Consider the following 922,746-nt stretch of genomic DNA (forward strand, 5'->3'; position numbering starts at 1 on the left):
CTGGGCCAGCTCATCCAGCGCGGGCATGGGCTCTTCGCTCTCCAGCCAGCGGCAGCACAGGACCATGCGCTCATCGATTGGCGGGTTGGCGGCGGCTGTAGAGGGCAGAGGACTGGACATGGCTTGAATCTCGGCTGAGTGCGTTTTCCGTCACGGGTCTGTGACTGGCCTGAATTTACGCAAAGCTTTGGCAGCTTGCATCCACGTTCTTGCAGGCTTTGCGGGCCCGGATTCGGTTACGCTGCGCGCACCGATCCAACAAACATGATTTCACCATGACGAACGAATCCTCCGGCTGCCCTCTGCATGGCGGCGCCGCCATCGTCCGCGACGAGAAAGCCCAGCTCGACTTCAGCCGCGACATGAGCTATGGCGACTATCTGCATCTGGACCAGATTCTCACGGCCCAGCACCCGCTGTCGCCGGCCCATGACGAGATGCTGTTCATCGTGCAGCACCAGACCAGCGAGCTGTGGATGAAGCTGATGCTGCACGAGGTGCGCGCGGCCACCGCCGCCATTGCCAATGCCTCGGGCACGACCAAGCCCGATGCCTTCAAGATGCTGGCGCGCGTCTCGCGCATCATGGAGCAGCTGGTCAGCGCCTGGACCGTGCTGTCCACCATGACGCCGCCCGAATACTCGGCCATGCGCCCCTATCTGGCCAACTCCAGCGGCTTCCAGAGCTACCAGTACCGCTGCATCGAGTTCGCGCTGGGCAACAAGAACGCGGCCATGCTCCAGCCCCACGCGCATCGCTCGGACCTGCTGGCCCAGGTACAGGCCGCCTACGAATCGCCATCGCTGTACGACGTAGCCCTGCAGCTGCTGGCGCGCGAAGGCATCGCCGTGCCTGCCGACCGCCTGCAGCGCGACTGGACCCAGCCCTATGAAGCCAGCGAGGGCGTCAAGCAGGCATGGATCACCGTCTACCGCGATCCGCACAAGCACTGGGATCTGTACCAGCTGGGCGAAAAGCTGGCCGATATCGAAGACGCCTTCCGTCTCTGGCGCTTCCGCCACCTGACCACGGTGGAGCGCGTCATCGGCTTCAAGCGCGGCACGGGCGGCACCGGCGGCGTGAGCTACCTCAAGAAGATGCTGGACGTGGTACTGTTTCCCGAGATCTGGAGCCTGCGCACCGAGCTGTAAGCGGGCCCGGCCATCGCCACTCAGGCTGCCCCTGCTGCTCTTTCGTGACAGCGCGGGCAGCCTGAATTATTTAGGCTCCGTGCAAAACCTAACATCACAACTAACTGCCCATGCCTTCCGATCACAGCGCCGCCCCGGCTGCGCCGAACCCCAGCCCGAAGCCCGACTCCTCCGCCTGGGCCATGCTGGTCTGCCTGCTCACGGGCTTTGCACTGAGCCAGGCCTTTCGCACGGTCACCTCCATCATCGCCGACGGTCTGCGCACGGACTTTGGCCTCTCCGCGCAGTCACTAGGCTCGTTTGCCGGGCTGTTTGCGCTGTCCTTCGGCGTGGCGCAGCTGCTCATGGGCATAGGCATGGATATCTACGGCCTGCGCCGTACCGTGTTGCTGGCCTTTCCGCTGTCGATTGCGGGCGCCGCGCTGTCCGCACTGGCACCCAGCTATTCCTGGCTGATGCTGGGCCAGTTGCTGATCGGCGTGGGCTGCTCGCCCGCCTTTCTGGCCAGCACCATGTTCATCGCACGCCACTTTCCAGCCGATAAATTTGCCTATCTCTCGGGCATAGGCCTGGGTCTGGGCGGACTGGGCCTGCTGTTCACCGGCACGCCCATGGCCTGGCTGGTGCAGCATCTGGGCTGGCGTGCCGGCTTTGTGCTGCTGGCGGTGCTGAGTGTGTTGTCCTGGCTGCTGATCTTCTTCAAGGTGCACGAGCCCGAACTGCCCGGCGACGCACTGCCCAAGCCCGGTTTCATGCAGGCGCTGCAGGGTTTTGGCAGCCTGCTGCTGCTGCCTCACACCTGGGGTATCGTGCTGCTGGGCATGGTCAGCTATGCCTCGTTTCTCACGGTGCGCGGACTCTGGCTCAGCCCCATGCTGATGGACCGCTACCAGTTCTCCCTGGTCACCACCGGCAACGTGGCCCTGGCCTGCTCCGTCATTTCGCTGTTCGTGCCTTCCATGTTCGGCCGGCTCGATCCGGGACCTGCCAGACGCCGCCAGCGCATCGCACGCTTTGCGCTGCTGATGGCCGGCATTTTTGTGGCCCTGGCCCTGGTCCACCAGTCCGTGGGCAGCGTGGTTCTGCTGATGGCCATGAGCGTGCTGTCGGGCTACGGCACGCTCATCTATGCCGATGTGCGCTCCTCCTACCCGCCGGCCACGACGGGACGCGCCCTGTCCATCTTCACCATGGCCATGTTTCTCGGAGCCGCACTCATGCAGTGGCTGTCGGGTCTGGTCGCAGGGGTTGCGGAGCGCCAGAATGCCGACATCTACCAGGCCGTGATGCTGATGATTGCCGCCATGCTTGGTGGCGGCGTGCTGGCCTACCGGGTCATCAAGCCCTCGCCACTGCTGCTCAAGGCCGATCACTAGAGCACGGCGGGAGCTGCGCCCGCGCTAGAGCGCGTTCTCGTAGAGCCAGGGCACATCCATGATGCGCCCCCCCAGAGCGCGCAGCGACAGATCGCGTCCCCAGCGCAGCGGCCCTGTCGCATGGAAGATGCGGCCATTGCGCAGCGAGCGCTCCTGCACCCTGGCATTGCGCTGCCAGCGATTCAGCGCATAGCGCCGCAGCCGCAGGCTGACGTCCAGATCATGCATGGACAGAGCGCTTTGCAGTTCGGCAGCATCCTCGATGGCCATGCCTGCGCCCTGGGCCAGATAGGGACGCATGGGATGGGCGGCGTCGCCGAGCAAGGCCACCAGACCCTGCGCCATCTGGGCCTGTGACGACAGCGGCTGGCGGTCGGCCACCGGCCACAAGCGCCATTCGCCACCTCCACCCGGCACATGCTGCACCAGATCCTGCAGATAGCCACAAGTGCCCTGAAGCTGCTGCAGCAGGTCGGGCAGATTGGCGGAATGGTCCCATTGATCGAGATCCTCAGGCGCCGGGCCCTGGACGATGATCACCAGATTCTGCAGCTCGCCCCGGCGCACGGGGTACTGAATCGCGTGCAGCTGCGGCCCCAGCCATGCCGTGACCTCGCTGGTGCGCAAGCGCTTGGGCAGATTGGCCTGGTGCACCATGGCACGATAGGCCAGATGCCCTGTCACTCGCGGAGGTCCGTCGCCCAGCATCTGGGCCCGCATGGCACTGCGCACGCCATCGGCTCCGATCAGGGCATCGCCCTCGATGAGCTTTCCCGAGCTGGTGCGGATGGTGACCACGCCGTCCTGCTCGCTGTAGCTGCTTACGGCCTGGTTGAGGTTGAGGTGAACCTCGGCCAGACCCTGCAGGGTCTCCAGCAGGATCCCGTGCAGGTCGGCGCGATGAATGGTGAGATAGCTGGCCCCGTAGCGCTGCACCATATCCACGCCCAGTGGCAAACGGCCCAGCTCCTGCCCTGTCACGGCGCTGCAGGCACGCAAGGCCTGGGGGGACGCCACGACCTGCTGCAAGGATCGCTGCAGCCCCCAGGCCTGAAGACGGCGCACCACATTGGGCCCAAGCTGAATGCCGGCCCCCACTTCCGAAAACTGCGCGGCACGCTCGAACAAACGTACCCCCCAGTCGGCACGTACCGCCCCTATGGCAGCGGCCAGACCACCAATACCGCCACCTGCAATCAACACCTGCTTGTTCATGGACTCTTATTGTGCCGCCTAGTCAGCTGCATCGACGAGAACTCCGATTTGCGCTGCCGCAAACTTTGCCCCATGAAAAAAGCCCGCCAAGGCGGGCTCTTTCAACGTGCGCAAGCAGATCAAATAGCGAACTTTTCACGGTCCTGGTCTGCAATCCACTTTGGCGGCTTGCCGCGGCCGGTCCAAGTCTGACCCGTTGCAGGATCACGATACTTGGGAGCCACCTTGGCGCCAGCATTGGCGGAAGAGCGCGCGCGAGCGGGAGGGAAAACATCTTCAGCAGTCAAGCCGTACTCAGCAATCAGGCCACGAACCTTGCTCACGGCTTCGGCCAGTTCACGCGAACGGGCTTCATTGATTTGCTGTTCCAGCTCTTCTCTCTGCTTCAGGAGTTCCTTGTAAGTGCTCATGATTTGCGCTTCTCGGTTGATTAAAGTGGATTCATTATAAATGCGGGAATTTCAAATTCATCTTTTTCCGAGTAAGCAAAAACCACAATTCAAAATATTTATAAAATGCAACCATGTGTTAATAAATAGCTATTCACTCCGAGGAACCGCCAATATCTTGTCGCTGCCTTGCCCATCCATATCAACGACTTCCAATATCCCTCGCCTGCACCAGACCTTCTCGCGCGGAACGGGCAAATGACCGCTTTCAGCGAGGAATAAACCGGCCAGCGTGTTATGGATGCTATTGTCTTCATCGGGCAATACCCGAATTGCCAGCCTGGCCTTCAATTCGGCGACAGGCATCAGATCAGCCTGGACCCGTCCTCTCTTCGGGTTGCCCAGGCCCTGGCGTCCTCCACTGAGCGAGGCTCTCCAGTAATCGCCTCCCGCAAATCACGCGGCGTCATGATGCCCTGAACCATGCCATATTCATCAACCGCAAACACCATGCGTCCTGTTTTGGCGCGCAGCTGACCGAGCAGAGCTCCATCCCGGTCAGGGCTTCAGGCAAGAATGCAGAAGCCAGCACATGCTCTCTCGGCAAGTTGCCTGATCTCTCGCCCAGCGACAGTAGCCTGGACAGAGTGAGATGCCCAGCACCTCATCCAGCGAACCACGATCTACCGGATACCAGGAATGCCCGCCCATCGCCCTGCCTTCGGCGCAGGCATGCAAGCCTCAGATATCGTCATTCCGCCACCCAATCAATGCATATCGGCGCGGCGGACCATTAAAGATGTGAGATATCCATCGTCTAAATGCAAAACATTGCGCACCATCTGGTGCTCATGTGCCTCAATCCAACCCGCTTGGCGCCCCTCTTCCATACTGGCCCGATTTCCTGCTCGGTCACCGTCGTGCTGGCAGATTCACCAATACTGAGCAAAGTCAAAATGACATGCGTAGAAAATGCCAACAAACGCACAAAGGGCTTTGCCACAGAGGCAACCCAGGCCATAGGTCGCATCGCCAATACCGAAACCGGCTTGGGATGGAGCTGCCCTATACGCGCGGCAAGCAGTTCGTCGAAGATAATCGTTATAAATGTAATAGCAGTTACGACGATAGACGTTGCCGAAATGGCGGAAACCCTTTCCGATATTCCCAGCGATACCCGCCAAACTGCCAGCCCTTCGCTGAAAGCAGCCTTGCCCAAATTCCGTTGGGCAGCCCGATGGAAGTAATCCCCACTTGCACGGACGACAGAAATTGCGTGGGGTTATCGAGCAGTTCCAGCGCACCCTGCGCGCCCTTGTCCCGCCTGCGCCAAAGCCGGCAATCTGGCCTTGCGACTGGAGTCCCATGCCGATTCCGACATTGAAAACACCCCGTTGGACAGCGCCAGCAATGCAATCAGCAGAAAATCCATGACTGTCCATCAGAAAGAAGACCATGGCACTTTACTGTATCGGGGACATTCAGGGCTGCGACGACGCTTTCGAGCGCTTGTTGCAGACCGTGGATTTCTCCGCAAGTCGGGACACACTTTATGTGCTCGGCGACCTTGTCAATCGCGGCCCCAAATCCGCCGAAGTATTACGCCGCTGCATGCAGGCCGGCGATGCCATGCGACCGCTGCTCGGCAATCACGACCTCCATCTGCTGGCCGCAGCCCAGGGTCTGCGCCGGCAAAGCAGGCGCGACACATTGGCCCAGGTTCTGAGCGCACCCGATTGCGATGCCCTGCTGCACTGGCTGCGCCAGCAGCCCCTGGCTCGCCTGCATGTCAATGCCTCGGGCGAGCAATGGCTCATGGTGCATGCCGGCGTGCTGCCCCCATGGAGCGTGCAGGACGTCATGGCCTTGAGCGCCGAAGTCGAGACCGTGCTGCAATCCGCCGGACACGCGCGCTTTCTGCAGAATATGTATGGCAACCAGCCCGATCGCTGGTCCGCCGAGCTGCAAGGCGACGACCGGCTGCGCTGCGTCGTCAACGCCTTTACCCGTCTGCGCTTTTGCAGTGCCGACGGCGTCATGGACTTCGAGAGCGCGGAGTCCGCCGATCAGGCACCTGAAGGCCTGATGCCCTGGTTCGATGTGCCGGGCCGGCTCACCGCCGGTACGCCCATGGCTTTCGGCCACTGGTCCACGCTGGGCCATGTCAACCGGCCCGATCTGATGGCCATGGATACCGGCTGCGTCTGGGGCGGCTGCCTCAGCATGATGAAAATCGGCGAGCGCATGGACGAACGAGAGCTGATACAGCTGCAGTGTCCGCAGGCCCAGGCACCCGGCGCCAAGGGATAGAGCAAAGAAAAACGCCTGCATCCGGCAGGCGTTTTCCTGGGGCAATCACCCAGTGCTCAGGAAGCCACGACAGGCGCTCTGAACAAGGCTGCGACCTTGCGCTTGGGCTTGATGCTCGCGCTCTTGACCGGGGCAACATGCGTGCTGTCCCAGGATGCAGTCTCGCCGGCGCTGCTGGCCTCATAGGGCCTCTCGAAGAATGGGTCCGCATTGGCAGGACGCGGGGCCATGCGCGAAGGACGGTGTGCATAGCCGCCACGGGGCGCTGCATCGAACTCGCGTTCGCGACGTGGGCGATATTCCTCATCGCCGCGGCTGCGCCGTGGGGGGCGCAAGTCCAGCATGGGCGCGGGTTCGACGTCGATCTTCTTCTTGATCAGCTTTTCGATGTCGGCCACATTGCGGCTGTCATGGTCGGTCACCAGCGTCACGGCCAGACCCGATGCGCCGGCGCGACCGGTACGGCCGATGCGGTGCACATAGTCTTCGGCGTTGAAAGGCACGTCGTAGTTGAACACGGCGGGCACATCCTTGATGTCCAGACCGCGCGCGGCCACATCGGTACAGACCAGCAGATCCACCTCGCCGGCCTTGAAGGCTTCCAGTGCCTTCAGGCGTTCGTCCTGGCTCTTGTCTCCATGCAGTGCGCCGGCGCGCAGACCGTCACGCTCCAGGGCACGCGTCAGGCGCGCACAGCCCAGCTTGCTATTGGAGAAGATGAAGGCCTGGCGAATGTCGCGCTCCTTGAGCACGGAACGAATCGCGTAACGCTTGTCGTCATCCGAGACCTTGTAGAAGCGCTGCTCCACGGTGGAGGCCGTCTCATTGGGTCGGGCCACCTCGATGGTCACCGGATCCTGCAGATAGCTGCCGGCCAGCCGCTTGATCTCCGGCGAGAACGTGGCCGAGAACAGCAGCGTGGTGCGGCTTTTGGGCAGATAGGAGAGGATGCGCTGCAGATCCGGCAGAAAGCCGATATCCAGCATGCGGTCGGCCTCGTCCAGCACTACATATTCCACCTGGTTGAGCACCACATTCTTGGCTTCGATGTGGTCCAGCAGACGACCTGGCGTGGCCACCAGCACCTCGACGCCTTTTTTCAGCTCGAGGGTCTGGGGTTTCATGTCCATGCCACCGAAGACCACGGTGCTGCGCAGCTTGGTGTGCTTGGCGTACAGGGCAATCTGTTGTGCCACCTGATCGGCCAGTTCACGCGTGGGCAGCAGCACCAGGGCACGCACCGGATGGCGGGCAGGCGATGCTGAAGCGTTTTCATGGCGCATCAGGCGCTGCAGCAGGGGCAGGGAGAAAGCCGCCGTCTTGCCAGTGCCGGTCTGGGCTGCGCCCATGACGTCCTTGCCGGTCAATACCACCGGAATGGCCTGCGCCTGAATCGGAGTCATGGACTCATAGCCCATGTCGGCCACTGCGCGTGCCAGGGGCTCAGCCAAGTGAAGATTGGAGAAAGAGCTTGTCATTGAGAGCGCTATTGTCGCACCGAGTGGGTTTTTCGCGTTGGCTTTGTGATTTTCTGCAGACGCAAAGCCTTCGCCCCCTCTGTTTGCGGGCAAAAAAAGCCTTGCCAATATCCCGTGCAATCTATCGGGATAACCCGGATTTTCACATTCTGCCGCTCCAAAAACAAAGGCGTGTGACAAAGCACACGCCTGTCGCCAGGCAGCTGGTGACTCAAAGCGACTGGGCCGAAAAGGTGTCGCAGGCCTTGACGCTGCCGGTCTTGTAGCCCTGGGTGAACCAGCGCACACGCTGGGCGCTGGAGCCATGGGTAAAGCTGTCGGGACGCACCGTGCCCGTGGCTTCACGCTGCAGCTTGTCGTCGCCGATTTGCTGGGCGGCATTCACGGCCGACTCGATATCGCCCTGCTCCAGCCAGCTCTTGGCCTGCTGCGACTTGTTGGCCCAGATGCCGGCCAGACAGTCGGCCTGCAGCTCCAGGCGTACGGACATGGCGTTCTGCTCGCGCTCGCTGACACGACCGCGCATGGCATCCACCTTGCCCGAGATGCCGAGCAGGTTCTGCACATGGTGTCCCACCTCGTGGGCCACCACATAGGCACGCGCGAACTCGCCGGGCGCGCCCAGCTGACGGCTCATGGTGCTGAAGAAGTCCATGTCCAGATAGACCTTGCGGTCACCCGGGCAGTAGAACGGCCCCATGGCCGACTGCCCCGTGCCGCAGGCCGTGGGCGTCACGCCGGTGAACAGCACCAGCTTGGGGTTCTGATACTGGGCACCGCCTTCACGGAAAATCTGGGCCCAGACATCCTCGGTCGAGGCCAGCACCGTGGAGACGAACCTGCCGCCCTGGTCATCTGCTGCGGGACGATGGGCGGGAGCCTGCTGCACCTGGGGCGATCCGCCGCCAGAGAGCACGCCGATGGTGGTCAGCGGATTGATGCCGAACACGCCCCAGCCAATCAGCGCCAGCACCACCGTGCCGATGCCTATGCTGCGGCCACCAATGGGGAAACCACCGCCGCCACCGTCTCCACGGCGGTCTTCGACATTGTCCGACTCGCGGTTACCTTCCCATCTCATGGTGCGTTCTCCTTTGCTGTGTTGCACGCGGCCTGCGCCGGGTGGCGATATTAAGGGCTGGGGCTGCGACCGAAGGTATCAAGCTGTGCTTTTGCCGCACCGGTCAAGCTGCAGTGCAGCATTGTTGACGTTTGGCCAGGTTTTCAGCGGCCGGCAGGCACGGGTATCAGGTTCACGCCCGGCGTTCCCGGTGTGGACTGGGGCTGGTTGCGGGCGACCTGCTCCTCCACCACATCGACCATGCTCAGAAACAGGAAAGCCACTGCCAGCAGGCCGACAACGGCCAGGACGGCCGATGCCCAGAGCCTGGCGGAAGAGGATTTGCGCGGCGTTGCCGCCTGCTGCTGGGTAGGCTCATAGGACGCGGCCGAGCCGCCATCCCGCCAGACAGGCTCGACAGGACCGCGGCTGGAAGGCGCTTGTGTCCAGGTAGGGTCCTTGCGTTGCCCGGAGCGGGAAGAAAAGCCAAACATGAGTGCACAGAATCGATGAATAAGACAGTGGCTATTGTGCGCGCTGCCAGCCCTTGCTCCCGGCGTCTATGCAGCGACCTGCTGTCGGCCAACACCGGGCCGGGCTTGCAATTCTGTAAGCTCGAAGCCCTGTCCGCTGCCCTCATACAACTGCCCATGAATGCCCTGACCCAGCCATCTACAGCGTCTCTCGATGCCAACGCTACTGCCGCACTGCTGCCATGGACCGCCCTGGCCGATGAAATCGAAGCACTTTTGCTCCAGCTGCAAAACAGTGGCGGTGTCACTGTTCCGCCACGCATCGTCATGCCCACGGCTGCGGACAACTGTCTGTTCTGCATGCCGGCCACCGATGGCCAGGTGGCCATGACCAAGCTCATCAGCTTCACGCCCGGCAATGCCCAGGCGGGCAGACCCACCATTCAGGGCGATATCGTGGTCTTTGACGCGGCCACCGGAGAGCGCCAGCTGATTCTGGACGGTCCCACCGTCACGGCCAGACGCACCGCCGCCGTCTCGCTGCTGGCAGCACGCCGTCTGGCCCCCAGGCCTGAAGGCGCACTGCTCATCGTCGGCGCCGGCGTGCAGGGCAGCGCCCATCTGCAGGCCTTTGCCCAGGGCCTGGGCACGCAGGAAGTCTGGATTCACTCGCGCAGCGCCCATAGTGCGCAGCGGCTTGCAGACCAGGCCCGCGACCTGGGTCTGCAGGCACGCATCGCCGATGACCTGGAGGAAGCTGCCCGGCACTGCCCGCTGATCGTGACCTGCACGCCCGCACAGGCCGTGGTGCTGCACGAGGCCGCGCGGCCCGATGCCTTTGTCTGCGCCGTGGGTGCCTTCACTCCCAAAATGGTGGAACTGGCTCCGGCGCTGTGCCAGCGCTTTCTGCGTGAAGGCCAGATCGTCGTCGACACCGAAGATGCGTTGCACGAGGCCGGCGACCTGCTGCAGGCCCGCATTGACGTCAGCACCCTGCCCACACTGGCCACCGTGGTGCAGCACAACTGGTCGCGCCCCACGACCCCTGTGCTCTTCAAATCCTGTGGCTGGGGCGGCTGGGATCTGGCCGCCACACGCCTGGCACGGCGCCAGCATCAGCTGAGCCTCCTCGTTTAAGCAGCTTCCACACGCTCATTTATCAGAAGCATCAATCCATTGATGAATAAGCGCCAGAGCGATTTTTCGTGATTCCCCGCTGATCCCCCTCCCCCCGCCAAAGGCAGCGGCCGACCTTCTGATTTGTCTCTCAGGTGACAAACATCAAAAAAGCGGTTTTAATAATACTCAGATTGAGTATAAATATTTAACAGCACAACTCAGGATGGAGACGATGACGATCAAAACCGTGGAATTCGACCAGCCCGCACCGGGCAGCAGCACCCAGTGCAGCACAGGCCAGGCCTGGGCCAGGGTGCTGCCGCCGCAGGACCGCCAGCAGCAGCGCGAGACGGCACAGCGCATCAAGGCCTTGCTCAGGGAACGCAATGCCGTCATGGTCGCCCACTACTACGTGGACGGCGCACTGCAGGATCTGGCACGCGATACCGGAGGCTGTGTGGGCGACTCGCTGGAGATGGCGCGCTTTGGCGCCAACCACCCGGCCAGGACCCTGATCGTGGCCGGAGTGCGCTTCATGGGCGAGACCGCCAAGATCCTGAGCCCCGAAAAAACCGTGCTCATGCCCGACGGCGATGCCACCTGCTCGCTGGATCTGGGCTGCCCGGCCGACGAATTCAGCCGGTTCTGCGACGCCCATCCCGATCGCACCGTGGTCGTCTATGCCAATACCAGCGCCGCCGTGAAAGCCCGGGCCGACTGGGTGGTCACCTCGTCGGTAGGACAGGACATCGTGGCCGCCCTGCATGCCCGCGGCGAGAAAATCCTCTGGGCGCCCGACCGCCACCTGGGCAGCCATATCCAGCAGCAGACCGGCGCCGACATGCTGCTGTGGCAGGGCAGTTGCGTGGTCCATGACGAATTCAAGGCCGACGAGCTGCAAGCCCTGGCCAACGCCCACCCCGGGGCCGCGATTCTGGTTCACCCCGAATCGCCTGCCGCCGTCACGGCGCTGGCCGATGTGGTGGGCTCCACCACCCAGCTGATTGCCGCCGTGGGCAAGCTGCCCACCGACAGCTTCATCGTCGCCACCGATCAGGGCATTCTTCACGATATGCGCCAGCGCTATCCGGGCAAGCGCTTTCTCGCAGCCCCGACGGCGGGCACGGGCGGCAGCTGCAAAAGCTGCGCCTTCTGCCCCTGGATGGCCATGAACAGCCTGCCCGGCGTGGAGAGGACGCTGCAGCAGGGCAGCGGTGCCATCGAGCTGGATGCGGCGCTGGGCCGGGCCGCCCGCAAGCCCATTCAGCGCATGCTGGACTTCGCGGCGGCACAGCGCCAGCCGGTACGCGCCAGCGGCGAACTGGAACGCGACGCGGCCCTGTTCCAGAACTTCGGTCCGGCCTGAGCGAGGACAAGCACCATGCCCCAATCCCCGACCGGCAGCGATGTGCTCATCATCGGCTGCGGACTGGCCGGCCTGACGCTGGCGCTCAGCCTGCCCAGCAGGCTGCGCATCACCGTGCTCAGCAAAAGCCGTGCCGACGAATGCGCCAGTGCCTGGGCGCAAGGCGGCATTGCCGCCGTGCTGGACCCCGCCGACAGCCTGCAGTCCCATGTGCAGGACACGCTGATCGCCGGAGCCGGTCTCTGTGACGAAGCTGCCGTGCGCCGCATCCTGGAGCAGGGCCCCCAGGCCATCGCCTGGCTGCAAGCCCTGGGCGTGCCCTTCAGCACCGATGCCGAAGGCCGCCTGCACCTGACGCGCGAAGGCGGTCACAGCGCACGGCGCATCGTGCATGCGGCCGACCGCACCGGGCATGCCGTGCACCAGACCTTGCTGCAGGCCTGCCAGCGCCTGAAGCACATCACCTTGCTGCAGCATTGCAGCGCCATGGAACTGCTGCAGGACGCTCAGCAGCGCTGCGTGGGCGCCAGCGTGCGCAATGCCGATGGCCAGCAGCAGAACATGCTGGCCAGCCATACGGTGCTGGCCACGGGCGGCATGGGCCAGATCTACCCCAGCACCACCAACCCGGCCACGGCGACCGGCGACGGCATCGCCATGGCCTGGCGTGCGGGCTGTGTCGTGCGCGACCTGGAGTTCATGCAGTTCCACCCCACGGCCTTGCAGGTGGGCGGCCGGTCCGTGGGCCTGGTCTCGGAAGCGCTGCGCGGCGAAGGCGCCCTGCTGTGCCTGCCGGACCGGCACGGCCAGCCTGGCGAGCGCTTCATGCTGCGCCACGACCCGCGCGCCGAGCTGGCGCCGCGCGATATCGTGGCCCGTGCCATCGATGGCGAAATGCGTGCCCACCAGTTGCCCCATGTGCTGCTGGACATCACGCACCGCAGCCGCGACTGGCTGACCCGGCATTTTCCGGGCGTCATGGCACTGTGCGCGCAGCACGGCATAGACATCGCCACCCAGCCCATTCCTGTCGCGCCCTGCGCCCACTATGCCTGCGGCGGCGTGCAGGCCCATGTGGACGGCCGCACCGCCGTGGCCGGGCTGTGGGCGATTGGCGAGGTGGCCCGCACCGGCCTGCATGGCGCCAATCGACTGGCCAGCAACTCGCTGCTGGAATGCGTGGTCATGGCCAGGTCTGCCGCCCTGCGCATGGCCGAGCAGCCACTGCACAGGCCGGCGGCGATTCATGACAGGCCGCGCAAGTCCGGCAAGAGCCTGAGCGCTGAAAGCCAGCAGGAGATGCGCCAGGCGCTGCAGCAGCTCATGCTGCACAACGTCGGCATCGTGCGCAGCAACCACAGCCTGATTGCGGCGGCCAAGCAACTGGTGCTGTGGCGCGCTCAATGGCGCGGCGCCGACCCAGCACTTCGCAACCAGCTGGCCCTGTGCAGCCTGATGGTGGACGCAGCGCTGCAGCGCCATGCCAGCGTGGGCGCGCACTGCAATCTGGACTGGCCGGCGCTCGAGGCGGCAGCCGCCTGACCCCGCCCTGCAGCCTCCCTGGAAAGCAAAAAGCCCGCTGTATCCGCAGCGGGCTTTTTTGGCGAAGCAACAGGCTTCAGGCCTTGGGCAGGGTCACGCCATGCTGGCCCTGGTACTTGCCGTTGCGGTCCTTGTAGCTGACTTCGCATTGCTCGTCGCCCTGGAAGAACAGCACCTGGGCGCAGCCTTCGCCCGCATAGATCTTGGCCGGCAAAGGCGTGGTGTTGGAGAACTCCAGCGTCACATAGCCTTCCCACTCGGGCTCGAAGGGCGTCACGTTGACGATGATGCCGCAGCGCGCATAAGTGCTCTTGCCCAGGCAGACGGTCAGCACGTCGCGCGGGATGCGGAAGTACTCCACCGTGCGGGCCAGAGCAAAGCTGTTGGGCGGGATGATGCAATAGTCACCCTCGAAGTCGACAAAGCTCTTCTCGTCAAAATTCTTGGGGTCCACCACCGTGCTGTGGATATTCGTGAAGACCTTGAATTCGCGGGCGCAACGGATGTCGTAGCCATAGCTTGAAGTGCCGTAGCTGATGATCTTCTTGCCGTCGACCTGGCGCACCTGGCCAGGCTCGAAAGGCTCGATCATGCCGTGCTGCTCCGCCATCTGACGGATCCATTTGTCGCTCTTGATGCTCATTAGAAGTCCTGTATCGCTTGATTTTTCATAGCGTTGTGCGCTCACAAATCAAGCGCAAGACCGCTATTTTGCTTGAGAAACAATGGTTTGCTCAATCAGGCGGTCATCTCCGAGGATGATCATGGCAAACAGCAGCTCGTCCAGATTGCGCGCCTGGGCCGTCTTGCGCGCCAGCAGCGGCGTGCAGCCGGGGTTGATGACGACCAGATCGGCCTCGCAGCCGGGCTGCAGATTGCCGATCACGCCCTGCAGACCCAGCGCGCGCGCAGCGCCTGCCGTGTGCTGCCACCACAGGTTCTGGGGCGACAGGCTCTGGCCCTGCTTGGCATGGCCCTCGCGCCCCACCACATAGGCGGCCTGCATGGTGCGAAACGGCGAGAAGCTCATGCCGCCACCCACGTCGCTGGCCAGGCCGTAGAGCATGCCGGCCTGGTCGGCCTTGAGGTAGTCGAAATAGCCGCTGGCCAGAAACTGGTTGCTGGTCGGGCTGATGGCCGCTGCCGAGCGCGTGTCGTGCATGAGCTGGCGGTCGGTTTCGTCGAGCCAGATGCTGTGCGCATAGACGGCGCGCTCGCGCATCAGGCCGAAGTCGTCATAGACGGCCAGATAGCTGCGCGCGGCGGGGAACAGCTCCTTGACCCAGGCAATCTCGTCCAGGTTCTCGGCCACATGGGACTGAATCCAGACATCGCCATACCTGGCTGCCAGCTCGCCCGCACCGCGCAGCTGCGCTTCGGTGCTGGTCGGTGCAAAGCGCGGCGTGATCGCATAGCCCAGGCGGTCCACGCCATGCCAGCGCTGGATCAGCGTTTCGGTGTCGATCAGGCCTTGCTCGGTCTCGTCGCGCACGCCATCGGGGCTGTTGCGGTCCTGCAGCACCTTGCCGGCAATCATGCGCATGCTGCGCTTTTGCGCTGCCGTCATGATGGCATCCACCGAGGTCGGATGCGAGGTTGCAAAGGCCAGCGCCGTGGTCACACCGTTGCGCAGCAGCTCGTTCATGAAGAAATCGGCCACGCCATCGGCATATTCGCGATCGTGAAAACGCGACTCGTGCGGGAAGGTGTAGTTCTCCAGCCAGGGCAGCAGCCCAGGGGCCGGCGCGCCGATCACATCGGTCTGCGGGTAGTGGATATGCAGGTCGACAAAGCCCGGTGCCAGCAGCCTGCCGGGCAGGTGAATGACTTGCACGCCTTCGCGCTCGAGATACTGGTCGGCCAGCGCCTGCCAGCTGCCCGCAGCCACCACACGCTGCACGCCCGCGGCATCGGGAGCAATCGCCAGCAAGGCGTCGGAGTCATAAACCGCTTGGCCGTCATCGGCGAAGCGCAGCAGGGCACTACGATAGATTTTCATGGACCAGAGCTTACGCGCCCGCTCTCGCCTGCGGAACACGGCAGCGCTTATAGAGGCTATACGGCTGCGCGCAGGCCAGGGCTTTCGCTATCAATAACAAAGCTTGTTTCGCTTTCCAGTAATTGAATTCAATACCATTTATATCTGAAATCAAGTATCAGAAAGCGATAGAAGCTAGCATTTTTGCTAGTTCGACAGGCCAGAAACCAGCGCCGCAACACCCCCTTCCCGCAGCCGCGCCACTAGGCGGCGCAGCTTCTGGCCACGGCCAGAAAGGCGCGCACCGCGGGCGAGTTCTCGCGCTCGCGGTAGGCCAGCGCCATGTGCACGTTTTCCTTGAAGTCACGCAGCGGCCTGAAGGCCACGCCCGGCTGATTGAGCAGGCGGTTCGACTCGGGCAGCACCACAATGCCATAGCCCGCGGCCGCCAGGCTGGTTGCCGTGACGAAGTCGTTGACGCGATAGGCCTCGCGAGCCGAAAAACCGGCCGTCTCGGCCAGCCGCGCCAACACCTCGGCAAAGCCTTCGCTTTCGTTGATGAACTGCGGCGCAATAAAGGTCTGGCCGCGCAGATCGGCCACGCTGATGGACTCATGGCGTGCCAGAGGGTGGTTCTCGGCCAGCGCCACCATGAAGGGCTCGCTGTGCACGATGACCGCCTTGACCCCCTCGGGGTAGCGACGGCGCGGCCGCAGCAGACCGGCATCGATCTCGCCCTGCTGCAGCGCCTGCAGCTGGCGCGGCGTCTCCATGGCCAGCACCTGCATGTGCACCTGCTCATGGCCGGGGCGGAACTGCGTGAGCATGCGCGCCAGCACACCCGAGGTCACGGACGAGGAGATATAGCCCAGCTTGACATGGCCGCTCATGCCCTGGGCCGCCAGCTGCCCGATCTGCTGGGCCCGCTCCATATGGCGCAGCACGGCCACGGCTTCGTCATAAAGCAGCTCGCCCGCATCGGTCAGCGTGATGGGCTTGCGCTTGTTGCGCTGCAGCAGGCGCACGCCCAGCTGCTGCTCCAGCTGCTGCACCTGCACGCTGACCGCAGATTGGGCCACGCCCAGCTTGTCGGCGGCACGCGAGAAATGCAGCTCCTGGGCCACGGTGACGAAGTGCTCGAGTTGGCGGTAGCTGAGCATGGATTTAATCTGAATTTCTTATCAAAAAATGCATTTAACCCCATAGATCGTATCAAACAAGAAGTGTTCAATCACACCATTCCTGATTGAAGTACCCGCCCACCATGAACGCTACGACCCCCCAGCAACTGATTCAACCTGCCGCCTACGAGATCAGCACTCACCCCGAGCATCCCCGCCTGCTGAAGCTGACCCTGAACGCCGACGCACTGAACGCCTTCCTGGCCGATGTGCGCGATATCGACGTGCAGAACCTCGAGTACGTGCCTTTCATGCGCTTTCATCTGGCGCGCCGCCTGAAGGCCCACATGGGTGACGACTTTGGCGAGACCCTGGTGAACATCATCAAGGACCGCAGGCATGGCGGCTTTGTGCTGGGTCTGGAAGGCGTGAGCCAGGATAGCGACGACTATGTGAAGTTCGGCACCGCCATCGGCCATATCCTGGGCCCGGCCAACCACGACTCCATGTCCAACAAGTACTACGCACGCTTCCTGGTCAAGCACACCGACGCCAGCGACTCCTATCTGCGCCAGGCTTACCGTCTGTTCACCATGCACACCGACGGCACCTTCGTGACCGAGGCCACCGACTGGCTGCTGATGATGAAGTTTGACGAGCGAAACGCCGTGGGCGGCGAGTCGCGCTTTCTGCACCTGGACGACTGGAGCGAGCTGGACCGCTTCGTGCAGGACCCGCTGGGCGCCAGGCCCCTGCTGTACAAAGCCCCCGGCTCCAAGAACGTGAGCGAGCGCGTCGAGCGCCCCGTGTTCTTCCACGGCGAGTTCGGCCTGTCCATCTCCTTCATCGACCAGTTCGTGCAGCCCGCCAACGACGCCGAAGCCGAATACCTGCAGAATCTGTCGGAATCGATGGAAAATTCGTCCGGCACCCGCACCGTCAGTCTGCCCGCCGGCGACCTGGTGGTTCTGAACAACTACTTCTATGTGCACGGCCGCGCACCGTTCGAGCGTAACGAGCAACTGCACCGCGAGCTGATGCGTCAGCGCGGTACATTCGCTCAGTAAACCTTGAACACCTGATGTTTCTGTCACGCCCCCGTGCACCGCAAGTGTGCGGGGGCGCAGCCAGTTAAACCCCTGAATTTCGCTCCCGAAGCGCCCTACCATGGCATCGTCACAAGCCCCTGCTGCAAACGCAGCCTCCGCCCCCAAAGCGCAAGCCGCCTACGGCCAACGCGCAGGGCTTCCCCGTCATCTGCAGAACATCCTGTCGCTGCAGGACTTCGAGGCCGCAGCGCGCAAGCACCTGCCCCGCCCGCTTTACGGCTATGTCTCCGGCGCGGCCGAAGACTGTGTCTCGCTGCAGGCCAACCGTGACAGCTTCCAGCAATACGGCTTCAGCTCCAGGGTCATGGTGGATGTGTCACAACGCCATCAGAAAGTGGAGCTGTTCGGCCAGACCTGGGACTCGCCCTTCGGCGTGGCCCCCGTGGGCATCAGCGCCATCTCGGCCTATCGCGGCGATCTGGTGCTGGCGCAGACGGCGGCTGCCAACCGCATTCCCGCCATCATGAGCGGCACCTCCCTGATCCCCATGGAAGAAGTGGCCAAGGCCGCGCCATCGACCTGGTTCCAGGCCTATCTGCCCGGCGACACCACGCGCATCGACGGCCTGATCGAGCGCATCGAGGCCGCCGGCTTCGGCACCCTGGTCATCACCGTGGACATCCCCGTCTGGGCCAACCGCGAGAACAATGTGCGCACGGGCTTCTCCATGCCGCTGCGTCCCTCGCTGCGCCTGGCCTATGACGGCATCACCCGTCCGCGCTGGATGGTGGGCACCATGCTGCGCACCCTGATCAACCACGGCATGCCGCACTTCGAGAATTCGTTTGCCACGCGCGGCGCGCCTCTGCTGTCGGGCACCGCCATCCGCGATACCACGGGCCGCGACCACCTGAACTGGAAGCACATCGAGCGCATCCGCCAGCGCTGGCAGGGCAACCTCATCATCAAGGGCATCCTCAACGAAGATGATGCCGTGATGGCCGCCGATATCGGCGCGCAAGGCATCGTGGTCTCCAACCACGGCGGCCGTCAGCTCGACGGCGTGGTCGCCCCGCTGCAGATGCTGCCCTATGTGGTGGACCGCGTGGGCCACCGCACGGCCGTGATGATGGACAGCGGCATTCGCCGCGGCAGCGATGTGCTCAAGGCCATGGCCCTGGGCGCGCGTATGGTGTTTCTGGGCCGCCCCTTCATGTACGCAGCCGCAGTTGGCGGTGCACAGGGCGTGGACCATGCCATCACCTTGCTGCGTGACGAGGTGGATCGCAATATGGCCATGCTGGGCGCGACATCCATGGCCGAGATCACCCGCGACTGCCTGCGCGCGACGCGGGGCTGAAACCGGTCAGCCTCTAAGATAGGACGCTTGAACCATAAAAAAGGAGAGCGTCATGCCCATGTTTGTAGACCACTCGCCCCCTGGCGAGTGCATTTTCTGCAAGCTCGTCAAAGGGGAGATTCCATCGGCCAAGGTCTATGAGGACGAGCTGACCATCGCCTTCATGGACATCGGCCAGGCCACGCGAGGCCATGTGCTGGTGGCCAGCAAGCGCCATGCCGTCAATCTGCTGGAGCTGACGCCCGAGGAAGCCGGCGCAGTGATGCAGACGGCCCAGCGCGTGGCGGCCGCGGTGAACAGGGCTTTCGATCCCGACGGCATCAATATCTTCCAGGCCAATGGTGCGCCGGCGGGGCAGACGGTGTTTCACTTTCATCTGCATGTGCTGCCGCGCTTCGAGGGCGATGGCCTGTCCGTGGTCTGGCAGCGCGAGGAACCGGGCTTTGCCGTGCTGGGCGAGCTGGCCGAGAAAATCAAGGCCGAATTGGCGTAAGTCGAATCACCATTAAAAAAAGAGAGCTGCCAGCGCTTGATGGCCAATCGCTGGCAGCTCTTTTTACTTGAAATCCCTGCTTTAGTGGGATTCGGCGCTCCTGATGGCATCCGCCACCTGGGACGGCGTCACATCCCCCTTCTGGCGGCCCCAACGCAGGCGCATATAGTTCACCAGATCGGCCATGTCTTCATGGCTGAGCTGATCGGCAAAGCCGGGCATGGCCTGCATGCGCTCGCCATGGGCCAGATCACGCTCGGGCAGGCCTTCGCGGATCACGCGCACCAGGTTCAGCGGCGTGGGAAACATGGCCGTGGTGTTGGTGTCGAGGCGCAGCGAGGAATGCGGCTGGCCCTGGCCATCGACGCCATGGCAGCCTGCGCACAGACCGAGGTAGACGCGCTCGCCATTGGCCGAGGTCAGGGTCTGAGGCGCTTCGGCAACCGGCGGCCTGGACTCAGGCTTTTCACCCTGCATCAGATAGGCGGCCATGGCCTTGAGGTCGGCCTCCTCCATATGCGCACTCGAATGCTGGAGCACGGGGAACATGCCCATGGTCATCACGCCCTGGGGCGAGAGGCCGGTGCGCAGAAACTGCAGCAGGTCCCGCTCGCTCCAGCCACGCGCGGCCATGGACTTGGGGCGCAGGTCGGGGGCGTAGGCGCCTTCGATCACATTGCCCGCCAGCGACTGCTTGAGGTCCATGGCAAAGCTGCTGGTGCGCGGCGTATGGCATTCGCCGCAGTGACCCAGGGTGTTGACCAGATAGGCGCCGCGATCGAGCGTATTGACAGCCTCGGGGGCGGGCTCGCCCGCAGGGCGCTCCAGCGCATTCCATAGCGCCAGACCGGGACGGATGCTGAACGGAAAGTTCATCTCCGGCGAGCGGTTGGCTACTTCCACGGCGCTCTGGGCCTGCAGCCAGACCCAGAGCGCATCGACATCGGCGCGCGTGATGTCGTGATAGCTGGCGTAGGGCATGGCTGGATAGAGGTTCTTGCGCCCCGGTGCCATGCCGCGCGCCACGGCGCGGTAGAGATCGTCGGCCGACCACTTGCCTATGCCGTGCTCCCTGGAGGGCGAGATATTCGTGCCGTACAAGGTGCCCATGGGCGTGACCATGGCCATGCCTCCGGCCAGCTCGGCCCCCGTGGTGGGCGAGCTGTGGCAGGCCGCGCAGTCGGCAGCGCGAAACACCTGCAGGCCGCGGTCGAACAGCTTCTGCTTCTGCTCGGCGCTGATGTTGGCAAAGTCCACCGTGGCAGGCGGCACGCTGCCGCTTGCACTGCCCGCGATATACATACCGCCCAGCACCACCACAGCTGCGGCGGCAATGCCTGCGGCGATCCTGGTGAATTTGCTGCGTTGAGCCTTATCCATGACGGCTGACCTCCCGCGTGCGCTGGCCCGTGGTCAGGCCCGGCGTGGCCAGAATCAGGTCGCGCACGGCGTGGTAGTAGCGCACATAGCCGGTGCAGCGACAGATATGCTTGTCCAGCGCGGCTTCCACGGCTTCTTCCAAGGCGTCGGCATCCACGGGCCTGGCCTGCAGCTGCTCCATCAGCACGGTGGCCGAGTTCACGAAACCCGGTGTGCAATAGCCGCACTGGAACGAGAAATGCTCGAGAAACGCCTTTTGCACGGCAGAAGCCATGATCCGGCCGGTGTCATCGGTGCGGGCGGCGCCTTCGATGGTGCGCAGGCTTTTGCCATTGAGCCAGGCGACGCCAGTCACGCAGGCCGGCACGGCATGCGGGCCCTTGCCGGGCTCGTCCACGATGATGGTGCAGGCGCGGCACACACCCTGGCCGCAGCCAAGGCGCGTACCGTTCAAGCCCGCATATTCCTGCAGGAACTCGATCATCATCAGATCCTTGGGCAGCTCATGCGGGCCGGTCTTTTGACCGTTGATGGTGGCGGAAAACTGGATACGTTGCTGCATCACAATGCCTTCTTGATTCGTTCCGCGCTCAGCGGCAGTTGATAGAAGCGCTTGCCGGTGGCGTGGGCCACGGCGTTGGCGCAGGCAGCAACGACGGGGATCATCACCACTTCGGCCATGCCCTTGGGCGGGTCGGTGCGCGAGACCGGAGGCAGCACATGACCCTCGGCCGTCCACACCGCCAGCTCGCTGGCGCGCGGCAGGTGGTAGCGGTTGAAGTTCCAGCTGCCGTTGCCGGGGCCGCTCGGCCCCAGGGGCAGCTCTTCGTACAGAGCGTGGCCGATACCCATGGCCACGCCGCCCTGCAACTGGCCAGAGACCAGCTCGGGTACGATCTGCGAGCCGCATTCCAGCCAGGTCTTGTGCCCCAGCAAGCTCACCTTGCCGGTGCCCGTGGATACGGCCAGCTCCACCAGCGTGGCGCAAGGCGCGTAGTACACCGCGCCCGCCGCCAGACGGTGCACCGGCGGATAGCTGACCTTGACGCGCGGCTGGAAGGCATAGCCGGCACTGTCCATCGCGGCCTTATGCGCCGCATCGGCACCATTGCCAAAGCGAACGGACAGCGCATCGATCTCGGCGGCAAAGCGCTTGCCGCCCAGCTCGAACTCGGCACTGGCCCAGGAGCGGCGATTGAAGGTGTGGACGCAGACACCGGTGATCAGACCCAGCTCATGGGCGCGTGCGGCCAGGCGCTCCAGCGTCAAGGGCTCCATGGCTCCGGCCACCAGCTTGCCGTCCTTCCACTCGGCTTCATCGAGCGAGACCGGCATGCCCTGCAGCGGCCCGCCAAACGGGTTGCCCCAGATGGACAGTGCCGCAGGCCACAGACCATGGGCCAGCAACAGCTTGGCGGCCTGGCGCGTGGTGTGGGTGAAGTAGTAGGCCGAGTTGGAGGCTGATTGCGGCGAGGTGAAGCTGGGCACCCAGTACGGGTCCTGCGACTGGCGATCCTCATCGGCCTGGGGCGTGGAGTTGGGTTGCTCCTGCGTGTGCACGGGCATCTCGGGCCATTTCTGCGCCGCAAACTCCACCTCGTCCACAGGGCGGCCGAGAAAGGGCTCTGCCGCCAGCATCTGCGCCGTGGTGGTGCCGGTGCCGATTTCTGCCGTGATGTGCTTCATCTTGAGCTTGCCTTCGGGCGATAGCTCGATCAATGCCAGCGCGGCTTCGCCGGCGGTACCAAAGCTTTTTTGCACCGAGGCAAAACCCACGCCGTAGCGCATGCCGGGATGGGCGGCCTCGTACTCGGCCTTGCGTTGGGCACGGTTCACCCACACCGGATCCTTGGCGGCCAGGGCGAGAATCTCGCCGATGCGCAACTGACCCGCAGGCACGGCGCCCTGGGTGTTGCGCAAACCTGTACGCAGCATGTTCTTCTGGCGCAGCGCGATGGCATCCATGCCGATCTGCTCGGCAATTTCATCGACCAGCATTTCGGTCGGAGCCATGGACTGCAGCGTGCCGTAGCCGCGCACCGACCCCGCCGTGATCTCGCTGCTGGGGAAGACGGCCACCGACAGATCGCTCTTGGGAAAGTAGTACACCGACTGCGAAGAAGCGACACCAAGCGTGCCCACCGAAGGGCTGAAGTTCATGGTGCCGCCGCCATCGCCGCGCATGTCCACCGAGAAGGCCTGGAACTGCCCCTGGGCATCCACGGCAATCGTGGTCTTGAGGTCGAAGGGGTGGCGCTTGAGTGCGAACTGGAAATGCTGCCAGCGGTCCAGCGCCAGGCGCACCGGACGGCCTTGCGCATACAGCGCCGCCAGGCCCACATAGAAAGGAAAGGAGTGATGCTCCTTCTGCCCATAGCCCACGGTGTAGGCGCTCAGATAATCCATTTCCTTGAGCGCAAAGCGGCTGGCCTTGACCATGCCGACCACATGGCCCGCCGTGGCGTAGGGCGCCTGGGTGGCGCCCACCATATGCATCACGCCCCTGCTCTCTTCATACCAGGCCAGACCGTTTTCGGGCTCCAGAGCGGCGGGCTCCATGGACTGGCTGTGGTAGTCGCGGGAAAAGACCTGGGTGCCCTCGGGCGGCTGCTTGAGCAACTGCTGGATCTGGGCCGAATACTGCATGGCCTTGCCATGCTTGGGATCGTCCGCGCCAGGCCATTGCACCTCGGGGCCGGTCAGCTGCGGGCGCACGATACCGTTGTACAGAGGCGCGTACAGATCGGGCTCGTCGTGCTTTTCGGCTCCCATGCGCACATAGCGCGCGGCCACATAGGGCTTGCGCTTGGGTGGTGTGGCGGCTGCGCCCCACTGGAAGATTCCGTCATTGAAACGCAGCAGGCGCACGGCTTCGCGGTAGCGCTCGTAGTCATGCCAGATCCCCATGGCCACGGGCTGGCCCAGCATGGGCGAGACCTGGCCCTTGGGCAAGAAGTAGCTGCCGTAAAAACCCGGCTCGGGCATGTGCACGCCATCGGCCTCGGCGCGCTCGGCGTCCACCAGCACATCGGGGGCAAAGTCCTTGCCCAGCACGGACAGATCCAGACCTTCGTAGATGCGGTCGGCACGCGGAACCATGATCAAAAGCGCATAGGACTGCTTGTCGGGCCAGCCCGCCATGTCGCGCGCGCGCAGGTCGATGGCAAACAGCTTCTGGCCCGTGACCTTGGCCATGCCGTCGCGGCGGTAGCGCAGCCGGCCGCCGTCCATCCAGGCAGCGTCCTGAGCGCTTGCCGGCTCGACCATCTGCGCCAGCGCCTGCTCCAGCGGGCGCACTGCGGCAAGCACTCCCAGGGCGGCTGCGGCCTTCAAAAAGCTGCGCCGGCTCAAATCCGATTTGGGCACATTCATTCTCCAGTGAGCAAACCGAAGCGGCGGCAGGCCAGCACCCCGGTCGCAATTGACTCGCAGCGCTGCCCGACAACCAGGGCAACGCTCGGATATCTGCGCATCGGCCGGCACTGCGGCCGGTCGGTATGGCGATATCGTTTTCAAAAAGAAAATCGATTTGGTATCTGGATTGCTTCAATCTTCTTTATGAACAATTGATGCAAAGTCAAATTAACCAAATCGATTTGGGCAAAGTAAAGTATACAAAAACTTCTGCAATGCCTGCCGCGGGCCTCGCAATGACCGCCCGCACTCTTGAGGAATTCCATGGCCGACACGCCCAGCCAACGCATCACCATCTCCGACGTGGCCCGTCAGGCCGGTGTTTCACGCACCACGGTCTCGCACGCGCTCAATGGCCGCGGTCAGGTCGACCCGGCCACACGCCTGAAGGTGGAGGAAGCTGCGCGCAGCCTCGGCTACCGGCCCAATCGTCATGCGCAGCGCCTGCGCACAGGCGGCGCCAGCATGATTGCGCTGATGTCATCCATGCCATTCACGGTCTCGGGCGGCCCCTCGCGGCTGGGGTTCTTCATGGAAGTGGCAGCTGTCGCTGCCTCGTCGGCGCTTGAACGCGGCCTGGTCATGGCGCTGGTTCCGCCGCACCGACCCGGCCAGACTTCGCTGAACCTGCTCGATATCGACGGCGCACTGGTCATAGAGCCGCAGGCCGGCGACCCCCAGCTGGCAGAGCTGCTGCAGCAGGGCCTGCCGGTGGTGTCCATCGGCCGCCCGGGTGGCGACAATGTCAACGTGCCCTATGTCGATCTGCTGTCGGGTCCGGCCACACAGATGCTGCTCACGCATATGCTGGCGGCCGGAGCCAGGCAGATCGGGCTGGTGGTCGGCGCCTCGGAGCGCACCTCCTACAGCCAGGCCGAGCAGGCCTATGCAGCCATGGCTGCAGGCCATGGCATGCAGCCTGTGGTGTTGCGCATGGACGAAGCCGAGGGCGAGGACGGAGGCCATGCTGCGGCACAGCAGTTGCTGGGCGAACACCCCGAGCTCGATGCACTGCTGGTCATGGTCGATGCCTTTGCCGTGGGCGCTGCCCGCTACGCCCAGCAGGCAGGCCTGCGCATTCCCGAAGACCTGATGCTGGCCACGCGTTACGACGGACTGCGTGCGCGCAGCTGCGAGCCGCCACTGACGGCACTGGACCTGCATCTGGAGGCTATCGCCCAGCAGGCGGTCGATCTGCTGTTCGAGCATCTGCGCGGCGACACCACGCGGCGCATGGCCACCGGACCTATGCCAGCCCTGGCGCTGCGCCGCTCCACGCAAAGAAAGCCCGGTTGAATCACTTCAACCGGGCTTTCAATCGTCGGAACCCAGGCTATCGGCGCTTGTGAAGACGGCTGCTGCGCCGCTCAGCAGTCACTTCGTCAAGCTGCGGCATACTGCCGAAACACTTCGTCAAGGCCTGCAATCCATTCTTGCTTCTGCGCCTCGCTGGCAAAGCTCGCTTCCAGGCTGTTGCGCGCCAGCTGATAGGCCTCGGGCGCGCCCATGCCCGTGGCGGCAAATAGCTGGGTGTAGTTTTCGTTGACATAGCCGCCGAAATAGGCAGGGTCGTCCGAGTTGATCATGACCTTGAGCCCGGCCGCCAGAAGGCGCGGCAGATTGTGATCGGCCAGGTCCTTGATCACGCAGAGCTTGAGATTCGACAACGGGCAGACCGTCAGCGGTATCTGCTCCTTGACCAGCCTCTGCATCAGCAGCGCATCCTGCTCTGACTGCACTCCATGGTCGATGCGCTCCACGTTCAGCACATCCAATGCGCCCCAGATATAGGCGGGCGGCCCCTCCTCTCCCGCATGGGCCACCAGACGCAAGCCCAGTTGCTTGCAGCGTTCAAACACGCGGGCGAACTTCTCGGGCGGATTGCCCAGCTCGCTGCTGTCCAGCCCGACGCCGATAAAGCGATCACGCAGCGGAAGCGCGGCCTCCAGCGTCTGCAGGGCGCTTTCCTCGCTCAGATGGCGCAGAAAGCTCAGGATCAGCGAGGAGGAAATGCCCTGCTCGATCTGAGCGTCGCGGCAGGCTCGATAAAGACCGTTGATGACGGTCTCCATCGCAACGCCCCGCTCGGTATGGGTCTGCGGGTCGAAGAATATTTCCGTGTGCACCACATTGTCGGCCACGGCACGATCCAGATAGGCACGCGCCATGTCGTAGAAATCCTGCTCATGCAGCAGCACGCTGGCACCCGCGTAATAGATGTCCAGAAAGCTCTGCAGGTCGGTGAATGCATAGGCCGCGCGCAGCGCCTCCACGCTGTCATAGGCCAGAGGTATCTGGTTGCGCTGCGCCAGCGCAAAAATCAGTTCGGGCTCCAGCGAGCCCTCGATATGCATATGCAGCTCGGCCTTGGGCATGGCGCGCAGCAGCTCAGGCAGACGGGCAACATCTACGGCAGGCACGGTGTTCATCTTTATTCTCCTTGGCGCTGCGCGCCATTCAATGTCTAGCCTATCAAACAGGCACAGCTCAGGCCATATGGCCAGCCCGACAGGTCTGCGACTTCGGTCTTGCCGCCACGAGCCCCTCGCTCACCCGCATGGACGCCAATGCGGCAAAGCCTCTCAGGCCGGTCTCAGCAGGTTCCGAAGCCTATCGCCTGGGCCTTCAGGAAGCGGCGATAGGCCGACGACATGCGGTCGGCCGCCGAGTGCATTTCCGCGCGCGGATCCAGCGGCAGGGCCTTGGGCAGCTGCGACTCCAGCACAGGCTGGTCCTGCACAAAGATGGTGTGCTGGAAGGTCTGCAACTGCTCGTCGGTCGATTCAAAGTCCGCGACCGCAAGCCGGAACCAGACACGGCTGGTTTCGGGAGTGACGGGGCAGATGAACAGACCGATCTGCTCGCGCCAGCCCTGCTTGGAGCTGCCCTCTTCGGGAATCTTGGTCAGCACGGCGGTGTAAGCAGCGGTCACCTCGTAGGTGTATTCCACCTCGGCCGCCTGGGTGGAATGCAGATTGGACTGGGGTTGCACGGCCTTGCAACCCGTCGCCAGCACGCCGGTGGCGGTGCTCTCCACCTTGTAGGCGGCAATGGCCGTGGCGTCGCGGCTGCCCAGCCAGCCTTCGTGCACAAAGCCGAAGTGGGACATGTCGAGAAAGTTCTCGATGATGCGCGGTGCACTGGCAGCCACATCGTAGGACCCGCAGTTCACCTTGCGCAGATGCTGGTCCGTTTCGGCAGCGAACACGGGCAGCTGACTGTCGGAAGGCTCAAGTCGCACCCAGATCAGGCCATAGGCTTCCTGCACCTCGAAGGCCTGCACGCGCTGCGATGCAGGGGGCGTGAAATCGGGCACGGCGGGCACTTTCACGCATTGGCCTCCCGATGAGAATTGCCAGCCGTGATAAGGGCATTCCAGATGCCCGTTTTCCACACGCCCCATGGACAGGCGTGCACCACGATGGGGGCAGCGGTCCACAAAGGATTGAACCAGTCCCTCCGCATTGCGCCACAGCACCAGCGGCTGTTCCAGCAGCAGCACGGAAAACGGCGCGCTCACCACATCGGAGGATTGGGCAACAGGATGCCAGAGGGTACGTTCAGTCATGGGGATACTCGTCATTATCGAAATACAAAGGGCCGCTCTGCGGCGGCCCTGTCGCTGCAAGTCGTTTCTGGACGACTGTTAACAGCCAACACTACGCGGCAAACCAGGGGTCTGCCTTGAAGACATGCGCCGCAAGCCGCAATCGGAGCGACAAGGCGGCGCGATGCCTGATCGGCAGTGCTTACTTGGCGTCGCCGCCGGGCACTTTGCCTTCCACGCCCTTGACGTAGAAATTGATGCCTTTGAGGAAGCCGTCGTCGGCAACCTTGTCGGCAGCGATCAGCTCCTTGCCGTCCTGGCCGGTGATTGGGCCCTTCCAGATGGTGAATGTACCTTCCTTCAGTCCCTTTTTCACGTCCTCAACCTTTGCCTTGATCTCGGCGGGAATGTCGTCGGCCAGAGAAACAATGTCGATCACGCCTTCCTTGACGCCCCACCAGGTCTGGCGGCTGCTCCACTTGCCGTCCAGTGCGCTGCGCGTGGAGTCGATGTAGTAAGGCGCCCAGTTGATGATGGACGAGCCCAGGTGAGCCTTGGGGCCGTAGGCCGTCATGTCCGAATCCCAGCCGAAGGCACGCTTGCCTTTTTCCTCGGCCGTCTTCAGCACTGCTGGCGAATCGGTGTTCTGGAACAGGATGTCGGCGCCGCCGTTGATCAGGCTGGTTGCAGCTTCGGTTTCCTTGGGAGGGCTGAACCATTCGTTGACCCAGACCACCTTGGTCTTGATCTTGGGATTCACGGACTGGGCACCCAGCGTGAAGCTGTTGATATTGCGGATGACTTCGGGAATCGGCACCGAACCCACCACGCCCAGGGTGTTGGACCTGGTCATGCCGCCAGCAATGATGCCGGCCAGATAGGCGCCTTCGTAAGTGCGGCTGTCATAGGTGCTGACATTGGCGGCGGTCTTGTAGCCGGTGGCGTGTTCCCACTTCACGTCGGCGAACTCGGGGGCCAGCTTCTGGATCACGTCCATATAGCCGAAGGTGGTACCGAACACCAGCTTGTTGCCCTGCGACGCCATGTCGCGCAGCACGCGCTCGGCATCGGCACCTTCGGGCACGCTCTCCACGTAGCTGGTCTTGATCTTGTCACCGAACTCTTTTTCCAGGGCCTTGCGGGCCTGGTCATGGGCAAAGGACCAGCCACCGTCGCCCACCGGGCCGACATAAGCAAAAGCAATCTTCAGAGGTTCCGGAGCAGCGGCGGCAGGTGCGGCAGCGGGGGCAGCAGCTGGCGCCGGTGCTTCTTCCTTCTTGCCGCAGCCCACGAGAGCGGCCGAGGCCACAGCCGTCAGTGCAGCGACCTTGATCAATGAACGCTTGTGCAAATCAGTCATTAAAGTTTCCTTGGAACAAAGAGTGAGGTTTGAAACCGGCAACAGCGCAGTACCTGGGATGCCGGTTACACCTTGGGCAATATATGCATAAACCGAGCCAAATTGCAGCCCGGTATCCTGAAAACGACAGCGCAAAAAGAAAGGCCCCGAGGGGCCTTTGATCGGACGTCGGTCGGACGTCCCGCAGTCAATGCTTATTTGGCGCCGGGCACCTTGCCCTCGATACCGTTCACATAGAAGTTGATGCTGCGCAGCCAGGCGTCGTCCGCCACCTTGCCGGCTTCCAGCAACTCCTTGCCGGTGTTGTCCTTGATGGGACCTGTCCAGACGGCGAAGGAGCCGTCCTTCAGGCCGGCGCGGGCCTTCTCCACCTTGTCCTTGATTTCCTGGGGCACGTCGTCGGCGATCTTCTTCAGATCGATGGCGCCTTCCTTCACGCCCCACCAGAAGTTGCCGGTCTGCCACTTGCCGGCCAGCGTGTCTTCCACCACCTTGCTGTAGTAGGGAGTCCAGTCGATCACGGCAGAGCCCAGATGGGCCTTGGGTGCGAAGCCGCTCATGTCGCCGTCCTTGCCGAAGGCACGGGCACCGCGCTCTTCGGCCGTCTTCAGCACGGCGGGGGAGTTGGTGTTCTGGTACATCACGTCCACGCCACCGTTGATCAGGCTGTTGGCGGCTTCGGATTCCTTGGGAGGAGCGAACCACTCGTTCACCCAGACCACCTTGGCCTTGATCGAGGGATCGATGCTCTGGGCGCCCAGCACAAAGCTGTTGATATTGCGCACCACTTCGGGAATGGGCACCGAAGCCACCACGCCCACGGTCTTGGTCTTGGTCATGGCGCCCGCCACGATACCGGCCAGATAAGCGCCTTCAAAGGTCTTGGTGTCGTAAACCGCCGCGTTGTCGGCCGTCTTGTAGCCGGTGGCGTGTTCGAACTTCACATCCTTGGCGTCAGCGGCGACCTTTTGCACAAAGTCCTGATAGCCGAAGCTGGTGGCAAAGACCAGCTTGTTGCCCTGGCCGATCATGTCACGCATCACACGCTCGGCGTCGGCAGACTCGGGAACGCTCTCGACCATGGAAGTCTCGATCTTGTCGCCGAACTTTTCCTGAATGGCCTTGCGGCCCAGCTCGTGCTGATAGGTCCAGCCGCCGTCGCCGATGGGGCTCACATACATGAAGCCGATCTTGAGCTTGTCGGCAGCAGGTGCTGCCGCAGGTGCGGCGGCAGGCGCTGCAGGAGCCTCTTCCTTCTTGCCGCAAGCGGTCAGCACCGCCATGGAAACAGCCGACAGGCCGATCATCTTGATCAGAGCGCGTTTGCCCAGAGTCGTCATTGGAGTTGTCCTCTCGTTATTTTTGAAAAGCGGATTGCACCACATTTGGGCATCACGCTCCAGGGTAGAAGGGTTTTCCCAGGGAGGCCGGCATATTGGCCCGAATCCAGGTCGGATTACGCGAGATCAGCACCAGCACCACGATGGTGGCCAGATAAGGCAGCATGGACAGAATCTGGCTGGGCACCTGAACCCCCGTGGCCTGCAGGTGGAACTGCAGCATGGTCACTCCGCCAAACAGATAGGCACCCAGCAGGACGCGGGCCGGCCGCCAGGTCGCAAATGTCGTCAGCGCCAGAGCGATCCAGCCTCGGCCCGACACCATGTTCTCCACCCACAGCGGCGTGTAGACCACGGAGATGAAGGCGCCCGCCAGACCGCACATGGCTCCGCCAAACATCACGGCCATCAGACGGATGCGTCGCACGGGGTAGCCCAGGGCATGGGCCGAGGATGGCGACTCGCCGACCGAGCGCAACACCAGGCCCGCACGCGTGCGGTACAGAAACCAGACCATCAGGGTGGCCAGCACGATGGCACCGTATACGAGCGGGTGCAGTGTGAACAAGGCCGGGCCCACGACCGGCAGATCTGCCAGGCCAGGAATCGAGTACTTGGGCAGCTCGGGCAGCTTGGCCTGTACATAGCCCAGGCCCACAAACGCCGAGAAGCCTGCGCCGAACAGCGACAGCGCAAGACCGGTTGCGTACTGGTTGGTGTTGAACCAGATCACCAGCCCGCCAAAGATGGCGGCCAGCAAGGCCCCGGCGATCATGCCCGCGCCAAAGCCCATCCAAGTATTGCCGGTGTGCACGGTAGCGGCAAAACCGGCAATGGCGGCGCAAAGCATCATGCCTTCGGCGCCGAGATTGACGATGCCCGATTTTTCATTGATCAGCAGGCCCAGGGCCGCCAGCGCCAGAACAGTGCCGGCGCTGAGGGTGGAGCCCAGCAGCAGTGCATAGGATTCCATGGATCAGGCTCCCTTCACTGCAGAAATGGCGCCGCCGACCTTTTTCGCCACCCAGCGGATGCGATAGGCCACCAACGTGTCGCAAGCCAGCAGCGCGAACAGCAGCAGTCCCTGGAAGACGCCGGTCAGCGCCTTGGGCAGGCCCAGACGCGACTGCGCCAGCTCGCCACCGATATAAAACATGCTCATGAGAATGGCCGAGAAAATCATGCCCACAGGATGCAGGCGCCCCACAAAGGCCACGATGATGGCCGCAAAGCCGTAGCCAGCGGGCACATAGGGCGTGAGCTGACCCAGGGGGCCTGCGACTTCCAGCGCCCCCGCCAGACCGGCTGTAGCGCCGGAAATCAGCAACGCCGTCCACAGCGCCTTGCGCGAGGAAAAACCGGCATAGCGTGCCGCCGACGGCGCCAGGCCACCGACCTGCAGCGCGAAGCCGGCGCGCGTGCGAAACAGGAATGCCCACAGCAGACCGGCACCCAGCAGCGAGATGATGACGCCGATATTCATGCGCATGCCCTGCACCAGCCGAGGAATCTGCGTGACGCGTTCGAAGCTCTTGGTCTGCGGGAAGTTGTAGCCCATGGGATCCTTCCAGGGACCGTAGACCAGATAGCCCAGCACCAGCGTGGCCACATAAACCAGCATCAGGCTGACCAGAATTTCGTTGGCGTTGAAGCGGTCGCGCAGCAAGGCGACGATGCCCGCCCAGACCATGCCGCCCAGCATGCCGGCGATCAGGATGGCCGGCACGATCCAGGGTCCTGTGGTCTTGTCGGCCAGCAAGGCAATGCCGCCCGCAGCCACCGCACCGATGACGAACTGGCCTTCTGCACCGATATTCCAGACATTGGAGCGAAAGCACACGGCCAGCCCCAGCGCGATCAGCAGCAAAGGCGTGGCCTTCACGGCCAGCTCGCCCAGGGCATAGCCCGATCTGATGGGTTCCCAGAAAAAGGCCTGCAAGCCCTTGACCGGATCCTTGCCCAGCAGTGCGAACAGGCAGACCCCGACCAGCACGGTGATCAGCAATGCCAGAATCGGCGAGCCATAAGTCCAGAATCTGGATGCCTGGGGGCGTTGTTCCAGCTTAAGCATGGGCACCTCCCTGCACCGCCGCCGCACCCCACAGGCCGCTCATCCATTCGCCAATCTGCTGCACCGTGGCAGCCGCTCTATCCACCGAAGGACTCAGGCGGCCCTTGGCCACCACATGCAGGCGGTCACAAATCTCAAACAACTCGTCCAACTCCTCACTGACCACCAGCACGGCGCAACCCTGGTCGCGCAGCTTGAGAATCTCGCCCCGGATCTGCGCCGCAGCCCCCACATCCACCCCCCAGGTGGGCTGAGAGATGATGAGCAGACGCGGCTTGGCATCAATTTCACGACCCACGATGAACTTCTGCAGATTGCCGCCCGAAAGCGACTGCGCGGCCGAGTTCGGACCGCCAGCCTTGACGTTGAAGCGGCCGATGATGTCCCGCGCCTGCGCCTGCAGCGCCGCCATGCGGATCCAGCCGCCCTTGCCCACTGCGGTCTTGCGCGTCAGCAACAGGTTGTGGGCCAGGCCCATGCTGGGCACGGCTCCGCGCCCCAGACGCTCTTCCGGCACGAAATGCAGGCCCATGCCACGGCGCCGACCCGGCCCCATGCGTCCGACGCCCTTGCCCAGCAACTGCACGGCCTCTGCCTCGGAGCGTGTGTCCTCGCCGGACAGCGCATACATCAGCTCCTTCTGGCCGTTGCCGGAGACGCCTGCAATACCGACGACTTCGCCCGCACGCACCTGCAGCGCAATGCTCTGCAGATCGACACCGAAAGGGTCCTGGCTCCTGAGCGACAGCCCCTGCACGCGCAGCACGGTATCGCCGGTATTCGCCGTGCGGTGCTCCAGCTCCGGCGGCTCCGAGCCGATCATCATGCGCGACAGCGAAGCATTGGTCTCGTTGGCCGGATTGCACTCCCCCGTCACCACGCCGCCGCGCAGCACCGTACAGGCCGTGCACAGCGAGCGGATTTCATGCAACTTGTGGCTGATATAGAGGATGGAGCAGCCTTGCGCAGCCAGGCGGCGCAGCACCACAAACAGCATCTCCACCGCCTGGGGCGTGAGCACCGAGGTGGGCTCGTCCAGAATCAGCACCCGGGGATTGGTCAGCAGGGCACGGATGATTTCCACACGCTGCATTTCGCCGACGGAAAGCGTGTGCACGGGGCGATGCGGATCCACCTCCAGCCCGTAATCGCGAGCCGTGGCCTGAATGTTCTCGATCACCTTGGCCAGTGCAATGCTCTTGTCCAGGCCCAGCCAGACGTTCTCCGCCACGGTCAGCGTGTCGAACAGACTGAAATGCTGGAACACCATGGCAATACCCAGTGCCCGGGCTTCCTGCGGATTGCGGATCTGCACCAGCTTGCCGTCGACCAGGATGGCGCCCTCGTCAGGCTTGACCGCACCATAGATGATCTTCATCAGCGTGGACTTGCCAGCGCCGTTTTCGCCCAGGATGGCGTGGATCTCGCCGGGCTTAACTTTCAGCGATACCTTGCTATTCGCAACCACAGCCGGGTACCGCTTGGTAATACCCTCCAACTGCAAACGCGCAGGCGCACTCGCAGAGGGGGAATGTGTCGGGGGGGGATTCATCGCTGGATTGTCTCTCAATTCAAATAACAAATTGACTCAAACAGGCTCTATGCGCTGAACAGGAATACGATACAAGCTATTGATTTCGCAGCGTTAGTGCAACATTGCGAACCACCTCTCGCAGCCAGCGTGTGGCGGCACCAGCATGTGAACGCGCATGCCAGAGCTGGTAATAGACCAACGGGGGGAATTCCACAGGGCAAGGCAATATGGCCAGGGACAGACGTTCACTGAAACGCTCGCAGAACAATCTGCCCGAGGTCATGACAAGCAAGCTTGATGCCACCATGTCGGGTATCAGACTGAAATGCGCGCAGCGTGCCACCACCTGGCGACTCAGGCCCATGCCCGCCAACTGTTCGTCTATCACGCCCAGGGCACCGGGATAGGCCGGTGTAGGCGCAATGTGCTCGGCCTCCAGCCATTGCTGTATATCCCAGCCCCTGCGCACTGCCGGATGCTTGGGACTGACCAGGCAGACCACCTCGTCCTCGAACAGCTTGGCCATGTGCAGACCTTCCGGAGGCTGCGGCCAGTTGCCGATGACCACATCGATCTCGCCATCGGCCAGTTGCCCCTCGTAATGCGCCTCGGCGCTCAGCGGCAGAAAGTCCACCGGACAATGCGGGGCCTGCGCTTTCATGGCCGACATCAGCCGCGGCAGGAACTGGGGATCCAGATAGTCACTGGCCGCAATGCGGAAAGTACGCGTCGAGGTACGCGGGTCAAAATGCCGCGCATCGCTGAACAGTCCTTCGGCGGCACGCAGAATGTCTGCCGAAGGCTGGACCATGCGCAGACCCACATCGGTAGGCTGCATCTGTGCCCCTGACCGCACCAGCAGAGGATCGCCCGCCAGTTCGCGCAGACGCCGCAAGGCGGCCGACACCGCCGGCTGGTGCATGCCCAGCCGCAGGGCCGCCCTGGAGACGCTGCGCTCCGTCAGCACCGTGTGCAGCACCCTGATCAGGTGCAAATCTATCTTGTCGAACAAGGTCTGGTCGCGCATAGGTCACGGCCATCCGGGCACTTGGCACGGCCAGCCTCATCCATTTTGTATACAAAGCAGCCGCAGAGCGTAACTCAGTCAGCCCCTTTGAGCAGCCAAGGGATTGCCCTCTAAGCCGTCATATCTGCCTTGAATTCGGCATGCTCAATCCGGCTCAGACCGCCGCCGTCATCACTTCCACGCGGTTGCGCCCTTTGCGCTTGGCGGCATAGCAGGCCATGTCGGCCCCCTTGAAGGCGCTGGCCGCAGTGTGGTAGCTGGCATCCAGCAGCAACATGCCGATGCTGGCACTCAACATATAGCGCTGACCCTGGTAGGAGCCCTCCCAGTCCTGGATGGCCATGCACAGCAGTTGCGCATGGCGCATTCCTTCTTCCCGGCTGATTCCGGCCATGAGAATCGCAAATTCATCGCCCCCCACCCTGGCGACCCAGCCATGGGGGCGCACCGTGGACTCGATCAACCGGGCGATATGACCGAGCACCTCGTCGCCCACCTCGCGCCCTCCCTGACGATTGACCTGGGAAAAGTGGTCCAGATCCACATACAGCACGATGCCATGCACCATGGGTTCGCTCTGGGAGCGCGAGATCGCATTCGCTCGCCCCATGCTTTCCAGATAGTCGCGGCTCGTATATTCCTGCAGCCATTCCTTGAGCCGCAAGGCGAAAGCCGTGCGGTTGGGCAGGCGCGTCAAGGGATCGTGCATGGCTTTCCAGCTCGATTGCTCGCGCAACTGGCGCTGAGTGGTCACATCCTCGAGCTCCCAGACCAGATATTGGCCATCCAGCGCCTTTCCCGACTGTTCCCAGGCCCGGTGCATGCGCAGCATGCTCTGGCCGTGAATTCGCACCCATATCGGCCTTGAATCTTTGCGCATCAGGCAGACTTCGCCATCAAACTGTCCGTAGGTATCCAGTGCACGCCGGACCCGCCCCATCAAATCCTCATAGTCGGCCTCGCTGGCACACAAGTCACGCACGGCCAGGCCCTGCATTTCCCGAGGCTGATAGCCCAATACCCTGGCGGCCTGCATGCCCACACGCTGCACCGTGGAGCCATGCGTCACGATCAGCCCCACAGGGGCATAGTCCATCAAGGTCTGCAGCTGCATCTGCAGTTCACGCTCCTGCTCGCCATGCGCCTCGTATCCGCCACCCAGGGCCTGCAAGGCAGAGCGCAGAGTCTGGGCCTCTCCCCAGTCATGATCGGACAGGCCATGCCACCAGTTGGCGCCCCGGGTGGCCGAATCCATCTCCAGCATCAAGCCGCGTCGGGAAGCCCGCTCTGCCGAGCGAAACAAGGCCGTCAACGGATAGGCGATCAGGCAAAGCACCACACCCAGCAGTCCGGCCAATGCCAGCAAGGCCGTGGCCAGCCAGCCCATCATCCTGGCCGAGACTCCGGGCACCCATTCCTGGACATCGCTGACCTTCAGCAAAGTCCATTGCGCCCAGGGCAAAGGCATGGCGCTCCAGAGCTGGTTGTTTCTCTGCTCGCTGACCGCACCGGCCTGCGCCATCTTGAGCCAGGCCCGATCGATTCCGCCCGGCAGCACGGCATCGCCCGCAGCGACCGGCAATTGCCACTGTCCCTTGCTGCTGAAAGCCAGCGGACGCAGATCGCGATCAATCAGCAGCAACTGACCACCCGCTTCGGCAGAAGTGGATTCCAGCGAAAACAAAACCGACAAGGGTGCCCGGTAGCTGCCGCCAAGAACCCCCTGCAGCCTGCCTTGCAGATCGCGCACCGGCACCACGTTCTGAAACTCCAGCTGCAGCCCTGCATCACCGGGACGCACCCAGGCCTGAGTAATGGGCTTGCCCTCTGCCAGCGAGCGCTTGAGCACTTCGCGCAGCGGCTCGTCGAGCTGCTCTGCGGAAAGCGCCTGCTCCTGGCGCAGATTGACCAGCAACTGCCCCTTGCCATTGGCAAGCTGGATCTGCTCGTACTGCTGCGCCATGGATGCGGGCTGCCTGAGCAAGGCCTCCAGAGACTCCTGGGAGTCGTGCATATGCCCCGCCAGCACAGCGGACAGAGCATGCAAGGGCTTTTGCTGCTGTTCGACCCTGAAGGCCAGCGAACGCGCCGCGTACTCCAATGCCTTGGTCTGCGCCGGCAAGGCTCCATCCGTGACGGCCCGGCGCAGGGAGTAGGCCACCCAACCCGCAGCGCCGGTGCCGGCCAGCAGCACAGCGATCATGGCAACCAGCACCATGCTGCGCAGCATGGGCCCGGGCCCTCTGCGTACCCGGCCAGCATCTGCTACGGCAGCAGCCTCCTCTGGCTGCGGCGGCGCAACCCAGGGCGGCTCTGATGGCAGTGAGAGGACAGCATCTGACATGGGCCTCAATATAGAGAGCCGATGTCTGCAACCCAACGAGAGGAAACCCCGGAGGTTGTCGATAAATGCTACGCCGAGCGACTCCAGTCAGCGCATTGCCAGACGTTGCGGGGCCCAGGGGCCCGGCCCGGTATTTACCCCAGCGCCAGCACTTCCAGAGCGCCCGGCCTGGGCAATTCAATGACATTGCCCCGCCCGGCAATCAGACCATGCTCCCGCAACTGCCTGAGCACGCGCGAGAAGGTTTCCGGTGCAATCCCCAGCTGGGCGGCAATCATGCGTTTGCGCGCCTTGAGGGTGACACGCAAGCCAATGCCGTTTCCAGCCGGACTGGCATGGCTCAGCAACCACTGGGCACAGCGGGCTTCTGCATCCTGCGACAGACGACTGACCGCCAGATCGGTCTGCGAGCAATAGGCCTTGGCCATATCCCTGAGCAGGTATTGCACGGCCGGGGCCAGCTCCGCCACAGCACCGAGAAAGCGCGCCAGAGGAATGATGTAGATGCGCCCTGCGGTCTGTGCCTGCATATCGAGGCAGGAAGGGCGATCCTGCAGTGCAAAAGCCGCGTCCAGCCAAGCCGGCCCTTCCACCTGTCCGAGGTGATGGCGCATGGCTGAATCCTGTCCCACACCCAGCATCACGCTGCCGCTTTCCAGGTACAGCACCGAATCGAGGGATTTACGACGTTGCCTGAGCCAGTAGCCTGGAGCAAAGCTCTCGGGCTGCCCAAACGTGGAAGCGATTTGCGACATGGAGGGCATGGTGAACATAGGCTGCACTGTGCCGGTCTTTTCGCCGATTCATGTTGAGCCACGTCAACAAGGCATGGTAAGCAACAAAAAAGCCGCAGTGAAAACTGCGGCTTTTGCGCTTCACAAGCCCATACTCAGTTCACGGCGGCGCCGGACTCGTACCAGGTCTTGATCAGATTGCGCTCGTCCTCGGACAGTGCGCCAGGGTTGCCGAAAGGCATTTTCTTCAGCTGCACCACCTGTTGGTAGATTTGCTGAGCGTGCGACTTCACAGCGTCGGGCGAGTCCAGACGGACAGCCTTTTGCTGGATGGCCGTGCCGTGGCAGACCACGCAGTGCTGCTGGAAGATGGCATTGACCTTGGCGAAGCCTTCGCCACCAGCGGCAGCTGGTGCTGCGGCTGCAGGTGCCGTGGCTGCGCCTTCGGCGGCGGGAGCTGCTGGCTCGGCAGTGGCAGCGGGCGCTGCGGGAGCAGCAGTCGCGGCCGGAGCAGGAGCGGCAGGCGCTGCAGCAACGGGAGCGGGCACGGGCTTGAGCCAGACGAAAACGGCCAGCAGAGCAGCCACGCCCACAGCAGCGTAAGGCCAGGGGTGGTTGTTGCGGCCCAGCTTGTAACCGTGGCGCATCACGAAGAACTGGCGAATGGCAGCGCCGGCAAACATCATGCCGATCAGCACCAGCCAGTTCATCTTGTGGCTATACAGCCAGCCGTAGTGGTTGGACAGCATGGCGAACAGCACCGGCAGCGTGAAATACGTGTTGTGCACGCTGCGCTGCTTGGCACGTTGGCCGTGACGCGGGTCCACGGGCTCGCCAGCCTTCAGGGATGCCACCACCTTGCGCTGGCCAGGAATGATCCAGAAGAACACGTTGGCGCTCATGGAGGTCGCGATCATCGCGCCCATCAGCAGGAAGGCAGCCTGGCCGGGGAAGATGTGGCAGGCCAGATAGGCTGCGATACACACCAGCACCAGAACCATGGCGCCGACCGTGGCATCGCCATTCTTCTTCTGACCGAAGGTGCGGCAGATGAAGTCATACAGCAGCCAGAAGACCACCAGGAAGCCCAGAGCCGAAGCCACTGCAGCGCCGGTGCTCATGGCATTGGGGTCGCCGGGAGTGACCAGATAGATGTTGGCGTTCCAGAGGTAGGAGACCGTCAGCAGGGCAAAACCGGACAGCCACGTGGTGTAGCTTTCCCAGTAGAACCAGTGCAGGTGATCCGGCATCTTGGGAGGAGACACATTGAACTTCACGGGGTGGTAGAAACCGCCACCGTGCACAGCCCAGAGTTCGCCGTTGACGCCCTGCTTTTTCAGGTCATCATCCACGGGCGGCGTCAAGCTGCTGTCCAGGAACACAAAGTAGAAGGAGGAACCGACCCAGGCGATCGCGGTAATGACGTGGAGCCACCGCAACAGCAGGCCGGCCCAGTCGAGAATGTAGCTTTCCATAGCTCTGAACCTTGGCAGCGTGGGGCTGCCGAACAACCTGCTCACCACTGCGGGCGCTCTGAGCAGAAGAAAAGGCCGCGCTCCCGGACGTTACACACGGGGCACCGCTGCGACCATTCTGTCGACCGAAAGTGTATGCAATTTTTGCTGCTACAACTCTCGAATTCGGGATAAACCACCCTAGAGATTTCCCTAGTACGAGAGTCATGAGCAAGTATCGGGCCTGCTTTTTAGGGCATGCAACCGGCTACCTGCATGCCCAATGCACCAAATCAGGGCACACCCCGCACCATCAGCTCGCAGGCAGGCGCTGCAGCAGCTGTGCCGCCACCGCGACCGCAATCACCTCGGGCTCCTTGCCGGTAATGCCCGGCACGCCGATCGGGCAGGTGATGTGAGCCAGCTCCTCGTCGCTGAAGCCCCGGCTGCGCAAGCGGCTGCTGAAGCTGGCCCACTTGGTCTTGCTGCCGATCAGCCCCACAAAAGGCAGGTCTCCTCGCTCGCGCTGGCGCAACAGGCATTGGGCCACCACTTCCAGGTCCTCAGCATGGCTGAAGCTCATGCTCAGCACCTGCGACTGCGGCGGCAGCTGCGCCACTGCGGCCTGGACCGGATCGGAATGCTCGCACTGCACGCCAATCTGCTCCTGCACGGGAAAGACTGCATCGCGGCTGTCCACCCAGATCACCCGATACGGCAGGCTGCGCAGAATGCGCACCAGCGCATGCCCCACATGGCCCGCACCGAACAAGGCCACGCATTGCGAGGGCTCTGGCATCAAGGCCCGCAGACGCTGGGCATCGCGGGCCTCAAACCATTCGAAGTGCAGCTCCAGAGCACCGCCACAGCATTGGCCCAGGCTGGGGCCAAGCGCATAGCGCTGGACATGCTCGCGCGAGGCGGCGCAATCCTCGTCCCACTGCACCAGCAACTGGCGCGCCAGAGCAATGGCCTGCCATTCCAGATGGCCCCCGCCTATCGTCCCCATCACCTCATCGGCAAACACAGCCATCCAGGCCCCCTCCTCACGGGGCACGGAGCCACGGGTGGCCTGCACCTGCACCCGGCACAGCGGCTGCTGCGCCAGACGGTTCAAGATTCCTTGCTGTGTTTCGCTCCACATGACTGAACGCCGATTGCTTTGATGACCGATATTCATGCATTTTCCGGTCCGCAATAGACAAGCAAGCGTATGAGCACCTTAATCGGATGCATATCCGGGCCCTGTCTGACGAGTGGTTGCAGATTTTTCACGGGGAGGCATCAGAATTCAGCCCCAAGGCTGCGGCCCCCACCCATTTACGGCTACGCTTGGCGTCATGTCCGAAACCCACGACCCCTCCCGCGCCAAACCAGTCCGCCGCCCCATGAACTGGCTGCGGGCCGGGATGATGGCTGCCGTTGCCGCAGTGCTGACCGCCTGCCAGATCGCGCCTCAAAGCCCATCCATAGGCACGACGCCTGCCGACAAGGCCAGCCCAAGCTATCGCAAGCAGGCCGCCCAGCATCTGTACGAGCGCAACTCGGGCCGCATCTACAAGGGCATGCTGCCGCCCATGCTGTATGCAATCGGCGTGTTGCAGGTCCAGCTCGACGGCCAGGGCCGTGTGAAAAACCTGCACTGGATGCGCAAGCCCAGTCACGCTCCCGAAGTGGTGGCCGAAATCGAGCGGGCCGTGCGCTCCGCCGCGCCCTTTCCTGCGCCGGGTCGCAGCGTGACCTATACCGACACCTGGCTGTGGGACAAGTCGGGACGTTTCCAGCTCGACACCTTGACCGAAGGTCAGCTGGGCGAGTAACCCCACATATCAAGCGGCCCGCTCAAACAGCGGGCCGAAGTGCCGGCGCTGCGCCGGCTGCTCTCCTGGTTCAGGACGCCAAGAATCACCCGGCCATCGCAGCGCTGCGGTCCCGGCGCGAGAACAGCGAGATAAGTACCGGGAAGACGATCAGCACCAGCAGCGGCGCCATGCTGATGCCACCGACCACCACCAGTGCCAGCGGGCGCTGTACCTGTGAACCGATGGCCGTCGAGAAGGCTGCCGGAAGCAGCCCCACGGCGGCCGCCAGGCAGGTCATCATCACGGGACGGAAGCGCACCTCGCAGGCCTCGAGCACCGCAGCCGAGCGCTCCCGCCCGCGCGCCATCAGCTGGTTGAAGTACGACAGCAGGATGATGCCTTCCATCACCGCGATACCAAAGAGCGCGATGAAGCCAATCGCCGCCGAGACACTGAAGGGCGTGCCCGTGACGAACAGCGCAAACACACCGCCCACCATGGCCATGGGTATCACGCTCAGGCCCAGCATCGTGTCCGTGAACGAGGCGAAAGTGGCATACAGCAGCAGCGCAATCAGGACCAGCGTCACCGGCACGATCACGGTCAGACGATCGATGGCGTCCTGCAGATTGCCGAACTGGCCGGCCCATTCCAGCCGATAGCCCGGTGGCAGCTTCAGCTTGGCGATGCGCTCCTGCGCCTCGTGGATGGCACCGCCCAGGTCGCGGTCGCGCACGCTGAACTTGATGGGAATGTAGCGCTGCTGGCCTTCGCGGTAGATGAAAGCCGGACCCGAGACCAGTTCCACCTTGGCGATCTCGCTCAGAGGGATCTGATGCACACGGCCGGACTCTTCGTCCTTGGCGCCCACGGTCAGGCGCTTGATGGCCTCGATGTCGTTGCGGTACTCGGCCGCCAGTCGCACCCGGATCGGGAAGAAGCGGTCGCTGCCTCGCTCGAACAGATTGCCCGCTTCAGTGCCGCCTATGGCCGCCTCGATTGCGGTATTGACGTCCCCGGTGCTCAGGCCATGGCGGCCCGCTGCCAGCCGGTCCACCTGGATATTGAGCGTGGGCTGGCCGAGCAGCGTATACACACTCAGGTCAGTGATCCCCGGAACCTCGCTCATCACCTCCTTGATCTGCTCCGAAGTCGCCTTGAGCTGATCCAGGTCGTAGCCGAACACCTTGACCGTGTTCTCGCCCTTCACGCCCGATATCGACTCGGCCACGTTGTCCTGCAGGTACTGGGAGAAATTGAACTCCACGCCGGGGAACTCCTCCTCCAGCTGCGCCCCCAGTTCGCGGATCAGGCGCGGCTTGTCCATGCCGGGACGCCAGTGCGCCCGGGCCAGCAAGGGCACATTGAACTCGGCGTTGAAGAAGCCGTTGGAGTCCGTGCCGTCATCGGTGCGGCCTTGTTGCGAGACCACGGTGTCGACCTCGGGAAGCGCCGAGATCATGCGGCGGATACGGTTCACCGTGTCATTGCCGGCCTCCAGCGAAATCGAAGACGGCATGGTGGCGCGCACCCACAGATTGCCCTCCTCCAGCGTCGGCAGAAATTCCAGACCCAGCCCACGGATACCGATCAGCGAGGCCAGCACCAGCACGGCAGCCCCGGCCACCGTGGTGAACTTGTTCGCCATGGCAGCGCGCAGCGCCGGAAGGTAGATGCAGCGCAGCTTGCGCACAAACCAGGTTTCGCGGTGCTCGGCGTTCTCCGACAGCAGCAATGCGCTCAGCGCCGGAGCCACCGTGAAGGTGGCGATCAGGCCGCCGGCCAGTGCATAGGCATAGGTTTGCGCCATGGGCCCGAAGATATGGCCTTCCACGCCGCTGAGCGTGAACAAGGGCAGGAAGCCGGCCAGGATGATGATGGCTGCGAACATGATGGGCTTGCTTACCTCGGTCGAGGCGCGGTAGATAGCAGCCAGCTTGCCGGTAAAGCCGGCGGGCACGGGCGCCAGCGGTGCCTGCGAGTCTCCATGCTCGCCATTGTTCGCATGGCCCGATAGATGCCGGAAGATGTTCTCCACGATGATCACCGTGGCATCGATGATCAACCCGAAGTCGATCGCCCCCAGCGACAGCAGATTGGCCGACTCGCCTCTGAGCACCATGATTGCGATGGCAAAGAAGAAGGCGAACGGAATGGCCGACGCGACCACCACGGCACTGCGCAGATCGCCCAGGAACAACCACTGCACGCCGAACACCAGCAGCACACCGAACAGGATGTTGAACAGCACCGTCTTGGTGGTGATTGCGATCAGCTCGCTGCGGTCGTAGATGCGCTCGATGCGCACGCCTGGCGGCAGCAGGTCGGACGCATTGATGCGTTCCACCTCGGCTTTCACGCGAGCCATGACCGGCGTGCTTTTCTCGCCGCGGCGCATCAGCACCGTGCCTTGCACGATGTCGTCGTTGTCGTCACGCCCTGCAATACCGAGACGCGGAAGCTGGCTGACCTTGACCTCGCCGATGTCGCTCACCCGCACCGGATTGCCGTTCGACTGCGTGAGCAGCGTGTTGCGGATGTCGTCGATATGCTGGATCAGGCCCACGCCGCGCACCACGGCCGACTGCTGGCCCACGTTGACGGTCTGGCCTCCCACGTTGACATTGCTGTCATTGAGTTTTTCCACCAGCTCCGGCATCGTCAGGCCGAAGGCCGCCAGCTTGCTGGTGTCGACCTGGACTTCGAAAACCTTGGTCTTGCCGCCCCAGCTCGACACGTCCAGCACGCCGGGCACGGCGCGAAAACGCCGCTCGACCACCCAGTCCTGCAGCGTGCGCAGATCGAGCACGCTGTAGCCGGGAGGGCCCACGAGCTGATAGCGGTACACCTCGCCAATCGGGCTCCAGGGCGAGATTTCGGGCTGCACGCCGTTTTGCAGCGGCGGCAGCTGGGCCAGCAGGTTCAGCACTTTCTGCAGTGCTTCCTCGTAGGTCAGGTCATAGGTGAACTGCAGACGCACGTCGGACAGGCCGAACAGCGAGATCGAGCGGATGGCGCTCAAATGCTGGGCCGTGGTCAGCCCGGTCTCGACCGGAATGGTGATGTAGCGTTCGATATCCTCGGCCGACTGGCCTTCGTTCTGCGTAATGACCTGCACGGCAGGCGGCACAGGGTCCGGGTAGGCCTCGATGTTGAGATTGGTGAAGGCAATCACGCCCACTCCCAGCAACACCAGGAACATGGCGATGACCAGACCCCGCAACTGCAGGACCGATTTGATGAGTGCGTGGATCATGGCTTACTTGTTGTCTCTTGCAGAAGCCAGGGCGGCTGCGCGGTCGATGAACAGGCTGCCCGCGGTGATGACCTGGTTGTCGGGCTGAAGCCCATCGAGCACCTGCATCCAGTCTCCATTGACCAGACCGGCCTTGAAGCTGCGCAGCTCGGCGCTGCCGTCGGCGTTCATGATCCAGACACGGGTGGCATCGCCCTCGTGGATCACGGCCTCGCGCGGCACGGCCAGGCTGGGCGCGGTTTCTCCGGTCAGGATGCGCACCTGCGCGAACATTTCGGGCTTGAGCAGGCCGTCGCGGTTGTCCACCACGGCGCGCACGAGCAGGCGGCGGCTGTCTCCGTCCAGCGCGGAGCCCACATAGCTGACCTTGGCATTGAAGGTCTGCCCGGGCAGCGTCAGCACCGTGAAGTCCACGGGCTGCTGCAGGCGAACGGCTGCAGCATCGCTTTCGCGCACAAAGGCCAGCAACCAGATCTTGGAGATGTCGCCGATCAGCAGCGGCGCCTCGCCATCGCCCGAGCCGCCGTCCACGAACTGGCCCGGGCCCACATTGCGCTGCAGCACCACGCCGGCGATGGGGGAGTACACCGGGGCATCCGATGAGATAACACCGCTGTTCTCGAACTTCTGGATCTCGGCCGGTGTCTTGCCCAGCAGCTTCAGACGGCTGCGCACGGCCTGCAGCGCAATCTCGGCCGAACGCAGGTCGCTTTGCGCCGCCAGCAGGGCTGCGCGCGCCTCATCCCAGTCCTTTTTCGAGGCGGCTTCGTCCTTGTGCAGGGCATTGAGCCGGGCTTCCACCGCAGCGCTCAGCTCGAACTGGGACTTGGCCTTGCGGTGGTCGCCCAGGGCGGCGATAAAGTCTTTTTGCGTCTCGATGGAGTCCGAGGCTTCCACCGATAGCAGCTTCTGCCCGCGCTGCACCTTGTCCCCGGAATTGACCAGCAGCTCGGTCACGCGTCCACCAAATGGCGAATAAATGCGGGTGAGGCGGTTTTCGTCCAGGGCGATCTTGCCTTCAGTCACCACCTCGGCATGGAACGGTCGGCTCTGCACCTGCTGCACGGTGAAGGCTGCACGCTGCTTTTCGCTGGGATGGAACAGATGCTGACGCGTCTTGGCTGCAGAGGCCTGCGTCGCGGCCGCCGCGGCAGGCATGCGCTTGCCTCCCCCCTGCCACAGCAGCACCCCGCCGCCCAGCACCACGCAGGATGCCAGGATGACCAGAACGGTGGCTTTGGGAGATAAGCGCAAAACAGGGTTGTGGTGATGCTTGTCCATATCAGTCGCTAGTTCCAGAAATATCGGTTCTCATCCGCCGCACGGCAGCCATCCGGCAAAGAGAGGCCGGGAGGCTTGGCTGTCGTGCCGCGTCCTGTCGTTGTGCCGGTGCTAATCCTTGGATGCCACCGTGTCGGCCCTGGCCTGGTTCCACCAGCCGCCGCCCAGCGCCTGGAAGAGCGCAGCGGTATCGACCAGCCGAGCTGCCTGGGCCTGTACACGCGCGATCACCGCTTCCTGGTAAGCCTGCTGGCTTGCCGTCAGGGCCAGCGCGTCCACCTCGCCGGCGGCGAGCTGCTTTTGCACCAGCATCAGCGCACGCTGCGTGGCACGCTCGGTGCGCACGGCCGCATTCAGCGCTTCGGCGTCCGACTTCAAGGCATACAGCGTGTTGGACACATCCTGGAATGCGGCGATCACCGCCTCCTTGTAGAGCGCCGCAGACTGGTCGAAGGCTGCTTGTGCAGCCTTGCGCTCATACATCAGCGTGCCGCCCGCAAACAGCGTCTGGCTCATCTCGGCAACGATGCTCCAGAACGGATTGCCTGTCGCAAACATCTGGCCGAACGCGCCGGCCGCTCCGCCGCGTGCAGCCGTGAGCGAGAACTGCGGCAGCATATTGGCCGTGGCGACACCGATCTGCGCACTGGCTGCCTGCAGCTCGGCCGCCGCCACGCGCACATCGGGACGCTGCTCCACCAGTTGGGAAGGCAGACTCAGCGGCAGCTCTTGAGGCAGCTTCAGCGAATCGATGCTGAACTGGTGCTCGGGCGCCTCGGCCGGCAAGCGGCCGATCAACGCAGCCAGGGCGTTGCGCGATTGCTCCAGCTGCTTCTCGAGCTCTGGCAGTTGCTGCTCGCTCTGCGCCAAGGCGGCTTCCACCAGGGCGACATCCAGCCCGGCCACCTGACCCACTGCCAGCTGGCGCCGCAGAATCTCCAGCGCTCTTGTATTGGCGATCACAATGGCCCGCGTGGCGGCGATCTGATCGCGCACCGACGCCTGCTCGACAGCCGTCGTCACCACATTCGCAGCCAGCGTCAGATAGGTGGCTTCGAGCTGAAAGCGCTGCGCTTCGGCCGAGGCACGCAGTGCTTCGACCGCGCGCCGGTTGCCGCCAAAAACATCGGGCGTGAAGCCGACCGACACCTGCGCCGTGTGCAAGGTGAAGGGCGACTCGCCGGCATCCTTCTGGCGACTCGGCGTGTATCCGGCCTGCACCCTGGGCAGGTATGCACCGCGCTGCGCCTTCACCATGGCCTGAGCCTGGCGCAGCGCGGCCTGCGCCGCCGCCACGGTCGGGTTGGCCTTGAGCGCCTCCTGCACCAGGGCATCGAGCTCGGGCGACTGGAAGTGCGTCCACCAGCGATCCGGCACATCGACTCCTGCCAGAAACTGCTGCGCCTGCCCGGTGCTTCCGGGCGCAGCGACGGTGGCGGCCGGGAATGCATCGCGGGTGAACGCCGCATTGGCGGGCGGTGGCGGCCGCTGGAAATCGGGGCCGACCGCGCAGCCTGTCAGCAGCACCGCCCAGACAGGCAAGGCGAGGAGTCGCCGCCCCGTGGGAGCCAGGTCGCTGCTCGTTCTGAATACTATGGGGCTCACTCTGCAAGTGCTCCTTCCCAGTGCCGCAGGCCTGGGACAAAAAATTTCTTACGACAGGGCCGGCACCATTGCCAACTCTGCATCCCACTTATGATCGGCAGCTGCCGGGAGAGTCCCCCAACAGGGCCGACCATGTCAGGACAGACGGTGTTCTGCAGCCCGTGAGCCGGCGTGACTTCGAAGCAAAACACCGCCGATCAAGCGCGGCGCAGGCGTCTGCGCAAAGCAGCAACGCCATGGAATCCACGGGCCGTGCTCCCATCGAGGCGCCATGCTCGATCACCATCCGCATTGGTTGTTTTCGCTCTCCGATGTGACAATCGCGGAAGACTTTTTGACTCTAGCAATCGAAGCTTGATCCAGCCCTTCCCCAAGCTTTCTTGAACCTTTCCGGATGACTTGCCATGCGCCTGCTTTTGATCGAGGACGACCTGGAACTGGCCAATGGCCTGGTGCACAGCCTTGCGCAATCCAATTACGCGGTGGACGCGGTGCACACCGGCCACGCTGCCACAGAGGCCTGCAAAACCACGGCCTATGAATTGCTGATCCTCGACCTTGGACTGCCGGATGAGGACGGCCTCAGCGTGCTGCGCCGTCTGCGCAGACAGGGGGTCGCGGCGCCCGTGATCATCCTCACGGCCAGATACGATCTGCAAGATCGCATCTCCGGCCTGGACGCGGGCGGCGACGACTATCTTCCCAAACCCTTTGCGCTGGGCGAGCTGGAAGCGCGCATTCGCGCGCTGCTGCGGCGCGGATCGTCCAGCGGCGCCAGCCTCACGCTGGGGTTTGGAGACCTGATGCTGGACCCGGCGGCACGCATCGCCACCGTGCACGACCATGAACTGATGCTCACGGCGCGCGAGATGGCGGTGCTGGAGCTGCTGCTCAGGCGCCAGGGCCGCATCATCAGCAAGCAGCAGATCATCGAGTCGCTCTACACCTGGGCCAGCGACATCAATCCCTCCTCCATCGAGGTCTTCGTGAGCCGCCTGCGGCGCAAGCTGGAGGACGCCGGCGCCGGTGTAGGCATTCGCATGCTGCGCGGATTGGGCTACCGCCTGGAACAGCAGCCCCGCCCTCAGACCCATGAATAAGTCGACCCGCTTCAGCCTGCGCCGACGCCTGCTGGTGCGCCTGTTCGGGCCCTTGTCCCTGACCCTGATCTTTGGCGCACTGGGCACCATCTGGCTGGCCAGGCATATCGCCTCCGTCGTCTACGACCGCTGGCTCTACGACGCCGCCATGACGCTGGCCCAGCAGATCACGCATGACGGCGAGCGCTCCATACTCGACCTGCCAAAGGCGGCCAAGGAGATGTTCGAGTTCGACAGCATCGATGAAATCTCGGAAGAAGTGCGCTCGCTCAAGCATGGCGTCATGCTGCACAACGCCGACTTCCCGCTGCCGCCTGGCGGCCTGGCACTGAACACGCCTTATTTCTACGACGGCAGAATCGGCCCGCGCCAGGTTCGCATCGTGGCGGTGCGCCTGCAATATCCCAACGACGAGTTCCTCATCCAGGTGGCACAGACCCGGCGCAAGCACGATTCCATCATCGAGGAAATCCTGCGTTACGCCGTGCCACTGCTGGCGCTGGTGCTGATGCTGGCAGGTGTCGTGGTGTGGCTTGCCGTGGATTCCGGCCTCAAGGTCATTGATAGGCTCACGCGCAATCTGGATCGCTACGAACCCGAGAAGCTGGCACCACTGGACAAGGCAGAGGGAGTGCCGACGGAGCTCGAGCCCCTGCTGAACGCCCTAGATCAGTTGATTGCAAGAGTGGCGAACTCGCAGGATGTGCAGCAGCGCTTCATCGCCAACGCCGCCCATCAATTGCGCACGCCGCTCACGACCTTGCAGGTACAGACGGAGCGGGCGGTGCGCGAGCCCGACGAAGCCCGGCGGGCCGAAGCGTTCACGCATATCCTCACCGCCGTGAGGCGCGCGCGCCACCTCACCCACCAGTTGCTGACGCTGGCGCGATCGGAGCAATCCATGCCGATGACGCCGGTGGATCTGGCCGAGCTGGCGCGTGAGGAGCTCGAACGCTGGGCCGATGCGGCCATTGCCCGCCATATCGACCTGGGCTACGACGGCCCGGACGCCGGCGTCTGGGTGCAGGGCTCGGCAGTGCTGCTGCGCGAGCTGATCGGCAATCTGGTGGACAACGCCATCCGCTATGGCCAATCAGGCGGCAGGGTGACCCTGAGCCTGCAGTCATCTCCCGTCCTGCTGGCCGTGGACGACGACGGACCGGGCATTCCCGCCCAGGAAAGGCCGCTGGTGCTGGAGCGCTTCTATCGCGGCCAGGACGGTAGCGGCGATGGCTGCGGTCTGGGGCTGCCCATCGTCAAGGAAATCGCTGCAAGGCATGGTGCGGTGCTGAGGATTCTCGACCATCCGCGAGGCAGGGGAACCTGCATCGAAATCGCGTTTGCGCAGTGAGCCGGCAGGCTGCGGGGCACGGCCAGCGCGCTGGCCGCACAACTCCCGGGCCCGGCGCGCATGCAACGCATGCCTTCGGCTGCGGACAACAAAAAACCGGCCGTAGCCGGTTTTTTTGTGGCTGCAAGCCGGCAAGGCTTATTCGACCACCTTGGTGATCTTGGTGCCCTGCAGCGATACCCCGGCCTCCAGGCCCGCGTTGGTCAGCACATAGCTGGTGACGGGAGCCTGGGCAGTCGTGGTGTCCACGCTGCCGTTGGCGCCAATCCGGCCAGCGGCCACGGTGGCATCGGCGCCCACAGACCAGCCATCGCTATGCAGGAACTTGTCCAGCGCTTCCTGTGTGTTGAACACATAGATCACAGCCTTGGACTGGCCGCCGGCCTGCCAGCCGATGGAAGCCGCTGTGGTGCTGTAGAAGCCACGGTTCTGACCGCCCACGCGCAGCACGCCACGGCCATGCTCGACCCCCACCACAAAGCTGCCGCCAATCACCGACGGGAAGATCAGCACACCCTTGGCGCGTTGCACCATTTCCTTGGATCCTGGTGCGGTCTGGTACAGACGCTCCAGTGCTGCATTGGCACGCGTATTGATCGTCGTGGCATCAGCACGGGGCGCCGCTGCGGTTTCAGGCTTGGTCGTGGTGCAGGCCGTCATGGTCATGGCACCGGCAGCCAGTGCGGCAGCCATCGCAACAGAACGCAGAGAAATTTGACGCATACCTATATCCTTTCATGGGATGAATGTGTAGACACATTTCAGAGGCAGAAGGTCCTGCGGTCCGACATTGGTTCGCTTTTGCACATCCCCCCGATGCAAAGCTGTCAGATGCAGGGTTGGCTCGATGCTAGTCGGCAGCCTTGCCGATAAAACCCAGCAGTTACAGCTTGCGCCATTGGCCTACAGAAGACAAGCGCAGGTGTCGAAAAATACCTACAACAAGGACATGCGCCAAGAACGGGCCTGATCTAAGCGCGATCAAGCGAGAACACTGAAATAGGCGCTAGCATTGTTGATGTAGCCATAGCTCGGACGACAGGAAGTTCATGAAGTTCTGGAATTATTTTCACCACCCCAAGGCAGCGCTGGTTGTGCTGCGTGTCACGCTGGCCTTGCTCATGCTGCTGCACGGCTGGGCCAAGATTCGCTATGGCATCGGCAGCATCGAGGCCAAGATCGAGAGCCTGGGCGCTCCGGGCTTTCTGGCCTATGCGGTCTATCTGGGCGAAGTGGTCGCCCCCTTGCTGCTGCTGGTGGGCCTGTGGGTGGTGCCGGCCGCCCTGGTGATTGCGGTGAATATGGTGGTGGCATTTGCGCTGATGCACACCCGGCAGATTCTGATGCTCAACAACACCGGCGGCTGGGCGCTGGAGTTGCAGGCCTTTTACTTCGTAAGCGCCCTGGTGGTGGCCATGGCCTATTCCAAAGGCAAATAAGTCATTAAAAACAGGAGCAGCTTGCGCCTGTCATCTATTGGTTTCAATGCCTTTTCATGCTGAAACCTTTAAATGACGTGCGCAAGCCGCTCTTGTTTTTGATATGTCTCCCGCTTCGAGAGACTTACGTCCCGCTCAGGAGCCGCGATAGGTGGAGTAGCTCCAGGGACTGACCAGCAGAGGCACATGGTAGTGCTGCTCCACATTGGCCACGCCGAAGTCCAGGCTCACTTTGTTCAGAAAGCTGGGTTCCGGCAGCTGCACGCCACGGGCCTTGAAGTAGGCCGCAACGTCAAAGGTCAGGCGATAAGTGCCGACCTTGAGCGTGTTGTTGTCGAACAGCGGCGCATCGGTACGGCCGTCGTGATTGAGCACCAGGCTCTTGATCAACGTGGCCTTGTCGCCTTCGGTGGAAAACAGCTCGACGGCCATGCCTGCGGCGGGGCAGCCATTCATGGTGTCGAGAACGTGGGTGCTCAGGCCCATGGAAATCTCCTCACAGGCAGTTTGCCACTGCCCTTGGTTGTATCAAACACACGACTTGCGCAAAAAACGAGTTCAGGCAGGACGTCTGCCTCAGAAGGCAGGCCGTTGTTGCATTCTTGTTTGCGTAAGTCCTAAAACATCTATGCCATCACAAAGTCTGCCCGCGTGCGAGCGCTGCGCTTTGATTTCCAAAGTGTATACAGTTTCTGTACTCCATCAAAGGCTTTTCTGCCTTGACTTTCAGGCACATAGCCAGGTCTGCCCGGTTGGCTTCCTTTCCAGCCTCTATACACTGGTCCGACTCATCAAGCGAACAGGAGACAACGCATGCAATTGCGCACCACCGCCCTGGCAGCCAGCCTGCTCATCGCTCTGACCGGCCTGAGCGCCTGCAGCAGCACCGCAGCGCCGGAGCCCGCGCGCAAGGACGGCACGGCTCAGGCCAGCGGCAACGATGCCAAGGCCCAGGCCGCAGCGCCAGCCGTCACCCAGACTGCCGCCGCCCAGGCTGCCGCTGCCGCCTACGACTTCGAGCTGGATGTCTTTCACCCCGTCATCGCCAAGAACGGCATGGTGGCCTCGGAGCAGGAACTGGCCACGCAGATCGGCGTGGATATTCTCAAAGCGGGCGGCAATGCCGTCGATGCCGCCGTGGCCGTGGGCTTTGCCCTGGCCGTGGCCCTGCCCAATGCCGGCAATATCGGCGGCGGCGGCTTCATGATGGTGCACGATACGCGGAGCGGCAAGGACATTGCGCTGGACTTCCGCGAAGTGGCCCCAAGGGGCGCGTCACGCACCATGTACCTGGATGCCGATGGCAAGGTCATAGACGGGAAATCGCTCCACACCCACTACGCCGTGGGCGTGCCCGGCACCGTGGCGGGCATGACGCACGCGCTCTCGCGCTGGGGCAGCATGCCGCTGGCCAGGGTCATGGCGCCGGCGATTGCGCTGGCGGACAAGGGCTATCCCGTCAGCGTAACCCTGGCCAAGACCCTGGAGCAGGAAAAAAAGCAGATGGGCCGCTGGCCGGCCACCCAGGCCGTTTTCTGGAAGAACGGCGCGCCGCTGCAAACCGGCGAGCGGCTGGTGCAAAAGGATCTGGCGCAGTCCCTGCGCCTGATCAGCCAGCAAGGCGCCAAGGCTTTCTATCAGGGAGCGATCGCGCAGAAGATCGCTGCTGAAATGGCGCCGCATGCCAATGCCATCACTCTGCAGGACCTGCGCGATTACAAGGTGGCCGAGCGCGAACCCGTGCGCGGCAGCTACCGTGGCTACCAGATCGTGACCATGCCTCCGCCCTCCTCGGGCGGCGCGCATCTGATTCAGATTCTGAACATGATGGAGCGCTGGCCCATGAATCAATGGGGCGCCAACAGTGCGCAAAGCATGCACTACATGACCGAGGCCATGAAGCTCGCCTATGCCGACCGCTCGGAATACCTGGGCGACCCGGACTTCGTGAAGATTCCGCTCAAGGGACTGATCTCCAAGAACTATGCCGGCGAGCTGGCTGCGGGCATCAAGCCCCAGCAGGCCAGACCCAGCCAGGACATCCGGCCCGGCCGGCCCCAGGCCTATGAAAGCGACCAGACCACCCATTACTCCGTGGTGGACAAGGCCGGCAATGCCGTGGCCGTGACCTATACGCTGAACACCAATTTCGGCAGCGGCATCGTCGCCAGGGGCACGGGCATTCTGCTCAACAACGAGATGGACGATTTCTCGGCCAAGCCCGGTGTGGCCAATGCCTATGGTCTGGTGGGCGGCGATGCGAATGCCGTGCAGGCCGGCAAGCGGCCGCTGTCGTCGATGACGCCGACCCTGGTGCTCAAGGACGGCAAGCCGGTCCTCGTCACCGGCAGTCCGGGCGGAGCGCGCATCATCACCACGGTGCTGCAGCAGGTCGTCAATCACATCGACTTCGGCATGAACCCGGCCGAGGCGGCGTCCACGCCGCGCTTTCATCACCAGTGGACGCCTGACGAGCTGCGCGTTGAAAAAGGCTTCAGCCCAGATACGCTGGCCCTGCTCAGGCAGTGGGGCCACAAGGTGGCACTGAAGGCATCCATGGGCCGCTCGCAGACCATCGAGGTCCGTGACGGCCTGCTGCGCGGTGCCTCGGACCCGCGCAATCCTGATGGAAAAACCATGGGGTTCTGACGCCGAACAAAAAAGCCGCGCTCCCCCGAGCGCGGCTTTCACTTGAGGCGGCTGCTGGCCGTACGCGTGGCCAGTGGCCGCCCTCCCCACCTCTCTTTATTCAGCCTTCTGACCGATTTCGAAGTTGGCCTGGATTTCCAGGGCACGCACCATGCCCGAATGATCCCAGGCTGCACCGCCGTGGGCCACGCAGCTGTTGAACAGTTCCTGTGCCTGTGCCGTGTTGGGCAGAGACACGCCCAGCTGACGTGCGCTGGACAGGGCCAGGTTCAGGTCCTTCTGGTGCAAGGCGATGCGGAAGCCAGGATCGAAGGTGCGCTTGATCATGCGTTCGGCATGCACTTCCAGGATCTTGGAAGAGGCAAAGCCGCCCAGCAGGGCTTCACGCACGCGAGCTGGATCGGCACCGGCGCGCGATGCGAACAGCAGGGCTTCGGCCACGGCTTCGATGTTCAGCGCCACGATGATCTGGTTGGCCACCTTGGCCGTCTGGCCGTCGCCGTTGCCGCCCACCAGGGTGATGTTCTTGCCCATCTTGTCGAACAGGGGCTTGACGCGCTCGAAAGCCGCATCGGGGCCGCCGACCATGATGGACAGGGTGCCGTTCTTGGCACCGACTTCACCGCCGGAGACGGGAGCGTCCAGGTACTGGGCGCCGGCGGCTTCGATGCGCTTGGCGAAGTCCTTGGTGGCCACGGGCGAGATGGAGGACATGTCGACCACGATCTTGCCGGCGCTGCCCTTCAGACCGGCTGCCACGCCGTCTTCACCGAACAGCACCTTCTCCACGTCGGGAGTGTCGGGCACCATGATGAAAATGATGTCGGCACGCTCGGCCACGCCGCGAGCGGTGGTGCACTGGGTGGCGCTGGTTTCGGCGATGTTGGCAGGCACCTTGCCCACGGTGTTGACGAACAGCTGGTGGCCGGCCGCAATCAGGTGGCCGCACATGGGCGCGCCCATGATGCCCAGACCGATAAAGCCCAGCTTGAGAGACGATGCGTTCATGGTTGTACTCCTCAGTTTTCTTGATACTCAAATTCGGGGGCTGGTGGCGCTTTGCGAGCAGGCGCCACAGGCCTTGTCATCCATTCAGGCAGCCACGGCGACCTTGCTCCAGTCGCCGATCTTCTGCAGCCAGCCCAGGCCGGACTCGGTGCCGTTGGCGGGCTTGTATTCGCAGCCGATCCAGCCGTCGTAGCCGATGCGATCCAGGTGTGCGAACAGGAAGGGGTAGTTGATCTCGCCGGTGCCGGGTTCGTTGCGACCGGGGTTGTCGGCCAGCTGGATGTGACCGATGCGGCCCAGCTGCTTTTGCATGGTGGCAGCCAGCTCGCCTTCCACGCGCTGGGCGTGGTAGATGTCGTACTGCACAAAGGCGTTGGGCGCACCCACTTCGTCCAGGATGGACAGGGCATCCTCGGTGCGGTTCAGGTAGAAGCCGGGGATGTCGAAGGGGTTGATGGGCTCGATGAGCAGGCGGATGTTGGCAGCGCTCAGGGCGGCGGCAGCAAAGCGCAGGTTTTCCACGAAAGTGCGGCGCACCACGGCAGCGTCGACACCGGCAGGAACCTTGCCGGCCAGGCAGTTGAGCTGGGGCACACCCAGGGCGTGGGCATAGGTCACGGCCTTGACCACGCCGGCGCGGAACTCGTCCACGCGCTTGGGGTCGCAGGCAATGCCGCGCTCGCCCGCATCCCAGTCGCCAGCGGGCAGGTTGTGCAGAACAATCTTCAGGCCGGTGGCGTCCAGGCGCTCCTTGATCTCTTCCACGGTATGAGCGTAGGGGAAGAGAAACTCCACGGCTTCAAAGCCTGCGTTTGCGGCACGCTCAAAACGCTCGAGGAAAGGCACCTCGGTGAACAACATGCTCAGGTTGGCTGCAAAACGGGGCATGATAAAAGTCTCCGGTAATCGTTAATGGTGGGGCTGGCGGACGCCAAGCAAGGGCCTGAGCCGGCCGCGCCGCCCCGCAGCGAAAGCGTCGTCCCCCTCCTGCAAAGGCAGGGGGGAGCGGCACAGCCGCTCAGGGGGAGTTTTCCTATCAGTCCAGCAGAGCCAGTGCGCTGGGCGCGTCGGCCTTTTCGGTCGCCAGGTCTTCGAACTCGACCACGTTGTCGATTTCGGCGCCCATGGAGATGTTGGTCACACGCTCCAGGATGCACTCGATCACCACAGGGGTCTTGTGCTCGGCCATCCAGGCTTCGGCCTGCTGCATGGCGGGGGCAAAGTCTTCGGCGCGATGAACGCGAATCGCCTTGCAACCCAGGCCTTCAACGACCTTAACATGGTCAACACCGTAGCCGCGGGTCGCATCACCCTCATCCATGTTGATATTGTCGAACGCCAATTGCACGCAATAGTCGATCGAGAAAGCGCGCTGTGCCTGACGGATCAGACCCAGATAGCTGTTGTTCACCAGCACGTGAACATAGGGCAGCTTGAACTGCGCGCCCACGGCCAGCTCTTCGATCATGAACTGGAAGTCGTAGTCGCCGGACAGCGCCACGATCTTGCGCTGGGGATCGGCCACGCGCACGCCCAGAGCGGCGGGAGTGGTCCAGCCCAGAGGACCGGCCTGGCCGCAGTTGATCCAGTTGCGGGGCTTGTACACGTGCAGGAACTGGGCACCGGCGATCTGCGACAGACCGATGGTGGACACATAGGTGGTGTCGCGGTCCAGCGTGTTGTTCATGCACTGGTAGACGCGCTGGGGCTTCATCGGCACGTTGTCGAAGTTGGTCTTGCGCAGATACTCGACGCTGTTCTTGCGACCCTGGCACTCGGCCACCCAGGCCTTGCGGCACTTGAGCTTGCCGGCTGCCTTCCACTCCTTGGCGACGGCAACGAATTGCTCCAGAGCCGCCTTGGCATCGGAGACGATGCCGTAGTCAGGCGCGAACACGCGGCCGATCTGCGTGGGCTCGATGTCCACGTGGATGAACTTGCGGCCCTTGGTGTAGACCTCGACCGAGCCGGTGTGACGGTTGGCCCAGCGGTTGCCGATGCCGAACACGAAGTCCGATGCCAGCATGTTGGCATTGCCGTAGCGGTGGCTGGTCTGCAGACCGCACATGCCGACCATCAGGGGGTGATCGTCGGGGATGGTGCCCCAGCCCATCAAGGTGGGGATCACGGGCACGTTCAGGATCTCGGCCAGCTCGACCATCAGATCGGAGGCATCGGCGTTGATCACACCGCCGCCGGAGACCAGCAAGGGACGCTCGGATTCGTTGAGCATCTCGATGGCCTTCTCGGCCTGCTTGCGCGAGGCAGCTGGCTTGTAGGCAGGCAGGGGCTCGTAGGTGTCGATGTCGAACTCGATCTCGGCCAGTTGCACGTCGATGGGCAGATCGATCAGCACGGGGCCGGGACGACCGGAGCGCATCAGGTGGAAAGCCTGCTGGAAGGCACGTGGCACCTGGGCAGGTTCCAGCACGGTAGTGGCCCACTTGGTCACGGGCTTGGCGATGGAGGCGATGTCCACGGCCTGGAAGTCTTCCTTGTGCAGACGCGAGCGAGGCGCCTGACCGGTAATGCACAGGATTGGAATGGAGTCGGCGCTGGCCGAGTACAGACCGGTGATCATGTCGGTGCCGGCAGGGCCGCTGGTGCCGATGCACACGCCGATGTTGCCAGCGACGGCACGGGTGTAGCCTTCAGCCATGTGGCTGGCGCCTTCCACGTGACGGGCCAGAATGTGACCGATTCCGCCGTGGTTCTTCATTGCAGCGTACAGCGGGTTGATGGCCGCGCCGGGCACACCAAACGTCACGGTTACACCTTCTTTTTCGAGCACCAGGACTGCGGCGTCGATTGCTTTCATTTTGGCCATGAGGGTCTCCTAAAAACTTGGTTGAACTTTAGTCAAGACCTTTGCTTGCTGGAAGCCGCCCTCAGACCATAAAATTTATTCCACCCAAGAATAAATAGGAGATGAACCCATGGACAGACTCGACGCGATGCACATGTTTGTGCGCGTGGTGGAGACCGGCAGTTTCACCAAGGTCGCCCAGGAATTCGCCACCACCCAGCCCACCGTGACCAAGCAGGTCGCGGCCATGGAGGCTCGCCTCAAGGTGCGTCTGCTCAACCGCAATACGCGCGGCGTGAGCCTGACCGAAGCCGGCGCGCTTTACTACGAAAAGTGCAAGATCATCGTCAGCGACGTGGCCGAGGCGGAGAACGTGGTCAAGGTGCGCCAGACCCAGGTCCAGGGTCAGCTGCGCATCGGCAGCTCGGTGGCCTTCGGACGCCGGGTACTCATTCCGCTGGCCATGGATTTCATGAAGCACAACCCGCAGGTACAGGTCGATCTGAGCTTCGAGGACCGCTACACCGATCTGGTGGCCAACGGCATCGACGTGGCGCTGCGCCTGGGCAAGCTGGCCGACTCCTCGCTGGGCGCGCGCATGCTGGGCGTCAACCCCTGGATGCTGGTGGCCTCCAACACCTATTTGCGCAAGCACGGCACGCCGCGCCGCCCCTCGGACCTCAAGGAGCATTCCACGCTGATCTACAGCAGCGTGCAGGGCAACGACATCTGGCGCCTGCGCAATGCCAGCGGCGAGCCGGTGTCGATTCCCGTCACCGGGCGGCTGCGCTCCAACAATCTCTCGGCCCTGCTGGCGGCGGCCCGCTCGCACATGGGCATTGCGGCCCTGCCGCGCTACGTGGCCCAGGACTCGCTCAAGGACGGTCGCGTGGTGGAAGTGCTCAAGACCTGCCGCCTGCCCGAGCAGGAGATCCACGCCGTCTACCCCTCGCCGCGTCTGGTGCCGCAGAAAGTGCAGTCCTTCATCGCCTTCCTTCAGGGCAAGTTCGACGATGCCTGGTGGGAGGATCTGCCGCGGGGCGGGTGATTGCATATTGATTCTGTAAAAGAATCAATCCCTGCATATCGCTATTAAAAACAAAGCACCTACCACCCTCTGGTCAATAACTTCAGTATCAATACAGCCTGAAATCCTTGATGATCAGGCGCAAGCTGCTATCGATACAGCGGATCAGAGCACCAGGATGGCACGGAAGTCGTTGACATTGGTATGCGTCGGACCGGTGATCACCAGATCGCCCAGTGCCGAGAAATAGCCATAGGCATCGTTGCGATCCAGGTGATCGCTGATGCGCAGATCCAGCTCTGCCGCGCGCTTGAGCGTGCAGGGCAAGACACGGGCTCCCGCATTGTCCTCGACACCGTCGATGCCGTCGGTATCCGCAGCCAGCGCCCAGACCTTTTCCTGACCCTGCAGGGCCTGGGCCAGACCCAGGCAGAACTCGCCGGCACGCCCGCCGCGCCCCTTGGCCGCACCGGGTTGACGCGGGCGGATGGTCACCGTGGTTTCGCCACCCGAGAGAATCACGCAGGGTTTGGCAAAAGGCTGGTCATGCCTGGCCACGGCACGCGCCAGCGCTGCATGGACCTTGCCCACCTCGCGCGACTCTCCCTCCATCTCGTCGGACAGCACATGCACGGCAATGCCGGCCGCGCGGGCAGCCGCCGCCGCGGCCTTCAGCGACTGCTGGGGCGTGGCGATCAGATGCACCTCATGGCCTTCGAAGCGGGCATCACCGGGCTTGGGCGTCTCCAGCTCGCCGGCTTGCAGCGCAGCGCGCACGGACTCGGGAATGCCGATCTGGTAGCGGTCCAGGATGGCCAGTGCATCGGCACAGGTCGACGCGTCCGGCACCGTCGGTCCGCTGGCGATCACCGAAGGATCGTCGCCGGGCACATCGCTGATGGTCAGCGTCACCACTTTGGCGGGATGGCAGGCGGCTGCCAGACGGCCGCCCTTGATGCGCGAGAGGTGCTTGCGCACGCAGTTCATCTCGCCAATCGCCGCGCCGCTCTCCAGCAGCGCCTTGTTGATGCGCTGCTTCTCAGCCAGGTCGATGCCTTCGGCGGGAAGCGTCAGCAGGGAAGATCCACCGCCGGAGATGAGGCAGATCACCAGATCGTCGGCCGTCAGCCCCTCGGTCAGCGCCAGAATGCGCTCGGCCGCAGCCAGACCCGCCGCGTCCGGCACCGGGTGGGCGGCTTCCACCACCTCCAGGCGCTGGGCCAGCCCTTCGGGGCGTGGGGGAATGTGTGCGTAGCGCGTCACCACCAGACCCGACAGCGGGGCATCCTGCGGCCACAGAGCTTCCAGCGCCTGCGCCATGGAGCCGCCGGCCTTGCCTGCGCCCAGCACCAGCGTGCGCCCCTTGGGCGGCTTGGGCAGATGGCGCGCCAGACCCTCAATGGGCAGGGCATTGCGCACCGCCACGTCATACAGATGACGCAGAAAGCCAGCCGGGTCTTGCTGGGGAACAGGCGTTGCCGCGGCCTGCGCGCGCGAGGATGTATTCTGTGCTTGCATAGCTGCGCATTGTGCATTCGGGCTTTTTTCCCTTACAGAGGGCCCCCAGTCACAACACTGCTGATCTTTGCAATACCAATGTTGCAAGCCCTTGCTCCCATTGGGTTTGCGCGCTTGCGCACAGCTTTCTGCGCCTGAACATCGATACAAACACCATGTTTGGTGAACAGAAACTGTATACAAAACTTGTCTTCAACCGCTATGATGGATTTATGGAAACTTCCACCACCAGTTTCATTGTCGAAAGCCTGACCAAGGCCATCGTCGAGCATCGCCTGATGCCCGGCACCAAGCTGGCCGAGCAAAAGTTGGCCGACCACTTTGGAGTTTCCCGCACCCTGGTGCGCCAGGCCCTGTTCCAGCTTTCGCAGAACCGTCTCATCCGGCTCGAGCCCGCCCGCGGCGCCTTTGTGGCCACGCCTTCGGTGGACGAGGCGCGCCAGGTGTTTGCCGTGCGCCGCATGCTCGAGGCCGAGATGGTCCGCAGCTTTGTCAAGCAAAGCAGCGCCGCCAAGATTCGCGCCCTCAAGCAGCATGTGGCTGCCGAGAAGAAGGCCATGGAAGCCAATGACGTGGGCCAGCGCACCGAGCTGCTGGGCGACTTCCACGTGCGCATGGCCGAGCTCATGGGCAACGAGGTGCTGGCACAGCTGCTGGGCGAGCTGATTTCCCGCTGCGCATTGATCACCCTGATGTACCAGTCTGCATCGGCGGCCGAGCATTCGCACGAAGAACATGCCGACATCGTGACCGCGCTGGCCGCGGGCGATGCCGAACATGCGGTGCAGCTGATGCAGCTGCACCTGGACCACGTGGAAGCAGGCCTGACCTTCGACCGCGATTTGCCAACGAACGACTTGTCGATGGCACTTTCATCCGTATCCCTATGACTTACGATTCCACCGCCTCCTACCCACGCGACCTGATTGGCTACGGCCGCAACACGCCCCATCCCGAATGGCCCGGCAAAGCCCGCGTGGCCGTTCAGTTCGTGCTGAACTACGAAGAAGGCGGTGAGAACCATATCCTGCATGGCGACCCCGGCAGCGAGCAGTTTCTGTCGGAGATGTTCAATCCCGCCAGCTACCCGGACCGTCACATGAGCATGGACGGCATCTATGAATACGGCTCGCGCGCCGGCGTGTGGCGCATTCTCAAGGAGTTCGAGAAGCGCGGTCTGCCGCTGACCGTGTTCGGCGTGGCCACGGCGCTGCAAAAGCATCGCGAGCTGGCCCAGGCCTTTGACGAGCTCGGTCACGAGGTGGCCTGCCACGGCCTGAAGTGGATTCACTACCAGAACGTGCCCGAGGAGATCGAGCGCGCCCACATGCAGCAATGCGTGGACATCTTTGAAGAGCTGTACGGCGCGGACGGCGACCACGGCCTGGGCTGGTACACCGGCCGCGACAGCCCCAATAGCCACCGTCTGGTGGCCGATGCCGGCCGCTTCAGCTACGACAGCGATTACTACGGCGACGACCTGCCCTTCTGGATGAAGGTCGCCAAGAGCGACGGCACGACGCACAACCAGCTCATCGTTCCCTACACGCTGGACGTGAACGATATGCGCTTTGCGCTGCCCCAGGGTTACTCGCATGCCGATCCGTTCTTCCAGTACATGAAGGACACATTCGATGTCCTGTACGCCGAGGGCAATGCCAGCGGCGACAACGCCCCCAAGATGATGAGCATCGGCATGCACTGCCGACTGCTGGGCCGTCCCGGCCGGATTACAGCGCTGCAGCGCTTCCTCGACCACATCCAGAAGCACGACAACGTGTGGGTGTGCCGCCGTATTGATTTGGCTCGTCACTGGGCCGAGCGTTTCCCTTGCAAGGATTGATTGCGACATGGCTTTGACCCTGGAACAACTGAATGCCGCCGATGCGGCCACCGCCACCGACCTGCTCGATGGCCTGTACGAGCACTCGCCCTGGATTGCCGCCAAGGCGCTGGAGCAGCGTCCCTTCAAGTCCATGGCGCATATCAAGCACGCCATGGCCAAGGTGCTGGCCGAGTCCAGCGAGCAGGCTCAGCTCGACCTGATCCGCGCCCACCCGGAGCTGGCCGGCAAGCAGATGGAGACCAACACGCTCACCGCCGAATCGACGAATGAGCAGAAGAAGGCGGGCCTGACCAACTGCACGCCCGAAGAGCTGGAGCACATCCGCAAGCTCAACGCCGAATACGGCAAGCGCTTCGGCTTCCCCTTCATCCTGGCCGTGCGCGGCGCGCGCGGTCTGGGTCTGAGCAAGGCCGAGATCATTGCGACCTTCGAGCGTCGCATGTTCAACCATCCGGCCTACGAACAGGCCGAGGCACTGCGCAACATCCACCGCATCGCCGAGATCCGCCTGAACGACAAGTTCGGCTACGAACCCGTCGAAGGCAACGAAGTCTGGGACTGGCAGGAACGCCTGTCCACCAACAGCGACCCTGGCTATGCCGAAAAAGGCCAGCTGACGGTGACCTATCTGACCGACGCCCACCGCGCCTGCGCCCAGCGCATCAGCCACTGGATGCGCGAAATCGGCTTCGACGAGGTCGAGATCGACGCCGTGGGCAATGTGGTGGGCCGCTACAGGGCAGCCACCGAAGGCGCCAAGACCCTGCTGACCGGCAGCCACTACGACACCGTGCGCAATGGCGGCAAGTACGACGGCCGCCTGGGCATCTTCGTGCCCATGGCCTGCGTCAAGCAACTGGTCCAGCAAGGCAAGCGCCTGCCCTTCAACATCGAAGTGGTGGGATTCTCGGAAGAGGAAGGCCAGCGCTACAAGGCCACCTTCCTGGGCTCGGGCGCCCTGGTGGGCGACTTCAAGCAGGAATGGCTGGAACAGAAGGACGCTGACGGTATCACGCTGCGCGAAGCCATGCTGCATGCCGGCCTGTGCATCGACGACATCCCCAAGCTGGAGCGCGACCCCGCCAAGTACCTGGGCTTTGTGGAAGTGCACATCGAGCAGGGCCCCGTGCTCAACGAGCTGGACATTCCCCTGGGCATCGTCACCTCCATCAACGGCAGCGCCCGCTATGTCTGCGAATTCATCGGCATGGCCAGCCACGCCGGCACCACGCCCATGGACCGCCGCCGCGACGCCGCAGCCGGCGTGGCCGAGCTGTCGCTGTACATCGAAAAGCGCGCCGGCCAGGATGGCGACAGCGTGGCCACCATCGGCCAGCTGAACGTGCCCTCGGGCTCGGTCAACGTGGTTCCCGGCCGCTGCCAGTTCTCGCTGGACCTGCGTGCCCCCACCAACGAGCAGCGCGACGCCATGATCAACGACATCATGGCCGAGATGGCAGCGATCGCCGAACGCCGCGGCCTGCGCTACACCACCGATCTGTCCATGAAGGCAGCGGCTGCACCCAGCGCTCCCGAATGGCAGAAACGCTGGGAAAACGCTGTCGACGCACTGGGCGTGCCCCTGTTCCGCATGCCCAGCGGCGCCGGTCACGACGCCATGAAGCTGCACGAAATCATGCCCCAGGCCATGTTGTTCGTGCGCGGCATGAACGCCGGCATCAGCCACAACCCGCTGGAAGCTTCCACCTCCGACGACATGCAACTGTCCGTGGATGCCTTCACCCACCTCCTCCACCAACTGGCTCAAGAACAGCAATGACCAATATGAATCAAGACAAGCAAGCCACCTACGCCGCCATCGATGCATGGATTGACGAGCACTTCGACGAAGAAGTGAAGTTTCTGCAGGCCATGGTGCAAGTGCCCACGGACACACCTCCCGGCAACAATGCCCCCCATGCCGAACGTACTGCCGAGCTGATCAAGGGCTTTGGCTTCGACGCCGAAAAGCACGTCGTGCCCGAAGCCGACGTCAAGGCCTACGGCATGGAATCCATCACCAACCTGATCGTGCGCCGTCCCTACGGTGACGGCGGCCGCACCATCGCCCTGAACGCCCACGGCGACGTGGTGCCTCCGGGCGAAGGCTGGACCAAGGACCCCTACGGCGCCGAGATCGAGGACGGCAAGCTCTATGGCCGTGCCGCTGCCGTGAGCAAGAGCGACTTCGCCTCCTTCACCTTTGCCGTGCGTGCTCTGGAAGCCGTGGCCAAGCCCAGCAAGGGCGCTGTGGAACTGCACTACACCTATGACGAAGAGTTCGGCGGCATCATGGGCCCCGGCTGGCTGCTGGAAAAAGGCCTGACCAAGCCCGACCTGATGATCGCAGCAGGCTTCAGCTACGAAGTTGTGACCGCTCACAACGGCTGCCTGCAGATGGAAATCACCGTGCAGGGCAAGATGGCTCATGCCGCCGTGCCCCACACCGGCGTGGACGCGCTGCAAGCCACTGCGGTGCTGCTCACGGCGCTGTACGCCGAGAACGTGAAGTACAAGCAAGTCACTTCCAAGGTGCCCGGCATCAAGCACCCCTACCTGAACATCGGCCGCATCGACGGTGGCACCAACACCAATGTGGTGCCCGGCAAGGTCATGCTCAAGATCGACCGCCGCATGATTCCTGAAGAGAATCCCGTGGAAGTCGAAGCCAGCATCCGTGCTGTCATCGCCAAGGCCATCGCCGACTTCAACACCCAGGGCGGCTACACCGGTGAAGACGCCGTGCGCGTGGACATCAAGCGCCTGCTGCTGGCCAATGCCATGACCCCGCTGGACGGCAACAAGCCTCTGGTCGACGCCATCCAGGCCCACGGCGAAGCCGTCTTCGGCGAAAAACCTCCCGCAGTGGGCACGCCTCTGTACACCGACGTGCGCCTGTACGTCGAGCGCGGCATCCCCGGCGTGATCTACGGCGCCGGCCCCCGCACCGTGCTGGAATCGCACGCCAAGCGCTCCGACGAGCGCCTGGTGCTGGAAGACCTGCGCCGTGCCACCAAGGTGGTGGCCCGTTCGCTGGTGGACCTGACTGCCTGAGCACCAACTACCGTTTGAACGCCTAGCCTTCTCCAGACTGGATGGAGGTTTTTCAAGGAGCCTGGATTCGTCCGGGCTCTTTTTTTATGTGCGCGACACCCGCAGGTCGGTAGGCATTTGCTCGGCATGGCTGAGGTCCACATGGCTGGCCAGAAAATCCAGCACTGCCCGCGTTCTCACCGGGAGCTGGCCGGGCTTGCCGACATACACGGCATGGATGGGCTGCAGATCTCCGGGATTGAAGTCTTCGAGCAGCGCCTGCAGCCTGCCCGCGTGCAGATCCTCCCAGGCGTGATAGAGCGACAGCCGCGCCAGACCAGCCCCGGCCTTGGCCAGGTTGGCCATGGCCTCGCCATCGTTGACGCGCAGCACCTCCCCCATGCTCACCGTCACCGCCTTGCCCGCCACCACAAACGGCCAGTGGGGAATGGCCCGCGGGTAGTTCCAGCCAATGCGCACATGGCCTGACAGCTCATCGGGATGGGCCGGCCTGCCAAAGCGCTGCAGATAGTCGGGCGAGGCCACGATCACCTGGCGCGTGTGACCCAGCTTGCGCGCCACCATGTCCGAAGACGGCAGCTCTCCCCAGCGCAGGGCGATATCGGCACGGGCCGCTATCAGGTCCACGACATGATCGGTAAAGCTGAGGTCCAGCTGCAGGCCCGGCCAGGTCCGCATCAGCGGGCCGACCAGTGGCACCAGCAGGCGATTGCCGGTGGAGGAGCTTGCATTGATGCGCACCACGCCGGTGGGCTGGCCCTGCCGGGTAACCGAGGACTCCAGCGCCAGCCAGTCCGCCAGCAACTGCCTGCCCTGCTCCAGCAACTGCTCGCCCTCCGCCGTCAACTCCAGCCGCCGGGTGCTGCGACGCAGCAGTTGCACGCCCAGCCGGGTCTCGAGCCGGGCCACGATCTTGCTGACCGCCGAGGGCGAGACCTCGCGCAGGCGCGCCGCCGCCGAGAAGCTGCCCTGCTGGGCCACCAGCACAAAGGTCTGCAGCTCCACAAAGCGGTCCGATCCCTGCTCCTGAGCGGTCGGCATAGCAATCGATTTCTTCATGAATCACATCATAGAGATGCGATTTATTCCGCACAGGAACAAATGCTTGTCCGCATCAAGGGCTAGCGCGCCTTCTGCCGCAGGTTCACAGTTCAGCCCTTCGCGGTATTTTCACAAGGACGGTTCTTCATGCCTGCAGCATTGCTTGCGCTGGCCGCCGGTGCCTTCGGCATCGGCACCACGGAATTCATCATCATGGGCCTGCTGACCCAGGTCAGCCAGGATCTTCATATCTCCATCCCCACGGCGGGCACGCTGATCTCCGGCTATGCCGTGGGCGTCGCCGTGGGCGCCCCTGTGCTCACGCTGGCCTCGCGCCGCTGGCCGCGCAAGCTGCTGCTGCTGAGCCTGATGCTGCTGTTCATCGCCGGCAATGCCGCCGCCGCCCTGGCACCCAGCTATGGCTGGCTGCTGGCAGCACGCGTGCTGACCTCGCTGACCCACGGCACGTTCTTCGGCGTAGGTGCGGTCGTCGCCACGCAACTGGTGGCACCCGAGAAGAAAGCCTCGGCCATTGCACTGATGTTCTCCGGCCTGACCCTGGCCACGCTGCTGGGCGTTCCCTTCGGCACCTGGATCGGCCAGCACTGGGGCTGGCGCATGGCATTTGCCAGCGTCAGCGGCATCGGCGTGATCGCGCTGCTGATCCTGCTGCGCCATGTGCCACGCGCACTCAGCATGCCCAACCCTCAGGGCCTGACGCAGGAGCTGGCCGTGCTGCGCAATCGCGCCATGTGGCGCGGCCTGTTGTTGACGGTGATCGGCTTCGCTGGCGTCTTCACCCTCTATACCTATATAGAGCCGCTGCTGACCCAGATCACGGGAATGGACAACCGCATGATCGCCTTCACCCTGCTGCTGTTCGGCGCGGGGCTGGCCCTGGGCAACCATGCGGGCGGCAAGCTGGCCGACCGCTTTGGCGTGCAGCGCGCGCTGTGGGTGTCGCTGGCCGCCTTGATGCTGGTGCTGATCGCGGGCCGCTGGATGTTTGCAAGCACGCCGCTGGCGATTGCCTTTGTGCTGCTGCTGGGCATTGCCGCCTTTGCCACCGTGGCGCCGCTGCAGATGGGCGTGCTGCAATCTGCGGGCGAGGCCGGCATGAATCTGGCGTCCAGCCTCAATATCGCGGCCTTCAATCTGGGCAATGCCCTGGGTGCCTGGCTGGGTGGAGCAGTGATCGCGCAGGACCTGAGCCTGACTTCGCTGGCCTGGGCTGCCGCTCTGCCTGCGGCCGCAGCGCTGCTCATGGCCAGCCTGGCTCCACACCGGGCCAGTTCCGGCCAGCCACCGGCCATGGCGGCAGGCATGCATTGAGGGGGCAGGCTGAATAGCGTGGCCGCCTCGGCAGCCGCTACAACGCATTCCCGCAGCGCACTCCACACCCAAGGCGACCTCAAGGTCGCCTTTTTTGCGTGCGCACCACTTCGGCATGGTTCTTGCACCGCTTTGGCTCCTGTTACAGCGCAGAGCCTCTTGGCGGGCCTCCATGCACGCTTTTGCACGGAGGTGCACCAATTCCGGGCTCAATGCCTTTTTTTGCACCTTCCTCAACGCTAATGCATGCGAGCGATCCTCGCTTGGCAGCCCGCTTTCTTTCACTAGATGTTTCAAGACCCGAAACCTGCGCGCGCATAACCGGAGCCAGATCCGCGCCGATTGCATATCGCGCAAGATCCGCTATGAAAAACAAAGCACCTACCGCTTGATATCAATAGGTTTCAATATGTTTTATTCAGAAAATTAGAAAAACAAAGAGTCAGAAGCTACATATTTGATAGCAATTGGTAGTTACCTTAGATGGTTATGCACGAAAAACATAACCATTGGCATCCCATTCAGAAACCGAAATTTGAGCAGGGTTTACCGCTAGATGCTGCGCGTTATGAGCTGTATACACTTTTTGTATGGATTGCATGCCGTTCGCGAATCGCATGCCAACCTGAAGCCAATATAGAGTGAGGAGACATGTTTTTATGACATCCCAAGTGCATCCCGTGGATGAGGTTCTGCCATTTGGCAAGCTCACCGCCTTAGGTCTGCAGCACGTTCTGGTCATGTATGCCGGTGCCGTCGCCGTGCCGCTGATCGTGGGCCGTGCCCTGAACCTTCCTCCGGAGCAGGTCGCGCACCTGATTTCTGCCGACCTGTTCGTCTGCGGCCTGGTCACCCTGATCCAGGCCATGGGCGCAACCCAGTGGTTCGGCATCAAGCTGCCCGTGATGATGGGCGTGACCTTTGCCAGCGTGGCCCCCATGGTGTCCATGGCACAGAGCACCGGCGGCAACGCCGGCGCAGGCCTGATCTTTGGCTCGGTGATAGGCGCGGGGGTGATCTCCATCCTCATTGCGCCGCTCATCAGCCGCATGCTGCGCTTCTTCCCTCCGGTCGTGACGGGCACCATCATCGCCGTCATCGGCATCAGCCTGATGCGTGTAGGCATCAACTGGATCTTCGGCAACCCCGTAGGCCCGACCGCCCCTTCCGTACCCAACCCCGAGCATCTGAAGTGGCTGGCCGAGGCCCAGGCCATGACCGGCGCCCCCGGCTCCTCGCTGCCCGCCATTCCCAAGGGCTTCTCGGTGCTGCCCACCATGCCCAACCCCAAGTACGCCGATCTGCAGGGCGCTGCGGTCTCGGGCATCGTGCTGCTGTCCATCCTGCTGATCGCACGCTTTGCCAAGGGCTTCCTGGCCAATATCTCGGTGCTGATGGGCATCCTGATCGGTGGCGTGATCTCCGTGGCCATGGGGCTGATGAACTTCGAGAAGGTCACCAAGGCCGAGTGGTTCACCCTGGTACTGCCCTTCCAGATCGCCATGCCCGTCTTCGACCCCATCCTGATCCTCACCATGAGTCTGGTGATGGTCGTGGTGATGATCGAATCCACCGGCATGTTCCTGGCCCTGGGCGACATGGCCAAGCGCGACATCACGCAGGACGAGCTGACCCGCGGTCTGCGTACCGACGGTCTGGGCACGCTGATCGGCGGCATCTTCAACACCTTCCCCTACACCAGCTTCTCGCAGAACGTGGGTCTGGTGGCCGTGACCGGCGTGCTCAGCCGCTGGGTCTGCGTGGCCGGTGGCGTGATCCTCATCGTCCTGGGCGTGCTGCCCAAGATGGGGGCCCTGATCGAATCCCTGCCCACCGTGGTTCTGGGCGGCGCAGGTCTGGTGATGTTCGGCATGGTGGCTTCCACCGGCATCCGCATCCTGGCCAATGTGGATTTCCGCAACAACAAGAACAACGCCATGATCGTGGCAGTGTCTATCGGCGTGGGCATGATTCCTCTGGTTGCCCCTAATTTCCGTCAGTGGATGCCCCATTCCATCCATCCACTGATTGAATCCGGTATCCTGCTGTCCTCGATTACCGCCGTGGCATTGAATCTTTTCTTTAACGGAGCCGCCAAAGACAACAGCGCTGCCATCAACGCAGCACGTGAGGCTGACGCTCACTAAACGCCAGTCCGAAGCGAACGCCGGCTTACCCGCCAGCCCAAGCCCCCTGCCGCCCCACAGTGCGCCAGGGGGTTTGTTGTCGATACAGTTGAAGCAAAACAGACCTGACTCAAAATGCTTCTTGCCATCCGGTAAGCTCCGAGAAGCAACTTGCTGATAAATATTTCGTATGACACAAAACCTGTCCTCCGCCGAACAAGCCCTGCGCGATGCGGCCCGCGAATACCACCGCAGCCCCGTCAAAGGCAAGATTTCCGTCACCCCTACCAAGCCCCTGTCCAACCAGCGTGACCTGTCCCTGGCCTACTCGCCGGGCGTGGCCTATCCCTGCCTGGACATCGAGGCAGACCCCTCGACCGCCGCCGAGTACACCTCGCGCGGCAACCTGGTCGGCGTGATCACCAACGGCACCGCAGTGCTGGGCCTGGGCGATATCGGCCCGCTGGCTTCCAAGCCCGTGATGGAAGGCAAGGGTTGCCTGTTCAAGAAGTTTGCCGGCGTGGACGTCTTCGACATCGAACTGGCCGAGCGCGATCCCGACAAGCTCATCGACATCATTGCCTCGATGGAGCCCACCCTGGGCGGCATCAACCTGGAAGACATCAAGGCTCCCGAGTGCTTCTACATCGAGCAGGAGCTGTCCAAGCGCATGAACATTCCGGTGTTCCATGACGACCAGCACGGCACGGCCATCATCTCCAGCGCCGCTTTGCTCAATGGCCTGGAACTGGTGGGCAAGGACATCGGCGCCGTCAAGGTGGCCGTCTCCGGCGCCGGCGCGGCTGCCATTGCCTGCGTGGACGTGATGGTGGGCCTGGGCATCAAGCGCTCCAATGTCTACATGGTGGACTCCAAGGGCGTGATCTATGAAGGCCGCCCCGGCGGTCTGGACGCCTCCAAGCAGCGCTACGCTCAGAACACCGAAGCCCGCACCCTGGCCGACGTGGTCGACGGCGCCGACGTGTTCCTGGGCTGCTCCGCTCCCGGCGTGCTGACTGCCGACATGGTCAAGACCATGGCCGACAAGCCCATCATCCTGGCCCTGGCCAACCCGGAGCCCGAAATCCGCCCCGAACTGGCCAAGGCCATCCGCCCGGATTGCATCGTGGCCACCGGCCGCTCCGACTATCCCAACCAGGTCAACAACGTCCTGTGCTTCCCCTACATCTTCCGTGGCGCGCTGGACTGCGGCGCCACCAAGATCACCGAAGCCATGAAGCTGGCCTGCGTGCGTGAAATCGCCGCCCTGGCCAAGCAGGACGTCAGCGACGAAGTCGCCGCCGCCTACCAGGGCAAGGAGCTGACCTTCGGCCCCGATTACCTGATCCCCACGCCCTTCGATACACGCCTGATCCTGCGCATCGCTCCCGCCGTGGCCCAGGCCGCCGCCGAATCCGGTGTCGCCACCCGCCCCATCGAGGACATCGCCGCCTACCGCGAAAGCCTGACCCGCTTTGTCTACCAGACCAGCATGTTCATGCGTCCCGTGTTTGCAGCCGCCAAGGCCAATCTGCAGCGCGTGGCCTATGCCGAAGGTGAAGACGAGCGCGTGCTGCGTGCCGTGCAGGTTGCCGTGGACGATGGCCTGGCCAAGCCCATCCTGATCGGTCGCCCTGCCGTCATCGAAGCCCGCATTGCCAAGGCCGGCCTGCGCATCCAGCTGGGCAAGGATGTGGAAATCTGCAATCCCGAAGACGATCCCCGCTTCCGTCAGTACTGGGAGACCTATCACAAGCTGATGGGCCGCAACGGCGTCACTCCCGAAGCCGCCAAGGCTGCGGTGCGCCGCTCCAACACCCTGATCGCCGCCCTGATGGTGCACCTGGGTGATGCCGACGCCATGCTGTGCGGCCTGGTCGGTCGCTTCGACAGCCACCTGGCCCATCTGGAAGATGTGCTGGGCCTGAAGAAGGGCGCCAACGAGTTCGCCACCGTGAACGCCGTCATGCTGGAGTCCGGCACGCTGTTCGTGGCCGATACCTACATCAACGACGCCCCCAGCGCCGAAGAGCTGGCCGAGATCGCCAAGATGGCTGCCGACGAAGTGGCCCGCTTCGGCCTGCCCCCCCAAGGTGGCCTTCCTCTCGCACAGCAACTACGGCTCGTCCACGCGTGGCTCGGCCCGCAAGATGCGCGCTGCACGCGACCTGTTCGCCGCCGCCAACCCCGGCATCGAGTGCGATGGCGAAATGCACGGCGACGCGGCACTGGACGCCAACGTGCGCAGCCACTCCCTGCTGGAGTCCTCGCTGACCGGCGCGGCCAACGTGCTGATCTGCCCCAACCTCGACGCCGCGAACATCCTGTTCAACGTGCTCAAGACCACGGGCGGCCATGGCACCACCATCGGCCCCATCCTGATGGGCTGCTCGGCCTCCGCCCATGTGCTGACGCCCTCCTCCACCGTGCGCCGCGTGGTCAACATGACCGCTCTGGCAGCCGCTCAGGCCATCGCACTGCGCAGCTGATCAAACGGCACCTCTCGGGCATCCCGCCCGAGGCAGCCACAAGAACGCCCTTCGGGGCGTTTTTGTTTTGCTCTCGAACCTTCACGACGACCCTTGGTTCGCCGGCCGTGACCATTGCCAGCGTCGCCAAGTCAAGCGATGAAAAGTGGCTGGCACTCCCTATGCAGCAAGCGCGGCACGCTATGGTTTTCATGAACAGGACAAAATACGCGCAATGCCGGACAGCGTGCAATCCTTGTGTAGAATCCTGCCATCCGGAGGTTTGGGTGAGTGGTTTAAACCAGCAGTCTTGAAAACTGCCGAAGGAGTGATCCTTCCGTGAGTTCGAATCTCACAGCCTCCGCCAGAACAAAAAGCTAACCCCTTGATTTATCAAGGGTTTTTTCTTTTTAAGCCACCATCAGTATGCCATCTGGTATGCCATGGCATGTTGGCTGCAGTTAAACTTGTTGAGAAGCAACCGCGACAAAGAGCTGTGCGTTGTTTTTCGTGTAACCGTTCCAGCTTCTAGCTATTGATTGCAGTTAATAAGACCGACTAACACAAACGTTCGACGAATCGCGAACAAATGTTGGCAGCGGTCAGCATGAGCAGTGCAGTGCGTGGTGGATGTTCAGCATACGTTCGAAGCGGATGTGCAGCTTGCCAATGCCGCCAAACCATGCATGGCTTCTCTCCTCTACCCTCCGAGGTTTACCCAAGCGTTTGCTGTTTTCGATGCCCCGCCTAGCAGTCCTGCTTGATATGCAATGGCTGCGCAGGTGCGGTCAGCATATGGCGTACTCCGCATCTTGACTGCTGAGAGTGCATCGATGCACTTTCGAGCATCATGGGGTCGTACCGATTGGCGCCACTGAGCAGCCCCACCAATGGAATAACTCGGGCGTCCACGATGATGTGCCGTTTGCAGCCGAGCTTGCCTCGATCCGTGGGGTTAGGGCCTGTTTCCTGGTCACCCGGGGGCTTGGCACCGTGGAGCCAGCTATGCTTGCTCGGTTCCAATCAATCTGGTCATGCTCGCGCAGACGCACCAGCAAGGCTTGGTGCAAACGCTGCCAGACGCCATTGGTATTCCAGTCACGCAAGCACCGCCAGCAGGTCATACCACTGCCGTAACCCAAGGACTGAGGCAAGTCTTCCCATGGGATGCCGGTTTGCAGCACGAACAGAATGCCATTGAGCGCTGCTTCATCGCTCACGGTGAAGCTTACGTGCGCCACCTTTGACGGAAGGCGTGAAGGCTGGGATCAGGGACTACAACTGTCGCTACAGTTCTTTGCTAACGGGTTGTCTTGCCATGAGGGCCAGGAGCATAAATGCTTCTGGCTGATCTTAAAGAGAGGTGGCGTTAGATGGTATGGAAGCCTCCCTCCTGAGAGGCTTGTGCCCCGCGCCAAGCAGGGCCACTGTGTGAAGTCTTACTGAACAGGAGACTGTCATGGACCATACCGTTATTGCGGTTGACACCGCCAAGAAGGTGTTCCAGTTGCATTGGGTGGAGCACGACACGGGCAGCATAGAACGGCTACAACTCAAGCGGGCTCGCTTGCTCGAATGGTTTGCCACCCGCGCGCCATCGCTCGTAGTGATGGAGGCCTGCGGCGGCACGCATGAGTGGGCTCGCGCTTTGGCGCAATTGGGGCACGAAGTGCGTCTGATCTCTCCGCGCAAGGTCCGGCCGTTCGTTCAGCGCAACAAGACCGATGCCGCGGATGCTCAGGCGATCTGGACAGCGTGCCACCAACCGGGCATGCGCTTTGTGCCAGTGAAGACCCAGGCGCAGCAGGTCGTGTTGTCGTTGCATCGGATCCGAGCACAGCTCATGAAGAGCCGCATCATGCAAACCAACGAACTGCGAGGCATTCTCTATGAGTTCGGCCTTGTGCTACCCGAAGGTCATCGCGCGCTGCTCAAAGCACTGCCAGACGCGCTTGCTGATGCAGCTCAGCGCCTGCCAGCGACGTTGATGGAGAGCCTGAACGAGCAGATGCGCCGCATTGATCAACTGAGCCGGGATATCGACCAGATCGAACACAGGCTCGCCCAGCAACTGCGCGAGTCCCCGGCTTGCCAGCGCATTGCTCAAATACCTGGCATTGGCCTGCTCACCGCAACCGCAGTTGTTGCCAGCATGGGCAATGCCCAGGCGTTTAAAGACGCGAGAGAGTTCTCAGCGTGGGTCGGATTGGTGCCACGCCAAAGCGGCACCGGTGGTCGAGTGCGGCAAATGGGCATCAGCAAACGTGGGGACGCATATTTGCGAACTCTGCTGATGCATGCGGCAAGATCTGTTGTGCTCAAAAGCCACGAAGCGTCCACATGGCCGTGGCTGCAGACGTTGCTCAAACGCCGCCCCTACAACGTAGTGGTTGCAGCAGTTGCCAATAAGCTGGCCAGGACCATCTGGGCTGTGCTTGCCAAAGGGCAGGCGTGGAGTGCTCAAGCCTGGCAGGGGGCGCACTGAAGAGCGCGAAGAATTCATTGCGAATTTGACGTTTTGAAGGAGAGCAAGCGACCCCAAATGTGTGATGGGCCAGACAGGTCGGACCGAGATGAGGACACTCCGATTAGAGCCAAGAGCATCCAGCTCGAGTGTTAGATGGGAGCCTCATTAGCGAATGCCATCAGGGCCAGCAGGCAACCAGCCTGCACAACAGGCCGGATATAAGACTGCAGTCCTGCCTCCTGATTCTTCACGCACAACGGTTACTTGCAATCCGGGAGGCTTCCATATAAAAGCGGCTCTAAGTGAAATTTCCGCTTCAGGCTGAAAGCGGAAGCCCGCTAACGTCGGCCTCGAGAGATGGCAAAACGCCTTTATTTAAGTCCAAGCGTCAGCCTGCAAACAGCCAATTACCAGGGCTGCGTCGTAGGGCCCACGGTGAACTCGGTGACATTGGTGTCAGCCGGTTGCTCAATGGCGAAGGCAACGACACTGGCGATGCGATCAGGTGAAATGCCATGCGCCTCGTACAGCGCGTGCATCCCCGCCGAAGTGACCGGGTCGCTGATCGTGTTCAACAACTCTGTGTTGATGGCTGCTGGATAGATAGTGGCGGTGCGAATGTTGCTCTTCTCTATGGCCGACTCGATGCGCAGGACTTCCATGAACTCACGCACAAACCACTTCGTGCCACCATAGACCGCAGCACCGGGATATGCCTTCAGTCCTGCCACAGACGAGGTCGCAATCACCTGGCCTGACTTCTGTGCGGTGAACGTCGGCAGCACAGCTGCCACGCCGTTGAGGACGCCTTTGATATTGATGTCGACCATTTCGTGCCAATCATCGGTTTTCATGGCCGACAACGGCGCACTGGGCATGATACCGGCATTGAGGAAGATGACGTCGATCTTGCCAAAGGTGTCTTTTGCCAGTTTGACGATGGCGTCGTTGTCGGCTTGCTTGGTGACGTCAAGCACTTGGTAAATCGCTTCGCCGCCTAACGATCGGATCTCGTCTGTGAGTTTCTGGAGCTTGTCTTCGCGCCGTGCGCCGAGGACCACCTTAGCCCCCTTCGCTGCCAACAGTTTTGCGCTCGCTGCGCCAATTCCTGAAGATGCACCTGTGATGATGACGACTTTGCCTTGCATGTTTCTGTTCTCCTGATGTGAGTCCTTGGGAGTGACCAAGGGTTAACCAGAAGATTAATGACGGACTGCCGATAGAACTAGCCGTCCAGCACCGCAAGGTCTTATTGAAATACTGCATGAATCGCTTGTGATACCAGCGATTCTTATATCAGTACTTGGTGCTGGCTTGGTCCGATTGTCAATAGGTCAAGCTGCTGCCTCGGGCCCTCTCAAGGCTTCGATCACCAGTTTGAGCGCTCGAGAAGATTCCCGTCTACTCGGGTAATAGACATGCCAGCCTGGCCAGGTCGGCCAAGTACCCTCCATCACAAAGTTCAGCCGACCCGCATCAACATGCGGCTTGAGTACATCCTCCGGTGCAAAAACCAGTCCGAGCCCGTCTACTGCGGCCTGAATCATCTGGTACGTGCCGCTGAACGTGACTTGCCCGTCCACCTTGATTGGTGTAACCCTTCCGTCCTGGATTAGTTCCCAGGCATAGATTGCGCCGCTGCTCAGCCGCAGTGTGATGCCTTGGTGACCAGCTAGGTCATCGATAGTCTGTGGCACTCCATGCGAAGCAAGGTATTGAGGTGATGCGGCAATAGCAGCACGGGTATCCGGCCCGATGCGTACAGCGACCATATCCTGCGCCACTTGGTCCCCCATTCGAACCCCAACGTCGAATCTTTCAGACACGAGGTCCACCAACTTGTAGTCCGTGGAGATCTCAATCCGAAGTTCAGGATAGTCCTTGAGCAAGGGACACAGCCTTGGCCACAAGAGCCGATCCGCCACGATATCAATCGCGGTAATTCGAATGGTTCCTGTCGGCTTGTCTCGGTATTCACGTACCGCTGCTAGGTCGGCTGCGATTTCCTCCAGCTTTGGGCCCACGCTCAGCAACAACTGTTCCCCAGCCTCTGTAGGAGCCACGCTTCGGGTTGTGCGGGTCAGCAGTCGCACACCTAGCCTCATCTCTAGTCCTCTGACGGTGTGGCTTAGGGTGGATTGAGACAAGCCTAGACGTGCAGCAGCCCGGGTAAAGCTGCGCTCCTGGGCCACCGCCAGAAAGGCGTAAAGGTCATTGAGGTTTTCAGTGTCCATTAATCGAATTTGGCCATATGTTTATGTGGATTATGCAGTCTAGTACTAAATAACTGTGTTCTTTACAGTTTAGGCACGGACTTGCGAGAGATACGGCCTGGGCTTGCTTTGCAACCAAGTCGAGGTCGCTCCTAGCCAAAGGAACACGAAATGAACGATTCAGTCAGCGACACGGACCAGTCATCGACTATCCAGGTCAACGGAACCGTAGCCAAACCTTCTTCAATGAGTTCCGCCGAGCGCTCCGTAGCCCGTCGCAACTTCATGCACTCTGCAGCCCTCGCCGGGTCTGCCGTTTTGCTTGCAGGCATTCCTGGACTAGCAAGTGCAGCGCCCAACACCATCAAAGAGGTAAATCACATGCAACTGACGCAAGAATGGGACAAGACCTTCCCCAAGAGCGACAAGGTTGATCACCAGAAGGTGACTTTTAAGAACCGATACGGCTTCACTTTGGTGGGAGACCTTTACCTGCCCAAGAGCACCAAAGGCAAGCTCGCAGCTATCGCAGTCAGCGGCCCGCTCGGCGCCGTGAAAGAGCAGTCATCTGGCCTGTATGCGCAGACGATGGCCGAGCGCGGCTTCGCCACATTGGCATTCGATCCTTCCTTCACTGGAGAGAGCGGCGGCGAGCCCCGCAACGTGGCCTCACCTGACATCAACATTGAGGACTTCAGCGCAGCCGTTGATTTTCTGGGGCTGCAATCCGTTGTTGACCGAGGTCGAATTGGCATTCTGGGTATCTGCGGCTGGGGTGGTATGGCTCTTGGCGCTGCCGCCGTAGACAAGCGTATCAAGGCGGTTGCCGCCAGCACGATGTACGACATGACCCGCGTCATGTCTAAGGGCTACTTTGACAGCACGACGCCCGAGCAGCGCACGAAAGCCCTGGAGCAACTCAGCCAGCAACGCTGGGCGGACGCCGAACAGGGAACTCCAGCCTATGGTCCGGTCTCGCTCGAACTACAGGGCGGCGAGTCGCAGTTCGTGGTCGAGTATGCAGCCTACTACAAGGACAAGAAGCGCGGCTTCCACCATCGTGCCATTAACTCGAACGCATCGTGGACCCTCACTACGCCACTGTCGTTCATGAACCTGCCCATCCTCACCTACGTCGCAGAAATCTCGCCGCGTCCACTACTGCTCGTCCACGGTGAAAAGGCTCACTCGCGCTACTTCAGCGAAACGGCCTATGCAGCTGCTGCAGAACCGAAGGAACTGGTGATCATCCCCGGTGCCACCCACACAGACCTCTACGACCGCCTGGACGTCATCCCATTTGACAAGCTGACGTCGTTCTTCACAGACAACCTGAAATAAGCCAAAGGTGTCGCCGGGCCGACGGCACAGATACCCGCCAAGAAGGAGCAGCCGCCATGGACATCCAACTGACCATCAACGAACAGCCTATTGCCGCGATCGTGGTCAATAGCGGGGCCGCACGTGATTTTCTGGCATTGCTTCCCCTGACGCTAACGCTGGACGACTATGCCGCCACCGAGAAGATAGCACCGCTGCCGGCCAAGCTTTCGACTGCTGGTGAACCGAAGGGTATGACGCCTTCGATCGGCGATATCACCTACTACGCCCCCTGGGGCAACCTGGCCATCTTCTACAAAGGCTTTGGCCACGCCAACGGCCTGGTCAAGCTTGGCCACATCACGGGCGACATGAGCTTGCTTCGTGGCCCTGGGCCATTGACGGCGCTTATCGAGATTGTCCGCAAGGACTGACACTCCTATGCAACCGCCCTTCAACAGCGAAAGGAAATGACATGCAACTCAAACGCGCAGGCTCTCAGCCATCGGTAAAAGGTCCAGCCGAGTGGTTCACCGGAACGGTCCGCATTGACCCGCTGAACGCCGCACCGGCGCCTTCCCGTGTCTCGTGTGCGGCGGTCACCTTCGAGCCGGGGGCGCGCACCGCCTGGCACACCCATCCGCTAGGTCAAACATTGATCGTGACCGCCGGCTGCGGTTGGACGCAGTGCGAAGGTGAGTCCATCGTTGAGATTCGTGCAGGTGATGTGATCTGGTGTCCACCGGGCCACAAGCACTGGCATGGAGCTTCTGCCACCACTGCCATGACCCATATCGCCATCCAAGAAGCGCTCGATGGCAAAAACGTCGAGTGGCTGGAGCACGTCACCGACGCACAGTATTTTGTGGGCCCATCGAAGCCCTGAAGTCAGCAGGAATAGCACTATGCACAACGTCAACTACAACTGCAAAGGTCAGGTCGCACTGATAACGGGGGCCGCATCAGGTATGGGGCTGGCTACGGCGCGCGCATTCGCCGAGGCCGGCGCGTCAGTGGTTCTTTCGGACATACGGGCCGATGCCCTGACTGCCGCCATCGAAGAGCTGAAGGCTGCAGGCCACCGTGTTCTCGGCATCGCGGGTGATGTGTCCGATGAGACCTTTGTGAAATTGCTTGTTGAGCAAACGGTATCCACCTTCGGGCGTCTTGACGCGGCGTTTAACAACGCGGGGATTCAAAGCCCAGCCGTCGATACTGCCGATGTCGAGAGTGAGGTATTCGATCGCATCAATGGCATCAATCTGCGTGGTGTGTGGTTGTGCATGAAGTACCAGCTCATCCAGATGCGGAAGCAAGGCAGCGGTGCAATTGTCAACAACTCGTCGCTAGGTGGCCTTGTGGGAGTGCCAGGTCGCGCCGCCTACCACGCGGCCAAGCACGGTGTGCTTGGCCTGACCAAGAGTGCCGCCCTTGAATATGCCGCCCGTGGCATTCGTATCAACGCCATCTGTCCAGGTATCGTGGAGACGCCCATGGTGGCAGGGATGCTGCAAGGCGAAACCGCAGTCATGCAAGAAATGATGAAGGACGTCCCCATCAACCGCCTGGGCACAGCCCAGGAGATCGCCAACGCGGTGCTGTGGCTTTGTAGTAGCGCCGCCAGTTTTATCGTCGGCGTCGCATTGCCAGTCGATGGCGGTTACACGGCTCGCTAATATCAAGAGGAAATCACATGAAAGATCAGTTCAAGAGACTCTTGCTTTACGCGATCATCGCGCATGCTGCACCCGTGGCCTTCGCTGTAGAACCGCAGTTGCAAGCATCTGTAGCTGCTCAGAAGATCATACGCTCTGGCGATCAAGCTTCTGTAGCCGGGCCAGCCGATTTCTTCACCGGCCGTGCCCGTATCGACCCGGTGTGGCCTGCTGACAAGAACATCAATGCTTCTGGTGGCCTTGTCACTTTCGAGCCTGGCGCACGCTCGGCCTGGCATACGCACCCTGCAGGGCAGCAGTTGGTGGTGATTTCGGGCGTGGGACTGACCCAGGAATGGGGCAAACCGGTTCAGGTCATCCGTGCTGGTGATGTGGTGTGGTGCCCGCCAGGCGTCAAGCACTGGCATGGCGCGGCGCCCAGTACCGCGATGACTCACTTGGCCGTGACTGGCACGGTGGATAGTAAGAACGTCACTTGGATGGAGAAGGTCACCGATGAGCAATACCATGCCCATTAAAGCGCAAAAAGACAAACTGAAAACAGCAGCACTGACGTTGGTCGTTGGGGTGGCGGCAATCGGCGTTGAGGTCGCGCAGGCCAAGGAGAGCCAACCTATGAATCCAAACACAGCCAGCGCCTCTAGCGTTTCAGAGACGCTCACTGCACGCCAGCAAGCTATCGTTCCGATTGCAGCGTTCGCTGCAGCGGGTGACATGGCCAAGCTGAACTCCTCTCTCCATCAGGGACTGGATGCAGGCATGACGGTGAGCGACACCCGAGAAATCTTGGTGCAGCTCTACGCTTATGCAGGCTTTCCACGTAGCCTCAATGCACTGGGCGAGCTGATGAAGGTTCTGGAGGTTCGAAAGCAACGCGGCATCCAGGATGCCCCAGGCCGCGAACCAAGCCGCACAATTCCCAAGGGCGACGCCCTGCTAGATGTGGGCACAGCCAATCAGACCAAACTCTCGGGCGGCGCGGTGCAAGGGCCGTTGTTCGATTTCGCCCCCGTGGCGAATGAATACCTGCGCACCCATCTGTTCGGTGACATATTTGAGCGAGACAACCTGGATTGGCAGAGTCGAGAACTGGCGACCGTGGGTATGCTCTCGGCTCTTCCGGGCACAGATTCCCAGCTGCAAGCTCACATGCGCATCAGCATGAACGTAGGTCTGACGGCTGGTCAGTTACGCCAACTCATTCAGGTGCTGTGTTCTCGTGCAGATGCAGACATGGCCGGCAGGGCAACACTAGCGTTAGATAGCCACCTCGCAACCGTCAAGGGCAAATGATGATGGTGCCACCCAGCCTTCGCAGCGTTGGAGGGGCGATGCCTCAGTCTTGGTTGTACGAGTGGTAATGATCCTGTCAATTGCGCAGCGCGCGAGACAAATCCAATCACAGCGCTATGCGTAACTTGCCAGATTGCGATGTGTGCACCAAGCAAGAATCAATGAAATTGCTATTTGCATACTAGGAGTACTCATGCAAGCATAGGTAGAGAAAACTTCAAGCCAAGCTGAGGCAAAGATGCTGGTACGCCCCATTACCTATCACCTCGAAATTTCACAGGACTCAATTAAGAGCGAGCCGGTCGTCCACCTTGAGTCATCAACACCATTTCAACCCTTCACCATCGGAGACAAGATGAGTTGGAATGGATTTAGAAATGCCAGATGGCACCCTGAGCCCCAGACAGGACAGTTCCTACGTGTAAAGGATGTGCTTCACTTTATTTGGGACATACGTGGTGCGAACATCGGCCACAAAGTTCGTCTGTGCGTCGAAATATGCAACGTCGAAGACTAGCCAACACACCGCTGAACCAAACGTCTTCGATTTCTTTAGCATGCTGCCTTATAGGCGGACTGCTCCAGACTGATGCGCTTGCACGATGAACTGCCAGCAAGCTCATGTATGTGCCGACCCGCTGGGCTCTAAAGGATCCACAACAGTGAGGGGAATTTGCGTGTCCGTACACCTCGTAATGAATTACGCAGCAACAGTCTGCAGCTAGTGACGCGATTCCAGTAGCATTCGCGTTGGGCCCAGCTATTAGGACGTAGGTGGAGCCTCTTGCGCCACCCACAAGGTGGCTTTTTTTATCCTGAGTTCAGGTCCATCCGGCGTGACTGCTCGAGCAGATATGACATCGCAGGAATTCGCCTGAGCCACCAGCTATTGGGAGCACGGCGCGGCTTCCGCGTCGTGAACGACAGTGGTCACGCCAGATGGTTCTACCCTCTTTGGTGTAAGTCGAGTTCGTCTTGTTTGCCTCAAAAGCGTCATGCAGAATTCGACTCAATCCACCTATTACGCCGAGCTTAGGCCCCCCCTCAATCTTTCCCTGGGCATGACTCGAAAGGTCATCGGCCCTCTATTCAAAGCCCGCAGCACCTGCTCGCGGGCTTTTCTTTTTGAGACACGCAGTCACGCACCATTTAGCTCGGCAACCTCATCAAAGAAAGATGACAACCGCGAAGGGAGGGTGCACCGTTTGAGGTTCCACAGATATCACAAGTTGAATCAAAGGTATCCAATCGCTCAATCTGTAAGCGCCTACATACCTGCTTACATCTGCGAGTTACAACAAGACGGACTCACAAAGAAACGTCAGCTCGCAGGTTCTGCGGCCAGTCTCTGAGATGTAGGGAGTGTCCTCATGAAGAAAGTTAATCCTGCTGCCAAGCACGCAAACCGCGCCTATGTACGCATGCATACATATGTGACGAAACATTTTGACTGGGATCTCTTCACCAAGGACTACCGCGTAGTCCTGAACACCGATGAGGACGGAGGCGTCACGCTTTACATCGTCAAAGTCTTCGACAAGAACGGCCAGCTGGCTGCATTAGGGCCAAAGATTCCTAACCAGATTACGTTCTCGTACCGCCAGGCGCCCATCATGTCGGTATGGACTGAGTTCTTCAACGACGGCAAATTCACCTGGCGCAATGTCTCGTGCCGCTAGATGCGACAGTGGTCACGCCAGATGGCAAGTCAGATTTACTTCTTCACACCACCGACAAGGTAGACGTTGCCCTCGGCCACGTTATTGAGAAGCTCGCGATACGCATTCACCAAGTGATCGCGGCCAAGCCTGAATTCAGGGTCCGTTCTATCAGGCCCGTCCTGATGCTTGGCATCCAGCTGTGCAGCGCGCAGCTCTCTCGCCACCTGATGCGCAGTCTCTGGTGGAAGCACCTTGACGACTGCCGTTAAGATCATGGACAACGCAGCGAATGCGCCAGATTCCTCCTGGGTCATGAAGCACCTCCAGTCTGTTGACCCATTCTAGTTTCCAGCCGTGCATGGGGCTTATTTCTTCCCACCATCTCTGAACCATTCCCCACGCAGACCCGAAAGGTCACCGGCTTTTTCTTCAAGCCCGCAGCAACTGCTCGCGGGCTTTTTTTTGCCCTCAGGAGACTCCATGCACTCATCACGAACTAATACCCCGACGACAATGCTGCTGCTCGCCGCCCAATGGGGCCTCACCGTCTTCGGCCTCTTCTGCCTCGTCGGCGCGGCCGTGGTGATCGCACTCACGCCAGAAGCCTGGCCCCTCTGAGCATTCAGCTTTGAAGCTACAAGGAGATCCTCATGCTGAAGACGATTGTTGATTCTGTGCTTGTCATAGTTGGCGCCCTACTTCTCGCGGCCTGGTTGGCCGCGCCTGATGCCCAAGCCGATGAACCCCAAAGTATTACCCGGAGCCTGCGCGATGAATTCGCCTGCCCAGGCATGCACGCCGAATGGCTGGACGCCAAGACTGTGCAATGTTTGAAGGAAAGCCCGTAATTTGACATCCACAAGACCTCACCAAAGAAGGTGCTTACTTCTTCATCGACCCAAAATATAGACAATAGCCATTGAAGCATTCGGCGCAATAGCTTGATTCAAACCCAATTTTTCAACCCGTTGTCTGAGAACCTGCACTACAGCCGTCCACTAGCGAGCGGTAGGCCTCAAGGTGTGCAATGAATGCGATTGAGTTCACTCCAATTAAAAAGAGACAAAGGCTTATGACCAAGCCACCAATCCAGCTTGAGCACTTACCGTCGAGGCGATGCAGGAAGCGCAACCTAGCCCTCGCTCGAGGCTTCATACTGAGCTGCCTAGCGATCCTTGCGGCCTGCTTAGTTTTGGCAGGCTGCAAAGCTGAATCAGGAACGGGACTCGACAAAGCTGCTGCGTCCTTCAAAAAGGCAGCCGTTAGTGCCTGGCAGTGTCCTGGGATGAAAGCTATTTGGGTCAGTGAGAGTATCGTGAAGTGCGTTAGAGAGGAGCCATAAGCAAATGAGTCGCGCCCCTTGGCGAAGCACTGCATACAAGGATTAGGTCAGCAAGAAACCACCTGCATGACGATGCATGCCTCATTCGTTCTGCTTGATTCGGACAGGAATCAATCCGCGCTATATGTTGCTGCGAACAAAGAATGGACCATCTCCACCTGTCCATGGCTGCCTATCAGGGCCATACATCCATCGACCAATGTCGCCCCCCATGTTCATGGATCCCATTGCACAACTAGATCGCTGATCAGCCATCGAGACAAATTCAGGCTTCGGCATCACTGCACAGCCGGTGAGCGCACTGGCGAGGACGGCAATCACAATAAGCACTTTCATGGCACCCCCAAAGAAAGTGAAGCCTCTAGGCTACTCACTCCAAAGTCAGAGTGAGTTCTTGTTGGACCGCTTCTTGACTAACTAGTTCATCTTGGACCGCTTCTTGACTAACTAGTTCATCTGACAGATCGCATGAGTGCGGGCTATTTTGTTGATGGAGGCCCGATGCGCAAGAGCATGATCATTCGCGACACTGCCAACAGTAAGAAAGTGACTCAATGAGAAGAACTCCCGCAAAGCTAACCGCGAATTCATCATTTGCGGCTGGCTGGCAACACCTCTCCCTCAGCATGCCGAGTGGTTGGGTGAAAAGGCCATGCAGCGATTGAAGTAGGCTCCTGCCGAGAGTTATTGACCGCTGTAGATCACCTTTTCCTGCTGGGCGCTCAAGATGCTGTCCATTATTTGCTCTACGGCATAGAGGTACTGGATATTGGACACGGGGCCGCGAGCATTCGGCGACAGCCATGCATGAGCACGCTCCAGCGATGCTGATGTGAAGAAATACATGTCAAGCGCAGTATCTCTGCGGGCTCTAGTCGCTGCAATGCGCTGTGCTGCCACGTCCAAGTAAAGGCAGAAATCACGCGGCTGTAGCCAGCATTCAGCCACTGACTCTTTCAACCCGGCTAAACCATGTAGTCGATAAGTCTTCAAAGACTCCGAGGCTGCTTTGTTGACTTCATCAGCGACAACATTGGAGTTTTGCCCAAAGCACTCCAAAGCAAATGACGAAGCGCAAATTGCTGCGACGCCAACCGCAATAGCTTTAGTTCTCATGGCTTGCAACGCTTCACTAAAACGCGATTTAACTATCTCATTTTGATAGCACCCAAGACATTCTCTAAAGCCTAGCAAGTCGAATTATTTCAATTCTTAGTGGAAAACCATTGCCTATCATAAGCGGGCTATTTCTTTTGGAGCCTACCAAGGTCGACTCTGCCGACACCTTTGAGCGCCCCATCTACGCGGGCAACGCCATTGCCACCGTACAGTCCGCCGATGCAGTCAAGGTCATCACCGTGCGTAACACCGGCTTTAACGCAGCGGCTGCCACTGGCGGCTCTGCGGCGGTGGAAACGGCGGCTGCCGTGGCCGACAGCGGCAAGAGCTCCTTTGTGGGCAGCGAAGTGACCAAGAGCGACCGTTCCGAACTGACGGCAGCAAAGATCATCGTCTCCGACGGCCGTGCTCTGGGCTCGGCCGAGAAGTTCACCGAAGTGATCACCCCCCCTGGCCGACAAGCTGGCTGCGGTCATCGGTGTCAGCCGTGCGGCTGTCGATGCGGGCTACGCGCCCAACGACCTGCAAGTGGGCCAGACGGGCAAGATCGTGGCGCCTCAGTTGTACATTGCCTGTGGCATCTCGGGTGCGATCCAGCATCTGGCGGGTATGAAGGACTCGAAGGTGATCGTGGCGATCAACTACAGGCGCCGAACCACCTTCTCCGAGATCCACACGCATTGCCTGACCAGTGAGGCCTGGATGCGACGGTAGACATAGCAGCTATGGTCGCGTTCGAAGATGTCGGTGATCGTTCGGCGCACAGCGACATACTTCTCGCCTGCGTTGAGCCGAGCTCGATGGTAGAAGTACGAGCTGCGAGCCAGCACTAGCGAGGCGAGCAACTCAGCAAGCAAGTACGCATGGCGCAGGGCATCAACCAGAAGTGCCTTCTTACGATTGCTCAGGAGATGAAGGTCGATGCTCTGGTTCTTTTTTAGGAGCTCACTCGCCGTCTTCAATAGCTCCTGTTCCAACTGCAATCGTCTCACTTCACGGCGTAGCGTCTGGAGTTGCTGTTCCAGCTGGGGCAGCTCCGAACCGGTTGAAGAATCATTGAAGCGTTTCATCGGTGCGAGAGCCTCTGGCCCCAATAGTTCATCGCGCCAGTTGTACAGCGTCTTTCGGCACATGCCAACGTCGTCAGCGATGGCTTGGGCGCTTCCTTGACGCGTGCACTGCGTAAGCACCGCCGCGTGCTTTTGCTCGTTTAAAGACGCACCAAGCACGCGTGGCCTAGTTCGGAGATTGAGCTACTGAACCCAAGCGTGGAGAGAGGCCCGTCCCGGGCAACCGGCTCTTTGATGGTGAATGCAACGCAGTCCCGTGCGTCAGATAGTGCTCGAACGCCCGAGCCTTTTTGCTAACGGGTAAACTTCGGCGGCCGAACAACCGCGGTCTTCAAGTCCCAATCCTTCTCATACTCGCGGTTTCAGCCCTTGAGCGAATTCTTGGTGGGATAGCCCAACTGCGGGATGGTTGCCGCGACTCGTTCGCCTAGCTTGATGTAAAGCGCCACCACGCTGATTCGTATGAATACATGAACTAATTCTCAGTAATCCAAGATTTCATCTGCATCCCCCGAAGTCAGAGCATGGATATGGCTCTCATGTAGTTTTATGAGAGTTCAGACCAGCGGCTACAGTCCGAACTACTCAGAACCCGTAGAGGAGCTCAGGGTTGCGCACCAAGATCCGCTGGCGCTGCGCCTCTTCGGGCACCCAGGCCAGCATCTGGTCCAGCAGGTCCGTTGTATTGGGCATACGGCCCTTGAACGAAACGTGCGGCCAGTCGCTGCCCCATACCAGACGGTCTGGCCGGGCAGCCAGCAGCGCCTGCACATAGGGCAGCATGTCTTCGTAGGGCGGCGGCAAGGCCGACATGCGGTAGCCGCAGGAAAGTTTGACCCAGCAACGCCCTGTATCGACCAGCCTCAGCAAAGACTGGAATCCGGGCTGTCCCAGGCCCTCGCTTGGCCTGAGCGAGCCCATGTGGTCAATCACGACATCCGTGGATAATTCGCGCAGCGTCGACTCCATCTCGGCAAGAGGGGCGCGCCCCTCGTCATCCATGACATGTAGCTGGACATGCCAGCCCAAGCGAGCTATGCGTGCCGCAAGCACGGGCATCTCGGACACTGGCACTGCGCCAGCATGGCCAATGTTGTAGCGCACGCCGCGCACTCCAGCTTCATGCATACGGTCCAGTTCGACGTCCGGCACATCAGCACGCAGCGTGACGATGGCGCGCGTCGGCCGCCCCATATCGGCCATCGCATCCAGATGGCGCCGGTTGTCAGTGCCGTAGCCACTGGGCTGCACGAGGACTAGGCGCTGGACACCCAGGACGTCGTGCAGCGCCCGCAGTTGGCTGGGCAGGGCCTCGGGCACATCGAAAGCACGCGTTGGGGCGACGGGATAGCGCTCGGCAGGACCGTAGACATGCACATGGCAGTCCGCCGTACCCGGCGGGCAGATCAGCCGAGGCTTGCGAGCAACAGGATAGGGAGGCTGGCACAGTGGAATCATCTCAGGCGCTTGCATAGTCGTTGTTAGAAGGAGGGCGGTCACTCAAAGACCTTGTCCTCATGGAGCACCACCGGCACCTCCTTGTTCCTCTCCGAATAGCCGTCGAAAGGCTTTCCTGCGAGGTCGATGCGCGCGAGCACGTCGCTGCTGGGATCGATGTGCGCGCCGATGCGCAGCATCACTAGGGCACCCTCGCCTTCTTTGGCCTGGAACCAGTAGAAAGCTCCGGCCGGCAGCAGAACGCAGTCGTTCTTGCCGACCTCACGCGTTTCGCCGTTAGGCCCGTGGAACACTGCGCCGCCCTGCAGGACAACGAACACATGGTCTTCATTGGAATGGGCGTGGATCTCGTTCTCTCCCCCGCTGGCATAGGTCTTAAGCACCACGTTCATGTAGCGCGAGGCGCCCAGCACCTGATTAGTCCGCCCCTCTTTCGGCAGTTGGGCACGGATATGAAAGAAGCTGGGTTGGCCCGGCTTGGAAAGGCGAGCCATCTCCGCGCGCCATTCGGCGGCGCTATGGACGATCGGTGCGAAGCTTTGGGACTGGGGGGTGGTGATGCTCATGGTGAAATACCTTCGTGGTGAGATTCAATCGATCCTGATGCCGGCTTCCGCGATGACCGGACGCCAGCGCGCCGCTTCCGAGGCCATAAAACTTCGCAGCGCCTGTGGCGAGCTGACGTCCGCCATCAGGCCAGCGCCCAGGAGCTTTTCCTGTACGTCCTTCGAGGCAAGGGCCTGCATCAGCGCCTGGTTAAGCTTTTCCACCACGGCGGCCGGAGTTCCCTTTGGCGCCAGCAACGCCATCCATACATCGATATCGGGCAGCTTGATACCCACATCGGACATAGACGGCACGGCCGGCAGCGAGGGGATGGGTTTTGCGCTCAGACGAGCCAACGGCTTTAACGTGCCCTTCGCGAAATGGGGCATGGCCGTCGTGATTCCGTCGATAGTAAAGGTGATGTCCTTGGAAAGTAGGCCTTGGGTTGTCCCAGCACTGCCCTTGTAGGACGCAGAAACCACATCCTTTCCTAGCACGCGCTTGAGGAGTTCACCAGAAAGCTGGGATGTGAAAGTTCCAAAACCGTAGCTAATTGCAGTGGGGTCAGCCTTGGTTCGTGACAGCAGCACTTGCATTGAATCAGGCCCTGCCTGATTGGTCATAACGACCAACGGCGTGGTGGCTACTTTGCCTATTGGCTCGAAGTCATTGATGGGATCGTAGGGCAGCTTGGAGTAGAGATACTGATTCATCACCAGCGTATTGTCGATAGCCATCAGCAGCGTATATCCATCTGGCACTGCCTTCGCAACGACGTCAGCGCCGATGATGGTATTTGCGCCTGGCTTGTTGTCAACGACGATCGGCTGGCGCACCAATTCACCCATACGCTGCCCAACGACGCGGGCCAGCAAATCAGTAGGACCGCCAGCCGGGAAAGGTACAACCATCCTGATAGGCCGACTTGGAAAATCACGCGAAGCTTGTGCCTGCGCTTGTAGCGGAACAGAGCTCCACACTAACGATAAGGCTAGGGCCGCTGCGGCCTGGGAGGTCATCATGGAGAGTCTCCTATACGGTTGTCGATATCCGCAACAACGAACTGCGGATATTTGTTTAGTAGTCAATTCTGGTCGGGTGCCACACGCCCGGCAATGTGGCAGTGGCAATTCGCTGTATCGAAAAAAGGAATCTGCCATCCGCTCCATGCACTAACTCCCATGACACGCAGCGCACTGCCGCACAGCACGTCTCACACTAAGTTAGAGACATACAGACCCATTTGATGTTGAGGTTGAAGACCGTCCCAACCTTGCCACCCCTAGACGAATCGAAATGCAAAATCAGTGCGACGTGAAGTCATCACAGCGTCCCACTGATCACATCAGGAATGCACCGCGCAAAGGCGTTGTCCCCTTCTTGCAAGGACAACGCCTGCTCGCACATGGTGCTGAAAACGTTCCGCTGTGTTCCGGTCGTCAGGATCGCTCAGGCTAAATACATCACCTCATCCACTGCGAGCTTTTCGGCCTAGCGTGCTACCCTGTTGGCGTTATTGGCCAACGCTTCTAGAAGTTCACGACAGACTGTGACTTTTTGTGTAACCGCCTCAGCGCTATCATCTTGGACTGCCCTAGGCAGGCAGACATACTCGGCCACTCTTTGGTGGACTGCTTCTATTCAGGTAGGCAAATCCCAGCCACAAGTCCGGTGCGCTCAAACGCCTCAGGGCTGATTCCACCCAGATGGCTATGGCGGCATGACCGGTTGTAGATCACCTCGATATAGTCGAATACATCGGCCCAGGTTTTGTCCCGGGTCTTGTAAATACGCTCGCGGACGCGCTCCTTCTTCAGGCTGCTGAAGAAAGACTCCACGACGGCGTTGTCCCAGCAGTTGCCACGGCGACTCATGCTGGACGCTAGGCCATGGGCTCGGCAGAAACGCTTGAAGTCATCGCTGCTGTACTGGGCGGATTCAACCGGTCGTCGCAACACCGGGTTTCCTTTGCTTCACCAGACGTGCGTACTGCGCCAGCAGGAGCTAGCCACCACAGACCCAAGATGCACGGTGATATCAGTGACGCACGCTTTGTCTGGGGCATCCTCGGTGAACTGCCAATGCAAGTGGTTGGAGGCAATGATGGAAGGCTGGCCTGGAATGTGCCAGGAGTCTTGTAGCCCCATATCGCTTTGGTCTTTTGCTTGCGCATGATGCGGGCAACGAGATGCTTACCGCAGCGCTCCACGGCCTCGCGCAGATCCGCAAACGCACGGATAGCACCGTAGACTCCGTGGCCGGGCGTAAGTGAATGGCGGATCAGCTTGAGCAAGCGTCTGTCGTCATGTTCGTGAATTGAGGCCAGATCGTGTAGCCACGCATAGACCCCTGCACGAGGCACTCGCAGCAATCTGCACATCAAGCTAATGGCATGTTGGCTGCGGTGCTCGTTGATGAAGTGGTACTTCACCCGGGCTCCCTGGCCAAGTACCGCACGGCTTTTTTCAGATATCCCGTTCTTCTTTGATGCGTCGCATCTGACTGCGCAAACGCAGGATCTCGCTCTTGGCTTCGAGCAGCTCTTTGGACTGCTGCTCGCTCGTGGCTGGGGATAAGGGCCTGACCCATTTATGCAAGGTATGCGTAGGCACGCCTAAACGGACTGCGACTTTAGCCACCGAGAGTCCCTTCTCAGCGACTTGCTTGACCGCTTCTTCCTTGAATTCCGGCGTAAACATCTGCGCACTCATGGACTACCTCCTATGCTCAAAAGATAGAAAGGGTTCTCTCTCTGCCTAGGGGCAGTCCAATTGGTAAGTGCTTAAAAAGTACCGAATTTCTCCGACACAAAGCCTCTGGAACAGCTATTCCACCGCTACCGTCTGTTACACGCCGCAAAGCATTGAAAGAATGCAAGGTTGCTCTACGAGCCGCCCTCAGAAGTTGTGCCGTACCCCCATGTAGATATTGCGTGAGCTTCCATTCGTCGAGCCAACTAACGTTGCTGGAGCTTGTGCAGTTCCAGTGCCTAGCACGTACTGCGATCCGTTCTGGTTGGTAATCCGAGCGGCACCGAAGTAAAGACGCGTTCGCTTAGACAAGTCATAGTCACCACCAAAGGCAATCCAATTAGCATTGCGATTGCCGGTTGAAGCGGTGTAGTCGGAGCGGTCGTTAACTCGAGTGAATTGGGCAATGGCGGTGAACAACCCAAATGGCACGCGCACACCGACGTTGGTCAACCTGAATTCGCTTGTGGAAGTTCCTGGCAGTCGAGCGATGGCACCAGTGCAGGTACTACAGGAGTTCTTCTCAACCGTCGTGCCGAGGAAAAACCTAGCGAAGCGGGCATCATAGGATCCCCCCAGCACCATTGCCGAGACCTTACCCGAGCCGGCGTTGTCCGCCCCCTCCTGCCACTGGAAGCCAGCATTGAGGTCGAAGCTACCAGCCTGATAACGACCAGATACGCCGTAACCGCGACCGATCGTCGCGGACTTCTCACCAAAGGAATACTGCCCGCGTATTTCAAGCCCCCCCCAGCGCGGAGACACATAATTGATGGCGTTATCTTGGCGAGCCGCTACCCCCATCGGCAATACCTGTCGCTGCGTCGTTGAGCTGATGTTTCGGGTGAGCGACAGCAGCCCACCCGCTCCCTCCCAGATGAAGGCGTCCACATTACTCTGGACCAAATAGTAGGGCGTAGGAACGCGCCCCATCTGCACAGTACCGAGCCTTGTATCGCTGAGGCCAACCGATGCTTCCCGCCCGAATGCACGTCCGCCTTGGGCCAAGGTACCTTCATCGAGGTTAAGGCCTTGCTCTAGGCGAAAAACGGCTGAGAGCCCTCCTCCCAAGTTCTCTACACCTCGGAAGCCTAGGTTACTACCAGCGCTGCCGCCCGAATACAGGCGATTGATGCTGGAACCGTTCGAGCGAGGGGCATCCACACCAGAGTCCATGCGCCCATAAATGGTCACACTTCCTTGTGCGTTCGCTGCTCCGCAAACGTTGAGCAACACCGCGCATGCCACAGCATGTTTGGTCAGTCCGATCATTGATGTCTCCTTCATTTTTTTTGGGGCCTTTTGCCCCAACTCCTGTTCCTCACAATGCACTTGAATCTTCATGGGCAGTCCCAAGCACAGTCTTCCAGCGTCCACATCCTCAGATGAATCTCAAATTCAACATGGCTCCTCTGGCTTGCGAAGTATAGGTAGCCATCTAACAATTTAGATAGCCATCTAAGTAAATTTCCTAGGTTCAGAATTCCCGACTGTGGCTGAGGTGCCACGCTTTATCTGCGAGGCGTCGCAGGCAAACAAGCAACGCTCGAGAAGTGTCCCCCATTCCATCCCAAACAACCCGGATTGATTAAGTGATCAATGCCATCTGAGCACTAGGTATCACCAGTTCGGCAAGCACAGTGTGTGCAGACAGGCCGCGCTCGGTAACCGCGCCGTAATTGATTTATCGATTTCATGAGGCAGTGCACCTTCTGCGCTTCACAAAGCAATTTATTTGTGCCCACCCTGGCTGTGAACCGGAACGTGCTACATCGAATTGAAGATTACGTCGTAGAACCTTTTCATCGCACACAGCACGAAGGTACTACTCAGCCGAGAGCAACGTAGCTGGAGGAGCCATTTAACGAAAGACTCCTTCTCCCTTCGCCACCGCCCATAGGTTGAGGGAGCATTCAAGCTTGATGGCAGTCAACAGACTTCCTAGCATTTGAATCCCCAGAGAGCACGTTTAGTTGCCCGATATTGGAGACACCATGAAAAACTCAAGCCTAACCCGGCGGTCGCTATGTGTGACCTCAGCCTTGGTCATCGCCTTCCTGGGCCATACGGCCGTTGCACAAGAGAACTATCCGGCAAAACCGGTCACACTTGTCGTCCCCTTCACCCCAGCAGGTAGCAACGACGTTATCGCCCGAGTAGTCGGGCAGCGGCTTAGCCAAATTTGGCATCAGCCGGTCATCGTGGACAACAAGCCCGGCGCAGCAGGAAGTATCGGCACCGACCAAGTGGCCAAAGCCTCTGCTGACGGCTACAAGCTACTAATAACCAACAACAACACGATGTCGATCAACCCGATGCTGCTGCCGAACACTCCGTACGCTGTTGCACGCGATTTCGCCCAAGTGACGCAATTGGGCACAGTACCCGTAGTGCTGGTCGTGAATTCAAATTTGAAGGTTACCACTGTGAAGGAGCTAGTCGCTCTCGCAAAAATCAGCCCCGGGAAACTTTCGTATGCATCGTCGGGCTCAGGCAGTCCGCAGCATCTCTCGGCAGAGCTTTTCAAGTCCATGACAGGCACTGATATAGCCCACATTCCCTACAAAGGCGCAGCCCCCGCCATCACGGACATGCTAGCTGGACAGGTTGACCTTCAGTTCGGTGCCATCAACTCGCTGCTGCCACACATTCGCAGCGGTAAGCTTCGAGCGCTTGCCGTAGGTGGGACCCGGCGCGCCAGCCTGCTACCCAATGTCCCAACAATGGCAGAAGTAGGCCTACCCCAGTACGACAGCGAAATCTGGCTAGGCCTGGCAGCTCCAACAGGCACCCCCTCCGCAGTGATCAAGCGTATCAACGCCGATGTCTCCAGAGTTCTGGAGGAGTCGGGCGTTAAAGAAAAGCTAGCGGAGCAAGGTATTGAAGCGCGATCCTCGACACCGCAAGAAATGACCCAACTTGTCGAAAGAGATACCGCGCGCTGGGCCAGCGTCATTAAGGGCGCAGGCATCAAAGCCGATTAAACGGAGCAACCAAATGAATTCAATGCAACCCGTCCCGCTGCGTCGAGACATTCCACTCCCTGGCAATGATACCGACAGTCTGTGGGCTAGCGATGCGATCGCAGAGATGATCCGCGCGCTTGATATCCCCTATGTCCTACTAAACCCCGGATCAAGCTTTCGCGGTCTGCACGACAGCTTGGTCAACCACCTGGGCAATATCAACCCCCAAATGCTGGTTGTGCTTCATGAGGAGCATGCCGTTGCTATCGCCCACGGCTATGCAAAGGTAACAGGAAAGCCCCTGGCTGCCATTGTCCACAGTAATGTCGGACTGATGCACGCTTCTATGGCGATCTTTAATGCCTGGGTAGACCGCGTGCCGGTGATGGTTCTCGGCGCAACGGGCCCAGTCGATGCCGCAAAACGCCGCCCTTGGATCGACTGGATGCATACCGCGCAGGACCAAGGTGCGTTGGTACGCGACTTCACCAAATGGGATGCGCAGCCCGCTTCCGTTGTTGCCTCTTATGAAGCGCTGCTCCGAGCCAAACAGATTGCACTGACTGCACCGTCCGGTCCAACCTACGTCTGTTTTGATGTTTCCTTACAAGAGACGAGAATCGACGCGATCCCGCCATTACCCAACGTCTCGCGATACGAGGTTGCCTCACCCGCTGTACCGGGCAAGGAAGATCTGGAGAAAGCCGCAGAACTACTTTCCTCGGCAACTCGGCCCGTCATTCTCATGGGACGCGTATCTCGCTCGAGCGAAAGCTGGCGCCATCGCATCCAACTGGCCGAGAAGCTAAATGCGGAGGTCCTCACTGACCTGCGCGCTGGTGCGTCCTTTCCTACGGACCATGAACTTCACGCCGCCGTGCCAGGTGTCTTTCTCTCACCCGAGGCGGCAGCTACGCTGCGCGCCGCGGACGTCGTCCTTAGTCTTGATTGGTACGACTTGAATGGAACACTCCAACAGGCATGGCGCGGTGAGTCTGTGAGCGCCAAAGTGATCCAGGTCTCACTCGACCACTACAGCCATCGCGGCTGGAGCATGGACCATCAAGGCCTCCCGCCGGTCGACGTATTTATGCCAGTTGAACCGGACGTCGCCGTTCCTCTCCTATCCGCCGCATGCAATCGCCGCTCGGTCGCCACTCGCCCCTCGAAGACGGTAGCCGCCAAGCTGCCGGCGCTGCAGGACGGCACAATCAGTATTGCGATGGTCGCGGATGCCCTGCGCCGCGCAGCAGGCGAGCAGCCCGTGACGCTGATTCGCGTGCCACTGGGATGGAGTGGAGAGATGGGCCACTTTCGCGATCCTCTGGACTACCTAGGCATGGACGGCGGTGCAGGTATTGGCTCAGGACCGGGTATGGCCGTAGGTGCTGCACTGGCACTTCGCGATACCGATCGTCTCCCCGTACTGATGACAGGTGATGGCGATTACTTGATGGGCCTGACGGCACTATGGACAGCGGCCAATGCCGGCATTCCGCTGCTCACTGTTGTATGCAACAACTGTTCTTTTTTCAACGACGAACTGCATCAGGAGCGTGTGGCACGCGACCGTGACCGACCAGTGCAAAATCGCTGGATCGGGCAGCGAATCGGAGACCCGGATCCGGATCTAGCTGCACTCGCGCGCGGACTGGGGCTACAAGGCTTTGGGCCGACTACCAACCCGGCCATGCTTGACGAGATACTAGCTCGCGCCGTAGCAGCGGTTCGGGCTGGCTCAACCGTTGTCGTCGACGTACGGGTCACTCCAGGCTACAGCGCTGCAATGACCTCCGGCATGACCCGTTCGCATGAAGATCATGAAGGAAGCCAAGCATGACGAAGATACCAATCTCCCTGCAGGAAAGCGGCGACCTGACCCCGTACATCCAGAGCACTTTACCGCGTTCAAGCGGTCATTTCTGGGCGGGACGTTGGCATGAAGGTGGGAGCGACACAATTGCGACCTTCAACCCATCGACCGGTGACCTTCTGGCCGATATCCCCTGCGCATCCCAGGCAGAAGTGAACGCGGCGGTCGCCTCAGCCAAGTCCGCGTTCCCGACATGGGCCGAAACGCCTCCGTTGCAGCGTGGCGCGCTATTACGCGAGGCCGCACGCCGCGTACGACTGCATTCACGGGAGCTAGCGCTGCTAGACGCCGCCAACTGTGGTAATCCCGTGCACGCCATGCAGATGGATGCGGAGATCGCTGCCACCCAACTGGACTATTTCTCGGGACTAGTGCTTGAGATCAAGGGCGAAACCATTCCGACCGCGAATGGCTCGCTGAACTACACGCTCAGGGAGCCCCTCGGCCCTGTGGCACGCATCTTCCCCTTCAACCATCCGTTCATGTTCGCTGCCGGGAAGATCGCGGCACCTCTCGCAGCAGGCAACACCGTCATTCTCAAACCGCCAGAGCAAGCCCCTCTCTCGACCATTCGATTGCTGGAAATTCTCGAGGACCTGTTTCCTCCCGGGGTACTGAACTGCGTCACCGGCGGGCGCGAAACGGGCGCCGCGCTCTCTGCACATACAGATGTTGCCGCTGTCGCATTAATTGGAAGTGTTGGCGCGGGCAAGGCTGTACTGAGGTCTGCTGCGGACACGATGAAGCACACCTTGCTTGAGCTCGGCGGCAAGAACGCAATGGTCATCTATCCCGACGCCGAACTGGACCGCGCCGTGGAAGGTGCCGTGCGAGGTATGAACTTCACATGGTGTGGGCAGTCCTGTGGCTCTACCAGTCGCCTATACGTACACCGATCTATCCACGACACATTTATGCAGCGTGTAGTGGCGGAACTCGCGAAGAAGCACCGGCCCGGTATCGCCACGCATTCGGACACGACCATGGGAGCGATGGCGAGCCGCGCTCAGTACGAGCGTGCCCTGCACTACATTCGTGCAGGCATCGAGGACGGAGCCACGCTCTTGACGGGCGGCTGCCCGGCACGCGAAGCGCATCTGCAAGCCGGTCTGTTTATCGAACCGACCATCTTCACAGGCGTACTCCCCGATATGCGGATCGCGCGCGAGGAAATCTTCGGTCCTGTGCTCTCGGTCTTCTCTTGGGAAGACGAGAACCAAATGTTCGCCGATGTCAATGCCGTCGAACTAGGCCTTACGGCCTCGGTGTGGACCACGAGCCTCAACACCGGCTTGCGCGCCGCCAAACGTATTCAGGCCGGATATGTATGGGTCAACGAATGCTCAGCACATATTCCTGGCGCGCCGTTCGGCGGCTACAAGCAGTCCGGCGTCGGTAGGGAGGAATCCAAGGAGGAACTACTGGAGTTCACGCAGGTCAAGAACGTCAACGTGAGGCTCGACTAGGGCGTGTTGAGATTTAACGTGAATTGATCACAGCCGATACCAACGTGATGACAGCAGCGAAGCTGCTGTCTGTCTTGTCGCAGCGCATTGCAATACGTTTGAACTCCTTGAGCTTGCAAAAGAAGTTCTCGATCAGGTGCCGCCACTTGTAGACCTCTATATCAATCTGCAAGGGCTCTCGCCGATTGGACTTATGTGCAATCACCACTTGGAAGCCCTGTGCCAGCAAGCGTTGCTCCAGCCAGTCTGCGTCAAATGCTTTATCGGCCAGCAATGCCAGCAGATCTATGCCTTCAAGCAGTTGCTCTACACCTTGAAGATCATGTCGTTGGCCTGGCCGCAAAACAAATCGGATCAAGTTCCCAAGGGTATCTGTCAGCGCCAAGATCTTGGTGGTCAAACCACCTCGACTGCGACCTATGGCCTAGCCCGCAGACCCTCTTTTGCACCCTTACCATGCCGGTGCACTCGCACCATCGTTGCATCCAACATCACGTATTCCATGTGCGGTTGATCGCTGACTGCATCAAACAGCTTTTGAAAAACATCAGCTTTGACCCAGTCGCGAAACCGCTTCAAGACGGTGCTCCACTTACCAAACTCGGGTGGCAAATCTCGCCAAGGGCTACCTGTTCGTGTAATCCAAAGCACTGCTTCCAAGAAGAGTCGATTGTTGGAGCCACTGCGTCCTCGGTCTCCAACCTTCCCCAAACACAATGGACTCATACGAGTCCATTGTCCATCTCTCAAAACATATCGCATCACCGCGATGATTGTCACGTAGCCGCGGAGATAAAGGATCAAATCTCAACAAATCCTGGTACTCTGACAATCGGAGGTTCTTCCATACTGGCATTAGTATGGGCGCTATATTAGCTGCAGTCGCCTGTAACAGCGCTTTCCAAGCCAGTGCAAGCCCCAAGGCGCTGTGTGAGTATGCATCAGCTTCGTGACCGAACCTTCAGCCTACTATGAGATATTGAGGCCAGTTGCGAAGACCGGCAAGCCACCCATAGTACTGATCCACGGCGGAGCGCGTACCGGTTCCAGCTACATGGCGACAGCCAGCGGTCGCCCAAGATGAATACCTTTTTTCTCAGTCTAGGACAACCAGATGGGGCGGCCTGACTGTGCTGGCACCGGTCGCAACAGCGCCCCGCACTACATCCTGTCGGCGAGACGGCTGTGCAAGGCCTTAGAAAAATGCTAGACCCAGCAAGAAGCTCGTTGACTGCAGCATGCGCTTCGCACTCGACTACATGTATAGCTAACTAGCCAGCCTTACTACCTGGTTGTTGCTCAAGCGGGTGATTTTTGAAAACAGCGCACTCCACATGACTGACCCATCGGGTTACCCGGGTAAGCAAGGATCTATGCCAGTATCCTATCCACACGAGCACCTGGGTTGTTAATTTCCACGCAAAACTGGCCCCCAGGAGGTTCGGATAAGAGTTTGGACTGGTGTTATGCGGCTAGGCCTAGTTTGTGCCAGTATTTCACAGGACTTGTCGTTCAGTCCCACAGAGAGATGGTGCGGATGAAGTCTAAAGCGGCTTGGGTCTTTTCCCATGCCTCGCACATCGGCCGGAATGGTGTCTTCCACCTGAGCGCCTTCAAGTGCTTGCCGAAGTTGTAGCTTTGAACGAAGGTCTGGACATGCTCCCGTAGTTGCTCCAGTCCCTCGTACTCGTACGCCTTGATCGTGGATTCCCTGAAGGTCCGGTTCATGCGTTCGACCATGCCGTTCGTCCACGGGTGATACGGCTTGGTATGCGTTTTCGCGACGCCATTGAACTTGCAGATGCGCTCGAAGATGTGACCGATGCATGTGTCGGTGACACCGCCTCTGAAGCATTCTTGTCCCGTAAAGGACATGCCGTTTTCCGTCAGAAGGGAATGCATGCGGTACAGGAAGGCCCCAAGCACCTGTCGAAGGAACTTTGCTGCATTGGCTTTCGTGGCCCTGTCAAAGAACGCGGAATGCGTGAATTTGTGACGCGGTCTATGACGACGAACGTGTGCTGTTTGGTGCGGGAGACCTTCATTTCGGCGCTGTCGATGGGCACGAAGCCCAGCGTCGCTTCTTCAAACTTTCCGTGCCTTTGTGACACCTGCGTTATGGGCTGTCAACTGATTCCGTGACGCTGCAGGCATCGATGCAAGGCGCTACGGCTGAGCTTGGATGCTGTCCCATGAGATCGTCCAGCGACAGATGCCCTTGCTTGCGCAATGCAATTGCCAAGTGTTCTTACTCTTGGGAAAGATGCTGGCTTGCTCTGTCCCGAGGCCCCATGGGCTCATCGAGAACCGAGGTGCGTGCACGCCACTTGGCCACGGTCTTGGGGTTGATGCCGTAGAGCTTGGCCAAGAACCGATGGGAGCCGGTCGCTAGCTGGAGTTCTGCGCGGATACGCGGCGTCGTGCGGGCGCTACCATGCAGGCGGATTGCCATAGTGCTTTCTCCTGTTCCAGGCTGAAGAATGCACCATGACTTCCTGGGACCGTACATCTAAGCGACAGAAGACGACGCGAGCGAGGCAGCAATACGTGCGTCAGGGCCTTATCACGCTCATGGTTGAGGAACATAACGGGCGCGCGGACGCCACAGGCCAGTCGCGCCGCGCTGCTCCTGTACGTGCGCCGCCCAACCAGCCATGCGCGCCACTAAAAAGAGAACCGCAGCCGACCACACGGGCAGCCGAAGCCCGCGCACCAGACAGACAAGTGCGAACTCATGCCTGGGATGGTCTGCGAGGTTTTCCTGCGCCCAAGCGACGAAATCGAACACCTGTCTCATGTCGAAAGAGTCGTCAGCCAAGTCGGCGGCGATGGCAAGTAAGTGCCTCGCGCGCGGGTCGCCCCCCTTGTAGAGAGGATGCGTGAACCCCGGTATCTGCTGCCCGCTTTGGTGAAGGCGAATGGCCTTTTCACGCAACGCAACCGCCGTCGGTCTTGCCGTCAGAAAGCGGTCAACGATCGCATAGTGCCCGGCGATCTCGGTCCCGGAGCTAGCGCAGATGCCCGCGGAAATACAGTCGAACAGGTTTGCCCCACCCGATGCCGCGGCCCGAACAGCCAGGGTGCCTGGCGGCAGCTCATGGTCTGCAAGGAGCACCAGCAGCGCGTTCACCGCGCGGCTCCGCTCGAGCGTGGCCTCGCATCCGAAGGAGCGAATGAGCGTCGACGCGATCAGTTCCGAACGCTCCGGCAGCGTCAGCGCGTGTACGGGGCTGACACAGCCTAGCGCTTGCGCAATGGCAGAGATCAGCAGATGCGGCTCTTGCACCACGCCACCAACACGACCGCCGCTGCCCGACAGCTTGCGGGTACGTCCCAGCTCAAGGGCCAGCATTGCGATCGCCCCATACACTGTGTGCGGGTCGGTGCCGTGCAAAATCCGCAAGCCAGCTTCCCGAGCGCGAGCCAACTCCCGCGGAGGGATTATCCAAGCGCCAATTCTGGCAACGTCGAGCGGAGCGCCCCATAGCAACTCGCAAACGCGCTCGAATGGAACACCCTGGCGCGCGAGGTCACTAGCCAGATAGCCTCGGTATGCTGGGCCAGCCTCGGTGATTTCTGTTATTCCGCTGCTAATGATGGGCTGCCCATGGTCCATCGCGCCAGCTGCCGCAGCAGCATGGCCTGCACGGGCCGCCGCACGCGCAATGACCCGCTCAACGTCCGCTCGGCTGTATAGGTGCGCTTTGGTCCCGGGCTGAGGCACACTACGAATTGCCCCTCTGCTCACATATGCGTAGAGCGTCTGTGGTCGAACGCCCAGGAGGGCAAGACTAGCCTTCGCATCAAGGAAGTCAGGGTGTCGAGAGGACGTGGAGTCAGAGCCTGTGATCATGGGGTCCCACGCAATCCAGACCTGCAATGGCAAGGGATTCCATAAAGCGTGCCATATCTACATGGCTCATATTTATTAGCCATCTAATAATTTTACACGACAGATGGAATCTACCGCAGAGAGCGAGCTTAGCCAACTGCCGCATGGGACATGGCATTTAGCCTATCTACCAAGATTCTCAAAAGCGTCTTGCTCTATGCGGGTCAGCGCCTAGGCATGAGGGCTAGCGCCTCCACGGGTTAAGGCTTTGGGGAACCTTGGACAGCCGCTCTCCTCGTGTCATCTTGGATACACTCGTCATTCGCAAGATTCTCAATAATCTTCAATAGCGAGCGCCGCACGATCCCGACATGCGCATCCGACAGAGACTTAACCGCCAGTGCGTTAACCTCCTCGGCCATAGGCACAAGCTTTGCCTTGAGGCGCTTGCCTGCAGGCGTAAGGAATACGTACATGCTTTTACGATTGTCGGGCCGGTGCCTTCGCACGACATATCCTAACTCTTCCATGGCTTTCAGTGCAATGGCCGTCGTGGGCGCCATCACTCCTGCCTCAACGCTCAGCTCCGCCTGGGTGAGTCCATCCCTTTCCCAGAGGATCCGCAGAAAAGTCCAATGGCCGAGCTGAACATCGTAGCGCGCGAGACGATTCTGCAGTGACCGAAGAAATGCGCGCGTCGCGTCTTTAACCAAGTGAGCCAAGCGATCGTCAGGAACGCCCTCATGCCAGTGCTGCAGGATTCGGCTCGCCATCTCTGCTGATTCTGTCCTTGCTTTCTTAGCCAATGTTCATCCCTCAATGCATACTAACAGACACTTTGCCTGATTTATTCCCCGCAACACAGGCAACGAGCGACTACGTCTACACGAGCCGACAGGCACAAACAAGGGGGAGAAGAATGAAAAGGTACGAAACCAGGCCAAGCGAGCTTAGCAAATATAGCACTCCGCATTCCTTAGTTCCGAACTCCACCACTGCAGAAACAGAACACGCAGCAATACGGCACCACAGGCAAAATTGAAAGTACACCTGAGCGGCAGTACCGTAAGCCGCCGACTGTAGGATAACCGCCCCAAAATGACATGCAGCAGTCAGCAGGATCAGGCTACTCTGTATCTTAAATCTCTGAGGAGGGCGTTTTACAAGAACGTACAAGGTGCCCGCCAAGCGCAAGCCTTGTGCATTGCACCGGCACACATATGCCCTAGGCTAGCACCGCCTTTGCAGAGTATCCCTCACTAGCGTACGCAGCCAACGATGCGCCGGATCCTGATGGTGGCGCCTGTGCCATATCTGAATTATTTCCACGCTCGGCGACGCGAACGGCAGCGGGATGGCCGTTATACCTTCCTTGCCGTCAAACGCACTGGCCAGATCCATCGGAATAATGGCTGTCAGCTCGGTTTGCGGAATGATGGTCAACAGGCCAAGATAATGGGGAACCGTGGCCACCACATTCCGCTGCACGCCCATTGCAGCCATAGCCTTCTCAATGACCTCCTGGCTACGGCCTTCTGTTCTGACCGCAATGTGCTCCGCGGCTTGGAACGAAGCGATATCCAGCTCGCCGCGCGCGGCGAGCTCCCTGTCGCCCGTGATGCACAGAAATCCGCTATTGCGCAACAACCTCTGCTGAAAAACACCTCCACTAGTGATATCGGGAAAGTACCCAACGGCAAGATCGACACCTCCTGATTCCAGACCTACCTTGAGCTTTTCCACGATAGGGGACACCGTTCTCAGGCGAACACCTGGAGCCTGCTTGCGTACAGCATTGATCAGCAGCGGCAAATAGCAAGTTTCGCCGACATCTGTCATGCAGATCGTGAATATGCGCGAGGAAGTACGCAAGTCCAACGCCACCTTGGAAAAAATATGCTGGCGGGCGAGTTCGAGGGCTTGCCGGATCGGCTCAGCGACCTCCTGCGCCCTTAGCGTAGGCTGCATCTCGTTCTTAACACGCACGAACATTGGATCGTCGAAAGCCTTACGCATCTTCGACAGCGCGTGGCTCATAGAAGGTTGACTCAGGTGCAATTGCTCGCCAGCCTTAGACACACTGCGGGTTTCCATGAGCGCTTCGAAGACAATTAGCAGATTCAAGTCCTCTTGAGAAGGCGTCATTTTGTCCACGCTATGCAATAAGTCTATAGTTTGAAAAGTTGTTGGAGTTCCAGCCTTAGCCAAGCACCTTACATGCACTGCATCCGGAATCATGCATGCGCATAAGGCCACTGCAAAATGAGGCCAGACACAAGGTACTGTCGTCAGACCAAAGGAGACTCTTATAACACTGACGTCTTGCTCGCCTGTGGCCATCGCAGAGGAGAGGCCACATAGGGTGGAGCTTCCGACCACTCTGTCCGCACCTTTCTCTTACGCAAGCACTTCAGCGCGGCAGTTCCACGTCTTTACCCGAGCCGGCCGAGTCGAGCAACGCTAGACATACCTCAAGCGTAGCGCGCGCCCATTCGCCATCATGCAGCGGCTTGATCTCGTTCACCACAGCGTGGTACAACTCATCAATAACCTCGAAACGGGGCACCACCGGCCGCTGCAACGACCGCCGCTCCTTGGCGAGGTCTGCGTACACGCAGACACTGTCCGGTAACGGGCGTATGTCTCCGCGCTCGCACGACACCACTATCGGGCCAAAATGTTGGTGCCAGATAGGCTGCGCATCCATTGCGGCAGCCACATATCCAGGACCTCCATAGGTAGCAGCAGCCTTGAGGTTCGCCTCCTCCTGTGCTGAGCCCACGGTAGCCAGCTTGCGGCGGGCGGCGCCATATGCCTCAGGAGACTTGTCACCGCCCATCTCGCCAATCCAGTCGCACCACTCGTCGGAGTCGAAGTGCCCGTAGCCGTTATAGGAGATGCTGGCGAACGCGCCCCCCTCGAACCACAGCAGCGCCGAATAGGCACCCTGGGTAGGACGCATAGGATCCCAGTCACCCGTGATGGCTCGAACCCTCCTGACCCGAGTGCCAACCAGCAAGCGCACAATGTCGACTTGGTGAGCAGCCTGACTGAACACCACGCCACCGCCCTCTTCAGTGCGCAGTTCCTCGGGACGACGCGGTCGGTAGAGAAAGTCGGTGTAATTCAACGCGTGGACCATACGCACGGGCCCCAGCTCCCCGCTCTGCACGATCTCTCGAGCGCTCAGGTAGGGTGTGTCAAAGCTGTGACAATGACCGACGATCAGGTGTACCCCTGCATCACGGCAGTGCTGGATCATCTCGTCGCAGTCGCCAAGGGACAGCGCCATCGGTTTTTCCACAAGAACATGCTTGCCGTGACGTGCTGCAATGCGTGCCTGCTGCGCATGAAATTGGTGTGGGCTGGCGATATAGATAGCCTCTACATCCGGATTAGATGCCAGGCCTTCAATGTCCGGGTACACCGGAGCACGGAAGTCGCTCGCAAATTGAGCCCGCGCCGATTCGCGCGGATCGCAAGCAGCCACCAGCTTTATCCGCGGGTCCTGCTGGAGTGTCGGCAACATAAGCGTGAAGGCGCGCCCGAGTCCGGCGACACCCAGTCGAAGTTGGTGGCCGGCGTTCACAGGTCGATCACCAATTCGTCTGACTTAGCCCGAGAGACGCAGATCATGATTTGCTTGTCCATCTCCTCGGGCAGCAATACCATGTCTCGATGATCAGCCTCGCCACTAAGTAGATTCGTGCGGCAGGTGCCGCAAGTACCGCTCTCGCAAGACGCCGCTGCATTACAGCCATGCTCACGAAGCACAGACAGAATCGACTTGCCGACTGGTACCTCAAACGCCGCGCCGGAGTTGGCCAATTTTACCATGAAAGGCTTGTCGTCTGGCCGCACTCCTCCGCCTTCGTTAAAGCTCTCGAAATGTACGTTGGTCGGCGACCAGTGCCCAGTCATGTCGCGCACAGCTTCCATCAGCGGGCGGGGGCCACAACAGTATACGTGGGCGGAATTAGGCTTTTCAAGCTCGGGCCACAGGTCGAAGACGCGCTCAGCGTCCCCGTGACTGTGGTGGATCCGCACTCGCCCCTTGAGTTCGGGGGCTCCAAGCTCTTCACGGAAGGCTGTGTTTTCGGGAAAGCGCGTCAGATAGATTAGCTTCCACGGCGCAGGCGGCAACTCACCGAAAGAACGGATCATGGAAAGGATCGGCGTGATGCCAATACCCCCGGCGATAAAAAGGTAGCGCTTGGCGTTATCCACCAGCGGAAATGCGTTGGAAGGAAGCGATGTAGGCAGCGTGTCGCCCTCCTGCAGTTGCTCATGCATTGAAAGTGAACCGCCCTGCCCTTCGGGGTCGCGCTTGACGGCAATAACATAGCGCTTTCGCTCTGTCGGGTCATTGCAGAGCGAATATTTTCGCAGCATGCCGTTAGGGGCTTGCACCTTTACATGCGAGCCGGGAGTGAAGGGGGGTAGATCGCTGCCATCGTCATGCACCAACTCAAAGCTGCGGATATCGAGCGCCAAGTCGATGATGCGAGACACCCTCAACGGCATCTGCGTATCGGAGTGAGTATGCGTAGAAGACATTGTGAAATCTCTCTTATTCGGCCTTGAGTTGGGCCCGCTTAGCCGCGTCTGTCACCTGCGTCTTCTCGGCACGTAGTGCCTGCCTCAATTGCTCCACCGAGCCGCCTACTGGGTCAACACCGGCAGTGCGAAGCTGTTCAATGACTTCGGGCATCTTCACAATCTTGTCAATCTCGGCATTTATGCGGCTAACCACTGCTTCAGGTGTATCCTTCTTTCCTAGAACCGCAACCGTAAAGGCAAAGTCAAAGCCAGGAATCTTTTCGGCCAGCGCTGGCATTTGCGGCACTAGAAGGGACCGCGCTGAGGAATTAGTGGCCAGAAGCCGAGCTTGACCTGATTTGACAAACCCCATGAGCGATGGTGGCGAAGCGAAAACCATGTCAACCTGCCCCCCGATCATCGCAGGCACCGAGTTGGCGCTTCCCTTAAAAGGGACGTGTGTCATCGTGAGGCCTAAGCTAGCATTCATGGCCTCTGCCGTGAGGTGGTGGATGCTGCCTGTGCCTGCTGAGCCATAGTTAAGCTCTCCCGGCTTGGCCTTCGCCAGCGCGATGAGTTCCTCCAGCGTCTTCGCCTTAACCTTCGCATTGACAGCAAGGAACAGCGGAGCCTTGCCGACGAGCGAAATCGGGACAAAATCGCGACCAGCGTCGTAGCTAATCTTCTTTGTTAGCAGCGGCGTAATCGACAGCATTGGTCCATCGGTCACCAGCAGCGTGTAACCATCTGCCGGCGCCTGCAGTATCGCTGATGCCGCCACCGCGCCACCGGCGCCGGGCCGATTATCGACGTAGACCGGCTGCCCCAAAACATCGCCCAAAGGGCGAGAGAGGATACGAGCCACTGTGTCAGGAAGACCACCCGCAGAATAGGGAACTATCAACTTGATAGCGCGGGTCGGGTAGTTTTGAGCGTACGCGTTGGAGCTAAATGCAAAGGGAGCCAGAAAGGCCATCCCAAGCAACTTGATTAGGGTTTTGCGTCTCATGGGGCTTGTCTCCACTTATGTTCTTTTGGATTTAGATGCTGTAGCTCTCATAGGTTGCGGGATGGAACAGCTCACTAACTGGAACCAGTCTGGATGACAGGCCTTGCTCGTAGCGACTACGAACGAAGGTCTCCAGGGTCCTACTTGCCGGCGCCACACCATAGGACCAGAAATCCTCACCCATAGCCACGCGTGCAGCGTGCAGTTGCTCTTCAACGAATGGAAGCGTGACCTTGGTGGCCGAGGTATCGGAAAGAAGCTCCAAAGCCACAGCCTTGGACTGGGTGAAAGCCTTCACAATCGCAGCTGCCAGCCAAGGGTGCTTGGCCGCCAGATCTTTTTTAATTGCCGCCACATGCATGATCGGAAAGACGCCTGTACGACGGTAATAGTCCTTGGCTACCGCCGTCGGATCGTCGAAGAGCCAGCCAATATTTGGGTTGGCCAGCGCTGCCCGACTGGGTGGACGGGGGGCCATAAAAGCGTCGATCTCTCCTGAATCGAGCATTTGCGAAATCGTTGCCCCCTCGGGAGCCTGTTCAATACGGATATCAGCTGGAAGCTGCAGTTTGACTTTCTCAGGGCGACCGGGCGTCTCAATGCCTCCGCGTACCCAGGTCACATCGGAGGGACTGACTCCGAAATCGTCTTGCAAGACCGCTCGTGCCCATACATTAGCGGTAAGTTGATACTCAGGTACACCAATGCGCTTGCCCTTCAGGTCAGAAGGCTCCCTAATACGGTCCTTGCGGACGTAGATTGATGTGTGCCGAAAAGCCCGCGACAGAAAGACCGGCAGCGCGATATAGGGACACTCACCGCGCGAGTGTTTCACCAAGTAGCTGGAGAAAGAAAGCTCGGTGACGTCGAAGTCAATGCTACGCATCGCTCGGAAGAACATCTCCTCGGGATTGAGGAGCATATACACTGGGTCGACGCCATCTATTTGCACACGGCCATCGAACAATGCTCGAGTACGGTCGTAGTCGCCCATCGCGACGGAAAGTTGGAGTTTACTCATGGGATCAGGACTTCACGGAATAGGAGGGTTCGAACTCGGGGCGATCCTGGCCATCCAGCCAGACATAGTGAGCGTCGTATGTGCGCCAGTCGGTCGTCTTTGGGACGATGGCTTGGAAGGAACAGACCGTTGGCGTCGCCGCTTCGACCCCCGTCCCGATGGCAGGTGCCCCTTGCTCGAAGGCCTTCACCGCGTCGAGCATCTGCTTGCGAAATTCCACGATAGCCAGATCGCTTGCGCCCAGGCGGTCATGGGTACGGTCGGCGATGGGCCCCATAGTCAGCCACATCGCGACATCTTGGTTAGGGAAACCAGTGATGCCAGTGAAGTTACCGGCCTTCATAGCGTTACGGTCCTGCCAGAATTTGTTTGCTTCATTGCGCAAGGGACGGTAGTTTTGATCCAGGTCGACCCCCACCGTCTGACGCAAAAACTTGCGCCAGGTTTCAGTCTCCGGCGTTTGCGACGGATGGCCCCACGCGATGAAATAGAACGCCGTGTTTGTGTCATCCATCGGCACGTTGATGTTGGCCACGTTATAGAGGTTGTTTGGCGGGATCAGCGCAGTAGCCGGGGCCACGAAAACCGTGGAGCGCACGTAATCGTTCTCCGCAGCATTCGAGAGCGGCCGGCGCAACGCGGCATAGCGAAAACCGTAACCGGTACGCTGCACCTGCATGCGCGGAGCCTTGTCGGTCGAGGGACGCAACCAAGTCTTGTCGGTAGCCTTCGCGCCATCGACCCGAGCCGGCACCATATCTGAGGAATGGAGACTGGAGCTATGGGCTGAGTCGATAGCGCCTTCGAGAATCTGCGCCCAGTTGCACGGCAGTAGCACCTTCGCGATGCTCACCCGCGTGTCGGCCGTCGGCGCCCATGCCGGCGGCAGGAATTCAGGCATGGTTTCCTTCGGTCCCATGTAAGCCCACACCATACCGGCCCACTCTTGGGTCGGATACGCGGTGTGCTTAACCTTGTCAACCATGCCGCTGGCTGCTGGCTCGGACGCCATCTCCAGCACGTTGCCATCGACATCCATCTTCCAGCCGTGGTAGAGGCAGCGCAGACCTCCCTCCTCGTTGCGACCGTACACCAACGAGGCTCGGCGGTGAGGGCAATACTCGTCCATGACACCGACGCGGCCCTCACTGTCGCGAAAGACCACCAGATCCTCGCCGAACGCACGCGCTTTCACTGGCGTTCCGTCAGGCTCGCCCACCTCCTCCACTAGGCAGATGGGCGTCCAATGCCGACGCATGAGACGCCCCATCGGTGCGTCTCCTTCAACGCGACAAAGCAGTTCGTTTTCTTCGTGGGTCATCATGATGTGTTCTCTCCAGGAGTGATTAAAGGTATCGAACTAAGTCGCCAAGGCAGTCTCAGATTGGCGCCCCTTGCGCAGCACTATCGGTTTAGCGCCGTGCTGCAGCTTGCAAAGCCAATGAGAAAGGGCCGAGTCGAGGTGCTGAACATGGGCTGGAAACCAAGCAGCCAACTCGTCCGCCAACCGATATGCAACGCTGACTTCGCCGGTGCAATCCATACGCCGGAGCACACCTCGAAGCGTTGAAAGCACGGCATCGTGCTCACGAATGTGACAGTCGCGTGGAGGAAATTGCGTAGCGAGCATCAACTCATTCTCAGCCTCAAAGTGCGATGTCGCATGCGTAAGCACTGCTTCAAGCGTTTGCGCCATATCGGAAGCGCTGGCACGCTGCATGCGTTCGATTAGCCAAGCGAGCCGCTCGTGCTCATCATCGACTGCCGCGAGTCCTAGCAATAGCGCCTCTGACCAGAGCGGCGGTGATGACTCAATAGGCATCTGAATAGTCAAAGCAGACATCGACATACACAGCCGGCAAGTTTTTATTAGACACCTAACAATTCTAACAATGCAAGCTCGTCTCGGCAATGAATTTCACCCCGGGGTTTCCCTAAAATTATTTGTCAACTAACAATTAGTCATTCCGCCTTTACACGGAACTACGGGACTCAATCAATGACGGCGCAAAAAGATGGCTGGCTGTGAATCGCCAAGCGGTTATTTGCAGATTTGAGCCGGGACACCGAAGCGACGTTGGCGATGCCGCTGTGCGACCGTGGCAGTTGTAGTGGTGCTGCCAGTTCGCCAGGGCACGAGCCACTCAGCAGAGTTCTGGTACGTCAGGCCATAGTCCCACTCACTTAGCTCTGACTGGATGGACCGCTCGGCCTCGCCATTGGTCTATGGCCGGTGCGATCTGATGAGCTTTTGCCGCACGTCCAAAGCCTCGCAGGCAGCCGCAAACACCTTCCACCGGAAAGCTGCACTGCTGTCAGTCAGCAGGCGTTTGATGCACGCGTGGTCAACGATCGCCACAAACAATGTCTCCCGGCCTGTACCCTCGACCGAGTCTCGCCGGCCGCCAGTCACTTGATGGGTGGGTCTGACGATGCTCCAGAGCATCCTGGTGTCGATGTGCAGCATGTCACCAGAATCCTTGTCCTCGCAGCGCATAACGGACTCGGCAGGCCCCTGAGGCGAGAGAGGCCAGCACGGCCCCATGTGCGCGCAAACCTAGCACAGAGCAACGCAAGGTGGCAAGAACCACGGAGATGTACTTCCAAAGTGCCATTGCGCGATAGATCCGGCGGGTGCGCGAGATGAGACAGTGGGATACCTTCCTGCCGGCAGCCCACCTGCAAAGCAGGCGTGCAGGATTGGTACGTCAAGCGCTGAAAGTACCGGGCCGAGAACACCAGCGTCAATGAGTTCACGAACAGCCTGAGTACGATGGTCAAGGCCCAGGTGCGCGTCGGGTAGCGCGGTGTTGCACGCAGGAGGCCAGGCCATGGTCTCCTAGGGCCCGGCGCGCCCACAGGGGACACCAAGCCATGTGGTCGTGCCCGGCTCAGTCCTCGCTTAGAAGACGGCCAGCCTGGAGGTCAGAGCTTATCGAGGCGCACCGAGCGGTCGGCGAGCATATCTGCCGACGGGCACGCGCCCTGCTTGAGCCAACGCTTGGCCACCTTGATGTCCCGCGGTGCATTCACCGAGATCACGCTGCGCAGTCGGCCATCCGAGATCTGGAACATGGAGAACGCGCCCTCCTCTGCAGACCCGCGCAGGGTGCCCTCCAGGTCGTTGGACGGAGTGCCGAGGACCTGCAAATTCAGGTTGTACTGGTCGGACCAGAACCACGGGATCTCGTCATATGCCCCGTTCCCGCCGGCGATCGCCTTGCCCACGGCGATCGCCTGGTTCTGGGCGTTGGCCCACGACTCGAAGCGCAGACGGCAGCCCGCCCAGGAATTGGGCTGATTCGCCACGTCGCCGGCCGCATAGATGTCGGGGTCGGAGGTCCGACCGGACTGGTCTACGACAATGCCGTCCCGGACCTCGAGCCCACAGGCTTCGGCCAAGCTGGTGTCCAGGACCAGCCCGATCCCGACCACGACCGCATCGAACTCCTGCGACTCGCCGGGCAGTTGCACGGCCAGAGCGCGCTGGAGCCCCACAGAAAACGATGTGATTGTTGTCGACAGGCGGACCTCGACGCCCTCCTGGCGGTGCTTTTCGAGCAGGAACTCCGAGAATCGGGGGGGAAGCGACCGCGCGCACAGGCGCGGCCCGGCCTCCAGTAGCATAACGTTGACCTGCTTCTTCCTCGCCGTTGCCGCGATCTCCAGCCCGATCCATCCGCCCCCGATGACCAGCAGCCGGTTGCCGGGAACCAGGTGCCTGGCGATGGCCCGGGAATCCTCGATCGTGCGCAGGGCATGGACGCTGGGCAGGTCCGCGCCGGGACACGACAGCTGCCGAGGGCGCCCGCCGGTGGCCAGCACGAGCTTGTCGTAGTGGACCAGCGAGCCATCCGCGCACCGGACCAGGTGGCCGGCGCGGTCGATGCCGACGGCCTCGACGCCAGGCCGGAAGTCCACGCGCAGCGCCTCGCACTGCTGTGCGGTGAGAAGCACGGGAGGGTGCTCCTGCGCTCCGCTGAGTACCCCCTTGGACAGCGGGGGGCGCTCGTACGGCGCATGCGGCTCGCGGCCCAGAAGGAGGATCCCTCCCTCATGCCCTCCCTCGCGCAGCGACCGGGCAACCCAAGCGCCGGCCTGGCCGGCTCCTATGATGACGACATCCATGACTGTTTCCCGTTGCATCGCTCAGTGGACCGGCCGCAGGAAGATCACCCCCTGCTCGACCTTGACCGGATAGCAGTGCAGCGGCACGGTGCATGGGGCTCCCACCGCACGGCCACTCCTGATGTCGAACGTACCCTCGTGCAGCGGACACTCGATGAGACAGGAGTCAACCACCATGCCCAGCGACAGGTCCGCGTCTCCGTGCGTGCACGTGCCGTCCGTGGCGAAGATGTCCCCGCCGAGGTTGTAAAGGCACACCCGCTTGCCGTCGAACTCCACCGAATGCGTGTCGTCTTCGTCGATATCGGAGACGTTGCCGACCTTGATCCATTCATCTTCCATAATGACTCCCATTTGTTCCTGTGCCTTACGCCGCCTCGGACGTCATCACGTCGATGTAGTGATTCTCCATGTGGTACAGAGCCTCCTCCAGCGGAGACATCGGACCGGGCTTGAAGAACTCCGAGCCTGCGCTGTTCTGCATGCCCTCCACCATCACGGCATCCTCGGCGATGATTTGGCGCACGAAGCCGACATATTTCTCCATCTCCTCGTCGTAGTTCGGGATCGAGAAGGCGCCTTCGGGGAACAGCAGGTAGCAGATGACCCGGGTCTCGGTGGGGGAGATCGGCCAGATATGCCACATGCGAACGCTGTCGGCGCGCATCGACAGGTTCAGGTTGGGATAGATACCCGCCTTGCAGGCAATGCCACTGGGCTTGTCCTGCGCCCAGGGCAGGGTCGGGAAGACCTGATCACCGGACGTCGAGTGGGGCCGGGCCTCGTACTGGGTATGCCATCCGCCGTTTCCCAGGAGATTGAAGCGCACCTGCTCGCCCTTGACGAAGCCGCCGAAGGTTCCCTTGTGGATGACGCCGACGTGGTAGATGTCGATCAAGTTCTCGACCAGGAATTTCCAATTGCACTTGACGTCGATCTCGACCTTCTGGGCAAGCCTGCAATGGTCGGTCTGGAACCACCACAGCGGCTGCTCGAACGGTGCGATGTAGTCCTCGAAGGACATCGGCTCATCGCTGAAGTTCACGAAAATCCAGCCGCGCCAGACCTTGACGTGCAACTGCCGCAGGCTGCAGTTCTTCAGTTCAACCTCCGAGGCCTTCATGCCGGGTGCGACAACCAGCTTGCCGCTCACGTCATACAGCCACGCGTGGTAGGGGCAGCTGAATTCCTTCGCATTGCCGCGGCCGACGGCGATCTCCACGCCCCGGTGCAGGCACTGGTTCATGTAGGCCACGACCTGATCGGGCGCCGGACGGGACACCACGATCGATTCCTTCATCACCTGGAAGGTGTAGTAGTCGCCAACATTGGGGATCTCTTCGACGCGCCCCACAGAAAGCCAGTACTTCATAAAGATCTGCTGCTTTTCCATGTCGTAGATCTCGGGCGAGCTGTACACCTCGCCCGGCAGGTGACGTGCACTGAGCAATTTCTTGCGAGTTTCCTTGAACTTGGGGCGCAGGTCCAGGAGCTGTTGTTCGGCTACTTGCATCGTGGTCATCCTTTCAGAAATGCGTTGATCGTGCGCAGCGGATACTAGACAATACATTGATTAATGTATAGATCGATATGAGAATCGATATATTCTGTCGGGAGAACCCTATGCCCTTGAATAATCCCTCTGAGAGCGCACGTCCTCAGCGCCAGATCAACGACGTCGACTACGTCGGCAGCGCCGAAGCCATGTCGATCCTGGGCGTGCGGCGCGAAACGCTGTACACCTACGTCAGCCGCGGACTCATCAAGACGATGCAGCGTCCGGGCGTGAAGGCCAAGCTATACCGCAAGGCCGATGTCGAAAAACTCAGGAGCCGGGCCGTTGCCCGCTCGGGCGGGCCCCAGGTCGCACACTCCCTTCGCTATGGCGAGCCGATCGCGCAGACATGGATCAGCGAGATCACCGCCCACGGCCCGCGCTACCGGGGGGTGCTCGCGCGCGACCTGGTGCGCGACGGCCGGTCGTTCGAATTCGCCAGCGAGCTCATCTGGACGGGACTGCCGCGCACACGGGACATCGCATGGCCCCCCCCTGCAGGACACCCGCCAAGCGGAATCCCTGGTCAATCTGGCCTTGCATTCGGCAGAGCACGTCACGCCGCTCAAGCTCCTGTCGATGCTGACGACCTCGCTGTCGGCATTCGAGCGGGCCGAGGACGACATGCAGACGGCCGGCTTCGCAGCCTGCCGGAGGCTGTTGCAGACGCTGGCCGGCACCGCGGGCGTCTTCGGTCCCAGGGCTCAGTTTTCAGCGCCCCGAGACGGAGAGTTCATGGCGCAGTGCGTAGCCCGCGGGCTGGGCCTGGGCGACAGGCCCGATGCTGTGCGGGCCATCGATGCAGCGCTTGTGATGTCCGCCGAGCACGAGCTGTCGGCCCCGACGTTCGCCACGCGGATCTGCGCCTCGACGGGAGCGGATCTGCATGCCTGCGTCGCGGCCGCGATGCTGACCCAGTCGGGGTCGATGCAGGTCGGGGGGGCCGTCGAGGTGGAGGCGCTCATCGATGCCCTGCCCTTCGGACTGGAACCGGAAGACGCCCTGCCGCTGGCGGCGGCCTCGGGCTTCAAGAGCAACGAACTGCCCTGCTTCGGACACCCTCTGTACGACGGCGAGGATCCGCGCTCGGCAGTGCTCCTCGACTTCATCGGACGCCTGGACACGCATGGACCGGACACGCCGAGGGTACAGGCACTGGTGGCCGGTGCACGGCAGGCAGGGCAGCATCCGAACGTGTTCGCCGCCCTCGTGATCCTGTGCAAGGCGATCGGTCTACCCAACGGAAGTGGCGCGATGCTCCACACCTTGGCGCGCACCAGCGGCTGGATCGCCCATGCGATGGAGCAGCGCCTGACCGGGGCCATGCTGCGCCCGAGGGCCAAATACATGGGTCAACACCACCCTCGGTGAGGCCGCGCGCGCCAGGCCCCCTGCGACCGGGGCAGGACCGGCAGGGAACGCCATGACCGGTGGCGCCCCAGGGTTCACCAGGCGTGTGCGCTAACTGACCAGAGGTCGCAAGGCCCTGCTCAATGCACACCGAGCGAAGCCCAGTGCCAGCACGGCCTGCTACCGCGTCAAGCGCAAACCGGCAAGCACGCGGTGAGCGCGAGGCCCCTGCGCCGTCACTCCCGCATCACCAGCGCTGCCGTGGCCCTGCGGACCAGGGGCAATGCAAAGAGCAGGGTCGGAAAGGCAATCATCCACGACAGCGCCCATGCGCTCAGCCAGATGTAGAAAAAGCCAGGAGTCAGGCCGATGCTGCGCAGCGTCGTGACGGCCGACACGATAAACGTCATCAAGACCGACAACAGCAGCGGCATCACCAAGGCCGCGTAAGTGGCGGGGAGTTTGGCGAAGCCAAAGACCGTGCGGGATTGGCATGTTGGAGAAGGAGTTTCGTTCTTCATGGGTAGATCCAAAATGTGTGTTGAGCCCCGCGGTCGGGGCTGCCGAGGATGCCGTCCAGGCGGCCATGGAAGCGAGCGCGCCCACCAGGAATAACGGCACGCCGGCCCATGCCCTCGGATACCAGTTGTCGATGGAGTCTGGTGCCGTGCAGGACCCGCCAGGGGCGGGCGCAAACGACAGAGGAGCCTACCTCCGGCCTCTTCGCCGCATTGCCCTTCTGTCGAAGGGTCTCCACCGAAATCACAGCGCGCACGCCGGACAAGCACCCATCGCTTTTTGCCAGGGTATTCCTCGTCATCCACGTGACGTCAATCAGGCTGGGAGCGCTCCTCCCGAAATCGCCTTCCTGAACGGCTGGGCAGTCCCGGAAGAAGGAGCGATAGGTGTTGCTCCGCAGCTGATGCGCCAGATCAGGCTCTTCCTTCGTCGACATGGGCTCTCCTTCGTTTGGTTAGCAACTCTGCGTCGCAATGTTAAATTATTGTTAGATAGCAAACTAAAATTATCCGTCATATAAGCTCTACGTCATATGATTTCCGGCCGTTACATCGCGAGCACCTCGACGACTTCATCAGCGTCTACAACTTCGCGCGCAGGCTCAGGACTCTGCAGGGCTTGGCACTCTGCGAATTCATCTGCAGACAGTGTGAGCGGCTCAGGATTGATCCGATCCATCCAATGCCGGCACTGAACACCTAGGGCGTGTTGAGATTTAACGTGAATTGATCACAGCCGATACCAACGTGATGACAGCAGCGAAGCTGCTGTCTGTCTTGTCGCAGCGCATTGCAATACGTTTGAACTCCTTGAGCTTGCAAAAGAAGTTCTCGATCAGGTGCCGCCACTTGTAGACCTCTATATCAATCTGCAAGGGCGCTCGCCGATTGGACTTATGTGCAATCACCACTTGGAAGCCCTGTGCCAGCAAGCGTTGCTCCAGCCAGTCTGCGTCAAATGCTTTATCGGCCAGCAATGCCAGCAGATCTATGCCTTCAAGCAGTTGCTCTACACCTTGAAGATCATGTCGTTGGCCTGGCCGCAAAACAAATCGGATCAAGTTCCCAAGGGTATCTGTCAGCGCCAAGATCTTGGTGGTCAAACCACCTCGACTGCGACCTATGGCCTAGCCCGCAGACCCTCTTTTGCACCCTTACCATGCCGGTGCACTCGCACCATCGTTGCATCCAACATCACGTATTCCATGTGCGGTTGATCGCTGACTGCATCAAACAGCTTTTGAAAAACATCAGCTTTGACCCAGTCGCGAAACCGCTTCAAGACGGTGCTCCACTTACCAAACTCGGGTGGCAAATCTCGCCAAGGGCTACCTGTTCGTGTAATCCAAAGCACTGCTTCCAAGAAGAGTCGATTGTTGGAGCCACTGCGTCCTCGGTCTCCAACCTTCCCCAAACACAATGGACTCATACGAGTCCATTGTCCATCTCTCAAAACATATCGCATCACCGCGATGATTGTCACGTAGCCGCGGAGATAAAGGATCAAATCTCAACAAATCCTAGTCGAACACGAGCTTCGCAACCACTCCACGCAGCCATTGGTTCGCCGGGTCCCTGTGTGCGCGCCGATGCCAGAACTGCCGCACATCAGCTGCAGGAATCTTCAGTGGAACCGGAAGGATCTGTACACCCCTGACGTTACGCGCCGCGTTGCGCGGCACGGTGACCACTAGGTTGGACCGCTCGACGACGTCCGCCGCGACATGGTAGTGGGTCACGCGCAGGATGACCTTGCGCTTGGCACGCATCTTTGACAGGGCACGCTCCACCAAGTCATCCGCATGGCCCGTCGCCACGGCCACGTGCTGGGCCTGCAGAAACTGTTGCAGCGTGAAGTCGCTACGGATCGACGGATGCCGCTTGCGCACGAGGCAGCAATAGGGATCACCAAACAGGCGCTGCTGGTAGAAGCCCGACTTCAGAAAGGCAAGATTGCCGATCGCGAGGTCCGCCTCGCCGCTCTGCAGCAGCTGCAAATACTCTTCATTGGGTCGTCGCAGCGACTCGATGCGCACATGGGGCGCTTCTCGCAGCACCTCCGATATCAGCCGTGGCAGAACAATGGCCTCCCCCGCGTCGGACATGAGGATTTTGAACGTCCGTTCCGACTCCCGCGGGTCGAATCCGTGCGGTCTCTCCAGCGTCTGCTGAAGGATCGCCAGCGCCCGGCGAACCGGACCAATGAGTTCTTCGGCTAGTGCCGTCGGCTCCATCCCCCCCGTCGTCCGCACGAACAGCGTATCGGAGCAGGCCTTACGCAGGCGCAGCAGCGCATTGCTCATGGCCGGCTGCGACAGGCCCGCAGTGATCGCCGCCCGCGACACATTGCGTTCCGCATAGATGGCGGCGAAGACCCTCAGCAGGTTCAGATCGAAGGTTTTGATATTCATATCCTGAATTTTATTTCTCTCTAATATCGATTAGACATGGTTGGTGTAGGCAGTGATCATTTCCCCACCGAAGCAAGAAAGGAAGAGAACCGATGGGGACAGAGATCAAGACACCCGTGCTGATTGTGGGTGGAGGCCCGGTGGGCCTGTCGGTGGCAATCGAACTGGGGTGGCGGGGGATCGAGTCGATCCTTGTGGACGAAGGCGACGGGACAATCGAACACCCGCGCACCGGCCTCATCGCGGTGCGCACGATGGAGTTGTTCCGGCGCTGGGGGCTGTCGCAGCGCGTGCGCGAATGCGGCTTCCCGGAGGACTATGACCTCTCGATGTTCTTTTGCACGTCGCTCAATGGCCTGCTGCTCGACCAGGAAAAGTATCCGAGCATGCGCGACGCACCAACGCCGCCCGAGACACCCGAGAAGAAGCAGCGCTGCCCACAGTTGTGGCTGCAGCCCATCCTCACCGACGCGGCACGCTCCGAGCCAAAGACCCAATTGCTCTTCAAGCACCGCTTCGTTTCGCTGCTGCAGGACGACCAAGGCGTCACGGCGGTCGTCACCAACCTGAACACAGGCGAGCCCTTCACCATCCGCGCGCAGTATCTACTCGGCTGTGATGGCGCCACCAGCCAGGTGCGTGAACAGGTAGGCATTAAGATGGAAGGCAGACTGCTCAGCTACTCCGTGAACGTCCTGATCCGCGCGCCGGGCCTGGTCGACAAGCACAAGCTGGGCCCAGCCGAGCGCTACCTCTTTGTGGGCCCGGAGGGAACCTGGGGCAATCTGACCGTCGTCGACGGGAACGAGATCTGGCGCCTGACGGTGCTGGGCTCGGAAGAGAAGATGGATCTGAAGAACTTCGATCCCGCAGCCTGGGTTCGGCGCGCGATCGGCCGCGACGACGTGGAGTTCGAGGTGGACTCCGCCATCCCGTGGCGGCGCAGCGAAATGCTCGCAGATCGCTACTATCAGGGCCGTGTCGTGCTCGTGGGAGACTCCGCCCACACCATGTCGCCGACCGGTGGCATGGGCATGAACACCGGAGCGCAGGAGGTGATGGACATCGGCTGGAAGCTCGAGGGCCTCATCAACGGCTGGGGCGGCCCTGCCCTGCTGCGCAGCTACGAGTTGGAACGCCGGCCGATCGCGAAGCGCAACATCGACTTCTCCACGCAGAACTTCAGGGCATGGCGGGACACGCCCAGCCCGGCGGCCGTCTGCGACGCGACCCCCGAGGGCGAGAAGGTTCGCAAGGACCTCGGCAAGCGCCTGCGCGAATCGACACGCGTGGAATGGGAGTCGCTAGGCCTGCAGATTGGCCATCGCTACGAGGGCTCGCCGATCTGCGTTCCTGATGGCACACCACCGCCCCCGGACGAATACTCGACGTATATCCCGACGACACGCCCCGGGTCTCGCGCACCGCATGTCTGGCTAAGCGATGGCCGATCGACGCTCGACCTGTTCGGCGATGGGTTCGTGCTCATGTGCCTCGACCACAAGCTGGATGCGGATGCGCACGCGCTTGCCAATGCCTTCGCCGCCAAGAGAGTTCCCTTCCGGATCGAGTTCATCGCTCAGGCCGACGTGGCGGCGGCATACGAGCGCCCCCTGGTCCTGGTTCGGCCCGACGGGCATGTCGCATGGCGTGGCACCCGCGTGGAACTCCCGGGCCAGGTGGTAGACACGGTCCGAGGCGCCGCATAGAGCAGCCCCCACCTCACAAACCCAAAAGAGACAAACCGATGAAGACTAAACTGCCTAGCAGCGCGTTCAAGGCGGTGGCAACTGCCCTCCTGGGCTCATGCATCGCACTAGGCGCGCACGCCAACGGCTATCCGAGCAAACCCATCACGCTTGTCGTCCCCTTCCCCCCCGGGGGAAGCAACGACGCCCTGGCACGCACGGTAGGCCAGAAGCTCAGCGAGTACTGGAAGCAGCCCGTTCTCGTGGACAACCGGCCCGGTGCTGGCGGCAACATAGGCACCAAGCACGTGGCGAAGGCCGTACCCGACGGCTACACCCTGCTTGTCGTCGCCAACAATTTTGTCACCAACCCGTTCCTCTATCCAGACGGGCGCGCAGGCTACGACCCGGTCAAGGAATTCGTCCCCGTCACCCAGCTGGGCCGTGTACCGTTCGTACTGGTCGTCAATCCAGGCTTTGCCGCCAAATCCACCCAGGAACTGATCGCCCTGGCCAAGGCCCAGCCCGGCAAGCTGTCCTATGGCTCCGCCGGCATCGGCACCCCGCACCATCTGACGGGCGAGCTCTTCAAGAGCCTGGCCGGCATCGACATGGTGCACGTGCCGTACCGCGGCGCCCAGCCCGTGGTCACCGACCTCATCGGGGGTCAGATCCAGGTCCTCTTCGGCGTCGCGAATTCGGTGCTGCCCCACATCAAGACCGGTGCCTTGCGGCCGCTCGCGGTGACGGGCGAGCAGCCCCTGTTCTATCTTCCGAACGTCCCGACTGTCGCCAGCGCCGGCTTCAAGGGCTTTCGAAGCGAGGTCTGGATAGCTCTGGTCGCACCGGCGGGCACGCCCGCCGACGTAGTGGCCAAGATCGAGGAAGCGGCGGGCCGGGCTCTGCGCGATCCTTCCGTCAAGGCGACGCTGGAAGCCCAAGGGCTAGAGCCAGCCCCCTCGACCCCGACGGCCCTCAAGGCCTTGATGCAGGAAGACACGGCACGCTGGTCCAAGGTCATCAAGGATACCGGCGCAAGAGCCGAGTGATCCGAGCCGGTGAAGACTGTGACTGAGAGCCGCTAATCTCACTTCCCTTTGAGATCAGCCAGAAGCATTTATGCTCCTGGCCCTCATGGCAAGACAACCCGTTAGCAAAGAACTGTAGCGACAGTTGTAGTCCCTGATCCCAGCCTTCACGCCTTCCGTCAAAGGTGGCGCACGTAAGCTTCACCGTGAGCGATGAAGCAGCGCTCAATGGCATTCTGTTCGTGCTGCAAACCGGCATCCCATGGGAAGACTTGCCTCAGTCCTTGGGTTACGGCAGTGGTATGACCTGCTGGCGGTGCTTGCGTGACTGGAATACCAATGGCGTCTGGCAGCGTTTGCACCAAGCCTTGCTGGTGCGTCTGCGCGAGCATGACCAGATTGATTGGAACCGAGCAAGCATAGCTGGCTCCACGGTGCCAAGCCCCCGGGGGGCCAGGAAACGGGCCCCAACCCCACGGACAGAGGCAAGCTTGGCACCAAGCGCCACCTCGTCGTAGATGCTAGAGGCATCCCACTGTTGATCCTCGTCAGTGGTGCCAACAGGCATGACTCCATGATGTTCGAGAAGTGGATGGATGCGATTCCTGCCATTACGGGCTTGCCGGGGCGGGCACGCAAGCGGCCGGAGAAGCTGCATGCGGACAAAGGCTACGACTACAAGCGCTGCCGTGCCTATCTCAGACGACGAGGCATTGCCAGCCGGATTGCCAGGCGAGGTGTCGAGAGCAGCGAAAAGCTAGGCAAGCATCGCTGGGTTGTAGAGCGCACACATGGCTGGTTTGCAGGTTTTGGCAAGCTACACATCCGCTTTGAAAGGCGGCTGGATATCCACGAAGCGTTGCCGAAACTGGCCGCTACGATCAACTGTGCACGCTTCATGGATCGGTGGTGTTAGCCGCTCTGAATAGAACCCAGGCTCTCCGAAGCGACAGATCGGTTGAATCTATTAGGGAACCTCTGCATACATCCGTCGATACAATGAGCGACGGATCAAAATCTCGAAGGAAGCAAGGAGCCCCGTCTAGTCCAGCATATCCTCGAGATCGCTGTATAACCCGTCCAATTTTTAGGTCACATCCCCACCTTGAGCTAGCTAATCAGGATCAGCATAAATCGCAAATATAACATCTGACGATTTCCTCTCAATTACTGGATGGATGAAAAACACCTATTTCAGAAATTTAAATAAAATTAGGTTAATTAATTGGCAACTATAAGACATCGATCAATAGAAGTTATTAATGACTTTGACTCCAGTAAATCTAACTACGAGCCATCAAATTTCGTTTCGGTTTTCGATATCAAAAAACCGATATCATTTAAATCCCTCGCAAAGAAATATATTGAAATACATTCCATCTCGGATCAAGAAGCAGTTTTTAAGAAATTTATTTATTACTATTTTATTTGGAAATTATCCACAGAAATTCTTCTCCATATGGAAGAAACCCGGGAGTCAACGGTCAAAAAATGGTGGGGCACAACAAATGAAAATACCAATCCTTTTAAGACAAAATGCATATTAAACAAAGCAAATTTTGCATATGAAAAAAATCTGCTTACCACCAAGCATCATTTATCACTCAAATCAACCTACTTCAACTTATTGTTTTTATGCGTAAAAATAGAGCGCTTATGGACTATGAATATCACAATCAGCGATGAATATTTCACAAAATTTATAAGAAACGAAATTCCTCATGATAAAAATATTTCTGAGGACTTAAAAAACTCTACAGGATATCTTTTTAGAAGACTCCTAATCACTTCCAAAAAATTACTGGAATTATCAGCTCAGAAAAAAGGCATCCCAATAGATGAGCACATAAGAAGGCAAAGATCATCCAAAGCGGGCGTTGCAAGAAATAATGGAAGGCAAGAGTTGATCAATGAATTCAAAAAGTTATTTACTCAAATTGAATTGAATTTAAATACACCACTTAAAAACACTAACAAAAGCAACCTAAAAAATGGAAAAATCAAAAATTTTAAAAATCTCTATGATTGCTTCTACCTAGAATTTATCCAGATAATAATAGAATATCAAAAATCTGCTAAGCAAAATAATAAAAACTATGGATTAACACTTCAAGCAGATAATCTCGATACTAAATTTAAAGATTGGTCAAAAAGGGATGAAGATTTCAGAGTATTAATTGATAAAATATACAACTCTGATATGCCAAACAAAAAAATAGCGCCCCGTGGTAGGGCGCTATAAACATATCAAATATTAAAATTTACCCGACAAATTATTGGCAATTGTTGTGTTTTTTGGATTCATAGCTGCGATTGATGCGGCCGTCAAAACTACATTCTTGCGCGTGTTCATCGGATAAAAACCAACCTTGCCCTCCAACTCCAGTTGGTCAAGCGCCATGTCAAGTTGATCGGCTTTACGCAGACTCAACGGCGCACCACGGATTAACGTGTTGCGAGGCGTCGCAGTTGCGTTGTACTTGACTGCGCGGCGCATCAGATAGTCATAGAGCGTCCGTGCCAATTCTTGCTGCAACGCCTCTTGAGGAAGCTTTCCGAAGCCCGCCCGGGCTTGCACCAGATGCCATTGGACGATGTCAATCGCAGTCTCCATCGACGTACGTTCGATCATCTCCTGTGGGGCTGTAAACCACTGCAAGACCCCTGCCAAGCGCAGTGCCTGCTCTCCTGCACGGCGAACAAAGGGACGAATGCTGTGCCACATGCTGTCCCTCAACAACATCTCCCACTCTTCCAGAGCCTGCTTCCACAATTGTTCAGCGTCAGCGACAAGCCGCATCTTGCTACGGGGCTTGCCATGCATGAAAAGCTCCTTGTAGTCACGCATCAGCGCTTTGATGCGCTCGTGAAACTCATGGTTGTAGGTATTCATGCTGCACGGCGGTGGAGGAACCGACAAAGGCATTGAAGCAAACGACATAAGCATGCGCGGCAAAAGCCCCGACTCGATCAAATAAGCGCCTTTGTCACCTTTCATCATGCGGCTGAAGGTCAAGTCCTGGACCAGCATGCACAGCGCACCACGTGTATCAGCCACATAAGTCAATCCACGGGTACGGCTAAGATGACGAATAGGCGCAGCATCGAAACGTTTGCACAGCGCAGGCACATCCAGGTTGCGGGTCAGCATGCTCCCTTCATCCAAGGCATAGAACAAGGATTTGGCACCCTTGGCGTAAACATCGACTACGCCTTTCTCCGTTGCCTCCTCCAGCAAAAAGGGATGCGAACCCCAATGACGGAAGCTCATCTCTGGATCAAGATAGCCCTCCATGCCCCGCTCGAACTCCTCCATACCACGACAGGCCAACTTCAGCACCGTGGACTTGCGATCGCCAGACAAAGCCACAACACCGGTGAACAGACTGGTGGGCATGTCAGTGCCAAACGGGCTCAGGACATCTGCCACACCTTGCACTGCCGCCGATGCCACACTCACGGCCACAGGGCCAACCAAGGCATCGTTGGCCTGGGTCGCATGCATCACGCAGTAGACGAAATCGCGCATCATCGGCGGCAAAGATTCCGTTGGATAAAGCAGCTGACCTTCTTTCAAGACACTCATTTCTTATCTCCCTTCACCTTGCGACCACCTTGAGGGCCGCGCACCTGCTTGATATCTGCCTCTGTCATCGTTTTGCTTCTCTTGGGGCCCCGTTTCTTGCACGATTCATTGCGAAGCTGAGTGCCTCCGAAGCTGTGCATATTTCCCGGCATACGCAGCTTGAGGAAGTAATCCACCTTGGTCAGGTAGTCGGCATAGACACCTACGATTTCCCACAGCAGCGGATCGTCGTACTGAATCACACGCAATATGGGCTCACCTGTAGACTGGATGGCGTTGACGTTCCAGACGTAGGATTTCTCGTTATCGATTACAGACTTCCACATCTGCGCTATGGCACGAGCTGTCCTGATGCGATACTGATGCTTGGACCCATTCAGGCCAATCATCCAATGCAGATGCAGGCCACGTTGAGCACCAAACTCAATCTTCCAAAAATAAAAGGCCAGATCCGAGCCATAGCGCTTCTTGAGCAGCTCAAGCATGGCATCGCGATATTCTGTCACCTCCATCAATTGATCCTCGAAATCTTTCTGATCTTTAAATTTTGCACGTAAGTCAGGAATTGAATGTCGTAGCCCCCAATCCAGACGAATCAGCAGAATCTTTGAAAATTTCTTCCAAGATCTGCGGGTTACCCGCATCACCTGACCATAGCGCTTAGTGGCGTTTGTACGATAACTTTTTACAGCCTTACGCATCCCTTTGTTCAAAAGCATTTTGCGCAATGCAAGTGCCAACTGATCGAAGGCAGATTGAGCCAACTGCAACTCGCAAGCGTTCAATGTCATAAACTCTGGCATCCCCATTCCTAGCAAGACACAGTTCTCGGCACCTCCATCCTGAGAGCCTTTCTTCAGGAGAAAGGCACACGTGGTCTCGATGATTCCTGCAATCATCGGATTAATATCAAGGCAGCTCCAAGCTCCTCTATCTTTTTCTTGCAGAAGCTGAGTGCCAACCTCATCAACCAAGGTGATAAGGGCACCAGCAAACTTCGATATATATTTTTGTTTTTTCAGATTTTGCTCATTACTCCCAAAAGGTTCCTTGTAGTTATGCTTGATGAGATGCTGAATCAACTCATCAAGGGCACGCTTCATTCCGGGACCTTCAAAGCCAGGAAGATGATCTTCATCATCATCTTTCGCGTATTCCAACAGAATGTTCTTATGCACAACGGAGTTATGCATGACGTAGTGTGACTTCATAATTAATAATCTATCGAATGGTTTTACTCTTTCTCTTTGATATATTTCTCTTATATATCTTAGTTACTAAGAAACCGATTTTCCTTATTGAATATTTGTTTATCCACCGGTGATAATTTCCCCGTTCTCCACGAAGGATTAACCTTCATGGAGATGGAAATTCACACGTGAGTAGTTCCGGATATTTAATACCCCTAAATCAGCAAGCTTGTTGCTTTTTCTTCAAGTGCTCGATGTAGTCATTCACATCCGACAGCACCCACCCCCTCGCCTTTGTGCCAAGACGAATGGGCTTCGGAAACACGGGGTCGTAATACTTGGATTTGGGATTAATGCGCAGATACACCGTGGAGCGAGAAATCCCTAGCGCCTTCAGAAGTTGGCGCAGGCGGAGGATGGTGTTCAGACGCATGGCATCGTTGCCTACTGTGGCAACGGCCTGGATCGCTTCCTCATCGCAGAAAGGCGTACGGGGGACTTCCGCAGTCCGAGAGGCTTGGGGGTAAGCGAGCAAGGACATGCTTGCCTGGGATGCCTGTACAGGATGGAAGCTACGCTCCATCTGGCTCTTGGATTGAGGTGCGTAAGGGGTGTGGTTCATGGCAATCAGCTCGTGTTGAAGAGAACCGGATTGCAGCGGAACGACCAATTTCTTTCGAGCCGGTTGCTTGGCTACGAGAACAGACTCAAGCATCAATCTTGACTTTTCAATTAATTTGCGATAGCGATAAAAATCAACCATCGCATCCACTCGCAACCTCGTCATGCGAACCTGCGAAAGGTCGCCAACATTTAGTTCCCCCACATTGGAGAAATCGAGTGTTTCGGGCGCATGCGAAAGCTTCGCTTTTTGGCATGCGAAGCCGCATGTGATGCCAGGCTTGTGACACATCACAAGCTGCGTGATATCGAGACAAACGCCTCTTCGAGCTCTCCCAAAAAGCTGATTCTTTCAATCAACAATCAACTTTTTTTCAACCACATATCACCGACCTGAGCAGACACCGCTCTGCCGACCAGGTCGTGGTGATGCGCCTGCCTCCCTCACGACAGGCGCTCCAGCACCTGGCTTCTTGTCTTTCTTCCAAGGAGCTTTGATGCCTTTTTCCCCTCTCCCTCCCAATTGCCCCCTGTGCCATAGCCCACGGGTCGTCTCCCGCAACTGGGCTCGCAAGACCGCAGGTGCCATTGGCTGCGCCGCTGGCGCCACAGGTGGCTTTGTGGGCGCCCTGCGTGGTGCGCAGATTGGGATTGCCTCGGGCCTGATGACCGGCCCCGCGGGTTCAACCCTCGGTGGCATTGCTGGCGCGGTTTTAGGTGGCTTGGCCGGGACAGCCATTGGCTGCGAAGTCGGCACGTCGGTGGGCAAAACGATCGATACCCGAATGCTGGACAACTTCAAGTGCCTGGAATGCAGGCATGTATTTGCCCGCCAGGAATCGACCTCCGGCTATGCCGATTCCGATTGAGCGATTCGCCCGACTCAGTCCATTTTCCCTTCTACCCCTTACCTCCCCTTTTGGCTTTTCGCTTCTCTTACTGAAGGAGTTCTCTCATGGCACATCTCGTAGAAACCATGGCCTATACCGGCCAGACCCCCTGGCATGAACTGGGCCACGCCCTCCCTGCCAAGCAAGGCATCGATGTCTGGGCGCAAGCGGCCGGCATGGATTGGCGCATCCAGGAAACACCGGTGCGTTATCTCGCATCCAGTGGTGAGCCAGGTCCTTCCGGGCTGTCCGGCCTGTATGCCGAGCCCAAGGAGTTTCCCGAGCAGAAGGTGCTGTACCGCAGCGACACCCAAGCCCCTCTGTCGGTGGTGGGCAGCCGCTACCAGGTAGTGCAGCCCCGTGAGGTGCTGGAGTTCTATCGGGATCTGACCGAAGTGGCCGGCTACGAACTGGAGACGGCCGGGGTGCTCAAGGCCGGGCGCAAGTTCTGGGCCCTGGCCCGTACGGGCAAGTCCGCTGCCCTCAAGGGCAAGGATGTGGTCAACGGCTATTTACTGCTGGCCACGTCCTGCGATGGGACGCTCGCCACGGTGGCGATGCCTACGACAGTGCGGGTGGTGTGCAATAACACGCTGACCATTGCGCTGCGCGATGGGGTCGGTGCCGTCAAGGTGCCGCACAGCACGGCTTTCGATGCCCAGGCGGTCAAGCGCCAGCTGGGCGTGGCCGTGGGCCAGTGGGACAGTTTCATGTACCGCATGAAGACGCTGGCGGAGCGCAAGATCAAGACCCATGAGGCGATGAATTATTTCCTCAAGGTGATCTGCAATACGGACCAGCATTCCGATCCCACGGTGGGCCTGACCAATGAGCGGGCCCTCAAGAAGGTACAGATGCTCTACGAGGGCCACGGCAGGGGCGCCGAGATGCAGGCGGCCAAGGATACGGCCTGGGGCCTGCTGTGCGCCGTCACGGAGTTTGTCGACCACGAGAAACAGGCACGAAGCCAGGACAACCGCCTCGACAGTGCCTGGTTCGGCCAGGGAGCGGTGATCAAGCAACGGGCCCTGGACCATGCGTTGCAGTTGGTCGCCTGAATCAGTGGCCTGATCGTGCTTGATCGCTGGCTTTCTTGTCCGTCTTTGGACGGTTCCCTTCTCTTCTTTCACCACTCTTCTCACCACCACAAGCCGCCTTTTGAGGCGGCTTTTTTATGCCCGCATTTTTGCGGGCCAAGGAGTTCTGTATGTCTTTGCACTTGGTGAGCCCTTCGGGGCCTGCTGCGCCTGCAGTGCGCTCTACCTCTGCCCCATCCCGTACTCCCCGCAAGAGAGCCGCCCTGCGCCTGGTGTCCACCAAGGACCTGGAGCGCGAGGACTGGCTGGAAGTGCGCCGTACCGGCATCGGCAGCTCGGATGCGGCAGCAGCCATCGGCCTCAATCCCTACCAGTCCCAGTTGGAGCTGTGGATGCAAAAGACCGGCAAGGGCGATCTGTTGCCGGCTGTCGACCCCACGGACGACACCAGCCCCATGTTCTGGGGCACCTTGCTGGAGCCCATCGTGGCGGCCCATTACACCAAACGCACGGGCAACAAGGTGCGGCGTGTGAATGCGGTGCTGCAGCATCCCGAACACCCTTGGATGCTGGCCAATGTGGACCGGGAAGTGATCGGAGTTCCCGATGTGCAGTTGCTCGAATGCAAGACGGCCGGCATCCATGGCGCCCGCCTGTGGCGCGATGGCGTGCCCGAGTATGTGCAGGTTCAGGTGATGCACCAGTTGGCTGTGACGGATAAGCAGGCCGCCGATGTGGTGGTGCTGGTGGGCGGGCAGGAATTGCGCATCTTTCGCATCGAGCGGGATGAAGCACTGATAGCTCGGCTGATTGCCCTGGAGAAAGCCTTCTGGGACATGGTCCAAAGCGGTACCGCGCCGGCCGGTGACGGCTCGGACAGTGCCGAGCAGGCTTTGCGCTGTCTCTATCCCAGCGATGCCGGCGAGCAGGTGGACCTGAGTGAGTATCAGGAACTCAACACCACCTTCGAGGAGTTGCTACAGGCCCGTTCCGATCTCGATGCCGCGCAGAAACACGAAGCCCGTCTGCGCCAATGCATCCAGATGCACATGGGCGAAGCCAGCAAAGCCCTGTTTTCCTGCGGCGGCTCCGTGACCTGGAAGCGCAGCAAGGACGGCCAGGCCTTCAACAGCAGCCAATTCGTGCAAGAGCATCCCACGCTGGCCCAGCGCTATCTGAGTCCACGGGCAGGTTCACGGCGATTCTGTGTCTATGAGCCGGAAGCCGAGGCCTAGGCCGAGGAAGGTTCTCACTCCCTTGAGGGAAGTTAGACACCGGCCTCGTCAAATATCCGGCGCAAGACCTGCATCGGTAGGAACCGGACTCGGCGTCGCTTGAGCTCGCGCCTGAAAAGGCGCCCCCTCTCAATGAAGTTGATCCTGGGTTGCATCTCGATTTGGTGAGTTTCCAACGCACCCAATCTAGCAGCAAAAACCAGGCGGTTTGTGACATCGCAGTCCGCCCAGGGATCTCCCTCCCCTCCTTCCTTTTCCTTCTTTTTCCTCCCCCGTCCTCCTTGGCTTGGCCCTGGAGGACTTTGTTATTGGAGCATTCCATGATCAAAGGTTTGATGATCACCCCCCCGGTGATCGGCCGCATCGCCATCGGCAAGGTGGTGGAGCGCAATGGCAAACGATTGCCCGAGAAGGATGATGAATTCACCATTACCACCCAGGTGCAGTCTCGTGGGCAGTGGATCCTGCATCCGCTCGACGAAGCGCTACGCCAGGCTACCAGCCAACCATCCAGCGGCATAAAGGAAGGCGTGAAGCCTTCCCTGTCTGAAGGTAGTGAAGAAGGTGACAGTGGCTTACAGCCCGCTTCTGCTCAGCCTTCGCCGCGTCCCGGCAGGCGTTCGCTCAAAGAAAAGATGGGGGTTGTCACGGACGCAGAGCAGACAGCCGGCTCCAAAGTCCAGCCTGCAGCGACCTCCACAGCAACCACACCCACCCGGCGCAAGCTGCGCAGTATCCCTGTGCGGGTGCTGTTCAATGAACCCGATCTGAATCTGCGCGCCCATTACACCTTGTTCGACCGCAGCACGGCTAGGCCTGTCTGCGTGGGCGACGGCGAGAATTGCAAGCGGGTCACGAGCCAGGGGCTGGCCTCCATGCCCTGCCCCGGACCCGATGCCTGCGCCTTCGGGCGGGATGCCTGCAAGCCCTATGGACGGCTGAATCTGGTGATTGGCGACAGCGATGAGCTGGGCAGCTTTATGTTCCGCACCACGGGCTTCAACAGCATCCGCACCTTGACCGCCCGGCTGCAGTACTTCGCCGCGGTGTCAGGTGGGCATCTGGCCGGCATGCCGCTGGAGCTCAAGCTGCGGGGCAAGTCCACGACGCAGTCACATCGCTCGGCGATCTACTACGCGGATCTGGTCGTTCGCAGTGGATTGACGCTGAACGAAGCCATTGCCCAGGCCCAGGAATTGGCGACACAACGCCAGACTGCGGGGTTTGATCAGCAGGCTTTGGATGAGGCAGCAAGGGTGGGCTATGCCAACGGCAGCTTTGAGGACTCGCTCGAGGAAGCGGAGGTCATTGCCGAGGAATTTTTCCCTGAAACGTCCTCTGCATCTATCGCCAACTAGCTTGCTGTCAGTTCCAAAGCGGCCGACTCCCCCACGGGAAATCAGCGTAAGCGACTGCGCTTGATTTCTGGTGGCTGTGCCGCATTAGCCCGGCGTTCACCGGTCGGAGCCAGCGAGACATCACTCAACGGCTCAAACAGCTCGGCCAGCGTCACTCCCAGGACATGACAAATGCTTGCCAAGGTTTCGATGGACGGGTTGGCAACACCCCTCTCAATCGCGGAGATGTACGTCCTGTCGACCTGCGCCTCAAAGGCCAAGGTTTCCTGGGACTTGTCGGCTGCATGCCGGCATTGCTTCACTCGCCGTCCCAAAGCAATGGAAATAGGCGCAGCCGAGGAAGCCGAAGAAGTGGCAGAGCGCTTGCTGGTCATTGGCGGGCAGGATGCCCATTTGCAGACCAATTAACGACGCTATATAAACGTCAATTTTTGATGAATATAATCATCAAACGGAGATGGAAGGTCTATCAAAACTTCGACTTCAATGAGAGAAGCTCTGCATCCATCTCTTTCCCATTCACCAGTTTCTGCGTCCTCAGCCAAAGCGAGTGACGGGTTACGAAACCTGGAGTCCACGCCGTTTTGAATGGAGGTCCGCCACCCATCTATCAGCCCTTACTCCGCCCCATGGCCCGCTTCCGGCGGGCTTTCACATTCAAGACACATCCATAAAGAAGAGGGAAACCATGAAGAAGATTTCGAACCAAGGTATGGCTCAGTTGGCTCTGAGCGTTGTCACGGCAGCAGTGCTGACCGCCTGCGGCGGCGGCGGTGGCGGCAGCAGCGAAGCGCCACCAGCCTCCAACTCGGCCTCGGCCAACGGCGTGGCGGCTGTGGGCTCGCCCATTGCGGGCGGTGCCGTGACGCTGAAGTGCGCCTCTGGTGCTTCTGCCTCTGCCACCACCGGCACGGATGGCTCCTGGTCGGCCTCGCTCAAGGGCAGCGACTTTCCTTGCGTGATCCGCGTCTCCGGCGGCCAGGCCAATGGTCAAGCCCTGACTACGCCTTTGCATTCCATGGTGGCTGCATCGGGTCTGGCCAATATCACGCCGTTGACCGATTTGATGGTTGGCATCGTGAGCGGCCAAAAGCCCGATGCCTGGTTCGACTCGGCCACCAATGGGAGCTTGAGCGGTGCGATCCATGCCGGCGCCTTGGCAACGGCCCAGGACAAGCTCAAGGCGGCTCTGTCCAGCCTGCCGGGCAAGCCGTCGTTGCCGGCTGGCTTCGATCCGCTGACCAGCCAGTTCCAGGCGCAAAAGGGCGATGCGGGTGATGATTTGCTGGAGAGCTATGGCGCGGCCCTGATTTCTGCTGGTCTGACGCAGTCGGAAGCGGCTGGCAGCGTGGCGGCAGGCGAGACTCTGACCCAGGCAGCCTTTGCCGGTACGGCTTTCACGACGCCCAACATGACCCTGTTCCGTGCAGGTGCCGCGAAGACCAAGGCCGGCGATTTTGTTCTGTCGATACCCGATCCCCACCGTGGTCTGCTGACATCGAAGGCGTCCTTGGGCACAGACGGCAATGTGAACCAGGTGGGTCTGCCCTTTGTGGCGGTGACCAGCCTGCTGGGCAATCGCATCGCACAGTACTGCACGCAAGGCGCTGGCTCCTTTGGCTCCAATCAGCACGGCCAGTACGCCTATCTCTCGGAGGACTGGACTCCTGTCACCGATACCACCGAGCTACACGGCAAGGTGTTCAACGAGTACGAGGACTGCAGCCCCACCGGCACGCTGGAATTCCGGGCCGATGACTCCGTGGTGTTCACCGAAAACGGTGGCGTTCCCGACGCCCCCAACTTCGGCTTCTCCAAGGCCTTGTCCGGCGAGGGTATGGAGGACCTTGCAGAAAACTCCATCACGCATGCCAAGGTCTACAAGATCACCTTGGACGGCAAGACAACCTATGCCTATGTCGGTGTCTCGACCCAGAAGGGCCTGACCACACCGGTCATCGACGGCAAGGCCAACTACGTGACCATGGGCATTTCGCAATAAGCGTTGCCCGATCAACCGGCCTCTGCCGCCCTGCGGCCTCATCAAGCGATGCGTTCCATTGGAGCGCATCGCTTCTTGCTTTGTAGTTCCGAACCTCATGGGCGCAGCCATTGGCCTAGCGGCCCAGCCATCCTGGCTCACAGCTCACAGAGCCCAGCGGGCTTGGTACTGCCATGCCTGGCCCTGCCCCACTTCACATTGACCGGAGACCTCTCTCGATGAAAAAGCAACTCTTTCTTTGCACCGCCCTGACCCTGGCTGGCTGCAGCTCTGCCCCCAGTGACAGCGATGTCAAAAAATTCCTGGAGCCCCAGTTCGCCGCCTGTGACAACGTCAAGGTGACGCACGTCAAGAAGACCAACGGCTATGAAGAGGATGGCCACTACCGTGTCGAGTTCACCTACGACATCGAACTCAAGGACCTCGATACCTTGAAGCGCATGCGCCAGACCTACATGGAGGAGCGCGACCGCATGAAAGCCTGGGAGGATGCCGGCAAGGCCGATCAACAACAAATCGCGATGCTCAAGGCTGAGATCCTGGCGTTACGCAAGGAACACAACAGCAGCGCACCCCGTCGAGAAGACTTCAACTTCAACAATCCACCGGGGATGGGATTCCTGGAAGAAGACGCTTATCGGAAAGCGCTGGTCCACTGGGAAAACGAGCATCCGCTGCCGGGCAGCCTGCGCCAGAAGATGCAGGCGCTCGATGCGATGGAGCAGGAAGCACGGCAAAAGCAAGAACACAACCAGCCCAAGAACACTATCTACAACCAGGTGACGGAAAGCGTCTGGTCCATGTACGTTGCAGGATGCCCGAATGGAGGCTCCGCGAAGCTGTTTTATCCTGCGCTGCTTCGAATCCGTAACGAAGCGGCCAAGGCGCAGGACGTCCTGTACTGGCTGCAAGATCAGCAGCTTCAGATGAAGGGCAAGATCACCATGCGCAAGACCGAGAACGGTTGGCGAGCACTGAGCGAAGGATGATTTACGACAAGCAATGCCCAATGGAGCCCGGCGCCTTGTGCGCGGGGCTCCATGTCACATGACTTTGTTTTTTGTCCCAGAAACGACTTGATTGCTTTGTAGACAAATGGCTCGATGCAGGTTTGCTCGAAAGGCCTGGCTCGGAGACTGAACTGCGTCGAATCGCGCTGGTTTCCGGTAGAGATGGAGTCTATAACTCAGAAGACCTTAGCGCACGCAACGAAATGCTGGACTTGTTGGAAGCAACGGTCTCTTCAATGAACCAAGATCTCGTTTCTGCTCAATGAGCTGCAGCATGTCCACTTGGTGAACCAAGGTAGCCGCGCCCAAGATCGGCCGCTCGCAGGCGCTTTAGCGGCGACAAGCTCCGCCGCTGCTCAGTTGCTTCGGTTCGCTGCCCTACCAAGACGCTCCAAACGTGCCTTTTAGCTCCTGGAGGGATGCTGCGCTGAGTTCTAAAGGGAGACCATGGCGAGAGACACATGAACTTGGCAGTTTCTTCAAGCTCTTCAAATGCTGCCATAGCCTGTGTGTCGATTTCCACGCAAACCTGACCCAGTAACCTCCGGTTGAGTCAGGTTTGCGTGGAAATCAACAGATGAACGCAAAATTCAGCTAACAGCAGCCATATGGACTAACCTTACACGCGTGGCGTGTCCAAGATACTGTTGTGCTGGAGTGCGTCACTGTGGAGCTCGCCAACAGGAGCGAGCTGCACACTTTCAGGGTTATGCCCCTGCTCGGGGTAGTGGAGTGATACTTTGCACGGCTGGACAAAAATAGGCGGCGGATGCTCCCGCTCACGCACCTCCTGCAGGCATTGGCGCAACAATCCCATGGTGTAATATCTCCTTACTAGATCGCCTTGACCAACTCCGGCACGGCCTGGAACAGGTCCGCTTCCAGACCATAGTCGACCACCGAGAAGATCGGCGCCTCGGGGTCCTTGTTGATCGCCACGATCACCTTGGAGTCCTTCATGCCCGCCAGATGCTGGATCGCTCCCGAGATGCCGCAGGCAATGTACAGCTGCGGCGCCACGATCTTGCCCGTCTGGCCCACTTGCAGGTCGTTGGGCGCATAGCCCGCATCGACGGCCGCACGGCTGGCGCCGATGGCCGCTCCCAGCTTGTCGGCCAGCGGCGACATGACTTCCTGGAACTTCTCGGCCGAACCCAGCGCACGACCGCCGGAGACGATGATCTTGGCAGCCGTCAGTTCGGGACGCTCGCTCTTGGTCACTTCGCGGCCCACAAAGGCGCTCTTGCCGCTGTCGGCCACTGCCGCCACGGCTTCCACGGCAGCAGAGCCGCCAGTGGCAGCCGCTGCGTCAAAGCCCGTGGTACGCACGGTGATGACCTTGACGGCATCGGCAGACTGCACGGTGGCAATGGCGTTGCCCGCATAGATGGGGCGCTCGAAGGTGTCGGCGGAGTCGACCTTGGTGATGTCGCTGATCTGGGCCACGTCCAGCTTGGCGGCCACGCGGGGCGCCACGTTCTTGCCCGAGGCAGTCGAGGGGAACAGAATGTGGCTGTAGTTGCCGGCACCACTGCCCACAATTGCCAGCACCTGGGCGGCCACGTTCTCGGCCAGGCCGTCCTTGAGGCTGGCGCCGTCGGCATGGATGACCTTGGAGACTCCGGCGATCTGGGCGGCAGCGGCTGCTGCAGCGGCTGCACCTTCGCCAACCACCAGCACATGCACATCACCGCCGCAGGCCTTGGCAGCCGTCACGGTGTTCAGGGTCGCGGTCTTGATCGAAGCGTTGTCGTGTTCTGCAATTACGAGAGAAGTCATTTGTCGTTCTTCCTTTAGATCACTTTGGCTTCATTTTTCAGCTTGTCGACCAGGGCCGCCACATCGGCCACCTTGACGCCAGCGCCGCGCTTGGCAGGCTCGGAGACTTTCACGGTCTTCAGGCGAGGCGTCACGTCCACGCCCAGGTCTTCGGGCTTGAAGGTGTCCAGCTGCTTTTTCTTGGCCTTCATGATGTTGGGCAAGGTGACGTAGCGGGGCTCGTTCAGGCGCAGGTCAGTGGTGATGACGGCGGGCGTAGCCAGGGCCACGGTTTCCAGGCCGCCGTCCACTTCGCGGGTGACGTTGACCCGGGACGCGTCAGCCTTGTCGCCGGCGACTTCGACCTTGGAGGCGAAGGTGGCCTGGGGCATGTCGGCCAGGGCCGCCAGCATCTGGCCGGTCTGGTTGGCATCGTCGTCGATGGCCTGCTTGCCGCAGATGACCAGACCGGGTTGCTCCTTGTCCACCAGGGCTTTGAGCAGCTTGGCCACGGCCAGGGGCTGGAGTTCGATGTCGGTCTCGACCAGGATGGCGCGGTCGGCGCCGATGGCCATGGCGGTGCGCAGGGTTTCCTGGCATTGGGCCACGCCGCAGGAGACGGCGATGACTTCGGTCACCAGGCCTTTTTCCTTCAGGCGCACGGCCTCCTCGACGGCGATTTCGTCAAAGGGGTTCATGCTCATCTTCACGTTGGCGATGTCCACACCCGTGTTGTCCGACTTCACGCGGACCTTCACGTTGTAGTCCACCACGCGCTTGACAGGGACGAGGATTTTCATATGTGTCTCCTATGGATTGGGTAGCAGCTTTGTTTTGGCTGGCTTCAGCCTTGGGGAAGGCTGGTCTTTGTTCGCCAGCGGGCCAAGAGTTCCGATGCCTTTTTCTGCACGACATCGTGCTCGCGCGCCTTCACATGGCCGTAGCCTCGCACCTGCTGGGGCAAACGGGCGAGCGCGAGCGCTTCGCTGAAGTTGCTGCTATTCAAGTCCTTCAGCAGGTCCTCAACCATGGCTTCGAATTCGTCGATTGCCGCACGTTCCTCCCGCCGCTCCCGAGTCCAGCCGAACGGATCGAAGACTGTTCCACGCAGGAAGCGCAAACGGGCCAACAAACGAAAGGCGGTCTGTACCCACGCGCCATAGCGCTGCTTGATGGGACGGCCCTGCGCATCGCGACGTGCGAGCAGCGGCGGCGCCAGGTAGTAGCTCACGGTGAAATCCCCCTCGAAGCGCTCTTGCAACCGGGCAAGGAAATCACTGCTGGTGTGCAGGCGAGCCACTTCGTATTCATCTTTGTAGGCCATCAGCTTGTAGAGGCTCACCGCGACCTCGCGCGCCAGGCGCTCCCCCCCGACACGGGCCTTTTCGACATCGGCGACACGCCGCACGGCCGCCTCGTAGCGCTGCGCGTAGCGCGCATTCTGATAGTCGGCGAGCCGCTCTGTGCGATCGGCCAGGACGCTCGCAAGAGAGGCCGTTCTGCTGGGCATCAACATCACCTTCTCATTGGATGGCAGGCCGGCCGCGCGGCGTACCGCAGCAGGATCCAGCGCAGCCTGTCGCCCCCAGGCAAATGCTGCGCGGTTCATGCCCACCGCGGCACCGTTGAGTTCAATGGCGCGCAGCAAAGAATCCTCTTGCAGAGGCACCCAACCCTTTTGCCATGCAAAGCCCAGCAGGAATACGTTGGTGGCCACGGCATCCCCCATGAGGGCGACCGCCAGGCGGGAGGCCTCCAGGGACTCCACCTCGGCAGCGGCCGAGCCGACCCGCTCCAGCATCGCATCGGGGGAAGCCTGCCAATCGGGATCCCGGGTGAAGCTGCCCGTGGGGGCCACATCCGTATTCAGCACGGCGCGAGTGCGCCCGGGAGCCATGGAAGCCAGCGCATCGCCCGCCGCGGCCACCATCAGGTCGCAGCCGAGCACCACGTCCGCCTGTCCGCGCGCCACCCGTGCGGCATGCAGTTGGGAGGGGTCCGCCGCCAGCCGCACATGGGACATCACCGCCCCGCCCTTCTGCGCCAGGCCTGCCATGTCCAGCACCAGCACCCCTTTGCCTTCGAGGTGCGCAGCCATCCCCATGAGCGCACCGATGGTCACCACGCCGGTGCCGCCGACCCCCGCCACCAGGATGTTCCAGGGACGCGCCAATGCAGGCAGCTCGGGCTGTGCCAGACCGGTGGGCGGCGCCACGCGGTCACGCTGGGGTTTTCGCAGCTCGGCGCCTTCGAGCACCACAAAGCTGGGACAGAACCCACGCACGCAGGAGAAGTCCTTGTTGCAACCGCTCTGGTCGATCTGCCGCTTGCGGCCCAGGGGCGTTTCCAGCGGCAGGATGGAGACACAGTTGGACTGCACGCCGCAGTCGCCGCAGCCCTCGCACACCTCCTCGTTGATGACCACCCTGCGCGCCGGATCGACCAGGGTTTTCTTCTTGCGCCGACGGCGCTTCTCAGCGGCGCAGGTCTGCGCATAGACGATCACCGATACCCCCTTGACCTCGCGCAGTTGGCGCTGCAGCGCGTCCATACCGTCGCGGTGCGACACCTTGACGTCCTCGGGAAAGTCGTCCAAGGCTTGAAAGGCCTCGGGCTCGTCGCTCACCAGGTGCAGCTCCGTCACGCCTTCGGCGGCAATCTGTCGCAGCAACTGGGGCACCGAAGGTGCGCCTTCGACCGGCTGGCCTCCCGTCATGGCAACGGCATCGTTGACCAGCAGCTTGTAGGTGATGTTGACACCGGCGGCCACGGCAGCGCGGATGGCCAGGGAGCCTGAATGCATGTAGGTGCCATCGCCCAGGTTGGCGAACACATGTGGCGTATCCGTGTAAGGCGCCTGCCCTATCCACGGCACCCCTTCCCCGCCCATCTGGCTAAACGTTTCCGTCCTGCGATCCATCCACATCGACATGTAGTGACAGCCGATCCCCGCCAGCGCGCGCGACCCTTCCGGCACCTGCGTGCTGGTGTTGTGGGGGCAGCCCGAACAAAAGTAAGGAAGCCGCTGCGGTACAGGCGCATCGGATGGGGAGCGGGGCGCCGCCGCCGTCTGGCGCTCCAGCCACTCCCGCGCCGACTCCGGCAGCTCGCCATGGCCGAACACCTTGACCAGACGCGCGGCGATGACATCAGCGATGCCCGCAGGCGTGAGTTCGCCATTAGGCGACAGCAGAATGCCGCTGCTGGGGACCTGAACCCATTCGCCCGATTCATCGTATTTGCCGACCACGCGGGGACGGTGGGGTTCGTTGTAGAGATGCTCCTTGATCTGGTATTCAAGTACCTGGCGCTTTTCCTCCACGACCAGTATTTCGTCGAGCCCCTGCGCGAACTCGACCACGCAGGTCGGCTCCAAGGGCCAGACCACGCCGATCTTGAGCAGGCGCACGCCCAGCGCCTGTGCCGCCGCCTCGTCCAAACCCAGCAGCGACAGCGCCTCGCGCACGTCGAGGTAGCTCTTGCCGGTGGTGCAGATACCCAGGCGCGCGTCGGGGGCCATCCAGTCCTGGCGATTGAGCTTGTTCAAGCGCACGTACTCGAGCAAGGCATAAAGGCGCTCGCGCTGCAGGCGGTTCTCCTGCTCCAGCGGAGGATCGGGCCAGCGGATCGAGAAACCGTCGGCGGGAACCGGGTAGGACTGCGGAATCTTTATCTCGACCGACATTGGATCGATGTCGAACGACGACGAAGACTCGACCGTATCGCTGATCACCTTGAAGCCCACCCAGCAACCCGAATAGCGCGACATGGCGTACCCGTGCAGTCCGAATTCGATGAACTCGTGTACGCCCGAAGGATGCAGCACCGGAATCATCGCAGCGATGAATGCATGCTCGCTCTGATGCGGCAGACTGGATGACTTGCAGGCATGGTCGTCGCCCGCCACCAGCAAGACGCCCCCATGCGAGGCACCACCCGCGATGTTGCCGTGCTTGAAGACATCGCCGCTTCGGTCCACGCCCGGCCCCTTCCCGTACCAGAGGGCGAACACGCCATCGACCCGCGCCTTTGGATCCAGGCTCACCATCTGCGTGCCCCAGACCGACGTTGCCGCCAATTCTTCGTTCAGGCCGGGCTGGAAGCGCACCTTGTGCTTGTCCAGCAACACCCGGTTCCTCCACAGCTCCTGGTCTACGGCCCCCAACGGAGAGCCACGATAGCCGGATACGAAGCCTTCGGTATTCAATCCGGCCGCCTCGTCGCGGGCCTTTTGCGCCAGCAGCAGCCGAACCATCGCCTGCGTGCCGTTCATGTAAACACGGCCAGCGGGCAGCTCGTACTTGTCCGCCAGGGAAACGGGATGGGTCATGGGGGATATCTCCAGTCGCTCTTTTATTTGAACATTTATTTATATTTTGTTCATATTTGTGGCATAGTCAAATTCAATTTTTGAACCCCAGGTATTTGCCCTTCCAATGACGATCGGTCTCCCTGCCCTGCCGCGCTTCACGCTGCGCCAACTGCACTACTTCGTCGCTGTGGCCCGTTGCGGGCAAATCTCGGCAGCCGCAACGGAAGTCGGCCTGTCGCAGTCGGCCATGACACTGGCGATCGCAGACCTGGAGCAAGCCATGGGCACGGCCTTGCTGGATCGCGGGCGCCAGGGCGTCACCCTCACCCTGCAAGGACAAGGCTTTCTGCAGCACGCCGAATCCGTTCTGCGCATGGCCAACGAGGCGGCCCGCTTTCCGATGCACGGACGCGACCTCCACGGGAAACTGGAAGTGGCCGCGACCTACACCGTCCTGGGCTACTTCCTGTTGCCCGCCCTCGCACGTTTCTGCGAGCTGTACCCCCGGATTGAGCTATCTCTCGAGGAGATGCCGCGCAAGGACATCGAGGCCCGCCTGGCAAGCGGCCAACTGGAAATGGGCGCACTTTTGCTGTCCAACCTTGAAGCGCCGGAGCGCTTGGAAACCCGCGTCCTGGAAAGATCCCGGCGCCAGCTCTGGATGGCTGCGGGCCACGACTACGCTGGCCGGGGGAGCTTGAGCTTCGAGGAATTAGCGGCGCTCCCCTACATCCTGCCCATGGTGGACGAAGGCGACCGGAATGCCCGGCGCTACTGGGCCGATGCGGGATACACGCCACGCAAGATCATTCAGACCTCTTCCATGGAAGCGCTGCGCGAGATGGTCGCCCTCAATCTGGGCGTGACCATCCTGTCGGACATGGTGTTTCGGCCGTGGTCCTTGGATGGACGCCGCATCCACGCCGTCCCCATGGACGCACGGCTACCGGTCATGGAAGTCGGCCTGGCCTGGTCAGCGAACCGCACATTGAGCCCCTGCGCAGCGGCGTTGGAGCAGTTCCTGGGCCGATCATTCGCCAACGGCGCACAGGCAGTGGCAAGAACATAAATATGAACAAGTTCTTAGATTTTGCCTACAATTTACCAAGCATTCTGAACAACCAGGAGACAACACATGCTTATCGATTTGAGTCAAAAGCGCGTCATCGTGACGGGCGCCTCGCGCGGAATTGGCCGGGCCATCGCCAGCGCCTTTGCTAAGGAAGGGGCCCGCGTTGCGGTCTGCGCCCGCACACAAGCCGACATCGACGCCGTGGGTGCCGAGCTGGCGGCGACGGCGCAGGCCGTGATCGCACGTGCGGTGGACGTCACCGACACCGAAGGCGTGAAAGCCTTCGTGGATGAGATCGCAACCGCATGGGGCGGCGTGGATGTCCTGATCAATAACGCTGGCCAGGGTCGCGGCGGCAACCTCGACACACTCACGCCCGAGCAGATCCTGGAGCATGCCAACGTGCTGCAGATGGGCCACTTCCGCTTCATCCAGGCCGTGGTTCCCCACATGCGCAAGCAGCGTTGGGGGCGCATCGTCGAGATCAATGCGCTTGCCGGCACCCAGATCACCCCCGACGGCATTCCCTCGGTGGTCAACCGCGCTGGCTGCATCGCGATGTCAAAGTCTTTGGGCATGTCTCTGCCCAAAGACAATATTCTGGTCAACACCCTCAACATGGGCTGGATCGACACAGGACAGTGGGATCGCCACTACCGCGAAATGCCTCCCGGCACGCCACGCGATGAATTCGATGCCATGGTTCTCAAGGTCGTCCCACTGGGTCGCTTCGGCAAGCCCGAAGACGTCGCCGGCATGGCATTGTTCCTGGCGAGCGACTACGCCAGCTTCATCAGCGCCGCCTCGATCGACATTGCTGGCGGCATGGGCGGGCAGATCGCCTACTACCCGACCCTCAAAAGGGACTTTGGCGCAGCTATGGAGTTGCGCTATCCCCAACCGAACGCCCAGGCCTGAGGTTTGCGTCATATGAGTGAAGCAGAACGACCCTTGGAAGGTAAGGTCGCCGTCATCACCGGCGCATCGTCAGGCATCGGCGAAGCCATTGCCCATGAGCTCAGCGCCGCTGGCTGCAGCCTGATCTTGACCGCGCGCCGAGCCGATCGGCTGCATACGCTGTGCGCCAAGCTCCCCACCCCCGCCGCCGCCCTGAGCGCTGCCATTGATGACCCTGCCACGGCACGGGCCCTACTGGAGATGGCCTGCCGAACCTACGGCCGTGCCGATATCCTGATCAACAACGCCGGCATGCTGGTCAGCGGCCCTCTGGAAACCGTTGACCTCGACGCCCTGATGCAGATGACGCGCACCAACTACGACGCCGTGGTGCGCGCCTCCTATGTGTTCGCACGCGCGTTCAAGCAGCAGAGTAGCGGCTTCATCATCAATGTATCCAGCGTAGGGGCCTACCTGAGCCATTCATCCATGGGTGTCTACGCGGGACTCAAGCAAGCGATCGAGGTTTTCAGCACCGCGCTGCGAGTTGAGCTCAAAGGCAGTGGCGTGCGCGTGGGAACCATCGCACCAGGCACTACGGACACCGAGATCTTTGACCGGCTGAGAGCCTCGGGCCAGTCGGTGCGGGCAGACCAGACGCCCGCCCTGCAGCCATTGAACGTCGCGTCTGCCGTGCGCTACATGCTGCAGCAGCCTGAGCATGCCAACGTGGCGCGCATGCTCCTCGTTTCGTCTTCGGAATCCGTCTGAAACGCGAACTCCCACGCTGACTTGCCAGCGCGGGATTCGGCGAACGGGCTGCGTCAGCCCTGCTTGTACTTGGCCAGAAGCTCGGGCTCCAGCAGCTCTTCAGGCGTTCGTACGCTCGGGCCGAGGATCGGCCCCACCACTTCATGGCCCCAGGTGCTGAGCTTCTCGGGATTGAGCTCGAAGCCATCGTCGTGCCAAGGCTCCAGCTCGGTGATTGTTTCTAACGCAAAGCCGCCCGGCGAGAAATGGTAGAAGGAAGCGTGCGGATCCTGCGAGTGCTGACCCAAGGTCATCATCATCGGGATCCCGCGCTGCTTCACGATGTCGTAGGTCTCGCCGACGTCGCGCAGGCTTTTCACAAACAGGCCCACGTGCTGGACACCCATCTTCCCGGGCCCGTATCCATACGCGATATCGTGGCTGGTGTAGGTGTTGAGCTTGGAACGGTAGAACGCCGTCTGGCCCTTGCCAGCACCCGGACCATAGTAGTGAAAGCCCATCAGCTTGACGAAGAAATCCTGCAACTCGGGCGGCCATTGCGGCGTGATCACAACCAGATGCCCCAATCCCCGCACACCGGCTACGAAGCCCCCGTGAGGGCGGCCTGGCGTGAAGGAGCGGGGCATCCATTTCTGACCATGGAACATCTCATGCTGGTAGCCGACCGGGTCGCGAAAACGGAACACTCCCTTGACGCCACGCTGTTCGCACAGCGCCGCATCGCCCATGGTGACCTCCACGCCATGCTCCTTGAATCGGGCGATTGCCGCCTCGAACTCGATCTTCCCCTTGGCCTCCCACCCAATGTAGGCCAGGCGGTCGATCTTGCCGGGATGGAAGGCGAACCGGTGCCGCCGGTCGTCCAAGCGGAAGTAGAGGGAGTCCGGATCTGACGCCGGCGACTGGCCGATCTGAAAACCCATGACTTGCGGCCCGTATTCCCGCCATTCGTCCACCTTGGTTGTCTCGAAGCCAAGGTATCCAATGCCTATGATGTCCATGCTGGTGTTTTCCCGTGAGCTAAAAAAATCGATACCCTTCGGAGCGAGCCATGGGATACGTCAGCGCCCGTCGATAGCAGACCTTGCTGCCCCCCGGCCAATCACGACTAAATCTCTTCGATGACCAGCGCTTCCGCCGGGCAGGCCGCAGCCCCTTCCCTCGCCTCCTCCTCAAGCCCACCGGGGACAAGCTCGGATTCGACGTACACCAAGCCGTTCTCATCCAGCTTGTATACCTCTGGGCAAAGTTGGGCGCACAGCCCATAGCCGCAGCAACGACCGCGATCCACGATCACTCGAAGTGCGGTTTTTTTTCCGTGGGAACTCATGATTTTTCCTTTCGATAGAGCTAGATCGGTGATGCTGATCATGGAAACATATGCACATTATTTAGTAAAGTGTTGATTTTCATGCTAGGGTTCCCCCTAAAATCACGCTTCATACCCCGCGCAATGTGCCGCAGCACCAACCCGGTATTCCCTGGCACTCCAGTGCCCCTCTGAGGAGGTTGGCGATATATAAACTCAATACAGAATGCACTTCGCCATTTAGAATACTCGCTACTGCTACCTACGGAAGTTCTGTGGCACCTTCATCGCCCTCAACACATCCCAGGCAACGACCCGCATTCAATTGATCACTGGACAACATGAAATCCGTTGTGACCGAAGACAAACCCGCGCCGGACAAAGCTCCGGCCTTGGCCGATAGACCCAAGAAATCTGGATCTAGCCAAGGCGTCATCGTGAAGCCCGTGGTAAATGCCATCGGAGTCCTTCGATACCTCGCGCACAAGGGCGCCCCCGAACGAGCTGCAGACATAGCTCGGCACCTGGAAATCAATCCAAGCACCTGCTTCAACATCCTTCGAACACTGGTCTCAGAAGATGTCGTCGACTTCAATCCGCTCTCCAAAACGTACTCTGCGGGGCTGGGGCTGGCTCGGTTAGCAGAACAACTGGTGACACAAGGCCAGCGTCTCCAACTGGCATTACCGCTCATGCGCGAACTTGCCATCGAGCGAGGGATCACAGTCACGCTCTGGCGTCGGATGGGCAATGACAGGATCGTGCTCGTCAGCTCCGAATCCAGCCCTACCGATCTGCACATCTACATGCCGCTGGGCCAGCGCCTGCCCATCCTGATGGGAGCCAGCGGCCGGCTCTTCGTTGGGCAGATGAATCTCTCGGAGAAAGACCTGCGCGCTGAATTCGCCAACATTCGCTGGGCACGCGCGCTGTCGTTCGAGGAATACCTGGAACAGGTTCATCTGGCCCAACGCCATGGATGGGCCGTTGACGATGGTTACTTCTCCGACGGCGTCCTGGCGATCGCAGCCCCCGTTCGCGACACCGCGCACAACATTGCCTACACCGTTTCGGCCGTCATGATCCGCAGCCATCACCCTAATGCACGAGCCCGGATCAAGGCCCTTGGAGAGTCGCTGAAGGAATTGGGCACGCGGCTGGAATCCGTGCTCTTTTGAGGCCCCGGCCTCCAACCAGTACCGCTCACTTCATGCCTACGCAGCAATTATGGGAGCGGTTTGAACGGCGAATGCACGCACAGAAATAGGAATCAAATCGGCCCCTATCATTTTCCAGGTCGGCGCAAAAAGCTATCAAACGCAAGAGCAAATTCCGCGCCATACGCGACTCACGCCGCTCCTACGAACCCAGGGCTTAGGGAAACCCGGAGAATATAAGCGCCCACACATCACCAACAAAAGGAGAAACGTGGACAGGAGGAACGTGGGCATGCAGATGGTCAACATGCTTGGATTGATGGACGGCAACATCGACAAAGTGCCACATCACAGCAACAGCCACCGCAAGGCTCGAGACGGTCATAAAGATCAAGGAAGGCATTTTGTCTCCATGGTTCTTCCTCTGAAGGCGAGACGGCCGCGCACTACAAATACAAGACTATTTCCACAAAAATGTACAAATATTATCTTTATGTGTCAATGCCAAACCAGCTCCATATCCGCTTTTCACCGATAACCAGAGAAAAACACCGGCCCAGCCCCATCCACCGGACTGAGTCCAAATAACACCGCTCGTCGGCGCACTGCGGGCATGCAGCACAGGCACGAGAGACACCTGCCCATCCACCCCCTCACTGGCATGCAATCTTGCGCATCGCCCACAACCCTGCGCGACACGCAAATACATACAAGGCCAGTCAGGACAACTGGAATGAACAGACTGCCAAGGTTGATCTCCAGGAAAAGATCATCAGGGCCGCAGCCATCCAACAGAAGTAAGCAGCTGGCTCTCATGAAGCGCACCATCAGATGCACACCTCTTGTCAGCCCTTACCACCGGTTGGTTCCCAGACCTTGGTCCAGCGCAAGCTGAAATAGCCTGGCGTAACCCAATCCGTCGGGATATTCCGGACTATCCGTCGGCAATGGCCGCCTCCGCCCAGTAGAACCTCCGTGAGCAGCAAGCGCTGGACACCGCGGGCGTCAGCATCGCGTTCATTCGCCAACGCGCCATCATGCGCTGAAACCCGCGCTGCACCTACATCTTCGGATACCCAGACAAGCACGCACTGATAGGCGTGGGCAGCGAGCAACTGCACCTTAGCCGAGACGACTTGCGCAGCCTCCCTGCACCACGCTCAGCGTGGGCCATGCCTACCGCACGCAGCGGCGCTTTAGGCGCAAGGACGGCAGTCTGTTCTGGGGAGAGCTTACGAGCCGCCTCATCGACTCAGATAACCTGCACGAGGGCTCGATCTGGATCGTCAGCGACATGAGTGAGAACCTGCTTGCGCAACAGGGTCCGAACGAGGCGCACGAACAGTTCACGCGGCAGCCTCAGCGGGGGCTCAGGGCCATAACGCTTCTCGCGAAGGCGTGCAATAGCAGCTACCAACCCTATAAAGCCAAGGCTTGGCAATCACATGCGGCCTCCAAGGCAACCGCCATAAATCACCGGCTCCAGGACGGGTAGCCGGAACTGCCTGGGTTCAGATGACCACCGGAATGCCGGATCCCAGGCCCCTCGCCCGCATTGCGCCGGAATGCTCCAGCGGAGCACCTACCTTGCCAGCTTGGCTAGTGGTATTCCCTAGAATTGCATATTTTTTTCTTCTAAATATGAACATTATTATTGAATATGTTCATTATTTGATCTAGCATTCCCTCATACCCCATTTGGCTCGGCCACCACTGAACCAAGCCCCATCGCCTCACCCTCTGGAGACAAGATGAAACTGGAAGATCTCATCCTCGTCAGCGTTGACGATCACGCCATCGAGCCGCCCAATGCATTCGCCCGTCACATGCCCGCGAAGTACAAGGGGCGCGAGCCCCGCGTCGAGAACCACAAGGGCCGCGACGTCTGGGTGTTCGAGGAAAAAGCCACTGGCTACATGGGCCTGAACTCGGTGGTCGGACGCCCCAAGGAGGAATACGGGATGGAGCCGCTGGGCTACGAGCAGATGCGTCGCGGCACGTGGGACATCAAGGCCCGCGTCGACGACATGAATGCCAATGGCGTCCTAGGCTCCATCTGCTTTCCAACCTTCCCGGGCTTTGCCGGACAGCGGTTCCAGAGCTATGAAGACCGTGGCGTCTCGCTCGCAGCCATCCAAGCCTACAACGACTGGCATCTGCACGATTGGTGCAACGCCGCACCGGGCCGCTTCATTCCCCTGATGATGGTTCCCTGGTTCGACATGCAGGCGGCGGCGGAGGAAGTCAAGCGCCTGGCCAAGCAAGGCGTGCATGCCCTCACATTCTCCGACAACCCTACCGTGCATGGATATCCGTCCATCCACAACAGCTACTGGGATCCCCTGTGGAAAGCATGTGCGGACAACGACGTAGTGCTCTGCTGCCATATCGGTACCGGCGTCAAGGCGGCCCATGCATCTGACGAATCGCCAATCGATGCCTGGATCACTTCGATGCCCATCTCTATTTCCAACTCCGCCGCCGACTGGATCTGGGCGCCGATGTGGAAAAAATTCCCCAAGCTGCGCATGGCCCTGTCCGAAGGCGGCATCGGCTGGATTCCCTACCTGCTGGAGCGCGCCAACTTCACCCACAACCACCACAACGCTTGGACCAACTCCAACTTTGGCGGTAGAAACCCCAGCGACATCTTCAACGAACACATCATCACCTGCTTCATCGAGGATGAGTTCGGCCTGCGCAACCTGGACTTCATCAATGTCGACAAGGTCACCTGGGAGTGCGACTATCCGCACTCCGACTGTACCTGGCCGGAATCCGCCAACGTGTTCTGGAAGCAATCGCAGCACCTGAGCGACGAGGTCATTAACAAGATCACGCATCTGAATGCGATGCGCGAGTTCTCCTACGATCCCTTCGCCATACTAGGTCGCGAAAACTGCACCGTCGGCGCGCTGAAGGCGCAGGCCAAGCACGTGAGCATCGAGCCAGCCTGCGGCATGGGTGGCGCTGCACCGCTTCGCGACCCGGAGCGTCCGGTCACCTCGGGCGACATCAACAAGATGTTTGCCGCCGCCGACGCCCAGACCGCTTTGTAAACCGCCATCGGATCAACCCAAGAAACCGGCCGCACCCCATGGCGCTTGCATCTTTCCAATACCACCGCGTCCCCACAGAAGCCGAGCCGCTACGTGCCGAGGTAAGGCGTTTTCTCGCCGCCACACTCAAGGATCGCAGCGCCCTGCGCCGCGCGGATTCGTGGATGGGCGCCGACCCGGCCTTCAGCCGGGAATTGGGGCGCCAAGGCTGGCTTGGCATGACCTTGCCGCATCAGTATGGCGGCCACGACGCCAGCCCCTGGGCCCGCTATGTCGTGATCGAAGAGTTGCTGGCGGCTGGAGCCCCCGTCTCCGCCCACTGGATCGCTGACCGCCAAAGCGGCCCCTTGATCCTACGCTATGGCACGGAAGCCCAGCGCCAGAAGTACCTGCCCGGCATCTGCAGGGGCGAGGTCTATTTCTGCATTGGCATGAGCGAGCCCAACTCGGGCTCGGATCTCGCATCAATCCGCAGCCGCGCGGTTCGCGACGACGCCTCCGGCGATGGCAGTTGGCGGCTGAGCGGCCAGAAGGTCTGGACCACCAATGCCCACCACGCGCAATACATGATCGCCCTGGTGCGCACGGGTGCTGCGACAGGCGACAAGGCTGCGCGCCATGAAGGAATGTCGCAGTTCATCATTGACCTGAAGGCACCCGGCGTCACGGTGCGCCCGATCCGCGACCTGGCGGGTGGCGAGCATTTCAACGAGGTCTATCTCGACAACGTCCGCCTGGATGCCGATGCCTTGATCGGCACCGAGGGCCAGGGCTGGGAACAAGTCACCGCGGAACTCGCCTTCGAGCGCAGCGGGCCAGAGCGTTTCCTGAGTAGCATGGCGCTGCTGCACACGCTGATCGACGCCATCGGTACACAGCCGGATGCCCTGCAGGCCCATGCCGTGGGCAGCCTCAGCGCACGCCTTGTCGTGCTGCGCCAGATGTCACTGGCGGTCACGGCCGAGTTGGCCTCGGGAGGCAACCCCGCCTGGGCGGCCTCCTGCCTGAAGGATCTCGGGGCTGCATTTGAGCAGGAGATCCCTGAACTCGCGCAACAGGTGCTCGATGTGGCGCCCGCCGTCGGCGGGGGCAGTGACCACGCGCAAGTGCTGGCGGCCTTGATGCAGATGGCGCCTTCTTTCTCGCTGCGTGGTGGCACACGCGAAATCCTGCGCGGCATTATCGCCCGCGGCCTTGGACTGCGTTGAGAACACAAGCATGCGTGAATTGTTTGAATCCACCATCGAGCGGCTGCTGGCCGACCTCGTCACCCCGGAGCTGATCCGCCATTGCGAGGCAGGCCACTGGCCGGTCGACCTGTGGGCGGCCCTCGAATCATCCGGGTTCGCCGTGGCGGCCGCGCCGGAACACCTGGGCGGCGCTGGCGCATCCTGGGCAGATCTGTACGGGATTGTGAAGGCTGCGGGACGCCACAGTCTGCCCCTGCCTCTGCCCGAGACCATGTTCGCGAACTGGTTGCTGGGCCAGTGCGGGATCGAAGCCCGCAATGAGCCACTGGGCATCTCCATGCACGGCAAGCTGTCGCTCAGCCATGCCGCAAAAGGAGCCTTCTTCGACGTGCCCTGGGTTGCGCCTGCGGAAACGCTCGTCACCGGCACGCTGTGCAACGTACCCTGGGGGCGCGATGTGGAGCATGTCATTGCTCTCGTACCCGGCGAACGAACGACCCTGGTCCTGCTGTCGCGCCGCGACGCGGAGGTCAGCGCCAAACAGAACATCGCCGGCGAGCCGCGGGACGACCTCAGTTTCAAGAACACCACGCCCATCGCGGTCGCGGATGTCCCCGCCCACTGCGCCGATGACGTGATCTGGTGGGGAGGGGCCATGCTGCGCACGGCCCAGATGGCGGGAGCCCTCGAAACTACGCTAGACCTGAGCACCCGCTACGCTACCGAACGGGTTCAATTCGGCAAGCCCATCAGCGCATTTCAGGCAATCCAGCACCAGTTGGCGCAGATGGCTCAACACACTGGCAGCGCGCTCGTCAGCGCCGAGGCAGCCTTTTCGGAGTCTGGCGGATCGCTGGCGGCCTGGCAGATTGCCGCGGCCAAGGTCTGCGGCGCCGAAGCCGCTGGCGTGGTTGCCGGCATGGCCCATGCCGTGCACGGCGCCATCGGCTTTACGCACGAACACGCGCTGCAGTTGGGAACCCGCCGCCTCTGGGCCTGGCGCAGCGAGTTCGGCAACCTGGGGCACTGGACGCAGCGGCTGGGAAAGGCCGTTGCCCAAGGCGGCTCTTCCTCGCTGTGGCCAGCCGTCACCAGCGGCCGCCTGGCAGCCCTGTCCTCCATTTGAGTTCCCACCCCATGAGTGAACAAAGCCCTGCCCCCTTCCTGCTGATCGAACGCGACGGCCCCGTGCTGACCGCCCGATTGAACCGCCCCGAGACGCGCAACGCCCTGACCGATCCCGCGCACATGGACGAACTGGTGGCTCTGTGCCGCCAGATTCGGGCAGACCACAGCATCAAGGCTCTGGTGCTGACCGGCGAAGGCACGGCCTTCTGCGCTGGCGGCAATGTGAAGGACATGCAGCAACGCGGCGGCATTTTCGCGGGCAGCCCCTACCAGGTGCGCGACAGTTACCGCGACACCATCCAGCGCATTCCCCTCTCGCTCTACGAGCTCGACGTGCCGGTGATCGCAGCGGTGAACGGCCCTGCAATTGGCGCGGGCCTGGATCTGGCTTGCATGTGCGACATCCGGATCGCGAGCGACAAGGCCCTGTTTGCCGAGAGCTTCGTCAAGGTCGGCATCGTGCCTGGAGACGGCGGCGCCTGGCTGCTGCCGCGCGTGATCGGCATGCCCAAGGCCAGCCTCCTGGCCTTCACCGGCGACACCATCGATGCCGCCAAGGCGCTGTCCTGGGGTCTGGTTGCGGACGTGTTTCCCACCGACCAGTTGCTGGGCCAGGCACAGGCGCTCGCCCAGCGCATTGCGCTCAACCCGTCGCATGCACTGCGATTAACCAAGCGCCTGCTGCGCGAAGGCCAACATGTGCGCCTTGACACCCTGCTGGAGCTTTCATCGGCCTACCAGGCGCTGTCCCACCATACCGAAGACCACCTTGAAGCCGTCAACGCCTTTCTGGACAAGCGCCCCGCGCAGTTCACCGGTCGCTGATGGCAAGCCCCCAGAACCAGGACATTTCCATGCGCCCCGTATTCCGAGAAGACCACGAGCAGTTCCGCGAACAGGCCCGCCGCTTCATTGAACGTGAAATCGTGCCCCACCTGCATGCATGGGAGGCCGAGGGTATCGTACCCAAGAGCGTCTGGCTCAAGGCTGGCGAAGCCGGCCTGCTGTGCTCCACCGTGCCCGAAGCCTACGGCGGCGCAGGCGGCGATTTCGGCCATTCCGCAGTGATGATCGAAGAACTCGCGCGGGTCAACGCCACTGCGGTCGGGTTCACCACGCACTCGGAAATCGTCGCGCCCTACATCGTGGCGTATGGCACAGAAGAGCAGAAACAGCGGTGGCTGCCCAAAATGGTGAGCGGCGAGATGATTGGCGTGATCGCGATGAGCGAGCCCGGCGTGGGCAGCGATCTGCGCAGTATGCGCACCACCGCCGCGCGCGGCAATGACACCTACATCATTAACGGCCAGAAAACTTTCATCACCAACGGAGGCAACGCGGATCTGGCCGTGACGGCCACCAAGCTGGATCCGGCAGCCAAGGAACTGACGCTGATCTGCGTTGAAACCGATCGGGCTGGTTTTTCCAAAGGCCGCCGGCTCGAGAAAATCGGCCTCAAAGGCCAGGACACCTCGGAGCTCTTCTTCGACAACGTCTCGGTTCCGATGACGAACCGGCTTGGCGAAGAAGGCCATGGCTTCAAGTACCTGACCCACCAACTGGCCTGGGAACGCACGATCATCGGCATCCGCGCGGCCGCATCGATCGACTCGCTCATCGACCAGACGATCCAGTACACCCGCGACCGGAAGGTGTTCGGCAAAACCGTGTTCGACTTCCAGAACACCAAATTCAAGCTCGCCGAATGCAAGGCCCAGGCCACCATGCTGCGCGTGTTCGTCGACGACTGCCTGGCCAAGGCGATGCGCGGAGAACTCAGCGCGGAAGTCGGTGCCATGTGCAAGCTCATGGGCTCCGAAATGCAGGGCAAGATTCTGGACGAATTGCTGCAACTGCACGGCGGATACGGCTTCATGAGCGAGTACATGATCAGCCGCGCCTGGGTCGATGCCCGGGTGGCGCGCATTTACGGCGGCACCAGCGAAATCATGAAAGAAATCATCAGCCGATCGCTCTGATTGCACTGATTCCGGGTTCAATTTTAAGGAGATCCCATGCCGCAAATCATCTATGTCACACCCGATGGCAAGCGCACCGTACTGGAGGTTGCCGAAGGCACCAGCGTCATGCAAGCCGCGCTCGCCAACGGCCTTCCAGGCCTGAATGCCGACTGCGGCGGCGCGTGCCAATGCGCGACCTGCCATGTCTACGTCGAGCAGCCCTGGGCCGAGCAGTTGAGCTCGATCGACGATACCGAAGATGCCATGCTGGACTGCACGGGCGAGCCCCGCCAGCCCAACAGTCGGCTGTCCTGTCAGTTGATGGTCACCACCGCACTGGACGGCATGGTGGTGCGGCTGCCCGCCGTGCAGTAACCCACGCCCCCCGATCAGGGTTCGGTCGCGGCCCAGGCCCCCACATGAGCGAACCCGTTGCATCTCCCGGGCGGACCAACCTCGGGATCATCTCCATTGTCTGTTTCAACTTCGCGTCCTATGTCTGCAACGGGCTGCCGCTCGCCGTGCTGCCCGGCTACGTGCTGAACGGCCTTCACTTGAGTCCGGTGTTTGCCGGGCTGGTGATCGGCTTGCAATACATGGCCACCTTGTTGTCGCGCCCGCTAGCGGGTCAACTGGCCGACCGACGGGGTTCCAAACGCGTGGTGCTGTACGGGCTCGTCGGACTGGTTCTCAGCGGGGTTCTGACCAGCCTCGCGATCTTCCTGCAGGCGCCGCTCTGGCTCGGCACCGGGCTGCTCCTGGCGGGGCGTGTGGTGCTGGGCATGTCTTCCGCGCTGGTATCGACGCCGTGCTGCACCTGGGCCATCGGCCTGTACGGGACCCAGAACACGGCCCGCGTGATGTCGTGGAACGGCATTGCAGCCTACGGGGGAACCGCGCTGGGCGCACCTCTGGGCGTGCTCGTTCGCGATGGGACGCACCTGATCGGCATCGGGCTGTGCACCGCCCTGCTCGGCCTTCTGGCCTTGCTGTTCGCCTCCACCCGGCCGGCTGCGCCCATCCTGTCGGGGATCCGGCAACCCTTCCACCATGTGTTCCTGGCGGTCATGCCCAACGGTATCGCCATGGCCTGCAGTTCCGTGGGATTTGGCGGTCTCACAGCCTTCATCGCCCTCTATTTCAACAGCCTCGGGTGGGACAACGCCGCCTACTGCCTGAGCAGTTTCGGTGGGGCGTTCATCATCGCCCGACTGGTGTCCCCCAACTTGCTGCCGCGGTTCGGCGGCTACCAGGTGGTGGCGGTGTGTTTACTCATCCAGAGCCTGGGCTTGCTGCTGATATGGCAGGCACCCTCCCCCGAGCTGGCGATGCTCGGTGCAGGGCTGACCGGCATCGGCGTGTCCTGGGTCTACCCGGGTCTGGGGCTGGAAACCCTGGAACGCACACCACCTGCCAACCGAGGCGCGGCGCTCAGTGCCCTGTCGCTGTTCTTCGATCTGGCGGTGGGCCTGGCCGGGCCTTTGATGGGCTTGATCGCCTCGGGCTTGGGGTACGCCGAGGTGTTTCTCGCCTCGGGGCTGTTGAGCATCGCCGGTTTTCTGCTAGTCATGCGCCTTCACCGGGCGGCCCACCGTTCCAGCGCCTAAAGGCACTCCACCCGATCAACCGTGTGTCATAACCGGCAAGAGCCAAGGAGCCTGAGATGATCCAACGACCCGACCATTTCACCATCGTCACCGACCAGTTGGAAGCCACCCGCGCCTTCTATGTGGACCTGCTGGGCATGCGCACAGGTCCAAGGCCTCCGTTCCCGGTGCCGGGACTGTGGCTTTATGTTCAGGACCGTCCCGTTCTGCACGTGGTGGAGGTGAATCAGATGCCCATGCCAAGGCGGGGTGCACTCGACCACATGGCGTATTGGGCAGAGGGGCTGACAGACACCATCGCCAGCTTGCGTTCGCACAGCGTAAACCTGCGTCTGATCCGTTCGCCAGGCGCCATCAGGACATGGCAGTTGTTTTTTAACGACCCGAACGGCATTGAAGTTGAACTGGATTTTTCGGAGACCGAAACGCCTCCCGAAGACTGGAGATCGCTCTCCGGCCGTGTGTCCTAAATCAAGCCTTCGTAGCTGCCGCCATCGATCTGGAGGTTCTGGCCGCTGATGTAGCCGGCCTGCGCCGAACACAAGAAGGCGCAGGCATCCGCCAGTTCTTCGGGTCGGCCAAAACGTCTGGCGGCGACCGGCTTGAGCAATTCGGCACGGGCCTGCTCAAGCGTGATATGCCGGCGCTGGGCCAGTTGCCCAGTCATGTACTGAATCCGGTCGGTCTCGATGCGTTCGGGCAGCAGGTTGTTGATGGTGACGTTGTCACGCACCACTTCGGTGGACATCGCTTTCGAGAAGGCTGTCAGGCCCGCGCGCGAGGCGGTTGAAAGACCGAGCATCAATTTGGGGGACTTCACCATCGCCGAGGTGATGTTGACGATGCGCCCGAAGCGGCGCTCTCTCATCCCGGGTACCACCGCCTGGATCAGTAGAATGCCACTCAGCATATTGCTCTCGACGGCCGCGATCCAGGTGGCGTGGTCCCATTGCCCGGCTTCGCCTGGCGCCGGGCCGCCATTGTTGGTCACCAGGATGTCGGGGGCGGGACAGGCGGCCAGCAGCGCAGCCCGCCCCGCATCGGTGCCGACATCCGCCACGACGGCGACCGGAGGCCGCCCCGACGCCGCCGCGATCTCCGCAGCGGCCGCATGCAGCGCCTGCGCATTGCGGCCATTGATGACCACCATGCAACCTTCGCGCGCGAGCGCCAGGGCGCAGGCCTTCCCGAGTCCTCTCGAAGAAGCGCAAATAATGGCCTGGCGGCCAGCGATACCCAGATCCATGGGACACTGCCTATTCGAGCTTGCCCATGCGCCGAACCGCCTGATTCAGGCGTGCAGCATCTTGATCCCAGAATGTCCGGAACTCGTCCGCGTCGAGGTAGGCGGGACTCCCCTCCGCCCTGAGCAGCGCCTGTTTGAATTCGGAGTTCTCGGCGGCGATGCGAAACGCGGATTGCAGCCGCTCCATCACGTTCGGCGGCGTGTCAAAGGGGACGAAGGCCCCCGTCCAGGGCAGCACGCCCACATTCAGCCCCGAGGCCCCGGTGCTTGGAGCGAAAGGGAACTGTGGCCACGCCTCAGCCCCCACGGTGGCCAGGATGCGCAGCTTGCCCACCCGGACATGGGACGCGATCGAGGAACGCGGCAGCATCGTGAAATCGACCTGGCCGCCAAGCAGTCCCACCATCAGAGGCGCACCTCCCGCATAGGGAATGTGGTTGAACTTGAGCTGGGCTTCATGGGCGAAGATCTCCACCGGCATGTGCACGGTGCCATAGTTCCCGGACGAGCCGTAGCTCATCTCGCTGGGCCTCGTGCGCGCACGGCCAATCAGGTCGCTCAAGGTTTTCAAAGGGCTATCGGCCCGCACGACGATAGCCAACGGATCGGTGCTGATGCGCGCCACCGGCTTGAGTTGGCTCAGGAGGAATGCCGGCTTTTGCTGGTTGACTCGCGCTTGCTCAGGCAAGGTTGACAAGCTCGACAGCGTGAAGAGGATCGAATAGCCGTCAGGCTTGGCGCCGGCGACGGCAGCCGCGCCTATCGCACCGGCCGCGCCCGCGCGGTTCTGAACCACCACGGGCTGGCCAAGCGCCCCCTCCAGCGACGGCGCGAGCTGCCGCGCCACGCTGTCGGCAAGGCCTCCGGGCGGAAAAGGCACTATCAGGTTCACGGGCCGGCTCGGAAAGACATCCTGGGCAGCGAGAAGATTGGAAGCGATGCCGGCAGCACCCGCGAGCAGCCAGCGTCGGCGAGTCATCTGGAGCGCATTTTTCATGAGAGCGGCTTCAGTCCCAGACCACATGCACTTCATGGGGGCCGCGCAACTGGGCACCGGAGATCCGGGGAGCGGGCTTTGCGGGGTCCAGGCGCAGGTTGGGCAACAGATCCAGCACGGCATTGAGCGCCACCTGCATCTCGGTCTTTGCGATGAACTGACCAATGCACATGTGCGGGCCGAAACCGAACCCAAACGAGGGCTTTGCCTTGCGATCAATGTCGAACCGGTCGGCATGCTCGAACGTCTCCTCATCACGATTGGCCGACATCACGATCGCCTGCACCATCGCACCCTTGGGGATGTGCACACCGTCGATCTCCAGATCCTTGGCTGCCTGGCGTACCTTGAATGTCGCGACGGGCTCGTATCGCACCGTTTCGTCGATCGCCTTGCCAACCAGTGCGCGATCATTGCGCACGCGATCCAACAGTTCAGGCCGCTCCAACAGCAATACCAGCAGCGAACCGAACGTGCGGGTGGTGGTCTCGCCAGCGGCCGGCAGCAGCGAGCGCACGAACGTCGTGATCTCATGGTCGTTCAACTGGCGGCCTTCGTACTCGGCGCGAATCAGCCTGCTGATCAGATCCTCCCCCGTCGCGCCTTCGGCCCGCACTTGAACCACCGCTTCCATGACTGCGTCATAGAGCATCCTGGCGGCCTCCATGGCCGCCTCGCGCGCCCGGACAGCCTTTTCCGGATCGACCTGGGGCCCCGCGAGGATGGCCAGGGCCCAGGCCGCAACCTGGTTGATGCGTTGCGGATCATTTTCCGGAAAACCGATCAATGAATAGATCAGGCGGATGGGAAAGTGCAGCGCGAAGTCCATCAGGTCTGCGCGCTTGCTGGCTGCCAAAGGCAGCAGATATTCATTGCGAATGATGGCGTCCATCTTCGGCTTCCACCGGTTGACCACATCGGGCATGAACACCGGCTGCAGCAGCGCCCGCGCCCGGCGGTGTTCCTCCCCGTCCATTCCGGTCAGGATCAAGCCGTCAAAAAACGCGCCCAGGCCTTCCGCGATGAAGCCGCTGGTGAACCGAGTCGCATCCCGAATCACTGCCATCACGTCGCGGTACTTGAAGACAGTGAACGTCGGGCGGTTCGCATCTTGTCCCGCGATATTGGGCACACCTAGCCCGGCCATGAAGTTTTCCGCCACCACGGGGGAATCCCGGCGCATGGCAGCGTAGACCGCATGGAGATCAACGTCGGAGCCACGGTAGTTGTCCGCGACACCCGCGAATGCCCGTTCAAGGGATGAGGCGCTGGTGCTGGTGCTGGTGCTGGTCATCGCAGATCTCCTTCGCAACCCTTGCATGGTGCTCGAATATTTTAGACATTTTTCCAGATTGTGCATCACTTAACACAGATCAATTAGCTCACAAACCCGAAAATGTACATAGTAAACACCTATGTCACTTCGAAGTGTATATGAGCACAATAAGCAAAAATGTTCAATTTTTCTATGAGCAACCACGCCCCAATACCGCCTCTTGCTGGGGCCCGTCATCCAAAGAGCCAAGGAGTCGGCGCAAGCACGGACCGCGTGGCCGGGGCGGCGATGCGGGTTGACAAAACCCTCTCAGATGGCAGGCACCTCGGTGAGTGCGCTGTAGGCCGCCCGATCGCGGACGCGCATCTGTCTCCGATCGAACCCACAGTGGATCAACATTCCTTGGGCGATCACCGCCGCCGCGTGGCACGTGAGCGGCGCGAGCGCATGCGCGAGCGCCTGATTGCAGCAACCATGGACGCTTATCGCAAGAGCGCGGGAAAGCGCCGCCCCGTGATCGATGACGTGATCCGTGCGGCCGATGTCTCCCGCGGCACTTTCTATAAATACTTCGACACGCTGGACGAAGTTCTTACGGAGATCGGACGCACCACAGCGAGCGAAATGCTGCAGAGTTTCGAACGCCTGTTCGAACCCCTTGGATGACGGGGCAGTGATGCTCGCCACGGGCCCGTTGATGGCGCTCGCCCGTGCGGCAATGGACCCTGCCCACGGCGCCATTGTTTCGCATGCGGACTTGGTCGACCGCATCAACGGCGACGATCCGCGCCGCCAATTGGCTTTCCGCAGTCTGAACTATGGGCGCGAGCAAGGCGTCTTCCAGTTCGACTCGATCGAGGCCGCCTTCGATCTGGTGATAGGCACCAGTGTCGAAGGCGCTCGGCGCATCTCCCGTACAGGACAGCTCAACGGGGCCTGCATCCGCGAGACCGTGGTCATGATCCTGCTCGGCCTGGGCATGAAGCTCCCGGCGGCCCGGATCGCCGTGGCCATCGCTTGGCAGCGGCTCCAGGATGCGTCCGAACACCTGCACTGGTGGAAGCCAGTCACTCCCGTCTAAGCCCGACCTCTTCTTCTCCAGGAATCTGTATGAGCACCACACCTCTCTATGACGCCATCGTCATCGGCGCAGGCCACAACGGGCTGGCCAGCGGCTGCTATCTCGCCGCAGAGGGCCGCAAGGTCATCGTCGTCGAATCCCTCGGCAAGGTCGGCGGCATGGCCTCCTCCGGCTATCTAATACCCGAAGCCCCGAATCATCTGGTGCACCCCTGCGCCCTCGATCTGATGTCTTTGCGAGTGCACCCCATGATGCCGCAGGAGCTCCAACTGGAGCGCCACGGCTTTCGCCAGACCGAAATGGAGCCTGGCTATGTCTATCTGCATCCGGATGGCAACTCACTCGTATTCGGCCGCAGCGCGGAGCAGACCGCCGCTGAGATCCGCCGTTTCAGCGCGGCGGACGCCGCGGAGTTCCTGGCCCTCATGCAACTGGTAAACACCTTCATCGACCTGGCGATTCCCATGATGCGGGTGGATCCCGCGCAGATGAACCTGGGAGCGAAATGGCAGGCACTCAAGGTACTGATCAAGAACCGGCACCTCAGGCCAGAACTGATGGGCTTGATGAAAAGCCCCGCTTATACCTCCATCATGGAACGGTTCGAGCACCCGGTCACGCAATCCGCCCTGTGCTGCCTGTTGGGTGCCGCCGGACCCATCACAGGCGAGGGTACCGGTGTTTATTTCGCGCTGCTGGGTTTCATCCAGCGCTTCGGCCTGGGCCGTGCCGTGGGAGGCATGCAGACTCTGTCTGACGCCCTGGCGGCCCGCCTGACGGAACTGGGGGGCGAGATCCGGCTCAACGCTCCGGCCGCCGAGATCATGGCCCGTGACGGGCGAACCCAGGGCGTCCGGCTTGCCAGCGGCGAAGTGCTCGAATCACGCAGTGTTATCGCGGCGGTGCACCCCAAGGTGGCCCTGAATATGGTGACACCTGGCGCCATAGAACGCCGCTACCTGACGCGGGTCGATCTGGCGCCAGCCAATGCCCACGGCGGCTCGCCCATGAAGATCGACGTCGCGCTCCGCGGCCAGGTTCGCGCCAGCCGTCACGAAGCCTTGCGCGCAGACGGGCTGAGTCTTCGCAAGAGCGTGCTGCTGATCGGCACCGTGGAAGCAGTGCTCGACAACTTCAAATGCGCAGCGCGCGGCGAAGTTTCCCGACTGCCCTATCTGTGGGCCACGGCACCGAGCGCCGTGGATCCTACGCAGGCCCCCGAGGGCCAGGACATCGCCTACTTGTATCCGATCGCCATGCCCCTCGAACCACGCGAAGGATGGGATGCCATCCGTGCCCCGGTGACACAAATGGTCATCGACCAAACGGACGCGTACCTGCCTGGGCTCAAGGCACAGGAGATTGGCCGCCGCGCTGAAGCGGCACCCGACTTCGCCAGCCGGCTGAATGTTCCCAACGGCTGCGTGGTGCACATCGACACGGGAGCCTCGCGCACGGGGCTCATGCGGCCGGCCTTCGGGCTGGGCGGCGACACGTTGCCGGTGAAGGGGCTGTTCTTCGGCGGCGCCGGCATCCATCCCGGCGGCGGCATCAATGGGCTGCCGGGCCGCATAGCCGCTGGCCGCGTGAAACGCTATCTGAAGTAAGTCTATCCACCATCCCATATCCATCCCTCAAGGAGACGCTCCATGAATACCACGCCCAAAACCACCACCGAGAACGCCCAGAAGCTCGAAGCGGCCTATGCCAGCGTGTCCGACCTCTACCGCGGCAAGACGGACGACCTCTATGCCGCTTGCCGCGAGATGCGCAAGACCACGCGCGTCTATGAAGGCGACTTCATCGCCAAGTTCCTCGGGGTTCCGACCAATGCCGGGCTGCAGACCCGGCCGACCTATGCAGTGTTCCAGTACCAGGACGTGATGAACGTGCTCAAGGACGCCAATACATTCACCAGCGGATTCATCCTCGAAGGCATGGGCAAGGTGTGGGACGGTCTGATGATCCTGGGCATGGACGGCGAGGCCCACCGCAAGGTGCGCGCCCTGCTGCAGCCGGCCTTCATGCCCGAGAACGTCAACAAGTGGCGCCCGAAGATCGATCGGGTCGTGCGTGAGGATTTCATCACGCCTTTGCTGCCCAACAAGAAAGCCGACCTCATGGAAATGGGCTTGAACTTTCCGGTGCGTGCCATGTATGCCCTCGTGGGCTTTCCGGAAGACAACCCCGACCAGTACAACCAATACGCGGTCTGGGCACTGTCGATGCTGGCGGCGAACCAGCTTGACAAGGCCAAGGCCGAGGAAGGTCGCCGGATCGCCGCCATTGCGGTCAAGAGCCTGTACGACGCACTCATGGAGCAGGTCAAGCGGCGCCGCGCCGAGGGTGCCACGGGCGATGACCTGATCACCCGCCTGATGAACGCCGAATACGAGGGCCACAAGCTCGACGATCACGAGGTCGCGACCTTCGCCCGCTCGCTGCTGCCCGCTGCCGGCGAGACCACCACGCGAACCTTCAGTGCGGCGATGACGTTCCTGCTGACCATTCCCGGCCTGCTGGACCGCGTGCGCAACGACCGCAATCTGGTGCCCAAGCTGATCGACGAAGCCGTGCGTTTCGAGCCCTCCTCCACGTTCAAGGTTCGCGAGACCTCCGCAGACGTACAGATCGGTGACGTGACGATCCCCAAAGGCTCCTTCGTCCAGTGCATGGTCGCATCGGCCAACCGTGACGAAAGCGCCTTCGAGAATCCCGACGTGTTCGACATTGATCGCCGCCAGAAGCCGTCGTTCGGCTTTGGCTTCGGCCCGCACATGTGCATTGGCCAGTTCGTGGCCAAGCTCGAATTGAACTGTGCGATCAACGGGATTCTGGACCTCATGCCCAACGTTCGGCTTGACCCCGAGCAACCCGCACCGCTCATCGAAGGCGCTCACCTGCGCGGCGCCAAAAACGTGCACGTCATCTGGGATTGATCACAAAGAGCCATCCGATCATGCGAAACTTCGACACGGTTCCCGCACGCGCCGACTTCGGCTACCAATGCTTGGTCAGCCCGCAAAAGGTCAGCGGCGCCAAGCTGGCCGACCTGCGTGACCACTTCGGTCTCAAACTCACCAAGCACATGCCCTTTGGCAGTGTGCGCGACGATGAGGGCCACATTTACTCGGTGGTGCGCGCCCTCAATGCGCCGGGCAGCACGCCCAACCCCACCAAGTTCATCTTCCAGAGCACCCGTCTGGACGGCCAGAACATCCGCATCGACAAGGAAAAGATCGCCCCGAGGGCACTCACCATGTTTCCCGCACGCGGACTCGACGGCGACACTGCCTGGTGGTCCAGCCATCCGGAGGATCCCGGGCAACCTTGGCGGCTGACCGCCTCCGGCACCGGGTTCAGTTGGCAGGAAGAGGGTTTGTTCGACCTTACCGGCCGGCTCATCGGCAATGGCATGCAGTGGTACCTGCCTGGGGTGGATTGGGGTACCTTCTACGTCGCACAGATCTACGACGTGCAGGGCACCTGCGAAGGCAGAAGCGTCAAGGGCATGATCTCGCTAGACCAGGCCTGGATGGCCGAAGGCGGCTCCATCCACATGCACAAGGACTTGGTGGTCAACAACAAGATGCACGTCATCTGGTGGAACTTTGCCACGATCTACAAGGACGGCACCTGGGATGTCGGCTCTTTTCTGGTCGGCCACGACAAGCTGGGCTACGCCATTGTCCAGAACGAAAAAGGCGAAGTTCGCTGCACCACGGATATCGAAGGCAAGGTGCGCCACGAAAAGGACGGCTGGTTTGCCGAGGACGCGCGCATCGTGCTGGAAGGCAAGGAGGAGTGGGAGTTCCTGCCCGATCCCAAAGGCCGGATGCTCGACTTCGTAGGCGGCTTTCCCGTCACGGCCCAGCAGGAAGGGCGCTGGCGCCGGGTGGGCGATACGCGCGAGCCCGACCGCTGGATGGCCTGGGGCGAAAGCGACAAGCGCAATGGCACGGCACGCAACGTCCGTGGCACCGAAATCTGAACTGGAGACCCTGACATGGACAAAACCACCATCGAACACTTCCTGCACGCCCAGGTGCGAGCGTGGAACGCCGGCGACAAGGAAGGCTTCTTCGCGGCCTACCGTTCGGTAGCGCCCGAGGGCCTGCAGATCGAGTATGTCGGTCGAGGTCCTGCGGCCGAGGGCTGGACGATCCTGGAGGGCATGTGGGCACAGCAAAACTCCAAGATCGAGATCGAAGAAGTGGCACTGATCATCAATGGGAGCGAGGTCGCATGCCACAACAGGAACAAGGTGCGAGGCAATTCGCTGGCCATCGAGACCATTGAGCTGTACCACTTCGACAATGGCCGACTGACCGTACGCTATTTCATTCACCAGCCGTGAAGCAGCAAAAGATGCCCTGCGCCCGACCGAAAGCATTGGCAAACGCGCTCCGCAGCTCTGCCACCATCGCTGAACGAGCAACTCCAAAGCCGGTACTTGAGCCCGTGCGAGGCAGACCGTTGGCTGCGCGTGACGGTTACCCGCTGAGCCTGTAGCGAAAACACTCTGCCGAAACTGCAGATCCCGAAACTCATTGCGGCCCCATCCTGTTTCCATGGGTTGCCGACATGAGTCCCGCCACCACAGAGACAAACCACCATGCATCAGATCCCTTCAGAACAGATCGAGCGCTTCATGAGCGGCCAGGTTCGCTGCTGGAACAACCACGACAAGGCCGGCCTGCTAGCGCTGTACCGCGAGGCGGCTCCCGACCTGCTGGACATCGAATACGTAGGTCGGACGGAGCAGGCCGACGGCTGGCTCGTCATCGAAGAGATGTACGACAAGCACAACCACCAATTTCGGCTGGAAGTCGTCAGCACCATCATCAATGGCTGCGAGGCCGCCGTGCACCACCGCAATTGCATCGTTGGCACGAACCAGGTGATCGAAAGCATAGAGACCTACCGGTTCGGCCCTGGCAGCCTCCAAGTACGCTACTTCCTCAAGCCTCCGCAGGACGCCAGCGTGAGCCTGGAGCAGTTCCGCGGCTTCGCCCCCACGCAACCACAGGACACACCATGACCAAGCCGTCGCTCCCCGGCCCGCATGAAGGCCGCTTCAAGGACCAGGTCGCCATCGTCACGGGCGGTGCTTCCGGCATCGGCGAAGCCACCTGTCGTCGCCTCGTCGCCGAAGGCGCCACCGTAGTCGTGGCCGACGTCAACGCCGAACGGGCCGCGGCACTGGCCTCGGAGCTGGGCTCCCAGGCCAATGCACAGGTGTTCGACGCTGCGGACGTGCGCAGCATCGAGCGGCTCATCCAGGACACGATTCACCGGTTCGGGCGCCTGGATGTGCTGCACAACAACGCTGCACTGAGTTCTCCGGCCATTCACGCCAAAGACAGGAATGCCATCGACATCGAGTTCGAGGTCTGGGATCAGATCATGGCCGTGAACTTGCGCGGCTACCTGGCTGGCTGCAAGTATGCATTGCCGACGATGATTGCCCAAGGCGGCGGGGCGATCGTGAACACCGCGTCGACCGGCGGTTTCGCGGGCGACATCACGCGCATGGCCTACAGCGTGTCGAAGGCGGCCATCATCGGACTGACCCGCCAGATTGCCACGCACCACGGCGCCCAGGGCGTGCGCTGCAATGCCGTCGCACCTGGCCTAGTGCTGACGCCTGGCACGCGGGGCGCGGCAGCAAGCGTGATCGACGTGATGCAGCGCCACCTGCTGGTGCCTGAGTTCGGCGAGCCCGAGGATATCGCCGCGCTGGTGTGCTTCCTGGCTTCGGGCGAGGCGCGCTACATCAACGGGCAGACGTACATCGCCGACGGCGGGATGCTGGCCCACAACCCAACCATGGCCGATCTCGTCGACATGGCTCGCAAGCCGAAGTCCCTCTGAACCGCATGAAACTCTCACGTTGCGTCCTGCACAGGACCGTGGCTGCCCCGGCCTGATGCCACACGCTCCCGATTCGCTGCTCGCACCTTTCCGAGGAGCCGGCTTTCGATACTTGTGGTTGGCTTGGCTGTCCGGCAACATGACCATGTGGATGCACGAGGTGACTGCCGCATGGCGCATGGCCCAGCTCACCGATAGTCCTGCATGGGTGGCCTGGGTGCAGACGGCCGGCACCCTGCCGCTGTTTGTGCTGGGCTTGGCCAGCGGTGCTCTGGCCGACCTGCTCAATCGCCGGCGCTTTCTGGCCGTGGCGCAAGCCTGGATCGCCGTAGTGGCGGCCGTGCTCGCGATCCTGGCGGCCACCGATGCCCTGGCCCCGCGAACGCTCCTGCTGCTGTGCCTGCTCAACGGTGCCGGACTGGCGTTCCGGTTCCCGGTGTTTTCGGCCCTGGTGCCGGATCTGGTGGAGCGGCACCTGCTGGCCTCGGCCTTGACCCTCAATGCCTTGGCCATCAATCTGACACGAGTACTGGGTCCGGTCGTCGCGGGCATCGTCCTGGCCTGGCAGGGAACGGCGATGGTGTTCGCGCTCAACGCCGTACTGTCCATATTGGCCGGCGTGCTGATCTGGCGCGCGCCCATTGCCCCTCACGCGCCCCCCGCCGAACGCACTCGCTTGCTTCAGGCCATACGCGACGGCGTGGGCCATGCCCGAACCTCTCCCATACTGCGGGCGGTGCTGTTCCGCGCTTTCGTGTTCTTCGCCCAGGCCGTGGCGCTGGTTGCCTTGTTGCCTCTGGTCGCCAAGGACATCGGCGCCAACGAAACCACCTACACCGCCCTGCTGGCCGCCATGGGCGCGGGGGCCGTGCTCGCCGCCATGGCTCTCCCCCGCCTCCCCGCCCTGGCAGCGCGCAACCGGATCGTCGATGCGGGCGTGTGGCTACACACACTGGCAACCCTGGGCGCTGTCTGGGCGCCCAGCGCGTGGACCCTCGCGCCAGCACTCGCCCTGTCGGGCGCGGTCTGGCTGTGTGTGGCCAACACACTCACCATGTGCGCGCAATTGGCTTTGCCGGCCGCCTTGCGCGCCAGGGGCATGGCGATCTATCAGATGAGCATCATGGGCGGCAGCGCAACAGGGGCTATCTTTTGGGGCGTCGTCGCAGAACACACCTCGGTAGGTGCATCCCTGGCGGTCTCAGCGGTCGCCAGCCTGCTCCTACTGCTGTGGACCCGTGGCGCCAGCTTGGACGAACCTGCCCATCAGTGAGGCCGGGGAACAAGGGCGTCGGCGGACACGCCATCCTTGAATCCAAATACTTCCACGCCGACCGCCTCGCAGTCGGGGTAAACATCGGGTTTCTCGGTCGAGACGCGAGCTGCAAGTACCTGAGGATGGGCGAGCAGCGTGCGCAGCAGATCATCCGCCAGCGTCTCCTGCAACTGGATATGCCCGCGGCTCACGCGCTCCCGAACCACTTCACGCACGAAATCGTAATCCACCACCTCCCTCAGATCGTCATCCACCGGAGTACTGCACACCAGGGGAACGTACAGATCCACATTGATGCGCACACGCTGCGGATGCCCCTGCTCGAAGGCATGCGCTCCAATGTTGATGTCCACCACATGGTTGCGCAGGAAAAGGCGGCGACACCGCGCCAATGCAGGAGTCAGAAAGGCATCGGACATTTCATCGGACTCCCATCTCGCGCGCCAGGAACATCACGTCGCGCGGCTGGCGAGTCAGATGCTGGCCTCCGTCGACAAGGATGGTGGAGCCAGTCGAAGCCGGAAACGTCAGCAGGAAACGCACCGCGTCGGCGATATCCTCCGGCGAGGAGCTTCGCCCCAATGGATTGAGCCGCCGGCCCAACTCGAACTCCTGCTCGCTCATCGGTCCAGACAGCAGGGCAAGCCCCGGGGCCACTCCTCCTACGCGCAGGCGCGGCGCCATCGCCATGGCCAACATCTTTGTGGCGGCTTCCAACGCCGCCTTGGATAGGGTGTAGGAAAAATAGTCAGGGTTTGGGTTCCACAGCTTCTGATCGAGCAGATTCACCACACACCCTGTCCTCCCGGTATTCTGCAGATGCTGGTACAAGGCCTGCGCCAGTAAGATGGCGGGCGCGGTGTTGGCCTTCCAGTGCAGTTCCATCGCCGCCAATCCGCAGGTCTCAGCGTTGTCGTACTCAAAAACGGATGCATTGTTCACCACAGCATCGATGCGGCCGAACCGTCTCACCACCTCTGGCACCAGCGCTTGGCAACCGGCCTCATCGCTCAAGTCGGCGTAGAGTGCTTCCGCTTGTCCTTCGCCGCGGCGCAGTTCCCCGAGCGTGTCCTGCGCTTCTTCCGACGAGTGCCGGTAGGTGATCGCCACGTTCCATCCAGCCGCAGCCAGATCAAGCGCGATCACGCGTCCAATGCGGCGAGCACCGCCGGTAACAAGCACAACAGAACGGGGCATCGGTTCAGGCTCTCGACAAAAAATACCAGATAGAAAAGCGGCAGGCCGCCGTACCGCAGCTCAGCAATCCAGCGCCAAGGCCCGGCGCCGCGCTGGGCGATCAGCACGAACCAGATAGGCGTCGATGATCGGGCAGCCGCCCAGAAGGGGACGTGCCGTCTCGAACAAGCTCATGAACAGGATGTCCGCAGCGGTGAAACGCTGGCCGAGCAGGTAGGGGCCGCGCGCCAGCGTGTGCCGGATGTGCTGCATCATGGATTGATTCAGGCCGCACATCGCGGGATCCTGCGCCAGCAGGCCCTTCCCCTCCATGTAGACCAGGGGCTCAGTCAACCCCACCTGATAGAAGAGCCAGGTGAGATAGGCTCCGCGCAATGCATGCCCCCCCGGCACACCCACTTCGGCCTCGGGATGTAGATCGGTCAGGTAAAGCGCAATGGCTGCCGTCTCGGACACCAAATGGCCATCGTGCTCCAGCGCGGGCGTGAACCCATGCGGATGCGGATTGCGCGGATCAGCTTCGCTGCCATCGTTGCGGGGGTATTTCACCACCACAACCTCCCGCTCCGTGCCCAACTCCTCCAGCAGCCACAGAATGCGCGCCGAATTGGAGCCTGGTGCGTGGTAAAGCTTCAGCATCATGTGTCCTTGTAGCGAGATAGGTAAAGTGATCGGCGCCTGAACAAGACAGCGTCATCGCCCTTTTTTCAGTGGTGCCTGGCCTGGGCCGGCAACCCGAAAGCCGCCCAGGCACCTACAGAGAGCGCCGCACCGGTCATCCAGAACACCGGGGCGACACCCAGCGCGGCGCCGGCGGCGCCAAAACCCAAAGGCATGACCAATGTGGAGAAATGGATGACGGTGGACCGCAGCCCAAGAGCCTCTCCCTGACGCTCCGGCGGTGCAAAGGTGTGCAGGCTGGACATGACCGCGGGCTGGATGGCCCCCAATCCCAGGCCTATGGTGCCGGCGCAGGCCGCCATGGCCCACACGCTGTCCAACCAGGGATAGAGCAGGAAAACCGATGCCGTCAAGGCCAGCGCACCGGTCATCACCCACCGGGGTTGGAGGCGCTCCGCCAGAAGGGGGATCACCAGCCGCACGACCGCTGAGGTAACGGCGTAGCTGGCCAGTACAGTGCCGATAGCCGATGCGCTCAAGCCCCGCTCATGGCCCAGAATCGGCAAGGCAAAAGCGTGGGCATCCCAACAGACGGCAATCAGCCAATTGATAAAGAACAGCCGCCGAAGATCGCGATCACCCAGCAGATTCCAAGCTTTCGGGGGAGCCTCAGTCCGTCTCGCAGGCGCCCGAGGCGCCTCGGCTGGGACCCGTGTGGTGGCGAGCAGCGTCCCGAGAGGCAGCAGCGCCAGTCCGACGAAAGCCGCGCGGTAGCTCACATGGTCGATCAACATGCCCGCCAGGACTGGTCCAATGAAAGTTGCGATAGACGGCGCGAGTGCCACCCAACTGAAGATCCGCAGGCGTTCCGCCTCGCCCTGGGCCAGCCGGCCTGCCGTGCGCTGCAGTGAGATCATGCCTACAGCGGAGCCCGCCCCCACCAGGGCTGCAGCACTTCCCAGAGCCCAGGCATGGGACGCTGAAGCGGCAAGAGCGGCCCCCGCCAACGCCAGCAAGGCACCGATGCGCGTGCCCAGGTGGTACCCCCGGCGATCCACCAGACGCCCTGCAGGAATGGCAAGCACAAAGGGGAAGGCGGCAAACAGAGCCATCAGCAACCCGATCACGGCCGGCCCCTGCGCTTCGCTCACTGCCAGCAGAGGGACGGTCATGCGCATGCCATTGAGGCAGCCATGCAATCCGACCTGCGCAGCGACCAGCGTCAGCAGCGTCCATCCGAAACTGGAACTCCCTCTGCGTGCCATGGGATCAACCAAGGGCATCCTCGACAGCCGCGATCAGTCGAGCATCTTCGGGGGCGATGTCGGGAGCGAAGCGGACTACCACGGCGCCGTCACGGCCAATCAGGAATTTCTCGAAATTCCACATTACGTCGGCCTCTGCCGTGGGCAGCAGTTGATGCTTGGACAATGTGTCGCGCAGCCGCGGGTCGCCGGACGCCACAGCATGTGGCTGCGCAGCGATAAGAGCGGCATAGAGCGGGTGCCTGGGCTCACTGTTGATCCGCAACTTGGCAAAAAGCGGAAAGCTCACGCGGTAGTTGGTGTCGCAGAAGTCACGGATCTCGTCCTCGCTTCCCGGCTCCTGGCCCGCGAAATCGTTACAGGGAAATCCCAGCACGTGCAGGCCACGGTCACGAAAGCGGTCATATAGGGACTGCAGGCCGGAATACTGCGGCGTCAGCCCGCATTGGGACGCCACGTTGACGACCAGCATCACCTGTCCCTTGAAGGGAGCGAGGCTCGTATCGGAGCCATTCAGGGTCTGAAGGGGAATGTCGAAGATCGATGTGCTCAAGGTGATACCTCCTGATAGGCTTGTTGGACCAAGGTCATGCGCCCGCCCGCCAGCATCAAAGCGCAGAACATCTGCAGTTCAACGGTCTCAGCGGTCGAAAAATGCTCTGCCAGCGCAACGAAGTGCCCTTCTCCAACGGCATGCGCATCGGTCGCGAACAGCTCGGCATATGCCAACGCGGCGCGCTCGGCAGGCGCGAAGTGGTCGCTATCGATCCGTTGGCAGTTCAGGGCCTCAAGGTCCTGCGCGTCCACACGATCGCTTTTGCGTGCCAATTGGCAGGCTTGGCATTGGGTGATGCTGGCGATGCGCAGCCGCACCAGTTCCCGCAGCCGCCCGTCCAGCACGCCATGGTTGTGGAACTGGTCCAGCAGCGCCAGCCATGCCAGCGCGGCCTGTGGCCGGTGGGCCCAGACCTGCACCGGCACGGTGGAACTGAGCATGCGTGTCTCGACGCCCCGCCGCACGGCCTGATCCAGCGGCTCAGGAAAATCGGCCAGCGGCACCAGCGGCAGGCGCGCCATGGTCACAGCCGCTCGATAAGGGTGGCAGTACCCATGCCGCCGGCGCAGCAGATCGCCTGCAGCGCGTAACGTCCGCCTCGGCGCTCCAGTTCGTGCAGCATCGTCGTCATGATGCGCGCTCCGCTCGCCCCCAAGGGATGCCCCAGCGCGATGGCACCGCCATTGACGTTCAAACGCTCGGAAGACACGCCCAGCTCTTTCATCCAGACCAGTGGAACCGAAGCAAACGCCTCGTTGATCTCGAAGAGGTCGATGTCGTCCAAGGTGAGTCCTGCCTGCGCCAGCACTTTGCGAGTGGCTGCGATCGGCCCGGTCAGCATCAGAGTGGGATCGGAACCCACCGTGGTCATAGCGAGAATGCGCGCGCGGGGCTTAAGGCCCAGCGACCGGGCCTTGGCAGAGGACATTAGCAGTAGACCCGCCGCCCCATCGGATATCTGCGAGGAGTTCCCGGCAGTCAGGCGCCCATCCGTTCGGAAGCTGGTTTTGAGGGTCGCCAGCTTTTCGACGGCTGTACCGGGGCGGATCGTTTCGTCCACGCAGAACAAGTGCGCCTCGCCCTCCACGCTCTTCTCGCGCACCTGCATCACCGGCACCGGCACGATTTCTCTCTCGAAATGACCGGCCGAGGCAGCCGCGCAAGCGCGCCGATGGCTTTCCGCAGCAAACGCATCGAGGTCGTCGCGGCTCAACTCCCATTGGTCGCACAGGCGCTCGGCCGCTTCACCCTGGCTCGTCATTTCATAGCGCTCAGCGACCATCCAGCCAAAGGCTTCCCCATGGATGCTTCGGTTGCTGCCCATGGGCACCCGGCTCATGTTCTCGGCACCGCCCGCCACGACCACCTCGGCCGACCCGAAAGCAATCAGGCCCACAGCCACGTGAACGGCCTCCTCCCCCGAGCCGCATTTACGATCGATCGTCAAGCCGGGAATCGTGCAGGGCCAGCCGGCCCCCAGCAGTGCCGTGCGCGCGATATTGGCCGACTGCTCGCCGACCTGGGTGACGCAGCCGAAGATGACGTCATCCACCAATTCTGGCTCAAGCCCCGAACGGGTGATGAGCTCGTCCAGGACGATGGCACCCAGGTGATCGGCGCGCACGGACGCCAGGCTGCCTTTGAATTTCCCGACGGGCGTGCGAACCGCGCCGACGATCACTACATCCGGGCGGCTCACAGCACGCTCGCTTTCAGACCGGAGCCAGGTATGCGCTGGCCTTTTACGTCGTACTGGTACACCCCCGCACCTGTCTTGCGCCCATGGCGGCCGGAGGCCACCATCTTGATGATCAGAGGACAGGGACGGAACTTGTCGCCCAGTGTCGAATGCAGGTAACGCAGCACCGACAGCCGGGTATCCCATCCGGTCAGGTCACCCAGTTCCAGGGGGCCCATCGGATGGTTGAAGCCCATGCGCAGCGCGGTGTCGATATCCTCGGCAGTGGCCACGCCCTCCTGCAGCATCCACATCGCTTCGTTGCCCAGCATGGCCGACATTCGGCTGGTGGTCAGGCCTGGGGATTCGTTGACGGTGATCGATATCTTGCCCAGCGCGTCGCTGTATTCACGGGTCTTTGCCACGGTCTCGTCGCTGGTGGCGATGCCGCGCACCAGCTCGACCAACTTCATCTTGTGCACCGGGTTGAAGAAGTGCATGCCCACCACCCGTTCAGGCTGGAGCACGGCCGTGGCAATCTCGGTCACGCTCAGTGCGGAGGTGTTCGTGGCGATGATGGCGTCGGGCAGCATGTGGGCCGCGGCCGTGGACACCACCTGCTTCTTCACCGCGATGTTCTCGGTGACGGTCTCGACCAGCAGTGCGGCCCCCGCGGATGCGGCAGCGAGATCGGCTTGCGTCGTGAGCCTGGATTTCGCTGCCTCGGCCACTGCCGCGTCGAGCTTGCCTAGGCGAACACCGTCGTCCAAGATCTTGGCCACGGCGGCGAGAGCCTTGGCGGCCGCGGCCTCGTTGCTATCCACCAGCACGGTGGTGAAACCGGAACTGGCGAAGGCATGGGCGATGCCGGTTCCCATCAGGCCGCCGCCGACGACGACCACTTTGTTTTGCGTAATGCTCATGTACTGTCTCTCCCTGATTGCTTATTGGGCCACCGTGACGATGTTGCGCAGCAGACCGATGCCCGGAATCTCGGCTTCCACCACATCACCGGGCTTGAGAAACTTGCCAGAACCCTGCCCCGTGCCAGCCGGTGAGCCTGTGAACATGACATCGCCGCTCTCGAAGCGCGAACGCTCGTCCACGAACTTCACCAGCTCCGCGACATCCCAGGTCATCTCGGCCGTGTCGCCGTCCTGGCGAATTTCCCCATTCACGCGCAGCAGCAGACGCAGCGACAGCTTGCCCTCGTGCGCAAATTCATCGCGCGTCACGATCCAGGGGCCGAGGCCCGTGGTCTGGTCGCCGCTCTTGGCCGCAAACAGATCCATTCCGACACCGGGGGGGGCCACTGCGCTGCAGATCGCGTGAGCTCACGTCGTTGCCCACGGTGTAGCCCAGCACGCTGGAGATCGGATCACCGCGGTTAACCACGTCGCCGATCACCGCCACGAGTTCCACCTCGTGGTCCAGCTCCTGGGTCAAGGGCGGATAGCGCAATGCATCGTGGGCCCCGATGAGCGCGCCGTAGGCCTTCAAGAAGGCAATGGGCTGGTTATGGCTCTTGATGCCGAAGTCGGCCGCAAGATGTTTGGCATAGTTGGCCCCAGCCACCACCACCCGGTTGGTTTTTTCGACCGGAGGCAAAAGCCTCACCGAATCGATAGCCCGCGCCGCGCCGCTGAACCGCAGTGCGGAAGCCCCTTCTCCGCGCGTGATTGCCGGCCCCCAATCAGGAACTCCACCCTCAATCGGGCGCAGCTCGCCGCGCTCGGTATCCACCAGCGCCCAAAACGGCGCCCCGCCATCGGAGCAGCGTGCGAACTTCATGCGGCAGCCTTCACTGCGGGCTTGCCCAGCTTGGCCGGATCCAGGTGCAGCAGCTCGCACGCATTCTTCCAGCGAATCTTCTGCAGATCGTCGTCCGACAGCCGCAGGCCATCGGTCAGATCGTGGCGAACGGCATCGCTGCCGCCGAAGTTGCTGCCATACAGAACGCGATCGGCACCGATGATGTCGACCAGCGCCTGGCGCATTGGTACCTCGTGCAGTTCCACGTCGAACCAGAAGTTCTTCAGATACTCCTCGACCGGCTTCTTGTTGAACGCGACGTCGAGATTGCGGTTGGTTTGAGCCAGGCGACCGAGCTGGTACGGGATATACCCGCCACCATGGGTGATGTAGACCTTGAGGTTTGGGAAGCGATCCAGAACGCCGCCATTGATCAGGTACCAGAAAAAGCGCGTTTCGTCGTAGTTCATGCCGACGATGGCCGTGGTTTCGTACTGGTCATGATCGGCCTGCATGCCCCAGGTGACCGACTGGTTGTAGCCGTGGATGAAGATCGGCAGATCGAGGTCGCACATCGTTTTCCAGACGACATCAAGCTGCGGAGAATCCGCCTCCAGCCCGCCGAAGTTCGCCCCGCCAGCGACCAGTCCCTTGGCGCCGAGCTCGGTACAGGCGCGGCGGATTTCCTTCGCCGCATCGTGCGGCGCATTCAGCGGCGCATGAGCCCAGAACATCAGGCGATCCGGCGCTGCCGAGCAGTAGTCGGCCAGGATGTCGTTGACCTTGGTGGCGAAGCGCACCGAGAACTCGGGATCGGCCCAGTACATGTAGCAGTGCGAAGGCACCGACAGCACCTGCGCATTCTGCCCCGCGGCATCCATGCCATTGAGGCGGCTCTTCGGATCCGCCCAGCGGGCCATGTATTCCTCGACGCTCGGCCCTTTTCCAGCGCGGACTGCGGCCTTGCGTTCGGGCGAACCCAGGCGCAGCACCCAGTGGCCAACGCGAAGCTTGACGTCGCCATCCGGGTGGCGTTCAAAGAACGGCCCCCAAAACGGATGCTGGTTGTAGTACCCCGGTAGCGGGGCATGGGCGTGGAGGTCGATCAGCATAGTGATTCTTTCAGGTTCAAGCACGGCCTCAAGGCCCGTGCAGATGTCGTTCGCGTGCTATTGAAGCAGTGACAACCGTCGAAAATCCGGCATGCGCTTGCACTGCATCAACGCAATATTAATCACAAAATGAAATTCTGTTCAAGTTATCGCAAGCACTGAGGTAGCGACATAGCCGCGATTGACCCCCTAAAGACGGTCTTGCATAGGGATCTTTGTGTACAAACATCTGCTCGTCGCCTTGGAAAACACCCCTCTGGGAATGAAGACCGTCAGCGTGTCGAAGGCACGATGCTCAACGCGGCACTGATGTGGCAAATGATCGGCTACCTGCGCTAATGTCCGACGACACTGCACAACCCCAAAGAAGAGGCATTCGCCTTTCGCTTGCTCAGGCTATGCACGAGCGAGCACAACGCGGTGCTGGACAAACTCGAACAGAAGCATGTGCTGGAAAACACCTTGATCGATGCCTTGTCCACCGCCCTGGCCCGGCACGTGGATGAAGATGCAGAAGACGCCACAGTCACATTCACCGCCGCCGGCCCGCGCCTCAGCGGTGCGGCCTAGGAGCAAATGTCCTTGAAGGAAAGCGCCATTCTCCCGACAACTCGCCGTCACCTGGTCAACACCGACTGGTCAGAGGTCTACAAAGCCTTTTCCGCTCACCAAGCCCCCTACTCAATCACTCCCCCGAGATACCGATGAGGCAATTGTTCACACGCATTGCAATAAAAAGCGCCCGCCCCGCGCGCCAGGACAGGCAAGTGCCACTGCCGCAGGTCGAATCACCGTCTTGCGCGGGGTGGCGCGCCCGTAGCCAAGGATTCCACCATCCGTCCAATGCGCCGGGGCAGCGTCTTGCGATCAGCATCGCCCGGCACCAACAGTTCGCTGAGCACATAACGAATCACAAGCTCACAGACAAGCTCTCGGTCCAGCTTGATGCCAAAACGCATCTCCCAGCTATCAAAAACAATCCCCAGAACATCCTGAAACCTGACCACTGAATCGTGGAAGATGCGACGAAAGAAGCCGAAGGCATATTCTGGTGCAGCGACCAGTAGCCGACGCGCACGGCCGTGCTCCAGGTAGTGATCCAGATAGCGAATCAGCGCAGCGAAACGCTCATCGGGATCTTGGTAGGGCAGGACGGCCTCTGCCAGCGAAATATGGAATTGCTCGCGTTTATGACGAGCAAACGCATCCAGCAGTTCATCCTGAGACGCGAAATAGCGATAAAACGTTCCCCGAGCAATACCAGCCTCTCGGCAGACATCGAGTATTGAGATCCGCTCAGCGCCAGATTGCAGCACGATGTTCTCGGTGACCATTAGGATGTTCGCGATCGTTTGTTCGGACCGTCGATTGCTACGCCCGCGGCGCACGCCAACCGCCCCCGTCTCTGCAACCACCTGACTCTTCTTCTCCACCACGGAGAGAGTCTCGGGGGGTCGCGTCACAACAGGCGCTGCAACGCCACGATCCACGGCCCTACGACGGGGCTTGCCAACGGTTTCCTGTGCGACTGCGACTTGTTTGTTCTTTCTTTTGAGGGTCATTTCCATGCTTTCTGAGGTTCAGTGAGAGATCCGGCTGGCGGAGAGGCGACCAAGGGTTTACGCGCACGCTCGATAAAAAATCTACATTTAGAATCTAAATCTCCATATGAAATTTCTTGCATTATTCGGTGTGGCGTGGAGAGTTTTACATGGCCAGAATCCGCAATCCCGACACGTGACCCCCCGGTCAATCAAATATGATCATTGCAGCGCTCGAATGCGCGGTAGTCAAACATCAGATTGCCGATTCCAGTGCAGCGCTCGTGGTCTGCCAGGCCGCGTATGCAGAACGCATCGCGGCGGTACGGCCTCAAAGGCAGGCCGAAAGACACGCTGAAGATCATGCGCAACCTCTGGCTGCAAACGGGGGATATTGGCAAGTTCGACGAGCAAGGCTTCTTCTATTTCGTTGACCGCAGGAAAGATTTCCTGCACAGACGCGACGAAAACATTTCCAGCTTCGAGATGAGGCCGCCTTCGCTCGCCACCCCGCCCTGGCCGAAGTCGCCGCGCACGCCGTCCCGTCCAACAAGAGGGGAAGACGACGTTAAGATGACTGCCATGCTACGCCACGGCATGGCGCTGGCGCCCGAAGATCTCTTCCGTTGGGCCATCGACGCGCCGTCCCATATTGCGCTCTGCCGCGCTACATAGAATTCCGCGACAGCCTTCCCATGCCCCCCAGAGGCGGGTTCTGAAGTATGAACTGCCCGACCAAGGTTGCACTCCGGCCACGTGGGATCAGGAAACCAACGGTATGCAGGTCACTAAGCGCTGAAGCCAGCCTCCTGGCCCCTCAATATTCGCGCACTGGCACATGGGCCGGGCGCGAGTTGTAGCCCGGCAAATGCAGCCCACCATCCACGTGCATGGTGATTCCTGTCACGAACCGTGCCATCTCCGAGCCCAGAAAGACGGCCACGGGTCCGATATCCAGTTCCGGATCACCAGAACGCCCCATTGGCCGAGCGGCTGCCGAGCGCTCAGCGAAACCGGGGATTTCAGCGGCCAGTTTATGGAATGTCGCTCCCATGGCTGTCGGCGCAATGGCGTTGCAAGTGATGTTAAACCGGCCCCATTCGGCCGCCGCGCTGCGCGTCAGTCCGACGACACCGGATTTTCCCGTGTTGTAGTCGGCATGCTGCCAGGCACCGATATCCACGTCGATCGACGTGAAATTGATGATGCACCCACCGCCGCGCGCACGCATATGCGGCAAGGCAGCGCGCATGGCCCACCAGGATGCCCAGACCGTCGACGTCAGCGTACGCTCCAGCATCGCATCCGTCTTGTGCTCCAGCAACACGTTCTCGGATGGGACGAAGGCATTGTTGATGAGAATGTCGAGCCCGCCAAAGCTGTCCGCAGTAGCCTGAATGGCGGCTTCCACGCTTTCCTTGCGGAGCACATCGGTAGGCACGAACAAGGCGCGTGCGCCCATCTGCCGGAGTTCGGCCTCGGCCTCGGCGCCGGTCACGGGATCAAGTTCGGCAATCAATACTGCAGCGCCTTCTCGCGCATAGCAGCGTGCAATGCCGCGTCCGATACCACCGCCGGCTCCGGTGATCAGCGCCACCTTGTCTTTCAGCAAGCCCATTGAATTCCTTTTATTTTGAACAAAATTCTTTTTATCGTTCATTATCGTACACTTTAAAGAACTTAATGTCAGCCGAAAAGATCGAGCTCCACGCGTTGCCAGCCGACGGTGGAGTCCCATAAAGAAAGTCCCCATGCCTGTATTCCGACGCCGCATTCTGATCAAAACCGAACCCGTGGGAGCCGGCTTTCGCTGCCGGGCCGCACTGGAGGATGATTTTCATCATTTCCGGGTCGAACTTGTTGTTCAGGATGGGCTTATCGCCTCCGTGCGTGGCGACGCACCTCGTCACCCTTACAGCCTGTGCCCTTCGGCAGCGGTCCAACTCCAACTGCTGGTCGGAACACCCCCTGCAACAAGCGCCCACACCGTGATGCGCCAAGTCGACTCCAGCGAGCAATGCACCCATATGCTGGAGCTCAGCGGCTTGGCTGCGGCCGCCGCGTCCCGCGCCCTGCCTCAACGCAGCTATGACATAGAAGTGCCATTGAGAGTCGAAGGGCGCACACGCGCGACCCTTGACCGTGACGGCATCCGGCTGCTGACCTGGGATATTCAGGACCTGGACATCATAGGCCCCCTCCCCTATGAAGGGATCGGATTGCGCCAGGGTATGGCGCGCTGGGCATTTACCCACCTGACCGAAGACATGGCTGAAGCTGCACTGGTGTTGCGGCGATGCGCAGTGATTTCCATGGGAAAAAATCAGCCACTTGATGCACAGCGCCATGCCAGAGCGACCGGGGCCTGCTACGCGCAGCAGCCAGGAAGAGCCTCTCTGGCTTTACGCCAAGTTGGTTCTACCTGGGACTTCACGTGGCAATCAGGCCAGCTATGCCGCGATGACCAAGAGTGGCTCGCATTCAAGACTTAAAGTAAGTAAGAGGGTCAAAGGAAGATGGCAAGATTCGGCGTACCCAGCACTGCCTGATCCAGCAGAATTTCGCGCTTGACCAACTTGAACCCCTCGCCATCGGCCCGCAGAACGTCCCTGCGCTCCGCGCTGATGAGGTCATACTCATCGAAGTTGAACCGGCTACGCGTCACCAGCAGATAGCTGCGCACACTGTATTCATGGGGCTTGTCCGTCTCCTCGACGAGGACATTAGTCACAAGCCGCCGTGTGCGCGATGGCGGGTCCTCCGCCCAGGCGCTCTTAGTGCCGGTCAGGCGCACGATGCGCCCCATCACAGAACGCCAATCATCGTGGTAGTGCTGCATGGTGCGCACTATCGATGCCGCCTGCTGATTGACCGGCCTCGTTTCCCTCAAGGGAGCGGAGTAGATTAGGTCTTGCGCTAGCAGGGCGCCCCATTCCTTGAGGCGGATTTCGTCGAGCAAACGCGCCTCGACGTACAAGAACTGAAGGATCTGGTTGTAAACCGGCGATCCGATTGGCACCAGGGCGCCTTGGGCTTCACTCATGGGATTCTCCGATATTGAATGGTAACGAGTTGTAAAGAAGAGTCAGACAGCGTCGCCCATGAGTTGGCGCCAGTACAACCACCAGTGCCACTGCGTGTCGTCCTTGGTGAAGCCTTCATTGACGATGCCGGGGCCAGGCCAGCCTTTGGGCGCCCCGGTTTCATAGACAGCCTGGTACTTCAGGGTCATCTTCTTGCCCTGTGCGCCTTTGGAGGCCAGGGTCATATGCGGCCAGGTGTCGGAATCATCCTGCTCCACCATGCCCGACGTGCCAAACAACTGGATCGTTTGCCTGAGCATTTTGTCGCGCAGTTCCTGCGGGGCGTCCTTTTCCGTGAAAATCCAGTTCACGAACTCCAACTTATCGGGCCCCTTAGGCACGTAGGCATGCATAGTCATCGAGCCCACCACGGAGCCATCGGCCTGCGGGATGTAAACAAAGCCGAACAACACGTTCGGGAAAATGCCGCCGACCTGGGGTGGCATACTGGTTTGCACCTGCAGTTGTTCCGGAGTGAGATTGCGCTTGAGTTGTTCGACCATCTCTTTCGTCATGCCCGCTGGCGGGAGTGCATTGAGCTTTTCGTCCACGCTCAGCACGTCGGGATCAAGCCCTGTCATGCGACGAATTTTTCGGCCCAGGTCGATGCATCGCAACGCGTGCCCATGTGGTGAACTGACTTCTACCCCGTACATCTCTGGACTCAGGTCGCCACCGCTGCCTTCCCCTTCGCCCTTCTTTGAATAGTTGCCGACTTCGCCAAGCCAGCGGTGCAGGGTCAGCGTATGGTAGCCGTCGGCGGCAGACTGCTCCCCTGCGGCCTTCCAGTTAGCACGCACGGTGAAGCGCTGCGGCGGCCCGAGCACTTCCATACCTTTGTCGGTGCGCTTGAAAAGGATGTCGTAGTACCACTTGGCATCGCCAAGGAATTCCTCGAACGATGGGCCATCTATGTTCCAGGTTGCAAAGATCAGCCCTCCATACAAGGTGACCCGGGCCTTTTTCAGCCCCAGTTGCTCCTTACTCATCATCTTGCCGTGCATCGTCTCCTTTTCGACCGGCGCGCCGAGAAAGGCACCGTTAGGACGGAAAGCCCAGCCATGGTAGATGCAGGTGTGGATCTGCGTGTTGCCAGCATCCAATGTCGAAACCCGCATGCCCCGGTGTGTGCACAGGTTGAGCAGAACATGGACTTCGCCCGACTTGTCTCGGGTAACCAGCACCGAGTCGGATCCCATGTCACGAGTGATGAAATCACCCGAATTGGGAATTTCGGACTCATGGCCAAGGAAGACCCAGACCTTGCCGAAGATCCGCTCCATCTCCAGCTCGTAGAGTTCTGGATCCGAGAGCGCGCGCATCTGCACCTCCCGTGTGTTCACATTGACTAGGTCAATGACTTTGGTTCCATCGGAAAGTGTGAGTGGGGTAGGGCTTAGCATGCGCGTCTCCTTCATCTGTTCTGGCAGCTGTTGAAATTAAATATAAACAACTTATCAAATTATGTACATATAAAGCCCATTCCAATTACCCAAATACAGTCGCAAACCAGGGTTAACACCAGATTTACGCATGCCACTCAGCCCGATGCTCCTGCCCCATCCGCAGGAACCGGCGCCAGTTGACCTGACGATCGGTGGACAAGTGACGTCCCGCCCCCATGCAACTGAATGTGCGGAATGGCAGGTGGGCGATATCGAGCGTGACTTCATGTCCCCCCGTGCCGATAGTAAAGGCACGCGCGCGGCCTTCAAGGTCGCGATCATCGGCGCGCCGCGCACGAAGTCGAGCACTACTTCGAAGCTCTCGCCCACAACCTGCATCAGCGCCATAGCGTCGTTCTCTCCGCTCAGCTTCACCATCTCGTCGGCACCCCGCCCCACCGAACCAGGGCCGAGCACCACCTACGCATCCTCGGGCAGAATTTCGTAGTACAAATTTCTGCTGTCCGCAGTGGCGCTGCTGGGCGTAGCTTGGCTCAGCGGCGTCAACACGCTTACCATGCCGGCCCAGTTGCTGCCGCCGTCGGAATTGCGCACTGTATGGTGATCTACTACATAAGCATCATGGGCATCATTGCCTGCGGAGCCGCGCTACTGCGCGGAGGCCGGTCGCTGCTCGGTCACCACGGCATGGCTACAGCTAACGCGGCGGCTGTCCATCGATGGCAGCGCACCGCAGTCTGTTTAAAAATTGTGTTGCAGGCCGATGTCCATGCCGGTCTTATCCGCCCAAGCCTCGGTGTCGCGGGCGACGTTGACGTACAGGAAGCTACGCTTGGACAGGTGGTGGTTGTAGCCCACAGCGTACTTGCGGCTGATCTTCTGGTGCCCGCTGGTGTTCTCCAGATCTCCGTACACCAGCTTCAGCCGACCTGAGGACGTTGACAGGTGGGCGCCGACGATCCAGCTGCGGCGCTTTTCCAGCGCATCCGTGCGTCCGCGGCCATATCCACCGGCCAGCGTGACCGCCCCAACCTCGGTCCGCGCAGTGGCGAAGTGCCAATGGTCGTGCCGTCCTCCCGGGTCTTCGTAGGCGTAGCCCAAATACACCGGGCCGGCACGGTAGGTCAGGCTCAACCCTTTGGGCCGCTTGACCGTCATCGGCGCGGGAAGGATCGTAGAATTTGGACTATTCGCGTTCGCGACCTGCGCCTGCAGGCCGAAGGTGCCAACGTCGAGCTTGTAGGTGACGGCACCGTCGTTGCGCACGGTGCCAATGTTGCCGTTGCTGAACGCCACCATTGACGACACGCCGGTATGGATGAACGGGTCAGGCGTCATCTGCACCTCGACATAGCCGGCGACATAGTCCCGGCCGAACGACACACTGCCCCAGCGGCCCTTCAGCCCCACGATGGACTGCCCCTGCCAGAACCGCACGGCGGTGGACTCGCCGGTGTTGGAGCGCAGCCGGTGCTCGAGCCAGAAGAAGGCCGACAGCCCGCTGCCCAGATCCTCAGTGCCGCGAAAGCCAATGCGGCTCTGGGCGCCCTCGCCCATGCCGTTGTCGCCTCTGGCCATCTTGCTGCCGATCTTGTTGACGTAGCCGGAATCGAGCTTGCCGAACACGGTGACCGAGGACTGGGCCGCGGCAATGCCGACGGAACAGGTGGCTGCCACGGCGGACAGCAAATTCTTGTACTGCACAGGGTTACTCCAAAGATGCGCAGGCAGGGCTCATCCAGGCCCGGCGGGCCTGCGTCGCGGATAAAAGGTGCACGGATGTGCGTGCGCGGACGGCGGCGCCTCAGCAGCCCTATTCCGCCGGGATGCCGGCGTCATGGACAATCTGCCCCCAGAGTCGGCTTTCCTGTGCGACAAAGCGGCCGAACTGGCCAGCCGGCAGCACGGAAGGCACGGTCCCGAGCTGATCGTTGGCAGCCTTGGAGGCTGGGCTGGCTGCGGCGCGCATCAGAAGCGCGTTCAGGCGGTCCACCACCGCGGGCGGCGCCTTGGCGGGCAAGAACACGCCGAGCCAGAAGCCGATGTTCATGCGCTGCACGCCGGCCTCCTCGAACGTGGCCAGTTCGGGCGCGAACGGGCTGCGCGTGGTATCGGTCACGCCGATCGGACGAAGCTTGCCGGATTTCACAAACGGCATGCCCGACAGGTCGGTAAATAGCATGTCGACCTCGCCACTGACAAGGTCCGGTATCGCGGCATTGCCGCTGCGGTAGGGCACGCCGACGATGTCCAGTCCGGCTGACTTGCGCAGTACCTCGGCCGGCAGCCGGCTCGTTATGCTGGTATAGGCGAACGAGAATTTGCCCGGGTTCTGGCGCACGAGGTCGATGAAGCCGCCGATGCTGTCCACTGGCATCTTGCGCTGGTTAACGTAAAGGAACATCGGCCCCTTTGCCACGGTGTTTACGGGAGTGAAATCGGCCACCGGGTCATAGGGCAGCTTCTTGAACACGTGCGGATTACCGGTGAAGGCGACGTTACCAGTCACCAGTACGGTATAGCCGTCCGGCACGGCCTTAGCCACGGACTGGGCCGCCAGCATCGAACTCGCACCCGGCCTGTTCTCGACAATGGCCCTGGCGCCCGTCGCTGCCGCAATCTCGGCAGCGAGCGCGCGCACCAACACATCGGGCGCGGCGCCAGCCGTGAACGGCGTGACGAATGTGATCAGCTTCTCGGGATATCCGGCAGCAGCGGGTGCGGCCAGACAGGCCACGGCGGCGGCCCAGAGGCAAGTTGCAAACATACGCATTGACTTCATTGTGTCCCCTTAGATTCTAATAACAGAATAAAATTCTTATTTTAGATACACATTCCTCCACCAACCCCAGCTAAATCACGAACACTCTTACATTTTTTGTCTCACAAATTCACTTATCTCATTCGACGACAGAGGCCCCACGCAACACGCGCCGACCTGCCGGACTTCGACCTGTGACGGGGGCAGCGTGGGCGCGCTTTTCGGGTACCAGGGCAAGATGAACTCATCGCAGCTCTGGTGTTCGATTGCGGCGCACAACGGCAGTGCCGTATCGATCGAGAAGACCGGCTGCAGCAGCCCGCGAGCCTTGCGGCGCGCTTCGCCATCTATGGCAGTAATGACCAGCCCGTCTGCACTGAAGAAGCTGCCAAAGCCCTTGGTCATGAAACAGCTATGGAAGATCGCCGAGTCCTGCTTATGGCCGTGGTCAATCCGGACTTCAACGCGATACATTTCCGGCGTCAGGTTGGCCCCGTCCTCCTCGGCATTGGGCTTCCTCCTGACCGACGGTGCAGGATCAGCATGTAATAGCCATCGCATGCGCCCTGCTCGGCCGCAGTTTTCCAACTGGCCTTGAAGATAAAGCGCTGCGACGGACCCAAGACTTCCATGCCACTGGTGGTACGGCACCACATGGTGTCGTAGTAGAACTTTGCATCGCTCAGGCACTCCTCGAACGAGGGGCCGTCGATGCTCCACCTGGCAAAAATCATTCCGCCTTAGATCGCCACACGCGCCTTGGTGAGTGAGGGCTGCTCCTTGCTCATCGTCTTCTTGTGCAGGCACTCCTTATCCACGGGTGCGCCGATAAAGTCTCCGTCATGAGGCTTCCGTCCCCTCCGGATACAAGGCAACGCCAATCGCCAGCATGATCAGGAGCACCGCGGCCCCGTCTTGCCAATGCAGCGCCTCGTTCAGCCACAGCGCGCCCGACAGCAACCCGAGCACGGGGATCAGGGAAATGCTGACACTCGAGGCGACTGGCGGCAATGCGCGGGCCAGGGAGAACCACGCCACGTGGCAAAACCCAAAAATCAGTAGCGCGTTGTAGGCCACCGCCACCCAGACACTCGGCGAGGGGCGACTCACAGGCAGGCCGTCGGCGATCCCTACGTACACCAGAACCACGGCTGTCGTGATCGCCGTCATCCAGAACCCGATCGCGAGTACGGGAACGTCCATGGTGCTGCGCCGCAGTTGCTGCGTCCCCAGGGCCCACACTGCGGTTCCGGCCAGCAGGGTAAGCCCAGCCAAGGGAACCCCGCTGAGACGCGAGAACTCATGCCACAGCAACAGCACCACGCCCGCAGTCGCGCTACCCACGCCCAACCATTGCGATCGGGACAGACGCTGCCGATACAGCAACATGCCCCAGAGCGCCGAGAACACGGGCATGGTGTAGCCGATGATGGCCGCCCGGCCAGAACTCAGGCCCGGCAAGGCCCACATCAGACACAGGTGCCAGGCCACCATGTTGGTCGTTGCCAGCAGCAGCAACTCGCCCCAGTACCGCCGCGGCACCTGCAATGGCACCCGCAGCAGCTTCAGTCCCAACCACAGGCACGGCAGGCCCAGTACCATGGACCAGGCCCGGAACGCCATCGCGGGGTATGCACTGACGGCCGATTTCATGATGGGCCAGTTCACTCCCCAGAACAGAGTGACAAACACGAGCAGCCAGACCTGGCGCCGGCTCAGGACAAAACCCGTCATGCTGCGACGGGGGTTTCAAGCTTGAGCAGGCGGCGCGCGTTCCCGCTGCGGATCTTGACTACGTCGGAGTCCGAGAGGCCCAGTCCTGCGGTCAGGTCGCCATTGTCGTAGGCCCCCCCCGAAGTTGGTGCCGTAGAGGATCTGATCGGCGCCCACCACTTCCACAACGGCGCGGCGCAGTGCCGGATGCTGCACGTCCAAGTCAAACCAGAAATTGGGCAGGTAATCCATCAGCGGACGCTTGTTGCGCGCATCCGGCGCCATCGACTTGTTCAGCTCCGCCAGGCGCCCGAGCTGGAACACCGCCATGCCGCCTGCGTGGTTGATGTAGGTTTTCAGCGTGGGAAACACGTCCAGTGCGCCGCCACAGATCAGATACCAGAAGAACAGGGTTTCATCGACGCAATCGCCCACGATCGAAGTAGTCTCGAAACGGTCTTCCGCATGCCTGTCGCCCCACCACACGGACTGGTTGTAGCCATGCACCATCAGCGGCACGTCCAGCCGCGTGACCGTCTCCCAAACGGGAAACAATTCCTCGCTATAGGCCTGCAGGCCCTTGAAATTGGCGCCTCCCACGCAGACCCCCTTCGCACCGAGCTGTGTCACGGCACGCTCGATCTCGCGTGCAGCCGCCACCGGATCTGCCAGATTGGCGTGCGCCCAGAAAGCAAAGTGCGCTGGGTCCTGGGCGCAATAAGCGGACATCTCGTCGTTGCAGATGCGCGCGTATTCGCTTCCGAAGTCTTCCGCCCAGTACATGAACGCATGCGAGGGAGTGGACACCACGATCTGGTCCACGCCGCGCTGGGCCATCAGCGCGCGGCGCGCGGCATGCGTCATCTTTGCCAGCAGGTTCGCTTCCGCCTCCTGGTCCGAGGCGGCCTTCGATTTTTGCTTGGTTCCCAACGCGAAGTGCCCGACGGTGAAACCCTGCATCTTCATGAATGGCCCCCAGAAATCGTGGCGGTTGAGCATTCCAGGAGTCAGCAGGTGGGCGTGGGCATCGATCAGCATGGTTCGTCAGGATGAGGGGCCGGGGAAAGGCCCCCGGGACAGCCGCCCGGACTTGACATCAGCCGAGCCAGGACAGTCTAATTATTGAACACTTATTGTCAATATGTTTTAATTTCAGAAAAACCTGAGAGACCCGATGCAACCCACCACATACCACCTGCTTGGCCGTACGGGATTGCGCGTCTCGCGCCTGTCCCTGGGCACCATGACCTTTGGCACCGAGAACGGTTGGGGCTGCGACCGGGAGACCGCGCGCGCGATGTTCGACGCCTACTTGGCATCCGGGGGAAATTTCATTGATTCGGCGGACATCTACACGCACGGCACCGCGGAGACCTGGCTAGGCGAGTTCATGTCGGAAACGGGTACGCGTGATCGCGTGGTTCTGGCCACCAAGTACAGCTTCAATCACCAGAACCCGCAAGGCAACCCGAACGCCGCGGGCAACGGCCGCAAGAATCTGATCCGCTCCCTGGATGCCTCGCTGGCGCGGCTGAAGACGGACTATGTGGATCTCTACTACCTCCATGCATGGGATGGCATCACGCCGGCGGAGGAGGTTCTGCGCAGCATGGATCAGTTGGTACGCGCCGGCAAGATCCGCCACTGGGCGCTCTCGGACGTGCCCGCCTGGTATGGCGCGCGCATCGCCACCCTGGCGCAGAACCACGGCCTTGAAGGTCCTTGCGCGGTGCAGCTCGAGTATTCGCTGGTGCAGCGCGGCATCGAGTACGAGTTTCCCGCCATGTGCCAGGAATTGGGCCTCGGGCTGGTGGCCTGGAGTCCTTTGGGCGGCGGCCTGCTGTCCGGCAAGTACCAGCCCAACGTGGAGGCGCAAGCCCAGCAGGCTGGGCGCATCAAGGCCACCGCCGCGGTGGCGACGCCCGCGCTGAACAAGCTGACGCCACGCAACTGGGAGATCGTCGCGGCGCTCGAATCCGTCGCCAATGAATTGGGGCAGCCCATGGCAAGGGTGGCCATCAACTGGCTGTCGGGCCGCCCGGCGCTCAGTTCGGTGATCCTGGGCGCCACCCGGCTCGAACAACTGCAGGACGGCTTGGGCGCGCTGGACTTTGAATTGCCTTCCGAGCTCCGAGCCCGGCTCGATCAGGTGAGTGCATTGCCCCCGCTGTTTCCGTATAACTTTCTGAGCGCCATTCAGCCGCGCATGCACGGGGGAGCCAGCGTATCGCCCCGCCCTCCCCACTTTGACGAACTTCCCGCGACTCGCAGCGGCGGCTGGCGCTGAGCGACGGAACTGCGTCCCTGGAGAGCCCGCCCATCCATGGCGAATATCCGGGGAACTGGCAGCACAGAGCCTCGGAGGAAGTAGTGAGAATGGCAAGCACGGCCTCCCAGCCAATCAAAACAGAGACACCCGCATGATCATCTGGACCCGGCGTCAGATGCTTGGGCTTGCAGCCAGTGCACTCCCGGTATGGGCGGCCCCGGGTGACGCCCAAGCCGCCTGGCCCACCAAACCTGTCTCTATCACCGTGGCATACGCAGGTGGCGGTGCCATCGATGGGCTGATTCGTTACTGCACCGAGCAGATCCAAAAGCGCCATCCCGAGATCGTGTTCGTCATCGAGTACAAGCCTGGCGCAGGCGGCAACATTGCGGCAGATGCTGTCGCCCGCATGAAAGGCGATGGTCATCAGTTCCTGATGACAGGATCCTCGACCCAGGCGGCCAACGTCAGCTTGTACAAAACTCTCCCCTTCGATCCGGAAAAGGATTTCGTGCCGATCGCCTCCATGGCCACCGTACCTTACATCCTGGTGGTCAACCCCTCGCGCGTGCCGGTCAGCACGTTTCAGGAGTTCGTCGCCTTCGTCAAATCCAGGCCGGGCCAGTTGAGCTACGCCAGTTCGGCGATCACCGGAAGGCTCGCCGGCGAGATTCTCAAGCAGCGCATGGGTTTACAGGCGACTTTCGTGCCATACAAGACCTTGGCCCAGGTGGTTTCCGACATCATCGGCGGCCATCTTGACTACGCCTTTGGCGACCCTCAGGGCTACCTGCCACATGTGCGCTCCGGTCGCCTGCGTGCAATTGCCGTGACGACACGCGCGCGCATCGCCTCCGCCAACGACATTCCTACCCTCTCGGAGTCGGGCATCGCTGATTTCGACGTCTCCGCGTGGCTGGCTCTCTACGGGAAGGCCGGGATGCCAGCCATCGCAATCCAACGCATCAACCAGTTGATCAACGAGGTGCTGGAAGCGCCTGAGGGACAAGCATTCCTTACCAGCATCGGGCTGCAGCCACTGCTTGGCAAGCCCGACCAGCTTGCCGCCCTGCAAAAGCGCGATACGCTGGCCTGGGCACAGGCCATCCGGGCGGCAGGCATCACGATCGAATAGTACATGTCTGAAATCAGATCCTTGGCCAACTCCAGCCCAGTCGATCCCATCTACCTTTGCGACGGCGCGTTGGGCTTCTGGCAAATTGCCGAGCGGCAGCCCAGCCGCATCGCAATCATGGAATGCGATGGGGGCTGCAGCACGTTCGGCGAGCTGCGCGACCGCGTCGATCGTCTGTCGCATGCGCTGCGCGGCTGCGGCGTGAAGACCGGCGAAGCCGTCGCGGTCTTGTTGCCGAACTCCAGCGACTGGCTGGCGAGCGCACTCGCCATCTCGCAGATAGGCGCCTATCTGGTACCTTTGAATTGGCACCTGACGACCGAAGAATTGGCCTACCTGTTGTCCAACAGCAAGAGCCGCGTGCTGATTGCCGATCATCGGTTTGCCTCCACGGCCAGCCAGGCGGCCCAGCAGGCGGCGCTCCCCGAGCAAGGGCGCCTGGCAGTTGCCGGAGACATACCGGGCTTTCGCGATCTGCAATCCTTGCTGCCCGCACAACCCGATGACCCTCCTGGCAACCGGCTGGCAGGCGGCATCATGTTCTATTCCTCCGGCACCACGGGACGCCCCAAGGGAATTCGGCGACCACTGACGGGATTGGCCCCTGAAGTGGCATTGGCGCGCACCCTTCCGCTCTATTCGGGCATGTTCGGCCTGCGCGCGGGCGATGGGGCGCACCTGGTCTGCACACCGCTCTACCACGCGGCTCCCGGCTCCCGCGCCATCCAGATGCTGCATCTCGGGCACCGGATCGTGCTGCTGGAAAAATGGGACAGCGAACGCGTGCTCGCCTTGATCGAAAGCGAACGCATCGACAGCGTGCAACTGGTGCCGATTCTGTTCCACCGTCTGCTGCAACTGCCGCAGTCTCTCCGGCAGCGCTACGACCTATCGAGCCTCAGAACCGTCATCCATGCGGCCGCCCCATGCCCTCCGGAGACCAAGCGCCGGATGATCGACTGGCTTGGCCCGGTTCTGCACGAGTACTACGCGTGCAGCGAGGGAGGAGGAACCTATGTAGGCAGCGACGACTGGCTCCGTCACCCCGGAACGGTGGGCCGTCGGTATCCGTTCAGCAAGCTCGCCATCCTGGATGAGGACGGAACCGAGCTTCCTGCTGGCGAGCCCGGGTTGATCTACATGAACGATGGCTTCGATTTCGAGTATTTCAACGATCCGCAAAAGACCCGTTCCGTCAAGCGCGGTGACATGTTCACCGCGGGAGACTATGGATACCTCGATGAGGAAGGCTGGCTCTACCTCTGTGACCGCCGCACCGATTTGATTCTTTCCGGCGGCGTCAACATCTACCCTGCCGAGATCGAGGCCGTTCTGATGCAGCATCCTGCGGTATCCGACGCAGTCGTCGTGGGACTGCCGGATCCCGAATGGGGGCAGAGTGTCTGCGCATTGGTTCAACCCCACGAGGCGGCCCCAGCGCCCGCGCTGGAAGCGTTGCGCGCCGAGCTGATGGCGTACTGCGAGCGGCACTTGGCTTCCTTCAAGCGGCCCAAGCACGTCCTCCTCGCACCGGTCCCGCGCACCGATGCCGGTAAAGTCGGCCGCGCTGCAGTCCGCCAAGCGCTTCTGGCTGGAGAACTGCGTCCGCTGGCAAGTGCCGATCCGGTCTGATTGCCGACTCAGCGCACCATCAGCGTCCCGCCATCGACGGCAAATATCTGGCCGGTCATGAAACGCGCCCCGGGAGATGCCAGAAAGGCGAGCACCGGCACCAAGTCCTGCGCCATGTCGCCCAGCTTGCCGCCCAGCGGGATCACCCGGGCCATCAGCGTATCGTGCGCGCTCAGTTGCTCCGGGCTCATTTCGGAACGGGTCTGGTCATACATGGGCGTCCAGATGGCCGGGGCGATCGCATTCACGCGGATGTTGTAGGGCCCCCATTCCTGAGCCACGGTGCGGGTCCAGGCCAGGACGGCCCCTTTGGCCGCCGAATAGGCAGATTTGTTGGGCAGCCCCAGCGCGCCGGCTGCGGAGGCAAAGTTGATGATGCTGCCGCCCTGCTCCCGCAGATGGGGAAACACCGCCCGGTTCATCAGGAAGGTGCCGGTGGCATTGACCGCGAAGACCTTTTCCCACAACGCCAGACTGGTTCCCTGCGCCGGCGAAGACGGCGCGATACCCGCCGCATGTATCAGCACATCCAGGCCGCCCAGGCGGGCGCAGGCGGCATCGACCGCGCGCGCAACCGATCCCTCGTCGGCCACATCGACCTCCATGAAGCCCCGCGCTCCCGCCGCAACAGCAACGGCTTCGCCGCGTTCGCGGTTCAGGTCCATGGACACGACCAGCGCCCCCATGCCCGTCAGCGAGCGCACAAGGCCCTCGCCCATGCCGCTGGCTCCCCCGGTGATGAGGATGCGGCGGCCGGTCAATTCTGAAACAGACATGGTGGCGCTCTTCTATCGCTGCACTTTGATGGTGGAGGACTCGATGTCCCAGGTGCCAGGCGTCACACCTTCATCGCGCAGTTGGTACTTCAGAACCCGCCCCTGCGGATTGACCGGCAATTCAACCCGGAACTCGATGTAGCGGGGCACAGCGTAATAGGGCACCCGATCCACCATCCACCGGCACAAGGCCTCTTCGGTGAGTTGGGCACCCGCTACCCGCTTGGCGGTGACCTTCAGGTCGTCCTCGCCCAGGTTCGACCGCACGGCATGAACCGCGACCTGCTCGATGTCGGGATGCTGCAAGATCGCCGACTCCATCTCGAAGCTGGAGATGTTTTCCCCCCGCCGGCGCAGGTAGTCCTTCTTGCGATCCACAAAGTAGAAGAACCCGGCCTCGTCGAACTTGCCAATGTCCCCCGTGTGGAACCACATGTTCCCCATCACCTTCTGCGTGTCCTCGGCTCGGCGCCAATAGCCCTTGAACATGATGTCGGGATGCAGGGGGCGGCATACGATCTCGCCGGCCTGCCCGGGCGGCAGCGGATTGTCCTGGTCGTCGAAGATGCGCACGTCGAACTCGGGTGCGCGCCGCCCCGACGAGCCCGGAGGAACCGGCTCGCCGGCCGGCACCGACGTGATCAGCGCCTCCGTCAGGCCGTAGGCGTTGGAGCCGATGTGCCGCGCACCGAAGCGGGTGCGCCAGATCGCCTTGATGTCCTCCGTGAACGGATTGCCCTTGACCGTGTGGATCTGGCCGAAGCAGCGCTTCATCGCGTCATTGTCTGGCGCCTGTGCCAGCAGCGTACCCAGGGCGCCCAGGATGGACACCACGGTGGCCCCGGATGCCTCCACGGCAGGCCAGAAGCCACTGACCGAGAACCGTGGAGCGATCGAGATCGTTCCGCCCACAAGCAGCGTGGACACCACGCCCGTCGCGATCGCGTTCATGTGGAACAGTGGCAACGGGGTCCACAGCACGTCGTCCGGACCGAACGGCGCAGCCCGCAGAAGCAGGCGCGCCACATGGCACATCTGGTTGCCGCTGATCATGCAGCCTTTGGAAGGCCCCGTTGTCCCGGACGTGTAGATCAGGGCGTTGAGCGCGGCCGGGTCAGGCAGTTCTGCCAGGGGAGTGGTGTCGTGCCCTCGGTGATCGTCAAGGCTTTCGATGGAAAAACCAACGTCTGGATAGCCATCCTCCAACACTCCACGCACCAACAGGCGCCGAATGCCTTGAAGATGCCCGGCCACCTCGAACAGGCGCGGCGCATAGGCCGCGTCGCACACCAGGATTTCAGCCCCCGAGTCGGCCACTTGGTGGCGCAAGAACTCACCCTTGAGTGCCGTGTTCAACGGAACGCTCACGGCGGACAGCTTGTTGAGCGCGATCCATAGAACCACGGCGTCGAGGTGATTGTCGAACAGCGAGGTGACGGTGGCGCCGGCCTTCACTCCCAATGCCTGCAGCGCATGGGCCATGCGGTTGGTGAGAGCGTCGAACTCGGCGTAGGTGGTCTTCTCGCCACTGAAATCGAACAGGATCTTGTTTGGATGCGCGAGAACCGCACGGGCCAAAGCCGCCACGGGAGTGTCACGCAGCCCTGGCGTCCAGCCAGGTGCGCTATCAATGTCTTTGCTCATTCGATGTACCCTGCCGCGATTGGCGGCAATTTCTTTACGTTGTGTGAAGACGCCGCCCGGAATGTTTCTCGACATACGGGACAGCGTGTAATGGTCTCAATCGGTGGCATGCTGCATGTCACCGCGACGACGGAACCCCAGGCTCCCGCCCGTGGATGGACGCTTATCACGGCGAAGTGATGCGCGTACGCAGCAGGCCGATGCCCTCCACCTCCAGTTCCACGACGTCCCCAGGTTTGAGGTAGCGCATCTGCTCCAAGCCACAGCCATTGCCCACCGTTCCCGATCCGATGAACTCACCGGGATAGAGCGTTTCGGAACGCGACACATGCGCGATCACATCCTCGAACTTCCAATACATGTCGCGCGAATTTCCCCGCCCCCATTCCTCGCCATTGACACGGGCAACCATGTTCAGGCTGTAAGGATCGGGAAGTTCATCGGCGGTCACTAGACAGGGCCCCATCACATTGCTGGTATCAAAGTCCTTGCCCTTGGCCGGCCCGAGCATGCCGCCCATTTCCACGGCCTGGGCATCGCGCGCGCTGATGTCATTGAAGATCGTGTAGCCAAATATGTACTCGCGCGCCTTCTCTTTGGGTACGTCCTTGGCCCGCGCTCCTAGGTAGAAGCCGAACTCGAGTTCAAAGTCGAGCGCCTTGCTGTAGCCGGGCCACACGACATCGTCGTCCACGCCGATGGTCGCAAAGCGATTGCATTTGTAGTAGATGGGCTGGCCCAGGAAAGTCTCTATCGCGCGCTCATCTGAGCGGGTGTTCATTGCCTTCAGTGTGGCCTCCGGATCCGGTGTTCGCGCCGCGCGTGCGCGCCGCGCTGCCGCATAGCTCTGGCGCAGATGTAGCTCGAAGCAAGAGGCGTCGCGCATTTGCGGTGGTGGCTGTATGGGGGCGAGGATTCTGACCGTGCTGCGCTCCCTGACGGCCGCGCGAGGCGCTCGCGCGATCAGGTCACGCGCAAGCTCGGAGGCCGAGGGGCCCGCTTCGATCAGCGCCAGGATGCTCGCCAGCGCATCCGCGCTGCCGCCATGCACGATCTGCGCCGCCTGCCGCAAGTCAAGCACCGCCTGGTCACCCTCGATGAATGCGCCTGCGCGGGCGGGTTCGCCTGCAGCTTGAAATGTCACCAGTCTCATATTGAACGTTTCTTTGTGGGGGGGTAAAAACCAGGGGCAAAGTGCCTCCGGTAGGAACGAGGACTCAACCGACCGACGGCGGAAGCGGTGCGTCGGAGGGTTCCAGTCGGCGGCGAAGCACCACCGGCGCTCCGCCATGGCTTCGCTTGATCAGCCATTGGGCAAGCGCAGCATCCATGTAGTCAGCGTGGCCTGGAAACCAGTTGGCAAGCGCGTTGGCGAGATCGCGTGCCACCTGTCCAGAACCGCCATTACGCAAAATTTCCTGCACCTCGTGCACAGAACGCAGAACCGCCGCATGTTCATCCGCGTGGCACTGGGCGGCAGGAAATCCCGTGGTGTTCATCCAATGCCGCTCCTGCTCGAAATGCTCGACGGCATGCACTTCGAAAGCGGCGAGGCACTCCGCCAGATCGGCATCCTGCGCCGTTTGAAGGGCCGCCACGCACGTGACGAATTCGCGATGGGTTCCGTCCATGTCACCGTGCCCGAGCAAGTAGCGATCGGACCAAGCCATGGCATTGCCGCCGCCCTCTCCAACGGCCCCGGATAATGAGTGCTCCTGAGACAAGCGCATGTCTTCCATGATCACACTCGACCTGCCACCGGAATGCACGCGCCTGTGACGGCGCGGGCATCGTTAGACAACAGAAACGCAATGACGGCGGCAAGCGAGCGCGGGGTTACCCAGCGCGCGGTGTCGGCATCGGGCATATCGGACCGGTTGGCAGGCGTATCCAGAATGCTGGGACAGACAGCGTTCACACGCACACCTCGGTCCTTGAGTTCCTCTGCAAGCGCTTCGGTCAGCCGTGCGACGCCGGCCTTGGACGCCGCATACGCGCCCATTCCCATCCCTGCCTTCTGCGCAGCCAACGCCCCCACGTTGACGATGCCCGATCCATCGGCCGCCAACAAACGTGGCAACGCCTCCCGGCACGCCACCACGGTACTGCGCAGGTTCATCGCATAGAGCGCATCCCACGACTCCAGGGCTCCACTCTCCAACGTTTCCCACCGGAAGCCTCCGGCGGCATTCACCAGGCCGTCGAAGCCCTGGAGCCGCTCGCTTGCCTGCTGGAATGCGGACCGTGTGGCATTCGGATCGGTCAGATCAATGCCGCCGATAACTGCAGTGATTCCGGGCACATCCTGGGCCGCGGCGCGATCGAGCAGGACAACACGGGCTCCGTGTTCGACCAGCACGGCACCCACGGCACGGCCCAGCACGCCCAGGCCGCCGGTCACAACGATATGGCGGTTCGCCAAAGAATGTTCACTCATAGATGCGGACGGTTGGTAGAAACCATTAGTTAGACACATTGACGAAATTTGTTCATATATTACACTCTCTTAACCCGCAGACGTCAACTCGTAGCGACCCTGACCAAGCCCTCTGCCAGCCCGACACACCTCGCATTCATGCCACGAAAACTGCCCCAAATCACCAGCGACACATCAGCCTTTTGGCAGGGAGGGGAATCGGGCCGGCTGATGATCCATCGCTGCGGTGCATGCCAGCGCTTCTTTCACCCCCCCGCTCCGATCTGCCCATCCTGCAGTTCGCTGGATGTGACACCGCAGGCCACCAGCGGCTGCGGCTGGATCGCCACTTACACCATCAACCACCAGGCGTGGAAGCCTGAGCTGGCTGCACCCTACGTCGTGGCCATCGTTGAACTCGACGATCAGCCCGGCCTGCGCCTGCTCAGCAACGTGGTGGGACTGCCGCCCGATCAGGTCCGAATCGGCATGCCGGTACAAGTCACTTTCGAGCAGCACGAAGACGTCTGGCTCCCTCTGTTCAAGAAAGCCCAATGATGTTCGACCACCTGTACGAAAAAAACGTGGCGATCGCCGGTGTAGGCCAATCCGAAGTGGCCCGCCCCTCCGACAAATCCGCCATGCGCCTGACCCTGGATGCATGCCTGGAGGCCATCGCCGATGCGGGGCTCACGCGAGAAGACATCGACGGTGTGGCTTGCTGGCCAGGCGACAACAACAACGGCAACAGCTTTTCTCCGGTGGGCCCCAATGCGCTGATCGGCACGATGGGCCTGCACGTCAACTGGTACGGCGGCGGCTACGAAGGGCCAGGGCCGCTGGCCGGCGTGATCAACGGCGCGATGGCCATCGCCGCGGGCCTGTGCCGCCATGTGCTGGTGTTCCGCACGATCACGGAAGCGAGCGCGCGGCGGCTCGACAAGAACGCCAACGCCTTGAGCAACAAGACCGCCGGGCGCGACAGCAGCTTCTTCTGGCAGTGGTACACCCCCTATGAAGTGCACTCGGCCATCAACCTGATGGCCATGTATGCGCAGCGGCACTTCCATGAATACGGGACCACCCCGGAGCAACTGGCGCAGATCGCCCTGACCTGCCGCGCCAACGCCGTGCTCAATCCCAAGGCCGTGTACCGCACGCCCATGACCATGGACGACTACCTGACCTCCCGCATGATCTCGACGCCCCTGCGCATGTTCGACTGCGACGTGCACTGCGACGGGGCGACGGCCATCGTGCTCTCGCGCATGGATGCGGCGCGCCATGACCCGAATCCCCCGATTCGCCTGGAGGCCATCGGCTCGGCCCTGCACCAGCCCTGGTCCTGGGATCAGGTTTCCCTGACCGGCGGGGCCAGCATCGACGCGGCCCGCATGATGTGGCAACGAACCGACCTCAAGCCGGCTGATGTCCGCAGCGCCCAGTTGTACGACGGCTTTTCCATCCTGACTTTGCTCTGGCTGGAGGCCTTGGGCCTGTGCCCGGTGGGCGAAAGCGGCCGTTTCGTCGAAGGCGGCGCGCGCATCGCCCGCGACGGCGCCCTGCCGGTGAATACCAATGGCGGCCAGCTCTCGGGGGGAAGAACCCATGGCCTTGGATATGTGCACGAAGCTTGCACCCAGCTCTGGGGCCGCGCCGGGCTGCGCCAGATCGCGCCGCACCAGGTAGCGGTTGCGGCGGCCGGCGGAGGCCCGCTGGCTGGCTCGCTTTTGCTCGTCCGAGAGTGACCCCACTCTAGCCCCAGGCGCCCTGTCCTCGCCCATTGCCCGGTATGACCGCATGACACAACCTCCTCCCACCCATTCACATACCCCGCATAGTCTGGGCATTGATTTGTCCGAGTTCAAAAGCGCGTGGCGCATCGTGATCCTGGCCACGCTGGGACTGGCGATCAACTCCAACTCATCCATGCTGTATGCCTACGGCGCGATGATGGTTCCCCTGCAGCAGACGTTCGACTGGGCCCGCGCGGATCTTCAATCGGCAGTGAGCTTCATGTTTCTGGGATCGGTGGTCGCATCCCAAATCGTGGGATGGCTCAATCTGCGCTTTGGCATGAAGCGCGTCACGGTGCTCTCGCTGTGCATGCTTTCCCTAGCCTTCATCGCCATGACGCACCTGGGGCCTTCGATCGTGACGCTCTACCTGGGATTTTTCCTGATGTCCTTGGCCAGCATGGGCACCATGCACGTCACCTGGACCCACCTGGTGAACCTGTGGTTCGAGCGCAACCGCGGCCTAGCTCTCGCGCTGGTTCTCTCTGGCACCGGTCTGGCCGCCATGCTCATTCCCTCGGCGGTGAGCACCGTGATCTCACGATGGAACTGGCAGGCGGCCTTTTGGCTTCTGGCTGCCCTGCCGATGCTCCTGGTGCTGCCCCTGGTCCTGGCCTGGATGAAAGAGCCCGCCCGCGCTCCTGCCCGCAAGCACAGCGAGTCAGCCTCGTCAGCAGGTCCCTTGGTCACGGGCGCCTCGCTACGCGAAGGCGTGCGCCAGCCCCGCTTCTGGCTGCTGAACATCGCCTTGTCCATGGTCGTGGCCTGCGTGGTGACGCTGGTCACGAATGGCGTCCCCCTGCTGCGCGACAAAGGCCTGGAAGCAGGGGATGCAGCGCGCATCTTCGGCAGCTTTGGCTTGTCGCTGATATTGGGACGGGTCATCGTGGGGTACCTGGTCGACCGCCTTTGGGCGCCTGGCGTGGCCGCCGCCGCCCTGGGGCTGCCGGCCCTCGGATGCCTGCTCCTGGGAATCAGCGGTGCGAACGACACCGGCTGGCTGGTGCTGGGTGTCATGCTGGTGGGCATCGGCGCGGGTGCCGAGTTCGACCTGGCGGCCTTCCTTGTCTCCCGGTATTTCGGCATGCGCGACTACGGCCGCCTGTTCGGCATCCACCTCGGACTGATCACACTGGCTTCCACACTGGCCCCCTGGCTCTTCGGACAACTCTTCCGAAGCACCGGCTCGTACCAGGCGACGCTGTGGGTCTGCGGGCCCATGTTTCTTTTCGGTGGCCTAGCGTTGCTCTCGTTGGGCCGCTACCCGATCTTCGAGGGCAAGACCGCCCCCGACCAAACCATTTAAAGCTGAGCCTTATGTCCAACAACTCCATCGTCATCGTCGGTGCCGGCCAAGCCGGCTATCAGGTTGCAGCATCGCTGCGGCAGGAGGGATTTGAAGGCGCGATCACCCTCATCGGCGACGAACCCGGCGTTCCCTACCAGCGCCCGCCGCTGTCCAAGGCCTATCTGCTGGGGAAAGTCGGCACGGCAGCACTGCGATTTCGCCCGCCCGAGTTCTTTGACGAGCACCGGATCACGCGCATAGAAGGCAGTGCCACCGCCATCGACCAGGAACGCCGCGAACTGGTCCTCGCCAGCGGCGAAAGACTCGCCTACGGGCACCTGGTACTGGCGACGGGCGCTCGTAACCGTGTGCCGGCGGTCGCTGGCATCGAGCTCGGCGGCGTATTCGGCCTGCGCAACCTGGCAGATGCCGACGGACTGTCACAGCGCCTGGGCAGCGCGAAGCGCGCAGTGGTCATCGGCGCGGGCTTCATCGGACTGGAGTTCGCCGCCGTTGCAGCCGCGCGCGGCATCGCGGTGGACGTGCTGGAGCTGGGCACGCGGCCGATGGCACGTGCCCTCTCTGTAGTCACCTCCCAAGTATTCGACCAGGCCCACGCCCGGTGGGGCGTGCGAATCCACTACGGCCAAAGCCTCGCCGCGATCCACGGCGATGGCGGGCAGGTGACCAGCGTAGAGCTGGGCAGCGGCGAAGTGCTGCCGACAGATCTGGTGGTCTACGGCATCGGGGTGCTACCCAACGCGGAACTCGCCGCTCAGGCACAGTTGACCGTCAACAACGGCATCGTTGTCGACGCCCATCTGCTCACCAGCGATCCGGCCATTTCCGCCATCGGCGACGTGGCCAGCTTTCCCAGCCCCTGGTCGTCACAGCCCATCCGGCTCGAGTCGGTTCAGAATGCCGTGGACCAGGCCAAGGCCCTGGCGGCCCGGCTCACGGGCAAGCCCGCCAGCTACGCCGCCTTGCCCTGGTTCTGGACCGACCAGGGAGAACTCAAGCTGCAAATCGCCGGCCTCGCCGACGGGCACGATGAAACCGTCGTGCTCGGCTCCATCGAACAACGCCAGATCAGCGTCCTCTGCTTCCGCGCCGGCCGCTTGGTGGCAGTGGAGTCATGCAATCGGCCAGCCGACCACATGGCAGCGCGCAAGCTCATCGCACGCAACACGCCGCTCAGCCCCGCCGAGGCGGCCGCTGCGGGCTTTGACCTCAAAGCGTTCGAAGCCTCGACGCGCGAGACCGCCTGAGAACGCACCGATCCTACGGCCGATGCCGGGCCTTTAGAGGCCCTGCGCGCCATGGATCAGCAACCCGCTCGCCATTGCCAATTGCCCCGCGATATGAATCGTTTAAAAATCTCCACCCGGCTTGCCATTTCGTTCTTCACCATGGTGCTGCTGCTGGTCGCGCAGGGTGCAATGGTGCTGTTCCTGTCCGCGGCGCAGCGTGAGGCGATAGACGACATCGTTCAAAGGAGCATACCCATCACCAAGGCCCTGAGTGCGGTGATCGATGGGTCGAACATGGAAACCATCCAGTTCCGCAACCTGGCCCTCTTCTCGTCTCCGGACATCCAGAAAGCGGCACTGGCCCAGATCAAGGTCGAACGCGGCAACATCGCCGCGCAGACCCAAATGCTGGACCAGCTCATCGAATCCGAGGAAGGCAAGGCCTTGCACGAAAGCATCAAGCCTCTGCGCGCCAAGGACCTTGAATTGGGCAATCAGTTTCTTGAACTGTTTGCCAAGGAACAGTGGGTAGAGGCGCTGGCCTTGCTGGAGAGCAAACAACGCCCGGCGCAGATCGAATACCAGAACGCGATCCGCAAGCAAGCGGAACTCCAAGCGCAGGTCATGGCCGAAGACGGGCATCGGGCCGAAGCCGCCACCCGCAATGTGACGCAAGGCCTCCTGATCGCGAGCGCCGTGACCATTGGCCTGGCCCTGTTCCTTGCGATCACCATCATCCGATCGATCACGCGCCCGCTGATGCAGGCCGTGGCAGTGGCCGACCGCGTCGCCACCGGCAATCTGAGCGGGCAGATCACCGTGCAGTGCCAAGACGAAATGGGCCATCTGCTGGAGACGCTGCAGCACATGCAGCACAGCTTGGCTCAGACCGTCACGGCAGTGCGCAGCAATGCACAGGGCGTCGCTTCGGCCAGCACCGAGATCGCGGCGGGCAACCATGACCTGTCGGGCCGCACCGAAGAGCAGGCCAGCGCACTGCAGCAAACCGCCGCGTCGATGGAGCAACTGGGCGCCACGGTGAAACAAAACGCCGACAACGCGCGCCAAGCCAACCAGCTCGCCCTGAATGCCTCCACCGTGGCCACCCAGGGCGGCGAAGTGGTCGCCGAAGTGATCAAAACAATGAAGGGCATCGACGACAGCAGCCACAAGATCGCCGACATCATCAGTGTGATCGACGGCATTGCCTTCCAGACCAACATCCTGGCCCTGAACGCCGCCGTGGAAGCAGCCCGGGCGGGCGAGCAGGGCCGCGGCTTTGCGGTGGTAGCCAGCGAGGTGCGCAACCTCGCTGGCCGAAGCGCCGAAGCGGCCAAGGAAATCAAGCGGCTCATCACCGACAGCGTGGAGCGCGTGAAGCAGGGGTCGCAGCTCGTGGACAAGGCCGGTGCCACAATGACGGAAGTCGTCACCGCCATCCGCCGCGTCACGGACATCATGGGCGAAATCAGCGCCGCGAGCAACGAGCAAAGCCAGGGCATGGGACAGATCGGCGAAGCGGTCGCGCAGATGGACCAGACCACGCAGCGAAATGCCGCGCTGGTCGAAGAAATGGCTGCGGCTGCCAGCAGCCTGAGCACCCAGTCCCAGGCGCTGGTGGAAGCCGTGGCGGTTTTCAAGCTATCGGATGGCGAAGTCGTGCGCGCCATCAATGCCGTGCCCATGCCCAGTACGCCCCACGCAAGCGCGCCGAAGAAAACTGTCATGCCGGCACTCCAGCGACAACTACAGCCGCAAGCATCAAAGGCACCGCCCCCCAGCCACCGCCCCGTCGCCATGACCGCGCCCTCCGTTCATTGACAGGGGATCTGCTCGAGTGGCAAATCGCCCCGTCGATGCATTCTTGATAGCTGCTTGCGCTTTCTGGGTGAGCATTTGAGGCCAATTTAGCCTGTGTTTTTCGTGCATGCCTCCCGAGCCCCTGCGCAAGTATTTCCCTACACTGAGGGATTAGATCAGCCCTGCTGCCGCGCCAACCTGAACTGCCGGTGACGACGCCACGCGCACCCGAAGCCCATGGGCATTCACACGCAAAAAAAACACCCCCTGGTACAGCCGTAATGGTCTGCCAGGGGGTTCAAAATTCCGGATTCCACGGGGTACTGTGTCAATCACCGGCCTTGCCTCCGGTACTTGCACCTTGGAGAAAGTGTCCAGGTCCGGCCCGCTTCAGGCCATGGCCCCCAGATAATCGACCTTGCCCAGTTCCACGCCTGCCTGGCGCAGCAACGCATAAGCCGTGGTCACATGAAAGAAGAAATTCGGCAGTGACCACTGCTGCAAGAACGTCTGCCCCGTGAAGTGCAGTGGATCGCCCTGACGCTGCGGCACGACCACGGGCCGCTCGGCACTCCCGGCCAATTGCTGTGGCGAAACGCCTTCCACGAAGTCGATGGCATCCCGCACGCGGGCACGCAATCCTTCGAAACTCTCGTCGGAGCCTTGAGCGGCAGGCAGTTCCACAGCCCCCAGGCGCGCGACAGCAAGCCGCGCCACCTCGCTCGCAATGGCCACTTGCTTGCCAAAGGTCAGCATGTCGGGCGACAGCTTCGTATTCAGAAACGCCGCGCTGTCAAAGCTTCTGGCCTGTGCATGGCCTTCGGCTTTGTCCAGCCAGGTGAGCAGGTTGCGCAGCATGCGGGCATAGATTTCCGCGCTGGCGGCATACATGGATATAGACATGGTCGGATGTGGTGGGTGTCAAAGTTTGTTCGATCCCATGCGGGCGAAAAATTCACGCATGGGCACCATGGACGGGGCGTGACTGGTGAAGCCGCCATCCACTGGAATCACCGCCCCCGTGATGAATGAGGACTCGTCGCTGGCCAGGAAGCTCACCACGTCGGCAATCTGCTTCGGCGAACCTAGCTGAGGCGTCAGGTGCTGATCCAGGAGGATCTGTTTGATCTCCTGCGGAACACCCTTCTGCGCGTGCTCGTTGAGCACAAAGCCGATCATGATGGCATTGGACCGGATGCCCTCCTTACCGTACTGAGCGGCCACGGAACGTGCCAGCGCCATCAAGGCCGCCTTGGAGGCAGCGTAGGCGGTCAGCGTAGCATCGCCCAGCAGCCCAAAGCCAGACGTGGCGAAGATGATCGATCCACCGCCAGCCTGGAGCATGTGCGGAATGGCGTGCTTGCAGCACAGCATGGCGCCGCGCGCATTGACGTTCATGGCCTTGTCCCACGCAGCGAGGTCCACGTTGCAGACATCCCGGTCACCGGCACGCTGCGCCGGATCCAACGCGGCCGCATTGTTGTGTAGGACATCGATTCGCCCGAAATGGCCGAGTACGGCGGAAACCATTGCCGCGACCCCCTCCTCGGAAGTCAGGTCGGTCCGAATGGCCAGGGCCTTGCCTCCCCCCGCCTCGATTTCGGCGGCCACCGACTGGGCTCCTTCCAGGTTGATGTCGACCACCGCGACACGAGCTCCGTGCCGGCCCAGCGAACGCGCACATTCAGCCCCAAGGCCCGCCCCCGCACCGGTCACGATGGCGACCTTACCATCCAGTTTGCGTTCGCTCATTGCATCTCCAGAAAAGCGATGTTTAGAAATTCATTCACCAGAAAAACAGGGCGTCCGTTTCTCGCGAAACGCCAGTGCGGCTTCCTTGACGTCGTTCATCGGAACCAGCATGGCGAACAGGTCCAATTCCAGATCCAGGCCGCTCTTGAGATCAAGGTGGCTGGCCGCGCGTGCAGCCTGCTTGGCGAACAGCGTTGCCGTAGGCGGCCTCTGGGCAATGCGTTCAGCCAGGACAGCGACCTCCGCGAGCAGGGAGTCCGTGCTGTCGGCCATGCGGGTGATCAGGCCGATGTCGAATGCCCTGCGTGCGTCGACGCGATCACCGGTCAAGAGCAGATCCAGCGCACGCCCCGGACCGACCACGGATCCAAGGCGCTGGGTTCCACCGCCTCCGGGGATCAAGCCCAGCCCTGTCTCGGGAAGGGCAAACACGGCATCCGGCGCCGCGAAACGGAGATCGCAAGCCAGGGCCAGTTCCATACCCCCACCCATGCAATACCCATGAATGGCGGCGATCACAGGTTTCTCGGTGCGATCCAGCGCCTCGATCCAGCGCGACTTCTGCATGCGCCGGCGCACCTGCAACGATGTTTCCGCTGGCCGCCGCTCCTTGATGTCGGCTCCGGCGCAGAACCCGCGCGCACCCGCGCCGCGTATCACGATCACCCGCACGGACGGATCTCCATCCAACTCGGCCAGGGCCGCAGGAACACCACGGCGGATGCCGTCGTTGATCGCATTGATCTGGTCCGGGCGATTGAGCACGATCCAGCCAACGCCCCCCCCGGCGCTCCACCTCGACGGCATTCCCGGGGGCTGCAGCTTCGTCGCGCGCCGGGGTGGCTGGTTTGTGAAAGGAGGTTTCCATCATCGGTTCAATACTCCTCGAACTCAAAAAGTTGCCCTCGCACGTCGGCCGGATCTACCCGGATCAGCGGTTTTCCGCCCACCGCCTCGCATTCGTCGATCCAGGTGAAACGGGTGCCGCGTGCCTTCAGATCCTCGGCTTTGGCCCGGAGACCGTTCACCGCGATGCGGATGTAGTAAGGGCCAGGCCCCCATGAATTGAGGTAGACGCCGGCGTCACCATTCCAGCGGGTCGCCTCGATCACGTCCAGCGAGGCGCTGTGCGGCAGCGTGAATTCCATGCGGGCGCGGCGGTACCCCTCCTTGTCCAGCGACTCCACAGGGCTGCCAGGCTCCCAGTCGAGATTGGCCGATACCGTGCGCAGGGTTTCGTCCAGATTGCGGACGATGTAGCCGCGCGAGGTGACCCGCACCATGTCGCCCGGTTGGGGATCGCGTGGCTCGGGAGGCGGCACGCTGAAGGTGTCGGCCGGCATCTGCAGCGGCTCCAGGGGCATGACCTCGATGCACAGCCCCCCCATCCACCGATGGGTGGTAGCGAGGATCCTCGGGCGTTGCGCCCAGCCAGAGCCGGTCGAACGGCATATCGGGGGTGCGTTGTGCCATGCGGAACCGTAGGCGCCGGCGCATGAGTTTCTCGACCAGCAGGTCGAACCTGTCGCCGCGTGCGGCCAGCACGATGGAGTGGGTCAGCATGGGCCGGTGGCCCCCCTGGTAGGCCTTGAGACTCTCCAGGAAGTCGTGGAACATCGGATCACCCGGGTTGGGTTGATCCAGATGGCACTGCGGCTCAATGCGGGTGGGGGCAACGGCCAGCGATTTGTGAACCCGCAGGAAATGGGCAATGTAGGGATGGCCATCGAACGCTTGGCGCCAATTGGGATGGCCGTGGAGGCCCAGTTTCGTCACCAACAGTTGTGCCATGCCGTCCGGGTCGGGCAGCATCATGTCGGCACTCATCAACAGATCAAACACAGGCGTTGCTCCAAGAAAAGGAAAAGGTCAAATAGGAAGTGCGCCATCCGCAGGCAATGCAGACTTGGTCTGCCGGGGATTGAGCAGGAAATGGGACAAGGCGGGAATCAGCACCAGGGCACCCACCATGTTCCACAGGAACATGAAGGTCAGCAAAATTCCCATGTCTGCCTGGAATTTGATTGGCGAAAACGCCCATGTGATTACGCCTGCGGCCATGGTCAGCCCCACCAGTGCCACCACGCGCCCCGTAAAATCGAGCGATCTGCGGTACGCTTCGGCGAGCGTCGCACCACGGCGCTGCATCGCAATCTGGACACTCAGCAGGTACAGGGCGTAGTCAACGCCGACACCTACGCCCACCGCGATCACTGGCAGCGTGGCCACCTTGAGCCCGATGCCCATCCACACCATCAAGGCCTTGCAGATGATGGTGGTAATCACCAGGGGAACCATGGCCACGATGGTGGCGCGCAGACTGCGAAAGGTCAGCAGGCACAGCAGCGCCGTGGCGCCATACACGGCCAGGTACATCAGCACGATGCCGCGCTCGACTTCGATGTTGGTCGCAGCCTCGATCCCTGCGGAACCCGCCGCGAGCAAAAAGCTCGGCCCGCCATCAGCAGAGGGGCTGTTGTGCTCGGCTGCAAAAGCCTCGCTGACCTGGAGCACGCGCTTGAGCGTGTCCGCCTTGTGATCGGCCAGATAGGCGATCAGCGGTGAGACGGAACACGAGGTATTGGTGATATCCGGACTCGCAATCATGGCTGCCCCCACCGCCGCGTTCGTGATGCCCTGGTCCCGGCTGATGGTGAGCCACTTGCCACTGCCCTCGTTCAGGGCTGCGGTGATGAAGCGCGTGGACTCCGCCAGCGAGCTGGTGGCCTGCACGCCCTCGGTCTGGCGTAGTGCCTGGGCCAGTTGGTCCATCATCTGCAAGGTGCCATACAGCCGGCAGCCATCGTCAGGATTGGTCATGATGACCACGAACTGATCATTCGACAGCCCATAGTGAGCCGTGATATAGGCACTATCACGGTTGTAGCGCGAGTCCTGCCTCAGTTCGGGCGCGCCCGGATCCAGGTCGCCGATGCGCAGGTCGAACATCACGACCGTGCAAACCACGGTCATCACGGCGGCCAACGCCACCGCCACGGTGGCCGCGCGACGCTCGGTCAGGCGATCCAGCGCACTCCAGAGGCGTCCGAGCCAACTTTTCTTGCGCGTCGTGTCCTCGGCGAGGGCGCGGCGCGCCGCAGCCTCGCTCACTCCGATGTAGGACAACGTCACCGGGATCAGAACGAGCTTGGTGAAGACCAGCACGGTGATCCCGATGCTGGTGGTTAGGGCCAGATCGCGAATCACCGGGATATCGATGATCACCAGCACGGCGAAGCCAACGATATTCGTCAGAAGTGCCGTCAGACCCGCCAAGAAGAGGCGCCGGAAGGTGTAGCGCGCTGCAACGTATTTGTGCGTCCCGCGCCCCACGTCCTGCAGGATGCCGTTCATCTTCTGGGCTCCGTGCGAGAGCCCGATCGCGAAAATCAGGAACGGGACCAGGATCGAGTAAGGGTCCAGTTCATAGCCCAGCAGGTGCATCAACCCCAGCAGCCACACCACCCCGGCAACGGCCACGCTGACCAGCAGCAAGGTGCTGCGGATGCACCGGGTATAGAGGTAGACAAAGAGTGCGGCGACCGCCACCGAGAGTCCGAAAAAGAGCATCACCTCATGGAGCCCTGCGATCAGATCACCGACGATCTTCGCAAACCCGACCATGTAGATGCCAGTGCTCCCGTCCTCGAACGAGCGAATCTCCTTCTCCAGGATGCGGGAGAACTCACCATAGTTCAGCGGCTCGCCCGTCTTGGGATGCCGATCCAGCAGCGGCACGATGATCATCGTTGAGCGCACGTCATTGGCCACCAAGCTCCCAACAATGCCAGACCGCCCGACGTTTTCCTTGAGCTTGCCGATCGATTCCTGGCTGCCGCTGTAGTCAGGCGGCATGACAGGGCCACCCACCACGCCCTCCTCTGTCACCTGCCGCCAGCGCACGATGGGCATCCAGAGCGATTTCATCCAGGAGCGGTCGACCCCTGGAATCAGGTAGAGGGCATCGTTGATCTTGCGCAGTTTTTCCAAGTAGGCTGCGTCGTAGACATCACCGCTTTTGTTCTCTACGACGACCCGCACCGTGTTTCCCAACCCAGGGAGTTCCTCGCGATAGGCAAAGTAGTTTTGAATGTATGGGCTGGAAGATGGAATCATCCGCTCAAAGCTGGCATTGACTTGCAGGTTCAGGGCGAAGTAGCCCAAGACGACGGTAGTGACAAAGCACAGCAGGAGCACCAGCAGCCGGTTGTTAAACACCAGTTGCTCCAGGCGGCTGCCTGATTTGCGGTCGAACTGTGCCGGATCGCGAACGACCGGCATGGCAGGTTGCGGGGAATGAGCAGACATCAGAACTTTCACGAAGCAGATCCAAAAGACCTGCGGCCTTCATTTACCTTGCGCGGAGAACGCGATGACGCTAACACCGCTCAGGCGCGCCAGAGCCAAACGATGGGGACTCGTCATCGCAGCGTCATAGACCTCGGCACCTGGTGCTTGGTCAAATATGGTGGCGCGAGCGGCGGCAAAATCCACGGCAAGCACACTCCCATGCTGCGACACGAGAAACACTGAATTCCCTTGAGAGACTGCACTCACCAGATTGGCATCGAGTCCGGTCTGGATTTTTGTCCACGCATGCCCAGCGTCCTCGCTGAAAAAGGCATTGCCACGCAAGCCGTAGGCCAGCACGCGGGCACCAAACTGAGTAATGCCGAAGAAGCTGCCGTTGTAAGGCGTCTGCATACGTTCGAAGCGTTGAGCCTTTGCATTGAGATGCATCACCAGGCCCTGCTCACCCGCGACGAAGACGCCCCCTTCACCGCCCGTCAGGGCATACAGGTGATACCGCTGCTCGTTGTCGGTTTTCCCATGCCAAGCTTCCCAACTCCTTCCGGCATCGCTGGTTTTCAGGATCAAGCCGAAACCACCGACAGCAAAGCCAGTGAGCCCATCAGGTGCGAACCAGATGTCGAACAATGGAGCGGGCCAGACATCCGGTGTGGCCGATTGCCCCATCGTCCGCTGTATCTCCACCTCCATCTCTTCGGAACCTTTGGCGGACTGGCGCAGCAGCGTCAATACCGCGCGCCCATCCAACACCCGCTCCCACGATGCTCCGCTATCGGACGACCGCAGGGCCACTGCGTCGTGCCCCACGGCCCACGCCACGCCGGAGCTAGTGAAGCGCACCGTAGTGAGATCGGTGGAAACCGGGCTGGCGACTTGACGCCAGGATACGCCACCATCTTCAGAGAGCAAAATCAAGCCATGCGGCCCCACCGCAATGGTGCGCCCACCTTGGCTTGCGACCCCGCTGGCCGTTGCCCGCTGCGCCGCCACCAGAGTTCGCGATGGCGCATCGATCAGATCATCCGGGCGGGCTGCGCCTTGCGCCGCGATCACCCATGGCATCGTCAGCAACACACACCAGCCAGCGAGCGCGGCGCAAGCCCAACGCGAACGCAGGAAAGAACACAGGAAAGTCATGGCCCGAGGATCCAATCGAGGTTCTTTATGCACGAAACTCAGCGAGCCGTTTCACGCGACACGATGGCTTCAGGATTCATCTCGCGCTCGCTGCGCGCGGACGGAAGCACTTTGTAGCCACCCACCATCACATCGTTGACATAGGCGTACATGCCTTTGTTGAAGTCGTACACCACATTCTTCGCCGCAAAAGGGATCTGCTTGTCGTACATCGGAGAAGCAGCAAGGAACAGCGTGCGATACAACTGGCCGTTCTGGTCGAAGGCATCGTAGTTGGCAGCGCCGCTCAGATCTTCATCGAAGTAGTATGTGCGCTTGGAATACACGTGACGCTGGCCGGACTTGAGCGTCGCTTCCACAACCCAAACACGGTGCTTTTCCCAACGCTCGCACTCCGGATTGACGTGATTCGGCAACAAAGCCTTATCGCTCGTCGGGCAATCGTAGAGATTCTTGTAGGCGTTGTACTGGATGTACATCTCCTTCTTGCCGATAAGCTTGAAATCGAAGCGATCCATGATGCCCGAGAACACAAACAGCTCATCAAACAGCGTCACGCCACCCATGCTCGCCACGGGAGTGTCGTATGAAAATTCCGGAGAAAGCTTCACGCGGCGCAGACCAGGGGTATAACTCCAAGCCTTGCGGGGCCGATCAACCGGGTCGATGTAGTCCGCCAAACCCGTCATTTCGCCAGCGCGACGCGCAGGCGATTTGCTGATCGAGTACGTCCGCCATGCCATGTCAGGATCGCGATCGGCCACATCGGTCTGGTAATACACGAAGTCCTGGAATGTGGCCTGCTCCGCGGTCGCCACTGCCTTACCCGAAGAGTCAACCACCCAGGAACGCGAGGCCGAGGTGGTAATCGCCGTCTCCCCTTGGTAGCGCAGGATCTGGTTCCACATCACCTCATATCCGGTCTTCGGAATGGGGAATGGCAACCCGCCTCTACAAGCGCGCTCAACAGCCAGCCCCTCTTTTGTTGTCTTGCAGGCCGTCGCATTGCGCACGGTCGCATCCAATATCTTCTTGGGATAGGCCGCCGTTCTGTGCGCGGGATACACATTCAGGTAGTACGAGGGGTACTTGGACAACAGGTGCTTCTGCCCTTCACTCAGCAAGGCAGCGTGCTGCGCCATGTTTTTGCTATCGATACGTAGCACCGGTTTTTCGTCCTTGAACGGATCGACCCAAAAGCCGCTATCCGGCTTGAAGCCCTCAGGAGCCTTGGTCAGCCCACCTGTGTAGGCCGGGATGCTGCCGTCGGCATTGCCCGCCTTGACCGCTCCGAACGGGGTCAACGTCGTGCCCAACTGCTTGGCCTCCTCCGCTGTTACGGCCGCGAAAGCTGGTGCGCCAAGGCCGATGGCAACCAGCGAAAGAATGTTGTGGAATTTCATGATTGCAGCTCCAGAGAATCAGAACGAGGTCTTGTAGGTGAGAAACAGGCGACCACGATCGGTTGCGCCCACGCTACTGTTGAGTGCGTTGCCGCCAATAGCGGCCGTGCCGGCGGCGTTGTATTTGGTCGGTACGGACATGTCCGCATAGGTGAGGCTGAATTCATGCTTGCTTGCATAGATGGCAGCGATACCGATAGACCACTTGAGGAGGCCTTCGAACCCGCCACCACCGGTGGCCGCCGAGCCTTTGATACCGTAGCTCACGGTCACGGGGACCGACAGATCCAAGGACGGCAGCACGCCAAGGTACTGAGGGGTGAAGCGCAAGGCAAGCTCCCAATAGTTCTTGGTTGAGCAGGTGTCGGTCACGTCCCCCGGCTGGGCGGTAGCGCCGCTGGTTCCAAGCTTCACACAGCCAGCATATCCCACGCCTCGATACAGATCTTCGTTGCCCGTGACCTTCAGCAGGCGGCTGTATGCGAGTTCGCCGATCAGCGTACCGGTATCCCAGAGGGCCGTCTTGGTCAGCCCATACGTCCCATTCACCACGGCATGAAATGTGTCCCCTGTCGCCCCCGTGCTGGTGGAGGTATAGCTGGCAACGGAGTTGAGGTGCGCATTCTTGCGCCAGGAGACTTCGGCGCCAACACTCACCGGCCCCACAGACTTGGAAAGACTCAGCCCCCAGAGCTTGGTAACGGCCGGATAGACGAACCTGAAAGAATTCGGTAGCGCTGAACCCAGGATGGCGTTGTATGGTGCCGACACCGGAGCGAAACTGGTCAATTGAATACCTGTTTCCGGATTGGTATCGTTGAACTGCCGATAGTAAGCGCCCAACGTCGAATCGATGGCGTCCACATCCAGACGCGCGGAGAGCCCCCAATTCTTGTCACCCGAAGTCTTGGCTGCCGTGTTGGCCATGGCCATGCAGGAATAAGGACCCAGAGCAGGGTTGCAGGGCGTCAGGGCATAACGATCCACCCCGGGCGCGTTGTCAGCCCCCATCAGGTACGTGCCCGCATATGGCACGCGCGTCGGCTTCCAGTCGAACGCATACTGACCCGCAAGAGACAATTTATCCGTCAACTGCGCCTTGAAGGTCAACTGGTTGATGGGCAGGAAAGTTTCCTTGGTCTCGATGCCTGGGCTGGACACCGCCTTCATACCATCCACAGGCGACTGACCGTAGGAAATGGCGTGGGCGCCGATGAACATGCCCTCACCCCAAACCACGGTGTGACGGCCCAACTTGACATTGACGGGAACAGAACCGAGATCGAAGTTGGACCAGACAAACGCATCCAGGATTTCGCCAGACGGACCATGGACAAACCGGTTGACTTCGTCGTTGAACCGGTTGTTGTTGTATGACGTCGCCTGCCCCGCCGGCGATGATACGGATCTGTCGCGGTACGCATGGTCATACCAGCTCGCCGCACTGACCCGGGCACCAAAGACTCCCTTGTAGTTGAGGTCGAGTTCCCCTAACAGGTCAAGCCGATTGGACACAACGTCTCCACGACCGAATTTGGCGTTTCCTTCGTCGGTGGTGGCAAAGTTTAACAGTCGTTGATCTTGTGCCTCAGTACGGACCCCAAAATTGTAACGAATTGTTGCATCGGCACGAATTTTAAGGTCAGGATTGCCAGAATCAAGCTCCAGTGCATGCACACCACTGGCCGCGACCACAGCCACTGCGGCGCCAATCATATGCACTGCACTCCGGAAAAGAGCCGTCCTTGGCTGTCGGTTTTTCATAAATTTGTCTCCATCAACTGAGGATTTACCTTCTACTTGGCGCAAGCTTCAGTTGGCACTCCCATGAATTCCCCTGAGGTCTCAGGACGGGACAGCGCAGCTTGTCTTCCTTGTGCATTCCGCCTGCAATTCTGCATTTAGAATCAAATTCTATATTCGGGGTTTCCACTTAATTTGAACAAATTCACCAACAACGTCTAAAATTAAAAATCCATGCACAGTCATGGCAGGTGTCGAATTTGGCTCCATTTCGATCCAAGTGACGGCGACGTCCACCCGGATTTGAGTAGCGTCCGACTCTGGAGTCCAATCCCGAAGACAGGAGATTGGACGTGAAAAAGAGATTTACAGAAGAACAGATCATTGGCTTCCTACGAGAAGCGGAGTCTGGACTTCCAGTGGCAGAGCTGTGCTGCCGGCACGGTTTCTCTGAGGCCAGCTACTACCTCTGGCGTAACAAGTTCGGCGGCATGAGCGTCTCGGACGCGAAACGGCTCAAGGAGCTAGAGCTTGAAAATGCACGTCTTAAGCGGCTGCTGGCCGAGTCCATGCTGGAGAATGAGGTGACGAAAGAAGCCTTGAGAAAAAAGTGGTGAGCGCACCTGCACGGCGCGAGCTGGTGCGCCACATGGTGGTCTGCGGACTCAGTGAACGCCGCTTACTGCTCGTCATCGGCATGAGCGCCAGCGCCTACCGTTACAAGCCTGCTGGAGACCGAAACGGTGCCTTGAAGGACAAGATCATCGCTCTGGCGCAACGCCATCGCCGTTACGGCGCCGGCATGATCTATCTCAAGCTCAGGCAAGCTGGCGAGATCGTCAACCACAAACGGGTGGACCGCCTGTATGCCGAGGCTGGTTTGCAGGTAAGGAAACGCAAACGCAAAAAGATCCCGCTGGCCGATCGCCACCCGCTACAGCGTCCGATGACAGCCAACCAAGTGTGGTCGATGGACTTTGTCTTTGACCGCACGGCCGAAGGACGCAGCATCAAGAGCCTGACGGTAGTCGATGATGCGACCCACGAGGCGGTAGCCATCGTGGCCGAGCGAGCAATGGGTGGCAACCAGTTGGTGCGCGTCTTGGATCAACTCGCCATTACAAGGGGACTGCCCAAGGCGATCCGAACTGACAACGGCAAGGAGTTCTGCGGTCGAGCCATGCTGAACTGGGCCCACGCCAGGGGTGTTCAGTTGTTCCTCATCGAGCCTGGCAAGCCCAACCAGAACGCCTACATCGAATCGTTCAACGGCCGCTTCAGAGAGGAATGCCTGAACGAACATTGGTTCACCAGCTTGGCACATGCCCGTGTGATCGTCGAGGCTTGGCGCCGGGAATACAACGAGGAGCGGCCGAAAAAAGCCCTCGGCGGACTAACCCCGGCAGCTTATGCCCAAAGGCTGATGCAAAACCCGTTAAATGAATCCCCGGACTCCAAAGCCCAATGCTACTAAAGACGGGGGACGTCGAATGCATCGCAGATTTGTGTTCACTCGATCGCCAGTCCTCACGATCACACCGATTGCTCAAACTTTCCCACCTTTGGACCATGCCCGCCTTCTTTCAGGCAAGCGCAGTCGCATGAAGGGCAGCTCTTTCACAAAAACTTCATCCACAAAGCCGTGTAACGCCTTCCAAGCGTTGTCGTTCCTCTTCAATCGCGACCACTCGTCATTTGGCAAAAGCTGGATACCTGGGGCTTGCATGGAACGGCCCCAATGCCCCTCCAGCACACCCCAGGGCCCCAGTATGAAATCCGCCCATATCAGCGAAAGCTGGGAGTGCGCAGTGGCACGGCCAGCCAGCAATTGCCTCACCTCAGGTCCTATCAAAATCACCGTGCAGCGCGGCTCTCCCCAAATCGTTGCGGAAAGCTTGATCAGATGGCCCTTGATCTCAGCAGAGCCAACCTTTTTGAGGTATGCAATAAATGCTGAAGCCTGCTTCAGGGCTTGCAAAAAATTCTCTGGAAATTCGCTGGCCAGTTGGTACCTGGCACGCTTGGCATCTTGGTGCGCCGCCAGCGCATTGCCTTCCGGCGTATCCAAGCAAATTTCAAACGCGAAAGCCTCGAGACTGGCATGAGCAGATCTCAGATCATCCAAATAGTGCTGGAGAGAGATAGACGTTTTGTAGGACTCGTCATAGAGACCTTTATTGCATCTTTTTGCGTCCGATCCGCGAAGCAACCCAATCGTTTCATCCAGGCAGCCTTGCAACCGGACAACATCATCCCGGACAAAGCGATACTGCTCTAGATACAAGTCTGTTTGAGTGCCCTTTATGACCTCAGCCTGCTGAGCGAGCATCTCCTGGAACAAACGGAAGTGAGCACTCTCAAGAAAAGACGCTGAACGAAGCGAATCTCTCATCCCGTTCTCAAACATTTTCTGTTCTTGCTTGTACAGATCCAAGCAAAGCAGCAATCGTTCACCAAGGGCTGTGAAATCCATCCGGTCACGTGACTCGTTCCAGCTGAAGTGAGGCCCAGAGACATTGGCAGCTAGCGAAAGATAAGTGTGCACTGCCACTCGTAAAACCTGCCAAGGGTATGAGCTACGCCATCTCCTCCCCAGCGAAAGCGCCCCGCGCTGCGGAGGTCGAAGTAATCGTCCTCCGATGACATGTGGCGGTGCTATTGAACGAGTGAACACCAGTCCGACATTTCGTTCAGCACGTTCAACTGCTTCTAAATAATCCATTTCTCAGAGTGCTTCATCACAAACCAACTGGTGCCCTTTCCAGCCTGGCTGAGTTGCTTGACGGCTGTTTGGGTTCGAAGCATGTACGCACATGTAACATTGAAGCTGCTTGCAGATATAAAGGGGCCAGTCCCCTCGCTAAAGAGCCCCCGGAAAGACACCCATGGAACAGACAACATCGCATTCACCCAGCACCGTATTCAGCAAAGAAGACGAGCAACGATACCAGCAGCTAGCAACGCGTTACATCGATGGCAAGACCGATGCAGCCCAAGAAACTGAGTTCCAGCAGTTGCGCCAAAAAAAGATGGCCGCGCGTGCTGAACGAGAGCAGTGCATTGCGCAGTTGATCAACGTCATCACAGAGCAAGAGATCTCGTTTGCGGAGCTAACCCAAGCCGGCTTAAAAGTCCCAGCGATTACCGATCTGTTCTCCGACAGCGAAATTCTGAAAGCCGCCAAACCCCTCGGCTTCACCCCTTCGGTAAAGGCTGTAGAGGCCTCCCAGCCTAAGATGAGCGGCAAGAAACGGGAAGTCAAAGGTTACATCAGAAGCATCAACAATCCTGACGAAACAAGGGTCTGGCGAGCCGGTGCTCCGAGCTTTTTAAAAGAAGAAGGCTGCTTGGCTGCATACGATCAAGGCCAGTCGATCGACCAGTGGCTCGTAGACCCCAAAGATGAGCAGAGCAAGATCAAGTTTCTTCAAAAGCTAGCAAAGAAGCAGAACCAAGAGCCCAATAAAGAGCAACTTGGAGACATTAGCCTTGAAGCCTATGAAAAGGCTAAGGAAGCACTATTGCCAGTTCACAGCACGTGAGAGCTGCTGTCGCCCTGAATGAAGCCCGGCTCCTTGCGTGCGCTCAGTGGAATGGCCGTTCCTTGCAGTGCAGCGGTTACTCAGTCCTCGGAATGTCCAATGACCGGTAATGACGGAAGCAGTCATCGTTTCGAATGGCGGCAACCAGCCTTGAGCGAACGCTCGCCAATGGCAGCCAATCATCGACGGTACGCATCACGGATAGCTATAGCATTCAAGGAGAGCAACAAAATCTTCGGTCGTTGCCGCATCGTCCTTTTTGGGTCAAGACATGAGAAATATGAGCAGGTTTCGCTCTATCTTGTTTCAGGCGCGCTCTAGATCGGCATTCAGCTTGCGTCGGGTGTGTCTTCGGACTCATCTAACACCAAGGACAGCACGGGCTCTTCAAAGGCCCTGTCACCCCACCTAGTCAACACGTCGTGCAACGCCTCATGTAAGAGAGACGCTGGCAGATCGCGCACCCGCCCGTAACGAGTGGCCCACCCCTTCTCCACAGCTCTCTCACCATTGCCGCGAAGCAGGTTCAATATCCGGGCCTGTAGCTGTTTTTGTCCGGGGCGGTAGCGCGCTTGGTAATCCAGCGTTTCGCGCATGGACTTATGAGTAAGGTAGTAGCACTGAGCGATAGCCAGTTGCTCCAACTGCACACGAAAGATTTCACGTACAGCATCCCTGTCTGGGATGGGTAGGTCTCGCTCGGTCAAGAGGTGCTCCTGATAGGTCACCATCTCTTCTACCCCGAGATCACGAGCCAGGATTGCCGCGTGGCTGCGCCATGATTCCGGCCAATCGCGCAGGGCCAATTCACGAATTCTGCCGTGAAGCGCCAAGGTGCGGGGAGACACTCTCCAGATCACGCGATCAAGATACGCAATCAGTTGATCATCTTGAACCCACATTGTGCCCTTTGGGGTTGCGCTATGGACAGCGATCACCCCTTTACCCATCAAACCGAACATCACTTCGATGAACTTATGGGTTGGCTCGAATTTGCGTGTCGAATCCCGCAAGGCGGCTAGAGACCACTTGCTGTGGTTTAGGGGACTTGCACGGAATAATGCGATCAAGGCCGCAGCCTCAAGAAGCGTCAGCTCCTCTGGCTGCACTCGCGTGTGCTCCGGATCTGGGTAGCTATTAAGCCAACTCTCGAGGTCAGCCTGTGGCGTAAGGACAATCTCTTCCTCTGGCTCGTCGCTCGCCAGTGCCTGCTGGGCCACCTCAAGGGCTTTGCGGGCATCTTCGGACTCCTGCCGGCTCAAGGACAACTGGGCGATTTGTTCGATGACCGAAGCGCCACCATTTTCGATGGAGCTTTGTGCCCAGTAGCGCAAGAGATTTCGGCCAGTCGCTGCCGGAGTTCGTAAAAGCCAGCTAAGTGCCCCCTTGAACATTTCCTCTATGGGCTCGGAACCATAGTCATCGACGTAAAAATTGGACACTAGCTCATCGTCAGTCCCTCCCAACGTTTCATAGCTTTCGCTGACCTGTGCCAAGACCTCGCCAGCACGCAGGAAATCCACCGGCTCCGCGCAAAACGCATGGAATGCTGCACGCCAAGCCCAAAGAGGAGCATCCATCAAATCTGCCTCACGGACGACACAAAGTTCTTCTTCCGTTGCCTGCTCCGCCAGAACTGCATCGGCTGCAACCAGCAAACTCCAACGCGCTGCCAGTTGCTCATCAAGCATAGGCAAGACTCGTTGCCATGACTCGACAAACCTAAATCCAAAGTGATAGATGTGCAACCACCCAATCAAGCTTGACGAGCCTAGGGCTGGAGACCAATTACTCAACCCTCTGCCAGGAATGTCTTTGGCGCCCCATACATGCTCTAGCACTGCCCGCACCGCATCTCGGGCATTGACTTCGTTGTACGTCTCCAGGGCGATGTCCAGTAGAAACCGCGGAGCATTCAGCGGATCAGGTGCATCCCCACCACCTGAAGTTATGCCTGCATATGGAGAAATAATGTTGAGGGCATCTTCATATGCTTCAGCATCACCTGCGCGAGCACGATGCAACGCTATCATTGTGCGCATCTCATCCAGAGTGACAACGGCCCATTTGCTCAGTCGGTCTTTGCGCACTAGCGCTTCCAGCACTCCGACTGCACGCTCTGCGTCGCCCCAGCGCTCAAGCTTCATTGCATAGATGAAAGCTTCGCGAAACACCTCGGCATGAACTGCCGAGGGCAATACACGCATCAAATCATCGAGGATGGCAGGGGGAAAACAGTCAACTGTCCGTTGCTTGGCAGCATAAAGCCCCTGCGCCCATGCCCAGCTTGGATAGAGGCTTCGAGCGCGAACCACCAATGCGTCAACCTCTGCGCCGTAATTACAGTGAACATCGCATGCAGCTAAGAAAACTGTCGGAGGTGGAAGCTCAACAGCCAAAGCGCGATTGAGCAAGCTGAGCACAGTCTCGCGGCGTTGTTTGCGTTCAGTATCCTCTTTGGTCGAGAAAAACGTATCGATGTGCTTGCCCTTCGGCCCCGCGAGTACCCAGGCAAGAATGGCCATCCCCATCGGATGTGTGCCCACGTTGTCGATCGTCAACAACTTTTCGGCACTTGCGTCATCACCGACCATAGCAGCACTAAACCCGTGTTTAGCTCGCGCATCTGGCGACGTCCCGGACTCTTCGATATAAAGCCGCACTGCCTCCTTGTAATCCTTCTTTAACAACGCGTCATCAGCTAGGCTGCCAATAGAAGGTAGTAGACCGCCATTGAGTTGGCAATCAAGAATTTCGGTCAGGGTGAGTTCAGACATGAAACAAGGATAAGGCTGGATAACTGAGCGTCTCTCGACGGTCTGATTTCAGGAAGTGCTTGACAACAGCGCCAGAATAGCAACAAAAGCTGTGGCAAAGCAGTGAGGTCCGCTTCCAGCCGATTCGCTCAATGTCTCGCAAAGGGTGCTCGCCAGACAATGCTGCATGCGAGGGCTTCTTTGGAAGGCTAAAGATGGAGCTGTTCTATCCCAGCAACTGGCAATCAACAACGATTGAGCAGTTCATTGAAGCTGTCGATACTTACATTCGTTGGTACAACGAAAAACGTATCAAGGTATCTCTGGGACGTTTAAGTCCTGTGGAATACCGGCACAAACTTGGCCTAGCCGCATAAAACCAGTCCAAGTTTTTATCCGCACCTCCAGCCTGGATCTAGCACTAACGGTACCAGTAGCGCCGTCCGGTTCCCCAAAGAGTCTATAAGTGGTATGAGTCGGCCTCGCTCCATACCAATAAAAAGAAAATTCCGAAGATGGTGATTGCGTTCGTGATTGCTCTTCTGGTCACTACCGTCCTCACCTATCTCAGTTTGAGAAACGTGTCCAATATCGGTAAGGGTGAGGAGTCTTCCGAAGCTAGCGCGGGATCGAGTGCAAGTTCCGGCAATTCGGATGGCCCCAGCCCCCATGACTCCCGCTGAGTACGCCGCGTCTCAAGCCGCGCCTGGGCCGCTTGAGCAGGACCTCTTGAGCAAGGCCAATGAGCCGCTAAAAAAGGCCTGTGCTTCAGTATGCAGCTCCTGTCTAACCGGGAGAAGTCACTGCTGAGTGACGCCATCAAGGAGCACTATGGTTCTGCCAAAACTCCTTGCATAGTTGGCTCTTGCGCGTAGCTCCTACGTCTACCGTCGTGCTCGCACAGCGGTAGCAGCAAGAACATCGTGGAGCACTACAACCCTTGTGGATATAGCTTTTTTTCCAACTCATTGCGAGCGCGCTTCAGCGGCATCAAAAAGGTCTCTTTGAACTCGCTCATGCTGAGTCTCTCGGCCCTGACTGCAATGCTCATGGCAGCAATAGTGTTGCCTTGAGGGTCGCGCACCGGCGCTGCCATAGAGCGCACCCCCAGCTCCAGCTCTCCGTCGCTGCATGACCACCCTGATTGCCGACAAGTTTCAAGCAGACCTAGCAGCTCCTCCAAGTCAGTCACCGTCTGAGGGGTCAGAGCCACGCGCTCGATCATCTCCAACCTTGCACGCGCCTCATGTTGAGACAGTCCTGACAGCAGCGTCCGACCAATCGCAGAACAGTACACCGGCAACCTGGATCCTATTCCTAGACCCGTGCTCAAGCTGCGCCGAGCGGTCGAACGCCCAATGATGATGGCATCGTCCTCCAACAAAGTACCAAGCGAAGCGGATTCCCTGGTGCGCTCCGACAGTGCATCCAGTAAAGGCTGAGCCAACGCAGGCATAGGGCGCGATGACAGAAATGAATAGGCGATCAGCAGTGACTTGGGCTGCATCCAAAACAGCTTTCCGTCACTCTCTAAATAGCCGAGCTGTACCAGTGTGCTGAGCGAACGTCTGGCTGATGCTGGCGTGGACTGCGTGAGCCTGGCCACTTCCGACAGCGTGAGCCGGGTATGCCGACGGTCAAAGCAAGTCAGTACGCCCAATCCCTTGCGCAGCGATTCCACAAAGTTCTTGTCCTGCATAGCGATCAAATCAAGGTGTTTTCAACATTTTTGCGCATAGCGCAAAAACAGGTTTAACACAAAGTACGACATCCCCATACTGCAGTTCCCCACACAAGAAGGAGACAAGATGCGCAACGCATCCATTCGCAGACGCGAAGCATTGATCGGCATTGCCGCTGCGGTCGCTGCAACAGGTAGCCTGGCTCAGTCAAATCAACCTCTCAAGATCGTCGTGCCTTTCTCAGCCGGAGGTACCGCCGATGTACTGCCGCGCCTAGTAGCCGAAAAAATCCGCGCGGACTACGCAGGTGGCGTGATCATTGAAAACAAGCCCGGGGCTGGTGGAAACATCGGTGCCGATCTAGTGTTCCGGGCACCGCCGGACGGAATGACTGTGCTGGCCTCCCCTCCGGGGCCCATCGCCATCAACCACAACCTCTATCAGAAGCTCAGCTTTGACCCGACTCGCTGGGTACCGGTGACGATTTTGGCCACAGTGCCTAACGTCTTAGTCATCAACCCCAAGTTACCGATTAAGTCACTTGGCGAGTTCATTGCATACGCAAAAGCCAACCCCAAAAAAGTGACTGTGGCGACGCAAGGCGACGGCTCTACATCCCACCTGACTGCAGCCATGTTCATGCAGCTGACTGGTGTTGAGTTAACCGTCATTCCCTACAAGGGAACAGCCCCAGCACTGATCGACCTGATCGGCGGCAATGTGGATGTGTTTTTCGACAACATCAGCTCATCGGCAACTTACCACCAAGCCGGCAAGGTGCGCATTCTGGCCGTTGCCGACGAGCAGCGCTCTCAAATATTGCCCCAGGTCCCCACCTTCGCGGAGCAGCAGTGGCCAGCCATGCAAGCCGTGACGTTCTTTTCTGTCGTCGCGCCCCCAGGCACGAGCTCAGAAATCGCTCAGAAGCTTCAGAAGCAGATGGCTCTGGCTCTGTCATCGAACGACATCCGCAAGCACTTTCAGGAACAGGGCGCCGTGCCCTGCGGCTGGGATCCCACCAAGACTGCTCAGTTCATCCGTCAGGAAACCGAGAAGTGGAAGAAGGTGCTGAAGGCCGCCAACGTCAAGCTCTAACCCGGGAAATCAACATGCAAGAATCCATCGTCCAGTGGCATGGGGCCACCAATACGCGCGTGCCTTTCGGTATCTATACCGACACAGCCAATGCGGATCAGGAACAGCAACGTATCTATCGCGGCGAGGTCTGGAACTACCTGTGCCTGGAATCTGAAATCCCCGAGGCTGGTGATTTCCGCACCACCTTTGCCGGTGAAACACCGATAGTTGTCGTACGGGATGCCGACCAGGAAATCTACGCCTTCGAAAACCGCTGCGCGCATCGCGGCGCTCTCATCGCTCTGGAGAAATCAGGCCGCACGGATAGTTTCCAGTGCGTCTATCACGCCTGGAGCTACAACCGACAGGGAGATCTGACCGGCGTTGCCTTCGAGAAAGGTGTCAAGGGCCAGGGTGGCATGCCGGCCTCGTTCTGCAAAGAAGAGCATGGCCCGCGCAAGCTCCGCGTGGCTGTCTTTTGCGGTTTGGTCTTTGGAAGTTTTTCCGAGGACGTACCCAGCATTGAGGATTACCTTGGCCCTGAGATTTGCGAGCGCATAGAGCGCGTGCTGCACAAGCCCGTAGAAGTCATCGGTCGCTTCACGCAAAAGCTGCCTAACAACTGGAAGCTCTACTTCGAGAACGTGAAGGACAGCTATCACGCCAGCCTGCTGCATATGTTCTTCACCACCTTCGAGCTGAATCGACTCTCACAAAAAGGCGGCGTCATCGTCGACGAGTCGGGTGGCCACCATGTGAGCTATTCCATGATCGATCGTAGCGCCAAAGACGACTCGTACAAGGACCAGGCCATCCGCTCCGACAACGAGCGTTACCGGCTCAAAGATCCCAGCCTTCTAGAGGGCTTCGAGGAGTTCGAGGACGGCGTGACCCTGCAGATCCTTTCTGTGTTCCCTGGCTTTGTGCTGCAGCAGATTCAGAACAGCATCGCCGTGCGTCAGTTGTTGCCCAAGAGCATCTCCAGCTCGGAACTCAACTGGACCTATCTTGGCTATGCAGATGACAGTACAGAGCAGCGCAAGGTCAGACTCAAACAGGCCAACCTCATCGGCCCTGCAGGATTTATTTCCATGGAAGACGGAGCTGTCGGTGGATTCGTGCAGCGTGGCATCGCAGGCGCTGCCAACCTTGATGCGGTCATCGAGATGGGCGGAGACCACGAAGGCTCTAGCGAGGGCCGCGCCACAGAAACCTCGGTACGCGGCTTTTGGAAGGCCTACCGCAAGCATATGGGACAGGAGATGCAAGCATGATCAATGAAATTCAAATCGCGGCCTTCAATGCCGCTTACGCGAAGACCGTAGACAGTGACGCCATGGAGCAATGGCCAACCTTCTTCACGAAGGATTGCCACTATCGCGTCACCAATGTCGACAATCATGCTGAAGGGCTTGCTGCCGGCATTGTCTGGGCGGATTCACAGGACATGCTCACCGACCGAATTTCTGCGCTGCGCGAAGCCAATATCTACGAGCGCCATCGCTATCGCCATATTCTGGGACTGCCTTCGATCCAGTCAGGCGATGCAACACAGGCCAGTGCTTCCACGCCGTTCATGGTGCTGCGCATCATGCATACCGGGGAAACAGAGGTCTTTGCCAGCGGTGAGTACCTCGACAAATTCACCACGATCGATGGCAAGTTACGTCTGCAAGAACGCATCGCGGTTTGCGACAGCACGGTGACGGACACGCTGATGGCATTGCCGCTATGACAATAGTGCACCGTAGATTGGCTTTGGCCATCGGCGATCCCCACGGTATTGGCCCTGAAATCGCACTGAAAGCTCTTCGGCAGTTGTCTGCCAACGAAAGATCCCTGATCAAGGTCTATGGACCGTGGAGCGCTCTCGAGCAAGCCGCACGGGTTTGCGAAATGGAGCCCCTCCTTCAAGGCCTCATTCATGAGGAAGCCGGCTCGCTTGCACAACCAATCCAATGGGGAGAGATCACCCCGCAGGCTGGCCTATCAACGGTGCAATCCGCAACAGCGGCTATCCGAGCGTGCGAGAACGGCGAGGTCGATGCCGTCATTGCCTGTCCCCACCATGAAACGGCCATTCACCGCGCAGGCATAGCGTTCAGCGGCTACCCATCTTTGCTCGCCAATGTTCTTGGCATGAACGAAGACCAGGTATTCCTGATGCTGGTGGGTGCTGGCCTGCGCATAGTGCATGTCACTTTGCATGAAAGCGTGCGCAGCGCATTGGAGCGGCTCTCTCCTCAGTTGGTGGTCAACGCGGTGCAGGCTGCCGTGCAGACATGCACCTTACTCGGAGTGCCTAAACCACAAGTCGCTGTATTCGGGATCAACCCTCATGCATCTGAAGGACAGTTGTTCGGCCTGGAGGACTCCCAGATCACCGCTCCTGCCGTCGAGACACTGCGCAAGTGCGGCCTGGCGGTAGATGGTCCCATGGGAGCCGACATGGTTCTGGCACAGCGCAAGCACGACCTGTATGTGGCCATGCTGCATGACCAAGGGCACATCCCCATCAAGCTGCTGGCTCCTAACGGAGCCAGCGCCATCTCCATCGGCGGCAGGGTGGTGCTTTCCAGCGTGGGCCATGGCAGCGCCATGGACATTGCCGGCCGTGGCGTGGCCGACTCCACGGCCCTCCTGCGCACGATCGCCCTGCTCGGCGCCCAACCGGGCTGAGGACCCTCCATGAACCACCAGATCCATATCCACGACTCTGATATCGCGTTCCCCTGCGCGCCCGGGCAATCCGTGCTGGATGCCGCCCTGCAGGCCGGCATCGAACTACCTTATTCCTGCCGCAAAGGTAGCTGTGGCAACTGTGCGAGCGCCTTGCTCGACGGAAATATTACTTCCTTCAATGGCATGGCCGTGCGCAGCGAACTCTGCACCTCGGAGCAGGTACTGCTGTGCGGCTGCACCGCCGCCAGCGATATACGAATCCAGCCGAGCTCCTTTCGCCGTCTCGACCCGGAAGCCCGAAAACGTTTTACGGCCAAGGTGTACAGCAATACACTGGCGGCACCCGATGTCTCGCTGCTGCGCCTGCGCCTGCCTGTGGGCAAGCGCGCCAAATTTGAAGCCGGCCAATACCTGCTGATTCACCTCGACGACGGGGAAAGCCGCAGCTACTCTATGGCCAATCCACCCCATGAGAGCGATGGCATCACATTGCATGTCAGGCATGTACCGGGAGGTCGCTTCAGCACTATCGTCCAGCAGTTGAAGTCTGGTGACACATTGGAGATCGAACTGCCATTCGGCAGCATCGCACTGAAGCCTGACGACACCAGGCCCCTGATTTGCGTTGCAGGTGGCACGGGATTTGCGCCCATTAAATCCGTTCTTGATGACTTAGCCAAACGCAAGGTTCAGCGCGACATCACGCTGATATGGGGGGCTCGCAACCCCTCTGGCCTGTATCTCCCTAGTGCCATCGACAAGTGGCGCAAAACTTGGCCGCAGTTTCGCTACATTGCAGCCATCACCGACCTAGGCAATGTGCCTGCGGATGCTCACGCCGGTCGGGTAGATGACGCACTACGCACACACTTTGGCAACCTGCACGATCATGTGGTGCACTGCTGTGGCTCACCCTCCCTGGTTCAATCAGTGCGCACAGCAGCTTCCGATATGGGCCTGTTAGCACAGGACTTCCACGCGGATGTTTTTGCGACGAGCCCGACTGGTAGCCACTAGAAGTAGCTATCCATGCGATATCAACACGGCGGGCTTGAGGCGGGTATATGTTGATTTCCACCCAGAAGTGATCCACTAGCCCCCACCAACGATCCAACTAGCCAAGCATGCTGTGATATGCGCAGTGTTGCTCAACGTTTGCGGAGCAGCGAACGCACATCACCATTTATGTGAGATGGACGCCTAGACTCCGGCGTCGACTCACCCCACTCGGGCGGCTCCAGCATCAGTCGCGTGTATTCGGGCGGCAGCGCTGGTAGTAACCTAGGTTACCGAGGTGTAGAGAGAACCTGGGAGGAGGGCTCTCCGCCGTTTTTCGCCTAGAGTGTTGATTTCCTCCCAGAAGTGACCCACTGGAGGTGCGGATAAAAACTTGGACTGGTTTTATGCTGCTAGGCCAAGCTTGTGCCGGTAGCCACGGCCGGGGTTGAGGGTCACTCGCCTCGAACTGGATTTATGTAACAACGCCGAGCGCGAGGACATCTCCCCCACCCATTGCATAGCGTGCATGCAGAAACTGCTGTGTATCCTTGCTTGAGGAGTACAGATCTTTCGACGTCCCCCCGTTTTCAGTAGCACAAGGCTTTGGAGTCCGAGGTTAATTTAACTGCTTTTGCATCAGCCTCTGGGCATAGGCTGTGGGCGTGAGTCCACCAAGCGATCTCTTGGGCCGCTCTTCGTTGTATTCCCGGCGCCAAGCTTCCACGATTACCCGGGCATGTGCCAGACTGGTGAACCAATGTTCGTTCAAGCATTCATCCCTAAAGCGCCCGTTGAATGATTCGATGTGGGCGTTCTGGTTGGGCTTGCCCAGTTCGATCAGAAACAGCTGAACGCCCCTGGCGTGGGCCCAGTTCAGCATGGCTCGACCGCAGAACTCCTTGCCGTTGTCAGTTCGGATCGCCTTGGGTAGCCCCCTTGTCCTGGCGAGTTGCTCCAGGATGCGCACCAGTTGGTTGCCACCCAGGGCCCGCTCCGGCACGATGGCCACAGCCTCATGGGTTGCGTCATCCACTACCGTGAGGTTTTTGATGCTGCGTCCTTCCGCTGTGCGGTCAAAGACAAAGTCCATGGACCACACCTGGTTGGCAACTGTCGGGCGTACCAAAGGGTGGCGCTCCGATATCGGGATCTTCTTGCGCCTGCGCTTTTTGATCTGAAGACCGGCTTGGGCATACAGACGATCCACCCGCTTGTGATTCACGATCTCTCCGGCTTGGCGCAGCTTCAGATAGATCATGCCGGCCCCGTAGCGACGATGACGCTGTGCCAGAGCGATGATCTTCTCCTTCAAGGCACAGTTGTGGTCGCAGGCTGGTTTGTAGCGCAGGGCACTGGCGCTCATGCCGATGACACGCAGCGAACGACGCTCGCTCAGTCCACGGCTGACCATGTGACGCACCAACTCGCGCCGTGCGGGTGCGCTCACCACTTTTTTCTCAAGGCTTCTTTCGTCACCTCGTTCTCAAGCAGGGCTTCGGCCAGCAGCCGTTTGAGCCGTCCGTTTTCGGCTTCCAGCTCCTTCAGACGTTTGGCATCGGACACGCTCATACCGCCAAACTTGCTGCGCCAGAGGTAATAGCTGGCCTCGGAGAAGCCGTGCCGCCGGCACAGCTCGGCCACCGGTAAGCCCGATTCGGCTTCCCGCAGGAAGCCAATGATCTGTTCTTCCGTAAATCTCTTCTTCACGTCCAATCTCCTGTTGCATGGGATTGGACTCCAAGCTCACCTGCTACTCAATTCCGGGGAGACGTCGCTTTGATCAACTGCAGTAGCTCAGTTTTTTCTATGCCAACGAGCTGAGCCTTTAGGTCACTCCAGCTCGTTTTTTTCTTTGTCGTCATTTCTTTTTGAAGAAGGTTACTTAGAGTTCTTCAACAAGATCGCTTTGCTGTAAGCCGTAAAGTCGCCTAAATGCTTGGTGATCACGGCCTCCACAATCGGTAGCTGCAGCGCTTGGTAGTCATGCACAGCGATATTGCGAAAGCCCACCATTTTTTGCATGCGTGTGGCTAAGTCGCTCTCAATCCAACCCGCTTGAGCCAGCAAGGTGAATACGTCACGCGAGCTCTGTGGGATGCCAAGCCTTTCGCGGCGAATCAAGTGCTGCCCCATGTCCAGCGCGGCTTCACACGCCCGCTGAACGTTCAAGATGGCGGCATCCTGGCGTGTGTGGTCCGACGCAAACGTGGTTGGTGATTTCTCGTACTCTTCTTTGGCACGTATCACGCAGCGCTCAATGGCCGCAGCCTTGTTAATCAGTACGTCATCGACCATAGACTGTTCCTGTTGTTTGAATGTCTTTCAACAAATCTGCGCGCGCCTCATCCAACGCAGTTTTTTGACTAAGGATGAAGCTTTCATAGAGTGCTGCTTGGCTGTCTTTTGACCATAAACGCGTACCGGTGGTGATGATGCGGTATTGCATGACCGTGGATGCTGCTCTTAGGTCTAACAAGTCAACATCACACTTCACCAAGTTAGCCAAAGTGCTAGATAACTCCCACAGTGCCTCTGCCGGTAGACCCTCATCCATCAAGAGCGCAATATCTAAATCACTATCTGCCGTTGCATGACCTGTGACCTGACTGCCAAAAACATACACAGCAGACAAGCTAGAAATTGCTTCTTGAAGATGATCGACGATGCCTTGATAGTTCATGAGGGATTTTGATTTATACGCATTGGTCTTGATTTTTTCACCGAATACACCGTACTTGCTCGCGTTAACCCCTTGAGGCATCAGCTCTTGGCCGCAAGAAGCTTGAGAGCGTACGTTGAGGGACCTTCTTGAGATCGTCTTCCGTTGAAGCCACGCCCACTACAAATGTTGCCCAAGCATTCATCAACTCACGGCGCTGCTCCAACAAGTCAGTACGGTGGTAAGCCGCTTCAACCTTGTCTTTGATCGTGTGCGCTAACGAACGCTCAGCCAGATCTCTAGAGTAACCGTGCTCACTGCACCAGTCACGGAAGCTCGAACGAAAGCCATGGGCAGTTGCCACGCGCCCAGGCACATCGCTTTCAACATTCAACCTGCGCAACAGCGAGGTGATAGCCATATCTGAAAGCTCTCCCCGCACTCTTACCGAAGGGAAAACCAAGCTTTCATGTTGACCCCGTTGCTGCTGAAGAATTTCCATAGTTCTTGGAGACAGCGGCACACGATGGGTCAGCTTGGCCTTCATACGCTCAGCTGGCACGGTCCAAACTGCATTTTTCCAGTCTACCTCGGACCACGTCATGCCCCGTGCTTCGCCTGAACGGCAGGCCGTCAAAATTACAAACTCAAGCAACTGCCGGGTTACATCGACACGCCCTTTTGTACGTAAGTTCTTCTGTACGAAAGCAGGGATCAGCCCCCAAGGCATTGCTGGGTGATGCTGCGTACGTACAGCTTTTCCTGGCTGCTGTGGCAGAAGATGGGTAACTACGTCCACAGGGTTCGATTGACAGTGCCCATGCGCCCACCCCCAAGCCATCACCGTATGGATTCTTTGCTTGACGCGACTCGCCGTCTCCGCCTTTTCAAGCCAAATGGGCTTGAGCGCATCCGCCACATCTGCAGGCTGAATCTCAGCCAGTAGCTTTGCACCCAACTTGGGAAAAACGTATTCAGTCAGGGTATTGATCCATTGCTGCCCATGCTTTGGATTTTTCCAGCCTGGTAGCAAGTCTTTGTGCAAGATCTCGGCGGCTTCTTGAAATGTTGGAGCCTTTACAGCTTCTTCTTCCAACGCTTTCTCAGCTAGAGGATCTTTCCCCTCTGCCAGCGTCACCCTCATGGCAGTAGCGCGCTTCGCGACCTCTGCGATACCAATTTCTGGATACGAGCCCAAGCCTGCATTTCTACGCTTGCCGTTCACCGGGCTAACGTAGCGCAGCACCCATTTACCCCTGCCTTTGGTTTTAGTTGGATGCAGTGCCAATCCCGTCACTCCGCCGTGTGGAATTGCTGCACTATCAGGTTTGATGTTTCGAGCTTTTGCGTCTGTGATGACAGCCATTTGAGACCTCTATCGGTATGCCATTCAGTATGCCATCGGTATGCCATCTGGTATGCCATTTCGCATTAGATAGAGTTGGACAACTTAAGTCAAAACAAAACAAATATCTTTTACTATCAATGACTTAGAAATGAAAAATAAGAAGAAAAAAGATCTAGTTGGACGGATATTTGGCGGACACAGCCTCCGCCAGGACATCGACGCACACAGCGTCTAATCGCTTCAAAACCCGCTTCTCTCATAGGGAAGCGGGTTTTCTCTTTGTCGCAAGTAATCGCACCACGCCTCAGGACAACCCAGCTTTTGTTGGTACTTTCGTTGGTAGCTCAACCAGAGCCAAAATCAGGTACCAACAATCAGGACTCGCGGGGCCACATGGCACTGACCGATACGTTCATCAAGAACACCAAGCACAGCGGCAAAGCAGCTGGCGACAAGCACAGTGATGGTGACCTGCACGTCAAAGCGATCGGGCAAGTATTGGCGGTTGGCCTATCGCCTCGAGGGCAAGCAAAAGACACTGGCGCTCGGCGTGTATCCCGCCATCACCCTCGCCCAAGCCCGCCGTGGCCATGACGATGCCCGCGCCCTGCTGGCGCAAGGCATAGACCCCAGCCAGAACAAGCAGCGCCTCAAGGAAGACAAAGCGGTGGCAGCACTCAACACCGTGGAAGCGATGTACCGCGCTTATCTGGCGAACAAGCAGCCCGGCTGGTCAACGACACACTACGACCGCGAAGCCCGAAGCCTGGAGAAAGACCTGTACCCCTTTCTTGGGCAGCGTGTGATCGGAGAAGTCGAGCCGACTGAATGGCTGAAAGCATGTGAGCGCGTACGAGACCGCGACGCAGTGGAAAGCGCACATCGGCTGCTCACCACGGCATCAGGAGTCTGGCAATACGCAATCGCCAGAGGCTGCGCCACACGGGACATTGCCCAGGACATCAAGAAAGCCCTCAAACCGCGCCAGAGGGGCATTTCCCAGCCATCACCGATCCAGGCAAGCTGGGCGAACTGCTTGATGCGACTCATCGTATCCAGAACACCAGCAATTTCAGCCACCGCGCCTGCCAAGTTAAAGCGAATGCAATGCTCAACGCGGCACCAGCCAAGGTCATGAACCACACCAGCACAGCCATTGAGGCGTGATCGGCCTGTAAGCACAGCATTAGCGATGTAAACAGACTGAAGCCACCAAGCCCGCGCAGCGATAGGACTGTTCTGCGTGATGCGGAGACAGGTCCACATGCCTGCTCCCAGTGCACATCCATCGCCAAGGCCAGCCAGCACAGACCAACGAGGTTGGTCAAGACAGCCAGTAAGAGCATGAGAGATTCAGGCACGGGCACGCCCCCCTGCGGTCGACACGCTTGTCTGGTGGGCTGCTGTCATGGTGGTTGCTACCGCACGACGACCGAGCTTGCGTGCGACCGTCATCGCGATCGCTGAGCTTGCAAGCATGAACAGATCGGTGCCTGCCACCGGCCAATAGCCTTCGCTGACTGTGCGCAGTAGATGGTGCCCTGTCGTGACCCAGTTCAACAGTACGGCAGTCACCGCCAAGAAAGCTACTCCCCAACACTGTTCAATCCAGGCCGGGGCCATCCGGGCCTCGGCTACTGAGGCAGTCCGCAAGATGCCGTGCACGAAGGCCAGCATCCAGACTACCCAGAAGATGTACTGCTCCATATCGCCTTTGCCAGGCCAGCCCGAGGGCATCGTGCCGGGCAGCAGGCGATTGCTGATCAGCATGGCTAGCGTAGCGATGAGCATGCCGGTCACCGTGGACACGGCGAAAGCGTCCACCCAGCGGGCGCCACTCTGACCTTGCTTGGCATGCTGACGCTTGCGTTTTTCCACGAAAAAAACGAAACCGGTAGCGATGCACACACATCCCAGGAGGCCACCGAGCACGTACAACCAGCGCAGCAACCAATGGCGAAAGTGCTGCAGGTGCAGTCCGGTAAGGAAGGTGTTGATACTCGCCACAGACGTAAGCGGAGGGTCTTCGCGCAGCACCTCGCCTGTCGAGGCCTTGAAATGAATACCTTCTCCAGTGAGCGCAATGCGGTCGGTGCCGGCGCGATACACGCTCACGTAGCTGTTGGCGTCGCCCACGTGTCGCACACCTAGGAAGCCTACGTCGCCCGCCATGCCCTTGGCCGCCCATCGGCGCTGCGCTTCCACCACCATCGCATCGACAGAGGCCAGTTGTGCGTACTCACCGGCACGGTCATGTGGCAGGCCGGTCTCCAGCGCTTCCTGCTTCTCGTGCAGCTCGTGTAGAGGCTCGAGTTGGGTGTGGGTGACAGGGAAGTAGATACCGCCGAAGATCACTAGCCCCGAGAAGGCGAAGATGAAGTGAAACGGCAGCGCGATCACGCCCGTGAGGTTGTGCAAATCCAGCGCGCTGCGCTGGATGTGCTTCTTCGGGCGGAAGGTGAAGAATTCGCGAAAGATCTTGCGGTGCATAACCACCCCGCTGACCAATGCCACGAGCATGATCAGCGCGGCGAATCCCACGATCCAAGTCCCCAGATTCAACCAGTGAAGGTTGAGGCTGTAGTGAAGGGGGTAAAAGAAGCGGCTTCCGATCTTCAGGTGATCGTCGGGCAAGGACTCTCCTGTACGGGGATCGATGGTTCGTGCTCCAAAGACTGCATCTTCCGGGTTCTTGGCGTTTGGCAATGGATAACTGGAAAACAGGGTCAGCACGGGGTCGCGGTGTGTGGTGTAGGCCCCCCAGTTTTTCACGACCGGAAAGTCCTGTGCCATGGGGCCGTTCACCCGGCTACGCGCCCGCTCGATACTTGCTGCGCTGGGTTTCATGTCTTGAAAAACGGGCAGCAACACCTTGTCAAAAGAAGGCATCGGCTGCGGCGCAAAGCGCGACTCGGGTATCGCCCAGCGGTCGATTTCACGGTCAAAGACCGACAGTGAGCCGAAGAAAAAGACGACTATCAGCACAAAACCCAGCACGAGGCCGAACCAGGTGTGCAGCCAAGCCATGGAGAGGCGGAAATTCTGGAACACGGAAAAGGACTCCTTGCACGAGTAATCGCAATCAGAGCAACGCGCGCTGGACCAGCCAGGCCGTGCCAGTCATGAGCGCACCACCGCCGGCCAGCAATAGCCAAACGCGCGCCACACTGCGCGCTGCGAAGGCCCACAGAAATATGACCAAGAAGATGATGAAGCCGAGGATGTAGCTCAGTGTCTCGGCGTCGTCGAGGTCCACATCGGCTGCAAATAGCAGACTGATCGTCAAGGCCATGAAACCCCAGGTGAAGGAATATCCGCCGAGCATTCCGGCACCAATGCGCATGACAATACCTGCTGACTGTCTGAGGCGAAGCTGATGAAGTTTGGAGTTCTCCTGCACTGGAGCGGAAACTCTATTTGGGCGAAGTAGATCCTTCATCGCATTGGCATCCGGGCTCGACTCTGCAGGGGTACCCTGCAAAGTGCCTTGCCTTTTAGCGGTCTGATCAATAGTCATACCGAAGCGTCACAGCAAAACTACGCGGTGTGCCCACAAACAGGCCGCCAAAATTGTTATTGCTTGGGATGGTCTGGTAGTAGTGCTTGTCGAGTGCATTGCGCACATTGAACTGAACACTGAGATGGCGGTCATAGCGATAGTTTGCGTTCAGGTTCAGCAGCGCGAATCCGCCTTGATAGATCGAGTACGTCGCGCCGTCGAAGCGCATGCTGCTTTGCAGCTGGACATTTCCGCCTACGCGCCACTGGCCACCGGGGAGTTTGTAGTCCGTTGAGATCTTCACGACTTTTCTTGGAATCGTGGTGTTGTAGTCCTTGCCCTGATTGGGACCAGCAACGTATTCGGGATCGCTGAAGGTAAAGCCAGCCGCCACGTTCCAGTTTGGCGTAGGCGAGCCCGACACTTCGATGTCGATGCCCCGATTACGAACCTTGGCGCCTTCGGTGTAGCAGCGACTATTGCCAGCCAGGCCACAAGTCGATGCGGCACTCGTCGCCACAGGTAGATTGAGCTGATCGGTCTGAAAAATGGCCAGTGCAGTGTTGAGTTGTCCGTCAAAGAACTCGCTCTTGATGCCGGCCTCGTAGTTCTTACCCTTTACGGGTTCCAGTAGACCGCTTTGGCTGTAGTACTGCTGCAGCGAATAGATGTCGGTGTAGCTGGCATAGACGGAATGCTGTCGGTTCAGTTTGTAGACGATGCCAGCGTAAGGAATGATCTGGCGCCCCGAGTCATAGCTTGCGTTGGTGTAGGGGCTATTTGAAGCGTAGTCAGACCAGCTGATCCGGCTGCCAAGGATTACGCTGAGGTCGTCCGTTGCATGAAGCCGGGTGGCTGCAACGATCCCTTTCTCTCGACGAACCAATGCGTAGTTAGTACCGGCAACGTTAAGTTGCGGCACTGGGAGAGACCAGAAATCGAAATTGGTGATGTTCACCGATGGCGTGTTAGTTGCCGTATGTATGCCGTAAGTGAAGTCGTCCCGCCTGCTGCTGGCTCCTAGCATCAATTCATGTTGGCGTCCGAACAGAGTGAAGGGACCACTGGCCTTCAAATTGAAAGCCAGTTGGTCGTCCTTGTATTCAGCCGCTGAGATGGGAAGCCTGTAGGTGTCGCCGCTGACGCGTGCTGGATAGGGGCTAAGGAAACTGGTGTCCGAGCGCACCGCATTGATGGCACCGGTTAGAGTCCAGTTGTTGTCGAAGCGGTGCGTGATATCGCCGAACACTGTGTAGTTGTCACGGTTTAGGTGGGCCCATGGCCCAGCTAGCGAAGTGGAACGTGGCAGATCGTAGAAAGTGCCGTCGGCCTTGGTGTTCAGTCCACCCCAGTCGTACCCCCTATGATTGTCCTTTTGCACGGAGGCGCCAAACGTCAGCAGGGTTGAAGGACTCAGGTCAGCCTCGCCGACGGCGTAGAGCAGCTTGTTGTCCGTGCCCGCACCGGTCTTGAAACTGTTGGCATCGTTAGCAAAGACTACCGTCCGCCCGCGCAGGGTCCCCGCGGCATTGAGTGGGCCGGACACATCTAGCTGCGCACGATAGTCAGCCCAAGAGCCTGCGCCCAGTTCCGCGCTCATTTGAAATTCACGTGTGGGACGCTTGCGGACCATGTTAATGATGGCCGAAGGGTTGCCCGAGCCTTGTAGCAGGCCATTGGCGCCGCGCACGATCTCGATCCGGTCATAGATCGCCATGTTGTTGAGTGACATGGCATCGCCCGAGTAACTCTCGGCAACGCTGGTGGATACGCCATCGACTTGGAGATCAGTGATCGGGAATCCACGCGAATAGAAAGTCGAGCGTTCAGTGCCGAGCTTGCTGTAAGTAAGGCCAGTGGCGACATCAGCAACATCGTCGAGCGAATGCATGTTCCGGTCTTGCATCTGCTGGTGTGTTACGACGCTGACCGATTGCGGCGTCTCCCGAAGTGTCATAGGCAAACCGGTTGCTGTGGTGCTGGGGCCGATAGCTCGATAGGTGCCCGTTCCCTCTGTGGTGCCAGGGCGCTCGGCTTGGGCTGTGACAGTCACCGAGCCTAGTGTTGGTGCTTCTCCTGTGGATTGGGCGATTTTGATAACAACGGCATTGCCTTCCTGAATGGCAACCAAGCCGCTGCCTGCCAGCAAACGATCTACTGCCTGGCGAGGCGTTAAGGTGCCGGAAATAGCAGGCGCAGACTTGCCGGCCACTAGCGCGGGTTGCACGATCATCTGTACGCGGCTTCGAAGCGCCCAGTCGCTGAGTGCCTGAGCCAAAGGCTTCTCAACGATACTGAACTCGAGGGGCGTGGTCAGAACTCCAGTGCCCGTGCTTTGCGCGTAAAGGGGGGTATTGGCGAAAGCCAAAGCAACGGCCAGGGCCAGAGGAGCCGCTCGCAGCGGAAGAATGTACATATTGTCCTCAAATGCAAAAACGAATGGTTCTTACTCTTGAAGACGTGCAACCTTCCAGATACCCTAGGTCGACCTCAAAAAATTTGCCCGCAGAAGGCTTGTCTGGAGGCTGATGCTACCGCGCCAGGACTACCTCGGTCACACCGCTTCCCGTCTCTTTGAGTCGCACCGGTAGCGACACCGGCAATACGCGCCGGAGGGTGGCCGTATCCCGTGGGTCGAAGACGCCTGTGATCGGCAGTGCGGCAACAGCCGGGTCGCGGATTACGAGCGGCAGATCGACATAGCGACTCATTTCGGCGAACGCTCGGTCCAGCCGTAAGTTGTCGAAACTGACGCGGTTGCCGCGCCACAATGCAATGCCTGCGTTGGATACAGCAGATACGGCAGACAACACTCCGGCCGCATCACTGGAGACTTGCTGCCCCGCCGACAAGTTAATTGCATCCCCGACATCGCTGCTTGCAGCCGCCTTCTCGGCATCTCCCGCCATGCGCATCACCCTGACCTTGCCTTCTTCGACTGCAACATGCACCCCCATGTTCGCTGGCATACCGGGAGTGTGTCGTACGGAAAATCGCGTTCCAACGACGGTGACGCATATTGGACCGGCAAACACGTGGAAGGGCCAATCGGCGTCGCTTTGAACGGCAAAAACTGCCTGACCATCAATCAGCCTCACCTCGCGACGTTGCCTGTAGTAGGTGACCTCCAAGCGTGTCGAGGTATCGAGTCGCAGGCGGGATCCATCTGGCAGTGGCACTTCAACCTGTTGGCCACGCTGAGTGCTGAATGCCTGCGTGAATACAGGTTGGGCTTGCCAATGGTTCCAAGCAAGAAGGCTCGTTCCTCCAGTGACAGCTGCTATGGCAGCCAGGGCGAAAGCCGACTTCAACACTTGTCTGCGGGACGGAGTGGTTGGAGCCTCTTGTTGCGAAGGCGATGGCCCTCTGGCGCCCGCCCTCGCGGCCCCGGAGGCGCTGGCCGCATCCATGGCCTGCTCATAGGCCAAATTGCGCTGCAGCATGCTCCTCATTGACTGAGGAATTTCGTCGAAGGATTGCCACTCACCTTGCCAGTGGCTGAAGGCGTCACTGTTCGCTTTATCAGCTGCAAGCCAATTCTGGAACATTTGCTCATCGTTGGCGCCGAACCCTTCGCCCTGGCGCCGGACGAACCAGTCCAGCGCTTCTTCGCGGATGCGCGAAGCGTCGCCGGTCTGGAGAGGAGGTTTTCTCATCGGGTGGTTCGTTCTTATATCTAGGTAGACGTACAGAGCGCCGGATACCCCAAGTTGAGGAGCAACAGATCCTTCAATTCAATCATGGCGGGATCGATTTAGTTTTCTACGCGGAGCGGATGGCATACCGCTTTCACCGGCTGACTGGGCTCGGCAACGCTCGCAGGCGTCTAGTGCATGCTTGATGTGTTGCTCCACCGCCTTGACAGAAATGCCCATGCGTTCCGCGACCATCGCGTAGGTCAGACCTTCGAAGCGGTTCAGCATGAACGCTTCGCGGCATCGCAGCGGCAGGTTATCGATGACGGTGACCAGCGCCGATACCCCCTGTTGCGACGACATCGCGGTTTCCGGCTCCCAGTTTCGAGAGCCGTGCGCCTCGTCGGGTCCAGCCTGCGTGGACGGTATTTCCACGCTGGCGCGGACGTCGCCGTGGCGCTGGTGGTCGATGACAAGATTGCGGGCAGTTTGGTAGAGCAGTGCGCGCGGATCACCAATGCACGATCCCGAAGCCTGAGCTGCATATACACGCGCATAACTCTCCTGCGTCAAATCGGCCGCAACAGCGCGGTCGGTCACTTTTCGGGAAAGAAAACTCAGCAATTCGCGGTAATAGCGCTCGAACACAGCCCGCCACGATCCTGTAAAGGTTGGTCGAAGTCCTTGGAGTGGTTGGCTTCGACGCAGCGTGGCTGACCTGAGACTCACATTAAGTGAGCATTAATCATACTAGATGGGAAACACCTTTTGTGCCGGCAGAGGAAGGGACGGATTGAGAGATTGAGAGATCGCGCCTTGGTGCTCGAAGTGACTGCTTTGCGGCAAGTAGCAGCAGTGTCTCGAACAAACATGAACGATGGCAATCGGTGCATGGCGGTCCTTCGAGGACCAATGCTGGTAGAGACCACTGGCAGGTTTTGAGTGGGGCCGTCAAATGCAACCCGAAGGTTGCGGGAGCCGTTTTAAGCAGCTCATGAACAAATAATGCCGCCCTGATAATCCACTTTGCGAGAGCTTCGAGTGCATCCCAAGCAGCCGGAAGGCTGCTTCAGATTACAGCGTCAATTGGGAACAGGTGATCCGCTGCAGCCCAAGTCGAACCTGCTCCATGACTGCTGGATCCGCTAGGCCTCTCTCAGGATGAGTTTTTACAAGCTTGTCACGACACCATGCAGGCCACTGCAAATAGTCATCGTCAATAGCAAGCCAAGCGGATGGTCAGCGACGAAACACATCTTCCCAGACCTGCATATCTCGGTAAGCTGATTCGAATTCGGCCCGATTCATCTGACTGTGAAAGGTTGCCCCGATGACTCTGGTGCGCAGTTCAAAAGGCAGGCGGCGCGCGGCACCATGACAGCCGTACTTCACGACCCAGGAAGTAGGCAGGACGATGCGGGCTGCAGAATGTGGTTCCAAGAGCTCGACCAGCAAAGAAGCATGTCCGAATAACCTGTCACTGGAAGATGCGTCTAGGTATGGCCCTTTTGACGCTGGCCAAAGCACATTATGCTGATGTAAAACACCGGCCCGCAACCAGACAAGCCTAGAGACTCTGACCTATTGATGTGCATGTTTGTCATGGCCGATCTTCTTCGGGAAAGTGCAGTTTTTTTAGTACCTGTTTGACATAAAGTATTACTCGACAGACTTTGGTGGCTTCTACGGCGATCCCCGCAATGTAGTGGTTAGCCTGAAGTATCGGTTCTGACCGAACGAACAAACCAAGGAGTCGACGATCGCGGAGATCACTGTACTCAACGGTTTCCGGGTTCATTCTTATTGTTGGATGACGTTGTCATCGCTGGCAACCGAATTCTTCGCTCCACAGCGACACAAAACATAGCAACCATCAATGCATCCACAGTGATTGAGTGTGTGAGCTTTTAGGTCGCACTCTGGCTACTTATTCTTCGGCAGTTGAGGCTACTGCCGGCCGCTCACCTCACTCCTTCGTTGGGCAACCTCCAGGCTAGTTTTGGCGCCGAGGCTCCCCCTTAAGTCCCCCCCCCTCTACGATACTTGCTGGCAGCTATCTTTCGGGGGGCTTCGGCTGCAGTCGGCGGCTATGCCATGTCCGGAGCTTGCGCCATGCTGCTCCAGCCGATCTGGCCCGACCTCATTTTCAGTCCATCATGCGGGCCAAAATGGTTGGCTTAGCCGTTCAAGCATCCATAGCGCTTCGGGTGACGAGTCCAAGATTGATGCCGCATCCCCGCCCCAAATACGGCACAAATGCCGGTCAATAGAATTGCAACTTACAATAAGAATTATTCGCATCATCAATGACTTGTGAACCATTCTCAATAAAAGTGAGGAGTGGCTTTGCAAGGTTTCTGAGTGGCCGCACAACCATGAAAGCATGCACCCGGAAAATGGACACTCTCTCCAGTCCCCGTATGGCTATCGCGCTACGAATCACCACCGCCATTTTTGCGGGCTACGGTTTCACCTGGGGCTTCATCGCAGCGGCAACCGCCGGGCTGTTTGCACTAGGCATGGCCTTTCATGATGCCGAGCACCTGAGCGCCATTTTCGGGCTTGTGATTTATCTTTGCGTATTTCTGTGGTCCTTCGCAGCCCGCAGCCTCGGACGTGTGTGGGCCGTGCTGTTGGGCGGTGGTGCTGCGATGGCGATTGCCGCTTCGCTGATTCAGCGCCACCTGATCTAAGGAAGGAGACGACACCCATGTTCCAGAATTTCCGTCTCTCCATGGCATGGCTGCATACCTGGTTCGGGCTCGCGCTTGGCTTTGTGCTGATGGCCTCCTTCTTCTTTGGATCGCTGTCGGTGTTTGACCGCGAGATTGATCGCTGGGCGATTCCTTCATCGCGCTTTGAACCACAGCCCATGCCCTCATTTGAGAAGGTGCTGCGCCCGGCTTTCGAGCAGATGCAACCCAGCAAGGCAAGTCTTGATTTCATGCGGGATCGTGTCAACGGCCCCATGCCGGAGCGCTTTGACACAGTCAAAAGCTGGGCTGCATACACCACGCACCGCGACCCGGTACTCAGTCTTTTTTCAGGCTACGAAGTGTCCAACGCCAAAGATCCGGAAGAAGGCGTCTGGGGCAACCGCACCATAGATCCGCGCAGCGGAACTGCGCTGTCAGACGACCAGCTCAAAATCGGCAGCCGCTTTTTCTATCCATTGCACTACAGCCTGAACCTGCAATGGAAAAGTGTCGGCTATTGGATCGTCGGATTTGCCGCGCTGGCGATGCTTGCTGCATTGGTCAGCGGCGTTGTCATGCATCGCAAGATCTTCCGCGAGTTCTTTACCTTTCGGCCGAAAAAGTCGACGCAACGCAGCACACTTGATCTGCACAACATGACCGGCGTTCTCGCGCTCCCATTTCACTTCTTCTTCGCATTCACAGGCCTGGTGATTTTTGCTGGCATCTACTTTCCCGTCACGCATACGCAACTTGAACCACTGCACGAATTGCACGAAAAAATCGAGGCACGGGAGATTGGCCTGCCACATGATCGAGCAGGCATTGCAGCTTCGCTGGCATCGGTCGATGACATGATGAACGAAGCGCGCCGCCGCTGGGCCGACAAAGGCATGGCAGGTGAAGTGGGCCTGCTCTCACTCAACCACGTTGGCGATGCCAATGGCTACGTCAGCGTCTTCCGCGCAGGTACCGATCGCATCGCTCTGGTGGGCGACGGCATCCACTTCAAGGCCAGCACCGGGGAGGTGCTGCGCGAAGATCCGCCTCGCACCGTAGTGGACAGCATCAACACGTTTTTGACAGGTCTGCACCTGCAGCACTTCCGCCACTGGCTGCTGCGCTGGATGTATGTGCTTGGCGGGCTGATGGGCTGTGTGTGCATCGCCACAGGCTTTATTTTCTTTGTGGAGAAGCGCAAGAAGCAGCATGCCAGGACGGGACATCAGGGGGCCCGTGTTGTAGATGCGCTGGCTGTCACCACGGTCACCGGTATGGTGATTGCAACCCTCGTCATCTTGATCGCCAACCGCTTGCTGCCGCAAATACTACCTGCAAGCTGGCCCGCTCGCGGCGATCTGGAGCAGTACCTCTTCTGGGCAGGATGGGGCCTGGCAATGGCTCACGCGTTTATGCGCAGTGCACCCGTTGCTGAGGGACTGATGAATCCCGCGTGGCGCGAGCAATGCAGGGCGATTGCGGCTCTCGCCGTACTGGCCGTGCTGCTGAACTGGTTCACAACGGGTGATCACCTCCTCAAAACCGTTTGGAACGACACTTACTGGCCCGTTGCAGGCGTGGATCTATTCCTGCTCTCGGGGGCCTGGCTGGCGTGGGTATCAGCGCGCAAGCTGAACCAGCGCACCGCAGCGACACGTTCCGCCCCCCACATCAAGACCAGCCATGCGTGAAGCCATTTTTCTCGGGGCAGCGCTGATCACCGGCTTGATCGGCATGGGCTGGCTTTCACTGGCCATGGACACGCATTGGCAGCAGGTGCGAAGCGAACCGATCTCGCCTCCAACCACCGTACGTCTGCGCATTCTCGGAGCGCTGCTGCTCACATCCAGTCTGGGCTTTTGCCTTGCAGCTGATCACGCGTCGATGGCCATGCTGGTTTGGGTGATGGGGCTGGCCGCCTCAGCGCTCGCCATCGCGTTCACGCTCACATGGCGACCCATGTGGCTGAAAGTCTTGACGCGGCCAATTCAGCCCTGACTGCGCCCTTAATGATATTGAATATCATTTGCATCGTATACTCGCCCCCGACGTGGCGGCCGGTCGGAAAGGCCAGAATACGCTACGAAGACGCCGACATCCATCCCTGATCTTCCTGTGCTCGCACACTATTACCGAGAGTTGTTGAGGTTTCTGCAGGGAGCTGTCAGAGATCGCGATACGGCCGCAGACTTGGCGCAGGAAAGCTATGCCCGAGTGCTGGCCGTGCAGCAGTCCGGCGAGACCATCACCGAGCCACGCGCCCTGCTCTACCGTACTGCTCGCAACCTGGTGATTGATCAGTACCGCCGCAGCGAAGTGCGCAATACATATGCGGCGGCAGAAGGCGACTCCTTCATCGACGCTGCCGATCTAGCTTCTGGTCCTGAAGCCCTCGAGCCAGAGGTGGCCGCAATGTCGTCTCAAACGGTAGATGCGCTGCTGGCGGCTATTGGCGAGTTACCTCTGCGCTGCCGTGAGGCATTCATCTTGCACAAGTTCGATGGGCTGTCCCAGCCCGAGGTGGCGCGTCAGATGGGCATTTCCCTGACCATGGTGGAGCGCCATATCAAACTGGGAATGCAGGCCTGTCGAGCCTGCCAGGAGCGGATGCAGGGAGGCGCAGACTCCCCCTCTCCTGGGGTTCAACCCAGGAGCGGCCAATGAGAATTGGCACTTTCTTCTCTTTTCCGGCATTGGGTTTTGGCAGACTCGTGCGTCTACCTTCATATCGCCTCTGGCTTTTCGCATCCGCATGACTGATCGCACCATTGCCCAATCGCCAAACAGCGACCTTGATGCCGAGGCCCTGGAATGGTTTGCGCGTTACAGCGATGCACCCGATGCTGCCTATTCAGACGCGGCCTTTTGCAACTGGCTGACTGGGCACCCGGATCGAAAAGCCGCATTCAGCCGCTGGCAAGCCGATTGGCGGCAACTGGATGCTCTGCCGCAATCAGGCGTTGAACGCTTGCGCCTCCAACTGAAGAAGGATCAGGCGCAGTCATCAAGAAAGAGCCGCACCTCGAAGCGCAAACCATCACGCTGGTCTGCGCTCATCCCGCAAGCCGCACTGTCAGCCATTCTGATGGCGCTTGTTGTCGGCGGCGGGTACAAGGCCTGGGACCATTGGCAGCAGCAACCCTTGTTTGCACACATGTACCAAACAGAGCGCGGACAACAACTGAGCGTGCAGTTGCCGGACGGCAGTCTCCTGAGGCTGGATACCGCGACACGCGTCGAGGTGAGCTTGTACCGCCAGCGCCGCGAGGTGAGATTGCCGCAGGGACAGGCCGTGTTCGAGGTACAAAAAAATGTGGACCGCCCATTCGACGTGGTAGCCGGCAACACCAAGGTCACTGTGGTGGGCACGCGCTTTTCCGTGCGCAACACCGCAGGAAGCCCCGTGCAGGTCGCCATCGAAGAAGGCAAGGTACGCGTGAGTCCGCTTCAGTCGGATGGCAGCAGCAGACCGGGGGCTACTGACGTCCTGCTGATGGCCGGCCAGCAGATGGCTGCTGCTGCTGATGGACCGTGGGGCCCCGTGAGAGCGGTTGCTGCTTCCGGCATCGCCCCCTGGCGCGATGGCCGGATCACCCTGGAGAACGTAACGCTTTCCGAGGCATTGGCTGAGTTCGAGCGCTACGCTCCCACACGCATGGTGGTGCGCGATGCGGCGGTGGGCGCACTGCGCCTTTCAGGCACGTTCGACCCGCAAACGCTGGCCCATTTCCGCTATGCCCTGCCCAAGGTGCTTCCCGTACGTTTGAAGGAAAACGGGGATGTCACGGAAATCGTAGCCCGCCACTGAAACATGTCTCGGGCGCCGCGCGGCATCGTTGCGGGCTGGGATCCTCGCAATCCCATTTTCAAAAAATTGGTGCGTGCAGGTTGGGGTTTCGCATTGTCATGCGTCTTCCTGAGAACGATTCTTGTTTCGTATCTTTTGGAGAGTGTTTGCATGTCCCGTTTTCGATTCCATCTTGCGCCGCTGGCAGCCGCTGTGACTGTGATCTTGGCAACCTCAGGCGCACAGGCGCAATCAGTCAGTGTGCAGGCCACGCTGACCGGGCCGGTTGAAATCCAGATCACTGCCCAGCCGCTGTCGCAAGCTCTGGTGGTTCTCGCACGCCAGGCGCACCTGGAATTGATGGTGCAGCCTGCATTGGTCGAAGGCCGAAGCGCGCCCGCAGTGCAAGGTCGCTTCACCGTGCGGGAAGCTCTGAATCGCTTGCTCGCGGGAAGTGGCCTGCACGCCGAAGTGGAGGGAAGGTCTGTCGTTGTGCAACGCCAGCCGCAAAGCTCGGACGCTGCTACCATGCCGACGGTCACCGTGTCCGCCCTGGAGGAACGCGCAGCCACCACAGAAGGCTCGGACTCTTTCGCCACGCGTGCGGTAAGCATCAACAAAGGCGATCAGGCGCTCAAAGACATCCCGCAATCCATCAGCGTGATCACGCGCAAGCAGCTCGACGAGCAAGGCATCACGGACCTCAAGCAGGCAGCCAACATCGCAACCGGCACCGTGGGTGTAACCGGAGTCGGGCAGGGCATGGTGTTGGCGGCACGCGGCTTTCAGATCGACAACTGGCAATACGATGGCGTTGCGATTCCTCGCAACATGTACTCGCTCGGCAACTGGGCTGCAGAAGGGATGGTCTTCTATGACCGCCTGGAAGTCCTTCGCGGCGCATCGGGCCTGTTGCAAGGCACCGGCAGCCCTGGTGGCGCAGTCAACCTCGTTCGCAAGCGCGGCCAGAACGAGAAGACTGTGACACTGACCACGCGTATCGGCTCATGGGATCGCTACGGCGCTCAGCTGGACGCTGGAGGCCCCCTCAATGCAGAAGGGACGCTGCGCGGCCGGGTAGTGGTGGACGAGGCCAGCAGCCATTCTTTCGTCGACTACGTGAACGAGCGTACTCGATCGCTATATGCGGCACTGGACTATGACATCAGCCCAGATACGACGGTTGGCCTGGCGGTGAGCCAGCTGGACAGCAAGGGGCGGCCCTTCATCTATGGCGTGCCCCTGCGTGCAGACGGCAGCGATGTAGGCCTTTCCCGCTCCACGTTCACGGGTGCCTTGTGGAACCACGACAAACTCAAACAGACCACGGTTTACGCCGACCTGAATCACCGTTTCAACGCGGACTGGAAGCTCAAGATTTCGGCCTTGCACATGAGCGAGACGAACAACTCCACGCACCAACGCATGCATGGCACCGTAGCTTCGGACGGAAGCGGAATGACCTACGCAGACTGGATCACCCACTTCGACTCCAGCAAGGTCGGGCTCGATGCGTTCGTGAACGGCCGCTTCGATGCCATGGGGCTGCACCATGAAGTGACGCTGGGTGCGGATTACTCCAAGTACAAATCCGATGATATGTACGCCCGCAACTTCACGTCGGGCGGCAACCTCTTTGATATCGATCACAACCGCCCCAAGCCCACCGTGGACAGCCTGCTGGCGGCCGGTGGCCGGCAAGCCTTCTCATCGTACGACGTGCAGCAAAAGGGCATCTATGCCAGCTGGCGCGCTCAGCTGACCGAACCGTTGACTGCCATCGTGGGTGCCCGCGCCAGCTGGTACGACCTCCTCTACAAAGGATCGCTGTTCGACACTCGCGAAGTCATGCACGCATCGGGAGAAATCATCCCTTACGCCGGTTTGGTGTATGCGCTGACGCCCCAGTGGTCGGCCTACGGCAGCTACACCAGCGTGTTCGAACCCCAATCGGCACGCACAGCCGCAGGCAAGGTACTGGACCCCATCATCGGCTCGAACTACGAACTGGGTATCAAAGGCGAGCTGATGGACAAGCGCGTCAACACGTCGATCGCTGTGTTCCGCTACGACCACAAGAACCGCGGCGTCAACGATATCGCATCCGGCTATGCCTGCGACGGCTGGTTCTGCTCCACCGCGTCCGGCAAGGTCCGCAGCCAGGGCCTTGAAGCCGAAGTGAGCGGCGAAGTGATGAGCAATCTGCAATTAGTGGCAGGCTACACCTTCAATACCACCAAATTCTTGCGCGATCCCGACAACCAGGGCAAGGTCTTCAGCACCTGGACCCCCAAGCATATGCTGCGCGTCTGGGCGTCTTACCGCCTGCCTGGCGACTGGAACCGCCTCACCACAAGCGCCGGTTTCACCACGCAAAGCCATACGCTTGGCTATGACCGCTCATTCGACATTGCCGGCTTCACCACATGGAACATGCGAGTCGCCTATCAAGTCACGCCCGAGCTCCACGTAGCGCTGAACCTGAACAACATATCCGATAAGCGATACATCGTTCCAGGCTACACCGGGTACACCGGCGCCAACTATGGAGATCCGCGCAATATCATGCTTACTTTGAAATACACCCCTCGCCTTTAACGATTCACGAGGTACCTAGGCCAAAGAGTTGAGCAACGTCTGCGGCCTTTTTACAATGGTGCTTCACCTCCGATCTGCATGCCGAGTGCCATCTGCGCAGCGAGCCAGGAGTCGTATCGTGCACGATTGGTTTTGGGAAAATCCAGATCATCCCATTGCGATGCCCATTCCCGAAAAGCAACATGTGTCTCGTGCTAGACGTCGCCAAGCGATGCAATTCCGGCAACTCCTGCTGCTCACACATGCAACCCGTCGAGACCGAACTCCTGATCTCGTAGCCATATGCATGGACTTCGGCCAGCCCAATTCCCTGAATCTCTATGGCTCCGGATCCGATCACAGCACTTGCCCTCAAATCAAATGAATAAGTCCTTTTAAGACAATGACTTATTCATTTTTCGCGTTTTGACACTTTATGCTTTAAATCCGCACACACAGCCGTATGCCTTGCCGATAGAAACGGCCAGCTTATGCTGTATTTAGAGGTCGAGAAACGCCTGACTGCACACATGGCTTTTTCTTTTTCAGCCTGTCTATTGACGATTTATTTTTTGAAGCCGCTCAATGCTGCGCTTAGCCACAATCTGCGCTGCCTCATGCTTGGCCACTTCAGTTCGCGTGGCATCACTGAAAAGCTGCCCGATAGTTTGAACGCCCTCATGCATAGCAATGTGGAGCATCGTGATACAGGAGGCAGCACCCGACATCATCCAGGAAAGCTCTTCGGCCCGTTTCAGTTCCGGCCATCGACAGAAACGACGAGGCGGCTTCAGGCTGAACAAGGCTTTTCGGATAGCACGAAGCAAGAGAATTGCTCGTTTGATTCATGAGGAAATTCCTTCAATGATTCAGCATGAGATGTGCTGCTTTGCCTGGGCCCGTCACGGCCTTATTTCAGTCGTCAATCACTTTCGGACTTGCCTGTTTGGCGATCACAGGTGCGCCCGTCCCGCATTCCAGTAAACCGGGCATTCCTACCGCTTGGTCGTGTGGGGAAGATCAGTTGTAAAAATTCCAATCTAGTCCGACAAGTGGGGGAGGATGAAATCTTGGACTAGTGATCGGTCTCAGAGTGCTGATGCGCTTTCATTCTTTGGAAGCAGGTCCTTGAAGAGCCAACTGGCACGCAACCTGCTTAAACCAAGCATCTTGTATACATTTGGGTATTCATCATGCTGATTGGTTCATTTGAAGATTGGAAGCGGGCTTACCAAGAAGGCGCTGACCCTGCTGCATTGCTTGAGCAGCAGCGCTGTAGTCTGACCAGCGATGACTCGGCCTGGATCAGCATTGCCAGTGACGCGCAATTGAAAGCGCAGTTGCTGCAACTGGAGGCACTTCAGCAGACCCAAGGCCGTGAGCGTCTGCCTTTGTACGGCATCCCCTTTGCGGTCAAGGACAACATCGATGTGGAGGGCTTTGTCACCACGGCGGCCTGCCCTGCTTTCGCCTACCAGGCACAGCGCGATGCTGTGGCCGTTCAGCGTCTCAGGCAAGCCGGAGCCATTGTTCTGGGCAAGACCAATCTGGACCAGTTTGCCACCGGTCTCGTCGGAACGCGCTCACCATTTGGTGCCGTGCCCAATGCGTTTGACAGCAGACTTATTTCCGGCGGCTCCAGCTCAGGCTCGGCATCTGTGGTGGCGCGTGGTCTGGTTCCATTTGCCCTGTCCACGGACACGGCTGGATCGGGCCGCATTCCTGCGGCCTTCAATCAGATCGTCGGAATCAAGCCCACTCCCGGTGCAGTGCCCGGCACTGGTTTGGTGCCTGCCTGCCGCACGCTGGACTGCATAGGCGTTCTGGCGCTGAATGTGGCCGATAGCGCTCTGGTTCTGTCACTCATGGAAGGGCCTGACGCACAGGACAGCTATGCCAGATCACGCCCCTTCATCGCCAAACATACCCCGCTGTCTCAACTGCGCGTGGGGGTGCCTGATGCACGCAAGCTTTCCAGTGATTATGAGGATGCATTTGCTGCGTTTCTTGTGCGTCTGAAGCCGCAAACCGAACGGGTACAAGCCTTGCCCTTTGATGCATTGTTTGAAGTCGCCAACCTGCTGTACTACGGCCCCTGGGTCGCTGAACGGGTGGTCGGAGCACGCGGCATCTACGAACAACAGCCAGAAGCCTTGCTGCCAGTGATTCGCCAGGTTCTGGACGTACACCAGCGCTTCAACGCTGCCGATACCTTCAATGCCCAGTACCAACTGCAGGACCTCAGACAGGAAGCCGAGAATATCTGGCAAGAATGTGATGTGCTGTGTGTTCCTAGCGCACCACGCCACCCCTCCATGGCCGAGGTGCAAGCTGACCCGATCGGCGTCAACTCGGAGATGGGAACCTATACCAATTTCGTCAATCTTCTCGGTTGGTCGGCGATCGCAATCCCTGCATCGCAACTGCCAGACGGCCTGCCCTTTGGCATCACCTTGATAGCGCCGGGCTGGCGCGAGCCTGATCTGGTGCGCTGGGCACAGCAGTTGGAAGCACAAGCCAATCTGTGTGCCGGCGTGACAGGCCTTCCCGCCCAAAACGCTGGCTCACTGCCAGCATGGCGGGTACCGACACAAGGCGAGACCATCGAAGTCGCCGTGGTGGGTGCACATCTGCGTGGCATGCCTCTCAACCATGAATTGCTGGCTTGTGGTGCGCGCTTTCGCGAGGAGACGAGCACCGCCTCAGACTACCGCCTGTATGCCCTGCAAGGCACGGTACCTCCCAAACCTGGAATGGCACGGTCAGACGAAGGGGCGGCTATCACAGTCGAAGTGTGGGACATGCCAATTGCCAACTTTGGCCGCTTTGTAGCCGGCGTTCCAACGCCTCTGGGCATTGGTTCGGTGCAGCTGCAGGATGGACGCAGCGTGAAAGGCTTTATCTGCGAAGGCCATGCATTGACACAGGCCCGGGACATCACCGCGTTCGGCGGCTGGCGCGCGTACTGCCAGTCTCTGTGAAGCACGCTGCGGCGCACAGCCCCTGTGCGGCGCAGCAGCCAAAGAAAAAACAAGGAGCCCACATCATGTCTTCCACCAGCCTGGCCAGCCTTGCTTACGAAAAACTACGCCAAGCCCTGGACAATTTTCAATATGTTCCTGGTGACCGCTTCAGCGAAAACGAAGTTGGCGCGGATCTCGGCATGAGCCGAACCCCTGTGCGCGAGGCGCTCGTGCGCCTGCAGCGCGAAGGATATATCTCCGTCATACCCAAGCTTGGCTGGATCGTGAACAGCATTGACTTCACGATGTTCGAGCAGTTGTACGATGTGCGTTCAATACTGGAATGCGCAGCGTTGGATCTACTTGTTCAGACCCCCGACCTGGAAATACGCCTGCATGAGCTGACCGCGCTATGGTGCATCCCCGCGCCACAACGGCTGTCTGAAATAGCCACTGTCTCGCGCAACGATGAGCAGTTTCACATGGCCTTGGTGGCGGCCAGCGGCAATCAGGAAATGGCCCGCATCCACCAAGATATCACGGACCGAATTCGTATCGTGCGGCGTCTGGAGTTCACGCGCAACTACCGCATTGACGTGACCTACGAGGAGCACGGCGACATCCTCAAATCATTGTTGGGCCGAGACGGCTTGCAGGCCAAGTCGTTGCTGCAGCAACATATCCGTGTGAGCCGTGACGAGGTAAAAAACATCACTTTGCATACTCTGCAGAATGCAAGGCAGAAGCAGCCTTGCCTTTAGGTTTCACGACCACTGACGTTGATCTTTGGATCACCGGTGCTGCAGCAAGGCCTGCAGCAGCACTCCATCCTCTTGAGCCAGCGCATTCAGGATGCTGAAGTGATCCGCGCCTTCTATGGCGACTTCTGCATCACCCTCCATGTCACGGCGATAGGCCGCAAAGGCTTGACTCTGCGCCTGCAATTGGGGAAGTTCTGCCGTTCCATAGGCTGTCACAAACGGCTTGCGGGTTGCAGGCAGGCATAAGGGGCTCAGTTGCTCGATTTCAGCGCCAGATAGCCGGAGCGCCTGGTTCAGGTAGGTATGAGCAATCGGTGCCAGGTCGTAGATGCCGCTGATGCCCAGACCTGCAACCACTCCCTCGCAATTCAGACCCATCGCGGTGAGATGCCCCCCCGCAGACCAACCGCATAGCAGGATGCGTCCGTTACCGCGCTGCTGCAAGGCATGGCTGCGGACAGCCGCGATGCCTGATCTCACCTGCTCCACGATCTGAGTCAGCGTGGCCTCGGGGGCCAGCGTGTATCCAATCAGAGCAGCATGCAGTCCATGCGCGAGCGCGCCCTGAGCCACAAACCGAAAAGTGTTCTTGTGGCGCATCTGCCAGTAGCCGCCGTGAATGAACAGCAGCGTACTGGCACCGGACTCGCCCTCAAAGAAGTCGTAGCGCAAACGCTCGGCCGTTCCAAACGGCACATCCAGTTGTCCAGCAGATCGCTGCACCAGCTCCGCACTGCGGGCTTCGAAATCAGCGAGCTGCCGAGCACTGTTGGCGACGGCACGGGTATTGTCGTAGGCCGCATCACGCACGACCTGCGGCAGGTTCAACAAACAGTCCAGCATCAGGCGGCCTTGGCATGATGCGCAACATGACTGCTGAGCATTTCTGTCAACTCCTTGCGCACCAGGTTGAATTCTGGCGCCGTGATGTGGCGCGGGCGCTCCAGTGGAATGCGATAGTCACGCTCGACACGGCCTGGACCGGCCGTCATGACCACCACGCGGTCAGCTAGCAAAACAGCCTCCTCCACTGCATGGGTGACGAAAATCACGGTCAGCTTGGTCTTTTCCCAGATATCCAGCAGCTCCTGCTGCAGCACTTCGCGAGTCAGCGCATCCAGTGCACCGAAAGGCTCGTCCATGAGCAGCACTTCACACTCATTGGCCAGCGCTCGCGCGATCGATACGCGCTGCTTCATGCCGCCTGAGAGCTGGTTGGGGAAATGATCTGCAAACTTGGTCAGTCCCACCATGTGCAGATAGTGATCCGAGATTTCTTTGAGCTTGACCTCCGTCAGGCCTCGTTGCTTGGGACCAAATGCTATGTTCTGACGCACGGTGAGCCATGGAAACAAACCATAGTCCTGGAAAACCATGCCTCGATCCGGCCCGGGCTCGGAAATAGGCGTGTGATACATCTTGGCCACGCCCGTGGAGACTTTCTCAAAGCCTCCCATGATGCGCAGCAGCGTGGATTTCCCACAGCCCGAAGCACCAATCAAGCAGATGAATTCGCCCTTCTGGATCTTCAGGTTCACGTCCTTCAGCGCGTGTATGGGACGGCCATTCAAACTGAAGACCTTGCTGACATTGGCAATGTCCAGAATGGGTGCGGGAGTACGGTGAACAAGGATTTCAGACATTGTGTTGCGGGCTCCACTTGAGCAGACGATTGTTGAGTGCGACCAGCAGACGGTCGGTGACAAAGCCAGTGAAGCCGATGACGACCATGCCGGCAATCACCACATCAGTGCGCGAGAGCATGCGACCGTCCATGATGGCGGCACCCAGTCCTTCGGGAACGCCCGTCATCTCACCGACCACGATCAAAAACCATGCAATGCCGTGACCCAGGCGCAGGCCATTGAAGATGGATGGCATGGCCGCTGGCAGCACCACCTGACGAAACATGGAAGCGCCCTGACAGCCCAGCATGGCGGCGGCCTCAAACAGACGAGGCTCCACCGACTTCACACCAAAGGTGGTGTTGATGACAATGGGAAAAAATGCCCCGAGGAACACCAGGAAGATGGCCGCGTTGGGGCCGACACCGAAGAAGATCATTGACAGCGGAAGCCATGCCGTCACAGGCACAGGGCGCAGCATTTGCAGCGTGGGATCTACAAAGCGGCGTACGGCGGCGTTTTTACCGATCACCAGGCCCAGGGGTATGCCCAGCAGAGCAGCCAGTCCAAAAGCTCCGTAAACACGAGACATGGACTTCAACCAGTGAATGCCCAGAGTTTCGCTGAAGGCATCGTCATAGATGCCACCAAACGCGAAGTCCCACAGCATCAACCCGACTTCCTTGGGTGAAGGAACCAGCATGGTTCCGGTCGCACGCACGGCCAAGTCCCAAGCGATCAGCAACAACAGTGGAAGCACAGCAGGCACCAGCCAGCTTGTCATCCAAACCTTGACGGCATTGGGTTGCGGCGGCATAACCAGATCCGCAGACGTTGAAGCAGCGTGATTGACGGGCACTGCGGGCGCCACAGCCGCATGTGATTGAGGGTCAAGAGTGGAGAATGACATGGCAGGGATTCCAAAAGCAGGCAATAACAGCTCAACGGCGTCAAGGCCTGACCGCGTCGTGCACAGCCAGGCCTCGCCCCGTTACTTCGGGTTGAAACCCGTCACGATGAAGCTGCCGTAATCAGGCAACTTGCGAATCTGCTTGCGCTCCAGCATCAGCGAGCCGTAGTACTTGCTGCGGTTGATCCAGTCCTGATCGATCTTCCATGTCAGCTCTACATTGTCTGCAGCCAGATTGGCCACATCGGCGGGCAGACCCAGCTTGGCCCCTGCCATCTGTACCAGTTCAGGACGATGGGCCATGGCGTATTCGGAGGCCTTGCGGTGAATCTCCAGGAATACCTTGGTCAGTTCCGGATCGCTTTTGACAGTGTCGGCATGGGTGGTCATGACCATGTTGACCTTGCCCGTGGGCGTGCTGTAAGGAAACTCGAGAACCTTGCCCACACCGCGAATAGCGCTGATGGAAGGGCCAGGTTCTGCGCCCACATAGCCATCGATATCTCCACGCTCCAGCGCACCCGCCATCTCACTGAAGGACACGCGCACGGACTTCACATCCTTGAGAGTCATGCCTTCAGCCTTCAGACGATCCAGAAACACCGCTTCCTGCGTGGAGCCGGGCAGAATGCCCACTCGCTTGCCTTTGAGCGCCTTGAAGTTGCCAATGCCGCTGTTCTTGCCCACCACAATCGCCATACCGCCATTGCAGGTCGGCGCGACTATGACCACCGGCTCGCCCGCCGCAGCACCCAGGGTGGCAGCGGCCAGACCGTAGGTACCGAAATCCACAGATTTGGTAACTACGGCATTCTTGCCATCGGTAGGTGTTTCAAACGGGATGACTTCGATCTTGTAGCCCGCCGGTGTGAACTTATCGTAGAAATAAGGCGTGATGCCATGAATCAGTTTGAGCGTCCCCACCTTGATGACCTTGTCAGCGGCCTGTGCTGGAGCCGTCACCGACAGGGCCATGGCAGTAGTAGTCAAAGAGGCGAGCAAAAGACGGCGAGACAGCATGGCAATTCCTTTGTAGAGGAGTCAAAGAGAGAGAACGCGTGTCACTTGAATACATGCCTGTACACAAGCGCATAGAACACTTCAAGCAAGCGCCGTGCCAATCACGTTTTCTCTTTGAAAATTGCCAAATTACGTCGGCTACACACTGTTTCCGTGCGTTTCCACACGCTGACATGCTCCATCTATGCACGCCGTGCACCGAAATGGACTCGGTATGCCGCTCTGCGCTCTGTGTTGGCCCAGCGTCCAGTGCGCATTCATCTCGAGTCGACAGCATATGTTGGCCGCAGTTGACCGAACTGCTCATCGTGACCGGCTGAGTCCGGCCAGCAGCTGCTCTCTAAATCAAACCTTTTCAGGACTCGATATCTTTGCAGTCCAGCTATCAGGTTGATTGTGCAATTACACCTGACCTACCAAAGCAAACTTGGTCAATCTGCTATGAATCGGCACAGATCTACCAGGCTGCATCAGCAGGGGGCAACGTACGGCCGCAAGCGTTGTTGAAACCGATTTCAAAGCCCCAAGAGCAGAATGGGACAGCGATGAACAACAGTGCAGACTGCTCGTTTCTGTGAGACTAGTCAGCAGAACATACCGGAGAAGACGTCTTGCGTGACGAGGTTCAATACAGTCACACCACAGCCATACCTGGCCTTGTCTTGAGCACAGCCAGGTTTGCCGATTTTCGTTTCGAGCCTCACTACCACCTCGATTTTCACGTTGCACTGGTTGCAAATGGTGCGCAGCGTCAATCATTCAAAGGCGAGTCTCTATTACTCACCCCAGGCGCCATCCAATTGATGCCAGCGGGAGAAGTCCACGATGGGACTGCTGCGGAGGCTGAATCCTATACGCTACATACCTTTCGCTTAACGCCCTCATTGCTCGCAAGCGTTGGGCAGGAAGTGACCGGCAGGCACCATTTCCCATCGCAGGCCACAGTGGTGCTCGAGGATCGCAAGCTTGCAGATGAGCTTCTCAGGCTGCATACCTGCATGACTCAGCCGGCAAAGGAGCCGTTGATGGAAGAAGTACAGGTGCTCGAATTGTTCGAGGCCTTATTTGCACGCATCCGGCATCCTGCGCCCCAAGTCATTCAGGGGCAACTGACGCATCAACAATTGCAACGTGTGAGAGATTTCATGGAAGCGCATATAGCTGACAAGCTCGCGCTTGAAGTCCTTGCCTCGTTGGTGGGCCTTGATCGTTTTCGGTTCCTCAAGCAATTCAAGAGTGCCGTTGGGATGACGCCACATGCCTGGCTACTTCGATTGAGGCTGGAGACTGCCCTGAACATGATCCACCAGGGAGCGGATATCTCAATGACGGATGTGGCTCACACTGTCGGCTTCTTCGACCAGAGCCATTTCACGCATGCATTCCGTAGCGCCTACGGGACAACCCCTGCACGCTTCCAGCGGTCGCAAGGCAATTTTTTACAAGGCGCCTCAAGCACGCGTTGATAGTCTTGTGATTCGAACCCGCATAGCCCGCAGGGTGTGAAACCAAGACCATTCCAACCAAACATGTTTAGCTTCCTCGACGACTACAGCGAAGGTGCCCATCCAGACATCCTGCAAGCATTGGCTGACTCCAATCTCACGCAGGAGAGCCCGTATGGCACCGATAGCCATTCACAGGATGCCGTGCTCCGTATCAAGGAACATCTGGGTACTGGTTTCCAGGGCTCTATTCATTTTGTGGCCAGCGGCACCATGGCCAACATCATCTCAATCTCAAGTTGCCTTCGCCCCCATGAGGCGGTGATTGCCGTTGACACGGGCCATATCGTGGTGCGTGAGGCCGGCGCAATTGAGGCCACGGGACATAAGTTGATTACCGTACCTCCGGTCAATGGAAAACTCACTCCTGATGCAATCGAAGGTTCACTGGCAAGCAATGCACACTTTCCGCACATGGCGAAACCACGGCTGATCTACCTCTCCAACGCCAGCGAGACAGGAACTATCTACACGTTGGCCGAGCTGCGTGCCATTTCCACACTCGCCAAAAAGCGTGGTCTTCTTGTTTTCCTTGATGGAGCTCGGCTTGGTGCTGCCTTGGCATCGTCCAAGAACGATGTCAATTTGGAGGACATTGCGTCGTTGGTGGACCTCTTTTGGATCGGAGGTACCAAGGTGGGCGCGTTATTGGGAGAAGCCATCGTCGTCAACAATCCAATGCTTGCCGAAGACTTTGCATTCCACATCAAACAACGCGGAGGCATGCTGGCCAAAGGCCGACTGCTGGGTATCCAATTTCAGCAGCTCTTTGGTCCCAAGCCGCTTTTTACATCCCTCGCCAGCCACGCAAATGTCATGGCAGCGAAGCTGGCGTCAGGCATCCTGGCTACGGGTTACCAGTTGTCCGCAGATACAGAGACCAACCAGCTTTTCCCGATTCTCCCCAATGGGGTTATTGCGGCATTGCAAGCTCATTTCTCCTTCTACGTATGGAGCAAGTTTGACGAAGACAGCTCCATCGTCCGTCTGGTGACGTCATGGGCCACAGAGGAGCAGCATGTAAATGCGTTCTTAAGACATCTCGAGCAGGCATCGCACATGGAGCACAGTCACTGACCACGACTCCGAGCCCGCGTAGCAATTACCGTGATTAGGCGGTGGCCAGTCGCTCTGCGGGCTTGGCTTCCCTGATGGGCAGGTTGACGAAAGCAGCAGCCAGGGCCAAAGCGGCATCGGCCCACCACATCCATTCGTAACTGCCAGTCTGGACAACGGCCACGCCCCCCAACCAAGCACCCAAGAATCCACCGATCTGATGGCTCAACAACGTCAGCCCAAAAAGGGTCCCGAGGTAACGAGCGCCAAACAGCTTGCCGGTGAGCCCTGCGGTCGGTGGCACAGTGGCGAGCCAAGTCACGCCCAAAGCTGCCGCAAAGATGTAAAAGGTCCAAGGCTCTTTCGGAGCGGCCATGTAAAGAACGATGGCCACAACGCGCGATGCATACATCCAGAAAAGGATCATCTTCATGCGCACCCTGGAACCTAATGCACCCGCGAACAGACTACCGAACACATTCGAGAGGCCGATAATCGCCAGTGAAGTCGAAGCCACGCCAGGGCTCAAACCACACAGGTCGACTTCACCAGGCATGTGCGTCACCAGAAATGCGATATGAAATCCGCAAGTGAAGAACCCGGCATGCAAACACCAATAACTCTTGTCCCTAAACGCAATTCCGAGTTGCTGGCGCAGGGTAATTGCATCTCGGGATGAATTGGCTGTACTCGCTTGCACAGGCGTCTTGCGCAGCCACCATGCCATCGGTGCCGTGGTGAGCGCCACGACAGCCATCATCCACATGGCGCTCATCCAGCCATAGGCCGACATCACCGCCTGGTTCAACGGCGCGAAGATGAACTGCCCCAAACTTCCACCAGCGTTGATAACGCCTCCAGCGAAGGAGCGTCGCTCCGCAGGGATGCGCTGCGCGGTGGCTCCAATGAGGATAGAAAAGCTTCCCGCTCCAGCGCCTGCAGCGCTCAACAAGCCCACTGCGAAAATCAATCCCCATTGGCTGGTGACCTGCGTGGTCAGCGCAGATCCCGCTGCCAGCATGAATGCCCCCAGCACAATAACCCGACCGGGGCCCCAGCGATCAGCCACTGCGCCAAAGACAGGCTGCACTGCCCCCCACACCAGCTGAGCGACAGCCATTGCAAAGCTGATGTTTGCTATGCCCAAGCCCGTATGCGTATTCAAGGGCGACAGGAACAATCCCATGGACTGCCGTGCCCCCATGGTGACCATCAGAATCACCGATGCCACCAAGACCAGTGACCAGGTTTTTTGATTTTTCATGTATGCAGATGCACTGAGTGAGCAAAGTCAGTTGAGCGAACCATCGCTGCAGGTTGGGCGAAATTCTCCCGAGAAAGATCATTTCGCACAACCGATTTAAGCTCTCTCATGCAATAGAAAATCTATCCAATGGAATCTTCACTCCCTATCAAATCTTTGCTGGTTTTTGATGCTGTCATGAAGCACCACAGCTTTACCCAGGCTGCACAGGACCTGCATGTCACACAAGGTGCGGTCGGCCAGCAAATTCGGAAGCTCGAAGATTGGCTAGGAGTACTACTGTTTGTTCGGGGAGTGCGGCAGTTGCATCCGACCGCTGAGGCATCAGCGTATTGGGCCGGTATCAAACCTGCACTTGCCCGTATTCAACAGGCCAGCGATCAGCTTCGGCTCAGCCATGCCAATGAAGTTTGGCTGTCTATGCCTCCCACACTGGCAGCTAAGTGGTTCGCCCCAAGGATGGAGGGATTTCTGGCCAAATGCCCAGGCACATCTCTGCATCTGAGTGCAGATACGGCAATGATTGATTTCGAACGAGATCGTGTCGACCTTGCAATCCGCTACTTCAATGGAAAAGATCCCACCTTAGACGTAGCACTGCTATGCAGCGATGAAGCACGCCTGTACTGTTCTCCAGAATACGCCGCTAAGCTGCACCTAAAAACGCCAGATGACTTGCGTCGAGCCACCCTGCTGCACACAACGTTGCAGCCGCATTGGGTATCGTGGCTTCGGCAGTTCAGCACGCTAAGCGATACGCAGATAGCAGCCATACCTGGTCAGCATTTCGATCAGTCCATCTTGGCCATAGAGACTGCCCGGCATGGACAGGGCGTCGTCCTGAGCAGCGCCATACTGACAGAGGCCGAAGTGCGCGAAGGGACACTTTGCGAACCGTTCGATGCGCGCCTGGATGTCGGCAAGGGCTACTATGTGGTGAACGCAAAAGGAGCAGACTTGCGCCCTGCAGCTGCGATGCTGAAACAATGGCTTTTGAGTATTGTTGCTGCGGATAGAAGCCCCAAAGACTGACCATTGCCATATCTGCCCTGGCTCGCGAGCAGTCCTCGGCGTTGGCTGCTATCGGCCACGAGCGGACAGCCGCAGTGCATCACAAAACGACGGCTTCCAGGCAAAAGCGGACGTGGGCTTATAGATAAAAGGCCTTAAGTCATAGGAAACCGCTCCTGTCTTCATACCTTCTTGGCAGAGCGTTTGGACGGTGGATTGCCGCGCAAATCCTTGGGGCCAAGGACGTACTCGCAGGTCTCGCCCAGCCGCTGAAGGGCCAAGTCGATGAACGCGCGCGCTCGGGCGGGTTGCGACGATCTGCTTCCGTAGTAGACGAAGTAGCTGGCGTAGTTGGGCATGTGCTCGACCAGGACCGGCACCAGCTGCCCCGAACGGATGTAAGGCGCCGCCGTCACGCCGGCGAGTTGCCCCAGCACACGTCCGGCAAGGACGGCCTGAAGCTCGAACAGCTCGTCGTTGCTGCAGATGGCCGGCACCACGGGCTGGTCCGCCGGCTCGTCGTCAATCCTCACGCGCCAGGGCAGAACTTTCCCGGTGCTCGGGTGCCGGTAGGCACTACATCGGTGTGCAGCCAGGTCCCCCAGCGTCAGCGGCACACCGTGTCGCTGGAAGTACGAAGGCGCACCGCAGATGGGCAACTGCACCGGAAACAGTCGGCGTGCGATGACTCCCTCATGGGGGGATGGCCCGAGACGGAAGCCTACGTCGACCCGATCCTCGACCCAGTTGCCGATGCGATCCTCCAGCAGCACGTCAGGCTGAATGCCGGGATGCAGGTCGCAGAACTCTTCGACAAGGCGCCACAGGATCGGCTGGAACGTCGTTCGCGGGCCAGTGATGCGGAGCGGTCCGGCAAATTCGTCCTTCGCCGACCTCGCCGTCTGAAGAGCCCGCTGCATGCCCAACAGCGACGGATGGACGTCCTCGAACAGCCGCTGGCCGGCATCGGTCAGCGACATCACCCGGGTCGTGCGATGGAACAGACGGGCGTCCAGATGGGCTTCAAGCTGGGCCAAGGCCTTGCTTGCTGCCTGCGGACTGATGCCAAGCGCCAGTGCCGCCTTGCGCAGGCTCCCCAGCTCTGCGGCCTTGATGAAGGTCGTGATGGAACGTAGCTCGTTGATGGCCATGGAAAGCTCTCCTTCATGGACATTGTCATCAATTTGGAGCCAATTCATCAACCTGAATGTCACTATTCAGATGCCAGTGCGATGCCTAAAGTTCATCTCATTGAACGTCCCACGAGGAACAACCCATGCAACATGTCGTCCTGAACAACGGTCTCCAGATGCCCATCACCGGTTATGGTGTCTTCCAGATCGTGGACCCCAAGGAGTGCGAGCGAAGCGTCGCCGATGCCATCGAGACAGGTTACCGCCTGATCGACACGGCGGCCTCCTACATGAATGAGGAAGCCGTGGGCAACGGCCTGCGCGCCAGCGGCATCGCGCGCGACCAGTTGTTCGTCACCAGCAAGCTGTGGGTGCAGGAGACCGGCTATGAGCGCACCCAGCAGGCCATCGAGAAGTCACTTCGGCGGCTTCGACTCGACTACCTTGACCTCTACCTGATCCACCAGCCGTTCGGTGACGTTCATGGCTCCTGGCGAGCGATGGAGGATGCTTACCGGGCCGGCAAGCTCCGCGCCATCGGCGTGAGCAACTTTCATCCGGACCGCCTGATGGACATCAAGGCGTTCAACGAAATTGCGCCGGCGGTCAACCAGGTCGAAGTCAACCCCTTCCTGCAGCAGCGCGAGGCAGCGCCTTTCATGCTGGACATCGGCGTTCAGGCCGAAGCCTGGGCGCCTTTCGCGGAGGGCCGCAATGGCCTGTTCCATAACGAGGTGTTGATGGGCATCGCCGAGCGGCACGGGAAGTCGGTGGGCCAGGTGGTACTGCGCTGGCTGGTGCAGCGCGGCATCGTGGCCCTCGCCAAATCCGTGCGCAAGGAACGTATGGCCGAGAACATCGCCATCTTTGACTTCGCCCTTGAAGACACCGACATGGCGCACATCGCCGCGCTCGACACCAACACGAGCAGCTTCTTCTCGCATCGCGATCCGTCCATCGTCAAGTGGATGTCCGAGCGCAAGCTCGACATCTGAGTGACAACATGAGCATCGCCTCACCGAACTCGTCGCCGCGCAATACGAGCACGATCCTGGCCATCATCGTGGCTAGCTATCTGATGATCGTGGTGGACATCTCCATTGTCATCACCGGCCTGCCACGCATCCAGAGCAGTCTGGGCTTTTCTGCTGCGCAGCTGTCATGGGTCACCAACGCCTACACCCTGACCTTCGGCGGCTTGTTGCTGCTGGGAGCGCGGGCCGGTGACGTCCTTGGCCGCAAGCGCATGTTCATCCTCGGGTTGGCGGTGTTCACGCTGGCCTCGGTGGCAATCGGGTTCGCGCCCTCCACGACCTGGCTGCTGGCGTCACGCGCCATCCAGGGCGCTGGTGCCGCGGTGCTGGCGCCCTCGACGCTGGCCTTGCTGTCCACCCACTTCGCCGAAGGTCCGGAGCGGACTCGCGCGCTGTCCCTCTATGCGGCTGCGGCAGGCGTGGGCGCGACCTTGGGACTGGTGTTGGGCGGATTCTTCGCCGACCTGGTCTCCTGGCGGGCCGGGTTCTTCATCAACCTGCCCATCGGGCTGCTGCTCATCGCCGCGGCGCGTCGACATATTGAAGAGACGCCGCGGCACCCGGGACGCTTCGACATTGGCGGCGCTATCACCTCCACCTTGGGGATGACGGCGCTGGTCTACGGACTGGTGCGAGCTGCCGACGTCGGCTGGAGCGACCGCCTCGCGCTAGCTGCCCTGGTAGGCGGGGCGGCCCTGATCGTCGTCTTCGTCGTAATCGAACTCAGCGTCAGCCAACCCATCCTGCCATTGCGCTTGCTGGCCAACCGCGAACGGACCGGGGCCTACCTGGCGCGCATGCTCTTCCTGGGCGGCGCGGTCGGTTTCTGGTTCTTCTCCACCCAGTTCCTGCAGGGTGTGCTCCACCTGCGTCCGATCCAGGCCGGACTGGCCTTCCTGCCGGTCACTCTGCCCAACTTCGCTTCGGCGATGGCGGTGCCTAAGCTGGCCCGCCGGTTCGGCAACGAGACGCTGCTGACGGCTGGACTTCTGCTTGGTGTGATCGGCCTGGCGTGGCTCGGCCAAGCCGGCGTCGAGTCCACCTACTGGACAGGTGTGGCCCTACCGATGGTGCTAATCGGTTTCGGACAGGGCCTGCTGTTGGCGCCGCTCACCGCCGCTGGCGTGGCCGGGGTCGCCCATGAGGATGCGGGCGCGGCATCGGGGCTGGTCAACGTGGCCCATCAACTGGGCGGTGCGTTGGGTCTCGCTCTCTTGGTGCTGGTGTTCGCGAATGCCGCGCCCGAGACAAGGCTCGACGCCGCAGGCCTCGCACTCCGAATCTCAGCCGTCATGGATGTGGCCGCCGTGCTGGTGGGCTTGGCGCTGATCGCCGTATTGTTTTTCATCGTGCTGCCGCGCCACCGGCAGGCGCGAAAGCTGGAGGTCCTCTCATGAAATCACTTCTGTGTATCGCACTTGGCGGCGCAGCGGCGGCAAGTGCAGCGCCGCTTCCCGATGCGGAGCCCGTCCGCGAGGTCGTTGAGGTCCGTTCCGCCGCCTCGCAGCGGGTCATGGCCGGCCCTGCCGAGACCTTCACCGGCACCGTCCGCGTCAGCTCTCCCTTCCAGGCGGTACCTCCGGGCACGGCGGGAGGCGCCACGGTGACCTTCTCAGCCGGGGCCCGGACGGCTTGGCACACCCACCCGCTGGGTCAGACGCTGATCGTGGTGGAGGGACTGGGGCTGGTGCAGCAGCAGGGGCAGCCGGCACACGTCATCCGACCTGGCGACATCGTGACCATCCCTCCCCACGCGCGTCATTGGCATGGCGCGGGTCCTTCCGGCCCCATGGTTCATCTGGCCATCGCAGAGAAGGAGAACGGCACTGCGGTGACTTGGCAGGACAAGGTCACCGAGCAGGACTATCGCGCTGCGTTGACCGGTGCGGGATTACGTGTCTCGAATGCCCCGCAGGCAACGAGCGCCAAGACCCTTGCGCCTCGCTCCGAGACCTTGACCGCGAGGCAGCGTGCCATCGTCCTGACTGGATCCTTCATGGCCGCCAGCGATATGCCGCGTCTCAATGCCGCGTTGAATCAGGGGCTCGACGACGGGCTCACGATCAGCGAGGCCAAGGAGGTCCTGGTGCAGCTCTACGCCTACGCGGGATTTCCCAGAAGCCTGAACGCGCTGGGCGAGCTCCTCAAGGTGGTGGACCTGCGCAAGCAGCAAGGCACCCATGACGATCTGGGTCGCGAACCCAGTCGCCCGGTCGCCACTGGAAATGAGCTGGTGACCGTGGGTCAGACGAATCAGAGCGAGATTTCAGGCGGGCCCGTCCAAGGGCCGGTCTTCGAGTTCGCGCCCGTCATCAACCAGTTCCTGCAAGCCCATCTGTTCGGCGACATCTTCGAGCGCGACAACCTCGACTGGCAGAGCCGCGAGCTCGCCACGGTGGGTGCGTTGGCCGCTACCCCTGGCGCGCAAGCCCAGCTTCGGTCGCACATGCGAGCCAGCCTGCGCGTCGGCTTGACCGCGCAGCAGTTGCAACAGCTCGTTCGGACGCTCGCCGAGCACGTCGGTCCGGAGGTCGCGGCCAGAGCCGATGAAGCACTCGCGCAGGCCATTGGTGCCGCATCGGAAGGTTGATTCATGAACATCCCTCGATACCTCTGCGTCGGGACCCTGGCGATAGCGGTCCTGCTGGGCGGCTGTGCCTCGCTGACAGGCGGCGGCACAGAACCCCTGGTCATCCAAAGCCAGGGTAGCTTTACCATCGGCGGCACCGTGAAGACGACGCCTGGCAGCTACGACAACAACAGGCCGACGTCGGCTGGCCAGAGCTTGCATGGCGACCACCTCTATGCCTTCTACCAAGTACCCCAGTACCCGAAGTCGCTTCCCATCGTCATGCTGCACGGGGCCTTCCAGTCGGCCCGCAGCTGGGAGACGACGGCGGATGGACGCGAGGGCTTCCAGACCTTGTTCCTGCGCCGTGGCTTCCCCGTGTACCTCGTCGACCAGCCTCGCCGCGGGCGAGCGGGAAGCAGCACGGTCGCGGCCACGACCGAACCGACGCCCAACGACCAACTGTTCTTCGACCAGTTCCGGCTCGGCAAGTGGCCTGCCTACTTCAGCAATGTCCAGTTCGACCGTGATCCGGAGACGCTGAACCAGTTCCTCCGCTCGGTCACGCCCAACACCGGCCCCTTCGACGCGGGTGTCATTTCCGAGGCGTTGGCCGCGCTCTTCACCAAGGTCGGGCCGGCGATCCTGTTCACGCACTCGCAGGGCGGCGGCCCGGGCTGGCTGGCGGCCATCAAGAGCCCGAACGTGAAAGCCGTCGTTGCCTTCGAGCCGGGCAGCGGATTCATCTTCCCGGAGGGCGAGTTGCCGCCAGCCATGCCCAGCGCAGCGGGAACCCTGGCGCCCGAGTCCGTGTCCGCCGCAGACTTCCAGAAGCTTACCCGCATTCCCATCGTGATCTTCTACGGCGACAACTTCCCGATCGAGCCGACGACGGAGCGCGGCCAGGACAACTGGCGGGTGCGGCTGGCCATGGCTCGCCTCTGGATGGAGGCCGTGAACAGGCATGGCGGTGATGCCAGACTCGTGCATCTGCCCGACATCGACGTGCGCGGGAACACGCACTTCCTCATGTCCGACCTGAACAACGTGCAGATCGCCGACATTGTGACCGCCTTCCTGGTCCAGAAGAAGCTGGACTGACCCACAACATCGACAGCGAGCGACACCCCAATGACCCATGACGCCATCGACGCGAAGCGCCGCGAGTTCCTCGGCACTTCGGCCCTCGCCATTTCCGCAGCCACCCTTGGAGTTTCAGCGATGATCTCGCCCACTTCAGTCGCAGCAGCCGACTATCGGAAGAACCCGTTCACTCTGGTCTACGGTGATGCCATCACCACCAACGTTGCCGGCAGAGTCAACATCCATCCGGTGACGTACAAGCTCAACGGCCTGGACATCGTCGCCAACGTCTACACGCCGCCGAACTTCGACCCGGCGAAGCAGTACGCCGCAGTCGTCGTCGCACACCCCAACGGCGGTGTGAAGGAACAGACGGCCGGCCTGTATGCGCAGCGGCTGGCGGAACACGGCTACGTTGCCATCGCGGCCGATGCGGCCTATCAAGGTGGGAGCGGTGGACTGCCTCGCTCGGTGGACACGCCGACGAACCGCATCGAGGACATCCACGGCATGGCAGACTTCATCACCAACTACGCCGGGGTGGATGCCACGCGACTCGGCCTCCTCGGCATCTGCGGTGGCGGCGGCTATTCGCTCGCCGCGGCGAAGACCGACAAGCGCTTCAAGGCAGTGGCGACGCTCAGCATGTTCAACTCCGGTCGGGTCCGTCGCAACGGCTTCGCGGACTCTCAGCTTGCCACCATCCAGCAGCGCCTGAAGCAAGCGTCCGACGCCCGCGCCCAGCAGGTGGCCGGCGGCAAGATTCTCTATTCGGGTGACGCGGACATGACGGACGCGCAGATCGCCGCGCTGCCGTTCGAGATGTACCGGCAAGGCTACGAGTATTACTGGCGCACGCATGCTCATCCCGGCTCCACCTTCAAGTACACCACCAGCAGCCTGCTCGACCTGATGCGCTGGGACGCCACGGACCAGCTCGAGTTGATCGAGCAGCCGCTGCTCATGATTGCCGGCAGCAAAGCCGACAGCCTCTACATGACCGAGGTGGCGCTCCCCAAGGCGACGGGCGCCAAGGACAAGGAGCTGTTCCTGATTGAAGGCGCGACGCACATAGAGACGTACTGGGTCCCGAAGTACGTAGAGGCGGCGGTGGCCAAGTTGACGCTGTTCTACGCAAGGAACGTCTAACCCTCTGGCTGGGCCCTCCACAGCGGGTCAAACGAAGAGCGGGCCCGGTGCCGGCCCTGCATCAAGGAGTTTCAGATGAAGGACAGCGCGGACTCGGTTCGTCGCGCATTGATGGCGGCCATAACTCCTCTCCCGCTGATCGCCAGAGCGGCACCAGCACAACAGGACGGTAGGCGTGCAGACCGAACGTCGACGCTAGTCGCCTACTTTTCGAGGTCAGGCAACACCCGTGTCGTCGCAGGGCTCATCCAGAGGTCGCTCGGGGCTGACCTCTTCGAGCTTCAACCGAAGGTGCCCTATCCCGACGACTATCTGGCCACGGTCGAAGAGGCGCGCCAGGAACGCGACAGTGGTCGCGAGCGGCCCTTAGGACGCGCGGTAATCAACATTGCGAGGTACGACACGATCTACCTCGGCTTTCCCATCTGGGGCGAGACCACGCCACCGGTGATCCTGGGATTCCTGACAAGCCACGACCTGTCAGACAAGGACCTGATCCCGTTCATCACTCATGGCGGCTACGGACTTGGAAGCAGCCTGGCCGTGCTCGCCCAGGGCGCGCCTCGGGCACGCTTGCGGCCTGCCTTCTCCATGGAGGCGGATCAAGAGCGCCGGACGATGAATCACGTCAACGACTGGCTGAAGTCTGCTCGCGGACCGGACTAGAGCGTCGTCGATGTCCGTTATGCACTGCAAAGCAGACATTGCGGAGACAGCTCGAACGACTGCAACGGGTCGCTATGCATCGATCGTCAATCAGCAAGAAGCAGTCTTCGAAAGTCTCTCTGGCTGAGCCTGCTTCAGGCCGATTGGAGACATCAGTGGCCTCCTTCAGGTGACGGTTATGTGACCGAGTCCTCCTCTGGACTATTTGGGTTCGCTATAGCTCTGAAAGATCTCCGCTGCCCAGTCCGCAAAGGCGCGGATCTTGGCGCCAAGCTGCCGGTTGCCGGGATACACCAGTCGGATCGTGTGGGCCGGACGGGACCAGTCGGTCAGCACCTCCTGAAGAGTGCCATCGGCCAGATAGGGGGCCGCAGCGAAGCGGAAGGTCTGGCCGATCCCCAGGCCATGGACCAGCACGTTCAAGTGTGCCGTGCTCTCGTTGACCGAGGTGGCTTCGTCGGCCTTGACCAGCACCCGTTCACTGCCCCTGTGGAATTCCAGCGCAAAAGCACGGCCGCTCAGGGACGAAAAATAGCCTGCGAGCGAGTGCATCGGCGCTCCGCCTTCCGGATGCCGGGCGATCAAGTCATCGGGATGTCGGGGCTGCCCGTGGACGGCCAGGTAATCCTTCGATGCACACGTTACCCACTCCAGGTCCGCCAAGCGTCGCGCCACCAGGGTCGAATCCGGAAGGTCGCCGCCACGGATCACGCAGTCCACTCCGTCACTGATCAGATCGGCCGGGCGGTCGCTCACGCCTAGTTCGAGCTGCAGGTCCGGATACCGCTGCCGGAATTGCGGCAGCGCAGGAATCAGAATTCTGTTGGCCAGCACGGAGCCCACATCGACCCGTAACCGGCCCCGCAGCTGGGCGCGTGCTCCGCTGGCCAAATGATCCATATCTTCCAGCTCGGCAATCAGCCGCTTGGCACGCTCGTAGTAGGCCGAGCCGTCTGCCGTCACGCTGACTCGGCGCGTCGTGCGTTGCAGCAATCGAGCGCCGAGATGCTGCTCCAGGTCCTGCACCAGCTTGGTCACGGTGGGCCGAGGAATGTTCATCGAGTCGGCAGCCCGCGAAAAACCACCCGTTTCGGCGATCCGCACGAAAACCTTCAAAGCAAGCAACTGGTCCATGGCCTTGATTATTCACCACCATGAATTTAATTGTAGAAATTATCCCGTTTATTCATCCAAATGAACTATCTAAGCTTGAGGCTTCTTATCACTCACGGAGAAATCTCATGGCCCAGAAGCTTGCAGGCAAGATCGCAGTCGTCACCGGCGGCACAACAGGCATCGGCCTGGCCGCCGCCAAGGCCTTCGCCCAGGAAGGCGCCACCGTCTACATCACCGGCCGCCGCCAAGCCGAGCTCGACGCGGCCGTAGCCGCCATCGGCCCGCAGGCCCACGGTGTGCAGGCGGATTCGACCAAGCTCGCCGACCTCGACAGGCTCTATGCCCAGGTGCAGGCTGAGCAAGGCCGCCTCGACGTCCTGTATGCCAACGCCGGCGGCGGTGGCATGCTCCCGCTGGGCAGCATCACCGAGGCGCATTTCGACGAAACCTTCGACCGCAACGTCAAGGGCGTGGTGTTCACCGTGCAGAAGGCGCTGCCGCTGCTCGACAAGGCGACGGCCGGTGCATCCGTCATCCTTGCTGGCTCGACCACCAGCGTGCTCGGCACCGCCAACTTCAGCATCTATAGTGCGACCAAAGCGGCCGTGCGCAACTTGGCCCGCAGTTGGATTCTGGACCTCAAGGGCCGCGCCATCCGCGTCAACACACTGTCGCCCGGCCCCATCCATACCCCGGGCCTGGTGGAACTGGCCGGACCGGATGCCGCGCAGCAGCAGGGCCTGCTCGACTACCTCACCACCCAGGTGCCGCTCGGCCGCATGGGCCAGCCGGAAGACATCGCCAAGGCCGCCGTTTTCCTGGCCTCGGACGACTCGGCCTTTGTCAACGGCATCGAGCTGTTCGCCGATGGCGGCCAGGCCCAGGTCTGATTGCTGCCCTCGAAAGGAGCCGACGATGAACCTGTCCACCGCCCCCGAACTGCTGCGCGCCGACTTCGACAGCATCCGCATGCGGTTGGTCTCCACGTAAAACTGAGCCGCCGGAGATACGGACAAAAGCTTGGTCCAGCCACGTAAAACCAGTCCAAGTTTTATCCAAATAGCTTTTTGCCTGTTATCGACATTTTTTGCCGTAGCAGGCAACTCTTTTCAGTGGGAGCGTTCACCCAGCAATTGCCTTTGCGGCTCATGTTCAAGCGCTCTTACAAAAAATCAATGCTTTGGGATATGGCTTTTTTCTTGTCCATGCAGGCGCCAGGTCAAAGCGTCAGGCTCGACCTCGCAGGGGTTTCAGACCACAGGCAAACATCTGGCTTTGATTACCGGACGACTGCAAATGCCGCCCCCCGCAGATGGAAGTCTTCTTGCAGAGTGACTCAACTTTGAAGCAGGTAGCCAGACTCCCGACCTTGTCTGCCGTTGTGATGCACAACCCCCAGCTTGCTCAGCTGGGCCACCACCTGCATGACGGTTCCCACACTGACTGGGGTTCCCCGAAGGTATAGCTGACGATAGATCTCGTCTCTGCTGAGCGCATGTGGAGCAGAGCTCAGCAGGACCTGCAGCACCCCAATTCTGGCGACGGTTGGACGAAGCCCTGCAGCCCTCAACCGTTGCATCACGCTGACATTCCTCAACCCTCTGGCCCCTCCGGGGTTCGTCTCCAGCCGCCTCCCAGGGCCCGGTATAGAGCGATGCTCGCCTGCAGACGCTCCTGACGGATCTGAACGGCCAGATCCCGGCTCTGATAGGCCACACGCTGCACATCCAGCAAGGTCTGCAGATTGTCCGCTCCGGCCTTGTATCGGCTTTCGGCCAACGAGAGTGCCCTCTGAGCCTGGGCCAGTTCCACGGCCTGGGCCAGCGCCTGCTTCTCAACACCATCGACCGCATTCAAGGCGGTTTGAACGTCGCCAAAGGCCTGCAGTATGGCTTGGCGGTAGGCAATCACCAGCTCCTGCTTCTGTGCTGCAGCCAGGTCCCGGTTCGAGGCCAGTCGCCCGGCATCAAAAATCGGCGCCAGGATTCCTGCGGCCAGCGAGGACAGGGGGTTCTCCAGCACCCTGCCCAATGTTCCGCTCTCGGAGTTCAGGCCTGCGCTCAGCGTCACGCGGGGCAGCATAGCGGCCCTGGCGGCGCCAAGATTGGCATCCGCAGCAAGCAGCAATGCCTCGGCCTTCGCCATGTCCGGTCTGCGTGTGATCAGATCCACAGGCGCGCCCAAGCCAATGCCCGGCACCTTCAGATTCGAAAGACTCGTCTCGCTCACCGGGTCCATGGACCATTGCCCCGACAGCAGGGCCAGCACCGCATGCGCGTCAGCCGTCTGTTTACGCAGCGAAGCCAGGGCACGCTGCTGAGCGGCGACCTGGCCGCGCTGCTGGGCCAGCTCCACGGAGCTTGCCGCCCCGTAGCGGGCCCTGGACTCCACCAGCTTCAGCAGCCGCTCGGAAATCTCGAGATTGAGCCGGGCAATCTCAGCGCGCTCACGCAAGCCCACACACTGCAGCCAGGCCTGGGCTATCGAGGCCGTGACCGTCAGACGCACTGTCTCGCGGTCGAAGACGCTGGCCTGTCTGCCCGACTCGGCCGCATCCCTCAAGGCGCGCTGACGCCCCCAGAAATCCAGCTCGTAACTGCTCGACAGGCCGACCCGCCAGGTGCTGGCGTTTCTTTCCGTATGACTGTCCAGTGCAGCCGATCTCGTCGCCCCGAAATCCGCATTCACTTCCGGCAAGAGAGCCGCGCCGGCATAAGCGGCTCTGGCCTCCGCCTGCTGCACCCGCGCCACGGCGGCCGCCACATCCAGGCTCTGGCTTGCGGCCTGCTCGACCAAGGTGCTGAGCTCCGTGCTGCCAAAGCTCTGCCACCAACTGGTGCTGATTTCCTCGCTGCCAGCGCCCCTCTCCAGAGCCCAGGACTGCGGAATATCCAGAGCCATGGTTCTGGCCTCTTGAGGCGATTGCGTTGTCGCGCATCCAGCCAAGGCAAGCGACGCCAGGACTGCATTCCATTTGTACATGCCTACTCTCCCGCCAATGCTCGCACGGGCTCCAGGCGTGCCGCCGTTCTGGCCGGCATGAAGCCAAACACCAGACCCGTAAGCACCGCACAGGCAAATGCCCCCAGCATGGCTTTCACCGAAAACACCACGGCTACCCCCGAAACAATCAGCGCCAGTCCTATGCCCAGCCCCGCAAGCAGGCCTACGGCGCCGCCCACAATGGTCACCATGCTGGCTTCCGTCAGAAACTGGCGCAGGATGTCACGCTGCCTGGCCCCTACCGCCATGCGGATGCCGATCTCCCTGGTGCGTTCGCGCACCGTCATCAGCATCACGTTCATGACCCCTATGCCTCCGACCACCAGGGACACTGCAGCAATCAGCCCCAACATCACGGCCATGCTCTGGCGTGTTGCGGCTTCGGCCTGAATGCGGGCCGCCGCATTGCCGATACCGAAGTCCTCCCGCCCGCCGTGCCGCGCCAGCAAAAGACTGCGGATGGACTGCTCGGCTTCATGGACCTGCTCCGAGGAGCTGGCCTCCACGACCACGTAATCGGGCTGGGTCTGCGCCTGATAGACCCTGGCGCGTCCCGACTGATAGGGAATGAAGACCATGTCGTCATAGTCCTGGGCGCCAGAGTCAGCCCCGCGCTCGCTCATGACGCCTATGACTTCGAACGCCGAGTTGCCGATGATCAGCTGCAGACCCAGGGGGTTGGCGACCTCGGGAAAGAAATGCCGGTGTGCCTTGTGCCCTATCACCACCAGCGGAGCCAGATCGCGGTCTTCCACATCGGTGAAGTAGCGACCCTGGGCAACCCTCCAGTGGTGGACCAGCGGCATCTCCTGGCTGGCCGCAAACACATAGACCTGCTTGTCGGCCTTGCCATAGCGCACGGTGACGGGGTCTCCGATGACGGGCATCACCCTGCGCACCGAGGACAGCTCCCGCATGGCAGCCAGATCGTCTTCGGTGATCTGGCCCGCAGGTCCGCCGGTGGCCGGTGGCTTGCTGCCCATGTAGAGAATGGCCGTTCCCATGGTGCCCATCTGCTCGACCACCTTGCGCCGAGCACCTTCACCGATGGCCAGCATGACGATCGCCGAGGCCACACCGATCACGATGCCCAACAAGGTCAGGCTGGTGCGCACCCGATTCATGCGCATTCCGCGCCAGGCACTGCGTGCAGCTTCGGAGATTTCAGCGATCCAGGAAATTGCCGACGTTGCGCTGTTGCGCTGCGGCGTCAGCGGCGGCACCTCACCAGGGGCCTGCTCACCATGCGCAGCACTGTCATTGACGACGCGACCATCGCTGATCTCAATCACACGTCTCGCCTGTGCGGCGACTTCGCGATCATGCGTGATCACGATGATGGTGTGTCCCGCATCGGCCAGCTCGCGCAGCAAAGCCATCACCTCGGCGCCGCTATGCGAGTCAAGTGCCCCGGTAGGCTCGTCGGCCAGGATGATGTGACCGCCATTCATCAGCGCGCGCGCAATGGACACGCGCTGCTGCTGACCGCCCGAGAGCTGGTTGGGCCGATTGCCCAGGCGCGACCCCAGCCCCAGGCGCTCGAGCAGCAACTGAGCCCTGAGCATCCGCTGCTCCTTGGGCAAACCTGCGTAGATCGCAGGCATCTGCACATTCTCCGAGGCGCTCTCGCTGGGAATCAGGTGGTAGCCCTGAAACACGAAACCGAAGGCTTCACGACGCAACCAGGCCAGGGCATCCGAGTCCAGCAAGGACACGTCCCGACCTTGAAACCGATAGCAACCTTCGCTAGGCTTATCAAGACAGCCCAGGATATTCATCAAGGTGGACTTGCCCGAGCCCGAGCTGCCCACCACGGCCACATACTCGCCTGCGCGAATATCCAGATCGATGCCATGCAATACGGTCACCGACGGCTGGTCGCCCACACCGCCATAGTGCTTGCGAATGCCACGCAGCGAAATCAGCGCAGCCTGCTCTATCGCATTCACCATTGCAACCACCGCAGGCCCCCGGGAATCAGGGTTTCGCCGACGATGACGCGCTCGCCCTCGGTCACGCCATCGAGCACCTGCACCTGGTGGCGGCTTCTGACGCCCAGCTTCACGCTGCGCAGCTCAGGCTGGCGTTGGGCCGTCAGCACCCGGACGCTTTGCGACTGCGGCTCCTTCTCCGACTGAAGCGCTGTCAATGGAACCGTCAAGGCCTGCGACGCACTGCCGGTCACAAAGACCACCTGTGCCGTCATCTGCGGCAACAGTTCAGCATCCTTGTTGTCCACGTCAAACAATGCCGTATAGGTCACGGCCTTGGTGGCTGCAGCAGGTGTCGCCGCACTGCCCGCTGCGGGCACGACGCTGGCCGGCGGCGCAGGCAGCACCTGCCGCACCCGGCCATTCCAGCGCCGGGCCTGTTCTTGGCCGGCACTGCCCAGCGTCGTGAAATACACGGGCATATCGGCTCTCACGCGCCGCACGTCGGCCTCCGAAACATCGGTCCAGACCGTCATCGCCGTCAGATCGGCAATGCGCAAGATATTGGGCGTCTGATAGGTTGCATTCAGGGTCTGGCCTTCACGTGCATCGACAGACACCACCGTGCCCGACATGGGGGCATAGATGCGGGTGTAGCCCAGACGCGCCTCATCGGCCTTGAGGCTGGCCTGGGTTTGCTGCATCTGCGCTTTGAGATGATCGATGCGCGCCGCCGCACCTGCCACCTGGGCTTCGGCAATCTGCACGTCTTCCTGCCTGGTCGCTTCTTCGGATGCCAGCTGTTGCTGTCGCTTCAACTGCTGTCTGGCAAGCTTCAGCTGCGCCTGCTGCTCGGCGATCTGGGCACGCAGGCTCGCGAGCGACGCTCTTCCCGCATCCACGGTGGCGCGCTGCACGCTGGGGTCTATCTCCACCAGCAATGCGCCCTTTTCGACCTGGGCTCCTGGACTGACCAGCAAACGGGTGATCTGACCCGAGACCTGCGCCCCTACATCGACATAGGTTCTGGGCTGCAAGGTGCCGATGGCGGTGACCGTGGACTCCACATCCTCACGCTGCACCACAACACTTTGGTACTCCACCCTGGGCCGACTTCCCCACCACAGGGCAGTGCCTGCAGCACAGACCAGCAGCAGCCCGAGGCCGCCCCAGCGTTTGACTTGTCCCACCTTCATCAAGCTTGCACTCTCCAGAAAACAATTTGCAATCGCTGCCGAAACCCGTGACCAAGAAACGAGTCGCGGCGATTGAAGATAAGAAGCCGTTCGGGCTTCAAGGATTTGGTCACCAAAAGCAGCTGGCCGCGACCGCCAGCACCGCCACGGTGGCAGCCAGTACCAGGTAGCGAGCCGACCCCAGCAATCCCACGACCGTGGCGAGTGCTCCCAGACTCCAGAACCCCAGCACGAGCACGCTGCCAACCGTTGCGCTCCAGCCGCGCATGGCAGGCAGACAGACGGCCAGCAAAAGCATTGCTCCCAGCACACGCAGCGCCGTGCGATGCGCTGCCGGCACCTCGTCCAGCGGTCTCAGTTGTGCGTAATGGCGATCCATGGCAAAAGCCAGAGCCGTCATGCCTCCTATCGAAAGAGCAAGCGCCTGCAATGATGACTGCCACAGGCTCATGGCAGACTCTCTTTCCGCACTGCACCGGGATCCACGGCAACGGCCAGGTTCTGGGATGTCTCAGCGGGCTTCTGTTTTCGCACAGCTTTGAAGCTTTCGGCCCTGCGCATCCAGGCCCAGGCTGCAGCTGCAGCCGCAGCCACCCCGACAGCCAGAGAAAAAATCTCCACCCCTGCGCTTTCCCAGTCACCTTCCTGAAGATAGGCAGCCAGGTGATCGCCGGTCGTCACGAAGCTCAGCACCGGCAACAGAAGACAAAGCACCGCCAGCGCCGCCATCTGATCACGCCAGGCCATGGACGGCGACCTCAGCAGTGCGTGCATGAGCGCCAGCATCCAAAGCGCAAAGAACACCGCCAGCTCCCATCTGGAGCGCAGCGGCATCTCGACGGGCAGCAAACGGTTGGCCCACAAGAAACCCACGCAGGCGATACCCAGCCCCGCAATCGCTGCCACATTCGCGGCTTCGATCATCCGGTAGACCATGGAGGTGCTGGCACCAAACTCTCCCTGGTGTTTGGCGCGCCGCTTGACCATGAAGAGGATCGCCCCCGTGGCCATCATGGCGCTGCCAGCCAGGCCACAGACAAAGTAAAGCCACTTCAGCGGCAGCCCGCCATATGTCGCCATATGCAGCCCGCCGATCACCGATTGCGTGAGCGCGGCCGCTCCGCCATCCACGCCACCCGGCAGGCGCAGCTGCTGCAGCTCTGCGGTGGCAGCCGAGAACATGGCCATGCCGCTGGTGGGACTGAGACGCTTGCTCAGATCATCGGCATCATTCCAGCCATAGACACCGATACGCGCAGCAGCATCTCCGGGGTAGTCGATCACCACAGCCCGCACAGGCTGTCCGATCAAGGCCTGCCCGCGCAGCACGAAAGACTCCAGATCCGGCACCGGCATGGCTTGCCCCGAGCGCTGTGGCTTGCCTGGTTCATTCAGCGCCACCTGAAAAGACTTGAGGGCTTCGGCACTGCTGCCGAAGTAGGCCGCAATACCGGCAGGCATGAAGGTCGAGCACGATATGGCGATACCTGTGTAGGCGATCATGAACTGGAAAGGCAAAGTCAGCACCGCCACGGCGTTGTGCATGTCCAGCCAGCTTCTCTGTCCTTTGCGGGCGCGGAAGGTGAAGAAGTCCTTGAAGATTCGTCGATGGGTAATCACTCCGCTGACCAGCGCCACCAGCATGGCAAGCGCGGCGATGCCCACAATCCAGAGTCCGAGCTGTCCTGCATGCAGCTGGTAGTGGAAGTCCACAAAATGATGACCTCCCAATGTCTGGCGCACCTTGGGAGCTTCAGAGGCGTCCATGGCGCTGCCGGACTTCGGATCCAGCTGGGCCGCCGCATACTGCCCCTCGCGATCGAACCAGTAGACGCGCAAATCCCCGCCCCCTTTGGAGTCTGCAGGCCAGAGCTCCCACATGTCTGCACCAGGGTGTTGCCGCTCCATGTATGCCATGCCCCATTGCAGACGCTGACTCAGGGAAGCCTGTGCTTGCGGCACAGTGCCTGCCTGCCTGGCCTCGGCTCGCTCATGGGCATGATGCTCAGGGGTCATCCAATGGGTGATGGGCTCTTCGAAGACGGCCAGCGTACCCGTCAGAAAAACGGCATACAGCAGCCAGGAGAACCATAGGCCACACCAGGTATGCAACCATGCCTGGGCCTGACGGAAGCTGCCTTTGCCTGCACCCGATTGCTTCTTTGCCGGCTGCATCAGCGTGCCTTCAGGAAGATCAGGGCTGCAGTGGCTGCAAGCATGGCGAGAATCAGAACGAGCAGCACGCCCCAGATCCGACGCGGCGATACCGGGCTGAAGGCCCCGATCACCACCGCCACATACCAAAGCCAGCTGGACTGCATGCCGCCCACCATGGTTTCGACACGGGATTGGCTCATGGCGCCGCACAAGACCACCCAGGCGCTGGAGACGGCATAGCCTCCCAGCACCGCAGCCGTCAAACGCGCCCCCAGAGCCCAGCCGGCGTGCAAATCATCGGATTGCGACATTGCCACGCCTCGTCAGAAACGGCCCTTGAGCAACACGGTAACCGTACGCTTTTCGCCGTAGAAGTTGCCGTAGCCCGCATAACCAACTGTGCTGTAGTAGGTCTTGTCAAACAGGTTGCCGACATTCACGGCTACGCTCCAGTCCTTGTTGAACGCATAGGCAGCACGTGCAGACCAGACGGCGTAGCCCGGGGAAGTGAAGTTGTAAGGCGTCCAGGCTCCGTCATAACGGCCCGTAGCCGGGTTGTAAGCGCTGATGCCCGAAGCCCGGTAATTCGAGCTCTGCGCCACCACACCGCCGCCCACGCTCCAGCCGCGCAAGTCGCCGCTCAAGCGATAGTCCGCCCAGGCCTTGAACAGATGGCGCGGCGTGACCGTGCTGAACTGGGCGCTGTCCTTGCGTCTGTCTTCGTTGCTGTTGTAGGTATAGCCCACAGCCAGCTGCAGATTGGGAGTGATTCGCCCCGTCATCTCAAGATCGATGCCCTGGCTCAGCTTGAAGCCGTCGCGGAAGTAGCAGCAACCGCCGCGCCAATCGGTCTGGGGGTAAGCGGGGTCGTAAACGGCTTCGCCTTTCTTGTCGGTACGAAACAATGCCGCACTGGCGATCAGATTGGGGGTCAGCTCGCTTTTGACACCCAGCTCGTAGGTACGGCCACGCACCGGATCCAGCGGCGTTCCAGGCAGCGGTGCTGAGAACTTTCCGGCCTGAGACTGATAGATCTCGGCGGTGCTGAAATACAGATTGGTGGACTTGGTCAGCTCATGCATCAGCCCCATATAGGGCACAAAGACATTCGACTCCCGGCTGCTGGCCGTGAGCGCGCCATTCATGTCGTGCTGGGTATTGCGATCCTGCAGCACATAGCGTCCGCCCAAAACCACGGACCAGCGCTCAACGGGACGCAGGCGAATAGAGCCATAGAGGCCGCTCTTTTGCGTTTTTGCCTGCGAGCCGCTGGTCCAGTCACCGAGCGGATAGCCCGGGTCTTGCGGTGGAATCCGGTTGAAGACGTCGGCCGGCCCCACTCTCGGCCACAGGCTCCGATAGGTATTGCTGTTTCGGTGCTGATCGAAACCAAGGATCACATCGTGCCGTTGACCGAAGGCATCGAAGCCACCCTGCAAATTGATGTCGAAGCTGGTTTCACGCTCGCGTGACCTGGCTTGATGAATCCACCAGTCAGCCCCCTGCAGCGTGATGGGATCTGGCGAACTCTCAATCTCCGCGCCGTTCACGCCTTCATTGAAGCGGGTGTGCCTTAGCTGGGTCTTGAGAAGCCAGTCGTTGCCGAGCTGCTGCTCCAGCTTGGCAAAGACCGTGGTGTTTTCGCGATTGATCCAGTTCCAGGGCGCGCCAAAGTTGGTATTGCGCGCAAAGCCGATATCACTGCCGTCCGCATAGCGCGGCAGGCTGGCATTGAAGCCCGTATTTCTATCTTTCTGATAGCTGGCACCCAGTGTGGCGACTGTGCTGGACGTCAGGTCCATCTCCAGCGCCCCATACAGCATCTGCCGCTTGAGCGTGGAGGGCGTGGCCATTTCCTTGCGGTCATGGTTCACGGCCACGAAACGGCCGCGCAGAGTTCCGCTTTCGTTCAACGCGCCCGTGGTGTCCAGCTCGGCGCGGTAGTTGCTCATGGTTCCGCCGGAAAGCAGAACCTGCGTCTGACGCTTGGCCTGGGGCCTTTTGTAGGTGAAGTTCAGAACTCCGCCTGCCTCGCCCGCGCCGAACAGACCGTCGGCCCCGCGCAGCACACTGACGCTGTCAAACTGCGCCATGTCCAGACTGCGGCTGCCTGAACGAGAGGAGCTGGCAGCACCGCCATCAAAGCGGAAGTTGGTGATGTTCATGCCGCGGGACAGATAGGTGGTGTCCAGCCAGGTCTCTTCGCGCGTGATCCCGGTGGTGTAGTTCATCACATCATCGAGCGTGCGCATGGCCTGATCGTCCATTCGCTGTCGGGTCACCACCGTCACCGACTGCGGAACCTCGCGCAGAGACTGCGCCGCTTTGCCGACTTCCACCGCGCTTGGCACATAGGAGTCACTCGACTCCCCATAGACATTGGGAACGGCCTTCTCCTGCACGGTCACTTCCGCAAGTGTCGATCCAGCATCCTCCTGTGCATGACCGATACCGGGCAGCAGGCAGAGCACACTGACTGCCACAGCCGTGGCGTGAAGACGAAATGGCAAAGCCCCGGCTACGGGGCAAAACGAGCGTTCCAGCATGAGCGTAAAAAAACAAACCTGGGTGTTCTCTTCAGGCAGGGAATGCCGAAGAACCTATGACGCTGTGGCTGGAACGGAGAGATCGTATACGGGCTGGCAGCAATGAACAGAACGAGAATCACTCTCAATCCCATTTGCGCGCAGATTGTAAAGCTCAGGTAAAAAAAATTGCCACTGTTTTGTAAAACGACAGCACCTGTCTCTGCAGACCATATCGTGGCGCATCTGCCAGCCTGTTGCCTGGCTCATGTCCGGGCTGATGCTATCCACACCGGGCATCAAGCCGGCTGCGGTGCAGTAACAAGGCGGTCAGGCGCTGCGTGGCGACTCGCCGAGCGGCTTCCGATTGAAAAGTGGACTTTGCGAAGCGCCCCGTGCTTCTGGCGCATGGAAGACACACGGCATGAGCGTCACTCAATGGCTGTAGCAGGCCCTCTTCCAAAGAGGGCAGTGCGCATCGAGCACAAAGAAAAAGCCCCGGCTGCATGAACAACCGGGGCTTTTATATCTTGGCAGGGGAAGAAGGATTCGAACCTTCGCATGCTGGAATCAAAATCCAGTGCCTTAACCAGCTTGGCGACTCCCCTAAAGAGAACGAGATTATAGCGCGGTTTTTCCCAGCTTTCAGAGAACCCCGCGGATCAAGGATTGAAGGCGGAAGCACTCAATCCCTGCCAGGCGCGTCGCGGCAGCCATCGCGGCACGACCGTGACCCGCTGCAGGCGCCGCCATCAGTCCAGCGTGACCTTGGCCTCGCGAATGACCTTGCCCCATTTGGCGGTTTCCGCAGCGATGAAGCGATCGCATTCCTCGGGCGTCGATCCTTCGGCAAACGTGCCCATGGTCTGCTGCATGCGCTGCGTGATTTCAGGGCTGCGAATGATGCGAGCGACTTCGGCGGACATGCGCTGCACAATTTCCTTGGGCACTCCTGCCGGGGCAATCATGGCGGCCCAGGTACTGCCCATCAGCTCGGGAATGCCTTGCTCGGCAAACGTCGGTACATCGGGCAGCACCGCCAGCCGCTTTTCGCTGGCCACGCCGATGAGGCGGATGCGACCGGCTTTGGCAGGCTGGATCAGATTGGGCGGAGGATCGAGGAACAACGGGATCTGACCACCCATGAGATCGGTCAATGCCGGTGCGGCTCCCTTGTAGGGCACATGGATCATGTCCGTCTTGGTCAGCAGCTTCATCAACTCGGTCGTCAGATGCGCGCTGGAGCCGCTTCCCGAAGAGCCAAAGCTGACCTTGCCCGGATGCGCCTTGGCATAGGCAATCAGTTCCTGCGTGGTCTTGAACGGTGCATTGTTTGACACTGCTGCAACCAGCGGCGAGATGCCCATCAGAGATACGCCGACCAGATCCTTGCCGGGGTTGTAGGGCAGCTTGGGATACAGCGTGGTATTGGCCGCATAAGCGGCAATCACCACTCCGAACGTGTAGCCATCGGGCGCAGACTTTGCCACCTGATCCACACCGATGAGACTGTTTGCGCCCGGCTTGTTATCGATGACGATGGGCTGGCCCAGCGCTTTCTGCAAACCCACCTGCAACAGGCGTGCCATCTGGTCGGTGAAGCCGCCCGCGGTGTAGGGAACCACGATGCGTATGGGCTTGGAGGGCCAGGGGCTCTGGGCCCAGACCGAGGGAGCCAGCATGGCGGCGCCGGCTGCGGCGCTCGATTGCAGAAAGCTGCGGCGAGATGTCGAAGGCATGAATGTCTCTTGGTTCTTTTCGGAAGAAGGTGCCGCGCGTCAGCGCGGCAGTGAAAGGCAGGGATGTCTCAGTACCCGCGGGCCACATCCACCAGATTGAGCAAGGGCTCGCCCGCGCGCAGGCGGCGCAGGTTCTCCAGGCACTGGCGCGCCACGGTGTCGGCCGAGGCCTGGGCCGCGATATGCGGCGTGACAAAGGCCTTGGCGTGCCCCCAAACCTTGTTGCCGGGCTGGGGCGGCTCCTCGCGCAGCACGTCCAGCGCGGCGCCGGCCAGATGGCCTTCGTCGAGCAGAGCCAGCAGTTCATCCTCGACCACCTGCTCGCCGCGCCCCACGTTGATGAAGTAGGCGCCGCGCGGCAGCAGGGACAGCGTGCGGCGGTTCAGCAGATCGCGTGTCTCGGGCGTGAGCGGCAAGGCGCAGACCAGAATGTCGCTGCCGGACAGCAGTTGCTGCAGACCCTGGGCACCGCTGTGCGTGGTCAGGCCGGCAATGTTCTTGGCGCTGCGGCTCCAGCCCGCGACGGGATAGCCCACGGCCTGCATGGCAGCAGCCACGAAGCGGCCGACCTCGCCCAGACCCAGAATACCCACGCGGCAGTCGGCGCTGGCGCGCACGGGGCGGCGCAGCCAGTCTCCCGCCTGCTGCTGGCGCGCGAACAGATCCAGCTCGCGCGTATGGCGCAGCGCGGTGCCGACCACATACTGGGCAATCTCCACATGCTGCTGCGGGTCGACGGTACGCGCCACGGGCAGGCCAGCCGGCAGATCGGGTACGGCCAGCAGCTTGTCCACGCCCGCACTGGGCGCGCACAGCAGCTTGAGCTTCGGATAGGCCGGTAGCACGCCGGGCTTGAGGCTCCAGGCCAGCATGGTTTCGACCTCTGCGGCAGGCGCTTCGTCGCGATGGGCCCAGACGCGCAGATCTGGCGCCATGGCACGCAGTGCATCGACGATGGGCGCGCCCATGCTGGGGTGGATGTTGACCAGAATTCCCATTGATTTCTCCATAAATCTGAGCACTGTTCGCTGCCTACGAAACGGCCGCAGCCCAAGCTCGGGACACCGAGCAAGGGCCTATGCCGGCCGCGCCCCCCGCCCCGCAGCGAGGGTGTCGTCCCTCACCGCGAAGCGAGAGAGGGCGCCGTGCATACGGGGGGAAGGCGCGCAGCGACTCAGGGGGGTTAGTGCTTGTAACTTGGGTCTATGCGGTCCAGGCGGCGCAGCAGGCCCGGCCAGGCCAGGCCCGCGCCCTTGCCCTTGGTGACCTGGCGCGACTGGTTGACCGCGTCGGCAATGATGGTCTGCGGAATCCGCGTCAGCTCGCCGCCACCCGACTGTGCCAGGATCTGGATGCGGCAGGCCGACTCCAGCGTGTACATGGCCAGCACGGCCTCGGCCACGCTGCGTCCACAGGTCAGCAGGCCGTGATTGCGCAGAATGAGGAAGTTGCTGGCACCCAGATCGTCCACCAGGCGCGGCTTCTCGTCATCGCGCAGGGCCACGCCCTCGTAGTCATGGTAGGCCAGGCGCACCAGCGGGAATATGGACTGCTGCGAGATGGGCAGCAGCCCCTCCTTCTGCGCCGAGACGGCCACGCCGTAGCGCGTGTGCGTGTGCAGCACGCACTGCACCTCGGGGCGGCCGTCGTGGATGGCGCTGTGGATGACGAAGCCGGCCGGGTTGACGTCGTATTCGCTCTCCATCAGCGGTTGGCCTTCGTGATCGACCTTGACCAGGCTGGATGCCGTGATCTCGTCGAACAGCATGCCGTAGGGGTTGATCAGGAACTGGTCGGGCTGGCCCGGCACGCGCGCCGAAATGTGGGTGAAGATCAGATCGTCCCAGCCGAAGTGGGCGACCAGCCGATAGGCGGCAGCCAGCTCGACGCGGGTTTGCCACTCTTCGGGCGTCACCTGGCGGCGGACTTCGGACATCGTGGTGTCATGACTCATGGGATGGGTCTCGTGATGGGCATCGTGGAATGAAAGACAGGCTCAGCGTCCCGCCGCGTACTGATCGCGCAGCTCGCGCTTGAGCACCTTGCCGATGGCACTGCGCGGCAGCTCGGCGATGAAGCGCAGGTCGGCCAGACGCTGGGTCTTGCCGGCTTGCTGGTTGTACCAGCCCATGATCTCCTCGGGCCGGGCCGGCTGGCCAGTGCGCGACACCACATAGGCCACTGGCGTCTCGCCCCATTGATCGGAGGGAACGCCGACCACGGCCACATCGTCCACGGCCGGGTGGGCGCGCAGCTGAGCCTCCAGGTCGCTGGGATAAATGTTGAAGCCGCCGCTGATGATCATGTCCTTGCGTCTATCGAACAGGGTCAGGAAGCCGTCGGCATCGAAGCGGCCCACATCGCCCGTGCGGATGAAGCGCTTGCCCGTGGCATCGAACCATTCGGCTTCACGCGTCTTGGCGGGCTGGCCGTGGTAGCCGGTCATCATGCTGGCCGAGTGGCCCACGACCTCGCCGTCCGCGCCGGGACCCAGCTCGCGGCCCTCCTCGTCGATGAGACGGATGTCATGGCCTTCGGCGGGCTGACCCACGGTGTGCAGCTTGTCCGGGTACAGATGGGCTTCGAGGATGCAGGTACCCCCGCCTTCGGTCATGCCGTAGAACTCGGTGAGGCTGCCTGGCCAGCGCGCCACCACATCGGCCTTGAGCTCGGCACGAAACGGTGCACTGGTGCAGAACTTGGCCTGAAAGCTCGACAGGTCATGCTCGCCGAACTGCGGCAGTGCCATGATGCGCTGGTACTGCACAGGCACCAGCATGGTGTGGGTGACGCGGTGCTGCTGGGCCAGTTGCAGATAGCGCGCCGCGTCGAACTTGGGCATGAGCACCACGCAGCCGCCGCTGCCCAGCGTGGGGAAGAACACCACCAGCGTGGTGTTGGAGTACAGCGGCGTGGCCAGCAGCGTCGTACCCTCGGGGCCGTAGCCGTAGACGCCGCCCCGGTTGATATGGGTCCAGCGCATGCCGTGCGACTGCACGATGCCCTTGGGAGTGCCCGTGGTGCCAGAGGAGTAGATGATGTTGAACGCAGCCTCGGGCTCCACACTCACGGCAGCGGGCTGCGCTCCTTCGGGCGCCAGCCAGTCCTCGAAGGCTGTGCCCGGCGCCACGCCATCCAGCGAGATGCATTGCAGTCCTGTGTCGGCAGGCACCAGGTCCTGAGCCGCCTTGTCGAGGAACAGGTGACGCGCCTGGGCATCGCGCAGCATGGAAGCCAGGCTCTCGGCAGTGGAGGATGGCGCCAGCGGCGCGACCACCACGCCCGCACGCAAGGCTCCGAGGAATAGCGCGGCATAGCGCACGGAATTGAGCGCGCAGATGCCGATGGCCTTGCCCGGCTGCACGCCTTCGCGCTGCAGCGCGGCGGCCACGCGGTCCATCAGGGCGTCGAGCTGGGCATAGCTCAGGGTCTGCTGCTCGTCGCGCAGCGCGGCATGGTCGGGCTGCTGGCGCGCATGGCTGCGGATCAGCTCGGCCAGCGTGGTGAAGGGGGCATCGGGAGAAGGCAGGCAGACAGTCATGAAGGTTCCGATTCAGGAATTGCAAGCAGGCTGCACCTGCGAGCCCCCGGCCCTGCAGGCGCTTGGGCAGACAGCGGCTTATTTGGCAGCCAGACCCAGTCGGTCTATCAGTATCTTGTCCTTGGCAAAGGCCTCCCTGGCCCATTGCGCATAGTCGGCGCCCGAGCGGTACCAGGCATCCTGGTTGAGCTGCCTGAGCACCTCGACGTGGCGCGGATCATCCATGGCCTTCTTGAAGGCATCGTGCAGCTTGCGCACCACCGCCGGGTCCATGCCCTTGGGGCCGGCCAGACCGTAGGGCGAGGTGGAGACCACGCCATAGCCCAGCTCCTTGGCCGTGGGCACGTCGGGCCAGCGCTGGGTGCGCTTTTCGCCAAAGGTCATGAGCAGGCGCATCTGGCCGCCATTCACGTAAGTGTCCCAGCCCGAGGCATCGCTTTGCGCGGCCACATGACCACCCAGCAGGGCTTGCTGCAGGTCGGCGTTGCCCTTGAAAGGCACATGATTGAGAGTGACCTTGGCGTTCTCGGCCAGCTCCTCCATCAGCAGATGCGGCGAGGAACCTATGCCCGTGGAGCCGTATTCGATCTTGCCAGGAGTCTTGCGTGCGGCGGCGATGTACTCGTTGAAGCTCTTGTAGGGAGAGTCCGAGCGCACCGTGAAGCCGAAGGTATAGCCCGAGACACCGATGATGTAGGTGAAGTCCGTGACCGGGTTCCAGGCGGTCTTTTGCATATGCGCCATGCGCAGCATGGACATGGGGAACTGGGTGATGGTGTAGCCGTCGGGCTTGGCGGTGCGCGCCATGGCGCCGGGACCCAGCGTGCCGCCCGCGCCGGGCTTGTTCTCGACGATGATGGGCTGGCCCAGCTGCTTGCCCGCAATATCGGCCAGCGTGCGCATATGGCGGTCGGTGGGACCGCCGGCCGGGAACGGCACGATCAGCGTGACGGGCCGCGAAGGATAGTCGCCGGACTGTGCCCAGGCTGATGCGCTGGTGCCAGCGGCAGTCAAAAAGGCTGCCGTGGCGAGAACCAGGCTGCGGCGGTCAAGGGAAATCTGCATGTCTTGTCTCCTGAATCTCTGAACCAGGTGGGGCCGGGGCACATACCTTGTGTGCCGCTCTGGCCAGGGCCCGGACACCGTTGTCCGGGCCGCGCATTGCCATGGCAACGCTTAGATTGTCTTCACCAGCTCCGGCACCGCCTGGAACAGATCGGCTTCCAGCCCGTAATCGGCCACCGAGAAGATCGGTGCCTCGGGGTCCTTGTTGATCGCCACGATCACCTTGGAGTCCTTCATGCCCGCCAGATGCTGGATCGCTCCCGAGATGCCGCAGGCAATGTACAGCTGCGGCGCCACGATCTTGCCCGTCTGGCCCACCTGCAGGTCGTTGGGCGCATAGCCCGCATCCACCGCAGCGCGCGAAGCGCCGATGGCAGCTCCCAGCTTGTCGGCCAGCGGCGACATGACTTCCTGGAATTTCTCGGCCGAGCCCAGCGCGCGACCGCCGGAGACGATGATCTTGGCGGCCGTCAGCTCGGGACGCTCGCTCTTGGTCACTTCGCGGCCCACAAAGCTGCTCTTGCCGCTGTCGGCCACGGCTGCGGCTGTTTCCACGGCCGCAGAGCCGCCTGTGGCAGCTGCTGCGTCAAAGCCCGTGGTACGCACGGTGATGACCTTGACGGCATCGGCGGACTGCACGGTGGCAATGGCGTTGCCCGCGTAGATGGGGCGCTCGAAGGTGTCGGCGGAGTCGACCTTGGTGATGTCGCTGAGCTGGGCCACGTCCAGCTTGGCGGCCACGCGGGGCGCCACGTTCTTGCCCGAGGCGGTCGAGGGGAACAGGATGTGGCTGTAGTTGCTGGCAATGCTCAGCACCTGGGCCGCCACGTTCTCGGCCAGGCCGTCCTTGAGGCTGGCGCCGTCGGCATGGATGACCTTGGAGACACCGGCGATCTGGGCGGCCGCAGCGGCCGCAGCGGCAGCGCCTTCGCCGGCCACCAGCACATGTACATCACCGCCGCAGGCCTTGGCAGCCGTCACGGTGTTCAGGGTCGCAGTCTTGATCGAAGCGTTGTCGTGTTCTGCAATAACGAGAGAGGTCATTTCAGTCGTCTTTCTCTAGAATTTTTCATGGTGCCTGCATCACCCGCAGCCGGCCCATCTGGCACGACTCAGGCGCGGGACACCGAGGAAGGGCCGCCCCGCACCGAGGGTGTCGTCCCCCTGCGGGGGATGACGCGAAGCGGCTCAGGGGGCCTTAGATGACCTTCGCTTCGTTTTTCAGCTTGTCGACCAGAGCGGCCACATCGGCCACCTTGACGCCAGCGCCGCGCTTGGCAGGCTCGGAGACCTTCACGGTCTTGAGGCGAGGCGTCACATCCACGCCCAGGTCCTCAGGCTTGAAAGTGTCCAGCTGCTTTTTCTTGGCCTTCATGATGTTGGGCAAGGTGACGTAGCGGGGCTCGTTCAGGCGCAGGTCGGTGGTGATGACGGCGGGCGTGGCCAGAGCCACGGTTTCCAGGCCACCGTCCACTTCACGGGTCACATTCACCTTGTCGCCAGCAACTTCGACCTTGGAGGCGAAGGTGGCCTGGGGCAGGTCGGCCAGGGCCGCCAGCATCTGGCCGGTCTGGTTGGCATCGTCGTCGATGGCCTGCTTGCCGCAGATGACCAGACCGGGTTGCTCCTTGTCCACCAGGGCCTTGAGCAGCTTGGCCACGGCCAGGGGCTGCAGCTCGACATCGGTCTCGACCAGAATGCCGCGGTCGGCACCGATGGCCATGGCCGTGCGCAGGGTTTCCTGGCACTGGGCCACGCCGCAGGAGACGGCGATGACTTCGGTGACCACACCTTTTTCCTTCAGGCGCACGGCTTCTTCGACGGCGATTTCGTCAAAGGGGTTCATGCTCATCTTGACGTTGGCGATGTCCACACCCGTGCCGTCCGACTTCACGCGGACCTTGACGTTGTAGTCCACGACACGTTTGACGGGTACAAGGATTTTCATGAGAAAGCTCTTTCCTGGTTTTGAAGAGTGAAAGGCTTAGCGGGCTAGGCCCGCGAGCCGCTCGTTGATCAGTGCATGGGCCTGGTCCATGATGCCGGTGATCAGTTGCGCCACCGTCGGCACATCGTGGATCAGGCCCGCGACCATGCCGCAGGACCAGACGCCTGCGTCCATGTCGCCGTCGTGCATGATGCGCGGATAGACGCCGGCCACTTCGGGCGCGATGTCGGCAAAGGTGATGGCCGCGCCCAGCTCGCGCTCCTTTTGCAGCAGGCGTTCGGTGGCGGAGTTGGTCAGCACGCGCTCGGTGTTGCGCAACGGACGCATGACCAGACGGGTGTCGAGCTCGCTGGCCGCCACGATGGCCTGCTTGACCTTATCGTGTACGGGCGCCTCCTGCGTGGCAATGAAGCGCGTGCCCATATTGATGCCTTCGGCGCCTAGCGCCAGCGCGGCCACCAGCGACCGGCCGTCGGCCATGCCGCCCGAGGCGACAAAGGGAATCTTCAGTTCTTCTGCAGCGCGCGGCAGCAGGATGAAGTTGGGGATGTCGTCCTCGCCAGGATGGCCGCCGCATTCGAAGCCGTCCACGCTGATGGCATCGCAGCCGATGGCCTCGGCCTTGAGTGCGTGACGCACCGAGGTGCACTTGTGGATCACCTTGATGCCGGCTTCCTTGAGCGCGGGCAGCCATTTCTGCGGGTTGTTGCCGGCCGTCTCGACCACCTTGACGCCGCCTTCGATGATGGCCTTGACATAGCCCGGGTAGTCGGGCGGGTTGACCGAGGGGAGAAAGGTCAGGTTGACGCCAAAAGGCTTGTCCGTCATCTCGCGGCAGCGCGCGATCTCGCGTGCCAGCAACTCGGGCGTGCGCTGGGTCAGGCCCGTGATGATGCCCAGTCCCCCGGCGTTGGAGACGGCGGCGGCCAGCTCGGCCAGGCCCACATGGTGCATGCCACCCTGGATGATGGGGTGCTCTATGCCAAAAAGTTCGGTGATGCGTGTCTTCATGTCGTTGTCACTCCACTGCAATGCCCTTGTCGCGGATCAGTTGGCCCCAGCGCGCGTAGTCCTGCTGGATGCGCTGGCCCAGCTGGGCGGGATTCTGGAAGCTGGCGATGGCGCCCGCATGGAGCAGCTTGCTCTGGACATCCTTGTCAGCCAGTATCTGCTGGACTTCAGAGGCGATGCGCTCGACCACGGCCTTGGGCGTGCCCTTGGGCGCGAGCAGACCGCCCCAGGAAACGGCGTCATAGCCCTTGATGCCCTGCTCGGCAATGGTCTTGATGTCGGGCAGCATGCTCACGCGCTGGGGCGATCCCACGGCGATGGCACGCAGCTTGCCGGCCTGGATATGAGGCAGCGCGGCCACAAGGTCGGCATACATGATGGGCACCTGGCCGCCGATGGTGTCGGTGATGGCGGGCACGCCGCCCTTGTAGGGCACATGCTGCATGTCGAAGCCGGCCATCTGCTTGAGCAGCTCCATGCTCAGATGACCGAAGCTGCCGGCCCCCGAGCTGGTGTAGTTGAGCGCCGATTTCTGGGCCTTGGCGTGGGCGATCAGGCTCTTGAGATCGGTGACATCAGGCAGCAGCGCAGGGTTGACCACGATGACGATGGGCAGGTCGTAGACCGTGGCCACGGGCGCGAAATCCTTGACGGTGTCGTAGCCGGCCTTCTTGTACAGATGGGGAGCCAGCAGCGTGGGCGTAGCCAGCATCATCAGCGTGTAGCCGTCGGCCGGGCTCTTGGCGACCTGCACGGCCGCGATGGAGCCCGAGGCACCGGGACGGTTTTCCACGACCACGGTCTGCTTGAGGCGCTCGCCCAGCTTCTGGCCCACGATGCGCGATGCCGTGTCGGTAGGGCCGCCTGCGGGGAACGGCACGACCAGGCGCAGCATCTTGGCGGGCCAGTCGGTCTCGGCCAGGGCGCCACCGGCCAGGCCAGCCAGCAACGGCGCGGCGGCCAGGGCCAGAACGCTGCGCCGGCTGGTGCAGGCCTGGAGTGCGGGATTGCGCTTGTGCATGAAGTCTCCTGTCAAAGCTGTCTCAGCAGTCGTCGGTGGTGGCCCACTGCCGCAGGCCGTAAAAATCAGTCATTCAGTGATCCATGGCGCTGCGCGCCACCCGCAACCTATGAAACTGTCGCGGCGCAAGCGCGGGACACCGTGCAAGAGCCGCCTCGCAGCGAGGGTGTCTCCGGCCGCCCGCATGCCCCCTTCAAGGGGGAAGGCGCGGGGCCGCCCAGGCGAAGCGACTCAGAGGGGTCAATCAAGCTTGGCGCCGGCTTGCTCGACCAGCGCCTTCCAGATCGGCATATCGCGCTGGTAGTTGTCGCGGAAGGCCTGGGGGCTGTTCATCATGGGGATGAAGCCGGCGCCCGTGATGCGCTCCAGCACCTTGGGGTCCTTGATGATCTCGCGCAGGTGGCCATAGAGCTGGTCCACGACCTCCCTGGGCGTGCCCGCGGGCGCGCCCATGGCCACCCAGCCGTAGATCGAATAGGCGTCGTCGGTCACTCCCTGCTCGAAGATGGTCGGCAGCCTGGGCAGGATTTCCATGCGCTCCTTGCCGGTCACGCCGATGGCCTTGAGACGGCCAGAATCGATGAAAGGCTTGGTGTTGAGCGCGCTGGAAAAGCACAGCTGCAGCTGGCCGCCGATCAGCTCCTGGATCATGGGTGCCTCGCCCTTGTAGGCGGCGTGGTTCATGTCGGCATCCATGGTCTTGCTCATATAGGCACCGGCCAGATGGGCATACGAACCCACGCCCCAGGAGCCATAGGACAGCTTTCCCTTGTGTGCTTTCACATAGGCCAGCAGCTCCTTCATATTGCTGGCAGGCACCGAAGGATGGACCACCAGCGTGACGGGCGCCGCTGCGACCTGGGTGATCAGCGCGATGTCCTTTTGCGGGTTGTAGGGCAGCTTGGTATAGAGGAACTGGTTGATCAGCATGGAGGTGCTGAGCGACAGCAGCAGCGTATGGCCGTCGGGCGCTGCCTTGGCCACGGCATCGGTGCCGAGGATGCCGGCCGCACCGGCCTTGTTGTCCACCACCACGGGCTGGCCCAGGCGCTTGGCCAGCACCTCGCCGATGGTGCGCGCCATGATGTCGGTGGCCCCCCTGCGTTGAAGGGCACGACCACGCGGATGGGCTTGCTGGGCCATGCCGGCTTGCCGGCCTGTGCGAAGACGCTGCTGGCGCCCGTGGCCAGCAGACTGCCGCCGCCGATGGCGGCCAGTCCCTGCAGAAGATCGCGGCGTGTGACTGGGATGCTCATGGTTTGTCTCCTATGAAGTCGCTGTCTTTGTTTGCCGTCTTGTGCGGCCTTTAAACTTGCTTTTCAGTTATTTGGCTCTATGAGATGTCCGCTGCCTGTGAGCCTGACACGGCCCAACGCAGCGACACCGAGCAAGGGCCTATGCCGGCCGCGCCGCCCCGCTGCGAAGGTCTCGCCGGCTGCCCGTACGCTCCCTCCCGTGAAGCGAGAGAGGGCGCCGTGCACACGGGGAAAGCCGCACAGCGGCTCAGGGGGTGCTTCATGAAGGCTCCTGGGGCAGCGTGAGAACGCCCTTGGCCTGCAGGTCCTGCAATTGCGCATCATTGAGCGTCAGCAGGCGCTGCAGCACTTCGCGCGTGCCCTCACCCAGCGTGGGCGGCGCATGGCGAATGGGCAGACGCTGACCGTCCAGACGGTAGGGCGGCGCGAACACGGGCGTGGTGCCGGCCACGGGATGGGGCATGTCGCGCAGCAGGCCGCTGCGGCGCGTACGCTCGCTGGTCAGGGCTTCGTGCAGGCCGGCCACGCGGCCGCAGGGAATGCCGGCGGCCGTCAGGCGCTCCAGCAGCAGATCGCGCGGGAAGCTGCCAATCAGCTCCTTGAGCATGGGCAGCAGCTCCAGACGGTTTCTGGCACGGTTGACGTTGGTGGAAAAGCGCTGATCATCGACGATGTCGGGACGCAGCACGACCTGGCGGCAGAATTTGTCGAACTGGCTGTTATTGCCCACCGCGATGATCAACGGCCCGTCGGCGGCCTCGTACATGCCGTAGGGCACGATGGAGGGGTGTGCATTGCCGTAGCGCTCGGGATCATGGCCCAGCTGCAGGGCATCCAGGCCGTAGTAGCCGGTGACCGTGATGCCGCTGTCGTACAACGCCATCTCGATGAGCCGGCCCTTGCCCGTGCGCTCGCGGCGGAACAACGCTGCCAGCACGGCCTGGGCTGCATACATGCCGGTGACGAGATCCACCACGGCCACGCCGAACTTGAGCGGCGGCATGCCGGCATCGCCGTTGAGCGCCATCAGGCCCGCCTCGCCCTGGATCACCAGATCGTAGCCGGGACGCTTGGCCTCGGGACCGCTGCTGTCGTAGCCGGCCACGGCGCAATAGATCAGGTCGGGCTTGATCGCCTTGAGCTGTTCGTAGCCCAGGCCCAGCTTCTCGGCGCCGCCGGTCTTGAAGTTGTGGATTACCACGTCGAACTGGGGCAGCAGCTCGTGGACGATCTTCACGCCCTCGGGTGTCTGCAGATCCAGCGTGATGGACCGCTTGTTGCGGTTCATGCTGTTGTAGTAGGTGGTCTCGGTCTTGCCGATGCGCATGCCCCAGTCGCGCGTATCGTCGCCACGGCCCGGGTGCTCGACCTTGACCACCTCGGCGCCGAAGTCGGCCAGCACCATGCCGCACAGCGGCCCGGCGAAGACGCGCGACAGATCGAGTACCTTCACTCCTTCCAGCGGGAAGTCGATGTCCGGGTTCTGTTCGGTATTGCTGTCGGCCATGAGCCTTGTCTCCTTGAAAATCTTGGTTTTGTCGAGCGCTCAAGCACGCAATTTGTTGAAATCGGCGCTGCGCTTTTCGAGAAAGGCGGCAATGCCTTCACGGGATTCCTCGCTGCCCTGGGAGCGCACCATGTGCTGCGCCTCCAGCTCCAGCTGCTGCTCCAGCGTGTTGCGCGGTGCCTGGCGGCACAGATCCTTGATCAGGGCCATGGCCTGGTCCGGACCGGTCGCGATCTGCGCGGCCAGCGCGACGGCATCGGCCAGGGCCTGGCCGGGCTCGGCCAGCCGGTTGACGGGGCCCAGGGCGTGCAGGCGTTCGCCGCTGATGCGCTCTCCGGTCAGGCACAGCTCCGTCAGCACCTGGCGCGAGACGAACTCGGCCAGAAAGGCTGTGGCGCCGCCGTCGGGCGTCAACCCCACCTTCACATAGGCCACGGAGAACAGGCTGTTGCGGGCGGCCACCAGCATATCGCAGGCCAGAGCCAGCGACAGGCCAGCGCCGGCCGCCGCGCCTTCGACAGCAGCGATGACAGGCTTGGGGCAGTCGCGCACGGCACGAATCAGGTCGTGCAGGCCTTCCAGTTTTTCACGGCGCTGCTCCAATGGCAGCTCCCGGCGTCCGGCCAGCTGGCGCAGATCGCCACCGGCGCAAAAATGACCGCCCTCGCCCGTGAGCACGACCGCGCCCACACTGGCGTCAGCCGCAGCATCCACCAGCGCGGTCGTGACGGCCGCGTAGAACGCGGGCGACAACGCATTGCGCGCAGCCGGGTTGTTATTGCTCAGCACCAGCACGGCACCTTCGCGGCGGGTCAGCAGGACTTCACTCATCTTCGTTCTCCAGTTTTAGGCAGCACTTCCCGTCTGTAGACGGCCCACTCCGCCAGGGACAGCCAGCAAGGGCCTACGCCGGCCGCGCCGCCCCGCAGCGAGGCTGTCGCCGGCTGCCCGTATGCCCCCTTCCAGGGGGAAGGCGCGAAGCGACTCAGGGGGTAGCTCATTTCAGCCCAGGGCCATGAAACGCGCCAGGTGATGGTCCTCGTCGCCAAACTGGTGGTCGATCATGATCAGTCGCTTGGCGTAATGCGCCAGCGGCAGCTCCCAGGTCATGCCGATGCCGCCATGCATCTGTATGCTTTCCTCGGCCACCAGGGTCCCCACGGAGCCCACGGTGTACTTGGCCGCAGACAGCATCTTCTCGCGCTGCGTGCCCTGGGCGTTGTCGATGGCATCGGCCGCATTGATGACGGTGGAACGCACCTGCTCCACCTCCAGCAGCAGATCGGCCATGCGGTGCTGCAGCGCCTGGAAGCTGCCGATGGCCACGCCGAACTGCTTGCGCGTCTGCAGATACTCCAGCGTGTTCTGCTTGGCCACATCCATGGCGCCCAGCGCCTCGGCAGCCAGCGCCAGCAACGCAAAGCCCTGAATATGCTCGAGCACGCCATGGCCCTGGCCCTTGGCACCCAGCAGCGCATCCTCGGCCAGCAGCACATTCTCGAAGATCAGCTCGGCGGCGCGGCCGCCTTCCATGCGGCTATAGCCGCGCTTGGCGATGCCGGCGGCCTTGCCGTCGACCAGGAACAGGCTGATGCCGGCAGTATCGAACATGCCGCCTGCGGTGCGCGCGGACACCAGCAGCAGATCGGCTTTTTCGCCAAAGGCGACCACGCTCTTGGCGCCGTTGAGCACCCAGCCCGTGGCGGTCCTGACCGCCGTGGTCGTGACCTTGTTGAGCTCGTAGTGGCTGCCTGGTTCGTCGTGCGCCAGAGCGGCGATCGCGCTGCCCGCGATGATGTCATCCAGCTGGCGCATCTGCGCTTCGGTGCCGGCCGCAATCAGGGCCTGGCCCACGACCAGCGCGCCCAGCAGCGGCTCGGCTACCAGGCCGCGACCCAGTGCCTCGAACACCACGCTGATGTCAAAGCCCGAGCCGCCAAAGCCGCCCACCGCTTCGGGAAACAGCGCGCCGATCGCACCCAGCTCGGCAAATTGCGCATACAGCGCGGGGCTGTGACCTTCTGCGCCATAGGCCAAATGGTTGCGCTGCTCGATGCCGTACTGCTCGGCCACAAAGCGGTTCAGGCTGTCCGCCAGCATGCGGCGGTCTTCGGTGTGTGTGAAGTTCATGACAAATTCTCTCTACCCAACAGGTCATCTATCCAGATCGCTCGGCATCACCGCTTTCGAGGGAGACACCGAGCAAGAGCCGCCTCGCAGCAAGGGTGTCGTCCCCCTTGGGGGGAAGGTGCGGGGCCGCCCAGGCGAAGCGACTCAGGGGGTTACAGGTTCACAAGCCCAGAATCATCTTGGAGATGATGTTCTTCTGAATTTCGTTGGAGCCACCGAAGATCGACAGCTTGCGGTAGTTGAAGTAGTTGGCCGAGGCCGTGGCGGCTTCGTCGATGCCGCCCAGCGGCGCCTGGTCATAACCTTCGTACTGGGCCTCGTCGATATAGGGCACGGCATACACGCCCATGGCGCGGCGGATCAGCGACAGGATCTCCTGGCGGATCTCGGTGCCGCGGATTTTCAGCATGGAGCTTTCCGCACCGGGCACGCCGCCACCGGCAACGGCAGCGATCACGCGCAGATTGGTGGTCTTCATGTTCTCCAGGTCGATCTCGACACGGGCCATGCGGGCGGCGAACAGCGGGTCCTGGTTCAGCGGCTGGCCGTTCTTGTGCACCTTGGCGGCGATGACCTTGAGCTTGGCCAGGGCCGAGATGCAAAAGCCCACGCCCGCAATGCCGGTGCGCTCGTAGGTCAGCAGATACTTGGCATAGGTCCAGCCCCTGTTTTCCTCGCCCACCAGATTTTCGACCGGCACCTTCACATCGGTGAAGAAGACTTCGTTGACTTCCTTGTCGCCGTCCAGCGTGCGGATGGGACGCAGTTCCACGCCGGGGCTGTTCATGTCCACCAGCAAAAAGCTGATGCCGGCCTGGGCCTTGGCCTCGCGGTTGGTGCGCACCAGGCAGAAGATCATGTTGGCGTGCTGGCCCTGGGTGGTCCAGGTCTTCTGGCCGTTGACGATGTAGAAGTCTCCATCGCGCACGGCCGTGGTCTTCACCGATGCCAGATCGGAGCCCGCGCCGGGCTCGGAATAGCCCTGGCACCACCAGTCCTGCCCGCTCAGAATGCGCGGCAGCCAGTACTTCTTTTGCTGCTCGCTGCCGTACTTGATCAGCACCGGCCCCAGCATGTTCACGCCGAAGGGCACGATGCGCGGGCCGCCGGCCAGCGCGCATTCGGTGTCGAAGATGAACTTCTCGACCGCTCCCCAGCCCGGACCGCCATGCTCCTGGGGCCAGTGATTCGCATACCAGCCGCGCTCGTTGAGGATGGCATGCCACTCGTCCTGATCGGCCTTGCTCAGACGCTGGCCAGCCTTGATCTTGAGCGAAATATGCGTGGGCAGCTTCTCCTTGAGAAAAGTCTGCACCTCGGCGCGAAACGCCTCTTCCTGGGGGGTGAATTGCAAATCCATTGCTATTTCCTGGTAATCCATGGCGCAGCGCACTCCGCCTTGCAAACCGCGCGGCCCACGCCAGAGACAGCGAGCAAGGGCCGCCCCGCAGCGAGGCTGTCGTCCCCCTTTGGGGGAAGGCGCGCAGCGCCTCAGGGGGTCTTAGTAAATCTCGAAGAGGCCAGCAGCACCCATGCCGCCGGCAATGCACATGGTCACCACGCCGTACTTGACCTTGGGGTTGCGAGCCTTGCGGCGCTGGCCTTCGAGCAGGATGTGGCCGGTCAGGCGTGCGCCCGTCATGCCGAAGGGGTGGCCGATGGAAATCGCGCCGCCGTTGACATTCAGACGCTCGTTGGGAATGCCCAGCTGACGCTGGCAATACAGGGCCTGCGAGGCAAAGGCTTCGTTCAGTTCCCAGAGGTCGATGTCATCCACGGTCAGTCCATGGCGCTTGAGCAGCTTGGGCACGGCAAACACGGGGCCAATGCCCATCTCGTCAGGCTCGCAGCCGGCCACGGCGAAGCCGCGGAAAGCGCCCAGGGGCTTGAGGCCCAGACGCTCTGCCAGCCTGGCTTCCATCACCACGCAGGCGCTGGAGCCGTCGGACAGCTGCGAGGCATTGCCGGCCGTGATGAAGTTGCCAGGGCCCTTCACCGGCTCCAGCTTGGCCAGCCCCTCCAGCGTGGTGCTGGCGCGGTTGCAGTTGTCCTGGGTGGCGACCACGTCGCGGTAGGTGACTTCGCCGGTTTCCTTGTTCTTCTCCATCATGCGTGTGGAGCAGGCAATGATCTCGTCCTTGAACAGATCGGCGGCCTGGGCCGCTGCCGTGCGCTGCTGGCTTTGCAGCGAGAACGCATCCTGGTCTTCACGCGTGATGCCGTAGCGCTTGGCGACCACATCGGCGGTGTCGATCATGGCCATGTACAGCTCGGGCTTGTGCTCCACCAGCCAGGGGTCCATGTCGGTGGGCAGGTTGTTGCCGGCTCGGATGCCGGAGATGGTTTCGATACCGCCGGCCAGCATCACGTCCACGCCCTCGGCCACGACGCGACCCGCCGCGATGGCGATGGATTGCAGACCCGAGGCGCAAAAACGCGTGATCGTGGTGCCGGCGATCGACAGCGGCAGCCCGGCGCGCAACACGGTCTGGCGACCCAGATTGCGGCCCTGGAAACCGTCGGGATTGCCGCAGCCCAGAATCAGATCCTCGATCATTTCGGGATCGACACCCGAGCGCTCCACCGCCGCCTTGACGGAGAAGGCAGCCAGCTGGGCGGCGGGAGTAACGTTGAACTCGCCGCGATGCGACTTGGTCAGCGGTGTGCGGGCAGTGGAAACGATAACGGCTTCACGCATGGTGCTTGTCTCTGTGAATGTTGAAAAATTATTTTGATAGCTGTATTCGCTTGTCATTCATTGTTTTCAGATACTTTTCATACTGAAACCAATACAAATCAAGCGCTAACAGCTCTTATTTTTATAAATTAACCGTAAGAACTGACGCGCTCCAACCGGCGAGACGCCGAGCAAGAGCCGCCTCGCGGCGGGGCCGCCCAGGCAAAGGCGTCGTCCCCCTTGGGCAAAGGCGCGGAGCCGCCCAGGCGCAGCGCCTCAGGGGGTTACTTGTTCAAACTCTCGAAGTTCTTTCCCTCGGCCACCAGCTTCTGCAGCAGCGGCGCAGGCTTCCAGAACAGCGCGTCTTCCTTGGCAAAGGCTTCGATATCGGCCAGCACCTTGGGAAGGCCCTGCATATCGGCCCATTTCATGGGGCCGCCGCGGTGGCGCGGAAAGCCGTAGCCGGAGATAAAGGTCACGTCCACATCCAGCGGGCGCAGCGCAATGCCCTCGCCCACCACCTTGGCGCCTTCGTTGACCATGGCGGCCATGTAGCGGCGCATGATTTCCTCGGCCGTGAACGGGCGCGGTGCCACGCCCTTCTTGGCGCGCTCGGCATCCACAATCGCCAGTACTTCGGGGTCGGGCTGACCGATGCGCGCGCCTTGTGGATAGAGATAAAAGCCGCGGCCCGTCTTCTGGCCGAACCAGCCCTGCTCGCAGATGCGGTCGGCAATCTCCACATAGCGGGCCTTGGGGTCGCGCGTGGCGGCGCGGCGCTTGCGCGTGGCCCAGCCGATATCGCCGCCGGCCAGGTCGGTGACCTGGAAGGGGCCCATGGCAAAGCCGAAGCCGCGCACGGCTTCGTCAATCTCGTAGGGGCTGGCACCGTCTTCCATCAGGTAGTCGGCGGCCTGCTTGTAGGTGGCCAGAATGCGGTTGCCGATAAAGCCATCGCAGACGCCGGCGCGCACGGGCACCTTCTTCATCTTCTTGGCCAGCTCGAAGGCCGTGGTCACCACATCGGGGGCCACCTTGGCGGGCACGACGATCTCCAGCAGCTTCATGATGTTGGCCGGGCTGAAGAAGTGCAGACCGATCACGTCCTGCGGACGGCTGGTGACGGCGGCAATCGCGTCGATGTCCAGATACGAGGTGTTGGTGGCCAGCACGGCACCGCGCTTGCAGACGCGGTCCAGTTCCTTGAACACGGCCTTCTTGACCTCCAGGTCTTCGAAGACCGCCTCGATCACCAGATCCACATCGGCAATGTCGTCATAGCGGGTCGAGGGCGTATAGCGCGCCATGATGGCGGCCTTGGCCTCTTCGCTCATGCGGCCCTTGGCGATCAGGCCGTTGTAGACCTTCTCCACATTGGCCTGGCCGCGTGCGATGGATTCGGCATCGCGCTCGATCATGGTCACGACCAGGCCGGCATCCAGCGCAGAGACGGTGATGCCCGCGCCCATGGTGCCGCCGCCGATGATGGCAATCTTGCTGAAGGCGCGCGGCTGTGCGGCACGGGCTTCGGGAATCTTGGCCGTCTCGCGCTCGGCAAAGAAGGCGTGGATCAGGCCGGCGCGCTGCGGACTGTCGATACAGGCCAGAAACTGGGCACGCTCGAACTTCAGGCCTTCGGCAAACGGCAGATCCAGAGCGGCCTGTACGCAATCGATGATCTTCAGGGGCGAGAACAGGCCGCGCGACTTCTTGGCGGTGTCGGCACGCAGCGCATCGAGTTCCGCCTGGGCGGCGGCCTTGTCGGCCAGACGACCCGGCGTGGCGCTGACGGGACGCAGCGGCGCGCCCTGTGCCAGCAACTCACGCGCATAGGCGAGGCCCGCGACGACGGGGTCCGCGCCATCGTCCAGCTTGTCCACCAGACCGGCTGCCAGTCCGGCCTTGGCGCCGATCTGCTGGCCGCTGAGCATCAGCTCGGTTGCGGCCTTCACCCCCATCAGGCGCGGTGCACGCTGGGTGCCGCCGGCGCCGGGCACCAGACCCAGAGAGACTTCGGGCAGACCCAGCTTCGCGCCAGGCAGCGCCAGGCGGTAATGCGCCGACATGGCGATCTCCAGACCGCCACCCAGTGCCGCGCCATGAATCACGGCCACCACGGGCTTGCTGCAGGCCTCGATACGGTTGCAGACATCGGGCAGGAAAGGCTGGACCGGAGGCTTGCCGAATTCGCGGATATCGGCACCGGCGATGAAAGCCTTGCCCTGACCCACGATGACCACGGCCTTGACCGCGGCGCTGGCATCGGCCTGCTCCATGGCCGCCATCAGACCCTGGCGCACGGCAGCGCCCAGCGCATTGACGGGCGGATTGTTGACGCTGACGAGCAGGACGTCACCGTCTTGCTTGAGTTCAACGACAGAAGTGCTGGCTTCGGCGGTCATGCGTGTCTCCTGAATCTCTTTATGGAATGGGCTTTATTTTTACGACGACAATGTTTTCTAACAATCCCATGAATCATTGACAGACTGTCAAAGAAAATTAGACAAACACGCCATGGACTCCCAATCGCTGACCCTGCTGGTCGAAATCATTGATAGCGGCAATCTCAGCCAGGCCGCGCGCAAGCTCAAGATGACGCGTGCCAATGTGAGCTATCACCTGACCCAGCTGGAAAAGGCAGCGGGCGTGCAACTGGTCAAGCGCACCACGCGCCGCGTGGAGCCCACGGAGATCGGCATGCGCCTGTATGAGCACGGGCGCAACATCCACAACGAAATGCTGGCCGCACGCGAGGCCATCACGGCGCTGGGCCAGAGCCTGCAGGGTCGCGTGGGCATCAGCGTGCCCAGCGGCTACGGCCAGATCGTGATGAGCGAATGGCTGATCGAGTTCAAGCGCCTGTACCCGGGCATCGTGCTCGATGTGCTGTTCGAGAACCGGGCCGACAATCTGCGCGACGATGTGGACATCATCGTGCGCGTGATCCAGGAGCCGCCCCTGTCCCTGGTGGCGCGCAGCATGGGCACGGTGCGCTACCTGGCCTGTGCCTCGCGCGAATACGCCCAGATCCACGGCCTGCCCAGAACCCTGCATGCCTTGCGCGCCAGCCCGCTGATCACCGCCGGCGTCACGGGACGGCAACTGCGATTGGCTGCCTACCTGGGTGCCGAACGCCACGAGGTGATGCTGGAGCCCACCATGATCTCCGAGCATTTCCCTTTTCTGCGCGACGGCATCCTGGCCGGTCTGGGCGTGGGCCTGGTGCCCGACTATGTGGTGCAGGACAAGCTGGCCACGGGCGAGGTGCTGAGCACGCTGGACGAGTACCGGCTCAGTATCTTCGGCACCCATATGTATCTGCTCTACCTGCCCAACCGGCACCAGACCAAGGCCGTGCGCACCTGTATCGATTTTCTGCTGGCCAAGGCCCAGCCTGAAGCCAGCCGGCTGGCCGTGACGCCCCAGCCCTGAGCCACCACGCAAAACGCCAGCGCGCAGGCTGGCGTCTTCATTCGGAAGGAAGTCTTGGAACGTGTTTGCGTTCTCAGGACAGCCTGGGGCTCAGATTCTGCTGACGCCAGCTGCTGGGACTTTGCTGAAAATGCTTGCTGAACCAGCGCGTGAACGAGCTGTTCTCGGCAAAGCCGGCCTGCGCTGCCGCTTCGCTCACCGACAGCTGCGGATTCTGCAGCGCACGCAGCGCGGCCTGGCTGCGCACGGCATCCAGGGTTTCCTGAAAGCTGGTGTTCTGGGTTTCGAGGTGCCGCTGCAGCGAGCGGGCCGTGTACCCAAGCGCACCGGCCACGTGGGCGATGCTGTGGCGCCCGTGGGGCAGCAGCGACTGCAAGGTGCTGCGCACCTGCTGCTCCAGCGACCGGGCCATGGGCCGCGGTGCATGGCTCTCCATCAGGCTGCGGGCGTGACCCTCCATGAGGCTGTCGTGATCGGCATCGACGGCCTCCAGATCCTCGTTGCTCACCACGATGCCATCGAAGTCCGAGCCGAACACGATCTCGCTGCCCAGCACGCGGCGATGGTTCAGGGTGCTGCCCGGTGCGCTGTGCGAGAAGTGGATGCTGGCCGGGCTCCAGTGCTTGCCCAGCTGATAGCGGCACAGGCTCATCAGCGCCGTGATGCCCAGCTCCACCGGGTGGCGCCCCGGATTCTCGCGCTCGGTATCCAGGTTCAGCTGAATGATGGAATAACGCCCCTGGGTCACCACCTCGGTGCCCACGGTGGTGCTGATCATGTGGTCATAGTCCTTGAAGGTATTGAGCATGCTGGAGAGGCTGGCCTGGTGCTGCAGCAGCAGGCTGATCGGCCCGAAGTCGGACAGACGCCAGTGCGAGCCCATGAGCAGACCCAGCGACGCCTGGCCGGCCTGGGCGGACGACGCCTCGAGCAACTGCGCAAACGCCGCTTCGGGAACCATGAGATCGGGAGAGCTCAGACAGCTGTGATCCAGCCCCACCTGGCGGAACATGCGCAGCGGGTCGATGCCGAGCTCGTTCGCCACCTTGGCGTATTTGCACAGGCTGACACTTCGGATACGGGGCTTCATCGTGACCTGGAAAACGGTTGACCCGGGTCCTGCGCGACAGGCCCGGATTTCATGAAGGGAAACAGGACCTGGGGCAACCTGCAATTTCGGACATTGATATTTATCAATATCAGAATGACTGGTCAATCGATGGATACCAGTAGATCACGACCGTTGGAAGCGCCCGGCATGCCGATGCCCCCGACTCATGACGCTCTCTGTCGCTGCCTAGGGTTTTCCTTGGACCCACCCAAGAGGGCAACAAGCTGACGCGATCGGTCAAGCCCCGGTGCTGTTGCTGCGCCGAGAATTTTTCCATCAGACGGCGGCGCCCAGCATCAAGGCCTTGCCGGGAACTTAGGAGAAGACCATGAAAGTCGAACAACTGACCTGCAGCATCGGTGCTGAGGTTTCCGACATCCACCTCGGCGACGCGTCCCGCGACAAGGGCCTGGCCGAGGAGATTCGCGCCCTGCTGCTGCAGCACAAGGTGCTGTTCTTCCGCGATCAGGACATCACGCGGGCCGAGCATGTGGGCTTTGCCCGCCACTTCGGCGATCTGGAAGACCACCCCGTGGCCGGCAGCGACCCCGAGCACCCCGGCCTGGTGCAGATCTACCGCAGCGAAAAGCGCGAAAACTACGAGAACACCTATCACAGCGACGGCCAGTGGCGCGAGAACCCGACCATGGGCTGCGTGCTGCGCTGCATCGAAGGCCCGGCCGTCGGCGGCGACACCATCTGGGTCAATATGGCCGAGGCCTACCGCAACCTGCCCGAGGACATCAAGCTGAAGATCGACGGCCTCAAGGCCAAGTCCAGCATCGAGCATGGCTTCGGTGCCGTCATGCCCGAAGACAAGCGCCTGGAGCTGGGCCGCCAGCATCCTCCGGTCGAGCATCCCGTGGTGCGTACCCACCCCGAAACCGGCGAGAAAGTTCTCTACGTCTGCAGCTTCACCACCCACTTTGCCAACTACCACACGCCCGAGAACGTGCGCTACGGCCAGGACAAGACGCCCGGCGCCAGCATGCTGCTGAACTATCTGATCAGCCAGGCAGCCATCCCCGAGTACCAGGTGCGCTTTCGCTGGAAGCCCGGCAGCGTCGCCATGTGGGACAACCGCTGCACCCAGCATTACGCCGTGCAGGACTACTGGCCCGCGGCGCGCAAGATGGAGCGTGCAGCCATCATCGGCGACAAGCCTTTTTGAGCGAGCTATCTGAGCCGCCTTTCTGACCAGCCATGCCAGCCTCCGGCGCCGTCGCACAGCGGTGCTGCACAGAAACAATGGCTGACATCGCTTGCTTACCATAGAAAGCAAAGCCATAGCTGCCTGAAACGCTTTGAAAACAAGCGCAGGCAGCTATTATTTTTCCCTTCATCTCCGACAGCCTGAATGCGCGGCTCGCCAGCCCCTGACCGGCTCTGTCTTGCGTCGACCGCACCATGGCGCCTGGCACGCATGCCGTGCCCCTTCCGGTTGACTGCGCCTGACCCGGCCCAGGCGCTTGCGGGAACCGGCATCGGGCCCTGCACCGACCTTGCCGCAGCCATTCTTGCGGGCCTGCCCACCATCATCCGGACATGAAAAAGGCCTCCCGATGGAGGCCTCTTGCGCATGTCGGTTCAGATTCGGCAAAGCCAGACCCGCAGGATCAGCAGGTCTTCCTGAGGAAACCCTGGTTGGCGCCGGGCCGGTTGGGGGCAAAGCCGTTGGCGGCCAGACTCTCCTCCACGCTGTCGTAGAACACGCCGATCTTGCTGATCTCGCGCGCCTGCCTGGCAGTGGCGACAGGACGACCGAATTCGCGGGAGATGCGCACCAGCTGCTCGATCTGCGAGACCGTGCTGGCCTTCTCGGTGCGCGCCTGGTTCCACAGGCAGTCCTCGGTGCCGCAGCGCACATGCAGGCCGGCGGCAATGCCCCACATGTTCACGGGCAGCACATTGCGCACATTGCTTTCCACGGTCAGCACGGCGCCATCGGGCACGGCACGCACAAAGTTGGCCAGGCTGTACAGGCTGGGCGTGTCCATGCCACCGGCAATCGCCACCCAGTTCATGACCAGCGGGCCCATGTAGAAGCCGCGGCGCATCAGGCGCTCCACCGACTCGAAGCTATTCAGGTTGTAGCACTGGAAGGCGCTCTGGATGCCGGCCTTGGTCAGACGGCGCACATGCTCCTCCACCCAGCCCGGCTGGGCGGGCACGGTCATTTCCTTGTAGGCATTGAACAGCGTGGGATTGGCGCGCGAGGTGCCTGCAAAGTCCGCGTCTTCGGCCTGATCGGTCACGTTCATCTGCGAGGTGTTCACCGTCACGGTCACCTGATCGGGCACCGGGTCCAGCTCGGCCAGCATGTGGCGGGTGTCGTCGGAAAGCCACTTGGCCGCCTGACCTTCGTCCTCGGGCGCAAAGCTGATGGAGCCGCCGACCTGGATGATCATCTCGGGCACGGCCTTGCGCACGCCGGAAATCAGCTCGTTGAACTTGGACAGGCGTTTGCTGCCCTTGCCGTCCAGCTCGCGCACATGCAGATGCAGCACCGTGGCGCCCGCGTTATAGCAGTCCACTGCTTTCTGGATCTGCGCCTCCATGCTGACGGGAATGTCTTCGGGAAAATCCGAAGGCAGCCAGCCTGGGGCATAGGGCGCCGCCGTGATGATCAGGGGCTGCTGGTTTTCAGGGAATAGATGGCCGTCGAGAAAGTTCATGACATGTCTCCAAGTGAATGCAGGCTTCGACGCACAGCCACGGGCGCGGCTTGCCCGCCCTGTGCAATGCCGCCAGGCATTCAAAAGACATGGGCAACACCGGCCGGCAGGTACCGGATCGTCGAAATTGAAAGCAATTTCACTGTAGGAGAGCTGTCCGCAAAGCGTTTGCCCTAAGACGTTCGAGTCTTGGCAAAGTGCGCCAGAGCACGCGGGCGCCCCGATGCGCTCTTGCACCGGGCCGGCGCGACTCGACTGGGCCGCGAGGATGAATGCGGCCCCGCCCTGCTGCCTGCTATTGCCACCGGCCGCCTAGCCGCGCCAGGCTGCCTCGATGGCGGCGATATCGATCTTCCTCATCTCCATCATGGCTTCAAAAGCCCGTCTGGCGGCGGCGCGGTCCGGGTCGGCAATGGCTGTGGTCAGCACGCGCGGCGTGATCTGCCAGGACAGCCCCCAGCGGTCCTTGCACCACCCGCACTGGCTTTCCTGGCCGCCGTTGCCGACGATGGCATTCCAAAGCCGGTCCGTTTCCTCCTGATCGTCCGTCGCGACCTGAAACGAAAACGCCTCGTTGTGCTTGAAGACAGGGCCGCCATTCAGACCCAGGCAGGGAATGCCCATGACCGTGAATTCGACCGTCAACACATCGCCCTGTTTGCCGCACGGATAGTCGCCCGGTGCGTGGTGGACCGCGCCCACGGCGCTATCAGGAAAAGTCTGGGCGTAGAACCTGGCGGCTTCCAGGGCCTCGCCTTCGTACCAGAGACAAATCGTGTTTTTGCTGACCATCTTGGCTCTCCTGAACAGGGACGGATGAATGTCTGCAAACCCGCAGACCGCGGGCCCCTCTCTATCGAGGCACCGGTGCGCCGATGCGTCGATGCACTGGCGGCTTTCGGCGTCTGTGCATTGAAGCCGCATTTCCCCAGCACTTCAATCCCCCTATCAGGAGCGCAGGGCCATCCCCTGCCAAACAGCCTGGCAGTCCGGCTCTCACCACGGCTGTGGCCCGGACGGTTTCGGTGCGCTCGGGGCCGCATGCGGAACCACGCGCGCCCTGCCTGGCCCTGGGGCCACACACCGGAACGCTGAAGCCGCCGCTCGGCACCGGTCTGCTTGCCCCCTCGCTAGCGCACACCAGAGCAATCGAATCTGCTTTATATCAAGCCAGGCACTTTTATTTTTGTCTAGTCATATAATTGACTACACATATATAAGACTGACTCTTGAAACCTACGTCATGAAATTCACTCTGAACGGCCAGGAAGTGGACGCGCAAAGCGCCACTGCCGATACACCTCTTTTGTATGTGCTGCGCAATGACATGCAGCTCAACGGCCCCAAGTTCGGCTGCGGCCTGGGCGAATGCGGTGCCTGCGCCGTGCTGATCGACGGCAAGGTGGCGCGCTCCTGCTCCGTGCCCCTGAAGGCAGTCGACGGCAAGAAAGTCACCACGCTGGAAGGCCTGTCGCCTGACGCCAGCAAAGCCGCCAACGCGCAGGCCCTGCAGGACCGCGCCGTCCTGGATGTCAGCGCCGCCGAGACACAGGCGCCTGCCACTCCACGCACCTACACCCTGCATGTGGTGCAGCAAGCCTTTGTCGATGCACAGGCTGCGCAGTGCGGCTACTGCACCAACGGAATGATCATGGCGCTGGTCGCCCTGTTCAACCAGCAGCCCAAGGCCAGCGACGAAGAAATCAGGCACGCCCTGTCCGGCCATCTGTGCCGCTGTGGCACCCATGTGGAAATCATGCAGGCCGCCGCCCGCGCCCGCGAGCTGATTGCCAAGGGCCACAACCCGGCCCTCCCCGCCGCCGGCGCATCCACCACCGCAAAGGCTGCCTGATCATGAAATTCTTCACCAAAGACAATCACGCTCAACTCACCCGTCGCCAGTTGCTCAAGGCCGGCGGCATGCTGATGGTCGGCTCCGTGGCAGGCGGCCATCTGCTGATGGCCCAGACCGCCCCCGAAGCGGCTGCCAAGGGCGCTTTCCCCATTCCCTCGGCCAAGCTGGTGGACAGCTTCATCGCGATTGGCGCCGACGGCTCCGTCACCGCCTACAACGGCCACGTGGACCTGGGCACGGGCGTGCGCACGGCTCTGGGCCAGCTGGTGGCCGACGAGCTGTATGTGGACTTTGCCGCCGTGACCATGGTGCTGGGCCACACTGCCCGCACCCCGGACCTGGGCCCCACCATTGCCAGCAACACCATCCAGGTGTCGTCCCTGCCCATGCGCCATGCCGCAGCGCAGGTGCGCCAGCTGCTGATCAAGCTGGCCAGCGAAAAATCCGGTGTTCCCGCTGACCGCATCACCACCCAGAAAGGCTTTGTCATCGCCGGCGGCAAGCGCTACGGCTATGGCGAACTGGTTCAGGGCCAGGATCTGCAGATCGAGGTCGACGACAAGATCGAGCTGCGCAAGTCCGGCTTCGAGTACATCGGCAAATCGGTGCAGCGCGTGGACATCCCCAACAAGGTGCTGGGCGCTCTGACCTATATCCACGACCTGCGCGTGCCCGGCATGCTGCACGGCCGCGTGATCCGTCCTCCCTACACCGGCGCCGATGCCACGGCGCCCCTTGGCTCCAGCTTGGTGTCGGTGGACGAGAAGTCCATCGCCCATCTGCCCGGCATCGTCAAGGTCGTGGTCAAGGGCGACTTCGTGGGCGTGGTGGCCGAGCGCGAAGAGCAGGCCATCGCTGCCATGCGCCAGCTCAAGGTCACCTGGAAGGAATGGGACGGCCTGCCCGATATGTCGCTGAGCGGCCTGCACCAGACCCTGGTGGACCATGCCAAGACCGACCGCGTGCTGCAGGAAGACGAAGGCGCGCTGCAGGCCATCGAGCAGGTCAAGACTGCGCTGACCCGCGACTATGTCTGGCCCTATCACGCTCATGGCTCCATCGGCCCGTCCTGTGCGATTGCCGAAGTGGGCAACGGCCAGATCCAGGTCTGGACCGGCTCGCAAAACCCTCACGACGTGTGCAAGGACATTGCCAAGCTCATGGACGTGAATGCCGACAACATCAACGTCACCCGCCTCGAGGCTTCTGGCTGCTACGGCCGCAACTGCGCGGACGACGTCTGCTCGGACGCCGTGCTGATGTCGGCCGCCGTGGGCAAGCCCGTGCGCGTGCAGCTGATGCGCGAGCAGGAAGCCGGCTGGGAGCCCAAGGGCACGGGCCAGCTGATTCGCGTGCGCGGCGGCCTGGATGAGCAAAACAATGTGGCCGCCTACGAGCTGCGCACCTGCTATCCCTCGAACAACGCCACCGCGCTGGCCCTGATCCTCACGGGCAAGGTGTCCGCCAAGATCGAGGCCCAGCAAATGGGCGACCGCACGGCCATCCCGCAGTACGAGTACCCAAAGATGCGCGTGATCTCCCAGGACGCCGTGCCCATCGTGCGCGCCTCGTGGATGCGCGGCGTCTCCGCCTTGCCCAATGTGTTCGCCCATGAGTCCTGGATCGACGAATGCGCCTACCTCGCCAAGGCCGACCCCATCGAATACCGTCTGCGCTACCTCAAGGACCCGCGTGCCGTGGCGCTGATTGCCGAAGCCAAGAAGCAGTGCAACTGGCAGGAAGGCCCGGCCCGCCGCAATGCGGCAGCTGACGATCAGCGCCTGGTCAAGGGTCGTGGCTTTGCCTACGCCCGCTACTTCCACAGCAAGTTCCCCGGCTATGGTGCGGCCTGGGCAACCTGGGTGGTCGACGTGACCGTGGACCGCGAAACCGGCGAAGTCAAGGTCGACAAGGTCTTTGTCGCCCAGGACACCGGCGCCATGGTCAACCCCGCAGGCGTGCGTCATCAGGTGCACGGCAACGTGGTGCAGTCCACCAGCCGCGTGCTCAAGGAGTTCGTCACCTTCGACAAGAGCGGCGTCACCTCCGTGGAATGGGGCGGCTACCCCATCCTGCGCTTTGACGAGCTGCCCGAGATCGACTCGCTGCTGGTCGAGCGCCCCAACGAGGCGCCCATGGGCGCCGGCGAATCGGCTTCCGTGCCCAGCGCCGCCGCCGTGGCCAACGCCATCTTTGACGCCACCGGCGTGCGCCTGCTGGAAGTGCCGTTCACGCCCAGCCGCGTGCTGGCCGCGCTCAAGGCAGCCAAGAGCAGCGCCGCCTCGTCCAAGTGACTCCACCGATAAAGAACATAGATATGCGAACGTTCCAAAAGATTCTGGCGGGCGGTGCGGCTGTAGTGGTCGTGCTGGCTGCCGCCGGCCTGGCTCTCACCCATCAGGGCGAGATTGCGCCCCAGTCAGCCATTCCCGCTGCCGACTTCACGCCCCAGCAGATTGCCAAGGGCAGGCTGCTGGCCGCCATGGGCGACTGCGCCGTCTGCCACACGGCAGCCAACGGCAAGACCAACGCGGGCGGTCTGGCCATGCCCAGCCCCTTCGGCACCATCTACACCAGCAACATCACGCCCGATCTGCAGACCGGCATCGGCAGCTGGAGCTATGAAGCCTTCGAGCGCGCCATGCGCCACGGCGTGGACCGCGAAGGCCAGTACCTCTACCCCGCCTTCCCCTACACGGCCTTCAGCCGCGTAACGGATGAGGACATGAAGGCCTTGTACGCCTTCCTGATGAGCGAGCCTGCCGTGGAGAACGAGGCGCCCAAGACGGCGCTGAACTTCCCCTACAACGTGCGCCGCGGCATTGCGGCCTGGAACTGGCTCTACCTCAAGCCCGGCGTCGTCAAGGACGATGAAAAGCAGGCTCCCGAGTGGAATCGCGGTGCCTACCTGGTCGAAGGCCTGGGTCACTGCAGCGCCTGCCACACACCGCGCAACGGCCTGGCCGCCGAGAAAACGGGTGAGTTCCACCTGACCGGCGGCAGCGCCGAAGGCTGGGATGCTCCCGCTCTGACGGACAAGACGGCCTCGCCCCTGCCCTGGACCAAGCAGGATCTGGTCGACTATATGAAGACCGGCTTCTCGGCCCGCCACAGTGTGGCAGCCGGCCCCATGGCTCCCGTGGCCCACGGCCTGTCGCAGCAAAGCGATGCCGACCTCGACGCCATTGCCACCTATCTGATGAGCTACCGCAAGGCCGACGCCGCCCCTGGCGATGCCAAGGCACTCATCGAAGAGAAGACCGCCAAGCCCAAGCTGGCACTCGATGCCGAAGGCTACCGCCTGTACCAGGGCGCCTGCATGGCCTGCCACAAGGCAGACCCCTCGGGCAGCAGCTTCGGCGTGCGACCCCAGCTGGCCCTGAGCACCAGCCTGCACTCCGCATCACCCGACAACGCCATCATGGCCGTGCTTGAAGGCGTGCAACATCCGGCCCATGCCGACCTGGGCACCATGCCGGCCTTCCGCCATGCGCTCAGCGATGCACAGATCGCCACCCTGCTCAACACCATGCGTGTCCAGTACGGCGGAGACGAGTGGAAGGACCTGCCTGCCAAGGTAGGCCAGCTGCGCAAGCAGACCCAGGCGCATTGACAGCAGGCGCTGCCAAAGCGCTGCACTGCTCTGCACAAGCCGGCCTTCCCTGTCCTTCAGGCCTCGGAAGGCCTTTTTGCGGGTGATCATTTACGGGTAGCGCCGCTACCCGGTGCCCGCCTGATGCTTCAAAATTGCAGCGAGCGAGAGAAACAGAGAAAGCAAGCAATGGACAATATCGACGTCTTGGTACTCAAGGCACTGCGTGACTGGCGCTCGGCCGGCCAGCACGCCTTGCTGGCCACCGTGGTGCGTACCTGGGGCTCATCCCCGCGCCCCGTGGGCTCCATGATGGCCTTGCGCGAGGACGGACGTGCCATTGGCTCGGTATCCGGCGGCTGCATCGAGGACGACTTGATCGCCCGACACACCAAGGCCCTGAACCAGAACCTGGGCATTCCGGACAGCCCGCCGCAGCTGGTGCGTTACGGCGTGAGCGCCGACGAGGCCCACCGCTTCGGCCTGCCCTGCGGCGGAACGCTGGAGCTGCTGCTGGAATTCAACCCCGATGCGGCCAGCCTGCAGCAACTGGTGACCGAGCTGGAAGCCGGATCACTGGTGAAACGCAGCGTCGACTGCGGCAGCGGCGAAGTCCGCCTGCAGACGGCCGAGCACCCCGACGCGCTGGAGTTTGACGGCCAGCAACTCGTCAACCACCTGGGCCCCGGCTACCGCATGCTGCTGATCGGTGCGGGGGCCCTGGCCGAATACCTGGCCACCATGGCCTTGTTCAACGGCTTCACGGTCACCGTCTGCGACCCGCGCGAGGAATACATGGGCAGCTGGTCGGTGCCCCAGGTCAACACCGTCACCGACATGCCGGACGATGCGGTCACGGCCTTCAAGCCCGATGCGCGCAGCTGCATCGTCGCCCTCACCCACGACCCCAAGCTCGATGACCTGGCCCTGCTCGAAGCCCTGCACAGCCCGGCCTTCTATGTGGGCGCCATCGGCTCGCGCCGCAACAACCACTCCAGGCGCGAGCGCATGATGGAGCACTTCGGCGAGACCGAAGCCTCGCTGGCCAGGCTGCGCGGCCCCATCGGCCTCTATATCGGCAGCAAGACTCCGGCAGAGATCGCCGTGAGCGTGATGGCCGAGATTCTGGCCGTGAAGAACGCCGTGCCGCTGCCGCAAGCCATGTCGGTGGAAGTGGCCAAGCACGAGCATGACATCGCCATGAACGAGGCCAGCACGCATTGCGCCATTCCGGAAATTCTCCAGCCGGGCTCGGCGCACTGAGATCCGTCAGCTCAGGCCTGCAGCGCAAAATCCACGGCCGCTGCAGCGTGCAAGGCCGTGGTGTCCAGCACCGGCAGCACGCTGTCTTGGGGCTTGATGAGCAAGCCGATCTCCGTGCATCCCAGCACCACGGCCTGCGCGCCACGGGCCGCCAATGACTCGATGGCTCTCTGATAGAGCTTGCGCGACACATCGCTGATCTGCCCCGCGCAAAGCTCCTCATAGATGATGCGATGCACCTGCGTGCGCTCGGCCTCGCCTGGCACCAGCACCTTCAGGCCGAACTGCTGCTCCAGCCTCTCGCGCATGAACGGCTGCTCCATGGTGAAGCGCGTTCCCAGCAGCCCCAGCACCTGCACACCGGCTGCACGCGCAGCCGCCCCGACCGGATCGGCTATGTGCACAAACGGAATCGACACGGCTGCCGCCACCTGATCCGCCACCTTGTGCATGGTGTTGGTGCAAAGCAGCACACAGTCGGCGCCTCCGGCTTGCAGGCGCCGGGCAGCATCGGCCAGCAGCGCCGCCGCGTCGTCCCAGCGGCCTTCATGCTGGGCCTGCTCGACAGGGCCGAAGTCCACGCTGTACATCAGCAGCCTGGCCGAGCGCAACGCACCCAGACGCTCCCGGACACCCTGGTTGATCAGGCGGTAGTACTCGGCGCTGGACTCCCAGCTCATGCCGCCGATCAGGCCTATGACGCGATGTGGCCCGGAGCTTGTTTGCAGGTCTTGATTCATGAGCAGCAGTGTGGGCCGGCCGGCCGCCATCGTCTATCATGAAATTTCAGCCCGCCATGAAGACCCACCTGATTCAGCCTTCGGCAACCGATACGCCATCCGTGCAGATCCATTTGCTCGGCCGCGCCCCCTACAGCAGCCGCGACCCGGTGCGCATGCATGCGCTGGGCATTGCGCTGCAAAGACAGCAAGGCGTGCACGCCATTGCCTCCGACAGGCGCGAGGACTTCGACACCTGGCCTGGCACCCTGAGCTATACGCCGCCGGGCGTGGAGGTCTTTTCCGAGTCGGCCACCGGCGGCGAATATCTGGTGCTGCGCTATGCCGCCCATGAGGCTGACGCGCCGAGGCCGCCACAGCGCATCTCGCAACATGGCCAGCGCTCGGCATTGCAGATTGCACTGCATCTGCGCCTGCTGCTGCTCGGCCCCCAGCCGGACGCTCTGGCCATCGAGCAGACTGCGTTGCGGTTCATGGCCTGCCAGGAAGGCAGCGCCAGCAAGGCCAACGCCCGCCCCGGCACCGGCTATGGACGCGTGCTGGACCGCATTGCCGCCGAGTTCGAGCGGCCGCTGAGCATTGCCGATCTGTCCTCCATGGTGGACACCAGTCCCTTGCGCTTTCTGCGTGAGTTCACACGGCTCACAGGCATGACGCCGCATGCCTGGATCACGGAGACCCGGCTGCAGGCTGCGCGCGCCATGATGCGAAGTGCCGATCTGCCCTTGGCGCAGATCGCACTGGACTGCGGCTTCAACCACCAGTCGCATATGGGGCAGCTGTTTCGCAAACACCTGGGACTGACGCCGGGACAATATCGGCAGCATCATGGCCTGGAGCATGCAGGCTGCCCCTGAATCGCCGGCCTCTCGACCGACAGTTCACATACGGTTTCATTGCCGGACACACAAAGTACGGCCGGCGGCCCGCATCACGCCTCAAGCAGCATTCAGGCGGCGTACCATTGCCGCCTGAATGACGACCGCCAAGAAAAAGAAAACGCCTGCGCGCAAGCGCGGCACCGCTTCCAGGACTGCCGGCTACAGCTTCTCCCGCATCAGGCGCTTTGCCCTGTCTGCGGGCGCTGCGGCACTGGCCAGCTTCCAGATTGCCAGTTGCAGCTTCAACCCCAGCGTCTCCGCCGAGAAACTGCTGGGCCAGGCGCTGGCAACCCTGCATATCCCCGCACTCGATGCGCTCGGCCAGACCCTGCAGGCCTTTCGCAAGAACGGCTGGCCGGATCTGGATGGTCTGCGCTCCGGTTCCGGCTCCGGCGCCCACACGCCCAGCGTGGGTGGCAAGGTGGACAAGGCAGATGTCACGGCCACGGCCCTGCCCACGCACTTTGCCCGCTGCCCCCAGTTCTTCCCCCGCGGCAAGGCTCCGGCCCTGCAGCTTCATCCCCGCGAGCGCGAGCTGTGTTTTTCGGGTTTTGCCGTGCTGCACAACGGCAGCACCAAGACCCCGGTATTCGTCGCCGAGCGCCTGAATCGCCAGGTGCTGCAGCAGGCCCAGGGCTTGCAGCGCAGCGACAAGTTCTATGCCGACGCCCGCCTGCCGCGCGCCGAGCGCTCCGAGCTAGACGACTACAAACGCTCCGGCTTCTCGCGCGGCCATATGGCTCCGGCGGCCGACATGAGCACGCCCGAGGCCATGGCCCAGAGCTTCAGCCTCGCGAACATGGTGCCGCAGAACCAGGTGCACAACGCGGGCGCCTGGAGCCAGGTGGAACAGGCCACGCGCAAATATGCGCTGCGCGCCCGGGGTGATGTCTTTGTCTTCACCGGCCCTGTCTTCAACAAGAACGCCGCCACCATCGGCGAGAGCAAGGTGGCGGTGCCCGACCACCTCTTCAAGCTGGTCTATGACGCCAGCACCGGCAAGAGCTGGGTGTACTGGCAGGCCAACAGTGCGGATACGCGGATGAGTGCGCCCATCAGTTATGAGGAGTTCACTCGGAGGACTGGGATGCCGTTGTTGGCGGGGGTGATGCAGGGTCACGGTTAGCCTTCTGGCGTGGGCCAGGAGGCCGTCTTTGCCCCTGCCGGGTGGTTGTTTTTAGAGGCCGGGTCTCGGCCCGGCGGCCGACCTACCTTCTTTTGCTTCGCTAAAAGAACGTAGGCCAAGAAAAGGCGACCCGAATGTCCGCGACCCTCCGCTTCGCTGCGGGCAACCTGCGTCGTGGCGGTTACGGGGGTGGGGAGAAGGGAAGCGCGCTGCTGGCGCTGCGGCTCAGAGGGTTGCCGTGCGCCGGTCCAGAACCTTGTCTATCAGGCCCCATTCGCGGGCCTCTTTGGCGGTCATGAAGCGGTCGCGGTCCAGGTCGCGTTCCACCTCCTGGTAGCTGCGCCCGCAGTGCTGGGCGTACAGGCGCGTCACGCGGTCCTTGGTGCGCAGCATTTCCTCGGCATGGATGCGGATGTCGGAGGCCTGGCCCTGCACGCCGCCCAGCGGCTGGTGCACGTGCAGGCTGGCGTTGGGCAGGGCCATGCGGTGGCCGGGCTCGCCGGCCATGAGCAGGAAGGAGCCCATGGACCGCGCCGTGCCCATGCACAGCGTGTGCACGGGTGACTTGATGAACTGCATGGTGTCGTACATGGCCAGCCCGCTGGTGATGACCCCGCCCGGCGAGTTGATGTAGAGGTGAATGGGCTTGTCCGGGTTCTCCGCCTCCAGGAACAGCAGTTGCGCGCAGACCAGGGCAGAGACCGCGTCGTTCACCTCGCCGTTGAGAAAGATCACGCGGTCGCGCAGCAGGCGCGAGTAGATGTCGAAGGACCGCTCTCCGCGCGCCGACTGTTCGACAACCATGGGGACGAGCATCATCGATTCGCGCATGGGCGAACTCCTGTGTGTGGTGGTGAAAAAGAAAGGGCTGCAGCCCTGCGCCGCATGCCCCGTTGCCAGGGCAGCGCCTCAGGTCGCGTACATCAGGAAGCCGCCATCGTTGGCCGCCTCCCTGGCGGTCTGCGCCCGCGCATCGGTCAGCACATGGACGATGCGCAGCAGCGTGCCGCCGTCGGCAGCGGGGCTGATCTTCAGGTCCACCGTGCTTTCCAGAAAGGGCGGCTCGGCCTCGCGCAGCCGCAGGCTCAGCGCCTGCTGCGGCACCTCGCTCAACGGCTCGGCATGCTCGGTGCCCGGCAGCCACTGCGCGCGCAACTCGGGAATGCTCAGCGCGCGCCAGACCTTCTCGGGCGGGGCGTCCAGCGCGTACTCCTGCACCAGTTCGCAGGCCGCATCGTCGTTGTCCATATCGTTCATTGGTCCATGTCCTTGAGCAGGCCCTTGAGGGCATCCACACGCTGCGGCCAGTAGGCGCGGTACTTCGCCAGCCAGCCCGCAATCAGCGCCAGCCCTTCGGGATCGACCTCGTAATGCACGAAGCGCCCCTGGCGCTGCTCGCTCACCAGCCCCGCATTGCGCAGCACGGCCAGATGCTGGGACATGGCCGACTGGCTGATCTCCTTCCCCTCGCGCAGTGCGCTGGCATGCATGCTGCCAGCGGCCAGCTTCTCGAAGATGGAGCGGCGCGTGGGGTCGGCCAGGGCCTTGAAGATGTCGTTTTCGGGCATGGCAACACTTTAGCAATCACTTATCTAAAACGCAAACATTCCTTGGATAACGTGCCTGCCGTCCCGCTTTGGCATAGACCGCACCCTGTGCCGGACGTGGGTACCTCCAAAAACTTGCCCTGTACCGTACACGCCCATGCCAGAGTGAATATTTCTGGATGAACTCCATTGAACTGATCGATGACAGTGCCTGCGTGGCACTGAAAAATGCCACGTTCTCAACTTCATTGGAGACTCCATGACCAAGCCATCCGTTCGCCGTAGTGCCCCTGCGCCCGGCAGCCAACCCGAATCCCCCGTTACCCAAACGGCGGTTTCCCGTATTCAAGGCGCTGTTGCAATCAAGACCGGAGGTAGCGTGCCCAAGGGCTCGTATGTTGATCGAATGCAACAAGCCATCGCAAAAAAGCAGGAATGAAATTCCTGACACATCCATCAAGGAGAGCGACCAAGCCCAGCAAAGCCGACAACGACAACCATGCAAATCAATGCAATCCCAACAATGATGAGTAGTGGCACTCGCGCGGAGAGGATCAGCGCCCAGGTGACTGGGAAGATCTCATCGCTCAGAAAAATCATGAGGGTTGACTGGTCATCCAGGCCGGCCACTCGATGATCTCCGTCTTCTTGTGGCTTGGTCGAATCGAATCCTGACTTCCGCAGAACCAGACCCACAACGGCGGCGTCTGGAGCAAGGTCGAGCAGGACAGGCGCCGCTACGCCCAGCGCGCCAAGAGCGATGTCTACGTCTTCACCGGCCCGGTATTCGACGGGCAGCCGCTCAACATCGGGACGGGCAAGGTCATGTGCCCTGCCACCTCTTCAAGCTGGTCTATGGCGCCAGCACCGGCAAGAGCTGGGTGTACTGGCAGGCCAACAGCGCCGACACCCGCATGGGCCCGCCCATCAGCTACGAGGAGTTCACGCGCCGCACCGGCATGCCGCTGCTGTCGGCCGTGCATCTGCCCCACGCATAAAAAATGAGCTTACTACGCAATTGATTCAATGATTTCAATGGTATTTGATATTGAAATCCATGAATTGCGAGCGTAAGACGCTCACTTTTAAATAGCAAAAAAGCTCCACAGAGATCGCGGGGAACTCAGGCCGGCTCGCCCGCCAGCCGGCGCACCACCTCGGACAGCACCTGGGCCTTCTGGCGGGTGCGCTCATTGGCCATGCCCGTGAAGCCACGCTTGGTGGCCGTGTGGTGCAGCGTATGGCCGACCTGCCGGCGGTACAGCGCACGTGCCCGGTCGCGCATGGCGCGGGCGCGCTGCAGTTGCAGGCGGCGCTGGGCCGGGCTCAGCCTGACCAGGGCCGCATCGGACTGGGAAAGATCGTAGAGCTCACGCTCATTGGTGGCGAGAAGTTCATGCGCGGAATGGATGGCACGTCCCATGGCTTGCTCCTGTCATCAAATGCAATGAAAAAGCACCTTGAATGCATGCACATCCAAGATGCTTCGGTGAGTACAGAACAGCACTCTAGGACAGATTCCGGCTCCAGCCCCCAATACCGCACCCATGCAAGCGGTATTGGGTGGTGCAGCCAAGCGATGGGCCTGCCGCCAGCCTCTGCAGACGGCGCACGCCTCTGGCTTACCTGACAGCAGACTCTGCTGCGGCCGCTGCCGGAGCGGTGACCGCTGGCGCGCTGGTCGCCGCCGGGACATGCTGCCAGCTGGCGGGCAGCACGGCGTCCAGCCAGTGCATGCGCCAGGCCAGCAGCACGGTAACGGTCAGCAGCGCCAGCAGGCACAGGCTGTTGCGCAGGCCATGGCTGTCGGCATAGGGGTCGGCAAAGTTGCGCTTGGCATTGACCGGCACCCTGGCCGTCTGCGACAGGCTGCGACCCAGACCCAGATTGATGTTCATGCGGCCATTGATGGCCCAGCCGCTGGCATCCAGAATCGGTCCCAGGCTACGCTGGCGCAGCTTGAGCCAGGCAATCAGCATGCTGGGGCCGGAGATGGCCAGGATCAGGCCCAGAATGGCCACCGGAATCCAGGGCCCCAGCTCGATGAACTTGCCGAAGATGCCGACGATCACGGCGCTCAGCGAACCCAGCGCCACGCCGATGGCGGCCACCGTGCCCACATCGGTCTTGCGCGTGGCGGCGGCAGCCGGTGCTGCGGCAGCCGACGCTGCGGTCAGCTCCTTGGGCGCCGTCACCAGCTTGGTCGCGTTGTCGCCGAGGCTGGTGTTCACCACATCGTTCTTGGCCGCTGCATGCTTGGCGACCTGCTCCTCGATCATGCGCAGGAACTTCTTGTAGGGCGAGAAGAAGGCCTGGCCGATGCTGGTCGGGTTGTCGATGAGCTTGACGATGGTCGCATCCCAGTCCTGGCCCGCACGGTCGTAGAACACGCCGTTGCGCCCCACGAACAGGAAATCCACATCGCCTGCCGTGAAGGCCGCGACGATGATTTTCTTCTGCCCCTCGCGCTTGCACTCGCAATAGGCCAGATAGGTTTTCGCCATGGCGGCCAGCACCGAGTGGGCGGCGGCATCGGCCACCTCCACGGTCAGATCGCAGCTGCGGCCGTCCAGGAACAAGGTTCCGGCCTGGAAGGCCGCGCCTTCGCGGCGATAGAAGCTGGAGAAAGAGACAAAGTTATTGAGCAAAGGCAGCAGATCGCGCTGCAGCCGGATCAGCTTTTCCAGGGCCATGGCCTGCACGGCGTGCTCCTTCTCGGCATCGTCCTGGTCCAGCAGCTGCATCAGCGCGTCCTTCAGGCCGCTGGCCAGCAGTTGCTGCACCTCGGCCTCGCCGATCGCTCCCAGCGGCGTGGCCGGGCACTCCGCCAGCCATTGCTGGCAGTGGGCCAGCATGGTCTTGAGTTGATCCCACTGCGCCTCGGTCAATGCGCTCAGAGCCTCGCCGAACACGGGCTGCACGGCCTGCTCGCGCAGGGTCTGCAGGGCCGCCGCCCAGGCCGGGTTGACGCCATGCACCAGCGGCAGGCTGCGCTCGCCGGTGACGGCGGCCAGCGGCAACGCCGCCAGAGACTCCGAGGCATTGCTGAGTACCTGCGCACCCAGAGCCGCATAGCCTTCTTCCGTGGGGTTGAGCGGTGCCCGCGCATTGGCGTCGAACTCCACCAGTCGCGTGCGCGCAAAAAAGTCATCGACCTTGGCCTGCACGGCGTTCACGGCCTCGGCCGCCGCCAGTGCCAGTGCACGCGGCTGCAGATGGCAGCCCAGCTCGTCCGCCTGGGCAAACCAGGTCTGCAGGGCTTGCAGGTCCTCCCAGAAGGCCTCGGCCTTGCTGCGATCGATGCCGGGCACGCCATCGCTGCCGTCCACGGCACCGTACAGCTCCTGAATGCGCGCAATCAGAGCGGCCAGCGCCTCGTCGCCTTCGGCCGTGGCCGCACCGACGATGCCGTCGCCATTGAAGCGCAGGGCCTGCAGCGAGGCCATGCGCTCCTGCACCTGGGTCAGCGTGATGGCTGCGGCATCGGGCAGGCCCGCGAGTTCCAGCACGCGCCTGGCTTCGGCCAGCAGCAGCGCACCTTCTGGCGTCGCATCATTGATGCTGCCCAGCTGCAGCACATCGCCGCCATCGGCCAGCACCTGCGGGTCACGCACTCTGGCCACGGCCCATTCACAGGCAGCCACCAGCTCGGGGGGACGGATCCGGCCGTCCTTGCTCTCGTCGATCAGATCCAGCGTCGCGCCGTCGAACTCGATGCCGCGTGTGGGACAGGCCAGGGCCACCCACAGCTTCTGATCCAGCTCACCAATATGGGCAATGTCCTGGCCCGTGCGAATGACCACCTGGTCCACCTCGCCGGCGCGGAAAAACTGCCACTCGTACTGCTTGTGCATGAAACTACCAACTCCCTGGCGGGGGATCTCCCCCTATCAAAGCGCATTGCAACCAATGGCTGCTTGCACTGTCCGCTATCAAAAGCTTGGAGTTTAAAAGTCATTTGCACCTACAGAATGGTGACATTTGTGAACTCTTGCGCTGCGCACGGCCAAGTGCACTGCAGGTCTCTTTCTCATTGATCCATTCCGGGCGCCTACGTGCCCCTCTTAATAAAGTATTTATTTAGATACTTTATTTGCTACACTGACCCCGTCCAATCCGCGCCCATGACTGCTGTGTCCACCGCCTCCCAATCCCGCGACAAGCTGCACCTGCAGCTGGCCCGGCTGTTCCGCAACAAGATCGCGACCGGCGAATGGGCGCTCGGACACAGCATTCCCACGGTCGAAGAGCTGGAGGCGCTGCACAGCGTCTCGCGCACCACGGTGCGCATGGCCGTGCATGCGCTGGTCGACGAAGGCCTGCTGGAGACCCGCAAGCGCGGCGGCACCAGGGTGGTGAGCCAGCCCTGCAAGCCGCCGTCCTTTCTGCTGCCCACCAGCTGGCGGGAGCTCGTGGCATTTGGCGAGCAGATTCAGCAGACCACGCTGCAGCAGGCCAATGACTGCGTGCCGCCGATTCCGGCCGGCTTTCCCTGCCCTGGCGAACTGGCCCCGGCCTATACCTATTTTCTGCGCGTGCACAGACATGGCGAGGCACGCTTTTGCCTGTCCGAGCTGTACCTGGAGCAGAACCTCTATCCCAGGCTGCAGGAGCAGCTGGAGCGCGCCACGCTGGCGCAGGCGCTGGGCAATGACCCCGCGCAGATCGCTGCAGCGCGCCAGTACCTGAGCGTGGCCCCGGCCGACGAGCTGATTGCCGAGCACCTGGGCGTGCCGCTGGGCACGCCGCTGATGCAGGCGCTGCGCTGGGCCCGCAACCCCCAGGGCCTGGTCGTCTACTGGGCCAAGGTGCGCTTCATCAGCGAATACGTGCACATGGAAATGGACTTGCTCAAATGACCGCCGTCCTGCCGCTGAACCCGCCCCTGTCCAAACCCCATGCCGGTCGTGTGGCCTGGATCACCGGCTCCACCAGCGGCATAGGCTGGGCCGTTGCCAGGCAGCTGGCCAGCGAAGGCGCCGCCATTGCCCTGCATGGCAGCGCCCAGGCGTCTGCCGGCACCGATGCCCAGCTGGCCGAGCTGCACGCACTGGGCGTGGCCGCCCGCTATTACCCGCTGGATCTGAGCGACGGCCAGGCCATTGCGCCCCTGGCCCGGCGCATCGCCGCCGAGCTGGGTGCGGTGGACATTCTGGTCAACAACGCCGGCATGCAGCATGTGGAATCCGTGCTCAGCTTTCCGCCAGACCGATGGAACACCATGCTGGCCGTCAACCTGAGCGCACCGTTTCACACCATACAGGCCTGCACGCCGGCCATGCTGGAGCGCGGCTGGGGGCGCATCATCAATATGGCCTCCGTCAGCGGTCTGGTCGGCGTGGCCCACAAGCCTGCCTATGTGGCCAGCAAGCATGGCCTGCTGGGCCTGACCAAATCCGTGGCACTGGAGCTGGCCACCACGCCCGTGACCTGCAATGCCATCTGCCCCGGCTGGGTGCTGACGCCGCTGGTCCAGGCCCAGGTCGATGCACTGGCGCAGCGCGAGCAGCTGGACGAGGCGGCAGCCCGTGCCAGGCTGCTGGGCGCCAAGCAGCCTTCGCGGGCCTTTGTGACGGTGGAGCAGGTGGCGGCCCTGGTCGGCTTTCTCGCCAGCGACAACGCCGCCCAGGTACGTGGCGCACAGTGGAATATGGACGGGGGCTTCACCGCCGCTTGAGTGCGGCATCGGCAAGACTCCATCTATCGGTCACCCATTCACGGCTGATGGCGCTGGGCAGATAAGCGCTACAGCCTGTTTAGTAGGACTTACGCAAGCAGGAATGCATCATCGGCCAGCCTCCTGAGGCAGTCGCCTTGCCTGAACCGGTTTTGCGTAAGTCGTGTTTTATTCAAATCGTTCCAAGGAGATGAACATGGCATTGAACGAAACCCACGACGCCGGCCTGCAAAGCTGGGTCGCCAGCGCCAACACCGGCAGCAGCGACTTTCCCATCCAGAACCTGCCGTTTGCCGTCTTTCGCCGCAAGAACAGCAGCGAAGCCTTCCGCGGCGGCGTGGCGATTGGCGATCAGGTGCTGGATATGGCGGCCGTTCGCGATGCCAAGGCACTGGACGCCGATGTGCAGGCCCAGGTCGCAGCAGCGGCGCAGGGCCAGCTCAACAGCTTGATGGCCATGGGCCCTGAGGCATGGTCGGCCCTGCGCCTGGCCCTGTCGCGCGCCCTGCGTGCCGGCGCTGCGCGGGAAGCCGCTCTCAAGGCCTGCCTCGTGCCCCAGGCCGATGTGGAGTACAGCGTACCGGCCCAGGTCGGCGACTACACGGACTTCTACACCTCCGTGCATCACGCCACCAATGTGGGAAAGCTGTTTCGCCCCACCAACCCGCTGATGGAAAACTACAAGTGGGTGCCCATCGGCTACCACGGTCGCGCCTCCAGCATCCGCATCTCGGGCGTGGACTTCAAGCGCCCCAACGGCCAGCTCAAGGCCCCCGATGTCGACCCCGTGCTCAAGCCCTGCAACCGTCTCGACTATGAGCTGGAGATGGGCATTTACGCAGGCACGGCCAATGCCTGGGGCGAGGCTGTCGACATCGAGGATGCCGACCGACATATCTTCGGCCTGTGCCTGCTCAACGACTGGTCGGCCCGCGACGTGCAGGCCTGGGAATACCAGCCGCTGGGCCCATTCCTGTCCAAGAACTTCGCCACCAGCATCTCGCCCTGGATCGTGACGCTGGAAGCACTGGAGCCCTATCGCACGGCATTCGTGCGCCCGTCCGACGACCCGCAGCCCCTACCCTACCTCAGCTCCGAAGCCAACTCGCAGCGCGGAGCGCTCGATGTGCAGCTCACGGTCGCCATCCAGACCGAGAAGATGCGCGCCGAAGGCAAGGCCGCCGAGCAGATCACCCGGACCAGCTATCGCCACGCCTACTGGACCATGGCCCAGCTGATTGCCCACCACACCGTCAACGGCTGCGATCTGCAGCCCGGCGACCTGCTGGGCACGGGCACGCTGTCCGGCCCCACCATGGACCAAGCCGGCGCCCTGCTGGAAATCACCGAAGGCGGCAAAAAGCCCCTGAGCCTGAGCAACGGCGAAACCCGCACCTTCCTGCTCGACGGCGACGCCGTGGTCTTTACCGGCTGGTGCGAAAAGCCCGGTGCCGCGCGCATCGGCTTTGGCGAATGCCGCGCCACCGTGCTGCCCGCGCACCAGGCCTGAGCGCCTTGACCATCCCGCAAAGAACCGGCCTGGCGCCGGTTTTTTGTTGGGAATCTGCCCTCGGCCTGTTCGTAACGCCATGACACAATTGCAGCCATGCCTTCCGCTTCGGACACCCCCACCCCTGCGCTCGCCCCCACTGGCCGGAACCCGCGCCAGGAACCTGTGCTGGACCAGCCTCTGCGCTCGGACGCCAGCCCCCTGCCTGCCTCCATCGCCGGAGCCTTTGCAGCAGCGGCCTATTCCATGCAGCACAGCCTGCAGCACGAGGCCGGGCAGACCGCTGCGCCCGAAGAGGAGGACAGCGGTCTGCTGCCTCAGCTCTATGCCAGCCGCCTGAACCCGCGCTCGCGCGACTTCTACCTGGCCCAGTTCAAGCGCTTTGACGCCCTGGACCGCAGCCTGCCCAGCTGGAATATGGCGGCCGCCTTGCTGACCCTGGCATGGTGCAGCCTGCACGGCCTGTGGCGCGAGGCTGCCAAATACTTCGCAGCCGTCACGGCAGCCGCGCTGATCTGGTGGTTCGGCCTGCGTCCTGCCCTGCCCGAGGCCATGGCTCTGGGCCTGGGCATTGCGCTGTGGCTGGTCGCCGTGGCCGTGCCCGGCCTGCTGGGCAATGGCTGGTACTGGCGCAAGATCAGGGCCCAGACGCTGCAGGCGATCACGGACGCGCCCAATATGGCCGCAGCCCATGCCAACCTGCAGGAGCAGGCTGCAGCGCCGCGCAACAGGACTGCCGCCATGCTGGTTCTGGCCCTGCCTGTGGCCGCAGCCGCAGGCGCAGGCATGGCACTGCTGCCCGCCGAAAATCCGGCACCGCTGCCAAACGCGGAACCTGCAGCCATCACCAGGCCCGCAGCCGACAGCGCCACCAGCGCCGCCGCCCCTCGCACCATGGCAAGCCCGGTCCCGGCAGCTCCTGCCGCCGCTGCCACCCAACCCGAGTCCCGCCCGCCAGAGCCGGCGTCCACCGCAGCAGCCGAGACGGGCGCCAGCGCCGGCAAAGCGGCGCCCCAAGCCCCTGCCCTGGTGCCAGACAAGACAGCGGCCCAAGCCGAGCCCAGCGAAAAACCGCCGGCAACACCGGCTGACAAGCCCGCCGCCAAGCCTGCGGCGGAGCCCAAAGAGCAGCCCGTAAAAGCCGCGTCAAAAGAAGTGCCGCAAACCGGCACGGATCTGGTTGCAGGCAAGTTCTATCTGAATCTGGGCGTCTACTCGGAGGCCCGCAATGCCGAGAAGATCGTGGCCCAGCTGAACCAGTCCAAGCTGCCCGCACTGACGCAGAAGATGGCCAGCAACAAAGGCGAAGTCATCCGGGTACGCAGCGGCCCCTTCGAAAGCCGCAAGCGCGCCGAAAAGGCCGCGCGCAAGCTGCAGGCAGCGAATATCGAGGCAGGCATCTTTCAGAGTGCGGACGGAACCCACAAGCCATAGGCCAGACGTAAGCACGCCAGAAATTGATGCAAAAACACCTTCAATCCTTTGATGGTATTGCGCTTACAGCTATCAATTTCGATAACCACCTTGTTGCACCCGCTTGCATATCGGGGCCTGGTCTGGCAGGCGCGGGTACCTGGGGGCGCTATGGTGTGGGGCATGAAGCATCGAACCACTCCTTTGCCAATTTCCACCCGCGCCTTGCTGGGCCTGACCGGTGCCACTGCGGCCTTGCTGATGGCCGGCTGCGCCAGCCATGGCGCAGCCACCGACGGCACGCGCGCGCCGCCTGCACGCCAGCTGCAGGTATGCCATGCCGAACCGGTACAGATCTATCTGGGCCACAACACCGTGGCGTCGACGCTGGAAACCATCCGCCAGAAGTCCGGCTCTTACCTGCTGCGCGTGCTGCGCGAAGGTCAGCCCGCCACCATGGACTACAACCAGGAGCGCCTGAACGTCATCACCAATGACGCTGGCAAGATCACGGCGCTGCGCTGCGGCTGATTCTCCTTGCCGGGCCTACAGGAACATTTCCTGCAGGTCGCTGAGGAAGTCGAAGCCACGCTCGGTCGGCACCACACGGCCCAGGTCGCGCGTGATCAGGCCCTTGGCCTGCGCCTGATCCAGTCCCTTGGCGATGGCTGACATGGGCAGGCCCGTGCGCTCCATGAACTCCTGCAGCGCGAAACCGCCGCGCAGGCGCAACGCGTTGAGCATGTATTCGAACGGCAGCTCTGCGCGCTTGACCTCGTTGTCCTGCGCCAGCGGCGTGCCGGCCAGCGCCATGTCCATATAGCGAGCCGGATCGCGGAAACGCACCTGACGCACGATGCGATGGGCAAAGCTCAGCTTGCTGTGCGCACCCGCGCCAATGCCCAGATAGTCGCCGAACTGCCAGTAGTTGCTATTGTGAAAGCACTGGTGGCCTTCCTTGGCATAGGCCGAGACTTCGTAGCGCTGCATGCCGGCTCCCAGGGTGCTGGCCGTGATCAGGTCCAGCATCTCATAGGCCGTATCGTCCTCGGGCACCAGGGGCGGGTATTTGGCGAAATAGGTGTTGGGCTCGATAGTCAGGTGATAGATCGACAGATGCGGCGGCGCAAACGCCAGCGCGGTGTCCACATCGCGCTGCAGATCGGCAAGACTCTGGCCGGGCAGCGCATACATCAGGTCGATATTGAAGGTCTCGAAATTGTCGGCTGCCTCGCGCACTGCCGCCTGGGCCTGCGCGGCGTCGTGCACGCGGCCCACGGCCTGCAGATAGCGGTCGTCAAAGCTCTGCACCCCTATGGACAGACGGTTCACACCGGCCGCCCGGAAAGCCTTGAAGCGGTCCTTCTCGAAGGTGCCGGGGTTGGCCTCCATCGTGATCTCGCAATCGGGCTCCATGCGCAGACGCGCACGCAGACCGGCAATCAGCTTGTCTATGGACTCGGGCGAGAACAGGCTGGGCGTGCCCCCGCCCATGAAGACGCTGTGCACCGTGCGCCCCCAGATCAGCGGCAGTGCGCTCTCCAGATCGGCCATCAGGGCATCGATATAGCGGTCCTCGGGCAGGGCATCCCCCTTGGCCCAGGCATGCGAGTTGAAGTCGCAATACGGGCATTTCTTGAGACACCAGGGCAGATGCACATACAGCGACAGCGGCGGCAGGCTGCCCAGCTGCAGCGTGCCAGGCCGCATGTAATGCTGAATATCGCGCTGCACCGCCGCTTCGGCAGTCTCTGTTTGAGGCTGAATGGGGATCATGGGAAATATGCTTTTCTAGCGCAAACAAAACCGACGCCGCTAAAACTGGCACAGCCCCAGCTCAGAGATGCCTGGCAAGGGCCGCCCCCAGAGAGGGCATCGTCCCCCTTCCATAGCGCACAGCGCGTAGAGAAAGGGGCGCCCGGCTAGGGGGAAGGCGCGGGGCCGTCTAGGCAGAGCGCCTCAGGGGGTTACAGCCAGCGCTCTTTCACCATCTCGATCATGGTGCGCGAAGAACGACCACGATGGCTGTGGGCATGCTTGAGTTCGGGCGTCATCTCGGCAAAGGTCAGGCCCAGCTCGGGGATCAGCAGTACCGGGTCAAAGCCGAAGCCATTGCTGCCACGGCGCTCGGTCGTGAGCAGGGCCTGCACACGCCCCACGGCAATCAGCGGCTCGGGGTCCTTGGGCGAGCGCACGCCTACCAGGGTGCTGACCATGGCGGCACGGCGATTGACCACGCCCTGCATCTGCTCGAGCAGCGCGCGCACATTGTTGTCGTCGCTTTTCTCGTAGCCGAACTGGGTGCAATAGTAGGCCGTATCTACGCCGGGCAGACCGCCGAAATGATCCACGCACATGCCGGCGTCATCGGCAATGGCAGGCAAGCCGGTCTTCTCGGCCGCAAAGCGCGCCTTGGACAGCGCATTCTCGACAAACGTGCCATAGGGCTCGGGAGCTTCGCCTTCGAACAGATCGCCCTGGCGAATCAGCTCCACGCCCAGCGGGGCAAACATGGCCTGCAACTCGACGAGCTTGCCGCGGTTGTTGGATGCCAGCACAATTTTCATCATAAAAATCCATGCAAACGCTTGTGGCGATTGCGCAATCAGCTATTGATTCAGTAGTTTCAAGCCCAGGCCTGCTGCAGCCTGCAACCCGATTCAGGTCTTGGCTTTCTGGCGCTGTGCCGAGCGGCGTATGGCCTCGTTGATTTCGGCGATCGATCGCTCGATGGCCGCGTCGTCGAGCTCATCCTCGCAGTCTTCGAGCGGCCCCACCTGTATCGTGGACTCAAAGCCCTGATCCTCGATCTCCTGGGTGGAGATGGAGGACGGTTCGAAATTATTCGGTGTTTCCCATACCAGTGCCAGCACGGTGACATTGTCGCTGCTGTCCCCGGCGCGTTTGAGAGCGGTGTCGACCAGCATGGGCACAAAGTGGGCCACGGCCTTGCCGTTCATGATCTGGAGAATTTCCGGCGTCGGCACCGATCCCCAGAGTCCGTCCGAGCACAGCATCAGCTGATCGCCCTCCTCCAGCCGCCTGGTCTCGCTCACATCGAAGATGGGCTTGGAGGGCGAGCCCAGGCAGGTGAACAGCACATTGCGGTTGGCCTGGGCGAGCACGGTCGAGACCTTGCGCATCTCGGTGTACGAGTGGTCGCGCGTGCGCTCCACGAGCTGCCCCTCGCGCACCCAGTACAGGCGCGAGTCGCCGCAATGAATCCAGGTCACCTTGCCTTCCTGCAGCACCGCCGCCACCAGCGTGGTGCGCGGCGTGTCCATCATGCCCTTGGTGCTGGCATAGCGCAGGATCTGGCGATGGGCCAGCAGCAGCGCCTCTTCCAGGAACGCGGCCGGATCTTCCACCAGTGGCCTGGCCTTCTGCTGAAACAACGTGGAAACCACCTGCAGTGCAATCTGCGCGGCCACCTCGCCGTCCGGATGCCCGCCCATCCCGTCCGCCAGCACGAACAGCGCCGCCTCTCGCGTGTAGCAGTAGCCCATGCGGTCTTCGTTGAGGGCACGGCCTCCGCGGCGGCTGAGCTGGAAGACGGAAAATTTCATGGTTTGCGATTGCTGTCGGTCACCGCTCCACGTTCGGAGCCGCCGAGTTTCTGAAGATTCTTCCTGGCGTCATGCACCATATTGTCGAACTGCATGCGCATGCGCTCCTGCACGCTGAGCTTGGTATAGCGACGCTCGCCCTCGCGGCTCAGCTCTTTTTGCAGGGCAAACACCGACTGCGGGCGCGAGAGCGGGTCCATGGCCATGCACCATTCCACCACCTCGATCAGATTGTCCGAATACACGCCGCGCAGCTTGTTCAGGGCCAGGGCCAGGCGGTCCTTGTCCTGACGCTGCGGTGCTTCGTTGGGCGGTATGCCCTGCATGCAGGCATAGATGCAGGCGCCAATGGCGTAGATATCGGTCCAGGGACCCAGCTGGGAGTCGCGCCGATACATCTCCGGGGCGGCAAAGCCAGGGGTGTACATGGGACGAATGAAGTTTCCCTCTTTCGACAGCACTTCGCGCGCCGCGCCGAAATCGATCAGCACGGCCTTGTCGTCATTGGTGATGAAGATATTGGCGGGCTTGATGTCCAGGTGCAGCATCTTGTGCTGATGCACGATGCGCAGGCCGCGCAGCACCTCGTCAAACAGGGAGCGGATGGTCGACTCTCTGAAGACCTTCTCGGCCTTGAGCTCGCGCGCCGTGACGATGAACTCCTGCAGGGTCGCCCCTTCCAGGTAGTTCATCACCATGTAGACGGTTTCGTTTTCGCGAAAGAAATTCAGCACGCTCACCACGGAGGCGTGCGAGATCTGCGCCAGCGAGCGCCCTTCCTCGAAAAAGCTCTTGAGCCCGAGGCGATACAGGGACAACTTCTCTGGCGCCACGACGGGCTGCAGTTCGGCGGGCGCCCGAGTGGCAAGCGAAGCAGGCAGATACTCCTTGATCGCTACCTGCTGGCCATCGCCATCCAGAGCCAGGTAGACAATCCCGAACCCCCCCGAGGAAATCCTGCGTACCACCCGGTATCCGCCTATGGTGCTGCCCGGCGGTAGGGGCGCTGGCTTGTTTTTAGTAGACATTTTTTACCGGTAAACCTCAAGGATGATTCGAAACCCGGATAATCGGGAAATTGCAAGCATCCATCAAAAGTCCAATGCCAGTTTACAGCATGACCGGATACGCCAGTGCCCAGCACAGCGCATCCGCTGAGGGTGGTCAAGAGTCCCAGTCCAACAGCCGTCTGGGCCTTGAGATCCGCGCGGTCAATAGCCGCTTTCTGGATTTGTCCTTCCGCCTTCCCGACGAACTGCGCGCCCTTGAGCCGGCCCTGCGCTCCTTGCTCACTGCGCGCCTCAAGCGCGGCAAGGTCGAAGTGCGTGCCGCCATCGACGTCTCCAGCAACCAATCCCTCCCCCTTCCTGCTGCCTCTCAGCTGCAACGCCTGCTGAGCCTGCAGGACGCCGTCCAGGCCTGGCTGCCCAAGGCACGTGACCTGTCCGTGGCCGACGCGCTGCGTCTGTGCAGCGGCACCGGTGCAGCCACCACGGACTGGAGCGAAATCGCTCCGGCCCTGGCCGAACAGGCCATCACCGACCTGCTCGCAGCTCGTGCCCGCGAGGGCGAACGCCTGGCCGACATGCTGCTCGACCGCATCAAGCAGCTGCGCGCGCTGGCCAAGACCGCCGTGCCTCTGGTGCCGCAGCTGGTGGAGCAGCAGCGCCAGAAGTTTCTGGAGCGCTGGAAGGAAGCCATGGCCCTGGGCGAAGGCTCGGTGGCCCCCGAGGCCGCCCGGGATCGCGCCCTAGCCGAAGCCACGGCCTTTGCCATCCGCATCGATGTGGCCGAAGAAGTCACGCGTCTGGGCTCTCACCTCGACGAAATCGAGCGTCTGCTCAAAAAGGGCGGCGACATCGGCAAGCGTCTGGACTTCCTGATCCAGGAACTGCACCGCGAAGCCAACACGCTTGGCTCCAAATCAGCCACGCTGGAGCTGACCCGCATCAGCGTCGACATGAAGGTGCTGATCGAGCAAATGCGCGAACAAGTGCAGAACATCGAGTAAGCAAGCCCTGGGCGTACCCACACCGTACGCTCGATTCGTGCCCAAAGTCATGCCCAAAGTCATGGACCATCCCGGAAATCTATTTGTCGTGTCGGCACCCAGCGGTGCCGGCAAATCCTCCCTGGTACGCGCCCTGCGTGAATTCGACGCACGCGTCTACCCCTCCGTCTCTCACACCACGCGCGCGCCGCGCGGCCAGGAAAAGCATGGCCGTGAGTACTACTTCATCTCGGACGCCGAGTTCGACGCCATGGTCGCCAACAACGGCTTTGTCGAATGGGCCAATGTGCACAGCCGCCGCTACGGCACGGCCAAGAGGTCTCTGGAAGAGCGCATCCAGAGCGGCACCGATGTGCTGCTCGAGATCGACTACCAGGGTGCCCTGCAGGTCAAGCAGGCCTTTCCCAATGCCGTGCTGATCTTCATCCTGCCGCCCAGCTGGGACGAGCTGCGCGCGCGCCTGGAAAATCGCGGCGAGGATGCACCCGAAGTCATTGAGATGCGCCTGAAGAACGCCGAAGAGGAAATGGCGCAGGTCGCAAAATTCGACTTCGTTATAATCAACGAACTGTTTGAGAGTGCGCTCTTTGATCTCAAGGCGATCATTCACGCGCAACGCCTCAAATATGCGGCCCAGCGGCGCCTTCGCGCCGACACCTTCGAGTCGCTCAATATCCCTGAATCCAACTGACCGTTCCCGGAGTTCCTGATGGCACGCATTACTGTTGAAGATAGCCTGGAGCAGATCCCCAACCGCTTCCAGCTCGTTTTGGCCGCGACTTACCGCGCCCGCATGCTCAATCAAGGCCACACCCCCAAGATTGAAACCAAGAACAAGGCCAGCGTTACCGCCCTGCGTGAAATCGCAGACGGCAAGGTAGGCCTGGAAATGCTGAAGAAGGTGCCGGGTTAAGCTGTTGCATCGCAGCACCAAAACAGACAATTAAGCACCGCTCGTCGGTGCTTTTTTGTACCTATCACCTTGCACTCGGTACTTGCAGGCTACATTTAAGGAATATGACAGCGGCCCAGAACTCGACGATTGCACCTTCTTCTACGGCACCGGCCAAGCCTCAGCGCATGCCCGCTGAACAGGCTGCACGGGTGTCGGCTGCTGCTTTTGACGGGTTGATGGAGCATCTGGGCTATCTGGATGCCGACAGCGCCGAGCGCGTGCGCCAGGCCTATGTCTACGCAGACCAAGCACATACCGATCAGTGGCGCAGCAGTGGAGACCCCTATATCACCCACCCCATCGCGGTCACGGGAATCTGCGCCAACTGGAAGCTCGACGCCCCTGCCCTGATGGCGGCCCTGCTGCATGACTCCATGGAGGATTGCGGCATCACCAAGCTGGATCTGAAGGAGCGCTTCGGCGAGGATGTGGCCGAGCTGGTGGACGGGCTGACCAAGCTGGACAAGCTGCAGTTCAATACCCGCGAGGAAAACCAGGCCGAATCCTTTCGCAAGATGCTGCTGGCCATGGCGCGCGATGTGCGCGTCATCCTGATCAAGCTGGCCGACCGCACCCACAACATGCGCACCATGAGCGACATGCCGCGCAGCAAGTGGGGCCGCATCTCGTCCGAAACGCTGGAGATCTATGCGCCCATCGCGCACCGCCTGGGTCTGAACCAGACCTATCGCGAGCTGCAGGACCTGTCGTTCAAGCATCTGCATCCCTGGCGCTATGCCACGCTGGAAAAAGCCATAGGCCGCTCGCGCACGCGCCGCCGCGATCTGGTGCAGCGCGTGCAGGACGAAGTCAGCACCGCCTTTGCCACGCACAGCCTGGCGGTGCGGCTGCTGGGCCGCGAGAGCACGCTGTATTCGCTGTACCAGCGCATGCAGAAGAACCAGCTGAGCTTTGCCAAGGTCACCGACATCTACGGCTTTCGCATCATCGTCCCCAAGACGCTGGACTGCTACACCGCCCTCGGTGTGCTGCACCAGAAGTACAAGCCCATGCCGGGGCGCTTCAAGGACTACATCGCCATTGCCAAGAGCAATGGCTACCAGTCGCTGCACACCACGCTGGTCGGCCCCTCCAGCGTCAGCATCGAATTCCAGATTCGCACGGAAGAGATGAACATCGTGGCCGAGGCCGGCGTCGCGGCCCACTGGCTGTACAAGGCCCAGCAGGGCCATGACTCCGAGCATCTGTCCACCCAGTGGCTGCAGTCCCTGCTCGATATCCAGAACGAGACCCGCGACGCGGCGGAGTTCTGGGATCACGTCAAGGTGGATCTCTTTCCCGATGCCGTGTACGTGTTCACGCCCAAAAGCGAGATCATGGCCATGCCGCGCGGCGCCACGGTGGTGGACTTTGCCTACGCCATCCACAGCAAGATCGGGCATCGCACCACGGCGGCCAAGATCAATGACGAGGAAGTGCCGCTGCGCACCGAGCTCAAGAGCGGCGATGTGGTGCAGATCATCACCTCCGAAACCTCCACGCCCAACCCGGCCTGGCTGAGCTTTGTGAAAACCGGGCGCGCGCGCTCCAAGATTCGCTCCTACCTCAAGAATGCGGCCCAGACCGAAGCCGGCCAGCTCGGAGAGTCGCTGCTGGCCCAGGCCCTGCGCGCCGAAGGCATTGACAGCGTGCCGTCGCAGGACGATGCCAACAGGGGCGTCTGGGACGAAATCCTGCGCATCACGGGCAACCGCACGCCGGCAGACCTCATGGTCGATATCGGCATGGGCCGCCGCATCGCCTCCCTGGTGGCCGCGCGCATGACCAGCTTCATGACCAAGCAAGGCGTGCGCCCCGATGCGCTGCTCATCACACAGGAGCGCTTCAACACGCACAACCGCCCCTTCCAGGGCGCGGTCACGCTCAACGGCGACGAGAGCAGCTCGGTCTACTACTCGCACTGCTGCCGCCCCGTGCCGGGCGATCCGATTCTGGGCTACCTCGGCGGCCAGGGCCTGGTCGTGCACCACGCCCATTGCAACAATGCCATCAAGCTGCGCGAAAAGGATGCCGACCGCTTCATCACCGTGGACTGGTCCGACGACATCACGCGCCTGTTCGAGGCCGGCATCGTGGTCACGGTGCAGAACAACAAGGGCGTGCTGGCCCGCGTGGCGGCCGAGCTCTCGAATGCCGAAGCCGATATCGTGCGCGTCGAGATGACCGACGAAGCAGCGATCGGCACCACCGATCTGCGCTTTGTCATCTCCGTGCAGAACAGCGTGCAGCTGGAGAATGCGCTGCGCAATCTGCGCCGCCTGCATTCGGTGATCCGCGCCAGCCGCGTCATGGCCTGATCTCTTACATGCTCCACAAGGCCGCCTCGGGCGGCCTTTTTCATGGGTGAAAGATTTTGTTGCATTCTGCGCGCGCCATCGCGCCCTGCAAGGGCCTGCCGGCCACGACAGCAGGCGACAATGGCATTCATGCTCCAAACCGCACCTTCGCTCCTGAATGCCCGCCAGCAGCTGCTGATCGCCGCCATTGCGGCAGCCCTGCTCGCAGGCTGCGCCACCCGGCCCGAACCTCCTGCTGCGGCCGCGCCCGAGCCGGTGATCGCCGCCAAGGCAGAGCAAGCCTCGGGCGAGCCGGCAGCAGCGGAAAACCCCATACAGGCCCGCAACTTCGCGCACTGGAAGCAGGAATTCGCCCCGCGAGCACGCGCCGCGGGCATTTCGGAACGCACGCTTGGCAGTGCCCTGGCCGGCGCCAAGCTGCAGCCCAGCATCGTCAAGCTCGACCGCTCCCAGCCCGAGTTCACACGCACGCCCTGGCAATACCTGGATAGCGCCGTCTCCGCACAGCGCATCAAGACCGGCAAGCTCAAGATGCAGGAACACGGCGCCAGCCTGCAGGCGGCCAGCCAGCGCTATGGCGTGCCAGCACCGGTGATTGCCGCCATCTGGGGCATGGAAAGCAATTACGGCAGCAACTTCGGCAGCTTCTCGGCCGTGGATGCGCTGGCCACTCTGGCCTTCGACGGCCGCCGTGCCGAGTGGGCACAAAAAGAGCTGATTGCCGCGCTGCGCATCATCGACAACGGCGATATCGACGCCGCTCACATGATCAGCTCCTGGGCGGGCGCCATGGGCAACACCCAGTTCCTGCCCTCGGTATTCCTGCAATATGCCGTGGATGCCGACGGAGACGGCCGCCGCGACATCTGGGGCTCCATGGCCGACGTGGCCGCATCCACGGCCAACTATCTGGCCAGCGCGGGCTGGAACGCCAGCGAGCCCTGGGGGATCGAAGTGCGCCTGCCGGCCAATTTCGACTACGCGCGCGCCGAACTCGCCACGCGCCAGAACAGCCCGGCCTGGGCCGCAGAAGGCGTGCAGGCCGTGAACGGCCAGGCCTTGCCCGCCATGGCCGGCGCCAGCATCATCGCGCCGGCCGGCGCTCGCGGCCCGGCCTTCATGGTGGGCAGCAACTTCCGCGCCATCCTGCGCTACAACAACTCCACCAACTATGCGCTGGCCGTGAGCCTGCTCGCCTCGCAGCTGGCAGGCAATGGCGGCGTCAACGCCGAGTGGCCGCGCGAGCTCGGCGCCCTGACGCGGGAGCAGACCAAGGCGCTGCAGACCGCACTCACCCAGCGCGGCTTTGCCACCGGCACCGCCGACGGCGTGATGGGTCCAGCCACCCGGGCCGGGCTGCGCCAATACCAGCAAAGCGAGGGCCTGGTGGCAGACGGCTACCCCACGCTGGAGCTGCTGCAACGCCTGCAGGCTGGCAACCTATCTCAAAAACAATAGCGTTTAGCGCTTGATGATCAACGAATTCAATACCAAAACCATCTGAAATCATTGAACCTCAAGTGAGTGCAGCTCACAAAACAAAAGCGCGGCATCCACATCGGAAGCCGCGCTTTTTTGCAGCTCGTGCACTCAGGAACGTGCTGCAGGCTGCGGATAGCTGACGTCCAGAATCTCCAGCATGCGCACACCGGCCGGCGTGGGCAAGGCCACCTCGTCGCCCACGCGCGCCTTGAGCAGCGCGCGCGAAACCGGTGCAATCCAGCTGACCTGGTTCTGCGCGCTGTCCGCCTCGTCAATGCCCATGATGGTGATGGTGCGCTCCACGCCCTCATCATCGACATAGCTGACCGTGGCGCCGAAAAAGACCTGGTCGCTGCCCGCATGCACGGCAGGATCGACCACCTCGGCGATTTCCAGTCTCTTGGTGAGAAAGCGGATGCGGCGGTCGATCTCGCGCAGACGCTTTTTACCGTAGAGATAGTCGCCGTTCTCTGAGCGGTCGCCGTTGCTGGCTGCCCAGTGCACGATCTCCACGATCTTGGGGCGCTCGTTGTCGATCAGATCCAGCAGCTCGTCCTTGATGCGCTGGTAGCCCTGAGGCGTGATGTAGTTCTTGCCGCCGGTGGGCAATGGCGGCAGAGCGCCGACGTCGTCATCGTCGTCGCCGTCCGATTCTTTGGTGAAAGCCTTGCTCATGAGGCCGATCTTCACACAGATCCGCGCCTGCCTTGGCCAGCCCCTGTCAAAGTCCGAAAACGAAAAAGCCTCAGAACTTTGCAGTTCTGAGGCTTGTCGTTTGGTGCGGCTGGCAGGAATCGAACCCACGACCCCTTGGTTCGTAGCCAAGTACTCTATCCAGCTGAGCTACAGCCGCTAAGCCTCGAATTATATACAGATTTAGGAGCCGCTCGGTGGAAACCCGGATTTTTCTTCAAAGACATCCAGCACCGGCAATCCTGCCGCCACAGGCAAGGCAGAAACGAAAAAGCCTCAGAACCTTTCAGTTCTGAGGCTTGTCGTTTGGTGCGGCTGGCAGGAATCGAACCCACGACCCCTTGGTTCGTAGCCAAGTACTCTATCCAGCTGAGCTACAGCCGCTAAGCCTCGAATTATATACTTATTTTCAGGCCTGTGGAAAAGTCTTCCAGAAATTTCAGATCCCGCGCGCTGCTTCGGGACTGCAACCACATGAAAAGCCTGATTCCAAGCAAATGCATATGCGCTAATCTTGGGCGTTGAAGCCGGGTGCCAGCAAGCTGCTGGCGGCCCCTGCGATGCCGCGTTCATGGGCCCCGAAGAACCAGACCCCGCGCATCGGGGCAGCCGGTCGCCGCGCGCTGCGGCAGTGCATTCAGAACCATCAATGACGACAGACAGACAACCGGCATCGCCTTCCATTCCTCCATCCGTGGCCATGTGGGAGCAGCTGTTTCGCCGCAGTGCCAGGCCCTCCCTGAGCCTTCAGGGTCAGATTCGCGAGATGCTGGTCGATGCCATCCTGACCGGCATTCTCGCGCCTGGCGACGCCGTTCCATCGAGTCGCGAGCTGGCCAAGCTGCTGGGCGTGGGCCGCATCACCGTGGTCATGGCCTACCAGCAGCTGACCGAGGAGGCCTTCTTGCTGAGCCGCGAGAGAAAAGGCCATTTCATCCATCCCGACGTGCTGCAGGGCCGCACGGCCGAACGCATGCCGGGAGGCGGCAGGAGCTCGGACGCCGAGGCGCATACCGACTGGTCGCGCCGCCTGTGGCTGCGTCCCAGCCAGCAGCGCAGCATCGTCAAGGAAGACGACTGGCAGCGGTTTCCCTATCCATTTCTCTACGGCCAGTTCGACAAGGACTTGTTTCCCACGGCCGCCTGGCGCGAGTGCTGCCTCAAGTCCCTGGGCGTGCTGGACATCCGCATGTGGGCACCCGATCACATCACGCGCGACGACGACAGCCTCATCCAGCAGGTGCAGACCAAGATCCTGCCGCGCCGCGGCGTCTGGGCCTCGCCCGACGAGATCATCATCACCGTCGGCGCCCAGCATGCGCTGTACATGGTGGCCGATCTGCTGATGCGCGAAGGCACCTGCGTCGGCATCGAGGACCCCTGCTACCCCGATGCGCGCAATATCTTCAGCAGCCGCACCTCGCAGGTCATTGCTATCGGCGTGGATGGCGATGGACTGCCCATCGTCCCGGCCATGCGCAAGCTCGAGTACCTCTACGTCACGCCCAGCCACCAGTGCCCCACCGGCGTCACCATGCCGCTGGAGCGGCGCGAAGCCTTGCTGGAGGCCGCACAAAAGCACGATCTCATCATCATCGAGGACGACTACGAAAGCGAAAGCAGCTTCGATGAACAGCCCATCCCGGCGCTCAAAAGCCTGGACCGCAACAACCGCGTGATCTATATCGGCAGCCTCTCCAAATGCCTGGCACCGGGCCTGCGCGTGGGCTATATCGTGGCTCCGCCCGAACTGATCAAGGAACTGCGCGCGCTGCGCCGCCTCATGATCCGCCACCCTTCCACCTTCATTCAGCGCACATTGGCCATGTTCATCTCGCTGGGTCATTACGAGGCCCAGCTGCGCCGCCTCGGCCAGGCCCAGAAGGAGCGTCATGCCGAGCTGACGACGGCCATGGCCCGCCACTTGCCCCAATGCCGCATCACCCCCGTGCGTGGCGGTGGCTCGTGCTGGGTGCAACTGCCGGACCACATACCCGCCCAGGCACTGGCGCGCGAGGCCGCCGAGCATGGGGTGCTGATCGAGCCCGGCGATGTGTTCTTCACTTCTCCCCGCAACACGGGCAACTTCATCCGCCTGGGCTACCAGTCCATTCCTGCGGCACAGATCGCCCAGGGCATCAAGGCCCTGGCGCAGGCCATGCAGCGCATGTAGGAATGCAAAAAGCCCCGGCCTTGCGGTCCGGGGCTGTGCTTGACGGAAGCCTCAGTTCTTGCGCAGCTTGGGCGGTGCCAGCTCGTCGAGCAGGTTCTCGGGATTCACCCCGCGCCGCAGCGTCTGGCGCACGCCATAGGCAATCAGCAGGATGCACAGGCTGGCCACTCCCAGTGCCAGCGGCGTGCGCTGCTCGGGGATAAAGCCCATGGCCACCACGATGGACAGCATGCCCACAATCGCCAGCCAGGTCAGGTAAGGAAAGCACCACATGCGCACCTTGAGCAGATGCGGCGCTTCGCGCTCCAGACGCGAGCGCAGGCGCAGCTGGGAGATCGCGATCAGGATGTAGACAAAGATGGCCACCGTGCCGTAGGAGTTCACGAGAAAGGCGAATACCTTGTCGGGAGACAGATAGGACATGACGATGGCGCCGTAGCCGAACAAGGTGGCCACCAGGATGGCGTACACGGGCACGCCGTTGCGGCTGACCTGGGCCAGCACCTTGGGCGCATCGCCGCGTCGCGTCAGCGCAAACAGCATGCGCGAAGAGGCATAAAGCCCGGAGTTGAGCGCCGACAGCACGGCCGTCAGCACCACGGCATTCATGATCTGGGCGGCCGCCGGCACGCCCATGGCATCGAGAGCGCTGACATAGGGCGTGGACATGCCGTTGGAGTTCCACGGCACCAGGCAGGCCACCAGCAGCACCGATCCCACATAGAACACCAGCACGCGCAGGATGACCGAATTCGTGGCCTTGGCCACGGCCTTCTGTGGCTCAGCAGTCTCGGCCGCAGCAATCGTCACGATCTCCGCTCCGAAATAGAAGCCGGTCGCGGCCACGGCCCCCGTGAGCACCGGAACAATGCCGTTGGGCATGAAGCCGCCGTTCTGGCTCAGATTGGCGACATGCATTCCGCCGCCGCCCGGTGTCAGGCCCAGCACATAGACGCCGGCGATGAACAGAAACACCACGATGGCGGCCACCTTCACGGATGCCAGCCAGAACTCGCACTCGCCAAAGGATTTGACCGAAACCAGATTGGTCAGCGTCATCATGACCAGCAGGACAAGACTGATGCTCCAGGCCGGCACGTCGGGCAGCCAGTAGCGCACCAGCTCGGCCCCCGCCACCGCTTCGATGGCCACGACGATGACCCAGAAATACCAGTACATCCAGCCCGTCAGAAACCCCGCCAGCTGCCCCACGGCAGGCCGGTCGCGCCAGGCTTCACGGGCGTACTCGTAAAACGAGCCGCCTGTCATGGAGCAGGCCATCTCGCCCAGCATGCGCATCACCAGCACCACCAGCAGGCCGGTGATCAGAAAAGAGATGACGGCTGCCGGCCCGGCCGACTTGATGACCACGCCGCTGCCGACGAACAGCCCGGCTCCGATGACGCCGCCCAGAGCAATCATGGTCATGTGCCGCTGTTTGAGGCTGTGCGACAGCCCGTCCGGCGACGAATGCGGATTTCCAATCATTTTTGTCTCCTGTCTTGCCGGCATGGGAATACCGGTCGCCACGGCTTTATGTATCGGGTCGTGCCTTGCCGCTCGTGCAGGCCGCTGCCGTGGTCGTTCAGTTATCTGCTTGAAAATTGTCGTGAGAAGCCCTGCGTGCAACGCCTCCCACCGTAAGGCAAGAAGGTGCGCACGCAGGCCCGCCGTGTGTCAGGAAAGCGCCACTGGAGGACGATCCTTGCGGTAGGCGTTCTTGACGGCGATCTTGCCGTTGCGGAACGTGAACACATCGACCATGCGAGCTTCCACACGCAGGCCGTCGGCCTTGGTGCCTTTGAAGGTGCTTTCAGAAACGCCGCGCGCTCCCTGGACAAAATGCTCTCCATCCACCCAGGCAGCATCGGGAAATGCCTGCCAGGCCAGCTGAAAGCCCTCGCGCACGGCTTCACGGCCCACAAAACTGCGGCCCATCAGATCGGGGCCGGCTACGGCATGGAACTCGCATTCATCGGCCATGAAGTCCATCAGTGCATCGATGTCATGGCGATTCCACGCCTCGGAAAAACGCGCCAGGAACTGGACATCGGGTTGGGATTCTTGTTTGCTCATAGGTTCTCCAGATTGCTGTCATTTCTTGGGTTCCGGCCCTTGCAGAAGCGGCCGCCCGGGATCGAAAAATGCCTGAAATTCCGATGGCTCATCGTAGGTAGCACCGGCTCCGGTTCGTAGAACCAGTTACCGGCAATCGTTAAGTCCAAGGCCTTGGTGCTTCACGGCGCTGGGTCCTCGAGAAACGACGGCAGCGCGCGCGGCAGCTGCCCTGAACGAACCCGTTTCTCCTCTGGAAGCAGCACTCTGCCGCTGCGCTTGCGGATGCAGGCCCAAGCCATGGGCAAGCGCTTCTGATCCCGCTTCAGTTAGGTGAAAACGATAGGAGAACACCGGCAGTCGCTGCAGGGGTATCGCAGTCGGCGGCGCGAAAGCGGACTGCCCGAAGATCCGCTTCCCGTGCCCGGGGCTCGGATCGCATGAGCCGTGGGTGCGCTGGCTCCATCAAAACCTGCGCCGTGGCCCTAACCAGCCGCGCAAGGGGCTGGCTATGCTGCTCTGGACACCGCAAGCAGTGGCCTGCAACGGCATCTGCATTGACTTTGCGTCCATCCATTCCATCGCCATAGAACGCCGCGTCAAACGCAGCCACACCAGGAGACGATCGCCATGAAAGCCGAGGACATCCGCCCCAGCCACCTGAACCCGTACGACCCGCAATACGACCCTCTGGTTGCGCGAAATCCCGGACATGGCGCTGGCTACGCTCCGACCTACTGGGTTGGGACGGCAGGCCGGCCGCCCGACGACGATGGCCCGGTCTGCGGCGACATGGAAGCCGATGTAGTCATCGTCGGCTCGGGCTTCACGGGCCTGTCCACCGCCCTGTTTCTCGCCCGCGAGCATGGCATCCGCGCGGTGGTTCTCGAAGCCAACCAGAGCGCATGGGGCTGCACCAGCCGCAACGGCGGCCAGGGCCAGAATGCCAGCGGCCGCCTCTATCGCTCCCAATGGATAGAGCGCTGGGGTAAGGACGTGGCCCTGAAGCTGGACGCGGAAATCCGTGAAGGCTTCGACACCTTCAAGAACCTGGTGGCCGAGTTTCCCGAATGCGAGCCGCAGCCAGGAGGGCATCTGTATATTGCCCACCGAGACAGAAAGATGGATTTTCTGCGCAACGAGACCCGCGTCATGCGCGAAGTCTTCGGCTATGACGCCCGCATACTCAGCGTCGATGCCGTGCGCCGCGACTATGTCGACGACGCCGACTGCCGTGGCGCGATGCACGAGCCCGACGGCATTGGCGTGCATCCGCTCAAGCTGGCGTTCGGCTATCTGCGCAAGGCCCGCGAGCTGGGAGTGAAGGTGCACCCCGCCAGCCCGGTGCTGGGCATGGAGACACGCAACGGCGTCCACTACCTCCGGACACCGGGCGGCACGGTCAAGGCACGCGCCGTCGGCTTTGCCACCGGCGGCTATACCAGCAACGGCCTGCACCCCAGCCTGCGCTCGAAGATCATGCCGATTCTCTCGAACTCCCTGGTCACCCGGCCCCTGACTGAAGAAGAGCTGGCAGCCACCAACTTCAAGACCACGCAGGTCATCACCGACACCCGTACCCTGCGCTTTTATTACCGCAAGCTGCCCGACAACCGCGTGCAGATCGGCAGCCGCAGCGCTATCACCGGCGCCGATGCGCCCAATCCGGTCCATATGGCCAAGCTGGTCGAGGGCCTGCACCACAAGTTCCCGGCCCTCAGGGGAATCCAGGTCGACTACTCCTGGTGGGGCTGGGTCGACGTGAGCCACGACATGATGCCGCGCATCACCCAGCCCGATCCCGCAGAGAACGTCTTCTATGCGGTCGGCTATGGCGGCAATGGCGTGTCGTTTTCTGCGCATGCAGGCCGGCGCATGGCGCAGCGCATCGCAGGCCAGAAGAACAAGGCTTTCGAGTTGCCAATCTACAACTCATCGCTCGAATATCCGAATGTGTTCAATATGGTGCGCTCGGAGGCATTTGCACCATTTCGCCGCATGGGCCAGCGCTTTCTCTACCACTGGTATCACATGAACGACGAGAAGAACTGACCCTTCCAGGCGCCGTGCGGCCGCACGCAACGAAGAGCACCTTCCACCAGGAAGGTGCTTTTTTTCATGCTATCCACGGATGCGGTGCAGCGCCCCCCGGGCGCCCCGGCCACAGGAAAAATCCGCCCCTCTGGCACACATATTGCGCAAGCATTCATGCCTCCTGGACAGCCCAATCCTTCCGCCTCTGTCTGCGATCAGTGAATACACCTAAGCCCATGCAGACACCGAAAAAGCGCCTTCCACCAGGGTTGAGATATCCCGCGCAAGCCGCGCCCTGCAAGGCTTTGCCATGCACGGTCGCGGTGCACGCCAACCCATGCTGCGCGCACCATCCAGGACCGTGCGCGACTGGACCTAACGATTCACATCAACTGGCCCTACAGGCTGCGCAAGGTTGCTCACTACGATCCGCTGAGAAAGCTCTTTGAGCCTCGCGATGCGGCTTTCAACCGGTTCAGCCAGAAGCGGGAATGGGAAAGCAAGCCAGCAAGAGTGAGCACAGCAAGGGTTCTCTGGTCGAAGACTTCCACCGATATCGCTCTAACCATGGAGAAATTGGCAATGAAAATGCAAAAACGATGGGTGCTGAAAGCGGGTGTCGCAACAGCCGCACTGGCGATGACCGGCTTCGCGCTGGCGCAGCAGAAAACCGTGACCTTCGCCAACCAGGACATGCTGGTGCCTCTGCGCCTGGTGATGGAATCGGGCGAGTTGGAAAAGGAGACGGGCTACAAGATCAACTGGCGCATGTTCTCGGGCGGCGGCGACGTGATACGGGCAATGGCCTCGGGCGACGTGCAGATGGGAGAGGTGGGCTCCAGCCCTCTGACCGCTGCCGCCAGCCAGGGGCAGGACATCAAGCTGCTCTGGATCTCTGCGGACATCGCCGGTGCCGAAGCCCTGGTGGCACGCGACGGCGGCGGCATCAGCAATTTCAAGAGCATGGAGGGCAAGCGCATAGGCGTGCCGTTCGTCTCCACCGCGCACTACCAGCTGGTCGCGGCCCTGGGCAAGGAAGGCGTTGACGCGCGCAAGGTCAACATCATGAACATGCGCCCGCCAGAAATTGCCGCGGCCTGGGAACGTGGCGATATCGATGCCACCTTTGTCTGGGATCCGGTGCTGGCCAAGGTCAAGCAAAAGGGCAAGGTGATTGCGACCTCCGGCTCCATTGCGCAGATGGGCTATCCCACCTTCGAGGGCATTGCCGTGAGCAGCAAGTTCGCCCAGGAAAATCCCCAGTTCATGGTGGCTTTCATCAAGGCCCTGAATCGGGCAAGTACCCAGGTGCGGGACAACCTGGCCAAGTGGACTGCAGACTCGCCCGAGATCAAGGCGATTGCCAAATGGAGCAAGGCCGACCCCAAGGACGTGCCCGCAGCCATGGCGCTTTACCGCTTTCCCAGCGCCGAGGAGCAGCTTGGCGCGCAATGGCTCGAAGGCGGTGCGGCCAAGGCAATGACCAATACCGCAACGTTTCTGAAGTCGCAGGGACGAATCCAGGAGGTCAAGCCCGACTACGCCGCGTACGTGACCAGCAGCTATGTCAAGCAGGCGCTCGGCCGCTGACTGCCCGCCCACGACGGCCAGCCCCGTCGTGGCTCCCAGCTTTGTTTCACATAGGAGGGCAATGTCATGCCGACTCTGGATATACGCGACCTGACCGTCAATTACGAGGTCAAGGGCGGACACTTGCAGGCCCTGGCGCCCGTCAACCTGACCATGCATGAAGGCGACTTCGTGGTCGCGCTGGGGGCATCCGGCTGCGGCAAGACCACGCTGCTCAACTGCATGGCAGGTTTTCTGGCGCCTTCCAGCGGCCAGATCCTGCTGGACGGGAAACCCATTCAGGGCCCCGGAGCCAATCAGGGTGTGGTGTTTCAGAAGCATGCGCTGATGCCATGGCTCAATGTGATCGACAACGTCGCACTGGGACTGCGCATGCGCGGCATGGATCTGAAGACGCGCACGCAAATCGCCGAAGAGAAACTGGGCCTCGTGGGCTTGCAGGACTACGCCAGGCGTGCCGTCTATGAACTGTCTGGAGGCATGCAGCAACGTGTCGGCATTGCCCGTGCGCTGGCCAACGATCCTGCACTGCTGCTGATGGACGAGCCCATGGGTGCCCTGGACGCCTTCACGCGCGAGCAGGTTCAGGAAATCCTGCTGCGTGTCTGGCATGCCACCCACAAGATGGTGTTCTTCATCACCCATTCGGTGGAAGAGGCACTGTTTCTCGCCAGCCGGCTGATCGTCATGAGCCCCAGCCCGGGCCGTATCTCCCATGTCTACGACGACATGCCGTTCTGCCATGAGTTCCTGCGCACCGGCGATGCGCGTGCCGTCAAGTCGCGCCCCGACTTCATCAGGATGCGCGAAGAAGTTCTGAGTCTGATTCACCACCGGGAGCCTGCCAATGTCTGAAGCAGTCCAAATCAACCATCTGCCCGCCACCACCGCGCGCGTGCAGCCCAAGCCCCCTGCGCCACAGGCGTCGGGACCGGTGAAGACCAGTCGCTTCAAGACCCCCGGAGAAGGCTCCAGCCTCGGCATCAGCATCGTCACCGTGGCCTTGCTGCTGGCACTGTGGTTCGCCGCCACCAATCTCGGCTGGATCAAGCCCTTGTTCCTGCCCAGCCCGCAGGCTGTGTTCCAGCAGTTCTATGAATACCTGACCGGGCAGGCCAACGACAAACCGCTGTGGCAGCATTTCTCGGCAAGTCTGCTGCGCGTGACCGTCGCGTTCTGGCTGGCCTTCATTATTGCCGTTCCGCTGGGCATTGCGATGGGAATGTCACGCATCGCACGTGGCGTCTTCGACCCCCCCATCGAGTTCTACCGCCCCCTGCCGCCACTGGCCTATCTGCCGCTGATCATCATCTGGTTCGGCATCGATGAAACGCCGAAGATTCTGCTGATCTTCCTGAGCTGCTTTGCCCCCTTGGCCCTGGCGGCCCGCTCGGGCATGCGCAGCGCAGCACAGGAGCAGATCAATGCCGCCTATTCGATGGGAGCAAGCTATTTCCAGGTGATCCGCCATGTGATCTTGCCGGCGGCCCTGCCCGACATTCTGGTGGGCATGCGCATTGCCATCGGCTTCGGCTGGACGACTCTGGTTGCCGCCGAAATGGTGGCGGCGAACGTGGGTCTGGGTCAGATGGTGCTCAACGCCTCGAACTTCCTGCGCACCGACATCGTGATCATGGGCATCATCGTCATCGGCATGATCGCCTATGTGTTCGACCTGTTCATGCGCTGGGTCGAAAAGCGCCTGGTTCCATGGAAGGGACGCATGTAAGTCCGGCTGCCTCCCCGGCGGGGATGACTGCGGCAAGCAGACAGCGGGCAGGCATTGCGCCTTCCCGCTTTTCTGCTTTCCGTTGTTTCGGCTGGTCGCCTGAGCTTGCCCGGCCTTGCGCGAATCTGTCGCAAGCGCCACACCGCTCATCGCCGGCACAGCATCTCGGCCACCGAAAACAGCAAGGCCTCGTCGATATCGTGCTGCAGATCGACGGCAAGTCTTTGACGATAGAAGATCCCCAGATCCAGCCCGACGCCCAGGGCGCAGACCTTCACGCCGCCCATGCGCTCCTGGGCGGCAAGAACCTGCCGCAGATGCTGATCCAGATAATGCTCGTCATTGGCCTGATGGGTCGCAGTGTCCATGGGACAGCCATCGGAGACGACAAGCAGGATGCGACGCTGCGCGGTCTTTGCACGCAGCCTCTGGCAGGCCCATTCCACAGCCTCGCCGTCGATGCCTTCACGAAAGATGTCGGGCTTGCGCAGCGCCGCAATGCCGTGCCGGGCATGACGCCAGGGCTTGGCCCCGTCCTTGAAGACAATGTGCAGGCGCTCGTTGAGACGCCCCGGAAACTGGGGCTGGCCCGCGCGCTGCCAGCGGCGGCGCGTTCTGCCGCCATTCCAGGCCTGGGTGGAAAAACCCAGTATCTCCACGCTCGCTCCAGCCATCTCCAGCGACCGCCCCAGCACATCGAGCAATAGCGACAGGGGCCTGGCAAAGGTTTTCATGGAACCCGAGCAGTCCATGAGAATAGTGACAGCGGTCTCGTTGACGGGGCGCTGCATTTCGTCCTTGAAAATCGCGCGCTGCTGCGGGTCCGTCACCAGCAGGGACAGACGGCTGCCGTCCAGATGGCCTTCCTCCAGCCCGAAGTTCCAGCCGTTGCGCTGCGTGCTGGCCAGGCGCTGCTGCAGATAGCGCGCCAGCCGCCCGGCCTGCTGCCATCCCGAACGCGCCAGCTCCTCGTCCATCTGCTCCCGGAACTGGGCCAGCTGCAGCGCACGGATCAGCTCACCGGCCTGCACCTCCCTATCGAACTCGCGCGTGAAAACCCGGTAGCTTTGCGCGGTTCCGGCCCAGGCCCGGCTGTCGCCGCTTTGCGCCACGGGCATGCCATCCTGACTCTGGGATTCAAAGTGCAGAGGCAGGGCAAAACTGCTGCGCCGCCTGGGGCCGCCGGCACCGCGCGGCGCATCCTCCTGCGCCGCACGCACCGCCATGCCGACCCAGCGGCTGACAGCCAGGGCAGGCTGGACAAACTGCTGCTGCCGGTCTCTGAAGCGGCGCAGCCGATCCCAGTGGCGGCCCAGCGGGCAAGCCATGGACATCCGCGTGGACTCCACCAGATCGGCCATGCGCTCAGGTATCTCGTGTCCGGTCAACCGGCTCCAGGCCGTGATGGCCACCGCAAACAGCAAGATGCCCAGACTGCTTTCCGTGAGGCCGGAATCCACGAATGCCTGGCACCAGTTCACAAAGCGCTGGCGCATGTTCTCGCGCGCTCCGGGCCAGGCCTCGGGCACCAGACTCTCCACGCGCAACTGCTCGAGCAGCTCGAACACCATGCACTCCACCGGATCCTGAGGCAGATGCGCCTGAAACAGGACCTGGTCGCTCCACTGCAGACGCAGCCCCATGCTGTCGAGCAGGCCTCGCTGATCCGTCTGCAGCAGCGGCACCTGGCTATGGTGGGCCGCCGCCTGGGGTATGGGCGTGGTGCCGCGGTACAGCGTCTGGCCACTCCACTGCAGGCTGGCGTCGCCGGTGATCGCGCGCAGCATGGCGCCGCCCCAGGCCTCCATGCGAGACAGCGAGGCAGGGCCGGAGGTCTCGGCGCTCATGCCAGCAACGCCAGTGCAGGTTCTTCGGGCTGCGCCAGCTCCTGGGCGAAGCAGCGCTGGAAATACTCGCGCACGACGGCACGCTCGGCAGGCTCGCATTTGTTGAGAAAAGACAGCTCGAAGGCCAGCTTCAGGTCGTGGAAGATGGTGATGTTCTCGGCCCAGCTAATCACCGTACGCGGAGACATCAGCAAGGACAGATCGCCCACCGCAAAGCCCTTGCGCGTCAGCCCGGCCAGCGCCACCATGGCGTCCACCTTGCGGCGCCCGTCGGCCGTGGCCAGTTCCGGCACGCGCGCCAGCACGATGGCCGCTTCCTCGGCCGGGGGCAGATAGTTCAGGCTGGTGACCAGATTCCAGCGATCGAGCTGGGCATGGTTGAGCTGCTGGGTGCCGTGATAGAGCCCGTTGAGATTGCCCTGGCCCAGGGTGTTCATGGTGGCAAACAGCCGAAAGCAGGGATGCGGCTCAATCACCCGCTTCTGATCGAGCAAGGTAAAGCTGCCCTCACGCTCCAGAACCCGCTGGATGACGAACATCACGTCGGGGCGGCCGGCATCGTACTCGTCAAACACCATGGCCACGGGCCGCTGCAGCGCCCAGGGCAGGATGCCTTCCTGGAACTGGGTCACCTGCTTGCCATCCTGCAGCACGATGCTGTCCTTGCCCACCAGATCCAGGCGGCTGATATGACCGTCCAGATTCACGCGCACGCAGGGCCAGTTCAGCCTCGCCGCCACCTGCTCTATATGTGTGGATTTGCCCGTGCCGTGCAGTCCCTGAATGACGACGCGCCGGTTGTGCGAGAAGCCCGCCAGGATGGCTTGCGTCACCTGCGGATTCAGGCGGTAGGCCTTGTCAATGGCGGGAACATGCTCGCCCGGCTCGGCAAAAGCCGGCACGCTCATGTCCGTGTCGATGCCAAATACATCGCGCACGCTGACGGTGCGGGTGGGCTGCAGCAGGCTCAGGTCAGTCATCATCGGCTTCCGGTGGAACGTCATCGTTAATGCGGGCGATCGCCGCGACGGCCGCCTGCAGCTTGGGAAGAAAGGACAAGGCCTTCTCCTTGGAAAAACGCATGATGGGTGCCTGCACGGCAAGCCCCATATTGGAGTTGCCCTGGGGCGCTGGCACCAGCACGCCAAGGCACAGCAGCCCGGGCAGGAACTCCTCGTTGTCGAAGGCGTAGCCCTGCGCCCGCACCTGATCGAGCTCCTGGTCCAGCGCCTCGAAGGTCGTCAACGTATTGCCGGTGAACGTTTCCAGCGGCACATTGGCCAGCAGCCGGCGGCGCTGGGCGGGCGACATCTGGCTCAGGAACAGCTTGCCCGTGGCCGAACAGTGCGCGGGCACGCGCGAGCCCGGATGCAGATAAAAGCGCAGCGGCGCCGGCGTCTCCACGCGGTCCAGATACAAGACCTCGCTGCCCGAGAAAGCGGTGATGTTGCAGCTCTCGCCGAGCTCGCGCACCAGCTGGGTCAGCACCGCATGGCGCGCACCATGCGTGGTGTTGTTGAGCAACACGTTCTCCGCCAGCCGCATCAGCCGCTGGCCCGTGCCGTAGTGGCGACCGTTGCCATCCCTTTGCAGGATTCCCGCGCTTTCCAGCTGCGCAAGCATGCGGTGCATGGTCGGCTTGGGCAACCCTGTCTCTTCCACCATGGTTTGCAAGGTGAAGGGCTGGCTCTTCTGCGCCACGGCTTCCAGCAGCGCGAACAAACGCAGATTGGGCGTATCTCCGTCCAGGCGAGCCGAGGGGGTGTCTTCGCTGTGCTTCATATCGTTGTCGATCATATTAATTTCCATTTTTCGAGTCAATTTATTCCATAAAAAGAAATTTATTTGCACGAAAACAAAAAAATGCCATAGACTGACATCGTTATTTCTTTTTTCGGAACCATAGGTTTCAAATTTTCAAGGAGACAGAGATGGCTGCAACGGACAATCGTAAAGTGGTTGAAGGCGTTCACAAGATGACCCCTTCGGAAGCATTCGTGGAAACCTGCGTCGCCAATGGCGTCAGCGAGATGTTCGGCATCATGGGTTCCGCCTTCATGGATGCCATGGACATCTTCGCCCCCGCAGGCATTCGCCTGATCCCGGTGGTGCATGAGCAAGGTGCGGCCCATATGGCCGACGGCTATGCCCGCGTCTCGGGTCGCCACGGCGTGGTGATCGGCCAGAACGGCCCCGGCATCAGCAACTGCGTGACCGGGATTGCCGCAGCCTACTGGGCGCACAGCCCGGTGGTGATCGTGACCCCCGAGACCGGCACCATGGGCATGGGCCTGGGCGGCTTCCAGGAAGCCAATCAGCTGCCCATGTTCCAGGAGTTCACCAAGTACCAGGGCCATGTCTGCAACCCCAAGCGCATGGCCGAGTTCACGGGCCGCGTCTTCGACCGCGCCATGTCCGAGATGGGTCCGACCCAGCTCAATATTCCGCGTGACTACTTCTACGGCGAGATCGAGTGCGAGATTCCCAAGCCCATGCGCGTGGACCGCGGCCATGGCGGCGAAGCCAGCCTGCAGGCCGCCGTGGAGCTGCTCAAGACTGCCAAGTTCCCGGTGATCCTGGCCGGCGGCGGCGTGGTCATGGGCGATGCCGTGGAGGAAGCCAGGCAGCTGGCCGAGCGCCTGGGCGCTCCCGTGGCCACGGGCTATCTGCGCAACGACGCCTTCCCCGCCAAGCACCCGCTGTGGGCCGGCCCTCTGGGCTACCAGGGCTCCAAGGCCGCCATGAAGCTGATCGCCCAGGCCGACGTCGTGATTGCGCTGGGCTCGCGCATGGGTCCCTTCGGCACCCTGCCCCAGCATGGCATGGACTACTGGCCCAAGACGGCCAAGATCATCCAGATCGAGGCCGATCACACCAACCTGGGCCTGGTCAAGAAGATCGCAGTGGGCATCAACGGCGATGCCAAGGCCGTGGCGGCCGAGCTGAGCAGGCGCCTGGCCGATGTGACGCTGGGCTGCGATGCCACCAAGGCAGCACGCGCCGACACCATCGCCACGGAAAAGGCCGCCTGGGAGAAGGAGCTCGACGGCTGGACCCACGAGCGCGACCCCTACAGCCTGGACATGATCGAAGAGGCCAAGGGCGAACGCACGCCGACCGGCGGCAGCTATCTGCATCCCCGCCAGGTGCTGCGAGAACTCGAGAAAGCCATGCCGGCGCGCGTCATGGTATCCACCGACATCGGCAATATCAATTCGGTGGCCAACAGCTATCTGCGCTTCGACGAGCCGCGCAGCTTCTTCGCTCCCATGAGCTTCGGCAACTGCGGCTATGCCCTGCCCACCATCATCGGCGCCAAGTGCGCAGCACCCGATCGCCCGGCCATCGCCTATGCAGGTGACGGCGCCTGGGGCATGAGCATGATGGAAATCATGACCGCCGTGCGCCACGACATCCCCGTGACCGCCGTGGTGTTCCACAACCGCCAGTGGGGCGCAGAAAAGAAGAACCAGGTGGACTTCTACAACCGCCGTTTCGTGGCGGGCGAGCTGGAGAGCGAAAGCTTCTCCGACATCGCCAAGGCCATGGGTGCCGAAGGCATCGTGGTGGACCATATCGAGGACGTGGGCCCGGCACTGCAAAAAGCCATCGACATGCAGATGAAGGAAGGCAAGACCTGCGTGATCGAGATCATGTGCACCCGCGAGCTCGGCGATCCCTTCCGCCGCGATGCCTTGTCCAAGCCCGTGCGCATGCTGGACAAGTACAAAGACTTTGTCTGACACCGTCTGACACCCCCTGAGGCGCTGCGCGCCTTCCCCTCTCTACCCGCTGCGCGGAGGAGGGGGACGACACCCTCGGTGCGGGGCGGCGCGGCCAGCCCAGGCCCTTCCTCGGTGTCCCTGGGTTGGGCCGCGCCGGTTTCATGCGCCTTGGGTAAAGCGCAAGGCCCTCGAAAGCCGACTCCCAGACCCCCTGCGTTGCTCGCGCCGGGCCTTGTACTTCCCCGCAGGAGCTTTCATGACTCCCCCACTCTCCCTTGCCGTGGCCGCCGACGATGCGCCCGCCACGCCTCGTCCCCATCTCCAGCAATTGATCGACCAGGCCCGGGCCCGCGGCCCGATTCCCGTGGCCGTGGCCTACCCCTGCGATGCCAGCTCTTTGCAGGCGGCCATGCAAGCGGCGGAAGCCGGCCTGATCAAGCCTCTGCTGATAGGCCCGCGCCAGCGCATCGAGGCTGCGGCTCGCTCTGCCGGTCTGGATCTGTCGGCCGCCGAGATCCACTCCACGGCCGACGACGCCCGCATCGCTGCGGCCCAGGCCGCAGTCCTGTGCCGCGATGGCCAGGCCCGGGCCCTGATGAAGGGCAGCCTGCACAGCGACGATCTGCTGGGAGCGGCCGTGGCGCGCGAAGCCGGTCTGCGCGGCAGTCGGCGGGCCAGCCATGTATTCATCATGGACATCCCCGGCTATGACCGCCCCCTGCTGATGACCGACTGCGTGGTCAACATCTTCCCCAGCCTGATGGAAAAGCGCGACATCGCCCAGAACGCGGTCGATCTGGCGCAGGCCATCGGCATAGTCCAGCCGCGCGTGGCCCTGCTGTCGGCGGTGGAAACCGTCAACCCTGCCATTCCCGGCACCATCGATGCGGCAGCCCTGTGCAAGATGGCCGAGCGCGGCCAGATCACGGGCGGCATCTTTGACGGCCCGCTGGCCTACGACAACGCCATCTCCCTGCATTCGGCGCACAACAAGGGCATCGTCTCCGATGTCGCAGGCCGTCCCGATGTTCTGCTGGCGCCCAGCCTCGAAGCTGGAAACATGATCTACAAGCAACTGGTCTACATGGCCAACGCCGAATGCGCAGGCCTGGTGCTGGGCATGCGCGTGCCCATCGTGCTGACCAGCCGCTCCGACTCGGTAGCCAGTCGCATCGCCTCCTGCGCCCTGGCCGTGCTGGCCAGCGCAGGGATGCAGGCATAGAGCAAGACTTGGCCAAGGCCCTGCCGGACACTGCGGTGGCCGGGCCTTTCTGTCAAACGCCGATCTCCCGCCGACGCCAAAAACGAAAAAGCCTCAGAGTATTTCTACTCTGAGGCTTAACGTTTGGTGCGGCTGGCAGGAATCGAACCCACGACCCCTTGGTTCGTAGCCAAGTACTCTATCCAGCTGAGCTACAGCCGCATTGGCGGAGAGGGTGGGATTCGAACCCACGGTACGTTTGCACGTACGCCTGATTTCGAGTCAGGTACATTCGACCACTCTGCCACCTCTCCTGTGTCGAAGCATCTATTGTAGCCTAAAAATTCAGGCCTTCAGCAAAGTTTTGCCACCCATGTACGAAACCAGTGCTTCGGGCACGGTGATCGAGCCGTCGGCGTTCTGATAGTTCTCCAGCACGGCGACCAGCGTACGGCCCACGGCCAGGCCGGAACCGTTGAGCGTGTGTACCAGTTCGTTCCTGCCCTGCGCATTCTTGAAGCGGGCCTGCATGCGGCGCGCCTGGAAGGCTTCGCAGTTGGAGACCGAGCTGATTTCACGGTAGGTGCCCTGTGCCGGCACCCAGACTTCCAGGTCATAGGTCTTGGCAGCGCCAAAGCCCATGTCGCCCGTGCACAGGCTCATCACGCGGTACGGCAGACCCAGCTTCTGCAGCACGGCTTCGGCGTGACCGGTCATCTCTTCCAGCGCTTCATAGCTCTTTTCGGGATGCACGATCTGCACCATCTCGACCTTGTCGAACTGGTGCTGGCGGATCAGACCGCGCGTGTCGCGACCGCCGGAGCCGGCTTCGGAACGGAAGCAGGGGCTGTGTGCGGTCAGCTTGATGGGCAGACGATCTTCGGCCAGCACTTCGTCGCGCACCAGATTCGTCAGCGGCACTTCGGCCGTGGGAATCAGGTACAGAGCCGCAGTGTCGGGCAGGGGCTCGGCATCCTGGCCACCCTTCTGGGCCGCAAACAGATCGCCTTCGAACTTGGGCAGCTGGCCCGTGCCCTTGAGCGAATCGCTGTTGACGATGTAAGGCACATAGCATTCGGTGTAGCCATGCTGCTCGGTCTGCAGATCCAGCATGAACTGGGCCAGCGCACGGTGCAGGCGCGCGATCTGGCCCTGCATCACGGTAAAGCGGGCACCGGAGAGCTTGACGCCGGCTTCGAAGTCCAGGCCGATGGGCGCGCCCAGATCGACGTGATCCTTGATCTCGAAGTCGAAATTCCTCGGCGTGCCGAAGCGGCGCACTTCCACATTGCCTTCTTCGTCGGCACCCACGGGCACGGACTCATGAGGCAGATTGGGCACGGCCGCCAGCATGGCCTGCAGCTCGGTCTGGATCTGGTCCAGGCGCGTGGCCGATTGTTCCAGCTCGGTCTTCATGGCGGCCACTTCGGCCTTGGCGGCTTCGGCGGCGTCCTTTTCGCCCTTGCCCATCAACATGCCGATCTGCTTGGACAGCTGGTTGCGCTTGGACTGCAGCTCCTCCGTGCGCGTCTGGATGGACTTGCGTTCGGATTCCAGCGCCTTGAAGGCTTCCACGTTCAGGAAGGCTTGGGGGTTCTTGCGGGTTTGCAGTCGGGCGACGACTGAATCCAGGTCTTTGCGGAGAAGTTGAATGTCGAGCATAGAGGGGGATTTTAGAGCGACTGGCCGCACCCGGCCGATACACGGGGGATGGCAGCAGTCAGCTATCAAAAGCAAAGCGCCTTGCGCAGGCTATTCATAGATTTTCAGATAGAAACCATCTGAAGTCTTTGAATCCCATGCGCAAGGCGCTATGAAGTTACAAGCAGTCAGCTTGCCAGAGTTCAATGTCCGGTCTCGGGCGCCTTGCGCACTTCGATCTCCAGGCCCGTGGCCGCATCGATCTTCAGCCCCTTGGGCAGCGGGAACTTGATGGTTTCCTCGATACCGTCCATCTTGCGCACGGCGACTGCGCCCAGTTGCCGGATGCGTGCGATGACCTCGTCGACCAGTACTTCGGGCGCCGAGGCACCGGCCGTCAGGCCCACGCGGGCCGCATCGGCAAACCACTCTTCCCTGAGCTCGAGCGCGTTGTCTACCATATAGGCAGGCGTGCCCAGGCGATCGGCCAGCTCGCGCAGGCGATTGCTGTTGGAGCTGGTCGGGCTGCCGACGACGATCACCAGATCCACCTGGGGTGCCAGCACCTTGACGGCGTCCTGGCGGTTCTGCGTGGCATAGCAGATGTCCTGCTGCTTGGGCTCGCGCACCTGCGGAAAACGCGCCTTGATGGCGGCCTTGATGCCTGCGGCGTCATCGACCGACAGCGTGGTCTGCGTCACCACGGCCAGCTTTTCGGTCTGGCGTGGCGCCACCTTGGCCACATCGCCCTCGTCCTCGACCAGGTGAATGCCTTCGGAGAGCTGGCCCATGGTGCCTTCGACCTCGGGATGGCCCTTGTGGCCGATCATGAGGAATTCGTAGCCTTCCTTGGCCAGCTTGGCGACTTCCACATGCACCTTGGTGACCAGCGGGCACGTCGCATCGAAGATGGCAAAGCCGCGGCGCTCGGCCTCCTGCTGCACGGCCTTGGAGACGCCATGGGCCGAGAAGATCAGCGTGGCGCCGGGCGGCACCTCGTCGAGCTCCTCGATGAAGATGGCGCCCTTGGCCTTGAGATCGTTGACCACAAAGGTGTTGTGCACGATCTCGTGGCGCACGTAGATGGGCGCGCCGAACTTGGCCAGCGCCCGCTCCACGATCTCGATGGCGCGATCCACCCCGGCGCAAAAGCCGCGTGGCTCGGCCAGCAGGACTTCCTTGGCTCCCACCATTTCAATACCCCCTGGCGCTACGCACCACTCGCACGGCATGACACTGGCGCGCTTGAAGCGCGGGACGGCGGCACGGGCCGACCGCAGCATGGGCCGCCCCGCAGCAAAGGCCGTCGTTCCCCTTGAAGGGGGAAGCTGCGCAGCAGCTCAGGGGGTGTGTCATTTCAAAGTACCCCGATCAGCTTCACTTCAAACGTCACGGGCTGGCCGGCCAGCGGGTGGTTGAAGTCGAACAGCACGGCGCCGTCCTCGCGCACCTGCACCACGGCGCCGGCGTAGCTGCCGCTGCCGTCGGGTGTGGGGAACTGCACCACATCGCCCGCGGTGTATTGCTCATGCGGGTCGCCGAGCTCGTTCATGAGCTTGCGGGCCACCCACTGCATCATGTCGGGGTTGCGCTCGCCAAAAGCCTCGCCTGCGGGCAGCTCGAAAGTCGTGTGTGTGCCCTCGGCCAGGCCGATCAGCTTGTCTTCCATGGCCGGCGACAGCTCGCCCGCCCCCAGCGACAGCGTCGCCGGCTTTTCGTTGAAGGTATTGATCACATCGCCCGCAGGGCCCGCCAGGCGGTAATGCAGCGTGAGAAAAGAGCCTGCCTGCACGACGGGCAGATCCGAAGGGGTTGCGCTTGTGGTCATGAAAGTCCCGATAAACTGGGCTGCATTGTAAGAGCGAGCCTATAACCTCTGCGAGCCTGCGTTGAGATGGCCGGCCCGCCCTGGACTTCCCCGCCTTGTGTGAGCAAGCACTGACACCCATGCCCATCAAAGACCTGCCCCTGGATGCCCAGCCGCGCGAAAAGCTCGCGCAGCGGGGTGCGGCTGCGCTCTCAGATGCCGAGCTGCTGGCCGTCATTCTGCGCACCGGCATGGCTGGCAAGACGGTGCTGCAGATGGCGCAGGAGCTGCTGGAGCTGCCCGGTGATCGCCAGGCAACAGGCGGCCTGGCCGGACTGCTGGCCGCCGACTACCAGGCTTTGGCAACCGTCAAAGGCCTGGGCCCGGCCAAGCGCGCCGAGCTGATGGCCGTGCTGGAGCTGGCCCGCCGTGCCACGGCGCAGCAGCTGCGCGAGCGGGAAGTCTTTTCCTCCCCCGAAGCCGTCAAGCACTATCTGCAGCTGCATCTGGCAGCCAGGCCGCACGAGGTGTTTGCCGTGCTGTTTCTGGACAGTCAGAACCGCTTGCTGGCTCTTGAAGAAATGTTTCGCGGTACCTTGACGCAAACCTCCGTCTACCCTCGTGAAGTCGTGCTGCGCGCCCTGCACCATCATGCCGGCGCGGTGATCCTCGCGCACAACCACCCCAGCGGCAGCGTGCAGCCCAGCAGCGCCGACTGTGCGCTGACCGCCACACTCAAGGCCGCACTGGCCTTGATCGATGTGCGCGTGCTCGACCACATCATCGTCGGGCCGGGCGCCGCCTGCTCCATGGCCGAGGAGGCTCTGCTATGAGCCATGGACACCGCTCGCTGCAGGATCTGGCCGGCATCTCCCGCCATCTCAAGCAGCTGCGCGAACAGGCCGAAGCCCTGGCCCTCGCCCAGGCCGAAGCGCGTGCAGCGCGCGAACGCGAACGCAATCTGTTTGCGCTCAGCGTCGGCAAGGTCACGCCGCTGCGCTCGCGCAACGAAGTCAGCTTTCTGGAGCCGGCGCCCTCCCCGCTGCCGCTGCAGATGGTGCTGGACGAACAGAATGTGCTGCGCGAAGCCATGAGCGACGAGTTCGATGTCAGCACCCTGCTGGACGTGGACGATCAGCTGAGCTTTCGCCGCCCCGGTATCGGTCTCGACGTGACGCGCAAACTGCGTGGCGGCCACTGGAGCATTCAGCGCCAGCTGGACCTGCACGGCCTGCGCTCGGACGAAGCCCGCGAAGCGCTGGGCCAGTTCATCCGGCTGTCGCACCGCACCGGCGTGCGCTGCGTGCGCATCGTGCACGGCAAGGGCCTGGGCTCGCCGGGCCGCACCCCCGTGCTCAAGGGCAAGGTGCAGCGCTGGCTGGTGCAGAAGAAAGAGGTTCTGGCCTTTGTCCAGGCCCGCCCGGCCGAAGGAGGCGCGGGCGCGCTGGTGGTGCTGCTGCAGCCGGGCAAGCGCAAGCTGTTCTGAGCCCCCTTCCTTCCGATCTGATAGCTGCTCGCGCTCATCTACGCTGGGATCGAACCCGAAGGCTTATCTTCCCTGCGGCACGGTGTTGAGCGGCAAGGGCAGCGGTCGCATATCGCGGCCGTAAATGCGGCGTATGCGCTCGGGCACCGTGGGGTGGGATTCCAGCCAGTCTTCGATGCGGCTGGCATGGGGTGTCTCGGCAAGCAGCATGTGCTGCACGATGCGCTTGTCCAGCCCCTGGTGGCTGCGCGTGTCCTGCTCCCAGCTGCCATACTGCTCCTCGGCCAGCTCACGCTGCGTGAGCACCTTGCGCAGAACGCCGCCCAGGCCGTCCTTGCTGCGCGTCCACTGTACGGCGCGCGCATCGGCCAGATACTCGCGCTGGCGCGATACGGCGGCCTTGAGCAACTGGCCGCCGAGCCAGCCGACAAAGCCCGCGGCCTGGATGAAGAGGCCAAACCATTGCGTAAGAATGCTGTCGCGCTCGCGCAGGCTCTGGCCGAAGTTGTGAATCAGCTCCAGCCCGTAGACCATGCCGGCCAGCTGCATGTTCAGCCGCGTGTCGCCCTCGCGCAGATGGGACAGCTCATGCGCCACCAGACCCTGCATTTCCTCACGGCTGAGCTGGTCCAGCGCCCCCTGGGTCACGGCAATGACGGCGTCCTGCGCGTCCCAGCCCGCTGCAAAGGCATTGATGGCCTCGGTCCGCGCCAGCACCGCGACCTGGGGCGCAGGCCAGTGCGCCGCGATGCACATTTCATGGACGATGTTGCACAACTGCTGCTCGGCCAGCGAGCTGCCGGGTCTGGCCTCGCGCGCTCCCACGCGCTGGGCCAGCTTGCGCCCGCCGTGGCGCAGCTGGTCCAGCTCTATCCAGCAACCGCCCAGCACCAGCAGCAAGGTCACGCCGATATTCACCGTCGCAAAGCCCGTGGGATAGTCCCAGCCGCCGAATGCCAGAGTGCCAAGCCACCAGGCCAGCATCAGGCCCAGATGCACCGATGCCACCACAGCCAGCACGCACAGGCCGAACACCAGCAGCAACCAGCGCGTGCTGCGCCTGGCTTCGCGCTGTCGCTCCCAGAAACGCATGCGTCAGAACCTGACCTGAGGGACGGCGCGCTCCTGCTCGCTCTGGGTCGAAGCCAGCATGTCCAGATGCACAAAACCCACCAGCCGCGCCACGATCAGGTCCGGGAACTGTCCGGCCTGATTGTTGAAGTCCAGCACCTCGTCGTTGTAGGACTGACGTGCAAAGCCGATGCGGTTCTCGGTGCTGGTGATCTCTTCGCTGAGCTGCTGCATGCGGGCATCGGCCTTGAGCGTGGGATAGGCCTCGGCCAGCGCCATCAGACGGCCCATCTGGCCGCCCAGCACCTGCTCCGCCGCCATGAGCGCCCCCATGACTTGCGCTTTGCCCGGCGACTGGCGCGCCTTGTCGGCAGCGCTGACGGCCTCGCCGCGCGCGTGGATCACGGCTTCCAGCGTCTGGGCCTCGTGCTGCATATAGCCGCGGGCGACTTCCACCAGATTGGGAATCAGGTCATGGCGGCGCTTGAGCTGCACATCGATCTGCGCAAACGCGTTCTCCACCTGGTTCTTGTGCGTGCGCAAGCGGTTGTAGAGGGCAATTGCCCAGATCACGATCACCACCACCACTGCCAGCGCGATATATGCCGTCATACCCTCTCCCCTATCCCTGAAAAATTTCTCGCATCATAGCCAGTCCCAGAAAAAAGCCGCCGTGGCTTTTGCAGCCACGGCGGCAGTTGTTGCGGTAACGCAGCCTACCTGGACAGATCGAGCTGATATTTGCTCATGCCCTTGCCCAGGCCGTCATCCGCGGCCAGCACGGACACTCCCGTCAGGCCCGCGGCCTGGGCCACGCTCAAGGCATTGCTGCCGGAGCTGAACACCACCGGGCCGGCCGTCGTCACCTTGGTAAAGCGCCAGCTCTTGGCAGCGCCATTGGCAGCTCGGGTGATCTGCGGATTCTGGCGCACATACCCAATCACCACATCGCGGTTCGCATCGGGCGATGCCCAGATGGCCGACGAGCCGTCGAGCTTGGGGATGAAGCTGGCACCGCTGGTGGCACGGTAGTTGTTGGTGGCGATCACGAACTCCTGCGCCGTATCCATGGGCTTGCCCAGATAGCTCAGGTTCTTGATGCGGCTGCCCAGAGGCTGGGTGACATCGATCTCGTACTGCACATCGGCCGTGGTGAACATGTCGAAGTTGTAGCCCGGGAAGCTGCTGATCAACGGCTGCTCGGTCGTCTTGTTCACATCGATCTGGTTGAAGCGCTTGGCGGCAGCCTCCAGCCAGCTCTTGATGTCGGCGCCGTTGACCTTCACTGCGTACACGGTGTTGGGGTAGAGATACAGGTCAGCCGCGTTGTATATGGCGAGCGAGCCGGCAGCCACATCGGTGAAGTCCTTGCCGCCCTGGAAGCCGGACTTGAACGGCGCACTCACCGACAGCACGGGCAGGCTGGCGTACTGGGGCAGATTGGCCTTGATGTAGCTGGCCACATAGGCCTGCTGGGCCTGGTTGACGATCTGGATCGCACCGGGATCGCCCACATCGGCAAACAGCGTGCTCATGCGGAAGTCCGTGCTGCCGATGGGCGTCTTCACATAGCTGATGGCCGCCTGATGCTGTGCCTCGATCAGCGGCGCAACGGCCGGATCGGCATCCACAAACACCGAGGCACCTGCTGCATCCTTGTTCTGGATGTTGCGCAGCTCGCTCTTGCTGCCGGTCTTGGCCACGCTCCACTTCTTGCCGTCCCATTGCAGCGGCAGCTGGATCACGCCCAGCGCCTTGCCCCAGGAGCTGGCCATGACCGCAGGCACGCCGTTGATGGTGCCGGCCTGGTTGTCCACGCCGCTCTGGCTGTAGGCGGGCTTGGCCGACAGATCAGGGAACACGCTGTGCTGATGGCCCATGACCATGGCGTCGATGCCCGCGACCTTGGACAGATACAGGCCGGGGTTCTCCATGGTCGCCGAGTAGGCCGAGCCGTCCAGACCGCCATGCAGCAGCGCCACCACCACATCGGCGCCCTTGGCACGCAACTCTGGCACGTATTTGCTCGCCGCCTCGACCGCGCCCTCGGTGTAGACCTTGCCTTCCAGATAGCGCTTGTCCCAGTTCATGATGCCCGGCGTGGTGAAGCCGATCACGCCGATCTTGATGGGCAGCCTGACTTCCTTGCCGTCGCTGCCCTTAGCCACCATGGTGCGCTCCAGCACGGCATAGGGCTGGACCAGCGGCTTCCTGGTCTTGCTGCTGTAGACATTGGCCAGCACGGCCGGATACCCGTTGCCAGCGCATTTCTGGCTGGCGTCCACGCCGTCCACATCCAGGCCTCCACCCAGCACCTGGTTGAGAAAGGGCAGACCGTAATTGAATTCGTGATTGCCCAGCGTGCCCGCATCAAAGCGCAGCGCGCCCATGGCCTTGTACATGGACAGCTGCTGCGTGCAGGCGATGGGCTTGATCTCGGCCTCGTAGTCGGCCAGGGCCGTACCCTGGATGGTGTCGCCGTTGTCCACCAGCAGCGTGTTGGCAAATTCCTTGCGGGCCGCACGGATCAGCGTGGCCGTGCGCTCGAAGCCATAGGTCTTGTCTTCGGCCAGCTTGAAATAGTCATAGCTGCGCACATTGAAGTGCAGGTCCGTGGTCTCCAGAACGGCCAGCGTCGCCGTGGCAGGCTGCGCGGTGACAGGCGTTGTGCTGCTGTCGTCGCTGCCGCCGCAGGCGGCCAGCAAGGCGGCACAGCCCACGGCCGTCAGCACATGGCGGCGTTGCTGCAATGCCGAGAAGAAACCGCCCGAGCGCAGCTTTGCGCCAGGCAAATCGAAATCCTGCATGGTTGACCCTGCTTGTTGAAAAACAGGCAGTGTCCACAGGGCTTTTTACAGCGTCATGAAGGAAATTTGACGCTTTGCCACCGGGCCCAGGAACTCAGGCGCCGCGATTGCGCATCCAGTCCGCCGTGTTCATGAAACTGGCCTTGAGACGCGTGCGCAAGGCCTCGGGCACCTCGGTCTCGCCCATGGCCTGATCCATGCAGGCCACCCACTGGTCGCGCTCCTGGATGCCGATGGAAAACGGCATATGGCGCATGCGCAGACGCGGATGACCAAAACGATCCTGGTAATAGTCGGGGCCGCCCAGCCAGCCGCAGAGAAACCAGAACAGCTTCTGGCGCGCGTCGTCGAGCGTGCTGCCATGCGCGGCGCGCAGCTCCTTGTAGCCGGGCTCCAGATCCATGAGGTCATAGAAACGGGCAACCAGCTGCTGGACTTTGTCTTCACCACCTATCCATTCATAGGGGGTATCAAACGGGGGCTTTTCTTCAATCTGCATGTGTAGCGGCTTTGCGAGTCAGTCCCGATTGTCGGACATGCGGCATGTCCGTACCCGAGCGCAGGAATGCGAAAACCCCAACAGCCGTCAGCACCGTCACGCCGGCCAGCACATCGAGCAAGCTGGAAAAAGCCAGGCCATAGGCCTTGAGCAGCTCGGCGACCGACGCATCCTGCATCAGCGCCAGCGCTCCCTGCATATTGCCGGTGACCAGCATCTGGGCCACGGCCGAGCCCTGCGTCATGGAGGGAGAGAGAGCCGCCAGCTCCCGCGCCAGCAGCGCGGCCAGCGCTGCCCCGACCACGGCCAGGGCAATGCCTTCGCCCGCCACACGCACGGTGCTGAAGATGCCCGTGGCCATGCCGGCGCGCTCGCGCGGCACCACGGTCACGGCAAGTCCGTCCATCAGCCCCCAGGGCAGGCCTATGCCCAGACCGATCAGCAGCAGCGGCGCGGCCATCTGCGCCAGGTCCGAGCCGGGGGCGCAGCGGCCCAGCCACAGCAAGCCCATGGCACAGACCAGCAGTCCCGCCCCGCACAGCAGGGCGGCCGACAGCCAGCGCGCAAGCCAGCCCGCCAGCAGCGGCACGCACAGCATGGGCAGCGACAGCACGAACATGCGCTGCCCGGCCGCGAGCGGCGCCAGGCCTTCCACGCCGATGAAGCGCAGCGGCAACAGCACCAGCAGCACCACAAAGGCATAGGCCGGTGCTGCGGCCAGCAGCTGCACACCGACAAAGCGCGAATAGCGGAACAGCGACAGGTCCAGCATGGGGTGGGCGCTGCGGCGCTCGATCTGCACAAAGGCCGCTGCCGCCAGCAGGGCGGCCGCCAGGGGCAGCCATGTGCGGCCATGCGACCAGCCCGTTTCCGGGACTTGCAGCATGCCCCAGGTCAACAGAGCCAGCGCCAGCGTGAACGACAGCGCGCCCGGCAGGTCCAGCCGCTGTGCCTGCGGATTGCGCGATTCCGGCATATGGCGCAGGCCCAGCAGCAGTGCCGCAAATGCTGCTGCGGCCGCGCTGAGCATCACGCTGCGCCAGCCCCAGCTCTGCAGCAACCACCCCGACAGCAAGGGCCCGAAGGCCAGTCCCACACCAAAGGAGGTGCCCACGACACTGAAGGCACGGGTACGCCGGGCACCATCGTAGGCCTGGGCCAGGCCGGCCGTGCCTGCCGCCAGCGCAGCGGCCGCGCCCAGTCCCTGCAGCGCCCGCAACAGATCGAAGCCGATGATGGCCCCCTTGCCTTGCAGGCAGACCTGCAGCAGCACGCTGCCCACCACGACGGCCAGCCCCGCAAGAAACACGCGCCGCCGCCCGTAGACATCGGCCAGTGCTCCTGCCGCCATCAGCGTGGCGCCGAAGCTCAGCATGAAGGCATTGGTGACCCAGTTCAGCGCCAGAGGGCCGCCGCCCAGTGCCTCGCGCAGCGCCGGCAGTGCCACGGCCGGCCCGGTAAAGCTCAGCGGCATGGCCAGGGCAGCCAGGCAGACCGACAGCAGCACCCAGGCAGGCGATGCGCGGCGGGCGCAAACCGGAAGATCCGCCCGTGGGCAGGATGGAGAAGTGGAGCAGGACATGGAGGACTGGCTTCGTGAATCAATCAGACATGAACGATAAAAGCGCTCCAATCAAACGAAAATAGCGTTAGAACTCCCAACAATCCCAACCCAAGGTTGCCAATCACCATGGACAGCTTCAGCGGACTAGAGTCCTTTGTACGTGCCGCCGATCTTCTGAGCTTTGCGGAGGCCGGCCGCGCGCTTGGCATCTCGGCCTCGGCCGTGGGCAAGAACGTGGCGCGGCTGGAGCAGCAACTGGGCCTGCGCCTGTTCCATCGCACCACACGCCAGGTGCGTCTGACGCAGGAAGGGACTCTGTTTCACGAACGCTGCCGGCGCATCCTCGACGAGCTGCATGATGCACGCGCGGCCATGCAGGCCGCCGCAGAAGCACCGCGCGGCCGGCTGCGTGTGAGCCTGCCCACCATCGGCTACCGTTTTCTGCTGCCCGTGCTGCCCGAATTCCAGGCCCGCTATCCCGAGGTGGAGCTGGATCTGGACTTCAACGACCATCTGGTCGATGTCGTCGAAGCCGGCCTCGATGTGGTCATCCGTAGCGGCGAGCTGGCCGATTCGCGGCTGGTGGCGCGCCGACTCGGACCGTTTCGCTTCATTCTCGCGGCCTCGCCGACCTATCTGGCCGAGCGCGGTCTGCCGCTGACGCCCGCCGACCTTGCCCGACACTCCAGCCTGCGCTATCGCTTTCTGAACAGCGGCAAGCTTGAGGAGTGGACGTTGCCCGGGCTGCCGGCCATGCCCATCTCCCTGGTCTGCAACAACATGGAAGCCATGCTGGGCGCAGCCGTCTCAGGCCTGGGCCTGGCCTATATGCCCGACTTCCTGGCCCGCGACGCACTGGCGCGTGGCGAGCTCCAGCAGGTCCTGGCGCAGCAGCTCACGCATAGCGGACAGTTCTCCGCGCTCTGGCCCTCCAGCCGCCAGCTCTCGCCCAAGGTCCGGGCTTTCGTGGACTTTGCGAGCGCGCGGCTGTTCAAGGGCTAGCCTTATTCCGCCGCCTGGCGCAGCGTGATCATCACGGGACGGCTGACTACCTCGCGCAACGCCCACCAGCCGGCCAGCCAGGCCAGCAATGCGCCCGCCAGCGCGCCCACCAGCGGCACCCACCAGAGCACATTCCACTCGAAATCAAACACCCAGCGTGCCAGCGCCCAGCCCACGGCCAAAGCAACGCAGCTGGCCAGAAAGCCGGCCATCAGGCCCACTCCGGCCAGCTCGGCACTCTGCACCTGCTGCAGCAGGCCCGACCGGGCTCCCACGGCGCGCATGATGGCGTATTCGCGCGCTCTTTCCTCGCGCGTTCCGGTGACGGAGGCAAACAGCACGACCAGACCCGCCACCAGCGTGAAGCCGAACAGGAACTCCACAGCGCGTATGACCTGGTCCATCACCTGCTGCACCTGGGCCAGCGTGCTGCTCAGGTCGACATTGGTGATGTTCGGAAATTCATTGACCAGCGCATTGTCAAAGCCCTTGATGTCGGGCGCACGATAGGCCGCCAGATAGGTCACGGCCACGTTGTCCAGATGCTGCACGGGGTAGATCACAAAGAAGTTGGCGCGCATGGAACTCCAGTCCACCTTGCGCAGGCTGGTGATGCGGGCCTCGCTCTGCTCACCGCCGATATCGAAGCGCAGCGTGTCGCCCAGCTCCAGGCCCAGGGTCTTGGCAATGCCTTCCTCCATGCTGATCGCGCCCTGCTCGCCGGCCTGCCAGCGGCCGCCCACGATCTGGTTGTGATCGGGCATGGTTTCGGCGGTGGAGATATTGAACTCCCGGTCCACCAGACGCTTGGCGCGATCCTCCTCATAGTCCTCGGAGCTGACGGCCTTGCCATTGACGGCAATCAGCCGGCCGCGAATCATGGGATACCAGTCATAGCTGCGCACGCCGGCCTTTTTCAGCGCGGCCTGAAAGTCCTGCGCCTGATCGGGCTGGACATTGATGACAAAGCGGTCAGGCGCATTGGCCGGCGTGGCCTTGCGCCAGCTGGCAATCAGGTCGGTGCGCAGCAGCACCAGCAGCACCAGGGCCAGCAGCCCCACGGCCAGCGAGCTGACCTGCACCACGGCATACACGGGTTTGGCCGAGACCTGGCGCGTGGCCATGACCAGCCAGCGCGGCGCCGTGCTCTCATTGACCACCTGCCGCAGCAGCTTGACGGCCAGCCAGGCCAGGCCCGCGAACAACAGCACGGCGACGGCAAAGCCGCCCACGGCAATCAGGCCCAGCTTGATGTCGCGGCTGGCGACCATCAACAAGGCCGCAAAACCCGTAACACCCACACCCAGCACCAGCCACGATGCTGGCTTGAGCGCCCCCAGATCGCGCCGCATCACGCGCAGCGGCGGCACCTGCGCCAGCTGCAGCACGGGCGGCAGGCCAAAGGCCAGCAACAGCGTCAGCCCCATGCCCATGCCGAACAATGCGGGCCACAGGCTCGCCGCAGGCAGGGCAGACTCGACCAGTCCGGCCAGCAGCCAGACAAACACATGGTGCACGGCCCAGCCCAGCAGCACGCCGGCCGCGCTGGCAGCCAGGGCAATGCTCACGAACTCCACCACATAGGCCAGGGCAATGCGGCGCTGACTCTGGCCGAGCACGCGCAGCATGGCCGACGCATCGAGATGGCTGTTGGCAAAGGCACGTGCGGCCAGTGCCACGGCTACGGCCGATAGCAGCGCCGAAAGCAGCGCCACCAGACTCAGGAATTTCTCGGCCCTGTCCAGGGTCTGGCGCATTTCGGGGCGACCGCTTTCCAGCGATTCCACACGCACGCCATGCAGGCTCTTGGCCAGTTCCTGTGCCCAGCCCAGATAGTCCTGTGCGGCCCGCTGCGCGCCGCGCCCGGCGTCTGCCTGCCCCGCCACGGCCAGCCGATAGGTGATGCGGCTGGCGGGCTGCACCAGGCGCGTTGCGGGCAGGTCGGCGCTGTTGATCATCACGCGCGGGGCAAAGCTCATGAAGCCCGCGCCACGATCGGGCTCGATGGCAATGATGTGCGAGATATGAAAGCTCGCATCGCCCAGCAGCAGTCGGTCGCCGAGCTTCAGGCCCAGCGCCTCCAGCAGCGGCGCATCCACCCAGGCATGGCCGCGTTCAGGAATCGCCCTGACTTCCAGGTCTGGCTGGCCCGGTCCCTGATTCAGGTGCAGCACGCCGCGCAACGGGTAGCCGGGGTCCACGCTTTTGAGCGCCACCAGGCGGCTGGCTCCGCCCTGCTCCTGGGCGGCCCGTGCCATGGTCGGAAAGCTGGCCGTGGCCACGGTCTGCAGTCCCTGCTGCTGTGCCTGCTGCACAAAAACCGCGGGGGCGGGGTTGTCGCTGACCACCACCACATCGCCGCCCAGCAGCTGACGGGCGTCGCGCTGCAGGCCGGCCTGCAGGCGGTCGGCAAAAAAGCCCACCGAGCTCAGTGCCGCCACGGCCAGCAGCACGGCCACGATGATCAGGCGCAGCTCGCCAGCGCGCAGATCGCGCCAGAGATTGCGCAGCCCCAGAATCCAGACAGATGATGCTTGCATGGTCTGCACGATAGCGCAGCGGCCTGCAGCCATGCCAAAACTGCATGGCAATTCCCTGCCGACCGAAGACGATAATCGATGCCATCGGACGGAGACCAGAACGTGGAAGCAATGTTGATCGTGGCCCTGGGGGCCGCTGTGGCGGGGTTTGTGCAGGGGCTTTCGGGCTTTGCCTTCGGCATGGTGGCCATGTCGTTCTGGGCCTGGGTACTGGAGCCGCAGCTGGCGGCCGTGCTTTCGGTCTTCGGCTCTCTCACGGGCCAGATCATCGCGGCGTTCACAGTGCGGCGCGATTTCCACTGGAAGTCGCTGCTGCCCTTCATCGCAGGGGGCCTGGTCGGCATTCCCATGGGCGTGGCCGTGATGCCGCATCTCAATATGGACTGGTTCAAGCTCGGCCTGGGCTGCCTGCTGGTGCTTTGGTGCCCCACCATGCTGCTGAGCGCCCGCCTGCCCCGGCTGACGCTGGGCGGCGGCCTTCTGGCCCGCCTGAGCGATGCGGTTGCGGGCCTGATCGGTGGCGCCATGGGCGGACTGGGCGGCTTCAGCGGCACCGTGCCCACGCTGTGGTGCACGCTGCGCGGCTTTGAGCGTCATGTGCAGCGCACGGTGATCCAGAACTTCAACCTCTCGGTGCTGGCCGTCACCATGGCCAGCTATCTGGCCACCGGCCTGGTCAAGCCCGCCATGTGGCCCTCGTTCGCTATCGTGCTCCCGGCCGTGCTGGTGCCCGTGATCTTCGGCACCCGCGTCTACAAGGGCGTGAGCGATGCGCGCTTTCGCCAGATCGTGCTGAGCCTGCTGACCTGCTCGGGCATCGCCATGCTGGCGGCATCCGTGCCGCGGCTATTCCTGGCACCGTAACGTAGAACTGCCTACGGCAAGGCTGATCGCAAGACACTACCATCTGCGGCATGAATGCCGCGCCTACTGCCCCCACACCTGAACTGACCGCCTTTGCCCATGCCATCCCCAAGATGGAGTTGCACTGCCACCTGCTGGGCACGGTCAGAAAAAATACTTTCATCGAACTGGTGCAGCGCGCCAAGGCGCCGCTGGCTCCCGAAGAGATAGAGGCCTTCTACACGCGCGGCGAAAAGCCCGTGGGCGTGCTGCGCGTGCTGCGCGCACTCGACGCGTGGCTGCTGCAGACGCCGGCCGATCTGGAGCGCATTACCTATGAATATCTGCAGGATGCCGCCACCCACAACGTGCGCTATGCCGAATTCTTCTGGAACCCCACGGGCACGGTGCAATGCTCGGGCATGAGCTATGCCGTCGCCCAGCAAGCCATTCTGGCCGGCGCCGCAGCTGCGCAAGAGGATTGCGGCATACGTGGCCGCCTGGTGCCGTCCATCGACCGCGAAGCCCCGGCCGAAGCCGCCGTGCAGATGGTGCAATGGATGCTGGACAACCGGCATGACGATGTGCCCGGCATCGGCATCGACTACCGCGAAAACGAGCGCCCGCCCGAGTTGTTTGTCGAAGCCTATGCGCTGGCGCGTCGCAACGGCCTCAAGACTACGGCCCATGCCAGCGAGTTCGGCCTGCCCTGGAACAATCTGCAGACCGCCATCGAGACTCTCAAGGTGGATCGCGTCGATCATGGCTACACCGTCATCGACAACCCGGAACTGGCCCGGCGCTGCGCCGATCTGGGCATTGTGTTCACCGTGGTGCCGACCAACTCCTACTATCTGCGCACACTGGCCCCCGAACGCTGGGCGCTGGATCACCCGATACGCCAGATGCCCGGCCTGGGCCTTCGCGTGCACCCCAACACCGACGACCCCACGCTGCACCATGTGAACCCCACGGGAGCCTGGACCAAGATGGTCTGCGACTTCGGCTTTTCAGTGGCCGACCTCAGGGACTTCATGCTCAACGGCATCGATGCGGCCTGGATAGACGAGAGCGAAAAGCGCAGCCTTCGCCAGCAGTGGGGCGCCGAGTTCGATGCATTGAGCCGCACACACCACTTCTAAACAAATATTGCCAAAGCGCTTGCCCTTCAAGCGCTTTCAGCTATCAGAATCGATTCAGGCCGGTATAACACCTGCCCCCTCTCTTAACGATCATCTGCCCTATGCCGTCAGACAAGCCCGCCAGCCTTGAAGAGATTCAGGCGTCCATTGCCAAGCTCAGAGTCACTGAACAGCAGCTCGAGGCCACTGCGCAGAAGTACGAGAGCAAGATGCAAAGCTCGAGGAAATGGAACTATCTTGCCGTGGCCATGGCTGTGGTGGTCTGCGCAGTAGCCTGGATCAACCAGGCCTCGCCCTGGCTGCGCTGGGGCGTTCTGCCTGTGGTGCTCTTCATGGTGCTGTTCTTCGAAGGCATGCGCCGTCTGCTGGGAGTGACCATGCAAAGCAGCATGCGCCAGCTCAAGACCCAGATCCGCACACTGGAAACCAGGATGGCCGAGGTACAGGCCACAGTGAAAGATCAGCCATGACTGCCGCCAAACCCGTTCGCGTTCTGATGGTCTGCACCGGCAACATCTGCCGCAGCCCCACAGCCCATGGCGTGCTGGAAAAAATGGTCGCGGATGCGGGTCTGCAGCATCGGGTACAGGTGGACTCCGCCGGCACGCACGGCTATCACGTGGGCGAGGCCCCCGATGCCCGCAGCCAGCAGCATGCACGCCGCCGGGGCTATGACCTCAGCGGGCAGCGTGCGCGGCAGCTGACGAAGCAGGATTTCGACGCTTTCGATCTGGTACTGGTGATGGACAGCGCCAATGAAACCGCCGCCCGCCGCCTTGCCAGTCCGGCACAGCAAGAGCGCCTGCATCGACTGACCGATTACTGCCAGCGCTTCGGCGACCAGGAAGTGCCCGACCCCTATTACGGTGGCGAGCGCGGCTTCGAGCATGTGCTGGATCTGGTCGAGGATGCCTGCAGCCATCTGTTGCAGTCTCTGAGTCAGGCATCAGACTGAGAGTCTTTCTTTTCTGGGCGTCATGGCCTGCGCAGCGTCAAAGCGGGCGCGCAGCCGTTTGCGGATACTGAAGGTAGATATTTACCCACTTCATGCTCCGCTATGACAGGCTCCCCCTCCTATTCCCGTCCCCTGATCCTGCTGCACTGGCTCGTTTTTCTGGCTGCGGCCCTGGCCGTGGCGGCCATAGAGATCAAGGGCTTTTTCCCCAAGGGAACGCCTGAGCGCGCACAGCTGGGCATGCTCCATGAAAGCCTGGGCATCATCGTGCTGGCCTTGATGACGCTTCGCCTCATGGTTCGAGCCTTGGGCAGAATTCCGCCACCCGCCAGCTCCTACTGGGTGGAAATGAGCGTGCATGCCATGCATGCCGCGCTCTATGTGCTGATGCTGGCCATGCCGATTCTCGGTTTGATGGCACTGGGCTGGTCGGGCAAGCCCGTGCCTCTCTTCGGTACGTCCTGGACCTTGCCCATGGCGATCGACATGCCGCTGGGCCGCAACCTCAAGCAGATTCACGAATTCGGCGCCAACCTGGTCTTCATCGCCGTGGGCCTGCATGCGGCAGCCGCACTCTGGCATCAGTTCGTGCTAAAGGATGGGCTGATGCAGCGCATGCGCCCGGGCCGCTGAGCAAGGGCCTCTGGCACAGAGCCTACTCGATCGCCTTCTTGAGCGCCATGCGCCGAACAGGTCTGCGCCCCCAGTTCATCACCCCCGTGCCCAGCACGGCCATGGCGCCACCCAGCAGCATGGAGCCGTCAACGCTTTCTCCCAGCAGCAGGGCCGAAAGCAGCACGCCGATCACTGGCACCAGCGTGATATAGCCCGAGGCGGCGCCCGCGCCCAGCGATTTGACGCCCGCGAAGTACCAGGCATAGGCCAGGGCCGTGGAGCCATAGGCCATGAAGACCATGGCGGTCCAGGCCATGCCACTGGCCTGAAATGCCGAAACCAGCCCCTGCGGGCCTTCCAGAACCAGGCTGGCGGCCAGCAGCAGCACGGCGCCGAAAAGGGAAGTCACGGTAGTTGCAGCCAGTGCATCCACGCCTGCCAGCATGGCGCGGCCGATCAGCGTGTAGCAAACCCAGCAGGCCACGCAGCCCAGAATCAGCATCTCGCCCGCCCCCACCGTTCCGTTGAGCAATTGCATGGGGTTGCCATGCGAGATGACCACCACAGCGCCGCAGGCCGCCAGCAACATGCCCAGGGCAATGGTGATGTTGATGCGTTCCTTGAACAGCCACACGGCAAAAGCCAGCGTGACCACCGGATTGAGCGTGATGAGCAGCGCCGCCTTGCCCGCAGGCAGATGCTGCAGACCGGTGAGGAAAAAGCTGGCGTAGCCGAACACCCCGGTCCCGCCTGCGGCAAACATGCCCAGCCAGGTCTTGACAGACCAGTGCCTGAGGGCACCCAGCCCGCCTGAGAAATACAGCCAGGGCAGCAACAGGGTTGCGGCCAGCAAAAAGCGCAGCGCCGATGCTGCCAGCGGCGGCATGTTGAGCGCCAGAATGCGGCCTGCCGGCCAGGAAGCGCCCCACAGCAGGGCCATGCCCAGAAGGCGCAGATGCGCGCTCATCAAAGAGCTTTTGACGGATTCGGAAGTCATGAAGATGGGCAACAAAAAAGCCGCGGCCATTCGATCGTGGGCAGCGGCGCAGATCAGGGATCCAAGAGCGTGTTTACGATCTCTACGCAGCCGCGTTGGAGCGCAATCGGGATGAGTTCGAAGCGATGGCTCGCCGCTTGCACCGGGGTGCAAGCAAGAGACTGCGCGCAGCAAATCGCCCGATTTCGCGCCACCCCTTCGGGACAGCGGCTTTGCGCACGCCCGGTCAGGGGCGGTCTGCGGCGTTGCCTCGCCGGCCGCGCGAATCCTCGCAATAGCACGGCTATTGCTGCGGTATCGCGCGCGGGGGCCGCCCCCTGGCATCCTAGCCCGCAAAGCCTCTGTCGCGGCGCGAGGAGATCGTAAACACGCTCTAAAGACCCAATATACCCGCAACACATTCCGGATGGATGCATGGCGCTTCTGTCTGGCGCACCGCGCTATGCCTGCACAGGCTCCAGCAGCGCGGCATGCTTGTGCAACGCGTCGCGCACCAGAGGCCGCAGCTGCGCGGCCTCGGAAGGCTCGTTCAAGGCCGCCAGAATGCGAAGCCGCATGCGCGGCTCCCAGAACTTCTGGATATGCTGGGCCACACCGTCCAGCGCCTCGTCATGCTCGGGCATGGCCTCGAAGAACTCGGCTATGCGATTGGCCATGCGGATCAGGTTGTTCACGTCCATCATTGACCTCCCATCTCCATCTGCGCCGCGGCCAGATGACCGAGCTGCTGGTCGTTGAAACGCCTGTAGCCCTGCTGCCAGCTTGAGGGCTGAGTCACGGGCAATACCTGCACGGCCGTCACCTTGTACTCGGGGCAGTTGGTGGCCCAGTCCGAACTGTCGGTGGTGATCACATTCGCACCCGACTCGGGGAAATGGAAGGTGGTGTAGACCACACCAGGCTGTATGCGCTCGGTCACCGTGGCGCGCAACACCGTCTGGCCGGAGCGGCTTTCAATGCCCACCCAGTCGCCATCGCGGATGCCACGGTCCTGTGCGTCATGCGGATGAATCTCGAGCCTGTCCTCGCCATGCCACTGGCTGTTGGCCGTGCGCCGCGTCTGCGCACCCACGTTGTACTGCGACAGGATGCGTCCCGTGGTCAGCAGCAGTGGAAAGCGCTGCGTGACCTTTTCATCGGTGGCCACATACTGGGTGATGATGAAGCGGCCCTTGCCGCGCACAAACCTGTCCTTGTGCATGATGGACGTTCCCGCCTCTTCGGTGCCTTCATTGCAGGGCCACTGCACGCTGCCCAGACGCTCGATCTTCTCGTAGCTCACGCCCGCAAAAGTGGGGGTCAGGGCCGCGATCTCGGCCATGATCTCGCGCGGATGACCGTAGTTCATGGGATAGCCCAGCGCATTGGACAAAAGCTGCGTCACCTCCCAGTCGGCATAACCAGCCAGCGGCTGCATGAGCTGGGTCACGCGCGAGATGCGGCGCTCGGCATTGGTGAACGTGCCATCTTTCTCCATGAAGGAAGATCCGGGCAGGAACACATGGGCGTACTTGGCGGTTTCGTTGAGGAAGATGTCCTGCACCACCACACATTCCATGGCCGAAAGCGCTGCCGTCACATGCTGGGTGTTCGGGTCGGACTGCACGATGTCCTCGCCCTCGCAGTACAGACCCATGAAGCTGCCTTCCAGCGCGGCCTCGAACATATTCGGAATGCGCAAGCCCGGCTCGGGACTGAGCTTCACGCCCCAGGCGCCTTCAAATTCTGCTCGGGTGATGCTGTCCGAGATATGGCGATAGCCCGGCAGCTCATGCGGAAAGCTGCCCATGTCGCAGGAGCCCTGGACATTGTTCTGGCCGCGCAGGGGATTCACGCCCACGCCTTCGCGCCCCACATTGCCCGTGGCCATGGCCAGATTGGCAATGCCCATGACCATGGTCGAGCCCTGCGCATGCTCGGTCACGCCCAGGCCGTAGTAGATGGCGGAGTTGACCTGCCTTCCCTGCGGATGATCCGCACTGCCCAATGCATACAGCCGCGCCGCACCACGCACCAGCTCGGGAGCCACGCCGGTGATGTCGGCCGTGGCCTCGGGCGAGTTCTCCGGCCTGGCAACGAACTCCTTCCATTGCGCAAAGGACTTGGCGTCGCAGCGCTCGTCGATATAGGCATCGGCCAGCCAGCCCTCGGTGACGATCACATGGGCCAGCGCCGTGATCATGGCCACATTGGTGCCGGGCCTCAGCTGCAGGTGATAGTCGGCCTTGACATGGGGCGAGTTGACGAGTTCGATCTCGCGCGGATCGATCACGATCAAACCGGCGCCGGCACGCCGGGCGTCGCCACGCAGCCGCTTTTTCATGCGCGAGCCGAACACCGGATGCGCCGCCGTGGGATTGGCGCCGATGACCATGATCACATCGGAGTGCTCGACCGACTTGAAGGTCTGCGTGCCTGCCGACGTGCCATAGGTCTGGCCCAGGCCATAGCCCGTCGGCGAGTGACAGACACGCGCACAGGTATCGACATTGTTGTTGCCGAAGGCGGCGCGGATCAGCTTCTGCACCAGATAGGTTTCCTCGTTGGTGCAGCGCGACGAGGTGATGCCGCCAATCGAGTCCCTGCCATGCCTGGCCTGGATGCGGCGGAATTCGCTGGCCGCATGGCCTATCGCCTCCTCCCAGCTCACCTCGCGCCAGGGGTCGGTGATCTTGGCGCGGATCATGGGCTGGGTGATGCGGTCCTTGTGCGTGGCATAGCCCCAGGCAAAACGCCCCTTGACGCAGGCATGGCCTTCGTTGGCCTTGCCATCCTTCCAGGGCACCATGCGCACCACCTGTTCACCCTTCATCTCGGCCTTGAAGCCGCAGCCCACGCCGCAGTAGGCGCAGGTGGTGATCTCGCTGTGCTCGCTCTGGCCCAGCTCGACGACGGTCTTTTCCTGCAAGGTGGCTGTGGGGCAGGCCTGCACGCAGGCACCGCAGCTCACGCAGTCGCTGGCCATGAAGCCGTCGCCCTGCCCTGCCGTGATGCGCGACTCGAAACCGCGTCCGCTGATCGTCAGCGCAAACGTGCCCTGCGTTTCCTCGCAGGCGCGCACGCAGCGATTGCAGACAATGCACTTGCTGGGGTCGTAGCTGAAATAGGGATTGGAGGTATCGACCTCGGCCCTGGCTTCGCCCTTGAAGTGGTTGGCTCCATCCATGCCATAGCGCACCTCGCGCAGACCGACCACTCCGGCCATGTCCTGCAGCTCGCAGTCGCCGTTGGACGAGCAGGTCAGGCAATCGAGCGGGTGGTCGGAGATATAGAGCTCCATCACGCCCTTGCGCAGCTCCTGCAGCTGCGGACTCTGGGTGCGCACCTTCATGCCTGCTTCGGCAGGGGTGGTGCAGGACGCAGGAAAGCCCTTGCGCCCCTTGACCTGCACCAGACACAGCCGGCAGGAACCAAAGGGCTCCAGCGAATCCGTGGCACAGAGCTTGGGCACCTTGATGCCGCCATCGACGGCGGCGCGCATCAGCGATGTGCCCTTGGGCACAGTGACTTCGCGGCCGTCGATATGCAGCGTGACCAGTTCCTCGGACAGGCTGGCAGGCGTTCCGCAATCGGTGTTCTTCAAATGTTCCAGCATGGCTCTCTCCTCAGGCGGGGTTCACGGTCTGCACGGGCTCGATACCGAAGTCCTGCGGATAGTGCTGCAGTGCAGAGCGCACCGGATAGGGAGTCATGCCGCCCATGGCGCACAGGCTACCGTGCTGCATGGTGTCGCACAGGCTCTCCAGCAGCGCCACATTGGCTGCATGCTCGGCGCCGCCTTGACGCGTGATGCGGTCTATCACCTCCACCCCTCGCGTGGAGCCGATGCGGCAGGGCGTGCATTTGCCGCAGGACTCGATGGCGCAGAACTCCATGGCATAGCGTGCCAGCTGGGCCATATCGGCGCCGTCGTCATGCACGACCAGACCGCCATGGCCAACCACATTGCCCTTGGCGGCATAGGTTTCATAGTCCAGCGGATCATCCCAGTCCTCGGGCGCCACATAGCTGCCCAGCGGGCCGCCCACCTGAATGGCCTTGACGGGCCGGCCGCTGGCCGTGCCGCCGCCGAAGTCCTGCACCAGCTCGCGCAACGTGAGGCCGAAGGCCTTTTCCACCAGCCCGCCTTGCGCAATATTGCCCGCCAGCTGGAACGGCAGCGTGCCGCGCGAGCGGCCCATGCCATAGCCCTGATAGAAGGCCGCGCCCCTGGCCAGGATGATGGGCACAGTCGCCAGCGTGATCACATTGTTGATGACCGTGGGCTTGCCGAACAGGCCTTCGATCGCGGGCAACGGAGGCTTGGCACGCACAATGCCGCGCCTGCCTTCGATACTCTCCAGCATGGCGGTCTCCTCGCCGCAGACATAGCTGCCCGCACCCTTTCGCACCTGCAGCTGGAACGCCTTGCCGCTGCCGGCCACATTGCGGCCCAGCCAGCCTGCGGCACTGGCACGTGCAATCGCCTCGTTCAGCACCGCAATCGCATGCGGATATTCGCTGCGCACATAGATATAGCCCTGCGTCGCACCGACGGCCAGAGCGGCGATCGCCATGCCCTCGATCAGGCAGAACGGGTCACCCTCCATCAGCAGACGGTCGGCGAACGTGCCCGAATCGCCTTCGTCGGCATTGCAGGCAATGTATTTCTGCGGCCCTGTTCCCGCACTTTCTGCAGCCGCCACGGTCTTCCATTTGATCCCCGCAGGAAATGCCGCCCCGCCGCGACCGCGCAGGCCGGAGTCCAGCACCTGCTGGACGATGGCTTCGGGCGCCATGGCCGCAGCAGCCCTGAGGCCTTGCCAGCCGCCATGGGCCTCGTAGTCCCGCAGACTCAGCGGATCGATGATGCCCACGCGCGCAAAAGTCAGACGCTCCTGCCGTGCCAGATAAGGCATCTGCTCGGTCAGCCCATGACATAGCACATGCGGCCGGCCCTGCAGCATGCCGGCATCCAGCAGACCCGGCACGTCAGCCGCCTGAACCGGGCCGTAGGCCACGCGGCCCTGCGCAGTCTCGACTTCGACCAGGGTTTCCAGCCACAGCAGGCCGCGCGAGCCGTTGCGCACCAGCACCACCGCCAGGCCTCGCGCCGCGCACTCGCGCTGCAGCGCCTCGGCCACCGCATTCGCGCCAACGGCCAGGGCCGCGGCATCGCGCGGCACATAGATGCGCGCGGCATCGACAACTTCATTTTCGAGAGCTGCCTGCGCTTTATCCTCGTTGGTTTCAAGCTGATTTTTCTGTATTTCTGCCAGCAAGGCGTCGAGCTGGTCCGCAGTCATCCGTGCATGGACTTCGCTCTCGTCGACCATCACCGCCGGCGACTGGGCGCACAGCCCCAGGCAGTAGACAGGCTCCAGCGTCACGCTGCCATCGGCGCTCGTGCCATGGGCCTGGCAGCCCAGTGTCGCTTGCGCATGGGCGAACAATGCATCGGCACCGCGCGACTTGCAGGCTTCGGCCCGACAGATCTGGATCAGCGTCCTGCCATGCGGCTGCTCGCGCAAATGCGGGTAATAGCTGACAACACCATGGACCTCGGCACGCGAAAGATTCAGGGCCTGGGCAATGGCGGGCACGGCAGCGCGCGGGATAAAGCCCAGCGCATTTTGCAGGGAGTGCAGCAGCTCGATCAGAGAGCCAGGGCGCGCTGCATGGTCGGCAATGGCGTGCTCGAGAGCTTCGCGCTCATGGCCACCGAGTGCGGAACCGGCACTGGCGGCTCCGTCGAAGGCGATGGGAATGATCTTCCCTTGAATGGCTGGCATGGGTGTCCCAACTGGCTTTCATTGTGGAAGCAGCGCGGTATGCTCCGCAGGCGCTTTGTCTCGTCTGCCATTTCAAGCCCTGAGCGGCAAGCCGTCAAATTCATATTCCTGATTGCGCCATTCAATGCGCAAATGAGCCGACACCCTGCGCCGATTTACCTGCAAGCTCCGATGCTCTCCGTTGACGCAGTTTCGCAGCGTCTCGTCCATGCACCGGGCTTGCCGCAAATCACGGTAATTGGCGTGATTTTTGGTAAGCTCACGCGAACCATGATTCAGCAGCCGCCATCAGCCCTGACGCCACAAGATGGCTATCACTTTTCGGACCAGATCGGCCACCTGCTGCGACGCGTCTATCAAAGGCATGCCGCGCTTTTCCAGCAGTACATTCCCGACTCTCAGCTTACGGCAGCACAATTCGTGGTGCTGTGCTCCGTGCGTGACAACAAAGGCAGCTCGCTCGCCGACATCGTCAAGGCCACGGTGATCGATCAGGCCACCATACGCGGCGTGGTGGACCGGCTCAAGCAGCGCGAACTGGTACATGTGGAGCATGACCGCACGGACCGGCGCAAGGTCGTCATCAACCTCACCGAAGCCGGTCAGGATCTGGTGCACGACATGGAGCCCTTTGCCAAGCAGATCACCGAAAGCACCTACGGAAAGCTCAATCCCGCGGAGCGTCTGGCGCTGGATTTCCTGCTCAGAAAAATGCTGGAAGGCAGCGACTCCGAATGAGTTGCTGCAGCCCCAAAAAAAGCAAAGGCCAGAAGGAGCAATCCTGCTGGCCTTTTTGCTGAGCCGGGCGCTCAGACCGTCATCAATCCAGCGCCCGGTTGCGCAACTCCACGTCCACCGCCCAGATCGCCAGCGCACCACCGACCAGCATCGCCGACAGCACGGCCAGGGCCATGGTGAAATGGGTGGCCATGAGGGGCGCGATGATGGCCGGGGCGAACAGGCCGCCGAAACGCGCCACAGCACCTGCCATGCCCATCCCGCTGGCACGCAGATCGGTCGGGTAGACCTCGGGCGTGAAGGCATACAACGCGCCCCAGGTACCCAGCAGCGAGAAGCTCATCAGCAGCGTCGATCCGATCACCACGAAGGGCGAAGAGCCCAGGCTGTATAGCATGCAGCCCACGGCGCTGAGCAGCAGAAAGCCGATCAGCGTGGGCTTGCGGCCCCAGCGCTCCACACCGTAGGCCGACAGCGCAAAACCGGGCAGTTGCACCAGTGCCAGCACCACCAGGAAGACCTGGCCACGCATGAAGGCAAAGCCTTCGCTGCTGAGCTTGACAGGCAGGTAAACAAAGACGCCGTAGTAGGCGATGGAGATCAGCGCCCAGGCCAGGAACAGCGAGAAGCTGCGACGGCGCAGATCCTGCGAGAACAGGGAGAAGAGAGACTTGCGCTCCTGCTTTTCAGGCTGCAGGGCCGGGATGTCGACCGTGTTCCCGTTGACCTTGGCCACCCGTTGCAGCACCTTGCGCGCCTCTTCGGACTTGCCGTTACGGTTCAGGTACATGGGCGATTCGGGGATATAGAAGCGCAGCACCACGCCGATCAGCGCCGGCAGTCCGGTCACGAAAAAGATCACGCGCCAGGCATCCTCGCCCCAATATACGGCTACCAGCGCCAGGATGGCCAGAAAGATGGTGCCCACAGCCCAGAACGACTCCAACAGCACCAGCCAGCGGCCACGGCGGTCGCTGGGCAGAAACTCGGCCATCATGGTGTAGTCCACGGGCAACGTGCCGCCCACGCCAATGCCAGTGATGAAGCGAAGCACCAGCAGCCAGGCGAACTCGGGCGCAAAAGCCGAAGCCACTCCCGCAAAGGCATCGATCACCACGGCCATCATCAGCACCGGACGGCGGCCTATGCGGTCTGCCAGTCTGCCGAAGACGAAGGCACCGATCAGCATGCCGATGAAGAAGAAGGTGCCGGTCTGCAGCGCCTCGGGCACGGTCTTGCCGAAAGTCTTGGCAATGGACGGCGCACTGAAACCAATGGACAGCACCTGCATGGCGTCCGCCAGCCAGACCAGGCCGAAGATCACGAACAGCCGGTACTGAAACTTGCCCACACCCGCAGTCTGGATGCCTTTTTCCACTGAAATATATGTAGATGACATGCAGGGACTCCTTTTTTAGTCATCGCAATTGTTGAATCTGTCTTTCTCGCAAGCACCGCCATTCGGCCTCGGCCTATTCGTGCAGTGCTTTCCACCCATCACACATCCAGAGCGAACCACTCCCTCGGCGCCATTTCCATGGACCGATGAAAAAGATTCCAGATGTCGGTATCTGCATCCAGGCGATGGGCACATTCCGTACGGTCGGCATAGCGATAGCCCGTCCGTGGCTGTCCATCCCCTGTCCCCAGCATCAGATGTCCGGACCCGGCCCCTGGAGAGATTCCAGGGCAAGAGATCCATATCCGCGGCACCGCCCATGCCGCCGCCCGCCGCAGCCCCTAGGGCGCATGCGCTCGCAGCCGCTTAATCGTCTTCGTATCGTCTGGCCAAGCTTTTTCCTCCGGTGCAAATCGTTGACGCAAATATCCGATCAGGTCCGCAATCTGCCTGTCGTCCAGGCTGTCCCTGAAGCCGGGCATATAGCCCAGCGCATCGTCGGCGGGTGTCTGGATGCCGTTCAGGATGACCTGGAGCAGGTTGTCCGGGCTTGCGGCATGCAGGTTGGTGTTCAGGGCCAGCAGAGGCTTGACGCCTAACAGAGTGGGCCCGCTGCCCGCCTCATGGCAGACCGCGCAAGCGTTCTGGTAGATGCGCTCGCCGTTGACCTGGCGCACCATCTCCGGGGCCGATGCGGCCACAGGGGCTGCCACTGTTGTAGTCAGAGGAACGACGGGCGCGGCCTGGGCCGGTGCGTTGTGCGCATCCTGTGCGGCCTGGCCCGGGAGTTCCATCAGATACGTGGCCATGGCGCGCACATCGGCTTCAGGCAACTGGGCCAAGCCGTGGATGACGGGCGCCATGGGCCCCGCCGCCACGCCATGGCGGGCCGAGAAGCCCGTGCGCAGGTACCGGTACAGCTCCTCGCGGCTCCAGGGCAACTTGCCGCGGGCCAGCTGGTTGAGCGCAGGGGCGCTCCAGCCTTCGGCCTCGCCGCCGCCCAGATAGCGGATGCCGCTCTTTTCGGCCCCCAGCGCATTGCGCGGCGAGTGGCAGGCCGCGCAATGGCCCGCACCTTCGACCAGATAGGCACCCCGGTTCCATTCGGCGCTGCGCGCGGGGTCGGCCTTGAAGGGCGTGGCGTCGTGGAACAGCAGATTCCAGCCGGCCATGGCCGGGCGCAGGTTGTAGGGAAAGGCCAGTTGCGTCTCGGGGGCCTTGGCCTTCACGGCGGGCTGGGACATCAGGTAGCCATATAGGGCCTGCAGGTCGCCATCGCTGAGCTTGGCGAAGGCCGTGTACGGGAATGCCGGATACAGCTGACGTCCATCCTGGTGGATGCCGCGGCGCATGGCGCGCTCGAAGGCAGCATAGGACCAGCGACCGATGCCAGTTTCGTTGTCGGGCGTGATGTTGGTGGAGTAGATGGTGCCGAACGGCGTCTCCAGCCCCAAGCCTCCCGCATTGGAGACACCGCCCGGCGCCGTGTGGCAGACCACGCAGTCGCCCGCGGCAGCCACCAGACGGCCGCGCTCCAGGGCCTGGGGCGAATAAAGGGAGACGTCTGGCCCGTCCGTCAGCGGCAGGGCCGGCTTCAGCGGCCAGGCCATGGCAGCCATGCCGGCAAGGCCCGCGGCGCCTGCAGCCAGCCAGCCCCAGCCACGGCCGGACTTGGCAATGGATGATTTGCCCGCGCCCTCGCCGGCCAGCGCCAGGCGCAGTTGTTCGGGCCGAAAGGGCACTTCGCGCAGGCGCACGCCCGTTGCATGGTGGATGGCGTTGGCAATGGCGGCGGCGGCGGGCAGCGTGGCCACCCCGTCCAGCGCCAGACCGCCCTGGCGGATGGGTCCGACATCGCCGCGCGCCTGCTGCACCAGATCGGAACCAGGCCTGGCGATCACATCGAAACCGGTAGCGGAAGCGGCGGAACCAGTCCAGTCGTCGAAGGCGGGAGCCGTGCCCAGCAACCGGCGCGCATCGGCCAGCAACTGGGGGTCCTGCTGCACGATTTCGGGCCGCGTTCTGGCCGCCTGGGCCGCTTGCAGGCTGCGACTGTCATGGCCGGCCACCACCCGGGTCACCTCAATCTCGCCGGTGAGCGGATGCACGGCCACCTCGGCCACCCAGGCGCTCCAGGCATGCAGGTCGGCGCCCTGAGCATCCAGAGTCTGCAGCTGGGCAGTGGCAAAGCCTCGACCCAGCAGGCGGCCATCGGTGTCTTGCGGAATGTCGTCTTGCGGTGATACCTGCGCACGCTCGGCCACCTGCTGCGCGAGATCGCGCACCGGGCCTTCGGGCAAGTGCTGCAGGCGCCACTGCAGTGGGTCATGCCCCAGACCCAGGGCCTGCTCATGCCAATGGCTTTCACGGGCAAAGACCTGGGCGGCATTCAGATCGTCGACACCGGCATGCCGCAGGCTGGCCACCACCTTGCGCTCGCGCACTTCGCCGGCATCGAGCACGGTGGCCACAGCGGCGGCTCGCGTCAAACCGGGCTGGCTCAGCAGGCGCGCCATGCTGGGGCGCACGGCCCAGGGGGTGTCGGACAGCAGCAAGTCGAGCTGCAGCGATGCATGGCCTTCATGGGACTGCACCATCGTGCCGGCTTCAAGCGCCTGCGAAGGCTGCGCATCCACGCGCAGCACCAGCTCGCGGCCAGCGCCGGTACCCGCAGTCCCGGCCTCGCAGGCCACGCTGACGGGCCGGCCCACGGCATGGGACAGCAGGGCCGCATCGGCGGCCGCATCCATGAGGTCCAGCGGATGCACGCTGCCATAGCCCATGGCAGGCACGCTGAACAGCCGCAGCGCGGATTCCTGGCACTGCAGCAGCGCGACCAGTTCACGACCGATCATCTGGCGTACGTCGGCTTCGCACGGCGGCAGCCAGAGGCTGATATGACCGTCCAGGCACCACGCGGCCACGCGTGCCGTGCCGGAACCGGCGCTCGCACCAGCCATGCGCCAGACATAGCGACCGGTATCGATCGGCTCGTACGATTCCTGCGATCCGGGGGAGTGAGAGACGGGGCGAGCCTGCAAGGCCGCCTGCCCGTCTTTCCATACAGGCACCAGGCTGGCAAGCGCCTGCCGCGCATGGACGGGCGCCACGGCCACCACGCCCAGAAAATGCTCGCGCTGCACGGCGGCCACCACGCCGGACATGGCCTGCGCCTGGTCCAGCCGCGCATGGGCGGGCACGCTGCCTTGGTAGCGCAGCCCGTCCCAGGCCGCGACGGGCGGGCGCAACGTTAGCCCGTGCAGCAGGTCGCAAGGCAGGGCGGGGGTGTTGTCAGCCGTGTTCATGGCTGGACCTCGCCCGCGCTGGAAGATGGAACGCCGGAGGGTGCCTGCAGCGTGGCCCGTTCCGCACGCAGCTGCACGGCGCGCAGGGCCGCCTGCATGATTTCCACATGCGTGCCGCAGCGGCACAGGTTGTGGTGCAGCTCGTTGCGCAGTTCCTGCTCGGTGGGGTTCGGGTTGCGGCGCAGCAAGGCCTCCGCCGTCATGATCATGCCGTTGAGACAGTAGCCGCACTGGGCGGCCTGGCAGTCAATGAAGGCCTGCTGCGTGGGGCCCGGACACTGGCGCGATCCCAGGCCTTCCAGCGTGGTCACTTCTCGGCCCACTGCCGCCTTCACGGGAATCACGCAGGAACGCGCGGCCACACCGTCGATCAGCACCGTGCAGGCGCCGCACTCACCCAGGCCGCAGCCGTATTTGGGCCCGTTCAGCTCCAGGTCATTGCGCAGCACATGCAGCAGCGCCGTCCCGGGAGCGGCCGGCACCTCGCATGCCCGTGCATTGACCTGCAAGAAGATGAGGTGGGAGGGACTGCTTGAATGAACTGGGATTCCCATGGGACGAGGCTCTTGCAACTGCGGTTCAGGATGTGGGCGTTCTGCTGCCAGACGGGAGGGGGATATCCATTCCCTGTCCGGCAGGGCAGCGAGTATCAGGCAGCGGCCTTGACCCTGGGTTCGACCAGGGGCACGTTGAACACGTCGTAGCCGAAGCACCAGGACGGATCTTCGTTGGTGCGCAGCCAGGTGTTGTCGTGCGAGATGCGCTGCACCTTGCTGGCGCGTTCGGCACGGTTGGCCTCATACAGCGCGAAGGCCAGCTCATGGTTGTGCGCACCGACTTCCTTGAGGCAGCGCGCCAGCATGGCGCCGTCCTCGATGGCCATGGCCGCGCCCTGGGCCATGTGGGGCTTCATGGGATGGCAGGCATCGCCCAGCAGCACCAGGCGGCCACGGCTCCACAGCGGCAGCGGGTCGCGCTCCAGCAGCGACCATTTGGTCACTTCCACGGTGGCGTCGATCAGCGCCTGCACCGTAGGGTGCCAGCCCGAGAAGGCCTCGCGCATCTCTTCCTTGCTGCTGGGCAGCCAGCGGTCGTCGAGGTCCCACTTCTCGACCGGAACGCCGGTCACGTAGTACAGCTCGTCGGCCTTGCCGGTGACGAAGTAGGTCATCATGTGGCGGTCATCGCTCCACCACTTCACGCAGGCGTCGAAGGGCAGCATGCCGGCCTTGACTTCGGGCGTGGGGAATACGGCGCGGTGGGCCAGGTAGCCGGCGTACTTGGGCAGCTCTGGGCCCAGCAGCTCTTCGCGGATGCGCGAGTTCACGCCATCGGCACCGATGACGATATCGGCCTCTTCGGTCGTGCCATCGGCGAAGTGCATGAGCACCACGTTGCCCCGATCCTCCACCTTGGTCAGGAACTTGCCATAGGCCATCACGCTGTCGGGCAAGGCCTCGATCAGCAGCGCATGGAAGTCGCCGCGGTGCACGGTGAGGTAGCTGGCACCGTATTCCTTGACGGCGTAGTCGCCCAGCGGGATCTGGGCCAGCACGTCGCCCGTCTGCCAGTGGCGGCTGTACCAGTAGTCTGGGTGGGAGCCCTGCTCGTTGAGCGCGTCCTCAATGCCGATGCGACGCAGGATCTTCATCACATTGGGACCGACGTGGATGCCGGCTCCCAGGCGAGAGAAGCTGGGCGCCTGCTCATAGACGCGGACATTGAAGCCTTCCTGGAGCAGCAGCTTGGCAGCAGCGGCCCCGCCGAGACCGGCACCGACAACGGCGATTCGAGGGGATTGAGACACAGTTTTTCTCCTTGCAGGAATGTTGAAAGCCAGACGGGGCAAGCGTTGCTTCGGCGCGTCCATGAATGCTTGAGAGCAGGAAGCGTGCCAGGCAACAAAACATCTAATTCAGGTGTATGCACTTAAATTTCCAAAATCACGCATGCACCATGGAGCGGCAGAATAAATTGAAATTCAACATTTTTGGTGCAAATTTCGCACCAAATAAGTACAAACACCGAGCAAACTCTCATTTGCAAGTCGGCATATCTTTTGCAAGAATAAAGCGCACACACTCAATTGATTCTGATCAGAAACCCTCAAAACTCTGCAAAGGCAAGCCATGACCCAAACGTTCCGCATCGGCCAGATCGTCCCCAGCTCCAACACCACCATGGAAACCGAAGTGCCGGCCATGCTGCAGGCCCATTCCACGCTGCGCCCCCAGGACCGCTTCACCTTCCACTCCAGCCGCATGCGCATGAAGAAAGTGGTGAAGGAAGAGCTGGCCGCCATGGATGCCGAAAGCGACCGCTGCGCGCTGGAACTCAGCGATGCGCGCGTGGATGTGCTGGGTTATGCCTGCCTCGTGGCCATCATGGCCATGGGCCAGGGATACCACCGCGTCTCGCAGGCCCGACTGACCGAGCGCACGGCCAGCAACGGCGCCACCGCGCCCGTGATAACCAGCGCGGGTGCTCTGGTGGAGGCGCTGAAGGTCATGGGCGCCAGGAAGATCGCCCTGGTCGCCCCCTACATGGTCCCCCTGACCGAGCTGGTCAAGAACTACATCGCCGCCGAAGGCTTCGAGGTGGTGGACTGGCGTGCGCTGGAAATCCCCGACAACCTCGACGTGGGCCGCCACGACCCCGCCAAACTGCCCGGCATCGTGGCGGGCATGAACTACGCCGACGCCGACGTGATCGTGCTGTCGGCCTGCGTGCAGATGCCCTCGCTGCCGGCCGTGGCCCAGGTCGAGGCCGAAACCGGCAAGCCCGTGCTGACCGCCTCCATTGCCACCACCTACGCCATCCTCAAAGAACTGGGCCTCGACCCCGTGGTGCCGGGTGCAGGTGCGCTGCTGTCGGGTGCCTATCCCTACGACACGGCGGCCGAGGCCTGAGGAGAAACCGCATGAGCAGCACATTCCTCTACGGCGGCAACGTCCATGCCAACGGCATACGCCAGCACTATCTGCGCTACGGCGGCGCCGATGGCGAGCGCGCGCAGCGCGACGCCGTCATCCTGATCCCCGGCATCACCAGCCCGGCCGTGACATGGGGCTTCGTGGCCGAGCACCTGGGTCGTCAGTTCGACACCTATGTGCTGGACGTGCGCGGCCGTGGTTTGTCCTCGTCCGGCCCGGGCCTGGACTATGGACTCGATGCCCAGGCCGCCGACGTGACCGCCTTCGCCCAGGCAATGGGCCTTTCGCGCTGGGCGTTGGTCGGCCACTCCATGGGCGGACGCATTGCCGTGCGTGCCGCGCGCAGCCAGCCGACCGGGCTCACTCGCCTGGTCATCGTCGATCCGCCGGTGTCTGGCCCGGGCCGTCGCGCCTACCCGGCCGCCCTGCCCTGGTATGTGGACTCCATCCGCCAGGCCGCGCTGGGCATGGATGCCGAAGCCATGCGCGACTTCTGCCCCACCTGGACAGAAGAGCAGCGCCAGTTGCGTGCCCAATGGCTGCACACCTGCCATGAGCCTGCCATCGTGCAGAGCTTCGAGGACTTCGGCCGTGACGACATCCATGCCGACCTGCCCCGCATCCAGCACCCGCTGCTGCTGGTCACGGCCGAGCGCGGCGACGTGGTACGCGACGAGGACGTGGCTGAGTGGCAGGGCCTGGCACCCCAGACCGAGCACGTGCGCGTGCCCGGTGCCGGCCACATGATTCCCTGGGACAACGAGGCCGGGTTCTATGAGGCCCTGGGCGATTTCCTGGGTGCGAGCATATGCCCCCCCCTGAGCGGCTGCGCCGCTTCCCCCAGGGGGCGTACGGGCAGCCGACGACACCCTCGCTGCGGGGCGGCGCGGCCGGCCCAGGCCCTTGCTTGGTGTCCCTGGCGAAATTCACGCGCCCACCACCCATATCCCAGTCAATCAAGGAGCCGACCATGTCCGTCAGCGATATCGATCTGATCCACGCCTGGAAACAGGTGCTCACGCTGTCCCGCCTCGAAGCCGGCCAGACCGTCACCGTGCTCACGGGCGCCGACACGCACCCGCAGACGCTGCGCTGCGCCGTCGCCGCCTCCAGCGAAATGGGCGCGCGCGTCAATCGCCTGGACCTGCCCCCCGTCAATGCTGAAAAGTCGCTGAGCCGCGACTCCCTGGCCTACCTGGGCACGACTCCGCTGACCGGCAACCCCGCCGCCATCGCTGCACTCAAGGCCAGCGACCTGGTGCTGGACCTGATGACCCTGCTGTTCTCGCCCGAGCAGCACGAAATCCTGCAGACCGGCACCAAGATCCTGCTGGCCGTGGAGCCGCCCGAGGTGCTGTGCCGCCTGGTGCCCACCGAGGCCGACCGTGCGCGCGTGCAGGCCGCGTCGAAGCGCATCGAGGCGGCCAGGCAGATGCACATCGGCTCGTCTGCGGGCACCGACCTGCACTGCCGGCTGGGCAGCTTCCCAGCCATCTGCGAATACGGCTTCGTGGATCAACCCGGTCGCTGGGACCATTGGCCAAGCGGCTTCGTGCTGACCTGGCCCGACGAGGGCGAAAGCAACGGCCGCGTGATCCTGGACCGAGGCGACATCCTTCTGCCCATGAAGGACTACGTGACCGACCCCATCGAGCTGATCATCGAAAAAGGCTACGTCACGCGCATCAGCGGCGGCCTGCAGGCAGACATCCTCAAGGAGTACATGGCCTCTTACGAGGACCCCGAGGCCTATGCGGTCTCGCACATCGGCTGGGGCCTGCAGCCACGCGCTCACTGGTCCATGCTGGCCCACTACAACAAGGAAACCCACATTGGCATGGACGCGCGTGCCTTCGAGGGCAACTTCCTGTGGTCCATGGGCCCCAACAACGAGGCCGGGGGCAGCCGTACCACGGCCTGCCACATCGACATTCCCATGCGCCATTGCACGGTGACCCTGGACGGCAAGCCCACGGTCATTCACGGCGTGGTGCAGGACGAGGAAGGACTGGCGCGCGCCGCCAGAAGGGCAAGCCAAGGAAAGGACATCGCATGACAAACACCACCGCCAGCCAGGCCACCGGCGCGCAAAGCGTGCCCACCGAAGGAGTGCAGGGCGACATCTCCGCCTACGCGCGCCAGGGCTTCGGCACGCCGCTGCCGCTCAAGGCCCCTTCGGCCTGCTCATCATCGACTTCGTCAACGGCTTTGCCGACCCGGCCGTATTCGGTGGCGGCAACATCCCAGAAGCCATCGTCCAGACGCGGCAGCTGCTGGCCCATGCCCGCGCGCGCGGCTGGCCTGTGGCGCACAGCCGCATCGTGTTCTCGGACGACGATGCCGACCACAACATCTTCTGCCTGAAGGTGCCCGGCATGCTGACCCTGAAGGAAGACAGCCACCACAGCGCCATCGTGCCCGAACTGGCCCCGGCCGCTGGGGAGTATGTGGTGCGCAAGAGCACGCCCTCGGCCTTCTTCGGCACCATGCTCGCGCCCTGGCTGGCCCAGCGCGGCGTGCAGACCCTGGTGGTGGCCGGCTGCGTGACCAGCGGCTGCGTGCGTGCCAGCGTGGTCGATGCCATGCAGTCGGGCTTTCGCCCGCTGGTGGTGGCCGACTGCTGCGGCGACCGCGCCCTGGGCCCGCACGATGCCAACCTGTTCGACATGGCCCAGAAGTACGCGGCCGTGATGCCGCTGAGCCAAGCCATCGCTGCTACGGATGGATTGCCCCCCTGAGCGGCTTCGCCGCTTCCCGTTGCACGACACCCCAAGGAGGTCGGCACCCTCGGTGCGGGGTGGCGCGGCCGGCGTAGGCCCTTCCTCGGAGCCTCTCGCTTGGGCACTGCCAAATCGTGCGCGGTCATCCTCGCTGACACCATGGAATGGCAAGCCGATCTACAACGTTGCTGCCGGCTCGCCAAACCTGTCCTACATTCGCTCTCATGAACCTGCCCCAGCCCCAAGCCCAGCACGCGCAGCTGCTCGCGCGCGCCGACACCCTGCTCGTGGTGCGCCAGCCCGTGGCGCCGCCGCGCCCCGCGCCCGGCCAGCCCGGCACGGCCACCGACTACGTGCAGTCCACCCCCGAAATCTTCGTCGCCGTGCTGGCCGACGAAGATGCACCGCAGGGCTGGCGCGCCTTGGCCTTCAACGGCCATGTAGACCTGGGCACGGGCATACGCACGGCGCTGGCGCAGATCGTGGCCGAAGAACTGGAAGTGCCACTGGACCGCCTGGAAATGGTGATGGGCCACACGGCCGCCGCCCCCAACCAGGGGCCGACCATTGCCAGCGCCAGCATCCAGATATCGGCCGTTCCGCTGCGACGCGCAGCCGCCCAGGCACGCGAGCAGTTGCTGGCGCTGGCCGCGCAGCAATGGAACGCGAGGGCGGACCGACTCCGGGCACGCGACGGTATTGTGCGCTTTGCCGACGGCAGCGATGCCCGCCAAATCGGCTATGGCGAGCTGCTGCGAGGCCAGCAACTGCAGCTGCAACTGGCGCCCCCCCCGAGCAGGAGGTAAAGCTCAAGCCTGCCAGCGACTACCGGCTGGTGGGCCGGGGAGCGGCTCGCGTGGACATTCCCGCCAAGGCCACGGGCGAGCTCAGCTTTGTCCACGATGTGCGCGTGCCGGGCATGCGCCATGGCCGCGTGATCCGCCCGCCGCATCCGGGCCGCGACGGCGGCGACTTCATTGGCCGCTGCCTGATGGCTGTAGAACGCGACTCCGTGGCCCACCTGCCCGGCAATGTTCAGGTCGTCATCGAAGGGGATTTCGTCGGCGTGGTCGCAGACCGCGAGGAACAGGCCATTGCCGCCATGCGCGCGCTGCGTGTGCAGTGGAAGGCCGCGCCGGCCGCGCCTGATCTTTCCGACCTGTCTGCGGCCATCCGCGCCAATCCCGCCCAGCACCGTGCCCTGGTCGATCAAGGCCTCGTGGATGACGCCTTCGCCGGCGCAGCCACCGTGCTGCGCCGCAGCTATCTCTGGCCCTACCAGATGCATGCCTCCATTGGCCCTTCCTGTGCAGTGGCCGATTTCAGCGAGGGACGGCTCAGGCTCTGGGCCGGCACGCAGAACCCCCACATGCTGCGCACCGACCTGGACCGCCTGCTGCAACTGGGCGAAGAGCGCATCGAGATCGTGCGCCTGGAAGCCGCAGGCTGCTATGGACGGAACTGTGCCGACGATGTCTGCGCCGACGCCGCCCTGATGTCCATGGCCGTGGGCGCCCCCGTGCGCGTGCAGCTCACGCGTGAGCAGGAGCACCAGTGGGAGCCCAAGGGCACTGCCCAGCTGATGGACGTGAGCGCGGCCATCGGCGCCCGGGGAGAGCTGCTGGCCTACGATTTTGCCGTGCGCTACCCCTCCAACGACGCGCCACTGCTGGCCCTGCTGCTCACGGGCCGCATACCGGGCCAGCCACGCACCTTGGAGATGGGCGACCGTACAGCAGTACCCCCCTACCGCTATGGCAACCAGCGCATCGCCTGTCATGACATGGCGCCCATCGTGCGTTCGTCATGGCTGCGCGGGGTCTCTGCCCTGCCCAACTCCTTTGCCCACGACTGCATGATCGACGAGCTGGCCCATGCGGCCGATGCCGACCCTGTGGACTACCGCGTTCGCCATCTGGACGACCCGCGCGCCGTCGAGCTGATCCATGCCACGGCCCGCCATGCGCAATGGCAGCCAGGCCATCGCGGAAGCCGGGGACAGCCGGGCGCCGACGGCCTGCTGCACGGACGCGGCGTAGCCTATGCGCGCTACATCCACAGCCGCTTTCCCGGCTTTGGCGCAGCCTGGGCCGCCTGGGTCATCGACATCACCGTGGACCCCGCCAGCGGACGCATCGCCGTGCAACGCCTGGTCGTGGGCCAGGACACGGGAATGATGGTCAACCCCGATGGCGTGCGCCACCAGATCCACGGCAACGTCATACAAACGCTGAGCCGCAGCCTGATGGAAAAGGTGGCCTTCAACGACCATGGCGTGGCCAGCCGCGAATGGGGCGGCTACCCCATCATCGGCTTCCGCGACCTGCCGCCCATCGAAGTCGTGCTGATGCCCCGCCAGGAGGAGCCGCCCATGGGCGCGGGCGAATCGGCCTCGGTACCAGGACCCGCCGCCCTGGCCAATGCCCTGTTCGATGCCACGGGCCGGCGGTTCTATGCGGCCCCGTTCACACCCGATGCGGTGCGTGCCGCGCTGCAGGCCACGCCCTAACGCGGGCAGGACCGGCCCGCCTGACCGCTCTCACTCCTTCAGCGCACCCGCATGCCGCAGGCACTGCACGCGCCACTCGTCATCGTCCTGCAGCTCCAGCGCAGCCAACAGAGCCCGGGTGGGCGCCATGCCCTGCTGGGTCATGAAGCCTATGGGCGTGAGCAACTCGGGCGATCGCAGCGGCCGTGCAATCAGGCCCGGCATGTGACGTACCGTGGCCACCATGGCGCCTGGCAGCACGGTGACCATGGCGCTTTCATCCCCGGGGATGCATTCGGCCACGGCCATGACCAGACTCAGCACGGAATTGGTTTCCATGGCGGGCTGCACTTCGCGCTGCACGGCAGCAAAGGCCTCGTCGATCACCGTGCGGTTGTGCATGTCGGGCGTGAGCAGGCACAGCGGCAGGGCTGCCACCTCGCTCCAGGCGATGTCTGCCCCAAAGGCAAAGGGGCGGCTGTCGCACTGCGCATCCCGGCTCAGCAGATAGTAGTGCTCCTGGTACTGCAGCCAGGACTGCAGGCGCGGGCCACGCCGCGGCAGTCTGGCGCTGTAGCCCAGAGCCAGATCCAGGGACAGATCCTCGAGTCCGGTCTCTATCTCGGCCGAACTCATGGACAGCACCACGGGCGTGATGCCGGGATGCCGCTGGCGCAGCATGGCCGCAAAGCGCGTGAGCATGGGCATAGCCGTGGGCACGGCGGCCATGCGCAACTGGCCGCGCAGCGCTCCTGCTGAAGCGCTCAGCTCCTGGCGCAAACCTTCTTCCGCGCGCAGCATGGCCAGAGCCGTAGCCAGCACCTGCTCGCCCTCAGGCGTGAAACCTGCAAACGACCGCCCCCTGCGCACGATGACGGCCCCGAACTCGTCCTCCAGCGCCTTGAGCGCATTGGACAGTGCAGGCTGCGTGATATGGCAGGCCTGCGCCGCCCTTGCGAAATGGCGGTGCTCGTTGAGCGCCACCAGATAACGCATGGAGGTCAGAAGGTTCATCAGGTATTGCTGCTCACCGTGATCGTGGGGAACTTGCTGGAGAAGTCCTTGGCCTTGAGAGCCACCTTCACGGCCAAATCGCGCGCCACCTTTTTGTAGACCTGGGCGGCTTCGCTCTCGGGCTCGGCCACCACCGTGGGCTTGCCGCTGTCGGCCTGCAGGCGGATCTGCAGCGACAGGGGCAACGCCCCCAGATAGTCGATGTTCTGCTCGCCGGCCATCTTCTTGCCGCCGTCGGCGCCAAAGATATGTTCGACATGGCCGCAGTTGGTGCAGACATGGGCTGCCATGTTTTCGACCAGGCCGAGAATCGGCACGCCGACCTTCTCGAACATCTGAATGCCCTTCTTGGCATCGATCAGGGCAATGTCCTGGGGCGTGGTCACCACCACGGCACCCGTCATGGGCACGCGCTGGGACAGCGTCAGCTGGATGTCACCGGTTCCGGGCGGCATGTCGACCAGCAGATAGTCCAGATCCTTCCAGTTGGTCTGGCGCAGCATCTGCTCCAGTGCCTGGGTGGCCATGGGGCCGCGCCAGATCATGGCCTGGTCGTTGTTGACCAGCAGACCGATGGACATGACCTGCACGCCATGGTTCTCCAGCGGCTCCATGGTCTTGCCATCATGGCTTTCGGGCTTGCCCGAAACGCCCATCATCATGGGCTGGCTGGGACCGTAGATGTCGGCGTCCAGAATGCCCACGCGGGCACCTTCGGCGGCCAGCGCCAGTGCCAGATTGGCCGTGGTCGTGCTCTTGCCCACGCCGCCCTTGCCGGACGAGATGGCGATGATGTTCTTCACGCCGGGCAGCAGTTGCACGCCGCGCTGCACGGCATGCGAGGCCACCTTGGTGAAGATGTTGATCGAGACATTGCCCACGCCGGCCACCGTCCTGGCCGCAGCGATGAACTGGCTGCGCAGCGCAGGATGCAGACTGCTGGCGGGATAGCCCATCTCCACGTCGAACGAGACGTCGTCACCGGCAATCTGCAGATTGCGCAGGGCGCGCGTGCTCACAAAGTCCTTGCCAGTGTGCGGATCAAGCACCGTGGCCAGCGCGCTCAGAAGCGCTTGTTCAGTAACAGCCATTGGATTTAGTTTTCCAGAGGTTTCTTCAATGACGGATAGTCTAGCGAAGCTGTCCAACCCCTGTGCACAGGAGACAATGCAGCCCTTTGCCCAAGATTTGAGAGACAGCCCGTGAAACTGAAGATGGCCGAAAATTCCCTGTTCGCAGTCCTGATGCGCTCGCGCTGGTGGATCAGCTTTGCGATCTGCGCTGCGGTGGTGCTGGTGTCGCTGGCGGTGTTTCCCAAGGACATCTCGCCCTTTGCCGCCCTGGGCGCCTTCCCGTTCTTCATCGTGGGCTGCATCGCCTGCTACAGGCAGCTGCGGGCCCCCAGCCCGGCCAGGCTGGAACAGATCCAGCAGGTGATTGCCGAGCAGTCCTGGGCCGACTTCAGTGCCCAGCTGCAGACGGCCTGGCAAGCCGAAGGCTATGAGGTTCAGCGCCTGAACCAGGCCGGGGCCGATCTGCTGCTGACGCGCAACGGCCAGACCAGCGTGGTCGGCGCGCGCCGCTGGAAAGCCGCAGCCCATGGCGTGGAGCCGCTGCGCGAGCTGCAGGCCGCGCAAGCCCGGCTGAAAGCCGAGCTCGGCGTTTACGTGGCTCTGCAGCCACTGGGCGAGAATGCCGCCAGCTGGGCCGCGCAGCATCAGCTGGTGGTGCTGGATGCCAAGTCCATCGCCACGCTGATCGCCAAGAACCAGAAAAAGCGCTAAGGCCCACCGCAGGCCGTCACCGGGGCCGCGCAGCCCCCCGCACCTACCGCCTGCGGCCCAATCCGGGCACACTGCAGCCATGGCGGCAGAGCAGTTCTCACCCACCCTCCCTCCCAGTCTTGCCGAGACAGACCGGCAAAACTCCGCAGGCCCGAGCTCCAGCATCGGGCAGACCGGTCTGTTGCTCAGCGGCGGCGGCGCCCGGGCCGCCTACCAGGTCGGCGTGCTGGCCGCCATTGCCGAGCTGCGCCGTGCCCGGGGTCTGCAGCACGGGCCCAATCCCTTTCCGGTACTGGCGGGCACCTCGGCGGGTGCCATCAATGTCGCCGCCCTGGCCTGCCATGCCGATGCCTTTGACAGCGCCGTGCGACGCATGCTCCATGTCTGGGGCCATATGAATACCGAGCAGATCTACAGGGCCGACTCGCTCAGCGTGCTGCGCAGCGGTGCGCGCTGGCTGACGCTGTTGTCGCTGGGCTGGGCAGTGGCCCGCTGGAGCCGCATGCGGCCGCGCTCTCTGCTGGACAACACACCGCTCAAAAGCCTGATGAACAGCGAGCTCATGCCGTTCGAGCGCATCCCGCAGCTGATCGCCAGCGGGCATCTGCACGCACTGACCATCACGGCATCGAGCTACAGCAGCGGCCAGCACATCACTTTCTTCCAGACCCGCGAAACCCTGAGCCCCTGGATACGCGACCAGCGCAAGGCCGTGCAGACCCTGCTCACCGCCGATCACCTGCTGGCCTCGTCGGCCCTGCCCTTCATCTTTCCGGCCATGCCGCTGCCCATGGACGGGCATCTCGAGCATTTCGGCGACGGCTCCATGCGCCAGACTGCGCCCCTGGCCCCGGCCATCCATCTGGGCGCCAGCAAGCTGCTGGTCGTGGGCGCGGGCAGGCGCCACGAGCCCCTGAGCAGCCAGCCGCTGGCCGACGCCAGCTACCCCACCCTGGCCCAGGTCGCCGGGCATGCGCTGTCGAGCATCTTCCTGGACACGCTGGCCGTAGACATAGAGCGAGCCGAGCGCATCAATCACACGCTGAGCCTGATCTCGCCGGCCGAGCGCATCCACAGCCGGCTGCGCCCTGTCGAGGTACTGGCCATCACCCCCAGCGAGCGCATCGACGATATCGCCACGCGCCATATCGACAAGCTGCCGCGGCCGGTGCGGACCCTGCTGGCCACGCTGGGCGTGCGCGCCGGCACGGGCAACCCCGTGCGCGACGGCGCGCTGGCCAGCTACCTGCTATTTGAGCAGGGCTACACCCGTGAACTGATAGCACTGGGCCGCAAAGACACGCTGGCTCGAAGAGAGGAACTTTGCCGTTTCCTGGGCTGGCCGCTTTGATGTAACAAATGTTAATGATGCGAAAGGAGCCGGACAAATGATGCATGAGACACTTTGCTTGACCTTCATCATCTTTACTGCCACAGCCTAGTGACTCCACTTCCACAGCCCGTCCGCGCCTCCAAATCGCTCAAGCTCTCGCTGATCCTGCCTTTTGTCGCCCTGATTGCGCTGTTGACCTCGGCCCTGGGCATGCTCTGGTACTGGACCGGCAGCAACGCGGTGTCCGCCTTGTCCGAGCAGGTGATGGAAGAGAAGGCCGAGCGTATTGCGCTGATCGTGGACCGGCACCTGTACCCGTCCAGCGCCGTGCTGGAGGCCGCGTTTCCCAGCGGCGAATCGGTGCCCGCCGATATCCGCGACCATATCCCGGCACTGATCTCGCGGCTGTGGGTGGCCAGCTCGCTGCACACCCAGCCCAACGACTATGTCTACTACGCCAATGTTGCGGGACAAGGGATTGCCCTCAAGCGCCTGACACCGGAGCTGGGCCAGCTGCGCCTGAAGACCCGGGCCAGCGAGCATCGCAGCTATTTCAAGGTCGCCGGCATGCATGCCGAGCCGGTCTACGAGTCCACCGAAATCAATCTGTTCGAGCCACGCCAGCGCCCCTGGTTCAAGCTTGCGGCGGAGTCGGCCGACGTGATCTGGACGCCTGCCTATATCGACTTCAGCGCCAAGGATCTGGTGCTGACGCGTGCGCGCCGCATTCTTTCCAGCAAGGGGCGTCTCGAAGGCGTGGTGGCCACCGATATCTCCTTGCGCGCGCTCAATGAATTCGTCAACCAGCTGCACCTGAGCGAGCATGGCCGGGCCTTCATCATCGAGGCCGACGGCTCCCTGATCGCCGCCACCGGCATGCCCAATATCCACCGCCGTGAGGACGGCCAGCTGGAGCGCATGAGTGCCGCCAACAGCCAGGACCCGCTGATTCAGGCGGTGTACGACAAGATCCAGGGCGCCTTCCAGACCTCGAAGTCCGGCGCCGCTCCGGGCACCGCCCTGCTGGAAGATGCCGGGCACAGCAATATTCGCATCGCCTACCGGCGCCTGAACCTGGGCTCGGGCCAGGACTGGATGGCCGTGGTGGCCGTGCCGCACAAGGACATGCTGACCGGCGTCTACCGCCATATGGTGCTGGTGGGCAGCCTGGGTCTGCTGGCACTGGTCGTGGCCGTCGTCATCGGCACCCGCATCTTCGGCGCCGTGGCCAACGATATGCGCTCGCTGACCCGCGCCGTGCGCAGCGTGGGCCAGGGCGAGATCGACACCCCCATCGAGGTGCAGCGCCGCGATGAAATTGGCGAGCTGGCCCACAACTTCCATCGCATGCGCCACAGCCTGTTCACCGATCCGCTGACCGGCGCCAACAATCGCAGCGCGCTGCAGCATATTCTGGCCACGCTCACCCGCCCCCTGCCCGGCCAGAGCATGGCTGCCCCGTTTGCACTGCTGTTTGTGGACCTGGACCGCTTCAAGCCACTCAATGACCGCTGGGGACATGACAACGGCGATCTGGCGCTGGCCGAGATCAGCCTGCGCCTGCGCAACCTGCTGCGCCCCGACGATGTCGTTGCCCGCCTGGGCGGCGACGAGTTCATCCTCATACTGCGCGGAGTCAGCGACGAGGAGCAGGTACAGGCCGTGAGACTCAAGATCGAGCATGCGCTGCAGCAGCCGCTGACCACGCTGCTGGGCATTCCCGAGGGCGAATCCGTGACCGTGGGCGCATCGGTGGGTCAGGCCCTGTATCCCAGGGATGCGCAGGATGCGCAAAGCCTGCTCAAGGTCGCCGACCAGGACATGTACCGCAACAAGGGGCCTTCGCTGCGATAGCCTGCCTTCCTGCTTCCGCTATCAATACGGGAGCATTAAGCGCTTTATTTGCATTGAATTTATATATATTTCTTATTGAAATAATTATATTAAATACGATAGAAGCTATAAAAATCGAAGCAATCACCGATCGATAGCGACCCTGCCGGTTGCCGCCGCAAAACCCGCGCCCGCAGCCTGGAGCCAAGCCCTTCTAGAATGACGGGTTCTCTGTGAAAGCTGTTTCCTCATGACCGCACGCAAACTATTCGTCACCACCGCCCTGCCGTACGCCAACGGCAACTTCCACATCGGCCACATCATGGAATACATCCAGGCCGACACCTGGGTGCGTGCGCAGCGAATGCAGGGCAATGCGGTCAACTTCGTGGGCGCCGACGACGCCCACGGCGCGCCCATCATGATTGCCGCCGAAAAGGCCGGCAAGACGCCCCAGCAGTTCGTGGCCGACATCGCTGCCGGCCGCAAGCAGTACCTCGACGGCTTCCACATCGCCTTCGACAACTGGAGCAATACCGACAGCGCCGAAAACCACGAGCTGTCCAAGCAGATCTATCTGGACCTGAAGGCCGCCGGCTTCATCGAAACCCGCACCATCGAGCAGTTCTTCGACCCCGAGAAGAACATGTTCCTGCCCGACCGCTTCATCAAGGGCGAATGCCCGCGCTGCCACGCCAAGGACCAGTACGGCGACAACTGCGAAGTCTGCAGCTCGGTCTACGCGCCCACCGACCTCATCAACCCGTTCTCGGCCCTGTCGGGTGCCACGCCGGTGATGAAGTCCTCCGAGCATTTCTTCTTCAAGCTCTCGGACCCGCGCGCCGTGGAGTTCCTGACCGAGTGGACGCAGAACGGCAAGCATGTTCAGCCCGAAGTCGCGGCCAAGATCAAGGAATGGTTCGGCGTGCGCACCAACCCCGACGGCTCGACCAGCGAAGGCCTGGACGACTGGGACATCAGCCGCGACGCGCCCTATTTCGGCATCGAGATTCCCGATGCGCCGGGCAAGTACTTCTATGTCTGGCTGGATGCGCCCGTGGGCTACCTGGCATCGCTCAAGGAACTGCTCAACCGCCGTGGCGAAGACTACGACGCCTACATGGCCGACCCAGCTCTGGAGCAGTACCACTTCATCGGCAAGGACATCATCACCTTCCACACGCTGTTCTGGCCTGCGATGCTCAAGTTCAGCGGTCGCAAGACGCCAACCAGGATCTGCGTGCACGGCTTCATGACCGTGAACAACGGCGAGAAAATGAGCAAGAGCCGCGGCACCGGCCTCGATCCGCTCAAGTACCTGTCGCTCAAGATGAACCCCGAATGGCTGCGCTACTACCTGGGCGCCAAGCTCAACGGCAAGAACGAAGACATCGACTTCAATCCCGAAGACTTCATGCTGCGCGTCAACTCCGACCTGATCGGCAAGTACGTCAACATCGCTTCGCGTGCAGCAGGCTTCATCAGCAAGCGCTTTGACGGCAAGCTGGGCGTGGTCAGCGAAGACGGCCAGACCCTGCTGGCCGCGCTGCGCGAGCAGCAAGCCGCCATCGTCGCCGCCTACGAAGGCCGCGACTCGGCCCGCGCTGCGCGCGAGATCATGCTGCTGTGCGACAAGGTCAACAGCTATGTGGACGCCAACAAGCCCTGGGAGCTGGCCAAGAAGGAAGGCATGGATGCCCGCCTGCACGATGTGTGCACGACCTGCATCGAAGCCTTCCGCATCCTGACCATCTACCTGAGCCCCATCCTGCCCGGCGTGGCCGCAGAAGTCGCCAACTTCCTCATCGTGCCGCCCGAGCGCTTTGCCGACGTGGTCAAGCCCCTGGGCGCGGGCCACCAGATCGGCGTCTACCAGCATCTGATGCAGCGCGTCGATCCCAAGCAGCTCGAAGCCCTGTTCGAAGCGCCCGCTGGTCAGACAGCCCCCGCCGCCGAACCCTCCAAGGCCGAGAAAAAGGCTGCCAGGAAGGCCGAGCCCGTGATCGACCCCCATGCCCCCGGCGGTGAGCCGCTGGCCGAGACCATCAGCATCGACGACTTTGCCAAGGTCGATCTGCGCATCGCCAGGATCTTGGAATGCAGGGCGGTGGAAGGCTCGACCAAGCTGCTGCAGCTGACCCTGGATGTGGGCGAGAAGGACGAGAGGGGCCAGCCCAGGACCCGCAATGTGTTCAGCGGCATCAGCAGCATGTACCAGCCCGAGCAGCTGCAGGGCAAGCTGACGGTGATGGTCGCCAATCTGGCACCGCGCAAGATGAAGTTCGGCCTGTCCGAAGGCATGGTGCTGGCCGCCAGCCACGCCGACGAGAAGGCCCATCCCGGCATCTATGTGCTGGAACCCTTCCCCGGCGCCATGCCCGGCATGCGGATTCATTGATCCCACCTATGATCCCCCCTGAGTCGCCTTCGGCGCCTTCCCCCCGGGGGGACGACACCTTCGCCGCGAGGCGGCTCTTGCTCGGTGTCTCCTCGCGGGGGCGTGCCTCATCAGGCTCCTACGGCTTCTGGCTGGCTGGAGCTTTTTTATGCCTTGCGCTCTCGGGCTGCACCGTGATCGCCGTCACCGGTACCGCCATCAGCGTGACGGCCGGAGCTGTGGGCCTGGCCGCCGATGCCGCCATCGGCACAGCCAAGATCGTGGGCAAGGGTGTGGGCAAGGCCGCTGATGCCTTGATGGATGACGACCCACCCGATACCAGCGGCGTGAATATTCGCTACCGCGATCCGTCCGCCACCGCTCCCGCAGCAGCAGAAATGCCGGCAATGACCGCCAACCCCACGCCCTCAGCGCCCTCTGACGGACTGCCGCCGCAATACTGACGAACCGCCTGCATCCATTCACAGAAACCGCATTGCGCTACACATCAGATAGCACAATGCGGTTTTTTCATGCCCTGGCACGCGCCCGCAAGCACAAGCGCAGCGCATAACTAAATAACCAATAACTTCCTGTTACACCACCGGGATATTGAGCTTGTCAGAGCCGGTCCGCTTCCTAGAATCCGACTCCATCAGCTCTGCCTGCTCCGCCCCTGCCCAGAAGAATGCTCGACATTCGCCACACATAACAAAGGCCGCGCACATTCAGGCATCGAGGTCATAAATCCCCCACGCGGCCTTGCGTGGGGACAACGGGAGGCCCCATGCGATCGAAACCCTTGCTCACTTCAGCGCGCTCTGCGCTATGGCTGGCTTTTGCCCTGGCAGCGCCGCTGCCCGGCCTGGCCAGCTCTGCCGCCACCTCCTTGCGTGTGCAGGATGTGGCCGTGCTGGCTGCCAGCTGCGCCAACTGCCACGGCCCGGACGGCCGCTCCACGGGCGTCATTCCCCAGCTGCGCGGCCTGCCTGAGGCTCATCTGCTGCAGCGCCTGCAGGCCTTCAAGGCCGGCACCGCCAAGGACGCCACCGTCATGACCCGTCTGGCCAAGGGCTACGACGATGAGCAACTCAAAGCGCTGGCCCAATGGTTCAGCAAGAAGGGCCCGTAAATGCAGATCAATCGTCGTCAAATTCTCGGTGGTGCCGCCGCCGGCGCAGCCACCTTCGCCATGCCCGCCATCGTGCAGGCCAAGGCAGCTTCGGCCCATGTGGTCGTGATCGGCGGCGGCTTTGGCGGAGCCACGGCCGCGCGCTATCTGCGCCAGTTCGCGCCGCATATCCAGGTCACGCTGGTGGAGCCGGCCGAGCGCTTCTATACCTGCCCCTTCTCCAATCTGTACCTTGCCGGCCTGCGCAGCTGGGACAGCATAGGCCACGGCTACGGCGGTCTGCGCAAGGCCGGCGTGAACGTGGTCCATGCGCGTGCCGACCAGGTCCTGACCGACTCCAGGCGCGTGCTGCTGTCCAACGGTCAGGCGCTGAGCTATGACAAGCTGGTGCTCTCGCCCGGCATCGACATGCGCTGGAATGCGCTGGAAGGCTATGACGAGGCAGCCGCCCAGCTTGCCCCCCATGCCTGGAAGGCCGGAGCGCAGACCCAGCTGCTCAAGAAGCAGCTCGAAGCCATGCCCGATGGCGGCAAGTTCGTGATGGTCATCCCTGCCAACCCTTTCCGCTGCCCGCCCGGCCCCTACGAGCGCGCGGCCATGGTGGCCCACTACCTCAAGCAGCACAAACCCAGGTCCAAGATTCTGCTGCTGGACGACAAGGATGCCTTCTCCAAGCAAGGCCTGTTCATTCAGGGCTGGAAGGCGCTTTACGGCGACATGATCGAATGGGTCAAGCAGGCCGATGACGGCAAGGTCGCACGCGTGGATGCCAAGAACCTGGAAGTGGAAACCGCGTTCGGCACCAGGCACAAGGCCGATGTGCTCAACGTCATCCCGCCCCAGAAGGCCGGCTTTATCGCCGACCGTGCCGGCGTGACCAATGCCAGCGGCTGGGTGCCGGTCAAGCCCGAGTCCTTTGAATCCACCCAGGTCCAGCATGTCTATGTGCTGGGCGACGCCACGATTGCCGCGCCCATGCCCAAGTCCGGCTTTGCCGCCAATACGCAAGGCAAGGTGGCCGCTGCCGCGATTGCCGCCGAACTGAGCGGCCAGTCCCTGCCTGCAGCGGCCTTTGCCAACACCTGCTACAGCCTGATCGGCACCGACTACGGCATCTCCGTGGCCGGCGTCTACCGCACGGCTGCGGGCAAGCTGATCGAGGTGCCCGACTCCGGCGGCGTGAGCCCCTTGAACGGCGATGCCGCCTTCCGCAAGGCCGAGGCCGACTACGGCGCAGCCTGGTACAAGGCGATCAGCGCGGATATCTGGGGTGGTTGAATAGAGGCTTCCCCCTGAGGCGCTGACGCGCTTTCCCCCTTCTCTCGTGGCGCTGGGGACGCTGGCTTTGCTGTGGGACAGCCCTTGCTCGCCAGCCCGAGCGAAGGTTCACGCATCATGCGTCTGGTGCGAATCTCTGCCGCCCACCCTCATCTGCTTTATTGAACGACTGATATGTTGTTGTGGTCTGTTGGTTTGCTGGCCCTGAGGCGCTGACGCGCCTTCCCCCTTCTCTCGCGACACTGGGGACGCTGGCTTTGCTGCGGGACAGCCCTTGCTCGCCAGCCCTAGCGCGGCTTCGCGCTTCAAGCTCCTGGTGTGAATCTCTGCCGCCCACCCTCATCTGCTTTATTGAACGACTGATATGTTGCTGTGGTCTGTTTTCTTGCTGGGCATGGCCTTCGGCATCGCCGCGCGGCTGGGGCGTTTCTGTCTGCTGCGCGGGCTGCGCCAGCAAATAGGGCGGGATGCGGAAGTCGCACCCGGTCAGGCTCCTGCATTGCAGGCCTTTGCCCTGGCATTGGCCGTGGCCTTGCTGGCCTCGCAGGGGCTGCAGGCTCTGGGAATGCTCGATCTGAGCCAGGCCGCCATTGCGCGGCCCAGCTTTTCCATCGCTGGCGTGCTGATTGGCGGTTTGCTGTTTGGCGTCGGTATGGTGCTGGCACGAGCCTGCGGTGCGCGCTCTCTGGTGCTGCTGGCAGGAGGCAATCTGCGCTCTCTGGTCACCCTGGTGTTTCTGGCGCTGGGCGCGCAACTGGCCATGACCGGTGTGCTGACGCCTCTGCGCCTGTGGCTGCAGGCCCTCACTCCCCTCACTCTGGCTCACGCCACCTTGCCCGCCTATCTGTCTTCCTTGAATACATGGCTGCTGACGCTTGGTCTGGCCCTGCTGCTGCTGGCCTATGCCTTGCTGCGCCCCGGCCTGCGCCAGAGCCACCTGCAGTGGGGCAGCGCGCTGCTCATAGGCCTGCTGGTGGCTGCCGGCTGGTGGCTGACTGCGCATATCGGGGTCGATGAGTTCGAGCCGGCCCGCCTCACCTCGCTGAGCTTTATCGGCCCGATTGCCGAGGCCCTGCTCTATCTGCAACTGTCCGTGGGACGCGAGCCCGGCATAGGCCTGGCGCTGACTGCGGGCGTGCTCGCCGGTGCCTTTCTCGCAGCCCTTGGCAGCCGCACGGCGCGCTGGGAAGGCTTTGACTCCACCAGCCGCCTGGCGGCCAGCGCCGGTGGCGGCCTGTTGATGGGCGTTGGCGGCGTGCTGGCCGCAGGCTGCTCCATCGGCCAGGGGCTGAGCGGGCTGTCGACGCTGTCGCTGGCCAGCTTTGTGGCCGTTGCCGGCATCCTGCTCGGAACGCTGCTCAGCCTGCGCCTGCTGCGCCAGCAATAGCGCTGGCTTCGCTTGGGTATTCAACGATCCCGGATCAGGGCCTGCTCCTAGAATCTCCAGCCACCAGCTCTGCTTGTGCCGCGTGTCGGCTGAGAGGCAATCCCGCCGCGCTGCGCCCAAGCTTGCTTCCCCTCCCCGAATCCGAGGCCTCGATCAGGCCCCATTCCCATTACAGGAGCAATGCTCATGCAACGTCGCCATTTCCTCTGGACTCCGCCCGCACTCGCCCTGGGCGCTGCTGCCGGCCCGGCAATGGCTGCACCCGCCATCATCAGCAGCCAGTCGCCCATCCTGCCGCGCCAGGGCAAGGGTCCACGCATCGTGATCTGCGGCGGCGGCTGGGGCGGCCTCACGGCGGCACGCTATCTGCGCGAGCTGATTCCCGCTTCCGACGTCGTGCTGCTGGAGCGCAATCCGACCTTCTGGTCCGGCCCGATGAGCAACAAGTGGCTGGTGGACATCGTTGGCACGGACTTCGTGAACCGCGACATGCTGCACCCGGCCAACAAATACGGCTACACGCTGCTGCAGACCGAGGTCACGGGCTTCGAGCGCGACAAAAAGCTGGTGCGCACGGCCCATGGCCTGATCGAGTACGACTTCCTGATTCTCTCGGGCGGCATTCGCAACGATTACGAGGCCTGGTTCGGCAACGACCAGCGCGCCATCGAGTACACGCGCACCCACTTTCCCAACGCCTACATCCCCAACCAGGAAATGCTCTCGCTCAAGAGCAAGGTCAAGAACTTCAAGGGCGGCACGCTGGTGATGACGCTGCCGCCTCCGCCGCATCGCTGCCCGCCCTCGCCCTATGAGCGCGCCTGCCTGATCGCCTGGCATATCAAGAAGAACAAGATTCCCGGCAAGATCCTGATTCTCGACCCCAAGCCCAAGATCGCACCTATCGGCGTGGGCTACAAGCAGGCTTTCGAGGAGCTGTACGCAGACATCATCACCCATGTGCCCAATGCCAGCGTCAAGGAAGTGGACCCCTTCAACAAGCAGATCAAGACCGCAGCAGGCGACTTCAAGTTTGACGATGCCATCCTCATGCCGCCCCACCAGGCCGCAGACATGGTCTGGAAGGCCGATCTGATCGGCAAGGATGCGGCCACCGGCAAGCCCACGGGCTGGGCCGATATGCACAACCGCCTGTTCCATGCCAGAAGTGACGACCGCGTGTATTTTGTCGGCGATCTGATGGGCGCGATCTCGCCCCAGTTCGGCCACTACCCCAAGAGCGGCCATGTGGCCAACTACATCGGCAAGATCGTCGCCCGGAACATTGCAGAGCGCGTGGCCGGCAAGGAGGTCGTGGCCCGGCTGCCCGACAACCTCTGCTACATGATGGTCAACGGCGACCCTCAGGAGGAAATTTCGGTGAAGTTCGAATACGAGGTGGACGCCAGCGGCCAGGTCAACCAGACCCAGATCGACATGGATGTGCGCACCTCCGATCTGGTCAAGGAGGACTTTGCCTGGATCAACGGCAAGTTCGGAGATTTCCTGGGGGTCTAGCCATTCTCCCTGAGCCGCCGATGCGGCTTCCCCCTGCCGGATGACGCCCTCCCTCGGCTCTGGCCTGAAGCTGGTGCGAGTTTTAAAGTTCTGTTGATTGGATTGAAGAAAAGCAATGTTCAAGCACACCTCCCGCAGAAGTCTGGTGCTGGGCGCGGCGGCAGCCGGCGCCAGCCTGGCCCTGCCCGCCTCTGCTCTCGCCCAGGCCAAGACTCCGTTGGTCGGCCCGCTGGCCCCCAACCCGGCCGAGTTCAGGAAAATCATGGAGCAATTCACGGGCAGCAAGCCCGGCCTGGCCGAAGGCCTGCAGCTGGAGCTGCCCGTGCTGGCCGACAACCCCAGCGCCGTTCCCGTCAAGGTCAAGGTGACGCTGCCCATCACCGAGCAGGACTGGTGCGAGGAGATCATCGTGCTGGCCGAACTCAACCCCTCGCCGTTGGCCTGCCGCATGCAGTTCACGGCTGCGGCCGGAGCGGCCGAGGCGGCGGTGCGCATACGCCTGTCCCAGTCGCAGACCGTTCATGCCCTGGCACGCATGAAAAGCGGCAAGATACTGGTCGCCAAACAGGCGACGACCGTGGCCGCCAGCGGCTGCGGCATGTGAATCTGTAAACACCCCCTGAGTCGCTGCGCTCCCTCCCCCTCTGTTGTGCCACGCTTTGCGTGGCCGAGGGGGACACCGCCCGCGCGGCAGGGCGGCCTTTGCGCGGCGGTTGCTGGCCCAGGCCCACTTCTGGTATGGGGCGTAGCTGCATCCACATTCACGATAGATGCCTGAACTGAAAGGAATTTTGATGAATAAACCACCCCGCGTCTGGGTCAGCAATGCCAACCCCAAGAAAGGCGAAGTGCTGCGCGTGCGCGCGCAGATGGAACATGTCATGGAAAGCGGTCTGCGCACCGACCCGGCCACGGGCAAGGTGCGTCCGCGCAATATCGTGAGCCGTTTCGAAGCCCGGCTGGGCAACGCCTTGCTGTTCAGCTGGGAGCCCGGCATCTCGATTGCCCAGAACCCCTATATCGAGTTCACCTTTGTGGCCCGGGAAAGCGGCGAGCTGCAGATGCAGTGGAAGGATGAGCAGGGTCAGACACTGAGTGCGCAGAAGACGATCAGCGTCGCCTGATGGCGAGACACATGAAAAAGCCCCGCCCCGGTGCAAACCGGGCGGGGCTTTTTCATGGATGACAGACCTCAGTTGCCCTGATAGCGGCCGGGACGATGGCTGATCCACAGGAACATGCTCATGATCACCGTCGCCAGCACCGAGTACGCCACGCGCTCCAGCGGCACGATGGCCAGCGCCAGCAGCACCACGCTGCAATCGATCATCATCTGCACCTTGCCGGCGCGAATGCCGTAGCGGTCCTGCAGATAGAGCGAGACGATGGTGGCCCCGCCCAGACTGGAGCGATGCCGTGCCAGGAACAGGCAACCCGATCCCATGAGCAAGCCGCCAGCCACGGCCGCATAGAGCGGATTCAGGTAGTCGATATGGATGAAGCGCGGGCCCACATCGGCCATCAGTGCCAGCATGGCGACCGAGACAAAGGTCTTGACCGTGAACTCCGCGCCCATCCGCTTCCAGGCAAACCAGTAGAACGGCAGATTGATGACAAAGAAGACGGCACCGAAAGGCAGCCCCGTCACGTAGTGCAGCAAAAAGGCCACGCCCGCCGTGCTGCCCGTGAGCAGTCCCGCCTGCGCAAACAGCATCATGGTGATGGAGACAAACAGCGAGCCCGTGAACAGGGCCTGCGCGTCCTCGAAGCGGCCATGGCGCAGGCCCGAAGTGGCCGGTGCAGCAGCAGCGGGAGCATCCATGCGGCCGGCCAGAGCGGAGCTGGCCGAAGAAGATAGCGGTGTGGACATGTCGGGTAAGACAGCAAGATTGATGCCCATGATCTCGATAAAGACCGGGGCGTGCCGATGCGGATAACACCGGGAAACCCCTTAATTTTACGGATGGACTCATGCTGTATGCACATGATTTGCTGCAACGCAACAAATCCCGAAGGGGAATTTCGGAAGCACCTCCATCAAGAATTTCGAGCTTTTTGGCCTCCATCGCTTACGGTTAAAGCACTACAAGCTATCAATTCAGAAGCGATACAGCGCACCCGTCACCAACGTATGCGTGCAGGCTTGCCTCTCAGATGCAAAAAAGCCCTGACTGCACCATCGCAGGCAGGGCTTTGAGCAGATCCGGCCGCTTTGCGGCCGCTCAGCCGCGCGACTCGTCGGGCAGACGTTCGCGGTTGAGCGTGCGCAGCACCCGGCCATCGGAGCCAAAGGTCACCGTGAACTGCATCTCGCGCGTGGGCGGATCGATGTAGTTCCAGTCCCAGTCGGTTTCCTGCTTGAGCTGGTAAGTCATCATCTTGGCAGGCTTGCCCAGCATGCGGCGCACCTCGTTTTCCTCCATGCCGGGCACGATCCTCGCAAACACATGCGGAGCCAGCACCTGGCGCAGCGCACTCATCTTGCCATCCGCGCCTATGGTGATCATGTAGTTCTTGGCACCGGCCGGCTGGCGGTTGTACTCCAAGGTGCGCGAGCCATCCTGTTCGTTCCAGATGCGTTCGGGCTCGCCAAACTTCGCTCGCACATCGGCCTCGGTGGACAGACCTTCCTCCAGCTCCTTGATCTTCTGCTCGTCGCAACCCAGCAGCGCCAGGGTGCTGATTGCAGCTGCCGCCAGGGCCGCCGTCATACGCGAAAAAATATTCATGGACTTGAATCACAATGCTTGCCAGACAGAATGCGAATTCTGACAGCAAGCCATCCGCGCACGCGCGCCACTTTTGCAAACGCTTGTCAAAACGGAGCCATCCCTCGTGAGCACAACCCTTGAGCAACTGTTTTCCCAATTCACCAACGCCGCGCAGGCGGCGCGGGATCAGCAGGACAAATGGCTGATCATCGACCCCGTCTACGAACACCTGGAGACACTGCAGGAAGCTGCACTGGAGCAGGTTCTGCCGCATATCCTGACACTGATCGAAACCTATCCCGAGCTGGACTATGGCGGCCCTGGCCCGTTCGGCAGCCTGATCGAGGAACACCCCATGGCCACCTACACCCCGGCCTTGCTGGCGTCGCTGGAGCGTCAACCCAGTGTGCAGGTGATGGGCTGGCTGGACCGCACCATGCGCGTGGACGAGGACTTCCAGCGCAATGACCCGAACCCGGTCGGAGCTGCCGAATTTGCCGCCGTGCTGCGCAAGATCGTCGATTCGCCCCTGGCCTCGGACGACTGCAAGGAGTTCGCGCAGATCTGTCTCAAGGACCTGAAATAGCCCGCAGCGGGCCTGCCGTCCGCGACGGGCTAAAATCCGCTGTTCTGAGAGGTTTTACACATATGTCTTTCTTCCGTCGCCCCGACTACCGTTCCGACACCACCAACTTCATCAACGACCTGAAGCAGCAAAAGCCCGAGCTGGACAAGCAGCAGCAAGCCGGTCGCGCCCTGCTGTGGGACAAGGACGTGAACTATGAGGTCTGGGAAGATCTGCGCGCCGGCCGCGTGGAACAACAGCCCTACGTGTACCAGACCAACCACTCCTGATCTTTTCGATGAAATCAGCCTCAAGCGCTTACTCGTCAAGCGCGCTCAGCTCTGCAATCCATAGCAGACCATGAGCGAGGCTGAAGAACAGACCCTGTTGCCGGGCCAGAACCCGGACGCCCCTGACCCGTCGCCTTCGGTCGTCGATCAGGTAGCTCTGGCACGCCTGTACGGCGAGCCGCTGTTTGCGCTGCCCCAGGATCTCTATATCCCGCCCGATGCGCTGGAAGTCTTTCTCGAAGCCTTTGAAGGCCCGCTGGACTTGCTGCTCTATCTGATCCGCAAGCAGAACTTCAACATCCTCGACATCCCCATGCTGGACGTGACGCGCCAGTACATGACCTATGTGGACGAGGTGCGCAGCCGCAATCTGGAGCTGGCAGCCGAATATCTGCTGATGGCGGCCATGCTCATCGAGATCAAGTCGCGCATGCTGCTGCCGCCCAAGAAGCAGGAGGACGGCGAGGAAGCCGAGGACCCGCGCGCCGAGCTGGTGCGCCGCCTGCTCGAATACGAGCAGATGAAGCTGGCCGCCCAGCAGTTGGGGCAGCTGCCCACCTACGGACGCGACTTTCTCAAGGCCACGGTCTATATCGAGCAAAGCCTGCAACCGCGCTTTCCGGATGTGGAAATCGGCGAGCTGCAAGCGGCCTGGCGCGACATCCTCAAGCGTGCCAAGCTGGTGCAAAGCCACAAGATCACGCGCGAAGAGCTATCGGTGCGCGAATACATGAGCCAGATCCTCAAGCAGCTGCAGGGCCAGCGTTTCGTGGAGTTCGAGCGCATCTTCAATCCGGAAAAAGGCTCGACCGTGCTGGTCGTGACCTTTATCGCCATGCTGGAGCTGGCCAAGGAAACGCTGATCGAAATCACCCAGGCGGAAGCCTACGCACCGATCTATGTGCGCCTGGCCTATACCCCGGTGTGAGGCCTGCGACCGCCTGCAAGGCAAGCGCCTTGTAACCCTATGGCCCACCAGAAGTTCAGCAAGGGCTTACATTCGCATCCCGGGCTGCAGCACGCCAGCCTCCTGTTCCACCGCGCCTTGACGCGACACATACGACATGACATACAGCGTCAAAGAAATTTTCTACACCTTGCAGGGCGAAGGCGGCCAGGCCGGCACGCCCGCCGTGTTCTGCCGCTTTGCGGGCTGCAATCTGTGGACGGGCCGTGAGCAGGACAGGCCCAATGCCATCTGCCAGTTCTGCGACACCGATTTTGTCGGCACCGACGGCACCCTGGGCGGCAAGTTCGCCACCGCCGATGCGCTGGCCGAGCGCATTCTGAGCCAGTGGCCTGCCGACGACAGCCTGCACCGCATGGTGGTACTGACGGGCGGCGAGCCTTTGCTGCAGGTCGATGAGGCCCTGATCGCCGCCCTGCATGCGCGCGGTTTTCGTATTTCGGTGGAAAGCAACGGCACGGTGGCCGCACCCGAGGGCATAGACTGGCTGTGCATCAGCCCCAAGGCCGGCGCCGACTGGATTCAGCGCAGCGGCCAGGAACTCAAGCTGGTCTGGCCTCAGCCCACATTCGATCTGGCGGCCATTGAAGCCAGCACCGATTTCCAGCACTATTTTCTGCAGCCCATGGACAACGCCCAGCAGAGCGGCAATATTACCGCCTGTATCGAGCAATGCATGCAACGCCCCGGCTGGCGCCTGAGCCTGCAAACCCACAAGCTCACTGGAATTAGATGACCCCCCTGAGTCGCTTTGCGCCTTCCCCCCAGGGGGACGACGGCCTTTGCTGCGGGGCGGCCCTTGCTGGCCGTCCGCCATGGGGTCCGTTCCCAGCTCAAAGGCCGAAGGCAATGCTCAGCGTCACCGATCACTGATATGCAGTTCACCGTTCACCAGCGTTTTTTCTTCGATGCCGCCCATACCCTGGAGCGCGCTATCGAGACCGAGAGCAGCCGCCGCATTCACGGCCATACTTACTGGGCGGAAGTCAGCGTGACCGGCCCGCGCAATCCGGACAACGGCATGGTCATCGACCTCGGCCACCTGCGCGCGCGCCTGGAGCTGCTGCGCGATCAGCTAGACCATCACTTTCTCGATGAAGTGCCGGGCCTGGGCAAGCCCACGCTGGAAAACCTCTGTCTCTTCATCGCCAGCGCGCTGGCCGACCTTGAGCCTGCGCCCAGCCGCATCCGCGTCTGGCGCGACAGCATCGGCGACGGCTGCGTGCTCGATCTGTCCTGAGGACAGGCGCACAGCTGCAACAAAAAAAGGCCCCGCTATTGCGGGGCCAGCTTGCTGAGAGTCAGACGGCTTTCCCACCAGGAGGCCTAACTCGGCAAGATCATCAGGCAGCGGAGTGCGGCAGCCGCCGCAGCTCTTTGCTGCCCATGCTCTTAGAAATTGTGGCGCAGGCCGATTTCGTAACCCGTCAGGCTCTTGCCCACAGCGGGTGTAGGGCTCAGCGACGAACCCAGCTTGCGGGAAGCCTTGTCGTCGTTGCTCATGCGTGCCACGGCCGCATAGATTTCGGTGCGCTTGGACAGCTTGTAGCCATAGCCCAGAGCCAGACGCTGGGAGTCCGCATCGCTTTGCTTCTTGTCCTTGTACCAGGTATAGGCGGCGCGCAGTTCGCCGGCGCCCAGAGGCATTTTCACGCCCAGGCTGTACAGATCGACACGCTTGCCGTTGCCGCGATCGGACGCGATCAGCAGCATGGGAGTGACAACACCGAAGTTGTAGGAAGCACCCAGATTCATGGTCTTGTAGTCCACGCCAGCGGCAGCCGTGCCGCCACGTGCGATGCCGTAGGCTGCAGCAACGTTCAGGGGACCGTTGGCATAGCCCAGACGCAGGCCAGTGGAGCTGGCCAGGCTGTGGTCGTCGGCCTGCTCGCCAAAGCTGTGGGTCAGCTGACCATAGACGCCGCCCAGCTTGGGCAGCAGATAGCTGATGGCGTTGGAGTTGCGCTTGGGGTTGGAGCCTTCGGAGGTGCCTGCAGCCGAGCCGCTGATCAGGTTATGGCCGTTGATGGCGCCCATGCCGGTGTCACCGAAGGCATGGAAGGTTTCCAGGTTCTGGTAGGCGGGGGTCTTGTCACGACCCAGGCGCACTTCACCGAAGTTGCCCAGCAGGCTGACGGTGGAGCGGCGATCGAACTTGAAGCCGGAAGCCGTGCCGTCGTCCACGCTGAGGCTGCCTTCCAGCCAGAAATCGGCCTTCAGGCCGCCGCCCAGATCTTCCACACCGCGGAAGCCCAGACGGCTGCTGGAGTTGCCACCGTTGGCCAGACCGGAAACGCTTTTGCCGGTCGTGGAGATGTGGGCCACCGACACGTCGGCCACGCCAAAGACGGAAACGCTGGATTGAGCCAGGGCGCCGGCGGAGACGGTCAGGGCGGCAAGGGCGAGAAGAGTTCGTTTCATGCTGTTCACTGTGTTTGTAGAAATGAGAAAGCCCATGCAGTACGGCTACGGCCTGCCTTGGACGGGCCCCGTCTGGGACTGAAGTCATTAAACAAAGTGAAAATGAAACATTAGTTACAACCCTTAAATTCTCAACAAAACAACAACCACAACGACAATCGTCACATCGTCCTACATCAGCGACCGGCAGAGCTTTCACCGCAGGGATGCGCAGACGCCGCATTTCCCTGTCAATGCCCTCAATGAACTACATGGGTTTTACCGATCGCATTTAGACTTGCGTGATTTTTCGCAAGCACAGGCCTGCCCCATTTCAGCAACGCGCAAAGCGCCCCAGAGAGACAAACATGTTCCGCACCCTGCTCAAATCCAAGATCCACCGCGTCAAGACCACGCAATGCGAGCTGCACTACGAAGGCTCCTGTGCCATCGACGAGGATCTGCTGGATGCCGCCAACATTGCTGAGAACGAACAAGTCCATATCTGGAATATCGACAACGGCGAGCGCTTTGTGACCTACGCCATCAAGGGCGAGCGCGGCACGGGCATGATTTCCGTCAACGGTTCGGCCGCTCGCCGGGCCAGCGTGGGCGACCTGCTCATCATTGCCGCCTTCGCCCAGGTTCATGAGAGCGATGTGGCCGAGCACCAGCCGCAGCTGGTCTTTGTGGACGACAGCAACAAACAGGTCGAGCTGCGCCACAAAGTGCCCACCCAGATGCTGTAAAAACGGCTTTTGCCTCCAAAATCGAGCGAGAGAACTCCATGCCTCATCTGCATATTGAATACACCGACAACCTGACCGGCCTGAACGAACGCGAACTGATGCGCGACATCAACGCCGTGGTCTGCTCCCACCCTACCGTTCTCGATGAAGCCGATGTCAAGGCCCGCATTGCCCGCCTGAACCTGGACCATGTCTATATCGGTACCCAGCCCGAGAACCGTGGCTTCGTCCATGTGCACCTGCAGCTGATGGCCGGTCGCAGCACCGAAGCCAAGAAGCAGATGTCGGACGGCATTGCCGAAGTCCTGCGTCGTCTGGTGCCCCAGCCTGCCGATGTGATGGTGCAGCTGAGCGTGGACGTGTCCGATATGGACAAGGCCACCTACTTCAAGGGTCGCCTGTAAGCCCTCGGCCACACAAGCCAGAGCGCCCGCAGCCATGCTTGCGGGCGTTTTTGTTTCAGGGACCTTGGTTTGAGATAAAAATCGACTCAACCACTTACCCAAAAAGAGCAAGCAGCTCCTGAATCATGAGCAAACCCGAGCCTCGCCCCCGCTGCCCCCGCTGTCACCGGGCGCTGCGCACCTGCGTCTGCGCGCTGGCCAGGCCGGTCGCGCACCAGGTCGAAGTGCTGATCCTCATGCACCCCATGGAAGTGCACGAAGCCAAGGGCACCGGGCATCTGCTGCATCTGTGCCTGCCACACAGCCGGGTCATGGTGGGCGAGGAATTCGATGCCGCCGAGCTGGAAGCGGCGCTGCATGGCCGATCGGCCAGCTGGGCCGATACCGATGGTGCGCCCCGCCACAGCCTGCTGCTCTACCCCGATACAGCAGACCAGGATGCCGCCCTGGGGCTGGCTGCGGCCGCCCCCCTGCCTCTGCCCTGGCCGCAGCCGCCAGAGCGTCTGCGGCTGGTGATCATCGACGGCACCTGGCGCAAAAGCCGCAAGATGCTCTATCTCAATCCCGCACTGCAGGCCCTGCCGCGCCTGCCCCTGCTCGGCGTGGAGGACTCCGGATACGCCATCCGCAAGGCCCATCTGCCCGGACAGCTCTCCAGCTTCGAGGCTGCGGCCCTGGCCCTGGCACAGCTGCAGAAGCGGCCCCAGGATGCGACGGTCCATGCAGTGCTGCAGGAAGTCTTCAGTCAGTTTGTGGCGCAGCAGCTGCAGCTGCGCCAATGCAATCAGGCGCCCCCAAGGGGCGCCTGAGATTCAGCGGTCAACCCGTTTTCCGGCTCAGCGGTTATTGGCCACCTGCTCGGACACATCGGCGGACTTGGCGGGATCGGTCACCACCAGAGCGGGCCCGTTGCGCTCACTCTTGCCGCGCTTGCGCTCTGCCGAGCCATCGTCGGCGCTCAGGCTGTCGCGGGTGTTTTTCTGCACGGCAATCGCACCGAACAGGGCCAGCGCAAAAGCCATGGCATAGAAACCTTTTTCGCTGAGCTGCAATGTGGCATTGAAGAGACCTGTGCCCAGCAGCAGCACCGCGATGATCAGCGCCACCCAGCTGATGCCGTAGTAGATGCCGGTCACGGAAACACCCTCGAGCTTGTCGCGCACGGTTTTCTGCAGCGAAATGGCCGAGTAAAGACCCAGCACCAGCACGGCAAAGTAAAAGCCTTTCTCGTTGAGCTGCATGGCTGCATTCCACAGGCCAGCCATGAAAGCGACGACGCCCAGCAGCAAGGCGGCCCAGGATGCGCCGACAAAAGCGGAGGAAGGCTTGTGGCTGGTGATGGCTTGGGAGTTCATGAGCGGGTCTCGGAAGTTGTGGTGAACGGATAGTAGAAAATCCGCTCGCTCAAGCCAAGTCCTTCTTCACAAGGTATCGCAAAATGATACCCAAAGAGCTGTTTTGCTCGTCAGCTACAGCATCGTCTGAACCGGTCCGACCGCGCAGGCGCTAATCCTCGTCCTCGACTTCATCTCCATCCATGGCGGCATTGAGCTCTTCCTGGACATGGGGCGGCATGCCGTCTTCCCAGCCATGCTCGTCGACATAGGCATAGATATCGGGTTGCTCTCCGGGCACGGCCAGCAGCATGATGGCCGGAATCTGCCATTTGGCCTCATCGCCCTTGACGGCTTCGCTGGTCCAGTCATAGCCCGGGTGTTTTTCATTGCCCGTGGGCGAGGCCAGATCGTTGGCCGGATCCCAGCCGATGGTGGCGGGAGCCAGATTGCCCTGCTCGAAGCGCTGGCTCAGCGCCTGTATGCGGGCCCAGCCCGCGCGGTTGATGCCGGGCACCTTGTCCTGCGAGGCATAGTGCTGGAAGTAGCCCGGCTGCTGATACCAGTACAGCGCCTTGGCAACGGCGGGCTCCAGCTTGGGATGCTTGCTGATCCAGTCGGGCAAGGCGCTGCCGTTGTCGTAGTTCATGGTGGTGACCACGGCCAGCCATTGCAGTGGTGTCGCAGTGGCCAGGAATTCCTTCATCAGGTCCAGGTACAAGGCATCAAAGTCGTCGTCATCCATGGCTGAGACTCCTCCAGGTTGCTTACGTCCGCACAATAACAAACCACCCCTAGGTGATCAAACGAGCATCCAGCCAGCCGCGCAGGCTATTGATGAAGGCCCAGCCGCCGGCATGACGCGCCTGCTCCAGCGTCACCACCTGCTCCGTCAGCCGTCCCTGCGACAAGGCCAGCGCCCGCCCCACGCCCGGAAGCAAGCCGCATTGCAGCGGCGGCGTGACCCAGCGCCCATCGAGCTGCACGGCAATATTGCCGCGCGTGCCTTCGGTGATCTGGCCGTCCTCGTTGAAAAGTACGATATCGAAAATGCCGGTGCTCTGGGGTCTGAAAGCGTCGTAATGCTGACGTACCGAGGTTTTGAAACGCACCACATCGCTGTACGCCACCGCATTGGCGATGGGCCGATGCGCCAGCTGCAACGCGACGGGCTGAGCAGTCGGCGGCAGGGGCTCGGCCGTGATCTGCATCTCACCCGTGGCCGAAAGCGCCAGCCGCACGCGCCAGTCGCCCATGGAATGCGTCTGACTGGCTATGCGCTCCATATCGGACTCCAGCTGCATCTGCATCAGCGGATAGCGAAAATGCTGCGCCGTGATCTGCAAACGGGCCCAGTGCAAAGCCCAGTTCTGCCAGCGGCCATCCTTGAGAGCCAGGGTTTCGAGGATTTCAAGATTCGTGTTCATACGCCGACGCCTTGTTCAAGCACCTTCAGAAAAGCCTGCTTGTGTTGCCATTCCATCCATTCATCGGCCGCATTGGCGCTGGCCGTGATGCCGCTGCCTATGCCGCAGCTCAGACGCCCATTCTTGAGCACCACGGTGCGAATGGGAACATTGAAGCTGGCATGAATACGCCTCGGCCCGGCCCCCGGCCGCACCACGCCCAGAGCGCCGCAGTAGACGCCTCGGGGCTCGGGCTCCAGCTCGCGAATCAGACGCATGGCCTGACGCTTGGGCGCCCCGGTGATCGAGCCGCAGGGAAACAGGGCTGCGAACACATCCACCAACCGCACATCCGGGCGCGTGCGAGCCACCACATCCGAAGTCATCTGCCAGACGGCCGGCAGCGCCTGGACCTGAAACAGCTGCGGCACTTTCACGCTGTGCGGCACCGCAATGCGTGACAGATCGTTGCGCAGCAAATCCACGATCATCACGTTCTCGGCCCGCTCCTTGACCGACTCGCGCATGGTTTGTGCAGCCTGTGCATCGGCTTGCGGGGTCTTGCCACGCGCCGCGGTGCCCTTCATGGGGCGGGTCAGAATCCGCTCGCCATCCCAGTCGAAAAATAGCTCGGGTGACAGCGACAGCACCTGTATGTCGCCGCTGTCGACCAACGCCGCATAGCCGCCGGGCTGGGCCTGCTGCAGCCTTGCGAACAGCGCCTGGGCCAGTGCGCCGGCATCGCCATGCTGCAGCGCCCCAAGCTCGGCAGTCAGGGGGGCCGTGTAATTGATCTGATAGCAGTCGCCCGCCGCAATCGCCGCATGGATGCGTGCCACATGGGCATCGAACTGCGCGCGGCTGAGCGCTGTCTGCCAATGCACCGCTGCGGTCTGCTGCGGCCGGGGCGGCACATCCATCGCCAGCGGCGCGCGATGCAGGCCGAACCAGGCCAGCGGCTGACCCGATGGGGAGCCATGTACAGCATCTGCATAGGCACGGTCAAAAGCTGCGGCCGCCTCGTAGGCCAGCCAACCCACGCACCACAGGCCTTGCTCGGCAGCCTGCTGCACGGCCTCCAGCACGGCAGGCACGTCCTCGGGGCGATGCGCTTGCAAGACTTGCTCGGGAACGCCAAAGCCATGCTGCAGACGGGCTGCTCCAGCCTGCCAGGGAGCGGTGAAATCAAGAATGGTTTTCAAGTCAGATCACCTGCAAGCGCACTGTCGACATGCGCGGAATGCTATCAAACTTGCTATATCCATCCGCCCGGCATTGCCGGCATAAAAAAACGCGCTGAAGGAATCCCTCAGCGCGCATCCACCAATGGGCCACCTCTGTCGGATGGCTAAGAGAGAACTCTGTTACTTGCCGCCCAGTTGCGACTGGTACTTGGTCACGGCAGCCGTGTAAGCAGGGCTGGCCAGCAGGCGCTGGTATTCGGCATAGGCCTTGTGGTATTCAGCGCTGAACTCGGTCTCGACATAGGCTGCGGGCGTGGGCATGTAGCCCAGGCCGGCTCGCTGGTACATCTCGAGGTCGGCCATCACTTCGGCACGGCTTTTGCTGGAGGTTACGGGAGTTTGGGGGAGGTCTTGAGCCATGGCCGCAGCGGCGCTGGCGGTCAGCACGGCGGCGGTCAAGATACGGGTAAGGGAACGCATTTTTCAATCCTTTCAACGGCGCAGCAGCGGAAAGAGGACCTGTCTCGCTGCTGTATGGCTGAACTATGCTCCCGGTCCCGCAGGCCGTCTGTGCGTTTTCTCACGCAAAAACTCATTCCACATTGCGGAAAATCAATGTGCTTCCTCGAGCAGAAGCCGCAGACCATCCACACGACAAAGACGCAGATTGCGTCCCTCGCGCCTGAGCAAGCCCAGGCGCGTGAGCCGCGACATCTCGCGTGCGACCTCTTCGCGGCTGGTGCCCAGCATCAGGGCCAGATCGTTCTGGCGCGGAGCCGGCGACAGCAGTGCCTCGTCGTTCTCGACTCCCGCCATCTCGGCACGCTCCAGCAACTGGGCATGCAGACGGCCGCGCACCGTGAGGGTTCCCAGGCTGACCACGCGCCGCGCCAGCACCCCTGCCAGTTCGCTGAGCCGCTGGACCACGGCCCGCATGACCAGAACATCGCTCATGATCAGCGTCTCAAGCTCGGCATTCGATAGCGATGCAACCAGGCTCTCATGCGTGGCCTGCACCTGCACGGAGACATGACGCACCGGTGGCTGCGGCGCGAACGCGCCAAAAAAGAAACCAGGCTCCAGATAACCCAGAATCATGGCCCGCCCGCTGGCGCTGTAGCTGCCGACACTGAGCTGGCCGCTGATCAGCATGTACATGCGTTGATCGGTATAGGCGCCGTGCAGCACCTGTCCCGCCTCCAGCCGGTGCCACAGGCATTGCCCCGCCAGCACCGACAGCCTCTCGTCGGACAGCGACTCCAGCCAGCTCACGCTGCGCAGACCCTGCCAGGCCACGGCTGACACAGGCGCTGAAACCGACGGCTGCAGGGACTCGAGCATGGACATGAACAACCTTGTGCAAAAAGAAATGGAAGGCCGGAAAGCGCTGGGCCATGCGAAGCTGAGCCCACAGCATAGTAAGGCGGACGACAGCAGCCATACCCTGTTTTAACGTGGCGCTGCAGCGCAGCATCGCATAGACTCGCGGGCAAATTTGCCTGCAGGCTTTTTCTGCGGGGCCAGGCCATAGACATATCAGGAGACAGCTCATGACCGCTACCGGCACGCCTTACGGCACCATCCCCCCCTCTTCACCCCAGCCCCAGCGCCGCCCCGTCAGCCTGCCGCGACTGACCCAGATGCGCGCTGCCGGTGAAAAAATCACCATGCTGACCGCCTACGACGCGACGTTTGCCGCCGTGGCCGACGCGGCCGGTGTGGAGTGCATTCTGGTCGGCGACTCGCTGGGCATGGTCTGCCAGGGACTGCACAGCACCGTGGGAGTGACGCTTCAGGATATGGCCTATCACACGGCCAGCGTCACGCGTGGCCTGCACCGCGCCCAGGCCACGGCCTGGGTGATTGCCGACATGCCCTTCGGCAGCTATGCCGAAAGTCCCGAGCAGGCCATGCGCAGCGCCTGCCAGCTGATGCAGGCCGGTGCCCATATGGTCAAGCTCGAAGGCGGCGGCTGGACGGCTCCCACCGTGCGCTTTCTCGTCGACCGCGGCGTGCCCGTCTGCGCCCACCTGGGACTGACGCCGCAGACCGTGCATGCACTGGGCGGCTATCGCGTACAGGGCAAGGACGAGCAGGCAGCGGCCACGCTGCGCCAGCATGCGCTGGAGCTGCAGGACGCCGGAGCCTCCATGCTGGTGCTGGAGATGGTGCCCGCAACCCTCTCCGCCCAGCTGACCGAGGAACTGCCGCTGTGCCACACCATCGGCATTGGCGCGGGCAATGGCACGGCCGGCCAGGTTCTGGTGCTGCATGACATGCTGGGCGTGAATCTGGGCAAGATGGCCAAGTTCGTGCACAACTTCATGGCCGATGCAGGCAGCGTCAAGGGCGCCATGGAAGCCTATGTGCAAGCGGTCAAGAATGGCAGCTTCCCTGACAATGCGCTGCACGCCTGGTGAACCCGGGCCTTTGTTTTCGTTTTCCCCCACTGTTCGAGTCATGCAAATCGTTCACACCATCGCCGACCTGCGCGCCGCTCTGGCCGGTCGCGGTCGCCCTGCTTTCGTACCCACCATGGGCAATCTGCACGAAGGCCATCTCTGCCTCGTGCGCCAGGCCCGCCAGCACGGCGATGTGACCGTGGCCAGCATCTTCGTGAACCGCCTGCAGTTTCTGCCTCACGAAGACTTCGACAGCTACCCGCGCACCTTCGATGCCGACTGCGCCAAGCTGGAAGCCGAAGGCTGCGACATCGTCTTCGCCCCCAGGGAGAAAGACCTCTACCCCGAGCCGCAGACCTTCAAGGTCCAGCCCGATGCGCAGCTGGCCGACATCCTGGAAGGCCACTTCCGCCCCGGTTTCTTCACCGGCGTCTGCACCGTGGTCATGAAGCTGTTCCAGGCCGTGTTTGCCACCACGGGCGGCGGCACGGCCGTTTTCGGACAGAAGGACTATCAGCAGCTGATGGTGATCCGCCGCATGGTGCAGCAGTTCGCCCTGCCCATAGAGATCATCGGCTGCGCGACGGCACGCGCCGACAGCGGCCTGGCCCTGAGCTCGCGCAACGGCTACCTCAGCGATGAACAGCGCGTGCAGGCCATGGCGCTGTCCCGGGCGCTCAAGGCCCTGGCCGATGCTGCGCGCCAGGGTGGCAATCTGGCCGATCTCGAAGCGCAGGCCATGGCCGCGCTGCGCGCCAAGGGCTGGGAGCCCGACTATCTGAGCGTGCGCCAGCGCAGCGATCTGCAGACACCTGCCGATGCGCGCAGCGGCGAGCTGGTGGCCCTGGGCGCGGCACGCCTGGGCAGCACCCGACTCATAGACAATCTGGAGTTCTAGGATTGCGCATCCCTCTTAGGCGCCGGGCAAGGGCATGCTGCCCCTTGCCCGGCGCCTCTGATTCAGGCCGCGCCGGTGTCCAGCGTCAAGAACGATACAGAGGCAAGGAGCGCCATCAGCACTGGTAGGAGTCCACCGACGATTGACTGGGCAGAGCCTGCAGCGCAAGCCCCCGCCCCTTGAGCCGGCAAAACAGGCCGTCGCCCATTTCCAGCTCCAGCACAAAACCCGCATCGCTGGCAAAAGGCAGGGGCAGACGGTGCAGGCGCTGCCCGGCGACATGCAGCTGCGCTTGCCGGACACGGCCCAAGGCGGCCAGGATTGGATCCAAATCAGCCTCCAGCGCTTCGTCAGTCTGCGCAATGTGCTTGCATATCAATAGCAACGGCTGCCACAGCCCCTCGCCGGTTCCGACTCGCTCACCGTCATGCACACGGGCGGCGGAAAAGCGGATCTGCAACGCTCCATCCTGCAGGCTGATCGCGGCGACCTCGGAATCTTCAAACTCGAAATTCATGCGTCCAAGCATAGCGCTCTGGCACCTTGGCAACAGCGGCCGGGTTCGCCGCCGCGCATACTGTCGGCCACCCCATACACCGCCATGAAAGAGGACGCCAATGAGCGAGAAACTGTATCTGGATGATCTGTACGTAGGCCAGAAGTTCGTCAGCGACGGCTATCCGCTGGATGAGGCGCAAATCATTGCCTATGCCAGGCAGTTCGACCCCCAGGTCTTTCACCTCGACCCCGAAGCTGCCAAGCACACCTTCTTCCAGGGCCTGGCCGCCAGCGGCTGGCATACAGCCTCCATCAGCATGCTGCTGCTGACGCAAAGCATTCCCCTGGCCGACGGCGTGATCGGCGGCGGCATGGAAGAGCTGGCCTGGCCCCAGCCCACGCGCCCCGGCGACGTGCTGCAGGTGGAGTCCGAAATCGTGGAGATCATTCCCTCCCAGTCCAAACCCAACCGGGCCCTGGTGCGCGTGCTCTCCCACACCAGGAACCAGCGCGGCGAGGTGCTGCAGCGCTTCAGGCCCAAGATGGTGTGCTTCAAGCGCCCGGCCTGACCCTCAGGCAGCAAAAGTCCTGGGCACTGCTTAATATCGCCCACCGGCGCTGTCTGCTTTGCATGGGCAGCGCCTCACTTGCTGCTGCGATATGAATCCCCATTTTTCCCTGAGCCGATGGCGCGCCGAATGGGCGCCCAGCGTTCCGCGTGAGCTGCTGGCCGGCGCCGTCGCCACGTTTGCGCTGATTCCCGAGGTCATTGCCTTTTCCTTTGTCGCGGGCGTGGACCCGGCCGTGGGGCTGTACGCCTCCTTCATCATCAGCATCGTGATTGCCGTGTTCGGCGCACGCCCGGCCATGGTCTCGGCAGCGGCCGGCTCGGTGGCCCTGGTGGCAGCTCCGCTGGTCGCCTCGCATGGTCTGCAGTATCTGCTGGCCGCAGGCCTGCTGGCCGGCGCCATGCAGATCGCTTTCGGCCTGTGCAAGATGGGCAGCCTGGTGCGCTTTGTCTCCAGCTCGGTGCGCACGGGCTTTGTCAATGCACTGGCCATTCTGATCTTTTCTGCCCAGCTGCCGCATCTGCATGGCGCCAACACCGCCACCTGGGCCATGCTGGCCCTGGGCCTGGCCCTGATCTACGGCCTGCCCTGGCTGGGACAGAGGCTGCAGCTCAAGGCGCTGGGCGCCATTCCCTCACCACTGATCTGCGTGCTGGTGCTGACCCTGCTGGGCAGCCTCATGGGTCTGCCGCTCAAGACCGTGGCCGATCTGGGCCATCTGCCGGACAGCCTGCCGCTGTTCGCCCTGCCCGAAATCCCCGCAAGCCTGGAGACGCTGCGCATCATCGCCCTGCCGGCCCTGGCGATTGCCATGGTGGGCCTGCTGGAGTCCGTGCTCACGGCGGCCGTGGTGGATGACCTGACGGGCACGCCCAGCAACAAGAGCCGCGAATGCACGGGCCTGGGCCTGGCCAATGTCTCGGCCAGCCTGTTCGGCGGCATTGCGGGCTGCGGCATGATAGGCCAGGCCGTGGGCAATGTGAAATACGGCGGCCGCGGCCGCCTGTCCACCCTGTTTGCCGGGGTGTTTCTGCTGATTCTGATGGTCGCCCTCAAGCCCTGGGTGTCCCGGGTGCCGGTGATTGCTCTGGTGGCCATCATGGTCATGGTGTCGGTCTCTACCTTCGACTGGAAGTCGCTGGGCAATCTGGTGCGCCACCCGCGCCTGTCCAGCTCGGTGATGCTGGTGACGGTGATCATCACCATCGCCACCCACAATCTGGCCGCCGGCGTGGTGGCCGGCGTGCTGCTCTCGGGCGTGTTCTTCACCTTCAAGGTGGCCAATATGCTGCAGGTCCGGGGCAGCCTGAACGAGGCTGGCGATCTCTATACCTGGACGGTGAGCGGCCAGGTGTTTTTTGCCTCTGCCGATGCGCTGATCGAGGCCTTCGACGTGCGTGCCGTGGCTGGCAAGCAGGCCCGCATCGATGTCAGCGGCGCGCATTTCTGGGACATCACCGCCGTGGGCGCGCTGGACAAGGTCATGGAGCGTCTGCGCCAGCATGGCTGCCGCGTGGAGCTCAAGGGGCTGGATGACGCCAGTCAGCGGCTGATCGAGCGCATCCGGGTCTAGCTTGCCTATTTCAGGCGGGTCTGCGACAGGCGCTTGGCATTGGCCACGGCCTTGCGGCGAATCGGCGCCAGGCTCCTGGCCGCCACCTTGTCGGCGGCCACGGGCAGCTTCTGGCCCATGGTCCAGGGGTTGCGCATCCAGGCCAGACACAGCTGCTGCTGCACCTTGAACATCTCGGCCCCCATGGTCAGCCAGGCCTGGCTGAAGGCCACCTGCTTTTCCACCACCATGCGGGTGAACTCCTTCTGATCGCGCGCAGAAAGTACCGGGCCGCTGAGCGCCATGCGCGTGAGCCGGTGGTTGATGACCTGAGGTGCAGCCATGCTGATGTCCAGCAGTTCGCTGGCTGTGCGATGGGGAATGGCGGACTCAGGCATATGTAACTCCTTGGGTGCAGATGTTTATTGTGCACTGCAACATAGAAGTTTGCGCAAGCTCACTTTCGATAGCCCTATCGGCAACTTCAGGGCCTGCCATCCAGCAGGCTGAGTGCCTCCTGCTCCAGCGCCGCGATCAGCCAGGACAGGCCTGCATCCGCGGGCCGGTGCAGCGGCAGCAGCATATGCACCTGAAACGCTATCGAGAACGCCAGCGGCCGCACCACCAACTGCGGGCCCGCGCAGGCCCGCGCCGTCAGCGGGTTGACGATGGCCAGACCCAGCCCCTGCTGCACCATGGCGCAGACGGCGACGGCACTGGCGGTCTCCAGACTCAGCCGGCGCTGCACGCCGGCGCGGGCAAACACCGCATCGATCTGGGCCCGGTAGGGGTCGTCGCGCGCCAGGCTGATGAAGGATTCGCCTTCAAAGTCCCGCTCGCTCAGCAGCGCCTTCTGCGCCAGTGGGTGGTTGGCAGGCAGCACGGCCACTTCATCCATGGCAGGCAAGGGCTGGCTGCGCGTGCCCGGAGGTGCATCGGCCAGCTCGGACAGGCCCAGATCGAAGCGCTGGGCCGCCATCCACTCCTGCAGCAGCGGTGCCTCCTGGGTGCTCACGCTCACGGCCACCGCGCCGTGACGGGACTGCAGACGCGCCAGCGCGCCCGGCAGCAAGGCATGACTGAGTGCCGGCAGGCACAGCACGCTGATGCTCGCACCTTGCGGGCGCCCCAGCTCCACGGCGCGGTCGATCACGCGCTCCAGGCCCTGCCAGCTGCGCCGCACCTCGTCCCAGAGCAGCAAGGCACGTGCATTGGCACGCAGCCGGCCCTGCACACGCTCGAACAGCGCATAGCCCAGCAGTTGCTCCATGCGCGCCAGCTCGCGGCTCACCGTGGGCTGGGAGGTATAGAGCAGCTGCGCCGCGCCGGTGACGCTGCCGGCCGTCATGACGGCACGGAACACCTCGATATGGCGGTGGGTGATGCGCTGTGAAGCTTCTGAATCGGTCATGTGCAGAGCATATCAATATTGAATGATCTTCATAAATCAAGCTATTGGACTGAATAGATACCCCCGTGCATGATGCGCGGAACTATTCCCTTTCAAGAGACCGCCATGGCAAACCCCTTCTCTCCTGCACAGCTCTGGAACCTGGCCGACCAGTACGGCACGCCGCTGTGGGTGTATGACGCCGCCACCATCCGCGAGCGCATTGCCCAGCTCAAGGCTTTCGACACCGTGCGCTTTGCCCAGAAGGCCTGCTCCAACATCCACATCCTCAAGCTCATGCGCGAGCAGGGCGTGAAGGTGGATGCGGTCTCGCGCGGCGAAGTCCTGCGTGCGCTGGCAGCGGGCTTCACGCCCGGCTTTGGCGAGCCTGCCGACATCGTCTTCACGGCCGATGTGATGGACGAGGCCACGCTGGCCACCGTGGTGGAGCACAAGGTGCCCGTGAACGCCGGCTCCATCGACATGCTGCACCAGCTGGCCGCCGTGTCCAGGGGCCACCATGTCTGGCTGCGCATCAACCCCGGCTTCGGCCACGGTCACAGCAACAAGACCAACACCGGCGGCGAGCACAGCAAGCACGGCATCTGGCACAGCGAACTCGAAGCGGCGCTGCAAGCCATCAAGACCGGCGGCCTGGTGCTGGCCGGCCTGCACATGCATATCGGCTCGGGCGTGGACTACGGCCATCTGCAGGAAGTCTGCGGCGCCATGGTCAAGCTGGTCGAGCGCACCAAGGCAGCTGGCGTCGATCTGCACGCCATCAGTGCCGGCGGCGGCCTGTCCATCCCCTATCGTGCTGGCGATGCCACCATCGACACCGACCACTACCATGGCCTGTGGGATGCGGCGCGCCAGCAGGCCGAGGCCATCGTCGGCCACAAGCTGGGCCTGGAGCTCGAGCCCGGCCGCTTCCTGGTGGCCGAGTCCGGCGTGCTGCTGGGCACCGTGCGCGCCACCAAGAATGCGGGCAGCAATCACTTCGTGCTGGTCGATACCGGCTTCAACGAGCTGATGCGCCCCAGCATGTACGGCAGCTACCACGGCATGGAAGTGCTGCGCCGCGACGGCCAGAGCCTGCCCGCGCAGGACAGCGTGGTGGCTGGCCCGCTGTGCGAATCGGGCGATGTCTTCACCCAGGGCGACGGCGGCGTGGTGCTGCCGCGCTCGCTGGCCGGCGCCAGCGTGGGCGACCTGCTGGTGATCCACGACACGGGTGCCTACGGCAGCTCCATGTCCAGCAACTACAACACCCGCCCACTGGCCGCCGAAGTGCTGGTCGATGGCGCACAGAGCCAGCTGATTCGCCGTCGCCAGACGGTGGAAGAACTGCTGGCCCTGGAGATTGGTTTGTAATTCCCCCTGAGCCGCTTGCCTGGGCGGCCCCGCGCCTTCCCCTGGCCGGGCGCCCCTCTCGCCGGGCGCCCTTCTCTCTACGCGCTGCGCGCTAAGGGAGGGGGACGACAGCATCGCTGGGGCAGCCCTAGCTGCGGGGCGGTGCGGCCGGCTAGGCCCTTGCTTGCTGCCTGTCTCTTGCGTCACGCCCCATGATTGAGTTCACGCCATGAATTCAATAGCAGCTAGCGCTTAGTTATCAGGGGCTTCAGGCCAAAATCACCTGAAATCTTTTCTCTCGGCACCGCCCAGTGCCCGGTAAGTTCGTCCATGTCACAGCACTCCGCCCCCTCGGTCCATCGCCATACGCTGACGGGCATCGGCTTCACGGTGCTGGCCTGCGCCTGTTTTTCGATACTCGATACGGGCTCCAAATATGCGGGCGCCCTGCTGCCGCTGCTGATGGCTCTGTGGCTGCGCTATGCGCTGCAGTCGGTGCTGACCGTGGGCTTCGGAGTGGCAAGACACGGGCTGGAGATTTTTCACACCCGGCGCCCGGGCTTTCAGTTTCTGCGCGCCATTCTGTTTTGCCTGAGCAATGCGCTGGCCATGCTCAGCCTGCGCTATCTGCCGCTGGCGGAGTTCACGGCCATCGTGGCGCTGACGCCGCTGGCCCTGACCCTGCTGGCAGCGCTCTGGCTGGGCCAGCAGGTCAGCCCCTTGCGCTGGGTGCTGGTGGCGCTGGGCCTTGCGGGCACGCTGGTCATCCTGCGGCCGGGCGGCGGCCAGTTCAGCGGCTGGGCCCTGGTCTGGCCTGCGCTGCAGTTGCTGGCCAACACGGCCTATCAGATCCTGAGCAGCCGCATGGCGGGCAAGGAGCGCCCGCTGACCACGCAGATCTACACCAGCCTGCTGGCCCTGAGCCTGACCTGCATGACCCTGCCCTGGGTCTGGCAACTGCCGGATAGCGCCGCACTCTGGCTGGCCGCGATTGCCATGGGCGCAGGCAGCGCCGTGGGACATCTGATGCTGCTCAAGGCCTATGAAAAAGCCGAGCCTGCGACCATCACGCCGTTTCTCTACAGCCAGATTCCCTGCGCGCTGCTGGCAGGCTGGCTGGTCTATGGCCATATCCCCGACCAATGGGCCGTGCTGGGGATGGTCGTCATTGCGCTGTGCGGGGCAGCGAGTGCCTGGCTCAGCATCAGAGAGGCGAAGTAGCGCGCCTGGATTCGCCGGTCAGCGCCATAAAAAATAATAGCTGCCACCGCCTTTATTCATTGATTTTCAGATAGAAAAGTATCTGAAATCCATGAATATCAAGCGCTGACAGCTATCGTTTTATGGGCTTATTCGCCGCGCGGATCGCGCACCATCAGATGCTGCACGGCTTCGGTGACCGGTAGCTGGCCGTCCAGCAAGGCCACCACGGTTTCGGTGATGGGCATTTCCACGCCGACCTGGCGTGCCCGGGCGAGCACGGTGCGGGCGCTGTACACGCCCTCGGCCACATGGCCCAGCGATGTCACGGCCTGCTCCAGGCTCTTGCCTTCGGCCAGCAACAGGCCCACCTTGCGGTTGCGCGAGAGATCGCCGGTCGCAGTCAGCACCAGATCGCCGAGGCCGGACAGGCCCATGAAGGTTTCGGCGCGCGCGCCCAGGGCCACGCCCAGGCGCGTCATCTCGGCCAGGCCACGCGTGACAAGGGCCGCGCGCGCGTTCAGCCCCAGCTGCAGGCCGTCGCAAAGACCCGTGGCAATGGCCAGCACATTCTTGACGGCACCGCCCACTTCCACGCCCACGATGTCCTGATTGGCATAGACGCGCATGGCCTCGCCGTGAAAGGCCGACACCAGCAGCTCGCTCACGCCCTCATGGGCGCTGGCGGCCACCAGAGCCGTAGGCTGCTGGCGCGCCACCTCGGCCGCGAAGCTGGGGCCGCTGAGCGCACCGCTTTGCAGCTGCGGCGCGACCTGCTGGCAGACTTCATGCGCCATCAGCCCATAGCTGCCGGCAGGGGCATCGGCGGCCACGGCCTCGAAACCCTTGCACAGCCAGACCACGGGCCGGCGGCAATCCTTGAGCTGGCCCAGCCACTGGCGCAGCGCCGCCATGGGGGTGCCCAGCACAATCAGATCGGCATCCGCCACATGAGCCATTACATCGCCGCAGACCACCGTGAGCGCATCCGGAAAGCGGATGCCGGGCAGATAGCGGCTGTTGGCACGCTCGGCCTGCATGAGCTGCGCCTGCGCCGGATCCCGTGCCCAGAGGCTGACGCTACCCTGCTGCGGATGGGTGGCCGCGCTGATGGCCATGGCCGTACCCCAGGCGCCAGCGCCGATGACAAGAATTTTCATACCTGAATTTTGATAGCAGTTTGCGCACAACCCGCAATAAAAAGAGGCCTCTAGGGCCTCTTTTTTTGCCTGGCTGCCGATTCTTGCACATCGCAGGAATCGGAAGCTGCCGTCAGCTTACTGGGGCAGCTGGCCTTCGGTCTGAGCGGCGGCGGCTTGCTGCTGCTCGTACATGGCCTGGAAGTTGATTTCGGCCAGGTGCACGGGAGGGAAACCGGCGCGGGTCACCACGTCGGCCACGTTGCCGCGCAGATAGGGGTAGATGATCTGGGGGCAGGCAATGCCGATCACGCCGCCCATCTGGTCTTCAGGCACGTTGCGGATCTCGAAGATGCCGGCCTGCTTGGCTTCGACCAGGAACACGGTCTTGTCCTGAATCTTGGTCTGAACCGTGGCGGTCACGGCCACTTCGTAGACGCCTTCAGCCACGGGGGTGGCTTCCACGCCCAGCTGGATGTCCACGCTGGGCTGCTCCTGCTCCAGCAGGATGGCGGGAGAGTTGGGCTGCTCCAGGGACAGGTCCTTCAGATACACGCGCTGGATCTGGAACACGGGGCTGTTGTCTTGTTCGGCCATGATGAGCTGGGTCTTTCAGAAAAATCTTGAGAGGGAAATGAAAATGCCTGCACGGAGAATCAGCACGCAGCTATCCTCGCAGCAGGCATTTCCCAGAAAATAGCATTTGGCATTATGCAGTGGCCGCCCATGGCTGCATCCTGGCAGCCGGCACAAAGTGCAAATTCATGTCCTGGGACAACATGGGCGGCGCAGCTGCGTCAGCCTTGCAGCAGGGGCAGCAGACCGCCCTTGGCATCCAGCGCCATCAGATCGTCACAACCTCCCACATGGGTGTCGCCAATGAAGATCTGGGGCACGGTGCGGCGGCCCGTGGTCTGCATCATGTGCTCGCGGGCGGCGGTATCGAAGTCGATGCGCACCTCCTCGATCTGCTCCACGCCCTTGGATTGGAGAATCTGCTTGGCACGAATGCAGTAGGGGCAGACGGCGGTGGTGTACATCTTCACGGCTTGCATGGGCAACTTCCTTGGTTTTTTGCAATGCAGCATGCAACGCTGCATTCGTCAGGGTTCTCAGATGGGGCCGGATCAGGCTTTTTCAACCGGCAAGCCAGCATCGCGCCAGGCCTTCATGCCGCCAGCCAGCGCCTGGGCCTTTTCGTAACCCAGCTTCTTGGCCACCGCCTCGGCGCGCGCGGCGCGGGCGCCCGTTGCACAGACCAGCACCACGGGCAGCTGCTTGTTCTTGACGGTGGTGGGCAGCTTTTCTTCCAACTGGCTCAGCGGCAGGTTCCTGGCGCCGTTGACATGGCCGGCGGCAAACTCTTCGGGCTCGCAGACGTCCAGCACCACGGCTTTTTCGCGGTTGATCAGATGCACCGCAGCCGCTGCCGACAGCGAACCGCCGGTCGCGCCGCGCAGCGCGGGCAGCAGCAGCATCACACCCGAAGCCACGGCAATCAGGATCAAATACCAGTTATCAATGATGAATTTCACGTCATTCCTTGGGATGGCAAACCGGACGATTTTAGAGGCAGGCCAGCCTGCGGGCCGCAGCAGCGGGCCACAGACCTGCAGCCTGCAAGCCCATAGCCCCGGTTGACGCGCCCTGGGCCGCAAGTGGTCGCTGCGCACAATCCCCGAAGCTCGCTACAGGAATAGCAGGCCGGCCGGCGCCGGATCGGTCCGGCTTTCCTTGCCTCAAGCCCGGACAAAGCCCAGCCCCTAAAATGCACGCTTTTGACTTTGTGTCATTACTGCTTTGCTACTTTGAGAGAATCCATGTACAAGCTCGTTCTGATCCGCCACGGTGAATCCACCTGGAACCTAGAAAACCGCTTCACCGGCTGGACCGATGTGGATCTGACTGCCACCGGCGTCGAACAGGCCAAGAAGGCCGGCCAACTGCTCAAGGCAGAAGGCTATGACTTCGATGTGGCCTACACCAGCGTGCTCAAGCGCGCCATCCGTACCCTGTGGCATGTGCAGGATGAAATGGACCGCACCTGGCTGCCCGTGGTGCATAGCTGGCGCCTCAACGAGCGCCACTATGGCGGCCTGCAAGGCCTGAACAAGGCCGATATGGCCAAGCAGTATGGCGACGAGCAGGTGCTGGTCTGGCGCCGCAGCTACGATGTGCCGCCTCCAGCCCTGGAAGCCACTGACCCGCGCAGCGAACGCAGCGATGTCCGCTACGCCAAGCTGCAGCCCGAGCAGATCCCGCTGACCGAGTGCCTCAAGGACACGGTCGAGCGCGTCGTGCCGTTCTGGAGCGAGTCCATCGCCCCCGCCATCAAGGCCGGCAAGCGCGTGGTGGTTGCCGCTCACGGCAATTCCATCCGCGCCCTGATCAAGTATCTGGACAATATCGCCGACGACAAGATCGTGGGCGTGAACGTGCCCAATGGCATTCCTCTGGTCTATGAGCTCGACGCCGATCTCAAGCCCATCCGCCACTACTACCTGGGCGATGCCGAAGCCGCAGCCAAGGCCGCAGCGGCCGTCGCGGCCCAGGGAAAGGCCTGAGACCTTGCACCACCCCGGTTCGGATCGCTGACGCAGTCTGAACCGGGCTGACACTGCAAAAGGCCTGCGGAACCTCGTGGGCCTTCTGCCGTCGAAGGTGTATATTGCGAATGGTTTAAGGGGTGCTATGGGTCAAAAAATCAAAATTGCAGGCTGGATCTCTGTGGGCGTGGTCGCCGGTGCGTTGACCACCGTATCCCTGCAGACGCTGGCCCGCGGGGGTGTGACACCTCTGCCACTTGAAGAAATCCAGCAGTTGTCGGCCGTCTTCGGCCTGATCAAGACCGATTACGTCGAGCAGGTCAGCGACAAGAAGCTGATCACCGATGCCATCTCCGGCATGGTCTCCAGCCTGGACCCGCACTCCCAGTACTTCGACAAGAAGACCTACAAGGAATTCAAGGAAGGCACTTCCGGCAAGTTCGTTGGCGTCGGCATCGAGATCACCATGGAAGATGGGCTGATCAAGATCGTCTCTCCCATCGAAGGCTCGCCCGCTTTCCGCGCCGGCCTCAAGACCGGCGACCTGATCACCAAGATCGACGACACGGCCGTCAAGGGCCTGACGCTCAATGACGCCGTCAAGCGCATGCGCGGCGAACCCAATACCAAGGTGCGCCTGAACATCCTGCGCAAGGATGAAAGCCGCAGCTTCCCCGTCACCATCACCCGCGAAGAGATCAAGACCCAGTCGGTCAAGGGCAAGGTGATCGAGCCCGGCTATGCCTGGATTCGCCTGAGCCAGTTCCAGGAACGCACCGTGGACGACTTTGTGCGCAAGGTCGAGGAAATCTACAAGCAGGAACCCAATCTCAAGGGCCTGGTGCTGGACCTGCGCAACGATCCCGGCGGACTGCTGGATGCAGCCGTGGCCATCTCGGCCGCCTTCCTGCCACCCGATGTACCCGTGGTTTCCACCAACGGCCAGCTGGCTGAAAGCAAGGCCGTCTACAAGGCATCGCCCGAGTTCTATGCCCAGCGCGGCTTTGGCGATCCCTTGCAGCGCCTGCCTGCAGCCCTGAAAAAGCTGCCCCTGGTGGTTCTGGTCAACGAAGGCTCGGCCTCGGCCAGTGAAATCGTGGCCGGAGCGCTCCAGGATCACAAGCGCGCCACCGTCATGGGCAGCCAGTCCTTTGGCAAGGGGTCGGTGCAAACCGTGCGTCCCCTGGGCCCCGATACGGCTCTCAAGCTGACGACGGCGCGCTACTACACGCCTAGCGGAAAGTCCATTCAGGCCAAGGGCATCGTGCCCGATGTGATGGTGGACGAGACGGCGGATGGTGACTTGTTTGCCGCACTGGGCATGCGCGAGGCGGATCTCGAGAAGCATCTGTCCAGCGGACAGGGTGCCGAGGTCAAGAATGACGCCCTGGAAAAGGCGCGCGAGGAAGCCCGCAAACGCCTGGAAGAGGAAGCGAAGAAGCCGGCCGCCGAACGCCGCCTGCCGGAATTCGGAACTGACAAGGACTTCCAGCTGCAACAGGCGCTGAACAAGCTCAAGGGCCAGCCCGTCAAGGTCAGCAAGACCCTGACAGAGCGCAAGGCCGAAGAAAAGCCCGGGGATGCGACGGCTGCAGACAAAAAGCCCGCTGACAAGAAAGCCCCCGAAAAGGGTGACTCCGACAAGAGCAAAAAATAAGCACCGGGTTGTCAAACCCGCTCAAAATCAGCCGGGCTTGCCCGGCTTTTTTCTTGGAACCATGGACGCAAACCGATGAATGACGATCAATTGCTGCGCTATTCCCGTCACATCATGCTCGACGAGATCGGCATCGAAGGCCAGGAACGTATTCTGGCAACGCATGCAGTGATCATCGGAGCCGGCGGCTTGGGCTCGCCTGCCGCACTCTATCTGGGCTCGGCAGGTGTGGGCCGGATCACCATCGTCGACAACGATGTCGTGGACATGACCAATCTGCAACGCCAGATTGCCCACACGACCGAGCGCATAGGCATGGCCAAGGTGGAGTCGATACGCACCGCCGTGCATGCCATCAACCCCGGTATAGAGATTCGCTGCATCCAGCAGCGTGCGACCGAGAGCCTGCTCGACGAGTTGCTGCCCGAGGCCGGCATCGTGCTGGACTGCACCGACAACTACAAGACCCGCCAGACCATCAATGCGGCCTGCGTACGCCATGGCGTACCTCTGATCGAAGGAGCGGCCATCCGTGTCGATGGCCAGTTGATGGTCATTGATCCGCGCGACCCCGACAGCCCGTGCTATGCCTGCGTCTTTCCGCCAGAGGCTGAATTCGAAGAGGTCCAGTGCTCGACCATGGGCGTCTTTGCACCGCTGGTCGGACTGATCGGAACCCAGCAGGCAGCTGAAGCACTGAAGCTGATTGTCGGTTTTGGCCGATCTTCTGTCGGACAACTTCAAATGCTTGATGCACGTTCCATGGAGTGGAGTAGGATGAAAATTGCTAGGGTTAAAACCTGTGATATCTGCGGAACGTCAAGCACAAATCACAAGAAACATCAATACAATGATTTTTCATAGGCCGTAATTGATTCCCCATACCGAGAATTGAACGACTCTCACAGCTTGATCCATGGCATCTACCTCAACTTGCTACCGTCGTGAAACTGCGTACCTTTTTTGTTGAAGACAACCCTACGATTCGCGACAACCTGATTGCGACGATGGCGGAGCTTGCCGATGTCGAGGCTGTGGGGGTGGCAGAGACCGAAGCCGATGCCGTACGCTGGCTCAGCCATAACCCGGACGCCTGGGATCTGGTCATCGTGGACCTGTTCCTGCGCGAGGGCAGCGGCCTCGGCATTGTCACCAGCTTTCAACAGCGACCGCGGCAGAAAAAGCTGCTGGTGCTGAGCAATTATGCGACTGCCGATATCCGCCAGCGCTGCCTGGAACTCAATGCCGATGCCGTATTTGACAAATCCAATGAAATCGATGCGCTTATCGATTTCTGCATGGATTTGAATACCAGCAAGTCTTGATAATAACAAAAAGTAAAAAAAGGCTTGAATCTTTCAAGCCTTTTTTATTGGAGCCCCATTAATCAATGAGGCGGTTTTTCAGCGCATAATAGGTCAGATCGCTATTCGAGGAAAGCCCCATTTTTTCCATGAGCCTGGTTCGGTAAGTACTCACTGTTTTCACACTCAGGGAAAGCGACTTGGCAATATCTCCGGCCGTCTCGCCGCGAGCAAGCTTCAGAAACACCTGAAACTCGCGCTCCGACAATTGCTCGTGCGCCGGCACATCATCCTTGCGATTGAGCTGCTGGGCCAGGAGGTCGGCCACTGCGGGCGTCAGATAGCGCCTTCCCAGAGCCACGGTGCGGATGGCCTCCGCGATATCCTGGGGATCGCACTCCTTGTTGAGATAGCCGCTGGCTCCCTGACGAATCAGGTTGATCGCGTAATGCTCCTCAGGGTATCCACTCAGTATCAGGATGCCCATGTCGGGCGCCTTGGCCCTGAGCATGGCCAGGGCATCTATGCCGCTTTGCCCGGGCATGGACAAGTCCATCAGCAACACATCGATTTCATGTTCCCGGACCAGATCGATGGCTTCCCGTCCATTGCCGGCTTCTCCCACGACCCTCAGATCCACATGCTCCGACAGGAATTGGCGTAATCCCGAGCGAACGATCGCATGGTCATCCACTATGCCTACTTTTATCATGAACACCTCTTTTCATGAAACCGCGCTCGTCTCCAGGGCGCATAACATTTTAAGACCCGCACTATGATGTCAGTCGTTGACGCTACGGTTATGCAGAATATCAGGTAATTGCCTTGTCGGTGAGAGGATGTAGATGCGCTGGACCAATATCCGCAAAATTGCAGTCAGTTTGACGATCGCAGTCATTGCGGCAGTCTTAATGGTAAGCATTAATGAGGCAGGCTATAAGCGCTCCTTGCAGGCTCTGGACACGCTCACCAAGACACAAAGCACCAGAGCCAAGCTCAGCTTGCTGATGCAGCAGATGCTGGACGCTGAAACCGGTCTGCGCGGCTATCTGCTGACGGGAGAAGAGCGCTATCTCGAGCCCTACAACTCCGCTTCTGCCGCCATCAGCAGCAGCATGGACGAGCTGCGCAGCATCTTCATCATGGATCCCAAGGAGCTGGCCACCTTCACACCGCTGGCCCGCCAGGTCGAGCGCAAGACCGGCGAAATGGAGCTGAGCCTGCGCCTTTATCGCCAGGGCAACGACGAAGCATGGCGCTTTGTGATGTTCACCGATGTGGGCATGGAAAACATGGATGCCATACGGGGCCACATCAAGACCCTGATGGACAGCATCGACCAGCGCGTCAAGTCCAATCTCGCAGACATCGAGCAGACGCTGGGCCTGTCGCGCCTGGGCATTGCGACCGTGACGGCGCTCGGGATTCTGGGCTTCTTCATGTATCTGCGACAGGCCAATGCACTGCAGCACTCACATCAGCGCGAGCAGGAGATCCAGCGCGACGAGCGCAATCGCCTGGAGGAAGTCGTTCGTGACCGCACAGCGGCGCTCACCGAGCTGGCAACCCATTTGCAGCAGGTACGCGAAGACGAGCGGGCGCATCTGGCACGCGAGCTGCATGATGAGCTTGGCTCGCTGCTGACCGCAGCCAAACTCGATGTTGCGCGACTCAAATCCAAGATCGACACTTCGGCACCCGAGGTCTCCGAGCGCGTCACCCATCTGATCGAGACGCTCAACAGCGGCATTGCACTCAAGCGTCGCATCATCGAGGACCTTCGCCCTTCCTCGCTTTCCAACCTGGGACTGACCACGGCACTGGAAATCCTGACCCGGGAGTTCGGCGATCGCAGCAACATCGAGGTGGAGTGCAGTCTGGAGCAGGTGGACCTGCCCGAGTCCACGCAGCTGACGGTCTATCGCGTGGTGCAGGAGTCGCTGACCAATATCGGCAAGTACGCCAGGGCCAGCCATGTCATCGTCACGGTGCACAACTACCCCACCTATGTAGCCGTGCAGATTCAAGACGATGGCCAGGGGTTCGAGCCCGCCAGCATGCGCCCCAACTCCCATGGCCTGGCCGGCATGAAGCACCGTGTCGAAGCCGTTGGCGGCAGGCTCACCGTGGCCTCGCAACCCGGCAAGGGCACCACCATCTCGGCAGTCATTCCCCTGAGCATAGCAACTGCCTGAAACCGGGTAGCGCTCGGCCGAGCAAGTCGATGTCGTCCTACACGGCTGTCTCTCAATACCCCGACCCAGGTGGCAGAAGCTCACCGTCAGGCACGGGCTGCTCAGTTCTCTACAGTCAATACATGGCCGCACAGCAATGCCTGTCGGTCTGCATTCGAAAGGAGAAAATCATGTTGCACTACGCCATTGTCTTTCTGGTGATTGCCTTGATCGCTGCAGTTTTCGGTTTCGGCGGTATTGCGGCAAGCGCCGTAGGCATTGCCAAGATCCTGTTTTTTGTCTTCCTGGTCATGGCCGTCATCACTTTCCTGATGGGCCTGGTGAAGAAATAGCAACGGCACCGAATGTGTAGAACTTTGTTCGTCCACATTGCACAAACCGGCAGTATTCGCCATGATCACTCTCAACTTCTGCCTCCTCGAGGCAGAGTTCCGCAGACTGGCGTTACTGCACGCTGTCACGAAAATTTTTAGATTTCAGGGAGTTCCAAACAATGAGCCAAGCCGTAAAAGACGCCAAGGACACGGTTGAAGACCTCAAGGGCGCCGCCAAGGATGTGGCTGCTGACGTCAAGGACACGGCAAAGCACGCCGCCCAATCTGCCCAGAATGCTGCGCACAAGATGGCCGACGCAGCGCAGGACGCCGTGGACTCGGGCAAGCAGGCCGCCCAGAAGATGGTCAATGAAGCACGCGACGTGGCCGAGGATGTTGCCGACAAGGTTGAGGACACCGCACGCCGCGCAAGGCGCACGGCCTCCGAGGCGATAGACTCCACAGGGCGCCATATACGCAATCTCGACGACAGCGAGAACCCGCTGATCGACAACCTGGCCAACCGGGCTCAGGATCTGGCAGAGCGCAGCATCAACTTCTGGGCCGACAGCTCACACCGCGCACGCCGTCAGTTCAACACCGCAGCGGATGCAACCACCAAGTATGTGTCCGAACAACCCGGGCGTTCCGTGCTGATCGCCGCCGCGACCGGCGCGGCCCTGGCGACAGCCTTCTTTCTGGGCCGCTCGCGCAGGAAGTAACTCTTGGAACGTGTAGACGTTCCCAGCTTTCGCAGGCGTGCTTTGCGCCTTTTCAAAACCAAGGGAGAACCATATGAAAAATCTGACTCGTGCTTTGGCTTTCAGTCTGGTCGCTGCGACGACCGTGCTGGCTACCACAGCCTGTTCGGTGGCTCGTGACCAGCAGACTGTGGGCTCCTATGTGGATGACGCCGGCATTACCACTGCAGTGAAGGCCAAGATGGCCGAAGACAAGAGCGTCTCGGCAACCGCCATCAGCGTGGAAACCATGAACGGCACCGTGCAGCTGTCGGGCTTTGCCAAATCCGAAGCGGAAAAAGCCCGTGCCGGCGAAATCGCCCGCACGACCAAGCATGTGCGTGAAGTGCGCAACAGCATCGTGGTCAGGCCTTGACGTTGCGCACCTGAAGCCAGCCTCTGTCTGAGGGCTGCGCTTCCAGCCCAAAGCCAGCTTTCGAGCTGGCTTTGTTTTTTCCTGCCCCGATCAGCGTACTTAGCCATTAAAGTGTCCTCATGCAAGTTTTCAACTGCGAGGCCTGCGGCCATCTGATCTATTTTGAAAGCCTGCAATGCGTGCATTGCGGTGCAATCCAGGCATTCCTGCCCGATCAGCTGCGCGTCGGCATTCTGCCGCCGAACGCAGGCCCCACCGCACGCTATCGCGCCTGCGCCCATCGATACAACATCAGCCTGTGCAATTTTGCGATCGAGGCTTCAGACCCGCAGCCGCTGTGCGTTTCCTGCCGCCAGACCGAATGGCTGCCCGACAGCGGCGATCCTGCCAACGAGCTGCGTTGGGCGAAGATCGAGGTTGCCAAGCGCAGGCTGTTCTACACCCTGGCCAGGCTGGGTTTGCAGGATCCCCATGGTCACTGCGTGGCCGAGCCGCGCTTTTCCCTGCTCGCGGATCTGCCCGGCCAGAGCCCCGTCATGACCGGCCATGCCAGCGGCATGATCACGCTCAATGTCGTCGAGGCCGACGACGACGAGCGCGCCAAACGCCGCCAGGCCCTGCACGAGCCCTATCGCACGCTGATCGGGCATCTGCGTCACGAATCTGGCCATTTCTACTGGGATCAGCTGATAGCCAACAGCGTGCATCTGGAGCGCTTCAGGGCGCTGTTCGGCTATGAGAACCAGGACTATGCCCAGGCGCTGCAGCGCCATTACGGCAAGGACCCGCTGGACAATAGCTGGCGCCATCAGTTCATCAGCGCCTATGCCACCTCGCACCCCTGGGAAGACTGGGCCGAAACCTGGGCTCACTATCTGCACATGGTGGATTTGCTGGAAACCGCAGCCAGCTACGGCACCTGCATCACCGTTCCGGATATCCCCGCCGCAGGCCAGCAGCGCATTCAGAACCCGCTCGTGCCGGTGCCGCCCGACTTTTCGGTGATGCAGTCCCAGTGGGTGCCGCTCACGCTGCTGCACAACAGCCTGAACCGCAGCCTGGGCCATGGCGATGCCTACCCGTTTGCGATTTCCGGCCCGGCCTGGGACAAGCTGCGCTTCGTCCACGAGACCATCAGCAGCTATCGCAGCAGATCACCCAGCCAGGGAGACTGACTGCTCAGGCCGCGCGGCCGACCTTGGCCATCAGGCGCTCATGCACGCCCTTGGAGACAAACTTGTCCACATCGCCGTTGAGCGTGGCAATCTCGCGCACAAAGGTGGAGCTGATGAACTGATAGCGATCGCTGGGCGTGAGGAACACGGTTTCCACTTCGGGCATCAGCGTGCGGTTCATGCCGGCAAGCTGGAACTCATAGTCAAAGTCCGTCACCGCGCGCAGGCCGCGCACCATGGCCTTGGCGCCACGTGCGAGCACAAAATGCGCCAGCAGCCCGTCAAAGCTCTCCACCTGTACCTGCGGATAATTGGCGCAGGCCTCGCGCACCATGGCAATGCGCTCCTCCAGCGAAAACAGCGTCTTTTTGTGATGACCTGCCGCCACCGCCACGATGACCTTGCCAAACAGCTGTGCAGCCCGGCGCACCACATCTTCATGCCCCAGCGTGATCGGGTCAAAGGTTCCGGGGTAAACAGCAATCAGGTCTTGGCTCATGGCTTATCTCTCTCCTGCGGGTCTTGATGAGTGTGAGGGCTGCTGCAGTGCAGCGTAAAGAGATTATGCATTCAGGCCTGCGCAGCGCTGAACCATGCAAAAAGGAGCTGCTGACGCCTCTGCTCGAAGCGCCAGCAGCTCCCGGTTCGGCAGCAAGGCTTTACTGCTTCTTCAGCAGATGCGCATGGACGGCGCCGGCCTTCAGATAGCGGTGCAGCTCCAGCCCCATTTCCAGCAGGCGGTCCTCGGCCCAGGCTTCGGGAGCTTCCAGATAAATGAAGCCGCCATCATTCAAGGCCGCCGTGGCGGCCTTGAGCGCGGGCTCGAACAGCTCGGTCTGACCGAATGGCGGGTCCAGCAAGATCAGATCCTGCCCCGCCACGGTCTTCAGGCAGCTCAGCGCATCGCCGCGCTGCACCTTGACCATCCTGGCATCGAGCTTTTGCTGAAGACGCTGCAACTGCTGCACCAGGGCTGCATCCTGCTCGTTCATGATGACGCTGCTGGCGCCGCGCGATGCGGCCTCGAAGCCCAGCGCCCCCGTGCCCGCGAAGGCATCGATGCATTTCCAGTTGCTCAGGTCCTGACCCAGCCAGTTGAACAGGGTCTCGCGCACGCGATCGGGCGTGGGCCGCAGACCGGGCTTTTGCGCCACGGCCAGACGCGTGCGGCGCCATTGCCCGCCGATGATGCGGATTTCACCAGCCCCGGTGGCCGCCGGCTTGGCGGCGGCAGGCTGGGCAGCCTTGGCTCCGGGACGGGCCGGGCGGCTGGCCGCCAGCTCCTGCGCCTTGCGCTCGGACTCGTGAATCATCTTGTCCAGCGCCTTGCGGCCTGCGGGTGTGTGTAGCTTGATGGCACTGCGGCTCATGGCTTGGCTCCGAGAGTGATGGTGACCATGCGCTCGGGCTGAACCATGCGCTGCATCGCCTCCTTCGCGTCCTTGGTGGTCAGCGCCTGAACGCGATCGGTCCAGTGCTCCAGATAATCGAGCGGCAGCCCGTTCCAGGCAATGTTGGCCACATTGCCCAGCAGCTTGCGGTTGCTGTCTATGCGCAGGGCAAAGCCGCCGATCAGGTTGTCCTTGGCCGCCTTGAGTTCCTTGTCGGTAGGACCTTCGGCAATGAATTTGCGCAACACGTCCTGCGAGACCTTGAGCGCCTCGGCCGCCTGATCGGGACGGGTCTGCAGGCCGATGATGAAGGCACCGCGATCCAGTCCCGGCGAGAAGTCGCTGGAGACCCCGTAGGTCAGGCCCCGCTTCTCACGCACTTCTTCCATCAGCCGCGAGGTGAAGCCGCCGCCGCCCAGAATGTGGTTGCCCACCATCACGGCCAGAAAATCGGGATTGTTGCGCGCAATGCCGGGCTGGCCTATGAGCACCTGGGCCTGGGCCGAATCGAACGGAATGTTCTCGACCTTGGCCTCCTTCAGGTCCTCCACCTTGCTCACGGCAGGCAGCGGCGGGCAGTCGTTGCCATTGGTGGCCTGCAGCGGCCCCAGCAACTGCTTGACCATGGCATCGGCCTGCTGGCGATTGACCGCTCCCACCACGCTGACCTTGGCGCGGCAGGCAGCAATCAGCTTGCGGTGAAAGTCCTGCATGGCCGAAACATCGATCCGGCCCAGGCTGTCGACCGTGGTCTGATAGCCATAGGGCGAGCTGCCGAACACGGCCTTTCGCAAGGCCTTGGAGGCCACGGTACCGGGACGGGTGTCGGCTTCCTTGATGGAGGCGCTCCAGCGCTCGCGGTCACGCTGCCACACGGCCTCGGGCCAGCTTGGCGACGCGATCTGGCGCGCCGCCAGGGCCACGGCTTTCTGCTGCAGATCGGGCACGGTCAGCGTGCGCAGGCCGAAGCTGAAGCTGTCGCGCCCCGCGCTGGCGCCAAAGCTTGCGCCCAGGTCGGCCCAGGCCTGGCCCAGGCCGTTCTCATCCAGCGCAGGCGCATCGCCCGCCGCCTTGATGCCCTTGGAGGACATCATGGCCACGGCTGCCGCCAGGCCCAGCTTGTCCTCGGGATCGCGGCGGCTGCCAGCGTCAAAATCTACCTGCACATCCACCATGGGAATGCCGGGACTTTGCACCAGCCAGACCTGGGCACCGCTGGGCTGGGTCCAGTGCTCTATCGGCAGCAAGGCCCAGGCGGACTGGGTCAGAAAACCCATGCCAGCGCCCACCACAAAAGCGCCAGCAGCTATCTTCTTCATAGTTTTCATGTGTTCAACCTCTGTTTTCCATGACGCCGCATCAGCGAGGGCATGCCCCATGCGCAAGCAGCCCGGCACGGGCCGCCCCGCAGCGAAGGCTGCGTTCCCCTCCCCTGGCGCACAGCGCGTAGAGAGAAGGAAAGGCGCGGGGCCGCCCAGGCAAGCAGCTCAAGGGGGTTTGCATCAAAGCAGCTATTTCCACAACGCTGCGCCACCGTGGGCGCGCACCATACGCGGGCAGCCGAGCAAGGGCAGCCCCGCAGCGAAGGCTGCGTTCCCCTCCCTTAGCGCACAGCGCGTAGAGAGAGGGGGAAGACGCAAAGCGGCTCAGGGGGTGTTTCATCAATGCACCGAACCGCCTGCATCGGCCTTGCCGGACATGGGACGCTGGGGCTTGGCGCCTGCGGGCAGCGGCTGGGGCACCAGAGTGCCGACGGTGAGCTGGTCGTCGCCGAAATACTTGGCGGCCACGGCCTTCACATCGTCGGAGGTGACTTTCTGCAGCTCGGCCAGCAGCTTGTCCTCGGCATCCAGCGGCATGTTCTGGATCCAGTAATTGCCCAGGTTCTGGGCCTGGCCCATGACGGAATCGCGCTCATAGACGTTGGAGGCCATCCACTGCGTCTTGACGCGGTCCAGCTCGTCAGCCTGCACGCCCTCCTCGGCCACCTTCTTGATCTGGGCCCGCAAGGCAGCTTCCACATCGGCCACGGTCTTTCCCTGGGCCGGCACGCCCGTCAGCATGAACAGGCTGGGCCCGCGCCCCAAAATGCTGGCCGAGCTGCCGGCGCTGTCTGCCACACGGCCGTTGGCCTGGCCTTCGCCCTGCACCAGGGCGCGCTCCAGACGGGCGCCGTCATAACCGTCGAGCACCGCGGACAGCACCAGCAGCGCCAGCGCATCCTTGTCCTCGGCCTGAAGCTTGTCCACGCTCTTCAGGGTGGGCGTGCGATAGGCCATGGCGATAAAGGCCTGCTCGGCAGGCTGCTTGACCTCGATACGGCGCACGCCGATCTGCCTGGGTTCGGTCTGCGGCTTGCGCTGCGGCAAGGCGCGCGCAGGAATGCTGCCGTAATACTTCTCGGCCCAGGCACGCACCTGGTTGACGTTCACATCCCCCACCACGACCACTGCGGCATTGGACGGCACATACCAGCGCTTGTGGAAGTCGCGCACATCTCCGGGCGTCATGGAGTCCAGATCGCTCATCCAGCCCACCACGGGGCGGCGATAGGGCGAGGCCATGAAGGTGGCCGCCATCAGCTGCTCCATCAGCATGGCGCGCGGCTGGTCGTCGGTGCGCATGCGGCGCTCTTCCTTGATGACCTCGATTTCCTTCTTGAATTCGGAGTCCGGCCACTGGTTGTTGGCAAAACGATCGGATTCCAGCTTCATCACGTCTTCCAGACGGTTGGACGGAATCTGCTGGTAATAGCCGGTGTAGTCACGCCAGGTGAACGCGTTTTCCTGGCCACCCAGCGCCGCCACGCGACGCGAGAAGTCTCCGGGCTTGACGCTTTTGGAGCCCTTGAACATCATGTGCTCCAGCGCATGGGCCACGCCCGTGGTGCCGTCGACCTCGTCCATGGAGCCCACACGTACCCAGACCATGTGCACGGCCGTGGGCGCGCGCCGGTCGGGCAGCACGATCAGCTGCATGCCGTTCTTCAGCGTGAACTGCTGCACTTGCGGCGCGGCCGCCGTGGCAGCAGCAGGCACAGGTTGCGACGATGCGCCCGGCGCAGCCAAGGCTGCCCCAGCGCTCAAACAGGCCATTAAGCCCAGTACAGGGAGTGCGCGTACATGTTTCATAGAATGATGCGATTCTAAAAACCCGCCAATGTTCAGTTTTTTCAAGAAAAAGCCCAATTCACCCGATGTGGTGAACACCACGCCCGCTGCCGAGACAACCGCGGCGCCTGCGTCTGCGTCTGCTGCGCCAACCAGGCCCGCTTCACAGGATACGCCTGCTGCGCCTGCCGAAAATGGCAACAGCTCCTGGTGGCGCAAGCCCTTTGGCGGCGGCGCGACGGCCAAGGCCGGCGAAGATCAGCCTGCTACTCAGGATTTTGTAGCAGCCCCCGAGCCTACCGCAAAGCCGCAAGCCCCAAATTCCCGTCAAAGCTGGATGGAACGCCTGAAAGCCGGTCTGCGCAAGACCGGCTCCAGCATTGCCACCGTCTTTACCGGCACCCAGATCGACGACCGGCTCTATGAAGAGCTGGAGGACGCGCTGCTGATGGCCGACACCGGCGTCAAGGCCACCCAGCATCTGCTGGAAGACCTGAAGCGCCGCGTCAAGGAAACCAAGACCACCGAGCCCGCCGCCGTCAAGGCACTGCTGGCCGATGCGCTGACCGATTTGCTCAGGCCGCTGGAGAAGCCGCTGACCATCGGCGAGCACACACCGACCGTCATCATGGTGGCCGGCGTCAACGGTGCGGGCAAGACCACTTCCATCGGCAAGCTGACCAAGCATCTGGCCGACGGCGAGCAGTCCGTGCTGCTGGCCGCCGCCGACACCTTCCGCGCCGCCGCGCGTGAGCAGCTGGGCGTCTGGGCCAATCGCAACACCGTGGAAATCATCAGCCAGGACGGTGGCGACCCCGCCGCCGTGAGCTTCGATGCCGTCTCCGCCGGCAAGGCGCGCAAAAAGGATGTGGTGCTGGTCGATACGGCCGGACGCCTGCCCACGCAGCTGCATCTGATGGAAGAGCTCAAGAAGATCAAGCGCGTGGTGAGCAAGGCCGACGGCACGGCGCCGCACGAGGTGCTGCTGGTGATTGACGGCAACACCGGCCAGAACGCCCTGACCCAGGTGCGCGCCTTCGACGATGCACTGCAGCTCACGGGCCTGATCGTCACCAAGCTCGACGGCACGGCCAAGGGCGGCGTGCTGGCCGCGATTGCGCAGGAGCGCCCCGTGCCCGTCTACTTCATCGGCGTGGGCGAGAAGATCGAGGATCTGGAAACCTTCAGCGCACGCGAGTTCGCCCAGGCCCTGCTGTCCTGAAGCACAAGAACCATAGCTGCCAGCGATTTATCTATCGAGTTTTCAGATAGATTCAGCACTGAAACCCAATGAAGGAGCGCGCAAGGCGCTCCTTTTTTATTCAGACTTCAGAGCTGCACCTGCTGCTTGATCCACTTGGCATAGTCGTTCAGGCAGCGCTCGGTGCGCATGGTGATCTGGGGAACTTCATAGCTGTGATGGCTGCGCAGCAGCGCAGTCAGCCGTGGCAGTGCCTCGGGCAGGGTCTTGCAGGTCAGGCGCCATTCGGGAGCGGTCTGCAGCACGCCGTCCCACTCGTAATACGAGGTGATGCGCTCGGTCTGCACACAGGCCGCAGCCTTGGCCGCGACCAGCGCCCGCGCCATGTCCTCGGCCTCGGCCGAATGCCCAACGGTGGTCGTCACCACGCACAGCGTGGCCCAATGACTGTCCTGCGCGGACGCGGACTTGAGAGTGGCGGTCTGGGTAGATGTGGTGCTCATGCAGCCTAGTCTAGGCCCAAGACCGCCCTGCCCGCCACTGCCTTACGCCGGATACAGACCCAGCTGCTGCGCGCGCAGCCGCGTCAGCCCCAGCAGGGCATCGGTGAACGGCGTGCTCATGCCGCACATGGCACCCATCTCGCGCACGGCGCCCACCAGGGCGTCCAGCTCCACCGGCTTGCCGGCTTCCACATCCTGGAGCATGGAGGTCTTGAAGCCGCCCAGCTTGAGCGTGACCTGATGACGGTCCTGCGGGCTGTCGGCAATCGGCAGGCCGATGCGCGCGCCGATTTCCCGGGCCTCCAGCATCACGGCCGTGATGAAGTTGCGCACCAGCTCATCGCCCAGAATCCTGTCCGTGGTCGCGCCCGTGATCGCACTGACGGGGTTCATGGTCATATTGCCCCAGAGCTTGTACCAGGCGTCACGCTGGATGTTGTCGCTGAGCCTGACCTCGATGCCGCCCGCGCGCAGCAGCTCGGTCAGTGCCAGCAGACGCGGCGTGGGCGCATCGCCGGGCAGGGCCATGGGCTCGCCGACGATGAGGCTGTTGCCGAAATGACGGCGCACCACCCCCGGCGCATCGAGAGAGCAGCTGGCATGCACCACCGAGCCGAGCACCTGCCCGGTGGGAATGGCACGCGCAATCTCGCCCTGCGGGTCCACGGCCCTGAGCTGCAGGCCGCGCAAGCCGGCATCCACGCCACCAGCCAGAAACCACCAGGGAACGCCGTTCATGGCGGTCAGCACCAGGGTCTGCGGGCCGATCAGCGGTGCGACGGCACGGGCCACCTCGGGCATGGACGGCGCCTTGACGGCAATCACCACCACATCCTGCACGCCCAGGGCGGCCGGGTCCTGCTGCGCATTGACGGCCACGGTCTCGCGCTCCTCTCCATGCACCAGCGTCAGGCCGTTGTGCTGCAGCGCAGCCAGCGTCTGGCCCCGCGCCACGGCGCTCAGCTCGCAGCCGGCCCTGGCCAGCGCCACACCCAGCCAGCCGCCAATGGCGCCGGCACCGTAGATACAGACTCTCTTCAGACCCATGCTCTTGTCTCTCCTGTCTTATGGAACTCTCAAAAAGCAGTGGCTGCCGGTGCTTTACCGTAAAGCATCTGAAGACCTTGCCCCCTTGAAACCAGGCGATATCTTCGCGGCCGCCGCTCATTGTTGATACGTTAACAGCAGTATCCCCCCGCGCGACACTGAAGGCCGTTGACAGCTGGGCACCCCGCACTGCGCGCCATGCCAGCTGCCCTGTTCATCGACATTTCAAGGACCGACTCATGAGCTCCAACACCGCCGTCGTCAATCTCACAGCCCAGATCACGGCACTGGCCAGCGCCTTGCGCATCGTGCCGGACGCCAGCCCCCAGGCCGTGCAGACGCGCGAGCAGGTGGCTGCCACGCTGGACAAGCACATTCACGATGTGCTGGAAGAAGGGGCCCGGGACAACGCCGACGGTGGCAAGACCATCAGGGCGGCGCTGCTGGGCTGGTCGCCACCGCGCCATGAAAAAGCCGGGCCCAGGGCCCGGCAAAGAGATGCAGCAAACCAGAGAACCCTCAAGGGCCGTGCTCACGCCAGCGTATAGGCCGTCTTCACCGTGGTGTAGAACTCCTGGGCATAGCGGCCCTGCTCGCGCGGGCCGTAGCTGCTGCCCTTGCGACCGCCGAACGGCACGTGGTAGTCCACCCCCGCCGTGGGCAGGTTGACCATGACCATGCCGGCCTGGCTGTGGCGCTTGAAGTGCGTGGCGTACTTGAGGCTGGTGGTCGCAATGCCGGCCGACAGGCCGAACGGCGTGTCGTTGGCCATGGCCAGGGCTTCTTCGTAGTCCTTGACGCGGATCACGCTGGCCACGGGGCCGAAGACTTCTTCGCGGTTGATGCGCATGCCGGCTTCGGTGTCCACAAACAGCGTGGGCGCCATGTAGAAACCATCCTTGCCGCTGCCCGTGTGGCAGGCCACGCGGGCGCCGCCAGCGGCCAGGCGCGCGCCTTCGGCCTTGGCGATTTCCACATAGCTCAGATCCTGCTCCAGCTGGGCCTGGCTGACCACGGGGCCCATGTCGGTGCCGGCGGCGCGTGCGTCACCGACCTTGATTTGGACCATGCGCGCCTGCAGGGCCTCGATGAAGGCCGGGTAGATCCTGTCGGTCACGATCAGGCGGCTCGATGCCGTGCAGCGCTGGCCGCTGGAGTAGAAGCCGCTCTGGGCCGACAGTTCCACGGCCTGGTTCAGGTCGGCATCGTCCAGCACGATCTGGGGATTCTTGCCGCCCATTTCCAGCTGCACCTTCTTGCCGCTCTTCACGCAGGCTTCGGCAATGCCACGGCCCACGCCCGTCGAGCCCGTGAAGCTGATCGCCGCCACGTCGGCGTGGTTGACCAGGGCTTCACCGATCACGCGGCCGCGGCCCATGACCAGGTTGAAGACACCGGCGGGGATGCCTGAGCGGTGGATGATGTCGGCCAGGGCCCAGGCACTGCCGGGCACCAGGTCGGCGGGCTTGAGCACCACGCAGCAGCCGTTGGCCAGGGCCGGAGCGATCTTCCAGGCGGGGATGGCGATGGGGAAGTTCCAGGGCGTGATCAGGCCGACCACACCGATGGGCTCGCGCGTGATTTCCACGCCGATGCCGGGGCGCACCGAAGGCACGGTCTCGCCAGTGAGGCGCAGGCATTCACCGGCAAAGAACTTGAAGATCTGGCCGGCGCGGCCGACTTCGCCAATGGCTTCGGGCAGGGTCTTGCCTTCTTCGCGGGCCAGCAGCTCGCCGAGCTCCGCCTTGCGCGCCAGGATCTCCGTGGCTATCTTGTCCAGGGCGTCGGAGCGCGCCTGGATGCCCGAGGTGGACCAGACTGGGAAAGCGGCAGCGGCGGCGGCCACGGCCGCCTGCACGTCCTCGGCCCCCCCCTGGGCGTACTCGCCGATCACGTCGGACAGGTCGCTGGGGTTGGTGTTGGGGCAATAGCTGTCAGCAGCCGTCCATTGGCCGTTGATGAGGTTGTGGTGTTGGGTCATGGATATGCTCTTGATAGAGGAGCTTGCTGCACTTTCTATTCATAGATTTCAGTATAAAAAGCACCTGAACTCCTTAATAAAAAAGCGCAACCAGCTCCTGTATTCATAGTCGTCTCAACGGGCCCAGCGCAGCACCAGCGGGTCCAGCCGGCGGGCGATGTCCAGCAACTGGCGTCGCACCTCGGGGTGCATGGGCGGCCAGGGCGAGCGCGGCGCATCGCAGGCGATCACGCCGCCCTCCTTCATCAGCGCCTTGGCGGCGAGGAAGCCGGCCTGGCGGTTTTCGTGGTTGATCAGCGGCAGCCAGCGCTGGTACTGCTCGAAGGCCTTGTCCTTGTCGCCTGCGCGGTGCGCCTCGATGATGGGGCGTATGCCGTCGGCAAAGCCGCCGCCCGTCATGGCGCCCGTGGCGCCGGCCTCCAGGTCGGCCAGCAGCGTGATGGCTTCCTCGCCGTCCCAGGGGCCTTCTATCGCTTCGCCGCCCAGGGTGATCAGTTCGCGCAGCTTGCCCGCCGCACCGGCGGTTTCCATCTTGAAGTAGCTGACCTGCGCTATCTCCCTGGCCATGCGGGCCAGAAAGGCCGGCGACAGCGGCGTGCCCGCGGCCGGTGCGTCCTGGACCATGATGGGGATGTCGATGGCGTCGGACACGCCCTGGTAGAAGGCCTGCACCTGGGCTTCGCCGAAGCGGAAGGTGGCGCCGTGGTAGGGCGGCATGACCATGACCATGGCGGCGCCCATGTCCTGGGCACGGCGGCTGCGCTCGGCGCAGATTTTGGTACTGGTGTGCGTGGTGGTCACGATCACGGGAACGCGGCCGCCCACATGCTCCAGGGCCGTGCGCGTGAGGATTTCGCGCTCCTCGTCCGAAACCAGGAACTGCTCGGAGAAGTTGGCAAGGATGCACAGGCCGTCCACGCCCGAGTCGATCATGAAATCCAGGCAGCGCTTCTGGCTGGTCAGGTCCAGCGTGCCGTCCTCGTGGAAGGTGGTGGGCACGACGGGGAAGATGCCCCGGTAACGGGGATTGGAGAGTGCTGGCATGCTGCGTCTCCTCAATCGATGATGTGGAACTGGTCCAGATACTCGGTCTTGAGCGTGAGGCCCAGGCCAGGCACGTCGTCGCGCAGTTGCAGGAAGCCGTTGTCGGCAACCGGTTCGCCGTCGAAGATGTACCAGAACAGCTCGTTGCCGACTTCCACGTCGAAGATGGGGAAGTACTCGGCCATGGGCGAAGCCAGCGTGCTCATGGTCAGGTGGTAGTTGTGCATCTGGCCGGCATGCGGGATCACGGGCACTGAATAGGCTTCGCACAGGGCATTGATCTTGTGCGCCGCCGTGATGCCGCCCACGCGGTTGGTGTCGTACTGCACGACGGAGACGGCCTTCCTGTCCAGCAGCTGCTTGAAGCCGTAGAGCGAAAACTCGTGCTCGCCGCCCGAGATGGGAACGATGTTCATGGCGTTGAGCTCGGCGTAGCCGTCGATGTCGTCGGCGATCACGGGCTCTTCCAGCCAGCGCGGCTCGAACCTGGCCAGCTTGGGCAGCATGCGCTTGGCATACTCCAGGTTCCAGCCCATGTAGCACTCCAGCATCAGGTCGGTGTCGTAGCCGATCACTTCACGGATGGCTTCGACGGACTTGAGATTCTCCTTCACACCGTCCTGCAAATGGGCGGGCCCGTAGCCGAAGCGCATCTTGAAGGCCTTGAAGCCCTGATCCAGGAATTTCTGTGCTTCGTCCTGCATCTCTTTCAGGTCGGTGCGGTAGAGCTTGCTGTAGTAGCAGGGAATCTTTTCCTTGGTGCGCCCGCCCAGCAGCTTGAACACGGGCTTGTTCACGCTCTTGCCCAGGATGTCCCAGATGGCCAGGTCCACAGCCGAGATGGCGGCCATGGTCACGCCCTTGCGGCCCCAGGCATGGGTGGCGCGGTACATGCGCTGCCACAGGTATTCGTAGTCCCAGGGGTCCTGGCCGATGACCAGGGGCGCCAGGTACTCGTCGATGATGGCCTTGGCTATTCTTGGCGCCAGGGCCACGTTGCCCAGACCGATGATGCCGTCATCGGTTTCGATCTCGACCACGGTCCACGAATGGAAGCGGAAGGTGCTCATGGACTCGGTGTTGGAGTACACCAGATCCATGGCGTTGGAGCAGAAGTTGCCCTGGGGCGGAACGGTCTTGCCCTTCCATTCATAGACACGGGCGCGGACGGACTTGATCTTCATACAGACCTCGGAAGCAAAGAGTGGGTAGGACAGGCGGCCCAGGCCGCCCGGAAAATGGGCTCAGACAGTTGGGGCGACCTGGCGATCGCGGTGGGCGGCCCCCATGCGCGCGGCGATCTGCAGCGCCTGCCAGGTGGCTTCCACATTGGCCTTGCCCTGGCCCGCGATGTCGTAGGCCGTGCCGTGGGCCGGCGTGGTGATGGGAATCGGCAGGCCGCCCTGCACCGTCACCCCGCGCGAGAAGCCCAGCAGCTTGATGGCGATCTGGCCCTGGTCGTGGTACATGGTCACGATGGCCTGGTACTCGCCGGCCTGGGCCTTGAGAAAGATGGTGTCGGCCGGGAACGGGCCGTGGAACGGCGCATCGCTGGGCCAGTCGCGCGCCTGCAGGGCCTGGACGGCGGGCGCGATGATGTCGATTTCCTCGCGACCGCAGGTTCCGCCATCGCCGTTGTGCGGGTTGAAGCCGGCAATCGCCACCTTGGGAGCAGCCAGGCCGCTGGCGCGCAAGGCGTTGTAGATCAGCTCGGCCGCCTGGCTGATGCGCTCCTGGCTCAGATAGCCGGCCACATCCTTGAGCGGCACGTGGGAGGAAATGCGCGAGGTCCAGAGATCGCCCAGCGTGTTGAACTCGCAGAAGTAGCCGGTCACGCCCAGGTACTCGGCAAAGTGGTGCAGCTCGTCCTCGTGGCGCAGGCCGCCCAGCTTCATGGCCTGCTTGTTCAAGGGCGCAAAGCAGATGGCGTCGATATCGCCGGCCAGGGCCGCATCCATGCATTGGTCTAGCACCTGCAGTACCGAGCGGCCGCCTGCCGCCCCCACCTGCCCCTGCACCACATCGGCCTGGGCGATGGTGTCCACGGCCACAAAGGCCGGCAGCCGCGTGTCGGCACGCTCGCGCGCGGCAGACAGGCCGGCCAGCGCCGCGGTTGCCACCTGCAGTCCGGCGATACGCTGGCCCTGCTCCCAGAGCCAGGGATCGCCTATCAACACCAGGTTCGCCTGCTCGGTGGCTTGCGGCCTGGCCAGCAAACGTGCAATCAGTTCGGCGCCGATGCCGGAAGGATCGCCCAGGGTCAGGGCGACAACGGGAAGAGAAGCCTTGCTCATGCTCAGTCCAGCTTGATGTTGTTCTTGCGAATGATGTCGCCGAAGCGTTTGTACTCGGCGAGGTGAAAACTGCCGAAGTCGGCCTGGGCCATGGGCCGCAGCTCGGCACCCACGGCTTCGAGACGGGTCTTGGTCTCGGGCATGGCGATGACCTTGTTGACCTCGTCATGCACCTTCTGCTGAACCGCCTTGGGCGTGGAGGCCGGCATGTAGATGCCGTACCAGGCGCTGATCTCCACGTCGCGCAGGCCCGCTTCGGCCATGGTCGGCACCTGGGGCAGCTGAGGGTTGCGCTGGGGAGAAGTGACCGCCAGAGCGCGCAGCTTGCCGGCCTTGATCTGGCCTATGACCGAGGGCATGGTGTCGAAGCTCATCTGCACCTGGCCGCTGACCAGATCGACCAGGGCCGCGGCGCTGCCCTTGTAGGGCACGTGGGTGATCTGAATGCCTGCGGCATCCTTGAACACCTCGGCAGCGATATGCTGGGTGCTGCCCGTGCCGCTGCTGGCGAAATTGATCTGACCGGGATTCTTCCTGGCCATGGCCACCAGCTCCGCCACGGTGTTGGCGGCAACGGAGTTGCCCACCACCAGCACATTGGGCACCGAGCCGACAAAGGCCACGGGAACCAGATCCCGGTTGTTGTCATACCCCAGCTTGAGCAGATGCGGTGCGATGGCATGGGCCGTGACCACGCCCATGACCATGGTGTGCCCATCCGTGGCCTTGGCCGTCATGTCCACGGCCAGCGTATTGGAGACGCCGGGCCGGTTCTCCACGATCACCGGCTGCTTGAGCAGCGGCCCCAGTCGGTCGGCCACGGCGCGGGCCATGGCATCGGTGCCGCCTCCGGGCGCAGAACCCACCAGCATGCGCACGGGCTTGACGGGCCAGTTCGCAGAGTCCTGTGCCTGGACCTGCCAGGGCAGCGCGGCGGCGCCGCACAGGGCGGCTATGGAAAGTAGATGACGTCTTTGCACATTTGTCTCCTTGGCTTTTTTATTTCATCGCAGCCCGATCCTAGGGAAGCCGCTGATATGCGTAAACTGAAAGTTATTGATTAATCGATAACCTGAAGCAATAAGAAACCATGCCATGGGATCAATCGACAAACGCGACAACACGCCACAGCTGCTGAACCGGCTGCGCATGCGTCAGGTGGCCTTGATACTGGCCATTGACGAGCGCCAGACCTTGCGTGCAGCAGCGGCCGAACTCGGTCTGACCCAGCCGGCAGCCACCAAGATGCTGCAGGAGCTCGAAGACGCCCTGGGTCAGCGGCTGTTCGAGCGCGTGGGCCGCCGGCTGCAGCGCAATGCGGCAGGAGAGCGGGTGCTGGAATATTTCCGTTCGCTGCGCGGCAATATCGAGGCCCTGAATCGCGAACTGGGCGAGCTGCGCCAGGGAAGCTCCGGACGGCTGGCCGTGGGCAGCATCATGGCCGCCTCACCCGGGCGCCTCACCCAGGCCCTGCTGGAGCTGAAGCAGCAGTTGCCCCTGCTGGAGCTGGAAGTGGCCGTGGACACCAGTGATCGCCTGCTGGCCCAGCTGCGTGAAGGAGTGCTGGAGGTAGTCGTCGGGCGCATGACCAATGAAGCGGGCAGCGATTGCCGCTTTTGCCCGATCGACGACGAGCAACTGGCCTTCATCGTGCGCAAGGAGCATCCTCTGCTGTCGCTGCAGCGGCCCGGTCTGCAGGCCTTGCAGGGGCATGGCTGGGTGATGCAGCCGCCTGGCAGCCCCATGCGCAGCTTGATCGAGCAGGAGTTCCGCGAGCACAGTCTGCCGCTGCCGCGCGGCCTGATCGAAACCGGCTCCATACTCACCACCATCAATCTGGTGCGAAACTCGAATATGGTGGGCGTGATTCCGCGCACGGTGGCGGACCTTCATGCTGCCCACGGCATGCTGCATATCCTGCCGTATCGGACCAAGCACAGTCTGGAGGCCTACGGCAGCCTGGTACGCAAGGACAGGCCCATCAGCCGCTCGGCACAGATGTTCCTGGATCTGCTGCACCGTCACGATGCAGCAGCCTGAAGCGTGGCGTGGCCGGTCGTGACAAGCGGCCCTTTTTCAAGACCGTCAGACCAAGGCCGCTGAGGTTCGGTGAAAGACCCCGGTCCTCTGGAAGCACTGGCCGCCAGGGCCCGGCTCCCGGCACATGCCACATCAACCCCGAAGCATCGATGAATGAGTGCCGTGCCTGTTAGATACAACGCTTGCGGTATGCAAAACCGTCATGGACGTTGAACACATCAAGGCCTCGGAGCTGCTCTGGGGCCGTCCAGCACCGGCGATTAGGCCAGGGGCTTATGGCGTCTGCTCCTCATGGCAAAGGGCCTCGGCAATGCGTGCACGGATGGCCAGAAGACTCGCAGACCACCGCACATCAGTTACATGCTGACAAACGAAGGCCAGGGCTTTCGGCTGCTGTGTCAGCACGGCCCTGGCGCGCTCGTACTGCGCCGTGGCCTTGCCTAGTCACGCCGGCGGAAGCACAGCAATATATTCAAGAAACAGGATAGTCATCCCAATAAATTTGCTTATCAAATTTATTGCCGCCATCCAAACTGTCTTCAAGACATACGAAACCTGGAGACACCCGTTGAAGCAAACGATTTTCAGTGCGCCTGGGCATTTTTTCCGCCCCTCGCGTTCACACGCTGTGGTTATTGGCGGCGGAACAATGGGAGCCGATGTCGCGGTCGTCCTTTGCCGCGGAGCTTGCAGAACGACGGTGATCGAACCCGACGCCGACCGGGCAGCCAAAGTCCCTGAGCGAGTCCGTGAGGGATTGATCCAGCTGGGCGCGGCTCAGCACCTTGCCCGGCTGTCCGTCGTATCGTCCTTGGACGATCTTGACTGGAACTCTGTGGACCTGGTGATCGAATGCATCCCGGAGCGTTTGGACATCAAGCAAGCGCTTTTCAGGCAACTCGAGCAGCGCGCCCGCAAGGATGCATTGCTGGCCAGCAACAGCTCGAGCTTTCCCATCACCGCAATTGCACAAGGCCTGCCAACACAGGAACGCATGCTGGGTCTGCATTTCTTCATGCCTGCGCACCTGACGCCTCTCGTTGAAGTGGTGTGTGGCGAGGCGTCCCGCATGGAATGCGCAGAGAACCTTCATGCCTTCATGCACCAGTGCGGCATGGTTCCGGTGCTGGTCAGGAAGGATTTGCCAGGCTTTCTGGCGAACCGCCTTCAGCACGCGCTGGCTCGCGAGGCTTTTGCACTGATTGAAGCGGGCATTGCATCGGCCGAGGATGTAGATGCAGCCGTGCGCTTTGGCTTCGGATTCCGCTTTCTCGCAGCAGGTCCCGTGCTTCAGCGCGACCATGCGGGTCTGGAAGTCCACTGCGCCGCTGGAGCGACGATGTACCCGTCTCTGGCGGCCAACAAGGAGCCTAGCCCATGCCTGTCGCAAAGAGTGGCTGAAGGCAAGTTCGGCATGAAGTCCGGAGAAGGTTTTTTCAAGTGGACTCCGGAGAGCATCGCCCAAGAGAAACAGCGCTACCAGAGGACACTGCTGGCAGGTCTCGAACTTCTCAAAAGCGAACTGCCTGCCGTGGGCGATGCCGCCGAGCAAGAAGAAAGCGCATGATGAATACACCGCTGATCATCACCGTTGCCCCCAACGGAGCCTACAAGACCAGGGAGCAGCACCCCGAGGTTCCATTGACTGCCGCCGATCTGGCACAGACCGCCAAGGAATGCCTGGACTGCGGTGCGTCCATGATTCATATGCATGTGCGCAAGCCTGACGGCAGGCATTTGCTCGATGCCCACGCCTACCTTGAAGCCACTGCCGCAGTGCGCAAAGCGGTGGGCCAGGAACTGGTGGTTCAGGTCACCACCGAAGCGGCTCAGGTCTACCAGCCACACGAGCAGATGCGGGTCGCACGAGAAACGGCGCCGGAAGCGATCTCCGTCGGCTTGCGCGAGATACTCAAACCTGAAGTTCCCGAAGCGGATATCCACTCCTTCTTCACATGGCTCAAGCAGAGCAATGTGATGACCCAGATCATCCTGTATGACGTGGCGGACGTGCAGGCCTGGCAACGCCTGCGTGCAAGCGGCGTCATCCCGGAAAACAAATGGTTTCTGCTTTTTGTACTGGGCCGTTACTCTGCCGGTCAGACCTCTTCGCCCATCGATCTGCTGCCTTTCCTGAATGCCCATGACGATGTCTATCCATGGGCAATGTGCGCCTTCGGCCCTCAGGAAAATGCGTGCGCGATGGCTGCAGCCAGCCTGGGAGGGCATGCACGCGTCGGCTTCGAGAACAACCTGTTCCTGAAGAGTGGTGAGCCGGCGGCAAGCAATGCCGCCCTGGTCGCCCAGGTCTGCCAGGGGGCCGCAGCGCTGGGCCGTCCGCTGGCCGCAGCCGACGATATTCGAAGCCTGTTCCTAAACTGATCAGCACTTCAAGGCCGCAGCGCCTCTTGTGTCTTCAGGTAATGGTCTCTTGGAGGCACAAGATGCTCCGCCGTCAGACGGATCAGGCGCTCCCGCGAGCCCTCCCCCTGCGCCAGTACCGCCAGCAGCTCGTGATGCTCCTGTTGGGATTGCAGCTGACGCTCTCTGGACATCAGCGTTCCAAATCGAATCGCATGCGTTTGGCGGGCGAAGTCTTCGATGGATTGCGACAGGAAAACATTGCCGCATTGCGCAAACAACAGCCGATGAAACTCCTGGTTGGTCCGAAAAATGCCGCGCGGCTCCTGTTGCTGGATCGCTGCGTCGTGCCCGGCCTGAATGCGCCTGAGCTGCTCCAGGGCATCACGGTCCAGAGGCAGCGCAATTCTGCGCATCGCCTCCAGCTCGAGCAGCTCTCTCATTTCGTAGAGATGAATGACCTCGTCTCTGCTGAAGGCCTTCACCATGGAGCCAATATTGCGCCTGCGCTCAAGCAGACCAGCGCTTTCGAGCCGAGCCAGCGCGTCTCGCACCACATGGCGTTTGGCTGCGAATCTTTCCATCAGCTCGTCTTCAACAAGACGCACTCTGGGAGCCAAGAGGCCCAGAACGATGTCTTCCTCCAATGTCGCGGCAATCACGGATGCACCGTCCTCGGATGGACGGCGCTCCTTGGCAAAAGCGCCCGTCGGCATATGAACTTAACTCCTTGGAATCGAACCCTTGCGCTGCGTCGCAGTCAAGAAATCAAAGTCTGCGCCACGATCAGCCTGCAAAACAGTTTTCTTGAACAGATGCGCGTAGCCACGCTCTGCCGCAGGAACTTGAACAGGCTTGGCATTCTGACGCATAGCCAGCTCTTCCTCACTGACCAGCCATTCAATACAGCGCTCGCGCACCGACAGGCGAATTCTGTCCCCGGTTTGCACCCAGGCCAAGGGCCCGCCAATTGCCGCCTCGGGCGTCACATGCAGGACGATGGTGCCGAAAGCAGTGCCACTCATACGCCCATCGGAGACACGCACCATGTCTTTCACGCCTTGGGCAGCGAGTTTCTGGGGAATGGGCAGGTAACCCGCTTCCGGCATCGCCGCTCCTTTGGGGCCGATGTTCTTGAGCACCAGCACATCCTCGGCCCGGACATCCAGCTCGGGCGAGTCGATACGCGCGGCCAAATCCTCCGCATTCTCGAAGACAACGGCACGCCCTTCATGCTCCATCAGCTCGGGGTTGGCTGCGGACTGCTTGATGATGGCTCCTGCCGGGGCAAGATTGCCGTGCAGCACGGCAATACCGCCCTGTGGATACAAGGGAGCATCCAGAGTCTTCACCACATGCTGCTTGAAGCCGGGACCTGCCGCCTCCAGCTCCTCGCCCAGGGTGCGCCCCGTCACGGTCAGAGCATCGAGGTGCAGCAGGGGCTTGAGCTCTCGAAGCAGGGTATGCATGCCGCCTGCGGCATGAAAGTCCTCCATGTAGTGGTCGCCGGACGGCTTGAGGTCGAGCAACACCGGAGTATTGCGGCTCATGACATCCAAGGCCTTGAGATCCAGCTCGTATCCCAAACGACCTGCGATCGCTGCCATATGCACGATGGCATTGGTCGAGCCTCCCATGGCCAGCAGCACGCGCATGGCGTTTTCGAAGGCAGCTGGTGTGAGAATCTTGTCAATGCTCAATCCTGCACGCGCCATGTGCACGGCCACCTCACCGGATCGCTCTGCAACCCGGATTCGGTCGGCAGTGACCGCTGGAGGGGTCGCGCTGCCAGGAAGGCCAATTCCCAGAGCTTCTGCGATACAAGCCATCGTGCTGGCAGTGCCCGCCACCGAGCAGGTGCCCACACTGGCAACGAGCTGATTGTTGACGTCGGAAATTTCCTCCGCATCAATTTCTTCGGCACGGAATTTGCCCCAGTAGCGTCGGCAATCGGTGCAGGCCCCCACTCTTTCGCTTCGATGCGATCCGGTGAGCATGGAGCCGGTCACCAGCTGAATCGCCGGCAGTCCGACCGAAGCCGCACCCATCAGCTGGGCCGGCACCGTTTTGTCACACCCCCCGATCAGCACGACCGCATCCATGGGCTGCGCTCGCAGCATCTCCTCTGTGTCCATGGACATGAGGTTGCGCAGATACATGCTGGTCGGCTGGGAAAAGCTCTCGTGCAAGGAGATGGTAGGGAAGTCCATGGGCAGCCCGCCGGCCATCAGGATGCCGCGCTTCACCGCCTCAATCAGTTGCGGCATGTTTCCGTGACAAGGGTTGTAGGAGCTGCCGGTGTTCGTGATACCGATCACAGGCCTGTCCAGCGCCTTGTCGGTATAGCCCGCTCCTTTGATGAAGGCCTTGCGCAAAAAAAGAGAAAAGCCGCGATCACCGTAGTTGGTGAGTCCTTTGGAGATGCCGCTCGATGCGGCTTCCGGATGAATCGTGGCTTGCTGGTCTGGCTTGTTCGTCATGGAAGGGTTAACCATTGTTGATGCACTGATTATTAATAATATTATTGATTAAAAGAAAAATCGAGCGCTCGAACAAGAAAGCGCATACCTGAAAACCCTAAGGAGACTTCATGAAACCCACAGACCCCGTCAATCCGGGCATGTACCGCCGCAAGCTCGTTAACCTGCTTGCAACCGCCCTCGTTGCAGCCGGCGCATCGGGAGCAGCCAGTGCGCAGACCGACTACCCCAACAAACCCGTGAGGCTGGTGGTTCCCTATGCGCCGGGCGGAGCGACCGATGTCATTGGCCGCGTTCTCGCCAAACAGCTTTCAGATCAGCTCGGGCAGCAGTTCGTCGTCGATAACCGTGCCGGAGCTGGCGGCAGTCTGGGGGCGGGTCAAGTTGCCAAATCACCTGCCGATGGCTACACCTTGCTGATGGGCGCCTTCACAAGCCACACCATCAATGCAGCACTGACGCCTGCGGTGACTCCTTTTGACATCCACAAGAGCTTCGCGCACATCTCGGTGGTTGGCAGCGTTCCGCTGGTATTTGTAGTCAATCCCAATGTTCAGGCGAAATCCGTCAAGGAACTGGTCGCCCTCGCCAAGGCCAGCCCTGGCAGCGTCACCTTCGCTTCCGCAGGCAATGGCTCGCCCCAGCATCTCTCGATCGAGATGTTCAAGCGCCAGACGCAGGTGGAAGTCGTGCATGTACCCTACAAAGGCAGCGGCCCCGCTCTTTCCGACCTGCTCGGCGGTCAGATCAATGCCATGATTGACACCGTTCCTGCCGCACAAAGCCAGATCAAGGCAGGCAAGCTCCGAGCCCTGGCCACCACCACCAAAGAACGCGTCGCCTCGGTTCCAGATATCGCTACCGTGGTGGAAGCCGGATTTCCAGACATGCAGGTCAGCTCCATGTTTGCGCTCACGGCTCCTGCAGGAACGCCAGTTGCAGTCATTCAGAAGATCAATTCGGCGCTGAAAGTGATTCTGTCCAAGCAGGATGTCAAGGACTCCATGCTTGCCCAGGGCGCCATTGCCACCTACAACACGCCTGAAGAGTCGGCCAAGATCATCAATGCCGAGTACGCCAAGTGGGCCAAATTGATCAAAGACAGCGACATCAAGGCTGAATAAGCGCAGATGGCGGAGCTGCAAAAAGCTGCAGCTCCGCTACCTATACTGCTGTGGTGGAAGCCAATCTATCAACCAAAGACCTGAGGGCGGTGGTCGCTCTGAGCCAGACCAAGAGCTTTGGCCAAGCCGCGCTCCAGGTTCACCTCTCGCAGTCTGCGCTGTCGGCCCTGATTGCGCGTGTAGAAGCCCAGATCGGAGCAAGACTGTTTGAGCGCACTACTCGCGCCGTCGAGCTGACCGATGCGGGCCATGTCTTTATCGCCCATGCCCAGGAGATCTTGCGCGATACGCAGCGTGCCTTGCGCGCCGTGACGGACACCGTACAGCTCAGAACTGGTTCGGTGACGGTTGCTGCACTTCCCTCTCTGGCCGCCTCGCTGCTGCCAAAGGTCTTTGCCGAATTCACGCGGATTCACCCCGGGGTGCGCCTTGCCTTGCTTGATACCTTGTCGGGGGCAGCGTTTGATCTTGTTCGTGATGGCAAGGTCGACTTTGCACTCACTGCAGCCGATCCCAAACAGGAAGACCTCGCCTATGAACAACTGATGGAAGACCAGTTCTTTATCATCTGTCCCGATGACCATCCTCTATCCAGGCAGGCAGGTCCCATCCCGATCGAGACCACCCTGGACTACCCGCATGTCTCCATGCCAAGCTCTGCCAGCGTGCGCCAGTACATTGATGCGGATCTGCTCTCAAAAGGGCTTTATTTCGCTCCTGTCTTTGAAGTTGACCATATAGCAACCATAGGAGCTCTGGTCAGTGCGGGCCTGGGCATCAGCGCGCTACCCGAAACAGCCATATCGCTGCTACAGGCCGACCGCCTCGCGCAGATTCCCTTGTCGGCCCCTGGAATTCAACGTCCTTTGGGCATAGTGATGCGCCGCCACGCACCTCGAAGCTCGGCTGCTAGGAAATTAGAGACATTAATCAGAGCGAGCCTGCAAAACCTGGCCTCTCATTCCAGCTAGAGCACCGCTCCGGAGGCCGGAAAAGACAGAGATCGAAGGGAATGTAAGAAATTCTCCATGAATCGCTACAAACCGCCAGCGCCATCAGAAAACCAACAAAAGCTGTGGGAACTTTGTCTTTAGCACTCTCTCTAACGGAGTGCTAATATGAAGATCATGGAAGAAAGGAAACCTGCAATGAAAACTGCCTCCGGCTCCATTGCTACTGCCTTGGCGCCCGCGAACCCCTGGGCGCTGGTACCTCCGCTGGGCAACCTGGATGCCTATATCTCGGCGGTCAATCGTATGCCAATGCTCACCCTTGAGGAAGAGCAGGACTACGCTCGCAAGCTCAAAGAACACAATGATCTGGACGCCGCCGGGCGTCTGGTGATGTCTCACCTGCGTCTGGTCGTCTCCATCTCGCGCCAGTACCTGGGCTATGGCCTGCCTCACGGCGACCTGATTCAGGAAGGCAATGTGGGCCTGATGAAGGCTGTCAAACGCTTCGACCCCGATCAGGGTGTGCGTCTGGTCAGCTACGCCATGCACTGGATCAAGGCGGAAATCCACGAATACATTCTGAAGAACTGGCGCATGGTCAAGGTCGCCACGACCAAGGCCCAGCGCAAGCTGTTCTTCAATCTGCGCTCGATGAAGCATGAGCTGAAGTCCGATGCCGCCATGGCCGACGATGAACTGGCCCTGCGCGAAACCCTGACCTCGAACGAAATTGACGCTGTCGCTGCCAAGCTCAACGTCAAGCGCGAGGAAGTCATCGAGATGGAAACCCGTCTGGCCGGCGGCGATGTGCTGCTGGATCCTTCTCCCAGCGACGACGGAGAGCAGGCCTTCGGCCCCATCGCCTACCTGGCCGACGCCAGCCACGAGCCTACCGCCATGCTTGAATCGCGTCAGCGCGATCATCTGGCGACCGATGGTCTGGTCATGGCCCTGGAGGGCCTGGATGACCGCAGCCGCCGCATCGTTGAAGAGCGCTGGCTCAAGGTCAATGACGACGGCTCCGGCGGCATGACGCTGCATGAGCTGGCTGCCGAATATGGCGTGAGCGCCGAGCGCATTCGCCAGATTGAAGTAGCCGCCATGAAAAAGATGAAAAAAGCGCTGGCCGAGTTTGCGTAAACGCCAACTTGCGCACCAGGGCCTTAAAAGGCTGAAATGTTGAACCTCAAACCCGGATAATTTCCGGGTTTTTTATTTTTCGGAATCGATGCATGTTTTCATGCACAGCGATCACCCATCAAAAATTCAAAAGAGACCTGCCATGCCTATTCGCACTTCGCAAATTCTGAAGAATCTGTCCCGCCGCAGCCTGATTGCTGCAGGCGTCACCATGATGGCGACTGCCATGGCTCCAGCCGCCATGGCGGCTGACAACTGGCCCGACAAGCCCCTGCACCTGATCGTGGGATTCCCCGCCGGCTCCTCGCCCGATCTGAGCGCGCGCGCACTGGCCGAGCCTCTGGAAAAAAAGCTGGGCCAGACCATCATTGTGGAAAACCGTGTGGGTGCAGGCGGCAATATCGCCGGTGAATACGTGGCCAAGGCCGACGGCTACACCTTCAGCGTGATGATCAACGGCAATATGACCATTGCCAAGATGCTCAACCCCGCTGTGCGCTATGACCCCATCAAGGATCTGCAGCCCGTGAGCCTGATCGGCGTGGCGCCGCTGGTGCTGGTGGCCCCGTCATCGGCCCCGCAAGGCAAGGCCTTCATGGAAGCGGCCGCCAAGGCTGGCGACAAATGGAGCTATGGCTCTCCCGGCGTCGGCACCGTGGGCCACCTGGGCATGGAATTGCTCAAGAGCCGATCGGCCATCAAGGCCGTACATGTGCCCTATACCGGCTACCCACAGGTGTTCAACGGCATTCAGGGCGGCGATTTGAAGCTGTCCATGCTGCCTCCGGCACTGGCCATGGCGCAGATTCAGGCCGGCAAGCTGCATGGCATTGGCGTGACTTCTGCCGCACGCAGTCCGCTGGCTCCCGGCCTGCCCAGCCTCAAGGAACTCGGCGTCAACAACTTCGACCTGGAAATCTGGAACGCAGTGGCAGCGCCCAAGTCCATGCCCAAGGCCCATGTGGACAAGCTGGCGGCAGCCGTCAGCGAGATCGTGCGCACGCCAGAAATGCGCCAGAAGCTGTCCATGCAAGGCTGGCAAGCCGTGGGCAGTTCGCCCGAAGGCCTGAGCAACCGCATCCAGCAGGATGTGAAGGCCCTTGGCACCATCATTCGCGAGCAGGGCATCACGGCACAGTAAACACGCCCCCCTGAGCCGCTTTGCGGCTTCCCCCGAAGGGGGACGACAGCCTCGCTGCGCGGCGGCGCTTGCTCGCTGTCACGCAGATGACGTGCGCCAGTTTTGCTCCATCCCACACGCTGAAGCTACTCCGGGTATCAACGAGAGCTACCGCAGCGTCCTTTATCATGCGCCCGACAGGCATGGGTTTACGCTATGCCGTCGGGCGCATTGTTGTTTCTGGAGCAGCGCCACCGCTTTTGGAGCCTTCATGGACGCTGGTACCTGGTTCACGCAGCTCAATGCCTGGCAAGTCATGGCCTTGGGTCTGGTTTTTTTCGGGGGTATTTATCTGCTGGGCGGCCTGCTCATGGCGGCACTGACAGCGGCCCTCGCGCGCGCGGGCACAGGCAGACCGCTCGACACGCGCCCGCTCAAGCCCGAGCAGCTAAAGCGTGAATGGCGCCAGTCCTTTCATTCCATACTGATCTTCGGCATCGGCATGATCGTTCCCTGGGGTCTGCTGCAGCTGGGCTGGGCCCAGCTCTCGCCCACGGCCAGCGCCGGACGCATTGCGCTGGAGATCTTTGCCTTGCTGATCTGGAACGATGTGCACTTCTGGATCAACCACCGCCTGCTGCACACGCGCCGCCTGGTGCGCTATCACGGCGACCATCATCGCTCCGTGGTGACCACGCCCTGGTCCACCTACAGCTTCCACCCCATCGAAGCTCTGATGCTGGGCAACATCATCTTGCTGCCCATGCTGGTGCATGACTTCTACTTCTGGTCGCTGGCCTCGGTACCAGTGCTGAGTCTGATCCTGAATCTGATCGGCCATTCCAACTATGATTTTTTCCCCGAGGTCTCCGACACGCACCCGCTGGCTGCCAGCCGCCGTCACCATCTGCACCACGCACGCCCCGCCGGCAACTATGGCTTTGCTCTGGCCTTCATGGACCAGATCATGGGAACGCGGGTCACGGACAGCGCTCCCCAAGGCCCTCGTCGCTGAATGAACAGGCGCCGCTATCCCGCCCTGCGTCATTGGCGCGACTGGCAATCCGTCCTCTACATGCTGCTGCTGCCGCTGCTGGTATGGTGGCAATGGACGCAGGGCTTCAGCTTCATTCTCTACGGCGTCGAGCTGTTTCTGACCCTGGGTGTGGGCGTGATCCACCACAACCACACCCATGCGCGCATGTGGCGGGGGCGCCGGACCAACCGCCTGACCGATTACTGGCTGACCTTGCTTCAAGGCCATCCCACCTTTGTGTTCTGGCCCGCTCATGTGGCCAACCACCACCGCTTTCGCCACGGACCGCGCGATCTGGCGCGCACCTACCGGCCCGAATGGGGTGGCGATACCAACCATCTGTGGGGCTACCTGATTCACCCGGTGCAGGCGGCTTTCGTGCTGTATCCGCTGTTCTTTCGGTGGCTGAACAATCTGCGTCTTCACTGGCCCGGAGCCTTTCGCTACTGCATGGGGCAATACCTGTTGTGGCTGGGCAGTTGGGGCTTTTTTCTCTGGCTGGACTGGCAGAAGGCCCTGATTTTCATCATCGTTCCCCAGTTGCACGGCCTGCACTGGCTGCTGGCCACCAACTATCTTCAACATGCCCACGCCGATGGAAGGCCGCTGACCAGAGCACAGCGCAATACTCCGGGTATCGAGCTGAACTACGCGCGCAACTTTGAAGGCCTGGTCAACCCCCTGCTTTTTAATATTGGCCTGCACACCGCGCACCATGAATGCCCGCATGCCCATTGGTCCGAGCTCAGCGGACTGCATGAGCGCATTTACCGCCAACGGGTCACTCCCGCATTGAACGAAGGTGGCCTGCTGCCTTATATGGGACGCGTGTTTGTATTGGGTCTGGTCTGGCCCGCGGCAAGAACCGAGCCGCAGATGCCGCCCGACGCTGTGAAGTAAAAACCTGTTGAGGATCTATGCCCGTCGCCTATTCCAAGGTCTATCTGCAATCTGCCGGCATGTTTCTGCCTGGCGCCCCGGTGGACAACGCTGGCATGGATGCGTTTGTCGCACCGCTGAACCGCATCTCCGAGCGCATCAAGCGCCGCATCCTGGCCGAGAACGGCATCCAGACCCGCCACTACGCCATTGATGGTGAAGGCCAGACTGTCTTCAGCAACGCCCGCATGGCGGCCGGCGCGATCGAGGAGACCCTGGCCCTGGCTGGCAAAAAGCTCTCCGACATCGGCTTTCTGTCCAGTGGCTCCTCGGGGGGCGATGCACTGATGCCCGGCTTTGCCAGCATGATTCAGGGCGAGATGGCCGCCCCGCCCATGGAAACGCTGTCCGTGCATGGAGTTTGCGCCGCCAGTGTGGGTGCCATGCAAGCTGCAGCCATGGCCGTGGAAAGCGGCGCCCATGCGCTGGCCCTGTCGGTGGCCAGCGAAATGCCTTCGCGTCTGTTCAAGCGTTCACGCTTTGCGGCCCAGGGCTATGACACCGACTTTGACGCCCACTTTCTGCGCTGGATGCTGTCCGACGGCGCAGGCGCCGTGTTGCTGGGCGGCCCCAAGGCCCTGCCTCAGGCCAACGGGCTGCGCCTCAAGCTCAGGTGGACGCACCAGCGCAGCTTTGCCGGCGACTACCCCGTGTGCATGCAGCTGGGCATGACGGCCGATCGCGGCAAAAGCCATCTGGACTTCCCTGCCTGGAGCGATGCCGAGGCCGCAGGCGCTCTGGCACTGCGCCAGGACATTCGCCTGCTGCCGCATCTGTTCGATGTCTGCATTCACGAATATGCAGCCCTGGCCCACCAGGGCTGGGTGCCCGAACGCGGCATCGACCACTTTCTCTGCCACTACTCGTCGGAGCGCTTCATTCCCGTGGTCGACGAGTTGCTGGGCAAGGCCCAGCTCAGCATTCCACGCGAGCGCTGGTGGAGCAATCTGGCCTGGCGCGGCAACACGGGTGCCGCCTCCATCTTCATCATGCTGTCGGAGTTTCTGCAAAAACAGGGCCAGCACCTGAAAGCCGGCGACACCGTACTGTGCTTCATCCCCGAGTCGGGCCGTTTCACCGCAGGCTACATGCTATGGGAAGTAGAGCTTGATACGCATACGCAGAAAGCGATTGATGTCAATTTCCCTCAAAAATCCGTGCAGACTCCGGCGCAAGCCGATGATGCGCTTCCAGATGTTTCGGGCATCGCAGCACCGCATGACCCGGCCACCGCTCCAGCGCAGTTGGCGCCGCTGCTGACCGAGCTGGCCAGCATCTGGCAGGACTACCGCAGCAATGTCTGGCGCACTCCCCTGCTGCAGCGCATGCGCACGCGCCGGTTGCAGATCACCGACTATCTGCGCTGGATGAGCCACTGGATTCCCCAGGTGCGCGAAGGCAGTCTGTGGATGCGAGAAGGCGCGGCCTCGCTGACCGGAGACTACGCCACGCTGGCCTCGCTGATCGACCTGCATGCAGGTGAGGAGCAGAACGACTTCAAGATTCTGCACAGCGACTATCTGAAGGCCGGCGGCACCGAGACCGACATCAACCGACTGCGCCGCAACCCCGGCGGCGAAGCGCTCAATGCCTATCTGCACAGCCTGGCTGCCACGCCCAACCCGGTCGGCCTGCTGGGCGCCATCTACATCATCGAAGGCACGGGTCAGCGCATCGTTCCGAGCCTGCTGCCCCTGCTGCGCCAGAGCCTGCCGCTGCCGCCCGATGCCTTCCGCTTTCTCGAGTACCACGGCGCCAACGACGAGAACCATCTGGAGCGCTGGCTGCTGGCCGTGCAGATGGCACTGGAGCTGGACAGCGAAGGCACGGCCCAGCAGGCCATACTGCAGACCGCACGCAACACCGCAGCCATGTACCTGATGCAGTTTCAGCATGTGCTGACCGAGCGCTAAACAGAAACAGCAAGAAGCACCGCGAGGAGCCATGAAGAACGAATTCAACGACCATGTCTGGGACGAGCGCGACCCCAGTCCCTGGCTGGCGCTCTACCTCGACCAGAGCACGCCTTTGCCCGATGACGTCAAGGCCGCCTGGCTGCGCGACTGCAGCAGCAGCTCGCGCCAGTTCTTTCTGCCCGCCATGCGGCCGCTGGCGCGGCTTTCCATGATCATCATTCAGGCGCTGAAGATCTTTCTGCCCAAGCGCTGGTCGCACTCCATGCTGCTGCACCGCCTGCTGGCCTTCGGTATGAAGAAATTTCTCTCTCCGGAGGCCAACTGGCTCATCATGCGCCACTTTCATCTGGGCTCCCAGGTACTGGCCTTCGTCGCAGCCAATGCCCCGACCAAGGTCAGCACCGCACCCTTGATGCCCATGGAAATCGACGATGTGAAGGACGAGCTGTTTCTCAAGCACGACCTCAACCTCTTCAACTTCGTGATCCGCCTGAACAAGGCACTGCGCGAGAACGGGCAGGAGCTGGTGCCCGTGGCCGAGCCCGACTTCTCCATGATCCGCGAGCCCAATCTCAGGCTCGAAGACATGCCGCGCGGGCGCTTCAACGTCATCGATCTGCAAAGCGCCATCGAGCTCTACACGCCCATCTACCAGTTGCTGCTGACCGACAACGACTTCTGGCGCGCCAGCAACTCGCTACAGCTCGACGAAACCGTTGCCATCTACTGCGCCAAGATCCTGGCCTCGCCCGAGCATCTGGTGCTGCTCAACAACAAGCATCCCATGGTGCCGCTTTCCACCCTGTATGCAGCCTACCGTCTGGTGCTGCACGGCCTCTCCACCGAGATGCTGCACTCGCTGCTGACACGCATGGCCAACGGCGAGCACCCCATTCCCGCGCGCGAGCTGGCCAAGATGCACCGGGCCGCCGAGACGGTGATGGATCAGACCGCCGCACAAAGCTGAACCATGGACCCACGAAGCAACCGCATCACAGGCGTTCGCATCGACGAGCAGACCATCTGGCTTGCACTCGCGGATGGACGTGAACTGGCCGAGCCCATCAAACGGCATATCCGCCTGAAAAGCGCCGCGCCCGAGCAAAGGCTGCACTGGGTTCTGACCGATGAGGATCACGGTCTGAACTGGCCGGCACTGTGGCAGCCCTCTGCAGCGGGCATGGTCAGCGTCTGGGACCTGGATCAGGACAGTCTCTACAACCAGGCTATGGGCGCGCTGCTCGCCGCCCAATGGGACATCACCCGGATATCCCGTCTCCAGCATGAGCTGGTGGCTCTGTGGCGCATGGAAGCCGATATCAACAACGGCGGCTTTCTGCAGTTTCTGGGCAACTGGGGGCTGGCCAACCATCGGCTCAGCCTGGAGGCTCTGCAGGCCATAGGCGCGCCCATCACGCGCCAGTGTCTGCAGGACATGTTTGCGGTGCTCAAGCGCTTCCAGGAGGAGCCAGAAAATGTGGACTACTCCGATCTGCCTGCACTGCTGACGGATGCCGAGCATGAGCAGTTGCAGGAGCTGGAAGAAGCCTTCTGGGACTACCCGGAGCCCCTGAACAAGCTGGTGGTCATGCACTACGGACCCGCCCAATGAAATCTGAAAACAAATCCGGCAAGACCTATTCGCTGGCGTTTCGCAAGGCTCTGGTGGACGAAGCGCTGAACCGCACACCCGGCGGCGGCTTTCCGGAACTGGAAAAGCGCCACCGCCTCAAGCCCGGAACCCTGTTCGGCTGGGTCGAGGAGCTGGGTCCGACACCGCCGCCCGCGCCTTTTTCCGCACTGCATTTCTGGATCGGCAACACGCCGCTGGGCGAGGCGGAGTTTGGCCGCTACTTCGACTATGCAGACAGCTACTGGGAGCTGGAAGTCGAAGGTATCGAAAGCAGCCGCGAAGATGTCACGGGCTGCGGCTTCTGCCGGGATCTGGGCAGGAAGTTTCTGTTCGACGAAGACCTGCTGCTGATGATCTGGCTGCCCGAGCCTGTTCCTGTCGCCGCCTTGGTGCGCCACAGCACTCTCGACTCCGACGCATCCCTCGCGCTCATCGTGCAGGCCTGCGAGGCACGGGGCATTGAGACTGCCAACGCCATGTTTGTCTATGCCGACCCCACCGAGCCAATCACCGAGCCGGACAAGCTCTACAACGGATTGCGCTACATAGGCCTTTTTGACGACTGACGCAGTTTCGACGTTTTTTCATCTTCTTCATGCACGACTTTATTGCCGAGATTTCGCAGCAATGGCTGCAGCTGCCGGATTGCCGGGCCGAACACCAGGACGTGGCCAGAACACGCGTTACCAGCGGCGTGGTAGCCGGCTGCATGGAAGTCGAGTTTTTTGTGCACCGCAATGGCAACGGTGCCTTCTCGGCCACCCGCTATGAGGAGGCCATGCAGCTTGGCGCCGAGCACAGGCTGCATGCCTGGATCACGCTGCGCGATGCTGCCACAGAGGCCATCCACCATGAAGTCAGCTGCAACCCCGGGCGCTTTGCACAGCTGCTGCACGAATGGCGCACTGCACCTGATGCGGCACCGGCGCAAGTCACCATCCGGACCACGGCCTTCACTCCATCTCTTGCGGAGACTGCAGCCCGTGCCCCGTCAATGGGTCAGGATCTGAACCTCGGCCTGCTGGACCAGCTCGCGGATTCCCAGCAGGCGCTTGAACGGCTCAAGGCCGATGTATCCGCTGTCGACCTCATGCGCCTGCTTCAATCCTGGCCGCGCGATGATCGCGGGCGACTGGCGGCACGCACCACCGCCGTGCTCGCGGCCTATGGCCCCGCCAGCCGCAAGCGCCAGCCCTGCCTGCTGGCTCGATCGGTGATGCAGTCAAATATGCCCGGCTGGCAATTGCTTCTATCGTCCGAATTTCTCTACAACTGCCGCCATCAATGGAGCGATGCCCGCTGGCTATGGTCGTCAGCAGACGCCCCCAAGGACGCCGCGCTGGAGCGCAAGGCACGCCAGCTGATGGCGCAGGGCAGGATCAGCGAGGCCTGCGCACTGTATGGCGTCGAGCTGCACGAGCGCGTGCGAAGACTGTCCGCAGGCCAGTCATTCCAGCGCTTCTCGCCCGTGCCAGAGCCTTGGGTGCAAGAGCTGCAAGCGGCGCTTCTGCAACTGGCACCATGGCGTCTCACAGCCGGGCTGCAGCGCATACAGGAGCATCTGAGTCAGGCCAACCGCAAGCCGCCCAAGCCCGGCAGCTGGGAGCGCAAGCTGTTCTGGTTTTCGGGTCAGCGGCAGCAGGCACGCTGGGGCCCCGGTGTGCGCCTCGACAAGCAGGGCAAGCCGGTACTGGACCTGATCGTCACCGCATCCAACGAGCATTTTCCCGAGCCTGACTGGAAGCAGTAGCCACACTCTTTGCGTCACGCCGCCAGCCAGTCCCGCACCTGCTCGGCAGGCATGGCGCGCGAATGCAGCCAACCCTGGAAAAACTCGCAGCCGATATCGCGCAGCAGCTGCAGCTGATCGGCCTCTTCGACGCCTTCGGCCACCACCTCCAGATCCAGTGCATGGGCCATATGCACAATGCCACCCATCAACCTGTCACGGCTGGGCGAGGGAAACAGGAATTCCCGCCCCAGCTTGACGCGCTGCAGCGGCAAATACTGCAGATAGGCCAGTGAAGAATGGCCGGTGCCGAAATCATCCAGTGCAATCGTCACCCCCAGCCGCGCCAGCCCCTGCAGCACCTCACACCCCTGATCGGGATTGATCATGGCCTGGGACTCGGTCACCTCCAGCTCCAGCCATTGCGGCGGCACCTGATAGCGCTGCAGACAGCTTCTGACCTGCTCGACCAGATTCACCTGCCGCAGCTGATAGGCAGAGAGATTGACCGCCACCCGCAACGGCGTACCAGCCTTGAGCCACAGGGCGATCTGCTTGCAGGCGGCGTCCAGCACATAGTTGCCCAGAGCCACGATCTGGCCCGAAGCCTCGGCCACCGGAATAAAGCGCGCCGGACTGACATTGCCCAGCAGCGGATCATGCCAGCGCAGCAAGGCCTCCACCGCCACCACCGTGGCGCCCTCGACCTTGACCTGGGGTTGGTAATGCAGCTGCAGGCCACCATAGCTGAGCGCCATGCGCAAGCGCTCGGCCAGTTGCACACGCTCGGCCATTTCCTTGCCCATGCCGGGTTCGAAAAACACCGCGTGGCCGCGTCCCTGGGCCTTGGCGCTGTACATGGCCATATCGGCGAAGCGCATCAGGTCGTCGCCGGTCTGCGCATTGTCGGGATAGAGGGCAATGCCCACGCTGGCACCGAAATCCAGTGCCAGCCCGTCGTGCCTGAAGGGGATGGAGAGCGCCGCCAGTATCTGCTCGCTCCAGAACCGGGCTCGGGTCGCGTTCTCGCCCACCAGCAGCACCATGAATTCGTCACCCCCCAGGCGCGCCAGAGTGCCTTCGCTGCGCAACTGGGACTTCAGCCGCCTGGCGACCTCTCTCAGCAGTTGATCACCAGCGGCATGTCCGTAGCCGTCGTTGATGGCCTTGAAATTGTCGAGATCCAGCTGCAGCAGGGCCAGGGCCTCGCCCCCGGCCTGCGCCAGCTTGAGCTGCTCCTGCAGCTCCTGGCCGAACTGCCAGCGATTGTTGAGTCCGGTCAAGGTGTCCTTGGTGGCCTGGAACTTCAGGCGCTGCTGCATCTGATGCAGCTCGGTCACATCGCGCACAAAGGCAATCGCCAGGCCTTTGTCGTCATCCCCGAAATAGCCCAGGGCAATGTCCACCGGCACGGCATTGCCCTGCTTGCGCTGCAGCCACAGCACGCCGCCCAGACCCATGGGCCGGCGCGATGGCCGGGAAAAATAGCTGTTCAGATACTGGCCATGCCCTGCCTGAAACTCGGGCGGCAGCAGCATGTCCAGCATCCGGCCTTCGAGCTCGTCGCGCTCATAGCCGGAGATGGCCAGCATGGCGGCGTTGGCCGTCACCATCTTCCCGTCACGTTCCACCAGCAAAATGCCGTCGGGCGCGGCGTCCAGCGCCTGGCGCTCGCGCCGGCTCAACATGACGGAAAGACTCACCCCCTCCTGCCGGGCCGACATGGCTAGTCCCAAACGGCGCTGGCAATCCGCCAGCGCCAGTTCAGACACGGGTTTGAGCATCGAGGAAAAAGGGCACTCGGCCATACGCAAGCTCCAGACATCCACTCTGGCGTTCCTGCGTGCAGCCACTCTCCATGCCGCATCCACGGCCTGCATGCCCGGCTTCCGGAAGCCGGATCGAGCCTTGCCAAGTGTTTGAAGGCGCCCACTATGCGCGCGGCATCACGGGCTCCCCTTGCGCTATATCAAACACCAACATGTAACAACAGATTTCAAGAAACTCCGGCACCCGTGGCCCATGCGGCCCTGGGTGCTTTGCTTCAGCCCAGCAGTGCCTTGACGTCCTGGGTCAGCAGCTGCGGTCCCGCGCCATAGCGCTCGTACACGCGCAAGCGGCCCTGGGGATCGAAAAGATAGGTGCCAGCCGAATGGTCCAGGGTGTAGGTGCCTTCGACCTTGCCTGGCACCTTCTTGAAGAAGATCTTGAAGTCCTTGGCCACGGCTGCAATTTCGTCGGCCGTACCGCTCAGCCCCACAAAGCTCTCGTCGAAGTTGGCCAGATAGGCCTTGAGCACCTCCGGTGTGTCACGCTCGGGGTCCAGCGAGACAAACACGGCCTGCAGCTTGTCGCCATCGGCGCCCAGCGCCTGCTTGACCTCAAGCAGTTCCTGCAGCGTGGTGGGGCAGACATCGGGGCACTGGGTGTAGCCGAAGAACACGGCCACCACCTTGCCCGAGAAGTCCTTGAGGCTGCGCTTCTTTCCGTCGACATCGGTCAGCGGAATGTCCTTGGCGTAGTCTGCGCCCGTCACATCCACGCCCTGAAATTTGGGCTTGCTATCGTCCTTGCAGGCGGTCAGTGCGAATGCGGCCGTGCAGGCCAGTGTTGCGGCGCCCATCGCGCGCAGCGCAGCTCGTTTATCCATGGTCGGTCAGGCTAGGTAGTGATCCACCAGCAGCGCGGCAAACAGCAGGCTCAGGTGGATCAGTGAAAAGCGGAAGGTCTTGCGTGCCAGCGCATCCGAGTAGTTGCGCAGCAGTGCCCAACCATAACCGCAAAAGCCCAACCCCAGAATCACTGCGGCAAAAAGGTAGAGATAGCCGCTCATGCCCACCACAAAAGGCAGCAGACAGCCGGCAAACAGCACCAGGGTATAGAGAAACACTTGCAGCCGCGTGAAGGCATTGCCATGCGTGACCGGCAGCATGGGCAGACCTGCGCGGCGGTAGTCCTCCACGCGGTACAGCGCCAGCGCCCAGAAATGCGGCGGCGTCCAGAGGAAGATGATGAGAAACAGCAGCAAGGCCTCATGGCCGACCTGTCCAGTCATCGCCGCCCAGCCCAGCACGGGCGGCATGGCGCCCGATGCCCCGCCGATGACGATGTTCTGCGGCGTCAGGGGCTTGAGCACCAGGGTGTAGATCACGGCGTAGCCGATGAAGGTGGCCAGCGTCAGCCACAACGTGAGCACATTCACCGCCAGCAGCAAGACGGCGGAACCTGCGGCGCACAGCAAGGCCGAAAACAGCAGGGCCTGGGAATGCGAGAGCTCGCCGCGCGCCGTGGGCCGCCAGGCCGTGCGCTTCATGCGCGCATCGATACTGCGCTCGACCAGGCAGTTGAACGCCGCTGCCGCCGCGGCCACCAGCCAGATGCCTGTGCAGGCCGCCAGCATGCGGCCCCAGTCCTGCCAGCTGGGAACGCCAGGCACAGCCAGCACCATGCCGATGAAGGCGCAGAAGACGATGAGCTGCACCACCTTGGGCTTGGTCAGCGCGTGGTACTGCGCCCAGCGCGAGGAAGCCGCCATGGCGTCTGGAACAACCACTTTCAACTCCGAGATGTCTGCCTGCATGCGGCCCTCCTCGCTGACCATGATTCAGATCGCTGATAGCGCTTTGCGAAAGCCGGCTATCGCGGGTTTCAACAGCTATTTCTGCGCCGTGTCGGCCGTGGATCGCCCGGCCTCATCCCAGGAGGCAGAGGCGCGCAGCAGCCGCTCCAGATCGCGCTTGGCCTTGCCGGCCGTGGCTTTGCCCATATCGGCAGGAAAGCGCATCATCCAGTGGCCCTGGGGATCGACCACATACAGATGCTCGTCCAGCGCATGGCCGGCCTCGGGCTTGAGCCAGTTGCCGATGACCGCAGCCGGCACGCGCAGCGTTGTCGCCTGCTCGGCTGCGGGCAGGATGGCCTCGGGCACGGGCTGCTGGTCATCAATGAGCCAGACCCAGTCCAGCCGGTCCTTTTCACGGCCCAGGGTTTCACGCAGCTGGCGCTGCAGATAGAGATGATCCTGACAGCGTTGCCCACAGTCCCCGGCACTGGTGCTGATCAGCAACCACTGACCCTTGAGGCTGCCCAGATTCACGCTGCTCCCGTCCAGCGTCTGCACCTGCACATCGGGCAGGCCGGGCTGCTCGGCAATCAGCTCGCCATAGCTGCGCTGCTGCGAGGGACGCAACACGTAGTAGGTGAAGTAGGAGGCCAGCACCGGCGCCGCACAGACCAGCAGCACGGCCAGCATCTTCCAGCGACCGCTGCGCGCCTGCATCTGCCGTGCCTGGCTCTGCGAGGGATCGGGCAGGCTGTGGACCGCAAAGCTCAGCGGCTCATCCCCCGGGCTGCGCTGCGCGGCGGCGGGGGTAAAAGCGTCGGACGAGTTGAAACCAGACATAGAGCAACACCACCAAGACACTGAGTCCGAACCACTGAAAAGCATAGCCGTAGTGCTTTTGCACACCGGCATTGATCTGCGGCCAGTCGCGCAGCAAGCCTTCGCTGGCGCTGCCGCTTTGCACCACGCTCAGGGCCAGCAGCGGCAAGCCGCCTTGCTGCGCCCACAGGGCAATGTCTGCATTCTGTCGGATGCGCGACTGTTGCTCATCAGGGTCTGCCCCGCCATTAGCCGTTTCCAGCTCCATCAGCCTGGACGGTGGCGCCTCCAGCCGGCCCTCGATGCTGACCGTGCCTGCGGGCGTCTGCACCTCTGGCAGGACCGAGCGGTCCATGAAGTTGCGCGGTGCCCAGCCGCGCTGCACGACGACAACCCTGTTCGCGTGAGGCGCACTCAGCCTGAACGGCGTGAGCACATAGAAGCCGGCCCGGCCCTGCATCTGCCGGTTGTCCAGAAAGAGGGTCTGCTCGGCCAGCCACTGGCCCTGCAGTTGCACGGGTCTATGCAGCAGCGTCGCCTTCTGTGCCTCGCCGGTGGATTCGGCTGCCAAAGCCACCTCGGCGGCCAGCTCTGCGTTGTGCCAGGGCTCCAGCGCCTGCTGACGCTCGATGGCATCGAAAACAGCCTGCTTGTGCGCTGCCCGGCTCAGTTGCCAAAAGCCCAGCGATGCAGTGACGGCCACGCAGGCCAGGGCCGCCGCAGAAATCAGTAGAAACCGCCAGAGGTCTGGAAATCGGGAAATGCGCACCAGATAATCCGTTCATGAAATTCGTGATCATTCTCGCCTTTCTCGCCATCTTGGCGAGCCTTGGCAGTGCGCTGTTCTTCATGATGCGCAGGGGCGACGGCGGCGAAAGCTCGGAGGCCGACGATGCCGAGCGCAGCCGCAAGATGTTTCGCGCCCTGGCCCTGCGTGTGGCTTTGTCGGTTGCGCTGTTTCTCTGCGTTCTGATGGCAGCCAAGCTGGGCTGGATACAGCCCACGGGCTGGCAGCCTGGGCAATAGCCGGTTGCGCGCAGCGCCTTTTGGCACTATCAAAATAAAAGCACCTTGCGCTTTCCATTCATTGATTTCATTGCTATTTGATGCTGAAATCAATGCTGGACTTGCGTAAGGCGCTTCTATTTTTGATAGTCTTACATCCAGTACACCAGGATGTAGAGGAAGACCCAGACCACGTCCACAAAGTGCCAGTACCAGGCCGCACCTTCAAAGCCGAAATGGTGCTTGTCGGTAAAGTCCCCCTTCATCAGGCGGATGGTGATGAAGAACAGCATCAGCATGCCGACCAGCACGTGGAAACCGTGAAAGCCCGTCAGCATGTAGAAGGTGGAGCCGAAAACGCCCGAGTTGAGCTTGAGGTTGTAGTCGTTGTAGAGATGGTGGTATTCGTAGCCCTGCACGCAGAGGAAGACGAAGCCCAGAATCACCGTCATCCACATGAAGCTGATGCAGCGCGCGCGGTTGTTGACCTGCAGCGCATGGTGGGCGATGGTCAGCGTCACGCCCGAGGTCAGCAGCAGCGCCGTGTTGATGGTGGGCAGCCAGAACGGCCCCACGGTCTTGAACGGCTCGACGATATTCGCGGGCGACGCCGTGGCACCGGGTGCCACACTGGGCCACACGGCCTGGAAATTGGGCCACAGTAGCTCGTTGGCGAGACTGCCCAGTGCCGGCACCGAGTGCGCGCGCGCCCACCACAGCGCGGTGAAGAAGGCGCCGAAAAACATCACCTCCGAGAAGATGAACCAGCTCATGCTCCAGCGGTAGGACAGGTCGATCTTGCGGCTGTTGAGCCCGGCCTCGCTCTCGCGCGCCGCATCGCGGAACCAGACGAACAGCACGGCCAACCACCAGACCAGGCCGAAGAACAGGGAATACATTCCCCATTCGTGGCCGTTGATCCAGGTGCCGGCACCCAGAATCACGAAGAACAGGCCGATGGCCGCCATCACTGGGTGGCTGGATTCGGCTGGCACATAGTAGTAAGGGGTTGCGCCCTGCGGGATTGCACTCATCACTCGGCTCCTGACTCTGTTGATCGTTGTTCTGACCGACGCTCCACTAACACTGGCACTGCATTCGCCACACCTGCCCTCAGCCAGAGGCTAAACGACCAGGTTGACGATCCATATCAACGCTAATACCAAGGCAAAAATCGCCACCAGCCCCACGGCAATCACATGCAGCGGCGTGATGCTGGCGAAATCCTTCTCGTACTCCTTGCCCTTGCGCACGCCCAGCATGGCCCAGGCGACGGCCACGATGCTGCGCCAGAAACCGGTCTTCTTGGCGTCCTGCGTCATGAGCTGCCTCCGGGCGTGATGACTGCAGCCGTGCTGCCTTCAGGCGCTGCGGGGGTCTTGCCGCCCACCTCGAAGAAGGTGTAGGACAGCGTGATGGTCTTCACATCCTTGGAGATGCGCGGATCGATGACAAAGGCCACCGGCCACTCACGCTTCTCGCCGGGCTCCAGCGTGTACTGCGAAAAGCAGAAGCACTCCATCTTGTTGAAGAAGGCCGTGGCCTGGCGCGGCGCATAGCTGGGGATGGCCTGGGCGGCCATGCGCCGGTTCTGCACGTTCTGGAATTCGTACATCACCGTGGCCAGCTCGCCGGGATGGACCTGCACCGAACGCTTGGCCGGCTTGAAGTCCCAGGGCCCGCGTGCATTGGCATCGAACTCCACGGTGATGGTACGGCTGGTGTCGATCTGGCTGTTGGGCGGAAGCTTCACGTCGCGGCCCGCCACGCCGGCACCGGGTACCTGCTTTTCGGACAGCGACAGGATGTTGATGCCCGTCAACTCACAGATATGCTTGTAGATGGGAATGAGCACATAGCCGAACGCAAACATGCCCAGGGCAACGATCGCCAGCTTGCCCACCATCTTCGCGTTTTCCTTGGCTATGCTCACCTCAAGCTCCTTCACTCGGTTGCCATCGGCCTGCCTCAATGCAGCTAGGCCATCTTCACCACAAAGCCGATAAAGAACACGGCAGCCGTGGAGGCCAGGATCAGCCCCAGCCTCCGGTTCGCCTTGCGTTGTGCCTGTGTCGTCATGCGCGCCTCCTCAGCCGATCACCTTGGTGGCGGTTTCATCGAGCTTGGGAGGCGTCTCGAAGGTGTGGAACGGAGCTGGAGAAGGCACTTCCCACTCCAGGCCTTCGGCCGCTTCCCAGGGCTTTTGCGGCGCCTTCTCGCCATGACCGCGCATCGCGGGCCAGACGACGAACAGGAAGAAATACACCTGCATCAGACCGAAGCCAAAGCCGCCCAGGGAGGCAATCATGTTGAAGTCGGCGAACTGCATGGGGTAGTCGGCATAGCGACGCGGCATGCCGGCCAGACCCAGGAAGTGCATGGGGAAAAAGGTGATGTTGAAGAAGATCAGCGAGCCCCAGAAGTGGATGCGGCCGCGCGTTTCGGAATACATCACGCCCGTCCACTTGGGCGACCAGTAGTAATAGCCGGCGAACATGGAGAACAGCGAACCGGCTACCAGCACATAGTGGAAGTGGGCCACCACGTAATAGGTGTCCTGCAACTGGATGTCGATGGGCGCCATGGACAGGATCAGTCCCGTGAAGCCGCCCATGGTGAACACGAAGATGAAGCCCACGGCGAACAGCATCGGGGTTTCAAAGCTCATGGAGCCGCGCCACATGGTGGCCGTCCAGTTGAACACCTTCACGGCCGTGGGCACGGAGATCAGCATGGTCGCGTACATGAAGAACAGCTGACCCGTGACCGGCATGCCGGTGGTGAACATGTGGTGCGCCCAGACGATGAAGGACAGGATGGCAATCGCCGCCACGGCATAGACCATGGAGGTGTAGCCAAACAGCCTCTTGCGGCTGAAGGCTGGCACGATCTGGCTGACGATGCCGAAGGCCGGCAAGATCATGATGTAGACCTCGGGGTGGCCGAAGAACCAGAAGATGTGCTGGTACATCACCGGATCGCCACCGCCTGCAGGGTTGAAGAAGCTGGTGCCGAAGTGGCGGTCGGTCAGCGTCATGGTGATGGCGCCGGCCAGCACCGGCATCACGGCGATCAGCAGATAGGCGGTGATCAGCCAGGTCCAGGCAAACAGCGGCATCTTCATCAGCGTCATGCCGGGCGCGCGCATGTTCAGGATGGTGACGATGATGTTGATCGCGCCCATGATGGAGCTGGCGCCCATGATGTGCATGGCAAAGATGCTGGTGTCCATGGACGGACCCATCTGCAGCGTCAGCGGGGCATACAGCGTCCAGCCGGCCGCGGGCGCACCGCCGGGCATGAAGAACGAGCCCACCAGCATGATGCCGGCAGGAATCAGCAGCCAGAAGCTGAAGTTGTTCATGCGTGCAAACGCCATGTCTGAAGCACCGATCTGCAGCGGCAGCATCCAGTTCGCGAAGCCCACGAAGGCCGGCATGATGGCACCGAACACCATGATCAGGCCGTGCATGGTGGTCAGCTGGTTGAACAGCTCGGGGTTGACGATCTGCAGGCCGGGCTCGAACAGCTCGGCGCGGATCAGCATGGCCAGAATGCCTCCCACCATCAGCATGGTGAAGGAGAACAGCAGGTACATCGTGCCGATGTCCTTGTGATTGGTGGCAAACAGCCAGCGACGCCAGCCCGAGGGCATGGCGTGGTGATGGTCGTCGTGCCCATGGTCGTGACCATGGCCCTCATGGGTGTGGACGGGAGGAACTACGGCGCTCATATTCTTTTCTCCAATCGGTCTCTATACCCGGGGCTTACTTCGCGGCCGTGATGTCAACACGGCGTGCCTGCTGGTCCGCGCCTGCCGCAGCCGTGATGGTCTCGGGCTTGCGCAGCTCGATGCGGTCACCCGCAATGCCGCTGTCCTCCAGCAGCTTGGCCACGGCCTTGGCTCGCTCCTTGGCCAGCTCCGCGTTCTTGTCGGCGTTGCCGGTGGAGTCCACAAAGCCCGACAGGGCAATCTTGCCGTCCTTGTGGGCCTTCCAGTACTCGGCCGCCTTCTTCACCGCAGCCTGAGCCTGATCGTCGAGCGCGCTCTTGCCGGTCTCGAAAAAGACCTGATAAGGGCCTGCATCACTGGCGGCAGCGGCTGCACCTTGCGCAGGAGCGGCAGAGTCGGCAGCCGCAGCTGCGGGTGCCGCACTTCCGCCGCCTTCAGGGAATTTGCCGCCGCGCGCAGCCACAAACTGGGCCGGCTGCACCAACTGGCCGGTCTGGTTGCTCCAGTGGTTCTTGGCAAAGGTCACCACTGCGGCCAGCTCGGTGTCGCTCAGCTGCTTCCAGGCCGGCATGGCACCGTTGGCGCGGCCTTCGAGCACCGCATGCAACATGTCGGCTGTGGGGCCCAGCACCACGGGACTGCCGTCCAGCGGCTTGATGGGACCGGCTCCCTTGCCATTGGCCTGGTGGCAGGCTGCGCAGTTGGCGGCATAGACTTTTTCGCCACGTGCCACCAGATCGGCCAGTACCCAGACCTTGTTCGGATCATCGGCCTTGGCAGCCAGCTTCTTCTTTTCTTCGCCCACCCAGGCGCTGTAAGCCTCGGCAGACAGCACCTTCACATGGATGGGCATGTAGGCATGTTCCTTGCCGCACAGCTCGGCACACTGACCGTAGTAGTCGCCGGTCTTCTCGGCCTTGAACCAGGTGTCGCGCACAAAGCCGGGAATCGCGTCCTGCTTGATGCCAAAGGCCGGCACCATGAAGGAGTGGATCACATCGTTGGCCGTGGTGATGATGCGCACCTTCTTGCCCACGGGCACGACCAGCGGGTTGTCGACTCTCAGCAGGTAGTCGCTGGGCGCGTTGCTCACATCGCCGCTGTTGGACATCTGGCGCTGGGCGTTATCCAGCGTGGACACAAAGCCCAGGCCTTCGCCCTCGCCGCTCAGATAGTCATAGCCCCATTTCCACTGGTAGCCGGTGGCCTTGATCGTGAGGTCGGCGTTGGTCGTGTCTTTCTGTGCCACCAGCACCTTGGTGGCAGGCAGCGCCATCAGGATCACGATGATGAAGGGAGCCACCGTCCAGGCCACTTCCACCTTGACCGATTCATGGAAGTTCGCGGCCTTGGCTCCCTGGGATTTGCGGTGCTTCCAGATGGAATAGAACATCACCCCGAACACCGCGATGAAGATCAGCGTGCAGATGATGAGCATCATCCAGTGCAGCCAGTGCTGCTCCACGGCAATGCGTGTCACAGGCGGATGCAGATTGAGTTGGTTGACGGCAGGGCCTCCCGGCAGATCCTGCGCCGCAAAGGCCATGGAACTGCCCCACGCCGCCAAGGCCAAACTCCAGGGAACCAGCTTGGTGGAAATGTTTTTCATCGTTTTCACTTACCTCAAAGCCTCAGTTGTCCACTCGCTCACACCGCTTCCGCCGCTGCCGGCCGAAAGGCTGTGACACTCACACTACCTCGCGAACTTCAACGCAGCATGCCCCAGAATTTGATAGCACTGTCTGCGCGCATTCACTAATGCATGTACCGGAAACCCATGCCAACCGGGCTTGCACAGGCAAGCCTGACCGGACTTGAAACTCGTACTGGCAAGCGCACCTCACGGCAAACGCCGGACATGGCTGAAACTGGCCTGGCAGCCAGGACAGGAAGAAGGGAGATGGGACGCTGCTGTACCGCGGCCACCGCCGGGCACAGGGATGCATCAGCGCAGCAGGAGGCTGGCTTGTGGTGATGATGAAATGCGAAAACCGGCCGCTGTCGAACCCGCTGGCCAGTCCCCTTGGCAAAGCGAAACACCCGATATCCCCCCCTGGCGGCTTGGGCCGCACTGTCTGTTTTCCTTCAGGCAGGAGAGAAGCCCGAAGGATTGCTGCTATCCATGAAGTAACTAGGAGAAATTGTAGGCAGCTTTGTGTCGAATCAATGACCGGAAAACGACAGATGTGCTATCGCAAACCCGTGTTGCGCGGCTGCTTGAGCATGGCCTTCATGTCTTCCAGCGACACGGCGCTATTGGCTTCCAGACGCAGCTTGGGCTGCGGTTTGTAGGCGTGACCATAGACGATCTCGAAGGTCAGCGAGAGCTGTCCATCGGGCTGCTTGTCGGCCCAGTGCTGCTCTATTTTCTGCAGCAGCCCGGCCTTCCAGCCGCGACCGCGCAGGCCGGCAAAACGACCGGGGTGGAAATTGCGGCCCAGTTCGCGCAGCTCCTGCAGCAGACGCTGCGGCGTGGCAAAGGTCAGGGTGATGCGCTCCATGTCCATCACCGGTTCGGCAAAGCCGGAGTGCACCAGCATATCGCCCCAGTCATGCATATCGGTAAACGTATGACCTGCCGGCCCCCAGCCGAGTTCGGCGTAGAGCCTGTGCAGCTGCTGCACGGTATCCGGCCCGAGGCAGGAGAACATGACATAGCCATCGACCTTGAGCGCCTTGTGCCAGCGCTCGATCAGGGTCTGCGGGTCGGCTGCGGTATGCAGCAGCATATTGGCCCAGAGCATGTCCATGCTGCCGTCAACCGGCTCGGCCACGTGCACTGCCGCCCCCTTCCAGCGCGAGAGCTGCCACCAGCGGCTGCCGAGCTTGTCCTGCGCCACGGCCTCGCGGCGGGCCACGGGTTCATGGATCGTGCATTCGGCCTGCGGATAGCGCTCGCGCAGCAGATGGTGTGCCTGCATGCCACCCCGCACCGGCTCCCAGTGGCACCAGGTCTCTGGCGGCTTCACGATCCAGTCCAGGCGCTGCTGCATGCGGCTGGCCACCTCCTCGTGCAACCAGGGAGATTCGGCCGGAGCGGCCATTTGCCAATGGTTTGCAGCGATGGAGTCAATTGTGGGTGGCAGGGCGTGGGACATGGGCAGACAGGAGCGGGCAGATGGTTGAAGAAGCGTTCCGCTCACCAGCTGCCGGAAAGAAGATCAATGCGGCGCGAGTATATTGATTCCATGCCCGACCTTCATGCGACATGGCTTTCGCGCCTGCACCGCCAGCAGCAGCGCTGGCTGGATGCGCTGCCCAGCCAGTGCGCAGTCTGCGGACGCTGGCCCGGACCACGCATCTGCCACGACTGCCAGGCGCGCTGGGCCCGGCAAAAGCACCGCTGCCATAGCTGCGCCCTGCCGCTGCCCTCCCTGGTCAGCCTCTGCGGCAGCTGCCTCAAGCAGCCGCCCCGGCTCAAACGCTGTACCTCCGTGCTGGACTATGCCTATCCCTGGCAGGACCTCATCACGCGCTACAAATTTCAGGCCGACCTGGGGTTGGCGCGCAGTCTGGGCAGGCTGATGGCCAGCCACCCCGAAGTCAGAGAGCAGTTGCGGGCCTGCGCTGCCTTGCTGCCCATGCCGGCCTCCGATGAGCGCGTGCGCGAGCGTGGCTTTGACCACTGCCTGCTGCTGGCACGCGCCCTCAGCGAGCAGTACGACACCTGCTTGCCCTTGCTGAGCGGGGTCGTGCAGCGCAGACATCTGGAGCTACCCCAGCATGCCTCCAGCCGGGAGCAGCGGCTGCGCCAGCTGCGCAATGTCTTCAGCCTCGACCCTGCCCGGAAGGCCCTGATTGAAGGGCAAGCGATCTTGCTGCTGGACGACGTGATGACTACCGGCGCCACGCTGGATGCACTGGCCCGCTGCCTGCTTTCGGCGGGTGCCGCCTCGGTCAGTGCCGTCGTGCTGGCGCGCACGCCTTGACCCATATCTGCCAGTCTGGAACTGCGGGGCCGGCAGCGCAGCTAACAGCCGGGCGGCACAATAGCGCCCCATGTTTCATATCGTTCTTGTGGCACCCGAGATTCCCCCCAACACGGGCAATGTCATCCGTCTGGCTGCCAACACGGGTTGCAGCCTGCATCTGATCGAGCCACTGGGTTTTTCCATGGAAGACCGGCATATGCGCCGTGCCGGACTTGACTATCACGAGTACGCCAATGTGGCCCGCCACGCCAGCTGGGACGCCTTCATCGACAGCTGCCAGCCCCGGCGCGAGCGCATGTTTGCCATGACCACGCACAGCAGCAGTCCGGCCCATGCCATGGAATTCAAGGCGGGCGACTGGCTGGTCTTTGGCTCTGAAAGCAAGGGTCTGCCGCCCGAGGTACGCGCCCAGTTCCCCAACGAGCAGCGACTGCGCCTGCCCATGCTGGCCTCTCAACGCAGCCTGAACCTGTCCAATGCCGTGGCCGTGACGGTGTTTGAAGCCTGGCGCCAGCAGGGTTTCGCGGGTGCTGCCCTTGCAGAGCCCAAGACTGCGCTTTAAGTTCCCGCTTATTGTCTCTAATTTCGGAACAATAAGTTGCGCAACAGGGGGTTTTTCTCCTGATTAGATCGTCCTAAAGTACGACTCATGGACTTGCAGCCGACCGACGATATCCGCCAGGACTGCAGGCCCGACGTACCAAAGGACGAATCATGAAATACGCCAACCGCTTTGCCATCGTTGCCGCCCTGGCCATGTCCGCCGCCGCTGCACAGGCTGCAAGCTTTGACTTCACCGGCGATCACTACCCTCCCGAAGTTGCAGGTCAATCCACCCTGACCCGTGCTCAAGTCAATGCCCAGGTGCAGGACGCCATGGCCAAGGGCCAGCTGCAGCTCGTTGGCGATGCCTATCTGCCCCTGTCCCAGCAACAGCAATCCAGCAACCTCAGCCGTGAGCAAGTGCGCCAGGAAACCATTGCCGCAGGCAAGGCCGGTTTGCTGGACAACTATGGCGAATGACGGACTCTGCGCAGCACCCTGCTTTGCGAGGTGCGGCTCAATAACAAAGCCCCAAGGCGCAAGCCAAGGGGCTTTTTTCATGGCTTGAAAATCACGCTGCGAATCAGGCCGCCGCACCAAAGCTGCGCGCCAGCGACTCGGCCACGCATACAGGCTTGTCGCTGCCTTCGCGCTCCACCGTCACCAGCCAGGTCATCTGAATCCCCTCAGGCTCGATGCGTTCCGCCGCCTGCAAGGTCATGCGCGCCCGCAAGCGGCTGTTGACAGGCACGGGAGCCATGAAGCGCACACGGTTGAGCCCGTAGTTCACCCCCATCTTGGCGCCTTCGATCTTGAAAGTGCCTTCGAAGAACTTCGGCAGCAGGGACAGCGTGAGAAAGCCATGGGCAATCGGCGCGCCGAACGGGCCCTGGGCAGCTCGCTCGGGATCAGTATGAATCCACTGCTGATCGCCCGTGGCGTCGGCAAACATTTGAATCTGGGCCTGGGTGATGGTGATCCAGTCGCTGACGGCGACTTCCTGCCCAATCGAGGCCAGCACTTCGGAGTAGGAGCGAAAGGTTTTCATGCCCCCAATGTAGAAGCCCCCTGCCCTATGTCATGTCTGACGCGGGACAAGGGGCTTACCCTAGATTATTTGATCAAATATGCCGACAGCCCAATATGGGAATGCGCCTAAAGCTATGCTTTTTGAAGCAGCTCAGGCTTCACTGGAGCGCTGAACAAAGAACAGGCCTGTACCCACGGCCATCAGCAGGCCGCCGAACACGCGGTTCTGATTGCGCATGGCGCGTGCGCTGCGCATCAGGCCGCGCAAGGCGCTGGCACCTGCTGCATAGCTGTGCATCACCGTGGTGTCCACGGCCAGCATGGTCACGGCCAGAATCGCCAACTGCGGAGCCAGGGGACGGCTGGTGGTCATGAACTGGGGCAGCACGGCAACCATGAAGATGATGCCCTTGGGATTGGTGGCATTGGTCAGAAAGCCCGTCAGCACGCGCTTTCTGAGACTGGCCTCGGGCGCGGCCTCTTGCGCTGCCAGCGGCGAGCCGCCCGAACGCCACTGGCTGATGCCCAGATAGATGAGATAGCCCGCGCCCACGATCTTGACGGCATTGAAGGCCCACTCGGACGCCATGAGCAGCGAGCCCACGCCGGCACCTGCTATCAACAAGATGAGCAGCAGCCCGAGCTGCAGACCCATGATGGTGGCGCTGGTCTTGCGCACGCCATAGGACAGGCCATGACTCATGGACAGCACAGCCCCCGAGCCCGGCGAGACCGCGATGATCCAGGAGGCCACAAAAAAAGCAAACCAGGTGTGCAGATCCATACTCACTCCAAACGCCGATCTAAAGCGCCAGTCACAAAGCGCCTATCTTAAAAGTTGCGCTGTCAACTTGCAGACGCAAGGTTGACCAGGCGCTATAAGCACCAGGTACGCATTCATCTGCTTTTTCTTTCTGTCAAAAATCTGACGCTTGGCTGCGGGTGCCAAAATGGAATCTCTCTAGGGTTAACACCACATAACATTCCCATGGAACACGGCTCTCCCATCTGGCTGACTTACGGCTTCATTTATCTTACGGCAGCAGTTCTGGCCGTCCCCATCGCCAGAGCCCTGGGCCTGGGAGCCATCATTGGCTACCTGGGCGCCGGCATTGCCATGGGACCCTGGGGCTTTGGCCTGGTCCGCAATGTGGACGACATCCTGCACTTTGCCGAGTTTGGCGTGGTGCTGATGCTGTTCGTGATCGGACTTGAGCTGCAGCCCAAGCGCCTTTGGGAGCTGCGGCGCCCCATCTTCGGCTGGGGCATGGCCCAGATGGTGGTCTGCACCGGCATTCTGTTCCTGGCCGCCTGGGCCTTCGGTCTGTCCTGGCGCGTCAGCCTGATCGCAGGCATGGGCCTGGCACTGTCATCCACTGCCGTCTGCCTGCAGATCATGGCCGAGCGCAATCTGATGCGCACTCCCAGCGGACAGGCCGCCTTCTCCATCCTACTGTTCCAGGACGTGGCGGCCATCCCCATCCTGGCGCTGATTCCGATTCTGGGCGCTTACAAGGCCGCCCATGCCAGCCACGGCGACAGCCATGTCTGGCTGGCCATTCTGAAGACCGTGGGCACGATTGGCGCCGTCATCATCGGTGGCCGATTGCTGCTGCAACCGCTGCTGCGCTGGATTGCGCGCAGCAAGACCCCCGAGATCTTCACCGCCACCTCCCTGCTGCTGGTCGTGGGCATTGCCATGCTGATGACGCAGGTGGGCCTGTCCATGGCGCTGGGCGCCTTCCTGGCCGGCGTGCTGCTGGCCGACAGCGAATACCGCAGCGAGCTGGAAACCAATATCGAGCCGTTCAAAGGCCTGCTGCTGGGCCTGTTTTTCATGGCTGTGGGCATGAGCATCGACTTTGGCGTCATCCTCCAGTCCCCCTGGACCATGGCCGCCATGGTGACAGGCTTTATTGCGCTGAAGGCAGTGATGATCTTCGGTCTGGCCAGATTCATGCAGATTCCCTGGCGCGAACGCCCGGTGTTCACGCTGATGCTGGCGCAAGGCGGGGAATTCGCCTTTGTGGTGTTCCAGACAGCCGCGCAGTACAAGGTATTCCGCCACAGCGTCTCTTCCATGCTGGTCGCGGCCGTGGCTCTGTCGATGCTGCTGGGCCCGCTGCTGCTGGTGCTGCTGGACAAACTGCTGCTGCGCCGCTTTTCCACCATCAAGGATGAAGAATGCGGCTCCGACAAGGCCAAAGAGATCTCCGAGCCTCAGGAATCGCCCATCATCATCGCCGGCTTCGGCCGCTACGGCCAGATCGTGGCCCGCGTGTTGCTGGCCCAGGGCATACGCCCGACCATCCTGGACCATAGCGTGGAAATGCTGGAGGCTGCGCAGATCTACGGCCACCGCGTGTTCTACGGCGATGCCACACGCATGGACCTGCTGCGCATCGCCGGTGCGGCCCAGGCCCATGTACTGGTGATTGCCGTCGACACCACCGAGCAGTCCCTCAAGATAGCCAGTCAGGTGCGCAAGCATTTCCCCAACCTCGAGATCGTGGCCCGTACCCGAGACCTGGATCACTGGTTCCGCCTGCGCGATCTCGGAGTCGAGCATGCCCAGCGCGAAGTCTTCGAATCCAGCCTTATCTCGGCCCAGTCGGTGCTGGAGCTGCTGGGTCAGAGTCCGGCCGAAGCCAAACGCATCACGGCACGATTCAGGGAGCACAATCTGGCGCTGGCCGAGCGCATGTACCCACACTACAAGGACAAGAACCAGCTGATTGCAGTGGCCAAGCAGGGCCGCCAGCAACTGGTGGAGCAGATGGCCAAGGAGCGTGCCGATCTGCTGGCCGACAACGCAGATGTACCCGATACGCCCCTGGCCAGCGAGCAAGACCACAGTCCAGCTGATGCCCGGCAGCCGTGATACGCTGCGCGCCATCATGTTCAACCCCAGCCAAGCCGACGTACGGCGATTTTTTTGCGGTGTGCGTGCCAAGATGATCAGCGGCGCGCCCATGGAGGCCATCGAAACGCTGGCCAGCCTGTGGATAGACGAGCACCCCGAGTACTTCGACGAGCTCTCCGACGTGGATGTTGCCGTGGCGCGCAACTACGATGCGGAGACTGAGCGCACCAACCCGTTTCTGCACCTGTCCATGCATCTGTCCATCAGCGAGCAGTGCAGCGTCGACTCGCCCCGCGGCATACGCCAGGCCGTGGAACTGCTAACCAGAAAGCGTGACCTGCATGACGCCCATCACGCCGCCATGGAATGCCTGGGCCAGATGCTCTGGGAAAGCCAGCGCTCGGGACGCCCGCCCGATGGCGAGGCCTATGTTGCCGGAGTGCAGCGTCTGGCCACCACCGACGGCAGTTTCAAAAGCAACCTCTGAGGCGCCCTCTGAAAAACACAAAGCCCGCCTTGGCGGGCTTTGTGTTTGCCGAAGCTGGTTTATTTCTGGCCCAGACGGAAATGCGGCTGCACCACCACCTGCATCTCGCTATCCAGACTGCCTATGTATCGGGCCAGCTGCTGCAACTCGTCGTTCTTGAACTGTTTGGCAATGCCGGCCATCACGCCATTGCTGCGCCCGATGATGGGATTGCCCTCGGTCCTGTAGGCCTGCAGGGCCCGGAACACATAGTCCGAATACTGCCCTGCCACCTTGGGATAGGACGGATCGATGGGCTTGGAAAAGCCTTCGCCATGGCAGGAGAAGCAGGCGCCTTTTTGCAGCAGCGCCGTGACGGCCGGGTTCGCTTCCTTGGGCTTGCCGTCCTTGGCCTTGGCATGCCCCGCATAGTAGGCAGCCACATCAGCCATGTCCTGCTCGCTCAGCGAGTCGGCAATGCCGCGCATGGTGGGGTGTTTGCGTTCGCCTTTCTTATAGGCGTTCAGGGCCGAGACGATATAGGCCTCGTTCTGCCCACCGATCATGGGTACTTTGTATACCTCAGGGAAGCTGGCCTGATAACCGGTGATGCCATGACAGCCTATGCACATGGCGATCTTGCCTGCGCCAGCCTTTGCATCGCCCTTGACAGCCTGGGCGCTTGCCGCGCCGGTCACTGATGCGACAACTACTGCCAATACCGTGGTCCAAGTTTTTATCATTTTGCGCGCACAATCCTTCAAGAGTTCAGACGGGTGCTCAAATGCCTTGCTGCAGTGCAAACGATTATGGCAGTGAGAATTTCGCACGCTTATCAATACTTACGCTGATACCGCCCATGAAGTTTCAAGGTTCCGACAAATACGTGGCCACGCAAGATCTGATGCTGGCCGTCAACGCTGCCGCTACCCTGCAGCGCCCTCTGCTCATCAAGGGCGAGCCCGGCACGGGCAAGACCATGCTGGCCGAGGAGGTCGCGCAGGCGCTGGACATGCCGCTGCTGCAGTGGCACATCAAGTCCACCACCAAGGCCCAGCAAGGCCTGTATGAGTACGACGCCGTGAGCCGCCTGCGCGATTCGCAACTGGGTGACGAGCGCGTCAAGGACATTCACAACTACATCGTCAAGGGCGTGCTCTGGCAGGCTTTCACGGCGGAGCGCCCCGTGGCCCTGCTGATCGACGAAATCGACAAGGCCGACATCGAGTTCCCCAACGACTTGCTGCGCGAAATCGATCGCATGGAGTTCTATTGCTACGAGACCCACGAGATGATCCGCGCCAAGCACCGCCCGCTGGTCTTTATCACCTCGAACAACGAAAAGGAACTGCCCGACGCGTTCTTGCGCCGCTGCTTTTTCCACTACATCAAGTTCCCCGATGCCGACACCATGCGCCAGATCGTGGCCGTGCATTTCCCCAAGCTGCAGGGTGAGCTGCTGAGTGCCGCGATGAAGGTCTTCTACGATGTGCGCAATCTGCCCGGCCTCAAGAAAAAGCCTTCGACCAGCGAGCTGATCGACTGGCTCAAGCTGCTGGTCGCCGAGGAGATTCCCGCATCGGCCCTGCAGTCCGAGGAAGGCAAGGTCAGCGTGCCACCCCTGGTGGGTGCACTGCTCAAGAACGAACAGGACATGAGCCTGTTCGAAAAGCTGGTCTTCATGAACCAGCGCAATCGCTGAGCCGACATCAAAAGCCGAGGAGACACAGCCCATGAGCACCGCACAACAACTGCTGCTGGAAGGCGGCTCCGACGCCGTCGGCTTTGTGGGCGGCGCCCTGCTGGGCTGGGGCCTGTCCCATGTACTGGGCCTTGATCTGTTCGCCCAGGGTTATGGCGCCGGCAGCATTGCCGCCATCGCCTTGGTGGGCCTCGGTGGCGGCCTCGGTCTCAAGTTGGCCCGATTCTGGCGCAGCAAGCGCAAATCTCTTTGAGTGAGCAAGCCATGACTTTTGTAGAAACCGTGACCCTGCGCGACCGCGGCGTGCGGCTGGAGCCGCTGGCCCTGAGCCATGAGGCGGGTCTGGCCGCAGCCGCTGCCGATGGAGAGCTGTGGAAGATTCGCGTGACTTCCGTGCCCGAGCCTGGCGAGGTGCGCAGCTATATCGAGGCCGCGCTGCTGGGCCGTGACCAGGGCCACCGCTTTGCATTCGCCGTTCTCGACGATGCCAGCGGCAAGGTACTGGGCACGACCAGCTATCACGACATTGTTCCCGCCATTCGCCGCGTGGAGATTGGCTACACCTGGTATGCCAAAAGCGTGCAGCGCACTCACGTGAACACCTCGGCCAAGCTGCTGCTGCTGGCCCATGCCTTCGGTACGCTGGGGTGCCATGTGGTGGGCTGGCGCACGGACAATTTCAACTTCGCCAGCCAGCGCGCCATCGAGCGCCTGGGTGCCAAGAAAGATGGTGTGATCCGCGGCCATGCGCTGCGCCGCGACGGCACGATTCGCGACACCGTGATGTACAGCATGCGCAGTGGCGAGTGGCCTGAAGCCCGTGCACAACTGCTGTATCTTCTGGAGCAACATGCACCCGCTGCATAAGCGCTGGAGGCATTTTTCATGCTGATCGATTTTTTCTATACCCTGCGTGCAGCCAAGCTGCCTGTGTCGGTCAAGGAGTTTCTGGCCCTGCTGGAAGCCCTGGACGCAGGCCTGATCGGCCCCAAGAGCGAGGATCGCTGGAGCCTGGACGACTTCTACCACCTGGGCCGAACCATTCTGGTCAAGGACGAGAAGCACTACGACAAGTACGACCGCGCTTTTTCCGCCTATTTCAAGGGCGTGGAGATGCTGGCCGACCTGACCAAGGAAATTCCGCAGGACTGGCTGCAAAAGCTGCTGGAGCGCGAACTCAGCCCCGAGGACAAGGCCAAGATCGAAGCCATGGGCTGGGACGAGCTGATGGAAACGCTCAAGAAGCGCCTGGAAGAGCAGAAGGAGCGCCACGAGGGCGGCAACAAATGGATCGGGACAGGCGGTACCAGCCCCTTCGGCCATGGCGGCTACAACCCAGCAGGCATACGCATTGGCGGGCCGGGCCGCAACAAGAGTGCCGTCAAGGTCTGGGAGCAGCGCGCCTACCGCGACTATGACGACACCCAGGAACTGGGCACGCGCAATATCAAGGTCGCGCTACGCCGTCTGCGCAAGTTTGCGCGCCAGGGCAGCGAGCTGGAGCTGGATCTGCCGGACACCATCCGTTCCACGGCAGCCAATGCGGGCTATCTCGACATCAAGATGATTCCCGAGCGGCACAACAATGTGAAAGTGCTGCTGCTCATGGACGTGGGCGGCACCATGGACGAGCATATCCAGCGTGTGGAGGAGCTTTTCTCGGCCGTGAAGAGCGAGCTCAAGCATCTGGAGTTCTATTACTTCCACAACTGTGTCTACGACTTCATGTGGAAAAACAACCGCCGCCGCTTTGCCGAGAAGTTTCCGACCTGGGACATCATTCGCAAGTACAACAAGGACTACAAGCTGATCTTTGTCGGCGATGCGACCATGAGCCCCTACGAAATCCTTCAGCCCGGCGGCTCGGTCGAGTACATGAACGAGGAGCCCGGTGCCGAATGGCTGCAGCGCCTGACGAATGCCTTCCCGCACTTTGCCTGGATCAATCCGGAGCCCCAGGGCGTATGGCAGTACCGCCAGAGCATCAGCATCATCCAGCAGTTGATGGGCGACCGCATGTACCCTTTGTCGCTCAAAGGCTTGGAAGACGCCATGCGCATGCTGTCAAAATAGGGCCATGCCCCAGACCTTGCCCTTGAAAAAGCCGGCCTTGAGGCCGGCTTTGCTTTTGGGAGCCGCCTTGCTCCTCAGCGGCTGCAGCCTGCTTGCCCCCAAAGACAAAGAAGCCGAAGCCATGGGTATCGATACCAGCGGCCCGCCGGCCTTCACACTGGAAGTCGATGCCCCCAAGCAGATCCGCACGCTGCTGGAGCAGCATCTGGAACTCAAGCGTTTTCGCCACCAGCCCGATCTGCAGCGCCGCGAGCTGACACGCTTGCTGGGTGCAACCGATGCCAATGTGCGCGAGCTGATCGGCACCCTGGGCTATTTCAGCCCCACAGTGACTGTCGAGCTGACCGATACCCCCGAGGAAGAGGCACCACGCAAAGTGGTGGTCAAGGTCGACCCAGGCCCGCCCACCATCATTGAAAAATCCGAGGTGCGTTTTACCGGCGTCAATGCCAGCGACGAGCTGGGAACCTCGCAGCGCCTGCAGATCGAGGAAACCTGGCCGCTGCAGGCTGGCGAGCAATTCTCGCAATCGGCCTGGAGCAGCGCCAAGAGCGGTGGTCTCAAGGAGCTGCAAAAGCGCCGCTACCCGCTGGCACGCATAGATACCAGTCTGGCCGATGTGGATGCCGACACCAACAAGGCACAGGTCAGCGTGAGTTATGCCCCCGGCCCTGCCTATACCTTCGGTCCGCTGCAGATTGATGGCGCCGAGCGCTACGACCCGGTGCGCACGGCCCGCATCGCGCGCCTGCCCGAGGGCCAGGAATACGATCTGCAAAGCATGCTCGATGCCCAGCAGCGCCTGGTCAGCAGCGGCTATTACGATTCGGTATTTCTTTCTCTGGCCGACTCCCCGCAACAGGCCACCACCGAGGCTGAACGTGACGAGCAGCGCAAGAGCCAGGGCGCAGCCATCACCTCGCCCGTGATTGCCAAGGTGCGCGAAGCCAAGCTGCAGAAATGGGTGTTCGGTGTGGGCCTGAGCACGGATACCGGACCGCGCCTGTCCATCGACCACACTTACAACAAGGTGCCCGGTCTGAACTGGCGTGCCGTCAGCAAGCTGCAGCTGGACAGGAAGAACCCGCTGATCTCCACCCAGCTGGTCGGCCTTCCCGGCGAGGATCTCTGGCGCTGGTTTGCCAGCGGCAAGCTCGAGCGCGCACCTGCGGGCGACTTCTACACCAACAGTGCGCAGATGCGCTTTGGCCGCTCCAAGGCCGAAGACCGCATAGAACGCAATATGTACCTGCAGTACGACTATGCCAAGACCCAGGGTGCAGGCGCTCCGCCCGGTGCCTCCTCGTTGCTGGCCAACTATGGCTGGACGGCCCGCTATTTCGACAACAATCTGCTGCCGACCTCGGGCTTTGGTCTGGCCCTGGAAGCCGGTGCAGGCACCACGCTGACGCCGCAGCGCTCGCCGTTCGGGCGCCTCACGGGCCGCTGGCTCAGCCTGATACCGCTGGGCGAGCGAGACGAGGAAACCAGGCGCCGCAGCCGTCTGCAGATCAAGGCCGGAGTGGGCGCCGTCATGGCCAAGAAAGATGTGGATCTGCCCACCACCATCATGTTCCTCACTGGTGGCGACAACACGGTGCGCGGCTATGGCTATCAATCGATTGGCGCACGCACCGACAACGGCCGCGTGATTGCCGGCCGCTATCTGGCCATGGGCAGTGTGGAGTGGCAGCGGCCCATCACCATCAAGGGCAATACGCAGGACTTCGAGCACGCCGTCTTTATCGATGCAGGTACGGTCGGCGACGATATCAACCGGCTCTACACCCGCGTCGGCTTTGGCACCGGCATCCGCTGGAAAAGCCCGGTCGGTCCGATTCAAGCAGATCTCGCCTGGGGCGCTCAGGAGCAGCAACTGCGCCTGCACCTGCGCCTGGGCTTCACGTTTTAAGCATGGCAGAACAAGACACACCCCCCAGCGGCAAGACCTCCTCCCCAACCCCCAGACGGCGCCGCTGGTTGCGAGCACTGGGCTGGGCGGTTGCGGCTGTCCTGCTCACGCTGGCACTGGCACTTGGCAGCCTGCTGTGGTGGATTGGCAGGGATGACTCCCTCAACCAGACGCTGCAGCGCGTGGCGGGCTGGCTGCCCGCCGACCAGAGCCTGGTGGCCAAGGAGGTCACGGGCAGCGTCAAGAACGGCGGCCGTATCGGCTGGCTGAAATGGCAAAGCCCGACCATGCAGGTCGAGGTCAATGAAGCACAGATCGGCTGGCAGTTCAGACCTTTGCTGCTGTCCCGTACGCTCAAGCTGGGCGAAGTCCATATCGCCGAGTTGCGCATTGCCAGCACCCCCGACCCCGACAAACCCGCCAGCGAACCACTGCAGTCGCTGACCCTGCCGGTGAAGATAGAGCTGCCCTTCAGGATCGATCAGATCATCTGGCAAGGCCCGCCTGAAGCCGTGGTTCAGGACCTCCGCGGTCGCTATGAATACACGGGCACAGACCATGAACTCAAGGTCAGCAGCCTGCGTTTTGCCCAGGGCGCCTACCAGGCCCAGCTGAAGCTGCAGGGGGCGGCCCCCATGGCCTTGCAGGCCGAAGCAACAGGCGATGTGCAAGTGCCCAATCCGCTGGACAAAAGCGCTGACGCTCTCAGCACCATTGCCGTGCAGGCCAAGGTGATGGTCGAAGGCACGCTGGCCACCGACGCGGCCAGACTGGCGATCAAGGCCAATGCCAGCGCTGAAGCATCGGCCCCCGACCCGGGAGCTCAAGACCCGCAGGCAACCAAGCCGAAGCAAGACAGGAGCGGGGGGGCGCCCGAAGCAGCAACGGCAGCGGCAAGCCCCATGCAGGCCGATGTGGAGGCCAGCATCATGCCCTGGCGCAGCCAGCCGCTACTGGCAGCCAAGGTCCGGCTCCAGAATCTAGATGTCTCGGCTTTCTGGCCTCAAGGGCCACGCACCCTGTTGACCGGCCAGTTGCAGGCTGGCCCAGACGAGACCGTTCCCACAGCTGCGAACCTGGAAGCGCAGCCCTGGCTGCTCAACACCCGTTTCAGCAACGCACTGCCCGGCCCCTGGGACAGGCAGCGCCTGCCCGTGACCGAGCTGACAGCCCGAATCGATTTCGATGGTCAGCAATGGCAGGTTGGCGACTCCCGTATCCAGATTGGCAAGGGCCATATCGCACTCGGCGGTCAGTTCACTCCGAGCACCCGGTTGTTCGAAGGCCTGGCCACGGTGGAACAGCTCAACCCGGCCGATCTCTACAGCACTCTGGAAGCCTCGCCCTTGCAGGGCCGGATCAGTGCCAGGGCCGTGCAGGCCGATGTCGACAGCAGCGATCCAGCAGCCAGCAAGATAGTGTTTGACGCCAACCTGCAGGCGGCAGGCAGCAAGCGCGACAGCCGGGCGCTGCGCATTCAGACCCTGGCTGCCAGCGGCCAGTGGCAGGCCCCGCAGTTGCAGCTGGAAAAGCTGCAGCTGCAAGCCCTGCAGGCCAGCGTCGATGCCAGGTCCGTGGAGTTCAATACCGAAACCCAGCAGGCCAAGGCCAGGCTCAAGGTCGTCGCTCCCGGTGCGCAACTGAGCATCGAAGGGCAGATGGGCCCGGCCAGCGGCGCTGTCCAAAGCCAGCTGCAGCTCGGCTCCATGAGCACGCTCACGCAATGGCTGCGCAAGCTGCCGGGCGTCAAGGACCCGCTGGGCGGTGCGCAGCTTGATGGCAGCGCAGATTTGCAACTGGCCCTGAAGGGCGGTTGGGAAAATCTGCTCAAGCGCCTGAGCGCCGCCCATGGTGCGGCCACTCCCGCCAGCGACTTGCAGATTCAGGCCAAGCTGCGCGCCGAGAAAATCCGCTATCTGCCCGTCGGCACCGCAGCCGAGCAGAGCACCGTCCTGCCTGCGCTGGCACTGAGCATTGACGGCAGCCCCGAAAATGCCAAGGTCGGCCTGACCGCGCAGGCCCAGCAAGCCGGCAAGAGCATTCATCTCGACACCGCTTTGCAGGCCGGCCTGGCCAGCGGCAAGGGCATGGCCCCGCTGGACTGGCAGGCCAGCCTGGAAAAGCTGCAGGCCCAGCTCACCCCCGACAAGAGCAAGCCCGGCCCCTGGGTCGTGCAGCTTCAGCCCGGTGCCCCCGTCCAGATCCAGCAGCGCACCAGCGGCAGCACGGTACTCAGCACCGTCTACCAACTCAGCGCCGGCAAGCTGCAGATCACGCCTCCGAAACTGGACCTCAGGCGTACCAGCAGCGAGCCACTGCCTCCCGCCCAGCTGACATGGGAGGCGAACTCCGTCACCCGTAGCGGCAGCGGCCAATGGGGTGTGCGCAGCGCAGGGCAGGCACTTGGAATTCCACTGGCCTGGGTCGATGCCTTCAGCCTGGGCGATGACGATCCGCCACTGGAAGCCGCTGGGATTTCCGGCGACCTGAGCTTCAACGCGCGCTGGAACCTGGACACCCTGGGCAAGGATCTCAAGGCCGATCTCACGGTCGAGCGCGCCACAGGCGATCTGCGGCTGGCGGTGGACGATGGCTCCAGCACCACCGTCATCCAGACCACCGGCCCCACTGCCACACGCGCCGGCGGCACGCGCACGCGCCAGATCGGCGGCGCAGGCATGCGCTCGCGCATCAAGGACATGCGCCTCAACGTGCAGGCCCAGGGCAGCCAGGTCAACGCCAAACTGCTTTGGGACAGCGAGCGCGCAGGCAAGCTCAGTGCCGACCTGCGCACCCAGCTCAGCTACCAGCAAGACGGCTGGACGCTACCCGCCACAGCGCCTCTGTCCGGTCAGCTGCACGCCAACATGCCCGACATGGGGCTATGGTCCTTGTTTGCGCCACCAGGCTGGCGCATTCAGGGCAGCTTGGCTGCGGATGCCAGCATCAGCGGCACCTTGCAGGACCCCAAGTGGCAGGGCGATATCAAGGCCGATGGGCTCAACATCGTGTCCTTGCTCGATGGCGTGGACCTGCGCGACGGCATTCTGCGCGCCAAGCTGCAAGGCACCAGACTGGACATCACCGAACTGCGCCTCAAGGGCGGCAAGGGCAGCCAGGCGCGCATTTTGGGCTATAGCGGCAATCTGACCCGAGCTCCCGAAGACGGCGGCCAGCTGAACGGCTCGGGCTATGTCCAGTTCACACCACCGGGTACGGGGGCCGAATCGGGCCTGAGCATGAATCTGCAGGCCAAGGCCAGCAAGCTGCAAGTCCTGGTGCGCGCCGACCGTCAGGTCAGCGTCTCCGGCGATCTGCAGGCCCGGCTGGAGCAAGGCCAGTTCACGCTGCGCGGCGACCTGACGGTCGACAGAGCCTCCATCATCCTGCCCGAAGAATCCGCGCCATCGCTGGACAAGGATGTGGTGGTGCGCTCGGCGGCATCGCGCAAGGCCGAAGAGGAGGATCGCCAGCGTAGCGAACAACAGGCCCGCAAGGAGCAGGCCCGCGCCACGCCGCGCAAGGTGCCAGACATTCTCGTCAAGCTCGACATGGGACGTGACTTTGCACTGCAGGGCTTTGGCATCACCACGCGACTGCTGGGCCAGCTTGAAGTGCGAGGTGCCAGCTACATCGGCGGCCCGCCCAGCGTGACCGGAGAAATCCGTACCGAGGAAGGCCGCTACCGCGCCTGGGGACAGTCGCTGAATGTGGAAACCGGGCTGATCCGCTTCAACGGCCCCTACAACAACCCCTCGCTGGACATACTAGCGCTGCGCCCGAATATTGCCGTCAAGGCCGGTGTGCAGGTGCTGGGCACAGCCAGCGCGCCACGCGTGCTGCTGTACTCGGACCCGGCCCTGCCCGACGCGGAAAAACTCTCCTGGGTAGTCATGGGCCGTGACCCTGCCTCCGGCGGGGCCAGCAGCGCCCTGCTTCAGCAGGCCGCCATGGCCTTGCTGGCTGGCGGCAACAGCTCCAGCGGCAAGATTGCGGGCAGCCTGGGGCTCGATGAAGTCGGCTTCAAAGGCGGCGGGGATGGCACTGATGCAGCGGGCGCTGCGCTGACCATGGGCAAGCGCATCTCGGACAAGCTCTATCTGACCTACGAGCAGAGCCTGTCGGGAGCCATGGGCATCATCTACATCTTCTACGACCTGTCTCGCAGCGTCACCTTGCGCGCTCAGACCGGCATGACCAGCGCCATGGACATCGTCTATACCGTTCGCAAGGATTAAGCATGAAATATGCCTCCAGCCCTTTACTGGTAAGCGATAACAGCTATCAGTTCTGAAATGCCACGCAGCCGCACTGCGCTAGAGCAAGCCGCTGGCAAGCTCATACTTCGCATCCAGCAGGAATGGATGCAGGAGCTGGGCGAGCCTGCGGCCGCAGACAGCGAGCAGGTCATGAACCGTGCTCATGACCTGCTGCTGGCCGCATCGGCCCGCCAGCCCGGCCTCGGGCTGCAGCAGCAGTCGATCGAAGAATTTCTGGGCAGGCAATGGCTGCACGGCCATCCTGGCGTGCAGCCATTCGTCAATGATCTGGCGGCACTGGTGCAGTCCTGATCCATCTATTCAGGCCCTCAGCGGCCTGTTTCCACACCTTATTTGACGTAGGAACGCAGCACCTTCACGACCAGCTCCAGGTCCTGTTCACGCTGCTCGGCCGTTGCAGCTTCGGCACCCAGGTGCTCGCGCATATGGCCTTCTAGCACCTCCAGCATCAAGCCATTGACGGCCCCGCGCACGGCTGCCAATTGCTGCAGCACCACGCCACAGTCCTGCCCCTCTTCCAGAGCCCGCTCCAGAGCCTGCGTCTGCCCCTTGATGCGGCGGATGCGCGCGAGCAACGGTTTTTGATTCGAAACGGTATGCGACATATGCAGGAATTGTAGTTCTCATGCCGGCATGGAAAATATACTGGGGTAGAGTATATGAAAAGAAGCCAATCATGACCTCATGCACCGACTCCCCCTTATCCCGGCAACACTCCCACAGCTTTGATCAGGGCAATCCGCTGGGCGAAAAAAATGCCAAGCTGGCGATGCTGCTGACGCTGGCCATGATGGTGCTGGAAATCACCGCCGGCTATTACCTCAACTCCATGGCCCTGCTGGCCGATGGCTGGCATATGAGTTCACACGCTCTGGCACTGGGCCTGTCCGTCAGCGCCTATGCCGCGGCGCGCAAGCTGGCCAATGACAGGCGCTTCAGTTTCGGCACCTGGAAGATAGAAATCCTGGCGGGATACACCAGCGCCATCTGCCTGCTGCTGGTTGCCGCCCTGATGGCTTTTGAATCCATACAGCGCCTGCTGTCTCCGGCCACCATTCAATACCAGCAGGCCATAGGAGTGGCAACTCTTGGCCTGCTGGTCAATCTGGCTTGTGCCTGGCTGCTCAAGGATGGCCATCACCATCACCACGGCCACAGCCATGAGTCCCACCACGATCATCACCATGAACACGACCATGCGCATGGCGACCTGAACCTGCGCTCGGCCTATCTGCATGTGATTGCCGACGCGGCCACATCAGTCATGGCTATCGCAGCCCTGCTGGGCGGCATGATGCTGGGGCTGGCCTGGCTGGATTCGGTCATGGGCCTGGTCGGCTCCGTGATGGTCGCTGCGTGGGCCTTCAGTCTGCTGCGCGATAGCAGCCGCGTGCTGCTCGATGCCGAAATGGATGCCCCCGTCGTGCAAGAGGTACGTGATGCCATCGCGCAAGGCCCGCAGCCCGTCAACATCACTGACCTTCATGTCTGGCGCGTGGGCAAGAATCACTATGCCTGCATCATCGCAGTCGAGGGCGCTGCCACCGTCACCCCCGACTACATTCGCCAGCTGCTGTCGGTACACGAAGAACTCACCCACGTCTCTGTCGAAGTCAACCGCACAGAGCCGGCATAAATACGTCGGTTGAAATCAGCAAGCTGGTAACGCAGGTAGAATCCAGCGTCCCTCCCCGTAGTTCAATGGATAGAACGGTCGCCTCCTAAGCGACAGATACAGGTTCGATTCCTGTCGGGGGGACCAGTAACGCATTGATTTTTAATGAGTCCTGGTGGAAACGGGACATAAGTGGGACATTTCCCGCTTTTGACCCTCAGACTTTGACAAACGCAGGCCGTCTTGAACGGCGCTGCGTTTTTTTTCGTCCCGACTTCTGCCCAGCTCTGGCAGTCGCGTCGCCATGAGGCGGCGCCTGTAGATGGCCCTGATATAAAAAAGATAGCGTTTGCTTACACAGTAATCTGCGGAATATACTGTACACACATACAGTATCTGTTAGGTAGCTATGGCGGCAAAGAACTCAGCAAATGAGCAATTTCAGAATGAGATTGATGATGTGAGCGCATCTGTTCAGGCGCTTTGCGAACTGCTTGCCGCCGCTCAGAACGCCAAGGTAAGCGCCGCCTGCGTGCATGCAATCCTCAAGCCCATGGCTCGCCGGCTGGATGTCGTCGCAAGCACTGCGGCAGATGCGCGGCTTGTGCTGAAAACCTCGTAATTTCCCGTAATACAAAATGCAGCCTAGATGCCATGCATTGCGTGCATTGGCGCGGCTTAGGGGTGGATCGACCCGGTAGTAATTTGCGCTCCACGAAGCGGGCAGGCGCGGCGGGGGCGTCATGGCGCGCCACGGGGTTGAGGGAGCGGCTTCGGGTCTGGGCTGCAGGCCTGGGTCATGGGTGAAACGGGGCCGGGAATGCCACAAATCGCGGCCTGGGCGCGCGCGGGAGACTATGCAAGGGGGTGGCAGGGTGCTGATGCAAAAAAGGGCGCCTAGGCGCCCTGATGCTCTCGGGGGTGGATCGGCTTTAGGTTTCGCTGCCCGTCCGGGGTGCAAACCTCACAATGTCCATGCCTGCCCACTCGTTGAGTGTCTCAAAAAGCCCCTGCAGCGGGACTATTTCATTCTCGTAAAACACCTGCAGGGACTGGCTGGCATTACCGAAGCCGCCCGTGTTGTTGGGGATGATGCCCAGCAGTCCAGGCGGAACGCGATGCGCGGCCAGCACATCGTCCTTGCTCGCGTTCTTGATAGCGCTGAAATCATCCTTGGCGGCAATCTCGCTCACGGGTATCAGCTTGAGGCCTTCGGGCTTGCCGCCTGGGGCGTGGACAAACAAATTGCGGAAGTTGCCCGGCCCCTTGGACTTGCGCAGCTGCTCGCGCAGCTTCTCCACATCTCCATTGCTCACCGCGCTGTCGCTGAGGTACATGATGAAACCAGCGTGGCTGCCGTTCTCGTAGTAGCGGCGCCGGAAGACCGTGGCCGACTCATTCAGCAGCGCCGACTGCAACGCGCTCAGGTACTCGGGCAGGCCGTACAGCTCCTGATTAATGTCAGGCTCGCGCAGATGGAAGACGGAGCCAGGCACAAACTCATGCTCTTCGCGCCAGTTGGGCACGTAGAAATAGCGCTTCTCCTGGCCCCGGCGCATGTACCGGCTCAGCGAATGTTCAAAACGCATGGTGCGGCCGGACAGCGCGCGGCGTGCTTCAAGGTATCCATTGCCGAACACTAGAAAGTCCGTGGCCCAGGCCTTGAAGGTTTCGCGCGACATCATCGGGTGCGGGATAAAACTCGATGTCAACAGGTTGCGTTTCAGGTAGATCGCAGAGCTGTGGTGCGGCGATGCCCGGAAGGCATCGGCCAACCCATCAAGCGGAAACGGCGGCTCATACCAGCGGCCGTTAAACATTGCTTCCACGTAGTCCAGCAGGCGCAGCCGACTGACCGGCTCGGGGTCCCCGAAGGAGAAAACCTCTACCTGCCCTCCCTGTGTTTCAGCCTTGGCCATGGGGGTGGGATTCTTTTTGGTCATTCGTATACCTCTACAGATGAGCTGCCGCCGTGGACATCCCCGGCGAGTGATTCGTTATCCAGTGCGTGCATGACCGCCCAGGCCAGATCGGCGTGGCCGATGTCGTCCGAGCGGCCGGACTGATAGGTGACATGGCGCTGGCTGGGCGTCAGCACCTTCTTGATGGCCATGAATGCGGCGGCCACATCGGTGCAGTCGGCGTCCATTTCCAGGCGGCCCTTGCTGATGACCTGTTTGGCCTTGAGCACCAGCCGAGCCTTGAGCGCCAAGTCGTAGTGATAGGCCCGCGCCTGCGGGTAGAACTTGATGACGTTCTGATAAACGCCCTGGCCCAGGCCCGTGGTGTCGATGCCCATGAACGTGACGTTGTACCTCTCAGTAATGCTGCGTATGTACTCGGCCTGGGCCTCAAAATCAGCGCCCCGGAACTGCTGGCGGTGCAGAAGACGGAACTTGCCGCCCGGCACCTTGGGCGGTGCAATCACCACCAGGGCGGCCGTGTCGCCGGTAAACGAGGGGTCATAGCCAACCCACACCGGCTGCCACGCAAATGGGCGCGCGGCGAGAGGCTTGAAGTCGTCGGCCCATGCCTCCCACGAATCCACCATGCACGCCTGCATCATCTGCAGCGTGAACTGTGAATTGCTGTCGTCGATGAATTCGCAGCGGAAGAGATTGGCAAACTCGTCGTCCGGGTACTCGTCCAGCAGCTCGGCCAAGTCAAACAGATTGCAGCCCAGGCGCAGCGCGTCATCAATAGTCACGATGTGGCGGAATCGACCATCAGCGCAGCGCAGGCCGTTGGCCAGCGCCTTGTGGCTCAGGTCAATCTGCACATGCTTGGCTTTGTCCCGCCCCCCGGTTGCGGTCCTCGCCGGTCCAGAACGAATAGGCCTCATGGCTCTTTGCCGATGGAGTGCTGAAATAGGTCTTGCGCCAATGCTTATGCGTGGCCATGGCGCTGGCCACCTTGTTGAGTTCCTTGAAATTGCCCGTCCAAAAGAACTCATCGAAATAGAAATCCCCGCTGCGGCCCTGGGCCGTCTTGGCATTGGTGCCCAAGAAATGCAGCTCGGCGCCATTCCACAGCACCATGGGATCGCCGCCCAGGTCTACCCCCACTTCATTGGCAAAAGCCACCATGTAGTTTTTGAACTGGTGCGCCTGGGCCTTGGATGCGGACAGAAAAATCTGATTGCGCCCTTCGAGCACCGCACGAATCAAGGCTTCGCGGGCAAAGTAGTAGGTGGCTCCAATCTGGCGCGACTTGAGCAGAATGCGCGTGCGCTCCTTCTGGGCCTCAAACCATCGGTTTTGATACCCAAAATTTCCCGCGTGGAATATCTCAAGCAACTGCTCTGTCTGCTCGGGCGTGAACTCGTTGCGCTTGGGTTTGCGCTTCGGGGCGGCATTGCGGCGGGCAATGTTGGGGTTTAGGTCCCCTTCCTTGCCGGTTTCTTGGTAGCGCTCCACCCGTGCGGTGCGCTCCAGCTGGCGGCCGAGCAGGTCAATTTCCTTGAAGTCGCCGCCCGTCTTCTCGTCTTTCATGATGAGCTGCACCATGCGCAGCTCAAGCGCGCCGTTCACGCGATCGAGCGGCGTGAACTTGTCCCACTCTTCCGCATCGCGCCAGCCGTAAAGCGTGGTTGCCGGAACGCCCAGCTTTTCCGCTATCAGCTTGGGCCGCCAGCCCTGCCAGTACAGATACCGCGCCACCTGTTTGGGCTGCGAGCTATTGGCCAGCACGGCCTCCTGCATGGCGCTGCCCTGCTCCTGAGCCTGGGCGAGCACGAGCGCACCGAAATCAGCGCCCTTCTTTTTGGCGGCTTTGGCCTGTGGCTGCTCGCCTGCAGCAAATGGGGCGCAGTCATCCCCGGTCGGTTTCTTTCGTGCCATGGCAGGCAGTTTTCCGGGCGGGCTCCATCTAAACCAGCACGCGATTACGTCCACCGCGCCGCCACAACGACACCAGCGTGACGCGGCGCAGGCCGCTGGACACCATGAGAACTCACCGCTAACTCATCGCCGGACACCGGCAAACCCATCAGCGAGGCTCATCCATCCATGTCCAAGAAATCCCGCTTCTTCCGCGTCGCCGTCGAAGGCGCCACCTCTGACGGCCGCACCATCGACCGTGACTGGCTGCTGCAGATCGCCAAGCACTACAACCCCAAGGTGTACGGCGCCCGCGTCAACATGGAGCACATCCGCGGCTATGGCCCTAACAGCGACTTCCGCGCCTATGGCGATGTGCTGGCCGTCAAGACCGAAGAGGTGGACATCGGCGGCCAGAAGAAGCTGGCTCTGCTCGCCCAGATCGATGCCACCGATGAACTGGTCGAACTGAACAGGCGCCGCCAGAAGCTCTACACCTCTATCGAGGTCCGCCCCAGCTTTGCCGATAGCGGTGAGGCCTATCTGGTCGGTCTGGCCGTCACCGACAACCCCGCCAGCCTGGGCACCGAAATGCTGGAGTTCGCTGCCAAGAACCCGGACGCCAACCCCTTCAAGCACCGCAAGGAACAACCCGACGATGTGTTTTCCGTGGCCGAGCCTCTGGCTCTGGAGCTGGAAGACGAAAGCGCCGGCATCGTGGCCAGCTTCAAGGCCAGCATTGCCGCCGCCGTGGCCAAGTTCACCGGCAAGGAAGTCACCGACGACGCCCGTTTTGCAGCTGTGGCTGATGGCTTTGGCGAGCTGGGCGACAACTTCTCCAAGCATGTCCAGGCCGCACAAGCCTCCCAGGTCAAGACAGACCAATCGCTGCAGGCCATGAGCGCGGACATCGACAAGCTCAAGCAGCAGTTCGCCAAGCTGGACAACACCGAAGCCCCCAACCGCCGCCCCGTGGCCAGCGGCGGCGCCGGTCAGCAACAGACCGATTTCTGACCCACCTGCCAAATCCGTCCCACTTCAAGGAACCATTCATGCGCAACGAAAGCCGCCAAAGCTATAACGAATTTCTCGGCCGTGTGGCCCAACTCAACGGCGTCAGCACCGCCGACACCGACAAGGCCTTTGCCGTCGCCCCCAGCGTCCAGCAAAAGCTGGAAAACGCCATGCAGGAGTCCAGCGAATTCCTGCAGCGCATCAACATCGTCCCCGTGGATGAGATGCAAGGCGAAAAGCTCGGCCTGTCCCTGTCCGGCCCCATCGCCAGCCGCACCAACACCGCCGACAAGGACCGCCAAACGCGCGACCTGACCGGCATCAGCGCGCGCGGCTACCACTGCCAGCAGACCAACTACGACTCGCACCTGAAATATGCGCTCATCGACGCCTGGGCCAAGTTCCCCGACTTCCAGGTCCGTGTTGCGCGCATGCTGGCCCACCGTCAAGCACTGGATCGCATGTGCATCGGCTTCAACGGCGTATCCATCTCGCCAGATACCAACCTTGCGGCAAATCCCTTGCTGCAGGATGTGAACAAGGGCTGGCTGCAGAAGCTACGTGAAGAAGCGTCCGAGCGCGTCATGAACGAGGGCAAGGTTGCGGGCAAGGTTGTCATCGGCCCTGATGGCGACTTCAAGAATCTGGACGCCGCGGTCTTTGATGCCCGCCAGTTGCTGGACCCCTGGCATCGCAACAATCCCCAGCTGGTCTGCATCCTGGGTGACAAGCTGATGCACGACAAGTACTTCCCGCTGGTCAACACCACCCAGGCCCCCAGCGAAACCCTGGCAGCAGACATCGTTATGAGCCAAAAGCGCGTGGGCGGTCTGCAGGCCGTGCAAGTGCCGTTCTTCCCCGAGAACGGCCTGCTCATCACCACGCTGGACAACCTGTCCGTGTACTGGCAGCGCGGCGGCCGTCGCCGCTACATCGTGGAGAACCCCAAGCGCAACCGCGTGGAGGACTACCAGTCCAGCAATGACGACTACGTAGTGGAAGACATCGGCCTCGCGTCCATGGTCGAAAACATCGAAATAGTAGAACCCCAGAAAGTCGAAGGCACAGAACCCTAAGCCTAAGCCAAGCTGGGCCGCCGCAAGACCCTATCAGGCGGCGGCCTCTCTCCGCAACTACCGGAAAACGCATCATGCAACTCACCCCCGCACAGCGCCACCGCGCCCGCGTGCTGGCTGCGAAGGCTCAGGCTGAAAGTCCGTTCGGCATCGAGGTCCAGGGCAGCGAATACGAGCTGATGATGGCCAAGCTGGCCACAGACAAGCGCACGCTCAAGAATATGGAATCGGTACAGCTCAAGCGCCAAGCCAAGGCCGCCATGCTGCCCGACTACCTGCCCTGGATCGAGGGCGCATTGACCAATGGCAAGGGCGCCAAGGATTTGGTCCTCACCACCACCATGGTCTGGGCTATTGACGCCGGGGCTTACGGCCTGGCATTGCGCATGGCCGCCTATGCCGTGCAGCACACGCTACCCCTGCCCGACCAGTACCACCGCAGCACGGCCGCCCTGCTCATGGACGAGTTTGCGGGCGCCTACCTGGGCGGCCAGTGGAATCCCATCAAGCCGGACCCCAGCGGCATGGTGCCGGACGACACCCACCCGGCCGAGCACCTGACGGCCGTGGATGGCATCACGCAAAGCCTGGATGCCCCCGACCAAGCCCGCGCCAAGCTCTACAAGGCCACGGCCTATGCCATGTTGGGCAAGGTCCAGACCGCCGAAGAACCGGCGCTGGACGACATCCCCCAGGAAACCCTGGTCGGCGTCCAGGCGCTGCTGGCCCAGGCTCTCAAGCTGGACACGCAAAGCGGCGTCAAAAAGGACATGGAGCGCATCGAGCGCAAGCTGCGCGCCCTGGCAGCACCACCCCAGGCAGACGGCGCCGAGGCCCCCGCCGCACCAGCAGCTGCAACTGCCACTGCTGCCCCTGCACCACGCAAACGAGCCGCCCCCGCCAAGCCCGCAGCCAAGAGCAAGCGCTAAACCCACCGAGCACAGCCCCCGTGCTGGGCGGCTCGCAGGGCCGCGCGAAGGCTTTGGCCTACCGCAACGCCCTGCGACCACCGCCCACTACGTTGGCACCACACCAGCCCAGCACCATGACCATGATTGCCAACGCGCCGCCCATCATCGTGACCGACCCGCCCAGCAGGCCGCCCATTACGGGGGTGCTGGACGCTGGCGGCTTCTGGCCTCACATCGACCTCGCCAAGCTGCGCGACAGCGTGGACGTGGACGGCTCCGTAACTGCTGGCCGCCTCACCCACGCTGCTGCAAATGCCCTGGCTAGCGTCATAAAGGACCTGAGCAACTGGGCCGCCGCGCAAGCTGCTGCCGGGTTCGATGCGCTTTCCTCTGTCCCGGCCATCGCCATCAACGGCACCAGCGTCAACGTGTTGTGCTTTGAGCGTGCTGTTTACGCCTATGCCAAGGCGGACTTGATCGAGCGCTACGCCGGCGCAGACGCCACCGGCCGCACCGAGCCCGGCGATGAGCGCCGCGAGCTGCAGGCCAGCGACTACCGCGCTGACGCATTGCGCGCCGTGCGCGACATCCTGGGCGTGGCCCGCATGGAATCGGAGCTGATCTAGCCATGACCATCACCGTCCAGGCACAGCAAGGGGACACCGTGGACATGCTTTGTCTTCGCCAACTAGGCACCACTGCAGGGGTGACAGAAGCCACCTATGCATTGAACCCAGGTCTTGCCGCGCTTGGTCCCGTTCTGCCACTAGGTCGGCGGGTCATCCTGCCCGACCCGCCAACCGCCCCCACCGCACCTAAAACCATTTCCCTGTGGGACTGACGCCTACTCAACCAAACCACTTCACTGCCATGTCTGAACCCACCTCTGCTGTCGGCACCTTCGCGGGCTACAAGCTCGCCCTCTTCTCCTTGCCGGTCATTGCCAGCCTGATTGCCTTCTGGCTGGGCCTGCGTTTCGTGCCGCTTCGCAGCACCGACCCGCGCGGCGATCTGCTTAACCGCGTGCTGGCCTGCTTGGTCAGCGGCTTTGTGCTCGGCGTGCCCGCGCTGGTGCTGCTCATGCAGCACTGGCCGGGCATCTTTGAGGCTGGGATGCGACTTGCCACCATGGCCGCCGTACCGTCCATTGCGGGCTTTTTCATCATTACCGGCTGCGTGCTGGTGGTCTGCTCCATCCCTGGCCCGTGGATCGTCGCTGGCGTCTTCCTCTGGCTCAAGCGCAGCGAAGGCCAGACCATCACCGAAATGGCCGACCAGCTGCGTGGTGACATTGCGGGCCATGGCGCTGCGGGCCGCAAGGGGGGTGCCGAATGAGCGCCGTCACCTACATCAATGAATTAATCGAGCGTGAGGGCGGCTACGTCAACGACCCCAAGGACTCGGGCGGCGAAACCAAATTCGGTATCACCGTGGCCACGGCTCGCGCCTACGGCTACACCGGCCCCATGCGTGACCTGCCTCACGCCACAGCGCAAAGCATCTACCTGCGCCGCTACTGGGTGGAGCCAAAGTTTCATCTGGTCGATGAGGTCTACCCGGCTCTAGCGGAATGCCTGCTGGACTTCGGCGTCCTGGCCGGACAGAAGACTGCTGCAGCTCAGTTGCAGCGGGTGCTGAATGTGCTCAACCGCCAGCAGGCCGACTATGACGACCTGGAAGATGATGGCCGAATCGGCACCATCACCCTGGCCGCCCTGCGTGCTTTCCTCAAAAAGCGCGGGCGTGAAGGCGGTGGCGTGCTCTTTGGCATGGTCGTTGCCCGCCAGTCCGTGTACTTGCAGGAGCTGGCCGAGCGCCGCCCCAAAGACGAGGCCTTTCAATACGGCTGGCAGCTCAATCGCGCCCTGGGTGAATTCCTGGGCGGCAAACCATTCCTGCCAGCATGACGCCCGCCAGCATCATGACCACCCTCGCCCGGCTGGTCGTGCCCATCGCCCTGCTGCTTCTGCTCTACGCCGTGGACCAGCGCGCGGAAGAACGGGGCATACAAAAGGCACAGGCCCAGCACAGCGCCGCCACTGTCCAGCGCCTGGAGTTCTCCATCGAGCGCAGCGGCCAACTTGCTGGGCAGCTCGGCCAACTGCTGGACCGTAACCAACTGGAAAAAGCTGATGCAAAGATTGCCTTTGATCGCCTTGACTCTGACCTGCGCAGTGGCGCTTTGCGCCTGTCAGTCCGCACCGCCACCCAGCCGGGAGGCAATCACGGTGCCGCCGCTGGGCCTGTCCAAGCGAGAGCCGACATTGACCCAGCGGATGCTGCAGCTCTTGTCCGCATCACCGAAGACGGCGACAACGCAATCAGGGACCTCAACACCTGCCTTGACGGCTACGCCCAAGTAATGCGCCAAGCCAACGGGGGGCAGCCATGAAGAAGCCGCAATCACTGCGCAACTTCCTTGCGGGCGCCATCCCTGAGCTGCAGACCGACCCGCAGCGGCTCAAGATGTTTGTGGAGTCCGGCAACATGGTGGCGCGCAGCGGCGAAACGCTTTCCTTTGAATACCGCTTCACGGTGCGCCTCATCATGCTGGACTTCGCGGGCAATATGGATCTGTTCGCGGTTCCCATCCTGGCCTGGCTCAGCAGCTACCAGCCGGACCTGCTGCAGAACAAGGAAAGGGCCGCCAAGGGTCTGCGCTTTGATGTGGAAGTCCTGGCCAACGACAAAGTGGACCTTGTGATCGAGGTGGACTTGACCGAGACAGTCATCGTCAAGGAAGACAAGGACGACCAAGGCCGCCAGCGCCTGACCGCAGAACACAGGGGCGAGATATACAGCCCCAAGCCCTACGCAACCGGCGACTACAGCCTTTACCTGGGCGGCAAGATCGGCGCAGAGTGGCACCAGACACAAGGGCTTGACTGATGGCCGACGCCCTGGAGCAGCTCGCAGAGTGGGCCACGCCATTGCTGCAGCGCATGGAGCCGGCAGGCCGCAAGGCCGCCATGCTGGAGGTGGCCACCTATCTGCGCAAAAGTCAGGCCCAGCGCATCGCTGACCAGCGCAACCCGGACGGCTCGCCTTATGAGCCACGCCGCCCGCGCGAGCAGTTGGCCAAGCGCCAGGGCGCCATTCGTGGGCAAATGTTCATGGGGCTGCGCAAGGCTCGCAACCTGCAGCGCAAGGCCACCGCAGACATGGCCAGCGTGGCCATGAATCCCCGCGTGTCCTACGTGGCCCGCGTCCATCACTACGGCCTGCGCGACAAGGTAGACCGCCGCGACCGCAACAGCCCTGTCGTGAGGTACGCAAGCCGCGAGCTGCTGGGCTACACGCAGCAGGAAATCAAGGACATTGAGGACATCCTTATGCAGCATACGACCTAAGCAAATGGCATCCTATGGCGAGAATCCGTCCCTATGAGGGGAAGGTATCATTCGCAGCTAAATAAATGAGTAAAGGCGAATGATGGAGTGGTTCAAGGAGTTTAGTGAGTACCTTTTCCCAGAAGATTCCAGAAATTTGAGAATTGAGGATGCTTTCGCTTTAAAACACAAACATATTCCCAGCCGGCTTTTTAAGTATCGATCTGCGGATGGGTACTCAATAAAGAACTTAAGAGATGGAACCGTTTGGTTGGCCCATCCTTCTAGCTTCAATGACCCATATGACTGCCATATCTTTGTCAATTCAGACAAAGCTGGTGGCACATCCATGCCGCCCGATTTCCGGGATATGTTTGCTAAGCCAATCTATGAACTGCTGGAAGCCAGAGTTGCTGCAGGTGAGCGACCTTTGAAGGCTGCTAGAGAAGTATTGTCAAAGGCAATGTCTCCTGAGCAGCTGGCTGCTTTTGATGAGCTTCTTGCCGAGTGCGATAGAGCGTTTGGCAAGGACTTAGAGACGCTAAAAGACTCTTACAGAGCCTGTTCCTTCTCTGCTCGCCTTGATTCAATGTTGATGTGGTCACACTACGCAGATCAGCACAAGGGCTTCTGCATTGAGTACATGGTGAGTGATTTACCGCCATCCGATTACTGCAATCGGTTTATGTATCCCGTCATTTATCAAGACGAGGTTTTTGATGCATCGACTGTCATGAAATCCGGAGAGCACTACAACAATCTTCGGCCTACTCAGATTGCCCTAGTGAAAGCTGCAGACTGGAAATACGAAGAGGAGTGGCGGCTGGTACTCGATCATGGATTTATTAAAGAACATGGTGCTCCATTCAGGATGCCCACACCCAAAGCTGTCTACCTCGGCTCTTTGATCAAAGAGCAAGACGCGACCGATATCAAGGAAATTTGTGCTGAAAAAGGGATACCTGTCTTCCATGTGGAGCACGACAGGCATCGCTTCCGAATGACGCCGAGGGCTATTTAAGGCTGAGAAGCGGGATGCTCAAAAGCTGCATGACTGAGATGGGGCGTTAGCAAAGCGAGTAAAAATGGTCAGTTAGGATGCTCCCTCGCGTGCAGGTTGCCGCCACACTGCCCGCCACTCGCGCGCCCGCATGCTGCCCGGCACAGTCGGTGCATGAACTCCGATCCGGCCCTCGCCATTGGCGACATGCAGCGTTTGCTGCACAACATGATCCGCGTGGGGAGCATTCACTCCGTGGACCACGGCAGCCCCGGCAAGCCTGCGCTGGTGCGTGTCTCCCTGGGTGAACTGGTCACAGACTGGCGCCCCTATCACGAAGCCCGCGCGGGTGGCACCACTACATGGAACCCGCCCACCGTGGGCGAACAAGCCACCGTGCTGTCCCCCAGCGGCGACCTGGGCGCGGCCGTGGTGATCGTCGGGCTCAACAGCACCGGCAAGCCAGCTCCCAGCAGCGACCCCAATAAGACCATCACCAAATACCCGGACGGCGCCGTGATCGAGTACGACCACGCGGCCCATGCTCTGGTGGCCACGCTGCCCGGTGGCGGTACGGCCAAGCTGGTGGCGCCGGATAGCGTCACCATCGACAGCCCACAAGTCACCATGACCGGCCACTGTCTTGTCAAAGGCTCTTTGACTTATCAGGGCGGCATGCGCGGCAGTGGGACAGCTGCAGGCGCCAACGGTGCGGCGGAAATCCAGGGCACGCTGCGCACGACTCAGGATGTGATTGCCAGCGGTGTCAGCCTGCGTTACCACCCGCATGGTGGCGTACAGACGGGTAGCGGCAACAGCGGCGGACCTATCGGGGGTGCAGCATGATGAACGTCAACACCGGCCGCAGCATCGACTACGCCGCGCACATCAGCCAGTCCATAACGGACATTCTCACCACGCCCATCGGCTCGCGCGTCATGCGCCGGGGCTATGGCAGCTTCATCCCGCAGCTCATCGACCAGTCCATGACGCCCGCCAACATCCTGAGGCTGCAGGCGGCCACAGCGCAGGCCATCATGAAACACGAGCCCCGCACGCGCCTGCGCCGTGCGTTTCTCGGCTTTGACGCCAGCGGCCGGGCCGTGCTGCAGTTGGAGCGCCAAGACCGTGGGCAGGCATCCACACGCCGCCAAGCAGTGAGCATTCAACCCGCCCAAGGTGCCAGCACATGAGCAATGCGCAAATCATTGACATGAGCAAGCTGCCGGCTCCCGCCGTGGTGGTGGTGCCAGAGTTTGAAACCATTCTTGCCGCGCTCAAGGCCGACCTTGTGGCGGCCATGCCCGCAGAGGCCCGCTCTGCCGTCAGCGACACCCTGGCCCTGGAGTCCGAGCCATTGACCAAGTGGCTGGAGCGCCTGGCAATGCAGCTAGTGGTCGAGCGCAGCGACAGAAACGACAGCGCCCACGCCGTCATGCTGGCCTATTCCCGTAAAGGCGATCTGGATCAGCTTGCGGTTTTCTATGGCGTGCAGCGGCTGGTCATCACCCCAGCAAACCCGGCAGCCATCCCCCCAGTGGCGGCAGTCTATGAGGACGATGAAACATTCCGCGCCCGCATCCAGTTGGCCCCGCGCGGCTACAGCGTGGCCGGGCCTGTGGGCGCCTATGTCTTCCATGCCAAAACCGCAGACGGCCAAATCTTGGACGCGGCGGCCACCAGCCCCACGCCGGGCCGTGTCGTGGTTTCTGTGCTCTCCCGTGTGGGTAGCGGCGTGCCGAGTCAAGCCCTGCTCAATGCCGTGTCGGCCGCAGTCAATGCGGACGACATCCGCCCGCTCACGGATGAGGTGATCGTCCAGGCGGCCACCATCGTCAACTACCAGATTGCCGCCAAGATTTACACCTTGCCGGGGCCGGACTCGTCCAGCGTACTGACCACCGCTCAGCAGCGCGTGGCGGCCTATGCCGAATCCATGCACCGCATCGGCCGGCGCCCCACCCTGTCCGGCATCTATGCCGCCCTGCACATCGAGGGCGTGGACCGTGTAGAGCTGACCAGCCCGACCGCGGATGTGGTTGTGGGTGAAACTCAGGCCAGTTGGTGTACCGCCATCAACGTAACGCACGGGGGCATCGTTGGCTGATTCCCTGCTTCCACCCAACGCCACGCCGCTGGACAGAGCGGCAGAGTCGGTCATGGTCAAGCACCTTGACGCCATCGACCAGCCGCACCGCGCACTATGGAATCCCGACACCTGCCCGCTGGAGTTTCTGCCCTGGCTCGCCTGGGCCATGGGTGTGGAGGCTTGGCGCAGCGAGTGGCCTGAGGCAATCAAGCGGGCGCTGGTCCGCAATGCCATTCAGGTCCAGCGGCAACGCGGCACCCTCAAGAGCGTGCGCGACACCGTGGCCAGCTTCGGCGGCGCCATCAGCATTCGCGAATGGTGGCAGACCGCCCCCAAAGGCACGCCGCACACCTTTGAGCTGGTATTCACCATGACCGGCCAGGACGGAGAGCAGGCCAGCGCCGCATTCGTGCAGGACGTTATGGCCGAAGTCTCGCGCGTCAAGCCGCTGCGCTCCCATTTCACCTTCATCCAGGGACTCAGTGCCCAGGCATCTATCCAGCTCGCATGTGTGGGCAGGCCCGTGGCATACACGCGGCTTGACATGGATGTGGGCTGACCTCAAGGCAACCTCAACCGCACCCTATGGCCATCATCTTCAAACTCACCTCTGCAGGGCGGCAGGCGCTTGTGAACGCCGCCCAGAACGGGATCTTGGCGCGCACCTTGGTCAGCGTCGGCGTGACCGCCACCGCCTTCACGCCCACCGAGGCATTGACCACCATTCCCAACGAAATCAAGCGCATCACCACCATTGCCGGGGATGTGGTGGCAAAAGACACCATCCACGTCACCATCCGCGACGATGGCAATCAGACCTACACCGTGCGCGGCCTGGGCCTGTACCTCGATAACGGCGTGCTGCTGGGCACCTATAGCCAAGCTGCTGTGATTCTGGAAAAGTCGGCGGCGTCCATCTTCCTGCTGTCCACTGATCTGCGCGTGCTGGACGGCTCCGTGAACATCAGTACGCTGCAGTTCGGGGAAACCAATTTCATCAACCCACCGGCGACCACAGACCGCCAGGGCGTGGTGGAGCTGGCCACCGAAGCCGAGGCCAACGGGCTGGCAGATGCTGTCCGTGCGCTCACGGCGGCCAGCGTCAAGACGCTTTTCAACGCGCGGGCCTTGGCCGCCACGGTCATCACGGCAGGCGTGGGCCTCACAGGAGGCGGCAGCCTTGCTGCCAATCGCACCATCACCCTGGCCAACACGGCAGTGACGGCGGGCAGCTACGGTAGCGCCACGGCAGTGCCGACCTTCACGGTCGATGCTCAAGGCCGCTTGACGGCGGCCGGTAGCGCCACCGTCACCCCGGCCTGGGCCAGCGTCACCGGCAAGCCCACCACCTTGGCGGGTTATGGCATCACAGACGCCGCCCTGGCCGCTCGGACCATCACAGCAGGCACCGGCCTCACGGGTGGCGGCAACCTCACCGCAAACCGCACCATTGCCTTGGCCAACACCACAGTGACGGCAGGCAGCTATGGCAGCGCAACCACGGTGCCCACGTTCACGGTCGATGCTCAAGGCCGCTTGACTGCGGCAGATAGTGCAACCATCACCCCGGCCTGGGCCGATGTCACGGGCAAGCCCACCACCCTGGCAGGCTATGGCATCACGGACGCCGCCCTTGCTGCCCGCTCCATCACTGCCGGCACAGGCCTCACGGGTGGCGGCGACCTCTCGGCCAATCGCACCATTGCGCTGGCCAACACAACAGTGACGGCGGGCAGCTACGGCAGTGCCACGGCCGCCCCCACCTTCACCGTCGATGCCCAGGGGCGGCTGACGGCAGCCGGTAGCGCCACCGTCACCCCGGCCTGGGGCAGTGTCACCGGCAAGCCCACCACGCTGGCAGGCTATGGCATCACGGACGGCGCCCTGGCGGCCCGCACCATCACCGCAGGCACTGGGCTGAGCGGCGGCGGCAACCTGACTGCAGACCGCACCATTGCCCTGGCCAACACCGCAGTGACGGCTGGCAGTTATGGCAGTGCTACGGCTGCCCCCACCTTCACCGTCGATGCCCAGGGGCGGCTGACGGCAGCCGGGTCCGCCACCGTCACGCCGGCCTGGGGCAGCGTCACCGGCAAGCCCACCACGCTGGCGGGCTACGGCATCACGGACGGTGCCCTGGCCGCGCGCAACATCGTGGCGGGCAATGGCCTGACGGGCGGCGGCAATCTCACCGCAGACCGCACGCTCACCATGGGCACGCCCGGCACGTTGACCGGCACCAGCACCAACGCAGTCAGCACCACCAGCCACACCCATCTGGTCAGCCTGAACGTGGCCGATCTGGGCGACGGTGCTGCCGTCACCCTGGCATCGGCCATCGGTAGCGGTGTGGACCTCAACACGTTGACGGGCCGAGGCATCTACACGCAAAGCACCAACGCCAATGCGACGGGCGGCACCAATTACCCGGTGGCTGCCGCTGGCACGCTGCTGGTCATTGGGGATGGTGCGTCCATCAGCACGCAGACCTACACCCATTACAACAACGGCGACCAGTGGACCCGCTCCCGCTATAACACCGGCTGGAGCGCATGGCGCAAGAGCCTGACGGACGAGCGCACAATCACCGCAGGCACAGGCCTCACGGGCGGCGGCGACCTCTCTGCCAATCGCACCATTGCGCTGGCCAACACGGCAGTGACCGCTGGCAGCTACGGCAGCGCCACGGCTATGTCCACCTTCACCGTCGATGCCCAGGGGCGACTGACGGCTGCCGGTAGCGTCACCGTCACACCGGCCTGGGGCAGCATCACCGGCAAGCCCACCACCTTGGCGGGCTACGGCATAACGGACGGCGCCCTGGCCGCCCGCGCCATCAACACGGGCACGGGTTTGAGTGGTGGCGGCAACCTCACCGCAGACCGCACGATTGCCCTGGCCAACACGACAGTGACGGCAGGCAGCTACGGCAGCGCCACGGCCATGTCCACGTTCACGGTCGATGCACAAGGCCGCCTCACTGCTGCGGGCGCTGTCACGGTTACGCCGGCGTGGGCCAACGTCACCGGAAAACCCACCACCTTGGCCGGTTACGGCATCACGGACGGCGCACTGGCCGCGCGCAACATCGTGGCGGGCAATGGTCTGACGGGCGGTGGCAACCTCACTGCAGACCGCACGATGGCCCTGGGAACCCCCACCACACTGAGCGGGGCGACCACAAACACGGTCACAGCCACCAGTCATGCCCACCAACTGGCAGCAGCTACGGAGACTGTCTCGGGCGTTGTCGAGCTGGCCACTACAGCAGAGGCCAAAGCAGGCACCGATCTTGTGCGAGTGGTAACGCCTAAAGGCTTGGCGGACACCTTGAGCGACCACGTTCCCACGGGGACGGTCATCATGTTTTCCACCTCGGCGCTGCCCGCCGGGTATCTGAAATGCGATGGCTCAGCGGTCAGCCGCACCACCTACGCCAAGCTGTTTGCAGTGCTTGGAACCTTGTATGGCGCGGGCAATGGCAGCACCACGTTCAACCTGCCTGACCTGCGCGGCGAGTTCCCGCGCTTCTGGGATGACGCTCGCGGTGTTGACCCAAGCCGGGCTTGCGGCTCCTGGCAAACCGGCACCCCAGTAGTACACGATGACTTTGGCGGTACTGAGAGCTTCGACATCGTGAGCCTCGGCGATAGCACCTATCTGAGTTGGGATGCTATCGCTGACAAATGGGTTGGCACCTATCCCCTGACCATGTATGCATCACGCGTCACATCAAGCGGCGCTGTCTTGCAGTATGTGGAGGCCTCTTCGGCTGGCTTTATCAATATGGCCCGCCCCCGAAACGTGGCCCTGTTCGGCGTTATCAAGTACCTCTAAGGATCGACATGAAAACCAAACCTGTCTTTCAAACCAACGAACTGGGTTACTTCATCGGCATCACCGAGGCCTATGAAAGCCCGCTTGAGCCAGATATCTTCCTCATCCCTGCGGGCGCCTACGAGGATGAGCCGCCCGACCGCAATGAACCGGGCGTAACCTGCTGGCGGCGCGTCGATGGAACCTGGAAGCTCGAAGACATCCCCAAGCCACCCGAAAGCCCGCCACCAGAAAAACCAAAGGTCTGCAGCCCTGCGCAGGGTCTGGTGGCACTCTTCGCCATCAAGCGCATCACCGAGGACGATGTGCTGGCGGCAATCGCTCACATCCCCGACGAGGTGCAACGCTACACCGTAAAAATCGGCTACCAACGCGCGACTACCTGGGAGCGGGGCAGCCCAGCCATGCAGACCATGGCCCAACTGCTGCAGCTCTCGGAAAGTGATCTGGATGAGTTGTTTGTCTATGCCGTAGGCGTGGCGGTGTAGCGAAATCAGGCCCAGGGTGCGGGCCAGTTACGTGCCAGTCGCCGCCACAACGGGCCGCGCTGGCTCATTCGGGCTCCGGGCGCAACCATAGGGGACCAGCAACCCACCCCTATGCAAAGCCCATGTCTCAATCGACAAACCCCAACATCGTGACGCTGACCGTCACGGAAGAAGCCGCCCACTTCATCCTGAGCTGTGTGGCAGATCGTCCCTACAAGCAAGTGGCCCCTCTGCTCAATGAGCTGCAGGCCCAGGTGCAAGTCCAGGCGAATACCCAAGGCGTCGAGAGCGCCGATTCCCCCGCTGAGGCTGATGCAAGTGCCAGCCAAGAAGCAAACGGCCAGCCCAAGGGCAAGCGCGGCAAGGGCTCTGCCAACGCTGCCGCCTGAGCACCTTCACCCCTTCCATCCCCTTCATTCAAAGGAAGCCACATGGCTGCAACTGAATATCACCATGGCGTCCGTGTCATCGAGACTGCGGGCACTGGCGCGGCCATCCGCGTGGTGTCCACGGCCGTCATCGGTCTGGTGGCCACGGCACCGGACGCCGACGACGAAGCATTCCCCATCAACACCCCTGTGCTGCTCACCAATCCTGCAGGCGGCATTGGCAAGGCTGGCAAGGGCGGAACCTTGGCTAAAGCGCTGACGGCCATCAGCGGCCAATCCCGCGCCCTGACCATCGTGGTGCGTGTGGAAGAAGGCGCCGACATTGCAGCCACTACCACCAACGTCATCGGCACCGTAACCGCCACCGGCCAGCGCACAGGCATCCAGGCACTGCTGGCGGCGGAATCCGAGCTGGGCGTGAAGCCCCGCATCATCGGCGCCCCCGAGCTGGACACCAAGGCCGTGGCCAATGCTCTGGCCACCGCTGCGCAGTCTCTGCGCGCCTTCACCTATGTGGCGGCACGCGATGCCACGGGCGGCTATGCCAAGACCAAGGAAGAAGCCACCAACTACCGCAAGGAATTCGGCCAGCGCGAAGTCATGGTGTTGTGGCCCAACTTCATGGCCTGGGACAACACAGGCGGCGCCGAGGGCACAGGCGCGGCCGTCACCCTGGCAGCCCCCGCCTACGCCCTGGGTCTGCGCGCCAAGCTGGACCAGGAAGTGGGCTGGCACAAGAACATCAGCAATGCCGTCATCAACGGCCCCGAGGGCATCACCGTGCCCGTATTCTTCGACCTGCAGAACCCGGCCAGCGATGCGGGCTACCTCAACGCCCTGGAAGTCACCACCATCATCCGCCGCAGCGGCTACCGCTTCTGGGGCTCGCGTACCTGCGAGGAACAAGGCGGCAAGTTCTCCTTTGAGAACTACACACGCACGGCCCAGGTGCTGGCCGACACGATTGCCGAGGCGCACTTTGCATTCGTGGACAAGCCCATGCACCCCAGCTTGGTGCGCGACATGCTGGGCTATATCAACAGCCGCTTCCGTGACCTCAAGACTGGCGGCTACCTGATCGGCGCCGAGGCCTACTTTGACCCCGACCGCAACAGCAAGGAAGACCTGGCAGCGGGCCGCCTGCTCATCAGCTACCGATACACGCCCGTGCCGCCGCTGGAAAACCTCATCTTTGAGCAATCCATCACGGACGACTTTCTGGCCGAGTTCGCGGCTGCCATCCAGGCCTGAGCCTGAAACCATAGGAGCACCAATCAATGGCACTGCCTTCCAAACTCAAAAACTTCAACCTCTTTGGCGACGGCAACGTGTGGCGTGCGCTCATCGACAGCGTGACTGTGCCCAAGCTCACCCGCAAGGTCGAAGAGTGGCGCGGCGGCGGCATGCATGGCCCCATCGAGGTGGACCTCGGACTGGAAAAGCTGGAGCTGTCTTTCAAGGCTGGCGGCTTCCTGCTGGACGGCTACCGCGCTTTCGGCGGCAAGACCCACAACGCCAACCAGTGGCGGTTTGCGGGCGCCTATGAAGACGACAGCACCGCCGTAGTGACGGCCGTGGAAATTCTGGTCAGCGGGCGCGTGCGAGAAATCGACCCCGGCGACGCCAAGGCGGGCGACGACACCGAGCACACCCACACCATCAGCGTCAGTTACTACAAGCTCACCGTGGACGGCCGCGATGTGATCGAGATTGACATGCCCGGCATGGTCTTCAACGTCGATGGCCAGGACGTACTTTCCAAAATCCGCCGCGCTATCGGTATGTGACCCGACGCCCCTCATTCCCCTTTTATTTGAGAACCAATCACCATGAACGAAAACGACACCAAAGACCTGAGCACAGGCGCCACTCCCGTGGTCGAAGGCGTGGAAGTTGTCACGCTGGACTATCCCATCAAACGCGGTGACACCGAAGTCAAGGCAATCACCCTGCGCAAGCCGATGGCTGGCCAGCTGCGCGGCGTCAAGCTCACCGAGCTGCTGTCGCTCGATGTGGGCGCCGTGCAGATGATCCTGCCCCGCATCACCACCCCCACGCTGCTGCCCCACGAAATCGCGCAGCTCGACCCTGCCGACATCACCGAGCTGGGCACCAAGGTGGCGGGTTTTTTCGTGCGCAAGAGTATCCGCGCGGAATATCTGACTGCGTAGAAGACGCCATGGCCGACTTGGCCATGGTCTTTCATTGGCGGCCGGCAGATGTGGATGACATGACGCTGGCCGACCTCATGGAATGGCGTGAACGTGCCCGCATTCGCGCCCAACATCAGGGTGTGTAATATATGGGCCATGTCTCCCGACTTCTTCCTCTACGCGCTGTTTGCACTGGCCGCCCTGGTCGTGCTGGGCTTTGCCCTGGCACCCATCATGGCTGCCACTGGCCTTTGGGCGCACACCAGCGCCGAGGACCACCGCGCCCAGGCCCGCGAAATAGAGCGCCTGCTGGCCGAAACGGACTAACTCCGCCTCTGCACTCCCGCGCCCAGGCGCAAGGGGGTGCCCATGTCTGACACTCGCCTGCGCCTCATTCTGGAGCTGCGCGATAAGGTCCTGGCTCCACTGCGCGGCATTCAGTCCGGCAGCAAGGATGCCGCCGCAGCACTCAAGGCCACCCGCGACCAACTGCGCGGCCTCGAAAAAGCCCAGCAAGACATTGACGGCCTGCGCAAAACGCGCGTCCAGCTGCGTGGCCAGCAACGCGACCTGCAAGACCTGCAGGGCAAGCTGGCAGGCAGCAATGCCAGCCTTGTGGAGCACCGCGAACGGCACAGGAACATTGCCGCATCGCTCAAGACAGCGCGCGAGTCACACAGCAAGCTCACCAGGGCATTGCAGGATGGAGCCACGGCAACGCCCGAATTCAGCCGCCAGCTGGAGATGGCCCGCATCCGGCTGCTGAGCAGTCAGACGGCCTATGAGCGCTCAAACTCCACGCTCAGCAAATACCGCACCCAGATCAAAACCACAGAGGCAGGCATTGCTCAGCTCAGCAGCAAGATTGACAACGGCAAGGAACGCCTGATCGGCTACCAGCAGCGCCTGGAGCGCGCGGGCATCAGCACCGACAAGCTGGGCCAGCAGTCCCGCAATCAAAAAACCCAGATCGAGGCAGCCACTGCAGCTATGGAGCGCCAGAAGCAGGCACTGGCCCAGCTCAAGGTCCAGCAGGACAAGCTGGCCGCGCTCAAGGCCAATCACGCCAAGTCAATGATGCACGCAGGCATGGCCGTGGGTCTGGGCGTGGGCATGGTGGCCGAGGGCCGCACCCTGGCCAAGCCGGTGCAGGCCACGCTGGGCGCTTTCTCCAAGCAGGAAGATGCCACCACCCAGCTGAGCGCAAGCATGATGCAATCCGACGGCAGTGTGTCGGCAGAATTCACCCAGATCGATGCACTGGCAAAACGCCTGGGTGATCGCTTGCCGGGTACAACTGCTGACTTCATCGAAATGATGACCATGCTGCGACGGCAGGGCCTGTCTGCGCAATCCATTCTGGGCGGCACGGGCGAGGCCGCCGCACTGCTGGGCGTGCAGCTGCGCATGCCGGTGACTGCGGCTGCTGAGTTCGCGGCCAAGATGCAGGACGCCACGCGCACCACCGAGAAGGACATGCTAGGCCTGATGGACATGATCCAACGCACCTTCTACCTGGGCGTGGACTCTGGGAACATGCTGCAGGGCTTTACCAAGATGTCGCCCATCATGAACGTTATTCGCAAGGACGGGCTGGAAGCCAGCAAGATGCTGGCCCCTCTGCTGGTCATGATGGATCAGACGGGCATGAAAGGCGAAGCCGCAGGCAACGCCTTCCGCAAAATCTTCCAGTCGGCCATGAACACCGACAAGATCAAGAAAGTCACTGACGGGCTGAAGATAGAAAAAGGCATCAGCCTGAAACTGGACTTCACCAATGGCAAGGGTGAGTTTGGCTCGATCGAGCAGATGTACAAAGAGCTGAGCAAGCTCAACGGACTGACCACGGAAAAGCGGCTTTCTGTCATTAAAGACTTGTTTGGTGATGACAGCGAAACTATGCAGGCGCTGGACACAATGATCAGCAAGGGCAAGGCTGGCTACGATGAAGTTGTGGCCAAAATGGAAGCCCAGGCCGACCTTCAAAAGCGTGTGGATCAGCAACTGGCAACGCTGACCAATGTGCTGGACTCCGCACAAGGCGGCTTCACCAATGTCATGGCGGCAGTCGGCGACACCATCAAGGGCGATGCAAAGGACATCATCAAGGCCGTTGGCGACATCACCAGCAGCGTGGGCGGATGGATAAAAGAACACCCCGCGCTGACTGCCGGCATCGCCCGCACCGTGGCCGTGTTGGCTGGTCTGATGGTTGTGCTGGGCGCTCTGCTGGTACCGCTTGCTCTGATCGCGGGCAAGTTCCTGCTGATGCGCTTTCTGTTCCGAATGATGGGCATGCAGACCATGGGATTCACCACGGCCCTGCGCGGCCTGTCGTCAGTGCTGTCGGGTTCGCTGGGCAACGCATTCCGTGGCATGGGCGGCGCGGCGGGCATCTTCATGCGGCTGCGCGCGACGTTTACCACGGCGGCGGGCGCCCTGGGCTTGCTGCGCGGTACGGCGGCCGGCGCATTGCGCCTGCTTACGCTGCCAATGCGCGCCTTCCCCATCACTGCGGCGCTTCTGGGCTTTGGCACGGTCATTTACAACGTGGCTCAGCGCTGGGAGGAGTTCAAGGGCTATTTCAACGCAGGCCAGTGGGGCTCACTGTTTGCAGGCATCTGGCAAACCGCTGAATCCGGGCTGAACGCTGTCACCTTCGGCATGTACGGACTGCTGCGCAATGCGGTGCTGTCCATTGGCGGCACGCTGAAAGACTTGTTCCTGAGTGCCATCAACACCATGGTGGAGGGTGCCCGCGCGGCCTGGGCTGCTTTGGGTGGTTCCTTCCCGGCGGTGCTGCAAAACATCGGTGCGGCCATCATGAACTGGAGCCCGCTGGCCCTCTTCTACCAAGCCTTCGCGGGCGTCATGAGCTACTTCGGCGTAGCGCTACCCACCAAATTCAGCGAGTTCGGCGCCAACATCATCCAGGGGCTTGTCAACGGGATCACCAGCAAGCTGTCCATGGTGCGCGAAGCCGTGGGCGGTGCTGCCGATTCGGCCATTGGCTGGTTCAAGGAAAAGCTGGGCATTCACAGTCCTAGCCGCGTGTTCATGGCAGCGGGCGTCAACGTGGCTGAGGGTGCAGCAATCGGCATTGATCGCACTGTGGGCATGGTGCGCCAATCGGCTGCAGCCATGGCCATGGCGGCCGGTGTTTCTCTGGCGGCTCCGGTCATCGCGGCGCCGCAATGGGAGCAAGCCACACCGCCCGCAATTTCTCAGGAGTTGCCGCGCGCGTCCCGGCCATTGCCCGCCGTCCTGCCGCCCATCGCCCAGCCGGTGGTGGCCCAGGCTCAACCCATGCTGCAGCAGCCAATGGCTTTGCAGGCCACGGTGGCCCAGGTTGCCCCTGTGGCGCCGCAGCCGGTGCCGTTGCAGGCCATAGCGCCCCAGGTTCCACCAGTAACGCGGCAGACCATGCCGCTGCAGCCGGTGCTGCCCCAGGCGCTGCCTGCACTCACCCGGCCGGTGGAGCCCTTGATGCAACAACTGCAGCCCATGCTGCAGCAACGCATGCCTGTGCAGCCGGTCCTGGCGCAAGCCTTACCGGCAATCACGCAGCAGCTGGCGCCTGTGCTGCAGCAACTGCCGCCAGTCGCACGGCAGATCATGCCTCTGCGGCCTGTGCTGGAGCAAGCGCCGCCTGCCGTCACCCAGCCACTGCTGCCCGTTCTGCAGCAACTGCCAGCGATTGCACAGCAGGCCATGCCGATGCAGGCCGAACCCGTGCAGATTGACCGCCGCCCGGTGCTGGCCACCCCGGCGCCTGCAGCTGCGCGCCCTGCCCCAGTGATCCACGGCGACACCATCACCATCCAGATTCACGCCGCCCCAGGCATGGACCTGCAGGCCATTGGCCGGGAGGTGGAGCGCGTCATCGAACGGCGCGAGCGCGCCAAAGCTGCACGCCTGCAAAACAGCTTTACCGACTATTGATTGGAATTGACCGTCATGCAAATGTGTCTCGGCCTCTTTGTTTTCAGCCTCGATACCCTCTCGTATCAAGAGCTGCAGCGCCGTACCTCGTGGAAGCACCCCACCCAGAGCATTGTGGGCGGGCGCGATACCTCGCAATACCTGGGCTATGGCGAGGACATCATCACCCTGAGCGGCAGCATGGTCCCGGAGTTCAAAGGCAAGCCCGCCAGCCTGGACGAGCTGCGCCGCATGGGTAACACCGGCTTGGCCTGGGCACTGGTGGAAGGCAGCGGCACCATCTACGGCGCCTACGTCATCACCGAAATGCAGGAAACCAAAACCTTCTTTGAGGTGGACGGCACCGCCCGCAAGATTGAATTCAGCCTGACCCTACGCCGCATCGACCAGGACGATGAGGGCGAGGACGGCTACTCCGATGAAATGGGCGACTTGGAAACATCCGACGCCGTGAGCATGAGTTAAGGGAAAGCCAATGAGCGATATTTCCGACATCCGCGCCACCCTGCCCACGGCCAGCACCACGGGCAGCAGCAACCGCCGCCTGTTCCTGCAGCTCACGCCCATCTGGCGTGTGACGGTCAAGGGCCAGGACGTTTCTGACCGCTTTGCGCCGCGTCTGGTCAGCCTCAACATCACCGACAACCGCGACGGCGAAGCCGATGAGGTGGAAATCGTCATCAGCGACCATGACGGCGCCGTGGAGCTGCCCGAAACCGGCGACCCCATGACCGTGGCCATAGGCTGGCAGCTCAGTCCTGGCAGCGGCCCCTACCGGGCGCCAACGGACGACGAAATGGGCGGCTTTCCCCTGGGGCTGGTGGATAAGGGCAGCTACACCATCCAGGCCGTGGAATACAGCGGCGCACCCGACACCATCACCCTGCGCGGCCGTGCGGCCAATATGCTGGACGAGCTGCGCACCCTCAAGGACCGCAGCTGGCACAAGACCACCGTAGGCACCATCGTGCGCAGCATTGGTGCGCAGAACAAGCTCAAGGTCAGCATCGACAAGGAAATAGCGCTGCGCAAGATTGGCCACGCCGATCAGGCGCAAGAGTCCGACGCCTCGTTTCTGCGCCGCCTGGGGAGGCAGATGGATTGCCTGTGCAACATCAAAAACGGCACACTGCTTTTTAGCCAGGCACGCAAGGCCCGCACGCCCAGCGGCAAAGAGCTGCCGCCCGTCACCATCACCCGCGATGCCGGCGACCAGCACCGCTGGGCACGCTCAGACCGTGACTCGTATAGCGGCGTCAAGGCCTTCTATAACAACATCAAGCGCGGCACCCGCTCCAGCGTGGTCGCGGGCATCAGCGGTCGGGCCAAGACTCTTCGCCAGACTTATGCCAACGAGGCGGACGCCCTGGCCGCCGCCCGTGCCGAATGGCTACGCATTCAGCGCGGCATTTACTCCTTTGACATCACCCTGGCCTATGGCCGTGCCGATGTCATGCCCCAGCGGCCGGTGATAGTCAGCGGCTGGAAAAAGCAGATTGATGAAACCGTGTGGATGGTCACTGCCGTGCGCCACAGCCTGAGCAACAGTGGCTACATCAGCCAGCTGACGCTGGAGACTCAGCAGAGCGAGGGTGTGGACGGAGGGGATGAAGTTAAAGATGATTAGTAACTACCACAGCCCCCGTACAAACGAAGCGCACGCTTTATTTAATAAAGGAACGTCCTTATCAAATATTTTTTCAATCAATTTACTTTGAGTGGAATTTTCTCTATTAACTATTCGCTCCAGATTTATAATAGCTCACGATCAAATATGTAAATATTTTACTACTAAGCTAATGATAGAAACCGGAGCGAATATATTAATCATTCATCAATGTCTATTTGTTTCAGAAGAGATTTTGCAGATGCCACTTCTGGCGTCGATGTAGAGAATTCCAAACTCCTTGTAAGAAAATAAAGAAGTCCTCGATTAGCATTAAGAACACCCTCATTTTGTTTTTGTCCAAGCAAAGGGAATAAACGTTCTATATACTCTTTCTCTTTATTGACATTTTCTCTGAGACGCCAAATCAAGGAGCTATGTCTAAATAGATTTAGCAGATTTTCAATATCACCTGAGTTTGAGAATGAGTTCCACAATATTTCATGGCATTCACTAAACAATGGATCAATTCTTTGATTGTATATATAGCTATAAGCTTGTGTACATTCCGACATCTGCTCGCGACTAAGTTGTCCATTTTCTTTTAGAGAAATTTTTGCCAACTTAAGAGAGCTTCTAATAAAATTGTAAGCATCGCTCTCTTTCTTCGCGATGCTCGCAACGTCGTTCAATATACTTTTCCTCTCAGAAGAACTTTCAACCGATGCAGCACGATCAAGAGCAATATTATTTGCCACGACAAATGACTTTCTTTTAATCGCAAGCGCCTGAAGTTTCTCAAGCTTTTCATCACGGTCTATTTCGCAAGCTGGATCATTTGCAATAATAATACTTCGAGCCTGAAGGGCGGAATTAGTTTTCGGCGCAATCTTCTCACACCGCTTTGCAATCTCAACTGCTTCCTCAGAATAATCGCTAAGTGATTCACAGCACAAAGCCAGACTTAATAGAACACTTTGTTTTCTAGAGTTTGACACCGCCATTGGCTCACACTGAATAAATAATTCACGTGCTCGCTCATGCTCTCCGATCATTCGCAGAGATTCCGCGTATTGCTCTCTTGCCAGAGAAATATCTAAATCTTCAAGATCACATTCAAATAGGGGTAGAAAATCGTCATAAAGACTAGATATGCTACGATAATGACCACCTTGCTTAAGACTCGCCGCATATGATGTAGCAAGTGCGATGGCCCTACGCATTGATTTTTTATCTCCAGAATCAATCGATGCTTTGGCTGCTCTCAGAACCATGGTTGTGGCATTCCCAATTTCTCTGAGTTCACATCTTGAATCTTCAAATTTCAAGTAAGACGGAGGTGTGATACCACGAATCTCCCAAGTTGAGCTTTCTCCAAAGTACAAAGATAAAGCTTTTTCACTTAATTCTCGATGCTCTTCCTCAGACAGCTCTTGAATTATATATTCTCTGATTGGGCGCCTAACCACCAATGCCTTCCCATTATTATTTATGAGACTATTGACCTCTAACGAGGTTACATCCATTGCATCAATTAGTGCTCTATCCAAAAGCAATGAAACATGATTTGGGTAAAATGCCCGCGCACCATAAAAGCGTCTAATCCTCGAGAATTGCTCACCTTGAGGAAAAATTGATAGGACTTTTAATAAAGCATATGCACGAAGACAGGCCTCATCTTCTGATTCAGCAAGATCGTCGATTGCTCTTTTCAAAGGTAATGCCATATCTCGACTAGCAACACTTTTACCTGACACGTCAGAATCAAGTTCATGAAGCCCTTGAAGCCCGACTATTTGAAGGTCCTTCAAAGCTGAATCTATTCGATAAGGATTACCATCAGTATGCCGATACAATCGGGATACTGCATCGTACATAGAAAATCTCTTCCCTCCACGCTCATGAGCAATAATGTATTGGGCAGTGTCAGCTTCATCTAATGGAGAAAGCTCAACTACTCTTATTTCAGTAGCTGCAGGCTGCACCCTAGAAAGAACAATTACACTAATCTCAGGACAAAAATCCAGTATTACTTTAATAAAGCTATGAATCTTATGCGACAGAGAGTTTTCTGTATCAAGATCAATATTTATGTCGTCAAGAACTACGAATCCAGGGCCATTTTCGGCTAAATCACGACATAGCTTCTCAAAGCTGCAACCGAGAACCTCTGGCACTCCAGCCAATATATCTTCAGTTGTCCTATATTTATGCAAATCCAGATAAAAAATATCACCTGCATCATCTAAAAGCTGATGCTTTACACATGCAACGAACTCATTACCTCCCTGCCCCCAATCTGCAACAAGCCATGCCATTCTCTTTTCTTTGAGAGCTGCAAGGAATACGGCTCTTTCCGCTTTGCGAACTGCCATATGAGCGTTAATATTGGTTACAGGACATGTCAGCCGACTCAGGACATCCTTGGAGTCAACTTCAACCAATATATCGGATTTCTCCTCATTTTTAATATTTCCTAAGGAACTAATACCTTTATTAATTGCTATATCGCAATAACGATCATCGACAAGATTCCACTCTTGATTAGCACATAACTTAGCTGAGTTATCTGACCTTTTTATTAACTTTCTTGGCCAAACTCTAATAACCGGAGATTCCTCTTTTTTATAAATATTAATAACAGAGTAACCGTGATCTCTTCTCTCTCTGTTAGTTCCAAAATGCTCCAGGCCAAAAATAGATGCTGCTTGAATTGTGAGACGATCCAGCCCACCAGAAACAGATACTGTTTTAGATATACCTTCATGCATATGCCCAAAAAGATGGGCATCGAATCTTCCAGGGGGATTAATTTCCGCTTCCCATAGATTCAAAGATGAGGAGTGTAGCCATTCCGCGGGATGATGAGTAACCAATAGATTGAAATCATTTTCTGCACACCATTTATCCGGATCATTACTCATCACAGACATTAATTGGCGAGGATGCACACAAAGCTGCCCCTCTAGATTACCACCCCGATGTTGCAGCCATGAAGAATTTAGACCAGCAATACCTAGCTTAATACCTTCTTTTTCAAATACTGCAGACACATCACCGGGTAGTGTGCCTCTATTCACACTAATCAAAGGTATAGAGCCCGTCAAAGAATCGTACCAATCCACGTAGTTCTGAAACCAGGTCTCAACAGATTTCCGATATTTAGAAGAATCAGACTTCCAAAAGTCTTCCTGAACACCCACTACATCCCACCATTGACTCAAAACAATAGATGATGGGTCTATTTCACTCGGACGGGTTAAATCATGATTGCCAGGAACAACAAAAAGCGAAGGATTCGATCCTAGTTTATTAAATTCCGCCCATAGCTCCTTAAGAGTCTTCGTCAGTTCCGAAAATTCCTCTTTGCTTGCTTGTTGAGTCAAGTCACCAGAAAATATAACTAAATCCCACGGGCCCGTATCATTATGCAGACTTTTGAGATCATGGAATAACTGATTTTTCAGTCGCGGCCACATCCAGTCCTGCTGCTTCAAACCAAAATGCAAGTCACTAAAGTGCAAGAACTTCACAGAATTAATATCACTTGAAACCATGATGATTTAGTATGTAAGTTGAAATTTTATTCTTTATAAGATTTTTTCAGATTAAATATAAGTATTGAATCCGAAAATAATCCTCCGGAAAGAATTACACCAAGTTGGTTGCGTTCTGAAATGCTGACGGAGCCGTCATTGCAGATGAACAGCTCACCCTGGCAATGCGACACACCGCCCTTGCGGCCCGAGCATGGATAGTTGGCAGCATTCGCCTGGGCAACGGTCGTAGCCAATACAAGGCAAGCGCAGGTAGCCCAAAATAAGCGCGCAAACATAGCGTCACCTATTCAGAGAAAAATCTGCACTAGCGTTGAAGTGGGGCCGGTGGACAGCCCAACGCGCTTGCCTGCAAACTTGCCGTCGCGCACGGGGTCGCCGTTCTTGGCGCTTTCCAGCAACTGGCGTGCGGAGTCTTCGCCAAGGGCGTAGGTCAACACCTGAGCGGCCAACTGCAGGTTTTCGGCGTTCTTGACTTCATAGGTCTCGCCGTCGTCATCCCTGAAAAACTCCCAATACACGTTCACGCGACCGCGGCGGAATTCAAGGCCGAAATCCGGCCCGCACACACTCCTGCCGCATTTGTCGGTAAGGAAGCTGTAGCCCTTGCCATCGTTAAGGCGGGTTTCGCTGACCACAGGGCGGCCAACAGCGGCGATCATTCCCGCCTCATCCAGCTGAGCCGCACGCGGCGCTTGTTGGGATGGCCCGGCGGTGCTGCTGCCGTCGTGCTGAGAGCAACCTACGAGCAAACCCAATGCTGCAGCGACCAAGGCGGTGAAAAGACCTCGCCGCGTTGAACGGCTGTTCTCTAAAACCAGCATTGCACTCCCCCTCTTTAATGAGCTGCAGTCTCTCTGGACTGTCAGCCCGAAAGTCGCTTCTTACCTATTTCTCTTGATAAGAAGAAGCCAACTTGGCCACGGCTTGTAAGGCAGCTCGCACCTCTTGTGTTCCGCTTCGCCATGCATCCAGTAAATCATGCTCATCTGCATTGAGCGTTGCCTCAGACTGTCCTTCACGCCGACCAGTCAGCACATACAGAACATCAACACCGGCATTTGCTAGAGCTATCAATGAGCCCGATCCTGGCTCCGCAGCTGCTCGCTCGTAGCGACTAAGCATGGTGCGAGTGATCCCGCACGTATCAGCCAGCTCAACCTGTGAGACGCCAAGTCGTTGGCGCTCCTCGGTCAGTCTCTCTCCATGACTGGTATCAAAAGGCACAATAAATCCTTGACACTGAGCCTTATAAGGCTCAATAATCCTAGTACGTTGTAAATCTCAGTTCTCATCGTACATGACCACCATCACCGTCCCGGCAGGCCATGCTTGCGCAAATCGAGGAATCCACTGCACCGTTGGTTCGTCCGTGGTGCGCATCATCCTCAAGTGCATGCGGAAATGGCTGTGCCCTGAGGCATTGCGTGCAGCGGCTGGCAGCTCAGGAAAAGATGGTGTCGCAGCCTTCACGCATTCCGAACGTATCCAGCACCTGTTCCCGCAAATTGAGGGTTTCCAGCACAGATATCAGGTGCATGAACTCCCCCATGCCATTGGCAACGAAGTGCCGGTAGATCTGACCCGACTCGTTGCGAAGGCCAATAACTCTGTCCTTCCCCGTTTCGCGCCACTCAAAATGGGCTTGGACTTCGACCATGGCCATGATGAGCTGGTCGTCAATGCGTGGAACGATCCCATCCAGGAGTTTTGTCTGCATTTCTGCCCCTCCGGCTTTGATGTTGTGGTGCTTCATTGTGCCGCCAGACAGGGCGAAAAAACAATTTGCAACATATCAAGGACTCAAAGGCTGCTAGTGCCGTGGGCTTTGAAAAATGAAGTCTGCAACCGACTCAATGCGGTCAAGCGCCGCTTGCAGGTAGGTCTCGATAGGGTGGCTTTCCCGCCAAGTGGCTTGCCATGCATCGAATTCACCAGACTCCACCCCATCACTGCTTTGGGTGCCAAAGGCTTTCTTCTTGTCGTGCTCAAAAGCCTCGTTAGCAAGCGCGACAGCCTGCTCCTGAACCATGGCCGCGAACATCAGTTTCTCTGTTGAGTAGCGCATTGGCTGCTATCCGTTTCATTTGCATGCTGTAACAAGCCAGCTCATCGTACATGACCACCAACCACAACCTGCAGGCCACCACATCACCTACGCATCTGGTCGTATCGGCTGTGAACAAGCCCATTGCCATTCGCCTGGGCCAGCAAGAGCTGGACGAGGTGCTGTGCTTGGCCCGCGCAGAGGACAGGCCTGCGGGCAACTTTGCCCGCATGGTCTACCTGCTGGGTCTGGCCGTGTACCGCGAGCAAGGCTTTTTGACGCTGCAGGCCGATGTGGCACAGCCCGCCCGCAGCCGCTGGCAGGCGGCCAGTGGTCTGGTCAATGAAAAGCCGATTGCCATGCGCCTGAACTCCACAGAGCAGGCCGATGTGGAAGAAATGGCCCGTAACGAATCGCGCCGCCCTGGCAACTTTGCGCGGGCCGTGTTTCGCATGGGCATGCCGATCTACCGCCAACGCATACAGCAGCGCGCTGTGGCCACGCCCGCAGTGGGTGCTGTCAGCTATGAGTGAGGTGCCCATGGTCGAAAACGATCCTTTCAATGCAGAGCCCGGTCTGCAGGCGCATCGTAGTTTTGCGCAGGCTGCCCTGGGCGTAGGCGTGCGTAAGGTCAGCATGGGCGTTGTGGAGCCTCAAGCTGTGGGACAAACCGGGCAAGGCTGTAACACCGCGAACGGGCAAGCTCAGGCACCCGCCAAAAAGCAGCCGCCGCTGGTCCTTGACCGCAAGCCCAAGAGCATTCCGCGCGACAGAACGCGCCTGCGCTGCCCGCATTGCAAGTCGCCTTGCAACTCGCGCACCAGCTTTGAAACCAGCGCGCTGACTCGCACATTCATCTATTGCTGCACCAACTACGAGTGCGGCCATACGTTCAAGGCAGTCATGGAGATTCACTACACGATCTCCCCCAGCGCCACCCCTGACCCTGCGGTGAACCTGCCCATATCCACCCATGTGCGCCGTGACTTGGTACGTACCCAGATGGATGTGGCGCGGTCTGCAGAGCATGTGCCCGAGCACACCGAGCCGGTAACGGGCGACCTGTTCGCAGGCATACCGCCCGACCCGCCGCGCACCTAGCGCCCTAACCCCTTCCGCTTTCCACACCGCTGACAGAGCCAGTTTGCTGGCCCTGCGGCCCTTTTCACGCCCAAAAAACCTGAAAGACCATCGCATGAGCCACTTTGCCATCACTCACTACGACAAGGACCATGTGCGCCGCCGCATGGTGATCGGTGCTCCCAATAACCTCATGGCCAGGGATTGCGCAGTGCGTATCTATGGCGCTGCATGGTTCATGAGCTGCGTGAGGGTCTGAATGAACGCCCCGATGCGCAATGCTCTGGTAATGCTGCCGCCCAAGCTGGCACCTGCGGATGTGTTGGTGGCAGAGCCACTGCCCGATACATCTGCGGAGCCGAGTGCGCTGCTGCCTGGGGCGGTTGAATTGCTGCGCATCACTGTGGAAGCCTGGGGCCCGCTGCGTGAGAGCGATGCAGTGCCCATGCCGCTGGAGACGCGCAAGCAGTGGGCAGCCCTGCGCAAGGAATACCGCAAGCAATCAGGCCGGGGCTATATCGATGCAGAGAACCAGGAGTGGTTCAGCCTGCCCGAAGAGCTGCGCATGGTCATCCTGCTGCTGGCCCAGGTGAGCGGCAACCTGCCTGACCTTGTTGGCAGGGACTGGCGCGAAACACCGCCGCCCGAGCGCGCAGCCATCAAGGCTGCGACACGCTCCCTCAAACGACATTCCGGCCGCCTCGTCGCGCTGGCCAGCCTCTGGTAGTTCGCCATGGCTGTCTCTCTCATCCCGCGCAAGCGCGTCACCACCAACTTTAGGGAGTGGCTGCGCCATCTGCCCAAGCAGGCGCACGTCAACCAGCACCTGCAGCGGATCATCGAGTCCGCGCCAAAGGAGTGGCAAGGGGCCATTCGTGCGCGCTTCGTCAAGACCGCACCCTGCCCGCCTGCCGGTGTGGCGCTGGACGCTGAGGCCTATGCACGTTGGGAGATGGGGCAGCCCACCGAAACGCAGCAGGCCTGGACAGCCCTGCAAGAGCTGGCGGACTACGAAGACCGCTATGGTGATGCGCTGCGCCTGAACCTGAGCGATGACGAAATCTGCACCTGGGCCAAAAAGCTGGCCGAGGATGTGGAAGAGTTCGACAACCGCCTGCAGGCGCACGCCCGCACTACGCTGAGCTTTCCCAAGTTGCAGCCGGCAGACCCGGAAGTCACTTTGCAGGCCCGCATCAATGCCGTGCGCCGCATTGTGGACATGCTGGGCGTGGAGGTCAGCAAGCCCATCAAGGGCGAATCAGACATTGCGCGCGCCAAGTGTGCACGCTGGTGGCGCCGCCGCCTTCGCCGCCATATCGCCCGCGTGGTGGAGGCTGGAGCCATCCATATGGGGCTGGTGCATCTGAACAGCGGCGGCTATGTGAGCCACAGCGGGCTGCACCGCCGCAAGGGCCAGTTGGCACGCAATGCCGATGCCTTGGGCCGCACGTATTACAAGAATGAAGCGGGCCAGCATTACAGCCTGGCTGAGCTGTCGGCGCTGTCGCCATCCAACCCGGCCATTCGTGGCGGCGAGTTGATGACGCGCATCCGCGGCGCCGAGGAATATGCCGACGCCCATGGCCATGTGGGCCTGTTCCTGACGCTGACACTGCCCAGCAAGTACCACGCCATGCGGCTGGTGGGCGGCGGTGAAAAGCGCTGGGCCGAGCGCAACCCCAAGTTCAACGGCGCCGACCCTCGCGAGGGCCAGCAATGGATGCTTGCGCTGTGGAAGCGTGTGCTGGCCAAGCTGGACCGTCTGCACATCAAGCGCTACGGCCTGCGTGTGGTGGAGCCCCACCACGACGGCACGCCCCACTGGCACATGCTGGTGTGGACAGAAGACAAGGCCCAGGCGCGCGCCCTGGTGGCCACCATTCGCAAATACTGGCTGAGCGAGGACGGCAACGAACGCGGCGCCAAGGAAAACCGCGTGGATGTGAAGCGCATGGAGCGCGGCGGCGCTGCGGGCTATGTGGCCAAGTACATCGCCAAGAACGTGGGCCACATCGCCCTGGCCGAGCATATGGATGTGGCGATGGGCCAGGAAATCCAGATGCGCCTGGGCCTTGACCAACCCGACCAGCCTGCGCCCACCGACACCCATGGTATGGCCGCCCAGCGCCGCGTGGATGCATGGGCCGCAACCTGGGGCATTCGCCAGTTCCAGGCCTTTGGCATGCCCAGTGTGACGGTATGGCGCGAGCTGCGCCGCGTGAGCAAAGACCAGCCGCAGCAGCTTGACCTGTTCTGCCCCGAAACTCAGCGCAGCATTCAGCGCGCCTATCAGGCCTGCCACCGCCACGGCGACGGAGAGAACGCCATACGCGCGGACTGGCGCATGTTCATGGAATGCATGGGCGGCCACAGCTGCAAGCGCTATGACTGGCTGCTGCGCCCTGCCCGCCGTGCCGCCAAGGCCGGGGCCACCAATATGTACGGCGACCCGCTCATCGCAGGCACGGTGCGCGGCGTAGAGATTCAGCGAGGCCGTGCACGCGGCCACTGGCTGGTGAGCCGCCGCATCGCGTGGTCGCACTGCACGGACAAGCCCCAGGCAGCGGACGCCGCCGGCGTGGCTGCAGACGCCGATGGCGTCATCAACAGCCCAGGCCAAGACGCGCAGCCACGGCCGGCTTTGCCGGCCGCTTGGACTGGTTTCAATAACTTCACGGGCCGCCTTCAAGGCGCCGCCGCTGAGCAGATTTCCATCAGCGGCAACCGTGAATCAGAGGTCAAAACCAGCCACCTCGACCCAGATTCACCGGCCTTCCAGCGCCAAGCACTGGCCAACCGCTTCCAGCAAGCCGCGCACTTCTTCAAAAACGCCCATTGATCCATCACAGGAGGACTCGCCATGCCCGCAAAACGCACCGAACCCAGCCGCGCGGCCGTCAATCCGGCCGCGGGCTTCAAGTACACGCCCGCAGTGAGCACCGATCTCGCCAAAAGCTTTGCCGCCATTCGCCGCAGGCAAGCCCAGCAGCAGCGCAATGCCGCAGCACTCGAAGCAGTGCAAGCCCAGCAGGCACTGGAGCTGGAGCAGACCGCCCAGGTTGTCCAACTTTTCAAGCACGCCGTCTAACCCAACCCACATCAGGAGGTAACACCATGGACCAGAACATCACAGCCTTGCATAGCTATCGCGCCATCCTCATTCCTGCCGACGCCTCCAGCAACGTGGAAGCCCTGGCCGACGCGGGCCTGCTGCCCACCATCCGCGTCAAGGCAAGCAATGCCACCCAGGCCGAAGTCAATGCGCATGTGGCCAGCGGCCAGGGCGTGCTGCGTGTTGAGCGCGTGGAGGGCTGAGCAATGAACACACTGAACCTCGTTCGACTCATCGCCCTAAAGCTGGCACTGCTTGGCGGTGGCGCCATGGGCTGGGCCTTCGCCCGCCACTACATCGCAGACAGGGTGCGCCAAATGGGCCAGATACTGCTGGGCAAGCAAGACCTGCGCTGCATCTTCTCCATGCTGGAAGTCATGCAGGCCCGCCAGAGCGCAAAGCGTGTCTATCTGTCCGGCCCCATGAGTGGCCTGCCAGAGCTGAACTATCCGACCTTCAATGACAAGGCCGCCGAGCTGCGTGCGCGCGGCTGGCATGTGGAGAACCCGGCAGAGAACCCTGCCCCGCCCTGCGGCTCCTGGCGCGGCTATATGCGGATGGCCCTGTGGCAGCTGGTGAGCTGCGAGGCCATCTACCTGCTGCCCGGCTGGGAAAACAGCAAGGGCGCCCGCCTTGAATACAGCATTGCTCAGTCCCTGGGCCTGGAGGTGATCGAGGCCGCCATCAGCATCCACATCAACAGCACGAACAAGGCCGCAGCCTGAGAACGGGAGAAATGAACATGAATCAATCCAATTGGGTCACCATCGCAAAAGCAGGCGCAGAAACAGGGCTGCCGGAATCCTTTTTCAACGAGCGCACCGGGCTTTCCGGCATCTGGCCAGAGGGGCCAGTCTGGAAGTGGTTTGAGGGCCGCAAGCTCATCAACATGAACGGTTTCTATTCGCTGGTCGACAAGACGCCCAGCGTCCGCAGCAACCGAGGCCGCAAGAAGGCGAAGACATGCCAAGAGCAGTAGCCAAAACCACAGGGGTGATTGTTCGGGAGTCACACCTGCAGATCGATCTGCGCGCCCAGGGCTTCGGGCGCGAGCGCCTGGACTTGGCGCCGACGCCAGCAAATATCCAGTACGCAGCGCGGCTGCGGCTGGAGATTCTGGCCAAGATCGAGCGCGGTTCATTTGCCCTGGCGGACTATTTCCCGGATTCGCCGCGCGCGGTCAAGGACGCGCTGTCCCTCACCTTCAAACAGTTGGCCGGTGAGTGGCTGCGCGTGAAAAAGCCGCAAGTGCAGCACAGCACTTTCCACCACTATGAACAGACCCTGACCAGCTACCACTACAACGAGCTGATGGAAATGCGGCTGGCCAGCCTGGACTACCGCGCGTTGATGAAGCTGCTGGCGGACTTCCCGTCCAATGGCAAGACCTTCAACAACGTGGCCACCGTGTTGCGCCAAGTGCTGGAATATGGGTTCAAGGCCAAGCTCCTGGCAGAGCCGTTGCATGACCATGTGCAGATGCGCCGCCATCAGAAGCCAGGGCCGGACCCGTTTCCGCTGCATGAGGTCAATCAGATCATCCAGTCCATGCCTGCTGGTCAGGCTCGCAACTATTTCGAGCTCGCTTTCTTCTCGGGCATGCGGCCGTCCGAGCAGATTGCAATGCAGTGGAGCAAGGTGGACCTCAAGGCCGGAAAAATGCTGGTCGATGCCGCCAGGACGCGCGGCGAGGAAAAGGGGACCAAGACCGGAAACACTCGCACCGTGGAGTTGACCGCCAATGCCTTGGAGGCATTGCGCCGTCAAAAAGTGAGCAGCCACAGGAATGCCGTCTATGTGTTTGAGACTGAGCAGGGCAAGCCTTTTGGATCCACTGACATTCCGCTGGATGCATGGTGGCGCCCAACCGTCAGCGCGCTGGGCCTGCGCTACCGGGATGCCCGACAGACCCGCCACACCTTCGCAACCATGTGCCTGATGGCGGGCATCACGCCCGGCTGGGTGGCCATGCAGATGGGGCATTCCATCGAGATGTTTTTCCGCGTGTACAGCCGATGGATTCAAGGCGCAGACCAGGGCGCCGAGCGCCGCAAGCTGGATGCATTTATTGCAAAGAGTTAGGCCTGCGAGTGCAGGCAACCATCTTGCTCAGCGCACCGCACTCATCGAGAGAGGGGCTACGTGCACCACAGTCAGTCAATGCCTAATTTTTGTGCGGGCGATCAAAAAAATTGGCGTCTTGTCACTTTTTTACCCCACGCCGCAACAAAGAATAGTGACCAAAGCATTGCACGCTTTTTAGACATGGTGCACAGTTGCGCAAATGCATTGCAATTTTCGTAGGCTTTCATTGCAATAAGTATCATCTGCCTACAAGAAGCAATCGCCGCCGACACCATAGCCGGCGGCTATGCAGTTTAGAGATCACTGATGACGCTAGCCGAGCAAACAACCTACATTTCTGACTTTGCGCCCTTGCCGGTCGCACCCGCTCCCACCGGTGTTGCCACGCGCATTTTGTTGGGGTACAAGGTCTCGTACATGCATGCTGCTGCGACTCAGGTCTTAAAAAAGAAGTTCTCTACGCCCTTCGCCGAGCAGCAAACTCAGGAGGTCAACACTATGGCTAAAACCGTGTTTACTCCCAACATCGCCAAGAAATTTGGCATTACCAAGGACATCGACAGATTTGCCGATGAACTGGGTGTAGAGTATCTGTTCGTGAGCGACGAAGCCGTGCGAACTGGTAGTGCCACTGCTGCTGGGCAATTCAATGCAGACAAGCCTGCCGCCATCGCAGCCTTGTTCCCGGAAGACGCCGGAACGCTGCAGCTGGCCGAATTCCGTGAAAAAGTAGCCGATGTGCTTCGACGCTTCAACATTGCGTTCACGCCGCGCGTTGTTGACATCTGTGCCCTTCCTGATGAGATACTAGTCACCTGCGTACATCACTAATGGTGGCTAGGTGACAGGCAAATCAGAAGAATCAGCAAAAGATAATCAAGACCCCCCGCGAGGACTAGGCTCCCCAATGGTGACAAAGCTCGTCGCCGATGGGTTGATGTGTTCGTTTTCGTCGATAGTCTCACTGCGCACCTACATGAACATGCTTCCTCACTGTAAGGAAGCAGAATTTAGCAAGAACGACCCCATCGGTGCCAACCCCATCGACAATCCAGAAGCGTATCTAGCGATTCCCGGAATGGCAGATCTGTCGGCAACTCGCGATGCAGTGCGGTTTCGCGTCATGCAGGTCAGCGAAGGCTTCAGCGTAGTGCGTCACTTTGCCAAGGAGCAGCCAGAGCCTGACCAAATATTGAAGGTCAAGCTTGGCGTCACGGAACACAAATACAACCTGAACGACCACCAACATGCCCAAGTTCATCTGAACTACCTTGCTGGCTTTGGCCTCGATGTTGATAAGTTGGCCAAGCTGCGCAATGAATTAGCGCATGACACTACTTACGCCGCATATGCCTTTCTGTGGAATGACGTTATGCGTGATAGTGGGCTGATCCAGCAGACAGCCAATGCTATGGAAAGAATCTTCATGCACGAAAAGCTGTGTGAGGCATATAAGGCGGCGCAGCCATCGTTCAAAAAGCCAACAGGCACGTTGCTGCCTCCTGTCACAGAGGCAGATGTGCTAAAGACAGCAATTGAGCGTCGTGCCAAGGCCGCTGCAGCATTTGCTTCAAAGAAGTAGCAATGGAAAGGCCCGCATGCTCTGGTCTTGTCGTTTCTCACCTATCGTGTGACTTAAAAGTGGCGGTGTCTGGTGCAAACTATTCACCCGAGGAGCTGCGAACATGGCAAATAGCTCGCTCCATCGCCTCTTTCTCTTCGGCGATGGCGTTGCGTTGTGCGCGCATAGCTAAACAGCTGTCTGCACTGTCGAATAGCTTGAGCGTGAGCTAGCCGCATCACACCTTTCTGAGCGTCAGTGAAGTAAATCTACGATATTTGATTCATGCAAGCACTCCAAAGAAGCGCATTTTTCCCTAAGCTGTGGGACATTGCATGGGACATTAGGGGTTCAAAAATACGAATTTAACGATGCTCCTCCAGGGAGCATACAGGGAAGGCTCTGCGGATTTAGACAGACTAGCTGGTGTAACGGGTTCGATTCCTGTCGGGGGGACCAAATTCAAGGCCGCGAAGGTACATAACCTTCCGGCCTTTTTCTTTTTTCCCTCCGCAGACTTCAATTGAAAGTACGCCGAAGCCCGTAGAACAGTACCTCAATCCGAGGACTTCCTAGGGCGCATCTCGGGGCATATTTCATTTGCCCATGCATTCCAGTCATCACGGGCCGATAGGCGCGCAGGCCCAGATTCGCCCGATCTTTGGCGTTTGCCTGCGCCGGTTCTCGCTACCCAGCGCCCTCCCTGCTGTTCGGGGGAAGCACATTTGACTTGGCTCCCTCTCATGCAGCTCGCCAAACAATCCGACAACTCGGCTGGTGTGCTCTTCCAGTCCATGCCGGAGGAACCCGAGCTCGACCGATGGGGTCGAAATTGGTACTGCACGAAGCGTCAGGTGTGGCAAGGACGTCAAGGACGAGAGGTGGTCAAGCGAAACTCTTGAAATAAAAATCGTTCGTATTTCACAGCAATGTTAGAGTCTCACCTACATTGAACACGACTATCGAAAATCAATACTTATTGCATCGATCAACTGCACTTCATTCACCCGACGTCCGAGCTAGAGAGACCATATGCCAAGGAAAAGCACGTTACGTTCCACCAAGCATGTCATTCCCATGGATGAGGTTCTGGCACGGACAGCGATTTCCAAGTCAACGCTCTACAAGCTTTTGCGGCAGGACAAGTTTCCTCATCCCACGCCGATGAGCAACAGAAGCATTGGCTGGTTCGAGGTTGATGTCGAAAACTGGCTGCAAGGCAGCAAAGCAAATCGTCAAGCGAACCTCGCGCTTCCCGTCATCTACATGGCAGGCAAAATGGGAGGGCCTGAAGACAATCAAAAGCCAGACAGCCATTTCTCTTGCTGGCGAATCTTCGACGTTTCCAGATCCAGTGCTCGCGGAAATCTGGGAACTGAAAGCTCGGAAACCGACGTGCTGATTGCTCCGCCGCAAGAAATGGTCTTTCACGGAACGCGTACGAGGTTCATGTATTCAGGTCCGTGGAAAGCCCAGGGCATCGACCACGGATACCTGAATGGCGTCAGCTCATCCTCGCCCGATAGAGCTCAGAATGCCGCATACCGTGGAGCTCTGCAAGGCATCTCACGGGCCGATGTCGTTGTGGCCTATCTCGAAGACCTCGAAGCCTATGGCACCATGGTCGAGATCGGCTACGCACGTGCGACAAACAAGAGGGTGATTGTGATTACTTCACCAGCACTTCATAAGCCACCGCTCAACAACGGCTGGGGCAGCGGGCTCTGGTTTGCGATCAGGGCGGCCGACCGGCATATTGAATTACCCGATCGGCCCGACAGCACTCCAAAGGATCACTGGCGATTGGCCCATGCACATGCAGCAATGACCATTTCGGAGTGGTATCCGAACACCATAGCCCACGCCCCCTGAGCGCCTGTTCTTCCCGCGATCTTCAAGAGACAAAAAGCTGTGCCGCATAGGCCGCCCGATGAGCTTGAAACCTCGCATGCTTCATGCTCTGCCAGAGTTCTTGAAGGTCTCAAACGTGCCTGCAACGGCAGAGTTTCGCTCCCATAGAACGTGACCGACATCGCCAATGCCTGGCAGGCGTTGCCGCAGCGATGCGCGACAACAGATTGCTCTTACCGGCTATTGCCGGCTATTGCCAGGAGTGAGGGCACTGATCTCGTTTTGTGCCGCAAGCTCGCAGACCGACATCCGCTTGAGCCGTCCGGTTTGCCGCTCAAGGCATGGCGATACGCCAAGACAATGATCAGCCACTCCAATGCATTCCATCGACCCTCATGCCCCACAGCAGTCGGTGGCTGACTGGTCCAGGGCTTGAGAAATTGTGTGCCGGTATGCTCGCCGAATCGCTCCGTCCCCCGCCTAGCCTAGAGAAGGCGCAGACAGCGCAAGCGACACAGGCGTGCAATAGCAGCGCAATACCGGGCACAAAAAGGCAGCTTAAAAGCTGCCTTGCACTGCGAGGTCGATATTGCCGATCAAAGACCCTCGTCGGCCTTCTCACCCTTGCGATAAGTCGAATAAATGATCACCGGGATGCCTGCCTCACCAAGGTACTGAGAAATCAGAGGTTTCACATCCTCCCATTCCAAGCCACCCACACCGGTTGCAAGACGGGGCAATGCAACGCTTCGGATCTTCTCTTCCTTGATATATCTCGACAGGTTCTGCAGTGCGCGGCGCACGTTTTCCACGTTCGCTTTGCCGGGCTTGGCGCCAGGCCCCTGCCCCATCGTGTTCTGTGTGACTAGATTGATGATCTTGCGCACACCACCACCTTCCTGCACGCCCGTCCAGCCCCAGACATCGCCGGGAACAATGGACTTGTTGCGCGTGTCGTGACGGTAATCCTTCACCAGAGAGGGCCAGCGCTCACGCAAGGCCAGAGCCAGGCCGCTGTCAAAGGGATCGAACGCCGAGATACCGTGTCCCAGCAAATCTGCATTGCTCAAGAGAATATCGCCGCTAACTTCCTTGATCATCAATTACTCCTTTGTAGGTGAAATAATACTTATCTGCATTCACTATTGAATATATTTAAATGGATATCTCCAAATGACAAACGGACTGCAGGCAATTCGATCAAATAGCCATGAACGACTGTAGAATAAAGTTAACCATTCCCAGTGAAAACAACTCCTAACTTGATTTCATTGATTTAAATCAGCATCAGCTCAAAGAAAATACGAATACAAAGCTCTTTCTCAAATGCTCATCCAGTCTGCCGCTCGCGCCGCAAGACGTGACGCTGCAACTGCAGATGCCTCGCAGCAGATGGGCACTGCAAACCTGAGCAACAGAAACCGAGCCGGCCAGTTCATGCTGCACACCAGAAGCTGATGCTGAAAATAAAACTGCCGAGCAGCTTGCTCTCCCATAAATACCAATGAAGACGCAGCCGAATAATATCGCCGGGTATTCAATCAGGACTGAAAATAGCGAACCAGCTTTGAAGCTAGGGTGTTGACGCCACTTTCATTCATCGCTTCAACAATGACGAATGCGGACATGCGTCCAAGGCTTTCATTGCGATTCATGAAAAAAACCTGGCCGTGTTCTCTTTTTTACCGAACCGAAGGATCAGCAGTCAGAGTTCTATTTCCATCATGCCGTCGACTTCAGCGGCCGGCCTCCAGGCGAGCCATCTGGTCCGAAGCCAGAACGACCAGCCCCAGTGCCACCGGTACGGTATGCAACAGCGCCAAAGCGACTGCCCGCGCATGGACTGGTCGGTAATTGCCGGGGAGCAGCGGAGCCAACAGCCTGGCGATTGGAATTGCAAACCGCTCGCCAAGGCGCGGCGGCTGCTGCAGCCCATCACGTTTATCGAGAAGCAGCGATGGTTGGGCGATCACCAGCGCCAGGAGATCCAGCGTCTTCAACGCATCCTCCAACTCGCCCTTGACGCGGTTGTAGAACGTCGAAGAGCGTGCGCTGGCACCCACGGCACTGACCAGACCCACTCGCCGGGCTCCCGCAGCCACAGCGGCCCTGGCTACGGCCAGATTCGCGTTCAGGTCGACGGCACGGAATGCGTCCTGACTGCCTGCCACCTTGATGGTCGTTCCCAAAGCCAGATAGACCTCATCGACCTCAGGCAGCGCGGGAAGGTGGTTGAAATCGACGATGTGCACCTGGAGCTTGGGATGGCTGATGTTCAGCATCCGGCGACTCAGTGCATGTACCTGCTCGACCTGGCCGTCGGCCAGCAAGGCTTGAAGCAGCATGCTGCCGACCAGCCCTGTCGCGCCCGCCAGCAACACTCTTCTTCCATTGGACTGTGTGGTCATGACAGTAGCTCTCAACTCAAACGCATCGTATGACGGCGGTTCGGGCGCCTGTCCACTCCAGCCGTAAAACCGTCGATGGACAAGCTCAGTAATTCTCAGCGTCGAGCACACAAGGCGACCGCTCATCCTCGCATCGCCAATACTCTCATAGCAGCGGCGAGCTGAGCCAGCACGTTTCATTATCCAGGAACGAGCAACTGCTCATGCCCCGTCGCCCAGACTGGCGCGCGGACATGCCCGAGGACTGCAGACCGACTTCCTGATGTGCAGACATCCGTTCTGCCGCTGAATGAGAGTTTGCTTGCGCCAGACACTCGCACTTGCTGCTGGCACTGGCGCCAGGTTTCCCTAGCCCGAGATGGACTGCAGGCGCGCCTCTCGCTCGGATGGCGATTCGTCACGCAATTCTTGAATCACTTGCTCGCGGGTTTTGCTGGACCCGCTGCGGGGAATCTCTCTCGGAAAACTGCTTTCGCCAAACGACAGACCACCCTGCTTGATGGCCGCCTCGGTTTCGGCTTTGACCTGAGCCCTGGTTTTCTGGCTCACGAAATGATCCGGATGAACGCTCACCCCTTGCTCATTGTTCGCCGGATGCTCATAGGCAGCAGAGGCCATACCCGGAAGAGCAAGTGTGATGGCTGTGGCCACACCGGCCAGTGCAAGGGACAGTGAAAAGCGATGTTGAGACATGGTTGGCTCCAGAAAAAGTCTAGGGAACACAACTCCTTGGCCTGCTTCAAGCTGAGGAGAAGATGTGTTGATGCTAGAGATCGGAGCCCATCAGAATCGGGACAGCGCGATGACATTCTTGTCAGCTCTGCCGCAGCCTTGGCGCATGACTCGGAGGCTTGGCCACCGCCGCCCGAGCACGGGTAGCTCAATGCCCAAAACAAGGGCGCACGCGTGTTGCGCCATCAGGCCTTGGGACGGGGTTTGAAGATATGGATGGTCTCACCGCGGGCAAGCATCGCCACCAGCTGCTCGATGCGCCTGGCACGTGTCTCGGCCTTGGCGGCTGTCTGGATACGCCACAGTATCGCGTAGCGATTGGAGGCATTGATGGTTGCAAAAAAGGCCTTGGCTGCAGGCTCTGCCTCCAGCGCCGCTTGCAGATCTTCAGGGACCGTCGACGTACGCGCCCCATCGTAGGCCCGCTCCCAGCGTCCGTCAGCCTTCGCTGCATCTATCTGAGCCTGACCCGCTGGCTGCATTCGACCCGCTTCAATAAGAGCCTGCACCTTCTCGACATTGATCTTTGACCAGACGCTGCGCGCGCGCCTGGGCGTGAAGCGCTGAAGATAGTGCTGGTCGTCAAGGCTTTTCTTCTGTCCATCGATCCAGCCCCAGCACAGCGCAACCTCCACCGCCTCGGGATAGGTGACGCTGGGCTCATTGGCACCTCGCTTGGCGATCCTGAGCCAGAGTCCGCCGGAAGCAGCGTGATTCTTCTTCAGCCAGACCTCGAAGGCTTTGGCACTCTTGAACAGGGTCGGAGCCCGTTCGAGCGGGATGACGGATTTGACGGAAGGCATCACCTGGACCTATGCGGCATGGGCGCCAGCGCGGCTCGTGGCAAGGAGACTGGCGCCTGGTGGATGGTACGGGAGGTCAAGTTTAACCAGAGCTCCCGGCCAGTGGCAGTCGCTGAACGCCCATGACTTCGCCCAGTGCGAGGTCTTGGCCTATCTCCACAATTGAACAAGCAGCCCCATCATCCCGGCCGCGATGATGACGTAGATGACATTGATCTTGAAGCGGAGCAAGGCGATGCCCGCTGCCAGCCCGATGGCAATCGAGGGCCACTCCATGTGCCCTGCAAAGCCTCGGGGCCAAATGACATGGTAGGCAAAGAAGACGGCCAGATTCAGGATGACTCCCACCACCGCAGCGGTGATACCGACCAATGGCGCAGTGAACTTCAGCTTGCCGTGGGTGGACTCGATGAAGGGACCGCCCAGCAAAATGAAAAAGAACGACGGCAGAAAAGTGAAGAAGGTCGCGATCACTGCTGCGACGACTCCGGCCAGCAGCAGCGAATCCGCACCGAAGATCGCTTTGGTCCAGCCACCTACAAAGGCCACAAAGGACACCACCATGATGAGAGGACCTGGAGTGGTCTCTCCCAAAGCTAGGCCATCGATCATTTGTGTTGCAGTCAACCAATGGAAGTGCTCCACCGCCCCCTGGTAGACATAGGGCAGCACCGCATATGCGCCCCCAAAGGTCATCAGCGCAGCCTTGGTGAAGAACCACCCCATTTGCACCAAAGGAGACTCCAGACCAAACGCCGTGGCGAGCACGCCCATCACGCTGGCCCACAGCGTCAGGCAGACCAGCGATACCCGCCAGAATCCTCGCCAGGAAAATCGCGCATGCGGCGGAGTGGGAGTGTCGTCATCGATCAATGCAGCACCGAGTGACCGATACGCATTGCCTTTTTCATGGCTGGAGCCACCAAAGGCTTCGGGATGCAATTTACCCCCTACGAAGCCGATGGCTGCAGCCGCGATGACGATGAGCGGAAACGGAATATTGAGTGTGAATATGGCGAGAAAGGCAGCTGCCGCAATGCCCCAATGCCAGCTGCTCTTGAGCGATCTGGAGCCCACCCGGCAGGCGGCCTGTGCCACAAGCGCCGTCACCGCAGGTTTGATGCCGTAGAAGAAGCCCGCAATCAGCGGCATGTCGCCATGGGCCATATACAGCCAGGCCAGAGCCATGATGATGAACAGCGATGGCAGGACAAAGAGAACCCCTGCCAGAATGCCGCCCCATGTCCGGTGCAGCAACCACCCCAGGTAAGTGGCAAGCTGCTGAGCCTCGGGCCCCGGCAGCAGCATGCAGTAGTTCAGGGCATGGAGAAATCGCTTCTCGGAAATCCATCGACGCCGATCTACCAGCTCCTCATGCATGAGTGCTATTTGACCTGCGGGGCCGCCAAAGCTGATGAAGCCAAGCTTCAACCAGAAACGCAGCGCTTCTGATAGCGCAAGAGAGGTGGGCGCAACCGGATCGGTGGGCCTGGGCAAAGCGGTGTCCATAAAAGCTCCATAGGGAATATCCAGCTCTTGGACGGGACACCGTCTACCCTTGCGGGACGGGAGGCTGCTTTCCCGATGCAGAAATTCTAGCCCAGTCGCCCGGGCACTCGTACACGCCGAGGACAAAGTCTGCAGTCACCGAGAGCAACGCCAGCACATGGAACACAGCCGCACTTGCTCTGTTCCACCAAAAATTGCAGGACAGCCCTCTACGCCCAGGGCTTCTTCGCCTCAGATCTCTCCTGCAGACGCAGCCACCAGGCTGCCAGAATTTCCACTCCCTCGAGGCACAGTGCAGCTCGGATCACCAGAACTTCATCACCGTAGAGCTGCTTGCAATCTTCAGGCGGCGCTCACAATCGACGAGACATCCAGCACATACATCTGGCGCTGCCCCTCGTGCACCGAGTCAATGCAGACCTGCTTGCCATCCCGACTCCAGCGTGGGTGCAGGTCACAGCGGTTTTCCTTGCTCAGCTCGGGAGTGGCATAAAAGCTGCCCAGATTGCGACGCTGGCCGGTCTGCATGTCGAACAGGAACAGAAAGCGCTCGTGCGTGCTGTCGTCGGGATAGGTATCACTGAGCATCCAGCGGGTGCTGACCGGAGAGAAGGTCATATGGCCGTTCTCCACCAGCACATCGCGGCCGATCACCTGCACCTCGCCTTCGTCGACATCGTGATAGAGGTGGTAGTGGATCTCGCCGGCATGCGGCCCCCAGACGATGATGTGCTCGTTGTCCTGCCACAGGGGGTGAGAGATCTGGTACTCCGACTTTTCATAGTCAAACGTGCCTACGGCATCGGGGTCGAAGTCGTCGGCCAGTTGCGGCAGCGGATGATCGGAGCACTCCAGCAAGCGCATCTCGGATCCGTCCGGATTCATGGTGATCAGGCGGTGCAGAAAGCAGGTCTCATCTTTCACACGCTCTGTCCAGCGATGCAGAAAAAGCATGCGTGAGGAGGCCGGGTTGACCTCGATATGACTCACCCAGTGAATGGCCTTTTCCATCGACGCCACAGGATGGAATGCCTTGAGTTGCGCATAGCTGACCAGCAGCCGGGCATCGCCTGTCGCCAGCTCCATGCGCCAGATACCGTCGTCGGCGGGTGCCAGAGGCAACTCAAACGGCTGGCCCGGCTCGCTGTAGCCAATGGTCTCGTGCGTGATGTAAAGACGCCGGTAGTTGACCGACAGTGCCCAGGCACTGCTGGGTGCCACCACGTACACAGGCATGGGCAGAACACGGCGCTCTTGCGTATCCACATCCACCACCACGGCGCCAAAGCCCGGGTAAGGAGCGGACATATCGCCCGTGCGATCGTTATAGATCAACTTTCTGCCCGAGGCACCGTCCAGCCATTGCAGCTGGCTGCCCATCTGGAAATTCCAGGCGCCGGTCTCGCCCACGGCGTGAAAGCGGTCGCCGTCCTGGGTGTCGAAATAGCCGATCGTGGCCTTGACCTGCGGCGTCAGATAGATGTCCATCCAGGGGGTCTGCTGCGCCGCGAGCAGGCTATTGCTTCTGTCCCAGTTGGACTTGTTGTAATAGCCGAAGAAGTGATGCCGGCTGCTGCTGCCCACGCGGCGGCAGGGAACAAAGGAAGAGTCAAAGGAAATAGTCATTGGATGTCAAGCAGTAGCGTCGCAGCGTCGGGCTGCGACTCGAAAGCGGTTCCGGTCCGGCACAGAGGCCCGGCTCTGGTCAGTTCGCCGTGATCTTTCCGGCGGCGATCACCTGATCCCAGCGCTGTTTTTCCCTGGCCACAAAGCTCTGCGCTTCTGGCAAGGTATTGGCCACGGCGCTCATCCCCTGCTCTTGCAGCCCCTTGCGGAACTCGGGCGTATTGACCACCTTGCGGATGTCTTCGCTGAGCTTCTGCACCACGGCCTGAGGCACCTTGGAAGACACGGCGACCGTTGTCCATGACGTGGCCACATAGTCCTTCATTCCGGCCTCGCTGGCCGTCGGCACCTCCGGCAATGCCGCCAGGCGTTCATTGCCGGTCACCGCCAGCGCCTTGAGCTTGCCGCCCTTGACATGCGCCAGCACCGTCGGAGGGTTCTCGAACATCAGCTGGATCTGGCCACCCAGCAGATCGTTGAGCGCGGCAGAACTGCCACGATAAGGAACATGAACAATAGGCGCACCGGACTGCAGCTTGTACAGCTCCCCCATCATGTGAACCGATGAGCCCACGCCGGCAGAGCCAAAGTTGATGCTGCCTGGCTCCTGCTTGGCAAGCGCGGTCAGCTCCTGCAGATTTCTCACGGGCAGATTGGGGGTTGCCACCACCACATGAGGCATCTCTGCCAGCACGGTGACAACGCGCAGCTCCTTGGCGGGGTCGTAAGGCAGCTTTTTGTAGACCGCGTAAGCAGCATGCAGCCCTATGGACCCCACCATCAGCGTATAGCCATCCGCGGGCTGGTCGGACACATATTTCCCGCCCAGATGACCGCCCGCCCCGGGCTTGTTTTCCACCACCACCGGCTGGTTCCACAGGCGACCCAGCCTGTCGGCGAGCATGCGGGCTTGCACGTCCGAGCTGCCACCTGCAGTGAACGGCACGATGATGCGAATCTGACGAGCAGGATTGGGATATGCAGAGCTTCCTTCAGCCCAGGCAGAACTGACGCCTGCCAGCGTTGCGGCAGCCAGCACACCGAGACACAGAGAGCGACGAGCGCTAATGCAAACCATCTAATGACTCCTTGGATTTATTTCTGCGCTCTCGATGCCTGAAAGCGCATGCATTGTTTCGTTGGAAGTCAGTGTAGAAAGCCAGCCCTACTCAGAAAAATTCATTTTTCAAACCTACCTATACGCAGTTGGTATACCCTTGCATCTCACCATCGAACCGCCTGCGCCATGCCACGCCCTTTGAGCTTTAAGGAAATCGAAGCCTTTCGTGCCGTGATGCAAACCGGCACCACGACCGCTGCGGCCCAGTTGCTGCACACCACGCAGCCGTCCATCAGCCGCCTGCTGGCTCAGATGCAGACAGGTGCGGGCCTGAAGCTGTTTGATATGCACAAAGGACGGCTGCGCCCGACCGCAGAGGCAAGGGAGCTGTTCTCGACCGTGCAGCAGCACTTCGTCGGTCTGGACCGCATAGAGCACGACCTGCAGGGGCTGCGGCAATTCGGTGCCGGTACCTTGCGCATAGGCTGCACTCCGGCACTGGGTTTGTCCATTGTTCCTGCTGCACTGCACAACTTTCTGCCCTACTACCCGGGCACCCACATCAGCCTGCAGACGCTAGGCACCACGCATCTTCGGGAAGGGCTGCTGCACGGCCAGTTCGATCTGGTGGTCAGCACCATGGCCATTGGCTCGCCCGAACTCAACGCAAGCGTGCTGCATCAGACGCGGGCAGTGTGCGTGATGCATACAGATCATCCGCTGGCGCAGCGCAGCAGCCTGCATGTCAAAGATCTGGAGGGCCAGCTGCTGCTGACCTTGAATTCGGACGACAACATCTACCTGCAGCTTCAGCGAACCATGCTCAAGCATGACGTCCGTCCAGGCTCAACCGTCGAAACCACCTACTCCTCCACCATCTGCTGCCTAGCTGCGCAAGGTACGGGATTGGGTGTGGTGAATCCCTATGTGGCGGCAACGTTTGCCTCAAGCCTCTGCATCAAGCCCTTTCTGCCCGAATGCTCCGTAGAAGTCGTGCTGGCGCTGCCAGGGCATTCCGCGCCTTCGGAGCGCACGCAACGCTTTATCGAGGAGTTGCAAAAGCAGCTGACAGCATAAGGCGATCAGATTCGCGAAAAAGGCCGGCCCCTCACCCGGCCTGCGCATCAGAGACGGTGCGGCCATAGGTCTGTACCCTCTACCCAGCACATAGACCGGAATGGAGTGATGACAGGCAAGCTCGGTATCAACGGGCCTTGCATTGAATCGGCACCATGCGGCCGATCTCCACCGTCAGCTCCGGCCCTTTGCCTCGAATGGTGTTGGGCCCGTTGCTGTATACAAACCCGGAACCGCTGGGTTGCTGCGACAACTCAACGCTTTGACCGCCACGTATCAGGACTGCCTTGCTGCTGGCCGGCAAAAAGCGCACCGAGATCGATTCTCCATTGCTACAGGCGAAGGCCACTTCACGCTCCGCATCCCGAGGTGGCACAGCACTGCAGGCACTGACAGCGATGGCGATGAACAAGGCGGATCCAGTGACTCTCATAGATTTCTCCCCTGACATTTCAAAGCAGGACTGAGGCAGCCGGTCGATGCCAGTTCCAACGTCTGCCGAGCGATCTGGACCGCGCCACCCCCAACCTGATTCAGGCAGGGCTTACACGCCTGTCGCGCTCCTTGTCCCGATACAGGCGCGCCTTTTCAGCATACATCGCCTTGTCGGCCCCCTGAACAATGCTCTCTATAGAGGTGCCCTCCTGGCCGCAGGCATGGCCCATCGAGACCTGAATACTGTGGCCCGGATAGAACTGATTGTTCAACTCCAGCAAGGACAAGATGCGCTCCTGCAATGCCATGGCACCGCGCTCATCGGTTCCCGGCAGGAGCACGACAAACTCGTCGCCGCCGATACGGGCTGCACAGGCCGGCGCATCGACGGCCTTGGTGAGAACCTCTCCCATACGCCTGAGCATGGCATCGCCTGCCGTATGGCCATGTTCGTCGTTGACGACCTTGAGGCCATTCATATCTATGGCGATCATGGACAAGGGCCAGGGGCCCTTGCGCGACAGCCGGTTCAGTTCTTCGGTATAAAAAGCACGGTTGCGCAACTGTGTCAGTACATCATGCTTGCCCAGATATTCAAGATAAGCCTCTGCCTTCTTGCGCGCCGTGATATCCACCAGTGACAGCAGCACCAAGCCCCATTTTTCCGCGTGGCTGCTCATGATGGCGAACTCCATGTGAATATGGAGCACATCACCGGCCAGCCCGTAGTTCACCACTTCCCGCTGCTGCACCAGCTTGCCGTCCCAAAGGTCTATCAGTTGCTCGGCAAACGAGTCATACATTTCGCCCCTGAAAACCCTGGACAGGTTCTGCAGCAGTTGCTGCTTGCTCTCGGCACCGAACATCTGCAGCGTCTGGCGATTCACATCAAGGACCTGGATTTCCTGCATGCAGCGCGTCACGAACTCCGGGTGCACCTTCAGAAAGGTCCTGAAATCGGTGATCCCGCGCGCCCGGACATCGTCCATCAGGCGCTTGACCACGCTGAAGTCCTCGACCCACAGCGACACCGGTGAGTACTCGAACAGGTCACGGGCGTACTGCTCGCTGCTCTGCAGCCGCGTCGTGCTCTGCACTTCGGCCGTCACATCCTCCAGGGAGACCAGCACCCGGCTCCAGCTTTGCTCGTAGCCCGGCAGCACACGTGCCCTCACCTGCACATCGAGTCGCCGCCCATCCAGTGCATAGTTGACCGAACGGGTCTCGAAACTCAGCACCCCGTCCCAGAGGGCGAGCAGCTCGTTCATGATGCTGTCGAGCATGTCGCCGCGAAAGACTTCGCTCAACCGGCTCTTCAGGGTTTGCTCGTCTGCGGCCTTGAACAGATCCAGCGTGTATTGGTTGACCCGCAGCACCTTGTAGGACTGACTGCACAGCTTGAGTCGCTCCGGATCCTCTCTGAGGAAGCTCAGCAGATCGCTTACCCCATCCGCTCGCCACTGATCGAATATCTGTCTGAGGCCGCTGTAATCCTCCATCCAGAGCGATACCGGGGCCAGGTTGAACATATCCTCGAAGTCCAGACCTTCAGCGAGAGAATTTTTCACAAACGATACCTCCGCCAACAATTATTACCGAGACGACAGGCCTGTGCGCATGCCCTCTTGCGCAGGATCGATGGGCTGTCCCGACGCCATGAAAAAAGACTCCCGTGGGAGTCTCTCGGCTCAGATCGCCTCGGGCAGTCTCTGCCGCGTGGCTTTCACCTTGTACATCGCGGCATCGGCTTTCTGCAGGGCATCGTCCACATCGGTTTCATCGGGCATCAAGCAGACCATGCCCACGCTGGCTCCGGCATAGTCGATCTTGCGCCCGTCGGACAGTTGCAAGCTGGTGGCAGAGGCCTTGCTCAGCCTCAGCTGCATCTCCCTGATCACGCTGTCACCGTCTTCATCGAGCAAGGGCCCTGTGCCGACCATGACGAATTCATCGCCGCCAAAGCGAGCCAGCATGTCACTGCTGCGCAGGCCGGCTCGCAATTGCTCGGCCATGGAACGCAGCAACGCATCCCCGGCTTCATGACCAAACTGGTCATTGATCTGCTTGAAGCGATCAAGATCCACGAATCCCACCAGCACCCATTCACGGGTACGTCGGCAATGGGCGATGAGCCGGTTGAGCTCCTCGGTCACGCAGCGGCGATTGGGCAATCCGGTCAGGGCATCAAGCATGGCGAGCGAAGCCAGCTCCTCGTTGGCATGCTGCAGCGAGCGCACCAGTTGCTCGCGCTCGGCAAAGCCTGCAATGATCTTGGCGAACAGGCGCAGCAAATCCTCGGCCTCGCCCGCCAGCGCGACGGAGTGATCGCTGGCGGCACACAAAGTGCCGAACAATGCGCCATTGGAAAAGCGCACGGGCGTGCTCACATAGGTCTGGATGCCCAGTTGGCGCGCGGCATCCGAGTCGCCCCAGCACTCGCCAACATTGTCCGTAAAGGTACGCCCTTCATCGAGCGAGCGCTTGCACAAGGTGTCGTGCCAGGGAACCTCCAGTCCTTCAGGAATCGTCATCCCTCCCGTATTGAGGGAGTACAGCACATTCTGAATACCGCGTGCCTCATCCACCGTGGTGAGATAGGCCGACTCGAGATCCGTCACTTCCACCATGATTTCCAGCAGAGGCCGCGTGAAGCTGGGCAGATTCTGAGAATTGGATACGGTCTGGGAAAGGCGCTGAATAATTGATGGCATGGTGCAATTGGAGGGAAGGAACACACGACAAGTGCGGCTGCTCAAACAAGGTCTGAAGTCTCGACATCATCGCTTGCATGCGGCTCAGACAATTCGCCAATCATGCAATGAAAGCCGGATTTCAGCGCCTGTCATTTCAAGCAATCGATTGTCGGACTAGGCCTGAGGCCACAGGACCCGGACACGCAGGCCGCCCAGTTGCGGTGACTCGTCAAGCAAAAGCTCAGCACTACTGCTTTTTGCAATGCTCTGCACAATTGCCAGCCCCAGTCCACTGCCGCCGGCCATCCCACCAGCACCCTGACCACGCACAAAGCGCTGCAGAACGCGCTCGCGCTCGGCCGCGGCGATGCCCGCGCCCGAATCCTCCACCACCAGCGCCCGCCCTTGCTCGTCCTGCAGCCAGCCCACGTCGACACGCCCGCCTGCAGGCACGTACTTGATCGCGTTGTCCAGCAGATTGCGCAGCAGTACTGCCAGCGCCTCAGCGTCTGCAGGCACGCTGAATGAGGACTGCTGCTGCGGCTCCTCACTCAAACCCATGTCCAGCCCTTTGGCCTGGGCTGCCGGTGCGGCATCCACCAGAGCCTGTTCAACCAGCAAGCGCAAGTCAGCCAGCGGCGCGCCTTCGGCCTGCGGCTTGGCCTCCTGCCTGGCCAATGCCAGCAATTGCTCCACCAGGCGCCTGGCGCGCTCGATGCCTTCCGCGAGGCGAGCCTGTGCCGCCTCGCGCTCGACGCTGTCCGTAGCTTTGCGCAGCAGCTGCAATTGCAGCTGCAAGGCGGCCAGCGGAGAGCGCAACTCATGTGCTGCGTCTGCCACGAAATTCTGCTGAGTCTCAAAAGCCTCGCGAACGCGCTGCAGCAAGCTGTTGAACTCCTGCACCAAAGGGCGCATTTCATCCGGCAAATCATGCTCCGCAACCGGCGCCAGATCCTGGGGCTGACGCAGGGCCAACTCCCTGCGCACCCGCTGCACGGGCGTCAGCGAACGCCGAATCACCCACCATACGGCCAGAGCCAGCAGCGGCAGCAGCAACACCACAGGCAGCAGGCTGCGCCAGGCCGCAGCGCGCGCCAGAAGTTGACGCACGCGCATGTCCTGGGCAACCTGAATCACCTGAGAGCGTGTCTGCAGCGAGAACACACGATAGGTGGTGCCACGCGCCGGCACATCGGCAAAGCCCAGCACGGCCATCTGGGGCAGAGCCTCGCCCAGGGCCGACTCGAAGATTCTCAGGCCCTCATTGGTCCAGACCTGCACGATGAATTCGTTGTTCTCATCTTCGGGCGGTGCCCCCTGCGCCCGGCCTTTGACATCGACTGGCAGACCCGCTCGCAGCGCAAACGCCGTCTGCTGCATCTGGTAATCGAACAAGGTATCGGTCTGCTCCAGTGCATTGCGATATGCAAATGCCCCCTGCAGAACAGCCACCAGCAAAATCGCCATGCCGATGAACAGCAACAGGCGTCCGCCCAGCGAACCAGGCAGCCTCGGCCGCTTCAATGCATGGTTTTTGCTCATGGTCTGGGCACCATATATCCAAGACCGCGCACATTGAGCACCGCTGCGGCGCCGAGCTTTTTACGCAGCCCGTGGATATAGACCTCCACGGCATTGCTGCTGACCTCATCGCCCCAACCGTAAAGCTTGTCTTCGAGCTGCTGGCGCGACAGCGTGGCCCCGGGCCTTGCCAGCAATGCCTGCAGCACCGCCCATTCACGGCCTGACAGGGTGACCGGCTGACCATTCACGCTGGCTTCGCGGGTATTGGGGTTCAGCATGATGCCGCCATGCTCGTACACAGCCTCCAGATGCCCGGCCGCGCGGCGTGCCAGTGCACGAATGCGGGCCAGCAGCTCATCCATGTCATAGGGTTTGATGACATAGTCATCGGCCCCTGCGTCCAGGCCGGCAATGCGATCACGCACCCCATCACGCGCCGTGGCGACCAGCACGGGCGTTGCGTCCTTGCGCGCGCGCAGCTGACGCAGCACCTGCAGGCCGTCCCTTTCCGGCAGCCCCAGATCGAGCAGAACCAGATCGTACTGATGTCCGCGCAAGGCCGTATCGGCCCGGGCTCCGTCCTGAACCCAGTCCACCACATAGCCTTCGCCACGCAGCAGTGCCTGCACGGCCTGGCCGATCATGGTGTCATCTTCAACGAGCAGTAAACGCATGGCGCAAGGATAGCGCCGCTAAAGCGGGAATGCCCAGTACCAGAAACAAAGGGTGCATCGCAAGCCGCCTGCATGCCCGCAAGGCGAAAGGTGGCAAGCGATGCAGCCTCGCCCTGAGCGGGCAAGCCGCCGCCTCACATGAAGGGCTGCCGGTTACACCGCAGCTTCGATGCCCGGCATGGCCATGCGCGCCTTGGTCAACGCCATGCCCAGATTGGCAGTACGGCGGCAGACAAAGACGGCCACATAGTCGGGCACGGCCTTGCTGCGCAGAAAGACATGAATCAGGTTATCGCTGTTGATGATGATTTCCTGAAAGTAGTGATGGCCATCGTCGCTGATGCCGCGCGAACGCTTGAACAAGGTCTCGATCATCGAGACATTGGGGCCGTTGAACAGATCGGCCGTGGCGGCCGCCACCAGATCAATCACTTCGCGCGGGTGGGAATCCACGGTGCGAATCGATAGCAGCATGCCCGAGGCAGCATCCACATAACCAGCGGCCAGACATTCAGGCACCGAAGCCACGGCCTGCGTCAACACAGCATCCAAACTCATTGGGTTCTCTCTTTCCTATTGCTTATCTTTGGCGTCATGCACCCTTACCCAGTCGGCAAGGAACATGTCAAAGCGGTCTTGAAAACATCACGCCATCTTCTGCAGCAATGCGTTTTCGAATTCATATAGCAGCGCCTCCTGTGTCTCGGACTGCACGTACTGCGCGTCAATCAATCGCACACGACGCAAAGCCTCTTCGGCAGTCAGGCCCTCGCGCACCAGCCAGGCCGCCAGCACGGTGCCGGTGCGACCCAATCCGGCAAGACAGTGCACGGCCAGCACCTCGCCACGACGCAGGGCGGCAGACATGCGCGCCAGCAGCATCTGCATCTGTGCCACCGTGGGAGGCTCGTGGTCATAGACAGGCAGGTGAAAGTTCCTGAGCCCGTTGCGGGCCAGCGCCTCCTGCGGGAAATCCCTCTCCGTCAGCGTGATCAGCATGGTGACGCCGCAGCGACCCAAGGCCTTGAGATCGGCGTCCATGTCGTGCACCACGCCCGGCCAGGGCGTACCTGCCAGCCGCCCTGGCACCAGCCAGGAAAATCCGCTCGGGCCACGGCTGGCTGGCACGGCATTTTCAGCGGCCAGCAATGGCTGCATTTCCATCAGCACGGCCGCATTGACGGGGCGAGGCTGATAACGGTCTCTAGCGGTCGTGCCAGATGCCGCTAGCCCTGCGGCCGCAACCGGCCTGGGCGCCGCAGGCTCCGATGCCGATACAGGCTTTGCCGCAGGCAGCACGGGTTCCACGACCTCGCTCACGGCTGAAGACGATATGCGCAGGTCGGAAAATTCAGCAATGGCCACCAGGGCTGCAGCAGGCAAGGGAGGCGGCGGCAGCACATCGTCGGCCAGTTCATGCACAGGCGTTCCCGGCATGGGGACGGCGCAGCTGCCGCTGCGCACAAACTGCTGACCGGCAGCGCTGAGCGGATGCTGAATGAACTGCGCCATTGCCGCAGCTTCCTGGATACGCCCACCGGCGAGCAACAGCATCTGCTGCGCAGCAGCCTGGGCATGCTGCTGCTGGTGCGTGACCAGCAGCACACTGCGGTGCTGACCGATCTGCTTGATCACGTCCAGCAGCAAAAATGCCTCATAACCCTCCAGCTCGGCCGTGGGCTCATCGATCATCAACACTGCCGGCCTGGCCCAGGCCTCGCGCAAAATGGCCACGGCACGCTGCTGCACCGCACTCAACAGCATGGTGGGCTTGTCCAGCACCTGGGCCAGCTCGGCCAGGCCATAGTGCTGCAGTTGCTCGCTCACCCAATGGCGCCATTGCAGTGGTGCACGTGGCTCGCTCTGGCGCGCCTTCTCGATCAGCGCATCCAGGGTGTTGGCGCGCATCAGCCTGGCATGCTGCTGCACCAGGCGAGGCAAGACCTGCTCGCCATCGGCGCTCAAAGGCATGTGCAATGGCTGATCGGCATAGACCACCTGCCCCCAGCTGCGAAAGCGCGGATTGCTCGCATTCAGTCCAGCCAGCGTGCGCAGCAGCGTGGACTTGCCCGTGCCCGCAGGACCCAGCAAAGCAGTTACGCCTGATTGCGGCAGCGTGAAATCCACTTCGGCCAGAACCACTCGTGGACCGAATGAAGCGCCCAGGCCTTGCACTTGCAGACTGTGTTGCTGATCCAAGAATGTCCCCTTCGCAGCGCCTGCTTCGAGGGCCGTCACGATTTGTTTGCGGCCACACCGAATCGCCACCGCATGGCGCCAGAAACGGCGAATGAATGTTTGGCCGGCAGTCTATGGCATTACATCCTCAGCAACTCGTTACCTCTGGAAACATGACAACAACATGGGGAAATCCACTTTAAAATCATTTATTTAGATGTTTTTTGTTTTAAATCAATAAAAAGCGGATAAAGAAAAACCGCAACCGGAGCGGTTGCGGTTTTCTGCGTAGTCAAGGTGCCATTCAACCCAGTCGCACCGGCACAAAGATCTTGTTGCCATCGCGCCAGATCAGCACGGCCACGGTCTTGTCCGCCTTGGCGACTGCGGCCCGCACCTCGTCGACATTCCCGGCAGGCGCGCCGTTGATGGACAACAGCACATCGCCCTGGCTGATGCCTGCGGCAGCAGCCGGACCGCTGGCCTGGGCCACCAGCAGACCGGAATCTACGCCGATCTGCTGCTTCTCCTCGGGCTGCAGGGGGCGCAGCGCCAGACCCAGCTTGCCCTTGTCACCATCGGGTGAAGACTTGGCCACCTTCACCGCCTTGTCACTGGCATCGCCCAGAGTTGCGCTCAGGGTCTTGGATTCACCCTTGCGCCAGACTTCCAGTGTCACTTTCTGCCCGGGCAGGGCCTGGCCGATGAAGGCTGGCAGATCGCCGGAGCCGACCACAGGCTTGCCATCCACCTTGCGCACCACATCACCAGGCTCCAGACCGGCCTTGGCGGCGGGGCCGTTCTTCTCGACACTGGCCACCAATGCACCTTCCGGCTTGTCCAGCTTGAAGGAGTCGGCAAAGGCCTGGTTGACCTCCTGCACGCTCACGCCCAGCTTGGCATGCTGTGCCTTGCCTGTTGTCTGAATCTGCTGTTGCACACGGGTTGCCAGTTCGATGGGAATCGCAAACGAAACCCCCTGATAGCCGCCCGAGCGGGTGTAGATCTGGCTGTTGATGCCCACGACCTCGCCCTGGGCATTGAACAGCGGTCCACCGGAGTTGCCGGGGTTGATTGCCACGTCCGTCTGCAGAAAAGGCACAAAGGAGTCATCAGGCAGAGAACGCCCCTTGGCACTCACCACACCGGCCGTCACGCTGTTTTCAAATCCGAAGGGCGAGCCTATCGCCAGCACCCAGTCCCCCACACGCAGCTGGCTGGTCTGGCCCAGCTTGACCGTAGGCAGACCGCTGGCGTCAATCTTGAGTACCGCCACATCGGTCTTGGGATCGGCTCCCAGCACCTTGGCCCTGAACTCGCGACGGTCGTTGAGCTTGACCGTCACTTCCTTGGCTCCGCGCACCACATGGGCATTGGTCAGAATCACGCCATCGCTGGAAACGATAAAGCCCGAGCCCTGTCCGCGCATGGGTGTATCGGGCTGCTGCGCACGCGGCCCCATGCCTTGACCACCGGGCATGCCTGGAATGCCGAACTGGCGGAAGAATTCAAAGAAGGGATCGTCAGGGCTGATGCCTGGGCCCTGTGGCTGACGTTCGCTGGCTTGGTCGCCTTCATCGTCGCTCATGGCACGAGAGGAACCCACCACGCTGATATTGACCACGGCCGCGCCATTACGCGCCGTGATATCCGCAAAATTGGGAGCATTCACCGCAGGCAGGTTAGGCGCTGCGGGCTGCACAGCCACTGCAGACTCGGTGGCCTGGGCTGCGCTGCGGGTTCCCACCAGACCGGCACCGGTGGCGCCCAGTGCGCCAATCGCACCAGCAGCCACCAGGGCCATCACCAGTCGGCGAGGCGTGGACAGAATTGTGTTCATGGTCATCCTTTCAAAGAAAAGCACCGGATCGGTGTCATTGAAGGGAAGTTTGACCATCCACACTTAGGCGAGACTTAGGCGCTCTCGGTTTTCAGCAAGGCTCCTGAATCGGCATCCACCGCCGCTTGCCGCCCCGTGACCCAGGCCTCTTGCGCCTGAGACTCGCCTCACTCAGATCAGCTCCAGCACCAGCTCCGGCGGACGGCAAAGTCTGGCGCCCTTGGGCGTGACCACGATGGGGCGATTGAGCAGCACCGGATGCGCAGCCACGGCCTGAATCAGCTGCACATCGCCGACAGCGGCGCTGTCCAGACCCAGCTCCTTGAACTGGGCCTCCTTGCTGCGCAGCAAATCGCGCACAGGCACGCCCAGATGCGCCACCAGCTCGGCCAGCTCTGGCGCAGTCAGTGGTGTGGCGAGGTAATCCACGATATTGGGTTCGATGCCACGCTCGCGCAGCAATGCCAGTGCGCCACGCGAATTGCTGCAGCGGTTGTTGTGGAAGATGGTGACATCGGGACGATTCACGGGGGTGTCTGTACTTGTACTCATGGCGGCAGTGTAGCGAGCCCGGCGTTGCCCGCAGTCGCTGCATAGCAGCTATGCCGGCAGCGCCAGAGCCAGGCTGTGCGCCATCTCATAGACTGTCTGCAAAACATCAAGAGGAGACATCAATGACCGCTTTCACCGAGCACGAGCCCCTGGCGCTGACCCGTCGCCAGTGGAGCCAATGGGCTGCAGCAGCCGCACTGGGAGGGCCGGCCGGGACAGCCCTGGCGCAAGATGCCAAATACCCCGCCAAGGCCATACGCCTGGTCATCCCGTTCACTCCCGGCGGCTCTGCCGACATTCTTGGACGTGCCATCGGTCACGAGCTGACCCTGGCCTGGGGCCAGAGTGTGGTGCCGGAAAACGTTGCCGGCGCAGGCGGCAGCATTGGCGCCGACCGCGTGGCCAAGGCCGTTGCAGATGGCTACACCCTGCTCATGGGCCATGTGGGCACGCTGGCCGTCACACCCACGCTCTACCCCAAGCTGCCTTACGACCCGATCAAGAGCTTTACGCCTCTGGCCTGGGTTGCGCGTGTGCCCAATGTGCTGGTCGTGCATCCTTCGCTGCCGGTCCATGATCTGGCATCGTTCATCAGCTATGCCAAGGCCAATCCCGGAGCGGTGAACTTCAGCTCGGGCGGCAACGGCAGCGCCGCGCATATGACCATGGCCTATCTGAGTCTGCAAGCAGGGCTGAAGATGCAGCATGTGCCCTACAAGGGCACGGCCCCCGCCGTCAATGATCTGGTGGCCGGTCAGGTGCAGGCCCTGTTCACCGGCATTCCCGCCGTGCTTGCGCAGATCCGCGCAGGCCAGATCAAGGCGATTGCCGTGTCGTCACCGCAGCGCATCCCTGCGCTGTCCAATGTGCCCACCGTGGCCGAAGCAGGCCTGCCCGGCTTCGAGGCCGACCAATGGTATGGCGTGGTCGGCCCGGCCAGCATGCCTGCCGATGTGGTCGCCAGGATCAATCAGCAGATCAACGCTTCGCTCAAAAGCCCTGCCATTCTGGAACGTCTGCAAAGTGAAGGCGCCCAGCCCATGCCCGGCACGCCCAAGGTCTTTGGCGATCTGATCGTCAAGGACCTTGCGCGCTGGCGCAAGGTCATCATCGACAGCAAGATGACGCTGTGAGCGGGCAGCACTGAGGCGTCAGGCCGCAGCAGAAGTGGCGGTCACGGCAGCCGTCGCCGGCTCCAGCTCTTCCTCATGCGCATCGAGCTCGCGCCCCGGCAGCAGCAGATTCAGGCCTACGGCCACCAGCGCCCCCACGGTGATGCCTGAACCAAAGACCTCGCGTACAAAGGCTGGCATCTTGGAGAGCAGATCGGGCCGCACCGTCACGGCCAGACCACAGCCCAGCGAGACTGCAATGATCAGGCCGCTGCGACGCGTCTGCTCTGCGCTGCTGAGCATGCGGATGCCGGCCAGAATGATCATGGCGAACATCATCAGACCCGCGCCGCCAAGCACGGGCTGGGGAATCGTCACCACCAGCGCGCCAAGCACCGGGAACAGTCCGGCCAGCAGCAGCATCACGCCGGTCAGCATCACCACATGGCGGCTGGCCACGCCGGTGAGCGAAACCACGCCCACGTTCTGCGCGAAGGTGGAAACCGGCGGGCTCGACATCACGGCAGCAAAGGCCGAGCCCACGCCGTCACACAACATGCCGCTGGCCAGGCGCTTGCCGCGGATCGGCGTCTGCGTTGCCGCGCCCAATGCCATGAAAGTGCCGGTGGTCTCGACAATGGTCACGAGAAAGGCGATGGACATGGCAACGATGCCCGATACCGGAAAGCTCATACCGAAATGCAACGGCTGCGGAATCGCGAAGATCGGCGCCTCGCGCACCTGGGTGAAGTCGATCAGACCCAGGGCCAGGCACAGCAGATAACCGCAGGCAATCCCCAGCACCACGGCCGATGCAGAGATCACGCCCTTGCCCCATTGCACAAAGCCGATCACCAGCGCCAGCACAAAGCCCGCAATCGCCAGATTGCCCACGGCGCCGTAGCTGCCGCTGCCCACGCCGCCTGCGGCCCAGTCCACGGCGACGGGCGTGAGCGACAGCCCGATCATGGTCACGACCACGCTGGTCACGGTATGCGGAAAGAAGCGACGGATCACCGGCATAAAAAAGCTGCCGATGATCATCACCAGCGAGCCCACCAGTGAGGAGCCCAGGATGCCGGGAACGCCATGCTCCAGCCCCACGCTGATGCCCGCGCCGACAAAGGCAAAGCTTGTACCCATCACGCAAGGCAGGCGTATGCCGACAGGTCCCACGCCGCGGCACTGGATGATGGTGACGACGCCCGAGCCCAGCAAAGCCGCATTGACCAGGGCCACAATCTGGTCGGCCGGCAGCTTGAGCGCACCGCCGAACACCAGCGGTACGGCGATGATGCCGCCCAGCGCGGCGAGCAAGTGCTGCAGCGAAAGCAGCGTGGTGGTGATGAGGCTGGGCGGACGGTCTTCCACCCCGTAAAGCAGTTTTTCCATGGTCTTGTCTCCTGTTTTTTAGGTATGCAATCGCCGGGGAATAGGCTTCCCCGCGAAGGCCACAAGACTAAGCACGCAACCGGGAGCTCTCATATGCCGTTGCCGATACAGCCCATGCGCGGCGCCGTATAGCTTGTCCGGAATCGAGAAAGAATTTCTGGCACTCCAAGTCACCTGACACCAGTCCCGAGCCCACTTTTCTTCCAGTGCCACAAAGGCTTGGAATCTCTCTCACACCGATGTCCGGCCATCGCAATGGCCCCACGATGGCCGTCATCGGAAAGTCTCAATGCCCTGCTGCAGCCCGCTCGAACAGGCTGCGCGCAAGATGGCGGTGCTGGCCCAGCACGATGGGCAGATCGGCGGTCAGCAGGCGTCCATCCTCGACCACCACACGGCCGTTGATGACGCTGCTGGACACATTGGCCGGCGTGCAGAACACCAGCGCCGCCACGGGGTCATGGCCTGCGCCCGCATAGCCGACAGCCTCCATGTCGAAGGCCACGAAGTCGGCCGACATGCCGGGAGCCAGCGCACCGATGTCGTCGCGGTTGAGCACGCGTGCACCGCCCAGCGTGGCAATTTCCAGCGCCTCGCGGGCACTCATGGCCGCCGGGCCGTAGCCCACGCGCTGCAGCAGCATGGCCTGGCGCGCCTCGCCCAGCATGTGGGCCCCGTCGTTCGATGCGCTGCCGTCCACACCCAGGGCCACGGGCACGCCCGCATCGCGCATGCTGCGAATGGGCGCGATGCCAGAGGCCAGGCGCATGTTGGAGCATGGGCAGTGCGCCACACCGGTGCCGGTGCGTGCAAACAGCGCAATGCCTTCGGGATCGAGCTTGACGCAATGCGCATGCCAGACGTCGCGCCCTACCCAGCCCAGGTCCTCGGCATATTGCGCCGGGGTCAGGCCGAACTTCTCCCGCGAGAAAGCCACGTCGTTGTCGTTCTCGGCCAGATGGGTGTGCAGCGATACGCCATGCGCACGCGCCAGCACCGCCGATTCGCGCATCAGATCGCGGGTCACCGAGAACGGCGAGCAGGGCGCCAGCACCACGCGCAGCATGGAGTGGCGCGAGCCGTCGTGGTACTGCTGGATCAAGCGCAGGCTGTCGCGCAAAATGGCCTCTTCCTCCTCCACAACCACATCGGGCGGCAAGCCGCCCTTGCTGCGGCCCAGGCTCATGGAGCCGCGCGCGGCGTGAAAGCGCATGCCCATCTGCTGCGCAGCCGCGATGGAGTCGTCCAGGCGCGAGCCATTGGGAAACAGGTACAGATGGTCGCTGGTCGTGGTACAGCCCGACAGCATGAGTTCGGCCATGGCGGTCTGGGTCGAGACATGTATCATCTCGGGCGTCAGGTGCGACCACAGCATGTAGAGGTTCTGCAGCCACGAGAACAGCTCGGCATCCTGAGCGGCCGGCACGGCACGCGTCAGGCTCTGGTACATGTGGTGGTGGGTGTTGACCAGGCCCGGCGTCACGACCTTGCCGCGCATGTCCAGCACGCGCGCCTGGCCCTCGTCTGCCATGCGGCGGTACTGCGCCGGCAGTTCGGCCGTTGCGCCCACCCACAGCAGGGCTGGGCCGTCCGCCACCAGCGCGCCATCTTTGATCTCGCGGCGCTGCGCATCCATGGTGACCAATACGTCGGCATTCAGGGCTATCAGGGTCATGGTTTCTTTCTCTCTAAACAAGAAGCGCAAGTCTAGAGAGCCGCCCAAGCGCGCGATAGCGCTGAATTCCGCCAACCATGTCCACAAAATGTGGACAAAGAATCAGTGTTTTCTCGCGTAGAGCCGCGCCAGCGCGGATTCGATGCTTGCCGCCATGAGTGCTGCGGCGGCACTCAGCTCCGCGCCCTTGCGCACAAACAGCATCAGGGTCTGGCGCTGCAGATGTGCGTCGCGCAGAGGCACGAAACTGAGCGAGCCGCGATCCAGCTCCTCCAGTACATCCAGCGCGTTGAGCAGGGCAATGCCTTCGCCCAGCATGACCAGGCGCTGTATCAGGGCCATGGAGGTGGACTCGGCCACCGGCGTCACCTCGATGGCACTGCGCGCGAAGGCTTCGTTGAGCAGACTGCGTATGGTCAGGGCCGGTGCCGGCAGAATCAGCGGATGACCCACGCATTCGCTGAGCAGCAGCGACGACTGATGGGCCAGTGGGTGCTTGACCGGCAGGATGGCTCCGATCTGCCATTCGCTGGCTGCCAGCATGCGCAAACCGGGTCTCGGTGCCAGATCGTAGGCAAGACCCAGGTCCACCTCCCCTGCTTCCACGGCAGACACAATGGCCTGTATGGGCAGGTCGATGACACGCACGACCATCCCCGGATGGCTGCTGCGAAAGTCATGCACCAGCGATGGCAGCAAGGAGCCCGCCAGGCCGGACGTCGCCGCCACCGTGATCTCGCCGCGTCTCATGCCCTTGAAGTCGGCAATGCGTTCGCACAGCGCTGCATGTTCGCGCAAGGTGCTGCGCACATGGGTCAGCACCATCTCACCCAGGGGCGTCAGACGCAGGCGATTGTGGATGCGGTCGAACAGCGGCGCACCCAGCTCGGCCTCCAGATCGAGGATCTGCCGGTTCACGGCCGTGGGAGCCACATGCAGGTACTCGGCCGCCTTGCGGATGGAGCCGCGGCGGACCACTTCATCGAGATAGCGCAAAACTCTGGCGTGCATGCGCGCAGCCTACACGGGTTTGTGCGGCTGCGGAAAGCGCCGGCAGAGCACCTAGTTCTGGCGCAGCCTGTCCACCTCGGTGTGCAGGTCCTTGGCCCAGGCGCGGCGGTCGCGCCCCTGGGCAGTCTCTGCCTCGCCGTAATGCACCACGGCAATCAGCTGTTCCGAGCAAAGCACGCGCCAGATGGAGCCCAGCAGGGTCTCGTCGCCCACATAAGTGGCGGCATAGCTGGTGCCGCCGGTTTTGCCGTCGACAAAGCGCAGCCCCACGGGCTGCACCGGCGCATCGCATTGCACGGCAGCTTCGAGCAGATTGGAGTGAAACGAGAGCAGGCTGCGCCCGTCGCCCGTCGTCCCCTCGGGAAAGACGGCCAGGATTTCGCCGCGTTTGAAGGCCTCTTCCATGGCGCCCACCATGCGCACTGCATCGCGGCGCGAGCTGCGCTGGATGTAGAGCGTGCCCGCTGCCGTCGCCAGCGTGCCGATGATGGGCCAGCCCTTGACGTCGGACTTGGAGATAAAGCGGCAATGGCGTGCCGCATGCAGCAGGGGAATATCGAGCCAGGAGATATGGTTGCTGACCATCAGCACCGGCCCCTTGGCTGGCGGCAGGCCTCTGACCTCCAGCTGCACCCCGGCGCGCAACAGCAGCGCTGCGGCCCAGGCCTGCACATGCTCGTGCTGCTGCTGGTAGTGCAGCTGCGGAAAGCGAAACGCCACGATCCAGGTGCCCTTGGCCACATGGGCCAGCAGACGCAGTCCGCGCCAGACTGCGCGCAAGCCGGTTCTGATTTTGTGCAAGCCGTTTGCCATGATTTCCAGGAAGTTTAGCGACTCAACTCAGAGGAGATGCAGCAACTTGAAACGGATAACGCCTAAAACCGACGCACACCAACAAAGTGACAGCGAGCAAGGGCCGCCCCGCAGCGAGGCTGTCGTTCCCCTCCCCTAGCGGGAAGCGCGTAGAGAGAGGGGGAAGGCGCAAAGCGCCTCAGGGGGTGCTTATCTCTGATACGCCACAGCGCCGTCAACGATAGTCGTTACCACGCGCGCGGGCAGCTCGTAGCCATTGAAGGGAGTGCTCTTGCCCTGGCTTTGCAGCGCCTTGGGATCGACCGTCCACTCAGCCTCGGGGTCGACGATGCACAGATCGGCCACGCCGCCCACGCTGAGCCGTCCCAGCAGGGACTGCTGTTCGCCCAGCGCACTACCCAGCACGGCCACGGGCGCCGAAGTCACGACGGCCAGTGCGCGGTTCAGCGGCACCTTGTAGTCGCGGCTCCACTTCACGGCGATGGACAGCAGCAGCTCCACGCCGGTCGCACCGGGCTCGGCTTCGGCAAAAGGCAGCACCTTGGCGTCTTCGTCCACCGGGCAGTGATCGGACACCAGCGCATCGATGGTGCCGTCCGCCAGTGCGGCAGACAGTGCATCGCGGTCGCGCTGCTGGCGCAGCACGGGCACCACACGGGCGCTGCTGTCGAAGTAGCCGATATCGTTCTCGGTCAACAGCAGCGAGTTGATGGACACGTCGGCGGTCACGTTCAGGCCTTCGGCCTTGGCTCGACGCACCAGCTCCACGCCTGCGGCGCTGGAGATGCGGCACAGGTGAATCCGGGTCTGCGAGCCACGGATCAGCTCGAAGATGGTGTGCAGCGCAATCGTCTCTGCCGCCACGGACACCCCGGCCAGACCCATGCGGGTAGCCAGCGCGCCGCTGGCGGCCACGCCCTTGCCCAGATCCTTGTCCTGCGGGCGCAGCCACACGGCATAGCCAAAGGTGTTGGCGTAGCTCAGCGCACGGCTCAGCGTGGTGATGCTGGACAGCGGCACGTCCGCCTGGCCGAAGGCCACGCAACCGGACTCAGTCAGCTCGGCCATCTCGGTCAGCGTTTCGCCCTTGAGGCCTACGGTCAGCGCCCCCATGGGGAACAGACGCGACTTGTGCTGCTTCTCGGCACGGAACTTGAGCATTTCCACCAGGCCCTGCTCGTCGAGCACAGGCTCGGTATCGGGCGGGCAGACCAGACTGGTCACGCCGCCTGCCACGGCAGCCGCCATCTCGGACTGCAGCATGCCTTCATGCTCGTGGCCGGGCTCGCGCAGGCGCACGGCCAGGTCCACCAGACCGGGCAGCACCCACTGGCCCGAGGCGTCGATTTCACGCTCAGCCACAAAGCCATCGGGCACCGTGCCGATGGCGACGATCACGCTGCCATCGATGGCGATATCGGCCTGCTGGTCAAAACCTCGTGCCGGGTCCATCACCCGGCCATTGCGAATCAGAATTTTCATGGTTTGGCACCAAATTGGCCACCAGCCCTTATCTCATAAGCGCTAGCAGCTACAAAAATATTACTTATCTGAAAACCGGCGCGCTCCAAGCCAGGGACGCCGAGCAAGAGCCGCCTCGCAGCGAAGGCGTCGTCCCCCTCCCGCGTAGCGAGAGAGGGGGAAGCCGCGCAGCGGCTCAGGGGGTGCTTAAGCTTCATTACCAGCGACGATGGACATGACAGCCATGCGCACCGCGATACCGAAGGTCACCTGCGACAGGATCACGGCCTGCGGGCCATCCACCACGGCGGAGTCGATCTCCACGCCGCGATTGATGGGGCCGGGGTGCATGACGATGGCATCGGGCTTGGCCAGCTCAAGGCGCTTTTCGGTCAGGCCGAAGCTCTTGAAGTATTCCTGGCTCGAAGGCAGCAGCGCCCCGCTCATGCGCTCGTTCTGCAGGCGCAGCATGATGATGACGTCGCAGTCCTTGATGCCCTCCTCCAGATTGTGGAAGACGCGCACGCCCATGCTGGCCATGTCCGAGGGCACCAGGGTGCGCGGGCCGACCACGCGAACCTCGGCAGCGCCGAGCGTGGTCAGGGCGTGGATGTCCGAGCGCGCCACGCGCGAGTGCAGCACGTCGCCCACGATGGCCACGCGCAGATTGGAGAAATCCTGCTTGTAGTGGCGGATGGTGTACATGTCCAGCAGACCCTGGGTGGGGTGGGCATGGCGGCCGTCGCCGGCATTGACCACATGCACATGCGGCGCCACATGTTTGGCGATCAGATAGGGAGCACCGGACTCGCTGTGGCGCACGACAAAGATGTCGGCCGCCATGGCCGAGAGATTGTCGATGGTGTCCAGCAGGGTCTCGCCCTTGCTGGCCGAGCTGCGCGCAATGTCCAGGTTGAACACGTCGGCCGACAGGCGCTTGGCCGCAATCTCGAAGGTGGTGCGGGTACGCGTGCTGTTCTCGAAGAAGAGATTGAACACGCTCTTGCCGCGTAGCAGAGGCACCTTCTTGACTTCACGGTCGTTGACGCTGACGAAGTTGCTGGCCGTGTCGAGAATCTGGGTCAGGATGTCCTTGGACAGGCCTTCGGTGGAGAGCAGGTGGATCAGCTCGCCGTTCTTGTTGAGTTGTGGGTTGCGCTTGTACAGCACGATCAGGCCTCTTGAATGCGGAAGTGGAAAACACCGCTCTCGTCGCGCGCCAGCGCCAGGGAACGGTCGGCCGGCAGCGCCACGCGCGCTGCGGCAAAGTCGGCCTGGATGGGCAGCTCGCGCCCTCCCCGGTCCACCAGAACGGCCAGTCGCACACTGGCGGGACGGCCGTAGTCATAGAGTTCGTTGAGCACGGCACGCACGGTGCGGCCGGTGTAGAGCACATCGTCCAGCACCAGCACATCGGCGCCGTTCACATCGAAGGCGATCTGGGTCTGAGCGCTGGAAGCCATGCCGCGCTGGGCAAAATCGTCGCGGTGCAGCGAGGAAGACAGCACGCTGGGCTTGCCCTTGAGATTCAGATCCTTGTGCAGACGCTCGACCAGCCAGGCACCGCCCGAGGTGATGCCCGCCAGACGGGTATTGGGGCCCATGATGCGCTGCACACCGCGCAGCAGCTCGCTATACAGGGCTTCGGCGTCCAGGATCAGGCTGCCTTGTCCCGGCTGGTTTCCTGCAATGGTTTCACTCATGGGAGACTCCTCAAAAACTGTTCAAGAATGATGCAGGCCGAAGCCGCGTCGGCGTCGCGTGCGCCACCCGCCAGGGCTTCGGTCGTGCTGTAGCGTTCGTCCACCTCATACACCGGCAGTTTGAAGCGGCTTCTGAGCTGGCGGCCGAATTTCAGGGCCCGTGCCGTGTTCTCGTGCGCCGCGCCATCGGGATGGTAGGGAACGCCTATCACCAGGGCATTGGGCTGCCACTCGCGGATCAGCTTCTCCACTGCGGCCAGACGTGCATCCGCCCCTTCGGCCCTGATGGTGGGCAGCGGGTTGGCGCCGCCCAGCACGCGGTTGCCCGAGGCGCAGCCCGTGCGCTTGATGCCGAAGTCAAAGCCCAGGAACTGCTGGAAATGGGCCGGCACCTCGGGCTTTTGCGGTGCGGGCGCCGCTGCAGGCCTGGCAGCCGCATTGTCGGCCGAGGAAAAAGTCGAGGAAAAGGCCGCATCGGCGGCCTTGTTGGAAGAGGAAATATCGTTCATGCGCGACCCGACTCAGGGGACAGCATCCAGCGCTGCAGACCCAGCAGGCCCAGAGCACGGTCATAGCGCTCGTCCACCGGGGTGCTGAAGATCACCTCGGGGTCGGCTTCCACGGTCAGCCAGGCGTTCTCGCCGATTTCGGATTCGAGCTGGCCTTCATCCCAGGAGGAATAGCCCAGCGTGACCAGCACGCGCTTGGGGCCGGCACCGTCCGACAGGGCTTCGAGCACATCCTTGGAGGTGGTCATCTCCAGACCGCCTGGAATGGTCATGGTCGAGGCATAGGCCGATTCGTTCTCGGGCGCACCTTCGATGACCATGGGCTCATGCAGCACAAAGCCGCGATCGGTCTGTACCGGGCCACCGGTAAAGACCTGCTGATCGCGCAAATCATCGCGCTTGAGACCCAAATCCACTTTTTGCAGCAGGCCTTGCAGGCTGAGCTTGGAGGGCTTGTTGATAATCAGACCGAGCGCGCCACGCTCGCTATGCTCGCACAGGTAAACAACGCTGCGCGAAAACGACTCATCTTCCAGGCCGGGCATGGCAATCAGGAAGTGGTGCGTCAAGTTGATAGGCGCAGATTCTGCAGACATACAGCGATTTTACTGGCGATCCATGACTCCTTCTTACCCTGTGGGCTTGATCTGGCTGCGGCGCGACCTGCGCCTGGCCGATAACGCGGCCCTTTATCATGCATTGCAGCAATGTGAAAAGCTGTATTGCGTCTTTGTCTTCGACGACAGCATTCTTGCCGCCCTGCCCCGCGCCGACCGCCGCGTGGAATTCATCTGCCAGAGTCTGGCCGAGCTGGATGCGGCCCTGCGCGAGACCACCGGGCGCCCGCAGACAGGGCTGATCACGCGGCGCGGCCTGCCCCAGGACATCATCCCGGCCCTGGCCCGGCAGCTGGGCGCGGGTGCGGTCTTCTGCAACGACGACGACGAGCCGGCGGCTCTTGCCCGCGATGCCCAGGTGGCGCGCAGCCTCAAAAGCCAGGGGCAGTTGCTGCTGCGCTTCAAGGACCACCGCATCTTTGCGCGCGACGAGGTGCTGACCCAGAGCCTGTCGCCGTTTTCGGTCTTCACGCCCTACAAGAACGCCTGGCTGCGAAAAATCACGCCGTTCTATCTCTCGGCCTACCCCAGCGAGCGCGATCTGGCGAGCAAGCTGGCCGACCTGCCGGACACCGAGCGCCGCACGATTCCCTCGGCTGCGGATCTGGGATTCGCTCCGGACACGCTGGCCGGCCTGCGCCTGCCCACCGGAGTCAGCGGAGCACGCCGGTTGCTGGCCGATTTTCTGCCGCGCCTGCCGCAGTACAAGGCGGCGCGCGACTTTCCTGCCCTCAAGGGGCCCAGCTATCTCAGCGTCCATCTGCGCTTCGGCACCGTCTCGATACGCGAGCTGGCCCGACTCGCCCATGAGGCGGCGCACCACGAGGACTGGTCTGCCGCAGCGCGCGAAGGGGCGGCCACCTGGCTCAGCGAGCTGATCTGGCGCGACTTCTACTTCCAGATCCTGGCCCACCAGCCCTATGTCGTGGAACGCAGCTTCAAGCCAGCCTATGACGCTATCGAATGGGAGACGGGAGCCGAAGCCGACGCCCTCTTTGCCGCCTGGTGCGAAGGCCGCACCGGCTACCCGCTGGTCGATGCCGCCATGCGCCAGCTCAATACCAGCGGCTATATGCACAACCGGCTGCGCATGGTCACGGCCAGCTTTCTGGTCAAGGACCTGGGTCTGGACTGGCGCCGGGGCGAAGCCTATTTCGCCGAAAAGCTCAATGACTTCGATCTGGCGGCCAATAACGGCGGCTGGCAATGGGCGGCCTCCACGGGCTGCGATGCCCAGCCCTGGTTCCGCATCTTCAACCCGGTGACCCAGAGCGAGAAGTTCGATCCGGAGGGCAAGTTCATCGTGCGCTACGTCCCCGAGCTGACGCCTTTGCCGGCCAAACTGCGGCATGCCCCCTGGCTGGCCAAGCCGCTGGAACTGGCCGAAGCAGGCATCGCACTGGGGCGCGACTATCCCTTGCCCGTCGTGGATCATGCGGCGGCGCGGGAGAAAACCCTGGCACGCTACGGAATCCTCAAGAAGGAGTCCTGATCTGCCTCCTGCCTTCAGGCCCTGTGACGGTCCTGCCCCAAGGCACAGTGCATGCTGCTTTACACGAGGCTGTCAGGTGCTCAGTCGGCTCCCGTTCAAAAAAAGAAGCGGCTTGCGCAAGTCCATCCTACATTTCAGACTGATATCAACCTGAAATGCAATACTGACTGGCGCAAGCCGCTTCCTTATCAGGAGCAGCGCTTATTCGACCACCACTCCTGGCTCCTCGGCAGGCCCGCCAAGCGGGCTGCGCTCGGGTGCAGGACCGCTGCGCTGCAGCGCGTAATGCCGGATCAGGCCCAGCAGTTCCTCATCGGAATAGGGCTTGCCCAGATAGTGATTGGCGCCCAGATCACGGGCCATTTCACGGTGCTTCTGGGCAATGCGTGAAGTGATCATGACCACGGGCAGGCCTTCCAGCGTCTGATCGGCGCGGATATTGCGCAGCAGATCGAAACCGTCCATGCGCGGCATTTCGATGTCCGACAGCACCAGGGTCGGGCGCTCGTCCTGCAGACGCTCCATGGCTTGCAGGCCATCGGCAGCCAGCGTGACGCGGTAGCCTTCGCGCTGCAGCAGACGCTGGGTGACGCGGCGCACGGTGATGGAGTCATCCACCACCAGCACCAGCGGCACCGTGGTCTGCGCGGCATCGGCGCCCAACAGATCGACACCACCGGCCTCGGCCTGCTGGCCGCCTTCGGCGGCCGCCTGCTCGGCCCTGGCCAGCATGGCGCGCACATGCTCGCCATGGACGTTGGCCAGCGCCACCGGGTTGTAGATCTGCACGACAGCACCCGAGGGCAGCACGGACATGCCGGTCAGGCCCGGCAGGCGCGACAGCTGCGGGCCCAGGTTCTTGATCACCACTTCCTGGTTGCCCAGCACTTCGTCCACATGCAGCGCCACGCGCTGCGAGGCACTGCGCACAATCACCACCGGGCGCGTGCGGCCGAGGTTCTCCTCGCTGCGCAGCGAGGTCTGCCACAGCGCGCCGGCCCAGTAAAAAGGCATGACTTCGCTGCCGTCCTGGAACTCCTGCCTGCGATAGCTTTGCTCCAGCACATCGACAGGTACGCGGCGCACGATTTCCACCAGATTGGCGGGCACGCCCATGGACACGGCCCCCATGCGCAGCATCACCACCTGGGTCACGGCCGTGGTCAGCGGCAGCACCAGACGGAAGGCGCTGCCCCTGCCGGGCTCGGTATGGGTCTCGATACGACCACCCAGGGCGTTGACCTCGGAGCGCACCACATCCATGCCGATGCCGCGACCGGCAACGCCCGTCACCTCGCTGGCCGTGGTAAAGCCCGGCTCGAAGATCAGGCGCGCCGCATCTTCCAGCGTCATGGGGCGCTCATCAGTCCACAGCTTGAGGCTGAGGGCCTTGCTGCGAATCCGCTCCAGGTCCAGCCCGGCGCCGTCGTCTTCCACCGACAGTGCCACGTCGTTGCGCTCCTGGCTCAGCACGATCTCGATGGTGCCGACAGCCGGCTTGCCCAGCGCCTCGCGCTGCTCGGGCGATTCAATGCCGTGAGCCACGCAGTTGCGCAGCAGATGCTCGAAGGCCGGCATCATGCGCTCCAGCATGCCGCGGTCCATTTCGATGGTGCCGCCCAGAATGTTCAGGCGCACCTGCTTGCCCATCTCCTTGGAGGTCTGGCGCACCACGGCATACAGTCGCTCGGCAAAGGAGTCGAACTCCACCATGCGCGTGCGCAGCAGATCGCGCTGCAGATCGCGCGCCTGCCGGCCCTGGGCCACCAGATCGTCTTCGGCTGCCGCCAGATCCCGCTGCAGATTGCGCTGCACGGTGGCCACGTCGTTGACCGACTCGGCCATCATGCGCGTGAGCTCCTGCACGCGCGTGAAGCGGTCGAACTCCAGCGGATCAAAACCGGCCGCCGTGTCCTTGGACAGGGCCAGACGCGACTGCATCTGGCTTTCGGCCTGCACCTCGATGTCTCGCAGCTGCGTGCGCAGACGCTCCAGGTTGCCCGTCAGATCATGGAGCGCCGAGCGGGCCTGCGACAGACGCGCATCGACACGCGAGCGCGCAATCAACACTTCGCCGGTCTGGGAAATCAGGCGGTCCAGCAGCTGGGCACGCACGCGCACGGTCTGCTGCGAGGCGGCGCGTGGCACCACCGGCGCCGGCAGCTGAATCGCCTGCGCGGTCTCTGCGGCGCTCTTCTCGCCGGCCTCGGCAGCCGTCGCGGTCGGCGTCGCCTCGGTCTCTGCCGCACCCAGATGCAGCGCTGCCTGTGCCAGGTGGTCGTCCAGCTGCGCCAGCGGCTGCTCGGGCTCCTGCTCGCCGGCCATGCGCAGCACATCGAAGCTGGCCTGCAAAGCGTCGAAACTGCTCAGCAGCGGCTCTATCGCGTCGGCAGCGGGACGCTCCTGATCGATGCGTTCCACCGCCGATTCCAGGCGGTGGGCCATTTCGCCCATGCGCATGGCACCCGCCAGGCGGGCGCTGCCCTTGATGGTGTGCAGGGCACGCAGGACTTCGTTACGGGCTTCATCCAGCGCCGGGCGACCATGCCAGCGGCGCAGTGCAGCGCCGAGCTTGGGCAACAGGTCGATGGCTTCTTCCTCGAAGATGGGGAACAGGTCGGGATCGACCTGATCGAGCACATCGATGTCGTCTTCGTCATCACCGGCATGCACCGCCAGCGCGATGGCTTCATCAATGCGGCGTTGCAGCTCGGCCTCATGCTCCACGCTGCCTCCGGCAGGCACCATGGAGTACGGCGGCTGCTGGGCTGGAGGCGGCGCCACATCCAGCAACGTATCGGCGGCCGCTGCATTCACGGCTTCCTCGGCGGGCTCCACGGCACCCGCATCGCAAAGCTGGGGCAAAGCCGCCTCCCCAGATAGCTCGGCGGCAAAGTCCAGCGGCAAATCCTTGAGGTCGGCGGGCTGCTGCAGCACCTGCACCTCGGGCCACTCTGCCTCGTCCAGCCCGGCCAGATCGACTGGCTCGAGATCGACCGACTCGCCCAGGGCGCTGGCATCGATGGGGGTGTCCAGAATTTCGCGCAGCGCTTCTTCGACGGCCGGCAAGGCCTCCTTGAGAAAGCCCGCCGCAAACTGATGCAGCAGACGACGCACCTCATCGGACGCGCTCAGGCATTGCTGAATCTGCAGCGCGCTGGCGTAGCCCTGAGGCTGCAGATGCAGCAGTGCATGCTCGAGCAAACGCGCCAGCTCCGACAAGGCCTTGAAGCCCACGGTGCCGGAGCTGCCTGCCAGCGAATGCGCCAGCGCGATCGCATCGTCGGGAATGGCTTCGCCAGGCTCCTGCAGCCACTGCTGCAACACCTCGCCCAGACGCTCGGACCAGTCGTCTGCTTCGTTCAGATAGACGTTGTACAGCGCTGCGCTGATGCGCAGGCCGTCGATATTGCGATAGCCGTCGTCCGGCTCGGCTGCCTGCTCGGGCGACGGCTCCGTCGCCGGGACTTCGGGCTCTGCCGCCTGAAGCGGCTCTTCGACCATGACTGGCTCGGGCACGCCATCCAGCAAGGCTTCAATCGCCTCCAGCTCAAGCACGGCCTCTGCGGACGGCAACTCGGCCACCGTGTCCATGGAGGCTGTCTCAGCGGAGGCCGTATCCACGGGGGCCGTTTCCACGGGGGCCGTTTCCACGGGGGCCGTATCCGCCTCCAGCGCGGTCTGCACGGCGATGGCAGCCTGTTCGCTTTCGCGCATGGCCGCTTCGAAGGCGGCGAAGTCCAGCTCCTGCACCTCGTCCGCACTGCTGCTTTGCTCTGGCGACGACTGAGCCTCGATCACAGCATCGGCAGCCGCATCTTCGGTCCGCTCTGGCGCAGGCTCGCCTTCCGACTCCAGCGTGGGCAGCGCGGATGCGTCGAGCAGCCCCGGGGCCGCCAGCTGCAGCAGCAGATCGTCGGGAATATCCAGCTGCGGCAAGGCAAAGTCGGTCGTTGCCGCCTCGGGTTCAGGAACAGACTCCTGCCCGGGCACGGAAGGCAGCTCCTCCAGGGAGAAGTCCAGTTCCGGCATGGCAAATGCGGGCTCGCTCCGGGCAGTCAGGGCATCGGAGCCGTGCTCTGCAGCCTCGGCCTCGAACTCCTGCGGCCACTCCTGCACTTCGGCGGCCAGCGCGGGGGGCAGCTCCGGCACTGGCACTGGCACTGGCGCGTGCGCTGCAGCGGCCTGCGCCTCGGCTGCGTCCCACACCGGCTCCATACGCTCCGCGCGACGAGGAACCAGGGCCACGTCGGCACGCTCGCCCTGCAGACGCATGGCGTCGGCGGCAGCTCGGAAGGCCGTGGCCGACCAGTTCTGCGCCTGCCGGCTCTCAATATCCCGGGCCCAGGCGGCAAAGGCTTTCAGGGCATCCTGAGCCAGTTGCTGCATGGCCTGCGGCATGGGCCGCTGCTCTGCCAGCCAGGCATTGAGCATCTGCTCCATGGCCCAGCCGGCTTCGCCAAATTCATCCAGCCCCACCATGCGCGAGCTGCCCTTGAGCGTGTGAAACGCCCTGCGCAGCGTGGTCTGCTCGCTCAGGTTGCCGGGCTCATCGGCCAGAGCCTGAAGGGCCTGCAAGCCGTTGTCCACGACTTCACGGGCTTCCTCCAGGAAGATCGACAGCAGTTCATCGTCGCCGTCCAGCGCTTCGGCACTCAGCTCGGCGGACGCAGACAGGGGCTCTGTCGCAGCAACTGCTGCGCTGCTCGGGCCGGCCAGATCCTGGCCGGAATGGGAGGCGGTGACGGCATCATCCGCTGCCGGCCTGCCCGATTGCATGTCCGCAAACACCTGGGCCATGGCATCGGCCAGGGCATCGGAGCCTGCCACCGCCGGCTCGGCCACAACAGGTGCAGGCATTGCCTCGAAGTCGGGCAAGGCACCTGGTTCGGTTGCGGCCCAGGGCGGGGTGTCCTCGTCGTCTGTGAGCCGCGCCTGCAAGGGCTGCGGCTGCGCCGCAGGCCGCAATTCGGCGGGCGGCGGCGGTGCAGCGACCGAAGGCTCGATGGCCGCTGCAGCTGTTGGGATGGCCGCTGTGGCAACCGCTGCGGCCGCAGGCTGCGCAGACGGCACGCCCTCCATGGGAATATCCACGGTCGGCCGGAAAGCTTCGGGGCCGCGACTGCGGCTGTGACCCATGACGATGCGCAGCTCGTCCTTTTCCTCGTCATAGACAAACAGCTTGCGCGCCATATTGCGCTGGTAGCTGAGCATGTCGATGAGAAAGCCCATGGCACCCAGACTGCTGCCCAGCTTCTCGAAGATACGGGGCTGATTCTCGATCGTCACCTCGCCGAGCATCAGATGCTCGACGGTGTCACGCATGCGCTGCATGGCGGTCGCGGCCTGCTCGAAGCCCAGCACCGACAGCACGCCGCGCATCTGCGCCATCTGGCCCGGCACCGAGGCCAGCACCGAGGTATCGGAGGGGTTGCGAAAGAACAGATCCAGCTGCTTCTCGGCCTCACCCAGGGTGATGCGCAGCTCGCCCACCACCGATCCCATGGTCTGCTGGTCGCTGGCCTGACGGTAGAGCTCCTCCATCCAGATTTCCAGCGGCTCGGACTGCGCGCCATGCAGCGCCGCATCCAGACGCTGGACCAGCACGCTGGACTGGGCGGCCTGTATCTCGTCGTCATGCCCGGCGGTCATGAAGCTGGCCTGCAGATAGAGCACTGCGGTCGCCACCTCCATGGCCAGCTCGGCCGGTGGTGGCTCGCCGATGCGTTCCACCGTCTCGGCGACACGAATCAGCGCGCGCGCCAGACCGTGGCTGACAGGCTGCAGCTTGACCAGCGACTCGGACACCAGCCCGAACTGCTCGGCCATGGACCGGATCTTGCTGCGGTCGCCACCGGCGACCGCTGACCAGGTTTCGGCGGCGGCCGCAATGCGCTTGCGCGCCTGCACCAGCACCGAGGGATCGAAACGCCCATAGCGCGCCACGTGGTAGTCCACCACCGGCATGTGCTCCATGGCATAGGCCTCGTGCACGGCCTTCAGGCTCTCGCCGGCCTGCTCGCGGGGCCTGGCCTGCGCGCAAAAGAACATCAAATCCTGCAGCAGTCGGGCGGGCGGCAGGCTGTCGCCCTTGGCCATGCTGGCGTACTGCATGAGCACGCGCGAGGCCATGCGCTTGACGTAGATGTCGGCAGTGATGAGACCGCGAGCCTGAGCATCAAAGAAAGCTGCGGCAATCTTCCAGAAACTGCGCGCCGCCACATCTTCGGACTGAGCGGCGGCAAAGCGCCGGCAGAGCTCGCACATCTGCGCAGCTGCCTCCCGGTCGTCGCTCTTGACCATGCGCAGCACCACGCCGTCCAGCATGGCGCGTGCATGCGGGCCATAGGCCAGAGGCTCGGGCATGGCTCCGCTCCAGCGGGGCTCGCGCGCACGGCGCTCCGCAGGCCACAGGTCTGCCGGGTGTGCCTTGTCGTTGCCGGCCAGCACCTGGGTCTCACGATACTGGGGGAACAAGGCTACGGCAGAGACCTGCTGACCGGCCAGCACGGCCTCCAGGAATTCCATCAGCGCAAAATGCGTGCGCTCCAGCGTGGTCGCCGCTTCCTGCGTGCAGTATTCGGGGCGCTGCACGAAGCGGTTGACCGCAGCTTCCATGCTGCGCATCACCTGCGCCGGAGCGGTGACGCCCACCATCTCCAGGGCGCCGCAGGCCTGGTGCAGCTGCTGGCGAGCAATGCGCAGCGCCGATGTATCCAACTCCTCAAGATCAGACAAACGGGCTGCATCCGCATCGCGCATGAAACGGTTCACCGCCTTGGACGCTGCCTCCAGCGACTTGCGCACTTCATCGAGCACCCAGGCCAGCGGCCCCAGATCCTGCTCTGCTGTTGCAGACATGGCTGCACGTATTGGCGAGTCGTCAACCACTGACATGCTCTAGTTCCTTAACCCTCAAGGGTCGTGCATTTTTACGAGAGAAAGAGCCAGTCAAATCAGGCAATCTTGAATCGGGAAACGGACTGACGCAGCTCTTCGGCCATATGGGAGAGCTCGCGCACCTGCTGTGCCGTGGTACGAGTGCCCTCGCCGGTTTGCTCGGTCACGGCAAAAATGTGCTGAATGTTTTCCGCCACGCCGTTGGCCATATTGGCTTCACGCGAAGTGGAGTGGGAAATCTGCTCGATCAGCTCGGCCAGTCGGCGCGACACGCTGTCGATTTCAGACAGTGCGGTACCCGCCGAGTCGGACAGACGGGCTCCTTCAACCACACCCTGGGTAGAACGCTCCATGGCGGCCACGGCATCCTGGGTATCGGCCTGAATCGCCTTCACCAGCGCGGCAATCTGTCGCGTGGCGTCGGCAGAGCGCTCCGCCAGACGCTGCACTTCTTCGGCCACCACCGAGAAGCCGCGACCGGCTTCACCGGCGGACGCGGCCTGAATGGCGGCATTCAGCGCCAGCACGTTGGTCTGCTCGGTAATGTCCGAAATCAGTTCGGTGATTTCACCGATCTCCTGGGACGATTCGCCAAGGCGCTTGATTCGCTTGGATGTGTCCTGAATCTGATCGCGGATGGAGTTCATACCGCCGATGGCGTTCTGCACGGCCTTGAGACCCGAGTCCGCAGCCTGCAGCGACTGGCGGGCCACCTGGGCCGATTCCTGCGCCTGGGCCGAGACGTTGTTGATACGGCCGGCCATGTCCAGAATCGACTTGCCGGTCTCGCGAATTTCATGCAGCTGCTCGTTCGATGCAGCCAGCAGCTCGGTCGAGGTGACGTCCACCTGTTCGGTGGTCTGGGCCACTCGGGTCACGGTGTTCTGCACCGAACCCACCAGCGCACGCAGCTCTTCCACCGTGTAGTTCACCGAGTCGGCGATCGCGCCGGTGATGTCCTCGGTCACGGTGGCTTCCTGCGTCAGGTCGCCTTCGGCCACCGACTGCAGCTCGTTCATCAAACGCAAAATGGCGGCCTGGTTGGCGTCGTTGATGCGCTTGGCTTCCTGCTCCTGCAAACGGGCATCGACCTGATGGCGCTCGGCTTCCTGCTGGCGCGCACGGCTGTCCAGCAGCTGCACGCGCGAGATGCCGATACCGCTCAGAACTGCGGCCAGAATGGCCACGGCCAGCAGCGCCAGCTGCAGCATGCTGGCTCCGCCCAGTCCCTGCAGAGCCGTCTGCAGCTGCTCCAGCTGCTGACGCAGCGGTTCGCTGTCGTTGTTAATGCTGGCCTGCGCTTCACGGGCCGACACCAGACCTTGCAGATTGCCCAGAATGGCGCTGGCCTGCGTGCGCGTGTCGTCGTACTGCTTGATCAGCGTCTCGAGCTGTTCACGCACCTGGGGATCGCGTGCCGCCGACAGCCGCATTTCGGCGCTGCCGTTGAGCAGACCTTCGGAGATTTCCTTGAACGAGTTCAAGTCCTTGCCAAGCAGGAACACAGCCTCGGGGCTCACGCCCTCCAGGGTCTGGAATTCATTGGCAGACTTGGCAATCCGCTGGGTCAGCATCACCAGCTGGCCGGCAGCAGAGATCTCGGCCGCACCGGCACCCTGCTGCAGCTTCAGCGAAGAAATGGTTTCCGCAGTTTCCAGCAGATCGGAGGACTGACGGTTGATGGTGCGCAGCGCGTCGCCCACCTGGGTCAGCGTCTTTTGCTGCCCGAGAATCAGCCCCGCACTCTTTTCCGCGCGCTCCATCAGGGTGCTGATGGAGCTGAGCTCGTCCTGCAAGCCGCCGCCCAGCGCATTCACGCCCAGGTCGGAATCGCCGGCAGCCAGCGCTCGCACGTTGCGCGCTAGAACGCCGGCGCTGTCCTTGACGTCGGCAAACGCAGGAGCGGCCCCCGTCATGGCGATGGAGACCGACTTGGCCAGACGCTGCGACTGCATCAGCGCCTGGCCGGTTGCCGCCAGCTGCTGGTTGGAGTTGCTGGCTTCGCGCAGCATCCAGGCCGACAGCACCACCAGCACCAGCACCGAGCCACCGAGCAGGGTGAACAGGGTGCGCTGGTGCTTGGCCGTCGTGGCCGTGCCGAGAATGGGCAGGCTCACCAGCTCGTCCGCACGACCGGCTTCCTCGACGCCGAAGACGGAAGGTGCCCCCTGCACGCTGTTGAGCGAGCCGTCATACAGATCCTGTACGACCGTGTCTCCCATCATGCTGCTATCACCACTGGCGGCTGCCGCGATGGGCTTGCGTCGGAACAACTGATTTATTTTCTGTGCAAAGGACATAGCGCTGTATCCAGGAACCTCAAGCACGAATGCTCAAAAATTTGGCGGTTTGAGACAGGGGCTGCAATTTCAGCTCCTGCCAGCGGCGGCCGCTCGCATCGATATGGACGGCTCCAAAGAAACTCGGGGAGTGCTCAGGCGCGGGCTCGGACCTGGAAAAAGCGTCGGCGGCACGCAGGCCCAGCAGACGATCGGCCAGCAGGGCCGCGTTGACCTCCAGAGCCGGGTTGAAGGCCAGCAGGCTGCAATCCATCAGCTCCTGCTCATTGCGGACATTGCCATGGCCCAGCAACTGAGCCAGGTCCACCACGCCCATCAGGGAACCGCGCAGATTGGCGATGCCCAGAAACCAGGCCTGTGTGTAGGGGACGGGCTGAACGCCGGTCCAGGGGAAGATCTCTCCCGCCTGGTTCAGCGGCAGCAAATAGTCCCGTCCGCCAGCCTGCACTGCCAGCCAGGCAGCCACGCTGACGCCTTCGCTGCGTGCTGCCTGCAGGCGCCCGGCCAGACGGGATTGAAGATCTCGGAGGGCTTCGCGGTTCGCCATAAGCAGCGCAGCTCGTTACAGAGCGGCGATCTTGGCTTGCAGCTCGGCGGCATCCACGGGCTTGGTGATATAGCCACGTGCGCCCTGACGCATGCCCCAGACCCGGTCGGTTTCCTGATTCTTGCTGGTGCACATGATGATGGGCACATCGGCATACAGGGGATCGCGCGAGATGGCGCGCGTCAGCTGAAAGCCGTTTTGTCCGGGCATGACCACGTCCATCAGGATCAGGTCTGGCTTGTCTTCGGCCAGACGCTTCATGGCTTCCTCGCCGTTTTCCGCAGTGCGCACCTGCAGGCCCTGCTTTTGCAGGATATCGCTCAGAGCCATCAGCTCCGTCTTGGAATCGTCAACGACCAGAACTTTTTGAATTGTCATCATGCAGCTCCCACATCTGCAGCTTGCAGCGCGAACTGTTGTACGGCTTGCAGCAATTGATCTTTGGTGAAGGGTTTGGTCAGATAGTCCTGACAGCCCACCATGCGTCCACGGGCCTTGTCGAAGACACCGTCCTTGGATGACAGCATCACGATGGGCGTATTGGCAAAACGCGCATTGCGCTTGATGATGGCGCAGGTCTGATAGCCGTCGAGCTTGGGCATCAGAATGTCGCAGAAGATGAGCTGCGGCTGGTAGTCGTTGACCTTGGACAAGGCATCGAAGCCGTCATCGGCCAGAAGAACCTCGTAACCACCTTGCTTGAGGAAAATTTCAGCGCTGCGGCGGATGGTATTGCTGTCATCCACGACCAGAACGCGCAAAGGCGCAGCAGATGCTGTCACGGTGAAATCCCTCCCAATTCGGTCGTCAATGGAATCGAGTGTCTGAGGCACTCAGATTTCCACCATTTCAAAGTCTTCTTTGCGCGCACCGCATTCCGGGCATGTCCAGTTCATGGGCACATCTTCCCAGCGGGTGTTCGGAGCAATTCCATGTTCGGGGCAACCTTGGGCTTCGTCATAGAGCCAGCCACAGGTCAAACACATCCAGGTTTTAGGGTCAGTCACAGCTTAAAGGGGCTTCACATAGAATGCAACGATTGTATCTAGTCACAACCCCGGCTCCCACCCTTGCATTCCCGGGTGCAAACTGGGGTGCGCCATGGCATTGAATCCCATCTCCTCCCCCCCCTCGCCGCACCCGCCAGGAAGAAGCGACAGAATCCGCTCCCGTCTGCGTGCTGTCCTTCAACAGCAGTGACCCCAGCGGAGCCAGCGGACTCTCGGCCGACATCGCCACCATCTCCTCCATCGGCGGTCATGCGCTGCCGGTGGCCTGCGGCGCCTACGCCAGAGACACGGCGCGCATCTACGAGCACTTTGCACTCGACGACGACGCGGTGACCGAGCAGGCACGCATGGTGCTGGAGGACATTGCCGTCACCGCCATCAAGGTCGGCTTCGTGGGCAGTCCTGCCAACCTGGCCGCCATTGCCACGATCTCCTCGGACTACCCCGACATTCCCATCATCAGCTACATGCCGGACCTGTCCTGGTGGGAGGACGACAAGCAGGATCAGTACCTCGATGCGTTCAAGGAGCTTGTCCTGCCTCAAACCTCGGTGTTGGTTGGAAACCACAACACGCTGTGGCGCTGGCTGCTGCCGGACTGGGAAAACAGCCGTGCGCCCACGGCGCGCGACATTGCCATGGCCGCCGAGGCACTGGAAGTGCCTTATGTGCTGGTGACCGGCATCCCCCTGCCCGACCAGTTCGTGGACAACGTGCTGACCACGGCCCAGTCCGTATTGGGCAACAGCAAGTACGAGATGTTTGACGCCACGTTCACAGGTGCCGGTGATACGCTGTCCGCAGCGATCACGGCCCTGCTGGCCACCGGCAACGACCTGGGTGCTGCGACCCTGGAGGCGCTGGAATACCTGGACCACAGCCTGGATGCAGGCTTTCGCCCCGGCATGGGCCACTATCTGCCGGATCGTCTTTTCTGGGCACAGCCCACCGAGGACGAGGAGTCCGAAGACGAGCAGGCCGAAGACTCCACCGATGACGAACCCGACTCCAAGCCGATTGAAGGCTTTGTGATTCCTTCCCATGACACAAAACACTGATCTGAATACTGCACTGTTCGAGCGCGCCAAGGGCGTGATCCCCGGCGGCGTGAACTCGCCCGTGCGCGCGTTTGCCGCCGTGGGCGGCACTCCCCGCTTCGTGAAGCGTGCGCAAGGTGCTTATTTCTGGGACCAGAACGATCAGCAGTTCACCGACTACATCGGCAGCTGGGGCCCCATGATCCTGGGCCATGGCCACCCCGAAGTGGTCGAGGCCGTGCAGGCCGCAGTGCTCGAAGGCTTCAGCTTTGGCGCCCCCACCGAGCGCGAAGTGGTGCTGGCCGAGAAGATCCGCGCCCTCGTGCCGAGCATGGACATGGTGCGCCTGGTCAGCTCCGGCACCGAAGCCGGCATGAGCGCGCTGCGCCTGGCGCGCGGCTACACCGGCCGCAACAAGATCATCAAGTTCAACGGCTGCTACCACGGCCATGCGGATTCGCTGCTGGTCAAGGCCGGCTCGGGCCTGGCTACCTTCGGCGCCTCGTCCTCGGCCGGTGTGCCCGCCGATGTGGCCAAGGACACCATCGTGCTGGAGTACAACGACATCGCCCAGCTCGAAGAGGCCTTTGCCAAGATGGGCAGCGACATCGCCTGCGTCATCATGGAGCCGATTGCCGGCAATATGAACTTTGTGCGCGCCTCGGTGGACTTCACCCGCCGCATCTCCGAGCTGACCCGCGAGCATGGCGCGCTGCTGATCTATGACGAAGTCATGACCGGCTTTCGCGTCGCCCTGGGCAGCGCACAAAGCCTGTATGCCAAGGAGATCGAAGGCTTTGCGCCCGACATCACCGTGATGGGCAAGGTCATCGGCGGCGGCATGCCCATGGCGGCGTTCGGTGCGCGCCGCGAGATCATGGAAAAGCTCTCGCCGCTGGGCCCCGTCTACCAGGCCGGCACGCTGTCGGGCAACCCGATTGCCACGGCCTGCGGCCTGAAGACGCTGGAGCTGATCAGCCGCCCCGGCTTCCACGCCGAGCTGCACCTCAAGACCGGCCACCTGATGCAGGGCCTGAAGGCCGAAGCCAATGCCGCCGGCATTCCCTTCAGCGTGGACTGGCAAGGCGGGCTGTTCGGCTTCTATTTCCTGCCCGAGCTGCCCACGCACTACGCCCAGGTCATGAAGACCGACGGCAAGGTCTTCAACAAGTTCTATCACGGCATGCTGGAGCGCGGCCACTACTTTGCTCCGGCACTGTACGAGGCAGGCTTTGTCAGCGCCGCGCACAGCGACGAAGACATCGACCGCACCATTGAAGCGGCACGCGAAGTCTTCAAGACACTGTAGTTCCCAGCCCGCCCACCAGGCCCTGCAGTCTATGTCTGCAGGGCTTTTTGTTTTTGCGGCAGACGGTGACCACACCTCGGCAGCCGGCCAGCCTGGCCCAGCCCTCGATGCCCGGCAAGCTGCACGCCAGGGACAGCTGCCAGGGCGCACTCTGGCAGTTGCTCAGGGCCGCTGGAAAGCGGCTCTGGCGCGCTCCACTTCGGCTCTGGTGATGCAGCCCGGCGCGTGGTCGTTGACCATGCCCATGGCCTGCATCAGCGCATACATGGTGGTCGGCCCGACAAACTTCCAGCCGCGCTTCTTGAGCTCCTTGGACAGGGATTGCGACTCCGGCGTCTGGGCCTGGATGGTCGTGCCCGTCGAGGGCACAGCCGGCTGATAGCGCCAGAAGAACGCGGCCAGCGTGCCTTCGGCCTGGACCATGTCGATGGCCCGCCGGGCGTTGTTGATCACGGCCTCTATCTTGCCGCGGTGGCGCACAATGCCCGCGTCCTGCAGCAGGCGCTGCACATCGGCCTCGCCGAACTGCGCCACGCGCCGGAAGTCGAAACCCGCAAAGGCGGCCCGGAAGTTCTCGCGCTTGTTGAGAATGGTCAGCCAGCTCAGGCCGGACTGGAAGCCTTCCAGGCAGAGTTTCTCGAACAGGCGCTGATCGCTGTCCACCGGGAATCCCCATTCGCGGTCGTGATAGTGCACATAGCCCGGCGTGGCCAGACACCAGCGGCAGCGCTGCTGGCCATCTTCGGCGGACTGGGTGGGGGAGCGGGTCGGCGTGGTCTCGGTGGGTTCGGTACTCATGCCCAGCACTCTAACCAATGCAAAAGCCCTGCAGGACGTTCCGTGCAGCGCTCTTTTATTAATAGCTACTTTCGCTTGATATAAAACGATTTCAGATACAAAACATATTGAAATCAAGCAATATCATGCGTTTATAGCTCACTTTTTATCCTCCTGAGCCAGGCGCGAATGGCGCATGCCATAGGCCATGTAGATCACCGCACCCAGCGCCATCCAGCCCACAAAGCGCAGCCAGGTCAGCGTGGTCAGATTCAGCATCAGATAAAAGCACAGCAGGGCCGAAAGCAGGGGCAGCACCGGCACCCAGGGCACGCGGTAGCCGGTGCCGGCGTCGGGGCGCTTCTTGCGCAGCAGCAGCACGCCGATGCTGACCAGCACAAAGGCCGACAGCGTGCCGATGTTGATCATCTCCTCCAGCAGCTCCACCTTGGTGAACCCTGCCAGGACCGCGACCACGGCACCCACCATCAGTTGCAGGCGTACCGGCGTCTTGCGCCTGGCCGAGGTCACGCTCCAGCTGCGCGGCAGCAGGCCGTCGCGCGACAGCGCCATCAGGATCCGGGCCGAGCCCATGAGCAGCACCATGACCACCGTGGTCAGGCCCAGCAGCACGCCCACGGCGATCACCTGGGCGGCCCAGTTGGCGCCCACGCTGATGAAGGCCGTGGCCAGCGAGGGATTCTCGGCCTTGGCCAGCTCGGTATAAGGGACCATGCCGGTCAGCGCCAGCGTGACCAGGATGTAGAGCAGAGTCACCAGCGCCAGGCCGCCGAAGATGCCGCGCGGCAGCGTTTTCTGTGGCTCCCTGACTTCTTCGGCCGAGGTGGCGACCACGTCGAAGCCGATGAAGGCAAAGAACACCAGCGATGCGCCCGAGATCACGCCCAGCCAGCCGTACTGGCTGGGGCGGGCACCGAACAGCCAGGCCAGCATGGGCTGGCCCCAGACATCGGCGGTCACGCCATGACCTGCCACGGGCGGCTGGGCCGGCGGCACAAAGGGCGTGAAGTTCTTCAGGTCCATATAGGTGAAGCCCACCACGATCACGAACAGGGTGATGGCGATCTTGATCAGGGTGAACACATTGTTGACCCGAGCCGACTCCTGCGTGCCCAGGATCAGCAGCCCGGTGAACACCGCCACGATGAAGAACGGCCCCCACTCCAGGCTGATGGCTCCCAGATGCAGGGTGCTGGGAATGTCCACGCCTGCCGTGGCAAACACCGTGGACAGGTAGATGCCCCAGTACTTGGCGATCACCGCGCCGGCGGCAATCATCTCCAGCAGCAGATTCCAGCCGATGATCCAGGCCACGCCCTCGCCCAGCGTCAGATAGGTATAGGTATAGGCGCTGCCCGTGACCGGCACGCTGGAGGCGAACTCCGCATAGCACATGGTGGCCAGCGCGCAGGTGGCGGCCGCCAGGATGAAGGAAAAAATCACGGCCGGCCCGGCAAAGCTGCCCGCCGCACGCGCGCCGACCGAGAAAATGCCGGCACCGACGGCCACGGCCACGCCGAGAATCATCAGGTCGAACGCGCCCAGGCTGCGTTGAAGTTGACGGCCCGGCTCGTCCGAATCGGCCAGCGCCTGTTCAATGGTTTTGGTTTTCAGCCACTGCATGCATATCTCCGGACTCTTGGCCGCATTGGTGGTGCGGCGTCTTCGGCCCGGTCCTTTTGTTCAAAACGGCATCCTAGGGATTCCACCAATAACGCGCAGATTCCCTGCAGCATCACCAGTCCGTTTGCATGTTTTGTGCAAGCCTGGCAGCACAGCCTTCGCAAAACCGACTAGCCAGTCGCGTGCTTCACGAAGCCTGCACAGGGCGCAGGAACAGCGCCGCAGAACTGCATGCAAGCGATCACTGACGCAGGATTCGCAATGGGCCGGGCCTGCCCCGAGAGCTCAGATGCGCGGTGGCTGCGGCGGCACATCGGCCGGGCGAATCAGCACACAGAGCACGGCTGTCAGCAGCAATGCCGTGACCACGTCCAGCACATGGTGCTGGTGCACCAGCATGGTGGAGGCGCAGATGGCCACACTCCACAGCACCATGAGCACGCACAGCGCGCGGCGACCGCGCGGCCATTGCGCCTGGCAGATGGCCAGACAGGTCAGCGCCGTGTAGACAATGTGCAGCGAGGGCAGCAGATTGTGCGGCTGGTCCACGAAGAACATGGTCGAGAAAATGCTGCGATAGGGCTCCACCTCGGGGATCACGCGGTCGAAGGCCAGATTCGCCGGAAACAGCACAAAGACCAGACCGCAGATCAGCGTGGCCAGCACCTGGCGCTTGCCCAGCGCCGCCGTATCGGGCTGGCCCACCAGCCAGAACGGCAGGGCCAGAAACGGGAAAAACGAGAAATAGACAAAGATGAATTCCGGCACCAGCGGAATCATCGCGTCCCAGCGCGTGATGAAGTCATAGCGCTGATCGCGCAGGCTGGCCAGCCAGTTGGCCGTGGGATAGATCGCATAGGTGGCGATATTCACCCAGATGGCCCAGAAGACAAAGCCACGCTGACGCGCCGGGGCATGCACAGGCCTGTGCAGGGCTTGATCGGCTTGACTCAGCACAGGAACGGGCGCGGGCGGTTTTCTCATGTGCGGATTATGAAAGCAAGGCCGGTCACCCTGCGCAGGCTGCAAAGCAAAAAAAGGCCACCAGCGCAAAGCGCCGGCAGCCTTTGAATTCACGCAGGATCTCGGCAACCGGGCTTATTGAGCCGCAGCCGCTGGCGCCTGAGCCGACAGCACCCAACGGGCCATCTGCAGAGAATCGGCCTCGCTGATTTGCGGGTGGCGCGGCATGATCACATTGCCCCAGACACCCACGCTGCCACTGCGAATCTTGTCTGCCAGATAGCTCTGGGCATCGGCTTGCGAGCCATACTTCTGTGCGATCTCCGTAAAGCCAGGGCCCACAAATTTGCGGTCCAGACCATGGCAGCGCATGCAATCTGCGCCCTCCACCAGCTTTCGGGCCGCCGCCAGCTCGGGCTTGGCAGCCACCAGCGCATCCGCCGCCTTCTCGGCCGTGCTGACCCGCATGATGCGCCAGCCGATATTGGCCACGCCTAAGGCGCTAGCCACCATGACCAGCCCGATCAGCCAGCCCATCCAGCGCGGCCTGGGCGGATAGTTTTCTTCGTCGTCGATGGGATCTGTCATACCAAGCACCAGATTGAAAAAAAATGGCCAGCAAATGCCGGCCACAGAGCACAAAGCACAAAACTGGCGCGCCCTAAAACCAGAGACACCAAGGAAGCGCCGCCGCGCACCGAGGGTGTCGCCCCCCTCCGGCGCTGAGCGCCAGAGAGGGGGAAGGCGCGATAGCGCCTCAGGGGGAGCAATTAGTGCCTGAAATGGCGCACGCCGGTGAACACCATGGCCACGCCACGCTCATTGGCCGCATCGATCACTTCCTGATCGCGCATGGAGCCGCCGGGCTGGGCCACGCAGGTAGCGCCTGCATCGACCACCACGTCCAGGCCGTCACGGAAGGGGAAGAAGGCATCCGACGCCACGACGGTGTTCTGCAGCGACAGCTTGGCGGCTTCGGCCTTGATGGAGGCGATGCGCGCCGAATCCAGGCGCGACATCTGGCCGGCACCCACGCCCATGGTCATGCCGTTCTTGCAGAAGACGATGGCATTGGACTTGACGAACTTGGCCACGTTCCAGGCGAACAGCAGGTCCTGCAGCTCTTCGGGCGTAGGCTGCTTGACGGTCACGACCTTCAGGTCGGCCAGCTTGAGCTCGTGGTTGTCGGAGGTCTGCAGCAGCAGGCCCGAGCCGATGCGCTTGGACTCGATGGCGTTGCGGCCGTTGTCCCAGTCGGTTGCGCCGCCCGCGGGCAGAGCGATCTTCATCAGGCGCACATTGACCTTGGCCTTGAAGATTTCCAGGGCTTCGGCGCTGAAATCGGGGGCCATCAGCACTTCGACGAACTGCTTGGACACGGCTTCGGCAGCGGCCTTGTCCACGGCGCGGTTGAAGGCGATGATGCCGCCGAAGGCGCTGGTGGGGTCGGTCTGGAAGGCCTTGGAGTAGGCTTCGAAGGCGCTCGCACCCACGGCCACGCCGCAGGGGTTGGCGTGCTTGACGATCACGCAGGCAGGGGTGTCAAAGCTCTTGACGCATTCCCAGGCCGCATCGGCGTCGGCGATATTGTTGTAGCTCAGTTCCTTGCCCTGCAGCTGCACGCCCGTGGCCAGCGAGCCGGGTGCGGGGTACAGGTCGCGGTACCAGGCAGCTTGCTGGTGGCTGTTTTCACCGTAGCGCAGATCCTGGATCTTGACGAACTGGCTGTTGCTCTGGCCGGGGAACAGATCACGTGCAGGCACGTATTCTTCGCTGAGCTTCTCGTCTTCGAACCTGACCGAGGACAGGTAGTCGCTGATGGCGCCGTCGTACTGGCTGATGCGGTTGAATGCCGCCACGGACAGCGCAAAGCGCAGCTTGTCGGACAGTTTGCCGGCAGCCTTCAGCTCGCCCAGCACGGCCTCGTACTGGTCGGCGGCAGTGACCACACCCACATCCTTCCAGTTCTTGGCGGCGGAGCGCACCATGGCGGGGCCGCCGATGTCGATGTTCTCGATGGCGTCGGCCAGGGTGCAGCCCGCCTTGGCCACGGTGGCTTCGAAGGGGTAGAGATTGACCACCAGCAGGTCGATGGTCTCGATGCCATGTTCCTTGAGCGCGGCCATGTGCTCGGGCAGGTCGCGACGAGCCAGCAGACCGCCGTGCACCATGGGGTGCAGGGTCTTGACGCGGCCATCCAGCATTTCGGGGAATCGGGTGACTTCAGCGACTTCGGTCACGGGCAGGCCCTTGTCGGCCAGCAGCTTGGCAGTGCCACCGGTGGACAGCAGCTGCACGCCAAGAGCGTGCAGGGCCTGCGCAAATTCGACGATACCGGTCTTGTCAGAGACGGAGATCAGAGCTTTCATGGGCGTCAATTCAAAGTTTGGATAAAAACAAGCTGCAAGTGCAGATGGATCGGCGCTTGCAGCTATGGATTCGGTAGCCTCGTCGTTCAGAGCAACTCGTGATCGACCAGCTTTTTGCGCAGGGTGTTGCGGTTCAGGCCCAGCCATTCGGCAGCGCGCGACTGGTTGTTGTCGGCCTGGCCCATCACCACTTCCAGCAGCGGTTTTTCAACCAGACGAATCACCATGTCGTAGACATTGGCCGGTGTTTCGCCCTCGAGATCGCGGAAATAGCCCTCCAGGCTATCGCGAACGACTTGTTCTAAATTCTGATGGCTCATGCAGTCATTTCTGCCGGTTCATCCAGCTCGCTGCTTGCTTCAGCAGCGGCCGTGGCCGCCGGGATACGATCCATCTGCTGCCCGAGGGCCTCCAGATAGTCGGCCACGGCCTGCCATTGCACCGCACAGTCCTCAATGGTGTTGATGTGTTTTCTGAACTCTTCCCCGCCCGGCAGAGCACGCAGATACCACGCAATATGCTTGCGGGCGCTGCGCACGCCGACTCCCTCGCCGTACAGGCTGTAGTGATCTTGCAGATGCTCGAGCAGCAGGCGGCGCAGCTCGGCCACCAGAGGCGCAGCCATATGCTCGCCGGTGGCCAGAAAGTGCGCAATCTCGCGGAAGATCCACGGCCTGCCCTGCGCTGCGCGGCCGACCATGATGGCATCCGCCCCCGTGTAGGCCAGCACATCGCGGGCTTTTTCGGGGCTGTTGATATCGCCGTTGGCCACCACGGGCACCCGGACCGCCTGCTTGACGGCCGCAATCGTGTCGTACTCGGCAAAGCCCTTGTAGCCCTGCTCGCGCGTGCGCCCGTGCACCGTCAGCATCTGGATGCCGACCTCCTCGAACTGGCGCGCCAGCAAGACAGCGTTCTTGTGCGTGTCGCACCAGCCCGTGCGCATCTTCAGGGTGACGGGCACGTTGTAGGGGCGTGCGGCTTCCACGACGGCCTGGGCGATCTCCACGGCCAGCGGCTCGTTCTGCATCAGGGCGGAGCCCGCCCATTTGTTGCAGACCTTCTTGGCCGGGCAGCCCATGTTGATGTCGATGATCTGCGCGCCGCGCTCGATGTTGTAGACGGCGGCTTCGGCCATCATGAGCGCTTCGGTGCCGGCGATCTGCACGGCAATCGGTCCGGGCTCGCCTTCATGGTTGGCACGGCGGCTGGTCTTGAGACTGTTCCACAGATCCTTGCGGCTGGTCACCATCTCGCTGACCGCATAGCCGGCCCCCAAGGCCTTGCACAGCTGACGAAACGGCCGGTCCGTCACTCCCGCCATGGGAGCGACAAACAGACGATTTGCCAATGGAATATGACCAATGTGCAGGGCGGGCATGGAGAAAGTTGGCTTCGGCGGCAGACAGGGTCTGGCGCAAACCGGGCGCTGGAAAAGAGGGCCGGATTATACCTGCCCAAAATTTCAGCAGAACCAAACACCATGCATCACCCTGCGGGTCGAATCACTATCAGGCGCTGCGGCCCCGGCGCCTCAGTTGCTGCGCACCGGCATGTCGAAGTACTGCTCGGAATAGGGCTCGCCGACCAGCGTGTAGTGCCACCACTCCTCGGGCAGATTCTTCCAGCCGTTGCGCTGCATCAGGCTGCGCAGCCAGCGCCGGTTGTGCTGCACATCGGGCGACTGCTGGGCATTGTCGGTATGCGACTGCTCGTCAAACAGATCGAAGGGCGTGCCCATGTCCACCTCGATGCTGTCGGCCAGCGGACCGCGTACCCACTTGCTGGCGCGCCTGGCATCCACCACCAGCAGCGTCATGTCCACGGTGCTGGCACGGCTGTGACCCGACTTCTCGGCGATATAGCCGCGCTTGAACAGCTCGCTCTTGGGCACGCGCGGGTAATACATGTCCTTGTTCTTCTGGTCGGCCAGATCACGGCCCCAGCGCACAAAGTCGTCGACGGCCTTCTGCGGGCGGTAGCAGTCATAGACCTTCAGGGCCAGGCCCTGTCCTGCCAGCTCGCGTTGAACGGCGGCCAGGGATTCGGCGGCCGCGCGGCTGAGCCAGCATTCCCCGGCCTCATAGCCGGCCACGGGACGGCCCAGGAAGTTGTGGCGTGTTGCATAGCGCATATCCTGGCGCACGCCCGGAGCCACGCTGGAGAGCTTCACCAGGCGCGCCGTGCCGATATCGACCGGTGCCTGCGTGCCCGGCGCCACGCCTGTGAACGAGACGCAGCCCGCGATCAGGCCCAGGGCCGTGGCCGCCAGGCCCGTCTTGAACCATTGCCCGGCCATCGCCACGCGTGCTGTGTTGAAAGCCATTCCTACTCACTCCTTTGTTCTTGTGCGTGCACACCATACCTCAGCCCATGCCCTGCCCGCCGCAAAATATTCTCGCGCTGCCATGCCCCACGGGCCCTGCTGCGGTCCAAGGGAAATCGCGCAGCGCCTAAACTCACCAGCCTATGGAAGCTTGGATGCATCAGTTGCTGCAGTGGCTGGCCCTGCCGCAGTTCGGTTTGAGTACCGTGTTCATCGTGGCCCTGGTCTCGGCCACGCTGCTGCCCCTGGGTTCGGAGCCTGCGGTGGCGGGGCTGCTCACGCTCAATCCGCACCTGTTCTGGCCGGCCATCCTGGTGGCCACGGCCGGCAACACCGTGGGCGGAGGCATCAGCTGGTGGATGGGCCTGGGCGCCCACAAGGCCTGGAAGCTGGCCCGAAGCCGCCGCCATCAGGGAGACGAGGCGCCGGCTCCGCCGCACAAGCCGCCCCACAGGCAGTCGCGCTACCACCGTCTGGCACGCTACTGGCTGCGGCGCTTCGGCGCCAAGGCCTGCCTGCTGAGCTGGCTGCCCGTGGTGGGCGATCCGCTGTGCGCCGTGGCCGGCTGGCTGCGCCTGCCGTTCTGGCCCTGCGTGCTGTACATGGCCATTGGCAAATTCCTGCGCTATCTGATCATGACGGTGGTCATACTGCACTTCATCCCCTGAGAACCTGCTGGCGTTCCAAGCCCGGCAGCCGTTGCCGTCGCATCAGGGCAGAAAGGGGGCCGTCAGCAGGCGCAAGCCCACCGAGATCCAGCGCTGGCTACCGTCACCGAAGCGATTGCCGTAGGTGGCATCGATCTGCACACGGTCGGGCACCAGCCAGTGGCGCAGCCCGACCTGCGCCAGGGGCCGGCCCGAGCCTCCGCCATAGGTTTCGGCAATCAGCCAGGTGCGGCCCGTCAGCTGCGTCTCCGAACCCAGCCCCCAGGTGAAGCGGTTGCTGTGCACGCCCTGATCGCGCCGCCAGCCCACATTGGTGTGCAGCACCACCTTGTCGTCAAGCAAGGAAAAGCTGGCCGGCACATAGGCATAGGTATCGTGGCCGCCACCCGCATCGCGGCGCGGGTCGCGTGCCAGCCCCATGGCCAGGCCCACGCCCCAGCCGTTGGTCTCCAGCGGCTTGAACAGGGTCTTGCCCTGGATCACCTGGGCGCTGGCGCGCGTGCTGCCATCCATGCGCGTGAGCGCGCCGCCCATGGTCAGCTCCAGATTGCCTGTGAAATTGCAGGCCGGCAGGGCCCAGAACTCGGCATGCCCCTTGGGGTGGCGTACCCAGCTCTCGAGCTGGCAGGCCTTGGCGTCGACAATGCGCGCATCGTCGGTGTTCATCGGGCGCGCGGCATGGGCGCTGCCGGCCAGTACGGCCATGGCAGCGGTCAACAGTGTCATGGGGCGCATCGGTTCTTCCTGGTCTGTATAGGTTCTTCTGAGGCCGCGCAAGCGCATGTTCACGCTCCGAGCCCGACAATCTAGCGCCGCACTGTGACACAGGTTTGGCAGGCCTGAACAAAGCCGCGCCGATTCAGGGACGGGCCGCTGTGGCATGTGCAGACGGCAAAGTCTCTGGTCGGCTCAGGGAGTAATAAATTAATAGCTTCTGTCGCCTTCTGATAAACAATTTCAATATGAAAACATACTGAATTTGTTTATTTATTGGCGATTACAGCTATCAAAATTATCGATTCACCCTCAGTCCACCCCCAGCCCCAGATGCTGTGCGAGCGCCGCGTAGCGCTGCATGTCTGCCTGTATCCGCGCCTCGAACTGCGCGGGCGAATCCGAGGCCAGCACATAGCCCTGCTCCTGAAGCGCCTGGCGCATGGCCGGCTGATTCAGGATGCGTGCCAGCTCCTCGTGCAGTCGCGCCACCACGCCATCCGGAGTGGCCGCCGGCGCCAGCAGGCCATGCCACTGCTCCACGGCAAAACCCCTCACGCCCAGCTCGGCCACGGTGGGCACGCCGGCCAGCTGGGCCACGCGCTGCGGGCCGGTTACAGCCAGAGCGCGCAGACGCCCGGCCGCAATCAGCGGCGCGGCGCTGCTGATGGTCACCACGCCCAGCGGCACCTGGCCTGCAGCCACGGCCATGGCCGCCGGGCCGCAGCCCTTGTAGGGCACATGCTGCAGCCGCGTGTGCAGGGCCTGGGCCAGCATCTCGGCCGCCATGTGCTGGGGCGTGCCGTTGCCGCAGCTCGCAAAGGCCTGGGCAGCCCCTTCCGCGGACGGGGCCAGCACATCCGCCAGAGCCTGCGCGCCGGTGGGCGCGGCTCCCTTCTGTGCGCCAGCGCCCTGCGGGGCATATTTCGGAGCGACATCCTCCGGCGGCAGCACCAGTACCGAGGCGATGGTGCCCGCGTTGAACACGGCGCGGAAGTCGCGCTGCGGATCGAAATCCAGCTGCCGGTAGACGCCGGGATTGATGGCAAACGAGCTGTTGACCATGAGCAGCACGCTGCCGTCGGCCGCAGCGCGCGCCACCTCGCGTGCACCGATGTTGCCGCTGGCGCCCGGGCGGTTGTCCACCACCACGCTCTGGCCTATGCGCTCCTGCAGAGCCGTGCCCAGCCGGCGGGCCAGCAGGTCCGTGCCGCCGCCGGGCGGAAAGGTCACGACGATGGTGACGGGCTTGTCAAAGCGCATCGTGGCCGCAGCGCCCCTGTGCGATTGCCACAGGCCCGCAGCCACGACGGCCAGGGCCAGCGTGGCCGCCGCAGTCATCCCGATGCGGCGAGCGGCCGGTCCTGCCGCGAGACGCGCCATCTCAGGCGTCGAGGCCAATATCGAGCACGCGCGCGCTGTGCGTGAGCCAGCCCACGGCGATCTGCTCGACCCCCGTGGCGGCCACGGCCGGCGCGGTCTCCGGCGTGATACGGCCCGAGGCTTCGGTGATGGCCCGGCCCTTGCACATGGCCACCGCCGTGCGCAGATCCTCCAGGCCCATATTGTCCAGCAGCACCACGTCCACGCCCAGCTGCAGCGCCACGTCCAGCTGCGCCAGCGTGTCCACTTCCAGCTCGATCTTGACCATATGGCCCACGCCGGCGCGGGCGCGTCCCACGGCCGTGGCGACATCGCCGGCCAGCGCGATATGGTTGTCCTTGATGAGCACGGCGTCATCCAGGCCAAAGCGGTGGTTGCTGCCGCCGCCGACCCGCACGGCGTATTTCTGCAAGGCACGCAGGCCCGGCATGGTCTTGCGCGTGCAGGTCACCCGCGTGCCAAAGGGCTTGATGGCCTCGGCGATCGAATGCGTGGCCGTGGCCACGCCGCTGAGATGACAGAGGTAATTGAGCGCCGTGCGTTCGGCCGTGAGCATGGCCCGGCTTTTGCCGCGAATGCGGGCGATCTCCATGCCGGGCTGCAGCCGCGTGCCGTCTGCGCAGCGAACGTCAAACTCCAGGCGAGCGTCCATCAGCACGAAGGCCAGGCGTGCCAGATCGAGTCCGGCCAGCACGCCCTCCTGCCTGGCCACCAGGCGCAGCTCATCCACGGCATCGGCGGGAACAATGGTGTCGGTGCTCAGGTCTCCGGCGCGCCCCAGGTCTTCCAGCAAGGCCATGCGCACCAGCGGCTCCAGCATCACATCGGGCAAGGAGGGGATGGGCAAGGCCGCAATTTTATTAATGCTCATTTTGAGTATTTATGGTTCAATAAAAAACGCGAAGGCATCCGGATCACTGCCGCGCCTCGCGCAAACCGACTTATGCTAAATCTGAGCATTACTTAAGTCAAGCCGTCGCCGCAGTGAAAACAGTTCCCCATCCACTGCAGGAATCAGGCCGTCAATGACTTCTGGCCAGCGGCAGCTTGTTGCCTGCGATGGCGCGCTCCAGCATCACATTGCGCCGGAAGCGGAACAGCTTGGCCGGGCGGCCCGCACCCACGGCCGTCACCTGGCCGGTCTCCTCCACCAGTGCCTGCTGCTCGATCAAGCGACGGAAGTTCTGCTTGTGCAGACCGCGCCCGGCCAGCGCCTCCACGGTCTGCTGCAGCTGCAGCAGCGAGAACTCCTCGGGCATCAGCTCGAACACCACGGGCCGGTACTTGATCTTGGCGCGCAGGCGGGCCATGCCGGTGGCAAGAATGCGGCGATGGTCGTTGCCCATGGCCGCACCGGGCAGCAGCGAAGCGGCAGCATCGCCCTCCCCCTCTCCCCAGGCTTCGGGCACCACGGCGGCCTCGAACAGCAGCTCGTAGCGCTGCAACACCAACTCCTCGTTCCACTCGTGCTCATCGAGACCAAAAGTCATGGCCGCTCTTTGCCATCTGGCGCTTCTGGCCACGCTGTCCGAAGCTTTTTCGCTCCAGGCATGCAGCGCTGGCGCAATGCGCTCGGCGATCACGCCGGGCATGCCTTCGCGCCAGTCCTCCCAGGGGAAGTAGCGGTACCAGTCCTGCCAGCCCGGCTGGGCGGCACCGGTCTCGTCCAGCTCCTGTGTCAGCGCCAGATAGCTGATGGAGATGACATGCATGCCCAGTTGCTGCGAGCGCTCGCGATCCGCAAAGGTATAGAGCTGCTCCACAAAGCCCAGCGGATGGTGGGTCTGCTTCTCCACCCAGGCGCGCAGGCTGGCCTGCAGCGAGCGGTGGTTGCTGGTAAAGGGCCCGGCAGGCAAGGCCCGCCCGGACCCGGTGGTCAGGATACGGGGCTGGCCGCCCGTGACGGCGACCAGCACTGCCACCAGATCGGCCTGCACGGAATGCAGTTCTGAATTGTTCAAACCACTCAAAAGCTTTGGAGACAAGGTCGGGAAGAAAGACAAATTCTACGGTGCGGCCGACCCTGTCCACGGCTTATCCGGGCTCTGCCCCGAAAAGCTCAGGGCATCGCACTGCGCAAGTGCCTCGGGAGCCTGCACCAGCGGCATGTTCATCGACCCCGTGGCAATGGCTACCTGATTGCGGCCCCGGTGCTTGGCTCGGTAGAGCGCGGCATCTGCGCGCTTGAGCAAATCGTCCTCGGTCTCGCCCGGCTCCCAGAGCCCCACGCCCAGGGAGATGGTGAAGCCCCCGACCTCCGGGTCCGAACATGCCTCCACGGCGCAACGGATGCGTTCGGCCAGGCTCACGGCCACGCCGAGGCTGGCATCCGAGAGAATGATCAGGAACTCCTCGCCGCCCCAGCGCACGGCATGGTCATAACGACGGACCTTGCCCGAAAGTACCTGCGCCACCATCTTGAGCACGCGGTCTCCGGCCACATGGCCGAAGCGGTCGTTGACCTGCTTGAAAAGATCGATATCGCCCAGGATCACCCCATAGGGCCGCAACTGGTTCTGGGCCTGCAGCTGGCCGCGCTTGAGTTCGGCCTCTCCCGCATGGCGGTTGAGCAAGCCCGTCAGCTTGTCGCGGTTGGCGCGCTCACGCAGCTCCATCTCTCGCTTGACCATGCGGCTGATGTCCTTGGATGCCCCCACATAGTGGCTGACCTGGCCCGACTCATCGCGCAGGGCCGCAATGCTTTGCTCGGCGTAGTACACGCCACCGCTTTTGTGGCGGTTGATGAAGGTGGCGCGAAAGTTGTGCCCCAGACTCAGGGCCTCCTGCAGCTGGGCGTAGAACTCGGGCTCGTGCAGGCCCGAGCGCAGCATCTCGGTCGGCTGGCCCAGCAGTTCCGCCGCGCTATAGCCCGTCAGGGCTTCAAAAGCCTGGTTGACGAAGACGATGGTGGAGTGGCGGTCCGTGATCAGAATGCCATCATTGGCCGCATTCAAGGCCCTGGCCAGCAGCGCGCGCTCCTGCTCGGCCTGCACACGCTCCGAGATATCGCGCTGCACGGCCACAAAATGCCGGATCACGCCCCGCTCGTCACGCACCGGAGAGATATTCCACTCCACGTGGTAGCTCTGGCCGTCCTTGCGGTAGTTCACCACACTGCCCTGGAACGGCAGACCCTGCTCCAGCGAGTCATGCAGGCGCTGCAGCTCCATCAGGTCCGTCAGCGGCCCCTGCAGCATGCGCGGCGAGCGGCCCAGCAGCTCTGCTTCGGCATATCCGGTCATCTCGCACAGGGCCGCATTGCAGTACTCGATCACCGGCCCTTCGCCGCCCAGACTGGCATCGGTAATCATCACCGCACAGAAGGACTGGCCCATGGCGATCTCCAGCAGCTGGCCGGTGATCGTTCGCTTTGCGGTGGCATTGGCACGAATCATGTTGGGGACCTCGAGCGCGCTGTGCAGTCGTGAGGGCTCATTATTCGTTACTTTGCGTCACTTGCGTATATCAAAGATTTCTGCGCTCCGCTGGTCCCTGCCTCGCCGCCGGCCCTGATGGATGGCGAAAGCCCAGGTTGGCCCCTGCATATTGTTCTGAGCGGCGTCAGCAAGGCTCGGCAGCGCCAAGAACACCCGGACCGCCAGAGGTCCGCGAGACTTTGAGGCAGAGACCAGACGCAGCCGCATCCTGGCCCTTGCCGCCGAAAGCCCGCATAAAAAAAGCCCCGCCATGGCTGGCGGGGCTTTTAGCGCTGCAATGCGCAGCAGGCGTCAGACGTTGAACAGGAAGTTCATCACATCGCCGTCCTTGACGATGTATTCCTTGCCTTCGGCGCGCATCTTGCCGGCATCCTTGGCACCCTGCTCGCCCTTGAAAGCGATGTAGTCCTCAAAGGCAATGGTCTGGGCACGGATGAAGCCGCGCTCGAAGTCGCCATGGATCACGCCCGCAGCCTGGGGGGCCGTGGCGCCGACGCGCACGGTCCAGGCACGCACTTCCTTTTCACCGGCGGTGAAATAGGTCTGCAGGCCCAGCAGCTTGAAGCCGGCACGGATCAGGCGGTTCAGACCCGGTTCTTCCAGGCCCAGTTCCTGCAGGAACATATCGCGGTCTTCATCTTCCATCTCGGCCATTTCGGCCTCGATCTTGGCGCAGATGGCCACCACGGGTGCGCCCTGGGCTTCGGCGTATTCCTTGAGGCGATCCAGCAGAGGATTGTTCTCAAAGCCGTCTTCGGAGACATTGCCCACGAACATGGCGGGCTTGGCGGTGATCAGGCAGAAAGGCTTGAGCAGGGGCGCGTCTTCCTTGGACACGGCCACCACGCGAGCCGGCTTGCCTTCATTCAGCGCCGCCTGAATGGGCGTCAGCAGCGCCACCAGCTTGGCGGCTTCCTTGTCGTTGCCGGACTTGGCGGCCTTGCTGTAGCGGTTCAGCGCCTTTTCCACCGTGGCCAGGTCGGCCAGGCACAGCTCGGTCTGGATGACTTCGATGTCGGCAATCGGGTCCACCTTGCCTGCCACGTGGATCACGTTGGGATCTTCGAAGCAGCGCACCACGTTGACAATGGCGTCGGTCTCGCGGATGTGGGCCAGGAACTGGTTGCCCAGACCTTCGCCCTTGGAGGCGCCAGCCACCAGACCGGCGATGTCCACAAACTCCACAATGGCAGGAACAACGCGCTCGGGCTTGACGATCTCGGAGAGCTGATCCAGACGCGGATCCGGCACTTCCACGACGCCGGTATTGGGCTCGATCGTGCAGAAGGGATAGTTCTCGGCGGCGATGCCGGCCTTGGTCAGCGCGTTGAAAAGAGTGGACTTGCCCACGTTGGGCAGGCCCACGATGCCGCATTTGAGGCTCATGGAAATTCCTTATGTATCAATGCACTATCGAGCACCACACCCATGTGGCGGAAGTGCCCGATCCGCATCGGCGCGAATCTGGTTCTTCTGAAGCGTGACCCCTGGGCACTCTGTCCGTCCAGAGTTTCGTCCCGGTTTGGCCACGGAAAGCCCATGATTGTAATGACCCGGCAATCTCTGCTCTTGTGCGGTAGATTGCACCGCCCTTGCAGCTGCCAAGCAAAAAGCCCGCCGCAAGGCAGGCTTGAGAGAGAAAATGCCGAATCAGCTTGCGCTCACCGCCGGCGAGCAAGTACGCATGGGGCCAAACAGCTGCTCCAGCCCTGCGGTCTCTTGCAGCCTTCGGAACTGGGACTGCGAGCGGCACAGATACTTGGTCATGCAGGGGGTCTGGCAGCCGCGCATCAGGGCCGGCACCTTCTGGGCAAACTCCAGCACCCAGTCTCCAGCCTCGCAGCCTATATGACCATGGCCGTCCGGCAGGCGGAAGTCGCCGTCAGGCGCACGAAACGTCAGGCGGGCGATCTTTCCGGCAAAGGCGCTGCCGCCGGTGAGAACCACGAAATCGCCAGACTTGAATTCAGCCATGCTGCCCTCCCCTCGTTGCTGCTGCCAATGACCCTATTGGACACTGCTTCGGCGGCATCCCTATTACAGGGATGCCCCAAGTCCTTGAAAGACAAAGACCTGCGCCACCCTCAATCAAAGCGCAGATGGCCCGCCAGCTGCTGACCCACAGCCAGTTCAGCCCCTGAACCAGCGGCATCGGACAGGCCCAGCACCATCGCGTTCATGCCGAAAGTAATAGCGCCATCCACACGCGGGTCCTGACGGTAACCGGAAATTGAATCTCCCACAGCAGTCCCGGGCACGGCGGTATCGGGGTCCACATCGGGAATCGGGCAGCGCGTACAGGGCTTGCAGGGTTTCAGGCTCAGGCCGGGCAGCTCCTGCAGATCCAGCTGCTCCACGCGGTCTTCATCGTGGGCTTCTATATCGGCAATCACGATATTCGGACGAAAGCGCCGCGCATCGACGGCGGCTTCGCCGGCCAGCGTGAGTCGCTGGTTGAGATCGTCCACGGCCGACTGGCTGAGCAGCAGCAAGGGGTAGCCATCGGCAAAGTGCACCGGGGCATCGCCATCGCCCACCCAGCGCTCGCTGGCCCGGCGCGGCCGGGAAGCATCGAAGCGCACCAGGCGGCAATCCTCGGCCAGCACCTGGCTCAGCCAGCTGCGCGCGGGCTGCGCCCATGCACCGAGATCCCAGGCATCGACCGTGTCCTTCCAGACTCGAACGCGGCATTGGCCGCCCTGCAGCTCCAAGGGAATCTGCAGGCTGTCCATGCCCGGAAAATGCAGCAGCAAATACGCATCCGTAATCTCGGGGCGGATCAGTGCCATGCGCGGATGACTGCGCTGGGTCAAAAAAACTCCATTCGCATCCACCACCATCCAGTGCCTGTCCCATTGCAGGCCATGGCGCGAAAGCCTGGCCCTGGGCAGGGCAATGCCGGCACAGGATTTGACAGGGTAGATCCACAGCTCGGCAATCCTGCCCTGCACGTCATAGCTGGAGTCGGTCATCACATCTCCTTCGATTACGGATTCTTCATCATTTTGCCGCCAATCCCTTGCCTGACATCCGCAGGCCGCTATCAACAACATAGTCGCCCGCAACCGGCGGTCAACCGGCCTGAGGTTTCCGCTCTGAGCGCAGGCCCTGTCCGCGCCTCCTACAATGCCGGACATGGCGCAAACCTTTGATGTATGTATTCGTGGAGCCGGCATTGCGGGCCGGACCTTGGCTCTGTTGCTGGCGCGTGAGCGTCTGCGTGTCGCGCTGGTGGTGCCTCCGCAGCCTCGATCCCCGCAGCACAGGGATGTGCGTGCCTATGCGCTCAATGCCAGCTCCAGGACCGTGCTGCAATCGCTGCGCTGCTGGCCCGACGAGCAGGATGCGACGCCCGTGCTCGGCATGCAGGTGTTTGGCGATCTCGACGGCCAGGTTCAGTTCAATGCAGCTTCCCAGGACGTGCAGGCCCTGGCCTGGATCGTCGACGTGCCTGCGCTGGAGCAGCGCCTGGCCGAGGCCGTGCGCTATCAGCCTCAGGTGGAAATCGTCGCGGAACCCGTGGAGGCCGCCCTCACCGCCGTCTGCGAAGGCCGTCACAGCAGCTCACGCAGCGAATTCGGCGTGGAGTTCTCCGTCACGCCCTACTCCCAGCACGCAATTGCCACACGCCTGCGCTGCGAGCTGCCCCATGGAGGCATTGCACGCCAGTGGTTCACACCCGAAGGGATTCTGGCCTTTCTGCCTTTGGGCGGGGCCGAGGGTCATGAAGTGGCCGTGGTCTGGTCGCTGGAACACTCGCTGGTGCCCGACTGGCTGGCAAGCGATGAAGAGAGCTTCACCACCCGCCTGCAGTCCATCAGCCAGGATGCACTGGGCCAGCTGGAGCTGGTGGCCGAGCGCGCCACCTGGCCCCTGCAGCAGGCCGTGGCCGACCGCTGGTGCGGACCGCTGGACAGGAACAGCCAGCAAAGCTGGGTGCTGGCAGGAGACGCCGCCCATAACGTCCATCCGCTGGCCGGCCAGGGTCTGAACCTGGGCCTGGGCGATGTGCAGGCGCTGGCGCGCGTCCTGCAGGAGCGCGACTACTGGCGCAGCCCCGCCGATCTGAAGCTGCTGCGCCAGTACGAGCGCGAGCGCAAGGCGGCCCTGGCCCCCATGGGTCTGGCCATGGACGGGCTGCAGCAGCTGTTTGCCCGCCCCGAAGTGCCGGTGCAGATGCTGCGCAACTGGGGCATGAAGGGCTTCGAGCGCAGCGGTCCGCTCAAGTCCTGGATGGCCAGGCAGGCCATGGGCCTGCTCTGAGAAACTGCTCGGGGAACCCTTGGCGCGACCCGCACTCCAAGCAACAGACCTGCCATCCATGTACCGTGGATGGCAGCCGACTTCTATCCTTTCACGCTGCAGCCTGCTGCAGCCAAGACACCATCCATGAAACTTGTTGCCTTCCTGCTGGCCACCGCCAGCCTGACCTTCGGACTGAGCGTGCACGCCCAGGACGCCAACCTCAAGAAGACGCTGACCGAGCGCATTCCCCAGCTCGAGAAAATCGACGAGGTGCGCTCCACCCCCATGAGCGGCCTGTACGAGGTACGCGTGGGCACGGACATCTTCTACACCGATGCCAAGGGCAACTATCTGATTCAGGGCGAGCTGATCGACACCAAGGCGCGCCGCAACCTGACCGAAGACCGCATGACCCAGCTCACGGCCGTGGACTTCAAACAGCTGCCGATCAAGGACGCCATCACCATCGTGCATGGCAAGGGCGAGCGCAAGATGGCCGTGTTTGAAGACCCGAACTGTGGCTACTGCAAGCGCTTCGAAAAAGACCTGCAGAGCGTGGACAACGTCACCATCTACCTCTTCCTCTACCCCATCCTGAGCCCGGACTCGGCCGAGAAGTCGCGCAATATCTGGTGCGCCAAGGATCAGGCCAAGGCCTGGCAGGATCAGATGCTGAACAGCAAGAATGCGGCTGCCGCCCAGTGCGACCCTGCCGCCATCCAGCGCAATCTGGCTTTCGGCCGCAAGTACAAGATCACCGGCACCCCCACCGTGATCTTCTCCAACAATGTGCGTGTGCCCGGCGCCATCTCGGCAGCCGAGGTCGAAAAGCACCTGGCCGCCGCCAAGTAATCTCTGTCTCTTTGCCGGAGCAGCGCGCACCTGATGCAGTTTCAGGCGCGCTGCGCTAGGTTCGCATGCTCCGGCCCGCATTTCTGGAGCTGCCATGACCTCTGTCCCCAACACATCCGGCATTCGCCCCGACATCCGCTTCGTCGTGCAGGCCAACGCGGTGGACGCCCATCTTTTCGATGTGCAGCTGCATATCGCCCGGCCCGCCGCGCAGCAGTTGCTGTCGCTGCCGGTGTGGATTCCTGGCAGCTATCTGGTGCGCGAGTTCTCCAAGAACCTACAAGGCTTGAGAGCCGTGCAGAACGACCAGCCCGTGGCCGTTCTGCAACTCAGCAAAAATCAATGGAAAATTGCCTGCAATGCAGATGCAGCGTGCGTTGTCAGCTATCAAGTTTGCGCCTATGACACCTCGGTGCGCACGGCCTGGCTGGATCGCCGCCGCGGTTTTTTCAACGGCACCAGCCTGTGCCTGCGCGTGCATGGGCAGGAAGAGCACCCCCATGCGCTGGAGCTGCTTGGCAGCCCCGCCACCGAGGACTGGCAGGCGGCCACCGGCCTGAAGCCGGCACAGGTCGACGCCAACGGCTTCGGCCTCTACCAGGCCGCCCACTATGACGAGCTGGTGGACTGCCCCGTCGAAATGGGCCGGTTCTGGCGCGGCAGCTTTGAGGCCGGCGGCGTGCCCCATGAATTTGTCGTCGCCGGTGCCGCGCCCAGCTTTGATGGCGAGCGCCTGCTGGCCGATACGAAAAAGATCTGCGAAGCCGAGATCGCCTTCTGGCATGCCGACGGCAGCCAGCCGCCCATGGACCGCTATGTCTTCATGCTCAATGTGGTGGATGACAACTATGGCGGCCTCGAGCACTGCAACAGCACGGCGCTGATCTGCGGCCGCCGCGATCTGCCGCGCAAGGGCGAGGCCAAGGCTGGCGAAGGCTATAACACCTTGCTGGGCCTGATCAGCCACGAGTACTTCCACACCTGGAACGTCAAGCGCCTGCGCCCGGCCGAACTGGCCCGCTACGACTACGAGCAGGAGAACTACACCGAGCTGCTGTGGTTCTTCGAAGGCTTTACCAGCTACTACGACGATCTGTTCCTGCGCCGTGCCGGACTGCTGGACAACAGCCAGTACCTCAAGTTCGTCACGCGCACCATCAACCAGGTGCTGCAGACACCGGGCCGCCTGGTGCAATCCGTGGCCGAGGCCAGCTTCGATGCCTGGGTCAAGTATTACCGCCAGGACGAGAACACCGCCAATCACACGGTCAGCTACTACACCAAGGGCTCGCTGGTCGCTCTGTGCCTGGACTTGGCCCTGCGCGCCAATGGCACGAGCAGCCTGGACGATGTGATGCGCGGCCTGTGGCGTCAAAGCGCGGGCGGCCCCATCAGCGAAGCCGATGTGCTGGCCGTGGTCAGCGAAGTGGGCAACCCCGACATTGCCGGACAGCTGCAGACCTGGGTGCACTCCACCGGCGAGCTGCCACTGCGCGAGCTGCTGGCCACGCATGGAATCAAAAGCAAGGCCGAGCCTGCACAACTGGCCCAGAAGCTGGGTCTGCGGGTGCAGGAAAACCACAGCGTGCAGATCAAGACCGTGCTGCGCGGCGGTGCGGCCGAACAGGCCGGCATGATGGCCGCAGACGAGTGGCTGGCCGTTGACGTCAATGGCCAGCGCTGGCGCATCAGCAAGCTCGACGATGTGTTGCTTTACGCGGCCGGAGCCGATCAGCTCACCGCCTGGGTGACACGCGACCAGCAGATTCTGCAGCTGACGCTGAACCTGGACGGCCTGCTCGCCAAAGCCGCCAGCGAGGATGCAGATAGCGCCAGCCCCATCAGCAATCTGGGGCTTGAAATCAGCGACAAGGCCGCCGCAGAGCGCTGGCTGACGGGCATTGCGGCCTGAACCGCCCCCCCAGGTGGCGCTGCTGCGCGACAGCCGGCAGCCAGACTCAGCGGTTATTCTTGGCAGCAGCGATTCATTCTTTAGCAGGAGACAAACTTGGCCTACGAAACCATCGAAGTCCGCGTGGAAGCGGAAAAAGTCGGCATCATCACGCTGAACCGTCCCAAGCAGCTCAATGCCCTGAACGACCAGCTCATGGACGAACTGGGCGATGCGCTCAGGAAGTTCGATGCCGACAAAAGCATTGGCTGCATGATCATCACCGGCAGCGAACGTGCTTTTGCCGCCGGTGCCGATATCGGAGCCATGGCCAAGTACAGCTTTGCCGACGCCTATGGCGGCGACTACATCACGCGCAACTGGGAAACCATTCGCAGCATCCGCAAGCCCGTGATTGCCGCCGTCAGCGGCTTTGCCCTGGGCGGTGGCTGCGAGTTGGCAATGATGTGCGACTTCATCATCGCCGCCGACAATGCCAAGTTCGGCCAGCCCGAAATCAAGCTGGGCGTGATTCCCGGCGCCGGAGGCACGCAGCGCCTGCCGCGTGCCGTGGGCAAGGCCAAGGCCATGGACATGGCACTGACGGCCCGCATGATGGACGCCACGGAAGCTGAGCGTGCCGGCCTGGTCAGCCGCGTCGTGCCTTTTGACAAGCTCATGGAAGAGACACTGGGCGCCGCCATCATCATCAGCGGCTTCTCCCAGCTGGCCGTGATGGCAGCCAAGGAGTCCGTGAACCGCGCCTTCGAAAGCGGACTGTCCGACGGCGTGATGTTTGAGCGCCGCCTGTTCCACGCCCTGTTTGCCACCCAGGACCAGAAGGAAGGCATGGACGCCTTCGTGAACAAGCGCCCCGCCAACTTCACCCACCAGTAATCCGCAGATTTTTCGCAAGAAATTTCAGAGAACCGATTGAAGCAGCCATTTTTTGCATATAATCGCTGTCTTCGGTCGTATAGCTCAGTTGGTTAGAGCGCAGCATTCATAATGCTGATGTCGCAGGTTCGAGTCCCGCTACGACCACCAGACAGGAACCGCAGTGTTTGCAAAAGCACTGCGGTTTTTTCTTTGCCGCAACGCTCTCTGCAGTCTGCGCACAAAAATTCCCAGCTTGGCTGCCAAGGCCATTTCTTCCTATACAATTGCGGGCTGTCGGTCGTATAGCTCAGTTGGTTAGAGCGCAGCATTCATAATGCTGATGTCGCAGGTTCGAGTCCCGCTACGACCACCAAATCCAGGCCCCAGTTGCTCACGCAGCTGGGGCTTTTCGCTTTTTACAGAGGCGACATGGCGCCGCACTGCCCTTTCTGCCCTGCAGAAATCAGCGCAGATCGCGCCGCCATGCTCCAGCCGCTCAAACTCCCCTTCAAGGACTTTTTCGTGCCCGTTGCACCTCAAGGATGCCGCACGCACGCTGCGTGCCCGCGCGCTGGTCTTGCGCCCAGCGAAGGCCTGCTTTTTTCTGCAAAAGCCGGCCTGCAGGCACCCGAAGTCCGTCTTCGCTCAAGGACTCTCCCGTGACCACACAAACCACAGGCGCCGTGGCAGGCATAGCCGCGCCCGCCGCTCCAACAGAAGTCAACGGATACAGCTGGAAAGCACTCATGGGCTCGGCCGTCGGCTACGCCATGGACGGCTTTGACCTGCTGATTCTGGGCTTCATGCTCTCGGCCATCTCCAAGGACCTGAACCTCACGCCCGGCCAGGCTGGCTCTCTCGTGACCTGGACCTTGATCGGCGCCGTCTTCGGCGGCATCGTCTTCGGCATGCTCAGCGACAAGTACGGTCGCATCCGTGTGCTGACCTGGACGATTGTGCTGTTTGCCGTCTTTACCGGCCTGTGTGCTTTCGCACAAGGCTATTGGGACCTGCTGATCTACCGCACCATTGCCGGCATCGGCCTGGGGGGAGAGTTCGGCATCGGCATGGCCCTGGCCGCCGAAGCCTGGCCCGCACGCCATCGCGCACGCGTCTCGTCCTATGTGGCACTGGGCTGGCAGCTGGGCGTGCTGGGCGCAGCCATACTGACCCCGCTGCTGCTTCCTTCCATCGGCTGGCGCGGCATGTTTCTGGTCGGCGTGATTCCCGCTGTCGTGGCCTGGGTCATCCGCAACAAGCTGCATGAGCCCGAAGTGTTCGTGGCGCGCAGCAAGAAGGAGCAGCCCTCGGCCATGCAATGCCTGAAGCTGCTGATGAAGGACAAGGCCACGCGCAAGATCAGCCTGGGCGTGATCGTGCTGACCTCGGTGCAGAACTTCGGCTACTACGGCATCATGATCTGGATGCCCAGCTTTCTGTCCAAGCAGATGGGCTTCAGCCTGACCAAGTCGTCGGTGTGGACGGCCGTCACCATCATCGGCATGTCGCTGGGTATCTGGGTCTTCGGCCAGCTGGCCGACCGCATCGGCCGCAAGCCCACTTTCCTGATCTTCCAGGTCGGTTCCGTGATCTCGGTGCTGGCCTATTCCCAGCTCACCGATGCCACGGCCATGCTGTGGGTGGGAGCCATCATGGGCCTGTGTGTCAACGGCATGATGGGCGGCTATGGTGCCGTCATCAGCGAAGCCTATCCCACCGAAGCCCGCGCCACGGCACAGAACGTGCTGTTCAACATCGGCCGCGCCGTCGGCGGCCTGGGCCCGGTCGTCATCGGTGCGCTGGCCATGGCCTACTCCTTCCAGGTGGCGATTGCGCTGCTGGCCGCCATCTATGTGCTGGACATGCTGGCCACGGTGTTTCTGATTCCTGAGCTCAAGGGCAAGGAACTTCAGTAAGAATCGCTGCCATCGCAATCCTGCAAAGCGCCAGAGCCTGAAAAGCCTGGCGCTTTTTTCATGACTGACGGGACGTCCCCAGGCCACAAGCGGCTCCCTCGGAATGTCCAGCGCGAGAATAAGCGCGGGGGCTTCTGATGAGCCGGGCACTCTATCTGCGCTGCCGGAACACTTCGCTGACCAGCTCCCGCAGCCATTGGTTTGCGGGCTCCCGGGCAAAGCGCCAGCTCCAGTGCAGCGACACATCGAAGGCACTCTCGGGCAGATCGGCCTGCAGCACCACATAGCCGCCCTGTGCCTCAAAGGTTTCGGCAATCTCGGCAGGCATGATGACGGCCAGATCCGTCTGCTGCACGATGGAGGGCACGGCCATGAAGTGGGCCGCCGACAGGCGCACCTGATCCTGCAGCTCGAGCTTGCGCAGAATGCGCAGTGTCTCGGAGTGAGAGCGCACGGCCACATAGTCGAGACCGCGCAAATGCTCGGCATCCAGCTTCTGGGACTTCAGGCCCCTGAGCACCGGATGTCCCCGGCGCAGCAATAGCGCGTAGTGGTCGGACAGCAGCACCTTCTGCTGCGTGCCCGTCACACCGGGCAGAAAGCCTATCGCGATATCCAGCGAGCCGCGATCCAGCGCATCGGCAATCTCGCCCATGGGCATGGGCAGGGTTTCCAGCTGCACATGGGGTGCCCGCCCGCGCAGGGCCTGCATCAGCGGCGGCAGGAAGCGCGCTTCGCCGATATCGCTGAGGTGAATGCGAAAGCACTGATTCGCCTGCAAGGGGTCGAAGGTGTGCGCCTCCGCCAGAGCCACTTCCAAGGTTGCCAGCGCCGTCCTCACCGCCTGCGCCAGCCGCTCGGCACGCGGCGTGGGGCGCACGCCGCCATGCATGCGCTCGAACAGCGGGTCGCCCAGCAACTGGCGCAGCCGCGTCACCGCCTGGCTGGCGGCGGGCTGGGACAGGCCCAGCTCCTGCGAAGCACGGCTGACGCTGCCATGGCGAAACACCGCATCGAAAACACGCAGCAGATTGAGGTCCAGGCCCGATATATCCATAAAACGAATATCTCTTAGATGCTTTATTCAATTGCTGGAAATTATGCCGCCATGCAAGATAGGCCTGAAGCGCTCCACCCCACGAAGAGCGGCCAGATCAAGGAAACCTACTGTGCAAGTCACGCCTCAAGTCGCCACCCCGTCCGATAGCTACACCGTTCGCCACGCCGTCATCGCCATGCTGCGCGAGCTGGGCATGACCCGCATCTTTGGCAACCCCGGCTCGACAGAGCTGCCGCTGTTTCGCGACTACCCCGAGGATTTCTCCTATGAGCTGGGCCTGCAGGAGGCCGTGGTCGTGGGCATGGCCGATGGCTATGCCCAGGCCACGCGCAATGCCAGCTTTGTGAATCTGCACTCCGCCGCCGGTGTCGGCCACGCCATGGCCAATATCTTCACGGCCTTCAAGAACCGCACGCCCATGATCATCACGGCCGGCCAGCAGGCGCGCTCGCTGCTGCAGTTCGACCCGTTTCTGCACTCGCGCGATGCCGCCGAGCTACCCAAGCCCTATGTGAAATGGAGTTGCGAGCCGGCCCGCGCCGAGGACGTGCCCCAGGCACTGGCCCGTGCCTACTACATCGCCATGCAGGAGCCGCGCGGCCCGGTGTTCGTCTCGATTCCCGCGGACGACTGGGACAAGCCCTGCGAGCCTGTCACGCTGCGCCATGTGGGCTTCGAGACCCGCCCCAATCCGCAGACGCTGAGCGCCATCGGCGAGGCGCTGGATGCGTCCCGCTCCCCGGCCTTTGTGGTCGGTGCTGCCGTGGATCGCGGCCAGGCCTGGGATGAGGTCGTGGCGCTGGCCGAGCGCCATCAGGCCCGCGTTTTCGTGGCCCCCATGAGCGGGCGCTGCAGCTTCCCCGAGGATCACCCCCTATTCGCCGGCTTTCTGCCTGCCATGCGCGAGCGCATCGTGGAGCTGCTGGGCAGCCACGACAAGATTTTTGCGCTGGGCGCAGCCGCCTTCACCTATCACGTCGAAGGCGCGGGCCCCTTCATCCCCGTTGGCTCCGAGCTGTTTCAACTGATTGACGATCCCGCCATTGCTGCCTGGGCCCCCGTGGGCACGGCGGCCGTGGGCAATATCCGCCTGGGCGTGCAGGAGTTGCTCGAGCGCCCCCGCATCGCCGAGCGCCCCGCCCCGGCGCGCAAGCCCGCACCGGCCACTCCCGCAGCCCCTGCGGCCGGCGAACGCATGTCGGTGGCCTATGCCATGCACACTCTGGCCAGCGTGCGTGATCCGCAAAGCATCATCGTGGAGGAAGCCCCCAGTTCGCGCCCCACGATTCAGACCCATCTGCCCATCTTCCACAGCGAGACCTTCTTCACCATGTGCAGCGGCGGCCTGGGCCACAGCATGCCCGCCGCGGTCGGCGTGGCCATGGCCAAGCCCGAAAAAAAGGTGATCGCCGTCATCGGCGACGGCTCGGCGATGTATGCGATTCAGGCCCTGTGGAGTGCCGCCAATCTGCGCCTGCCCATCACCTTTGTGATCCTCAAGAACCGCCGCTATGCGGCACTGCAGGATTTCTCCAAGGTGTTTGGCTACCGCGACGGCGAAAAGGTCGAAGGCACGGAACTGCCCGATATCGACTTTGTGGCCATGGCCAGGGGTCATGGCTGCGACGGTGTGCATGTCGAGAACGCCGCCGAACTGGCTCAGGTGCTCGAGCAGGCCATTGCCCATCCACGCCCCATCGTGGTGGAAGTCGAGGTGGCCTGACCGCTTTCCCGAGCCGCTTTGCGCCTTGCCTTCTCTGAGGGCGAAGACGGCTTTCTCGCCATGCCCCAGCGGGCATGGCAACACTCACAAACAGAACCCAAACAGGAGACAAAAAACCATGGCCTCAAAGCCTGTCATCAATCGCCTGCGCCGTCTGGGCCTGGCTGCTCTTCCAGCCCTGCTCTGCGGCGCCTTTGCCACCACCGCCTCGGCCTCCGACAAATGGCCGGATCGCCCCATCCGCCTGATCGTGAACTTCGCCCCCGGCGGTGCCGCCGATGTGATGGGACGCGCGATTTCCCCCACCATGAGCCAGGTGCTCGGCCAATCCGTGGTGGTGGACAATAAGCCTGGGGCCAACGGCAATATCGGCATCGGCGAAACCGTGCGCTCGGCCAAGGATGGCTACACGCTGCTGCTGAGCAGCGGCGGCGGCATCAGCATCAATCCGCTGATCTACAGCAAGCTGCCCTTCAATCCCGAAAAAGACCTGATCCCCGTGGCCGCCGTGGCACGCGTTCATGTGTTTCTGGAAACCAATCCCGGCCTGCCCGTGAGCAATGTGCAGGACTTCATCAAGCACCTGCAGGCCAACCCCGGCAAGCTCTCCTATGGCTCGCCCGGCCCCGGCAGCTCGCCCCATCTGGCCGGCGAGATGTTCAAGCGCGCAGCCAAGGTCGATGCCAGCCATATCCCCTACAAGGGTGCCGGCCCGGCCCTGACCGATGTGCTCAGCGGCCAGTTGCAGTACTGGTTCGATCCGGGTCCCGGCCTCAAGCAGGTGGAGGCCGGCAAGCTCAAGCTGCTGGCCATCGGCAGCCCACAGCGCTCTCCTCTGTACCCCAAGGTCCCCACGCTGGCCGAAAGCGGTCTGCCCGGCTTTGATGCCGACACGCTGTTCGGCATCTACGCTCCCACCGGCACTCCGGCACCCGTGGTGGAGGCCGTGCGCGCCGCCGTGCTCAAGGCCCTGGAGCAGAAGAACGTGATCGAGGTGCTGCAAGGCCTGGGCTCGACGCCCGAGCCTCGCATGAGCCGCCAGGATTTCGTGGACCATCACGCCAAGGAGCGCGCTCGCTTCGCTCCGCTGATCAAGGAAATCGGCTTGAAGGTGGACTAGAGAATTTCGACTCAATGCGGGAGTCCGGTTGCCCGAACACTCCCTTTGGGCCGCCCGTCCACAAGGACCGGCGGCCTTTTTTACCCCTCTTGCACAGACCTGCATGCACAAGAGGCATGCCCATCGGCGGACACCAGAGCCGGCCCGACGGGACGCAAGTCGTGTTCAGTGGGATGCCACCGCCACCACCACCGCAGACTCGGCCACCTCCAGCCAGACATGGTCATTGGCCACCAGCCCGCTCATGGCCGGCGCAAAGCCCACGATCTGCGCGCCCCAGCCCAGGCGGCAGATGGCCTCGTCGCTGGCCAGGCTTTCTTCGGTCACCGTGGCTGCGCCATAGGTCGCGCGCTGCACCACGGCCGGCCAGATATTGATGGGCTGCGAGGCCGCTGCGGGCCGCTCCTGCCCCAGCCAGACCTTGACCGCCGTGGCCTTGCACAGCGCCAGCACCTGCACGCCGGGTGCCAGACCCAGCAGCTCATAGCTTTCGGGCGTGATGCGCGCGGCAATCGTCCAGTCCGAGCCCGCATCGCTTGCGGCCCGCAGCCAGACACGGATCTGCCCGCCTATTGACTCGACCTTGAGCACGCTGCAGGGCCACTGATTGCGCATGCTGGTCATCAGGCCCAGATTGGGCTGGCCACCACCGGGCGTGCCGGCCTGCATGCGCTGCAGCAATTCGCTGCGCAGGCGCATCATGGCCTCGGCAGCATGCAGCAGCTCCTCGCCCGCCGGCGTGATCTGCGCACCACCGCCACCGGCGCCGCCCACGCTGCGCTCGACCAGCGGCACGCCGGCCAGATTGGTCAGGGTATCGATGGCCTGCCAGGCCGCCTTGTAGCTCACGCCCACATCCCGTGCGGCCTGGGAGATCGAGCCACTGTGCGCAATGCCACGCAGGATGGCGATGCGGCGATCGGCCATGTCGTAGCCCAGCGCCTGGGAGACCGAATCGGACGATAGCGCGCCACCCTGGCTGGCCTCGTCGCCGGGCATATCCAGTTGTTCTTGTTCGAGATTTTCTGTGTCAGACATAGACCCCCATCATGCCCTGACAGCCAATTTCCTCGCTCGACCTCAGTTGTTCATTCACGCTACACTCGCTATTCCAACAATGAATAGCGAAATCTCAATGACTCAGATCACTGCCCGCCCCACCGGTTTCTCCTTTCAGCTGGCTCGCTCTGCGGCCGTGATCGCGACCATGACCAGTTCGGCCGTGCTGGGCCTGTGGTCGGCTCAGGCACAGGCGGCCGAAGTGACGGTCGCCGTGGCGGCCAACTTCACCGCGCCCATGAAGAAGATTGCAACCGAGTTCGAAAAGGACACCGGCCACAAGGCCGAGCTGTCTTTTGGCGCCACCGGCAAGTTCTACGCCCAGATCAACAACGGCGCGCCGTTCGGCATTCTGCTGGCCGCCGACGACACCACGCCCGAGAAGCTGGCCAAGGAAGGCAAGGGCGTGGCCGATTCGCGCTTTACCTATGCCATCGGCACACTGGTGCTGTGGAGCCCCAAGGCCGGTTATGTGGACGACAAGGGCGAAGTGCTCAAGACCGGCGACTACAAGCACATCGCGATCGCCAACCCCAAGCTGGCGCCTTATGGCACGGCGGCCATGGAAGTGCTGAACAAGCTCGGCCTGAGCGCACAGGTGCAGCCCAAGGTGGTGATGGGCGAGAACATTGCCCAGACCTATCAGTTCGCAGCCACCGGCAATGCGCAACTGGGTTTCGTGGCCCTGTCCCAGGTCATGGAAAATGGCAAGATCCGCGAAGGTTCGGCATGGCAGGTGCCCGGCAACATGCATGAACCCATCCGCCAGGACGCCATCGTGCTCAACGGCGCCAAGGACAACGAGGCCGCCACGGCTCTGATGAAGTACCTGCGCAGCCCCAAGGCACACGACATCATCCGCTCCTACGGCTATAGCTTCTGACGCTGACCCACCTAGAGCCGATTTAGCGCAAACTGTTCCGCTCTACCCTTGGCACTGCTCGGCTAAGCTGGGCGCTCCAGGGGTCTTTTTTTACGACTGCGCAAATTCGGGTCGGTCAGGGCGCTGGGTCGATGGAAATGTCCGTTGCGCCCCCTTGTTTGCGCAAGTCCTGTTTTTGATTCCATGCAACTGAATGCCGAAGACTACGCAGCCATCTGGCTCACGCTCAAGCTTGCGGGCGTGACCACCGTGCTGCTCATGCTGCTGTGCACGCCGCTGGCCTGGTGGCTGGCCCATACCCGTTCGCGCTGGCGCGGCCCGATTGGTGCAGTCGTGGCGCTGCCGCTGGTGCTGCCGCCCACCGTCATCGGGTTCTATCTGCTGGTCACCATGGGCCCCAACGGGCCCATAGGCAAGCTCACGCAGGCCATGGGCCTGGGCAATCTGCCGTTCACCTTTGCCGGCCTGGTGGTGGGCTCGCTGATCTACTCCATGCCATTCACCGTGCAACCTCTGCAGCGCGCGTTCGAAGCCCTGGGACCGCGCCCCATGGAGGCGGCGGCCAGCCTGGGCGCCAGTCCGCTGGACCGCTTTCTGACCGTGGCCCTGCCGCTGGCGCGGCCCGGCTTCATCACCGCTGCCGTGCTGACCTTTGCCCACACCGTGGGCGAGTTCGGCGTGGTGCTGATGCTGGGCGGCAATATCCCCGGCGTCACGCGCGTGGTCTCGGTACAGATTTACGACCATGTGGAAGCCATGGAATACGGCCACGCCCATCTGCTGGCAGCCGGCATGGTGGTGTTCTCCTTCATCGTGCTGCTGGCCCTGAACTGGTTGCAACCCAAAGCGGAGCGCCGCGCATGACCGCTGCCCACTTCATCACTGCCCAGCTCAAGCTGACCCGGCCGGACTTTGCACTCGATGTGGATCTGCAGCTTCCCGGCCACGGGGTGACGGCATTGTTCGGCCCCTCGGGCTGCGGCAAGACCACCTGCCTGCGCAGCCTGGCCGGACTGGAGCGCGCGCAAGGCCGCGTCACCGTCAATCAGACCGTATGGCAGGACGATGCCGGCCGGCAATGGCTGCCCACGCACCAGCGCGCGCTCGGCTATGTGTTCCAGGAGGCCAGCCTGTTCCCGCATCTGTCGGTGCGGCGCAATATCGATTACGGTCTCAGGCGCACGCCGCAGGAACGCCGCAAGGTCTCCAGGGAAAGAGCCGTCGAACTTCTGGGCATTGCCCATCTGATGGAGCGCATGCCCGCCACGCTCTCGGGCGGCGAGCGCCAGCGCGTGGCGATTGCAAGAGCGCTGGCCACCAGCCCCGAAGTGCTGCTCATGGACGAACCGCTGGCTGCGCTCGACGCCCAGCGCAAGGCCGAAGTCCTGCCCTATCTGGAGCAGCTGCAGCGTCATCTGCAGATTCCCGTCATCTACGTCAGCCACTCCATGGACGAGGTCGCACGCCTGGCCCAGCACATGGTGCTGCTCGGTGCGGGCAAGGTGCTGGCGCAGGGCTCCGTCACCGAGCTGCTGTCCAGCCTCGATCTGCCACTGGCCCATGGCGACGTGGCCTCCAGCGTGGTGCATGCCACGGTGCACGACCATGACGCCGCCGATCATCTGAGCACCCTGGTCTTTGACGGAGGCCGGCTGCAACTCGTCATGGCCCGCCCGCGCGAGCCCGGCAGCACGGTGCCGCTGCGCGTGCAGGCGCGCGATGTCAGCCTCAGTCTGCTCAGGCCCGAAGGCAGCAGCATTCTCAATATCCTGCCGGTGCAGGTGCTGGACCTGCGCGAGGACGGGCCGGGCCAGGTCATGGTCTCGCTGCAGGCGGGCGGCACGCGGCTGCTGGCCAGAATCACCCAGCACTCGGCCCGGGCCTTGCAGCTGCAGACCGGCATGCCGGTGTTTGCCCAGATCAAGGGCATGGCGCTGCTGGACTGAGCGCAGCGCATCCGCCCCTTGCCGGCAAGGGATGCGCCTGCTGACTATCATCAGCCCATGACCGAGTCCTCCTGCCCCATCCCGGCCCAGCCGATCGCACCGCTGCACACCCGTGCCGTGCGCTTCTTCAACGCCGGGCAGCAGGAGCGGCAGGAACGTGTGCTGGCGGCCGAGGTGCCGATCGCACTGGTCTTCAACGGCATCTCGCATGCGGTGATGATGGGCTCGCCCACCGATGTGGAAGACTTTGCCCTCGGCTTTGCGCTGACCGAAGGCATCATCGACAGCGCTGCAGACTGCTACGGCATCGAAGCCCGCGCCATATCTGCCGCCGCGGCCGGCCTGCCCGAAGGCATGGACGGCATGGAAGTGCAGCTCGACATCGCCTCGCGCTGCTTTGCGCGACTCAAGGACAGGCGCCGCAGCATGACGGGCCGCACGGGCTGCGGCGTCTGCGGAGTGGAGAGCTTTGCGGCGCTGGATCTGTCGTTTGAGGCCCTGCCGCCCCAGGACTGGCTGGAGCAGGTCGACGCCGCCACCGTGCTCAAGGCGATCGGCGCCCTGGCCCCGCACCAGATCCTGAATGCCGAGGCCGGCGCCATCCATGCCGCAGGCTGGGCTACGCTGGCGGGCGACATCACGGACGTGCTGGAAGACGTGGGCCGCCACAATGCGCTGGACAAGCTGGTCGGCCGGCTGTCGCGCACGGGCCGCCTCGGCGAGCCCGGCTTTGTACTGCTGTCAAGCCGCGGCAGCCATGAGCTGGTGCGCAAATGCGCCAAGGTCGGCATCGCCGCACTGGCCACGATTTCGGCCCCCACGGACATGGGCGTGCGCATGGCGGAACTGACCGGCCTGCGCTTCTGGGGGCTGTGCCGCCCGCCGCGGGCCGTGCTCTATGCTGCGGGCGGCAAAGCCTGAGCAAGCCCTGCTGCCAAGCGCCAGCCTCTAGAATCACGGCATTGCGGCCATGACTCCAGCTCTGACCGCCCCACGATCAGCCCCTGGATATACACCATGAACCGCTGCACCACCGACCTCATCAGCCGCCGCTGCGCGGCCTGCGCGCTGCTGGCAGCCGTCGCCGGCGCCGCCCTGCCGGCCCTGGCCCAGGGCCTGCCCTCGGACGAGACGCGCAACTTCCCGCCGACGGCCCAGTTCGGCGAGCTGACGGTGACCAACTTCCCCGAAGTGGCCATCAACGGCACGGCGATCCGCACCACGCCGGGCTTTCGCCTGTTCAGCCGCGAGCGCAGCATTGTGTTTGCCAGCAACTATGCAGGCCAGAAGATGCTGGTGGGCTACGTGATCGAGCCACAGACCCAGGGTCTGCACACGGCCTGGATTCTGACCCCTGCCGAGATCGAGAAATACAAGCCGATTCAGCCGCGCACCCTGCTGCAGCGCGTTTTCGGCAGCTGAGTTCGGCCCGCGCCGACCGCTATTGTTTAAAGAGCTGCTTGCGCTTTTTCTGCAAGCACCTCAATTCATTTACCCATTGAAACCCAGTGATGGCAGGCGCCAGCCGCTATCACTTTGTGCTTGCAGACACTGCAGGCCCACCTGACAAGAGCGCCCCATGAGCAAGAAAGTCTTTATCAAAACCTTTGGCTGCCAGATGAACGAGTACGACTCGGACAAGATGGCCGATGTGCTGGGTGCGGCCCAGGGTTACGAGCCCACGCAGAACGTGGACGAGGCCGATCTGATCCTGTTCAACACCTGCTCGGTGCGCGAGAAGGCCCAGGAAAAAGTGTTCAGCGATCTGGGCCGCATCCGCCATCTCAAGGAAAAAGGCGTGCTGATCGGCGTGGGCGGCTGCGTGGCCAGCCAGGAAGGCGCCGAGATCATCAAACGTGCTCCATTCGTGGACGTGGTCTTCGGCCCCCAGACCCTGCACCGCCTGCCCGAGTTGCTCAATCAGCGTGCAGCCAAGGCCAAGCCCCAGGTCGATATCTCCTTTCCCGAAATCGAGAAGTTCGACCACCTGCCACCGGCACGCGTGGAAGGCGCTTCGGCCTTTGTCTCCATCATGGAAGGCTGCTCCAAGTACTGCAGCTACTGCGTCGTGCCCTATACGCGCGGCGAGGAAGTCAGCCGCCCGTTCGAGGACGTGCTGGTGGAAGTCGCGGGCCTGGCCGAGCAGGGCGTGAAGGAAATCACGCTGCTGGGCCAGAACGTCAACGCCTACCTGGGCAAGATGGGCGACACCAGCGAGATGGCCGACTTCGCCCTGCTGCTGGAATACGTGGCCGAGATTCCCGGCATCGAGCGCATCCGCTACACCACCAGCCATCCCAACGAATTCACGCCGCGCCTGATCGAGGCCTACGCCAGGATTCCGCAGCTGGTCAGCCACCTGCACCTGCCCGTGCAGCATGGCAGCGACAAGATTCTCATGGCCATGAAACGCGGCTACACGGCCATGGAATACAAGAGCACCATCCGCAAGCTGCGTGCCATCCGTCCCGATCTGGCCATGAGCAGCGACTTCATCGTGGGCTTTCCCGGCGAGACCGAGGAAGACTTCCAGAAGATGATGAAGCTCATCCACGATGTGCGCTTCGACAACTCGTTCAGCTTCATCTTCAGCCCCCGCCCCGGCACGCCTGCGGCCAATCTGCACGACGACACGCCGCACGAGGTCAAGCTGCGCCGCCTGCAGGAGCTGCAGGCCGTGATCAACAGCCACATCAAGGAGATCAGCGAGGAGCGTGTCGGCACCGTGCAGCGCCTGCTGATCGAGGGCGTGAGCAAGCGTGACGGCAGCGAACTGATGGGCCGCACCTATTGCAACCGCGTGGTCAACTTCCCCGGCAACGCACGCCTGATCGGCCAGATGGTGGATGTGAAGATTACCGAAGCCAAGGCTTACACCTTGCGCGGCGAAGTGCTGCTCAAGGATTGATGGCCCGACATTCCCTGGCCTCATCTACCAAAAGCCTGCCGGCCATGCCGCGCAGGCTTTTTTCATGACTGGCTATAAATTTTGTAACAAATAGTCATGCCTTGCCGGATGGCACACGCCCTTGCAATCCGCAGCTAGGATGGTGGCCTATTGGGGCCAAGCTGCCTCGGATTGAACTCTGTACACCATGAACCAAACTGCTGCACTGCAAGGCGACGCCATCTACGCCCTGCTGGATCAAGCCCATGAGCTACTGAACGACTACAACGACGACAAGCCCGGCAGCATCAGCCGTCAGGACCGCATCGCGGCGGCGGTGGAATTGATGGGTCAGCAGAACTTTGCCCCGGCCACCGTGCAGGAGCTCGAGCGCGTGCACGACTTCTGGCTGTACCTTGATCAGCCCGAAGCGGCCAACAGCTTGCTGCAGCAGCATCGCGCTGCCGTCCTTTCCGGCGCCGACGAGCTGATTCCTGCCGAAGCAATGCTGCGCCTGAACCTCAGCGACATCCAGAGCCGCATGGGCTTTGACCAGCCCTCCGCGCGCGCCCTGCTGGGATCGGCAGCGCTGGCCATTGCCCGACTGCCCGAAGCCGTGGACAGCGACAACTACTGGCATGGCTGGCACTGGATGGCCTCGGAGCTGCAGGCCTGGGATGCAGCAGCCACCGGGCTTGAGCTGCAACGCGGCCAGGAGCGCCGCAATCCCGATCTGGCCGAAGATGCGGCCTACCTCGATGCCATCGTCTGCGTTCGCAAGGCGGAAATGGCCCACAAAGGCGGCCACGTCAGCGAGGCTGCCAGCCTGGTGCAGAACGCCATCAACCTGCTGCGCGATGCCGCCCCCGACCAGCAGGTGGACTTTGATCGCTGGATGACGCTGGCCGATCATGTGCTGCCGCTGGCTCCGCAAAGCCTGCCGGCCTTGCTCATGGCCTGCGAGCAGCAGCTCGGCGTCCTGGAAAATCCCCCGCCTTCGCAGGCCGTCAAGGCACATCGCCAGGTCAAGATCCTGCGGCTGCAGGCCCAGGCCTGCGCGCAGGCCGGTCAGCTGGAAGCGGCCCTGCAGCTGGCCCCTCAGGGACACTTTGGCCTGACGGATGATTCGGGCGATCCCTTCACCGCCTCCTGGCTGGGCTGGCTGGAGCAGACCGGCCGCTTGAAGCAAGCCGCCGATCTGGCGCTGGAGAGCGTGCTTCACGCGCGTCCCGTCTCGGCCGTCGCCGCCTTCGAGCTGGCCAAGAAGCAGTTCAGCAACGACCCGGCCAACGCCATCACCTGGGCCCTGGTTCTGGCCATCGCCCAGGCCGACGAGGACATGCGCCAGCTGCTCGCGCAGGAGGAGATGCCGCTGCACCCGGCGGATTTCTATCTGAACATGGTGCGTGCGGCCCAGCCAGCCCATCCGGTGCTGGCCTTGCTCGACGGCCTGCGTCTGGCACGCAAGCGCCAGATGGAACAGGCCCTGCCGCTGCTGGAAATCGGCGTGGGCCAGCATCCCGAGATGGCCGACAGCGACAAGCTGCCCACGCTCTGGGCGGCGCGCTTTGCCGCACTGCCGCTGGAAGAAGCGCTGGCCAGGCCCTTCCCCGACGCCCATGGCGCGCACTGGTGCTATGCCGCCGGCGTGGTCCTGGACGATGCCGACGATCTGGCGCCGCTGATGGGCGGCAAGAAGAAGGTGCCGGCACAGGAGGTGCGCGAGCCTCTGGTGGTGCGCTACTACGAGCAGGGCCTGGCCCGCTTCGAGCACTTCTGGACCAGCGGCCAGGGCCGCTTCAAGGACGCCGACCTGCATGTCTACTCCATGCTGTGCAACAACCTGGCCATCAAGTACCGCTTCATGGACCGCTACGACGAGGCCGCCGAGCTGCACCACAAGGGGCTGGGCAGCAGCCCGTTTGCCGAGCACCACAACGGCCTGCTGTGGTGTGCCGTGGGCAAAGACGACGACGCGCAGACCGTGGTCGAGGCCGAGCGCCTGTGGCATTTCGCCCAGGAGCATGGCTACAGCCGTCATGAGCCCACGCGCTATTTCTCCACCGTCGCACTGTCGCTCTACAAGCTCGACCGCGACGACGAGATCAGCATCTGGATGGAGCGTCTGGACCAGTGGTTCCACGACCTCGACGAGGACGAGCAGCGCGGGGTGCGCCGTAACTACCTGGCGTCCCTGATGTCCATGCTGGACTTTTTCTCGAGCACGCGCCCCGAGCTGGTGCTGCCGCGTCTGCGCACACATCAGCAGGAGATCGTTGCGCTGCAGGACTGCTATCCGCTGCGCCGCCTGGCCTGTGCGCTGGAAGCCTATCCCGAGCTTCTGGAAGAGTCCGTGGCGCTGCACAAGCAGGCCAACAGCTATCTGGACCAGGACGACGACGAAGACGAGCGGCGCATGTCGCAGTCCGGCATCGAGCGTGCCGAGCGCAAGCTGGCCGAGCGCGATGCCCAGGCCGGAGCTGCAGCAGCGGGTCGCAAGCCATGGTGGAAATTCTGGTGAATCAGGTCATAGAGAAAACCGCTGCCGCCAGCGCCTACAAGGCGCGCGATGTGGTCAACGCGCCGGCCATCAAGCAGCGCATCAAGGAACGCAGCGCCGCGCGCGGCGACGCGGCCGAGGTCGCGGCCTGGCTGGGCAATCACTTCTACCGCCATGTGGTGGGCAATCTGCAGGCCGACGAGCCGGCCGTGCTGCGCATTGGCGATATCCAGCAGTTGCAGGAGCTGACGGGCCGCCAGCAGCCGCCAGCCTGGGCGCTGGAGCGCCTGGAGCGCAGACAGGCCGGCTTCGAGCTGCCCGAGCTCTGGTGGGTGCAGCCCGACAGCGCAGCCCTGCTGGCGCTGGAGACGCGACTGGTGGAGTTTCTCTCCACCCGCAAGGGCACTTCGCTCGAAGGCAAGCTGCAGCGCGTGAACTGCCCTCAGGCGCTGGCGCGCTGGACGCTGGAGCATCTGGCCTTCGAGAAAAAGCAGAGCAGCGGCCGTGTCGAGCACAGCTCGGGCGCCGTGCACGGGCTGCTGCGCGGCCAGCACGGCACGTTCGTGGAGTTCGACGCCACAAGTGCGCAGGTGCGCCAGGAAATGGCCTATGAGAGCCAGATGATGGGCCACTGCGTGGGCCAGTTCGCCAACCGCAAGTCCTTCAGCGGCGGCTATGGCGAGCATTACGCCGAGGGCCTGGAATCGGGGCGCATGCGGCTGTTCAGCTACCGCACGGGCACGGCCCAGCCGCGCATCACCGTCAACGCCTATGTGCAAAAGGACGGCAAGCTGCAGATCGAGCAGATCAAGGGCAAGCAGAACCGGCCTCCGATCGCGCGCTATATGCCCGATGTGGTGACCTTGCTCAACCATCTGCCGCTCAATGACGAGGTGCCCGAGGACGCGCTGTCCATGGGCATTGTGCGCCGCCCGCCCGAGGTGCTGAAGTCCCATCCGGGGCTGGCGCCCTGGTGCTCGGTGCAGGAGCTGCAGACCGACGCCGAGCAGCTGTGGCTGATGCAGCAGCACCCCGCACTGCTGCCGCAGCTCAATCTGCAGTCGCCGCTGATGCAGTGGATGGTGGCTGCACGCAAGGACTCGCTGGACAGCGAAGTCATCGAGCGCATGCCCAAATCCGCCGCGCTGAAGCAGACCTTGCTGATGGCCAGAAAGCGCCCCGGCCGTCAGGGAGTGCGCTCATGAACGCATGGACGATTCTCCTGCTTGTCGTGGCCCTGATTTTCTGGGTGCTGCGCGGCGGCTTCAAGCGCCTCAAGGAGGCCAAGCAGCGCGGCGACCTCATCAGCTACCAGGCCGGCAGCCAGGAGCGCAACTGGGCCCTGGCCCTGGCCCACCCCATGGCCTACCACGCCATGCAGGGTGGCTTTGCCAGCGATCTGCATGGCGCCGACGATGCGCTGGCCAAACAGCTGCGCCCCATGATCCTGCACCACCTGGGCCTGCGCACCGACCTCAGCGACGAACAGGTGCGCCAGCAGCTGCCCGATGCCATGCGCCAGCGCTGGTTCATGCTGGATCTGCAGCGCCTGCAGCGCAGCGACGATGCGCGCGCCGCCATGGCGTTTGCCTGCGCGCGCGTGACCTTTTTTGTGCGCAGCGCCAGGCTGCTGGACTGGGTGGACGAAGCCCTGCACTGGGACATCCTGCAGCTCAATGCCCAGCGCGCCCAGCAATGCTTCGACAGCTGGCTGGCCTTCGGCCAGGCCTATGCCCAGGGCCGCAGCCAATGGCTGGCGCAAGGCCGCAGCGATGTGCTGGGCAAGGCCTTCACGAGCGAAGAGGTGGCCCAATGGGTGACGCAGGAGCAGCACCCCTGGCATGCGATGTGCTGGAATCTGCCCCTGAGCGGCGATGGGACTGCAGCGCCCGCGGCATAGGCAGACAACGCTGAAAAAAAGGGACTGCCAGGCAGTCCCTTTTCGCATCCGCCGCGCGCCGCTCAGGCAAAGATGCTGCGCGCTTCGGTGAATCGCTTGGCGAAGTACACATTGTCCATGCGCACCCGCTGCACCGTCCCGCCGCTGGACGGCGCGTGCACAAACTGTCCGTTGCCGACAAAAATGCCCATATGGGAGTAGCGCCCGCCCAGGGTGTTGAAGAACACGAAGTCGCCGCGCATCAGATCGCGCCCTTCCACCGGATTGCTGGCCTGTGCCCATTGCGATGTGGTGCGGGGCAGACGGGTTTCCGTGATGCCGCCAACGGCCCACTGAATCAGGCCGCTGCAGTCAAAACCGCCCTCAGGGGAGTTGCCTCCGTAGGTGTAGGGCGTGTTGACCACCAGCATGGTGCGCGCCAGCAGGGACTCGCGCAGCTCTGCATCCAGGCTGAGCGCATTGAGAGGGCGCACCGATGAGCCGCCTTGCGCGGCAGGCCGTGGTTTGTCCCGGGTGGTGGAGCAGCCTGCCAGCAGCGCCAGCAGCGAGCCCGCAAGCAGCAGCGCGCCGCGGCGCTCCAGACATTGAGGCAGAGCTTGCCGCTGACCCGCCTCCCCGAAAGTCCTGTCTTGTAGCTTCATGGAAAGGCATGTTCTCAGAAAGCCGCCCATACAGCCACCTTCTACCCACAATTACCGCGCTTCTTTACAAAAAAGTGAGCTGCTCTCGCTTGTCATGCCTTTGATTCAGATGCATTTTTCATCTAAACCCATAAATCACAAGCGCAAGCAGCTCACTTTTTATAGATCGCTGATCTCAAATCAAGCACACCCAACTCAGGGACAGCGAGCAAGCGCCTATGCCGGCCGCGCCGCCTCGCAGAGAGGCTGTTGTCCCCTTTGGGGGCGCCCGGTCAGAGGAAGCCGCGCAGCGGCTCAGGGGGATCAAATATCAGAACGGCAGCTTGGGCATGCCGCCGCCCATCATGCCCTTCATACCCTTCATGCCGCCCATCTTCTTCATCATCTTCATCAGGCCGCCGCCTTTGAACTTCTTCATCATGGTCTGCATCTGCTCGAACTCCTTGAGCAGGCGATTGACCTCCTGGACCTGGACGCCGGCGCCGTCGGCGATACGCTTCTTGCGCGTGGCCTTGATGATTTCAGGCTTTTTGCGCTCCTTGAGCGTCATGGAGCAGATGATGCCTTCCTTGCGCTTGATCTCGCGCTCGGCCTTGTCCATATCGACCTGACCGGCCTTGCCGGCCAGCTCTGCGGGCAGCTTGTCCATCAGGGTCGAGAGACCGCCCATCTGCTTCATCTGCTGCAGCTGCGCCAGAAAGTCGTTGAGGTCGAAGCCGTCGCCGCTCTTGAGCTTCTCGGCCATCTTCTGCGCAGCTTCCATGTCCACGCCCTTGGTGACCTGCTCGACCAGGGCCACGATGTCGCCCATGCCCAGCACGCGCTGTGCGTGGCGGTCGGCGTCAAAGACTTCCAGGCCGTCGATCTTTTCCGAGACACCGGCGAACTTGATGGGCGCGCCCGTGATCTGGCGCACCGACAGCGCCGCACCGCCGCGCGAATCGCCGTCGAGCTTGGTCAGCACGATACCGGTCAGCGGCAGCGCTTCCTTGAAGGCCTTGGCGGTGTTGACCGCATCCTGGCCCTGCATGGCATCGACCACGAACAGGGTTTCGACGGGCTTGAGCGTGGCGTGCAAATCCTTGATTTCGGCCATCAGCAACTCATCGATGGCCAGACGGCCGGCCGTATCCACCAGCAGCACATCGAAGAAATGCTTTTTGGCGTAGTCGATCGCAGCCACGGCGATATCGTGGGGCTTCTGGTCGGGCGTGGAAGGAAACCACTCGGCTCCGGCCTGGGCCGTGACGGTCTTGAGCTGCTCGATGGCCGCAGGGCGATACACGTCACCCGAGACCGTGAGCACCTTTTTCTTGCGCTTCTCGATCAGATGCTTGGCCAGCTTGGCCGTGGTGGTGGTCTTGCCCGCACCCTGCAGGCCGGCCATCAGAATGACGGCGGGCGGCTGGGCATTGAGGTTGATGTCGGCCACGCCTTCGCCCATGGTCGCCGCCAACTCCTTGTTGACGATGGACACCAGCACCTGGCCGGGCTGCAGCGAGCTGATGACCTCCTGGCCCAGCGCCTTTTCCTTGACGCGGGCGATGAAGTCGCGCACCACGGGCAGGGCCACGTCGGCCTCCAGCAAGGCCATGCGCACTTCGCGCAGCATGTCCTGGACGTTGGATTCGGTGATGCGGGCCTGGCCGCGCATCTCCTTGACAAGGCGCGAGAGTTTATCGGTGAGTGCGGAGGCCATAAGCAAAAAGCATTCGAAAGTTATGGATGGACGGGAGTCGTGAGCGAGCGCAGCACGCATCTCCGGGCAGCTTGCAGGCCGAGCCTGGCGGGACCCAGACGGGCGGGACGAAGCGGCATGAACCCGCATTTTACCCGCTGCCCTTCATGAACGATGCCCTGCAGACTTGCCGTGGCATGCCCCGGGCGCGCAAAGCCAGCGCAGCCCCTGCCCAGAGGCGGGCTGGCCCGCAAGAGAGCGATCCGGAGCGCCCTGCAAGACCTTGGGCATCGCGGGAGATTGCGCCAGCCCGGCTCCCGGCCGCCAGGCGAAAGCCCTTGGAAATGGGGTTCGGCGGCTGTGCAGGCGCTCAAACCCGGGTCGCAAGCGGCTTCGGCTGCGCTTTATGTGCAAATTTGACGCATGGCAGCATCCTGCAAAGCATGAGTGCAGGCCCGCGGCACTATCATAGAAAGCATGCTTTCCCAACCGCTCACTGCAGCTGGCCCCGTTGGCTGGATTCTGGCCCTGGCAGCAGCCATTGCCTATGCCATCCCTGCACTTGCCAGCCGGCATCTGCAAGAAACCGGCGCCCGCCACTGCCTGCGCCTGGCCTGGGCCCTGCATGCCCTGCTGCTGGGCTGGGGCCTGCTGGGCGAGCAGCCGCGCTTCGGCTTCGCACCCGCACTCTCGATCACCGCCTGGCTGGTGCTGACCGTCTATGTGGTCGAGCAGCAGCTGTACCCGCAGCTGCGCTCACGCTGGCCGCTGTCCATCCTCGGAAGTGTGGCCGTGCTTCTGGCCGTGGTGTTTCCCGGCACTCCGCTGCATGTCAACGCCTCGGCCTGGCTGCCGCTGCATCTGGCCCTGGGCATTGCTTCCTACGGCCTGTTTGCCGCAGCCGTCGTGCACGGGGCGCTGATGAGCCATGCCGAGCGGCAGATGCGCCAGGGCGGGGACCATGACAGCGGACTGCCGCTGCTGACCCTGGAGCGGCTGACCTTCCGCTTTGTCGGTGCCGGCTTTGTGCTGCTGACCGCCACGCTGGCCGCAGGCTGGCTGTTTGGCGAGCAGCTCTACGGCAAGGCCTGGGTGTGGAATCACAAATCCGTTTTCTCGCTGCTGTCTTGGCTGGCTTTCGCCGTGCTGCTGTTCGGGCGCAAGCGATTTGGCTGGCGCGGCCAGAGCGCCGTGCGCGTTCTCTATATCGGCGCCATCTTTCTGCTGCTGGCCTATGTCGGCTCGCGCTTTGTGATTGAAGTCCTGCTGGAGCGCGCGGCATGAAGTATTTGCTGGTCCTGCTGGTCGTGGTGGTGGCAGTCGGCATCTGGCGCAGCAAGCGCCGCGCCGAAGCGGCAGAGCCCACCCGGACGGCCACCACTCTCCCGCAAGCTCAGACCATGGTGGCCTGCGCACACTGCGGCCTGCACCTGCCGCAGGCAGATGCCGTAAGCGATGCCTCGGGCCAGAGCTTCTGCAGCACGGAACATCGCCGCCTGGCCCAGCAAGAACCCGGCAGCCACTGATCCCATGGTGAACTCCACCTCACCCTGGCAGCACACCGCCATTCCGCTGGATGCGGCCATCAGCCGGCGCGCGGACGCCAGCCTCAACGCCCCGTTTGTGCGCCTGTGGCAGGCCTTCCTCAGCGGCCGCGTGCTGCTGGCGCTGGCCCTCATCCTGCTTCAGACGCTGAACCTGCAGCTGCAGAACATCAGCTCGCCCCTGGCCTGGCTGATCTGTTTCACCTATCTGGCACTCACCGTGGTGCTGCGTCTGGCTGCAGCACGGCATTTGCCAGCACCTCGCGCAGCCCTGCAATGGCTGCCCGTGATCGGTGTCGACATCGCGGTGATCTTTCTGCTGCAGATCTTTCAGGTCGGCTCGCTCAACTACACGGCGCTGCTGGCCATTCCCGTCCTGATCTCCTCGGCACTGGGCGGGCTGATGCTGGCCTTTGGCGCCACGGCCGGCATCACGCTGCTGACGCTGGCCTACACCTTCTGGCAATACCATGGCGGCCTCAACGATGGCGCCCAGTCCTATTACCAGGCGGCTTTTTCCTGTGCCGGCTACTTCTGCGTGGCCTACCTCACGCACGAACTGGCCAAGCGTGTCCGGCGCGAGCGCTCCCAGGCCTTGTTCGACCGCCTGCGCACCCAGACCCAGGAGCAGGTCAACAGCCTGGTGATCAACCACTTCTCCGACGGGGTGCTGGTGGTCGATTCCAGCCTGCAGGTGCTGCAGGCCAATCCTGCCGCGCTGCAGCTGCTGGGCCTGGCCATGGATCACCCTCAGCCTTTTTCCCTGCAGGCCCACAGCTGGTGGGAGCCGCTGGCGCATGCGACACAGGCCAGCTTCGCCCATGCCCGCCCGCTGTCCGCCACCATCCATCTGCAGGCCCATGAGCGCCACGGCGCCACGGGCATCCATGTGCGCACCCGCATCACCGAGGTTTCGGCACCCTACCTGGACGAGGGCCCGCAGGCGCAGGCCAGCCACTCGCTTTGCGTCATGTTTCTGCACGACCTGCGCGAGATGGAGGCGCAGCTGCGCACCGAAAAGCTGGCCTCCATGGGCCGCATGTCGGCGGCCGTGGCGCATGAGATACGCAACCCTCTGGCCGCCATCACCCAGGCCAACGCGCTGCTGGCCGAAGACCTGAGCAGCCAGCCCGGCCCCCAGCAGCTATGCCGCATCGTGGGCCAGAATGCCGACCGGCTGGCCCGCATTGCCGAAGAGATCCTCAATCTGGCGCGCGTGCAACAGGACTCGGAAACCCACCAGGGTCAGTCGCTGCCGCTGGACAATCTGCTGGCCCAGATCAGCCATGAATGGCGCATGCAGGCCACGCCATCCCGCCAGCTATTGCTGCGGCTCAATGCCACGGCCCGCCATATCCTGTTTGATGAAGAGCATCTGCGCCGCGTACTGATCAACCTGCTGGACAATGCCCAGCGCCACCGCAGCAACGCCGGCCATGAGACGGGTCTGCAGCTGATCAGCGGCCATGGGCCTTTGAACGGCCAGCCCCAGGGTCTCGCGCCGCAGGACGACATCTGCTGGTTCATGGTCTGGAGTGACGGGGCACCGCTGGATTCCAGCGTCGAGCGCCATCTGTTCGAGCCCTTCTTCTCCTCCCAGAGCCGCTCCAGCGGCCTTGGACTGTATATCTGCCGCGAGCTCTGCCAGCGCTACGATGCCTCCATCAGCTATCAGCGCCTGAGCCTGCGCACGCCGCAAGGCGATGTGGACGGCAACGCCTTTATCGTGACTCTGCGCAGCGGCCCTGCCTCGCTCGCAAGCCACGGCCTGTTTGACTCGATCATGGTGTAAGCCCAGTGACATCCTCGCCTCACTCCTCCGCAGCAGCCAGCATTCTCGTGGTCGACGATGAACCCGATCTGCGCACGCTCTACGAGCTGACGCTGCTGCGCGAAGGCTACCGCGTGGAAACCGCAGGCTCGGTCCAGGAAGGCATGGCCCAGCTGCAGGAGCGCCATTTCGATGTCGTGATCACCGATATGCGCCTGCCCGACGGGATCGGCATGGAGCTCTTGCTGCAGCTGCGCGATCCGTCGCGCAGCGAGCGCTGCATCGTCATGACGGCCTACGGCTCGGCCGAGAACGCCGTGGAAGCCTTGCGCGCCGGTGCCTTCGACTATCTGACCAAGCCCGTGGACCTGCGCCAGTTCCGCCAGGTCGTGGCCTCGGCCGTACAAGGCATGGGCGCGGTGCCCAAGCCCGGCAATCCGCAGGCCGGTGGCAGCGCACCGGCCCATGACGCGGGGCCGGCAGCCCAGCCTGACGCCCTGGAAGCGCTGGTGGGCAACTCTCAGGCCATGCAACGCGTCAAGCAGCGCATCGCCAAGGTTGCCAAGGGCATGGCTCCCGTGCTGATCCACGGTGAGTCCGGCACGGGCAAGGAGCTGGTGGCGCGCGCCCTGCATGCCTGCAGCCAGCGGGCCGACGGCCCCATGGTCGCCGTCAACTGCGGCGCCATCCCGGAAAACCTGCTCGAAGCCGAATTCTTCGGCGCCCGCAAGGGCTCCTATACCGGTGCCACGCAGGACAGGCCCGGCTACTTTCAGGCCGCTCAGGGTGGCACCCTGTTTCTCGACGAGATCGGCGATCTGCCCCTGGCCATGCAGGCCAAGCTGCTGCGCGCCATCCAGGAGCGCAAGATCCGCCCGCTGGGCAGCACCCAGGAAGAAGCTGTCGATGTGCGCATCCTCAGTGCCACCCACCGCGACCTGGGCGCGCAAGTGCAGTCCGGCAATTTCCGCCAGGACCTGTTCTACCGGCTCAACGTCATCGAAATCGAGCTGCCCGCGCTGCGCGAGCGCCGCGAAGACCTGGGCCAGCTCTGCCAGGCTTTGCTGCAAAAGCTGGCCCGCGAGTCCGGCCTGCCCACGCCGGAGCTGGACAAGATCAGCCTCCGCCAGATCGCCGGGCTGCCGCTGCCCGGCAATGTGCGCGAGCTGGAAAACGTGCTGCACCGCGCCATTGCACTGGGCGATGAAGGCCCGCTGCGCCTGCCCGAATCCGGCCCCGGCGCCGGTGCTTCGGCAGCGATGCCAGCCCCGGTCTCAGGCACTCAGGCATCGGAGACCGGCGCACCCGCGCCTCAGCACGCGGGCAGTCCGGCCACGCTGCCCGAGGATCTGCAAGGCTGGCTCGACGAGCAGGAGCGCAGCATTCTGGTCAGAGCCCTGCAGGACAACGGCTTCAACCGCACGGCCACGGCGGCCAGGCTGGGCATCAGCCTGCGCCAGATCCGCTACCGCATCGACCGGCTGGGCATCGACCTGCCACACCAGAGCGACAATGTCTGATACCGCCCCCCTTGCCCAAAACCTGCCGCAGCAGCCGGCGTGGCAGGCCGGCTGGTATGGCGCAGCGCGCCACCTGGCCTCGCCCAATTTCGGCCCGCGCCCCGAGCAGGCACGGATAGACCTGGTCGTCATCCACTCCATCAGCCTGCCGCCGGGCCAGTACGGCACGGGCGCTGTCCAGCAACTGTTCACCAACCAGCTCGACTGGGACGCCCATCCTTATTACCAGGGCATTCGCGGCCTCGAAGTCTCGTCCCATTTCTTTGTCACACGCCAGGGCGAGATCTGGCAGTTCGTCAGCTGCGACGACCGCGCCTGGCATGCCGGCGTGAGTCAGTGGCGCGGGCGCGATCGCTGCAACGACGACTCCATAGGCATCGAGCTGGAAGGCCTCGAAGGCCTGAGCTTCGAAGCCCCCCAGTACCAGGCCCTGCAGCAGCTTTGCAGCGCCATCGCCGCGCAATACCCGGTGCAATACATCGCCGGGCACGAGCACATCGCGCCCGGACGCAAGCAGGACCCCGGGCCTGGCTTTGACTGGCAGCGTCTGCAGCAGCAGCTGGGCAGCGCGGGCGGCACCCGGTCATGGGAATTTCCGCCGCGCGCTTAATCGCCGGCCTGATCTTTTCATAGCATCTTCCGCTTGCTGTCTCTTGAATTCCTGGTGATCTAGCACTGAAATTGCCTGATTACAGTCGTCAGGCGCTCCTCTTTTTGCAGGCCCGCTGCATCTATCGCTTCTGCGCCTGGAAGCGGCATGTCAATGGCGCGCGCGCAACAACTGTCGCCTGCATCAAACACGCAAATTTTTTACATATTTCCGGTCCGCTCTCCCGCCGCGCGCAACCGCGCCACAGGCCTTTATTCATGCGGGATGAAGTCATTTTTTCAGCTGTCAAGCGGTGGCCGAAATGTCAGATTCAGTAGTTTCATCAGGTCAGCCAGTTTTAAGCGCGATACACTACCGGTAGTGTTTAAGGGCGCCTCAGACCCCATATCTAGTGTTTACAAGCTGTGCACACCCTGTGCAAACCATGTGTAGACCAAGGCGCCGAATCGTGTTTTTGATGGCCTGCCCACAGTGCAGGCCTTTGTCTGCCTATCCACATACTGACTCAGAGGAACTTATGCAAGAAGCGTTGAACTCACTGCCTTCTGCCGCACCTGCCGGTGCAGCCAATTCTTCCTCCCCCAATGACAGCTACCAGATCATCCGCCGCAGCGGCGATGTGGTGGCTTTCGCACCGCAGAAGATTGCCGTGGCCCTGACCAAGGCTTTCCTGGCCGTGCGCGGCGCGCAGGGCGCGGCTTCCGCCAGCGTGCGTGACACCGTCAACGAGCTCACCGACGGCGTGGTGCGCGCCCTGGTGCGTTCGCGTCCCGATGGCGGAACCTTCCATATCGAAGATGTGCAGGACCAGGTCGAGCTGGGCCTGATGCGCGCCGGTCACCAGGACGTGGCCCGCGCCTATGTGCTGTACCGCGAGCGCCGCAACCAGGAACGTGCCGAACAGAAGAAGGTCGCCGAAGTGGCAGCCGCTGCCGCCACCAAGCCCGTGCTGCATGTGACCGACAACGGCCAGCGCGTGCCGCTGAACCAGGAGCGCCTGGAAGCCCTGATCGTCGCTTCCTGCGGCAATCTGAATGCCGACATCCAGTCCGCCCCCATCGTGGCCGAAACCCTGCGCAATCTGTATGACGGCGTGCCTCTGGCCGAGGTCTACAAGGCGTCCATCCTGGCCGCCCGTACGCTGATCGAAAAAGACCCCGACTACACCTACGTCACCGCCCGTCTGCTGCTGCACACCATCGTGCGCGAAGTCATGGGCCGCGACGTTCAGCCCGCAGAAATGCAGGCCGCCTATGCCGACTACTTCCCCGGCTTTGTGCAAAAAGGCGTGGACAACGAGCTGCTCAACCCCGAGCTGCTGAACTACGACCTGCCCCGTCTGGCCAAGGCCCTGAAGGCCGAGCGCGACGAACAGTTCGACTACCTGGGTCTGCAGACCCTGTACGACCGCTACTTCCTGCACGTGCGCAAGACCCGCATCGAGCTGCCCCAGTCCTTCTTCATGCGCGTGGCCATGGGCCTGGCACTGAACGAGCCCGACCGCAACGCCCGTGCCATCGAGTTCTACGAACTGCTGTCGTCCTTCGACTTCATGTCGTCCACTCCCACGCTGTTCAACAGCGGCACACTGCGTTCGCAGCTGTCGTCCTGCTACCTGACCACCGTGCCCGACGACCTGGACGGCATCTACGAATCCATCAAGGAAAACGCTCTGCTGTCCAAGTTTGCCGGCGGCCTGGGCAATGACTGGACCCGTGTACGTGCCCTGGGCTCGCGCATCAAGGGCACCAACGGCGAATCGCAAGGCGTGGTTCCCTTCCTCAAGGTGGTCAACGACACGGCCGTCGCCGTGAACCAGGGCGGCAAGCGCAAGGGCGCGGTCTGTACCTATCTGGAATCCTGGCACCTGGACATCGAAGAATTCCTGGAGCTGCGCAAGAACACCGGCGACGACCGCCGCCGCACCCACGACATGAACACGGCGAACTGGATCCCCGACCTGTTCATGAAGCGCGTGATGGAAGCAGGCCAGTGGACCCTGTTCTCGCCCGCCGACGCTCCCGATCTGCACGATCTGTACGGCGAAGCCTTCGAGAAGGCCTACACCGCCTATGAAGCCAAGACCGACAGCGGCGAGCTCAAGCTGTTCAAGCGCGTGCCTGCCGTGGATCTGTGGCGCAAGATGCTCTCGATGCTGTTCGAGACCGGCCATCCCTGGATCACCTTCAAGGACCCCTGCAACATCCGCTCGCCCCAGCAGCACGTGGGTGTGGTGCACTCGTCCAATCTGTGCACCGAGATCACGCTCAACACCAGCGACACCGAAACCGCTGTCTGCAACCTGGGCTCGGTGAACCTGGTCCAGCACATCAAGGACGGCAAGATCGACCACGACAAGCTGCGCAAGACCGTGAACACGGCCATGCGCATGCTGGACAACGTGATCGACATCAACTACTACGCCGTGCAAAAGGCCAAGGACTCCAATCTGCGCCATCGCCCTGTGGGCATGGGCCTGATGGGTTTCCAGGATGCGCTGTATGAAATGCGCACCGCCTACGCCAGCCAGGGCGCAGTCGAGTTTGCCGACGAAGCCATGGAAGCCATCTGCTACTACGCTTACTGGGCATCGACCGAGCTGTCCAAGGAACGCGGCACCTACTCCACCTTCAAGGGATCGCTGTGGGATCAGGGCATCCTGCCCCCCGACACCCTGAAGCTGCTGGAAAAGGCCCGCGGCGGCTATGTGGAAGTGGATCGCTCCGCCAAGCTGGACTGGGACGCACTGCGCGCCAAGATCGCCAAGGACGGCATGCGCAACTCCAACTGCGTGGCCATCGCCCCCACCGCCACCATCTCCAACATCGTGGGTGTGGATGCCTCGATCGAGCCTTCGTTCGGCAACCTGTCCGTGAAGTCCAATCTGTCGGGCGAATTCACCGTCATCAACCAGTACCTGGTGCGCGACCTCAAGCGCCTGGGCCTGTGGGACGACGTGATGGTCATGGATCTCAAGCATTTCGACGGCTCGCTGCGCGCCATCGACCGCGTGCCGCAAGAGATCAAGAACCTCTACGCCACCGCGTTCGAAGTCTCGCCCGAATGGCTGGTGGAAGCCGCCTCGCGCCGCCAGAAGTGGATCGACCAGGCCCAGAGCCTGAACATCTACATGGCCGGTGCATCGGGCAAGAAGCTGCACGACACCTACATGCTGGCCTGGCTGCGCGGTCTGAAGACCACCTACTATCTGCGCACCACCAGCGCGACCAATATCGAGAAGTCCACCGTGCAAAGCCGTGTGCTGAACGCCGTGTCCTCCGGTGCTCCTGCCGCTTCGGCGGCCCCTGCGGCCAAGCCTGCGGTCAGCGCACTGGAAGCGGCTGCCGCCGCTGCCCGTGCCCAGGCACCCGCCACGGACATCAAGTTCTGCGCGATTGACGATCCTGGTTGCGAGGCTTGCCAATAAGCTCCCCCTGAGGCGCTTGGCCTAGGCGGCCCCGCGCCTTCCCCCTCTCTCGCTACGCGGGAGGGGGACGACACCCTCGATGCGCAGCGGCGCTTCCTCGGTGTCTCTCGCTTTAGAGTGCGCCAGTATTTGAGTGGCGCCACTCCATCAATAAATGATTGAAAAGCTGGATGTCGATTGCACTGCGCCCAGCTTTTTCCCAAAAGGAATAACTCATGCTGAGCTTTGACGACGACACCTTTGCCTCTTCCGCCACCAGCGCAGAAGCTGGCGCGTCCACCAGCACCCACAAGCGGGTGAATGCCGCAGACAAGCGCATCATCAACGCCAAGACCGACGTGAACCAGCTGGTTCCCTTCAAGTACAAGTGGGCCTGGGAAAAGTATCTGGCCACCTGCGCCAACCACTGGATGCCGCAGGAAGTGAACATGACGCGCGACATCGCGCTGTGGAAGGACCCCAACGGCCTGACCGAAGACGAGCGCCGCATCGTCAAGCGCAACCTGGGCTTCTTTGTGACGGCCGATTCGCTGGCCGCCAACAACATCGTGCTGGGCACCTACCGCCACATCACGGCGCCCGAATGCCGCCAGTTCCTGCTGCGCCAGGCCTTCGAGGAAGCCATCCACACCCATGCCTACCAGTACATCGTGGAATCGCTGGGTCTGGATGAATCGGAAATCTTCAACGCCTACAACGAAGTCCAATCCATCCGCGACAAGGACGAGTTCCTGATCCCCTTCATCGAAGCGATCATGGACCCCAACTTCCACACCGGCACGCCCGAGACCGACCAGACTCTGCTGAAGTCGCTGATCGTTTTTGCCTGCCTGATGGAAGGTCTGTTCTTCTACGTCGGCTTCACGCAGATCCTGGCTCTGGGCCGCCAGAACAAGATGACGGGCGCTGCCGAGCAGTACCAGTACATCCTGCGCGACGAGTCCATGCACTGCAACTTCGGCATCGATCTGATCAACCAGCTCAAGCTCGAGAACCCCCATCTGTGGACGGCCGAGTTCAAGCAGGAAATCACGGAGCTGTTCCAGAGGGCCGTGGAGCTCGAATATCGCTACGCCGAAGACACCATGCCGCGCGGCGTGCTGGGCATGAATGCATCCATGTTCAAGGGCTATCTGCGCTACATCGCCAACCGTCGTGCCACGCAGATCGGTCTCGAAGAGCTGTTCCCCGGTGAAGAAAATCCCTTCCCCTGGATGAGCGAAATGATCGATTTGAAGAAAGAACGTAACTTCTTTGAGACACGAGTGATCGAGTATCAGACCGGAGGCGCACTTTCTTGGGATTAATTGCTTCTAAGCAGGCACAATGCGAGTCATGACTTGCTTCACTTCATTGCTACAAAAAACTGAGATTTTTGGCGTGAAGCAAATTTGTGTTCCTAGCGATGCGTAACTCCACATCGCTTTGAATCGTCCGGCACTGCAAAGAGCCGGACGTCTTATGCAAATCAACGAAGGAGAAAATGATGGCAACTGCGAAGAAGACGGCCGCCAAGGCCACAACCGAGAAAAAGACACCTGCCAAAAAGGCGGCCGCGCCCAAGGCTGAAGCTGTGAAGAAAACAGCTGCAACCAAGACTGCTGCTCCCAAGGCTGCTGCTCCTGCAAAGGCTGCACCGAAGAAGGCTGCAACTGCTGCCAAGGCGGCTGCCCCCAAGAAGGCTGCAACAACCGCCAAGGCCGCTGCTCCAGCGAAGGCTGCCCCCAAGAAGGCTGCAACGACTGCCAAGGCTGCTGCTCCAGCGAAGGCTGCCCCCAAGAAGGCTGCAACAACTGCCAAGGCCGCTGCTCCAGCGAAGGCTGCCCCCAAGAAGGCTGCAACTGCTGCCAAGGCCGCTGCACCAGCGAAGGCTGCCCCCAAGAAGGCTGCAACTGCTGCCAAGGCCGCTGCACCAGCGAAGGCTGCCCCCAAGAAGGCTGCAACTGCTGCCAAGGCCGCTGCACCAGCGAAGGCTGCCCCCAAGAAGGCTGCAACTGCTGCCAAGGCCGCTGCTCCAGCGAAGGCTGCCCCCAAGAAGGCTGCAACTGCTGCCAAGGCTGCTGCACCAAAGAAGGCTGCAACAACTGCCAAGGCCGCTGCTCCAGCGAAGGCTGCCCCCAAGAAGGCTGCAACTGCTGCCAAGGCCGCTGCTCCAGCGAAGGCTGCCCCCAAGAAGGCTGCAACTGCTGCCAAGGCCGCTGCTCCGGCGAAGGCTGCCTCCAAGAAGGCTGCAACTGCTGCCAAGGCCGCTGCTCCTGCCAAGGCTGCCGCCCCCAAGAAGGCTGCAACTGCCAAGGCTGCTGCTCCCGCCAAGGCTGCCGCTCCCAAGAAGGCTGTAGCTGCCAAGGCAGCCGCCCCCAAGAAGGCTGCAACTGCTTCCAAGGCCGCTGCACCAGCGAAGGCTGCCTCCAAGAAGGCTGCAAATGGTGCCAAGGCTGCTCCCAAGAAGGCTGCCACACCTGCACCTGCCGCCGTGACCGAAACCACCGCACCCGTGGCGCAGACCCGCCTGGCACCTCAAGCCGCCTGGCCCTTCCCCACAGGCAACAAGCCCTGATCGGTTCGCTGACCTGCACGCCATAAAAAAGCCCGAGCTCTCTTGCGAGAGCCGGGCTTTTTTACATGCGCCGCGATCAGTACCCTCAGGGCACTGACATCGCATCAGGGCTGGAAGTCCAGCTGATAGTTCTGCGGGCCGCGTTGCGCAATCTTCAGCGCCCCCAAGCGGTTGCCCAGTTCGGCGCAGCGCAGCAGATCCCAGCCACGCTCCAGACCAAACAGGAAAGCACCGCGCCAGGCATCGCCACAACCCGTGGGGTCGACCACAGCGGCGGGCTTCACCGGCGCCACCAGGGTCTTCTCACCCTGCTGCCAGACTTCGCAGCCTTCGGCACCCAGGGTCACAACCAGACCGCGCACCTTGCGCGAGATCTCGTCAAAGCTCAGGCCCGTGCGCTCGCTGAGCATCTTGCCTTCATAGTCGTTCACTGCCACCCAGTCGGCCTGCTCGATAAAGGCCTTGAGTTCATCGCCGTTGAACATGGGCAGGCCCTGACCCGGATCGAACACGAAAGGAATGCCTGCAGCCTTGAACTGGGCGGCGTGGTCGATCATGGCCTGGCGGCCATCGGGAGCAATGATGCCGACCTTGACCTCGGCGGCCATATCGGCCGTGATCCGGTTCTCGTGCGCCTGCATCATGGCTCCGGGATGGAAGGCCGTGATCTGGTTGTTGTCACGATCGGTCATGATCATGCACTGCGCCGTGTGGGTGCTCTGCAGCTGGCCCACATGGCGGGTTTCGATGCCCAGGTCCCTGAAGCGCTGCACATAGTCCACGCCGTCGCTACCCACCATGGCCATGGGGTGAGCATCACCACCGAGCAGCCTCAGGCTATAGGCAATATTGCCGGCGCAACCGCCAAAATCGCGGCGCAGCGTGGGCACCAGAAACGACACATTGAGGATGTGCAGCTGGTCGGGAAGAATCTGGTCGGCAAAACGACCTTCAAAGGTCATGATGTTGTCGAATGCCAGCGACCCGCAGATCAAAGCGGCCATGGTGCGTTCTCTTTCAGAAATGAATGAAGGGGGGCTTGCGCCAACAAGGATGTACAACGGGCATTTCTATTGACGAGACACCCTGCCTGATCCGAATTGGCACAAGCCGTATTAGGGGTAAAAAACCAGCGCCCGGTAACCCGCCACGGCAGCGCCAAGATCCTGCACTTGCACAGGCAAGTTGACGCTCCACTCCTGGCGGGCTTGCAGCTGCTCCGGGGCACCAAGAGGCTTCAGGTCGATGACTCGGCGCAGCAAAGGTCTGTCCTGTGCATCGGTCAGGGTCAGCTCGGCCATGGGCATGGCCACCGGCACATCGGAGCGATTCTCCAGGGTCAGGCTCCACTGGTACTGACGGGCATCGGCAAGCTGCTTGAAGCCCGAGCCACTGATCACCACATCGGCAATCGCGCGGCGGGCCTGCAGCTCGCAGCCTGCCAGACTGCAGGCCTTGGCCAGCACGGGAGCCAGTGCCGGATACTGCGCTGCCAGCACATCGCGCTGCTGCCAGGCATGCTGTCCGACGACACCGGCAGCAGCCAGCAGCGAACCCAGCACCAGCGCCACGCGCATTCCTGCCGAGTGCCAGAAGGCCTGCCGACGGGCCTGGCGCACAAAGCCAGGCTCATTGCCAGCGATGGCACCAACCTCATCCTGATCCGCATCCGTGACGCCCTGCGCCCGGTCCCTGGCGGGTTGTATAGCGCCGATATCGGCGTGCGGCGGCGCCTCGCTCCGGGCTTTATCCTCGAGGCCATGCTCGGCCTCGGGCATCAGGACTTCGCTTGGCGGCACCAGCAGCTCCGGCTCCGGCTCCGGCTCGGAGGGAGCGGGAATATCACTGGTTTCCAGCCTGTCTTGCGGCTCCCTCACCTCGGGATGAGGCTCATGCAGGGCAGCCTCTGCATCCTCTTCAGTCAGAGGACGCGCCTGATCGACAAACGAGGGCTGCCCATCCGCCATCCCGGGCATGGACCCGCAAGGCTCTGGTTCGGAAACCGCATCGGCAGACTCCGCTGCCGGCGCGGCTTCTGCGGTCTGAGCAGCAGTCGCTGCCGCGTCTACCGAATCCGAAGCCGAATCCTGCAGAGCCTCGGCCTTCTGCACATCGAAGCCGGGAACATCCGCGACATCCTGCTGCGGCCAAGCCGGCATCTGCTGTTCGCCGGCTTCCGTCTGCCGCACTTCCTGCTCGGCCGGCTTCTGCGGCGCATCAGCAGCTTCCGGCTGCAGCAGCTCGTCGGGCACGGACTGCAAATCCTGCGAGGCATCAAAGACGCTTTGGCACATCCCGCAGCGCACCCAGCCCTGCGAGATACGCAGCTGGTCGGCAACCACTTTGAAGCGGGTTCCACAGGAAGGGCAACGGGTGACTTGGCTCATCAAGATGTCATTGTAGGCAGCAACCACCCGCACACCTGCTGGCGGCGGGTCTGTCTCGCGATCAGGCCGCGCGCCGGGCGGTCATGAGAATCCAGCCGTCCTCGCTATCGGCCACCTCGAGCTTGAGATAAGGCGCATAAGCCTCTTTCAGCTCGTCGGCCTGGCGCTCCAGAATGCCGGCCAGCACCAGATGGCCACCGGCCTGCACACGGCCGCACAGCAGCGGCGCCAGCACCTTGAGCGGCGTGGCCAGAATATTGGCCAGCACGGTCTGGTACTCGCCGTCGGCCGCATCGGGCAGACCGGCCTTGACCTCCACATGGTTGGCGCTGCTGTTGTAGTTGGTCGACTCCACGGCAGCGGGATCGATGTCCACCGCATCCACATCGGTCGCGCCGAACTTGGCGGCACCAATGGCCAGGATGCCCGAGCCGCAGCCGTAGTCCAGCGTGCGTCCCAGCGTCGCCTGGGGCTGGCGCGCAATCCAGCGCAGGCACATGCGGGTGGTGGGATGGGTGCCGGTACCGAAAGCCAGACCGGGGTCCAGACGGATGCTGACCTTGGCCTGCTCGGGCAGCTCATGCCAGGTGGGCACGATCCAGAACTCGGGCGTGATGTCCACGGGCTCGAACTGCGACTGCGTCAGGCGCACCCAGTCCTGCTCGGGCACGGGCTTGACGGCCAGAATCTTGCAGCCTTCGAAAAAGTCCTGCGGCAGCAGCAGATCACGCGCCTCGGTAGCCGCAGCTTCGCTGGGATAGAGGGCGATCACGCGGCTGCGGTTCCAGCCCTCCTTGGGCGCGGGCATGCCGGGCTCGCCGAACAGCGCCTGCTCGGCCTCGGTCTGCGCATCGGCATCTTCGACGGACACGCTCAATGCATCGAGTGCATCCAGCGCTTCGCTAATGGTTTCGACCCGATCTTCGGGGCACAGCAGGCTCAGCTCGAACATGGCCATCCTTTCTAGCAACCGCGTCATTCATGTCAGGCCGGGGCCGAAGACGAGAACGCAAGTTGTACTTTCCTGAAAAACGAAAATGCTGGCCTCCGTTGCCAGAGGCCAGCATGGGAACTCAGAGCTGCAAGGCTCCTGATCTCATCGCTTGTTGGGCGTGCGATGCGTCAGCCACTCTTCCAGGTAGTGGATGTTGGTGCCGCCTTCCATGAACTTGGAGTCGACCATCAAATCCTGGTGCAGCGGGATATTGGTGTTGATGCCTTCCACCACGGTCTCCAGCAAGGCGGTACGCATGCGGGCCATGGCCTGCTCGCGGGTGTCGCCATAGGTAATGATCTTGCCGATCATGGAGTCGTAGTTGGGCGGCACGAAGTAGTTGTTGTACACATGGGTGTCCACACGCACGCCAGGGCCGCCGGGAGCATGCCACATGGAGATGCGACCGGGCGAGGGGATGAACTTGTACGGATCTTCCGCGTTCACGCGGCACTCGATGGCGTGGCCCTTGAACTCGATCTGGCGCTGCGTGAAAGGCATCTTCTCGCCGGCCGCGATCATGATCTGGGTGCGCACGATGTCGATGCCCGTGATCAGCTCGGTGATGGGATGCTCCACCTGCACGCGGGTGTTCATCTCGATGAAGTAGAACTCGCCGTTCTCGTACAGGAACTCGAAGGTACCCGCACCGCGATAGCCGATCTTCTTGCAGGCCGCGGCGCAGCGCTCGCCGATCTTCTCGATCAGACGGCGGGGAATGCCGGGAGCCGGAGCTTCCTCGATCACCTTCTGGTGGCGACGCTGCATGGAGCAGTCGCGCTCGCCCAGATACACGGCGTTCTTGTGCGTATCGGCCAGCACCTGGATTTCCACGTGACGTGGGTTCTGCAGGTACTTTTCCATGTAGACGGCAGGATTGCCGAAAGCAGCGCCGGCCTCGGCCTTGGTCATCTGCACGGCATTGATCAGTGCAGCTTCGGTGTGCACCACACGCATGCCGCGACCGCCGCCGCCGCCCGAGGCCTTGATGATCACGGGATAACCGATGGTCTTGGCAATGCGCTTGATGAGTGCGGGATCGTCGGGCAGTTCGCCGTCCGAGCCGGGCACGCAAGGCACGCCGGCCTTGATCATGGCTTGCTTGGCCGACACCTTGTCACCCATGGTGCGGATGTTCTCGGGCGTCGGGCCGATAAAGGTGAAACCGCTCTTTTCCACGCGCTCGGCAAAGTCGGCGTTCTCGGACAGGAAGCCGTAGCCGGGGTGGATGGCTTCCGCATCGGTCACCTCGGCAGCCGAAATGATGGCCGGCATGTTGAGATAGGACAGCGGGGAAGGAGCCGGACCGATACACACGGCCTCATCGGCCAGCTTGACGTACTTGGCATCACGGTCGGCTTCGGAATACACCATCACCGCCTTGATACCCAGCTCACGGCAAGCGCGCTGGATGCGCAGGGCGATCTCGCCCCGGTTGGCAACCAAAATTTTCTTAAACATGAAGTTCCTCGCAGCTTGGTGCCTGTGCCGCAGCACAGACCACTGCCAATGACTCAGTCGCGCAGCCAGTGGCTAGCGCACCTCGGCGCTGCAATGCGAACTGCATGCAACGCCTCATGATCTATCACTCGATCACGAACAGAGGCTGGCCGTATTCCACAGCCTGGCCGTTTTCACCCAGAACGCGAACGATGGTGCCGGTCTTGTCGGCTTCGATTTCGTTGAGGATCTTCATGGCTTCAACGATGCAGATCGTGTCGCCTTCCTTGACCTGGCTGCCCACATCCACAAAGGCCTTGGCGCCAGGGCTGGAGGCACGGTAGAAAGTACCGACCATGGGCGACTTGACCACGTGACCTTCTGCAACGGCCGGGGCGGCCACCGGCGTGGCGGCTGCGGCAGCCACGGGGGCGGCCATCATGGGAGCAGCTTGCACGGGGGCAGCGACGTATTGGTGGACCACACCTTCGCTCTTGACGATACGGACCTTGCCCTCTGCTTCGGTGATCTCCAGTTCCGACACATTCGATTCGGACACCAGATCAATAAGGGTCTTGAGTTTTCGCAAATCCATGGGAGCTCCAGCGACGTAATTCTAAACAGGGCGCGAATTTACCTCAAATTCGGCCTTCTGCGTGCATTGGCAGATATTTTTCACTAACGTCGCCATGGAATTTAGTTACCTACACTTTTCTGACGACAAGAGCAATGTTCGTTCGCTCTATTTGCTCCAATCTGTCAGATCTTCGCGGGAAAGCTCGCCTATTTTACGTTGTCGCACTTGCCCCTTGGCGTCAAAAAGAACCGTGAATGGCAGGCCCCCCTGCAAGTTACCGAGGCTACGGGTCAGCCCCAATCCCCCTTGCATGGCAATGGCTACCGGAAATTGCACGGGTTGGCGCTGCAAAAAACGCATCACTGCTTCGGATTTGTCGACCGCCAACCCCACGACCTGAATGCCTTTTGCGCCCTGCTGCGCCGCAAACTCGCTGAGCATGGGCAGCTCCTTGACACAGGGGGGACACCAGGTGGCCCAGAAGTTCACCAGCAGGGGACGGCCCTGTAAACCAGCCATGGCAAAAGGCTTGCCATCGGGAGTTTCAAACGTCTGACTCCATAGCTGTGCCTCGACGCCAGGGCCCATGGCCTGCGGCTGGCTGCGCCACCAGGCCACACCGGCACCCCCCCCGGCCGCCACTGCGGCCACCGCGCCGGTCAGCCACAGACGGCGCGAGCCATTGGTCGACTTGTTCTCAGGGGTGTTTTCACTCATCGCGGCTCTCCTGCAGCAGCTTGCGCAAGGCCTTGGCATCGCCACGCGGGCTGCGGCCATGGCTGTCGGGCTTCATGGCGCCGCGCATATCGTCATGGTCGTAGACCAACAGGTGCACGCCCACGGTTTCGTTGATCGGCTTGCACAGTGCGTGAACCGAAAGCGCCTCGACCGGCTTGCCCTGAAAGCCGGTGACCGTGCTCGGCTCGTACTGCACATGATTATTGATGAGCGCTATTTCGGCCGACTTGGGATCATCGCAGAACAGCTGCAGATAGATGTCCGACAGCCGCGTGGCCGTACCGCGCCAGACGGCTCCAGCCAGATGCGGGCGAAACTCCTGCAGCCTGTCCATCCAGACCAGGGCCAGCTCGCGCAGCGCCTGAAGCTCCTGCGGCTGCGTGTCGCCGCAGAACAGCTCTATATATTCGCGCACGGCCTCTTCAAGCTGGTCGTTATCGGGCAACGCCGAGCGGCCGGGCAGACCGAGCTGGCGCACGGCCCGCTGCTTGGCAGGACCCCATTCCAGGCCTTCCTCCACCACCAGACGAGCCGCTGCCTGAGCGATTTCAGCAGTCACGTTATCCAAACTCATAGCGCCATTTCATCACGCCCACCGCAGCAAGCGCAGCAGGTCATTTACGCATTGTGACCCAGATGAATGACCGCACTTTGACCTGGCCCGTAGAGGCCAATGTTTTGATAGCTGCTGGCACCCTCTTTGTATGGAACTGAAAGTAAAAACACATTTAGATCTATATAGATCATGCGCAACAAGCTATCAATTTGATAAGAAAGGTTACCGCCAGTACCCAGGCGGGTCATGGCTCGCCGCCAGGTCATGTCGGCAAACGTAGAATCCCCGGCCATGCACATACATATTCTGGGCATTTGCGGCACCTTCATGGGAGGCCTGGCCGCCTTGGCACGAGAAGCCGGTCACAAGGTGACGGGCTGCGATTCCGGCGTTTACCCGCCGATGAGCGATCAGCTGCGCCAACTGGGCATCGAGCTGATCGAGGGCTATGGCGCCGACCAGATCGCGCTCAAGCCCGATATGTATGTGGTCGGCAACGTGGTCAGCCGCAAGCGCCTGGCCGATGGCTCGCCCAAGTTTGCGCTGATGGAAGCGATTCTGGACACCGGCGCCGCCTATACCAGCGGTCCGCAATGGCTGGCCGAGCATGTGCTGCACGGTCGCCATGTGCTGGCCGTGGCCGGCACCCACGGCAAGACCACCACCACCTCCATGCTGACCTGGGTGCTGGAGTGCGCGGGTCTGCAGCCCGGTTTTCTGGTCGGCGGCGTGCCGCTGGACTTCGGCGTCTCCGCCCGCCTCGGCGCTGCCAGACGCCCCGTCACCGGCCCCGGCCCCGTGGGCGATCAGCCCGTGTTCGTGATCGAGGCCGATGAATACGACACCGCATTCTTCGACAAGCGCAGCAAGTTCGTGCACTACCGCCCTCGTACGGCCGTACTCAACAACCTGGAGTTCGATCACGCCGACATCTTCGACGATCTGGCTGCCATCGAGCGCCAGTTCCACCATCTGGTGCGCACCGTGCCATCGACCGGTCGCGTGGTGAGCAATGGTCTGGAAGAAAGCCTGAGCCGCGTGCTGGCCCAGGGCTGCTGGAGCGAAGTGCGCAGCTTTGGCGCAACTGTCAGCGATTTCAGTGCCGATGGCGATCCCGGCGACTTTGCCGTGCTGCAGCGTGGCCAAAAAGTGGCGCAGCTGCGCTGGAGCCTGACCGGCGTGCACAACCAGCTCAATGCGCTGGCCGCCATCGCCGCCGCCGACCATCTGGGCGTCAGCGCCGAACTGGCCTGCGAAGCCCTGTCGCGCTTTCAGAACGTCAAGCGCCGCATGGAGCTGCGCGGCACCGTCAACGGCATCGATGTCTATGACGACTTCGCGCACCACCCCACAGCCATCCGCACCACCCTGGACGGCCTGCGCCGCAAGCTGGGTGCACAGGCCCGCATCCTGGCGGTGTTCGAGCCACGCAGCAACACCATGAAGCTGGGCACCATGAAAAGCCAGCTGCCCTGGTCGCTGGAAAGCGCCGATCTGGTCTTCTGCCACACGGCGGGCCTGGACTGGGATGCCGCCGAAGCGCTGGAATCCATGGGCGTAGGCCCCAGCCAGCGCGCTCAGGTCGCCGGAGATATCGAGACCCTGATAGCGCAGATCACCGCGGTCGCACGCCCCGGCGACCATATCGTCTGCATGAGCAACGGCGGCTTTGGCGGCATCCACGCCAAGCTGCTGCAAGCGCTGAAATAAGCCCGGATAAAAGCCAATGCCCGCTCTACGCGGGCATTTTTCATTGCTCGGGCACAGACCAGGCCAGAGACGCCAAGCAAGTGCCGCCCCGCAGCAAAGGCGTCGTCCCCCGGGAGGGGAAGCCGCAAAGCGGCTCAGGGGGATCAGTAACTAATCGACATCGCCGGCACATCCACCCGGATCAGGGGCTTGGCCAGCACGGCATGGGCAGCCAGGGCATAGCTGTTGCGCCAGTCCTGGTTGTCAAACAGCTCGGGACGGTTGCGCGCCTCACGCGCCACCACCACCAGCTTGTCGGCCAGCAACACCTTGCCGGTAGCCCGCAAAGGCTCGCATTCGAGCGAGACAAACTGCTGGTCCAGCCAGCGTCGGCCTTCGTCCGAACTCACAGGGGACAGCGACTGGGTATCGACCCGGTATTCACGGTCGCCATCCAAAACCACGATTACTTCACTACGCATAAATCTCCTCTGACCTGGTGACTCTTGCACCATTCGTTGTCGTGGCCACAGCTTAATGTGTGGCCGCGGTGCTGAAGACGCTGCAAGCTGACGGCTTGCAAACAGCTGCGGCAACCCATGCAAGGCCTGAAAGCGTGCCTCAAGCATCACAGTGGTTACGGGAACATGGTGTGCAAAGCAATGCAAAACACAGTAAATTTCATAGCATTACTCACATACTTGGCATCAATATAAGGGCAAAACTATCTTTTTCAAGTGCTCTTGCGACCTCGTAACTCGCTGGTTATCTCCAGGCCGGTCGCTATCTTGAAAACACGATGAGAGGACTCAGATATTGGGCAGCTCTTTGACGAATGCCAGTTTGCAAGGCCGTTGCAATGCCTTCAGGAACCCTCACCATGACCGCTGAAAACATCCATCAAGAAATACGCGAGCATCTGCTGCAGCTGGAGGCCGAACTTCAAGTCCAGAAGCTCTGGTCTGCCGTTGCCCCGGACCCCAAGGCACTGGAATCCACCACGCCCTTCATGTACGACACGCTCAAGCTGCACGAATGGCTGCAGTGGGTGTTCATCCCGCGACTGCGCGCCGTGATCGATGCCAAGGGCAGCCTGCCCCACCAAAGCCATGTCTATCCGCTGGCCGATCACGAGTGGCAGCAGCGCACCGACTTTGACAAGCAGCATCTGCTGCGCCTTCTCAACCGCATCGATGCCACGCTCAACGGCTGCGATATGACACCTGAGCCGGGACCGGACACCAAGCACTGAGCCTCCAGACAGTCCGCTCCATTCCATCTCGAAAGGCAAACAGGCCACAGGGAACACTCCCTGTGGTCTGTGTCGTTTATGCCCGTTCTGTCGATCAGGCCGGTACTTCAGCTTCCTGCTTGCAGGCTGCCGCCGCCGCTCGGCGCTGGCCCACGGCCTGCGACAGCTCCTGCAGCGTTGCCAGGGAATCGTCCCAGCCCAGGCAGGCATCGGTAATGCTCTGGCCGTAGGTCAGATCGCAGACCTCGTCCTTGCCGGGAGTGAACTTCTGGGCACCGCCGACCAGATGACCTTCGACCATCACGCCGAACACGCTGCTGGAGCCACCGGCGATCTGCGCCGCGATATCGCGGGCCACATCCTTCTGGCGCTCATGCTGCTTGTTGCTGTTGGCATGGCTGCAGTCCACCATCAGCGAAGGCGTGAGGCCTGCTGCCTCCAGATCCCGGCAGGCCGCCGCCACATGCTCGGCATCGTAGTTGGGGGTCTTGCCGCCGCGCAGAATCACGTGGCAGTCCTGGTTGCCTCCCGTGTGCACGATGGCGACCTGGCCGTTCTTGTGCACCGACAGGAAGTGGTGACCGCGGCTGGCCGACTGAATCGCATCGGTGGCAATGCGGATATTGCCGTCAGTGCCGTTCTTGAAGCCGATCGGCGCCGAGATGCCCGAGGCCAGTTCACGGTGCACCTGGCTTTCCGTGGTGCGGGCACCGATGGCACCCCAGCTGATCAGATCGCCGATGTACTGGGGCGAGATCACGTCCAGGAACTCGCTGGCCGCAGGCACACCCAGGCGGTTGATGTCGATCAGCAACTGGCGCGCGATGCGCAGGCCTTCGTCGATGCGGTAGCTCTGATCCAGGTAGGGGTCGTTGATCAGTCCCTTCCAGCCCACGGTGGTGCGGGGCTTCTCGAAGTAGACGCGCATCACCACTTCCAGCGTGTCCTTGTACTGCTCGCGCACGACGGCCAGGCGGCGGGCGTAGTCCAGGGCAGCGGCCGGATCGTGAATCGAGCAAGGACCGACGATGACCAGCAGACGGTCATCCTGCGCACGCATGATGTTGTGGATGCTGCGGCGGGTGTCGCTGATCAGCGTTTCCACGGCGGTGCCGCGAATGGGGAAGAAGCGGATGAGGTGCTCTGGAGGAGGTAACACTGTGATTTCCTTGATACGTGCGTCGTCGGTCTGGCCTGTCTTGGGAGAGCCGGCGCGATACCAGGAATCGGTGGATGAAGTGTTCAGAGCAGTCATGGCTATCTTTCGTGAGGTGTTTGATCGTTGAAAACCGGGGGTGCTGAAACGTAGGGGTGAAAAAAAACCGCCGGGCTTTGCAGCTTCGGCGGTTCTTTGGGAGGTGTTTGCAGGGTGCGCGCGTTTACCTCTCAGCCGCCGGGGGCGAGAACCAAAAGTAAAAGAAATAAGCGCGTTGCGTTTGCATGTCTTTCAATGTAGCACAGCTCTTTTGCATTGCAACATCCGCGGCCGGCGCGACAGTTCTGTCAAAAACAGGTTTCCCCTCTGACATGGCGCATTTTTCACAATTTTCTTTCATGCAGTTTTTTTGTGTTTTTTCTATTTTTTCAGAATTTTATTGATATAAATTTCCATATACCCATATTGAATGCAATTTTTCAGCGAATCGACAATATTTGCGCTCAGACATCAAAACACCCTTGAAAGACCCTGCTGGCAGGCGATTGCCGCTCTCGGAAACGACAAGACCCCGGTCTGCCATGCAGAGCGGGGTCTTGCTTTCGGCGGGAAGACCCGCCGGGGGGGAATCTCCGTCAGGCCGTGCCGCCGACCGTCAGGCCGTCGATGCGCAGCGTGGGCTGGCCCACGCCCACAGGCACGCTTTGACCTTCCTTGCCGCAGGTGCCCACGCCCGAGTCCAGGCGCATGTCGTTGCCTATCATGCTGATGTGCTTGAGTGACTCCGGGCCGCTGCCGATGATGGTCGCTCCCTTGACGGGGTACTGGATCTTGCCGTTTTCCACCCAGTAGGCTTCGCTGGCGGAGAACACGAACTTGCCGCTGGTGATGTCCACCTGACCGCCGCCGAAGTTGGTGGCGTACAAGCCCTTCTTGATGGAGCCGATGATCTCCTGCGGATCCTTGTCGCCACCCAGCATATAGGTGTTGGTCATGCGTGGCATGGGGATGTGGGCGTAGCTTTCGCGACGGCCATTGCCCGTGGGCTTGACGCCCATCAGGCGCGCATTCATCGAGTCCTGGATATAGCCCTTGAGAATACCGTCCTCGATCAGCACATTGCTCTGGCTGACATGGCCTTCGTCGTCCACGTTCAAGGAGCCGCGGCGATCGGCAATCGTGCCGTCGTCCAGCACGGTCACGCCCTTGGCGGCCACGCGCTGACCGATGCGACCGCTGAAGGCGCTGGAGCCCTTGCGGTTGAAGTCGCCTTCCAGGCCGTGGCCCACGGCCTCGTGGAACAGCACGCCGGGCCAGCCCGAGCCCAGCACCACCGTCATCACGCCTGCCGGTGCGGGACGCGACTCGAGGTTGACCAGGGCCGCGTGCACGGCCTCGTCCACATACTGGCTGATCTGTTCGTCGCTGAAATAGGCCAGACCGAAGCGACCGCCACCGCCGGAGGAGCCCACCTCGCGGCGGCCCTTCTGCTCGGCGATCACCGTCACCGACAGGCGCACCAGCGGACGCACGTCGGCCGCCAGCGTGCCGTCCGCGCGGGCCACCAGCACCACATCGTATTCACTCGCAAGGCCGGCCATGACCTGCACCACGCGCGGATCCTTGGCGCGGGCCAGCTTTTCCACCTTGCCCAGCAGTTCGACCTTGGCCGTGCTGTCCAGCGTGCTGATAGGGTCCAGCTCAGGATACAGGGAGCGGCTTTGCGCAATCTTCTGAGCCCCTGCCTTGACGCGGCGCGTCTGGGTCGCGCTGGAGATGGAGCGCACGGTGCGTGCAGCATCCAGCAGCGAGGCTTCGGAAATGTCGTCGGAATAGGCAAACGCCGTCTTCTCGCCGCTGACCGCGCGAACACCGACGCCCTGATCGATGGAGAAGGAGCCGGTCTTGACGATGCCTTCTTCCAGACTCCAGCCTTCGGCGCGGGTGTACTGGAAGTAGAGATCGGCATCATCCACCTGGTGCGAGCGAATTTCGGCAAGCGCGCGCGCAAGATGGGTTTCGTCCAGGCCGAATGGCTCAAGCAGCAACTGACGGGCCGTGGCCAAGCGTTCGATGGTGGGTTCGCGGGAAATCATGAGAGCATTGTAGAGATAGCTGCAAGTCCTGACTTGTCTCGGGCTGCGCATAAAAAAGAGCGGAATGCTGCCCCACCAGGCTGAACAACATTCCGCTCCATTCACTTAGCTTCTCACTTGCCGGGTTCCGCCCTGCCCGCTTTGCATGGCAGAACCCCACCTGGGTCTTTGCCGCTCCCGCTTGATCGGTCTTTTGACCCCCAGAACCGTTTGTAAACGCTGTTTACAGTCCAGGCAAGGCCCTGGGCGGAACTACTGACATTTTTCAACGATCTAAGCCCACCGCCCCGCTGCGCAATTTTCCATAAAACCATTACTCAAAGCTTGCAAAGCATGAGATAGCAGCTCTTTTTTTAAGAGCACAGCAGCCCAATCACGGGTCTTCACGCATGGGGAATATGCCCATCACCGCCGGGCAGTTGCCGCTGTGCCCGCGACACCGACATCAAAACGCCCAGCGCGAGCCCCAGCGTGACCATGGCCGTGCCGCCATAGCTGATGAAAGGCAGGGGCACACCCACCACCGGCAGGATGCCGCTGACCATGCCCATGTTCACGAACGCATAGGTGAAAAAGATCATGGCCACGGCAGCCGCCATCAGCCGGCCGAACAGCGAGTTGGCGTTCATGGAAATGGCCAGCCCGCGCCAGACCAGCAGCAAGAAGCCGACGATGATGAACAGATTGCCTATCAGGCCGAACTCTTCGGAATAGGCGGCAAAGATGAAGTCGGTGGTGCGCTCGGGAATGAATTCCAGGTGGGTCTGCGTGCCGGCCATGAACCCCTTGCCCCAGACGCCGCCTGAACCGATGGCGATCATGCCCTGAATGATGTGGAATCCCTTGCCCAGCGGATCGCGCGTGGGATCCAGCAGGGTGCAGACGCGTGTGCGCTGATAGTCATGCAGAAAATACCAGCTCACGCCATCGGCGCAGAGCTGAGGCTCGAACCAGACGATGAGGAAAATGCCGACCACGGCCAGCAGCACGGGCGGCACGATGAGCTTCCAGGGCAGGCCGGCAAAAAAGATCACGGACAGGCCGGCAGCCATCACCAGCAGCGAGGTGCCCAGATCGGGCTGCTTCATGATCAGGCCCACGGGCACCATCAGCAGCACAAAGGCGATGACAAAGTCCGAGGCGCGCAGATTGCCCTCGCGGCGCTGGAACCACCAGGCCAGCATCAGCGGCGTGGCGATCTTCAAAAGCTCCGAGGGCTGAATCACCACCCCCACGTTCACCCAGCGTGTGGCCCCCTTCTTGGTGATGCCGAACAAGGCCACCGCCACCAGCAGCACCACGCCCAGGGTGTACAGCGGCACAGCCACCTTCATCAATTGCTGGGGGGATATCTGGGCCAGCACGAACAGCAGACCCGCCGCAATCAGCATATTGCGTCCATGATCCACAAAGCGCGTGCCGTGATCGAAACCCGCCGAATACATGGCCAGCAGCCCCGCACCCGCCAGCATGGCGATGAAGAGAAGCAACAGGAAGTCAAAGCCGCGAAACAGCGGAACAATGCGTTGCAGCAGCGAGGGCTTATCGAATTCGATGGCGGACATGGGCCGCAATTATCGGGGGAGCCGGCTGCCGTGCAGTCTGCAGGGTTGAGCTTTGCTGACGGCTCAGCACTGCCTGACCCCATTCACCCTGTCATAGGCCTTGCCCCCCTGATAGTCTTGAGGCAGACAGTCCACAATGGCCGGGACCAAAGCGCATTCACAAGAGGAGATTGCCACCATGACAACCACCCACCTGCTGTACCTGCACGGCTTTCGCTCCTCCCCCCAGTCCAACAAGGCACGCATCATGGCGGACTATGTGGGCGCCAGGCATTCCAAGGTACGCTGGTGGTGCCCGCAGCTACCGCCCTCGCCGCGCGAAGCGGCAGCCGTGATCGTCGAGGGCATCGCCAACTGGCCGCGCCAGAACATGGCCGTCATGGGCTCGTCGCTAGGCGGCTACTACGCCAGCTGGGTGGCCCAGCTGGCGCGCTGCAAGAGCGTGATGATCAATCCCGCCGTAAACCCGGCCCGCGACCTGGAAAAATACATCGGCGAGCAGTCCAGCTGGCATGACCCCGAGGAAACCTTCTTCTTTCGCCCCGAATACATAGAGGAACTGCGCCAGCTCGACACCCGCGCCATGACGCCGGCAGCGCCCGAGATGGTGTTGATCGCCCAGGGCGACGAGGTGCTGGACTGGAACGAAATGAGCGAGCGCTACCCTCACGCGCTGCAACTGGTGCAGGAAGGCGGCGACCATGCCCTGAGCAACTTTGCCGAGTATCTGGACCGGATCGACGAGTTTCTGGCCCTGGCCTGATCCCCTTCTGGCCGCCATGCGCCGCCCTCCCGGCAGCAGCTGCCACACTGCAGATCGCCGCTTTGTTCGCAGCGCCGCCTTGGATATTGACCGATCTCAAGCATGAACTGAATCACTTCCGAGCGCCAAATGTTCGGCTCGTGGGAAAATGCGCGGTTATGCACGCACTGTTTGAAGAAGCCGGCAAATTTCTGGCCGGGCGCATCCTCTCCGAAGCCGAATCCTCGGCCCAAGTCGAACTGGACTCGGGCAAGCGGGTCAAGGTCAAGGCCGCCAATATCCTGCTCAAATTCGAGAAGCCGGCGCCTGCCGAGCTGATCGCTCAGGGCCAGGCCCAGGCCGCCGAGATCGATCTGGATCTGGCCTGGGAATTTGCGCCCGAGGAAGAGTTCGGCTTTGCCGACCTGGCGCGTGATTATTTTTCCGAATCCGCGACGCTGGCCCAGCAGGCCGGCGCGCTGTTCCGGCTGTACGACGCACCGCATTATTTCCGTCGTGCAGGCAAGGGCCGCTTCAAGAAGGCCCCTGCGGAAATCCTGCAGCAAGCCCTGGCTGCCATCGAGAAGAAAAAGCAGATCCAGGCGCAGATCGATACCTGGGCCGAGGAGCTGGGCCGCTGCGAGTGCCCGCAGGCGATTCGCGAGCAGCTCTACAAGATTCTGTTCAAGCCCGACAAGAACGCTCCCGAATACAAGGCCGTGGTCGACGCCAGCCGCGCCACCAAGCTGGCCCCGCTGGAGCTGCTGCACCGCGCAGGCGCCATCGACTCTTCCTACCAGTTCCACTGGAAGCGCTTCCTGTTCGACAACTTCCCCAAGGGCACGGGCTTCCCCGCCGTGCAGGCTCCCCAGCCGCCGGCCGATCTGCCCGTGGCCAATGTGCAGGCTTTCTCCATCGACGACTCGGCCACCACCGAAATCGACGATGCGCTGTCCGTCACGGGCCTGGGCACGGGCACCGTCACCGTGGGCATCCACATTGCCGCTCCCGGTCTGGCCATCACGCCCGGCGGCGAGCTCGACAAGCTGGGCCGCGCCCGCCTGTCCACGGTCTACATGCCCGGCTACAAGATCACCATGCTGCCCGACGACGTGGTGCATATCTACACGCTGGACGAGGGCCGCTCCAACCCAGCGGTCTCGCTCTATGTGCAGATCAACGAGGAAACGCTGGAGACCGTCTCCAGCGAAACCCGTCTCGAGCGCGTGCCCGTGGAAGTCAACTTCCGCTACGACAAACTCGATCACATCGTCACCGAGGAATGGCTGACCGACTCCTCAATCCAGGTTGAAAACACGCCTGACTCCTTGCAGGGAAAGCGCAAGGAGCTCACCTTTTTGCAGCGCTGGTCCAAATTCCTCAAGGCCAATCGCGAAGTGGTGCGCGGCAAGCCCGAGAACTTCAACCGCCCGGACTACAACTTCCGCCTCGTCGGCAACGACGGCGCCGAGCCCAACGGCAGCGAGCAGGTGCAGATCACCGTGCGCAAGCGCGGCGCACCGCTGGACCTGATCGTGGCCGAGGCCGCCATCGTGGCCAACAGCACCTGGGGCCTGATGCTGGCCGAGCACGGTGTGCCCGGCATCTACCGCAGCCAGGCCAGCCTGGCACCCGGCGTCAAGGTGCGCATGAGCACCAAGGCCTTGCCGCATGCAGGCATAGGCGTGAAGGCCTACTCCTGGGCCACCTCCCCGCTGCGCCGCTATGTGGATCTGGTCAATCAGTGGCAGATCATTGCCTGTGCCCGCCACGGCAAGACGGCGGCCCTGGCCGCCCCGTTCAAGCCCAAGGATGCCGAGCTGTTCGGCATCATCAGCAGCTTTGACGGCGCCTACAGCGCCTACAACGGCTATCAGGCCGGCATGGAGCGCTTCTGGACGCTCAAGTATCTGGAGCAGAACGGCATTACCGAGCTCACGGCCAGCGTCTTCAAGGAAGGCCCCAACGGCTCCTTCCTGGTGCGCGCCGACAATCTGCCGCTGGTGCTGCCCGTGCTGGGTGCGCAGAATCTCCCGCGCGCAGCCCATGTACGCGTCAGGCTCGGCGAGATCGACGAGATCTCGCTGGACATCTCGGGCACGCTGATCGAGCGCCTGGATGCAGATGCCGAGGCCGGGAACGACAGCGAGGACAGCGGCGAGGACGATGACGACACCGTGGCCGGCCCCATCTCCATTGCGGTGGACATGAACGACGCCGATCCCGCTGCAGACCAGCCAAAGTCCTGATCTCCACACCTCATCGCCCTGACGCTGCCGTGAAACTGCCCACCTCTCTTCAACGACTGAGCACGCTGCAGCTGGCGCTGGGCGTGTCCATCGCCGTCCATGCCGTGTTGCTGACCATCCGGTTCGTGGATCCGGAAAGCTTCGAGCGCGTGTTTCAGGACACACCGCTGGAAGTGATTCTGGTCAACGCCCGCGCCAACGAGGTGCCGGACAAGGCGCAGGCCATCGCCCAGACCTCGCTGGCCGGAGGCGGCGATGCGGACCAGGGCCGGGCCACCAGCCCCATGCCCTACTCGGCCCTGACGGCCGTGGGCGACGACTTCGAGGAAAAGCAGCGCCAGCTCGATGCCATGCAGGAGCAGCAGCACCAGCTGCTGACGCAGCTGCGCCAGCAGGTGGCCGCGCTGCCACCCATCGATCCTCGCCTGAGCGCCGACAACAAGGCCCTGGAAGCCCAGGAAGAAAAGCGCCTGCAGCTCATCAAGCTGCTGGCCGAGATTGAAAAGCGCATCAACGAAGAAAACGCGCGGCCCAAGAAGCGCTATATCAGCCCAGCCACCAAGGAGGCCGTCTACGCCGTCTACTACGACGCGCTGCGCCGCAAGGTGGAAGACAAAGGCACGGAAAACTTTCCCGAAAACAAGGGCAAGAAGCTGTATGGCGAGCTGGTCATGATCCTGACCGTGAACCATGACGGCCGCGTGCTCTCCACCGAGGTCGTGCAGGGTTCGGGCAACCGCATGCTCGATACCCGTGCCGAGGCCATCGCCCGGGCCGCCGGCCCCTACGGCCACTTCGGCCCGGCCATGCGCACCAAGGCCGATCAGATCGCCGTCGTCTCGCGCTTCAGGTTCACACGCGAGCAGACACTGGAAACAGACATAAGGTGACCCCCTGTACCCCCTTCGACTTCTTTCCCCGCTCTCGCGCGGGGAGCGCAGCCAGTGCGCCGGGACGGCTCTTACACGGCTGCCTTGGCTTAGACTGCGTCGGTTTCGCAGGCCACTGACCCCAAGCGCACCCAACTCTGTTGAGCGATTTCTTTCAGCCTTTGTATGACAAATACGCTTGATGCCTACTGCGTCATGGGCAACCCCGTTGCCCATAGCCGCTCCCCCTGGATCCATGCCCGCTTTGCCGAGCTGACCGGCCAGCCCGTCAGCTACGAGCGCGCCCTGGTGCCGCTGGATGGCTTTGCCGATTTTGTGCGCGAGTTTGCCGCGCGCGGCGGCAAGGGCTGCAATGTGACCGTTCCCTTCAAGCTGCAGGCAGCCGAGCTGGCCACCAGCGCCAGCGAACGCGTGCGTCTGGCCGGTGCCGCCAATACCCTGGTATTCGGCAGCAACGGCATTCATGCCGACAACACCGACGGTCTGGGCATCGTGGCCGACATCACCCGCAATGCCGGCGTGCCCATCACCGGGCGCAATGTGCTGCTGCTGGGTGCGGGTGGCGCAGCAGCCGGGGCACTCGGTTCGCTGATCGAGCAACAGCCGCAGCGCATCGTCGTCACCAACCGCACACAGGCCAAGGCCGTGGCGCTGATTGAGCAGCACGCGGCCATTGCCGCACTACATAAAGTAGAGCTGGCAGCACTTGAAAGACAAGTGCTTGAAACCGATTTGACCCAGAATTTCGACATCGTCATCAACGCCACGGCCAGCAGCCTGGCCGGGGCTGATGTGCCCGCCCCCGCCAGCGTTCTGCACGCACGCAGTCTGGCCTACGACATGATGTACGGCCCCGCCGCCCAGAATTTTCTGGACTGGGCCGGCAGCCATGGCGCGCTGGCGCGTGATGGCCTGGGCATGCTGGTGGAGCAGGCCGCCGAGTCCTTTACGCTCTGGCGCGGCGTGCGTCCGCCGTCGGCACAAGTCTTGGCCGAGCTGCGCGCTATGCTGCACGCCGAAGCCACGCCACCATGAAAGCTCTCGGCCGACTGCTATTGCTGGTGCTTTGCGCCACCTTGCTGCTGCAATTGTTTTTTGTGGCACGCATCGCAGTCATGGCCTGGCTGGATCCGGACTCCACCAGCTATCAGCGCTCCGAAGCCTGGCAGCTTGCGCACAGCAGCGAGGGCCTGCGCTGGCGCCAGCAATGGGTGAACTACGACCAGATCTCCGGCAACCTCAAGCGTGCGGTGATTGCCTCCGAGGACGCCGGCTTCATGGAGCATCATGGCGTGGAATGGGATGCTGTTCAGAAGGCCTGGCAGCGCAATGCCAAAGCCGAGGCCAGAGCCGCCGGAAGCCACAGCAAGCCCGCCAAGATCTATGGCGGCTCCACCATCACCCAGCAGTTGGCCAAGAACCTGCTGCTGTCGGGCGAGCGCAACTTTCTGCGCAAGGGCCAGGAGCTGGTGCTGGCGCAATTGCTGGAGCTGATGCTGAGCAAGCAGCGCATTCTTGAGATCTACCTCAACAATGTGGAATGGGGCCAGGGCGTGTTCGGTGCCGAAGCCGCCGCACGGCACTACTTCCGCAAGAGTGCGGCCCAGCTCAATGCAGCTGAGGCGGCCAGACTGGCCGCCATGCTTCCGGCGCCCAAGCGCTTCGAGAAAATGCCGCAATCGCGTTATCTGGCGCAGCGCAGCCGCACAATTGCACGCTATATACCGATGGTGACAGCCCCCTGAGGCGCTTCGCCTGGGCGGCCCGTGCCTTCGGCAGCATCGCCACGAGGCGGCTCTTGCTTGCTGCCACCCGCATGGAGCGTGAGGGTTTTGTACGTGGATAATCGACAGCCATGCGAATTCTCGGAATCGACCCAGGCCTGCAGACCACGGGTTTTGGCGTCATCGACATGGACGGTCAACGGCTGTCCTATGTGGCCAGCGGCACCATACGCACCAACAAGATGGAACTCGGCGACCTGCCGGGCCGTCTCAAGGTGCTGTTTGACGGCATCTCCGAAGTCGCCTCGCGCTACCAGCCCGAGGTGGCTGCCGTGGAAATCGTCTTCGTCAACGTCAACCCACAGTCCACGCTGCTGCTGGGCCAGGCCCGAGGCGCGGCGCTGACGGCCCTGGTCAACGCCAATCTCGCGGTTTCCGAGTACACCGCACTGCAGATGAAAAAAGCCGTGACCGGCCATGGTCGCGCGGCCAAGAATCAGATTCAGGAAATGGTCAAGCGCCTGCTGCAGCTGCCCGGCCTGCCCGGCACCGATGCCGCCGATGCGCTGGGACTGGCCATCACCCATGCCCATGCGGCGGCCGCCATGGGACTGATGGCCAAAGCCACCGATCTGCGCCGCAAGCAACATGCCATGTACCGGGGTGGACGGGTTTATTGAGCCAGTGCGGACCTGAGCCTGATCCACTGCGCGATCCTGGGAAACACATCGGATTGCGCATTGCCGGACATCAGCAACCGACTGTGGCTATAGTCCTCCGCAAAGCCAGCAGCCCTGCCACACAGCACAAACTCCACATCTGCCCCACCGAAGGTCCTGGCCAGGGCTTCGCAGCCCCGCCAGGGAGCGATCACACGGTCCGCAGATCCTGCAAGTGCCAGAACGGGAATCCGAACCTGGGCCAGGCTGCTCGGGTAATCCATGCCGTCCTTGCCGACAAAGCTGCGGCGCAGGTTCCAATGGCACCACTGTCGCATCAGGCGGGCGCTTTCCCTCTCGGGCCCCACCATGGAGCTTGCGGCCAGCCATTGCCTACGGCCTATCCAGGCCCTGTACCCGTGGATTGCGATCCGCGCTGAAAAGGTGGCAGCTGCATGGGTCGTCTGGGCGGCCAGCAACACGAGACCGGCCAGATGCGCCTGCGCATGCTCGGGCTGGCGCGCTGCCCAGATGGCCGCGGCAATGCCTCCACCACTATGCCCGATGAATACCATGGACCGACCTTGCTCCTGGCGGAGAATCTCTTGAAGAGCGCTGTCAACATCCTGCTCGGCCACGGTTTCAAGGTCGTAATCGTGGCTGACTGACTGATTCAGTCCATGTCCTCGCCAATCGAAAAGCCAGACGCCAAAACCCTGCGCGGCGAGGAATCGACCCAGCCTCTGGCATGAAGAGGCGCTGGAAAACGTGCCGTGCGTCAAGACCACCACAGCCCCCCCCTGCGGGGCCGATGCGTGTCAGCACGATGGAATGCCCATCCCTGGTCGGCACCTCGACTCTTCGCATATAAAGTCAACCCTCCGTGATCCGCTCCGGGTCTGCATTGCAGTGCGTCCGCAGAATGTTCGGCCAGATTCTGGAGATGGTCAATTGCATGACCCAAACTGAGCCTGCTTTACAGGACTTCCATACAAAACAGCCGCGGCAGGCCACGACTTTTCGAGGGGTGTCAGTGCTTAGTAATTGCCCAGCACCATGGAGGCAATCACACCGGTGGCAATGGCGACCAGCAGATAGTCGCCGCCGTTCTGGATCCAGTGATAGCCGCGCGGCGGGGCCGACAGGCGGTGGCCGCGCCAGTCATTCACCACATAGTGCTGGCTGCGGTATTGGGGCGGCACGCGGCTGCCCTTGTACCAGTTATGGTCGGGACCGCCGCCACGGCGGCCGTTGTCGTGGCGCTCGGCACGTCGGTCGTCGCGCCGGTCATAGCGCTGCTCATGCCGGCCACGGTCATCATGACGACCGCCATGGCGCATGTCCTGCGGCCCATGACCGTTGCCACGGCCCGGAGGTGGGCCGGGCTGCGCCTGTACGGCCAGACTGCCCAGACCCAGACAGGCGGCAACCGAGGCGGAAAGAATGCGGGTAGTCAAACGGGACATGGATACTCCTTTGTCGAATCGTTTCGGTCAACAAGCGGTGCGGCACGCCATGGCGACCGCAGGCGTTCCATCTTCGCCCCATTTCGGCAGTGCCTGACGTGAGCAAATGCCGATTTACCACTTTTTGCCGGACGTTTACAAAGCAGAAACCAATGCAACGCCTGTCCGGCTTGCGCAAGCAGCTATCAAAATGAATAGCTTCTCAGACAATGCGCCCCACCAGCATCACGGCAAAAAAGGCCAGACCGGCGATCACCGTCCACTTGAACAGCAGGAAACCCAGACGCTTGTACTGGGCCTTGCCGGTTCCCAGATAGAAGGCAAAGCTCAGCGCCGAAGCCAGAATCAGCAGGCTGGCCAGCCAGCGAAAGATCAGCATGGAGCTCCTGCTCACCAGGCCTGGGCAGGCATGGCAAAGCCCTGAGGAGCCTGGCGCTCGCTCTCGAAGGTCACCATCTCCCAGGTCTCGGGCTGCGCCACCATGGCGCGCAGCAGCTTGTTGTTGAGGCCGTGGCCCGAACGAAAGGCACTGTAGGCTCCGAGAATGGGCCTGCCGATCAGATACAGATCGCCGATCGCATCGAGGATCTTGTGCTTGGCAAACTCGTCGTCATAGCGCAGACCGTCGCTGTTCAGGACCTTGTAGTCATCCATGACGATGGCGTTGTCCAGCCCGCCGCCCAGTGCCAGGCCGTTGTTGCGCAGCATTTCCACATCCTTGGTGAAGCCGAAGGTGCGCGCGCGGGCGATATCGCGTGTGTAGTTGTCCAGACCCATGTCGAACTCCACGCACTGCCCCGTGGAGTCCACGGCGGGGTGAGCGAAGTCGATCTCGAAGCGCAGCTTGAAGCCATGGTAGGGATCAAAGCGCGCCCATTTGAGGTTATGGCCTTCGCCTTCGCGCACCTCGATCGGGCTCTTGATACGGATGAAGCGCTTGGGGGCCTTTTGCAGCTCGATTCCGGCGCTTTGCAGCAGGAACACGAACGAGGACGAGGAGCCATCGAGGATCGGCACCTCTTCGGCCGTGATGTCCACATAGAGGTTGTCGATTCCCAGGCCGGCGATGGCCGACATCAGGTGCTCGACCGTATGCACCTTGGCACCGCCGCTGCCGATGGTGGAGGCCATGCGCGTATCGGTCACGGCCTCGGCGGAAATGGGGATATCCACAGGCTCGGGCAAGTCCACGCGACGGAACACGATGCCGGTATCAGGCTGGGCAGGGCGCAGCGTCAACTCGACACGCTGGCCGCTGTGCAGGCCCACGCCTACGGCACGGGAAATGGTCTTGATGGTACGTTGCTGAAGCATCTCTGTATTTTAAATGGGACAACCCCGAGCCGGCTTACACCAACCCAGGGTTGTCTTAATCGCTGCGATACAGCGAACTGATGGGCCTTCAGTCCTTAACGAACCAAAGGCCTTTGCGGCTGACGATCAAGCCCTGGCGTACTCGGAGGCAGCGACACCGAGGAAGGGCCTGGGCGGCCCCGCCGCCCCGCACCGAGGGGGTCGTCCCCCTCCGGCGCAAAGCGCCAGAGAGAGGGACGCGGCAAAGCCGCTCAGGGGGAGCTCAATCAGCCTGCTTGCGCAGGAAGGCCGGGATCTCCACATCGTCCATGCCGCCAGAGGCCAGCGCGCTCACACGCTCGGAAGCCTGGGTGCGGTTGGTGCGCCAGACGCTGGGCACATTGGTGTTGGCCGTGCCGTATTCCATGCCGCCCAGGGGAGGCAGGCCCACGGCCACGTTGTCGGTACCGGTACGCAGGCCGCCTTGCACCACCTGGATGTTCTGGCGACGCACATTGGGACGCGACAGGCCGGTGGCCACCACGGTCACACGGATCTCGTCGCCCAGCGAGTCGTCATAGGCGGCGCCATAGATCACATGCGCATCGGGAGACGCGTAGGCGTTGATGGTGGACATGGCCAGACGCGACTCGGACAGCTTCAGGCTGCCCTTGGCGGCCGTCACCAGCACCAGCACGCCCTTGGCGCCGGACAGGTCGATGCCTTCCAGCAGCGGGCAGGCCACGGCCTGCTCGGCTGCGATGCGGGCACGGTCGGGACCGGCTGCCTTGGCCGTGCCCATCATGGCCTTGCCGGGCTCGCCCATCACGGTGCGCACGTCTTCGAAGTCGACGTTCACATGGCCGTACTCGTTGATGATTTCAGCAATGCCGCCCACGGCGTTCTTCAGAACATCGTTGGCATGGGCAAAAGCCTCGTCCTGGGAGATATCGTCACCCAGCACATCGAGCAGCTTTTCGTTGAGCACAACGATCAGCGAGTCCACATTCGCTTCCAGCTCGGCCAGGCCGGCGTCAGCGTTCTGCATGCGGCGACCGCCTTCCCACTCGAAAGGCTTGGTCACCACACCCACCGTCAGAATGCCCATTTCCTTGGCCACTCGTGCGATCACAGGCGATGCACCGGTACCCGTACCACCACCCATGCCTGCCGTAATGAAGAGCATGTGCGCGCCTTCGATGGCAGCGCGAATATCTTCCACAGCAGCTTCCGCAGCGTCGCGGCCCTTGTCGGGCTTGCTGCCGGCACCCAGGCCGCTGCCACCCAGATGGATGGTGCGGTGAGCGCGGCTGCGCAACAGAGCTTGAGCATCGGTATTGGCCGTAATGAATTCGACGCCCTGGACGCTGCGTTCGATCATGTGGTCGACGGCATTGCCGCCGCCACCGCCGACGCCGATCACCTTGATCTGCGTGCCTTGGTTGAATTCTTCGGTTTCAATCATGTCGATAGGCATGGTGGTGCTCCTGTTCTCTAGTGGTGGTTTGTCGCTGCTGTGGAAAAGAAATTTCGAACTCTTGAGGTCTTCGCGGTCTTCGTCGTCGATGCCGCGAAAAATCCATCGTTGGTGGTCCGGTGATGAACATGCGATAGGTGCTCATATCAGAAGTTCCCCACGATGAAGTCCTTGAACCGGCCGAAGGCGGTCTTCATGGAACCGCTCTTCTGGGCCACCTTGTAGCCACGCAGACGTGCCAGGCGCGCTTCATCGAGCAGGCCCATCACGGTGGCGGCACGGGGCTGGGCGACCATGTCGGCCAGCGCACCGGAATATTTGGGAAGACCGCGGCGCACGGGCTTGAGGAAGATGTCCTCGCCCAGCTCGATCATTCCGGGCATGACGGCGCTGCCGCCCGTGAGCACGATGCCCGAGGACAGCACTTCTTCGTAGCCCGACTCGCGGATGACCTGCTGCACCAGCGAGAAGATCTCTTCCACGCGGGGCTCGATCACGCCGGCCAGGGCCTGCTTGCTGATCATGCGCGGGCTGCGGTCACCCAGGCCCGGCACTTCGACCTGGGCATCGGGGTCGGCCAGCAGCTGCTTGGCGTAGCCGCTCTCGACCTTGATGTCCTCGGCATCCTTGGTGGGAGTGCGCAGGGCCATGGCGATGTCGCTGGTGATCAGGTCGCCGGCAATCGGGATCACGGCCGTGTGGCGAATCGCACCGCCGGTGAAGATGGCCACATCGGTCGCGCCCGCGCCGATATCCACCACGGCCACGCCCAGCTCGCGCTCGTCGTCGGTCAGCACGGCCTGGGCCGATGCCAGCGGGTTGAGCAGCAGCTGCTCGACCTCCAGGCCGCAGCGGCGCACGCATTTGATGATGTTCTCGGCCGCGCTCTGGGCACCGGTGACGATATGGATCTTGGCTTCAAGGCGAATGCCGCTCATGCCGATGGGCTCGCGCACCTCGTGCCCGTCGATGACGAACTCCTGCGCCTCGACCAGCAGCAGGCGCTGGTCCGACGAGATATTGATGGCCTTGGCGGTTTCCATCACGCGCGCCATATCGGTGGACGAGACCTCCTTGTCCTTGATGGCCACCATGCCGCTGGAATTCAGGCCGCGGATATGGCTGCCGGTAATGCCGGTGCACACGCGCTGAATCTTGCAGTCGGCCATCAGCTCGGCCTCCTTGAGCGCCTGCTGGATGCTCTGCACGGTCGCATCGATGTTCACGACCACGCCACGCTTCAAGCCGTTGCTGGGGGCAACGCCCAGGCCCGCCAGCTTCAGCTCGCCATTGGACATGACCTCGGCCACCACCGCCATGACCTTGGCCGTGCCGATATCCAGCCCAACAATCACATCCTTGTATTCTCTTGCCATATCAGCTTCCGCCCCCGGTAGGTTCTGTCTTGTCTTTGTGTGCGCCTTGCATGTCTGTTCTCCTGCTCCCGCTCATCGTCTGGCCCTGGCAGCAGCTGCCGGCGCGGAGGTTCCAGTGGTCACGCCCTTGAGTCGCAAGGCATAGCCGTCTTCGTAACGCAGGTCTGCAGACTCCACTGCTGCAGCCGAGCGCTTGTATTGAGAGGTGATCTGAGGCAGCGTGCGCACAAAGCGCTGCACACGCTGCAATATGTCTTCGGTGGTGCCACCGCCCAGTGTCAGCAATGCATCGTTGTCCAGCACGAGTTCCCAGCTGCCACGCGCATCCAGGGTCAGGCTGTCCAGCTCCACATCGAGTGGCTTCAGCGCCGGCGCCAGTGCGTGATACATCCGCAGCACACGCGGAGCCGAGCCCTCGGGGCCTTGCAGACGCGGCAGTCCTTCGCGGTCCAGCTCGCCCAGATTGGCTTCGAACACTTCGCCGGCCTTGTTGACCAGGCCGGTGCCGGTCTCGGGGCCCCAGAAAGCCTCGGCCACATGCTCCTTGAGCGCCACGCGCAAGCCGTTCGGATACTCCCGGCGCACCTGCGCCTCCTGTACCCAGGGCACCTGCTCGAATGCGTGCTGCGCCGCCTTCAGGTCCACCGTGAAGAAATTGCCCTTGAGCACCGGTGCCACATTGGCACGCAGCGTCACGGCGTTGTTATGCACCAGCTCGCCTTCCACCACGATGCGGCCGATATTGAAGGCCGGAGTTCGCATCAACCACCATCCCACGGCCATCACGCACGCCGTCAAGCACCCCATGAACATGACCGTGGCAGTGATGTTCATGAGCTTGACGTCGAACGGGACGACGGCTGTGGGCTGGCTGCGGTTCATGGCTGCTCCGCTTCTCCATCCAGCGTGCTCATGGCCAGGATGCCAAGGCACAGGTTTTCGTAGCTCACGCCGGAGGCGCGCGCCGCCATGGGGACCAGAGAATGCCCGGTCATGCCAGGTGAGGTGTTGATCTCCAGCAAGAAAGGCTTGCGGTCGCTGGCGCGGATCATGATGTCGGCACGCGCCCAGCCGCGGCAGCCCAGGGTGCGGAAGGCTTTCTCCACGATGCGCTGGATCTCGGCTTCCTCGGCAGCCGGCAGGCCGCTCGGGCAGTGGTACTGCGTCGTATCGGTGAAGTACTTGTTCTGATAGTCGTAGTTGCCTTCGGGCGCCACGATGCGGATCACCGGCAGCGCAGCGGCCTTCGCTCCCGTGCCCAGCACGGGGCAGGTGGTCTCGTCGCCGGCAATGAACTGCTCGCACAGCACTTCTGCGTCGTACTGGGCCGCCAGCTCGTAGGCCCTGGCGCATTCGTCGGCATCCATCACCTTGGTCAGGCCGATGCTGGAGCCGTCGCGTGCAGGCTTGACGATCATGGGAGCACCCAGGGCCTGCAATGCGGCGCGGGTGGCTTCGGCCGAATCGACCATGCGCCAGTCCGGCGTGGGCAGACCTTCAAAGCGCCAGATGCGCTTGGTCATGATCTTGTCCATGGCGATGCTGGAAGCCATCACACCCGAACCCGTGTAGGGGATGTCCAGCAACTCCAGCGCGCCCTGCACCGTGCCGTCCTCGCCATAGCGGCCATGCAGCGCGATGAAGCAGCGGTCAAAGCCTTGCGCCTTGAGCTGGTCCAGGCCCTGCTCGGCGGGGTCGAACTTGTGGGCATCGACTCCCTTGGACTGCAGCGCTGCCAGCACGCCGGTGCCGGACATCAGCGAGACCTCGCGCTCGGACGAGCGCCCCCCCATCAGCACTGCGACCTTGCCCAGTGCCTTCACGTCGATATTGGTACCAAACATGCTCATTGCGCGCTCCCTGCGGGCGCAGCCGGCTCTTGTTTCTGAAGCATTTCAACCAGTTTCCCGGGCACGGCACCAATCGATCCCGCTCCCATGCACAGCAATACATCACCTGCTTGCGCATTGGCGGCGATGGCTGCCGGCATATCGGCAATGTTTTCCACAAATACAGGCTCGACTTTGCCGGCCACGCGCAAAGCGCGGGCCAGGGAGCGACCGTCGGCGGCCACGATGGGAGCCTCGCCTGCGGCATAGACCTCGGCCAGCAGCACGGAATCGGCGCTGCCTATGACTTTCACGAAGTCCTCGAAACAGTCGCGTGTGCGGCTGTAGCGATGCGGCTGAAAGGCCAGCACCAGGCGCTGGCCCGGGAAGGCGCCGCGTGCTGCAGCCAGCGTGGCGGCCATTTCCACAGGGTGGTGACCGTAGTCGTCGATGACGGTGAACATGCCGCCATCGGCAGCCGGCAGCTCGCCATAGCGCTGGAAGCGCCGTCCCACGCCCTTGAAGCCTTCCAGGGCACGCAGCAGCGCTTCATCGGAAATCTCGAGCTCCATGGCGACCGCCACGGCAGACAGGGCGTTGAGCACGTTGTGCTCGCCGGGCAGGCTCAGAACGACTTCGAGGTCGGGGTAGCTCTGTCCGTTCTGGCGTCGCACGGTAAAGCGCATGCGACCGGCTTCGGCACGCACGTTCACGGCACGCACCTGGGCATCTTCGGCAAAGCCGTAGGTCGTGACCGGGCGGGCCAGCCTGGGCAATATCTCGCGCACGGCAGGACTGTCGACGCAGAGAATGGCACGGCCGTAAAACGGCATGCGGTGCAGAAAGTCGACAAAGGCCTGCTTGAGACGGCCAAAGTCATGGCCGTAGGTTTCCATGTGGTCGGCGTCGATATTGGTGACGACGGCCATCACGGGCAGCAGGTTCAGGAAGGAAGCATCGGACTCGTCGGCCTCGACCACGATGTAGTCGCCCTGACCCAGCTTGGCATTCGCGCCAGCGCTATTGAGCTTGCCGCCGATCACGAAAGTAGGGTCCAGGCCCGCCTCGGCCAGCACGCTGGTCACCAGGCTGGTGGTGGTGGTCTTGCCATGCGCGCCGGCAATGGCGATGCCCTGCTTGAAGCGCATCAGCTCGGCCAGCATCAGGGCACGGGGAACCACCGGAATCTTTTTCTCGCGGGCCGCCAGAACCTCGGGGTTGTCGCCCTGCACGGCCGTGGAGGTCACCACGGCATCGGTGCCGGCGACGTTCTCGGCCGCATGACCGACAAAGGTCTTGATGCCCAGGCCGGCCAGGCGGCGCAGCGTGGCACTGTCAGCCAGGTCGGAACCTGAAATGGCGTAACCCAGGTTGTGCAGAACCTCTGCAATACCGCTCATGCCGGCGCCGCCAATACCGACAAAGTGAATGTGATGAATGGCGTGTTTCATGCTGCCAACTCCTCACAAGCGGCGACCACCTTCGCGGTGGCATCAGTCTTTTGCATTTTCTTCGCGAGTTCAGCGCGCTCCAACAGCGTCGCACGCTGCATATTTTGTAGCATTTCCGCCAACCCTTGGGCGCTCAAAGTACTTTGAGGCTGTAACCAACCGCCACCGGCATCCACCAGGAAGCGGGCATTGCTGGTCTGGTGGTCATCCACCGCCGCCGGGAAGGGCACATAGACCGCTGCAGCCCCTACGGCAGCGATCTCGGTCACGGTGCTGGCACCGGCACGGCAGACCACGAGATCGGCATCGGCAAAAGCCTTGGCCGTGTCGTCGATGAAAGGAGTCAGCTCGGCCTGCACGCCGGCAGCCTGATAGTTGGCACGCAGCGCATCGATCTGGGCCGTACCGCTTTGGTGCAGCACCACGGGGCGCTGATCGGCAGGCATCAGGGCCAGAGCCTGGGGCACGATCTCATTGAGCGCCCTGGCTCCCAGGCTGCCGCCCACGACGAGCAGCTTCAGCGGGCCGCTGCGACCGGCAAAGCGCTGGGCCGGCTCGGCCTGCTCCAGAAAAGCCTGACGCAGCGGGTTGCCCACCCATTCGCCCTTGGCAAACACCTTGGGGAAAGCCGTGAACACGCGCCTGGCCACCTTGGCCACGACCTTGTTGGCCATGCCGGCCACGGAGTTCTGCTCGTGCAGCACCACGGGCACGCCGGACAGCGCGGCCATCAGGCCTGCGGGCACGGTGAGATAACCGCCCAGGCCGATGACCACATCGGGCTGCACGCGCCTGATGACGCTGCGCGCCTGTGCAAAGGCCTTGCTCAGCTTGAAGGGCAGCTGCAGCAAAGTCTTGACGCCCTTGCCGCGCACGCCGCCGAACTCGATGGTCTCCAGTGCAAAGCCCTGCGGCGGCACGATGCGCGACTCCATGGAGCCCGGCGCGCCCAGCCAGTGCACATTCCAACCGCGTGCGCGCAGCTCCTGCGCCACGGCCAGCCCGGGGAAGATATGGCCGCCGGTTCCGCCGGCGATCACCAGCGCGGTGCGCTGCCTGTTTTGCTCAACGGGAAGCGTCATGCGTGACCTCCCTTCATCAGCAGCTTGTTTTCGTAATCGACTCGGAGCACCACAGCTATCGCAATCAAATTCATCAAAATGGCCGAACCGCCAAAACTCATCAACGGCAGAGTCAGGCCTTTGGTTGGCAGGGCGCCGAGATTCACGCCCATGTTGATAAAGGCCTGGAAGCCCATCCAGATCGCCACGCCCTCCGCCACCAGGCCCGCAAAGACACGGTCCAGCGCGATGGCCTGACGGCCGATCAGCATGATGCGGCGGGTCAGCCAGAAGAAGACTGCCGCAATCAGCAGCAGACCGACCAGACCGAATTCCTCGCCGATCACGGCCAGCAGGAAGTCGGTATGCGCTTCGGGCAGCCAGTGCAGCTTTTCCACGCTGCGGCCCAGGCCCACGCCAAAGATCTCGCCCCGCCCGATGGCGATCAGCGCATGCGAGAGCTGATAGCCCTTGCCCAGCGCATGCTTTTCATCCCAGGGATCAAGGTAGGCAAAAATACGTTCGCGTCGCCACTCCGAGGTGGCGATGATCATGCCGAAGGCCAGCACCACCAGCAGCGCGATGATGAAGAACATGCGCGCATTCACGCCGCCCAGGAACAGAATGCCCATGGAGATCACGACGATCACCATGAAGGCCCCCATGTCGGGCTCGGCCAGCAGCAGCACCCCCACCACGACCACGGCCAGGCCCATGGGCAGCACGGCGCGGAAGAAGCGCTCCTTGACCTCCATCTTGCGAACCATGTAGTCGGCCGCATAGATCAGGATGGAGAACTTGGCAAGCTCCGAAGGCTGGAAGTTCATGATGCCCAGCGACAGCCAGCGCCGCGCGCCGTTGACCACCGTGCCCACATGCGGAATCAGCACCGCCACCAGCAGCACGATGGAGATCAGGAACAGCTTGCGCGCCACCTTCTCCCAGACATTCATGGGCACCTGGAAGGCCAGCAGCGCGGCCACAAAGGCCATGCCTATAGACATGGTGTGGCGCAGCAGGAAGTGATAGGGCTCGATCTTGCCGAAGCGCGGATTGTCGGGCATCGCAATCGATGCCGAATACACCATGACCAGACTCCAGGACAGCAAGGCGATGACGACCCAGATCAGAGCCTGGTCCAGCCCCAGGACGCTGGCTGGCGTGCGGGTCGGACGGTCGTACACGGGCCCGCCTACACGCACCGGCAGCACGTCGATGGGCTTGTCCCCGACCGTGCGAAACCACGAGCGCATGCGGCCGGAGAGGCTGGTCATGAAGGCGGCTGTCATGCGCCGTCCTCCAGTTGCTGGCCGGCTTCAAGTGCCAGCTCGCGCACCGCTTCCACAAACTGGTGGGCGCGGTCCGCGTAGTCCTTGAACATATCCATGCTTGCGCAGGCCGGCGAGAGCAGCACTGCATCGCCCGCATGGGCCAGACGCGCGGCCTGCTGCACGGCGTCCTGCATGGAGGCGGCATCGACCAGGGTCACGCCGGTGTCGCCCAGGGCCTCGCGAATCTGCGGCGCGTCCTGACCGATCAGCACGGCCGCGCGCACATAGCGCGAAACGGGAGCAGCCAGCGGCGTGAAGTCCTGGCCCTTGCCCAGACCGCCCAGAATCACCACGATGCGGTGGTCCGGCCCCAGGCCCATGAGGGCGGCCACGGTGGCACCCACATTCGTGCCCTTGCTGTCGTCAAAGTATTCGACATCGCCCACCCGGCCCACGGGCTGTACGCGGTGCGGCTCGCCCCGGTATTCGCGCAGGCCGTAGAGCAGCGGTGCCAGCGTGCATCCCGCGCCGGTCGCCAGCGCCAGGGCCGACAGCGCATTGATGGCGTTGTGGCGGCCGCGGATGCGCAGCGCATCGGCGGGCATCAGGCGCACGATGTGCAGATCGTCGACGTTCTTGCCCTTGCTGGTTTCGTCGGCCTCGTGGGCGCGCACCAGCCAGGTCATGCCGTTGACCACCTCCAGACCGAAGTCGCCAGGGCGGCGCGGCATGTCGCCGCCAAAGGTGACATGGGCGCGCTGGAAAGTCTTGCCGCGCTTGCCGGGCACCGCCACAGGCGCGGGCAGCATGGCCATGACGACGGGATCTTCACGGTTGAGGACCATCAGAGCCTGCTCGCCAAAGACATGGGCCTTGGCGTCGGCATAGGCCTGCATGCCTCCATGCCAGTCGAGATGGTCCTGGGTGATATTGAGCACCGTGGCCGCCGTGGGCTCGAAGCCGCGGCAGTCATCGAGCTGGAAGCTGGACAGCTCCAGCACCCAGGCCTGGGGCAGCGTCTCGGCATCGATGCGCCCGGACAGGGTGTCGAGCAGCGTGGGACCGATATTTCCGGCCACGCCCACGCTCAATCCGCCATGCTCCAGCAGCTGACCGGTCAGCGAGGTGACCGTGGTCTTGCCGTTGGTGCCGGTAATGCCCAGCACCTTGGGCGCATAGCCATGGGCTTCGCGCAGGCCCTTGAGCGCAAAGGCAAACAGATCGAGTTCGCCGCCCGTGGGCAGGCCGATGCTGCGCGCGGCATTGAAGACCGGCGCCACGCTGGCCGGGCTCAGGCCCGGCGAACGATAGACGGAGCTCAGGCTCTGGCCATCGACCAGGGCCGCCGTGAATGCGCCGGCGACAAAGCGCACGCCGGGCAGCTCGGTCTGCAGCGCAGACAGATAGGGCGGGACTTCGCGCGTGTCTGCCACCGTGACGTCGGCACCGGCACGCACGCACCAGCGGGCCATCGCAATACCCGAGATGCCCAGACCCAGAATCAGCACGCGCTGACCCTGCAGATGCTGGGCCGCGCCTTGCGGCCAATGCACGGGGACAGGCGGCAGTTCCACCGCCTCCTGCTGCTCGGCTTCGGGCTGCGGCTCGGCGGCAGTCACTTCGGCGTCGGCCGCGTCGGAGATGCTGGGATCGGCAAAGATCTGTGCCACAAAGGCGGCCGCATCCCTGGCGGCCGTCAAGGTGGAGATATCGGGCACCGGCTCGGCATCCAGCGTCTTGGCGATGATGGCAGGCGCTTCCATTTCAGGAGCTTCTTGCGCTTGCTCCTGATTCATTTCAGACATATTTTCATCTGAAATGCTTTGCAGATCAGCGATAGGCGCTTGCGTTTGCATAGCATCCACTCCCGCATCCGTATCCGGCTGCAGAACCTGATCGTCGAGCTTGAGGTCTTCGTCTTGCATGGCGACTACCTCAGCTTCAGGGTGGACAGGCCCAGCAGGCACAGCAGCATGGTGATGATCCAGAAGCGGATCACGACCTGGGTCTCCTTCCAGCCGCTCTTTTCAAAGTGGTGGTGCAGCGGTGCCATCTTCAGCAGGCGACGGCCCTCGCCATAGCGCTTCTTGGTGTACTTGAAGTAAGTCACCTGCAGCATCACCGAGATGGCTTCTGCCACAAAGATGCCGCCCATCACGGCCAGCACGATTTCCTGGCGCACGATCACGGCGATCGTGCCCAGAGCGGCGCCCAGCGCCAGTGCGCCCACGTCGCCCATGAAGACCTGGGCGGGGTGTGCGTTGAACCAGAGAAAAGCCAGACCGGCACCCGCCATGGCGCCGCAGAACACCATCAGTTCGCCCGTTCCGGGGATACTGGGAAACAGCAGATAGCGCGCATAGGTGGCATTGCCGGTCACATAAGCAAAGATGCCCAGGGCCGTGCCGACCATGATGACGGGCATGATGGCCAGGCCATCGAGGCCGTCGGTCAGGTTCACGGCATTGCTGGCGCCCACGATGACCAGATAGGTCATGACGATGAAGCCCAGCACGCCCAACGGGTAGCTGACCTCCTTGAAGAAGGGCACCATCAGGCCGGCCTTGGGGGGCAGGTCCATGGAAAAGCCCGACTGCACCCAGGAGATGAACAGGCCGAAAACCTCGGCGTTGTTGTTCTCGGAAATGCAGAACACCAGATACAGAGCGGCCAGCAGGCCGATGACGGACTGCCAGAAATACTTCTCGCCCGAGCGCATGCCCTCGGGGTCCTTGTTGACGACCTTGCGCCAATCGTCCACCCAGCCAATCGCACCGAAGCCCAGCGTGACCAGCAGCACGATCCAGACAAAGCGGTTGGACAGGTCAAACCACAGCAGGGTGGAAACGGCAATCGAGAACAGAATCAGCACGCCGCCCATGGTGGGCGTGCCGCTTTTGACCAGATGGGTCTCCATGCCGTAGCCGCGCACGGGCTGACCGATCTTGAGTGCGGTCAGCATGCGAATCGCCCTGGGGCCGACGATCAGGCCGATCAGCAAGGCGGTGACGGCGGCCAGCACGGCACGCAGCGTCAGGTATTGAAAGACGCGCAGAAAGCCGAAATCCGGCGAAAGCCCTTGCAGCCATTGAGCCAGCATCAGCAGCATGCGGCCTCCCCGCAGTTGCCCTGCTTGTTGTCTGCGCAGGCTTCAACGCTCTGCACCACTTGCTCCATCTTCATGAACCGCGAACCCTTGACCAAAACGCTACCTACCTTGGGTAAAACTGCGCACACCGCCTGCTCAAGGGCGGCCATGCTATCAAAATGCCTAGCACCACTGCCGAAGGCAGAGGCCGCAAACGCGCTTTGCTCGCCCAGAGCAAAGACCTGGGCAATCCCGGACTGCCGCGCCAGTGCACCGGCTTCGGCATGGAACTGCGGGCCGTTGTCGCCGACCTCGCCCATATCGCCCAGCACCAGCAACTGCGGCGCAGGCAGCTCGGCGAGCACGGCAATGGCGGCGGCCACCGAATCGGGGTTGGCGTTGTAGCTGTCATCAACCACCGTGACGCCCTGGCCATTGACCTGCACGGCCAGCGCGCGCGAACGGCCGGTCACGGGCTCGAAGCCGGACAGTCCCTTCGCAATGGCCGCCAGAGACACACCGGCGGCATGGGCGCAGGCAGCCGCGGCCAGTGCGTTGCGCACGTTGTGGCGGCCGGCAATATGCAGCTGCACGGCTGCCACGCCTTGCGGCGTGTTCAGTGCAAAGCTCCAGGCGCCGTCGGCCCAGACCACATCGCTGGCAAAAACCTGGGCACCGGCAACGGCCTCGCCAAACATCAGGCAGGAGCGGCCGGCGGCCAGCTCCGTCCACAGCGGGGTGTACGTATCGCCAGCGGGAAAGATGGCCACGCCGTCCCGGGGCAGAAAGCCCAGCACCGAGCCGTTTTCACGCGCCACGGCTTCCACCGTACCCATGAACTCCTGGTGTTCGCGCTGGGCATTGTTGACCAGGGCCACCGTGGGCTGGCCGATGGCGGCCAGCTCGGCAATCTCACCGGGGTGGTTCATGCCCATCTCCAGCACCGCAATACGATGCGCGCCCGTCATGCGCAGCAGGTTCAGCGGCATGCCGATGGAGTTGTTGAAATTGCCGCGCGTGGCCAGCGCTGCCTCGCCCTGCGCGCCCACGTGCGCGCGCAGGACGGAGGCAATCATCTGCGTGACCGTGGTCTTGCCATTGCTGCCGGTCACGGCAATCAGCGGCAGATCGAACTGCGCACGCCAGGCCCGCGCCAGAGCACCCAGCGCCAGCAGGGTGTCCGGCACTTCGATGCCGGCCATGCCTGCGGTCCCCAGTCCGTGGCTGGCAACAGCAGCCACGGCACCTGCGGCCTGCGCCTGGGACAAAAAATCATGGGCGTCAAAACGCTCGCCCTTCAGTGCCACGAACAAGTCCCCGTCCTGCAGCGTGCGCGTATCGGTGTGCACGCGTGCCAGCTCCAGCTGGCCGTTGCCGACCAGGCGGGCTTGGGGGATATGCGTCTGGATCAGCTCCAGCGCTTTTGCCAGGGTCATCATGACCGAATCTTTCCTTCGCGGGCTGCGAGCGCCTTGTGCGCCTCAGCCATGTCGGAGAACGGATGGCGCACGCCCTTCGTCTCCTGATAGTCCTCATGTCCCTTGCCGGCAATCAGCACCACATCGCGCGCATCGGCACGGGCAATGGCTTGGGCAATGGCCGCCGCGCGGTCGGCCTGAACATGCAATGTCTCGCCCGCCTGCATGCCGGCCAGAATCTGGTCGATGATGCTTTCGGGCACTTCACTGCGCGGGTTGTCGCTGGTGACGAAAACGCCGTCGGCATTCGCCTGGGCGGCCTGTCCCATCAACGGGCGCTTGCTGTTGTCCCTGTCACCGCCGCAGCCGAACACGCACCACAGCTTGCCCTGGCGCTGCCGGGCGGCGGGCTGCAGGGCGCGCAAGGCCTTCTCCAGTGCATCGGGAGTATGGGCATAGTCCACGGCCACCAGAGGCTGGCCGGGCTTGACGATCTGCTGCATGCGACCGGGCACGGGTTCCAGATGGGCGCAGGCAGCCACAGCCTCTTCCAGCGTCAGGCCCAGGCAACGCAGGGCGGCCAGTACCCCGAGCAGGTTGGAGACGTTGTACTGACCGACCAGACGCGTATTCATGCGCAGGCTGTGCCCGGCTTCCAGCACGGTAAAGCTCAGACCCTCGTCGCCCAGACCGATGTCCTTGGCCTGCAGGCGCGCCGGCCCCTGGATGGAGACACTCCACACATCCATTGCGCGGCCTTGCAGCCTGGCCCAGAGCCTGGCGCCGTGTGCGTCATCGATGTTGACCACGGCCGTCGGCAGGCCGGGCCAGTCGAACAGCTGGGCCTTGGCCTGCCAGTAGGCATCCATGCTGCCGTGGTAGTCCAGGTGGTCCTGCGTGAAATTGGTGAACAGCGCCACGCGAATCTTGCTGCCGTCCAGGCGGTGCTCGACGATGCCGATGGACGAAGCCTCGATAGCGCAGGCCGCGAGGCCCTGGTCGGCGTAGCTGCGGAACGCACGCTGCAGCAGCACCGGATCCGGCGTGGTCATGCCCGTCGACTCCAATGCAGGCGGCACGCCCACACCCAGGGTGCCGACCAACGCACAACCGGTGCGCGTGTTCAACGTCACTTTCGAGAGCGCATGTGCCAGCCACCAGGCGGTGGTGGTCTTGCCATTGGTGCCGGTCACGGCCAGCACGTCGAGCTCGCCACTGGGATGCGCAAACCATTGGTCGGCAATCAGGCCCGTGGCGGCCTTCAGCCCCTTGAGCGCGGCAATGCGGTCGCCACTCAGATCAAAGGCCTGCAGGCCATCGGCCTCCACCAGCACGGCAGCGGCGCCCTGGGCCAGGGCCTGGCCCACATAGGCCCGGCCATCGGTGGCAGCACCGGGCCAGGCGACAAAGGCATCGCCGGCCTTGACCTTGCGGCTATCGGTCTGCAGCTCACCCTGCACGCGGCTGCGCAGCCAGGCGACGGCCTCGGCTGCATTGTTCAGGATTTGAATGGGGGTGCTCATAGCACAGGCTCCTCAGCGGGTGCAGCCACGATCTGAGGCTTGACTTCCTTGTCGGGCTGAACGCCCATGAAACGCAATGTCTGCTGGACCACGTCCGCAAACACGGGACCGGCCACCGTGCCGCCGTAGTAGGAACCGGCCGTAGGCTCGTCCACCATCACGGCCACGATAATGCGCGGCTTGTCGATGGGGGCGATGCCCGTGAACCAGGCACGGTACTTGCCCGCGGCATAGCTCTTGCCCACCTGCTTGCGGGCAGTGCCCGATTTGCCGCCGATGGTGTAGCCCTCGGCCTGGGCCTTCTGGCCGGTACCGCCAGGGCCTGCAGCCATGCGCAGCATGTGCAGCACCGCCTCGGCGTTTTCCTTGGAGATCACGCGCACTCCCACGGGAGGCTCGGTCGTTTTCAGAATCGTCGAGGGAATGACATTGCCCTCGTTGGAGAACACGGTATAGGAGCGCGCCATCTGGAACAACGAGGCCGACAGGCCATAGCCATAGGACATGGTGGCCTGCTCGATGGGCTTCCAGGTCTTCCAGGCACGCAGACGCCCCGAGACCGCGCCCGGAAACTGAATCTGCGGCTTCTGGCCAAAGCCCAGAGCGCTGAAGTACTCCCACATCTCCTGGGGCGACAGCCTTTGCGCGACCTTGGTTGCACCCACGTTGCTGGACTTCTGGATCACGCCCTCCACCGTCAGCGCGCCGTAGTTGTGCGTGTCGGTGATGGTGGAACCCGTCACCGTATAGCGGCCGGGTGAGGTATCGATGATGGTGGACGGCTTGACGCGCCTGAGCTCCAGTGCCGTGGCAATGGTGATGGGCTTCATGGTCGAGCCAGGCTCGAAGGTGTCGGTCAGCGCGCGATTGCGCAGCTGCTCGCCCGTCAGGTTCTTGCGGTGGCCGGGGTCATAGCTGGGATAGTTCGCCAGGGCCAGCAGCTCGCCGGTGTGCGCATCCATCACCACGACGCTGCCGGCCTTGGCTTTTTGCGACTCCACCTGCTGCTTGAGCTTCTGGTAGGCGTAGTACTGCACCTTGCTGTCGATGGACAGCTGAATGTCCTGGCCATCCTGGGGCGGCACCTCCTCGCCCACGCCTTCGACCACACGGCCCAGGCGGTCCTTGATCACGCGACGCGAACCGGGCCGCCCCGCCAGTTCCTTGTCAAAGGCCAGCTCCATGCCTTCCTGACCATGGTCTTCCACATTGGTGAAGCCCACGATATGCGCAGCCGACTCTCCTTCGGGATACTGGCGCTTGTATTCCTTGCGGTTGTAGATGCCCTTGATATTGAGCGCCACGATCTTCTGGCCCACGTCCCAGTCCAGCTGACGCTTGACCCAGACGAAGGTCTTGTCCTCGACATCCAGCTTCTCCATCAGGGAGCGCAGCGGCATGTCCATGAGACGCGCCACCTCCTTGAGCTTTTGCTGCACGTCGGGATCCTTCAGATCCACATCTTCCGGAATGGCCCAGATGCTGGCCGCCGGCACGCTGGATGCCAGGATCAGGCCGTTGCGATCCAGCAAACGGCCACGGTTGGCCGGCAGCTCCAGGGTACGCGCAAAGCGCACCAGACCCTGGCGCTTGAAGAAGTCGTTGCCGAACACCTGCACATAGGCGGCACGCGCGCCCAGGCCCACAAAGCCCAGCGCCAGCGCAGCCACGATGAACTTGCTGCGCCACAGCGGCGTCTTGGAGGCCAGCAGTGGACTGGTGGTGTAGAGCACGCTGCGTGTCATCGCGCCGCTCCCGCAGCAGATTCCTGCACATACTGGGTGATCGCGGGCGAAGCGGGCTTCATCTGCAGCTTTTCGCGCGCCAAGGTCTCGATGCGCTGAGGCGTGGCCTGAGCACGCTTTTCCACCTGCAGGCGCAGTTGGTCGGTCGCCAGACGACGCGCCTCTGCCTCGGCGCGGTCCAGCTCGGTGAACAGGCGACGCGACTCATACTGGGTATGCACCAGAAAAATGGCGCTGGTCATGACCGCCAGCAGCAGCAGCAGGTTTATGCGCAGCATGGCAGCCCTCCCGCAGCCATGCTCGAGGCGGCATGGCGATGCATCATGCAGGCACCTCGGTGCGCTCGGCGACGCGCATCACAGCAGAGCGCGAGCGCGGATTGGCAGCCACCTCGGCAGCACTGGGCTTGATGCGCTCCAGCGCCTTCAGCCGCATCGGTGTAGGGGGAGCAAACGGCGCACGGCGGTCGTAGACTTCCTTGGAATGCTTGGCAATGAACTGCTTGACGATGCGATCTTCCAGCGAGTGGAAGCTGATCACGGCCAAGCGTCCGCCTGGCGCCAGCACGCGCAGACTGGCTTCTAGCGCCTGCTCAAGCTCCTGAAGTTCGGCATTGATGAAAATCCGAAGAGCCTGGAAGGTCCGTGTTGCCGGGTTCTGCCCAGCCTCGCGGGTCTTGACCGCGCCAGCCACGAGTTGGGCCAGCTCGGCAGTGGTGCGTAATGGGCCCTGGCTTTCGCGCCTAGCAACAATCGCCTTTGCAATGGGGCCAGCAAACCGTTCTTCGCCGTAGTCACGTATCACCTCCGCAATCTGCTGCACTTCCGCGTCTTCAAGCCACTCGGCAACGCTTTGACCACGCGTGGTGTCCATGCGCATGTCGAGGGGGCCATCAAAGCGGAAGCTGAAGCCCCGGTCCGGGTTGTCGATCTGGGGCGAGCTCACGCCCAGGTCCATCAACACCCCTTGCACACTGCCTTCGGGCAGCTCGCTCAGATGGCGAAATCCTTCATGCCGAATCGAAAAACGCGCATCGGTGATGCGCGCCGCCTCAGCAATTGCGTCCGGGTCTTTGTCGAACGCAATCAGACGCCCGTCCGGCCCCAGCCTTCGCAAAATGAGCCGAGAATGACCGCCCCGACCGAACGTCGCATCGACCCACTGGCCGGCAGGCGGCTCAGCGGCACCACCCAGCAGGGCGTCCACTGCCTCGTCCAGCAAGACGGTGATATGTTGCAACGGCTGATTCACAAGCACTTCCTACAAAACAAAATCCTGGAAAGCCGCCGGCATCGGTTGCTGGCGCGCTTCCGCTTCGCGCATTTCATAAGTGGCCTTGTCCCAGACCTCGAAATGCGCCCCCATGCCCAGCATCAAGACCTCTTTGGTCAGACCTGTGGCCTCACGCAACTCGGGCGAAATCAGCAGCCGACCGGTTGCATCCATCTCCGCATCCATGGCATTGCCCAGAAAAATCCGCTTCCACCACTGAGCCGTAATGGGCAGTTGCGCGACACGCTCGCGAAACTGCAGCCACTCGGGGCGCGGAAACAGCAACAGACAGCCATCGGGATGCTTGGTGAAAGTGACCTGCCCCTCAGCCAAGGACAAAAGGGCGTCACGATGCCGGGTCGGCACTGAAAGCCGCCCCTTTCCATCGAGATTCAGCGAAGACGCCCCTTGAAACACGGCTGGTTACTCCGGTCATCTGGAGCCACTCACTCCCCAGAAATAGGGCGCGAGGGCAGCTTTCACCACTTAATTGCACTTTTTTGCACTGTAGCAGCAATTTCAGGTGATTCCAAACCCGAAGGAACAATTATTTGCAATGAAATCAAGCACTTAGAGAGAAAAAGAAAAGCCTTATTCCGAAAATACCTTTCCTTTACAAGCACTTAGCAAAGTCAATGCAAGTGGACTCTCATTAGGTGGCGTCAATTGCAACCATTCAATTCAATGGAAAGAACTGATTGAAGTCTCGACCTTCTCCTACAAATGCAAACTGCCCGCACAGGCGGGCAGCTGGTTTCAAGCGCTGCGCTCCTCAAAGAATGAAGCGCGACAGATCCTCATCCTTGCTCAGCACCTGCAGGCGCTGATCGACATAGGCCGCATCGATGACCACGGTCTGGCCCGAAAGCTTGGCCGCATCGAAGCTGACTTCGTCAAGCAGACGCTCCATCACGGTCGACAGGCGCCGCGCACCGATGTTCTCGGTACTCTCGTTGACGTCAAAGGCAATCGTCGCCAGACGCGTAATGCCCTCGGGCTTGAACTCCAGGGTCACGCCTTCGGTCGCCAGCAGCGCCTGGTATTGCTTGACCAGGGAGGCGTGAGTCTGCATGAGAATCGCCTCGAAGTCCTGAACCGACAGAGATTCCAGTTCCACGCGAATGGGAAAGCGTCCCTGCAGCTCGGGAATCAGGTCGCTGGGCTTGGACAGATGGAAAGCGCCCGAAGCGATGAACAGAATGTGGTCTGTCTTGACCACCCCGTACTTGGTCGAGACGCTGGTGCCCTCGACCAGCGGCAGCAGGTCGCGCTGCACGCCCTGGCGCGAGACGTCGGAGCCGCTGGTTTCCTGGCGCGTCGCCACCTTGTCGATTTCATCGATGAAGACGATGCCGTTTTGCTCGGCATTGGCGATGGCACGGGTCTTGACGTCTTCCTCGTTGACCATCTTGGCCGCCTCCTCATCGGTCAGCAGCTTCAAGGCCTCGGCGATCTTGAGCTTGCGCGTCTTGCGCTTTTCCTGGCCCATATGGCTGAACATGCCGCGCAACTGCTCGGCCATCTCCTCCATGCCCTGGGGTCCCATGATCTGAACCTGGGGCATCTGCTCGGCGATGTCGATCTCGATTTCCTTGTCGTCAAGCTGACCTTCGCGCAGCTTCTTGCGGAAAACCTGGCGCGCCGTGTTGTCGGCCGGCACTTCGCCGGTGCGGGCCTGCGGGATCAGCACATCGAGAATGCGCTCCTCGGCGGCATCCTCAGCGCGGGCACGCATCTTCTTCATGTCCGACTCGCGCGTCTGCTTGACGGCAACCTCGGCCAGATCACGGATGATCGCGTCCACATCCTTGCCCACATAGCCCACCTCGGTGAACTTGGTTGCTTCGACCTTGATGAAGGGCGCATCGGCGAGCTTTGCAAGGCGGCGGGCGATCTCCGTCTTGCCGACGCCCGTGGGGCCGATCATCAGAATGTTCTTGGGCGTGATTTCCTGGCGCAGGCCCTCGGGCACCTGCTGGCGGCGCCAGCGATTGCGCAAGGCAATCGACACCGCGCGCTTGGCACCGTGCTGGCCGACGATGTGCTTGTCCAGCTCGGAGACGATCTCCTGGGGAGTCATGGCAGAAGACATGTGAATTCTCAGTCAAATATGCCTCTAGCGCCCATCCATAAAGCGCCAGCAGCTATCAATTCGGATAGTCGAGGTGCTTACAGCGTCTCGATCGTGTGATTCATATTGGTGTAGATGCACAGCTCGCCGGCAATCGCCAGGGATTTGCGCACCACATCCTCAGCCGACAGCTCGGTATTGTTCAGCAAGGCCTTGGCGGCGGAATGCGCATAGGCACCGCCGGAGCCGATGGCCACGATGCCCTGCTCGGGCTCCAGAACGTCGCCATTGCCGGTGATGATGAGCGAGGTCGTTGCATCGGCAACTGCCAGCATGGCTTCGAGCTTGCGCAGCACACGGTCGGTACGCCACTCCTTGGTCAGCTCGATCGCGGCGCGGGTCAGATTGCCCTGGTGCTTTTCCAGCTTGGCCTCGAAGCGCTCGAACAGCGTGAAGGCATCTGCGGTGGCCCCCGCAAAACCCGCCAGCACCTTGCCGTGATAGAGCTTGCGCACCTTGCGCGCCGTGCCCTTGATGACGATGTTGCCCAATGTGACCTGACCATCACCGCCGATGGCGACTTGCACGCCCTCGGGAGTCTGGCGGCGCACGCTCAAAATGGTGGTGCCGTGAAACTGTTCCATCCGCCGCAGATGGGGGCTGCCTGCGGCAACCTCAAGAGCGTCAGCAAAAGAAATTGCAGGCGCGCAAGCACGGAGCGCTGCAAGGCGGCTCAAGCCGACTAATCCCGCCTTGGAAGTACCTGGGCGTGCTCCTGAATGCCCACGACATTGAAGAACACCGCCAGCAGCTGATGCAGCTGGCTGAACTGCAGCACATGACCCAGCTCCTGCATCTGAGCCGACCAGTTCAGCACCGAGCCGGCTGCCGCAAAGTCCATGCGCACCAGACGCATACAGTCAATCGCGATGGCTTCGCCAAGCTTGGCCTTCTCCTGCACTTCGGCCAGCCAGGGCAAGGCGTCGCCGTCGATCACGCCCTGCAGCGCAAAACGTGGCTTGTGCTCTTTCCACAGCATGCCGGGCTGAAGCGTATCCGGCCCCAGAAGCCGGCTGTCCTGCGGGCGCTGGTTCTGCGCCTGCCCTTCATTCGCATACGCGCACAGCGGATCTTCCCATGAGGGGGGCGACAACTCGTAGGTCACGCAGTAGTCAAGCGCCGTCAGCTCAAATTCGTCCTGCAGATGCATCAGACGCTGCATGGCCAGACGCAAATACCACCAGTCCTGATCGACAGAGCGGTCACCGGACGGGGTGTGCTTGCTGAGCACCGCCAGCAATCTCTCGTGACCGGCAAAAACCAGAGATCCTTTTTCGCCAGCCCAGCGCTGCGCCGCATCCAGCAGCGGTTTCTGGACGCCGGAGCCAAAGCCTTCCAGAGCGCTCCAGTCCATGACTGCACCGCCGACGCTGCGCGCCTTGTTGGCCAGCAAGGCCTTGAAGCCGGATTCATCCAGCTGCACCGGCGCCTGCCAGCGCAGGCCTGTCGACGCTGCAGCGGCATCCGACGGGGTTTCGCTGAGTCGGCCTGCCTGCTGCGGCATCACAAACCACTGCGGGGCCGAGCGCCCGAAGCGCGCCACAAAGTCCATGGCCGCGTCTTCGAAACGGGCCTGCATGCCAGCCGCACGGTACATATCCAGCAAGGCCAGCCAGACCTGCAACTGCGCTGGCGTATCCTGGGCGCGCTCGGCAATCAAGGCCTTGAGACAGGCCTCTGCCGCAGCGTTATCACCGCTGGCAAACACAATCGCGGCATCCTCCAGCGCGGCGTCGTGCTCGAAGCGCGCAAAGGATGGCGGCACCATATTGATATCGGTCGGGGCTGAAACTTCGGTCGTCGCAAACCCCGGGGAAAAATCCGTCTCGCCACGCAGGCCAGGCATGCCCACCGGATGGCCCTGCCCGCCCGACGGCGGCAGCTTGATGTCGCTGGGCAACACATCCTGCAGCAAAGGCAGGGTGCTGATCGAAGGCGGCTGGGTTTTGAACACCGAAGGCATGGTGTTCCCCTCCTCGGGCAGCTGCAACGGCATGGTCGCGGCATCGGCGGCCTGCTTGCCGCGCCACCATTGCTGGGCCATCTGCGCTTCGATCTCGTCGATCTTCTTGATGGTCTCCGCGCGCTCGCCGGGGACGGAGCTTTGGGCGGTATGCAAAAAAGAGGACGCCGCCAGCGGTGTGGGCGTATCGAGGGGAGCCCTGGCGCTCAGCGCCGCCTTGGACAACTGGGCCTGACGCAGCTTGCGCAGCTGCTCAAACTCGCGCTTGCGCACAAAGTCGTTCTGGCGCTTGCGCTCCAGCATTTCCTTGAGCGCCTGCTTGCTGTACTGGCTTTCCTCGCTGTCCTGGTTGAGATTCTCCAAATCGGACCAGTTCACGGTCGGGTGACGCACAAAACGCGCCACCTTGGACAGCAGCCCTCCCGATTTGTTTTCTTCTTTCACCATGGTCCTCTAGTTTGCTGCCTGCTGCCCCACCAACACCTGACGCAGATCAATCGCCGTACATCTTCTGCTTGAGCTCACGGCGCTGCTGGGCTTCCAGCGACAGTGTAGCCGTGGGACGCGCCAGCAGTCGACCGACGCCGATGGGCTCGCCGGTTTCATCGCAGTAGCCGTAGTCGCCGGCATCAATGCGGGCGATGGACTGGTCGATCTTCTTGAGCAGCTTGCGCTCGCGGTCGCGGGTGCGCAGCTCGAGAGCATGCTCTTCCTCGATGGTGGCGCGATCGGCGGGATCGGGCACCACCACGGTGTCTTCACGCAGGTTTTCTGCGGTTTCACCGGCATTCACATGCATGTCGTTCTTGAGCGCGACCAGCTTGCGACGGAAGTACGCCAGCTGTGCGTCGTTCATGTAATCGTCATCGGACATGGCCAGCACTTCAGCATCGGTCAGCTCCTCTACCGACTTGGTCTTCCAGGCGTTGGCCAGCTTGGGGTCTTTCTTGGGCACAGCTTGCTTTGTGTTGGTCATTGCTTTCGTATCTCTCATGGTTGCCGCTGCCTTGGCTGCCGAAGCGGCCACGAGCGGAACATCTGTTTCAGGCTGCCGCGCAGGAGGCGATGCAGAACGCTTGGATCTGGACGATTTGGAAGAGTTTTCCGTTGCTGCAGGTGCCAGCACCGGGTTGTCCAACGCGGCGTCCACCAAAGAGGTCTCGACGCTGCGGGTGTGCACAGCCTCTGCCGCAGTCCTGACTGCAGCCTTGGGCGGTTTACTTTTCACAGCGGTCACGTCCTGTCTCCTTACAGTACAGAGCCCTTGCCGGGCCGGATTGCTCCAACACCCTCTTTAGGGGCGGCATTGTAGCCACGCAAGTCACCCCTGCCCGTCTCCGTTGCACATACCCCACAATTTGCAACAAAGCCTGCGCCTGTTTCGAGCAGTTTGCGAGAAATAACAGACAAAAAAACGGCCTGCTTGGCAGGCCGTCAGTGATTGTCAGCAACCCGTTAGCTTTCGCCAAAACGGCAGGCAAACTCAGGGTTTACACCAGACATTGGTCCAGTCCCTGGCGGAGGATGTCCTGGGGTAGATCGATACCGATGAAGACCATTTTGCTTACACGCTTTTCGTCGGCTTCCCACTCCGGGCCCAGATCGCTGCCCATGAGCTGGTGCACGCCCTGGAAGATGACCTTGCGGCTGGTGCCCTTCATGTCAAGCACGCCCTTGTAGCGCAGCATCTTGGGGCCGTAGATATTGACGATGGCGCCCAGGAAGTCTTCCAGCTTGGCGGGGTCGAACGCGCGATCGGCGCGGTAGACGAAGCTCTTCACATCATCGTCGTGGTGATGGTGGTGCGGGTGATTGCAGTGTTCGCCATGTTCGTGGTCATGGTGGTCGTGGCCGCAATGCTCGTCATGCTGGTGTCCATGGTCATGATCGTGCTCGCATTGGCCATGGTCATGGTCGCAGGCACTGTGGTCATGATGATCGTGCTCGTGACCCTCTTCCTTGAGAAAGTCGGGGTCGATATCCAGCTTGGCGTTCAGGTTGAAGCCACGCAGGTCGAACACTTCGCTCAGGGGCACATCGCCAAAATGTACGGCGCGAATAGGCGCGCGCGGGTTCATGTGCTTGAGGCGATGGATCAGAGCCTCTTTTTCCGCGTCCGTCACCAGATCGGTCTTGGACAGGAACATCTGGTCGGCAAAGCCCACCTGGCGGCGCGCTTCCTGACGATCGTCGAGCTGCTGGTTGGAATGCTTGGCATCCACCAGAGTGATGATGGAGTCGATCAGATAGGTCTCTGCGATCTCGTCATCCATGAAGAAGGTCTGGGCCACGGGACCGGGATCGGCCAGACCGGTGGTCTCGATCACGATGCGGTCGAAGTCCACCTGTCCCTTGCGGCGCTTGGCGGCCAGCAGTTGCAAGGCCTCGCGCAGATCTTCACGGATGGTGCAGCAGATGCAGCCGTTGCTCATCTGCAGAATCTGTTCTTTCGACTCGGTCTTGAGAATATCGGTGTCGATGTTCTCCTCACCGAATTCGTTCTCGATCACGGCAATCTTCATGCCGTGGGATTCGTGCAGCACGCGCTTGAGCAGCGTGGTCTTGCCCGAGCCCAGAAAGCCCGTGAGGATGGTGACTGGAATGAGAGCCATGCGTTGAAACCTCTTGCTGCGGCCAGCCGCCACATGCGGCTGTCCAAAAAACACCTGGGCGGCGCATCCCTATGCGCGCTCCGGTGATAACAGCTGGGGAGTGTAGCGGCGCTTTCAAGCGCGCACGGTCAGCAGGGGCGGCATATATTTCATTAAAAATGAAACTCAAACGCTTCCCCAATAACCGCTTCAAGCTATCAAAAAATGACTTCTCAATCCTTCTCCTTGTCCTCGGGCTTGCGTCGCGCCCCGGGCTTCTCGGCTGCGCTGCTGCGCTGGGCACGCGGGTGGGCTTTTTCATAGGCCTGGGCCAGGTGCTGAAAATCCAGGCGCGTGTAGATCTGCGTGGTGGCGATGCTGGCATGCCCGAGCAACTCCTGCACGGCACGCAGATCGCCACTGGACTGCAGCATATGACTGGCAAAGGAGTGACGCAGCACATGCGGATGTACGCCCGAGGCCAGCCCCGCCCGCTGGCCGCGCTGCTTGAGCCGTGACCAGACCGAATGGCCGCCGAGCCGTTCGCCGCGACGACCGATAAACAAGGCCGTCTCATCCTGCGCCTTGAACTGTGCCGCCCCCGTCAGCGCGCTGCTGCGCAGCGCCAGCCAGCGCTGCAAGGCCTCGATCGCCATGCGCCCCACGGGCACGATGCGGCGCTTGCTGCCCTTGCCCTGCACATGGGCGTCGCCCGCCTCCAGGTCGATCCAGCCTCTGCCTTGCTGCAGGCTTTGCTGGTCCGGCCGCAGGTCCAGCCCCACCAGCTCGGCCACACGCAGCCCGCAGCTGTAGAGCAGCTCGGTCATGGCAACGTCGCGCGCCTCTATCCACGGGTCTGCATCGGGGATCTGAAAGCTGGCCAGTTGCACGGCGTCGTCCACGGCCAGCGCCTTGGGCAGTGGCTTGGCAGCCTTGGGGCCGCGCACCCCCTCCACGGGATTGAACGGCACCAGCTCCCGCTGGGCCGCCCAGCGGAAAAAGCTGCGCCAGCCCGAAAGAATCAGTGCGATGCCGCGTGCGCTGCGGCCGGCACTGTGCATTTGTGCAGCAAAGCGGCGGATATGCGCCGGCTGCAGCGTCAAGAGCTCCTGGTCTGCGGCCTGCGCCAAGCTCTGCAGCTTGATCAGGTCCAGGGCATACAGCGTATGCGTGCGGTCGGCCAGACGCTTTTGCACCCGCACATGCTCCAGATAGCTGTGGACAACTTCCGGCAGCTGCGCGTACTGCTCCTCAAAAGAGAGCTGCTCGCGCTCTGGCATCAATGTCTGCAACCTTTTGCTGCGTCAGCCGTGCGCCAGCGTCAGCGTCGGAGCACGCATGCGCGAGAGCGAGGCACTGGCCAGCTCGGAGATGCGCGAGAGAAACTCCAGCCCCATGGTGGCATCGAAGCGCAGCGGGTCGGGCGAGCCCAGCACCAGCATGCCGAAGGCATTGGAGGTGCTGTCCATGGCGCCGTCATGCAGGGTCAGCAGCGCCACCGACTGCACCGCATTCGGATTGGGCAGCCAGGTCACGGGCTCGAAGCCCATATTGGGACCGCAAAACGGCATCGTGAGCGACGAGGCAAAGGCCTTGGCATCATCGCTCACTCCCATCGTGTAGACGGTGCCGCTGTGAGCGCCCGCCACATTCCACAGACGCAGCGCGACCTGTGGCACATCAAAGGTGTGCTGCAGGCTGGCGGTGAGCGCATGGGGCAGCTCGCGCAGGTCCTGCACCTTGACCAGGGCATGGGTCCACTGGTGAATCTTGTTGGCGATGGAGGCGTTTTCGCTGCCATGGCGCACCATGTCCATGATGCGATGCTCCAGACCCTTGATCTTTTCGCGCAGCATCTCTGCCTGACGCTCCTGCAGGCTGACGGCACGCGGGCCGTGGCCGCTGATCAAGCGCACGCTCGTCAACATTTCGGCATGGCGCTCGAAGAAGTCGGGATTTTCCTGAAGATAGTCGGCAATCGACTCTTCAGTCATGGCGGTGTCGGTCAAGCTGTTCATAAGGTATCAGGTATGTCGATCTGGCCTTCAAAAACAAATTCGGCTGGGCCTGTCATGCGCACGCGATCCTGCGCTGCGCCGGCCCATTCAATGGTCAGCAGACCGCCTCGGGTATGCACATCCACGCGCTGGTCCAGCAGACCCCAGCCAATGCCTGCCACCACAGCGGCGCAGGCCCCTGTGCCGCAGGCCAGGGTCTCGCCGGCACCGCGTTCATAGACGCGCAAATTGACTTCGCCGCGGTTGACGATCTGCATGAAGCCCGCGTTCACGCGCTGAGGGAAACGGACATGGCTCTCGATCAGCGGTCCGTGGACCTCCACCGCAGCGGCATTCACGTCGTCCACCAGTTGCACCGCGTGCGGGTTGCCCATGGAAACAGGCGCTATCCAGACTGTAGCTGGCTGGACAGGCGTATCAAGCGTGAGCGGCCATTTTTGCGCTGAACCCAAAGTTTCGGCCTGCAGACCCTCGGTCGAGAAAGGCACCTTGACCGGGTCCAGCTGGGGCGCACCCATATCGACCGTGACGCGGCCATTGGCATGAATTTCTGGAGCGATGACGCCTGAGAGCGTCTGCACGCGGATCACGCTCTTGTCGGTCAGGCCCCTGTCATGCACATAGCGCGCAAAGCAGCGCGCGCCGTTACCGCATTGCTCGACCTCTCCCCCATCGGCGTTGTGGATGACATATTCAAAGTCCACGCCCTCCGAGGGCGCCGGGCGCACGGTCAGGATCTGGTCGGCGCCTACGCCAAAGTGACGGTTGGCCAGGTAGCGGTACTGGGCGGCACTCAGGCCCAGACGAGCCTGGGTCTCGTCGAGCACGACAAAGTCGTTGCCTGCGCCTTGCATCTTGGTAAAGCGAATCTGCATGATGCCGCACATTATCGCGCCGGGCGCAGGATCTGCGCCATGCCACGAGATCAGCGGTACAGCTTTTGCAACAACTCCATGAGCTGCGCCTGCTCGGTCGCACTCAGATGCGCGATGGAGCGGGCCTCGCTGCTCTTGAGTTCGGGCTCGGCGGTGTCCACCAGTTCGCCCCCTGCGGCGGTCAGATACAGCCCTGTGGCACGCCCGTCACGCGGATGCGGACGCCGCTCCAGAAAACCGCGTTTGCCCAGCACATCGATCATGCCCACCATATTGGGCGGCAGCACGGCCAGTTGCTGGCAGAGCTGGCGCGAGGTGATGCCCGGATTGCTGCCCACCAGCGACAGCACGGAGAACTCGACGATCTTGAGGTCAAAACGCTCCATGCAGCGCATGAAGACCCCCACCAGCGACAGCGAGGCACGCCTGGCGTTGTAGCCCAGCAGCGACTCCAGAAAGCTGGCGTCGACCCGATCGACCGCAAAGACCTCGACAGCGCCGCTGGACTCGTTCTCCGGGACCGAACCCGCCGCCTCGGCCTCTCTGGAGCGAGAACTACGCGCAGGGCGCACAGGTTTGGAGTCTGATTCGGCGGTCTTGTGAGCGAGCATTGGGGATGTCAACTTCGATGGCAAAAGAGCAATCCGGGAGCGCGATGAGAAGACTGCAATTGTGCCGGTCTTGCCTGCATCTTGCAGCCTTTTTGGTCAGTGAGCAGGGCTGAACAGCTGGTTGCCGTGTACGACGGAAGCCTGCGCCCACTGCGCCTTCATCAGACCCAGACGCCAGTCCATCTCGGGCAGAATGCGCTGCTGCACCTGCTTGCATGGACCTTGCCAGCGCTCGCCGTCGCCACCCTCGGTGGCCGCGATACGTGCCCAGGACCAGCCCAGCAACACCACGGCCACACTGCGCAGATAGTCATCGGCCACGCGCCAGGCCAGGGTGTCATCCTCCTTGCAAGCCTGCGCCAGCACCGTGGTGAAGTAGCGCAGTTGGGCCAGGCAGCGCAGCACCTCTGCATCCAGCGCCCGGCCTGCATCCAGGCTTTTGCGCAGGCCCAGCAGCCATTGCCCCATGGCCTGGCCGCCATCGGGCAAGACCTTGCGCACCAGCAGGTCGATGGCCTGAATCTCGTTGGTGCCCTCGTAAATCATGGCCACGCGCGAATCGCGCACGATCTGCTCTATGCCCCACTCGCGGATGTAGCCGTGACCGCCAAATACCTGCAGACAGGCGCTGGCCCCCTCGAAAGCCTGCTGGGTCCAGGCGGACTTGAGTATGGGCGTGATCAGGCTGCACCACTGCTGGGCCTGCTCGCGCTCACGGGCGCTTTCGGCATGTCGCGCCACATCGAGATAGATACCGGTCTGGTAGGCCAGCACGCGCCCGCCATCCACCCAGGCACGCTGCAGATCGAGCGTACGGCGAATGGCCGGGTGCTCGATGATCAAATCTGCTGCATCGCCAGCACCACGCGAGGCAGGCACCGCCCCTGGAGCACGCATCTGGCGGCGCTCCAGAGCATAGGCATGAGCCTTCTGCCATGCTGCATCCAGCAGACCCATGCCCTGCAGTGCCACATGCAGACGCGCGGCATTCATCATGACGAACATGGCGTTCAGACCCGCGCCGGGCTGACCGATCAGCCACCCCTGAGCCGCCTCAAAACGCATCACGCAGGTGGGGCTGCCATGCAGGCCCATCTTCTCCTCGATACGCTCGCAGACCACGCCGTTGCGCTCGCCACCCGGCAGCAGCTTGGGCACGAGAAACAGCGACAGGCCCCTGGGCCCTGCCGGAGCTCCGGGCAGACGCGCCAGCACCAGGTGCACGATATTCGCGCTCAGGTCATGCTCACCGCCGGAAATGAAAATCTTGCTGCCACTGATCTCGAAGCGCTCGCCCAGTTCGGACGCGCCAGCCGGCACAGCCTGGGTGCGAACCTGTCCCAGATCGCTGCCCGCATGGGCCTCCGTCAGGCACATGGTTGCCAGCCATTCGCCGCTGGCCACATTGGGCAGATAGGCACTCTTCAAGGCCTCGCTGCCATGGTGCTTGAGACACTCATAAGCGCCATGCAGCAAGCCCGGAGCCATGGTCCAGCCATGGTTGGCGGCACTCAGCCATTCATAGAGCACACCTTCCAGCACCCAGGGCAGCCCCTGACCACCGTCCTCCTCGGCACAGGCCAGCGCAGGCCAGCCCGCCTGCCAGAAGTCCTGATAGGCCGCCGCAAAACCGGGTGGCGTAGCGACTTGACCGCCCTCAAACCTGGCTCCGGTCTCGTCGCCAGAACGTGACAGCGGAGCCACCACCTCGCCCACCCATTTGCCGGACTCCTCCAGCACTTGCTGCATCAGCCCCCGGTCCGTTGCCGCATGCGCCGGCAGGCGCTGCAACTGCTCATCGGCCCTGAGCACATCAAATAGAAGAAACGCGTTATCGGCAATGGCAGGCAAATAAGACATACAAAACCGGCTGCCAAGCAGCAAATAAAAATCTCTAGAGGCTGCCCCATTCATGCCGGAGCGCGGCCCAAGCCAGGGATGCCAAGCAAGGGCCGCCCCGCAGCGAGGGCATCGTCCCCCTCCCGTGCAGCGAGAGAGGGGGAAGCCGCAAAGCGGCTCAGGGGGTGATCAGGTATCAGCAGTAAAGCCGATCTGCTTGACCAGCGGCCCCCAGCGCTCGAACTCCGCCTGCTGCGAACGGGCCATCTCCTCGGGCGTGGAGCTGGTGGCAATCAGGCCGACCACACCCACGCTTTCCTTGAGAGCCTCGCTCTTGAGCGCAGCCGTGATGGCCGCATGGGCGCGTGCACGCACATCGGCGGGCGTCTTGGCATTGGCATAAAAGCCAAACCATTCCTCGGCCGTCAGATCGGCAAAACCCTGCTCGGCAAACGTGGGCACATTGGGCAGATAGGGGTTGCGCTGCGGGCCGCTGGTGGCCAGCACGCGCAGCTTGCCGGCCTTGTAGTAACTCAGGAAGTCGCCGCTGGGGCCCATCACGGCAGCAATCTGGCCACCGGCCAGATCAGACACGGCAGGGGCCGTGCCGCGATAAGGTACATGGCTGAGCTTGATGCCCGAACGCAGGCTGAGCAGGGAGCCGATCAGATGCGGCTGGGTGCCCGCACCGGGGCTGCCGAAGCTGGCCTTGTCGGGGTTGTTCTTGCACCAGGCCAGGAAGTCCTTGAGCGTCTTGACCTCGGCCGGCACGGCGGGGCCAACCGCCAGACCGTGGTGCATGATGGCGCCGATGGAAATCGGCTCGAAGTCCTTGGCCTGATAGGTCAGCTTGCTGTAGATATGCGGGTAGATGGAGAACGCCGAGACCTGGGACAGCACGATGACCGAGCCATCGCCCACGGAGTTGCGCAGATTCTCCAGCGCGATGCGGCCACCGGCACCGGGCTTGTTCTCCACCAGGCCCATGTTCTTGGAGTAGCTGGTGCCGCCGATCTTTTCCGCCACGCGGCGGGCTACCGAGTCCCCGGCGCTGCCTGCGGGAAAGCCGTACAGAATGCGCACCTGCTCCAGCGGGCCGCTGCCCTGGGCATAGGCGCTGCGACTGGTGAGGCCCCCGAATGCGGCGAGGGCGGCACCAGCGCCCAGGCCTTTGACGAAATTGCGACGATCTTGCATGTTTGTCTCCTCTATTGTTCGATCACTATGTGCAGGCTTGAGCCTGTCTGAAAAATCTCGACTCGAATGCTATTCGATACTGCGGGCCATCAGGAGTCCCCCGTGAAACCGATCTGTTTGACCAGGGGGCCCCAGCGCTCGAACTCGGCCTGCTGCGAACGGGCCATTTCCTCGGGCGTGGAGCTGGTGGCAATCAGGCCGACCACGCCCAGGCTTTCCTTGAGCGCATCGCTCTTGAGCGCTGTCGTGATGGCCGCATGGGCGCGTGCGCGCACATCGGCGGGCGTCTTGGCATTGGCATAGAAGCCAAACCACTCTTCAGCCGTCAGATCGGCAAAACCCTGCTCGGCAAATGTGGGCACATTGGGCAGATAGGGATTGCGCTGCGGCCCGCTGGTGGCCAGCACGCGCAGCTTGCCGGCCTTGTAATAGCTCAGATAGTCGCCGCAAGTGCCCATGATGGCGGCAATCTGGCCGCCCACGACGTCCGAGACGCCGGGAGCCATGCCGCGATAAGGCGCATGGCTGAGCCTGACGCCCGAGCGCAGGCTGAGCAGGGCCCCCAGCAGATGCGGCTGACTGCCGGCACCGGGGCTGCCGAAGCTGGCCTTGTCGGGGTTGCTCTTGCACCAGGCCAGAAAATCCTTGAGCGTCTTGACCTCGGCCGGCACGGCGGGGCCGACGGCCAGACCGTGGTGCATGATGGCTCCGATGGAGATCGGCTCGAAATCCTTGGCCTGATAGGTCAGCTTGTTATAGATATGCGGGTAGATGGAGAAAGCCGAGACCTGGGACAGCGCAATCACCGAGCCATCGCCCACGGAGTTGCGCAGATTCTCCAGCGCGATGCGGCCACCGGCACCGGGCTTGTTTTCCACCACGCCCATATTTCTGGTGTAGCTGCTGCCGCCCATTTTTTCGGCCACACGGCGGGCCACCGAGTCACCAGCACTGCCTGCGGGAAAACCGTACAGAATGCGCACCTGCTCCAACGGCCCGCTGCCCTGGGCATAGGCGCCGCGGCTGGCGATGCCGCCGAATGCGGCCAGCGCTGCGCCAGCGCCCATGCCTTTGACGAAATTGCGACGACCTTGCATGACTTGTCTCCTGCTTGAAATACGGACTCTTCGGTCCTGTGGAATCCATACACGTCTCAATCTTTGGCACTGAGCTGGCTCTGGCACTCTCCAAGCCAGAGACATCGAGCAAGGGCAGCCCCGCAGCGATGGTGTCGTCCCCCTTGGGGGAAGGCGCAAAGTGCCTCAGGGGGTGACACTTACCGCGGAGCCATGCGCAGCGCACCATCCAGGCGAATCACCTCGCCATTGAGATGATCGTTGTGCACGATATGCACGGCCAGATCGGCAAACTCCGAAGGCTTGCCCAGGCGCGAAGGAAAGGGAATGGACGCCGCCAGCGACTGCTGGACCGGCTCGGGCAGTTCCTTCATCAACGGCGTGGCGAACAGGCCTGGCGCCACGGTACAGACGCGAATGCCATGCTGGGCCAGATCACGCGCCATGGGCAGCGTCATGCCGACCAGTCCGCCCTTGGATGCGCTGTAGGCCTGCTGGCCCACCTGACCGTCAAAGGCTGCCACCGAGGCGGTATAGAGAATCACGCCACGGGCGCCATCCTCCAGCGCCGCCAACTTGGCGCAGCGTGCGGCAAACAGCCGCGTCATGTTGTAGCTGCCAATGAGGTTGACGCGAATCACGCGCTCAAAGTCTTCCAGCGGTGCGGGCTCGCCATCGCGGCCGATCACGCGCTTGGCCGTCCCGATGCCGGCCACATTCATGAGAATGCGTGCATCGCCGCCCCATTGCTCGCGAACGGAATCCAGCGCAGCCGTGACGCTGGCCGCATCGCAGATATCGCACTCCAGCGCCAGTCCGCCGATATCGGCAGCCACCGCCTTGGCCTTGTCGATCTGACGATCCAGCACCGCAACCCTGGCCCCTGCGGCAGCCAGCGCACGCGCCGTGGCTTCGCCCAGGCCCGAGGCTCCCCCGGTCACGATGGCAATCTGATCCTGAACTTGCATATCACTATCCTTTCAAAAGCTGCTTGTGCTTTCTGTTGTCGGGCTCAAGCCGGTACGGGCTCAGAGATTCGGCTTCAGGATCAGGGCCAGCGTTTCGTCATACAGGCCGCTCACCACATCGGCACGGTGCTGGAGCACGGCACGCTGGTTGATGGAGCCCTTGTCCGTGACTTCGCCCAGATCCAGCGATGGCGGCTTGATCGCCACCACTGCACGCGCAATGCGGGTGGCACTGCCGGTTGCCGTCTGCGCCAGCTCGTTAAGAACCGCCTGCAGATGCTGCTGCACCGGCTCGCTGTGCATGATCTGCTCCAGCGTCGCTCCCGCGGCCAGGCCGCTTAAGGCCGCACAGGCCGGGGTCCCGAAAACGATGGCACCGACCTCCTTGCGATCCAGGCCGGTCAGCACCACGTCCTGGATATAGGGCGCGCCTGCGTGAATGATCTTCGCGCGCAGCGGCCCCACGTTGACGAATGTGCCCGTGGCCAGCTTGAAGTCTTCGGCAATGCGGCCATCGAAGCGCAGACCCTGGTCTCTATCCTGCGGGTCGCGCCACTGCACGGCGTCGCCGGTGCGGAAGAATCCGTCCTCGTCAAATGCCTCTGCCGTGGCTTCGGGCGCGCGCCAGTAGCCGGGCGTGACGTTCGGCCCGCGATAGCGGACCTCCAGCTTGCCATCCACGGGCGCCAGCTTTAGCTCCAGACCCGGCACCGGTACGCCCAGGTCTCCGGAGTGCACATCGGGACGGTTGATGAACAGGGCCGATGGCGAGGACTCGGTCATGCCCAGGCCGGTTCCCATCACGATGCGCTCGCCGCACTCGGCCTCCTGCGTGCGGTGCAGGCTATCCCAGACGGGCTGCGCCAGAGAGGCTCCGGCATAGAAGAACAGCTTGACGCGCTTGAGCAGGCTGCGGCGCAGCTGCGCATCGCTCTCCATGGCGCGGGCGATGTATTCAAAGCCGGTGGGTACGTTGAAGTAAACGGTGGGTGAGAGCTCGCGCAGATTGCGCAGCGTCTCGGCAATGCCCGTCGCCGTCGGCTTGCCTTCGTCGATGTAGACCGTGCCGCCATGGTAGAGCGCGAGGCCGATGTTCTTGTTGCCGCCAAAAGTGTGGTTCCAGGGCAGCCAGTCCACCAGCACGGGCGGGCCTTGGACCATATCGGGCATGGTCTGGGCAATCTGCTGCTGGTTGGCGCACCACATTCCGTGGGTGTTGATGACGGCCTTGGGCAGCTTGGTCGATCCCGAGGTGAACAGGAACTTGGTGATGGTGTCGGGCCCGGTGGCCTGCATGGCCACATCCACTGCAGTTGTGGGCTCGGTCGCCAGCAGGTCGGCAAACAAGGTGCAGCTCGCGGCCTCGACGGCCGGCTTGCGGTACACCACCTCACAGCCCTCGGGCAGCACGGCGCGTACCGCCTTGTCATAGCGCGCCGCATCGGCCGCAAAGATCAGGCCGGGCGTGAGCGTATCGACCACATGGCGTAGCTTGGCGTAATCGGTGCTGACCAGGGAGTAGGCCGTGGAGACCGAGCAATAGGGCACGCCCGCATAGAGGCAGCCCATGGCCAGCATGGCATGGTCCAGGTCGTTCTCGCTAAGGATGATGACGGGACGCTCTGCCGAGAGTCTTCTGTCCGCCAGTGCCTGCGCAATGCCGCGTGCCGCAGCCAGCGTCTGGGCATAGCTGATGCGTTGCCAGTCTCCTGTGCTGCCGTCCGCCAATCGCTGCCGCTGGGCGATGAAGGTCTGCTGCGGCGTGGTCTGCGCCCAGTGCACCAGCCTGTCCGTCATGCGCGCTGCATGCCCTGCCAGCTCCTGATCGGAGCGCACGTAGAAAGTGCCGTCGCCCGCTTCCCTGACCCGGATGCTGCGCACGCCGAACTCCAGCTCGCGGTAGCGGGGCCTGCCCCCCTCTGCCACCTGGCCCAGAGCCTGCATGGCTGTGTCTGTCTCCTGCATTGTCTTTGTCTCCACAGCGTTGTTTTTTGGCTTGCCTTCAGTCCTTGCTGACCTTGGCGGCCCGCCCGGACAGAAATTCCTGCAAACGGAACTTGGCTTCTGGCGCGCTCTGCGCCACGGCGGCCATCAGAGCTTCGGTCATCAGACCCTGATCGGCGGGCTGATCGGCAATCCGGGGCAGCGCATGCATGAGCGCGTAATTGGTCATGGGGGCGTTTTCGGCAATGCGCAGCGCCAGCTCCACAGCCTTGTCCAGCGCATGTCCTTCTGGCACCAGATACTGCGACAGACCCACGCGCTCGCCTTCTTCGGCCTTGTACACACGGCCCGTGAACATCATGTCTGCCATGCGCGCCGCGCCGATCAGGCGCGGGATGCGCACCGAGCCGCCGCCGCCGACAAAAATGCCGCGCGAGCCTTCAGGCAAGGCATAGAAGGTGCTGCTGTCGGCCACACGGATATGACAGGCACTGGCCAGCTCCAGACCGCCGCCCACCACGGCGCCATGCAGGGCGGCGACCACGGGCACCGCGCCAAACTGCACCTGACGCAAGGCCTCATGCCACATGCGCGAATGCAGAACGCCCTGGGCCGCATCGCGCTCGCTGAGCTCGCTCAGGTCCAGGCCGGCGCAGAAATGCGGGCCATCGCCATCCACCACCGCCGCGCGCACGCTGGCGGGCAGATTCATGAACACATCGCGCAGACCCAGCACCAGTCCATCGGACAAGGCATTGCGCTTGGCAGCGCGCATCAGGCGAATGACGGCAACCTGTTCGGCTTCGCCACGGAATTCCACTGCAATTTCTTTATGAGTCATAACCATTCCTTTTGCATCATTATTGTTATTTCAAATAACTAAATGCAAGACATCCTCAGGTGTTTGCTCTCAGTGCTTTCCCCGATTCGGGTGCTGTAGTGCACAACTAGTCCGGGCGTGACAGGCACGAAGCCTGCGACTTCGCATAATGTGACCTCATGACATCAACCAGCCAGCCCCGTCCCAGCCAGCTCCTTCTGCCCCAGCGCGAACCGGTGCCCACGCGTGACGCCTCGACCTTGCTGTTGCTGCGCGATTGCGCCGACGGCAACGGTTTCGAAGTGCTGATGACGCGGCGCGCCGATCAGGGTATTTTTGCCAATGCCTATGTGTTCCCCGGCGGAGGCCTCGAGGATCAGGACGCGACCCCTGCCAACCATGCGCTGGCGCGGGTTCGTCCATCCATGGCGGAGATTGCCGGCACCGGCCGCATCACACAGGCATTGGCAGGCATTCGCGAAACGTTTGAGGAGCTGGGCATCCTGCTGGCCTATGACCAGGCCGGCCGGCCCGTGCCTGCGGCCGAAGTCGAGCAGCTGGACCGCAAGGCATCGCTGTACGAGCAATGCCGCGCGCGCGGCTGGAGCCTGGCCGTGGATCAGCTCTGGTATCTGGCCCACTGGACGGCGCCGCTGAACCTGGCAAAGCGCTTCAACGTGCCGTTTTTCGTGGCCCGCATGCCCGAGGGCCAAACAGCGGTGGCCGATGAGACCGAGCAGTTCGAGCCCACCTGGATCCGCCCCCAGCAAGCCCTGCAGCGCTTCGAGGAAAAGGAATTGTTCATCCTCTTCCCCACCCAGCGCACCTTGCAGCGCCTGACGGGCTATGCCGACACACAAGCCGTGCTGGATGCCCTGCAGGGTGAAAAGCCGCTATGGCACGCCCACCCTCGTGCGGGCTATCTCAAGGGGCAGGACACAAGACAGCTGGAAACCGATACGGCTTACGGCGAACTGGAGATGGTCCACCCCGACGGCCAGGCTGCCCACCATCTCGACTGGCAGTTTGAAAAAGCCGTGCCGCTGCGCAAGAACCTGATGCGTCTGACGGCCCCCAACCCCGGCATGATGACCGGCCCCGGCACCAACAGCTATCTGGTCGGCGATGCGCACACCGGCTATATCGCCATCGACCCCGGACCGAACGATGCCGAACATCTGCAGCGCCTGCACGATGCCGCCGGCGGCGATATCCGCTACATCGTGTGCACCCATTCCCACCCCGATCACTCGCCGGGTGCCGCGCCGCTGCAGGCCATGGTCCTGCTCTCCGGCCATGCCAGCCCCCCCATCATGGGCCTGCCGTCTGCGCCCACGGCACGTGCCAACAGCCGCTTCCGACCCGAGGTGACGCTGCAGGACGGAGAGCGCATCACACTTAGCGGGCAAGGAGAAGAAGGCGAAATCACGCATACGCTGCAAGCCGTCTTCACGCCCGGCCACGCGGCCAACCACCTGTGCTTTGTGCTGGAGGAGGACGCACTGCTATTCAGCGGCGATCACATCCTCAATGGCAGCACCACCGTCATCAGCCCGCCGGACGGCAATATGATCGATTACCTCGATTCGCTGGACCGGCTGCACTCCCTGTGTCTGGCGTACGACATTCGCTACATCCTGCCCGCCCACGGCTACGTGCTGGGCTTTGCTGCGCACCAGATCACCCGCCTCAAGGCCCACCGCCTGGCGCGCGAGGCCAAGGTGCATCAGGCCATGCGCACCAAGCCGGACGGCAGCATTCAGGACTGGGTGGCGATTGCCTATGCCGACACGCCGCAAGCGCTGTGGCCCGTGGCCGAGCAATCGCTGCTGGCGCATGTGGAACGCATCCAGAAGCTCTGCCTGGGCCGATAGCGCGCCGCAAGCGCCGCGCTAGACCTGTGGACAACTAGGACATGGCCGGAGCATTAAGCTCTTGCCATGTCTGAATCCCTGCCTGAACAAGAAAGCATCCGCCTGGCCAAGCGCCTGGCAGAGCAAGAACAATGCTCGCGCCGCGAGGCCGAGCTCCATATCGTCGCGGGCAATGTCCAGGTGGACGGCAAAGTGGTGCAAGTGCCCGAAACCCGTGTGCGCCCCGACCAGGTGGTGATCCTGCGCAAGGATGCCAAGCCTGAAGCCATTCCGCCCGTCACCATCCTGATGAACAAGCCCGCGGGCATGACCCAGGGCCCGGCCTATGGCCGCGTGCGCAGCGCGCATTCGCTGCTGAGCGAGGACACCAAGGCCAAGCTGGACACGCCCATGCCCCAGCTGGTGCTGGACCATCACTTCAGGAATCTGGAGTCGTTTCTGACGATTCCGCTGCCTGCCAGCGGTCTCATCGTCTACACCCAGGACAAGCGCGTGGCACGCAAGCTGGCCGAGGAAGGCATCTGGCTGGAGCAGGAAATCATCGTCGGCGTGGAGGGCCAGATCATTGAAGATGGCCTGGAGATCCTGTACGAAGGTCTGCCCATTCCCGGTGGCAACGGCCATCGCCGCATGCCTCCCTGCCATGTCAGCTGGCAAAGCGACAACCATCTGCGCTTCGCTCTCAAGGGCATTGCGCCCGAAGAGATCGAGAAAATGTGCGCCGCCATCGGCCTGACGGTGGTCAGCATGCGCCGGCTGCGCCTTGGCCGCGTCTCGCTGGCCAAGGTACCCGAGGGTCAGTGGCGCTATCTGATGCCCTGGGAAAGGTTCTGAGCGGAACGGCCTTCGCGTGCCGCCAACCGGACTCGGCCGCGGCACGCGCCGGTCCGCTCAATCCGCCTTGAAGCCCGTCGCAGCCACTGCCTTGCCCCATTTGACGGTATCGGCAGCAATGATGTCGGCAAACTGCTGCGCACTGGTGCCCGTGACCCTGAAGCCTGCCTCCTGCAGCCGCGCCCTGCCGTCGCCCGATTGCAGGACCTTGAGCAGATCGGCATTGAGCTTGCTCACCACGTCCGCGGGTGTCCTGGCGGGCGCCACGATGCCGAACCAGGAGCTGAACTCCAGGTTGCCAAAGCCCTGCTCCTTCATGGTCGGCAACTCGAGCAACTGCTCCACACGCGCGCTGCCCGTGCTTCCCAGGGCCACCAGCTTGCCGGCGCGCACCTGCGGGATCGCCATGCCGGAGGAAGCGAACACCCCCTGCACATCGCCGCTGAAAATGCCGCTCAAGGCATCCGAAGTGCTCTTGTAGTGCACCACCTCGGGTTTGGACTGCACGGCATCGCCAAACATATAGGCCCCGAAATGCCCCGGCGTGCCCGCTCCGAAAGTGGCCATGAACAAGCCGTTTTGCTGCCGGGTCCAGGCCACAAAGTCCCTGACGTTGCGCGCCTTGACCTTTTCGGGATTGACCAGCAGCACGAAGTCGGAACTCACCACCTGGCTGACGGGGGCGAAATCCTTGCGCGGTTGGTAGGCAAGTCGTTGGTAGGTATTGGGTGCAATGCTGAGCTGTCCGGTCTCGGCCAGCATGATGGTGTAGCCGTCGGCCGGTGCACGCGCCGCCTCGCTGGCTGCGATCAGGCCGGCGGCACCGGGCTTGTTGTCCACCACCACGCCCACGCCGCCCCATGCTTCGGAAAGCTTCTGTGCCAGCAGCCGGGCCACTACATCGGGTCCCGTGCCCGCCGGAAAGCCCACGATCATGCGCACCGTCTTGCTCGGATAAGCCGTCTGGGCCTGAGCGACGCCCAGGGCTGCACTGCCGCCGGCCAGCAGTGCCAGGGCCAGCAGCCGACGTCGCCAGGCCCGTGCTAAGAACGTGTTCACGATTTCCTCGTGCCGCGACAGAGGCTTTGCGGGATGGGATGCAAGGCGCGATACCGCAGCAATAGCCGCGCTATTGCGAGGATTCGCAACGCCGCAGACCGCCCGCAAAGCCGCTGTCCCGCAGGGTTGGAGCGCAATCGGGCGATTTGCTGCGCGCTGACTCTTGCTTGCACCCCGGTGCAAGCGGCGAGCCATCGCTTCGAACTCATCCCGATTGCGCTCCAACGCGGCTGCGTAGAGATCGTGAACACGTTCTAAAGCGGGTCCAGGCAGGTTCTGGGCTTGCAGTACTTTCATGTTTTTGTCTCCTTGTTGCGATGCTGTTTCACAGCACTTCGAAAAATCGCATGACGACCTGCTCCGGAAAGCGCGCTCCCGCACCCACGAACAGGCGCTGCCCCAGCCAGGCAAAGCGCTTGGAGGCCGTTTCAAAGCGAGGCGCACAGCGAAAGTAGATCGCCGAGGGATCGACGCTCTCGCCGCGGCGCAGACGCTGCATGAGCTCGGCCGGCCCGGTGCGCAAGGCATGGTTGCTCACATAGATCAGATCGCCGCCGTCGGTTTCGATGACATAGCGCGCGTCCAGCTCGGCCACTTCCTCGCTGACCAGCAGCTGGAAGTCGGCCCCGCCCGGCAGCACACGCGCCGACCAGTCCTCTCCCTGCACCTGGCCGCCGACGATGGGAATCACACGCCGCAAGCCGCGTGTCGTTTCGCCCACCTCCTGCGCCGGCCCTACCTGCACGCGAAATTCGGCAAAGTGGCGCAGCCCTGGAGCGACAATCTGGAAATCATGGTTTGGCGACAGCATTGCTCTCCTTGCGATGTCTAGGCACAGGGACATGAGCGTAAGCACTGTTGAAGATTTCGCTGTCCCCCAAGAAGATGACAGCCCACGCCAAGACACACCGATGAGAACCTGGAAGCTACCTTCGACGACTGACGCCATGCCGGCCAGTGATATGGCCCAGGCCAGCGGCATGGCCCAGGCCAGCGCCTTGCTGGCCGGTCTGGTGGAGCATCTGGGACAGAGCTGTTTTGCCCAGACCGCGCTGGAGCAGCTGAGCGCCATCGCGCCCACGGCCTCGCTCTCGGTGTATCGCATCGGCAGCTACCGGCCGCGGCTGTTTCTCTCGGCCTCCCAAGGCATTGCGGACACCACGCGCCAGTGCTGGAGCGCCTATCTCTCGGGACCCCAGCACGAGGACAGAAGCTGGGGCCAGGAATGGCCCGGACATATGCATACGCCAGGCGCCCGCAATCTGGTCCATGTGCAGGCCAACGAGGTCACGCCCTTGCATCGCCAGTGCGTGTATGACGCGCATGGCGTGGCTGAGCGCATCTCGATTGCCGAGCCCGGTGCCGACGGCTCGGTGTTTGCCGTCAACCTCTATCGCCATGCGCACCAGAAGCCCTTTGCCGACCGGCATCTGAGCGACTTCGCGGACCTGTCCAGCGCCCTGATGGCTCTGACGCACAAGCACCTGGCGCTGACGGCGGACATGGCTGCCGGAGATGAGAGATGGCCGGCTCGACTGCGCGAGCTGGCACCGGGTCTGACGGCGCGTGAACTCGAGGTCTGCCTGCGCCTGCTGCGCGGCATGACCCAGGACGGCATTGCGGCCGATCTCGGGCTGAGCGCAGCCACCGTGAAGACCTATCGCAACCGCGCCTTTGCGCGGCTCGATATCCACCACCGCCACCAGTTGTTCGCGCTGATGGTGGAGTGAATGCCGGGGATTCGCCGGTGCTGTGCCCGGCCGAGGAAGAAAGTGTGAAGTGCGCCGATAAGCCGGATTCTGTGCACAACGGTTGCCCGCCATGTGACCGCCATTAATCTTGGCCATCAGTCGCCTGATGGCTCGGTGCTACCTACCCGCACACTCCGGGGGCCCCGTCAACGTGTGCCTACTTGGTATTGCTGCGCGTAGAGATTGCCCGTTTCACCCTGGTTGGTCTGCCTTGCGGCACTCCTGCCAGACTCGTCTCTGTTGCTCTGATCCTCACCTCACGGTGGACAGCTGTTAGCTGCTACGCCGCCCTATGCAGTCCGGACGTTCCTCCAGTACGGTCTTTCGACCCAACGCAAGCGTTGGCCTTTCGGCTAGTACCAGCGGCGGTCTGGCGCACTTCACGGCGCGCATTATCCCGCGTTCAGAAAGAACTTGCACAGAACTCGCGCCTGAACTGCTCGGGCGGCAGGCCTGATTCGCGCTGGAACATCGCAATAAAGGCCGATGGCGTGCTGTAACCCATGTCATAGGCGATGCGCTGCACGGTGTGGCCGGCCTCCAGCGCGTCGATCGCCTGCAGATAGCGCATGCGCTGGCGCCATTCCCCCAGACTCATGCCCAGCTCGCGCTGGCAGTGGCGGGCCAGGGTTCGTTCCGTCATGTGCACGGTCTCGGCCCATTCGGCCAGGCTACGGTGGTCGTCGGGGCGCGACTGCATGGCGTCCAGCACCTGCACCAGCGCGGGATGCCGGGCCACGGGCAGAAAGCTCAGCTCCAGCGGCGTGGCTCGCAACTGGTCATGCACCACCCGGGCCAGCCGCAGATCGGCGTCCGTCACCGGGATCTGCACGCCCCTGGCACCAAAGTCCGCCAGCACGGCTTTGACGATAGGTCCCAGGCGCATGCAGCCCGCCGTCTGCGGCAGGTCCGCACACAGATCGGGGGCCAGATAGACGGAGCGGTACTGCACCGCATGCTGCAGATAGCAGCTGTGCACCACGCCAGGCGGAATCCACACCCCATGCTGCGGCGGGCACAGGATATGACCGCTGGGCACATCCATGTTCAGGCTGCCGTGGGCCGCATAGTTCAGATGCCCCCAGCGGTGGCTGTGCGACGGGGCCTCGCTGTGTTCGCCGAACTCGTCATAGCGGAAGTAATAGCTGCCAGGCACTTTGTCGGTGTCCAGTATCTGTACGGCATACCGCTTGGCGGCCGGGCCGGGAGTCGGGGCAGAGGCGGGCATGGGTTCGTCCGGCTTGAGTTATGAAATGTCTGAAATCAGCAATGCGCTTCAAATACGTCAAGCGCATCATAAGCACCTCAAGGAGTTTCATATGGGTGCATACCTATTACCACTGGGCGCGGTACTGATCTGGTCGGTCAACACCGTGGTCAGCAAGCTGGCCGCAGACAGCATCAGCGCGGCCGAGATCGGGTTCTTCCGCTGGCTGGTGGCGGCCGTGCTTTTCACGCCCTTCGTCCTGCCCTCGATCTGGCGCCAGCGCGCCGACATCAAGCCCCTGCTGCCACGGATCGTCGTGCTGGGCGTGCTGGGCATGGTCATCTACCAAAGCCTGGCCTACTACGCCGCCCACTTCACCACGGCCACGCACATGGGCATCATCGGCTCGCTCACGCCCATGCTGGTGCTGGCCCTGGCCGTGTTCATGCTGGGCCAGCCGCTGACGCATGGCGGCATCTGGGGTTCGTTGCTGGCCATTGTGGGAGTCGCGCTGGTGGTTTCATCGGGCCGGCTCAGCCATCTGGCTTCCGAGGGCCTGAACCTGGGTGACGCCATGATGTTCCTGGCCATGCTGGCCTATGCGGTCTACAACATCCTGCTCAAGCGCTGGCCCATGCCGCGCCTGGCCACGGTGCAGCTGCTGTATCTGCAGGTGCTGGTTGCCGTGGTCGTGCAGTTCCCGCTGTATCTCTTCTCGCCCAAGACCGGGCTTGACGCCAGCAACCTGCCGCTGGTGGGCTACGCCGGCATCATGGCCTCCATCGCCGCGCCGCTGCTGTGGATGAAGGCGGTGCAGACGCTGGGGCCCGGGCGATCGAGCATGTTCTTCAATCTGATCCCGGTCTTCACCGCCCTGATCGCGGCATTCACCCTGAACGAGCCCCTGGCGGGCTACCACGCGGTGGGCGGCATCATGACGATTGCCGGTCTGCTGCTGGCCGAGCTCTGGAAGGCCCCGCTGCGCGCGCGGCCTTCCCTGGCCTGCGGTGCTAAAGCAGCAGATTGAGAATCGCGTAGCTCATCAGCGACAGCAGACTCACCACGAACACCAGCATGACCCAGGGGCCCCAGCGCTGCTCGCGCCAGGAAAAGCCGACCAGCAGGCCTACGCAACAGACCCCCAGCAGCACCAGAATTGTGTTGAACGTGAGCAAGAGCAGTCCTCCCTCAAACAGACTTTGCCCCATTGTTCCCGATTGCAGGCCCAAGGGGAAACACCATCTCCCCAGGACTTGATGTGAATCAATCAGCAATCTCCGGCACCAGGCGCCGACCGGGGTTTTGAGCGGCCCGGCAGCGCGATCCGGCGCGCATAGAGCCTAGGGTTTTCCCGCGCCTTATCGGTGCACGCCTGCCTCATGCCGGTGCACAGCCCGCACCACCTCTGCTCATAAGAATTTGCATTCAGGGCCGCTCAGAATTTCTTGTTGGACAGCCCCTCGCTGCCTTTCGATACTGCCGCCACAGGAACACCGGCCCGCGCCGCATTCCAATGTTCCAAGACACACAGGAGCGCCAGCAAAAGCGCCCCATGTGCCCGCTGCACTTTCGCATACAGGAGACTCCCATGAGCAGCCCGGCTTCCGCCACCCACCCTCTTGCCGGCCATGCCGGTGCGCACGTGCACCCCGACATGGACGCCACCTACCGCAAGATCACCTGGCGCCTGATCCCCTTTCTGGTCTTTCTCTTTGTCCTGGCCTGGATAGACCGCGTCAACGTCGGCTTCGCCAAGCTGCAGATGCTGCAGGACCTGCAGTTCAGCGAGGCTGTCTACGGCCTGGGCGCCGGCATCTTCTTCATCGGCTACTTCCTGTTCGAAGTGCCCAGCAACCTGCTGCTGGAGAAGATCGGCGCACGCAAGACACTGGCGCGCATCACCATCCTCTGGGGCGTGGCGTCCATGGCCATGGCCTATGTGACCACGCCCACCATGTTCTATGTGCTGCGCTTCATCCTGGGCGTGGTCGAGGCGGGCTTCTTCCCCGGTGTGGTGCTGTATCTGACCTACTGGTTCCCGGCCCGCCACCGTGCCCGCATCAACGGCCTGTTCATGACCTCGTTCGCCATCGCCGGCGCCGTGGGCGGCCCGATCGCAGGCGCCATCATGAACGGCATGCAGGACGTGGGCCATCTGGCCAACTGGCAATGGCTGTTCATCCTTGAAGGCATTCCCTCGGTGATCGCCGGCTTCTTCGTGCTGGCCTGGCTGCCCGAGAAACCCGAGAACGCCAAGTGGCTGAGCGCAGCCGAGCAGCGCGCCGTCAGCGCCGCCGTGGCCGAGGAAAGCCAGCAAGGCCACAAGCAGCATTCCTTCGCCGATGCCTGCCGCAACTACCGCGTCTGGCTGTGCGCCGCCGTGTACTTCTGCATCGTCAGCGGCAACGCCACGATCGCCTTCTGGTCGCCGTCCATCATCAAGGAGATCGGCATCCAGAACAATCTGCAGATCGGCCTGATCTCGGCCATTCCCTTTCTCGCAGGCACGCTGGCCATGGTCTGGAACGGCATGCATTCGGACAAGACCGGCGAGCGCCGCATGCACAGCGCCATCGCCGCCTTGATCGCCGCAGCAGGCCTGATCCTGACCGGCATGTTCCTGCACAACGCCGTGCTGGCCCTGTGCGCGCTGACGCTGGCCTCCGTCGGCATCCTCGCCGCCTTCCCCGTGTTCTGGTCCATTCCCTCGGCCTTTCTGGCCGGCACGGCGGCCGCCGGCGGCATCGCCCTCATCAACTCCGTTGGCAACCTGGCCGGCTTTGTGGCGCCCTACATGATCGGCGCGCTCAAGACCAGCACCGGCTCGCTGTCCTCGGGGCTGTACTTCGTGGCCGCGCTGGAGTTCCTCGCCGCCTTCCTAGTCGTGCTCTTCGTCAAGAAGCAGTGACTTCCTGACGCTGCCTGCGCAGCGCCGCCATGCGGGGCCCAAGGCCCCGCTCTCTCCTTTTTGAGCTTTCCGCCATGCAACTGCAATTCACCACCCCCGAAGGCCAGACCCTGGCCCCCATCTTCGACACCCTGATCGTCGCCGGCTGGGCCGGACGCGACCATGCGGCCATCGAGCACCACATCGAGGAGCTGGCCGCGCTCGGCATTCCGCGCCCCAGCGCCGTGCCGCTGTACTACCGCATCGCCAGCAACCAGCTGAGCCAGAGCAGCACGCTGCAGGTACTCGGCCCGGACTCCTCGGGCGAGGCCGAGGTCTTCGTCTTCAGCCATGACGGCGAGATGTTCGTGAGCCTGGCCTCGGACCACACCGACCGCAAGCTCGAAGCCTATAGCGTTGCCTTCTCCAAGCAGGCCTGCATCAAGCCCGTGGCCACTCAGGCCTGGCGCTTCGCCGATGTGGCCGGCCACTGGGACGAGCTGATCCTGCGCTCGTGGATCGTGGAGGACGGCCGCGAAGTGCTGTACCAGGAAGGCACGCTGGCCAGCCTGCGCACGCCCCAGGACCTGATCGCGGGCTACACCGGCGGCCAGAGCCAGTTGCCCGAAGGCAGTGGCATGACCTGCGGCACCATGGCCGCCATCGGCGGCATACGCCCTGCCACGCAGTTCGCCATGGAGCTGTACGACCCGCGCAGCCAGCGCAGCATCCGCCACCGCTACCGCAGCGAGCTGCTGGACATCGTCGCCTGAACACGGAGCTACCCATGACGTCAGTCTCTCCCCGCCTGGACCAGGTCTCCGAGCGCCTGGCCCAAGGCCAGACCAGCGCCGTGCAACTGGCCGAGCAGGCACTGGAGCGCGCCACGCAAGGCGAAGGCCCGCGCGTGTTCACCCGCGTGCTGCCCGAGCAGGCCCTGGCGGAAGCCCGCGCCAGCGATGCGCTGCGCTCGGCTGGCCTGGCACGCTCGCCCCTCGAAGGCCTGCCCATCTCGGTCAAGGATCTGTTCGACATCGCGGGCCACCCCACGCTGGGCGGCTCCAGGCTGCTGGCCGATGCCGCACCCGCCACGCAGACGGCCGAAGTCGTGCAGCGCCTGCGCCGCGCGGGCGCGGTCATCGTGGGCACGACCAATATGACCGAGTTCGCCTACTCGGGCCTGGGGCTGAATCCGCACTACGGCACGCCGCGCAATCCCTGGCAGCGGGAAAACGACGGCGGCCGCATTCCCGGCGGCTCGTCCTCCGGCGCGGCCATCTCGGTGACCGACGGCATGGCGCTGGCCGCCATCGGCTCGGACACCGGCGGCTCGGTGCGCATTCCCTCGGCGCTGTGCGGCCTGACCGGCTTCAAGCCCACGGCGCGCCGCGTGCCCATGCAGGGCGTGCTGCCGCTGTCTGCCAATCTGGACTCCATCGGACCGCTGGCGCCCAGCGTGCGCTGCTGCGCCGCGCTGGACGCGGTGCTGTCGGGCGAATCGCAGGGCGAACTGCGCGCGGCCTCGCTGCAGGGCCTGCGCCTGCTGACGCCCACGAATGTGGTGCTGGACGGCATGGACAGCGCCGTGGCCGCGGCCTGGCAGCGTGCGCTGTCGCTGCTGTACGCGGCCGGCGTGCAGATCACCGAGGCCGTGGTGCCGCCCTTCTCCGAGCTTGCGCAGATCAATGCCAAGGGCGGCTTCACCGCCGCCGAGGCCTGGGCCTGGCACCGCAGCCATATCGACGGCGCCGGCCGCCTGGCCGACTACGATCCGCGCGTGGGCACGCGCATTCTGCGCGGCAAGGACATCAGCGCGGCCGACTATATCGAGCTCCTGGCGCGCCGCCAGCAGTGGATTGCCCGCGTCCAGGCGCAGATGGCCGATCACGACCTGATGCTCATGCCCACGGTGCCCGTGATCGCGCCCAAGATTGCCGAGCTTGAGGCCAGCGACGAAGCCTATTTCGCGGCCAACGGGCTGATGCTGCGCAATCCCACGCTGATCAACTTCCTCGACGGCTGCGCGGTGTCCCTGCCCTGCCACCGCCCGGGCGAAGCGCCCGTGGGCCTGAGCCTGGCCGGCACGGCCGCTCAGGACCAACGCCTGCTGTCGGTGGCACTGGCCGTCGAGGCCTTGCTCGCCCAAGCCTGATTGCCGATCAAAAAATAGGAGCTGCTAACGCTTTACTGCAAACGATTTCAGACAGAAAACACTCTGAAATCTATATGCAACAGGCGGTAGCAGCTCCTTTTTTATTCAGTATGAGGCCCCCCCCCCAGGCTCGGCAGGCATTGGTGCCAGCACCAGCTGTGCCTGCTCCTGCGCTTTAAGCGTCCCCTGCCAGACGGGCGCCCGGCAGCCGCGCCACGGCCTGGCCGTGGTTCAGCGCAAACGCCGTGGCCACCTCTTCGGCGGCGCGCACCACGGTTTCAGCCAGCGGGTTCTGGTGATCGTTGCGCCAGCAGGCCACCAGCGGCAGCGAGGGGAACTCGCGATCCACGCGCAGCAGGCGCAGGCGCTGCTCGGCCAGCTCACGCTGGATGATGGCCGGCGGCACGGCCGCCACGCCCAGGCCGTCGCAGACCACGCGGATCATGGTCGCCACCGAGGCAATGCAGTTCATGTGCGGCGAGGCGTTGCCTTCGGCGCTGAACAGCTGCTCGATCACCGCATACGGCTCGGAGCCGCGCGCAAAGCTCATGATGGGAAAAGCCGCCAGCTCGGCCAGGCTCAGGGTCTCGTCGCCTATGCCCAGCTTGGGGCTGCCCACCCAGGCCATGGCGAACTCGCCCAGCGACAGATTGGCAATGGCACCGCCGGACACGGGCTTGGCCTGCAGCGAGACATCGAGCTGGCCCTTGAGCAGTTGCTCCGACATATGGATGGTGGTGTCGCAGGCGATCTCCACCTGCAGGCGCGGATAGCGCTGCTGCAGCAGTGCGAGAAAGTCGGGGAACCAGCTGTGCACGATGGATTCGATGGCGCCGATGCGGATCACGCCCGCATAGGCCTGCTTGTCCAGCATGTCCTCGCGCATCTCGCGCATCAGCCTGAGCATGCGCTCGGCATGCACCAGGGCCTTGGCGCCGTCGGCCGTGAGCGTGACCTCGCGCACGCCGCGGTCGAACAGGCGCACGCCGAACTCCTGCTCCAGCGTGGCGATGCGACTGGAGACGGCAGCCTGTGTGGTGAACAGCCGCTCGGCCGTCATGCGGAAGTTGCGCAGCTCGGCCAGCAGCACAAAGGTTTCCAGAAACCGTAGATTCATGGGGCGATGTTAATCACCGCCCGCTGCCTTGCCCACTTTTCGGGTCATATCGATATAGCCCATTCGCAGAACGCTTGCGTGCACAATGCTCTGTGTCTGCGCAGACATCCTGCGCTGCGATCCACTGTCCCACCACCCCTTATTCGCGGAGGTCCGATGAGAGCTGACAACATTCTGCAAACGATTGGCGACACGCCCGTCATTCACATCAACCGTCTGTTCGGCAGCAATACCAACGTCTGGATCAAGTCCGAGCGCAGCAACCCAGGTGGCTCCATCAAGGATCGTATTGCGCTGTCCATGGTGGAAGACGCCGAGAGATCCGGCGCGCTCAAACCCGGTGGTGTCATCATCGAGCCCACCAGCGGCAACACCGGTGTGGGCCTGGCCCTGGTCGCAGCCGTCAAGGGCTACAAGCTGGTCCTGGTCATGCCCGAGAGCATGAGCATCGAGCGCCGCCGCCTGATGCTGGCCTATGGCGCATCCTTTGACCTGACTCCCAAGGAAAAAGGCATGAAGGGCGCCATCGCCCGCGCCCAGGAACTGGCCGCCCAGACGCCCGGAGCCTGGATTCCCCAGCAATTCGAGAACCCCGCCAACGTGGCCGTGCATGAGGCCACCACGGCCCAGGAAATCCTGCGCGACTTCCCCGACGGCCTCGACGCCTTCATCACCGGCGTGGGCACGGGCGGTCACCTGTCCGGCGTGGCCAAGGTGCTCAAGGCCAAGTTTCCCAACCTCAAGGTCTATGCGGTGGAGCCCGCGGCATCGCCCGTGATCTCCGGCGGTCAGCCCGCGCCCCACCCCATCCAGGGTATTGGCGCCGGCTTTGTGCCCAAGAATCTGGACGTCAGCCTGCTCGACGGCGTGATCCAGGTGGAAGCCGAGCCCGCACGCGAATACGCGCGCCGCGCCGCTCGCGAGGAAGGCCTGCTGGTCGGCATCTCCTCGGGCGCCACGCTGGCCGCCATTGCCCAGAAGCTGCCCGAGCTGCCGCCCAGCGCCAGGGTGCTGGGCTTTGCCTACGACACGGGCGAGCGCTATCTGTCGGTGGAAGGCTTCCTGCCCAACGCCTGATCGCGCCGCGCGCTTTCCTGCCACGCCGCACAAGATGCGGCGTTTTTCATGCCCGCCGCACACCTCGCGCATAGCCCGAGTTCGCCGCGCGCTCATCGACCCATGCCAATGGCCCATGGGACAAGCGGTCATCGAGTCCGCTTGACACCAAACCAGGGCACTCCCCTACCATGGGGACAAGATATGCCACAAGCATGACACGGGAGTATTTCCATCTTGTTCCGATTTTTTGAAAAACAGGTAGCCCCCTATCCCGGCCAGGAGCCCAAGGTTCCGCCCAAGGGATTCTTTGCCTTTGTCTGGGCCTGTACCCAGGGCATGCGCGGCTGGATTGGCCTGATGACCCTTACCTCGGCCCTGCTGGCCGCCTATGAAGCCGTACTGTTCGCCATCATGGGCCGCGTGGTGGACTGGCTGGGCACGGTCTCGCCCGCCAACTTCTGGGCCGAACAGCAGGCCACGGTGCAGGGCATTGCCGCCATCCTGCTCGGCAGCGTGGCGCTGCTGGCCCTGCACACCACCGTGATGCACCAGGTACTGGCCATCAACTTCCCCATGCGGCTGCGCTGGGTGTTCCACAAGCTGATGCTGGGCCAGAGCATGTCCTTCTATGCGGACGAGTTTGCCGGCCGCATCACCACCAAGATCATGCAGACCGCGCTGTCGGTGCGGGAAGTGGTGTTCATGGTGGTGGACGTGTTTGTGGGCGTGGGCGTCTACATGATCGGCATTCTGATCCTGGCCGCCAGCTTCGAGTGGCGGCTGATGATTCCGTTTGCGCTGTGGTTCGTCGCCTATGCCGCTGCCTGCTTCTATTTCGTGCCACGCCTGGGCCAGATCGGCAAGGAGCAGGCCGATGCGCGCTCCATGATGACGGGCCGCGTCACCGATGCCTATACCAATATCGCCACCGTCAAGCTGTTTGCCCACACGCGCCGCGAAGCCGAATATGCGCGCAATGCCATGGAGGCCTTCAAGGCCACGGGCTATGCGCAGATGCGTCTGGTCAGCCTGTTCGAAATCACCAACCACCTGATGATTGCCCTGCTGCTGCTGGGCAGCGGCGGCACGGCGCTCTATCTGTGGACGCAAGGTCAGGCCTCCGCCGGCGTGGTGGCGGCCGTGATTGCCATGGCGCTGCGGCTGATGGGTTACTCGCACTGGGTGATGTGGCAGATGACGGGCCTGTTCGAGAACGTGGGCACCATCCAGGACGGCATCACCACGCTGACCAAGCCGCGCACCATCGTCGATGCACCCGACGCCAAGCCGCTGCAGGTCACGCGAGGAGCGATTGCCTTCGAGGATGTGAGCTTTGGCTACAAGGCGGGCGGCAAAAAGGTGCTGGACCATCTGAACCTGCACATCCGCCCCGGCGAGCGCATCGGCCTGATCGGACGCTCGGGCGCTGGCAAGTCCACGCTGGTCAATCTGCTGCTGCGCTTTCACGAGCCGCAAAGCGGGCGCATCACCATCGACGGCCAGGACATCCGCGGCGTGACGCAGGACAGCCTGCGCAGCGCCATCGGCATGGTGACGCAGGACACCTCGCTGCTGCACCGATCCATGCGCGACAACATCCTCTACGGTCGCCCCGACGCCAGCGAAGCCGACATGCACGCCGCTGCCGACAAGGCCGAGGCTTCGGACTTCATCGCCACGCTGACCGACCTCAAGGGCCGCAGCGGCTACGACGCCCAGGTCGGCGAGCGCGGCATCAAGCTCTCGGGCGGCCAGCGCCAGCGCGTGGCGATTGCACGCGTGATGCTCAAGGACGCGCCCATCTTGCTGCTCGACGAAGCCACCAGCGCGCTGGACAGCGAGGTGGAAGCCGCCATCCAGGAAAGCCTGGACTCGCTGATGGACGGCAAGACCGTGATCGCCATTGCCCACCGCCTGTCCACCATCGCGGCCATGGATCGCCTGATCGTGATGAACGAAGGCCATATCGTGGAGGAAGGCACGCACCAGCAACTGCTGCAGCACGGCGGCATCTACGCCAAGCTCTGGGCACACCAGAGCGGCGGCTTTCTGGCCGACCAGGACGAGGCCGTGCAATAGACCGGCCCAGCCGGCATGGCTTGCAGCGCTTGATATGCGGCGCATTCGGCTCTTTTCATAAGGGCACCGGCAATTCGAAGGGGAGCTTGGCTCCCCTTTTTTTGACTGCGCTGCAGCAGCCATGCAATGGCCGGCACGACACCATGCTCTCGAGCCTCAGCCATCGCTGCAGGCGCTGCTGCGGATGGCCCTGCCCGCTGAAAGGCCGGCCGTTTATCGGCGGGATGTCTAATCCTGATCAATGGATTGCGCTGTTGCACCGAAAGTCGCAGCGCTACAATCGACCGCATGTCGCGTGCCATCCAGAGACTTTCTCTGCGGAGCGCATTGCTGCTGCTGATCATGGCAGCGCAACTGCTGATTCCGCTGCTGCACGGCCACTTCGGGACTCCGAATCAATCTGGCCTGCACGTGCACACGACGCCCTCCAGAATTGCTGATTCTCATTTCCATCTGTTCACCGGACACGACTCTCGCAGCGACCACCCTGCCCCTCAGGCTCAAGCCGAGCCCTTTGAAGTGGATGTGCAGAACGCATTGCAACCGCTGGATCTGCTGGCGGTTCCGCTGCTGGCCATCATTGGCCTGGCTCTGCTGACTTGGGGTCTGCGTGCGTCGCGCATGCGTTGCATTGCCGCCAGACCCGTACCGCGCCCGAAACCCGTGCACAGGCTTTGGCCTTGGCGCGGTCGCATCATCCGGCCGTCTCCGGCCCAAGCTCCGCCTCAATTTTCCTGAGCTCCCAAGCCTTTCACAGGCTGGTCAGCATCCGTGCCTGCGCATGGATGCATGTCTTTTCCTTTTCCGGAGTCAGGAATGTACTTGTACCAATGGCTGTTGGCTGGCGCACTTGCGCTGCCAGTCACAGGCATGGCCGCCGAGGCCGTGCCCCTATCCCCCGAGCAGGCGCGTACCTTGGGCGTGCGCTTTCAATCCATCAAGAGTTCTGGCGAACTCAATGTTTCGGCCCATGCGCGTGTGCTGCTGAGACCCGATGCCCAGGTCGTGGTTGCAGCTCCCTATGCCGGCATGCTGCCGCGCGTGCTGGTCGCGGTGGGACAGTCCGTGCGAGCCGGCCAGCCCGTGGCGACATTTGCCAGTCCACAGCTCTATGAAGCGCGTCGCGCAGTGGCGCAAGCCGAGTCGCAGTCGCGGCTGGCGCAGCAGGCCCTGACGCGCGACCGGATGCTCCATGACGACGGCATCATCGCCGCCAGCCGCTGGCAGACAACCCAGGCGCACGCTGTCGAAGCGGCGGCCATGGCCCAGGCCAGACGCGCCGAACTGGCTGCCAGCGGCGTGAAGATGGATGGCAAGGAGGCACAGTTGCTGGCGCCGCGCGCGGGCATTGTGACCGAAGTCATGGTCCAGCCCGGCACGCGCGTCGAGGCTTCGGCAGCGCTGGTGCGAGTGGCTGACCCCAAGGCGCTGGAACTGGATCTGCTGCTCGGTCGCGAGGTTCCGCTGCCCGCTGTGGGCGACCGTGTGCAGGTTGCCACGCGCGCCGCCACAGGCCGTGTCGAGGGCATTGCGCCCGTGGGGGACGGCAGCGCGGGGATGCGCGTGCGCGTGGCGCTGAGCAACAACGGCGATCTGCGTCTGGGCGAGAGTGTCACGGCCATGCTGACGCTCAAGGAGTCTGGCACGGGCAAGGCGCAGGCCAATGCCGCAGACCGTCTGCGCATCCCGGCGGCGGCACTGGTGTACTGGCAAGGCCAGAGCGGTGTATTCATAGAAACAGGACAGAGCGTGCGCTTCACGGCCTTGTCGGTGGAGACCCGGGACGAGGCGACTGCCGTGGTGCGCGGCAGGCTGCCGGCCGGGGCGCAGATTGCGGTGGCAGGCATCGCTGCACTCAAAAGCCTGCTGTCCGGAGGTGAGTAGTGCTGGCCAAGCTGATCGATTTCTCGTTGCGCCAGCGCGCTCTGGTGCTGCTCGCTGCAGCGGCCCTGGCGCTCGCTGGCGCCTGGGCCTATGTGCAACTTCCCATTGATGCCTTTCCCGATATCTCGCCCACCCAGGTGAAGGTGATCCTCAAGGTGCCGGGCATGACGCCCGAGGAGGTAGAGCAGCGCGTCTCCACGCCCGTAGAGCAGGAACTGCTGGGCCTGCCGCACAAGACCATCGTGCGCTCGGTCTCCAAGTACGGCATCAGCGACGTGACCGTGGACTTCTCGGAAGGCACGGATGTGTACTGGGCACGCCAGCAGGTGTCCGAGCGCCTGGCCGGCCTGCAGCGTGATCTGCCCGCCACGGCCGAAGGGGGGCTGGCTCCCATCACCACGCCGCTGGGCGAGATGTTCATGTTCACCATTGACAGCGAGAGCCACTCGCTGGCCGAACGCCGCTATGTGCTCGATTGGGTGATACGACCGGCACTGCGCACTGTTGCGGGCGTTGCCGACGTGAATGCCCTGGGCGGCGTGGTGCGCGGCTACGAGGTGATTCCGGACGCGGCGCGGCTGCGCGCGCGCGGCGTGACGCTGGATCAGCTGCGTCAGGCGCTAGAGGCCAACAACCGCAACGACGGAGCAGGCCGGCTGGATCGTGGCGAGGAACATTGGGTGGTGCGCGTGGAGGGAGGGGTCCGCGGGCTCGACGATTTGCGTGCAGTGGTGGTCGTGCCGGCCAGCAATGCACAGGCGGCCGCCACGGTAGGTGATGTGGCCACTGTGCGCCTGGGCGAGGCCACGCGCAATGGGGCCGTGAGCCGCGACGGGCAGGGCGAGGCGGTACAGGGACTGGTGCTGGGCCTGCGCGGCGTGGATGCTCGCCGCCTGGTCGACGCCGTGCAGGCCAGACTCGACGAACTGGCGCCGCGCCTGCCCGAGGGAATGAGCACCCAGGTGTTCTACAACCGCGGCGAGCTGGTCTCGCGCGCCGCTGGCACCGTCATGCGCGCCTTGGTCGAAGCCAGTGTGCTGGTGGTCGTCATCCTCTATCTGTTTCTCGGTGGCCTGCGTGCTGCGCTGGTGGTGGCGGCTACGCTTCCGCTGTCCATGCTGAGCACATTCTTGCTCATGCACTATGTGGGCCTGACAGCCAATCTGATGAGCCTGGGTGGTCTGGCGATTGCCTTGGGCATGTTGGTGGACGCCTCGGTGGTGGTGGTGGAGAACATTGAGACCGCACTGGCTCAGCGGCAGGAAGACGGATCTGCGGCAACAGCCGAGGACCGCTTCGCCTTGATTCGGGATGCAGTGTCGGCCGTGTCGGCTCCCATGCTGGCGGGCGTTTCCATCATCGCCATTGTTTTCCTGCCGCTGCTGTCGCTGCAAGGCCTGGAAGGCAAGCTGTTTGCGCCGGTTGCGCTGACCATCGTCCTGGCCCTGGGTGCTTCTGTACTCATTGCATTTACCGTCGTTCCGGCGCTGGCTTCATTGGTATTGCGCTCACATGCCGACGATGCGCCCTGGCTGATGCGAAGGCTGGCAGGCGGCTTTGCGCGGATGCAGGCCTGGAGCCTCGCGCACCGAAGCACGGTACTCGGTCTCGCGGTAGCGACGCTCGCCGGCGCGGCGGCCCTGTATCTGTCCGTGGGGAAGACCTTCATGCCGACCATGGACGAAGGCGATCTCATCGTGCAGTTGCAGAAAGCTCCGTCGATTTCGCTTCCCGCATCGCTGGATATGGATCAGCGCGTGCAGCAAGCGCTGCTCGAAGGCGTTCCGGAAATCCGCTCCATCGTGGCGCGCACGGGCTCGGACGATCTGGGGCTGGACCCCATGGGTCTCAACGAGACCGACACCTTTCTGGTGCTCAAGCCTCGCGCCGAATGGCGCGGCAGCAAGGAGGACATCGCCGATTCCATCCGCCGCGTGATGGAGGGTTTTCCAGGCCTGATCTACGGCTTCACACAACCCATCGAGATGCGCGTATCCGAGATGCTGACCGGTGCGCGCGGCGACGTGGCCATCAAGATCTTCGGCGCCGACCTGGCCAGGATAGACGCCGCCGCCCAGGCGATTGCGGCGCGCATGCGCAGCATCCCCGGCGCCTCCGAAGTGATTGCACCCAGCAACAGCGGCGTGCAATACCTGCAGGTCGTGCTCAATCGCGCAGCACTCGGTCAGTCCGGTTTCTCCGGTGATGCCCTGCAGGCCCAGCTACGTGCACTGGTAGAGGGCGAGCGTATCGGCATCGTGCCCGAAGGCATGGCGCGCACGCCGCTGCTGCTGCGTGGTCCAGCAGCGCTGCGGCAGTCACCGGAAGGCCTGACAAGCCTGCTGGTGACCGCACCCGACGGCACGGTCTGGCCAGTCACCTCTCTCGCGACACTCTCCCCTCAGGACGGTCCGGTACGTATCGACCATGAGGACGGAGCACGCTTTGCCGTGGTCCAGGTGAATGTCGAGGGGCGCGATCTCGCAGGCTTTGTACGCGAGGCCCAGGCCTTGGTGAATGCCGACCCCGACCTCAAGAATCTGCGCATTGTCTGGGGCGGCCAGTTCGAAAACCAGCAACGCGCGGCCGCACGTCTGGCCTTGGTCGTGCCTGTGGCGCTCTCGGCCATCTTCGTGTTACTGGTTCTCACCTTCCGTTCGACGCGACAAGCCTTGCTTGTCATCGCCAACATCCCGTTCGCGCTGGTGGGCGGCATGGCCGCTTTACGCCTTAGTGGCGAATATCTGTCGGTCCCCGCCTCCGTGGGCTTTATTGCACTGCTGGGCATTGCCGTGCTCAACGGCGTAGTTCTGGTTTCACACTTCAACGCGCTGCTGTCATCGGGGATGGAACTGGCCCAGGCTGTACGCCAGGGCGTGCGTGACCGCCTGAGGCCGGTGCTGATGACGGCCTGCATCACGGCTTTGGGCATGGTCCCGCTGCTGCTGGCTACCGGTCCGGGCTCGGAAATCCAGCGCCCGCTGGCCGTGGTCGTGGCCGGGGGCCTGATCAGCTCCACGGCACTGACCCTGTTGCTGCTGCCCTTGCTGTTCGAACGCTTTGGCCTGGCACGCAGCGCCAAGGAGGTGCGCCCATGAATGCGGCAAACGCTTTGTGCCCAAGATCCCTAGGCAATTTCAATTTCCATTTCCCGGGTATGTCTATGAAGAACGCCCTGTTTCATGCCTGTGCCTGCGCTCTGCTGCTTGCGGGTGCGGCCCAGGCTCAGAGCTATCTGCCTGCCGAAGCCACCGTGCGCATGGCCGTGGACCAGTCACCGGCAGTGCAAGAGGCCGAGGCGGTAACACGCGCGGCCCGAGCCCGCGCCGACGGCCTGCGCACGGGATCACATGAAACCGTGGTGCGCGCCTCCGGCCAGCGCCGCTGGACGCATGACGGCTCAGGCCAGCGTTTTACCGAAGGCCAGATTGCCCTGGAGCGACCGCTGCGACTCTGGGGCAAGGCCGCTGTCGACGCCGAGCTGGCCGAGGCAACCCGGGCCACCGGCCTGCTGGCAGCGCAAGATGCCCGACACGAGACGGCACGCCAGTTGCTGGCCTTGTGGTTTTCGGCTCTGCGCGCGGCTCAGGCCCGCCAGGCGGCGCAGGACAATGCCGATGCTGCTGCAGAGTTGGCGCGCGTCACCGAGCGCCGCCTGCGCGCGGGCGATGCAGCCAGACTTGAAGCCGAGCTGGCTGCCGCCGAACAGGCCCGCATGCAGGCTGCGCTGGCCGCAGCAGAGGCCGCGCAGACCTCGGCGCGGGCCGAGCTCTGCGCACGCTTTCCCGACCTCTGCCCTCTGGCCCGCATTTCAATCGACGCAAGCGCGCTGCCCGCACTCCCGAGCGGATCGGAGGCTCAGCTGCGCTCACGCTACATAGAGCACAGCCATGAGCATCTGCTGGCCCTGTCCGAGGAGACTCTGGCGCTGCACCAGGCCCGCCGCACGGATCTCGAGCGCCACCCCGACCCCACGATCGGTGTGTTTGCCAGCAGCGAGCGCGGCGGTGCCGAGCGCATTGCAGGCCTCAGCATCAGTCTGCCACTGGGCTCCGCCTATCGGCAGTCCCAGGCTGCGGCAGCGCTGACCGATGCCGATGCAGCGCTGTCGCGTCGCCTGGCGGTAGCCAGACGCCTGGGTGCGGAGTTCGATGTGCTCTGGAGCCAGCTGAATGGCAGGCGTGCTGCCGCCGCGGCACAGGTCCGTGCGGCGACGCTCCAGCGCAGCGCGACCGACCGCGCAATGCGTGCCTATCGTGCCGGCGAGTCCGGCCTGGCCGAGCTGCTGGCTGCGCGCCGCGTGCTTGCCGACGCCGTGCTGGCCGAGCGCATGGCACGCGTGGACACGCTGGAGAGCGACAGCCGCCTGCGCCTGGACCTGCATGAGCTCTGGGACTTTGACGATTGATGTCTCGCCAGGCAGTGCGGTGCCCGCACCTGTGGCTGCCGCTGCCGGCCGGGCCAGGAGCGAGAATATCGGCCCTGCCAATTGCGGCCGGCTCGTCCTGGCCAGCGCCGGAGCCAGGGAGCACTGATGACACCATGGATGAAGTCTTGCAAATCGAAGCCGGGCAATGAGACGCTGATAATGCGATGCAGCAAGAGGTCAACGCAATGAGTCCCACCTACGGCAAACTGAAACCCATCGATTACGCACAAGCTTCCACGAGTTTTGCAATCAAGGATGGCCCGCTATCCGCCATTCAGAGCCCGGCGACCGAAGAGCTGATCAGCGCGGAGCGTTTCAGCGAATTCATCAATCACCTCTATGACGCGGCTTCCCTGCCGGAAGCCTGGGTGTCTTGCCTGGAAGTGATTCGCACGCATATGCGCAGCAATTTTGCCGTGCTGATCATCCGCCAGACCGAGGGCGACAATATCGGTTTGACGATCACCGCATCCGGAGGACTCAAGGACTTGCTTACGCACGACGTCTACAGCGAGCACAGTCCGTTCCTTGGCATGCCCAAGGAGCAATTCAAGACCATTCCGGACCTGATGTCCGAAAGCGAATGGCGCAGCAGCGTCTATTACAAGGACTGGTGCCGTGTGCACAATATTTTCCATGTGATGGCTGCCGATATCGTGACCACCGATGGCAGTGTCTACGGCCTGCGGATCACGCGTCCCGAGTCGGAACCCGCCTTCAGCCAGAGGGATCTGGATCTGGGGCGCATGATCATGCCGCATATCCGCCGTGCGCTGAACATGCATCTGGCGCTGCACCATGACCGCCAGGTCATGTCGCTGTACAGCAGCGTCACGGCGCGCCTGATGGTCGGTGTCGTCATCCTGGACCAGAATGCTCACTTGCTGGAAAGCAATCCTGCGGCCAAAGGCATTCTCGATGCTCAGGACGGCATCCGGATCTCCGGCGGCATGCTGGAGGCTGAATATGCGAGCGACAACCGCAAGCTCCAGCGCCTGATCAAGGATGCCTTGCTGTCCTCCCGGACATCGACCTCGGTCATGACCGAAGGCATCTCGATTGCGCGTCCTTCGGGTCAGCTCAACTGGGGGCTTGTCGTACAGAGCATTTCCTCGGATGAAAAAGCAGAGGCCAAGAGTCGTCCCTGCGTCGCGGTGTTCATGCGCAACACCGATGGCAAGGCCGATCCGTCCGCGCATCTGGCCCAGCAGCTGTTTCAGCTCACGTCGGCGGAGACCGCGCTGGTGATCCAGCTGACCCATGGCCTGACGCTGGAGGAGGCCGCCAAAGCGCTGGGCATCCGCCTCAATACCGCAAGAGCTCACCTGCGCTCCATCTTCTCCAAGACCGGCGCCCGTCGCCAGAGCGAGCTGGTGCGCTTCTTTCTCAATAGCGCGGCCTGGCTGGGAAGCAAGAGCGGCACCTAGCCCTCGCGCAGCAGCCGCGCCCCAGGCCTTGTGCAGCCCGCCCTCATCGCCCTGGAGCAGCGGGACAGGCAAGGTTCCTCAGCGATCTGCGGGCCGCCAGGGCGCTGCCGCAAAGGCCTCGGTCATCCATGGCTTGAACGCCTTCATGGCGCCCGTGTTGTACTGCCCCGATGGGCGCACCAGGTAGATGCCGCCGGCTTCCCCCAATGTCCATTGCGGCAATATGCGGACGAGCTCTCCGGCATGGATGGAGGGCACGAGGTGCCAGTCGCTGCCGGCGATGATGCCCACACCTTTGAGGGCTGCATGAAGCAGCGCTTCATTGTCGTTGCTGAGCATGGAACCGCTGACGCGCACCGATTCGACCACCCTGGCTGAGCGCCTGCCTGCGGGCCTGACGAGCCGCCATTGCGGAAAATCCAGCAGACCGGTGTAGCCCAGACAGTTGTGACGGGCGAGATCCTCGGGTCTGCGGGGTGCTTCGTGGCGCTCGAGATAGCGGGCGGATGCACACAGAAGACGGTACTGCTAGCACAGTCGCGCGGCCACCAGCCGGCTGTCCGACAGATGGCCGATGCGTATGGCGGCATCAAAACGCTCTCCCACGAGGTCCACGATGCGGTCGCTGTACTCCACTTCGAGCACGACCTCCGGATAGGCCAGGGAAAATTCGGCCAGCATGGGACTGATCCAGCGCCGCCCCATCGACGCGGGTATGGACAGGCGCAGGCGTCCTCGCGTTTCCTGAGCTCCCTGCGCCGCTTCCTGCTCCGCCTCCCGAATCAGGTGGCTGGCCTGACTCACCTTCTCGACCAGCCGCAGGCCTTCGCTGGTGAAATGCAGCTGGCGCGTGGTGCGCTCCACCAGCCGCACACCCAGTCTTCGCTCGAGCGCCTGCATGCGCTTGGAGAGCACCGAAGGATGACGCCCGAGAGACCGTCCCGCGGCGGCAAATGAACCCTGCTCTGCCAGTGCGAGCAGCGTGGCGAGCTCGTCCGTGCGCTGACTGTCGAGTATGTGCATGGTGTCTGTGGCGATTCAGGGAGTGAGGATGATCGATCCTTGCGAGCGGCCTTGCTCCAGGTCCGCGTGCGCCGCAGCGGCATCCTTGAGCGCGTAGCTTTTCCAGACGTGGGGCCTGAGTATGCCGGCGGCGATGGCATCCAGCACGTCCTGCGCGCGGCTCTGGTACTCCTCTATCGTTGCCGTATGTGCGGCCAGCGAAGGGCGGGTCAGAAACAGCGAACCCTTGGCATTGAGCACTCCCGGCTCGACGGCCGGCGGCAAGCCCGAGGTGGCGCCAAACGACACCATCAGCCCTCTGGGCCGCAGGCAGTCCAGCGAAGCGGAGAAAGTGTCTTTTCCGATGGGGTCGTAGACCACGTCCACCTTTTGCCCCTGCGTGGCCTGCATCACCTGGGATGGCAGCGACTGCGCGTCGAAGACAAACACCTGGTCGCAGCCTGCCGCCTTGGCGCGCTCCACGCTGGCCGGCTTGGAGACGACGCCCAGTACCTGGGCTCCCAGGTGCTTTGCCCAGGCGCACATCAGCTGCCCCAGCGCCCCCGCAGCGCCATAGATCAGCACGCGGCTGCCCTGCTTCACCTGGCCGGTGGTCTTGAGCAGATACTGGGCCGTGATGCCCTTGAACAGGACCGACGCAGCAGCGTCATCCCCGAGTGCGTCCGGAAGCCTGACCAGGCGACCGGCAGGGAACAGGCGCGCACTGGCATAGGCACCCAGCGGACCGGTGGCGTAGCCGACCCGATCCCCCACCTTCAGGCCCGGGACTCCCGCACCCACTGCGGCCACGCTCCCCGCACCCTCCAGACCCAATCCCGAAGGCAATGCAATCGGGACCAGGCCCTTGCGCTGGCTGACATCCAGAGGATTGACACCGATGGCAGTCTGCTCGAGCAGAACCTCGCCCGGCCCCGGCGACGGCAGATCCAGCGTTTCGAGCTGCATCACTTCGGGCGCACCTGCGTTGTAGATTCGAATGGCGAGGGCCATGGCTTTTCCTTGGGAATGATGAAGAAACCATCGTATTCATGCCATCTGCGTGCATCAACATGAGCGCATGCACATGATAAGTGCATGCGATGCAGCAATATCTGCATGCTGACATGCACCAGGGCCGACAGCCAGAATCAGGCACTCTTGGCCCATCGCCAGCCGCGAGGCGACGTCGCGGCCTGCCTGAACAAGAGCGCCGAGCCCGCGTCCATCCATGAAGGTCTGCATGCCAGGCCCGCGCAGGCACAGACTGTTGCGGCAGCAAAGGCAGCCAGAAATACATCGACTTGCAGCACCGCTCGCTCCGGAGCCGATGAAGCACGATACGCCACAATAATCCTTGTCCGTCAGACGCTTGAAGCGCCAGAAATTTACAGGAACGCTTGATCGATGAGCATAGAACTCCCCAAACACGCACAGCAGCAGGCCATTGCCTCCATAGAACGCTATTTCCGCGAAAACATGGACGAGCCCATAGGCAATATGCAATCCGGTGCCCTGCTGAATTTCTTTCTCGCGGAAATAGGCCCCAGCATCTACAACCGTGCCGTGGCCGATGTGCAGGAGAACCTGCAGGCCAGGCTGCAGGAGCTGGACTATGAGGTGGGCAAGGAAGAATTCAGCTACTGGACGGCCAAGCGCGCTGGCAGGCGCTGAGATGATGCCCGCCCGGCGCCTGCAGGCAGCTCTGCGGCCAGACCAGCCGCCTCCGCCTGCGGCGACGCTGGTGGCGCTGGCCCAGGCACTCAGGGATGAAGGCATGACCCAGGCCGCGCTCTACCGCCTTTTTCAGGCCGAGCATGCGCGCTCGGACCTCGACGAACCGCGCCTGGAAGCTCTGGCCGAGACCATGGATCTGATCTGGGGTGGCGGCTGGGCCAAAGGCCATGCCTTGTTCGAACAAGAGCTGTCGCAAGAACGGCTGGACAGCGAATAAGAAGGCGCCTGCGCCCGCCAGCCGGCCCGGCTGGCATACCATCGCCGCATGCGTCTTCTCCACACCTCCGACTGGCACCTGGGCCAGCACTTCATGGGCCGCAGCCGCCAGGCCGAACATCAGGCCCTGATTGACTGGTTGCTGCAGCAGGTACAGGCCCATCAGGTCGACGCCGTGCTGATTGCCGGCGATGTGTTCGACACCGGCGCACCGGCCAGCTATGCGCGCGAACTCTACAACCAGCTGATTGCGCGGCTGCACCAGGCCGGTGTGGGCCTGCTGATTCTGGGCGGCAACCATGACTCGGTCAGCGTGCTCGACGAAAGCCGCGATCTGCTGCGCCATCTGGGCACACAGGTGATTGCCTCCACCGGCGCTCCGCAGCAGCATGCCGTCACCCTGCCACTACGCGGTCCAGATGCACGCCGCTCAGACCCACACGGTGCAAGCCAGCCCGGCTGCATTGTCTGCGCCCTGCCCTTTATCCGCGCCCGCGACGTGCAGCAAAGCCAGGCCGGTCAAAGCGCGCAGGACAAGCAGCTGGCCTTGCAGACCGCCATTCAGTCCACCTATCGACAGGTGTATGAAGCGGCCCTGGACCTGCAGCAAAAGCTGCAAGCCACGCTGGGCCGCAAGCTGCCCATCATCGCCACCGGCCATCTGACCACCGTGGGCGCCAGCAGCAACGAGTCGGTGCGCGAGATCTATGTGGGCTCGCTCGAAGCCTTTCCCACCAATGCTTTCCCGCCCGCCGACTACATTGCGCTGGGCCATATCCACCAGCCGCAAAAAGTGGGCGGCATGGAACATATCCGCTACAGCGGCTCGCCGATTGCGCTGGGCTTTGACGAAGCGCGCCAGACCAAGCAGGTATTGCTGGTCGAGCTGAACGAAAGCGGCTTGCAGGGCGTAACGTCTCTGCCCGTTCCGGTGTCCCAAGCAATGGCCGCGCTGCGCTGTACCCTGGCCGATCTGCCAAACGCACTGAAACAAATAGCCGCTGACGCAGACCCCAAGCGCGCCACCTGGCTGGATATCACGATTGAAGAGGATGACTATCTGGCCGACCTGCCCGCCCGTGTGCAGGCCCTGGTCGAGGAGTTGCCCGTGCAGGTGCTGCGCATCAAGCGCCAGCGCGGCAATAGCGCACCGCAGTTGCAAAGCGCAGCCATGGAGTCGCTGGACGAGCTGACCCCGCAGGACGTGTTTGCCCGCCGCCTGGCACTGGAGACACTGGAGCCGCCGCTGCAGCAGGCGCTGACCGAGCGCTATCGCAGCGTGGTCGAATCCCTGAGCCACCCTGAGAACCTCCCCGGGAGCGCCGCATGAGAATCCTCAAGCTGCGTCTCAAGAATCTCAATTCGCTCAAGGGCGAGTGGCAGGTCGATTTCACTGCCGAACCCTTTGCCGGCAACAGCCTGTTTGCCATCACTGGCCCCACGGGCGCAGGCAAGTCCACCTTGCTGGACGCCATCTGCCTGGCGCTGTACCACCAGACACCGCGTCTGGCTACCATCAGCGCCGGCAGCAATGACTTGATGACACGCCATCAGGCCGACTGCCTGGCCGAGGTGGAGTTCGAAGTCAAAGGTGCAGTCTACCGTGCCTTCTGGAGCCAGCGCCGCGCACGCGACAAGGCCAGCGGCGCGCTGCAGGCGCCCAAGGTGGAACTGGCGCGCGTGGCCGACGGTCATATCCTCAGCAGCCAAAGTGCGGACAAGCTCAGACAGATGGCCCAGATCACCGGGCTGGACTTTGCGCGCTTCACCAAATCCATGCTGCTGGCCCAGGGCGGCTTTGCAGCCTTTTTGCAGGCCAGCGCCAACGAGCGCGCCGAGCTGCTGGAAGAGCTGACCGGCACCGACATCTACAGCCAGATCTCGCAAACCGTGTTCGAGCGCGCCCGCGATGCGCGCCAGTTGCTGAGCACCACCCAGGCACAGGCCGACGGCATGCAGTTGCTGCCCGAGGAAGAGCGCACCCAGTTACAGGCCGAGGCCGCACAGCTGCAAAGCGCGCTCTCTGATCTGCAACAAAGCCACCAGCACCTGCACAGCCTGCAGCGCTGGCAGGAACAAACCGCACAAGCGCGGGTGCAGGCCGAGCAGGCCCAACTGCAGGTCCAGCAAGCCCGGCAAGCGCTGCATGCTGCCGCACCCGATCTGCAGCGCCTGCAAGCCCACGGCCCGGCCCAGGCCATTGCCGCACTGCACCAACGCTGGCAACAGATGCAAAGTGCCAGCGAGGCTGCACAAAGCCAGCTGAGCGATCTGCAAGACAGACTGACGCAAACGCGCGGCACGCAGTGGCACCTGCACCATCAGGCCAGTGCCTTGGCCGCGCAATCACACCAAAAAGCAGAGCTGCTTGCGCATGACCTGCAGGCGCAACAGACCGATTTGATCGAATGGCAGCAGCAACATGCCACCCATGCCCAACTCGGCGAACAGCTGAGCGGCTGGCGCGAACAGCTTGAACAACGCCAACAACACCAACAGCAATTGCAGAGCGCGCAGGCCGAGCTGCAAGACACCCAGAATCAGGCTCAAGCCCTGCAACAGCAAAGCAGTGCGCAAGCCACCGTGGTGCAGCAGGCGCAGACCGCACTGCAACAGGCCCAGAGCGCTGCCGAACAAGCCAACGCGGCTCAGCAAACTCTGCTGGCTCCCCATGGCGGCAGCCTGGCTCAGTTGCGTGCCCGCTGGCAGGCTGCGCAGCAGCAGATGCAGCTCATCTTGCAATTGCAACAGCAGGCCAGCCAGCGCAATGCCATGCACCAGCAAGAGCAGCAGCTGGACGCCGATCTGCAGGAATGCAACCAACGCATGCAGCAGCAAGCTGCGGATCTTGTCAGCCTGCGCAGCCGGTACAAGGCACAGAACGAAAAAGTCAGCGACAAGGAGCAGCTGCTGGCGCAAGAGCGGCGCATTCAAAACCTGGAGGCGCACCGCCGCACGCTGCAACCCGGAGAGGCCTGCCCGCTGTGCGGCTCGCACGAACATCCTGCCATCACCGCCTATGCGGCGCTCGATATATCGGCCACCGAGGCCGCACTGCAAACTGCCAGAGCCGAGCTGGAATCGCTCAAGGAGCAAGGCAGCCAGCGCAAGGCCGATCACGCGGCCAGCGAAAGCCAGCACAGCAGTCTGCAAAAGCAGCTGGCAGCGACGACCGCCCATATCCAGCAATGGCAGGCGCAGTGGAGCACATTGCGCCAGGCCTGCGCGCCCATGCTGGCCGATGATGCCTGGATGCATGCCGAAGCATTGGCGCAGATACAGCAACAAGGCAGCCAGCAAGCCGCCAGCCTGCAGCAGGCGCTGAGCGATACGGAGGCAGGCGAGCGCCGCGCACAGCAAGCCAGGGATGCGGCTCATGCGGCCGCGCAAAGCTTGCAGGGCGCCGAGCACCAGCAAGAGCGCGTGCAGCAGGCCCAGCAGGGCAACGCTGCCCAGCAGCAGCGTTTGAGCGATGCCGTTCAGGCCCTGCAAGCCAGCGCATCTGCCCTGAATACCGAGCTGCAAGCGGCCATGTCGCAAGCCGGCTGGGAGGTGCCCGATGCGGTGCACAGCCAGGCCTGGCTGCAGGCGCGCCAGCAGGACTGGCAGCAATGGCAGCTGCGCAGCACCCAGTTGCAGGCGCTGGCTCAGCAGCTGGTATTGCAGCAGCGTCAGGTGGAGCAAGCCGCTCAAGACGCCCGGCACTGGCAGCAAGGCGCTGCGCAATTGCCGACGGATTCGCCTGCGGATTTGCTGGCCGTGGACGCGCAAGTGCCCGCGCCTGCCATGCCCGCCAATCTGGTCGAATGCGCCGCACTGCTGGAGCGCACGGTGCAACAGCTGGCCAGCCTGCAAGGCCAGAGCCAGCAGGCCAGCGGCCATCTGACCCAGTTGCAGCAAAGCAGCGCCCAAGCGCAGGCCGCATGGGATACCGCGCTGAAGGCCAGCCCTTTTGCCGATGCCGCCGCCTTTGCCCAGGCCCTGCTGCCCGCCGATGAATGGCAGCGCCTGACAGAGCGCAGCGATCAATTGCAGCAAGCCTTGCAGCGCAACCAGACCTTGCTGGCTGAAGCCACGCAACACCATGCCCGGTTGCAGGCCCAGGCCTTGACTGCGGAAACACCCGAGACCATCACCGCCCAGTTGCAGGCCCTGGAGGCCGAGCGCGGCAACCTGACCGAGCGCCTGGGTGCCCAGCGTGCGCGCCTGGCTGACGATGAAAAGCGCCGCACGGGCCAGCAGGCCTTGCTGCTGCAAATTGCGGCACTGGAGCAGGACAACGATCTATGGCAGCGCCTCAACAGCCTGATCGGCTCCAAGGAGGGCGACAAGCTCCGCAAGTTTGCCCAGGGGCTGACGCTGGACCATCTGCTGCTGCTGGCCAACCGGCACCTGGAGCGCCTGCACGGCCGCTATCTGCTGCAGCGCAAGCCCACGGGCGAGCTGGAACTGGACATCGTGGACGGCTGGCAGGGCGACGTGGCACGCGACACGCGCACGCTTTCGGGCGGCGAGGCCTTTCTCGTCAGCCTGGCACTGGCGCTGGCACTGTCGGATCTGGTCAGCAGCAAGACCTCGATTGACTCGCTATTCCTGGACGAAGGCTTCGGCACGCTGGACGGCGACACGCTGGAGATCGCCCTGGCCGCGCTAGATGCACTCAACGCCAGCGGCAAGATGATTGGCGTCATCAGCCATGTGGAAGCGCTCAAGGAGCGTATTCCGGCGCAGATCCGCGTGGAAAAGGCAGCCGGAATCGGTTACTCCAGACTGCTGATCTGAAGCCTGACTCAGGTGCCGGGCGGAGGTGGCGGCATCATGCCAGGGCGCGGCGGCCGCATGCCGCCGGGACGCCCCGGACCTCCTGGCCCACCCGGGCCGCCTGGCGGCATGGAGCCCTTGACCTGGCAGAGCTTGTCGGCACTGTCGCTGCGCACCACCACGGTCTTCGATGCCAGCATCACCCCGCCCAGGTTCTGCACATCGAAAACATAAGGCGTCTTGTCCGGCTCCTGCCCGACCACGTTGTCCACATCCAGGCGGGTATCGGGCTGGCCCTTGTCCTTGTAAAGCGGTGCCTGCGCAAAGATCTCGCTGTTGAGCGCATCGCTGAACAACAGCTGGCTGGTCAGCCACGATGCAGCACTGTCCGCCGGGTCGTAGCTGCCTTGCAGGATGCGAAAGTGCACATGCACGGCACGGCCGCGATACCAGCCGGGGTAGCAGCTGTCGAAACGCGCCACGCCATGGCCGTCGGTGCGCTGATAGCCGCGAAAGAACTGCTTGTTCACATCGGCGGCATCGTTGTTGCACATGCGGTGAGTCTGGCCCGAGTAACCGCCCGTGTGATTGGTATGCCAGATCTCCACAATCGTGCCCGGCACCGGCTCACAGCGCTCGTTGACCACGCGAATCTGCATATGCAGCGGCAGGCCGTCCCAGCCATCGCTGACATCCATGCGCTCGGGCGACAGCGTATGGCAGGGGCCGATGGTGGCCTCGCAGGTCAGGCGGCAACCGCCCGCCAGACCGGCCGCAGCAAATGGATTGATGCCGCGCACGGCAGCGGTGATGGCCTTGGTACCGCCGCTGAGCCAGGGAGCAGCGGCCTTCGCCGCGCCGTCCGTCGCTGGCGCTGCTGCCGAACCGATTGCGGCGGGCGCGGCACGACCGGGCGATGGCATGAAGGGCAGTGCCCCCAGCAGGGCTGCGGATTGCCGCAGCCAGCTTCTGCGCGAGGTTGCGCACGCGGCCGGTACAAGCGTTTCGGATGAGGAGTGCGGCTGGGTCATGGGCGATATGGACTCGTCTGTGAATCGCACCATGCTAGCGCCGCAGCCGCCAACGCAGCCAGCGGCTGCCTCATCTTTACCGATGCTATACAAAATTGCTCTCCATGCCTTTTCCATAAAGCGCCATGCGCTACAGTTTTTGATAGTGTCACCGATCAGGCGCCAAGGTCACCCCGCCCGCGCCAAGCCGGCCCAAAGGCTTTGGCTTACCATCCAGACCCTTGCTTGATAGGTACAAGCCATGATCCGGATCGCAGAACTCAAACTCCCTCTCTCGGCGGTGGAATACCACCCCGAGAACCACACCGAATATCAGCCCACGGACCAGCTCACCCAGCTCGCAGCCGAGCGCCTGGGCATTCCATGCTCCGCCATTGCCAGGCTGCATGTGCACAAGCGCAGCTTCGATGCGCGCAAGGCGGAACTGCTGGCCGTCTACATCGTCGACATCACGCTGGCCGACGAGGGCCAGGAGGCCGCGCTGCTGACGCAGTTTGCCGACCACCCCCATGTCAACCCAACGCCAGACATGAGCTGGAAAGCCGTGGGCCAGGCCCTGGCCGACCTGGACGAGCGCCCCGTGGTCGTGGGCTTTGGTCCCTGCGGCATGTTTGCCGGACTGGTGCTGGCCCAGATGGGCTTCAGGCCCATCGTGCTGGAGCGCGGCAAGACCGTGCGCGAGCGCACCAAGGACACCTGGCGCCTGTGGCGCAAGCGCGAGCTGACGCCCGAGTCCAATGTGCAGTACGGCGAAGGCGGCGCCGGCACCTTCTCAGACGGCAAGCTCTACAGCCAGATCAAGGACCCGCGCCATCTGGGCCGCAAGGTACTGACCGAGTTCGTGACCTATGGTGCTCCGCCCGAAATTCTCTACGCGGCTCACCCCCATATCGGCACTTTCAAGCTGGTCAAGCTGGTCGAAGGCATTCGTGAGGAAATCGTGCGCCTGGGCGGCGAAATCCGCTTCGAGCAGCGCGTGACCGATGTGCAGATCGAAGAGGTCGACGGCCAGCGCCAGCTGGTCGGCCTGCAGGTGCTCGACCAGGCCACGGGCCAAAGCTATGCGCTGCCCACCCATCATGCCGTGATGGCTCTGGGCCACAGCTCGCGCGACACTTTTGCCATGTTCTACGAGCGCGGCGTGGCCATGGAGGCCAAGCCCTTCTCCGTGGGCTTTCGCATCGAACATCCGCAAAGCGTGATCGACCGCGCCCGCTGGGGCAAGGATGCCGGCCATCCGCTGCTGGGCGCTGCCGACTACAAGCTGGTGCACCATGCCAAAAACGGCCGCGCCGTCTACAGCTTCTGCATGTGCCCGGGCGGCACCGTGGTGGCCGCGACCAGCGAACCCGGGCGCGTCGTCACCAACGGCATGAGCCAGTATTCGCGCGCCGAGCGCAATGCCAATGCCGGCATGGTCTGCGCCATCAGCCCCGAGGACTACCCGCAGGACGCCGAGAGCTTTGCCTGGGCCTTCGACGGCAAGACCTTTGGCGTCGAAAAGCTGCAAAAAGGCGAGCATCACCCGCTCTCCGGCATTGTGCTGCAGCGCCAGCTGGAGTCCAAAGCCTATGTGCTCGGCGGCCAGAACTACAGTGCGCCCGGCCAGCTCGTGGGCGACTTTGTGGCTGGCAAGCCATCCACCGAATTTGGCGAAGTTCAGCCCTCCTACAAGCCCGGCATCAGCCTCGGCGATCTGCACCAGGCACTGCCCGCCTATGCGATCGAAGCCATGCGCGAGGCCCTGCCCGCCTTTGGCAAGAAGATTCGCGGCTACGACATGAAGGATGCCGTGCTGACTGGTGTGGAAACACGCACCTCGTCCCCGGTCAAGATCGGCCGCGGCGCCGACTTCCAGAGCGACAACACGCGCGGTCTGTACCCGGCCGGTGAAGGTGCCAGTTACGCGGGCGGCATTCTGTCGGCCGGTGTCGACGGCATCAAGGTCGGCGAGGCCGTGGCTGCGGCGATTCTCGGCGTGTCAGTACCCTCCTCGGGCGCACGCGGCTCGGGCGGCGCCCTGTAAGCCACGCGGCCTGCCTCGTTGCGCCCCAGGCATGCCAGCCCCCCGGCTGGCTGCCTTTGAGGGGCGCGAGCACACCGGAAGTCATGGCTCTTACAAGTTTTTGGACGCTGACTGACATTGCGCCAGGCTTGGCATCGGTACGCTGGGGACTTCATCGCACGCCAAGCGTCACCATGAAACCTCTGCGACTCGCACCTGCCTCTGTCACCCTGGGACTGGCCTGCTGGCTGGCTGCCGCCAGTGCCAGCGCTCAAACCAGTGATTTAGCTGCTGCGGCAGACACTGCCGCCGACAAGCCCTCTGCGCTGTCGGGCTGGATGTTTGGCTACGCCCCCCTGGACTGGCATTTCTCCGATGCCAAAAAGGAAAACGATTTCGAGCCTGACGAACAAAAGCATGCCTATGTCTGGCTGATCCAGGCCGAGAAGGAGCTGGACGAACGCCATATCGCAGGCTTTGCCTATTTCAGGAATTCATTCGGTCAGCCCAGCCAGTACGCCTACTACGGCTGGCGCTTCAGGCCGTTTGACAGCGTGCCAGGCCTTTTCTTCAAGGTCACGGGCGGCATCATTCACGGCTACAAGTTTCCGTACAACAAGAAGATCCCGTTCAACAACCGGCATGGCTGGGGCATCACGGCCATTCCGGCCGTGGGCTATGACTTCAATCGGAACTGGGGAGCCCAGGTCAATGTGCTGGGCAATGCCGGCGTGATGTTCCAGCTCAACTACACGGTTCGCTAGGTCGCCAGGAGCGCTCCATCAGGCTCCGCGCAGCCTGGCAAAGTCGGGCGCACGCTTTTCCAGAAAGGCCGCGATGCCTTCGCGGGACTCCTCGCTGCCCTGGGTCTCGACCATATGGTCAGCCTCCAGCGCCAGCTGCTGCTCCAGGCTGTGGTTGTGAGCCACCCGGCACAGTGCCTTGATACGCGTGGTCGCCACCTCCGGCCCCTGGGCCAGTTGCCGCGCCAGTTCCAGCGCCTGGGCCAAGGCCTGGCCCGGCTCCGTCAAGCGGTTGATGCAGCCATGCGCATGCATGCGCTCGCCGCTGATGCGCTCACCCGTCAGGCAGAGCTCGGTCAGCAACTGACGGGACATGAACTCGGCCAGAAAAGACGTCGCGCCACCGTCGGGGGTGAGGCCGACCTTCACATAGGCCACCGAGAAAACCGCCGACCTTGCCGCCACCAGCATGTCGCAAGCCATGGCCAGAGAAAGGCCCGCACCCGCGGCAGCGCCTTCCACCGCCGCGATCACGGGCTTGGGGCGGTCGCGTATGGCACGCATCAGATGGTTGAGATCCTCGAGCCTGAGGCGGCGTTCGGCCAGCGGCATCTCGCGCCGCGTCGCCAGCTGGTTCAGATCGCCGCCAGCGCAGAAATGACCGCCCTCTCCCGTGAGGATCACGGCGGCCACCGAGGCATCGGTGCCGGCCGCACGCAGCGCTTCCATGACCGCGTGGTAGTACTCGGGCGACAGCGCATTGCGCGCGGCCTGGTTGTTGTTGGAGAGAACGAGAACAGCGCCTTCGCGGCGGGTGACAAGAGCAGGATTCACGGCAAACCTCCTGCATCCGACTCTAGCGATGCCGGCATGGCCCGCCTAGCGGGCTTGTGCCCTCTCTTGTCACCTAGCGGACGCCCTCAGCGGCGTGGCCCCCAATGGCCACCGCCATGATGCCAGCCACCAGGGCCATGGTTCCAGCCCCCTTCATGCCAGCCGTAGCCGGGACGTGGCGGCATGGCCCAGCGACCGGGACGCCAGTTGTAGCGTCCGCCGCCCCAGCCCCAGGAGCCGCCGATCCAGACATAGGCCGGCGAGGGAGCCACCGGGATCACCTCGTTGATCAGGGCAGGCGGGGCCATGGGTGCATAGACGTCGCCCGCGACCACCTCGGTTCCATAAGCCGGATAGGCCGGGGCCACCACACAGCCCGTAAGCAGGGCGGCCGAGCCGCCCAGCAGCAAGACCGGCAGCAGGCGGCGGGTCATGGTTTGAGAGATGAAGGACATCACAACTCCTGAAAGTCCGGGGACATGTATATGCTCCTACAACGCAAAAGCCCCTGCCAGTTGTTGACAGGGGCTTGTGAAGCAGCGGTAAAGACCGGCTACTGCCGTTTACACAGGTGTACGCTTAACGGGCGTTTTGCAGTGCAGCAATGCGCTGCTCGATGGGCGGGTGGGTGGAGAACAGCTGGCCGATGCCGCCGGCAATGCCCATGGCCGCCACGCTCTTGGGCAGCTCGCCCGGATGCATGCCGCCCAGACGGGCCAGCGCATTCATCATGGGCTGCTTGCGGCCCATGAGCTGCGCGGCACCCGCGTCGGCACGGAACTCGCGCTGGCGCGAGAACCAGGCCACGATGATGGCGGCGACAAAGCCCAGCAAGATATCCAGCACCACGGTGGTGATCATGTAGCCGATGCCGGGGCCCGAGCTTTGCTCGTCGTTGCGGCGCAGAAAGGAATCGACCGCATAGCCGATCACACGCGAGAGGAAGACCACAAAGGTGTTCATCACGCCCTGGATCAGCGTCATGGTCACCATGTCGCCATTGGCGATGTGGGCCACTTCGTGGCCGATCACGGCCTCGACCTCTTCGCGGGTCATGCCTTCGAGCAGCCCCGTGGACACCGCCACCAGGGCCGAGTTCTTGAAGGCGCCGGTCGCAAAGGCGTTGGGCTCGCCCTCATAGATGCCGACCTCGGGCATGCCGATGCCGGCCTTCTCGGCAAAGCCGCGCACGGTGTTGACGATCCAGGCCTCATCGGCATTGCGCGGCTCGTTGATGACCTGCACGCCCGATGTCCACTTGGCCATGGGCTTGGAGATCAGCAGCGAGATGATGGCACCGCCAAAACCCATGATGAAGGCAAAGCCCAGCAGGGCGCCCAGGTTGAGGCCGTTGGCAGTGAGGTAGCGGTTGACGCCCAGCAAGCTGGCGACGATGCCCAATACCGCCACCACGGCGATATTGGTCAGTAGAAATAAGGCAATACGTTTCATCGAGGGTGTACTCCACACAGGGGACAAAATGACCAGAACCCTTGAGGCACCGCCTGTGCAGGGCGAATGCGCATCAAGCCAGTTCTCTTTCTGGCGGTACCCGTTGTTGTGTTGTTTGTACGGTACGTGGGGCTCGGAAAACTAGAGAGTCATCATAGAAGGAAAAGTTCTGGTTTTGCAGGCACCAGTCCGGGATTCCCAATATGGGAATTGGTAGATAGGGCTTGTCGGCCAGATTGCAAGACTGTGTGCGCAGCTGTTCGCACAACCAGTCATCGGCCTCGGCCGGCGATGCCAGGCACGGCGCCTGCTGCGTCGGCACGCAGATCACATGCGCCGTGATGGCCTTGCGCGGCTGGACCAGCTTTTCCAGCAGGGCATGGCCTATGGGCAGGAAGCGCGCCTGCTCCCAAAGCGCCCGCCGGTCCACGAACAGCTCCTGCCAGCGCTTGTCGCGCAGCGCATCGCACAGGGCCTGAGGCGCCAGCAGCAGGCCGCCGTTCTCGTCCAGCACCGTGATCGAGTCGCGCAGGCGCCCGCGCTGCGCCCCCACGCCCTGGCGCGCGATCTCGGCCGCCTGCAATGCATTGAGCCGCTGCTTGAGCAGCGGCCAGTGCAGCCAGATCAGGCCGTTGAAGAAATCATGCAGATTGTCGCGAGTGGGAATGCAGCGCCGGCTGTGGATAAATGCCTCATAGGCCTGACCGACAGGCAGCTGCAGCTGATCGACGAACTGCCAGCCATGATCGCTCAGTGCCGAGGGCAGCCTGTGATTGAGCGCAAGGTACACAGGCATCCCTTTCGCAATGCGCTCCGCCATCGTCCGCCCGGCAGAAGCCAGACAGCTCAGCCAAGGGCGTGACCAGTCGATCGCTAAAAACTCCTCGGCATCGCTGGCACTCGACAGGCCCTGACATGCGGTGCGCAGCGGATTCATGCATTCCATGCCGCTATTTTGGCGGTGGCATTGCGGCCGAGGTACTCTGGGGCGATGCTGCCTTCTTCATGCGCTTGTCGCGCACGGCGACCCGCGAAGTGCCTTCATCCCGGAATTCAAATGCCTGAATTGCTGCCAGCAGCTTGCTCAAGGAAGGGTAGCCATAGTTGCGCGCATCAAAGGACAGCTTGTTGCCGATATGCGTGCCCAGCTTACCCACCAACGCCCACCCGGCTTCATCTTGGGTAGCCTTCACCGCATCCCGCAACATCGCCAGCAGCTTGGTGTTCTGGCGCAGCAAATTGGTCGGCACCGGCGCCGGAGTCGCCGGCTCCGCAGAGCTTGGTGCTTTTTCAAGGATGGCAGGCACGGCCGTCACAGCCGCGACAAGGCTGGCAGATGACTGTGGCAAAGCGTCCCCCGCATCTTCTTCCAACTCGCGGCGTTCGCTGCGGCTGACAATGCCGTCGCCCAGCTCCTTGAGCGCATCGAAATACAGGAAGCGCGAGCAGGCGTTGACGAAAGCCTTGGGCGTCTGCTCCGCCCCGAATCCATAGACGGCAGCGCCCTTGGCGCGCAAATGCATGACCAGCGGGGTGAAGTCGGCATCCGACGAGACGATGCCGAAGGCATCGGGCTTTTCGGTATAGAGCAGCTCCATGGCATCCACCGTCATGGCCATGTCGGTCGCGTTCTTGCCCTTGGAGTAATCGAACTGCTGCATGGGCCGCACGGCATATTCGAGCAGCTTGCTCTGCCAGCCATGCAGACCGGCCTTGGTCCAGTTGCCATAGGCACGGCGGATATTGATCAGGCCGAAGGTGGACAGCTCGGTCAATATCTCGTCAATCATCTCCGCGGGCGCGTTGTCCGCATCGATCAGCAAGGCAATCCTGGGCTGGACATCGTTGGGCATGCAATCTCCTGAGCGCTGTTTGGCCAAGCCTAACCGAGGCCTTGCGTAAAGCCAAATTAAAAAAGGAGCAGCTTGCGCAACTCCTTTCTTGATTTCAGACCGAAAACACCTTTGATTCAAGTGAACACAGGCGCTTACAGCTACTGTTTTTAATCCAGCATCTTCCAGGGCAAGGCTTCGCCAAAGCGCAGAGGCTTGAGCTGCGCACCTTCGCCGTATTCAAAGCTCACGGGAGGTGTCCAGCTTTCCTTGACCAGGGTGATGGTGTCGGTGTTGCGGGGCAGGCCGTAGAAATCGGCGCCGTTGAAGGAGGCAAAGGCTTCCAGCTTGTCCAGGGCGCCAACGCCGTCAAACACCTCCGCATACATCTCGATGGCGGCGTGGGCGCTGTAGCAGCCGGCGCAGCCGGTCGCGGCTTCCTTCAGGTGCGCGGCATGGGGAGCGCTGTCCGTGCCCAGGAAGAACTTGCTGCTGCCGCTGGTGGCGGCCTGCACCAGCGCCAGGCGATGGGTTTCTCGCTTCAGGACCGGCAGGCAGTAGAAGTGCGGACGCACGCCGCCCAGGAAGATGGCATTGCGGTTGAACAGCAAATGCTGGGGCGTGATGGTGGCCGCCAGGAAATCATCGGCTGCGGCCACGTACTCGGCGGCTTCCTTGGTCGTCACATGCTCCATGACGATCCTGAGCTCGGGGAAATCCTTGCGCAGAGGCTTGAGCTGCTGCTCGATGAACACGGCCTCGCGGTCGAACAGGTCGATGCTCTGATCGGTCACTTCACCGTGCACCAGCAGCACCAGGCCTTCGCGCTGCATGGCCTGCAGCGTCGGGTAGATCTTGCGCAGATCGGTCACGCCATGGTCGGAATTGGTCGTGGCACCTGCGGGGTACAGCTTGCAGGCCACCACGCCGGCCGCCTTGGCTCGCACGATTTCCTCGGGGCCCAGGTTGTCCGTCAGATACAGCGTCATCAGCGGCTGGAACCGGCTGCCTGCAGGCACGGCCGACAGAATGCGGGCGCGGTAGTCCGCTGCCATCTCCGCCGTGGTGACCGGGGGCTTGAGGTTGGGCATGATGATGGCACGGCCCATCTGGCGGGCCGTGTGCGGCACCACGCAGCGCATGGCATCGCCATCGCGCACATGCAAGTGCCAATCATCGGGGCGGGTAATCGTGATGGTCTGAGTCATGGCCGGTATTGTCCCATCTTCCCTGGCGGCAAGGTCGCACCCGACCCGCAAGAGCAGTGCTCCCACGACGGTCACAGGCTGTTGTCTCTGGCATTTGGCGCAGAAATCCTCAAGAATGAAGCCAAGGAGGAGGTCTTATGTCTGTTCCTCAAGCTCTGGCCGGCACACCTTTGCGCACCGACTTTCTCAGCGCCAGCGACGCTGCCCGGCTGGTCGCGCGCATCGGCATCACCCAGGTGCTGCGCCTGGTCAGCGAAGCCCTGGAGGCCGACTTCGGCCGCTGGCAGGACTTCGACAAAAGCGCGCGTACGGCCGCCCATTCCGCCAGCGGCGTGATCGAGCTAATGCCTGTGGCCGATGCACGGGACTACGCCTTCAAATACGTCAACGGCCATCCGCACAATCCGCGCCTGGGCCTGCCCACGGTGATGGCTTTCGGCGCGCTGGCCGATGTCGCCACCGGCATGCCGCGCTTTGTCAGCGAGCTGACGCTGACCACGGCCTTGCGCACCGCCGCCACATCGGCCATGGCCGCGCGCCATCTGGCGCGCGCCGGCAACCGCAGCATGGCGCTGATCGGCAACGGCTCGCAAAGCGAATTTCAGGCACTGGCCTTCATGGAACTGCTGGGCGTGCGCGAGCTGCGCCTGTTCGACATCGACCCGGCCGCCTCGCAAAAGCTGCTGCGCAACCTGCAGCCGTTCCTGCCCGGCTTTGGCGCCACGGCCATCGTCTGCACCGGCGTGCGCGATGCCGTGGCCGGCACGGATATCGTGACCACCGCCACCGCCGACAAGACCCGCGCCACCATCATCCCCGGCCATCTGCTGGAGCCCGGCATGCATATCAATGCCGTGGGCGGCGACTGCCCCGGCAAGACGGAGTTCGATGCCAGCGCCCTGCAGCGTGCACAGGTCTTTGTCGAATACGAGCCGCAGACGCGCATCGAAGGCGAGCTGCAACAGATGCCGGCCGACTTTGCCGTGACCGAGCTGTGGCGCGTGCTGCAGAAGCTGGCGCCGGGCCGGACATCGGACGCCCAGATCACCCTGTTCGACTCCGTGGGCTTCGCACTGGAGGACTACTCGGCGCTGCGCACCATGCACCGCCTGGCAGGCGAGGCGGGCCTGCTGTCGCAGATCGAGCTGGTGCCGGAGCTCGCCGACCCCAAGGATCTGTTTGCCATGGTGAGACAGGCATCGAGTCCTCAGTTCACCCATCTTGCGGCCCGTAAGACGGCCTGAAGCGGAGCGGCTTATGACACACACCTCGTGCACACTGATAGGTCTTCCCACCGATGTCGGCGCTTCGCGCCTTGGCGCCGCCATGGGGCCCGACGCCCTGCGCGTAGCCCAGCTCGGTCCGGCGCTTGAACGACTGGGCGTACAGGTCAGCGATCTGGGCAACCTGGCCGGCCCCGGCAATCCGCGTGGCGCGCGCGATGCCCAGGGCCTGCGCAATCTGGCCGAATGCCTGAGCTGGAACCAGATCGCCCATGACGCGGTACTGCAGGTGCTGCAGCAAAACCGGCTGCCCATGCTGCTGGGCGGCGACCACACGCTGGCCACGGGCTCCATCAGCGCCGTGGCCCGCCATTGCCGCGCCACGGGCAAGCAGCTGCGCGTGCTCTGGCTGGATGCCCATTCGGACTGCAACACCCCCGACAGTTCGCCCACGGGCAATCTGCACGGCATGCCGGTGTCAAGCCTGTGCGGACTGGGGCCGGCTCAGCTGGCTGCGCTGTCCGGGGCAACTCCCGCCCTGCCCGCCTCCTCGTTCTGCCAGATCGGGCTGCGCAGCGTGGACGAGAGCGAGAAGCACATGATCCGCGAGCTGGGGCTGGAGGTCTACGACATGCGCGCCATCGACGAGCTGGGCATGCGTGAAGTCATGCGCCGCGCGCTGGCCACCTTGCTGGGGCGCAACGACAGCGACGTCCATCTGCATCTGAGTTTCGACGTGGACTTTCTCGACCCCGACATCGCGCCCGGCACCGGCACGCCGGTACGCGGCGGCCCCACCTACCGCGAGGCCCAGCTGTGCATGGAAATGATTGCCGACACCGGCCGCCTTGCATCGCTGGACATCGTGGAGCTGAATCCGGCACTGGACCTGCGCAACCAGACGGCGGAGCTGGTGGTGGATCTGGTGCAAAGCCTGTTTGGCCAGAGCACGCTGATGCGCGAGCCTCGCGGCGTGCTGCAATGCTGAGCGACTCAGTCTGAGGCTGGCCCGAGGCCATGAAAAAAGGCGCTCCTGCGAGCGCCTTTTTTGCGGCTTGCCTGCGGCATCAATGCTGCAGGATCTTGTTGAGGAATTCCTTGGTACGCGGCTGGCGGTTTTCGGGATGGCCGAAGAACTCTTCCTTGCTGCAGTCTTCCAGAATCTTGCCGCCCACGTCCATGAAGATCACACGGCTGGCCACCTTGCGTGCAAAACCCATTTCGTGGGTCACGCACATCATGGTCATGCCTTCGTTGGCCAGGCCCATCATCACGTCCAGCACTTCGCCCACCATTTCCGGATCCAGCGCCGAAGTGGGTTCGTCGAACAGCATCACGATGGGGTCCATGGACAGCGCGCGCGCAATGGCCACGCGCTGCTGCTGGCCGCCGGAGAGCTGACCGGGGAACTTGTCCTTGTGAGCGGTCAGGCCCACGCGGTCCAGCATCTTGAGGCCACGGGTCTTGGCATCGGCCGCGCTGCGGCCCAGCACCTTCATCTGCGCGATGGTCAGGTTCTCCGTCACCGACAGATGGGGGAACAGCTCAAAGTGCTGGAACACCATGCCCACGCGGCTGCGCAGCTTGGGCAGATCGGTCTTGGGGTCGTGCACGGCCGTGCCGTCCACAAAGATCTCGCCCTTCTGGAAGGGCTCCAGCGCATTGATGGTCTTGATCAGCGTGGACTTGCCAGAGCCCGAAGGGCCGCACACCACCACCACCTCGCCCTTGTTGATATTGGTGGAGCAATCGGACAGCACCTGAAAGCTGCCGTACCACTTGGAAACGTTCTTGAGTTCAATCATTTTTCACTCCGACTTTTGTCAGTGATCCATCGCAGCGCCTGCAACGGGCTCGGTCAGGCCAGGGACGGCCAGCAAGGGCCGCCCCGCAGCCGAGGCCGTCGTCCCCCTTGAGGGGGAGGGCGCGAAGCGACTCAGGGGGTGTTTCATCGAATAATGGCGATCTTCTTGTGCAGACGCTTGACGAACCAAGACAGTGCAAAGCAGATCACAAAATAGGTCACGGCAGCCGCCAGATAGGACTCGATGGGTCGGCCAAAGTTCTTGCCGGCAATTTCGAAGCCCTTGAGCATGTCGTAGGCACCGATCGCATAGACCAGCGAAGTATCCTGGAACAGGATGATGGTCTGGGTCAGCAGCACGGGCAGCATGTTGCGGAAGGCCTGAGGCAGCACCACCAGACGCATGTTCTGACCATAGGTCATGCCCAGTGCCTGGCCCGCAAACACCTGTCCACGTGGAATGGACTGGATGCCGGCACGCATGATTTCAGAGAAATATGCGGCTTCGAAAGCCACGAAGGTGATGATGGCCGAAGTCTCCGCGCCGATGGGCTTGCCGATCAGCATGGGCATCAGCAGGAAGAACCACAGGATCACCATCACCAGCGGGATGGAGCGCATGCCGTTGACATAGATGGTGGCAGGCAGCTCCAGCCACTTCTTGCCCGAAAGGCGCATCAGCGCCAGCAAGGTGCCGAAGAAGATGCCGCCCAGCGTGGCGACCACCGTCAGGAACACGCTGAAATACAGCCCCTTCAGCACAAAGTTGCTGAACAGTTCCAACGAGAAAAACGACCAGTCGAGGTTGAGATTCATATCAGTGGCCTCCACCGCTGGCTGCAATCAGGCCGGGAACGCGGGAACGCTTCTCGATGAAGGCCATGATGCGGTTGATGATGAAGGCAGAAATCACATACAGACCGGTGACAGCCAGATAGATCTCGACGCCGCGCGCCGTTTCTTCCTGTGCCTGCATGGCGAACATGGTCAGCTCGGCCACTGACACGGCAAATGCCACGGACGAGTTCTTGAACACGTTCATGGCCTCGCTGGTCAGCGGCGGGATGATGATGCGAAACGCCATCGGCAGCAGCACATAGCGGTAGGTCTGGAAGGTCGTGAAACCCACGGCCATACCGGCGTAGCGCTGGCCTCGCGGCAGGGCCTGAATACCGGATCGCACCTGCTCGGCAATACGCGCCGAGGTGAAGAAACCGATGGCAAACACCACCAGCACAAAGCCCGGCAGGGACTTCATGGCCGGCACCATGGCGGGAATCACGTGATACCAGATGAACACCTGGACCAGCAAGGGAATATTGCGGAACAACTCCACCCAGGCATTGCCCAGGCGCACGATCCACGGACGGTCGGGCAAGGTACGCAAGGTACCGATGACTGCGCCCAGCACCAGGGCAATGACCAGCGACAGCAAGGCCACCGCCACGGTCCAGCCCCAGGCCGACATCATCCAGTCCAGATAGGTGATGTCACCGTTCTTGCCAAAACAACTCTGCCCGACCTCTTGGGTAATGGTGTCCTCACAGAACACCTGCCAATCCCAACTCATACGAGCACCTCTTTCATTCTCGGTTTATGAGGGCAAACGCTCACACCGGCCCTCGCAACAAAAAAGCCCCTTCTAACCGCTTGGCAGAAGGGGCGGTACACCTATTGGGCGGGATTACTTGACTTCGTAAGCTTCCATGGGCTTGTCGTTGGGGTGAGCCCACGCATCCTTGGTGGCAGCCGACAGCGGCAGGCCCACCTTCACGTTGTTGGGAGGAATGGGCTGCAGGAACCACTTGTCGTACAGCTTGGTCAGGGAGCCATCCTTGATCTGACGCACGATGGATTCGTCCACGGCCTTCTTGAAGGCGGGATCGTCCTTGCGCATCATGCAGGCGATGGGTTCCACCGACAGCACTTCACCCACGATCTTGTAATCGTTGGGGGCCTTGGACTTGGAGATGTTGGCGGCCAGGATGGAGCCGTCCATGATGAAGGCGTCGGCACGGCCGGTTTCCAGCATCAGGAAGCTGTCGGCGTGGTCCTTGCCCATGACTTCCTTGAAGGTCAGGCCGTCGGCGCGCTTGTTCTTGCGCAGGGTCTGCACGGAAGTCGTGCCCGTCGTGGTCACGATGGTCTTGCCGTTCAGGTCCTTGATGCCGGTGATGCCCGAGTTGGCACGGGTGGCGATACGCACTTCTTCCACATAGGTGGTGAAGGCGAAGGCTGCGTCCTTCTGACGAGCCGTGTTGTTGGTGGTGGAGCCGCACTCGATGTCCACGGTGCCGTTCTGCACCAGAGGAATACGGTTTTGCGAGGTCACGGGCTGGTACTTCACTTCCAGCGCTGTCAGGCCCAGTTGCTTCTGGATGTCCTTGAGGATGCGCTCACCCATTTCGGTATGGAAGCCCACATATTTGCCATTGCCCAGCGTATAGCCCAGGCCGGACGACTCACGCACGCCCAGAGTGACGCTGCCGGTGGACTTGATCTTGGCCAGGGTGTCATTGGCCTGTGCAAACACGGTGCCAGTTGCCAGTGCGGTTACGGCGATGGCCAACAAATGCTTCTTCATACGGATCTCCTATTGGTAAGGACCAAAAACGCTTGCCACTCCTTAACGCATCGCCCTTTGTGAGGGTGGACAGGTTGCGTTAACAAATGTACTGCACACATTGTGCAGTCATGAAGATGGCTGAATTGCAATCATTTCTAAGACTTTTCCCGTAGGGAATTCAGGAAGGCAACCACCTACTCACCGCCTCAATCTTGTGTTGCAAAGCAGCACCTCTTTTTGTGCAAGCTGCGAACTCTAATGCTTTCGTGATTTCACAAGCCAATGCCGATGGCAAAAATCCTTATGCGCAACTTGCATATTCAGTATTTACCCGATGCATAACATTAGGGTTTTCACCAGTAAAACACCCAAAATCACTCAAACCTGGTCACACAAGCAAGAAAAGGGCCAATTGGCCCTTTTGGAAGAAAAGCAACACTCGGTCGGGTTACACAGCCTTGACCTCGCCACCGGCAATCTCGCCCTGCTCCTTGAGGAAGTTCCAGAGCGCGGCAGCTCCTCCCTGGGGCGCATCGCCCGTGGGTTTTTCCCGATAGGCCCGCACCTCCATGTCCATCTGGAAACCGGTCACGCCCTCGGGCACGGCGCGCACCAGACGGCCGGACTCCAGCTCGCCACGCACCGCGCTATAAGGCAAAAAGGCCACGCCATGACCTTCAAGTGCCATGGCCTTGAGACCTTCGGCCATGTCGGTTTCATAGACACGCTCGAGGTGCACGGCCTCGGACGCTTCCTTGAGGATCAGCTCCGTCACGCGGCCCAGATAGGCGCCGGCGGCATAGCCCAGATAGGGCAGCGGCTGGCCCTGGCGGCCGGGCAGGGCAAAGATAGGGTTGCCGTTCTCGTCGGGCTTGGAGTAGGGAGCCAGCACCTCATGCCCCAAGCTCACCATTTCATAGCGCGAGGGGTCGAGCTGGAAAGGCTGGGAAGAGTGGTAGTAGGCGATCAGCAGATCGCAGCCGCCTTCCACGAGGCGCATCACCGCATCGTGAACATTGAGGGCGAACAGGCGGCTGCGGAAAGGGCCGAACTTCTCATGCACGGCCGACACCCAGTTCGGGAAGAACGTGAACGCCAGCGTATGTGGCACGGCAAAGCCCACCATGCCCTTGCCGGCACTGACGTGGGCACGCAGCATGGTCCGGGTGCTCTGCAGGGACTGCAGAATCTCCAGCGCCTGCTCGTACATGGTCTTGCCTGCTGGCGTCAGTCGCGTCGGGTACGAGCTTCTGTCGACCAGATCCGTGCCCGCCCAGGCCTCCAGTGCCTGGATGCGGCGCGAGAACGCAGGCTGCGTCACGTGACGCAACTGGGCCGAGCGGCTGAAACTGCGGGTTTCAGCAAGGCTGACAAAATCTTCAAGCCATTTGGTTTCCATAGACTCTCATTATCCGCTGCCCTGCACCAAAGCTGTGCAACGGAGGTAATCCTTGTTGGATGCTAAACGGGACACAGCACGGACTCGGCGCCAAGCCCGCCCTGCTCACCAGACCCTAGGGTAATGCCTGCTGCACGACGTAAGCCATGCGACATAGATACCTTGATAATATTTGCTCACATCTATCCGGTGTGTCTACTCGCTCCAAGCCATCCCGGTGCACAACGCCGTGAAGGTCAAGGAACAACATAAGGACTTACGCAGACAAGAATGCAACAACGGCCTGCCTCCTGAGGCAATCGTCTTGCCTGAACCCGTTTTGCGTAAGTCGTGAACATAAGGGCATTTTCATCGAGTGCGCGCGGATCACGCCATTCAGGCGAGCTGCCCTGACCCCTGTGTGTTTTTCTGACTTTCCGCGTTCATGTCCTCCACTCCTCCCGAGACCGATGGTGGCGCCGATACCGGCGCGCGCCCGGACGAGCCTCGCTCCCTGCGCATTGAAGACTGGCTGACCGTGATCATCATGGCCGCTCTGGCCCTGATCACCTTTGCCAATGTGCTGGTGCGCTATTTCACCAACTCCTCCTTTGCCTGGACCGAGGAAATCTCGGTCTTTCTGATGATCTTGCTGGCCCTGGTCGCAGGCTCTGCCGCCGTGGCGCGCAATCAGCATATCCGCATCGAGTTTTTCTCGGACAGCGGCTCCGTCCAGCGCCGCAAGGCTCTGGCCCGTTTCGGCTCGCTGATGGTGGCGCTGCTGTTTGCCATCATTGCCGTACTCAGCGTGCGCGTGGTCTGGGACGACTTCCGCTTCGAGGAAACCTCGCCCGGCATCGGCGTGCCGCAGTGGTGGTATTCGATCTGGCTGCCCGTGGTCTCGGCCCTGATCACGCTGCGCGCCGCCGGCCTGTTCATCCGCCAGGGCAAGCCCGGCGCCTTCCCTGACGAGCCCGTGGAAAAAGACCACAGCAAGGAGATCGCATGATCGCCACCTTGCTGTTCGTGGCCTTTCTGGGCCTGATGTTCATCGGCGTGCCCATAGGCGCGGCCCTCGGTCTGGCCGGTGCGGCCGCGATTGCCCTGGCCAATGCCGATACGCAGTGGTTCGGCCTGCTGGCCGTGCCGCAGAATTTCTATGCCGGGCTGGGCAAGTATCCGCTGCTGGCGATTCCCATGTTCGTGCTCGTGGGCTCCATCTTCGATCGCTCGGGCGTTGCCCTGCGGCTGGTGAACTTTGCCGTGGCCATCGTGGGCCGCGGCCCCGGCATGCTGCCGCTGGTGGCGATCGCCGTGGCCATGTTCCTGGGTGGCATCTCCGGCTCCGGACCGGCCAATGCGGCGGCCGTGGGCGGCGTGATGATTGCCGCCATGAGCCGCGCCGGCTATCCCAAGAGCTTCTCGGCCAGCGTGGTCGGAGCGGCCGCAGCGACGGACATTCTGATTCCGCCTTCGGTGGCTTTCATCATCTACTCGGTGCTGGTGCCCGGTGCTTCGGTACCGGCCCTGTTCGCGGCCGGCATGATTCCCGGTGTGCTGGCGGGTATCGCGCTCATCATTCCCGCCGTGTGGATGTCGCGCAAGCACAAGATGGGCGCGCTCGAAGCCTCCATGCCCCGCCCGCCGTTCTGGAAGAGCCTGCGCGAGGCCTCCTGGGGTCTGGCGGCTCCGGTGCTGATCCTGGGCGGCATGCGCATGGGCTGGTTCACCCCCACCGAGGCCGCCGTGGTTGCCGTGTTCTACGGGCTGTTCGTCGGCATGGTGATTCACCGCACCATCGGCGTGCGCGACCTCTTTCCGATTCTGCGCGAAGCGGGCGAGCTGTCGGCCGTGATCCTGCTGGTGGTGTCGCTGGCCGGCATTTTTGCCTTCTCGCTGTCCACCCTGGGCGTGATCGATCCGGTGGCCAATGCCATCGTGAATTCCGGTCTCGGCGAATATGGCGTGCTGGGTCTGCTGATCCTGCTGCTGATCACCGTGGGCATGTTCCTGGACGGCATCTCGATCTTCCTGATCTTTGTGCCGCTGCTGCTTCCCATCATGAATCACTACCAGTGGGACCCCGTCTGGTTTGGCGTGATCCTCACGCTCAAGGTGGCATTGGGCCAGTTCACGCCGCCGCTGGCCGTGAACCTGATGGTCAGCTGCCGCATCGCGGGCGTGCGCATGGAGTCCACCGTGCGCTGGGTGGGCTGGATGCTGCTGTCCATGTTCGTCGTGATGATTCTGGTCATTGCCTTCCCGCAGCTCGCTCTGTGGCTGCCCGCAAAGATGGGGTACTAGCACCCCTGAGCGGCTTTGCCGCTTCCCCTCTCTCTTCTGGAGGGGATGACACCAGCGCGGCGGGGCGGCCCTTGCGCGGTGTCTGCTGAGATGGGCCGTGCTTATTCAATGTGCAATGCATCTAACAAGCAAAGCATTTTTTCGTTTCTAAAAGGGAGACAAACCAAATGAAACTTCGTACCTTCCTCGCATCCGCCGTGGCGACAGCCGCCGCACTGGCTTTTGCATCGCCCATGGCCATGGCCCAGGCCAAGTACAAGAGCGAATACCGCATGTCTCTGGTGCTGGGCACGGCCTTCCCCTGGGGCAAGGGCGGCGAGCTGTGGGCCGACAAGGTGCGCGAACGCACCCAGGGCCGCATCAACATCAAGCTCTACCCCGGCACCTCGCTGGTGCAGGGCGACCAGACGCGTGAGTTCTCTGCGCTGCGCCAGGGCGTGATCGACATGGCCGTGGGCTCGACCATCAACTGGTCGCCCCAGGTCAAGTCGCTGAACCTGTTCTCCATGCCCTTCCTCTTCCCCAACTTCAAGGCCGTGGATGCCGTGACCCAGGGCGAAGTGGGCCAGGAAATCTTCAAGACCCTGGAAAAAGGCGGCGTCGTGCCTCTGGCCTGGGGTGAGAACGGATACCGCGAAATCTCCAACTCCAAGCACGCCATCAAGACGCCTGCCGACCTCAAGGGCATGAAGATCCGCGTCGTGGGCTCGCCCCTGTTCCTGGACACCTTCACGGCCCTGGGCGCCAACCCCACGCAGATGAGCTGGGCCGATGCCCAGCCAGCCATGGCCAGCGGCGCCGTGGACGGCCAGGAGAACCCCATCGGCGTGTACATGGCGGCCAAGCTGCAGTCCGTGGGTCAGAAGCATCTGACCATGTGGGGCTATATGAACGACCCGCTGATCTTCGTCGTCAACAAGGACGTCTGGGCCAGCTGGACGCCTGCCGACCAGGCCATCGTCAAGCAGGCCGCGCTGGATGCCGCCAAGGAAGAAATCGCCATTGCACGCAAGGGCCTGGTCGAGGCCGACAAGCCTCTGCTCAAGGACCTCGCCGGCCTCGGCGTGACGGTGACCACGCCTAACGCTGCCGAGCGCGAAGCCTTTGTCAAGGCCACCCGCCCCGTCTACGACAAGTGGAAGAGCCAGATCGGCGCACCACTGGTCGACAAGGCCGAAAAGGCCATTGCTGCCAGCCAGAAATAAGCTCCCCCTGAGCCGCTACACCTAGGCGGCCCCGCGGCTTCCCCCTCTCTCTTCGGGAGAGGGACGACACCCTCGCTGCGGGGCGGCCCTTGCTTGGTGTCACTGGTTTGGTCCGCGCCAGCTTCATGGCGCTGCAGATAGTAAAAATCCCCGCCAGAGCGATCTGCGCGGGGATTTCTTATTGCTATGCATATCGAAGCTGATAGCGCTTATTACCAAATGATTTCAATAAAGAAGTTATCTGAGATCCCTAAAAATCAAGCGCAAGCAGCTTTCAATTCAATAGCACTCAGATCGGCGAGACCAAGGGCTTGCCATCCAGATGGCAGCGCATATTGGCGATGAAGCGGTCCACCGAGTTCTGCACGGCCTCAGGCGACCAGCCGCCCACATGGGGCGTCAGCACCACGGCGTCCAGATCGATCAGCTCCTGCGGCGGCTGCGGCTCGCTTTCGTAGACATCCAGTCCGGCACCGGCCAGACGGCCTGCGCGCACGGCTTCGGCCAGCGCTGCGGTATCGACCACCGAGCCGCGCGCGATATTCACCAGCACGCCTTTTTCGCCCAACGCATCGAGCACCTCGGCATTGATCAGATGGCGCGTGCCCGCGCCACCCGGCGTGGCCACCAGCAGTACATCAGCCCAGGTGGCCAGCGCCAGCAGATCGTCGAAGTACTGGTGCTCGACACCCTCGCGGGGCTTGCGGTTGTGATAGCCGACGGGCATGTCGAAGGCGGCCGCGCGCCTGGCGATCTTGGCGCCGATCTGGCCCAGTCCCACGATGCCCAGGCGCTTGCCCGAGACATTGGCCGGCAGCGGCAGGGCCGAGCGCCAGATGCCGGCGCGCGTGGCCTTGTCCAGCTTGACGATGCCGCGCACCGCGGCGATCAGCAGGCCCATGGCGTGGTCGGCCACGCAGTCGTCGTTGGTGCCCACGCCGTTGCCGACGGCAATCCCGTGCGCCTTGGCATGGGCCACATCGATGTTCTCATAGCCCGCGCCCATGGCGCAGACCAGCGAAAGCCCGGGCATGCGCTGCATCTGCGCGGCCGACAGGCCCGTCGCACCAATCGTGCACACGCATTTCACGCGCGCGCCGTGGGCGGCGATTGCGGCCTCGGCCTGATCGGCATCGGGCGCATAGATCACATCAAAGTCGGCAAAGGTCTGCTCCATCTGCTGCAGATGGGCGGGGACCTGGAGATTCAGAACTAGCAGGGCAGGCTTCATGGCAGGAACACGGCGCTTTCATGGAAAACGCCTATTTTGAGCAGGCTGCGCCAGCCCTGCCCGCGCATGGTCAAAGCCTGCCCAATCAGCGGGTCACAGATCCAGCACCAGACGGCCGGACTTGGCTCGCGAGCAGCAAGGCAGGAACTGGTCGTTGGCCGCCTGCTCGTCTTCGGTCAGATACATATCGCGGTGATCGGGCTGGCCCGAGATGACGCGCGTCAGGCAGGTGCCGCAGACGCCCTGTTCGCACGAGGTCTGAACGCAGACGCCGATGGACTCCAGCGCCTGCACCACGGTCTGCGCCGGCGTGACGCGCACCACCTGGCCGCTGCTGGCGACCTCCACCTCGAAGCTCTCGTCGTCGGCGCGGTGCTCCACTTCGGCGGCAAAGAACTCGTAGTGCAGCTGCTCGGCAGGCCAGCCCGCCGCTCGCGCCGTGTCGAGCACGGCGTCCATGAAGCCCTTGGGTCCGCACACATACAGATGCTGACCCTGCTCTCTTTGCTGCAGCAATTCGCTCAAACCCAGCGACGACTTTCCATTCACGTCATCCACATGGATCTGCGCCTTGTCAGCCCATTGCGCAGTCTCGATGGTCTGGGCAAACGCCATGCGCTCGCGCGAGCGGCCACAGTAGTGCAAGGCGAACTCCGCACCGTCATGCGCCAGCTTGCGCGCCATGGCCAGAATCGGCGTGATGCCAATGCCGCCTGCCAGCAGCAAATGCTTGCGGGCCGGTGCATGCAGCTCGAAATGGTTGCGCGGGTGGCTGATGGTGATCTGCTGGCCGGCCTGCAGCTGCTCATGCACAGCCGCCGAGCCACCGCGCGAGGCGGGCTCGCGCAGCACGGCAATCACATAGCGATCCAGCTCGGCGGGATCGTTGCTCAGCGAATACTGGCGCACCAGCCCACCAGGCAGGTGCACATCGATGTGCGAGCCGGCGCTGAACGGCGCCAGTCTGGCGCCTTCCAGAGCCCGCAATTCCAGGCTGCAGATACCGGCTGCCTGCTCCTGCTTGTGCGCAATGCGCACCTCGAACGTGGTTTCAGTCTTCATCTCGGGTACTTCTCTTTTGCTTGTGCGTCGCTAGGCCACCGCCTGCGAGGCTTGCGCGCCGGCCTGGCGCAACCGCTCAATCACGCGCCGCGCACGGTTGGGCCCCACATCCACGTGGATATCCACCACGGCACGTGGACCAAACCGCTGCTGGTTGCGGAACTGGGCTTCGATGACCACCTTGTCTTCCTCGAAGGTGGCAGCCGTCTGATCGATCACCAGCTGTGTCGTGTCCTGCATCTGCGGATGCGGATTGGTCGCAATCGTCCAGAAGTAATGCGCGCTGGTCTCCGTCTCCGGCGTCACGCCGTGAAAGCCGCGCATATGGAATCCTTCGCGCGCCGGGTTGTCCAGTCTGTCCTGGCCCGCATCCATGGCACCGGTCCAGATGCGCACATGCGAGGGATGAAACTCCACTTCCTGCCAGCGGTCGATGCGGCCCTGAAAAGGCCAGGCCTGTGCATAAGTGGGTGGAGGGTCCGAATCCGGCATCCAGCGCACCACCTTCACGCTGTCCCCGTCCTGGCTGACCTTGAGATCCGCGTTCATATGCACGCGGGCGTTGCCGCCGATGGTCTTGAGGTGCACATAGCCCAGATGGCTCAGGTCCAGCAGGTTGTCGTGAATCAGCTGATACGGAGCGTCGTAGTGGTACACGCCACCCCCAAAACGATATTGCGGGTCGCTGTGCACGGCATAGGCCGGCGGCTCCGTGCCAGGCACGGAATCCGGTGTCGCGCCCATCCAGATCCAGAGAATCTGGTCGCGCTCGCGCAGCTCGAAGGACTTCACGCAGGCCTTGGCCGGAATCCGTTCCTGGCCCGGTATTTCGAGGCACTGCCCCTCATGGCTGAAGAGCAGGCCATGGTAGCCGCAGCGCAGACCCGCAGCTTCCACCGTGCCGCAGGACAGCGGCAGCTCGCGGTGGCAGCAGCGATCCTCAAGCGCCGCGACCCGGCCATCTTCCGTGCGGAACAGGACCACCGGCTGACCCAGCAAGGTACGCGCCACCGGCAGGTCCTTCAGTTCCCAGGCAAAGCCCGCGACGTACCATTGGTCCAGCGGAAAGGCAGGCGCGGCTGCGCTCATGGTGTGAGAAATCTGGTTCATCGAAGTCTCCCTGGTCAATGAGCGGCCACTGTTTCGGACGTGGCGCGCCTGTGCGCGACCTGCGGGCCGGCAATGCGGTGCATGGACACGATGACGGCAGCCAGGACAAACGCCATGCCATAACCCAGGTACAGCTGATCGGGCGACCAGGCCGCATCCAGCAGGCCGCCAGCCACCAGCGGCGACACAATCGCCCCGATGCGACCGATGCCGATGCCCCAGCCCACGCCGGTGGCGCGCACATCGCTGCCGTAGACCACCGGCGCAATCGCATAGAGGCCGGCCACGCAGGCATTCACGAACACGCCGATCAGGAAGGCCAGCGTGTACGACATCCACAGCGCACCGGAGCTGCCCACCAGAAAGCACAGCAGCACTGCCGTCACCAGCATGAAGACCGCCAGCGCACGGTGAATCGCAAAGCGCGCCGCCAGCAGACCCAGCAAGGTCGCGCCCAGAATGCCGCCAAGGCTCAGCAGCACGCCCGTGGTCACGCCCTGCTCGGGCGTCAGGCCCGAGGCCGCCAGCAGCTTGGGAGTCCAGCTCATCACGAAATAGAAGCCGAACATCACCGAGAAGAAGGACAGCCAGACCAGCACCGTGGGGCGCAGCAGCTTGGGAGACAGCAGCTGCAAAGGCCCCATGCGCTTGCTTTCACCGCTGCCTGCCACCACGGCCTGAGGCAGGGAGCCCAGTGCGGGCAGGCCCATCTTGCGGATCAGTGCGTTGAGACGCTGCAGCGCATTGGCGGGCCGCTTGACCAGCAGAAAGTCCATTGACTCCGGCAAGGCAAACCAGGCCAGAACCAGTACCGCCAGCGTGGAAAAGCCGCCAAACATGAAGACGGAGCGCCAGCCATGGTGCGCGAGCAGCCAGACCGCGATACTGCCGCCGATGGTCGCGCCCAGCGCATAGCCGGTCGATTGCAGCGTGACCGCCAGACTGCGCCAGCGCAGCGAGGCATATTCGCTGGCAATCACGTTGCTGCACGCCAGAATGCCGCCCACGCCCAGGCCCGTGATCACGCGCAGCACCGCAAGCTGCGCCGGCGTCTGGCTCCAGGCCGAAGCCAGCATGCCCAGCCCGGACACGGCCAGGCACAGCAGGATCAGGGGACGGCGCCCCAGCTTGTCGGCCAGGGGCGCCAGCAGCAGCGAACCTGCGGCCATGCCGAAGAGGCCGGCACTGAGCAAAAAGCCCAGCTCCGAGCCGCTGAGCTTCCAGTGCCCGGACACCGCCGAAGCCGTGAAGGCCATCACCAGCACGTCAAAGCCATCAATCATGTTCAGGGCCATGCATACCGCGATGACCGACCATTGGAAGGTCGTCATGGGCCGCTGGTCCAGATGCGCGCGCAAATCCTGTTCCATCGTTGTCTCCTTGTTTTTTATCATTCATTCAGCATACTGAATCACATTCAGTTTACTGAATGAACTCTTGATCCAGCACAAGTGAATTCCCTAGTCGTGCCGGTTCACCGCCGGCGCTGGCCGGCTTGATCGTGGTGAAGCCGCCGAGCCAGAACGGGCTGCTAGCCGTTGATCACGGCTTGCTCGCCGGCTTCAGTGCTGTCGTGCAACTGCACGAACTTGCGCAGCAGACGCTTGAACTCCGCCTGCTCCTCGGGCTCCAGCGCGGAAAGCATGCGCTGCTGCAGCTCGTAGACATTGGGCACAAACGCGGCCAGCATGGCTTCGCCCTCGGTGGTCAGACTCAAACGGCGCTGACGCCTTGGCAGCAGCTCGCGATGAATCCAGCCCTTGCTTTCCAGACGCGCAGCGATATCGGCCGTGGTCGAGTTGTCCAGCGCGACAAGACGCGCCAGCGTCACCTGGTCGATGCCCGGAGACTCTTGCAGCATGCGCAGGATGGCGTATTGAACCGGCGTCACATCGGGGCCCAGCACTTCTCGAAACAGCAGCGCAGCAATCTGCTGGGCGCGTCGAATCAGATGACCTGGCTGGTCGTAGAGATCCAGGGAAAGCGGGTTGGGTGTGGTGGGCGATTCCATGCAGCAGCGTAGCAAGGGCAGCGCTGACTATGGACAGCGCTGACTCCGATTCGGGGAGCTGCAAGATTACTCCATCTAAAGACATGATCTGCCCCTGTCTGCCGCCGCTCAAGCCAGCGCCGCAACGCCCGACTCGTTTTTTTCCTCGTCGATCAGGCGCTCGATGATCTTGCGCGACTGCACGCCGCCGGCATCGATATTGAGCTTGAGCAGCTGACGCTGCGGATAGTCCTCGAGATTGCGCTGCTGCAGCTCCAGCATCTCCAGGTCTTCGCTGAAGATCTTGTGCTGGCCCTGCTTGATGGCTGCCGTCACCGATGCATCGCCGGGGTTGAACTTGCGCGCCATGCCCCAGAAGTACCACATGCTGCCATCGGTCTCGGGCGTGATGAAGTCCACCACCATGCTGTAGACCTTGTGCTCGTCCGCGGCGTCATAACCGCCCTTGCCGGCATGTGCCACACCCACCTCGATCAGCACATGGCTGGGAGGGGTGAAGCGGCAGACCTGCCAGCGGTCCACAGGCACGTCATCGGCCAGACCATTGCTGCGCAGAGCCATCTTCCAGAACGGAGGCGCCTCGATGTTCTCCATGAAGCGGCTGGTGACCACTTCGCTGTCGCCTATGACTTCAGTCTTGCAGGGCGTCTCGTCGATCTCGGCCTGACCGATGCTGCTGGCATGCACATAGGTCTCATGGGTCAGGTCCATGAGGTTGTCGATCATCAGGCGATAGTCGGCCTTGATGTGGAACAGGCCGCCGTCATAGGCCCACTCGGGGCTGTCATGCCATTGGAGATCCGGGATCAGCGCTGCATCGGCCGCATCCTTGTCGCCCGGCCATACCCAGACAAAGCCGTAACGCTCTTCCACCGGATAGCTCTTGATGGCAGGAAAGCCGCGCACGCGCTGGCCGGGCATGGCAACCGTCCTGCCGTCACAGCCCATCTCCAGCCCGTGATAGCCACAGACCAGCTTGCCTTCGCAGACGCGGCCCAGTGACAGCGGTGCACCACGATGCGGACAGAAGTCTTCGACGGCGGCCATCTTGCCTTCCAGGGCGCGGTAGAAAACCATGCGCTCGCCACAGATCTGGCGCCCCAGCGGCTTGTCCGTGACCTCGGCTGCGGTGGCCGCCACATACCATGTGTTGCGGGGATAAATGGCTTGTTCCTGATGGTTCATCGTGGATGTCTCCTTGTATTTATCGGTCGGGGGTTCTGATCCGGGCGCAGCCTGCGGCGCGGCAGCCCGGCCCTCAGCGGCTGGCGCGAATCAGTTGCGCACCGGGTACGCGTGTGGTCTCGGGCGAGCGCATGGCTTCGCGCAGATTGCGCCGCGCAATGCGCGAGTGCTCTTTCATCAGCGCCTCGGCACGCGCGCCTTCGCGGTGCTCGATAGCGTCAATCACTTCACGGTGCTGCTCCTGGGCCAGGATCAGGCTGCGAAGCGCGCGCGGAGACTCGGAGTCGGCCACCACAAAGCCCGAGGGGGAGGCAAAGGGCAGACGCTTGACCCGCTCCAGCTCGCGCTGCATGAAGCTGCTGCCCGACATCTCCAGCAGGATGTCGTGAAATTCGGAGTTCAAGGCCACATAGGCGGAAAACGCTTCGTCGCCCCAGTTCTGGGCATCCAGCACACGGTCGATGGCATCGAGACAGCGCGTGGCCCGCACCAGCAGGGCTTCATCCACCCCGCGCTCGGCTGCCATGCGCGCCGCCAGACCTTCCAGCGTGCCGCGCAGCTCGATGGCGTCCGACACATCGGCTTCGGACAGCACGCGCACCTTGTAGCCGCGCCCGCCAGCCGTGGCTTCCAGCATGCCCTCCTGCTCCAGCCGCATCAGCGCTGCACGTATGGGAGTACGGGAGATACCCAGACGCTCGGCCAGCACCAGCTCGGAGATGCGCTCGCCGGCTGCCATCTCGCCGGCAAGAATCATTTCGCGCAGCTGCAGCTGCGCCTTCACGACCTGGGAATGGTTTTCTTCCGCTGCAGCAGCGGTGGCAATGGAGGGTGGCATGTCTCGCGGGGCAATTAGTTCTTGGTAGACGGAAGAAATGTATACATAAAAATCAAAAAATCAGCGATTAAATGGCAAATACAAGGGTAAGCACCTATCAACATGTATACATATCAGCAAAGCAGTCAAAAAGAAAGCCACCCGAAGGTGGCTTATCAAACGTCTGGCGAAAGGTGACCGCAGTCAGGCGGGAATCTCCGATGACTCCGCCTGGTTGAGCTGCATATTCCACATGCTGGAGTAACGTCCTCCGGCGGCCAGCAGCTCCTCGTGCGTGCCGCGCTCGATGATGCGGCCGCTGTCCATGACCAGGATTTCATGCGCTTCGACCACGGTGGACAGGCGGTGGGCAATGACCAGAGAGGTCTTGCCCTGCGCCGCGCTGCGCAGCTCGTTCTGGATGGCACGCTCGTTGGCGCTGTCCAGTGCCGAAGTCGCCTCGTCGAAGATCAGAATCGGCGGATTCTTGAGCAGGGTGCGCGCGATGGCCACACGCTGCTTTTCACCGCCCGAGAGCTTGAGGCCGCGCTCGCCCACTCGCGTGGCATAGCCCTGGGGCGTGCGCTCGATGAAGTCATGGATGCGTGCGGCCTTGGCCGCTGCAACCACCTGCTCCTGCGTGGCGCCCGGTTGCCCATAGGCAATGTTGTAGGCCACCGTGTCGTTGAACAGCACCGTGTCCTGCGGAACGATGCCCACGCAGTGCCGCACGCTGCTCTGGGTCACCGTGCGGATGTCCTGCCCGGCAATGCGCACATGACCGCCCTGCACGTCATAGAAGCGAAACAGCAGACGCGCCAGCGTGCTCTTGCCCGAACCCGAGGGCCCGACCACGGCCACGGTCTTGCCTGCAGGAATGGTGAAGCTCACATCGTGCAGGATGGGGCGCGCGCTATCGTAGGCGAACTGCACATTCTCGAATCGCACTTCGGGCGGAGGATTGTCGATCTGCAAGGGCTGGGCGCCTGGCGCATCGGACACTTCGCGCTCCTTGTCCATAAGCGTGAACATGCGGTTCAGGTCGGTCAGGCTCTGCTTGATCTCGCGGTAGATGACGCCCAGGAAATTCAGCGGGATGTACAGCTGAATCATGAAGGCGTTGATCATGACCAGATCGCCCAGCGTCAGCCTGCCGTCGACCACGCCCTGCGTGGCCCGCCACAGAATGGCCACCAGCGCAGCACCTATGATGAGCTGCTGGCCGCAGTTGAGCACGGACAGCGTGGTCTGGCTCTTGAGCCGCACGCGGCGCAGGTTTTCGAGGTTCTCGTCATAGCGTGCGGACTCGAACTGCTCGTTGTTGAAGTACTTGACGGTCTCGTAATTCAGCAACGAGTCAATGGCCTTGGTATGGGCCGCCGACTCCTGGGCATTGGCCTCTTTTCTGAAGCGGGTGCGCCATTCCGTCACGGTAACCGTGAAGCCGATATAGAACACCAGCGCCGCCAGCGTGATAACGGCAAACCAGATGTCGAAACGCACGGCCAGAATGCCCAGCACCAGGGCCATCTCAATCAGCGTGGGCAGTATGGAGTAGAGCGAATACGAGATCAGCGACTCGGTGCTGCGCACGCCGCGCTCGATGTCGCGCGTCATGCCACCGGTCTGACGCTCCAGATGAAAACGCAGGCTCAGGGCATGCAGATGCTCGAAGGTCGACAGCGCGATCGAGCGCGATGCGCCCTGCGTGGCCTTGGAAAAGACCAGATCCCGCAACTCGGTGAACATGGTGGAGGAAAAGCGCAGCAATCCATAGGCCGCCAGCAGACCCACGGGGACCACCAGCACGGCCTGCGCCTGCCCGGGCTTGATATCCAGCGCATCGACCAGATGCTTGAGCAAGATGGGCACGCCCACGTTGGCCAGCTTGGCGCAGATCATGAACACCAGCGCTGCCAGCGCATGCCATTTGTAGCGCCAGATATAGGGAAAGAGGCGACGCAGTGTGGCGCCGTCTGACTGGTTTGCCGCTACTGCGGCTTCTTCAGGGGTTGCAGGTAACTGTGAACGCATTGTGGGGCTGTGTCGCCCTGCTGGCAGTCGGAGCCGCGGTAGAGGGCGTCTATTTCTATGACGGGAATCTGGGTACCTGCTAATTCTGCCTGTCCCGTCACTTTCGCGCTCACCCAGACCAGGGTGAAGGGCTGCAGCAACTGTCTGTCATACGGGCCAGCACCGCAGGCCTTGAAGAAGCTGGCCTCGCGCGGCCATGACAGAAACCCCTGCTCATTGAAACCGGCATGCAGCAGAACCATGCCATCGCGCTGCTCGCTGACGGCCTTAAGAACATGTTGACGATCTCTACGCAGCCGCGTTGGAGCGCAATCGGGATGAGTTCGAAGCGATGGCTCGCCGCTTGCACCGGGGTGCAAGCAAGAGACAGTGTGCAGAAATCGCCCGATTTCGCGCCAACCCTGCGGGAAAGCGGCTTTGCGCACGCCCGGTCAGGGGCAGTCTGCAAGGCCTGCCGCGGAGACAGCTTGCTGAACGCCCCCCAGTGCCGCTGCACCGGTCAAGGGCTCCGGATGGCAAGATGGCTGCATGGCCTGTACCAGCGGCTTAATCGGCGTTGTGGAGACACGTCGCCGCTTCCCGACATTGGGGCTTTTACCGGATGGCTGCTGCAGGCCGTCAGCATGACACTCAGGCATCCACAGATCCACCACAAACACCGTCCCATAGTTACCCCCTACTTACTTGCCCGAACCGTCGCTAGTGGCTTTCTCCCGTTGACATGGTAGAAACCCGATGTTGAGGGACAATTACACCTTTACATTCGTGTCACAGATTTCCATGCCCCCCCGTTCGCCCGACCTTCCCAGCGTTGCCCTGCCCGCCGACAAGGAACTGGTTCTCAAAGTCGTGCCCATGCCTGCCGATGTCAATGCCAATGGCGACATCTTCGGTGGCTGGGTCATGGCGCAGGTGGACCTGGCAGGCTCGGTGCTGCCGCAGCGCATCAGCCACACCCGCATGGTGACCGTGGCCGTCAACGAATTCATCTTCAAGCAACCCGTGCGCGTGGGCGACATTCTGTCCTTTTACGCTGGCGTGCAGCATGTAGGCCGCACCTCGGTCGCTGTGGATGTGGAGGTCTTTGCCGAGCGTTTTTCCGACCAGGGCAAATATGTGAAGGTGACCGAAGCCCGTCTGACCTATGTGGCCATTGATGCCACCGGCAAGCCCCAGTCTCTGCCGGATACCGAGCAGACGCGCGCCTGGCGCGAAAAAATCCAGGCTCAGGCGGCCGCCAAGAGCTGATCCACGCCATCGCCCATGAAAAAAGCGACCTCTGAAGGTCGCTTTTTTCATGGGCTGTGCGCAGAGATTCAGGCGACTGCAGCGCTACCCGAGGTTTCACTGCTGCTGGCTGCAGCCGTCGCCGTGCTGGCGGCACTGCTCTTGCTCCAGGCCGAAGCGGAGGTGCTGCCGGCACTGCTATTGCTGGAGCTGGTTCCTGCCTCGATCTGGCCTGTCAGCTCCCCGCCCTCTTCGATCACCACCTTGCCATAGCGGATCTTGCCGCTGACCTTGCCAGAGCCATAGATCACCAGCTTTTCACGGACGGTGAGCGAGCCGTCGAACTTGCCATGGATTTCTGCGATATCGATCTCGGCCGTGCCATGAAACGCCCCCTGCTCGGCGATCTTGATGACGCGGGAATTCATGGTCGCCTCGACCGTTCCTTCCACCACCAGGGTGTCGCAGTCCGTGATCTCCACGCCCTTGAGCTTGATGTTGGGGCCGACGGTAAGCTTGCTGCCACCGCTTTCCTCTGCCACAGGCGCAGCGGGGGCCGCAGAGGCGCGCATGGAGCTGGAAGGCGCCGAGCCAAGGCCTGCACTGCTCAAAGAGCTGGCACTCGATGTCGCAGCGCTATTCGCTGTCGAAAGCCCGGTGACGGAATTGCGTGGAGGAAAGCTATCGTTTTCACGTTTGCCGAAAAACGGGTTTTGCACAGCCATGGCAGGAATCTCCTAGTCAGAAAACGCCATCCTATGCAGCATAAGCAGCAACATTTGCCCTTATCTCGCAATAACGGTAAGCAAAGCTTTCACAAGTTTCAGTTACTTGCATGCATTGCCTGATCTCACACAATGAAAGATCTGGCTGCATCCGGGCAAGCGTTCACTTGCCTTGTTTTTACGCATTTCGATCTCTACCCCATATTTCGCAGGCGCCAGACGCTCTCTTTTCTGAACAGCGTCAAGAGACGATATAGGCGGCCGTGCCGGTAGACAGCAACTCGCCGTCCACGGACAGAAACTCCATCTGGGTATTCGCCACCCGTGAGCCCAGGCGCAGCACTCTGGCGGTGAGCAGAAACTCCTTGCCGATTCCGGGGCGCATATAGTCCACACGCAGATCGATCGTTCCCAGCCGGGAAAACCGATGCAGTCTTTGCGCCGGCGTATCGTCCATATGCTTGGCCGCAATGGCCGCCATCACAGCCAGTCCGCCCATGGAGTCCAGGCCGGCGCTGATCACGCCGCCATGAATGCGCTGGTAGGCCGAATGTCCGATCAGATCAGGACGCATGGCGATATGCCCCTGCACCAGCGTCGGCGTGATCTCGCCGATCTTCAGACCGATCGTCTGATTGAAGGCCACGCGCGTTTCAAAGATCTCGCGCAAGCCGGAGATGAACTCAGGCTCGAACTGAATGGACTCGGCAGCCTCCTGCGCTGAGTTGCGGGATGGTACGGACCTGGATGTCATAGGCAACCCTGAAAAATTGGTCAAAGAAAAATCGCCCGACAAGGGGCGATTTTCAGAACGGCACAGGTGCAGGACGGCAAAGCTGGCCTGGATTCGGCAACTGCCGGAATCCGGGTGGCGTTTTTGGCGAAACCGCCACCCATCGCTGCGCTCATCTTGCTGCCGCAATGTCTGACTTCAGCATTGGCTGAAGTCAGGGTGGCGTTTTTGGCGAAACCGCCACCCATCGCTGCGCTCATCTTGCTGCCGCAATGTCTGACTTCAGCATTGGCTGAAGTCAGGGTGGCGTTTTTGGCGAAACCGCCACCCATCGCTGCGCTCGTCTTGCTGCCGCAATGTCTGACTTCAGCATTGGCTGAAGTCAGGGTGGCGTTTTTCCATGAAGGCTGTCAGGGCTTCCTTGGCCGCGGGCTCACGCAGCATGCGGGCGAAGACCGCGCCCTCTTCCACAATACGCTCGCCCACTGCCTTGGCCTGACCGCCCTTCATCAGGCGCTTGGTCTCGATCAGCGAGGACAGGGGTTTGCGCGCCAGCTTTCTGGCCTGGGCCTGAGCCACGGCATTGCATTCGCTGGGAGGCACCACGCGGTTGATCAGACCCACCTCCAGTGCGGCTTCCGCCATGAATGGCTCGCCCAGCAGCAAGGCCTCGGCGGCACGGTGGTAGCCCAGCATCTGGGGCAGAAGCAGGCTGGAAGCGGCTTCAGGGCATACGCCCAGGTTGATGAAGGGCAGCGAGAACGCGGCGTTGTCGCCGGCATAGACCAGATCGCAGTGCAGCAGCAGCGTCGTGCCGATGCCCACGGCCGGGCCGCAGACCGCAGCAATCAGCGGCTTGGGAAAGGCCGAGACCTCCTGCAGAAAACGCCACACGGGGGCATCAGCCCCCATGGCGTCGGGGGTGGCCGCCTGCTTCAGGAAGTCCGCAATATCGTTGCCTGCGCTGAAGATGGCGATATCGCCCTGAAACACCACCACGCGCACGCCTGCGTCGAGCTTGGCGGCCGCCAGTGCATCCGCCATCTGTCTGTACATGGCCTCGGTGAAGGAGTTCTTCTTCGCCGCGCGGTTGAAGGTGATGGTGCACACGCCCTCTTCGGTGTGTACCAGGATGTCCTGGCTATCCTCGGTATTGCTCATGGTCTTGCCTTGTGAGTGATGTGAACAGCTTGCCGGTTTCGGCGCGCTATTCCTTGTAGTAAACAATCTGGTGGCTGGTTGCCAGCATCTGGCCGGACTGGCTCCACAGCTGGGCCGTCTGGTCGAAAAAGCCGTTGCGAAACTCCTGCCCGCGCGCCTGCGCCAGCAGCAGTCCGTCGCCCGCTTCGGCCAGCTCCTCGCGTCCGGCATGGAAGTAGACCGTGATGGACACCGTGCCCGCCGGCACGCGCCTGGAGCGGCGCAGCCACGCCCGCGGAAAGAACACGTCGGAGACCGCAGCCAGCGACGCGAAATCCAGCGGACGCGGCGGATTGTCTCTCACCCAGAGCCGCGTCAGACTGTCGCGCTCGGCACCGTCCTCCTCGCGCGGCAGGATGCCGTCCACAAATCGCATCTCGTAGCGGGTCAGCCACTCGGAGGCCTTGAACAGCGGCGGCACGCGCGGTACCTCGGCAGCAGCCCGGACCTCGGGCATGGGCATATCGCTGACGCTCCAGGTCTGGCGGCGCACCGCCGTCACGGCCGTGGCCGTGGTCACGATCTGCGGCTGGCCTTCGGCATCGGGCTGGGTGATGGTCAGCAGCCAGTGCTGGGTGGAGCGGTTGGTACGCACCGGCCTGGCGTCGATCTCGAAAGCGCCCGGCCCCACGGCTGCCGCATAGTTGACGGTGATGGACAGCGGATCGCCCAGGCACTGCGGATGCTGCTGAATGGCCTGCACCAGGCTGGCCGCCGTGATACCGCCATAAGGGCCGACCATATTCCAGTAATCGGGCGAAGCCGTTCCCTGGTACTGATTGGGCACTCCCGTAGCGCTCAGCGCCACGGCACGATCAAAGGGGTGGGGGTCTGTGCTCATGATTGGCAGTGTTGTCCAAGGGCGGGAATGAAAGCCGTCAAACAGGTGACTCATGCGGCCCGAACAAGGGTTTGCCTGGGCCGCGATCACCGTTGCGCCAGCTCTGCAGCAAGGGCAGCAGGGGCTGCCACAGCAGCTCGCGCATCTCTTCCTTGAAATACCCCAGATGGCCTATGCGTCCGGCAGGAGCCAGTCCCGGGTCCACACGCTCCAGCGTGCTGGGCGCACTTTTGTACCAGTCCACCAGCGCTTGCACGCTGGCCAGCGACATCATTTCGTCGTCCTCGAAATACAGCGCATGCAAGGGGTAGTGGGCTGCTGCATAGGCCTCGGCCGCCCAGCGCCCCTCCACCCCCATGGCGTACAGAGGATTCAGGCACCAGCGACGCCATTGCCAGATCACGCCTGCCGGCAGATCGCCCACAATGCCCAGCTTGCGTCCGGGAAACGCGCCGTACAAAGCCGTGACCAGCGGGGCGACACCCCACCAGAACAGCCTGATCATGCGCCGGGTGGGCGCCGCGTTGTCGCGCCAGTAGCCGCTGCCGCTGCCCACGGACAGCAAGCCGTTGATGGGCAGGGGGATGGAAGCCAGCCCCGGCAGTTGCGAGCCCACGCTATGGCCGATCCAGATCAGCGGCTGCTCGGGAAACTGCTGCTTGAGCTGCGCTGCCACCAGCTCGCAGTCCCTGGCCCAGTCCAGCAAGTCGGCCCTGGCGTCGCGCAGCGGCACCTGCAGCGACAGGCCATGGCCACGGTAGTCGAAGGTGGTGACGCCATAGCCCTGCTCCGCGAGCCAGCGGGCAAAGGCCTGGTAATAGCTTTGCTGCACGCCCATGGCGCCAGCCACCACCACCTGCGCCAGCGGCGCTACCGCCCTGGGCTGACACTGGCGCAGCGCCAGATGGGCCGAACCCACGGAGATGGGCAAGGCCATCTCCGTCCATTGCACGGCAGCTTGCAGCGGAACTTGCACAGAGGCTTGCGACGGGTCGGTCTGCATGGCGGCTGTGGCGTTCAGACGCGCTCGAAGATGCCTGCCGCGCCCTGACCCATGCCCACGCACATGGTCACCATGCCGTACTTGAGCTGTTTGCGTTGCAGCGCATGCACCACGGTGGCGGCACGGATGGCACCGGTTGCCCCCAGGGGATGGCCCAGTGCAATCGCACCGCCCATGGGGTTGACCTTGCTCTGGTCCAGACCGAGGGTGTTGATGACGGCCAGGGACTGGGCCGCAAAAGCCTCGTTGAGCTCGAACCAGTCGATATCGTCCTGCTTGAGACCTGCGTAGCGCAGCGCGGCGGGAATGGCCTCGATGGGGCCAATGCCCATGATGGCGGGCGGCACGCCCTTGCTGGCATAGCTGACAAAGCGCGCCAGCGGCGTCAGGCCAAAGCGCTTGACGGCATCGCCGCTGGCAATGATCAACGCGCCCGCACCGTCGCTGGTCTGCGAGCTATTGCCCGCAGTGACCGTGCCGCGCGCTGCAAACACGGTGCGCAGCTTGGCCAGGCCTTCCAGGCTGGTATCGGGGCGCGGGCCTTCGTCCAGACTCACGGTGCGCGTGCTGGCCACGGTTTCGCCCGTGGCGATGTTCAGCGTACGGTCCGTGACTTCGATCGGCGTGATCTCGGCTGCGAACTCGCCGGCCTGCTGCGCGGCGATCGCGCGGCGGTGCGATTCGAGTGCAAACGCATCCTGCGCCTCTCGTGAGACCTTCCACTGCTGGGCCACCTTCTCTGCCGTCAGGCCCATGCCGTAGGCAATGCCCACATCGCCATCGCGCTCGAAGATGCTGGGCGAAAGACTGGGCGCATTGCCCATCATGGGCACCATGCTCATGCTCTCCACGCCCGCAGCAACCATCACATCGGCTTCACCGACGCGGATGCGGTCCGCTGCCATGGCCACGGCCGACAGACCGGAGGCGCAGAAACGGTTGACGGTGATGCCGCCGATGCTGGTGGGCAGTCCCGCCAGGACAGCACCGATACGCGCCACGTTCAGGCCCTGCTGGGCTTCGGGAATCGCACAACCGCAGACGATGTCCTCGATCGCCTTGGGGTCCAGGCCAGGTACCTGGGCCAGCGCCGCCTTGAGCGTGGTGGCCAGCAGATCGTCGGGACGGTAGTTGCGGAAAAAACCCTTGTGCGAGCGACCGATGGGCGTGCGCGTGGCAGCAACGATATAGGCGTCTTGTACTTGTTTCATGACCAAATTCCTTGGTTGTCTCTTAGCTCTTCAACCTGTGTGCAAGGCTTCAATTACTTCGCGGCGCATACCCGCAGCCAGCGAGCAAGGGCCGCCCCGCAGCGTTGCTGGCGTTTCCCTTCCCGCAAAGCGAGAGAAAGGGGAAGGCGCGCAGCGACTCAGGGGGATGCTCATATCGAATCAGTTGCGTACCGGCTTGCCGGTATTGAGCATGCCCAGAATGCGTTCATGGGTCTTGGGGTGAGCAATCAGATGACAGAAAGCCTTGCGCTCCAGGCTCATCAGATAGGCCTCATCCACCAGCGTGCCGGCATCGACATCGCCGCCGCAGACCACATTGGCGATCAGGCCCGCAATATGCTGGTCGAACTCGCTGATGAAGCCGCCGTCGCGCATATTCACCAGCGAACCCTTGATCGTGGCCTGGCCGCTGCGGCCCGCCACGGGGAAGCTGCGCTTGTGCGGCGCACGCCAGCCGCCGGCCGCCATGGCCTTGGCCTCGTTGATGGCCACGAACAGCACCTCGTCCTTGTGGGCCACGACGATGTCGCTGTCCAGCAGATAGCCGAGCTTGCGTGACTCCAGCGCGCTGGTGCCCACCTTGGCCATGGCCGCGGCCGTGAAGCCTTCGGTCAGGAAGGGCAGCAAATCCTTGCCGGTGCTGGTGGCGGCATTTTCGGCAGCGCGGCGCGCGATATAGGTCAGGCCGCCGGCGCCGGGCACCAGACCCACGCCGACTTCCACCAGACCGATATAGCTTTCCATATGGGCGACGCGACGCGCCGAGTACACCGCCATCTCGCAGCCACCGCCCAGCGCCAGTCCGTGAATGGCAGACACCACGGGCACCTGTGCGTAGCGCAGGCGCAGCATCAGATTCTGCAGCTCCTGCTCGATGCTCTCGATGGCGTCCGCTCCACCGATCACAAAGGCAGGCATGGTGGCCTCCAGGTCGGCGCCCACGCTGAAGGGCGCATCGCCGGACCAGATGACCATGCCGTCGAAGTCGCTTTCGGCCGTATCCACCGCCTCCATCAGACCTTCCATGACTTCGGGGCTGATGGCGTGCATCTTGTTCTTGATGCTGGCAATCAAGACCCGCTTACCGGAGGGGCTTTCATCCTCGTCCAGCGTCCAGGTGCGCAGCGCCCTGGTTTCGGCAATCGTCGTGCCAGCCGTCTGCCAGTCGGGCAGATCGGTTTCACCCAGCAGCTTCTCGGGGAACAACTGACGCTCGTACACCGGCAGCACACGGCGCGGCACGAACCTGTTCTGCGCAGGACTCCACGAGCCATTGCCGGTGTGCACTCCGCCGGCCTCGGCCACCGGACCTTCGAAGACCCATTGGGGCAGCGGCGCCTTGCACAGCGCCTTGCCGGCGTCGATGTCCTCCTGGACCATCTTGGCCACCTCCAGCCAGCCGGCTTCCTGCCACAGCTCGAACGGGCCCTGCTTCATGCCGAAGCCCCAGCGCATGGCCTGATCCACATCGCGTGCGCAGTCGGCAATGGATTGCAGATGCACGGCGGCATAGTGGAAGCTGTTGCGCAAAATGGCCCAGAGGAACTGGCCCTCCTTGCCCTCGGCATTGCGCAGCAGCTTCAGGCGCTCTGCAGCAGGCTTCTTGAGCATGCGGCCGTAAACCTCATCGGCCTTGCCGCCTGCGGGAATGTAGTCCTCGCTGTCGAGCTCGAACTGGAAGATGTCGCGGCCGACCTTTTTGTAGAAGCCCTTCTTGGTCTTCTGGCCCAGGTTGCCCAGCTCGATCAGCTTGGCCAGCACGGGCGGCGTGCCGAAGCTCCCATAGAAGGGATCGGTCTCCAGGCTCAGATTGTCCTGCAGGGTCTTGACGACATGGGCCATGGTGTCCAGGCCCACCACGTCTGCAGTGCGGAAGGTGCCCGAGGAAGCGCGACCCAGCTTCTTGCCCGTGAGGTCGTCCACCACGTCGAAGGACAGGCCGAAGTTCTCGACCTCCTTCATCGTGGACAGCATGCCGGCGATACCGATGCGGTTGGCGATGAAGTTGGGCGTGTCGTGCGCACGGACCACGCCCTTGCCCAGCGTGCTGGTGACAAAGGCTTCGAGCTGGTCCAGCACCTCGGCCTGCGTGGTGGGCGTGTTGATCAGCTCCACCAGCTGCATGTAGCGCGGCGGGTTGAAGAAGTGGATGCCGCAAAAGCGCGGCTTGATGGCGTCGGGCAAGGCCTCGGACAGCTTGGTGATCGACAGGCCCGAGGTATTGGACGCCAGCAGCGCATGCTTGGCGACGAAGGGCGCGATCTTGTGATACAGGTCCAGCTTCCAGTCCATGCGCTCGGCAATGGCCTCGATCACCAGATCGCAGCCCTTGAGCAGCTTCATATGCTCTTCGTAGTTGGCCGGCTGGATCAGCTCCACATCCTCGGCCACGCCGATCGGCGAAGGCTTGAGCTTCTTCAGATTGGCAATGGCACGCTCTGCAATGCCGCTCTTGGAGCCTTCCTTGGCGGGCAGGTCGAACAAAATGACCGGCACCTTGACGTTGACCAGATGGGCGGCGATCTGCGCACCCATCACGCCCGCGCCCAGCACAGCGACTTTTTTCACATTGAATCGGGACATGATTGCATTCATTTCAGTTATTCATAATGCGCACAGCGCATGAAACTGGCGCGCCCCAGGTCAGGGCAGCCGAGCAAGGGCCTGAGCCGGCCGCACCGCCCCGCAGCGAGGGCTGCACCCTCCACCAGCGCGTAGCGCGAAAGAGCAGGGCAAGCGTCCAGGTGCAGCGACTCAGGGGGCTTCATTTCAATTACTGAACGCGGATCCAGGTCTGGGTACGCCAGAAAGGACCAATGGAGCCACGCACTTCCAGCTTCTGGCCTTCGTCGATGGGCGTCAGGCGCACGGCATAGGTCTTGCCGTTTTCGGGATCGAGAATCCTGCCGCCTTCCCAGACCTCCCTGCCTTCGACCTTTTTGACGCCGCTGATCAGCGTCATGCCCACCACGGGCTTGTCCTTGAGCTCGTCCTTGCACTCGGTGCACAGTGCATTCGGGTCCGCGCCCTTGCGCAGCAGGGCCTCGACCTTGCCCGTGACCACGCCGCCGGCCTCGGAGATCTTCACCTGCGCCTTGGGCGTGTTTTCCTTTTCATCCATGCTGCGCCAGGTACCTACGGGCGACATCTGCGCCCAGGCGGCCGACAGGCTGCCCGCTACCAATACAAGAGCTGCTACCGCTTTTATCTTCTTCATTTCCGAGTCCTTCATATTCAAAACAAGGGATGAATAAGCGCATGCAGCTACTCTTTAAATAGCAAAAAAAACAGCACGCGCCTGCGGAACATCAGGCCAGGGCCGCGTCGGTGTCCATCAGCGAGTGGCTGCCGGCGCGAGCAGTGCGCATCAGCGTCGCCGTCTCGGGGAACAGCTTGGCGAAGTAAAAGCGCGCGGTCTGCAGCTTGCCCTGGTAGAAGGGATCTGCATTGCCGGCCGCGATCTCGCGCAGCGCCACCTGGGCCATGCGGGCAAACAGGTAGCCGAAGACCAGATGGCCGGCTACACGCAGATAGTCCACGGCGGCGGCGCCGACTTCGTCGGGGTTCTGCATGCCCTTGAAACCGATCTCGGTGGTGAACTTGGTCATCTGCTCGCCCAGCACGGCGATGGGCGTGATGAACTCGCTCATCTTCTCGTTGACGCCTTCTTCCTCCACCAGCTGGGCGATCAGCTTGCCGAACTTCTTGAGCGTCGCCCCCTGGTTGCCCAGGATCTTGCGGCCCAGCAGATCCAGCGCCTGGATGCCGTTCGTGCCTTCATAGATCATGTTGATGCGCGCATCGCGCACAAACTGCTCCATGCCCCATTCCTTGATGAAGCCGTGGCCGCCGAAGACCTGCTGGCTCAGCGTCGTCGCCGTCCAGCCGTTGTCGGTGATGAAGGCCTTGACGATGGGCGTCAGCAATGCCACCAGCTCGCCGCTGTCCTTGCGCACCTTCTCGTCGGGGTGGTGCAGCTCCTTGTCCAGCAGCAGACCGCAGAAGGTGGACAACGCGCGACCGCCTTCTGCATAGGCCTTGGCCGTGAGCAGCATGCGGCGCACATCGGGGTGGACGATGATGGGATCGGCCGGCTTGTCCTTGGCCTTCACGCCCGACAGGCTGCGCATCTGCAGGCGGTCCTTGGCATAGGCCAGCGCATTCTGGTAGGCCACTTCGGTCAGCCCCAGCGACTGGTTGCCCACGCCCAGGCGGGCCGCGTTCATCATCACGAACATGGCCTGCAGACCCTTGTTGGGCTCGCCCACCAGGGTACCGATGGCACCGTCGATATTGATCTGGGCTGTGGCATTGCCGTGAATGCCCATCTTGTGCTCCAGCGCACCGCAGAAGATGGGATTGCGCTCGCCCAGCGAGCCATCGGCATTCACCTTGAACTTGGGCACCACGAACAGGCTGATGCCCTTGGAGCCGGGGGGCGCATCGGGCAGACGCGCCAGCACCAGGTGCACGATATTGCTGGTGAAGTCATGCTCGCCGGCCGAGATGAAGATCTTGTTGCCGGTGATCTTGTAGCTGCCGTCTGCCTGAGGTTCGGCCTTGGTGCGCAACATGCCCAGGTCGGTGCCGCAATGGGGCTCGGTCAGGCACATGGTGCCGGTCCACTCGCCGCTGGTCAGCTTGCCCAGGTAGATCTTCTTCTGCTCCGGAGTGCCGTAGGCATGCAGGGCCTCATAGGCGCCATGCGACAGGCCCGGATACATGGTCCAGGCCTGGTTGGCGCTGTTGAGCATTTCATAGAGCGCCGAATTGAGCACGAAGGGCAGGCCCTGGCCGCCATATTCCGGATCGCAGGACAGAGCAGGCCAGCCGCCTTCGATGAACTGCGCATACGCCTGCTTGAAGCCCTTGGGCGTGGTGACCTCGTGGGTCTCCTTGTTCAGCGTGCAGCCCTCTTCATCGCCGGAGATATTCAAGGGGAACGCGACATTGGCCGCAAATTTGCCCGCCTCCTCGACCACCGCGTTGATGGTGTCGGCATCGACCTCCGCGTACTTGGGAATCTGCTGGTAGGTCTCGGTGACCTTGAAGACCTCGTGCATGAGGAATTGCATGTCACGCAGTGGCGGGTTGTAGCTGGGCATGGGTCGTCTCCTGTGAGGGTTGCGCGTTGAACGGTTTGCTTTTGGGTTGTGAACTGACGCGGGTTGCGGACGGCCTCAGGCGGCCGGCGGCTCGCTGGCATAGCGCGCCAGAATATTGTTGAAGCCTGCATGGGCCCGCTCGATCGAGCCTTCGCTGTGCAGAAAGCGGGCCTCGTAGTGCAGGGCCAGAATCAGGCCGTGAATCTCGAACAGCAACTGGCTGGCGTCCGCATCGGCACGCAGATCGCCGCATTCCTGGCTTTGCACGATGGTGCGGCGCATGGCGGCCAACCAGGTGCTGACGGACTCGGCCAGCGCATCGCGCACCGGCCCCGTACGATCATCGAACTCCACCGCCCCGCTGATATAGATGCAGCCGGAATCGATCTCCATGGAAGTGCGCTTCATCCAGTTGCCAAACAGCTCGCGCAGACGCGGAATGCCGCGTGGCGCCTCGATGGCTGGGTAGAAGACTTCCTGCTCGAAACGGTCGTGGTACTCGTGCACCACGGAAATCTGCAATTCCTCGCGCGAGCCGAAATGGGCAAACACGCCCGATTTGCTCATGCCCGTGAGCTCGGCAATCGCGCCAATGGACAGGCCTTCCAGCCCGATATGGGTTGCCAGATTGAGTGCCGCCTCCACAATCGTGGCCTTGGTCTGCTGCCCCTTGGCGAGCGAGCGGCCCGCAGACCGGACGGCGGCGGCCTCGACAGCCTTACTGGGGCTAACCGCAGCTTGCGCCGGGGCGTGCAGCTTGCGAGACTTTGCGCTGGTCTTCGCGGGCCCGGCCTCTCCGTGCTGCCCCGAACGGCCGGCCCTATGCGCCGCGTCCCTGGCTGCGGGAGAAGTGGAAGAACGGGAAACGGGAGACGAGGCCATGAAACTCTCAATAAAACGAACGTTCGTTCTATTTTGCACAGTTTCCAGCCCGTTTTGACTTCATCAAGGGTAAATACTTAGGCTTTTCTTGCTCGGTTTTTCACCGGCTCTGTCTGCTCGATAGCCATAAAAAACGCCGCCAGTCCGGGGACTGCGGCGTTCTTGAAAAAGTGTCCGGGAAGGGACTCAGACCACCACCATCATGGCCAGGCTGGCATCCAAATGCTCGGTAGGCAGACGGCGAAAGCCCGAGCGGGCATAGCGCTGCAGACGGCCCAGCGCAAATGAAGTCAGCACACTGGCCGCGACCGATGCCTCGGCCGTCGGCGCAGCAGAACCCATGGCGCCGGCCGCGGGACGCAGGCATTGACGCAAGGTGGACTCGATGCGGTCGAAGAACTGGTTCATGCGGGTCTGCAGACGTTCGCGCTCGAAAACAATGGCGTCGCCGACCATCACGCGCACCATGCCGGGATTCTTTTCACCGAACTGCAGCAGCAATGCCACCACGCGGTTGGCATTGCGCACGCCCGTGATCGGGTCATGCGCAGCCTCGGGCACATCACGGCCCACGATCTGCTGCACCAGCGTGAAGACGGACTGTTCGATGAACTCGATCAGACCTTCGAACATCTGGGCCTTGCTGGCGAAGTGACGGTACAGCGCTGCCTCGCTCACGCTCAAATGGGCTGCCAGGGCCGCCGTGGTAATGCGATCGGCACCCGGCTTTTCCAGCATGGAGGCCAGTGCCTGCAGGATTTGCTCGCGGCGTTCGCCGGGCTTGGGACGCTTGCGCGCGGGAGCCATGGCGGGAGCGGCAGGACTGTCCTCCGCGGGATTTTCAATATTGGAAACAGGCGACAGGACTTCAGACTCAGACATAGGCGACTCAGTATTTATTAGCAATTTTCTCACAGCCAGTTGCACTGTTAAGCACACGACTATCCTTACCGGTAGGCGTCAGGTGCGTCAAACCAACCTTAATAAACAGCAGGCTTGCGGTCTCCACCCCAACTTTCACCCCCGCTCTCACCAACACGCAAGCGTAACCGAGAAATTAACCTTTGAGAGCTTCAGATACCGCATGAATGCCTTCTGAAACTGATTGAACCGGAATTTCAAGTCTTACTAATAAGCCTTTACCGAAACTTCCATCTGCAAAACTCAGTACACCTTGATGCAATTGCGTTATTTCGTCCGCAATTGCGAGGCCCAAACCGGTTCCCTCTTCGACCACGCCCTGAGCGCGATAAAAGCGCTGGGTAATCTGGCTACGCTCTTCCTCGGGCACGCCGGGTCCGTCATCGTCTACCTCGACAAAAGCCCATTGCTGCACGCCCGCCATCTGCAGCAGGGTGGCGTCGTCCGTGCCCACGGGCCGCGAGCGCAGACCGCAGCGCAAGGTGACGCTGCCGCCTCGGGGCGTGTATTTGATGGCGTTCTCCACCAGGTTGGAAACCAGTTCGCGCAACAACCAGCTATGGCCCCAGACCGATGCCGGCTCGACCTCCAGACCGAAGTCCAGCTCCTTGATCGACGCGCGATCGATAAAGGTCTCGAGCATGCTCTCGCACAGTTCCTTGAGATCCACCTCCTGCAGCGGCTGCACCTCGGCATTGCGCGCATCGGCACGCGACAGGGCCAGCAACTGACGCGCCAGCTGCGAGGTGCGCCGCGTTGCATCACGCAATTGCTCGATCTGCTCCACCGTGAGCACGACCTGTGCCGGCTCCCCGGTCCGCTTGGCCAGGCGTCTGGCCTCCTGCCCGCTCAGGGCCCAGGCTTCCACCTGGGTCTGCAGGGCCGCCAGCGGCGTGCGCAGCTGATGAGCCGCATCGGCGACGAAACGGCGCTGGCCCTCGGCCTGCGCATTGACCAGCGAGAACAGACGATTGAGCGAGCGCACCAGGGGCCGCACCTCGGCCGGCGAAGTCTGCTCGTCAATCGGGCTCAGATCGCGCGGCGAGCGGCGCTCCACCGCCTGGGTCAGCTTGTGCAGCGGCTTGAAGGCCCGGCTCACCGACCAGTAAATGGCCACGGCCGCGCCGGCGATCAGCAGCAGATTGGGCAGCAGCACATGCATCAGCAGCTGGCGCACCCATTGCTGGCGCACATCGCTGCTGTCAGCCAGCATGACGACCATTTCGCCGGCGCCATAGGTTTCGGCCTTGAGCACGGCAACGCGATAGGTCACCCCGTCATGCTCCTGGCTATGGAATTCCGCCGTGCCGGTCGCCGGCACATCGAAGCTGATCCAGGCATCCCCGGCCACCACGTTGCCTTGCAGATCGCCCACGGCATAGCCGGCTTCGTCGCCCTGATTGCGCAAAAAATCTTCGACACTGGGCGTCAGCGACACCAGCGGCGGCGTGCCGTCCGCAATCGAAGGCGCGAGCACCGAGTCGGCCAGGGCCGGCAGCAGGCGCAGCAAACGCTGGTCATGCTGGGTGGACGCCTCGTCCGCGGCGCTGTAGCTGAACCAGCCGCCCATGGCCGCCAGCAGCATCAGCGGCACCAAAAGCAGAACCAGCAGCCGAAAACGCAAATTGGCGGTCATTAATGCTTATTTAATGAAACTTTGAGTATTCCATTTTCATAGCTGCAAGCGCTTCATTAATAACCAGTTCAGCTATATAAATAACCAAATCCCATATCAATCGGGCGCAAGCAGCTATCAAATAGAGAATCAAACGGATTCGGGCATCAGCTCCAGCCGATAACCGAAGCCGCGAATGGAACGCAGGGCCACGCCATGCGGCTCCAGTTTGCTGCGCAGGCGGGACACATAAACTTCCACGGCATTCGGCGTGATTTCACGGTCCCAGCCGGTCAGGGCCTGCAGCAGCTTTTCCTTGCTGGCGGGCTTGGGAGCATTGAGCAGCAGATACTCCAGCACCGTCCATTCACGCGGCCCCAGATCGATGGGCAGCAGGCGACCTTCGGTTTCGCCTTCCTGAGGCAGCTGGCGTGCGCCGGCGCGACGGCCCGCCGTATCCAGTTCGATGCAGCCGAAGTTCAGCACCGCCGAAGTCGCCGCCTGGGAGCGGCGCATCAGCGCACGCAGGCGCGCCAGCAACTCGGGCAGCTCGAAAGGCTTGACCATATAGTCGTCGGCGCCCCAGTCCAGGCCCTGCACCCGATCCTGCAACGCATCGCGCGCCGTGAGGATCAGCACCGGCATGGCCTTGCTCTCCACATCGCTGCTGCGCAGGCGCCGCGTCAGCTCCAGGCCATTGATGCCCGGCAGGCCGATATCGATCACCGCCACGTCAAACGCTTCCTGGGCCAGCACCTCCAACGCGCGCTCGGCACTGCCCACCCAATCCACTGCATAACCGGCATCGGAAAGACCCAGCTTGATACCGCTGGCCACCATCACATCATCTTCCACCAGAAGCAAACGCATAAAGTCCTACCTCGCTCAAAAACAAAAGCCGCCCAAAGGCGGCTTGCGGCAGAGTCCCGGGCACGGCTCCGCCCGGGAAAGCCCTGCAGCGATGTTAACGCCTTCTGCGAAAAGTCAGCCGGCAAGCACAAGCACATGTCAGGGCCAGACAGGCTCGTCAATGGCTGCGAATCATCGTGCCATACGCCTGGTCGGTCAGGATTTCCAGCAGCATGGAGTGCGGCACGCGTCCATCGATGATGTGCACCGCATTCACGCCGGCCTTGGCAGCGTCCAGGGCGCCGGCAATCTTGGGCAGCATTCCGCCGGAAATCGTGCCGTCGGCAAACAGACCATCGATCTCGCGCGCTGTCAGATCCGTCAGCAGATTGCCCGCCTTGTCCAGCACACCCGGAGTGTTGGTTAAAAGCACCAGCTTTTCAGCTTGCAACACTGTTGCGAGTTTGCTTGCAACCACGTCAGCGTTGATGTTGTAACTTTCGTTCTCTTCACCAAAACCGATAGGGCTGATCACCGGAATGAACGCATCGTCCTGCAGCGCCTTCACCACGCTGGGGTCAATCGCAACGATATCGCCCACCTGACCCACATCGTGCTCGATGCTTGGATCCTTGTTGTCCAGCATCTTGAGCTTCTTGGCACGAATCAAGCCGCCATCACGCCCCGTCAGGCCCACGGCCTTGCCACCCGCCTGATGGATCAGACCCACGATGTCCTGCTGAACCTCGCCGGCCAGCACCCACTCCACCACTTCCATGGTTTCTTCATCCGTGACACGCATGCCCTGAATGAATTCACCCTTCTTGCCAAGACGGCCCAGCGCCGCCTCGATCTGAGGTCCACCACCATGAACCACCACAGGGTTAATCCCCACCAGCTTGAGCAACACCACATCTTCCGCAAAGTCGGCCTGCAAGGCAGGATCGGTCATCGCGTTCCCGCCATACTTGATGACCATGGTCTTGCCATGGAACTTGCGGATGTAGGGCAGCGCTTGCGCCAGGATTTCAGCTTTGTCGCGGGGTGCGATCTGGGTGGTGGTGTCAATGGTGGTCATAGATCAAGGCTCTGTCCCGTGGGACAATGTTCAAGTCAGATGGGCTGCATTGTGCCGCAAATGCTCTTGGAGACGAGCAAGATGCCAACTTCCCCGAGTCAGCTACCCTCTCGATATAAAACTTAAAACGATTCCACATCCACTCACTCCATGAATTCGATTATTTTCTCTGTTCAAGAGTTATTCAGGTATGACGCGTTTCTTGCAGGTTTGGCTTCGTTTATTACTTGCGTGTTGCTGGTTACCACCAAGAAATGGCATGGCAGTCTGTCAATGGACACCACAGACGGCTTGCAAAAATTCCATACCAACCCTACACCTCGAATTGGCGGTATCGCAATTGCCATTGGAGTATTCGTAGGCTATGCAGCCTCCAGTCATGGAGAAGCGGCCGCCGAAAAACGCGCCATTCTCGGCTCCATCCTGCTTGCAGGCATACCGGCCTTTGTTTTCGGCCTCATGGAAGACGTCACAAAGAAAGTCTCGGTCAAGGTGCGACTGCTCGCCACCATGGCCTCCGGTGTGCTGGGATGGGGTATTACAGGCACCTCTCTGACACACGTCGATATCTGGGGTATGGACTGGCTTTTGGGCTTCACCCTAATTTCCGTTATATTCACGGCCTTTGCTGTAGGTGGAGTGGCCAATGCCATCAATATCATCGACGGCTTCAATGGTCTGACGGCAGGCACGGCCATCATCATGCTCGCGGCTTTTGGCTTTATTGCACGCCAGGTCGGTGATATTCCATTGGCCTTCACCTGCCTCATCATTGCAGGCGCAGTCGCGGGATTCTTCGCGGTTAACTGGCCTGCAGGTAAGATTTTTCTGGGCGATGGCGGGGCCTACTTTCTGGGTTTCATGCTGGCATGGATTTCGGTTTTACTACCCGAGCGCAATGCCTCAGTTTCACCGTGGACCAGTCTGTTGATCTGCTCCTACCCCATTATTGAAGTTGGTTTCAGCTTTGTGAGAAAAACGATTCGAGAAGGCTACCACCCAAGCCAGCCCGATGGCGTACATCTGCACATGCTGGCTAATAAGCGCTGGGCCAAGAAAGTGTTTTCCGGCTTTTCCAAACCAATACAGAATGGCTTGACATCGCCTTTCCTTTGGATGTATGCGGCTGTGCCTTGTCTTATGGCAGTATTCACCTACCAGAACAAATGGCTGACAGGCGGCTGCTTTGTCATCAGCGTAGTGTGCTACCTAACGTTTTATAGCAAGCTGGCATATTTTCGTTGGATTCCTCCAAGATAGGACGGTATTTGGGGTCGATCTGACGTATGTGAGTCGGCGTTGTTGCATAAATCACCGGTCAGCCTCTGGTAGCCTCGGACAATGAGTCAGTCCCTGCAGCCCAAGCCCCGCTAGCGCACCACCAACTAGAAGCAATACAACGCAGCGCTCAAAGCGCGAGGCTCTCTGACCATCTGGCTGGATAAGAACATGTCCTGGTTTGCCGCTGCCAGTGGCAAACGCGGGCGCGGCCCGCATTTCTCCGATTCCGCCATCCAGTTTTGCCTGACCACCGAGAACCTGTGTATTGACCCAGCAGAACCTGCACAGGTCAGGCCGCTAATGCGAATGCCTCAGCGGGTGTTCTCATGTTCAACGCCTGATGCGGGCGTCGGTGGTTGTAGAAGTGGATCCAGTCCCCGATCAGGCGACTGGCATGCTGCAGCGATTCGAAGCGATGCCGATGCACGCATTGCTCCTTGAGCGTACGGATCACCCTCTCGACCACGCCGTTCTGCTCGGGGCTGTGTGGCGTGATGAACTCCTGGCGCAGCCCATAGCTTCTGACCAGCGAGGTGAAGCTGCGGCTGGTGAAGACCAGGCCATTGTCTGAACGCAGCAGGAACGGCTCAGATACTCGGCCCAGCGTGCCGAAGCGCGCGATCAGGGCCTGCTCCAGTGCTGACTCCGCCGTCTTCGATTTCCCACTGCGCGACAGGTGCCAGCCCAGCAGTTCCCGGCTATGGCAATCGATCACAAGGGCCATCGTCGTCCAGCCATCACGCCCGGCCCAGACCCGGCACATATCCGTGGCCCAGCGCTCGTTGGGCGCCTTGGCCACCGAGGGCAGCGACTGGATCCGCGGCCTGAAGCCCACCGGGCGCTTGCGCACCTGCCAGCCCTTGAGCTGGAAGATGCGCTGCACCGTGTTCTTGCTGAACCCCAGCAGGTGCGCCACGGTTCGGTACCCGAAGGACGGGTTCTCCTCGATCATGGCCTTGATCGGGGCCACGAAGTGCCCCTGCAGCGTGGGGGCAGCCTTCACCGGCCGGTAGTACACGCTGCGCCGCGGCACCTCGAACCACCGGCACAGCTTGCTGATCGAGACGGTGATGCCGTCGGCCTGCAGTCCCTGGCGGATCGTCTCGATCACTTCTCGTCCTCGCCCAGCAGGGACTGCAATTTTTTTCTTGCGCGCAACTCCAGCATCGCCTCGCCGTAGGCCTCCTGCAACTCCTTCAGCTGGCGCTCGTACTGCTCGCGCACATCCTGCGGGTTGGCCTTCAGCGCATTCTCCATGCCCTTGCGGCCATCTTCCACCCAGCCCTCAATCTCCGACGGCGGCAGGTCATAGGTTCGACTGGCCTCCGACACGCTGGTCTTGCCCTGGATGATCTCCAGGATCAGTGCCGTCTTGCGCTTTGCGGTCCAGCGTTTGATCTCTTCTTCCATCAATGTGCTCATGGTGTCTTTCTCTCGACGGTAACACCTGAGCAGGTTTTCACTGGGTCAATACACAGATGCGCTCGAAGATGTGACACGATGCATGTGTCGATGACGCCGCCTCTGAAGCGTTCTTGTCCCGTAGATGCCATGCCGTTGACCGTCAGAACGGTATGTATGCGGTACGGGAAGGCCACAGGCCCCTGCCGAAGGAACTGCGCTGCGTTGGCTTTCGTGGCCCTGTCAAAGAACGCAACATGCGTGAATTTTGTGATGCGGTCTATGGCGACGAGCATGCGCTGTCTGCCGCTGGAGACCTTCATTTCGGCGCTGTCGATGTGCACGAAGCCCAGCGTCGTTTCTTCAAACTTTCCGTGCCTTCGTGGCAACTGCGTTGCGGGCTGTCGACTGATTCCGTGACGCTGCAGGCATCGATGCAAGGCGGCTGTCTCCAGGATCTGCCCCATGAGATCGTCCAGCGACAGATGCCCTTGCTTGCGTAATGCAATCGCCAGGTGTTCTTGCTCCTGGGAAAGATGCTGTCTCGCTGTGTCCCGAGGACCCATGGGCTCATCGAGCACCGAGGTGCGCGCACGCCACTTGGCCACGGTCTTGGGGTTGAGGCCATAGAGCTTGGCCAAGGACCGATGGGATCCGGTCGCTCGCTGGAGTTCTGCGCGGATACGCGGCGTTGTGCGGGCGCTGCCATGCCGGCGGGTTGCCATAGTGCTTTCTCCTGTTCCAGGCTGAAGAATGCACCATGACTTCCTGGGACCGTACATCTAAGCGCCTGGGCGAGCGGATCAGGTCTAGAACCTTCGAGCACCAGGCCAACGAACTGCACATCGGAGCCGCCATTCTCAATCGCTTCACTGAACTGGGCTGTCCGCAAACGGTGGCTGTGGCATAGCCATGTTTGGGGGTTGGGGGAGGTCTGACCTGAGGCTGATTTATGCAACAGCGCCAGTCTTTATAGAAAGAGTCATTGAAACAAGAAAGAAGCAGGTGAAGAAAAATCTCTTAAAAAACAAGAATGGCTTCAAAAATAACTTAATTAATCCACAACCCGACAATGAATGTCAATCCAGAAAACCCATCAATTTTGCCAACTTTGGGAACCTTGTTCTAAAAACTCCTTTTACAGCATAGTGAGAGAAATAATAAGCAGACTTCAATAACCCTAGTTTCTCAATTTTTCGATACAAATTCCAATTCTCAGCAGCCATCTTCATCTTCTTTGAAGAACTTTGTAAAGAGTAAACTCTATATTTCGCCAAAACTTCTTGAGATCCAAACGCATAATCGATCTTTTTGAGTATTGACAGCCAGGTAGCGAAATCTTCTCTACGCGTGTTGAGCGGCATATAAACTTTCCCGAGCTTATCTACATCATACATAGCCGTCAGGCATCCTATAACGCAAGTTTTCAAAAGCTGAGAATATTCAACTTTAGCTGGGACAGAAACCACTCCAAACACATCTCCATGCTCATTTATTTTCTCGTATGCGCAAAAAATCAATGAGGCTTTCATCTCCCGCATAAATTCTATTTGTCGCTCTATCTTTTGAGGATACCAGATATCGTCACTATCGAGAAAAGCTATAAAACGCCCCTTGGCCAATCTAATTCCACTATTTCTTGCCTCCGCAACTCCACAGTTATTTTGCATCCGAACATATTTAACTCTATCATCAAATCGAATATATTCTTCAACAATTGACTGAGTTCCGTCTGATGAACAGTCATCCACCACAATTAGCTCAATCTCTTTGTAGGTTTGGGACAAGACTGAGTCTATAGCCTCATTGATATAACTTTCAGAATTAAATGCAGGTGTAATAACCGATACCAACGGTCTAGAAATATTATCAAAGGACATTTTGATATTTCATCAAATTTTCATACGCAAAAGGAAATGATAGTATTCCTTAATACCTCTATCGATTGGAATAAATTCCGGCTCAGAAAAAATAGACGTATATCGTCCTATATTCAATATATTTTTTCTTACAAGATTAGTAGCTTCTTTATGAACAATATTTGGCTTAAAGCTATCATTCAGAGCAACACAGATGTCGACGATCTGATTGGTGCTACACCCTCGTCCTGACCCAATGTTATAGATATGATGAGGCAATTCTTCTGCCAAAAATAAATTCAAAAACATCAGGCATAAGTCATCAATATAAATATAGTCTCTAACCTCATCCCCACTTCCCCAAATTTCTATTTTTTTTCCGGAAATTATATTTCCGAGAATTATAGAAATAAGCCCTTGGTTTCCGTATATATTCTGATAAGGCCCGTATGGATTTGATGGCCTTAAAATTAAGGTCTTCTTATTATTCTTAGCCGACAAGTCCAGTATGAATTCTTCCAGAATAACCTTAGACGTTCCATATGCGCATATTGGAATCAATGCATCTTCCTCACTGTGAGCAAGACTACCTTGACCATAAACCCTGCCACCTGATGAGAAAAAAACCAATCTATTCACATATTGATATATTATCTCAATAGATTTTTTATTTATCTCCAGCAAATCATCAATATTCACACCACCTGCATTAACAGGTATATTATTGACCAAGTAGACAAATTCAAGAACTGAATGTTCCTTGAGAGCATCCCTCAAAGTATCCAAATCCCCGAGAGATCCATTTACATATACCAACCGCTCATGCTCAAGTTCTGGATCACTTCGATCAAATATAACAACTTTGAAGTTTAAATTCAAAAGCGTTTTCGCTATATTCTTTCCAATAAATCCAGCACCACCAAATAACATGACCGTTTTCAAGATGAACCTCCTTGAATAATATTCTGATAGGTATCTTCTGACTCTCCAATCAGAGTTTTCCAATCATGTTTATTGAGGACATAGGCTCTCGCATTCTCCCCTTTCTTCAAAATTTGAGCATGCGATTCTTTTATTATCTTTTCAAACCCATCTGCAATCTTTTCAGCCTTAAAATCCACCAACCAGCCAACATCAAAATTAGCTACTATCTCTGAAATATTAGTTCCAGGAGTTACCAAGCATGGAAGTCTCTGGTGCATGGCTTCCAATAGTGCCATGGGAAAACCTTCATATCTTGACGTTAGGACGAAAACATCACTTTCCTTAAAGGCTGCGATTTTTTCTTCACCATAGCAAGGACCGTAGAATCTCAAGGAAGGGCTCCCTATCCCTTTCAAGGATTGCTCTAGTCTCCGCTCATCTTCCAAGCTTCCTTTTCCATAGAATCTAAATTCATACTGATCTGAAAAGCCCCTTGCATGCAGAATCTTCAGTGCCTCAAGCAATACGTCAATGCCCTTATGGTTAAAATCAATTCTTGAAAGATAGATAAATCTCTTCTTCTTTTCATACTGATTAACATCACGCACTGGATCTTCGTAAGGGAAATCTATTCCATTAGCTTCTATAAATTTCTTAACTCCATAAAACTTCGAGTTAACTTCTTCATCCTTATTTGTATAAATTATTCCATTAGAGTGATTTATAAATCTATCAAAAAATAAAAAATTAGCTACAGTCTTCTTCAGCCACGATTTTTCTTGGGCAATTCGCATAAAGCTCGAATGCGGCTTTATGCAATAGGGAATTTTATTCTTTTTAAGCAAAGAAGCTATTGCCAAGAAGTCCCAAAAGTACACACCGTGAAAAATAACCAAATCAAATGATCGATAAAAGTCAGGTTTCAGATTTACATCATCAAAGAAATAATACTTGAAATCAAAATCTATATTCTGCTTTTTCAATAACAAAAGGCTTGAATCAATTTTTTCAGAATACTTATTCTGCATCTGAATCATTTCAGGAATAAGTCTACCAATACCATTTCCCAGTTCAATATCATTGCCAACAATATTTAAAATATTCACTGCTGTCTCCTCAATCTATTTTTAAATACTCTTGCAAATGAAATAAGAGCTACGGAAAAAACACCCAGAACACAAAATGCCACTATAGACTTAAAATACAAGAAAAAAGAAAAATCATTATTCAGCTGCAGCGTCATTATCAACACAAAATAAATCGACAAAGATAATCCACCAATAAATTTAGAAAAAACATTCCGAAGAAATGCGAATGCCATGACATTTCCTGCAACGATCAATGGCATTATAAAAATGGCGGATAATCCAAAAATACTCCACGCATGCGCTAGAACATAGGTATTTGAATTAACCCATGCCTCTCCAGCATCAGGGAAAAATATACCAATAACTTCAGCTGCGGGATCCATCACGGAACGATCGCCAAACAAGAATGCCATTGGCATCCCGTAAAGTAGTCTAGAAAAGTCCGGAACCAGAGATTCATAGATCATATATGAACCCTCCATTTGGCCAATAAATAGCCTCGAGGCGATTGCATTTAATATTTCATCAAGTGGCAAATCGCCTAACAAATAGAAAGAAAGGAATAACGAAATTATTATCAATACAGAAGCAAGGAAAATTCTCCACGTATTCATACCGTAGAAATATATTCTTAGAAGCATCAGCATCAATACCAGGAAGCCAAATTTATATTTTTGAAGATCGTATAGAGAATAAAATGCAATCAGCACCAAATATGCCAGAAACAACCATCGCTCCACCTTTTTCTGGCTTCTGGCCAAAAATAGATACACCAGAGCGACATATGGAAAATAAACAAATAAATAACCAATTACGAATCCACCTGCCCCGACATCTCCTCGAAGGATTCTCGCCTTTTGCAGAGCTGCCAACTCCCCATCGCCTCTTAATGCCGTCAATAAGGGAATATCACCTACAGAGGCAACCTTTATGAAAATAACCAAAAGCGCAAGAAGAAAAACCACATAAGCAATCTGCTTATTTGCTAGTGCTTTTGAGAAGTCAACATCCAGATCAACGAATAGAGTTACCACCCATAAAGAAAAAAATAGTATAGCCAGAGATCCTAGCGTATACCACAAGGTAAAAATCCTCGTACTCGCAGAAATAGAATCATGAACTCCGTAGCTCATTGGATACTCAAACAAAGAAACCAGAATTATTCCTGGAATAATTTGTACAAGTACAGTGATGATTATGGTAAAACCCAGCACAGATGGCCGAGTTGATAAAATTCGAACACGCCGATTGAGAAGAAGCAGTGAAAATAGAAATACAACAGAAGTCAGAAAGAATTCAAACATATTCTTTTCTCAAAAATCTTGATAGATATGTATAAATTCTATGGGGTCTAAAAATAAACAATACACCCCTGAAAATTTTATATGGCGTTTCTCTTTTATTTCTAAAAAATTTTATTCCAATGAACTTCTCTTTATACAGAATGAAATCATCCCATTTTTTAAGAAAATCGCGCGTCGAAAGATCAGGCCAAATACAAGTTCTCTGAAACGAATATAGTGATGAAATATAAGAAATACTGCCAATTCGATCTGATTGCTGGGATAAGCTATCGCCAGCTCTATAGTAAACAGTAGGCTCTTTATATGCGTAAAGTTTTTCGCCATTTTTCGTCAACTTATACCAAAGTGGATAGTCTTCGAGCATGGGAAAGCGTTCATCCGCATATCCGACATCTCTCAAAGACTCTCTCTTAATAAAAGATGTAGGTGCATAAATATGACAGCCATCTTTCAGAATTTCATTCTGATTCTTCGCGTTTCTCGCAAAGAAGTCCGCATCGAATGGCAACTCAACACTGTTCTCAATTGATCCAGAGAACTTGAGCATCCCGGAAAACACAATTTTTGCGTCAGGATTAGCTTTGATAAAAGCTATATTCCTTGATAAACAATCCTCCTTCAGCAAATCATCGGCAGCAATTACCTTAAACCAATCACCAGTTGCTTTCTTTGCCGCTCTATTAAAATTTGCTGATACACCATGATTCATTGAGCTCTCAATAACAATGAATTCAGAGAATAAATCCTTGTGCGCTTTAGCCCATTTCAGAACAATATCCAATGTCCCATCGGTCGAGTGATCATCGGAAATAATGAGCTCAACCTTCTCAAGCGGAAAATTCTGCGCAGCAATGCTATTGAGTGTCTCTTCAATTGTCTTTTCAGAATTAAATGCGATGACAGCAACGGTTATTGATGGGATCATTGCGCAGCATCTTTCCTTAATTCAGCAAACACCAATTTATACATGACCAGCAGGTAAACCCCGTAATTTGCCGCATGAGCCATTGCAGCACCTTTTAATCCAAAATACTCCACAAAAAGATAGACAAGAACATAGAAAAAAATAGAAAACATAATTTCTGTACATATATAGATTCTCACCATTGCTTTACTCAGCATCAAGTAGGAAATTATCCATGAACAGATCTTCAAAGCATCGCCGAACATTTGCCACGCGAAAAGCTCACTCATTGGCAAAAAATTCTTCGTGAACAAGAAAAGAATTATAAATTCTCTTAGAAGATAAATAACAAATCCTGAAATTGCAGCCAGCGGGACAATCAGCTTAAACCCATAAAGAATTTCATTTCTTATTCGGGAGGTCGATGACAGCTCAGAAAGTTTTGGAAGATAATAAACACTCAACGTAGTCGTTACTAGCAACAAGTACGCGCCACTCAATCGCCACATTGCCTCCCAGAATCCAGCAGCATCGGCGCCTAAAGACTTTCCCAAATAATCTCTTATAAATATATGACTAAGTGGAACGCATACGGCAGAGACCAAGGCCATTGCGGTGAACTTCGACAAATTTATAGCGATTCCCTTGTCGACCCGCCCCAATACATAGCTAATGTGAAACCATTTTCTTTTACATATAATGAAAAAAGTCACAAAAAAAGAAAATGACTGGTACACAGCCAACGATACCAATGCACCATAAATGCCAAACCTATTTACCAGAATCCCAGTAATAACCAGTGAAAAGATGCTTCCGGAAATATTAGCCACGACATAATGAAAAATTTCCTTTTTTCCATTAATAATAGCCATGAACAGAGAGTTGAAAACAAAAAAAACCAATGTCAAAGAAAAATAGATAAAAACACTGTAGAAACTCTTGTCTTTTAAAAACCACTCAGCCAAGAATTTACTGAAAGATATTATCAATATGGAGCTAACCAGGGTGCCTACAATAGATATTGTTCCGGCAGTTCTCCAGAGCGAAATCTGCTTATCTTGATCTTGAAAATATTCCGCTGTGTATTTCGTAACTCCGGTATTAACTGCCCCGCTGGCAAATGTGGTAATCATCTGCACCGCATTTTGGAATTGTCCTAATGCCGCATAGCCTGAAGGGCCAACGTAAACCGCAAGTATTTTATTGATGCCCAACATTGTGAGCATCTTTATTACCACCGCAATGGCATTGAGCAAACTTGTTTTGATCAGTGTCATGTGGGGGTAAAGTCATTTACCGCAGCAACCACTCGCAGTGCCTCCAACTGGCTGAGCGTTGGCCCCATAGGCAAGCTGATTACTTCTTGGTGCAAGCCTTCCGTCAACGGATAGCTTCGTGCATTCCACTCTTGATAAGCCTGCTGCTGATGTGGCGGGATCGGATAGTGAACCAGCGTTTGAATGCCTTGTTCCGCCAGATATTTTTGTAGAGCATCGCGTTGGCTCGTGCGGACGACGAACAAATGCCATACATGCTGCTCGTCGCTTGTAAGCTGCGGCAATTGGACAGCAGGATTACGGATATTTTCAAGATAAACACGCGCAATCATTCGCCGATTTTGCGTTTCCAGCTCCAAATGCTGCAGCTTGATACGCAGCATGGCTGCCTGGATTTCGTCCAAGCGGCTGTTTACCCCCTTGAACAGGTTCTTGTACTTCTCATGGCTTCCATAGTTGCGCAGGGCTCGCAGTGTTTGCGCAAGATCGGCATCATGAGTGGTGATGGCACCAGCATCACCCAGGGCACCCAGGTTTTTTCCGGGATAAAAGCTAAAGCCTGCGGCATCACCCCAGCTACCGGCCTTTTTTCCTCCAATGGCTGCCCCATGAGCCTGAGCTGCATCCTCCAAAACCAATAGACCATACTCGTGTGCCAGAGTCATGATGGCGGGCATATCAGCCAACTGGCCATACAGATGCACGGGCAAGATTACACGGGTCTTGTTTGTAATTGCAGCCCTCGCATTGACAGGGCAGAGGTTGAAGCTGGCAGCGTTGGGCTCTACCAGAACCGGGGTCAAGCCATTGGCACTGATGGCGAGAATACTGGCGATATAGGTATTGGCAGGCACAATAACTTCGTCACCGGGCTGCAAGCGCCCCATTTCCAACCAGGCACGCAAGGTGAGGATTAGTGCATCCAGGCCATTGGCCACCCCAATGCAATGCCCGCTGCCACAATACGCGGAGAACTCCTGTTCAAACTGGCTGAGTTCTTTGCCACCAATGTACCAGCCGGAGTCAATGACACGGGTACAGGCAGCAATCAACTCAGCACGGTATTGTGCATTAATAGCTTGAAGGTCAAGAAAGGGGGTCATTTCAGATAACGAATAATTTTTGCAGGATTACCAGCCACAACAGTATTGGCTGGAACATCTTTGGTGACGACAGCACCAGCACCAACCATGGAATTTTCACCAATCGTAATACCAGGAAGGATTGTTGCATTGGCACCAATGCTGCATCCTCTTTTCAGAGTGATCCCCGAAAATCTTTCTGGATACTGTTTTGAACGTGGCATTGGATCATTGGTTAGCGTCGCGTTTGGACCTAGAAACACATTGTCCTCAATGCGGGTCCCATCCCAAATATAAACACCAGATTTAACTGTCACATTGTTGCCAATGATCACATCAGACTCAACCAGAGTATGAGCGCAGATATTACAGCCCTCACCCAGTTGTGCATTTTCAAAAATGACAGAATATTGCCATATACGAGTGTTTTTACCAATCGCTGTGGATTTTACATCTGACAGAGGATGAATCGAGACGGTCATTTTCTGGCAAACCTTATGAAATCTTCATAATTCCGAATGTAATCCGCCTCGTCATAATGCTCGCTCGCCAAAACCAGCAATACGCAGTCAGGGCTAAAGTCGTGCATCTCTCGCCAAATCATATTGCCGATCAGCAGACCTGTGGTGGGCGAATCCAGCCACACTTCTTCGCGCTCTTTGCCATCGTCCAACACCATGCGACAGCGGCCTGTCACGCAAACAGCCACTTGTTGCAGCTTTTTGTGAGCGTGAAAGCCACGAGAAACACCCGACTTGGTACCAAACAGGTAATACACACGCTGGATGGCAAAAGGGACGGTTTTTTTGCCCTCTAACGCAACCAAAGAGCCCCGATCGTCGCCCAGCGGGGGGAAATGAGTCCAGTGAATGAGTGACATGCAGTGGGCCTAGTTAAAAAACGATGATTCAAAGCCATGCCTGATTCGCACTAGACAGACATACTTTTTTCTAGCGTCATGACAGTGACAAATAGGCTTTGCGAAAAGAGTTGCCGTTCACTGATGCACAGAGGACCCACTTTCTGCCTGCAAAATCAGAAAGATTGCCCACTGCGCAAGAGCTGTTCTGTATCTTGCTTACATTGCCAATCGCGAAAGATCCGCAACCCGGTTCACCGTCTCATGTAAGGCGGCCAGCAAACCCAGTCGATTGGCCTTGAGGGCTGGATCTTCCGCATTGACCATGACTTGTTCGAAGAACGCATCGACCGAAGCACGCAATGCTGCCAGGGTTTGCAGGCTGGCGGTGTAATCACCTGCTGCAAACTGTTGCTGAGCTTTCGGTGCCACCTGCTGCAGCACCGCATACAGGTCTTTTTCGGCCTGTTCCAGCAGCAGCGCGTCGTTCACCTGGGGCTGAACGTCAGCTTCGGCCTTCTTCAGAATGTTACCCACGCGCTTGTTGGCCGCCGCCAGGGCTGGAGCTTCTGGCAGGGTCGCAAAGGCACGCACGGCTTCCAGGCGCTTTTGCACGTCGGACAGGCGCTGGGGCTGCAGGGCCAGCACGGCTTCCACTTCCTGGGCGCTATAGCCTTGTTCGCGGAACATATTGGCGAGGCGGTCGTAGATGAATTCGACCAGTTGGGGCGTAGCGTCCTGGATCTTGTCGCCGAAAGCGGGCAAGGTGCTGACCAGCAGGGTTTCCAGATCCAGCTCCAGATCCTTTTCGACCAGCATGCGGATCACGCCCAGCGCATGACGGCGCAGGGCGAAAGGATCGCGGTCGCCGGTGGGCAGGTTGCCGATGCCGAACATGCCGACCAGGGTTTCGAGCTTGTCGGCCAGGGCCACGATCACGCCAACATCGCCGCGCGGCAGTTCGTCGCCGGCAAAGCGGGGCTTGTAGTGGTCTTCGATGGCGTCGGCCACGGCCACATCCAGGCCGTCGTTCTGGGCGTAGTAGCGGCCCATGATGCCTTGCAGCTCGGGGAACTCGCCCACCATGTCGGTGACCAGATCGGTCTTGGCCAGCATGGCTGCCTGATCGGCCAGACGGCTCAGCTCGGAGTTACCCAGTTGCTGGGCAATGCTCTTGGCGATAGCGCGTACGCGGGCGATGCGTTCGCCCTGCGTGCCCAGCTTGTTGTGGTAGACCACCTTGTCCAGTTGCTCGACGCGGCTGGCCAGGGTCTTTTTGCGGTCCTGGTCGAAGAAGAACTTGGCGTCGGCCAGACGCGGGCGCACCACACGCTCGTTGCCGCCGACCACGGCCGAAGCGTCCTGGGGCTGGATGTTGCTGACGATCAGGAACTGGTGAGTCAGCTTGCCGTTGGCGTCCAGCAGCGGGAAGTACTTCTGATTGGCCTTCATGGTCAGGATCAGGCATTCCTGGGGCACGGCCAGGAATTCCTTCTCGAATTCGCAGACCAGCACGTTGGGGCGCTCGACCAGGGCCGTCACCTCGTCCAGCAGGGCCGGGTCGTCGATGGGGATCACGCCGCCGCCAATGCGCTCGGCAGCTGCCTGCAGTTGGCGGGCAATATCGGCACGACGCTCGGTGAAGCTGGCGATCACGGCACCCTCTTCGCGCAGTTGCTCGGCATAGCTGTCGGCGTTCTGGATGACCACGGGGTCCACAGCGGCTTCAAAGCGGTGACCATGGGTGGCGGCACCGGCCGTCAGGCCCAGGGCCTTCACGCCGATCAGCACCTGGGTGCCATGCAGCACGACCAGACCGTGGGCCGGACGCACAAAGTGCACGCTGGTCCAGCCGTCCTGCAACTGGTAGCGCATGACCTTGGGGATGGGCAGCTTGGCCAGCGCTTCGTCCAGAGCCTTTTGCACGCCATCGGTCAGCAGCACGCCCTTGGCCGTGGATTCGTAGAACAGGGCTTCGGCCTTGCCTTCGCCCTGGCGCTTCAGAGCGGCCACAGCGGATTCGTCGGCACCCAGGGCCGCCAGCTTTTTCAGCAGTGCAGCCGTGGGCTTGCCCTCGGCATCCAGCGCCACGGAGACTGGCATCAGCTTTTGCGAGACCGCCTTGTCTTCGGCCTGGGGCAGCACTTCGGTGATGTGCACGGCCAGGCGGCGGGGAGAGGCGTAGGCCGTCAGGCGCGACTCGGTCGATGCCAGCAGTCCCTGGGCCTTGAGCTGCTCGAAGATGACGGCAGCAAAAGCGTCACCCAGCTTTTGCAGCGCCTTGGGAGGCAGCTCTTCGACAAACAGTTCAACCAGTAGATTCGATGCGTTCATGATGATTCTGATAGCAGTCAGCGCTTGTCAGATCAAGGCTGGCTGCTGAAATTTTGGAATATGGGACGGTGGTAGCGTGAAAGCGGCTCAGGCAGGTTCAGGCGGCTTTCTTGGCTGCCTGCTCTGCGGCCTTGGCCAGTTCTGCCAGCACCTCGTCGGCATGGGCCTTGGAAGCCATGGGGAAGCCCAGACGTGCACGGCTGTCCAGATAGCTCTTGCCCACGGCACGGGCCAGGTTGCGGATGCGGCCGATATAGGCAGCGCGCTCAGTCACCGAGATGGCGCCACGGGCGTCCAGCAGGTTGAAGGTATGGGCGGCCTTGAGCACCTGCTCATAGGCGGGCAGCGCCAGCTGGGCGTCGATCAGCTGATTGGCCGTGCCTTCATGGGCCGCAAAGGCGCTGAACAGGAACTCGGCATTCGAATGCTCGAAGTTGTAGGTGGACTGCTCCACTTCGTTCTGGTGGAACACGTCGCCATAGGACAGGCCGTCGGTATAGACCAGGTCGTACACCGATTCCTTGCCCTGCAGATACATGGCCAGGCGTTCCAGGCCGTAAGTGATCTCGCCCGTGGCGGGCTTGCAGTCGATGCCGGCGACCTGCTGGAAGTAGGTGAACTGGGTCACCTCCATGCCGTTGAGCCAGACTTCCCAGCCCAGACCCCAGGCGCCCAGCGTGGGGTTCTCCCAGTCGTCCTCGACAAAGCGGATGTCGTTTTTCTTCAGATCGAAGCCCAGGGCTTCGAGCGAGCCCAGGTAGAGCTCGAGAATATTGTCGGGTGCGGGCTTGAGCACCACCTGGAACTGGTAGTAGTGCTGCAGGCGGTTGGGGTTCTCGCCGTAGCGACCGTCCTTGGGACGACGGCTGGGCTGCACATAGGCGGCCTTCCAGGGCTCGGGGCCGATGGCGCGCAGAAAGGTCGCGGTGTGCGAAGTGCCGGCGCCGACTTCCATGTCATAGGGCTGGAGCAATGCACAGCCCTGTTCGGCCCAGTAGGACTGCAGTTTCAGAATGATTTGTTGGAAGGTCAGCATGACTTGTATACGTTCGCGCGTCTGCAATCACTGGCGATTGCGGGCGGCATCTTCATTAAGAGGTGTTCTGGGCGGTATCGACCGCATAAGCGGTAGATTCTAAGTCTGTGCCACTGATCACGGACGTAGTCTGTCTGCGCGGCCCCACAGCAGGCACTTTCACGAAAGGGCTCCAGCCGGTGATTTCAAACTGTGGAAATCAAAACGCTAGCACTTACCACCCGTGGACAGGCAAATACAGCGTCAATCGATGCTAAAACTGTTGTATGGCATGCGCTATGCGCTCACTTTTTAACAATTTCCGCGCAACTGCCATGCATCACGGAACCGGCCGCTGCGGTTTGCCTCCTAGAATGATTCCTTTCCCGTCATCCTCTTTCGGAGCACGTCATGGATTTCATGAAAATCATCACCAAGCAACTGATCGAAATCATCGAATGGACCGATGATTCGCGCGACACGCTGTCGTATCGCTGGCCTGATGAAGACAAGGAAATCAAGAACGGCGCCCAGCTCATCGTGCGTGAGTCGCAGCAGGTGCAGTTCGTCTCCGAAGGCCAGTTCGCAGACCTGTTCAACCCGGGCCGCTATCTGCTGACCACGCAGAACATCCCGATCCTGTCCACGCTGCGCGGCTGGAAGTACGGCTTCAACTCTCCCTTCAAGTGCGATGTCTACTACATCAACACGCGCTTGTTCACGGGCAACAAATGGGGCACCTCCAACCCCATCATGATGCGCGACAAGGACTTTGGCGTGATCCGTCTGCGCGCCTTCGGTACCTATGACTTCCGCATCACCAACGCCGCCCTGTTCCTCAAGGAAGTGGCGGGCACGGACCAGAACTTCCGCATCGACGAGTTTGCCGACACCATGCGCTCGCGCATTGTCAGCATCTTCTCCGAAGCCCTGGCCAAGGCCCAGGTACCGGCACTCGACGTGGCCCAGCGCTACAGCGAGCTGGGCGACGCGCTGCTGCAGCTCATCAACCCGGCCGTCAGCGAGAAATACGGCCTGGAAATCACCAGCTTCCTGCTGGAAAACGTTTCCGTGCCGCCCGAAGTGGAGCAGGCCATCGACAAGCGCTCCAGCATGGGCGCCATCGGCAACCTCAACGACTATGTGAAGTACCAGATGGGCCAGGCCATGGCCAACGGCGGCGAAGGCGCTGCCGCAGCCACCATTCCGGCCACCATGGCCATGGGCTTCGGCATGGCCCAGGAAATGATGAAGGGCATGCAGGGCGGCGGTGCGGCAGGCACGCCAGCCGCTGCAGTGGCAGACCCCTTTTCGCCGGCTGCAGCCCAAGCCGCCCAGACGCCTGCAGCCCCGGCCTCGGCCGGCCTGCAGGTGCTGACTCCCGCCCAGGCGGCCCAGGTGCTGGGCGTGGCCGAAGCCGATGTACTGGCCGAAATCCAGGCCGGCAACCTCAAGGCCCGCCAGATCGGCAGCCAGTGGCGCATCGCCCAGGTTGCGCTGGACGAATTCCTGCGCGGCTGATCCGCAACCCATGGCATCGGGTGCACGTCATGAATGAACACAAACCGGTTTTCATCAGCACCACTCCGGTGCTGGCATCGCTGGACATGGCGCGCACCGTGGCTTTCTACGCCCGCGTGCTGGGCGCCAGAACCGTTCACGCCCAGCCCGGCGAGTACGCCATCGTCTCGCTGAGTGGACTGGAGCTGCATTTCTGGGCCTGCCAGGACCCGGAGATTCCCAGGCAGACCAGCTGCCGTATCCAGGTGGCGGGAATTGCCGCCCTGCATGCGCAGTGTCTGGCCGAGAATGCAGTTCACCCCAACGGCGGTCTGCGCCAGCAGCCTTGGGGCACCCAGGAATTCAGTCTTCTCGACGAGGATGGCAACTGCGTGACCTTCTACGAAACTCATCCAGCCGCTGCTGCCGCCTGACCCCGTTTTTGCCGTGGCCACACCCGCTTCTTCCTCTCGCTCTTCCGGATCTGCATTCACCCCTGTCTCCGAGACTGCGCCCCCCTCCATGGTGGGCAAGCATGTCTGCCCCGAATGCGGCGGCAATCTGGAGTGGAATGCCAAGGCCCAGTCGCTCAAATGCCCATACTGCGGCACCGTCGTTCCCTGGAGCGAGCAGACACAGCCCGAGCTGGGACGCGCCGTGGTGGAGCAGGATCTGGCCGAGGCCTTGCGCAACCCGGCCAGCGGTCGCGGTTGGGGCTCGGACGAGCGCTACGAGGTGCAGTGCCAGAACTGCCGCGCCATCTCGGTGTTTCTCGGCAAGAACGTGGCCCAGCGCTGCGACTTCTGCGGCTCGCCGGCCATCGTCGCCCATGAGGAGCGCAGCGACGCCATCACGCCGCAGAGCATTCTGCCGTTCAAGATCAGCGACGGCCAGATTCGCGACAAGATCCGCCAGTGGTATGGCAGCCGCTGGTTTGCACCCAGCAAGCTCAAGAGCGCCGCGCTGACGGACACGCTGCACGGCGTCTATCTGCCCTATTGGACCTTTGACGCCCATGCCAGCGCACAGTGGTGGGCAGAGGCCGGCTATTACTACTACACCACCGAGTCCTATCGCGACGGCAACGGCAATCTGCAGACCCGCCAGGTCCAGCATGTGCGCTGGGAGCCGGCATCGGGCAGCTTGCAGCATTTCTTCGACGATGAGCTGGTGCCCGGCACCGTGGGCGTGCAGGCCCATCTGCTGCGCCAGGTGGAGCCCTTCCCGACCACCACCGACCTCAAGCCCTACAGCCCGGAGTTCGTGCGAGGCTGGACGGTGGAGCGCTACCAGGTGGACCTCTCCAAGGCTGCCAGGATCAACGAGGAGGACATGGACAACCAGCTGCGCAGCATGTGCTCGCGTGAGGTGCCGGGCGACACGCAGCGCAATCTGCAGGTCCAGCGCCAATACTCGGGGCGCAGCTTCAAGCACACGCTGGTGCCGGTCTGGCTGGTCGGCTACACCTATGGCAGCAAGACCTACCAGATCGTGGCCAATGGCTATACCGGCCAGATTGCGGGCGAGCGGCCTTACAGCTGGGTCAAGATCATGTTTGCCGTACTGGCCGTGATCTTGCTGTTGGTGCTGATTGCACCGCTGTTTGTGCAGCAGTGATCGCCTGCCATACCTGCCAGAGACACCGAGCAAGGACCTGAGCCGGCCGCGCCGCCCCGCAGCGATGGTGCCGCCCCCCTACCGCGTAGCGAGAGAGGGGGAGGCGGTGGGGCCGCCTAGGTGGGGCTATTCAGGGGGTGACTACCAATTTCCCCAGACTTCCTCGGCCAGACCAAACGCCGTGCTCGCTCCCGAGCCGCTGGTCACCGCAACCACGCGTGTCGCGGCATCGGGCGCTTTGACAAAACAAGGGGCTTCGGCACTGGAAGGGTAGATACCCGTCCAGCGCTCCACAACCTGGGCCTTGTCGATATGCAGCGCCTCGTGCATATGGCGCAGCATGAGCTGGTCGACGGCTTCGCTGGCAAAAGGCTGGGGCGCGCTGCCGTAGTGGTGCGAATCGCCCACCACCAGCGAGCCGTCGGCGCTTTGCACGGCAATCAGGTGGATGCCGTGCTTCAGGCTTTGCGCCTCCTCAAGTTCCAGCTGAGCGCGCAGTGCAGCGGCTTCGGGCAGCGCGCTATAGCCCTCGTAGCGCACCAGGCTCAGATCCCCCATGACCGATCCTTCGAGCTTGAAGCCTGCTTGCGGCTGCACGCGCAACATCTGCAACTGGCACAGCTGCACTTTGTGATCAGTCCATTCGCTGGCGAACAGCCCCCCCCTGATCGGCGTTGTTGCAGACCACCACACGTTCGGCATGGTAAGTACCTCGCGAGGTGGTGACGCGCGGGGTTGCCACTTCCGTCACGCTTTCGCTATAGGCGAAATCCACTCCAAGCGTCTGCTGCAGCCACAGGGCCAGTTGCGGGATGGCGGTGCGCGACTCCACGCGCAGCTCATACGGGCTGTAGAGCACGGATTGCAGCCCGTCGGTGCGCAGCGCCGAATGGCGCGCTGCGGCCTGGGCTGGCGTCAGCAGCTCACAATCTGCGCCCATTTCGGTGTGCATAAAGGCTTCAAGCACAGCAGCAGCCGCAGGACGGCGCGCCGTCAGCCACAGTCCGGCATGCACGACATCGATTCCGGCCTTGGGGGCAATCTCGGCCCAGACATCGCGTGAGCGCATGGCGCGCCGCCAATGGGAGCCGGCGCGCTGCCCCGTGATGGTGACAAAGCCAAAGTTGCGAATCGAGGCGCCCAGGCAGGCGCCGTCGCGCTCTATCACCAGCACGGAGCGGCCGCGCGTGGCAGCGGTATAGGCATGCGCCAGGCCGACAATGCCGGCGCCGACGACGATCAGATCGTAGTTTTTCATAGCGTTACAGAAAAAGCAGACAAGCCAAGTCCCTGCCGCAGCGCCAGAGCGATGCAGCGAGAGACGTTCAGGGAATCAAGTGATGTGGAGAAAGTCCTCAGCGCTGGCGCCAGTGCTGGGTACGCCGCTGCAGCCAGGCATCCAGCAGCGCAATCAGCAGGCGACCCGCGGCTGCAGTGGCAAAGATCAGCGTGGCCATGGCGGCGGCGGGAGCAATGTCGCCTGCGTCATCCATGGCCAGCACGGCCACCGAGGCCAGTGTGGTTTCGGGCGAGTACAAGAAGACCACTGCCGACACCGTGGTCATGGCATTCACGAAGAAGTAGCCCGCTACCTGCATCACCGCAGGCAGGCACACGGGCAGATGCACACGCCACAGCAGCGTCCAGAACGGCACGCCCATGGAATCGGCCACGCGCTCGTATTCGGCGTCCAGTTGCTGCAAGGCGGTGAGCTGGGTGATGTGTGCCACCGAGAAGAAATGCGCCACCGAGCACAGCACCAGAATGCCCATGGATCCATACAGAAAGTGCAGCGGATTGCCGCCCGCATTGAAGAACAGGATATAGCCCAGACCCAGCGCCAGCCCTGGCACCGCCATGGGCAGCGTGGCCACCGCGTGCAGCCACTGGCGCGCGCGCACCCAGCCTGTGGGCCTGGCCACCAGATAGGCGCTCAGAAAGCTCAGCAACGCACCGGTCACTGCCGTGGCCGCGGCCATGGTCAGCGAGTTGGCGTAACTGGCCCAGCCGCCGCCGTCCATCATGTCGAACTGGTAGTGCTTGAAGCTCAGGCTCAGGTTGTAGGGCCAGAAGCTGACCAGGGATGCCAGCACGGCCATGCCCATCATCGCCAGCAGCGCCAAAGCCATCAGGCTGCAATACACCAGCAGCGCGCGGTCGAGCACCGCGCAGGGCTGCGGCACCAGAGGCACGGCCCGCACGCTCATGGCAGCGGCCTGCCGGACACGCAAATGGCGCTCGGCAGCAAAGGCCAGGCCCGCAGGCACCAGCAGCAGCATGGCCACCACGGCACCCATGGACAGGTTTTGCTGGCCAATCACCTGCTTGTAGATATCGGTGGCCAGCATCTGCGTGTTGCCACCAATCACCTTGGGCACGCCAAAGTCAGTCACCACCAGAACGAACACCACAAACCAGGCAATCATCAGCCCGTAACGGCTGGCTGGCAGCGTGACCTGACAGAAGCTGCGCCAGCGGCCCGCGCCCAGCGTGGCGGCGGCCTCATACAGGCGCGCATCGCCCGAGGCCAGCGTGGTGCACAGAATCATCAGCGCATGCGGAAACGTCCACAGCACCGAGCCAAGAATGATGCCAAACGGGCCGTAGGCCGTGCCGCCCGCCAACCAGCTCTTGAGCAGACCCTGTGCGCCAAAAAGATAGATCAGGCTGATGGCCAAGAGCAGCGACGGCGCCAGCAGAGGCACCAGGGCGATCGCGCGAAAGAACCTGGCCAGCGGCATGCAGCTGCGCATCACGCCATAGGCATAGCCATAGGCCAGGGCCACACACAAGGTGCTGCTGACGGCCGACAGCCACAGGCTGTTGAACAGTGACTGGCCTACGCCCGGCATTTGCGCGTAGGCGAGGTACTGGGCCAGGCCCGAGAACTTGCCATCGGCCGACACAAAGCTGCGGCCCAGCAGCGCTCCCACGGGCAGTGCAATGGCCACCAGCAGCGCGCCCAGCAGGCCCAGCACCAGCGCGCCCAGCCAGAGCTTTTCCCAATGGAAGAATCGCGTTTTCCGTGGCGCCGCAGGGCTGATGCTGTGTTGCTGGCACGATGCCGCTGCGGGCGCATAGCTCCCCACGGGCAGCGCAGAAGAAGAGGCATCCATGCTCATGCCGCCTTTCGCAGAAGCTCGGGTGCTGCCAGCGACTGCAGCGCAGCAGCCGGCAACTCAACCAGCACCTCGCCCTGCAGCCAGTCGGGCAGACGCGCGTCATGGCGCAGCGGCCATTGCACATCGATCTGGCATTGCAGCGTGGGACTGAACACGCGCACCAGCACCAGCGAGCCCAGGAACGAGGTCTCGACCACCCGCGCCCGGAACAGATTGGGCAGTGCTGCGGGCTGGGCCGGGTGCAGCACCACGCTCTCGGGCCTCACGCCCACCAGCAAGTCATCACCGGCCTCAAAGCCGGCAGTGCAGCATTCAAGCCTCCCCTCGCCCACGCGCACCGCATCGCCCGACTCGGCCACGGCGGGCAGCAAATTCATGCGGCCCACAAAACCGGCCGCAAAGTGGCTGACCGGCTCGGCGTAGAGCTGCTCGGGCGAGCCCTGCTGCTCGATACGCCCCTGGTGCATCAGCACCACGCGGTCTGCCATGGAGAGCGCCTCTTCCTGGTCGTGCGTGACCATCACGCAGGCAATGCCCAGTTGACGCTGCAACTGGCGGATTTCACTGCGCAGCTCGGTGCGCACCTGGGCATCCAGTGCGGACAGCGGCTCGTCCAGCAACAGCAGACGCGGGCTCGGCGCCAGTGCGCGGGCCAGCGCAATGCGCTGCTGCTGGCCGCCCGACAATTGCGCCGGGTAGCGCTGCGCCTGCGCGCCCAGGCCTACCAGAGCCAGCATCTCCTGCACCCGGGCCTGCACCTGCGCCACGGGTTGGCCCTTGAGGCCGAAAGCCACGTTCTGGGCCGCCGTCAGGTTCGGAAACAGTGCGTAGCTCTGGAACACCACGCCAAAGCCCCGGCGCGCGGCGGGCCAGCGTGTGATGTCCTCGCCCTGAAACACAATGCAGCCCGCATCGGCCTGCTCGATGCCGCACAGAATACGCAGCAGCGTCGTCTTGCCGCAGCCCGATGGGCCCAGCAGGCTGACGAACTCGCCCCCCTCCACCAACAGGTCAATGTCGCGCAGCACCGGCGTTTCCTTGTACTGCTTGGCAATATGGTCTATGCGCAGCATCTGCAATCACTTTCAACGTGCAAAAAATTTCAGAGACCTGCTGCGTAGAACTGGCGCTGACCCAGCTCAGAACTGCCGAGCAAGGGCCGCCCCGCAGCGAGGGCAGTGTCCCCCTCCAGCGCGCAGCGCCAGAGAGGGGGAAGGCGCGGCGCCGCCAAGGCGAAGCGCCTCAGGGGGTGTTACTTCTTCTCCGCCTTGGCTTCATAGCGGCGGCTCCATTCGGAAAGAATCCGATCGCGATTGGCCGCTGCCCAGTTGAAGTCGTTTCTGGCCAGGCGCTTTTCCAGATCGGCCGGAATGAACTCGTGCTTTTCCTGGGCCTCAGGCAATGCTAGGACGGCGAAGTTGGCGGCGTAGAGCTTGTTGGCATCGGGCGTCACCGCCCAGTCGGCCAGGACCTTGGCGGCCTCCTGCTTTTTGCTGGTCTTCAGAATGGCCGTGGCTTCCACATCCCAGCCCAGGCCTTCCCGGGGGAAGACGATGTCGATGGGCGCGCCATCCTTCTTGGTCTTGTTGGCGCGGTATTCAAAGCTCAGGCCCACGGGAAACTCGCCCGCGCCGGCCTGGCGGCAGGGCTTGGAGCCACTGTGCGTGTAGACGCCGATGTTCTGGTGCAGCGCATCCATATAGGCCCAGCCCTTGTCCTCGCCCATCATCTGCAGCCAGGCGGCCACCATCAGATAGCCCGTGCCGCTGGACGCCGGGTGGGGCATGGTGATCGCGCCCTTGAACTCGGGCCTGGTCAGGTCGGCCCAGCTCGCAGGCGTGGGCAGCTTGCGCTTGTGGCCTTCCACGGTGTTGAAGCAGACGGCCGACGACCACAGATCCATGCCCACCCAGCTCGGCGTGGCTGCTGCATCGCGCATGCTGGAGCGCACCCTGGCCAGGTTCCTGGGCGCATAGGGCCGCAGCATGCCTTGCTTGTCCAGCAGCATCAGCGAAGTGGCGGCCACGCCCCAGATCACATCGGCCTGGGGATTGGCTTTTTCGGCCAGCAGGCGGGCGGTGATGATGCCTGTGCTGTCACGCACGAACTTCAGCTCGATCTCGGGGTGGGCTTTTTCAAAAGCCGCTTTATAGGCCTTGATCTGGTCGGCCTCCAGGGCCGAATACACCAGCAGATCGGTCCTGGCCTGGGCGGCGGAAGCCAGGCCCAACAAGGCCGTGGCAACCGTGGCAAAAGCGCTCAAGGTGAAGCGGCGAGTGGCGGGTGCAAAAGCGTGACGCATGGATAACAGTCCCTTGGATTGATCTTTGCCGCCTGACCAACGCGGTCATTTGCGACATGAGGGAACTGTAGAAACTCACTATGAAACGCTGGTGTCACAGAACTGAAATCTGCCAAGGATGTCATCAGCAAACTTTGTAGTCAGCGCACCGCACCAGTGTTCGCCACCGAAATGCTATTGATTCAAAAGCATATTTCGCTTTATCTGTCTCATATTTATATATAAAACCATCCAAATACAAACACATATAAGCGTAAGAAGCTATTGAAATCAAAGCAATCCATCTGCATTGCCGGCTGCAGCGTTCATGTTGAAATCCGGGGACCGCTTTCTTGAAGACTTGGTCATGTTTGCCACACAGCTCAAATCCTTTTTCTGGGTCGCCCGTCTCGGAAGCATCACGCAAGCTGCGCGCCAGCTGGGGCTGAGCCAGCCCACGGTCACGGCGCAGATCAAGGCCTTGGAGGAGCAATATGAGGTCGAGCTGTTCACGCGCCAGAGCGGAAGGCTGGCCATCACCGATGCGGGCCTGAAGCTGCTGCCCGGGATAGAGAAGCTGCTGCTGCAGTCGGCCCAGATCGAATCGGCGCTGCGCCAGTCGGGCCATGTCAACCAGGGCCAGCTGCGCATAGGCGCCACCGCACCCTACTATGTACTGGACATTGTCAAGCGCTATCAGCAGCAATACGCACTGGTGGAGGTCAGCATCGTCAATGGCAATTCGCGCCAGATGATTCAGGCGCTGGCCGAGTACCAGGTGGATCTGGCAACCTCATCGCATCTGGACACCGACCCGCGCCTGCTGCGCCTGGAGCTGGGGCGCGACCCGCTGGCCCTGGTCGTGCACCGGCAGCATGCGCTGGCCGGGCAGAAGTCCGTCGATATCAGGGATCTGGCGAAGAACACGCTGATCCTGCGCGAGCGCGGCTCCATGACCCGGCAGATGACCGAGCAGATGCTGGAAGCCGCCCAGGTCAGCCCACAGCGGATTCTGGAAATTGCCAGCCGCGAATCCATACGCGAAGCCGTGATCCGCCAGATGGGCATCAGCATTTTTGCGCGGCACGAAGCATCGGCCCACCCGGACCTCGTCGTGCTTGATCTGAAAGGCGAGGTGCCCTGTCTGCCCGAATACCTGTACTGCCTGCGCGAGCGATGCGATGCGCAACTGATCCAGCCGTTTCTGCAGATGGCCGAATCAAGAAAGCGCTAGTCGAACAGTTCGGCCCGCTTGAATGCGGGCTGATTCCTGTCCTTTTCGGACAAGGAAAAAGCGATATCGAGCTGGGGCCACTCGATGCCAATGTCGGGGTCGTTCCAGGCTATGCCACGCTCGGCACTGCGATCGTAGTAGCCTGTGGTCTTATACAGATATTCTGCCGAATCGCTAAGAGTCACAAACCCATGCGCAAACCCCGGAGGGATCCACATCTGCAAATGATTTTCTTCTGTCAACAACTGACCAACCCATTGGCCAAAAGTTTTTGAGCTTTTCCGGATATCTACAGCGACATCCCAGACTGAACCTCGTACGACCCGCACCAGCTTTCCTTGGGAGGATGAAGGCATTTGATAATGCAGGCCCCTCAAGACTCCCCGAAGGCTCCGGCTGTGGTTGTCTTGCACAAAATCAACTTGGGAGCCTGTTTCGGCCTCGAACTCCCGTTGACTGAAGCTTTCGAAAAAAAATCCGCGATCATCAAGAAACAATCGAGGCTCAATGAGCATGAGTCCAGAAAGCTTCAGTTCAGTTACTTTCATAGGACACTATTCAAGCAGTGCATCAAATATTTCCCATATCCATTCTTTAAAAGTGGCTGCGCCAGTTTTTCCATTTGCAGAGCATCAATCCAGCCCGAGCGAAAAGCTATTTCCTCAGGGCAAGAAACCTTCAGGCCCTGCCTTTGTTCCAGGGTTGCAATAAACTGGCCTGCCTCGAGCAAACTATCATGCGTACCGGTATCCAGCCACGCATAACCACGGCGCATCACTTGCACATTCAAGGCGCCATCCGCCAGATAAATCTTGTTCAGATCCGTGATTTCCAGTTCACCTCTTGGCGATGGCTTGACAGACTTGGCAAGCTCCACCACACGGGCATCGTAAAAGTAGAGCCCTGTGACGGCATAGTTGGACTTCGCAACCACAGGCTTTTCTTCCAGAGAGAGCACCTGTCCCTTGGCATCGAATTCAGCAACGCCATAACGCTCAGGATCTTGCACGTGATAAGCAAATACCGTCGCACCGTGCTCCTTGGCGTCCGCATCCTTTAACAGGCGCGGGAAATCATGACCATAAAAAATATTGTCACCCAGCACCAGGGCACTGGGAGCGCCGTCGAGGAATTTCTCGCCAATCAGGAAGGCCTGGGCCAGGCCATCCGGGCTGGGCTGCACCTCATACTGAAGGTTCAGGCCCCACTGGCTGCCATCGCCCAGCAACTGCTCGAAGCGCGGCGTATCCTGCGGCGTGCTGATGATCAGAATGTCCCGGATGCCCGCCAGCATCAGCGTGCTCAGCGGATAGTAGATCATGGGCTTGTCGTAGATCGGCAGCAGCTGCTTGCTGATGGCCAGCGTGGCGGGGTGCAAACGAGTACCGGAGCCGCCAGCCAGAATGATGCCTTTGCGCTTTGTCGTCATGATGAATCAATAAAAAGCTTCCAGCGCTTTACCGATAAGCGTTTGAAGCGAGGTTTTGAAAATTAGAGAATCTCGCGCAGCATGCGCTCCACGCCATGCTGCCATGCAGGCAGATGCAGTTGCATGGCCGCTTGCAGCTTTTGTGTATCCAGACGCGAGTTCAAGGGTCGCACGGCCGGTGTCGGGAAGGCCGTGGTCGGCACAACGGCAATGCTTTGCACCTTCCAGTCCTGATCGGGGCGCAGGCTTTGGGCGCGCTCGATCACATGGCTGGCATAGGCATGCCAGTTGGTCTCTCCTGACGCAACCAGATGGTAGAGACCGCCATCGCCTTCATGAGCGCTCATATGGCGCACGGCATGGGCCGTGACATCGGCGATCAGATCGGCGCCGGTCGGCGCGCCCCATTGATCGTTGATCACGCTGAGCGCTTCCCGCTCCTGCGCCAGACGCAACATGGTCTTGGCAAAATTGCCACCACGCGCCGCATAGACCCAGCTGGTGCGAAAAATCAGATGACGGCAGTTTGTGGCCGCTATCCGCTGCTCGCCTTCAAGTTTGGTGCGGCCATAGACCGATAGCGGCCCCGTCGCATCGCCCTCCTTGCGTGCCACACTGCCGGAGCCGTCGAAGACATAGTCGGTGCTGTAGTGCACCAGCAGGGCGCCCAGGCTTTTGGCTTCGAGCGCCATGACTTCGGGCGCCTCCGCGTTCAGGCGCCAAGCCAGATCCGGCTCGCCCTCGGCCTTGTCCACCGCCGTATGCGCTGCGGCATTGACGATCACATCCGGGCGCACGCTGCGAATGGTCTGCGCCAGCGTCTGCAGATCGCCGACATCGCCGCACAGGCTGTTTCCATCCACATTCACGCTCTGGCGATCCAGCGCAATCACCTCGCCCAAAGGCGCGAGACTGCGCTGCAGCTCCCAGCCGACCTGACCGTTCTTGCCCAGCAGCAGCAGCTTCATGCCGAAGCCTCGTCGGTGTACTGCTTCTGCACCCAGTCGCGGTAGGCGCCGGACTGCACATGGGCCACCCACTCGGGGTTGGCCAGATACCACTGCACGGTCTTGCGAATGCCGGTCTCGAAGGTCTCGGCAGGCTTCCAGCCCAGCTCGCGTTCCAGCTTGCGTGCATCGATCGCATAGCGGCGATCATGGCCGGGACGGTCGGTCACATAGGTGATCTGCTCGGCATAGGTCTTGCCGTCGGCGCGCGGGCGCAACTCGTCGAGCAAGCTGCACACGGTCTTGACGATATCGATATTGGCCTTCTCGTTCCAGCCGCCCACGTTATAGGTCTCGCCCAACTGGCCAGCCTCGAGAACACGGCGGATGGCGCTGCAATGGTCGCGCACATAGAGCCAGTCACGCACCTGCATGCCGTCGCCGTAGATGGGCAGCGGCTTGCCCGCCAGCGCATTGACAATGACCAGCGGGATCAGCTTTTCCGGGAAATGCAGCGGGCCGTAGTTGTTGCTGCAATTGGTCGTCAGCACCGGCAAGCCGTAGGTGTGATGCCAGGCCCGCACCAGATGGTCGCTGGCTGCCTTGCTGGCCGAGTACGGGCTGTTGGGCTCGTAATTGTGCTCTTCGGTAAACGCTGGATCGGTCGGCGCCAGCGTGCCATAGACCTCGTCGGTAGAGACATGCAAAAAGCGGAAGCCGGACTTGGCCTCGCCTTGCAGACCATGCCAATAGGCGCGTACCGCTTCCAGCAGGCGGAAAGTGCCCACCACATTGGTCTGGATGAAATCCTCGGAACCATGAATGGAGCGATCCACATGCGACTCGGCCGCAAAGTTCACCACGGCGCGAGGCTGGTGCTGCGCCAGCAATTGCGGAAGCTTGGCGCTGTCGCCGATATCGGCCTGCACAAACACATGGCGGGCATCGCCGTTCAGGCTGGCCAGATTCTCGAGATTTCCCGCATAGGTCAGCTTGTCGATATTGACCACGGGCTCATCCACATGTGCCAGCCAGTCGAGAACAAAGTTGGCGCCGATAAAGCCTGCACCGCCGGTTACAAAAATCATGGAAACAGCCTCAAATCAAAATTCGAATCATTGCAGGTCGCAATGCACTCAAGCCCAGCGCTTATCAGCCATCACCAGCAAGCCATCAAAGATCAGGTTGTTGATCAGCTCAAAAGGTCGGGTCATGCTGGGAGACATTTTCCAGCCGGCACCGCCCGCCATGATGCACATGGGCTCTGCGCCGCAGTGTTCTGCCAGATGCTGGTACATGCGCTCCACGGCACCTGCAATCGCATAAGTGCCGCCGCTGGTCAGCGCATCGCTGGTGTTCTTGGGAAAGCATCGGACTTCACCGGTAGGCACATGCAGGCCCGCAGTACCACCTTCCAGGGCCCTGAGCATGATGCCATGCCCTGGAATGATCAGGCCGCCCAGAAAATGGCCTTGCGCGTCCATGGCATCGACCGTCACTGCGGTGCCCACCATAACCGTGATCAAGGGCTTGGCCTCTCCCAATTGCAACATGTGGTGACGCGCACCAATCATGGCCACCCAGCGATCCGCCCCCAGCCTGGAGGGATGGTCGTAGCCATTGGTCACGCCGGCTTCTGCAACGGAAGGAACGACCCACTGAGGCTCGAAATTCCAGCCCAGCATGAGCTCGATCTGCTCGTGCACCCTGCGCCTTGCCGTCTCGCCGGCAACCACGCAACCCAGCATGCGCTCGGGAGCCGGCAGCCCCGCCCAGGCACCTTCTGCCAGGCGCTCTATATGCTCCAGGAACTCCGCTCCATGGGCCAGCAAGGCAGCACCCGGGCGATGATCTTCATACATGGCCCACTTCAAACGGGTGTTGCCAATGTCTATGGCCAAAAATGTCATGCGGCGGATTATCAGCACTTTTCTCTTCGTCAGACAGCCGTTTGTCACATTCATTACAAGCGGGCAGGAAATTGTCAAAGAAAGCGCTCAGTCCATATCCTGCAAGGATTCATTTCGATTTCCCGTTAAAGTGAACCGCCTTCTTCCACTAATTTTGAGGAGTCGAAACCATGGGTCTGTTCAGTTTCATCAAGGAAGCCGGAGAAAAACTGTTTGGCGGCAGTGACGCACATGCTGCTGCACCGGCCGAAGACTTGAATGCCAAGGCGGCTCAAGCGATCGCCAGCTATATCAACACCCAGAATCTTGGCGTATCCGACCTGCAGGTTCAGTTCGATGGCTCTCAAGGCAAGGTGACGGTCAACGGGACCGCCCCCACTCAGGCCATCAAGGAAAAAGTGACGCTGTGCTGCGGCAATGTGGCCAATGTCCAATCCGTGGACAACCTGATGACGGTGACCAACCCCGAGCCGGAAGCCCAGTACCACGATGTGGTGCGCGGCGACACTCTGTCGGCCATCTCCAAGAAGTACTATGGCGACGCCAACAAGTACAACGTGATTTTTGAAGCCAACAAGCCCATGCTCAGCAACCCGGACAGGATCTATCCCGGCCAGAAGCTGCGTATCCCGACGCTGTAAAGAAGGCCCCGCAAATACTGTTACGCACAAAAGCGCTCGAAGGAGCGCTTTTTCCATTCCTGGCGAAGCTAGACTGCGGCTTATGAAAACTCTGCTCACAGGCGGCGCCGGCTATATCGGCAGTCATACCGCCATTGAACTGCTAGGCCAAGGCCATGAAGTCGTTATTTTCGACAACTTCAGCAACAGCCATCCTGAAGCCATCCGCCGCGTGGAGCAAATCACTGGACGCACCATTGCCGTGATCAATGGCGATGTACGCGATCAGGCGGCGCTCGAGCAGGCATTGCGGGAGCATGGCATTGACAGCGTTGTGCACTTTGCCGGCAAAAAGGCCGTGGGCGAATCCGTTAGCCAGCCGGTGGACTACTACGACAACAACGTGAACGGCACCCTGGTGCTGCTGCGCGCCATGAAAAAGCACGGTGTGCGTAATCTGGTGTTCAGCTCTTCGGCGACAGTCTATGGATCGCCGCAATACTTGCCACTCAATGAAGTGCATCCCACTTCGGCCACCAATCCTTATGGCCGCAGCAAACTGATGGTGGAAGAGATTCTGTCTGACCTCTACCACTCCGATTGCCAATGGTCGCTGGCCGTGCTGCGCTACTTCAATCCGATTGGCGCCCATGCCAGCGGCCTGATTGGTGAAGACCCCTCAGACATTCCCAATAACCTGCTGCCTTTTGTGGCACAGGTCGCCGTGGGCCGCCGTGAAAAACTGCAGATCTTCGGTGGTGACTACGACACTGTGGATGGCACAGGTGTGCGTGACTACATTCATGTCGTGGACCTGGCTCGAGGTCACGTCAAGGCGCTCGAAAAGCTGGCCGGCCTGGCCAAGCCAGAGCTGCTAACCATCAACCTGGGTACAGGCAATGGTTACAGCGTGCTCGAAGTGCTGCATGCCTTCGAAAAAGCCTGCGGCAAGACCCTGCCTTATGCGATCACAGACCGGCGCCCCGGAGATGTGGCCAGTTGCTATGCAGACCCCGATCACGCCCTCAAAACCCTGGGCTGGCAAGCCGAGCATGATCTGGACACCATGTGCGCCGACACCTGGCGCTGGCAAAGCCAGAACCCCAACGGCTACCGGCCGGACTAGAGGCAGCGGCCCAAGCCCTGCACCTTACTGATGCCAGGGCAGGCCGCGCTTGCGCCAGCCTCCAAGCCGGCCGCGCTGACCGCTGGCATCCACATCGCCTTCGAAACCCTCAAGAATGTTGTAGGCCTCGATCCCCAGACCGGCTGCGCGCTGGGCCGCGGCCACTGAGCGCACTCCGCTGCGGCACAGCAGCACCACTTTCCGGCCCTCGGGGACTGCAGCTCGCAGCTCGGCATCAAAGTTCGGGTTGGCGGCCATGCCTGGCCATTGTTTCCAGGCCACGGCGACAGCGCCCGGCACCTTGCCCACCCACTCACGCTCGGCATCGGTGCGCACATCGACCAGAACCGCCTCGCCAGCCTGCAGCCATTGCCAGGCCAGCTCTGGCGGCACATCGCCCGCATAGCCGGCAGCGGGCTGAATAGGGGTCGTATTGCTCATCTCGTTTCCTGTCTTGGTCATCGCCGCTATTCCCACACGGGCAGAGGCCTGTCTCTCAATGCTCTGCGCAACTGCTTCCAGTCGGGCAGAACCTGTGCCACCACCGCCCAGAATTGTGGGCTGTGGTCCATGTGGTGCAGATGCGCGAGTTCATGCACCACCACATAGTCGATGATTTGCGGGCTGTGCTGCATCAGCCGCCAGTTCAGGCGAATGATCCCGCTGCTGTTGGCGCTGCCCCAGCGTGTGCTGGCACTTGTCAGGCGCAGCGCATTCCAGCGCACGTCCATGGTGGCCGCATGGTGCAGCATGCGAGCCGTGAAATAGCTACGAGCCTCGCGCAGTATCCAGGCCTGAACGGCTGCGCGCACCTGAGCCGCCGGAGCCTGCGCTGGCAAAGGCAGATGCAGGCTTTGCGAACCATCGGCCCCCTGCTCTCGATGCGTCTGGTGAGTCGCCAGCAGAGATGATGCACCTCCTGTCAGCCGCAAGCTCATGGGCTGCCCCAGATAGTCCAGCACGCCCCCGTCCTGCCAGAGAATGCGTGCCTCCTGCTTGATCTGCTGTCGCTGGCCGGCCTCCTGCAGCTTGCGCACAATCCAGCCTGCCTTGGTCTGCAGCGCTGATTCGATCTCGGGCATGGCCACCCATTGCGGAGCGGTGACCTCAAGCCCTTGCTGGCCTACGCTGAAGCCAATGCTGCGGCGCGCCGAACGGCGCAGCAGATAAGCCACGTCACTTCCTTGCAGACGGGCACTGTGGCTGGCCGCCGGATGCGCCAGGAATGTGGCGGGCTCATTCTTTTCCAGATCGATGGCTTCCACCGGAACACTGGCAGGCGCTAAAAGCTGAATCTTCTCCAATTCCAGCTCGGCTTGCTCCGAGCGCTGTGCAGTGGCCTCAGTGCCGGAGGGGCGGCGCTTGCGCGGCATCAGCCCGCCCCGCCCGTCCCCCACCACAGGCGGCACCAGCCATTGCCAAGCTTGCTGCAAGCTATCGCCTGAGGACATGGGCAGTTTTGCTTTATTTACGATAAGCCTCAGGGTCCAGGCGCTGCATTTCGGACTCTATCCAGGCCTCGACTTCGGCCATCAGTTCATCATGCTTGCGACCCGCTGAAGCAATGGGCTTGCCGATGGACACATCCACCACGCCAGGCTTTTTGATGAATGCCTTGCGCGGCCAGCACTTGGCCGAGGTAACGGCAATCGGCACCACGGGCGCGCCCGTCATGATGGCCAGACGGGCGGCGCCGGTCTTGTACTCTCCCACTTCTCCGCGATTGACACGTGTGCCTTCGGGAAACATGATGACCCAGATGCCTTGATCGAGCAGGCGCTTGCCCTGCTCCACCACCTTGTGAAAGGCGCGCGAACGCTGGGCCCGGTCGATGTGAATCATGTCCAGTGCACCGATGGACCAGCCAAAGAACGGCACCTTCAGCAGCTCCTTCTTGAACACATAGGCCAGCGGACGCGGCATGATGGCAGGCATCAGAAAAGTCTCGTAGGTAGACTGGTGCTTGACCAGCAGCACCACCCCTTGCTTGGGATCGGCAGGCAGGTTTTCCATACCCTGCACCTGATACCGCACCCCCATGATCACACGGGCGCTGTCCACCGAGAGTTTGAGCCAAGCGCGGGCAGCGCTGTAAGCCTTGGTCGACGAGCCGCTGGTCCACTTGGCCAGCAGCACCGCGAAAGTGTAGGGAATAACGGTAATGGCCATCCACAGCATGTGGAGGACAGAGCGAATCAGGGACATGACAGCAATCGAAGAACGTGAGCGCAGACCTGAAGCCTGGCCCATTGATTTGGCACGGTTATCGACAAGAAACATAGCAGCTTACGCTGCTCTTTCAAGCAGTTGAATCTATTTTGACCTGAAACCAGAACTCAATGTGGGGCAGGCGCCGAATCCAGGGGCTGAGCATCTTCACCCCCCCCAAGCGGCAGCAGCCTATTCACCACGGCCTCCAGGTCGGGATAGCGCTCGCTGCCTTCGGGAAGATCGGCATCGCTGCTGCACTCGGGCCTGGCAGTGGACTCCACAAACACCAGATGGGCACCCAGAGCCTGGCCCGCCTGCAAATGCTCGACACCGCTACCAATGGCCCAGATCTCATGGCCTTCCGCACCGTAGCGATCGGCAATCTGTTCGAACAGCGCTACGCCGGGTTTGCGGCACTGGCAGTCTTCATCGGGAGCATGGGGGCAAAAAAACACGGCTTCCACGCGCGCGCCGACAGCGGCCATCTCCCGGTGCATCTTGGCATGCACGGCATTGAGCTCGATCACATCGAACAGTCCGCGGCCCAGTCCCGGCTGATTGGTGGCAACCACCACATGCCAGCCGGCACGGTTCAGACGCGAAACCGCCTCCAGTGCACTGGGGACTGCAACCCATTCATCGGGCCGTCCAATGAAGCCTTGGGCACCCCATTGGTTCAGGGTGCCATCACGGTCAAGAATTGCGATCTTCATGGGATATGACGGTAGTCGATGACAGAAAAAAGCCCGCTTACCTCAAGGCCAAGCGGGCTTGCGATCCAAGGATGCCAGCTTACTGGCCTTCCCAGCGCTTGAGCACCAGGGAGGCATTGGTGCCGCCAAAGCCAAAGCTGTTGGACAGCACGGTCTTGAGCTCGGCATCGCGGGTCCGGGTGACCAGAGGCATATCGCCCAGCAGCGGGTCAGGCGTGTCCACGTTCACCGAGCCGGCGATAAAGCCCTTGTTCAGCATGATCAGGCAGTAAATCGCTTCCTGCACACCGGTCGCACCCAGCGAATGGCCGGTCAGCGACTTGGTGGACGAGAATGCCGGCACCTGGTCACCAAACAGCTCGCGCATGGCGCGCACTTCCTGCATATCGCCCACAGGGGTCGATGTGCCATGGGTGTTGATGTAGTCAATCGGCGCATCCACGGTTTCCATGGCCTGCTTCATGCAGGCTATGGCGCCGTCGCCCGAGGGAGCGACCATGTCCTCGCCGTCGCTGGTGGCACCAAAGCCCACCACTTCGGCCAGGATGTTGGCACCGCGTGCCAGCGCATGCTCGAGGCTTTCGAGCACCACGGCACCGCCGCCGCCGGCGATCACGAAGCCGTCGCGGTGGGCATCATAGGCACGCGAAGCCTTTTCGGGCGTCTCGTTGTACTTGCTGGACATGGCTCCCATGCCGTCGAACAGCAGCGACATGCCCCAGGACAGCTCTTCGCCGCCGCCGGCAAACATCACATCCTGCATGCCCCAGGCGATCTGCTGGGCTGCTGCACCGATGCAGTGGGCCGAGGTGGAGCATGCCGAGGTGATGGAGTAGTTGATGCCCTTGACCTTGAAGTTGGTGGCCAGGCAGGCCGACACCGTGGAGCTCATGCAGCGTGTGACCTGGTAAGGGCCGACGCGGCGGATACCTTTTTCACGCAGCGTATCGGCTGCCTCGATCTGATTGGCCGGCGAGCCGCCGCCCGAGCCCATGATGAGACCGGTGCGCGGGTTGCTCACCTGTTCGGGCGTGAGACCGGCTTGCTGGATCGCATCTTCGAGAGCGATCTGTGAATAAGCCGCAGCATCGCCCATGAAGCGCAGCTGCTTGCGGTCGATGCGCGCCTCGATATCGATCTCGGGAATGCCTGCCACCTGCGAGCGCATGCCCAGCTCCGTGAACTCGGGCATGGCCTTGATGCCGCTCTTGCCCTCGCGCAGCGAGGCCTCCACCGTTGCCAGATCATTGCCGATGCACGAGACAATGCCCGCGCCGGTGATCACTACCCGCTTCTTGCTCATGCTGCCGTTCCCTTGGCATCACCTTCACGCAGGAACAGACCCACGCGCAGGTCATTGGCCACGTAAATTTCCTTACCGTCGGCCAGCAGGCGTGCGTCGCCGATGGCCATGTTCAGCTTGCGCTTGATCACTCGCTTGATATCAATTTCATATGTCACGAGTTTGACATCGGGGCCTACTTCACCGGTGAACTTGACTTCACCAGCACCCAGGGCGCGACCACGACCAGGCAGGCGCAGCCAGGTCAGGTAAAAACCGATCAGCTGCCACATGGCGTCCAGACCCAGGCAGCCGGGCATGACGGGGTCGCCCTGAAAGTGGCAATCAAAGAACCACAGATCGGGCCTGACGTCCAGTTCCGCAACAATCTTGCCCAGACCGTGGGCACCGCCGTCCTCGGAGATATGTGTGATGCGATCGAACATCAGCATGGGAGGCAGGGGCAGACGTCCGCTATCGGCACCAAACAGCTTGCCTTCGCCGGACGCGATCAGTTGTTCGTAGGAAAAAGATTCAGCCATTCTCTCAATTGCTCCGCGGCAGCCTGTGCAAGCTACCTGTTACTCTATATTTGGGTGACGGGATCCGCGCCCGCTGCGCGCGCCCACTGCGGGCGGTACAACCGGGGATTATCAAGGCTCGCAGCCCTACCCGGGACACAATACCCGTTTTCAGGCCCAAGACTCTGCCACAAATGCCACAGCCGCTGATGTCAGCGTGGCTTATTCCGTGCGCGCCACTACGCCTTCCTCGACCTTTTCGATGACCGCCAGGCCAGCGCGCAAAGCGCCAGGCACAGCAGAGTCAAAGGCAGCAGGCCCAGGGCATGTACCCAGCGTGCATAAGGCGTCAGGCCGTCGCGCCCCTGAACCCGGCCCTGCAATACCGCGCGCTCGAACGGTGCCAGTGCTTTCACCACTTGCCCCCTGTGATCGATCACCACCGTGGCCCCGGTGTTCGTTGCGCGCAACATGGGGCGCTCGAACTCCAGCGCACGCATGCGGCTGATGGACAGATGCTGATCAATGGCCACGGAGTCCCCGAACCAGCCGATATTGCTCAGATTGACCAGCACCGTGGGTGCCGTCACCGCATTGCCGAAATGGGCCGCAAGCTCTTCACCGAACAAATCCTCGTAGCAGATATTGGGCGACAGGCGCTCGCCTGCCCAGCTCATGGAAGGCTGGCCCAGTGCGCCGCGATTGAAGTCGCCCAGCGGAATATTCATGAGCTCGGTGAACCAACGGAACATGGGAGGGATGAACTCGCCAAACGGCACCAGATGGTGCTTGTCGTACTGATACGGCTGGGTCTGCCCGGGCAGCCAGCCTTCGACCGTGTTGGTAAAGCCCTGATCCCAATTGCCCAGCGGCAGTCCCACCAAGGCCGCGCGACTGGAGTCCTTGGCGACAAAAGGTGCACGCACAAAATCCAGATAGCCCTCGGGAAGCTGCTGAGGCAACAGCGGAATGGCGGTCTCGGGCGCCACCACCAACTGAGCACTGGCGTCATGCAGCTGCTGGGCATACCAGCGCAGTGCGACCACCACGCCCGAGCCCAGCTCGAACTTCTCATCCTGGGGAATATTGCCCTGCAGCAGCTCCACGCTCATGCCGGGCTGCTGGCCGGGCGCAGCAACGGCGCTGTCGCGCGACCACCACAGCCCGCCCCATACCAGACCCAGGACCAATGCGGATGCCAGGGCCGGCACAGACTTCAGCACCACGGCCCTGGTCTGCGCGCGCCAGACCAGCAGCGCCAGCCAGACTGCAGCCCAGGCAGCCACAAAGCCCGTGCCATAGACGCCAATCCAGCGCGGCAGCACGGACAGCGGGCCTTCCACATGGGCATAGCCGGCGGCACCCCAGGGGAAACCGGTCCAGAGCCAGCCGCGCGCGAGTTCGGCCAGCGTCCACAGTGCAGCAAAAACCAGGGTCGATAGCGCGGCCGGGACCTGCGTCAGACGCTTGAAACACCATGCAGCCACGGCGTAATAGCCACCCAGAAAGCCCGCCAGCGCCAGCACGGCAGCTACGGCCAGTGGCGCAGCCAATCCGCCATAGGTGTGCATGGAGATGAACAGCCACCAGAAGGTAGCCACCAGCCATGCCGTGCCAAACAACCAGGCCCGGCCTGCCGCCTGGGCCGCGGAGCGGGCAGCCAGCAGCGCATGAACCAGCACCGCCAGCGACAGAATCTGCAGCCACCACAGCGGACGACCATAGCCTCCGACCAGGCTCAACCAGCCGTCGCCCTGACCGCGAGCCCAGGGCCAGGCCAGCGAAAGAGCCTGCAGGCCGCCTGCAAGGACTAGCAACAGCGCGCTCATCCAGCCATGAGGCCTGACAGCAGCAGTCTGAACGGTGGGGGCAGAGGTGGTCATAGGAATCGGCTGGCAAGAGCAAAACACCCAACCGGGTGGTTGGGTGAATTCAAGCATACGAGGTATGGCCAGGACTTGTGCAAACCAAGAGGTACAACCGGTATTTCCACCGGCATCACACCAGGCCTGACCCGGAATTGCGCCAATCGCGATCAGTTGCGAACAAGGCTGTCCGGCGAAGGATCGCGCACCACCTTGAACCAGCGCACCGCGCCGCCCTTGGTGTGGAGCACAGTGAACTCCAGCCCGCCCAGGTGAACCTGCTCGCCGCGCTTGGGCATATGTCCGATTTCGTGCGCGATGAGGCCCCCGATGGTGTCGAACTCGGCATCGGGGTCGCTGGCATGCAGCGCGGTTTCGAACTCCTCGCTCACATGCTCGATGCTGGCATCGCCCGCCACGCGGTAGCTGTTGTCGGCCAGGGCAAAGATATCGCCCTCGTCCTCGGGAATGTCGAACTCGTCCTCGATCTCGCCGACGATTTCTTCCAGCACGTCCTCAATCGTCACCAAGCCGGCCACACGGCCGAACTCGTCGATGACCACCGCCAGATGGTTGCGATTGGCGCGGAACTCGCGCAGCAGGTCGTTCAGGCCCTTGCTCTCGGGCACGAAGACGGCGGGCCGCACCAGAGCACGAATGTTCAGGGTGGGAGAACGCTGCAACTTGAGCAAATCCTTGGCCATGAGAATGCCAATGATGTTCTCGCGCTCGCCCTGGTAGACCGGAAAGCGCGAATGCGCCGTGGTGAGAACCTGGTGCAGGATTTCTTCATACGGAGCGTCGATATTGATGAGATCCATGCGTGGCGCGGCCACCATGACTTCTCCGGCGCTCATGTCGGCCATGCGGATCACACGTTCCAGCATGACGCGGGACTCGGTGCCGATGACCTGGTTGTCTTCGGCTTCGGCCAGGGTTTCGATCAGTTCATCGGGAGATTCCGGTGCCGGATGAATGAACTCAGCCACCTTTTGCAGGAAGCTTCGCTTGTCTTCCTTCTCGGGAAGTCGCGCAGGATGGGGGTCAGACACTGTCTTGGAGTGCAGGACGTGCGGTAGTCAAACAAGTCCCCAAGAATAACGGATTGTGTCGACAGACGACGTGCTAGCTCACAAAAGCCATGACTAGCTGTCACCGAGGGCGCTCGGTCAAAGCTATTTTGATAGCTGCTTGCACTTGTCTTTGTTGGGCTGCAGCGTTGCCAGCTTCACAAGCCTACTTACTCGCCTGATTTGTGGCGGCCTTCCTGCACACCCTTGCGCACTTCCTGCACACCAGCCAGAAAAGTCCAGAAATTGACGGCCTGCTTCTTGAGCTGATAGTCCATCTCGCCCAGATGCTCGGTCACGAGGTCGCTGACATGGGTCTCGAAGTCGGCAGGCGGCAGCTCCAGATAGGCTTCGGATTCCGAGCCTTCTCGCTTGACGGTGGCGCCTGCGTTGCGCGCAATCTTGAGCATGGCCGTGTTCTCGGACAGCGCATGGATGAACATCATGCTCACGTTCTTGCTGCGCGCATGCAGCACTGCACGCGCGAACAGACGTGCACCCAGCCCCTTGCCGCGTGCACTCTTGAGCACGGAGACGCCGAACTCCGCGCATTTCTCATGCTCGGGGTGGCCGGCAAAGGCCAGATGCGCCATGGAGATCAATTCCAGGCGGCGGTTGAAGATGCCGAAGATATCATCGCGCTCGAAATCGAGCTGCTCGACATAGCGACGCACCTGTTCGTCGTTGGCCGCATAGCCAAAGCGCAGATAGCGATCCCGCGCATCCAGCTTGAGCAGATGCTTGATGATGCGGTCGCGATGGCGCGGACTCAGCGAACGGATGGGGACCAAGGACGGCGAGCGACGCTCGGCGCCATGGGACTTGCCCATGTCTCGCAGCCAGCCGGAGCCAGCCTGCCAGGGCGATGTCAACCAGTCTTTGGGGAGGTTCATAGCCTGAAATATAGGTAAAAACCCGAATCTTCACAAGCACCATATTGCATTGCAACAATCTTGTAAGGATTTTGCGTTAATTCAACACCTTAGCGTCTATTTCCGGCTAGGCCATGGTCCGTATGAAGGACCTCTGCGAAGGCTTAGAGCGGCACGGCCGTCGTGACCTTGACCCGGTCCATGACAAAGCTGGTTTTGCAGTCCTGCACGCTGGGGTGTTTGAGCAGCGTGTCCATGATGAAACGACTGTAATGCTGCATGTCCGCCACCACCACCCGCAGCAGATAGTCCATCTCGCCAGTGAGGGAGACACACTCCACCACCTCGGGCCAGGTCTGTACGCTGGCGCGGAACACGTCCATGGGATTGCGCTTGCTGGTTTCGGTGTATTTTTCCAGACGCACATTGATATAGGCCGTCAGACCCAGGCCCACGGTCTCGGGCTGCACCAGTGCCACATAGCGGTCGATGACACCGTTTTCCTCCAGCCGCTTGACTCGGCGCAGCACGGCGCTGGGCGACAGGCCGACCTGCTCCCCGATGACGTCATAGGTTTCTCGGCCATTGGCCTGCAATCGGCGCAAAATCGCCTTATCCAGTTTGTCGATGGTGTGCATGGGACTCATGGCGGCAGATTATAAAAACAGCGCAGTTTTTATTAATGGTTAACCCTTGATAACCATTAAAATTGCATGAAATCGAATTCATGCGCAATTTTCATGCATCGGCAGGTTTGCTGCCAAGGCATTTTTGCATGAAGCTTGCCAGTTGCCTGTCCTACAGTGAATCCATCGTCGACACCTGTTCTTCATGTGTTGTGCCCCTTCCCGATGGAGACCTCTGCCATGAACGCCCCACTGACCCAAAGCAACGCCAGCCCATTCCAGACCTGGGACAACCCCATGGGAACGGACGGCTTCGAGTTCGTCGAATATGCCGCCCCCGATCCCGTGGCCATGGGTCAGCTGTTCGAGCGCATGGGCTTTCAGGCCATTGCCAAGCACCGCCGCAAGAACGTGACCCTGTATCGCCAGGGCGAGATCAACTTCATCATCAATGCCGAGCCCGACAGCTTTGCCCAGCGCTTCGCACGCCTGCACGGCCCCAGCGTCTGTGCCATCGCCGTGCGCGTCAATGATGCCAAGTACGCCTATGAGCGCGCCACCTCGCTGGGTGCCTGGGGCTACGCCCAGCAGGCCGCCCCCGGAGAACTGAGCATTCCCGCCATCAAGGGCATTGGCGACTCCCTGATCTATTTCATCGACAAATGGCGCGGCAAGAATGGCGCCAAGGACGGGGACCTGGGCAATATCAGCTTCTTCGACGTGGATTTCGAGCCCCTGCCCGGTGCCGATCTGCACCCCGAGGGCCTGGGCCTGACCTATATCGACCACCTGACCAACAACGTCTACCGCGGCCGCATGGCCGAGCTGGCCGAGTTCTACGAGCGCATCTTCAACTTCCGCGAGATCCGCTACTTCGACATCGAAGGCCAGGCCACAGGCGTCAAGAGCAAGGCCATGACCAGCCCCTGCGGCAAGATCCGCATTCCCATCAACGAGGAAGGCAACGACAAGGCCGGCCAGATCCAGGAATACCTGGACATGTACCACGGCGAAGGCATACAGCACATCGCGCTGGGCTCGACCAATCTCTACGACACCGTGGACGGTCTACAGATGAATGGCATCAAGCTGCTGAACACCAGCGAGACCTATTACGAGCTGCTGCCCAAGCGCATCCCGGACCTGCAGGAACCCATTGCCGAGCTGCTGGCGCGCAATATCCTGGTGGACGGCCAGCCCGGCGAACTGCTGCTGCAGATCTTCAGCGAAAACCAACTGGGCCCCATCTTCTTCGAATTCATCCAGCGAAAGGGCAATAGCGGCTTTGGCGAAGGCAATTTCAAGGCCCTGTTCGAGACCATGGAGCTCGATCAGATGCGCCGCGGCGTGCTCAAGACCTGAGCCACGGCGGAGTCGACCATGCGCCCTCCCGGCCTGCATCTGCTCCGTCCGGCTGCTGGCGGCATGGCCGGCGCGGACACCGGCGCTACGCCTTCCATCAAAAAGATACCAATGGTTACCACTCCGTCAAACGGACCATGTGGCGACCGATTTCCGTCCCTATACTTTCCGTCATGCTGCACTGCCGCATTCACGTCTGACGTGGGCCGTCGCAGCCAGCTTCAACGCCCGGAAGGATCAAGTGCCGCGACCACATCAGCCCCCCGCTACAGCCCCAGAGGACTGCAGAACACCGGGGATGGATGCGCCTGCCGGTACCTCGCACCTTTCCCGCCGTCAGGCCTTGTCGCTGGCGGTGGCATCAGCGACCACTCTGATCGCCAACAGCGCACATGCGGCCAGGGATGCGAGCGCCCTGCCGTCGAATTCCAGCCGCAGCCGCAACGAACTCTCCCTGGTCGTACCCTATACAGCGGGCGGCCCGCTGGACCGTGCGGCGCGCAAGCTGACGCAGGAAACCACGGCCCTGGGCAACATCAATGTGCTCAATGTACCGGGCGAGGGGGGCGCCACGGGCGCGGCCATGGTGGCCAGAGCGGGAGCGCGCGAACCCATGCTGCTGATGGGCGCTGTGGCCACACATGCCATCCTGCCCTGGCTCAACCCCCAGCTGCCCTACGATCCGCTGCGCGACTTTCAGCCGCTGACACTGGTGGCACGCATGCCCCACGTGCTGGTCATGCGCAGCGAGCTGGCCATGCAGTGGCGCATCTATACGCCCGAAGATCTGCTGCGCTTCATGTCCAAGCACCGGCAAGCACTGCGCTATGCGTCGGCGGGCAATGGCAGCATCGGCCATATCGCGGGCCAGTGGTTCCAGTCGCTGACCCAGGTGCCGCTGCAGCATCTGCCGTTCGGCGGGGCCAGACCGGCTCTGTCGGCTCTGCTCGAAGGCACGGCCGATCTGATGTTCGACAATATTGCCTCGGCCCTGCCGCATCTGCGGGCCGGCAGACTCAAGGCCATTGGCGTGACCTGGCGCTCGCCACTGCCGGCTCTGCCGGAGGTCCCCAGCCTGGACGACAGCATCAAGGGCATGAATCTGACCACCTGGTTCGGCCTCTTTGCCACCGCAGGAATTACGGACAGCCAGGCCAGACGCTGGTCGGACGCTTTTGCGCAGACGCTGCAAAGAACCGAGGTACAGCAGTACTTCGATGCCATGGGCGTGGTGCGCGACGACCTGCGCCGGCAGGACTTTGCCCGCTTGGTGCAGGCCGAGCACGCCCGCTACGGACAGCTCGTCAAACGCGCCCAGATACAGATGCACTGAGCCAGCTTCCGGCTCACCACTCCTTTTTCCTGCTGCGCCCGGGCCACGAGCTGCGGCCGCAGCCTTCGCGACCCCTCATCTCAGGGAGTGCCTCATGAACAACATCCAGAGCAGCACCGCCAAGACCGGCAGCACCGGTGCAACGCCCGTCGTCTATGGCCAGTCCGATCGACCGCCACGCGGCGACTACACACGGGCCCATGCCGACTACACCTGCACGCAGGACTATGCCGCCTATACCGAGGCCGAGCATGACACCTACCACCGGCTCTACGAGCGTCAATCCGCGCTGCTGCCGGGCCGCGCCAGCCAGCATTTCATCGATGCCCTGCCCTCGCTGGGCGCCAAGGAGCGCATTCCGCGCTTCGAGGAGGTCAACGAGCGACTGTTCAAGGCCACGGGATGGGAGATCGTGGGCGTTCCAGGCCTGATTCCCGAGGTACCGTTCTTTTCGCTGCTGGCACAGCGCAAATTCCCGGTCACCGACTGGATACGCAAGCCCGAGGAGTTCGAATACATCGTCGAACCCGACATCTTTCACGACCTCTTCGGCCATGTGCCGCTGCTGTTCAACCCCGTCATGGCCGATTTCATCCAGGCCTACGGTCAGGGCGGCCTCAAGGCCGCCGAGCTCGGCGTCTGCGAGATGCTGTCGCGTCTGTACTGGTACACGGTGGAGTTCGGTCTGATCCGCGAGAACGGCGGCGTGCGCGCCTATGGCGCCGGCATTCTCAGCTCCGTGGGCGAGCTGGAGTACAGCGTCAACAGCCCGCAGCCGCATCGTCTGCCGCTGCAGCTCGAGCGCACCATGCGCACGCTCTACAAGATCGACACCTATCAGCAGACCTATTTCGTGATCGACGACATGCCCCATCTGCTGAACCTGGCCGATACCGACTTTGCGCCGCTGTACGAGCAACTGCGCCAGCTGCCCACCATTGGCGCCAAGGAACTGCTGCCCGGCGAACAGCTGATTTAGTCAGCGGATGTATACCGGCACGGGACCTGGCAAGCGCGAGTCCATGCGCCGAATTTTCTGCCGAAAATTCGGCGCCATCCCTTTTCAGCAAAGCGCATGCAGCTCCATTTCTAATAGCAATCGATGCCGAATATCCGGGCTGCAAGCCCTGTTTGGCCCGGCTGCGCCCTGAAACCCTGCCTGCTGCATTGCACCTATAGTGAGCGCCAGAGGCAAACTGCCGCCCACTCACTTCTTCACAATGCATTACCGCTGCAACCAACTGCTGCGCTGGCTTCTAGCGCTCCAACTTTGCATAGGTCTGGCCGTCGCGGCCGAGCTGCCTGCCAACGGCGATATCCAGACCACCTCCATCGCCCAGATTCAACAGGCATCGACCACGCTGGACAAGGTACGCCAGTCGCTGGACGATGCCGACACCTCCGAAACGCTGCAGGCCCTGTCCGAAAAAGCCCTGCAGTCCAAACGCGATGCCGACAACGCCGTCACGGCGCTGGAGCCGCTGCTCAAACAGATCGATGCCCGCATTGCCCAGCTGGGGCCGGTGGCCGAAGGCAGCGAGGAATCGCCGGAGCTGAGTCTGCAACGCAAGGATCTGGCCCAACAGCACAGCGAGCTGGACTCCGCGCTCAAGCGCGGCAAGCTGCTGTCCATGGAGGCCAAGCAGACCACGGACAGCATCGAGAAAATCCGCACCCAGCAGTTCAACGCGCAGATCGCCCGCAAGGTGGCGTCCCCGCTGTCGCCTTCGCTGTGGAAACAGTTTGCCGAGCATCTGCCGACCGATCTGCAACGCATTGCGGCCCTGACACGCCAGGGCCGTACCAGCTTTGACGCCGCCATTGCCGAACATGGCTGGTCGGCCACACTGACCGGCATTGCCCTGGCTCTGTTCGTGATGTTTCCGCTGCGCATCGGCCTGCGCTATGCGGGCCGCAAATTTGCGGCCTCCGACCACGCCCCCAACGGACGGCTGCGCCGCACGGGTCTGGCCGTCTGGATGCTGCTGGTGGGCACGGCACTGCCCGGCCTGGCCAGCCTGGTGTTCATCGAGAGCCTGCGCTCCATAGACGCGATTGCGCCGCGCCTGCAAACCGTGGCCGACGCCTGGATTCAATCCTCATTTGTCGCGGCCTTTTTCCTCTCCGTCAGCGCCAGCCTGCTGGTGCCCAAGCGCCCCACCTGGCGACTGCTCAATATCGACGACATCGCCGCCCCGGCGCTTACACGCTTTGCCTGGGGAGCCGCCGGCCTGACCTGGTTCTCCATGATGCTCAACGCGGTGGACATAGCCGCGCGCACCAGCGCCGTCAGCAGCGTGGCCCTGGATGGACTGATTGCACTGATCTATGCCGTGCTCATCATGTCGGTGCTGATGGTCATCAACAAGCAACGCAAGCGCCAGCAGCAGGCCGAACGCGAAAAAGCCGCCCACCATGGCGACGACTACCGCCCTGCGGCAACCAGCCGCTGGCTGATGCTGGCCTGGCTGGGCGGACATCTGACGGTGCTGGCCGCGCTGATCGCGGCGCTGATCGGCTATCTGAACTTTTCGGTCTTCGCGGCCACACAGATGGTCTGGATCACGGTGGTGGTTCTGGCCACCTCGCTGCTGATGAAGTTTGCCGACGACCTCTTTACCTGGCTGTGCTCAAGCGATAGCCGTATCGGCCAGGGCTTCGCTGCCGGCACGGGGCTCAAGCAATCGCGCCTGGAGCAGGTCGGCGTTCTGCTGTCGGCCTTCACGCGTGTCTGCCTGCTTCTGCTGGGGCTGATGGCGCTGATCGCGCCATTCGGCAACTCCAGCAGCCTGATCGTGCTGGCCGATTCGCTGACCAACGGCCTGCCCGTGGGCGACTCCTTCCTGCGCCCCATGACCATCCTGCGCGGCCTGCTGGTGCTGGTGGCGGGGCTGACGCTGTTTGGCGCCTTGCAGCACTGGCTGGTGGAGACCTTTCTGCCCAAGACCGAGCTGGACATAGGCGCACGCAACTCCATCAGCACCGTGGCCCGCTACACGGGCATTCTGCTGTCCGGCCTGTGGACGCTGGCAGCCCTGGGCATTGGCTTTGAAAAAGTGGCCCTGCTGGCCAGCGCCCTGTCCGTCGGCATCGGCTTTGGTCTGCAGGCCATCACGCAGAACTTTGTCTCGGGCCTGATTCTGCTGGCCGAGCGCCCCGTGAAGCTGGGCGACCGCGTGCGCATCGGCGATCAGATCGGCGATATCCGCCGCATCAGCGTGCGTGCCACCGAGATCCAGACCGATGACAAATCCACCGTCATCGTGCCCAACTCGGAGTTCATCACCAAGTCCGTGCAGAACCTGACCATGGACGGTGCGCTGGGCCGCATCTCGATCGCGTTCTCGGTACCGCTGAACACCGATATCGTCAAGCTGCGCGAGGTGCTGCTGGGCCTGTATGCCGAGCATGAGGCCGTGCTGAGCACCCCCGCTCCGTCCATGTATGTGGACTCAATCAACGGCAGCGTGGTCAACATCACCAGCTTCGGCCATGTCTCCAGCTCGCGCAATGTCTACAGCACGCGCAGCGACCTGCTGTTCGGCCTGCTGCAGCGCTGCGCCGAGCAGAAGATCGCCCTGGTCTCCGCCACCGACATCCACCTGATTCAGGACCCGCAGGCCCGTGCCCCGGCACCGGCTGCAGAGGCGCCTGCCTCGGCAGCCTGATACCGCGCCTGCGGTCGCCCCTGCAGTTGCGCCTGCAACTGCAGGCAGTGCTGCCAGACCCGCGGGTCAAACAGCAGCTGCATATGCGCTGCATCGTCGACCTGATGACACTGCGCATTCGGCAGGACCGCCAGATCGGGAGGAAAGACGATGTTGTCGCTGCTGCTGCACCAGCAGCTGAATGACACATCCTGGGGCGGCTGCCCCAGCCGCTGCAACCAATCGCTGCCCTCGCGCATGTCCACGGCCGGCAGGCGCTGCGCAAACCGCGCCAGCCAGGCGCCGCCATGCGGCGTGGCCACCGTGACCACATGGGCTGCATAACGCGCACGCTGATCGGGATCGAGGCGCTTGAGCCAGGCACGCACCACCAGGCCGCCCATGCTGTGCGCGACCAGAAGCGGCGCGCGATGCGTGCGCTGGACGATCTCCTTCACGCACCTGTCGAGATCGTCCACCATGGCATCGACAGGACTGCCATGCGCGGGCTCCAGCGTCATGGCCATGCAGGGAATTCCGCGTGCCTTGAGCCCGCGCAGCCAGACGGCCCACACCCCACGGTTGCAGAAATAGCCGTGCACCAGCACCACGCCCACCCGCCCTTGCTCCTGCCTGCCCTCGCGATCCTCGGGCGCTCCATCGGGTTCGGCATGTTCGCCAAAGGGAATCTGCCAGCCAAACAAGCGCCAGGCCCAGCGCCACTCCGACAGCCAGGCCCGCAGCGCGACCATGGCAGGCGGCAGCGGCACGCCCCGGCTGCGCAGCACCGCCCGCATCATCAGCATCTGCGTGCCCAGTTGCAGCCCGGCTCCGCCCGCAACCAGCATCGCGCCCAGCAAGGCCACGGCAGCTGAGCGCGGCCCCCAATAACTGCACCAGAGCAGCAGTGCCAGCCAGCTGCCCATCACCACACAGCGCCAGAACCAGGTATTCACAGCGGCACCTCCTCATGCGCAGCGTAGCAAGCATGCCGATCAACGCCTAGGACAAGCCCCCGTAGACCCTGGCAGACCGCATCCGCAGAATCAGCCGCAGCGCAGGTTTTGCATGCTGGCCCCTTTGTTCAACCCGCCGCCCGCGTCCCAGGACGACGAGCGGCTTCTGCAAGGTAACTCTTCTATGGACGCTGCCGCTCCCTGGTTCAAGAACTATCCACCCAATGTGCCTCACGACGTGCAGCCCGAGCAGTACCGCTCGCTGGTGCACCTGCTCGAAGAAGCCTTCGCCCAGCATGCAGAGCGTCCGTTTTCGGTCTGCATGGACCGCTGGATGAGCTACGCCGAGCTGGACAGGTTCTCCGCACAGATGGGGGCCTGGCTGCAGAGCCTGGGCCTGGAGCCAGGGGCGCGCGTGGCCATCATGCTGCCCAACGTGCCGCAATTCGCCGTCAGCATGGCCGGCGTGCTGCGTGCGGGCTTTACCTGCGTCAACGTCAACCCGCTCTACACCGCGCGCGAGCTCGAGCATCAGCTCAAGGACTCGGGCGCCACGGCCATCATCATTCTGGAGAATTTTGCCCGCACCCTGGCCCAGGTGCTGGAGCGCAGCCATATCCGCCATATCTGCCTGACCAGCATGGGCGATCTGCTCGGCGGTCTGTATGGCAGCTGGATCACTTTTGCCGTGCGCCATCTGGCCAAGATGGTGCCGGCCTTCGATCTGCCCCTTGGCGCGGCTCATGGCAGCACCGGCCCGCAGCGCCAGGTCACCCTGTTCAACAAGGCCCTGGCCGAGGGCGCCGGGCGCAAGCTCGTTGCCAGCACGGCCACGCTGGACTCGGTGGCCTTTTTGCAATACACCGGCGGCACCACGGGGCTGTCCAAGGGCGCGGTGCTGACCCATCGCAACATCGTTGCCGCCACGCTGCAGGCTCATACCTGGTTCACCCCTGCGCTGGAAGGCCGGGTCAAGGCCAACGAAACCCATATCGTCGCGGCCTTGCCGCTCTATCACATCTTCGCGCTCACCGTGAGCCTGTTCGCCATGCGACTGGGAGGCAGCCTGAGCCTGATCCCCAATCCACGCGATATCCCGAAATTCGTCAAGGTGCTCAAGAAGCGCCCCTTCCATGTGCTGCCGGCCGTGAACACCTTGTTCAACGCGCTGCTCCACAACCCCGAGTTCCGCCAGCTCGATTTCTCCCAGCTGTTCATCTCCCAGGCCGGCGGCATGGCCGCCTCCGAAGGCACGGCACGTCAGTGGCAGCAGACCACGGGCTGCGCCATGATCGAAGGCTGGGGCATGAGCGAGACCTGCGCCATCGGCACGAACAATCCGGTGACCAACAAGGAGTTCACCGGCACCATCGGCCTGCCGCTGCCCAGCATCTCGGTCGCCATCAAGGACGATGAAGGCCGCAACCTGCCCAACGGCCAGGCCGGCGAGCTGTGCATCAAGGGCCCCAACGTCATGCAGGGCTACTACAACCAGCCGGCAGAAACCGCCAAGGCCTTCACGGCCGACGGCTATATGCGCACCGGCGATATCGGCGTTCTGGACGACGAGGGCTACACCCGCATCATCGACCGCAAAAAGGACATGATGGTGGTCAGCGGCTTCAACGTCTATCCGAACGAGCTGGAAAACGTCATCTCCATGTGCCCCGGAGCGCTCGAATGCGCCGCCGTGGGCGTCAAGGACGATCAGCAGGGCGAATCCATCAAGGTCTATGTGGTGCGCAGCGACCCCTCGCTGACCGAAGACCGTGTCATGCGCTACTGCCAGGAGCAGCTGACGGGCTACAAGCGACCACGCCATATCGAATTCCGCGACGAACTGCCCAAGACCAATGTGGGCAAGATCCTGCGGCGCGAACTGCGCTCGAACTGACTTTTTCAGAAAATTTACGAGTTTTCCCGAAGGCCACCAAAGTTGCTGCTAGAATTGCGGTCTTCGGGTGATTAGCTCAGCGGTAGAGCACTGCCTTCACACGGCAGGGGTCACATGTTCGATCCATGTATCACCCACCAGTTATTGCGTGATTAGCTCAGCGGTAGAGCACTGCCTTCACACGGCAGGGGTCACATGTTCGATCCATGTATCACGCACCAGACAAAGCCTCTTGAGACATCGTCCCAAGAGGCTTTTTCTCTGGCCGCTCCCATTGCGCGACCCTTGCATAATGGATCTTCCGCAGCAGGCACCGCCTGACAACAAGAAGACCACTATGAAAGAGACACCCTCCCTGGCCTGGAGCGACGCGATGCTGATGGGTCACGGCGCCATGGACGAGATTCACGAGGAATTCGTGCAGCTGGCAGGCCGGCTCGAATGCGCCGGCGACGAGCAGTTGCCCGGCCTGCTGCAAGCCATGGAAAGCCATCTACAGCAACACTTTGCCGAAGAAGACCAGTGGATGCTGAGCACCGGCTTCCCGCCTCGCGACTGCCATATCGACGAACATGCGGCCGTGCTCAAGTCCGTGGCAGAAGTCCGCATCAAGCTCGCCGCAGGCAATGTCGCGCTCTGCCGCGATCTGACCCGGGCCCTGGTGGACTGGTTCCCGGGCCATGCCACGCATCTTGATTCGGCCCTTGCGCACTGGCTGTCCAAGCAGCGCTTTGGCGGCAAGCCCGTGGTGATTCGCCGCAACATCCTGTCTTCGGCCGAGTCACACTGAGCAGCACTGAGCTGCTCGCCCGCGCGACAGCTGCGCGATGAGCGGTCTGCTAGGCTTGTGCAAAACACCAAGCACCGTACAGGAGACCAGTCCGATGAATGCATCCCCGGCAATGCATGTCCCACTGCCGCCCGGCATGGCCGTGCTGGAGCGCGGCTGGCTGTCGGCCAACAACATCGTCTTTGCCGCGCAGGCCGGTGATGCCGAAGGTGCCGCCGTCATCGACACCGGCTATGTCGCGCATAGCGCGCAAACCCTGGCGCTGATCGAAAGCACGCTGGCCGGTCAGCCGCTGGCGCGCATTCTCAACACCCATCTGCACAGCGACCATTGCGGCGGCAATGCCGCGCTGCAGCAAGCTTATCCACAGGTGCAGACCTTTATCGCACCGGGCCAGGCCGAGCAGGTGCGCAACTGGGACGAAACCGCCCTCAGCTATGCCCCCACGGGCCAGGAATGCCCGCGCTTTGCCATCACGGGCCTGCTGCAGCCCGGCAGCACGGTGCGCCTTTCGGGGCGCGACTGGCAGATCCATGCAGCCCCCGGCCATGATCCACATTCGGTGATTCTGTTCGAGCCCGACAGCCGCATCCTGATCTCTGCCGATGCGCTGTGGGAGAACGGCTTTGGCGTGGTGTTCCCCGAAATCGAAGGCATTGCCGCCTTTGACGAGGTCGCCGCGACCCTGGACGTGATCGAGCGCCTGGAGCCCCGCCTTGTCGTGCCCGGACACGGTGGCCTGTTTGGCGATGTGCAGGCGGCTCTGGGTATTGCCCGCAAGCGGCTGGCCGGCTTTGTCCAGGCGCCGGAACGCCATGCCAGCTATGCCGCCAAGGTGCTGCTCAAATACAAGCTGCTGGAGTGGCAAAGCATCAGGGTACAGGAGCTGCAGAGCTGGGTTCATGCCACGCCCTATTTCGGCACTCTGCACCAGAGCTACTTTGGCGCGCAAACGGCACAGCAATGGCTGGACAGCCTGATCGAGAGCCTGGTGGCCAGCGGCGCAGCCGAGCTGCGGCGCGATGCGGCCGGTGTGCCCATCCTGCTCAATCAGTGAGGAACGCTCAGTGCTGCACGGTGGCGGCAACCAGCCGCATGACCAGCGGACGCACCAGCACCACGCAAGCAAAGGCCGAAGGCATGGCCAGCGCATAGGCCTTGAGCACTCGCCATCCATAGCCTGCCCCCAGGCCGCCGCTGGCAGCCACGATGATGCAGCACATGAAGAACGCCATGATCAGCGCCATGTAGAAGGCAAACACCAGGGGTGTGTAGCGCTTGTGCAGCTTGCGGCGCGGTATTGCAGTCAGTCGTGAAGGCGGACTTGCCTCTTCAGTCATTCGCGCTCAGTTCCTCGTGGTGGGCGGCCTCGCCCTGCTTCCAGTAGGAAGCAATCCGCATGCGCTTGGGATTGGCACCGGGCTTGGCCAGAATGCGCTTGCGCAGATCGGCCATGGCACGATTCTCTCCTGCCGCCCAGACAAAGCCCTCGCCTTCTGGCAGCTCCAGCGCATCGACGGCAGCGGCCAGGGACTCCACCCATTGCAGATCCAGCTGCGCAGCACTGCTCCAGCGGCGCTGGTCGGCCGGGTTGCCGATCTGCACCCGCACGATGGCGCGGCTGCCGACCGGCAGTTCCGCCAGGCGGCGCTCCATCGCGGGCATGGCGCTTTCATCGCCCAGCAGCACATGCCAGTCCAGGTCGGCGGGCACGACCAGGCTGCCGCGCGGGCCGGCCAGGCCCAGCCACTGGCCGATGGGGGCTGTGCGCGCCCATTCCACGGCGGGGCCCGAGCCATGCTCGGCGAACTCCAGCTGCAGTGTGTTGCGGGCGGCGTCGTAGTTCAGCGGCGTGTAGTCGCGCATGGTGGGGCGCTCTCCGTCGATATGCGGGCGACCGTCGACCATCTGCGGCAGATTGGGCCTGTCCATCCCGGCCTGAGGCAGGATGAGCTTGGTATGGTCGTCAAAGCCCGCGCTGACAAAGCCTGCCAGTTCGGGGCCGCCCACGGTCAGGCGGATAAAGCCGGGGCTGAGCTGCTCGCGCGCCAGCAACTGCACATGGCGGGAGCGGAATTCGTGGCGTACACGCTGCATGATGGACACTGTCTCGGTGTTGGACATGATTTTCATTAAGTTGATAAAGTCCACGAAATATCCATTAATAAGTTGACTAAGTCAACAAACAACCTTTCCCACCATGAGTTCATCCATCGCCGCCGATGTGTTCGAGGTGCTGCACGATCTGCTGCACCTGTTTCGCGCACGCCTGCTCCAGTCGCTTGAAGCGGTGCAACCGGGGCTGACTTTCAACGAATTCCGCATCCTCATGCACACCGGTCGCCACCCCGGCATCACGCAAAAGGAACTGGTCGAGCACAGCCACACCGACAAGGCCCAGATGGCGCGCACCCTGGCCCAGTTGCAGGACAAGGGCTGGCTGGAGCGCTCGGCCAGCGAAGCCGACAAGCGCGTGCGCTGCCTGCAACTCAGCGCCCGGGGACAGCAGCTGTTCGATCAGCTCAGACACCGGCGCGAGCAGATAGCCACCGAGCTGCTCAGCGCCACACCCGCAGCCCAGCAGGCCTTGCTGCATGAACTGCTGCGGCAGGCACTGGACGGCGCCCAGGCTACGCGACCGTAAGCACTCTCTAAAAAAGAAGCAGCCAGCGCATGCTGCTCAATGACTTCAATGGCCTAGCAACCTGAAGTGCAGATGGGAAAGGCGGCAGCTGCTCTCATATCCAAAGTGAAGCGAGTGCCCGCCTATCCCGAACATGTTGCTGTGCAACAACGCCAGAGATGATTCTCTGTAAATTTTCGCAAAGTTTTATTAAGAATCATTATCATCTGATGCATTCGTACCCGAGTACGCTTTAGCTAGCCAGGACTTCGCCCGGACGCCACCCTCGTCTGCGGTCGCATCACAAGTGCAGACAGCCCGTACCAGCCAGCCAACTGTCTTCACTACCAGTCCTTTCAACATGGCTCAATCCAACATCTATATCCAAAGCCGCAAGCATTCTGCGGGTCGCATGCCCTCCTGCGCCGGTCTGGTCGCCTGCGCCACCGTGCTGGCCGGTGCCACGCTGGCACTGTCGGCGCAGGCCCAGTCCGCCGAAACCACGCTCAAGGAGGTCAAGGTGGAAGGCAAGGCCGACACCGGCTACACGCCCGGCCAGCTGTCTTCGCCCAAGTTCACCCAGCCGCTGGTCAACACCACGCAGACCGTCAACGTCATCAAGGTGCAGCTGCTGCAGGAGCAGGGCGCGACCACGCTGACAGAGGCGCTGCGCAATGTGCCCGGCGCCGGCACCTTCTACGCAGGCGAGAACGGCAACACCAGCACGGGCGACGCCGTCTATATGCGTGGCTTCGACAGCTCCAGCAGCATCTATGTGGACGGCGTGCGCGACATCGGCTCGATCTCGCGCGACATGTTCAACATCGATCAGGTCGAAGTCACCAAGGGCCCGGCCGGCACCGACTACGGCCGCAGCGCCCCCACCGGCGCTATCAACCTGGTGAGCAAGCAGGCCAATCTGAACAACAGCTTCGGCGGCTCGCTGGGCCTGGGTTCGGCAAGCTACAAGCGCGCCAGCATCGACCTGAATCGCGTCGTCAATGCCGAGACCGGCACGGCCGTGCGCCTGAACGCCATGGCGCAGGACGCCAATGTGGCGGGCCGCAACGGCATCGAGAACAACCGCTGGGGCATTGCGCCCTCGATTGCCTTCGGCCTGAACTCGCCCACCCGCGTGTTCGTGAACCTGCTGCACATCAAGCAGAGCAATGTGCCCGACGGCGGCGTCGCCACCATCGGCCTGCCCGGCTACACCTCGCCCGACGCTGCAGGCTATGCAGGCCGCCGCGCCTTTCTGGATTCGGCAGCACGCGTCAATAGCAAGAACTTCTACGGCACGGCCTCCGATCACGACGATGTGACGGCCACCATGGCCACGCTGAAGGTGGAGCATGACTTCACATCCACCACCAAGCTGCGCAACACCACGCGCTGGGGCGAGACCAAGCAGGACTATCTGCTCTCGGCCATCATGGGCCAGGGATATTCTACGAATGGCGTGCTTGGCAGCAATGGGCTGCAGACTCCCAACCCCGCCGATCCATCCACATGGTCGATGGCGCGCCTCATCAACACCAAGGATCAGGTCAACCGCATCCTGACCAACCAGACCAATCTGAGCACCAGCCTTGCCACCGGCAGCGTGCAGCATGATCTGAGCCTGGGCCTGGAGCTGACGCGCGAGGAACAGACCAATTACGGCTTGGTGACCTCTGGCTCAGTGCCTACCCGGGTCAGCGTATACAACCCTGACTCCAGCGTCACTTTGCCTGCCTATGTACGCAACGGTGCCGACAGCAAGGGCAAGACCGACACCGTGGCGCTGTATGCCTTCGACACGCTGAAGTTCAACGACCAGTGGCAGGCCAATCTGGGCCTGCGTCTGGACCGCTACAAGACCTCGTACAACGCCATGGCGGTCTGCACGGCCACCTCGACCACCCAGCCCTGCGGCAGCAACCCCGTGGGCACCGTGGTGCCCACCACGTCGGACGGTCTGAGCAAATCCGGCACCCTGCTGAGCTGGAAGGCCGGCCTGCTCTACAAGCCCGCCCCCAATGGCAGCGTCTATCTGAACTACGCGCTCTCGCAGCAGCCACCCGGCGGCAGCAACTTTGCGCTGTCGGCCGCGCTGAACAATGCCGCCAACCCGAATATGGACCCGCAAAAGGCCAAGACGCTGGAGCTGGGCAGCAAATGGGAGCTGGCGGAAAAGAATCTGATGCTCAGCGGCGCGCTGTTCCGTACCGAGGTGACCAATGAGATCGTCACCAACTCCGACGGCACCGTGGGCCAGACTGGCAAGAAAATCGTGCAGGGCCTGGAACTGGGCGTGATCGGCCAGATCAACAAGGCCTGGGGCGTGAGCGCGGGCTACACCGTGCAGAACACCAAGGTCGACACCGGCGCCCTGGTGGCAGCCGACGCCAGCAACGGCCTGACCTATACGCCCAAGAATGCCTTCAGCCTGTGGAGCACCTACCAGTTGCCCTTCGGCCTGACGGTCGGCGGCGGCGCGCGCTATGCCGGCGGCCTCAAGCGCGGCACCGACGGCGCCGTGGGCACGCCCAACCACACCGACGCCTACTGGGTGTTCGATGCCATGGCCAGCTACCGCGTGAACAAGAATCTGGACATCCAGCTCAATGTCTTCAATCTGTTCGACAAGGACTATGTGGCAGCCATCAACAAGAGCGGCTACCGCTACTTCCCCGGCATTGCACGCTCGGCCCGTCTGACGGCAAACTTCAAGTTCTGATTGGAAGTTCTCACCCTGAGGCGCTGGCGCGCCTTCCCTCTCTCTGGCGCTGAGCGCCGGAGGGGGACGACAGCCTGGCCGCGCGGCGGCGCTTGCTCGCTGTCTCTTGCCTGGATCGCGCCGTCTTCAGCGACAGCGATCCACTTTCCGACTTGCAGCCTCGCCCAAGCGGGGCTTCTCCATTTCAAAGAATTCTCACCATGATGCTGCATATCCCCCAGGTCCTGAGCCGCGAGCAGGTCGCCAGCATGCGTGCCGCCATCGATGCCGCCGACTGGGTCGACGGCCGCGCCACCGTGGGCAGCCAGGGCGCCCAGGTCAAGCGCAACCGGCAACTGCCCGAGCACTCGCCCGTGGCCCGGGAGCAGGGCCGCATCATCTTGCAGGCGCTGGCAGCCAGCCCGCTGTTCTTCAGCGCCGCCCTGCCCGCGCGCACCATGCCGCCGCTGTTCAACCGCTACAGCGACAGCGAGACCTACGGCCTGCATGTGGACGGCGCGGCACGCCGCGTCGCGGGCTCCGAGCAGTGGCTGCGCACCGATGTGTCCTGCACCCTGTTTCTCTGCGAGCCCGAGGACTACGAGGGCGGCGAGCTGGTCGTGGTCGACACCTACGGCACGCACGAGGTCAAGCTGCCTGCGGGCGACCTCATCCTCTACCCCTCCACCAGCCTGCACCGGGTCGAGCCTGTGACACGCGGTGAGCGGGTCTGCTCCTTCTTCTGGGCCCAGAGCATGGTGCGCGACGATGCGCGCCGGGCCCTGCTGTTCGAGATGGACCAGGCCATCACCAGCCTGCGTGGGAAATTCGGCGAAACCGAGGAGAGCGTCAGCCTGACCGGCCACTATCACAACCTGCTGCGCATGTGGGCCGAGACCTGAGAACAGGTTCTGAAACCGGCTGAACAGCTCAGGGCCTGTGCTTTTCGGCACAGCCGACCAGGTGGTTGTGCATGCTGGTCATGCACTGGTACATATCGCGCGAGCGGCCCGTGGCGGCCTTGCAGTCGCTGACCGTGGCCTGGGAGCGCAACTTCACGAAGTTGCCCGCCGAGCTGTCGTACTGGGCCTGGGTGATATAGCCGCCCCTGAGGTTTTTCTGGCCGTTTTCCAGCATGGTCTCGATCTGGCTGCGGATATTGTCCACCGCCAGCGCGCAGTTCAGCGCCACCTCCTTGCCATCGACCTTTCTCAGGCCCTGGGCCAGACCGTCGGCCATTTCCTGCGCGCCCTTGGGCAGCTTCCTGGTGCCGTCGGGATTGCGTGCCTCGGCTCCTTCGCCAAAGCGCCCCGCGCCCGCGCCCGAGCTGCCGTTGGGCGAGACCTTGACCTGCGACGCATCCGCCTGCTGCGGCGGCAGTTGCGAGCCGTAATGCGTCTGCCCCTGCGCATCCACCCATTTGTAGACGGGCTGTGCCATCAGGGCACCGACCCAGACCAGTCCCAGCGTGGCGATGAGCACGCGGCCTCTTGCTGCTGACATTGCGACTTTCTCCCTCACTCGATATGGGTCTGCCATGCGCAGAACCCGCATTTGTAAAGAAGTGTATCCAAACATCAGAAATATGAAAACAGGAGCTACCAACGCTTTTTCATCATTGATTTCAGACCTAAAACAGCTTGAAACCGATGATTGATAAGCGCTGACAGCTCCTGATTCAGAAGCTCATACCGCTTGTGAAGCGCTCAGCCTCAGAACTTCATGTTCGCCGTGATCCAGAAGGTGCGGCCGGCCTGGGTCACGCCCGACACCGAGGAGCCGCCCTGGAAATAGCTGTTCACCCAGGTCGGCGTGCCGTTGACGCTGACCTGCTGGTACTTGCGGAAGTCCTTGTCGAACAGATTGAAGATGCTGGCGTTCAGGCTCAGGCTCTTGTTGACCTGATAGCTGCCGCCCAGATGGAACAGCGCATAGCCCTTGATATCGCCCACGGCATCGAACACGGCCTTGTTGGCATTGCTCAGATTGTCGTAGGAGCCGCTGAAGCGCGGGCTCTTGCTGCGGTACTCGCCGCGTGCCCACAGACGCCACTGGCTGCTCGGGGTCCAGTCCAGCTGGGCGCTGGCAATATGCTTGGCGGTGTTGGCCAGCTGACCGTTCTTGCGGCCTCCTTCGATCACCTCGCTGTTGGTCCAGGTGTAGCCGGCCTTGACGGCCCAGTCCTTGGCCAGCTGGGCGCGGCTGCTCAGCTCCAGACCCCAGGTCTTGGCCTTGTCCACATTGATGGCGTAATCGGCCGTGGGGTTGTAGGCGCAGCTGGAGATGGCTGCCGTGGCGCAGGAGCCGCCCGAGGCAATCTTGTCCTTGACATCGTTATGGAAGAAGGTGGCCGCGCTGGTCCAGCCCGCCTTGTTGTCGAACAGGGCCGACAGTTCCACATTGGTGCTGGTCTCGGGCTTGAGATTGGGGTTGCCGATATTGATGGTCGTGCCCTGGCCGCTGACGCCACTGACACCGTCGATCAGCTGGTTCAGGCGCGGCGCCTTGAAGCCCTGGCTCACGCCGCCCTTGAAGGTCCAGTTCGCTGTCGCATCCCAGACCAGATAGGCGCGCGGGCTGAACTGGCCGCCAAAGGCGTCATGGTGGTCATAGCGACCGCCCAGCGTGGCGGTCAGGCCCTGGCGCAGACGCCATTCGTCTTCCACGAACAGCGACCACATGGTCTGCTTGTGGCTTTGCGGCAGCAGGCCGTCCTTGAGCTTGGCATCCCAGAACTGGCCGCCCACGGTCAGCATATGGGCATCACCCACGGGCGCCACCAGCTTGCTGTCCAGCACCAGATTGGTGGTCTTGAGTTCGCGGTCTGCGCCACGGCGCGGGTCGTTGGTCGGCACTGCCGCGCCGGGAATGGTGCGACCGATGGTCTCGGTTTCGGTATGCATCAGGCTGCTTTCCAGCGTGCCGAAGCCCAGACGGCCGGTATGGCCGATGGTGACCTGATCGCGGTTGAAGCGCAGCGCATCCTTGTAACCGGGCGGATTGCGTGGCGCTTCCGCATCGCGATTGCCCAGACGGCCATCTTCGTTGTTGTACCAGGTGCGGCCCTGGTCCACATCCAGCCAGATATCGTGATAGCGGTTGGGCGTCAGCGTCAGCTTGGCACCCAGGCTGTGCTGACGGCTTTGCGCTGGCGCGGGGTTGCGTGCACCGGCGGGCTGGGCCGCGCCGGGTGCCAGCACCCAGTCGGAAGCGTCGCGGCTATAGGTGCTTCCGCGCACGGCCAGACCCAGCAGATCCTGCTTGATGGGACCGTTGACATAGAAGTTGCCGCGATACTGGTTGCCCCATTCGCTGTCCTGCGGCAGGCCCATGCCCACGCTGACCTCGCCGCCCCATTCCTTGCTGACCTTGCGCGTGATGATGTTGATCACGCCGCCCATGGCGTCCGAACCGTAGAGCGTGGACATGGGGCCGCGAATGACCTCGATGCGTTCGATGGCCGAGATCGGCGGCATGAAGCTGGTCAGTGCCGCGCCGAAGCCGTTGGGCGTGACGTCGCCGGCCACGTTCTGGCGGCGCCCGTCGATCAGGATCAGCGTGTAGTCGCTGGGCATGCCGCGGATGCTGATGTCGAGGCCGCCGGTCTTGCCGGTGCCACCCATCACATCAATGCCTTCCACGCCCTGCAGGGCTTCGGCCAGATCGCGGAAGTTCTTGGTCTCCAGCTCCTGGCGCGTCACGACGGAGATGGAGGCCGGGGCATTCTTCAGCTCCTGCTCGAAGCCGGAGGCCGAGACCACCACCTCCTCCATGGTGGACTCCCTGGCTTGCGCAAAAGCGGCAGTGCTGGCGCAGGTGGCGGCAGCGGCCAGGGCCAGTAAACGGGGTTGCCAGCCAATGCGGCAGGCGCGGCTGATAGCGGCGTTGGACATGATGACTCCTCGGCCTGCCCTGGGGGCAGGTCGTTCACAAACAGGGGTAGAAAGCGGTGGCCCGTGGGGCCTTCTTGGCAGCTGGCAGGCAGCTTGAGGGAGACAAAGCCGAGGTTGTATGTGACGTTATGGGCTCTGACGGTTGCAATTATGTATTTTTTGTAAACGCAAACCAGTCTCATTCGCCATCTGTTTGTAGGTTATTCACCTACATCAAACTTTGCGTGGTATTGCGCGCGCACCGGCAAGCCCGAGAAGATATGAGCAGTTTCGCGCGAGCCGGAACACCATGAAAAAAGCGCCCTGACCCTTTCGGGCAGAGCGCTGCAGGCGGTGGATCGGCGAGCCGTCCGTTCGCACTGCCGATGCTTACGGCAGATCCTTCATGGTTTCGGGATCATTGGCCGGGCGCGGGCCTATGGTGCCCAGACGGCTTTTGAGCGACTGCGGCTGGCCGGTGATCAGCGCCGCATAGCTGGTGGTGTTGGAGAGCACCTTCTTCACATAGTCGCGGGTCTCGCTGAAGGGCACGTTTTCTGCCCAGATAGCAGCGTCCAGCGTAGGCCCGTTGCGCCAGTTGCGCGGGCGGCCCGGACCGGCGTTGTAGCCTGCGGCCGCCAGCGCCATCGAGCCCTCGAAGTCGTCAAGCGCCAGCTTGAGGTAGGAGGTGCCGATGGTGATATTGGTGTCGCGGTCGTTGATCATGTCGGGCGTGAAGCCCGTCATGCCGATCTTCCTGGCCGTCCAGCGCGCCGTGGCCGGCATCACCTGCATCAGCCCCGAGGCGCCTACGCCCGAGCGCGCATCCATGATGAAACGGCTCTCCTGGCGGATCAGGCCGTAGACATAGGCCGGGTCCAGCCCGATATTGCGCGACTTGGCCAGCACCGTGTCGTGATAGGGCATGGGAAAGCGCTGCTTCCAGTCGGCAAAGGTCTTGGTGCGCTCGCTGGTGTTGATGCAGCGATCCCAGACCTGGCGCTCGCAGGCCAGATCGGCGGCCGCATACAGCTCGCGGTCTTCCATGCCGCCGGGCTGGTGCAGATTGGTGGAGTAGTTCCACTCGCGCACGCCCTCGCTGCGCAGTCCCATGCCGATGGCATACAGGCCGCGATTGAGACCGGGGTTGCTGCGCACAGCCGCCTTTTCCTGCGCCGTCAACGGTGCCGGTGCAGGCGGCACCGTGATGCGCTGGCCGATCTCCTCCAGCGCCAGCTGCTCGTAGAAGCTGCCGTTGCCGGCCGTGTCTTCGAGCAACTGCCGTGCTTCGGCCTTTTCCTCGGCATTGGGGCGACCTGCAAGCATGGCCCTGGCCTTCCAGTAGGCCCAGGTCGGGTCGGTGCGCTCCGGGCCCATGGCGTCGATGGCGCGGCGAACGGCCTTCCAGTCGCCGGCGCGCAGCGCGGCACGGGCCTTCCAGCCCAGCAGGTCATCGCTCAGGTCTTCGTTGCGGCGCACCTTGCCGAAATAGCCGTTGGCATCGGGCGAGAGCTTGAAGGCGGCCTGCTTGCCGACCACGGCCCAGGCCCAGTTGCGCTCCTCTCCATTGAGCTGGGCGCCCCAGCCGCCGTCGATCTGGGTGGCGGCCGCATCGGGGTCGCTGGCCGCCATGCGGATCAGCGCCAGCAGGGCCAGCTCCTTGCGCTCGCGGCCGCGCGCCTTGCTCTGGCCTGACAGGTATTTGGCGGGCGAGGCAAACACCTGCGCCACCTGGTCGGCCGCTTCGGGGGCGACGATGGCCACCGCATCACGGGCCGCCTTCTGGCGATTGGCTTCGGTGGCCACACGGGCACGGCGCCAGACATCGGCGTCGGTGATCAGCTTGCTCGCATACAGCTGGCCGGCGGCCGTGGTGCAGCCGTCATCGGCATCTTTTTGCGCCATCCATAGATCGCGTACCTGCTGGCCCACATTGGGTGCCCCCCGGCCTTGCAGGGCGTCGGCCAGCAGGGCGTAGCAGGTGACGGACTTGTCGTCGCGCATGCGGAACCTGGGATAGACCTGGCTGAAGGTGCTCCAGTCGCGCTGCTTGCCCAGCAGCAGCAGCCAGTCGTTGCGCAAGCGGTCTTCCTGGTAGGTGCCGGCGTAACGGTTCAGAAAGCCCTGGATTTCATCGGGCGATGCGGTCTCCAGACGGTTCTTGAGTTCCCAGTAAGCGGCCCAAGGTTCGAGGGGGTGACCGGCAGCCTGGGGCAGGAGCTGGGTCAGCGCCGCCTGATTGCGGCTGCGGAATGCTTTTTGCATGTCCAGCAACACGGCGTCGCCCGGGTTCTGTGCCTGCGCAAAAGGAGCAGCTACAGTCAACAGGGAAGCCGCACAAAGCGGTGTCAAAATCTTCAGCCAGTGCATGGAGGAAATTATCCGATGGACAAAGCAGCGTTACGCCGCAAGTTGATTGAACTGCGCCTCAACCTTCCAGATCGCCTGCAACGCGCCGATGCGCTGCAGCAGGTGATGCGCTTTTGGCTGATGGAACGGCCCGATACCGTGATTGGCGCCTACTGGCCCATCAAGGGTGAATTCGATCCGCTGCCAGCCCTGCATCGCTGGAAGGAAGATGGCGAGCTACAGGGTACTCCACAACGGCGCAGAATCGGGCTGCCGGTGATCGACAAACAGCGCAAGACGCTGAGTTTTCACGCCTGGTACCCCGGTTGCCCCATGGAGGAGGACGCCTATGGCATTCCCAAGCCCAAGGATACCGAACTGCTGGTGCCCACGCTGCTGTTTGTCCCCTGCGTAGGTTATGCGGCCGGCGGCTACCGTCTCGGCTATGGCGGCGGTTTCTATGACCGCACGCTGGCCGAGCTGAGCCCGCGCCCCTTCACCGTGGGCCTGGGCTACACCAATGGCTATGTCGATGACTTCCAGCCCGAGACGCATGATCTGCCGCTGGACGCCATCCTCAACGACAACGGTGTGGTCTGGCCCGTCTGAACCCCTATTTCGCTTTGCCATGAGTCGTCCCCGCAAGAACATTCCCCAGCGCAGCTATCGCCCGCGCCCCCCGCTGACCGTGATGCGGTCGCCGCTGACCGAGCTCGAGCTGCAGCGGCTGCAAACCCATATGCGTCGCCATGGCCCGCTCAGCCTGACAGCGCGCCAGCACGATGCCATCTGGGACTTTCTGTTCGAGCGCCCGGAAAGCCAGGCCTGGCTCAGCCAGATGACGGCGCAGATTCAGGCCGGCCAGATCGCCACGCGCCCCAGCGCCTGAGTCGGGTCCATAGCGTAGACGCTCATCATTGAGGAGCATCTACCGCATTTAATAAAAGGACTTCAGAGTCTTTTAGACCTGAAGTCCTTTTATATCAAGCGCAAGAAGCTATCAGTTTCAAGCCGACTGGCTGGCGCGCCAGTTGTGCCAGCCCGATGCACGCAGCTCGCAGGCCGGGCAGCTGCCGCAGCCATAGCCCCAGTCGTGCAGCACATCGCGCGTGCCCTGGTAGCAGGTGTGGGTCTCGGTGCGAATCAGCTCCACCAGATCGCTGCCGCCCAGATCATGGGCCAGCTGCCAGGTCTGGGCCTTGTCCAGCCACATCAGCGGCGTATCGATGCGCAGCCGGCGCTCCAGGCCCAGGTTCAGCGCCAGCTGCTGGGCCTTCATGGTGTCGTCGCGGCAATCGGGATATCCGGAGTAATCGGTCTCGCAGACACCGGTGACGATCACCGTCAGCCCGCGGCGATAGGCCAGCGCGCCGGCCAGCGTCAGGAACAGCAGATTGCGGCCCGGCACAAAGGTGTTGGGCAGGCCATCGGCCTGCATGGCAAAAGCCACGTCCTCGGTCAGGGAGGAGCCGCCGATCTGCTTGAGCACGTCGAGCGACAGCACATGGTCCTCGCCCAGACGCGGCGCCCACTGGGGAAAGCGCTGAGCCAGCTGCTCGCGCACGCCGGCGCGCACCTGCATCTCCACGCTGTGGCGCTGGCCGTAGTCAAAGCCCAGCGTTTCCACGCGCTCGAACATGGCCAGGGCCTGGGCCAGGCAGGTGGTCGAGTCCTGACCGCCCGAGAACAGCACCAGCGCGCCCTTGTGGTGACCAGCCCCTGCCACAGGCGCGGCCAGGTTTGCAGAAGAAGTGGAAGTATTTGCCATAGTGGTGCAATTACATCATCTGCCGCGCCGCCCAGACATGACTGTGGAATCAAAACGCACAGACCGCCGGGCCCAAGCTTGATAAGCTCGGCGGCAGATACACACGGGAGTCCGCCATGAAGCTCTATATCGGCAACAAGAATTACTCGTCCTGGTCCATGCGGCCCTGGGTGCTGATGCGCCAAAGCGGCATCAGCTTCGAAGAGCTCACACTGCGCTTTGACAGCTTTGCGCCCGACTCCAGCTTCAAGCTGCAGGCGCTGGCACTCGCCCCCACCGGCAAGGTGCCACTGCTGGTCGACGAGGGGCTGATCATCTGGGACAGCCTGGCCATCTGCGAATACTTGGCCGAGCGCTTTCCCGACAAGCATCTGTGGCCGCAGACCGTGGCCCAGCGTGCCCGTGCGCGCAGCTTGGTGGCACAGATGCACAGCGGCTTCGGTGCGCTGCGCAGCTTCTGCCCCATGAATATCGAAGCCCAGCTGCAGGAGACTGGCGCCCGGCTCTGGGCCGAGCATGCCGACCTGCGCAGCGACGTCCAGCAGCTCGAAGAACTCTGGACCCCGCTGCTGAGCGCCGCCAGCGGCCCCATGCTGTTTGACCAGTTCAGCATTGCCGATGCCTTTTTTGCGCCGGTCTGCATGCGCATCAACAGCTACGGCCTGCCGACCTCGGCCCCGGTACGCGCCTATGTGCAGCGCGTCACCCAGCTGCCCGCCACCCAGGAATGGATTCAGGCGGCCCTGGCCGAGCAGGATTTTCTGCAGTTCGAAGAGCCCTATCGCCAGCAGCGCTGAGGCAGCAATCCCGCAATCGCGGTATCTGCAGGCCGACGCGCAGCCACTACCATGGCAGCATGAGTGAATTCAAGGTTTTCAAGGTAGGTGGCGCGGTGCGCGATGCATTGCTGGGCCTGCCCGTCAACGACACGGACTGGGTGGTGGTCGGAGCCACACCGGAGCAGATGAGCGCGCGCGGCTTCGTGCCCGTGGGGCGCGACTTTCCGGTGTTCCTGCACCCTCAGACCCATGAGGAATACGCGCTGGCGCGCACCGAGCGCAAGAACGGCATGGGCTATCGCGGCTTTGTGGTGCACACCGCCGCCGATGTGACACTGGAAGAAGACCTGGCGCGGCGCGATCTCACCATCAACTCCATCGCCGCTCCTGCGGACTGGAGAGGCAAGGACGAGCTTCAGGACCTGGTGGACCCCTATCACGGCCAGCAGGATCTGAAGGACCGCGTGCTGCGCCATGTGACCGATGCCTTTCGCGAAGACCCGGTGCGCATTCTGCGTCTGGCGCGCTTTGCGGCGCGCTTCACCGACTTCCGCGTCGCGCCCGAAACCATGGAGCTCATGCGCGAGATGGTGGCGGCCGGCGAGGTCGATGCCCTGGTTCCCGAGCGCGTTTGGCAGGAAATCAGCCGCGGCCTGATGGAGGAGCGGCCCTCGCGCATGTTCGACATCCTGCGCGAATGCGGAGCGCTGGTCCGGCTGCTGCCCGAACTCGACAGACTCTGGGGCGTGCCTCAGCGCGCCGAATACCACCCAGAGATCGATTGCGGCGTGCATGCCATGATGGTGCTGGACATGTCGGCGCGCCTGCAGGCTCCGCTGTCCGTGCGCTTTGCCTGCCTGTGCCATGACTTCGGCAAAGGCACCACGCCGGCCGATGTCCTGCCCCGCCATATCGGCCATGAACAGCGCAGCGCCCGTCTGCTGCTGCAGGTCTGCGAGCGCTGGCGCGTGCCCAACGACTGCAAGGAGCTGGCCGAGGTCGTGGCACGCGAACATGGCAACCTCCACCGCAGCAACGAACTCAACGCCGCCGCCCTGCTGCGCCTGCTGGAGCGCTGCGATGCCATCCGCAAGCCCCAGCGCTTCGAGGAAGCCCTGCAGGCCTGCGAATGCGATGCACGCGGCCGGCTGGGTTTTGAAGAGACGGCCTACCCGCAGCACCAGCGCCTGGGCAATGCCCTGAAGGCGGCACTTGCCGTGGAAACCGCTCCCGTTGCCCAGGCGGCAGCGCAGCGCGGCCTCAAGGGCAAGGCCATCGGCGATGCCGTAAGCAAGGCGCGCGAGCAGGCGATTGCCGCCTATCTGGAAGGCGGCGCCTAGCCGTCAGCGCACCGAGGCCCGAGAGGCAAGGATGGGCGCAGCTTGAGTTAAGTCAAAGAAGGTATGCTGCAGCCATTGCACAGTACGAGACGGCGGTGGCGATGCGCTCCGCCAAGGCCATGCAGCGGGTCACGAAACCCGCTGTAACAGCCATGCCTTAACGGCGTGGTTTTAGAACATGCTTACGATCTCCTCGGGCCGCGACAGAGGCTTTGCGGGATGGGATGCGAGGGGGCGCCCCCCGCGCGCGATACCGCAGACCGCCCCTGACCGGGCGTGCGCAAAGCCCCTGTCCCGTAGGGTTGGAGCGAAATCGGGCGATTTGCGGCGCGCTGACTCCTGCTTGCACCCCGGTGCAAGCGGCGAGCCATCGCTTCGAACTCATCCCGCTTGCGCTCCAACGCGGCTACGTAGAAATCGTAAACACGTTCTTAAACGGGCAAGTGTCCGGCCCACAGGCCACGGCCTTGCCCTCTTGCTTCAAGGAGGTGCTCTGATGTCCTTACCCCAGACCATGAAAGCCGCCGTGGTGCGTTCCTTCGGGAAACCGCTCACGATCGAAGAGATGCCGGTGCCACGACCGACAGACGATCAGATCCTGGTCAAGATCGCTGCTTCCGGCGTCTGCCACACCGATCTGCATGCGGCCGAAGGCGACTGGCCTGTCAAGCCTCATCCACCCTTCATTCCCGGCCACGAGGGCGTGGGCTATGTGGCGGCAGTGGGCAAGAACGTCAGACATGTCAAGGAAGGCGATCGCGTGGGCGTGCCCTGGCTGCACAGCGCCTGCGGCTTCTGCCGCCACTGCATAGGCGGCTGGGAGACCCTGTGCGAATCTCAGACCAATACCGGCTATTCGGTCAACGGCGGCTTTGCCGATTACGCACTGGCCGATCCCAACTATGTGGGTCATCTGCCGTCCAATGTGAGCTTTATCGATATCGCTCCCGTGCTATGCGCCGGGGTCACGGTGTACAAGGGCCTGAAAGTCACCGACGCCAAGCCCGGCGACTGGGTGGTGATTTCCGGCATCGGCGGCCTGGGCCATATGGCCGTGCAATATGCCAAGGCCATGGGCTTCAATGTCGCTGCCGTCGACATCGATGACGGCAAGCTCGCGCTGGCGCGTCAGCTGGGCGCCACCGTCACTGTCAACGCAAAGACCACCGACCCGGCGGCCTATCTGCAAAGAGAGATTGAAGGTGCCCATGGCGTGCTGGTCACCGCCGTGTCGCCCAAGGCTTTCGAGCAGGCGCTGGGCATGGTGCGCCGCGGCGGCACGATTTCGCTCAACGGCCTGCCACCGGGCGACTTTCCGCTGCCGATTTTCTCCATGGTGCTCAAGGGCATCACGGTACGCGGCTCCATCGTCGGCACGCGCCTGGACCTGCAGGAGTCGCTGGACTTTGCTGCCCAGGGCAAGGTCAAGGCCACCGTGTCCACCGACAAGCTGGAAAACATCAACGACATCTTTGCCCGCATGCACGAGGGCAAGATCGAAGGCCGCGTGGTGCTGGACATCGCCGCCTGAGAGGCTGGCCGGCCCCGAGCCGGGGCCGGGTGAGAGGGCCGCCGCTCAGATCACCGAGCGCACCCAGCGCACGATTTCCGAGGCCGGCAGGGCCCCGGAGATGCGGGCCAGTTCCCGGCCTTCCTTGAAGATCACCATGGTCGGAATGCTGCGGATGCCCAAGGGCGCCGCGGCCTGTGGATAGGCTTCGGTATCGAGCTTGGCCAGCTGTGCCTGCCCCGCCAGTTGCTGGGCCGCCTGGGCAAAGGCCGGCGCCATCATGCGGCAGGGGCCGCACCAGGGCGCCCAGAAATCCACGACCACGGGCAGCTGGCTGCGGCCGGTGTGCCGGGAAAAGCTGTCGTTGTCCAGGGCCACGGGCTCGCCCGTCACCAGCGGCTGGTGGCAGCTGCCGCAATCGGGCTGATTGCCCAGCTGGTCGCTGGCGATGCGATTGGTGGTGTGGCAATGAGGGCAGACGTAGTGCAGGGATTCGGACACGGAGCAACCTTTCTGGGATTGACGCAAACAGGAACGCGACAAGGAGCGGCCTCCCGAGGCAGTCGCCCGGCCTGAACCCGCTTTGCGCAAGTCGTACTTTCTTTGGCAATGCCTGGCTTGCACCGGCAGGCGCAGGTCGGGCTCAGGCCTGTATGTGCAGCCAAAGCCTGCAGATTCAAGCCGGAACCTGTCTACGTTCTCAGAGCTTCACAAAGCGGGCAATCAGCGCCGCCACCACGCTGAGCAGCACGGTGCTGGCCACCGGCAGGAAGAACTCCTTGCCGAACAGCCGAAAGCGGAAGTCGCCGGGCAGACGCCCCAGCCCTATGCGCTGCAGCCAGCCGTGCAACCCGTTGACGAGCAACAGGGCCAGAAAAATGACGATCAACCAGCGAATCATGAGGCCGCAAGTATAGAGGCGCGCCGTCCTGGAGACCTGAGCGTCCATGCTGGCAGGCAGCCATTCCGTTTATGCATGACATGCTTCCCAAAGATTGATTGACCTCAATTCCCCCCTCTGCCCATGATGTCCAGGCCCTGCGCCATGCAGGGACCGGGCCCATGCGTCTGCCGTCACGGCCCGCCAACTACAAACAAAGAGACATACCGTGCCCCAGACCTTTTCACGCAAACAGTTTCTTCTGACCGCAGCGCTGCTGGGCGCCAGCCTGGCCCTGCCGGCCGCGGCCGACAGCTTCCCCAATCGCCCGCTCAAGCTGGTCGTGCCTTTCTCGCCCGGTGGCAACACCGATGTCGTGGCGCGCCTGGTCGGCCAGGGTCTGGCCGAGGCCCTGGGCCAGCCGGTCGTGGTGGAGAACGTCCCCGGCGCCAACGGAGCCATCGGTGCCAGCCGCGTCGCGGCCGCCGCCAATGACGGCTACACCCTGCTGTTCGGCACGGCAGGCACGCAGGCCATCAATCCCAGCCTGTACCGCAATCTCAGCGAGAAAAACCTGGACGACTTCGAGTACATCGCGCTGGTGACCTCGATTCCCAACGTGCTGGTGGTCAACGAGTCCAGAACACCGGTCAAATCGGTGGCCGAGCTGGTGAGCCATGCGCGCGAGCGCCGCACCGGCATGAGCTATGGCTCGCCGGGCATGGGCTCCACCGTGCATCTGTCGGGCGAGCTGCTCAAGAGTGCCGCCAGGCTGGACCTGATCCACGCCCCCTACAAGGGAAGCGCTCCGGCCCTGACCGATCTGATCGGCGGGCAGATCGATTTCATCTTCGAGAACATCACACCGGCGCTGCCCTTCATCCAGAGCGGAAAGCTCAAGGCGCTGGCCGTGACCTCGGCCGAGCGCCTGCCCATGCTGCCCCAGGTTCCGACCATGAAGGAAAGCGGCTTCCCGTCCTTTGTCACCGCCACCTGGAACGGCGTGCTGGCACCCAAGGGAACACCGCGCGCCGCGGTCCAGCGCCTGGAGGCAGCCACGCTCAAGGTGGCCAGCAGCCCCGAGTTCAAGGCCCGCGTCGCGGCCCTGGGCGGCGAGCCCCGCCTGCTCGGCTCGACCGCCTTCCGCGACTTCACACGCACCGAGTACAAGCACTGGGCCAGCATCATCCAGGCCGCCAAGCTCGAAAAGCAGTAGGCGCGCCAGGCACGCAGACGCTATAGCCGATGCGTGCGGTCGCCCTGCACAAAGCCCAGCGGCGTCCAGGGCTCCACGCCCTTGGACAGGGCAACGACCTTGAACAGCTCGCCCATCTCATGCTCCATGACCAGCTTGGAGGCCATGGAGCGGGCCTTGATGCCGGCCGCATCCAGCCGGGGCGCAAGCCCGCAGTTGATGAGAAAGTGCGCCTGATTGGTATAGCCCAGCACGTCGAAGCCCGCATCCTGGGCCGCCACGGCCGTGCCTGTGAAATTGACGTGGGCCGTGATGTCCTTGAGGCCGACCAGCACCAGCGGATCGTTGTCCACCTGATGCTGGTAGTGGCAGACCAGGGTCCCCATATGGCGCTGCTCGTGGTAGTACTCGCTCTCGCCAAAGCCGTAATCGATGAAGAAGGCGGCTCCCCGGGTCAGACGCTCGCCCAGGGTGTGGATAAACGCCTCGCCCTGGCGGTGGATTTCGGTCAGAAAATCATGCGGCCCGCCGATATCCACAGGCGGACGCAATTCGGTGGCCCGGTCCTCCCAGGCAAAGGCCGCTTCATCGCCGCCTGCGCCGAGCACCACGCCGCGCTCATGCCATTGGCCTGCGGTGCGCTGCAACAGCTGCACCGGCATGGCATCCAGCACCTCGTTGCCGATGATCACGCCTTCCATGGCCTCGGGCAGCGCGTCCACCCAGCGCACCAGATGTTCGTACCGCGTCAGCGCCAGCTTCTGGCGCGCACGCAGCGTGCCCGAGAGATCGACGATGGTGTAGCGCTCTGGCAACGCACCCTGAGCCGCCAGCTCGTCAAGGATCTGCAGCGCCAGCGCGCCCGTGCCAGCGCCGAACTCCCAGATCTCGCGGGTATTCGTTTTTTGTAGCGCTTCCCGTAACTGGGACGCCACTAGCTGGCCAAAAATAGGCGAGATTTCAGGCGCCGTCACAAAGTCGCTGCCCGACTCCGGCATGGTGCCGAACTTGGCCGTTTCATTGGCGTAATAGCCCAGTCCCGGCGCATAGAGCGCCAGCTCCATGAAACGGTCGAAAGGCAACCAGCCGCCCACGGCGGCAATCTCCTTGGCAATGCGGGATTGCAAGGCGCTCGTTAAACTTGAGGGTTCTGTCGTCACAACCCGCATTTTCCACGAATGTCCTCACCCGCCCGACCACGCACAGTATTGGTGACCGGTTCTGCCCGTCGCCTTGGACGTGACATGGCCCTGGCCCTGGCCCGCGCGGGCTGGCAAGTGGCTGTGCACTACCGCGACTCCCGCGATCAAGCTATGCAAACCGTAGCTTCTTGCGCAGAGCTGTCTGGCGATAGCGCCGCGTTTGATGCTGACTTCTTTGACGAGGAATCGGTACGCTCGCTGGTGCCGCGTGTGGTGGAGCGCTTTGGCCGCATCGACGCCGTGGTCAATAACGCCTCGCTGTTCGAACATGACGATGCCCAGAGCTTCAGCTATGTGGCGCTGGAAGCGCATCTGCGCAGCAACACGGGCGCGCCCATCCTGCTGTCCCAGGCTCTGCACGCGCATGTGCAGGAGCGCGTGGCGGCGGGTGAAGCCTCGGCCCAGGGCGCCGTGGTCAATGTGCTGGACCAGAAGCTCTGGAACCAGAACCCCGATTTCCTGAGCTACACCCTCTCCAAGGCGGCTCTGGAAGCCGCCAACACCATGCTGGCACTGGCTCTGGCCCCAAGCGTGCGCGTGGTGGGCGTGGCGCCGGGCCTGACGCTGACCAGCCATATGCTGAGCCAGGAAAAGTTCGAGGCCCTGCACGCCATGAGCCCGCTGGGACGCTCCTCCTCGTCCGAGGACATTGCCGCCGCCGTGTGCTTTGCACTGGAAAACCGTTCCATGACGGGCACCACCATGCTGGTCGATGGCGGCCAACATTTACAGCGCTTCGAGCGCGATTTTTCGATGATGTGAGCCCGCCGAGGCCGCACCCTTTTCCATGACTTCCACTTCCGGACAACAGATTCTCACGCTCACCGGCCTGCGCTTTGACGCCAGCCTCGGGATTCTTGCGCATGAGAAACAAGAGCCCCAGCCGATCCAGGTCGATGCCGAACTCAATCTCGGCCCCCAGCCCCTGGCTCCGCGCGATGACGACATCCTCCATGTGCTGGACTACCGCAAGGTGCGCCAGATCATCATCGACGAATGCACCTCCGAGCATGTGAACCTGCTCGAGAGCCTGATCGGCAAGCTGGCCCAGCGCCTGCTGCAGCTGCCCGGCGTGCGCGGCGTGCGTGTGAAAATTGCGAAGCTGGAAATTTTTGACGACTGCGAAGTAGCCATTCGCATCGAAACCGGACAATGGTGAACCCCATGAATGCAGTAAACGACAACCCCTGGATTGCCGAAGAGGCAGAAGCCGCCGATGCTGCGGCCGCAGAGAACGCCAACGGCGAAGAAGCCGCCAAGCCCGGCAAGATCAAGATCGAGCGCGAACAGATCAAGCTCGAAAAGCGCCTGTGCCGCGAAGTGGGCAAGGCCATCCTCGACTACAACATGATCGAGGAAGGCGACAAGATCATGGTCTGCATGTCCGGCGGCAAGGACAGCTACACCCTGCTCGACATTCTGCGCAAGCTGCAAAAGCGTGCGCCCGTGAAGTTCGACATCGTGGCCGTGAACCTGGATCAGAAGCAGCCCGGCTTCCCCGAGCATGTGCTGCCCGAGTACTTCCAGAGCATCGGTGTGGACTACCACATCGAGAACCAGGACACCTACAGCGTCGTCAAGCGCGTCGTGCCCGAAGGCAAGACCACCTGCGGCCTGTGCTCGCGCCTGCGCCGCGCCATCCTGTACAAGGTGGCCGACCAGCTGGGCTGCACCAAGGTGGCCCTGGGCCATCACCGCGACGACATCGTGCAGACCATGATGCTCAACATGTTCTACGGCGGCCGCATGAAGGGCATGCCGCCCAAGCTGGTCAGCGACGACGGCAAGCATGTGGTGATCCGTCCCCTGTGCTATGTACCCGAGAAGGACACGACGCGCTGGGCCCAGTACCAGAACTTCCCCATCATTCCCTGCAACCTCTGCGGCAGCCAGGACGGCCTGCAGCGCGTGGCCGTGGGCAATATGCTGCGCGAGTGGGACAAGAAGTTCCCCGGCCGCATCGAGAGCATGTTCCGCGCCATGGGCAACATCGTCACCACGCACATGATGGACCCCCAGCTGCACGACTTCAGGAACGCCAAGGCCACGGGCATTGCCGATCCCAACGGCGACATGGCCTTTGACCATGAAGAGCTGCCAACCATGGCCGCCCTGCCCGGCGGGGTACAAGTGGTACAACTGTCCTGAGCGGACTTTTGAACTAAAACCGGACCCCGCAGTCCAATCAAAGGCCCATCCCATGGGCCTTTGTCGTTTTCAGAGAAATCATCATGAACCTGCGCAAAACCTCCTTACGCTGGATCGGCCTTGTGGCCCTGACTGCGACGGCTCTGCTGGCCGGCTGCAGCACGGTGCGCGAGGTCAACAGCACGGTGCAGAGCTTTTCCGCACTGAACACCATCCCTGTGCCCGCCACCTACCGGCTGGAGACCCTGCCCTCGCAGCAAGGCCAGGTGAACTTCGCGGCCGTGGAAGCCCAGGCCCAGCATGCGCTGGCCCGCGTCGGCCTGACGCGCGATGACTCGCGCGCCAGCCTGGTGGTGCAGATCAGCGCCATGGCCCGCTATGCGCGCGACTGGGCCAGCTGGCCCTATTACGACCCCTACTGGGGTCCGCGCTGGGGCTGGGGCATGAGCTACGGGCGTGGCTTCGGCTGGGGCTTTGGCGGCGGCATGATGTTCAACGAGCCGCCGCTGGAGTATTACCGCGCCGTGAGCATCGTCATGCGCGACATCAAGACCCAGCAGATCGTCTACGAAACCTCGGCCCAGCGCCAGGATGTATGGACCGACGACCCGGCCATCTTCGGCATTTTGTTTGATGCTGCGCTGACGGGCTTCCCCAAGCCGCCGCAAGGCCAGCGCAATGTGCGCACCGTCATCCAGCCGCCGGGAGCCCAGCCTGCCAGCGGCACGCCGTCAGCTCCTGCACAGCCCGCCGCATCGGCTGCACCAGCCGCCCCGGCCACCGCGGCACCGGCCACCGCGGCGCCGGTACGTTGATTTGCAATCTTCAACAGTTTCCGGGCCTGGCGCATGCTAACGTCCAGCTCGGCTTGAACCGGGGCCTCCTGCCCGGGCCTTCGCCATGAAAAGGATGAAGTCATGAAGAAATTTGCTCTCTCCACCCTGCTTTGCGCCACAGTGGCCGCGGGCTCCTTCAGCGCCCATGCCAGCGGTCTCGGCGACGCCTTGCGCGGCCAGCTGGGCGGCGGCGCGGCCGAGAGCAGCTCCAGCACCTCGGGCCTGGGCGGCATGCTCGGCGGCTCCGGAGGCTCTTCGGCACTGTCGGCCCTGGGCCTGGGCAACCTGAGCTCCGGCACGGCCAGCAATGCCGCCGGTGTCCTCACCTACTGCATGAAGAACAACTACCTGAACGCCGACAAGGCCGCCCAGGTCAAGAATCAGCTGCTGGGCAAGCTGGGCCTGGGCCAGAAGGAAGAGCCCAAGGATCAGGGCTACCAAAACGGTCTGATGGGCATGGTCACGGGCGCCGACGGCAAGAGCTTCAGCCTGGACAAGGTCAAGAGCAACCTCAAGGAAAAGGCCTGCGACTTTGTGCTGGACAATGCCAAGTCACTGATCTGACACCGCAAGACATGGCAGCCGGCGCTTGAAGCGCAAGCGCTGCAATGGCCAAAAGGCCTGCAACCGTGGTTGCAGGCCTTTTTTCTTGCTGGCTGCGCCCTGGTGAAGGCCGGGCGTCAAAAAGTCTGTAACAACAGACCGGGGGACAGGCAGACTTTGTTTGCAAGACAATGACTGCTCAATAAAACAACCTACGCTGAACGAGCCAAGACATGCACGCCACGCGCATCATTGCCATCCGGCACGGAGAGACAACCTGGAACGTCGATGGACGCATCCAGGGGCATCTGGATATTCCCTTGAACGACACCGGCCTGTGGCAGGCCGAGCAGGCGGCCCAGGCGCTGGCCGACGAGAGCATTGCTGCCATCTACAGCAGCGACCTGCAGCGTGCCCATGTCACGGCGCAGGCGATTGCCCGCACATCCGGGGCACCGCTGCATGCCACCACCGGTCTGCGCGAGCGCTGCTTCGGCGATTTCCAGGGCCGCACCTTCAAGGATGTGGAAGCCACCCAGCCCGAGGACGCACAGCTCTGGCGCACGCGCAACCCGGTCTATGCCCCGCCCGGCGGCGGCGACTCGCTGCAGGCCTTGCGCGAACGCATCTCCACCACGGTGGACGGGATTGCACGCCTGCACGAGGGCGAGCAGATCGTGCTGGTCGCCCATGGCGGCGTGATGGACGTGCTCTACCGCCTGGCCACGCGCCAGGACTTCCAGACGGCCCGCACCTGGGAGCTGAGCAACTGCGCCATCAATCGCCTGCTCTGGACGCCTGACGGCCTGTCTTTGGTAGGCTGGGCAGATACCGCACACCTTCAGCAAGGCAGCCGAGATGAAGCACATTCCTGAGCATCTGCAGACCCTGGTCGGCCAGGCCGTCAAACGCATAGACACGCCCGCCCTGGTCATAGACCTGGACGCCATGGACCGCAATATCGAGCGCATGGCCCGCTTTGCCCAGCAGCATGGTGTGCTCTGGCGCCCGCATGCCAAGCTGCACAAGAGCGCGCACATCGCCCATCTGCTCGAGCATGCCGGCGCCTGTGGCCACTGCGTGCAGAAAGTCAGCGAGGCCGAGGCGCTGGCCCAGGGCGGCATCACGAATATCTTCATCAGCAACGAAGTCATTGCCCAGACCAAGCTGGCACGCGTGGCGGCCCTGGCCAAGGCACTGAATGCCCAGGGCGGCCGGCTGGCCCTGGCCGTCGATTGCGAGGAAGGCGTCACGCGGCTGGCGCGGGCCCTGCAGGATGCGCAGGCCGGCGATGCTGCCATGGATGTGCTGGTGGAAATCAACGTCGGCCAGAACCGCTGCGGCGCAGAGCCCGGCGAAGCCGCCGTGGTCCTGGCACAGGCGATTGCGGCCCAGCCCGTGCTGCGCTTTGCGGGCCTGCAGGCTTATCACGGCGGCGCCCAGCATCTGCGCGGCGCCGAGGAGCGCAAGACCGCCATCGAGCAGGTGCTCAAGCTCGTCAACCGCACGCGCCACGAGTTCGACCGCGCCGGCCTGGCGATACCGCTGATCACGGGCGCCGGCACGGGCACCATGGTCAACGAGGCCGCCAGCGGCATCTATGGCGAAATCCAGCCCGGCTCCTTCCTCTTCATGGACGCCGACTACGCGGCCAACCAGCGCGACGCGGCCCAGCCCCTGTTCGAGCATGCGCTCTACGTCAAGACCCAGGTCATGTCGCTCAGCAGCGATCACGCCGTCTGCGATGCCGGCCACAAGGCCCATGCCATAGACTCCGGCCTGCCCCGGCTGCATGCGCTGGCGCCCGAAAACGCACTGCGCTTTGCCAACGGCGGTGACGAGCACGGCGTGCTGCACCCCGATGCCCAGGCCGGCAACCATAGCGGCTGGCTGCCCGCCCTGGGCGAGGCGCTGTGGCTGATTCCCGGCCACTGCGACCCCACCGTGAATCTGCACGACCATCTGATCGGCGTGCGCGGCGGCCGGCTCAAGGGTGTGGTCGAGCGCATCTTCACGGTCGACGGGCGCGGTGCGCTGACTTGATAGAGGCTTCGGTCACTATCGAAAAAAGAGCTTTCATCGCTTTCCATGTATTGATTTCAAGGCATAAACAACCTGAAATTCATATATGGCAAGCGTAAGCAGCTCTCCTATTGATATAGCTTTGCAGAATGGCGCGGCATCAGGCCGCGATCTTGCGCGGCGCCTGCAGCCGGCGCAGGGCTTGCGGATGCTCCGGCCTTTGCAGGCCCAGGTGCTCGCGCAGGGTGCTGCCCTCGTACTCGGTGCGGAACAGACCGCGCCGGCGCAGCTCGGGCAGCACGAGTTCGATGAAATCGTCGAGCCCGCCCGGAAACCACGGCCCCATGATGTTGAAGCCATCGGCCGCTCCCTCCTCAAACCATTGCTGCAGCTGGTCGGCAATGGTTTGCGGCGTGCCCACAATCTGCTGGTGGCCGCGCGCGCCGGCGATCTTCAGATAGAGCTGGCGAATGCTCAGGCCGTCGCGCCGCGCCAGATCGACGAGCAGGCGCTGGCGGCTCTGCGGCCCCTCGGTAGGCGGCAGTTCCGGCAAAGGGCCATCCAGCGGATAGGCCGAGAGATCCAGCTCCCCGGCAATGCCCGCCAGCAGCGACAGCCCGACCACGGGGTCGATCAGCGACTGCAGCTGTTCGAACTTGGCTTCGGCCTCGGCCTGGGTACGGCCCACCACGGGGAAGATGCCGGGCATGATCTTCACATCGTCGGGGTGGCGGCCGTAGTGCTGCACGCGCGACTTGATGCTGCGGTAAAAGCGCTGACCTTCCTCCAGCGTCTGATGCGCCACAAAGATGACTTCGGCCGTGCGCGCGGCCAGCTCGCGCCCCTCGTCCGAGGCACCGGCCTGCACCACCACCGGCCGCCCCTGGGGCGAGCGCGCCACATTGAGCGGGCCGCGCACCTGGAAATGCGCGCCCTGGTGGTGCAGCGCATGGAGCTTGCCGGGATCAAGGTAGATGCCGCTTTCCTTGTCGCGCACAAAGGCATCGTCCTCCCAGCTGTCCCACAGGCCCACGACCACGTCATGGAACTCGGCCGCACGGCGGTAGCGGTCGCCATGCGCATCCTGGGCGCTGCGGTTGAAGTTCAGGGCCTCGGCCGTGGTCGCCGAAGTCACCAGATTCCAGCCCGCGCGGCCGCCCGAGATCTGGTCGAGCGAAGCGAACTTGCGCGCCAGGTTGTAGGGCTCGTGGTAGCTCGTGGAGGCCGTGGCGATCAGGCCAATGCGCTGCGTCACGGCGGCCAGTGCCGACAACAGGGTCAGCGGCTCGAACTGGTCGCTGCGGGCAATGCGGGCCAGTGCCTGATCGTTGTCGGAGCGCACCGCCACGCCATCGGCCAGGAATACCGCATCGAACTTGGCGGCCTCCGCCTTTTGCGCCAGCGCCGCATAGTGGCCGAAGTTCACGCCCGCATCGGCCTGCGCGCCGGGATGGCGCCAGCCTGCGATGTGGTGGCCGGTCTGCATGAGGAAGGCACCGAGCCTGATCTGCTTTTTCTGTGTGGTCATGAGAGGCTTTCAATGAAGGGAAAAGTCACCAGGCAAAGCGCAGGCCGCCGTGCGGCAGCCAGTGCGCCGCGCGCGGCTCGGCCGGGGGCGGCACATCGCTGGGGCCACGCCGCTCGGGGCCCAGAAAGTCGGCCAGCAGGGCATCGCGGATGCGCAGGAAGGCCGGGTCGCTGCGGTTGCGCGGATGGGGCAGGTCCACGGGCGCGATGCGCCGGATGCGGCCCGGATGCGGCTGCATGACCACCACACGGTCGCCGAGGTAGACGGCTTCCTCCACATCGTGGGTCACCAGCAGCATGGTGATGCGCTCGTGCTGCCAGATGCGCTGCAGCTCTGCCTGCAGCCGCGTGCGCGTGAGCGCATCGAGCGCGCCGAAGGGCTCGTCGAGCAGCAGCACGCGCGGGCGGTTGACCAGGCCGCGTGCAATGGCCACGCGCTGGGCCATGCCGCCCGAGATCTGGCGCGGAAAGGACTGCTCGAAACCCTGCAGACCCACCAGCGCCACGTGCTCGGCGATCAGCTCGCGCTTTTCGGCCGGGCTGCGGTCGGCGTTGCGCAGACCCACGGCAATGTTCTGCTCCACCGTGAGCCAGGGAAACAGCCGGTGATCCTGGAAGACGATGCCCCGGTCCAGGCCGGGCGCCGTGATGCGTTCGTCGCCCAGTGCGATGTGGCCCTCGTAGTCCACATCGATGCCCAGCACCAGACGCAGCAGCGTGGACTTGCCGCAGCCGCTGGCGCCCACGATGCTGATGAACTCGCCCGCCCGCACCTGCAGGTCGATGTCCTGCAGCACCTGCAGGCTACCGCTGGCGGCCTGGGCATGGTCGAACTGTTTGGAGGCGACGTGGATATGCAGATCGTCTGCCGTGGTCGTCGTTGCCATAGAAGAGATGCTTTCCTGGAAAGAAGAGAGAAGACGCTCAGCGCCCGAGCCGCCGCGCCAGCGCGCGTTCGAGCGCGCGGGCACCGGCGTTCATGAGCCAGCCGACGAAACCGATGGCGACCATGCCGAACAGCACCAGATCCATGCGGAAATGCTCGCTGCCCTCGATGAGCAGATTGCCCACGCCGCGCCCGGCCACCAGCAGGTACTCGGCCCCTATCGTGGCCAGCCACGAATAGACCAGCGCCAGGTAGATGCCGGTGAAGATCGAGGGCGCCGCCGAAGGCAGCACCACATGCCAGGTGGTCTGCCAACGCGTGTAGCCATAGACGCGCGCCACCTCCAGCAGCGAGGCAGGCGTGCTGCGGATGCCGTCCACGGTGTTGACCACCACGGGCACCAGGGCCGCGAGCGAGAGAAAGACCACCTTGGCCACGTCGCCCAGCCCGAACCACACCGAGATCAGCGGAATCCAGGCAAACAGCGAGATCTGCTTGAAGGTATTGAAACTGGGCCCCACGAGACGGCCGAAGCGCGGCCACAGCCCCAGCAGCCCGCCCAGTACCAGCCCGCACGTGCTGCCGATGACAAAGCCGGTCAGCTCGCGCAGCAGACTGGCCCGCAGATTCAGCCAGAGCTGACCGCTGGTGACGAGATCCAGGCCCGTGGCCAGCACCTGCAGCGGCGACACCAGCAGCGCCGAGTTGACCCACTGGAAGTGCGACGCCAGCACCCACAGCAGCACAGCCGCCACTGGCAGCACGAGTCCGCGCCAGCGCGCGGGCACGGAAGACAGGATGTCCGGTGTGCTCACAGCAGTCCTCCCTCGACGACCGGGCGCACACCGTTGCGCGCCGCCAGCCGCGCCTCGGCCGCATCGAGCAGGCGGTCGATCAGATAGCCCAGAGCGCCCACGATGATCACGGCAGCCATGACCAGATCGAGCTGGAACAGCTGGCGCCCATAGACGATGAGGTAGCCCAGGCCTTCGCTCGATGCCACCAGTTCCACCACCACCAGCGACAACCAGGCCTTGGTGAAGCCCAGGCGCAGCCCCGTGAACAGCGTGGGCAGTGCCGTGGGCAGCACGATCTCCAGCACCTGCTGACGACGCGTGTAGCCATAGACGCAGCCCACCTCCAGCAAGCTCTGCGGCGCCTGCCGAAAACCCTGCAGCGTGGCCAGCGTGACGGGCACCAGGGCGGCCTTGGCGATGAGGATGTACTTGAGCGGCTCGCCTATGCCCACCAGCAGCAGCACAAAAGGCATCCAGCCCAAAACGGGAATCTGCACCAGCGCATTGAAACTGGGCAGCAGATAGGCTTCCACGGACCGCGACAGCCCCATGAGCGTGCCCAGCAGCAGGCCCAGCAGACTGCCCGCCACAAAGCCCACCAGCACGCGCTGCAGGCTGGCTGCGGCATGGGTCCAGAGCTCGCCATTCGTGGCCAGCTCGGCCAGGGTTTCCCAGACGAACTGGGGCGATGGCAGCACCTGGGGCGAGATCCAGCCGCGCGCCGCGCCCAGGGCCCAGAGCAGCAGCAGACCCAGGGGCAGGAAGAAAGGCTCGGCACTGCGCAGCAGGCTCCGCCAGACCGGCGGTCCGACAGGACGCTGGCGCGCCGCAGCGGCATCCATCAGGATATCGGCCATGGGCATCAGCGCAGTGCCACCGGGCTGGCATCGGGGTTCTGGCCCCGGACCTTGACCTGGCCCTTGGCGTCGAATACGGTCCAGCGCTTTTCCAGTCCCTGCTGCTTGAGTGCGGCCTGCAGATAGCGTGGCTCGAACCAGCCCTCCAGCGAGACCGGCCGGCGGATCAGCTTGAGCTTGGCCGCATCCTCGGCCACCGAGCGGTAGCGCGCCACGATGAAGTCATCGAGCAGCGGCGAGTTGCGCACGGCCAGAGCCTGCTTGTCGAACTCCGCTTCCCAGGAGGCCGCAGGCGTACCCGTTCTTGCCCAGAGCTGGAACAGCTCGCTGCGGTTCTTCTCGTCCGAAGCCCAGTTGGCTGCGCGCACGAACTGGTTCACCACCTTCTGCACCTGCTCGGGATGCTCCTTCTCGAACTCCTCGCGCACCAGCAGCGCCGCCTGGCGTGTCAGCGCCGGGTCCTTGCCCTGGGTGGAATACACCACCCTGGCCAGACCCTGGTCGCGGATCTTGAACCACTCGTAGCCACCGAACGAGGCATCCACACCGTTGGAGACCAGGGCCGCCTGGGCGCTTCCCGTGTCGAGGTTGATGGCCTTGAGATCACGCTCGGCCAGCCCCACGCTTTGCAGCGCGTTGATCGCCACCAGATGGCCGTTGGTACCACGGAAGATCGCCACCTTGCGGTCCTTCAGCTCCTCGATGCGCTGGATGCCCGACTGCGGCGGCACCACCACATAGAGATTGTTGCGTGCACCGCTGGTCACCAGCAGCCGCGTCCTGAGTCCGTTGGCGCGCCCCACGATGGAGGGCAGGTCGCCCTGATAGGCGAAGTCGATCTGCTTGTTCGACAGCGCCTCGTTCACGGCCGGTCCCGCGCCCTTGAAGAACAGCCATTCCACCTTGATGCCGGAGTCCTTGAAAGCCTCCTCCAGCCACTGGTTGGCGCGGACCACACCACCGGGCGAGCCGCCCCAGTTGATGGGCTCGCCGCCGCCCGCCGTGGCCACGCCTATGCGTATGGCCTGGGGCGGCGCCGCCTGGGCCAGGGAGCCGAACAACAAGCCCAGGGCCGCCAGAGCGGCACGACGGCCCCAGGGCCGGGAAATCAGGGAATGGATCATCTGCAGTCTTTCAAAGGCAAAGGCTTGCCCCGGCGCCGCGCTTGTGGCGCGCCGCCGTGCGGGGCCGGAACGGGAAAAATTCGGGAGAGAGATCGCGGCCGCTCAGCGCGCAGCCAGCTTGCTGGCGATGTCGGTGCCCGCGAAGAAGTCGGACCTGGCCTCGGTGTAGAAGCGGTAGGGGTTGTCGAACACCAGCGCGCGGAAGTCCTCGGCGCTGATGACGCCCTGCTCCACCAGATCCCAGCTCTCGGCCAGCGGCTCGGTCAGATCGGGAACGTCCCAGTGGCCGATATCCGAGGACCAGATGGCATTGATCCTGGCGCCCAGCGGATTCACCCGGGTGTTGAAGGCTGCGGCCACGGTGCGGTCGTCGGCCTCGGCACCGAAGAAAAAGGGTTTGACCCAGCGCTCGCGGATGTCCTCCACGCTCTCGATGCCGGCGGCCAGGAAATCGTCCAGCTCGTCGCCCTGCGGGTCGCGGCTGTGCGGCAGCGCGGAAATGCCCAGGCTGTCGCGCAGCAGCGTCTCCTTGTTCAGCGGCCTGCCCTTGGTGAGGTCGGCGCCGTATTGTTCGAACAGCGCGGCCAGCAACTCCACATCGGCATGCGCGGGGTTGTAGTTCTGCACGGCATGGCGGTTGCGCTTTTCAAAGCGATCCACCAGATGCGTGTACACATGCGATCCCCAGTCGGCCCCACCTTCGAGCAGGCCCACGCGCAACCTCGGAAAGCGGCGCGTCACGCCGCCGAAGAACAAGGCCTTGGCAAAGGCCTGCGAGCCATCGGCAAAGTGGCCGATGTGGTTGAACATGTAGTTGCTGATGGACTGGCGCCCGGTCCAGCCCTGGCTGCCGTAGTGCGTGGTGACGGGCACGCCCAACTCCACCACCTTGGCCCAGAACGGGTCGTAGTCGTAGGGGCTGTCCAGGCCGTAGAAGTCGGTGTAGCTCGCGTGACGCGCCACCTCGGGGTGGTCGGCCTTGGGGTATTTGGCCGCAATCGCCGCAATCGGCCTGCGCACCCCGCCCGCGATATTGATGACCTTGAGCCCCAGTGTCTTCACGGCGAACTCCAGCTCCTCGATGCCTTCCTGCGGGGTATTGAGCGCAATGCCCGCCACGGGCGTCAGCCGGTGCGCATGCTTGCGATACAGGTCGGCATGAAAGTGATTGATGGCGCGGTGCAGCGGCTGACGGAATTCGTCGCCCGCAGCAGCCGGTGCCAGCACATCGTTGGGAAACAGCACCGAATAGTCCGCCCCCTGCTCCTCAAGCCGCTCGGCGAGCAGATCGGGCAAGGTGTAGGTAGCCAGATCCAGCGTGTTGCGCGTCACCCGGGCCCACCAGGGCGAACGCAGCGTGCGGTGGTGCTGGCGCTCCTCGGGGCTCTGCTGGTACCAGTCCTTGCCCTGGGCAGAGCGCGTCGCGAAACGCCCGCCCAGCGCCTTGCGCAGCGCATCCACCAAGGCGCTGCCGCCGTAGTGCTGAACATAGTCCTCCAGTGCCGGCGTGTAGTCGTTGACATGCACATCGGTGTCGATCACGGGGTAGTCGAGCCGCGCTTTCACGGCCACCGAGCGCGAGGAGGTCTTGTTCGGAAGTCTGTTCGTCATGACGTTTTCCTTCGTGGATGCGTAAGCGCAGAGTACGCAAGCCCGAGGGAAAACAGAACGAATAAAAAATACGCTTCTTATGAACGATTTGACTTAGATATTTGCGTCATTTCGCCATGCGCGCAAGCAGCCCTCTTGCTATGGGCTTTCAGGCCACCAGCCGTCGGCCCGGCGCTCCATGCGCGGGCAGTCGTAGGCCGCGACCACGGGGATGGCGCTGCCATCGGCACGCACCAGCTTTTGCTGCCACTGCGTGCCCTGGCGCATGGCCACGGCAATGGCGGCCACTTCGGCGCCGCAACGCTCCAGCAGCTTGAGGCCGGACACCATGGTCGTGCCCGAACTCACGGCATCGTCCACCACCAGCACGCGCCTGCCGGCAATCAGGCCCAGCTGATTCGGGTCGATATAGAGCAGCTTGCCCTTGCCCGGCGTGGTGATGGAGCTGACGGGCTCGGAGAGCTCGTCGCGATACCAGTATTTGCGCGAATAACCCAGGGGCACGTAGCGGCTGTGCCCCAGGTGGCGCGCCACCAGCGGCGCGAAGGCCAGGCCCAGCGTGGGCAGGCCTATGACCACGTCGAAATCATGCGCCCCGGTGCCTTGCGCCATGTGCAGCGCCAGCTGCTCCACCACCTCCATCGAGGCCTGATTGGCAATCAGGGAGGCCACGCAGCGGTCCGGTGCCGAGCCATCGGCTGTCGGCATGCCGCGCAGCGGCAGCAGCAGATAGCGGCCGTCGGGCAATCGGGCCGGATAGCTCTTCGCATAGGGCGGCAGCGGCGACTGGTTCAGCTCGGCCTCGGTGACGATGGCTTGCCAGTAGTCGGTCGTGGCGTCGAAGCCGGGCAGGTTCTGGCCGCAAAGATCGACCACGGATGCAATTTCACTCATACAAAACTCAGTCGCGGCGCAGATAGCTCTCGGCCAGCTTCACCCAATACGAGGCAGTCACGGGCAGCAGGTTGTCGTTGAAGTCATAGGCCGCGTTGTGCACCATGCAGCCGCCTTCGCCCATGCCGTTGCCGACGATGAAATAGTTGCCGGGGACCTGGTTGAGCATGATGGCGAAGTCGTCGCTGGCCTGCAGCGGCTGCAGATCGGGAATCAGCCATTCCTCGCCCAGGAACTCGCGCGCCACCGCGACGGCAAACTCCGTCGCTGCCTTGTCGTTCATGACGGGCGGATAGCGCCATTTGTAGTCCACCTCGGCCGTGGCGCGGTGCACGGCGGCCTGGGCATGGGCCATGGCCGTGATGCGCTCGCGCAGCTGCTGGCGCACCTCGGGGCAGCGCGCGCGGATGGTCACGCGCAGCTCGCAGGTTTCCGGAATCACATTGGGCGCATCGCCCGCATGGATGGCACCGATGGTGACCACGGCCATGTCGTTGGGGTCGATCTCGCGCGAGCGTATGGTCTGCAAAGCCAGCACCAGATGCGAAGCCACGACGATGGGGTCCACGGCCACATGGGGCATGGCACCATGGCCACCCTTGCCGCGAATGGTGATGATGGCCGTGTCCGAGCTGGAATACATCACGCCCGGGCGAAAGCCGAACTGCCCGGCCGGGTAGCCGGGTTCGTTGTGAAAGGCGTAGAGCGCATCGCAGGGAAACAGCTCGAACAGGCCCTGCTCCACCATCTTCTGCGCGCCGCCATGGCCTTCCTCGGCAGGCTGAAAGATCAGATTGAGCGTGCCCTGGAGCTGGTTCTTGCGTCCGGCCAGCACCCTGGCTGCGGCCAGCAGCGTGGCCGTGTGCCCGTCGTGGCCGCAGGCATGCATCTTGCCGTCGTGACGACTGGCATAGGACAGGCCCGTGGTTTCACGGATCGGCAGCGCATCCATATCGGCGCGCAGGCCAAGACGTTTGCCGATGTGCTTGCCGTTGGCATGCTCGCCACAGCGCAGCGTCCCCACCACGCCGGTGTCGCCCAGGCCGCGATGGACCTCGTAGCCCCATTCGGCCAGCCTGGCGGCCACGATATCACCGGTGCGATGCTCTTCGTAGGCCAGCTCGGGATGGGCATGCAGATCATGGCGCAGGGCCAGCATCTCGTCCGCGACGGCAGCCACTTCGGGCAGCACGGGCGGATGGATCTCGGCATGCACCGGGTTCAGAGGCGCGGCCATGGCTTACTCCGCCTGAATGTTCGCCGACTTCACGATCTGGGCATAGCCGGCTTTTTCCTTCTTCAGGAACTGGACAAAGCTGGCCTGGGTGCCGGAGCCGGGCGTGGCGCCGCCATCTTCCAGGCGCTTGCGCACATCGGGCATCTTGAGGACGGCATCGAGCTCGGTAGCCAGGCGCGTGACCACGGCCTGAGGCGTCTTGGCGGGCACGAACAGCCCCGTCCAGGTGTTGAGGTCAAAGCCCTTGAGTTCGGCCGTCTCGCCAAAGGTGGGCACGGCGTGGATGGCATCGATGCGCTTGGCCGATGTCACGCCCAGACCTTCGAGCTTTTTCTGCTGGATCATGGGCACGGCGCTCACGGTGGTGAGCATGCCCACATCGACCTGACCGCCCATCACGTCGCTGGTGATCTGGGCACCGCCGCGGTAGGGCACATGCACCAGCTTGATCTTGGCGCGTTCCTGCAGCATTTCCATGGCCAGATGCAGCATGGTGCCCACGCCCGAAGTGGCGTAGGTCAGCGAGCCGGGCTTGGAACGCGCCAGTGCAATCAGCTCGTTCAGATTGTGCGCCGGCAGGCCGGGACGGGCCACGGCGACCACGGGTGCGATGGTGGTCAGCCCCACAGGGGTCAGATCCTTTTCGGCGTCGTACTTGACGGCGGAATTCACCAGCTGGGCAATGCTGATGGGGCCGTCAAAGCCCATGAGCAAGGTGTAGCCGTCGGCCGGGGCCTTGACGGCCTTGCTCACCCCGAGCACACCGCCCGCGCCGGGCACGTTGTCCACCACGATGGACTGGTGCAGGCGCTCGCCCAGCTTCTGGCCGATCAGGCGCGCCGTGGTGTCCACATTGCCACCGGCACTGAACGGCACGATCAGCGTGATGGGCTTGGTGGCGGGCCAGGCATCGGCGGCGGCGAAAACGGCGGGCGCGGTAAGGCCTGAGGCCAGCAAGGCGGCGGCGGCAACAAAGGAGCGGCGGGATGTGGACATGGGCATGCAGCAAGAAAGCAGACAGGCTGACGGCTCCAGGCCCATCCCGGCGTCGCAGCGTCGCTGTACTGGCCGGTAAATTTGAGTGCGCCCTCCGGCGGACGGGCAAGCCGCCGATTATCCCAGAGCACCTTGTTGTCTGCCATAACTGGAAATACTTAGCAATCCTGATTCACCCTTGAAACCTGGTGAAGCCTGCAGCGCCGGGCGCTAGGGTTCATGCCAAGCCGCCGGACACCGGGTCGCTCCAGAATCGGAACCCATGCTCTCACCCAGCCAAGTCATCGTTCTGGCAACGCCGGTCTTTTTCGCACTGATTGCCGTGGAATGGATCATCAGCCTCAGACGCGGGCGCAATGCCTATGCGCTGGCCGATGCCGTCAGCTCGCTGAACCTGGGCATCCTGAGCCAGACCAGCGCCGTCTTCACCAAGCTGCTGACGCTGGGCATCTACACCGTCGTGGCCAGCCATGTGGCGCTGATCGAGGCCGATGCCTTCTGGCTCAGCCTGCCAGGCTGGTTGCTGGCCCTGCTGTTCTACGATCTCTGCTACTACTGGCTGCACCGCATGGGCCACGAAGTGGGCGTGCTCTGGGCCGCCCATGCCGTGCACCACCAAAGCCAGGCCTACAACCTCTCCACCGCGCTGCGCCAGACCAGCTCCGGCGCACTGCTGGGCTGGATCTTCTATCTGCCCATGGCCCTGGCCGGCGTGCCGCCGCTGGTATTTGCCGTGGTAGGGCTGATCGATCTGCTCTACCAGTTCTGGGTACATACCGAGCAGGTCAAGAAACTGGGCTGGTTCGACCGCTGGTTCTGCGCGCCCAGCAATCACCGCGTGCACCATGCCGTCAACGATCGCTATCTGGACCGCAACTACGGCGGCATTCTCATCGTCTGGGACCGGCTCTTCGGCACCTACAAAACCGAGGACGACGAGGAGCCCTGCGTCTACGGCACGCGCGGCCTGCTCAAGAGCTGGGACCCGCTCTGGGCCAACTTCAGCGTCTACCGCCAACTGGCCCATGACAGCTGGCATGCACGCAGCTGGCTGGACAAGGCCCGCGTCTGGTTCAAGCCACCGGGCTGGCGGCCGGCCGATGTGGCGCAGCACTTTCCCAGGCCCGCCTTCGATCTGGACGAGCACCGCATCATCTATGCCCCGCCCATGGGCCGGGCGCTGCGCTGGTTTGCCGGCCTGCAGTTCGCGGCGCTGATTGCGGGCACCTCGGTCTTTCTCTGGCATGCCGACCAGTCGCCGCTGGCCACCAACCTGATCTGGTTCGGCGTGCTGCTCACCGGGCAATGGGCCTTGGGCGCTGCCATGCAGGGCCGCATCAGCCTGTGGCTGGCACTGATGCTGCAAAGCGGCGCACTGGCCACGGCCACGGCGGCGCTGGGACTGCAGGCATGGCATTGGCTGTTCAAGCCTGCCACCATGTTTTTTGCTCTCATATGCATAGCTTCTTGCGCAATGCAGGCATCGAAAACGATGCAAAACATATCCAAGAAGCATGTCCATCTGCTGATGGCAGCTATTGTTTTTTCCATGTCAGGCGATGTCTTCCTGATGCTGGACGGACAACTGCCAACCAGTCTGTTCATTCCCGGCCTGGTCAGCTTCTTGCTGGCCCATGTCTGCTATGTTGCGCTGTTCAAGCTTGATGTGGCCTGGTTTGCCGATCGCAGCGCACTGCTGCTGGTGGCTGCGATCGGCGCCGCCATGTATGTCTTTCTCTGGACCCATGGCCTGCCTGCCGCCCTGCGCCTGCCCGTGGCCGCCTATGTCGGCGTGATCGCCCTGATGGCGGCCCAGGCCTGGGGACGCTATCGTCAACTGCACAGCCGCGCCGCACTGCTGAGCGCCCTGGGCGCCAGCTTTTTCATGCTCAGCGACTCCATCCTCGCCACCAACCGTTTTGTGCAGCCGCTGCCCTGGTCCGCAGTGAGCGTGCTCGGCAGCTATTACGCAGCGCAGGCCCTCATCATCTGGGGTTGCGTGCGGCAATGGGCCGAGCCCGCAATCCGCCAGGCCCCGGCGCAATTGCAACTGAAAGCCACCTAGGGTTGACCCTTGCACCGGTCTCGGCCGATAATCGGCAGATCGCAATTTCAGGAGTCCCCACGTGGACAGTGCCAGTTCAACCAGTGATTTATCGCACGCCGCAATGGCTGCGAAGCTGGCCGACTGACAGACTCCCCCGGATCGGGAGTCGTCATCGACCGCCCCGCATCCCTTGCCCCGCGCCCCTCGCAACTTGCTGTTTGGCTTCCCGACGTTCGGGGCGGCCTGCCGTGCGCAGCACGGATAGTGGCCTCAAGCTCGCAAGCTCTGCCCATCACTGAGTTCTCGCGTCGCCATCCCGCTCCGGCTGCCCGCCGGTTCGTGGCCGCGCCAGAACGCTTGTGCCGCACTGCCGCCTGGCCCGCTCCCTCAACCGATGAGGAGACCGCCATGAGCATTCGCCTGACCCGCACTCTGCACCAGCTGCGCCCTCTGCTGCTGCGCGCCCGCGCCACGCCTTCCCAGGCAGCGCCCGCCGCACCGGCAGCCTTGCCGCAAGCGCTGGAACGGACGCTGGAGCTCGATGCCCTGACAAGCTGGCCCACGCACCGCATCCGCAGCTATCTGAGCAGCCGCAGCGTGCGCTGAGCAACCCGGTCGCGGACCGGCTCCGGACCGCTTTCACTCACTCTCAACCAAGGAACACGTATGGATCCCGACCCTAGTCGATCTTGCAGCGCGCCCCGTGCGGCGCGCTGTCAAGCCATTGGCCTGCGTGTGACCTTGAGGGCTGCACGCAGGAACCGGAACCCCGACCCGGGGCTGGACGCCTGATGCAGTAGCCGCGGCGGGCAGCTCCCGGGTCACCCCAAGGAGTATGCCCATGCAACGCCTCGCCTGGCTGCGCGTGCTGCAACGCAGCCGCCCCACCCCCCGCCTCGATGACACCACCCGCCACCATGGCCTGACCCATGCCGTGATCTCGGCACTGAGCGAGCGCCGCACCGATGTGCTGCGCCACCTGGTCGACCGCCATGGCGCGCCCCTCATGGCCAGTGCCATGGCCAATCTGAGCATCCGCCAGCGCGCCGATGCGCTGTCGCTGCTGACCAGCGAGCAGCGCAGCCGCCTCGACGAGCAGCTGCGCTCGAGCCAGGCGCAGTTGCCATGGACGCAGCTCGCCAGCTCCGGCAAGACGCTGCACTGACGGGAGGCCGTGATGCAAATCCTCAAAAACCTGTTCCGGGCCTTTTTGCGCAGCCACCGCCTGGCCGGCCTCTTCGGCCGGCAGCCGATGCCCGCTGGCGGCCCCTCCACCGCCGTCACCGTGCCACCGGCACAGGTACAGGCCCTGCAATCCGCCGCCTGCAGCCCCGTGGCCGCCCTGCTGCAGCAGCTGGACACATCGAGCCGGGGCCTGAGCCCCGGGCAGGCCCAGCAGCGCCAGCTCCGCCATGGGCCCAACGAGGTCGCGCATGAAAAGCCGCTGCCCGCATGGCAGCACCTGTGGCATTGCTACCGCAACCCCTTCAATCTGCTGCTGACGCTGCTGGCCGTGGTCTCCTACCTCACCGAGGACGAGAAAGCCACCATCGTCATCGCCAGCATGGTGCTGCTGTCCACGCTGCTGCGCTTTGTCCAGGAAGGGCGCTCGCGGCGCGCCGCCGCGCGCCTGCAGGCCCTGGTCAGCAACCGCGTCACCGTGCGCCGCAGCAGCGATGCACCGGCCGCAGACTTTCGCGACAGCGGCGGCGGCCATGACGCCTCGCTGTCCGAGCTGCCCATGCGCGAGCTGGTGCCCGGGGACATCGTGGCCCTGTCGGCCGGTGACATGATCCCGGCCGACTGCCGCCTGCTGTCCGCCAAGGACCTGTTTGTGAGCCAGGCGGCCATGACGGGCGAATCGCTGCCCGTGGAAAAGGATGCACGCACCCTGGCTGCCCTGCAGGCGGGCCAGTTGCTGGAAGCCGGCAACCTGCTCTTCATGGGCACCAATGTGGTCTCGGGCACGGCCATGGCCGTGGTCGTCGCCACCGGCAGCCAGACCTATTTCGGCACGCTGGCAGCGCGCATCACCCACCAGGACCGCACGGCCACGGCCTTCGAGCAGGGCGTGAACAGCGTCAGCTGGCTGCTGATCCGCTTCGCGGCCGTGATGGTGCCCGTGGTGCTGTTCATCAACGGCTACACCAAGGGCGACTGGGGCGAGGCCTTTTTGTTCGCGCTGTCGGTGGCCGTTGGCCTGACGCCCGAGATGCTGCCCATGATCGTCACCTCCACGCTGGCCAAGGGTGCCGTGGTGCTGTCGCGCCAGAAGGTGATGGTCAAGCGCCTGGACGCGATTCAGAACTTCGGCGCCATGGATGTGCTGTGCACCGACAAGACCGGCACGCTGACGCAGGACCGCATCGCGCTGGAGCGCCATACCGATGTACAGGGCCGTCCCAGCGACGAGGTGCTGCAGTTCGCCTACCTCAACAGCTACTACCAGACCGGGCTCAAGAATCTGCTGGACCGTGCCGTGCTCGAGCATGTGGAGCTGCACACGCGGCTGCATGTCAACGAGGACTATCGCAAGGTCGACGAAATTCCGTTCGACTTCCAGCGCCGGCGCATGTCCGTGGTGGTGGCCGAGCGCAACCATCACCACGAGCTGATCTGCAAGGGCGCGGTCGAGGAAATCCTGCAGGTCTGCACGCATATCCGGGACAGCGGGCCAGACGGCGAGACCGTGCAGGCCCTGACGCCGCAACGCCGCGAACAGGTGCGCGCCGTCACCGAAGGTCTGAACCGCGAGGGCCTGCGCGTGGTGGCCGTGGCCATGAAGGAAGTGCCGCCCGACAAGAGCACCTACGGCATCGCCGACGAGTCCGAACTGACCCTGATCGGCTATGTGGCTTTTCTCGATCCACCCAAGGAATCCACCCAGGCCGCCATTGCTGCGCTGCTGCAGCACGGTGTGACGGTCAAGGTGCTCACGGGCGACAACGAGCTGGTGGCACGCAAGGTCTGCCGCGACGTGGGCCTGCAGGTGGACGAGGCGATTGTCGGCAACGACATCGAAGCCATGGACGAGGAGCAGCTGCGCCGCTGCGTGGAGTCGCACCTGCTGTTCGCCCGCCTGACGCCGCTGCACAAGGAGCGCATCGTGCATGCGCTGCGCGCCAACGGCCATGTCACGGGCTTCATGGGCGACGGCATCAACGACGCGCCCGCGCTGCGCGCTGCCGATATCGGCATCAGCGTCGACAGCGGCGTGGACATCGCCCGCGAGGCGGCCGACATCATCCTGCTGGAGAAAAGCCTGATGGTGCTGGAGCAGGGCGTGCTCGAAGGACGTCGCACCTTCAGCAATATGCTCAAGTACATCCGCATGACGGCCAGCTCCAATTTCGGCAACGTGTTCTCGGTGCTGATCGCCTCGGCCTTCATCCCGTTCCTGCCCATGCTGCCCATGCAGCTGCTGATGCAGAACCTGCTCTACGACCTGTCGCAGATCGCCATTCCCTTCGACAACGTGGACGAGGAAATGGTCGCGCGGCCGCTGCGCTGGAACCCTCAGGACCTGGGTCGCTTCATGCTCTTCTTCGGCCCCATCAGCTCGCTGTTCGACGTGCTCACCTTCGCGCTGATGTGGTTCGTCTTCCATGCCAGCACGGCTGCAGACCAAAGCCTGTTCCAGTCGGGCTGGTTCGTGGTGGGACTGCTGACGCAGACGCTGATCGTGCACATGATCCGTACGCCGAAGATCCCGTTTGTGCAAAGCCGTGCCTCCTGGCCCCTGCTGGCGGCCACGGCAGCCATCATGGCCATAGGCATCTTCCTGCCCATGGGACCGCTGGCCGAGCATTTCAAGCTCCAGGCCCTGCCGCTCGGCTATTTCCCCTGGCTCATCGTCATATTGCTGGCCTATGCTGTGCTGACGACGCTGCTCAAGCGCGTCTATATCCGCAAGTACGGCTGGTGAGCACCGGGCCGCTTCGCATCTGCCCTGCGGGGCAGACGCGCCAGTCCGGGCCGCATGTTTCATGAACCCAGATACCTATCCATAAGCAATAACAATCGGAACTTCATGCAATCCCTACAGAACTTCAATCTGCTCGCCACGCTGAACACAGTGCTGTGCCTTGTCGTGGCCTTTGTCTGCGGCAGCATCATCGGCCTTGAGCGCCAGATACGCCAGCGCACAGCAGGCCTGCGCACCAATACCCTGGTCGCCGTGGGCGCGGCCGTGTTCGTCGACCTGGCCATGCGCGTCTCGGGAGCTGACGGCGCCACGCGCGTCATCTCCTATGTGGTCTCGGGCGTGGGCTTTCTGGGCGCCGGCGCCATCATGAAGGAAGGCGCCAACATCACGGGACTGAACACCGCCGCCACGCTGTGGGGTTCGGCCGCCGTGGGCGCCTGCGCGGGCGCGGGTCTGCTGCCGGAGGCCGGCATTGCCACCCTGTTCGTGCTGGCCAGCAACACCTTGCTGCGCCCTGTAGTCAACTACATCAACCGCCACCCTGTGGCCGAGCATGCCAGCGAGGCCACCTACTATGTCTACGTGATCTGCGGCCAGCAAGCCCAGGCCGATGTACGCGAGGGCATGCAGGAGCTGCTGGAGGCGGCCAACTACCCGGTGCGCGCAGTGGAAAAGCACGAAATCCCGCCGCACAACACCGAAATCGAGGCCGAGCTGTTCGCCACGGCCGTGCATGCCGAAGAGCTGGACCAGGTGGTCACGCAGATCGAAGCCTTGCCCGGCGTGCTGCAGGCCTTCTGGAACGCCGGACCGCAGAATAATTGACCCCCTGGGCCGCTTTGCGGCTTCCCGTTGCACGTCGCCCCCGCTGCGAGGTGGCTCTTGCTCGGCGTCTCTGGCCTTGACCGTGCTTTGACGACTCAGTGCTGCCTGGACCTCCGAATCGTCGCCGGGAACCAGGCCCTGAGCTGCCATGCAGCTGCCTTCACTCCCTCGCCTGGGCAGCCCCGCTGCGAGGCGGGCCTTGCCGGCTGCCTCACTTGAGGCGTGCCGATGTTTGCGTCGTTGCCTTGCTTATGCAGCCGTATCGTCTGCGGGGGCCTGCAGGCCCAGATGGCGGTAGGCGGCCTGCGTGGCCATGCGTCCGCGCGGCGTACGCTGCAAAAAGCCCTGCTGGATCAGATAGGGCTCGATCACATCCTCGATGGTGCCCGACTCCTCGCCGATACTCGCCGCGATGTTGTCGAGGCCGACCGGGCCGCCATCGAAACGATGCACCACGGCCTCGAGCAGCTTGCGGTCCATGATGTCAAAACCCTGGGGGTCCACATCAAGCATGGCCAGCGCCTTGTCGGCAATCTCGCGCGTGATGCGGCCGTCGCCCTTGACATCGGCATAGTCGCGCACGCGGCGCAGCAGGCGGTTGGCGATACGCGGCGTGCCGCGCGAACGGCGTGCAATCTCGAAGCAGCCTTCCTCGTCAATCGGCGCATTGAGCAAGCCCGCGCTGCGCTTGACGATGCGCGAGAGTTCCTCGGAACTGTAGAACTCCAGCCGCGCCACGATGCCGAAGCGATCGCGCAGCGGATTGGTGAGCATGCCGGCACGCGTGGTCGCCCCCACCAGCGTGAAGGGCTGGAGATCGAGCTTGATGGAGCGTGCGGCCGGGCCTTCGCCGATCATGATGTCGATCTGATAGTCCTCCAGCGCCGGATAGAGGATTTCCTCGACCACCGGGCTCAGGCGGTGAATCTCGTCGATGAACAGCACATCGTTGGGTTCGAGATTGGTGAGCAGCGCCGCCAGGTCCTTGGGCTTTTCCAGCACCGGGCCGCTGGTCTGGCGCAGGTTCACGCCCAGCTCGGCCGCAATGATGTGGGACAACGTGGTCTTGCCCAGGCCCGGGGGGCCGAATAGCAGCACATGATCGAGCGCCTCGCTGCGCTTCTTGGCAGCGCTGATAAAGATCTCGAGCTGCTCGCGCGCTTTGGCCTGGCCCACATATTCATCGAGCTGCTTGGGGCGCAGAGCCCTCTCCAGCGCTTCCTCTCCCATGAAGGCGCTGCCTGCCGACACCACGCGCGGTGCCGGCTCGCGCACTGCTTCACGCGATGAATCACGCACTGGCTTGGGGGATGGCGTTGCCGCAAATTCGTCCACATGAATCGTCATAGACCTCAATTGTGCCGTGCATCGGCACCGCACTGTTGCGCACAGGCTGTTGGCGCCGCCTTCATGTCACAGCTTCGTCACAGATGTTTCACAGAATGCAGCGCAAACGCCCCGCGCAGCGCAGTTCTGCACCGCAGATACATCGATGCGCTTGCACCAATATCCCCACCACCTCTTGCAGAAGCCCCTCCATGCGCCTCAACCCTCCCACGCCAGCTGGCGCTGCCTTTCGCAGTCTCGCCCAAGTCTCCGTTCTTGCTGCGGCCTCGGCAGCCCTCGCGGCCTGCGGTGGTGGCGATGGATCTCCAGCCCCGGCCCCCGTGCCTGCGCCCGCACCCGCTCCAGCACTGGCTCCCCTTGCAGGCGGCAGCAGCTACCTGGGCACGCTGAGTTTTGGCGATACCGTGGCATTGAGCCTGGACAGCACCACCAAGCAGATCACACTGCGCTTTGTGGATTCGCGCTTTGGTCTGGCCGGAGCCATCACCAGCGTCTACAGCGTGGATGCCAACGGCCAGTTCATGGCCCAGACATTCCAGGCGGTGGCAGGCAGCAATCTCCCTGGCGCTCTGGTGAGTCGTCTGAGCGACGTCACACTGCGCTTTTCAGCGGAAACCGGACTGGTCACCGGCAACGTTGACGGGTTGCCCAATTTGCTGGATACCTCGGCCACATCGACGGCATCGCTGCAGGGCGTTCTCACCGCCTCCAACCAGGGGGCGGCACAGATCAGTGCACTGGCCGGCACCTACAACTATCTGCGCAATGAGGCTGTGTATTCCGCCTCTGGCAAGCCCGGCGCACCCAGCGCCAGCGCGGGCCAGTTGCGCATTGCCAATGACGGCGTTGTGCGCGTCTGCCCCGGCCAGGGCGCAAGCGACACCTGCACCAACGGCATCACCGGTCGAGTGACGGTAGATCCCGACCAGAGCACCTATCCCGGCGCCCTGGTGCTGGAGCTGGGCGGCCAGCGCATCGGCCGCGCCGTGGTGGGCAAGCGCAGCGACGGCGCGGCCATATCCGTCGATGTCTACAGCGCCGCTGCGGGTGGCAGCTTCACCTCGGGCAACTGGACCTTGCAGTCTGCCGCCATGGCCCCCGTGGCCGCCACGGCGCTGGATGGCGAATGGCTGTGCACCCATCCCGAGCAGGCAAGCACAGGCCGCAGCATGCGCCACTATGTCTCCATCGGCAACGGCCTGCTGCAGACCGACACCATCGACATCGATCTGAAGCTCCGCGCCAATGCCGCGTCCGGCACAGGCGTCGCGGCCCATGGCCTGTTCGGCGGCCAATGGGCCGGCGGCAAGGGTGCGGCGCGCACGCTGCTGCCGGTCTCGGCCAACAGCTTCTACTACGCAGGCAGCAGCGGCCCTGCAGATACCGACACCAGTGCACTGGGCGCGTGCCAGCGGCTGCCCGAGCAGGCAGAGCTGCCCAAGTACCTGGACAAGAGCGCCGCCAGCACCGACCCGGTCATGATCACGCTGGCAGATGCACTGCCCACGCAACCCGCCATCGGCTACGACCAGATCTACTACAAGCAGGGTCGCTATACCCACACGGCGACCGGCAACGTGGCCTCCTCGCAATGGCAAAAAGCCTTTGATGACTTGTGCGAAGACAGCGGCCAGGACTCCACGGCCAAGAATGGCATCACGGCCAGCTCCAAGCTCAACGACCGCAGCAGCTTCACCTGCAAGGCCCAGGTCGCCAACTACCAGAGCCTGCTCAAGACAGCCGTGGTCGGACCCAAAGGCCAGCTCTTCCTGACCGACGGACATCACAGCTTCACCAGCCTTTGGGAAGCCCCCAACAGCAACGGCAATGTGGCCACTGGCCTGGCCGGTGGTCAGGTGCAGATGCCGGTGATGATCAAGGGCAATTACAAGGACGCCAACAACGCCAGCTTCTGGCGCACCATGCGTGCCAACAAGTTCGTCTGGCTCAAGCTGCCTGACGGCTCGTCCATCACCCCCGCCGATCTGCCACGCCAGCTGGGCCTGTCCAATGGTCTCAAGGACGACCCCTTCCGCTCGCTGGTCTACTTCACCCGCGAAGTGGGCTACAACAAGCCGGTCAACCCTTCCGAGTTTCTGGAGTTCTACTGGAGCGAATGGCTGCAGGCCTCGCCGCGTAGCTTCAAACTCAGCCAGTACAAGCTGAGCCAGGCGGGCAACGGCTCCGACGGCGGCTATATGCAGGCCATCAAGGATGCGTCCAACCTGATGCTGGCAGCCAATCCCTCGGAGATGATCGGAGCTTCGGGCTACAACGCAGTGCAGATGGGACAGATGACGGCCTTTGGCACGGCAACCTATGCCGACCTGTCCACGCCCAAGCCCGCGGATGGCAAAAAGGCCGGCAAGCTGGCCTATGCGCTGGAATACCGCGCATCGCTGGGCAGCGCAAAGTAGGCACGCAAGCCAGGGGGCCGGCAAGAATGCAGTAGGCCGGACAAGAGCAGGGCGAATGAGGGATGGCGAACAATCCATGGCATCGTAGAGACCACACACATGTTCTTAAAGGCTTTGCCATGTTCAAGATCCATCAGCTCGCCCCTTGGCTGCTTGCCGCCCTGCTAGCCCCCGCTGCCCAGGCCGCACTCAAGGCCGGCGATGCAGCGCCCGGCTTCAGGACGCCCGCCGCCGTGGCCGGCAAGGCCTTTGACTTCGACATGGCCGAAGCGCTCAAGAAAGGGCCGGTGGTGCTGTATTTCTTCCCCAAGGCCTTCACCCAGGGCTGCACGCTGGAAGCCCATGCCTTTGCCGAGGCCACGCCCCAGTTCGCGGCCATGAAAGCCACGGTGGTAGGCATGTCGCATGACGATATCGACACCCTCAAGCGCTTTTCCACCGAAGCCTGCCGCGACCAGTTTGCCGTGGCCTCGGACCCGAAGGCCGTCACCATCAAGGCCTATGACGCAGGGGCTGCCGCCAACCCGGCCCGGGCCGACCGCATCTCCTATGTGGTGGGCCAGGACGGCAAGGTGAAGTTCGCCCTTGTCAGCAGCGACCCGCTGGCCCATGTCGAGCAGACCAAGGCAGCCGTCAGGCAGCTGCAGGGGAAGTGACCCGGCTTGACCCGGCCCTCGGTCACTGCGCCAGCCAGTTCCCGATCTGAGTGCTGAAGGTCCGGTCGAAGCGGCTGTAGACGTCGGAGCCGCCGCTGACCGTGCACGAGCTGCTGCCGCCGGACAGCGTACCCACCACGCGTCCGCTCGCAAACATGGCCGAGCCGCTGCTGCCGCCTTCGGTCACGCCCTTGCTCCAGCCGACATTCACGAAATCGCTCTGGGCATTGCCTGGGTTGCAGGTGATGCTGCCGGCTCCCAGACTGCAGTTTCGGTAGCTCTGCACCTGGCCTTCGCTGTATTTGAGCAAATCGCCCTGTGGGTGATGCAGGCCGTAGATGGCCGTTCCCGTCACCGCAGTTCCTCTCGCATCCCAGCCAGCCATCGTCGCACCGGCGGGCGCTGCGTCATTGAGCCGCATCAGCGTGGCATCGTGCGCCGCAGTGGCATACAGCAAGGTGGCGCCGCGCTGCAGCGCCGTGGTCTGGGCACTGGGCTCGAAGCTGTTGCAGCTGGCCGAGCGGAAGAACCAGTCCGTGCGCAGCGAGGTGGCCGACGCCTGGGTCGAGATGCAGTGATTGGCCGACAGGAAATACGGCGTGAAATCGCGCCGCGTGTTGTTCAGCAGGGAGCCCGTGCAGTAGTAGTAGCGGTTGTCGGAGCCCACATAGGTCATGCGCGCCACGGCATTGCGCTCGGTGGCGTACTGATCGGCGCAGCTGGCATCGAGCTCGCACCCCGCGGCATCGCCCACATTCCTGGGCACGAGGCTATCGCGCAGTTCCAGCTCCGTGGGCAGGGCCAGGTTGACATAGGCATGGGTGAGCGTGGGAATGGCAATGCGCAGCTGCGATGTCGACAGTCCCGCAGGCAGTGCGATCTCCAGCGTGACCTCATCGGCTCCCAGGTCGGGAGTCCACCAGATGCCGGCCGCCCGGGTGTCGCCGTCGGCGCGGCGGTTGCGCGCAATGGCCTCGTTGATGGCCTGGCCCGTGGTCTCGAACCCGGTCTTGCTGCGATCCTTGCGGTACAGCCTGAGCTCGGCGGCATCGGGCATGGCGTCGACCACCAGGCCCAGCCGCAGGCCATGGGCGCCGGCCGAGGTGATGCTGATCGCCGCCACCTGAGCGCCCTCCGGGGTCTCGGACCAGTGCAGCGTGCGCGCCATATCGCCTGCGGACTGCAGCGAGGACAGCTCGCGCGGCGCCCCGATCTGCATGGGCAGGCCGGGCATGGGCATGACCGGCGAAGGCGCGTCGCTCCACTGCGGCAATGCCAGGCTGACGGCCCTGGGCCGCACCGCCACGGATGCCACCGCCACGCTTCTGGTCGCCGCCGCAGCCTGGGCAGCCGGCACGACCAGCGAATCCAGCACATTGGCCGTGGGCGGACCCGAAGGGGAACTGATCTCTGACGCGCCACCGATGATCGCGCCATTGCCGCCTGAGCCCCCGCCGCCGGGGCCAGGGTCCGGAACATTGCCTCCACCCCCGCCGCCGCCGCCGCCGCAAGCCGTCAGCACCACCAGCATCAGGCTTGCGCATCGGGAGGCAATGCGTCTGCCCTGTTTCCACCCATGCATATCGTGCTCTCCTGCAGTTCACGATCGGACTGGCGCAGGGCCAGCGGAGCTATTTGGTCAAAGCCTTGAGCGCGAGCTTAATGCCCTCGCTCACCCCTACTTCGGGTGGGAGTTTCTTGAGGGCGGCCGAGGCTTCCTTGTCGGAATAGCCCAGCGCCATCAGCGCCTGCTGGATATCGTTTTGCTCGCTGTTGTTGGCAAACAGCGACTGCGCACCGGTATCCGCACCGATCTTGCCCTTGAGCTCCAGCAGCAGACGCTCGGCGGTCTTCTTGCCGATGCCCGGCACCTTGACCAATCGCCCTGCTTGCTGCTGCGATACCGCGTCCGCGAGATCATCGATGCTCATGCCGCTGAGCACGGCCAATGCCATGCGCGGACCGATGCCGGTGATCTTGATGAGCTCACGGAAGGTCTGGCGCTCGCGGGCCGTTGCAAAGCCGAACAGCAGCTGGGCGTCTTCCCGCACCACAAAATGGGTCAGCAGGGCCACCTTGGCGCCATTGGCGGGCAGGTTGTAGAAGGTGCTCATGGGCACCTGCACCTCGTAGCCCACGCCAGCGCAGTCCACCAGGACTTCGGGCGGGTTTTTTTCCAGCAGCGTTCCCGTCAATTTGCCTATCATTGAAATCCTTTGCCGCACCGTGCGGCGATTCTTTTAAGAACACAACTTACGCAAAACGGGTTCAGGCCGGGCGACTGCCTCAGGAGGCAGGCCCTTGTTGCATTCCTATTTGCGTAAGTCCTAAAGAAATTATCCGCGTGATACTGCGCCATACCTTCACTCCCCACAACAATACGCGCCTGACCCATCTCTGTGGTCCGGCGGATGCGCATCTGCGCACCATCGAAGTCGCGCTGGGCGTCAAGATCGCTCACCGTCACGAGCAGTTCAAGATCGACGGCCCCAAGGCCAAGGCCAATGAGACGCTGGAGCTGCTGCAGGCGCTCTATGAAATCGCCGACTACGTGATCGCCGAACAGACGCTGCAGCTGATGCTGGCCGGCGATGTCGAGATGCTGGAGGCCGATCTGACGGCACCGCAGCTGACCACGCGCCGTGCCGATCTGCGCGCCCGCACGCCCAACCAGGCCCTGTATCTGGAAAACATCGCCCATCACGACATCAGCTTCGGCATCGGTCCGGCCGGCACCGGCAAGACCTATCTGGCCGTGGCCTGTGCCGTGGACGCTCTGGAGCGCAGCGCCGTGCAGCGCATCGTGCTGACCCGGCCCGCCGTGGAGGCCGGCGAACGCCTGGGCTTTCTGCCCGGCGACCTGACCCAGAAGGTGGACCCCTATCTGCGCCCTCTGTACGACGCGCTCTACGATCTGATGGGTTACGAGAAGGTGCAGAAGGCCTTCGAGCGCAATGCGCTGGAGATCGCGCCGCTGGCCTTCATGCGCGGTCGTACGCTGAACAATGCCTTCGTGATCCTCGACGAGGCACAGAACACCACGCCCGAGCAGATGAAGATGTTTCTGACCCGGATCGGCTTTGGCGCCAAGGCCGTGGTCACGGGCGACGTGAGCCAGGTCGACCTGCCCAAGGGCGCGCCCAGCGGCCTGGTCGATGCCGAGCGCGTGCTCAGGCGTGTCAAGGGCATCTCCATCAACCACTTCACCAGCGCCGACGTGGTGCGCCACCCGCTGGTGGCCCGCATCGTGGACGCGTACGACGCACGCGGGCGCGTGTCCGAAGGCACTTCGGCGCCCAAGCACCGCAGCAGCAGCCCGCGTACGGCCCGCTCCCTGCCCACGGCCGACGAGCTTTAATCAAAATCCATAGCTACTAGCACTTACCAAATAAGGGCTAAAAGCCAAAATGACCTTGAATCAACTGCAACTATCGCTGCAATTCGGCCCCAGCGCCGAGGCGGCCGCCCACCGCGAACTGCTGAGCCGCAGCCGCGTCACGCGCTGGATACGCCATGCGCTGGCCGTGGATGCCGAGATCACGGTGCGCATCGTCGATGCCGAGGAAGGCCGCAAGCTCAACCGCGAGTACCGCCAGAAGGACTACGCGACCAATGTGCTGACCTTCGACTATCAGCAGGAGCCGACCGTGATGGCCGACCTGGTGCTCTGCGCCCCCGTGGTGGAGCGCGAGGCCCAGGAGCAGAACAAGACGCTGGAAGAGCATTACGCCCATCTGCTGGTGCATGGCACGCTGCATGCCCAGGGCTGGGACCACGAGACCAGCGAGGAAGACGCCGAAGAGATGGAGGCCTACGAGACCGACATCATGAAGGAAATGGGCTACGAAGACCCCTACGCCAAATAGCGGACAGGCATCGGCCCACGTGCCGTAGACTCCTGAAAACAGAGCTGCCTGCGCAGGTCAATCATGTGTTTCAAAGGTATTTAGCCTTGAAAATCAAGAATGACCAGCGCAGGCAGCTCTTTTTATGAGAGTACCCCGGCCGGGTTTACTCCACGCTCAGGCCGATGCTGCGCACCAGCTGGGCCACGCGCACATCTTCGGTCTTGATCTGTCTGGCAAACACCTGCTGGCCCTCGCCCACGGGAGTGATGCCCTGCTGCAGCAGGCTCTTGCGCAGCTCGGGGTCCTTCAGCGCCTTGTCGGTATCCTGGGCAATGGCCTGGACCACAGCAGCCGGCGTGCCCTTGGGTGCGAACAGGCCGAACCAGGCACCGGCCTCAAAGCCCTTGTAGCTCTCGGCCAGGGTCTGCACCTGGGGCAGCAGCGCATGACGCTGCAGGCCGGACACGGCCAGCGCCGTGAGCTTGCCGCTCTGGATCTGGGTGAGCGCCGGAGCGATCGCAATCAGCATCACATCGACCTGGCCGGCCAACACATCCTGCAGGCCCTGAGGGCCGCCGCGATAGGGAATGTGCGTGGCGAAAAAGCCTGCGCGCTGCTTGAACTGCTCCATGGCCAGATGCTGGGCACCGCCCGTGCCCGAGGAGGCGTAGTTGATCTTGCCCGGGTGGGATTTGGCGTAGGCCACAAAGTCCTGCAAGGTCTTGAAGCCCTTCCGGGGATTGGCCACCAGCACGAAGTCGGACTGGCCCAGCTTGGTCACCGGCACCAGATCGTTCTTGACGTCATAGGGAAGATTGCGCTGCACATTGGGCATGATGGTGATGGCGCTGTCGCCGCCCACCAGCAAGGTGTAGCCGTCGGGCTGGGCCTTGACCACAGCATCCACGGCCGCGACGCCGCCGGCCGCGCCCTTGTTTTCCACCACGATGGCCTGCTTCCAGTCCCTGCCCACCAGATTGCCCACCTGACGGGCCAGCAGATCCGGAGCGCTGCCGGGGCCATTGGCCACCACCAGCTTGACGGAATGCGCCGGAAACTCCGGCTGCTGCGCCATGGCTGCGCCCGGCACCCAGGTTGCGGCCAGCATGGCCCATGCGGTGCGGGAGAGGAAACGGGGCAGATTCACGGCAAAACTCCTTAACTAAGGAGTTGATTGTCAAAACAATCACTTATTCCTCAAAATACTGTTTTCAAATTCTTTTATTTCCAAAAATAATTAACCACACAAGAAAAGAACAGCGGCGACGCAGGCCTGCGCCTAAGATCGCCCCCATCACAAGGCGCAAAGCCGACAGAGAAAATCAGGAGACAAGAACATGGAGAACCTGGGCCACCTTGCCCTTTTGCTGGCCGCAGCTTTCACGGCCGGTACGCTCAACGCCGTCGCCGGTGGCGGCAGCTTTCTGACCCTTCCCGCCCTGGTCTTCACGGGCGTACCGCCAGTGATTGCCAATGCCACGGGCACCGTGGCCCTGCTGCCGGGCTATATCGCGGGTGCCTGGGGCTTCAAGGACGATATGCAGTCCCCGCCAGGCCTGTCCATGAAGCAGGTGGTGGCTCTGTCCCTGATCGGCGGCTCCGCCGGCGCGGCGCTGCTGCTGTTCACGCCCGACGCCACCTTCCGCAAGGTCGTGCCCTGGCTGCTGCTGGCCGCCACCGCCATGTTCGCCTTCGGCCCGCAGCTGCGCGTCTGGGCCTCGGGCAAGAATGCCGACCACGCCGCCACATCTGCGGCCAAGGCCACTGCAGGCATGCTGATCGTGGCCATCTACGGCGGCTACTTCAACGGCGGCCTGGGCATTTTGCTGCTGGCCTTGTTCGGCCTGCTGGGCCAGACCTCGCTCAACGCCATGAACGGCATGAAGAACCTGGTCTCGGCCCTGCTGACGGCAATTGCCGTGGTGATCTACGCCGTGGGCGGCATTGTGGAATGGAAGCTGGCCTTCGTCATGATGGTGGCCGCCACCCTGGGCGGCTATCTGGGAGCCCGTGCGGCGCGCAGGATTGCACCTCATGTCCTGCGCTGGGGCATTGTGGCCACGGGGCTGGTGATGGCCGGGCTGTTCTTCGCCAGAGGCTGAAGTGCCGTCCAAAGCAAAAAAGCCTTCTCAGCCACGAGAAGGCTTTTTTGTGAGCACGCAGTGCTTGCCACACAAGCGCTGGAAGCCAATTGGGCTGATTTTTACAGCAACCTGGCTTTCACGGTCTTGCCCTTGACCTTGCCCGCATTGAGCCTGGCGCAGGCAGCCGAGGCAATCTTGCGGTCCACGGCCACATAGGTGGAAAAGTCGTTGACGCTGATCTTGCCGATCTGGTCGCGGCTGTAGCCGAAGTCGGCGCACATGGCACCCATCACGTCGCCGGCGCGGATCTTTTCCTTGCGCCCGCCGATGATCTGGATGGTCATCATGGGTGGCAGCAGTCCGCCGCCAGCGGCGGGCGTGAGCTCGTCCACGGGGAAGAACTGCGAAGCACGGCCTTGCAGCTGCTCGATCTTGCCCACGCTGCCCATCTCGTCCATGGACACCAGATTCAGCGCCAGCCCTTCAGCATCGCCACGGCCGGTGCGGCCGATACGGTGGATGTGGACCTCGGGGTCGGGCGTGACATCCACATTGATGACGGCAGACAGGTCGGCGATGTCCAGGCCGCGCGCCGCCACATCGGTGGCGACCAGCACGCTGCAGCTCTTGTTGGCAAACTGCACCAGCACCTCGTCGCGCTCGCGCTGCTCCAGCTCGCCGAACAGGGCCAGAGCGCTGAAGCCCTGGGCCTGCAGCTCGCTCACCACGTCACGGCATTGCTGCTTGGTATTGCAAAAGGCAATGCTCGATTCGGGACGGAAGTGCGCCAGCAGCCTGGCCACCGTTGCCACTTTTTCGCGGGCACCGACTTCGTACCAGCGCTGCTCTATCTTGCCCGCGCTGTGCTGGGTCGCGACCTTGACGGTCTGCGGGTCGCGCATGAAGCGGCTGGCCAGCGAGGCAATGCCTTCGGGGTAGGTGGCCGAGAACAGCAGGGTCTGGCGATCCACCGGGCATTGGCGCACCACGGTTTCGATGTCGCCGAGAAAGCCCATGTCCAGCATGCGATCGGCCTCGTCCAGCACCAGGGTCTTGAGGTTGCCGATATCGAGCTTGCCGCGCTCCATCAGATCCATCACGCGCCCGGGTGTGCCGACGACGATATGGGCGCCGTTTTCCAGCGAGGCGATCTGGTTGCGCGAGGGCACGCCGCCATAGACGGTGACGACCTTGATATTGTCCTGCGCGCGCGCCAGGCGGCGGATTTCGGTGGCGACCTGGTCGGCCAGTTCGCGCGTGGGGCACAGCACCAGGGCCTGGACGGCAAACCAGCGCGGGTTCAGGCGATCGACCATGGGCAGGCCGAAGGCAGCCGTCTTGCCGCTGCCGGTGCTGGCCTGGGCGATCAGGTCCTTGCCCTGCAGGGTCAGCGGCAGGCTGGCGGCCTGGATGGGCGTCATCTGCGCATAGCCGAGCTGCTGGAGATTGGCCAGCATTTCGGGAGACAGGGGCAGCGCCGAGAAAGCGGTGGAATCAGAGGCCTGGGCGGCGCTGGTGGAGGTGTTCATGGGAGCGGATTATCCCGGGCCTGCGCAGGAAAAGCCTTGTGCCATCGTTATTCACGGTGCCATTTGCGAGTTGCCCCTCTTCAATCCGGACCGGCCATGCTCCTAGTCTGAAAGCGCGGTCTTCAATGGCCGCCTCTGTTTGAAGCCAACCACAGCCCCTCACATGCACCCTAGCCTTACCCGCAAGTTCTGCGCCGTCGCCGCGCTGGCCGTCACTCTGGGCTCGGCCCAGGCAGCAGAGCTGGACCCCCAGCCGCTCAAGCCCCAGCTGCAGCAGCTGATCGCCCAGATGTATCCGCAAATGCGCGGCATCTACGAAGACCTGCATGCCAACCCCGAGCTGGGCTTCCAGGAAACGCGCACCGCCGCCAAGCTGGCGGCCGAGATGCGCAAGCTGGGCTTTGAAGTCACCGAGGGCATCGGCAAGACCGGCCTGGTCGCCATCTATCGCAATGGCGCGGGCCCCACCGTCATGGTGCGCACCGAGCTGGACGCCCTGCCCATGGAGGAAAAAACCGGCCTGCCCTATGCAAGCAGGGCCAAGGCCCAGTACAACGGCAAGGAGAGCTTTGTCGCCCATAGCTGCGGCCACGACATGCATATGACCAGCTGGCTGGGCACGGCGCAGGCGCTGCTGGGCCTGAAGAGACAATGGAAGGGCACGCTGATGTTCGTGGCCCAGCCGTCCGAGGAAACCGTGACCGGAGCCAAGGCCATGCTGGCCGACGGCCTGTTCAAGAAGTTCGGCAAGCCCGACTACGCCTTTGCGCTGCACACCGGCTCCATGCCTTATGGCACGGTGGGCTATGTGGCCGGGGCGGCGACCTCCAACTCGGACTCGCTGGACATCACGTTTCACGGTCGCGGCAGCCATGGCTCCATGCCCGACAAAGGCATAGACCCCGTGCTCATGGCCTCGCGCTTTGTGGTCGATGTACAAGGCGTGGTCAGCCGCGAGAAAGACCCCATGGAATTCGGCGTGGTCACCGTGGGTGCCTTCAATGCAGGCAGCGCGGGCAACATCATTCCCGATCAGGCGCGGCTGCTGGGTACGATACGCAGCTACAAGAGCGAGGTGCGCAGCAAGCTGCATGACGGCATAGAGCGCAGCGCCAAGGCGCAGGCCGCCATGTCCGGTGCGCCGGCCCCCGAGATCAAGCTGACCAAGGGTTCGGACGCCGTGGTCAATGACGCGGCGCTGGTCAATCGCACGGTCAGGCTGTTCAAGGCTGCGCTGGGCGACAAGAACGTGCTGCCCATCCCCCCGGCCACGGCCAGCGAGGACTTCTCGGACTTCATCAACCAGGGCGTGCCGTCCATGTTCTACATCCTGGGTGTGTCCGATCCCCAGAAAGTGGCACAGGCCAGCCAGCCCGGCGGCAAGCCGCTGCCCTTCAATCACTCGCCCTTCTTCGCTCCCGAGCCCGAACCCACGTTCAAGACCGGCGTGGAAACCATGACGCTGGCCGTCATGAACGTGATGCAGTAACTGCAAGCCAGCCCCGCCATCGGGGCTGCCGTCACTGCATCTGCTGCAGATTGCCGATGCGCACCAGCATCTCGGTGAACATCTGCATGTCCGTGCGCAGGTCCGGCAGCTCCTGGTACTCCAGCGCATTGTGGGCCGTGTACTTCTTGCCGGGCATGGCCGGACCGAAGTTGATGGCGTTGGGCATGAGCTTGGCCGTCGTGCTGCCTGCGGTAGGCACGGGCCTGGCGTCCAGCCCCGTGGTGTCGCCAAAGATATTGAGCAGGGTGCCCAGCCACGCGCCCTTGGGGTCGCGGGCCATCCAGTTGCCCTGTGTGTACTGCACGGTCACCGCAACCTTGGCCGCATCGCTCCAGCGGGCAATGCCCTGTTCCACCTCGGCGCGCAGCTGCTCGGGCGTCTTGCCCCGCGGCATGCGCGCATTGGCCGTCACCTCCAGCTTGCCGTCAGCAGACTTGATGAGGTTGGGCGACAGCGTCAGCGGCCCCATGAAATCATCGGCATAGGCAATGCCCAGCTGCCGGCCCAGATAGTCCAGGCCGAACACGCCATTGATATAGCGTACGGCCTGACTGTACTGATTGGGCTGCAGCAGCGCCGCGCCCTGCTCCGGCATCAGGCTCTGCTGCAGGAACAGCGCCAGGCGCGGCACGGGATTGACCCCTTCTTCAGGACGAGAGCCGTGAGCGGATGCGCCGCTGACCTTGACCGTGACCTGGCCCTCGGCGCGCTGCACGTCGATGGAGAACTTCCCCTGCGCCTCGTGCCGGCGCACAAAGTCGTCCTTGTCCTTGGACAGCCGCTGCGCGATCTGATCCAGCGCAGCAGCATCGGTGGCGGAGACGGTGGCGGAGGCCGTCTGCGCAATGGAGTTGGCCGAGGCGGCGCCGGCCATGGCGGTGATGGCGGGTCTGGCGGCATCCACTGCGACATCCGCAAACAAGGCCTTGAGCGCGCCCGTGCCCTTTTCAGCGACCACGGCCGGATACTTGCTGTCCAGCACGATGTTGTACTGCGGCAGCGCGGTCTTGCTCTGGTAGTACTTCATGGCATCGCCGCCGGTTTCCTCGGTGGTCTCTATCATCAGGCGAATGCTGCGCGACAGCGGCAGACCGCTGTCCTTGACCGCCTTCATCGCATACAGCACGGTGGCGATGGAGCCCTTGTCGTCAATCGTGCCGCGCCCATAAAGCCGGTCGCCCACACGGGTGACCTGGAAAGGATTGATCTGCTTGCCGTCCAGTACCCACTCGGCAGCCACCACCGGCACCACATCGGCATGGGTCAGGATGCCGAACTCGGTGGCCTCGCTGGCACGGCTCGTCGCATTGGCAGGCAGCGTCACTTCAAAGATGCGGTTGTCCACATTGCGAAAGCGCAGCCCGAATTCAGCAGCCATGGATGCAACGAGCTTGCCGAAGTCCAGGATGGCCGGACTCTCATGCGCAGGCACCTTGGAATCACGCACCGTGGGCAGCGCCACCATGCGCTGCAGGCTTTCCAGCACCGCTGCCTCCTGGGTCAAACGGTTGTATACCCCCAGCAACCGGGCGATATCCGCGAGTTCGCCGTCCGACAGCGTCTGGCCGCGCGTATAGCGCTGCACGGCTGCCGCCACGCCAGGCTCGGCCCTGGCTGCCTGCTGCGCAAAGGCCTTGAAGGATTCTGGGGGGGTCGCAGCGGATGATGCGATCAGTGCGTCCAGCGCGGGTTTCTTCAAGGTCTGCGCCTGGATGGGCAGGCTGGCGCCGGCCAGACCGAGAATCAGGCCGGCGGCGATGAGGGATAAAGAGGGCTTGCAGGATGGCTTCATGGACAGCTCTTGTTGAAATCGTGGTGACGGATGGGCGCGCAGGCCTGGCCTTGCCTAGGCCTGCGGCTCCATGCGCATGGGAATGGTGACGGGCCCGTCATTGACCAGATGCACCTGCATGTCGGCGGCAAATTCACCGGTCTGCACCTGAGCGTGGGCCAGCCTGGCCTGGTCCACAAAATAGTCGTAGAGTCGCCGGCCTTCGTCGGGCGCGGCGGCGGCCGTAAAGCTGGGGCGGTTGCCGCCCCTGGTGTCGGCCGCCAGCGTGAACTGGCTGACCACCAGCAGCCCCCCGCCAACGTCCTGCAGGCTTTTGTTCATCTTGCCGGCCTCGTCGCTGAAGATGCGCAGCTTGAGCATCTTGGCCAGCAGCTTGTCGGCCTCGGCCTCGGTATCGCCGCGCTCGGCACAGACCAGCGCCAGCAGACCCTGGCCGATCTGACCGGTAATGCGGCCGTCGACCTCCACGCGCGCCTGCTTGACGCGCTGAATCACACTCATCATGTACTGAAACCTTCCCTGGCCGCGCCCTGTGCTTCGCCGCCCTGCTCTCCATCGGCCACTTCACTGACCGTGTTCATGCCCATGGGCAGCAGCTCGATGCGGGCATACAGGCCTGGAATGGCCTGCAGCAGCGCGGCTTCAATCTCCGAGCGCAATTGTGCCGCCCGCTGGACGCTCCACTGGCCGGGAACATGCATGTGAAAGTCCACAAAGCTGCGCTCCCCCGCCTGGCGGCTGGAGATATTGTCAAAGCTCACGCCTTCGCTGCGCCTGGCGAAGCTGTCCAGCAAAGTGTCTATCCTGAGGCGCTGCGGCGCATCCAGCGCCTGATCCATCAGGCCTTGCGAGGACTGCCAGACCAGTTGCACACCCTGCACGCAGATATGCACGGCCACGGCCAGAGCCACCGCGGCATCCACCCACAGCCAGCCCGTCAGGGCCGCAGCCAGCAGGCCGACCACCACGCCCACCGAAGTCCAGACATCGGTGAGCAGATGCCGTGCATCGCCCTCCAGCGCCATCGAACGGTATTTGCGCGAGGAGCGCAGCATGACCCATGCCAGCAGCCCGTTGAAGACCGTGCTGAGCAGCGACAGCATCAGGCCCCAACTCAGTTGCTCCAGGGGCTGCGGGTTCCACAGCCGCGACAGCGCTGCCCAGGCAATCGCCAGGCTGGCGCCTATGACCAGCACGCCTTCGAAACCGGCCGAGAAGTACTCCGCCTTGTAATGTCCATAGGGGTGTTCGGTATCCGCCGGTCGCTTGGCCACGGTCACCATGGTCAGTGCAAACATGGCACCGGCCAGATTCACGAAAGATTCCAGCGCATCGGACAGCAGGCCCACCGAGCCGGTCAGCCACCAGGCCAGGGTCTTGAGAACGATGGTGAGCAGCGCCACCACCACGGACAGGCGCAGCAAATTGTGCGGCTGCAGCCATTTTGAAGAGCTTGAGAGGTCGGAATTGAGCATATTCGGGTTCCTGGGCCTCTATATCACCAAGTGTTCTGATACATCAATAGTCTTTGCAAGTTGTCTGAAAAGCAATTCACAATCCCTTATCGTGATGGACATGTCATGGTCGAGGCTGGCCTGATTCCTATATAAATACTCCCAGAAAAAAGGGAGGCGCATGCCTGATACGTCGACAGCACAGCAAGCGAGGGATGAGGACGCCATTCTTCGACTGGTGGCCGATACAGCACCCGCAATGCTGGCTTATTTTGATGCCGAAACCCGTGCCTGCCGCTTTGCCAACGCGCGCTATGCAGAGCACTTCGGTCACACCATGCAAAGCATCGTGGGCATGGATGTGCGCGACGTCGTGGGCGAGCCGATCTGGACACAGATCGAACCTTATCTGAACTCCGTGGCAGTGGACAGCACCCAGACCCTGCGCTATACGCGCCAGGTCGAAAACGAGATCGGCCGACTGCAGCACATCGAGGCGGTGCTGCGCCCGCATGAGGAAAAAGGCGTGCTCAAGGGGGTCGTGGCGCTGATGACCGACGTCAGCCACCATCATCTGGCGACACAGCAGATACGCGACAGCGAAGAGCGCATGCGCAAGTTCGCTGCCATCACCACCGAAGCCATCGTGCTGCACCGCGATGGCGTCATCATGGACGGCAATGATGCGCTTTCCCGGCTGGTTGGCTATTCGCTCGACGAGCTGCGCGGAACGCCGGTGCTCGATTACGTGGCGCCCGAGGCGCGTCTGCGGGCGCTGCAGAACATGCGCAGCGAGCGTGAAGATCGTCTTGAGTCCGTGGTCGTGCACAAGAACGGCCAGCTCGTCCCGGTGGAGATAGAAGCCAGCACCATGCCCGGGGAAAAAGACCGGCACCGCATCGTCCTGCTGCGCGACCTGACCGCAAACCTCCAGACCCGGCAGCGCATGGACTATCTGACCCAGCATGACCTGCTGACGCATCTGCCCAACCGGGCCCGCCTCAACCATTTGCTGGCCGACGCCATCGCCAGGGCAGCCGGCGAGCAGTCGCGCCTGGCGGTGCTGTCGCTGGACCTGGACCAGTTCAAGTCGGTGAACGATTCGCTCAGCCATCAGGCTGGAGATCTGCTGCTGTGCGAGCTGGCGCAGCGGCTCAGAAGCACCGTCGGCACTCAGGATATCGTGGCCCGCACCGGCAGTGACGACTTTGTCATCGTGCTCCCCGACAACCCAAGCCTGCTGGAGACCGAGGCCCTGCTCGCGCGACTGCGCGCCACGGCAGAGGCGCCCTATCTGATAGAGGGCACCCAGCTGGTGATTTCCGTCAGTGTCGGCGTCGCCATGTATCCCAAGGACGGGAAATGCCCAGCATCCCTGCTGAGCAATGCCGAGGCCGCCATGCAGATGGCCAAGAGCCGCGGCCGCAGTTTCTCCCAGTTCTACACGCCAGCGCTTGAGAGCCGCGCAACACGCATGCTGATGCAGGAGCAGATGCTGCGCAACGCCGTGGAACGCGGCGAGTTCGAGCTGCATTACCAGCCCCAGACCCTGATGCAGACAGGCGAGCTTGCAGGCTTCGAAGCCCTGGTGCGCTGGAGGCACCCGCACCGAGGCCTGGTCTCGCCCGACGAATTCATCGGCTTTGCCGAGAACCGGGGGCTGATCGCGGCCGTGGATCGCTGGGTGCTCAATCAGGCCTGCCGTCAGGCCCATGCCTGGCAGCAACAGGGTTTTCCCGCCATCCCCGTGGCCGTCAACCTGTCGGCACAGGAGTTCCGCCAGCGCGATGTCGTCAAGGAAGTGGCCCAGGCTCTGGCCGACACGGGGCTGGAAGCCTGCTATCTGCATATCGAAGTGACAGAAACCACGCTGATGCTTTCGGGCAACCAGATGCAGCAGACCCTGCATGCCCTCAAGGCGCTGGGGGTGGGCCTGGCCATCGACGACTTCGGCACCGGCTACTCGTCTCTCGCCTATCTGCGCAAGCACCCCATAGACAGGCTCAAGATCGACCGCTCATTCGTGACCGATCTCCCACACAACCCGGATGCCGCCGCCATCGTCAATGCCATCGTGCAGATGGGCCAGAGTCTGCATCTGGAGATTCTGGCCGAGGGTGTGGAAAGCACTGAACAGCTGGACATGCTCAGAGAGATGGGCTGTGCCATGATGCAAGGGTTTCTCGTGTCAGCGCCATTACCTGCCGAGCAGGCTTCGGCATGGATGTCGCAACACTGTCAACTGCTACAAAGACAATAGTGCATGGCCTCGAATACACCGACACCCTCTCATAAGAACAGCAGCATGTTCCATACGGACGCCCTCCAGGCGCTAGCCCATGTTCAGCAGTTGTACCGCGAGCAGATCGATCATCTGCGAGCTGCCATGCAGCGCTTCGTGGCGGGAGAAACCCCGGCAGCGCCGATTCACGCCTACTACCCGTTTGTGCGTATCAAGACCACCACGGTGGCGCAGGCCGATACCAAGCTGACCTACGGCTTTGTGGAGGGCCCCGGCACCTATGAGGCCACGCTGACCCGGCCCGACCTGTTTGCCAGCTATTTCGGCGAGCAGTTGCGCCTGCTGATCCTGCACCACCAGGTGCCCATCGAAGTGGGTCTCAGCGACAAGCCCATCCCTATCCATTTCTCGTTCGCCGACAACGACCATATCGAAGGCTCGCTCTCGCCGGAGCGCCGCATGCTGATGCGCGATGTGTTCGATCTGCCGGATCTTGAATCCATGGACGACGGCATCGCCAACGGCACCTGGCGCGCGGCGGCCGGCGAGGCCCTGCCTCTGTCGCTGTTTACCGCGCCGCGCGTGGATTACTCGCTGCACCGCCTGCGCCACTACACAGGCACGGCCCCGGATTGGTTCCAGAACTTCGTGCTGTTCACCAACTACCAGTTCTATATCGACGAATTCATCCGTCTGGGCCATGCCGAGATGGCCAAGGAGGACAGCGAATACATCGCCTTTGTCGAGCCCGGCAATGTGGTGACCCGCCGCGCCGGCCTGCCCGCCGAAGCCGTCGACGAGCTCGGGAATGCGCCGCCGCGCCTGCCGCAGATGCCGGGCTACCACCTGGTGCGCGCGGACAACAGCGGCATCACCATGGTCAATATCGGTGTCGGCCCGGCCAATGCCAAGACCATCACCGACCATATCGCCGTGCTGCGCCCCCATGCCTGGATGATGCTGGGCCATTGCGCGGGTCTGCGCAACAGCCAGCAACTGGGCGACTATGTGCTCGCCCATGCCTATGTGCGCGAGGACCATGTGCTGGACGAAGAGCTGCCGCTGTGGGTGCCGATTCCGGCGCTGGCCGAAATCCAGGTCGCGCTTCAGCAGGCCGTGGCCGACGTGACGCAGATGGAGCGTGCCGACCTCAAGCGCATCATGCGCACCGGCACCGTGGCCAGCACCGACAACCGCAACTGGGAGCTGCTGCCCGACAACCTGCCCCAGCGCCGCTTCAGCCAGAGCCGCGCCGTGGCGCTGGACATGGAATCTGCCACCATTGCCGCCAACGGCTTCCGCTTCCGCGTGCCCTATGGCACCTTGCTGTGCGTCAGCGACAAGCCGCTGCACGGCGAGATCAAGCTGCCCGGCATGGCCAACCATTTCTATCGCGAGCGCGTGGACCAGCATCTGCGCATCGGCATGCGTGCCGTGGACATACTGCGTGAAGGCGGCTCCGACCGCCTGCACAGTCGCAAGCTGCGCAGCTTTGACGAGGTGGCCTTCCAGTAAGGCCCTGCCATGCTCGAGGTCGACCAGTTCTCCATGACATTGATGGTCGCCGTCAATTTGATGCTGGTCGCCTTCTCCCTGCCATGGTTCATGGGCCCCCAGCTGAGCCGGGCCGCCCGCAATGCGCAGCAATTCCTGTTGCTGCAAGGCCTGGCCTGGCTGCTGGTGCTCAGCGCCACGCGCTCCACCTCGCTGACCTGGAACACGCTGCTGTCGGTGGCGGCGACCGCCGCCTCGACAAGCGCTCTGTGGCAGCTGCAAAAGGCGCTCAAGGGCTGGCTGGGCCCCAGAAGACAGTCGCTGGTGCGCGCGCTCGCCGTGCTCTGCCTGCTTGCCCTGGCCGGCGAGCTGATACTGATTCAAAGCCAGCCTTACCGGCTTTTCTGGTTCAACATCTGCTATGGCCTGGCGATTGCCTCGCTGGCCAGCCTGGCCTTGTTTCCGCGTACCCCGGCAGCCAGGACCTGGCGCTATCTGTTCTTCGGCACCGGTCTGTGCACAGCCCTGGCCCTGCTCGCTCGCAGCTATCTGGCTCTGCATGCGCATCGGGTCTACAGCTTTGAACAAGAGCTCGATCCCGGCCTGTCGCCGTCCTGGCTGGTGCCCCTGTTCACCGCCATCCTGTTTGTGGCGATCCTGATGGCCTGGCGTGACGAGGAACACCGCCGGCAGCAGGCGGACAAGCCCGAAGACAGCCTGACCGGCCTGCCGCTGCGCCAGGCCATCCGCAACCAGGCCCGCCACATGCTCAACCGGGCACAACGCGAAGACCTGCCGCTGGCCTTGATCCTGATCGACATGGATCATTTCTCGCACATCAATCGCCGCCATGGCTATCAGACCGGAGACGAGGCCTTGCAGCTGATGTCACGCACGCTGAGAAAGCAGATGCGCGGCGACGAGGTCGTGGCCCGCTGGCAGGGAGAGTCCTTTTGCCTGCTGATTCACGCAGACCAGCAGGGCGTCAGATCGCTGCTGACGCGCATCAAATCCACACTGCAGATTGGCGCGCAATACGAGCTGCAGGTGGAGCTGGACTTCAGCGCGGGTTGCGCACTGGTCCCTGCGGCCTGGAAGGGCCTGAGCCTCAACGAGCTGTCCAGCCACGCCAATGCTGCCTTGCAACAAGCCAAGAAGCAGGGCCGGGGACGGGTGGAGTACAGCACCCTGACTCCTCCGCCCGACGAGAACCCTGTCGAATCCGACCTGGCTCCGCTGGCCTGAGTCAGCAGGCAGCCTTGATCAGATCGGCCGCCTTCTCGGCAATCATGATGGTCGGCGCATTCGTGTTGCCGCTCACGATGCGCGGCATGACCGAGGCATCGACCACTCGCAGCCCCTGCACCCCATGCACCAGCAAGCGGGCATCGACCACATCCAGAGGGCCCGGGCCCATGCGGCAGCTGCCCACGGGGTGATAGATGGTGTCGGCGTAACGGCGGATGAACTGCTCAATCTCCTCATCGCTGCGCGCCTGCGCAGAATGCTTCAGCTCCCGCCCCTCGAAACGGGCCAGCGCGGGCTGATCGAGAATGTCGCGCATGCGGTGCACGCCGCGCACCATGCGCTGCATATCGTCGGCCTCGGCAAAAAAGGCCGGGTCTATGAGCGGCATGGTGCCCGCGTCGGCAGAGGCCAGCCTGACGCGCCCCCGGCTCTTGGGCTGCAGCAGGCAGACATGGCAGGAGTAGCCATGGCCCAGCAAGGTCTTGCGGCCATGGTCGACCAGCTTGCCCACCACAAAATGCAGCTGCAGATCGGGCACCGGCTCCTGGGGCTGGCTACGGATAAAGCCGCCGGCTTCGGCGAAATTGCTGGTCAGCATGCCCCGGCGCTCATGGCGCCAGCGGCCCATGCCCTGCCAGACATTCCTGAGACCGGCAAGCGAGATGCCGAAGCTGTCCTTGAGCTGCGGGCCATCCACCACCTGGACCACATCGGGATGGTCGTGCAGATGCTCGCCCACGCCTGGCAGGTGGTGGACGACATCGATGCCCAGCTGCTGCAGATGCTCACCCGGCCCTATGCCCGAGAGCATCAGCAGTTGCGGCGACTGCAGTGCGCCGGCACAGAGCAGAACCTCGCGTCGGCAGAGCAGTTGCCTGACATGCCCTGCCTGCACATATTCCACGCCGACGGCCTTGCGTGCGTCCATCAGAACCCGCCGCACCTGGGCAGCGGTGATGATTTCCAGATTGGACCGGCTGCCGCGCACCGGCGTCAGATAAGCCTTGGCCGCACTGCAGCGCTCGCCCTTCTGGTGCGTGACCTGATACAGACCCACACCGTCCTGAGCAGTGCCGTTGAAGTCGAGGTTGTGCGCATGACCGGCCTGCACGCCTGCGCGCAAAAAGGCCTGGGCCAGCGGATTCGGGTCGCAGAGATCGGAGACATGCAAGGGACCGCTGGCACCATGCAGTGCGTCCGCGCCGCGCGTATTGCATTCGGCCTTCAGAAAATAGGGAAGAACATCGCTCCAGCCCCAGCCTGGATTGCCCTGAGCGCTCCAATATTCATAGTCCCCAGGTTGGCCACGCAGATAGATCATGGCATTGATGGAACTGGAGCCACCCATCACCTTGCCGCGCGGCTGGTAGCCCCGCCGACCACCGAGCCCGGGCTGCGGCACCGTGCTCATGGCCCAGTTGTAGTTTTTCTGCTTGGCCATCAGCGCCAGCCCTGCGGGGCAGTGGATGAGCACGCTGGTGTCCTCGCCCCCCGCCTCCAGCAAGGTCACGCTGACCTGTGGGTTCTCGCTGAGCCTGGCTGCCAGAACCGCACCAGCGGAGCCGCCTCCCACCACCAGATAGTCACGCATGTCCACACTCCTTTTGCTGCAAATTCTGACCAGAGGTCTGCAGCGGCGAAACGCGGAAAAACACGGTCGTGCAGAAAAAACACTGTCATCGTGATGACTCCTAACACGCCAACCATGCCCGACTAGGGTCAAACCCGGTCAGAACCGGGATAACATTTTCCCGTTCAAACGCACTTATCTGAATGGAGACAAAAAAGATGGCAATCCAAACCGTAGGCATCATCGGCGCCGGCACCATGGGCAACGGCATCGCGCAGGCTTGCGCCGTATCGGGCATCGACGTGGTGATGGTGGACATCTCCGAGGCCGCCGTGCAAAAAGGCCTGGCCACCGTGGCCGGCAGCCTGGACCGCCTGATCAAGAAGGAAAAGATCAGCGAAGCCGACAAGAGCGCAGCGCTGGCACGCATCAAGACCTCGACCAGCTACGACGATCTGAAGTCGGCACAGCTGGTGATCGAAGCCGCCACAGAGAATTACGAGCTCAAGGTCAAGATCCTCAAGCAGCTCGATACCCTGCTGGCACAGGATGTGATCGTTGCCACCAACACCTCGTCCATTTCCATCACCCAGCTGGCGGCCGCCACCCAGCGTGCCGACAAGTTCATCGGCATGCATTTCTTCAACCCCGTGCCCATGATGGCCCTGGTGGAGATCATCCGCGGCCTGCAGACCAGCGACGCCACCCACGATGCGGTCAAGGCCCTGTCGGAAAAACTGGGCAAGTCGCCCATCACCGTCAAGAACGCTCCCGGCTTTGTGGTCAACCGCATTCTGGTGCCCATGATCAACGAGGCCTTCCAGGTGCTCAGCGAAGGCACGGCCTCGGCCGAGGACATCGACGCCGGCATGAAGCTGGGCTGCAATCAGCCGATTGGCCCGCTGGCCCTGGCCGACATGATCGGTCTGGACGTCTGCCTGGCCGTGATGGAGGTCTACCTCAAGGAATTCGGCGACAGCAAGTACCGCCCCTGCTTCCTGCTGCGCGAAATGGTGGCTGCCGGCCGTCTGGGCCGCAAGACCGGCCAGGGTGTTTACACCTACTAAATCGCCGGCCTTCAGGTCTTGTGCGCGACTGCGGCGGCTGCGGCAGCCGTCTAAGGTTGCAGCAGGAGACCTGCCATGCAAATCGACCATCCCAGCCCTCCGCCCGAGGGCTGCATTTCTTGTGAAGTCCGCGGCCATGTGCTGCTGATCGGCATCAACCGCCCGGCCAAGCGCAATGGCTGGACGCCGGCCATGTTCCAGCAACTGGCAGAGGCCTATACCCGGCTCGACGACGAGCCTGGGTTGCGCGTGGGCCTGCTCCATGCTTTCGGCGATCATTTCACGGCGGGGCTGGATCTGCCCGTCATTGCCGAATTCATGAGGACTGGCCAGAAAGCCATCCCTGCCGGCCTCGTGGAGCCGCACGACTATGGCCTGCCCGGCTACCGCCGCCGAACCAAGCCCATGGTTGCCGCCGTCAAAGGCATCTGCTTTACCGTCGGCATAGAACTGATGCTGGGCGCCGATATCGTCGTCGCTGCCGACAGCAGCCGCTTTGCACAGATGGAGGTGCAGCGCTGCATCATGCCCACGGGCGGCGCCACACTGCGCATGCCCGAGCGCGCCGGCGTGGGCAATGCCATGCTGCATTTGCTGACCGGGGACGCCTTCGACGCAGCCGAGGCCCTGCGCTGCCACTTTGTACAAAAAGTCGTACCCGCAGGCCAGGAACTGGACGAGGCTTTTCGCATTGCCGAGCGCATTGCCGCCCAGGCACCGCAGGCCGTGGTGGCCACCCGCCTGAATGTCCTCAAGGCCATAGAGCTGGGCCAGGCCGCCGCCGTGGCCGACTTCATTCCCGTGCAGCAGCGCCTGGCCAACAGTGAGGACGCCGCCGAAGGCGTGCGCTCCTTCATCGAGAAACGCCCAGCCCGTTTTACCGGTCATTAATCCCAAGTCCAAGAGGTAATGATGAGCTTGAAGTCTTTTACGCGCAGAACGCTTGTGCCACTTGCGCTGACAGCTATGGTTTCTGCAGTCCATGCACAGGCTGCCGCACCCGCGTTGCCCGACCCGATCAGCACCAGCGTGCAGGCCATGGGCTGGATGCAGGGCTTTCCGCCCGCTGCCGACAAGCTAATCACCTTCGACAACCCCTTAGGCAACACCTTTCCCCGCATACGCTGGACCTTCTCGCATATCCGAGAAATCACGCCCACGGCCAATGTCTGGCGCGGCCCGGGTGCTCCCAGCGCCCTGCGCTCGGCTCCGGTCGACATCGAGCAAGTGCGCTTCAAGGTCATGGGCACGGGCGAAGAGCTGACCTTTGCCCAGGCACTGGATCGCAACTACACCGACGGCATTCTGGTCATGCACAAGGGCCGCGTGATCTATGAGAAGTATCTGGGTGCGCTGGAGCCGCAGCGCCCGCACCTGGCCATGTCGGTCACCAAGTCCTTTGTCGGCACCCTGGCCGCCCTGCTGGCCCACGAGGGGCTCATCAAGCCCGAGGCACCGGTGACCGACTATCTGCCCGAGATGAAGAACACCGCCTATGGCGACGCCACGGTGCGCCAGGTGATGGACATGACGATCGGCGTGAAGTACTCCGAGAACTACGCCGACCCCAAGGCCGAAGTCTGGGACTACGCCCGTTCCGGCGGCATGATGGCGCAGGGCAAGGACTATGCCGGCCCCAGGAGCTTCTACGAATTTCTGCAGACCCTGCAGAAAGAGGGCGAGCATGACCAGGGCTTTGCCTACAAGACGGCCAACGCCGAGGTTCTGGCCTGGATCGTGCGCCGCGCCAGCGGCAAGCCTCTGGCCCAGCTGCTGTCCGAACGCATCTGGAGCCGCATCGGAGCCGAGCAGGACGCCTACTTCATGGTGGATCGCATCGGTACGGAATCGGGCGGCGGCGGCCTCAACACCACGTTGCGCGACCTGGCCCGCTTCGGCGAGCTGATGCGCAACGAAGGCCGCGCCGCCAGCGGCCAGCAGGTGCTGCCCAGGGCCGTGGTCCAGGACATCCGCCGCGGCGCCGACCCGGCCAAGTTTGTGAAGGCCGGCTATGCCACGCTGCCCGGCTGGTCGTATCGCAATATGTGGTGGGTCTCGCACAACCCCAACGGAGCCTATATGGCGCGCGGCATTCACGGTCAGGCCATCTACATCGACCCCAAGGCCCAGATGGTGGTGGTGCGCTATGCCTCCCACCCGATTGCGGGCAATGCAGGCATAGACCCGACCAGCCTGCCCATGTACCAGGCCCTGGCCGATGCGCTGACCGCCCGTTAGGCACGGGACAGCTTCAGCCGCGACAGGCTCCGTGCACGGAGCCTGTTTGCATTGCTCCGGACCTCTGCACTGCCTCCTTGGGCCCGGCGATCTGCAAATTAAATTGCGCGCAATTTAATTGTCTGCAATAATTTAACCCATGCGATCCGATGACAACCTTCTCCCCGACAGCTCCGAGCTGCTGCGCCTGGACAATCAGGTCTGCTTTGCGCTGTACTCGGCATCGCTGGCCATGACCAAGCTCTACAAACCCTTGCTGGATGCCATAGGCCTGACTTACCCTCAGTACCTGGTCATGCTGGTGCTCTGGGAAGGCGACCAACTCACGGTCTCGGAACTGGGCGAACGTCTTTACCTGGATTCAGGCACGCTGACGCCCTTGCTCAAGCGACTGGAGAGTGCAGGCCTGCTGGCACGCAAGCGCGATGCACAGGACGAGCGCCGCGTGCGCATCGCCCTCACGGATACCGGCCGGGCACTGCGCGCCGAGGCCGAAAAAATACCTGCCTGCGTGCTTCAGAGCACGCAGTGCACCCTGCCCGAACTGCAGGCCCTCACGGGCCAGCTCGGCACACTGCGCGCACGGCTGGCGCCGCGCCGCAGCCACTCCTGACGATTTCCTCCACCCGCCCGCATTGCCGGGCAATCTCGCAAAGGAAGACACCATGGCCCAACTCGACAAGGTTCTGTACACCGCCCACGCCCACACCACCGGCGGACGCGAAGGCAATTCGCGCACCGATGATGGCCGCCTGGACATCCAGCTGAGCTCGCCCGGCGGCGCCGGCAAGGGCACCAATCCCGAGCAGCTGTTTGCCGCCGGCTACTCCGCCTGCTTTATCGGCGCCATGAAGGCCGTGGCCGCTCGCCAGAAGATCACCCTGCCCGCCGACCTGTCGGTGGATGCCGAAGTCGATCTGGGCCCCGTGGGCGAAGTGTTCGGCATCGCCGTGCGCATGAAGATCAGCCTGCCCGGCATGGACAAGGCTGCGGCCCAGCAACTGGTGGACACCGCTCACCAGGTCTGCCCCTACTCCAACGCCACACGCGGCAATATCGGCGTGACGCTGACCATCGCTTAAAGCGGCTCAGACCATAGGGCACCGGGCGCAGCCACATAGCGCCCGGTGTCCAGTTCGAAGACACCTTCCAGCGTCAGCGGCCCCGCAATATCGGCCGCCGCATAGCGGACCAGTGCCAGCTGCCTTACCTCGAAGACCGGCAAGTCCCGGATCAGTGCCAGCAACTTGTCCACAGCCTCTCGCAGCGGCAGCCGCCTCGCATAGTGGCCCAGGGTCACATGGGGCACATAGCGCCAGCCCGGCGCGGGCTCTGCAGGCACCAGTGCTGCATGCAGCTGCTGCAGGCATTCCTGCCCCTGGCCTATGCCCAGATAGGGCACGGTGGTAAAGCTGCCGGCCCCCGCCACTTGAACGGCAAAAGGGCGCAGCCGCAGGCTCTGCAGCATGGCAACATCGGCGCGCAGCGCCAGCCGGTCATATTCCCGCGCCGCATGCTCGTCCCCTCCCCGGCACAGCCCTCTATAGGCCAGCGTGATATGCGGCTGGCGCGTATGGCGCGGCAGCAAGGCATCACCAAGCCTGGATCTGGCCTGCTGCAGCACGGACCCCAGACCATGGCCTTGCAGCATCACCACCCAGACCGCACACCAGGGGCAACCTTGATGCCACTCGGCAAAATCCCGGTCCTCGCAGGGCTGTGAAAGTGCTTCGCTCTCTTGCATGCGGGCAGTGTGCCAGCTCGGACGACATGCAAGGCATTCCGGTCAGTTTTCCCGGGATTTTCGGCCACCAACATCCGCCAGAGAAGCGGCAGCAGCTATCAAATCAAAAGCAACTTTGCCCACGCATGTGCCATGCCATCCAGTTCGCAAGAGCCTGTTTGAGCCTGACAATGCGAGGATGAGCGATACCCAAGACCCCTCTCACCCCTATGCGGACCTCACGCCCGATTGCGTGATCGATGCGCTGTGCAGCACGGGCCTTGTGCCGGACGGACGGCTGACGGCGCTGAGCTCCTATGAAAACCGCGTCTATCTGGCCCACCAGGACGAGGGCGACAAGGTCGTCGCCAAGTTCTACCGTCCAGGCCGATGGAGCCGCGCCCAGATCGAGGAAGAACATGCCTTCTCCCAGGAGCTGGCGGCTGGCGAAGTTCCCGTGGTGGCACCGCTGGCGCTGCAAGGGCAGACCGTGCATGAGCATGCGGGCTTTCTGTTCAACATCAGCCCCTGGCGCGGCGGGCGCCGCCCCGAGCTCGACGACTGGGAGGTGCTGGAATGGATAGGCCGTTTTCTGGCCCGCATCCACACCGTGGGGGCCGCCCAGCCCTTCACCCATCGCCCGGCGCTGAACCTGAAAAGCTTTGGCTACGAATCCATGCACTATCTTCTCGAACATGAGGTCGTCGCGCTCGAAGTACGCAGCCGCTGGCAGCAGGCTTGCGACAAAGCTCTTTCATTGATAGCGCCATCCGCTGATGGATTAAGCGCTGCAGGCCATTTTTGCTTGCATTCTGCGACGCAGATTCGCCTGCATGGCGACTGCCACCCGGGAAACATTCTCTGGACGCCTCTGGATGACGAAGGCCATGGCGGCCCGCATTTTGTCGATCTGGACGATGCACGCAGCGGCCCCGCCGTGCAGGATCTGTGGATGCTGCTCTCGGGCGACCGAGGCCAGCAGACCCAGCAGCTGTCGGCCCTGCTCGAGGGTTATGAGCAGTTCCGCAGCTTCGACCGGCGCGAGCTGGCGTTGATCGAGCCTCTGCGCACCCTGCGCCTGCTGCATTACAGCGCCTGGCTGGCGCGCCGCTGGCAGGACCCGATCTTTGCCATCAACTTCCCCTGGTTCGGCAGCACCGACTACTGGCAGGGCCAGGTGGACATGCTGAACGAACAGATCGAAGCCATGCAGCTGGAGCCGCTCTACGCCTAGGGCGGTCCATGCCTGCAAAGAGCTAGCAGCGCCCCTGCAAACGGCATTCCGGCACGAGCTGTCCGCGTGCATCGCGCCATTGCACGGCATCGCTGCTCTGCGCGGGGGCAGCGGGCGGCACGGGCTGCACCTCTGGCGCCTGCGGGCGATTGGGGTCATGCAGCACGGTGGAGGATCCCACCCCGACACCCACGCTGGCACCACCCACGCCGGTGGACGCGCCGACGCCAGCACTGCCCAGCACCTGCCCGCGCTGGTTGACGCCTACGCCCACACCGACAGGCCCGACACCCGTGCCGACGCCTGCGCTGAGACCGCCGCTGCCCAGACCCACGCCCACGGAAAACGGGCCCACCGGAATCCCGACGCCCACTCCGGCCCCGACGGATCCGCAGGCGGGCAAGGCCAGCACCAGAGCGGCGGCGCAGACCGTGCTCAGGATTCTGTGATGACCGGGCTTGATGGTGACTGGCATGGAATTCATCTCACTGACGTTGAACAGCCACATTGTCACCGGCCGTGCCCGCAAAAAGGTTATCAATCAGTAGCTCGACCAGCGGCTTGAGGGCCAGCTTCTGCGAGCCCTCAGAGGCCAGCAGGTTGTTGTGCACCAGCGCCATCCAGAACGGGCTGGCCAGCAACTGGGCACTGCGGCTGACCGAGCGGGTCCTGAGCTCCCCCTCTTTCACGGCCAGTGCCAGCAGATCCTGCACATAGTTCTGCCAGGCATCAAAAGCCAGCTCTTTGTACAGTCTGGCAAGCTCGGGCGCATGCCGTGCCTCGCTGAGAACCAGACGCGCCAGCATGCCGCGCTCGCTGCTGTCCACGGCCTCCAGCGTCGGCAGCAGACTGCGGCGCAGAAAGGCGCGCACCGTTTCGCCCTTGCGGCGCCGGAGCGGCTGATAGACGGCCGAATGCCGCAGCGCGTGCTCCACCACGCCTCGCAGCAGCTCGTCCTTGGACGGGTAGTAGAGATACAGCGTGCCCTTGGCCACCTGCGCGCGACAGGCAATGCGCTCCATGGTGCTGCGGGCCACGCCGCACTCCACGAACTCGGCCAGTGCGGCCTCGGCAATCTGCTGACGCGTCTGCGCCGTCTTGTCCAGACTCGGGCCGCGCGTGCGCCGCTGACGCTTTGCCTGCGGGCCGATATCCGGGTCTGCGCAAGGGGCAGCCGCTGCGCCATCCGCCATGCGCTGAAATCCTTTTCTAGAATTCATAAAATTGACCAATTAGTCATTTTTAATAATTCTAGGTCAAGCCGACTTGCCCACACCGGACATGCGGATGACTGCTCCACCCATGCTTTCCCAATGCAATCCCGTCTGAGTCCCTATGCCTGGGTGTGCTTTTCCATGTGCGTCGGCGTCATGGGAACAGCGCTTGCCAGCCCGCTCTACCCGCTCTACCAGCAGGCCTGGGATCTGCAGCCCAGCCATATCACGCAGATTTTCGTGACCTATATGCTGGGCGCCTTGATCAGCCTGCTGTTTCTGGGCCGTCTGACCAACCTCTTCGGTTTTCTCAAAGTGCTGCGCCTGGGACTGATGGTGATGACCGTGGGCGTCATCGGCTCTGCCCTGTCCTGGAATACCTGGAGCCTGGGTGCCTCCCGCTTCATCATCGGCCTGGCCTCGGGGTTGATCACCACCTCGGCCTCCATAGGCATGACACAGCTCAATAACAAGGGGGACCTGCAGCGTGCGGCTGCAACCACCAGCCTGACGATTGCCTTCGGCTTCGGCCTGGGGCCCGTGGTGGGCGGCCTGATGGCGCAATGGGTGCCATTCCCCCTGGTCAGCAGCTATCTGCCGCCCATCGCACTGAGCTTTCTGGGCATCCATGCGCTGTTCAGGATCCAGCTACCGGCGACCACTGCGCCCGTCCACAGCGCGCCCGGCCTGACGCTGAAAGATGTTCTTCCCAGCATCTCCCAGCCGCGCAAGCCCTTTATCTACCACTATGCGCTGGGCTGCATGGCGGCGTTTTCCGCCTTCGGCATGTTCAGCCTGTTTGCCGCCATGGCCCCCAGCTTCATGGCCCAGATGCTGCCCTGGCATGGACCTGCGGTCTCGGGCCTGTCCATCGGCGTCATCCTGTTTCTGTCGGCCGGCATCCAGCTCATCGCCCGGCCCTACCCCACCAAGCGGCTGATCATCATCGGCTTCTTCGCCCTGGCGGCGACCAATGCCCTGCTGGTTCTCAATCTGTTTGCCGGCTCGCCATGGCTGTTCGCACTGAGTGTGCTGAGCATGTCCTGCGGTCATGCACTGTGCAATCTGTCGGGCATGGCCGTGGTCAACAAGGTCTCCAAGCCCGTCAACCGCACGGGCCTGCTGTCCACCTATCTGGTCGTGGGCTATGTAGGCACCATCGTCCCCATCCTGGGCATGGGCTGGCTGTCCGACCATATCGGTCTGACGGGCGCACTGATAGCCTTTTGTGCCTGCCTGGGCCTGCTGTCGGCACTGCTGGGCGTCATCAGCGCACGGGCACGCGTGCTGCCCGTTCCGCGCCAGTGAACGCGGCTATCTAAAATGCGGGCCGGCCCCTTGCGCCGCCAGACAATCATGGTCGTTGCGCAGCGGGCAGGCCTGCAGAGACAGGCAGCCGCAGCCTATGCAGGAGTCGAGCTGATCCCTGAGCAGGGTCAGCATGGCAATGCGTGCATCGAGCTGTGCCTGCCAGTGCAAGGACAGGCGACTCCAGTCGGCCTTGCCGGGTACGCGGTTGGCCGGCAGATGGGCCAGTGCCTGCGCGATCTCGGCCAGGGGCACGCCCATGCGCTGAGCCACCTTGATCACGGCCACCCGTCTCAGCACCGCTCGCGCATAGCGGCGCTGGTTGCCCGCAGTGCGCGCACTCTCGATCAAGCCCTGCTTCTCATAGAAATGCAGGGCCGATACCGCCACCCCGCTGCGGCTGGCGACCTCTCCCACACTGAGATCCGGCATTCCCTCAACCTCGGCCACCAGGCCGTTTCCGCATCCATTCATATCGCCGGTCTCTTCACACTTCACCGTCATCTCCCGCTGCTTTCCCGTTGTCCCTGTCTGGCCGCCATGACCGCAATCCTGTGTGGTCATACAAACCTCTTGACCTCAAGCTTAGTTGAGGTTGAACAATTCCAGCGGCTTCCGGAACAAAGGCCTGCTGCTGGCGGGCCCTGCCGGACAAGCCTTGCCTGAAAGACTTTCATGGACGCCAAGCCCAGTTTCATTGCCCAAGCCCCTTCACCGCAACCGCGCTATCTGCAGCCCGCCGGTCTCTACGACAGCCTGCCCAATGGCTACACCCATGTGGTCTCCGTTCAGGAGCCGCTGCGCTGGCTCTTCGTCTCGGGCCAGGGCGGAGAAAACGCCCTGGCCGAGCTGCCAGACAGCTTTGCCCTGCAGGCTGCGCAGGCTCTTGCCAACATCAGGACCGCCCTGGCCGCCGGTGGCGCGGACATGGGCCATGTGCTCAAGCTCACCGTGCTTATCGTCGATCATTCGCTGGAGCGCTTCGAGCACTGGCAAAGCGCCGTGAGAGAGCATTGGGGCAGCGGCGAGCCCGGCGACAGGCGGCCGCGCTTTCCGGCCTGCACGCTGATTCCCGTGCCCAAGCTGGCCCTGCCCGGCATGCTGATCGAGGTGGAGGCCACGGCGGCCCTGTCCATGGCGATGGACGCCCAAGCCGCCATTGCCGCCTGACCCTGCACCTGAGCGCCTCATGAAAACCACAACACCAGCGGCCACCCCAGTCCTCTCCAGAACCACCCTGCTGCTCATGGCTACGGCCTGCGGCCTGTGCGCCGGAGCCAATTATTTCAATCAGCCCTTGCTCAACTCCATGGTCCAGCATCTGCAAATCAGCGATGCCCAGGCCTCCAGCACCGTGACCATGGCCCAGGTCTCCTATGGCCTGGGACTGCTGTTTCTGGTGCCGCTGGGCGATATGCTGGAGCGCCGCCGCCTGGTTCTGATCCTGATGCTGCTGGCCGCCTGCGGCATGCTGCTGTCGGGCATCAGCGGTCTGGCGGGCAGCTTCGCGCTGCTCGCCGCCGGCACCCTGATGGCCGGCGTGTTCTCGGTGGCTGCCCAGGTGCTGGTGCCCATGGCCGCCACCTTTGCCGCCCCTGGCGCCAGCGGGCGTGCCGTCGGCCTGGTCATGAGCGGCCTGCTGATCGGCATTCTGGCCTCGCGCAGCGTGGCGGGGATTCTGTCCGATCCGGGCGGCTGGAGCACCGTCTACTGGGTGGGGGCCAGCAGCACCGCCTTCATGGCCGTGCTGCTGGCACGGGCCCTGCCCAAGGCGGCTCCCGCCGCTCCCGTCAGCTATGGCGAAGTCATGAAGTCTCTGGGAGACTTGCTGCGCCGGCATCCGCGCCTGCGCAGCCGTGCGCTGATTGGCGGCACCGGCTTTGCCACCGTGAGCGTGCTGTTCTCCACCATGGCGCTGCTGCTGGCCGGGCCGGGCTTTGAACTATCGGACCTGATGATCGGCCTGATCGGCATCGTGGGCATTGCCGGCGCACTGATGGCCAATGTGGCCGGACGCATGGCCGACAAGGGACTGGAGCAGTCCGCCACACTGGCCGGCGCCATTCTGATGCTGCTGGGCTGGCTGTGCCTGTGGCTGGGCGGCAGCAGCATCTGGTGGTTTCTGCTCGGTCTGCTGGTGGTCGACGGCGCCCTGCAGGCCCTGCACATCAGCAACCAGAACGTGGTCTATGCATTGGCGCCCGAGGCCAGATCGCGCATCAATGCCGTCTATATGACCACGTACTTTCTCGGAGCCTCCCTCGGCTCGGCACTGGGCTCGTGGGCCTGGCTGGCACATGGCTGGACCGGCACCAGTCTCATGGGCGGCCTGCTGGGCCTGCTCACCCTGGCTATGGTGCTCTGGGATCGCAGCCTGCTGGCACGTTCACGCAACTAATCAATTTTTATAGCTGGTAGCGACCTACCCATAAGCGATACAGCGAGGAATCATAAAAAAAATCCCCGCAGGGCCACCACTCTGCGGGGATTTTTATCGGGGAGAACGAACCGCTCAGGCCAGCAGCGCGTTCACACGCTTGACGTAAGCAGCCGGATCCTCGGGCATCCCGCCTTCAGCCAGCACGGCCTGGTCGAACAAAATCTGGGCCAGATCGTTGAAGTGGACGGAGCCGTCCAGCTTCTTGACCAGGGCGTGATCGGGGTTCACTTCCAGCACCGGCTTGGACTCGGGCGCGGCCTGGCCGGCCTGCTTGAGCAGGCGGGCCAGTTGCAGGCTCATGCCGCCGTCGCTGACCACCAGACAGGCGGGCGAGTCGACTAGGCGGCTGGTGGCGCGCACGTCTTCAGCACGGTCCTTGAGTGCTTCCTTGAGCTTGGCCAGCACGGGCTTGAAGGCTTCGGCGGCTTCCTCGGCGGCCTTCTTCTCTTCCTCGTTCTGCAGCTTGCCCAGATCCACGGCACCCTTGGCCACGGACTGCAGCGGCGTGCCGTCAAAGTCGTGCAGATAGTTGAGCGCCCACTCATCCACGCGATCGGTCATCAGCAGGACTTCGATGCCCTTCTTCTTGAACACTTCGAGCTGCGGGCTGTTCTTGGCCGCAGCCAGGGTGTCGGCCGTGATGTAGTAGATCGCGTCCTGACCCTCCTTCATGCGAGCCTTGTAGTCGGCAAACGAGGTGTTCAGACCTTCATGCGTGGTGGTGGCGAAACGCAGCAGCTTGGCAATGCGCTCCTTGTTGCCGAAGTCCTCGCCCAGGCCTTCCTTGAGCACGGCGCCGAACTCGTTGTAGAACTGCGTGAACTTGCCTTCCTTGGCCTTGTCCTCTTCGCTGACGACATCCTGCACGCCATCGGCAGCCTCAGCTGCGGCTTCATGCCTGTCATGCCGTGCCAGGTCTTCCAGCATCGAAAGCACGCGCTTGGCCGAGCCGTCGCGGATCAGGCGCACATCGCGGCTTTCCTGCAGCAGCTCGCGGCTCACGTTCAGCGGCAGATCGGCGGAGTCGATCACGCCCTTCACAAAGCGCAAGTACTGGGGCATCAGCGCCTCGGCATCGTCCATGATGAAGACGCGCTTCACATAGAGCTTGATGCCGGCGTGCTTGTCACGCTGGTACAGGTCGAACGGGGCCTTGGCGGGGATATAGAGCAGCTGCGTGTACTCGGTATTGCCTTCGACGCGGTTGTGGCTCCAGGTCAGCGGGTCCTCGAAGTCATGGCTGATGGCCTTGTAGAACTCCTTGTACTGCTCTTCCGTGATGTCCTTCTTGGCGCGGGTCCACAGGGCGCTGGCCTTGTTCACGGTTTCCCATTCGCCGGTCTTGACCATCTCGCCGGGCTGATCGTTCTCGCCTTCCTTCCATTCTTCCTTTTCCATCAGGATGGGCAGGCTGATGTGGTCGGAGTATTTGGAGATGACCTGCTTGAGCTTGTAACCGTTGAGAAACTCCTCGGCGTCGTCACGCAGGTGCAGGATGATGCTGGTGCCGCGCTGGGCGCGTTCGATCTGCTCGATCTCGAAGTCGCCGGTGCCGCCGCTGATCCAGCGCACGCCGGCCGATGCCGGCGCACCGGCACGGCGGGTTTCCACGGTGATCTTGTCGGCCACGATGAAGCCCGAGTAGAAGCCCACGCCGAACTGGCCGATCAGCTGCGAGTCGGCCTTCTGGTCGCCGCTGAGCTTTTCCATGAAAGCCTTGGTACCGCTCTTGGCAATCGTGCCCAGATTGTCAATGGCTTCCTGCTCGCTCATGCCGATGCCGGTATCGGTGATGGTCAGCGTGCGAGCAGCCTTGTCAAAGGAAACGCGCACTTCCAGCTCGGGCTGATCGCCGTAGAGGCTGGCGTCGCCCAGCGCTTCAAAGCGCAGCTTGTCGCAAGCATCCGAAGCATTGGAGATCAGCTCGCGCAGGAAGATTTCCTGGTTGGAATACAGCGAATGCGTAACCAGGTGCAGCAGTTGGGCCACTTCGGCCTGGAAGGAATGGGTTTGCTTTGTCATGAGCGTTCTATGAGTTTCTGGAAAACCGCAAAAATTTATCGCCAGAAGCGATGCGCTTTGTTAATTTGGGACAGCCCTGCCGATTTCAAGGGCTTTGGCCTGCACATGAAAAAAGCGCAAGCACTGATTCAAAAAGAATAGCTACTTGCGCTTATCAGCAAAGGGATAGATGCCATTTCCACTGAAAAATGGCGTCACCCTTGCCTGAGGGGCAGCGAGCAAAAGCCGCCTTGCGGCGAAGCTGCCCGTCCCCCTTGGGGGAAGCGGCGGAGCCGCTCAGGGGGTATCAAAAGCTTTCATGTGCAGCCAGATAGCGCCATTGACCGGTGGGCAGATTGCCCAGGGTCACGCCGCCGATGCGGATGCGCTTCAGGCCCACGACCTTGAGGCCGACCTGCTCGCACATACGGCGAATCTGGCGCTTCTTGCCTTCGGTCAGCACAAAGCGCAGTTGCTCGGGGTTCTGCCAGTCCACCTGGGCCGGCTTGAGCGGCTGCTCGTCCAGCGACAGGCCGTGGCGCAGCAGAGCCAGTTTCTCTTCGGGGAAGACGGACTGCACATCCACGTCGCGGTCGCCAAAGGTCACGCGCACCAGATATTCCTTGTCGACTTCCGAGTCTTCGCCAATGATCTGGCGTGCCACGCGGCCGTCCTGCGTCAGCACCAGCAGCCCCACCGAATCGATGTCCAGACGGCCGCAGGGAGCCAGGCCCTTGAGCTGGCTGAAGTTGAAGCGCGTCTTGCTACGGTCTTCGTTCCAGCGGTTCTCGTTGGTGATCAGCACCACGGCGGGCTCATGGCCGTCCTCGGCCTGGCCGCTGACATAGCCCATGGGTTTGTTCAGCAAGATAGTGACCTGCTGGTCCTGGCGGTCCTGAGCCTTCTGGTCGATCTCGATCCTGTCGCCGGGCACCACGTTCTGGCCCATGGTTGCGACTTCGCCGTTGACCGTGACCCAGCCGTTCTCCACCCACTCATCGGCTTCGCGACGCGAGCACAGGCCCATATCGGCAATGCGCTTGTTGATGCGCACAGCTCCGGGACGGTCGTCCTGGCGCGCTTCGGCTTCGGGAGCCCGCTTGACGGGAATTGCTCGGTCCGAGCCATCGGCAGCGGGACGGTAGGTGCGGATACCGGTCGTGGGACGGCGTGTCGCCTCCGACACAAACGAGCCGGGGATATGACGCTTTTCAGGCTCGCCACCACGCTCGTCGCGGCGTTCGCCACGGCGCTCGTCGTTGCGGCGGTCATCACCGCGACGGTCACCACGATCAAAGGAGCGGCCTTCGGGACGGTCACCATAGCCACGGTTCTGCGGACGATCACCAAAGTCGCGGCCTTGCGGGCGATCGCCACCACGGCGCTCGCCATCACGGGGCTGGTATTCGCGGCGTTCGCCACCTTCGGCGCGATCTGGGCGACCGGAACCACGGTTTTGCGGACGGTCACCAAAGTCACGGCCTTGAGGACGTTCATCACGGCGGCCTTCAAAGCGATCACCGCCACGACGGTCGCCGTCACGAGGACGGAATTCACGGCGCTCGCCACCTTCGGAGCGCTCAAAACGGCCCTGGTCAGGACGGCCAAAACCGGTCGAACGTGGACGATCACCAAAGTCACGGCCGCCTTGCGGACGGTCATCACGGCGGTCGTCACGCGGACGGAATTCGCGTCGCTCTGCGCCTTCGGAGCGCTCAAAGCGGCCCTGGTCGGAGCGACCAAAACCGGACGAACGTGGGCGATCACCAAAGTCACGGCCGCCTTGCGGACGGTCATCACGGCGGTCGTCACGCGGACGGAATTCGCGTCGCTCGGCGCCTTCGGAGCGCTCGAAGCGGCCCTGGTCGGAGCGGCCAAAACCGGACGAACGTGGACGGTCACCAAAGTCACGGCCGTCTTGCGGACGGTCATCACGGCGGTCGTCACGGGGACGGAACTCACGGCGCTCGTCACCGCGATCACCATCACGCGACTCGCCGTAGGGCCTGAAGCCACGATCACCGCCGCCAAAGCGACGCTCGCCGCCTTCGGCAAAGCGGTCATCTCGATCAGCGCGGGGACGCCGCTCGTCACGCTGCGAGAAACCGCCACGGCGTTCGCCGTCGTCACGAGCAGGACGGCCGCCATCGGGGCGCCCAAAACCGGAAGCGCGGGGGCGCTCGTCGCGCTCACGCTGAGGGCGTGCGCCACGCTCACCGCGAGCGCCTTCGCCGCGCGGGCCGCGATCGGAGCCGCCTGCGGGCCGGGGGCCACGGGCTGCCGCCGGCTTTTCCGCCTTGGCAGGCTTGGCCGGTGCACGCAAAACAGGGCGCGCCGACGATGCATCGGAGGGCGCGGAGGAATTGCCGGAACCTGGGGCGCCGGACTCTTTAGGAGGTTTGACTGACATTTGGGCGTAATTGTCTCGCGACGCGCGGGCGCGAGGCGAGAGTTATCCACAATTCCAGCGCGGGGCTAGGTTATAGGACGGGCCTCAGGCAAGCGCCTTGCGCGACGCGCAGAACTCGCCATGACGTAGCGCCTCCAGGTCCAGCACGCGCAGGCCGCCATATTCGATCTGGATCACGCGCTCGCGCTGCAGCACGGACAAGGCCTCGTTCACACGCTGGCGCGACAGGCCAACCAGATTGGCCAGCTCCTGCTGGGTGATGCGCAGAATCTGCCCCACACCGGGGTAGAGCAAGGGGTTGAACAAGGCGGCCAGGGTGCGCGCCACGCGCAGATCGGGATTGCTCATGCGGTCGATCTCGCGCGCCGCGATGAACTGCCCCAGTCGCTCGTTGAGCTGATTCATCACAAACCGGTTAAAGCCTATGGAGTGGTCGAGCAGCCAGTGGAACATGTCTATGGGCAGACCGCCCACCACGCTCCTGCGGATGGCCTGAACGTTGTAGCGATAGGGCTCGCGCTTGATGACCGTGCCTTCGCCGAACCAGCCACCGGGCGGCAGACCGGCAAGCGTCATGCTGACGCCGTCGGCGCTTTCGGTGTTCATCTTGAGCAGGCCGTCGACCACCCCAAACCAGTAGGTGGGCGGGCGACCGGTGCGGCAGACATAGTCACCGGGCTCGGCATCGCCGACAAGCAGCACGCGCGCCACATTTTCACGCTCCAGCGGTAGCAGGACAGGCCACCAGGGAATGCCATCGAGTTCTGAGCTCAAAGGCTTGCGCCGCCTTTGGTGCAGGGACAGTTCTTGACTCATGCCCAGCAGCATTGCCAAAGCCGCGCTGGCGCAACAGCGGGATTTCCACGAGGCAGCAAATGCGCCATTTTCAGCAGCATTTGTTACAGCGGATTTCCACTATGCAGACTTTCCCTCAAATTGTCGTCAAACAGACATCCTGACGTCAAAGTCACCCATAGCATGCCTGCAAGACTTTCGTGAAGGGTAGCCGCTGCGGCTCCGCCCCCAACCAAGAGGATCAGGCATGACAACCACGTTCCCGCAACTGCTGCTCAAGCACGCGACAGAACGCCCCGATGCGCCCGCCCTGCGCGAGAAGGAATACGGCATCTGGCAGAGCTGGAGCTGGCGTGAAGCCGCGCTGACCGTGCGCCACATGGCCTGCGGCCTGCGCGCGCTGGGGCTTGAACGCGGCCAGAACCTGGCCTTCATCAGCGACAACCGGCCCCATGTCTACATGGGCTTTCTGGCCGTGCAGGCTTGCGGCGCCGTGCCCATTCCGCTGTACCAGGATGCCGTGGCCGCCGAGATGCGCTTTGTGATGGAAGACGCGGAGATTGCGTTTGCCTTCGCCGAGAACCAGGAGCAGGTGGACAAGCTGCTGGAAGTGCGCGAGAGCGTGCCAGGCATTCGCCACATCATCTATGACGACCCGCGCGGCCTGCGCAAGTACGAGCAGCCAGGGCTTATCAGCACCGAGGAGCTGCTGGCCAAGGGCAAGGAGTGGGATGCACAGCACGCGGGAGCCTATGAGGCCATGGTCCAGGCCGTCTCGCCGGACGACGTCTCGGTCATCCTCTACACCTCGGGCACCACGGGCAAGCCCAAGGGGGTGTGCCAGACCCATGCCAGCTTTGGCGAATCCGCCCGTGGCGGCGTGCAGACCGATGGCCTGAATGCTTCGGACAATGTGATCTGCTATCTGCCGCCGGCCTGGGTGGGAGACCATCTGTTCTCGTTTGCGCAATGGCTGGTGGCGGGCTTCACCATCAACTGCCCCGAATCCGCCTCGACCATCGCCATCGATCTGCGCGAAATCGGACCCAGCTACTACTTTGCGCCGCCACGCATTTTCGAAGGCATGCTGACCTCGGTCTCCATCCGCATGGAGGATGCGTCGCCGCTCAAGCAGTGGATGTATGCCAAGGCCATGGAAGTAGCGCGCCGCGTAGGCTCGGACATTCTGGACGGCAAGAACGTCGCAGCCCTGGATCGCCTCAAATACCAGCTGGGCAGCCTGTTCATCTATGGACCCCTGCGCAACGCCATGGGTCTGTCGCGCATCCGCGTGGCCTATACGGCAGGTGCCGCTATCGGACCGGAGCTGTTCCGCTTCTTTCGCTCCATCGGCATCAACCTCAAGCAGCTCTATGGGCAAACCGAGACCTGCGCCTATGTCTGCCTGCAGCGCGACCGTCAGGTGGAACTCTCCAGCGTGGGCCAGGCGGCGCCGGGCATCGAGCTCAAGATTGCCGACAACGGCGAGGTGCTGGTCAAGGGCGTGTCCGTGCTCAAGGAATACTACAAACGCCCCGATGCCACGGCCGAGGTGATCGACGCCGGCGGCTACTTCCATACCGGCGATGCCGGAGTGATCGACGCCAACGGCCAGCTGCGCATCATCGACCGGGCCAAGGACGTGGGCAAGACCAGCCGCGGCGCCATGTTTGCGCCCAACTACATAGAAAACAAGCTCAAGTTCTTCCCGCATATCAAGGAGGCCGTGTGCTTCGGTCATGGCAAGGACGAGGTCTGCGCCTTCATCAACATCGACTACGAAGCCGTGGGCAACTGGGCCGAGCGTCAGGGCCTGCCCTATGGCGGCTATGTGGACCTGGCCAGCAAGGCCAAGGTGCTGGAGCTGGTGGCCGAATGCATCGACAAGGTCAACGCCGATCTGGCCAGCGAACCCGGCATGGCCGACACCCAGGTGGCGCGCTTTCTGGTGCTGCACAAGGAGCTGGACCCCGATGATGACGAGCTGACCCGCACCCGCAAGGTGCGCCGCAACTTCATTGCCGACAAGTACGGCGTGCTGGTGGAGGCGCTCTACACCGGCAAGCAGCAGCAGTTCATCGAAACCCTGGTGAAGTTCGAGGACGGTCGCACCGGCAGCGTCAGCGCCACGCTGACCATCGTCGACGCCAAGCGCCACCCGGCTTCGGCCAAGGCTGCCGCCTGAGAGGAATTTTCATGACTACAAGAACCAGCGGCGACGTGATTCTGGATATCAAGAACATCAGCCTGCGCTTCGGCGGCGTCAAGGCATTGACCGACATCTCGTTCAATGTCAAAGAGCACGAGATACGCTCCATCATCGGCCCCAACGGCGCCGGCAAGAGCTCCATGCTCAACTGCATCAACGGCGTCTACACGCCGTCCGAGGGCTCCATCACCTTTCGCGGCCAGACCTTCAGCCACATGAACAGCCGCCAGGTAGCCGAGATGGGTGTCGCACGCACCTTCCAGAACCTGGCGCTGTTCAAGGGCATGAGCGTGATCGACAACATCATGACCGGCCGCAACCTCAAAATCAGGAGCAACATCCTCATGCAGGCCCTGCGCATCGGCCCTGCACAACGCGAGGAAATGCAGCACCGCGAGTTCGTCGAACACATCATCGACTTCCTCGAAATCCAGGCCTATCGCAAGACTCCCGTGGGGCAGCTGCCCTACGGCCTGCAAAAGCGCGTGGACCTGGGGCGGGCCCTGGCCATGGAGCCACAGGTGCTGCTGCTGGACGAACCCATGGCCGGCATGAACGTGGAAGAGAAGCAGGACATGTGCCGCTTCATCCTCGATGTGAACGAAGAGTTCGGCACCACCATCGTGCTCATCGAACACGACATGGGCGTGGTCATGGACATCTCAGACCGTGTCGTGGTGCTGGACTACGGCAAGAAGATCGGCGACGGCGCTCCCGATGAAGTACGCAACAACGAAGACGTGATCCGCGCCTACCTGGGCGCGGGCCACTGAAGGAGCAGTCATGGGATTTTTCTTAGAGACATTGTTCGGTGGCCTCATGGTGGGCACGCTGTACGCACTGATCGCCATCGGCTTCGTGCTGATCTTCAAGGCCTCGGGCGTCTTCAACTTTGCGCAAGGAGCCATGGTGCTGTTTTCGGCCCTGGCCATGGCGCGCTTTTCGCAGTGGATTCCCGGCTGGCTGGGCATGGAGCCCGGCGTCGTTGGCAACCTGCTGGCCATCGTCGTCACTCTGACGCTGATGGTGGGCGTGGCCTGGGTGATCGAGCGGCTGGCCCTGCGCCATCTGGTCAATCAGGAGCCCATCACCTTGCTGATGGCCACGCTGGGCATTGCCTATCTGCTCGACGGCCTGGGCCCCATGGTCTTTGGCAGCGAGGTCTACAAGATTGACGTCGGCATGCCCAAGGACCCCGTCTTCATCATGGACAGCCTGTTTCAGGGCGGTGTGATGATCAGCCTGGAAGACCTGTATGCGGCCTGCATCGCCGCCATCCTGGTGATCTGCCTGAGCATCTTCTTTCAGAAAACCAAGACCGGGCGCGCCCTGCGTGCCGTGGCCGACGATCACCAGGCCGCGCAGTCCATCGGCATTCCGCTGTCGCGCATCTGGGTCATCGTCTGGTCGGTGGCCGGCGGCGTGGCTCTGGTCGTCGGCATCATCTGGGGCAGCAAGCTGGGCGTTCAGTATTCGCTGTCACTGGTGGCCCTGAAGGCTTTGCCCGTGGTGATTCTGGGCGGCCTGACCTCGCTGCCCGGCGCCATCATCGGCGGCCTGATCATTGGTGTGGGCGAGAAGCTCTCCGAGGTCTATATCGGCCCCATGGTGGGCGGCGGCATCGAGACCTGGTTTGCCTATGGTCTGGCCCTTTGCTTCCTGCTGGTACGGCCCCAGGGTCTGTTCGGCGACAAAATCATTGACCGCGTTTAAGGCCGGAGGACTGACAGATGTTTTATCGTGAAAACGGCCAGTTCAAGACCAGCTATGCGGCAGACCAGCAGATCTTCGGCGTCGCCCAGGACCGCTGGGTCATCTTGCTGATCCTGGCCTTTGCCTTCCTGGCCATCCCCTTCATTGCGAGCGACTACACCTTCCAGGCGATTCTGATTCCCTTTGTCATCATGTCGCTGGCGGCGCTGGGTCTCAACATCCTCGTCGGCTACTGCGGCCAGATTTCACTGGGCACGGCCGCCTTCATGGCAGTGGGAGCCTATGCGGCCTACAACCTCCAGGCCCGCATCGAAGGCATGCCCTTGCTAGTGGCGCTGATAGGCGGCGGCCTGGTGGCCATGGTGTTCGGCGTGGTGTTCGGCCTGCCCAGCCTGCGCATTCGCGGCCTGTATCTGGCCGTGGCCACGCTGGCCGCCCAGTTCTTTGTGGACTGGCTGGCGACCCGTGCGGCCTGGGTGACGAACAACTCCTCGTCCGGCTCCGTCAGCGCCAAGCCGCTGGCCATTCTGGGCTGGGCCATCGACACGCCCATGGAGAAGTACCTGCTCTGCCTGGCAATCCTGTGCCTGCTCGGCCTGGCCGCCAAGAATCTGGTGCGCAGCTCGGTAGGGCGTGAATGGATGGCCATGCGCGACATGGATGTGGCGGCTGCCGTGATCGGCATCCGCCCCACCTACGCCAAGCTCTCGGCCTTTGCTGTGAGCAGCTTCATCGTCGGTGTGGCCGGTGCGCTCTGGGGCTTTGTCCACCTAGGTGCCTGGGAACCCGCAGCCTTCAGCCTGGATCGTTCGCTGCAGCTGCTGTTCATGATCATCATCGGTGGCCTGGGCTCTGTGGTGGGCAGCATCTTCGGCGCCGCCTTCTTCGTGCTGCTGCCCCTGCTGCTCAACCAGGTGCCCCACTGGCTGGGTCTGCCGCTGTCCACGGCCACGGCAACCTATCTCGAGCACATGATTTTTGGTGCGCTCATCGTGTTCTTCCTGATTGTGGAACCCCACGGATTGGCCAAGCTCTGGGCCACGGCCCGTCAGAAGCTGCGTGTCTGGCCGTTCCCGCATTGAGCATGAAACATCTGCTGAAACGCTGCGAGCCGGCACCCTTGTTCGATGCCGCGCAGCGAGTCATGCAGGTTCATGGACCGTTGAGCTACCTCAGTATTCTTTTCTTCAAGACACCGCAGAGTGCCTGCAACCGGGACAGCGTCCCATAAACCCAAGGAGACAGTCGATGATGTTCAAGAAAGTTGCGATTGCTGCCGCTGCTGTTGCTGCAGGCATGGGAGCCTTGATGGCTTCGCCGGCCGTTCAGGCTCAGGAGCAGTTTGTGCCCCTGCTGGTGTATCGCACAGGGCAGTTCGCGCCCCTGGGCATTCCATGGGCGGACGGCAAGCAGGATTACCTCAAGCTGGTCAACGCCAAGGGCGGCATCAATGGCGTGAAGATCAAGTTCGAGGAATGCGAAACCGCCTACGACACGGCCAAGGGCGTGGAATGCTACGAGCGCCTGAAGAACAAGGACGGCGGTGCCTCCGGCTTTGACACCCAGTCCACCGGCATCACCTTTGCCGTGACCGACAAGGCCCCTGGGGACAAGGTGCCGGTGGTCACTCCGGGCTATGGCCTGTCCCAGTCCGTGGACGGCAAGGTCTTCGAGTGGAACTTCCCGCTGCTGGGCAACTACTGGACCGCCGCCGACTCCATCGTGCAGGACATCCTGAAGAAGGAAAAAGGCAGCCTCAAGGGCAAGAAGATTGCCCTCGTCTATCACGACTCGCCTTACGGCAAGGAACCCATTCCGCTGCTGGAAAAGCGCGCTGCCAAGGACGGCTTTGAGCTGATCAAGCTGCCCGTGACCGCGCCCGGTGTGGAGCAGAAATCCACCTGGCTGCAGATTCGCCAGAACCGTCCCGACTATGTGCTGCTATGGTCGGCTGGCGTAATGACGCCCACAGCCGTGCGTGAGGCACAGGCCACGGGCTACCCGCGCGAGAAGATGTATGCCGTGTGGTGGGGTGGCTCCGACCATGACGTCAAGGACATCGGTGCCGGCGCCAAGGGCTACAACACGGTGACCATCCACAACACGGCCGAAAGCGACAAGGTGCATGGCGACATCAAGTCCATGCTCTACGACAAGGGCCAGGGCACTGCCAAGGACGCCAAGGAGCTGGGTCAGCTGGCACATACCCGCGGCATGGTGATCTCCATGCTGCAGGTCGAAGCCATCCGCACCGCACAGGAGAAGTTCGGCAAGGGCAAGGTCATGACACCCGAGCAGGTGCGCTGGGGCCTGGAGAACCTGAACATGACGCAGGAGCGCCTGAACGAGCTGGGCTTCGGCAAGATCATCCGCCCCTTCAAGACCAGCTGCGAAAACCACCTGGGCGCCGACTGGGCGCGTATTGCCACCTGGGACGGCGCCAAGTTCAAGGTGACTTCCGACTGGTACCAGGCCGACAAGTCCATGGTCGATCCGCTCTACAAGGAATTCGCGGACAAGTACGCCAAGGAAAAGAACGTCAAGGTAAGGACCTGCACTCCCTGAGGTGCTTCGCGCCCCCCCCCACTGGCGCCTAGCGCCTGAGGGGGAGACATCCCCGCTGCGAGGCAAGCGGCCGGCATCGGCCCCTGCTTGATGTCTCTGACCAAGGCTCGTCTCGCCGCAACCGGATTGACAAAAATCAGCCTCAATCGCTTACCTAAAAAGCGTTTACAGCTATCTATTTTGAGTTACCAGGTGACCGCATGACCGACAACGCGCACACAGTTTCCACTTCCCCTCAGGCCACGCCCCTGGTGGAAGTCAATGGCATCGAGGTCATCTACAACCATGTGATCCTGGTGCTCAAGGGCGTCTCTCTGCAAGTGCCGCACCAGAGCATCGTGGCCCTGCTGGGCGGCAATGGCGCGGGCAAGACCACCACGCTGCGTGCCATCTCCAATCTGCTCAAGGGTGAACGCGGTGAAGTCACCAAGGGCGGCATCACACTGGAGGGCGAGCAGATCGCCAACCTCTCGCCGGCCGAACTCGTCAAGCGTGGCGTGGTACAGGTCATGGAAGGGCGCCACTGCTTTGCCCACCTGACGATCGAGGAGAACCTGCTCACGGGCAGCTACACGCGCACCGACAAGGGCGAGATTGCCGCCAATCTGGAGAAGGTCTACAACTACTTCCCGCGCCTCAAGACCCGGCGCACAAGCCAGGCGGCCTACACCTCGGGCGGCGAGCAGCAGATGTGCGCCATCGGCCGCGCGCTGATGAGCAACCCGCGCATGGTGCTGCTCGACGAGCCCTCCATGGGCCTGGCTCCGCAGATCGTGGATGAGGTGTTCCACATCGTCAAAGACCTCAACAGCAAGGAAAAAGTCACCTTCCTGCTGGCCGAACAGAACACCAACATGGCGCTCAAGTACGCCGACTACGGCTACATCATGGAGAGCGGACGCATCGTCATGGACGGCTCCGCCAAGGATCTCGCCAGCAACGAGGACGTCAAGGAGTTCTACCTGGGTGTGGGCGGCGGTGAGCGCAAGAGCTTCAAGGACGTGAAAAGCTACAAGCGCCGCAAGCGCTGGCTGGCCTGAAAAACCCCGCCCGAGGGGACGGCAAGCTCGCTGCAAGGCGACAGGGCCGCCCAGGCTCTTGCTCCTTGCCTCTTCCATGGATTTCGCCAGTTTCAAAGGCTACACCCCTACCGCTTGAATTTTCCCTACAGGATTTGCCATGAGTGACTTCTACGACTCCCTGGAAATTCGCAGCCCTGATGAGCGCGAAGCGACATTGATGGCTGCATTGCCCGCGCAGATTGCCCATGCCCAGCAGCGCTCGGCTGCGTTTGCCGAGATCCTCAAGGGCGTGGATGCGACAAGCATCACCAACCGCAGCACACTGGCCCAGCTGCCCGTCACCCGCAAGGGCGAACTGCTGGAACGCCAGGCTGCACTGCGCCCGCGCCAGATCTTCGGAGGCTTCAATGCCATTGGCCTGGGCCACGACATGCCCAGACTGTTTGCCAGCCCCGGCCCCATCTACGAACCCGAAAGCCGTCGCGCCGATTACTGGCGCATGGCCCGTTCCATGTACGCTGCAGGCTTTCGATCGGGCGAGCTGGTGCACAACTGCTTCAGCTATCACTTTGTGCCCGCAGGCTCGATGATGGAAACCGGAGCCCAAGCCCTGGGCTGCACGGTGTTTGCGGGCGGCACGGGCCAGACCGAGCAGCAGGTCCAGGCCATGGCCGATCTGCGACCAGCCGCCTATGTCGGCACGCCCAGCTTTCTGAAAATCATTGTGGAAAAAGCCCAGGAGATGGGCGTGGCGCTGCCCAGCCTGACCAAGGCCATGGTCAGCGGCGAAGCCTTCCCGCCCTCGCTCAGCCAATGGATGCGCGAACATGGCATCGATGCCTACCAGAGCTATGGCACGGCCGATCTGGGCCTGATTGCCTATGAAACCAGCGCCCGCGAAGGCCTGGTGCTGGACGAAGGCGTGATCGTGGAGATCGTGCGTCCAGGCACCGGCGACCCCGTGGCCGAAGGCGAGGTGGGGGAGCTGGTCATCACCACGCTCAACCCCGACTACCCGCTGATCCGCTTCGGCACGGGCGACCTCTCGGCCTATCTGCCGGGAACCTGCCCTACGGGCCGCACCAATGCCCGCATCAGGGGCTGGATGGGCCGCGCCGATCAGACCACCAAGGTACGTGGCATGTTCGTGCATGCCAAGCAGGTGGCCGAGGTCGTCAAGCGCTTCCCGCAGATCGCCAGGGCCAGACTGGTGGTGACGGGCGAGATGGCCAACGACCAGATGCAGCTGCTCGTGGAAACCACGGAGACCTCGCCGGGTTTTGCCTTGCAAGTGATCGATGCCTTGCGCGAGGTCACCAAGCTGCGCGGCGAGGTACAGATGGTGGCCCCCGGCAGCCTGCCCAACGACGGCAAGGTGATCGAGGACGCGCGCTCCTATCAATGAAGCTCCGCAGGCTGCTGACAGCCGGCTCTGCGGCCGTCAGGCTTTGGTGCGACGGCTACGGCTTGATGCAAACTCCGCCGCAGCTGTCGCCAATTCGCGACACCTCACCGGCTTGCTTTAGCGCAAATGCAATGTGATCCCCGGCCCCATCAAGGGATAACACTTAGAAAATAACAAAAACCCCACAGATTAGCGCTCCCTAGAATCCGGCTTTACGTCACGACAAGCCAACCGTCCTGGTCTGCTTGCACATTATTTTTAGGGAGACACTGTGAAAACTATTTTCAAGATCGCCACCATCGCTCTGGCCGCCACCGCCGCCATCAGCAGCCATGCCGACAGCTACCCAGCAGCTGGCAAGACGATCACGATCATCGTGCCTTTCACGGCAGGCGGCCCCACCGACAAGGTGGCACGCGACCTCGCTGAATCCATGCGCAAACAGCTGAACAACGCCACCATCGTCATCGACAACGCCGACGGTGCCGGCAGCACGATTGGCACGGCCAAGGCCGCACGGGCACGCAACGACGGCTACACGCTGCTGCTGACGCATATCGGCATGTCCACCATCCCGACGCTGTACCGCAAGCTGTCCTTCAACGTGCTCAACGACTTCGAGTACGCCGGCATCATCAACGATGTGCCCATGACACTGATCGGCCGCCCCACCCTGCCTGCCAAGAACTTCGCCGAAGTCAAGGACTGGGTCAGCAAGAACCAGGGCAAGGTGAATCTGGCCAACGCCGGCGTGGGCTCCGCCTCGCACCTGTGCGGCCTGATGTTCCAGGCCTCGCTGCAGCAGGATATGACGCCTGTGCCCTACAAGGGTGCGGCTCCTGCGATTGCCGACCTGATGGGCAACCAGGTGGACCTGCTGTGCGACCAGACCACCAACACCACTTCGCAGATTGCCGCCAAGAAGGTTCAGGCCTATGCCGTGACCACGGCCAAGCCGCTGACCACGCCTGCACTCAAGGACCTGCCTACACTGCAGTCCCTGGGCCTGAAGGACTTCAACGTGACCATCTGGCACGGTCTGTACGCTCCCAAAGGCACGCCTGCCGATGTGGTGCAGAAGATCAACGAAGCCATGAAGGCTTCGCTCAAGGACCCCGAGTTCATCAAGCGCCAGGAAGCCCTGGGTGCCGTGATTGCCACGGATGACCGCACCAGCCCTGCCGGCCACAAGAAGTTTGTGGAATCCGAAATCGCCAAGTGGGGCAAGGTCATCAAGGCCGCCGGCATCTACGCCGACTGATAGGGCGCAAGCTCGTCAAAAAAAGCCTGCATCTGCAGGCTTTTTTTGTTGGGGTGGCCAGAAGGTGGCGGGACTTACCAGGTCACTTCCTTGCCATCGGCCGCGCTGCGCCTGAGCATGTCGACGAAAGGCACGATGCGCTGGCCCAGGGCCACGCTGTCCTGGCTCGCAGGCGCCGCATCCTCGTCCTGCGCGTCGTCTTCCGGCTGCTTGCGCCTGGCGGCCTCTTCGGCGGCAGCAGCCTCCAGCGCGGCAATGGCGGCCGGAATCTGCTCCACGGTGATGATGCCGTGCACCTCGTCGGGCGACTTGCCGATGATTTCCAGCAGCTTGCGGCCGTTGGCGTCCAGCATGATGAGGTCTGCCGTGGCACGCGATTTGAATTTGTAGGGCATGAGCGGTTCCTTCAACGGTAGATGTATTCGCGGTTAAAAGGATAGCCGCTCTGCGCACCGGTCATCGCGCCGCTGCGCAGATCGCCATCGGGTTTGCAGCACAGCATCTGATGCAGCGCAATCCAGCCATGCTCAAACCCCATGGCCGACCCCGCCAGATAGAGGCGGTAGGCCCGCAGCGCCTTGACGGCTTTCTCCTCATCATACTGGGCCTGCAAAAGTGCCTGTGCCTCGCCCAGCCGGGCCTCCAGCGCATCCGACCAGGCCCAGAGCGTGCGCGCATAGTGCGGGCGCAGGTTCTCGGTGTCCACCATCTCCAGCCCGCTGGCAGCCAGGTCATGCAGCACGCGACTGACATGCATGAGCTCGCCACCGGGAAAGATGTAGCGGTTGATGAACTCGCCCATGCCGGCGCCCAGCTCCACATTGCTGACCCCGCCCGCCGTGATGCCATGGACCAGGGCCAGTCCGCCGGGCCTGAGCATGGAGTAAATGGTGTCGAAGTATTCCTGCAGATTGGCGCTGCCCACATGTTCGAACATGCCGACCGAGCCGATCTTGTCGAACGGCTCCACATCACCCATCTGCCGGTAGTCGCGCAGCTCGACCTGAACCTTGCCCTGCAGACCCTTCTCGGCGATCAGGCGTTGCACATGATCGAACTGGTTGCGCGACAGCGTGATGCCATGGGCCTGAACATCGTAATGCTCTGCCGCCCAGAAGATCAGTCCGCCCCATCCGGAGCCGATGTCCCAGAAGCGCTCGCCAGGCTGAAGCTTGAGCTTTTTGCAGATGTGATCGAGCTTGGCTTCCTGCGCCTGGGCCAGACTCATGCCCCGCTCCCTGTAATAGGCACAGGAATAGACGCGGCGCGGATCCAGCCACAGCGCGTAGAAGTCGTCGGAGAGATCGTAGTGAAACTGAATCTGCTCGGCATCGCGCGTCAGCGTGTGCATGGCCAGTGACCTGGCCTTGGAAACCGTCTGTCCCAGCCATGAGGGCGCATGGCTGACCGGATCGCCGCGCAGCAGCCCGGCCGCAGCAGCCATGATGTCGCGGGAGCTGCCCTTGACCTCCACCCACCCCTCGACGATGGCCGAGCCGATCGAGCCGATCTGGCCGTCCAGCAGCGCCGCCAGGGCCTTGGGGGAGCGGAAAATGAGCTGCACCGCACTGTGTTCAGTCCCGATGCGCTCGCCCGATGGAAGTTCTACCGATGCCGTCACAGGAAGTCTTGCTAGCAGCGGCTCCAATGTGCTCAACAGGTTTTTCATGAAAACCATTGTTCACATCGACTATGGCAGGGTCAAGACGGGAAACTTCTCCAAACCCCGAACGGCCCTGGGTCTGACAAGACCTCAGTTGCTGGCCTGCATCAGCTTTTCGTAGGCTTTGAGAGTACCGGGGGCCACGGACTGCAGCACCTGCTCATAGGCCGTCTTGTGCCGCGCCAGCAAGCGCATGGAGGCAACGGTGCGGCTGCGGCAGAACCAGTGGCAAGTGTGTTGCATCAGCATCAGCTCGGCCGTCATGGTGAAGGCACGGCGCTTGCGCTCTTCCTCGTCGGCCGCATCACCCACACGTGCAGCCGCCAGCGCCTTGGCATGCAGCTTCATGGCCTCGCGCACATCCATGGTGGCCGAGGGCAGAACGCGGGTCATATAGGGCAGCGCCAGCGGCAGGGTGCTGGCACGTGTCTGCTCGGCCGGCAAGGTGGCGAATTCTTCCGCAAAGCGCTGAAACTGGCTCACCAAGCTGCTCTCGGTATTGGCCAGCACGGGCCAGATCTGTTCACGTCGCTGGGCATCCTTCTCGCCGATGACACGCAGATACCCTTCCATCAGATTGGCCATGAGCTTCTCGATCTGAAAACGTGCCAGATGCTGGGCCAGAAGCTGGGTGTGCTGGCGCTGCTCCTGCTTCTTGAGCACGTAGAGCACGGTGGTGACAATGATGGCGAGCGTTAGAAAATCCATGAAGCGAAACCAGACAGGCGGACAAGCGCAATGAGAAAAAGGATGAGTGTAGTCAGCCTGAGGGCTTTGCTGGGAATTAGCATCGCAATTGCAGGCCTGACGGGTTGCAGCAGCGCCGGCTATTACTGGCAGGGCTTCAAGGGCCAGATGCAGATTCTTCAGGCCGCGCGGCCCGTCGAAGACTGGCTGAGCGAGGACAGCACCTCTGCGGCGCTGCGTCAGCGCCTGCAGACCGCACAGCAGATGCGCCGCTTTGCCAGCCAGGAGCTGGCCCTGCCCGACAACGCCAGCTACACCCGCTATGCCCAGCTGCAACGTCCGTTTGCAGTCTGGAACGTGGTGGCAGCCCCGGCCTACAGCCTGGAGATGCACCAGTGGTGCTTTCCCATCACCGGCTGCATTGCCTACAGAGGCTATTTCAGCAAGGAAGGCGCGCAGGCAGAAGCGCTCAGGCTTCAGGCCCGGGGGCTGGAGACCAGCGTCTATGGCGTGCCGGCCTACTCCACGCTTGGCTATCTGAACTGGCTGGGCGGCGACCCCCTGCTCAGCACCTTCACATCCTGGCAGGAAGGCGACTTCGCCGGTCTGCTGTTCCACGAGCTGGCCCACCAGCTGCTGTATGTGAAGAACGACACGGCCTTCAACGAGTCTTTTGCCACCACGGTGGAACGCATGGCCACGCCTTTATGGCTGCAGGGCCATGCCAGCGCCGCCACACAACAACGCTGGCAGCAAGGTCTGCAGCGACGCGAGCACTGGCAGCAGCTGACACGTGAGGCCCGCCAGCGCCTGCAACAGGTCTACGAGACTGAGGGTACCCAGCCGATTGATGCACAATCGCTGCCCGCCATCAAAAGCAAGGTCTTTGAAGAATTTCGCGGCACTTATGCTCAGCTCAGAGCGCAATGGATCGCTACTGACGGGCCCCTGCTGACCAGCCCAGCCCTGCGCGAGCAGTATGAGCGGCGCCTGGCCCAGACCGATGAATGGGTGGCGCAGGCCAATAACGCCAGCTTCGGCGCCCTGGCTGCCTACGATGACTGGGTCCCCGCCATGACCAGCTGGTGGCTGCAGCTGCGCGGCGATGGCCCGGCCACGCGAGAAACCTGGCGCAGCTTCTATGCGCAGATGCGCGATCTGTCGGCCCTGCCTGCTGAAGAACGCAAGCTGCGGCTATGCGCCCAATGGGGAGAAGCGGCGAAAACAGCGACTCAGTGCCAATAAACACTTCAGACTGACATAAAACAATTATTTACAAGGGTTAACCATGTAGGAGGCTTCAGCGCTTTTTAAGAAAGTCCCGCCAGACTTATCCGATACCTTTTTTTTTGCTGTCTGCCGTGGCTACCCAAGACTCTGTTTCTGCACCCTTTTTCAAGAGGCTTATTCAACCTCGCACACCTCAGTTCATCGCTCTGGCATTGGCCATATGGCTGACGCTGACCGCCAACTGGGCCCTGTGGCTGCGCCTGCCCTCTCTGGATGGCTATCAAGGCAGCCCGCTCATGCTGGCCATGCGGGTTGCGCCGCTGGTGCTGGGCGCCAGCCTGTTGCTGACCTCCTTGTTCGCCTGGCCACGCTTTACCAAGCCGTTCTGGGTTGCACTGCTGCTGGTGGCTGCCAGTTCCCAGTACTTCATGGTCAGCTACGGCACCGTGATGGACAAGGGCATGATCCACAACATCCTGCAGACCGATGCCCGCGAAAGCTCAGACCTTTTCAACATCAAGCTGCTGGCAGAGGTGCTGATCATCGCCGTCCTGCCTGCCATCTGGCTGTGGAAAACCCCGCTCAAACGCGCCAGCAGCGCCTGGCGCAACATGCTGCGCACCGCCTTGCTGCTGCTGGGCGGCATCGCCCTGATAGCCGCCTCCCTGGCCGTGTCCTACCGCGATCTGGCCCCGGTGGTACGCAACAATCTTTGGCTGCGCTACATGATCAACCCGATCAACCCCGTGCTGTCCGCAGCCTCGGTGGCACTGGATCCCCTGATCAACAAGCCCAGGCCTTTTGTCAGCATCACGGGCGGCGCTGCCCTGGGTGCCAGCTATGCTGCGGCCCAGAAACCGCCGCTGCTGGTGCTGGTGGTGGGCGAGACGGCGCGCGCCAAGAACTTCAGCCTCAACGGCTATGAGCGCGATACCAACCCCGAGCTGGCCAGGCGCGATGTGCTGAGCTGGCGCAACGCCCGCTCCTGCGGCACCAGCACCCGCGAATCGGTGCCCTGCATGTTCTCCAACCTGGGCCGAGAAGGCTTTTACGCATCCAAGGTCGAGCATGACAACCTTCTCGACGTGCTGCAGGCCGCCGGACTGGCCGTGCTTTGGGTGGACAATCAGGCCGGCTGCAAAGGCGTGTGCAAGCGCATTCCCATGGCCGACACCGCCGACAGTGTGAACACGCCTGCCGGCAAGGCCTTGTGCGCCCAGGATGGCGAGTGCCTGGATGCGCTGCTGCTCGCCGGCCTGGATGAGCGCATCGCCAGACTGGACCCCGCGCGCCGCGCCAAGGGTCTGGTTCTGGTCATGCACCAGATGGGCAGTCATGGCCCCGAGTACTTCAAGCGCTCTACCCCGGACCTCAAGGCCTTCAAGCCCGAATGCGCCACCAATGCCCTGTCCAGCTGCCCACAGCAAAACGTGGTCAATGTCTACGACAACTCCATTCGCTATACCGACCATTTCCTGGCCCAGACCATAGACTGGCTCAAGACTCAGCAAAGCCAGTTTGAAACCGGCATGTTCTACATGTCCGACCACGGCGAGTCGCTGGGCGAACTCGGTGTCTATCTGCATGGCATGCCCTATGCCATGGCACCCGATGATCAGAAACATGTGCCCATGATTGCCTGGCTGGGAACGCTGGGTGCTCGTACCGGCCTGAATCAGAGCTGCCTGAGCAAGACACTGGATCAGCCGCTCTCGCATGACAACCTGTTTCATACGGTCATGGGCCTGATGGACGTCACCTCGCCGACCTACAAACAGCCGCTGGATGCATTTGCCAGTTGCCGCAAGGCCAGCTAGACATTGACTGCCCAGCACAAAAAAGGCCTGCCGGATGGACGATCCGGCAGGCCTTCTTCGTTTCCAGGTGCTGCGCTGGCAGCGATCAGCAGCAGCGCATCACTCGCCCTGAGAACCGCGGCGCGCCCAGCCCGTGGTGTGCTTTTCCAGCAGATTGAACAGCTCGTACATCACCATGGCCATGGCTCCCACCACGATCAACCCTGCAAAGGCCAGACCCATCTGCATGGAAGAGCCGGCGGAGACCAGCAGATAGCCGATACCCTCGTTGGCAGCCGTCATCTCGCTGACTGTCGTGCCGACAAAGGCCAGCGTGATCGCGACCTTGAGCGAGCCGTAGAAATACGGCAGGGAGCGCGGCAGGCCGACCTTGATCAGCACGTCCCAGCGCTTGGCTCCCAGCACGCGCAGCACATCTTCCAGTTCGGGCTCCAGCGTGGCCAGACCCGTGGCGATATTGACCATGATGGGGAAGAAGCTGATCAGAAAGGCCGTGAGAATGGCCGGGCCTGCGCCGATGCCGAACCAGACCACCAGAATCGGCACGAATGCGGCCTTGGGCAGAGCATTGAATGCCGTCATCAGCGGATAGAACGCCGCATAGGCCAGGCGCGAGGAGCCGATCAGAAACCCCAGCAGCACGCCCACCACGATCGCCAGTGCAAAGCCCGCCATCGTCACCCAATAGGTGCGCCAGGCATGCATGGCAATCGTGCCCGCAAACTCATAGAGCTGATGGCCTATGGCCCAGGGGCTGGGGAAGATGAATTCCGAGACGCCGAAGCCCGAACAGATGATCTGCCAGAGCAGGACGATCAGCAGCAACAGCAGCCAGGGAGCCCAGCGCTCGGCGGTTTTTCTATGTTTCATGATGCGCCTTATTGAGGAATGGCTGCAGCGGTGTCGGTGCCGCTTTTGCGCAGGGCGCCAATATGGCCGCGCAGCTCGTAGACAATGTCCGAGAACTCGGGGGTGTAAGTGACCTCCAGATCGCGCGGGCGCGGCAGGTCGATGTCGCGGCGCACCACGAAGCGGCCCGGGCTTTTGCTCATCACATAGACGGTATCGGCCAGGAACACGCTCTCGCGCAGATCATGCGTGACCAGGATCACATTGAACTTCTGCTCGGCCTGCAGGTCACGCAAAATGCACCACAGCTCCTCGCGCGTGAAGGCGTCGAGCGCACCAAAGGGCTCGTCGAGCAGCAGCATCTGCGGCTCGTGAATCAGGGCGCGGCAGATGCTGGCGCGCTGCTGCATGCCGCCGGACAGCTGCCAGGGGTATTTGCGTTCATAGCCCGCGAGTCCGACCTTGCCCAGCAGCTCTATGGCACGCGCCTCGTATTCCTTGCGCTTTTGCTTGAACTGCGAGCGGTGCGGCTCCACGATCTCCAGCGGCAGCAGCACATTGTCCAGCGTGGTGCGCCAGGGCAGCAGCGAAGAGGACTGGAAAGCCATGCCCGAGATCTTGAGCGGCCCTGTGACACGCTGGCCATCGACCGTGATGCGCCCCATGGACGGCATCTTCAGGCCAGTGGTGAGCTTCATGAAAGTGGACTTGCCACAGCCCGAAGGACCGACGATGGCGATGAACTCGCCGCGCTGCACCGTGAGGTCGATGGCTTCCACCGCAAAGTGGTTGGCCTGCAGCAGCTCTTCGTTATAGGCCAGCCAGACGTCTTTGAATTCGACAAATGGCCGGGCAGCTTCTGTATCTGATGACTTCATAAAAGCAGGCTGTAGCGCCTGTCACACAAGCGCATCCAGCTATCAATCAATGAGCAATTACTTCTTGGGAAAAACGTCGAGTTCCGCTACGGGCGGCAGAAAGCGGCCGTTCCAGAGCGTCTCGGGGTTCACGCGTGTCTTGGTCGCATAGACGTCCGAGATCTGGGAAGCCATCAGCGCCATGCGTGTGGGGCTGACCTGGCCAAAGCCCTCGCCGCGCGCATCGGCGGTGTTGATCACGGTGTCGATCGCGAGTTGCAGACGGCGGGTTTCGAGCGCCGTGTTGACGATGCCGTCGCGCTCCTTCACATAGGCAATGGCGGCACCGGGGTTGGCCATGACTTCCTTTGCGCCCTTGCTGAAGGCCTTGAGGAAGGCACGCACGGCTTCGGGGTTCTCGCGCACCAGCTTGGCGCTGGCGATGATGGCGTTGCCATAGAGCTTGACGCCGTTGTCCGCAAACGGCATGACCACCACATCGGCCGCCTTCACGCCACGCGCCTCCAGGTTCAGCAGCGAAGTAAAGGTAAAGCCCGTGATGGCATCGATATCGCCGCGCACCAGCATGGTCTCGCGCAGCGGCGGATCCATGGTGGTCCATTGCACATCGCCGACCTTGTTGGCCTTGGCAAACAGCGGGAAACCGCGCCGACCCGCATCAAACACCGGTGCGCCGAGCTTTTTGCCGGTCAAGTCTGCAGGCTTGGCAATGGCGCTCTTCCTGAGGGCCATGACCGAAGCCGGCGTGTTGTTGTAGACCATCATCACGGCCACTGGCTTGTCTTTGACATCGGGGTTGTTGGCATGAAACTCCATGAGTGCGGCCAGATCGGCAAAACCCATGTCGTAAGAGCCCGATGCCACGCGCTGAATCGCGCCACCGGAGCCGCTGCCGGCGTCCACCGTCACATTCAGGCCCGCTGCCTGAAAATAGCCTTTGGCGGCGGGCTGCAGAAACAGCGCGGCAGGTCCTTCGAAACGCCAGTCCAGCTGGAATTTGATGGGCGTGGCGGCAAAGGCCGCCGTGGCGCTGGCAAAGCTGCCCAGGGCCAGAACGGATTGCAGGAACAGGCGCTTGGTTTGCATGGTGGCTTCCCTCTCTCTATGTCAATGAATTGCGTTTGAATGCGTGCCGGGGCTCAGACCTTCCAGGCGCCCTGGTGCGAACTGCTGGCCTCTTCGATCAAGGCCGGCCCGATGCATTCGATGGCGTGCGAAGCGGCCTGAAACACATCGCGGCAGGACAGCTCTGCATCCTTCTGATCGAGCCGCTCGCCACGGAACACGCGCAGCCGCTCGGCATCAATGCCATAGACCACCCGGCCGATGGCGGACCAGAAGATCGCGCCGGCGCACATCACACAGGGCTCGGCGGACGAGTACAGCGTGGCGACGGCCAGCTCATTTCGTGAATGCAAGGGGCTGGCCAGGCGGATGGCGGACAGCTCGGCATGGGCCGTGCAATCGCCGCTCTCACCGTTGGCATTGCTGGCCTGGGCCAGCACGCGCCCGTCGGCGGCCACGATCAGCGCGCCAAACGGCCGGTTGCCGCGCTCGCGTGCCGTATCCGCGAGCGCAATGGCTTCGCGCAAATAACGGCCATCGGCGTCATTCAGGGCCTGGGCTTGAGGCAATGACATGGTTGGATCCTCCTCAGGCCTTGAGCATGCGCGCCGACCTGGCTGGCAGCATGCTGCTGTTGAACAGTGCGTCGGCAGATGGCGTGGTCTTGAGCGCAAAGGTCTGCACCACGCTGTCCAGCTGCTGCTCCATCAGGCGCTTGCTGAAGTCGCCCAGTCCATGGCTTTTCGTGTCTGCCGCTGCCACATACTGTGCGGTGATGGACCAGCGCTCCAGCTCCAGCTTCTCATCGAGAATCGGCTCGCGCTGGCGCACGGCGGCAATGCCTGCTGCGGGGTTGGCAAGGCATTCCACAATCGCACGGTTGGTGGCGCGCAGGAAAGCGGCCACGACCTGCGGCTTCTCGGCGATCAGCTGGCTGGACGCCAGGATCGCATTGCCATACAGATGAACGCCGGCATCGCTATAGCGCAGTATGGAAAGCTCCTCGGGCTTGAGGCGCGCAAACAGCGATACCGCCGAGTCATGGAAATAGGTGGCGGCATCCACATCGCCACGCACCATGACGTTGTCTCGTGCCGAGAACTCCGTTGTCGACCAGGCAAACAGATCCGCGGGCAGGTTCTTGCGCCGCGCCACCATGGGCCAGGCACGACGCGTGGACTCCACCGCCGCTGCGGCCACCTTCTTGCCCTTGAGACTTCCGAAGTCCGAAGTGATGCCCCTATCCTTGCGTCCGATGATCACAAAGGGGGCGCGGTTGTAGTACTGATAGACAGCCTGCACACGAGGCGTGCCGGCGTTCTGCGCATTGAACTCGATCAGCGAGCTGATGTCACCCAGTCCCAGTTGGTAGGCGCCGCTGGCAATGCGAGTGATGGAGGCCACCGAGCCCGAGCCCACATCCAGGCTCACATCCAGGCCCTCATCGCGGTAATAGCCGTTTTGCTGCGCCAGAAAGAAAGGAGCCGTCTGGCCGTTGACACGGAAATCCAGCGTGAATTTCAGAGGCGTCAGCGACTTGCCCTGGGCATGAACCCAGGGCGCACCGCAAAGAGGCAGGGCAGCAAGAAAATGGCGACGTTGCATGGGGGAACTCTCAGGTCTCTGGCGACAGGAATGCCGGCGGCGGCAGCCACTGGCAGGACTTGAGCAATTTCCTGGCACTGCACACGGATGCAGGCTGAACGCTTCTACTCGTTCAACCTTCTAGCAATTGGCGTGCCTGCTTTTGATTTCCGCTTGCCGGGTATCAACAAGGTGCACGCCCGAGCAGCGCATGCATGGATTCATGCACGGCAGTGCACCAGTTTGAAGCCATGCACCAAAACCAAGAGCGCCTGTGCCCCGGTGAATGGCTGGCACGCTGTTTGCTGCACTCAAATCAAGAGTAGAAGCGTTCAGCACGGTGCTTCTGACCATCGCCGGTCAGCAGCTTCGCGGGTCATTGCTCTTGAAGTGGGTGCGGCACACAGCCGCACCTGGTATCCACACTTCAGGTGCCCGCAACCGCAAGCCTCACTGGCATCGCCTGTGCCTGAAGTCATCGCAAGAGAAATTCGTATGCAGAGCATGACCAACCACTCTTACAGCCTTGGCGAACTGGACAAGGAAGCCCGCATGGGCGGGCAAGGCGCAGAAACCTCGGCGCGCGAAGTGCGCGTCATAGACATCAGCGACTTCGAGCAGCGCAAGCAGGAGATTTCCGAGCAGATCTGGAGCGCTTCGGTAGAAATCGGCTTCTTCCAGGTTTCCGGCCACGGCATAGCCCAGCCCGATATCGACGCCGCATTCGGCAGGGCCGAACAGCTATTTGCACTGCCGCCCGAAACCAAGGCGCAATGGCCGCTATCGCGCAACGCAGGCTGGGAGCACAAGGCGCAGATCCGCCCCTCCACGCGCACCCCCGACCAGAAAGAGTCCTATCAGGTCACACGCCCACGCATGCAGGGCCTGTGGCCCAGTGAGCAAGAACTGCCCGGCTTCCAACAGGCCACGCTGGCCTTTGAGCACCAATGCTGGCAGGTGGGTATGCAGCTGCTGTCCTGCTTTGCCTACAAGCTGGGCTTTGACGAGGAGTTCTTCACCCGCGCACATGACCCCGCCGTGCCCAGCTACCAGAGCACGCTGCGTATGCTGCATTACTTTGCCGTGGACCCTGCACTCAAGGACGAAATCGGCCTGTGGCGTGCAGGCGCACATACGGACTTTGACTGCCTGACGCTGTTGTTCCAGCGCGCCGGCCAGGGTGGGCTGCAGGTGCTGCCCGGCAAAGAGGCCGATGCCCAGCAATGGACGCCCGTGAAGCCCGTGGATGGCGTCATCACCTGCAATATCGGCGACATGCTGATGCGCTGGAGCGACGACCGGCTGCCCAGCAACTTCCACCGCGTGCGCAACCCGCAGCCCCATGAGTACCAGGGAGCCCGCTACAGCCTGGCCTTCTTCTGCCAGGCCAATGAAGATGCGGTGATCGAAGGGCCGGCCAAAAAATATCCGCCCATCACAGGGGCGGAATATTTGCGTCAGCGCATCAGCGCCAATTTCTCGAACAAGTACTGACCCTCCCTGAGCAGCCCTGCCGCTTCCCCCCAAGGAGGACGGCACCTTCGGGATGAGGCGGCCCTTCCTTGGTGCCCCCAGCTTGGCTGGTGCGCCGGTTTCCGGCCTCCGTCTTTGGCACAGTGTGATGTGGCCTGAATTGAAACGACAAGGCCCCGGAACCCGGGGCCTTGTCGGCAATCAGCGCCGGAGCGGATCAGCGCAGCGACTCGATGAGATCGATGTACTGTTGCTTGGCCTCATCGGGTGTCGTGCCTTCCAGCTTGGCCCAGGCATCCCACTTGGCGCGGGCCACCATGTCGGTGAAGCTGGGCTTCTTGGCTTCGTTGTCACCCTCGGTCGCCTGCTTGTACAAGGCATAGATCTTGAGCAAGGTGGCGTTATCGGGACGCTCGCCAAGCGAGGTGGAATTCTTGACGGTCTCTTCAAACCGGGCGTTCAGATCGGACATGAAAGGTCTCCTGGGCTTTGATAATCGAGGCCAGTGTAGCCAAAAATCAGCCAAATTAGAACGACCGTTCTTTTTATTTCACAAAGTACCGCAACGCCGGCAAGCAAGCAGCCCTTTGCGGCACGCGCTCCCTCAGATCCGCCTCTTCGTGATTCTCCTCGCGGTAGCAGCAACGCACTGCCTTCAGAACATCATGCGCAGGCCCGCATCAAAGCCCAATGCGCTGCGCGGCTGCATGCCGGGGCTGTTGCTGTAAGCCGGTTGCGGCATGATGACCGGGCTGCTGACGGCCAGCGGTGTCACACCTATCACCGCAGGATTGTTGTGTCCATTGCTCACGCTGATACGTGACACCGTGGTGTAGAGCGCCGTGCGTTTGGAGAGGTTATGCACATAACCCAAGGCCAGCTTGTTCACCGATGCGTCGCCGGCTCCCTCCCCATCTTTGAATTGCACCCTGGCCACAGACGCCCTGAGCTGATGCAGTCCGACAGGGATTTG

The 922,746-nt window shown here is 62.1% G+C and carries 829 protein-coding genes, 11 tRNA genes, 1 other RNA gene and 22 pseudogenes (2 of these 863 only partly in view); 393 read left to right on the top strand and 470 right to left on the bottom strand.

The window, feature by feature from the left end; translation table 11 throughout:
- On the bottom strand, positions 1-120 hold the 5' portion of the coding sequence (locus O987_RS20610) for a methylated-DNA--[protein]-cysteine S-methyltransferase (protein WP_051962221.1). It extends 759 nt beyond the left edge of the window; only the first 120 of its 879 coding nucleotides appear in the window; it begins with the start codon at positions 118-120; the stop codon falls past the left edge of the window.
- A gap of 155 nt (positions 121-275) precedes the next feature.
- Between O987_RS20610 and kynA the strand changes: the two genes are divergently transcribed.
- Complete coding sequence (kynA, locus tag O987_RS20615; protein WP_043374464.1) at positions 276-1,151, top strand: tryptophan 2,3-dioxygenase; 876 nt, start codon at positions 276-278, stop codon at positions 1,149-1,151.
- A 110-nt stretch (positions 1,152-1,261) separates the two neighbouring features.
- Positions 1,262-2,527, top strand: coding sequence for an MFS transporter (locus O987_RS20620; protein WP_043374467.1), 1,266 nt, complete (start codon positions 1,262-1,264; stop codon positions 2,525-2,527).
- Between the two features lie 24 nt (positions 2,528-2,551).
- Here O987_RS20620 and O987_RS20625 read toward each other — a convergent pair whose 3' ends face one another.
- The 3 genes and pseudogenes from O987_RS20625 to O987_RS20635 form a co-directional block, all read right to left on the bottom strand.
- On the bottom strand, positions 2,552-3,742 hold the full coding sequence (locus O987_RS20625; protein WP_043374469.1) for an FAD-dependent monooxygenase: 1,191 nt from the start codon (positions 3,740-3,742) through the stop codon (positions 2,552-2,554).
- Positions 3,743-3,861: 119 nt separating this feature from the next.
- A complete protein-coding gene (locus tag O987_RS20630) occupies positions 3,862-4,152 on the bottom strand; it encodes an H-NS family nucleoid-associated regulatory protein (protein WP_003052529.1) in 291 nt (96 codons plus the stop codon).
- Between the two features lie 129 nt (positions 4,153-4,281).
- Positions 4,282-5,563: pseudogene (locus O987_RS20635) on the bottom strand (hemolysin family protein).
- A 23-nt stretch (positions 5,564-5,586) separates the two neighbouring features.
- Between O987_RS20635 and O987_RS20640 the strand changes: the two are divergent.
- Positions 5,587-6,441 (top strand): symmetrical bis(5'-nucleosyl)-tetraphosphatase, encoded by an 855-nt coding sequence (locus tag O987_RS20640; RefSeq protein ID WP_003052528.1) that lies wholly within the window; start codon positions 5,587-5,589, stop codon positions 6,439-6,441.
- A 56-nt stretch (positions 6,442-6,497) separates the two neighbouring features.
- Here O987_RS20640 and O987_RS20645 read toward each other — a convergent pair whose 3' ends face one another.
- From O987_RS20645 to O987_RS20655, 3 genes are all read right to left on the bottom strand, one after another.
- Positions 6,498-7,919 (bottom strand): DEAD/DEAH box helicase, encoded by a 1,422-nt coding sequence (locus O987_RS20645; RefSeq protein ID WP_043374471.1) that lies wholly within the window; start codon positions 7,917-7,919, stop codon positions 6,498-6,500.
- A gap of 211 nt (positions 7,920-8,130) precedes the next feature.
- Positions 8,131-9,000, bottom strand: a complete 870-nt coding sequence (locus O987_RS20650) for a neutral zinc metallopeptidase (protein WP_003052522.1) — start codon at positions 8,998-9,000, stop codon at positions 8,131-8,133.
- Between the two features lie 143 nt (positions 9,001-9,143).
- Positions 9,144-9,473 (bottom strand): hypothetical protein, encoded by a 330-nt coding sequence (locus O987_RS20655; protein ID WP_043374473.1) that lies wholly within the window; start codon positions 9,471-9,473, stop codon positions 9,144-9,146.
- A 156-nt stretch (positions 9,474-9,629) separates the two neighbouring features.
- Here O987_RS20655 and O987_RS20660 point away from each other — a divergent pair, with 156 nt between their 5' ends.
- The 3 genes from O987_RS20660 (at position 9,630) to nadB (ending at position 13,479) form a co-directional block, all read left to right on the top strand.
- Positions 9,630-10,589, top strand: coding sequence for a delta(1)-pyrroline-2-carboxylate reductase family protein (locus O987_RS20660; RefSeq protein ID WP_019043600.1), 960 nt, complete (start codon positions 9,630-9,632; stop codon positions 10,587-10,589).
- Between the two features lie 205 nt (positions 10,590-10,794).
- Positions 10,795-11,937, top strand: a complete 1,143-nt coding sequence (gene nadA / locus O987_RS20665) for a quinolinate synthase NadA (RefSeq protein ID WP_019043601.1) — start codon at positions 10,795-10,797, stop codon at positions 11,935-11,937.
- Positions 11,938-11,952: 15 nt separating this feature from the next.
- Positions 11,953-13,479 (top strand): L-aspartate oxidase, encoded by a 1,527-nt coding sequence (gene nadB / locus O987_RS20670; RefSeq protein WP_003052514.1) that lies wholly within the window; start codon positions 11,953-11,955, stop codon positions 13,477-13,479.
- A gap of 76 nt (positions 13,480-13,555) precedes the next feature.
- Here nadB and dcd read toward each other — a convergent pair whose 3' ends face one another.
- From dcd to O987_RS20685, 3 genes are all read right to left on the bottom strand, one after another.
- A complete protein-coding gene (dcd, locus tag O987_RS20675; RefSeq protein ID WP_003052512.1) occupies positions 13,556-14,122 on the bottom strand; it encodes a dCTP deaminase in 567 nt (188 codons plus the stop codon).
- A gap of 63 nt (positions 14,123-14,185) precedes the next feature.
- Complete coding sequence (gene guaD, locus O987_RS20680; protein ID WP_003052509.1) at positions 14,186-15,478, bottom strand: guanine deaminase; 1,293 nt, start codon at positions 15,476-15,478, stop codon at positions 14,186-14,188.
- Between the two features lie 242 nt (positions 15,479-15,720).
- Complete coding sequence (locus O987_RS20685) at positions 15,721-16,617, bottom strand: LysR family transcriptional regulator (protein WP_012839484.1); 897 nt, start codon at positions 16,615-16,617, stop codon at positions 15,721-15,723.
- A 104-nt stretch (positions 16,618-16,721) separates the two neighbouring features.
- On the opposite strand from O987_RS20685, the gene glaH reads away from it, so the two are divergent.
- From glaH to O987_RS20700, 3 genes are all read left to right on the top strand, one after another.
- Positions 16,722-17,645: a glutarate dioxygenase GlaH gene (gene glaH / locus O987_RS20690; RefSeq protein ID WP_003052505.1), complete on the top strand. Its 924-nt coding sequence runs from the start codon at positions 16,722-16,724 to the stop codon at positions 17,643-17,645.
- A gap of 100 nt (positions 17,646-17,745) precedes the next feature.
- Positions 17,746-18,987 carry an alpha-hydroxy acid oxidase gene (locus O987_RS20695; protein WP_043374478.1) on the top strand — a complete coding sequence of 414 codons (1,242 nt, stop codon included), beginning with the start codon at positions 17,746-17,748 and terminating at the stop codon, positions 18,985-18,987.
- Between the two features lie 52 nt (positions 18,988-19,039).
- Entirely contained in the window at positions 19,040-19,480 is a 441-nt protein-coding gene (locus O987_RS20700; RefSeq protein WP_043374481.1) for an HIT family protein, read from the top strand.
- An 81-nt stretch (positions 19,481-19,561) separates the two neighbouring features.
- Here O987_RS20700 and O987_RS20705 read toward each other — a convergent pair whose 3' ends face one another.
- The 3 genes from O987_RS20705 to O987_RS20715 are packed head-to-tail and all read right to left on the bottom strand — an operon-like array spanning position 19,562 to position 24,232.
- On the bottom strand, positions 19,562-20,860 hold the full coding sequence (locus tag O987_RS20705) for a cytochrome c (protein WP_043374483.1): 1,299 nt from the start codon (positions 20,858-20,860) through the stop codon (positions 19,562-19,564).
- Positions 20,853-21,422, bottom strand: a complete 570-nt coding sequence (locus tag O987_RS20710; protein WP_003052497.1) for a (2Fe-2S)-binding protein — start codon at positions 21,420-21,422, stop codon at positions 20,853-20,855. Before O987_RS20710 ends, O987_RS20705 begins: the two co-directional genes overlap by 8 nt.
- On the bottom strand, positions 21,422-24,232 hold the full coding sequence (locus tag O987_RS20715) for a xanthine dehydrogenase family protein molybdopterin-binding subunit (RefSeq protein ID WP_043374487.1): 2,811 nt from the start codon (positions 24,230-24,232) through the stop codon (positions 21,422-21,424). The genes O987_RS20710 and O987_RS20715 overlap by 1 nt, the downstream gene beginning before the upstream one ends.
- Positions 24,233-24,538: 306 nt before the next feature.
- On the opposite strand from O987_RS20715, the gene O987_RS20720 reads away from it, so the two are divergent.
- Positions 24,539-25,570 (top strand): LacI family DNA-binding transcriptional regulator, encoded by a 1,032-nt coding sequence (locus O987_RS20720; RefSeq protein ID WP_003052493.1) that lies wholly within the window; start codon positions 24,539-24,541, stop codon positions 25,568-25,570.
- Between the two features lie 86 nt (positions 25,571-25,656).
- Here the strand turns inward: O987_RS20720 and O987_RS20725 are convergent, their stop codons facing one another.
- The 12 genes from O987_RS20725 to xdhC form a co-directional block, all read right to left on the bottom strand.
- The gene (locus tag O987_RS20725; protein WP_003052491.1) at positions 25,657-26,703 is read right to left on the bottom strand and encodes an adenosine deaminase; all 1,047 of its coding nucleotides are present in this window, start codon (positions 26,701-26,703) and stop codon (positions 25,657-25,659) included.
- A 164-nt stretch (positions 26,704-26,867) separates the two neighbouring features.
- Positions 26,868-27,842: an aromatic ring-hydroxylating oxygenase subunit alpha gene (locus tag O987_RS20730; protein ID WP_003052489.1), complete on the bottom strand. Its 975-nt coding sequence runs from the start codon at positions 27,840-27,842 to the stop codon at positions 26,868-26,870.
- Positions 27,843-28,023: 181 nt separating this feature from the next.
- Positions 28,024-29,181 (bottom strand): BMP family ABC transporter substrate-binding protein, encoded by a 1,158-nt coding sequence (locus tag O987_RS20735; RefSeq protein WP_043374490.1) that lies wholly within the window; start codon positions 29,179-29,181, stop codon positions 28,024-28,026.
- Between the two features lie 194 nt (positions 29,182-29,375).
- Entirely contained in the window at positions 29,376-30,521 is a 1,146-nt protein-coding gene (locus O987_RS20740; protein ID WP_043006985.1) for a BMP family ABC transporter substrate-binding protein, read from the bottom strand.
- Between the two features lie 52 nt (positions 30,522-30,573).
- Positions 30,574-31,494, bottom strand: coding sequence for an ABC transporter permease (locus tag O987_RS20745; RefSeq protein WP_043374492.1), 921 nt, complete (start codon positions 31,492-31,494; stop codon positions 30,574-30,576).
- 3 nt (positions 31,495-31,497) lie between these two features.
- Positions 31,498-32,592, bottom strand: coding sequence for an ABC transporter permease (locus O987_RS20750; RefSeq protein ID WP_003052480.1), 1,095 nt, complete (start codon positions 32,590-32,592; stop codon positions 31,498-31,500).
- Entirely contained in the window at positions 32,585-34,144 is a 1,560-nt protein-coding gene (locus O987_RS20755) for an ABC transporter ATP-binding protein (protein ID WP_043374493.1), read from the bottom strand. Before O987_RS20755 ends, O987_RS20750 begins: the two co-directional genes overlap by 8 nt.
- Positions 34,145-34,220: 76 nt before the next feature.
- On the bottom strand, positions 34,221-35,153 hold the full coding sequence (locus O987_RS20760; RefSeq protein ID WP_003052476.1) for a LysR family transcriptional regulator: 933 nt from the start codon (positions 35,151-35,153) through the stop codon (positions 34,221-34,223).
- Positions 35,154-35,307: 154 nt separating this feature from the next.
- On the bottom strand, positions 35,308-37,383 hold the full coding sequence (locus O987_RS20765) for a sensor domain-containing diguanylate cyclase (protein ID WP_043374495.1): 2,076 nt from the start codon (positions 37,381-37,383) through the stop codon (positions 35,308-35,310).
- Between the two features lie 248 nt (positions 37,384-37,631).
- Complete coding sequence (locus O987_RS20770) at positions 37,632-38,270, bottom strand: Crp/Fnr family transcriptional regulator (protein WP_003052471.1); 639 nt, start codon at positions 38,268-38,270, stop codon at positions 37,632-37,634.
- 116 nt (positions 38,271-38,386) lie between these two features.
- On the bottom strand, positions 38,387-39,706 hold the full coding sequence (locus tag O987_RS20775; RefSeq protein WP_043374497.1) for a urate hydroxylase PuuD: 1,320 nt from the start codon (positions 39,704-39,706) through the stop codon (positions 38,387-38,389).
- 292 nt (positions 39,707-39,998) lie between these two features.
- The gene (gene xdhC, locus O987_RS20780) at positions 39,999-40,829 is read right to left on the bottom strand and encodes a xanthine dehydrogenase accessory protein XdhC (RefSeq protein ID WP_043374499.1); all 831 of its coding nucleotides are present in this window, start codon (positions 40,827-40,829) and stop codon (positions 39,999-40,001) included.
- Positions 40,830-41,094: 265 nt separating this feature from the next.
- Between xdhC and O987_RS20785 the strand changes: the two genes are divergently transcribed.
- The gene (locus tag O987_RS20785; RefSeq protein ID WP_019043604.1) at positions 41,095-41,505 is read left to right on the top strand and encodes a hypothetical protein; all 411 of its coding nucleotides are present in this window, start codon (positions 41,095-41,097) and stop codon (positions 41,503-41,505) included.
- Between the two features lie 85 nt (positions 41,506-41,590).
- Here O987_RS20785 and O987_RS20790 read toward each other — a convergent pair whose 3' ends face one another.
- The 3 genes from O987_RS20790 to O987_RS20800 form a co-directional block, all read right to left on the bottom strand.
- Positions 41,591-44,743 carry an efflux RND transporter permease subunit gene (locus tag O987_RS20790; RefSeq protein WP_043374503.1) on the bottom strand — a complete coding sequence of 1,051 codons (3,153 nt, stop codon included), beginning with the start codon at positions 44,741-44,743 and terminating at the stop codon, positions 41,591-41,593.
- 3 nt (positions 44,744-44,746) lie between these two features.
- Positions 44,747-46,024: an efflux RND transporter periplasmic adaptor subunit gene (locus O987_RS20795; protein ID WP_043374505.1), complete on the bottom strand. Its 1,278-nt coding sequence runs from the start codon at positions 46,022-46,024 to the stop codon at positions 44,747-44,749.
- A 111-nt stretch (positions 46,025-46,135) separates the two neighbouring features.
- A complete protein-coding gene (locus tag O987_RS20800) occupies positions 46,136-47,629 on the bottom strand; it encodes an efflux transporter outer membrane subunit (RefSeq protein WP_235214193.1) in 1,494 nt (497 codons plus the stop codon).
- A gap of 404 nt (positions 47,630-48,033) precedes the next feature.
- Here O987_RS20800 and O987_RS20805 point away from each other — a divergent pair, with 404 nt between their 5' ends.
- The gene (locus O987_RS20805) at positions 48,034-48,729 is read left to right on the top strand and encodes a response regulator transcription factor (protein WP_003052457.1); all 696 of its coding nucleotides are present in this window, start codon (positions 48,034-48,036) and stop codon (positions 48,727-48,729) included.
- The gene (locus tag O987_RS20810; RefSeq protein ID WP_043374510.1) at positions 48,722-50,080 is read left to right on the top strand and encodes a sensor histidine kinase; all 1,359 of its coding nucleotides are present in this window, start codon (positions 48,722-48,724) and stop codon (positions 50,078-50,080) included. Before O987_RS20805 ends, O987_RS20810 begins: the two co-directional genes overlap by 8 nt.
- Positions 50,081-50,218: 138 nt before the next feature.
- On the opposite strand, the gene O987_RS20815 is transcribed toward O987_RS20810, so the two are convergent.
- Positions 50,219-50,803 (bottom strand): YSC84-related protein, encoded by a 585-nt coding sequence (locus tag O987_RS20815; protein WP_043374513.1) that lies wholly within the window; start codon positions 50,801-50,803, stop codon positions 50,219-50,221.
- A gap of 326 nt (positions 50,804-51,129) precedes the next feature.
- Between O987_RS20815 and O987_RS20820 the strand changes: the two genes are divergently transcribed.
- Positions 51,130-51,519 (top strand): DoxX family protein, encoded by a 390-nt coding sequence (locus O987_RS20820; protein WP_003052449.1) that lies wholly within the window; start codon positions 51,130-51,132, stop codon positions 51,517-51,519.
- A 135-nt stretch (positions 51,520-51,654) separates the two neighbouring features.
- Here the strand turns inward: O987_RS20820 and uraH are convergent, their stop codons facing one another.
- Positions 51,655-52,005, bottom strand: a complete 351-nt coding sequence (uraH, locus tag O987_RS20825; protein WP_003070903.1) for a hydroxyisourate hydrolase — start codon at positions 52,003-52,005, stop codon at positions 51,655-51,657.
- Between the two features lie 327 nt (positions 52,006-52,332).
- On the opposite strand from uraH, the gene ggt reads away from it, so the two are divergent.
- Positions 52,333-54,168 carry a gamma-glutamyltransferase gene (gene ggt, locus O987_RS20830; RefSeq protein ID WP_043374516.1) on the top strand — a complete coding sequence of 612 codons (1,836 nt, stop codon included), beginning with the start codon at positions 52,333-52,335 and terminating at the stop codon, positions 54,166-54,168.
- 96 nt (positions 54,169-54,264) lie between these two features.
- On the opposite strand, the gene glxR is transcribed toward ggt, so the two are convergent.
- The 3 genes from glxR to gcl all read right to left on the bottom strand — a co-directional run bounded on the left by glxR (position 54,265) and on the right by gcl (position 58,003).
- Entirely contained in the window at positions 54,265-55,176 is a 912-nt protein-coding gene (glxR, locus tag O987_RS20835) for a 2-hydroxy-3-oxopropionate reductase (protein WP_003052441.1), read from the bottom strand.
- An 84-nt stretch (positions 55,177-55,260) separates the two neighbouring features.
- Positions 55,261-56,064, bottom strand: coding sequence for a hydroxypyruvate isomerase (gene hyi / locus O987_RS20840; RefSeq protein WP_043374517.1), 804 nt, complete (start codon positions 56,062-56,064; stop codon positions 55,261-55,263).
- Between the two features lie 148 nt (positions 56,065-56,212).
- Positions 56,213-58,003: a glyoxylate carboligase gene (gcl, locus tag O987_RS20845; protein WP_043374520.1), complete on the bottom strand. Its 1,791-nt coding sequence runs from the start codon at positions 58,001-58,003 to the stop codon at positions 56,213-56,215.
- Between the two features lie 109 nt (positions 58,004-58,112).
- Between gcl and O987_RS20850 the strand changes: the two genes are divergently transcribed.
- On the top strand, positions 58,113-59,030 hold the full coding sequence (locus O987_RS20850) for a LysR family transcriptional regulator (protein ID WP_043374523.1): 918 nt from the start codon (positions 58,113-58,115) through the stop codon (positions 59,028-59,030).
- Between the two features lie 144 nt (positions 59,031-59,174).
- Here O987_RS20850 and O987_RS20855 read toward each other — a convergent pair whose 3' ends face one another.
- Entirely contained in the window at positions 59,175-60,527 is a 1,353-nt protein-coding gene (locus O987_RS20855; RefSeq protein ID WP_043374525.1) for a glycerate kinase type-2 family protein, read from the bottom strand.
- A 212-nt stretch (positions 60,528-60,739) separates the two neighbouring features.
- Here O987_RS20855 and O987_RS20860 point away from each other — a divergent pair, with 212 nt between their 5' ends.
- The 4 genes from O987_RS20860 to O987_RS20875 are packed head-to-tail and all read left to right on the top strand — an operon-like array spanning position 60,740 to position 65,427.
- Positions 60,740-61,417, top strand: a complete 678-nt coding sequence (locus O987_RS20860; RefSeq protein WP_019043607.1) for a GntR family transcriptional regulator — start codon at positions 60,740-60,742, stop codon at positions 61,415-61,417.
- The gene (gene puuE / locus O987_RS20865) at positions 61,414-62,370 is read left to right on the top strand and encodes an allantoinase PuuE (RefSeq protein WP_003052429.1); all 957 of its coding nucleotides are present in this window, start codon (positions 61,414-61,416) and stop codon (positions 62,368-62,370) included. The genes O987_RS20860 and puuE overlap by 4 nt, the downstream gene beginning before the upstream one ends.
- Before the next feature lie 7 nt (positions 62,371-62,377).
- On the top strand, positions 62,378-64,153 hold the full coding sequence (uraD, locus tag O987_RS20870) for a 2-oxo-4-hydroxy-4-carboxy-5-ureidoimidazoline decarboxylase (protein ID WP_043374527.1): 1,776 nt from the start codon (positions 62,378-62,380) through the stop codon (positions 64,151-64,153).
- Positions 64,150-65,427 (top strand): M20 family metallopeptidase, encoded by a 1,278-nt coding sequence (locus tag O987_RS20875; RefSeq protein WP_043006678.1) that lies wholly within the window; start codon positions 64,150-64,152, stop codon positions 65,425-65,427. The genes uraD and O987_RS20875 overlap by 4 nt, the downstream gene beginning before the upstream one ends.
- Before the next feature lie 84 nt (positions 65,428-65,511).
- On the opposite strand, the gene O987_RS20880 is transcribed toward O987_RS20875, so the two are convergent.
- Complete coding sequence (locus O987_RS20880; RefSeq protein ID WP_003052423.1) at positions 65,512-66,486, bottom strand: LysR family transcriptional regulator; 975 nt, start codon at positions 66,484-66,486, stop codon at positions 65,512-65,514.
- A 129-nt stretch (positions 66,487-66,615) separates the two neighbouring features.
- Between O987_RS20880 and O987_RS20885 the strand changes: the two genes are divergently transcribed.
- From O987_RS20885 to O987_RS20900, 4 genes and pseudogenes are all read left to right on the top strand, one after another.
- Positions 66,616-67,800 carry an MFS transporter gene (locus O987_RS20885; RefSeq protein ID WP_043374530.1) on the top strand — a complete coding sequence of 395 codons (1,185 nt, stop codon included), beginning with the start codon at positions 66,616-66,618 and terminating at the stop codon, positions 67,798-67,800.
- A 659-nt stretch (positions 67,801-68,459) separates the two neighbouring features.
- On the top strand, positions 68,460-69,947 hold the full coding sequence (locus tag O987_RS20890) for a nucleobase:cation symporter-2 family protein (RefSeq protein ID WP_043374532.1): 1,488 nt from the start codon (positions 68,460-68,462) through the stop codon (positions 69,945-69,947).
- 169 nt (positions 69,948-70,116) lie between these two features.
- A pseudogene (locus O987_RS20895) lies at positions 70,117-72,415 on the top strand (NADP-dependent malic enzyme).
- Positions 72,416-72,671: 256 nt separating this feature from the next.
- A tRNA-Ser gene (locus O987_RS20900) sits at positions 72,672-72,761 on the top strand.
- A gap of 191 nt (positions 72,762-72,952) precedes the next feature.
- On the opposite strand, the pseudogene O987_RS28400 reads toward O987_RS20900, so the two are convergent.
- Positions 72,953-73,675: pseudogene (locus O987_RS28400) on the bottom strand (IS5 family transposase).
- A 178-nt stretch (positions 73,676-73,853) separates the two neighbouring features.
- Between O987_RS28400 and O987_RS20910 the strand changes: the two are divergent.
- On the top strand, positions 73,854-74,879 hold the full coding sequence (locus O987_RS20910) for an IS110 family transposase (RefSeq protein WP_043374539.1): 1,026 nt from the start codon (positions 73,854-73,856) through the stop codon (positions 74,877-74,879).
- A 389-nt stretch (positions 74,880-75,268) separates the two neighbouring features.
- Here O987_RS20910 and O987_RS20915 read toward each other — a convergent pair whose 3' ends face one another.
- Entirely contained in the window at positions 75,269-76,009 is a 741-nt protein-coding gene (locus O987_RS20915) for an SDR family oxidoreductase (protein ID WP_043374542.1), read from the bottom strand.
- A gap of 186 nt (positions 76,010-76,195) precedes the next feature.
- Positions 76,196-77,095, bottom strand: coding sequence for a LysR family transcriptional regulator (locus tag O987_RS20920; protein ID WP_043374544.1), 900 nt, complete (start codon positions 77,093-77,095; stop codon positions 76,196-76,198).
- A gap of 225 nt (positions 77,096-77,320) precedes the next feature.
- Here O987_RS20920 and O987_RS20925 point away from each other — a divergent pair, with 225 nt between their 5' ends.
- The 7 genes from O987_RS20925 (at position 77,321) to O987_RS20955 (ending at position 83,042) form a co-directional block, all read left to right on the top strand.
- Complete coding sequence (locus tag O987_RS20925; RefSeq protein WP_043376730.1) at positions 77,321-78,415, top strand: alpha/beta hydrolase; 1,095 nt, start codon at positions 77,321-77,323, stop codon at positions 78,413-78,415.
- Between the two features lie 56 nt (positions 78,416-78,471).
- Positions 78,472-78,828: a cyclophilin-like fold protein gene (locus O987_RS20930; RefSeq protein WP_043374546.1), complete on the top strand. Its 357-nt coding sequence runs from the start codon at positions 78,472-78,474 to the stop codon at positions 78,826-78,828.
- Positions 78,829-78,869: 41 nt separating this feature from the next.
- Positions 78,870-79,280 carry a cupin domain-containing protein gene (locus O987_RS20935; protein WP_043374549.1) on the top strand — a complete coding sequence of 137 codons (411 nt, stop codon included), beginning with the start codon at positions 78,870-78,872 and terminating at the stop codon, positions 79,278-79,280.
- Positions 79,281-79,299: 19 nt separating this feature from the next.
- Entirely contained in the window at positions 79,300-80,070 is a 771-nt protein-coding gene (locus tag O987_RS20940) for an SDR family NAD(P)-dependent oxidoreductase (RefSeq protein WP_043374552.1), read from the top strand.
- A gap of 17 nt (positions 80,071-80,087) precedes the next feature.
- Complete coding sequence (locus O987_RS20945; RefSeq protein WP_043374555.1) at positions 80,088-80,588, top strand: cupin domain-containing protein; 501 nt, start codon at positions 80,088-80,090, stop codon at positions 80,586-80,588.
- A gap of 97 nt (positions 80,589-80,685) precedes the next feature.
- Positions 80,686-81,363: a carboxymuconolactone decarboxylase family protein gene (locus tag O987_RS20950; protein ID WP_043376732.1), complete on the top strand. Its 678-nt coding sequence runs from the start codon at positions 80,686-80,688 to the stop codon at positions 81,361-81,363.
- A gap of 1,433 nt (positions 81,364-82,796) precedes the next feature.
- Positions 82,797-83,042, top strand: coding sequence for a hypothetical protein (locus O987_RS20955; protein ID WP_223305745.1), 246 nt, complete (start codon positions 82,797-82,799; stop codon positions 83,040-83,042).
- Positions 83,043-83,077: 35 nt separating this feature from the next.
- On the opposite strand, the gene O987_RS20960 is transcribed toward O987_RS20955, so the two are convergent.
- Positions 83,078-83,338: a hypothetical protein gene (locus O987_RS20960; protein WP_043374557.1), complete on the bottom strand. Its 261-nt coding sequence runs from the start codon at positions 83,336-83,338 to the stop codon at positions 83,078-83,080.
- 166 nt (positions 83,339-83,504) lie between these two features.
- On the opposite strand from O987_RS20960, the gene O987_RS29275 reads away from it, so the two are divergent.
- Together O987_RS29275 and O987_RS20965 are read left to right on the top strand one after the other, a co-directional pair.
- Entirely contained in the window at positions 83,505-83,642 is a 138-nt protein-coding gene (locus O987_RS29275; RefSeq protein ID WP_003066298.1) for a hypothetical protein, read from the top strand.
- Positions 83,643-83,674: 32 nt separating this feature from the next.
- On the top strand, positions 83,675-83,872 hold the full coding sequence (locus O987_RS20965; protein WP_003066295.1) for a hypothetical protein: 198 nt from the start codon (positions 83,675-83,677) through the stop codon (positions 83,870-83,872).
- Between the two features lie 1,178 nt (positions 83,873-85,050).
- On the opposite strand, the gene O987_RS20970 is transcribed toward O987_RS20965, so the two are convergent.
- Entirely contained in the window at positions 85,051-85,482 is a 432-nt protein-coding gene (locus O987_RS20970) for a hypothetical protein (protein ID WP_229227501.1), read from the bottom strand.
- 146 nt (positions 85,483-85,628) lie between these two features.
- Here O987_RS20970 and O987_RS28410 point away from each other — a divergent pair.
- A pseudogene (locus tag O987_RS28410) lies at positions 85,629-86,127 on the top strand (electron transfer flavoprotein subunit alpha/FixB family protein); the annotation flags it as partial.
- A 2-nt stretch (positions 86,128-86,129) separates the two neighbouring features.
- On the opposite strand, the pseudogene O987_RS28920 reads toward O987_RS28410, so the two are convergent.
- From O987_RS28920 to O987_RS21010, 6 genes and pseudogenes are all read right to left on the bottom strand, one after another.
- Positions 86,130-87,019, bottom strand: a pseudogene (locus O987_RS28920) (IS3 family transposase); the annotation flags it as partial.
- 121 nt (positions 87,020-87,140) lie between these two features.
- On the bottom strand, positions 87,141-88,013 hold the full coding sequence (locus tag O987_RS20985; protein ID WP_043376735.1) for an amidohydrolase family protein: 873 nt from the start codon (positions 88,011-88,013) through the stop codon (positions 87,141-87,143).
- A gap of 38 nt (positions 88,014-88,051) precedes the next feature.
- A complete protein-coding gene (locus O987_RS20990; protein ID WP_043374566.1) occupies positions 88,052-88,579 on the bottom strand; it encodes a cupin domain-containing protein in 528 nt (175 codons plus the stop codon).
- A gap of 24 nt (positions 88,580-88,603) precedes the next feature.
- Positions 88,604-89,581 (bottom strand): Bug family tripartite tricarboxylate transporter substrate binding protein, encoded by a 978-nt coding sequence (locus tag O987_RS20995; RefSeq protein WP_043374568.1) that lies wholly within the window; start codon positions 89,579-89,581, stop codon positions 88,604-88,606.
- A 615-nt stretch (positions 89,582-90,196) separates the two neighbouring features.
- Positions 90,197-91,270: pseudogene (locus O987_RS21000) on the bottom strand (IS3 family transposase).
- Positions 91,271-91,456: 186 nt separating this feature from the next.
- A complete protein-coding gene (locus O987_RS21010) occupies positions 91,457-92,653 on the bottom strand; it encodes a porin (RefSeq protein ID WP_229227503.1) in 1,197 nt (398 codons plus the stop codon).
- Positions 92,654-93,303: 650 nt separating this feature from the next.
- Here O987_RS21010 and O987_RS21015 point away from each other — a divergent pair.
- From O987_RS21015 to O987_RS21025, 3 genes are read left to right on the top strand one after another with little or no spacing between them, the layout of a single operon-like run.
- Positions 93,304-94,293 carry a Bug family tripartite tricarboxylate transporter substrate binding protein gene (locus O987_RS21015; protein ID WP_043376740.1) on the top strand — a complete coding sequence of 330 codons (990 nt, stop codon included), beginning with the start codon at positions 93,304-93,306 and terminating at the stop codon, positions 94,291-94,293.
- Positions 94,294-94,306: 13 nt separating this feature from the next.
- On the top strand, positions 94,307-96,115 hold the full coding sequence (locus O987_RS21020; RefSeq protein WP_051962223.1) for a thiamine pyrophosphate-binding protein: 1,809 nt from the start codon (positions 94,307-94,309) through the stop codon (positions 96,113-96,115).
- On the top strand, positions 96,112-97,614 hold the full coding sequence (locus tag O987_RS21025; RefSeq protein ID WP_043374571.1) for an aldehyde dehydrogenase family protein: 1,503 nt from the start codon (positions 96,112-96,114) through the stop codon (positions 97,612-97,614). Before O987_RS21020 ends, O987_RS21025 begins: the two co-directional genes overlap by 4 nt.
- A 13-nt stretch (positions 97,615-97,627) precedes the next feature.
- On the opposite strand, the gene O987_RS28420 is transcribed toward O987_RS21025, so the two are convergent.
- The 15 genes and pseudogenes from O987_RS28420 to O987_RS21100 form a co-directional block, all read right to left on the bottom strand.
- Positions 97,628-98,385, bottom strand: a protein-coding gene (locus O987_RS28420) for an IS5 family transposase (RefSeq protein WP_144245004.1) whose coding sequence is annotated in 2 segments (ribosomal slippage) — positions 97,628-98,040 and positions 98,040-98,385 — 759 coding nt in all. Because the reading frame shifts where the segments join, the coding sequence is not laid out codon by codon here.
- A 745-nt stretch (positions 98,386-99,130) separates the two neighbouring features.
- A pseudogene (locus tag O987_RS21035) lies at positions 99,131-100,066 on the bottom strand (integrase core domain-containing protein); the annotation flags it as partial.
- A gap of 117 nt (positions 100,067-100,183) precedes the next feature.
- The gene (locus tag O987_RS21040) at positions 100,184-101,467 is read right to left on the bottom strand and encodes a citrate/2-methylcitrate synthase (protein ID WP_144244958.1); all 1,284 of its coding nucleotides are present in this window, start codon (positions 101,465-101,467) and stop codon (positions 100,184-100,186) included.
- Positions 101,468-101,706: 239 nt separating this feature from the next.
- Positions 101,707-102,219 carry a MarR family winged helix-turn-helix transcriptional regulator gene (locus tag O987_RS21045; protein WP_043374577.1) on the bottom strand — a complete coding sequence of 171 codons (513 nt, stop codon included), beginning with the start codon at positions 102,217-102,219 and terminating at the stop codon, positions 101,707-101,709.
- A 457-nt stretch (positions 102,220-102,676) separates the two neighbouring features.
- Positions 102,677-103,591, bottom strand: a complete 915-nt coding sequence (locus tag O987_RS21050; RefSeq protein WP_043374580.1) for a LysR family transcriptional regulator — start codon at positions 103,589-103,591, stop codon at positions 102,677-102,679.
- Between the two features lie 265 nt (positions 103,592-103,856).
- Positions 103,857-105,035 (bottom strand): Gfo/Idh/MocA family protein, encoded by a 1,179-nt coding sequence (locus tag O987_RS21055; protein WP_043374582.1) that lies wholly within the window; start codon positions 105,033-105,035, stop codon positions 103,857-103,859.
- Positions 105,032-106,003 carry a PDR/VanB family oxidoreductase gene (locus tag O987_RS21060; RefSeq protein ID WP_043374584.1) on the bottom strand — a complete coding sequence of 324 codons (972 nt, stop codon included), beginning with the start codon at positions 106,001-106,003 and terminating at the stop codon, positions 105,032-105,034. The genes O987_RS21055 and O987_RS21060 overlap by 4 nt, the downstream gene beginning before the upstream one ends.
- 13 nt (positions 106,004-106,016) lie before the next feature.
- Positions 106,017-106,994: a Bug family tripartite tricarboxylate transporter substrate binding protein gene (locus tag O987_RS21065; RefSeq protein WP_043374586.1), complete on the bottom strand. Its 978-nt coding sequence runs from the start codon at positions 106,992-106,994 to the stop codon at positions 106,017-106,019.
- Positions 106,995-107,025: 31 nt separating this feature from the next.
- Entirely contained in the window at positions 107,026-108,015 is a 990-nt protein-coding gene (locus O987_RS21070) for an ABC transporter substrate-binding protein (RefSeq protein ID WP_043374589.1), read from the bottom strand.
- 4 nt (positions 108,016-108,019) lie between these two features.
- The gene (locus tag O987_RS21075; RefSeq protein WP_003054408.1) at positions 108,020-109,339 is read right to left on the bottom strand and encodes a Rieske 2Fe-2S domain-containing protein; all 1,320 of its coding nucleotides are present in this window, start codon (positions 109,337-109,339) and stop codon (positions 108,020-108,022) included.
- 36 nt (positions 109,340-109,375) lie between these two features.
- A complete protein-coding gene (locus tag O987_RS21080) occupies positions 109,376-109,864 on the bottom strand; it encodes a hemerythrin domain-containing protein (protein WP_080731569.1) in 489 nt (162 codons plus the stop codon).
- A gap of 375 nt (positions 109,865-110,239) precedes the next feature.
- Positions 110,240-110,482: a hypothetical protein gene (locus tag O987_RS27620; protein ID WP_144244959.1), complete on the bottom strand. Its 243-nt coding sequence runs from the start codon at positions 110,480-110,482 to the stop codon at positions 110,240-110,242.
- A gap of 458 nt (positions 110,483-110,940) precedes the next feature.
- The gene (locus O987_RS21090; protein ID WP_051962226.1) at positions 110,941-112,143 is read right to left on the bottom strand and encodes an NAD(P)/FAD-dependent oxidoreductase; all 1,203 of its coding nucleotides are present in this window, start codon (positions 112,141-112,143) and stop codon (positions 110,941-110,943) included.
- A gap of 21 nt (positions 112,144-112,164) precedes the next feature.
- A complete protein-coding gene (locus O987_RS21095; protein ID WP_051962318.1) occupies positions 112,165-112,485 on the bottom strand; it encodes a non-heme iron oxygenase ferredoxin subunit in 321 nt (106 codons plus the stop codon).
- Between the two features lie 25 nt (positions 112,486-112,510).
- Positions 112,511-113,656, bottom strand: coding sequence for an aromatic ring-hydroxylating oxygenase subunit alpha (locus tag O987_RS21100; RefSeq protein ID WP_043376751.1), 1,146 nt, complete (start codon positions 113,654-113,656; stop codon positions 112,511-112,513).
- Positions 113,657-114,025: 369 nt separating this feature from the next.
- On the opposite strand from O987_RS21100, the gene O987_RS21105 reads away from it, so the two are divergent.
- A complete protein-coding gene (locus O987_RS21105; RefSeq protein ID WP_268746927.1) occupies positions 114,026-115,069 on the top strand; it encodes a citrate/2-methylcitrate synthase in 1,044 nt (347 codons plus the stop codon).
- 215 nt (positions 115,070-115,284) lie between these two features.
- Here O987_RS21105 and O987_RS21110 read toward each other — a convergent pair whose 3' ends face one another.
- The 4 genes from O987_RS21110 to O987_RS21125 all read right to left on the bottom strand — a co-directional run bounded on the left by O987_RS21110 (position 115,285) and on the right by O987_RS21125 (position 117,977).
- Complete coding sequence (locus tag O987_RS21110; protein ID WP_043374600.1) at positions 115,285-115,569, bottom strand: DUF2798 domain-containing protein; 285 nt, start codon at positions 115,567-115,569, stop codon at positions 115,285-115,287.
- Positions 115,566-116,003: a hypothetical protein gene (locus tag O987_RS21115; RefSeq protein ID WP_043374602.1), complete on the bottom strand. Its 438-nt coding sequence runs from the start codon at positions 116,001-116,003 to the stop codon at positions 115,566-115,568. The genes O987_RS21110 and O987_RS21115 overlap by 4 nt, the downstream gene beginning before the upstream one ends.
- Before the next feature lie 279 nt (positions 116,004-116,282).
- Positions 116,283-117,040 (bottom strand): IS5 family transposase gene (locus O987_RS28425; RefSeq protein WP_144245005.1). Its coding sequence is split into 2 segments (ribosomal slippage): positions 116,283-116,695 and positions 116,695-117,040, totalling 759 coding nucleotides; the frame shifts between segments, so codons are not numbered across the junction.
- Positions 117,041-117,086: 46 nt separating this feature from the next.
- Positions 117,087-117,977, bottom strand: a complete 891-nt coding sequence (locus O987_RS21125; RefSeq protein ID WP_043374606.1) for a LysR family transcriptional regulator — start codon at positions 117,975-117,977, stop codon at positions 117,087-117,089.
- Positions 117,978-118,069: 92 nt separating this feature from the next.
- On the opposite strand from O987_RS21125, the gene O987_RS21130 reads away from it, so the two are divergent.
- The 4 genes and pseudogenes from O987_RS21130 to O987_RS28925 all read left to right on the top strand — a co-directional run bounded on the left by O987_RS21130 (position 118,070) and on the right by O987_RS28925 (position 122,935).
- Complete coding sequence (locus O987_RS21130; protein ID WP_043374609.1) at positions 118,070-119,686, top strand: FAD-dependent oxidoreductase; 1,617 nt, start codon at positions 118,070-118,072, stop codon at positions 119,684-119,686.
- Positions 119,687-119,724: 38 nt separating this feature from the next.
- A complete protein-coding gene (locus tag O987_RS21135; RefSeq protein WP_043374611.1) occupies positions 119,725-120,714 on the top strand; it encodes a tripartite tricarboxylate transporter substrate binding protein in 990 nt (329 codons plus the stop codon).
- Positions 120,715-120,838: 124 nt separating this feature from the next.
- Positions 120,839-121,609 (top strand): annotated as a pseudogene (locus tag O987_RS28430) (IS5 family transposase).
- Positions 121,610-122,152: 543 nt separating this feature from the next.
- Positions 122,153-122,935, top strand: coding sequence for a hypothetical protein (locus O987_RS28925; protein ID WP_144244960.1), 783 nt, complete (start codon positions 122,153-122,155; stop codon positions 122,933-122,935).
- A gap of 12 nt (positions 122,936-122,947) precedes the next feature.
- Here the strand turns inward: O987_RS28925 and O987_RS21150 are convergent, their stop codons facing one another.
- The 3 genes from O987_RS21150 to O987_RS29280 all read right to left on the bottom strand — a co-directional run bounded on the left by O987_RS21150 (position 122,948) and on the right by O987_RS29280 (position 126,382).
- On the bottom strand, positions 122,948-124,279 hold the full coding sequence (locus tag O987_RS21150; protein WP_051962227.1) for a DUF3987 domain-containing protein: 1,332 nt from the start codon (positions 124,277-124,279) through the stop codon (positions 122,948-122,950).
- Positions 124,276-125,472, bottom strand: coding sequence for an inovirus-type Gp2 protein (locus tag O987_RS21155; RefSeq protein ID WP_158407682.1), 1,197 nt, complete (start codon positions 125,470-125,472; stop codon positions 124,276-124,278). Before O987_RS21155 ends, O987_RS21150 begins: the two co-directional genes overlap by 4 nt.
- 217 nt (positions 125,473-125,689) lie before the next feature.
- Positions 125,690-126,382, bottom strand: coding sequence for a helix-turn-helix transcriptional regulator (locus O987_RS29280; protein ID WP_200879570.1), 693 nt, complete (start codon positions 126,380-126,382; stop codon positions 125,690-125,692).
- Positions 126,383-126,587: 205 nt separating this feature from the next.
- Between O987_RS29280 and O987_RS21170 the strand changes: the two genes are divergently transcribed.
- The 4 genes from O987_RS21170 (at position 126,588) to O987_RS21185 (ending at position 130,610) form a co-directional block, all read left to right on the top strand.
- Complete coding sequence (locus O987_RS21170) at positions 126,588-126,959, top strand: membrane protein (RefSeq protein WP_043374618.1); 372 nt, start codon at positions 126,588-126,590, stop codon at positions 126,957-126,959.
- 86 nt (positions 126,960-127,045) lie between these two features.
- Positions 127,046-128,038 (top strand): DUF932 domain-containing protein, encoded by a 993-nt coding sequence (locus O987_RS21175; RefSeq protein ID WP_034390085.1) that lies wholly within the window; start codon positions 127,046-127,048, stop codon positions 128,036-128,038.
- 149 nt (positions 128,039-128,187) lie between these two features.
- On the top strand, positions 128,188-129,252 hold the full coding sequence (locus tag O987_RS21180) for a YqaJ viral recombinase family protein (RefSeq protein ID WP_043376766.1): 1,065 nt from the start codon (positions 128,188-128,190) through the stop codon (positions 129,250-129,252).
- Between the two features lie 320 nt (positions 129,253-129,572).
- Positions 129,573-130,610, top strand: coding sequence for a phage capsid protein (locus O987_RS21185; protein ID WP_034382508.1), 1,038 nt, complete (start codon positions 129,573-129,575; stop codon positions 130,608-130,610).
- 41 nt (positions 130,611-130,651) lie between these two features.
- Here the strand turns inward: O987_RS21185 and O987_RS21190 are convergent, their stop codons facing one another.
- Positions 130,652-130,984 (bottom strand): helix-turn-helix transcriptional regulator, encoded by a 333-nt coding sequence (locus O987_RS21190; protein ID WP_043374624.1) that lies wholly within the window; start codon positions 130,982-130,984, stop codon positions 130,652-130,654.
- Between the two features lie 314 nt (positions 130,985-131,298).
- Here O987_RS21190 and O987_RS21195 point away from each other — a divergent pair, with 314 nt between their 5' ends.
- Together O987_RS21195 and O987_RS21200 are read left to right on the top strand one after the other, a co-directional pair.
- Entirely contained in the window at positions 131,299-132,612 is a 1,314-nt protein-coding gene (locus O987_RS21195; protein WP_051962230.1) for a hypothetical protein, read from the top strand.
- A gap of 218 nt (positions 132,613-132,830) precedes the next feature.
- Positions 132,831-133,601, top strand: coding sequence for an oxidoreductase (locus tag O987_RS21200; RefSeq protein ID WP_229227507.1), 771 nt, complete (start codon positions 132,831-132,833; stop codon positions 133,599-133,601).
- A gap of 855 nt (positions 133,602-134,456) precedes the next feature.
- On the opposite strand, the gene O987_RS21205 is transcribed toward O987_RS21200, so the two are convergent.
- The 3 genes from O987_RS21205 to O987_RS21215 are packed head-to-tail and all read right to left on the bottom strand — an operon-like array spanning position 134,457 to position 139,749.
- Positions 134,457-135,401 (bottom strand): electron transfer flavoprotein subunit alpha/FixB family protein, encoded by a 945-nt coding sequence (locus O987_RS21205; protein WP_043374627.1) that lies wholly within the window; start codon positions 135,399-135,401, stop codon positions 134,457-134,459.
- A 14-nt stretch (positions 135,402-135,415) separates the two neighbouring features.
- Positions 135,416-136,180: an electron transfer flavoprotein subunit beta/FixA family protein gene (locus O987_RS21210; RefSeq protein ID WP_043374630.1), complete on the bottom strand. Its 765-nt coding sequence runs from the start codon at positions 136,178-136,180 to the stop codon at positions 135,416-135,418.
- A gap of 44 nt (positions 136,181-136,224) precedes the next feature.
- Positions 136,225-139,749 (bottom strand): indolepyruvate ferredoxin oxidoreductase family protein, encoded by a 3,525-nt coding sequence (locus O987_RS21215; RefSeq protein WP_268746966.1) that lies wholly within the window; start codon positions 139,747-139,749, stop codon positions 136,225-136,227.
- Between the two features lie 67 nt (positions 139,750-139,816).
- Between O987_RS21215 and O987_RS21220 the strand changes: the two genes are divergently transcribed.
- From O987_RS21220 to O987_RS21230, 3 genes are all read left to right on the top strand, one after another.
- A complete protein-coding gene (locus tag O987_RS21220) occupies positions 139,817-140,761 on the top strand; it encodes a LysR family transcriptional regulator (RefSeq protein WP_043374636.1) in 945 nt (314 codons plus the stop codon).
- 66 nt (positions 140,762-140,827) lie between these two features.
- The gene (locus O987_RS21225) at positions 140,828-141,682 is read left to right on the top strand and encodes an SDR family oxidoreductase (RefSeq protein ID WP_034379681.1); all 855 of its coding nucleotides are present in this window, start codon (positions 140,828-140,830) and stop codon (positions 141,680-141,682) included.
- Between the two features lie 33 nt (positions 141,683-141,715).
- The gene (locus tag O987_RS21230) at positions 141,716-142,432 is read left to right on the top strand and encodes an SDR family oxidoreductase (protein WP_200879571.1); all 717 of its coding nucleotides are present in this window, start codon (positions 141,716-141,718) and stop codon (positions 142,430-142,432) included.
- A gap of 53 nt (positions 142,433-142,485) precedes the next feature.
- Here the strand turns inward: O987_RS21230 and O987_RS21235 are convergent, their stop codons facing one another.
- Positions 142,486-143,433, bottom strand: a complete 948-nt coding sequence (locus tag O987_RS21235) for a VOC family protein (protein WP_034379685.1) — start codon at positions 143,431-143,433, stop codon at positions 142,486-142,488.
- A gap of 107 nt (positions 143,434-143,540) precedes the next feature.
- Positions 143,541-143,804, bottom strand: coding sequence for a ferredoxin (locus tag O987_RS21240; RefSeq protein ID WP_229227509.1), 264 nt, complete (start codon positions 143,802-143,804; stop codon positions 143,541-143,543).
- 278 nt (positions 143,805-144,082) lie between these two features.
- On the opposite strand from O987_RS21240, the gene O987_RS21245 reads away from it, so the two are divergent.
- Positions 144,083-144,919, top strand: coding sequence for an IclR family transcriptional regulator (locus O987_RS21245; protein ID WP_051962232.1), 837 nt, complete (start codon positions 144,083-144,085; stop codon positions 144,917-144,919).
- A gap of 196 nt (positions 144,920-145,115) precedes the next feature.
- Here the strand turns inward: O987_RS21245 and O987_RS28930 are convergent, their stop codons facing one another.
- Positions 145,116-145,301 carry a hypothetical protein gene (locus O987_RS28930; RefSeq protein ID WP_034379687.1) on the bottom strand — a complete coding sequence of 62 codons (186 nt, stop codon included), beginning with the start codon at positions 145,299-145,301 and terminating at the stop codon, positions 145,116-145,118.
- A gap of 762 nt (positions 145,302-146,063) precedes the next feature.
- Here O987_RS28930 and O987_RS29565 point away from each other — a divergent pair.
- The 9 genes from O987_RS29565 (at position 146,064) to O987_RS21290 (ending at position 154,313) form a co-directional block, all read left to right on the top strand.
- Positions 146,064-146,393, top strand: a complete 330-nt coding sequence (locus O987_RS29565) for a PAS domain S-box protein (protein ID WP_034379688.1) — start codon at positions 146,064-146,066, stop codon at positions 146,391-146,393.
- Positions 146,394-146,649: 256 nt separating this feature from the next.
- Entirely contained in the window at positions 146,650-147,957 is a 1,308-nt protein-coding gene (locus O987_RS21255; protein ID WP_034379689.1) for an amidohydrolase family protein, read from the top strand.
- A gap of 38 nt (positions 147,958-147,995) precedes the next feature.
- Positions 147,996-149,165 carry an acyl-CoA dehydrogenase family protein gene (locus O987_RS21260; protein ID WP_034390165.1) on the top strand — a complete coding sequence of 390 codons (1,170 nt, stop codon included), beginning with the start codon at positions 147,996-147,998 and terminating at the stop codon, positions 149,163-149,165.
- 10 nt (positions 149,166-149,175) lie between these two features.
- Positions 149,176-150,273, top strand: coding sequence for an acyl-CoA dehydrogenase family protein (locus O987_RS21265; protein ID WP_034379693.1), 1,098 nt, complete (start codon positions 149,176-149,178; stop codon positions 150,271-150,273).
- A gap of 11 nt (positions 150,274-150,284) precedes the next feature.
- Positions 150,285-151,100 (top strand): crotonase/enoyl-CoA hydratase family protein, encoded by an 816-nt coding sequence (locus O987_RS21270; RefSeq protein ID WP_043374639.1) that lies wholly within the window; start codon positions 150,285-150,287, stop codon positions 151,098-151,100.
- A 29-nt stretch (positions 151,101-151,129) separates the two neighbouring features.
- Positions 151,130-152,254 (top strand): acyl-CoA dehydrogenase family protein, encoded by a 1,125-nt coding sequence (locus tag O987_RS21275; protein ID WP_034379781.1) that lies wholly within the window; start codon positions 151,130-151,132, stop codon positions 152,252-152,254.
- Between the two features lie 36 nt (positions 152,255-152,290).
- On the top strand, positions 152,291-152,611 hold the full coding sequence (locus O987_RS21280) for a 2Fe-2S iron-sulfur cluster-binding protein (RefSeq protein WP_034379697.1): 321 nt from the start codon (positions 152,291-152,293) through the stop codon (positions 152,609-152,611).
- Positions 152,612-152,655: 44 nt separating this feature from the next.
- Positions 152,656-153,843 carry an MFS transporter gene (locus O987_RS21285; protein ID WP_034379700.1) on the top strand — a complete coding sequence of 396 codons (1,188 nt, stop codon included), beginning with the start codon at positions 152,656-152,658 and terminating at the stop codon, positions 153,841-153,843.
- A gap of 56 nt (positions 153,844-153,899) precedes the next feature.
- A complete protein-coding gene (locus O987_RS21290) occupies positions 153,900-154,313 on the top strand; it encodes a VOC family protein (RefSeq protein WP_034379703.1) in 414 nt (137 codons plus the stop codon).
- Here O987_RS21290 and O987_RS21295 read toward each other — a convergent pair.
- The 3 genes from O987_RS21295 to O987_RS21305 are packed head-to-tail and all read right to left on the bottom strand — an operon-like array spanning position 154,310 to position 157,380.
- On the bottom strand, positions 154,310-155,089 hold the full coding sequence (locus O987_RS21295; protein ID WP_034379706.1) for an SDR family oxidoreductase: 780 nt from the start codon (positions 155,087-155,089) through the stop codon (positions 154,310-154,312). The genes O987_RS21290 and O987_RS21295 overlap by 4 nt on opposite strands.
- A 10-nt stretch (positions 155,090-155,099) precedes the next feature.
- Positions 155,100-156,086, bottom strand: a complete 987-nt coding sequence (locus O987_RS21300; protein WP_051962233.1) for a Bug family tripartite tricarboxylate transporter substrate binding protein — start codon at positions 156,084-156,086, stop codon at positions 155,100-155,102.
- Positions 156,087-156,096: 10 nt separating this feature from the next.
- Positions 156,097-157,380: a cytochrome P450 gene (locus tag O987_RS21305; protein WP_043374642.1), complete on the bottom strand. Its 1,284-nt coding sequence runs from the start codon at positions 157,378-157,380 to the stop codon at positions 156,097-156,099.
- A 369-nt stretch (positions 157,381-157,749) separates the two neighbouring features.
- Between O987_RS21305 and O987_RS29115 the strand changes: the two genes are divergently transcribed.
- The 9 genes from O987_RS29115 (at position 157,750) to O987_RS21345 (ending at position 165,590) form a co-directional block, all read left to right on the top strand.
- The gene (locus tag O987_RS29115) at positions 157,750-158,028 is read left to right on the top strand and encodes a TetR/AcrR family transcriptional regulator (protein WP_158407683.1); all 279 of its coding nucleotides are present in this window, start codon (positions 157,750-157,752) and stop codon (positions 158,026-158,028) included.
- Positions 158,029-158,080: 52 nt separating this feature from the next.
- Entirely contained in the window at positions 158,081-158,443 is a 363-nt protein-coding gene (locus O987_RS27635) for a hypothetical protein (RefSeq protein ID WP_051962236.1), read from the top strand.
- A 29-nt stretch (positions 158,444-158,472) separates the two neighbouring features.
- Complete coding sequence (locus O987_RS21315; protein WP_034379709.1) at positions 158,473-160,050, top strand: phytoene desaturase family protein; 1,578 nt, start codon at positions 158,473-158,475, stop codon at positions 160,048-160,050.
- Positions 160,051-160,092: 42 nt separating this feature from the next.
- Complete coding sequence (locus O987_RS21320) at positions 160,093-161,382, top strand: cytochrome P450 (RefSeq protein WP_034379710.1); 1,290 nt, start codon at positions 160,093-160,095, stop codon at positions 161,380-161,382.
- A gap of 20 nt (positions 161,383-161,402) precedes the next feature.
- A complete protein-coding gene (locus tag O987_RS21325; RefSeq protein ID WP_034379712.1) occupies positions 161,403-162,434 on the top strand; it encodes a hypothetical protein in 1,032 nt (343 codons plus the stop codon).
- Between the two features lie 15 nt (positions 162,435-162,449).
- A complete protein-coding gene (locus O987_RS21330; RefSeq protein ID WP_043374645.1) occupies positions 162,450-162,800 on the top strand; it encodes a nuclear transport factor 2 family protein in 351 nt (116 codons plus the stop codon).
- 258 nt (positions 162,801-163,058) lie between these two features.
- On the top strand, positions 163,059-163,484 hold the full coding sequence (locus O987_RS21335; protein WP_187427973.1) for a nuclear transport factor 2 family protein: 426 nt from the start codon (positions 163,059-163,061) through the stop codon (positions 163,482-163,484).
- Positions 163,481-164,317, top strand: coding sequence for an SDR family NAD(P)-dependent oxidoreductase (locus O987_RS21340; protein WP_051962237.1), 837 nt, complete (start codon positions 163,481-163,483; stop codon positions 164,315-164,317). Before O987_RS21335 ends, O987_RS21340 begins: the two co-directional genes overlap by 4 nt.
- Before the next feature lie 55 nt (positions 164,318-164,372).
- Positions 164,373-165,590 (top strand): MFS transporter, encoded by a 1,218-nt coding sequence (locus tag O987_RS21345; protein WP_255439729.1) that lies wholly within the window; start codon positions 164,373-164,375, stop codon positions 165,588-165,590.
- Here O987_RS21345 and O987_RS21350 read toward each other — a convergent pair.
- The 11 genes from O987_RS21350 to O987_RS21395 all read right to left on the bottom strand — a co-directional run bounded on the left by O987_RS21350 (position 165,584) and on the right by O987_RS21395 (position 173,774).
- Positions 165,584-166,012: a dihydroneopterin aldolase gene (locus O987_RS21350; protein ID WP_034379716.1), complete on the bottom strand. Its 429-nt coding sequence runs from the start codon at positions 166,010-166,012 to the stop codon at positions 165,584-165,586. The genes O987_RS21345 and O987_RS21350 overlap by 7 nt on opposite strands.
- A 1-nt stretch (position 166,013) precedes the next feature.
- Positions 166,014-166,790, bottom strand: a complete 777-nt coding sequence (locus tag O987_RS21355) for an SDR family oxidoreductase (RefSeq protein WP_051962239.1) — start codon at positions 166,788-166,790, stop codon at positions 166,014-166,016.
- Positions 166,791-166,850: 60 nt separating this feature from the next.
- Positions 166,851-167,432 carry a glutathione S-transferase family protein gene (locus tag O987_RS21360; protein WP_080731574.1) on the bottom strand — a complete coding sequence of 194 codons (582 nt, stop codon included), beginning with the start codon at positions 167,430-167,432 and terminating at the stop codon, positions 166,851-166,853.
- A 65-nt stretch (positions 167,433-167,497) separates the two neighbouring features.
- Positions 167,498-168,676: an MFS transporter gene (locus tag O987_RS21365; RefSeq protein WP_051962240.1), complete on the bottom strand. Its 1,179-nt coding sequence runs from the start codon at positions 168,674-168,676 to the stop codon at positions 167,498-167,500.
- A gap of 4 nt (positions 168,677-168,680) precedes the next feature.
- Entirely contained in the window at positions 168,681-169,229 is a 549-nt protein-coding gene (locus tag O987_RS21370; protein WP_034379720.1) for a glutathione peroxidase, read from the bottom strand.
- Positions 169,226-169,753 carry a carboxymuconolactone decarboxylase family protein gene (locus O987_RS21375; protein WP_187427972.1) on the bottom strand — a complete coding sequence of 176 codons (528 nt, stop codon included), beginning with the start codon at positions 169,751-169,753 and terminating at the stop codon, positions 169,226-169,228. Before O987_RS21375 ends, O987_RS21370 begins: the two co-directional genes overlap by 4 nt.
- A gap of 2 nt (positions 169,754-169,755) precedes the next feature.
- Entirely contained in the window at positions 169,756-170,931 is a 1,176-nt protein-coding gene (locus tag O987_RS21380) for a thiolase family protein (protein ID WP_034379722.1), read from the bottom strand.
- Positions 170,928-171,833: a 3-hydroxyacyl-CoA dehydrogenase gene (locus O987_RS21385; protein ID WP_034379723.1), complete on the bottom strand. Its 906-nt coding sequence runs from the start codon at positions 171,831-171,833 to the stop codon at positions 170,928-170,930. Before O987_RS21385 ends, O987_RS21380 begins: the two co-directional genes overlap by 4 nt.
- A gap of 21 nt (positions 171,834-171,854) precedes the next feature.
- Positions 171,855-172,202: a fumarylacetoacetate hydrolase family protein gene (locus O987_RS29710; protein WP_268746929.1), complete on the bottom strand. Its 348-nt coding sequence runs from the start codon at positions 172,200-172,202 to the stop codon at positions 171,855-171,857.
- A complete protein-coding gene (locus O987_RS21390) occupies positions 172,132-172,701 on the bottom strand; it encodes a fumarylacetoacetate hydrolase family protein (RefSeq protein ID WP_268746930.1) in 570 nt (189 codons plus the stop codon). Before O987_RS21390 ends, O987_RS29710 begins: the two co-directional genes overlap by 71 nt.
- A complete protein-coding gene (locus tag O987_RS21395) occupies positions 172,698-173,774 on the bottom strand; it encodes an amidohydrolase family protein (protein WP_034379725.1) in 1,077 nt (358 codons plus the stop codon). The genes O987_RS21390 and O987_RS21395 overlap by 4 nt, the downstream gene beginning before the upstream one ends.
- 420 nt (positions 173,775-174,194) lie before the next feature.
- Between O987_RS21395 and O987_RS29120 the strand changes: the two genes are divergently transcribed.
- Positions 174,195-174,344 (top strand): hypothetical protein, encoded by a 150-nt coding sequence (locus O987_RS29120; RefSeq protein WP_158407685.1) that lies wholly within the window; start codon positions 174,195-174,197, stop codon positions 174,342-174,344.
- 218 nt (positions 174,345-174,562) lie between these two features.
- Here O987_RS29120 and O987_RS21400 read toward each other — a convergent pair whose 3' ends face one another.
- Positions 174,563-175,342 carry a TetR/AcrR family transcriptional regulator gene (locus tag O987_RS21400; RefSeq protein ID WP_200879572.1) on the bottom strand — a complete coding sequence of 260 codons (780 nt, stop codon included), beginning with the start codon at positions 175,340-175,342 and terminating at the stop codon, positions 174,563-174,565.
- A gap of 276 nt (positions 175,343-175,618) precedes the next feature.
- Between O987_RS21400 and O987_RS21405 the strand changes: the two genes are divergently transcribed.
- The gene (locus O987_RS21405; protein ID WP_187427971.1) at positions 175,619-175,990 is read left to right on the top strand and encodes a hypothetical protein; all 372 of its coding nucleotides are present in this window, start codon (positions 175,619-175,621) and stop codon (positions 175,988-175,990) included.
- A gap of 142 nt (positions 175,991-176,132) precedes the next feature.
- On the opposite strand, the gene O987_RS21410 is transcribed toward O987_RS21405, so the two are convergent.
- The gene (locus O987_RS21410; RefSeq protein ID WP_229227510.1) at positions 176,133-176,975 is read right to left on the bottom strand and encodes an SDR family NAD(P)-dependent oxidoreductase; all 843 of its coding nucleotides are present in this window, start codon (positions 176,973-176,975) and stop codon (positions 176,133-176,135) included.
- A 91-nt stretch (positions 176,976-177,066) separates the two neighbouring features.
- Here O987_RS21410 and O987_RS21415 point away from each other — a divergent pair, with 91 nt between their 5' ends.
- Positions 177,067-177,807, top strand: coding sequence for a DUF2889 domain-containing protein (locus O987_RS21415; protein WP_034379728.1), 741 nt, complete (start codon positions 177,067-177,069; stop codon positions 177,805-177,807).
- A gap of 14 nt (positions 177,808-177,821) precedes the next feature.
- Here O987_RS21415 and O987_RS21420 read toward each other — a convergent pair whose 3' ends face one another.
- From O987_RS21420 to O987_RS21460, 7 genes are all read right to left on the bottom strand, one after another.
- Positions 177,822-178,358, bottom strand: coding sequence for a 3-phenylpropionate/cinnamic acid dioxygenase subunit beta (locus O987_RS21420; RefSeq protein ID WP_122974431.1), 537 nt, complete (start codon positions 178,356-178,358; stop codon positions 177,822-177,824).
- Between the two features lie 42 nt (positions 178,359-178,400).
- A complete protein-coding gene (locus O987_RS21425; protein WP_034379792.1) occupies positions 178,401-179,801 on the bottom strand; it encodes an aromatic ring-hydroxylating dioxygenase subunit alpha in 1,401 nt (466 codons plus the stop codon).
- A 744-nt stretch (positions 179,802-180,545) separates the two neighbouring features.
- Complete coding sequence (locus O987_RS21435; protein ID WP_043374650.1) at positions 180,546-181,508, bottom strand: porin; 963 nt, start codon at positions 181,506-181,508, stop codon at positions 180,546-180,548.
- Positions 181,509-181,617: 109 nt separating this feature from the next.
- Positions 181,618-182,586 carry a Bug family tripartite tricarboxylate transporter substrate binding protein gene (locus tag O987_RS21440; RefSeq protein ID WP_080731576.1) on the bottom strand — a complete coding sequence of 323 codons (969 nt, stop codon included), beginning with the start codon at positions 182,584-182,586 and terminating at the stop codon, positions 181,618-181,620.
- Between the two features lie 87 nt (positions 182,587-182,673).
- Positions 182,674-183,126, bottom strand: coding sequence for a hypothetical protein (locus O987_RS21445; RefSeq protein ID WP_131326196.1), 453 nt, complete (start codon positions 183,124-183,126; stop codon positions 182,674-182,676).
- Positions 183,127-183,405: 279 nt separating this feature from the next.
- On the bottom strand, positions 183,406-184,299 hold the full coding sequence (locus tag O987_RS21455; RefSeq protein WP_043374653.1) for a DMT family transporter: 894 nt from the start codon (positions 184,297-184,299) through the stop codon (positions 183,406-183,408).
- A 15-nt stretch (positions 184,300-184,314) separates the two neighbouring features.
- A complete protein-coding gene (locus tag O987_RS21460; protein ID WP_200879573.1) occupies positions 184,315-185,316 on the bottom strand; it encodes an amidohydrolase family protein in 1,002 nt (333 codons plus the stop codon).
- Positions 185,317-185,452: 136 nt separating this feature from the next.
- Here O987_RS21460 and O987_RS21465 point away from each other — a divergent pair, with 136 nt between their 5' ends.
- From O987_RS21465 to O987_RS21475, 3 genes are all read left to right on the top strand, one after another.
- Positions 185,453-186,565 carry an aldo/keto reductase gene (locus O987_RS21465; RefSeq protein WP_034379743.1) on the top strand — a complete coding sequence of 371 codons (1,113 nt, stop codon included), beginning with the start codon at positions 185,453-185,455 and terminating at the stop codon, positions 186,563-186,565.
- Positions 186,566-186,698: 133 nt separating this feature from the next.
- Positions 186,699-187,682, top strand: coding sequence for a Bug family tripartite tricarboxylate transporter substrate binding protein (locus tag O987_RS21470; protein WP_034379744.1), 984 nt, complete (start codon positions 186,699-186,701; stop codon positions 187,680-187,682).
- A 3-nt stretch (positions 187,683-187,685) separates the two neighbouring features.
- Positions 187,686-189,314: an AMP-binding protein gene (locus O987_RS21475; RefSeq protein WP_080731577.1), complete on the top strand. Its 1,629-nt coding sequence runs from the start codon at positions 187,686-187,688 to the stop codon at positions 189,312-189,314.
- An 8-nt stretch (positions 189,315-189,322) separates the two neighbouring features.
- Here O987_RS21475 and O987_RS21480 read toward each other — a convergent pair whose 3' ends face one another.
- The 5 genes from O987_RS21480 to O987_RS21500 all read right to left on the bottom strand — a co-directional run bounded on the left by O987_RS21480 (position 189,323) and on the right by O987_RS21500 (position 194,171).
- Positions 189,323-190,090: an SDR family NAD(P)-dependent oxidoreductase gene (locus O987_RS21480; RefSeq protein ID WP_034379745.1), complete on the bottom strand. Its 768-nt coding sequence runs from the start codon at positions 190,088-190,090 to the stop codon at positions 189,323-189,325.
- Positions 190,091-190,102: 12 nt separating this feature from the next.
- Positions 190,103-191,734, bottom strand: coding sequence for an AMP-binding protein (locus O987_RS21485; protein WP_034379746.1), 1,632 nt, complete (start codon positions 191,732-191,734; stop codon positions 190,103-190,105).
- A gap of 166 nt (positions 191,735-191,900) precedes the next feature.
- Positions 191,901-192,887 (bottom strand): fumarylacetoacetate hydrolase family protein, encoded by a 987-nt coding sequence (locus tag O987_RS21490; protein ID WP_043374657.1) that lies wholly within the window; start codon positions 192,885-192,887, stop codon positions 191,901-191,903.
- 64 nt (positions 192,888-192,951) lie between these two features.
- Positions 192,952-193,473 carry a bacteriohemerythrin gene (locus O987_RS21495; RefSeq protein WP_229227515.1) on the bottom strand — a complete coding sequence of 174 codons (522 nt, stop codon included), beginning with the start codon at positions 193,471-193,473 and terminating at the stop codon, positions 192,952-192,954.
- Positions 193,474-193,475: 2 nt separating this feature from the next.
- Positions 193,476-194,171, bottom strand: a complete 696-nt coding sequence (locus tag O987_RS21500; protein ID WP_034390184.1) for an SDR family oxidoreductase — start codon at positions 194,169-194,171, stop codon at positions 193,476-193,478.
- 138 nt (positions 194,172-194,309) lie between these two features.
- Here O987_RS21500 and O987_RS29715 point away from each other — a divergent pair.
- The 6 genes and pseudogenes from O987_RS29715 to O987_RS21525 all read left to right on the top strand — a co-directional run.
- A pseudogene (locus tag O987_RS29715) lies at positions 194,310-194,450 on the top strand (zinc ribbon domain-containing protein); the annotation flags it as partial.
- A 9-nt stretch (positions 194,451-194,459) separates the two neighbouring features.
- Positions 194,460-194,708 carry a Zn-ribbon domain-containing OB-fold protein gene (locus O987_RS29575; protein ID WP_235214411.1) on the top strand — a complete coding sequence of 83 codons (249 nt, stop codon included), beginning with the start codon at positions 194,460-194,462 and terminating at the stop codon, positions 194,706-194,708.
- Positions 194,705-195,898, top strand: coding sequence for a thiolase family protein (locus O987_RS21510; protein ID WP_200879574.1), 1,194 nt, complete (start codon positions 194,705-194,707; stop codon positions 195,896-195,898). The genes O987_RS29575 and O987_RS21510 overlap by 4 nt, the downstream gene beginning before the upstream one ends.
- A gap of 52 nt (positions 195,899-195,950) precedes the next feature.
- Complete coding sequence (locus O987_RS21515) at positions 195,951-197,252, top strand: MFS transporter (protein WP_051962243.1); 1,302 nt, start codon at positions 195,951-195,953, stop codon at positions 197,250-197,252.
- An 11-nt stretch (positions 197,253-197,263) separates the two neighbouring features.
- On the top strand, positions 197,264-198,502 hold the full coding sequence (locus O987_RS21520) for an NAD(P)/FAD-dependent oxidoreductase (RefSeq protein WP_034379753.1): 1,239 nt from the start codon (positions 197,264-197,266) through the stop codon (positions 198,500-198,502).
- A gap of 93 nt (positions 198,503-198,595) precedes the next feature.
- Positions 198,596-200,305 (top strand): methyl-accepting chemotaxis protein, encoded by a 1,710-nt coding sequence (locus O987_RS21525; protein ID WP_043374661.1) that lies wholly within the window; start codon positions 198,596-198,598, stop codon positions 200,303-200,305.
- 369 nt (positions 200,306-200,674) lie between these two features.
- Here the strand turns inward: O987_RS21525 and O987_RS21530 are convergent, their stop codons facing one another.
- From O987_RS21530 to O987_RS21565, 8 genes are all read right to left on the bottom strand, one after another.
- Positions 200,675-201,187, bottom strand: a complete 513-nt coding sequence (locus tag O987_RS21530; protein ID WP_034379758.1) for a DUF1993 domain-containing protein — start codon at positions 201,185-201,187, stop codon at positions 200,675-200,677.
- Between the two features lie 18 nt (positions 201,188-201,205).
- Complete coding sequence (locus O987_RS21535) at positions 201,206-202,036, bottom strand: SDR family NAD(P)-dependent oxidoreductase (RefSeq protein WP_034379760.1); 831 nt, start codon at positions 202,034-202,036, stop codon at positions 201,206-201,208.
- Between the two features lie 30 nt (positions 202,037-202,066).
- On the bottom strand, positions 202,067-202,801 hold the full coding sequence (locus O987_RS21540) for an enoyl-CoA hydratase/isomerase family protein (RefSeq protein WP_235214194.1): 735 nt from the start codon (positions 202,799-202,801) through the stop codon (positions 202,067-202,069).
- A 110-nt stretch (positions 202,802-202,911) separates the two neighbouring features.
- Positions 202,912-203,400, bottom strand: a complete 489-nt coding sequence (locus tag O987_RS29580; RefSeq protein ID WP_235214195.1) for a hypothetical protein — start codon at positions 203,398-203,400, stop codon at positions 202,912-202,914.
- A 505-nt stretch (positions 203,401-203,905) separates the two neighbouring features.
- A complete protein-coding gene (locus tag O987_RS21550) occupies positions 203,906-206,344 on the bottom strand; it encodes an efflux RND transporter permease subunit (RefSeq protein ID WP_034379766.1) in 2,439 nt (812 codons plus the stop codon).
- Positions 206,345-206,383: 39 nt separating this feature from the next.
- Positions 206,384-207,484, bottom strand: a complete 1,101-nt coding sequence (locus O987_RS21555; RefSeq protein ID WP_043374664.1) for a WD40/YVTN/BNR-like repeat-containing protein — start codon at positions 207,482-207,484, stop codon at positions 206,384-206,386.
- 38 nt (positions 207,485-207,522) lie between these two features.
- A complete protein-coding gene (locus O987_RS21560) occupies positions 207,523-208,887 on the bottom strand; it encodes a DUF1329 domain-containing protein (RefSeq protein ID WP_034379772.1) in 1,365 nt (454 codons plus the stop codon).
- Between the two features lie 18 nt (positions 208,888-208,905).
- Positions 208,906-210,651 (bottom strand): DUF1302 domain-containing protein, encoded by a 1,746-nt coding sequence (locus O987_RS21565; protein WP_034379774.1) that lies wholly within the window; start codon positions 210,649-210,651, stop codon positions 208,906-208,908.
- A 332-nt stretch (positions 210,652-210,983) separates the two neighbouring features.
- Between O987_RS21565 and O987_RS21575 the strand changes: the two genes are divergently transcribed.
- Positions 210,984-212,104, top strand: a protein-coding gene (locus O987_RS21575) for an IS3 family transposase (RefSeq protein ID WP_144244962.1) whose coding sequence is annotated in 2 segments (ribosomal slippage) — positions 210,984-211,242 and positions 211,242-212,104 — 1,122 coding nt in all. Because the reading frame shifts where the segments join, the coding sequence is not laid out codon by codon here.
- A 72-nt stretch (positions 212,105-212,176) separates the two neighbouring features.
- On the opposite strand, the gene O987_RS21580 is transcribed toward O987_RS21575, so the two are convergent.
- Positions 212,177-213,352 carry a hypothetical protein gene (locus O987_RS21580; RefSeq protein ID WP_144244963.1) on the bottom strand — a complete coding sequence of 392 codons (1,176 nt, stop codon included), beginning with the start codon at positions 213,350-213,352 and terminating at the stop codon, positions 212,177-212,179.
- A 163-nt stretch (positions 213,353-213,515) separates the two neighbouring features.
- Between O987_RS21580 and O987_RS21585 the strand changes: the two genes are divergently transcribed.
- Complete coding sequence (locus tag O987_RS21585; RefSeq protein ID WP_043374671.1) at positions 213,516-214,172, top strand: hypothetical protein; 657 nt, start codon at positions 213,516-213,518, stop codon at positions 214,170-214,172.
- Positions 214,173-214,501: 329 nt separating this feature from the next.
- Here O987_RS21585 and O987_RS21590 read toward each other — a convergent pair whose 3' ends face one another.
- Entirely contained in the window at positions 214,502-216,949 is a 2,448-nt protein-coding gene (locus O987_RS21590) for a hypothetical protein (RefSeq protein WP_043374673.1), read from the bottom strand.
- Positions 216,950-217,068: 119 nt separating this feature from the next.
- Here O987_RS21590 and O987_RS28440 point away from each other — a divergent pair.
- Positions 217,069-217,305 (top strand): annotated as a pseudogene (locus O987_RS28440) (IS3 family transposase); the annotation flags it as partial.
- 554 nt (positions 217,306-217,859) lie between these two features.
- Here the strand turns inward: O987_RS28440 and O987_RS21595 are convergent.
- On the bottom strand, positions 217,860-218,627 hold the full coding sequence (locus tag O987_RS21595; protein WP_043374675.1) for an IclR family transcriptional regulator domain-containing protein: 768 nt from the start codon (positions 218,625-218,627) through the stop codon (positions 217,860-217,862).
- Between the two features lie 109 nt (positions 218,628-218,736).
- Between O987_RS21595 and O987_RS21600 the strand changes: the two genes are divergently transcribed.
- The 5 genes from O987_RS21600 to O987_RS21620 all read left to right on the top strand — a co-directional run bounded on the left by O987_RS21600 (position 218,737) and on the right by O987_RS21620 (position 223,386).
- A complete protein-coding gene (locus O987_RS21600; RefSeq protein WP_043374677.1) occupies positions 218,737-219,705 on the top strand; it encodes a Bug family tripartite tricarboxylate transporter substrate binding protein in 969 nt (322 codons plus the stop codon).
- 14 nt (positions 219,706-219,719) lie between these two features.
- Positions 219,720-220,961 carry an aromatic ring-hydroxylating dioxygenase subunit alpha gene (locus O987_RS21605; protein ID WP_043374680.1) on the top strand — a complete coding sequence of 414 codons (1,242 nt, stop codon included), beginning with the start codon at positions 219,720-219,722 and terminating at the stop codon, positions 220,959-220,961.
- A complete protein-coding gene (locus O987_RS21610; RefSeq protein WP_012837659.1) occupies positions 220,958-221,422 on the top strand; it encodes an aromatic-ring-hydroxylating dioxygenase subunit beta in 465 nt (154 codons plus the stop codon). The genes O987_RS21605 and O987_RS21610 overlap by 4 nt, the downstream gene beginning before the upstream one ends.
- Before the next feature lie 161 nt (positions 221,423-221,583).
- Complete coding sequence (locus tag O987_RS21615; protein ID WP_235214196.1) at positions 221,584-222,366, top strand: PdxA family dehydrogenase; 783 nt, start codon at positions 221,584-221,586, stop codon at positions 222,364-222,366.
- A gap of 9 nt (positions 222,367-222,375) precedes the next feature.
- A complete protein-coding gene (locus tag O987_RS21620) occupies positions 222,376-223,386 on the top strand; it encodes an FAD-binding oxidoreductase (RefSeq protein WP_043374686.1) in 1,011 nt (336 codons plus the stop codon).
- Positions 223,387-223,984: 598 nt separating this feature from the next.
- On the opposite strand, the gene O987_RS21625 is transcribed toward O987_RS21620, so the two are convergent.
- From O987_RS21625 to O987_RS21645, 4 genes are all read right to left on the bottom strand, one after another.
- Positions 223,985-225,075, bottom strand: a protein-coding gene (locus O987_RS21625; protein ID WP_370458247.1) for an IS3 family transposase whose coding sequence is annotated in 2 segments (ribosomal slippage) — positions 223,985-224,817 and positions 224,817-225,075 — 1,092 coding nt in all. Because the reading frame shifts where the segments join, the coding sequence is not laid out codon by codon here.
- Positions 225,076-225,246: 171 nt separating this feature from the next.
- Positions 225,247-225,663 (bottom strand): type VII toxin-antitoxin system HepT family RNase toxin, encoded by a 417-nt coding sequence (gene hepT / locus O987_RS21635; protein ID WP_043374689.1) that lies wholly within the window; start codon positions 225,661-225,663, stop codon positions 225,247-225,249.
- Positions 225,653-226,048, bottom strand: a complete 396-nt coding sequence (mntA, locus tag O987_RS21640) for a type VII toxin-antitoxin system MntA family adenylyltransferase antitoxin (RefSeq protein ID WP_034359854.1) — start codon at positions 226,046-226,048, stop codon at positions 225,653-225,655. Before mntA ends, hepT begins: the two co-directional genes overlap by 11 nt.
- A gap of 64 nt (positions 226,049-226,112) precedes the next feature.
- On the bottom strand, positions 226,113-227,393 hold the full coding sequence (locus tag O987_RS21645; RefSeq protein ID WP_080731580.1) for a tyrosine-type recombinase/integrase: 1,281 nt from the start codon (positions 227,391-227,393) through the stop codon (positions 226,113-226,115).
- A 445-nt stretch (positions 227,394-227,838) separates the two neighbouring features.
- On the opposite strand from O987_RS21645, the gene O987_RS21650 reads away from it, so the two are divergent.
- Positions 227,839-228,513 carry a tyrosine-type recombinase/integrase gene (locus O987_RS21650; RefSeq protein ID WP_200879575.1) on the top strand — a complete coding sequence of 225 codons (675 nt, stop codon included), beginning with the start codon at positions 227,839-227,841 and terminating at the stop codon, positions 228,511-228,513.
- Here the strand turns inward: O987_RS21650 and O987_RS28450 are convergent.
- The 7 genes and pseudogenes from O987_RS28450 to O987_RS29890 all read right to left on the bottom strand — a co-directional run bounded on the left by O987_RS28450 (position 228,422) and on the right by O987_RS29890 (position 236,066).
- The gene (locus tag O987_RS28450) at positions 228,422-228,721 is read right to left on the bottom strand and encodes a DUF3325 domain-containing protein (protein ID WP_144245006.1); all 300 of its coding nucleotides are present in this window, start codon (positions 228,719-228,721) and stop codon (positions 228,422-228,424) included. The two genes, O987_RS21650 and O987_RS28450, sit on opposite strands and share 92 nt — an antisense overlap.
- Positions 228,722-228,728: 7 nt before the next feature.
- Positions 228,729-230,426 carry a PepSY-associated TM helix domain-containing protein gene (locus tag O987_RS21655; protein ID WP_043374694.1) on the bottom strand — a complete coding sequence of 566 codons (1,698 nt, stop codon included), beginning with the start codon at positions 230,424-230,426 and terminating at the stop codon, positions 228,729-228,731.
- A gap of 31 nt (positions 230,427-230,457) precedes the next feature.
- The gene (locus tag O987_RS29790; protein WP_326998628.1) at positions 230,458-230,892 is read right to left on the bottom strand and encodes a hypothetical protein; all 435 of its coding nucleotides are present in this window, start codon (positions 230,890-230,892) and stop codon (positions 230,458-230,460) included.
- Complete coding sequence (locus O987_RS21665; RefSeq protein WP_043374699.1) at positions 230,882-233,290, bottom strand: TonB-dependent siderophore receptor; 2,409 nt, start codon at positions 233,288-233,290, stop codon at positions 230,882-230,884. The genes O987_RS29790 and O987_RS21665 overlap by 11 nt, the downstream gene beginning before the upstream one ends.
- Positions 233,291-233,405: 115 nt before the next feature.
- Entirely contained in the window at positions 233,406-234,530 is a 1,125-nt protein-coding gene (locus tag O987_RS21670) for a FecR family protein (protein WP_043374701.1), read from the bottom strand.
- A gap of 78 nt (positions 234,531-234,608) precedes the next feature.
- Positions 234,609-235,157, bottom strand: coding sequence for an RNA polymerase sigma factor (locus tag O987_RS21675; protein ID WP_051962246.1), 549 nt, complete (start codon positions 235,155-235,157; stop codon positions 234,609-234,611).
- Positions 235,158-235,583: 426 nt separating this feature from the next.
- Positions 235,584-236,066: pseudogene (locus O987_RS29890) on the bottom strand (HAD domain-containing protein).
- An 818-nt stretch (positions 236,067-236,884) separates the two neighbouring features.
- On the opposite strand from O987_RS29890, the gene O987_RS21680 reads away from it, so the two are divergent.
- The 9 genes from O987_RS21680 to O987_RS21715 all read left to right on the top strand — a co-directional run bounded on the left by O987_RS21680 (position 236,885) and on the right by O987_RS21715 (position 247,293).
- Complete coding sequence (locus O987_RS21680; RefSeq protein WP_235214197.1) at positions 236,885-237,202, top strand: iron uptake protein; 318 nt, start codon at positions 236,885-236,887, stop codon at positions 237,200-237,202.
- Between the two features lie 17 nt (positions 237,203-237,219).
- A complete protein-coding gene (locus O987_RS21685; protein ID WP_043374707.1) occupies positions 237,220-238,896 on the top strand; it encodes a PepSY-associated TM helix domain-containing protein in 1,677 nt (558 codons plus the stop codon).
- Positions 238,889-239,203, top strand: coding sequence for a DUF3325 domain-containing protein (locus O987_RS21690; protein ID WP_043374709.1), 315 nt, complete (start codon positions 238,889-238,891; stop codon positions 239,201-239,203). Before O987_RS21685 ends, O987_RS21690 begins: the two co-directional genes overlap by 8 nt.
- 117 nt (positions 239,204-239,320) lie before the next feature.
- Positions 239,321-239,869: a sigma-70 family RNA polymerase sigma factor gene (locus O987_RS21695; RefSeq protein ID WP_043374711.1), complete on the top strand. Its 549-nt coding sequence runs from the start codon at positions 239,321-239,323 to the stop codon at positions 239,867-239,869.
- 88 nt (positions 239,870-239,957) lie between these two features.
- On the top strand, positions 239,958-241,013 hold the full coding sequence (locus O987_RS21700) for a FecR family protein (RefSeq protein ID WP_043374714.1): 1,056 nt from the start codon (positions 239,958-239,960) through the stop codon (positions 241,011-241,013).
- A 150-nt stretch (positions 241,014-241,163) separates the two neighbouring features.
- Complete coding sequence (locus O987_RS21705) at positions 241,164-243,590, top strand: TonB-dependent siderophore receptor (protein WP_043374717.1); 2,427 nt, start codon at positions 241,164-241,166, stop codon at positions 243,588-243,590.
- A gap of 470 nt (positions 243,591-244,060) precedes the next feature.
- A complete protein-coding gene (locus O987_RS28945; protein ID WP_144244964.1) occupies positions 244,061-244,420 on the top strand; it encodes a hypothetical protein in 360 nt (119 codons plus the stop codon).
- Positions 244,421-244,762: 342 nt separating this feature from the next.
- A complete protein-coding gene (atzF, locus tag O987_RS21710) occupies positions 244,763-246,550 on the top strand; it encodes an allophanate hydrolase (RefSeq protein ID WP_003052219.1) in 1,788 nt (595 codons plus the stop codon).
- 65 nt (positions 246,551-246,615) lie between these two features.
- Complete coding sequence (locus O987_RS21715; protein WP_043374720.1) at positions 246,616-247,293, top strand: GntR family transcriptional regulator; 678 nt, start codon at positions 246,616-246,618, stop codon at positions 247,291-247,293.
- A 30-nt stretch (positions 247,294-247,323) separates the two neighbouring features.
- Here the strand turns inward: O987_RS21715 and O987_RS21720 are convergent, their stop codons facing one another.
- From O987_RS21720 to O987_RS21735, 4 genes are all read right to left on the bottom strand, one after another.
- Positions 247,324-248,121, bottom strand: a complete 798-nt coding sequence (locus O987_RS21720; protein ID WP_235214198.1) for an alpha/beta hydrolase — start codon at positions 248,119-248,121, stop codon at positions 247,324-247,326.
- Positions 248,122-248,135: 14 nt separating this feature from the next.
- Positions 248,136-248,936, bottom strand: a complete 801-nt coding sequence (locus O987_RS21725) for an ABC transporter ATP-binding protein (protein ID WP_043374724.1) — start codon at positions 248,934-248,936, stop codon at positions 248,136-248,138.
- Complete coding sequence (locus O987_RS21730; RefSeq protein ID WP_235214199.1) at positions 248,929-249,828, bottom strand: ABC transporter permease; 900 nt, start codon at positions 249,826-249,828, stop codon at positions 248,929-248,931. The genes O987_RS21725 and O987_RS21730 overlap by 8 nt, the downstream gene beginning before the upstream one ends.
- A gap of 81 nt (positions 249,829-249,909) precedes the next feature.
- Positions 249,910-250,848 carry an ABC transporter substrate-binding protein gene (locus O987_RS21735; RefSeq protein ID WP_003052208.1) on the bottom strand — a complete coding sequence of 313 codons (939 nt, stop codon included), beginning with the start codon at positions 250,846-250,848 and terminating at the stop codon, positions 249,910-249,912.
- Between the two features lie 611 nt (positions 250,849-251,459).
- On the opposite strand from O987_RS21735, the gene O987_RS21740 reads away from it, so the two are divergent.
- Entirely contained in the window at positions 251,460-252,314 is an 855-nt protein-coding gene (locus tag O987_RS21740; protein ID WP_080731581.1) for an AraC family transcriptional regulator, read from the top strand.
- Positions 252,315-252,377: 63 nt separating this feature from the next.
- Entirely contained in the window at positions 252,378-253,430 is a 1,053-nt protein-coding gene (locus O987_RS21745) for a threonine aldolase family protein (protein ID WP_043374726.1), read from the top strand.
- A gap of 34 nt (positions 253,431-253,464) precedes the next feature.
- Here O987_RS21745 and O987_RS21750 read toward each other — a convergent pair whose 3' ends face one another.
- Positions 253,465-254,673, bottom strand: a complete 1,209-nt coding sequence (locus tag O987_RS21750; protein ID WP_043374728.1) for an MFS transporter — start codon at positions 254,671-254,673, stop codon at positions 253,465-253,467.
- Positions 254,674-254,802: 129 nt separating this feature from the next.
- Here O987_RS21750 and O987_RS21755 point away from each other — a divergent pair, with 129 nt between their 5' ends.
- A complete protein-coding gene (locus O987_RS21755; RefSeq protein ID WP_043374730.1) occupies positions 254,803-255,705 on the top strand; it encodes a LysR substrate-binding domain-containing protein in 903 nt (300 codons plus the stop codon).
- 161 nt (positions 255,706-255,866) lie between these two features.
- On the opposite strand, the gene O987_RS21760 is transcribed toward O987_RS21755, so the two are convergent.
- The gene (locus O987_RS21760; RefSeq protein WP_043374734.1) at positions 255,867-256,835 is read right to left on the bottom strand and encodes a LysR family transcriptional regulator; all 969 of its coding nucleotides are present in this window, start codon (positions 256,833-256,835) and stop codon (positions 255,867-255,869) included.
- A gap of 125 nt (positions 256,836-256,960) precedes the next feature.
- Between O987_RS21760 and O987_RS21765 the strand changes: the two genes are divergently transcribed.
- The 6 genes from O987_RS21765 to O987_RS21790 all read left to right on the top strand — a co-directional run bounded on the left by O987_RS21765 (position 256,961) and on the right by O987_RS21790 (position 263,318).
- Positions 256,961-257,812: an aldo/keto reductase gene (locus O987_RS21765; RefSeq protein ID WP_043374736.1), complete on the top strand. Its 852-nt coding sequence runs from the start codon at positions 256,961-256,963 to the stop codon at positions 257,810-257,812.
- Between the two features lie 8 nt (positions 257,813-257,820).
- A complete protein-coding gene (locus O987_RS21770) occupies positions 257,821-259,248 on the top strand; it encodes an MFS transporter (RefSeq protein WP_043374739.1) in 1,428 nt (475 codons plus the stop codon).
- Positions 259,245-260,441 (top strand): cupin domain-containing carboxymuconolactone decarboxylase family protein, encoded by a 1,197-nt coding sequence (locus tag O987_RS21775; protein WP_043374742.1) that lies wholly within the window; start codon positions 259,245-259,247, stop codon positions 260,439-260,441. Before O987_RS21770 ends, O987_RS21775 begins: the two co-directional genes overlap by 4 nt.
- Positions 260,442-260,444: 3 nt before the next feature.
- Positions 260,445-261,521, top strand: a complete 1,077-nt coding sequence (locus O987_RS21780; protein WP_080731582.1) for an alpha/beta hydrolase — start codon at positions 260,445-260,447, stop codon at positions 261,519-261,521.
- Between the two features lie 30 nt (positions 261,522-261,551).
- Positions 261,552-262,652: an alpha/beta hydrolase gene (locus O987_RS21785; RefSeq protein WP_080731583.1), complete on the top strand. Its 1,101-nt coding sequence runs from the start codon at positions 261,552-261,554 to the stop codon at positions 262,650-262,652.
- Between the two features lie 75 nt (positions 262,653-262,727).
- Positions 262,728-263,318, top strand: coding sequence for a flavodoxin (locus O987_RS21790; RefSeq protein ID WP_043374749.1), 591 nt, complete (start codon positions 262,728-262,730; stop codon positions 263,316-263,318).
- 201 nt (positions 263,319-263,519) lie between these two features.
- On the opposite strand, the gene O987_RS21795 is transcribed toward O987_RS21790, so the two are convergent.
- A complete protein-coding gene (locus tag O987_RS21795) occupies positions 263,520-264,452 on the bottom strand; it encodes a LysR family transcriptional regulator (RefSeq protein WP_043374751.1) in 933 nt (310 codons plus the stop codon).
- Positions 264,453-264,559: 107 nt separating this feature from the next.
- Between O987_RS21795 and O987_RS21800 the strand changes: the two genes are divergently transcribed.
- Positions 264,560-265,324: an SDR family oxidoreductase gene (locus tag O987_RS21800; protein ID WP_043374753.1), complete on the top strand. Its 765-nt coding sequence runs from the start codon at positions 264,560-264,562 to the stop codon at positions 265,322-265,324.
- Between the two features lie 446 nt (positions 265,325-265,770).
- Here O987_RS21800 and O987_RS29895 read toward each other — a convergent pair whose 3' ends face one another.
- The 25 genes and pseudogenes from O987_RS29895 to O987_RS21920 all read right to left on the bottom strand — a co-directional run bounded on the left by O987_RS29895 (position 265,771) and on the right by O987_RS21920 (position 295,543).
- Entirely contained in the window at positions 265,771-266,013 is a 243-nt protein-coding gene (locus tag O987_RS29895) for a transcriptional repressor (protein ID WP_080571290.1), read from the bottom strand.
- A 14-nt stretch (positions 266,014-266,027) separates the two neighbouring features.
- Positions 266,028-267,416, bottom strand: a complete 1,389-nt coding sequence (locus tag O987_RS21805; RefSeq protein ID WP_043374755.1) for an efflux transporter outer membrane subunit — start codon at positions 267,414-267,416, stop codon at positions 266,028-266,030.
- 2 nt (positions 267,417-267,418) lie between these two features.
- Entirely contained in the window at positions 267,419-269,389 is a 1,971-nt protein-coding gene (locus O987_RS21810) for a MacB family efflux pump subunit (protein ID WP_043374757.1), read from the bottom strand.
- Positions 269,383-270,564, bottom strand: coding sequence for an efflux RND transporter periplasmic adaptor subunit (locus O987_RS21815; RefSeq protein ID WP_043374758.1), 1,182 nt, complete (start codon positions 270,562-270,564; stop codon positions 269,383-269,385). Before O987_RS21815 ends, O987_RS21810 begins: the two co-directional genes overlap by 7 nt.
- Before the next feature lie 109 nt (positions 270,565-270,673).
- On the bottom strand, positions 270,674-271,015 hold the full coding sequence (locus O987_RS21820) for a DUF3325 domain-containing protein (RefSeq protein ID WP_019043583.1): 342 nt from the start codon (positions 271,013-271,015) through the stop codon (positions 270,674-270,676).
- A complete protein-coding gene (locus tag O987_RS21825; RefSeq protein WP_043374761.1) occupies positions 271,012-272,739 on the bottom strand; it encodes a PepSY-associated TM helix domain-containing protein in 1,728 nt (575 codons plus the stop codon). Before O987_RS21825 ends, O987_RS21820 begins: the two co-directional genes overlap by 4 nt.
- Positions 272,739-273,032, bottom strand: a complete 294-nt coding sequence (locus O987_RS21830) for a hypothetical protein (protein WP_043006710.1) — start codon at positions 273,030-273,032, stop codon at positions 272,739-272,741. The genes O987_RS21825 and O987_RS21830 overlap by 1 nt, the downstream gene beginning before the upstream one ends.
- A gap of 12 nt (positions 273,033-273,044) precedes the next feature.
- The gene (locus O987_RS21835) at positions 273,045-275,231 is read right to left on the bottom strand and encodes a TonB-dependent siderophore receptor (RefSeq protein WP_235214201.1); all 2,187 of its coding nucleotides are present in this window, start codon (positions 275,229-275,231) and stop codon (positions 273,045-273,047) included.
- Positions 275,232-275,777: 546 nt separating this feature from the next.
- Positions 275,778-275,854: transfer RNA gene (locus O987_RS21840), tRNA-Gln, on the bottom strand.
- Positions 275,855-275,998: 144 nt separating this feature from the next.
- The gene (locus O987_RS21845; RefSeq protein ID WP_003052191.1) at positions 275,999-276,985 is read right to left on the bottom strand and encodes a tripartite tricarboxylate transporter substrate binding protein; all 987 of its coding nucleotides are present in this window, start codon (positions 276,983-276,985) and stop codon (positions 275,999-276,001) included.
- Positions 276,986-277,053: 68 nt separating this feature from the next.
- Positions 277,054-277,983, bottom strand: coding sequence for a 2-hydroxyacid dehydrogenase (locus O987_RS21850; protein WP_003052189.1), 930 nt, complete (start codon positions 277,981-277,983; stop codon positions 277,054-277,056).
- Positions 277,984-278,168: 185 nt separating this feature from the next.
- On the bottom strand, positions 278,169-278,939 hold the full coding sequence (locus O987_RS21855; RefSeq protein ID WP_003052188.1) for a class II aldolase/adducin family protein: 771 nt from the start codon (positions 278,937-278,939) through the stop codon (positions 278,169-278,171).
- A gap of 42 nt (positions 278,940-278,981) precedes the next feature.
- Positions 278,982-280,526 (bottom strand): class I adenylate-forming enzyme family protein, encoded by a 1,545-nt coding sequence (locus tag O987_RS21860; RefSeq protein ID WP_043374765.1) that lies wholly within the window; start codon positions 280,524-280,526, stop codon positions 278,982-278,984.
- 78 nt (positions 280,527-280,604) lie between these two features.
- Complete coding sequence (locus O987_RS21865; protein WP_003052184.1) at positions 280,605-281,591, bottom strand: tripartite tricarboxylate transporter substrate binding protein; 987 nt, start codon at positions 281,589-281,591, stop codon at positions 280,605-280,607.
- A gap of 111 nt (positions 281,592-281,702) precedes the next feature.
- Complete coding sequence (locus O987_RS21870) at positions 281,703-282,635, bottom strand: electron transfer flavoprotein subunit alpha/FixB family protein (RefSeq protein ID WP_043374768.1); 933 nt, start codon at positions 282,633-282,635, stop codon at positions 281,703-281,705.
- A 154-nt stretch (positions 282,636-282,789) separates the two neighbouring features.
- Complete coding sequence (locus O987_RS21875; RefSeq protein ID WP_043374770.1) at positions 282,790-283,539, bottom strand: electron transfer flavoprotein subunit beta/FixA family protein; 750 nt, start codon at positions 283,537-283,539, stop codon at positions 282,790-282,792.
- Between the two features lie 36 nt (positions 283,540-283,575).
- Positions 283,576-284,550 carry an NAD(P)H-dependent flavin oxidoreductase gene (locus tag O987_RS21880; protein WP_003052176.1) on the bottom strand — a complete coding sequence of 325 codons (975 nt, stop codon included), beginning with the start codon at positions 284,548-284,550 and terminating at the stop codon, positions 283,576-283,578.
- 7 nt (positions 284,551-284,557) lie between these two features.
- On the bottom strand, positions 284,558-285,571 hold the full coding sequence (locus O987_RS21885) for a Bug family tripartite tricarboxylate transporter substrate binding protein (RefSeq protein WP_043374772.1): 1,014 nt from the start codon (positions 285,569-285,571) through the stop codon (positions 284,558-284,560).
- 240 nt (positions 285,572-285,811) lie between these two features.
- Positions 285,812-286,827 (bottom strand): annotated as a pseudogene (locus O987_RS21890) (Bug family tripartite tricarboxylate transporter substrate binding protein).
- 259 nt (positions 286,828-287,086) lie between these two features.
- Positions 287,087-288,334 (bottom strand): CaiB/BaiF CoA transferase family protein, encoded by a 1,248-nt coding sequence (locus O987_RS21895; protein WP_043374774.1) that lies wholly within the window; start codon positions 288,332-288,334, stop codon positions 287,087-287,089.
- Positions 288,335-288,373: 39 nt separating this feature from the next.
- Positions 288,374-289,165 carry an oxepin-CoA hydrolase, alternative type gene (locus tag O987_RS21900; RefSeq protein WP_043374776.1) on the bottom strand — a complete coding sequence of 264 codons (792 nt, stop codon included), beginning with the start codon at positions 289,163-289,165 and terminating at the stop codon, positions 288,374-288,376.
- Between the two features lie 171 nt (positions 289,166-289,336).
- Positions 289,337-290,464, bottom strand: a complete 1,128-nt coding sequence (locus O987_RS21905; RefSeq protein WP_043374778.1) for an acyl-CoA dehydrogenase family protein — start codon at positions 290,462-290,464, stop codon at positions 289,337-289,339.
- 160 nt (positions 290,465-290,624) lie between these two features.
- Positions 290,625-291,824 (bottom strand): acyl-CoA dehydrogenase family protein, encoded by a 1,200-nt coding sequence (locus O987_RS21910; protein ID WP_043374780.1) that lies wholly within the window; start codon positions 291,822-291,824, stop codon positions 290,625-290,627.
- A 141-nt stretch (positions 291,825-291,965) separates the two neighbouring features.
- The gene (locus tag O987_RS21915; protein WP_003052161.1) at positions 291,966-293,162 is read right to left on the bottom strand and encodes an acetyl-CoA C-acyltransferase; all 1,197 of its coding nucleotides are present in this window, start codon (positions 293,160-293,162) and stop codon (positions 291,966-291,968) included.
- 263 nt (positions 293,163-293,425) lie between these two features.
- Positions 293,426-295,543: a 3-hydroxyacyl-CoA dehydrogenase NAD-binding domain-containing protein gene (locus O987_RS21920; RefSeq protein WP_043374782.1), complete on the bottom strand. Its 2,118-nt coding sequence runs from the start codon at positions 295,541-295,543 to the stop codon at positions 293,426-293,428.
- 112 nt (positions 295,544-295,655) lie between these two features.
- Between O987_RS21920 and O987_RS21925 the strand changes: the two genes are divergently transcribed.
- Entirely contained in the window at positions 295,656-296,573 is a 918-nt protein-coding gene (locus O987_RS21925) for a LysR family transcriptional regulator (protein WP_003052157.1), read from the top strand.
- Between the two features lie 73 nt (positions 296,574-296,646).
- Here O987_RS21925 and O987_RS21930 read toward each other — a convergent pair whose 3' ends face one another.
- Entirely contained in the window at positions 296,647-297,663 is a 1,017-nt protein-coding gene (locus tag O987_RS21930; protein ID WP_043374784.1) for an AraC family transcriptional regulator, read from the bottom strand.
- 349 nt (positions 297,664-298,012) lie between these two features.
- Here O987_RS21930 and O987_RS21935 point away from each other — a divergent pair, with 349 nt between their 5' ends.
- A complete protein-coding gene (locus O987_RS21935) occupies positions 298,013-298,855 on the top strand; it encodes a TauD/TfdA dioxygenase family protein (RefSeq protein WP_043374787.1) in 843 nt (280 codons plus the stop codon).
- Between the two features lie 445 nt (positions 298,856-299,300).
- Here the strand turns inward: O987_RS21935 and O987_RS21940 are convergent, their stop codons facing one another.
- Both O987_RS21940 and O987_RS21945 read right to left on the bottom strand, forming a co-directional pair.
- Complete coding sequence (locus O987_RS21940; RefSeq protein ID WP_003052133.1) at positions 299,301-300,359, bottom strand: 3-keto-5-aminohexanoate cleavage protein; 1,059 nt, start codon at positions 300,357-300,359, stop codon at positions 299,301-299,303.
- Between the two features lie 312 nt (positions 300,360-300,671).
- Entirely contained in the window at positions 300,672-301,151 is a 480-nt protein-coding gene (locus O987_RS21945) for a VOC family protein (protein WP_043374790.1), read from the bottom strand.
- A gap of 451 nt (positions 301,152-301,602) precedes the next feature.
- Between O987_RS21945 and O987_RS21950 the strand changes: the two genes are divergently transcribed.
- From O987_RS21950 to O987_RS21965, 4 genes are all read left to right on the top strand, one after another.
- A complete protein-coding gene (locus O987_RS21950) occupies positions 301,603-302,211 on the top strand; it encodes a (2Fe-2S)-binding protein (RefSeq protein WP_043374791.1) in 609 nt (202 codons plus the stop codon).
- Positions 302,212-302,213: 2 nt separating this feature from the next.
- Positions 302,214-304,508 carry a xanthine dehydrogenase family protein molybdopterin-binding subunit gene (locus O987_RS21955; protein WP_003052127.1) on the top strand — a complete coding sequence of 765 codons (2,295 nt, stop codon included), beginning with the start codon at positions 302,214-302,216 and terminating at the stop codon, positions 304,506-304,508.
- Between the two features lie 23 nt (positions 304,509-304,531).
- Positions 304,532-305,827 carry a c-type cytochrome gene (locus O987_RS21960; protein ID WP_043374792.1) on the top strand — a complete coding sequence of 432 codons (1,296 nt, stop codon included), beginning with the start codon at positions 304,532-304,534 and terminating at the stop codon, positions 305,825-305,827.
- A 168-nt stretch (positions 305,828-305,995) separates the two neighbouring features.
- Positions 305,996-307,069, top strand: coding sequence for an XdhC family protein (locus O987_RS21965; protein WP_003052123.1), 1,074 nt, complete (start codon positions 305,996-305,998; stop codon positions 307,067-307,069).
- A gap of 11 nt (positions 307,070-307,080) precedes the next feature.
- On the opposite strand, the gene O987_RS21970 is transcribed toward O987_RS21965, so the two are convergent.
- The gene (locus tag O987_RS21970) at positions 307,081-307,809 is read right to left on the bottom strand and encodes an aspartate/glutamate racemase family protein (RefSeq protein WP_043376812.1); all 729 of its coding nucleotides are present in this window, start codon (positions 307,807-307,809) and stop codon (positions 307,081-307,083) included.
- A gap of 56 nt (positions 307,810-307,865) precedes the next feature.
- Here O987_RS21970 and O987_RS21975 point away from each other — a divergent pair, with 56 nt between their 5' ends.
- Complete coding sequence (locus O987_RS21975; RefSeq protein ID WP_043374796.1) at positions 307,866-308,666, top strand: AraC family transcriptional regulator; 801 nt, start codon at positions 307,866-307,868, stop codon at positions 308,664-308,666.
- Positions 308,667-308,784: 118 nt separating this feature from the next.
- Positions 308,785-309,816, top strand: a complete 1,032-nt coding sequence (locus tag O987_RS21980) for a DNA/RNA non-specific endonuclease (RefSeq protein WP_043374798.1) — start codon at positions 308,785-308,787, stop codon at positions 309,814-309,816.
- A gap of 225 nt (positions 309,817-310,041) precedes the next feature.
- Here O987_RS21980 and O987_RS21985 read toward each other — a convergent pair whose 3' ends face one another.
- The 3 genes from O987_RS21985 to O987_RS21995 all read right to left on the bottom strand — a co-directional run bounded on the left by O987_RS21985 (position 310,042) and on the right by O987_RS21995 (position 311,384).
- On the bottom strand, positions 310,042-310,647 hold the full coding sequence (locus tag O987_RS21985; RefSeq protein ID WP_003052116.1) for an ATP-dependent Clp protease proteolytic subunit: 606 nt from the start codon (positions 310,645-310,647) through the stop codon (positions 310,042-310,044).
- Positions 310,648-310,725: 78 nt separating this feature from the next.
- Complete coding sequence (locus O987_RS21990) at positions 310,726-311,073, bottom strand: SRPBCC family protein (RefSeq protein ID WP_003052114.1); 348 nt, start codon at positions 311,071-311,073, stop codon at positions 310,726-310,728.
- Complete coding sequence (locus O987_RS21995) at positions 311,070-311,384, bottom strand: ArsR/SmtB family transcription factor (protein WP_003052112.1); 315 nt, start codon at positions 311,382-311,384, stop codon at positions 311,070-311,072. Before O987_RS21995 ends, O987_RS21990 begins: the two co-directional genes overlap by 4 nt.
- 238 nt (positions 311,385-311,622) lie before the next feature.
- Between O987_RS21995 and O987_RS28950 the strand changes: the two genes are divergently transcribed.
- Complete coding sequence (locus O987_RS28950) at positions 311,623-311,802, top strand: hypothetical protein (RefSeq protein WP_144244965.1); 180 nt, start codon at positions 311,623-311,625, stop codon at positions 311,800-311,802.
- A 17-nt stretch (positions 311,803-311,819) separates the two neighbouring features.
- On the opposite strand, the gene O987_RS29160 is transcribed toward O987_RS28950, so the two are convergent.
- Positions 311,820-311,993: a hypothetical protein gene (locus O987_RS29160; protein ID WP_162473291.1), complete on the bottom strand. Its 174-nt coding sequence runs from the start codon at positions 311,991-311,993 to the stop codon at positions 311,820-311,822.
- 45 nt (positions 311,994-312,038) lie between these two features.
- Between O987_RS29160 and O987_RS28955 the strand changes: the two are divergent.
- Positions 312,039-312,361, top strand: a pseudogene (locus O987_RS28955) (DNA/RNA non-specific endonuclease); the annotation flags it as partial.
- Between the two features lie 125 nt (positions 312,362-312,486).
- On the opposite strand, the gene O987_RS22005 reads toward O987_RS28955, so the two are convergent.
- Entirely contained in the window at positions 312,487-312,786 is a 300-nt protein-coding gene (locus O987_RS22005; RefSeq protein ID WP_003052108.1) for a hypothetical protein, read from the bottom strand.
- Positions 312,787-312,985: 199 nt separating this feature from the next.
- Positions 312,986-315,217, bottom strand: coding sequence for a hypothetical protein (locus O987_RS22010; protein WP_043374801.1), 2,232 nt, complete (start codon positions 315,215-315,217; stop codon positions 312,986-312,988).
- Between the two features lie 270 nt (positions 315,218-315,487).
- On the opposite strand from O987_RS22010, the gene O987_RS22015 reads away from it, so the two are divergent.
- The 5 genes from O987_RS22015 to O987_RS22035 all read left to right on the top strand — a co-directional run bounded on the left by O987_RS22015 (position 315,488) and on the right by O987_RS22035 (position 320,494).
- Entirely contained in the window at positions 315,488-316,222 is a 735-nt protein-coding gene (locus O987_RS22015) for a GntR family transcriptional regulator (protein ID WP_043374803.1), read from the top strand.
- Complete coding sequence (locus tag O987_RS22020) at positions 316,219-317,040, top strand: 3-hydroxybutyrate dehydrogenase (protein ID WP_051962248.1); 822 nt, start codon at positions 316,219-316,221, stop codon at positions 317,038-317,040. The genes O987_RS22015 and O987_RS22020 overlap by 4 nt, the downstream gene beginning before the upstream one ends.
- A 196-nt stretch (positions 317,041-317,236) precedes the next feature.
- A complete protein-coding gene (fahA, locus tag O987_RS22025) occupies positions 317,237-318,550 on the top strand; it encodes a fumarylacetoacetase (RefSeq protein ID WP_043376819.1) in 1,314 nt (437 codons plus the stop codon).
- Between the two features lie 96 nt (positions 318,551-318,646).
- Positions 318,647-319,984, top strand: coding sequence for an SPOR domain-containing protein (locus O987_RS22030; RefSeq protein ID WP_043374806.1), 1,338 nt, complete (start codon positions 318,647-318,649; stop codon positions 319,982-319,984).
- 162 nt (positions 319,985-320,146) lie between these two features.
- Positions 320,147-320,494 (top strand): I78 family peptidase inhibitor, encoded by a 348-nt coding sequence (locus O987_RS22035; protein ID WP_043376825.1) that lies wholly within the window; start codon positions 320,147-320,149, stop codon positions 320,492-320,494.
- 15 nt (positions 320,495-320,509) lie between these two features.
- Here the strand turns inward: O987_RS22035 and hemW are convergent, their stop codons facing one another.
- The 4 genes from hemW to O987_RS22055 all read right to left on the bottom strand — a co-directional run bounded on the left by hemW (position 320,510) and on the right by O987_RS22055 (position 324,557).
- Positions 320,510-321,739, bottom strand: a complete 1,230-nt coding sequence (gene hemW, locus O987_RS22040) for a radical SAM family heme chaperone HemW (RefSeq protein ID WP_043374809.1) — start codon at positions 321,737-321,739, stop codon at positions 320,510-320,512.
- Positions 321,740-321,930: 191 nt separating this feature from the next.
- A complete protein-coding gene (locus O987_RS22045) occupies positions 321,931-322,530 on the bottom strand; it encodes a non-canonical purine NTP pyrophosphatase (protein ID WP_043376828.1) in 600 nt (199 codons plus the stop codon).
- Positions 322,531-322,623: 93 nt separating this feature from the next.
- Positions 322,624-323,529 (bottom strand): PP2C family protein-serine/threonine phosphatase, encoded by a 906-nt coding sequence (locus O987_RS22050; protein ID WP_003052089.1) that lies wholly within the window; start codon positions 323,527-323,529, stop codon positions 322,624-322,626.
- Positions 323,526-324,557: a serine/threonine protein kinase gene (locus tag O987_RS22055; protein WP_003052087.1), complete on the bottom strand. Its 1,032-nt coding sequence runs from the start codon at positions 324,555-324,557 to the stop codon at positions 323,526-323,528. Before O987_RS22055 ends, O987_RS22050 begins: the two co-directional genes overlap by 4 nt.
- 89 nt (positions 324,558-324,646) lie before the next feature.
- Here O987_RS22055 and O987_RS22060 point away from each other — a divergent pair, with 89 nt between their 5' ends.
- The 5 genes from O987_RS22060 to O987_RS22080 all read left to right on the top strand — a co-directional run bounded on the left by O987_RS22060 (position 324,647) and on the right by O987_RS22080 (position 330,271).
- Positions 324,647-325,540, top strand: a complete 894-nt coding sequence (locus tag O987_RS22060; RefSeq protein WP_043374811.1) for a YicC/YloC family endoribonuclease — start codon at positions 324,647-324,649, stop codon at positions 325,538-325,540.
- 61 nt (positions 325,541-325,601) lie between these two features.
- The gene (gmk, locus tag O987_RS22065) at positions 325,602-326,231 is read left to right on the top strand and encodes a guanylate kinase (protein ID WP_029158642.1); all 630 of its coding nucleotides are present in this window, start codon (positions 325,602-325,604) and stop codon (positions 326,229-326,231) included.
- Positions 326,232-326,249: 18 nt separating this feature from the next.
- Positions 326,250-326,453, top strand: a complete 204-nt coding sequence (gene rpoZ / locus O987_RS22070) for a DNA-directed RNA polymerase subunit omega (RefSeq protein WP_003052081.1) — start codon at positions 326,250-326,252, stop codon at positions 326,451-326,453.
- Between the two features lie 104 nt (positions 326,454-326,557).
- Positions 326,558-328,813 (top strand): RelA/SpoT family protein, encoded by a 2,256-nt coding sequence (locus O987_RS22075; protein WP_019043560.1) that lies wholly within the window; start codon positions 326,558-326,560, stop codon positions 328,811-328,813.
- A gap of 120 nt (positions 328,814-328,933) precedes the next feature.
- Positions 328,934-330,271 carry a lytic murein transglycosylase gene (locus O987_RS22080; RefSeq protein ID WP_043374814.1) on the top strand — a complete coding sequence of 446 codons (1,338 nt, stop codon included), beginning with the start codon at positions 328,934-328,936 and terminating at the stop codon, positions 330,269-330,271.
- 132 nt (positions 330,272-330,403) lie between these two features.
- Here the strand turns inward: O987_RS22080 and greB are convergent, their stop codons facing one another.
- The 3 genes from greB to O987_RS22095 form a co-directional block, all read right to left on the bottom strand.
- Positions 330,404-330,970 carry a transcription elongation factor GreB gene (gene greB, locus O987_RS22085; RefSeq protein ID WP_043376832.1) on the bottom strand — a complete coding sequence of 189 codons (567 nt, stop codon included), beginning with the start codon at positions 330,968-330,970 and terminating at the stop codon, positions 330,404-330,406.
- Positions 330,971-331,071: 101 nt separating this feature from the next.
- Positions 331,072-331,148 (bottom strand) — tRNA-Arg (locus O987_RS22090).
- A gap of 147 nt (positions 331,149-331,295) precedes the next feature.
- Positions 331,296-331,372 (bottom strand) — tRNA-Arg (locus O987_RS22095).
- Between the two features lie 265 nt (positions 331,373-331,637).
- Between O987_RS22095 and O987_RS22100 the strand changes: the two genes are divergently transcribed.
- The gene (locus tag O987_RS22100) at positions 331,638-333,161 is read left to right on the top strand and encodes a PLP-dependent aminotransferase family protein (protein ID WP_043374816.1); all 1,524 of its coding nucleotides are present in this window, start codon (positions 331,638-331,640) and stop codon (positions 333,159-333,161) included.
- 51 nt (positions 333,162-333,212) lie between these two features.
- On the opposite strand, the gene O987_RS22105 is transcribed toward O987_RS22100, so the two are convergent.
- Positions 333,213-334,649: an amino acid permease gene (locus tag O987_RS22105; RefSeq protein WP_003052067.1), complete on the bottom strand. Its 1,437-nt coding sequence runs from the start codon at positions 334,647-334,649 to the stop codon at positions 333,213-333,215.
- Between the two features lie 189 nt (positions 334,650-334,838).
- The gene (locus O987_RS22110) at positions 334,839-335,237 is read right to left on the bottom strand and encodes a nuclear transport factor 2 family protein (protein WP_043374818.1); all 399 of its coding nucleotides are present in this window, start codon (positions 335,235-335,237) and stop codon (positions 334,839-334,841) included.
- Between the two features lie 609 nt (positions 335,238-335,846).
- Here O987_RS22110 and O987_RS22115 point away from each other — a divergent pair.
- The 4 genes from O987_RS22115 to O987_RS22130 all read left to right on the top strand — a co-directional run bounded on the left by O987_RS22115 (position 335,847) and on the right by O987_RS22130 (position 340,569).
- Positions 335,847-337,268 (top strand): NAD(P)/FAD-dependent oxidoreductase, encoded by a 1,422-nt coding sequence (locus O987_RS22115; RefSeq protein ID WP_043374821.1) that lies wholly within the window; start codon positions 335,847-335,849, stop codon positions 337,266-337,268.
- Positions 337,269-337,832: 564 nt separating this feature from the next.
- The gene (gene tauA / locus O987_RS22120) at positions 337,833-338,840 is read left to right on the top strand and encodes a taurine ABC transporter substrate-binding protein (RefSeq protein ID WP_043374823.1); all 1,008 of its coding nucleotides are present in this window, start codon (positions 337,833-337,835) and stop codon (positions 338,838-338,840) included.
- 66 nt (positions 338,841-338,906) lie between these two features.
- Complete coding sequence (locus O987_RS22125) at positions 338,907-339,695, top strand: taurine ABC transporter ATP-binding protein (RefSeq protein ID WP_003052057.1); 789 nt, start codon at positions 338,907-338,909, stop codon at positions 339,693-339,695.
- Positions 339,688-340,569 carry an ABC transporter permease subunit gene (locus O987_RS22130; RefSeq protein ID WP_043374827.1) on the top strand — a complete coding sequence of 294 codons (882 nt, stop codon included), beginning with the start codon at positions 339,688-339,690 and terminating at the stop codon, positions 340,567-340,569. The genes O987_RS22125 and O987_RS22130 overlap by 8 nt, the downstream gene beginning before the upstream one ends.
- A gap of 146 nt (positions 340,570-340,715) precedes the next feature.
- On the opposite strand, the gene O987_RS22135 is transcribed toward O987_RS22130, so the two are convergent.
- From O987_RS22135 to O987_RS22145, 3 genes are read right to left on the bottom strand one after another with little or no spacing between them, the layout of a single operon-like run.
- Positions 340,716-342,416 carry a cobaltochelatase CobT-related protein gene (locus tag O987_RS22135; protein WP_043374829.1) on the bottom strand — a complete coding sequence of 567 codons (1,701 nt, stop codon included), beginning with the start codon at positions 342,414-342,416 and terminating at the stop codon, positions 340,716-340,718.
- On the bottom strand, positions 342,413-343,396 hold the full coding sequence (locus O987_RS22140; RefSeq protein WP_003052053.1) for an AAA family ATPase: 984 nt from the start codon (positions 343,394-343,396) through the stop codon (positions 342,413-342,415). Before O987_RS22140 ends, O987_RS22135 begins: the two co-directional genes overlap by 4 nt.
- A complete protein-coding gene (locus O987_RS22145; RefSeq protein WP_043374831.1) occupies positions 343,389-344,213 on the bottom strand; it encodes an IclR family transcriptional regulator in 825 nt (274 codons plus the stop codon). Before O987_RS22145 ends, O987_RS22140 begins: the two co-directional genes overlap by 8 nt.
- Before the next feature lie 134 nt (positions 344,214-344,347).
- On the opposite strand from O987_RS22145, the gene xsc reads away from it, so the two are divergent.
- Entirely contained in the window at positions 344,348-346,159 is a 1,812-nt protein-coding gene (xsc, locus tag O987_RS22150) for a sulfoacetaldehyde acetyltransferase (RefSeq protein ID WP_003052049.1), read from the top strand.
- Positions 346,160-346,397: 238 nt separating this feature from the next.
- Entirely contained in the window at positions 346,398-347,363 is a 966-nt protein-coding gene (locus tag O987_RS22155) for a bifunctional enoyl-CoA hydratase/phosphate acetyltransferase (RefSeq protein WP_043374833.1), read from the top strand.
- A 124-nt stretch (positions 347,364-347,487) separates the two neighbouring features.
- On the opposite strand, the gene O987_RS22160 is transcribed toward O987_RS22155, so the two are convergent.
- The 5 genes from O987_RS22160 to O987_RS22180 form a co-directional block, all read right to left on the bottom strand.
- Positions 347,488-347,564: transfer RNA gene (locus O987_RS22160), tRNA-Arg, on the bottom strand.
- A 2-nt stretch (positions 347,565-347,566) separates the two neighbouring features.
- Positions 347,567-347,656, bottom strand: a tRNA-Ser gene (locus tag O987_RS22165).
- A gap of 31 nt (positions 347,657-347,687) precedes the next feature.
- Positions 347,688-349,004: a serine--tRNA ligase gene (gene serS, locus O987_RS22170; RefSeq protein ID WP_003052045.1), complete on the bottom strand. Its 1,317-nt coding sequence runs from the start codon at positions 349,002-349,004 to the stop codon at positions 347,688-347,690.
- A gap of 182 nt (positions 349,005-349,186) precedes the next feature.
- Complete coding sequence (gene ispH / locus O987_RS22175; protein ID WP_003052043.1) at positions 349,187-350,176, bottom strand: 4-hydroxy-3-methylbut-2-enyl diphosphate reductase; 990 nt, start codon at positions 350,174-350,176, stop codon at positions 349,187-349,189.
- A 164-nt stretch (positions 350,177-350,340) separates the two neighbouring features.
- Positions 350,341-350,811 (bottom strand): FKBP-type peptidyl-prolyl cis-trans isomerase, encoded by a 471-nt coding sequence (locus O987_RS22180; protein ID WP_003052041.1) that lies wholly within the window; start codon positions 350,809-350,811, stop codon positions 350,341-350,343.
- A gap of 119 nt (positions 350,812-350,930) precedes the next feature.
- Between O987_RS22180 and radC the strand changes: the two genes are divergently transcribed.
- Both radC and O987_RS22190 read left to right on the top strand, forming a co-directional pair.
- On the top strand, positions 350,931-351,623 hold the full coding sequence (radC, locus tag O987_RS22185; RefSeq protein WP_003052039.1) for a RadC family protein: 693 nt from the start codon (positions 350,931-350,933) through the stop codon (positions 351,621-351,623).
- On the top strand, positions 351,620-352,276 hold the full coding sequence (locus O987_RS22190) for a Smr/MutS family protein (protein ID WP_003052037.1): 657 nt from the start codon (positions 351,620-351,622) through the stop codon (positions 352,274-352,276). The genes radC and O987_RS22190 overlap by 4 nt, the downstream gene beginning before the upstream one ends.
- 63 nt (positions 352,277-352,339) lie before the next feature.
- Here O987_RS22190 and O987_RS22195 read toward each other — a convergent pair whose 3' ends face one another.
- The 5 genes from O987_RS22195 to O987_RS22215 all read right to left on the bottom strand — a co-directional run bounded on the left by O987_RS22195 (position 352,340) and on the right by O987_RS22215 (position 358,127).
- Positions 352,340-353,368 carry a M48 family metalloprotease gene (locus O987_RS22195; RefSeq protein WP_003052036.1) on the bottom strand — a complete coding sequence of 343 codons (1,029 nt, stop codon included), beginning with the start codon at positions 353,366-353,368 and terminating at the stop codon, positions 352,340-352,342.
- Between the two features lie 3 nt (positions 353,369-353,371).
- Positions 353,372-353,959, bottom strand: coding sequence for a LemA family protein (locus O987_RS22200; RefSeq protein ID WP_043374835.1), 588 nt, complete (start codon positions 353,957-353,959; stop codon positions 353,372-353,374).
- A gap of 104 nt (positions 353,960-354,063) precedes the next feature.
- The gene (locus O987_RS22205) at positions 354,064-356,154 is read right to left on the bottom strand and encodes a bifunctional 2',3'-cyclic-nucleotide 2'-phosphodiesterase/3'-nucleotidase (protein ID WP_043374836.1); all 2,091 of its coding nucleotides are present in this window, start codon (positions 356,152-356,154) and stop codon (positions 354,064-354,066) included.
- Between the two features lie 94 nt (positions 356,155-356,248).
- On the bottom strand, positions 356,249-356,653 hold the full coding sequence (locus O987_RS22210; RefSeq protein ID WP_003052030.1) for a group II truncated hemoglobin: 405 nt from the start codon (positions 356,651-356,653) through the stop codon (positions 356,249-356,251).
- On the bottom strand, positions 356,643-358,127 hold the full coding sequence (locus tag O987_RS22215; RefSeq protein ID WP_043376835.1) for an MFS transporter: 1,485 nt from the start codon (positions 358,125-358,127) through the stop codon (positions 356,643-356,645). The genes O987_RS22210 and O987_RS22215 overlap by 11 nt, the downstream gene beginning before the upstream one ends.
- A gap of 216 nt (positions 358,128-358,343) precedes the next feature.
- Here O987_RS22215 and O987_RS22220 point away from each other — a divergent pair, with 216 nt between their 5' ends.
- Positions 358,344-359,219, top strand: coding sequence for a LysR family transcriptional regulator (locus tag O987_RS22220; protein ID WP_043374839.1), 876 nt, complete (start codon positions 358,344-358,346; stop codon positions 359,217-359,219).
- Between the two features lie 2 nt (positions 359,220-359,221).
- Here O987_RS22220 and O987_RS22225 read toward each other — a convergent pair whose 3' ends face one another.
- A complete protein-coding gene (locus O987_RS22225) occupies positions 359,222-361,792 on the bottom strand; it encodes an ABC transporter permease (RefSeq protein WP_080731587.1) in 2,571 nt (856 codons plus the stop codon).
- Positions 361,793-361,837: 45 nt separating this feature from the next.
- Between O987_RS22225 and O987_RS22230 the strand changes: the two genes are divergently transcribed.
- The 5 genes from O987_RS22230 (at position 361,838) to O987_RS22250 (ending at position 365,332) form a co-directional block, all read left to right on the top strand.
- Entirely contained in the window at positions 361,838-362,623 is a 786-nt protein-coding gene (locus O987_RS22230) for a sulfite exporter TauE/SafE family protein (RefSeq protein ID WP_043374842.1), read from the top strand.
- 50 nt (positions 362,624-362,673) lie between these two features.
- Positions 362,674-363,744: an adenosine deaminase family protein gene (locus tag O987_RS22235; RefSeq protein ID WP_043374845.1), complete on the top strand. Its 1,071-nt coding sequence runs from the start codon at positions 362,674-362,676 to the stop codon at positions 363,742-363,744.
- 101 nt (positions 363,745-363,845) lie between these two features.
- Positions 363,846-364,214 carry a hypothetical protein gene (locus tag O987_RS22240; protein ID WP_003052019.1) on the top strand — a complete coding sequence of 123 codons (369 nt, stop codon included), beginning with the start codon at positions 363,846-363,848 and terminating at the stop codon, positions 364,212-364,214.
- Positions 364,211-364,699 (top strand): low molecular weight protein-tyrosine-phosphatase, encoded by a 489-nt coding sequence (locus O987_RS22245; protein ID WP_080731588.1) that lies wholly within the window; start codon positions 364,211-364,213, stop codon positions 364,697-364,699. Before O987_RS22240 ends, O987_RS22245 begins: the two co-directional genes overlap by 4 nt.
- A 102-nt stretch (positions 364,700-364,801) precedes the next feature.
- A complete protein-coding gene (locus O987_RS22250; RefSeq protein WP_003052014.1) occupies positions 364,802-365,332 on the top strand; it encodes a cytochrome b in 531 nt (176 codons plus the stop codon).
- 22 nt (positions 365,333-365,354) lie between these two features.
- Here O987_RS22250 and O987_RS22255 read toward each other — a convergent pair whose 3' ends face one another.
- The 4 genes from O987_RS22255 to O987_RS22270 all read right to left on the bottom strand — a co-directional run bounded on the left by O987_RS22255 (position 365,355) and on the right by O987_RS22270 (position 372,082).
- Positions 365,355-366,281: a DMT family transporter gene (locus O987_RS22255; protein ID WP_043376844.1), complete on the bottom strand. Its 927-nt coding sequence runs from the start codon at positions 366,279-366,281 to the stop codon at positions 365,355-365,357.
- A 470-nt stretch (positions 366,282-366,751) separates the two neighbouring features.
- On the bottom strand, positions 366,752-366,991 hold the full coding sequence (locus tag O987_RS22260; RefSeq protein ID WP_003052010.1) for a formate dehydrogenase subunit delta: 240 nt from the start codon (positions 366,989-366,991) through the stop codon (positions 366,752-366,754).
- Entirely contained in the window at positions 366,991-369,906 is a 2,916-nt protein-coding gene (gene fdhF / locus O987_RS22265; protein ID WP_043374847.1) for a formate dehydrogenase subunit alpha, read from the bottom strand. Before fdhF ends, O987_RS22260 begins: the two co-directional genes overlap by 1 nt.
- Before the next feature lie 10 nt (positions 369,907-369,916).
- Positions 369,917-372,082, bottom strand: a complete 2,166-nt coding sequence (locus tag O987_RS22270) for a formate dehydrogenase subunit gamma (RefSeq protein WP_043374850.1) — start codon at positions 372,080-372,082, stop codon at positions 369,917-369,919.
- 270 nt (positions 372,083-372,352) lie between these two features.
- Between O987_RS22270 and O987_RS22275 the strand changes: the two genes are divergently transcribed.
- Positions 372,353-372,820 carry a MarR family winged helix-turn-helix transcriptional regulator gene (locus O987_RS22275; protein ID WP_043376850.1) on the top strand — a complete coding sequence of 156 codons (468 nt, stop codon included), beginning with the start codon at positions 372,353-372,355 and terminating at the stop codon, positions 372,818-372,820.
- A gap of 82 nt (positions 372,821-372,902) precedes the next feature.
- Here O987_RS22275 and O987_RS22280 read toward each other — a convergent pair whose 3' ends face one another.
- The 4 genes from O987_RS22280 to O987_RS22295 all read right to left on the bottom strand — a co-directional run bounded on the left by O987_RS22280 (position 372,903) and on the right by O987_RS22295 (position 379,331).
- A complete protein-coding gene (locus tag O987_RS22280; RefSeq protein WP_043374852.1) occupies positions 372,903-374,219 on the bottom strand; it encodes an MFS transporter in 1,317 nt (438 codons plus the stop codon).
- Positions 374,220-374,560: 341 nt separating this feature from the next.
- Positions 374,561-377,524, bottom strand: a complete 2,964-nt coding sequence (locus tag O987_RS22285) for a cytochrome c (protein ID WP_043374856.1) — start codon at positions 377,522-377,524, stop codon at positions 374,561-374,563.
- Positions 377,521-378,078, bottom strand: coding sequence for a (2Fe-2S)-binding protein (locus tag O987_RS22290; protein WP_043374860.1), 558 nt, complete (start codon positions 378,076-378,078; stop codon positions 377,521-377,523). The genes O987_RS22285 and O987_RS22290 overlap by 4 nt, the downstream gene beginning before the upstream one ends.
- A gap of 95 nt (positions 378,079-378,173) precedes the next feature.
- On the bottom strand, positions 378,174-379,331 hold the full coding sequence (locus tag O987_RS22295; protein WP_003051996.1) for an FAD-dependent monooxygenase: 1,158 nt from the start codon (positions 379,329-379,331) through the stop codon (positions 378,174-378,176).
- 322 nt (positions 379,332-379,653) lie between these two features.
- Between O987_RS22295 and O987_RS22300 the strand changes: the two genes are divergently transcribed.
- The 5 genes and pseudogenes from O987_RS22300 to O987_RS22320 all read left to right on the top strand — a co-directional run bounded on the left by O987_RS22300 (position 379,654) and on the right by O987_RS22320 (position 385,686).
- Positions 379,654-380,433 carry an Asp/Glu racemase gene (locus tag O987_RS22300; protein WP_003051994.1) on the top strand — a complete coding sequence of 260 codons (780 nt, stop codon included), beginning with the start codon at positions 379,654-379,656 and terminating at the stop codon, positions 380,431-380,433.
- Between the two features lie 11 nt (positions 380,434-380,444).
- Positions 380,445-381,266 (top strand): annotated as a pseudogene (locus O987_RS22305) (alpha/beta fold hydrolase); the annotation flags it as partial.
- 161 nt (positions 381,267-381,427) lie between these two features.
- Positions 381,428-382,513 carry a hypothetical protein gene (locus O987_RS22310; protein WP_003051990.1) on the top strand — a complete coding sequence of 362 codons (1,086 nt, stop codon included), beginning with the start codon at positions 381,428-381,430 and terminating at the stop codon, positions 382,511-382,513.
- Positions 382,510-383,195: pseudogene (locus O987_RS22315) on the top strand (N-carbamoylsarcosine amidohydrolase). The gene O987_RS22310 and the pseudogene O987_RS22315 overlap by 4 nt, the downstream one beginning before the upstream one ends.
- Positions 383,196-383,401: 206 nt before the next feature.
- Positions 383,402-385,686: pseudogene (locus tag O987_RS22320) on the top strand (molybdopterin cofactor-binding domain-containing protein).
- Between the two features lie 30 nt (positions 385,687-385,716).
- Here O987_RS22320 and O987_RS22325 read toward each other — a convergent pair.
- Both O987_RS22325 and apbC read right to left on the bottom strand, forming a co-directional pair.
- Positions 385,717-386,679, bottom strand: coding sequence for a LysR family transcriptional regulator (locus O987_RS22325; protein WP_003051983.1), 963 nt, complete (start codon positions 386,677-386,679; stop codon positions 385,717-385,719).
- Positions 386,679-387,770, bottom strand: a complete 1,092-nt coding sequence (apbC, locus tag O987_RS22330) for an iron-sulfur cluster carrier protein ApbC (RefSeq protein ID WP_043374863.1) — start codon at positions 387,768-387,770, stop codon at positions 386,679-386,681. The genes O987_RS22325 and apbC overlap by 1 nt, the downstream gene beginning before the upstream one ends.
- A 123-nt stretch (positions 387,771-387,893) precedes the next feature.
- On the opposite strand from apbC, the gene O987_RS22335 reads away from it, so the two are divergent.
- From O987_RS22335 to soxZ, 11 genes are all read left to right on the top strand, one after another.
- Positions 387,894-388,463 carry a restriction endonuclease gene (locus O987_RS22335; protein WP_003051978.1) on the top strand — a complete coding sequence of 190 codons (570 nt, stop codon included), beginning with the start codon at positions 387,894-387,896 and terminating at the stop codon, positions 388,461-388,463.
- Between the two features lie 79 nt (positions 388,464-388,542).
- Positions 388,543-389,814, top strand: coding sequence for a patatin-like phospholipase family protein (locus O987_RS22340; RefSeq protein WP_043374866.1), 1,272 nt, complete (start codon positions 388,543-388,545; stop codon positions 389,812-389,814).
- 90 nt (positions 389,815-389,904) lie between these two features.
- A complete protein-coding gene (locus tag O987_RS22345; protein ID WP_043374868.1) occupies positions 389,905-391,650 on the top strand; it encodes a sensor domain-containing diguanylate cyclase in 1,746 nt (581 codons plus the stop codon).
- A 229-nt stretch (positions 391,651-391,879) separates the two neighbouring features.
- A complete protein-coding gene (metG, locus tag O987_RS22350) occupies positions 391,880-394,027 on the top strand; it encodes a methionine--tRNA ligase (protein WP_043374871.1) in 2,148 nt (715 codons plus the stop codon).
- 173 nt (positions 394,028-394,200) lie between these two features.
- Positions 394,201-394,470 carry a hypothetical protein gene (locus O987_RS22355; protein WP_235214204.1) on the top strand — a complete coding sequence of 90 codons (270 nt, stop codon included), beginning with the start codon at positions 394,201-394,203 and terminating at the stop codon, positions 394,468-394,470.
- Positions 394,471-394,793: 323 nt separating this feature from the next.
- Positions 394,794-395,138 carry a c-type cytochrome gene (locus O987_RS22360; protein WP_235214205.1) on the top strand — a complete coding sequence of 115 codons (345 nt, stop codon included), beginning with the start codon at positions 394,794-394,796 and terminating at the stop codon, positions 395,136-395,138.
- Positions 395,139-396,416: an NAD(P)/FAD-dependent oxidoreductase gene (locus tag O987_RS22365; RefSeq protein WP_043374876.1), complete on the top strand. Its 1,278-nt coding sequence runs from the start codon at positions 395,139-395,141 to the stop codon at positions 396,414-396,416.
- A gap of 364 nt (positions 396,417-396,780) precedes the next feature.
- On the top strand, positions 396,781-397,803 hold the full coding sequence (locus O987_RS22370; protein WP_003051967.1) for a YeeE/YedE family protein: 1,023 nt from the start codon (positions 396,781-396,783) through the stop codon (positions 397,801-397,803).
- A gap of 186 nt (positions 397,804-397,989) precedes the next feature.
- Positions 397,990-399,321 (top strand): FAD/NAD(P)-binding oxidoreductase, encoded by a 1,332-nt coding sequence (locus O987_RS22375; protein ID WP_043376860.1) that lies wholly within the window; start codon positions 397,990-397,992, stop codon positions 399,319-399,321.
- 115 nt (positions 399,322-399,436) lie between these two features.
- Positions 399,437-399,925 carry a thiosulfate oxidation carrier protein SoxY gene (locus O987_RS22380; protein WP_003051963.1) on the top strand — a complete coding sequence of 163 codons (489 nt, stop codon included), beginning with the start codon at positions 399,437-399,439 and terminating at the stop codon, positions 399,923-399,925.
- Positions 399,926-400,115: 190 nt separating this feature from the next.
- Entirely contained in the window at positions 400,116-400,445 is a 330-nt protein-coding gene (gene soxZ, locus O987_RS22385; protein WP_034368893.1) for a thiosulfate oxidation carrier complex protein SoxZ, read from the top strand.
- 68 nt (positions 400,446-400,513) lie between these two features.
- Here the strand turns inward: soxZ and O987_RS22390 are convergent, their stop codons facing one another.
- Together O987_RS22390 and O987_RS22395 are read right to left on the bottom strand one after the other, a co-directional pair.
- Entirely contained in the window at positions 400,514-401,221 is a 708-nt protein-coding gene (locus O987_RS22390; protein ID WP_043374883.1) for a YitT family protein, read from the bottom strand.
- A gap of 322 nt (positions 401,222-401,543) precedes the next feature.
- Complete coding sequence (locus tag O987_RS22395) at positions 401,544-402,050, bottom strand: hypothetical protein (protein ID WP_003051956.1); 507 nt, start codon at positions 402,048-402,050, stop codon at positions 401,544-401,546.
- 106 nt (positions 402,051-402,156) lie between these two features.
- Here O987_RS22395 and O987_RS22400 point away from each other — a divergent pair, with 106 nt between their 5' ends.
- The 5 genes from O987_RS22400 to O987_RS22420 all read left to right on the top strand — a co-directional run bounded on the left by O987_RS22400 (position 402,157) and on the right by O987_RS22420 (position 405,094).
- Positions 402,157-402,618: a hypothetical protein gene (locus O987_RS22400; RefSeq protein WP_043374885.1), complete on the top strand. Its 462-nt coding sequence runs from the start codon at positions 402,157-402,159 to the stop codon at positions 402,616-402,618.
- A gap of 62 nt (positions 402,619-402,680) precedes the next feature.
- Positions 402,681-402,887, top strand: coding sequence for a DUF3460 family protein (locus tag O987_RS22405; protein WP_003051953.1), 207 nt, complete (start codon positions 402,681-402,683; stop codon positions 402,885-402,887).
- Between the two features lie 70 nt (positions 402,888-402,957).
- Positions 402,958-403,815: a segregation and condensation protein A gene (locus O987_RS22410; protein WP_003051948.1), complete on the top strand. Its 858-nt coding sequence runs from the start codon at positions 402,958-402,960 to the stop codon at positions 403,813-403,815.
- Positions 403,816-403,951: 136 nt separating this feature from the next.
- Positions 403,952-404,590, top strand: coding sequence for a 7-carboxy-7-deazaguanine synthase (queE, locus tag O987_RS22415; protein WP_003051947.1), 639 nt, complete (start codon positions 403,952-403,954; stop codon positions 404,588-404,590).
- Positions 404,591-404,728: 138 nt separating this feature from the next.
- Positions 404,729-405,094, top strand: a complete 366-nt coding sequence (locus O987_RS22420) for a 6-pyruvoyl trahydropterin synthase family protein (protein ID WP_003051945.1) — start codon at positions 404,729-404,731, stop codon at positions 405,092-405,094.
- A 152-nt stretch (positions 405,095-405,246) separates the two neighbouring features.
- Here O987_RS22420 and O987_RS22425 read toward each other — a convergent pair whose 3' ends face one another.
- A complete protein-coding gene (locus tag O987_RS22425) occupies positions 405,247-406,275 on the bottom strand; it encodes a porin (RefSeq protein ID WP_034400183.1) in 1,029 nt (342 codons plus the stop codon).
- A gap of 347 nt (positions 406,276-406,622) precedes the next feature.
- Between O987_RS22425 and panD the strand changes: the two genes are divergently transcribed.
- The 3 genes from panD to O987_RS22440 all read left to right on the top strand — a co-directional run bounded on the left by panD (position 406,623) and on the right by O987_RS22440 (position 408,216).
- A complete protein-coding gene (gene panD, locus O987_RS22430; RefSeq protein ID WP_003051941.1) occupies positions 406,623-407,003 on the top strand; it encodes an aspartate 1-decarboxylase in 381 nt (126 codons plus the stop codon).
- Positions 407,004-407,041: 38 nt separating this feature from the next.
- Positions 407,042-407,407 carry a 5-carboxymethyl-2-hydroxymuconate Delta-isomerase gene (locus tag O987_RS22435; protein WP_003051939.1) on the top strand — a complete coding sequence of 122 codons (366 nt, stop codon included), beginning with the start codon at positions 407,042-407,044 and terminating at the stop codon, positions 407,405-407,407.
- Positions 407,408-407,532: 125 nt separating this feature from the next.
- On the top strand, positions 407,533-408,216 hold the full coding sequence (locus O987_RS22440; protein ID WP_003051937.1) for a tRNA-uridine aminocarboxypropyltransferase: 684 nt from the start codon (positions 407,533-407,535) through the stop codon (positions 408,214-408,216).
- 27 nt (positions 408,217-408,243) lie between these two features.
- Here O987_RS22440 and yiaA read toward each other — a convergent pair whose 3' ends face one another.
- From yiaA to O987_RS22470, 6 genes are all read right to left on the bottom strand, one after another.
- Positions 408,244-408,762: an inner membrane protein YiaA gene (yiaA, locus tag O987_RS22445; protein WP_003051934.1), complete on the bottom strand. Its 519-nt coding sequence runs from the start codon at positions 408,760-408,762 to the stop codon at positions 408,244-408,246.
- A gap of 151 nt (positions 408,763-408,913) precedes the next feature.
- The gene (locus O987_RS22450) at positions 408,914-409,486 is read right to left on the bottom strand and encodes a DUF4274 domain-containing protein (RefSeq protein WP_003051932.1); all 573 of its coding nucleotides are present in this window, start codon (positions 409,484-409,486) and stop codon (positions 408,914-408,916) included.
- A gap of 49 nt (positions 409,487-409,535) precedes the next feature.
- A complete protein-coding gene (locus tag O987_RS22455) occupies positions 409,536-410,168 on the bottom strand; it encodes an aminotransferase class IV (RefSeq protein ID WP_003051930.1) in 633 nt (210 codons plus the stop codon).
- Positions 410,165-411,349 carry an aminodeoxychorismate synthase component I gene (gene pabB, locus O987_RS22460; protein WP_003051928.1) on the bottom strand — a complete coding sequence of 395 codons (1,185 nt, stop codon included), beginning with the start codon at positions 411,347-411,349 and terminating at the stop codon, positions 410,165-410,167. The genes O987_RS22455 and pabB overlap by 4 nt, the downstream gene beginning before the upstream one ends.
- A gap of 162 nt (positions 411,350-411,511) precedes the next feature.
- Entirely contained in the window at positions 411,512-411,811 is a 300-nt protein-coding gene (locus O987_RS22465; RefSeq protein WP_003051926.1) for a DUF4148 domain-containing protein, read from the bottom strand.
- Between the two features lie 132 nt (positions 411,812-411,943).
- Positions 411,944-412,678, bottom strand: coding sequence for a Crp/Fnr family transcriptional regulator (locus tag O987_RS22470; RefSeq protein WP_003051924.1), 735 nt, complete (start codon positions 412,676-412,678; stop codon positions 411,944-411,946).
- Positions 412,679-412,881: 203 nt separating this feature from the next.
- Between O987_RS22470 and panB the strand changes: the two genes are divergently transcribed.
- Both panB and panC read left to right on the top strand, forming a co-directional pair.
- Positions 412,882-413,751 carry a 3-methyl-2-oxobutanoate hydroxymethyltransferase gene (gene panB, locus O987_RS22475; RefSeq protein ID WP_043374887.1) on the top strand — a complete coding sequence of 290 codons (870 nt, stop codon included), beginning with the start codon at positions 412,882-412,884 and terminating at the stop codon, positions 413,749-413,751.
- Positions 413,752-413,791: 40 nt separating this feature from the next.
- Positions 413,792-414,631, top strand: coding sequence for a pantoate--beta-alanine ligase (gene panC, locus O987_RS22480; protein WP_003051920.1), 840 nt, complete (start codon positions 413,792-413,794; stop codon positions 414,629-414,631).
- A gap of 115 nt (positions 414,632-414,746) precedes the next feature.
- Here panC and O987_RS22485 read toward each other — a convergent pair whose 3' ends face one another.
- Positions 414,747-415,148, bottom strand: coding sequence for a hypothetical protein (locus tag O987_RS22485; protein WP_043374890.1), 402 nt, complete (start codon positions 415,146-415,148; stop codon positions 414,747-414,749).
- A 100-nt stretch (positions 415,149-415,248) separates the two neighbouring features.
- On the opposite strand from O987_RS22485, the gene O987_RS22490 reads away from it, so the two are divergent.
- A complete protein-coding gene (locus O987_RS22490; RefSeq protein WP_043374892.1) occupies positions 415,249-415,698 on the top strand; it encodes a MaoC family dehydratase in 450 nt (149 codons plus the stop codon).
- 91 nt (positions 415,699-415,789) lie between these two features.
- Complete coding sequence (locus O987_RS22495) at positions 415,790-417,271, top strand: SulP family inorganic anion transporter (protein ID WP_043374895.1); 1,482 nt, start codon at positions 415,790-415,792, stop codon at positions 417,269-417,271.
- 5 nt (positions 417,272-417,276) lie between these two features.
- On the opposite strand, the gene O987_RS22500 is transcribed toward O987_RS22495, so the two are convergent.
- Together O987_RS22500 and O987_RS22505 are read right to left on the bottom strand one after the other, a co-directional pair.
- Complete coding sequence (locus O987_RS22500) at positions 417,277-417,648, bottom strand: polyhydroxyalkanoate granule-associated phasin (RefSeq protein WP_003051911.1); 372 nt, start codon at positions 417,646-417,648, stop codon at positions 417,277-417,279.
- Positions 417,649-417,734: 86 nt separating this feature from the next.
- Positions 417,735-418,661, bottom strand: coding sequence for a LysR family transcriptional regulator (locus tag O987_RS22505; protein WP_043374897.1), 927 nt, complete (start codon positions 418,659-418,661; stop codon positions 417,735-417,737).
- Positions 418,662-418,766: 105 nt separating this feature from the next.
- Between O987_RS22505 and lysA the strand changes: the two genes are divergently transcribed.
- Positions 418,767-420,014 carry a diaminopimelate decarboxylase gene (gene lysA / locus O987_RS22510; protein ID WP_034400885.1) on the top strand — a complete coding sequence of 416 codons (1,248 nt, stop codon included), beginning with the start codon at positions 418,767-418,769 and terminating at the stop codon, positions 420,012-420,014.
- Between the two features lie 309 nt (positions 420,015-420,323).
- Positions 420,324-421,214 carry a DMT family transporter gene (locus O987_RS22515; RefSeq protein ID WP_043374900.1) on the top strand — a complete coding sequence of 297 codons (891 nt, stop codon included), beginning with the start codon at positions 420,324-420,326 and terminating at the stop codon, positions 421,212-421,214.
- A gap of 128 nt (positions 421,215-421,342) precedes the next feature.
- Here the strand turns inward: O987_RS22515 and O987_RS22520 are convergent, their stop codons facing one another.
- The 4 genes from O987_RS22520 to O987_RS22535 all read right to left on the bottom strand — a co-directional run bounded on the left by O987_RS22520 (position 421,343) and on the right by O987_RS22535 (position 423,867).
- Complete coding sequence (locus tag O987_RS22520; RefSeq protein ID WP_043374902.1) at positions 421,343-422,353, bottom strand: NAD(P)H-dependent glycerol-3-phosphate dehydrogenase; 1,011 nt, start codon at positions 422,351-422,353, stop codon at positions 421,343-421,345.
- 117 nt (positions 422,354-422,470) lie between these two features.
- A complete protein-coding gene (gene secB, locus O987_RS22525) occupies positions 422,471-422,929 on the bottom strand; it encodes a protein-export chaperone SecB (RefSeq protein ID WP_043374905.1) in 459 nt (152 codons plus the stop codon).
- A 200-nt stretch (positions 422,930-423,129) separates the two neighbouring features.
- Positions 423,130-423,387, bottom strand: a complete 258-nt coding sequence (gene grxC / locus O987_RS22530; RefSeq protein ID WP_003051899.1) for a glutaredoxin 3 — start codon at positions 423,385-423,387, stop codon at positions 423,130-423,132.
- Between the two features lie 72 nt (positions 423,388-423,459).
- Positions 423,460-423,867, bottom strand: coding sequence for a rhodanese-like domain-containing protein (locus tag O987_RS22535; RefSeq protein ID WP_003051897.1), 408 nt, complete (start codon positions 423,865-423,867; stop codon positions 423,460-423,462).
- 285 nt (positions 423,868-424,152) lie between these two features.
- On the opposite strand from O987_RS22535, the gene gpmA reads away from it, so the two are divergent.
- From gpmA to O987_RS22555, 4 genes are all read left to right on the top strand, one after another.
- Positions 424,153-424,896: a 2,3-diphosphoglycerate-dependent phosphoglycerate mutase gene (gene gpmA, locus O987_RS22540; RefSeq protein ID WP_003051894.1), complete on the top strand. Its 744-nt coding sequence runs from the start codon at positions 424,153-424,155 to the stop codon at positions 424,894-424,896.
- Between the two features lie 127 nt (positions 424,897-425,023).
- Entirely contained in the window at positions 425,024-426,535 is a 1,512-nt protein-coding gene (locus tag O987_RS22545; protein WP_003051892.1) for a S41 family peptidase, read from the top strand.
- 75 nt (positions 426,536-426,610) lie between these two features.
- The gene (locus tag O987_RS22550) at positions 426,611-427,399 is read left to right on the top strand and encodes a HesA/MoeB/ThiF family protein (RefSeq protein WP_043374907.1); all 789 of its coding nucleotides are present in this window, start codon (positions 426,611-426,613) and stop codon (positions 427,397-427,399) included.
- 80 nt (positions 427,400-427,479) lie between these two features.
- Positions 427,480-427,860: a response regulator gene (locus O987_RS22555; protein ID WP_003051888.1), complete on the top strand. Its 381-nt coding sequence runs from the start codon at positions 427,480-427,482 to the stop codon at positions 427,858-427,860.
- Positions 427,861-427,918: 58 nt separating this feature from the next.
- Here O987_RS22555 and O987_RS22560 read toward each other — a convergent pair whose 3' ends face one another.
- Positions 427,919-428,551, bottom strand: coding sequence for a response regulator transcription factor (locus O987_RS22560; protein WP_003051886.1), 633 nt, complete (start codon positions 428,549-428,551; stop codon positions 427,919-427,921).
- 133 nt (positions 428,552-428,684) lie between these two features.
- Between O987_RS22560 and O987_RS22565 the strand changes: the two genes are divergently transcribed.
- The 5 genes from O987_RS22565 (at position 428,685) to O987_RS22590 (ending at position 432,639) form a co-directional block, all read left to right on the top strand.
- Entirely contained in the window at positions 428,685-430,034 is a 1,350-nt protein-coding gene (locus O987_RS22565) for a CHASE3 domain-containing protein (protein ID WP_043374911.1), read from the top strand.
- A gap of 170 nt (positions 430,035-430,204) precedes the next feature.
- Complete coding sequence (locus tag O987_RS22570) at positions 430,205-430,366, top strand: DUF1328 domain-containing protein (protein ID WP_003051882.1); 162 nt, start codon at positions 430,205-430,207, stop codon at positions 430,364-430,366.
- 161 nt (positions 430,367-430,527) lie between these two features.
- Entirely contained in the window at positions 430,528-431,070 is a 543-nt protein-coding gene (locus O987_RS22580) for a hypothetical protein (protein WP_003051873.1), read from the top strand.
- 73 nt (positions 431,071-431,143) lie between these two features.
- The gene (locus tag O987_RS22585) at positions 431,144-431,464 is read left to right on the top strand and encodes a BON domain-containing protein (protein ID WP_003051870.1); all 321 of its coding nucleotides are present in this window, start codon (positions 431,144-431,146) and stop codon (positions 431,462-431,464) included.
- 119 nt (positions 431,465-431,583) lie between these two features.
- A complete protein-coding gene (locus O987_RS22590) occupies positions 431,584-432,639 on the top strand; it encodes a zinc-binding metallopeptidase family protein (protein WP_043374913.1) in 1,056 nt (351 codons plus the stop codon).
- A gap of 4 nt (positions 432,640-432,643) precedes the next feature.
- Here the strand turns inward: O987_RS22590 and coaD are convergent, their stop codons facing one another.
- The 4 genes from coaD to O987_RS22610 all read right to left on the bottom strand — a co-directional run bounded on the left by coaD (position 432,644) and on the right by O987_RS22610 (position 437,125).
- Positions 432,644-433,138, bottom strand: a complete 495-nt coding sequence (gene coaD, locus O987_RS22595) for a pantetheine-phosphate adenylyltransferase (protein ID WP_003051866.1) — start codon at positions 433,136-433,138, stop codon at positions 432,644-432,646.
- Positions 433,139-433,298: 160 nt separating this feature from the next.
- Positions 433,299-434,009: a 16S rRNA (guanine(966)-N(2))-methyltransferase RsmD gene (gene rsmD, locus O987_RS22600; RefSeq protein ID WP_003051863.1), complete on the bottom strand. Its 711-nt coding sequence runs from the start codon at positions 434,007-434,009 to the stop codon at positions 433,299-433,301.
- Positions 434,006-435,358, bottom strand: a complete 1,353-nt coding sequence (locus tag O987_RS22605; RefSeq protein ID WP_043374916.1) for a M16 family metallopeptidase — start codon at positions 435,356-435,358, stop codon at positions 434,006-434,008. Before O987_RS22605 ends, rsmD begins: the two co-directional genes overlap by 4 nt.
- A gap of 333 nt (positions 435,359-435,691) precedes the next feature.
- Positions 435,692-437,125: a M16 family metallopeptidase gene (locus O987_RS22610; protein ID WP_080731589.1), complete on the bottom strand. Its 1,434-nt coding sequence runs from the start codon at positions 437,123-437,125 to the stop codon at positions 435,692-435,694.
- A 64-nt stretch (positions 437,126-437,189) separates the two neighbouring features.
- Here O987_RS22610 and ftsY point away from each other — a divergent pair, with 64 nt between their 5' ends.
- Positions 437,190-438,362, top strand: a complete 1,173-nt coding sequence (gene ftsY, locus O987_RS22615) for a signal recognition particle-docking protein FtsY (protein WP_019044104.1) — start codon at positions 437,190-437,192, stop codon at positions 438,360-438,362.
- 107 nt (positions 438,363-438,469) lie between these two features.
- Here ftsY and cutA read toward each other — a convergent pair whose 3' ends face one another.
- Both cutA and O987_RS22625 read right to left on the bottom strand, forming a co-directional pair.
- Entirely contained in the window at positions 438,470-438,844 is a 375-nt protein-coding gene (gene cutA, locus O987_RS22620) for a divalent-cation tolerance protein CutA (RefSeq protein WP_043374920.1), read from the bottom strand.
- Positions 438,845-438,886: 42 nt separating this feature from the next.
- Positions 438,887-439,891, bottom strand: coding sequence for a 2-dehydropantoate 2-reductase (locus O987_RS22625; protein WP_003051856.1), 1,005 nt, complete (start codon positions 439,889-439,891; stop codon positions 438,887-438,889).
- Positions 439,892-440,130: 239 nt separating this feature from the next.
- On the opposite strand from O987_RS22625, the gene O987_RS22630 reads away from it, so the two are divergent.
- Positions 440,131-440,439 carry a hypothetical protein gene (locus O987_RS22630; RefSeq protein WP_043374922.1) on the top strand — a complete coding sequence of 103 codons (309 nt, stop codon included), beginning with the start codon at positions 440,131-440,133 and terminating at the stop codon, positions 440,437-440,439.
- On the opposite strand, the gene O987_RS22635 is transcribed toward O987_RS22630, so the two are convergent.
- The 5 genes from O987_RS22635 to O987_RS22655 all read right to left on the bottom strand — a co-directional run bounded on the left by O987_RS22635 (position 440,424) and on the right by O987_RS22655 (position 446,190).
- Positions 440,424-441,872, bottom strand: coding sequence for an aldehyde dehydrogenase family protein (locus O987_RS22635; RefSeq protein ID WP_043374924.1), 1,449 nt, complete (start codon positions 441,870-441,872; stop codon positions 440,424-440,426). The two genes, O987_RS22630 and O987_RS22635, sit on opposite strands and share 16 nt — an antisense overlap.
- 114 nt (positions 441,873-441,986) lie before the next feature.
- The gene (locus O987_RS22640) at positions 441,987-442,916 is read right to left on the bottom strand and encodes a dihydrodipicolinate synthase family protein (RefSeq protein ID WP_043374927.1); all 930 of its coding nucleotides are present in this window, start codon (positions 442,914-442,916) and stop codon (positions 441,987-441,989) included.
- Between the two features lie 11 nt (positions 442,917-442,927).
- A complete protein-coding gene (locus O987_RS22645; protein ID WP_003051848.1) occupies positions 442,928-444,100 on the bottom strand; it encodes an L-rhamnonate dehydratase in 1,173 nt (390 codons plus the stop codon).
- A gap of 60 nt (positions 444,101-444,160) precedes the next feature.
- Complete coding sequence (locus O987_RS22650; protein WP_019044178.1) at positions 444,161-445,210, bottom strand: 4-hydroxythreonine-4-phosphate dehydrogenase PdxA; 1,050 nt, start codon at positions 445,208-445,210, stop codon at positions 444,161-444,163.
- A 2-nt stretch (positions 445,211-445,212) separates the two neighbouring features.
- On the bottom strand, positions 445,213-446,190 hold the full coding sequence (locus O987_RS22655) for a Bug family tripartite tricarboxylate transporter substrate binding protein (protein WP_043374928.1): 978 nt from the start codon (positions 446,188-446,190) through the stop codon (positions 445,213-445,215).
- A gap of 115 nt (positions 446,191-446,305) precedes the next feature.
- On the opposite strand from O987_RS22655, the gene O987_RS22660 reads away from it, so the two are divergent.
- The 3 genes from O987_RS22660 (at position 446,306) to O987_RS22670 (ending at position 449,632) form a co-directional block, all read left to right on the top strand.
- A complete protein-coding gene (locus O987_RS22660; protein ID WP_043374931.1) occupies positions 446,306-447,250 on the top strand; it encodes a LysR family transcriptional regulator in 945 nt (314 codons plus the stop codon).
- A 649-nt stretch (positions 447,251-447,899) separates the two neighbouring features.
- On the top strand, positions 447,900-448,817 hold the full coding sequence (locus O987_RS22665; protein WP_003051840.1) for a 3-hydroxyacyl-CoA dehydrogenase family protein: 918 nt from the start codon (positions 447,900-447,902) through the stop codon (positions 448,815-448,817).
- Positions 448,817-449,632 (top strand): 3-keto-5-aminohexanoate cleavage protein, encoded by an 816-nt coding sequence (locus O987_RS22670; RefSeq protein ID WP_080731654.1) that lies wholly within the window; start codon positions 448,817-448,819, stop codon positions 449,630-449,632. Before O987_RS22665 ends, O987_RS22670 begins: the two co-directional genes overlap by 1 nt.
- An 8-nt stretch (positions 449,633-449,640) precedes the next feature.
- Here the strand turns inward: O987_RS22670 and O987_RS22675 are convergent, their stop codons facing one another.
- Positions 449,641-450,273 carry a GntR family transcriptional regulator gene (locus O987_RS22675; protein WP_232536052.1) on the bottom strand — a complete coding sequence of 211 codons (633 nt, stop codon included), beginning with the start codon at positions 450,271-450,273 and terminating at the stop codon, positions 449,641-449,643.
- 60 nt (positions 450,274-450,333) lie between these two features.
- Positions 450,334-452,091, bottom strand: a complete 1,758-nt coding sequence (locus O987_RS22680; protein ID WP_019044185.1) for an IlvD/Edd family dehydratase — start codon at positions 452,089-452,091, stop codon at positions 450,334-450,336.
- Between the two features lie 110 nt (positions 452,092-452,201).
- Here O987_RS22680 and O987_RS22685 point away from each other — a divergent pair, with 110 nt between their 5' ends.
- The 11 genes from O987_RS22685 to O987_RS22735 all read left to right on the top strand — a co-directional run bounded on the left by O987_RS22685 (position 452,202) and on the right by O987_RS22735 (position 463,702).
- Entirely contained in the window at positions 452,202-453,215 is a 1,014-nt protein-coding gene (locus O987_RS22685) for a tripartite tricarboxylate transporter substrate binding protein (RefSeq protein WP_003051830.1), read from the top strand.
- A gap of 53 nt (positions 453,216-453,268) precedes the next feature.
- Complete coding sequence (locus tag O987_RS22690) at positions 453,269-454,186, top strand: LysR family transcriptional regulator (RefSeq protein ID WP_235214206.1); 918 nt, start codon at positions 453,269-453,271, stop codon at positions 454,184-454,186.
- A 177-nt stretch (positions 454,187-454,363) separates the two neighbouring features.
- Entirely contained in the window at positions 454,364-455,308 is a 945-nt protein-coding gene (gene rpoH / locus O987_RS22695) for an RNA polymerase sigma factor RpoH (RefSeq protein ID WP_029158804.1), read from the top strand.
- 142 nt (positions 455,309-455,450) lie between these two features.
- Positions 455,451-456,449: a Bug family tripartite tricarboxylate transporter substrate binding protein gene (locus O987_RS22700; RefSeq protein WP_019044186.1), complete on the top strand. Its 999-nt coding sequence runs from the start codon at positions 455,451-455,453 to the stop codon at positions 456,447-456,449.
- A gap of 250 nt (positions 456,450-456,699) precedes the next feature.
- Positions 456,700-457,443: a sterol desaturase family protein gene (locus O987_RS22705; RefSeq protein ID WP_003051822.1), complete on the top strand. Its 744-nt coding sequence runs from the start codon at positions 456,700-456,702 to the stop codon at positions 457,441-457,443.
- Entirely contained in the window at positions 457,444-458,364 is a 921-nt protein-coding gene (locus O987_RS22710) for a fatty acid desaturase (RefSeq protein ID WP_019044187.1), read from the top strand.
- A 17-nt stretch (positions 458,365-458,381) separates the two neighbouring features.
- The gene (locus tag O987_RS22715) at positions 458,382-460,316 is read left to right on the top strand and encodes a StlD/DarB family beta-ketosynthase (RefSeq protein WP_043374937.1); all 1,935 of its coding nucleotides are present in this window, start codon (positions 458,382-458,384) and stop codon (positions 460,314-460,316) included.
- A 31-nt stretch (positions 460,317-460,347) separates the two neighbouring features.
- Complete coding sequence (locus O987_RS22720) at positions 460,348-461,286, top strand: DUF6999 family protein (RefSeq protein ID WP_043374940.1); 939 nt, start codon at positions 460,348-460,350, stop codon at positions 461,284-461,286.
- Positions 461,287-461,289: 3 nt separating this feature from the next.
- Positions 461,290-461,931, top strand: coding sequence for a DMP19 family protein (locus tag O987_RS22725; RefSeq protein ID WP_043374942.1), 642 nt, complete (start codon positions 461,290-461,292; stop codon positions 461,929-461,931).
- The gene (locus tag O987_RS22730) at positions 461,928-462,518 is read left to right on the top strand and encodes an immunity 22 family protein (RefSeq protein ID WP_043374944.1); all 591 of its coding nucleotides are present in this window, start codon (positions 461,928-461,930) and stop codon (positions 462,516-462,518) included. The genes O987_RS22725 and O987_RS22730 overlap by 4 nt, the downstream gene beginning before the upstream one ends.
- A gap of 29 nt (positions 462,519-462,547) precedes the next feature.
- Positions 462,548-463,702, top strand: a complete 1,155-nt coding sequence (locus O987_RS22735; protein WP_043374946.1) for a hypothetical protein — start codon at positions 462,548-462,550, stop codon at positions 463,700-463,702.
- 14 nt (positions 463,703-463,716) lie between these two features.
- On the opposite strand, the gene O987_RS22740 is transcribed toward O987_RS22735, so the two are convergent.
- The 5 genes from O987_RS22740 to O987_RS22760 form a co-directional block, all read right to left on the bottom strand.
- On the bottom strand, positions 463,717-465,489 hold the full coding sequence (locus O987_RS22740) for a putative bifunctional diguanylate cyclase/phosphodiesterase (RefSeq protein WP_029158805.1): 1,773 nt from the start codon (positions 465,487-465,489) through the stop codon (positions 463,717-463,719).
- 236 nt (positions 465,490-465,725) lie between these two features.
- Positions 465,726-466,331, bottom strand: coding sequence for an SCO family protein (locus tag O987_RS22745; protein WP_019044193.1), 606 nt, complete (start codon positions 466,329-466,331; stop codon positions 465,726-465,728).
- Between the two features lie 6 nt (positions 466,332-466,337).
- On the bottom strand, positions 466,338-467,261 hold the full coding sequence (gene cyoE, locus O987_RS22750; RefSeq protein ID WP_050872466.1) for a heme o synthase: 924 nt from the start codon (positions 467,259-467,261) through the stop codon (positions 466,338-466,340).
- A 75-nt stretch (positions 467,262-467,336) separates the two neighbouring features.
- On the bottom strand, positions 467,337-468,083 hold the full coding sequence (locus O987_RS22755) for a hypothetical protein (RefSeq protein ID WP_080731590.1): 747 nt from the start codon (positions 468,081-468,083) through the stop codon (positions 467,337-467,339).
- Positions 468,019-468,831: an SURF1 family protein gene (locus O987_RS22760; protein WP_043374949.1), complete on the bottom strand. Its 813-nt coding sequence runs from the start codon at positions 468,829-468,831 to the stop codon at positions 468,019-468,021. Before O987_RS22760 ends, O987_RS22755 begins: the two co-directional genes overlap by 65 nt.
- Positions 468,832-468,845: 14 nt before the next feature.
- On the opposite strand from O987_RS22760, the gene O987_RS22765 reads away from it, so the two are divergent.
- A complete protein-coding gene (locus O987_RS22765) occupies positions 468,846-469,088 on the top strand; it encodes a twin transmembrane helix small protein (protein WP_003051797.1) in 243 nt (80 codons plus the stop codon).
- Between the two features lie 131 nt (positions 469,089-469,219).
- On the opposite strand, the gene O987_RS22770 is transcribed toward O987_RS22765, so the two are convergent.
- From O987_RS22770 to O987_RS22795, 7 genes are all read right to left on the bottom strand, one after another.
- Positions 469,220-470,101 carry a cytochrome c oxidase subunit 3 gene (locus O987_RS22770; RefSeq protein ID WP_003051795.1) on the bottom strand — a complete coding sequence of 294 codons (882 nt, stop codon included), beginning with the start codon at positions 470,099-470,101 and terminating at the stop codon, positions 469,220-469,222.
- Positions 470,102-470,191: 90 nt separating this feature from the next.
- Complete coding sequence (locus O987_RS22775; RefSeq protein WP_003051791.1) at positions 470,192-470,389, bottom strand: DUF2970 domain-containing protein; 198 nt, start codon at positions 470,387-470,389, stop codon at positions 470,192-470,194.
- Complete coding sequence (locus O987_RS22780; RefSeq protein WP_003051788.1) at positions 470,386-471,000, bottom strand: cytochrome c oxidase assembly protein; 615 nt, start codon at positions 470,998-471,000, stop codon at positions 470,386-470,388. Before O987_RS22780 ends, O987_RS22775 begins: the two co-directional genes overlap by 4 nt.
- A 44-nt stretch (positions 471,001-471,044) precedes the next feature.
- Entirely contained in the window at positions 471,045-471,146 is a 102-nt protein-coding gene (locus O987_RS29590; protein WP_235214207.1) for a cytochrome oxidase small assembly protein, read from the bottom strand.
- Positions 471,147-471,156: 10 nt separating this feature from the next.
- Positions 471,157-472,800 carry a cytochrome c oxidase subunit I gene (gene ctaD, locus O987_RS22785; protein WP_003051784.1) on the bottom strand — a complete coding sequence of 548 codons (1,644 nt, stop codon included), beginning with the start codon at positions 472,798-472,800 and terminating at the stop codon, positions 471,157-471,159.
- A 34-nt stretch (positions 472,801-472,834) separates the two neighbouring features.
- Positions 472,835-474,409: a cytochrome c oxidase subunit II gene (coxB, locus tag O987_RS22790; protein ID WP_043374952.1), complete on the bottom strand. Its 1,575-nt coding sequence runs from the start codon at positions 474,407-474,409 to the stop codon at positions 472,835-472,837.
- A gap of 580 nt (positions 474,410-474,989) precedes the next feature.
- Positions 474,990-475,898 carry a class I SAM-dependent methyltransferase gene (locus tag O987_RS22795; RefSeq protein ID WP_029158807.1) on the bottom strand — a complete coding sequence of 303 codons (909 nt, stop codon included), beginning with the start codon at positions 475,896-475,898 and terminating at the stop codon, positions 474,990-474,992.
- 90 nt (positions 475,899-475,988) lie between these two features.
- Here O987_RS22795 and O987_RS22800 point away from each other — a divergent pair, with 90 nt between their 5' ends.
- From O987_RS22800 to O987_RS22810, 3 genes are all read left to right on the top strand, one after another.
- Positions 475,989-476,729, top strand: a complete 741-nt coding sequence (locus tag O987_RS22800) for a ComF family protein (protein ID WP_034400239.1) — start codon at positions 475,989-475,991, stop codon at positions 476,727-476,729.
- Between the two features lie 70 nt (positions 476,730-476,799).
- Positions 476,800-477,294 carry a tRNA (uridine(34)/cytosine(34)/5-carboxymethylaminomethyluridine(34)-2'-O)-methyltransferase TrmL gene (gene trmL / locus O987_RS22805; protein WP_003051777.1) on the top strand — a complete coding sequence of 165 codons (495 nt, stop codon included), beginning with the start codon at positions 476,800-476,802 and terminating at the stop codon, positions 477,292-477,294.
- 152 nt (positions 477,295-477,446) lie between these two features.
- Positions 477,447-477,755 (top strand): DUF4148 domain-containing protein, encoded by a 309-nt coding sequence (locus tag O987_RS22810; protein ID WP_003051774.1) that lies wholly within the window; start codon positions 477,447-477,449, stop codon positions 477,753-477,755.
- A gap of 103 nt (positions 477,756-477,858) precedes the next feature.
- Here O987_RS22810 and O987_RS22815 read toward each other — a convergent pair whose 3' ends face one another.
- Both O987_RS22815 and O987_RS22820 read right to left on the bottom strand, forming a co-directional pair.
- Positions 477,859-478,323, bottom strand: coding sequence for a MaoC family dehydratase (locus tag O987_RS22815; RefSeq protein ID WP_034366233.1), 465 nt, complete (start codon positions 478,321-478,323; stop codon positions 477,859-477,861).
- A gap of 132 nt (positions 478,324-478,455) precedes the next feature.
- Positions 478,456-479,088: a LysE family transporter gene (locus tag O987_RS22820; RefSeq protein WP_003051771.1), complete on the bottom strand. Its 633-nt coding sequence runs from the start codon at positions 479,086-479,088 to the stop codon at positions 478,456-478,458.
- 204 nt (positions 479,089-479,292) lie between these two features.
- On the opposite strand from O987_RS22820, the gene kefC reads away from it, so the two are divergent.
- A complete protein-coding gene (kefC, locus tag O987_RS22825; RefSeq protein WP_003051768.1) occupies positions 479,293-481,185 on the top strand; it encodes a glutathione-regulated potassium-efflux system protein KefC in 1,893 nt (630 codons plus the stop codon).
- Positions 481,186-481,201: 16 nt separating this feature from the next.
- On the top strand, positions 481,202-481,654 hold the full coding sequence (locus tag O987_RS22830) for a DUF1841 family protein (protein WP_029158808.1): 453 nt from the start codon (positions 481,202-481,204) through the stop codon (positions 481,652-481,654).
- Between the two features lie 59 nt (positions 481,655-481,713).
- Here O987_RS22830 and O987_RS22835 read toward each other — a convergent pair whose 3' ends face one another.
- Positions 481,714-482,376 carry a c-type cytochrome gene (locus tag O987_RS22835; protein ID WP_003051762.1) on the bottom strand — a complete coding sequence of 221 codons (663 nt, stop codon included), beginning with the start codon at positions 482,374-482,376 and terminating at the stop codon, positions 481,714-481,716.
- Positions 482,377-482,492: 116 nt separating this feature from the next.
- Here O987_RS22835 and O987_RS22840 point away from each other — a divergent pair, with 116 nt between their 5' ends.
- The 7 genes from O987_RS22840 (at position 482,493) to O987_RS22870 (ending at position 491,891) form a co-directional block, all read left to right on the top strand.
- On the top strand, positions 482,493-483,335 hold the full coding sequence (locus O987_RS22840; protein WP_003051760.1) for an AAA family ATPase: 843 nt from the start codon (positions 482,493-482,495) through the stop codon (positions 483,333-483,335).
- 31 nt (positions 483,336-483,366) lie between these two features.
- Complete coding sequence (locus tag O987_RS22845) at positions 483,367-483,588, top strand: hypothetical protein (protein ID WP_043374956.1); 222 nt, start codon at positions 483,367-483,369, stop codon at positions 483,586-483,588.
- 11 nt (positions 483,589-483,599) lie between these two features.
- Positions 483,600-484,202: a GNAT family N-acetyltransferase gene (locus O987_RS22850; RefSeq protein ID WP_003051756.1), complete on the top strand. Its 603-nt coding sequence runs from the start codon at positions 483,600-483,602 to the stop codon at positions 484,200-484,202.
- An 18-nt stretch (positions 484,203-484,220) separates the two neighbouring features.
- Positions 484,221-485,408 (top strand): vWA domain-containing protein, encoded by a 1,188-nt coding sequence (locus tag O987_RS22855; RefSeq protein ID WP_003051754.1) that lies wholly within the window; start codon positions 484,221-484,223, stop codon positions 485,406-485,408.
- Between the two features lie 121 nt (positions 485,409-485,529).
- Positions 485,530-487,320, top strand: coding sequence for an autotransporter assembly complex protein TamA (locus tag O987_RS22860; protein WP_029158809.1), 1,791 nt, complete (start codon positions 485,530-485,532; stop codon positions 487,318-487,320).
- A 2-nt stretch (positions 487,321-487,322) separates the two neighbouring features.
- Entirely contained in the window at positions 487,323-491,558 is a 4,236-nt protein-coding gene (locus tag O987_RS22865; protein WP_043374958.1) for a translocation/assembly module TamB domain-containing protein, read from the top strand.
- Between the two features lie 57 nt (positions 491,559-491,615).
- Positions 491,616-491,891, top strand: a complete 276-nt coding sequence (locus O987_RS22870) for a hypothetical protein (protein WP_043374964.1) — start codon at positions 491,616-491,618, stop codon at positions 491,889-491,891.
- 38 nt (positions 491,892-491,929) lie between these two features.
- Here the strand turns inward: O987_RS22870 and O987_RS22875 are convergent, their stop codons facing one another.
- On the bottom strand, positions 491,930-492,205 hold the full coding sequence (locus tag O987_RS22875; RefSeq protein ID WP_003051743.1) for a metal/formaldehyde-sensitive transcriptional repressor: 276 nt from the start codon (positions 492,203-492,205) through the stop codon (positions 491,930-491,932).
- Positions 492,206-492,276: 71 nt separating this feature from the next.
- On the opposite strand from O987_RS22875, the gene dmeF reads away from it, so the two are divergent.
- From dmeF to O987_RS28960, 3 genes are all read left to right on the top strand, one after another.
- Entirely contained in the window at positions 492,277-493,236 is a 960-nt protein-coding gene (dmeF, locus tag O987_RS22880; protein WP_043374966.1) for a CDF family Co(II)/Ni(II) efflux transporter DmeF, read from the top strand.
- Positions 493,237-493,287: 51 nt separating this feature from the next.
- Positions 493,288-493,362, top strand: a tRNA-Arg gene (locus tag O987_RS22885).
- A gap of 262 nt (positions 493,363-493,624) precedes the next feature.
- Positions 493,625-493,837, top strand: a complete 213-nt coding sequence (locus tag O987_RS28960) for a hypothetical protein (RefSeq protein WP_144244966.1) — start codon at positions 493,625-493,627, stop codon at positions 493,835-493,837.
- 310 nt (positions 493,838-494,147) lie between these two features.
- Here the strand turns inward: O987_RS28960 and O987_RS22890 are convergent, their stop codons facing one another.
- The gene (locus O987_RS22890) at positions 494,148-495,158 is read right to left on the bottom strand and encodes a phage portal protein (RefSeq protein ID WP_043374968.1); all 1,011 of its coding nucleotides are present in this window, start codon (positions 495,156-495,158) and stop codon (positions 494,148-494,150) included.
- Positions 495,155-496,916: pseudogene (locus tag O987_RS22895) on the bottom strand (terminase large subunit domain-containing protein). The gene O987_RS22890 and the pseudogene O987_RS22895 overlap by 4 nt, the downstream one beginning before the upstream one ends.
- Before the next feature lie 306 nt (positions 496,917-497,222).
- On the opposite strand from O987_RS22895, the gene O987_RS22900 reads away from it, so the two are divergent.
- From O987_RS22900 to O987_RS23035, 26 genes are all read left to right on the top strand, one after another.
- Positions 497,223-498,047, top strand: coding sequence for a GPO family capsid scaffolding protein (locus O987_RS22900; protein ID WP_043374971.1), 825 nt, complete (start codon positions 497,223-497,225; stop codon positions 498,045-498,047).
- A gap of 38 nt (positions 498,048-498,085) precedes the next feature.
- A complete protein-coding gene (locus O987_RS22905; protein WP_043374974.1) occupies positions 498,086-499,123 on the top strand; it encodes a phage major capsid protein, P2 family in 1,038 nt (345 codons plus the stop codon).
- 74 nt (positions 499,124-499,197) lie between these two features.
- Positions 499,198-500,052 carry a phage terminase small subunit gene (gene gpM, locus O987_RS22910; protein ID WP_043374976.1) on the top strand — a complete coding sequence of 285 codons (855 nt, stop codon included), beginning with the start codon at positions 499,198-499,200 and terminating at the stop codon, positions 500,050-500,052.
- Positions 500,053-500,168: 116 nt separating this feature from the next.
- Positions 500,169-500,660, top strand: a complete 492-nt coding sequence (locus O987_RS22915) for a head completion/stabilization protein (protein ID WP_051962322.1) — start codon at positions 500,169-500,171, stop codon at positions 500,658-500,660.
- A 2-nt stretch (positions 500,661-500,662) separates the two neighbouring features.
- Positions 500,663-500,875 carry a tail protein X gene (locus tag O987_RS22920; RefSeq protein ID WP_043374980.1) on the top strand — a complete coding sequence of 71 codons (213 nt, stop codon included), beginning with the start codon at positions 500,663-500,665 and terminating at the stop codon, positions 500,873-500,875.
- Between the two features lie 29 nt (positions 500,876-500,904).
- A complete protein-coding gene (locus O987_RS22925) occupies positions 500,905-501,369 on the top strand; it encodes a hypothetical protein (protein ID WP_003051710.1) in 465 nt (154 codons plus the stop codon).
- A complete protein-coding gene (locus tag O987_RS22930) occupies positions 501,366-501,941 on the top strand; it encodes a glycoside hydrolase family 108 protein (RefSeq protein ID WP_043374984.1) in 576 nt (191 codons plus the stop codon). Before O987_RS22925 ends, O987_RS22930 begins: the two co-directional genes overlap by 4 nt.
- On the top strand, positions 501,938-502,426 hold the full coding sequence (locus O987_RS22935; protein ID WP_043374987.1) for a lysis system i-spanin subunit Rz: 489 nt from the start codon (positions 501,938-501,940) through the stop codon (positions 502,424-502,426). The genes O987_RS22930 and O987_RS22935 overlap by 4 nt, the downstream gene beginning before the upstream one ends.
- Entirely contained in the window at positions 502,423-502,923 is a 501-nt protein-coding gene (locus O987_RS22940) for a phage tail protein (protein ID WP_043374989.1), read from the top strand. Before O987_RS22935 ends, O987_RS22940 begins: the two co-directional genes overlap by 4 nt.
- Complete coding sequence (locus O987_RS22945) at positions 502,923-503,384, top strand: phage virion morphogenesis protein (protein ID WP_043374992.1); 462 nt, start codon at positions 502,923-502,925, stop codon at positions 503,382-503,384. Before O987_RS22940 ends, O987_RS22945 begins: the two co-directional genes overlap by 1 nt.
- Positions 503,385-503,463: 79 nt before the next feature.
- Positions 503,464-504,384 (top strand): DUF2971 domain-containing protein, encoded by a 921-nt coding sequence (locus O987_RS22950; protein ID WP_043374995.1) that lies wholly within the window; start codon positions 503,464-503,466, stop codon positions 504,382-504,384.
- Between the two features lie 153 nt (positions 504,385-504,537).
- Positions 504,538-505,209 carry a phage baseplate assembly protein V gene (locus O987_RS22955; protein ID WP_043374999.1) on the top strand — a complete coding sequence of 224 codons (672 nt, stop codon included), beginning with the start codon at positions 504,538-504,540 and terminating at the stop codon, positions 505,207-505,209.
- Positions 505,206-505,556, top strand: a complete 351-nt coding sequence (locus tag O987_RS22960; RefSeq protein WP_080731591.1) for a GPW/gp25 family protein — start codon at positions 505,206-505,208, stop codon at positions 505,554-505,556. Before O987_RS22955 ends, O987_RS22960 begins: the two co-directional genes overlap by 4 nt.
- Complete coding sequence (locus tag O987_RS22965) at positions 505,553-506,470, top strand: baseplate assembly protein (protein WP_043375003.1); 918 nt, start codon at positions 505,553-505,555, stop codon at positions 506,468-506,470. Before O987_RS22960 ends, O987_RS22965 begins: the two co-directional genes overlap by 4 nt.
- Positions 506,463-507,011 carry a phage tail protein I gene (locus O987_RS22970; protein ID WP_019044220.1) on the top strand — a complete coding sequence of 183 codons (549 nt, stop codon included), beginning with the start codon at positions 506,463-506,465 and terminating at the stop codon, positions 507,009-507,011. The genes O987_RS22965 and O987_RS22970 overlap by 8 nt, the downstream gene beginning before the upstream one ends.
- A 26-nt stretch (positions 507,012-507,037) precedes the next feature.
- Complete coding sequence (locus O987_RS29595; RefSeq protein WP_051962250.1) at positions 507,038-510,289, top strand: tail fiber protein; 3,252 nt, start codon at positions 507,038-507,040, stop codon at positions 510,287-510,289.
- An 8-nt stretch (positions 510,290-510,297) separates the two neighbouring features.
- Positions 510,298-510,777 carry a hypothetical protein gene (locus O987_RS29600; RefSeq protein WP_235214208.1) on the top strand — a complete coding sequence of 160 codons (480 nt, stop codon included), beginning with the start codon at positions 510,298-510,300 and terminating at the stop codon, positions 510,775-510,777.
- 122 nt (positions 510,778-510,899) lie between these two features.
- Positions 510,900-511,166 (top strand): hypothetical protein, encoded by a 267-nt coding sequence (locus O987_RS23000; RefSeq protein WP_043376884.1) that lies wholly within the window; start codon positions 510,900-510,902, stop codon positions 511,164-511,166.
- Positions 511,167-511,208: 42 nt separating this feature from the next.
- Complete coding sequence (locus tag O987_RS23005) at positions 511,209-512,417, top strand: phage tail sheath subtilisin-like domain-containing protein (RefSeq protein WP_043375006.1); 1,209 nt, start codon at positions 511,209-511,211, stop codon at positions 512,415-512,417.
- A 26-nt stretch (positions 512,418-512,443) separates the two neighbouring features.
- Positions 512,444-512,953: a phage major tail tube protein gene (locus tag O987_RS23010; RefSeq protein ID WP_019044051.1), complete on the top strand. Its 510-nt coding sequence runs from the start codon at positions 512,444-512,446 to the stop codon at positions 512,951-512,953.
- A gap of 42 nt (positions 512,954-512,995) precedes the next feature.
- A complete protein-coding gene (locus tag O987_RS23015) occupies positions 512,996-513,337 on the top strand; it encodes a phage tail assembly protein (RefSeq protein WP_043375009.1) in 342 nt (113 codons plus the stop codon).
- Between the two features lie 8 nt (positions 513,338-513,345).
- Positions 513,346-513,465 (top strand): GpE family phage tail protein, encoded by a 120-nt coding sequence (locus O987_RS28475; protein WP_003051665.1) that lies wholly within the window; start codon positions 513,346-513,348, stop codon positions 513,463-513,465.
- Positions 513,466-513,475: 10 nt separating this feature from the next.
- On the top strand, positions 513,476-513,646 hold the full coding sequence (locus tag O987_RS29290; RefSeq protein ID WP_200879577.1) for a hypothetical protein: 171 nt from the start codon (positions 513,476-513,478) through the stop codon (positions 513,644-513,646).
- A 42-nt stretch (positions 513,647-513,688) separates the two neighbouring features.
- Positions 513,689-517,261 (top strand): phage tail tape measure protein, encoded by a 3,573-nt coding sequence (locus O987_RS23025; RefSeq protein WP_043375012.1) that lies wholly within the window; start codon positions 513,689-513,691, stop codon positions 517,259-517,261.
- A gap of 15 nt (positions 517,262-517,276) precedes the next feature.
- Positions 517,277-517,726, top strand: a complete 450-nt coding sequence (locus tag O987_RS23030; RefSeq protein ID WP_043376886.1) for a phage tail protein — start codon at positions 517,277-517,279, stop codon at positions 517,724-517,726.
- A gap of 10 nt (positions 517,727-517,736) precedes the next feature.
- Positions 517,737-518,888, top strand: coding sequence for a contractile injection system protein, VgrG/Pvc8 family (locus tag O987_RS23035; protein ID WP_051962251.1), 1,152 nt, complete (start codon positions 517,737-517,739; stop codon positions 518,886-518,888).
- Positions 518,889-519,088: 200 nt separating this feature from the next.
- On the opposite strand, the gene O987_RS28480 is transcribed toward O987_RS23035, so the two are convergent.
- From O987_RS28480 to O987_RS28490, 3 genes are all read right to left on the bottom strand, one after another.
- Positions 519,089-522,424: a metallophosphoesterase gene (locus tag O987_RS28480; RefSeq protein ID WP_080731592.1), complete on the bottom strand. Its 3,336-nt coding sequence runs from the start codon at positions 522,422-522,424 to the stop codon at positions 519,089-519,091.
- Between the two features lie 290 nt (positions 522,425-522,714).
- A complete protein-coding gene (locus tag O987_RS23045; protein WP_235214209.1) occupies positions 522,715-523,248 on the bottom strand; it encodes a hypothetical protein in 534 nt (177 codons plus the stop codon).
- Positions 523,249-523,312: 64 nt separating this feature from the next.
- Complete coding sequence (locus tag O987_RS28490) at positions 523,313-523,651, bottom strand: helix-turn-helix domain-containing protein (protein WP_158407686.1); 339 nt, start codon at positions 523,649-523,651, stop codon at positions 523,313-523,315.
- Positions 523,652-523,724: 73 nt separating this feature from the next.
- Here O987_RS28490 and O987_RS29130 point away from each other — a divergent pair, with 73 nt between their 5' ends.
- From O987_RS29130 to O987_RS23115, 14 genes are all read left to right on the top strand, one after another.
- On the top strand, positions 523,725-524,483 hold the full coding sequence (locus O987_RS29130) for a hypothetical protein (protein ID WP_158407687.1): 759 nt from the start codon (positions 523,725-523,727) through the stop codon (positions 524,481-524,483).
- 59 nt (positions 524,484-524,542) lie between these two features.
- A complete protein-coding gene (locus tag O987_RS23060; protein ID WP_043375023.1) occupies positions 524,543-525,004 on the top strand; it encodes a hypothetical protein in 462 nt (153 codons plus the stop codon).
- A gap of 7 nt (positions 525,005-525,011) precedes the next feature.
- Complete coding sequence (locus tag O987_RS23065) at positions 525,012-525,572, top strand: ogr/Delta-like zinc finger family protein (RefSeq protein ID WP_043375026.1); 561 nt, start codon at positions 525,012-525,014, stop codon at positions 525,570-525,572.
- Between the two features lie 94 nt (positions 525,573-525,666).
- Positions 525,667-525,810, top strand: coding sequence for a hypothetical protein (locus tag O987_RS29295; protein WP_200879578.1), 144 nt, complete (start codon positions 525,667-525,669; stop codon positions 525,808-525,810).
- Positions 525,811-526,278: a hypothetical protein gene (locus O987_RS23070; RefSeq protein WP_043375029.1), complete on the top strand. Its 468-nt coding sequence runs from the start codon at positions 525,811-525,813 to the stop codon at positions 526,276-526,278. It begins immediately after the preceding gene.
- A gap of 6 nt (positions 526,279-526,284) precedes the next feature.
- Complete coding sequence (locus O987_RS23075) at positions 526,285-528,390, top strand: replication endonuclease (RefSeq protein WP_043375032.1); 2,106 nt, start codon at positions 526,285-526,287, stop codon at positions 528,388-528,390.
- Between the two features lie 21 nt (positions 528,391-528,411).
- Complete coding sequence (locus O987_RS23080) at positions 528,412-528,639, top strand: hypothetical protein (RefSeq protein ID WP_043375034.1); 228 nt, start codon at positions 528,412-528,414, stop codon at positions 528,637-528,639.
- Between the two features lie 26 nt (positions 528,640-528,665).
- Positions 528,666-528,866, top strand: coding sequence for a hypothetical protein (locus O987_RS23085; RefSeq protein WP_043375036.1), 201 nt, complete (start codon positions 528,666-528,668; stop codon positions 528,864-528,866).
- A 3-nt stretch (positions 528,867-528,869) separates the two neighbouring features.
- On the top strand, positions 528,870-529,388 hold the full coding sequence (locus tag O987_RS23090; RefSeq protein WP_043375038.1) for a DUF4406 domain-containing protein: 519 nt from the start codon (positions 528,870-528,872) through the stop codon (positions 529,386-529,388).
- 17 nt (positions 529,389-529,405) lie between these two features.
- Positions 529,406-529,642, top strand: coding sequence for a hypothetical protein (locus tag O987_RS23095; RefSeq protein WP_003051612.1), 237 nt, complete (start codon positions 529,406-529,408; stop codon positions 529,640-529,642).
- Positions 529,627-530,745, top strand: coding sequence for a tyrosine-type recombinase/integrase (locus O987_RS23100; RefSeq protein ID WP_043375042.1), 1,119 nt, complete (start codon positions 529,627-529,629; stop codon positions 530,743-530,745). Before O987_RS23095 ends, O987_RS23100 begins: the two co-directional genes overlap by 16 nt.
- A 309-nt stretch (positions 530,746-531,054) precedes the next feature.
- Complete coding sequence (locus tag O987_RS23105; RefSeq protein ID WP_043375045.1) at positions 531,055-531,579, top strand: hypothetical protein; 525 nt, start codon at positions 531,055-531,057, stop codon at positions 531,577-531,579.
- Between the two features lie 76 nt (positions 531,580-531,655).
- Positions 531,656-532,330 (top strand): hypothetical protein, encoded by a 675-nt coding sequence (locus tag O987_RS23110; RefSeq protein WP_043375049.1) that lies wholly within the window; start codon positions 531,656-531,658, stop codon positions 532,328-532,330.
- A gap of 1,011 nt (positions 532,331-533,341) precedes the next feature.
- Positions 533,342-534,181: an AlpA family phage regulatory protein gene (locus tag O987_RS23115; protein WP_043375051.1), complete on the top strand. Its 840-nt coding sequence runs from the start codon at positions 533,342-533,344 to the stop codon at positions 534,179-534,181.
- 575 nt (positions 534,182-534,756) lie between these two features.
- On the opposite strand, the gene O987_RS23120 is transcribed toward O987_RS23115, so the two are convergent.
- The 7 genes from O987_RS23120 to O987_RS23150 form a co-directional block, all read right to left on the bottom strand.
- Positions 534,757-535,260 carry a macro domain-containing protein gene (locus O987_RS23120; protein ID WP_003051602.1) on the bottom strand — a complete coding sequence of 168 codons (504 nt, stop codon included), beginning with the start codon at positions 535,258-535,260 and terminating at the stop codon, positions 534,757-534,759.
- Between the two features lie 636 nt (positions 535,261-535,896).
- Positions 535,897-536,568: an NAD(P)H-binding protein gene (locus O987_RS23125; protein ID WP_043375054.1), complete on the bottom strand. Its 672-nt coding sequence runs from the start codon at positions 536,566-536,568 to the stop codon at positions 535,897-535,899.
- Positions 536,569-536,916: 348 nt separating this feature from the next.
- The gene (locus O987_RS23130; protein WP_043375056.1) at positions 536,917-537,261 is read right to left on the bottom strand and encodes a DUF4148 domain-containing protein; all 345 of its coding nucleotides are present in this window, start codon (positions 537,259-537,261) and stop codon (positions 536,917-536,919) included.
- 224 nt (positions 537,262-537,485) lie between these two features.
- A complete protein-coding gene (locus O987_RS23135; RefSeq protein ID WP_050872424.1) occupies positions 537,486-538,103 on the bottom strand; it encodes a YdeI/OmpD-associated family protein in 618 nt (205 codons plus the stop codon).
- 150 nt (positions 538,104-538,253) lie between these two features.
- Complete coding sequence (gene chrA, locus O987_RS23140) at positions 538,254-539,612, bottom strand: chromate efflux transporter (RefSeq protein ID WP_043375059.1); 1,359 nt, start codon at positions 539,610-539,612, stop codon at positions 538,254-538,256.
- A 342-nt stretch (positions 539,613-539,954) separates the two neighbouring features.
- Complete coding sequence (locus tag O987_RS23145) at positions 539,955-541,238, bottom strand: hypothetical protein (protein ID WP_043375062.1); 1,284 nt, start codon at positions 541,236-541,238, stop codon at positions 539,955-539,957.
- A 79-nt stretch (positions 541,239-541,317) separates the two neighbouring features.
- Positions 541,318-542,316 (bottom strand): Bug family tripartite tricarboxylate transporter substrate binding protein, encoded by a 999-nt coding sequence (locus O987_RS23150; protein ID WP_043375064.1) that lies wholly within the window; start codon positions 542,314-542,316, stop codon positions 541,318-541,320.
- A 168-nt stretch (positions 542,317-542,484) separates the two neighbouring features.
- Between O987_RS23150 and O987_RS23155 the strand changes: the two genes are divergently transcribed.
- Positions 542,485-543,375 carry a LysR family transcriptional regulator gene (locus tag O987_RS23155; RefSeq protein WP_043375067.1) on the top strand — a complete coding sequence of 297 codons (891 nt, stop codon included), beginning with the start codon at positions 542,485-542,487 and terminating at the stop codon, positions 543,373-543,375.
- Between the two features lie 127 nt (positions 543,376-543,502).
- On the opposite strand, the gene O987_RS23160 is transcribed toward O987_RS23155, so the two are convergent.
- The 9 genes from O987_RS23160 to arsC all read right to left on the bottom strand — a co-directional run bounded on the left by O987_RS23160 (position 543,503) and on the right by arsC (position 553,271).
- Complete coding sequence (locus O987_RS23160; protein WP_235214211.1) at positions 543,503-543,787, bottom strand: MliC family protein; 285 nt, start codon at positions 543,785-543,787, stop codon at positions 543,503-543,505.
- 121 nt (positions 543,788-543,908) lie between these two features.
- A complete protein-coding gene (locus O987_RS23165; protein WP_003051574.1) occupies positions 543,909-545,378 on the bottom strand; it encodes a sensor domain-containing diguanylate cyclase in 1,470 nt (489 codons plus the stop codon).
- A 120-nt stretch (positions 545,379-545,498) separates the two neighbouring features.
- Positions 545,499-546,521, bottom strand: a complete 1,023-nt coding sequence (locus O987_RS23170; protein WP_043375070.1) for a sensor domain-containing diguanylate cyclase — start codon at positions 546,519-546,521, stop codon at positions 545,499-545,501.
- A 156-nt stretch (positions 546,522-546,677) separates the two neighbouring features.
- Positions 546,678-548,045 carry an ATP-binding protein gene (locus tag O987_RS23175; protein ID WP_043375072.1) on the bottom strand — a complete coding sequence of 456 codons (1,368 nt, stop codon included), beginning with the start codon at positions 548,043-548,045 and terminating at the stop codon, positions 546,678-546,680.
- Positions 548,042-548,701, bottom strand: coding sequence for a response regulator transcription factor (locus O987_RS23180; protein ID WP_043375074.1), 660 nt, complete (start codon positions 548,699-548,701; stop codon positions 548,042-548,044). Before O987_RS23180 ends, O987_RS23175 begins: the two co-directional genes overlap by 4 nt.
- Before the next feature lie 153 nt (positions 548,702-548,854).
- Positions 548,855-549,259, bottom strand: a complete 405-nt coding sequence (locus tag O987_RS23185) for a hypothetical protein (protein ID WP_003051562.1) — start codon at positions 549,257-549,259, stop codon at positions 548,855-548,857.
- A gap of 87 nt (positions 549,260-549,346) precedes the next feature.
- Complete coding sequence (locus O987_RS23190) at positions 549,347-550,900, bottom strand: ATP-binding cassette domain-containing protein (RefSeq protein ID WP_003051559.1); 1,554 nt, start codon at positions 550,898-550,900, stop codon at positions 549,347-549,349.
- A 283-nt stretch (positions 550,901-551,183) separates the two neighbouring features.
- Positions 551,184-552,719 carry a Do family serine endopeptidase gene (locus tag O987_RS23195; RefSeq protein ID WP_043376897.1) on the bottom strand — a complete coding sequence of 512 codons (1,536 nt, stop codon included), beginning with the start codon at positions 552,717-552,719 and terminating at the stop codon, positions 551,184-551,186.
- Between the two features lie 171 nt (positions 552,720-552,890).
- The gene (gene arsC, locus O987_RS23200; protein WP_003051556.1) at positions 552,891-553,271 is read right to left on the bottom strand and encodes an arsenate reductase (glutaredoxin); all 381 of its coding nucleotides are present in this window, start codon (positions 553,269-553,271) and stop codon (positions 552,891-552,893) included.
- 122 nt (positions 553,272-553,393) lie between these two features.
- Here arsC and O987_RS23205 point away from each other — a divergent pair, with 122 nt between their 5' ends.
- Positions 553,394-554,404 (top strand): Bug family tripartite tricarboxylate transporter substrate binding protein, encoded by a 1,011-nt coding sequence (locus tag O987_RS23205; RefSeq protein WP_003051554.1) that lies wholly within the window; start codon positions 553,394-553,396, stop codon positions 554,402-554,404.
- Between the two features lie 18 nt (positions 554,405-554,422).
- Here the strand turns inward: O987_RS23205 and O987_RS23210 are convergent, their stop codons facing one another.
- The 9 genes from O987_RS23210 to O987_RS23250 form a co-directional block, all read right to left on the bottom strand.
- Complete coding sequence (locus O987_RS23210; protein WP_003051551.1) at positions 554,423-555,775, bottom strand: nucleobase:cation symporter-2 family protein; 1,353 nt, start codon at positions 555,773-555,775, stop codon at positions 554,423-554,425.
- Positions 555,776-556,061: 286 nt separating this feature from the next.
- Positions 556,062-557,450, bottom strand: coding sequence for an 8-oxoguanine deaminase (locus O987_RS23215; RefSeq protein ID WP_003051548.1), 1,389 nt, complete (start codon positions 557,448-557,450; stop codon positions 556,062-556,064).
- A gap of 102 nt (positions 557,451-557,552) precedes the next feature.
- Positions 557,553-558,461, bottom strand: coding sequence for a LysR family transcriptional regulator (locus O987_RS23220; protein WP_019042988.1), 909 nt, complete (start codon positions 558,459-558,461; stop codon positions 557,553-557,555).
- Between the two features lie 51 nt (positions 558,462-558,512).
- On the bottom strand, positions 558,513-559,274 hold the full coding sequence (locus O987_RS23225) for a lysophospholipid acyltransferase family protein (RefSeq protein WP_003051542.1): 762 nt from the start codon (positions 559,272-559,274) through the stop codon (positions 558,513-558,515).
- A gap of 189 nt (positions 559,275-559,463) precedes the next feature.
- Positions 559,464-560,756, bottom strand: a complete 1,293-nt coding sequence (locus O987_RS23230) for a dihydroorotase (protein ID WP_043375077.1) — start codon at positions 560,754-560,756, stop codon at positions 559,464-559,466.
- Positions 560,757-560,942: 186 nt separating this feature from the next.
- The gene (locus O987_RS23235; protein ID WP_003051536.1) at positions 560,943-561,905 is read right to left on the bottom strand and encodes an aspartate carbamoyltransferase catalytic subunit; all 963 of its coding nucleotides are present in this window, start codon (positions 561,903-561,905) and stop codon (positions 560,943-560,945) included.
- 2 nt (positions 561,906-561,907) lie between these two features.
- Positions 561,908-562,438: a bifunctional pyr operon transcriptional regulator/uracil phosphoribosyltransferase PyrR gene (pyrR, locus tag O987_RS23240; protein ID WP_003051528.1), complete on the bottom strand. Its 531-nt coding sequence runs from the start codon at positions 562,436-562,438 to the stop codon at positions 561,908-561,910.
- Positions 562,435-562,947 (bottom strand): Holliday junction resolvase RuvX, encoded by a 513-nt coding sequence (gene ruvX / locus O987_RS23245; protein ID WP_043375080.1) that lies wholly within the window; start codon positions 562,945-562,947, stop codon positions 562,435-562,437. The genes pyrR and ruvX overlap by 4 nt, the downstream gene beginning before the upstream one ends.
- Positions 562,944-563,543, bottom strand: coding sequence for a YqgE/AlgH family protein (locus O987_RS23250; RefSeq protein WP_003051525.1), 600 nt, complete (start codon positions 563,541-563,543; stop codon positions 562,944-562,946). The genes ruvX and O987_RS23250 overlap by 4 nt, the downstream gene beginning before the upstream one ends.
- Before the next feature lie 22 nt (positions 563,544-563,565).
- On the opposite strand from O987_RS23250, the gene O987_RS23255 reads away from it, so the two are divergent.
- Complete coding sequence (locus tag O987_RS23255) at positions 563,566-565,056, top strand: cryptochrome/photolyase family protein (protein WP_043375082.1); 1,491 nt, start codon at positions 563,566-563,568, stop codon at positions 565,054-565,056.
- Between the two features lie 201 nt (positions 565,057-565,257).
- On the opposite strand, the gene O987_RS23260 is transcribed toward O987_RS23255, so the two are convergent.
- The 6 genes from O987_RS23260 to O987_RS28495 are packed head-to-tail and all read right to left on the bottom strand — an operon-like array spanning position 565,258 to position 575,789.
- A complete protein-coding gene (locus tag O987_RS23260) occupies positions 565,258-571,953 on the bottom strand; it encodes an Hpt domain-containing protein (protein WP_043375084.1) in 6,696 nt (2,231 codons plus the stop codon).
- Between the two features lie 59 nt (positions 571,954-572,012).
- On the bottom strand, positions 572,013-574,256 hold the full coding sequence (locus O987_RS23265) for a methyl-accepting chemotaxis protein (protein ID WP_043375087.1): 2,244 nt from the start codon (positions 574,254-574,256) through the stop codon (positions 572,013-572,015).
- A gap of 19 nt (positions 574,257-574,275) precedes the next feature.
- Positions 574,276-574,803 (bottom strand): chemotaxis protein CheW, encoded by a 528-nt coding sequence (locus O987_RS23270; RefSeq protein WP_003051512.1) that lies wholly within the window; start codon positions 574,801-574,803, stop codon positions 574,276-574,278.
- A gap of 15 nt (positions 574,804-574,818) precedes the next feature.
- Positions 574,819-575,181 carry a response regulator gene (locus O987_RS23275; RefSeq protein ID WP_003051510.1) on the bottom strand — a complete coding sequence of 121 codons (363 nt, stop codon included), beginning with the start codon at positions 575,179-575,181 and terminating at the stop codon, positions 574,819-574,821.
- Positions 575,181-575,585, bottom strand: a complete 405-nt coding sequence (locus O987_RS23280; RefSeq protein WP_003051508.1) for a response regulator — start codon at positions 575,583-575,585, stop codon at positions 575,181-575,183. Before O987_RS23280 ends, O987_RS23275 begins: the two co-directional genes overlap by 1 nt.
- A 51-nt stretch (positions 575,586-575,636) precedes the next feature.
- Positions 575,637-575,789 (bottom strand): rubredoxin, encoded by a 153-nt coding sequence (locus O987_RS28495; RefSeq protein WP_034399566.1) that lies wholly within the window; start codon positions 575,787-575,789, stop codon positions 575,637-575,639.
- 191 nt (positions 575,790-575,980) lie between these two features.
- Here O987_RS28495 and thiD point away from each other — a divergent pair, with 191 nt between their 5' ends.
- Together thiD and hemL are read left to right on the top strand one after the other, a co-directional pair.
- Complete coding sequence (gene thiD / locus O987_RS23285; protein ID WP_043375089.1) at positions 575,981-576,871, top strand: bifunctional hydroxymethylpyrimidine kinase/phosphomethylpyrimidine kinase; 891 nt, start codon at positions 575,981-575,983, stop codon at positions 576,869-576,871.
- Positions 576,855-578,159: a glutamate-1-semialdehyde 2,1-aminomutase gene (gene hemL, locus O987_RS23290; RefSeq protein WP_043375092.1), complete on the top strand. Its 1,305-nt coding sequence runs from the start codon at positions 576,855-576,857 to the stop codon at positions 578,157-578,159. The genes thiD and hemL overlap by 17 nt, the downstream gene beginning before the upstream one ends.
- A 162-nt stretch (positions 578,160-578,321) precedes the next feature.
- On the opposite strand, the gene O987_RS23295 is transcribed toward hemL, so the two are convergent.
- From O987_RS23295 to O987_RS23330, 8 genes are all read right to left on the bottom strand, one after another.
- On the bottom strand, positions 578,322-578,957 hold the full coding sequence (locus O987_RS23295) for a DNA-3-methyladenine glycosylase I (RefSeq protein WP_043376902.1): 636 nt from the start codon (positions 578,955-578,957) through the stop codon (positions 578,322-578,324).
- A gap of 138 nt (positions 578,958-579,095) precedes the next feature.
- Entirely contained in the window at positions 579,096-580,580 is a 1,485-nt protein-coding gene (locus tag O987_RS23300) for an amino acid permease (RefSeq protein WP_043375095.1), read from the bottom strand.
- A gap of 285 nt (positions 580,581-580,865) precedes the next feature.
- The gene (locus tag O987_RS23305) at positions 580,866-581,564 is read right to left on the bottom strand and encodes a phosphatase PAP2 family protein (protein WP_003051491.1); all 699 of its coding nucleotides are present in this window, start codon (positions 581,562-581,564) and stop codon (positions 580,866-580,868) included.
- Between the two features lie 114 nt (positions 581,565-581,678).
- Entirely contained in the window at positions 581,679-582,131 is a 453-nt protein-coding gene (locus tag O987_RS23310; protein WP_003051487.1) for a c-type cytochrome, read from the bottom strand.
- A 182-nt stretch (positions 582,132-582,313) separates the two neighbouring features.
- The gene (gene purH / locus O987_RS23315) at positions 582,314-583,912 is read right to left on the bottom strand and encodes a bifunctional phosphoribosylaminoimidazolecarboxamide formyltransferase/IMP cyclohydrolase (RefSeq protein WP_003051484.1); all 1,599 of its coding nucleotides are present in this window, start codon (positions 583,910-583,912) and stop codon (positions 582,314-582,316) included.
- 86 nt (positions 583,913-583,998) lie between these two features.
- A complete protein-coding gene (locus O987_RS23320; protein ID WP_003051481.1) occupies positions 583,999-584,232 on the bottom strand; it encodes a Fis family transcriptional regulator in 234 nt (77 codons plus the stop codon).
- Complete coding sequence (gene dusB / locus O987_RS23325; protein ID WP_043375099.1) at positions 584,229-585,293, bottom strand: tRNA dihydrouridine synthase DusB; 1,065 nt, start codon at positions 585,291-585,293, stop codon at positions 584,229-584,231. The genes O987_RS23320 and dusB overlap by 4 nt, the downstream gene beginning before the upstream one ends.
- A gap of 153 nt (positions 585,294-585,446) precedes the next feature.
- Positions 585,447-586,238 (bottom strand): M15 family metallopeptidase, encoded by a 792-nt coding sequence (locus O987_RS23330; protein WP_003051475.1) that lies wholly within the window; start codon positions 586,236-586,238, stop codon positions 585,447-585,449.
- 155 nt (positions 586,239-586,393) lie between these two features.
- Here O987_RS23330 and O987_RS23335 point away from each other — a divergent pair, with 155 nt between their 5' ends.
- The gene (locus O987_RS23335; RefSeq protein WP_043375102.1) at positions 586,394-586,906 is read left to right on the top strand and encodes a YqaA family protein; all 513 of its coding nucleotides are present in this window, start codon (positions 586,394-586,396) and stop codon (positions 586,904-586,906) included.
- 42 nt (positions 586,907-586,948) lie between these two features.
- On the opposite strand, the gene O987_RS23340 is transcribed toward O987_RS23335, so the two are convergent.
- The 8 genes from O987_RS23340 to O987_RS23380 form a co-directional block, all read right to left on the bottom strand.
- Entirely contained in the window at positions 586,949-587,641 is a 693-nt protein-coding gene (locus O987_RS23340; RefSeq protein ID WP_043375105.1) for a hypothetical protein, read from the bottom strand.
- A 291-nt stretch (positions 587,642-587,932) separates the two neighbouring features.
- Positions 587,933-588,961, bottom strand: coding sequence for a tripartite tricarboxylate transporter substrate-binding protein (locus O987_RS23345; protein WP_003051467.1), 1,029 nt, complete (start codon positions 588,959-588,961; stop codon positions 587,933-587,935).
- A 43-nt stretch (positions 588,962-589,004) separates the two neighbouring features.
- Positions 589,005-589,874, bottom strand: coding sequence for a carboxylating nicotinate-nucleotide diphosphorylase (gene nadC / locus O987_RS23350; protein WP_043375107.1), 870 nt, complete (start codon positions 589,872-589,874; stop codon positions 589,005-589,007).
- Between the two features lie 151 nt (positions 589,875-590,025).
- Positions 590,026-590,964 (bottom strand): NUDIX hydrolase, encoded by a 939-nt coding sequence (locus tag O987_RS23355; protein ID WP_019042999.1) that lies wholly within the window; start codon positions 590,962-590,964, stop codon positions 590,026-590,028.
- A gap of 45 nt (positions 590,965-591,009) precedes the next feature.
- The gene (locus O987_RS23360; protein WP_043375111.1) at positions 591,010-592,398 is read right to left on the bottom strand and encodes a sensor domain-containing diguanylate cyclase; all 1,389 of its coding nucleotides are present in this window, start codon (positions 592,396-592,398) and stop codon (positions 591,010-591,012) included.
- A 333-nt stretch (positions 592,399-592,731) separates the two neighbouring features.
- Positions 592,732-593,826, bottom strand: a complete 1,095-nt coding sequence (ychF, locus tag O987_RS23370; RefSeq protein ID WP_003051453.1) for a redox-regulated ATPase YchF — start codon at positions 593,824-593,826, stop codon at positions 592,732-592,734.
- A 264-nt stretch (positions 593,827-594,090) separates the two neighbouring features.
- Positions 594,091-594,414, bottom strand: coding sequence for a hypothetical protein (locus O987_RS23375; protein ID WP_043375115.1), 324 nt, complete (start codon positions 594,412-594,414; stop codon positions 594,091-594,093).
- 110 nt (positions 594,415-594,524) lie between these two features.
- Positions 594,525-595,412, bottom strand: coding sequence for an MOSC domain-containing protein (locus tag O987_RS23380; protein WP_043375117.1), 888 nt, complete (start codon positions 595,410-595,412; stop codon positions 594,525-594,527).
- Positions 595,413-595,575: 163 nt separating this feature from the next.
- Here O987_RS23380 and O987_RS23385 point away from each other — a divergent pair, with 163 nt between their 5' ends.
- The 7 genes from O987_RS23385 (at position 595,576) to O987_RS23415 (ending at position 602,223) form a co-directional block, all read left to right on the top strand.
- Positions 595,576-596,703, top strand: a complete 1,128-nt coding sequence (locus O987_RS23385) for an FAD-dependent monooxygenase (RefSeq protein WP_029158498.1) — start codon at positions 595,576-595,578, stop codon at positions 596,701-596,703.
- Positions 596,704-596,829: 126 nt separating this feature from the next.
- Positions 596,830-597,537, top strand: a complete 708-nt coding sequence (locus O987_RS23390; RefSeq protein ID WP_029158499.1) for a DsbC family protein — start codon at positions 596,830-596,832, stop codon at positions 597,535-597,537.
- Positions 597,538-597,631: 94 nt separating this feature from the next.
- Positions 597,632-599,449: a M61 family metallopeptidase gene (locus tag O987_RS23395; RefSeq protein WP_043375119.1), complete on the top strand. Its 1,818-nt coding sequence runs from the start codon at positions 597,632-597,634 to the stop codon at positions 599,447-599,449.
- 96 nt (positions 599,450-599,545) lie between these two features.
- Positions 599,546-600,325, top strand: a complete 780-nt coding sequence (locus O987_RS23400; protein ID WP_003051437.1) for an enoyl-CoA hydratase — start codon at positions 599,546-599,548, stop codon at positions 600,323-600,325.
- Positions 600,326-600,398: 73 nt separating this feature from the next.
- Positions 600,399-600,475: transfer RNA gene (locus tag O987_RS23405), tRNA-Met, on the top strand.
- 128 nt (positions 600,476-600,603) lie between these two features.
- Positions 600,604-600,680, top strand: a tRNA-Met gene (locus O987_RS23410).
- 373 nt (positions 600,681-601,053) lie between these two features.
- Positions 601,054-602,223: an MFS transporter gene (locus O987_RS23415; RefSeq protein ID WP_235214413.1), complete on the top strand. Its 1,170-nt coding sequence runs from the start codon at positions 601,054-601,056 to the stop codon at positions 602,221-602,223.
- A 151-nt stretch (positions 602,224-602,374) separates the two neighbouring features.
- Here the strand turns inward: O987_RS23415 and O987_RS23420 are convergent, their stop codons facing one another.
- Positions 602,375-603,280, bottom strand: a complete 906-nt coding sequence (locus O987_RS23420; protein ID WP_003051432.1) for a LysR family transcriptional regulator — start codon at positions 603,278-603,280, stop codon at positions 602,375-602,377.
- A 112-nt stretch (positions 603,281-603,392) separates the two neighbouring features.
- Here O987_RS23420 and mdlC point away from each other — a divergent pair, with 112 nt between their 5' ends.
- Together mdlC and O987_RS23430 are read left to right on the top strand one after the other, a co-directional pair.
- Complete coding sequence (mdlC, locus tag O987_RS23425; protein WP_043375124.1) at positions 603,393-605,006, top strand: benzoylformate decarboxylase; 1,614 nt, start codon at positions 603,393-603,395, stop codon at positions 605,004-605,006.
- A 118-nt stretch (positions 605,007-605,124) separates the two neighbouring features.
- Positions 605,125-606,126: a Bug family tripartite tricarboxylate transporter substrate binding protein gene (locus O987_RS23430; RefSeq protein ID WP_003051427.1), complete on the top strand. Its 1,002-nt coding sequence runs from the start codon at positions 605,125-605,127 to the stop codon at positions 606,124-606,126.
- 165 nt (positions 606,127-606,291) lie between these two features.
- Here O987_RS23430 and O987_RS23435 read toward each other — a convergent pair whose 3' ends face one another.
- Positions 606,292-607,164: a TOBE domain-containing protein gene (locus O987_RS23435; RefSeq protein WP_043375126.1), complete on the bottom strand. Its 873-nt coding sequence runs from the start codon at positions 607,162-607,164 to the stop codon at positions 606,292-606,294.
- Between the two features lie 97 nt (positions 607,165-607,261).
- On the opposite strand from O987_RS23435, the gene modA reads away from it, so the two are divergent.
- From modA to O987_RS23480, 9 genes are all read left to right on the top strand, one after another.
- On the top strand, positions 607,262-608,068 hold the full coding sequence (gene modA / locus O987_RS23440; protein WP_019043002.1) for a molybdate ABC transporter substrate-binding protein: 807 nt from the start codon (positions 607,262-607,264) through the stop codon (positions 608,066-608,068).
- 183 nt (positions 608,069-608,251) lie between these two features.
- A complete protein-coding gene (modB, locus tag O987_RS23445) occupies positions 608,252-608,932 on the top strand; it encodes a molybdate ABC transporter permease subunit (RefSeq protein WP_003051416.1) in 681 nt (226 codons plus the stop codon).
- On the top strand, positions 608,929-610,014 hold the full coding sequence (modC, locus tag O987_RS23450; RefSeq protein WP_003051414.1) for a molybdenum ABC transporter ATP-binding protein: 1,086 nt from the start codon (positions 608,929-608,931) through the stop codon (positions 610,012-610,014). Before modB ends, modC begins: the two co-directional genes overlap by 4 nt.
- A 57-nt stretch (positions 610,015-610,071) precedes the next feature.
- Positions 610,072-610,935, top strand: coding sequence for a formate dehydrogenase accessory sulfurtransferase FdhD (gene fdhD / locus O987_RS23455; RefSeq protein WP_043375129.1), 864 nt, complete (start codon positions 610,072-610,074; stop codon positions 610,933-610,935).
- Positions 610,936-611,031: 96 nt separating this feature from the next.
- Positions 611,032-611,436 carry a hypothetical protein gene (locus tag O987_RS23460; protein ID WP_003051409.1) on the top strand — a complete coding sequence of 135 codons (405 nt, stop codon included), beginning with the start codon at positions 611,032-611,034 and terminating at the stop codon, positions 611,434-611,436.
- 157 nt (positions 611,437-611,593) lie between these two features.
- Positions 611,594-612,922 (top strand): tRNA (N6-isopentenyl adenosine(37)-C2)-methylthiotransferase MiaB, encoded by a 1,329-nt coding sequence (miaB, locus tag O987_RS23465; protein ID WP_003051406.1) that lies wholly within the window; start codon positions 611,594-611,596, stop codon positions 612,920-612,922.
- A gap of 187 nt (positions 612,923-613,109) precedes the next feature.
- Complete coding sequence (locus O987_RS23470) at positions 613,110-615,422, top strand: hypothetical protein (RefSeq protein WP_043375131.1); 2,313 nt, start codon at positions 613,110-613,112, stop codon at positions 615,420-615,422.
- Positions 615,404-616,606 (top strand): hypothetical protein, encoded by a 1,203-nt coding sequence (locus tag O987_RS23475; RefSeq protein WP_043375133.1) that lies wholly within the window; start codon positions 615,404-615,406, stop codon positions 616,604-616,606. The genes O987_RS23470 and O987_RS23475 overlap by 19 nt, the downstream gene beginning before the upstream one ends.
- Complete coding sequence (locus O987_RS23480; RefSeq protein WP_043375135.1) at positions 616,603-617,301, top strand: DUF1266 domain-containing protein; 699 nt, start codon at positions 616,603-616,605, stop codon at positions 617,299-617,301. Before O987_RS23475 ends, O987_RS23480 begins: the two co-directional genes overlap by 4 nt.
- A gap of 62 nt (positions 617,302-617,363) precedes the next feature.
- Here O987_RS23480 and O987_RS23485 read toward each other — a convergent pair whose 3' ends face one another.
- Positions 617,364-617,942, bottom strand: coding sequence for a C40 family peptidase (locus O987_RS23485; protein WP_043375136.1), 579 nt, complete (start codon positions 617,940-617,942; stop codon positions 617,364-617,366).
- Positions 617,943-618,252: 310 nt separating this feature from the next.
- Entirely contained in the window at positions 618,253-619,641 is a 1,389-nt protein-coding gene (gene ffh, locus O987_RS23490; RefSeq protein WP_003051390.1) for a signal recognition particle protein, read from the bottom strand.
- Between the two features lie 456 nt (positions 619,642-620,097).
- On the opposite strand from ffh, the gene O987_RS23495 reads away from it, so the two are divergent.
- The 8 genes from O987_RS23495 to O987_RS29900 all read left to right on the top strand — a co-directional run bounded on the left by O987_RS23495 (position 620,098) and on the right by O987_RS29900 (position 631,049).
- A complete protein-coding gene (locus O987_RS23495) occupies positions 620,098-620,904 on the top strand; it encodes a cytochrome C assembly family protein (RefSeq protein ID WP_043376905.1) in 807 nt (268 codons plus the stop codon).
- Positions 620,901-621,146, top strand: a complete 246-nt coding sequence (locus O987_RS23500; RefSeq protein ID WP_003051384.1) for a PP0621 family protein — start codon at positions 620,901-620,903, stop codon at positions 621,144-621,146. The genes O987_RS23495 and O987_RS23500 overlap by 4 nt, the downstream gene beginning before the upstream one ends.
- Before the next feature lie 4 nt (positions 621,147-621,150).
- Entirely contained in the window at positions 621,151-622,956 is a 1,806-nt protein-coding gene (locus O987_RS23505; protein WP_043375139.1) for a sensor histidine kinase, read from the top strand.
- A 47-nt stretch (positions 622,957-623,003) separates the two neighbouring features.
- Complete coding sequence (locus tag O987_RS23510; protein ID WP_200879631.1) at positions 623,004-624,455, top strand: sigma-54-dependent transcriptional regulator; 1,452 nt, start codon at positions 623,004-623,006, stop codon at positions 624,453-624,455.
- Entirely contained in the window at positions 624,448-625,065 is a 618-nt protein-coding gene (gene ampD / locus O987_RS23515) for a 1,6-anhydro-N-acetylmuramyl-L-alanine amidase AmpD (protein ID WP_043375145.1), read from the top strand. Before O987_RS23510 ends, ampD begins: the two co-directional genes overlap by 8 nt.
- A gap of 517 nt (positions 625,066-625,582) precedes the next feature.
- A complete protein-coding gene (locus O987_RS23520; RefSeq protein ID WP_003051374.1) occupies positions 625,583-628,492 on the top strand; it encodes a ribonucleoside-diphosphate reductase subunit alpha in 2,910 nt (969 codons plus the stop codon).
- A 215-nt stretch (positions 628,493-628,707) separates the two neighbouring features.
- Positions 628,708-629,799 carry a ribonucleotide-diphosphate reductase subunit beta gene (locus tag O987_RS23525; protein ID WP_003051372.1) on the top strand — a complete coding sequence of 364 codons (1,092 nt, stop codon included), beginning with the start codon at positions 628,708-628,710 and terminating at the stop codon, positions 629,797-629,799.
- Positions 629,800-629,975: 176 nt separating this feature from the next.
- Positions 629,976-631,049, top strand: a complete 1,074-nt coding sequence (locus tag O987_RS29900) for a hypothetical protein (RefSeq protein ID WP_419177848.1) — start codon at positions 629,976-629,978, stop codon at positions 631,047-631,049.
- Between the two features lie 104 nt (positions 631,050-631,153).
- Here the strand turns inward: O987_RS29900 and O987_RS23535 are convergent, their stop codons facing one another.
- The 8 genes from O987_RS23535 to O987_RS28975 form a co-directional block, all read right to left on the bottom strand.
- The gene (locus O987_RS23535; protein ID WP_003051368.1) at positions 631,154-632,053 is read right to left on the bottom strand and encodes a carbohydrate kinase family protein; all 900 of its coding nucleotides are present in this window, start codon (positions 632,051-632,053) and stop codon (positions 631,154-631,156) included.
- A gap of 111 nt (positions 632,054-632,164) precedes the next feature.
- Positions 632,165-633,436 (bottom strand): zinc-ribbon and DUF3426 domain-containing protein, encoded by a 1,272-nt coding sequence (locus tag O987_RS23540; RefSeq protein ID WP_043376911.1) that lies wholly within the window; start codon positions 633,434-633,436, stop codon positions 632,165-632,167.
- A 61-nt stretch (positions 633,437-633,497) separates the two neighbouring features.
- Positions 633,498-634,388 carry a 50S ribosomal protein L11 methyltransferase gene (prmA, locus tag O987_RS23545; protein WP_003051362.1) on the bottom strand — a complete coding sequence of 297 codons (891 nt, stop codon included), beginning with the start codon at positions 634,386-634,388 and terminating at the stop codon, positions 633,498-633,500.
- A gap of 144 nt (positions 634,389-634,532) precedes the next feature.
- Positions 634,533-635,891, bottom strand: coding sequence for an acetyl-CoA carboxylase biotin carboxylase subunit (accC, locus tag O987_RS23550; RefSeq protein ID WP_003051359.1), 1,359 nt, complete (start codon positions 635,889-635,891; stop codon positions 634,533-634,535).
- A gap of 124 nt (positions 635,892-636,015) precedes the next feature.
- A complete protein-coding gene (gene accB, locus O987_RS23555) occupies positions 636,016-636,465 on the bottom strand; it encodes an acetyl-CoA carboxylase biotin carboxyl carrier protein (protein WP_003051356.1) in 450 nt (149 codons plus the stop codon).
- Between the two features lie 147 nt (positions 636,466-636,612).
- Positions 636,613-637,164, bottom strand: a complete 552-nt coding sequence (locus tag O987_RS23560; protein WP_003051354.1) for a TlpA family protein disulfide reductase — start codon at positions 637,162-637,164, stop codon at positions 636,613-636,615.
- Entirely contained in the window at positions 637,157-637,759 is a 603-nt protein-coding gene (locus O987_RS23565) for a hypothetical protein (protein WP_019043383.1), read from the bottom strand. The genes O987_RS23560 and O987_RS23565 overlap by 8 nt, the downstream gene beginning before the upstream one ends.
- A gap of 44 nt (positions 637,760-637,803) precedes the next feature.
- Positions 637,804-638,034 carry a hypothetical protein gene (locus tag O987_RS28975; protein ID WP_144244968.1) on the bottom strand — a complete coding sequence of 77 codons (231 nt, stop codon included), beginning with the start codon at positions 638,032-638,034 and terminating at the stop codon, positions 637,804-637,806.
- On the opposite strand from O987_RS28975, the gene mpl reads away from it, so the two are divergent.
- Positions 638,033-639,451, top strand: coding sequence for a UDP-N-acetylmuramate:L-alanyl-gamma-D-glutamyl-meso-diaminopimelate ligase (gene mpl / locus O987_RS23570; RefSeq protein ID WP_043376917.1), 1,419 nt, complete (start codon positions 638,033-638,035; stop codon positions 639,449-639,451). The genes O987_RS28975 and mpl overlap by 2 nt on opposite strands.
- A 143-nt stretch (positions 639,452-639,594) precedes the next feature.
- Here the strand turns inward: mpl and O987_RS23575 are convergent, their stop codons facing one another.
- Positions 639,595-639,912, bottom strand: a complete 318-nt coding sequence (locus O987_RS23575) for a hypothetical protein (RefSeq protein ID WP_003051343.1) — start codon at positions 639,910-639,912, stop codon at positions 639,595-639,597.
- A gap of 398 nt (positions 639,913-640,310) precedes the next feature.
- On the opposite strand from O987_RS23575, the gene O987_RS23580 reads away from it, so the two are divergent.
- Complete coding sequence (locus O987_RS23580; RefSeq protein ID WP_003051340.1) at positions 640,311-640,682, top strand: YqcC family protein; 372 nt, start codon at positions 640,311-640,313, stop codon at positions 640,680-640,682.
- 94 nt (positions 640,683-640,776) lie between these two features.
- Here the strand turns inward: O987_RS23580 and O987_RS23585 are convergent, their stop codons facing one another.
- The 3 genes from O987_RS23585 to rodA form a co-directional block, all read right to left on the bottom strand.
- Positions 640,777-641,937: a 3-deoxy-7-phosphoheptulonate synthase gene (locus O987_RS23585; protein ID WP_003051337.1), complete on the bottom strand. Its 1,161-nt coding sequence runs from the start codon at positions 641,935-641,937 to the stop codon at positions 640,777-640,779.
- 536 nt (positions 641,938-642,473) lie between these two features.
- Positions 642,474-643,934, bottom strand: a complete 1,461-nt coding sequence (gene tldD, locus O987_RS23590; protein WP_003051333.1) for a metalloprotease TldD — start codon at positions 643,932-643,934, stop codon at positions 642,474-642,476.
- Between the two features lie 383 nt (positions 643,935-644,317).
- On the bottom strand, positions 644,318-645,499 hold the full coding sequence (gene rodA, locus O987_RS23595) for a rod shape-determining protein RodA (RefSeq protein WP_003051327.1): 1,182 nt from the start codon (positions 645,497-645,499) through the stop codon (positions 644,318-644,320).
- A 178-nt stretch (positions 645,500-645,677) separates the two neighbouring features.
- Between rodA and O987_RS23600 the strand changes: the two genes are divergently transcribed.
- From O987_RS23600 to ruvC, 6 genes are all read left to right on the top strand, one after another.
- Entirely contained in the window at positions 645,678-646,262 is a 585-nt protein-coding gene (locus O987_RS23600) for a YqiA/YcfP family alpha/beta fold hydrolase (protein ID WP_003051324.1), read from the top strand.
- Between the two features lie 158 nt (positions 646,263-646,420).
- Positions 646,421-648,490, top strand: a complete 2,070-nt coding sequence (locus O987_RS23605; RefSeq protein WP_043375147.1) for a ribonuclease catalytic domain-containing protein — start codon at positions 646,421-646,423, stop codon at positions 648,488-648,490.
- A gap of 29 nt (positions 648,491-648,519) precedes the next feature.
- Complete coding sequence (locus O987_RS23610) at positions 648,520-649,380, top strand: energy transducer TonB (protein ID WP_003051317.1); 861 nt, start codon at positions 648,520-648,522, stop codon at positions 649,378-649,380.
- Between the two features lie 165 nt (positions 649,381-649,545).
- Positions 649,546-650,415, top strand: coding sequence for a shikimate dehydrogenase (gene aroE / locus O987_RS23615; protein WP_043375149.1), 870 nt, complete (start codon positions 649,546-649,548; stop codon positions 650,413-650,415).
- Complete coding sequence (gene mtgA / locus O987_RS23620) at positions 650,412-651,125, top strand: monofunctional biosynthetic peptidoglycan transglycosylase (protein WP_043375151.1); 714 nt, start codon at positions 650,412-650,414, stop codon at positions 651,123-651,125. Before aroE ends, mtgA begins: the two co-directional genes overlap by 4 nt.
- 110 nt (positions 651,126-651,235) lie before the next feature.
- Positions 651,236-651,784, top strand: a complete 549-nt coding sequence (gene ruvC, locus O987_RS23625; protein WP_043375154.1) for a crossover junction endodeoxyribonuclease RuvC — start codon at positions 651,236-651,238, stop codon at positions 651,782-651,784.
- On the opposite strand, the gene O987_RS23630 is transcribed toward ruvC, so the two are convergent.
- The 34 genes from O987_RS23630 to O987_RS23790 form a co-directional block, all read right to left on the bottom strand.
- On the bottom strand, positions 651,778-652,554 hold the full coding sequence (locus O987_RS23630) for an alpha/beta fold hydrolase (protein ID WP_326998629.1): 777 nt from the start codon (positions 652,552-652,554) through the stop codon (positions 651,778-651,780). The two genes, ruvC and O987_RS23630, sit on opposite strands and share 7 nt — an antisense overlap.
- Before the next feature lie 246 nt (positions 652,555-652,800).
- Complete coding sequence (locus O987_RS23635) at positions 652,801-653,229, bottom strand: RcnB family protein (RefSeq protein WP_003051303.1); 429 nt, start codon at positions 653,227-653,229, stop codon at positions 652,801-652,803.
- 202 nt (positions 653,230-653,431) lie between these two features.
- Positions 653,432-653,608, bottom strand: coding sequence for a hypothetical protein (locus O987_RS29300; protein WP_003051301.1), 177 nt, complete (start codon positions 653,606-653,608; stop codon positions 653,432-653,434).
- A gap of 11 nt (positions 653,609-653,619) precedes the next feature.
- A complete protein-coding gene (gene lpxC / locus O987_RS23640; RefSeq protein ID WP_003051298.1) occupies positions 653,620-654,543 on the bottom strand; it encodes a UDP-3-O-acyl-N-acetylglucosamine deacetylase in 924 nt (307 codons plus the stop codon).
- 262 nt (positions 654,544-654,805) lie between these two features.
- Positions 654,806-655,999, bottom strand: a complete 1,194-nt coding sequence (gene ftsZ, locus O987_RS23645; protein WP_003051295.1) for a cell division protein FtsZ — start codon at positions 655,997-655,999, stop codon at positions 654,806-654,808.
- A gap of 146 nt (positions 656,000-656,145) precedes the next feature.
- Positions 656,146-657,375: a cell division protein FtsA gene (gene ftsA, locus O987_RS23650; RefSeq protein WP_003051293.1), complete on the bottom strand. Its 1,230-nt coding sequence runs from the start codon at positions 657,373-657,375 to the stop codon at positions 656,146-656,148.
- Between the two features lie 72 nt (positions 657,376-657,447).
- The gene (locus O987_RS23655; protein ID WP_003051290.1) at positions 657,448-658,257 is read right to left on the bottom strand and encodes a cell division protein FtsQ/DivIB; all 810 of its coding nucleotides are present in this window, start codon (positions 658,255-658,257) and stop codon (positions 657,448-657,450) included.
- Entirely contained in the window at positions 658,254-659,225 is a 972-nt protein-coding gene (locus tag O987_RS23660; protein WP_003051287.1) for a D-alanine--D-alanine ligase, read from the bottom strand. The genes O987_RS23655 and O987_RS23660 overlap by 4 nt, the downstream gene beginning before the upstream one ends.
- Positions 659,222-660,655 (bottom strand): UDP-N-acetylmuramate--L-alanine ligase, encoded by a 1,434-nt coding sequence (gene murC, locus O987_RS23665; protein WP_043375156.1) that lies wholly within the window; start codon positions 660,653-660,655, stop codon positions 659,222-659,224. The genes O987_RS23660 and murC overlap by 4 nt, the downstream gene beginning before the upstream one ends.
- The gene (gene murG, locus O987_RS23670) at positions 660,652-661,737 is read right to left on the bottom strand and encodes an undecaprenyldiphospho-muramoylpentapeptide beta-N-acetylglucosaminyltransferase (protein ID WP_003051282.1); all 1,086 of its coding nucleotides are present in this window, start codon (positions 661,735-661,737) and stop codon (positions 660,652-660,654) included. Before murG ends, murC begins: the two co-directional genes overlap by 4 nt.
- On the bottom strand, positions 661,734-663,005 hold the full coding sequence (gene ftsW / locus O987_RS23675) for a putative lipid II flippase FtsW (RefSeq protein WP_003051279.1): 1,272 nt from the start codon (positions 663,003-663,005) through the stop codon (positions 661,734-661,736). Before ftsW ends, murG begins: the two co-directional genes overlap by 4 nt.
- Positions 663,002-664,912, bottom strand: coding sequence for a UDP-N-acetylmuramoyl-L-alanine--D-glutamate ligase (gene murD / locus O987_RS23680; protein WP_043375158.1), 1,911 nt, complete (start codon positions 664,910-664,912; stop codon positions 663,002-663,004). The genes ftsW and murD overlap by 4 nt, the downstream gene beginning before the upstream one ends.
- Positions 664,913-664,917: 5 nt before the next feature.
- A complete protein-coding gene (gene mraY, locus O987_RS23685; RefSeq protein WP_043006060.1) occupies positions 664,918-666,096 on the bottom strand; it encodes a phospho-N-acetylmuramoyl-pentapeptide-transferase in 1,179 nt (392 codons plus the stop codon).
- Positions 666,087-667,514: a UDP-N-acetylmuramoyl-tripeptide--D-alanyl-D-alanine ligase gene (locus O987_RS23690; RefSeq protein WP_043375160.1), complete on the bottom strand. Its 1,428-nt coding sequence runs from the start codon at positions 667,512-667,514 to the stop codon at positions 666,087-666,089. The genes mraY and O987_RS23690 overlap by 10 nt, the downstream gene beginning before the upstream one ends.
- Positions 667,511-669,016 (bottom strand): UDP-N-acetylmuramoyl-L-alanyl-D-glutamate--2,6-diaminopimelate ligase, encoded by a 1,506-nt coding sequence (locus O987_RS23695; RefSeq protein WP_043375163.1) that lies wholly within the window; start codon positions 669,014-669,016, stop codon positions 667,511-667,513. The genes O987_RS23690 and O987_RS23695 overlap by 4 nt, the downstream gene beginning before the upstream one ends.
- Entirely contained in the window at positions 669,013-670,761 is a 1,749-nt protein-coding gene (locus tag O987_RS23700) for a peptidoglycan D,D-transpeptidase FtsI family protein (protein ID WP_003051266.1), read from the bottom strand. The genes O987_RS23695 and O987_RS23700 overlap by 4 nt, the downstream gene beginning before the upstream one ends.
- On the bottom strand, positions 670,758-671,039 hold the full coding sequence (gene ftsL, locus O987_RS23705) for a cell division protein FtsL (protein ID WP_003051263.1): 282 nt from the start codon (positions 671,037-671,039) through the stop codon (positions 670,758-670,760). The genes O987_RS23700 and ftsL overlap by 4 nt, the downstream gene beginning before the upstream one ends.
- A 43-nt stretch (positions 671,040-671,082) precedes the next feature.
- Positions 671,083-672,012, bottom strand: coding sequence for a 16S rRNA (cytosine(1402)-N(4))-methyltransferase RsmH (gene rsmH, locus O987_RS23710; RefSeq protein WP_003051257.1), 930 nt, complete (start codon positions 672,010-672,012; stop codon positions 671,083-671,085).
- 9 nt (positions 672,013-672,021) lie between these two features.
- The gene (mraZ, locus tag O987_RS23715; RefSeq protein WP_003051254.1) at positions 672,022-672,450 is read right to left on the bottom strand and encodes a division/cell wall cluster transcriptional repressor MraZ; all 429 of its coding nucleotides are present in this window, start codon (positions 672,448-672,450) and stop codon (positions 672,022-672,024) included.
- A 355-nt stretch (positions 672,451-672,805) separates the two neighbouring features.
- Complete coding sequence (hslU, locus tag O987_RS23720; RefSeq protein ID WP_003051251.1) at positions 672,806-674,125, bottom strand: ATP-dependent protease ATPase subunit HslU; 1,320 nt, start codon at positions 674,123-674,125, stop codon at positions 672,806-672,808.
- Between the two features lie 77 nt (positions 674,126-674,202).
- Positions 674,203-674,748 carry an ATP-dependent protease subunit HslV gene (hslV, locus tag O987_RS23725; RefSeq protein ID WP_003051248.1) on the bottom strand — a complete coding sequence of 182 codons (546 nt, stop codon included), beginning with the start codon at positions 674,746-674,748 and terminating at the stop codon, positions 674,203-674,205.
- A gap of 98 nt (positions 674,749-674,846) precedes the next feature.
- Complete coding sequence (locus O987_RS23730; RefSeq protein WP_003051241.1) at positions 674,847-676,574, bottom strand: STAS domain-containing protein; 1,728 nt, start codon at positions 676,572-676,574, stop codon at positions 674,847-674,849.
- 46 nt (positions 676,575-676,620) lie between these two features.
- Complete coding sequence (dksA, locus tag O987_RS29305; protein ID WP_003051237.1) at positions 676,621-677,364, bottom strand: RNA polymerase-binding protein DksA; 744 nt, start codon at positions 677,362-677,364, stop codon at positions 676,621-676,623.
- 253 nt (positions 677,365-677,617) lie between these two features.
- On the bottom strand, positions 677,618-678,739 hold the full coding sequence (locus O987_RS23740) for a CobW family GTP-binding protein (protein WP_043375167.1): 1,122 nt from the start codon (positions 678,737-678,739) through the stop codon (positions 677,618-677,620).
- Positions 678,740-678,951: 212 nt separating this feature from the next.
- The gene (locus tag O987_RS23745; RefSeq protein WP_003051230.1) at positions 678,952-679,998 is read right to left on the bottom strand and encodes a tyrosine recombinase XerC; all 1,047 of its coding nucleotides are present in this window, start codon (positions 679,996-679,998) and stop codon (positions 678,952-678,954) included.
- 24 nt (positions 679,999-680,022) lie between these two features.
- Complete coding sequence (locus O987_RS23750) at positions 680,023-680,736, bottom strand: DUF484 family protein (protein WP_003051227.1); 714 nt, start codon at positions 680,734-680,736, stop codon at positions 680,023-680,025.
- Entirely contained in the window at positions 680,733-681,611 is an 879-nt protein-coding gene (gene dapF / locus O987_RS23755; protein ID WP_029158376.1) for a diaminopimelate epimerase, read from the bottom strand. Before dapF ends, O987_RS23750 begins: the two co-directional genes overlap by 4 nt.
- A 50-nt stretch (positions 681,612-681,661) precedes the next feature.
- The gene (locus tag O987_RS23760; RefSeq protein WP_003051221.1) at positions 681,662-682,222 is read right to left on the bottom strand and encodes a MarR family winged helix-turn-helix transcriptional regulator; all 561 of its coding nucleotides are present in this window, start codon (positions 682,220-682,222) and stop codon (positions 681,662-681,664) included.
- Positions 682,223-682,318: 96 nt separating this feature from the next.
- Positions 682,319-684,082, bottom strand: a complete 1,764-nt coding sequence (locus O987_RS23765) for an acyl-CoA dehydrogenase family protein (RefSeq protein ID WP_043375170.1) — start codon at positions 684,080-684,082, stop codon at positions 682,319-682,321.
- A gap of 168 nt (positions 684,083-684,250) precedes the next feature.
- Complete coding sequence (locus O987_RS23770) at positions 684,251-685,258, bottom strand: Bug family tripartite tricarboxylate transporter substrate binding protein (protein ID WP_043375172.1); 1,008 nt, start codon at positions 685,256-685,258, stop codon at positions 684,251-684,253.
- Positions 685,259-685,347: 89 nt separating this feature from the next.
- A complete protein-coding gene (locus O987_RS23775; protein WP_043375174.1) occupies positions 685,348-686,355 on the bottom strand; it encodes a Bug family tripartite tricarboxylate transporter substrate binding protein in 1,008 nt (335 codons plus the stop codon).
- 179 nt (positions 686,356-686,534) lie between these two features.
- Positions 686,535-687,302 (bottom strand): SDR family NAD(P)-dependent oxidoreductase, encoded by a 768-nt coding sequence (locus tag O987_RS23780; protein ID WP_043375176.1) that lies wholly within the window; start codon positions 687,300-687,302, stop codon positions 686,535-686,537.
- 60 nt (positions 687,303-687,362) lie between these two features.
- Complete coding sequence (locus O987_RS23785) at positions 687,363-689,267, bottom strand: feruloyl-CoA synthase (protein WP_043375178.1); 1,905 nt, start codon at positions 689,265-689,267, stop codon at positions 687,363-687,365.
- Between the two features lie 37 nt (positions 689,268-689,304).
- A complete protein-coding gene (locus tag O987_RS23790) occupies positions 689,305-690,087 on the bottom strand; it encodes a crotonase/enoyl-CoA hydratase family protein (protein ID WP_003051204.1) in 783 nt (260 codons plus the stop codon).
- Between the two features lie 158 nt (positions 690,088-690,245).
- On the opposite strand from O987_RS23790, the gene O987_RS23795 reads away from it, so the two are divergent.
- A complete protein-coding gene (locus O987_RS23795; RefSeq protein ID WP_043375180.1) occupies positions 690,246-691,940 on the top strand; it encodes an MBL fold metallo-hydrolase in 1,695 nt (564 codons plus the stop codon).
- Between the two features lie 66 nt (positions 691,941-692,006).
- On the top strand, positions 692,007-692,774 hold the full coding sequence (locus O987_RS23800) for a pseudouridine synthase (RefSeq protein WP_043375182.1): 768 nt from the start codon (positions 692,007-692,009) through the stop codon (positions 692,772-692,774).
- A 57-nt stretch (positions 692,775-692,831) separates the two neighbouring features.
- Here the strand turns inward: O987_RS23800 and O987_RS23805 are convergent, their stop codons facing one another.
- Positions 692,832-693,833 (bottom strand): Bug family tripartite tricarboxylate transporter substrate binding protein, encoded by a 1,002-nt coding sequence (locus O987_RS23805; protein WP_043375184.1) that lies wholly within the window; start codon positions 693,831-693,833, stop codon positions 692,832-692,834.
- A 325-nt stretch (positions 693,834-694,158) separates the two neighbouring features.
- Positions 694,159-694,644 (bottom strand): DUF3237 domain-containing protein, encoded by a 486-nt coding sequence (locus tag O987_RS23810; RefSeq protein ID WP_043375187.1) that lies wholly within the window; start codon positions 694,642-694,644, stop codon positions 694,159-694,161.
- 136 nt (positions 694,645-694,780) lie between these two features.
- On the opposite strand from O987_RS23810, the gene O987_RS23815 reads away from it, so the two are divergent.
- Positions 694,781-695,563, top strand: coding sequence for a helix-turn-helix transcriptional regulator (locus O987_RS23815; RefSeq protein ID WP_043375189.1), 783 nt, complete (start codon positions 694,781-694,783; stop codon positions 695,561-695,563).
- A 42-nt stretch (positions 695,564-695,605) separates the two neighbouring features.
- Here the strand turns inward: O987_RS23815 and rnpB are convergent.
- Together rnpB and O987_RS23820 are read right to left on the bottom strand one after the other, a co-directional pair.
- Positions 695,606-695,966: RNase P RNA component class A (gene rnpB, locus O987_RS27670), an RNA gene on the bottom strand.
- A 21-nt stretch (positions 695,967-695,987) separates the two neighbouring features.
- Positions 695,988-696,812 (bottom strand): AraC family transcriptional regulator, encoded by an 825-nt coding sequence (locus tag O987_RS23820; protein ID WP_003051188.1) that lies wholly within the window; start codon positions 696,810-696,812, stop codon positions 695,988-695,990.
- A 91-nt stretch (positions 696,813-696,903) separates the two neighbouring features.
- Here O987_RS23820 and O987_RS23825 point away from each other — a divergent pair, with 91 nt between their 5' ends.
- Complete coding sequence (locus tag O987_RS23825; RefSeq protein WP_043376924.1) at positions 696,904-697,818, top strand: DMT family transporter; 915 nt, start codon at positions 696,904-696,906, stop codon at positions 697,816-697,818.
- Here the strand turns inward: O987_RS23825 and O987_RS23830 are convergent.
- On the bottom strand, positions 697,802-697,966 hold the full coding sequence (locus O987_RS23830) for a hypothetical protein (RefSeq protein WP_223305621.1): 165 nt from the start codon (positions 697,964-697,966) through the stop codon (positions 697,802-697,804). The two genes, O987_RS23825 and O987_RS23830, sit on opposite strands and share 17 nt — an antisense overlap.
- Before the next feature lie 413 nt (positions 697,967-698,379).
- On the opposite strand from O987_RS23830, the gene O987_RS23835 reads away from it, so the two are divergent.
- The 3 genes from O987_RS23835 (at position 698,380) to O987_RS23845 (ending at position 701,830) form a co-directional block, all read left to right on the top strand.
- Positions 698,380-699,699: an MFS transporter gene (locus O987_RS23835; RefSeq protein WP_043376928.1), complete on the top strand. Its 1,320-nt coding sequence runs from the start codon at positions 698,380-698,382 to the stop codon at positions 699,697-699,699.
- 74 nt (positions 699,700-699,773) lie between these two features.
- Positions 699,774-700,451, top strand: coding sequence for a DUF2848 domain-containing protein (locus tag O987_RS23840; RefSeq protein WP_034377128.1), 678 nt, complete (start codon positions 699,774-699,776; stop codon positions 700,449-700,451).
- A gap of 14 nt (positions 700,452-700,465) precedes the next feature.
- Positions 700,466-701,830, top strand: a complete 1,365-nt coding sequence (locus tag O987_RS23845) for an amidase (protein ID WP_043375191.1) — start codon at positions 700,466-700,468, stop codon at positions 701,828-701,830.
- 175 nt (positions 701,831-702,005) lie between these two features.
- On the opposite strand, the gene O987_RS23850 is transcribed toward O987_RS23845, so the two are convergent.
- Complete coding sequence (locus O987_RS23850) at positions 702,006-702,947, bottom strand: LysR family transcriptional regulator (protein ID WP_003051170.1); 942 nt, start codon at positions 702,945-702,947, stop codon at positions 702,006-702,008.
- A gap of 156 nt (positions 702,948-703,103) precedes the next feature.
- On the opposite strand from O987_RS23850, the gene cysK reads away from it, so the two are divergent.
- The 7 genes from cysK (at position 703,104) to O987_RS23885 (ending at position 713,825) form a co-directional block, all read left to right on the top strand.
- On the top strand, positions 703,104-704,024 hold the full coding sequence (gene cysK, locus O987_RS23855) for a cysteine synthase A (RefSeq protein WP_003051168.1): 921 nt from the start codon (positions 703,104-703,106) through the stop codon (positions 704,022-704,024).
- 216 nt (positions 704,025-704,240) lie between these two features.
- On the top strand, positions 704,241-706,085 hold the full coding sequence (locus O987_RS23860) for an ABC transporter ATP-binding protein (RefSeq protein WP_003051166.1): 1,845 nt from the start codon (positions 704,241-704,243) through the stop codon (positions 706,083-706,085).
- 327 nt (positions 706,086-706,412) lie between these two features.
- Positions 706,413-706,823, top strand: coding sequence for a hypothetical protein (locus tag O987_RS23865; protein ID WP_326998630.1), 411 nt, complete (start codon positions 706,413-706,415; stop codon positions 706,821-706,823).
- 78 nt (positions 706,824-706,901) lie between these two features.
- Entirely contained in the window at positions 706,902-707,969 is a 1,068-nt protein-coding gene (locus O987_RS23870) for an efflux RND transporter periplasmic adaptor subunit (RefSeq protein ID WP_003051152.1), read from the top strand.
- A complete protein-coding gene (locus tag O987_RS23875; RefSeq protein WP_043375196.1) occupies positions 707,969-711,067 on the top strand; it encodes an efflux RND transporter permease subunit in 3,099 nt (1,032 codons plus the stop codon). Before O987_RS23870 ends, O987_RS23875 begins: the two co-directional genes overlap by 1 nt.
- A 65-nt stretch (positions 711,068-711,132) precedes the next feature.
- The gene (locus O987_RS23880; protein ID WP_043375198.1) at positions 711,133-712,377 is read left to right on the top strand and encodes a TolC family protein; all 1,245 of its coding nucleotides are present in this window, start codon (positions 711,133-711,135) and stop codon (positions 712,375-712,377) included.
- Between the two features lie 206 nt (positions 712,378-712,583).
- Positions 712,584-713,825, top strand: a complete 1,242-nt coding sequence (locus O987_RS23885) for a helix-turn-helix transcriptional regulator (RefSeq protein WP_050874072.1) — start codon at positions 712,584-712,586, stop codon at positions 713,823-713,825.
- A gap of 78 nt (positions 713,826-713,903) precedes the next feature.
- Here the strand turns inward: O987_RS23885 and O987_RS23890 are convergent.
- Both O987_RS23890 and O987_RS23895 read right to left on the bottom strand, forming a co-directional pair.
- Positions 713,904-714,848, bottom strand: a pseudogene (locus O987_RS23890) (LysR family transcriptional regulator).
- A 15-nt stretch (positions 714,849-714,863) separates the two neighbouring features.
- Positions 714,864-715,838, bottom strand: a complete 975-nt coding sequence (locus O987_RS23895) for a quinone oxidoreductase family protein (RefSeq protein ID WP_043375200.1) — start codon at positions 715,836-715,838, stop codon at positions 714,864-714,866.
- 393 nt (positions 715,839-716,231) lie between these two features.
- Between O987_RS23895 and O987_RS23900 the strand changes: the two genes are divergently transcribed.
- Genes O987_RS23900 through O987_RS23915 form a run of 4 tightly spaced genes read left to right on the top strand, consistent with a single transcriptional unit; the run spans position 716,232 to position 721,559 of the window.
- The gene (locus O987_RS23900; RefSeq protein WP_043375203.1) at positions 716,232-716,498 is read left to right on the top strand and encodes a DUF2164 domain-containing protein; all 267 of its coding nucleotides are present in this window, start codon (positions 716,232-716,234) and stop codon (positions 716,496-716,498) included.
- 1 nt (position 716,499) lies between these two features.
- On the top strand, positions 716,500-716,778 hold the full coding sequence (locus tag O987_RS23905) for a hypothetical protein (protein ID WP_019042429.1): 279 nt from the start codon (positions 716,500-716,502) through the stop codon (positions 716,776-716,778).
- Positions 716,779-716,826: 48 nt separating this feature from the next.
- Positions 716,827-718,107, top strand: coding sequence for an exonuclease subunit SbcD (sbcD, locus tag O987_RS23910; protein ID WP_043375207.1), 1,281 nt, complete (start codon positions 716,827-716,829; stop codon positions 718,105-718,107).
- A complete protein-coding gene (locus O987_RS23915; protein ID WP_043375209.1) occupies positions 718,104-721,559 on the top strand; it encodes an AAA family ATPase in 3,456 nt (1,151 codons plus the stop codon). Before sbcD ends, O987_RS23915 begins: the two co-directional genes overlap by 4 nt.
- An 8-nt stretch (positions 721,560-721,567) precedes the next feature.
- On the opposite strand, the gene O987_RS23920 is transcribed toward O987_RS23915, so the two are convergent.
- Positions 721,568-722,602 (bottom strand): intradiol ring-cleavage dioxygenase, encoded by a 1,035-nt coding sequence (locus O987_RS23920; protein WP_043375211.1) that lies wholly within the window; start codon positions 722,600-722,602, stop codon positions 721,568-721,570.
- 208 nt (positions 722,603-722,810) lie between these two features.
- Between O987_RS23920 and O987_RS23925 the strand changes: the two genes are divergently transcribed.
- Both O987_RS23925 and O987_RS23930 read left to right on the top strand, forming a co-directional pair.
- Complete coding sequence (locus O987_RS23925; RefSeq protein WP_043375215.1) at positions 722,811-724,595, top strand: NAD(P)/FAD-dependent oxidoreductase; 1,785 nt, start codon at positions 722,811-722,813, stop codon at positions 724,593-724,595.
- A 173-nt stretch (positions 724,596-724,768) separates the two neighbouring features.
- Complete coding sequence (locus O987_RS23930) at positions 724,769-725,338, top strand: hypothetical protein (RefSeq protein WP_003051130.1); 570 nt, start codon at positions 724,769-724,771, stop codon at positions 725,336-725,338.
- 18 nt (positions 725,339-725,356) lie between these two features.
- Here O987_RS23930 and O987_RS23935 read toward each other — a convergent pair whose 3' ends face one another.
- From O987_RS23935 to pyrC, 6 genes are all read right to left on the bottom strand, one after another.
- The gene (locus O987_RS23935) at positions 725,357-726,151 is read right to left on the bottom strand and encodes an oxepin-CoA hydrolase, alternative type (RefSeq protein WP_043375217.1); all 795 of its coding nucleotides are present in this window, start codon (positions 726,149-726,151) and stop codon (positions 725,357-725,359) included.
- Positions 726,152-726,237: 86 nt separating this feature from the next.
- Positions 726,238-726,606: a YXWGXW repeat-containing protein gene (locus O987_RS23940; RefSeq protein WP_003051127.1), complete on the bottom strand. Its 369-nt coding sequence runs from the start codon at positions 726,604-726,606 to the stop codon at positions 726,238-726,240.
- 124 nt (positions 726,607-726,730) lie between these two features.
- Entirely contained in the window at positions 726,731-727,603 is an 873-nt protein-coding gene (gene htpX, locus O987_RS23945; protein WP_003051126.1) for a protease HtpX, read from the bottom strand.
- Positions 727,604-727,676: 73 nt separating this feature from the next.
- Positions 727,677-728,399: a DUF3025 domain-containing protein gene (locus O987_RS23950; RefSeq protein WP_419177849.1), complete on the bottom strand. Its 723-nt coding sequence runs from the start codon at positions 728,397-728,399 to the stop codon at positions 727,677-727,679.
- A 154-nt stretch (positions 728,400-728,553) separates the two neighbouring features.
- Complete coding sequence (locus O987_RS23955; protein ID WP_003051124.1) at positions 728,554-729,456, bottom strand: NYN domain-containing protein; 903 nt, start codon at positions 729,454-729,456, stop codon at positions 728,554-728,556.
- Between the two features lie 149 nt (positions 729,457-729,605).
- Positions 729,606-730,652: a dihydroorotase gene (gene pyrC / locus O987_RS23960; protein ID WP_043376934.1), complete on the bottom strand. Its 1,047-nt coding sequence runs from the start codon at positions 730,650-730,652 to the stop codon at positions 729,606-729,608.
- A gap of 128 nt (positions 730,653-730,780) precedes the next feature.
- Here pyrC and O987_RS23965 point away from each other — a divergent pair, with 128 nt between their 5' ends.
- Positions 730,781-731,887 (top strand): ornithine cyclodeaminase, encoded by a 1,107-nt coding sequence (locus O987_RS23965; RefSeq protein ID WP_003051122.1) that lies wholly within the window; start codon positions 730,781-730,783, stop codon positions 731,885-731,887.
- Positions 731,888-731,900: 13 nt separating this feature from the next.
- Entirely contained in the window at positions 731,901-732,854 is a 954-nt protein-coding gene (gene rocF / locus O987_RS23970; RefSeq protein ID WP_003051121.1) for an arginase, read from the top strand.
- 79 nt (positions 732,855-732,933) lie between these two features.
- On the opposite strand, the gene O987_RS23975 is transcribed toward rocF, so the two are convergent.
- The 5 genes from O987_RS23975 to O987_RS23995 all read right to left on the bottom strand — a co-directional run bounded on the left by O987_RS23975 (position 732,934) and on the right by O987_RS23995 (position 737,635).
- Positions 732,934-733,671 (bottom strand): amino acid ABC transporter ATP-binding protein, encoded by a 738-nt coding sequence (locus tag O987_RS23975; RefSeq protein WP_003051120.1) that lies wholly within the window; start codon positions 733,669-733,671, stop codon positions 732,934-732,936.
- A gap of 143 nt (positions 733,672-733,814) precedes the next feature.
- On the bottom strand, positions 733,815-734,486 hold the full coding sequence (locus tag O987_RS23980; RefSeq protein WP_003051118.1) for an amino acid ABC transporter permease: 672 nt from the start codon (positions 734,484-734,486) through the stop codon (positions 733,815-733,817).
- 1 nt (position 734,487) lies between these two features.
- The gene (locus O987_RS23985) at positions 734,488-735,240 is read right to left on the bottom strand and encodes an amino acid ABC transporter permease (RefSeq protein ID WP_003051116.1); all 753 of its coding nucleotides are present in this window, start codon (positions 735,238-735,240) and stop codon (positions 734,488-734,490) included.
- A gap of 114 nt (positions 735,241-735,354) precedes the next feature.
- Positions 735,355-736,254, bottom strand: coding sequence for a transporter substrate-binding domain-containing protein (locus O987_RS23990; protein WP_003051113.1), 900 nt, complete (start codon positions 736,252-736,254; stop codon positions 735,355-735,357).
- A gap of 430 nt (positions 736,255-736,684) precedes the next feature.
- Positions 736,685-737,635 (bottom strand): LysR substrate-binding domain-containing protein, encoded by a 951-nt coding sequence (locus tag O987_RS23995; RefSeq protein WP_003051111.1) that lies wholly within the window; start codon positions 737,633-737,635, stop codon positions 736,685-736,687.
- A gap of 424 nt (positions 737,636-738,059) precedes the next feature.
- Between O987_RS23995 and O987_RS24000 the strand changes: the two genes are divergently transcribed.
- The 3 genes from O987_RS24000 to O987_RS24010 all read left to right on the top strand — a co-directional run bounded on the left by O987_RS24000 (position 738,060) and on the right by O987_RS24010 (position 741,123).
- On the top strand, positions 738,060-738,623 hold the full coding sequence (locus tag O987_RS24000; protein ID WP_043375220.1) for a TRAP transporter small permease: 564 nt from the start codon (positions 738,060-738,062) through the stop codon (positions 738,621-738,623).
- Entirely contained in the window at positions 738,620-739,918 is a 1,299-nt protein-coding gene (locus O987_RS24005) for a TRAP transporter large permease (RefSeq protein ID WP_043008640.1), read from the top strand. Before O987_RS24000 ends, O987_RS24005 begins: the two co-directional genes overlap by 4 nt.
- A 167-nt stretch (positions 739,919-740,085) precedes the next feature.
- On the top strand, positions 740,086-741,123 hold the full coding sequence (locus tag O987_RS24010) for a DctP family TRAP transporter solute-binding subunit (RefSeq protein WP_043008642.1): 1,038 nt from the start codon (positions 740,086-740,088) through the stop codon (positions 741,121-741,123).
- Positions 741,124-741,412: 289 nt separating this feature from the next.
- Here the strand turns inward: O987_RS24010 and O987_RS24015 are convergent, their stop codons facing one another.
- From O987_RS24015 to O987_RS28505, 9 genes are all read right to left on the bottom strand, one after another.
- Positions 741,413-742,354 carry a 2-hydroxyacid dehydrogenase gene (locus O987_RS24015; protein ID WP_043375223.1) on the bottom strand — a complete coding sequence of 314 codons (942 nt, stop codon included), beginning with the start codon at positions 742,352-742,354 and terminating at the stop codon, positions 741,413-741,415.
- Positions 742,355-742,447: 93 nt separating this feature from the next.
- Complete coding sequence (locus tag O987_RS24020; protein WP_043375226.1) at positions 742,448-743,416, bottom strand: PDR/VanB family oxidoreductase; 969 nt, start codon at positions 743,414-743,416, stop codon at positions 742,448-742,450.
- 30 nt (positions 743,417-743,446) lie between these two features.
- Positions 743,447-744,526, bottom strand: coding sequence for a Rieske 2Fe-2S domain-containing protein (locus O987_RS24025; RefSeq protein WP_043375228.1), 1,080 nt, complete (start codon positions 744,524-744,526; stop codon positions 743,447-743,449).
- Between the two features lie 14 nt (positions 744,527-744,540).
- Positions 744,541-745,896 (bottom strand): MFS transporter, encoded by a 1,356-nt coding sequence (locus O987_RS24030; protein ID WP_003051096.1) that lies wholly within the window; start codon positions 745,894-745,896, stop codon positions 744,541-744,543.
- Between the two features lie 161 nt (positions 745,897-746,057).
- Positions 746,058-746,537, bottom strand: coding sequence for a MarR family winged helix-turn-helix transcriptional regulator (locus O987_RS24035; protein WP_003051093.1), 480 nt, complete (start codon positions 746,535-746,537; stop codon positions 746,058-746,060).
- Between the two features lie 108 nt (positions 746,538-746,645).
- On the bottom strand, positions 746,646-747,722 hold the full coding sequence (locus O987_RS24040; RefSeq protein ID WP_003051091.1) for an aromatic ring-hydroxylating oxygenase subunit alpha: 1,077 nt from the start codon (positions 747,720-747,722) through the stop codon (positions 746,646-746,648).
- A gap of 73 nt (positions 747,723-747,795) precedes the next feature.
- On the bottom strand, positions 747,796-748,560 hold the full coding sequence (locus O987_RS24045) for a GntR family transcriptional regulator (RefSeq protein WP_003051088.1): 765 nt from the start codon (positions 748,558-748,560) through the stop codon (positions 747,796-747,798).
- A gap of 183 nt (positions 748,561-748,743) precedes the next feature.
- Entirely contained in the window at positions 748,744-750,573 is a 1,830-nt protein-coding gene (locus O987_RS24050) for an ABCB family ABC transporter ATP-binding protein/permease (RefSeq protein WP_043375232.1), read from the bottom strand.
- Positions 750,531-750,815: a hypothetical protein gene (locus O987_RS28505; protein ID WP_003051085.1), complete on the bottom strand. Its 285-nt coding sequence runs from the start codon at positions 750,813-750,815 to the stop codon at positions 750,531-750,533. The genes O987_RS24050 and O987_RS28505 overlap by 43 nt, the downstream gene beginning before the upstream one ends.
- Before the next feature lie 538 nt (positions 750,816-751,353).
- On the opposite strand from O987_RS28505, the gene O987_RS24060 reads away from it, so the two are divergent.
- On the top strand, positions 751,354-751,821 hold the full coding sequence (locus tag O987_RS24060; protein WP_029158370.1) for an acyl-CoA thioesterase: 468 nt from the start codon (positions 751,354-751,356) through the stop codon (positions 751,819-751,821).
- A gap of 68 nt (positions 751,822-751,889) precedes the next feature.
- On the opposite strand, the gene O987_RS24065 is transcribed toward O987_RS24060, so the two are convergent.
- The 15 genes from O987_RS24065 to argB form a co-directional block, all read right to left on the bottom strand.
- The gene (locus tag O987_RS24065) at positions 751,890-752,525 is read right to left on the bottom strand and encodes a bactofilin family protein (protein ID WP_043375239.1); all 636 of its coding nucleotides are present in this window, start codon (positions 752,523-752,525) and stop codon (positions 751,890-751,892) included.
- 241 nt (positions 752,526-752,766) lie between these two features.
- Entirely contained in the window at positions 752,767-753,279 is a 513-nt protein-coding gene (locus O987_RS24070) for a thioesterase family protein (RefSeq protein ID WP_003051074.1), read from the bottom strand.
- Between the two features lie 20 nt (positions 753,280-753,299).
- Positions 753,300-753,590: a hypothetical protein gene (locus O987_RS28980; RefSeq protein WP_144244969.1), complete on the bottom strand. Its 291-nt coding sequence runs from the start codon at positions 753,588-753,590 to the stop codon at positions 753,300-753,302.
- Positions 753,591-753,624: 34 nt separating this feature from the next.
- Positions 753,625-754,419 carry an enoyl-CoA hydratase gene (locus O987_RS24075; protein WP_043375241.1) on the bottom strand — a complete coding sequence of 265 codons (795 nt, stop codon included), beginning with the start codon at positions 754,417-754,419 and terminating at the stop codon, positions 753,625-753,627.
- A gap of 46 nt (positions 754,420-754,465) precedes the next feature.
- Positions 754,466-755,299 (bottom strand): acyl-CoA thioesterase, encoded by an 834-nt coding sequence (locus O987_RS24080; protein WP_043375243.1) that lies wholly within the window; start codon positions 755,297-755,299, stop codon positions 754,466-754,468.
- A gap of 37 nt (positions 755,300-755,336) precedes the next feature.
- On the bottom strand, positions 755,337-756,302 hold the full coding sequence (locus O987_RS24085) for an alpha/beta fold hydrolase (protein WP_003051069.1): 966 nt from the start codon (positions 756,300-756,302) through the stop codon (positions 755,337-755,339).
- Positions 756,303-756,316: 14 nt separating this feature from the next.
- Positions 756,317-757,513, bottom strand: coding sequence for an acetyl-CoA C-acyltransferase (locus O987_RS24090; protein ID WP_003051067.1), 1,197 nt, complete (start codon positions 757,511-757,513; stop codon positions 756,317-756,319).
- Between the two features lie 180 nt (positions 757,514-757,693).
- A complete protein-coding gene (locus tag O987_RS24095) occupies positions 757,694-760,117 on the bottom strand; it encodes a 3-hydroxyacyl-CoA dehydrogenase/enoyl-CoA hydratase family protein (protein WP_043376937.1) in 2,424 nt (807 codons plus the stop codon).
- Between the two features lie 190 nt (positions 760,118-760,307).
- A complete protein-coding gene (locus O987_RS24100; protein WP_003051064.1) occupies positions 760,308-760,751 on the bottom strand; it encodes a DUF2147 domain-containing protein in 444 nt (147 codons plus the stop codon).
- A 91-nt stretch (positions 760,752-760,842) separates the two neighbouring features.
- On the bottom strand, positions 760,843-762,639 hold the full coding sequence (locus O987_RS24105) for an acyl-CoA dehydrogenase C-terminal domain-containing protein (protein ID WP_003051062.1): 1,797 nt from the start codon (positions 762,637-762,639) through the stop codon (positions 760,843-760,845).
- Between the two features lie 75 nt (positions 762,640-762,714).
- Positions 762,715-763,521 carry a TetR/AcrR family transcriptional regulator gene (locus O987_RS24110; protein ID WP_043375246.1) on the bottom strand — a complete coding sequence of 269 codons (807 nt, stop codon included), beginning with the start codon at positions 763,519-763,521 and terminating at the stop codon, positions 762,715-762,717.
- A gap of 186 nt (positions 763,522-763,707) precedes the next feature.
- A complete protein-coding gene (slmA, locus tag O987_RS24115) occupies positions 763,708-764,403 on the bottom strand; it encodes a nucleoid occlusion factor SlmA (protein WP_043375250.1) in 696 nt (231 codons plus the stop codon).
- Between the two features lie 175 nt (positions 764,404-764,578).
- Entirely contained in the window at positions 764,579-766,078 is a 1,500-nt protein-coding gene (locus O987_RS24120; protein ID WP_043375252.1) for a sensor histidine kinase, read from the bottom strand.
- A 129-nt stretch (positions 766,079-766,207) separates the two neighbouring features.
- On the bottom strand, positions 766,208-766,927 hold the full coding sequence (locus tag O987_RS24125; RefSeq protein WP_003051054.1) for a response regulator transcription factor: 720 nt from the start codon (positions 766,925-766,927) through the stop codon (positions 766,208-766,210).
- Positions 766,928-767,084: 157 nt separating this feature from the next.
- Entirely contained in the window at positions 767,085-767,984 is a 900-nt protein-coding gene (gene argB / locus O987_RS24130) for an acetylglutamate kinase (protein WP_043006795.1), read from the bottom strand.
- A gap of 150 nt (positions 767,985-768,134) precedes the next feature.
- On the opposite strand from argB, the gene O987_RS24135 reads away from it, so the two are divergent.
- Both O987_RS24135 and O987_RS28985 read left to right on the top strand, forming a co-directional pair.
- On the top strand, positions 768,135-769,244 hold the full coding sequence (locus O987_RS24135) for an MraY family glycosyltransferase (RefSeq protein WP_051962253.1): 1,110 nt from the start codon (positions 768,135-768,137) through the stop codon (positions 769,242-769,244).
- An 81-nt stretch (positions 769,245-769,325) separates the two neighbouring features.
- Positions 769,326-769,526 (top strand): annotated as a pseudogene (locus O987_RS28985) (transposase); the annotation flags it as partial.
- 28 nt (positions 769,527-769,554) lie between these two features.
- Here O987_RS28985 and O987_RS24140 read toward each other — a convergent pair.
- The 3 genes and pseudogenes from O987_RS24140 to O987_RS24150 form a co-directional block, all read right to left on the bottom strand.
- Positions 769,555-770,376: an IS3 family transposase gene (locus O987_RS24140; protein WP_043375256.1), complete on the bottom strand. Its 822-nt coding sequence runs from the start codon at positions 770,374-770,376 to the stop codon at positions 769,555-769,557.
- A complete protein-coding gene (locus tag O987_RS24145; RefSeq protein ID WP_043373207.1) occupies positions 770,373-770,687 on the bottom strand; it encodes a DUF1153 domain-containing protein in 315 nt (104 codons plus the stop codon). Before O987_RS24145 ends, O987_RS24140 begins: the two co-directional genes overlap by 4 nt.
- 52 nt (positions 770,688-770,739) lie before the next feature.
- Positions 770,740-771,391: pseudogene (locus O987_RS24150) on the bottom strand (integrase); the annotation flags it as partial.
- Positions 771,392-771,450: 59 nt separating this feature from the next.
- Between O987_RS24150 and O987_RS28990 the strand changes: the two are divergent.
- Positions 771,451-771,576, top strand: a pseudogene (locus tag O987_RS28990) (IS5/IS1182 family transposase); the annotation flags it as partial.
- Positions 771,577-771,745: 169 nt separating this feature from the next.
- Here the strand turns inward: O987_RS28990 and O987_RS24155 are convergent.
- The 11 genes from O987_RS24155 to glyQ all read right to left on the bottom strand — a co-directional run bounded on the left by O987_RS24155 (position 771,746) and on the right by glyQ (position 783,333).
- Positions 771,746-772,546, bottom strand: coding sequence for a glycosyltransferase family 2 protein (locus O987_RS24155; protein WP_043375258.1), 801 nt, complete (start codon positions 772,544-772,546; stop codon positions 771,746-771,748).
- A 12-nt stretch (positions 772,547-772,558) separates the two neighbouring features.
- Entirely contained in the window at positions 772,559-773,467 is a 909-nt protein-coding gene (locus O987_RS28515) for an NAD-dependent epimerase/dehydratase family protein (protein ID WP_144244970.1), read from the bottom strand.
- Positions 773,464-774,555, bottom strand: coding sequence for a glycosyltransferase (locus tag O987_RS24160; protein WP_144244971.1), 1,092 nt, complete (start codon positions 774,553-774,555; stop codon positions 773,464-773,466). The genes O987_RS28515 and O987_RS24160 overlap by 4 nt, the downstream gene beginning before the upstream one ends.
- Complete coding sequence (locus tag O987_RS24165) at positions 774,552-775,841, bottom strand: hypothetical protein (protein ID WP_144244972.1); 1,290 nt, start codon at positions 775,839-775,841, stop codon at positions 774,552-774,554. Before O987_RS24165 ends, O987_RS24160 begins: the two co-directional genes overlap by 4 nt.
- A complete protein-coding gene (locus O987_RS24170) occupies positions 775,834-776,766 on the bottom strand; it encodes a glycosyltransferase family 2 protein (protein ID WP_051962254.1) in 933 nt (310 codons plus the stop codon). The genes O987_RS24165 and O987_RS24170 overlap by 8 nt, the downstream gene beginning before the upstream one ends.
- On the bottom strand, positions 776,763-778,022 hold the full coding sequence (locus O987_RS24175) for an O-antigen translocase (RefSeq protein ID WP_043375265.1): 1,260 nt from the start codon (positions 778,020-778,022) through the stop codon (positions 776,763-776,765). Before O987_RS24175 ends, O987_RS24170 begins: the two co-directional genes overlap by 4 nt.
- The gene (locus O987_RS24180) at positions 778,019-779,125 is read right to left on the bottom strand and encodes a DegT/DnrJ/EryC1/StrS family aminotransferase (protein WP_043375267.1); all 1,107 of its coding nucleotides are present in this window, start codon (positions 779,123-779,125) and stop codon (positions 778,019-778,021) included. The genes O987_RS24175 and O987_RS24180 overlap by 4 nt, the downstream gene beginning before the upstream one ends.
- Positions 779,122-779,586, bottom strand: coding sequence for an acyltransferase (locus tag O987_RS28520; protein ID WP_080731601.1), 465 nt, complete (start codon positions 779,584-779,586; stop codon positions 779,122-779,124). The genes O987_RS24180 and O987_RS28520 overlap by 4 nt, the downstream gene beginning before the upstream one ends.
- Entirely contained in the window at positions 779,583-779,984 is a 402-nt protein-coding gene (locus O987_RS24185; protein ID WP_043375270.1) for a sugar 3,4-ketoisomerase, read from the bottom strand. The genes O987_RS28520 and O987_RS24185 overlap by 4 nt, the downstream gene beginning before the upstream one ends.
- 198 nt (positions 779,985-780,182) lie before the next feature.
- On the bottom strand, positions 780,183-782,297 hold the full coding sequence (gene glyS / locus O987_RS24190) for a glycine--tRNA ligase subunit beta (protein ID WP_043375271.1): 2,115 nt from the start codon (positions 782,295-782,297) through the stop codon (positions 780,183-780,185).
- Between the two features lie 97 nt (positions 782,298-782,394).
- Positions 782,395-783,333, bottom strand: a complete 939-nt coding sequence (gene glyQ / locus O987_RS24195) for a glycine--tRNA ligase subunit alpha (RefSeq protein WP_003051022.1) — start codon at positions 783,331-783,333, stop codon at positions 782,395-782,397.
- A 390-nt stretch (positions 783,334-783,723) separates the two neighbouring features.
- On the opposite strand from glyQ, the gene O987_RS24200 reads away from it, so the two are divergent.
- The 3 genes from O987_RS24200 to O987_RS24210 all read left to right on the top strand — a co-directional run bounded on the left by O987_RS24200 (position 783,724) and on the right by O987_RS24210 (position 786,429).
- Positions 783,724-784,833: an SPFH and helix-turn-helix domain-containing protein gene (locus tag O987_RS24200; RefSeq protein ID WP_043375273.1), complete on the top strand. Its 1,110-nt coding sequence runs from the start codon at positions 783,724-783,726 to the stop codon at positions 784,831-784,833.
- Positions 784,834-784,862: 29 nt separating this feature from the next.
- Complete coding sequence (locus tag O987_RS24205) at positions 784,863-785,246, top strand: bleomycin resistance protein (RefSeq protein ID WP_043375275.1); 384 nt, start codon at positions 784,863-784,865, stop codon at positions 785,244-785,246.
- An 88-nt stretch (positions 785,247-785,334) separates the two neighbouring features.
- Positions 785,335-786,429 (top strand): TFIIB-type zinc ribbon-containing protein, encoded by a 1,095-nt coding sequence (locus tag O987_RS24210; RefSeq protein ID WP_043375278.1) that lies wholly within the window; start codon positions 785,335-785,337, stop codon positions 786,427-786,429.
- A 141-nt stretch (positions 786,430-786,570) separates the two neighbouring features.
- Here the strand turns inward: O987_RS24210 and O987_RS24215 are convergent.
- From O987_RS24215 to O987_RS24230, 4 genes and pseudogenes are all read right to left on the bottom strand, one after another.
- Positions 786,571-787,687 (bottom strand): annotated as a pseudogene (locus tag O987_RS24215) (TIGR03364 family FAD-dependent oxidoreductase).
- Between the two features lie 97 nt (positions 787,688-787,784).
- Positions 787,785-789,545: a putative 2-aminoethylphosphonate ABC transporter permease subunit gene (locus O987_RS24220; protein WP_043376951.1), complete on the bottom strand. Its 1,761-nt coding sequence runs from the start codon at positions 789,543-789,545 to the stop codon at positions 787,785-787,787.
- Between the two features lie 2 nt (positions 789,546-789,547).
- Positions 789,548-790,624 (bottom strand): ABC transporter ATP-binding protein, encoded by a 1,077-nt coding sequence (locus O987_RS24225; protein WP_043375281.1) that lies wholly within the window; start codon positions 790,622-790,624, stop codon positions 789,548-789,550.
- Between the two features lie 179 nt (positions 790,625-790,803).
- Positions 790,804-791,853 (bottom strand): putative 2-aminoethylphosphonate ABC transporter substrate-binding protein, encoded by a 1,050-nt coding sequence (locus tag O987_RS24230; protein ID WP_043375283.1) that lies wholly within the window; start codon positions 791,851-791,853, stop codon positions 790,804-790,806.
- 346 nt (positions 791,854-792,199) lie between these two features.
- Here O987_RS24230 and O987_RS24235 point away from each other — a divergent pair, with 346 nt between their 5' ends.
- Positions 792,200-793,066 (top strand): LysR substrate-binding domain-containing protein, encoded by an 867-nt coding sequence (locus O987_RS24235; RefSeq protein ID WP_043375286.1) that lies wholly within the window; start codon positions 792,200-792,202, stop codon positions 793,064-793,066.
- On the opposite strand, the gene rfbC is transcribed toward O987_RS24235, so the two are convergent.
- The 5 genes from rfbC to O987_RS24260 form a co-directional block, all read right to left on the bottom strand.
- Positions 793,063-793,614 carry a dTDP-4-dehydrorhamnose 3,5-epimerase gene (rfbC, locus tag O987_RS24240; protein ID WP_043375288.1) on the bottom strand — a complete coding sequence of 184 codons (552 nt, stop codon included), beginning with the start codon at positions 793,612-793,614 and terminating at the stop codon, positions 793,063-793,065. The two genes, O987_RS24235 and rfbC, sit on opposite strands and share 4 nt — an antisense overlap.
- Positions 793,611-794,495, bottom strand: a complete 885-nt coding sequence (gene rfbA / locus O987_RS24245) for a glucose-1-phosphate thymidylyltransferase RfbA (RefSeq protein ID WP_043375291.1) — start codon at positions 794,493-794,495, stop codon at positions 793,611-793,613. Before rfbA ends, rfbC begins: the two co-directional genes overlap by 4 nt.
- A 62-nt stretch (positions 794,496-794,557) precedes the next feature.
- The gene (rfbD, locus tag O987_RS24250) at positions 794,558-795,463 is read right to left on the bottom strand and encodes a dTDP-4-dehydrorhamnose reductase (protein ID WP_043375293.1); all 906 of its coding nucleotides are present in this window, start codon (positions 795,461-795,463) and stop codon (positions 794,558-794,560) included.
- On the bottom strand, positions 795,460-796,530 hold the full coding sequence (gene rfbB / locus O987_RS24255; RefSeq protein WP_043375296.1) for a dTDP-glucose 4,6-dehydratase: 1,071 nt from the start codon (positions 796,528-796,530) through the stop codon (positions 795,460-795,462). The genes rfbD and rfbB overlap by 4 nt, the downstream gene beginning before the upstream one ends.
- Positions 796,531-796,578: 48 nt before the next feature.
- On the bottom strand, positions 796,579-797,352 hold the full coding sequence (locus O987_RS24260) for a type III pantothenate kinase (protein ID WP_034400350.1): 774 nt from the start codon (positions 797,350-797,352) through the stop codon (positions 796,579-796,581).
- 170 nt (positions 797,353-797,522) lie between these two features.
- Between O987_RS24260 and lysM the strand changes: the two genes are divergently transcribed.
- Together lysM and galE are read left to right on the top strand one after the other, a co-directional pair.
- Positions 797,523-797,993, top strand: coding sequence for a peptidoglycan-binding protein LysM (gene lysM, locus O987_RS24265; protein WP_043006841.1), 471 nt, complete (start codon positions 797,523-797,525; stop codon positions 797,991-797,993).
- An 82-nt stretch (positions 797,994-798,075) separates the two neighbouring features.
- Positions 798,076-799,098 carry a UDP-glucose 4-epimerase GalE gene (galE, locus tag O987_RS24270; RefSeq protein WP_043375299.1) on the top strand — a complete coding sequence of 341 codons (1,023 nt, stop codon included), beginning with the start codon at positions 798,076-798,078 and terminating at the stop codon, positions 799,096-799,098.
- 24 nt (positions 799,099-799,122) lie between these two features.
- On the opposite strand, the gene O987_RS24275 is transcribed toward galE, so the two are convergent.
- From O987_RS24275 to O987_RS24320, 10 genes are all read right to left on the bottom strand, one after another.
- Entirely contained in the window at positions 799,123-799,539 is a 417-nt protein-coding gene (locus tag O987_RS24275; protein WP_003050996.1) for a rhodanese-like domain-containing protein, read from the bottom strand.
- A gap of 26 nt (positions 799,540-799,565) precedes the next feature.
- The gene (locus tag O987_RS24280) at positions 799,566-800,549 is read right to left on the bottom strand and encodes a M48 family metallopeptidase (RefSeq protein WP_043375300.1); all 984 of its coding nucleotides are present in this window, start codon (positions 800,547-800,549) and stop codon (positions 799,566-799,568) included.
- Positions 800,550-800,562: 13 nt separating this feature from the next.
- Positions 800,563-801,303, bottom strand: coding sequence for a lysophospholipid acyltransferase family protein (locus tag O987_RS24285; protein WP_003050992.1), 741 nt, complete (start codon positions 801,301-801,303; stop codon positions 800,563-800,565).
- Positions 801,304-801,434: 131 nt separating this feature from the next.
- Positions 801,435-802,022, bottom strand: a complete 588-nt coding sequence (locus O987_RS24290; RefSeq protein ID WP_043375303.1) for a D-glycero-alpha-D-manno-heptose-1,7-bisphosphate 7-phosphatase — start codon at positions 802,020-802,022, stop codon at positions 801,435-801,437.
- A 79-nt stretch (positions 802,023-802,101) separates the two neighbouring features.
- Entirely contained in the window at positions 802,102-803,325 is a 1,224-nt protein-coding gene (gene fabB / locus O987_RS24295; RefSeq protein WP_003050988.1) for a beta-ketoacyl-ACP synthase I, read from the bottom strand.
- The gene (fabA, locus tag O987_RS24300; RefSeq protein ID WP_003050986.1) at positions 803,322-803,846 is read right to left on the bottom strand and encodes a 3-hydroxyacyl-[acyl-carrier-protein] dehydratase FabA; all 525 of its coding nucleotides are present in this window, start codon (positions 803,844-803,846) and stop codon (positions 803,322-803,324) included. The genes fabB and fabA overlap by 4 nt, the downstream gene beginning before the upstream one ends.
- 218 nt (positions 803,847-804,064) lie before the next feature.
- On the bottom strand, positions 804,065-805,654 hold the full coding sequence (gene lnt / locus O987_RS24305; RefSeq protein ID WP_370458235.1) for an apolipoprotein N-acyltransferase: 1,590 nt from the start codon (positions 805,652-805,654) through the stop codon (positions 804,065-804,067).
- Between the two features lie 206 nt (positions 805,655-805,860).
- The gene (locus O987_RS24310) at positions 805,861-806,742 is read right to left on the bottom strand and encodes an HlyC/CorC family transporter (protein WP_003050982.1); all 882 of its coding nucleotides are present in this window, start codon (positions 806,740-806,742) and stop codon (positions 805,861-805,863) included.
- Between the two features lie 188 nt (positions 806,743-806,930).
- A complete protein-coding gene (locus O987_RS24315) occupies positions 806,931-807,653 on the bottom strand; it encodes a GNAT family N-acetyltransferase (RefSeq protein ID WP_019044035.1) in 723 nt (240 codons plus the stop codon).
- Positions 807,654-807,796: 143 nt separating this feature from the next.
- Positions 807,797-808,279 (bottom strand): Lrp/AsnC family transcriptional regulator, encoded by a 483-nt coding sequence (locus O987_RS24320; protein WP_003050977.1) that lies wholly within the window; start codon positions 808,277-808,279, stop codon positions 807,797-807,799.
- A 219-nt stretch (positions 808,280-808,498) separates the two neighbouring features.
- Here O987_RS24320 and hppD point away from each other — a divergent pair, with 219 nt between their 5' ends.
- From hppD to O987_RS24340, 4 genes are all read left to right on the top strand, one after another.
- A complete protein-coding gene (gene hppD / locus O987_RS24325; protein WP_003050974.1) occupies positions 808,499-809,620 on the top strand; it encodes a 4-hydroxyphenylpyruvate dioxygenase in 1,122 nt (373 codons plus the stop codon).
- Positions 809,621-809,918: 298 nt separating this feature from the next.
- Entirely contained in the window at positions 809,919-810,953 is a 1,035-nt protein-coding gene (locus O987_RS24330) for a Bug family tripartite tricarboxylate transporter substrate binding protein (RefSeq protein ID WP_043375307.1), read from the top strand.
- A gap of 94 nt (positions 810,954-811,047) precedes the next feature.
- Positions 811,048-811,932 carry a phenylalanine 4-monooxygenase gene (gene phhA, locus O987_RS24335; protein ID WP_003050970.1) on the top strand — a complete coding sequence of 295 codons (885 nt, stop codon included), beginning with the start codon at positions 811,048-811,050 and terminating at the stop codon, positions 811,930-811,932.
- A gap of 241 nt (positions 811,933-812,173) precedes the next feature.
- On the top strand, positions 812,174-814,621 hold the full coding sequence (locus O987_RS24340) for a DUF3772 domain-containing protein (protein WP_043375310.1): 2,448 nt from the start codon (positions 812,174-812,176) through the stop codon (positions 814,619-814,621).
- Here O987_RS24340 and O987_RS24345 read toward each other — a convergent pair.
- A complete protein-coding gene (locus O987_RS24345; protein WP_080731602.1) occupies positions 814,561-815,556 on the bottom strand; it encodes an esterase/lipase family protein in 996 nt (331 codons plus the stop codon). The two genes, O987_RS24340 and O987_RS24345, sit on opposite strands and share 61 nt — an antisense overlap.
- A gap of 184 nt (positions 815,557-815,740) precedes the next feature.
- On the opposite strand from O987_RS24345, the gene O987_RS24350 reads away from it, so the two are divergent.
- The 5 genes from O987_RS24350 (at position 815,741) to O987_RS24370 (ending at position 819,297) form a co-directional block, all read left to right on the top strand.
- Positions 815,741-817,450: an AMP-binding protein gene (locus O987_RS24350; protein ID WP_043375312.1), complete on the top strand. Its 1,710-nt coding sequence runs from the start codon at positions 815,741-815,743 to the stop codon at positions 817,448-817,450.
- A gap of 65 nt (positions 817,451-817,515) precedes the next feature.
- Positions 817,516-817,590: transfer RNA gene (locus O987_RS24355), tRNA-Val, on the top strand.
- A 6-nt stretch (positions 817,591-817,596) separates the two neighbouring features.
- Positions 817,597-817,671, top strand: a tRNA-Val gene (locus O987_RS24360).
- A gap of 71 nt (positions 817,672-817,742) precedes the next feature.
- Positions 817,743-818,240: a bacteriohemerythrin gene (locus O987_RS24365; protein WP_080731603.1), complete on the top strand. Its 498-nt coding sequence runs from the start codon at positions 817,743-817,745 to the stop codon at positions 818,238-818,240.
- A gap of 94 nt (positions 818,241-818,334) precedes the next feature.
- Complete coding sequence (locus O987_RS24370) at positions 818,335-819,297, top strand: MBL fold metallo-hydrolase (protein WP_043375314.1); 963 nt, start codon at positions 818,335-818,337, stop codon at positions 819,295-819,297.
- A 7-nt stretch (positions 819,298-819,304) separates the two neighbouring features.
- Here O987_RS24370 and O987_RS24375 read toward each other — a convergent pair whose 3' ends face one another.
- Both O987_RS24375 and O987_RS24380 read right to left on the bottom strand, forming a co-directional pair.
- Entirely contained in the window at positions 819,305-819,580 is a 276-nt protein-coding gene (locus O987_RS24375) for a DUF2798 domain-containing protein (protein WP_003050957.1), read from the bottom strand.
- A complete protein-coding gene (locus O987_RS24380; RefSeq protein ID WP_043375316.1) occupies positions 819,573-820,373 on the bottom strand; it encodes a siderophore-interacting protein in 801 nt (266 codons plus the stop codon). Before O987_RS24380 ends, O987_RS24375 begins: the two co-directional genes overlap by 8 nt.
- 67 nt (positions 820,374-820,440) lie before the next feature.
- Between O987_RS24380 and O987_RS24385 the strand changes: the two genes are divergently transcribed.
- The 3 genes from O987_RS24385 to O987_RS24395 all read left to right on the top strand — a co-directional run bounded on the left by O987_RS24385 (position 820,441) and on the right by O987_RS24395 (position 824,463).
- Entirely contained in the window at positions 820,441-820,884 is a 444-nt protein-coding gene (locus tag O987_RS24385) for a MarR family winged helix-turn-helix transcriptional regulator (protein ID WP_003050953.1), read from the top strand.
- A gap of 340 nt (positions 820,885-821,224) precedes the next feature.
- Positions 821,225-823,582, top strand: coding sequence for a catecholate siderophore receptor Fiu (locus O987_RS24390; RefSeq protein ID WP_043375320.1), 2,358 nt, complete (start codon positions 821,225-821,227; stop codon positions 823,580-823,582).
- 200 nt (positions 823,583-823,782) lie between these two features.
- Positions 823,783-824,463 (top strand): Fe2+-dependent dioxygenase, encoded by a 681-nt coding sequence (locus O987_RS24395; RefSeq protein ID WP_043375322.1) that lies wholly within the window; start codon positions 823,783-823,785, stop codon positions 824,461-824,463.
- 28 nt (positions 824,464-824,491) lie between these two features.
- On the opposite strand, the gene O987_RS24400 is transcribed toward O987_RS24395, so the two are convergent.
- From O987_RS24400 to O987_RS24410, 3 genes are all read right to left on the bottom strand, one after another.
- On the bottom strand, positions 824,492-825,064 hold the full coding sequence (locus O987_RS24400; RefSeq protein WP_043375324.1) for a DUF4124 domain-containing protein: 573 nt from the start codon (positions 825,062-825,064) through the stop codon (positions 824,492-824,494).
- 209 nt (positions 825,065-825,273) lie between these two features.
- Positions 825,274-827,454 carry a TonB-dependent receptor domain-containing protein gene (locus O987_RS24405; RefSeq protein WP_043375326.1) on the bottom strand — a complete coding sequence of 727 codons (2,181 nt, stop codon included), beginning with the start codon at positions 827,452-827,454 and terminating at the stop codon, positions 825,274-825,276.
- 369 nt (positions 827,455-827,823) lie between these two features.
- Positions 827,824-829,803 carry a lytic transglycosylase domain-containing protein gene (locus tag O987_RS24410; protein ID WP_003050943.1) on the bottom strand — a complete coding sequence of 660 codons (1,980 nt, stop codon included), beginning with the start codon at positions 829,801-829,803 and terminating at the stop codon, positions 827,824-827,826.
- A 15-nt stretch (positions 829,804-829,818) separates the two neighbouring features.
- Here O987_RS24410 and O987_RS24415 point away from each other — a divergent pair, with 15 nt between their 5' ends.
- Together O987_RS24415 and O987_RS24420 are read left to right on the top strand one after the other, a co-directional pair.
- Entirely contained in the window at positions 829,819-830,391 is a 573-nt protein-coding gene (locus O987_RS24415) for a 5-formyltetrahydrofolate cyclo-ligase (protein ID WP_019044041.1), read from the top strand.
- A 19-nt stretch (positions 830,392-830,410) separates the two neighbouring features.
- The gene (locus tag O987_RS24420) at positions 830,411-830,671 is read left to right on the top strand and encodes a hypothetical protein (protein WP_003050940.1); all 261 of its coding nucleotides are present in this window, start codon (positions 830,411-830,413) and stop codon (positions 830,669-830,671) included.
- A 117-nt stretch (positions 830,672-830,788) separates the two neighbouring features.
- Here the strand turns inward: O987_RS24420 and queC are convergent, their stop codons facing one another.
- Positions 830,789-831,550, bottom strand: a complete 762-nt coding sequence (gene queC, locus O987_RS24425) for a 7-cyano-7-deazaguanine synthase QueC (protein ID WP_019044042.1) — start codon at positions 831,548-831,550, stop codon at positions 830,789-830,791.
- Positions 831,551-831,666: 116 nt separating this feature from the next.
- Between queC and O987_RS24430 the strand changes: the two genes are divergently transcribed.
- The 3 genes from O987_RS24430 to adhP all read left to right on the top strand — a co-directional run bounded on the left by O987_RS24430 (position 831,667) and on the right by adhP (position 835,200).
- Complete coding sequence (locus O987_RS24430) at positions 831,667-832,347, top strand: glutathione S-transferase family protein (RefSeq protein WP_003050937.1); 681 nt, start codon at positions 831,667-831,669, stop codon at positions 832,345-832,347.
- A 59-nt stretch (positions 832,348-832,406) separates the two neighbouring features.
- Positions 832,407-833,669 (top strand): multifunctional CCA addition/repair protein, encoded by a 1,263-nt coding sequence (locus O987_RS24435; protein WP_043375328.1) that lies wholly within the window; start codon positions 832,407-832,409, stop codon positions 833,667-833,669.
- Positions 833,670-834,165: 496 nt separating this feature from the next.
- A complete protein-coding gene (adhP, locus tag O987_RS24440; protein WP_003050933.1) occupies positions 834,166-835,200 on the top strand; it encodes an alcohol dehydrogenase AdhP in 1,035 nt (344 codons plus the stop codon).
- A 45-nt stretch (positions 835,201-835,245) separates the two neighbouring features.
- On the opposite strand, the gene trxC is transcribed toward adhP, so the two are convergent.
- Both trxC and O987_RS24450 read right to left on the bottom strand, forming a co-directional pair.
- On the bottom strand, positions 835,246-835,680 hold the full coding sequence (trxC, locus tag O987_RS24445; protein ID WP_043375331.1) for a thioredoxin TrxC: 435 nt from the start codon (positions 835,678-835,680) through the stop codon (positions 835,246-835,248).
- A 199-nt stretch (positions 835,681-835,879) separates the two neighbouring features.
- Positions 835,880-836,080 (bottom strand): DUF2905 domain-containing protein, encoded by a 201-nt coding sequence (locus O987_RS24450; protein WP_012839950.1) that lies wholly within the window; start codon positions 836,078-836,080, stop codon positions 835,880-835,882.
- 208 nt (positions 836,081-836,288) lie between these two features.
- Here O987_RS24450 and O987_RS24455 point away from each other — a divergent pair, with 208 nt between their 5' ends.
- A complete protein-coding gene (locus tag O987_RS24455) occupies positions 836,289-837,275 on the top strand; it encodes a Bug family tripartite tricarboxylate transporter substrate binding protein (RefSeq protein ID WP_003050927.1) in 987 nt (328 codons plus the stop codon).
- A gap of 20 nt (positions 837,276-837,295) precedes the next feature.
- Here the strand turns inward: O987_RS24455 and O987_RS24460 are convergent, their stop codons facing one another.
- The gene (locus tag O987_RS24460) at positions 837,296-838,423 is read right to left on the bottom strand and encodes a class I SAM-dependent methyltransferase (RefSeq protein WP_019043557.1); all 1,128 of its coding nucleotides are present in this window, start codon (positions 838,421-838,423) and stop codon (positions 837,296-837,298) included.
- 9 nt (positions 838,424-838,432) lie between these two features.
- Between O987_RS24460 and O987_RS24465 the strand changes: the two genes are divergently transcribed.
- From O987_RS24465 to O987_RS24495, 7 genes are all read left to right on the top strand, one after another.
- Positions 838,433-839,218 carry an SDR family oxidoreductase gene (locus tag O987_RS24465; protein ID WP_029158641.1) on the top strand — a complete coding sequence of 262 codons (786 nt, stop codon included), beginning with the start codon at positions 838,433-838,435 and terminating at the stop codon, positions 839,216-839,218.
- A gap of 25 nt (positions 839,219-839,243) precedes the next feature.
- Complete coding sequence (locus O987_RS24470) at positions 839,244-839,615, top strand: dihydroneopterin aldolase (RefSeq protein WP_003050921.1); 372 nt, start codon at positions 839,244-839,246, stop codon at positions 839,613-839,615.
- On the top strand, positions 839,609-840,604 hold the full coding sequence (gene ttcA, locus O987_RS24475) for a tRNA 2-thiocytidine(32) synthetase TtcA (RefSeq protein WP_043375334.1): 996 nt from the start codon (positions 839,609-839,611) through the stop codon (positions 840,602-840,604). The genes O987_RS24470 and ttcA overlap by 7 nt, the downstream gene beginning before the upstream one ends.
- 83 nt (positions 840,605-840,687) lie before the next feature.
- A complete protein-coding gene (locus tag O987_RS24480) occupies positions 840,688-841,419 on the top strand; it encodes a DUF4136 domain-containing protein (protein WP_003050915.1) in 732 nt (243 codons plus the stop codon).
- Positions 841,420-841,521: 102 nt separating this feature from the next.
- Positions 841,522-842,004: a DUF2501 domain-containing protein gene (locus O987_RS24485; protein WP_003050913.1), complete on the top strand. Its 483-nt coding sequence runs from the start codon at positions 841,522-841,524 to the stop codon at positions 842,002-842,004.
- Positions 842,005-842,216: 212 nt separating this feature from the next.
- Positions 842,217-842,858: a histidine phosphatase family protein gene (locus O987_RS24490; RefSeq protein ID WP_003050911.1), complete on the top strand. Its 642-nt coding sequence runs from the start codon at positions 842,217-842,219 to the stop codon at positions 842,856-842,858.
- Positions 842,842-844,026: a DSD1 family PLP-dependent enzyme gene (locus tag O987_RS24495; protein ID WP_043375337.1), complete on the top strand. Its 1,185-nt coding sequence runs from the start codon at positions 842,842-842,844 to the stop codon at positions 844,024-844,026. Before O987_RS24490 ends, O987_RS24495 begins: the two co-directional genes overlap by 17 nt.
- A 139-nt stretch (positions 844,027-844,165) precedes the next feature.
- Here the strand turns inward: O987_RS24495 and O987_RS24500 are convergent, their stop codons facing one another.
- The 9 genes from O987_RS24500 to O987_RS24540 all read right to left on the bottom strand — a co-directional run bounded on the left by O987_RS24500 (position 844,166) and on the right by O987_RS24540 (position 853,934).
- A complete protein-coding gene (locus O987_RS24500; RefSeq protein WP_019043556.1) occupies positions 844,166-845,533 on the bottom strand; it encodes an LLM class flavin-dependent oxidoreductase in 1,368 nt (455 codons plus the stop codon).
- Positions 845,534-845,558: 25 nt separating this feature from the next.
- Positions 845,559-846,419: an ABC transporter ATP-binding protein gene (locus O987_RS24505; protein ID WP_043376963.1), complete on the bottom strand. Its 861-nt coding sequence runs from the start codon at positions 846,417-846,419 to the stop codon at positions 845,559-845,561.
- A gap of 37 nt (positions 846,420-846,456) precedes the next feature.
- A complete protein-coding gene (locus O987_RS24510; RefSeq protein WP_043375339.1) occupies positions 846,457-847,233 on the bottom strand; it encodes an ABC transporter permease in 777 nt (258 codons plus the stop codon).
- Positions 847,230-848,078: an ABC transporter permease gene (locus O987_RS24515; RefSeq protein WP_043375341.1), complete on the bottom strand. Its 849-nt coding sequence runs from the start codon at positions 848,076-848,078 to the stop codon at positions 847,230-847,232. The genes O987_RS24510 and O987_RS24515 overlap by 4 nt, the downstream gene beginning before the upstream one ends.
- On the bottom strand, positions 848,078-849,196 hold the full coding sequence (locus tag O987_RS24520) for an ABC transporter substrate-binding protein (RefSeq protein ID WP_003050897.1): 1,119 nt from the start codon (positions 849,194-849,196) through the stop codon (positions 848,078-848,080). Before O987_RS24520 ends, O987_RS24515 begins: the two co-directional genes overlap by 1 nt.
- Before the next feature lie 102 nt (positions 849,197-849,298).
- Positions 849,299-850,807: an amidohydrolase family protein gene (locus O987_RS24525; protein ID WP_043375343.1), complete on the bottom strand. Its 1,509-nt coding sequence runs from the start codon at positions 850,805-850,807 to the stop codon at positions 849,299-849,301.
- Between the two features lie 138 nt (positions 850,808-850,945).
- Entirely contained in the window at positions 850,946-851,701 is a 756-nt protein-coding gene (locus tag O987_RS24530) for a phosphoribosyltransferase (RefSeq protein ID WP_043375345.1), read from the bottom strand.
- Between the two features lie 7 nt (positions 851,702-851,708).
- Complete coding sequence (locus O987_RS24535; protein WP_003050890.1) at positions 851,709-852,938, bottom strand: M20 aminoacylase family protein; 1,230 nt, start codon at positions 852,936-852,938, stop codon at positions 851,709-851,711.
- A 3-nt stretch (positions 852,939-852,941) separates the two neighbouring features.
- The gene (locus tag O987_RS24540; protein WP_029158362.1) at positions 852,942-853,934 is read right to left on the bottom strand and encodes a Bug family tripartite tricarboxylate transporter substrate binding protein; all 993 of its coding nucleotides are present in this window, start codon (positions 853,932-853,934) and stop codon (positions 852,942-852,944) included.
- A gap of 262 nt (positions 853,935-854,196) precedes the next feature.
- Here O987_RS24540 and O987_RS24545 point away from each other — a divergent pair, with 262 nt between their 5' ends.
- The 5 genes from O987_RS24545 (at position 854,197) to O987_RS24565 (ending at position 860,731) form a co-directional block, all read left to right on the top strand.
- Positions 854,197-855,999: a lysoplasmalogenase family protein gene (locus tag O987_RS24545; RefSeq protein WP_043375348.1), complete on the top strand. Its 1,803-nt coding sequence runs from the start codon at positions 854,197-854,199 to the stop codon at positions 855,997-855,999.
- Positions 856,000-856,389: 390 nt separating this feature from the next.
- Positions 856,390-856,587, top strand: a complete 198-nt coding sequence (locus O987_RS24550; protein WP_003050880.1) for a hypothetical protein — start codon at positions 856,390-856,392, stop codon at positions 856,585-856,587.
- A gap of 235 nt (positions 856,588-856,822) precedes the next feature.
- The gene (locus O987_RS24555) at positions 856,823-857,146 is read left to right on the top strand and encodes a hypothetical protein (protein ID WP_003050877.1); all 324 of its coding nucleotides are present in this window, start codon (positions 856,823-856,825) and stop codon (positions 857,144-857,146) included.
- A gap of 12 nt (positions 857,147-857,158) precedes the next feature.
- Positions 857,159-859,906, top strand: coding sequence for a magnesium-translocating P-type ATPase (mgtA, locus tag O987_RS24560; RefSeq protein ID WP_043375350.1), 2,748 nt, complete (start codon positions 857,159-857,161; stop codon positions 859,904-859,906).
- A gap of 105 nt (positions 859,907-860,011) precedes the next feature.
- Positions 860,012-860,731, top strand: coding sequence for an MgtC/SapB family protein (locus O987_RS24565; protein ID WP_003050868.1), 720 nt, complete (start codon positions 860,012-860,014; stop codon positions 860,729-860,731).
- A 249-nt stretch (positions 860,732-860,980) separates the two neighbouring features.
- Here the strand turns inward: O987_RS24565 and ruvB are convergent, their stop codons facing one another.
- Entirely contained in the window at positions 860,981-862,078 is a 1,098-nt protein-coding gene (gene ruvB, locus O987_RS24570; protein WP_003050864.1) for a Holliday junction branch migration DNA helicase RuvB, read from the bottom strand.
- Between the two features lie 191 nt (positions 862,079-862,269).
- Here ruvB and O987_RS29720 point away from each other — a divergent pair, with 191 nt between their 5' ends.
- Together O987_RS29720 and O987_RS24580 are read left to right on the top strand one after the other, a co-directional pair.
- Positions 862,270-864,495, top strand: coding sequence for a ParB/Srx family N-terminal domain-containing protein (locus tag O987_RS29720; RefSeq protein ID WP_144244973.1), 2,226 nt, complete (start codon positions 862,270-862,272; stop codon positions 864,493-864,495).
- A gap of 119 nt (positions 864,496-864,614) precedes the next feature.
- Positions 864,615-865,151: a peroxiredoxin gene (locus O987_RS24580; protein WP_043375352.1), complete on the top strand. Its 537-nt coding sequence runs from the start codon at positions 864,615-864,617 to the stop codon at positions 865,149-865,151.
- A gap of 22 nt (positions 865,152-865,173) precedes the next feature.
- On the opposite strand, the gene O987_RS24585 is transcribed toward O987_RS24580, so the two are convergent.
- The gene (locus O987_RS24585; RefSeq protein ID WP_043375354.1) at positions 865,174-866,733 is read right to left on the bottom strand and encodes a trypsin-like serine peptidase; all 1,560 of its coding nucleotides are present in this window, start codon (positions 866,731-866,733) and stop codon (positions 865,174-865,176) included.
- 49 nt (positions 866,734-866,782) lie between these two features.
- A complete protein-coding gene (gene ruvA / locus O987_RS24590; RefSeq protein WP_003050853.1) occupies positions 866,783-867,358 on the bottom strand; it encodes a Holliday junction branch migration protein RuvA in 576 nt (191 codons plus the stop codon).
- Positions 867,359-867,495: 137 nt separating this feature from the next.
- On the opposite strand from ruvA, the gene O987_RS24595 reads away from it, so the two are divergent.
- Positions 867,496-868,509 carry a PhoH family protein gene (locus O987_RS24595; RefSeq protein WP_003050850.1) on the top strand — a complete coding sequence of 338 codons (1,014 nt, stop codon included), beginning with the start codon at positions 867,496-867,498 and terminating at the stop codon, positions 868,507-868,509.
- Between the two features lie 49 nt (positions 868,510-868,558).
- Positions 868,559-869,017, top strand: a complete 459-nt coding sequence (ybeY, locus tag O987_RS24600; protein ID WP_003050847.1) for an rRNA maturation RNase YbeY — start codon at positions 868,559-868,561, stop codon at positions 869,015-869,017.
- Positions 869,018-869,162: 145 nt separating this feature from the next.
- Here the strand turns inward: ybeY and O987_RS24605 are convergent, their stop codons facing one another.
- Positions 869,163-870,146: a Bug family tripartite tricarboxylate transporter substrate binding protein gene (locus O987_RS24605; protein ID WP_043375357.1), complete on the bottom strand. Its 984-nt coding sequence runs from the start codon at positions 870,144-870,146 to the stop codon at positions 869,163-869,165.
- 190 nt (positions 870,147-870,336) lie between these two features.
- On the opposite strand from O987_RS24605, the gene O987_RS24610 reads away from it, so the two are divergent.
- The gene (locus tag O987_RS24610) at positions 870,337-871,101 is read left to right on the top strand and encodes a sulfite exporter TauE/SafE family protein (RefSeq protein WP_043375359.1); all 765 of its coding nucleotides are present in this window, start codon (positions 870,337-870,339) and stop codon (positions 871,099-871,101) included.
- 101 nt (positions 871,102-871,202) lie between these two features.
- Here the strand turns inward: O987_RS24610 and dbpA are convergent, their stop codons facing one another.
- A complete protein-coding gene (gene dbpA / locus O987_RS24615; protein ID WP_043375361.1) occupies positions 871,203-872,612 on the bottom strand; it encodes an ATP-dependent RNA helicase DbpA in 1,410 nt (469 codons plus the stop codon).
- A 163-nt stretch (positions 872,613-872,775) separates the two neighbouring features.
- Here dbpA and O987_RS24620 point away from each other — a divergent pair, with 163 nt between their 5' ends.
- Positions 872,776-874,101 carry an amidohydrolase gene (locus O987_RS24620; protein ID WP_043375362.1) on the top strand — a complete coding sequence of 442 codons (1,326 nt, stop codon included), beginning with the start codon at positions 872,776-872,778 and terminating at the stop codon, positions 874,099-874,101.
- Positions 874,102-874,132: 31 nt separating this feature from the next.
- Here O987_RS24620 and O987_RS24625 read toward each other — a convergent pair whose 3' ends face one another.
- The 3 genes from O987_RS24625 to O987_RS24635 are packed head-to-tail and all read right to left on the bottom strand — an operon-like array spanning position 874,133 to position 877,389.
- Positions 874,133-875,914 carry a dipeptidase gene (locus O987_RS24625; RefSeq protein ID WP_043375363.1) on the bottom strand — a complete coding sequence of 594 codons (1,782 nt, stop codon included), beginning with the start codon at positions 875,912-875,914 and terminating at the stop codon, positions 874,133-874,135.
- Between the two features lie 54 nt (positions 875,915-875,968).
- Positions 875,969-876,418 carry a D-aminoacyl-tRNA deacylase gene (gene dtd, locus O987_RS24630; protein WP_003050833.1) on the bottom strand — a complete coding sequence of 150 codons (450 nt, stop codon included), beginning with the start codon at positions 876,416-876,418 and terminating at the stop codon, positions 875,969-875,971.
- Positions 876,415-877,389: a cation diffusion facilitator family transporter gene (locus tag O987_RS24635; protein WP_003050831.1), complete on the bottom strand. Its 975-nt coding sequence runs from the start codon at positions 877,387-877,389 to the stop codon at positions 876,415-876,417. Before O987_RS24635 ends, dtd begins: the two co-directional genes overlap by 4 nt.
- A 160-nt stretch (positions 877,390-877,549) precedes the next feature.
- Between O987_RS24635 and O987_RS24640 the strand changes: the two genes are divergently transcribed.
- The 3 genes from O987_RS24640 to O987_RS24650 are packed head-to-tail and all read left to right on the top strand — an operon-like array spanning position 877,550 to position 882,349.
- Positions 877,550-879,628, top strand: coding sequence for a putative bifunctional diguanylate cyclase/phosphodiesterase (locus tag O987_RS24640; protein WP_043375366.1), 2,079 nt, complete (start codon positions 877,550-877,552; stop codon positions 879,626-879,628).
- A 45-nt stretch (positions 879,629-879,673) separates the two neighbouring features.
- Positions 879,674-881,125: an AMP nucleosidase gene (locus tag O987_RS24645; RefSeq protein ID WP_034399332.1), complete on the top strand. Its 1,452-nt coding sequence runs from the start codon at positions 879,674-879,676 to the stop codon at positions 881,123-881,125.
- A gap of 9 nt (positions 881,126-881,134) precedes the next feature.
- Entirely contained in the window at positions 881,135-882,349 is a 1,215-nt protein-coding gene (locus tag O987_RS24650; RefSeq protein ID WP_043375371.1) for a sensor domain-containing diguanylate cyclase, read from the top strand.
- A gap of 1 nt (position 882,350) precedes the next feature.
- Here the strand turns inward: O987_RS24650 and O987_RS24655 are convergent, their stop codons facing one another.
- Positions 882,351-883,943, bottom strand: coding sequence for a GMC family oxidoreductase (locus O987_RS24655; protein WP_043375379.1), 1,593 nt, complete (start codon positions 883,941-883,943; stop codon positions 882,351-882,353).
- A 197-nt stretch (positions 883,944-884,140) separates the two neighbouring features.
- Here O987_RS24655 and O987_RS24660 point away from each other — a divergent pair, with 197 nt between their 5' ends.
- The 5 genes from O987_RS24660 to O987_RS24680 all read left to right on the top strand — a co-directional run bounded on the left by O987_RS24660 (position 884,141) and on the right by O987_RS24680 (position 888,309).
- The gene (locus O987_RS24660) at positions 884,141-884,989 is read left to right on the top strand and encodes a 3-hydroxybutyryl-CoA dehydrogenase (RefSeq protein ID WP_003050821.1); all 849 of its coding nucleotides are present in this window, start codon (positions 884,141-884,143) and stop codon (positions 884,987-884,989) included.
- Positions 884,990-885,064: 75 nt separating this feature from the next.
- A complete protein-coding gene (locus tag O987_RS24665; protein ID WP_003050819.1) occupies positions 885,065-885,880 on the top strand; it encodes a crotonase/enoyl-CoA hydratase family protein in 816 nt (271 codons plus the stop codon).
- A 21-nt stretch (positions 885,881-885,901) separates the two neighbouring features.
- A complete protein-coding gene (locus tag O987_RS24670; protein WP_172671703.1) occupies positions 885,902-887,227 on the top strand; it encodes a serine hydrolase domain-containing protein in 1,326 nt (441 codons plus the stop codon).
- Between the two features lie 139 nt (positions 887,228-887,366).
- Complete coding sequence (locus tag O987_RS24675; protein WP_043375383.1) at positions 887,367-887,840, top strand: MarR family winged helix-turn-helix transcriptional regulator; 474 nt, start codon at positions 887,367-887,369, stop codon at positions 887,838-887,840.
- A gap of 52 nt (positions 887,841-887,892) precedes the next feature.
- Positions 887,893-888,309 (top strand): organic hydroperoxide resistance protein, encoded by a 417-nt coding sequence (locus O987_RS24680; protein ID WP_003050813.1) that lies wholly within the window; start codon positions 887,893-887,895, stop codon positions 888,307-888,309.
- Here the strand turns inward: O987_RS24680 and O987_RS24685 are convergent.
- Positions 888,306-888,971, bottom strand: coding sequence for a 2'-5' RNA ligase family protein (locus tag O987_RS24685; protein ID WP_043375385.1), 666 nt, complete (start codon positions 888,969-888,971; stop codon positions 888,306-888,308). The genes O987_RS24680 and O987_RS24685 overlap by 4 nt on opposite strands.
- Positions 888,972-889,149: 178 nt before the next feature.
- On the opposite strand from O987_RS24685, the gene O987_RS24690 reads away from it, so the two are divergent.
- Complete coding sequence (locus O987_RS24690) at positions 889,150-890,184, top strand: serine/threonine protein kinase (protein ID WP_043375388.1); 1,035 nt, start codon at positions 889,150-889,152, stop codon at positions 890,182-890,184.
- A 22-nt stretch (positions 890,185-890,206) separates the two neighbouring features.
- On the opposite strand, the gene O987_RS24695 is transcribed toward O987_RS24690, so the two are convergent.
- On the bottom strand, positions 890,207-890,668 hold the full coding sequence (locus tag O987_RS24695; protein WP_029158364.1) for a hypothetical protein: 462 nt from the start codon (positions 890,666-890,668) through the stop codon (positions 890,207-890,209).
- A 1-nt stretch (position 890,669) separates the two neighbouring features.
- Positions 890,670-891,377 (bottom strand): TetR/AcrR family transcriptional regulator, encoded by a 708-nt coding sequence (locus O987_RS24700; RefSeq protein ID WP_003050806.1) that lies wholly within the window; start codon positions 891,375-891,377, stop codon positions 890,670-890,672.
- 120 nt (positions 891,378-891,497) lie between these two features.
- Between O987_RS24700 and O987_RS24705 the strand changes: the two genes are divergently transcribed.
- Positions 891,498-892,706, top strand: coding sequence for an MFS transporter (locus tag O987_RS24705; RefSeq protein ID WP_080731605.1), 1,209 nt, complete (start codon positions 891,498-891,500; stop codon positions 892,704-892,706).
- 6 nt (positions 892,707-892,712) lie between these two features.
- On the opposite strand, the gene soxR is transcribed toward O987_RS24705, so the two are convergent.
- Positions 892,713-893,180, bottom strand: a complete 468-nt coding sequence (soxR, locus tag O987_RS24710; protein WP_034399339.1) for a redox-sensitive transcriptional activator SoxR — start codon at positions 893,178-893,180, stop codon at positions 892,713-892,715.
- A 201-nt stretch (positions 893,181-893,381) separates the two neighbouring features.
- Between soxR and O987_RS24715 the strand changes: the two genes are divergently transcribed.
- Positions 893,382-893,876: a RidA family protein gene (locus tag O987_RS24715; protein WP_043375391.1), complete on the top strand. Its 495-nt coding sequence runs from the start codon at positions 893,382-893,384 to the stop codon at positions 893,874-893,876.
- A 19-nt stretch (positions 893,877-893,895) separates the two neighbouring features.
- A complete protein-coding gene (locus tag O987_RS24720) occupies positions 893,896-895,104 on the top strand; it encodes an MFS transporter (protein ID WP_051962256.1) in 1,209 nt (402 codons plus the stop codon).
- Between the two features lie 114 nt (positions 895,105-895,218).
- On the opposite strand, the gene htpG is transcribed toward O987_RS24720, so the two are convergent.
- Positions 895,219-897,168, bottom strand: coding sequence for a molecular chaperone HtpG (gene htpG, locus O987_RS24725; RefSeq protein WP_003050796.1), 1,950 nt, complete (start codon positions 897,166-897,168; stop codon positions 895,219-895,221).
- Between the two features lie 9 nt (positions 897,169-897,177).
- On the opposite strand from htpG, the gene O987_RS29725 reads away from it, so the two are divergent.
- Positions 897,178-897,309, top strand: coding sequence for a hypothetical protein (locus tag O987_RS29725; protein ID WP_255265001.1), 132 nt, complete (start codon positions 897,178-897,180; stop codon positions 897,307-897,309).
- A gap of 145 nt (positions 897,310-897,454) precedes the next feature.
- Here O987_RS29725 and O987_RS29615 read toward each other — a convergent pair whose 3' ends face one another.
- Entirely contained in the window at positions 897,455-899,557 is a 2,103-nt protein-coding gene (locus O987_RS29615) for a pseudouridine synthase (protein ID WP_235214213.1), read from the bottom strand.
- A gap of 84 nt (positions 899,558-899,641) precedes the next feature.
- Positions 899,642-900,373: a Crp/Fnr family transcriptional regulator gene (locus tag O987_RS24745; RefSeq protein WP_029158367.1), complete on the bottom strand. Its 732-nt coding sequence runs from the start codon at positions 900,371-900,373 to the stop codon at positions 899,642-899,644.
- A 226-nt stretch (positions 900,374-900,599) separates the two neighbouring features.
- On the opposite strand from O987_RS24745, the gene O987_RS24750 reads away from it, so the two are divergent.
- From O987_RS24750 to O987_RS24785, 8 genes are all read left to right on the top strand, one after another.
- On the top strand, positions 900,600-902,537 hold the full coding sequence (locus O987_RS24750) for an AMP-dependent synthetase/ligase (protein ID WP_043375396.1): 1,938 nt from the start codon (positions 900,600-900,602) through the stop codon (positions 902,535-902,537).
- 11 nt (positions 902,538-902,548) lie between these two features.
- Positions 902,549-903,334 (top strand): ABC transporter ATP-binding protein, encoded by a 786-nt coding sequence (locus tag O987_RS24755; RefSeq protein ID WP_003050788.1) that lies wholly within the window; start codon positions 902,549-902,551, stop codon positions 903,332-903,334.
- Positions 903,335-903,344: 10 nt separating this feature from the next.
- Positions 903,345-904,274 carry a branched-chain amino acid ABC transporter permease gene (locus tag O987_RS24760; protein WP_003050785.1) on the top strand — a complete coding sequence of 310 codons (930 nt, stop codon included), beginning with the start codon at positions 903,345-903,347 and terminating at the stop codon, positions 904,272-904,274.
- Between the two features lie 17 nt (positions 904,275-904,291).
- Positions 904,292-905,356, top strand: a complete 1,065-nt coding sequence (locus O987_RS24765; protein ID WP_003050783.1) for a branched-chain amino acid ABC transporter permease — start codon at positions 904,292-904,294, stop codon at positions 905,354-905,356.
- Between the two features lie 166 nt (positions 905,357-905,522).
- A complete protein-coding gene (locus O987_RS24770; RefSeq protein WP_043375399.1) occupies positions 905,523-906,839 on the top strand; it encodes an ABC transporter substrate-binding protein in 1,317 nt (438 codons plus the stop codon).
- A 200-nt stretch (positions 906,840-907,039) separates the two neighbouring features.
- On the top strand, positions 907,040-907,879 hold the full coding sequence (locus O987_RS24775; protein WP_003050780.1) for an ABC transporter ATP-binding protein: 840 nt from the start codon (positions 907,040-907,042) through the stop codon (positions 907,877-907,879).
- A 139-nt stretch (positions 907,880-908,018) separates the two neighbouring features.
- On the top strand, positions 908,019-909,266 hold the full coding sequence (locus tag O987_RS24780; RefSeq protein ID WP_043375401.1) for a phenylacetate--CoA ligase family protein: 1,248 nt from the start codon (positions 908,019-908,021) through the stop codon (positions 909,264-909,266).
- 271 nt (positions 909,267-909,537) lie between these two features.
- On the top strand, positions 909,538-910,527 hold the full coding sequence (locus O987_RS24785; protein WP_003050777.1) for a tripartite tricarboxylate transporter substrate-binding protein: 990 nt from the start codon (positions 909,538-909,540) through the stop codon (positions 910,525-910,527).
- Positions 910,528-910,601: 74 nt separating this feature from the next.
- On the opposite strand, the gene O987_RS24790 is transcribed toward O987_RS24785, so the two are convergent.
- The 3 genes from O987_RS24790 to O987_RS24800 form a co-directional block, all read right to left on the bottom strand.
- On the bottom strand, positions 910,602-910,922 hold the full coding sequence (locus tag O987_RS24790) for a DUF1840 domain-containing protein (RefSeq protein ID WP_034373624.1): 321 nt from the start codon (positions 910,920-910,922) through the stop codon (positions 910,602-910,604).
- Positions 910,923-910,933: 11 nt separating this feature from the next.
- Positions 910,934-912,205 (bottom strand): SAM-dependent methyltransferase, encoded by a 1,272-nt coding sequence (locus tag O987_RS24795; RefSeq protein ID WP_003050773.1) that lies wholly within the window; start codon positions 912,203-912,205, stop codon positions 910,934-910,936.
- A 75-nt stretch (positions 912,206-912,280) separates the two neighbouring features.
- The gene (locus tag O987_RS24800; RefSeq protein ID WP_003050771.1) at positions 912,281-912,898 is read right to left on the bottom strand and encodes a hypothetical protein; all 618 of its coding nucleotides are present in this window, start codon (positions 912,896-912,898) and stop codon (positions 912,281-912,283) included.
- 42 nt (positions 912,899-912,940) lie between these two features.
- Here O987_RS24800 and O987_RS24805 point away from each other — a divergent pair, with 42 nt between their 5' ends.
- Both O987_RS24805 and O987_RS24810 read left to right on the top strand, forming a co-directional pair.
- Positions 912,941-914,122 carry an aminopeptidase gene (locus O987_RS24805; protein ID WP_043375409.1) on the top strand — a complete coding sequence of 394 codons (1,182 nt, stop codon included), beginning with the start codon at positions 912,941-912,943 and terminating at the stop codon, positions 914,120-914,122.
- Between the two features lie 104 nt (positions 914,123-914,226).
- Positions 914,227-915,924, top strand: coding sequence for a phosphoethanolamine transferase (locus O987_RS24810; RefSeq protein ID WP_043375410.1), 1,698 nt, complete (start codon positions 914,227-914,229; stop codon positions 915,922-915,924).
- A gap of 99 nt (positions 915,925-916,023) precedes the next feature.
- Here the strand turns inward: O987_RS24810 and O987_RS24815 are convergent, their stop codons facing one another.
- From O987_RS24815 to O987_RS24835, 5 genes are read right to left on the bottom strand one after another with little or no spacing between them, the layout of a single operon-like run.
- Complete coding sequence (locus tag O987_RS24815) at positions 916,024-916,794, bottom strand: ABC transporter permease (protein WP_003050766.1); 771 nt, start codon at positions 916,792-916,794, stop codon at positions 916,024-916,026.
- Positions 916,795-916,802: 8 nt separating this feature from the next.
- Entirely contained in the window at positions 916,803-917,651 is an 849-nt protein-coding gene (locus O987_RS24820) for an ABC transporter ATP-binding protein (RefSeq protein WP_003050765.1), read from the bottom strand.
- 57 nt (positions 917,652-917,708) lie between these two features.
- Positions 917,709-918,737, bottom strand: a complete 1,029-nt coding sequence (locus tag O987_RS24825; protein WP_003050764.1) for an ABC transporter substrate-binding protein — start codon at positions 918,735-918,737, stop codon at positions 917,709-917,711.
- A gap of 53 nt (positions 918,738-918,790) precedes the next feature.
- Positions 918,791-919,291, bottom strand: a complete 501-nt coding sequence (locus O987_RS24830; RefSeq protein WP_003050762.1) for a nucleoside deaminase — start codon at positions 919,289-919,291, stop codon at positions 918,791-918,793.
- A gap of 13 nt (positions 919,292-919,304) precedes the next feature.
- Complete coding sequence (locus O987_RS24835) at positions 919,305-920,321, bottom strand: ABC transporter substrate-binding protein (protein ID WP_003050759.1); 1,017 nt, start codon at positions 920,319-920,321, stop codon at positions 919,305-919,307.
- Between the two features lie 474 nt (positions 920,322-920,795).
- Between O987_RS24835 and O987_RS24840 the strand changes: the two genes are divergently transcribed.
- Positions 920,796-921,794, top strand: coding sequence for an isopenicillin N synthase family dioxygenase (locus O987_RS24840; RefSeq protein ID WP_043375414.1), 999 nt, complete (start codon positions 920,796-920,798; stop codon positions 921,792-921,794).
- A gap of 196 nt (positions 921,795-921,990) precedes the next feature.
- Here O987_RS24840 and O987_RS24845 read toward each other — a convergent pair whose 3' ends face one another.
- Positions 921,991-922,245 (bottom strand): acyl-CoA-binding protein, encoded by a 255-nt coding sequence (locus tag O987_RS24845; RefSeq protein ID WP_003050754.1) that lies wholly within the window; start codon positions 922,243-922,245, stop codon positions 921,991-921,993.
- A 183-nt stretch (positions 922,246-922,428) separates the two neighbouring features.
- Positions 922,429-922,746, bottom strand: the 3' portion of a protein-coding gene (locus O987_RS24850) for a porin (RefSeq protein ID WP_043375416.1). Its footprint extends 888 nt past the window's final position; only the last 318 of its 1,206 coding nucleotides appear in the window; the start codon falls outside the window, past its right edge; it ends in the stop codon at positions 922,429-922,431.

Origin of the sequence: Comamonas testosteroni TK102 (assembly GCF_000739375.1) — a bacterium.
Taxonomy (GTDB): Bacteria; Pseudomonadota; Gammaproteobacteria; order Burkholderiales; family Burkholderiaceae_C; genus Comamonas; species Comamonas brasiliensis.

Excerpts from the sequence above, each read along its gene's own strand:
- kynA (WP_043374464.1), top strand. The coding sequence starts at position 276 with ATGACGAACGAATCCTCCGGCTGCCCTCTGCATGGCGGCGCCGCCATC.
- O987_RS20620 (WP_043374467.1), top strand. The coding sequence starts at position 1,262 with ATGCCTTCCGATCACAGCGCCGCCCCGGCTGCGCCGAACCCCAGCCCG.
- O987_RS20625 (WP_043374469.1), bottom strand. The coding sequence starts at position 3,742 with ATGAACAAGCAGGTGTTGATTGCAGGTGGCGGTATTGGTGGTCTGGCC.
- O987_RS20630 (WP_003052529.1), bottom strand. The coding sequence starts at position 4,152 with ATGAGCACTTACAAGGAACTCCTGAAGCAGAGAGAAGAGCTGGAACAG.
- O987_RS20640 (WP_003052528.1), top strand. The coding sequence starts at position 5,587 with ATGGCACTTTACTGTATCGGGGACATTCAGGGCTGCGACGACGCTTTC.
- O987_RS20645 (WP_043374471.1), bottom strand. The coding sequence starts at position 7,919 with ATGACAAGCTCTTTCTCCAATCTTCACTTGGCTGAGCCCCTGGCACGC.
- O987_RS20650 (WP_003052522.1), bottom strand. The coding sequence starts at position 9,000 with ATGAGATGGGAAGGTAACCGCGAGTCGGACAATGTCGAAGACCGCCGT.
- O987_RS20655 (WP_043374473.1), bottom strand. The coding sequence starts at position 9,473 with ATGTTTGGCTTTTCTTCCCGCTCCGGGCAACGCAAGGACCCTACCTGG.
- O987_RS20660 (WP_019043600.1), top strand. The coding sequence starts at position 9,630 with ATGAATGCCCTGACCCAGCCATCTACAGCGTCTCTCGATGCCAACGCT.
- nadA (WP_019043601.1), top strand. The coding sequence starts at position 10,795 with ATGGAGACGATGACGATCAAAACCGTGGAATTCGACCAGCCCGCACCG.
- nadB (WP_003052514.1), top strand. The coding sequence starts at position 11,953 with ATGCCCCAATCCCCGACCGGCAGCGATGTGCTCATCATCGGCTGCGGA.
- dcd (WP_003052512.1), bottom strand. The coding sequence starts at position 14,122 with ATGAGCATCAAGAGCGACAAATGGATCCGTCAGATGGCGGAGCAGCAC.
- guaD (WP_003052509.1), bottom strand. The coding sequence starts at position 15,478 with ATGAAAATCTATCGTAGTGCCCTGCTGCGCTTCGCCGATGACGGCCAA.
- O987_RS20685 (WP_012839484.1), bottom strand. The coding sequence starts at position 16,617 with ATGCTCAGCTACCGCCAACTCGAGCACTTCGTCACCGTGGCCCAGGAG.
- glaH (WP_003052505.1), top strand. The coding sequence starts at position 16,722 with ATGAACGCTACGACCCCCCAGCAACTGATTCAACCTGCCGCCTACGAG.
- O987_RS20695 (WP_043374478.1), top strand. The coding sequence starts at position 17,746 with ATGGCATCGTCACAAGCCCCTGCTGCAAACGCAGCCTCCGCCCCCAAA.
- O987_RS20700 (WP_043374481.1), top strand. The coding sequence starts at position 19,040 with ATGCCCATGTTTGTAGACCACTCGCCCCCTGGCGAGTGCATTTTCTGC.
- O987_RS20705 (WP_043374483.1), bottom strand. The coding sequence starts at position 20,860 with ATGGATAAGGCTCAACGCAGCAAATTCACCAGGATCGCCGCAGGCATT.
- O987_RS20710 (WP_003052497.1), bottom strand. The coding sequence starts at position 21,422 with ATGCAGCAACGTATCCAGTTTTCCGCCACCATCAACGGTCAAAAGACC.
- O987_RS20715 (WP_043374487.1), bottom strand. The coding sequence starts at position 24,232 with ATGAATGTGCCCAAATCGGATTTGAGCCGGCGCAGCTTTTTGAAGGCC.
- O987_RS20720 (WP_003052493.1), top strand. The coding sequence starts at position 24,539 with ATGGCCGACACGCCCAGCCAACGCATCACCATCTCCGACGTGGCCCGT.
- O987_RS20725 (WP_003052491.1), bottom strand. The coding sequence starts at position 26,703 with ATGAACACCGTGCCTGCCGTAGATGTTGCCCGTCTGCCTGAGCTGCTG.
- O987_RS20730 (WP_003052489.1), bottom strand. The coding sequence starts at position 27,842 with ATGACTGAACGTACCCTCTGGCATCCTGTTGCCCAATCCTCCGATGTG.
- O987_RS20735 (WP_043374490.1), bottom strand. The coding sequence starts at position 29,181 with ATGACTGATTTGCACAAGCGTTCATTGATCAAGGTCGCTGCACTGACG.
- O987_RS20740 (WP_043006985.1), bottom strand. The coding sequence starts at position 30,521 with ATGACGACTCTGGGCAAACGCGCTCTGATCAAGATGATCGGCCTGTCG.
- O987_RS20745 (WP_043374492.1), bottom strand. The coding sequence starts at position 31,494 with ATGGAATCCTATGCACTGCTGCTGGGCTCCACCCTCAGCGCCGGCACT.
- O987_RS20750 (WP_003052480.1), bottom strand. The coding sequence starts at position 32,592 with ATGCTTAAGCTGGAACAACGCCCCCAGGCATCCAGATTCTGGACTTAT.
- O987_RS20755 (WP_043374493.1), bottom strand. The coding sequence starts at position 34,144 with ATGAATCCCCCCCCGACACATTCCCCCTCTGCGAGTGCGCCTGCGCGT.
- O987_RS20760 (WP_003052476.1), bottom strand. The coding sequence starts at position 35,153 with ATGCGCGACCAGACCTTGTTCGACAAGATAGATTTGCACCTGATCAGG.
- O987_RS20765 (WP_043374495.1), bottom strand. The coding sequence starts at position 37,383 with ATGCTGCGCAGCATGGTGCTGGTTGCCATGATCGCTGTGCTGCTGGCC.
- O987_RS20770 (WP_003052471.1), bottom strand. The coding sequence starts at position 38,270 with ATGTTCACCATGCCCTCCATGTCGCAAATCGCTTCCACGTTTGGGCAG.
- O987_RS20775 (WP_043374497.1), bottom strand. The coding sequence starts at position 39,706 with ATGGAAAGCTACATTCTCGACTGGGCCGGCCTGCTGTTGCGGTGGCTC.
- xdhC (WP_043374499.1), bottom strand. The coding sequence starts at position 40,829 with ATGTGGAGCGAAACACAGCAAGGAATCTTGAACCGTCTGGCGCAGCAG.
- O987_RS20785 (WP_019043604.1), top strand. The coding sequence starts at position 41,095 with ATGATGGCTGCCGTTGCCGCAGTGCTGACCGCCTGCCAGATCGCGCCT.
- O987_RS20790 (WP_043374503.1), bottom strand. The coding sequence starts at position 44,743 with ATGATCCACGCACTCATCAAATCGGTCCTGCAGTTGCGGGGTCTGGTC.
- O987_RS20795 (WP_043374505.1), bottom strand. The coding sequence starts at position 46,024 with ATGGACAAGCATCACCACAACCCTGTTTTGCGCTTATCTCCCAAAGCC.
- O987_RS20805 (WP_003052457.1), top strand. The coding sequence starts at position 48,034 with ATGCGCCTGCTTTTGATCGAGGACGACCTGGAACTGGCCAATGGCCTG.
- O987_RS20810 (WP_043374510.1), top strand. The coding sequence starts at position 48,722 with ATGAATAAGTCGACCCGCTTCAGCCTGCGCCGACGCCTGCTGGTGCGC.
- O987_RS20815 (WP_043374513.1), bottom strand. The coding sequence starts at position 50,803 with ATGCGTCAAATTTCTCTGCGTTCTGTTGCGATGGCTGCCGCACTGGCT.
- O987_RS20820 (WP_003052449.1), top strand. The coding sequence starts at position 51,130 with ATGAAGTTCTGGAATTATTTTCACCACCCCAAGGCAGCGCTGGTTGTG.
- uraH (WP_003070903.1), bottom strand. The coding sequence starts at position 52,005 with ATGGGCCTGAGCACCCACGTTCTCGACACCATGAATGGCTGCCCCGCC.
- ggt (WP_043374516.1), top strand. The coding sequence starts at position 52,333 with ATGCAATTGCGCACCACCGCCCTGGCAGCCAGCCTGCTCATCGCTCTG.
- glxR (WP_003052441.1), bottom strand. The coding sequence starts at position 55,176 with ATGAACGCATCGTCTCTCAAGCTGGGCTTTATCGGTCTGGGCATCATG.
- hyi (WP_043374517.1), bottom strand. The coding sequence starts at position 56,064 with ATGCCCCGTTTTGCAGCCAACCTGAGCATGTTGTTCACCGAGGTGCCT.
- gcl (WP_043374520.1), bottom strand. The coding sequence starts at position 58,003 with ATGGCCAAAATGAAAGCAATCGACGCCGCAGTCCTGGTGCTCGAAAAA.
- O987_RS20850 (WP_043374523.1), top strand. The coding sequence starts at position 58,113 with ATGGACAGACTCGACGCGATGCACATGTTTGTGCGCGTGGTGGAGACC.
- O987_RS20855 (WP_043374525.1), bottom strand. The coding sequence starts at position 60,527 with ATGCAAGCACAGAATACATCCTCGCGCGCGCAGGCCGCGGCAACGCCT.
- O987_RS20860 (WP_019043607.1), top strand. The coding sequence starts at position 60,740 with ATGGAAACTTCCACCACCAGTTTCATTGTCGAAAGCCTGACCAAGGCC.
- puuE (WP_003052429.1), top strand. The coding sequence starts at position 61,414 with ATGACTTACGATTCCACCGCCTCCTACCCACGCGACCTGATTGGCTAC.
- uraD (WP_043374527.1), top strand. The coding sequence starts at position 62,378 with ATGGCTTTGACCCTGGAACAACTGAATGCCGCCGATGCGGCCACCGCC.
- O987_RS20875 (WP_043006678.1), top strand. The coding sequence starts at position 64,150 with ATGACCAATATGAATCAAGACAAGCAAGCCACCTACGCCGCCATCGAT.
- O987_RS20880 (WP_003052423.1), bottom strand. The coding sequence starts at position 66,486 with ATGAAGAAATCGATTGCTATGCCGACCGCTCAGGAGCAGGGATCGGAC.
- O987_RS20885 (WP_043374530.1), top strand. The coding sequence starts at position 66,616 with ATGCCTGCAGCATTGCTTGCGCTGGCCGCCGGTGCCTTCGGCATCGGC.
- O987_RS20890 (WP_043374532.1), top strand. The coding sequence starts at position 68,460 with ATGACATCCCAAGTGCATCCCGTGGATGAGGTTCTGCCATTTGGCAAG.
- O987_RS20910 (WP_043374539.1), top strand. The coding sequence starts at position 73,854 with ATGGACCATACCGTTATTGCGGTTGACACCGCCAAGAAGGTGTTCCAG.
- O987_RS20915 (WP_043374542.1), bottom strand. The coding sequence starts at position 76,009 with ATGCAAGGCAAAGTCGTCATCATCACAGGTGCATCTTCAGGAATTGGC.
- O987_RS20920 (WP_043374544.1), bottom strand. The coding sequence starts at position 77,095 with ATGGACACTGAAAACCTCAATGACCTTTACGCCTTTCTGGCGGTGGCC.
- O987_RS20925 (WP_043376730.1), top strand. The coding sequence starts at position 77,321 with ATGAGTTCCGCCGAGCGCTCCGTAGCCCGTCGCAACTTCATGCACTCT.
- O987_RS20930 (WP_043374546.1), top strand. The coding sequence starts at position 78,472 with ATGGACATCCAACTGACCATCAACGAACAGCCTATTGCCGCGATCGTG.
- O987_RS20935 (WP_043374549.1), top strand. The coding sequence starts at position 78,870 with ATGCAACTCAAACGCGCAGGCTCTCAGCCATCGGTAAAAGGTCCAGCC.
- O987_RS20940 (WP_043374552.1), top strand. The coding sequence starts at position 79,300 with ATGCACAACGTCAACTACAACTGCAAAGGTCAGGTCGCACTGATAACG.
- O987_RS20945 (WP_043374555.1), top strand. The coding sequence starts at position 80,088 with ATGAAAGATCAGTTCAAGAGACTCTTGCTTTACGCGATCATCGCGCAT.
- O987_RS20950 (WP_043376732.1), top strand. The coding sequence starts at position 80,686 with ATGAATCCAAACACAGCCAGCGCCTCTAGCGTTTCAGAGACGCTCACT.
- O987_RS20960 (WP_043374557.1), bottom strand. The coding sequence starts at position 83,338 with ATGACCCAGGAGGAATCTGGCGCATTCGCTGCGTTGTCCATGATCTTA.
- O987_RS29275 (WP_003066298.1), top strand. The coding sequence starts at position 83,505 with ATGCACTCATCACGAACTAATACCCCGACGACAATGCTGCTGCTCGCC.
- O987_RS20965 (WP_003066295.1), top strand. The coding sequence starts at position 83,675 with ATGCTGAAGACGATTGTTGATTCTGTGCTTGTCATAGTTGGCGCCCTA.
- O987_RS20970 (WP_229227501.1), bottom strand. The coding sequence starts at position 85,482 with ATGAGAACTAAAGCTATTGCGGTTGGCGTCGCAGCAATTTGCGCTTCG.
- O987_RS20985 (WP_043376735.1), bottom strand. The coding sequence starts at position 88,013 with ATGATTCCACTGTGCCAGCCTCCCTATCCTGTTGCTCGCAAGCCTCGG.
- O987_RS20990 (WP_043374566.1), bottom strand. The coding sequence starts at position 88,579 with ATGAGCATCACCACCCCCCAGTCCCAAAGCTTCGCACCGATCGTCCAT.
- O987_RS20995 (WP_043374568.1), bottom strand. The coding sequence starts at position 89,581 with ATGATGACCTCCCAGGCCGCAGCGGCCCTAGCCTTATCGTTAGTGTGG.
- O987_RS21010 (WP_229227503.1), bottom strand. The coding sequence starts at position 92,653 with ATGAAGATTCAAGTGCATTGTGAGGAACAGGAGTTGGGGCAAAAGGCC.
- O987_RS21015 (WP_043376740.1), top strand. The coding sequence starts at position 93,304 with ATGAAAAACTCAAGCCTAACCCGGCGGTCGCTATGTGTGACCTCAGCC.
- O987_RS21020 (WP_051962223.1), top strand. The coding sequence starts at position 94,307 with ATGAATTCAATGCAACCCGTCCCGCTGCGTCGAGACATTCCACTCCCT.
- O987_RS21025 (WP_043374571.1), top strand. The coding sequence starts at position 96,112 with ATGACGAAGATACCAATCTCCCTGCAGGAAAGCGGCGACCTGACCCCG.
- O987_RS21040 (WP_144244958.1), bottom strand. The coding sequence starts at position 101,467 with ATGATCACAGGCTCTGACTCCACGTCCTCTCGACACCCTGACTTCCTT.
- O987_RS21045 (WP_043374577.1), bottom strand. The coding sequence starts at position 102,219 with ATGGCGAGCCGAATCCTGCAGCACTGGCATGAGGGCGTTCCTGACGAT.
- O987_RS21050 (WP_043374580.1), bottom strand. The coding sequence starts at position 103,591 with ATGACGCCTTCTCAAGAGGACTTGAATCTGCTAATTGTCTTCGAAGCG.
- O987_RS21060 (WP_043374584.1), bottom strand. The coding sequence starts at position 106,003 with ATGTCTTCTACGCATACTCACTCCGATACGCAGATGCCGTTGAGGGTG.
- O987_RS21065 (WP_043374586.1), bottom strand. The coding sequence starts at position 106,994 with ATGAGACGCAAAACCCTAATCAAGTTGCTTGGGATGGCCTTTCTGGCT.
- O987_RS21070 (WP_043374589.1), bottom strand. The coding sequence starts at position 108,015 with ATGAGTAAACTCCAACTTTCCGTCGCGATGGGCGACTACGACCGTACT.
- O987_RS21075 (WP_003054408.1), bottom strand. The coding sequence starts at position 109,339 with ATGATGACCCACGAAGAAAACGAACTGCTTTGTCGCGTTGAAGGAGAC.
- O987_RS21080 (WP_080731569.1), bottom strand. The coding sequence starts at position 109,864 with ATGTCGATGTCTGCTTTGACTATTCAGATGCCTATTGAGTCATCACCG.
- O987_RS27620 (WP_144244959.1), bottom strand. The coding sequence starts at position 110,482 with ATGCTGCACATCGACACCAGGATGCTCTGGAGCATCGTCAGACCCACC.
- O987_RS21090 (WP_051962226.1), bottom strand. The coding sequence starts at position 112,143 with ATGGATGTCGTCATCATAGGAGCCGGCCAGGCCGGCGCTTGGGTTGCC.
- O987_RS21095 (WP_051962318.1), bottom strand. The coding sequence starts at position 112,485 with ATGGAAGATGAATGGATCAAGGTCGGCAACGTCTCCGATATCGACGAA.
- O987_RS21100 (WP_043376751.1), bottom strand. The coding sequence starts at position 113,656 with ATGCAAGTAGCCGAACAACAGCTCCTGGACCTGCGCCCCAAGTTCAAG.
- O987_RS21105 (WP_268746927.1), top strand. The coding sequence starts at position 114,026 with ATGGCGAGCCGATCGCGCAGACATGGATCAGCGAGATCACCGCCCACG.
- O987_RS21110 (WP_043374600.1), bottom strand. The coding sequence starts at position 115,569 with ATGAAGAACGAAACTCCTTCTCCAACATGCCAATCCCGCACGGTCTTT.
- O987_RS21115 (WP_043374602.1), bottom strand. The coding sequence starts at position 116,003 with ATGTCGACGAAGGAAGAGCCTGATCTGGCGCATCAGCTGCGGAGCAAC.
- O987_RS21125 (WP_043374606.1), bottom strand. The coding sequence starts at position 117,977 with ATGAATATCAAAACCTTCGATCTGAACCTGCTGAGGGTCTTCGCCGCC.
- O987_RS21130 (WP_043374609.1), top strand. The coding sequence starts at position 118,070 with ATGGGGACAGAGATCAAGACACCCGTGCTGATTGTGGGTGGAGGCCCG.
- O987_RS21135 (WP_043374611.1), top strand. The coding sequence starts at position 119,725 with ATGAAGACTAAACTGCCTAGCAGCGCGTTCAAGGCGGTGGCAACTGCC.
- O987_RS28925 (WP_144244960.1), top strand. The coding sequence starts at position 122,153 with ATGGAAGAAACCCGGGAGTCAACGGTCAAAAAATGGTGGGGCACAACA.
- O987_RS21150 (WP_051962227.1), bottom strand. The coding sequence starts at position 124,279 with ATGAGTGTCTTGAAAGAAGGTCAGCTGCTTTATCCAACGGAATCTTTG.
- O987_RS21155 (WP_158407682.1), bottom strand. The coding sequence starts at position 125,472 with ATGCATAACTCCGTTGTGCATAAGAACATTCTGTTGGAATACGCGAAA.
- O987_RS29280 (WP_200879570.1), bottom strand. The coding sequence starts at position 126,382 with ATGTGTCACAAGCCTGGCATCACATGCGGCTTCGCATGCCAAAAAGCG.
- O987_RS21170 (WP_043374618.1), top strand. The coding sequence starts at position 126,588 with ATGCCTTTTTCCCCTCTCCCTCCCAATTGCCCCCTGTGCCATAGCCCA.
- O987_RS21175 (WP_034390085.1), top strand. The coding sequence starts at position 127,046 with ATGGCACATCTCGTAGAAACCATGGCCTATACCGGCCAGACCCCCTGG.
- O987_RS21180 (WP_043376766.1), top strand. The coding sequence starts at position 128,188 with ATGTCTTTGCACTTGGTGAGCCCTTCGGGGCCTGCTGCGCCTGCAGTG.
- O987_RS21185 (WP_034382508.1), top strand. The coding sequence starts at position 129,573 with ATGATCAAAGGTTTGATGATCACCCCCCCGGTGATCGGCCGCATCGCC.
- O987_RS21190 (WP_043374624.1), bottom strand. The coding sequence starts at position 130,984 with ATGACCAGCAAGCGCTCTGCCACTTCTTCGGCTTCCTCGGCTGCGCCT.
- O987_RS21195 (WP_051962230.1), top strand. The coding sequence starts at position 131,299 with ATGAAGAAGATTTCGAACCAAGGTATGGCTCAGTTGGCTCTGAGCGTT.
- O987_RS21200 (WP_229227507.1), top strand. The coding sequence starts at position 132,831 with ATGAAAAAGCAACTCTTTCTTTGCACCGCCCTGACCCTGGCTGGCTGC.
- O987_RS21205 (WP_043374627.1), bottom strand. The coding sequence starts at position 135,401 with ATGACTTCTCTCGTAATTGCAGAACACGACAACGCTTCGATCAAGACC.
- O987_RS21210 (WP_043374630.1), bottom strand. The coding sequence starts at position 136,180 with ATGAAAATCCTCGTCCCTGTCAAGCGCGTGGTGGACTACAACGTGAAG.
- O987_RS21220 (WP_043374636.1), top strand. The coding sequence starts at position 139,817 with ATGACGATCGGTCTCCCTGCCCTGCCGCGCTTCACGCTGCGCCAACTG.
- O987_RS21225 (WP_034379681.1), top strand. The coding sequence starts at position 140,828 with ATGCTTATCGATTTGAGTCAAAAGCGCGTCATCGTGACGGGCGCCTCG.
- O987_RS21235 (WP_034379685.1), bottom strand. The coding sequence starts at position 143,433 with ATGGACATCATAGGCATTGGATACCTTGGCTTCGAGACAACCAAGGTG.
- O987_RS21240 (WP_229227509.1), bottom strand. The coding sequence starts at position 143,804 with ATGATCAGCATCACCGATCTAGCTCTATCGAAAGGAAAAATCATGAGT.
- O987_RS21245 (WP_051962232.1), top strand. The coding sequence starts at position 144,083 with ATGAAATCCGTTGTGACCGAAGACAAACCCGCGCCGGACAAAGCTCCG.
- O987_RS28930 (WP_034379687.1), bottom strand. The coding sequence starts at position 145,301 with ATGCCTTCCTTGATCTTTATGACCGTCTCGAGCCTTGCGGTGGCTGTT.
- O987_RS21255 (WP_034379689.1), top strand. The coding sequence starts at position 146,650 with ATGAAACTGGAAGATCTCATCCTCGTCAGCGTTGACGATCACGCCATC.
- O987_RS21260 (WP_034390165.1), top strand. The coding sequence starts at position 147,996 with ATGGCGCTTGCATCTTTCCAATACCACCGCGTCCCCACAGAAGCCGAG.
- O987_RS21265 (WP_034379693.1), top strand. The coding sequence starts at position 149,176 with ATGCGTGAATTGTTTGAATCCACCATCGAGCGGCTGCTGGCCGACCTC.
- O987_RS21270 (WP_043374639.1), top strand. The coding sequence starts at position 150,285 with ATGAGTGAACAAAGCCCTGCCCCCTTCCTGCTGATCGAACGCGACGGC.
- O987_RS21275 (WP_034379781.1), top strand. The coding sequence starts at position 151,130 with ATGCGCCCCGTATTCCGAGAAGACCACGAGCAGTTCCGCGAACAGGCC.
- O987_RS21280 (WP_034379697.1), top strand. The coding sequence starts at position 152,291 with ATGCCGCAAATCATCTATGTCACACCCGATGGCAAGCGCACCGTACTG.
- O987_RS21285 (WP_034379700.1), top strand. The coding sequence starts at position 152,656 with ATGAGCGAACCCGTTGCATCTCCCGGGCGGACCAACCTCGGGATCATC.
- O987_RS21290 (WP_034379703.1), top strand. The coding sequence starts at position 153,900 with ATGATCCAACGACCCGACCATTTCACCATCGTCACCGACCAGTTGGAA.
- O987_RS21295 (WP_034379706.1), bottom strand. The coding sequence starts at position 155,089 with ATGGATCTGGGTATCGCTGGCCGCCAGGCCATTATTTGCGCTTCTTCG.
- O987_RS21300 (WP_051962233.1), bottom strand. The coding sequence starts at position 156,086 with ATGAAAAATGCGCTCCAGATGACTCGCCGACGCTGGCTGCTCGCGGGT.
- O987_RS21305 (WP_043374642.1), bottom strand. The coding sequence starts at position 157,380 with ATGACCAGCACCAGCACCAGCACCAGCGCCTCATCCCTTGAACGGGCA.
- O987_RS27635 (WP_051962236.1), top strand. The coding sequence starts at position 158,081 with ATGGACCCTGCCCACGGCGCCATTGTTTCGCATGCGGACTTGGTCGAC.
- O987_RS21315 (WP_034379709.1), top strand. The coding sequence starts at position 158,473 with ATGAGCACCACACCTCTCTATGACGCCATCGTCATCGGCGCAGGCCAC.
- O987_RS21320 (WP_034379710.1), top strand. The coding sequence starts at position 160,093 with ATGAATACCACGCCCAAAACCACCACCGAGAACGCCCAGAAGCTCGAA.
- O987_RS21325 (WP_034379712.1), top strand. The coding sequence starts at position 161,403 with ATGCGAAACTTCGACACGGTTCCCGCACGCGCCGACTTCGGCTACCAA.
- O987_RS21330 (WP_043374645.1), top strand. The coding sequence starts at position 162,450 with ATGGACAAAACCACCATCGAACACTTCCTGCACGCCCAGGTGCGAGCG.
- O987_RS21335 (WP_187427973.1), top strand. The coding sequence starts at position 163,059 with ATGCATCAGATCCCTTCAGAACAGATCGAGCGCTTCATGAGCGGCCAG.
- O987_RS21340 (WP_051962237.1), top strand. The coding sequence starts at position 163,481 with ATGACCAAGCCGTCGCTCCCCGGCCCGCATGAAGGCCGCTTCAAGGAC.
- O987_RS21345 (WP_255439729.1), top strand. The coding sequence starts at position 164,373 with ATGCCACACGCTCCCGATTCGCTGCTCGCACCTTTCCGAGGAGCCGGC.
- O987_RS21350 (WP_034379716.1), bottom strand. The coding sequence starts at position 166,012 with ATGTCCGATGCCTTTCTGACTCCTGCATTGGCGCGGTGTCGCCGCCTT.
- O987_RS21355 (WP_051962239.1), bottom strand. The coding sequence starts at position 166,790 with ATGCCCCGTTCTGTTGTGCTTGTTACCGGCGGTGCTCGCCGCATTGGA.
- O987_RS21360 (WP_080731574.1), bottom strand. The coding sequence starts at position 167,432 with ATGATGCTGAAGCTTTACCACGCACCAGGCTCCAATTCGGCGCGCATT.
- O987_RS21365 (WP_051962240.1), bottom strand. The coding sequence starts at position 168,676 with ATGGCACGCAGAGGGAGTTCCAGTTTCGGATGGACGCTGCTGACGCTG.
- O987_RS21375 (WP_187427972.1), bottom strand. The coding sequence starts at position 169,753 with ATGGCGCGCCTGCCGCTGGTGCCGCTGGCCGATTTTCCTGAGCCGCTG.
- O987_RS21385 (WP_034379723.1), bottom strand. The coding sequence starts at position 171,833 with ATGAGCATTACGCAAAACAAAGTGGTCGTCGTCGGCGGCGGCCTGATG.
- O987_RS29710 (WP_268746929.1), bottom strand. The coding sequence starts at position 172,202 with ATGGATCTGTTTGCGGCCAAGAGCGGCGACCAGACCACGGGCCTCGGC.
- O987_RS21390 (WP_268746930.1), bottom strand. The coding sequence starts at position 172,701 with ATGAAGTTCGCACGCTGCTCCGATGGCGGGGCGCCGTTTTGGGCGCTG.
- O987_RS21395 (WP_034379725.1), bottom strand. The coding sequence starts at position 173,774 with ATGCTGATCGACCTCCACGCCCATGCCCCGCTACCGGGGTACTACAAC.
- O987_RS21400 (WP_200879572.1), bottom strand. The coding sequence starts at position 175,342 with ATGGAAATGACCCTCAAAAGAAAGAACAAACAAGTCGCAGTCGCACAG.
- O987_RS21405 (WP_187427971.1), top strand. The coding sequence starts at position 175,619 with ATGCAGAACGCATCGCGGCGGTACGGCCTCAAAGGCAGGCCGAAAGAC.
- O987_RS21410 (WP_229227510.1), bottom strand. The coding sequence starts at position 176,975 with ATGAACGATAAAAAGAATTTTGTTCAAAATAAAAGGAATTCAATGGGC.
- O987_RS21415 (WP_034379728.1), top strand. The coding sequence starts at position 177,067 with ATGCCTGTATTCCGACGCCGCATTCTGATCAAAACCGAACCCGTGGGA.
- O987_RS21420 (WP_122974431.1), bottom strand. The coding sequence starts at position 178,358 with ATGAGTGAAGCCCAAGGCGCCCTGGTGCCAATCGGATCGCCGGTTTAC.
- O987_RS21425 (WP_034379792.1), bottom strand. The coding sequence starts at position 179,801 with ATGCTAAGCCCTACCCCACTCACACTTTCCGATGGAACCAAAGTCATT.
- O987_RS21440 (WP_080731576.1), bottom strand. The coding sequence starts at position 182,586 with ATGAAGTCAATGCGTATGTTTGCAACTTGCCTCTGGGCCGCCGCCGTG.
- O987_RS21445 (WP_131326196.1), bottom strand. The coding sequence starts at position 183,126 with ATGCGATGGCTATTACATGCTGATCCTGCACCGTCGGTCAGGAGGAAG.
- O987_RS21455 (WP_043374653.1), bottom strand. The coding sequence starts at position 184,299 with ATGACGGGTTTTGTCCTGAGCCGGCGCCAGGTCTGGCTGCTCGTGTTT.
- O987_RS21460 (WP_200879573.1), bottom strand. The coding sequence starts at position 185,316 with ATGCTGATCGATGCCCACGCCCACCTGCTGACTCCTGGAATGCTCAAC.
- O987_RS21465 (WP_034379743.1), top strand. The coding sequence starts at position 185,453 with ATGCAACCCACCACATACCACCTGCTTGGCCGTACGGGATTGCGCGTC.
- O987_RS21470 (WP_034379744.1), top strand. The coding sequence starts at position 186,699 with ATGATCATCTGGACCCGGCGTCAGATGCTTGGGCTTGCAGCCAGTGCA.
- O987_RS21475 (WP_080731577.1), top strand. The coding sequence starts at position 187,686 with ATGTCTGAAATCAGATCCTTGGCCAACTCCAGCCCAGTCGATCCCATC.
- O987_RS21480 (WP_034379745.1), bottom strand. The coding sequence starts at position 190,090 with ATGTCTGTTTCAGAATTGACCGGCCGCCGCATCCTCATCACCGGGGGA.
- O987_RS21485 (WP_034379746.1), bottom strand. The coding sequence starts at position 191,734 with ATGAGCAAAGACATTGATAGCGCACCTGGCTGGACGCCAGGGCTGCGT.
- O987_RS21490 (WP_043374657.1), bottom strand. The coding sequence starts at position 192,887 with ATGAGACTGGTGACATTTCAAGCTGCAGGCGAACCCGCCCGCGCAGGC.
- O987_RS21495 (WP_229227515.1), bottom strand. The coding sequence starts at position 193,473 with ATGGAAGACATGCGCTTGTCTCAGGAGCACTCATTATCCGGGGCCGTT.
- O987_RS21500 (WP_034390184.1), bottom strand. The coding sequence starts at position 194,171 with ATGAGTGAACATTCTTTGGCGAACCGCCATATCGTTGTGACCGGCGGC.
- O987_RS21510 (WP_200879574.1), top strand. The coding sequence starts at position 194,705 with ATGATGTTCGACCACCTGTACGAAAAAAACGTGGCGATCGCCGGTGTA.
- O987_RS21515 (WP_051962243.1), top strand. The coding sequence starts at position 195,951 with ATGACACAACCTCCTCCCACCCATTCACATACCCCGCATAGTCTGGGC.
- O987_RS21520 (WP_034379753.1), top strand. The coding sequence starts at position 197,264 with ATGTCCAACAACTCCATCGTCATCGTCGGTGCCGGCCAAGCCGGCTAT.
- O987_RS21525 (WP_043374661.1), top strand. The coding sequence starts at position 198,596 with ATGAATCGTTTAAAAATCTCCACCCGGCTTGCCATTTCGTTCTTCACC.
- O987_RS21530 (WP_034379758.1), bottom strand. The coding sequence starts at position 201,187 with ATGTCTATATCCATGTATGCCGCCAGCGCGGAAATCTATGCCCGCATG.
- O987_RS21535 (WP_034379760.1), bottom strand. The coding sequence starts at position 202,036 with ATGAGCGAACGCAAACTGGATGGTAAGGTCGCCATCGTGACCGGTGCG.
- O987_RS29580 (WP_235214195.1), bottom strand. The coding sequence starts at position 203,400 with ATGCCCCTGGAGCCGCTGCAGATGCCGGCCGACACCTTCAGCGTGCCG.
- O987_RS21550 (WP_034379766.1), bottom strand. The coding sequence starts at position 206,344 with ATGTCTGCTCATTCCCCGCAACCTGCCATGCCGGTCGTTCGCGATCCG.
- O987_RS21555 (WP_043374664.1), bottom strand. The coding sequence starts at position 207,484 with ATGACTTTCCTGTGTTCTTTCCTGCGTTCGCGTTGGGCTTGCGCCGCG.
- O987_RS21560 (WP_034379772.1), bottom strand. The coding sequence starts at position 208,887 with ATGAAATTCCACAACATTCTTTCGCTGGTTGCCATCGGCCTTGGCGCA.
- O987_RS21565 (WP_034379774.1), bottom strand. The coding sequence starts at position 210,651 with ATGAAAAACCGACAGCCAAGGACGGCTCTTTTCCGGAGTGCAGTGCAT.
- O987_RS21580 (WP_144244963.1), bottom strand. The coding sequence starts at position 213,352 with ATGGATTATTTAGAAGCAGTTGAACGTGCTGAACGAAATGTCGGACTG.
- O987_RS21585 (WP_043374671.1), top strand. The coding sequence starts at position 213,516 with ATGGAACAGACAACATCGCATTCACCCAGCACCGTATTCAGCAAAGAA.
- O987_RS21590 (WP_043374673.1), bottom strand. The coding sequence starts at position 216,949 with ATGTCTGAACTCACCCTGACCGAAATTCTTGATTGCCAACTCAATGGC.
- O987_RS21595 (WP_043374675.1), bottom strand. The coding sequence starts at position 218,627 with ATGCAGGACAAGAACTTTGTGGAATCGCTGCGCAAGGGATTGGGCGTA.
- O987_RS21600 (WP_043374677.1), top strand. The coding sequence starts at position 218,737 with ATGCGCAACGCATCCATTCGCAGACGCGAAGCATTGATCGGCATTGCC.
- O987_RS21605 (WP_043374680.1), top strand. The coding sequence starts at position 219,720 with ATGCAAGAATCCATCGTCCAGTGGCATGGGGCCACCAATACGCGCGTG.
- O987_RS21610 (WP_012837659.1), top strand. The coding sequence starts at position 220,958 with ATGATCAATGAAATTCAAATCGCGGCCTTCAATGCCGCTTACGCGAAG.
- O987_RS21615 (WP_235214196.1), top strand. The coding sequence starts at position 221,584 with ATGGAGCCCCTCCTTCAAGGCCTCATTCATGAGGAAGCCGGCTCGCTT.
- O987_RS21620 (WP_043374686.1), top strand. The coding sequence starts at position 222,376 with ATGAACCACCAGATCCATATCCACGACTCTGATATCGCGTTCCCCTGC.
- hepT (WP_043374689.1), bottom strand. The coding sequence starts at position 225,663 with ATGGTCGATGACGTACTGATTAACAAGGCTGCGGCCATTGAGCGCTGC.
- mntA (WP_034359854.1), bottom strand. The coding sequence starts at position 226,048 with ATGAACTATCAAGGCATCGTCGATCATCTTCAAGAAGCAATTTCTAGC.
- O987_RS21645 (WP_080731580.1), bottom strand. The coding sequence starts at position 227,393 with ATGGCTGTCATCACAGACGCAAAAGCTCGAAACATCAAACCTGATAGT.
- O987_RS21650 (WP_200879575.1), top strand. The coding sequence starts at position 227,839 with ATGGTGACCTGCACGTCAAAGCGATCGGGCAAGTATTGGCGGTTGGCC.
- O987_RS28450 (WP_144245006.1), bottom strand. The coding sequence starts at position 228,721 with ATGCTCTTACTGGCTGTCTTGACCAACCTCGTTGGTCTGTGCTGGCTG.
- O987_RS29790 (WP_326998628.1), bottom strand. The coding sequence starts at position 230,892 with ATGACTATTGATCAGACCGCTAAAAGGCAAGGCACTTTGCAGGGTACC.
- O987_RS21665 (WP_043374699.1), bottom strand. The coding sequence starts at position 233,290 with ATGTACATTCTTCCGCTGCGAGCGGCTCCTCTGGCCCTGGCCGTTGCT.
- O987_RS21670 (WP_043374701.1), bottom strand. The coding sequence starts at position 234,530 with ATGAGAAAACCTCCTCTCCAGACCGGCGACGCTTCGCGCATCCGCGAA.
- O987_RS21680 (WP_235214197.1), top strand. The coding sequence starts at position 236,885 with ATGAAAGCATGCACCCGGAAAATGGACACTCTCTCCAGTCCCCGTATG.
- O987_RS21685 (WP_043374707.1), top strand. The coding sequence starts at position 237,220 with ATGTTCCAGAATTTCCGTCTCTCCATGGCATGGCTGCATACCTGGTTC.
- O987_RS21690 (WP_043374709.1), top strand. The coding sequence starts at position 238,889 with ATGCGTGAAGCCATTTTTCTCGGGGCAGCGCTGATCACCGGCTTGATC.
- O987_RS21700 (WP_043374714.1), top strand. The coding sequence starts at position 239,958 with ATGACTGATCGCACCATTGCCCAATCGCCAAACAGCGACCTTGATGCC.
- O987_RS21705 (WP_043374717.1), top strand. The coding sequence starts at position 241,164 with ATGTCCCGTTTTCGATTCCATCTTGCGCCGCTGGCAGCCGCTGTGACT.
- O987_RS28945 (WP_144244964.1), top strand. The coding sequence starts at position 244,061 with ATGCTGTATTTAGAGGTCGAGAAACGCCTGACTGCACACATGGCTTTT.
- atzF (WP_003052219.1), top strand. The coding sequence starts at position 244,763 with ATGCTGATTGGTTCATTTGAAGATTGGAAGCGGGCTTACCAAGAAGGC.
- O987_RS21715 (WP_043374720.1), top strand. The coding sequence starts at position 246,616 with ATGTCTTCCACCAGCCTGGCCAGCCTTGCTTACGAAAAACTACGCCAA.
- O987_RS21725 (WP_043374724.1), bottom strand. The coding sequence starts at position 248,936 with ATGTCTGAAATCCTTGTTCACCGTACTCCCGCACCCATTCTGGACATT.
- O987_RS21730 (WP_235214199.1), bottom strand. The coding sequence starts at position 249,828 with ATGTCATTCTCCACTCTTGACCCTCAATCACATGCGGCTGTGGCGCCC.
- O987_RS21735 (WP_003052208.1), bottom strand. The coding sequence starts at position 250,848 with ATGCTGTCTCGCCGTCTTTTGCTCGCCTCTTTGACTACTACTGCCATG.
- O987_RS21745 (WP_043374726.1), top strand. The coding sequence starts at position 252,378 with ATGTTTAGCTTCCTCGACGACTACAGCGAAGGTGCCCATCCAGACATC.
- O987_RS21750 (WP_043374728.1), bottom strand. The coding sequence starts at position 254,673 with ATGAAAAATCAAAAAACCTGGTCACTGGTCTTGGTGGCATCGGTGATT.
- O987_RS21755 (WP_043374730.1), top strand. The coding sequence starts at position 254,803 with ATGGAATCTTCACTCCCTATCAAATCTTTGCTGGTTTTTGATGCTGTC.
- O987_RS21760 (WP_043374734.1), bottom strand. The coding sequence starts at position 256,835 with ATGGCCATCAACGAGCTACGTTCCATCACGACCTTCATCAAGGCCGCA.
- O987_RS21765 (WP_043374736.1), top strand. The coding sequence starts at position 256,961 with ATGCAACATGTCGTCCTGAACAACGGTCTCCAGATGCCCATCACCGGT.
- O987_RS21770 (WP_043374739.1), top strand. The coding sequence starts at position 257,821 with ATGAGCATCGCCTCACCGAACTCGTCGCCGCGCAATACGAGCACGATC.
- O987_RS21775 (WP_043374742.1), top strand. The coding sequence starts at position 259,245 with ATGAAATCACTTCTGTGTATCGCACTTGGCGGCGCAGCGGCGGCAAGT.
- O987_RS21780 (WP_080731582.1), top strand. The coding sequence starts at position 260,445 with ATGAACATCCCTCGATACCTCTGCGTCGGGACCCTGGCGATAGCGGTC.
- O987_RS21785 (WP_080731583.1), top strand. The coding sequence starts at position 261,552 with ATGACCCATGACGCCATCGACGCGAAGCGCCGCGAGTTCCTCGGCACT.
- O987_RS21790 (WP_043374749.1), top strand. The coding sequence starts at position 262,728 with ATGAAGGACAGCGCGGACTCGGTTCGTCGCGCATTGATGGCGGCCATA.
- O987_RS21795 (WP_043374751.1), bottom strand. The coding sequence starts at position 264,452 with ATGGACCAGTTGCTTGCTTTGAAGGTTTTCGTGCGGATCGCCGAAACG.
- O987_RS21800 (WP_043374753.1), top strand. The coding sequence starts at position 264,560 with ATGGCCCAGAAGCTTGCAGGCAAGATCGCAGTCGTCACCGGCGGCACA.
- O987_RS29895 (WP_080571290.1), bottom strand. The coding sequence starts at position 266,013 with ATGCAACGGTTGAGGGCTGCAGGGCTTCGTCCAACCGTCGCCAGAATT.
- O987_RS21805 (WP_043374755.1), bottom strand. The coding sequence starts at position 267,416 with ATGTACAAATGGAATGCAGTCCTGGCGTCGCTTGCCTTGGCTGGATGC.
- O987_RS21810 (WP_043374757.1), bottom strand. The coding sequence starts at position 269,389 with ATGGTGAATGCGATAGAGCAGGCTGCGCTGATTTCGCTGCGTGGCATT.
- O987_RS21815 (WP_043374758.1), bottom strand. The coding sequence starts at position 270,564 with ATGAAGGTGGGACAAGTCAAACGCTGGGGCGGCCTCGGGCTGCTGCTG.
- O987_RS21820 (WP_019043583.1), bottom strand. The coding sequence starts at position 271,015 with ATGAGCCTGTGGCAGTCATCATTGCAGGCGCTTGCTCTTTCGATAGGA.
- O987_RS21825 (WP_043374761.1), bottom strand. The coding sequence starts at position 272,739 with ATGCAGCCGGCAAAGAAGCAATCGGGTGCAGGCAAAGGCAGCTTCCGT.
- O987_RS21830 (WP_043006710.1), bottom strand. The coding sequence starts at position 273,032 with ATGTCGCAATCCGATGATTTGCACGCCGGCTGGGCTCTGGGGGCGCGT.
- O987_RS21845 (WP_003052191.1), bottom strand. The coding sequence starts at position 276,985 with ATGCCTTCGACATCTCGCCGCAGCTTTCTGCAATCGAGCGCCGCAGCC.
- O987_RS21850 (WP_003052189.1), bottom strand. The coding sequence starts at position 277,983 with ATGGGAATTCTGGTCAACATCCACCCCAGCATGGGCGCGCCCATCGTC.
- O987_RS21855 (WP_003052188.1), bottom strand. The coding sequence starts at position 278,939 with ATGAGTCATGACACCACGATGTCCGAAGTCCGCCGCCAGGTGACGCCC.
- O987_RS21860 (WP_043374765.1), bottom strand. The coding sequence starts at position 280,526 with ATGACTGTCTGCCTGCCTTCTCCCGATGCCCCCTTCACCACGCTGGCC.
- O987_RS21865 (WP_003052184.1), bottom strand. The coding sequence starts at position 281,591 with ATGCAGATTTCCCTTGACCGCCGCAGCCTGGTTCTCGCCACGGCAGCC.
- O987_RS21870 (WP_043374768.1), bottom strand. The coding sequence starts at position 282,635 with ATGACCTCTCTCGTTATTGCAGAACACGACAACGCTTCGATCAAGACT.
- O987_RS21875 (WP_043374770.1), bottom strand. The coding sequence starts at position 283,539 with ATGAAAATCCTTGTACCCGTCAAACGTGTCGTGGACTACAACGTCAAG.
- O987_RS21880 (WP_003052176.1), bottom strand. The coding sequence starts at position 284,550 with ATGAAGACACGCATCACCGAACTTTTTGGCATAGAGCACCCCATCATC.
- O987_RS21885 (WP_043374772.1), bottom strand. The coding sequence starts at position 285,571 with ATGCACAAGCGCAATCCCGCACTCCAGGCCTGCACCAGCCGGCGCAGC.
- O987_RS21895 (WP_043374774.1), bottom strand. The coding sequence starts at position 288,334 with ATGGCCGACAGCAATACCGAACAGAACCCGGACATCGACTTCCCGCTG.
- O987_RS21900 (WP_043374776.1), bottom strand. The coding sequence starts at position 289,165 with ATGAGTGAAGTCCTGCTGACCCGCCGCGAAGGTGCCGTGCTGGTGCTG.
- O987_RS21905 (WP_043374778.1), bottom strand. The coding sequence starts at position 290,464 with ATGAACTTCACACACACCGAAGACCGCCGCATGCTGGCGGACAGCCTG.
- O987_RS21910 (WP_043374780.1), bottom strand. The coding sequence starts at position 291,824 with ATGGATTTGCAATTCACCCCCCAGGAAGAGGCGTTTCGCGCCGAGGTG.
- O987_RS21915 (WP_003052161.1), bottom strand. The coding sequence starts at position 293,162 with ATGCGTGAAGCCGTTATCGTTTCCACTGCCCGCACACCGCTGACCAAG.
- O987_RS21920 (WP_043374782.1), bottom strand. The coding sequence starts at position 295,543 with ATGACCGCCGAAGCCAGCACTTCTGTCGTTGAACTCAAGCAAGACGGT.
- O987_RS21925 (WP_003052157.1), top strand. The coding sequence starts at position 295,656 with ATGGACTCCCAATCGCTGACCCTGCTGGTCGAAATCATTGATAGCGGC.
- O987_RS21930 (WP_043374784.1), bottom strand. The coding sequence starts at position 297,663 with ATGAAGCCCCGTATCCGAAGTGTCAGCCTGTGCAAATACGCCAAGGTG.
- O987_RS21935 (WP_043374787.1), top strand. The coding sequence starts at position 298,013 with ATGAAAGTCGAACAACTGACCTGCAGCATCGGTGCTGAGGTTTCCGAC.
- O987_RS21940 (WP_003052133.1), bottom strand. The coding sequence starts at position 300,359 with ATGAACTTTCTCGACGGCCATCTATTCCCTGAAAACCAGCAGCCCCTG.
- O987_RS21945 (WP_043374790.1), bottom strand. The coding sequence starts at position 301,151 with ATGGTCAGCAAAAACACGATTTGTCTCTGGTACGAAGGCGAGGCCCTG.
- O987_RS21950 (WP_043374791.1), top strand. The coding sequence starts at position 301,603 with ATGAAATTCACTCTGAACGGCCAGGAAGTGGACGCGCAAAGCGCCACT.
- O987_RS21955 (WP_003052127.1), top strand. The coding sequence starts at position 302,214 with ATGAAATTCTTCACCAAAGACAATCACGCTCAACTCACCCGTCGCCAG.
- O987_RS21960 (WP_043374792.1), top strand. The coding sequence starts at position 304,532 with ATGCGAACGTTCCAAAAGATTCTGGCGGGCGGTGCGGCTGTAGTGGTC.
- O987_RS21965 (WP_003052123.1), top strand. The coding sequence starts at position 305,996 with ATGGACAATATCGACGTCTTGGTACTCAAGGCACTGCGTGACTGGCGC.
- O987_RS21970 (WP_043376812.1), bottom strand. The coding sequence starts at position 307,809 with ATGAATCAAGACCTGCAAACAAGCTCCGGGCCACATCGCGTCATAGGC.
- O987_RS21975 (WP_043374796.1), top strand. The coding sequence starts at position 307,866 with ATGAAGACCCACCTGATTCAGCCTTCGGCAACCGATACGCCATCCGTG.
- O987_RS21980 (WP_043374798.1), top strand. The coding sequence starts at position 308,785 with ATGACGACCGCCAAGAAAAAGAAAACGCCTGCGCGCAAGCGCGGCACC.
- O987_RS21985 (WP_003052116.1), bottom strand. The coding sequence starts at position 310,647 with ATGCGCGAATCGATGATGCTCGTCCCCATGGTTGTCGAACAGTCGGCG.
- O987_RS21990 (WP_003052114.1), bottom strand. The coding sequence starts at position 311,073 with ATGAACGATATGGACAACGACGATGCGGCCTGCGAACTGGTGCAGGAG.
- O987_RS21995 (WP_003052112.1), bottom strand. The coding sequence starts at position 311,384 with ATGCCCGAAAACGACATCTTCAAGGCCCTGGCCGACCCCACGCGCCGC.
- O987_RS28950 (WP_144244965.1), top strand. The coding sequence starts at position 311,623 with ATGACCAAGCCATCCGTTCGCCGTAGTGCCCCTGCGCCCGGCAGCCAA.
- O987_RS22005 (WP_003052108.1), bottom strand. The coding sequence starts at position 312,786 with ATGGGACGTGCCATCCATTCCGCGCATGAACTTCTCGCCACCAATGAG.
- O987_RS22010 (WP_043374801.1), bottom strand. The coding sequence starts at position 315,217 with ATGCACAAGCAGTACGAGTGGCAGTTTTTCCGCGCCGGCGAGGTGGAC.
- O987_RS22015 (WP_043374803.1), top strand. The coding sequence starts at position 315,488 with ATGACTGCTGTGTCCACCGCCTCCCAATCCCGCGACAAGCTGCACCTG.
- O987_RS22020 (WP_051962248.1), top strand. The coding sequence starts at position 316,219 with ATGACCGCCGTCCTGCCGCTGAACCCGCCCCTGTCCAAACCCCATGCC.
- fahA (WP_043376819.1), top strand. The coding sequence starts at position 317,237 with ATGGCATTGAACGAAACCCACGACGCCGGCCTGCAAAGCTGGGTCGCC.
- O987_RS22030 (WP_043374806.1), top strand. The coding sequence starts at position 318,647 with ATGCCTTCCGCTTCGGACACCCCCACCCCTGCGCTCGCCCCCACTGGC.
- O987_RS22035 (WP_043376825.1), top strand. The coding sequence starts at position 320,147 with ATGAAGCATCGAACCACTCCTTTGCCAATTTCCACCCGCGCCTTGCTG.
- hemW (WP_043374809.1), bottom strand. The coding sequence starts at position 321,739 with ATGATCCCCATTCAGCCTCAAACAGAGACTGCCGAAGCGGCGGTGCAG.
- O987_RS22045 (WP_043376828.1), bottom strand. The coding sequence starts at position 322,530 with ATGAAAATTGTGCTGGCATCCAACAACCGCGGCAAGCTCGTCGAGTTG.
- O987_RS22050 (WP_003052089.1), bottom strand. The coding sequence starts at position 323,529 with ATGAAATTTTCCGTCTTCCAGCTCAGCCGCCGCGGAGGCCGTGCCCTC.
- O987_RS22055 (WP_003052087.1), bottom strand. The coding sequence starts at position 324,557 with ATGTCTACTAAAAACAAGCCAGCGCCCCTACCGCCGGGCAGCACCATA.
- O987_RS22060 (WP_043374811.1), top strand. The coding sequence starts at position 324,647 with ATGACCGGATACGCCAGTGCCCAGCACAGCGCATCCGCTGAGGGTGGT.
- gmk (WP_029158642.1), top strand. The coding sequence starts at position 325,602 with ATGGACCATCCCGGAAATCTATTTGTCGTGTCGGCACCCAGCGGTGCC.
- rpoZ (WP_003052081.1), top strand. The coding sequence starts at position 326,250 with ATGGCACGCATTACTGTTGAAGATAGCCTGGAGCAGATCCCCAACCGC.
- O987_RS22075 (WP_019043560.1), top strand. The coding sequence starts at position 326,558 with ATGACAGCGGCCCAGAACTCGACGATTGCACCTTCTTCTACGGCACCG.
- O987_RS22080 (WP_043374814.1), top strand. The coding sequence starts at position 328,934 with ATGGCATTCATGCTCCAAACCGCACCTTCGCTCCTGAATGCCCGCCAG.
- greB (WP_043376832.1), bottom strand. The coding sequence starts at position 330,970 with ATGAGCAAGGCTTTCACCAAAGAATCGGACGGCGACGACGATGACGAC.
- O987_RS22100 (WP_043374816.1), top strand. The coding sequence starts at position 331,638 with ATGACGACAGACAGACAACCGGCATCGCCTTCCATTCCTCCATCCGTG.
- O987_RS22105 (WP_003052067.1), bottom strand. The coding sequence starts at position 334,649 with ATGATTGGAAATCCGCATTCGTCGCCGGACGGGCTGTCGCACAGCCTC.
- O987_RS22110 (WP_043374818.1), bottom strand. The coding sequence starts at position 335,237 with ATGAGCAAACAAGAATCCCAACCCGATGTCCAGTTCCTGGCGCGTTTT.
- O987_RS22115 (WP_043374821.1), top strand. The coding sequence starts at position 335,847 with ATGAAAGCCGAGGACATCCGCCCCAGCCACCTGAACCCGTACGACCCG.
- tauA (WP_043374823.1), top strand. The coding sequence starts at position 337,833 with ATGAAAATGCAAAAACGATGGGTGCTGAAAGCGGGTGTCGCAACAGCC.
- O987_RS22125 (WP_003052057.1), top strand. The coding sequence starts at position 338,907 with ATGCCGACTCTGGATATACGCGACCTGACCGTCAATTACGAGGTCAAG.
- O987_RS22130 (WP_043374827.1), top strand. The coding sequence starts at position 339,688 with ATGTCTGAAGCAGTCCAAATCAACCATCTGCCCGCCACCACCGCGCGC.
- O987_RS22135 (WP_043374829.1), bottom strand. The coding sequence starts at position 342,416 with ATGAGCGCCGAGACCTCCGGCCCTGCCTCGCTGTCTCGCATGGAGGCC.
- O987_RS22140 (WP_003052053.1), bottom strand. The coding sequence starts at position 343,396 with ATGACTGACCTGAGCCTGCTGCAGCCCACCCGCACCGTCAGCGTGCGC.
- O987_RS22145 (WP_043374831.1), bottom strand. The coding sequence starts at position 344,213 with ATGATCGACAACGATATGAAGCACAGCGAAGACACCCCCTCGGCTCGC.
- xsc (WP_003052049.1), top strand. The coding sequence starts at position 344,348 with ATGGCTGCAACGGACAATCGTAAAGTGGTTGAAGGCGTTCACAAGATG.
- O987_RS22155 (WP_043374833.1), top strand. The coding sequence starts at position 346,398 with ATGACTCCCCCACTCTCCCTTGCCGTGGCCGCCGACGATGCGCCCGCC.
- serS (WP_003052045.1), bottom strand. The coding sequence starts at position 349,004 with ATGCTCGACATTCAACTTCTCCGCAAAGACCTGGATTCAGTCGTCGCC.
- ispH (WP_003052043.1), bottom strand. The coding sequence starts at position 350,176 with ATGGTGGGAGCCAAGGAAGTCCTGCTGGCCGAGCCACGCGGCTTTTGC.
- O987_RS22180 (WP_003052041.1), bottom strand. The coding sequence starts at position 350,811 with ATGACCACAAGCGCAACCCCTTCGGATCTGCCCGTCGTGCAGGCAGGC.
- radC (WP_003052039.1), top strand. The coding sequence starts at position 350,931 with ATGCCCATCAAAGACCTGCCCCTGGATGCCCAGCCGCGCGAAAAGCTC.
- O987_RS22190 (WP_003052037.1), top strand. The coding sequence starts at position 351,620 with ATGAGCCATGGACACCGCTCGCTGCAGGATCTGGCCGGCATCTCCCGC.
- O987_RS22195 (WP_003052036.1), bottom strand. The coding sequence starts at position 353,368 with ATGCGTTTCTGGGAGCGACAGCGCGAAGCCAGGCGCAGCACGCGCTGG.
- O987_RS22200 (WP_043374835.1), bottom strand. The coding sequence starts at position 353,959 with ATGACGGCATATATCGCGCTGGCAGTGGTGGTGGTGATCGTGATCTGG.
- O987_RS22205 (WP_043374836.1), bottom strand. The coding sequence starts at position 356,154 with ATGCAGGATTTCGATTTGCCTGGCGCAAAGCTGCGCTCGGGCGGTTTC.
- O987_RS22210 (WP_003052030.1), bottom strand. The coding sequence starts at position 356,653 with ATGCAGATTGAAGAAAAGCCCCCGTTTGATACCCCCTATGAATGGATA.
- O987_RS22215 (WP_043376835.1), bottom strand. The coding sequence starts at position 358,127 with ATGCCGCTGAGCTTTACCGGGCCGGCCGTGGCACTGCCGGCGCTGCGC.
- O987_RS22220 (WP_043374839.1), top strand. The coding sequence starts at position 358,344 with ATGGACAGCTTCAGCGGACTAGAGTCCTTTGTACGTGCCGCCGATCTT.
- O987_RS22225 (WP_080731587.1), bottom strand. The coding sequence starts at position 361,792 with ATGGCTGCAGGCCGCTGCGCTATCGTGCAGACCATGCAAGCATCATCT.
- O987_RS22230 (WP_043374842.1), top strand. The coding sequence starts at position 361,838 with ATGCCATCGGACGGAGACCAGAACGTGGAAGCAATGTTGATCGTGGCC.
- O987_RS22235 (WP_043374845.1), top strand. The coding sequence starts at position 362,674 with ATGAATGCCGCGCCTACTGCCCCCACACCTGAACTGACCGCCTTTGCC.
- O987_RS22240 (WP_003052019.1), top strand. The coding sequence starts at position 363,846 with ATGCCGTCAGACAAGCCCGCCAGCCTTGAAGAGATTCAGGCGTCCATT.
- O987_RS22245 (WP_080731588.1), top strand. The coding sequence starts at position 364,211 with ATGACTGCCGCCAAACCCGTTCGCGTTCTGATGGTCTGCACCGGCAAC.
- O987_RS22250 (WP_003052014.1), top strand. The coding sequence starts at position 364,802 with ATGACAGGCTCCCCCTCCTATTCCCGTCCCCTGATCCTGCTGCACTGG.
- O987_RS22255 (WP_043376844.1), bottom strand. The coding sequence starts at position 366,281 with ATGAGCGCGCATCTGCGCCTTCTGGGCATGGCCCTGCTGTGGGGCGCT.
- O987_RS22260 (WP_003052010.1), bottom strand. The coding sequence starts at position 366,991 with ATGGACGTGAACAACCTGATCCGCATGGCCAATCGCATAGCCGAGTTC.
- fdhF (WP_043374847.1), bottom strand. The coding sequence starts at position 369,906 with ATGCTGGAACATTTGAAGAACACCGATTGCGGAACGCCTGCCAGCCTG.
- O987_RS22270 (WP_043374850.1), bottom strand. The coding sequence starts at position 372,082 with ATGCCAGCCATTCAAGGGAAGATCATTCCCATCGCCTTCGACGGAGCC.
- O987_RS22275 (WP_043376850.1), top strand. The coding sequence starts at position 372,353 with ATGATTCAGCAGCCGCCATCAGCCCTGACGCCACAAGATGGCTATCAC.
- O987_RS22280 (WP_043374852.1), bottom strand. The coding sequence starts at position 374,219 with ATGTCATCTACATATATTTCAGTGGAAAAAGGCATCCAGACTGCGGGT.
- O987_RS22285 (WP_043374856.1), bottom strand. The coding sequence starts at position 377,524 with ATGAACACGGCTGACAACACCCCCGCCCTGCCTTGCGACCTGCTGCAC.
- O987_RS22290 (WP_043374860.1), bottom strand. The coding sequence starts at position 378,078 with ATGGGAATCCCAGTTCATTCAAGCAGTCCCTCCCACCTCATCTTCTTG.
- O987_RS22300 (WP_003051994.1), top strand. The coding sequence starts at position 379,654 with ATGACCCAAACGTTCCGCATCGGCCAGATCGTCCCCAGCTCCAACACC.
- O987_RS22310 (WP_003051990.1), top strand. The coding sequence starts at position 381,428 with ATGTCCGTCAGCGATATCGATCTGATCCACGCCTGGAAACAGGTGCTC.
- O987_RS22325 (WP_003051983.1), bottom strand. The coding sequence starts at position 386,679 with ATGAACCTTCTGACCTCCATGCGTTATCTGGTGGCGCTCAACGAGCAC.
- apbC (WP_043374863.1), bottom strand. The coding sequence starts at position 387,770 with ATGGCTGTTACTGAACAAGCGCTTCTGAGCGCGCTGGCCACGGTGCTT.
- O987_RS22335 (WP_003051978.1), top strand. The coding sequence starts at position 387,894 with ATGGCCGAAAATTCCCTGTTCGCAGTCCTGATGCGCTCGCGCTGGTGG.
- O987_RS22340 (WP_043374866.1), top strand. The coding sequence starts at position 388,543 with ATGGCGGCAGAGCAGTTCTCACCCACCCTCCCTCCCAGTCTTGCCGAG.
- metG (WP_043374871.1), top strand. The coding sequence starts at position 391,880 with ATGACCGCACGCAAACTATTCGTCACCACCGCCCTGCCGTACGCCAAC.
- O987_RS22360 (WP_235214205.1), top strand. The coding sequence starts at position 394,794 with ATGCGATCGAAACCCTTGCTCACTTCAGCGCGCTCTGCGCTATGGCTG.
- O987_RS22365 (WP_043374876.1), top strand. The coding sequence starts at position 395,139 with ATGCAGATCAATCGTCGTCAAATTCTCGGTGGTGCCGCCGCCGGCGCA.
- O987_RS22370 (WP_003051967.1), top strand. The coding sequence starts at position 396,781 with ATGTTGCTGTGGTCTGTTTTCTTGCTGGGCATGGCCTTCGGCATCGCC.
- O987_RS22375 (WP_043376860.1), top strand. The coding sequence starts at position 397,990 with ATGCAACGTCGCCATTTCCTCTGGACTCCGCCCGCACTCGCCCTGGGC.
- O987_RS22380 (WP_003051963.1), top strand. The coding sequence starts at position 399,437 with ATGTTCAAGCACACCTCCCGCAGAAGTCTGGTGCTGGGCGCGGCGGCA.
- soxZ (WP_034368893.1), top strand. The coding sequence starts at position 400,116 with ATGAATAAACCACCCCGCGTCTGGGTCAGCAATGCCAACCCCAAGAAA.
- O987_RS22390 (WP_043374883.1), bottom strand. The coding sequence starts at position 401,221 with ATGGGCATCAATCTTGCTGTCTTACCCGACATGTCCACACCGCTATCT.
- O987_RS22395 (WP_003051956.1), bottom strand. The coding sequence starts at position 402,050 with ATGAATATTTTTTCGCGTATGACGGCGGCCCTGGCGGCAGCTGCAATC.
- O987_RS22405 (WP_003051953.1), top strand. The coding sequence starts at position 402,681 with ATGTCTTTCTTCCGTCGCCCCGACTACCGTTCCGACACCACCAACTTC.
- O987_RS22410 (WP_003051948.1), top strand. The coding sequence starts at position 402,958 with ATGAGCGAGGCTGAAGAACAGACCCTGTTGCCGGGCCAGAACCCGGAC.
- queE (WP_003051947.1), top strand. The coding sequence starts at position 403,952 with ATGACATACAGCGTCAAAGAAATTTTCTACACCTTGCAGGGCGAAGGC.
- O987_RS22420 (WP_003051945.1), top strand. The coding sequence starts at position 404,729 with ATGCAGTTCACCGTTCACCAGCGTTTTTTCTTCGATGCCGCCCATACC.
- O987_RS22425 (WP_034400183.1), bottom strand. The coding sequence starts at position 406,275 with ATGAAACGAACTCTTCTCGCCCTTGCCGCCCTGACCGTCTCCGCCGGC.
- panD (WP_003051941.1), top strand. The coding sequence starts at position 406,623 with ATGTTCCGCACCCTGCTCAAATCCAAGATCCACCGCGTCAAGACCACG.
- O987_RS22435 (WP_003051939.1), top strand. The coding sequence starts at position 407,042 with ATGCCTCATCTGCATATTGAATACACCGACAACCTGACCGGCCTGAAC.
- O987_RS22440 (WP_003051937.1), top strand. The coding sequence starts at position 407,533 with ATGAGCAAACCCGAGCCTCGCCCCCGCTGCCCCCGCTGTCACCGGGCG.
- yiaA (WP_003051934.1), bottom strand. The coding sequence starts at position 408,762 with ATGAACTCCCAAGCCATCACCAGCCACAAGCCTTCCTCCGCTTTTGTC.
- O987_RS22450 (WP_003051932.1), bottom strand. The coding sequence starts at position 409,486 with ATGGATGACGACGACTTTGATGCCTTGTACCTGGACCTGATGAAGGAA.
- O987_RS22455 (WP_003051930.1), bottom strand. The coding sequence starts at position 410,168 with ATGAACACGAATCTTGAAATCCTCGAAACCCTGGCTCTCAAGGATGGC.
- O987_RS22465 (WP_003051926.1), bottom strand. The coding sequence starts at position 411,811 with ATGCGTTCCCTTACCCGTATCTTGACCGCCGCCGTGCTGACCGCCAGC.
- O987_RS22470 (WP_003051924.1), bottom strand. The coding sequence starts at position 412,678 with ATGTCCATGCTCGAGTCCCTGCAGCCGTCGGTTTCAGCGCCTGTGTCA.
- panB (WP_043374887.1), top strand. The coding sequence starts at position 412,882 with ATGACCGCTACCGGCACGCCTTACGGCACCATCCCCCCCTCTTCACCC.
- panC (WP_003051920.1), top strand. The coding sequence starts at position 413,792 with ATGCAAATCGTTCACACCATCGCCGACCTGCGCGCCGCTCTGGCCGGT.
- O987_RS22485 (WP_043374890.1), bottom strand. The coding sequence starts at position 415,148 with ATGAATTTCGAGTTTGAAGATTCCGAGGTCGCCGCGATCAGCCTGCAG.
- O987_RS22490 (WP_043374892.1), top strand. The coding sequence starts at position 415,249 with ATGAGCGAGAAACTGTATCTGGATGATCTGTACGTAGGCCAGAAGTTC.
- O987_RS22495 (WP_043374895.1), top strand. The coding sequence starts at position 415,790 with ATGAATCCCCATTTTTCCCTGAGCCGATGGCGCGCCGAATGGGCGCCC.
- O987_RS22500 (WP_003051911.1), bottom strand. The coding sequence starts at position 417,648 with ATGCCTGAGTCCGCCATTCCCCATCGCACAGCCAGCGAACTGCTGGAC.
- O987_RS22505 (WP_043374897.1), bottom strand. The coding sequence starts at position 418,661 with ATGACCGATTCAGAAGCTTCACAGCGCATCACCCACCGCCATATCGAG.
- lysA (WP_034400885.1), top strand. The coding sequence starts at position 418,767 with ATGGCAAACCCCTTCTCTCCTGCACAGCTCTGGAACCTGGCCGACCAG.
- O987_RS22515 (WP_043374900.1), top strand. The coding sequence starts at position 420,324 with ATGTCACAGCACTCCGCCCCCTCGGTCCATCGCCATACGCTGACGGGC.
- O987_RS22520 (WP_043374902.1), bottom strand. The coding sequence starts at position 422,353 with ATGAAAATTCTTGTCATCGGCGCTGGCGCCTGGGGTACGGCCATGGCC.
- secB (WP_043374905.1), bottom strand. The coding sequence starts at position 422,929 with ATGGCCGAACAAGACAACAGCCCCGTGTTCCAGATCCAGCGCGTGTAT.
- grxC (WP_003051899.1), bottom strand. The coding sequence starts at position 423,387 with ATGCAAGCCGTGAAGATGTACACCACCGCCGTCTGCCCCTACTGCATT.
- gpmA (WP_003051894.1), top strand. The coding sequence starts at position 424,153 with ATGTACAAGCTCGTTCTGATCCGCCACGGTGAATCCACCTGGAACCTA.
- O987_RS22545 (WP_003051892.1), top strand. The coding sequence starts at position 425,024 with ATGGGTCAAAAAATCAAAATTGCAGGCTGGATCTCTGTGGGCGTGGTC.
- O987_RS22550 (WP_043374907.1), top strand. The coding sequence starts at position 426,611 with ATGAATGACGATCAATTGCTGCGCTATTCCCGTCACATCATGCTCGAC.
- O987_RS22560 (WP_003051886.1), bottom strand. The coding sequence starts at position 428,551 with ATGATAAAAGTAGGCATAGTGGATGACCATGCGATCGTTCGCTCGGGA.
- O987_RS22565 (WP_043374911.1), top strand. The coding sequence starts at position 428,685 with ATGCGCTGGACCAATATCCGCAAAATTGCAGTCAGTTTGACGATCGCA.
- O987_RS22570 (WP_003051882.1), top strand. The coding sequence starts at position 430,205 with ATGTTGCACTACGCCATTGTCTTTCTGGTGATTGCCTTGATCGCTGCA.
- O987_RS22580 (WP_003051873.1), top strand. The coding sequence starts at position 430,528 with ATGAGCCAAGCCGTAAAAGACGCCAAGGACACGGTTGAAGACCTCAAG.
- O987_RS22585 (WP_003051870.1), top strand. The coding sequence starts at position 431,144 with ATGAAAAATCTGACTCGTGCTTTGGCTTTCAGTCTGGTCGCTGCGACG.
- O987_RS22590 (WP_043374913.1), top strand. The coding sequence starts at position 431,584 with ATGCAAGTTTTCAACTGCGAGGCCTGCGGCCATCTGATCTATTTTGAA.
- coaD (WP_003051866.1), bottom strand. The coding sequence starts at position 433,138 with ATGAGCCAAGACCTGATTGCTGTTTACCCCGGAACCTTTGACCCGATC.
- rsmD (WP_003051863.1), bottom strand. The coding sequence starts at position 434,009 with ATGAGCCGCAGTGCCATCAAGCTACACACACCCGCAGGCCGCAAGGCG.
- O987_RS22605 (WP_043374916.1), bottom strand. The coding sequence starts at position 435,358 with ATGAAAACTATGAAGAAGATAGCTGCTGGCGCTTTTGTGGTGGGCGCT.
- O987_RS22610 (WP_080731589.1), bottom strand. The coding sequence starts at position 437,125 with ATGGCCTGTTTGAGCGCTGGGGCAGCCTTGGCTGCGCCGGGCGCATCG.
- ftsY (WP_019044104.1), top strand. The coding sequence starts at position 437,190 with ATGTTCAGTTTTTTCAAGAAAAAGCCCAATTCACCCGATGTGGTGAAC.
- cutA (WP_043374920.1), bottom strand. The coding sequence starts at position 438,844 with ATGAGCACCACATCTACCCAGACCGCCACTCTCAAGTCCGCGTCCGCG.
- O987_RS22625 (WP_003051856.1), bottom strand. The coding sequence starts at position 439,891 with ATGGGTCTGAAGAGAGTCTGTATCTACGGTGCCGGCGCCATTGGCGGC.
- O987_RS22630 (WP_043374922.1), top strand. The coding sequence starts at position 440,131 with ATGAGCTCCAACACCGCCGTCGTCAATCTCACAGCCCAGATCACGGCA.
- O987_RS22635 (WP_043374924.1), bottom strand. The coding sequence starts at position 441,872 with ATGACCCAACACCACAACCTCATCAACGGCCAATGGACGGCTGCTGAC.
- O987_RS22640 (WP_043374927.1), bottom strand. The coding sequence starts at position 442,916 with ATGCCAGCACTCTCCAATCCCCGTTACCGGGGCATCTTCCCCGTCGTG.
- O987_RS22645 (WP_003051848.1), bottom strand. The coding sequence starts at position 444,100 with ATGAAGATCAAGTCCGTCCGCGCCCGTGTCTATGAATGGAAGGGCAAG.
- O987_RS22650 (WP_019044178.1), bottom strand. The coding sequence starts at position 445,210 with ATGAGCAAGGCTTCTCTTCCCGTTGTCGCCCTGACCCTGGGCGATCCT.
- O987_RS22660 (WP_043374931.1), top strand. The coding sequence starts at position 446,306 with ATGGGATCAATCGACAAACGCGACAACACGCCACAGCTGCTGAACCGG.
- O987_RS22665 (WP_003051840.1), top strand. The coding sequence starts at position 447,900 with ATGGGAGCCGATGTCGCGGTCGTCCTTTGCCGCGGAGCTTGCAGAACG.
- O987_RS22670 (WP_080731654.1), top strand. The coding sequence starts at position 448,817 with ATGAATACACCGCTGATCATCACCGTTGCCCCCAACGGAGCCTACAAG.
- O987_RS22680 (WP_019044185.1), bottom strand. The coding sequence starts at position 452,091 with ATGACGAACAAGCCAGACCAGCAAGCCACGATTCATCCGGAAGCCGCA.
- O987_RS22685 (WP_003051830.1), top strand. The coding sequence starts at position 452,202 with ATGAAACCCACAGACCCCGTCAATCCGGGCATGTACCGCCGCAAGCTC.
- rpoH (WP_029158804.1), top strand. The coding sequence starts at position 454,364 with ATGAAAACTGCCTCCGGCTCCATTGCTACTGCCTTGGCGCCCGCGAAC.
- O987_RS22700 (WP_019044186.1), top strand. The coding sequence starts at position 455,451 with ATGCCTATTCGCACTTCGCAAATTCTGAAGAATCTGTCCCGCCGCAGC.
- O987_RS22705 (WP_003051822.1), top strand. The coding sequence starts at position 456,700 with ATGGACGCTGGTACCTGGTTCACGCAGCTCAATGCCTGGCAAGTCATG.
- O987_RS22710 (WP_019044187.1), top strand. The coding sequence starts at position 457,444 with ATGAACAGGCGCCGCTATCCCGCCCTGCGTCATTGGCGCGACTGGCAA.
- O987_RS22715 (WP_043374937.1), top strand. The coding sequence starts at position 458,382 with ATGCCCGTCGCCTATTCCAAGGTCTATCTGCAATCTGCCGGCATGTTT.
- O987_RS22720 (WP_043374940.1), top strand. The coding sequence starts at position 460,348 with ATGAAGAACGAATTCAACGACCATGTCTGGGACGAGCGCGACCCCAGT.
- O987_RS22725 (WP_043374942.1), top strand. The coding sequence starts at position 461,290 with ATGGACCCACGAAGCAACCGCATCACAGGCGTTCGCATCGACGAGCAG.
- O987_RS22730 (WP_043374944.1), top strand. The coding sequence starts at position 461,928 with ATGAAATCTGAAAACAAATCCGGCAAGACCTATTCGCTGGCGTTTCGC.
- O987_RS22735 (WP_043374946.1), top strand. The coding sequence starts at position 462,548 with ATGCACGACTTTATTGCCGAGATTTCGCAGCAATGGCTGCAGCTGCCG.
- O987_RS22740 (WP_029158805.1), bottom strand. The coding sequence starts at position 465,489 with ATGGCCGAGTGCCCTTTTTCCTCGATGCTCAAACCCGTGTCTGAACTG.
- O987_RS22745 (WP_019044193.1), bottom strand. The coding sequence starts at position 466,331 with ATGGATAAACGAGCTGCGCTGCGCGCGATGGGCGCCGCAACACTGGCC.
- cyoE (WP_050872466.1), bottom strand. The coding sequence starts at position 467,261 with ATGCAGGCAGACATCTCGGAGTTGAAAGTGGTTGTTCCAGACGCCATG.
- O987_RS22755 (WP_080731590.1), bottom strand. The coding sequence starts at position 468,083 with ATGTCTGGTTTCAACTCGTCCGACGCTTTTACCCCCGCCGCCGCGCAG.
- O987_RS22765 (WP_003051797.1), top strand. The coding sequence starts at position 468,846 with ATGAAATTCGTGATCATTCTCGCCTTTCTCGCCATCTTGGCGAGCCTT.
- O987_RS22770 (WP_003051795.1), bottom strand. The coding sequence starts at position 470,101 with ATGAGTGCAATCCCGCAGGGCGCAACCCCTTACTACTATGTGCCAGCC.
- O987_RS22775 (WP_003051791.1), bottom strand. The coding sequence starts at position 470,389 with ATGACGCAGGACGCCAAGAAGACCGGTTTCTGGCGCAGCATCGTGGCC.
- O987_RS29590 (WP_235214207.1), bottom strand. The coding sequence starts at position 471,146 with ATGACGACACAGGCACAACGCAAGGCGAACCGGAGGCTGGGGCTGATC.
- ctaD (WP_003051784.1), bottom strand. The coding sequence starts at position 472,800 with ATGAGCGCCGTAGTTCCTCCCGTCCACACCCATGAGGGCCATGGTCAC.
- coxB (WP_043374952.1), bottom strand. The coding sequence starts at position 474,409 with ATGAAAAACATTTCCACCAAGCTGGTTCCCTGGAGTTTGGCCTTGGCG.
- O987_RS22795 (WP_029158807.1), bottom strand. The coding sequence starts at position 475,898 with ATGTCCCACGCCCTGCCACCCACAATTGACTCCATCGCTGCAAACCAT.
- O987_RS22800 (WP_034400239.1), top strand. The coding sequence starts at position 475,989 with ATGCCCGACCTTCATGCGACATGGCTTTCGCGCCTGCACCGCCAGCAG.
- trmL (WP_003051777.1), top strand. The coding sequence starts at position 476,800 with ATGTTTCATATCGTTCTTGTGGCACCCGAGATTCCCCCCAACACGGGC.
- O987_RS22810 (WP_003051774.1), top strand. The coding sequence starts at position 477,447 with ATGAAATACGCCAACCGCTTTGCCATCGTTGCCGCCCTGGCCATGTCC.
- O987_RS22815 (WP_034366233.1), bottom strand. The coding sequence starts at position 478,323 with ATGAAAACCTTTCGCTCCTACTCCGAAGTGCTGGCCTCGATTGGGCAG.
- O987_RS22820 (WP_003051771.1), bottom strand. The coding sequence starts at position 479,088 with ATGGATCTGCACACCTGGTTTGCTTTTTTTGTGGCCTCCTGGATCATC.
- kefC (WP_003051768.1), top strand. The coding sequence starts at position 479,293 with ATGGAACACGGCTCTCCCATCTGGCTGACTTACGGCTTCATTTATCTT.
- O987_RS22830 (WP_029158808.1), top strand. The coding sequence starts at position 481,202 with ATGTTCAACCCCAGCCAAGCCGACGTACGGCGATTTTTTTGCGGTGTG.
- O987_RS22835 (WP_003051762.1), bottom strand. The coding sequence starts at position 482,376 with ATGATAAAAACTTGGACCACGGTATTGGCAGTAGTTGTCGCATCAGTG.
- O987_RS22840 (WP_003051760.1), top strand. The coding sequence starts at position 482,493 with ATGAAGTTTCAAGGTTCCGACAAATACGTGGCCACGCAAGATCTGATG.
- O987_RS22845 (WP_043374956.1), top strand. The coding sequence starts at position 483,367 with ATGAGCACCGCACAACAACTGCTGCTGGAAGGCGGCTCCGACGCCGTC.
- O987_RS22850 (WP_003051756.1), top strand. The coding sequence starts at position 483,600 with ATGACTTTTGTAGAAACCGTGACCCTGCGCGACCGCGGCGTGCGGCTG.
- O987_RS22855 (WP_003051754.1), top strand. The coding sequence starts at position 484,221 with ATGCTGATCGATTTTTTCTATACCCTGCGTGCAGCCAAGCTGCCTGTG.
- O987_RS22860 (WP_029158809.1), top strand. The coding sequence starts at position 485,530 with ATGGGTATCGATACCAGCGGCCCGCCGGCCTTCACACTGGAAGTCGAT.
- O987_RS22865 (WP_043374958.1), top strand. The coding sequence starts at position 487,323 with ATGGCAGAACAAGACACACCCCCCAGCGGCAAGACCTCCTCCCCAACC.
- O987_RS22870 (WP_043374964.1), top strand. The coding sequence starts at position 491,616 with ATGCCACGCAGCCGCACTGCGCTAGAGCAAGCCGCTGGCAAGCTCATA.
- O987_RS22875 (WP_003051743.1), bottom strand. The coding sequence starts at position 492,205 with ATGTCGCATACCGTTTCGAATCAAAAACCGTTGCTCGCGCGCATCCGC.
- dmeF (WP_043374966.1), top strand. The coding sequence starts at position 492,277 with ATGACCTCATGCACCGACTCCCCCTTATCCCGGCAACACTCCCACAGC.
- O987_RS28960 (WP_144244966.1), top strand. The coding sequence starts at position 493,625 with ATGGCGGCAAAGAACTCAGCAAATGAGCAATTTCAGAATGAGATTGAT.
- O987_RS22890 (WP_043374968.1), bottom strand. The coding sequence starts at position 495,158 with ATGACCAAAAAGAATCCCACCCCCATGGCCAAGGCTGAAACACAGGGA.
- O987_RS22900 (WP_043374971.1), top strand. The coding sequence starts at position 497,223 with ATGTCCAAGAAATCCCGCTTCTTCCGCGTCGCCGTCGAAGGCGCCACC.
- O987_RS22905 (WP_043374974.1), top strand. The coding sequence starts at position 498,086 with ATGCGCAACGAAAGCCGCCAAAGCTATAACGAATTTCTCGGCCGTGTG.
- gpM (WP_043374976.1), top strand. The coding sequence starts at position 499,198 with ATGCAACTCACCCCCGCACAGCGCCACCGCGCCCGCGTGCTGGCTGCG.
- O987_RS22915 (WP_051962322.1), top strand. The coding sequence starts at position 500,169 with ATGACCATGATTGCCAACGCGCCGCCCATCATCGTGACCGACCCGCCC.
- O987_RS22920 (WP_043374980.1), top strand. The coding sequence starts at position 500,663 with ATGACCATCACCGTCCAGGCACAGCAAGGGGACACCGTGGACATGCTT.
- O987_RS22925 (WP_003051710.1), top strand. The coding sequence starts at position 500,905 with ATGTCTGAACCCACCTCTGCTGTCGGCACCTTCGCGGGCTACAAGCTC.
- O987_RS22930 (WP_043374984.1), top strand. The coding sequence starts at position 501,366 with ATGAGCGCCGTCACCTACATCAATGAATTAATCGAGCGTGAGGGCGGC.
- O987_RS22935 (WP_043374987.1), top strand. The coding sequence starts at position 501,938 with ATGACGCCCGCCAGCATCATGACCACCCTCGCCCGGCTGGTCGTGCCC.
- O987_RS22940 (WP_043374989.1), top strand. The coding sequence starts at position 502,423 with ATGAAGAAGCCGCAATCACTGCGCAACTTCCTTGCGGGCGCCATCCCT.
- O987_RS22945 (WP_043374992.1), top strand. The coding sequence starts at position 502,923 with ATGGCCGACGCCCTGGAGCAGCTCGCAGAGTGGGCCACGCCATTGCTG.
- O987_RS22950 (WP_043374995.1), top strand. The coding sequence starts at position 503,464 with ATGATGGAGTGGTTCAAGGAGTTTAGTGAGTACCTTTTCCCAGAAGAT.
- O987_RS22955 (WP_043374999.1), top strand. The coding sequence starts at position 504,538 with ATGAACTCCGATCCGGCCCTCGCCATTGGCGACATGCAGCGTTTGCTG.
- O987_RS22960 (WP_080731591.1), top strand. The coding sequence starts at position 505,206 with ATGATGAACGTCAACACCGGCCGCAGCATCGACTACGCCGCGCACATC.
- O987_RS22965 (WP_043375003.1), top strand. The coding sequence starts at position 505,553 with ATGAGCAATGCGCAAATCATTGACATGAGCAAGCTGCCGGCTCCCGCC.
- O987_RS29595 (WP_051962250.1), top strand. The coding sequence starts at position 507,038 with ATGGCCATCATCTTCAAACTCACCTCTGCAGGGCGGCAGGCGCTTGTG.
- O987_RS29600 (WP_235214208.1), top strand. The coding sequence starts at position 510,298 with ATGAAAACCAAACCTGTCTTTCAAACCAACGAACTGGGTTACTTCATC.
- O987_RS23000 (WP_043376884.1), top strand. The coding sequence starts at position 510,900 with ATGTCTCAATCGACAAACCCCAACATCGTGACGCTGACCGTCACGGAA.
- O987_RS23005 (WP_043375006.1), top strand. The coding sequence starts at position 511,209 with ATGGCTGCAACTGAATATCACCATGGCGTCCGTGTCATCGAGACTGCG.
- O987_RS23010 (WP_019044051.1), top strand. The coding sequence starts at position 512,444 with ATGGCACTGCCTTCCAAACTCAAAAACTTCAACCTCTTTGGCGACGGC.
- O987_RS23015 (WP_043375009.1), top strand. The coding sequence starts at position 512,996 with ATGAACGAAAACGACACCAAAGACCTGAGCACAGGCGCCACTCCCGTG.
- O987_RS28475 (WP_003051665.1), top strand. The coding sequence starts at position 513,346 with ATGGCCGACTTGGCCATGGTCTTTCATTGGCGGCCGGCAGATGTGGAT.
- O987_RS29290 (WP_200879577.1), top strand. The coding sequence starts at position 513,476 with ATGTCTCCCGACTTCTTCCTCTACGCGCTGTTTGCACTGGCCGCCCTG.
- O987_RS23025 (WP_043375012.1), top strand. The coding sequence starts at position 513,689 with ATGTCTGACACTCGCCTGCGCCTCATTCTGGAGCTGCGCGATAAGGTC.
- O987_RS23030 (WP_043376886.1), top strand. The coding sequence starts at position 517,277 with ATGCAAATGTGTCTCGGCCTCTTTGTTTTCAGCCTCGATACCCTCTCG.
- O987_RS23035 (WP_051962251.1), top strand. The coding sequence starts at position 517,737 with ATGAGCGATATTTCCGACATCCGCGCCACCCTGCCCACGGCCAGCACC.
- O987_RS28480 (WP_080731592.1), bottom strand. The coding sequence starts at position 522,424 with ATGGTTTCAAGTGATATTAATTCTGTGAAGTTCTTGCACTTTAGTGAC.
- O987_RS23045 (WP_235214209.1), bottom strand. The coding sequence starts at position 523,248 with ATGCTGGTTTTAGAGAACAGCCGTTCAACGCGGCGAGGTCTTTTCACC.
- O987_RS29130 (WP_158407687.1), top strand. The coding sequence starts at position 523,725 with ATGACCACCATCACCGTCCCGGCAGGCCATGCTTGCGCAAATCGAGGA.
- O987_RS23060 (WP_043375023.1), top strand. The coding sequence starts at position 524,543 with ATGACCACCAACCACAACCTGCAGGCCACCACATCACCTACGCATCTG.
- O987_RS23065 (WP_043375026.1), top strand. The coding sequence starts at position 525,012 with ATGGTCGAAAACGATCCTTTCAATGCAGAGCCCGGTCTGCAGGCGCAT.
- O987_RS29295 (WP_200879578.1), top strand. The coding sequence starts at position 525,667 with ATGAGCCACTTTGCCATCACTCACTACGACAAGGACCATGTGCGCCGC.
- O987_RS23070 (WP_043375029.1), top strand. The coding sequence starts at position 525,811 with ATGAACGCCCCGATGCGCAATGCTCTGGTAATGCTGCCGCCCAAGCTG.
- O987_RS23075 (WP_043375032.1), top strand. The coding sequence starts at position 526,285 with ATGGCTGTCTCTCTCATCCCGCGCAAGCGCGTCACCACCAACTTTAGG.
- O987_RS23080 (WP_043375034.1), top strand. The coding sequence starts at position 528,412 with ATGCCCGCAAAACGCACCGAACCCAGCCGCGCGGCCGTCAATCCGGCC.
- O987_RS23085 (WP_043375036.1), top strand. The coding sequence starts at position 528,666 with ATGGACCAGAACATCACAGCCTTGCATAGCTATCGCGCCATCCTCATT.
- O987_RS23090 (WP_043375038.1), top strand. The coding sequence starts at position 528,870 with ATGAACACACTGAACCTCGTTCGACTCATCGCCCTAAAGCTGGCACTG.
- O987_RS23095 (WP_003051612.1), top strand. The coding sequence starts at position 529,406 with ATGAATCAATCCAATTGGGTCACCATCGCAAAAGCAGGCGCAGAAACA.
- O987_RS23100 (WP_043375042.1), top strand. The coding sequence starts at position 529,627 with ATGCCAAGAGCAGTAGCCAAAACCACAGGGGTGATTGTTCGGGAGTCA.
- O987_RS23105 (WP_043375045.1), top strand. The coding sequence starts at position 531,055 with ATGACGCTAGCCGAGCAAACAACCTACATTTCTGACTTTGCGCCCTTG.
- O987_RS23110 (WP_043375049.1), top strand. The coding sequence starts at position 531,656 with ATGGTGACAAAGCTCGTCGCCGATGGGTTGATGTGTTCGTTTTCGTCG.
- O987_RS23115 (WP_043375051.1), top strand. The coding sequence starts at position 533,342 with ATGCCAAGGAAAAGCACGTTACGTTCCACCAAGCATGTCATTCCCATG.
- O987_RS23120 (WP_003051602.1), bottom strand. The coding sequence starts at position 535,260 with ATGATCAAGGAAGTTAGCGGCGATATTCTCTTGAGCAATGCAGATTTG.
- O987_RS23125 (WP_043375054.1), bottom strand. The coding sequence starts at position 536,568 with ATGACCACACAGTCCAATGGAAGAAGAGTGTTGCTGGCGGGCGCGACA.
- O987_RS23130 (WP_043375056.1), bottom strand. The coding sequence starts at position 537,261 with ATGTCTCAACATCGCTTTTCACTGTCCCTTGCACTGGCCGGTGTGGCC.
- O987_RS23135 (WP_050872424.1), bottom strand. The coding sequence starts at position 538,103 with ATGCCTTCCGTCAAATCCGTCATCCCGCTCGAACGGGCTCCGACCCTG.
- chrA (WP_043375059.1), bottom strand. The coding sequence starts at position 539,612 with ATGGACACCGCTTTGCCCAGGCCCACCGATCCGGTTGCGCCCACCTCT.
- O987_RS23145 (WP_043375062.1), bottom strand. The coding sequence starts at position 541,238 with ATGACTATTTCCTTTGACTCTTCCTTTGTTCCCTGCCGCCGCGTGGGC.
- O987_RS23150 (WP_043375064.1), bottom strand. The coding sequence starts at position 542,316 with ATGGTTTGCATTAGCGCTCGTCGCTCTCTGTGTCTCGGTGTGCTGGCT.
- O987_RS23155 (WP_043375067.1), top strand. The coding sequence starts at position 542,485 with ATGCCACGCCCTTTGAGCTTTAAGGAAATCGAAGCCTTTCGTGCCGTG.
- O987_RS23170 (WP_043375070.1), bottom strand. The coding sequence starts at position 546,521 with ATGCCATCAATTATTCAGCGCCTTTCCCAGACCGTATCCAATTCTCAG.
- O987_RS23175 (WP_043375072.1), bottom strand. The coding sequence starts at position 548,045 with ATGAGCAAAAACCATGCATTGAAGCGGCCGAGGCTGCCTGGTTCGCTG.
- O987_RS23180 (WP_043375074.1), bottom strand. The coding sequence starts at position 548,701 with ATGCGTTTACTGCTCGTTGAAGATGACACCATGATCGGCCAGGCCGTG.
- O987_RS23185 (WP_003051562.1), bottom strand. The coding sequence starts at position 549,259 with ATGAGTTTGGATGCTGTGTTGACGCAGGCCGTGGCTTCGGTGCCTGAA.
- O987_RS23195 (WP_043376897.1), bottom strand. The coding sequence starts at position 552,719 with ATGAACACAATTCTGTCCACGCCTCGCCGACTGGTGATGGCCCTGGTG.
- arsC (WP_003051556.1), bottom strand. The coding sequence starts at position 553,271 with ATGAGTACAAGTACAGACACCCCCGTGAATCGTCCCGATGTCACCATC.
- O987_RS23205 (WP_003051554.1), top strand. The coding sequence starts at position 553,394 with ATGACCGCTTTCACCGAGCACGAGCCCCTGGCGCTGACCCGTCGCCAG.
- O987_RS23210 (WP_003051551.1), bottom strand. The coding sequence starts at position 555,775 with ATGGAAAAACTGCTTTACGGGGTGGAAGACCGTCCGCCCAGCCTCATC.
- O987_RS23215 (WP_003051548.1), bottom strand. The coding sequence starts at position 557,450 with ATGACCCTGATAGCCCTGAATGCCGACGTATTGGTCACCATGGATGCG.
- O987_RS23220 (WP_019042988.1), bottom strand. The coding sequence starts at position 558,461 with ATGCACGCCAGAGTTTTGCGCTATCTCGATGAAGTGGTCCGCCGCGGC.
- O987_RS23225 (WP_003051542.1), bottom strand. The coding sequence starts at position 559,274 with ATGGCAAACGGCTTGCACAAAATCAGAACCGGCTTGCGCGCAGTCTGG.
- O987_RS23230 (WP_043375077.1), bottom strand. The coding sequence starts at position 560,756 with ATGAAAATTCTGATTCGCAATGGCCGGGTGATGGACCCGGCACGAGGT.
- pyrR (WP_003051528.1), bottom strand. The coding sequence starts at position 562,438 with ATGAGTGAAACCATTGCAGGAAACCAGCCGGGACAAGGCAGCCTGATC.
- ruvX (WP_043375080.1), bottom strand. The coding sequence starts at position 562,947 with ATGAACGATATTTCCTCTTCCAACAAGGCCGCCGATGCGGCCTTTTCC.
- O987_RS23250 (WP_003051525.1), bottom strand. The coding sequence starts at position 563,543 with ATGTCTGCAGAATCTGCGCCTATCAACTTGACGCACCACTTCCTGATT.
- O987_RS23255 (WP_043375082.1), top strand. The coding sequence starts at position 563,566 with ATGACTCCTTCTTACCCTGTGGGCTTGATCTGGCTGCGGCGCGACCTG.
- O987_RS23260 (WP_043375084.1), bottom strand. The coding sequence starts at position 571,953 with ATGTCAGTGGTTGACGACTCGCCAATACGTGCAGCCATGTCTGCAACA.
- O987_RS23265 (WP_043375087.1), bottom strand. The coding sequence starts at position 574,256 with ATGTCCTTTGCACAGAAAATAAATCAGTTGTTCCGACGCAAGCCCATC.
- O987_RS23270 (WP_003051512.1), bottom strand. The coding sequence starts at position 574,803 with ATGGCGAACCGCGAAGCCCTCCGAGATCTTCAATCCCGTCTGGCCGGG.
- O987_RS23275 (WP_003051510.1), bottom strand. The coding sequence starts at position 575,181 with ATGACAATTCAAAAAGTTCTGGTCGTTGACGATTCCAAGACGGAGCTG.
- O987_RS28495 (WP_034399566.1), bottom strand. The coding sequence starts at position 575,789 with ATGTGTTTGACCTGTGGCTGGCTCTATGACGAAGCCCAAGGTTGCCCC.
- hemL (WP_043375092.1), top strand. The coding sequence starts at position 576,855 with ATGACACAAAACACTGATCTGAATACTGCACTGTTCGAGCGCGCCAAG.
- O987_RS23295 (WP_043376902.1), bottom strand. The coding sequence starts at position 578,957 with ATGAGTACCGAACCCACCGAGACCACGCCGACCCGCTCCCCCACCCAG.
- O987_RS23300 (WP_043375095.1), bottom strand. The coding sequence starts at position 580,580 with ATGCAGTGGCTGAAAACCAAAACCATTGAACAGGCGCTGGCCGATTCG.
- O987_RS23305 (WP_003051491.1), bottom strand. The coding sequence starts at position 581,564 with ATGAGAAAACCGCCCGCGCCCGTTCCTGTGCTGAGTCAAGCCGATCAA.
- O987_RS23310 (WP_003051487.1), bottom strand. The coding sequence starts at position 582,131 with ATGACAGATCCCATCGACGACGAAGAAAACTATCCGCCCAGGCCGCGC.
- purH (WP_003051484.1), bottom strand. The coding sequence starts at position 583,912 with ATGAAAGCTCTGATCTCCGTCTCTGACAAGACCGGTATCGTCGAATTT.
- O987_RS23320 (WP_003051481.1), bottom strand. The coding sequence starts at position 584,232 with ATGAGCCATCAGAATTTAGAACAAGTCGTTCGCGATAGCCTGGAGGGC.
- dusB (WP_043375099.1), bottom strand. The coding sequence starts at position 585,293 with ATGCCCGCCCTGCACATTGGTCATATTCCATTGGCAAATCGTCTGTTT.
- O987_RS23330 (WP_003051475.1), bottom strand. The coding sequence starts at position 586,238 with ATGGCTTTCAACACAGCACGCGTGGCGATGGCCGGGCAATGGTTCAAG.
- O987_RS23335 (WP_043375102.1), top strand. The coding sequence starts at position 586,394 with ATGCATCAGTTGCTGCAGTGGCTGGCCCTGCCGCAGTTCGGTTTGAGT.
- O987_RS23340 (WP_043375105.1), bottom strand. The coding sequence starts at position 587,641 with ATGCGCCCCATGACACTGTTGACCGCTGCCATGGCCGTACTGGCCGGC.
- O987_RS23345 (WP_003051467.1), bottom strand. The coding sequence starts at position 588,961 with ATGACTGCGGCGGCCACGCTGGCCCTGGCCGTCGTGGCTGCGGGCCTG.
- nadC (WP_043375107.1), bottom strand. The coding sequence starts at position 589,874 with ATGAGCATTAATAAAATTGCGGCCTTGCCCATCCCCTCCTTGCCCGAT.
- O987_RS23360 (WP_043375111.1), bottom strand. The coding sequence starts at position 592,398 with ATGATTCGTGCCAATGCCACCGCAAAGCGAACGATCACCGGCCAGCTG.
- ychF (WP_003051453.1), bottom strand. The coding sequence starts at position 593,826 with ATGAGCCTCAAATGCGGCATCGTGGGCCTGCCCAACGTGGGCAAGTCC.
- O987_RS23375 (WP_043375115.1), bottom strand. The coding sequence starts at position 594,414 with ATGGCTGAATTCAAGTCTGGCGATTTCGTGGTTCTCACCGGCGGCAGC.
- O987_RS23380 (WP_043375117.1), bottom strand. The coding sequence starts at position 595,412 with ATGACCGACTCCAGCTATGACGTGCAGGGCAGGATTGCCGAGCTGTGG.
- O987_RS23385 (WP_029158498.1), top strand. The coding sequence starts at position 595,576 with ATGGCGCAAACCTTTGATGTATGTATTCGTGGAGCCGGCATTGCGGGC.
- O987_RS23390 (WP_029158499.1), top strand. The coding sequence starts at position 596,830 with ATGAAACTTGTTGCCTTCCTGCTGGCCACCGCCAGCCTGACCTTCGGA.
- O987_RS23395 (WP_043375119.1), top strand. The coding sequence starts at position 597,632 with ATGACCTCTGTCCCCAACACATCCGGCATTCGCCCCGACATCCGCTTC.
- O987_RS23415 (WP_235214413.1), top strand. The coding sequence starts at position 601,054 with ATGGGCTCGGCCGTCGGCTACGCCATGGACGGCTTTGACCTGCTGATT.
- O987_RS23420 (WP_003051432.1), bottom strand. The coding sequence starts at position 603,280 with ATGGATATATCGGGCCTGGACCTCAATCTGCTGCGTGTTTTCGATGCG.
- O987_RS23430 (WP_003051427.1), top strand. The coding sequence starts at position 605,125 with ATGGCCTCAAAGCCTGTCATCAATCGCCTGCGCCGTCTGGGCCTGGCT.
- O987_RS23435 (WP_043375126.1), bottom strand. The coding sequence starts at position 607,164 with ATGTCTGACACAGAAAATCTCGAACAAGAACAACTGGATATGCCCGGC.
- modA (WP_019043002.1), top strand. The coding sequence starts at position 607,262 with ATGACTCAGATCACTGCCCGCCCCACCGGTTTCTCCTTTCAGCTGGCT.
- modB (WP_003051416.1), top strand. The coding sequence starts at position 608,252 with ATGCAACTGAATGCCGAAGACTACGCAGCCATCTGGCTCACGCTCAAG.
- modC (WP_003051414.1), top strand. The coding sequence starts at position 608,929 with ATGACCGCTGCCCACTTCATCACTGCCCAGCTCAAGCTGACCCGGCCG.
- fdhD (WP_043375129.1), top strand. The coding sequence starts at position 610,072 with ATGACCGAGTCCTCCTGCCCCATCCCGGCCCAGCCGATCGCACCGCTG.
- O987_RS23460 (WP_003051409.1), top strand. The coding sequence starts at position 611,032 with ATGAACCGCTGCACCACCGACCTCATCAGCCGCCGCTGCGCGGCCTGC.
- miaB (WP_003051406.1), top strand. The coding sequence starts at position 611,594 with ATGAGCAAGAAAGTCTTTATCAAAACCTTTGGCTGCCAGATGAACGAG.
- O987_RS23470 (WP_043375131.1), top strand. The coding sequence starts at position 613,110 with ATGAACCAAACTGCTGCACTGCAAGGCGACGCCATCTACGCCCTGCTG.
- O987_RS23475 (WP_043375133.1), top strand. The coding sequence starts at position 615,404 with ATGGTGGAAATTCTGGTGAATCAGGTCATAGAGAAAACCGCTGCCGCC.
- O987_RS23480 (WP_043375135.1), top strand. The coding sequence starts at position 616,603 with ATGAACGCATGGACGATTCTCCTGCTTGTCGTGGCCCTGATTTTCTGG.
- O987_RS23485 (WP_043375136.1), bottom strand. The coding sequence starts at position 617,942 with ATGAAGCTACAAGACAGGACTTTCGGGGAGGCGGGTCAGCGGCAAGCT.
- ffh (WP_003051390.1), bottom strand. The coding sequence starts at position 619,641 with ATGGCCTCCGCACTCACCGATAAACTCTCGCGCCTTGTCAAGGAGATG.
- O987_RS23495 (WP_043376905.1), top strand. The coding sequence starts at position 620,098 with ATGCTTTCCCAACCGCTCACTGCAGCTGGCCCCGTTGGCTGGATTCTG.
- O987_RS23500 (WP_003051384.1), top strand. The coding sequence starts at position 620,901 with ATGAAGTATTTGCTGGTCCTGCTGGTCGTGGTGGTGGCAGTCGGCATC.
- O987_RS23505 (WP_043375139.1), top strand. The coding sequence starts at position 621,151 with ATGGTGAACTCCACCTCACCCTGGCAGCACACCGCCATTCCGCTGGAT.
- ampD (WP_043375145.1), top strand. The coding sequence starts at position 624,448 with ATGTCTGATACCGCCCCCCTTGCCCAAAACCTGCCGCAGCAGCCGGCG.
- O987_RS23520 (WP_003051374.1), top strand. The coding sequence starts at position 625,583 with ATGCAAGAAGCGTTGAACTCACTGCCTTCTGCCGCACCTGCCGGTGCA.
- O987_RS23525 (WP_003051372.1), top strand. The coding sequence starts at position 628,708 with ATGCTGAGCTTTGACGACGACACCTTTGCCTCTTCCGCCACCAGCGCA.
- O987_RS29900 (WP_419177848.1), top strand. The coding sequence starts at position 629,976 with ATGATGGCAACTGCGAAGAAGACGGCCGCCAAGGCCACAACCGAGAAA.
- O987_RS23535 (WP_003051368.1), bottom strand. The coding sequence starts at position 632,053 with ATGGCCGCTTTGATCTGCGGGTCGCTGGCATTCGACAACATCATGACC.
- O987_RS23540 (WP_043376911.1), bottom strand. The coding sequence starts at position 633,436 with ATGAGCCAAGTCACCCGTTGCCCTTCCTGTGGAACCCGCTTCAAAGTG.
- prmA (WP_003051362.1), bottom strand. The coding sequence starts at position 634,388 with ATGTTCGAGCTGAGCCTGCTGTGCCCCGAAGATCGGGTCGAAACCATT.
- accC (WP_003051359.1), bottom strand. The coding sequence starts at position 635,891 with ATGTTTAAGAAAATTTTGGTTGCCAACCGGGGCGAGATCGCCCTGCGC.
- accB (WP_003051356.1), bottom strand. The coding sequence starts at position 636,465 with ATGGATTTGCGAAAACTCAAGACCCTTATTGATCTGGTGTCCGAATCG.
- O987_RS23560 (WP_003051354.1), bottom strand. The coding sequence starts at position 637,164 with ATGAGTGAAAACACCCCTGAGAACAAGTCGACCAATGGCTCGCGCCGT.
- O987_RS23565 (WP_019043383.1), bottom strand. The coding sequence starts at position 637,759 with ATGAGTTTGGATAACGTGACTGCTGAAATCGCTCAGGCAGCGGCTCGT.
- mpl (WP_043376917.1), top strand. The coding sequence starts at position 638,033 with ATGCACATACATATTCTGGGCATTTGCGGCACCTTCATGGGAGGCCTG.
- O987_RS28975 (WP_144244968.1), bottom strand. The coding sequence starts at position 638,034 with ATGGCCGGGGATTCTACGTTTGCCGACATGACCTGGCGGCGAGCCATG.
- O987_RS23575 (WP_003051343.1), bottom strand. The coding sequence starts at position 639,912 with ATGCGTAGTGAAGTAATCGTGGTTTTGGATGGCGACCGTGAATACCGG.
- O987_RS23580 (WP_003051340.1), top strand. The coding sequence starts at position 640,311 with ATGACCGCTGAAAACATCCATCAAGAAATACGCGAGCATCTGCTGCAG.
- O987_RS23585 (WP_003051337.1), bottom strand. The coding sequence starts at position 641,937 with ATGACTGCTCTGAACACTTCATCCACCGATTCCTGGTATCGCGCCGGC.
- tldD (WP_003051333.1), bottom strand. The coding sequence starts at position 643,934 with ATGATTTCCCGCGAACCCACCATCGAACGCTTGGCCACGGCCCGTCAG.
- rodA (WP_003051327.1), bottom strand. The coding sequence starts at position 645,499 with ATGTCCGCCATCGAATTCGATAAGCCCTCGCTGCTGCAACGCATTGTT.
- O987_RS23600 (WP_003051324.1), top strand. The coding sequence starts at position 645,678 with ATGACAACCACCCACCTGCTGTACCTGCACGGCTTTCGCTCCTCCCCC.
- O987_RS23605 (WP_043375147.1), top strand. The coding sequence starts at position 646,421 with ATGCACGCACTGTTTGAAGAAGCCGGCAAATTTCTGGCCGGGCGCATC.
- aroE (WP_043375149.1), top strand. The coding sequence starts at position 649,546 with ATGACAAATACGCTTGATGCCTACTGCGTCATGGGCAACCCCGTTGCC.
- mtgA (WP_043375151.1), top strand. The coding sequence starts at position 650,412 with ATGAAAGCTCTCGGCCGACTGCTATTGCTGGTGCTTTGCGCCACCTTG.
- ruvC (WP_043375154.1), top strand. The coding sequence starts at position 651,236 with ATGCGAATTCTCGGAATCGACCCAGGCCTGCAGACCACGGGTTTTGGC.
- O987_RS23635 (WP_003051303.1), bottom strand. The coding sequence starts at position 653,229 with ATGTCCCGTTTGACTACCCGCATTCTTTCCGCCTCGGTTGCCGCCTGT.
- O987_RS29300 (WP_003051301.1), bottom strand. The coding sequence starts at position 653,608 with ATGCTGATCTTTCGCTGGCTGGCCAGCCTGCTGATTCTGGCTTCGGCG.
- lpxC (WP_003051298.1), bottom strand. The coding sequence starts at position 654,543 with ATGCTTCAGCAACGTACCATCAAGACCATTTCCCGTGCCGTAGGCGTG.
- ftsZ (WP_003051295.1), bottom strand. The coding sequence starts at position 655,999 with ATGCCTATCGACATGATTGAAACCGAAGAATTCAACCAAGGCACGCAG.
- ftsA (WP_003051293.1), bottom strand. The coding sequence starts at position 657,375 with ATGGCAAGAGAATACAAGGATGTGATTGTTGGGCTGGATATCGGCACG.
- O987_RS23655 (WP_003051290.1), bottom strand. The coding sequence starts at position 658,257 with ATGAACCGCAGCCAGCCCACAGCCGTCGTCCCGTTCGACGTCAAGCTC.
- O987_RS23660 (WP_003051287.1), bottom strand. The coding sequence starts at position 659,225 with ATGAGCATGTTTGGTACCAATATCGACGTGAAGGCACTGGGCAAGGTC.
- murC (WP_043375156.1), bottom strand. The coding sequence starts at position 660,655 with ATGAAACACGCCATTCATCACATTCACTTTGTCGGTATTGGCGGCGCC.
- murG (WP_003051282.1), bottom strand. The coding sequence starts at position 661,737 with ATGACGCTTCCCGTTGAGCAAAACAGGCAGCGCACCGCGCTGGTGATC.
- ftsW (WP_003051279.1), bottom strand. The coding sequence starts at position 663,005 with ATGACAGCCGCCTTCATGACCAGCCTCTCCGGCCGCATGCGCTCGTGG.
- murD (WP_043375158.1), bottom strand. The coding sequence starts at position 664,912 with ATGCAAGACGAAGACCTCAAGCTCGACGATCAGGTTCTGCAGCCGGAT.
- mraY (WP_043006060.1), bottom strand. The coding sequence starts at position 666,096 with ATGCTGCTGATGCTGGCTCAATGGCTGCAAGGGCTTTCGCCGGATTTC.
- O987_RS23690 (WP_043375160.1), bottom strand. The coding sequence starts at position 667,514 with ATGATGACCCTGGCAAAAGCGCTGGAGCTGATCCAGACGCATATCCCC.
- O987_RS23695 (WP_043375163.1), bottom strand. The coding sequence starts at position 669,016 with ATGAGCACCCCCATTCAAATCCTGAACAATGCAGCCGAGGCCGTCGCC.
- O987_RS23700 (WP_003051266.1), bottom strand. The coding sequence starts at position 670,761 with ATGACACGCAGCGTGCTCTACACCACCAGTCCACTGCTGGCCTCCAAG.
- ftsL (WP_003051263.1), bottom strand. The coding sequence starts at position 671,039 with ATGCTGCGCATAAACCTGCTGCTGCTGCTGGCGGTCATGACCAGCGCC.
- hslU (WP_003051251.1), bottom strand. The coding sequence starts at position 674,125 with ATGTCTTCTGCCATGACTCCCCAGGAGATCGTCTCCGAGCTGGACAAG.
- hslV (WP_003051248.1), bottom strand. The coding sequence starts at position 674,748 with ATGGAACAGTTTCACGGCACCACCATTTTGAGCGTGCGCCGCCAGACT.
- O987_RS23730 (WP_003051241.1), bottom strand. The coding sequence starts at position 676,574 with ATGGTGAAAGAAGAAAACAAATCGGGAGGGCTGCTGTCCAAGGTGGCG.
- O987_RS23740 (WP_043375167.1), bottom strand. The coding sequence starts at position 678,739 with ATGGCTCTCATTCCAGTCACCATCCTCACGGGCTTTCTGGGCTCGGGC.
- O987_RS23745 (WP_003051230.1), bottom strand. The coding sequence starts at position 679,998 with ATGCCAGAGCGCGAGCAGCTCTCTTTTGAGGAGCAGTACGCGCAGCTG.
- O987_RS23750 (WP_003051227.1), bottom strand. The coding sequence starts at position 680,736 with ATGAACAGCTTGACCGACACCGCCATGACTGAAGAGTCGATTGCCGAC.
- dapF (WP_029158376.1), bottom strand. The coding sequence starts at position 681,611 with ATGCAGATTCGCTTTACCAAGATGCAAGGCGCAGGCAACGACTTTGTC.
- O987_RS23760 (WP_003051221.1), bottom strand. The coding sequence starts at position 682,222 with ATGCTCGCTCACAAGACCGCCGAATCAGACTCCAAACCTGTGCGCCCT.
- O987_RS23765 (WP_043375170.1), bottom strand. The coding sequence starts at position 684,082 with ATGTCTTATTTGCCTGCCATTGCCGATAACGCGTTTCTTCTATTTGAT.
- O987_RS23770 (WP_043375172.1), bottom strand. The coding sequence starts at position 685,258 with ATGCAAGATCGTCGCAATTTCGTCAAAGGCCTGGGCGCTGGTGCCGCC.
- O987_RS23775 (WP_043375174.1), bottom strand. The coding sequence starts at position 686,355 with ATGCAAGGTCGTCGCAATTTCGTCAAAGGCATGGGCGCTGGCGCAGCG.
- O987_RS23780 (WP_043375176.1), bottom strand. The coding sequence starts at position 687,302 with ATGCAAGTTCAGGATCAGATTGCCATCGTGACCGGGGGAGCCTCGGGC.
- O987_RS23785 (WP_043375178.1), bottom strand. The coding sequence starts at position 689,267 with ATGCAGGAGACAGACACAGCCATGCAGGCTCTGGGCCAGGTGGCAGAG.
- O987_RS23790 (WP_003051204.1), bottom strand. The coding sequence starts at position 690,087 with ATGACTCATAAAGAAATTGCAGTGGAATTCCGTGGCGAAGCCGAACAG.
- O987_RS23795 (WP_043375180.1), top strand. The coding sequence starts at position 690,246 with ATGACATCAACCAGCCAGCCCCGTCCCAGCCAGCTCCTTCTGCCCCAG.
- O987_RS23800 (WP_043375182.1), top strand. The coding sequence starts at position 692,007 with ATGTCTGAATCCCTGCCTGAACAAGAAAGCATCCGCCTGGCCAAGCGC.
- O987_RS23810 (WP_043375187.1), bottom strand. The coding sequence starts at position 694,644 with ATGCTGTCGCCAAACCATGATTTCCAGATTGTCGCTCCAGGGCTGCGC.
- O987_RS23815 (WP_043375189.1), top strand. The coding sequence starts at position 694,781 with ATGCCGGCCAGTGATATGGCCCAGGCCAGCGGCATGGCCCAGGCCAGC.
- O987_RS23820 (WP_003051188.1), bottom strand. The coding sequence starts at position 696,812 with ATGCCCGCCTCTGCCCCGACTCCCGGCCCGGCCGCCAAGCGGTATGCC.
- O987_RS23825 (WP_043376924.1), top strand. The coding sequence starts at position 696,904 with ATGGGTGCATACCTATTACCACTGGGCGCGGTACTGATCTGGTCGGTC.
- O987_RS23835 (WP_043376928.1), top strand. The coding sequence starts at position 698,380 with ATGAGCAGCCCGGCTTCCGCCACCCACCCTCTTGCCGGCCATGCCGGT.
- O987_RS23840 (WP_034377128.1), top strand. The coding sequence starts at position 699,774 with ATGCAACTGCAATTCACCACCCCCGAAGGCCAGACCCTGGCCCCCATC.
- O987_RS23845 (WP_043375191.1), top strand. The coding sequence starts at position 700,466 with ATGACGTCAGTCTCTCCCCGCCTGGACCAGGTCTCCGAGCGCCTGGCC.
- O987_RS23850 (WP_003051170.1), bottom strand. The coding sequence starts at position 702,947 with ATGAATCTACGGTTTCTGGAAACCTTTGTGCTGCTGGCCGAGCTGCGC.
- cysK (WP_003051168.1), top strand. The coding sequence starts at position 703,104 with ATGAGAGCTGACAACATTCTGCAAACGATTGGCGACACGCCCGTCATT.
- O987_RS23870 (WP_003051152.1), top strand. The coding sequence starts at position 706,902 with ATGTACTTGTACCAATGGCTGTTGGCTGGCGCACTTGCGCTGCCAGTC.
- O987_RS23880 (WP_043375198.1), top strand. The coding sequence starts at position 711,133 with ATGAAGAACGCCCTGTTTCATGCCTGTGCCTGCGCTCTGCTGCTTGCG.
- O987_RS23885 (WP_050874072.1), top strand. The coding sequence starts at position 712,584 with ATGAGTCCCACCTACGGCAAACTGAAACCCATCGATTACGCACAAGCT.
- O987_RS23895 (WP_043375200.1), bottom strand. The coding sequence starts at position 715,838 with ATGGCCCTCGCCATTCGAATCTACAACGCAGGTGCGCCCGAAGTGATG.
- O987_RS23900 (WP_043375203.1), top strand. The coding sequence starts at position 716,232 with ATGAGCATAGAACTCCCCAAACACGCACAGCAGCAGGCCATTGCCTCC.
- O987_RS23905 (WP_019042429.1), top strand. The coding sequence starts at position 716,500 with ATGATGCCCGCCCGGCGCCTGCAGGCAGCTCTGCGGCCAGACCAGCCG.
- sbcD (WP_043375207.1), top strand. The coding sequence starts at position 716,827 with ATGCGTCTTCTCCACACCTCCGACTGGCACCTGGGCCAGCACTTCATG.
- O987_RS23915 (WP_043375209.1), top strand. The coding sequence starts at position 718,104 with ATGAGAATCCTCAAGCTGCGTCTCAAGAATCTCAATTCGCTCAAGGGC.
- O987_RS23920 (WP_043375211.1), bottom strand. The coding sequence starts at position 722,602 with ATGGTGCGATTCACAGACGAGTCCATATCGCCCATGACCCAGCCGCAC.
- O987_RS23925 (WP_043375215.1), top strand. The coding sequence starts at position 722,811 with ATGATCCGGATCGCAGAACTCAAACTCCCTCTCTCGGCGGTGGAATAC.
- O987_RS23930 (WP_003051130.1), top strand. The coding sequence starts at position 724,769 with ATGAAACCTCTGCGACTCGCACCTGCCTCTGTCACCCTGGGACTGGCC.
- O987_RS23940 (WP_003051127.1), bottom strand. The coding sequence starts at position 726,606 with ATGTCCTTCATCTCTCAAACCATGACCCGCCGCCTGCTGCCGGTCTTG.
- htpX (WP_003051126.1), bottom strand. The coding sequence starts at position 727,603 with ATGAAACGTATTGCCTTATTTCTACTGACCAATATCGCCGTGGTGGCG.
- O987_RS23950 (WP_419177849.1), bottom strand. The coding sequence starts at position 728,399 with ATGCCTGTGTACCTTGCGCTCAATCACAGGCTGCCCTCGGCACTGAGC.
- O987_RS23955 (WP_003051124.1), bottom strand. The coding sequence starts at position 729,456 with ATGCCCAACGATGTCCAGCCCAGGATTGCCTTGCTGATCGATGCGGAC.
- O987_RS23965 (WP_003051122.1), top strand. The coding sequence starts at position 730,781 with ATGTCTGTTCCTCAAGCTCTGGCCGGCACACCTTTGCGCACCGACTTT.
- rocF (WP_003051121.1), top strand. The coding sequence starts at position 731,901 with ATGACACACACCTCGTGCACACTGATAGGTCTTCCCACCGATGTCGGC.
- O987_RS23975 (WP_003051120.1), bottom strand. The coding sequence starts at position 733,671 with ATGATTGAACTCAAGAACGTTTCCAAGTGGTACGGCAGCTTTCAGGTG.
- O987_RS23980 (WP_003051118.1), bottom strand. The coding sequence starts at position 734,486 with ATGAATCTCAACCTCGACTGGTCGTTTTTCTCGTTGGAACTGTTCAGC.
- O987_RS23985 (WP_003051116.1), bottom strand. The coding sequence starts at position 735,240 with ATGAGTTGGGATTGGCAGGTGTTCTGTGAGGACACCATTACCCAAGAG.
- O987_RS23990 (WP_003051113.1), bottom strand. The coding sequence starts at position 736,254 with ATGAAGAAGCATTTGTTGGCCATCGCCGTAACCGCACTGGCAACTGGC.
- O987_RS23995 (WP_003051111.1), bottom strand. The coding sequence starts at position 737,635 with ATGGAAACCAAATGGCTTGAAGATTTTGTCAGCCTTGCTGAAACCCGC.
- O987_RS24000 (WP_043375220.1), top strand. The coding sequence starts at position 738,060 with ATGTCCTCCACTCCTCCCGAGACCGATGGTGGCGCCGATACCGGCGCG.
- O987_RS24005 (WP_043008640.1), top strand. The coding sequence starts at position 738,620 with ATGATCGCCACCTTGCTGTTCGTGGCCTTTCTGGGCCTGATGTTCATC.
- O987_RS24010 (WP_043008642.1), top strand. The coding sequence starts at position 740,086 with ATGAAACTTCGTACCTTCCTCGCATCCGCCGTGGCGACAGCCGCCGCA.
- O987_RS24015 (WP_043375223.1), bottom strand. The coding sequence starts at position 742,354 with ATGAAGCCTGCCCTGCTAGTTCTGAATCTCCAGGTCCCCGCCCATCTG.
- O987_RS24020 (WP_043375226.1), bottom strand. The coding sequence starts at position 743,416 with ATGAAGACTGAAACCACGTTCGAGGTGCGCATTGCGCACAAGCAGGAG.
- O987_RS24025 (WP_043375228.1), bottom strand. The coding sequence starts at position 744,526 with ATGAACCAGATTTCTCACACCATGAGCGCAGCCGCGCCTGCCTTTCCG.
- O987_RS24030 (WP_003051096.1), bottom strand. The coding sequence starts at position 745,896 with ATGGAACAGGATTTGCGCGCGCATCTGGACCAGCGGCCCATGACGACC.
- O987_RS24035 (WP_003051093.1), bottom strand. The coding sequence starts at position 746,537 with ATGGAATCGCCCACCACACCCAACCCGCTTTCCCTGGATCTCTACGAC.
- O987_RS24040 (WP_003051091.1), bottom strand. The coding sequence starts at position 747,722 with ATGAACCATCAGGAACAAGCCATTTATCCCCGCAACACATGGTATGTG.
- O987_RS24045 (WP_003051088.1), bottom strand. The coding sequence starts at position 748,560 with ATGCCACCCTCCATTGCCACCGCTGCTGCAGCGGAAGAAAACCATTCC.
- O987_RS24050 (WP_043375232.1), bottom strand. The coding sequence starts at position 750,573 with ATGCGTTCACAGTTACCTGCAACCCCTGAAGAAGCCGCAGTAGCGGCA.
- O987_RS28505 (WP_003051085.1), bottom strand. The coding sequence starts at position 750,815 with ATGGTTCTGCTGCATGCCGGTTTCAATGAGCAGGGGTTTCTGTCATGG.
- O987_RS24060 (WP_029158370.1), top strand. The coding sequence starts at position 751,354 with ATGCCCCCCCGTTCGCCCGACCTTCCCAGCGTTGCCCTGCCCGCCGAC.
- O987_RS24065 (WP_043375239.1), bottom strand. The coding sequence starts at position 752,525 with ATGGCTGTGCAAAACCCGTTTTTCGGCAAACGTGAAAACGATAGCTTT.
- O987_RS24070 (WP_003051074.1), bottom strand. The coding sequence starts at position 753,279 with ATGACATCCAGGTCCGTACCATCCCGCAACTCAGCGCAGGAGGCTGCC.
- O987_RS28980 (WP_144244969.1), bottom strand. The coding sequence starts at position 753,590 with ATGGGTGGCGGTTTCGCCAAAAACGCCACCCTGACTTCAGCCAATGCT.
- O987_RS24075 (WP_043375241.1), bottom strand. The coding sequence starts at position 754,419 with ATGAGCAATACCGAGGATAGCCAGGACATCCTGGTACACACCGAAGAG.
- O987_RS24080 (WP_043375243.1), bottom strand. The coding sequence starts at position 755,299 with ATGAGCACAGACCCCCACCCCTTTGATCGTGCCGTGGCGCTGAGCGCT.
- O987_RS24085 (WP_003051069.1), bottom strand. The coding sequence starts at position 756,302 with ATGCAGACCGACCCGTCGCAAGCCTCTGTGCAAGTTCCGCTGCAAGCT.
- O987_RS24090 (WP_003051067.1), bottom strand. The coding sequence starts at position 757,513 with ATGAAACAAGTACAAGACGCCTATATCGTTGCTGCCACGCGCACGCCC.
- O987_RS24095 (WP_043376937.1), bottom strand. The coding sequence starts at position 760,117 with ATGTCCCGATTCAATGTGAAAAAAGTCGCTGTGCTGGGCGCGGGCGTG.
- O987_RS24100 (WP_003051064.1), bottom strand. The coding sequence starts at position 760,751 with ATGAAGAAGATAAAAGCGGTAGCAGCTCTTGTATTGGTAGCGGGCAGC.
- O987_RS24105 (WP_003051062.1), bottom strand. The coding sequence starts at position 762,639 with ATGCCCAGCTACAACCCGCCACTGCGTGACATGCAATTCCTCATGCAC.
- O987_RS24110 (WP_043375246.1), bottom strand. The coding sequence starts at position 763,521 with ATGGCCTCGTCTCCCGTTTCCCGTTCTTCCACTTCTCCCGCAGCCAGG.
- slmA (WP_043375250.1), bottom strand. The coding sequence starts at position 764,403 with ATGTCTGAGTCTGAAGTCCTGTCGCCTGTTTCCAATATTGAAAATCCC.
- O987_RS24120 (WP_043375252.1), bottom strand. The coding sequence starts at position 766,078 with ATGACCGCCAATTTGCGTTTTCGGCTGCTGGTTCTGCTTTTGGTGCCG.
- O987_RS24125 (WP_003051054.1), bottom strand. The coding sequence starts at position 766,927 with ATGCGTTTGCTTCTGGTGGAAGATGATGTGATGGTGGCCAGCGGTATC.
- argB (WP_043006795.1), bottom strand. The coding sequence starts at position 767,984 with ATGACCACCATTGACACCACCACCCAGATCGCACCCCGCGACAAAGCT.
- O987_RS24135 (WP_051962253.1), top strand. The coding sequence starts at position 768,135 with ATGAATTCGATTATTTTCTCTGTTCAAGAGTTATTCAGGTATGACGCG.
- O987_RS24145 (WP_043373207.1), bottom strand. The coding sequence starts at position 770,687 with ATGAGCACATTGATGGAAGAAGAGATCAAACGCTGGACCGCAAAGCGC.
- O987_RS24155 (WP_043375258.1), bottom strand. The coding sequence starts at position 772,546 with ATGTCCTTTGATAATATTTCTAGACCGTTGGTATCGGTTATTACACCT.
- O987_RS24165 (WP_144244972.1), bottom strand. The coding sequence starts at position 775,841 with ATGTTTGAATTCTTTCTGACTTCTGTTGTATTTCTATTTTCACTGCTT.
- O987_RS24170 (WP_051962254.1), bottom strand. The coding sequence starts at position 776,766 with ATGATCCCATCAATAACCGTTGCTGTCATCGCATTTAATTCTGAAAAG.
- O987_RS24175 (WP_043375265.1), bottom strand. The coding sequence starts at position 778,022 with ATGACACTGATCAAAACAAGTTTGCTCAATGCCATTGCGGTGGTAATA.
- O987_RS24180 (WP_043375267.1), bottom strand. The coding sequence starts at position 779,125 with ATGACCCCCTTTCTTGACCTTCAAGCTATTAATGCACAATACCGTGCT.
- O987_RS28520 (WP_080731601.1), bottom strand. The coding sequence starts at position 779,586 with ATGACCGTCTCGATTCATCCTCTGTCAGATGTAAAATCCACAGCGATT.
- O987_RS24185 (WP_043375270.1), bottom strand. The coding sequence starts at position 779,984 with ATGTCACTCATTCACTGGACTCATTTCCCCCCGCTGGGCGACGATCGG.
- glyS (WP_043375271.1), bottom strand. The coding sequence starts at position 782,297 with ATGAACGCATCGAATCTACTGGTTGAACTGTTTGTCGAAGAGCTGCCT.
- glyQ (WP_003051022.1), bottom strand. The coding sequence starts at position 783,333 with ATGCTGACCTTCCAACAAATCATTCTGAAACTGCAGTCCTACTGGGCC.
- O987_RS24200 (WP_043375273.1), top strand. The coding sequence starts at position 783,724 with ATGGATTTCATGAAAATCATCACCAAGCAACTGATCGAAATCATCGAA.
- O987_RS24205 (WP_043375275.1), top strand. The coding sequence starts at position 784,863 with ATGAATGAACACAAACCGGTTTTCATCAGCACCACTCCGGTGCTGGCA.
- O987_RS24210 (WP_043375278.1), top strand. The coding sequence starts at position 785,335 with ATGGTGGGCAAGCATGTCTGCCCCGAATGCGGCGGCAATCTGGAGTGG.
- O987_RS24220 (WP_043376951.1), bottom strand. The coding sequence starts at position 789,545 with ATGGATGCCTCTTCTTCTGCGCTGCCCGTGGGGAGCTATGCGCCCGCA.
- O987_RS24225 (WP_043375281.1), bottom strand. The coding sequence starts at position 790,624 with ATGCTGCGCATAGACCATATTGCCAAGCAGTACAAGGAAACGCCGGTG.
- O987_RS24230 (WP_043375283.1), bottom strand. The coding sequence starts at position 791,853 with ATGCGTCACGCTTTTGCACCCGCCACTCGCCGCTTCACCTTGAGCGCT.
- O987_RS24235 (WP_043375286.1), top strand. The coding sequence starts at position 792,200 with ATGTTTGCCACACAGCTCAAATCCTTTTTCTGGGTCGCCCGTCTCGGA.
- rfbC (WP_043375288.1), bottom strand. The coding sequence starts at position 793,614 with ATGAAAGTAACTGAACTGAAGCTTTCTGGACTCATGCTCATTGAGCCT.
- rfbA (WP_043375291.1), bottom strand. The coding sequence starts at position 794,495 with ATGACGACAAAGCGCAAAGGCATCATTCTGGCTGGCGGCTCCGGTACT.
- rfbD (WP_043375293.1), bottom strand. The coding sequence starts at position 795,463 with ATGAAGCTGCTGCTGCTGGGCAAGAACGGTCAGGTCGGCTGGGAGCTG.
- rfbB (WP_043375296.1), bottom strand. The coding sequence starts at position 796,530 with ATGATTTTTGTAACCGGCGGTGCAGGCTTTATCGGCGCCAACTTTGTT.
- O987_RS24260 (WP_034400350.1), bottom strand. The coding sequence starts at position 797,352 with ATGACATTTTTGGCCATAGACATTGGCAACACCCGTTTGAAGTGGGCC.
- lysM (WP_043006841.1), top strand. The coding sequence starts at position 797,523 with ATGGGTCTGTTCAGTTTCATCAAGGAAGCCGGAGAAAAACTGTTTGGC.
- galE (WP_043375299.1), top strand. The coding sequence starts at position 798,076 with ATGAAAACTCTGCTCACAGGCGGCGCCGGCTATATCGGCAGTCATACC.
- O987_RS24275 (WP_003050996.1), bottom strand. The coding sequence starts at position 799,539 with ATGAGCAATACGACCCCTATTCAGCCCGCTGCCGGCTATGCGGGCGAT.
- O987_RS24280 (WP_043375300.1), bottom strand. The coding sequence starts at position 800,549 with ATGTCCTCAGGCGATAGCTTGCAGCAAGCTTGGCAATGGCTGGTGCCG.
- O987_RS24285 (WP_003050992.1), bottom strand. The coding sequence starts at position 801,303 with ATGTCCCTGATTCGCTCTGTCCTCCACATGCTGTGGATGGCCATTACC.
- O987_RS24290 (WP_043375303.1), bottom strand. The coding sequence starts at position 802,022 with ATGAAGATCGCAATTCTTGACCGTGATGGCACCCTGAACCAATGGGGT.
- fabB (WP_003050988.1), bottom strand. The coding sequence starts at position 803,325 with ATGAGCAAGAAGCGGGTAGTGATCACCGGCGCGGGCATTGTCTCGTGC.
- fabA (WP_003050986.1), bottom strand. The coding sequence starts at position 803,846 with ATGGCTGAATCTTTTTCCTACGAACAACTGATCGCGTCCGGCGAAGGC.
- lnt (WP_370458235.1), bottom strand. The coding sequence starts at position 805,654 with ATGAGCGCGCTGTTGCTAGTCCTTGCAGGCGGCCTGCAGGCTCTTTCG.
- O987_RS24315 (WP_019044035.1), bottom strand. The coding sequence starts at position 807,653 with ATGAACCTCCCCAAAGACTGGTTGACATCGCCCTGGCAGGCTGGCTCC.
- O987_RS24320 (WP_003050977.1), bottom strand. The coding sequence starts at position 808,279 with ATGAGTCCCATGCACACCATCGACAAACTGGATAAGGCGATTTTGCGC.
- hppD (WP_003050974.1), top strand. The coding sequence starts at position 808,499 with ATGAACGCCCCACTGACCCAAAGCAACGCCAGCCCATTCCAGACCTGG.
- O987_RS24330 (WP_043375307.1), top strand. The coding sequence starts at position 809,919 with ATGGATGCGCCTGCCGGTACCTCGCACCTTTCCCGCCGTCAGGCCTTG.
- phhA (WP_003050970.1), top strand. The coding sequence starts at position 811,048 with ATGAACAACATCCAGAGCAGCACCGCCAAGACCGGCAGCACCGGTGCA.
- O987_RS24340 (WP_043375310.1), top strand. The coding sequence starts at position 812,174 with ATGCATTACCGCTGCAACCAACTGCTGCGCTGGCTTCTAGCGCTCCAA.
- O987_RS24350 (WP_043375312.1), top strand. The coding sequence starts at position 815,741 with ATGGACGCTGCCGCTCCCTGGTTCAAGAACTATCCACCCAATGTGCCT.
- O987_RS24365 (WP_080731603.1), top strand. The coding sequence starts at position 817,743 with ATGGATCTTCCGCAGCAGGCACCGCCTGACAACAAGAAGACCACTATG.
- O987_RS24370 (WP_043375314.1), top strand. The coding sequence starts at position 818,335 with ATGAATGCATCCCCGGCAATGCATGTCCCACTGCCGCCCGGCATGGCC.
- O987_RS24375 (WP_003050957.1), bottom strand. The coding sequence starts at position 819,580 with ATGACTGAAGAGGCAAGTCCGCCTTCACGACTGACTGCAATACCGCGC.
- O987_RS24380 (WP_043375316.1), bottom strand. The coding sequence starts at position 820,373 with ATGAAAATCATGTCCAACACCGAGACAGTGTCCATCATGCAGCGTGTA.
- O987_RS24385 (WP_003050953.1), top strand. The coding sequence starts at position 820,441 with ATGAGTTCATCCATCGCCGCCGATGTGTTCGAGGTGCTGCACGATCTG.
- O987_RS24390 (WP_043375320.1), top strand. The coding sequence starts at position 821,225 with ATGGCTCAATCCAACATCTATATCCAAAGCCGCAAGCATTCTGCGGGT.
- O987_RS24395 (WP_043375322.1), top strand. The coding sequence starts at position 823,783 with ATGATGCTGCATATCCCCCAGGTCCTGAGCCGCGAGCAGGTCGCCAGC.
- O987_RS24400 (WP_043375324.1), bottom strand. The coding sequence starts at position 825,064 with ATGTCAGCAGCAAGAGGCCGCGTGCTCATCGCCACGCTGGGACTGGTC.
- O987_RS24405 (WP_043375326.1), bottom strand. The coding sequence starts at position 827,454 with ATGTCCAACGCCGCTATCAGCCGCGCCTGCCGCATTGGCTGGCAACCC.
- O987_RS24410 (WP_003050943.1), bottom strand. The coding sequence starts at position 829,803 with ATGCACTGGCTGAAGATTTTGACACCGCTTTGTGCGGCTTCCCTGTTG.
- O987_RS24415 (WP_019044041.1), top strand. The coding sequence starts at position 829,819 with ATGGACAAAGCAGCGTTACGCCGCAAGTTGATTGAACTGCGCCTCAAC.
- O987_RS24420 (WP_003050940.1), top strand. The coding sequence starts at position 830,411 with ATGAGTCGTCCCCGCAAGAACATTCCCCAGCGCAGCTATCGCCCGCGC.
- queC (WP_019044042.1), bottom strand. The coding sequence starts at position 831,550 with ATGGCAAATACTTCCACTTCTTCTGCAAACCTGGCCGCGCCTGTGGCA.
- O987_RS24430 (WP_003050937.1), top strand. The coding sequence starts at position 831,667 with ATGAAGCTCTATATCGGCAACAAGAATTACTCGTCCTGGTCCATGCGG.
- O987_RS24435 (WP_043375328.1), top strand. The coding sequence starts at position 832,407 with ATGAGTGAATTCAAGGTTTTCAAGGTAGGTGGCGCGGTGCGCGATGCA.
- adhP (WP_003050933.1), top strand. The coding sequence starts at position 834,166 with ATGTCCTTACCCCAGACCATGAAAGCCGCCGTGGTGCGTTCCTTCGGG.
- O987_RS24450 (WP_012839950.1), bottom strand. The coding sequence starts at position 836,080 with ATGATTCGCTGGTTGATCGTCATTTTTCTGGCCCTGTTGCTCGTCAAC.
- O987_RS24460 (WP_019043557.1), bottom strand. The coding sequence starts at position 838,423 with ATGCGGGTTGTGACGACAGAACCCTCAAGTTTAACGAGCGCCTTGCAA.
- O987_RS24465 (WP_029158641.1), top strand. The coding sequence starts at position 838,433 with ATGTCCTCACCCGCCCGACCACGCACAGTATTGGTGACCGGTTCTGCC.
- O987_RS24470 (WP_003050921.1), top strand. The coding sequence starts at position 839,244 with ATGACTTCCACTTCCGGACAACAGATTCTCACGCTCACCGGCCTGCGC.
- ttcA (WP_043375334.1), top strand. The coding sequence starts at position 839,609 with ATGGTGAACCCCATGAATGCAGTAAACGACAACCCCTGGATTGCCGAA.
- O987_RS24480 (WP_003050915.1), top strand. The coding sequence starts at position 840,688 with ATGAACCTGCGCAAAACCTCCTTACGCTGGATCGGCCTTGTGGCCCTG.
- O987_RS24485 (WP_003050913.1), top strand. The coding sequence starts at position 841,522 with ATGAAGAAATTTGCTCTCTCCACCCTGCTTTGCGCCACAGTGGCCGCG.
- O987_RS24490 (WP_003050911.1), top strand. The coding sequence starts at position 842,217 with ATGCACGCCACGCGCATCATTGCCATCCGGCACGGAGAGACAACCTGG.
- O987_RS24495 (WP_043375337.1), top strand. The coding sequence starts at position 842,842 with ATGAAGCACATTCCTGAGCATCTGCAGACCCTGGTCGGCCAGGCCGTC.
- O987_RS24500 (WP_019043556.1), bottom strand. The coding sequence starts at position 845,533 with ATGACCACACAGAAAAAGCAGATCAGGCTCGGTGCCTTCCTCATGCAG.
- O987_RS24505 (WP_043376963.1), bottom strand. The coding sequence starts at position 846,419 with ATGGCAACGACGACCACGGCAGACGATCTGCATATCCACGTCGCCTCC.
- O987_RS24515 (WP_043375341.1), bottom strand. The coding sequence starts at position 848,078 with ATGCCCATGGCCGATATCCTGATGGATGCCGCTGCGGCGCGCCAGCGT.
- O987_RS24520 (WP_003050897.1), bottom strand. The coding sequence starts at position 849,196 with ATGATCCATTCCCTGATTTCCCGGCCCTGGGGCCGTCGTGCCGCTCTG.
- O987_RS24525 (WP_043375343.1), bottom strand. The coding sequence starts at position 850,807 with ATGACGAACAGACTTCCGAACAAGACCTCCTCGCGCTCGGTGGCCGTG.
- O987_RS24530 (WP_043375345.1), bottom strand. The coding sequence starts at position 851,701 with ATGAGTGAAATTGCATCCGTGGTCGATCTTTGCGGCCAGAACCTGCCC.
- O987_RS24535 (WP_003050890.1), bottom strand. The coding sequence starts at position 852,938 with ATGGCCGCGCCTCTGAACCCGGTGCATGCCGAGATCCATCCGCCCGTG.
- O987_RS24540 (WP_029158362.1), bottom strand. The coding sequence starts at position 853,934 with ATGTCCACATCCCGCCGCTCCTTTGTTGCCGCCGCCGCCTTGCTGGCC.
- O987_RS24545 (WP_043375348.1), top strand. The coding sequence starts at position 854,197 with ATGCTCTCACCCAGCCAAGTCATCGTTCTGGCAACGCCGGTCTTTTTC.
- O987_RS24550 (WP_003050880.1), top strand. The coding sequence starts at position 856,390 with ATGAGCATTCGCCTGACCCGCACTCTGCACCAGCTGCGCCCTCTGCTG.
- O987_RS24555 (WP_003050877.1), top strand. The coding sequence starts at position 856,823 with ATGCAACGCCTCGCCTGGCTGCGCGTGCTGCAACGCAGCCGCCCCACC.
- mgtA (WP_043375350.1), top strand. The coding sequence starts at position 857,159 with ATGCAAATCCTCAAAAACCTGTTCCGGGCCTTTTTGCGCAGCCACCGC.
- O987_RS24565 (WP_003050868.1), top strand. The coding sequence starts at position 860,012 with ATGCAATCCCTACAGAACTTCAATCTGCTCGCCACGCTGAACACAGTG.
- ruvB (WP_003050864.1), bottom strand. The coding sequence starts at position 862,078 with ATGACGATTCATGTGGACGAATTTGCGGCAACGCCATCCCCCAAGCCA.
- O987_RS29720 (WP_144244973.1), top strand. The coding sequence starts at position 862,270 with ATGCGCCTCAACCCTCCCACGCCAGCTGGCGCTGCCTTTCGCAGTCTC.
- O987_RS24580 (WP_043375352.1), top strand. The coding sequence starts at position 864,615 with ATGTTCAAGATCCATCAGCTCGCCCCTTGGCTGCTTGCCGCCCTGCTA.
- O987_RS24585 (WP_043375354.1), bottom strand. The coding sequence starts at position 866,733 with ATGCATGGGTGGAAACAGGGCAGACGCATTGCCTCCCGATGCGCAAGC.
- ruvA (WP_003050853.1), bottom strand. The coding sequence starts at position 867,358 with ATGATAGGCAAATTGACGGGAACGCTGCTGGAAAAAAACCCGCCCGAA.
- ybeY (WP_003050847.1), top strand. The coding sequence starts at position 868,559 with ATGACCTTGAATCAACTGCAACTATCGCTGCAATTCGGCCCCAGCGCC.
- O987_RS24610 (WP_043375359.1), top strand. The coding sequence starts at position 870,337 with ATGGAGAACCTGGGCCACCTTGCCCTTTTGCTGGCCGCAGCTTTCACG.
- dbpA (WP_043375361.1), bottom strand. The coding sequence starts at position 872,612 with ATGAACACCTCCACCAGCGCCGCCCAGGCCTCTGATTCCACCGCTTTC.
- O987_RS24620 (WP_043375362.1), top strand. The coding sequence starts at position 872,776 with ATGCACCCTAGCCTTACCCGCAAGTTCTGCGCCGTCGCCGCGCTGGCC.
- O987_RS24625 (WP_043375363.1), bottom strand. The coding sequence starts at position 875,914 with ATGAAGCCATCCTGCAAGCCCTCTTTATCCCTCATCGCCGCCGGCCTG.
- dtd (WP_003050833.1), bottom strand. The coding sequence starts at position 876,418 with ATGATGAGTGTGATTCAGCGCGTCAAGCAGGCGCGCGTGGAGGTCGAC.
- O987_RS24635 (WP_003050831.1), bottom strand. The coding sequence starts at position 877,389 with ATGCTCAATTCCGACCTCTCAAGCTCTTCAAAATGGCTGCAGCCGCAC.
- O987_RS24640 (WP_043375366.1), top strand. The coding sequence starts at position 877,550 with ATGCCTGATACGTCGACAGCACAGCAAGCGAGGGATGAGGACGCCATT.
- O987_RS24645 (WP_034399332.1), top strand. The coding sequence starts at position 879,674 with ATGTTCCATACGGACGCCCTCCAGGCGCTAGCCCATGTTCAGCAGTTG.
- O987_RS24650 (WP_043375371.1), top strand. The coding sequence starts at position 881,135 with ATGCTCGAGGTCGACCAGTTCTCCATGACATTGATGGTCGCCGTCAAT.
- O987_RS24655 (WP_043375379.1), bottom strand. The coding sequence starts at position 883,943 with ATGCGTGACTATCTGGTGGTGGGAGGCGGCTCCGCTGGTGCGGTTCTG.
- O987_RS24660 (WP_003050821.1), top strand. The coding sequence starts at position 884,141 with ATGGCAATCCAAACCGTAGGCATCATCGGCGCCGGCACCATGGGCAAC.
- O987_RS24665 (WP_003050819.1), top strand. The coding sequence starts at position 885,065 with ATGCAAATCGACCATCCCAGCCCTCCGCCCGAGGGCTGCATTTCTTGT.
- O987_RS24670 (WP_172671703.1), top strand. The coding sequence starts at position 885,902 with ATGAGCTTGAAGTCTTTTACGCGCAGAACGCTTGTGCCACTTGCGCTG.
- O987_RS24675 (WP_043375383.1), top strand. The coding sequence starts at position 887,367 with ATGCGATCCGATGACAACCTTCTCCCCGACAGCTCCGAGCTGCTGCGC.
- O987_RS24680 (WP_003050813.1), top strand. The coding sequence starts at position 887,893 with ATGGCCCAACTCGACAAGGTTCTGTACACCGCCCACGCCCACACCACC.
- O987_RS24685 (WP_043375385.1), bottom strand. The coding sequence starts at position 888,971 with ATGCAAGAGAGCGAAGCACTTTCACAGCCCTGCGAGGACCGGGATTTT.
- O987_RS24690 (WP_043375388.1), top strand. The coding sequence starts at position 889,150 with ATGAGCGATACCCAAGACCCCTCTCACCCCTATGCGGACCTCACGCCC.
- O987_RS24695 (WP_029158364.1), bottom strand. The coding sequence starts at position 890,668 with ATGAATTCCATGCCAGTCACCATCAAGCCCGGTCATCACAGAATCCTG.
- O987_RS24700 (WP_003050806.1), bottom strand. The coding sequence starts at position 891,377 with ATGGCGGATGGCGCAGCGGCTGCCCCTTGCGCAGACCCGGATATCGGC.
- O987_RS24705 (WP_080731605.1), top strand. The coding sequence starts at position 891,498 with ATGCAATCCCGTCTGAGTCCCTATGCCTGGGTGTGCTTTTCCATGTGC.
- soxR (WP_034399339.1), bottom strand. The coding sequence starts at position 893,180 with ATGAATGGATGCGGAAACGGCCTGGTGGCCGAGGTTGAGGGAATGCCG.
- O987_RS24715 (WP_043375391.1), top strand. The coding sequence starts at position 893,382 with ATGGACGCCAAGCCCAGTTTCATTGCCCAAGCCCCTTCACCGCAACCG.
- O987_RS24720 (WP_051962256.1), top strand. The coding sequence starts at position 893,896 with ATGAAAACCACAACACCAGCGGCCACCCCAGTCCTCTCCAGAACCACC.
- htpG (WP_003050796.1), bottom strand. The coding sequence starts at position 897,168 with ATGACAAAGCAAACCCATTCCTTCCAGGCCGAAGTGGCCCAACTGCTG.
- O987_RS29725 (WP_255265001.1), top strand. The coding sequence starts at position 897,178 with ATGAGTTTCTGGAAAACCGCAAAAATTTATCGCCAGAAGCGATGCGCT.
- O987_RS29615 (WP_235214213.1), bottom strand. The coding sequence starts at position 899,557 with ATGTCAGTCAAACCTCCTAAAGAGTCCGGCGCCCCAGGTTCCGGCAAT.
- O987_RS24745 (WP_029158367.1), bottom strand. The coding sequence starts at position 900,373 with ATGAGTCAAGAACTGTCCCTGCACCAAAGGCGGCGCAAGCCTTTGAGC.
- O987_RS24750 (WP_043375396.1), top strand. The coding sequence starts at position 900,600 with ATGACAACCACGTTCCCGCAACTGCTGCTCAAGCACGCGACAGAACGC.
- O987_RS24755 (WP_003050788.1), top strand. The coding sequence starts at position 902,549 with ATGACTACAAGAACCAGCGGCGACGTGATTCTGGATATCAAGAACATC.
- O987_RS24760 (WP_003050785.1), top strand. The coding sequence starts at position 903,345 with ATGGGATTTTTCTTAGAGACATTGTTCGGTGGCCTCATGGTGGGCACG.
- O987_RS24765 (WP_003050783.1), top strand. The coding sequence starts at position 904,292 with ATGTTTTATCGTGAAAACGGCCAGTTCAAGACCAGCTATGCGGCAGAC.
- O987_RS24770 (WP_043375399.1), top strand. The coding sequence starts at position 905,523 with ATGATGTTCAAGAAAGTTGCGATTGCTGCCGCTGCTGTTGCTGCAGGC.
- O987_RS24775 (WP_003050780.1), top strand. The coding sequence starts at position 907,040 with ATGACCGACAACGCGCACACAGTTTCCACTTCCCCTCAGGCCACGCCC.
- O987_RS24780 (WP_043375401.1), top strand. The coding sequence starts at position 908,019 with ATGAGTGACTTCTACGACTCCCTGGAAATTCGCAGCCCTGATGAGCGC.
- O987_RS24790 (WP_034373624.1), bottom strand. The coding sequence starts at position 910,922 with ATGCCCTACAAATTCAAATCGCGTGCCACGGCAGACCTCATCATGCTG.
- O987_RS24795 (WP_003050773.1), bottom strand. The coding sequence starts at position 912,205 with ATGGTTTTCATGAAAAACCTGTTGAGCACATTGGAGCCGCTGCTAGCA.
- O987_RS24800 (WP_003050771.1), bottom strand. The coding sequence starts at position 912,898 with ATGGATTTTCTAACGCTCGCCATCATTGTCACCACCGTGCTCTACGTG.
- O987_RS24805 (WP_043375409.1), top strand. The coding sequence starts at position 912,941 with ATGAGTGTAGTCAGCCTGAGGGCTTTGCTGGGAATTAGCATCGCAATT.
- O987_RS24815 (WP_003050766.1), bottom strand. The coding sequence starts at position 916,794 with ATGAAACATAGAAAAACCGCCGAGCGCTGGGCTCCCTGGCTGCTGTTG.
- O987_RS24820 (WP_003050765.1), bottom strand. The coding sequence starts at position 917,651 with ATGAAGTCATCAGATACAGAAGCTGCCCGGCCATTTGTCGAATTCAAA.
- O987_RS24825 (WP_003050764.1), bottom strand. The coding sequence starts at position 918,737 with ATGCAAACCAAGCGCCTGTTCCTGCAATCCGTTCTGGCCCTGGGCAGC.
- O987_RS24830 (WP_003050762.1), bottom strand. The coding sequence starts at position 919,291 with ATGTCATTGCCTCAAGCCCAGGCCCTGAATGACGCCGATGGCCGTTAT.
- O987_RS24835 (WP_003050759.1), bottom strand. The coding sequence starts at position 920,321 with ATGCAACGTCGCCATTTTCTTGCTGCCCTGCCTCTTTGCGGTGCGCCC.
- O987_RS24840 (WP_043375414.1), top strand. The coding sequence starts at position 920,796 with ATGCAGAGCATGACCAACCACTCTTACAGCCTTGGCGAACTGGACAAG.
- O987_RS24845 (WP_003050754.1), bottom strand. The coding sequence starts at position 922,245 with ATGTCCGATCTGAACGCCCGGTTTGAAGAGACCGTCAAGAATTCCACC.